This is a genomic window from Gemmatimonas aurantiaca T-27 (genome assembly GCF_000010305.1).
Classification (GTDB): Bacteria; Gemmatimonadota; Gemmatimonadetes; order Gemmatimonadales; family Gemmatimonadaceae; genus Gemmatimonas; species Gemmatimonas aurantiaca.
In genome coordinates, this window is the sequence record NC_012489.1 from 2,535,896 (window position 1) to 3,458,641 (window position 922,746).

Genomic DNA, 922,746 nt, shown 5'->3' on the forward strand with positions numbered 1-922,746 from the left:
TTGAGCACAGCCTGTTGCTTCGACATGTTTCGCACTTCAGCTCCACTTCGTCCCGAAGGTGAGCCGAAGATCAGCACGTGACGCTCGCGTCACGTTTCCTACCTTTCGTCGGCTACTCAATTGTGATGCCCCGTCGCGCTCCTCCAGCGCGCCGTCGGTATCGCTGTACGCTTTCCGTGAGGGTCGCATCATGGCGACGCAGCTTACACCGTCCGCTCCCGTTCGCGAGAGCGCCGCTGGCCTTGCGCCACAGGGCATCACGCCCAAAGGCACCGTGCACTGGAACTTCGTCGCACCGGAGCTCATCGAGGCGGCCATCCGTCGCAACGAAGGCACGCTGGCCGACATGGGCCCGTATGTCGCCGTGACGTCGCCGCACACAGGCCGCTCACCGAACGACAAGTTCGTCGTGAAGGAAGCCGGCAGTGAAGCCGATGTGGATTGGGGTAAGGTCAACCAGCCCATCACGGCAGAGCATTGGAACACGCTGAAGAGCGACGTCAAGCAATACCTGAATGGCCTGGACGAATTGTTCGTGCAGGACCTGTACTGCGGCGCCGATCCGTCGACCCGTCTGAGCGTGCGCTACATCCTCCCCAACGCGTGGCATGCGGCGTTTGTGCGCAACATGTTCATTCGTCCTGCGGTCGAGGAGCTCGCGTCGTTTGCTCCGAACTTCACGGTGTATCACGCTCCGGAGTTCCAGGCCGACCCTGCCCGCCACGGCACGCGCACGGGCACCTTCATCGTGCTCAATCTCGCCGAGCGCACCATCCTTATTGGTGGCACGCGCTATGCCGGTGAGCTCAAGAAATCGATGTTCACGGTGATGAACTACCTGCTGCCGAAGCAGGGCGTGCTGTCCATGCACTGCTCGGCCAACATTGGCCCCGCGGGTGACACGGCGCTGTTCTTCGGTCTCTCGGGCACGGGCAAGACCACGCTCTCCGCCGATCCCGAGCGTGGCCTCATCGGCGACGACGAACATGGCTGGTCGCCGGAAGGCACGTTCAATTTCGAAGGCGGCTGCTACGCAAAGGCCATCAACCTCTCGGCCGAAGGGGAGCCCGACATCTACGCCACCACGCAGATGTTCGGCACGATCCTCGAGAACGTGGTGCTGAACCAGCCGTCGCGCACGGTGGATTTCGCCAATCAGAGCATCACCGAGAACACCCGCGCGTCGTACCCGTTGCACTACATCAAGAACCATGTGCCGAGCGGTCGCGGTGGACACCCGAAGAACGTGGTGTTCCTCACGGCCGACGCATTTGGCGTGCTGCCGCCGATTGCCAAGCTCACGCCCGAGCAGGCGATGTACTACTTCCTGTCGGGTTACACCGCCAAGGTGGCCGGCACGGAGCGTGGCGTCACCGAACCGCAGGCTACGTTCTCAGCCTGCTTCGGTGCCGTGTTCCTCGTGTGGCATCCCACGAAGTACGCCGAGATGCTGGGCGAGCTGCTCAAGCAGCATGGCTCGCAGGTCTGGCTGGTGAACACCGGCTGGAGCGGTGGTGCGTACGGTGTGGGCAAGCGCATGAAGCTCGGTCACACGCGCGCCATGGTGCGTGCGGCGCTCGACGGCTCGCTGGCCGGCGGCTCGTTCAGCACCGATCCGGTGTTTGGCCTGCACATCCCGCAGTCGGTGGAGGGCGTTCCGTCGGAAGTGCTCGATCCGCGCCGCACGTGGGCTGATGGCGCCGCGTACGACACGCAGGCGTCCAAGCTGGCCGGCATGTTCCGCGAGAACATCAAGAAGTTCGGCGAAGCGGTTTCGCCGGTGATCTTGTCGGCAGGCCCGCAGGGCTGACTCCACAGATTGGCAAGAATTGCCAATCCCTGATGCAAGAGCGGACACCGCAGAGCTGACTTCTGCGGTGTCCGCTTTTTTTAGTTCAGCACCTGAGTACCGCCATTCTCCAGGAGGCGAACATACTGGCCATTGGTGATTCGCAAGCCCTCGCTACTCCTGAAAGGAAAACTCCAGAGATAGTCCTTGGGGTGCTTCACATCGATGGCAAAGACCTTCCGGTTGAAGCGCGCGTTCACTTTGCCCTGGAGGGTGTGCCCCACGACCACCGCCTGCGCTCCCACCGCCCCCAGTGCCTGCTCGACCTGCTGCTGTGACAGGTCGGCCTTGAAGTATCCCCGATACCACGCCGGCCCTGTCGTGCCCGAGCGCAAGAAGGACTCGGTGGACACTGAAGCCGGACTGTAGTAGGGGGTGCGGTAGCCGGCCCGCACAATGCGATTGATGTCATCGACCGACACCCCGTGCTTCGGAATATCGGGATGCAGGCCGCCATGCACGAAAGCCACGCCATTGATCACTTCCAGTACATTTTTCGAAGCCAGCCAACGGCCCAGGAGCGCTTCGTCATCGAACAATTGGTCCTGCCGTTTCCCCAGAATGCCCGCGATGTGAAAGTACTTTTCGTTGGCCGTCTGATAGTTCGCCTGCAGACTCTTGATCTCGTGATTGCCAATGATGAAATGCACCGTGCCACCAGATTTCCGGGCAGACTGTTCGAGCTGATAGGCCGCCCACAGCACCTGTGTGGTCGAAGCACCGCGATCGACAAAATCACCGACCAGCACCAGATGCCCCTTGCCGAACGTCCAGTTGAACTGTGCGTCCGCCACCTTGTGGGCCACGAGAATCCGACGGAATGCTCCCAGTCCGCTTTCGATATCGGATATGGCCACAATGGGTTCCCCATCATTGTACGTGGCAACTGGCGTCACGATATCGCGCGTGAGGTTCACGGCAAACGCACTACTGTCGGCTGGGAAGCCCACCGTGATCGTCGAGTCTCCTCCCGCAACGATCGCTGTGGTGTCGACATGGAATCCCTTGTCATTGTCACCACGAATCACGTGGACAAAGAGCTCGTCGTTCCGGAGAAAAACATGTGTTTCTCCCTCCAACTGATAGGCCAGCCTGTTTTCAAACAGGTGCGCATCGGCGCCGATCAGCACCCCGAAGGTGACAAGTGCGGCCATCAGCAGGCTGAACGTGACTCCGAAGTGCTTGAGATTGGTCAGCACGAGGGATGCGTACCGACGCCGGGGCCCGGTGGTGGCGGAGGCCATGGTTTCGCTGAGTGTCGAAAGAGCCGCGAGGCGGCCGAAGAGAAATGCTCAACCGTGATCGGTACGAGCGGTAGGCGGCGAAGTTTCGTCGTCCACCATCATGTGAATGCACAGGCAAAACAAACGGGAGGCTCAGGACATCGTCCCGAGCCTCCCGTTCATCGATTGTGCAAGCGTCATCCGCGCGAAGCGCGCGATCTTCAGTTCAGCTTCACGGTTTCGAGAAACACTTCGCGGCCTTCGCGCGCCTGCAGGAAGATGACACCATTGGGCCCGAAGCCCACGATCTGGCGTCCACCGGGCAACTTCACACGGTGCGTCAGCTTGCCTTCGGCGCTGATCACGTCGTACACGAGCGGCGGCAGGTTGGCCATGTTGGGCATCAGCCCCATCATGCCACCCGGCGGGCCCTGACGCGTACTGTCACGCGGCGCACCAGGCGCTCCCGGAGGACCACCAGGTCCACCAGGACCCATCGGTCCCATGCCAGGCCCCATGCCACCACGGCCACCCATCACCGACTGGGCAAGCTGCGCGGACAGGTTGGATGTAGACGGCACCACCCACAGGTTGCCCGCGTTGTCGGCAATGCTCGATCCCTGACGGATGGGCGGGAAGTAGTCCGGCAACTTGTCCGCACCGATCGGTTCGAACTGCATACGGAAGCCACCGCCACCACCGGCGCCACCGCCTGCACGCTCTGAGGCCGCCTTGGCAATCGTGCTGAGGGAGTCGACCATCTTGGTCTTCTCTTCGTCGCTGATATGCTTCCAGTCGAACGGCAGCTTGTCGGAGGCCGAGTGCGTGCCATCCGGACGATAGTAGTCCACGTGATAGTCGAGCACGCGCATCACGGCCACCGTGCCATCGGCCAGCAACGCCCAATCGTCGCCCTGCGGCAGCGGATTGATCTTCATGGTGAGACGCGTTGAGCCGTCTTCACCACGCGTCATCTGCGTTTCGTTCTTCGGCACTTTCACGAACGCCACCGTGTCGGCCTTGCGGGTGTCGAAGTCGACACGCACGATGGGCACGGAATCAGGCTGATTGCCGGGATTGAATCCCCGTGCGCCGGGACCTCCGCCCTGGCCACCTTGGCCTCCCGGACCACCGGGCCCGCCACCAAATCCGCCGCCGAATCCACCACCACCAAAGCCGCCACCACCGCCTGGCGGGCCGCCGAAGCCACCGCCGCCACCACGGTTGCCACCGCCCTGACCGCCCGGTGCGCCCTGACCGCGGTTGTTGTTGTTCCCACCCCGGTCATTGCCGTTGCCAAACATCGCGCCGCCCGGGCCACCAGCAGCACCCTGACGGTAGTACAAGCGACCCTTCGCATCGAAGGCGTGCGAACCAAGGTTGGCATTCGCCAGCGCATTGATGTCGTTCGTGCGCGGAGACGCCATGACCCGCAGCGTGCGACCGCGTCCATCGATGACCACCAGCGACATCGTCGACGCGTCCACCACGATCGTGGAATCACCGAGATACGGCATGAGTCCCAACGGACGCATCCCGTACGGCATCAGTCCCCCCGGTGCCGTATCGGCCACCACGATGGGATTGGCGAGCGACGCATCGAACTTGATGAGGCGACGACGCTGCGTGTCGTTGACGAAGATGGAACCATCCGAGAGCACGCGTACCGACGTGGCGCCACCGAGTGGCTGCGCCGTGCGTGCCACGACCGCCGACACATCACGCACCGGCACATTCACCGCCGGCGCAGCAGGTGCCGCGGCATCTTGTGCGCCAACGCCTGCCGGCACGAGGGCCGCGAGCAGCACACCGACACTGCTCCAGCGCGCCGCGCGTCCAACCAGCGAATCGATCATGAGAGTTTGCATAGGAGATATCCTCTGGTCGTCGTGATCAACGCCCACCACCGAAGCCACCGCCGCCACCGAAGCGATTGTCACCGCTGGTGCCGGAGCGAAGCCCCTGGAGGTTGCGCTTGTCCATGAACGTCACCAGCGCGGTCGGCAGGATACGGACCTGCTCTTCCGACAACATGTTGCGAATGCCAGGGGCCACGGCGATCAGCAGATCCACCGCGTCTTCACGGGCCCGACGATAGCGACGATACGCGTCGGCATGGCTGTACTGGTCCGGCAGATCGACGAGGAAGCGCGACACCGGCGTCCAGATGCTGTCGCTCTTGAGCAGATACCAGCGATTCAGCGTGGCCAGGCTGTCGGCCTGCTTGCGCGTGAGCTTGAGCGTATCGGCCTGGAAGAGCAACTGCTGCATCGGGTTGATGAGGCCACTGCTGGCCGTGTTGCGAAGCTGCTGCAGCGACGGCTTGTTGCCCGGGCGCGTACGGCCGCGGTCGAGCTGCTGCAACAACTGCTGCTGTTCACGCGACGGACCCACATCGAAGTTCACCGAGAGCGTGATGGAGGTCGGCGCGGCACGCTGTGTGGTCTGCTGCGGACGCGTCGAACCAAAACGCTCGTTCACTTCATACTTGAAGGTGTTGGTGAGCGGATCGAAGCCGCGCACGAACAGCAGTGCACCGTTGTTGCCCGGGTTCGGCGTCGCGCCCCAACCCTTGAGGCCATCTTCGCCGTTGATCAGGCGATCGATGCCGTTGAGCGGATTCGAAATCTGCAAACGGATGTTGGCACGCTGCGGCAGGCCGAGCTTCAGCGAGTTGAAGGACACATTGAGATTGCCCGTCATCTGCCACGGCCCGGTGCACGAATTGCGACCGGCGAAGCCGCCCATCTGACTGCGCAGGCACTCCACGGCTTCGCGGGTGCCGGTGTTCAGGAAGTTTTCGAGGCCCGCCTTCAGCGCCGGATCCGACACCGTGCTCGGATCGTAGATGAACGCCCGATCGTTGCCGTAACTGTCGCCGTTGATGTCCTGGTTGATCGTCGGCGTGTAGTTCACACCCGAGCGGAAGTTGCCGTTCCAGGAGATGCGGATGGCATCGAACGCGTTGTAGCTCAGCGAGTACTGGATCTGGTGGCGCGAGAAGAACGTGCCCTTCGACCATTCGATGCCGATCGGCGCGCCGACCGTGCTGTTGAAGCCGAGGAACTGTTCGCGCACATCGGACAGCACGTACGACAGGCTCCAACCCCACTTGGAATTGAACACCATCGGGCGGATGCCCACGTTGAGCTGCTTGCTTTCGGCCTGTAGGTCCGACGTCTGCGCCGTCACGCGGCCATACGCATCGACCAGTCGCGCTTCACGCCACGCCACCTGGCCGGTGCTCGCCACAATCGCGCCGGGCGTCACGTAGATCGGGCGACCGTTTTCGTTGGCCAGCGTGAACTGCTGGTTGTTCGGGAAGTTGAGGTCGATGCCACCCTGCTGCCGCTGGTTGCGCGACATCGTGGCATCCACGTTCAGCATCACCCGGTTGCGGAGCATGGCGCCCTGCCAGCCGAGGTTACCACGGATGGAGCGCTGTGCCCGGTAGTCGGGAACGAAGAGCACCACGTTGGGCGCACTGTTCGAGAACACCGAACCGTTCGTGCCGTCAGCGCAGGTGCGCGGAATGTTGTTCGGGTCGGCCGCAAACGACTCCCAGTTCGGGATCGGCGTCGCTTCACCCACGCAGGTGAGCTGCTGCAGACCACTCGGCAAGCCGGTGTTGTCGATCGCATTGGAAATGAGCTGCGTTCCCGGCGTATTCTGGAACACGCCCACACCACCACGGATGACAGCGCGCGGCGCGCGGATCATGCCCGGCAACAGGGCCATCTGGTCAGCCTGACCAACCGTCCACGAGAAGCCCACACGCGGGCTGACGTAGAGACGATTCGGCACTTCGGCATTGTCGTAGTCGAACTTGGCCAGCACGTCGGCGTTGGTCTGCGGTCCCGCGGAGAAGCGGTTGCCGTCAACACGCACACCGTACTGGATCTGCAGGTCATTGATCGGCCGCCAGGCATCACCCAGCGACATCGCGCCGATCATCTGGCTGCCCGTACGGGTGCGCGGCGACAACAGACGCGTGAACGACGCCGGCAGATTGGCCTGCAGGTCGGTCAGCGAGTTGTAGGAGTAGCTCCCGTACTCGTTGAAGTTGAACAGGTTCGAGAAATCATCGCGGCGGAACTCGGTGGTGAGTTTCACACGGTGACGATTGTCGCTCGAGAACCAGGACATCGTGTTGTTGCCGGCAATCGACGACGACGCGTTGGCGTTGTTCATCGCCTGGGCACCACCGAACTGCAGCGTGCTCACCGACGCCGAACCATCGGAAAGCTGCGAGTTCACACGCACCGAGCCGGAGGGGAGCACCAGGAACGGGCTCGCATCCGTGCGATTGGTGCTGTAGCCGACCGTCGTTTCGGTGAAGATGCCCTTCCATCCGAGCAGGCCGCTCTGACGGAGCTGGACGGCGCCGCCCCAGTTGGTGCGCTCACCATCGCGCGTGGGGGCCATGAGACCACCACCGCCAAAACCACCAAAACCACCGCCACCAAAGCCGAAACCACCACCAAAACCACCGCCGCCGCCAACCGGCGACGTGCGATTGAAATTGCCCGAGACCGTCAACGCATAGGTGTTGCCACGTGAGGAGCTCTGCGGGACGTAGTCGAAGCTGGTCAGGAACGACAGGCGATTGTTGATACGCTGTGGCGAGTACCCCACCACCGTCGTCGGCACCTGCTCGCCGCCGAGGATGTCGAGCAGGCGCGCCACCGAGTCACTCGCCACACCCGCCGTCTGGAAGCCGATGTCACTGGTGCTGAGCAGGGTCTGGAAATCCTGCAGGCGACGATCGAACTGGAAGGACGTATTGTAGAAGGCGCGGTCCATGCTGATCGGACCGGACGCGCCACCACCCACGGACATGTTCGTGTACTGCTGGCCGGTCGCAATACCCACGCGGTCGGCCCACTGCATCGGCGGGGCGATGAAGTTGGTGCTGAGGGTGCGACGCACGAAGTTCGAACCCGAACGCGTGCGGACCTGCAGTTGTCCACCGGAGAAACCACCGCGGGACACATCGTACGTGGACGTGGACAGCGACGTCATCACGGCCGCATCGCGCGGGAGCTGCGCGTCGCCGAAATTCAGACCATTGAGCTGAGCGTTGTTCTGGTCACCGCCCAACCCGAACACTGAGAAGGCGTCGGAGGCACCGTCGGCGCCGAGCAGCAACTGGACGCCGGGGATCGCCGAAGCCATCGCCGCCAGGTCACCCAACTGATCGACATTCAGGAAGCCAGCCGTTTCGTCGGACACGGCCTTTTCGGTACCGGACACATCGGACACCGTATCACTGCGCGACGCGGCAACCCGCTCCGTCACGTTCACGGCGTCCAGCGTGATAGCGGCCGGAGCCATACGGGCGTCGGCAATCAGGATTTCCTGATCCGCCGTGCGCTTGACCTGATAGCGACGCGGTCCAAGGCCGATACCGGAAAATGTCACCCAGTAGTCGCCTTCCCCGCCGGGGAAGGAAATCGTGTAGCGTCCGTTGCGATCGGTACGCGCGGTACGGCTGACATTGCCGCTGAGAGTCGTCGCGGTCACCAGCACGCCTTGAATGGCGAGGGTGTCAGTGCCGGTCACCCGGCCGCGGATGATATCGATCTGTTGCGCAAACGCCTGGACGCTGCTCACGAGCAGCAGCGCCAACGCGCCGATCAGATGTCGAAAAAAGGGCGTGGAAGTAGTCACGTCGCTTAGACGGTGGGCTTTTGCATTTGTTAACAGAACGGAGACCAACCCGGCGGTGAGCCGAGGTCCGGTTATAACCGCCATTTATGCCCATTCTCATCATTTCGTTGGGCCCAGTGCCGCGCCATTCGTCCCTGATGCCGAACCGCACAACGCGGGGACAGGCGCATTCTCCGAACTGAAATGACCCCTCGCCGATACCTTCGCCTATCTTTGCGCCATGGAAATCCTGCGCGATCCGCTTTGGAACAATATCCGCCTCGATCCCCTGGCCCTCGCGCTGCTGGAAACGCCGGTTCTGCAGCGGCTGCGCTACGTGCGCCAACTGGGTCTCGCGTTCCTGGTGTACCCCGGTGCCACGCATTCCCGATTCGAGCATGCTCTGGGCGCCTGGCACCTGGCCGGCCTGGCGCTGCGGTTGCTGGAGGAGCGCGGTGCACTGACCGGCATTTCCACCACCGAACAGCAGATCGCGCGGGCCGCGGCCCTGCTGCACGACGTGGGGCACTACCCGTTTTCGCATGCACTCGAAGAGATCGGCGTCACCGACCATGAGGAGGTCGCCAGGCCCCTCATCTCGGGGGGGGAAATCGGCGTCATTCTTCGCCAGCACCTCGGCGCCGATGCCCCAGCGGCCGTGTTCGCCCTCATCGAAGGACACAGCGACAGTCCGCTGCAGGGGCTGATCTCCGGCTCCATCGATCTCGACAAGATCGAGTATCTCAAGCGCGACGCGACCATGTGCGGGGTACCGTACGGCGAAATCGATGTGGACCGGCTGCTCAATTCGCTGGTCGTCGTCTCATCGCCCGATCACCCCCGTGGGGCCATCGGCGTACACGAGAAGGGGCTGTCGGCGCTCGAATCCCTGCTATTTGCCAAGTACCAGATGTATCGCAACGTGTACTGGCATCATGCGGTGCGCAGCGCGACCGCCATGTACAAGCGTTTGGTGGCCGTGGCCATCGAGACCGGTGCGGTAGCGCGTGATCGGGTGGCGCGATTCACCGATGAAGGCCTACTGGTGCACCTCGACACGCCGTCGCTCAACGCCGAAGCCCGGACCTTGCTCGACGCCATTCGTGTGCGACGCCTGCACAAGCGGGCCTATGAGCGGCCGGCGGCCACACTGGGCGAAGACGTGGGAGAGTGGATCGCCACCGACTACCGGCTCACGTACGCAGTGGAAAATGCTCTGGCGCGGGAGTTCGGTATGGCCAGCGGAGATCTGCTGCTCGACTTTCCGGCCAAGACCCAGATGCTCGGCGTGGATATCCCCATGCTCCGACGGGACGGCCGCGTACAACGGCTCACGGCAGAAGGCTTCGAAGGCGCGCTCAACCTGCCCCGTCTGAGCGACGAGCTCTATCAGTCCGCTCGTCGTCTGCGGGTCTTCACCGCTGGTCGGGCACCGGTACCGGCCGAACGCATCCTGCACATTGTCGGCCTCGATGCGGACGGTGTGCGTCGCGAACTGGGACTCTAGGTGACCAGGGCGCCTCAGGCGCCCCGTTCACACACCACGGCACCACGGCGCGCGGCTTCCATCATCTCGATCGTTTCGGTGACGATGGATTCGCCGCGGTTCTGTACATAGAACGCATTGATGCCGGCGCGGAGGGAATCCGAGGGCATCTTGGCGGCCCGTGAGCTGGTGGCCCATCCCCGGATGCCCTTCGGCAGTTCGGTGATGCATCCACGATCGTGCCCCGTCTCGTCGAGCAGGATGAACGTGGGCGTCGTCGCTCGGCCGTCGAGAGAACGGAAGCGTTCCTGCACCGCCTTGCCGGCAGTTGGCAGGACGATGCGCAGTTCGAGGCCCGGCACCTGTGACGCAAGCTTGGCCACATACGGCACCGAATTCATCGAGTCACCGCAACTGTCGATGGCGATGATCATGAGGTGCCAGGTGCCCCCCACGGCCCGCGCCCGGGCCACCAGCGCGTCGGAAACCACCGCGCTGTCGGCCAACCGCAACCACCCTTCACGCCGCGCCTTGGCGGCCGCCAGGAAATCCGGGAACGTCTGTCCGGACTTGAACAGCGCCAGCATGGAAGAATCGGGCAACATGCTGCTGGTGCGCATCTCGGCCCGCGGTCCCACGAGGCTGGTCGAGACGTCCTGAGGCCCACACGGCAGCGCCGCGCCGAAGCCCATCGCCTGCAGCGCCGGTGCGCACACCAGGGAACCCAGCAAGGCCGCCGTCACGCTCAGCGACCGAATGCCACCATCGGCGCGACGCGGGAGACAGGCCACAGTCTTGGCGAACGTCCGGGCAACGGTCATGGGATTCCGCGTGAGGGGGATGAGTCAGGGGGCGCCGAACGGGCCCTGCCATGTGCGTCTGCCAGCTTTCGGCCGATGCCGCGATAGAACGCCGCGTCGACCGGCTTGCCTTCCGCCTCGAGCGACAGGGCGCAGCGCTCGACGGCGTACAGGATATTGCCCAGGTAGAGCGACGCCAGACCGCCAACCGTCTCGTCGGACGTGGACATCTGTCAGCGGCGGAGAGGAGGCAGACGCAGGATCAGCCGCGCCCGACTGCGGCCTGCTCGCCCGTCTGACCGGTCAGCACATTGATCACCTGCACCACGATGGCCGTGATGTTGTCGAGCCCACCACGACGGTTGGCCTCGGTGATCATGGAATCGACCATGCGACCCGGTGTCTGCTTTGATTCGAGAATACGCTTGAGCTGCGGATCCTCGACCATGCCCGTCAGCCCATCGGAGGCGACCAGATAGAGATCACCGTTCCGGATTTCCCCGGTCAGGACGTCTGCCTCGACCGCCGCGTTGGCACCGACACAGCGGGTGATGACGTTGCTGTAGGGGTGGTAGCGGGCCTGTTCCGGGGTCAGGAAGCCGGCGTCGACCTGCTCCTGCACATAGGAATGGTCTTTGGTGACCTGCCGGAACACGCCATCGCGGAGCAGGTATACACGCGAATCACCGATGTGTCCGATGATGTAGCGGCCATGGCCCACCAGCAGACAGGAGGCCGTGGTGCCCATCCCCTGCTTTTCGGCTTCCTGAATGGTGCGCTCGTAAATGGCCCGATTTGCGGCCTTCAGGGCGTCAGCCATGCGGGTGCCGGCTTCGGCCTGCGTCAGGTCACGTACGTCGGTCAGGTCCCGGGCGACAATCTGCACGGCCATTTCACTGGCAACTTCGCCAGCGGCGTGCCCACCCATGCCATCTGCGACGATAAAGAGACCGCGCTCTCGATCGGCGTCCGCATAGAGGCTGTCTTCGTTGCCTGCCCGAATGCGTCCGACGTCGGTGCCAGCGGCGACAGAAAGCTGCACGTGGAAAGAGTGGTTCGTCTCGGGAAAGTGACGCGGGGTGCGCCTTCGTCAGTTGCGAAGCTACCCGGAAGCCGCCGCGCTTGGCAAGCGTTCCGACGGGACAATAGTGCCCGCTTGCAGCCGAAACAGGCGTTCGTACATGCCGCCGGCCGCCACCAGCGCACGATGGGCCCCCCGTTCCACCACCTCGCCGTGGTGCAATACGAGGATCTCATCGGCATCGACAATGGTGCTCAACCGGTGGGCAATGGCCACCGTCGTACGCCCCTGCATCAGGGTCGACACGGCCTGCTGGATCTGGGCCTCGATGGTGGAATCCACCGCACTGGTGGCCTCGTCGAGGATGAGCAACGAGGGATCAGACGCAATGGCCCGTGCGAAGGCGAGCAATTGGCGCTCCCCGACGCTGATCCCGCCGCCGCGCTCCCCCAGCTCATGCGCCCAGCCACCGGGGAGCCGGTCAATCACCCGGTCGGCGCCCACCCGCGCGGCTGCCGCATGAAGCGCCACATCGTCGATCGGTGAGCCGAGCCGCAGGTTGGCCGCGATATCCCCGGCAAACAGGAAGATGTCCTGCTGGACATACCCCATCACCGAACGGAGCACATCCACGGGAATGTCCCGGATGTCCTCCCCGTTCATGAGAATGCGCCCCCGCTGCGGGTCGTGGAAGCGCAGCAGGAGGTTCACGATGGTGGTCTTCCCTGCCCCGGTATGGCCGACCAATGCCAGCGAATGACCGGGCGCCACGGTGAAGCTGACATCCTTGAGCACCCAACGGACTTCCGTGTCCGATGGGAGGTCGGTGGGCTGCTGCACGCGATCTTCACTGATGCCACCGCCGCTCTCGTAGGCGAACCATACGTTTTCGAACGTGATGGTGATCCCTTCGGCGCGCACGCGGGCGACCCGTTGTGCCAGGTCCGGCGTCGGAGTGAGCCCCGGCGCCGGTGGGGTATCGAGCAGTCCAAAGATCCGCTCCGACGCCGCCATGGCCGCCTGGAGGATGTTGTACTTCTCGGAAAGATCCTGCAGCGGCTGAAAGAAACGCCGCACCAACTGCAGGAAGGCCGCCACGGTGCCGACGGTCAGCGCTTCACGTTCGACCAGCACGCCCGATGTCACCAACAGACTGGCCAATGCCAGTGTGGTGAGAAACTCGATGGCCGGGAAATACAGCGCGTAATACGTGATCGATTTCAGTTGAGCATCGAGATGCCCCTGATTGAGCGTCTCGAAACGGGCGATCTCACCCGCTTCCCGACCGAAGAGCTGTACAATGCGAATGCCCGACAGGCGCTCCCCCAGATAGGCATTGAGCTGCGCCACACGCGTGCGTATGACGCGATAACTCGACCGCACCTTGTTCTGGAACACCCGCGACACGAGCAGGACCAGCGGGATCACCACAAACGCCGCCAGCGCGAGCTGCCAGTCGATGAACAGCATCACCACGCCGATCGTGCCCAGCGTGAAAAGGTCGCCAATGCCTGCCACGACACCGGCCGTGAACAGTTCATTCAGCGCTTCCACGTCGCTGGTGACCCGCGTGACCAACCGCCCCACGGGGGTGCGGTCGAAGTAGCTGATCGGCAGTTGCTGCAGGCGTGTGAACAGCTCCTGCCGCAGGTCGCGCATCACGCGCTGGCCGATGACCGCCGTGAGCACCGTCTCACCGTAGGACGACGCAAACTGCACAACCAGAAGCCCCGCGAAGGCCATCGCGGCCTGCACCACCAGCCCCACATCCCGCGTTGGGAAGGCGGTGTCGATCACCCAGCGTGTGAGCAGCGGGCCGGCGAGCTGCATGCCCGCTGTGATGGCAATGCACCCCAGGGCGGCCGCGACCAGCACCCGATAGGGACGCACGTATGCCAACAACCGACGCACGAGCCGTGCGTCGTAGGCCGATCCTGCGGATTCGTCGTCGGCGTGGGCGCCTGTGGAGCCCCCTCGTGGTCCTGGCGGCATGCGACCGGGGAATCTAGTTGGCCACACGGATAGTTTTCAGGCAATGAAGGACACGATTCGCATCCGCGGCGCCCGCCAGCACAATCTCAAAGGCTTCGATCTCGATATCCCACGACGTGCCATCACGGTCGTCACAGGGGTGTCGGGTTCGGGCAAGTCTTCGCTCGCGTTCGACACCCTGTACGCCGAAGGGCAGCGCCGATATGTGGAATCACTGTCGGCGTATGCCCGGCAGTTCCTCGAGCGCATGGAGAAACCCGCCGTCGATTCCATCGAGGGCATCTCTCCCGCCGTGGCCATCGAGCAGAAGAATCCCACGCGTACCTCCCGTTCCACCGTGGGCACGGCCACCGAGATCTACGACTATCTGCGCCTGCTCTGGGCACGTGTGGGACGCACCTACTGCCCCAAGTGCGGACGCGAACTGCGCCCGGACACCGTGCAGTCGGTGACCGACGCGGTGCTCGCCTTGCCCGAGGGCACACGTTTCCTGGTGGCCTGCCCACTGGTGCGGTCCAGCAAAGTGTCGCATGCGGTGATCGCCGAAAACCTGCGCGCGCGGGGCTTTGTGCGTGTCGCGGTGCCGGCCACACACGGCGTGGAAGTGCTGCACCTCGATGACGTGACCGAGGAGACGCTCAATCTCGCCACGCGCGAGAACGTCTCGATCGTGGTGGATCGCCTGCGGGTGGAACCGTCGGCGCGTGGCCGCATCGCCGATGCGGTGCAAACGGCCTTCACCGAAGGGGACGGAGACGCACGCATTCTGCTCACCGAAGCGATCGTGCCACCGGAATCGATTGCCGAACGAGTGGGGGCGGCGCCAGGCAACGCGGTGTGGCAACTCGCGTTCACCGAGCGATTCGAATGTCCCAATGACGGCACGCGCGCGCCGTCGCCCACGCCGCAACTCTTTTCGTTCAACAACCCACGCGGCGCCTGTCCCACGTGCAACGGCTTCGGCGCCACGCTCGACTACGATCTGGCCTTGATCGTGCCGCATCCGGAGCGCTCACTGCGTGACGGCGCCATCGATCCGTGGACGGCGCCACGCTACGAAAAGCAGCGCCGCCTGGTGGTGGATTTTGCCCGCACCCTGGGCGTATCGGCCGATGTTCCGTGGAGCACGTTGCCGGCCGAGGCCCAGCAGAAGTTGCTGCGTACCACCTCGCGCGCGTACACCGGCATCTTGCCGTTTCTCGAGGCGCTGGAAGAGAAGAAGTACAAACAGTACATCCGCATCTTTCTGCGGCAGTACCAGAGCGCGCGCCCGTGCCGCGACTGTGGTGGCACCAAGCTGCAGCCCGAGGCGTTGCAGGTCCGTGTGGATGGACGCACCATCGCCGAAGTGGCGCAGTGGCCGGTCCGTGACCTGCGCACCTGGATCGATGCGCTCACGCTGAGCGGCAGCGACGCGGTGATCGCCGATGCGGTGCTGCGCGAGGCCCGGGCCCGCACACGCTTCCTGACCGATGTCGGACTCACCTATCTCACGCTCGACCGCGCCACCCGCACCTTGTCGGGCGGCGAAGCACAACGCATCACGTTGTCGAACGCACTCGGCGCGGCGCTGGTGGATGCCACGTATGTGTTGGACGAGCCAAGCATCGGTTTGCATTCACGAGACCTCGACCGATTGCTGTCACTGCTCACCCGCTTGCGCGACCTCGGCAACACCGTGGTCATGGTGGAACACGACCTCGAAGCCATGCGCATCGCCGACTACATGGTGGAGATGGGCCCGGCCGCCGGTGAGCATGGCGGCCAGGTGGTGTTTGCCGGACCGATGGCCGATGTGGAGCAGAGTCCACTCACGGGGCAGTACCTCACCGGCGCGCGTCGCATCGAAGTGCCCACCAAGCGACGCCCTGTGGGTCCACGCTGGCTCGAACTCAAGGGCGCGCGCGCACACAATGTGCATGGTGTGGATCTGCGCATTCCGCTGGGGGCCATGACCGTGGTGACCGGCGTGTCGGGGTCTGGCAAAAGCACCATGGTGCACGACGTGCTGTTCCACGCGCTCGAATCGCGACTGCATGGTGAACACTCCGCGAAGGAGCATCTTGGCGAGACGGTGGGCGGCTATACCTCGCTCACCGGCTTCGAACATCTCGACGATGTGGTGCTGGTCGATCAGAGCCCCATCGGCAAATCACCGCGCTCGAATCCGGTCACGTACGTGAAGGCGTTCGACGAGGTGCGACGACTGTTCGCCGAGTCGCCGCTGTCGAAGACCAAGGGCTTCGCGGCGGGCCACTTTTCGTTCAATGTGGCCGGCGGGCGATGCGATCATTGTGAGGGTGCAGGCGCCATCGAAGTGGAGATGGTGTTCATGGCCGATGTGTTTGTGCCCTGTGATGCGTGTGGCGGCAAGCGCTTCAAGCCTGAGGTGCTGGAAGTGCGGGTGCGTGGCAAGAACATCGCCGATGTGCTCGAGCTCACCGTGGACGAAGCCATCCGGTTTTTTCCACGCGAAGACAAGCTGGCGCAGGCGTTGTGGCATGTGCAGCAGGTGGGACTGGGGTACCTGCGACTGGGACAGCCGGCCACCACATTGTCGGGCGGCGAAGCACAGCGGCTCAAGATCGCCCGCGAATTGGCGCTCACCGCGCGCGGGGCGGCCCGGAAGCTGTATGTGATGGACGAACCCACGACCGGGTTGCACCTGGAAGACATTCGTCGGCTGGCGCAGGTCTTCGAGCGGCTGCTGTCGCAGGGGCACACCCTGTTGCTGATCGAGCACCACCTGGATGTGATCAAGCTGGCCGACTGGATCGTGGACATGGGCCCCGATGGCGGCGATGGCGGCGGCCAGGTGGTGGCGATGGGTCGCCCGGAGGAGATCGTGCAGGTGGCGGCGTCCCACACGGGCCGGTGGCTGCGCACCGTGTTGCCGGGCTCGGGTACGAGCGTCAAATAGGGCGAATTGCACGCCGGCCGCGCTTGACTGGGGCGCTGGCGAAGGTGATTATATGAGGCTCTGGCGCGCTCCAAACGGGGCCGTCGGAGGAAGTATTCCCGGGTAGCTCAGGTGGTAGAGCAGGTGACTGTTAATCACCCTGTCGGGGGTTCGAGTCCCTCCCCGGGAGCTGCTGAAAACATAGAGTTACGAAAACAGGCGCTCCCGAAATGGGGCGCCTGTTTTTCGTTTGGTGTTACGGCGGTGCTATGCACGCAGGAGGAACTCATGAGGCTCCTCAGCTTGAATCTCAACCGATCAATCGTGGTGATGGCAGTCGACACTGTCTATGTGTCGGGCGATCCTCTTCACGCGAATTTCGATCGACGCCGTGGGCAATGAGGCCTTGCAACGCCTGCCAATTTCACAGCCGCAGCACCACGTTGATGTGCGCACGAATGGGAGACGATCTTCTTTTGTGCACCGCACTGTCAATTGCGTGAAGTGCTGAGGCTGTTCCGTCAATCAATATGGTGCCCGAGGCAGCGCGGGCCATATCGCTGCAATACCCATTGAGGACCTTGATGAAGAGACTTCTGCTGACACTCGCGCTCCTCACCGCGTGTAAGGGCGCCGACGGCGTTGCAGGCCCTCCCGGTGCGAAGGGGGACAAGGGTGACACGGGTGCAACAGGCGCCACTGGACAGACGGGCCAAACAGGACAACAAGGCGCTCCGGGCGCCACTGGTCCTGCCGGCCCACAGGGACCTCAGGGTCCGGCGGGTCCCCAGGGCCCTCAAGGCCCGGCCGGTCCAGCGACCCCGGGGCCTCAAGGTCCGGCGGGTCCTGCAGGTCCGACTGGACCACAGGGACCGCAAGGTCCAGCGGGGCCGCAGGGGCCTCCGGGAGAGGCTCCCGTACGAATGACGTACGTGACGGAAATTTGGTCCAATCGGGCAGATCAGGTGTTGCCTGCCGAGATTGGCTCCGACCCGGTTCGGCCTCCGGTACTCGCATGTTTTGTCACCACGAGCATGGAACGTCCCGAATGGAACTACGTGCAGCCGGGGGGGCTTGGCACCAACACAAGTCCGCTCTGTGCGGCGCGATACTCGGGCGGACGTTGGCGCCTTTTCATTCAAGGACCGGCGTCCCCGAGTTGGGTAATGTTCGTCGTCTCCATTTGAGCATCCTGCGTGAGGTGAGCGGCATTGTCGCTCACCTCATACACCCTCCCCACCCCCGGGGATCTGCGACGTGACGTGACGCGACGCGACGCGACGCGAGAACCGGCGATCGAGGCGTGGTGATATTTGCATGAGTGGCGTCAGCATCTGGCTGAAGCTCTTCTCATGGCTCCCACCGCTGGCTTTCACCATCCGCAATGACCGACCACTGCATCTTCTGCCAGATCGTCGAGCGATCCGCTCAAGCCAGCATCGTACTGGACGACGAAAAAACGCTGGCCTTCATTGATCTCCGCCAGGCGAATCCGGGGCATGTGCTCGTCATCCCCAAGGTGCACATCAACGATGTGCGAGATCTGGACCCGGAAACCGGCGCCGCGCTCATGCAATCGGTGTCCCGCGTGACACGGGCAGTCGGACTGGCCTTCCCCAACAATGGACTCAGCCTGTGGCACTCCATCGGCGAAGCCGCCTTTCAGGAAGTGCCACATCTGCATATCCACATCCATCCCCGTCTGGACCACGACAACATTCTTCGGGTCTATGAAACACTGCCGAAGAACGTGGACTTCGCCACGAGAGAGCAGTACGCGGAAATGGTGCGAGCGGGCTTAACTCAACGCGACGGATAACTGAGATCGAGTGCTCGTCTGCTCGCGTCGGCTATGGCTCTGATCTTCTCGGCGATCTGTTTCTGAAACCGGAGATCACAGAGATCCAGCGCGGATTGCCAGAGCGAACTGAACGCACGCACCTGGTTGGCATCCCGGCACTCGACGATCGAGCCGCCGTCCTTGAGGTCGAGGAGGTGTCGCATGGGCGCACAGTACCCCTCGGAATCCGAGAGGTGCCCCGCTATCACGATTTCCACGTAACGGTATTCGCCGGTCTGGTGACCTTGAATGAGGAATCCACTGCGACTAGGCTCCGATATCCCCTTCAACGACTCCCGGTTGAATCGCTGGCGCCGCCTCATCGCGTTCATGGTCCTGTGCTGCCTTGCCCTGTATTCGGGCGAGGGGCTCATTGCTGACGCGCACGACGGCGATGCGCAGGTGTCCGCCGTCTCCATGATGACAGCGGGTGGCGGGTCGAGCAATTCCTCGACACCGGACGGGCCCGTGCACTCCCAGCATGCCTGTCATTGCCTGCACGCTCACGGGGCCGCCGACGTGGTCCCGCTTGGCGATTTCGACAATGGGCTTGTCGTGGCCAGTGCGCCGGTGGTACGCCTGACCCGCATGCCAGCCAGTGCGCGTCTCGAGCCCCAGCTCCGTCCGCCGATCAACGGCTGACGTGTGACACGATGTCCGCTGCGTGAAGCTCCGCAGCGTCGACGTCTTCACTCACGCGCGTGCCATCTACGGCCGCGCGCTCTCAGACAACCTGGTATCCGTTGATCCGCCGCCCATGGCGCGTCGACGTCTCATGTCCGTCGTGATCCCTGCCCTGGGAGCTCGCGTCGTGCCCTGAGGCGCATGCGCCGTTGATCGGCGTTCGCCGGACCGCATGCCACTTTCCCTATGTCGTTCGCTGTTCGCCACTCCAGGGCGACGCGGTGGGGCGCGCGCTCGTCGCGCACATCGTGCTCGGCGCGTCCTATCAGCGGCACATCGCTGCTGCCATGTCTCTTGCTGTTGCTGGTCCTGGTCGCGTTCAATACAAGCGCCGCGCAGGACCACGCGACACCCAATCGGGATCTTCGTAGCGCGCCACGGATCGCTCAGGCTGACACTCTCCGGCTTTCGCTCGACCGGGTGCGTCACCTCGTGCTTTCCAACGATCCGGCCTATCTCGCCATGCGCGAGGAATCCGCTATCGCACGAGGCACTCTGCGACAGGCATCCCTCCTGCCCTTCAACCCCGACTTGTCGCTGGCGGCACCGGGCACCGGGGCCACCGCTCCGCGAAATCCACTCGAATTCACGCTGTCACAGGAAGTCGAGTGGGCGGGGCAACGCGGCCTCCGTCGTCGGGCGGCCAATGCCGGCGTGCGACTGGCCGATGCCACCATCCGCAACACCGCGCGCGAGCGGATCGCCGACGCGTCCAATGCGTACTACGCAGCCGAAGCGTCGCTGCGCCGAATCGATGTAGTTCGGGCCAGTGCGGATATTGGGCGTCGTTTGCTCGAAGCGGTGGTGTTGCAGTTGCGCGAAGGTGAGATCAGTGCGCTCGAAGCCAACCTCGCCGAGATCGAATCGGGGCGTGCGCAGGCGCGTGTGATCGGTGAGCTGCGTCAGCAGACCAATCGCCTGGTTGAACTCAAACGCGCCGTGGGTCTTGCTCCGGAAACGCTGCTCTCGCTCGAGCCCTCGGCGTCGGAATCGGCACGCGATTCCATGACATCACGAATACCTGTCGTAGACAGCGCCGGTCAGGTGCAACACCTCGACTCGCTGATGAACGACGCGATCACGAAACGGGCCGATCTTCGCGCCATCAATGCGTTGATCGATGAGACCACGTTGCGTACACAACTCGTGCGGCGTGAGGTCATTCCCAATGTCCGTGTCGGCCTCTATGTGGAGCAGATGCCCAACGAGCGAGGGCTGCGACTGGGGCCGGCGCTGGGGTTTGGCATCCCGCTCTGGAATCGCAATCAGGGCACGGTCGATGCGTTGACGGCCCGGCGACGCCAGTTGGAGTTCGATCGACGTGCCGTGCTGCTACAGGTACGCGCCGAGATCGTGACGGCGGCGAGCGCGTATGCGGCCACGGCAAACGAAGTGGCGATCTACGCACGCACGGTGTTGCAGCCGGCTCGCACCAATGGCGCCTTGCTCGAGACAGCCTACCGCGCCGGCAAGATCCCCCTGCCCACCCTGCTGCTGCTCCGCAATCAGTTGCTCGATGCAGAACTGGGCTACTGGGATGCCTGGCTGCTTCGCCAACGCGCACTCGTCGAATTCGAATCGGCGCTCGGCGGACCGTCCATCGCGCCATCCGACATACAATCGACCTCGCACCCTTCTTCAGAGTCGACACGATGACATGCATCAACTCGTCGCCATGGCGCGCACTTGCGCGTCGCGCGGGCGCACTGCTGGCCGTCATGACCTTCTGCTTCGTGTTCACCGCATGCGAATCAACGGACACACCGGCGGTGGATGCCGCTGAGACACATGCCCAGGAGGAGGCAGAGACGCCGGAACACGTCCAGCTCGACACCACGCAGATCCGCCAGGGAGGCATCGTGGTGGAAGCCGCGCCATCCATATCTTCGAGCACGCTCGCGGTGACCGGTACGATCGGATACGACGCCAACCGGGTGAGCCATGTGGGATCGCGCACCAGTGGTCGGGTCGTCACGGTGCGCGTGGATCTCGGCACACGCGTGAGTCGGGGACAGGCGCTGGCTATCCTCGAAAGCCCGGAAGTCGGGCAAATCCGCGCCGAAGAGACAGAAGCTCAGGAACTCGTGAAAATCGCGAGCGAGAATTTCGCGCGTGAACAGCGGCTGGCCACACAGGGAATCTCGAGCCGTAAGGAGTTGCTCGATGCAGAGGCCGAACTGCGTCGACAGCAGGCCCGTTTGCGCAGCGCAGAATCGCGACTGTCGGTGCTGGGGGCCGGTCACGGCAGCGACGGACAGTTTGCGGTCACGGCTCCATTCGATGGCGTAGTGGTTTCGCGCGATGCCAGTCTCGGTGAAATGACCACATCGCAGGATACGCTCTTCACCGTCGCCGACCTGAGTCGTCTCTGGATTGAGCTTGATATTTTCGAGCGAGACTTGGCGCGTGTGCACGAAAAGCAGCGTGTCGTGGTGCGCACGACCGCGTACCCTGATCGCACATTCGAGGGGCAGATTTCGTATGTGGGGCCCATTCTCGATCCGGCGCGGCGCACTGTGCGGGCCCGCATCGATGTGCCCAACCGGGATGGTCTGCTGCGACCAGGCATGTTCGCGGAAGCCACCATCGTCGTGAGCACGCACGGCACGCCCACGGTGGTGTTGCCTGTTGATGCAGTACAGGACATGGACGGCCAGAAGGTGGTGTTCGTTCCGGGCCCCAAAGCCGGCCAGTTCATTCCACAGCCCGTTGTCGTGGGTGATGCCGTGGATGGTGGCCGAGTGATGATCCGGAGCGGCTTGGCGGTTGGAGCGCCGGTGGTGATGCGTGGCGCGTTTGTTCTCCGGTCCGAGCTCGCCAAAGGTGAGATCGGCGAGCACGGTCACTAGGAGTCCGCATGCGCACATTACTTGCGGCCGTACTCCGGCAACGCCTGCTCGTGACCTTCCTGGTCGTGCTGTTGATTGGCGTGGGCACCTGGTCGGCCATGCGCCTGCCCATCGATGCCGTACCGGACGTGACCAATGTCCAGGTGCAGATCAACACCAACGCAGCCGCGCTTTCACCGCTCGAGGTGGAGCGTCAGATCACCCTGCCGGTGGAGCTGTCGATGTTCGGCCTGCCGGCACTGGAAGAGATTCGCTCGATCTCCAAGTTTGGCCTGTCTCAGGTCACGGTGGTGTTCAAGGAAGGAACCGACATCTACTTCGCACGCCAGCAGGTGCAGGAACGCCTGCAGCAGGCCCGCGAAGACATTCCTGCGAACCTTGGACAACCGGAGATGAGTCCGATTTCGAGCGGACTCGGCGAGGTCTTTCAGTACGCCCTTGTCGCATCCGACACATCCCGGCACAACGCCATCGAACTCCGCACACTGCAGGACTGGGTGGTGGCCACACAGTTGCGCAGTGTTCCGGGCGTCGCAGAGGTCAACAGTTTCGGTGGCTTCACCAAGCAGTATCAGGTATTGGTGCGACCGGAGGCGCTCCTGCAATACGGCATCACGCTTCGACAGGTCTTGGATGCCGTGGCCGCCAACAATCAGAACGCGGGTGGCGGCTATCTGACCCAGGGGGCCGAACAGTTGGTGATCCGTGGCGTGGGTCAGGTGCAGAGTCTCGACCAGATCCGCGGTATCGTGGTGACCAGTCGGGAAGGCACACCGGTTCGTGTCGGTGATATCGCTGACGTGGAAATCGGATCGGCCATTCGTCAGGGCGCCGTGACACAAAACGGTGGCGGCGAAGTGGTGACCGGCATCGTGATGATGCGAATGGGAGCCAATGCACGGACCGTGGTGTCCGATGTCAAGGAGCGATTCGCGGCGGCGGCCCGCAGTCTGCCAGACGGCGTGCAACTCCTGCCCTTCTACGACCGCACCTCGCTGATCGACCGGACGATCAGAACCGTGGAGAAAAATCTCGTCGAAGGCGCTGTGCTGGTGGTCGCCGTGTTGTTCCTGCTGCTTGGCAACCTGCGGGCGGCGCTCATCGTGGCATTGGCGATTCCGCTCTCGATGATGTTTGCCGTGAGCCTGATGGTGAAGATGGGCATCGCGGGCAGCCTGATGAGCCTCGGTGCCATCGACTTCGGACTTGTGGTGGACGGATCCGTGGTGATGGTGGAGAACTCCATGCGACGACTTGGCCATCGCAAAGAGGGGGAGTCGTTTCTGGCCACCGTGCTCGATGCCTGCGCGGAAGTCGGACGCCCCGTGCTGTTTGGCGTGGGCATCATCATCGTGGTGTACCTGCCCATCCTCACACTCGAAGGTGTGGAAGGCAAGATGTTTCGGCCCATGGCGCTGACGGTGGTGTTTGCGCTCGTGGGTTCGTTGTTGATCACCTTCCTCGTGACGCCCGTGCTGGTCTCCTCACTGCTGCGTGGCAAGGTGGAAGAGAAGGATGTGTGGTTCATCCAGCGCGCCAAGCGGATCTATGGGCCAGCGCTGGAGTGGGCACTGGTGCGTCAGCGGCGTGTGCTCGCGGGTGCTGGTGTTTCTGTGCTGCTCGCATTGGCCGCAGCACCGTTTCTTGGCGCCGAGTTCATTCCTCGTCTGGACGAAGGCGCATTTGCCTTGCAGGTACTGCGACTGCCCAGTGTTTCGCTGGAAGAATCCGTGCGTCAGACGACCCAACTGGAGCAGGTGCTTCTGCAGCAGTTCCCTGACGAAGTGAAAGACATCGTCTCCAAGACGGGCCGACCCGAGATCGCCACCGATCCGATGGGCGTCAACATCTCGGATGTCTTCGTGATGCTGCACCCCGAATCACGTTGGAAGGCCGCAACATCGAAGGCGGAACTCGAAACGAAGATGAGCGCGGCGCTCTCCGAGATTCCGGGATTGGTCTTCAGCTTCAGTCAGCCCATCGAACTGCGCGTCAACGAACTCATTGCCGGAGTACGATCCGATCTCGCCATCAAGATCTATGGCGACGATCTCCAGCAACTGAGTCAGGTAGCCGATCGGGTGGTGTCCGCCGTGTCTGCCCTGCCTGGCGCCGCCGGCTTCAAAGCTCAGCAACTCGAAGGATTGCCCCAACTGCAGATTTCCGTCCTCCCCGAGCAACTGGCCCGCTATGGGATCAACGCGGCGGATGTCATGGAGTCGGTGGAGGCGATCGGCGGGGTGCCTGTGTCACAGGTGCTCGAGGGACAGCGTCGTTTCGACCTCACGGTCCGGTTTCCGGCGACGGTTCGTGCGAGCCCATCTTCCATCAGCGCATTGCTGGTCAGCGCACCCGGTGGAGAACGGGTGCCGGTGGGCACACTGGCTACCGTGGAGGTGGTGAATGGTCCAGCGGAAGTCAGTCACGAAAACGGATCACGCCTGGTGATTGTCGAAGGCAACGTGCGTGGCCGTGATATCGGCGGCTTCGTGTCAGAGGTACGAACGCTCTTCGAGTCCGGCAAGATCCCATTGCCAGCGGGATATCGCCCGGAGTTTGGCGGTCAGTTCGAAAACCTCGAGCGTGCATCAGGACGACTGGCGTTGGTCGTACCGTTGTCATTGCTGCTCATCTTCGTGTTGCTCTTTGCCACCTTTCAGTCAGTACGACAGGCCGCGTTGGTCTTCACCGGCATTCCGCTGGCCACGGTGGGCGGGATCATTGCCCTGTTCCTGCGTGGCATGCCATTCAGCATCTCGGCGGGCGTGGGTTTCATCGCGCTGTTCGGCATCGCCGTGTTGAACGGCGTGGTGATGGTGTCGTGTATGAACGACCTGCGCGCGGCCGGTCGATCGCTGGCCGTGGCCGTGCGCGAAGGCGGCATGACCCGCCTGCGTCCCGTCTTGATGACAGCGCTGGTGGCGAGCTTCGGGTTCATCCCGATGGCCATCTCGAGTGGCGCAGGGGCGGAGGTGCAACGTCCACTTGCCACCGTGGTGATCGGCGGGCTGGTCACGAGCACGGTGCTCACCCTGCTCGTGCTACCGATGATGTACCTGATCATCGAATCGCGGTCCGATCGTGCCGCGCCGCATTGAACTTGATGCGCATCGGATGGAGAATGAGCGTAGTATGGCCTTCTCATGCCACCCAAGAGCATCATGAGCGCACCGATGGAAATCGTGATCCGCCCGCCCACGCCAAACGATGTCGCCGCACTGACTCAGGCCGTGCACGAGTCCGTGCGGGATGTTTCGCGATGGATGGCGTGGTGCCACCCCGCATATGCGGAAGCCGATGCGGAGTCCTGGATTCGCTCCACCATGCAGGGCCACGCCGAGCACTCGGCCTTTGAATTCGTGATCGTTGACGATGGCGGATCCCTGATCGGGTGCTGCGGCATCAACCATGTGAATCAGGTCGACCGTTTCGCCAATCTGGGATACTGGATCAGGAGCTCGCGGACGGGACTAGGCATTGCCACGCGCGCGGTACAGGTGCTGGCGGAATGGACCTTCGCCAACACCGCCCTCAATCGCTTGGAAATCGTCGTCGCGGTGGGCAACCTGCGTAGCCAGCGCGTCGCCGAGAAGTGTGGAGCCATCCGGGAGGCGATACTGCGCCAGCGTCTGATGGTAGGCGGCCAGCCGGTGGACGCCATCATGCATGCGCTGGTGCGCGAATGATGGGTCTCTCGCGAGCGGGTAGCGCTTGCTTGATGTGTCGAATGTTCGTCGTACATCGCCAAGCGCACGCGTGCGCAGCGCTCACCCGGAAGTGTTTCAGACGGGGGGAATGACGATGTGCTGGCCGTACAGGCGTCGGCAGACAGGTGCCTGACCGTTTACGGCGGGCGCGGCCCGTGAGAGGCCGCGACGTGTGTTACTTGTGGCGGAACGTAATGCGGCCGCGGCTCAGATCGTACGGCGACACTTCCACCGTCACGCGATCGCCAGCGAGGATACGGATGCGGAACTTGCGCATCTTGCCAGCCACTGTGGAGAGCACCTCGTGGTCATTCTCCAGCTTTACCCGGAACATGGTGCTCGGCAGCACGTCCGTTACGACACCCTCAAACTCGATCATGTCTTGTTTCATGCACGCTCCATAGTGATGGACATAAACTCTGGATGCCTCCAGGGTGAATCACACCCAAACATCGGAGGGCGCGTGACCGAGTGGTCACGCGCCCCCTGAATGTTTTAGCGCGAGCGCGTCACGTTCTCGGCGGCGGGGCCCTTCTGGCCCTGCACGATGTCGAACTCAACGGTTTCGCCTTCGGTCAGCGACTTGAAGCCGTTGCCCTGGATGGCCGAATGATGCACGAAGCAATCCTTCTGGCCGTCGGACGGCGTGATGAAACCAAAACCCTTCGCGTCGTTGAACCACTTCACGGTGCCTGTCGTACGCATAATACAGTCCTCTCGGTGTTGCTCGGTGTTCGGATGGTCGGAGCAAGCCCGGAGGCCCTGCAAAACGATACCGACTTCCACGTGCTCGTGATCGCCCTCACGACGGGCACCACCATTTGGTGGCTACGGTGAAAACACAAACGGGCCCGCTCGCTTTGGCAGGCCCGTTCAGTCAGAACTTGTCCACGCGCGAGTGCGCATTCACCGCTTTGGATATTGTAGGGGATCCGCCACCAAATAGCAAATGGTTTTTCGCCCGGATTCCGGATGAATGTCACAATTGGGGCGTGATCAGCCAGGCGACCCCAGCCTTCTGGTCCAGCTTGCCAGCCCCACCAGCAGCTTGCCGACGAATTCCCGGGTGCGCTCATCGGTCAGCCGCCCCTCGGCGTCGAACTTCTCGTGGGCCCGGTACACGAGGATTTCCGGCTGCGGCAGGACGGGCGTGTCCGTAAACACGAACGTTTGCCGAAGCTGGGACTGCGCCCGGGCCGTCCCGGTGACCCCGGGGCTGGCCCCGAGTATGGCCGTCGGCTTGCCGGCCAGCACGGCCCCCCGCGGTGGCCGGGACGCCCAGTCGATGGCGTTCTTGAGCACGCCGGGGACCCCGTGATTGTATTCCGGGGTGGCAATGAGCAGGGCGTCAGCCTCGGCGATGGCTCGGCGCATCGCGACCACGGGCTCGGGGTCTCCCTGCGCTTCGAGATCCTGATCAAACAGGGGGAGGTCGCCTACCCGGTCAAAAATGCGGATCTCCATCCCCTCCGGAGCGAGTTCCTGCGCGGCTCGCAGCAACGCGCGATTGTAGGATGCCTGGCGCAGGCTGCCAGCAATCGCGCAGACAACCAACGGACGTTCGGTCGAGCTCATGGTGTCACCTCCTGCCGATGAAGATGTGAGCCACGAGCTTCGGGAACAACTCGCACCTACTTCCAGACCTGCGCCAACACCCGCGAAAAACTGCCGCCCAACAGCAGCCGGATGTTCGCATCCGAGTGCTTGCGCTGCACCATGGCTTCGGTGAGATCGAAGACACGCTTGGGGTGATTCAATCCATCCACATGCGCCATGCCGTCGGACGCGAAATACGCGCCATAGCGATCGAAGTTCGGCTGGTTGGTGAGATTGGGCTGTCCCGTGGCTGGCATGCCGTTGGACAGTCCGATCATGTCGAGGTCAGAGCCAATACCCACGTGATCCGGGCCAATGAGCTTGTAGAGATGCTCCACATGATCGACCATATGCTGCACGGTGACGGGTGGCGCTGGACGAATCATGAAGCGGATCATGGGCACACCCACCACCCCGCCCTTGGCGGCCAGCTTGCGCAGTGCGTCATCAGTCTTGCAGCGCGTGCACGCCGGTAGCAGCGCGCGGGCCGAGGCGTGAGAGAAGATGGGTGGGCGCTTCGCCACCTCGAGCGCGTCGAGGGTGGTTTGATCGGCACAATGGGACAAATCCACCACCATGCCCACCTGCTCCATACGGGCGACGATCTCCTGCCCGAACGACGACAATCCGCCATCGCGATTCTCGAGAAACCCGGCGCCGATACGACTTTGTGAGTTGTATGTGAGCTGTGACACGCGCTGGCCGAGTCCGTAAAACGTGTTCACATCAGCGGCCGTGCGAAAATGATCGGAGATCTGCGCGGTGAGCATGACGCCCACTTTGCCGGTCGCCTTCACTGAGCGCAGGTCCGTCGCGTCATCGATGCGGGTGAACCACTGGCTGTTGGAGGCAATGAAACCGTTCCACTGCGCATAAAACCGCATGGCATCGTCGTAACTTCCCGGCCCACTGCCGAGGGCCAACACATTCACGCCGGAGTCGCGAAACATCGCGAAATCCTCGGCGGTGAACGTGCGCGGATCCCGCAGCCATCGTTGTCCCAACGGACCACCGGGGCGACGGAAGTCGTCGAACGCGAATTGGCACAGCATGTCGATGACCGTCGACTCACGCATCAAGGCAATGGTGCGCGCCGAATATTCGTTCCCGGACTGGGCAAAGAGTCGATAGCGGCCACGCAGCACGGCGGGCGCGGCGAAAGAAGCCATGCCCGCGTGCGCGAGCGTGCGAAGAACGGTGCGACGATCCATGGCGATCGACGTGCTCGGGGGGAAATGCGCCTCCGCCACGTGCGGCGACGCGCCCCGATTTTCGCTGTTGCCATGGCTGTGCGCCAGATCGCACCGCAAATGTGTCAACAGTCACGTTGCAGGCGACAAAGAGCGCATTCTCGGGCCTCCTCTGATGTGCACCCGGGTACAATGGTCCATTCGCCCCCCCCCCCCGAACCCGTGTGCCCATGTACGTACTGGTTGTCGACGATGAGCCCGCACTGCGCGAAGTGCTCTCCCAGCGATTGACAAGCTGGGGCTATCGCGTAGCCACGGCGGGTGACGTACAGGAAGCCGAGACGTTGCTGAATACCTCCGAACCGGATCTGGTGCTCAGCGATGTGGTATTGCCTGGCCTCTCCGGCCTCGATCTGCTGCGGCGCTTCAAGGCGCGGAACGCGGCGTTGCCCGTTGTGCTGATCACCGCACATGCCAATGTCGACGCCGCCGTGGAGGCCATGAAAGCGGGCGCGACCGACTTCCTCACCAAACCGATCGACACGGCCACCCTGCGTGCCGTGCTCGAGTCGGTGCGCGTCGATCAGCGTGAGCGGAAGGCCGCCCGCTCACTGGACGAAGCGCTGCAGGAACCCGCCACGGGTGGACTGATCGGGTCCAGTGCGGCAATGCGCGACGTGCGCGCAATTGTCGCTCATCGCGTCCACCGATGCCGGCGCGCTCATCACGGGCGAAAGTGGCACAGGCAAAGAAGTGGCTGCCCGAACCATCCATGAGCTGAGCACACGCGCCTCGCAGCCCTTTGTGGCCATCAACGCAGCGGCCATTCCAGAGGGCTTGATGGAATCGGAGATCTTCGGCCATGAACGTGGCGCATTCACCGGTGCCGTGAGTTCCCGCGCCGGCTGCTTCGAACAGGCCGATCGCGGCACGTTGCTGCTGGACGAACTGGCCGAGATGCCGATCGCACTGCAACCGAAATTGTTGCGGGTGCTCGAGGACGGCCGGGTACGGCGTCTCGGATCGGCCCGCGAGGCGGCCTTCGATGTGCGGGTCATTGCGGCCACCAACCGCGACCCGATGACGGCGGTGGACGAGGGGAAGCTGCGCGCGGACCTGATGTACCGTCTGAATGTGTTCAGTATCGTGTTGCCGGCGCTGCGCGAACGCACAGAGGACATTCCCTTGCTCGCCCGCCATTTCATTCACCTGTTCAACCACAAACACGGCGCGGAAGTGCATGCGATGCGGGAGACGACCATGGACCGTCTGCAGGCATGGCATTGGCCCGGCAACGTCCGCGAACTGCGCAATGTGATCGAGCGATCCGTGGTGATTGCTCGACATGGATGGATCGAGCCGTCGCATCTGCCCCCTCACATCGGCGCGGCAAAGCCCACCGGTCACTCGCTCGAGCTTCCGGCTCACACCACACTGGCCGAGGCAGAGCGACTCCTCATTCGCACCACATTGGAGCGCACGGGCAACAACAAGGCCGAGACTGCGCGTCTACTCGGGCTCGACGTGAAGACCATTCGCAACAAATTGCGCAGTTGGGCGCTCGACGGGTGAGTCACCGATGACGGTTGCCCGACGACTATGGGTGGTACTGGGGGTGAATGTTGCCCTGCTCGGCGCGGTGGAGCTCTATCACCTTCGCGCCCTGCACCGCGTGGTCCGCACGACGGAACGGCTGACCGATGTGTCCACCAGGGTGGTCCTGGCTCAGGCACGGCAGAACGAGCGCATTGTGTCGCTCGATGAATCGCTGGCCAAATATGCCGTGACACGTGATCGCGGATACCTGACCAAGTCCGCAACCGTGCGCGCGGAGTTTTCGCAGGAGTTGGACAACCTGCTGGCGCTGCCGGTGAACGGTATGGAACGGCAGGCGCTGAGGGATGTCGCACATGCCTGGCAGCAGGTCAACGACATCGCAGCCCGTCCGGCACTGCAGGCGCCCGGCCGATCAGCGGCCGCGCAGAACGCCATGGATCTGCAGCGGGCGCTGGATTCCCTGCGATTGGCTGGGGAAGCACTGGGTGACGCTTCGCAACGGGCCATGCGTGAAGGAGCCTTCGCATCACGCGCCGTGGCCGACACGGCCGAGCGCGTATCCTGGATTGCCGCGGCCGGCGCGTTGCTGGTGGCCTTGATATCAGGGCTGGCACTCCGTCGCTCCATCACCAAGCCGCTGCGGGCCCTCAGCGCCGGCACACAGTCGGTGGCCCAGGGTCAGTTCGATCATCGTCTCCAACTCGAGTGGAGTGATGAATTCCGGCAGGTCGCCGGGGCCTTCAATACGATGACGGCGCGGCTCGGTGAACTGGATCGCATGAAGCGGGAGTTCGTGTCGAATGTCTCGCACGATCTCAAGTCTCCACTCGCGTCGCTGCGCGAAACCACCTCCCTGCTGCTGGACGAAGTCCCGGGTCCTCTCCGTGACTCTCAACGGCGCGTGCTGCTGCTCCAGCGCGAAAGCGCCGACCGACTGGGCGTGATGATCGCCAAGCTGTTGGATTTGTCACGCATCGAAGCCGGATTGCCACTGCAATACGAATCCATCGCGGTGCAGTCGTTCATGGAGAATGCGGTGCAACATGCCCAGGCCTCAGGGCATGAGCGCGGTATACGCATACAGCTCCTTCGAAACGTCGCCGCGTCGGTGGTGCTGGTGGCCGATGCCGATCGTGTCCGTCAACTGGTGGACAATCTGCTGGAGAATGCCGTGAAGTTCTCGCCCCGCAGTGACGTGGTATCGGTGGATCTGGCAACCCACGGGTCGACGCTGATGCTGTCGGTGGCGGATCGTGGGCCCGGTGTAGAGCGGGAGGATGCCGAGCGCGTCTTCGATCGGTTCTATCAAACAGCGGCCGGTCGCGCCGTGAGCGGCCGTGGCACGGGATTGGGACTGACCATTTGCCGCGAGGTCGTGCATGCGCACGGAGGACACATTGCCGTTTTGGCACGAGATGGCGGTGGAAGCGTGTTCGTGGTAAAGCTGCCTGGCCTTTCATCGACCGTCGTTGCGCCGCACGGCGAGGCGGCCGCATGACCGCGTCCCATCGCACGCGTCTTGCACTCTTCGCGACGTTGTTCGTTACGTCGGGATGCGCCCGCAGTGTCTTTCAGCAGCAAGTGCGGGCCGGTCAATGGCAGTTGGCGGCCAGCACTTTCCGCAATGATTCGCTGTTGTTGCGTGACAGCGAGGCCGTCAGGCGAGTGGCGCGTATTCATGCGATGCCCGACAGTGCCACATGGGATCCGGAACGCGCGCTGGAGCTGCTGCGTGTGTCGAGGATCTACATGACTCCCGAGAAAGTGCCAGAAGGAGACGTTCGGCTGGAGCGACTGCTGCAGCTCATCGTGCAGGAGCGAACGGCACATCGCACCATCCGTGAGGCGCTCCAAGATTCCGTCAGGCGGCAGGAAGGTGTACTGGAGGAGCTTCGTCGCGAGCACGATCGCCTGCGTGCGACGAGTTCAGCCTCGGACAGTGAGCGCGTGCTGCTGCAGCGATTGGTTGGCCGTCTCGAAGCCGACCTGCGAGATCGGGAGATGCAGTTGGCCACATTGCGCACGGAGCTCGAGCGCCTCAAAGCGATCGACCTGTCGCGACCGCCACGACCAACGCCAATGATCGAGCCGCAACGCGAACGTGGCGCCACTCCGCCGGGGCGCTGAACCAGCGCTCCAACGAAGTTGACGCCACGGGCCTCACACGAGGGTGGTACGGACGTGCCCAAGGCACGTCCGACGCCCTCGTCACTCCGCTGGAGTGACCTTGACTTCACCAGCACAACTGGTCGCGCCACCGGTGAGCGTCAGTGCCCACGCGCCAGCCGCCGCACCACTCGCATCCACCTTCAGGGTGAAGTTCTTGTTGTCAGCACCCTTGGTCACGGAGCTCACCTTGATGTTGCTCTCGCGCGCGATGTCTGCCTTGGGCTGTTCCGTCAGCTCCTCAGAGAGCGTCACGTTCACTTCCTGCTCGCCCGGGCGCACCGCAAGCGCTTGGGAAACGGTCGCCGAGCATGCCGCTCCGAACGGCGGCACCGGCGCGGGCTTGGCGCCGACGGCAGAACTCGTGAGCACCACCGCCGCAATGGAGAGTCCAGCGAATCCAGCAGAGAGTCGGTTCGTCATATGGCCTCCTGGCACAAAAGAACTTTGGTAGGAATGCTGGCATGACGGTTATCGTCTTCCAGTCGACTCCTTACAAAGCAACCCGCGTGCCAGAAGCCTTTGGGCAGGCAATCCATTCAGAGCAAAGCACTTACCACCGTTCTCGAGAGATCCGCCGCGCACAGCGAATCGGGGAATCAGGGAATTTTTCCCTGCGCGCGACGGCACTCTCGAGGGGAATTTTCGAATGGCCTCTACCGCACGTGTTGGCGGAAAAAGGCCACGGTGCGCTCCCAGGCGAGCTTGGCGGCGGCCGCGTCATATCGCGGCGTGGTGTCGTTGTTGAAGCCGTGCTGCGTACCGGGATAGAGGTGGCGCTCATAGGCAACGTTGGCTGCCTTGAGCGCCGTCTCGAAGTCCGGCCAACTCGCGTTGATGCGCGGATCGTTCTCGGCGGACTGAATCATGAGCGGTGCCTTGATCTTCGGCACATCGGCGAGATTCGCCGACGATCCATAGAACGGCACGCCAGCCGAGAGGTCCGTGCCTAGTTGGGTGGCAAGAAAGTTGACCATGCCGCCGCCGTAGCAGAAACCGACGGCGCCGATCTTCCCACTGCATTCGGGGCGATTCTTGAGGAAACGCGACGCGGCGATGAAGTCCTGTTGGGTCTTTGGCTGTTCGAGTTTGGGGAAGAGTTCGCGAGCCTTCTCTTCGTCACCGGGATAGCCGCCCAACGGAAACAAGGCGTCCGGGGCAAGCGCCACGAATCCGTCTACCGCAAGGCGACGGGCAATGTCTTCGATGTGTGGATTGAGCCCGCGGTTTTCATGGATGACGAGCACACCCGGCATCTTGCCCGAACGTCCTGTGGGGCGCGCGAGATACCCGCGCGCGGTGCCATAACCATTGGGCGACGGGAATTCGATGTAGTCCTGTTCGATGCGCGTATCGTCAGGCTTGATGACCTGTGCCTCGAGAAACTTCGGGCTCAGTTGATCGAGCAGCATCGCGGCGGTGACGCCACCGACCGCGTATTTCGCCGCCTTGTCGAGGAAGGTGCGGCGGTCGATACCGCCGTGCACATACGCATCGAACAGGATGAGCAGTTCCTGATCGAAATCATGCGCGTTCTTACGTTCCATAGGGGCACCTGCGAAGGCACGGGGGAAGGGGCGGATCTCGGTAACCGTCACAAGCGGAGCAAATGTACCGCCATGCCTCGGGGGAGGAAGACGGTCGCCGGACCCTCGTCATGCTGGCAGTTCCCCCGCTGGGCACTAGCTTCCAGGGTATGCCAAAGTCCCGGATCCTGTTTGTCGTCACCGGATCGATCGCTGCGTTCAAAGCGGCGCAGGTCGTCTCCCGACTCGTGCAAAACGGCAACGAGGTGCGCGTGGTGGCCACTCCCGCGGCCCTGCAGTTCGTCGGCGCGGCCACCTTCGAGGGCCTCACCGGGCACCCGGTTCTCTCGGATCTATGGGAACATGGGCGGGCCATGGATCACATCCACCTGAGCCGCTGGTGTGATTTTGGTGTGATCTGTCCCGCCACGGCCAACACCATTGCGCACATGGCGCACGGATTGGCCGAAGATCTGGTGGGCGCGCTCACGCTGGCCTGGCCGCGCGAGAAGGCCTTGCACGTGTTCCCGGCCATGAACCGCGAGATGATCAGTCATCCGGCCACCGTGGAGAACATGGCCAAAGCCACGCGGGCGGGGGTGATCATGCATCCCAGCAGCGGGGGCAATCTGGCCTGCGGTGAAGTGGGTGAAGGACGACTGCTCGAGCCTGACGACATCGTCGCGCGGGTTACACCACAGCGACTCGGACGCATCCTGATCACCGCAGGTGCCACTCGCGAACCGATCGATGGCATCCGCTTCGTGACCAATGTGAGCACCGGTCGCACCGGCGCGACGATTGCCGACCGTCTGGCCGCCAAGGGATGGCAGGTGACCTTCGTGCACGGGCAAGGCTCGGCACTGCCCAACGCCTCCATCGCGCGTGTCCCGTACGGTTCGTTTGCGGATCTCGACGCGACCCTGCAGCGTGAACTTGCGGCGCAGCGCTACGATGGCGTCATCCATGCCGCGGCGGTCAGCGATTACTCCGTTGACTCGGTGAATGGGGGAACAGCCGATGGCAACGTGAAGCTTCGCAGCGGGGATACGCTCGACCTGCGTTTCAAGTCGAACTTCAAGATCCTGCCCCGCCTCAAACAGTATTCGGCCAATGCAGATGTGCAGGTGATCGGCTTCAAGCTGACACTCAATCAGACCGAGGACGGCACGGCCGAAATCGCACGGGGATTGCTGGGCCAGGCGGTGGACGCCGTGGTGGCCAACGATTGGTCACGCATCGACGGCGCCGCGCACCCGGGCCAGTTGGTATCGCAGACCGGCAGCGCTTCGTTCGCCAACGTGGCCGAACTGAGTGAACTGCTGCACGGCCGCCTGCAGGCCGCCCGCCCGCGCCAAACAGGCATCGGCGCGGTAGCTGGAGCAGCGGACTTTTAATCCGTAGGCCCATCATGGTGCTGGCGAGCCAAATCGCGACCGCGTTCGTTGCGCTGATCCATCTCTACATCCTCGTGCTGGAGATGTTTCTCTGGACCACACCGCGAGGCCGGAAGGCATTCGGGTTGACGCCGGAATTCGCCGAGGCCACCAAGGTGCTGGCCGCCAATCAAGGTCTGTACAATGGATTTCTGTGCGCCGGCCTGGTCTGGGGGCTCAGTCTCGGTGCTTCTGGCCGGATGGTCACGGTCTTTTTCCTTGGCTGTGTGACGGTGGCGGGGCTCTATGGTGCCTTTACCGCCAATCGGAAAATCCTGTACGTGCAGGCGGTCCCAGCCATCGTGGCGCTGCTCCTGGTCCTCACCGCTCGCTGACGACTCGTCACAGACCAGCTCGTTGGAATCTTCGGCTGCCCAGGGACGGCCCCGAAGTCATATTGCACTCCATTGCTGAAGTCGCGCTGTGTGGAAGGCTGGCGCAGCGCCCCACAAAGTTCTCTCCATACCCTGTATGACCGCCCCCATTATTCCCGCATTGGCGGGGCCCACATCCCGCCGAAGGGATCGTACGCGTGCCCTCGCCTGCGGTGTGCTGTTCGGCGCTGCGACGCTGGGCCTCGCCGCCTGTGACGAAGCCGTGGCGCCATCTGGCAAGTCCGCCGATGTCGCCATTCGTGTGTATGTGGACCGCGACAACTCCGGTGATTTCTCCGCCGCAGACAGTGGCCTGGCCGGCGTAGCGCTCTCCCTGGCGCCAGTGGAAGCCGCCAGTGGATCGGCCGCCTCGGCCACGTCGGTAGCCGGCGGACTCGCCACGTTTCCGCAGGTTGCGCCCGGTTCTTACACGGTGACGCTGCCCACCACTGCTCCCGCGGGTGCCGTGCTTGCCACCACCACCGTGCCGCGTGTGGTGATCAGTGCCACGGGTCAGGTGCGGGCCGATGACGTCCGCTACGGATGGCTGCCTGCCACCGTGAGTGGCCGCATCTTCCGCGACGACGACGGCAATGGTGCGTTCAATACGGGCGACACACCGGGTGACGGGTTGTACGTGGTGCTGCGACGTGGCACTACGCGTGTGGATTCGCTCCTGGCCGATGCGCAGGGGCTGTACGCGTTCCGCTTCCTCGCCCCGGGTGCGTACACGGTGGCACTCGAGAATCCGGCCACCATTACCTACGCGGACGGCGCGACACGCACGGTGACTGTTGCTGCCGGCGCGACCGGTACGGTGAACGGGATCTTCACCGGCGCCCTCATTGTACCGATCGCCGACGCGCGTGCCCGCGCTGTGGGTACATCGGTCGCGGTAGTGGGCAATCTGGTGGTGCGCCCAGGGCCGTTTGCCTCTGGCGCGAATTCGGAGATCTGGGTGCAGGACGCGACGGGTGGCATTGCGGCCTTCTCGGTGCCCAACGCCGACAGTGCGCAGTACCGTCTCGGCGATCGTCTCGAAATCACGGGCGTGCGCAGTGTGTTCAGCGCCCAGTCGCAGATCACCATCTCGCGTATTCGCAACCTCGGCGCGGGTACACAGGTCGTGCCGGCCGCGCAGAGCGCCGCACAGGCCAATGCACTCACACGAGATGGCCAGTTGGTGCGCGTTCCGAATCTCACCGTCGTGTCCATCCCGACGGGCACTGGCGCAGCCTTCACGGTGCTGGCCACCGATGCGGCAGGAGACACGCTGCAACTGCGCATCGCCGGTGTGGCCACAGGCCTTTCCCGTGCCAGCTTCACGGTCGGGAACCGGTACAACGTGACGGGCGTGCTCACACGCTTCAACGCCATCGCACAGCTCAAGATCCGCGATGTGGGTGATCTCGAGCTTGGTGCCGCCATCACCCCCATCGGCACCGTGCGTGCTTCCGGTGCGAACGGCACCAACTACACCGTGGCCGGTCGCATCACGGCGCCGCCAGGTGCCTTCACCAGCGGCACGAACAACATCAACTCCGAGATCTGGGTGCAGGACGCCACTGGCGGGATCGCGGTGTTCAGCGTCCCGACCGCCGACAGCGCCACGCTCAAGCTGGGCAACACGGTGGAAGTGACCGGCAGCCGCAGTCTGTTCAGCGCCCAGTTGCAACTGGGCACGCCGACCATCGCTCGCACGGGCAATGGCTCGGTGATCGCACCGGTGACGGTGACCGGCACGGAAGCCGCGTCGTTGGCCCGTGACGGTCAGTTGATCCGCATGAGCGGCTTCACCGTCACCACCATCGCGACCGGTACGGCCACCGCGTTCACCGTGACCGGTACCGTCAGCGGCGTGTCCATGCAGGTGCGTGTGGGTGGTCCGCTGCAGGGACTCACCCGCGCCAACTTCACCGTCGGATCCACGTACACCGTGACCGGCATTCTCACGCAGTTCAACGGCACCGCGCAGATCAAGCCGCGCTTCGCGAGTGACGTGACGCCATGAGCCTTTCCATGAACTTTCGAACGTTTTTCACGACGCGGCGCTCGGTGAGCGTGTTGACGCTGCTCGCGGGCGCCATGGGTATGGGCGCCTGCATCGATGATCCGGAGCCGGTGACCGCTATCGAAGCCACCGGTAAGGTGTCGGGCATCCTGTTCTTCGATCGCGACAACAACAACGTCTACACGCCAACGGCCGGTGATTCGGCGATGAACGGCGTCACGGTGCGTCTGCTCGATCGCGGCACGACGCGCGTTGTCGGATCGGGTACGACGGGGGCCAATGGCCGCTATGAGATCAGCGTGCCCGTCGGCACACACGATCTGGACGTGGTGCGCAGCGCCGAGATGATTGCCAGCAACTTCATCTGGTGTGGCGCAGCGCCAAGTGTGTACCGCAACGAAGCCACGTTCGTGCAAACGCCGCTCAAGTTCGGCTGCGTGGTGCGCATCAGCGCCGCAAAGCTCGTGGCAACCGGTGCGAGTGTGACCATCGCCGGCGTCGTGACCGCGCAACCGGGCCGCTACCGTACGGCCAACGACAACCTCTACATGCAGGATCTCACCGGTGGCATCCAGGTGTTCGGCGTGCCGGCAGCGCTGGCGCTTCAGGAAGGCGACAGCATCGAGGTCACGGGCGTAATGGCGGTGTTCAACACCCAGTTGCAGATCACGTCGCCGCGTGTGGCACCGAACATCAAGCGCGGCGCCGAGATCCCTGATCCGCTTCTGCTCACGACGGCCCAACTCGCGGCGACCACGAACGGACTGGCGCCGAATGTGGGTCGACTGGTCCGCGTGCGTCGTGTCACCGTGGGCACGTTTGCCAGCGGCAACGCCCCCTTTGATGATGGCAGTGGAGCTGCACAGGTCCGCCTCGATGGCAATGCGGCCACCACGATCGGCACGACGCGCTTCGTGACGGGTCGCTGCTACGACATCACCGGTATTGTCGGATTCTTCAACAATGCGACGCAGCTCCAGCCGCGTGGCCCGCTTGACGTGACGGAGGTCTCGTGCTCGTAAATCTCCCCCGTACCACGCTGCTCGGTGCACTCGCACTGAGCGTGTTGGCACCGGCTGTCCCTGCTCTGTCCTATGCGCACGGGGGGCTGTCGACACCGATGCTGCTGGCGCAGGAAACGACCGGGTCCATCCGCGGCACCGTGACCGGCGCCGACAGCAAGCCACTCACGGGCGCCACCATCACGGCCACCAACACCGAAACGGGCCTGGTCCGCAATGCCGTGGCCGGTGAAGACGGGGCCTATGTCGTACGCCTGCTGCCGTCGGGCACATATCGTGTGACCGTGCGTCGTCTTGGCAGCCAACAGCAGGAAAAGACAGACATCCGGGTGAGCGTGGGCTCCACCACACCGGTCAACTTCTCGCTCGCCGACGCCGCGACACAGCTTGGTACCGTCCAGGTGCGCGGGGCGCAGCGCGTGGACGTGGCCGATGGCGGCGTGAAGCAGGCCGTCTCGCAGGAAGAAATCCAGAATCTCCCCACGCTGGGCCGTGATTTCACGGACTTCATCAATCTGTCCGGTCTGGTGAGCCCGACACCGGAAACCACCACCGGTGGCCAGTTCTCCATCGCGGGCGCCCGGCCGTCCCAGACCAACGTGCAGCTCGATGGTGTGGATGCCAACAACAGCTTCTTCGGTGAAAACCGTGGTGGCAGCCGCATTCCGTTCAACTTCTCGATCGAGTCGGTGAAGGAGTTCCAGATCATCACCAACGGCTTCGATGTGGAGTACGGCAACTATGCCGGCGGTATCATCAACATCATCTCCAAGGGCGGCACCAATCGCCGGAAGGCGACGGTGTACGGCAACTATCGCGGCGACGCGCTGACGGCGAAGAACTTCGATGGCACGGCCATCAACAACTTCAACGTCCAGCAGTACGCGTTCCAGGCAGAAGGACCGCTGGTGAAGGACAAGCTGTTCTGGCTGGTGTCGGTGGACGGTCAGCGTCGTCGTGAGCCGTATGTGCCCAACGGCCCCTCGGCGCTGCTCACGCAGGCCGGCAATCTCGAGGCACAGGCCAATGCGGCCGGCACACCCGCCGAGGCGGCGACACTGCGCAGCCAGGCACTGCGTGCACGGCAGACCGCCGATTCGCTGGGCCGGTTCTTCAATATCCTGAACAGCCGCTACGGCATCGACGATCCGGCGGGTTCGTACAACGAGTTTGCCACCCGCAATGACGTGTTGACCGTGTTCGCACGCATGGACTGGAACATCAACAACGCGCACCGTTTTTCGCTGCGCAATAGCTGGTCCAGCTACGACAACGCCAACGAGACGTTCGCCGGTACCGCGCTCGGCGGTCTCTCGCAGACGGAAGCGTTCAAGAACAGCAGCAACTCGCTGGTGGGTGAACTCAACAGCACGCTGGGCGATCGCACGGCCAATGTGCTGCGCTTCCAGTATTCGGCCGAGGAACGTCCGCGTGTGGGTGCCGACCTCAAGCCGCAACTGCGCGTGAACAATGTCATCCCCGGCACGGCCTACGCCTGGGGCGGCAACAACCTGGCGTTCCGCAACAACCTGGTCGAGGACAAGTTCCAGATCGTGAACAACACCACGATCGACCTGGGGCGCCACACGATCAAGTTCGGCACCAACAACATCATCACGCACTACGAGAACGACTTCTGGAACCAGGGCTCGGGCTTCTATACGTTCGACAACCTGGCCGCCCTCGAAGCGTTCCGACCGCTGCAGTACACGCGCAATGTGCGTTCGGACGGTCAGGTGCCGCGTGCCGTGTTCGACACCTACGAATACTCGGTGTACGCGCAGGACCAGATACGCCTCACGCCCCGCCTGCTGGCCACGCTCGGTGTGCGGTATGACCTCTCGCGTTTTGGTGATGCACCGGGTCGCGTGATCGACGCCGAGCGTGCCTTTGGCATCCAGACTGGCGTCGCGCCGATCGACAAGAACAACATCTCCCCGCGCCTCGCGCTGGCCTGGGATCGCAAGGGCGATGCGAGCGAAGTGTGGCGTGCTGGCGGCGGCCTGTTCTACGGCCGACTGCCAGCCGTCCTGGGTTCCAACGTGGGCATCACCGATGTGCCGCTGCAGAACCTCGCGTGCACCGGCAGCGCTGCGGATGGCGACGCCAACGCCCCGCCATCGGTGACGGGCTATCGGGACTGGGCAGCGAACGGTGACAACAATCCGTTCAACTGCGCCGGCTCAGCGGGTATCGGTGGCATTCCCGAGTACTCGTTCTGGACGCAGGGTTTCCAGATCCCCGAGACGTACCGCGGCAACGTTGGCTACGAGCGGGAACTGGGACGCAAGACGCGCTTTTCGGCAGACTACCTGTACCAGTTCACGTCGAACCTGTACACGGTGCGCAACACCAACCTGCGTGCGCCGTTGTTCTCACTGGCCAATGAAGGTGGCCGTCAGGTATACGTGCCGGCTGGCGCATTCCGTCCGAATGCCGCCGCGGGCAATGAACGTCTGCTCAACACCGACTTCGGCAACCTGTTCCAGAACTTCTACGACGGCCGCTCCCGGTCGCAGTCGGTCACGTTCAACCTCGATCATCGTTTCGCGCAGGAATCATCACTTCGCGCATCGTATACGTGGACCACGGCCGACGATAACGGATCGTTCTCGTGCTGCACGTCGTTTGCGGGGTGGAGTGAAACGCGTGTGGGTGCGGCTGGCCCGAATGACATCGGCGGCATCGGCGCGACGGACAAGGCATGGGGTCCCTCGGGCTTCGTGCGCAACCACACGGTGATCCTCTCCGGCTTCACGAAGCTGCCATTGGGCTTCCGCCTGAGCGGCATTTTCCGTATGCAGAGCGGCACGCCGTGGGGTCCTGAGCAAGGTGGTGATCTGAACGGCGACGGACTGACGTTCAACGATCGCCCGTTCATCTATGCCCCGGAGGACTTCCCGGTGGCGATCCCGACCAACGTGACGAGCACGGCGGCGCAGGCAGAGTATGTGGCCGCGCAGCGCGAGATCTATCGCGGCTATCTGAACGACAACAAGTGCGTGGGTGACTACGTTGGGCAGATCATCCCCCGCAACACCTGCCGTCAGCCGTGGTTCAACCGCCTGGACCTGTCGCTGCGCAATCGCATTCCCACGCGGGCCGGTCAGCACGCGGAGTTGTCGATCGACTTCTTCAACGTGCTCAATGGGCTCAACTCGAGCTGGGGCCGCTATCAGTCCGTGTCGGCCGCGCGGCGTAACCTGATGGTGCCGGTGTCGTACGACGCCTCAGGTCAGACGATCCGCTACAACCTGACCGACTTCTTCGGCGACAAGACACCACTCGGCACCAACCTACTGCTGCAGTTCAGCATGCAGGTGGGCATTCGCTACACCCTCTGATCTCGAGCGCAGCAGGTGAACAAGAAAGCGGGGCGCCAAAGACATGGCGCCCCGCTTTTTTGTCGTGCTCGCGCCGTCAACTGAGTGGTAGGGTGGGCAGCAAGTCGAGCAACTCGGGCCAGTCGATGAACGGATTCCGGTTGCCTTGTGCGCGTTGAATGGCATCATTGCGTCCGCGCTCCCAGGCATCCACGGCATCTTCACGTGCCCAGGCGATGAGCAGGTCGCGTTCCTGTGCGAAGTTGGTGAGGCTGAACCCACTGGGCCGGTCGGCTCCATAGCGGATGTAGAAGTAGAGCAACCCACGCGCGATGTCCCCGCGCACACTGGCTCGCGGTTCGAACACGATTTGTCCGCTGTTGCCACTCGCATAGCCGAGCCGGCTCATGTCTCCGCTGCCCGACACGGGCCCTGTCCACAGCACGGTGCCGCGTACGAGGCCAAACGGGTAGTTGGACCGCCGTTCATTGGCGGCCGAGTCGGAGCTGAAGAGATGGTGGAGGTCGCTCAGGGCGGGATCCACTTCGGCCCCGCGGCTACGGGGCCAGGTGTGCTCGGTGTTGATACTGTTCTGCGCCGCGGTGGCCCGTGTGGTCACGCCCACCGCTTGCCGGCCCGTGTAGAGATCAATGATCCACGGACGCGTGCCTCGATCCACAAAGGCATAGAGGGAGTCTCGTGCCGACGTGTAGCCCAGCGTGCGCTGCCCTCGCACCAGTTGCTGGATGCTGGTGAGCAGTGCGGCATCACAACGGCTCCTGGCGGGCGCGTAGTAGGACGCCTGCGCTGCGGGTGGTTCCGTACGGCAGGTGTTGGTTGGAGGCGGGGCGGTGCTCGTGCCACCACCGCCACAGGCAGCCAGGAGCGCGATCGCGAACGGTGTGGCCATCCGTGCGACGGCCCCCCGGGCACGTGGGCTGAACAAGTGCGTCATGCAAGAATGATGGCGGTGCGCTCGCGCGTCTGCCTATCCCGAGATGGTGATCTGCGACCGTCAGCGGGTGTTCTGCGTCGTGTCTCGAAGAGCGGGCGCCGCGCCACGCATCCAGTAGATAAGCAGGCGACACGACTCCGGCGCGAGCACGGGCCACGCCAGCGGCTTGTAGCGCGTGGGAATCTTTGCGGGCTCGTCGTAGTACTCGATGGCGACGACATCATTGGGCAGCCAGAGTTCGTCCGGATAGAACGTGACGCCATCGTCATCTGTGGCTTCAAGACGCGGCTGCCCGTTCCAGAGCTCCACCAGACAGCGACTGGGCTCCACGCCTGCCCGCAGGTCGTGGCCATACCGTCCGTTCCGGGGAATACGACGAATGCCCGGCATGCCATCGAGCATGTCGGCCCAATACTGCGGACGCATGCTGCGCAGCTCGCCGGCATCGCGGAAGTGCCCGATGCCGGCCCGACGCCGGCACTCGAATCCATCGAGACTGGTGATGGCACAGGTGTTCTGATCGACCACACGCACCGCGTCCAACACCTGCGGCAGACGTTCGAGCTGCATCCGAACGCGGGTCGTCCCCGTCGGTGGCACCACGATGACATCCACGCGCTGGCGATGTCCAACTAACCGCAGTGTGAGTGTGTACTGACCGCCCCGCAGACCGGGGAACAGGAAGCTGCCGGTTGGCGAGGAGGTGGTTCGGCGACCGCCGGGCTCCAGCAACACCGTCACGTTCGGCAGTGGGCGTCCTGTCGAATCGGAGATCGTGCCCTGCACGGCCGCCCCTTGTCCAGTCTCAGCGTTCGCCTGCGCGATGGCCGTGAACGTCCACATCAGCATGACGGTGGCCAGCAGACGGATCGGGAGGCACATAGTCAAAGGTGCCCCCAACTCGTGTGCCAGGCCAGCGAACTCGGCCTGGCACACCAGCAGCCCGCATCTGCTGCTGGACAGGGCTGGCATGCGTGCAGCATGATGGGCCTGTCGCGCAGTCCAATTCTTCTGCGCCTTCCGCCACCCGATCCGGCCCCCCTCCCGTGCAGACACGTCACGGCTTCACGCTGCTGAGCCTTCAGGAATTCGAGCACTGGCTCACGCAGCAACGCGTGGGTCGTACCGTGCTCACGCTGCAGCAACACCACACCTGGTCGCCCAGCTATCGGCAGTTCAGCGGCGCGAATCACTTTGAACTGCAGCAGGGCATGAAGTACCACCATGTCACCAACAATGGTTGGGCCGACATCGGGCAGCACTTTACCAGCTTCCCCGACGGCTCCATCATGACCGGCCGATCGCTCGAACTGGTGCCGGCGTGCATCAAGGGGCAAAACGCGCACGCCATCTGCATTGAGCACATCGGCAATTTCGACGCGGGCAGCGACACCATGTCTCCATCGCACCGTTCGGCGATCGTTGGCATGACGGCCAGCATCTGCCGCCGCTTCGCGATTCCGGTGAATACCGACCGTGTGGTCTATCATCACTGGTTCGATCTCGACACCGGGGCGCGCACCAACGGCACCGGCACCACCAAGACCTGCCCCGGCACCGCGTTCTTCGGCGGCAATACCGTGCAGCACGCGCAGAACAGTTTTCTGCCGCTCGTCCGTCAGCAACTTGGTGGCCAGCCGCCAGCCCCGCTTCCCTCCACGGTGCGCTATGGCGTCGTGAAAGCCGACACCTTGAACGTGCGCGCCGCACCGGCCGCCAATGCTGCGCGCAGCAACATCGTGCGGCTCGGCGCCATCCTGCGCATCCACGATGAGCGCGACGGCTGGTATCGCCTCTCGGCCACCAACGAGGAATGGGTGAGCACCCGGTACGTCCAACTGGTCGACCGTGCGACGGTCAATGCCGATGTGCTCAACGTGCGCAGCGGCCCGGGAACGCAGTTCGACAAACTCGCCGCACTCGCGCGCAGCCAGGAAGTGTTTGTCCATGAGCGACGCGACGGATGGTGTCGCATCGGACAGGAATCCCGCTGGGTCGCAGCGTCCCATCTCACATTCGCCTGACACGCAGGTCATTTCCCTCACTGGAGTGAACATGTTCGACCCTCGTTTGCGCATGGCCGGTCTGGCCCTGTTGCTGGCCACGGCGTCCACGGTGGCCAAGGCTCAGAACGCCCGCCCCGCCCCCGACCAGGCGGGTGTCGCCCGGTTGACGGCCCAGTACGTCAAACGTGAAGTGAGTATCCCGATGCGGGATGGTACCAAGCTGTTCACAGCCATCTATGTGCCACGGGACAGCAGCAAGGCGGTCCCGATCCTGCTCATGCGCACGCCGTACAGTGTGGCTCCCTATGGGGCCACGGCGTATCCGGCACAGCTCGGCCCCTTCCCCGACATCGACAAGGAAGGTTGGATCTTCGTGAACCAGGATGTACGTGGTCGCTACATGAGCGAAGGCTATCACCAGTTCATGACACCGAATCGCGGACCCAATCGCAAGACCGGCGATGTGGATGAATCCACGGACACGTACGACACGATCGAGTGGATTCTGAAGAACGTCCACCATCACAATGGTCGTGTTGGCACCTGGGGCAACTCGGCACCCGGCTTCTTCGTGACCGCAGGCATGATCGACGCACATCCAGCCCACAAGTTTGCGTATCCATCGGCGCCGATGGTGGACTGGTGGATGGGCGATGACCGCCACATGAATGGTCTGTTCAAGCTGTCGCAGACCTACAACTTCATGCGCAACTTCGACCAGCCGCGCAACGGACTGATCACCCAGTATCCCGCCGGTCCAGCGTCGGGCACAACGGATGGCTATGCCTGGCACCTCGCCATGGGCGCCTTCTCCAACTACGGCCCCGGTCCGCTGCAGAACCGCGTCGCGTTCTGGGACTCCATCACCGTCCACGCCGACTACGACGCATTCTGGCAGGCCCGCGCCATCTGGAAGCACGCCAAGAACATCACCCCCGCCGTGCTGCTGGTCGGTGGGTGGTACGACGTGGAAGACCCGTATGGCATGCTGCGGCTGAATCAGAGCATGCAGGCCGACAGCCGGAGCACCAAGCAGATGTTCGTGGTCGGGCCGTGGTCACACGGCGGCTGGAACCGTGCCGACTTCCCGACGTTCGGTGCATTCACCAATGGCAGTCCGACCGGGAAGTTCTTCCGCGATTCCATCGGTATGCCTGCTTTCCGCTGTCTTCTCAAGGATGACTGCGGAAACTTTCAGTTCGGCGGAGCGCTGATGTTCGAGGCCGGCACCAATCAGTGGAAGCGATTCGAAGCGTGGCCGCCCAAGCAGGCGCGTCAGCGCACGCTGTACCTGCGTGAACAGGGACGGGTCGCCTTTGAAGCGCCGAAGTCCGCTGGCGCGGCAGGGATCGACCGGTACGTGAGTGATCCGACGAAGCCCGTGCCATACACGATGGGCACGACCTTCGGTTTCAACGCACAATATCCCACCGAGGACCAGCGCTTCGCGTCCCGTCGTCCGGACGTACTGGTCTATCGCTCGGACGTACTCACCGAGGACCTGACGGTCGCCGGCCCACTCTCGGCCCTGCTGCACATCGCCAGCACCGGCACCGACGCGGATTTTGTGGTGAAGGTCATTGATCAATACCCCAATGATGCCGCTCCGGAGTTCGAAGGCGGACCGCGCCTCGATGCCTATGAGCGTCTTGTACGCCCCGGCGTTGCGCGTGCTCGCTGGCGCAAGGGTTACACGCGCAGTGTGCCGCTGGTGGCCAATACGGCCGACACCATCCGCGTGCCGCTCGACGACGTGATGCACACGTTCAAAAAGGGCCATCGCATCGTGGTGCATGTGCAGAGCTCGTGGTATCCCGCCGTCGATCGCAACCCGCAGCGATTCGTTCCCAACATCTACAAGGCCAAGGATTCCGACTTCCAATCCGCCACCATGACCATCTACCGCACGGCGGCCCGTGCCTCCCACCTCTCGCTCACTGTCATGCCGTAACGCTGTTGCCCCCCTGCACCGCCCCCTGATTCCCTCCATCATGCAGGAGTCCCTTCGATGACAGCAGTTTCCCCCCGCCGAGCCTTGCTCGCGACGGCGTCCGCGCTCGTTGCGCTGGCGTTGTCGGCCAGCACGTTGCTCGCGCAGACGCGTACCATCTCGGGCCAAGTGCTCGAAGAGGGATCGCGCGCGCCCATCACCGCCGCCCAATTGCAGGTGCAAGGTACCAACCTTGGCGCACTCACCCGGGAGGATGGTCGATTCACCATCGCCGGTGTCGCGTCGGGTGACGTCGTCCTGGTGGTGCGACGCCTGGGTTACCCGATGACCCGCGTGCCAGTCGGCGCCACCACCAACACCGTCGAAATCGTCCTCAAGAAGGACGTCCTCAATCTCGACCAGGTGGTCGTGACAGGTCAGGCCACGGGTATCTCGCGTCGCAACCTGGCCAACGATGTTGCCAGTGTGAGCGCGGCCGAAATGACCAAGGTGTCGGCCCAGTCGATCGAAAACGCCATGCAAGGCAAGATCGCCGGCGCACAGATCTCACAGTCCACCGGCGCGCCGGGTGGCGGCAACCGCATTCGTATTCGCGGCATTTCCTCCATCCTCGGATCCGCGCAGCCATTGTACGTCATCGACGGTGTCATCGTCTCCGACGTATCCGTCGGATCGGGCACGAACAAGGTGACCCGCGCATCGGGCACGAGCATCTCGGTGGGCAATCAGGAAGCCCCGGTCAACCGCATCGCCGACCTCAATCCCAATGACATCGAAAATGTCGATGTGCTGAAGGGTTCGGCGGCGGCCGCGATCTACGGCTCCAAGGCGTCGGGTGGTGTCATCATCATCACGACCAAGCGCGGCAAGGCGGGCAAGCCCCGGTTTTCGTTGCGTATGGGCGCTGGTACGTCCGATCTGGCGTATCGCAACGATTCGCGGCACTTCAAGACCCTGGCCGATGCCGTGGCCGTATTCGGTGCGGGCATCACCCCGTTCTATGATCCCAATCGTCAGCTCAATTACGAGACGCTGGCCTATGGGAACAATCCGCTCAACTCCGACCTCTCGCTCAGCGTGAGCGGTGGCAGTGAAGACACGCGCTATTTCGTGTCGGCGAGCCGGCGCAACGAAGAGGGCATCGTGGCCAACACGTTCGCCCGCAAGACGAACGTGCGCCTCAACCTCGATCAGCGCATCTCGTCGCGTATCAATCTGCAGGTGGGCACCGAAGTGCTGAACAACGCCGGCGACCGCGGCCTGTTCGGCAACGACAACGCCGGCAACTCGATCGCCTACGCGCTCACCAAGATCCCCAGCTTCCTGGACCTGCGCCGGAACGCCGATGGCTCCTGGCCGGTCAACCTGTTCTATCCGTCGAATCCGCTGCAGACCATCGATCAGTTCGAGAATTCCGAAAGTGTCTGGCGCAACATCACCACGTCACGGCTCACGGCGGACCTGATCACGGGCAACAACCACACGCTGCAATTCATCGCGTTCGGTGGCGTGGATCTGCTCAACCAGTCGAACCTGATCTACTCGCCGCCGACCCTGCAGTTCGAGCCGGTGGACGGCCTGCCGGGCACCAGCGCGAACTCCAAGACCACCAACGTTCAGCGCAACCTGAATCTGAACATGGTGCATGGCTGGAACATTGGTTCGTCACTCAAGGTGACCTCGCAGGTGGGTACGCAGTTCGAAGAACGGGACTTCAACCAAACCCGCGCATCGGCACAGAACCTGCTCGGTGGTCTGGAAGTGGTCACCTCCGGCACAGTGCGCGACGTAGACGAATCGCGTTTACGTGTGGAAGACTTCGGTGTATTCGTGCAGTCGGAGGCCCTCTGGCGCGACAAGTTGTTGCTCACGGTTGGCGCCCGTGCCGATCGCAGCAGCAACAACGGTGATCCGGCCAAGTACTTCCTGTTCCCGAAGGCCGCCAGCTCCTATCGGTTCCCCAACCTGATGCCGGGCGTGGTGGACGAAGCGAAGCTGCGCGTGGCCTACGGTGAAACGGGTAACCAGCCACTGTATGGCCAGAAGTTCACCAACCTCGATCTGTCCAGCGTCGGTGGACTGGGGGCGTTCCGCGTAGGCACGGTGCGAGCCGCGTCGGATCTGCGCCCGGAGCGTCAGCGGGAATTTGAGATCGGTACAGACCTCAACTTGCTCCGCAACCGCGCCACGTTCACGGTGACCGGCTTCCGTCGCAACATCTCCGATCTGCTCATCACGCGCACACTGGCGCCCACCTCGGGGTTCAGCAGTGAGACCTCGAATGGCGCGGAGATGCAGGTGACGGGTGCGGAAGTCTCGATCAACGCCTTCCCGATCCAGACGCCCACGTGGGGCTGGACCTCGCGTCTGAACTGGGGCACCAATCGCTCCAAGGTGACCAAGCTGCCGGTGCCCACATTCCTGCTGGGTGCCCCGCAGACCGGCGCAATCCGTATCGAGCAGGGCAAGTCGGCCACACAGCTCATCGGCAACGACACGCTGCCACAATCGGGTGGCCGTGTGGTCGTACCGGTGGTGATGGGCGATGGCAATCCGCTCTGGACGGCCGGATGGGGCAACGAAGTCCGCTTCAAGGGGCTGTCGTTGTACGCGCTGCTCGATCAACAGAAAGGCGGTATGCTCGCCAACGGCACCTGGCGTCACTACGACCTCGGCCAGAACTCGATCGACTACGACGATCTCGACGAACTCGGACGCAAGGAAGGCGAAGTCCGCCGCACCAGCTACCTGCAGGTGACGCGCATCTACTACCAGCCCACTTCGTTCGTGAAACTGCGTGAAGTGACGATCACGTTGGATCTGCCCCAGAAGTGGGCAACGTCGGTGTGGTCCGGCGCCAGCGGGGCCAAGCTCTCGCTGAGCGGTCGCAATCTGTATTGGTGGACCAAGTTCCGCGGTGGTGATCCGGAGGCCCAGAACTTCGGACAGGGTGGCGTTCCCGATGCCATCCAGCGCAACCGTGAACTGGCCGCGTACCCCGCCAGCCGCAGCTTCTGGCTCAACTTCAGCGTGGACTTCTGACCATGAACGCCATCCGCAATCGCCGGGCGCGCGCGCTGCTACTGGCCGCCGTCTGTGCCTCCGCCGTGGCGTGCAACGCGGCGGACATCGCGAACTTCAATAGTCCCAACACGTCGCAACTCGAAGGATCCCCTGACGCAGGTACGGTGAACACCGCTGTCGCCGGTGTGTTGGCAGGCTCCCGCGCCGGCGCTGGCACCTGGGCCAGCACCCTGGGAGTGTTCGGTCGGGAAATCATCAACCTCGATGGCGCCGAGCCGCGCAACGTGCTGGCACTGCTCATCGGACCGCTGGAGCCCGGCGGCTTCGGCGTGGATGTAGGCTGGACCAACTCGTATCGCAATCTGCGGACGGCCTACACGATCCTCGAGGTGGTGGATCGTGTGCCGGACTACACCGCCGCACAACGCAGTGCCGTGAAGGGATTCGTGAAGACCTTCATCGCGCAGGAGTATGTGAACCAGCTTCGGGTGCGTGACACCTTCGGTCTCGTGTTCGACGTGCCGAAGGATCCCGCCGAGCAGGGTGCGTTCATCACGCGGGATGAAGCCTACACGAAGACGGCCGCCCTGTTCGACGAAGCGCGCGCCGACCTCGCGGCTGGTGGCACGGCGTTCCCGTTCACGCTCACCACGGGCTTCGCCGGCTTCAACACTCCGCCCACCTTCTTGCGCGTGAATCGCGGCCTCAAGGCGCGCATGGAGACGTACCGGGGGCGCTGGGCTGACGCGCTGACTGCGGTGAACGAATCGTTCATCAGCACGGCGTCAGGCACGGCGGCCGCGTTGAACACGGGCATCTTCCATGTCTACAGCACCGCCTCGGGCGACGCGGTGAATCCCCTGTTCGATCCCACACCACGGGCCTTGGTGGCGGTACCGGAGTTCCTGACCGAAGCCCGCAATCGTGCCGATGGATCACGCGATCTGCGGGCGTCATCGAAGGCCGTCGTAGGTACCGTGAATGTCACCACGCAGGGGATCAGCTCCAATGTGCGGCCCACGGTGTATCCCACCAACGTCACCCCGGTGCCGATCATCCGGAATGAAGAGCTCATCCTCATCCGCGCCGAAGCGAACATCGGTCTCGGCAATCGTGCCGCCGCCATCACCGATCTCAACTTCGTACGCACCAACTCAGGTGGTCTGCCGGCATTGGCGAGTGATTTCGCCGGCGACCTGATCACCGAGCTGTTGTACGATCGGCGCTATTCACTGTTCTTCGAGTACGGCCATCGCTGGGTGGACTCGCGGCGCTACAACCGGCTGGGCGAACTGCGCAAGCAGTTGCCTTCGCATCGGGTGTTTCCGTTGGTGCCCATTCCCATCGATGAGTGCAATCAGCGGACAACGGCCCTGCCTCGGGGTTGCGTGAACGTGGCCGGTAACTAACCGACCAACACACACAAACCACAAAGGGCGGAGAGGTCACGATGACCTCTCCGCCCTTTGTCATGTTGAACGAACGGTGCGATAGGCTACCGCTTACTTCGCCAGATCCTTCACCACGGCACTCAGCGCCTTCACCCGCGCGGACTCCGGGTTGCTGGCAGCGTCCTGATCGAGCTGCGCCGCGAGCTTGTTGAGCGCCGTCGAGCGCGCCGCCCCCTTGGCCTTTTCGGCGGCGTCGAGCTGTGTGGTCACGCCCGAGAGCCAGGTCTTCTGCACCGCCGTGTTTCGCGCCATCTGATCGGTGTACGAACGGGCCACCACAAATGCCGCCGGCCACACAAAATGCGGCTGCTCCTGGGCATTGAAGTACGCGAACTTCACCAACTTGGCCGCTTCGAGTTCGTTCTTCGAGATGTGTTCGCTCGGCGTGAGCTCCCACACGTCCAGACCACGCGCGATTTCCGAACCGTAGATCATGCCGTTGTACCAGTAGGCCGACCAGTGACCGGCGCTGACGAGTGCCGTAGCATCCATGGGACCACGATCGAAGTACGCGATCTCGTAGGCGTGATTGGGATCGGTCCAGTCGAACACGTTCACACCACCTTGGTACCACGACTGCACCATGACTTCACGACCCGGGATCGGGATCAGTGAACCATTGTGCGACACGCAGTTTTCCTGGCTGGTCTGCGCGGCCGGCAGCTTGAAGTAGCTCTTGAAATCGAGCTTGTCGCCGTTGCGCACGAAGATGGCGTCGGCGCCCCATTCCTTCTTGTCGGTCGCGCGGCAACGCGGCGCCGTCCCGCCACCCCACTCGTCGGAGAACAACACCTTGCTGCCGTCGTTGCTGAAGGTCGCCGAATGCCACGCCGACATGTTCGTATCAGCAGCCGCATAGAGGCGCTTCGGATTCTTGATATCGCTGATGTCGAGCAGGATGCCGTAGCCGCTGCACGCACCGCCGGCGAGGCCCACCGCCGGGTAGGTGGTGATGTCGTGGCACTGCGTCGGACCACGCCCCGCGACCGACGGGCGCGCCGGCGAACCGGCCGGCCGTTCGCGGCGATCGGACGGCGCGTCGCCGTGGCGCACCGCTTCGCCCAGTCCTTCGAAAATGCGCGGTGAGCTCACGATGGCCGCGGCCGACGGATTCTTCACCGGCACCTTGATCACTTCGATGCGGAACAGCGCGCTGTTCGGATCGACATCCGGCGCGAGCGCGGAACACCCGGCCAGCTCTTCGCTGGACCGTACGCCAGCAGACCCCGACACGTAGATGTACACGTTCTCCGGATCCTTCGGGTCGGTCACCAGCGTGTTGGTGTGCGAACCGCGGCAGGTCTGCACCATGGCCACGGACTTCGGCTTGGCGACATCGCTGATATCGAAGATGCGGATGCCGCGCGCACGCTCCTTGCTGACCTCCGCCTCCACACCCGTCAGGCCACAGTCGATGCGACCGGCAACCGCCTCCGCCGACACAAACAGCAGGTTCCCATAGACCGTGACGTCGGACTGCGAGCCGGGGCACACCATCGCGGTGCGGAGCTTGGGCTTCCGCGGATTGGCGATGTCCCACACCTGCCAGCCGCTGTAGTTGCCCTGGAAAACCAGGTTGCCGCTGAAGGCCAGATCGGAGTTCTTCAGCCGCGCGTCACCGGGCGTGCTCATGTTGAGGAAGGACTCGGACGGCTTGGTCGTGGACACGAGCTTCATGTTCCACTCGGCCGTACCGGCGTCGAACCAGCCCGCCTTGAGACCAACACGCGGATCAGGCGACGGCTGGGCGACAGCCTCGGTGGTCAGCGCGACCTGTGCCACCGTGGCACTGACCGCCAACAACGGGAGGCTGCGCAACAGGGATCGAAACGGGGTTCGCATCGGGGGCGGTGACGTGGAGGGTGGCGTGGGAGGGAACAGAGGGTACATCAGGGTTTCGGACGGGTGCGAAGCAACAGTTCCATGCGATCGATTTCGGTGCTCTGATCGGCGACCACATCGGACACGAACTTGAACACATCATCGTCGTTGGCCGAACCTTTGGCCGACATCAGCTCGTCGACCATGTTGATCGCGCCACGATGGTGCTGGATCATGAACGTCAGGAAGTACCAATCGAAGGCGCCACCCTTGGCCACCTTGAGCGTGTCCATCTGGGCGGGCGTCAGCATGCCCGGCATCATGGCCGATGCCGCACCGGTCTGTGCCGCACCCATATCCATACCGGCGTGATGCGCGTGCGCCATCTGCTCCATGTTGCCCGACGGCACCTCCTTCTTGCGGGTGCGCAGCCAGCTCTGCATGAACGCGATCTCGTCGGTTTGTGCCACCGAGATACGCCCAGCCAGCACCTTCACTTCAGAACTGGCACCATTGGCTTCGGCAAAGGAGGACATGGTCACCGCCTGCGCATGGTGACCGATCATGCCCTGCATGAACGAAACATCGGCGGCCGTATACGGCGGAATACCGCCGTCGAGCGCGGCCATCTGCGCCGGCGTCAGTGGGCGCTTGGCCGCTGGCGTGCCCGACGCACAGGCGCCGAACAACACCAGCGAGCCAAGTATCAACAGGCGGTGCGTGTGTGTGCGAATGTTCATGAGCTCACCTAAGGGAATCACTTGGGCTTGCGGGCCTTCCACATGGCCAACAGCTCCGCCTCACGGGCCGGCGAGAAACCGGTCTTGGGCGCGGCCTGCCGTTCGGCGGGCAGCGTCTTCCACCAAGCCAGTGTATCGCGCGCCGTGTCTTCCATCGGACGAATGGTCAGTCCGGCCTTGAGCTCCGGTGTCAGATCGAAGCGGGCAAAACCCGCCGTACGGCCACGCATCACCTGAAACACGGGCAGTTCACGTCCATAAGGCGCATGGCCTTGTTCACGCAGGAAGTCGGCATCGACCCAGGTGTAACTGGGATTGGCGCCAACACCCTTCTGCACCCGGGCGAGGAACTCCTTGAACGGCATGCCCCCCTGTGGGCCAACGCCGTTGAACACGCCGAAGGTGCGGCTCTCGCAGAGCGTGACGCAGAACTTCATGAGATCGCGTACATCGATGATCTGCACGTGATCGCTGCCATCGCCCGGCGCGAGCATCTCACCACCACGCGCCGCGCGCACCGGCCAGTACGTGAACCGATCCGTGTCGTCTTCCGGTCCGACAATGAGTCCGGGACGTACCACCGTCACGCGCCCCGGCATGGCCGCGTGCGCCGCTTTCTCGGCATACGCCTTGGCGTGGCCATAGGTGAGCGGCTTGCCGGCTTCGATGGGCGAGTTCTCGAGCGTCAGCACCGGCGCATTGCTGTTCATCGGCACGGAGCTCAGGTCATAGTAGACCGAGCGCGTGGAGATGAAGAGATACTGGTCGACGGAGTCGCGCAGCACTTCGGTGGACAGCTTCACCCACTCCGGAGCACTGGAGAGCGACGCCGATTCGTCGATGACCGCGTCCCACTTGCGGCCCTTCAAGGCGCTCAAGTCACTGGCGCGATCGCCCGCGAGCTCCTCGACGTCCTTGCCGAACATGCCCTTCCCGCTGCGACCACGATTGAAGATCGTGACTTGATGTCCGCGCTTGAGTGCTTCGCGCACGTTGTGCGGTCCGACAAAGCCGGTACCGCCGAGCACGAGGATCTTCTTGGGGGCCGGTGCCCATGCAGGCGCTGCACGCAGCAATCCTGGGGCGAGTGAGGCGGCAGAGGCGGCGCCCAGGGCGGCAAGCCCGGTACCGAGGAACTCGCGGCGGTTGTACATGGTGGGCAGGGCGTGGGTTCAGGGGCACAGCGCTGATCCCAAGTGTACGACGCCATTCACCGAAACGTTAGAAGCACTCGCGGGTGAGCCCCGGCGGCTCACCCCGTCCAAGGTACCCCTCGGCTCACGCGGCGCCTGGCGTCACCAGCGCACCGCTGTAGAGCACGGTGCCTGCCGTTACCGCGTTGGCGCCCTGTCCGCCGTACTTGTTGACGATCTTCAGTGTGGCGTTTTTGTACTTGAAGACCAGCTTGCCGTACTTGTTGGATTCGTCACCCTGCGGCAGGTGCGTGCGGGCCTGCTGCAATTGCGCCTGGATGTCCTTGATGCCGTCGAACTGACGCTTGCCTTCATCGGTCTTTTTGAATTCGCCGCCGCCGCCGTGCAGCTTGGCATCCTGTGTGAAGGTCCGGCTGGCTTCCGCGAGCTCCATGTTGATGTCGATGAGCTCTTCCCGCTCGATCAGCGCATGTCCGGTCTGCGCGTTGTGCTGGATCTTGCCGGTGACGGCGCTCACGAGCGGATTGAACCCGAGCTGCACCAACTCATACACCAGGCGATACGCAAAGCTGGTCTTGAGGTCATTGATCCCCATGGCCCCCTGATGGTTCACGTTCGCGCTGCGGTAGTCCTTGCAGCGCGCGCCATAACACATGACCAGCGCGATCTTCTGGTGATCCTTCCGAGGGAGCACGCCCGACAGGAACGCCGCGAGTTGCGCGCTGCTGCACAGGTTGACCACACCCACCTTGCCGATGGCGTTGGTGTAGGCCGTATCGGTGGTGCGGGGATCGCCATGAAGCACCAGATACACCTTCTCCGCCGATGCACAGGCCTGCCGAATGGTCTGCAGCGTGGTGGCATCGGTTGTGAACCCCACCATGGGTAGCTCTTGCACACACCGGTGCTCATTCACCTTGTGCTTGCCCAAAAACATGCGACCCAACCCTGAGCGCTGTTTTCGAGTCTCATAACGGTGGGTCAAGGCAAGAATGGTGCTGTCGGCGGCGCCTTTGGCGGTGCTGCCGATTTTGTCTTCGAAGTTGAGCACGACGTAACTCGACACGGCGATCCTGGGCTCGGGAATCTTCGGACGCCAGACGGACATGGAGACTGGATCTGGCAGACCATGATGTTACTCCCAAAATGGATCGTTCGCGAAGCGCTGCGGTCGCTCTGCCTGGCAACGGGGGTCACTCAGAAACACTGCGTCACCACCACAGCACGGATGGACACCAGAAAGACAGAAACCCGTAGATCGCTCATCCGTAGGCACCCCAAAGGACCACCGCGTACCAATTTTCTCTCCAATGCCGGGACGATGCCCACTGCCATTCCCCATGCGTTGTTGTTGTCGCTGACCGTTGTCGCGAGTTCGGCGCTGCTGGCACCCTCCGCTTTGGAGGGTCAACCGGCCACCTGCCGGACTTCGTTGGATTCGCTGGATAGCAAAGTCCGCACCAACTACGCCGGCCATCTGCTCGAAGTGACCGGCAACCGTGCGCAGGCGCACACGAACCTGCTGCACTCGCTGCGGGGGCGTGCTGACACCACGCCGTTTCGCACATGTTATCCGGTGCTGTCGGCATATACGCAGTGGTATGCCGATCCACACTTGTTCGTCTTTCAGAGCCAGAGTGCCGACACGGCCACGGCGCATGACGTGCAGTCTCGTCTGCGACACATGGCTCTCACGGAGGAGGAGCTTCGGGCCTCGATCGTGCGACGCAGGAAAGTCGATGCCATCGAGGGTATCTGGTACGAAGGGAACCTGCGGCTCGGCGTTGTCCCGGATCCCTCGGGAAGTCCGGGTGCCTATGTTGCCGTGGTGCTGACAGCGGATACCGTCAGTTGGCCCGTCGGCACGGTGCGAGCGGAGATTCAACGCATGGCGCCAGACCGGTATCGTGTGAAGCTCTGGACACGGGCCTTTGCGGAGATCGACCTGTTGGCCACCCTGCACCGCAACGATCTGCTGCGCCTCTCACCAGGCATCTGGGGCAAGGCCTATCCGACCGATGCGCGGCGAGCAGACATGCTCGATCCGGTCGATGCCCATCGTCCGACCGTCGTCGTACGACAGCGTTCGGTCGTGGTCTCCATTCCCTCACACGATCCGCAATACACACGCCGTCTCGACAGCCTGATCGGTGCGCATGATGAAGCGATACGATCCCGTCCCCTTCTGATCGTCGATCTTCGCGGTAACGAAGGCGGCGGCGCCGGCACCACCCGCGCGCTCAATCCGTACCTGGCCAGCACCACACGCAAACCCACGCCTTACGACAGCGGTACGGCCGTGATGCTCGCGTCGCCAGCCCAGTTGGCCTACGCACGCCGAATCGTTGGCGGCGACACCAGTGCCGCAGCCCGACGCATCCTGCAACGGCTGGAGACGGAAACGGGATCGCTGGTGCCGCTCGACGGCTTGCCGGGGAGTACGGGCGTTGAACCCAGTCATGCCGGTAACTGGCGCGTGGCGGTCATGGTCGATGGGGGCACAGTGAGCGCCGCGGAGGTGCTCGTTCTCAAAGCACTGCGGAGCACCAGGGCAGTGGTGATTGGAGAGGCAACCGCGGGCGCACTCGACTACCAGAGCACACAGGTCATTTCCTTGGGCACGGGCGATCGCCGTTGGGCGTTGGGCTATCCCACCATCACGGCGCATGCCGATCTGCCGTTGCGTGGCATGCGGGGCAAAGGCATTGCCCCAGCAGTGCGGGTGCGATGGTCCTCCGTTGCCGATCCCATCACCGAGATGGAGCGCCGATTTGCGAAGTGACCGCCGCCAAGAATTGCGCTGATGTCACCTCCTCCCGTTTCGCTGGCGCAATACCGTGCGATGCACATCATTCATATCATCACCGATCATCGCACGCGATAGTGGTCCGCACCCCACCACGATGCCTCGAGAGTTGCTGTGAAGAAGATGGTCGCCGTCGCATCACCAGACGCCTACGTGCAAGGCTTGGATGGCTGGCGTCTGGAGCTGGTCACGACATTGCGCGCAGCCGTGCGTGCATCCAAAGCACTGAGTGAAGCCGTGAAGTGGGGACACCTCGTGTACTCCACAGAGAATCCCGTCTTGCTTATCCGCGCGGAAGACGAGCGTGTCCTCTTCGGCTTCTGGCGAGGTCAGCGATTGCAAGACATTGAACCACGCCTGCGACCCGGGGGCAAGTTCGAAATGGCGACGCTCGAACTGCGGGAAGGCATGAACATTCCTGCTGCTCGAGCCCGTCGCCTGGTCAAGGCCGCACTCGAACTCGATGCGACACTGGGCGATCCTCGACTGGCGTCGCCCAAGGTGCGAGCGAAAAAAGCCGCTGCGCTGAAAAAGCGATCCAGGTAGCGCTCACCCTCACCTACCGGCAATGGTCCTAATTCGTCAGATACGCTCCCTGTGTGGCTTGACCGCGGTTGTACTGCTTGGAGGATGTGACAACCCCTTCGGAAGCAGAGACTGCACGCTCATCGGATGTGTTGGTGGGCTCCGCGTCACGCTGGACGCCCTGCCCACCAGCAGTTTCACCATCACGGCACAAGCTCCGGGCCAGACGCCAGAGGTCTTCAGCTGCGCCACGCCAGTCTCTTGCGGCACCGTACACACCTTCAGGGACTTCACGGCAAGCGAGGGCCAGATCGTCGTTACGACCGCGCAGGGAACTCTCACGCATCCCGTCCGGCCAGAGTATCGCGTGACCTATCCCAATGGGAAACAGTGCGGCCCTGAGTGTCGATCAGCGTCGGTCACCGTTTCTATCCCAAAATAGAACAGACCTGTTGCCACAACGGGCCCGATGCATTTTGCACCGGGCCCGTTCTCGTTTCACCAGCGACGATCAGCGATCGTGCTGCGTGCTCTTCTTCTCGTTCTGCTGCAGGTTCTCTTCGCTCATCCAGTACTTCGGCCCGTACTTGCGGGCCACCGGCCACTCCTCGTCGAGCGACGTGGCATCGTACAACACACCGCCCTTCATGACCCACTTCATGTCCAGCGTGTTCTGGATCTTCTCCAGTGGGTTGCTGTTGAGAATCATGAGATCGGCCAGCTTGCCCACTTCGAGCGAGCCCAGATCCTTGTCGGCACCAAGGAAACGCGCACTCTGCAGCGATGCCACTTCCAGCGTACCGTGCGCACCGAGCCCCGGTTCACCCATCCACACTTCCCAGTGGGCGGCCAGGCCGTGCAGTTCGCCATGTGAACCCAGGGCCGAATATCCGCCGGCCTTGATCACATCGGCCATCGCCTGCGAGATGATCGGGTAGCTGTAGTCGGTCTTGGGACGCAGTTGCCGCACACGCAACGGCGAGATCAGGCTGCGCCACGGGAACCACGTGCGGATCTTCGCATCCGTCCACCAGTCACGCTCGGCGAACCAGTACTCGATGTTCCAGCTCGACGGGCCACTCACCACCAGCGTGGGCGAGTAGGTCGCTTCGGCCTTGCCGAGGAACGTAGATACATCGGAGTACATCAGAACTTCGCCGTGCGAGTGTTCCCATCCGGTCTGACCGTCCATGATCATGCCGAGATTTTCGAAGAGCGTACCACCTTCGGACGTCACGTTCAGGTTGGCCACACGCGCCGCATCGGTGAGCCACTGACGCTGGTCGCGACGCGGCTGCGCATACTGCTTGATCTGCACCGCGCCCCAGCTCTTGAGACGAGCCACGGTGGCCTGCGCGATCGCGTAGCTGGAGATGTCGTTCGTGCGCGCGCCATCGCCGCGGCTCACGTTGTCACCCGTGCTGAAGGTACGCGATCCGATCATGTCGCCCGTTTCGATCAGCTCACCGGTCGGGAAGACGTTCTGGCTCCACGTGCTCACGTCCATCGACGACGTCACGCCGTACGCGAGGTAAATGGACTGCTCGAAGTCGTGCGGCGGCCGCATGCCACGCCACTCGCGATAGTGGTGCGCATGCATGTCGACCCATCCGGGGATGATCGTCTTGCCTGCGGCATCGACCACCTTACCCGCACCGGCCGTGCTGCAGTTGGCTGCCACACAGGTGATACGACCATCCTTGATCACGATCGTGCCGCGCTCGATCACCTCACGCTTGTTCATCGTGAGAATGCGCGCCCCCGTGATGGCCACCGTACCCTTGGCCACGGCGCCACGCGCACCACTCACCGAGAGCGTGACCGTGTCCGTCTTCTTGGTATCGACGTTGTGCGAGAAGTACTGCTTCGCACTGCCCCACTCGAGCGACTTGGCGTCCCGCCAGCGCGGGAAGATGCCGCCATCACGCGAGAGCTGCGTGACCGGGAAGATGCCGCGACGCTTTTCGATGCGTTCCGCATCACCGCCCGTGCCGCCCCATGCCATCGCCGTCACGTACACATTGTCGCCTTCCTGGAAGGCCACCCACTGTCCATCGGGGCTCGGCACGATTTCATCGGCCGCCGGGAACGTCAGGTGCGTGCGCTTGTCGCTGCCATCGAGCTTGACGCTCATGAGGGCCACGCCGCCCGGTGCACCGGGGCGATTCGCGCGCTGCTCCGGATAGAACAACCGTCCTTCCGGACCAAAGCTCGGACGCAGCAACTGACGACGCGCTTCATTGCCCTGCGCCGCGCCGGTGGGCTTGATGGCCGACGCCACGGTGATGCCCGTGTCGTTGCCCGCCGCGCTGAAGCGCACGAGATCATACCAGGCATTGTGGGTGATGGTACGGCCGCGCGCCGTGGCGCCCTCGCCGAGACCGACCACCACCTGCGCACCATCGGGCGTCCAGACGGGATCGACGTAGTCACCCGGATCACGTGTGAGCTTCACCGGCGCACCGCCCGTGATGGCCACCTTGTACATGTTGCCCCGTGCGGCGTCATCGAACGTCACGAACGCCACCCACTTGCCGTCGGGACTGATCGCCGGCGCGTACTCGAGCGGCTTGAACGTGTCCGGTGTGAGACGCTTGGGCGTACCCGTCGCACCATCCTGCGCGTAGATGTGTCCGAGCGCCTGGAAGACGATCTTCTTGCCATCGGTCGTGGAGGCGGGCCAACGCACGAACTGCGCTTCCACGGGTCCATCGCTGATGCGGAACTCCTTGCGTGCCATCTCGGAGATGGTGCGATGCACCTTGGCCGAGAAGGGGATGGTGGTCACCGCACCGGTGGCAGCGGCCACGCGACGGATCTTGCCACCCTGCGTGATCACGAGGCTCTGTCCGTCCGCCGCCCACCGATAGCGGGGTAACGCGCCCAAGACCTTGCCGGCACTGATCGCCACGGGCTCGATCGGGTCCATCAGCATGCGCTCGGTACCGGTCTTCAGGTCGCGCAGCCAAAGGGCCGAGCGCGGGCCGTATTTGTGGCCCTTGAAGTCGAGCACGCCGTCCGGAATATGACGGGCAAACGCGAGCCAACGACCATCGGGCGAGATCTCGGGAGCGGCACCACCACCGCTCGAGAAACGACCGGCTGCGGCACCGACGTTCTCACCACTCGTCACGTCGACCACTTCACCGGTCTCGAAACTCCAGCGGCGCAACTGCAACTGGCCCGCCGTGAGGTCCTTGGTGGTCACGTTCGACATGTTCACGTGATAGTACAGGAACTTCCCGTCCTTGCTCACGCTCGGCCAGACACCACCGGTCACGAGCTGGACGCCCTGTCCACCATCGCGGTGGTACATGTAGAGACCACCGGCACCACCGCCGCCTTCGGCGTTTCCGCCACCGCTGCGACGCACGATGATGAAACGGCCGTCAGGGGTCCACGCCGGTTCGGCCATGTTGGACGCATTGTCGGTGGCCACCGCACGCGGGTTGCTACCGTCGGCGTTCATCACCCAGAGGTTCTGCATGCCGCGCCGATCGGTGATGAACGCGACCAGCTTGCCATCGGGCGACACACGTGGCTGGTAGTTGAGGGCCACGCCGCTGTTCTGCGTCAGGACCTCGGCGTCGCCACCAGTGGCGCGCATGCGATACACATGTCCGAGCAGATCGAAATAGATCCACTGTCCGTCGGCCGTGATGTCGGTGGACATCCACGTGCCTTCGGTGGTGGTGAAGTCGATGTCACGCGTCTTGCCACGCGCGGCCGTAATGTCCCATTGCTCGCCGGCAGCACGCGCCTGGGCGGCTGGCGGCGTCGGTGCCTGCGCCGGGAGTAAGGCGGGGTCCAGGGCAGCGGCTGCGGCCAAGGCGGCGGCGAGTACACCTGCCGCCGTGCGGACGTCCCAGTGTTTCATCTGCTGATCTCTCCCGTGATGGACATCGGTGCCAGAGGCTCTCCTTCTGGACTGTCCGCGCCTGAACACGGACGACGGCTGTGTTACGCTGTGTGGCACAGAAACGATGTCCCCGAAGAACGCGCGGGATCGCGTCGTCGTCCAGACTCGGTCGGTCCCTGCCCAGGAACTACTGAGCAGTGTCACCAACCGCGCTGTTGGTTGGCGCGGTCTCCGACGATACTTCAGGAGTGACCGAGTCCATCCCCGCTTCACTCCGGATTGTCCGGGGGGCCAACCGCACGCTGGGTCGTGTGGCACCCTCCCTGACCGCGCGATTGAATCAGCAGTTGTTCTCCATGCCGCGTCGGCACGCCCCACGCGACTGGGAGTTGGCGCTGGAGATGCTGGCCACGCGCCGTCGACTGAGCGACGGCCTCTCGCTCCTGGAAGCCGGCGATGGTCCGACGGTGGCGTTGATCCACGGGTGGGAAGGACGCGCCACGCAGTTCGCCACCTTTGTCCCACCCCTGCTGCAGGCGGGATATCGCATCCTAGCCATCGACGGACCGGCCCATGGACGATCCAGTGGACGCCGAGCAGATCCCTATCGGTTCGCCGATGCGCTCGCCCGGGTATCGCGCGAGTTCGGACCGTTACATGGCCTGGTCGGCCATTCGATGGGGGGTGGCAGCATCGCCATCGCATTGGCCGCCGGGCTGGAGGCGCGGCGGGTGGTGAGTATCGCCAGTCCGGCATCGCTGCGGGATGTGCTGGGTCGGTATGCCGCCGTGATGCAGATGCCGCCGCGTGCCACGACACGATTCATTGAGCGATTCCATCACCACGTGGTGCGGCGTGGCCATCGCCCCGTGGATGTGCTGGAACTTCTCGAACACGTGGATACGGCAGCGCTGGTCATTCACGCCCGTGATGATCGTGAAGTGCCTTTCAGCGATGGTGAACGCATCGCGGCGCACTGGCGCCAGGCGGCGCTGATGCCGGTGGACGGGCTGGGACATCGCCGCATCCTGCGTGACGCGGCCGTGGTCGACGCCACCGTCGCGTTCCTGCGGGGCTGAGCGCGCGGCATCGCACACGCATCAGCCATCGGCTTCAGCGCAACGACTCCACCATCACGGCATCGCCGACCTGAATGACTCCGGGGGCGTCGTGTGTGAAGTTCACACCGAACATCACCAACCCTTCCATGCGTCGATAGCCAGCCAGGGTACGCAGGGGCTCGGTGCCCTGCTGACGCGTGTCAGGATCCACCGTGGTTAGCACGCAGCGCGCGCACAGTGTACCAGCCCCCAGCGTGACGTCACCGATGCGCACGAGACGCCAGGTGTCTTCCTGATGGGCAGTGATACCGGCGATCCACACATTGGCGCGAAACCGCCGGCGATCCATATCGTCGGGATGCCCTCGCGCCGCCAGATGCGCATTGAGCGTGTCGATGCTGGGCAGGCCGAGCATCATGAGTGGCGCGCCATCGGTGAACGCGACATCCCGGCCCTCTGGTGAGAGGGGGCCAGCGTATTTGGGCTTGAGTGGGCGGCGTGAATCGTCGAAGATCCGCACCAGGCGCGCATCGCGGCCGATCACCCGGGAACACCAATCGGCGGCGTCATCACCGGCATCATGCGCGATGACGGCGTCATCCCAGACCACCACGCGACGCCGGTCGGCGTGCGACGACGGCACGGCGACATGCAGCAACGGTTCCCCATCGGCCGAGAGCCACAGTCCGCCCTCACGATCGGCCTCGTCGAGAAACGACGGGACAATGCGCAGCATGGCATGGCACTCGCGCGCGGTGATGGCGCCACCCTCCGGATCGACCAGCAACCATCGGCGATCACCCATCGCCCCACGTTCGTCGAGTACCAGTTCGCTCACGTCGATGCCGCTGGCCGACTTGATCGGATAGATCGTCAACCCGGCGACGTACGGGCCGATCGGGGTGGGGTCAGGCTGTACGGGAGAATTCATGGGGAGCGCTCAGAGCGGGATCGCTGTCGCATCCAATAGGCATACACCGGTAGCCCCAGTGCGAGCAATGCCGCCCCGCGCAGGGCGTTGCCCGGATTGGAGACAACCGAGCCGATCACCACATACCCGGCCGCCGCGACGAACAACACGGTGGTGAACGGGTGCCCGGGCGCACGCACCGCGATGTGCTCACCGCGCGCGGCATCCCGCGCCCGCAGCACGAACAACGTAGCGGCGGTGCTCCCGAAGAAGATCCAGTCAGCGAATACGACGTAGTCGAGCAATTGGCCGTAGGTACCCGACAGCAGCAGCACCAGGGCCACCACTCCCTGCCAGAGCAGCGCCGACACCGGTGTCTGCGTGCGCGGGTGTAGCTGTGCCATGCTGCGGAAGAACAGTCCATCGGCCGCCATGGCCTGGTACACGCGCGCCGACATGAGGATGACCATACTCAGGAACCCCACCGTGGACGTCACGATGCCAAATGTGATGAGCGTGCGACCGACGGGTCCGAGATAGATCTGCATGGAATCGGCGGCCGGCGCCCGCGAGGCAGCCAGTCCTTCGAGGCCCAGCGCACGGAGGTAGGCCATGTTGACCAGCAGATACGTGGCTGCCACGATCAACACGCCCAGGATCAGCACCTTTGGCAGGGTGCGCGCCGGATCCACCAGCTCTTCGGCCACCGCGTTCGTCTGCTGCCAACCGCCAAAGGAAAAGAGCACGGGCACGAGGGCCGCCCCCATGGCGGCAATGGTGTCGCTCCAGCCGGTGGGGGGTGTGAGCGTCACAGGTACCGCGGCGACAGGGAGCACCGCATCGGCTCGGGGCGAGAGTACCAACGCCGCGACCACCAGCAGCGCGATGGCCGACAGCTTGAGCACCGTCAGCACGTTGCCCGTGGTGGCACCGATGCGGACACCGGCCACGTTGAGCGCCGTCAGAACCACGATGAGCGCGATGGCAATCGGGCGTCCCGCCTCGGCGGGCAAGCCAAGCAGTTCGGCCAGATAGTTCGCGCCGGTCATGGCCACCGCAGCGATGGCCCCCGTGCCGATGATCAGAAAGAGCGCCCAGCCATAGAGAAAGGCCGGCAACGTGCCAAAGGCTTCGCGCAGGTACACATAGGTCCCACCTGCCTTCGGGCGACGTGCCCCCAGTTCGGCGTATACAAAGCCGCCGATGATGGCGACGACCGCGCCGAGCCCCCAGGCGCCCATGGTCAGGGGGGCTGTGCCCACCCGCTGCACCACGATGGAGGGCGAGAGGAAGATGCCGGCGCCGATGATACCGCCGACGACCAGCATCGTCCCCGAGAAGGTGCCCAGCCGCGCCGCGTAGCGGACGTCAGAAGATTGGGTCATGGGGCGATCACAGGGTCCCCCGGTCATCTGCCGGAGCGGCCGGTCCCACGTCGTGAACCCCTCGCCGTGCCAGTGGCGTAGAATCAGGCAAGAACTTCGAAGATCTCATGGCGCCAAAGTGCGGTCAGTACATTTGTCTCGCTACCCGTTTGTCCCCTCGTTCACACACCCCATGAACGTATCCCACGCTCCTCGCCCCCGCGGTGCGCTCGTCAGGGCCACGCTCGGCTCACTGGCTGCGGCGGCCGCCTTGCTGGCCACGGCATCGCTGTCAGCCCAGTCTGCGCCGTCGATTCCCCACGAGAAGTACTCGCTGCCCAATGGCCTCGAAGTGATCCTGCACGTGGATCGTTCGGTGCCCATCATCGCCGTGGAAGGCTTTTACAAGGTCGGCTCAGGCGACGAAAAGAAGGGGCGCACCGGGTTCGCCCATCTTTTTGAACACGTGATGTTCATGGGGTCGCAGAACGTGCCGGTGGGCAAGTTCGACGAGTGGCTGGAAGCGGCGGGTGCCAGCAACAATGGCTCCACCAATTTCGATCGCACCAACTACTACGAGACCGGCCCGTCGAACGCCCTGCCCCTCATGCTGTGGCTGGACGCCGATCGTATGGGTTGGCTGCTGCCCACGATGGATCAGGAAAAGCTCGACCTGCAGCGCGGTGTCGTGCAGAATGAGCGTCGGCAGAGTTACGACAACGTGCCCTATGGCCGGGCGTTCGAAACCATTCTGCCCGTGATGTTTCCGTCCAATCATCCGTATTCGTGGCCGGTGATTGGTTCGATGGCCGATCTGAGTGCTGCGGCGCTGGACGACGTGAAGGATTTCTTCCGGCAGTATTACGCGCCCAACAACGCCACCATCACCATTGCCGGCGATTTCAACGCGGATTCGGTGAAGGCGCAGGTCACGAAGTACTTCGGCAGCATTCCCCGCAGCGCGCAGCCCGTGGTACGCCCGACCGTCCCCGAGGTGCGCATCGCGAAAGACACCGTGTTGGTCATGGAAGACCGCGTACAGTTGCCGCGGGCGTACTACGCGTGGCACGGTGTGAAGGCGTTTTCACCCGATGATGCCGCGCTCGACGCGCTGACCGACATCATTGCTGGTGGCAAGAGCTCGCGCCTGTACCGCACGCTCGTGTACGAGAAGCAGATCGCGCAGGACGTGAGCATGGGCAACACCTCGCAGAAGCTCGATGGTCTCATCATGCTCACCGCGACGGCCAAACCCGGCGTGCACCCCCGGGAGATGGATGTCGAAATCCGGAAGACGCTGAACGACATCGCCACGTCGGGCGTCACCGACCGCGAACTCACCCGTGTGAAGAACGGCATGCGCGCCTCGATGCTCGACCGCCTGTCATCAGTGCTCGGCAAAGCCACGCAACTGAGTTACTACAACTACTACACTGGAACTCCCGACTACATGGCACAGGATCTCGCGCGTTACGAGCGCTTGACGTCCGCAGACCTGCAGCGTGTGGCGCGCCAGTATGTGCTGCAGCCGAAGATCGTGCTCACGGTGGTGCCCGAGGGCAAGAAGGAACTCGCCCTCACGTCGGCCCAGGGAGGAAACAACTGATGCCCACGATGACACATTCTGCATTCGCGGCCATGGGGCGTGCCGGTGCGGTGGTTGGCCTGGCATCGCTGATGGCGCTGCACACCGCCGGAGCACAGGGTGCCGCGCCGCGCCCGGCCAGCACCACGCCGCCCGTCCTTGGCGCCCCCAAGGCACTGACGTTGCCCACCATGGTGGAACGCACGCTGCCCAACGGTCTCAAGCTGGTGATCGTGCAGCATCGTGAACTGCCCATTGTGGACGCCGTACTGGTCGTGCGTACGGGCGCCGAAGCCGATGGCGCCGCCAAGGCAGGCCTGGCAACACTGACGGCCAACATGCTCGACGAAGGAGCCGGCTCGCGCGACGCGCTGGGTCTGGCCGAAGAAATTGGCTACCTCGCGATTTCTCTCGGTACGGGCGCCGCGTTCGAATCCAGTTCGATTTCGCTGCACAGCACCCGCGCCACGCTCGACAGCGCCATGCAGCTCATGGCCGATGTCGCACTCCGGCCGACCTTTCCCGAGAAGGAGTTCGCGCGCCTGAAGAGCGAGCGACTGACGACGCTGTTGCAGGAACAGGATCGCGGTCCGGCCCTCGCGTCGCGCGCCTTTGCCTCCTTGGTGTTCGGCGAGATGCATCCGTATGGCCGCAGCGGCAACGGCACCAAGGAAACGGCCGAATCGATCACGCTGGACGATGTGAAGCAGTTCTGGCGGTCATGGTATCGTCCGAACAACGCCACGCTGGTGATGGTGGGCGACCTGACCGTGGCGCAGGCAGAAGCGATCGCCACGCGTGCCTTCGGCGCCTGGGAACGCGGCACACTGCCGCCCGCGCCGGTCTATGCGTCCAACCGCATGGCACCGCGACCGACGACCATCTTCATCGTCGACAAGCCAAAGGCCGCGCAGTCCTCGTTCCGTATCGGCGGCATCGGTGTGGCACGCAGCACGCCCGATTACTACCCGCTCATGGTGCTCAACACGGCGCTGGGTGGTTCGTTCACGTCGCGCCTGAACAACACGCTGCGCGAAAAGAAGGCGTTCACCTACGGGGCCGGCTCGAGCTTCGCGATGCGTCGTGAAGCAGGACCGTTCACGGCGAGCTCGGAAGTCGTATCCGCCAAGACCGATTCGGCGCTCATCGAGTTCATGAATGAGCTGAAGGGCGTGCGTAACGCGCTGCCGGCCGCCGAACTGGCGAAGACGAAGCGGTACCTGCAGCTCGGATACGCCGAAGGTTTCGAGTCGACACGCGATATCGCATCGCAGGTATCGGCGCTGATTCCGTACAACCTGCCGCTGACCACGTTGAACACGTTCAACGCCGGGATCGGCCGTGTGACCGCCGCCGATGTACAGCGCGTGGCCACCCGCTACATCGACCCCACCCGTCTGACGATCGTGATCGCCGGCGACCGCGCGTCGATCGAGCCTGCGCTCAAGGCCACGAATATCGCACCAGTGGAAATCCGCGACGCCCAAGGAAGACCAGTAGTCAGGCCGTGAACGGCGTGGACAGCGGGAGCTGGACGGACGGAAGCTGGTGGAACGGGAGCTGGACCCACGGAAGCTGGAAGAACGCGAGCTGGTGAAACGGGGACCAGCGGGAACTGGACCGACACGACTGCGGTTCTCGTCCTTCCGATTCCCGTTGGGCCCCGTCTGTCCAGCTCCCGTAGGTCCAGCTCCCGTAGGTCCAGCTCCCGTAGGTCCAGCTCCCGTCGTTCCCCCTCCCCTGGATCCCGCCCCCGTAGTCCCCGTCCTCCGGGTTGGTCCCCCGTCGGGCCGACGGTAAGTTGAGACGCGAAGGCGGCCGCCCCAACGAGCTCCGCCATCCGTCCTTCTTCCGGAGCCCCCGTGACTGCAGTGCCCGACAGCGCCCTCACCGCCGGCTCCACCCCCCTCGTGGGTGTGGTGATGGGCAGCGCCAGCGACTATGACACGCTCGCGCCTGCCTGCGAGGTGCTCGCCGAACTCGGCATTCCCTACGAAGCCCGCGTCGTCTCCGCCCATCGGACGCCAGACTGGCTGTTCGAATACGCCGAACAGGCGCACGCACGCGGCTTGCGCGCCATCATCGCCGGGGCCGGCGGTGCGGCGCACCTGCCTGGTATGCTCGCGTCCAAGACGCTCGTCCCCGTCCTCGGCGTGCCCGTCGTGGCCACCCCGCTCAATGGGTTGGACGCCCTGCTCAGCATCGTCCAGATGCCGGGGGGCATCCCGGTGGCGACCTTTGCCATTGGCAAGCCCGGCGCCACGAACGCGGCCCTGTACGCCGCCCAGTTGCTGGCCGCCGGTGATGCCGCCTTGCACGACGCGCTGCTCAACCGCCGGCGTGTCAAAGCCGCCGAAGCGCTGGCCCGTCCGCTCAACGCCCCCAACGCGATCATTCCGTGAGTGCTGGTTTCCCTAGCGGTTCCCGTTCGCCGATTCTCCCCGGCGCGACCATCGGCTTTCTGGGCGGTGGCCAACTCGGGCGCATGACCGCCCTCGCCGCCCGTTCGATGGGCTACGACATCCAGGTGCTCGACCCCGAGGCCGCCTGCGCAACACGACCCGTGGCGTCCCGCACCATCACCGCGAAATTCGACGACGTGAACGCCGCGGTCGATCTCGCGTCGCAGTGCGATGTCATCACGCTCGAAATCGAACAGATCCACCCGGACGTGCTCGACGCAGTGGCAGCGCGCACCACACTGCACCCCGGACGCGAGGCGGTCTACATCATCCAGGATCGCATCCGGCAGAAGCAGTGGCTCAAGGCCAACGACTTCCCGCTTGGCGCCTTCGTCGCCGCACAGTCGGCCGATGACATCGCCGATGCCGTGCGCACCCACGGCCCTTGCATCGCCAAGTCCACCCATGGTGGCTACGACGGACGCGGTCAGGTGCGTCTGTCCAACGTCGATCAGGCCAAAGACGCGTGGACCGCGCTCGGCGGCCACCCCTGTGTGGTGGAGCAGCGCATCGATATCGCGTACGAGATCTCGGTGCTCGTGGCGCGCTCGGCCAGCGGACAGGTGGCCGTGTATCCGCCATCGCGCAATCACCACACCAGCGGCATTCTCACCTGGGCCGTGGTACCCGCCGTGATCTCCGATGCCATGACGCAGCGTGCACAGCACCTCGCACGTGGCGTCGCCGAACGCATCGGCATCGTCGGACTGCTCGCGGTAGAGTGTTTCGTGACCAAGGACAACACGCTGCTGGTCAACGAACTCGCCCCACGTCCGCACAACACGTATCACCACAGTGAACGCGGACTCGCCACCAGTCAGTTCGAGCAGTTGGTGCGAGCTGTCTGTGACCTGCCACTCGGCGACACCACCGCCTTCGCACCATCCGCCATCGTGAACCTACTTGGCGACGTGTGGGTGCAGGATACTCCGCCCGCGATGGAGCACGCGCTCGAAGTGGACGGCGTGCGCCTGCACCTGTATGGCAAGGCCGGCGCACGTGCCGGTCGCAAGATGGGGCACCTCTCGGCCATCGGCACCAGCGCGCAAGATGCGCTGGGTCGTGTGCTCGAGAGCTATCGCCGCCTCTCGCCGGCTACCACCGGCAGCTTCGACGTGCACGAGCCCGTGCTCGCGCACATCACCTCCTGACCTGAGTTCCCGCCCCATGTTCCCACATCAGTTCTACGAAATCCTGCACATCCTCGGCATCGCCATGCTGTTCATGGCGATCGGCGGTGTTGCCGTCCATGCTGCCAACGGTGGTACCAAGGCGACCAGCACCACCCGCCCCCTCGTCTCGGCCGTGCATGGCATCGGCATGCTGCTCATTCTGGTCGGTGGGTTTGGCATGCTCGCCCGTATCGGCTTTGCGCATGGCACGAACTTCCCGGGCTGGCTCTGGGTCAAGCTCATCATCTGGCTGGCGTTTGGTGGTCTGGCGCTGCTCCCGTACCGCAAGCCGGCGCTGGCCAAGCCGTTTCTGCTGTTGATGCCCGTGCTCGCTGGCGTCGCCGTCTACATGGTGCTCTACAAGCCGTTCTGATCGACTACCCAGGCGGCCGGCGCAACAACCGCCGCTTCTCGAGGCACAGTTGAACATTCTGGTGCTCAACGCGGGATCGGCGACCCTCAAGTTCCAGGTCGTCGTGACCGACGCACAGCGCATCGCCGCCGATCAGGATGAAAAGTTGATCCGCGGGCAGATCGAACGTATCGGTGGGGAGTCGGTCATCACACTCCGGCTCCCCGATGGCAGTTCACGCAAGCGCACCGCCGCCCTGCGCGACCTGCGCGCGGCCGTCGATTGGCTGGTGGGTTTCGTGACCTCCGCCGAAAGTGGCACGGGGCTCAGCGCACGCGCCGACCTTCACGCGGTCGGTCATCGGGTGGTGCACGGCGGAGAGCAGTTCCGCAACAGTGTGCGCGTGGACGATGGCGTCCTACGTGGCATCGAAGAAACCATCGAGCTCGCGCCGCTGCACAATCCGCACAACCTGCGGGGTATCGAAGCCGCGCGCGCCGCTCTTGGGGACGGTGTGCCACAGGTGGCCGTGTTCGACACCGCGTTTCACCAGACGCTGCCTGAACACGCCTATCTCTACGCCATCCCCTATCCGTTGTACCGACGGCACAAGGTACGGCGCTATGGCTTTCACGGGACCTCGCACCGCTCCATCGCCTATCGCTTCCGCAAGCTCACAGGCCGTGCGAAAGCCGACGTACGCATCGTGACCCTGCACCTGGGCAACGGGTGTTCCGCGTGCGCCATCAAGGACGGACAGTCCATCGACACCAGCATGGGCTTCACGCCCCTCGAAGGACTGGTGATGGGGACCCGCGCCGGTGACATCGATGCCGCGCTGCTCGACTACATCGGCGCCAAGGAAGGCCTGTCTCCGCCACAAGTCGAGGCCATGCTGAACAGCCAATCCGGACTGCTGGGCATCTCCGGATTGACCAATGACATGCGGGACCTGTTGGCCGAGGCGAACGAACTGCGCGACCGTCGAGCCCGCCTCGCCATCGAAATGTTCTGCTATCGTGCCCGGAAGTACGTAGGCTCGTATCTCGCGGCCATGGGTGGCGCGGATGCGGTGGTCTTTGCCGGCGGCGTGGGCGAAAACGCTCCGGAGGTGCGGGCGCTGATCTGCGAAGGGCTGCAGTGGGCAGGCCTGCACATCGACGCCGACCGGAACCAGGCATTGGTCGGCGGCCAGGAAGGGCGATTCTCGACCGAAGGCGCCGCACTGGAGGCCTGGGTCGTGCCGACGGACGAAGAGCTGCTGATCGCCCGTGACACCTACCGCGCGGTGGGTGACGGAGCAGTTTGATCCGGGACTTGATAAAACGGCGAGGGGTGCCGATACTGGGGAGTGCACGGCGATTTTCCCGATTTGACGGGCCGTGTACTCAGCGCCTGAGGCGCTGTCCTTCCGTCTAAGTCGAGGCCCTGACGGCCCGCGACGAGAAATCGGCGTGGGCCGTCAGTCGTTTGAGGCGGTTCGCGGCTTCAACCCGTAACACCAAAACTGAAGGGAAGACGCACCGCTGCACTCGGCAGCGACTGTCGTCCGTGGTGATTTGCCGCCGATTGCCGCCACGTAAAACAACGAGCTAAACAGCGATAGCGCCCGGCGGTCTATCCGTATCCGGGCGCGTTCGTGTTGTTGGGCGGCACTCACCCGCTTTTTGGAGAGTGCCACGATGTCTGCCGTTTCGAACCACACCGCACGCCCGCTGTCCGTTGACACGCTTGCCCTGCACGCCGGGCAGGAATCGCCCGACAGTGCCACGGGCTCACGGGCGGTGCCGATCTACGCCACCAGCTCCTACGTGTTCGAAAGCCCCGAACACGCCGCCGATCTCTTCGGCCTGCGCGCGTTTGGCAACATCTATACGCGCATCATGAACCCCACCACCGATGTCTTCGAGAAGCGCATTGCCGCGCTCGAAGGTGGTGTGGCCGCCGTCGCCGTGGCCAGCGGACAGGCCGCGCAGACGCTCGCGATTCTGAATCTCGCGGAAGCCGGCAACAACATCGTGGCCTCGCGTTCCCTGTACGGTGGCACCGTGTCGCTGCTCGGGAACACGCTCCCCCGACTCGGCATTCGTACCCGCTTCGTCGACATTCACGATCACAAGGCCGTGGCCGCGGCCATCGACGATCAGACACGCGCCATCTACGTAGAGACCGTGGGCAACCCGGCGCTCGACGTACCCGATATCGAGGCGCTCGCGAATCTGGCCCATCAGTACAACCTGCCACTGGTCGTCGACAACACCTTTGCGCCGGTGCTCTGCAAGCCCATCGAACACGGGGCCGATATCGTGGTGCACAGCGCCACCAAGTGGATCGGTGGCCATGGCACCAGCATCGGTGGCGTGATCGTGGACAGCGGACGCTTCGACTGGGGCGCCACGGCGCGCTTCCGCAGTTTCTACAAGGAACCCGAACCGGCCTATCATGGCCTCGTGTTCTCCGATGTCTTCGGCAACCTGAACGGGGCGAATGTCGCTTACGCCATTCGTCTGCGCGTGTTGTTGCTGCGTGACATCGGCGCGGCCCTCTCACCGTTCAACGCCTTCCTGTTCCTGCAGGGACTCGAAACACTGCCCCTGCGCATCCGCCAGCACAGCGCCAACGCGCTGCGCATCGCGCAGTACCTCGAGTCGCACCCGTCGGTTGCCTGGGTGAAGTATCCCGGCCTTGCGACTCATGCATCGCATGGGCAGGCCACGAAGTATCTCGCCAAGGGATTTGGTGGTGTACTCACGTTCGGCGTACGTGGCGGTGAAGCGGCCGCACGGCGTTTCATCAAGGAAACGAAGCTGTTCTCCTTGCTCGCGAATGTGGGCGACGCCAAGAGCCTCGTGATTCATCCCTGGACCACGACGCACGAACAGTTGAGCGAAACCGAGCGGCGAGCGGCCGGCGTGACATCGGACCTTGTGCGTCTATCCATCGGACTCGAGGACGCCGATGATCTCATTGCCGATCTGGATCGCGCATTGGCGGCCGCGGTGGCCGTCGATAGCTCCCGCACCGGCAACTCCGGCCCCCAGCGCGCGGAGACCGCCGCATGAGTGTTTCCACCTTTCCAGGCAACACTCGCACACCGCGTGTGGTCGTCGCGTCCCGTACGGCCGCGTCTTTCAGCCTCGAGAAGCCCATGGTGACATCGGAGACGGGGACAGGCGCAAACGGTCGTCCTCCTGCGACCACGCAGACGGCATCGGAGCGTGCGGGGGTGGCGAGCACGATCCCGGCGCGCGACGAGATCATTGCCCTCCACGACATCCCGTTCGATTCGGGTGAACGGCTCGCTCACATCGATGTGCACTTCCGACTGGAAGGTGCCATCAATGCGGCGGCTGACAACGTCGTGCTGGTGGTCCATGCACTGACCGGCACCTCCGAAGCCAGTAGCTGGTGGAAGGACGTCATTGGCAGTGATCGGGCGATCGATCCGTCACGACACGCCGTGCTCTCCGCCAACCTGCTCGGCGGATGTGAGGGCACGACAGGCCCCAGCAACGCAGCCCCCGATGCCCTGCCCCCCATCACCACGCGTGATCAGGCACGTGTGCTGGCGCGTCTGCTCGATGTGCTCCGGGTGCAGACGCCGCTGCTCGTGTGTGGTGGTTCGCTGGGTGGCATGGTGACGCTGGAGTTTGCGGCGAGCTTTCCGGAGCGCGTGCGTGGCGCTGTGTGTTTTGCCGCGCCGGCCGCACAAACGGCGCAGGGATTGGCCTGGAATGCGATCAAGCGTCGCGCCATCACGCTCGGCGGCGCCCACAACGGGCTTGCCCTCGCCCGCATGATCGGCATGCTGAGCTACCGCACACCGGAAAGCCTCGAACGACGTTTTGGACGCACCCGCAGTGCCACCGATGGCTTCCAGGTGAACGAGTGGCTCGATGCGCACGGGGAGCGTCTCGTTGCCCGCTTCGACGCCACCAGCTACGGCGCGCTCATCGATGCGATGGACGTGCATGACGTCGGCCGAGGCCGCGGTGGTATCGCGGCCGCGCTCGAACCGGTCGCAGATCGACTCACGGGCGTTGGCATTCCGGGCGATCTGCTCTACCCCGCCGAATGTGTGCGGGAATGGACCGAGGCGTCCGGCGCCACGTACATCGATCTGCCCTCCGTGCATGGACACGATGCGTTTCTCCTCGAAACCGACCGGGTTTCACGCATCCTGACGCACGCCTTGAACGCCGCCGCATCACGTGAACCGAACACGGTGTCTTCGAACCCTGCAGTCACAGAGGAAGTATCCTTGGTTACATCGTCGTCCACGGCGACGCACCAGAGCGATGTGCGCGATCGCTCACCCCTGTCCAAAGCGCCCGTGCGTCCGTTGCGTATCGCACTGGCGGGGTGCGGCCATGTGGGTGGCAGCTTGCTCGATCTGCTCAGCGCCCGACACGCCGAACGCACCAGCCGGGTCAGCGACACGCCGGATGTGCACGTGACACGCATTCTCGTGCGTGACGCCTCGCGCGAACGCCCAGCGCTGGCACGTGCCATTGGTGAGGGGATCACATCGGACGATGCCTGTATCACCGAAGCGCAGCACCTGCTGGACGGCGACATCGATGTACTGGTGGAAGCCATTGGTGGTACCACCACCGCGCGCGTCCTCGTCGAAACGGCGTTGCAGCGCGGCATTCGTGTGGTCACGGCCAACAAAGCGCTGCTGAGTGAACAGGGTGAGGCGCTGCAGACACTCGCCAGCCAACATGGTACGCGCATCGATTTCGAGGGTGCCGTGTGCGGCGCCATTCCCATCGTACGTTGTGTCCGCAGTGGCGCGGCGGGTGTCGGCATCACCCGCGTGAGCGGCATCCTGAATGGCACCAGCAACTATGTACTGGAGCAGATTGCCGACGGTCTTTCCCTCGACGCGGCCGTCGCGGCCGCGCAGGAGCTGGGGTATGCCGAAGCTGATCCGACGCGTGACCTGAACGGTCAGGACATCGAAGACAAACTGCGCGTGCTCGCCTGGCTTGCGTTTGGCATCGATCCGCAAACCCTGAAGGTCACGCGGCGTGGACTCGACGCCGAGATCGCCCTGTGGGCCGCCCAGGCGGCCGCCGAGGGCGATCGCGTGAAGCTGATCGCCACCTGCGAACGTGATGGCGATGGTTTTGTCGCGCGCATCCTGCCCACACGCGTACGAGGCGACGATGCATGGGCAGCGGTGCGCGGTCCCTTCAATCGCGTCGTGATCGAAAGTGAATCGGCAGGGTCCATCGCATTTCAGGGACCAGGCGCCGGCGGCCTGGCTACGGCGGGAGCGGTGCTGGCAGACGTGCTGCAGTAGCGACGTCGGATCGCGGGGGACCCGCCATCGCCCTTACCGGATTCCCCGCGCCCGCAGCAGCAGCCTGACCGAATCCACCGGCAACGGATTCACGCGCGACGAACGACTCGACACCGGGGTCGCCATCAGCAACGCGTTGTAGAGCGCTTCTTCGGTAGCTTCGGTGACCGCCTGAAACAGGGCGGACATCTGATCGTTGCCCAGTTCTTCGTTGGTGTTCACGACCGCATCCGGATTGCGACGCACCTTGGATGCGGTGGAGAACGCCAGCACATAGTCACCCGATCCGTTCGAGGCGCTGGAGCCCGTGCGCGCCAGCCCCATCACGGCACGCGCGGCCAGTCGTTCGAGATTGCGTGACAGGATCGGCGCATCGGTGGCAATGACGATCATGCACGACCCGTCACCATGCTCAGCACCGGCATCCCCCGGTGACCGATTGTTGGCCGGTGCCACATCGCGCTGGAACGCGTAGCGTCCAAGTTGCTGCCCGATCGGCGCCCCCATCATCTGCAGCACACCGCCGTAGTTCCCCTGCACCAGCACGCCGATGCGGAATCCGCCCAGCGTGGCGGGCAGTACGCGGGAGGAGGTGCCGATGCCGCCTTTCCAACCAAACATCACCGTGCCATGGCCCGCGCCTACGCTGCCTTCCATGACCGGACCATCGGTCGCAGAAGCCAGCGCGCGCTGCACCGCCGCACCAATACCCGGGCGCGCGCGGGTGGCATTGAGTTGGCCATCGTTGGTTTCGCCCACCACCGGATTGATGGAACGCACGCCGGCATTCTCCGGCCGGGCCAGCATCCACTGCGCAAGCGCGTCGCCGGCCTGCCAGATGCACAGGGTGCACGTCAGCACGATAGGCGTTTCGATTTCTCCCAGCTCACGCAACTGTGTCACACCGAGCAACTTCCCGAACCCGTTGCCCACATGCAGGGCCGCCGGCACACGATCGCGAAACAGGTCGCCGCCGTGCGGTACAATGGCCGTGACGCCGGTGCGCAGCGAATCCCCCTCGCTGATCGTCACCTGCCCCACTTTGACGCCCTCCACGTCGGTGATGGCGTTGTGTCGCCCCGGTGTGAAGATGCCCGGCGCCAGCCCCAAAGCCCGCGCCCGCGTGGGTTGAGCGTCGACCCGCGTCCCCATGCCGATCATGAGGAACGCCGCCCCCAATGCTGCCCGTCGCAGTCTCTGTCGCACGTGATGTGAGGTCCAAAGTGAGACATCCCGGCGGCACACTGGCCGCCATTTACCACCTACAGCCTACAGCATAGAACTCCTCCCCTCCAACCTTATCCCCCAAACGCCCGTCTCTCGGCACTATCGCACGAGGATTGCCGGTCGACCGTTAGATTCCCGGTCTCTTCCCAACTTCACCGCGCGACTCGTGTCCTTTCGTCCACTCTACGGCCATCATCCCCTCCGGCAGCGCCTGACCGCCGCAGCGTCCGACGGTCGACTGCCCGCGAGCCTGCTGTTCCAGGGGCGGCGTGGCGTGGGCAAGCAGCGCCTCGGTCTGTGGCTCGGCCAGTTCCTGCTCTGTGATCGCGCCACGACGGAAGGACTGCGGGAACCCTGCGGCGCCTGCCAGCACTGCCGCTATGCGGAACGGGGCGTCCATCCCGATCTGCACTGGTTCTTCCCGCGTCCGCGTCTCAAGGATGGCGATGCGTCGACCGATGACGTGAAGGCCGATGTGGCCGAAGCCGTCGCCGAGCGCATGGGTGATGAAGGGCTGTGGAGTCCGCCGCCTGGAACGGAAGGCCTGTATGTCGCCACCGTGCGCGCGCTGGTGCACATGGCCTCGCTGCGCCCCGCCATGGCGCGACGTGCCGTGTTCGTGGTGGGCGACGCGGAGCGGATGGTGAGCCAGGAAGGCGCCGATCAGGCAGCGAATGCGTTCCTCAAGCTGCTCGAAGAGCCTCCCAACGGGACCACCCTGCTGCTCACGACGAGTGAACCGGGCGCGCTGCTGCCTACGATCAAGTCCCGTGTGGTGTCCGTGCGGGTGCCACCGCTCACGCCGGCGGACATGGACGCCTTTCTCAGCGACGCCGTCGTAGAGCGCAAGTTCGCCCGCACGCCGCGGGAAGAGTTGCTTGCTCGCGCGAATGGGGCACCGGGTGCGCTGCTGGCCGGAGATTCGATGAGTGCGGCATTCACCGCCGCGCGTCGCATTCTGGAGGCCGCACTCGCGCCCAATACGCCGGATGGCACGGCCGAACGCATCAAGGCGGCGGCAAAACAAGGTGTGGCCGGGGCACGAGGGTCGTTCAGCGACACACTCGATGCGCTCACGCTGTTGCTGCATGCCCGTGCGAAACAGTTGACGTTGTCTGGCCACGATGTCGATGCGCGGCGCACCGCGTCGACGTTGTTGTTCGTCGAAAACGCAAAAACGAAAGCGCAGGGCAACGTGAGCCCGCAACTACTCATGGCCTCGCTGCTCACCTCTTTGCACCAGACGTTGAACCCCTGAACCCACCATGACAGACGCCGCGAGTGGACTTTCGCACCTTGATGGTGCGGGAAATTTCCAAATGGTTGACGTAGGTCACAAACCGATTTCCGTACGATCGGCGGTGGCATCCGGGCACATTGTTATGGCGCGGGAAACATTCAACGCCATACGTGACAATGGGTTGAAGAAAGGCGACGTCATCCCGGTGGCCCGACTGGCCGGAATTCAGGCAGCCAAGAGAACGGCTGAGCTCGTTCCCCTGTGCCACCCGCTCCCGTTGTCGGGGATCGAGGTTCGGGTTAGTCTCGATGAGTCGCTCCCCGGGTGTCTGGTGGAGGGATCTGTCCGTACCACCGCCCAGACCGGGGTGGAGATGGAAGCGCTGACCGCCGTGTCCGTCGCACTGTTGACGATCTACGACATGGCCAAGGCGATCGACCGGACGATGGTGATCTCGAACATCACGTTGCGCGAAAAACGCGGCGGCGTGTCGGGAGATGTCATCAACCGTCCGTAGCGACCGTTGAAAGCGAGGGCCTATGCACGACCCAATAGATGCAGTAGCTGCAGTACCGAGTCTCGATGCCAAGGCTCGTCGCCGGCGAATCCGTCGCCGGGCGGCGCGCCGACAGCTTTCGAAGCTGGGGTTGCTGGGAATGGTGGCGTTGGCCGCGATGGTGGTGGTCCGCCCCGAGTTTGGAACGTCAACGCAGACCGACGTCGCGCCTGATCATCCCGGCACCGCGGTCTCGCCGCTGGCCGTAGCGGGCAATGGCCCGCAGATCCCGGTGTCCGGCCCACGTGTGCCGCCTCTGACGGTTCAGCCGTTGTGGCGCCCGGCCGGTGAGGTGCTCAAGCGCTCGCGCAGCAAACAGGCGAACAAGCCGCAAACCAACACACCCGCGTTTGCGTTCGCCCCCGATCCACGGGAGCGGGAACAGCGGGAATCGCTGGGTCGCTGGCACCACATCTTCACGTACAGCACCAAGTACCGCATCAAGCCGGACCTGGCTCGTCGGATCTACGACGCCGCCATCACCGCTGGCCTCGAGCCGGAGCTGGCATTCCGCCTGGTGCGTGTCGAGAGCGTGTTCGACGTCAAAGCCGTGAGCCCGGTGGGTGCCATGGGTCTGACCCAACTCATGTACGGCACGGCGCGGGTGTTCGAACCCAACGTGACACGTGAGGAGCTGCTCGATCCCGACATCAATCTCCGTATCGGTTTCCGCTACCTGCGCACGCTGATTCGCGATTACAAGGGCGATCTCAAGATGGCGCTGCTTGTGTACAACCGCGGCCCCACGGCGGTGAACAACGCGATCGCCATGGGTATGAGCCCCGCCAACGGCTACGAAAGCATCATCACACGAGGCTATCGCGGGCGTGGTACGCTGGACTGACCGTCCCGCTTCACCATAGAAACACGACAGGCGGCCTGCGCGATCTCGAGTGGGCCGCCTGCTTTTCCGGGTGACTCAGAACCGGCGCCTACTTCGCCGCCGTGCGGGTCTTGGACTTCGTGGCGCTGGACTTCGTGGCGCTGCTCTTGGGCTTCGTCGACTTGGCCGCACCGGCCTTCGCTTTGCTCGTCTTGGCCTTGCTGGTCTTGGCCTTGCTGCTCGTAGCCTTGGTACTCTTGGCCTTGCTGGTGCTGGCCTTCGCCTTGCCAGACTTGGCGGCGCCACTCTTCGCCTTACTGGTCGCCTTGGCCTTGCTGACCGTGGCTTTGCCGCTCGCACCCGACGCCGTGACCGACGACGAGGCCGTGCGCGTGGCCCCGCGAACCTGCAACGTCTGCCCCGCTATCAGTCGCGTGCCCCGGAGACCGTTCATCGACTGCAGGCGGGCCTGCGTCAGGCCGTAGCGGCGCGCGATGCCGCCCATGGTCTCGCCTCGGCGCACCACATGCACCCCACGAGACTGTAGCGAAACCTTGGAGCCCGTCCCATACCGTTCGATGGAGGGATCGGGAATCTCGAACGCGTACGCCAGTGTGGCGGCATCGGGGATGCGCACCGACTGACCCGACGTGAGGCGTCCCTTGGCGGACACCTTGAGGGCGGGGTTGAACCATCGCAGTTGCTTGAGAGAGATCCCGTGTTTGCTGGCCAATCCACTCGCCGTGGTGGTCGTGCCGGTGATCTTCGTGCTCACGAACCCCTGCACGTCGGCCATGGTATCGAGCGCCGCCCGCGTCGCGTCAGCGGTACCGACTGGCAACCGGACCCACGCCGACGCATCCGGCGGCGCCATGCCTCGTAACAACGACGGATTGAGTGTCCGCAGTTCCTTGCTGTCCGTACCGCTCGCCCGCGAAACCACGGCAAGGCTGGTTCCCGGCGCCACCGAAACCGAGTCGTACAAATAGAGCGGCAGCGAATCGAGGGTGATCCCGTAGCGATCGGGGGTTTTGGCGATCAAGGCGGCCGCAATGAGCTGCGGTACATAGTTCTTGGTCTCTGCCCGCAGGTAGTCCTGGTCAGCCAGTGCAAAGAACCGATCCTCTCCTTCGAATCCTTCCAGTTCCTCTGCGAAACGCGTCAGGCCACGCGCCACGCGCCCAGGACCGCCATTGTACGCGGCCGCGGCGAGATAAAACGAACCGAATTGTTTCTGGAGGTAGCCCAGGAAACGGATGGCCCCATCGGTGGCGCGCGCGGGATCTCGGCGATCGTCTACCCACCAGTCCACGCGCATGCCGATGTCGCGTGCCGTACTGCTCATGAACTGCCACATGCCCACCGCCGCCGCGCGGGAGTAGGCATGAGGGTCGTACCCACTCTCGATCAGGGCGAGGTACGTCAAATCCTCCGGCATCCCACTGGCCCGCAGTTTGGCGCGGATCATGGGTTCATAGCGAGTGCCAGCCGACAGGCGTGCAGAGAATCGTTCGCGCGCACTGGAGCCGAACAGATTCACGTAGTGCGCGACCCGATCATGCGTCTCATAAGACCGCACGTCGATATCCCACTGCGGATCCACGGCCGAATCGGCCGCGGCGACCGCCGTGGAATCACCAAACACCGACACGGCGGTCTGCACCACTTCATCGGTGAGCACGGTGTCGCGGACGGCCAGACGTGAATCGGCCGTCGGTGCAAGCGACGCAGAAACCGCCACCGGCACCGTCTGAGCGGGCGGCGTGGATGCCCTCGATGGGCCACGCCATGGGGCTGACGAGAGGCATCCCGTCAACGCGACCGCAGCGCTCGACAACAGCGCCGCGCGCGGGAACAGCAGGAGGTAGCGAAACGACATACGCCAGCGCCGAGGAAGGGATCGTACGGAGTCGCGAGCAGCAGGCGGACTCCGTCGTCGGAACCGGTCCGCCCGGTATCTCAGACAGAGACAGCGGCGCGGACGTTGCACGTCGTGTTATAACCCGGGAGCGCCGCCAGTGATACCCGACCTCCCCAATCCCCGGTGGCGGCCATCACGGACGAGCCTGCCCCAGGCGAACGACGATGGGAAAACGGTCCTAGGAGAGCGGCCCGAGCAGAGGGGCGGCCACGCGGTTGGCGGCATGCAGGGCGGCCCGCACCGCCGCCGCCATGGCATCCCCTTCCACGATCGACGCGCCCACCACACGACGGGATTCCGCACCGTCCCGGGCCATCGCCGCCACCATCATGACCATCGTATCGAAGGCGCGCACTGGCTTCACCCCGATCAGCTCGAAACGCATTGCACCGTCCGATGCCGTCACCAGGGCGTCGAAGGTGGCCAAGGCGGCCAGCCGGAGATCTCCCCCTTCGCAGGCGGTCCCTTCCTGCCGGCAGATATAGCTGCCATCCGCAAAAAAGGGCCCGCTGAAACGCACCGTGACCCGGGTAAATGCGGCAGGCCCCCGCTCCAACTGACAGTCGACGAACTGCACTCTCGGGCGCTCTTCCGTGGAAGGCTCAGCTCGCGCGGTCAATGCTACGCCGACGCCATAGGCGTCACGGTCGATCAGCTCGGAGAGGATCATGGTCGGCAGGGGTGAGGCTGGCGTGACAATCGGTGTCACGCTCTGAGCCCTTTGCGAGCTGACGAACCGTGCTGCGACATGTAACAGCGCAACGCGTGATGTCCGACCCACGACACGTGCCCACGCGGGCTCACGCGTCGGTGATGATCCCCGTTTCGAGCGCGAAGCGGGTGAGCCCCGCCACGGAGTGGATCTGCAGTTTGCGCATCAGACTCTCCCGATGCGCCTCCACCGTCCGGCGGCTGATCCCCAATTCGGCCGCAATGGCCTTGTTGGTCAGACCGCGCGCCACGCCCGCCAGCACATCCCGCTCCCGAGGGGTGAGCAGATCGAGCTGCGCCGCCGGCGCGCCCTCACTGACCACTTCGGTCGATGTGAGACGCCGCACCACAGCCGGACTGAAAAATGTGCCGCCGGCATGCACGGCCCGAATAGCCGCCCGGAGCTCTTCGCCGGCCGAGTCCTTGAGCAGGTACCCGTGTGTACCGATGCGCATGCCTTCGCGCACGTACTCGCCCTGATCGTGCATGCTGAGCAGCAGCACCCGGGTGTCCGGCAGTGCCTCCCGCAGCCGCGCCGCCGCCTTGAGGCCCGACTCTTCGGGCATGGTGATATCGAGCACCACCACGTCCGGCACGTGCTGCAGGGCGAGGTCCACGGCCGTGCGCCCGTTCGAGGCTTCGCCCACCACTTCGATGCCGGGATCGGCATCGAGCACGTAGCGAAGCCCCTCACGGACCAAGGCATGGTCGTCCGCGATCAGCACCCGGATCGGGGCGGTGGGAGCAACTGAAGCGTTCATCAAGTCAGGGGTTCCACCAATAATAGCGTGGAGCAGAGCTGAAGCGTTGTCATCGGTCGTCGGGTATGCGCGGGACGTAGATCGACAGTTCCGCACCGGGCGTGCAGTTCACGATGGTCACCGATCCGCCCACCGCCAGCAGCCGCTCACGCATGCCGGTGATCCCCATGCGATGCTCGGTGCTTCTGAGCCGTCCGTTGCGGAGCGTGGGGAACCCACGACCGTCATCCCGCACCACCAGGGTCAGGGCGTCGTCGTCCACCGAAACGGTGACATCCACACGCTCGGCCTCGGCATGGCGCACGATATTGCTCAACGCCTCCTGCAAGGCGCGAAACACCGCGAGGTCGGCCTCTCCGGGCAATGGCGGCAGTGTCGGTGGTGCGCCAAACACGACCAGCAGGCCGCTGCGTTCGGTGAAGTCGGTGACCAGCGAATGCAGCGCCGGCCGCAGCCCCAGGTCATCGAGCAGCGTGGGGCGCAGGGCGCTGGTGACCTGACGGATGCTCGCGATGCCGGTATCCACCAGCGACAACAATCGATCGAGGCGGGGTGACGAATCGGCGGCCAGCAACGGACGCAGGGATTCGAGCTGCATCTTCACGGCGGAAAACACCTGCGCTGTTTCATCGTGCAGTTCGCGTGAGAGACGCCGACGTTCCTCTTCGTGTTGCCGCAGCATGCGGGCCGAGAGCTGCTCGAGCGCCTGGGTGCGCGCGGCGAGCTGGCGATCGAGAGCCCACTGATCGAGTGCCGCGCCCACCTGCTGTCCCAGCGCGAGCAGGAAGTCGTCGTCGAGGGCCGTGAACGGATTGCGCACATCACCGGCCATGACGAGCGCACCAACCAACTGACTGCCCGCTCCAACCGGCAGCACGGCCACGAATGGCTGCTCACCGGCGGCCGCCACGATCTGCGGTCGCCGTGTCAGCCGCATGCGCGCGAGTGCATCGTGCACTTCATGCTGGGCGGTATCACCAGCCCACGCACTGCACACTCCCGCGCCGCTCACGAAGCGGCCTCGGGCCAAGGCATCCGCCGGTGGCGCCGCTTCGCCTCGTGTCCGGGCCTGCGACAGCACACGCTCCATCACCTCAGCGGCCGTCTCTTCTTCCGGACTGCCTTCACTTTGCCCTTCGCTATGGCCTTCACTGCCGCTTTCGCTGGCCGCGTCGCCCGTGTCGGTCGCCGCCGCTGATGCGGTGATGCCGTCGGCCGATGTCGACTTCGACATGCTGCGCATCGCACCGGTGGGTGGTACCGCGTCGAACAGGAACATCGCCGCGCCGCGCACACCGGGCAGTGCGAGTGGACGCACCAGCAGGGTGTCCACCGGATCCCGTTCATGACGCTGGCCCGATGCGCGTCGCTGCAGGTCGCCGGAGAGCGCACTCAGCGCGCGCACGCCACGCCCCAGATCGTCGAGCACCAGCAGCACCAATCCGGCGGCCACGAGCAGCACAAAGCTGATATCGAGGTAGTAACCCCACGGCGTCCATGCGCCCTGCGCGCGCAGGAACGGATAGTCGAGGTGGTGCAGCCCCCACAGCGCAAACGACACCGCCAGCCAACGCGCGCCCGTGGAGTGGGCAATGCGATGATGGCGCCAGAACACCCAACCGGTCCACGCCGTGGCGCCGCTGAGGAACAGCACTGCGGGCAACGCGGCCCACAGGAAGTGATCGAGCTGGTAGATCGCGATGTACGACCACAGCGGCGGGAACAAGGCCCACCACAGATACACCAGTCGTGGGCGCATCTGTCGTGAAAACACCAGCGACGCCCAGAGCAGCGCGAGCGCCGTCCAACCGGTGGTCACCTGATGCCAGTACAACCACACCCGCTCACCCGTGAGCAGGAAGCTCAGGATGCAAAAGAGCCGTGCGACATACACGCCCCATGCCACGGCAAACCACCCGAACCAGGAACGGCGGTACCGCACATACAAATGCGCGCACAGCACCGCCACACCAGTGGTGACGGCCCCCTGCAGCAACGTGGCCGCCAGTTCCGTCGCCAGCAGTGCCGGGGGAGTGAACTGCACATCGATCTGCAGCACCGCCATCAGCGCCGGCATCATCGTGCAGGTGCCAACATCACCACGGCATCATTCCACGACATGGGGTGGAAATCCCGGGCCGTGTGTGCCCGGATCCTGTTGCACGTGATAGATGGTGCGCGATGGATAGGCGAACGCCGAACCATGGTCCTCGAGGATGCGCAAGAATTCGAGGAACAGGTCGTGTCGGATGCGCAGGAATTCGTTGTAGTCAGTGGTGACGAACCAGGCGACCACATTGAGCCGGATGGCCGACTCGGTGAAGGCCGTGATATTCGCGCGCACGACATCGGGCCACACCTTCGGATGGGCGCGCAGCAGGGCCTCGACTTCGTCGCGGATGCGCACCAGATCCTCACGACTTGTTTCGTACGTCAAGTCGAGATCGGTGCGCAGCAGCATGCGGTCGCGCTCTCCGAACGTTTCGATGCGATCATCGGCCAGTTTGCCGTTGGGCACGCGCACCACGGTGCGGTCCATCGTTCGGATGCTGGTCGACCGCAAGCCAATGCGTTCCACCGAACCTTCGGTGGTACCGGTCTTCACCCAATCGCCAACACGCAAGACTTTGTCGGCCGCGAGACTCACACTGCCGAAGAGATGCTCCACCGTTTTCTGCGCGGCCAATGCCACGGCAATACCGCCGATACCAAGGCCGGCCAGCAGCGTACCGACGGGATAGCCGAACTGCGCGAGCGCCACCAGCAACGCCACCACCGACAGCGCCACACGCAGGAAGTTGCCCAGCAGCGGCACCAACGTACGAGCCTGAGCGCCCTGCCCGGTTTCCCAGGCGGCATTCTCGAGCCGCGACTGCACGATGCGAATGATCTGGAGAATGGCCCAGAACAGCGCGATCAGTACCATCCCGCGCGTGAACGCACTGAGGAAGGCTGCAACGCGGGCATTCAGCGTGAGCACCGACAGCAATGGCTCTGCCACCACGGCCGCCGCCCAAAGGCGGAACGGGCCACGCAGGTGCTGCAGCAGTTGTTCATCCCAGGTGGTCACCGTGCGCGCCGTGACCCGCACCAGCACCTGCCGCAGCAGCGCGCCAAGCATCCAGGCCGCGAGCACCAGGATGGGCAAGGCAATGCCGATGCCGATCCACTGCCACCAGTACACGTTGAGCGGACCTTCCCGCAGCAACGAGGCCGGCACCCGCTCCCGTACCCAGGGAGCCCCAAGGCCGTCGAACCAGGCGTCGATATTGGCCACCGTGGCCGACGAAAACACCCATCTGGTGGGCACGCCCGCAGTCCGCACTAGGCGGATCACTTCTTCGTGTCCGTTGGCGGCGAGAATCACGCCCACACGGTCGCCGTTCAGATCCCCGTCCGTGGTGTCACCCACGACGAGGGGCGAGAGACTGTTCACATCGAGCGCGAGCCGTTGATCGAGCACCGACTTGAGACGGCGCGCGAGCACCGGTCCCCGGGCTTCCTGCGCGGCAGGCACGGCCAGATAATCCGCAGCGCCAGGCCAGTCCCCGGCATTCGCCAGGCGGAGGAAATCACGCATCGCCGCCCGCGGTGACGCGGAGGACTCAGCGGGCGAGGAATCGGCGGGCGACGCTTTCTTCGGGAGGCCGAGCTGTGCGGCGGCCGGAAGTGCAATCGCGGCAAGGAGTGCCGTGAGGACCCACGGCGTCCAGCGAAACAATGGCGTGCGCATGCGAAGAAGATAGCCGCTCGACCGTGACCGGGGTGGGGATCGAACCCACGACCTACGGATTAAAAGTTCAGTAGTCGGGTGCCAGCGGGGGCGTTCTCAGAGGGGAGCCCGGGTTTGGCGGCTGGCCGCGTCGTTGGGCCTCTCCTCTGAAGGGCGGCCCCGCCGGAACGCCCAGGTGTCAGTTTCGCGTCATGGGAATGCGCCGACGCAGGGGCTGGTAGCGCGCCTCCGGGGAGGGTCAGCATGACCCCCAGACCCCTCACCCGTGATGTGTTTGTGCAGCGTCCACCGCTGCCCCGCAAGCGCCAGGTGGCATGGGGCTGCGTGGGCGCGATCTGCGCCACCGTGCTGGGCTGGGTCGGGGTGATCTTCGCGGTGTTCGCGTTGGTGGGCACACTGAAGGAGTGGCCGTGAAGAAGGGTCACGTCCTGCTCCACCAGCATGCGCGCGCCTGTCCGGATGGCCCGCGCTCGATGATGTCCGAAGCGCACCGGGCTTGCTGCGCCAATGGGCGGCAGTGCCGAACGCCGAGCAAAACGGGACACTCGCCGCGCGCGGTGTTCTACGCCCGTACGCCAGATCGCGCGTTCTATCTCTGCGAGGCGTGCGCGATGGTATTTGCGCATATCCACCAACTGCCCTTCGAGGTGTGCGATGCACCGGAGGTGCGTCGTGGCTAGGCGGCGGATGACTCATGCGGAGGCGGCGGCCCTGACGTTTCAGTTTGCGGCCATCCGATCGATGCTAAGCGGGATCCAGTTCCTGTACAGCGACGAGCGGGAGCTGCAGTCGGCCATCGTGACGGTGCTGCAGGAAGCGGGTGAGCCGGTCGCCACCGAAGTGCGCCATGGCCTGCAGGGTCTGCACCGATTCGACATCGTCGTGCGGGAGCGGATCGTGCTGGAGTGCAAGGTCGGCGGCGCACTGAGCGATGCGCTCCGGCAGATCGATCGGTATCTCTCGCTCGATATCGTCGATGGGTTGTTGCTGTGCGGGCCGCAGGTGTGGAAGGCCGCGCCATCGGCATGCGAAGAGCTCGCGCGGCGTCACGGGAAGCCGGTTGCCTTCATCCCCGTGACGCGAGCGGCCTTCTGATGCCCACACATGGCGCGATCCGCTACAGCGGCGATCGGAACATGTTCGTGGTGGCCTGCACACCCATGGTGCGCGCGCGCCTCCGGCGATGCTTCCCCCGGATCAGCATGAATGCGGCGCATGCCGTGGCGCTCAAAGCCACCGACGAGGTGTGCCGGGATCTCCTGTGGTTCATGGAGCGATTCCCCCTCGAGGCAGATGCGCATGCGGCTGAACGGCTGCAAGGCGGTGCGGTGCGCCATGTCGATCGGGAGGCGGCGGTAGCGGCCTTGATCGATCAGCGACAGCCGATGCTCCCGTTCGATCTCGCCCTGCCACCGCGCGATTACCAACGCCAGGCAGCGCAGTTGTTGCTCACGAGTCGCAACCTGCTGCTGGCTGACGACGTGGGCCTCGGCAAGACCTGTAGCGCCATCTGCGCCATGCCTACACCGGAAGCCCTGCCGGCTCTGGTCGTGTGCCCGACCCATCTGCCACGCCAATGGGCCGCTGAGATCGCGCTGTTCGCCCCTCAGCTCTCCGTGCACATCGTCACCAAGGGCAGCCCCTATCCCATCAAATGGCAGATGCGGGGCGGCGTGAAAGAGCGTGCGACCAGCATGCCCGATGTGCTGGTGATCAACTACCACAAACTCCGCGGCTGGGCGGAGCAGTTGGCTGGCGTGGTGCGGTACGTCGTGTTCGATGAGGCCCAGCAGTTGCGTGGCGACGGGACGTCCATCTGGTCGGCCGCGAGGCACGTCGCAGAGCGCGCGACGCTCCGGCTCGGCCTCTCCGCGACCCCGATCTACAACTACGGGATCGAATTCCATTCGGTCTACGAAGTGCTCGCGCCCGAAGCGTTGGGGACACGCGATGAATTCAGTCGAGAGTGGTGCGGCGGGAACTTCGGCGAGAAAGCGCGGGTGCACGATCCCAACGTGTTCGGCAATTACCTCCGCGGACAGGGGTTGATGCTGCGCAGGACGCGCGCCGAGGTGGGCCGTGAGCTGCCGCCGCTGACGAAAGTCGTGCACGAGGTCGACGCCGACAGCCAGACGATCGACGCGGCACGGAAGAGCGCTGTCGAGTTGGCGCGCATCGTCCTGCAGGCGACCGAGGCGTTCCGGGGCCAGAAGATGCAGGCGGCGGGTGAGCTCGATGCCCTGATGCGCCAGGCCACCGGAGTGGCCAAGGCGCCATTCGTGGCGGCGTTTGTGCGCCTGCTGCTGGAGAGCGAGCCGCGCGTCGTGTTGTTCGGCTGGCATCATGCCGTGTACGGCATCTGGCGGGAGGCGCTGCGGGAGTATCGACCGGTGATGTACACGGGCGCCGAGAGTCCCACGCAGCGCGATGCCGCCTTGGCCCGATTCAAAGATCCGAGCGACGAGGGGTCGCGCGTCCTGATCATGTCGCTGCGTTCCGGAGCAGGCGTCGACGGCCTGCAGCACGCTTGCCGCACCGTCGTGTTCGGGGAGCTCGACTGGTCCCCTGGTGTGCATGAGCAGTGTGCCGGCCGCGTGCATCGCGACGCCCAGGGCGAACCCGTCACCGCCTACTACATGTGCGCGGACGACGGCGCAGATCCCATCATGATCGAAGTGCTCGGGGTGAAACGCTCACAGCTCGAACCAGTGCGCAATCCCAACATGCCGCTGGTGGAGCGCTTGGAGACGGGCGTGGACAACATCCGTCGGTTGGCCGTAGCGGCGCTTGCGCGCGCCGGTGAGGTGTCAGCGCCGGTTCCCGCTGCACCGTCGCTCTTTGAGGCTGAGGTGACCGTATGAAGGCCATCAGCAGCGAGGAGCTTAGCTACCAGTACATCCCCTGGTACGTCCGCGACTATCTCGAAGATGTGGAGTGTGACGTGCTGTCGGCGGCGGCCGAGGGGTGCCGTCTGCGCCTCGTGCTACGCCAGTGGCTGCAAGGGTCGATCCCTGCCAACCCCGCGGTCCTCCGTAAGCTCACCAAAGCCACCGAGGCCGAGTGGGTCACGGTGTGGCCGGAGATCGAGCACCACTTCCCTGTGATCGAGGACGGGGCTGCGCGCCGCAATCCGAAGTTTCACGCGCTGCGGCTCGATCGTGAGGTGTTCCTGGAAGGGAAGCGGCAATTGGGTGCCAAGGGCGGCAAGGCCCGGGCCGCGAAGTACGGTAGGGGTCAGCAAGACCTCCAGCACAGCCATAGCGACGGTCAAGCAGGTGCCATACCAGACGGCACGGCGAACGCTCAAGCGCACGGCATAGCGCCAGCTATACCAGATGGTAGAGCGAACGCTAAAGCGCCAGCTATAGCACCCGGTACAGCAGACGCTCAAGCACACGGTGAAGCGTCTGCCATAGCGAATGGTGTAGCGACACCAGTAGCGGAGCTCAAGCACGGTCCAAGCCTAGAGTTGTTAGCTGTTGCTGTAGCTATACCCCCATCTCCCACACCTGACGGTGTGGGAGCTTCCCCCACGCCACCGGTACGGCTGGTGCAGGATGCTGATCGGGAAAGCCCCGCCGATCGGGCCGCAGCCTACAACACCAGTCTCGACGAGGCCGTGCGTCGGTTGCCGGCAGGACCACTGCGCGCGGCCGTGCGGCGCTTGCTCGATGAAGCGCGGATCGCACCGGCGAAGTGGGAAGGGTGGGCCGATCGCATCCTCGGCTGGGAACAAGGGCTCGGCACATCGCGCATGCGGGAAGTGCCACGGGAGGCCATCGTGCTCGGACTCGAGGAGCTGCTGCTGTCGAATCAGCCCGGCCAGTTCATCACGCCGCAGATCGCGCTGATCTTCGCCGAGAAGGCACGGGCCCGCATGAGCGAGGGTGAGGGTCCGTCAGGGGCCGGACGTGGCGCTCACCCCCCACGCACGTCAGGACCGACCGCCAAAGAGAGCCAGCTACGCGACGCTATCGAGTACGCTCGGAACGGTGACGAGGCTGCGCGCGCCTGGTGCACGGAAAACGCCGTCGATTGGGAGGTAGCGTCGTGACCATCCACTTCCCGTTGTACAACACCACGCAACAAGCGCTCGGCAAGTTCCGGCGCTACCTGCCGGCGGGGGCGCTGCCGCCGCGCGAGACGCCGGAGCTGGAGAAGGAGGAAGTCGAGGAGTGGGCCAGTGCGCTCCTCGGCGTGACGTTGGAGGCCATCACTGATGCCGTGAGTCGGTGGCTGCGCGATGAGGAGATGATCGAGCGCGGCCGCACGCGTGTCCCCACGATCGCTACGTTTGCGCGATACGCCAGGCAGGTCGATCGGGACCACCACCGACCACCGCTGGCGATGGTGGTAGATCGTCCATCGCTGCAGGACTGCGCGTCGCGCATCGAACAGCTGCAGCTCCGTGCGGAGCAAGTGCTCGGCCGGGAACACGGTGGTCGCGTGTGGGGCATCCTGCTCGACTTTGCGCGCACGAGCGAAGAACGCGAGCAGATCCGGAATGGAGTGATCGCCTTCGATCGTTTCGACGAGGCCGTCGCGATGGCAAAGCAGCAGGTAGCGGCGGAGCAAGACGCGGCGGAACGTCAGGCCAAAATGCTGCGCGCGCTCGGAGGTGCGGCGTGAGGGCCGTGCGAGAGTATCGACGCCCGGATGGTATCGGATCCACGCGCAGTGCCATCACGCTCGATGTGGAGATTGGGCAGGTGGTGTGCGTGACGCTCCCGCTGCCCCCGGGATTCAACGGCATGCTGGATCTCGCGAAGAAGCGCACGCGGCGGACGCGCAACGGCGGATGGATGAAGCGCTCGTTGCCCGTGGTGTACGATCAGCACCTCGAACGCTATGAGATCGAGATGTTGGCCACTCTGCATCAAGCTGGTGTCCGACCACCAGCCATCCCCTGGGACGCCTGGGCCCTGCCCCGCGCTCACTTCCGACTCGACGCACACCGGGACCGCATCGAGATGCTGGGTGGGCTCAAGTGGCCCGTCGATGCGTTGGTGCGCCAGGGGTACTTCAAGGACGACTCACACAACGTGCTCGTCGAGATCTGCGTGCCGACATGGGAGGTCAATCCTGCGCGATCGGGCGTGGATGTCTATCTGGAGCGCCGCGCATGATCAGCATTCATCTCGATGTGAAGCGCGCGGTCAAGGACATCGACAACGTGCTGAAGCAGCAGCTCTATGCCACCGAGAAGGCGATCAATGAGACGCAGTTCCGTCGACGCGAACGGATGCAGCATCGCGTAACGTCGACGCTGAACATTCGCCAGGCGGCGGCACGCCGCGATCTCCCGAAGGCCGTGCGCTACGATCGCGAGGACCGCGCCAGCCGAAAGGCGAATCGCTTCACCGGTCAGATCCGGATCGTCGGTGGTAGTGTGCGACCAGAGACAGAGCTGTACAAGCGATATGGCGGCATCATCCTGCGCCACGATGAAGGTGGACAGTTCTCGTCCAACGCGCTGTATCGCACACAGAATCGCCAGTTCACGGCGGGCGGCTTTGTCATCCCTGCCCCGGGCCTGCGCAGTGCGGCGAGGGGCATGCCGCGCAGCCTCTACCCCGCGCAGATCGGCTTGTCGTCGCGATCCATCAAGTACGAAGACAGCGATGATCCGCAGCGGCAATACAAGGGTGGCAAGAAGAAACGCGGCCGCGGATTCAGGAAGAACACGCGCTTCTACTTCGTGAAAGAGAACGTCGGAATCTTCGTGCGCACCCAAGTGGGCAAGGAATCCGAGTATGACGCGGTATGGTTTTTCCGCCGACAGATCAACATCCGCGGCCGCCTCGAACTGGAGAAGACCTATCAGTACGGGCTCGCCCAAGAGTACCGCAACCGCTATGGGACCGAGTTCGAAAAGGCCATGAGGAGCGCAAAGTGAGCATCGAAGAAGTGCTGTCGTCTGTCGGGCTGGTCCACTTCGCTGCGACAGATCAAGAGAAATCCCTCGCTGCGCGAGTGGTCACCGCCGAGCAGCGCGTGGCGGCGGTGGAGCGCGAGCATCAGGCGTTGCGTCGTCGGATCATGGACACAGTGCCGAAGGGACCACGCTGCCGGGACTGCGCCGACTGCAATGGCACATGCCAAAACGATGGCAAGACTCCATGCGATCCCGTGGAGCTCGCGTTCAGTCGCTTTGCTGCACTCGAAGCCAGGAGTGATCAACAGGCGGCGGTGGAGCGCACTATCGCCGCACTGCGCGAGCTTGATCAGCCAGTGTTCGTCGCCGCTTCGAAGGCCGCGTTTGAAGCCAGCACTGGCAAGGATGCGAGCACGGCCAACATGGATGAAGTAGACCAGTACGTCGAAGTCGCAGCAGCCGTGATCACAGCCGCCCTCGCCGCCGCCGCGCCGGCAGCTACTAGTTCGAAAGTTGAGGCCAACGCTTCGAACTCTTCGAACAGTTCCGTTGAGTCAGCCCCGTTTCAGGGCCGAGTGATGCCGTGGCTGCTGGCATGCTTCGGCGCAGAGATCGCGTCGGACAAGCTGGAGCGCAGCGATCGCTTCATCGAGGAGGCGCTCGAACTGGTGCAGGCAGGTGGCTTTGCGAAGGATCGCGTCCTGGCGCTGGTCGACTACGTGTTCAGCCGGCCTCAAGGCGCGATCAATCAGGAAGTGGGCGGCGTGATGGTGACGCTGGCTGCGTACTGCCTTGCTCACGGTACCGACATGCACGCAGCGGGCGAGACAGAGCTCGCTCGGGTTTGGACCAAGATCGAGAAGATTCGCGCCAAGCAAGCGGCGAAGCCGAGGGGATCTGCGCTGCCGGTAGCGACCACCCCCACCCCGGGAGGGGCGCGCGATGGCGAGTGAGCTGACGCGAGACCAGAAGAGTCTCATCCTGTACGTCGAGACGCGCTGTGTTGACCACGACGGCCTTCTCCGTGGCGAACAGATGAACCAGGAAGATCGCGAGAACCTGAAGGTCTTTCAGGAGTCCGGTCATCTCACCTACGGGCGCGTGCCTGCCATGATGCTGTCGAAGCTGAGTGGCCAGACCCATTGGGCAACACTGACCGATGCCGGCTTTGCGCTGGCACATGCTCTTCGCAAGGAGCGTGCGTCCCGGATCATCGGAGGGCACCGCAAGGAGATCGACGAGTGGGTAGCGGAACGCCGTGAACGAGCCACCGCGCCGGGCGCGCCGGAGGTGGTCGATGGCGAGTGAGCGCGACTGGGTTGGTCGCTTCGTCGCCAGCGTGCACACCACCGCACGCGCGATGCAAGAGGACTACCGCAACGGGCGGTATGCGTCGCCCGAGGCGTACCAAGACGACATCGACGCATCAGAGGCGTATTTCGTCGCGCGCCTCATTGGCTCGCTCGACGTCCTGCAATCACTCAATGCACAGCCCACCGCGCCGGGCGCGCCGGAGGCCCTATGAAGAAGCGCCAGGTCGATCACAACTTGGAGGCCGAACACGCTCACGCGGACCTCAACGTGTGCGGCGCCATCTCGTCCATCTGCGAGCGGTCGAACTTCACGACGAAGAGCGGAAAGCGAATCGCGGAAAGAATCAACAAGCTCTGCTGGGAAGAGATCCACCGACAGGTACGCGCCATGGACCTGCATCGCGAGAAAGCTGGACGCCGTTACGGGCGTAGGCCGGGCGCGCCGGAGGTGGGGAATGGGTAAGCGCTTACCTAGGGAGTCCACGCCGTTGTCTGTGGAGTCCGTGCCGCTATCTGGGGAGTCAGCTCCCTATACAAGCGCGCAGGTCGCCCTCCTGCTGCGCTGCGCGCAGGCTGCTGCGATTGCACACGAGCTGTACCAGCACCACCAGGGGGTCGCAGAAGCCGTGGAGATCGGCGACGCGGACTGGACCGACGATGATGTCGCGATTGCGCACGACCGGTACTACCACGCGATGGACGATCTGTCGGTCACGATTGCGGATCTCGCGAGTATCGTGTCCCCCACGCCGGTGGCGTCGGCGATGGATCGTGGGTTGCCGTTACCACGGATCACGCGCGATGAAGCGCCGGAGGTGGGGTGAGCATGGGAACCAAGACGATCCACATGTGCATGGACATCCGTGGCGCACTGCGGTGGGGCAAGAACAAGATGCGCGGAGTGTTCACAAACGAAGACGGCCGCACGCTCACGCCCGACGAAGCGCAATCGTTCCTGTTCGATTGTCTCGCGAAAGGATGGCGCGTCATTCCGCTCACACACGAGCCGTGCGAGGGATTCAGCTATGAGACTGGATGCCCAGGCCATGCCACCACGCGCGCCGGCGCGGGGGAGGGGGAGTGAGCGTCAACACCGTGCCGAGTTCTCCCGGTCAAACCGGGATACTCACCGCGTATATCGATCACTCTGGAGATTGGGCCGTCGGCATTGCCGAAGCTGTGAACCCCTTCGGCTGGGTCACGCGCGTCCGCACGCTCGGGTCAGTCGTGGAGATACCAGACGGGCAACTCCGATACATCGTGCGCCACGAGGATCTGAGTGTCCCTGCCGAGCAGGTGGCTCAAGATGTTGGCCGGTACACGTGGGAGACCGAGGCGCAACTACGTGCGGCGGTGCGCGAGTACGTCGCAGATAGCCCCTGGGTGCGGCTCCGGTACGAACAAGACGCACTGGAGGCGCCCCATGACGGCCGGGAGTGAGGGGGTGTGGGTGGTGCGGGATCCGAGTGGGAAGGTGCTCGGGGTATCGATGTCACCCAGCGGCGCAATCGACGATTGCGTGGACCAACTGCCTCCATTGAGGGGGGACATACTGACGCCACTGCGCCCACTGGACCGGGCTCTGTTGAACGATCCGAATCAGGCATCGTATGAAGCCGACGGCTACACCCTGCGGCGCCTCCCGCTCGCGACGCCGGAGCAAATCCGCGTACTGGAGATGGTCGCGAAGCTCGTGGGAATCGTCGATGCGTTCGATGAAGCTGCGCGTACGCAGCCGTTCAATCGCACGCAGAAGGCGCAGCACATCGAGGCCTACAACCGCGCTGTGGACGATGTCGTTGCAGCGCACCGCCCAACCATCAAGGATTCCTTGACCACTGACGCGGCCCGCGCGGCCGACGAGGTGCGCACATGAGCGCGAAATACTGGGATGACCGCACCGAGTGGACCGATGTCGAATGTCTGGGCGGTCCATGGGATGGCCGATGGCACGTCATGGCGCCGGGAGTGCGCACAGTCCGCGATTCGCAGTGGCGCGGCGACTACTACGAGATCATGCGGTACCGCGCAGGCTACGCCCTCGTGTGGCAGGGCGGCCGTCATCGGTTCGCACACCATATCGCGGCCCGCGCGGCGGGAGAGGTGTGATGCGATACCCCACCCTCGCCCAGTTGCTCGCCAAAGCCGCCAAGCGTGGCATCGGCCTCCGTCTCAGCGCGGCCGATGTGCAGCGGTTGTGGCGGGCGTTGATGCGGAAGGAGAAGCGGTGACGCGACGCCCAGCACTCCTCTGCGCCGGCTGCGGCGTCGTGATCGAACAGCGATGGGGGCGGCAAGCACGATGCGCAGCGTGTGCGAAGGCGCACGATCGCGAGCGGCGCCGCCTGCACATGCGGGAGTATGTCAGACGTCGCGTGGAGCAAGCTCTGGGCGACGATGGCTGGCGCCCGCAACCGTGGATTCACCCGATACGGGTGCGGGCGATCGACGCTCGCACCCGAGACACGCGTCGCACGGACACACGTGGATGAGAATCGTGTCAATCAAGGATCGTGCCACGCCAGGGGGTCGCGGGTCCTTCCGAAGCGATATGCCCATCGGGCGGCCGCAGACCCCTGGGTATTTCTATGTGAACGGCCGCCAGATGTCTCACTTTAGTTTAGTTCGCGGCCGGCATGAGTGATGGGCATACGTTCTCGCAAACGCAGATGGCGGCCATCCTCGGAGTGACCTCGCCCACGATTCGGGCGGCGATCGACGAGGGCGCACCCGGGGTGCATGCGCAGGGCTCGCGCGGAACGAAGGGCAAGATCGACGCGACACAGTTTGTCCCATGGTGGATCGAGCGAGAGCGCAGCCGCGCCCGCGAGAAGGACAAGGGTCAGTCCCAAGCCGCCATCGAGCGCGAACTCGACATCGAGATGAAGCGCGAGAAGCTGCTCAAAGAAAAGCGGGAAGCGCTGCCCCGCGCCGTCATGGTGAACACTCTGCGCGACGTCGCAACGCGATTGAATGTCACCATCACACAAATGCCCGATCGCGAAGCGGACACGATCATCGGGCTACGCGACAGGGAATCGGCCCGGGAGGCACTGCAACTGATCGCCGAGAGCCTGCGCGGGGATCTGCGATCGCCAGAGGCGTGGATGCCGCCGGAGCTCCCCCAGCTCGAGCTCTCCGCCTGATGCTGCTGTCCCTCGAACGTCTGCAGGAAGCCACGATCTCCGCATATCTGGACGTCGCGGCGATCATGGGCGAAGCCTTCGCGCAGCGAGAGCTCCTCGGCCTCGCCAAGTGGGCGGAGACCTACTACCGCCTGCCGCCGGACAGCGCCGTCCAGGGGCTATTCCGGTTTGCCCGCTCGCCGTATCTCCGGGAGCCCGCGCAGATGCTGCAGGATCCGCGCGTGAAGCAGGTGGTGGTGGCCAAGGGGTCGCAGTTGTTCTTCACCACGCTAGCGCAGATTTGGAAGGGTTGGACGATGGATGAAGATCCGGCGTCCATGATCTGCGTCTGGCCCTCTGAAGGGCTGCTGAAGCGCTATGTCATCACGCGCATCAATCCGATGCTCGAGGATGTGATCCCGTTGAGGAAGATCTTCACCCGATCGGGACTCCGTGACTCGGACGACAGCTTCAAGTACAAAGGATTCCCCGGTGGCGGCATATCCTTCGTGACCGGTCGGTCGTCGTCGCAGCTGAAGTCGATGACCGCCCAGCGCATGCACGTTTCGGAGCTCGACGAACTTGAGCCGGACGTGAAGGGCCAAGGTGATCCACTCGATCAGGCACGCCGTGCACTGCGCACGCATCCCCGCGGCAAGGAGTACTTGGAGTGCACTCCCACCATCGCGGGTCGTTCACGCGTGTGGCAGGAACTCAAGCTCTCCTCGTGGCGCGAGCTGCACCTGATGTGTCCCGGTGAGAACTGCAACTATCCGCAGGTGTTGCGGTGGCGGGAAGGCCAAGAAGATGGCGACAACGAGGGGGCCGGTCGCTTCAATTTCGTCTACGAGCTCGACACCGCCGGACGTATCGTGCCGGAGTCTACCCGCTATGTCTGCGTGAAGTGCGGGATGAAGATTGAACACAAGTGGAAGCGCGCCATGGTGACCGAGGGAAACTGGGTTCCACGCTACCCGGACCGCATCGCCTTCCAGGGCTATCATCTCAGTGCCCTCTACTCCCTCGCGGAAGGCTACGACTGGGACGTCTGTGCCCAGATGTGCGTGAATGGGCTCACTGATCCCGCGAAGCAGAAGGTGGCGATCAATACGATCCTCGCCCTGCCCTACGAGGAGAAGGAAGCCAGCGGCAATCCTCGGGGGATGCAAGCCCGCGCCCATGAGTACGGCGTGGAGATCCCCTTCGGGGTCGTGCTCATCACGATCAGCGTCGACGTGCAGATCGATCGCGTGGAGTATCAAGTAATGGGCTTCGGCGCGGGTCTCGAATGGTGGTTGATCGAGTGGGGGCGTCTCGAAGGTGATCCGGGCAAGGGCCGTCCTGGAAGAGCTCCCGTATGGACCGAACTCGAAGATGTACTGAATCGCGACTGGGTTGACGCGGATGGCGTGTGCTACGACCCCAAGGCGATCGCCATCGACGCCGGCTATCTGCAGGAGCATGTGCGGGCGTTTTGCGCACGCTTCACAACGAAGGATGGTGTCCGGCCGATCCACACCATGGGCCGCGCTGGGCGCGCCCGACCCCTGCTCGAGAAGCCGAAGGCAGAGACAACCCGCCGCCGCCGGCGAGCACGCAAGCCGTCGTACATTATCGGCACCGACACGATGAACGACCTGCTCTATGCGCGCTTTCGCATTGAGCAACCGGGCCCCGGCTACCTGCACACGCCCACCGATCGCGACATCGATCAGGCCTGGTATGACCAGATCTACAACGAGAGCCTGCAGGAAGTGGTCGAGCGCGGCTTACGCGTGAAAAAGTGGCTGCCGGTGAATGAGGACGCACCGAACGAAGCCATCGACCTGACCCGCGGATGCTATGCGGCGCTGGTGTCGCTGGGGCAAAAGGTCATGCTGCAGCTCGAGACGATGCGCCCACCGTCGCCTACCGCCGCCGTGAAGCCTCGCGGCGTCGTCAGCAGCACCGAACCCCTGCCCGAAGCCACGATCGAGCCTGAGGAGGTCCCTGTAGCCCCGAAGCGTGCCGCTCGCATTGCACGTCGTCGGCCTCGTGGCCCCTCTGGCATGATCTCCGAGGCCGTCGAGTAGTGGATCCGCTGCCCATCCTGCGTGAAATTCGCACGGATCTCGATGTCACCACCAGCGAGCAGGTGGCATTCTGGGCCGCGCTTGAGCGCCTCGATGTGGTGGAGTGGCGCCGACTGTCGATTACGCAGTTGGAGCGCGAAGTAGAGCGCTTGCAGCACCGCAAAGAGCAACGCATGTCGCGATCAACGATCGCACGGGCTTTCAATGGTCTGGTTTCAAAGGGCTACATCCTCCACCAAGAAGACGCAGGCGCCGATTGCTACCGAATCCCGGCGTCCCGCCGTCGCGAGGACCGCCAGGAGGTGCCATCACCGCACGGTCAACGTCGATCGATTCGGCGCACCCGCGGCGGACTGTTGAGCGAAGCGATTGAGTGATCGCGCAACTCTTTCGTCATCTCGTGTCACGTGAAACGAGGTGACGAAACTACTTTCGTCAGCTCAAACAGTGCTGTTTGTGAAAATTGGTGTCCCACAAATGAACATGACGAAAGAGTTTGCCAATTGGCATGCGTTTTCAGAGGAGAAATGCCCTCCATTTCACGACTCTTTCGTCATCTCACTTTATTGATGCAAAGGTGTCCCATTCGTGGGACAGCAAAATTGCGAAACACATGGCGGAAGTGACTTGCGCTGCTGATACATGCGCACATGACGCGTGCGCAGAAGATCACCGAGGTCGAGCAGTCGCTTGCTGAAGTGAAGGTCGCCATCAGTCGCATCGTGACTGGCGGACAGGCCTATGGTGCGGAAAACCGGACCATGCAGCGCGCTGATTTGAAAGTGTTGCAGGATCGTCAGACCGCGCTCGAAGGCGAGCTGGCACGGCTGCAGCGCAAGCATCGCATCTCCACGTACGGAGTGGCACTCTGATGGCGCGCCGAAATGCGATGCGCTATGTGGCCGCCCAACGACGTCTACGTGCTCTGAACGCGGATGGTGCGGTGCCAACGCGTTCCGCCATGGTGTCGGGTCCGGTGCGTCGCAGTCGTGGCGCCTATGAATCTGCACGCCGCGATGTCCGCGAATTCAAGCTGTGGGACCCCACGCTTGGCTCGGCCGCGACCGATACCCTGCCCGATCTGCCCACGTTGCGCGCTCGCGCCTACGACGCTGATCGGAATCAGCCGCTTGCCGCAGGCATCACCGAGACCAACCTCGATCACGTCATCGGGACTGGGCTCTATCCGGTGCCGACACCGGATCGCGAGCTACTCGACATCACCGAAGATCAGGCACGGACCTTTGTTCGGCAGGTACGTCGCCTGTGGCGCATGGTGAACGACACCACGCGTCTCCACTACAGCGATCGCCTCACGGGACTGCAAATGCAGTGGGGCATGCTGCGATCGGCGATCGCCGGTGGTGACACCTTCGCGGTGCGTCGGTTTCGTGAGCGGCCTGGGGATCTGTTGGGCCTCAAGCTGCAGTGGCTCGAAGCGCCTCGCGTGTCCAATCCCAATGGTGGATGGGATAGCGAGTGGCTGCAAGACGGCCTCGTGTTCGACGAGGAGCGCCGCAACTCCCATATCTGGGTTGGGTCGCAGCATCCCGGCGAGCGCCTGTTCTATGCTCCGACGACGTGGGAACAGTTGCCGGTGTACGGGCCCGACACAGGCGACCGACAGATCCTGCACATCCTCGAACAGCGGCGCTTCGATCAGCCCCGTGGCGTGCCGCTGCTTGCGACGGTGCTGCGCAATCTGCGCCAGTCGGACGAAGGGATCGCGAATGAGTTGACGGCGTCGCTGGTACAGTCGCTGTTCACCGTATTCGTCAAGACGCAGCTGGGCGACGAGTTCGATGACCAGGAGATCATCCAGTCGCTCGGCAACGGCGATGGTCGACATTACGGCCCGCCGCCCGATAAGCAGGAGCTTCGCCTTGGGCGCGGCGCAGTGGCGCGATTGGAGCCTGGTGAAGACATCACGCTCGCCGGCACCAATCGCCCGAACATCAACCTGACCGCGTTCCTCGGTGAGGTATTGGCGCACACCGGCGCCGGCGTCGGCATGCCGCCAGAGCTCATCCTCAAGCGGTTCCAGACGAGCTACACCGCTGCACAAGCGGCGATGCAGGAGGCCTATCGTGCCTTCGATCGGCGTCAGACGTGGGCTGTTGAAACGGGCGTTGGTCCGATCTACGAGATGTTCGTCGACGAGTGCGTGCTGCGCGGTTACGTCGACGCGCCGGGCTTCCACGACGATCCGCTCATGCGAGCCGCGTGGCTACGCGTGGAGTTCCGTGGCCCGTCCAAGACGCAGCTCGATGAGCTAAAGGCCGTTCTAGCGGCGGAGCGTCGCGTAGCGGCTGGCTTCTCGACGATTGAACACGAGACAACGGCTCTCACCGGGTTGGATGCAGACCAGGTCCACGAAGTCCGCGTGCGCGAGACGCAGCGGCGCGTCACCGATGGGTTGGAAGTTCCCGCCACAGCCACTGCTCTGCCGAACAAGCCCACCCGGCCGCGTGACATGATGCGTCCCGACGACACTGGCCGTGAGGATGACGAGGGGGGTTCGGACGACGATCGCGAGGCGGTCCCAGAGCGTGAACGCACCGACGGACGGCTCGCACGCCGCCGACCGCGCATAGCCGCTAGCCGCACCGCCAAGCCGAAGCCTCGCGCCAAGCGCTCCCTCGCGGATGCGGCGATTGATCACCTCATCCAGGGGACGTTGCTCGATGCCACGCGATGAAGCACAGCGCAGTGCCAGCGCGCCACGGTCTCCCCGTGCGGCACGATTCCCAGACACGATCCGAAATGCGGTGCTGTCGACTCCGTGGGCCATCTCGGAAGCGGGATTGCAGCGGCTGTTGGCTGTCGTGTCGCGCATCGAGCCCACGGCGCTCGAGCAGCTCGCCGGCACGCCACTTCCCAACACGCGTCTGGTCACGATGCGGGATGGAATCGCTTCTATCCCGGTGACCGGCGTCCTCACGCGCCGGGCCAGCTGGTTCGATGCTGTGTGTGGGGCGGTCGACTACACCACGCTCGCGCTGGAGCTGCGCTCTGCGCTCGACGATCACCGAGTCGAGGCGGTGGTGCTGCAGTTCGATTCCCCTGGCGGTGAAGTCTCCGGCTGCTCCGAACTCGGAGAGCAGATACGTGCTGCGCGAGAACGGAAGCCGGTCTACGCCTACGTCGGCGGCGACTGCTGCAGCGCGGCGTATTGGCTCGCGGCGCAGTGCACGGAGATCCATGTCAACAACACCGCATTGACGGGGAACCTCGGTGTGCGAATGACGGCACACGATGTATCGCGCCGCCTGAAGCGTGAAGGCATCGACGTTATCACGATCGTGTCAAGTACTACTCCGGCAAAACCACACGATCCGACCACCGACGAAGCGAAGGCCCGATGCCAGAAGATCGTTGACGACCTGGCGGCTGTGTTTCACGCCCAGGTGGCCCTCGGTCGCAGCGTCGAGGAATCGCAGATCTACGAGCAGTACGGCCGTGGCGCCGTGTTTGTCGGCGTCGACGCCGTTTCCCACGGTCTGGCCGATGCGGTCACGACCTACGAGGCCTTGCTGGCCTCACTGACCGCTGCAGATCGCAGCGACTCTCTGGAGGTGACCATGCCCGTTGCAAAGAAGACCGCTCCGAAGGCCAAGCCCAAGGCGGCGGCGAAGCGTTTCACCACGGCGGCGCCGAAGTCCACGCCCGCGAGCACCACAGCAGACGAGGAGAAGGACGAGGACGACGAGGACCTCAATGCAGCCGAGGATGGCGCAGGCGATACGGACGACGAGGAGAAGGACGAAGAGCTCGACGCGGCCGACGACGGCGCCGAGGAAGACGATGACGAGGACAAGAAGAAGCCCGAGAGTACCAAGGCGAAGGCGCACGCGGCCGGTGTGAAGGCCGAGAATGCCCGCGTGATGGCCATCGTCGGTGCCTACGGTGAGCGCTTTGGCATCGAGGCGCTGCAGCCGTTGCTGGCTGATCCGTCATGCACCAAGGAGCAGGCCGCCATGCAGTTGCTCGAAGGGGGCGATCGACGCCGCATGACACGCCTCAAGGCGCTGCGCGGCGACGACGCCAGCCTCCAGAACGCACCGAAGGTGAGCGGCAATGCCGCACCCGCCGGCATGAAGGCGGGCGCGGGCCGCCTGCTCAGCACCTACGCGAAGGTGAACCCGCAGTCCGTGCCTGCCGCGCTCCGCGGCAGCACATCCGCGACGCGCTGAGGCGACGCAATCCAGGCGCCGCATCAGTGGCGCCACAACTCAGGAGGTGATCATGTCGTCGTTGGCGCACTACACACAGCATCCGCCCTACGTGCCGAGCGCGTTTCTGCTCTCAGGGGATGCGTTGAACGGCAAGTTCGTACTCATGGCGGGCTCGCTGAAAGCGGGCGCGGTATTGGGTCGAGTGCTCGGTACGGCCACGCCGGCCGCCAATGCGGGCAACACCGTGGGCAGCGGCACCATTGGTGCTGTGACTCTGGGCGCTGGCGTGAAGGCCGGCGTCTACAAACTCACCTGCATCGAACCGGCATCGAATGCGGGAGTCTTCGAGCTCGAGGGTCCGGACGGCATCGTCGTGTCCAGCAAGGTGACGGTCGCTGTCGCGTATGCCGGGCCACTCGGCTTCACCATCTCCGACGCCACTGACTTCGTCGCGGGCGACGGCTTCACGATCACCGTGGCTCTCGCAGGTGATGATGCCAACCAGGTGAAGCTGTCAGCGACAGCGGCCACCGACGGGAGTCACTTGCCGCAGGTGGTCCTCATGCACGACGCCGATGCCACGGCGGCCCCGGTGGAAGTGCTGGCCTACACCCGAGGCGACTTCGCGAGTTCGGCCCTCTCGTACGGCGCGGGGCACTCCCTCGCCACGGTCCGCGAGCCGCTGCGGCTGCGGGACATCCACATCATCCCGACCGCGTCGTAAGCGCGGCGTTCACGGAGACTCCACACACCATGCGTACCAAGTACTTCGGCGCCTTCGCGCTCTTCCTGTTGGCCGCGCTCTGCTCGATGGCGTGGCTGATGACCGCCACGGGCGGTGCGCCCCCGACACAGGTCACAGCTCTGCCGAGTGGCAGTCCGGATCTGGTCCCGTTCCTCGGCGGCGTCGCGTTGATGGGCACTCTCAACGTCATGTACGACACGGCCGAGCTCTCGCAGACGATCAATAGTTTGATCTCGCTGCAGAACGGGCTGCACAAGATGTTCTTCAGCAACGTGAAGACCCACAAAACGGAAACGGTGGTCTTCGACGTCAAGACAAAGCGCCGTGTGACCGCTCGTTATGTGCATCCGCGTTCGCCGGGAAAGCCGCGCCAGCTCACGGGATTCCGCACCGACTCGTTTCAGCCGGCGTACATCAAGGAGCTCACCGCGTTCGATCCGGATCGCGCCTTCAAGCGCATGGCCGGTGAATCGCTGATGGGCACCATGTCTCCCCAGGAGCGCGTCGACGCCGCGATCGTCGAGGAGCTCACCGAGCACCGCGACGTCATCGATCGCACGCTCGAACGCCAGGCGGTGGAAGGCCTGCGTGATGCCAAGGTCATCATCTCGGGCGAGGACTACCCGACCGTCGAAGTTGACTTCGGTCGCGACGAAGACCTGAGCAAGGCCGAGAACACCCTTACGGGGGGTGATCGTTGGGGGCAGACCGCCACCGCCGACCCGCTCAAGACGCTGCGCGGTCGCAGTCGCAAGCTGGTCCAGTTGTCGGGATCGGCGGGTCGCCACGTGGTGCTGGAATCGGCGGGCTATGACGCGTTCCGTTCGATTCCGCGGATCGACGACATCTTCGATACGAAGGACATCAAGGTCGGTGACCTCAACTTCAACGAGGCGCAGACGGAAGGCCTGATTTATCGCGGTAAGGCCGATGGGTTCTTCTTCTACACGTATGACGCGTGGTTCGAAGATGAGAACGGTGAAGACCAGCCCGCGCTGGCCGAAGGCGAGGCGCTGATGCTCGGTGCGGTGGAAGGCACGACGCACTACGGCGCCATCAAGGATTTCGAGGCGCAGTTCGAGCCCATGCCGATCTTCACGAAGATGAAGACGGAGTGGAACCCGTCGAGCCTGCAGGTACTCTCGCAGTCCTCGCCGCTGGTCGTTCCGGTGCGCACCAACGCGACCTGCGCCATGCAGGTCCTCGGCTGATCCGTGCCGTCCCCGTACGCGCCCGACGACGCAGACACCGTCTTAGACGATTTCGCGAAGGCGGTGGTCTGCAGCGCCGCGCCCCATGTCACGCGGGCGCTCTTCGACGACGCCGTCGTCGAAGGCGACGTCGGCGGCCGTGCCATCACGAGCAAGCAGGAAGTGCTCAAGGTGAAGCGCGGCGCGTTCGCCGGCGTGGCGTGGAAGGGGAGCACGGTGGCCGTGCCCGCCGAGTCCCTCACCTACCGCATCGAGCGTGAGCTCGAGCGGCCGTCCTCGTTGTTCGACTACTACGCCATTCAACCGCTGCGATGATCACGCCTGAACTGCCGTTCTGGATCACTCAGGTCCTCGCGCACGCCGAGACGGGCATCAATATCCTGATCCCGCTGGTACCGCGTGCAGTTGGGCGTCCTGCTCCGCCGTTGGTGCAGATCTACAACAGCACCGATGACGATCTCGTGGCGTCCGGTGCACCGCCGGTTGCGAGTGCGGACGTGTGGGTGCTACAGGTCGGCATTGGCCTCAATGTCGACGCATTTGGCAATCCGCACACCGACCTGCAGTCGGGCCCACGCATCGCGCCGCTCGTGCTGCAGTTGCAGGGCATCACCGTGCAGGGCAACTCCGCGACTACGCTTGCCTCCGCGTGCCGCATCATGCGCGCCGCCGAACGCTGCATCCGCAATGCGTTTCGTGCGATGGGTATGGGCGTGCTGCTCCTCGACGGGCAGCAGATCGATATGCCCATGGAAATGCAACTGATCGTCGCAGAGCCCGAAGCCGGCGCGGGGCAGTTCGACGTCATCCTCAACATTCCGTTCGAATACACCGATAGCTGGGTCTAACCCGAGGTTTCTATGCGCTCCATTGCTGACGACGCGGAGATCCTGAGTCGGCTGATCTCCATTCAGAAGTTGGTAAAACCCCTGACCACGCCACTCACCACGCTGGTGACGGCGGACGGAGATATCGACGATCCGTCGCTCGCCTTCGCCAAGGCTGGCTTTTCGGCAAGCAAGTACATCCAGGTGGGCGAAGGCCTGCGCCAGTGCGTGTATCAGATCGATTCGATTCCGGCCGATGCGGCGCCCATTCCGCTCAAGGTGCCGCTGTTGTTCGCGCATGCCGAAGACGAAGTGGTGTCGCTGCTCAACGACATCAATCTCGGCTACATCGAAGAAGGCTCGGCCACCGAATCCGGATCCTCGTCAACCGCTTCGGTGGGTGCCGCGAATGCCAACGGCAAGATCTGGCAGAGTGCTCCCGAGATGGGCGACATGGGCATCAGTTGGGGCCAGCGCGCCTATTCGCTGGAGAACGTCCTCTCGCAGTACGGCATTGACGAGAGTCACGTCCGTGGCGATGGCACGGCAGGTGATCCGTACCGCGCTCTCGTGCATCCCGACAACATCGGCACACAGCGTGACTATGCGTACCTGTTGACGGGGCTGTACAAGAACAACAAGGTCTGCAATCTGCTCCTGCTGAATCCCGTGCCGACGATCACGGTCAATTCGGCATTCGGTGCGAAGAACAATCCGGCCGTCGTGACGGTCGGCTGCATGTACACCCACAAGGCCCTCTGGGTCGAGTAAGGTGTCCAATCGCGCCAGGCGGCAGCACTCACTCTCCGGGCTTCGGGATCGCTGCACGAAGCTCCGGCGAGTGTTGTGTGCAGTCTCTGCGCCTCTGGCAACAGAGGAAGAGGCGGCCGCCGCATTCCCCGGTGGGGCAAACAACCCCCTGACCGGTCACGACGCGTGGATCGAATGCTATGCGCAGCTCACGGCGTTCGGTGAGCGCCGCACAATGCGGGAAGCTGGCCGTGAACAGGCACGCGAGCGTATCGCCGAAGTGGTGGCGCGATCCTCAGCGCGGCAGCCCCGGCCGGTCGCGCTCTCGATCGGAGACGACTACCTCGTACATCCCAAGGCCCCGTATGCGCTCGCCTGGCTCGATACCATCGACCGGATCGCCGCGCCATTGGCATCACATGCATTGAGCCTCGTGTCGCTGTTGGAGTCGACCGATGCAGATGATGTCGCAGCCAGTCGCTGGGCACCGCTGGTTCACAGCAAAGCCATGCGCACCTGGGCGTGGATCCTGTTGAGCGAGGGGGCAGAGCTACCGTTCGGTGACTCTGGCGCGATCGAGCCACCGGAGTGGACGCAGTCCCTGCTCTGGCCCGACTTCATCGCGATCTACATCGAGCATCGGACGCTGCATGCCGATGATGTGATGGCCATGATGGCCGCGACACAGAGCGAACCCGGTGAGGAGCGCTCCCGCCTCGGTATGGGCGGTTTCTACGCTGGCATGGCGCTGGAAATTAAGATCGACGCAGCCCACCTGATTCGTCGCTGGTCGTTCCCGCAATCGGTGGCCGCCAACTTCACCGCGCATGAACAGCAGCGCATCGGTGAAGCCAATGCGAAGCGCAAGGCGCAGCGAGGGGATCGGTGAGTACGAAAGTCACCGAAATGGTCGCCACGCTCACCGGCGACGTGGACAATGCGGTTGCAGAACTGAAGCGTGTGCGTTCAGAGCTCGAAGCGCTGGGCCCTGCCGCGCAGCAGTCGACGCAGAAAGGCGGCCGTGGTGTCGGTGAGCTGGAGAAGTACACGGAGAAGGCCGCCAAGGGCGTTGCAGCACTCACCCAGGCGTTCTACGCCATGGAGGCACAGGGATCGGCAAAGGTCCTCGCCCTAGGCGGCGCAATCAGCAACTTCGCCGACATCCTCGGTCCGCAGGGGAAGGTGGTTTCAGGGATCGCGATCGTCATCACATCCTTCGCGGCGCTCTTCCTTCAGGCCCAAGAGCGGAGTCGTGAGGCGGCCGAGAGCATCATCGGTGACATTCGGCGCATGGCAAGCGCTGGAGATGTTGCCGGACTCGCGAAGCGTCAACAGAGCCTGTTTAGCGGCAATGAGCTGTACGATGATCCCAACGAGGGCAAGAACGAATCTCTCAAGGCCCGTGCTGATGCAATCCGACGCGGTGGTCTTCTGGTCGTCCGAAAGGAGATCGCAGAGCTGGAAGCGGTACTGAAGAAGCTGCCGCCTGCTCTCGACGCGGGTGGTGCGGCGATGGAGGCATTCAATCGCCGTCGTGCAGCGGCAGAAGAGAACGCGGGCACGCTCCGCAATGTGGAGCGTGCGCTCTCTCAGGAATACGCGGAAACGACAAAGCGTTTGAACGGCGTTACCGCGGCGGCCGTGAGTCGTGACGCGACCCTCAACAAGCAAGAGGGACTAGAGAAGGCCGCTGCCGCTGCGGAGAAAGCGACGGAAGCCGAAAAGCGCCTAGCAAAGCAGATCGCGGATCTCGCGGATCCAATCGCCCGGGCAGCCGAAGATGTCAGTGACGCCGTCGCCAAGCGTCTCGAGCAATTCCAGAAACAGTCCACCTTTGTGGACGACTTGAAGCGCGACAGCAAAGAGTCCGCCGAGCGGTTAATCGAGGAAGCCACCGCAGCTAGTAAGGGCGCGAAAGCCTACAAGGAATACACCGAGGCCCGTGATCGCGAAGCGGCGGGCAATGCCGCGCAACAGGACGCGATTGCTGCGGCGCAGAAGCTCGGCATCAAGTTGACGACGGAGCAGAAGGCCGAGATCAAAAGCGCCGCCATGCATGCCTTCGACATGCGCCAGCAGATCGATGCGGCGAAAGAAGGCTGGAAGCAGATGGCGTCCGATCCGGTGGCCGTGCAGATGCTGCAGGCGGCCGAGCACGCCGGCACCCTGGCGCTCCACATCGCTGATGTGGCCGCCCAGGCGACGAGCATCGCGACGAGTCTTGGTAAGAGTGGCGAACACATCGCCCGCGTGGCTGGCATCATTGGCCCGCTGATGGGGGGTGTTGGCAGCATCCAGTCGGCCATCGCTGCAGATTCGCCCTTCAACATCGGCGGCAGCGCATTCCTGCGTTCCGTGAAGGGTGACAACGGCGCGGCGTCGCAAGCGAAAGCGATTGCGGGCTCGTTCCAGGTCATCGGTGCCGTCACGCAAGTTGCTGACGCGCTCGATCTGTTCGGGACGCGAGCCAAGCAGCGTGCCGAGGAGATGCGGGAGGCTGCCCGCCAGTTCGGGGCGGCCCTGGAGGACTTCGTGGCGGCGGCCAATCCGCAGACGGGCGCTGCTGAGGCGATCCGTAGTGCGCAGCGCCAGGCGAGGGAGTTGGCCAGCCAGGCGGCTGCTGCCGGCGGGATGAAGCTGAACGTCGACGATCGCTCACTCGACAGCGCGCGCCTGCGCGAATTGCGCGACGAGATCACCGGAGCGATTGCGGCGATTGGCGGGCTATCAGAGAAGGGGCGCAAGCAGCTCGCGACCGTGGCGTCGGGATTCGACGAGCTCGCGCGGTCGTTGGAAGAGGTCGAAGCCGCCGCCCGTGAACAGGTCCGCGAGAACATCAAGGACCTCGGCGTGCGGCGGCTCATTGCGGCCGGCATGCCAGAAGCGGCCGAGCAGCTCCGCACGCAACGGGAGCTTGAGAAGGAACTGCGTGCTGCGCGCAAGGACACCACCGATGTGGGTCGCGAGTACCTTGACGCCTTGGAAGACATCATCGCCGCCGAGACGATGGCCGCCGCAGCGGCGCGTCACCGTGCTGGGGTTATGCAGCGTGTCGAGGACGACAACACGTTCCTTGGTGGCGATGCGAATCAGCGTTTGCAGCGCTCCGTTGGCGCGATGGTACAGCTCTTCGACAAGTCGATCTGGAGTGCGTTCGACGGAGTCGATTTTAGCAGCGAGGAAGGCCTCAGCGCTGCCCGCAAGATCGTGGCGGGTATCTACCAGTCGATGACCGCTGACGGCGTGATCGACGAGCAGGAGCGCCAGGTCCTCGACTTCTTGAAGGGATTTGTGGGCGACATCGACGGCGCGTTGTCATCGTTGCCGGACGTGCTGGATCCGCTTGCTGCCAAGCTCGAACGCTTCAACGATCGCGTGCGGTTGTTCGGGCTATCAGCCGCGGAGCAGTTTGAGCAGCTGCGCACGATCTTTGCGGACGCGCCGTTTGCGAGTGGTTTGGTGGGCGACATCAACACCGGCGCGGGCCGCGAGAATCTCAAGGCCACCATCGAAGCGCAGATCGCAGCGTTGCTGTCCAACGACACGTTGGACGCTGAGCAGCAAGTCTATCTGGATGCGCTCGAGCAATTCCTTGGCGTCATCAATAGCGCGATCGCCGAAGCTGCGGCGCAGGTGGCGGAACAGGCGGCGCAAGCGCGTGCCGATCGGGATGGCCGGCGTGTCTGGGCGGCGAATCGCATCGAGCTGTTTGGTCTGGAGGGCGGCGAGGCACTCGTGGCGCAGATGCAGTCCTTCGGCGCCGTGTTCACCGAGCTGTCCAAGGAATTCGACACCAGCTCCGCGGCAGGCCTTGATGCCGCACGTTCCCATCTGCGTGCCATCTACGATTCGCTCGTGGGCATGACGGACGACGAGGTGATGCAGCGTTTTGGCATGACCCGCGATGAGGTGGTGTCGGCGATTCTCGCCACGAACAATGGCCTTGGTGGCTTGGTCGCCTCGCTGCAGCAAACGGAGGAGGCGGCCCAGGCAGCGGCCCGCGCCACGCAGGACTTCACCGACCAGGTGATAGACGACTACCTGCGGTCGTCGGGGCGGGATCGTGAAGCGGATCTTCGAGCGGCGCAGAAGAAGCGTGATGACGCCTTGGCGCGAGCCGAGGAGCTGCAGTTGTCTGCGGCCATCATCGCGCAAATCAACGATACGTATCGCAACGAAGTCGGGCGTATCGAATCCCGCTATGCCGTAGCGACGCAGGACGTGCAACAGGCCGCTGCGTCCAATGGTGGCGGTAGCGGTGGCAGTGCTAGCGCGGGCCGCCCCTTGAGCGACAGCGAGGCCATTGTACGTCCGAGAACACGCAGCACCACCGTGGTCGGTGACTTCATGACGGCGAGCGAGCTGACAGCGCAGTCCATGGCCGGCCTCCTGTCGGACATCCGGTATAACACCGGTCGCGAAGGGGAGCTGGCGTCGCTATTGCGCGCGCTCGGCCCTGCGCCGTCGCTCGCAGCGCTCTCGTTCCCCGCGTTCCCGACGCGCACGATGGGCTCCAGCGAGGGAGCCGTGATCATCGGCCCGATCACCGTGCATATCGGCGCCCTCAGCCCTGAGGGCAAAACGCCGACGGTGGCCGCTCGGGAATTGGTCGATCTCGTGGTGCGGCAGCTAGGCGAGCGGGCAGTCACCGATGTCAAGTTCCGCGGCTCCGCCAAGTATCGGGGGGTGCGATGAGCTGGGCGTGCACCGTCATGGACGGTTGGACGTCAGCGGGTGGTCGGCCGCTGGCCGATCTCGGTGTCGCGCTCGATGGCACAGAGCTGGTGCGGGACATCACGGGCCGGGGTGGGGCGCAACTCGTATTGCTCGCAGAGATCGCGTGGCCGTGGCTCGAAGGGAGGCCGGTCATTCGCATCGATCGCCGGGAGCGCAACGACTATGTCGAGATGCGTTGCGTCGGTCGGCAACGCGCTACGCTGGGCCCCGAGGGATTGCAGTGCATCGCGACACTGCGGCCGAGGGTGTACGAGCTCTCCGATAGCGATGTGATTCGCGAGTTTCTCGGCGGCCGCTGGGTCTACTCGTTCGATGTGCGCGCCACCGTGCGTGAAGTGTTGGAGCGCTTCGTCTTCACGAACCTCGTCTCCGATCGCTTAGACGGGATTGTGCTGGGCAGCGTGTTGGAAACAGAGCCGCTGCAGTGGGCATGGAAACGACAGACCCGCGGCGAGCTGCTCGAACAGGTCCTCGACCGCGGAGTGTGTGAACCGCGGTGGAGTTACCGCCCGGATGGTCGCGAACAGCTCGACCTCGTGTCCGACCTGGGTATCGAGGCGGAGATTGTACCGTTGCGGTATGGCGACCGCCTGGCGCGCCTTGGCATCAACGAAGACACGCAGGCGCTGCCGACGCTGTATCGGTTGGCTGGGGATGCCGTCACACCCGACAGCGAAGCGGCCTCGTTTGCCGAGAACGCCTGGCGCGTCGCCAGTGTGGGTGCGCCCAGTGGGGGGCTTGTGGCGGTAGAGCTGCGCGAGATCACCGGCACGCGCTCGCCCATCCTGCAGGATGGCATGTGGGCCGGCCATCCCGCCCTGCGCCTCGATCCGTGTTGGTTGCAGCGCGCTGAGGGCTTGGTGCGCATGCCGATCGAGGCGTCGAGTGCGAGCGCCAGCACCGTCACCGTTGCCGCCGCACAAGCGCCCGCAGTGGGCGAGATCGTCAGCCTAGTTGCCGATGGCATCGGCACGCCGCTCGAGTTGATCCCCCTGCCGGCATCGATCGCCCGATGGGGCTACGCGGTTGGCGATCAGGAGGTGCCGGGTGGTCGCCCGGAGCGGCAGTATCTCGTGAACGCCGGCCACGAGAATGGCCTCACCGGCTGGGAGGCGTTCGGATTCGTGCCCGCGACCGGCGTCGCCGTGCAGCGCGACGAGATGGGGGTGTCGTTCAGCTTCCGCGCGAACGGGAGTCGAGCCGGAGGCACGGGCACTGGGACGCCTATGCTGGTGGATGGCATCACGCCGCCCGGGCGACGCATCCTCGCCCACGATCGCATCACGCAGGAGGGCTGGAGCAGCGCGCTGACGGCCGCCGCGATCCCCGACGCGAACGGCGCCTTGTCCGTGCCGCTGGCGTCGGGCCTGCCGGCGCCGATGGCTGACAACGATGCCATTCGCATGCGGCGTCTAGAGACGGCCGCGCTGGCGATTGTGGCGGGCACTCCGCACAGCAGCGGGCGGCTGCATCTCGATGTGGGCAATGCCGCCCTCGCGCAGCGGCTCGCGGCCTTCGCGCGATGCGACCGCTATGGCGGCGGTGCCCCAGGGGACCTGCGCCTGGTCGGTCCGAGTGGCGAGCGATTCGACGGCAATCTCGTCGCACTGGATATCCATGAGGACGATGCGGAGGTGCTGGTGGCCCGGTACGCCGCATACGGCGCAGGGGCCGAGTATCCGCCCATCGTGGCATTGGGCACCAACGTGCAGGTCGTCAGTGCACATCGGCTGCGTATCTACACCGCCGATCACACGATGACGGGCACGCTGCTGTTCGACTTCGTGCGTCACGGCGGCGGTGTCAATCTCCCTGAGTGGTTGTGGCACCCCGGCGGCGGAAGCGTGCTGCGGTTTATCGGTACCATCGTCGGCGGTGGGGTGTTCGCTGGGGCGCCGTATCTCGAGGCGGATCTGATCGGTGCGCCGGCCGCGCTCGATTTCGTGGGACTGACGGGCGCGGTCGCGGGTGTGCCGCTGTTCGATGGCGAGGGCCGGTGGATCGGCAACGAGCAGCGCATCTACGTCTACGGCGACGCGTGGGCCGGAAGCTGTGCGCTCACGTGGCTGCGCGAGACGCGCACGATGCGCGTGAGCGGAGCCCATAGCGGGGGCGCGACGACCCTCAACCTCAAGCCCATCGCCGCGTTGGCCACACACAACTGGTCCGGTGCCGACACGCTGCACACGCCAGACCGATCGTTTGTCGTGGGGGGGATCGGGACATGGCTCGCCGACGGCACCGTCTCAGTGCCCTGCACCGTGCCCGGAGGGGTCACCGTGCGCGCCGGCACGCGGGTCTGGAGCGGTTGGCATGGTGTGGGGCCGGCGGATGCGTGGATGGTCGTGGCGGCCACAGTCGTGGGTCCAGCCAGCGCGATCCTCGTGCGCGGCGGGGATCGCTATCCCAGCGCGTGGGATGGGGTCTCCACTGCCCCCACCGCGCTGTATCGCGTGCCCAGCGAGACGGTATTTGAGCTCGATGGCAATGTGCTCGAGGTGGCGTCCACGGTGACGTCCGATGGCAGCGGCGCCGCGAGCCTGGTGCTGACCGCTCCCAACGGTGCGCCCGTGCCGAACGACGCGCTGCTACACATCACACGCCCGGTGGTGCTGGGGCCAACCGATCGCCAGACCGGGGGGCTGCTACGCCTGATGTGCGCAGTCGGCGGAAGTGGAGAGATCTTCGGCTTCACACCGGGCTGGCGTTCACCGCAGTGCTGGTTCCACGTGATGCCCGGCGCGACGCGCACGATCACGTTGCGGTCGCAGTTTCGATTGTCGATGGCGGACTGGTATGCCGGCGAAGGTCCAAGTTGTGCGATCGAGGATGCGGCGTTGCAGATCCTCGGCTGGGGCGCACTCGGAGACGACGGCATCCTCATCGACACCGAGGCGGGCACCGTCACAGTGATCGCACAAGCGGTGATCTCGGCGAGCGGCTGGTATCGTGCCCGGCTGTGCGGCGGGCCCACGAGCGACGCGTCGAAATGGGTGCTGCACGACGAGTCAATGTTCTACGCCGGCGACGCAAAGGATGCGCCGTACACGCGTGATAGCTACCCCAGCAAAATGCTGCTGCGCTGTGCGCCGCTGTTTGACGAGCGAGCGCAGCCGCGTGTGCAGGACTCCGTCGACATCGAAGAGTTGTCGACGATGTTCGCCGCCGCCATCGGGCTCACGGGCATGATACCGCCGCTCGTCCTGGGCGGGCGCGTGCATATCGAGGAACTCGATCGCCTCGAGCGGCTCACGACCATTGTGGAGCGTCCAGGAGTGCCAGTAGCCCGCGTGGAGATTGGCCAGGTGGGGCGCGATGGCGCCCGCCTGTTGGGTGAGACCGTGCTGGCCGGAAACGTGGGAGGGGTGCGCTAGTGTTTACCGTCGGCCCCATGTCCTGGTTGTTTCAGCCGCCTCCGACGGGCAGCGCGATCACGCCGCGTCCGCCGGCGCCACGGCGCATCGAGACGATGCTATGGATCAACGACTGCCCGCTCGAGAGGCTCGGCTTCGTGTTGCAGCGGCCGCAGGGCTGGCTTGATGACGTGACGCGCGTGCTGCCGGAGACGCTGCGCATTCAGGGCCTCACCGGTGGCCAGTATCAGGAGCTCGCCCCTGCTCCGGCGCTCGATATCGTGCTCGAGGGCGCGTTGATCGATGTGTCGATCGATCAGTTGCAGATGCAACTCGCGATGCTGCGCGACTGGCTGAGCGGATTGCTGGAGCTGCGGTGGCCGCATGCACCGCAATCGGTGCGCCGTGGGCGTGCGGGCCCAGTGACGGTGCGCGCGCTCAAAGAGACGTCGGCGTTTGTGTCGCCCGATCGCCAAGCGTGGTTGGTGTCGGTCACGATTCGCTGCGCCGATGCGGTGGCGTACCATCGCCACCCGCGTCGCGTGCGCCTCTCCACCACGCCGCGGCCAATCATGGTTGGGGGCCTGTCGGTCGGTGGCGTCATCACGCTCGTAGGTCCGCTCTCTGGAGAGGTGCGGCTGATCCTGGAATCGCCAACCGGTGTGCGCCTGGCGCAGCTCGCGTTGGTGATCCCGGGCCCGGAAGCGTTGGTCGATGCACAGGACACGGCGACGATTCGCATGGACGCGCCGAACACCATCGTGCGACGCAATGGCAGTGGCGAAGAGACAAACGTCTACCACTGGCGGCCCCTCGCACTGAATAGCGGCTGGTGGAAGGTGTCGCCGGAACACGCCGATCGGTGGAATGGCCAGTATCCCCGTGCACGCCTGTCTACCGGCAGCGGATGGTGGCGATACCACCTGGCGGAGGCCGCGTGACTCTCATCCCACCACTCGGCTCCGAGCAAACCGACGTCAAATACGATGGTCGGCAACCGACGCTGCGCAGCCGCTCGCGCTGGGGCTGGCGGGCGTGTGATGGTGTCGCGAGTCCGCTCAATCCCGGCATGCGCGCGCTGTATGCCGGTCGTACGGTGGCCGCCACGATTCACGATAGCGATGGCGTGAGTGGCACCATTCCCACCGCCGATCTCGCGTTCACGTCGACGGACTGGGATGGCGATACAGTGCGTGAGGAAGACACGCTGCTCCTCAGCGCCGAAGAAGCGTTGATCTACAACGATCCGCACACCGATCGCCTGCACTGGGACAACGGCCCACTGACCCTGCGCTACGAGTGGGTGCACCTCGGCCCGGGGCCGTTGTGGTCGTTCTGTGCCGAGAGTGGCCTGGGGGCCTGGCTGCGCCTCGCCGGAGAGCTCGACGACGCTGGCGAGGAGGACGTGCACACCATCGTGTGGACACACGACAACGACACGTCGGCGGTGACGTCGGTGGTGCCGGTCGCCATTGGAGATCGCTGCAGTGCGATTTGCCACCTCCATGCCGATGGGCGTGTGCAGCTCGAGCTCGTGCGCAACGGCGCCAGTGCGGTGCGTGGCGATCGCTCCGCCGCGCTCGCGATCCTGGGCGTCTGGGGCAACGGCGGCACGACCTGTGTGCGGGTCAACGAATGGATCGATGCCGAGGGCGAGCCGGTACGCGGCACGCAGCAATGGCGCACGGGCTTCGTCTTCGGCGGCGTGCTACCGCGTCGTCGTGTGCTGGAGCTGCTCTGATGGCACGTCTACCGGACGGCTACACGATCGAGCCTATCACTGGGCGTCTCGTGCCGATCACCAGCCGGAGCATCTCGCGGCGCCGTTTCATGGGCCGTTTGTCGTTTGTCGAACAGGTCGCACTCAACGTGATGCGGGCCAATGTGGTCGGCGATCCAGAACTGGCGGCTGCACTGCAGACACTGGCCGACCTGCGCGATCTGTCGCAGTCCATCAACCTCGACGACGACGACACGATCGCGGGCGCACAGTTCTCTGTGCAATGCCTCACGGCGCTGCCACCGGAGCACCCGGCACACATCACACCAGAGGATGCGCCGTCCCGCATCGCCGCGTGGCTTGCAGACTATCCCCAACCCGGAGAGCCGACCACATGAGTCCAGGGCTTGAAATCACCTTGGCTGTGCTCGGGGGAGGCAGCGCGTTCACCGCGATCAGCACGGCCGCGATCAAGATCGGGGCGTGGATCCTGAAGCGATTGATCCGCGAAGAGATCACCCCATCTCTCTCGACAATGACCGACGAGATCCGCGGCATGCGCTCGTCGTATGATCTCGCCCAGCTCTCGCACGAGCACAGCACGGAGTCGCTGCATGAAAAGCTGTCCGTGCTGAGCAACGAAGTGCGAGCGGTAAATGAGCGCGTGGATTTCGTGGAGTCCACGACCGATGCGATCTCGGTCCGTGTGGAGATGCTCGAAGCAGCGGAGGGGACATGAGCACATCAAAGATCATGGTGGTGGAAGGCATACGTGTGCGAGCCACGACGAATGCACGCGTGCCCCGTGCGATCACCTGGCTGCGCTATTTGCCGCGCCGCGTCAACGACTGGGCGCTGCGGCACACCGGCCGCACACCTCTGCCCGAGCACCTGCGCCCGAGTCGTCTCACACTGGGTGTCACGCTGGGTGTGCACATGCGATTCAGCGAAGACGGCCCCGACGTGTCGCCGCAGCTGTTCACGCACGAATTCCAACACGTCCTGCAGCGCAAGCGCCTGGGCTTCTGGGAGTACTACCGTCGCTATCTCGTCGATTTGGTGCGGGATGGCTATGACCATGACCACGATCTCGAACGGGAGGCGCGAGAATATGCGCGGGACAACGCGGCACGCTTTGCTCGGTATTGCGATATGCTGCCTCGGCGCAGCGGCCACCTCAACGATCAGCAGGCCGCCTGATGCACGACGCACTGACGAACGCACGCCGACGACGGGCTTTGTCACGCCCCCTCGCGTGGCTGTTGGTGGTCAGCGCACTGGCGCTGAGCCTCTACCCCTCGCTCTCACGCGAGCACGCTGTGCGCGCCCAGAGCAGCGACACCACTGGGTTGCGCGTGGTCACGCCGCCGAATGGGAATCCGTTCGTTGCACTGCCGAAGCCGTGCTGGCCCGAGCACTCGCTCACCGGGCGCGACACGCTGTGGCACTACGTACCCTGTCGCTCACTTGATGTCTATCCGCCTGGCATGCGCATCCAGGTCGAGTGCGTCCTCGATCGCGTGCGAAAGGGAGGATGGGGAGAGCCGCTCATCGCAGAAACGTGGCGGTCCCCTCCACTGCAGTGGTACCACTGGGAGAAGGGGCGCACGCGCCCTGGGCAGATCGTCACCAACGTCAGTGATGCGCGCACCGGGTTCCACTATTGGGGCCTCGCCATCGACATCGTGCACGGAAAGCGCGGCTGGGCGTATCCGCGATTCTTCGAGTGGCTCGCGCGCTACTACGAGGCGTGCGGGCTCGTCGCGGGCGGTTACTGGAAGAAACTCAAGGATTGGCCGCACGGACAATTCGCTGCGTGGGAGTCGATGTCGCGTGCGCCAGTGTGGGCACGACGGCTCATGGCCGAAGGCAAACGGGATTCGCTGTGGAAGATGGCGGGGGCGATGCCATGATCCCCTTCGCTTCGATCGGCGCTGCGATCCTCAAACACGTGCCGGCACCGGTGTTGTGGTCCATGGTGGGCGTGAGCGTTTTCATCGGCGCTGTGTGGGCACACGGTTCCGCCGTCGATCGTTTCGGCGCGGCCGAGTATGCGCGCGGCAAACGCGATGCACAGCGTGCGGTAGCAGCATCCGATTCCCTGTTGAGGGCACGCCTTGCGGAGAACCAGCAGCGTGCGGAAGCGCGGACAGACACCGCGCAGCAGTCACTGCAACATGCGCGCACGCGCCTCGCGCCGGCCATCGCGGCGCTTCCGGCGCCCGTCGCGGCTTTGCCTGAAGTGCGCCTGCTCGTCGTGGCGGCGACGGCCGTCGAAACCACAGCGAGTGAACTCCGCGCCGCGGCCATCGCAGAGCGTGCGGCGGTGCATCTCCGACAAGCGGCCGACTCGGCCGAGATCGTGCGGCTCACTGTGCTGACGCATGCGCGCGCGGACACCATCGCGATGCGTGATCACGAGCTACAGAAACGCCCCACGTGGGGCATCGTCGCTGGCAGTACCATCCTCGGACTGATCGTGGGGTTCTTCGCACATGAGTAAGGCCATGCTACTCACGCGGCGGCGCTACCAGCCGCCGATCGGGACGGCCCCGGCGGGCATCCCCGCACAATTGAAGCGCTATGACGGTGGGAGCGGAAACGCGCGCTTTCGCGGGGCCGTGCCCTTCGCCAAAGGAGTACTCACCAGCAGTGAGGGCGTGAGTGCGTTTCGCATTCTCGTCAACGGCGTAGAGCCCGCGGGTGGCGTGTTCGCAAAGCTGCTGGATACGCGGCACCGGGATGGCAGCTATCGCAGTGTGTACGTCGAGTTCGACGCCGAGTGCGCGCCCTTCGAAGAGATCCCCTGTGTCGTGCACCTGGGAATGTCGCGCACCGTGCCCGATATGGAGGCACCAGCCGATGCGGTCGAGTTGTCCCCGCGCAGCTGGCAGGCAGCGGCAACGCTGTTCGGCATCACGGACGATCAGTATCTGTGCGATGCGGAGATCGTCCCCATGCCACTGGTGCCGCTCCGTCACCCAGGGATCCCGGACAACGTGCGGGAGTTTCTGACGACGGGGCACGACATCTGGAACGCCCGCACCGAAGCAGCCAAAGCGGCGCAGTACGACGAGCAGTATGCCCTCGCGTGTCGCTACATCTGCACGGGCAATCTCGACTACCTGGCGGAATGCCTCCGGCGGCATCAAAGCGACAATGTGCCGACGACGCTCACTCGCATGCCGTTCTCGTACTACATCGTCTCCTCCACGTTCGACCCCGGCGTCGATCCGGGGCTCATGATGAACCCCAGTGGCTACGAATCCACCGGCGATGAGGCGGGTCGCACTGGGGAGCAGTGGAGTGTTGGGTTGACGTGGTTCCCGATCTATGTGCTGACCGGCTGGGAGTATGCCCGCATCGGCCTCGAGCGATGTGGGGCGGAGAGCATGTCCGATATCGGGTACAGCTCCGTGGGATCGTTTGGTGGGGACGGGAGTTGGGTGTATCCGCGCCAACTCTCTCGACGCAAGCTGCGCGGGGCGGCACTGGGCGCCACCATCGAGCAGCATCGCCACATTAACCTGAGCAGCGGGGTGCATTTCCAACGTCCGGGCGGCGCGCAGGTGGCGGTCTCGATGCGGACCCGCGTGCAGGCGTTGATCACGCGCTACAAGAACCTCGCGGCGAGCATCGTGCCCGGAGCGGGCGGTGTCCCAGCGTGGATACCGGAAAACCTGTGGCTGTGTGGACCGAACGCACTGAACGGCACATACGACATGTTGCCGACCTTTCAGTTTATCACGGCCGAGGCGTTGTGGATCACGTACAATGCCGGCATCGACACGCGCGACGAAATCCTCGCGGCGCTGGATGTGATCGCGGACCTGTGCCTCTCACAGCTCCGACTCGCGGGCAATAGCACCGCGTCAGGGTACCCGATCTATGGGATGCCGTACGGCCTCACCAATCCGCCGGAGAACACCACGGCAGAAAACGGCACCTACTCCATCATGACGGCGTGGTTGTATGGGTGGAAATGGGCGCGACAGGGAGACGAAGCGGCACGCGATATGTGCGCGCATGTACTGGATATTCGCCATATCCGCTACGCGCTGAACGCCGTTGAGGGCTTCGATCGCAAGACCACCGGAGAGATCTACTACATGGCGTATCACGCGGCTGCGTTGCTCGCTGGCGCCCCAGCGGTGGAGGAATAGTGGGACTATCTGTCTCCAACGTCATAGCGTGGGACTTTACCAGCGCCAGCACGCCGCTCGCCTCGAAGATCGGCCAGGCCGCCACGTTTTCGTTGCTCAACGGCGCGGACATCACCGAAGCCAATGGCATCCGCTTACTCACATCGGGCGACCGCGCCGATCTCTCGTGCGCGGCGGGCGGGCGCTTGGTTGGGTGGACGCATCCCTACACGATGGTGTCGGTGTTCATCTGTCCGCGCACTGGTAGCGCGGTCTCGATTCCCATGGGCCGGCGAGTGACGTCCGCCGGCGCGAACATTCTGGGCAATGGCGCCAGCGGTAGTAGCGGTGCCATTCACGTCGTGAATAGCGGCACGGGGATCAATCCGACGGCCACCGCGCCGAATGGTACCCCCGTCGTGCTGATCACGGAGTTCCGCGCGAACGGCACTGCGGTGTGGTTCGGCGCGACGAGCATGTGGTCGAATGCCGTGAGCTACACGATGCCCGCCCTGAATACCACGGACATCATCCGTTTCGGTCCGGGCGACGGCAACACGGCAGCGATGACCGCACAAGGATTTGCGCTGGTTCCCGGTGTCCTCTCGGCCGCTGATCGGACGGCGCTCGCCGCCAACTGGCGGACGGCGCTGTTCCAGCCGCGACGTGCGGCCACGGTCTATCAACTTCTCGCCGCCTGACGGCAGGAAACTCTATGGCACGCGACTACATGCGACAGGCGGGCACGGCCAGCCTGATTGTGGATGTGCAGTTCATCGACGGCAGCACAGGGCTGCCCGTGACGACACTGGCGCACGATACGGCTAACCTGCAGGTGTACGCGAAGCGGGCCGGTGGAACCAAGGCGGCCATCGCTCTCGCGAATGCAACACTCGGTGCCTACACGAGCGGTGGATTCAAACACGATGCGTACGGCCGCTATGAGCTCGGCGTGCCCGTCACCGTTATCGAACCCGGCGCAGAATTCGTGGACATCTTCGGTGGGAAAAGCGACGACGCCAATATCGTCATGATCCCTGTGTCAATCACGCTCACGGAGTATCCGCCGTTCGAAGACAACACCACGGCGATTGCGGAGGCCTCCGGCAACAGTGCCACATTCACCTCACCGCCGATTGCTCGCAACGAAGAGAATGCCCTGCGGCGCCGCATCTTTTTGCTCATCGAGAACGCAAGTGGCGGTGCGTGGGAGGGCGACGTCGAGGGTGTGAAGGCGCTATTCACGCGCAGCGGTGTGTTGATCGAGGATGAAGAGACGCTCTCACCGGCCGATATTGTGCGCGTTGGTGGCAAGCTGCACTGGGTTGACCCGGGCCAGGCCTACACCGATGCGGAGATCGGCACGGCGATTACGGCGCGCGTGCCGGCGGCAGAGGGACGCCGCGAGGCAGCGACGGTGACGTCCATCGGTACCGCCGGCGCCTCGGTGGCCACCGAAAGTGTTGACGAAATCGCGAAAGCCATGTTCAAGGCCGTGCACGGGATTGGCGGCTACGGCACCCGACCGGTCGAGGCCGAGAACAAAGTGCTCGTCACGATCCCCGGCGAAGGCACGGTCGAAGTGCCCGCGCAGTTTGCCGAGGTGTTCCGGGCGATGGTCGCACTCGGTGCGGCTGTCGCTTGAGACGTGAAAACAGAACGGCGCCCAATGACGGGCGCCGTTGACATGCAGAGGCTCTGGATCAGCGTGTTCTGCGACGGCGCAGCGCGAACACCCCCAACAATCCCGTGGCCAAGAAGGCGTAGGTGCTGGGCTCAGGGACTGCCGTCAGACGCAGTGTCGAGAATCGGAGTTGTTCCGTGTCCCACGGGTACACTCCCCGCGGGCCATCCAGATACACGAGATGGAGGTCGATCCACTCCGGGCGCCATGGCGTCGGCCCGTCCAAATGCAGGCCGTTCTGCCAGGGATCGACGCGACCGGGTTCGCACCAACTCCGGTCCATGTTGCCAACCCAATAGCATGAGTTGCTGGCGTGATGGACGTCGGCCTGCATCGCAGGAGCATAGCCGTTGATGTACCAAGCCGATCCGAGCCCACTATCGTGAAAGCCCCCGGTCGCGTACCACGTGCTCGTCGCCACCAGGTTGAGCACCGGGCCGTAGAGCGTCCCGCCGGCATCCTGATGCTGCGTACCAGTCACCCGTATTTGGTGGCAGGATCCCAGGCCCACATCGCACCCCGCAAAGGTGAGCGGGGGGAAGAGGTTGAATGTCTGCTGCGCTCCCGCGCGCCCCGTGAGTCCAACCGCCATCGCAATTGCCGCGATCAGTTTCCGCATTGCATCACCCCATAGCAGACACGCCAGTTGCCGCCCATCGGCACTGGCCGCCCTCGTCGCGTGGCTGCGCGGCGGGGGCGAATTGCAGGGGAATGTGCAGTCCGGGCGGGAGCCTGACGAGGGCCGGAGATGCCCCCTTGGCCCAGTGGGTTTGCCACCGTGCCAAGGGGAACTGCTGACTGGGCTATCTCCGGTACCACAGGAAGAGCACCTTCAAGACCTCGAAGATCAGCGTATCACGCAGCACGACGCCGACGCAGATCAAGACCGCCTGTGTCCAGCGGTACGTCATGCAAGGCCGTCGACGCAACGACCGAGCGTGTCTGGTGGAGCTGGTGCGGCCGCCGCCGCGGTAGTACTGCGCATTGGGGCGCTTGGGGCGCCGATTGTGCTTCTGTGCCATTGGACGTTCCGTGGATCACACATTCATCGCAGATCGTGGCAGATCTGCTTCGGGTCAGCTCCCGCAACGAGCGGCCCCAATCGGGATCGCTCGGTCGTATTTATGGCTGGCGGTTAGTGGGCTCCTGGGATTGGGAATGGGGGATGAGGACCAGCGGCCGCGCTGTTGGTCCTACTCTAGGGGGAAATGGGTCAATCCCTCCAACAAGGAGACGGTGGGAGCCAGCTTGGTTCTATTGCGGCACCCATTGCGTCAACCCACAGGGGCCAGGCCTTCAGGTCGGTCGTCCCACCACGAGATCCCGCGCCATCACGTGGTCCTGCCCCCGGAAATCGACATACCGGAACGACAGCACATAGGCCCGCTCAGGCCCCTGTTCCTCGAGGACGAGTGTCACCCGCCCACCTACATCGATGCGCTGCGGGCAGCGGCCCTGCAGGAGCCCGGAAACCAGGTCCTCGCCGGACAGCAGGTCCATCGAGCAGTCACGCAGGATGGATGTGCCCTCGTTGATCAGCGTGATGACACGCCGTGGCCCCTGACCGGTGAGGACGAGCGTGACCTGGGTTGTCGTGTCCTGCATGAGGCGCTGCGGCCAGGGTGGTATCGCAGGCACGTGGAAGCCACCAACGAAGACCCAGCCCCGCCATCGCTGCAGCGCCGCGCCGGCGATGGCCGTGACGGAGACGTGCACGCAGCGACGGTGCACGGTGAGGCGCAGCAGCGCTTTGGCTCGGCCATCCGGCGCCAGCTCGGTCGGGAGACCCTCCGCAATCTCTCCCGTGTAGCGATTGCTCTCGCGGTCCCACAGGCGTCCCTGGTCCGCGACCTGCAGCCGCAGACGCTTGAGAGGCTCGGTGCCGGCGTTGCGCACGTGGATCTCGCACTCGGTGCCCCGATCCACGACGGCGATCCGGAGGGGTGGGAGAGGGGCGGAGCTTGTCATTCCGAAAGTTTCGGGATATCTTCGGTTTTGTCTACCGCCCGTGCGTGGGAAACTGACAGCCGTCTGACGCCCTTGAGTAGCATCCCCCATGCGCTACTACCTCGATCTCGGCCACGGCCCACTGGTGGAGTGCGAGGATGCGCACCAGGCGGCGTCCCTCGGCTCGCTGTGGCTGACCGCGCAGCGGGTACCGGACCCGCTCTATCATCGACTGATCGCGGTCAGAATTCGCGCGATTGCAGCGGTGGGACGTGGAACGATTGTCGCTTAGAGCAGGCGCGTATCATCGACGGGCGCCAAGCATTCGGGCCCTTCGTTGCGCGCGTTGCTGACATGCTTCGAGACTTCGTACGCCTTGAACTCGCCGGGATCCCATTTGCGAATCAGCGCCATCGCCTGGTCGGGATCGGTGTCCGGCGAGAGCCATGCCGCGTAGTCCTCAGGCGGGAGGATCATGGCCATGCGATTGTGGAGCGGCGCAAACAGCGCGTTCGGCTCAAGCGTGATGATCGTGGCACTAAGGCCTGCAGATCCATCCTCGAAAATTCCGGCAAACGCAAATGGCGCACGATCACGGCGCAGGATCGCGTGGGGCTTCTTCGCCGTGCCCACCTTCTGCCATTCATACAGCGCATCAGCGGGAATCAAGCACCGCTTGCCACGTTTCCATGCACTGCGGAAGGATGGTGCCGTGGCAATAGTCTCACTGCGCGCGTTGAACGTGGCAGCTTTCTTCATCCAGTCCTTCGCGTCGGTCACGAATGGCGGCAGGAGCCACCACAGGGCATCGTCGGCAACCACGCCTTCATCGGTCGTTCGCAGCACACTGATCTGCGAGGCCGGCGCGATGTTGTACCGCTCGCGCAGCATCCCTTGGCCACGGTAGATGATACGGATGTCATTGAACCCGCCGATCTCTGGGTTCCCATCCGCGTCGTACTTCAATCCCTTCTTCACGAATCGGCCGCACATGTGACACACCCTCGATCGAGATGACGGCGCCGACTGGCGCTTTGGGAATACCGCAGTGAAACTTGCACCGTGTCGACCGCACCGTGCACGGTGCACCCTCTCCAGGCGGACTTATGGGTACGAACACTGGCATTGAATGGACCGACGCGACGTGGAACCCGATGACCGGGTGCACGAAGATCTCGGCGGGCTGTGATCACTGCTACGCGGCCATCGTGGCCGAGCGAAAGACGAAAGACGTCTACCTGAAGCGGCTGCCGGTGAAAGACACGCCGGCGAATCGGGAAGATCCGTTCGCGCCGCGCTTCTGGGACGATCGCCTCCTGTTGCCGCTGACGTGGCGGGAGCCCCGGCGGGTCTTCGTGAACAGCATGTCGGATGTGTTCCATGCCCAGTTCTCGCTGGACATGATCCGCGCGGTGTTCGACATCATGGCCATCGCCTCACAGCATCAGTTCCAGCTGTTGACGAAGCGGCCCGAGCGCGCCGCGCGCCTCGCGTCCGAGTTGCACTGGCCGGAGAACGTGTGGGTCGGCACCTCGATCGAGAACATGGACGTCGCCCGCCGCGCCGATGCGCTGCGCGAGATCCCCGCCGCAGTGCGCTTCATCTCGGCCGAGCCGCTGTTGGGTCCCGTCGACACGCTGGATCTGACGGGGATCGACTGGGTCATCGGCGGCGGGGAGAGTGGTGCCGGCGCCCGGCCGTGTGATCCGGCCTGGGCGCGGGGTCTGCTGCAGAACTGCCGACGGCACGACGTGGCGTTCTTCTGGAAGCAGTGGGGCGGCTTCACGCCCAAGGCCGGCGGGCGGCTACTCGACGGCGAGACTTACTCGGAGTTTCCCCGAGAGTTGATCAGCGCCTGAGAAAACGCACGATCGCGCGGTCGTAGTTGCTGTTCGTAACCGGACCTATCTCGAGCCGCCCCGAATCCCGCAGGCGCTTCAGCGCTGCGTTGTGGTCCTTCTGGCGTAGAGTTGTGCCAAAGCGTCGCACGAGTGCCGCGCGGATCTCGATAAACTCCGCCCCTCTAGATCCTTTCGCTTCAGCAGCGTCCAGCAGAGCAGAGTCAATTTCGCTATCGGGGATGCGGAGGGACGGAACCGGTGCGAACAGGTTCCCCTGGCCACTGCGATTCTGTTTGCGCGACTGTTCCTGCAGATCCTGCCCTTCCAGCAGCTTGCTCACGACATCGTTCATCATCACATATCCGTGCGGGCTTTCGCTCACATGGAGTAGATAGTACTTCGGAGCAGCACCGTGAGTCGGGCGCACTGGCAGATACTGAGCGTACGCGAAACGCTTGGCGAAAGCCGCTTGATAGCGAGAAAGCACCACCTCGCGGCGACGGTGCCGCAGCCATTGGCGACGGTCCTCAAGGGAGTCTGAGATCACATCGGGATCGATGTTCATGCGCTTGAGTAGGTCCGCAAAGGCCTCAGCAGTTTGCCGATACTCCGGGTGATCGCGACCCTTCCGCACCTGTCCAGCGAACCGAGTGAGAAGCGTGGCGTCCACGCGCAGCAGCAGTTCAAGGGGGGCCGAACGCACCGAATTCAGCAGCGGCTGGAGGCTGTCGATGGTCACCCCAGCCCCGAACGGATCGAGAAAAATGAACGTCGGGATGCCCGCCGAACGCGCGGCGATTTCGTCGACATAGTCGGCAAATCCCCCCGGCATGACCCACGCACGCTGCGGCACACGAGTCCACGGCTGCAGCGCCTCTTGGAGGGACTTCACGCACTCGGGATCCTGCTCGATCGCGTGGACATTGATGGCAATGCCACGATCCTTCATCGCAAGATCCTGATTGAGTTCGACGGCGAGCAGTGGCGACCCAGGGCTGCCGTCCGCATATCGACCAGCCCCAGCAAATCCATCCACCACAAGAATGGTGTCGGATGCACGCTGCAGCTTGTACACGAAGACGCGAAGGTACCCCGACAGGATCTTGTGCTTGATCTGTGCCCACTCAGAGGGGCCTTCGTTGAAAAAGCGCTCCGGTTGATCGGAGGCCTTCTTGGGCACCATCACCGCAGAGTTCCTCCGTCAGGGGACGTTCGGGTGCGCTGCAATTCAGCCGCAATCTCACGACTGCGCGCGCCGCCCTTCTCGGCCGAGCGCTTCAGTTGTCCCGATGCGTGGAGGCGACGCCCCACGGTCTGCCCGCCGCGCACTCGGACTTCATCGGGCAGCATGGCGTTGAGTTCGCGCGCTCCGCCGGCTGCCATCCACTGGAGTTGATGGACCTTGTTGACGAAGACCCTCCGCGCAGCGATTGGCTCACCGCATCCGCACTTGCAGAGCTTCTGGGCGCCCACAGTCACTGGGACTTCATCCGGCTCGCGAGTTCACGAAACGCGAGTCGCGCCTGCTGATCGAACTCGAACTCGTCGCGGCACAACTTCGCTTCGACCTTGGTGGCGTTGGCCATCGCAATGAGTGCTGCCGGAGGGAGCATGACAGTCACCGTCTCGCCAACACCCGGGCGAAGTACCCGGCCATCGTGATCGGCTGCAGGCGTTTCGAAGGGCTTCCCATCGACAAGAAACAGGAGATCGTGGCAGCGGAGATATTCCCACTGGGCACTGCGCGATTGCACCATCAGCAGTACGAAGTCAGGGACTTGTGGCGTCTCACCCTTGTACACGAAGTGCGCTGATGGCCGTAGAGTGGTGAACGATCGGCCGTCGGCCGTGCTCGCCCGCACCGGTGGAAGTTCGAGCGATGCGACGGTCTGTTGCTTGAAGCGATCGAATTCCACGCGAACAAGACTCGCAATCTTCGAGTCTCCTGTCGGAGAAGGAACGGCAATTTCGACCGCAGTCTGTGCCGATAGCGGGGTGGCGGCGACCGTAGCCGCAAACAAAACGCAGCGAGCGAACTCAATCGTCCTCCCGATTCCACGGAGCAACATGTACACCTCCAGAATTGGTGATTGATGCAACGATTCTTCACACATCTCACTGCGCTGCGCTGGCTGCACTCTCGCCCGCCCTCCTTCTACCGTGTGCTAGCGCCCCTATTGCTCTTCGGCCTACGCGCACGAACCGGAGACATCTTAATTGCGTGGCCTGGGCACCCCACTCATTCGCTGGCAGTCAGCACCGGTGTGTCGCCGCGAAGATCGTTGCAGTACCGAGGGCGCCTCCGCCTCGCGCTATTGCGCACGACATTGGGCGAATTAGAAACACAGCAAGCGATCGTGCCTATTCTGCCCTGCCCTTCTTCTTCGGCTTCGCCTGTGCGTTCTCTTGCTCGACGCTCGCCAAGAGGTCACCGGCAGCGTCGCCCAATTCTGCCACGGCGTCCGCGCTGAGATTCGCCGCGATGTAGTTCGCCTCGATGTTCGACCACGGCTCAAGGTCGTCCACAACCGTCTGTTGATCGGCTAAGACGGCCTTGAGCATCGACACCAAAGACTGCGCGCGCCCACGAATCTCGGCGAGGCGTTTGATGTTCCGTGCAGTACGTGCCTCAGCGGCACCGAGCACCCCTTCAGCAACCCGCAAGGGTGCTCCCGAACGCTCGGCGTAGGTCGTGTCGTAGCTGGATTGGCGTGCCTTCTTCGCGCGCGCGGTGGCCCATTTCAGAAGCGCCTCCTTGTTCTCCCCCTGCGGGCGCTTCCCGCCCTTCCAGCCCGCTGCGGTGGAATACGGGACCGGCACGCGCGCCGCCGCCCGTCGCAGGGAGCTCCCGGCGACCTCCTCCCAAAACAGCTCCAGCGCCCTGTCCAGCTGATCCATTACCCCTCGCGTCGATCAAAAGGGATCACTGACCCTTGCGGTGATCCCTTTTGATCCCTATTGTTCCCTTGCACGGTTCAACACGGTTCAACTCTTAACGGTGCAACCCGAGAACATATGCCGAGCATCGACCGGCGGAAGCCGTTCAAGGCAGCATTGGCGGCATTGGGCGAAACCCAGACGGCTTTCGCCGAAAAACACGACGTGACGCTGCAGCACCTCCAGCTCGTAGCGAAGGGTGGTCGCGACAGCATCCCGCTCGAGGCGGCGATCGACGAGCTCATTGCGCGCGCCGAGCACGTGACCGCCATGCCTGCCGCAGCGTCCCGCCCCACGGCCGCCTGACGAACATGGCCACCACAAACTCGATGACCAACCAAAGCGGCGCGGCCGTTTTGGAGCGTCCACGGCCACTGTCGGTGCGGGAAGCCGGCGAGCAGTTCGCCGCCATGGTGCGGCAGGACGTGCGCGCGTGTGGCCAGCGCTCGCCGGCAGGGCGCTTCCCCCAGCCCGCCGGCGCGTTCTACGAGATGGGGCGCGACGATGCCGATGTGCGGGGGCTGTCGCTGTCGGTGATCGGCTGCGCCATCATCGCCATCGCGCAGTCGCCAGCGACCGATCCCGGCGCGCTCGAGGCACTGTTTTTCAAGTGGCTCGCCTGGGCGGAGTCGTATCGCCCGGACACGCCGGACTGCTACGCCACCGAATGGCAGCGCGAGACGCGCCAGGGCGCAGAGACGGATGTCGCCCAAGCTCGGGCACTGCGCGCGTTGGAGTTACTGGACCTGCCGGGGATCGATGCCGCACTGGCTGAGAACGCCGAGCAGGGCGCGTCCCTGCGTCGCATGTCGGCCCGCCTCCACGTGATGCGCCGAGAAGTCGTGGCGCTTCGAGGGATGAGAACATGAGCGAGACGAACCAATCGCTGAGGCAGCAGGTTCGCCAACTCGATGCCGAAATCGCGGATGCGAAGACGGCCAAGAAGCTCGATGTGGCCGGGCAGACCGACCGTTCGCTCACGGCATACGTGCATGGCGATCAGCCAGCGCCGCTCCCACTGGGCCCGGGTGTTGTCGTCCCGTTCGACGTTGAGGCTTTGCCGCCTGTGCCCGACGGTCAGGAGCGGCGCACCGTGGAGTATCAAACTTCCGAGGGCGAGACCTTCTTGGCGTGCTACGTGCCCGGTGCGCCCCGGCCGTGGTATCGCAGTCGATTCGGCGGCGCCGAGTCCTTTGTCGCGCTGTGGGGATTGCAGCCCGACGACAATAGCGTCGCGGCGGTGAAGGAGTTGCTGCACCACCCGTTCCGGGACATTGAGGTGCCACGCGATGAGGCGTGGGCGCAGCTCACCCAAGAGCTGGCGGCACTGGTGCGCGAGTGCGACGGCAACACGTACGCCGGCGAGATCAATCCCTGTGCGGAACGGATCCTGCGCCGGCAGATGCAGCCACGGGTGTTGCCGGGAGTACCAGCATGAGCGACTGCTCGTATGCGTTTCGCGTGCTGCTCACGGCGGGACTCACGGTGCTCGTGTCCCGCCTGTGGCTCGGCATCATCATGCACCGTCACCCTGACCCCAAAGCCGCGCCGCTGCGCGCCCAGTCCATCGGTGGCCTGTTGACGATCGCCCTGGTGATGGCATTGGCCGCCATCGTGTGGGGCATCGTGGCCGCCATCTGGATCTGCGGACAATGAGCGCTGCCCGTCGCCTCACCTATGTCAGCCTCGGCTCGGGTCGCTCCTCGTCATACACGTGGGACCGTGGCACCGTCGCGCCAATGGAATGGGTCGGCCGTCTCGGGTCCGATGCATCGATCGCGCTACGCAAAGTGCTGGCGTGGGATGAAGCCGCGACTGATGACGAAAACCTCGAACTCGCCCGCAACGCACTGCAGTGTGTGTGTCTGGTGGGCACGGCGCGCGCGGTCCCCATCGAGCTGCTGCGGCGCGTGCTGGATGGAATTCGGCGTCGCGATCCCAACGCCGCACACCTGGCACAACTCGGCATTCATGGGCCGGTGACGCGTCTGCGGGCCGAGCTCGCGGGCGAAGCGTATCTGGATGGCCTCGGCGCTGCGTTTGTCGCAGGACCGGTCGAGGTGGCGCGATGAGTGAACCCACCGCCGTGCGCGATATCCTCGGGCCGAGCGCGATGCCGGTACCGGAAGTGCCAGACCGGCCGCTGCGCGCGATCGACCATCACGACCTGGTGCTATTCAAACGACGCGTGAATGCGCTGGCCGAGCGGTCGTGGAAGCTGCTCAAAGCGCAGGAGGGCTCGACGGGCCGGGCACTCACGATCCCCATGCTCGTGGCACCCGTGCTGCAGGAAGTGCTGCGCACGCGCGAGCTCACCACGTTGGGTGACGAAGAGCTGTTCCGGTGCCTCTGGGTGCCGGCCACGACCACCGCGACGCTCGGGAGCGATATCCGGCCGTCGGTGGACTACGAACCGCCGCTCCGCATTCCGCGGGTGCAGTTCGTGCCGACCACCCGCTATCGCCTGGCGCGCCTGCAGGGCCTGGGCGCCACCGCGATCAAGTACGGCATCGTGCACGCCGGGGATCGGTTTCGGTGTGACGTCGAGTCGCATCAGCGCACCGTCTCCCACCAGATGGCGTCCGGTGGACGGCGTGGGCTGCCCATCAAAGCGTTTGTGTCCGTGTTCGCGCACGGCCGGTACCTCGGACAGGTCGAAGAGATGGTCGCCTGGCGCCAACGGATCGCCACGCGCCCCCATGCATGGCATCGCACGTGGCGGGACCACGCGTCGCAACACCTGCTGGCGAGAGCCATGAGCCAAGTGGAGAGCCAAATCCATGCGGCGAAGCCTGTGGCTTTCACGGACGTCGCGCGGGCCGCCAGCGAGCTCCTACCGGGCAATGCGGCCGACTTCGAGGGCTATGGCGGCCAAGCCATTGGCCTCGTGCCCACGCCGATCCTGCGCCGCATGCGGCAGTGGATTGCCCTGTCCCCCGCGCGCCAGATCGCACACCAGCGGCTCGATGCCGCCATCACCTGCATCATCGCCGCCCGCCGTGCGGCGGCCACGGCCCCCGCTCCAGCCCCCACCGAAGCCTCAACCGAGATCGAATCATGAGCCCTGTCGTGGTCACTGAAGGCGTGGACATCGCCCCGGACAACGTCGCTGGCACCGTCGAGCCGTACGCTCCCGAAGCGGCCCCAGAAGCCACCGTGCGCCGGGCGGCGGTGCCGATGCGTGTCGCGCTCAGACAAGTGCACGCCTCCCCTTCGAACCCCCGCAAGATCATCACGCTCGACGAGATCGAGGCGCTGGGGGCGAGCCTGCAGCAGCACGGCCAGTTGACCCGCGTGTTGCTGCGGCCGATGGCGACGCCCAAGGGCGCGGATCCGTCGGTGCAGCACTACGAGCTCGCCGCAGGCCATCGGCGCTCGTTGGCCGCATTGCATCTGGGCTGGACCGACATCGATGCCGATGTTCGGGAGATGGACGACCACTCGTTCTTGATGGTGTTGTGGGCCGAGAACCTCCAGCGTGCCGATGTCCCCCCGATGGATGAGGCAATCGGGATCCGCGACTTGCAGGCGGCGGGCTGGGATCTCGCGGCCATCGCCGCAGAAATCGGACGCCCCGAGGCCTACGTGCGCGGGCGGCTCGCCCTGCTGCAGTTGTCGCCGGCCGCCCAGCAGTCCATGCACGTCGGTCTGCTGCCGGTGACGCACGCCCAGGAGCTGGCCAAGCTGCCCAGCGCGGTCCAGGATGACGTGCTGCGGGAGGTGTTCAACCTGTCGCCGGTCAAACTCACCGACGTGGATGCGGCGCCTGAGATCGAAGAAGACCTCCCGCCGGACGAGGACCTCGCTGCGGTCTTCACGGAGGACAATCCGCACGGCTATCTCGCGGAAGAAACGTGGAAGCCCGTGCGCGTGCCGACGCTCGAGGACCTGCGCGCCGATCTCAAGGCGCGGTTTTACCGCCGCTTGTCGGTGGTGTCCTGGCCGCTCGATGACAGCACGCTGCTGAAGGGCGCCGGCGCGTGCACGACCTGTGAAAAGCGCAGTGGCCATGCGCCGACGCTGTTCCCCGAGCTCGTGAACGCGCGTGGGGAAGCGTGCCTCGACGTCGCCTGCTTCCGGGCCAAAGAGAAAGCATTCGCCCGGCGCATCGAACAGCAGCAGCTCGCGGCGACGCTACCGGAAGGGGCGCCAATGCCGAGCAAGAAGGAACTCAAGGCGAGGGAAGCAGAAGCGCGCGCCGCTGAGAAGGCCCGTAGCGAGCAGGAATCCGCGAAGGCCCAGGCTCAGCGCGAGCAGCGCTATCAGATCAAGTCTCGGGCGCGGATCGCCGGCGTGCGGGCCGTGCTGGCGGAAGTGACACCGGCCGGTCTTCACAGCGTCCCGCTCCTGCGCGCGCTGCTCCACCTCATCATCGACTGCACCAAGGTGTTCGAAGGGCCCAAGGACATCGTGTTGCTCGAGGTGCTGGGCCTGGCACTGCCCGCGCCACTGACGGCCAATTGGCATTGGCAGGCCGAGGAAGTGCGGACGTGGGTGGATGACCCCACGCGTACGGAACGGCATCTGGTGCGCGCGCTGGTGCTGATGGTGCTCGCCACGTCGGGAGATGTCCGGGTGAGCGACTACTTCGCCGACCGTCAGTATCCGGCCCTGCTGCAGTTGGCCGAGGTGATGGGCGTGAACATTGTCGACATCATGGCCGCCACGGAGCGGGAGACAAAGGAACAACTGGTGGCTGCGGCCAAGGCCGAGAAGCAAGCCACCAAGGCAGCGGCGAAGAAGCCGAAGCGGAAGGCGCAGCCGGCGTCGAGTGAGGACGACACCGTGGCGGCGGTGGCCTAAATGGCACGGCGCAGCTATCGCACCGGCCAGTGGACGCCGAAGGAAGAACGCGAAGAGCAGATCCGCGAGCAATTGCGCGCCGGCGTCACGGATCCCGCCACAATCGCCTCGGCGTTGGGCTGCACGAAAGACCTGGTCATGCTGCGCGCCCGCGAGATGCCGGATGTGGAGCGCCGCATGCGCCGTCCCGACAGCCGCACCCGACGTGCGGTCATTCTCACACTACGCCCGACGCGGGCGCCGGAGGTCGCATGAGGTTGTCCGAGTGGACCATCGCGTTTCTCATCGCCATTGCGGTGGGGCGTGCGTGCGCGCGCCTGATCCTGCGCTGCTGTGGCATGCCCACGGGAGGCCATCGTGGCCACGCCTGACGAGATCGAACGCGAGCTCGAGGAGTGCCGACTCGATGCGAATTGGGCCGCGTTGGTGGAGGTCATGCGCGCCAAGCACGGCTCCGAGTATTCCTCGGCGCGTGTAGCGGCGGCGTTTGACGCGTACATCCAGCACAGTCCCCGCGACTGCGGGCTGTGCGGCGAGCCCATCACCCAGGGCATCGACCATCAGCTCTGGATTGCCACCCGCGTGCAGGAGGGCGAGACGTTGGCCTGCCGCCCGGAGACGTGGTGCCCCGGCTGCGCGCGCCTGATCAGCATCAGCCCACCGAGGATTCACTGATGGCACGGGCTCTGGTGCTGAATCCCTCCACCGAAGTGGCGTCCATGCGACCACCCAAAGGGCGGCCACGGACCGCCGAGGAAATCGTGCAGCGCCATTTCACGACGGAGGATGGCGCGCCGTTTCGCACGCGCGAATGGGTGCTGCGCAACGTGCGGCCGCGCCACAAGCTCGGGCGCACCTGCGTGATCTTCTACGACGCCGATGTCGAGTCGTTCATCGCGACGCGACGCGAGGAACGGTAGTGCCGCGCATTCGCCATAACCTCAAGCGCCTCGGCCTCGGGCTGCTGCAGATCGAATCCCACGCCAGCACCAAGCGGGTGCATGATCGGCGCGTGGCCCTCATCGGCAGCTTGATCGCGGAATCGCAGACGGATGTCCTGCGCGCGCTCCAGGAGCGCATCATCACCATCGAGCAGCTCGATCACTACGCGCGGGAAAACCCCGAGCTCGGACAGCGCGCACTCCTCGGTTACGTCCGCTTGGTGGCACCGCTCGATGCCACCATCGACAACACCTTGCCGTTGATGGGCAAAGGCTTCACCCAGAAGCGGTACGGGGTCTCTGCACACGCCTTGTTGAACGCGCTGCTGGAGCAGTGCGAGGATCCCGAGGCCTTGCAGGTGGCCAGCCTGCGCACCGTCGACTGGGAAGATCTCAAGGCGGCATGGCTCGACGAGCGCTCGCCGTCTGACTGGATGCACATGCGGCGTTTCCTCAGTCGGTTCCTGACCATCCTGCTCGGTGGCAAGACGCACCCGATGCGCTTGGAGATCATGGCGCGCGTGCCCTACGCCAAAGAAAATGAGCGCGTACCGGATCTGAGTCCCGACCAGTTTCTGGCCCTCGTCGAAGAGCTACGGGAGGACCTACGGCCAGCAGCCTGGACGATCGTGCTCACAGGCATGCGCGCGAAAGAGTACCTCGCGTGCGACGAAAGCAATCTGTTGCCCGCCACGTACAGTGTTCGCATCCCAGGCACCAAAACCGACGACGCCAGCGGCATCGTGCAGGTCCCGGCCGAATACTGGGCATGGATCGAAGCGGGCGTCCCATCGCGCCTCCGCTACAAGTGGCTGCGCATTCAGTTCATGCGCGCCGCAAACGCCATCAAAAAACCGGACGTCACGCTCCACAGCCTGCGTCACTGCTACGGGCAATGGGCGGCAGACGGGAACGTCCCAGAAGCCCGTATCCAACGCGGCCTGCGCCACACCAATCCCCGCATGACACGCCGCTACACCGCGAGCCAAGAAACCGGTGCGGTTTCAGAGGCCGTGGGACGGGCACTCACCAAGGCCGCAACGGCCCGCAACAACAAGGAATCCGCATGAGGCTCCATGCAGTGGGGTGTCAATTTCGCGTCAGTGAGGAGGCTCCGCTTCACCGTGACCGGGGTGGGGATCGAACCCACGACCTACGGATTAAAAGTCCGCTGCTCTACCGACTGAGCTACCCGGTCGTACGGCAAGCGGAATCTGCTCACATGCGCCGTGGAAGGATCACCGGTTTACGAGTGGGGGTCAACTGGGGGCAGACAACACGAACGGCGCGAGAGCAAAGCTCCCGCGCCGTTCGCCTCACCCACCGTCTCGACCAGCACCGGTGCGCCATGCGCGGTGGTGCCGGTCGATGGACGACGGGTTACTCCGGCGACGTGATCGCCGCGACCGTGGCCGTCGTGCCGCCCGACGATTCGATGACAAACGTCACCCGGCGATTCAGCTCCGCGCCCGACTCGTCACCCTTGGCACCCGGCCGCACCAGACGCGCCTTGCCATATCCCACCGTGCGGAGGGCCGCGCCATCCATGCCCTTGGTCACGAGGAAGTCGCGCACCGCATCGGCCCGTTCGCGCGAGAGGCGCAGGTTGTACGCCGCACTACCGGCCGGATCCGAGAACCCTTCCACGGTGATCGTCGCGCCCGGATAGTGCGACTGGGCCACCTGGGCGAACTTCTCGAGCGCGGCCTGATCTTCCTGACGCACCGCTGCGTCGTCAAAACCGAAGTGCACCGGCATCGCAAACTTCACCGCGCCTTCGAGGGCCGTGATCTTGGCGCCGTATTCCGTGCGCAGCGTCTGGAGGTCCGTACGCAGAGCGTTCAGGTCGGTGCGGAGGCTGTCCACGCTGCCGCGCACACCACGCACATCGTTCTGCAGTGCGTTGTCGGCGGTCGTCCGCTCCGTGCGCTCCGTGGAGAGCGCCACCCGCTGCTCTTCGAGACCACGACGGACGAAGCCCTTCGTGGCACAGGCGCTCAACGTGGTGGCCGCGAGCACCGCTGTGGCTGCAAACTTGACGTATCGCATGGGTGATCTCCTCTGTTTCGTGTAGGCCTGCACACCAGCTTTACTCGGTGTGATCGGGGTTGGCGTCCGGCGTTGAGCGCGCCGACGTGCGCGCTGCGTTGGGTGCCAACCACAGGCTGAAAGTGCTCACGAACAGAGGGCAGCGAAGTGCTTCATATCACGAATTCCGTCCCATTTTCCATCGTCCGTGATAACAATCACCCGGAAAGGGGGGATTTTTTCGTTTTTGGGCGAAAACATGACGCACGCGTCGCGTCATGGGCCGTGTTCGGGGCTTTTCAGGGGCCCTGACGGCCGCCTTTGGAGAGCCATTCGCCGCCGTCCACCACAAAGATCGCGCCCGTGATCCAGTCGCCGGCGGGTGACGCCAGGAAGGCCACCATATTGGCGATATCGCGTGGCGTGCCCCATCGCCCGAGGGGAATCCCGGTCCGCGCATACTCCGCCATCTTCTCTTCGGCCGCCGCAAACAGATCCGGCACGCCACTCTCGGCGGGTGGCGTGAACGCCTTCTTGACGCCCTCGGTGGGAATGGGGCCCGGGGCAATGGCATTCATCCGAATGCGCTCCGGCGCCCACTCCACGGCCAGCGTGCGGGTCAGCGCATCCACACCGGCTTTGGCAGCCGTCGCATGGGCCATCAGTGGCCAGCCGCGGTAATGCAGCGTCATCGACGTGCTGATGATGCGACCGCCGCCCTGCCCGGCCATGACGGGATACACGGCCTGCGAGCAGTGAAAGGTGCCGTACAGGTCGATCTCCACCACGCTCTTCCAGGCATTCGGCGAGAGCGTCGCACTGGGCGCATAAAAATTGCCGGCGGCGTTGTTCACCAGCACATCGATGCGACCGAGTCGCTGCGCGATGTCCTGCACCACCTGCTTCACCTGGTCGGCATTCCGCACATCGAGCGTCACGGCGCTGGCCGACTGGCCGCGCGCCACGATGCCCTGCACCGCACGCTCCACGTTGTCGGCTTTGCGGCTCGCAATGACCACATGCGCTCCGAGCTCGGCCAACAGTTCGGAGATTCCGAGTCCGATCCCGGTCCCACCTCCGGTCACGAGTGCAACCTGGCCATTGAGCAGGCCGGGACGAAACACGGACGCGAGCGACTCAATCATCGGACAGTTCCGGAAGGAGGAGGAGTTCATCGCCGTGCGGCGCAACTGGGTCGAGGGCCAGCGATGTCTGCACGTTGAGACAGAAGCTCCGGCGATGGTGTGCCGTCAAACCATGCTGACTGATGCCATCACGATGCTGCGTGGTGCCATACCCCGCGTTGCGTTCCCAGGCATAGTGCCCATGGCGCTGCGCGAGGGCCGTCATCAGCCGATCGCGGGTCACTTTGGCCACGATCGATGCGCAGGCAATGCCATAACACTTGGCATCGCCCTTCACGACCGCCGTATGCACAACGCCCAGGGTGCGCAGCGGCTTGCCGTCCACCACCACATGATGAGGCTCCGCGCCGAGTCGCTGCGGAATGCGCGCCAGCGCCCGCTGCATAGCCAGCACGGTGGCGTGGTAGATGTTGAGGCGATCCACTTCCCGTGCGCTGGCGGCGCCCAGTGACAGCGCCAGGGCGTGGTCGCGGATCCGCGCGGCGAGCGTCACCCGCGTGCGATGATCGAGGCGCTTGGAATCGTCCACCCCGGCGATGGCCCGCCGATCGGCCGGCATGACAATGGCACATGCGACGACGGGGCCCGCGAGCGGGCCCCGTCCGACTTCATCCACCCCGACAAGGAGTGAACCGTATTGTGCACGCAGCGTGCGCTCGATCGGGCTCCAGCGCGCCATGGCGCAGCCGTTGACTCGACGAAACGCGACGGCGTCTTACTTCGCGGGGCGAATGACCTTGCGTTCCTTGATGCGGGCCGCCTTGCCCGTCACGTCACGCAGGTAGTACAGCTTCGCGCGGCGCACGGCACCACGACGCACCACCACGATATCGGCCAGCATCGGGCTGTGCACCGGGAAGATGCGCTCCACGCCGATACCATTCGACACCTTACGCACCGTGAACGACTCGCTCACACCGGCGCCACGGCGCGCGATGCAGACACCTTCGAAGGCCTGGACGCGTTCCTTGTCGCCTTCCTTCACGCGAACACTGACACGCACCGTGTCGCCGGGCCGGAACGGCGCCACTTCCTTCATCCACTCCTTCTGGGTCTCGATAAACGGATGCATCGTACACTCCAGGGCGCCAACACAGCGGCCCGTTCAGGTCCTTCGGATTCGAGGTGTCCCGGGCACGCACCACGCGCACCTGGGAGGACTTCGTCGCGAGAGGCCGTCGACGCGGCGCCCGGAAGCGAATTCTTCCGAACCGAACAATCGTGGCATCGCCTCCGGACCGATCCGCCTCACGAACCCTCGTGACCACGGTCAACCCGGGACTGGAACGCCCCCGTTTCCGGGAGAGCTTTGGAACTTAAAAGTGATTGACGCCCACGCGCTAGGGGGCGGTAGCCCAAGGTCCTACGCCCGGTTTTCAATGGCCCCCATTTATGCTTCCGACCTATGTCAATCCGCCCAGAATACCCCGCCACGCGAAAAGACGATTCTGTCGATGTCTATCATGGCACCTCCGTCGCGGATCCGTTCCGCTGGCTGGAGGACGATCGGTCGGCCGAAACGGCGGCCTGGGTGGGTGCACAGAATGCGGTCACGTCCTCCTACCTGCAGGGGATCCCGTTCCGCAATGCGTTGCGGGACCGGATGACCTCCTTGGTGGACTACCCTCGCAGTTCGGCCCCCGAACGACGCGGTCCATGGCTGCTGTTCGCCCGTAATGAGGGACTTCAGAACCAGCCCGTCTACTACCTGCAGGCCGGTGAGGAAGGGACGGCCGAGGTCCTGATCGACCCGAATACCCTGTCGGACGACGGGACCACCCGCGTGGCGGGCCTCACGTTCGATGGTCAGGCTCGCTACATCGCCTACATGATCAGTCATGCCGGCTCGGATTGGCAGCAGATCCAGGTGCTCGATCTCGCCACCCGCACCGCACTTCCTGATACCATCGACTGGGTGAAAGTGTCGGCGATCGCCTGGCAGGGCGACGGTTTTTATTACAGCCGATACCCGGAGCCGGCTGCGGAAGACGGGGTCTTTTCGTCCAAGAACGAGGATCACCAGGTCTACTACCATGCCCTGGGCACGAGCCAGGCGGACGACCGGCTGATCTATCACGACGCCGAACACCCGCAGCGTTTTCACGTACTGGGGACCACCGAGGACGAACGGTTTGCCGTGCTCGAGATCAGTGACCGCGGCCAGGGCAAGGATGGCAATGCGGTGCTGGTGCAGGACGCGCGGCACCCTGAGTTGGGATGGCTGCCGATCTGGACGGATTTCGACGATCAGCTCCGGGTGCTCGACAACGATGGGGATGCGTTGTTGATCCTCACCAATCGTGGAGCCCCCAACCAGCGGGTGGTGCGCGTGGATCCGCATCATCCGTCGGAAGACCAGTGGCAGGTGATCATCGCGGAGCGAGACGAGCCGCTGGAGTCGGTGCACACGGCCGGTGGACGCCTGTTCACGCTGCACCTGCGTGATGTCACGTCACGCGTGGCGATGCACACCTACAGTGGCACCCACATCCGCGACGTCGACCTGCCCGGATTGGGAACGGCCATCGGCTTCGATGGCGAACGCGAGACGCAGACGGTGTTCTACACCTTCACCTCGTTCACCGCGCCGGCGACCGTATACAAGTACGATCTCGCGAGCGGGGTGAGTTCGGTCTACCGCGCTGTGACCCTGCCGTTCGACCCTTCGCAATTCGAAACCCGTCAGGTCTTTGTCACGAGCAAGGATGGCACGCGGGTTCCCGCGTTCATCGTGGCGCGAAAGGGGTTGGTGCTCGACGGGAACAACCCGACGCTGATGTACGGATACGGTGGCTTCAACGTCTCGCTGCCCCCGGCCTTCAGCGCGCTGCGGGTGGCGTTTCTCGAGCAGGGTGGCGTGTTCGTACAGGCCAACCTGCGTGGTGGTGGCGAGTATGGCGAGGCCTGGCACCAGGCGGGCATGAAGGAACACAAGCAGAACGTGTTCGATGACTTTGTCGCCGTGGCGGAGTGGCTGATCGCCAACCGATACACGCGCAGCGAGCGCCTGGCGATACAGGGCGGTTCGAACGGCGGGTTGCTTGTCGGCGCGGTGATGACACAGCGTCCGGAGCTCGCGGCCGTGGCGCTGCCGGCGGTGGGCGTGATGGACATGCTGCGCTTCCATACGTTCACGATCGGCTGGAACTGGATTGCCGACTACGGCTCGAGTGCAGACCCTGATGCGTTCCGCTACCTGTACGCCTACTCGCCCCTACACAATTTGCGCGATGGCGTGCGGTATCCGGCCACATTGATCACAACGGCCGATCACGACGACCGCGTGGTACCCGCACACTCCTTCAAGTTTGCGGCACGTCTGCAGGAGGCCCACCGAGGTGATGCGCCGGTGCTCATCCGCATCGAGACCCAGTCTGGCCACGGCAGCTCGTCGCTCGGCAAGCAGATCGAGGAGACGGCCGACGTGTATGCGTTCGTGTTCGATCAGATGGGAGTGACGCCGGTGTTCCGCTGAGCCGGGAAGGCACGCTTCGAGTCGGATTGGTGGCGGAGGCGAGGTTCAGGGGCGCCCCTACGGGGCGCGATACCTGCAGGATCAACGGCCGGATACCTGCAAGATTGCATTGGTGATTGCCACAAGTTCACCGCTGTTCAACTCAAAATGTTCTTTGTTGTTGAACAGCGGTTTCTGACCGGCGCCGAGGGCATCCTGCTTTTATCCCGCGGTTGATCCTGCAGGTATCGCCGCCGAAGGCGGCCACGCCAGGCCAGTCACGTTCCCCCACCTGTCCGCAACCGCTCCCTCAGAGCACGATCCGCCGCACCTCCGCCCGATCGCCGAAGTTCAGCAACAGCCCAACCGGCAAATTTGAGATCTTCAGATACCGCGTCAGTTGTTCTCGATGCACCTGAACCAGCCGATCTGCGCACTTGGTCTCCACCAACACCACATCGTTGACGACCAGATCGGCTCGATATCGGCCAATGCACCGAGCTCGGTACCAGACATCGAACGCGCACTCTCGCTGCACGGTCAGTGGGAAACCTTCGAGTTCGATCGCCAATGCTCTTTGATAGAGCACTTCGGTGAGGCCGCGCGGCAGGGTGTTGTACACGACGTAGTACGCATTGATGACGAGACTGGTGATGTCGTCATGTGGCAGGGCCATGAAATGCTCCGGGGACAGGTGCCATATCATTGGCACGCTGTCCCCGCTGACTCTCACCACTTCAACGCCATCGTCATCATTTCACCGGAAATGGCCGAGGCGCTGGCAACTCCTCGGCGAAACGCCATGGTGCCGCGCCGTCGCGGGTGAGCGGTGTTTTGGCCAGGCGCGCACGTACCATGGAAATGGGCATCGGACCACCTTGCAGAATCGCATCATGGAACTGACGATCGGTCATCTTCTTGGACATCACCAGCTCCTTGTACAGCGCACGGAACTGCAGCCCCCCGAGCATATAGGCCGCCTGATAGATCGGCGAATAGCTGCCATTGAACGAGCGTCGCACTTCCGCCTCGGAGTTGGCCCGCTCGAACGGGACCTTGTCGACGAGATACTCGATGCACTGCTCCGGCGTCATCTTGCCGAGATGGAAGCTGAGTGAGAACACGATGCGGGCACTGCGATGCATGCGCCACGCCAATGCGCCGAGCCGGTCTTCCGGGCGCACATGGAAATCGTGATCCCACAGGAACATCTCCCAGTACAGCGCGTTGCCTTCGTTCCAGAACGGCGTGGAGAACATGCGACGATGTGCGTTGTAGCGCGCCGTCATGAACCCCTGGAGGTGATGCCCCGGGTTGAGCTCGTGGAACACCACCGCACGTGAGAAATGCGGATTGTTTCCCTTGAGGCTCATCAACTTCTCTTCTTCCGTCATGTCGTTCGTGGGATACGACACGAGGATGTTCTCGCCACCAAGGAAGAAAGGGCTCACGCGCTGCCGCTCCGGCGACAACATCTCCATGCGCCAGTCCTCGCGCGCGAGCGCCGGGATGGTCACCCAGTCGTGCCGTTCGAAGAAGGCCTCGGCTTCGTTGGCCAGATCGCGAATGAGATCGGGTTGTTTGCCCGGCTCCACATAGGAGTCCTTGATCTTCTCCATCGCCGCCTTCCAGTTGTCACCAAACCCCATCTGGCGTGCGGCCTTCTTGGCCTCCGCCTCACTGAAGGCATACTCTTTTTCGGCGATCGCAATCAGTTCCTCCGCCGAATAGGGGATCATGGCATGGCGCAGATCCATGGCCAGCCCTTCGGTGCCAATCGGGTCACCAATGATCGGCTCGTTGGCACCCGCCGCGTTACGTGCCCCAGCCGCCTGCGCAGCGGCCCCTGCCCCACCCGGTGCCGCAGTCGCGACCGCTGGAGCCGCCGTGGCGACCTGAATCCCCACCAGCCGCTGCCGCACCGTTTGCGCATAACGTCGCAGGGACTCATCGAGGCGCTGCCACGGGTTGCTCACCCACCACGAGAACAGTGGATCGTAGCCGTTGTAGTAGCGATACCAGGTGGTCACCACATTGCGCACCTGATCCACCTCTTCGGCCGCCCGATTTGCCACCGTACGCGACACCCGTGGCGGCGCAGGCCGCGCTGCGCGGGTGGTGGTGTCTCCTGCTGGTCGCGCGGGCACCGGCTCGAGCAACGTCCTCAGGCTGTCCACCTGCTTGGTGATATCGGCCAGCAAACGTGCCGCCTTCTGGCCGTCCATGGTCAGCAACTCACGGCGGTCTTCCTGCAGCTTCAGCAGCGCCGAGGCAAAGGGCAGCAACGCGGCCGTCTCCGCGAGGTCCTTGTCCTCCCGTCCCATGAGGTCGAGCTGGTATCGCAGGTGATTGTCGAGCAACACGTAGTCGACCTTCCCCTCCTGCGACAACTTCCCGAAATCGAGCTCGGTGAGTCGCTGGCGCCATGTTGTGTAAAACACGCGCAACCGATTGCGGCGAGACGGCGAGTCCGGCGTATCGTAGCGACGCTGTAGGGCACCCGCATCTGCCGAGTAGCGGGAAATGATATCGGCCATCTCGCCCGACGTGCTCGTCATGATCGAGGTCAGGGCGGGCACGCTGGCCTTCGGATCAGCGGGGAACACCTGCCGCGTTGTGGCGGGAATTCCTGCGCTTTGTGCCGAACCGACATGCGACCACAGCGTCAATGCTGAAGCCGCAGCAACAATCATCGAATGAGAAACGGCAGTGCGACCACGCATCGTGGCAAGCTCCGGGCACGTGAGGGACCATCAACGTGAAGGCGGTCCATCAGGAAACCCGACGGACCGCCGCAGAACTTGCCTCGCCCGAAGAGTCAGCGCAACGACTCCAGGGCCTCCCACCGCTCCATCATGGCCAACACCGACGCTTCGAGCTCCGCCACTCGCGACTGCAGCGCCACCACGCGGGCGCCGTCTCGCAATACTGTGGGATCCGCGAGGTCACGGTAACACTGATCGCGCTCCACTTCCGCAGCCGTGATGCGATCCGGCAGCGCATCGAGTTCCGCCGCCTCCTTGAACGACAGCTTGCGCTTTTTCTCCTTCGCCGACGGCGCAGTGGCCGGCTGCACCGGCGTGCTCGCCACGCGCGTCGGCGCGGGCACGGCCTCGATCGGCGCAGGACGCTGCCGAAGCCAGTCTGAGTAGCCACCGACATATTCGTTCACGGCCCCTGGTGCATCGAACACCAGCGTGCTGGTCACCACCGCGTCGAGAAACTCACGATCGTGTGAGACCAGCAACACCGTGCCCCCGAAGCCAAGCAGGAGCGACTCGAGCACATCGAGCGTCTCCATGTCGAGATCGTTGGTGGGTTCGTCGAGTACCAGCACATTGAAACGGCGCGTGAACAGCCGCGCGAGCAACAAACGATTGCGCTCACCACCGCTGAGAGCTCGCACCGGGGTGCGGGCTCGCTCGGTGGAGAACAGGAAGTCCTGCAGATATCCGTGCACATGCCGGCGTTCGTTGCCGATGAGCACCCATTCACTGCCATCACCGATGCTGTCGAACACCGACTGTTCGGGATCGAGCTGCTCGCGCAACTGATCGAAGTAGGCAATCTCGAGATTGGTGCCGTGTCGCACCGAACCCGATTGTGGCGCCAGTTCACCCAACAGCAAACGAATGAGCGTGGTCTTGCCGGAGCCATTGGGACCGACGAGCCCCACGCGATCTCCACGCATGATGGTGGTGCTCAGATCATCGACGATGGTCCGATCACCGTGCGCGAAGGTGAGGCCCTGCGTTTCGATGACCAGACGCCCGGAGCGTTCAGCCTCCTGCACCTGCGCCCGCGTGGTGCCCAGACGCTCCCGGCGCACACCACGTTCGACCCGCATTGCTTCCAGCGAACGCACGCGACCTTCATTGCGCGTCCGACGAGCCTGGATGCCGGTGCGAATCCACACCTCCTCCTGTGCCAACCGACGGTCGAAATCCTCCCAGGCTTTCGACTCCGCGTGCAGCATCGCGTCCTTGCGCTCGAGATAGGTCTCGTAGCTGTTGCCGAAGTCCACGAGCTGGCCGCGGTCGAGTTCCACCACGCGCGTGGCCACCCGCCGCAAAAACGCGCGATCGTGCGTGACAAAAACGAGCGTGATACCCTGGGCAATGAGGAACTCCTCCATCCACTCGATCGCATCGATATCGAGGTGGTTGGTGGGCTCATCCAGCAGCAGCACATCGGGCGCACTGACCAGGGCACGCGCCAGCAGGGTCTGACGTGTGCGTCCACCCGATGCCTGCTCGATCAACGCATCGGCATCGAGCGCCAGGTGCTGCAGCACGGTCTCCACGCGACGGTGCAACTGCCACCCATCGGCCGCATCGATCTGGCGGTGACGCCGATCGAGCTCCGCCAGCGCCGCCTCCGAGTGATCAGTGCTCAGGCGCTGCGACGCCTCGTGGTACGCCGTCAGCAGTCGCCCGCGTTCGCCGAGGCCGGACGCCACGATGTCGAAGATGGAGCCCGTCAGCGTGCGTGGCACATCCTGCTCGAGGCGCGCCACCGTGACCCCACCCTGTCGTACGACGATGCCCTGATCGGCCGTGAGGGTACCATCGAGCACCTGCATGAACGTGCTCTTTCCCGCGCCGTTGCGGCCCAACAGACAGACACGCTCTCCACGCTCGATGGCAAAATTCGCCCCATCGAGCACTGCCGGCCCGCCGAATGCGACGGTCACCTCTTGCAGCGAAATCAGCGCCATCCGTCCCCTGTCCATCTCATCATGGGGCGCAAGCTCGCCCGTGCCATCGCTCCACGCAACGCCTTGACCGGACGCCCGGGTCCAGCCCCTATACTTCTCCAATGGCCGGCATTGTCCCCTTCCCCGACCCAGCGGTCGCCCCGCAGGCGGCGCTCGCGCCGGTGCTGCTCTACGACGGGGAATGTGGTGTCTGCGCCGAATCGGTGCAGTTTGTGCTGGCGCATGAACGCCCCTCGGGCAGGGCCGGTCGCCCGCCGCTGCACTTTGCGCCGTTGCAGGGCACGTTCGGACGGACCACACAGGCCGCAGTGACCGCGCTGCAGGGTGTCGACTCCGTGGTGTGGGTGCAACCGCAGCGTTCAGGCCCGGCACACATGTTGGTGAAGAGCGATGCCGTGCTGGCGGTGCTGCACTACCTCGGCGGTGTCTGGTCTGTCCTCGGTGTCCTGGGCCGTGGTCTGCCTCGCCGCTGGCGCGATGCCCTCTACGACGCCGTGGCGCGCCGACGTCTCGGACTGCGTGCGCCGCGTTGCCTGCTGCCCTTCGTTGTCGGCCCCTCGCGATTTCTCGATTGACGGAGCAGCATTCCGCATGGCCCTGCCGATTCCCGAATACGATGCGCTCGACGGTCTGGCGCTCGCCGATCTCATTGCCCGCCGTGAACTCTCTGCAGCGGAGGTGACGGAGGCCGCACTGGCCCGCATCGCGTTGCGAAATCCGGCACTGAATGCCGTAGTGCGACCGCTGGATACGCTGGCTCGGCAGATGGTCGCCAACGTGCCCAGCGATGCGCCGTTCGCGGGCGTCCCGATGTTGATCAAAGACCTGCTGGCGACGATTGCCGGGGTGCCAACAAGCTCCGGCACGCGCGTACTGCAGCAGGTCATCCCACCATCCGATACCGAACTCGTGGCGCGCTACCGTCGTGCTGGCGCGGTGTTCGTGGGAAAGACCAACACGCCGGAGTTTGGCCTCACACCGTTCACGGAAAGTGAAGCCCTCGGCCCCGCACGGAGTCCTTGGAATGTGGAGCGTACGCCAGGTGGATCGAGTGGCGGGTCCGGTGCGGCGGTCGCCGCCCGCATGGTGCCCATTGCCCATGGTGGTGACGGCGGCGGTTCGCTGCGCATTCCCGCCTCGTGCAATGGCGTGTTCTCGATCAAACCCTCGCGCGGCCGACTACCCATGGGCCCCGACATCGGTGACTCGTGGCGTGGGTTCGTGCAGGAGCATGTCATCACCCGGTCGGTGCGTGACAGTGCGGCCATGCTCGATGCCACCATGGGTGAAGACGTGGGCACACCGGTAGCCATGCCCACATTCAACGGCCGCTATCTCGACGAAGTCTCGCGGGATCCCGGCCCGCTGAGCATCGCGGTCACGTCCACGCCATTCTTTGGCGACGTGGTGCATCCGGATTGTGATGCCGCACTCACCGATGCCGAATCGTTGCTGTCGGGACTCGGTCATGACGTTGAGCGCGCCGCTCCTGTTCTGGACGGCCGCACACTCGCCCGCGACTTTCTCACGATCGTGGCCGCGGAAGCGCGAGCCGATATCGAATGGCTTGGCGACCAACTGCGCCGTGCTCCGCGATCGGACGATGTGGAAGTGGCGACGTGGGCGTTGGGGCTGGTCGGACGCAGCTTCAGTGCCTCCGACTACGCCGTCAGCGTGCGACGCCTGCAGCACGCCGGGCGCATCGTGGGCGCATTCTTCACGCGCTACGATCTGCTGATCACGCCCACCGTGGCGATGCCGCCGTTCCCGATCGGAGCGCTGCAGCCCAGCGGGGCCGAACGATTTGCGCTGGCGCTGTTTGGCCGTATGCGACTCGGTGGTGCCCTGCGCATGGCCGGCCTGCTCGACGAAACGGCGAAGAAGGTGTTCGCCTTCATGCCGTACACGCCGTTGTTCAACGTGACGGGGCAACCGGCCATGTCCGTGCCACTGTACTGGAATGCCGAGGGACTGCCCATCGGCACGCAGGTGGTGGGTCGTTTTGGTGAGGAGGCCACACTCTTCCGCGTGGCCGGACAACTGGAACAGGCACGCCCGTGGGCCACGCGCGTGCCGCCGATGGTGACGGACACGCGCTGACCCGATTGCGTTCTACTTCTTCACCGTCGCACCAACGAGCTTCGCCACCGCACCCAGTGTCGTCTGCGCCGCATTGAGACCAAGACGGAAATCGGCGTCACTAAAGGTGATGAACAGGTCCGTGGGCTGATGCCAGTGCGGATCCCACCCACTGCCCACCTGCGTTCCGCGTTCGTTCTCTCGCAGGCTCACCGACGCGATGAGATCCTGGAACGGTCCAGAATCGGTGTTCGTCATGTGCGGCCCCACCTGCGCGGGGTGATCGGTCGCATACTTCGCATTGGCGCCGTGCAGCAACCACGCGAGCTCTGCCGACTTCGCGGCCATCTTCGAGTTGGACTGGAACTCGATGTTCACATCCGCTTCGGGACGCTGATCCTTCGGGATGCTGCCATCGGCCTTGGGCATGCCATGATCGAACATCATCATGTCGTGCTGGATCATGCCAAGCCACTTCGGTTCCGGGTACTTGCCGGATCCCTTTGGTTCTTCGATGCCCTGCAGCTTGGCCCGTTGGTCCACGTATGCGCGCGCACCATTGAGTCCGGTCTCTTCATTGTTCCACAGGACAAAACGCACGGAGCGTTCGGTCTGCACTCGGGGATCGGCAAAGATGCGCGCAAGCTCCATGACAATCGCCGAGCCCGACGCATCATCGTTGGCGGCTTCGCCCCAACCGATACCATCCATGTGTCCGCCGACGATGTACATCTCGTCGGGACGGGTGGTGCCCACCTTCGTGCAATACACTTCCTGACGCATCCCCGGCGTGCTCGGCTCGGCATTCAGGGCGCGTAGACGTGGATCGGTCTGACGAAGCGAGTCGTTGTTCACGCCCGTCCGAGTGCGGATGCCGCGAGCGCGACCACCACCAGCCGCGACAGGATTGGCCGGTGGCCGATTGGCCGGTGCGCCGGCCGCAGCAGCCGGTCGCGGGGTCGGCGCGGGTGGATTGTACTCGTAGGTGATACGCTCGGTGTTGGTGCAGCCGTAGCTCTTGAGCTGTGCCTCGATCCAATCCACGGCGTCGCGGTTGCGCTTGGTGCCCTGGCGGCGGTCACCGAATTGCGTGAGTCCCTTGATGGTGGCCTTGTAGCGCCCGAGTTCGAGCTGCGACACCATCAGCGCCACGGGATCCGTGGAGTCGATGACGGCTGGCGTGGCCGGCAACACCACGCCTTGCGCGCCCGCCGATGAAGGCAACAGGGGCGCCAGCCATACGGCGGCGACCGGCGCGATGGAAGCACAGAAGCGGCGAGAGAGCATGGTCGGGGAGGAGGGAAGCGTCGTGGGGAGGGAAACACGCCTGGGGCAACGCATGAACGGAATCGGCGGTCCGTTCAAACCCTGCTGACGGAAGGCTCTGTCGAAACGTTGGCAGGACCGCAGCGCCCTGCCCTTCCTCAACTGAAACCTGCCACGGCCGACGCGGTCCTGTCAGGGTGCAATCCACTGCCACTCCCGGTCTCATGCCCCGAATCCTGCCCACCCGCCCCAGCCCCCGCGCCGACATCGGCAGCTCGGCCACGCGGTCCCCGCATTCCACGGCCATGGTCATCGCCGGCACCGTCGCGAGTGCACTGCTGGTGGCGGTGTTCCCCGTCTTCAGTCCGCTGGCCGCACAAACCGAGCGTCAGACATTGAGTGGGAGTCGCGTGGCCCTCTACAATCTCGTGGGTGAGGTCCGTATTGAACGAGGTCGAGGACGCAGCGTGGAGTTCGAGATCACGCGCCGTGGTGCGGATGCACGCCAACTGCGCATCGAAACCGGCGACGTGCGTGGTATCCCCACATTGCGCGTGATCTATCCCGACGATCAGATCGTGTATGATCGTGGTGGTGAACGGTCCTGGGGGTCGACGGATTCACGCATTCGTTCCGACGGCACCTGGGGCGGTGACAACGGATGGCGTGATGGTCGTCGGGTGCGCATCAGTTCGCGGGGCAATGGTCTCGAAGCCTGGGCCGATATTCGTGTGCTCGTGCCGGACGGTCAGAAATTCGACGCGAATCTCCTCGTGGGCGAACTCAAGGCCTACGATGTGGATGCCGACCTCTCACTCGATGCGGCATCGGCGCGCATCACGGCCGAGCGTGTGCAGGGTAACCTGGATATCGACAACGGCTCCGGCAGCATCGTGGTGCGTGATACGCGCGGTACATCGCTGCGACTGGACACCGGCTCGGGCGGTGTGACCTTCGATCGCGTGAAAGCCGATGACTGCTCCATCGATACAGGCTCTGGCAGTGTGACCGGGATCGGTGCGGCCTGCGAGCGGCTCGACATCGATATCGGCTCGGGCGGCGTGCGACTCGCCGAAACGTCCGCCGGATCGATCAGTGTGGACGCCGGCAGTGGCGGTGTCACGCTCGATCTCCGGCAGTCGCCGCGTTCCGTCTCGGTGGAATCGGGCTCCGGATCGGTGACCATCACCGTGCCATCCAACTTCGGCGCCACGGTCGATATCGAAACCGGCAGCGGTGGCATCACCACGGACTTCCCGATCACCACCAACCGCTTCGCGCGGCGCGAGTTGCACGGAACCATCGGCGATGGTCGTGGTCGGCTGCGCGTGGAAACCGGCTCGGGCGGCGTGCGACTGTTGCGGGGCAATTGAACGCCAGTCGCACGCGGAAACGCAGTGTGCGAATGACCAACGGGGCGTGCCGCTATCGGCTCGCCCCGTTGTGCATCATGGCACGCTGTACAACACCTCGAGCAGCCGTCCCGTGAACCCGAACTCCCATCCAGCGCCGTAGCGAATATCGGCTACCACCAGACGACCATTGAACGGGGTCACCACAATCGTGTCGCGCCAATTCACCGCCGGACGCTGTGTTTTGTTGGAGAATGCCATGACCACCAGTGCGGTGTCACCGCGCATCACCACCGTGTCGGGGCGCGCCTCGGTGCGTCCTTCGAACAGACTGCTGAAGGGATCTCCGTCGGCAAACGGTGGCTTGTCGTCGGGCGCCTCCTGCACCGCCACCCGCCGTTCTGCATCGGCATGAGCGAGGGCATCGGCGAGCGAGTCGGTGAGAAACGGACGCAACGCACGCAACGCGTCTTCATCGGGCACCCCACGCACGCCGAGAGCATCGAGCATGGCGTACAGTTGCATCGCGGTCTGCGACGGGGTGGTCGATCCCTTGGGTGCGCAGCCGGCGGTGAACATCAGGGCTGCGGCAGCCCCTCCAGCGAATCGGCGCAGTCTCGCGCCAACGGCCGTCGTCGGATGTTGTGCCATCACGCGGGCACCGTTTCGCGTTTCACGGCTTCACGCCGCGCGAGTTCGTTGCGCAGCAGCCAGACCGCAAACACCGCCTGCACCATGGTCGTGACCACCGAGAGCCACCAAAGGTGGCGCAGCTTGAAAGACGCCTGACGGGACAGCCACAGGGCCGGCAGGGCGAAGGTCAGCAGACGGGACGCGCTGCTGAGCAAGGATGGCAAGGTGTTGCCAAGTGCCTGAAACATGCCACTGCACGTGAAGTTGATACCGGTGGTGACGAAGTTCCACGAGATGATGTGCAGGAACTCCGCCGCCACGATCACGACCGCCGCTTCGTTGGTGAAACCCTGCACGAAGAGCTCCGGGTGCCACTGACACACCAGCGTCAGGACCACCATGAGTGCACTGCCCAAGATCGCCGCCCATCGGAACGTCTCGCGCACCCGATCGAGATGCCCAGCCCCCATGTTCTGGCCGGCGAGTGGCGCAGCGGAAAACGCGATCGCCATCGCGGGCAGGAAGATCGACTGCATGACGCGCGCGCCGATACCATAGCCCGCCTGCGCCGCCGCGCCAAAGTCACGGATGACATAGTAGTTGACGGCGGTGAACACGAACATCAACGCAAACTCCGCCCCCGGCGGCACACCGATCTTGAGCATCCGCCGCAGCACATCCATGCGCACCGTGAGCAGCGCCCGCTGGAAATACACATAGTGCTCGAGCCGAAAAAAATAGCCCAGCATGAGCAATACACCGGCGGCGATGGCAATCGTGCTGGCCAGGCCGGCGCCTGCCACTCCCAGGGCCCGTCCCGTACCCCAACCGGCGATGAGCACCGGTGCGAGCACGATGTTCAGGATGACGGTGAGAATCTGCACGAGCATCATCGGCTTCACGATGCCGGTGCCCCGCAGCGCGGCGCCCATCGACACGAGCGCGAACTGCAGTCCGAGTCCGGGGATGAACCAGCGCAGATAGGTCACACCGGCATCGTGCGTGGCCGCATCGGCGCCGACAGTACTCATGTAGTACTCACACAGCAGATACCCACCGATGACTGTGACGACGGCGCACACGGCGGCCCATACCACACTCTGATTGAAGATCAGGTTGGCGTCGTCCCGATCTTTCCGACCGACGGCGTGTGAAATGAGTGCCATGGTGCCGACCCCAAGCACCTGCGTGAGCGCCATGACGATGTACTGCACATTGCCCGCCGCGCCCACCCCAGCGACGGCCGCATCCCCGAGTCTGGCGACAAACCAGAGGTCGACCAGGAAATAGAGGGTCTGGAAGATCATCCCGGCCGCCATCGGCAGCGCGAGGCGCACGATGTGTTTCGGGATGGAGCCCTGTGTGAGATCGCGCACGAGAACGGTAGACAAGGTGGTTGCCCGGTCGACACGTCGATGCGGCCGCGAGCGTGTGGGAAGGCTGGCGTGTCGGGACAGGTCGCGCAATATCACTGCCGTCGATTCGTACATTGCCGAGTGCCGGCCGGTCATCCATGTTCCTGATTCTGTTGCCGTTCGCACCGACGCCCGTCCCTCCCTCCCGCCTTCCATGCGTCGTCTTACTGTGGCCGCGGCCCTCGCCGCATTCGCCTCCCCGGCGATGGGGCAGTCCAGCCCCTCCATGCCTGCCGTCAACGACCGCCCCAATCCGTTCCAGACGGTCGAGGGGTGGGCGAAGCTTCCCAGTGGTCGCACCTGGGGTTCCACCAGCGCCGTCGCGATCGACAAGGATGGCAAGAGCATCTGGGTCGCCGAACGCTGTGGCGTGAATTCCTGCGCCAATTCGACGCTGCCATCGGTGCTCAAGTTCGACGAACGGGGCACGCTCGTGACGTCGTTCGGCGCGGGCATGATTCTCTCACCGCACGGCATTCATGTGGACCGTGACGGCAACATCTGGGTGGTCGACTGTGCCTGCACGGGTGGCGGTGGCGCACCGGCTCCGCAGGGCAAGGGGCACCAGATCTACAAGTTCTCACCGAAGGGCGATCTACTGATGACGCTCGGCGCGCCGGGCGGCGGCCGGGACAGCGCGTTCTTCTGGCAGCCGAATGCGGTGATCACGGCGCGCAACGGCGACATCTATGTCGCTGAGGGCCATTCGTCGCGCGCCGGTGCGAACGCCCGTGTGCTGGTGTTCGACAAGCAGGGCAAGCTCAAGCGAACCTGGGGCACCTTCGGCAAAGGCGAGGGGCAGCTCGACCAGCCACATGCACTCGCCATCGATTCGCGTGGCCGTCTGTTCATCGGTGATCGTGGCAATGACCGCATCCTGATCGTCGACGAACAGTTCAAGGTGCTCGACACCTGGTACCAGTTCAGCCGCCCGAGCGGTATCTGGATCGACGCACGCGATTCGATCTATGTGGCCGATTCAGAATCGGGCTCGGTGAACCCGCCACACGCCGCCTGGGTGCGCGGTATCCGCATCGGCAGTGCACGCACCGGCGTGGTCACCGCGTTCATTCCCGACCCGGAAGCCAAGCCGCCCAGCACCTCCAGTGCAGAAGGCGTGGCTGTTGATGCGGCCGGCAACATTTATGGTGCAGAGGTCGGTCAGAAGGCACTCAAGCGCTACGAACGCAAAAAGTAGTCTCGAGAAACAGCGGGGGGAACACAGAGCACACAAAAACAAACAGATCAGCACAGATACAAAACTTCTTGGTTGTATCTGTGCCATCTCGCCTGTTTTTGTGTGCTCTGTGTTCCCCCCGCTGTTTTTTTTTGTTATTCCCGATCTCTGCCTAGCGCTTGCGCGGCAACTTCAGCGCCACGAGGCTGGTGTTCTCCTCGGCGCCGGTCGCGAAGACGATGTACTGATCGCCCTTGTGCAGGAATGTCATCGGCACGGCCGTGGTCTTGGCCGGAATTTCCAGCGCGCCCACCTGCTTGCCGGTCTTCTTGTCGAGCGCGAAGAGTTTGGCCGGTTCACCTGGCAAGCCACCGCTGCGCCCTGTGCCGTAGATGACCAAAGTCTTGGTGGTGATGGCCTGTGCCTGCCCACGTCCCGGAAGGGGCGGGATGGTGACACCACTCCAGATCGGATCGCGGCTGGTCTGCTTGATGAAGCCCGCGTTTGGCATCCACCAGGCCTTGTCACCGGACTTCATGTCGTACGCCGTGATGCCGCCGTACTCCTTCGGCTTCACGATGGAGATGCCGCCGATCATCGAGCCCGAGGCGCGTCCTGCAAAACCGACATTCTCCGGCCGCTTGTAGCCGGCCGGCGCAGGCAACGCACCAATCAGTCCACAGTTGGCAGCCGGTGAGCTGTAGGCAAATTCCGAGCACGGATCGTTGGCCAAGGCGGTGGTGCTCAATCCGGTGATCGACGCGAGATACAACAGCCCCGTCTCCGGGTCCACCGTCGCACCACCATCGATGTTCACGCCACCACTCGCACCCGGTGCATACCACGCGCAGCGGAAGCCGGTGCTGTCCTTGCCATCGTTGGCCGCCGGTGGGATGTAGTACGGTCCCATACGGCACTTCCGGGCCAGTGCCAGCGCGGAGTCCTTGATGGCGGGCGTGTAGTCGATCAGATCGGCCTCCACCAACCCCTGCTGCGAATACGGCGCCGGCTTGGAGGGAATGGGCTGCGTCGGTGCCGACTTTTCACCCGGCACGCCGCTCTGCAGCACCGGCTTCTCCTCGATCGGCCAAATGGGTTCACCCGTGGCACGATCAAACACATAGAGCCAACCCTGCTTCGTCGGCTGCGCCACCACCTTACGGGCACGACCGTCCACCGTGACATCCATGATGTTGGGTGCCATCGGCGCGTCGTAGTCCCAGATGTCATGGTGCACCATCTGGAAGTGCCACTTCCGCTTGCCCGTCTTCACGTCGAGAGCGACGAGGCTGTTGCCGAACAGATTGTCGCCCGGACGATGACCACCGTATTCGTCCATGAGCGGCATGCCCACCGGGATGTACACAAGACCAAGCTGCTCATCGGCTGCATACGGTGCCCACGCATCCACCTTGCCCACGCCCTTCGTGCCCTGCTTGGAGCCGTTCTTCCAACTGTCGGCGCCATACTCACCCGGCTGCGGAATGAGATTGAACTTCCACAGCAAGCGGCCTGTCGGAATGTCGAACGCGCGCACCGTGCCGATCGGATTGCTCGCCTTGATCGGGTAATAACCGTGAATCGACGAGTTGCCGACGATCAGGACATTGCCCACCACCATCGCCGGAGAACTCGCCGCGATCTGGCTTTCGATGCCCACCGTGCCATCGGCGCCGATCTTCTTCACCGGGTCCCATGTTTCGCCCGGCTTGGCTTTGCGATACGGCGCCGCATCCGAGATGATCAGCGGCCCTGAGTCGTCAACGGCCAGCGGCACCATGGGGTAGCCCAGCCCTTCCATCAGATCGACAACACCACTCTTGCCGAACGCGGCATCGGGCTTGCCCGTCTTCGCATCGAGCGACACGAGGTGATATCCCGGCGTCACGAGCAGCACCCGTTCACGGGTGCCATCGGTCCAGTATGACACGCCGCGCCCCGCAAACTGGCGCGGTGCCTTCTGCCACCGGATGCCTTCATCCAGGCGATACATCCACAACGTCTCGCCCGTGGACGGATCGAGCGCCGTGGCCACGCGGCGCGTGCTCGCCACCGTGAACAGGCGACCGTTGGCATACAACGGCGTGGTGCGGTAGTACTCGTCCTTGCCGAACGCACCCCCCTTCCACTCCCACGCCACCTGCAGGGAATCAAAGTTCTGAGCGGTGATCTGCTCGAGCGGCGAGTAGCGGGTGCTCCATTGATCAGCGCCCCAGTGCCGCCATTCGCCGTACGCATTGCCGCGCGCAATCGGCTTGCCCGGCTGCGCCGTCGACGTGCCCGCCTGCACGAGGAGAGCAGCTCCCACTGTTGCGGCAACCGTTGCCAGTGCCACGAGCTTCGCGGTCCCACGACGCGTCATCGTCACTCCCTGTTGCGTTCAGTGTGTTCCCCACCGCGCGCAGTCGGCGCTTTCGCCGTATCCACGCGTACCGCCTTGAGCCATGCCGGTTCGGCCGACAACTCCGTCTTGCCTGCCGGCATGCCATTCAGCCGCAGGATGTACGCCGTCACCCACACATACTCGTCTTCCGTGAGCGTGCCCGGTGCGGTCTTCGGCATCAGTTGGCTCAGGTAGTCGTACAGATCGAACAGTGGCCGACCGAACCACTTGAGTTCGAACGCGGTGCCCATATGCGACGCCGTCGTATGGCACCCCAGACACGAACTGGCAAAAACCTCCTTGCCCTTGGTCGCCTGCGCGGCGGTGTACACACCGGCCATGGTGGAGCGTGGCGCGGCCTGCGCCTGCACGTCCGAAGCACGACCTGACAACGCGGTGCCGAGGAGCAACAGCATGAGCAGCACCGGCATCTTCTGCACCGCCCCTTTGGGTTGCTGCAATCGTGACATCACTCCGGACAACGCCCACATCAAACCCACGAGCACGAGCAGGATCATCACCACACGAATCACCACGAGCCAGAAGTCGATATCAAACGCCGGCCAGGCCAGCGTCATCCCTTGCAGCGCAGCGCTGCGATCACCCATCCAGTGCCAGGCTTCATGGGCGATCAAGGCCGACGCCACGATCACACCGGGACGTTCGGGGATCATTTTGGCAAAGACATAGTCGAGCACCGGCACGGCCACGAGCAACAACGCCACCTGCGCCAGCTCCACGCCCACATTGAACGCCGCCAGCGCCGTGAGCAGATGACCGCCGGCAAACTGCAGTTCTTCCTGCAGCACAGACGAAAACCCGAATCCGTGCACGAGGCCGAATACGAACGCCATCATCCATCGACGCTCGAGTTTGGCCCCCACGATGTTCTCGAGCGCCAGCACCACGATCGATGCGGCGATCACCACTTCAACGAGCGGCGAAAACCATTGTGCGTCCGGCGCGTAGCCCAGCGCCGCGGCCGCCAGCGTCATGGAGTGCGCGAGCGTGAACGCCGTGATGATACCGATCAATGGACGCACCCGTCGAAACGGCAGCACCAGGCACAACACGAACAGCACATGATCGATACCACCGAACATGTGCAGCGCGCCCTGCCCTACAAACCGGGAGGCGGCATGCCACCACGACGGATCGAGCCGCACGTCTCCCGGATCGCCATCCCATGTGAAATAGCGTTTCACCCCATTCGGCAACACGAGACGCATCACGGTGGTGGTCTGTACGCCGAGATGCGCCCACTGCGGCTCCAGTACCAGATCCGTCACCGGCTTCGTGATCGGCACGTCGAGCAGCACGTCGAGTGAAAGCTGCAGGGGCGGAATGCGTACCGAATCGGCCAGCGCCTGCGTCTGCACAGCCGTCAGCGCGGTGCTCCAGTTGTCGAAGGCCCGGTCCGCCGGCAGCACAGCCCGCACGGCCACGATTTCGGGCGTGGGCAGTGCGGTGGATCCATCGCGCAGTCGAATCCCATCGGCGACCCAGAGCCGCGCGGCATCATGTAGAAAGGGCGCGAGGCGCACGACATCCACGGCCCCATCGCGCGGTCCATCCGTGCGCAACGGGAACTCCACGTCGCGCACGGCGTCCATGGGAATGCGCACCAGCAGACGCACGCGGTCCGGGAGCGGCGCCACATAGGCCCGCACCGCCACGTGTCTGGGGATTTCATGCGCCGAAGCCGTCGATCGTGGGAAGACACTCACCACGAACGCAACGAGCAACGCGATTGTGATTCGGGAGGGAGACGACACGCGCAACTGCACGTTGCTGGACAGGTGGGGACGGGCGGGTAACTTCCGCAAGAACTTACCTCCCCGCCCCGGAATTGAACACGGGGCCCCACCTCACGGAGCACCCGATGCGGAAGGTCCGCCTCTCAGCGCGCTGGACCGCGCTGCTCGTGGCCCTCGCGGCGCTTGGCGGTCTGCACACCACGCTGCAGGCCGATAGTCGACAGACGGTACAAGCCCCACGATTCGAAGTCGACCCGCTGTGGCCGCGGCCCATGCCCAACCACTGGATCCTCGGCTCGGTGATCGGTGTGGGCGTGGACAGCCGCGATCATGTGTTCATCATCCACCGCGGCGATTCCACGCTCAACCAGCGTACGGAATCCACCGCCAAGGGCGCTGTGGATGAGTGCTGCTCGTCAGCGCCACCGATCGTGGAATTCGATCCGCAAGGCAACTTCGTGCGTGCCTGGGGCGGTCCTGGCGCGGGCTATGAATGGCCGTCGTCCAACCACGGCATCACGCTCGACGACAAGGACAACGTCTGGATCGGCGGCAATGGCGCCAACGATTCACACATCCTCAAGTTCACCCGCGACGGCAAGTTCCTGGCGCAGATCGGCACGCCCGGCAAGGCGGCCAACAGCAACGACAGCACCCACTTCGGGCGCGTCGCCAAGATCTCGTTCGATACCAAGGCGGGCGAGGCGTTCGTATCGGACGGTTACGGCAACCGGCGTGTGGCCGTGCTCGATATGGGCACCGGAAAGCTCAAGCGGTACTGGGGGGCCTACGGCAACAAGCCCGATGACGCCCGGACGCCGCCGTACGATCCGTCAGCGCCGCTCATTCAGCAGTTCCGCAATCCGGTACACTGCGCCGAGCCCACGTCTGATGGTTTGGTGTACGTGTGCGACCGGCCCAACGATCGCATCCAGGTGTTCCGCAAGGACGGCAGCTTCGTGAAAGAAGTGCGCGTGGCCCCCAACACCCGTGGCGATGGCTCGGTGTGGGACATCGCGTTTTCACGCGACGCGGCGCAGAAGTACCTCTATCTGGCCGACGGGAAAAACGAGCGGGTGTATGTGATGGATCGGCAGTCGCTCGAGATCCTCACGTGGTTCGGCGACGGCGGCCGCCAGCCGGGCCAGTTCTTTGCCGTGCACAGCATTGCCACCGACTCGAAGGGCAACATCTACACAACCGAGACCTACGAAGGCAAGCGCCTTCAGAAGTTCAGCTACAAGGGCATTGGCGCGGTGAAGCGGGGCAGCCAGGGCCCCGTATGGCCCGCCCGTTGAGTAGGCAGTAAGAGGTTGCAGGACAGCCTGTGAAATCGGCTGTCCTGCTCCCTTCGGCCTCTCCAACTGCTCCCTGTTTCCTCTAGAAACCAATGACGCCGTGGAACCAGGTCTCGGTTCCACGGCGTCATTGGTTTCTAGAGGGAGCAGTCGGCAGTTGGAGAGGCCGAAGATCAATAGGACAGCGGGTATTACGGAATCATGCCTTGGCACTCGATCTCGACCTTGGCGCTGGGCACGACCAGAGCCGCCACGACCACCGTGGAGCGAGCGGGCGGGTTGCTCGGGAAGAACTTCGTGTAGGCACCGTTCATGCCCTGAAAGTCCTTCACGTCGGTCAGGAAGACCGTGCACTTCACCGCGTTGGCCAGCGTCGTGCCGGCGGCCTTGAAGACCTTCTCGGTATTCTCGAGCGACCGGGTCGTCTGACCGGCAATCGTGGTATCATTCGGGGAGGTGCCCAACTGCCCCGACGCGAAGATCATGTTGCCAACGCGGATACCGGGGGAGAGCGTAGCACTCACACGCTGGCCCTCACCGACCACCACCTGACGCGCTGGGTTCGCCTGCGCGGTGAGGGTGGAGGCACCCACCAGCGACAGTGCGAGTGACATCAGGGTCAGGGTGGAACGTCGCGTGCGCAGCATCACTATCCTCCGATTTCGATCCGGGATTCAGGTACTTCTACGGGAGACGTCAATATGCCCATGTTCGACTTCGTCTGCACCTCCTGCGAGCACACCTTTGATGCGCTCGTGCGTAATGACGTGTTACCCGCCTGCCCGGCCTGTGGTGCGGTCACGATCGAAAAGCTGCTGTCGGTGCCAGCGATCAAGACGTCCGGCACGCATGGCAAGGCGCTCGCCGCCGCCAAGCGCCGCGACAAGGCGCAGGGCGCCGAACGCATGCATGCACAGCACCAGTACGAGCTGAGTCACGACGACTGAAACAGCGGAGAAACGCAAACGCCCGATGCATGCGCATCGGGCGTTTTTCGTATCACACTGCGCTGATCAGGATCAGCAGGACTTGCACTTGTTGCTGTTCTTCGAGCCGAGCTTCACCAGCAGGTCCACGCTCTCGAGGAACGGTGTGATGCGCTGCACCGGGCCGTTGGCCATGTCGGCTGTGGTCTGACCGCGACGGCTGACCGCGGTGATATCGGTGCCCTTCGACACGAGGTACTGGATCAACTCGTTGTCGCCACGCGCAGCCGCGTGGTGCAGCGGATTGTAGCCGTTGAAGTCGCGCTGATTGGGATCCATCTTGAGCTCCTCGATCAGGTACTTCACCGACGACATCCAGGCTTCCGGTGCATGGCGATGCGCGTTGGCCGCAAACCCTTCGCCATAGCCCACGCCCGACGCCGCGTGCAGCGCGTACACACCAGGTCCGCCATCCGGGATCGGCGCCAGACCTGACGGATCCGCACCAGCGCCACCTTCTTCCGGTGAATCATCACCGGGCAGGCGACCCGTCGGCTTGATCGTCGGAATGTTCGGATCAGCACCATACTGCATGAGCAACTTCATGGCCGGCACGTCGAGGCCGTACGCGGCACGCCAGAAGGCCGTCGCGCCAACGGTGTTCACGCCGAGCAGATCGAAGTTGTACGACATGAACCACAGGTGCTTCTTAAGGCGCACGTTCGGATCGGCGCCCGCCTTGAGCATGCTCTCCATCAGCTCGAGGTGCGACACCTTCTGCTGCAACTGCGCCGTGGGCTGCGGATACAGTGACTTCGGCGCCCACTGCGTGTTGATCACCGCGTACAGCGGCGCGGCGCCGGCATCACTCTGCAGCTTCACATCGGCACCCTTCGACATCAGCATCTTGGCCATGTCGAAGCGTCCGTTGACGATGGCCATGAGCAGCGGGCTGGTATGATCGCCTTCGCTCACATGATTGATCTGCGCACCGGCGGCCAGCAGATGGGCCACCGCTTCATCATTGCCTTCGCGCACCGCGAACAGGAGCGGCGTCAGACCACCCTTGTTGCCGATCAGATCACCGTACGACGGACCACGCTGCTGGAAGCCCGTGGCGGGGCGTGTAGCAGCCGAGTCACCTGCAGCGCGGGTACCGGCGGCCGGCGGTGTACCACGACCCACCGGCGCCGTGCCACTCGCCGCCGGTGCTGCCGGCGCGTTGGCCGCAACCTGAGCGCCACGAGCCGGCGCGGCAGGAGCCGGAGCCGGAGCCGCTGATACTGGAGCCGCCGCCGGCGCAGCGGGAGCTGCAGCGACGGGCGTGATGTTCGGCGTCACCGTGGTGGGCGCGAGCGGCGATTCTGCCGCCTTGAGCGCCGCCACGCGACGATTGCGAGCGGCCATCTCCGTACGAAGCTCGCGTTCCTGCTTCGGCACATCTTCGATCTTGGAAGCCGCTTCGATACCGGCGCCACGCTTGATCAGCATGTCGAGCGCGGCCACGCGGTTGTAGGCAGCCGCCCACATCAGTGGCGTCTGCCCCCAGGCCGCTTCCCGAACATCCACCACGGCGCCCTTGTCGAGCAGCGCCGCGACACTGGCGGAATCACCGTGACCGGCTGCGAAATGCAGCGCTGTGGCCCCACCGGACGTGGTCGAGGCGGTGGTGCTGGCACCGTTCTGCAGCAGCACCTTGATCACACTCGCCCGTCCACCACGCGCCGCCAGATGCAGCGGGGTGTAGTTGCCGTTGCGCGTGACCGCATCCACGCGGGCGCCCGCATACACGAGCATCTGCGCAGCGTTCAGATCACCACGCTGGGCCGCCCAGTGCAGCGCCGACATGCCGTCGGGCTGCGAGGCGTTCACATCCATGCCCTGCTTGATCAACGCACGTACACGTGCGCTGTCGCCGCGCATGACGGCGTCGGCCACGGGGGCCTCGACCGGGTTCTCGCGAGCCGCTCCAAGAGTCAGCGTAGCGATGCAAGCCGCCGCGCCAACCGCAACCCGCGACGCGCGCCACAATGGCGCGCGCTGCGACTGCTGAAGGGAATCAGGCATTGGCGCTGTTGAGGTTGAGGACACCGTTGCTGTCGCCGAATGACGTCAGGTCGTCCATGCCGAGCGTGTGCATCATGCTGAGCATCGCGTTCGCCATCGGCGTGCCATCCGCCGCCTTGATATGCAGGTTGCCATTCAGGCGGTTCTCCGCCTTGCCCAGCACGAGGAGCGGGCAACGGCGGTGGTTGTGCAGGTTCGAGTCACCCATCGGCGAGCCGTAGAGGATCATCGTCTTGTCGAGCATGTTCGACTCGCCTTCCTGAATGCTCTTCAGCTTGTCCAGGAAATACGGCAGCATCGACACGTGATACTTGTTGATCGTGTTGAAGTCGCGCACGCCGCGCTCCGTGCCGCCATGGTGCGAGGCCGGGTGGAACGGCTTGTCCGTGCCGCTTTCCGGGTAGGTACGGCTGGAGCCGTCGCGACCCATCTTGAACGAGAACACGCGCGTGATGTCGGCCGCGAATGCCAGGGCCTGGATGTCGAACATCAGCTTGACGTGATCCGCGAACGAATCGGGCACGCCGGCCGGTGCTTCGGGCAGTTCGCGCACTTCACCGCTGGAGTTGCGCGCTTCCACCGCCTGAATGCGACGCTCGACTTCACGGATGTCCGTGAGGTAGCGATCGAGACGGTGCTTGTCTTCCGGTCCGAGCGTGGCCTTGAGGCCCGACATTTCGCCCGAGATGAAATCGAGAATGCTGCGGCGCGTACGACGACGCTCCGCGCGTTCGGCCGACGTGCCGCCGACGCCGAACAGCTTTTCGAACGCCACGCGCGGATCGCGAATCACCGGCAGCGGCTCGTTCGGCGACGCCCACGAGATGGAGTCGGTGTACACGCAGGCATAACCGTACGCGCAACCACCGGCCTGATCGACGTTCTCGATGCAGAGCTGCATCGACGGGATCGGCGTGCTCTGGCCATACCGCTTGGCGTACATCTGATCGAGCGACGTGCCCACCTTCACATCCGAACCTTCCGTCTGCTTCGGATGCATGTGCGTCAGGTACACGGCGCTGGAACGGAAGTGATCGCCACCGATTTCATTCGGCGACGTGGGTTCCGCTTCACGCACATCCGTGTTGCTGATGATCGTGAGGTAGTCGCGGTAGTTCTCCAGCGACGTCAGCGCCGTCGGCGACAGATCGTACTTGCTGCCCGCCGCGGCCGGCGACCACAGGTTCTGCTTGGCACCCCATTCGTTGCAACCGGCGGCGCCGTGCACCATTTCGATCGCCACGAGACGCGGAGCGGCCTTGGCATCGAACAGACCACGACGACCCACCGGGATCATCGCGTCGAGGTACGGCAGCGCAATCGTGGCACTCATCCCCTGCAGGAACTGGCGGCGGGGCATCGCCTTTCCGCTCAAGAAGTACATAGCTGTGTCTCCGAGTCAGTTGAAAGTCGAGCGAATCAGCGAGTCCGGCTGTCAGCCGGCGTGGGGATGGTTTCGTGCGTCGCCGGCGTGGCGTGGGCGACCAGGCTCCGCTTGCGGAACGCGTCGCTCTTCACCACACCGTAAATGAAGTCGTGCATCTTGTAGTTCGAGGCGCGGGCCGCCACCTCGATCTTGCGCACGGCCGGTGCGTCCGCGTACTCGACGCGACGACCCAGTGCGTACGCCATCAGGTTCTGCGTGAACGAGCGCATCAGCGGCACCGGGCGCTTGAGCAGCGCGGCCTGGAGCTCACCGGGGCTCGACACCTTCGTGCCATCGTAGAAATCACCACGCGTATCGAGCGGCGTGCCGTTTTCGCGGATGCGCCAGCGACCCATCACGTCGAAGTTGTCGAGCGCCAGACCGATCGGGTCGATGAACTGGTGGCAGGAATTGCACGACACGTTCTCGCGGTGCATTTCCATGCGCTCACGCGTGGTGAGCATCCGGCCGTCCTTGGCTTCGCCCGTCTTTTCGAGGTCAGGCACGTTCGGCGGCGGCGGTGGCGGCGGTGAACCCATGAGCACTTCCATGACCCACTTGCCGCGCAGCACGGGCGACGTGCGGTTGGCCACCGACGTCAGCGTGAGCACACTGCCATGACCGAGGATACCGGCACGATGCGATTCCTTCGGGTACGTGACCTTCCGGAAATTCGCCCCAACCACGCCGGGGATCTCGTAGTGCTTGGCCAGCGATTCGTTCAGGAACGTGTAGTCGGCCGAGAACACATCGAGGACACTGCGGTTCTCGCGCACGATGTGATTGAAGAAGAGTTCGGTCTCCTCCACCATTTCATCAGCCAACTGCTCGCGGAAGTCCGGATACTGGTTGGCATCCGGGTGCACGAGCTCCACGTCCTGCAGACGCAGCCACTGCGAGGCAAACCGCGTGGACAGCGCGATCGAGCGCGGGTCCTTGAGCAGACGCTTGGTCTGCGCCAGCAACACCGTCGTATCCTGCAGACGGCCGCTGCGGCCCAGAGCCACGAGCTGTGAATCGGGCGGCGCGCCCCAGAGGAAGAACGACAGACGTGAGGCGAGATCGAGGCCGGCCACGGCCACCGAACCCTTCGCGGTGGCCGGCACTTCTTCGATACGGAAGATGAAGTGCGGGCTCGACAGCATCGCTTCCAGCGCCTGACGCACACCGAGCTCGAAGCCGCCGTCCTTCGCGCCTTCGTCATAGAACGCCATCAGTCCCTTCACGTCGTTCGCCGACAGCGGACGACGGTAAGCCTGCGCGCCAAGGCGCTGCACAATGCGCTCAGCGCACGGACGGGCTTCCGTCGCGGCCAGCGGGCGGCAACTGAAGATCCTGCGGCGCGTCGGCGTGTCGGACACACCGGTCGGATTGTACGGGCCGGTGACCGCGAAGTTCTGGATGTGCGCCTGCACCGTGATGCCGGACTGCGCACCGATCTGGGTGTCGGCGATGCTGTGACCGAGCGGCGTGATGTTGTCGTTCACCGGTCCTTCGAACGTGCGAAGGAAGGTGGCGGAGATCCGCTGCGGGCCGGCACGCACCAGCACCGGCTTGGTGCGGATGTCCATGCCCTGCGGATCGGCCTGCGACATGCCACGATCGATATCGAGAATGGCTACGCGCTCGCCGTTCACCGCGATTTCGATCTTCTCATCGAACGGCGCCGTGGACGCAAACAACTGACCCGTCGGAATCGCGTGCAGCGCCACCGTGAACACGTACTCACCGTCGGCCGGGAAGTTGTGTGTCACCGAGGTGCCACCACGTGTGCCCGCTGGGGCGCCGTCCACTTCCACAAGCTGCGACGCGAGGCGTGCAATCTTGTAGGTGCTGGTGGAGACGTTCGCCTTCGGATCACCCACGGCGAGACGGCTGATTTCGCTGGCCGCATCGAGGTAGGAATCGAGCAGCGTCGCCGACGGCATCTGCACGTCCGCGATGTTGTCGAAGTTCGCGCTCTTGGTGTCGAGCGGCAGCCAGGAGCTGGCCTTGATTTCGAGCCCGAGCACGTCGCGCACCGCGCGCTCGTATTCGGCACGATTCAGACGCTGAAACGCGCGCGAACCCGGATTCGGATTCGCCGCGTACCGGGCATCCATGCTGCGCTCGAGCGTTTCCATCAACACCTGCAGCGTATCGCCGGCAGGCTTGGCCCGTCCCGGGGGAGGCATCATCCCGGTGCGCAGCTTGTTGATCATCTTCTCGGCCACATCGGGCGCCGTCTGACCGATGGTGGCCAGATCGAAGTTGGACAACGAGAGGTTGCCCTGCTTGCGCGAGTCACTGTGACAACCCGCACAGCTCTTCTTCACGACGGCGTCGAGCGCCGCGCTGTTCATGACGGTGGCACCTGGGCGCAGCACCGGATGACCCGTCGCGCGCGCAGGAGCAGCAGTCGTGGGCGCCGTCACGGCATCCACGAAACGATCATAAGAACCATCATATGCGACGGGCACAGTAGGTGTGCCAGACACAGTGGGCGCAGTTGCGGCATCGGCAGGCGCGCGATCCACGCGCGGATCGGACGACCGATCGAGCGACGCGATGGCGAGCAATACCAGACAACCGGAACCAGCGGCAACCAACGACTTCATCCCCGAACCTCCAGGCTCAGGCGGGTTGGCGAAGCGGCGCAGGCAGGAGGCGCGCCACAACACGGCGGGAGAACAACTTTAGTGCTGACCGGAATCTACGTAGCAAGCAACAATTTCGTTCAACCTCTGAAACAAATATCATCCAGCGATCTGACTCCCTCATCCGTTTGGGAGCCATATGGATAGTGGTGGGTACATCGGTTTCGCGGTGTGTTGAACGCGGCTGTCCCTTCCGCTGCACTATCCATCCCACCTTTCCGCGTCGTCCAACGGGCGTCTCGTCCCGCGGAACGCACTTTCCCCACCTGGAGGACCTCGTGCGACCCTGCTGGATGCTGGCAGCCGCTGCCGCTGTTTCGCTGAGTGCCCTGCCCGACACGGCGCAGGCCCAGACCCGCCTCAACCCGGTCATCGACCTGCTGGCGGCCAACAAGCCCGTCTTCGGGCTCTACGCGCCGGCCAATCCGCGGGCGCGCCCCGGACAGCCCGCCCCGACCGGACCGGTCAAGAGCATGGCCGAACTGGGTCAGGAAGCGCTGGCCTACAAGAAGCTGGACTACATCTTCGAAGGCACGATGGAGTACAACTTCGACCAGTCCTTTCCGCTCTTTCAGGAATTTGCGAAAGCGCTGGACACGGGCGGATCGCTGCAAAAGGGTAAGGCGCCCCGCTTCACGCATCCCGTGTTCGTGAAGACCCCGGAAATCGCGCCCGACCCGGCGGTGGCCTCGGCCCGTATCGGCAAGCAGCTCAATGAAGGCGTGAGCGGTATCATGTTCGTGGACGTGCAGAGTGCCGACGAACTCAAGAAGGGCGTCGCGGCCCTGCGCTTCAAGAGCAAGGGTGGCACGCGGTCTGACGATGTCGGCGGTGCGCCTGCGCGCTGGGGCATGACCGAGAAGGAGTACAAGGAACGCGCCGACCTGTGGCCGCTCAACCCGAAGGGTGAACTGGTGACGTTCACCATCGTGGAAAGCAAGGAAGGACTGGCCAAGGTGCGCGAGATCGCCGCCGTGCCAGGTGTGGGTGTGCTGTTCCCGGGTGCCGGAACGCTGCGTGGCGTATTCAGCACCACCGACGCGAGCGGTCAGCGCAAGTTCGACGAACCGGCGTGGGAAGCGGCCATTCAGTCGGTCCTCGCGGCGTGCAAGGAGTTCAAGGTGCCGTGTGGGTATCCGGCAGGCGCAGCGGACATCGAGATGCGCATGAAGCAAGGCTTCAGCGTGTTTGTGATCGGCTGGGGTGAGCCGGGCTTCAAGGCGGTTGATCTTGGACGGGCTGCCGGCGGGCGCTGAGTTTTTAGCGGTCTTGGATAACAACACAATCGAGGGAAGCCGACCGATAGGGGGCGGCCTCCCTTTTTTGTGTTAGCCGCACCCGCTTCCGGCGCTCAGTAGTCCAAAGGGATGAGAAGGGTTGCCAGCCGTGGCGCCGCTGCGCGGCGCGAATACAGCATGAGCGCAAGGGAAAGCGGCAAGAGCTCTCCAAAAGGCAAAAGGGCCGCCGGACACATGTCCGGCGGCCCTTCGTCATCAGCTACGACTCTTCAGCCGCGAGCTTAGTCCGCGCAACCCTTGAAGTTCGGGTTGTTCCGCTCACGCACCGGCACCATCAGGCTCGTACGTGTGCCATACTGCACGCTACGATAGCGCATCGTACCGACGGGGAACACCGTCGCCGCCGTCCGGTTGTACTGCGTGATCAGGCGGCGCATGTCGCCAAGGCGATGCCCGGTCAGCCACAGCCAGTACGCGCGCTCCTTGAACAGCATGTCCACCGCAGCGGCGTGCGTCGTGGGCGAAGTGAGCGGCGCAATGGCCGTCGACAAGCCCGTTGCGCGCAGCGTGTTGAGGATCGCAACCATCGCATCACGATCAGCCTGCGTGCCACCCGTGGCACCACCCAGACGCGCTTCGGCTTCGATCAGGCGCGCTTCGATGCCATCAGCCAGCGTGAAGGGTGCGGCTTGCGAGGTGTACTTCTGCTGCGTCGGCAGGTTGAGGCTGGTACCGTCGAAGCCCTGACGTGCCGAAGGAACCCAAGGCACACGCGGATCAGCCGGGGTCACGAGATAGTCGAGACCATTCGTGCCTTCCAGCGTGCCGGCCGTGTAGCGGGAGCCGCTCACAAACGTCCCGGCCCATATGCCGTTGTTCTGGCGGGGAGTAGCGATGGAGTGGCTAAGAACGTACCGGTAGTTCGTGGCCACACCGGTAACCGCTGCCGCCGCCTGGGCATACTGCCCCTGGTTGAGAAGGATGCGGCCCTTCGCGATGGAGGCGAGGCTGCGGATGTTTGCCGCCGTTGCACTGGCGAGCGCGGAATCCGCCGTAGCAGCTGCCGTGGTGAACATCTGGGCATTGGTGAGCGGCTGGCCGTACTCGAACTCCCCGTTATCACCCACACGGCTGAACGGCACACCCGAGCAGAACCCTTCGCCGAAGGCGAGTTCGGAGTATGCGCGGATCGCGTACATCTCACCCAGCGAATCGTTGGTGGCGGCGGACGCGGTCTTCGCGGCCTTCCACCGAACGATGGACGTCGTCATGCCGGCACGTGCGCGCTGAAGACCCTCATAGTTGGTGTTCAGTGCGCCACCCAGAGCCTCCACAGCCGTACGTTGATCGGTGGCGTACCGATCGGCAAAAGTATCAGTCGTCTGAATCTCATCAGCCAGATTGCCGCTCGACACCACATAACCGTCCTGGGTGCCCGAGTAGGCAACGATGAAATCCATCACCGAGCCGTTGCGCAAGGTGGTGGCTCCCAAGGAGCCACCGAGCGCGCTCTCGGCGATGACGTTGGGCGTCTCGACATTGAGGATGTCCGTGGTGCATCCGCTCACGGCCACTGCAGCCGCGAGCGCACTCACTGGACGAACCACACGTCGTGTGTTGAAAAATCGCATGGAGTCTCGTCTCAGAAGGAGAAGTTCATACGGAGCATCAGGATGCGAAGCGGCGGCGTCGAGAAGTACTCCTCACCACCACGCTGATCGGAGTTCGCCGCGGAGGCCTCCGGATCCACACCCTTGTAGTCGGTCATCACGCCGAGATTGCGGCCCGTAAGCACGATGTTCCACCGCGTCGTGCGAAGCTTGTTCGCCCAGGCGGTCGGCATCTCGTACGACACCGACAGTTCGCGCCAACGGATGAAATCACCGTTTTCCATCTGACCCGTGTAGATGGCGTCAGCCGTGGCGTAGGCATACGCCTGCTCCTGCAGCGACACCGACTTGTCGTAACGACCACGGCAGGTGACACCGTTCTGGCACTGGTGGCGGAGCGTGTTGTTGAACTTGGTGATGCCCCACTTGCCATCGAACTGCGAGGTGATGCGGAGCTTCTTGTTGAGCAGTTCCAGCGTCGGCGTGAACGCCATTTCCTTCGTCGGGAACGACGAGCCCTGATAGATAGCCGTATCGCTGTAGACCACTTCGCTGCGACCCGCGATGATCCCGTCGTTGTTCACGTCGCGCGGCGTGACCGTGCGGTCCCACAGACCGTAGATCGGGTAGCCCGGGCGGTTCTGCTGCGTGTTGCGATTGCCTGACGGGATCGTGGCCACACCCTCGGCCAGCTTCGTCATGCGGTTCTTCAGCGTCGAACCCGTCAGCGCGAAAGACAGGCCCACGGCGTCGCTTTCGATGATGCGCTGGTTCCAGGTGAGTTCAACACCCGAGTTCTTGATGTTGCCGATGTTCACGATCTGCGACTGCAGACCCGACAGCGACGGGGCGATGTCACGCAGGATGAGCGCGTCCGTGGTGGACTTGTTGTACGACGTCAGTTCGATGTTGGTACGACCCGAGAACATCTGCAGGTCGAAACCGAACTCGGTTTCCGCCGAGTATTCCGGCTTGAGATTCGCGTTGCCCAACGAGCTGAGCGTAGCGCCCGGCGTTTCGCCGGAGGCCAGCGTGAGCGCACCCGGCGAGTACGCCTTGATGGACGCGGTATCGGCCGGAATCTGACCAGAGGCGCCGTAGGTACCACGCAGACGCAGGCTGTTCAGCCAGTCGCCCTTCGGGAAGAACGCTTCGTCGGAGATGAGCCACGACGCGCCGACCTTCGGGTAGTACACCGCGCGGGTGTTGGCACCGAACGCGCTGGCGGCGTCACGACGCAGACCGCCGGTGAGGAACAGCTTGTCCCGGATACCAAACTGCTGCTCAACGTAGTAACCGAGCGTACGACGATCGGTGATGTTCTGCGTGCTGCTACGCGTGGCCGCAGCCGTCACCGTCACACCACCCGGCGGGAGACCGATGCCGGTGCTCTGCTGCAGCGTGCGGAAGTTGCGCACGTACTGCATACCGACTGACGTCTTGGAGTTGAGCCAATCGAGCAGCTGGAACGTGCCGGTGGCGCCGTAGTCAGCCGTCTGCTGGTTGGTTTCCACACGGTTGGCCGTGATGTTACCCGACCGCACCGTACCCGTATTCGGGCCTTCGCCGACCTTCGAGATGAACAGGTCGTTGCGGAACGTGATGTCCGAGCCAAGGGCCGCGCGCGTCGCCAGCCACGACACCGGGTTCCACTGCGCCGTCGCCGTGTTGATGAAACGATTGATGTTCTGCGAGGTGGTCTGCGCCAGCACGTCACCCATCATGAACGAGCGGTAGCCGCGCAGATTGTTGCCCTGCGAATCCTTCAGATCGCCGCGCCAGTTACCGCCCAGTGCCGCCACCATCAGACCGTTGCCGTTGTCTTCGTTCTGCGGCAGACGCAAGTCGGAATTGATGAAACCCGACGACACCTGCAGGAACAGATTGGGACGCAGCTCCGCGCTCACGTTGGCGCGGAAGCTGTTACGCGCCAGTGCATTCGGACGCATGATGTCGCTCGGGAGCGACGTGACGCCGCGCTGTGTTTCGAGGCGCGTGACTTCGGAGCTCGGCATCTTGTAGATGCCCGTCTCGCTCTCCGTCTGGCCGGAGACGAAGAACTGCACCTTGTCGTTACCGCCCGACGACTGGAGGTTGTACTGCTGGCGATTACCCGTGCCGATCGGCGTCAGGTCCGACTGGTTGAGCACGTTGCCGCGCGACAACGAGTCGGTCACGCCTGCAACGCAGCGGCCGTCAACCATTTCCTGCAGTGTGCAGATGGCGGAAACGTTCGGTGCCGTGGCACGGCGACCCCACAGCGACCACAGGTCCGGATACTCTGCCGTGTTGTTGATACGGCCGTTTTCCGCCGACAGGTTCCACGTGGTGCGACCCGACTTACCGCGCTTCGTGGTGATCACGATAACGCCGTTGGCCGCTTCCGTGCCGTACAGCGTGGCGGCCGAGGGGCCCTTGATGATCTCGAGGCTTTCGATCTCGTTCGGATTGATATCATCGAGACGCGACGGGCCCGAACCACCAACGCCCAGACCGTCGCCCGTGGCGCCGGAGGCACGCACACCGTCGATCACGATGATCGGATCGTTGGAGAGCGAGAAGGAGTTCTGGCCGCGGATACGCACGCGTGAGCCGGTGCCGGTGGCGCCGGTCTGCACGACCTGCACACCCGACGAACGGCCGGACAGCAGGGCGCCCATGTTGCTCACGGGCAGTTCGGCGATCTTCTCGGCGACGTTCACCTGCGTGGTGGCGTTGGCCAGTTCGACCTTACGCTGCTGACCGGTCACCGTGGTCACGACGGCGGCGAGCGAAAATGCCGCCTGGCCCAGCTTCACATCAGCCACCACCGGGGCGCCTTCGGTCACGTTCACCGTGACACGCTGCGCTTCAAAACCGATGCGGCTCACTTCGAGCGTCACGGAGCCCGTGTTGGGAACACGCAGCGTATAGCGCCCATTCTCGCCCGTCAGCGTGCCGATCTGCGTGCCGGCAACAAGGACGCGAGCCTGCTGGATGGGCTGACCGGTGCCACCATCGGTAACCGTACCGGTGACAGTGCCGCCGCCTTGCGCGGCCGCCGTTGGCGGCGCGAACAGGCTGAGGCTCGCCGCGAGGGCCAGCAAAGAAGTGGTCAACCGACGCCGCAGCACTTGCGGACGTGTGGCGACCGGTGGCGAGCAGCCGCGCTCTCCACGGGTGAACGCAGCGGGTACGAACAATCGCATCTCGTGACTCCCCAGATCAGGATCACACGCCGACCACCCAGATGTGGTCGGTCGATGGCCACATCACCCCATCGCGTCGTTGGTGCGCGGTGGAGTGAACGGGCCATTGCTACACGGAGACGGGTATCTCCGGAAAGCTCAGAGGAGAACAGGGTATCGCGGTACTCGCGCACACCTGTGACGGCGGGAGGCGCTGGGGAAGCGCCGGGTGGTGGAGGGGGACAGCGGTATCGCAGAGGGGAACAACAAAGGGCCGATTCGCGTCACGCGGATCGGCCCTGATGCGCGCGTTGCCGCGCGGAGCATCCCGGAACCTCACTGCTGACAAATCTTAGCCGCGGCAGAGGGTACGGAATACGAGCACAACTGTCAATAGCGTATCGTCATCCGGATCGGTGAGTTACGCGATGCACATTCACTCGATGCCTCAGGGAGCGGAGGCCGGCAGCTTGAACGTGATGGCCGACAATGCGACCGAATCGGTGGCGAGACGTGTTGTTCCGGCGGGCAAGCCGTTCAACTTGAGGATATAGGCCACCGTCGCGCCGTACTCTTCCCGCGGCAACGTGCCCGGATCTCCGTCCGGCATGGTCGTGCGAATCTGTTCGAACAATTCGAACAACGGACGGCCAACCCACTTCCCCTTGAAGTCACTGTTGGTGAATTCGTCGAGTTCGTGGCACTCGGCGCAGGACTTTTTGTACACGGCCTGCCCTTCGGTGGCCTGTTCTTCGGAATAGACCGCCACGCTGTCGCCGGTATCTCGGACCACGATAGGGCGGTTCTGCGCCGCCAGCCGGGCACCCGGCTGCTGGGCGGTCATGCGGCTACCCGCAAAGACACTTGCCGCAACCACGGCAAGAAGAAAGGCACTCGGGAGATGTGTGTGCTTGTGCATGGCGATTCAACGTGCAAGGTGGGGGTTTCGCTGGTCCGGGGAGCTTTTGCTGGCTGATCCATACCCCGAAGTCTCGTGGAAAGATTTCGGAAAGATTGCGGAGCCCGGAAGCCCCGAACATCTTGGCGTGCACGCGCTTGGCGGCCGCACGCGGCAATCAGGAACGTGACCGTGCGCACACAAAGCCCCCTCCCCCGATCCCGCTTCATGGACTCCACGGATTCCGCCACCACGTCCAACGACGCCGGCCTGCCAGAGGCTGACCGACCTGAAGCCGGCTTCCCGCGGCCTGTGGTCGACGACCTGCCCCGCCGCGACTTTCTGCGGGTCGCTGGCAGTGCCGGCCTGCTGCTCGCCGGCGGCTGTGCCCCGCCGATCGCGTTTGCCAATGCCCCGGCCAAGGGCATCGAGCGGGGGCGAGGCGCGACGAGTTCCAGCAGCCATGTGGTGGTGATCGGCGCCGGCGCCTGGGGTGGCTGGACGGCCTATCACCTGCGGTCCCGCGGTGTCCAGGTCACGCTCATCGACGCCTATGGTCCGGGGAACTCCCGCTCCACCAGCGGCGACGAGACCCGCGGTATCCGTTCGTCCTACGGCGACCGCGCCGTCGGTGAACTCTGGACGCCATGGGCCCGCACGGCCATTCAGCGCTGGAATCTGTTCGAACAGGAATGGGGCCCGGTCTTCCGCACGAAGTTCTTTCACCAGACGGGGGATGTGATCATGCGTCCCACCCGCGAGCCCTTCATCACCAAGACCATCGATCTGTGGACCGCCAACAAGGTCCCGCACGAGGTCCTGAGCGGCGATGAAGCACGGAAGCGCTGGCCGGTCATCAAGGCCGACGATATCACCGTGGCCATCACCGAGCCCGACGCCGGTGTGGTACGCTGCCGCGCCGCGACACAGGCGGTGGCGGCGATCGGCCAGAAGATGGGTGTCAAGTTGGTCATCGGCCGCGTCAAGCCGGGTGACATCCGCAACAACATGATGGACGGTGTCACCCTCGAAGATGGCACCGTGATCCGCGGCGACTCCTATGTGTTCGCCTGTGGCCCCTGGCTGCGCAAACTCTTCCCGTACCTCGAGAATCGGATGCGGGTGCCAATCGGACACGCCCTGTATTTCGGGGTGCCGGTGGCCGATTCGCGCTTCAGTTTCCCGAACCTGCCGAGCTACAACTTTCCGGGTGTCACCGGGTGGCCCATGCTGCCGGTGGACAGCCGCGGGTTCCGCGTGCGTGGCGCCATCGCCGCACCAGCGTCGGCGTCGGCGTCGGCCGCACCGGCTGGCGGCGCACCAGCCAATTCCCCGGCTGCCACCGCAACACCGCCGGCCGATCCGGCGCAGCAGGATCCGGATCTGAGTTCACGGTGGACCAATCAGGATCGTGTCGACGGGGCGCGGCGTTTCCTGGCGGCGCGTTTCCCATTGCTCGCCAACGCGCCGTTGCTCGAAACACGGGCCTGCCACTACGAATCGAGCATCAACGGGAATTTCATCATCGACAACGTACCCGGCACGACCAACGCCTGGATTGCCGGCGTGGGCCAGGCCGAAGGCTTCAAATTCGGCCCGGTCGTGGGCGACTATGTCGCCCAGCGTGTGCTCGGCATCAATGGTGACCCTGAGCTGGTGAAGGCGTTCAAGCTACCGACGACGGAGTACACACCGGGCTGATCTCCGGTGTGTTCCGCCCGTGGTATCCCTCAAGCGTCGCCGGCTTCCCGGCGGCGCTTGTTGGCTTTGGCCCGGTATGGCAACAGGAACAGATAGATGCCGGTGATCCAGAGCCCCAGCACGATGATGCCCGACGGCAGGAAGACCCAGAGCTTCGCCGCGTCGGCAAACCACGACCCGTCGTGCATGGTCTCGATGAGATCCGAACGACGATAGGCGCTCTGCAGCACCGCGCCGGTGCCGATGTCGACCTGGATCTCCCAATGATCGACCGTGGCGACCTTGGCCAGTCCCTTCCCCGGTCGCACGTCGATCCGGTCGATGCTCGTCCAGTCAACGATCTTCGCTTCCGGCACCGACTTCGCCGCATCGAAGATCTGCTGCATGCTGACCGTGGGCGTCGTGTTCTTGGTCTTCTGTTCAGGAGGCTGCACCCATTCGATCTGCTTCTTGAGCTGCAGTAGCAGCCCCGTCACGATCACGATGAGGAAGGGGATCGATACGGCAATCGATCCCCAACGATGCAGCTTGCGGTTCAGGAGGCGGGGGTTGGTCATTTTGCATTCTACCCCCGCGCTCCATGGTCAGCCAACCAATGCGCGCGATCTATCGACCGCGGCGTCCCCATACCGGAGCATCCGGCTCCTGATTGGCGCGCTCGTTCTTGTAGGTGCCGAGCAGACGCATCGCTTCCTGCACGGCCCGCTCGAGCTGCGGGTCACGGCCGGAAATCACCTCTCGTGGAAAGTTCTCCACGTCGATGTCCGGGGCGACACCTTCATTCTCCACGGCGAACTTGGGATCGCGTGAGAAGAATCCAAAGCGGGGGGCGATCATCGAACCGCCGTCCACGAACGGCGGTGTGTCGGTGGTGGCCACGAGGCCGCCCCACGTGCGGGAGCCCACCAACGGCCCCAGCTTGCGGCGCTTGAACATGAACGGCATGAGATCACCGCCCGAGCCGGCCATCTCATTGATGATCATCACCTTCGGCCCCCAGATACCGTTGGCCGGGCTCGTGTACGGATAGCGATCACCGACGGGATTGTTGAAGTAGCCGTCGTAATCGCGCCCCAGCATATCGACGATGTAGTCCGCCGCCGATCCACCACCATTGTACCGTTCATCAACGACCACCCCCACACGATCCTGCTGCGCGAAGTAGTAGCGATTGAAGCTCACATAACCCGGCGCACCGGTGTTGGGCACGTACACGTACGCGATCTTGCCACCGGAGAGTGAATCGACCATGCGTCGATTGTGCTCCACCCAGGCACGCGTGCGCAGCCCCTGCTCGTTGGCCACCGGCACAACGGTGATCTGCCGCGCGCCCTGCAGATCGGGACGCGAATTCACCGTGAGCACCGTCTGCCGGTTCGCCGTGCCATCGAGCAGGCGATAGATATTCTCCGGTGCTCGCAGCTCCTGCCCGTTGATGGCCAGGATGTAGTCGCCGCGGGACACGTTCACCCCCGGCATCACCAGCGGCGCCCGCAACTCCGGGTTCCAGCTCTCGGCGTCGTAGATACGCGACAAACGATAGCGGCCGTTCTCGATCGAGAAGTCCGCACCGAGCAACCCGCCATTCGCATCCGGCACTTCGGGCAGATCACCACCACGCACATACGAGTGCCCGATCGCGATCTCGGCGCCCATGTTGTCGAGCAGGTAGTTGAGATCGGCCCGGTGATTCACATGCGCCAGCAACGGCTCGTACATCTTCTTCATGGCCGGCCAGTCGCTGCCCTGCATGTTCTTCACGTACAGGTTGTTGCGCTGATTGCGCCAACCTTCGTCGAAGATCTGCCGGAACTCGGCTTTGGGATCGACGAAGGTGCGCAGCGTGGCGTTGAGACGCCCGGTGCCTGCCGCAGGAATCGCACGATCGCCATCGACAAGGAACAGCGCACCGTTCGCGCCGGTGGTGCGATACAACACCTTGCGGCCATCGCCACTGGTCGTGAACTGCGACACGCCCTGCGCAAACACGGCCGCACGACGCGCGCCGAGCTGGTAGCGATGCAGCGTGTTGCCACCACCCTGCCCTCCTCCCGCCGCGCCGGTGCCTGTCCCGGTGGTGGGAATGGGCTCCAGGAAAAACACCGTGCCTGCAGGACCGGCACGCAGGGCATCGTAGTCGCGCTCGATGACGCCCTGCACCGTCAGGATGCGCTGGGCAATACCGTCATAGTCGATGCGCACCGGACGCACCGGTGCCGACGCGACACGGGTCGTATCGGCCGCACGCGGCGCGCTGCGTGTGGAATCGCGCATGGCATCGCGCGCACTCTCATCGTCGCTCTCGGGTAGCAGCGGCGACGGCTCGGCTTTGCTCAGTACGGCCAGGTAGAGCGCCCGCGTTTCCGGACGATCGAACTTGGACATATCGAGCAACGACGAGTTGAGCCCGAAGTTGGTGGAGGCCAGGAACCAGAGATACTTGCCACTGGCATCCCACGCCGGATTGCTCGCGTCGGCCATACCATCGGTGAGCTGCTTCACCGCGCCAGTCTCCACTTCATAGACAAAAATCGCCCGCAACAACGACTTGAGTCGCTTGGGATACGCCAGGCACCGCGAATCCGGACTCCAGACCGGCACGATGGACCGATCCATCATGAAGTACGGATCGGTGTCGGCCACCTTGGCCTTGCCACTCGCCACATCCACCAACCAGATGCGGAAATGCGTGTCCTGGAACGCAATCGTTTTCCCGTCCGGCGACCAGCTCGGCGAGTACGGGCGGCTCGGTTCCGGCAACACGATCTCGCGCGTCGCCCCAACACCCTCCTGCGGCGCGATCACCAACTGGTACTCACCACTGCGATCACTGAACCACGCGATCGATTTGCCATCCGGCGACCAGATCGGCGCGATTTCGGCAGAGGCACTGCTGTTGGTCAGATTGCGCACATCCCCCTTTTCTGCCGGGATGGTGAACACTTCGCCACGCGCTTCCACCGCCGCGCGCTTGCCCGTGGCCGAGAGTGTGAGACCCGTGGCGCGCGCGGTGACATCCTTCCACTGCGGCATCATCCACGGGAAATCGCCCGCAGCCGAGATGTTCACAATCTTGTGTGTGCCAGCACGCGCATCGAGTTCATGCACGTAGCCGGCCTGCTCGAACACCACACTGTTGCCGGACGCGTCGAGTGTCTTGACGTCGAAATCCTTGAACGTGGTGATCTGCTTGAGCGCCCGCCCTTTGGTGTCGTACGACCACACATTCGACACGCCGTCGCGATCGGACAGGAAATACACCGCATCCCCGACCCACACCGGATCCATTTCCTTGCTGCCGGAAAAGGGCGTGGTGTCGAGCGCAAACGATGCGAGGTCGAGAATCCAGATCGGCTTGTTCTGCCCACCGCGATAGTTGCGGCGTTCTTCGTCCCATGACGACGGCATGCGGTACGCCACACGCTTGCCATCTGTGGAGATCTTGCCCTGGAAGGCGCGTGGCATGGGCATGGCCGTTTCCACACCTCCTCCGACGGGCACAGTCCAGAATCGTGGTGCACCACTGGGCGCCCAGGTCGCGCGCGGCGAGGCAAACACCACGCTCTTGCCGTCCGGCGTCCATCCTTGCACCACATCCGCGGAGGGATGCCAGGTGAGCCGCGTCGGCTGGCCTCCTTCCACCGGCACCACGTACACATCGGTGTTGCCCGCATACTCCGCACTGAACGCCACCTGACGTCCGTCCGGCGAGAGCTTGGGGTTTTGCGTCACCCCCTGAAAGGAAGTGAGACGCCGGGCGGCACCACCGGCGCGCTCCACCACCCAGATGTTGTTGGCATACGCAAAAGCAATGGACTGCGCACTCACACTCGGCGAACGCAGCATGCGCGTACCCGACTGTGCGGATGCCGATGTAGCCAGCGTGAAGGGCGTCGCCAGCACAGCGAGACGCAGCGTGCGCGCGATGGGGACAGAAAGTCGTACCATGGCACTCGAGGGGTGGGAGAAACAGAAGAGGCCGCAGACCGGCCTAATATCGCCAGAGAACACCATCGTTGGCGGCACGGAGCGGCAACGTGAGCACCGTTCTGGACCCGCCAGGTTGCCATTGTCCGTCACGCAGCACGCGACGGTCCAGCCAGATCCGCACCAGATATTGTGCACCGGGCTCGAGTCCCGTGAGGTGCAACGCGGCTCCCGGCAGCGCCAGTTCCTGTCCATTGTCCGAGACACTCCAGTCGGACAAGGCAATGCGGTGCTCACCGACCACGACATCTTTCCGGCCGGCGGTGCTACGCCTGGACACCTGGAGGTTCACATGCGCGGAGTCACCGGCCCAGCGGCGTTCTTTGTCCGACAGCACGAGCTGGGCGATCGGCGTGGTATCACTGAGATTAGCGAGCGGCCCGTGCCAGCGGGTGAGGGCAAAGCGATTGGCGCGTACCACCGTGGCGGTGGCCAGGGCAAACGTGGCGCGGCGTGCGGGTGGCACGCGCAAGTCGTCGAATCCTCCGAACTGCCGGCGCACGGTCATGGCGAGATCGTCCGGTGTGTCCTGGAAATTCGACATCACCATGCCCACCGCACTGCTCGCACTCAGCGCTCCATGCGTGCCTCCCAGCGGGCGCATGCGGTTGGCCACCGAAACCATGCCGAGCCCCACCCGATGATCGTCGCGGAGTGACACGAGAATGGGTGCCGGATTGCGGGTGGCGTCACGATGCCCGTGCACAATGCGCACGACGGCGGCGGGGTACCACGCATCGGCCGTGGCACGCACCCATGCCGCGGTCGGTGCAAACCCATCGGCGCGCATGGCTCCACTCTCCCGCATCGCCTGCATGACCGTCGTCAATCGCAAGGGATCGCCAGCAATCGACGAATACCGATAGAGATCCTGATTGTCTTCGTGTCGCCACACAATCTCTGCGCGTCCGCTGTCGGAGGCCACGAGGTAGCGCTCGCCGCCAAGGCGACGGGTGACCACATCGACGCCAGGCGTGGCCACCAGCAGCTCCATCACACGAGCTTCCGAATCCGGCAGACAGAACACACCGAAACCGGTCGTGACACCATCCACACTGAACGCCACATCAGTGGGGGATGTCAGCGTGCGCGCGAGACGAAAGCCATGCGCGCGCAACACATCGGCGATCGGGAGGAACGTGGCATCGGAAGCGCGATTGTGCCCATGGTCGGACAGCAACACGATCTCGAGATCACGGCCGGTCTGTTCACGATACCGGCGATTCAGTTCTGTCAGTGAGCGATCGAGGTGTGTGAGATACTGCGCCACATTGCCACGCATGTGCTGCAGCGCGTCCGGTCCCACGTTGTAGATGTACACGGTATGCCGGCCACGACTGCGCAGCACGGCTTTGACATCCGTATCGACCTCCCGCCGCGCCGTCGGCCAGGACATGAGGTAGGCGCCGAGATGGTGGAACTTGGCATCGAAGGCAAAGTCCATCCGCTCTTCGTATTCGATGGGACGAATCGCGTCGAGCGCATCACCAATGACCGCATTGTGTCGCGTGCTGTAGTACACACGCTGATAGCCCGCCGGCGGTTGCACCCCAAAGATGGCGTGCCACGCGATGTCACTGATCGATGGAAAGGTGGAGATCAGCCGTCCCGGGGGACGAAACGCAGCGAACTGTCCACGAGCGCGGGCGTCCTGCACATCCCGGAAATCCAGGCCATCCAGCGCTAGGACGAGGCGTCGGGGCAACTCTTCAGGAGCCGGTGTGGGCGCAGGGCGTCTGATCGGGAGACAACCGGACACAACACACAAGGCACTCCAGAGCAGAATGCGACCGACGATGAGCTTGCCCCGATTGAGAATGACCCGCATGATTCATCATCGTAGCATGTCGAAGCGACCACACAAGCCCGCGTCGCCAATGCGTTCCCGCCCCCTGTATGTCAGCGCCGCCTTCTTGGGTGGCATCTTGTGCCTCGCCCCTGCCTCTGCGAGTGCGCAATCCGGTTCCGCCAGCGCCAACCCGCCTGGCACGGGCACTGTGCGTGGTGCCATCACCACGCTGGATGGCGTGCCAGTGGGTGGTGCGACGGTACGCCTGGTCAGTGAGCGCGCCGTCCTGACGATCGTGTCGGAGTCTGATGACAACGGCAATGTGATCTTCACCAAGGTGCCCGAAGGGCGCGGGTGGATGCATGCGCGTCGCATCGGCTTCCGTCCGGATTCGATTCCAGTGACCATCTCCGGCGATCAACCTCCACTGGCCACACTGAGCATGACGCGCGTGGCGGTGGAACTGAGCGCCGTGCGTGTGCTCGGCCGTCGTGAGATCCCCGGTCCCATGGGCGGATTCTTCCGTCGCATGCAGCAGAACGGTGGCGGGCACTTTTTTTCGGCCGCAGAACTCGAACGCCGTAATCCGTCGAACATGACCGACGTGTTCCGGCACATTCCCGGCATGCGCATCGAATCGAATGGACCGATCAATCGGGTCCGCATGCGCAACAGCCGCTGCGCGCCATTGGTGTGGCTCGATGGACAGCCTCTGTTCGCCGGAGAAGTGGACCTCGACGGTTTTGATCCCCGCACCTTCGAGGGGATCGAGATCTACAGTGGTCCGGCCTCCGTGCCGGTGGAGTTCCAGGGCAATCAGCGCATGAGCAGTGCCTGCGGCACCATCGTGCTGTGGTCCAAGCGCGGTGAGCTGCGCCCGAAGCGACGCAAGAAGGACGACCCCACACCATCGGCATTGATCGCCCAGTTGGTGGAAAAGGGTGAAGCATTTGTCGCCAACGACGTGGATGGCGCAGCCTATCCCGATTCGTCATCGCTGGTGAAACCTCTCTATCCGGACTCCCTGTTCGAGGCGCAGATTCCAGGAGCGGTGCTCGTGGAATTCGTGGTGGACCTCAAGGGGCGGGCCATGATGGAGACCTTCAGTGCGGTCACCACCACACACCGACAATTGGTGGAACCCGTACGACGCGCGGTGCAACAGCAGGAGTTCTATCCTGCCAGCCGCCGAGGAAAGGTGGTGCAGCAAGTGATGCAGCTACCGTTCCTTTTTGTTCCTGACTCCACGGCCAGACGGAGACGCTGAGTGGTTTGTGCAACACGATGGGGACGAGGAGTGTTGGCAATGACCGCACTCCTCGGTGGTACACGAATCGCGCATGGACAGTCGGCCAGCGCCCTCAAGGAAATCGGTAAGACCTCGGTAGGCACGCCGGTTTTTCTTGAAACGAAGTCGGTATCCCGGGCGGGGGATGTGGTCACCGCCACCGTGCGCGTGAAATTGCAGCCGCCGATCAAGAACGGCGCACAGGAGTTGCGTAGTTCGCGGGCGATCGGCATGTACGACTGCGTCAAACAAACCGTGGCGACCAAAGAAAGCTGGTACTTCACGGATGATGCCGGACGCAAGGAAGGCATGCACCGCACGGTCAAGGTGCCCGGATTCGGGCCAGCCCTCAAAGGATCTCTCGCCGATGTGGTATTGAAACACTTATGCACAAAGCCCTAACGCGATTCGCGCTTTCCCTGATCGGGTCGACGGTCTTCTGGTCGACCCCCGTCGCGGCGCAGCCCATGCGCGCGCTGGGAACGGTGCGAGGTATTGTATTCGACAGTCTCACACGGAAACCGCTGACAGACGCGGTCGTGGAAGTACGGGAGACCGCACGACTCGCCTATACCGATAAACAAGGTCGGTTCACGCTGGACTCGGTACCGATCGGGGCGCAGCAACTGTCGTTCTCCTCGCCGACGCTCGATTCGCTCGGGGTCTACGGGTTTGCGCGGGAGATCGACGTCACGTCCGACACCCGGGGGGTGGCGTTGTCGACGCCGTCGTTCCGCACTGTGTACGATCGCCTGTGCCCCGCGGCCGGCAACGCGCCACGGGACAGCGCCATCGTGTTTGGCACCGTGTATGATGCCGCGACTCGCGCCCCCATCAGCAAGGCGAGCGTCACGCTGCGCTGGTATGAAACCGGGGGCGACGGTCGCGATTTCCTGATCCTCACGCCGGAACGCAGCACGTTCACCGCAGACGACGGTGTGTATGGCATCTGCGGTGTACCCTCCGATCTCGCGCTGAGCACATCGGCGGCTCACGATTCCGCGACCAGCGGCACATTCAGCACGGTCGTCGGAGCCAGTCGCCTGCTGCGCCGCGATCTGTATGTCAGCCGCGAACTCACCAGTGCGGTAGCGGCAGACACGGGCACTCGTGCGCCGCAGGGAACAGGTGTGGTGCGCGGGACCGTGCGGGATGAAAGTGGCAATGCGCTGGTGGGGGCTTTGGTTGTGCTCACCACGGTGGATCGCACTACGCACACCGATTCACTGGGTCGCTACCGCTTTGGCAACGTACCGCTTGGCACGCAGGAACTCAGTGTGCGGCAGCTGGGACGTGGCGCACTGTATCGCGTCATTGATGTCACAAGGGTGGAGGGCAGCACGCATGACTTCGTGTTGCCGGTGGCCACGGTACTGGCCACGATGAATGTGCGCGGCACAGCGCGGATGGGCGTGGACCAGGCCGGCTTCCTGCGACGCAAGCGCCAGGGGTTTGCGAGGATCATCGAACATGAGGAAATCCAGAAGCGCTACGACATTGGTTCGGCGCTGGCACGGATACCGGGACTTCGCGTGAATCGTTCGATGGGGGGAACGGAGGTCGTGGGTTCCCGCGCGGTCTGCAATTCTCCGATTCCGATCGTCCTGGACGGGGTGCCCATGCGTATGTACGGGAACAACTCCACCATCTCGCGTGAAGCCAACTCTGCGGTGCCTCAGATGCCGACCAACGGCTCACGACTCGACGCATTGGCTGTCAGCGATGTGGTAGCCATCGAGTATCATCCGGGGGGCGCCACCATCCCGATGGAGTATTGGCAGGGCATGCCCCCGACATGTGGACTTATTCTCATATGGACCGTCTTCTCCCGCCGGCAACAATGAGGAGTTTTATGCGCACCATACAGCCAATCCCGTTCAGACTGCTGCTGTCCGCCGTATTGCTCGCCCCCTGTGCCCTGCCAGCCCAACCGCGTGGACCCGTCGGTAGTGTGCGCGGCACCGTGTACGACAGTCTCACACGCAAGCCGATTGTCGATGCCGTGATCGAAGTGCAAGCGACCGCACAGATCACCTATTCCGATGCGCAAGGTCGCTTCACGCTCGACTCGGTACCGCTTGGGGTCCAGCAACTGACTTTCTCGTCGGCGACGCTCGACTCCCTTGGCCTCTATGGGTTTGCGCGCGAAGTGGATGTCACCAGCGATACACGCGGTGTGTTACTGACCACTCCGTCGTTCGGCACGATGTACGGCCGTCTCTGCGCGACCGCAGGGAGTCCGTCCAGAGACAGTGCTATCGTCTTCGGCACGGTCTACGACGCCGCCAGTCGCACCCCGTTGAGCAAAGCGCAGGTTTCATTGCGGTGGCTTCAGTCCAGTGAAGGCGGAAAGGAGTTGAGCAACCCGGAACGTACCACCGCCACCGGAGACGATGGCGTGTACGGCATCTGCGGGCTTCCCGCGGATGTCGCGCTCACCACGACGGCCCAACACGACGCGATCGTCAGTGGTGCGTTCAACACGGTCGTTGGACCGAGCCGAATGCTGCGGCGTGACTTCTACATCAGTCGCGAACTGGGGCAGGCGGCCGACGTCCGGACCAACGCCACGCCCTCATCGGGATCAGGTATCGTCCGTGGAACCGTGCGCTACGAACGGGGCAAAGCATTGCCGGGTGCACTCGTTTCGCTAATCGCCGGCAATCGTTCGACCGAGACCGACGCTGAGGGGCAATTCCGTTTGACGGGTGTGCCGCTGGGTACGCAGGAACTGAACGTTCAGCAGATCGGACGCGGCGGAGTCAGCCGCGCCATCGACGTCACGGCGCGTGACGATGGCACACACGATTTCGTGCTGCGGGGCACCACGGTGCTCGCCACCATGAACGTGCGTGGGAAGGTCGGCGCGGATCAGGCCGGGTTTCTCCGACGCAAGCAGGACGGCATGGTCAGGGTCGTCGAACGCGAGGAAATCCTGAAGCGCAGTGATATCGGTTCGGCGCTGAAGCGTCTGCCGGGCCTGCGCGTGGCACAAAAACTGGGGGGCACGGTGATTGAGGCCACGCGACCGATGTGCGTCGGGCAGGTACCCATCGTGATTGATGGCGCCCTCATACCAAATCCACGAAACACCACCACCTTCAGCGTCCCGCAGGCATTGTCCGGGACGACAGCGATCCCGCGCGCAACAACCACCCCTGCCCCGTCCCGAGCTGCGCAAAGCAGCGTCGTTTCAGCCGCCAATAACGCGCGTGTTGACCAGTTGATGGTCAACGATGTCCTGGCGATCGAGTTCCATCCTGGACCGGCTTCTGTTCCCATGGAGTATTGGCCAGGCCCACCGCCACAGTGCGGCCTGCTGCTCATTTGGACGGTGGCTTCGAACTGGGACAAGTGATGCGCATTCACGCTTGGCTCACCATGCCCTTGCTACTGGTTCCCACGTTGGCGGCCGCGCAGCCGCAGTGATCGGTCGGAACCGTGCGAGGCATCGTATATGACAGTCTTACGCGTCGACCGCTACGAGAGCCGTGATCGAGGTGCGGGAGACCGCGCAGATCACCTACAGCGATGCACAGGGTCGCTTCACGATCGACTCCGTGCCGCTCGGGGCGCAACAGTTGACCTTTTCGTCGCCGACACTCGACTTGCTTGGCCTCTATGGGTTTGCCCGCGACGTGATGGGTACCCCACCTTCGTGTGGCCTGATCATCATCTGGACCACATTCTCCCGCTGGTCCCGCTGAAAAAGACGGCCCCGATGCACATCGCACCGAGGCCGTTCTTCCATCTGCGCCGAGCGCCTTACGCCATCTTCGCCTGCAACCGGCGATCGATCGCGTCGAGGAAATTCTCCGTGTGCAGATACGGCGTGTCCTTGGAAATGAGGATCGCCAGATCCTTGGTCATCTCGCCGGCTTCCACCGCTTCAATGCACACCTGCTCCAGCGTCTCCGCGAAGCGCACCACATCAGGCGTGCCGTCCACCTTGCCGCGGTGCATGAGACCACGCGTCCACGCGAAGATGCTCGCGATGGGGTTGGTCGACGTCTTGTTGCCCTTCTGGTGCTCACGGTAGTGACGCGTCACCGTGCCGTGCGCCGCCTCGGCTTCCATCGTCTTGCCGTCAGGGGTGAGCAGCACCGACGTCATGAGACCGAGTGAACCGAAGCCCTGCGCCACGATGTCCGACTGCACGTCGCCATCGTAGTTCTTGCACGCCCACACGTAGCCGCCTTCCCACTTGAGCGCCGAGGCGACCATGTCGTCGATCAGGCGGTGCTCATACGTGATGCCGGCCTTCTCGAACTCCGCCTTGAACTCGGCGTCGAACACGTCCTCGAAGAGGTCCTTGAATTGGCCATCATAGGCCTTGAGGATGGTGTTCTTCGTGGAGAGGTACACCGGGAAGTTGCGCTGCAGACCGTAACGGAACGATGCGCGCGCAAAGTCCTTGATGGAGTCGTTGTAGTTGTACATGCCCATCGCCACGCCGCCGTCCTGGCCGAACTTGGCCACGTCGAATTGCATCGGCGCGCTGCCGTCGGCCGGCTGGTAGGTGATGGTCACCGTGCCAGGACCCGGCACCTTGAAGTCCGTCGCCTTGTACTGATCACCATGCGCATGACGGCCCACGACAATGGGCTTGGTCCAGTGCGGCACGAGGCGCGGAATGTTTGAAATGATGATCGGCTCGCGGAAGATCACGCCGCCGAGGATGTTGCGGATGGTGCCGTTGGGGCTCTTCCACATCTTCTTGAGCCCGAACTCCTTCACACGCGCTTCATCGGGCGTGATGGTCGCACACTTCACCGCCACACCGTGTTTCTTGGTGGCTTCGGCGGAGTCGATCGTGACCTGATCGCCCGTCGCGTCGCGGTGCTCGATGCCGAGGTCGTAGTAGTCGAGTTCGACGTCGAGATACGGCAGGATGAGCTTGTCTTTGATGAACTGCCAGATGATGCGGGTCATCTCGTCGCCGTCCATCTCGACGACAGGATTCACGACCTTGATCTTCGCCATACGCAGAATGCCGGGTGGGGCTGAAGAGGGACCGTGCACCGCCACCGAGGCGGCCACGAGGAAAACGTCGACGTTCTCCATGCCGGCCAAAGCGGTATTGCGAGCCTCGCAACATGGGGAACACCGCAAGATGCGCCCGGAACCGCGATGGAGCCAGTAGTGGGGCCCGGTCTCGCGAGCTGCGGCCATAGGAGGGTCCTATAGGGGATTCCACGATTGCGCCGTGGCGTGCGTTGAACCAGTGATGGAGTGCGCATCGGCATCTGTATGCCTACGCCCGCGCATCCTTTCCAGACTCCCCTTTCGCCGTCCGCGATATGTCCGTCCTATTCCGCCGCTGTGCATCGCCCAGAGTGGGCCGTGTGGCGGCTACTCTCGCCCTGGCCCTCGCCGGGCTCTCTCCATCACTGCAGGCTCAGGCGCCTGCCCCCAATGCTGAGCTCATTGCCACCCGCCATGCGCAGGAGGCGGAGTTGCAGCAGTTGGCCGACGTGCACCGCTCCGTCATGATGCCGATGCGCGATGGTGTCCGCCTCATGACGGACATTTATGTGCCCAAAGGTCGCTCGGGTGGTGTGCCGCTCATTCTGAGCAAGACGCCGTACAACATGAACTGGTGGGATGTGCGCAATGGGGCGCCACGCGACGTCTCCGCTGTGCTCGGTGCCATCAAGCGTGGCTACGCCTACGCATTGCAGAACGAACGCGGTCACTTCTACAGCGAAGGTCAGTACGACATCCTCGGCCCGCCGGCAACCGACGGGCATGACGCGGTGGATTGGTTCACCAAGCAGTCATGGAGCAACGGCCGTGTGGGGATGATCGGCTGCTCGAGCACGGCCGAATACCAGATGGCCGTGGCCGGCACAAAACCCAAGGGGCTCGCCGCACTGGTACCGCAGGGCTACGGCGCCGGCGTGGGCCGCGTCGGTGGCTGGTATGAGCAGGGCAACTGGTATCGCGGTGGTGCGGTGCAGATGTTGTTCATCACCTGGATCAATTCGCAGCAGAACGCGCAGCGCCCGATGTTCGCTCCGAACCTCAGTCAGTCCGACCTGACCCGTCTGCGCAAGTCATTTGATCTGGCGTGGCAGGGCCCCAGCATCGATTGGTCGAAGGCGCTGTGGCATCTGCCGGTGCAGGACATCCTGAAGGCGGTGGACGGTCCGCCGGGCGTGTTCGCCGACAAGATGCCCGTGGCCACCGGTGGGGAAATGATCAAGCGCACCCCCAACGATCCGCGCTGGGACAAGGGTGGCTTGTACAACGACAGCATGCCGTTCGACACGCCGGCGCTGTGGTTCATGTCGTGGTACGACGTATCGGTGGGCCCGAACATCGCGATGTGGCAGCACGCCATGAAGGTGGCGTCGCCCGAGGTAGCCAAGCAGCAGTACGCGGTGATCGCGCCGGTGGCGCACTGCTCGTACACGCGTGCCACCGAGAACACGGTGGTGGGCGAACGCAGCATGGGCGATGCACGTCTGGACTATGACGCGCTCACCTACGGCTGGTTCGATACGTTCCTCAAGACCAGCACCAAGACCGGCCTGTTGGATACGCTGCCGCGCATCCGCTACTTCACGATGGGCTCCAACACTTGGCAGTCGAGCGACGTGTGGCCGCCAAAGGGTGCGACGCCCACCACGTGGTACCTCACGAGCGGTGGTTCGGCGAACACGATGAACGGCAACGGGGCGCTGGTCGCCAAGCTGCCCAAGGCCCAGCGCGACACGTTCACGTACGACCCGATGAAGCCAGTGACCAGCTATGGCGGCAACGTCTGCTGCACGGGCACGGCCATCCAGGCGGGGTCGTTCGACCAGCGAGTGCGCGAGACCAACCCCGCGATCCTCGTGTACACCTCCGAGCCGCTCAAGGAAGGCATCGAGGTGAGTGGCCCGATCTCGGTCACGTTGTACGTGGGCAGTGACGCCAAGGACACCGACTTCACGGTGAAACTCATCGACGTGGACACCGAAGGGCGCGCCTGGAATCTCGATGAAACCATCCAGCGCATGCGGTACCACACGGGCTACGACAAGCCGGAAACGCGCATGGAAGTCGGCAAGAAGTACAAGGTCACGCTTGGGCCGCTCAACACGAGCAACTTCTTCAAGGCCGGTCACCGTGTACGCGTTGAAGTGTCGAGCAGCAACTTCCCGCGCTTCGACCGCAACCTGAACACGGGTGGCGACAACTTCAGCGAGACGACTGGCGTGGTCGCGCACAACATCGTGTTCCACGGCGGCAAGGACACGCCGTCCAGCATCACCCTGCCCATCGTACGCGCCGTGAAGAAGTAACCGGCGCGTGCCGTCAGTCCTGCGAGGTCGGTGGATTCGGGGACTCCTCGAACACACCGACCTCGCGGTTTTTCATGACGTGCCCCGCCGCGAAATACCGACCATTCATGGCGATGTACACCCCTTCCGGCAACGTCTGCGCGAAACTCAGCGCACTGCCCAGATTGAACAATCCGTCGGAGCTGCCAAAGGCGTATGGCACCATGGCACCGGTGAGCACGATGGTCTTGCCGGTGATGGTCGCCGCCAGATGCTGTGCGGTTTCCGGCATGGTGTCGGTACCATGCGTGATCACCAGCCGCGACTCGGGGGCGCGGGCACAGGCCTCGGCAATCTGCTGCCGATGACTGCCCAGCATCTCCAGTGAGTCGATCATCATCAGCACTTCGACTTGCACATCGAGCATGCTGCGTCCACGTCGCAGCATTTCGGGCAGATGCGTCTCGCGGAACCGCAGCGTCCCGGTGAGTTCGTCGTACTCCTTGTCGAACGTGCCGCCGGTGACAAACACGCGCAGGCTCATGCCGACTCTCCGCTGGACTCGCCCGAAGCGTCCGATGCATCGGTCGGTGTATTGGCCGATGTATTGGCCGATGTATTGGCGCGGTGTTTCGCCGCGCGGCCACGCCGCGCCTTCTCACGCGCTTTCTTGGCCGCCTTGTCCGCGGCCCGACGCTCCAGATCCGCGATGGCCGCATCACGCGCGGCACTCTCGGCTTCGCGCCGTGTCCAATCGGCCCGATCACGCCCCTCGGCCTCTCGTGTACGTCGCAAGCTCTCCGCATCACGCCACGCCGCCACCTTGGCGTGATCACCGCCCATCAGCACGTCGGGTACAGTGTGCCCTTCGTACGAAGCAGGCCGTGTATAGCTCGGCGCACTGATGCCCCGATCGAAGAACGAATCGGTGCGGGCGCTCTCGAGGTCACTCATCGCACCAGGCAGGAGTCGCACAGTGGCATCGACAATGGCCAGCGCCGCCGGTTCCCCACCACTGAGCACAAAATCGCCCAGTGAGAGTTCTTCGGTGGCCAGATGCTGGGCAACCCGCTCGTCGATGTCCTTGTAGTGACCACACAGCAGCGTGAGCTCAGTGCCCGCCGCAAAGCGCACCGCATCGGCATGCGAGAAACGCCGTCCGCGCGGTGAGAGCAACACGATCGGCGAGGTCGCCTGCACCGACGCCACGGCCTCGAAGAACGGGCCAGGCTTCATCACCATGCCGGGGCCACCACCGAAGGGGTAGTCATCGACCGTGCGATGTTTGTCATGCGTGAAGTCACGCAGATCGATGAGCGAGTACTGCACACCACCGGCTGCCGCGGCCTTGGCAGGGATGCTCAGGGACAGCGGCCCCGCAAAAAACTCGGGGAAGATGGTGATGATGTTGATGCGCAGCATGGGCGCGAGTGCGTGCAGGGCCTGCGACGAATCAGTCGAGCAGGCCGGCGAGCGGCGCCAGCACGATCGTACGGGTCTCTTCGTCGATCGAGCGCACGATCTCGTCATGCCACGGCACGAGCGGACGTCCGGTGCTGGTTTCGACTTCCAGGATGAAGCCCTGCGGCGCGTCGTACACATCACGAACATGGCCCACCAGGCCCTGCCCGTCCACTTCCACGCGCATGCCGATCAGATCGCCGACATACACTTCGTCTTCATCGGCTTCCGGCAGACTGGCCGCATCGGCCAGCAGGTAGCGCCCGCGCCAGGCATCGGAGACATCGCGGTCGGTCACCTCGGTGACGCGGACCAGCCATTCCCGATTCATCGGACGGCCGTCTTCGATGTGCAGGGGCTGCGGCGCGCCGTCGGCACCCGGCAGCAGGTTGCCCTCGCGATCGCCCGCAAAAAGCACAGCGCCGGACGCAAAGAGCACGTCCGGCGCATCGTTCAGCGATTCGACAGCCCAGGCACCGCGCACACCATGTGCGCGGCGCACTCGACCGGCGACGATGTACTCAGCCAGCTCAGGCCTCGCCCGAGGGCAGTGCGACGGCCGCAGCCTGGAGCTTGGCCGCGAGACGGGCTTCGTGACGCGCCTTGAGGATACCGGCACGACGGAGGAGCGAGCGGACCGTATCGGTCGGGAGCGCGCCCACGTTCAGCCAATGGTTCACACGATCGGCCTTGAGCGCGATCGCGTTCTCGCCGCCACGCGGCTGGTACTGTCCGAGGATTTCAATGAAACGGCCGTCACGCGGGGCCTTGGAATCGGCAACGACAATACGGTACATCGGGGTCTTCTTCCGGCCTTCGCGGCGGAGACGGATCTTGACGGCCATCTGATTCTCGGACGAGTGGTGTGGTACTGCGTGGGCTCCAAGCCGCTGAGCTGCTGGCACCCACTTCCGGGCTCATCGCGACGCCGGTACTCCCGGCTCGCACCCGGCCCCCGCTATCGGGGAGCCTTGGAAGCTATTCACCCTGCTGGCCGGATACAACTGGCGCTGGAACGGGCTTCCGTGAAGCCCTGAAGACTAGTTGGGAATGGAAGGGTTGCCTGCCTATGGGAAGACGGCAGGACTGTGAAGGGAATGGCCGGGACGCTGGCGCTTCCGCTCTTCTACGAAAAAATTGACCAATCGGCCTAGATTGTGGTGGTCTGGTTGCCCGGCCCCACCATTCCTGCGGCTTTCCCTTCCCGTCATGCGGTTGGTCGCGCCGCCCGGCGGCGCCCACGCGGTTGCCCTTCCCATCCCTTCCCTTCCCGCTCACCCGTCCCATGCGCCAGTGCTCCCTCCCCGGGATCGCCGCGGCGGCCCTGTTGGCCGTCCCGGCTGTCGCGCCCGCCCAAAGCCCTCCGCCTGCCCAACCCAAGGCGGCCGTCGAAGCCCCGCGAGGCATGGTGGTGTCGGCCAGTGCCATCGCCAGTGACGTCGGGCGCAACGTGCTGGCCGCCGGCGGCAATGCGGTAGATGCCGCCATTGCCACCGGCTTTGCCCTGGCGGTCACCTACCCCACGGCCGGCAATATCGGCGGCGGCGGATTCATGGTGATCCGCTTCCCGGATGGACGCGCCACCACGATCGACTTCCGCGAAAAGGCACCGGCCGCCTCGTCGCCGACCATGTTCACCGATTCGACCGGCAACTACTCCTCGCGCATTCACCACAACTCGCACAAGAGTGTCGGGGTGCCGGGCACCGTGGCCGGATTTGCACTGGCCCACCAGAAGTACGGAAAGGCCAAATGGAACGGGCTGGTTGGTCCATCGGCCACCCTGGCCGACACCGGCTTCATCGTGCCGACTGGGCTCGCCGCTTCCCTGGCCGGCGTACGCACCAAGTTGTCCACCGATTCCGGATCGCTGGCCGCCTACTACAAAGCAGGCCAGCCATATTCTGCCGGCGATCGGCTGGTACTCGGTGACCTGGGCAAGACGCTCGGCCGCATCCGCGATCAGGGCCGCGACGGCTTCTACAAAGGCACCACCGCGCAGCTCATCGCCGCTGAAATGCGTCGCGGTGGTGGGCTGATCACTGAAGCGGATCTGGTGGCCTACCAGGCCGCCGAACGGGCAGCGGTGCGTGGCACCTTCAACGGATACGACATCATCTCCATGCCCCCGCCAAGCTCCGGCGGCGTGGCGATGATCGAGATGCTCAACATCCTCGAAGGGATGGACCTCAAGGCGATGGGGCACAACTCGCCGCAGTATGTGCATTCGTTGGTGGAGAGCATGCGTCGCGCCTTCCGTGATCGGGCGCTGTATCTGGGCGATCCCGACTTCACGCAACCGCCCATCGCCAAGCTCACCAGCAAGACGTACGCCAAAGAACTCCGCGCCACCATCGACCCGAACAAGGCATCTCCCTCATCGCCCGCCGACGTGGCGCAGGGGTATGAGAGCGATGAAACCACGCACTATTCAGTCGTGGACAAGGATGGCATGGCCGTGTCGGTGACCTACACCCTTGAAGCGGGCTACGGCCTCGGCGCCGTTGTGGATGGCGCGGGCTTCCTGCTGAACAACGAGATGGGTGATTTCAACGGCAAGCCCGGACTCACCGACTCCACGGGACTCATCGGCACCACACCAAACATCGCGCAGCCCGGCAAACGCATGCTGTCGAGCATGACGCCGACCATTGTGGCGCGTGATGGCAAGTTGGTCGCCGTCGTGGGCAGCCCGGGCGGACGCACGATCATCAACACCGTACTCGAAGTGGTGCTCAACCTCACCGCGTTCGACATGCCCGTGCAGGACGCGGTGAATGCGCCGCGTCTGCATCACCAGTGGCTGCCCAATACGGTGACGGTCGAACGGGTGGGCTTCTCCGAAGCCACGCTCGACGCGCTGCGGGCGAAGGGTCATGTCGTCCGTGTGGGTGGCCAACAGGGCACGGCACACTCCATCGCCATCGACCCCAAGACCGGCAAACGCCTCGGGGCGGCGGACCCGCGCGATCGCGACGCCGGCGCGTCGGGCCACTGACGGAGCACGTCGGCAGCGGCACGAACCCTCGCGATCTTCGTTCTCCTGCCACCCGCCGACCGGACCTGTCAGTTCACCGATTGGCCGCTGCATGACAAACACCGAGAGGCGCATGATGAGTCATGCGCCTCTCGCATTTGCTACCCATGGTCTTCCTGCTTTGGGGAACCATGCCACTGAACATGCTGCACGCCCAGCAGCCCTCCTCTCCGACGGCAACCACGGTGACGGGTCGTGTGCATACCGCCGACGGACGTGGGCTCGCGGGTGCGGTGGTCGCCATTCTCGAAACACTCGAGGAGACACACACCGGCAGCGATGGCCACTTCGTGCTCACGTCCACCCACCGCGGTGTGGCCACCCTCGTTGCACGCGCGGTGGGCTTCGTTCCATCGACGATCGATATGGTGGTGCCGAGCGACTCGATGTTCGTGTTCCGGCTGGTGCCACGTCCTCCCACGCTCACGCAGTTCGTGGTGGTGGCTGCCGGGGAATACACCATCGGCAGCGGTCAGACCGCCTCACTCAAGCCACTCGAAGTCGCGCAGACCCCAGGCGCTGCGGCCAATATCGCCCGCGCCATCCAGACATTGCCTGGAGCGCAGAACGTGGACGAAGGCACGGGGCTCTTTGTGCGCGGCGGCGATGTCACCGAGACGCGCGTGCTGGTTGACGACGCCTGGATGCTGTCTCCCGTGCGCTTCGACAATCCCACCGGCCACACGACCGTCACGGTCAATCCGTTCCTGCTCGATCGCACCGTGTTTTCATCGGGCGGGTTTGGTGTGCCGCACGGCAACGCGCTCTCGGGATTGGTGCGCATGGAAAGTGCAGCAGCGCCCGCGCGACAGACGGCATCGTTGTCGGCCTCCATCGGTGGCGTCAGTGCGGCCTACGGAACACGACTGCATCCCCGTGTGGGAATGCGGGCATCGGCCGGACTCAACTCCCTCGCGGCCCTGACCGCCACGTTCGGTGAGGCCCAGCCCTACGAACCACCACCACGCAGTGGTGACGTCAGTGGCTCGCTCGAGTGGCAATCAGGCGCTGCAGGACGTGTGCGGCTGTTCGCGGTGCGGCAAGGTGGTGTCTTTGGCGTGGGCCAGGCCGGCGTGGGAAGCACATCCCACTACGGTGCACGATCCGCCGATGGACTGGCTGTGCTCTCGTGGCGCGACAGCAGCACGACATGGCGTCCCGCCGTGACCGTCGCATACGCGTCCTTCGACCGCAATGAGACATTCGGCACCTTCCAACTGCGCACACGGTTGTCGGCGCCACAGCTATTGGCATCACTCGGCTACGTCACAACCGATGGCACGCGGTGGCGTGTGGGCGCCGAACGCGAGGCTCTGTCGGCGGCATACGCTGGACACATGCGCACGACAACCGGCGAATGGTCTCCCGTGTTCACAGAGCGCACACCGAGCACCCGCATTGGCGCGTTTGTCGAAGGCAGTCGTCGGTTCGCCTCCGGATTTCACGCCACGCTGGGACTGCGCACCGATCAGAGTTCACTGACCGGGCGGCGCACCTACGACCCGCGTGTATCGTTGGCCTGGCAGCGCGGTGCGTTGGCGCTGACCTCGGCCTGGGGCGTGTACCATCAGGTGGCGGAGCCCACCTACCGTCGCGCATTGCCGGCCAGTGCCTTCTCCCCCATGCGCGTGCACCAGTTCATCGGCGGCGTGCAATGGGGCGCCGATACACTGGGGCTCCGCATCGAGTACTTCGACAAACGGTATGCAGATCTCTGGCAGTTTGCCGACCGTCAGGAGCCGGTGGGCAATGGGACGGGTCGGGCGAATGGCGTGGACATCATGTGGCGATGGCGGTTGGCCCAGGCCACGTCCACACGGGTCACCTACAGCCATGTGCGCTCCCGTCGCACTGATCCGCACAGCGGCCTGATGGCGCGCTCCCTGGCCGACATCACACACTCCGTGACATGGATCGGGGAACATGTGCATCGCAGTCTCACGATGGGCACCTCGGTGCGGTATGCGACGGGAAAGCCCTTCACTGATATCGTCGGCGCAAGACCGGACGAAGGTCTCGCCGCACCGGTGTATGACGATCCGTTTGCGGCCCGTATGCCCGCCTATCTGCGCAGCGATGTGTCTCTGAGCTGGTATCGCGCGCTCGGCGAACGTCGCGGCCTCGTGCTCTGGGGTAGTCTGTCCAATGTACTTGGCCGTGAAAACGTGATGCGGTACCGCTGGTCGGAGGACTACTCCGTGCGATTCCCCGTGCATGCGCCCTTCAATCGTTCGATCTTCATCGGCACCACCCTTCTGCTGTGAGTGATTCCATGTCGAACCATCGCCCGCTTTGGGTCGCGTTTGTCATGCTGGCGCTCAGTGCGACGTCCCCAGTTCCGGCATCGGCACAGTCCAAACCATCCGGTGCATCGACCGCCCCGTCAGCACAGACGGGAGGTGCGGCGTTGACCGGCGCGCTGCGTTGGGCCGACTCGGCGAGTCGCGTGATCGATCGTGGTGTGATTCGCAACGATACGACCGCGGTCCTGCAGGGCATTGCCATCGTTGATCGGGCACTGACGGCCTTCCCCGAGCACTTCCTGCTGACGCACTATCGCGGATACGCCGCCTATCGCCTCGGGCAAATGGCTGGCGTGCGCAAGCAGGCCAACGTGGCGCGGGCCCACTACGAAGACGCCGTGAAGTGGCTCGACCGTTCGATTGCCGCCCAACCCATCGCCGAGTCGCATGCACTGCGCGCGAGCTGCCTGGGCCAGTTGATCGGCGGCAGCATGATCAGGGGCATGCGACTGGGGCCCCAAGCCAATGACGCGGTGGACAAGGCGCGCCTGCTGGACAAGGACAATCCACGCATGCTGTTGCTCGACGCGATTGGCGCGTGGTACAAGCCGTCCATGTTCGGCGGTGGCAAGGACAAGGCCCGGGCGGCCATGCAGCGCGCACTCGCTGCGTTCGCCGCTGACACTCCGGCGCCCGCGTATCCGTCGTGGGGGTATGCCGAAGCCCTGGCCTGGCATGGGCAGTGGGAGCAGGAGGCGGGGCGCGGCGCGGCGGCGCGTGCCGCCTACGAACGGGCCCTGGAGCTGGAACCCGAGTACGGCTGGGTGAAGTACGTGCTGCTGCCGGCAGTGCGCTGATACCGGTAGAACACCGCGGAACACCGCGGAACACTGCTGAAAACCTGAAGCTCGAGGCGTCATGATGCCCGCCTGGAATGTGCCCATGCACCACATTCGCAGTACGCTGCTGTACTTCGCGGCGTGGTGCCCCTTTGTGTTGCTCTACGCGGTCCTGGTGGCACACACGGCTCAGTTGCCCACGACAGTAGCCATCGTGGCCAGTGTGCGCACGGTGGGACTGGGAGCATTGCTTGGTCTGCTGGTCCGCGCCCACGCGCAGCGTTCCCCGTGGCCTGCGCCCCTCTCGGCGGGATTCATCGTGCGTCAGGCCGTGGGGGCCGTTCTCTATGCCGGCGCCTGGGCGGGGCTCATTCTGGTGACGATGTGGCTCGACCTGGGCAGTTGGGAACGGGTGGCGTTCGTATCGTCGGACTGGATCGGCTGGCAGGGCTTCAACGGCATCGTGGGGTATGTCGTGATCGCTGGCCTGACGTGGATGGGTGTGGCATCGAAACAGTCACAGGAAATGGAGTCGCAACGACACGAGGCCGACGCACTGCGTGTGCGTGCCGAGCTCGAAGCCCTGCGTGGCCGCCTCGATCCACATTTCCTCTTCAACACGCTGCATTCCCTCATGGCGCTGTCGCGACTCGATCCGGCCCGCACCGAGCAGGCCCTGGGGCAACTGTCCGACTTGCTGCGATATGTGCTCGACAGCAAACGGGGTGCCCGTGAACAGGTGCAGTTGGCCGACGAGCTGCATTTCGTACGCACCTACCTTGCATTGGAGGCGCTGCGATACGGGGAACGCCTTCGCGTGTCCATCGATATCGAAGACGACACGCTGGACTTTGTGGTACCGAGCCTGACCGTGCAGCCCATCGTGGAGAATGCCATCCGCCACGCCGTCGCACCGCGTGCCGACGGTGGTCATATCGCACTATCCGCACGGTTCGATGCCGAATCGCTGATCCTCACCGTGGCCGACGACGGCCCGGCTTCGGCGGCGCCATCCGGCGGCACGGGTATCGGCCTCGACGCCCTGCACCGGCGCTTGCGTTTGTTGTACGGCACACGGGCCCGGGTGGACGCGATACATGGCACCAGTGGCTTCACGGTGACGGTACATGTCCCGGCCTGACGCAGGTGCGCGCACGCTGCGCACTCTCATCGTGGAAGACGAGCCGCTGGCGCGCATTCACCTGCGCGACCTCGTGCAGGGCAGCATGGCACTGGAACTCGTCGGCGAGGCCGCCAATGGGCGCGATGCGGTGCAGTCGATTGCGCAGCTCAAGCCGGACGTGCTGTTCCTCGACATTCACCTGCCCGAACTCGATGGCCTGGCGGTTCTCGAGCAGTCGCTGCAACCGCCCCATGTGGTGTTCACCACGGCGTACGACGGCTACGCCGTGCATGCCTTTGAACTCGGCGCGGCCGATTATCTCGTCAAACCGTTCACGCGAGAGCGATTCGAGCGGGCGGTGGTGCGCCTGCTCGCACGGGTCGCACAACACGATGACGCCGGAGCGGGTGACGATGCGCCGCCCGAAGGTCCGGCGTTGATGGAGCGCGTGCGCAGTCTGCACCATCAGTCATCGGGTGACGCGCGATTGCGGCATGTATACGTACGCGAACGTGGTCGCGTGCTGCCCATCGCAGTGGATACCATCGAGCGCCTGGAAGCCGATGATGACTACGTGGTGCTGGTGGTGGGTGGTCGTCGCCACCTGTTGACGGTGCCGCTCAGTGAACTCCTGGGGCGACTCGACGCCGGACGGTTCGTGCGCATACACCGGTCGCATGCGGTGAACCTCGATCATGTGCGGGCCATGTTGCCCGCCGACTCGGGGCGATGGGCTGTGGTGATGCAGAGCGGTGAGCGCGTCCTGGCCAGTCGCACCGGCACCCGACAGCTACGCGAAAGCATGGGCCGCTCTCGGGGATGAATGCCAAACGGGGGCGACGTCGTGATGACGTCGCCCCCGTTGGTGCAGCAGACCCGCAAATTACTTGACCGTGAACGGCGCCACGGCCTTGTAGTTGTCCCACGACACGATGATCTCGCCACCGTTGCCGGCCGGCTTGACCTGGATCTCCATCTTCTCGACCACGGCGTTGTTGCTGGTGACCGTCATCGGGATGCGGACCAGATCCTGCTTGGCGTCATAGGCCGTGCCCCACTGCTTCGTCTGCTTGTTCACGATGAGTTCCCACTTGAGGTTCTCCTGGATCAGCGTGAACAGCGTGTAGGTACCGGCCGGCACGTCCTTGCCACCGAACGACAGCGTCTTGCTGGTGGTGAGGTGCGTGGCTTCGTTGGCACCCGTGCGCCACACCATGCCCCACTTCATGTCGGACAGGCCGTTGAAGATGACACGGCCACGCTTCGACGGGCGGCCGTAGTTCACCTTGATATCGGCGGTGCCGATCTTGGCGCTGAGCGAGTCACGTGGCGAAGCCGGCGCCTGGGCACCGGCCGGAGCCGCGTGACTGGCCGCACCCTGCGCGGAAGCGGGAACCGAAAGCAGCGACATGGCAACCAGTGCACCAGCGCCGCGCGTCATCAGACGGGAAACATTCATGGCGGGACTCAGGAGAGGGAGGAAAACATACGGGCGGCGACCACGTGGTCGCCGCCCGGTGTGTACCATACCGCCCTGATCGAGTTCCGCCAATCGGCACGGCGGGACGTTTCACCCCACCATCCTGCGGCTTCCGGCGGAAATCAGGGACGAATTTCCGGCCCCAGCGCCGCGTCCAGATCGCGCTTCACCGTCTGAAGCTCCTTGAGCAGTACCGTGTACCGATCCGTCGCGTCCCGGCCGATCTTCTGGTCGGCGCGCACGGTCATGCCAGCCAGGTACGTGATGTGCGCCTGCAGGCCCGGCTTGCCGTAACGGATGGGCTGCGTGTTCACCACGTCGGCCACCTTGCGCACTTTGGCCAGTGTATCCGCCGCCGCGCCCGTCGCATTGCGGAAGCGCTGTTCGGCGCCCCGGATACGGGTGGTCACGGCATTGATCTCCGCCGTCATCTCGCGCATGCGGGTGTTGTGCGCGAACTGCGCCTGCAGATCGGCTTCGGTGGTGCCATCAGACGCCAGACGCGGATCGATGCGCACGCGCAGCGGCACGGTGGTGGTGGTGCCACCAGCCGTCACGCGCGCGGTGTACTGCGCCGGCGGCGCCCCCAGGGTGTTCTGGTGCTGCACGTTCCACACAAACCGGTTCATGCCCGCCTGGTTGGGTACCAGGTTGAGCATCGGACCTGCGGCTGCGCCACCCGGGCGACCAACGGCCATGGCCGCTTCCGGATCATCATCATCGGCCGCACGACGACGCGGCGGTGCCGGCGGCACCACGCCGCTCTTGAAGCTGTTCACGACCTTGCCCGCGGCATCCAGAATCTCGATACGCACGGTGTCCGCCGCGGCCGACGGCAGATAGTAGTCGATCGTGGGGCCAAGGATGGACTGCCCCACATTCGTCCGATAGCCATCGCGCGGACGGAACACCGTCACCGCCGCAGTAGCCGTCGTCGGCGTGATCTGACGCAGTGCGCTGATGTTGTCGAGAATCCAGGCGGCGCGACCCTGCGTGGCGATCACGATATCGTCGTTGTGCACACGGATGTCGTTGATCGGCACAACGGGCATGTTCAGGTTGAACGGCTGCCAGTGGGCGCCATTGTCGAACGACACGTACAGCCCGAACTCGGTGCCCGCATACAACAGGCCTTCACGCACCGGATCTTCGCGCACGACACGCGTGGGCGCATCCACCGGAATACCGTTCGTGCCATCGGTGAGCAGCTTCCAGCTCTGGCCGTAGTCGTCGGTGCGATAGATGTACGGCTTGTAGTCGCCGAGCAGGTAGCGGTAGGTGGCGAAGTACGCCGAACCCCGGCGATGCGGCGACGCATCGATCCACGCCACACGGCCCCCTTCGGGCAGGTCCTTCGGCGTGACGCGCTTCCACGTCTTGCCATCGTCACGCGTGACCGAGTACGGGCCGTCGTTCGCACCCGTCCAGATCACGCCCTTCTCGAGCGACGACTCCGTGATGGCGTAGAGCGTGCTGTAGAACTCCTCGCCCGTCACGTCACGGGTGATCGGCGATCCGCTACCGCCCTGGCAGCATTCCGGGAATGCCGTGAGGTCGGGCGAGATGCGCTGCCACGTCACACCGGCATCGCGCGTGCGATGCAGGTACTGCGAGCCGTAGTACACGACCTTCGGATCATGCGGCGACATCGCCATCGGCGTGGTGCGCTGCATGCGATAGATCAGATCTCCACCATCATTGCCGTACAGCGACTGCGCGCCGATCCAGTAGTTCTTGGTGATGCCCGCGGCCACGTTCTGCACCGCGAACTGGCCCTTGCAGTTACCGTAGATGATGTTGCGATCGGTGGGGTGCGGAATGATCGGACCCGTCTCACAGCCGGGTCCCGTGCGCACCGCCGACATGTTGAACGGATTATTCTGACTCGGCACGATGTACGTGCTGTTGTCCTGCTGCGCCATGTACAGGTTGTACGGGAACGCGTTGTCCAGCCATACGCCATAGAACTCGGCCGTCGGCTGCACGTCCTGCGAGCTCCACGTCTTGCCACCGTCGAACGACACATTCGCGCCGCCGTCGTTGGCCTGCACCATGGTGTTGCCGTTGGTGGGGTTGATCCACATGTCGTGGTTGTCCCCGTGCGGCGTGCGCAGCGGCGTCACGGTCTTTCCGGCGTCCGAACTCTTGTACAGCGTCTCCGCGCCACCGTACACCACATCGGCGTTGGTCGGGTCGGCGTTGAGCGTGGTGTAGTAGAACGGGCGCGTGATGAGACCGGGTGTGCTGTTCACCAGTTGCCAGTTTTCGCCCGCGTCATCACTGCGATACAGACCGCCACCCGGCAGTGCTTCCACGAGCGCATACAGGCGATTCGGATTCGCCGCCGTCACGGCAATGTTGCCCTTGCCGATCAGTTGCGTGGGCAGGCCGTTGCGAATGTTCTTCCAGGTCTCGCCGCCATCGGTGCTCTTGTAGAAGCCCCCTTCGCGCGAGCCGGAGATGATCGTCCACGGCTTGCGCTCGATGCGGTTCATCCACGCGAAGACGACATTCGGGTTGCCGGGCTGCAACTCCACGTCCATGCCACCCGTGCTGTCGCTCACGTACAGCGTCTTCTTCCAGGTCTTGCCACCATCGACGGTCTTGAAGATGCCGCGTTCGGTGTTGGGCTTGAAGATGTCACCGTACGCCGCCACCCACGCCATATCCGGGTTGGTGGGATGCGCGCGAATCGAGCCGATCTGCCCGGCGTTGTAAAGACCGCGGAAGTCCCAGGTCTTACCGGCATCGTTCGAGCGATACACGCCACGACCGGTGGAGACATTGGAGCGCACACCATCGGAACCGGTTCCCAGCCAGATGATATTGGGATCGTTGTCGGCGACGATCACCGAGCCCATGGACGCGACCGGCACCTTGCCGTCGGTGATGGGCTCCCAACTTTCGCCGGCATCGGTGGTGCGCCACAGGCCACCGCTGGCCACGCCCATGTAGAAGGTGCGCGGCTGCGATGCGACGCCGGCGACCGTGGTGACTCGGCCACCGCGGGAATGCCCCACGAGCCGGTAAGAGAGACCGCGGAACAGAGCCGGGTCGACCGATGCCATCATCGGTACACGGAGTCTCGCCACGGGCGCCGCTGCGCGAGCGGCGGCGGGGCGGGTGGGCGACGAGCCAGTGGCCGCTGCCTGTGCTCCGGCCAGTACCGGAGCAAGCAGCGCGCAAACCGACAGGGTGGCCAGGGCGGGATGGCGCAACATGTCAGAAATCGGGTTGAGGGAAACAGGGCACGTCGGGATGTGCCACGCCTCAACTTAGGTCATCGACCCGGCCCGCGCTGCGTTTGGTCCCGCGGTTCGTGCCACGGTGAGGCCCCGCCACCGACCGGGACCTCGATTGCACCATTCCCCCTCGGGTCCGCCCTCAGGTCGCCCGCAAGACCTGCCCTGCGGCCGCCAGATGCTGTCCATCGCGTATCGTCACCCGACCATTCACCACGACCGCCCGGATGCCCACCGGATATTGGAAGGGATTGGCGAACGTGGCCGTATCGGCCACTGTGGCGGGATCAAACACCACCACATCCCCCGCCATGCGTGGCGCCAGCACCCCACGATCCTTCAGGTGCACACGAGACGCCGGGCGAGCCGTCATGCGATTGATCGCGCTGGCCAGGCTGAGCGCTTTGCGTTCCCGCACATAGCGGCCGAGCACCCGCGGAAAGGTGCCGGCGCCACGCGGATGGGGACTGCCGCGCCGGGTGGGTCCATCAATCGCAAAGGCGCCGCCATCGGAGCAGACCATACCAAACTCGTGGGCGAGCAAGCGGTCCAGATTCTCCTCGCTCATCGCAAACCCCAGCATGCCCACATCGGCGCGGTTGCGCTTGAGCAAGCCGACGGCGCCTTCGTACGGATCCACGCCTCTCGCCTTCGCCCAGGCCCCGAGGCGCTTGCCTTCGGCGTCGCGATCTTCCGCCGCACTCACGCGGGAGATCTGGACGTTGTCCCATCCGCCGATGAGTTCGACCTTGCCCAACGCTTCGGTGCGGATACGCTGCGCCGTGGCCGCACTGTCGAGCCTCGCCAGAAACGCCGGCGTGCCACCATCGCGCGCCCAGACCGGAAAGAGATTGGTGAGACCGGTCGCATACGCGACATACGGATAGACGTCGAACCACGCATCCATACCCGCCGCCCGTGCGGCGCCGATGCGCGCGATGGAGCTCTCGAATTTCGGCCAGTTGCGCGTGCCCTGCATCTTGAGATGCGAGATCTGCAACGGACATCCCGCTCCACGGGCCACCGCAATCGATTCGTCGATGGCCTCGAGCAACTCATCGTCTTCGTTGCGCATGTGCGTGGCATACGGCAGACGGGGTGCGGCCAAGGGTTTGCAGAGGGCGATGAGTTCGTCGCGTGAGGCAAACGCTCCCGGTGTGTACTCGAGGCCGGTCGACGCACCGCACGCCCCCTGCTCCACCGCGCGCGCCACCATGGCCGTCATGCGTGTGAGCTCTGCCGCCGTCGCCTTGCGATCCACTTCACCAATGACTTTTCCGCGCACGGTGCCGAGACCAATCATGGAGGCCACGTTCACCGACGCCTTGTATCCCGCCGTGCGCGTTGCCCACTCGGCATACGAGTCGCCAGCGTCTCCAGTGAAACGCGAACTTCCATCGGCGCCCACCACGATCGTGGTCACCCCCTGCCGGATCGCCGATTCAGCGCGCGGATCTTCCCGCAGCGAACTGTCTCCGTGCGAATGGATGTCGATGAACCCTGGTGCGACCGCCAACCCCCGTGCATCGATCTCTTCGGTTCCGCGATCCGTGATGCGGGCGGCGATCTGCACCACACGACCCTGATGGATGGCCACATCCATCTCGCGCCCATTTGCGCCCGTGCCATCGAACACGGTACCGCCACGCACAACAAGATCGACCGTGGCCTGCACACGGCGTCGCGCAGTCGCAGGATCGGACATGCTCATCGCATCGCCAGGCAGCATCGGAGCCACGGCAGGCACAATGGACAACAGCCCCGTGGTGCGCAGAAAATCGCGTCGTGAAGTCATGGTATGGTCTTACTGTTTGGCGCCGGGTCCGAGCACCACACGCCCCGGCTTGGCACCGGTGTGCTCACCTTTCGAAAGCACCATCACGCCGTTCACGAACACCTCACGCACACCACTTGCATACTGGTGCGGCTGCTCGAATGTGGCGTTGTCGCGGATGGTGGCCGGGTCGAACACCACGACGTCGGCGAAGTAGCCGGGCTTGAGACTGCCCCGTCGCTTGATGCGCAGGTTGCCGGCCGGCAATGCAGTCAACCGACGAACCGCTTCCTGCAGCGTGAGCACGGAATCCTCACGCACGTATTTGCCGAGCACCCGCGCAAACGTGCCGTAGGCGCGTGGGTGGGGATTGCTTTTCAGAAACACACCTTCGGTAGCCAACGAACCCGCGTCCGATCCAACACTCACCCACGGCCGCTGCAGTTGCTTGGCAATGTTGTCTTCATTGATGATGAAATAGATCGTGCCGACACGTGATCCGTCCTTCACCACGAGATCCATGGCCGTTTCTTCGATACTGGTGCCACGCAGCTTGGCCACGTCGGCGAGCGTCTTGCCGGTGTACTGCTTGAGCGAATCCGCCTTGAAGCCCGAGAACATCACATGATCCGGGGTACCGGCAGCGAGCAAGAGACTCTCCCACTGGTCGGTTGGCGTGCGCATCTCTTCCGCCACGCGCTTGCGAATGGCCGGGTCGCGCAGACGCCGCGCCCACTCGGTGTATCCACCCTCCTGCACCCAGGGCGGCATCGCCGCATCGAGACCCGTGGCACCCGCCGTATAGGGATAGATGTCTGCCGTGATCTCGAGTCCCGAGGCGCGCGCCGAATCGATGCGGTCCAGCACGCGGGCCATCTTGGGCCAGTTGGCCTCGCCGGCGGCCTTCAGGTGATAGATCTCCGCGCGCGCGCCGGATTCCTTGGCGATCGTCAACAGCTCATCGACGGCTTCCTCGAGCTTCACGCCTTCACTGCGCATGTGCGAGATGTACATGCCACCGTACGGTGCCGCCGCCTTCATCAGTGCCACCAGTTCGGGCGTGCGCGCATAGAAGGCCGGCGCATAGATCAATGAAGAGCCAACACCGAGCGCGCCTTCTTCCATCGCCGTGCGCACCTCGGCCTGCATCGCCTCGAGTTCCGACGGTGTGGGGGCACGATCGGCCCAGCCCACGTGATTGATGCGCACCGTGGTCGCCCCAACAAATGATGCGATGTTGGTGCTGATCCCTTTTCTCACCAGTGAGTCCTGATAGCCACGCAATGTGCGCCAGGTGATCGGGAACTTGAGATCCCCCTGCTCGGCCAGCATCGCGGTGCGCAATGTGTCAGAGAGTGGGCCCATCGACTCGCCCTCTCCCATGACTTCGAGCGTGACCCCTTGCCGAATATCGCTCTGGCTTCGGCCATCCTCGATGAGCGACTCGGTGGCCCAACTGAGCATGTTGATGAAGCCAGGAGAGACTGCCATGCCTTTGGCGTCAACTTCGGTGCGCCCCGACCCGGTAACAACGCCAACCGCGACGATGGAATCTCCGATGATGGCCACATCGCCGACGATGGGCGCATCGCCGGAGCCGTCGTATACCGTACCATTACGTATTACCACATCGTAGGCCGGTTCGGACTGACAGGCCACGAACAACGCCATCGCCGGCAGCAGAGCGAGAAGTCTTGGCATCTTATCGGGATTGGGGTGGGCTTTCGCGGAACTTGGTTCCCGCTTTGGCGTTTTGATAGGTTCGACGCAGCGCCATTCCTCGAAGGGGATATATTTTCTCCCCTCTCATCGAATGTTCCCCTCCTCAGGCCCATTCCCGCATGCCGGCCCTTTCCCGCGCACCTGACGGCGTACCCGAGTCGTCTGTAGGACCCGATAGTCCAGGCCCCGTCTCACCTCGAGGATTTTTCGACGAGTGGCGGAATGATGTCCCGGCATCCGTGGTGGTCTTCCTTGTCGCCCTACCACTCTGTCTAGGGGTCGCCCTCGCGTCGGGTGCCCCGCTGCTGTCCGGTGTGGTGGCCGGCATTGTGGGCGGCATCGTCGTGGGCATGGCGTCCGGCTCCCAATTGATGGTGAGTGGGCCCGCCGCCGGTCTGACGGCCATCGTGGTCACTGGCATCGCGCAGGTGGGGGGCTTTGCCCAGTTCCTGCCCGCCGTGATTCTGGGTGGTGCGTTGCAGATCGGACTGGGTGTCGCACGCGCAGGTGTGATCGGGTACTACTTCCCCTCGTCAGTGATCAAGGGAATGTTGGCAGCGATCGGCCTCACGCTGATCCTCAAGCAGATCCCCCACGCGATGGGCTATGACGCTGGCTACGAAGGCGACTTTTCCTTCGTGAGTCCGTCAGGCGAAAACACCTTCGGGGCCATCGGGCACGCCTTGCAGCAGGTGCAGCCTGGTGCCATCGCGGCCGCATTGATCGGTGTGGGTTTGATGGTGGTGTGGCCGAAGACACCGATGGCGCGTATGAAGCTGTTCCCCGCCCCGCTCGCGGCCGTGGTGCTCGGTGTTGGACTCAATCAGTTGTTGTTGGCCGTGGCACCAGAGTACGCCATTCGCGACACCCATCTGGTGACCTTGCCGACCACTGGTGCCGAAGGCGTGTGGGGGCAACTGACCCGTCCTGACTGGGGCGCGTTGGCGAACCAGCAGGTGTGGATTCTTGCGGCGACCATTGGCATCGTGGCCAGTCTCGAGTCGCTGCTGAGCCTCGAAGCCACCAACAAGCTCGATCCCGAGAAGCGCGATGCCCCGGCCAATCGGGAATTGCTCGCCCAGGGCATGGGCAATGTGGTCTCCGGTTTCTTTGGTGGTCTGCCGGTGACCGGTGTGATCGTGCGGAGTTCGGCCAATGTCGATGCCGGCGCGCGCACACGCCTCTCCGCAGTGGTGCACGGTATCCTGCTCATCGTGGCCGTGTTGTTGCTGGCCCGCGTGCTGAACCTGATCCCGCTCTCCGCGCTGGCGGCCGTGCTGCTGGTGACCGGCTTCAAGCTGACGACACCGGCGTTGTGGAAGTCCGCCTGGCGTCTCGGTCTGTCGCATTTCATTCCGTTCGCGGTGACGATCGTGGCCATTCTCTTCACCGATCTGCTGCGTGGTATCGGTATTGGATTGGTCGTCGGTATCGCCTTCATCATCGCGGAGCACATGCGGCGCCCGGGCCTCATTCTGGTGAGCCCGGCCGGTGCCATCCTCACCCGCTACGTGCTGCCCGACCAGGTGACCTTCCTCAGCAAGGCCAGCATCGCCCGGGAACTCGAGGCGCTGCCGGACTCCTGTCGTGTGGAAATCGATGGACGGCGTACGGCACGTTTCGACTACGACGCGCTCGAAGTGATTCTCGCCTTCCGCGAAACCGCGCGTTCCCGCAACATCGATTACCGGCTCGTGGGCATTCCCGAAGTCGGCCTGACTCCCGCGCACTGACATTTCACGAGTCCCGCCCATGGATAACTTCCGCAAGATCATCCAGAACAACCGTGAGTGGGCCGCTGCTGTGGTGGCAGCCGACCCAGACTACTTCGCGCGCCATGCGAAGAAACAGGAACCGTTGTTCCTCTACATCGGCTGCTCCGACAGCCGCGTGCCGGCGAATGTCGTAACCGGCACCGTGCCGGGCGATTTGTTCGTGCACCGCAACATCGCCAACCTCGTGGTGCCCAGTGATCTGAACGCCATGAGCGTGCTGCAGTACGCCGTGGAAGTGCTCGACGTGAAGCACATCATCGTCACCGGACACTACGGATGTGGTGGCGTGAAGGCCGCCATGAGCACCGAACAGCACGGCCTGGTCGATCACTGGTTGCAGCCCATTCGCAACGTGGTGCGCTGGAACCGCCCGGAACTCGATGCCATTATCGACGATCAGGCGCGCTTCGATCGTGTGGTGGAACTCAATGTGCTCGAGCAGCTCTACCACCTGTCCGAAACGCCGGTCATCCAGAACGCCTGGGCCAAGGGACGCCGTCCCCTGCTGCACGGCCTGGTCTACGATCTGAACATCGGCATCCTCAAGGAAGTCGCCACCAGCATCGATTCGCAGGAAGCGGCAGACCTGCTGGCTGCTCGCCGTCTGTCTGGCGTGCCGGCCGGCCCGCCGCCGATGACGCGCAATGCCACTCCGCCGCTGTCCAGCGACGATCTGGCCGACTCCATCGCGCATCGTGTCGCCGAACGCCTGGCAGCAGCGGGATGGGAGATGCCTGGCGGGAAGACCTGACGGACCTGGCGAACGGGCGCTCCCCGTTTGCCCTGTTTGCCAGCAACGGCCGGTCCTCCATACGGGGGATCGGCCGTTAGTTTTGTTGCATGGCCAAGATCCCTTCTCCGTTCAAATCACTGCCCGCCGAACGCCGGCTGGCACTCGTGCTGGAAGCGCTCGCGAAGCACAAAGGCGCCAAGACCCTCTACGCACAGCGCATCGCCGCCAAAGGTGGCGGCTTCCGCGCCGCCACACTGGTGTCGTGGCCCGCAGAGCGCATCGCCAAGGAGTCCCTGCGACTCGGCGCGCTCACCCCACAGGATGAGTTGGAACTCCTGCAGCTACTCTATGTGGATCTGGAGCCGAAGTATCAGATCACGTTTCTCGATACGCTGGGCGTGGCCCACGACAACGGCGTGATCCCGGAAGACCTCGAAGCACCGTACGCGCCCGCCGATGCGGTGGTGCGCGGAGCAGAGGCGGTGTTGTCGGCCCATGGTGATGAGGGCCGACACTACCTGCGCACGCTCGTGGTGTACAACCTCCCGGCCTGGCCGGGCCTCGACACGGTGGTCTCAGCCGAAGGCTGAGACGCGACAACGGTGAGTGCGGGCTCCGCGGTCAGCGGGGCCCGAACATCCCGCCACCGCCAAAGGGCATGCGCGGCATGCCGCCGCCCTTTCCGCCGGCGCCACCGCTCATCTTTTTCATCATCTTCTGCATTTCGCGGAACTGTTCGAGCAAGCGATTCACTTCGCTCACCGAACGACCGCACCCCTTGGCGATACGCGCACGCCGTGAACCGTTGATCAACTCCGGCTTCTTGCGCTCCTGGGGCGTCATCGACAGCACAATGGCTTCGATGTGTTTCATGCGCTTCGGATCCATCTTCACGTCCTTCAGCATCTTCGGGTTCACACCCGGCAGCAGCTTGAGGAGGTTCTCGAAGGGTCCGAGTTTCTGCATCTGACGCATGGCCGACAGGAAGTCCTCGAGATCCATGCCTTCCTTGCGGACCTTCTTCTCGAGTTTCTTCGCTTCGGTGGCGTCGAAGGCTTCCTGCGCCTTCTCGACGAGCGACACCACGTCGCCCATCTGCAGGATCCGACCAGCCATACGCTCAGGGTGGAACTCTTCGAGCGCATCCGGCTTTTCGCCCACACCGATGTACTTGATGGGCTTCTTCAGCACACCGTAGATCGACAGCGCCGCACCACCACGCGCATCACCGTCGAGCTTCGTCAGAATCACGCCGGTGATATCGAGGGCTTCATTGAACCCCTGAGCGATCTTCACCGCTTCCTGGCCGGTCATGCCGTCGGCCACGAACAGGATTTCGTCGGGCTTGATGGCAGCCTTGAGCCGCTTGAGCTCGTCCATCATGTCAGCGTCGATCTGCAGGCGACCCGCCGTATCGACAATGACCACCCGATCCCGATTGCGCACCCCCTGATCGATGCCGGCCTTGGCGATCTTCACCACATCCTGGGTGGTGCGGTCGGCATACACCGGCACATCGAGCGCCTTGCCGAGCGTCTCGAGCTGATCGATCGCGGCGGGACGGTACACGTCAGCCGCCACCAGGCGCGTGGTCTTGGCCTCGAGCTTGAGCTTACGGGCCAGCTTGCCGGCCGTCGTGGTTTTACCCGAGCCCTGCAGGCCAACCATCATGACCACCGTGGGCGGCACAGAGCTCATCTTGAGCCCCTCGCGCCGTTCGCCCAACATGGCAGTGAGCTCGTCGTGCACGATCTTGACGAGCTGCTGGGCTGGCTGCACCTGCTTGAGTTGCAGCACACCGATCGCCTGCTTTTCCACCCGCTCGAGGAACTCGCGGGTCAGGGCAAAGTTGACGTCGGCTTCGAGCAGGACGCGGCGAACCTCGCGCATCCCGTCCTTGATGTCGGATTCGGTCAGGACGCCACGGCCGCGAAGCTTGGCGAAGACGTTACCGAGTTTGTCTGTGAGCTCGTCGAACATGCCGGAAAGCTACCACCCGGACGGGCAGGCTTGTACTACGCGCGTCACAGCACATGGGCCGTGGGGGTGACGGAATGGGCCGCCCCATACGCATCTTGCGTCGGAATCACGCGTTGCCGCTCCCAGCCTGCGGCCTAGATTGGCCTTGCTGGTTCGCAGTGTCACTCCTCCGGTCAGCCTGCCGTGTCCAGACCATCGTCGCGCTTCCCCTCCATTCAGATGCCCCGCGGTCAGCGTAAGGAAGAAATCCTCCGCGCTGAGCTTCCGCCGACGCTGCCCCTGATGGCGCTGCGCTCCACGATCGTCTACCCCCTGGGTACGATTGCCGTCCAGATGGGCGCCCCCGAAAACCTGGCCCTGCTGCGGGCCCACGAAGAATCGGGGCTGGTGGTCGCGCTGGTGGTGGCATCGGGCGACAATGACGACGCTATCGAACCCGAACGGTTCGTGGGGCGTGTAGGCGTCGCGGCCCGGGTGCATGAACGCATCAACCTGCCCGGTGACACCGTACAAATCACACTGCAGGGGCTGCGCCGCATCACGATCGACGCCATCGATCAGGTGACGCCGTTTTCCATCGCCCGCATTCAGGGGGCCAAGGAAACGCCACCGGAGCCGGCTGAGCTGGACGAACTGGTCGCCCGCACCGTGGCCGCCGCCGAAACGCTGGCCGAGCTGGTCGATCGCATTCCGAACGAGGTGCCGCAGATCCTCAAGATGAACGTCTCCGATCCGGGACGTTTTGCGGACCTCGCGGCCACGAACATGAATCTGCGCATCGCCGACAAGGAAGAGGTGCTCCAGCGCCTCGACATCGGTCAGCGCATCCGATTCATCCTCTCGCGCCTCGAGCGTGAAGTGGCACGCGCCCGTGTCATGGAGGACGTGAAGAAGCAGACGGAAATCAAGATCGAGCAGCACCAGCGCGAGTTCTATCTTCGCCAGCAGTTGCGCGCCATCCAGTCGGAGTTGGGTGAAGCCGACCCCAACGAAAAGGAATCGATCGACCTGCTGCGCCGCATCGACGAAGCCAAGCTGCCCGAAAAAGTGGGCGCCGAGGCGCGCCGTGAAACCGAGCGCCTGCGCATGCTGTCGCCGGCATCGAGCGAATATCAGGTACTGCGCACCTACCTCGATTGGGTGCTGGCCCTGCCATGGCACACACGCAGCGCCAACGATCAGCAGATCCTGCTGAGCAAGGTCGAAGACGCCCTCGGCGAGCGGCACTATGGTCTCGATGAAGCCAAGGAGCGCATCATCGAGTATCTGGCCGTGCGCAAGCTGCGTGGTGGCGATCCAACGGGCCCCATCCTCTGCTTCGTGGGACCGCCGGGCACTGGCAAGACGTCGCTGGGTGAAGCCATCGCCAAGAGCATCGATCGCGCGTTCTATCGCATTTCCGTCGGCGGTGTGCGCGACGAAGCGGAAATCCGCGGACATCGTCGCACCTACGTAGGCGCCATGCCAGGCATGCTGATTCAGGCGCTGCGTCGTGTGGAAGTGCGCGATCCCGTCATCATGATCGACGAGATCGACAAGATGTCATCGGGCGGATCGGGTGGTGACCCCACCGCGGCGATGCTGGAAGTGCTCGACCCGTCGCAGAACACCACGTTTGTCGATCACTATCTGAACCTGCCGTTCGATCTGTCCAGCACGCTGTTCATCTGCACGGCCAACAATCTCTTTGATATTCCGGGACCACTGCGGGATCGCATGGAAGTGATCCGCATCGCCGGCTATACGATCGAAGAGAAGGTCGAGATCGCACAGCGGTACCTCATTCCGCGCCTGCTGGAAGATCACGGGCTTACGGAATCGGATTTGCACATTCCCGAGAGTGTGCTGGGTTTCATCACCAGCCGTTACTCCCGGGAAGCCGGACTGCGCACCTTCGAACGTTCCATCGCGTCGATCATGCGCAAGCGCGCGCGCGCCAAGGCCGACGGCGATGATACCGCATGGGAGATCAACGCGGTGCGCACCGAAGATATTCTGGGTGCTCCGCGTTTCCCCATGGAAGAGGCAGAGAAGGAACCGGAAATCGGGGCGGTGACGGGACTGGCCTGGACCAGTACCGGCGGTGAACTGATGACCATCGAGGCGCTGCGCATGCCGGGCAACGGCAAGCTCACGGTCACCGGTCAACTCGGGGACGTGATGCGCGAATCGGTCGACGCGGCGTATTCGTTCGTGCGCTCTCGGGCGCAGGCGCTCGGCATCGAAGAAACCGAATTCCGCGAAGCGGATCTGCACCTGCACTTCCCCGCCGGTTCCATTCCGAAGGATGGTCCTTCGGCGGGCATCGCTGTCACACTCGCGTTGGCCAGCGCTCTGTCGCGCCGCCCCGTGCGTCGCGATCTCGCGCTGACGGGCGAAGTGACGCTGCGGGGCCGCGTGCTCGAAATCGGCGGTGTGAAGGAGAAAGTGCTCGCCGCCTATCGAGCGGGCCTGCGCGAAGTGATTCTGCCGAAGGGGAACGAGAAGGACGTCCGCGACGTGCCCCAGGAAGTTCGGGCAAAGATGGCCTTCACGTTCGCCAATTCGATGGACGAAGTGTTGCACCTCGCCCTGCTGCCCCATGCGGACGCGCATTCGGCGGACGCACCGCCAATGCACGACGACGGACTACAACAGCAGTCCGATCGAGTACAGCAGGAGGCCGACCAGGCCCCCAACAAGCGTGCCGTTGATACGAATGAACTGCAGATCACGGCCGATCTGTAGCTCGATCTTGCGGGACGTGGCGTTGGCGTCCCACGCCGCCACAGTGGAAGCAATCAGGCGCGCGACTTCCTCGCGTGCCTGCTCCACCGAATAGGTCACCAGCTCCACGATCCAGCCGTTCACTTTGGCGGCAAGGGTGGGATCCTGCAGCACCTTGTGGCCAAGACTCGTGAGCCAGCGTTCGAGCTGGTCCGGTTCCTGCTCGGCTTCGTCGGCGAGGCGTTCCGCATACGTGGCAATGCGCTCCTTCACATCGGTCCACACTTCGCGTGAAAACTCCGCCACGCTGGGGTGGTTGAGCAGGTCGAGCTTGATCTGTTCGGCGCGCGCGATGGTGTCCGGATTTTCCCGCAGATTCACCACAAAGCGATCGACCGCCTCGTCGTAGCGCTTGCGCAGCGGATGCGTGGGGTCGGCAGCGACCGCCACCAGAGTCTTCTCCACTCCGGTGACGATCTTGTCGCCGAGGCGGCTTTCCACCGCACCAGGCACCCACCAGGGGCTTTCCTGCTTGATGCGCTCGCGGATCATCGCCTCGTTTTCGTCGAGGAAACGCGCGGCCAGGCGGAGTGCGTCGTCGAGTAACGTCTGATGGCGACCGTCGGCTGTGAGGAGCTCGAAGGCTTTGGCCGCGAGTGGAGCCGCTTCCATCTTGCGCAGACGTGCGACAATCCCGCGATCCACGAGTGATTGTACTTCCTCGTCGCGCAGGACGTTCGCCGCACCGGACAGTCCGTGTGCGGCCGCGCGTGCCAGACGGCGGCTGTTCTCAGGTCGCGTCAACCACTCGGCCGCGCGCTCCCCCAACCGCATGGCGGCCAGCTTGTCGGCCACCACTTCGCGGGTGAGAAAATTGCGCTGCACAAAATTGCCGAGCGCGGTGCCAATGCGATCTTTGCGCGACGGCACGATGGCCGTGTGCGGAATGGGAATGCCGAGGGGATGGCGGAACAGCGCCGTGACGGCGAACCAGTCGGCGATACCGCCCACCATGGCAGCTTCCGCGAAAGCACGCACAAAACCCAGCCAGTGGTACTGACTTTCGAACACCCGCGCGGCCACGAAGATGAGTGCGACCACCACCAGCATGATGGTGGCCACCCGTTTCATCTGCACGAGGCGGACGCGCCGCACCTCGTCATCGGGCGTGATGCGCAGCGCGGCCGGGAGCTCCTGGTTGGAGACCGTCGGTATGGTCACGTGACGCGGGACGTCAGCGTGTGACGGTGATGCGGGCCGGATCGATCGGCGCTGAGGTACCAGCGGGGAAGTCCATGTAGATCACTACGGGAGTCCCGCCCAACTGTTCCAACTGCACGGTGACGGTGCGTGCGGCCCGCTTCGGTGTGGCTGGGATATCGATACGACGTGCGGTCGCGCCGGGTTCGATGGTGGGCTTTCCCCGTTCGTAGCGACGACGCGCAGCATCGCCCATGAGATCAAGGAAATCGGCCGCATCGACGGGGGAGTCCCACGTGGTCGCCCACACCAATGCATCACCTTCCGGTGTGCGCACGAGCGCGAAGCGATCACCATCCCAACCACTCGCCGCACGAAGCGCGAGTTCGTCGTTCTTGAGGTGCTGCGACAATGCCAGCCGCGTCTCGAATTCACCGAATGTGTTAGTGAACACCACCGTACCACGGCGCGGCGCCGGCAGCGTCACCAACGTCGGGGCATCACGTTCGGCCGGCGTGGCCGTGAAGTAGGCGGCGTCGCTCAGGATCTGCTTGGTGCTGATGGGCAGATCGGTGAGCAGTTCCTTTTCCGGGCGCTGAGTGATGAACCGTCGGACAAAATCCGCGCCACCGAGATAGGGAAACAACAATCCCTCACGGATGGCCCGCGGTGAGGACCCGAATACCGGCATGCCGACCGAGCCATCGCGAATGAGATCGCGGATGCGGTCCCATCCGCCCGGCATCCTGAGCATCGGGCTGGCGTTGGGATCGACCCGTAGCTGCATGAACACGGCCTGCCCTTCGAGCACCGCCTGCGCAGCGACCTGGCGATCGGCGTCGCCCGTGGCTGACTGAATGGAGTCGATGTTGACGTATTGATCCTGCAGCGCATGCACGAGCTCATGGGCCACCGTCTGATCGAGCAGTGCGGTGGGGGCACCATCGACCACATACAGCACTTTCGTGGCCGGATCGTAGTAACCCACGATCTGCTCCTCGAGCAGGCGCTGCAACAGCCCTGCGAGTTGCAGGGTGTCGGGGATGAGTCCGAGGATGCGGTACACACCCTCCTGTCCGGCGATCTGCTGCTTGCCCCGTTCGCTGTCGAGCTGATGGCGCACAAACTTGGCCACCTCGTCGCGGGAGCGCGTTTCGAGCTTGGGCGGCGTTTTGAACGGCAACCCCAGCTCTTTCTCGATACGTGGTACGTACTTCGCGACGAGATCCGCGTGGGGGCCATCCCCCACGGCTTTTTTGTCGCCACACGCCGTCAGGGCGAGCAGCAGCGCGGATATCGCGATCGGACCACGACGGAAACGACGAAACGGGGCGCGCAGCGGGGTGCGCACCGGCGATACAGGCTCGGACATGTCGACGACTCAGGCTGGGAAGGCGCGCTGCACGTACCAGGTGATCAGCGCCTCTCCCCAAAGCAAGACCAGCATCGCGGCAGGCGCAAGGAACACCCCGAATGGAACATCCGGGAACGCGAAGGGTTCACCGCGGCGCGCCGTGCGCACTTTCACGATCGGACCGACAATGAGCAGGAACACCACCGCCCCGACAAACGCGCCGGCGATGATGGTGAGCAAGGCACGCTCCGCCCCCACCGCAGCACCGACCACCGCCATGAGTGTGGTGTCACCAAACCCCATGGCTTCACGCTTCATGATCACTTCGGCGATCCAGCCGATGAGCGTGATCGCCCCCGCGCCGACACAGGCCCCGAGAATGGCCGGCCATGCCGACACAAAATGCGAGGTGTCCTGTACGAACAGGTTCACGATGGCCAGCACGAGAACCAGCACCAGTCCGGTGATCGTGAATCCGTCGGGAATGAGATAGTGTTTCGCATCAGTGATGGCGATGCCAAGCAACACTGTGCCAAACAGCGCCACCCGCAGCGCTTCCAGCGTCACGCCATACGCATACACGCTGACCACCCACCCCAGGGCCACCAGCAATTCCACGAGCGGATACTGGACGGAAATCGGCAACGCGCAGCCTCGACACTTGCCACGCAGCATCAACCAGCTAACGAGCGGGATGTTCTCGTGCCAGGCAATCGGGCGCTCGCAACGCGGGCATCGCGAGCGCGGCTTGATCACGCTCAGCTCATGCGGCCAGCGCGAGATGCACACGTTCAGGAACGAACCGATCGCCGCGCCCAGCACGAAAAACGGAAGCAGCACCAGGATCTGGTCCAGCACCGGGAGAGCGTGCAGCAGGCCCGCGGTCAGCGGTCCATTGAATTCGAAGTCGGCAGCCATGCGCTCAAGACGAACCAGATGGGGCCAGCGCCACGATCAGGAGGAGACCGCAGACACGTCGCGGTACTGCCCCTCACGCAGGGCGTGCAACAGGATCCCCGTCGCCACGCCCACATTCAGAGACTCCACGGTCGGCTCCATCGCGATGGCCACCCGTTGGGTGACCGCCGACGCCAAGTGAGCCGACAGCCCGGCCCCCTCGTTGCTGGCCACCAGGGCCACCCGGTCTGGCACCTGCCCGGGGCGCAGGTCGGCGATGTTCACGCCATCGGTATCGGCCGCCATGATCACGAAGGCCGCCAGTCCGAGCTGGGCGGCACAGTCCTCCCACGACATGGCCAGCACCGGGTGATGGAAGAGCGCCCCCATGGACCCACGGACCACCTTGGCGTTCCAGAGGTCCACCGTTCCAGGCAGCGCGATGGTTGCCGAGACCCCGAGGGCCGCAGCGGTCCGGATGACGGTACCCACATTGCCCGGATCCTGGAGGGCATCCAGCACCAGGATCCGCGCACAAGGCGGCATGGGCGTCGGCAACCGGTGGTCGGGGATGGGCGCGACAGCCAGAATTCCCTGCGGTGATTCGGTATCGGCTGCGCCCATCAGCTCAGCGTCACCGACCTCCAGGACCTGCACGCCCCGATCGCGGGCCTGAGCCACCAGTGCGGCGGTGCGGCCATCCTCCAGCCCGCTGGCACTCACCAGCACCCCCGTCACGGGCAGCCCCGATGCCAGCAGCCCCTCCACCGTGCGCGTGCCTTCCGCCACGAAGCGGTGCTGCCGCTCACGGCCTTTTCGGCGCTGCAGGTCTCTGGCGAGGGTCAGTAGCTTCACGGCAGCGTCAGGCAGTGGTCAGGGGCCGGGTGGCGCAAATTGGGGGCGATATGGGTAGAACCCATCACCCTGCAGGGTGTCGCCTGCAACGATAGCAGGACAAGAGTGAGGAGACCATGACAACAACCGTGACAACCACCGATCGACCGCATCCCGCGACGTGGGGGGCAACCGCGACGACCACAGGACAGTCCGCCATGCGGACCGTGCTGCTGCTTGGCGCTGGTGTCCTGTTTGCGGCGTGTGTGCCAAATACGAGCCAGGAAGTGGCCATGGGTAACGACTACGCGCAGCAGATCGAGCGTGAGTTGCCCATCGTGCGGGACCCGGAAATCGTGCGCTACATCAACGTGCTGGGCGACTCCATCGCTCGCGTGGTCGATGACCGCAGCCTGACGTGGCATTTCAACGTGGTCGATCAGGGCGATATCAACGCCTTCGCGGTGCCCGGTGGCCACATCTACGTGAACCGCGGCCTCATCGAGAAGTCCACCAACATGTCCGAGCTGGCCGGCGTGATCGGTCATGAGATCGCACACGTCACCCAGCGCCACAGCATGAAGCAGATGGCGGCCGCCCAGCGTGCCAATGCGGGACTCAGCATTGGCTGCATCCTCGCGCCGTCGGTGTGTCAGGGCGCGGCAGGGGCTGGTGTGCAGGTACTGGCACAGGCGGGATTTGCCAAGTTCAGTCGCGACGACGAAACCGAAGCGGACCGCTTTGGGGTGAAGTACGTCACTCGCTCGGGAATCGATCCGCGTGGCATGCCCAGCATGTTCCGCATCCTGTTGGCGGAGCGACAGACCAATCCGTCCGGCGTGGAGGGCTTCTTCGCGTCACACCCCATCGAAGAAAGCCGCATCGAGACAACCGAGGAGGAAATCGCGAAGCTCGACAAGATCGTGCTCAGTTCCCTGTCTCGCGACTCGCCCGCCTTTCAGGCCTTCAAGCGCCGCCTGGCCAGTCTGCCGCGCACACCCGCCAGACGCTGACGCGTCTGGTCAGGACGCAGCAGGGAGCTGTCGCACGAACTCGGTGATCAGCGCTTCGAAGTGGCCGGCGACGGCCTTTCCCGCTTCCATCACCTCGGCGTGCGACAGCTTTTCGGCGGACAGCCCAGCCGCCTTGTTGGTGATGCAGGAAACGGCCACGGCCCGCATGCCCAACGCTCGCGCCACGATCACTTCTGGCACCGTGGACATGCCCACCGCGTCGACGCCCATACGCTCGAGCATGCGGACTTCGGACGGCGTTTCGTAGGTCGGACCGAGCAGGCCACAATACACCCCTTCGTGCAGCGGCACACCGACCACCTGCGCCGCGGCACGCATGCGGGCACGCAGGTCCCGGTCGTACGGATCGGACATATCGGGAAAGCGCTCGTCGCCGGGCTCCGTACTGCCGATCAGCGGATTGCGGAACATGAGATTCATGTGATCGGCAATCAGCATCAGATCACCAGCGGAAAACGTGCGACGCACGCCACCGGCGGCATTGGAGGCGATATACACCGGTGCGCCGAGTGCATGCAGGACACGCACTGGAAAGGCCGCCAATGCGGCCTCGTGCCCTTCGTACATGTGGAACCGGCCAGCAAGGGCAACCACCGGACGATCGGCGAGCGTGCCGACCAGCAACTGTCCGGCATGGCCTGCCACCGTGGCCGTGGGAAATCCCGGCACGTGAGAAAAGGGGATGCGCACCGCATCGACGAGACGATCCGCCAGTCCGCCCAGACCAGATCCCAGCACGATGCCACACACCGGTGCGGGCGCCGCAGGACCGACACGCTGCCTGATGTAGTCGGCGGCCACGCGTGCGGCTCCGGCCCCCATGGCCGGGGGACGGGCTTCGTGCATGGAGGTCTCGAATACCCGACTGCTCATACAGTCATCCCCATGATCTGGCGTGCATCGGTCAGCCAGGTCTCGATATCGCGCGCCGCGGTGGCGCGAAGACCCTGACGCTCGGGCCACGGAATGAACGCTGCGTCGAAGGCATTGAGCGCGAGTGTGGCCAGCGTATCCGCACTGAAACGCAGTTGTGTGGCACAGTGCCGAAACTCGTCGCTCAGCGACACACCACTCATGAGCCGGTTGTCGGTGTTGACAGTGGCAAGCGCCCCCAGCGACACGTAGCGCCCCAGTGGGTGTTCGGCGAAGGTGTGGGCCACGCGGGTCTGCACGTTGCTCGTCGGGCACACTTCCAACGCAATGCGGCGATCCACCACATAGGCTTCGAGCGTTGGGTCTTCGAACAGCCGTGTGCCATGACCGATGCGATCGGCGGCGCAGCGATGCACGGCCTGGGCAATGGACCCTGCTCCATCGCCTTCGCCGGCGTGCACCGTGACGGCCAGATTCGCGGCACGCGCATAGTCGAAGGCCAGCGCGTGCGCTTCCGCCGGGTTGCCGATTTCGCCACCGGCGAGGTCGAATGCCACCACACCACGATTTCGATACGCCACGGCCAATTCCGCCATCTCCATGGCATGCGGCCACGGGAAACTGCGCAACGCGCACACGATCACACGCGCCACCGTACCCGATTCCTGCTCGCCCCGTGCGAGACCACGAAACACGGCGTCCATCACGTCGGCTAGCGACAAGCCATCACGCACATTGAGCGCCGGACAGAACCGCGCTTCGATGTACCGCACCCCATCGAGGGCGGCATCGATGACGAACTCGTAGGCCACCCGCTCCAGCTCAGCGGCCGACTGCATCACCGCCAAGGTCACACCAAAGCGCGCGAGATACTCCTCGAGATTGCGGGCATCATCCACCCGCATCCAGGTCGCCAGCGCGTCCGGCGTGGCGGCCGGCAATCCGATACCACGCGCGGTGGACAACTCCATCAGCGTGGCGGGCCGCAGCGAGCCATCGAGATGGCAGTGCAACTCCGCCTTGGGGAGCCGACGGATCAACTCGGCGAGCACGGCAGCGTCGGCACTCATGCGTCGCCGTCCACCGCCGTGTCGGCGAGCCGCTCGCGTACCGGCACCACGCGGTAGATGGCGCCATTCACCAGGGGCTCGTGCGCATCGACCGGCAACCCGCGGCTATCCGTCAGGCGCGCCGTCCCCCCGTCGATCTGATCGGCCGATGCGGGCAACAGCGCGCGCACCGCGTCGAGCGCCGTCGACCCGGCGGGTACACTCACTCCGCGTTCATTCACGAACGCACGAACCTCGACTTGAGCCATCATCGTGCTCCCGCGGTAACCGGGCGAATACGCACCGTGGTGTCGGCCTGAATGGGCTGTGGCTGGCGACGGAGATACTCGGCCAACACATCGCTGTCGCGCAACGGCAGATACTCCGTAGACACCGCCGTCTTCTGCAGGTCGGTGTACAGGTCGTCGATCATGAAATCATTCATCACCACGCCGTAGATGCGATCGGGCTGAATGGCCGCACCATTGGCCATGGTGATGCGTACGATCCGATCCCCATCGGCACGTGACGAGTCGTACTCGATCAGCAAGCCGCTCACGTGTGCGTGGGGAGCTCCGTTCTCGAAGGTGCGCTCCATCATCGGCTTGAGATCGCGCCCGCGCACCCGCATCCGCGTCAACACATTGCCGAACGGGCTGATGAGATGCACACCGCCGAACAGCAACGGACCGGCCCGCACATCGATGCGGATACCACCATTGTTGATCATCCCCACATCACCCGCGCCCATCGTGCGCGCGGCGTCGGCGATCAGGTTGCCCAACGGATACTGGTTGCCGCGTCGCCGCAGATCGCTCGCGATCGTGGCCACAGGCTGCTGTTCCTTGGCCTCCGACCGGGCTGTCGCCACACGCACGATGGAATCCACCGACGCTTCCGCGCCTTCGATGGCATCGCCACGCACCGGGCGAATCTCCGTGCGCGCCGCACCGCCGCCAATCGGCAGGTCGATGATCACGATGCCGCGGCCACTCGAAGTGGGCTCCACGGCGGGCATGCCTTCGAAATCGAAGGTCAGATTCACATGGGCATGGCCCATGATGTACGCATCGGGACGCTCCGCGCCGAGTGCCGCGACACGCTTCCCGAGTGCGATACCTTCACCTTCGCACACCGTCGGCCGGTCCCGCTCACAGCGACCACCGTCGTGCACCACAAAAAGGACGACCTGTGCACCTGCCGCGCGCAGCGCCTTCGCGCGCTCCTGATAGACCGGCAACGGATCGATGAAGGTGAGGCCCGCCACCTTGCGGCGCGCCGCCGAAGACGACGTGTGCGTACCGGCAGCGCCTACAATGCCAATGCGCAGGTTTCCGCGCTGCACGATGGTGTCAGCCTTGATCCACGCCGGCAGCTTGCCGTCGGGGCCACGCACATTGGCGCCCAGCACCGCATGTCGCAGTTCGCGCATACGGACTCGCAGCGTATCCTGCGAAAAGTCGAATTCGTGATTGCCCAGCGCTCCGGCGGCGATGTCGAACCGGTTGACCACACCGACCGTGGGGCGGCCGGAATCCCAATCTGAAGCCGGTGTGCCGGTGAACAGATCGCCGGCATCGATGATCACGCTCTCACAGGCCGGCGACACACACTCGCCCTGTGCCTTCCGAAGTGCTGCCGAGAGTGCCACCGCACCACCCATCGGATTGGCCCCATCGAAACGTGGCTTGAGTTGCGCGTGGAAGTCGCTCATGGCGATCACGCGCAACATGCGCTGTCCGGGGGTGCCAACCATCGTCGATGCAGAAGAACGACCATCGGTCTCAGCGCGACGTCCACGCAGCAATTCACGCAGAATGAGCTCGCGGGCGGCGGCTGGTTCGATGGACCAGTTGGGCGTGAAGTAGCCCGATGGCTCGATGGTCTTCGCGCGTTCGATTTCGTCGATGATGATCTGCCGGATCTCGGTGTCCCGCGCATACACCACGGGCGCCGTCGCCAGCATCGCGTAGGCGCCGCCGCCCGACTGGCGATAGTTGTTCACGGCCAACGTGAACGAATCCGTCGCGACCACATCGCGGCCACGGATCTGCAGCTTGGTGACACGCTGCCCAACCGGCTGCCGCAGGTCGAGCACGTAGTCCGCGCCCGCAATCATGTCGAAGTTGTAGCCTGCCACTGCCGGATCGATGATGCCGTTGGACGGCGCATCACCTGACGGCGTGAGCGTGCGGTAGTACTTCGCGGAATGCTCGAGGTACGCCCGTAGCTGCGCTCCCGTGATGCGCACGGCACGCAGTGTATTGTCGTACGGATACAGACGCGAGATCATCGCCCGTGTGATGCCTCCCGCGGGCAAGGACGCGTCCAGCGAAAACGCCGACACGGCCGCGAGGTCCGCCTTCGTCTCACGAAGCATCACCTCAGCCACGAGGTCCATGAGGGGCACGTCGGCCACGCGCGCACTATCCGCGCGCCACGCCACGCTGGTCTGCCCCACCGTGCCCTGCACCCAGGCCCGTGTGGTCTCGTGCGTACGCACCGACGCCGCCAACACGGCGGGGGATTCCTTGTGATTGGTGACCAGCACCCGCTCGCCACGGCGGGCCGCCACGGTCCACTTCCCTTTCACCTTTTCCAGGGAGAGGGTGCCCAGCCCCACCGAGCCGGCCCAGTTGCGAGCTTGCATCACCAGCGCCCCGCCGATGGTCGTGTCCACCACCTCGCGATGCGAATGCCCGAACACCACTACATCGACGCCCGGAATCTCCTTTGGGATGCGCGCCGAAACGTTCTCGGACGGCAATCCGGTGGCCAGGGTGTCGTATGTCGCGCGCTCGGCGAGCCCGGAGTGCAGCAGGACAATCACCACGTCGGCCTTGGCGCGTCGTGCCGCCGCCACGGACGACTTCACCGCCGGCACGATGTCGGATACCGTCACCCCGGCTTGTTTGAGGTTGTCCCGGTCCCACACCATCGACCCCGGCGTCGTACCACCCACGATCGCGACTTTGACACCGGCCCGCGTGACCATGTTCCAGGGCGCCACGAAGTTGCTGCCGTTGGCGTTCTGCACGTTCGCGGCGAGGAAGGGAAAACTCGCCTGCGCGATGGCGCGCCTGAGCAGCGGCACCCCGTAATTGAATTCGTGATTGCCGAGCACCGCCGCGTCGTAACGCATGACGTTCATCGACGCGATGACCGGGTGCACCGGCGGCGGCGAGACACGCGCCGCCACGTAGGTGAGTGGATTGCCCTGCAGAATGTCCCCCGCTTCCACCAAGACGACCCGACCCGGATGCGCGGCGCGCACCGAGTCGACAATGGTGGCCGCAGCGGCCAGCGAATGCGCTGGATCGGGCGCGTTCGCGTAGTAGTCCCAGGCTCGCAGTCGACCGTGAACATCGGTCGTGGTGGCGATGACCAGATCCAGCTTGGCCGATTGGCCTTCAGCCAGAGTGGGGGCCGCGGCGCCCAGCAGCAGGGCGGCGGCTAGGACACGCGCGCGACGGGAGGGACAATGACGGTCAGCAGACAGTTGTTCCATGGGGGAATGCTAGTCGCTCCCGGGGGCCCTTTGGAGGGGCGACCTTCTGCCAGCGGGTTCCGGCCCGCGTCGGAGGGGGACTTGCGGTCCAATGGCCAATTGCCAATTGCTGACCGGTCTGCGGCCCCGTTGCCTTGCCCCCTCCCCGGTTGTCCCGCGAACTTGCGGGGGACCACACGTCGGCTCCGGATCGCCGATACAGGCTTGTTACACGGTCGTGGCGATCCGGTCACGACGCCCGGGCAGGTTGGTTGCTGTGTCACGCACGCACCCGCAATTCCGTTCATGAAACCGCTCATCATCGGCATCGCGGGTGGAACCGGTTCCGGCAAGTCCACGGTAGCGCGCAAGGTGGCTGAGGCCCTCCCCGGGGCGTCGGTCGCATTCCTCGAGATGGATGCGTACTACCGCGATTACCGGCACCTCACGCTGGAGCAGTTGCATCAGGTCAATTGGGATCACCCCGATGCCTTCGATGTGGAGCTGATGTCGGCTCATATCGCGACGCTCGCTCGCGGCGAGGCCGTCGAGATGCCCCTGTATGAGTTCGCCACCCATTCCCGCAGCGAACAGACGCGGCGGATCGAACCGGCGGACGTGGTGGTGATCGACGGCATTTTGCTGCTCGTCGATGCCAACATCCGTGGCCAGTGTGAAGTGAAGGTGTTTGTGGATGCCGATCCTGATATCCGTCTGATCCGGCGCATTCGCCGCGATACGGCGGTCAGGGGACGGTCGCTGGAGTCGGTGCTCGACCAGTATCTCACGACGGTGCAGCCGATGCATCTCCAGTTTGTGGAGCCCAGCAAACGCTACGCCGACGTGATCGTCCCCCGCGGGGGGAGCAACACGGTGGCCGTGGAAATGATCGTCGCCAAGATTCAACGACGATTGCTGCAACGTGCCGCCGTGCAAGAGTCCCTCGTGGCATCTCCGGCCGTGGCCGGTTTGACCTGACCCCTGCATGAACCCCGCACCGCCAGCTGCCGATCGCATTCTCGTCGTCGACGACGAACCGGAAATCGTCGCCCTCGTCGCCTATCACCTGGCCAAGGCCGGATACCGGGTGGCTACCGCCGCCTCGGGCTCCGACGCGCTCGAAGTGGCGCGCCGTGAACGCCCGTCGCTGATTGTGCTCGATCTGATGCTCCCCGGCATGTCCGGGTTCGATGTGCTGGAACAGCTTCGGGCCGATGAAAGCACGCGCGAAGTGGCCGTGCTGATGCTCACGGCACGCCGCGAAGAACCCGATCGCATTCGCGGTCTGTCGCTGGGGGCTGACGACTATCTCACCAAGCCGTTCTCCCCGGCGGAACTGGTGCTGCGGGTGGGCGCCATTCTGCGGCGGACCGGATCGGCGACGCCGGTCAGCGCCGACACGCTGGTCATCGGGCCGCTCCACATCGATCGCGCCGCCATGACGGTGCGCGTGGATGGTCAGGATGTGGAACTCACGCCCACCGAGTTCAAGCTGCTGCTCACCCTCGCTGAACGACGGGGTCGTGTGCAAGGACGTGGCCACCTGCTCGAGACGGTGTGGGAAGCCGCGCCGGATATTCAAACGCGCACGGTGGACATGCACGTGCAGCGCCTGCGCTCGAAGCTGGGCGCGGCGGGTGAGCTGATCGAAACGGTGCGCGGATTTGGCTATCGCCTGCGCGCGTCCGCACCGCGCCTGGTCTGACCACCAACCCGTCGACGTGAAACTCACCCAGCGGATCGTCCTGAACGCCTTCGTGGTCGCGACGGTGTTGATGGCGATCGTGCTGGTGACGGTGGAACGCCGCGTGACCGAGCGGGTGCGCGCCGAAGGGCCGATTGCGGGTGCAACATCGGCGCAGTCGTCTGATGAAATGCTGGCCGCCATTCGCCGCGATATCGTGATCGCCGGATTCGCGGCACTGCTGGTGGGGGTTGTGCTGGCGCAGGTGCTGGCGCGGCCGGTGGCGCGCCCCATCGAAGAATTGCGTGATGTCGCCCGCGGCCTCGCGGCCGGCGATCTCACACAACGGCCCTCGCACGAGATTGCCGGTGGTGAAGTTGGCGACCTCGCCGACGCGCTGCGTCTCCTGGCCGAGCAGCTCGACGCGCGTCTGCAACTGTTGCATGCGGAAGAGGCATTGTTGGTGGCGCTCACCGAATCGCTCAACGAGGGTGTGGCCGCGGTGGATGCCCGGCAGCGGGTCGTGCGCATCAACGAGACGGGGCGGCAGCTATTGCGGCTCAAGGAGCCGGTGCCCTTCCCGGCCGACTATCTCCCACGCGAGCGGATGCTGCGCGAGGCACTGGCGGCGGCGCTGGCTGGCACGATCGCGGCGCCCAGTGAAATCCGCGTCGACGACCGCACCCTGTCGCTTACGGCGCGTCCACTCCCAGACGGCGGAGCGGTACTCGCTCTGTACGATCTCACGCCGGTGCGTCGTCTCGAGGCGGTGCGCCGTGACTTCGTGGCCAACGTCTCGCATGAACTGCGTACGCCGCTCACGGTGATCGGCGGTTTCGTGGAGACGCTACAGGACGAACAGCTACCGCCAGAACTTCGCACGCAGTTCCTGCAGATGGTGGACGCCAGCGTGCGGCGCATGCAGCGCATCGTCGACGATCTGCTCGATCTGTCACGGATCGAATCGGGCGGTTGGTTGCCCAACCCGATCGAACTGGACGTAGCGGTGCTCGCCGCCGAGATCATCGCACCACTCGAGCGCCCGGCGGCCGCCAAAGGCGTCGCGTTGCACGTCGAGATCGCGCCCGGCGCCGAGCGTGTATACGCCGATCCCACGGCCGCGCGCCAGATTCTCACGAACCTGGCGGAGAATGCGTTGCGACACACCCCCACCGGGAGCGTCACGCTGCTGGCGTCACCCGCAGAGGGTGGTGTATGGATTGGCGTGCGAGACACCGGCGTGGGAATTGGCGCAGAACACCTGCCGCGCATCTTCGAGCGCTTCTATCGCGCGGATCCGGCCCGCTCCCGGGAAGCCGGCGGCACCGGGCTGGGGCTCTCCATCGTGCGGCACCTGACCGAAGCACACGGTGGACGCGTGCGGGCCGACAGCACGCTGCATGTGGGTACCACGATTCAGGCGTGGTTACCCAAGGCGGAATCAGGCACGGAGACGGAGCCGGTCGCAGGATCTTGAGGGGGATCCGTGCGGCTGGTATGGGCTGGTATGGGAGTGGCGGACAGCTATGGAGGGCCGCCTGCGGCGGCCCCTCTAGGCGGCCCCTCCATCCAGCCGCCCCCCAACTACACGACCAGCGCGCTACTCGGCCTGCCGTCTCGGTCGTCGACCCGCGAACGCCTCGGCGATCAGCCGCGGCAGCATCACACCGGCCGGCCCCTCGATGGGCAGAATGGACGGGCCTTTGCGCTGCCCTTCCATGGTCGGGTTCACCACGATCACCGTCGCGCCATGGGTGGCCGAGATCCACGGCAACGATGCCGCCGGCTCCACGATGTTGGAGGTGCCCACCGACAGAAATACGTCGCAGGCCACCGCGGCCTCACGGGCAGCGCCAAAGGGCCCCATGGGCAGACCCTCCCCGAACCACACCACGTCCGGACGCATCAGCCCACCGCACTGCGGACACTTGGGCACCTCGGCGGTAGCCTCCTCCGGCGCCGGCACACTGCCGGCACACCCCTGGCTGCAACGGATGTGCATCAGCGAACCGTGCAGACGAATCGGCTCCCGCACTCCCGAACGTTCGTGCAAATCGTCCACGTTCTGCGTGACGATCGTGCAATGGGCCACCCGCAACGCCAAGCTGAGAAGCGCGGCGTGCCCGGGATTGGGCTGTGCGGCCCGCACCATGGCCCGGCGCATCGCATACCACTGCCACACGCGGGAGGGGTGCGACGCAAAGGCCTGCGGGGTCGCCAGCTCCTGCGGCGAGAACTTCGCCCAGAGCCCGGTCTGGGCTTCACGGAAGGTCGGAATTCCGCTTTCCGCAGAGATCCCGGCACCGGTCAGGACGCAGACATGCTCCGCCGCCCGCAGCGCCTTGGCCGCCACGGATAGGGCTTCAGCACGGGTCTGGGGATCGGTCGGCGGCGGCGACGCGACACGCCGGCGATGGGGGGTCGGATCAGGGGGCACCATAAGGTCGCCGACTATACAACACGGGCCCCGCCTGCACCAGAAGGAAACCACCAGAAATGTGACGCATCCGTTCCGTCCGTCGGAAATGCCCGGTTGGCACCGGAACGCCCTTGCCGCGCCGGCCGGCCCCCGAGGCTGTGACACATTCGTTGCACAGCCGTGAGTTGTTCGAAACCTGGGTCACGGAGCTTTGGGACATCCGGCGTCGGTCGACCGACCGCGTCGCTCAGTTTGTCTCCTCTGTCTCCACGTATCTCATGCGGACCAAGGCTTACGCACTGCACCGTGTTGCGCGTCATCTGATGCTGGCGATCACGGCGGCCGTCGTTACCACCGTCGTCCCCACGCAGCTTCGCTCGCAAGCCGCCACCGCCGCCCCCGCGGCCGATGCACAGACCGGTCGCCTCACCGGTCGCATCGTCGATGCGACCACAGGTCAGGGCATCACGGCGGCCCAGATCCAGATTGTCGGCACGGGACTCGGTATCCAGTCCGGCGTGGACGGCCGCTACACCATCGTACGTGTGCCCGCAGGCACAGTGACCCTACAGGTGCGGCGCATCGGGTACGGCCCGAAGACGATTACCGGCCTGATCGTGCCCGCCAACGGCACCATCGAGCAGGATGTGTCGCTCTCCAGCGCCGATGTACAACTGGCCGCCGTCAGCGTCACAGCGACCAAGGAAAAGGGCACCGTCTCGGAAGCCCTCAACCAGCAGAAGAACGCCACGAATGTGGTGAACGCCATCACCGCCGAACAGATCGCCCGCAGCCCGGACAGCGATGCGGCGCAGGCCGCGCAGCGCGTGAGCGGCGTGACCGTGCAGGACGGCAAGTATCTGCAGGTGCGTGGTCTTGGTGAGCGTTACACCACCGCGTCGCTCAATGGCGCCCGCATTCCGAGCCCGGAACCCGAGCGCAAAGTGGTGCCGCTCGATCTGTTCCCGGCCGGTCTGCTGCAGGACGTAACCACCAGCAAGACGTTCACCCCCGACCAGCCCGGCGATTTTGCCGGCGCGAACGTGAACATCCGCACGCGTGAATTCCCGGCACGTCGCCAGATCAACTACACGACCTCGGTCGGTGCGAACAATCTGGTGCGTGGCCAGACGCTGCCCTTCGCCCCGCGCGCAGGCGGAGAACTGTTCGGCATGGCGTCGAGCTCACGTCGCATCCCCGATGCGATCTCGCAGGCCAACTTCATGTCCAACATCCCGCAGTCGGTATACAACCAGATGGCGCTGGAACAGCGCAATGTCTGGAATGCCACACCGCGGAAGGGCGCGATGAATGGTTCCTTCGGTGCCTCCACCGGCGGCAACACCATCCTCGGCCGCCGCGTCGGCTACGTGCTGAGCGCCAACTACGGCTATTCGGAAGAAGTGCGCGCCAATGAACGCTTCGCCGTAGGCAATCAGGGTCCGAACAACACCGTCGTACCGCTGACCCAGGTGGAAGGCCAGACGGGCCGCTCGAGCATCCAGTGGGGCGGCATCGCGAACTTCTCCACCATCGTGGGCAAGGGCAATCGTTTCTCGCTCAACACCACCGCCACGCGCAGCGCCGACAACGAAGCCCGCATCGATCGTGGTTTCGACGAGAACCTCGCCGACAGCATCGCCCGCACCACGCTGCGTTATGTCGAACGTTCCGTCGCCACGGCAAACCTGCAGGGCGAACATCAGCTCAGCGAACGCAACAAGACGGCGTGGTCGGCCACGTATGCCAACACGTCGCGCAAGGAACCGGATCGCTCGGACATCGTCTACTCGCGCGACGGCACCGGCAAGTACTCGCTGCTCTCGTCGCTCGACGGCGCGCGCCGCCTGTACTTCGACCTGCAGGAAAACAACGCGACCGCTCAGTTCGATCACACGATGAACATCGGAGCGATCGCAAACCAGAACGTCGTCAAGTTCGGCGCGTACATGCGGTCCACCGACCGCACGGCGCAGGCGCCGATCTACGCCTTCCTCTCGCGGGCCGACGAAAGCATCCGTACGCAGAACCCCGATGTGATCTTCGGTGCCGGCCAGGCGTGCGCGAACTGCTCGCTCATCAATGTGCAACCCATCGGCCAGGCGGGTTCGTACACCGCCTCCGATCGCACCACCGCGGGGTACCTGATGACCGATTGGGGCCTCGGTAGCCGAGTGCGTGTCATCGCCGGTGCACGCGTGGAGCAGGCCGACATCAACGTGCAGTCGAGCACGCAGGGTGGCTTCACCGCAGTGGCCGATCTCAAGAACACCGACGTGCTGCCGTCCCTGTTGCTCAACACCCGCCTGACCGACAACCAGAACCTGCGCTTCGGTATCACGCGCACGCTGGCCCGCCCGGAATACCGTGAACTCGCGCCGGTGACGTTCCGCGACGTGCTGGGCGGCGTGTCGGTGACGGGCAACGACAAGCTCGTGCGCTCGCTGATCGACAACTACGACCTGCGTTGGGAAGCCTTCCCGACACCGGGCGAAGTGTTCAGCATCGGCGTGTTTGCGAAGCGCTTCGATCGTCCGATCGAACGCGTGGAATCGGCCACGTCGGGCGCGTACCAGGCGCGTTTCCAGAACGCCCTGCAGGCCGTGAACCTCGGCGTCGAACTCGAAGCCCGGAAGTCGCTGGCGATGTTTGGTGAATGGGCCGCACCGTTCACCGCCTTCAGCAACGTGACCCTGATGCGTTCGTCGGTGGACCTCGACACGCTGCAGGGCCTCACCGTCACCGACAAGACGCGCCGCCTGGTGGGTCAGGCGCCGTATGTGGTGAACGCCGGTCTCTCGTATTCGAACCTGTCGGGCAGCACCAATGCCACCGTGTTGTACAACGTGGTCGGTGAGCGCATCTACGCCGCCGGTGTGTTGCCACTGCCGAACATTGTCGAGATGCCACGCCATGTGGTGGACATGTCGTTGCGCTTCCCGGTGTGGGGCAGCCTGACCGGTCGGGTGGACGCCCGCAACATCCTCGATGCGCGCTACCGCTTCATGCAGGGCAACCTCGAGCGCGAAGGCTACAACGCCGGCCGCAACTTCTCGATGGGCTTCTCCTGGCGTCAGTAAGTCAGGCCGTGCCGTGATCACGCCCTGACGTGATCACGGAAAACGGTGCGGCTCATCACACGATCGATCACATGGCCCGGCACGGTGACACAACCGTGACCGGGCCATGACGTTGACGGCACAATGTCTCGCGTTCTTTCGCTTGCAGCGGATGACTCCCGTTGTCCGCGCCATTTCACTCACTCTCTCGACATGCAGATGACTTCTTTCGTGCGCCTCCGCGCCATGGCAGTGGCCTTTCTGGCCATGGGCGCCCTCGCGGCCTGCAGCGACGACGATGATCCGGTGGTGGTGCCCACGACCGGCACGCTGGCCGTCAACGTGAGCGGCCTTCCCGCCGGCACCAACGCCGCCGTGACCATCGCGGGGCCGAACGGCTTCTCACAGACCGCGACGGCTTCGACATCGCTGCCGACCGCCGCGATTGGCAGCTACACCGTGACCGCCGCTTCGGTGACCGCCAGCAGCGTCACGTACAACGCGACGGTGGCCGGTTCGCCGGCCACGGTGACGGGCGGTGGTTCTGCCACGGTGACGGTGACGTACACGGCCGCCGCGCCGACGACCGGCACGCTGACGGTGAACGTGACCGGCCTGCCGGCTGGTGTGAATGGCGCGGTGACGGTGACCGGCCCGAACAACTACAACCAGACGCTCACCGCCACGAGCACGGCCACCGTCGCGTCGGGCAGCTACACCGTGACGGCCGCGCAGGTGACGAACAACAACGTGCGCTACACCGGCACGGTCACCGGTTCACCGGCCACAGTCACGGCCGGCGCCACGACCACGGCGTCGGTGGCCTACGCCGTCGCCGCCAACCCGACGGTGACGTTGAGCGGCTCGATCGCCGCCAACCGCACGCTCACCGCCGACACGAACTACGTGCTGCGCGGTTTCGTGTACGTCAACAGCGGCGCCACGTTGACCGTGAACGCCGGCACCAAGATCGTCGGTGACTCCACCGCACTCGGCTCGGCCCTGTTCATCCTCCGTGGCGCCCGTATCATGGCCAACGGCACGGAAGCGGCGCCGATCGTGTTCACGTCGCAGCGCAGCGCCGGCAACCGCTCGCCCGGTGACTGGGGCGGTCTGATCATCGTCGGCAACGCCCGCAACAACCGTACGGGCAACATCATCGTCGAAGGATCCGATGGCTCGGTGGTTGGTGCGAACCCGGCCGGCGTGGTCTACACCGGTGGTTCGAACGACGCCGACAACAGCGGCACGCTGCGCTACGTGCGTGTGGAGTTCGCCGGCTATGCGACGCTGCCGGACGCCGAACTCAACTCGTTCACGTTCGCGGCCGTGGGCAGTGGCACGACATTCGAATACCTGCAGTCGGTGTCGGGCCTGGACGACTCGTTCGAGTGGTTCGGCGGCACGGTCGATGGCAAGTACCTGATCTCCTACGAGTCGGGCGACGATCACTTCGATACGTCGGAAGGCTATCGTGGCCGGAACCAGTTCCTGATCGCCTACCAGTCCACGTACATCACGCCGCGCGCTGGCGCTGGTGCCGTGTCGGCTGACCCGCAGGGCTTCGAAGTGGACGGTTGCAACGGTGGTGGCTGCACGGCGCCGGCCGGTGGTAACGCGCAGAGCTCTGGCGCGGCGGATGGCCTGTGGAACATGAACGTGATGGCCAACTACACGCTGATCGGTGTTGGTGGCACGCAGACCACGCCGGCCAACGGTGGCGTGGGTGTGGTGCTCCGCCGCGGCACGGGTGGTTACTACGTGAACGGCGTCATCGCACGCTGGCCGCGTCAGGCGATTTCGATGCGTGACTCCACGACGAACAACCGCTTCCTCGTCGACTCGCTCATCTTCAAGAGCAACTACCTCGCCGACAACGGCCTGCAGAACGGTGGTGTGGTGTTCGATCCGACCGGCACGAACTTCGGTCAGCAGTCGGCCTTCACGGCCCGCGGTCAGACCAACGAAGTGGCAGCCACGTCGGTGACGGCCGCCAGCCTCTTCGCCGCCCTTCCGGCGGGTTCGGCCACGACGACGGGTGCCAATTTCGATTGGTCGCCGGCCGCCAGCTCGCCGATCGCCACGGGTGGTCTGAGCACCTTCGCGAATGACCCGCGCATCGCCGCACGCGCCGGCACGTTCATCGCCCCGACCGCCTACCGCGGCGCTGCGGCACCGGGTGGCGCGAAGTGGTGGGCCAACTGGACGAACTACGCCCGCAACTAAGGCATAGGCGGACAGAGGCGTCACACGTGGCGCCTCCGTCCCCTCGTCACGGCCAGCACGGTCTTGCAGTAACTTTCTGAAGTCCGAACGGCCGGTTCCCCACTATGGGCGCCGGCCGTTCGTACTGTACCACCAACGATGAAGACTCCGATGCGCTTTCTGTTCAGCACCACACGCTCCATGACCGCGGCCACCGCAACGGCGGCAACGGCGGCGATCCTCGCATTGCTCACGGCGACGGCCTGCACTTCGGCCGAACAGTCGCCGGCCGATCAGGCGGCCAAAGACCAGGCCGCCCATGTGCAGGATGTCGTCGCGGCTGGTGGCGTGGTGGATTCCATCCTGCCCATTGCCGAACATCTGCGGCGATTCCGTGCTGAGTTGCCAGTGGTGGACAGCCTGCAGCAGGCCAGCCCGTCGCTCGAGGCCCTGGTGGCGCGCCTTGCCCGTGCAGTGAGCACCAATGACACCACGGATCTCAATGCGATGGTGCTCAATCGACAGGAATTTGCGTATCTGTATTATCCCGATTCGCCGATGAGCAAGCCGCCCTACGAGGCGCCTCCCGAGCTGCTGTGGGGACAGATCCTGGCGTCATCGGACAAAGGCGCTCGCCAACTCGTGAACCGATTGGGTGGCAGCACCATCACGGTCAGCAAGTTGCGCTGCCCCGCGGCCGCTGACACCGTGGGACACAACCTCGTGCACGCACGCTGTGAAGTGCAGTTTTCGGCACCGGGCAAGCCGATGCTCGAAGGCAACCTGTTCGGCAGCGTGATCGAACGTGATGGACGATTCAAGTTCATGGGCTTCGCCAACCGCATCTGACCATGTCTCCTGTGGCACCATCCCGCACCGCGTGCACCCAGCGGCGATACGCTGATGTGATTCGGCCCTTTGTTGGCGCGGTGCTGTTGTGCAATGCACTGATCGGATGTGCGGGCGATCAGCCCTCCACGGCCCGGAGCGATTCCACGAATGCCGCGGGTGCTGCCAGCGTGATGACGTCCACCCGGGTCGACATCACGGGCGCCGGCGCCACCTTCCCGTATCCGTTGTACGCGCGCTGGTTCAACGAATACGCCAAGACGTCCAATACCCGCATCAACTATCAGTCCATTGGCTCAGGCGCCGGCATTCGGCAGGTGGTCGCGCGCACCGTGGATTTTGGTGCCACCGATGTGCCGATGACCGACTCCGAACTCTCGGCGTCGAAGATGCGCATCCTGCACATCCCGACCGTGGTCGGAGCCGTGGCGATCACGTACAACCTGCCCGAGCTGTCGCGCCCCCTCAATCTGAGCGCGGATGTCATCGCCGACATCTTTCTCGGCAAGCTGACCAAGTGGAATGACACACGCCTCGCGGCGCTCAACCCCAAGGTCACACTGCCGGCTTCGGATATTCTCGTGGTCCATCGCGCCGATGGCAGCGGCACCTCGTACATCTTCAGTGACTATCTCACCGTGGTGAGTCCGGCCTGGGCCTCAGGTCCCGGTCGTGGCAAGGAAGTCCCCTGGCCCGTCGGCATCGGTGGAAAAGGGAACGAAGGCGTGGCCGGACAGGTGAAACAGATGCCCGGTGCGATTGGCTATCTCGAAGTGGTCTACGCCCGTCAGAACCGGCTGCCCGTTGCGCACATCCGCAATCAGGCCGGACGATTTGTATCGCCGATGCCGTTTGAGATTGCCACCGCGGCGACCAGCGTGCTCGATCGCCTGGCCACTGACCGCATGGCCGCAACGGACCTCCGCATGTCGCTGGTGGACGCGCCCGGTGCACAGTCCTATCCCATCGCGTCGTTCACCTGGATGCTCATCGCTCCCGACGCCATCGGCCCGGTCAAGTCCCACCAAATGGCGTCCTTTCTGCGCTGGGCGTTGCTGGAAAATGGAGATATCGCCTCCACACTGGGCTATGTGCCCCTGCCCTCGGATGCGGCCGCCCGCGTGGTGGACAAGGTGGAAGAACTCCTCTCGCCATCGGTGGCACGCCCCTAGCTTTGAGGTGATGCCCACGCGTTCCGCCGACCGGCTCTACAAAACCGTCACCGCCAGCTGCGCGGCCGCGATTCCGGCGGTGCTGCTCCTGCTCGCCAGCGTGCTGCTGATCGGCGCCTGGCCCACGATGACGACGGCCATCGGCTCGCTCTTCGCCGACTCCACGTGGGATGTGCCGAATCATCAGTTTGGCGCAGCGCCCCTGATCGCCGGCACACTGCTGTCATCGGCCATCGCACTGGCTATTGCCGCACCGCTGGGCATTGGCGTGGCGCTGCTGTCCACGGAGATCGCTCCGCGACCCCTGCGCGAGCCACTCGCGTTTCTCGTGAACCTGCTGGCCGCTGTTCCATCAGTGGTGTATGGCCTCTGGGGGATCTTCATTCTGGTGCCCTTCCTGCGCGCCGGTGTGATGCCTTGGGCCATCGCTCACCTGTCATGGCTGCCGGGGTTCAGTGGGCCGGCGTACGGCCCGAGTCTGCTGGCCGCATCGTTGATCCTCGCCATCATGGTGCTGCCGTACATCGCCAGCGTGAGTCGCGACGTGATCCGTGCCGTGCCACGCGCACAGCGCGAAGCCGCGCTGGCCCTCGGCGCCACCCGATGGGAGATGATCCGTGATGCCGTCTTTCCTGCGGCCCGCACCGGACTGTTTGGCGGCGTCATTCTCGGCCTCGGACGCGCGTTGGGCGAAACCATGGCGGTCACCATGGTCATCGGCAATCGCCACGCCATTCCGGATTCGCTGTTCGCCCCCGCCTACACCATGGCGGCCATGCTGGCCAATGAGTTCGCCGAGGCATCGGACGCCGCGCACCTCTCGGCGCTCATGGCGGTTGCCCTGCTGCTGCTGCTGATCACCCTGGTGGTCAATCTGCTGGCGCGCATGCTGGTGACGCGTGTGGGCCGCGGTCGACCGGGTGAGACCTCGTGAAGCCCCGCATGCGTGAACAAATGCGCCTGGGCACGCAGCGCCGGCGACATGGTGTGTTCATGACCACACTGGCCTGGACCGCGGGGCTCGTGGCGCTGCTTCCGCTGGTGCTCATCCTCACGCATCTGATCGTGCACGGTTTGGGGCAGATCACCCCCACGTTCCTCACAAGTGTGCCGGCTCCACCTGGGGTGCGTGGAGGTGGTGTCGCCAATGGCATCGTCGGTTCGGCGCTGCTGGTGATCATTGCGCTTGGCATTGCCGTGCCGGTTGGCATCGGTGCAGGTCTCTATCTGGCTGAACACGGAGCCACGCGCTTCGCACGATTGGTGCGATTGTTGGCGGATGTCCTGGGTGGGCTGCCTTCCATCGTGATGGGTATCGTGGCCTGGGAGCTCATCGTGCGTCCCGCCGGGCATTTTTCTGCCTGGGCCGGTGGTGTGGCCCTTGGCCTACTGGTGATTCCCCTGGTCACGCGGGCCACCGAAGAAATGGTACGTCTGGTGCCGTCGTCACTCGCCGAAGCCGCGTTGGCTCTGGGCTATCCACAGTGGCGCACGGCGCTCACGATTGTTCTGCGCACGGCCATGCCCGGCGTGGTCACCTCCATCTTCATCGCGCTCGCACGCGTGGCCGGTGAAACGGCGCCGCTCCTCTTCACCGCATTTGGCAATCCGTTCTGGTCGGTTGATCCTTCCAGACCCATCGCCGCGTTGCCGCTGCAGATCTACGCCTACGCACAGAGTCCGTACGAGGAGTGGCGTGGTCACGCCTGGGCGGGTGCGCTGCTGTTGCTCGTGCTGGTCGCTGGTATCGGTCTTGGCTCACGCGCTGTACTGCGTGCCCGTGCCCGCCTGTTCGCCACGGTGCGCAGCACACGAGCCTCCGATGGCTGAATCGTCCTCGGTGCCGCGTTCACCGGCCGTGCAGATCGAGCGCCTGAGCGCGGGATTTGGTCCGCGCAACGTGCTGTATGGCATGTCACTGACTGCAGAAGCCGGTCGTGTCACGGCGCTCATCGGCCCGTCCGGATGTGGCAAGTCCACGGCACTGCGGTGCATCAACCGGCTGCACGAGCGTGATGCGACGGCCTGGGTGCGTGGGGTGGTGTCACTCGTGGATGCCCCGCGCGTGAGCGACGTGTATGCCGCCGGCACCGATGTGAGCGCACTCCGACAACGCATCGGCATGGTGTTCCAGTACCCCACTCCGTTTGTCACGCAGTCGATTTTCGACAACGTGGCCGCTGGCGTGCGGGTGGGGCAGCCCGGGATCGCCCGCGCCAGACTCGAACAGGCCGTCGAAGAAGCGCTGGTGCGTGCGGGCCTGTGGCGTGAAGTGGCCGATCGGTTGCGCAGCAGTGCGATGGCCCTGTCGGGCGGACAGCAGCAACGTCTGTGCATTGCGCGGGCACTGGCGGTGCACCCGGACGTACTCCTGCTCGATGAACCCACGGCGTCACTCGATCCGATTGCCACACAGCGTATCGAGGAGCTGCTGTATGATCTGCGCGGTAGTGTGACCATGTTGCTGGTCACGCACAACATGCAGCAGGCCGCACGTATCTCCGACACCACGGCGGTCCTGTTGGATGGACTCATTGTGGAGTGTGCGCCGACCCGGCAACTCTTCACGACGCCGCGAGACTCGCGCGCGGAAGCCTACGTGATGGGGCGGTTCGGATGAGCGCCCTGCGCCCGACACCGACCAATACCGTCGCAGGCCCATCGACCGCCGGCGGTAGTCTCTCACCGGTTCCGGCCACCGCCCAGTCGGTGACGCTGAGTCGCTTTTCTGCCTGGTTCGGTGCCACGCCGGCGTTGCACAACATCGAACTGCACGTGCCATCACAATCCGTCATGGCGATCATCGGTCCATCCGGTTCTGGCAAGAGCACCGTGCTTCGGGCCATCAACCGGCTGAACGACGGCCTCCCCGGTGTGCGCCACGCGGGCAGCATCCTGCTGGGCGACGAAGACATCTACGCCTCCACGGTGAACCCCAGCGTGCTGCGGCAACGGGTCGGCATGGTGTTCCAGCGCTCCAATCCGTTCCCCCGGTCCGTGCGCGACAATGTCGCCTATGGCCCGCAGCTCAATCGTCGTCTCAGGGGGCGCGAACTCGATGATGTTGTGGAATACGCCCTGCGCCGCGCCGCGCTGTGGGATGAAGTGAAGGACCGCCTGCGACAGGATGCCCGCACCCTGTCTGGTGGACAGCAACAACGTCTGTGCATCGCACGCGCGCTGGCCAACGATCCGGAGGTCCTCCTGCTCGACGAACCGAGCAGCGCTCTCGACCCCCACGGCACACAGCGCATTGAAGAACTCGTGTACGATCTCCGCCAGCAGCTCACCATACTCATCGTGACGCACAACCTGCATCAGGCGGCGCGTGTCGCCGACCGGACCGCTTTGCTCGTGGACGGCGTCCTCGTCGAAGAAGCGCCGTCATCGCGCCTCTTCACCCGCCCGGCAGATTCGCGCACCGAAGCCTTCATCACGGGGCGGTTCGGATGAACCCACAGAGCCTCCCGGGCTATCGCCACTTTCACGACGATCTCTCGGCGTTGACCCAGCAACTGCTCGACATGTCCGAACAGGCCGAATCGTTGGTGGCCCTGGCCATGGAAGCCGTGCTGGAACGGGACGCCGACAAGGCCGATGCCGTGATCGATGCCGACGAGGCACTCGACCGCACCGAGGTGGAGGCCGAGGAGCGCGCGATCGGCATGCTGGCACTGCAGCAGCCCATGGCGCGCGACCTGCGGTTTCTGGTTGGCGCGATCAAGGTGTCGAGTGATCTCGAGCGCGTGGGTGATCACGCCGTCAACATCGCACAGGCCACGGTCCGCATGGCGGAGATCAAGGCCCCCCTGCCCACGCTGCCGGCGCTCACCGATATGTCGCGCAGGGCGCGCGCCATGTTGAGCAATGCCCTCGATGCCTTCATTCGCGGCGATGGCGCCCTGGGCCGCGCAGTGGGCAAGGCCGATGACGAGGTGGATGCCCTGCACGGGGAGATCTACCGCACCCTCTCGTCCGGTATGATGAACGACCCGCGCATCATCCCGATGGCGCTGGAATTGTTGCTTGTCAGCCGAAATCTCGAGCGCATCGCCGACCTCGCCACCAACATCGGCGAAAACGCGGTCTATCTTGCAGAAGGCAAACAGATCCGCCATCGGTACGACGAGACTCACGAGAATCCCCACCAGCCATGACGGGCGCGCCACTTCCCATCGGTGATGTACGCATCGCCGCCATCGACATCGGCTCGAATTCCGTGCGGCAGATCATCGCGGATGTGTCGCCGCTCGGGCAGATCCGCGTGATCGATGAAATGAAGGCCATGCCTCGCCTGGGAGAGGGACTGGAGGCCACGGCGCAGCTTTCGGAAGAGGCCATGGAAGCCGCCGTCTCCGCCGTTCAGCGTATGGTCACCCTGGCCGGCCAGCTCGGCGCCGCCCGCATCGAGATTGTGGCCACCAGCGCCGTACGTGACGCCGCCAACGCCGCCGACTTCACGGCTCGTGTCGCGGCGGCGGCAGGCCATCAGGTGCGCGTCCTCAGCGGCGAAGAAGAGGCCCTGCTCTGTTTCCGGAGTGCGCTCGCCCACTTCGAACTCGGCGCCGGTCGCACCGTCATCATGGATATTGGTGGCGGCTCGCTCGAAGTCGTGCTCTCCAAGGATGGCCTCATCGAACGCGTCGCGTCGTTGCCGTTCGGTGCCGTCCGACTGACTGAAAAGTTCCTCACACCGGCCGTACGCCCGCGTCGTGTTCGCGCGTTGCGCGCGCATGTACGGGAAGGCCTCAAGAAGGCACTGCCCGTGAAGGACTGGCGTGGCGCACAGATCATCGGATCGGGCGGCACGTTCACCAACCTCGCGGGCATGGTCCTCGCCCGTCAGCGGGTGGCGGTGCGCTCCGCACACGGCACCCGTGTGACCCGTGTGGAACTCGAACATGTGCTGGACTGGCTGCAACGCCTCGACAGCGAGGAGCGGCAGCGTGTGGCCGGTCTCAATCCCGCACGTTCCGATATCATCGTGGCAGGTCTGGCCGTGGCGGCCGAAGTCCTCGCACGATTCGATCCGCGCGACCTGCTCACCTCAGGCTACGGCATTCGTGAAGGGTTGCTGCTCGAGGCGGCACGCATCACCCCCGTCGTGGCCGATCCCGGCATGGCACGCGACCGGTCCGTGCGCGAGTTCGCCGAGCGCTGTCACTACGAGGAGCCCCACGCGCGACAGGTGCAGATGCTGTCGTTGCAACTCTTTGACGCGTTGGCCGAACGGCTCGATCTCACGACCGATGATCGTCGCATCCTGGCCGACGCCGCCCTGCTGCACGATGTGGGATACCACATCAACTATGAAAAGCACCACAAACACTCCTTCCACCTCATCTCACACGCCGACCTGCTCGGCATGACACCGGCCGAGCAGATCACCATCGCGCATGTGGCACGCTATCACCGCGGTGCTCCCCCCAAGCTCAAGCACTCGGGATTCGGACAACTGGAACGCGCACTGCGGGAACGCATTGTGAAACTGTCCGCGATCCTGCGATTTGCCGACGGTATGGATCGTGGGCACATCGGGGCCGTGGGGTCCATGACCGTGAAGTGGACATCGGACGCGCTGCGCGTCACGGCCCACGAAGCGGCGGGTGCCACCAACGTGCGCCTCGAATGCTGGGGGGCCAGTCGCAAGCGTCAGTTGCTGGAAGATGTGTTGGGACGCCGCGTGGCCGTGCTCACCTCGGACGGCATCGAAGTTGACGCCAGCGACGACGGCGAGGGGGAATAGACAAACGCGCCGACATTCCGAGAATGTCGGCGCGTTCGTGTTTCTGTCCTTTGCGTCTCTAGACCGTCTTGGCCCGGGTTCGCTTGCGCGCCGGGCGCGGCGTCACATCGCCCCACGGGTGCCGGGTGAGCACCGCCTGTGTGGAACGCTCTGCCGCGTTGCCCGGCTGACGACGACGATAGGTGCCGTCCGCCCCAAGCTCCCACGACTGCCGGTTGTCGGCGAGACAGGTCTCCAGCACCAACTGCACCCCACGGTGCAACGACGGATCGTCGATCGGCGTCATGGCCTCCACGCGCCGGTCGAAGTTGCGCGGCATCCAGTCGGCAGAGCCGATGTAGTACTCGGGGGTACCGCCATTCGCGAAATGCACGATGCGCGAGTGCTCGAGGAAACGCCCAATGATGCTGATCACCCGAATACGCTCGCTGACGTCCTTGATACCCGGCACCAGACAGCAGATGCCGCGCACGATCAGATCGATCTCCACCCCGGCCTGCGATGCCTGGTACAGCGCGGCAATGACTTCGGGGTCGACCAGCGCGTTCATCTTGGCGATGATGCGCCCGCCGCGGCCGGCCTTCGCATGCTCGGCTTCCCGTCGGATCAGTTGCAGCGTGTGCGCGCGCAGATTGCCCGGGGCAATCGCCAGACGCCGATAGTGCTTCTGCCGCGACACACCGGTCAGGGAATTGAACAAGTCCGACAGATCCGCCCCGATCTGCGGATTGCAGGTGAACAATCCGATGTCGGTGTAGAGACGCGCCGTCTTGGAGTTGTAGTTGCCGGTGCCCAGATGCACGTACCGACGGATGCCGTCGAAATCACGACGCACCACCAGCACGGTCTTCGCGTGGGTTTTGAGGCCTGGCAATCCGTACGCCACATGGATGCCATAATTTTCCATGGTGCGCGCAAAATTGATGTTGTTGGCTTCATCGAAGCGCGCCTGCAACTCGATCAACACGGCCACCTGCTTGCCTGCTTCGGCGGCCTCCGTGAGCGCGCGCTCGATGGCCGTGTCGCCCGACGTGCGGTAGAGCGTCACCTTGATCGCGAGCACCTGCGGATCGTTGGCAGCCGCTTCGAGGAACGCCTCCACCGACGCGCTGAACGATTCGTACGGATGATGCACCAGCACATCACGTTCACGGATCGCGTCGAAGATATTGCGGCCTTCACGGAACGCCGTCGGCACGAGCGGCACATGCGGCGGGTCACGCAGCTCCGGAATATCCAGCGACGCGAGCTGCATCAGATCGCCCAGTTCCAGCAGGTCGTCCTGATCGTGCACATCACGCGGCCCAATGGGCGCCACGTACTGCGATTCCGTTTCGCTCAACTCTTCCATGAGCAGTTGGCGAATACTTTCCGGCATCTCGCGCTGCACTTCCAGACGCACGACCTCGCCGAACTTGCGCTGGAACACCTGCTGTTCGATGGTCTCCAGCAGGTCTTCGGGCTGATCCATCTGCCCCAGCTCGAGATCGGAATAGCGCGTGATGCGGAACGTGTACCAGCGTTCCACATCCATTCCAGGAAACAGCGCCCCGAGGTTGGCGCCGATCACCTCTTCCAGTGCGACAAAACGATGCGAGCGCCCCGTGCTCACCCAGCGCGACAGGGAGCGTGGCACCTTCACCCGCGCGAAGTGGGACTTGCCGGTCTCCGGATCGCGAATGTCCACCGCGAGCGAGAGTGACAAGCTGGAGATGTAGGGGAACGGATGGCCCGGATCGACGGCCAGCGGTGTCAGGACCGGAAACACCTGCGACTCGAAGAAGCTCGCCAGTCTCGCACGCTCGTCATCATCGAGCGCGTCCATCGGCACGATCTCGACGTTGTGCTTGGCCAATGCAGGCAGCAGCTCGCGGCGCAGCGCACGTCGGCGGCGGCCGAGCAGTTCATTGACACGCTCGCGGATCGCCTCGAGCTGCTCCGGCGGCGTGAGTGGTTCCGGCGCGTACTGCTTGGTGCCCGCAGCCACTTTGCGCCGAAGTCCGGCTACCCGGACCATGTAGAACTCGTCCAGGTTGGTGCTGAAGATCGCGAGAAACTTCAGTCGCTCGAGCAGCGGCACGCGATCGTCCAGCGCCTCTTCCAGCACACGCGCATTGAACTCGAGCCACGATAGTTCGCGGTTCAGATACGGCAGTGCCAGCGATGTTGCAGAAGCCATCCATGCACGCCGGGGCGCAGGGCCCCGGCGTCTCCTTAGCGGGATCAGAGCGGAATGAAGGCGGCGAGCAGCTTGTACGACAGCGCAGCCATGGCCGCACTCGCCGGGATCGTGATGATCCACGCCCACACGATGCGGCCGGCCAGCCCCCATCGCACCGCCGACAAGCGATTGGTGGCACCCACACCGACGATCGCGCCGGTAATGGTGTGTGTAGTGCTGACCGGGATACCGAACTTGGACGCCACCAGAATGACCATCGCCCCGCCGGTTTCAGCGCAGAAGCCCCCCACCGGGCGCAGCTTCGTGATGCGCGTGCCCATCGTATGCACGATGCGCCAGCCACCAAAAAGCGTTCCCAACGAGATCATCGTGTACGCGCCGAGCTCCACCCACACCGGGATGTGATCCAGCGAGGTCACATGCAGGTGAGCCAGCAGCCCCGTTTCGTTGGCAAACGTGGCCTGAGTGGCGACCAGCAGACCGACGATGATGCCCATCGTCTTCTGGGCGTCGTTACCACCGTGTGCGAGTGACAGCAACGCAGAACTCGTGAGCTGCAGTACCCGGAAGACCTTTTCCGCGCGGGCATTCGCGACCCGCCGGAACAGGTTGAACACGATCACCATCAGCAGGAATCCCATCAGGGCGCCCAGCATCGGTGACAGGGCAATCGCCGACAGCGTTTCGATCCACTTCTTGCCCCACAGCAACGCCTCGAAGCCAGCCTTGGCCACCGCCGCACCGGCATACCCGCCGATGAGCGCGTGCGACGAGCTCGAGGGAATGCCGAACCACCACGTGATCAGGTTCCAGGTGATAGCCCCGAGCAGCCCACCCAGGATGACATTGGCATCGACGATGTTCAGGTCGATGAAGCCGGCGGCCACCGACTTGGCAACCGCGGTGCCAACGAAGAACAGAGCGGAGAAGTTGAAGACCGCGGCCCAGATCACAGCGGCCAGCGGACTCAGAACACGGGTGCCGACGATCGTCGCGATCGAATTGGCCGAATCGTGAAACCCGTTGATGAAATCGAACGCCAGGGCAACGGCGACGATGATGATGACAAAGGTGACCACAGGATCTCAGTCGGCGCGTCAGCTGTTCTTGAGCGCGATGCTCTCGAGCACGTTCGACACGTCCTCGCACTCATCGATCGCCTCTTCGAGGGAATCGAAGATCTCCTTCCACTTCAGCACTTCGATGGCGGGTTCATCGCGCTCGAACAGTGCGCCAACGGCCTGGGCGTACAGGACATCCCCTTCTTCCTCGAGCTGCTTGATGATCTTGCCGTGCTCCATCATGCGCTGACGCTTGGTCACGTCGCCGACCGCGGCCAGGATCTCCTTGCTGGCCCGCACGAGCACATCGGCCATCTGCACTCCGCCATCGCGCGGGGCCACAATGCGGAACATCGCCACACGGCGCGAGGTGCCGTTGATCAGGTCGATCACATTGTCGAGTCGCTTGGACAGCAGGTGGATGTCTTCGCGATCAAGCGGTGTAACAAAGCTGGTATCGATACGCTGGTTGATCAGCTGGACGATGGCATCGCCATCGGTTTCCACCTTCTTGATCTGAGGCGTGAGCTGCGCCGAGTTGGCGGGGTTCTCGAACAGGGTGCGCAACAGCGCTGCCGCCTGGCCGATGTGCACCGCCAACTGGCGAAAATGATCGAAGAAAGTTTCGTCTCTCGAGAAGAGCTTCACAAAGCGGAGGGCTGAAGTCATGAGTACGCCGCGGGCCTGGCTCCGCGCGCGAATGAAAACGCACGTGTGCCACAGGGCACCGCTGTAGCTGTAACGATTGCGTCACCACCAGCCGAACGCCATCGGGACCACAGAGGAATCTTCCTTCGTTACAGGACGGAGACGTAATCGTGCACAATGCTTCACACACCGAACGGTTCACGACCAAACGACTTTCGCATCGCTGACGGCGCGACGTCGGCGTACCAGCTCCGTGTTCTCGAACAGCTTGGCCAGCAGCACACCGGCCACGAACCCGCCCACATGTGCCCAGACTGCCACGCCGCCGGAAATCTCACGGCGCAGTGGTGAAAGCTCAGGCAGACCGGCCAGCACCTGACTGCCGAACCACAGGATGAGCACCGCCCAGGCGGGAAAACGGATCAGAAAGATCGGCGGGATGTAAGTGCGCACCCGCACACGCGGGTACATCACCAGATAGGCGCCCATGATGCCCGAAATGGCCCCCGAGGCACCAACAGTGGGCACTGGAGACAGAGGATCGATCGCGAGATGGGCCATCGCGGCGATCACACCCGTCAGCAGATAGAAGACCAGAAAACGGCCCCGCCCCATGCTGTCTTCGACATTGTTGCCGAACACCCACAGATAGAGCGAGTTGCCGATGATGTGCCCCCAACTGCCGTGCAGAAAGATCGACAGGATCGGCGTCAGCCAGTTGATGGGCTCGTTGTCCACCACGCAGGCCAAGGCCTGATCACCAAAGCGCCCGAGTGGCACCCCCAATCCCAGTGGCGCCTGCCCACTGATTTCGCCCGGCACAAAACCGAGGTTGCACACGCTGATGGCCAGCGGATACGGGCTGCCCGCCCCCTGCACAAAAAACCAGACGGCCCAGGTGATCACGAGGACGCCCAGCGTCATCACCGGCGTGCGCAGCGTCGGATTGTCGTCAGCGACGGGAAACATGGCACCCCTTTTCAGGTCAATATGACAGCCTGCCAACACGACAGGCACCAACACCGCCGACTGGGGCAAAAATACGCCGAGTCGGCAGGGAAAGACGGCCCGGTGCTTGCCTAGCACTAATCCGAGCAATCGAGGGGCCAGCCGTTATGTGTGCCCCGCAATTCCGGATTCTACCACGAGATCTCTTATGGCTGAAAAAGTTATCGGCATCGACCTCGGCACCACCAATTCGGTGGTTTCCGTGCTGGAAGGTGGCGACCCGGTCGTCATCCCCAATGCGGAAGGTGGGCGCACAACCCCCTCGGTGGTCGGCTTCACGAAGGACGGCGAGCGCCTCGTTGGCCAGATCGCCAAGCGTCAGGCGGTGACCAACCCGCAGAACACCATCTTCTCGATCAAGCGTTTCATGGGCCGTCGGTCGGCCGAAGCGCTGAGCGACCAGTCGCGCGTGCCCTACAAGCTCGTCGCCGGCCCCAATGATGTGGCGGCCGTCGAAGTTGGCGGCAAGCGCTACACGCCGCCCGAGATCTCGGCGATGGTGCTCCAGAAGATGAAGCAGACGGCCGAAGACTACCTCGGACACACCGTGTCCAAGGCCGTCATCACCGTGCCCGCCTACTTCAACGACGCCCAGCGCCAGGCCACCAAGGACGCCGGCAAGATCGCCGGCCTCGAAGTGCTGCGCATCATCAACGAGCCCACGGCAGCCGCCCTCGCCTACGGCCTCGACAAGAACAAGAAGTCCGACGAAAAGGTCGCCGTGTTCGATCTCGGCGGCGGTACGTACGACATCTCGGTGCTCGAGCTGTACGACGTCGACGGCACCCGCCAGTTCGAAGTGAAGTCCACGAACGGCGACACGCACCTGGGCGGCGATGACTTCGACCAGCGCGTCATGGATTGGCTCGTCGCGGAGTTCAAGCGCGACCAGGCCATCGACCTGTCGAAGGATCCGATGGCGATCCAGCGTCTCAAGGAAGCGGCCGAAAAGGCCAAGATGGAGTTGTCGAGCGCCAACAGCACCGACATCAACCTGCCGTTCATCACGGCCGATCAGTCGGGCCCGAAGCACCTCAACTACTCGCTCACGCGCGCCAAGTTCGAGCAGCTCGTCGATGACCTCATCCAGCGCACGCTCGAGCCCATGAAGCAGGCGCTCAAGGATGCCGGCATGCAGCCGAACGAAGTCGATGAGGTCATCCTCGTGGGCGGATCGACGCGCATTCCGAAGATCCAGCAGGTCGTGAAGGAGTTCTTCGGCAAGGAACCGAACAAAGGCGTGAATCCTGACGAAGTCGTGGCTGTCGGCGCGGCCATTCAGGGCGCGGTGCTCACCGGCGAGCAGAAAGACGTGCTGCTGCTCGACGTGACGCCGCTGTCGCTTGGCATCGAGACGCTCGGTGGCGTGATGACGGTGCTCATCCCGCGCAACACGACCATCCCGACCAAGAAGGCGGAAACGTTCTCCACCGCCGACGACAACCAGACGACGGTCGAGATCCACGTGCTGCAGGGTGAGCGCGAGCTCGCCGTGTACAACCGCACGATCGGCAAGTTCCAGCTCACGGGCATCCCGCCCGCTCAGCGTGGCATGCCGCAGGTCGAAGTGACGTTCGATATCGACGCCAACGGCATCCTGCATGTGACGGCGCGCGACAAGGCCACGGCCAAGGAACAGAAGATCCGTATCGAAGCGTCGAGCGGCCTGTCCGACAACGACATCGACAAGATGGTGAAGGACGCGGAGAAGAACGCCGCCGAGGACAAGCAGCGCCGCGAGCAGATCGACACGCGCAATCGTCTCGATTCGCAGACGTACGAAGTCGAGAAGAACGTGAAGGAGTGGGGCGACAAGGTCGCCGCGCCTCTCAAGGAGCGGATCGATGCCGCCATCGAGCGGGCCCGCAAGGCCCTGCGCGGTGACGACATCAACGAGATCCGTGCAGCGCAGGAAGAGCTCAGCAAGGCCTACAGCGAAGCCGGACAGGCCTTCTACCAGCAGCAGGCGGCGTCACAGGCGCCGGCCGACGAAGCGGGCGCCGCGCCCTCGGGCGAGCCGGCCCAGCCGAAGGCCGAAGAAGTGGCCGAAGCCGACTACGAAATCGTCGACGACAACAAGAAGTAAACAGAATCTGAACAGCTATCCGGGCGAAGCTGTCGCCCGGATAACAGATTACACTTTGGCCCCGTCGGAAACTGCCGACGGGGCTTCGGTGTATCAGAGTGGCACAGGGCAGTTCTCGTGACATCAACGCAGCGAGCCATGTCAGCACGATTCTCACGTTTTCGCTTCGCCACCGCCGCCGTCGTCAGTTTCGGCGCCGGTGTCATCTTCGCCTCCGGCATGGACTGGACGAAGATCAGTTGGGCCCAGAGTTCTTCCGGAGCTCGCGCGCCTCTGGTGCGCGGTCCGATGGCACCGGAAGGCGCATCCTTCGCCGATATCGCCGAGCGTGTCACGCCGGCCGTGGTGGCCGTGAACACCTCACGTACGGCGCGTCCCAGGCCGCAGGTGCGAGGCCGGGCGCCGCAGGGGATGGAGGACTTCCTCGAGCAGTTCGGCGGGCAGCAGCCCCGCCAGCAGCGCGGTGAAGGCTCGGGGTTCATTCTTTCCAACGACGGCTACATCGTCACCAACAATCACGTGGTGGCCGACGCCGACCAGGTTTCGATCACCCTCAGTGACGGCCGCTCATTCCGGGCCCGGGTGATTGGCACCGACTCCACCACCGATGTCGCGGTGGTGAAGATCGAAGCCCGCAGCCTGCCGACGCTCAGCATCGGCAACGACGAAGCGACCCGCATCGGCGAATGGGTGCTCGCCGTGGGAAATCCACTCGGGCTCGATTTCACCGTGACGGCCGGCATCATCTCGGCCAAGGGACGTGGCTCGGAGATCAATCTGCCGAATTCCGGAAACTTCACGATTTCGGATTTCATTCAGACCGACGCCGCCATCAACCCCGGCAACTCGGGCGGACCGCTCATCAACATGCGCGGTGAGGTCATCGGCTTGAACAGCGCCATCGCCAGCCAGACCGGCTTCTATTCCGGCTATGGCTTTGCCATCCCGATCACGCTCGTGAAGAACGTGACCGACGCGCTGATCAAGGAAGGACGCGTCCGCATGCCGGTGATGGGTGTGTCGGTGACGCGTGTCGACCCGGAAGACGCCGGCATCAATGGCCTCGCGCGTGTGGCCGGTGTGAAGGTGGCGGGCTTCAATCCCCCCGACGGTGGCCCCGCCAAGGCGGCCGGCATCGAAGTGGGTGACGTCATTGTCACGGTCGACAGCAAGCCGGTGGAACGGGTCAGCTCCCTGCAGCGCATCGTGCGGATGCGGCGCATCGGAGATGTGATCCCGGTGGAAGTGATGCGCTTTGGCAGCAAGAAGACGTTCCGCGTACGGCTGGTCGACGCGGAGGCCGGTGGCACGCTGGCCGTGAACACCGCAGAACCGAGCCCGACCACCAGCACGACGGCCGGCAAGCTGGGCATGTCGGTGGAGGCTCTGCCCGCAGAGATGGCAAGCCGGCTCCAGACGAATGGGGTTGGTGTGCGCGTCTCCGAAGTGGCGGCCAATGGTCCCGCGCGCGACAAGATCGCCGCCGGAAGCGATGTTCTGCTCGAAGTGCTGTATCCGACCCCGCGGCGCTCCATCCGCTCGGTCAACGACCTGCAGACGGTCGTGTCCGGGCTGAAGGACGGTGACTATGTGAGCCTGCTGGTGCAGTCGATGGACCCGCGTGTCGGGCGTCGCGTAGTCAACATTCGCGTTGGCGGCTGATACCGCTGAGGGAGCACAATGAAAATGGGGCGCTCGGTGCAATCACCGTGCGCCCCATTTTCATGCAGCAGTACCGTCAATCCGGATTGATGAACCGGTACAGCACCCGGATCAGACGATAGGCGTCTGGCATCGACTCGCGCGAAAACTCCACGGTCGTGGGCGACACCAGCTTGATCTCGCGAAAGGCCGTGGCCACTTCGGGGATGTTGGGATTGGGGAAGGTCATGCGCACGGTATACTGCGCCGCCCGCTCCGGGCGCCCCTTTCGCGAGGCCGCCACCACGTCCTTCGCGGCCTGCTGAATCTCATGGCGCGCCTCGGCCAGCGGCCGCAGCTCCACGGCTCGGGTGTTGATAGCGCGCTTCACGACTACGCCGCGCACATTGGGAGCCGTCGCCTTCTGCTCCTCGACCGCCACATCGTCGCCGGTCACCAGCAGCACCGGCACACCATACCAGCGAGCCAGCAGGGCGTTCATGCCGCCCTCCCCCACCGACAGGCCGTTCACTTCCAGATCACGCACCACGCCAGAACCCGTGTGGGCAAACACGCCACGCGGCGTGCCCGCCTTGGCGTGATAGCCCACGAACAGCACCGCGTCGAAGGTGGAGTCGAGCCCCTCCATCATGCCATGTCGCTTGAAGCTGTGGCTGATCAGGCGAGCACGCGGATCGAGGTCTTCGGGCAGGATGTTGCGCTGGCTGCCATGGGAATCGTTCACCACGACCTCGGTCGCGCCGCCCTCGAATGCGCCACGAATGGCGGCGTTGGCGTCCTCCACCATCAGCCTCCGTGCGCGACCATACTCATTGCCGGTGGCCGAGGTCTGGTTGTCGCTGTTGATGCCGCTGATCCCCTCCATGTCCACGGAGATGTAGATCTTGCGGGCGCCCTGTGCGGCACTGGCAACAGGGAATGCGGCCGAGCCTGCGAGGAGGCTGGCAATCAGGACGCGGGACAGCGAACGCACCATCGGAACTCCGCAGGCTGGGGGAGGTGTGAGATCACCACGCCCCCCAGCGACTGCAAGCAACAGCGGGGAGCGCGCTACCGGAAAAGGTAGAGTGACGCGCCCACCTGCACACGGGTGCCTGTGGACCTGAAGTCTTCTTTGGTCGTGGATCCGCCGGTGATGTCATCCAGGCGGGTCAGGTTACCGAAGGTCCAGAGGGCCGTGCCCGTGATGGCGATATGCGGTGTGATGCCCAGATGGACGCCCGCGCCGGCCGTCGGGGCGATCCCCTCGAACTTGGTACTGCGATCGGCGGCCCGGCCCGTGGCACCGGCCGTGGCGAACACTCGCACCGGCGAACTCGCGCCCGGCAGCAGATACATGCGCAGAAGCGCATCGTACTGCTTGAGCGTCAGGTCGTCGGAATTCCCGCGACGGGTCACCGCGCTGCGGTCGAAGTTCACGAGCACCGCGACGTTGTCACTGATGCCGAGACCGGCGTGCAAACCGAAGCCACTGCCAAACTTGAGGTCTTCGGCCGCGTCCTTCACGGATACGGATGCGCCGGCGTATTGCAGTCCGAAGAACAGTCCCTTGGTGCTGCCGGCATCGGCCTGTGCTTCAACGCGGGTGGCGGAGAACGTGGCGAACAGCGCGACGGCGGCCGCCGCGAGGCGCGGCATCGAACGAAAGCGAGTGCGTGACATGGTGTCTCCGGGAAGGCGTCTATGGCAGGCCCCGTGGAGGTGGGGCGTGGTGGCGGGAGGACGTGGTGCGCACCGCGCGCACTGGCGTACCGGCAACTGCTACCCGGACGCCGCGAAAGGGTCTCATCAATGCTGCGATCCGCATCACGTGGCCGGCTTCGCTATACTTCTCCCTCGCCGACGCGCGGGATGTCGGTGGTTTGCGGACGTGGCGAAATTGGTAGACGCGCCAGCCTTAGGAGCTGGTGGGGCAACCCATCCCGGTTCGAGTCCGGGCGTTCGCATAGCAACTTCTCATGACTGATCATGCAGGAACTGTGCATGAGGTCTGCATGAATGTATTCCGATAGAAATTGTCCGATTATTGACAGCACCTGAATTGTGATGCGCGAGAGCGAACATGTCGGACAAACCCTTCTTGCCGAGTGATGGTCCGGGGAGCAAGCTAGCATGAGTCTGCTCTTCTCTCCCTACAGGAGCCCCACCTCATGGCAGCAACGGACGTCACGGACCCGCAATTCTATCATCGGGTCGTGGACTGTCAGTGGGCCTGTCCGGCTCACACCAATGTTCCGGGCTACATCCGTCTCATCGCGCAGGGCCGATACACGGAATCGTATCTGCTCAATCGTGAATCGAACGTATTCCCCGGAATCCTCGGCCGTACCTGCGACCGTCCGTGCGAGCCCGCATGCCGTCGCGGTCGTGTCGAAGAAAAACCCGTTGCCATTTGTCGACTCAAGCGCGTCGCGGCCGATCATCGCGACGACATCCGTGCGTTTCTTCCGAAAGCACCTTCGACAAAAAACGGGAAGCGTGTTGCCCTCGTCGGCGCGGGTCCGTCGGCACTGACGGTCGCCAACGATCTGCTGCCCCTCGGCTACGACGTCACGATCTTCGAACGCAATGCGCAGCCCGGTGGGCTCATGCGCATCAACATTCCGTCGTTCCGACTGCCGGCCAAGGTACTCGACGATGAGTGTGGGTACATCATCGACATGGGTGCCAACATGCAGTACGGCACCGAGGTGCAGAGCCTCAAGGGCCTGCTCGATGATGGCTACGATGCGGTGTATGTCGGCACCGGCGCGCCGAAGGGCAAGGAACTCGACATCCCCGGCCGCTCCGATGCACCTGAACAAGTGCACATCGGCATCGAGTGGCTCGCCAACGTGCACTTCGGGCATATCGAAAAGATCGAACCGCGTGTGGTGATCATCGGCGTGGGCAATACCGCCATGGATTGCTGTCGCACGGCCAAGCGCGTGGGAGCCACCGATGTGAAGGTGATCGCGCGTCGCGGACGCAAACATTTCAAGGCGTCGCCGTGGGAACTCGAAGACGCCGAAGAAGAACAGGTCGAGATCATCGAGAACCACGCGCCCAAGCGCATGGTGGTGGAGAACGGCACGCTCGTCGGCATGGAGTTCGAAGTGCTCGAGTGGACCGAAGACGCCAACGGCAAGCAGTCGAGCCGGGTGGTGGACACCGTCATCATTCCGTGTGACGCGGTCATTCTCGCGATTGGTCAGGACAACTCGTTCCCCTGGATCGAGCGTGACATCGGGGTGGAATTCGATTCGCGCGGCATGCCCAAGGTCGACAAGGCCACGCATCAGAGCACACACCCCAAGGTGTTCTTCGGCGGCGACGCGGCGTGGGGCCCGGAGAACATCATCTGGGCCGTGGCGCACGGACACCAGGCCGCGATCTCCATCGATCTGCAGTGTCAGGGTCAGGATGTGAACGAGCGGCCGCCCTATGGCATGACGCTCGTCAGTGCCAAGGTCGGCATGCACAGTTGGGCCTTCGACAACGACTACGAGTCACAGAAGCGCGCGAAGATGCAGCACGAAGAACTCGTGAAGCGCTTCAGCGATCTCGACATCGAAGTGGAACTCGGCTTTTCGGCCGAGCAAACGGCGGCTGAGGTTGGTCGCTGCCTGAATTGTGATATTCAGACCGGCTTTACGGCGTCGGCATGCATCGAGTGTGATGCCTGCGTCGATATCTGCCCAACGAGCTGCCTGACCATCACCACCAACGGCACGCCCATCGATGAGCTGCGCACGCGCCTCTCGGCGCCGGCACTCAACACGTCCCAGCCGATCTATCTCTCTGAACAACTGCCCCAGACCAAGCGTATCATGGTGAAGGACGAGGATGTCTGCCTTCACTGCGGACTCTGTGCGGAACGCTGCCCCACGGCAGCCTGGGACATGCAGATATTCGACCTCAAGAAGCCCGTTGCCGGGATGGCCTACGCATGAGTGGGATCAACGACTTCGCTTTCAAGATCGGCACTGTCAACGGAACGGGATCCGCCAGCGCCAACGGCCTGCTCATGCAGGCCATCTTCCGCATGGGTATCCCGGTATCGGGCAAGAACATCTTCCCGTCCAACATCCAGGGCCTGCCGACCTGGTATGAGATCCGCGTCTCGAAAGACGGCTACATGGCCCGTCCTTCGGAGGTGGATCTCGTCGTGGCCCTCAATCCGGCCACGTACGCCAAGGACGTGGCGACAGTGCGCCCCGGCGGCTACCTGCTCTACGATTCGTCCTGGCCGCTCGACCCGGACCTCGTGCGTGAAGGGATCACCATCATGGGGATCCCCTTTGGTCGGCTGTGCGTGGAAAACTTCCAGGGCGACCGCGACCGCACACTGCTCCGCAACATCGTGTACGCCGGCTCACTCGCGGCACTGCTCGGCATCGACATGGATGTCGTGAGCAAGATGCTGGAAGAGAAGTACGGCAAGAAGCCCAAGCTGCTGACGTCCAATCACAAGGCCATCCAGCTCGGCTACGAGTACGCCAAAGCGCACTTCACCTGCCCGTTGCCGTTCAGCCTCGAGAAGATGGATCACACCAGTGATTCCATCCTCATCGATGGCAACACCGCCTGCGCGCTCGGTGCGGTGTACGCCGGTGCCACGGTGGGTGCATGGTATCCCATCACGCCGGCCACCGCGTTGATGGAACAGTTCAAGGCATTCTGCGACAAGTTCCGTGTGGACAAGGAGACGGGCGCACACAACTACGCCATTCTCCAGGCGGAAGATGAGCTGTCGGCGGCCGGTATCATCATTGGTGCTGGCTGGGCCGGTGCTCGCGCGTTCACCAACACGTCAGGCCCCGGCATCTCGCTGATGCAGGAATTCATCGGGCTCGCCTACTACACCGACATTCCGGCCGTCTTCTTCGATATCCAGCGCTGCGGGCCGGCCACCGGCATGCCCACGCGGACGCAGCAGGCCGATCTCCTGTCGCTGGCCTATGCGTCCCATGGCGACACCAAACACCTCGTGATTTTCCCGGCCAATCCGGGAGAGGCGTTCGAGATGTCGGTGCAATCGTTTGATCTCGCCGAACGTTTCCAGACGCCGGTGTTCGTGGCCACCGATCTCGACATCGGCATGAACGACTGGATGGTCAAGCGCTTCACCTGGGACGACAGCTACACGCCAGATCGCGGTAAGGTGCTGCACAAGGAAGATCTGGAGAAGATTCAGAAGTTCTCGCGGTACCTCGATGTGGATGGTGACGGCATCGCGGCCCGCACGCTGCCCGGCGTGGGTGGCAAGGGTGCGTATTTTGTGCGCGGCTCCGGCCACGACAAACACGCCGCCTACACCGAAGACTCCGACGCCTATCAGGAGCTCGTCGATCGCCTGAAGCGAAAGTTCGAGCACGCAGCGACGGCGATGCCAAAGCCCGTGTTCACGCTGCAGGACGGCGCCGACGTGGGCCTGGTCACGCTGGGTGGCTGTGATGCGGCAGTGCGTGAGGCCGCAGACAAGCTGCGAGCTCAGGGCATCGTGGCAGACGTGATGCGCGTGCGCGCCTTCCCCTTCGGAGCAGAAGTGAAGGACTTCTTCTCGCGCCACGAACGCGTGTTCGTGATCGAGCAGAATCGCGATGCGCAACTGCGGTCGCTGCTCGCCATCGAACTCGGCATCCCGCGCGATTCCATGCTGTCCATCGTCGACTACGGCGGCATGCCCCTGACGGCCAAGGTGGTCGTCGATGCGGTGTCCAAGAAGCTAGGCGCCCTGGGCCATGTGCCCTCCACGTTGGGCGCCACCAACGGAGTGCACGCATGACATCCATTGCGAAGCCCCCAGTCAAGCATCCCAGCTCGCGCACGAATGGCCTCGGACTCACCATCCGGGACTACGAAGGCGCCATGTCCACGTTGTGCGCCGGCTGTGGGCACGACTCGGTCACCGCAGCGATTGTGCAGGCGGGATGGGAACTCGACCTCGAACCCCATCGCGTGGGCAAGATGAGTGGCATCGGCTGCTCTTCCAAGACCACTGCCTACTTCATGAAGCAGTCGCACGGATTCAACTCCGTGCATGGACGCATGCCGTCGGTGACCTCCGGTGCATCGGCGGCCAACCGTGGCCTCACGTACATCGGCGTGTCCGGTGACGGCGATTCGCTGTCCATCGGCCTCGGACAGTTGTCGCATGCCATCCGCCGTAACGTGAACATGCTGTATGTGCTCGAGAACAACGGCGTGTACGGGCTCACCAAGGGACAGTTCTCGGCGTCCGCCGACATCGGCTCCACCTCCAAGAAGGGGGAAGCCAATGAGCAGTCACCCATCGATCCCGTGCTGCTGGCGCTGACACTGGGCGCGACCTTTGTGGCCCGGTCGTTCTCCGGCGACAAGAAGCAGCTCGTTCCCATTCTCAAGGCCGGCCTCTCGCACAAAGGCTTTGCGATCGTCGACGTGATCTCCCCGTGTGTGAGCTTCAACGACCACGAGGGGTCCACCAAGAGTTATGCGTTCACGCGTGAGCACGAAGTGGAAGCGGTGCATGCGGATTTTGTGCCACTGCGCCGCGAAATCACCATGCCGGAGTCTGGCGAAGACGTGAAGTCGGTGACGATGCACGACGGCAGCGTGGTGCGCCTGCGGTCCACATCTGCCGACTACGATCCGACGAACCGTGATTCGGCGTACGCGCATGTGCGCGCCTGCCAGGCACGCCGAGAGATCGCCACGGGCTTGCTCTTTGTGGATGAGCGCGGCCGGGACATGCATGACTTCATGAAGACACCCGAAACTCCGCTCGTCGATCTGCCCTACGAGGCGCTGTGCCCGGGCAAGGGTGCCCTGGACAAGCTCATGGAGCGCTACCGCTAGAGGACTCCTCAAGGCGATGTCACGTGATGCCATCCGCGAGCAGGCGGTCATTGCCGACCTGCTCGCGCAGTCACCCACCGGCGCCGAACACCTGCTGCCTGTATTGCAGCAGGTGCAGGCCACGGTGGGTTTTGTTTCCCAGGACGCCATGCGACAGATCGCGCAGGCGTTCAACATTTCACGCGCCGATGTCTATGGCGTGGTGACGTTCTACACGGACCTGCGTGAGGCACCGGTCGGCCAATACGTCATGCAGTTGTGCATGGCTGAAGCCTGTCAGTCCGTGGGGTGCCGAGAGCTGGCCGCACACGCCACGCATGTGCTCGGGGTACCGCTCGGGCAGACCACGGCAGATCATCGCATACACCTTGAGGCCGCATACTGCTTCGGCAACTGTGCGTTGGGCCCCACCATGCGCATCGATGACCGCATCGTGGGCGGCGTGACACCGGCGCGATTCGATGAGCTGCTGGCGGAGTTGCCGGTGGCCGCCAGCAGCGAACGAGGCGCCGCCTGATGCGCATTCATGTGCCCAATGATACGGCGGCCCGTTCCGTGGGCGCGGACGAAGTCGCGCGTGCGTTGGCCAGCGTACCGGTGGTGCGCGACGGGCACGCTCACGTGGTGCGCAATGGGTCGCGCGGAGCGTACTGGCTGGAGCCACTGCTGGAGCTGGAGACTCCAGAAGGGCGCGTCGGTTTCGCCAATGTATCGGCCGCCGAGGTGCCCGCGCTTTTTGCAGACGGTCTTCCCGATCGCCGTCACCCGAAGTGCATCGGACTGGTGGAAGCGCTGCCGTGGCTCGCCGAACAGGTGCGCCTCACGTTTGCGCGGATCGGGCGCATCGACCCGTTGTCACTCGACGATTACCGCACGGCGGGCGGCTTGCTCGGCCTGGAACGCGCCATCGGCATGGATTCCGCAGGCATTGTCCGCGAAATCACGGCGTCCGGCCTCAGAGGCCGGGGTGGCGCGGCATTTCCAGCCGGCATCAAATGGGAAACCGTGCGAAACGCGCGTGCCCCTCAGAAGTACGTCGTGTGCAACGCCGACGAGGGGGATTCAGGTACGTTTGCTGACCGACTGCTGATGGAAGCCGATCCGTTCCAGCTCATCGAAGGCATGACCATCGCCGCGTTGGCGGTGGGGGCAACACAGGGCTACGTCTATCTGCGCTCGGAGTATCCGTACGCGGCGCAGATTTTCGGAGAAGCCCTCGCCCGCGCCCGCAGTGCGGGCATGTTGGGCGCATCGGTGTGTGGCAGTTCGCACGCCTTCGATATCACCCTGCGCATCGGTGGTGGGGCGTACATCTGCGGCGAAGAAACGGCCTTGCTCGAAAGCCTGGAAGGCAAACGCGGTGTGGTACGCGCCAAACCGCCGCTGCCCGCCTTGCAGGGGCTGTTCGGCCAGCCCACCGTCATCAACAATGTGTTGACCTTCGCTGCGGCCACGGACGTGCTGGCTAGGGGTGCACAGCACTACGCATCGCACGGCCTTGATCGATCCACTGGCACCATGCCCTTTCAGTTGGGTGGCAACATCCAACGTGGCGGACTGGTGGAACTCCCCTTTGGCATCACGTTGCGTGACCTGGTCGAACGCTTCGGCGGTGGCAGCTATTCAGGACGTGCGCTACGAGCCATTCAGGTCGGCGGCCCGCTCGGGGCGTACCTGCCGGCATCGCAGTGGGACACTCCACTCACCTACGAGCACTTCGCGGCCATCGGGGCAATGCTGGGGCATGGTGGCATCGTGGCCTTCGACGACACGGTGGACATGGCCGCGCAGGCGGAGTTCGCGATGGCCTTCTGCGCCCATGAGTCGTGCGGCAAGTGTACCCCCTGCCGTATTGGCTCCACCCGTGGTGTGGAAGTGATTCAACGCCTGCGACGTCGTGAGCAGGTGCGGGATCAGTGGAACCTGCTCGAAGAGCTGTGTGAAACGATGGAGCTGGGTTCGTTGTGTGCGTTGGGTGGCCTCACGCCGATGCCTGTTCGCAGCGTGATGAAGCACTTCACCGCCGATTTGCTGGCCCCGGCCGGCGGTGCATCTTCCACATCGCAGGTGGCACCATGATCAAACCCGCCCTCGATTTGTCCGCTGCTGCGGCGACGCCTCTGATCGACATCACCATCGACGGCATGACCACGTCCGTGCCCGCCGGCACTACAGTGATGCAGGCGGCCAAGACCGTGGGCGTGGACATTGCGCGGCTGTGCGCCAACGACACCCTGAAGCCCTTTGGCTCCTGTCGCTTGTGCGTGGTGGATATCGCGGGGCGAAAGGGGTTGCCCGCGTCCTGCACCACGCCCGTGGACCATGGCATGGTGGTGCGCACCCAAACGCCGCAGCTCGCCCGTGTGCGACGCAACGTGATGGAGTTGTACATCTCCGATCACCCGCTCGACTGCCTCACCTGCGCCGCCAATGGCGACTGCGAATTGCAGGACATGGCCGGCGCCGTGGGGCTGCGGGAAGTGCGCTACGGATACGGTGGGGAAAATCACCTCGAGGCCGAGAAAGACGAGTCGAATCCGTACTTCACGTTCGACCCGTCCAAGTGCATCGTCTGCTCGCGTTGTGTGCGGGCCTGCGATGAAATCCAGGGCACCTTTGCGCTGAGCATCACCGATCGTGGATTTGCGTCCAAGGTGAGCGCTGGCATGGGTGAAGCGTTCCTGAACTCCGAGTGTGTCTCGTGTGGTGCCTGCGTGCAGGCCTGCCCCACCGCCACGCTCACCGAAAAGAGCATCATCGACGCCGGCCAGCCGGACCGCGTGGTGAAAACCACCTGCGCCTACTGCGGCGTGGGCTGTTCTTTCGACGCAGAGCTCAAGGGCAACGATGTCGTGCGCATGACGCCCTCGGCCGAGGGCGGTGCCAACGAAGGCCACTCCTGCGTGAAGGGCCGGTTTGCATGGGGCTATGCCACCCACAGCGATCGAGTGCTGCACCCGATGGTGCGTGAGCATATCGATGACCCCTGGCGCCAAGTCAGTTGGGAGGAGGCCATCCAGTTTGCGGCGGCACGCTTTCGTGCCATTCAGGACGAACATGGCCGCGAAGCCATCGGCGGTGTTTCGTCGTCACGCTGCACCAACGAAGAAGTGTACGTGGTGCAGAAGATGGTCCGCGCGGCCTTCCGCAACAACAACATCGACACCTGCGCCCGGGTGTGCCATTCGCCCACCGGCTACGGGCTCAAGCAGACCTTCGGCACGTCAGCCGGCACCCAAGACTTCAAATCGGTGGCCCATGCCGATGTGATTCTGGTGATTGGCGCCAACCCCACCGACGCGCATCCGGTGTTTGCCGCCCGCATGAAACGTCGACTGCGGCAGGGCGCCAAACTCGTGGTGATCGATCCCCGACGCATCGACCTGGTACGGTCGCCGCACATTCAGGCAGCGCATCACCTGCAATTGCGCCCCGGCACCAACGTGGCGGTCATCAATGCGCTTGCCCATGTGATCGTGACCGAAGGCCTGGTGAATGACACGTTTGTCGGCGAACGCTGTGACGCGGTGTCATTCACACAGTGGCGCGACTTCATCGCGCAGCCGGAGCATTCTCCCGAAGCCACCGAGGCGCACTCCGGGGTGCCTGCGGCCGAGGTCCGTGCAGCGGCACGCCTGTACGCTGGCGCCGGCAACGCGGCCATCTACTACGGTCTGGGTGTCACCGAACACAGTCAGGGCAGCACCATGGTGCTTGGCATCGCCAATCTCGCCATGGCGGCCGGTCAGATCGGTCGTGACGGTACTGGCGTGAACCCCCTTCGTGGCCAGAACAATGTGCAGGGATCCTGCGACATGGGGTCCTTTCCGCACGAACTGCCCGGCTATCGGCACATCTCCGACAATGCGGTGCGTGGCCGCTTCGAAGAAGCGTGGCACACCACGCTCGATCACGAACCGGGGATGCGCATCCCCAACATGCTCTCGGCGGCGGTGGCGGGCGCCTTTCGCGGGATGTTCGTGCAGGGCGAAGACATTGCGCAGTCCGACCCCAACACCATCCACGTGACCGATGCGTTGCGTGCCATGGACTGCGTGGTGGTACAGGATCTGTTTCTCAACGAAACAGCCAAGTATGCCCACGTTTTCCTGCCTGGTACGGCCTTCCTCGAAAAGGATGGCACCTTCACCAATGCCGAGCGACGCATCAATCGGGTGCGTCCCGTGTCGCCGTCGCGCACCGGCATGTCGGAATGGGAGGTGGTCTGTCGGCTGTCCACGGCGATGGGATATCCCATGGGCTATGACAACGCGTCGCAGATCATGGACGAGATCGCGGCACTGACACCCACGTTTGCCGGCGTCTCCTTCTCCCACCTCGACCAGGTGGGCAGTGTGCAGTGGCCCTGCACCACGGACACCCCCCTCGGCACACGCGTCATGCACGAACAGGCGTTTGTGCGCGGCAAGGGGCGGTTCCTCGTCACGCAATACGTACCCACCGACGAGCGCTCCACACGCAAGTTCCCGCTGCTGCTCACCACCGGCCGCGTGTTGACGCAGTACAACGTGGGCACGGCCACGCGGCGCACCCCCAACACCATGTGGCACGACGAGGATGTGTTGGAGATGCATCCGCACGACGCCGAGGTGCGTGGCGTGAGCTCCGGGGATGGGGTGCTGCTCTCCAGCCGCAAAGGCGCCATCACATTACACGCCCGGGTTACCGACCGAGTCCCCGAGGGAATCGTCTACACCACGTTCCATCACCCCGAGGCCGCCGCCAACGTGGTCACCACCGAGTTCTCCGATTGGGCGACCAACTGCCCGGAGTACAAGGTGACTGCCGTGGAGGTGCGCCCGGTTGACTGACAGCGAAGCCGCCACGGCGGGAGTGATGTCTCGCGCCATTGTGCGCAGCGGCCCATCAGGCAGCATGGTTGCCGGTGCGTGGGCGATTGCCGTGGAAGCTCCGGTTGCCATCACGATCAACGACACGCCCTGGACCGTCATGCTGGCCACACCGGCGGACCTCGAGGATCTGGCCATCGGGCTGGCGATCACCGAGCGCGTGGTGTCGCATGCTACAGCCATCGCGGATGTCCGGATCTCGGAAGCACTGGGTGAATACACCGTGCAGTTGTCTGCCGATTCCGCTCTGGTCGACACGAACGCACTCCGCGCTCGCTCGCTGCTCGGCAACACGGCCTGTGGACTGTGCGGCATCGAGACGCTGGCGGCGCTGCATAGTCGGCACACGGAGCGACACATCACGGAGCCCGTCGATGACGAGGCCATACGTCGGGCCGCTGGGACGCTCGCCGCGCATCAGCCGCTCAATGCCACCACACGCTCTGTGCACGCGGCGGCCTGGTGCACCATGCAAGGTGACATCGTGCTGGCGCGTGAGGACGTGGGCCGACACAACGCCCTCGACAAACTCGTGGGCGCGGTGCGCCGGTCAGGCACACCTGTGACACCAGGCTTTGTCCTGATGAGCAGTCGGTGCAGTTATGAGCTCGTGTACAAGGCCATCGCGCTCGATGCACAACTACTGGCCACCGTCAGCGCGCCCACCACGATGGCCTTGCAATGGGCAGAGCAACTGGGACTGCCGCTGGTGTCCACCATGGGACGTGGAGACGTCCTCGAGATCATCCGATTCCCCGAAAGCGGGGAACGCGGAAACATGAGTCATGCACAGGAACCGGTGATGCACCATGTCTGACCACGACGTGATCCGCATGGTCAATCAAATCGCGCAGTTCTTTGCCCCCTATCCGGAAACTGACGCGGTCGAGGGGATTCACGATCATATGGTGAAATTCTGGCCGCCCGCCATGCGACGAGAACTGGCGGCGCTGGTCCATGGCTCGGCCAACACACCGGAAGCTCTGCACCCGCTGGCGCTGCAGGCCGCCCAACGACTGGACGCACCGCCACCACTCCCGTGATCACGCGGGACGACATCACGGGGATTGTATTGTGTGGTGGCCGAGGCACGCGCATGGGCGGCGCGGAGAAGGCGCTGCAACTGCTTCATGGACGCCCACTCGTGGCCCACGTGCTCGAACGACTGCAACCGCAGGTCGTTGCTGTGGTGATCAGCGCCAATCGTGAGGCACCAGCCTATGCGACGTACCGGGTGGCGGTGGTGCAGGATCTCGCGGACGATCAAGGTCCCTTGGGCGGCCTGCAGTCTGCGTTGCGACATGTGCACACGCCCTGGTTTTTCTGCTGCCCGGGCGATGCGCCGTTTCTCGACCCACAGCTCGTCGAGTCTCTGGCCCGCCACGTCGATCAGCCCGACATCACCATCGTCTACCCCTACGACGGCGAACACCACCAGCATCTCTTTCTGTTGGGTCGTACAGCCTTGGCGGCTTCGCTGGACCTCTATCTCGCCAGCGGTCAACGATCGGTCCACGGATTCATCGACACCCACCAGGCATTGTGCGTGCCGCTGCCCGGCATCACCGAGAGTTTCACGAACATCAATACAGGTATCGAACTCGCAGCAGCGAATCAGGTTCCTGCCAGCCGGGGGTGAAGCACAGAAGCCGCCCCCGGCCTGATCGGAGACGGCTTCTTTCCATCGACGCAGGACTCCGTCAGATCAGCGACTGATACACCGGCTCATACATCGCCGCAGAAACCGCAGCCGCGAGATCATCCGGGCGCGCCGTGCGAGCAAGACCACGGTCAAACGCGATCTTCGCCACTTCGATGGCAATCGCGCGTGACACCTCGCGAATCCGCGTGAGACTCGGATAGATCCGGCCCATGGCCAGATCTTCCGGTGTCACCAATCCGGCCAGCGTACGGGCCGCTGCCGCGAACATCTCGTCCGTCACGCGCGAGGACTCACTCACGATGACCCCGAGCCCGACACCCGGGAAGATGTAGGCGTTGTTGCCCTGTCCCGGCACATGGGTGCGCTCCTTGTACGTCACGGGCGCGAAGGGACTGCCGCTGGCGAACACCGCTCGGCCATCTGTTGCGCTGTACGCCTCACGTGCCGTGCACTCCGCCTTCGACGTGGGGTTGGACAACGCCATGATGATCGGCCGCGGATGGTTTGCCGCCATCGCCGTGAGCACCCCTGGCGTGAAAGTGCCGGGCTGACCAGACACCCCGATGAGTGCATGCGGCTTGAGCTGTTCAACGGCCTCCTGCAACGAAGCCACCGCATCATACTCGTGCGCGAACCGACGTTTGTGCTCTGCCAGATCTGTACGGGACGCGACGACCAGCCCGCGCGAATCCATGAACCAGCACCGCTGACGGGCTTCGAGTTCGGTCAGTCCTTCGGCGATCATCTCCTGCACGACCAGATCACCAATGCCGATACCGGCTTCGCCTGCGCCAAGGAACATCAGACGCATGTCGCGTAGCGGCACACCCGTGAGTTTGGCCGCCGACAGCAGTCCCCCCAGTGTCACCGATGCGGTGCCCTGGATGTCGTCGTTGAATGTGCAGGTCCGATCGCGCCACTTCTCGAGCAATGTGAACGCGTTGTGATTGCCGAAGTCTTCGAACTGCAGGCAGGCAAGCGGGAAACGTTCCTTCACGGCCTCCACGAATTCGTCGAGCAACGCGTCATACTCTTCGCCACGCATGCGCGGATCACGCACTCCCATGTAGGCCGCGCTCTCACGGAGTGCCGTGTTGTCCGTGCCGACATCGATGGTGATGGGCAGACACTGATGCGGCGACACACCAGCACACGCCGTATACAGCGTGAGCTTGCCGATGGGGATGCCCATGCCGTTGGCGCCCAGATCACCCAGACCGAGAATACGTTCCCCATCGGTCACCACGATCATGCGCACGTCATCGTGTGGCCAGTTGGCCAGTACATCGCGCACCCGCCCACGATCTTCCGACGTGACATACAGACCGCGGCTCCGGCGGAAGATCCGACCGAACTCTTCACACGCCTGCCCCACCGTAGGGGTGTACAACACCGGCAGGAACTCCTCGAGATTGTCCATCACGAGGCGGTAAAACAGCGTGACGTTGCGATCGTGCAGCGCGACCAGATACGCGTACTGATCGATCGGTGTGGGGCGCGCTCTCACGCCAGGCAGGATGCGCTCGAGCTGCTCATCCTGGGTCATCACGCGCGGCGGCAGCAGCCCGCGCAATCCGAACGCATCGCGCTCCGCGGCCGAGAACGCCGTTCCCTTGTTGAGGACGGGATCGTTCAGCAGCGTGGCGCCGCGTTTCGGTTGTAGTGGTGCAGTCACGACCTCTCCAGATGTCTCAGAGCCGCGCCAGGGCCCACCCAGGCGCGATGGTCAACACAGCCGTGGCCAACAGGCAGAGCACACCCGCCACGCGGGCCAGTGCCTGTCCGTTGCCAGTCGTTCGAGCCCCTTCGCCGGCGCTCATGAACATCCGCTGGATGACACGCAGATAGAAATACAGTCCGAGGAAGCTGCCGATCAGGCCGAGCACAGCGTAGGCGCTGTATCCGGCGGCAACCACCGATCGAAAGATAAGGAACTTGGCCGTGAATCCGGGAAGGGGCGGCAGCCCCGCGAGCGACAACATTGCCACAGCAATGAGAGAAGCCGCCAGCGGATCCCGGTGGAACAGCCCGTCCAGACGGTCCATCCGGTCGCGCTCCTCGTCGGTCGCGGCCGTGGGCATCATCGCAAAGGCCAGCAAATTGGCCGCCGCGTACACCACCACATAAAACGTGATGGCCTCGAGACGCCCGGCCGACGATCCCAGCATCGCATAGAACAGGTAGCCGGCATGGGCGATCGATGAATACGCAATCATCCGTCGGAAGTTTTGCTGACGGATGGCCGCGATATTGCCCCACACGATCGACACCAGCGGCAGTACGGCCACGATGCCCACGAGCGGGCCGGTCAACTCGGCACCGTCGAACAACCGCCACGCCACCAACATCACACCGCCCTTCGACAGCGTGGCCATAAAGGCCGTGACGGGAATGCTCGCCCCTTCGTAGGTATCCGGCGCCCAGGCATGGAACGGCACCACGGCCCCCTTGAGAAACAGGGCCGACACCACGAGCACGACCGCGGTGCGGGTGAGCGGATCACTTGCCGTCACCGATTGTGCAAACGCCGTCATCGACAGCGAGCCGGTCTCCCCGTAGATGAGGGAAAGACCCATCAGGAACATCGCCGACGCGGCCCCGCTCAACACGAGATACTTGAGCGCCGACTCCGCCGACTGCGGCCGACGGAATGCCAGCACGATCAGTGCATACACGGGGATCGACATCAGTTCGAGCCCGAGGAACAGCACCAGTGCACTGGCCGCCGACGGCAACAGGCTCATGCCATACAGCGACGACAGCAGCAGAATGGAGAACTCCCCGTCTTCGAACTCCGTGCGCGACATGAGCAGCACCGGCACCGCCAACAGCAGCAACATGCCCTTGGTCATGAGCACCGGTGGCGTCACGACAAACTGACCGGGGAACGGTTCCAGCGTGGTGCCACCGGCTCCCAGCCAGAAAGCCGCCGCAGCGGCGGCGAGCACCGACATCACCGCCACCGGCAGGGCAAGCGTGCGCCCCTGCCGCAACAACACCGTGATGATGGCCGCCACGATGCCGCCAAGCAGCAGATGCTCGGGCAACATACCCAGCAGCGCGTCATTAGTTGGCATGCGCACCCACCTGCGTGGAGGTCATGCGCGACTGGAACGCCTTGGCGGCCAATTCGGTCTTTTGCAACGCACCGTCGGGGAACAGGCCGAGCGCAAAGATGGACACCATCAGAATGGCGAGGATGCTGCGTTCACGCAGCGACAGATCGTTGAGCGGCGCGTGAGGTGCCTTGGCAGGTCCGAAGAGGAACGTCAGGGCAAATCGCAGCATGTAGAGCGCACCCAGCACCACGCCGGTCACGGCTACCACCGCCAGAATCAGCGGCAACTGATTGCCATCGAGATGCTGTGGCCAGGCTGCATTGAACGCGCCCAGCAGCACCATGAATTCGCCGGTGAATCCACTCGTGGTTGGTAGTCCTACCGATGCCAGCGTGAAAACGATGAAGAACATCGCATACACCGGGATCTGCCGCGCCAGTCCGCCGTACGCCGACAGCTCACGCGTGTGGCACCGCTCATACACCATGCCCACCAGGAGGAAGAGTCCAGCCGCCACCAGGCCATGACTCACCATCTGGATGATGGCCCCCTGAATGCCTGCCAGATCGAGACTCAGCAACCCCAGCATGACATAGCCCAGGTGACTGATCGACGAGTAGGCGATGATCTTCTTGATATCCGTCTGCACCAGCGCGAGACATGCGCCGTACACGATGCTCACCACCGACAGCGTCATCAGCATCGGCGTGAACACACGGGTCGCATCGGGGAACAGCGGAAAGCCCAGCTTGATGAAGCCGTAGGTACCCATCTTGAGCAGCACACCAGCCAGAATCACCGACCCCGGCGTGGGCGCTTCCACGTGCGCATCGGGCAACCAGGTGTGCAGCGGCACCATCGGTACCTTGATCGCAAACGACAGGGCAAACGCCGCCAGCAACGTGATCTGCACATCGAGCGGCAACTGCGCCTGCATCAGGTCGGTGAAGGCAAACGAAGCCACACCGCCCGCATTCTGCAGTGACTGCACCAGGTAGATCAGGGCCGCCAGCATGAGAATGCTGCCAAACGCCGTGTACAACACGAACTTGATGGTCGCGTAGCTGCGCCGCGCGCCGCCCCAGATGCCGATGATGAGGAACATCGGAATCAGCATCGCTTCCCAGAACACATAGAACAGGAAGAGATCCTGGGCGAGAAAGGCGCCCATCATGGCGAACTGCAGCAACAGCACCATGACATGGAACATCGTGACATCGCGCTCAATGGCCGTCCACGCGCCGAGCACGACCAAGGGACCAAGAAAGCCCGTCAGCAGCACCAACAGCACGTTGAGTCCGTCCATGCCGATGGCGTATGACACCCCCCACTCAGCGATCCACGGCACCGTGGTGGCGAACTGCAACCCGCTCACCGTGCTATCGAAATGGGTATACAGCGCCACGGTCATCAAGAACTGCACGGTCATCACACCCACCGTGACCATGCGCACGGCCGGTGCGTTGCCACGGGGCAACGCCAGTAGTGCACCGGCCCCAAGTAACGGCAGGAACAGCACCCAGTTCAGGAGCATCGCATCAGACATGGCGCCAGCTCCAGAGCACAACGCCGACCAGTCCGACCACCACCATCAGGCCGTAGAGATGCAGGCTGCCTGTCTGGACTCGGGCAAACAAAGCCGCGGTTCGATGGGCCATGGCGCCCAATCCATTCAGCGTACCGTCCAGCAGCATGCGGTCGCCGCCCTTGAGCAGCACGTTCTCCGAAATCCACACCAGTGGACGTCCGAGTGCCCGATCATAGAGTTCGTCGACGAAGTACTTGCCGCTCAGCAGCGCATGCAGGGGCGCGAAGGTCCGGGCAATGCTCTCCGGGCGTGACGCGGGGCCACTGTAGAGGAACACCGCCAATCCGACACCACCAAAGGCCAGGGCCACCGAGACATACAACAGCGTGTGCTCATAGTGTTCGAGCGCTGGCACGACCTGCGGCAATGGCAGTTGGGGCTCGAGGAAATGTGGCACGCCGATGTAGCCGCCCACGACAGAGAGTACGGCCAGCACGCCGAGCACACCCGTCATCGACAAGGGCGACTCGTGCACATGGTGCTCCACTTCATGGCTCATGCGCGATGCGCCAAAGAAGGTGAGCCACAACAACCGTGTCATGTAAAAGGCGGTCATCAACGCGGTCAGCGCCGCGAGCCCCCACATCCATGCGGCTCCACCAGAGGCGCTGGAGAAGGCGTACCATAGGATCTCGTCCTTCGAGAAGAAGCCGGCGAGTCCCGGAATGCCGGCAATGGCGGCCGTGGCGATGGCGAATGTCCAGAACGTCACGGGAATGCGCTTTCGCAGTCCGCCCATCTTCCGGATGTCCTGCTCACCACCCAGCGCATGAATCACGCTGCCGGCGCCCAGGAACAGACACGCCTTGAAGAAGGCATGGGTCATCACGTGAAAGATGGCCACGCCGTATGCGCCCACACCCAGAGCCAGGAACATGAACCCGAGCTGCGATACCGTGGAGTAGGCCAGCACCTTCTTGATGTCGGTCTGTACGAGCGCGATGGTCGCGGCGAAAAACGCCGTGAGCACACCGATCACCGCCATGACCTGCGAAGCATCGGGCGCCAGCACATACACCGCTGACATGCGCGCCACCAGGTACACACCGGCAGTAACCATGGTCGCGGCGTGGATCAGTGCGGACACGGGCGTCGGACCAGCCATGGCATCCGGCAGCCACACGTACAACGGAATCTGCGCCGACTTGCCGGTGGCGCCGACAAACAACAACAACGCCACCAAACTCGCCGAGATCATCGCGCCCTGCCCTGCCACGAGCGCGCCGTTGATCGTGTCCATGTCCAGCGTACCAAACGCGCGATACAGCAGGAACATCCCCAGCAGGAACCCGGCATCACCGATACGGTTGGTGATGAAGGCCTTCCGACCGGCAGCGGCGTTCGCGAGATCATCGAACCAGAACCCAATGAGCAGGTAGGACGCCAACCCCACGCCCTCCCAGCCCACGAACAACACCAGCATGGAGCGACCCAGCACCAGCAGCAGCATGAAAAACAGGAAGAGATTCAGGTACGCAAAGAAGCGCCCGAAGCTCTTGTCATCGTGCATGTAGCCAGTGGAATAGATGTGGATCACCGATCCGACACCGGTCACGATCAACGTCATGATCGCGCTGAGGCGATCGAAGTAGAACGCGATGTCGAAGCTGTTGCCCCCAACGGTGGCCCACCGATACAGCGGTTCCACCACCGGCGCATAGCCATTCGCCTGGAGGCTCAGAAAGGCACTGATGGTCAGGGCAAACGAGGCCAGCGGCGCGGCGCAGCCGATCAGCGCCGCCGCGCGATGTCCAAATCGATGCCCGCCGAGGGCGGTGGCAAACGTGCCGTTGAGGACGAACCCGACCAGCGGGAGCAGCGCAATGAGCGCCAGCGTGTGCGACATGCCGGGTCAGCCCTTGAGCTCGGAGAAACGATCGAGATTCAACGATCGCGCATGCTTGACCAGCAGCAACACGATCGGGATCGCGAGCGCGACCTCCGCCGTGGCCACCACGAACACCAGGAACACCATGACCGCTCCCGCCGCATCGCCACGCTGCTGCGAAAAGGTCACGAGGCTGAGATTCACTCCGTTCAGCATCAGCTCCATGCACATCAGCATGATGAGCGCATTGCGGCGGATCACGACCCCCAGCAGCCCAAACACAAACAGGGCGCCGGACAGACACAACAACAGCGTGACCTTATCCACGGGCGCTCCCTCCTGCCCGTCGGCTCACACCGATCACGGCCAGTGCGGCCACGATCGCGGCGACCAGAAACACCGACGTGAGTTCAAACGCCAGCCAGTATTCGCGCAGGAACGCGGTGGAGAACTCCGTCAACCCGAACGATTGCGACGACGCCGGCAACTCGGCCTGCGGCACGCCCGGCCGCGACATGCCAATCGCCAATGCCGCCAGCAGCAACGCGCCCGCCACCAGTCCAGGCACCAGCAGACTGGAATAGCGCGGATTGTTCGGTGATTCCCGCACCTGCAACAGCATGATCACGTAGACCATGAACACCATCACGGCGCCCACGTAGATCAACACTTGAAATGCCGCGATGAAGTGCACGCCGAGCAATCCATAGATCGCGCCCAGCGACATCATCGACGTGATCAGCGCCAACGCCACGCGCATCGGCTCTTTCAGGACCAACATCGACGCGGCGCTGACCAGCGCCAGCAGGCCGAAGACGGCCAGAATCAATGTTTCGATGGGGCACCTCCCTCCGGCCGCGAGCCACGCGTGAGCGCGACGGGCTTGGGCGGATACGGCTTGGCCACGTCCGACTGCGGACGCCACGTCATCATCTCGTCCATGGTGATCCACATGTTGTAGCGATCGTCGGACACGAGGTTCGGCACATCCGGTTCCATGCGAATGGCATCTTCCGGACACGCCTCCACGCACATGCCGCAGAACACGCAACGTGAGTAGTCGATCTCGAAGCGCACCGGATACTTGGGGTGAGCCGGATCATTCATGTCGAAGCCCGGCTCGATCTCGATGACCTTCGCCGGACACACCGTCGCGCACATGTTGCAGGCGATACACTGCACCGACCCATCGGGCCGCTGCGTGAGCACGTGTTTGCCACGATTGCGCGGTGCAAAATCGGCGCGCCGCTCCTCGGGATAGTACGTCGTCACAGCGCCGCGCCGGCCAGTGATCCACTTGCCCATGTTGCGCAGAAACACACCGGTGGTGATGGCCAGACCACGCAACACCTCTGGCAGGTAGGCGCGCTCCCACAACGTCATCGTGGGTTCGTTCCAGTACTCCTTGCGGGCGTAGCGCACCGGCTTCACACGCGGTGCCGGCTGGCCTGAATCAGGCGTACTCATGCCCCACCTCCACGCCACCACTGCACCAGCACCGTCGCGATGAGATTCGCCACCGACACCGGCAACAGCAACTTCCACGATAGCCCAAGCATCTGATCATACCGAAAGCGCGGCAACGTCCACCGGATCTGGATCTGCAGCACGCACAACAGGGCCACCTTGCCCAGGAACGTGAGCAACTGCAGGGGCACCCGCACACCCTGACTGAGTGCAATCTCCCGCCCACCCGGCAGCAGGAACCCTGCGTCGGTCATGAACGGCAGGTTGTACCCACCGAGGAACAGCGTGGAGAACAGCGCGGCCACGATCGCGATCTGGATGAACTCGGAGAACATGAACAGTCCGAGCTTCATGGCGCTGTATTCCGTGAAATAGCCAGCCACCAGCTCCGACTCGGCCTCCGGCAGATCGAACGGAATGCGCTTGTTTTCGGCAATCGCGGCCGTCAGGAACAGGAACGCCGCCAAGGGCTGCTGAAACACCCCCCATGCCGGCAGCACACCCAGCAATGTCCCCGACTGTTGCCGCACGATGGAGCCAAGATCCACGGTGCCGTAGATGAGGATGAGCCCCATCACGGTGAGCCCCATGACCAGTTCGTACGAAATCATCTGCGAACCGGCACGCAGCCCGCCGAGCAGCGAGAACTTGTTCTCCGACGCCCATCCCGCCAGCATTGCGCCGATGATGGTCAGTCCGCTGAAGGCAAAAACGACCAACAGACCGGCATCGAGCTGCGCAATCTGCATGGGATAGGTCCGTCCACCGAACCATCCGGCCAGCGATGGAAACAACGCGCCGGGGTCGATCGTTCCGCCAAACGGCACGACAGCAAACACCAGCAACACCGGTGTGAACACCACAAACGGCGCCAGGAAGTATCCCAGCTTGTCGTGGGCATTGGGCTTGAAGTTCTCCTTCAGCAGCATTTTGGCGCCGTCCGCCATGCCGTGAAAAAGACCCAGCCACACCAATTTGATATTGGTGAACGGAATGCGGATGTACGCACGGTTCGCACCGATACGGTCGGACATCACCGCCGACTGCTTCCGCTCCACCCAGGTGAGCAAACCACCAAAGCTCAGCAACATCACCATGGAATAGGCGATGAAGATGAGCGCCATCACGAGATCCGGCAGCACGCTGCTCATGCCGGCACCTTCTGACGGGAAGCATCAGCCGAAACACCGGCCGAGACCAACAGGCCAAACAATGCCTCGGCGTCGCTCACCAGCGGCGCGGCCGCAAAGCTCGGCGCAAAGGCACTGACCTTGCCTTCGAAGTTCGTATAGTGGCCGGCGCGTTCAGTCTGCACGCTGATAGGCAAAAAGACCCGGGCCGACCCATTGTCGTCGTCGGCGTACGAATCCAGCCGGATCACCTGGGCGCCTGATGGCAGCAGCGCCGAGGGAACCCCCTCGCCCCAGACCAGCACGACATCCGTATCACCGGGGATGGCCGCCAATCCTTGCTCGGGCAATGCGGGAAACAACGCCAGTGCCCCCCGTCGATTGGGATTCTTGTCGGCCTTGATCAGGATGTCATCCTCCACCACCTCACCAGCCACCGGCTGATGATCGGCCTTCACCCACGACGTCAGGCGCGCTCCAAGCGACGCAGCGATCGTCTGCTGGAATGCTGCCAGTTCTTCATTCGATCCCCAGCTCGAGACGAGCGCCACGGCCTTCTTCGCGCCGGCCAGCGCACGCGCCGCCTCACCAACCGCCTCCGCGCGATCCACCGCGCGTCCGGCAATCATCGGCTGCTCCGCACGCGGGCGCTCGAAGATGCGCGCCAGATCGCGGGCCTTGTTGCACACCCACGGACCGTTCACGTCGGGATTCTCCCGGGGCGTGACCCGCTCGATGCGGCTGTTCAGCTTCGGATCGAGCGCCTTGAAGGCCCAGGCCTTCCGACGATGCCACACATCGATAGTGCAGCCGCGTTCACACCCCGGACACACCGACGCCGTGGCCTCGGTGTACCACACACGCGAATTGTCGATGTTCTCGCGCGACAGCAACGCCCCGACGGGACAGATGTCGATGACATTATCCGAGTACACATCATCGTTGAAGTTCGCGTCCTCGGCGGGCCGAATCAGCGAATGATCACCGCGGTTCACCGCACCGAGCGCCCGTGTCTTCGACACTTCGTTCGTGAACCGCACACAGCGCGTGCACATGATGCAGCGCTCGTTGTCCAGCATGATGCGATCGGACAACGGATAGAACTTGGTGGCGACGTTCTTCTTGTCGCGCGACAGGGACGCCGCGCCGTTGTGTTCGTAGTGGTAGTCCTGCAGCGTGCATTCGCCCGACTTGCTGCAGATGCCACAATCCACCGGATGGTTCAAGGTGATGAACTGCATGGTGTCCTTGCGCAGCTTCTTCACCGTATCCGAGTTGAGCAGCACCCGCATACCTGCCGTTACCGGCATGTTGCACCCGATATCGAACCACGGGTCGCCGTTGTCCTGCTCCACTTCCACCATGCAAATGCGACAGTTGCCGGGCACTGACAACTGCGGATGCCAGCAAAAGTGTGGCACATCGAACCCGTGCTCACGGGCTGCCTGAATGACCGTCTGGCCATCTTTGGCGGTCACCGGATGGCCGTCGATGAAAAAGTCGAGAATCTTCTCGCTCATGTCGTAGCCCCCACGGCCGCAAACGGATCTTCCACCGTCAAGCTGCCGTCGTACATCGAGCGCCCGTGCGTGATGAAATGCTCGAACTCATCCCGGTAGTGATCGAGAATGGCAGAGCAGGCATATCCGGCCGAGTCACCGAGACTGCAGATGGTGGTCCCGTCGTTCGCCGTGGAAATGTGGTAGAGACGATCGATGTCTTCCGGCCGTCCTTCGCCGCGCACGATGCGATCGAGAATCCGCTCCATCCAGCCCATGCCTTCGCGGCACGGTGTGCACTGCCCGCACGATTCGTGGTGATAGAACCGCTGAATCACTCGCGCGACCCGCACCATGCACGTGCCTTCGGCGATCACGATCATGCCCCCCGAACCGATCTGCGAACCGGCGGCCAGCGCCGAATTGTGATCGAGCGTGCGACCCTTGAGCTCATTGGCGTCGAGGATCTTGGTGGACACGCCCCCGGGAATTACGCACTTGAGCGCACGTCCGCCGAGAATGCCGCCGCAGTCTTCGTAGATGAACTTCTCCCACGAGTAGCCGTACTCGATCTCATAGACGCCCGGACGGACCAGGTGGCCGGAGATGGAAATCATCTGCGTACCGGGACTCTTGGGCAGCCCCACCTTGCGGAAGGTCTCGCCGCCTTCGCCAATGATGGCGGGAATGTTGGCCAGCGTTTCCACGTTGTTCACCACCGTCGGGCGCTGATAGAGCCCCTTCACGGTGAGACGCGGCGGACGATTGCGCGGCCAGCCCTTTTTCCCCTCGAGCGACGCCAGCATGGCCGACGCTTCCCCACACACGTAGGAACCCGCGCCACGATAAAGCACGATATCGAGTGAGTATCCGGTGCCGAGGATGTTCTCACCCAGCAGACCGGCGGCATACGCCTCTTCGATCGCATCGCGCAGTCGGCGGAACGGCAGATCAAATTCGCCGCGGATGTAGATGAACGCATGCCGACCCATGATGGCGTAGGACGCCAGGATGAGTCCTTCGATGCAGAGGTGCGGCACATGTTCCAACAGCCAGCGATCCTTGAACGTGCCCGGCTCACCTTCGTCAGCGTTCATGCAGACGTAGTGAGGCTCGCCATCGGTCAGCTTGATGACACCCCACTTGCGGCCAGCCGGGAACGCCGCGCCACCATGCCCCAGCAACCCTGACGCGGCCACTTCCTTCGTGACATCGGTGGGCTGCATGCTGGTGAGGGCCTTTTGCAACGACTGATAGCCACCACGCGCCTTGTACGCTGCCAGCGAATGCGAGCTATCGGTGACCGGGAAGTTCATGAAGTACTTCCGGCCACTCAACGTCGGGAAAGTCGGTTCGGTCGTGTCGGGCGCCGTCATTTCGAGAGATCCTCGAGCAGCGCATCCACAGAAGCCGGCGTCAGATTCTCGTGGTAGGTGTCGTTCACCATCATCATGGGAGCCGTGCCGCAGGACGCGAGGCACTCCACCGTGCTCAGGGTGAACTTGCCATCGGCCGTTGTCTCACCGGGCTGGATGCCCAGCTTGGCGCACAGATAGCCCACCAGCCCCTCTGCACCACGCAACGAGCAGGACAGGTTGTGACACACCTGCAGGTGATGATTGCCGAGTGGCACGCGCGTGAACTGCGTGTAGAACGCGATGACCTCGTCCACCTGCATACGCGGCACACCCAGGTAGGCCACCAGCTCATCGATGTCGCTGTCGGCGATGTACCCGCGCTCCTCCTGGATGCGGCGCAGGCACGGGATGGTGAGCGACCCGGTAAAGTCCGACGGATAGCGCTGCTTCCAGCGCTCGAACTCGGGGATGAGATGCTGGATATTCTGCATCGGCGGCTTCGGCATCGGTGTCTCGTGCGAAGTCGGCGCGGTCACCGGTCACACTCGCCGCCGATCATGTTGATCGATCCGAACGAGGTGACGATGTCGGCAAGCTGATATCCGTCGAGCATGCGATGCGCACCACCCATGTGCACAAAACTCGGCGAGCGCACGTGCACCTTGTAGGGCACACCTTCACCGGTGCTGACGATGTAGAACCCCAGCTCTCCATTCGCGCCTTCATGGGCGACGTAGGCATCACCAGCCGGTACGGCCGGGCCTTCCATCACCAGCTTGAAGTGATTGATCAGTGACTCGATTTCCGAGTACACCAACTGCTTCTCGGGAAACACGCACCGGCGGTCGTCGACATTGATCGGCCCATCGGGAATCATGTCCATGAGCTGGCGAATCATGTACACCGATTCGTCCATCTCCCGCATGCGCACGTAGTAGCGATCGTAGTTGTCGCCGAAAATGCCCACCGGCACGTCGAAATCGAGTTCAGCGTACGCGAGATACGGCGTATCCTTGCGCAGGTCACGCTTGGCACCGGTGGAGCGCAGCACCGGGCCCGTGAAGCCCCAATGCAGCGCATCCGCGGTGTTGATCGTGCCCACGTTCCGCAGACGATCGATGAAGATCCGGTTCCGATCCACGAGGCCGTGCACCCGCTCCGCGTACTGTTCGTAGTCACGCAGGATCTCCCCCAGGCGCTTGAACCAGCCATCGGGCACATCCGCCGCCAGGCCACCAATGCGACCGTACGAATACGTCACGCGGGCACCGGTGAGCGCGGCCAGGTGCTCGTACATGGAATCACGCACCGTCACCAGGTACAGGAACGCCGTCATGGCGCCCAATTCCATGAGAGAGGCCGCCACACATGTGAGGTGGTCGGCGAGCCGCGAGTACTCCGAGAGCAGCGTGCGCAGGTACTTGGTGCGTGGCGTGATCTCGATGCCCATGAGCTGCTCCACCCCATCGCAGTACGCGAAGTTGTTGATCAGCGCCGAGCAATAGTTCAGGCGGTCGACATATGGAATGAGATTGTGCCAGGTGTGATCCTCGCACTCCTTCTCGAATCCGCGATGCAGGTACCCGCAGTGCACATCGGTACGCAGCACCTTCTCACCATCGAGTTCGGCGATGATCTGCACCGTACCATGGGTGGCCGGGTGCGAGGGGCCGATGTTCACCACCACCGTGTCATCACGCGACGGCCCAAAGGCCGCCCTGACCGGATTGGCGATCGGCGGGAGGATGACGGGGTTAGCGGACAAGGGCACTCTGCGGCGGACGGTACGGCACGAGCGGCTGTTCCTGCTGCTTGGGGTAGTCCTTGCGCAGCGGATGGCCCACAAACCCCTCGTACAACAGAATGGGGCGCAGATCGGCGTTTCCACGGAACACGATGCCATACATGTCATGGCATTCACGCTCCATGTATCCGGCGGACCCGTACAACGACGTCAGCGTCTCCACTTCGGGAAGAGACTCCTCCACCCGTACTTTGAGACGTACGCGCACATGGTGTGCCGTGGCATAGAAGTGGTAGACCACTTCGAAGCGGGGCGTCTGCCCCAGCCAATCCACGGCCGTGACATCGAGAAAGAGATCGAACCCGAAGGTATCGCGGAGGCGGTGCGCGACGGTGAGCAGGGCTTCGGGGAGCAGTTCCAGTACGAGGATGCCGTGTTGCACCCCCAGCGACCGGATCGGACGGGCGGCCGACAGCGGGAGAGGCGCCTGCGCGTCCTGCGCCTGCGCGTCCTCACCGGTGGTGGCGGTAACCATCTGCTCGTGGAGCGCCTGCCCGATGAGCGTCTGCTCGAGCTGCGCAAAAATCGGCGCGGAGACCGGCACGGTCACGATCAGAATCGGTCGTTGATGATGGGATGTCGCCCGTTGGCGATCTTTTCCTGCAGCCGCATGATCCCGTCGATCACCATCTCGGGGCGCGGCGGGCAGCCGGGGACATAGATGTCCACCGGGATGATGCGATCGATGCCCGGCAGGGAGGCATAGTTCTGATAGAAGCCGCCCGTGCTGGCACAGACGCCGAATGCCATGACCCATTTCGGCTCGCACATCTGCTCGTACACCTTGAGCAGAATGGGCGCCTGCTTCTGGGTGACCGTGCCGACCACCATCAGCAGGTCAGCCTGACGGGGCGAAAAGCGCGGCAGCGCGGCGCCGAAGCGGTCGGTATCGTAGGCCGACGCGCTGACGGCCATGAATTCCATGGCACAGCAGGCGGTGACGAATGGATACGGGAAGAGCGAAAACTTCCGCGCCCAGCCCACCAGTTCGTCTTTTCGCGTCGTCAGATACTCGAACGTCGCATGTTTACCCGGGGTGGCGGATCCGGCGGGCGCCGGTCTCGTCACATCCACGATCGGAAGTTGCTTGCCGTACATGGTTACTCCGTCACGGCGTCCAGCACCCGCGCGCGATACACATACAGCAGGCACAACACCAGCAGCGCGGTGAACAGGAAAAAGGTGAAGACCATGAATCCCGTCAGCGGACGCGCACCGAGCGCCCAGATGAAGAGGAACATGGTCTCGAGATCGAACAACAAGAAGAGGATGGCCACCGCGTAATACTTGATCGGCACCGCCTTCACATTGAGGACGTCGACGATCGTCGCCCCGCACTCGAACGGTTCGAGTTTGGTGGACGTCATGGCCGGTTTGGGCCCCAGGATCGCGTTCAGCGCGAGCGCGAGGCCGACAAACCCCACGATGGCGCCGAAGTAGAGTAGGAACGTGACGTATGGTGTCATCACAGGCGGGCGGGATCCGTGGAGTGCGTCGGCAGGATGGAGACCGAACGCACCTCGCAGAGTGGAAGGCCAGCCTCAGCTTTGCAACTGGCCTCTCGACGTGCGCAACGTGCGACCGGGTACCGGCGTCGTCAAGCAGGGTTTTCCCCTCAAGCGGCACCGATGGCGTGCATCGCCCCCGCCGGCGCGGTCCGCGTACGCGCGCGCGGCCCCCCCTGTATCACCGTGCACACCTATATGGAAGGCATGCGCGACTCGTCCCGAGAAACCTCGAAACTTGGGCTGAACAGTAGGCATGCCGCCGATCCCTCCACTAAGATTTTCGGGGCATGACATGGGACCCGGTCCCATCGCAATGCGCCAGATCACGTGGGCGAACACCTGAGCTATTGGTCCCACCCCCTCGCCCCGTGACGACTCGACGCCTGTGGTGGTTGTCACTGTGTCGTCGAATTATCACCCTCCCGAAGGAGACTATTGATGTTCCACCGAGCGATCACCCGTCGCTTGGTGGCCGTCGCCGCCCTCATGGTCTTCGCTGCTCCGCTGCGCGCTGTTCAGGCTCAGTCGGGCACGATCACTGGTAAGGTCACCGACGCTGCCACCAAACTTCCCATTGCTGACGTCCGTGTCGTCATCACCGGCACCACCTTCGAAGCCCAGACGGGCCGTGACGGCGAATTCCGCCTGATCAACGTCCGTCCGGGCGCGGTCACGGTGTCCGCGTTCCGCATCGGCTATCGCCTGAAGCAGGACACGGCCCGCGTCGCTGCCGGTGAGACGGCGGTGCTCAACCTCGAGATGACGGCCTCGGTCATCAATCTCTCCGAAGTGGTTGTGACCGGCACCGCCGGCAATCAGGAGCGCAAGGCGCAGTCGGCGCTGGTGGCCTCCGTGACCGCAGCGGACATCATCAAGGATGCCCCCGTCACGAACGTGGCCAACTTGCTGCAGTCCCGCGTGCCGGGTGTCTCGCTCAACGCCTCCTCCGGCACCAAGGGCACGTCCACGCAGATCCGCATCCGTGGCGCGTCCTCCATCAATCTGTCCAATCAGCCGCTGATCTTCGTCGACGGCGTACGGATCAATGAAGGGCCGATCAACATCGGTAACGGTGGCGCGGGTACGGGCGGTCAGGCGTATGACCGGTTCAACGATCTCAATCCCGAAGAAATCGAGAGCATCGAGGTCGTGAAGGGTCCTGCCGCCGCGACGCTCTACGGCGCCGACGCATCGGCCGGCGTGATTCAGATCATCACCAAGAAGGGCCGGGCCGGCTCCAACTCGTTCCAGCAGTCGCTGCGTATCGAGCAGGGATCGTCCAGCGTGGATCACATCAAGATCCCCGACAACTACAACACGTGTACGGCGGCGTTGATCGCCCCCACCAGCACCAATCCGCTGTGCCGTGGCCAGGCGCTCAATACCCTGGTCAGCGACAATCCCCTCGAGCGGGCCAATGTCTTCCGCAAGGGTGACGAGCGGGTCTTCAACTATGCCCTGCGCGGCGGCGGCCAGAACTACGGCTTCAACGTGTCGTACGGTTCCGACAACTCGACGGGCACGCTGCCGAATGAGGGCAACAACCGGTACAACGTCCGTACCAACGTGAACTACGTCGCCAACCAGAAACTCAATCTCGACCTGGGATTGGGCCTGGTTCAGAATAGCACCCGCCTGCCGAACAACGACAACAACGTGTTTGGGTGGCTTGGTGGCGGCATGCTCGGTGACCCGCGTTCGCGCAGTGACGCCCCGAACCGGGACGCGACCTTTGACGGCTGGTACTCGAACCGTCACTTCAACGCGATCAACTCGATCGACGCGAATCTGCTCAGCAAGCGCGTGACCTCCTCCGTCACCGCCAACTACGCGCCGACCTCCTGGTTCACCAACCGGTTCACCGGTGGCCTCGACTACGCGACGGACATCGAAACGCGTTTCTATCCGCGCAACGACAGCACCTGGTACGGTGGCCTGCGCGACGGTGGTGAAAACCAGCAGTTCAGCCGTGGCGCCGAACGCTACACGTTCGACTACCTGGGCAACATGAAGAAGCAGTTGGGAACCGATTGGGAAACCAACCTCTCCTTCGGCCTCCAGACGATCTCTTCGCGCAATCAGCTCGTGCAGTCGACGGGCATTGGGTTCGTGACGAACTCCAATCGCTCCAACAATTCGGCAGCCACGACCACCGGTAGCAGCGGATTCACCGAGCAGCGCCAGTATGGCTACCTGGGCCAGTTGCAGGTCGGCCATCTCAACAAGCGCTTCCTGCAGGTTGGTGTCCGCGTCGACCGCAACTCGTCCTTCGGCACCAATTCGCCGACCTTCGTGCTGCCCAAGATCGGCGGCTCCTGGGCGATCGGGGAAGAGGACTTCTTCCAGCCGCTCACGAACGTCATCAACACGTTGCGCTTGCGCGCCGCGTGGGGCACCACGGGCCGCTCGCCCAATCCGGGACAGGCGCTCGAGACCCTTACGTCTGCGTCGTACAATCTCGCCGGCACCACGTTCGCCGGCGCGAACCTGAACCGCCCGGGCAACCCGGAGCTCAAGCCGGAGCGCGGCACCGAGTTCGAAGCGGGACTCGACGCCGGCTTCCTGAGCAACCGTGTGTCGATGGAATTGACCTACTTCCGGAAGCAGACGGATGATCTGATCATCGCCCGTCCGATTCCGCCCTCCCTCGGCTACGGTCTCAACCCGCTGGCCAACCTGGGCTCCGTGCTGAATTCCGGTGTGGAAGTCGGCGTCAACGTCCAGGCGGTGAACAGCAGCAACTTCCGCTGGGATGTGCGTGGTGCCGCGAACACCCTGCGGAACGAATTGCTCAGCCTTGGCGGACAGGCGCCGTTTGTGCTCGGCTCCATCGGCCGCACCCTGGTGGGACAGCAGCTCGGTGTGATGACGGCCAAAGTGGTCAAGAGTGTGGACCTGCAGAACGGTCGCGCGGTCGTGACCGACACGCTCACACCCGTCGGCAATCTGTTCCCGACTCTTGAGTGGAATCTGACCAACACGTTCACCATCGCGAAGAACCTGCGCATCTCGGCCATGATCGATGCGAAGAAAGACTTCGTGGTGTACAACAACACGCGGAACTTCCGTGAAGCACAACTGATTCGCTCGAATGTGCGCCTGGATACCACCCTGCTGTCGCGGGAAGAGCGCATTCGTCGCTATGGCCCGTTCGTTTCGGAAGTGACCGGTGCGGCGGTGCCCATCAACGACGCGCGTGGCGCTTTCATCGAAGAAGGCGATTTCGTTCGCTTCCGCGAGCTGTCGGCCACGTACACGTTGCCGCAGTCGATCATGACCAAGATCTCCGGCCGCATCCAGAACGCCTCCGTGACGTTCGCGATGCAGAACGTGAAGCTCTGGACCAACTACTCCGGCTTCGATCCTGAACTCAACGCGCAAAGCAATGCGTTCGGACGAGAAGATTTCCTGACGGCACCGATTCCGCGTCGGACGGTGCTGCGCTTCAATCTCAATTTCTGACCGCGAGAGATCATGAAGAAGATCACACGCGCGGTTGCGCGCACAACGGCCGGCACGCTGCTCGCTGTGGGAGCCGCAGCCTGCGGAGATAAATTCGTCACCGTCACCAATCCCGATCTCATCGATGCGGGCACCGTAGATCCGACGGCCAGTGGTGCCATGTTGGCGGCATCGGCGCAGCAGAACTACGTGGACATGATTGGCACGCTGGCGATGTACGGCGGCTGGTTCTCGGAAGAGGCCAACGTGGCGGACACGTTCCCGACCCGCAACGAGTTCGGCTTCCGCAACATCACCGACCTCAACACGTCGCTCAACGGCGAAGTGTGGGCCCCGTTGTCACGGGCGGTTGCGTCGGCGAAGCTGGTGCTCGATCTCGACCTGCCGGACAAGGACCGGAACATCTCGGTGGCTCGGGCTGCCACGTTCCGCGGCTTCTCGATTCTGCAGATGGCATCGGATTTCTGCACCGGATCGTTCTCCAGCGGCCCGGAGCTCACCACCGCGCAGATGCTCGACTCGGCCATTTTCTGGTTCGACCGAGCCAATACGGTTGGTCGTGCCAACGCGTCCACAGAGGCCGTGGAACTGGCCAATGCGTCTCTCGTGGGGCGCGCTCGGGCCAAGCTGCAGAAGGGGGACAACGCCGGCGCGGCTGCCGATGCCGCATTGGTACCGGCAGGATTTGTCTCGAACATGCGTTACACGGACGATGCCGGTAATCGTGGCCGACTCAGCAACGATCTCTGGTCATTCTCCTTCACCCGTGGTTCGATCAGCGTGGCCCCGTGGTTCCGTCAGGGTGACCCGCGCGTGACGTACAACATCGCGGGTGGTACCCCGCCGGCCACGGCCGTGGCTCAGGATGCGGTGCCGGGTGGTTTCCACCAGCAGACCAAGTTCCCGACCTTTGCGGCGTCGATCCGTCTCGCATCCAAGCTGGAAGCGGATTACATCGCGGCGGAAGCCTCGGCCAATCCGACCACGCAGCTCGCCCTGATCGCGGCTCGTCGCTCCGCCAACGGACGTCCGGCGTATTCGGGGCCGACGGACGCGGTCAGCGTGAAGACGGAACTGTTCAACCAGCGCGCCCTCGAGTTCTTCCTCGAAGGCAAGCGTGTGGCCGATATGCGCCGCTCGCCCGCTTCGGTTGCCGGCACCGTTACGGCCGCTGGCCAGCCGTACTTCAAGCCTGGCTACCAGAATGTCGGTACGAATACCTGCTATCCGCTTCCGTTCGCGGAACGGGACAACAACCCGAACATGAAGAAGGGTTCCTGATCAGCAGGTGATGGGCTGTGGTTGATGGCAGTGCAACGGGCACCGGGAAATCCGGTGCCCGTTTGCATTTGGGCGCGATCCGGGGAACCACCGCAGGCCTCCCCATGCGCACAAGAGGTTGCGATCCCTGCGACCGGAGGCGATTCCTACAAGAGTGCCGTCTTCCATCATTTTTACCCGTCATCGTTTCTTCGGCCGTTCGAACCGATGAGTTCGCTCCACTCGGCCGGCCCTGACGCCATCGAATGCGCGCGTATCACCGCGTTGCACGCGCGTACGTTTTCGCTGGCCAGCCGTTTGCTGCCCCGGGAGAAACGGCGGGCTGCCAACGCCCTGTATGCGTTCTGCCGGTTGGCAGATGATCTCGTGGACCAGCAGAGCGCTCGGTCCACCACCGATCTGCACCAGGACCTCTTGCGGTATCGGGGGCGTCTCGACGAGGCGCTGCGGGGCACTGCGGACAGCGCCGTTCTGCGGGAACTGATGTGGGTGGTGCGCACCTATGAGGTGCCGTCACGTCCCCTCTATGAACTGATCGAAGGTGTCGGCCGCGACCTCACGACGCAGCGCTACGAGCGCTGGACCGACGTGTCCCGCTATTGTGAGGGTGTGGCCAGCTCGGTCGGGGAGATGTGCACACATGTATTCGGTGTTCCGGCCACGGGACACGATGGTGACGATCGGTTTTCCGTGGCGATCGGCCATGCCCGCACACTGGGCCGGGCGATGCAGTTGACCAACATTCTGCGTGATGTGGGTGAAGACGCGCGCCGAGGACGTTGTTACTTGCCCTCGGAGGAACTCGCGCAGTACGGCCTGTCCGTCGACGGGGTGCTGAACGACCCAGCGGTCGCCCTCCACCCAGGCTGGAAACCGCTGATGCAGTTCCAGATCACGCGTGCCCGCCAACTGTATGCCGAATCGAGGCCCGGTATCGCCATGCTGGCCGCCGACGCACAGCGCTGCGCGGTCGCCTGCGCGCGGGGCTACGCCGGGATTCTCGACGCCATCGAAGCCCAGCACTACGACACGGTGACACGCCGCGCTCGCATGAAGACACCAGCCCGCCTGCGGCTGCTCTGGCAGGCCTGGCGCCATCGCCCTGAGCACCCGGGCACGGCCTGCCCGTCGGGCAATAGCGCACCATGGCGCGAAGCCAACGCCCTGTAACCCCGTCGTGAATACATCGCCCTCCCTGCTTCGCGTGGCCGTCGTCGCGCTGATCGCGCACGCCGCCATGAGTGCCTTTTCGGCGTTCGCATTTTCCACGTTTCTGGTGCCGCCGTATCCCGATTGGCTGCAGACGCCCACCAACCAGCGGGTCATGGCCCTGGGCTACACGTTCGGTGGACAGACCACGGTGGTGCTGGGGGCCGTTGCGGGGCTGGCATTCTTGGCCCACGCCATTGGTCGGCGCCCGGCCCTACTCACCTTTGCCGTGGCGTTCGTGCTGTCGCTCAGCTCCGAGCTCGCCGGCACGGCAACCGGGTTTCCCTTCGGCGCATACGGTTACACCGATCAACTCGGCTACAAGATCGGTGGACTAGTGCCGTTCAACATTCCCACGTCGTGGTTCTACATGCTGGTGGCCTCATTGGCCATTTGCGGTCGCACGATTACGGCGCGCGATGACAACGCCACCAAGTGGTGGTGGTCGCTGATGGCCGGCCTGGTGCTCACGGCATGGGATGTGTCGATGGACCCGGCCATGGTGAAGACACGGCACTGGCTCTGGCTGGTGGGGGATCTGTCCGGCGCCTCGTCATTCCAGCAGTTCATTGGCACACCGTTCTTTTTCGGCATGCCTCTCACCAATTGGCTGGGGTGGATCCTGACCGGCGTGCTGGTGACGCGGGCCATGCTGACCATCGTGCCGCCCACGGTCTGGGCGCGGCAGGTGTCACCATCGTCGCTGCCATTGGCGCTGTACGCGGTCAACGGCCTGTTGCCACTGGCCATCTGCTTTGCGCAGGACATGGTACTGGCCGGTGTGCTGGGCACACTCGCCATGGGCCTCCCCCTGGCGCTGGCGCTGCGCAGTCCGGACCGGGCGCACGATATGCTTACGGCGGCGCGCTGATGCGCATTGTCGTCATCGGCAGCGGCTTCGGCGGCCTCGCCGCTGCCATTCGACTGCAAGCACAGGGGCACAGCGTCACGATCGTCGAAAAACTCGACCAGCCAGGTGGACGAGCCTGTGTCTTCCATCAGGATGGGTTCACCTTCGACGCCGGCCCCACAATCATCACGGCTCCCTGGGTGCTCGATGAACTCTTCGCGCTCACGGGTCGCCACACCGCCGATTTTGTTTCGCTCGTCCGCCTCGATCCGTTCTACAACATCCGCTTCGAAGATGGATCGGTGTTTCGCTACAATGGCGACAAGGACGCGTTGCGCGAGCAGGTGCGAATGTTCGCACCAGGTGATGAAGCCGGATACCTGACCTTCCGCGAGAAGGCCGCGGCGATTTTCGACGCCGGCATGCCGCTCATCGACCAGCCGTTCGACACCATCGGCTCCATGGTGAAAGCGGTGCCGGCGCTACTGCGCACGCGGGCGGATCGTTCGGTTGCGGCAATGGCCAACGCCTACCTGGCCGACGAACGGCTGCGACAGGTGTTTTCCTTCCACCCGCTGTTGGTGGGTGGCAATCCGTTTCGTGCGTCATCCATGTACGCGCTCATTCACAAGCTTGAACAGCAGTGGGGCGTGCTGTTTTGCATGGGCGGCACCGGCGCATTGGTACAGGGCCTCGTGCGCGCCTTCGAGGAGCTCGGCGGTACGATGCGCTACGAACACGAAGTGGCGGATGTGCCGGTGGTGAACGGCCGAGCCACGGGTGTGCGTTGCGTGAACGGCGTGCACCTCGACGCTGATGCGGTGGTGTGCAACGGCGACGTGGTCCAAGCCTATCGTACGCTGATCAAGCCGGAGCACCATCCACGCACCCCAGCACGGCGCCTCGAGCGGATGCGGCATTCGATGTCGTTGTTCGTGATCTACTTCGGCACCAACCGACAGTACGACAACATTGCGCACCATGAGATTCTCATGGGACCGCGCTATCGCGAGTTGCTCGAAGACATCTTCGAGCGGAAGATCCTCGCCGATGATTTTTCGCTGTACCTGCACCGTCCCACCGCCACGGACCCGTCGCTTGCCCCGCCAGGGTGCGATGCGTGGTATGTGCTCTCCCCGGTGCCACACCTTGGCAGCGGCACGGACTGGGAGCGTGTGAGTGAGCGCTACCGCGACCGCATCATGGGATATCTCGAAGAACGCTACCTGCCGGGGTTGTCTCAGCACCTCGTCACGGAGCGCCGTGTCGATCCGCGGTATTTCGAAGGTACGCTCAACAGCTATCTGGGCAGTGCCTTTGGACCCGAGCCGGTGCTCACGCAGTCTGCCTGGTTCCGGCCGCACAACCGGGATCGGGATATTGGGAATCTCTACTTTTGCGGTGCGGGGACCCACCCGGGGGCGGGGCTGCCGGGGGTGATATCGAGTGGGAAGATCGTTGCGGGGATGATTGGGAGGAGCTGATGGCTGGGCCCCATGGCCGATAACCACGGGACTGGTCACAGGTACTGGGGAGCTTGGTTTTAGGCTGTAGGTGGTAGGTGCTAAGTGGAACTTGCTTCCCGGCGACTTCGGCACGGATGCCAGCTCCGACCTAACACCTAGCACCTAACACTTAGAGCCGAGCCCCCTACAACCTGTGACGCGGTCCCGCCGTTCCAAGTCGCCGCCAGGCGGCCCCCGCCCCCCTACGCCCCCCTCCCCACCCCCCACTAGATTGTTCGGGATGAACATTTCCATTACCCCGACCGAAACCGCAGGCGTCTCACGCCGCCTGCAGATCACGGTGCCGGCCGACACGGTGGCATCGTACGAAGACCAGGCGGCGCGCAAGTACGCGACCCAGGTGCGTCTCCCGGGCTTCCGTCCGGGCAAGGCGCCGCCATCGATGGTGCGCAAGCGCTTCCCCGAGGCCGTGCGCCAGGAAGCGATCGAACTGGTCATCAATGACGCATTCCGTGAGGCGATTGATCGCGAGGGCTTCAAGCTCGCCGCGCAGCCTCATATCCACGACCTCAAGTCCGAGCCCGGTCAGCCGCTCGAGTTCGAGCTGCACTGCGAAGTGCGCCCCGAGCTGGCGCTCGAAAAGGTCGATGGCTTCACGATCACGCGTCGGGACACCACGGTCACCGAAGAACTGATCGACGAGCAGATCGAGCGGCTGCGCGAGCAGAAGGCCGACTGGTCGCCGGTCGAGGAAAAGCCGGCGCCGGGTGACATGGTCACGGTGATCCTGTCCACCGAAGAGACCGACGGTATCCTGCCCGAAGGCAAGGAATACCGTATCGTGCTCGGCGGCGGTCAGGCCATCCCGGGCATCGAAGAGCTGATCATGGAGACGGCGCCTGGTGCGTCCTCCGAGAAGTCGGTACGCTGGCCGGAAGATTTCCCGGACGAATCGCAGCGTGGCGCCACGAAGCTCGTGCGGGTGCAGCTCAAGGACGTCAAGCGCAAGGCGCTGCCGGCGCTCGATGATGCCTTTGCCCGCGAGATCGGCGATTTCGACACCGTGCAGGTACTGCGTGACGCCGTCCGTACCGACATGGGTGAGCACAGCAAGCGTGAAGCCGATGCCGACGTGCGTGGCCAACTGATCGAGCAGATCGTGACGGCCAATCCGTTCGATGTACCGAAGGCGTGGGTCATGCAGTTGGTTGATGGCTACATGCAGATGTACGGCGTGCCGGAAAACCAGAAGCAGACATTCACGCAGGAATTCATGCCGATGGCCGAGCGCCAGGTCCGTCGGGACCTGATCGTCGACACGTTGGCGGAACGTGAGTCGCTGACGGCCAGCGCGGCCGATGTCGATGCACGTGTCGAAGAGCTGGCGAAGGCCAGGAACGCCGATCCCGGGCAGGTGTACGCGCAGCTCCAGAAGGCGGGACGCCTGACGGAAGTCGAGCGCGAACTGACGGAAGATCGTGTGTTCGGCTGGCTGCTCGAAAAGAACCCCGTAACGGCCGCCTGAGCTGCCGTCCGCACAGCATCCCATACTGGAGAGTCGCAGCATGGCGTCGATCTACATGCCGTACATCATCGAGCGTTCGAGCCGTGGTGAGCGGACGTATGACATCTTCTCGCGGCTCCTCATGGACCGCATCATTTTCCTGGGGTCGCCGATCAACGACGACGTCGCGAACATCATCATTGCCCAGATGCTGTTCCTCGATGCCGACAACCCCGAGAAGCCGATTCACCTGTACATCAACTCCCCGGGCGGCTCCGTGTCGGCCGGATTGGCGATGTATGACACGATGCAGTTCATCAAGGCGCCGGTGTACACCACCTGCATGGGTATGGCCGCGTCGATGGGGGCGTTCCTGCTCTGCGCCGGTGCCCCGGGCCACCGGGCAGCGCTGCCGCACAGCCGCATCATGATCCACCAGCCGTCTCAGAACGGCGGCGGCGGATCGGCGTCCGATATCGAAATCCAGGCCCGCGAAATCCTGTACCTGCGCGCCAAGATGAACGAACTGATGGCCAAGCACACCGGCCGTCAGGTGGAGCAGGTCGAGCGGGATACCGACCGTGATCGGTTCATGAGCGCCGATGACGCCAAGGAATACGGCCTGATCGACAATGTGATCCAGGTCCAGGCCGAGCTGGTGGCCGCGACCCGCTGATTGGGGCGCATCCGCCGCACATTTGTGGGGTAGTACGAAGCCGGGGCCTGCGCCCCGGCTTCGTGCGTTCGGGCCTCCCGGAGCCTTTCCGGGCACTGCGGCGGTGGTCAGGGCCGGCTACGGTTTCCGGCCCCACCTGCCGACACTCATCTCGGCGTGATCTTCGCTTGACCCTGTACGCCGAACAGGGTTAACTCTCTACGCATGTGCAACATGGGCCGCCACGGATGGTGGCGCCGGCCATGTGCGCTCAATCGGGGAGCCGGCCTCCCCCGCTGCCCTGCACCGGATCGCAATGTCCCACGACAAGCATCTACGCTGCTCTTTCTGCGGCAAGTCCAAGGACGCCGTCCGGAAGTTCATTTCCGGCCCGTCGGTCTACATCTGCAACGAGTGCATCGCGCTCTGCAATGAGATCCTGGCGGAAGACGAGGAGCGCGAGGTCGCGGAATCGATCACGCAGGTCCCCACGCCGCGCGAGATCAAGAACACGCTCGATCAGTACGTCATCGGGCAGGACCTGGCCAAGAAGGCGCTGTCAGTGGCGGTGTACAACCACTACAAGCGCATCAATGCGTCCAGTTCGGCCCGTGAAGACGACGTGGAACTCGACAAGTCGAACATCCTGCTGATCGGCCCCACGGGCGTCGGCAAGACGCTGCTTGCACAGACGTTGGCGCGTATTCTGGACGTCCCGTTCACGATCGCCGATGCCACCACGCTCACCGAAGCCGGCTACGTCGGCGAAGACGTGGAGAACATCCTCGTGCGCCTGTTGCAGGCCGGTGACTTCAATGTCGCCGAGTGCGAGCGTGGCATCGTGTACATCGACGAAATCGACAAGATCGCGCGCAAGTCGGAAAACCCGAGCATCACGCGTGACGTGTCGGGCGAAGGTGTGCAGCAGGCGCTGCTCAAGATCCTGGAAGGCACGGTGGCCAGTGTGCCACCACAGGGTGGCCGTAAGCACCCGCAGCAGGAGTACATCCAGATCAACACGAAGGACATCCTCTTCATTTGTGGTGGAGCCTTCGACGGTCTGGAGAAAATCATCGAGGCCCGCACGGGCCGTCGCATGATCGGCTTTGGCGACGAAAAGCCGGACACGAAGGTGGTGTCCATCGGCAAGACCACCCCCAAGACTCCGTTTGCCGAAGTCGAGCCCGATGACCTGCTCCGCTTTGGCATTATCCCCGAGCTCGTGGGTCGCCTCCCCGTCTGTGTGCCCCTCGAGGCCCTCGACGAAGAAGCGCTCATGTCCATCCTCAAGGAACCGAAGAACGCGCTGACCAAGCAGTACCAGCGCCTCTTCGATCTCGAGGAAGTGAAGATCACCTTCGAAGAGTCGGCGTTGCGCGCCGTGGCCGCCAAGGCCCTCAGGCGCGGCACCGGTGCGCGAGGTCTGCGCGCCATTCTCGAAGAGACCCTGCTCGACACCATGTTCGAACTGCCGACGCGAGAGGATGTCGTGGAGGTGCGAGTCACCGAAGCGGCCGTACAAAACGGCGGACCTCCGCTCCTCGAGATCGCGCCCAAGCGGCAGAAGAAGGAAGCCTGACCACACCACGCTCTTCAAGGACCGGCAGCCACAGGTTGCCGGTCCTTCCGCTTCGCGACGTTGTGTTGTTCCCCCACGTCGCCATGCCGCTGCTCATCGGCCGCGCCGGATCGCTCGCGGCAGTGGCCGAGGCCCTCGAAGACACGCGCGAATTGCTGCTGGTGACGCAGCGTGATCCCGAGGTCGCTCTGCCGACGGGGAACGATCTGTATCGCATTGGCGTGCGCGCACGACTGCAGCAGGCCAGCCGGGTGTCCGGTGGCACCATGAAGATCCTCGTGGATGCCACCGAACGCGTCATCGTGCGCCGCTTTGGTGTGCACAAGCCGAAGAGCGCCAAGGCGACTCCGCTCCTGGAAGCGCGGGTGGATGCGTTTCCGCTCACCAGACCAACCAAGAAGACCGCCGAACAGACGTCGGCTCAGGTACGACACGCGCTGGCGCTGTTCGAGGAGTACGCCGGACTGCATCGTCGGCTGGCGCCCGAAGTGGTGGGGATGCTGCAGAGCCTCGAACACGAGGAGCGCATTGCCTATGGCATCGCCGCCCATCTGCAGATCACCATCGACCAGCGCCAGCAGCTCCTGGCCGCCGAGTCCCTGAGTGGCCTGGCCGAACAGCTCACACAGGTGTTGGGCAGCGAACTCGAACTGCTGAAGCTCGAGCGCAAGATCGATGATCAGGTGCGCAGCTCACTGTTCCAGAACCAGCGCGAGTTTTTCCTGCAGGAACAACTGCGGGTCATTCATCGTGAGCTCGGCCAGGACGATGGTGACGAGTTCGAGGATTTGGCCAAACAGATCGCCGCGCTCGGTTTGCCGGAGGCCGTGGAAACACGTGCGAACCGCGAACTGCGCCGCATCCGTCGTAGTTCGCCCACGTCTCCCGACGCCGCAGTGTCCCGCGGATGGCTGGACTGGGTGCTCGCGCTGCCCTGGAACGTGCGCACCGAAGACACGACCGATGTCGACGCGGCGCGCACGTTACTCGAGGAAGATCATTTTGGCCTCGAAGAGGTGAAGGAGCGCATCCTCGATCACATCGCAGTGCTCGGCCGGGTGGGCACACAGCAGGGATCGATTCTCTGTCTGGTGGGGCCACCGGGCGTCGGCAAGACATCACTCGGCCGTTCGATCGCCAAAGCCCTGGGCCGTCGCTTCGTGCGTATGGCCTTGGGTGGTGTGCGCGATGAAGCCGAGATTCGCGGCCATCGTCGAACGTATATCGGATCGATGCCGGGGCGCATTCTGCAGGCCATGCGTCGCGCCGAATCGATGAATCCCGTGATCCTGCTCGACGAGATCGACAAGTTGGGCAGCGATTGGCGCGGTGACCCCGCCGCCGCGCTGCTCGAGGTGCTCGATCCGGAGCAGAACAAGGCTTTCAACGATCACTATCTCGAAGTCGACTACGACCTGTCGCAGGTCCTGTTCGTCACCACGGCCAATTCGCTGAGCGGTATTCCTGAGGCCCTGCGCGATCGCATGGAGATCATCCGCCTGCCCGGGTACCTCGAAGGCGAAAAGCTGGCCATTGCGCGTCGGTACCTCGTACCCAAGCAGCTCGGCGCGAACGGCGTGCCGGTGGCGCAGGTGACGCTGGCCGACGATGTGCTGCCCGCCATGATTCGCGGCTGGACCCGGGAGAGTGGCGTGCGCGATCTCGAGCGGCGGATTGCCCGCCTGAGTCGCAAGCTCGCCCGTCGCAGTTGGGCGGACCACACGCAGGTGACGGTGGTCCGGGATGAACTGCCGGCCCTGCTCGGTCCCATTCAGCATCTCGATGACGAACACGCGCTCGAGGATCAGGTGGGCGTGGCATCGGGACTGGCCTATACGAGCACCGGCGGCGAGCTGCTGGAGATCGAAGTCAGTGTGGTGCCTGGTCGTGGCCGCGTGCAGCTCACCGGCACGCTCGGCGACGTGATCAAGGAGTCGGCCGCAGCAGCGCTGAGCTATGTGCGGGCGCGCGCATCGGCATTGGGCCTCTCCCCCGACTTCTATCGGGAGCGGGACATTCATGTGCACCTGCCCGCCGGCGCCACCCCCAAGGATGGTCCGTCGGCCGGTATCGCGTTGGCCACCGCGCTCACCAGTGCCCTGACCGGCATTCCCGTGCGCGGCGATATCGCCATGACCGGTGAGGTCACGTTGCGTGGACGCGTGTTGCCCATTGGTGGTGTGCGTGAGAAGGGCGTCGCCGCCCACCGCCATCGTCTGAAGCACGTGATCATTCCGCAGGGCAACGCGAAGGACCTGAGTGAACTGCCGGAAGACGTGCGCAACGGCGTCGAGTGGCACATCGTGAAGACGATGGACGAAGTGCTCGAGCTGGCACTGCGTCAGAAGCCGGTGGGTCTTTCGGAAGCGGCGGCCGCTGTTGCACCCACGGCCCGTTCGAGGTCGTCGCGATCGCGGCCCCGCGCACCGCAGCAGGATGGCGTGTTGGTGCATACCGACCAGGGAGCACCCACATGACCGAATCGGGGACGCCGACCGGCACACCCGATCCGATGGTCATCCGTCATCTCGAATATCTCGGCCCCATGGCCACCATCGATGGCTGGCGGCCCGAGATCACTCTGCCGGAGATCGCGTTTGTCGGGCGTTCGAACGTGGGCAAGAGCTCGCTGCTCAACAAGCTGATGCGTCGCAAGTCGTTCGCGCGTGTGAGCACCACGCCGGGCCGTACGCGCGAGATTCATTTCTTCGATGTGAACCACCAGTTCGTGCTGGCCGACCTTCCGGGGTATGGGTACGCGCGCATCAGCAAAGAACGAAAGGCCGAATGGCGCCCGCTGATCGAAGGGTACCTCGGCACCAGTCCACGACTGCAGGGTGTGGTGCAACTGCTCGACGTACGCCACGACCCCACCAATGACGACTACGTCATGATGGACTTTCTGGCCGATGTCGGGGTACCCACCATCGTGGCCATCACCAAGATCGACAAGCTCAAGCCAGCGCAAGCTCGGGCGCGTGTAGAGGAGCTGTCCAAGCGCCTGGGGCTCGACGCGGATCAGGTCGTGCCGTTTTCGGCGCATACCGGCGCTGGCCGCGATGAACTGGCCTCGGCGTTGATGCAGCTATTGGCGATGCCTGACTGGAGAACAACGGAGGAGGAGTGATGCGGCGCGCACCGGGCATTCGCAGACTCATGTGGCTTCCGGCCTGTTTCGCCTTGCTGGCGTGTGCGGGCGCATCATCGGTACCCGCACAGACGCCAGCGTCAGCGAGCAGGCTGCCTGGCATCTCGGGCGATACGCTCGATCCGAATTGGGTCCCGGTGGGCTTCGGCACGCTGCGACAGGACGACATCGCGCTCAAGACATCGCCGTCGTCGGGGCTGCAGGTACGCGCCATTCCCGTGGACGAGCGATTCATCCGGCTACTGTCTCCCGATTCGTATCGGGCATTGCGTGAGCTGGTGAATGGCAACGAGCCCAAGCTGCAGGCCATTCGTGAACGCAACCGCCTGCCGCACTACTCGGTCTGGTACGTCAGCTTCTTTGCGATCGAGCAGGGCGAGACACGATTCTCGCCGCAGGAGTTCATCATCGCCAACACGGGCCGGGACTTTCGCCCGCTCGATATGGTGCCGCTGACGCCAGGCTTCGGCGAATACCGACTCCGGCAGCGCGAGGTCCAGTCGGCGTTGCTGGTCTTCGATGGGCAGCTCGACCTCAATCAGCCCGTGAGCGCCAAGATGGAAAGTGTCCCCACTGCGACGGATTGGGCCTCGGTGCTGCAACGCGTGGAACGGGAACGGGCCGCGGTGCGGTCGCGGGCAGGGGCCAAAAAGCGGTTCTGAGTTACGGGGGACCTGAAACGGGGGCTCGCAGTACATCCTCCACCGCCCCCGCATCACCACTCCGCAGTAGCCACATGGCATGGCGTACCGCCTCGTGCTCGCGCGGCCAGGCCAGCTCCTGCAGCGCCTCATCGGCCGTGCGCCAACCGGCCAGATCGTGCTCCTCGCTCAGCGCCACGGTGTCATCCGATACATCGGCGTGCACGATGGCGGCGAACACCAGCGCCAGTTGCACCGTGTCCGTGACCGGGATGTAGAACGGATTCACCGCGAGATTGTACAGGCGATCCACGGCGAAGCCGGTCTCCTCGAAGACCTCGCGACAGGCCGCTGCAGCGGGCCGCTCCCCGGCCTCGATACGCCCATGCACAATCTCCCAGGCTCCGGTGCATCGCGTTCCGGCCGCGCGGCGCAGGGTGAGTACCCGCCAGCGGGCCGGAAACACGCCCTCCGGGGCGGGGGCCAGCACGACCACGTCCACAATCCGGGCCGCAATGCGCGTCACATCACGGGAGACGTCCCCGGTGACAGGAGGGTGTGCCGAGTCGGCACGGGTTGCTCCGTCATGTGCGGCCTCGCCGTTCGGTACACCAGCCATCTCGACACCTCGCGTGAAATCACCATCCCCAGGTCACGGGAATGCTAGGGAGTCGCTTGCCCTTCAGCGAGCGGCGCGGCGACCTTTCAACCCGATGACTACGCTCGACGAATTCCGCTCCCGTGCTGCAGGCTGCCAGTCCACCGGCGGCCTCGTGCCGGTTTGGAGCGACTGCCTGCTCGACCTCTGCACGCCTGTCTCCGCCTTTGCGAAGCTGCGGCGTGGCCCTTTTGCGTTCCTGCTCGAATCCGCGGTCACGCGGGGCGAGGCGTGGTCGCGCTATACGTATCTGGGGACCGAGCCGCGCGGCGCATGGCGACTGCGCGATGGTGTGGTGGAAGACTGGACGGCCGAATCGGGTTGGTACGGTGCACGCACGCCGGAGGATCCCATCGCCGATCTGCGCGGCATTGTGCGTGACATGAACCCCGTGGACGCCCCCGAGTTGGGTGCGCTCTGGAGTGGTGCGTTTGGGTTCTTCTCGTACGACGTGGTGCGTCACATCGAGCGACTGCCCCATGCCCCGCCCCGCGCGTTGAGTTACCCCGACGCCTGCTTTGTCTTCACCGACGCGCTGGTGGTGATCGACAATTGGCGTGGGCAGGCCCGTGTGATTGTGTCGGTACCGGTCGCGGCGGGCAGCGATGCGGCCACGCTGGAGGCGCAATACCACAAGGCGGTGGCCACCCTCGACGAGACGATCGCACGCCTGCAAGGACCTGAGACGTTGCCACCGCTCACGTTGAACGAACGTGCAGCACCGGCCACGGCGGTCTCGAAGTATCCACGCGAAGATTTCCTGCGCGATGTCGATCGCATCAAGGAGTACATCCTTGCCGGCGATGTTTTTCAGGCTCTGCTCGCGCGGCGCATGGAAGTGCCGCTCGATTTCGATACGACGACGCTGTACCGTGCCCTGCGCGCGCTGAATCCGTCGCCGTACATGTATCACCTCTTTCTCGACGGCCTGGAACTGGTGGGCAGTTCGCCGGAACTCCTGGTACGTGTGGCCGATGGTCGTCTCACCGTGCGCCCCATCGCCGGCACCCGTCCGCGCGGCAAGACGCAGGAAGAGGATGACGCGCTGGCCGCCGAATTGCTCGCCGACGAAAAGGAGCGTGCGGAACACGTCATGCTGGTGGACCTCGGTCGCAATGACGTGGGTCGTCTCGCGAAGTACGGTACGGTAGAGGTCACCGACCTGATGGTGGTGGAGCGCTACTCGCATGTGTTCCACATCGTCAGTCAGGTGGAAGGCGAGTTGGCCGATGGGTCGAGTGCCCTCGATGCGTTCCGCGCGGTGTTCCCGGCGGGCACCATGACCGGCGCTCCCAAGGTGCGCGCCATGGAGATCATCGACGAACTCGAGCCTGAACGCCGCGGTGCGTACGCCGGTGCGCTGGGCGTGATCGGCGCGGGCGATACCCGCATGGATCTTGCCATCACCATCCGTACCTGTGTGATTGCGGATGGCGTCGCCTCGGTGCAGGCCGGTGCGGGCATCGTGTACGACTCGGTCCCCGAACGCGAGTGGGAAGAGACCGAAAACAAGGCGCGCGCCATGCTGACCGCCATCGGACGGGCGCGTGGTTGAACACCGGCCGGAACGCCATGAGGCGCGCGCGTGACACTCGTGCTCACCTCGGCTTCGGGCGATCGGCGCTTCTCCCTGCTGGGACGCGCCACGCTCGTGCTGGGGCGTGATCCGATCAGCGATCTGCCGGTACTCGATCCGGCGGTCTCACGGCGTCATGCGGAACTGTCGCTGGACGACCGGGATCGTGGCGTGCAGATCGTGGATCTGGGTTCACGAAATGGCACCTGGATCAATGGATCGCGGGTCACGCGCGGCATGGCGCGCCCCGGAGACACTGTCGCCTTCGGCACCGTGACATTCACGGTGCTGGAGGTGGATTCGGTGGCCATGCGTCCGACGCCGTCATTCGCAGGGCAGGAAGCCTCTGCCACGATGCTGCGTGAGCGCCTGGTGCCATCGCGCGATCAGGCACTCGCCGATATCGCCGTCAACAACGATCGGGCCACCGCACGTCTCACGCAGTTGGTGCGCATTGCGCAGCGACTGGGGACCTTCGGCGATCTCGATGGTTTGCTCGACGCCATCGCGGCGGATCTCTTCGCGACGTTCGATGCTGACCGGGTGGCGGTGTTGCTGGCCGAGCCAGATGGTACTCTCGACACCCGGATTTCACGCGACCGGAAGGGCGCCATCCCCCGCCCCGTGCCGCGAGCCATCGCACATGGCGTCGCGGAGCGGCAAGTCGCGCTGCTCACCAACGATGCGGCGCGGGATACTCGCACCGCGGGCGAATCGGTGTTGCAGCAGGCCGTAAAATCGGCCATGGCAGCGCCGTTGCTTGGCGAAGGGCGTGGCACGCTGGGTGTGTTGTACGTCGATCACCTGCGCGAACATCAGGCGTTCCAGGATGACGACCTCGCATTGCTCGTGGCGTTTGCCGGCATCGCATCCGCCGCGGTTGAACGGGAGCTGGCCGCCGAACAGTTGCTACAAGCGGCGCGAGTCCGGGAAAACTTCGAACGATACTTCACGCCGCAACTCGCAGAGCGCATTGCCGGGAGTCCGACACAGGTTTCGCTGGGCGGCGTGCGTCAGCGCGTGGTGGTGCTGTTCAGCGATATCCGCCACTTCACGGCCATCGCCGAGTCATTGCCGCCGACCGCCATGGCGCAACAGCTCAACGAGTACTTCGGCGCGATGGTGGACTGCGTGTTTCGGCATGAAGGCGCACTCGACAAGTTCATTGGCGATGCCATCATGGCCTACTGGGGTGCCCCGGAGGCGCGTGACGATGATGCCGAACGCGCCGTCGCCGCGGCCCGTGACATGCAGGAAGCGCTGGCGCTGCTGAATGAACGCTGGCGCCGCGAAGGACGCCCGGAATTGCGGGTGGGGATTGGCATCCACACCGGTGATGCCTTCGTGGGCAATATCGGATCACCGCGTCGCCTCGAATTCACGCTCATCGGCGATACGGTGAACCTGGCCAGCCGTCTGTGCTCGCTCGCCAAGAGCGGCGAAGTCCTGGTCAGCGAAGCGATGGTACACTCCCTCGAAGGACGAGTCGCCTGCCTGCCCCGTACGGAGTTGCGTGTGTTCCGGCATACCAGTGAAGACAGTCCGGTGTGGGAGGTGGCATCGCCCACCCACGGCGTGACGTCGTGACCCACACCGCCACAGACATCCCACCCAGCGTATCGCTACGCGGCGCCGACGTGACCGCCGTGTCATCGGTGCGAGAGGATCTCGTCTCGGTGGTCGAAGCACACGGCTCGTTGTATGACTGGGCGTCCGCGCAGCCGCAGGCTCGTGCGTTGCGTGGTCGAGCACCGGTGTATGTGGCCACGCTGCCAACATCCGCCATGCGCGTGGTGGTGCGTCATGCCTGGCATGGGGGCTTGCTGGCCCCCATCACAGGCGATCGTTTCCGACGCCCGTCGCGGGCCCCCGTCGAGATGTCGCAGTCGATGGCGCTGCGAGCCGCCGGCGTTCCCACCACGGAGGTACTGGGTTTCGTGCGCTACGACGCCGGACCTGGACTGGTGCGTGTGGACGTCGTCACCTTGTACGTGCCCGATACAGCGGATCTCGGCATGGTGCTGGCCGGTCTCGCCCCCGACATGGAGTGTGACCAGGCCCTGCACGCCACGCGGGCGCTGCTCGTCACGCTCGCGCGCCATGGTGTGGTACACCCGGATCTCAACGTCAAGAACGTGCTGCTCAAGCCGGGAGCACACGCTACCCTCGAAGCGCTCATGATCGATGTGGATGTGGTGCAATGGCATCCTCACCGCGCCCCACATGAAACCATGCACCGGAATGTCTCGCGCCTGACACGATCCATGGCCAAGTGGCGTACCCATTTCGGCTGTGACTTTGCGGATCGTCGCATCGCGGCGTTTGTGGACGCGACCAACACGGACCTGCTCGCGCTGGAACAGCATTGATGGCTACACCGACTACGACGGCCACACCCACTACGCCGCCGCTGCCCCCCATCCGACTCGACCGCATCGGCATCGTCATGATGAGTGCGGTCGGCGATGCCGTGCACGTCATGCCCATCATCCACGCGCTCAAGGCCCAGGTGCCCAAAGCACACATCACCTGGGTGCTGCAACCAGGACCGGCGACGCTGGTGCGCGGCCATCCGCTGGTCGATGACATCGTGCTCTTTGATCGGGCACGGGGATGGCAGGCATTTCTCGACGTGCGTCGTGCCCTCGCTTCGCGGCAGTTCGATGTGGTGCTGGGACTGCAGGTGTACTTCAAGGCCGGGCTCATCACGGGTTTCACCAGATCCCCCGTGAAGCTGGGCTTCGATCGCGCACGCGCGCGTGATGCCAACTGGCTGTTCACCACACATCGCATTGCCCCACACGCCGGGCAACATGTGCAGGACCAGTACTTCGAGTTTCTCGATGCGCTGGGTGTGCCCCATGGTTCTCCGACCTGGACACTGGGCCCTTGGAACGACGAAGAACGACAGTGGCAGCGGGAATTCCTGGATCAGTTCGATCGTCCCATTGCGCCGATTGTCGTGGCCACCAGCAAACCCGCCAAGGACTGGATGCCCGATCGCTGGGCCCGCATCTGCCAGGTCCTGTGGAACGACTTCGGATTGCAGCCCGTGCTGGTGGGCGGCAACTCCCCGCGGGAGCGAGCCGCCGAGGAGATCATCCTGCGTGATGCCCCGATGGCGCATTCGGCACTGGGCAGCGGTTTGCGCAAACTGTCCGCCATCCTCGATGGCGCGGCGGTGGCGCTCTCACCGGATACCGGTCCGCTGCATCTCGCCATCGCACTGCGTACACCCGTGATTTCGTTGTTGGGCTACACGAACCCGAAGCGAGTCGGCCCATACGATTTTGCGCACGATCTCATGATCGATGCGTACGGAGATCCGGGAGAGGACTACCCACTCGATATGACCTACCGCGAGGGACGCCTCGAGCGCATTACCGTGGACGACGTGGTGTCGAAGCTGCAGCACTGGCGCACACACTACGAAGCAGCGCGCCTGGCGGAACTGCAGGCCCGTTGATCACGTGGTGATCGAACCGAACGCGTACTGAAAACCGAGATCGCGGATCAGGGTGATCATCCGGCCGAGTGGCAATCCCATCACGGCGAAGTAGTCACCTTCGATGCGCTCCACGATGGTGGCACCGTATCCCTGGATGCCGTAGGCGCCGGCCTTGTCCATGGGCTCCTTGGTGTCGACGTAGCCTTCGATCTGCGGCCGATTGAGCGGCCGGAACTGCACCTGCACCGCCTCCACGCCGGAACGGATCTCGCCGGCATGAGCCACGGCGACGGCTGTGTACACCGTGTGTTCACGGCCGGCGAGCCGCGTCAGCATGTGAATGGCCTCTTCGCGGTCCCGCGGCTTGCCCAGGATGTCGCCGTCCACGACGACAATGGTGTCGGAGCCAATCACCAGTGAACCGGGCTCTGCGGCGGCCAGGGCCTGCGCTTTGCCGCGAGCCAGGCGTTCGCAGTGCGGCACCGGGGCCTCACCGGGGAGCACGGTCTCGTCGATGTCCGCCGGCCGTACTTCGTGGGTAATGCCCACGAGCGTGAGCAACTCGCGGCGGCGGGGGGACTGCGAGGCCAGGATGACGCGGACGGCTGAACCTGCGGCGGTAGGACCGGACGGGGAAGGCATGCAGGTAAGTTTATGGCGATCCCACGGAATGCCAACGTCCTGCTCCGCTCAACATGTCCGACGACCCACAGTCCCCGCACTTCGAGACGCTCGCGATCCGCACGCAGTCGCCGATCACGCCGGAGCGCGAACACTCGGTGCCGCTCTTCCTCACGTCGAGCTTCCGGTTCGACGACGCCGAGCACGCACGGGCGTTGTTCACCGAGGAAGTGAGCGGCAACGTGTACAGTCGGTATGCCAATCCGAACACCGATGAATTCGTCCGGAAACTGTGCCTGCTCGAAGGGGGCGAGGATGGCATCGCGACCGCGTCAGGCATGTCGGCCGTGTTCACCGCGCTGGCGGCGAAGGTATCGGCCGGTGATCATATCGTGGCATCGCGTGCCCTGTTTGGTTCGACCCACCAGATCCTGACGCGTGTGCTGCCGAAGTGGGGTGTCACCTCGGACTATGCCGACGTCGGAGATCCCGGTTCATGGGAACGGCTCATTCGTCCGAACACACGACTGTTGTTCGTGGAGACGCCGAGCAATCCGGGGCTCGAACTCATCGACCTGGCTTGGCTGGGCGCGCTGGCACGTGCCCGCGGCATCCCGCTGGTGGTCGACAACTGCTTCGCCACCCCGTATCTGCAACGGCCGCTCGCACTCGGCGCGAGTGTGGTGGTGCATTCGGCCACCAAGTACATCGACGGTCAGGGTCGGGCCCTGGGCGGCGCCATCATCGGCGCGCGGGACTACCTGAGCGATTGCCGGTTTTTTGCCCGTCACACCGGTCCAGCCATGAGCGCCTTCAACGCCTGGCTGCTGTCAAAATCGCTGGAAACGCTCGCCGTGCGGATGGATCGACACAGCAGCAACGCCCTGACCGTGGCCCGTCATTTTGAAGGCCATCCGGCAGTGGAGTCGGTGCGCTATCCCTTCCTGCCGTCGCACCCGCAATACGACCTGGCGCGTCAGCAGATGTCGCAGGGTGGTGGCATTGTGGTGCTGGTGCTCAAAGGCGGGCTCGATGCCGGACGCCGATTCCTCGATGGTGTACAGCTCGTATCACACTCTGCGAACCTTGGCGACACACGGACCATTGTCACGCACCCGGCCTCCACGACACACAGCAAATTGACTGCCGACGAACGTGCTGCGGTGGCTATCACAGACGGGCTCATTCGGGTCAGTGTCGGGCTCGAGCATACCGACGACATCATCGCAGATCTGGAACGCGCCTTGGGTGCGTAGACGGATGGGCCAAGGGCTATCGGCGCTCGGCCCCTCCGTGACACAGCATGTCACATCCGTGGTGCGTAGTCACTCAGGACCGGCATCCCGTTCGATCAGGATTGTGACGGGCCCATCATTGACGAGTTCCACGTCCATCATGGCGCCGAATTCGCCGGTCTCCACCTGCAGCCCCCGCTGTCGCAAACCCATCACGAATCGGTTATATAACACTTCAGCAGGTTCGGGTTTGGCTGCATCGATGAAGCTGGGGCGACGTCCCTTGCGGACATCGGCATAGAGGGTGAACTGCGATACGACCAGCAGTGCACCGCCGTGTTCCTGGATGTCGCGATTCATGCGCTGCTCTTCGTCGGGGAACAGACGGAGGCAGATGACCTTGTCCGTCATCCATTCGAGTTCTGTGTCGGTATCGCCATGGGTGAAGCCGACCAGCAGCAAATATCCGGCGTGAATCCGTCCGGAGACCCGGGTAGGGCTTTCGGGCGATTCCGCGCGAATTCGCACTTCAGCAGACTTCACTCGTTGGAGTAGTATTCGCATAGCATAGAGTTTGGCTTCGGTCCCGTGAACACGAAAGACCGGAGACATTGCAATCAACGACCGCCGTGCAACCACGTCTTGCTCTCCATTTTGATCTGACGCCGCGTCTCGCGGCAACAGATGCTGATGCTGCGTTCCTCGCCGCGTGTGTGGCGTGGCTCGGGTTGGATCAGGGACAGCCACTGTCCTGGGATTCCCCCTCAAATCACACCCTCGATGGCGGCCGCATCCTGCGATGGGCGCCATTCCGGAATGACGGCGCATCGCTGGCCGACATCGTGGTGCATGCGCCGGACCCGCTTGATCGCTCTTTGCAGTGGTCCACACACGTGACCTATGTCACGTCACAGAATGCCGCCGGGGTCGTGCATCGCCAGGTGAACATTCGCGTGGGCACGGAAGGTGGAGCGCCGAATGGCGCACCGCCGCCAGTGCGGCCTCCGCGCCTGCTGTCGGAACTCGACGCCACGTTCACGCTGGTGTCCAACGACGGTCCATTGCAGCGCACGCCGACGCAGCTCGAAGCGGGAACGCTCGACGCGTTCGTGCGCTTCGTGCTGTGTGACCCGGCGCGTACCATGCCGGTCCTGCTGCTCACGGAACTGCCCGACGGTGGCTACGTGTTGCCGCCCGAGCAGTTTGCCGCCGAGATGATCGGTCTTGGCTTGTGCTTCCAGTTGCGCCACGCTGACACCTTCGCGCTCTCCGACGCCGTTGGCGGTCATGCGCGCAGTGTGTTCCTCGGCTCGGCCCGCGCGTACCTGCCCGGCTTCACGCTCGAAGCCGACCCGTTCCAGCATCCGCTGGTGCTGGCACGCGCCCTGGCCTTGCCGGGCGAGCGTCGTCGGCTCGTGCAGCGTCTGGCCGAAGTCTCGGTGCAGCGTCCGTTCTCCGATCCGGTCGTCGCCGACACGCTGCGTGATCTGCGCAGTGCGTCCTACAGCAAGCGTCCAGATGCCACGGAAGCCCTCGCCGCGGCCGAGTCGGGCGTGGAGATGGACAAGACGCAGCTCATCGCGATCGTGCGCCAGTTGGAAGAAGCGGTGCGCGCTGCAGAAGGTGAGCTGGCCCGTACGCGGGAACGGCTGAACGAATCACGGCAGTCGCTCGAAACGGAGCGCTCCTCGGCGCGCTCGCTGCGCACCACGTTGGCTGCACTCAAGGAGCGTCAGCCGATCTCCAAGCCGGCAAGCGATGCACCGCAGTCGGTATTGGAAGCGGTGGAACGTGCACAGGCGTTGTATTCCGATGCGCTGCGTATCCTGCCGTCGGCATTCACCTCGTCACGGGAATCGGAGTTCCCCGATCCGGACACGGCGTGGTCGTACCTCAAGGCGCTCGGCGAAGTCGGCCGTCGTCGTCAGGACCGCGCGCTGAGCCGTCCGCTTGGTGAAGTCTTTGCCGATCTCGGCGTCGACTATTCTCCGGGCCCGAGTGACCCGGCGCGCAAGACACCGTATGTCTTCCGTGACAGCGATCGTGAAGTCGAATGCGCAGATCAGTTGCGCAAGGGCAGCAACCCGGTGACGTGCCTGCGCATCTACTTTGCGTCCACCGAAGATGGTGGCTTTGTCATCGGTCACGTGGGCCGTCAGATCGACGTGATCGCACGCGCGGCGGCAGCCGAAGACTGAGTGCGCGAAGGGTGACGTAAAACGGGGCGGCGAGCACAGTATCTGGCTCGCCGCCCCGTTTCGTTTGCTGCGGATCTGTTCAGCGTGTCAGGGAGCCGTCTCGTGGAACTGCACGGATGTCTCGTGCTGCAGTGCACGACGTAGCGCCCACTGGTCCTGAAACAGCACCACCACATGCCCCTTGTGGTCGTACACCTTCATGCGACCAAGACCCGTCGCCACCCGTTCCACATCGGCCGGCTTGCCAGTGAGCCAACGCGGCCAGCGATGGTTCATCTTCTCGAACTTGCAGGGTGCGGAGTACTCGTACTCCAGACGGAACGCCATCACGTCGAACTGCAGTTGCCCCACCGCACCCACAATGGGCTGCGACCCCGCACTGGTCTCCGCAAAGAACACCTGCGCAGCGCCCTCTTCGGTGAGCTGCCGCAAGCCGATATCGAACTGCTTGCGCTTCATCGGATCGGCCGGCGTGGCCCGTGCGAAGTGTTCAGGCGCAAAACGCGGAATGCCCTGGAACTCCAACTTGCCATCGCCGCCCAGGGTGTCGCCGATGCGCAGGTTGCCACGATCCATCACGCCGATCACATCACCGGGCCAGGCGTCTTCGATGGCCACCCGATCACGGGCCATGAACTGCTGCGGTGAGGCGAGACGCATCGGCTTTCCCGTACGCTGATGCACCACCTGCATGCCGGCTTCGAAATGGCCGGACACGATACGCAGGAAGGCCACACGATCGCGGTGCTTGGGATCCATGTTCGCCTGGATCTTGAACACGAAGCCCGTGAAGTCGGAGCGCTCCGGTGCCACCGGGCCGAGGTTGGATTCCCGCGGACCTGGCGGAGGGGCGAGTTCGAGGAACTCGCGGAGAAACGGCTCGATGCCGAAGTTCGTGAGTGCCGAACCAAAAAACACCGGCGTCAGCGACCCATCGATTACACGGTCGTGCTCATAGGTGTGTCCCGCGGCATCCAGCAACTCGATGTCCGTCATCAGGCGATCGAACGCCGATTCCCCCATGGCTTCGATGAGCTGCGGATCGTCGATGCTGACGATGGTGTCGTCGGCGCGCGTGGCACCACGATCCCCGCTGCGTTCGAACAGGTGCACTTCGCGCTTGAGGCGGTCGTAGACCCCCACGAACACATCGTTCTCGAACACCGGCCAGGTCGCGGCATAACAATCGATGCCCAGGTCCGCTTCGACGTCCTGGATCAGCTTGAGCGGATCTTCTCCGTGCCGATCGCACTTGTTGACCAGTGTGAAGATCGGCGTGCGCCGCATCTTGCACACATCGAACAACTGGCGGGTGCGCTCTTCGACGCCACGCCGATTGTCCAGCAGCATGATGGCGCTGTCGGCCGCCACCAGCGTGCGATACGTGTCTTCCGAAAAGTCTTCGTGACCTGGTGTATCGAGCAGGTTGAGCTGGTAGCCCATGAACTCGAACTGCAGCACCGAGCTCGTGACCGAGATACCGCGTTCCTGCTCCAGCTTCATCCAGTCGGACGTGGCGTGTCGGGTAGCGCGACGCGCCTTGACCGAGCCCGCCAGGTGAATGGCGCCACCGTACAACAGCAGCTTTTCGGTGAGTGTCGTCTTACCGGCGTCAGGGTGTGAAATGATGGCGAAGGTGCGGCGGCGGGAGATCTCCCGCGACAGTCGCGTTTCGTCGACATCACTGCTGGCCTGGTCCGGCGGCAGTTCGGGCGTGACAGCATCGGTCATAGCCTCGAAAGATAACGAAATCCGGACGCTAGCTGTGGGATGGGCTCCGTCAGGGCGCGGGGAGCCCGGGTCAGTCCGCCAGTTCGTCGAGAGTCCGTGGGAAGTCGTCTTTCAGCAGGCGAGACAGGGCCCGATCGGCCAGCACGCGCCCGCCGGTCTGGCAGCGAGCGCAGTAGTTGGTCTCGTTGTCCGCATACCGGATACGCTGAACCGGTGCCGCACACACGGGGCAGGCCTTCCCGAATCGCCCATGCACCGCCATCTCGTCATGAAAGGCGGTCACCGTCTCGGGAAACCCGTTGCCCGTCTCCTGCCGCAGCCGGTCGGTCCAGGTCCGCAGCGTGTGTTGCATGGCGGCATGCAAGCGCGCGATGTCTTCGTCTCCCAGCCGACTCGTGAGCACCATCGGGGAGAGCTGCGCCGCATGCAGCATCTCGTCCGAATACGCGTTGCCGATGCCGCTCAACAGCCGAGGGTCGGTGAGGGATCGTTTGATCGTATGGTTCTCGGCTCGCAACACGGTGGCCAATTCGCCAACGGTGCAGGTCAACGGCTCGAGCCCACCACGATCGAAAGACTGCAGCGATGGGACGCCCTGCACCGCATGCAACGAGGCCCGGCGTTTTGTGCCCGCCTCCGTGAGATACAGCGTGCCGTGCGCAAACTCGAGGCTGGCCAGAGCCAGTTTGCCCGCGATGCGTTTGTCCGGCGGCCGCCAGCGCAAACGGCCGGCGATCATCAAGTGCACCACCAGCGCGAACTCCTCGGTGAACTGCAACACGATGCGCTTGCCCAGGCGCCGCACACCGAGAATCTCCCGATGCTCGAAGGCGGAGAGTGGCGGCGTCACGGATCGCAGGACAAACGGATTGTGCACCCGTACCGCACTGGGAGCCTGTCCCACGACGGTCGCTTCGAGGCGTTCCACGTAGATCATCACATCGGGGAGCTCGGGCATCCTGAATGCTGCGCGCCAGCCCCGCCGTCGACCAGCCCGGTACGCGGAGCCCGCCAAGGTTGTCGAGGAGATGGCCGGCAGCGCGTGAAGGCGATAACCTTGTGGGGCGCGAGGGGCGCATTCAGTCCGCGAAAAGGGCCGTGCCCACCCACACAGAAGGCCGTCATTCGAACCTTCTTTCAGCCCGATCAGTGCGGACTCCGGGCGCGATGAAAGGAGATTCGCATGTATCCCAATCCGCAGGACGTCCTGCCGCTCCCCCAGCGTCCCGACACGCAGCAGTACCGCACCCGGGCCAAGGACCTGGTACGGGCATATCACGCCGGCGGCGAGGCCGTCGAGATCTGGGCTCGCCAGTGGGTGGACGCGCTCTGGCGTGCACAGTCGGCACCGGGCCAGGCCACCGCCGACAACCAGGCCGACACCAGAGATCGGGATCGGGCCGCGCAGCAGGTGACACACTTTGCCCGCCAACGCCTGGCCACGGATGATGCGGCGCTGCATCAGGCGCAGTTCGTCATTGCGCGTGCGCACGGGTTTCCCAGTTGGCCGCGATTCGTCCGGCATCTCACCGACGCCGCCAACGACCAATCCACCAGCGCGATCTTCGAACAGGCCGCCGACGCTATTGTGCGTGGTGATCTGTCGACGCTGTTGTTGCTGCTCCGGGCCCATCCGGCGTTGGTCCGTGCTCGATCCACGCGAGAACATGAAGCCACACTGCTGCACTACGTGTCGGCCAACGGCGTGGAGAACTACCGGCAACGTACCCCCGCCAACATTGTCGTGATCGCCACCGCACTGCTCGACGCCGGTGCTGATGTGAACGCCACCTGCGAGGTCTATGGCGGTGGGGCGGACACGCTGGGGCTCGTCGTCACGAGCGCCCATCCAAGGGCCGCTGGGGTGCAACTCGCGCTCACAGACCTGTTGGTGGCGCGCGGTGCGCCCGTGGTGGCGGGCATGGTGCGCAGCGCACTGGCCAATGGCTGTCCGGAGGCCGCCGCGCACGTGGGAGCACTCTGTGTAGCCCGCGGCATTGCCCTGCGACTCGACGAACTGGCCGGGATGGGGCTCGTGGAGCCCCTGGAGGCCCACCTGAGCCGGCAAACGCCCGACGACAGGGCTGCCGGTGAGGCCATGCAGATGGCCGCCTGGTACGGCCGTGGTGCGGCCATTGCGACCATGCTGGATCATGGGCTCCCCGTGGACACCCCCGATCCCAACGGCGGGGAAACGGCGCTGCACACCGCCTGCTACGCGGGACATGAAGCGTTGGTGGCGATGCTGCTCGAGCGCGGCGCGTCCGTGCATCGCATGGACACACGATACGGCACGACGCCCCTCGTGTGGGCCCTGCATGCATGGCTGGAAGACGGTCGCACGCCGGTCGAGGCATACCGTGCCATCGTGCATCGATTGCTCGATGCGGGCGCGGTGGCCGATGCGGCGCTGGCCCAGGATGAACGCCTTGCCGGAGAAACGACGCTCAGATCCCGATTGATGCAGAGCGGCACATCAGAGCGCTGAGCGCTGGCACTCCCGATGACAAACGCCCCGGTGTCGCGCAGTGCGACACCGGGGCGTTGTGCATGATCGGTTGTTATTCGACCGTGACGCTCTTGGCCAGGTTGCGCGGCTGGTCCACGTTGCACCCCCGCTTCACGGCGATGTAGTAGGCCAGCAACTGCAACGGAATCGACGCCAGGATCGGCGTGAGCAGATCCACCGTCTCCGGCACACGGAACTCGTAGTCGAGCTTGCCCGCCAGCGACGGTTCATCGCGGGTGGTGATGGCAATGATCTTGCCCTTACGCGCTTTCACTTCCTGGATGTTCGACGTGATCTTGTCGAACACCGAGTCATGTGGCGCGATGCACACCACCGGCATCATCTCGTCGATGAGGGCGATGGGGCCGTGCTTCATTTCGGCCGCCGGATACCCTTCGGCGTGGATGTACGAGATTTCCTTGAGCTTGAGGGCACCCTCGAGTGCCGCCGGGAAATTGTAGCCACGGCCCAGGTACAGGAAATTCGAAGCGCGCTTGAATTCCTCGGCCACCTCTTCGATCTCACCCGCCCGATCGAGAATACTCTGGATCTGTTCGGGCAGCTTGGCGAGCGCCTGCGCGAGTTCGCGGCCGCGCTCCACGCTCATGTCACGCAGACGCGCGAGCTTGAGCGTGAACAGGGCCAGCGCCACCACCTGACTCGTGAACGCCTTGGTGGAGGCCACGCCGATTTCCGGTCCGGCGTGCAGGTAGATGCCGCCATCGTCTTCGCGGGCGATGGTGGATCCCACCACGTTCACGAGACCGAGCGTACGTGCACCACGACGCTTGGCTTCACGCATGGCGGCGAGTGTATCCGCCGTCTCGCCGGACTGCGAAATCACGATGCACAACGTGCGCGGCGTGACAATCGGATTGCGGTAGCGGAACTCCGAGGCGTACTCCACTTCCACCGGGATGCGGCAGAGCTCTTCGATCATCATTTCGCCGATGAGCGCCGAGTGCCAACTGGTGCCACACGCCGTGATGATGATGTTGTCGACGGCGAGCAGCTCTTCCTTCGGGATATTGAGGCCACCCAGCTTGGAGAACCCTTCTTCGAGAATGAGGCGGCCACGCATGGTGTTTTCCACCGTGGTCGGCTGCTCGAAAATCTCCTTGAGCATGAAGTGCGGGTATCCGCCGCGCTCGATCTGCGCCAGATCCCACTCGATGCGTGTGACCGGCTTTTCCTGCAACGTCGAGTCGAGATCGACCACCTTGTAGCCGTCGCGCGTGAGCACCGCGATATCACCGTCATCGAGATAGACCACATGGCGCGTGTGCGACAGGATGGCCGACGCATCGGACGCGATGTAGTACTCCCCTTCGCCGATGCCGAGCAGCAGCGGACTGCCCTTGCGGGCCGCCACGATCTTCTCCTTCTCGTCGCTGGAGATCACGGCGATGCCGTACGTGCCGTCCACCTGGCTCAGTGCTTCGATCACCGCCGCTTCGAGGTTGCCCGCATAGGCCGCCTCGATGAGGTGAGCCAACACCTCCGTGTCCGTGTCCGACTTGAACACGTACCCACGTGATTCGAGTCCCGCCTTGAGCACGGTGGCGTTTTCAATGATGCCGTTGTGCACCACCGCGATCTTGCCGTTCTGGCTGACGTGGGGGTGCGCATTCGTTTCCGTTGGCGGACCATGGGTGGCCCAGCGCGTGTGCGCGATGCCCATGGTGCCGAGCGGCGGATCGGCCGCGATGACCGACTCGAGGCGCGAGATCTTGCCGGCGGCACGCCGCGTCTCGACCCCCTTGCCATTCATGATCGCCACACCGGCCGAATCATAGCCGCGATACTCCAGCCGCTTGAGGCCTTCGACCAGCATCGGCGTCGCGATCCGGTCACCTACGTAGCCAACAATTCCGCACATGGTCGGTCAGGTCAAAGGGAAACGAGCGCGTCGAGCGGCTCGCGGGCCTGCGAAATCAGATGACGCGCCGCGGCGTCGGTGGGGGCTTCGGCAATCACGCGCACGATGGGCTCGGTGCCCGACGGGCGCAGGTGCACCCAACGGTCCGGCCAGTCGAGACGCAGGCCGTCCTGCGTGTCTGCCGAGGCATCCGGAAATGCAGCCCGGAGCGCCGCATACACCGTATCGAGCGGCGCATCCGGGCGATCGAGCTTGTCTTTCACAATCACATACCGCGGGCGATCGGCAACCAACGCCGACAACGGCCGGCCTTCTTCGAGCATCACCTGCAACATGAGCGCGGCGCCTACCGGCGCATCACGTCCCAGATGCAACTCGGGCAGGATGACCCCCCCATTGCCTTCACCACCGATCGTGGCGCCGGCATCACGCATGGCGATGGCCACGTTCACCTCACCGACACTGGCGAAGTGGAACGGCACGCCCAGTTCATGCGCCACATCGGACACCACCTTGCTGGTGGACAGATTGGTCACCACGGGGCCCGGCCGGTGCCGCAGCACCGTACGAGCCGCAAACGCCAGCGTGTAGTCCTCGCCCGGCGCCTTGCCATCGTCGAGCACCAGTGCCAGGCGGTCGACATCGGGATCGGTGGCGAATCCGATGTCGGCGTTGGAGCCACGCACGAGCGCTTCGAGTTCGCCAAGGTTTTCCGCCACGGGTTCCGGCGGACGATGGAAACGCCCATCCGCTTCCATGTTGATGGCGTACACTTCACAACCGAGTTCGGTGAGCAACGCAGGCATGATCACGCTGCCGGCCCCATGACAGCAATCCAGCGCCACCCGGAAACGTCGCGCGCGAATGCCAGGCACATCGAGCCAGGGCAATGCCAACACCTGCGCGATATGACGATTGATCGCATCATCGTCCTGCTCGATGCTTCCCAGTTGGTCCCACGTGGCGCGCGGGATGCCCCGCTCCAACAAAGACCGCATCTCCGCGCCTTCGGCAGCAGAGAGGAACAGACCGGACGGTCCGATGAACTTGAGCGCGTTCCATTCGATCGGGTTGTGGCTCGCCGTGATGCCAAGGCCACCCGCGGCATGATGATGTTCGACCGCGAGCTGAATCGTGGGCGTCGGAACCATGCCGATATCGATGACCGTGCATCCGACCGATTCGAGCGCGCCGTGTACGATACGCGTGAACATCGGCCCGGAGACACGACTGTCGCGCCCCACCACCACACGGCGATTTCCCGTGCGTGAAGCCCACGCACCAAACGCCGCAGCAAATGTCGCGATGACTTCCGGTGTGAGCGCGTCACCAACCCGACCGCGCACACCCGACACGCTCACCATCAACCCATCAAACGCCATGAGGCTCCTCAATTCTGAATGCTACGCCTGCGCTGTGCGATCGTGCACGCGTGCAAGCTAGGCACGTCACACGACTGGAACCACGGGTCGTCATCTGCAACTCAGCCAGCTCATCCATACCAAGATGCGCCTGTCGAGCGAAACGCCTCTGAAGCCCCCGCGCACAGCTTATCTGGAATAAGACGCGCAGCTGTGACACGCGTTACAGTCTCGGTATCCGCTCCCACTTTTGACCGCGAGTCCGATATCGTCCGTCATGTCTGATCCACTCGCCCTCTTCCCCTTCGCGCTCGCCGCCGGTGGTGGTCACCTCGATCAGGTCGAGGTCAGCGCTTCGGTCGCTGCCGGCATCACGCTGCTACAGCGCTGCGCCCCATTGGTGCGGGCACTGGCCGGCAAGTCGGCAGCGGCCCTGCTGCCGGCTGGCAGCGGCCTACTCACGGCCCTGGCAGCGTCGGATGGTCGGGCGCTGGTCTGGATCGATCCGAAGACGCCGGTGGACACACTGGTCACCGATGTGCCACAACACCACATCGGTGCGCTGTTCACGACCACCGACCTGGCGGATTGCCTGCCTCAGCATCTTCTCGGAACGATCGCGCTGGTCCTGCTCGACCAGGCTCCAGCGCATGCCGTGGTGCGCGTGGCCGACCGGGAACTCTCCGTCGACCTCGGATCACACTTCGGCCTTTCGCTCGAAGGCGATCGGGAAGCGGAGGGGCGCGACGAACCCTGCCTACTCATTGCCGGCCCGGCGCAGACGGTGCACACGCATCGCCAACTGCTGCAACACGCGCGCGATTTTGGCCGGAACGCCGCGCTCACGCCGGTGGATCGCACCTGCACCATCATGCCGCATATCGATATCGACCTGCTCGTGGCCGGTGTGGCCGCGCCGCTGCTGTACGGTGGACAGGTCTTTGTCCTGCCCGCTGAAGACCGTACACGCATCGAGGCACTGGCCCCGACGCGCCTGGTCACGTCAGGCGACGATCTGCAGACGCGTCTGACGCCGCACTGACCAATCCGGCAGCGGGAAGGTCTGGCGTGCGATGGCCTGTTCGAAGGCCGCGACACATTGCGGATCGAACTGCGTGCCGGAGCACTGACGTAGTTCGGCGATCGCCTCGTCCACCGGCATGCCATCACGATACGGGCGGCCACTGGTCATGGCATCGAACGAATCGGCCACGGCGGTGATGCGCGCTTCGAGCGGAATATCTCCGGCCCGCAGTGCATCCGGGCTGCCACACCCGTCGAAACGTTCATGATGAGACCGTACGACGGCCAGCGCATGCGGCATCTCCTGCAGCAGCGGCGACAGCAGGCGCCAGCCGATGACCGGATGCTCCATCACATGGAGATATTCCTCATCGGTCAGCGGCCCCTCCTTGTTCAGGATGCCTTCGCGCACCCCGATCTTGCCGATGTCATGCAAACGACTGCCCAGCTCCAGTTGTTCCAGTCGCGGCGACGGCACGCCCAGTTCACGGGCAATCGCCACCGCATATCGCGAAACTCGGGTCGAGTGTCCCCACGTGTAGGCGTCTTTCACTTCCAGTGCATCGGCCAGTGATTGCAACGACGCCAGGAAGAGCTCTTCGTATTTGCGCGCCTGCAGCGACACCCGCTCTTCCAGATGATCCCGATACGCCTGGTTCTCCAGCAACAACCGACGTTTCTCGAGCGCCTGTGCCACACGGGCGCGCACTTCTTCGATCGAGAACGGCTTCGTGAGATAGTCGAGCGCCCCACTGTCGAGACAGCGCACGGCGAGGTTCACATCGGAGATCGCGGTGATCATGACGACGGCGGTGTGCGGCCACCGTTCCCGGACCTGCCGTAGCAGTTCCGCACCGTCCATGCCCGGCATGTGGAAATCGGAGAGCATCAACGGCACGGGTTCGGCGGCGAGCCGTTCCAGTGCTTCGCTTCCCGACGATGCCTCGAGACATTCGAACCCTTCCGCCGTCATCAAACGACGGAGAATGCCACGCATCGAGGGTTCGTCATCCACAATGAGACATCGGCGCAGCTCACCCGTGAGCGCGTAATGCATGTTCATCACGCGGCCGGCTTGGGATCACGCGGCCAATCCGGCCAGATCACCACCGGTGGTTCGCCCGCCCCTTGGCGAGCTGCCCCGCGCCGACCGGGATGGCCCTTCGCTGCTCGCCCCGCAGCGGCCGGGCGGATAGCTTCCCCGGACAACTCTCCCCGAACGACACGAAGCCCATGACGCGCATTTACGACGAAGATCTTGCGGGTGGCCTCGCCACGCGCGCCATCCACGCTGGCCAACGCCCCGACGAAGTCTCGGGCGCCATCATGACGCCGCTCTACCTCACGTCCACCTACGTGCAGGAGAGCATCGGCGTCAACAAGGGGTACGAGTACGCTCGCGGAAAGAACCCCACGCGCCAGGCGCTCGAGCGCAATGTGGCGACGCTTGAAGGCGGCCGGCACGGCTTCGCCTTCAGCAGCGGCATGGGATGCCTCGATTCGATCATGAAACTGTTCCGTGCCGGCGATCACATTGTGTGTGCCGAAAATGTCTACGGCGGCACATTCCGGCTGTTCGATCGAATCCTGCGCCATCTGGGACTGTCCTTCTCGTACGTGGACACCAGTGATCCACAGCGGGTGGCCGAGGCCATGACTCCGGCCACACGGGCGCTCCTCGTGGAGACGCCGACCAATCCGCTGATGCGGCTCACCGATCTTCGTGCCATGAGCGACATCGCCAAGCGGCACCAGGCCCTGCTGATCGTGGACAACACCTTCGCGACGCCGGTCTTCCAGCGTCCGTTGGAGCTCGGTGCCGATATCGTCTGGCACTCGACCACGAAGTACATCAACGGTCACTCTGATATGATCGGCGGCCTCGCAGTGGTTCTTGAGGACGACCTCGCGGATCGCCTGCAGTTCATCCTGAACGCCGCGGGTGCCGTGCCCGGCCCCTTCGACGCCTGGCTGGCCCTGCGTGGCACCAAGACGCTGCCCCTGCGCATGAAGCAGCACGACATCAATGGCCGCGCGGTCGCCAACTTCCTCCTCGGTCGCCTGGGTGAGGAGCGCGTGATCTATCCGGGATTGGCCCATCATCCACACCACGAACTGGCCAAACAGCAGATGTCGGCGTTTGGCGGCATGATGACGCTCGAACTGGGCTCCATCGACAACGCCCGCCGGTTCCTCGAGCGGGTCCGAGTTTTCTCGTTGGCGGAATCCCTGGGCGGTGTAGAGAGCCTCACCAATCACCCGTACTCGATGACCCACGGCTCAGTCCCGGCCGATGTGAAGCAAGCGATGGGGCTGACGGACGGGATGGTACGCCTGAGCTGCGGCATTGAGGACACCGAGGACCTGATTGCGGATCTCGAGCAGGCGCTCGAAGGGCTGTGAGTCGCGAAGCACGGATTGGGAAGTGAACTGCCGGGGCTCGAGTCACCAGACTCGGGCCCCGGGTCCGTAGCCAGGGAGGTCACCGCAAACCGGCGCCCGACCCCCAAACCGCTGGCTGGAACCAATCCCCGCGCCCGCCGTAGGGATTCCCATGCCCACCACCCCGCTTACGCAGATTTCGTCGGTCAGCTGGGAGCACCCGGCCGATCGCGCGGCGCTGCAGACCCTGCGCGCCCTTCCCGGTTTCGATGAAGTCGTCCGCAAGATCGCCAGCGTCTTTGGCGAGCGCGGCGTCCGAAACCTCTTCCTCGGCGACGCGGTCCTTGTTGGCCCGACGCAACGCCCCCGACTTCACGCGCTGTACCAGGAAGTTCTGGCCACGCTCGACTGGCCTAACGCCGGCCTGCCGGCGCCGCAGCTCTATGTGGCACAAACCCCGATCGCCAACGCCGGCGCCGTTGGATTCGACCAGCCGTTCATCGTGATCAGCTCGGGCACGTTGGAACTGCTCGAACCCGATGAGCAGCGCTTCGTGCTCGCCCAGCAGCTCGGCCACATCATGACCGGGCGCACGACGTATCGCACCATTGCGCTGATCGTGCTGTTCTTCGGCATGAGCGCCCTGCCCCTGCTTGCCTCCATCGCACTGTTGCCGTTCCAACTGGCTCTGCTCGAGTGGTACCGCAAGTCGGAGCTTTCGGCCGATCGCGCCGGCATGCTCGGCACGCAGGACACGCGGGCCAGTCTCATGACGTTTCTCAAGCTCGCCGGCGGACGGGCAGACGGTGACAGCATCGATCTCGATGCCTACCTCGCACAGGCTGCCGACTACGAGCTGGGTGGCACGGCATGGGACAGCGTGCTCAAGGCGCTCAATACGGCGTTGCGGGAACACCCGTTCCACACGGTGCGCGCGGGTGAACTGCGCCGCTGGGAACAGACAGGCGCGTACGGCACCATCGTAGGGGGCGACTACATCCGTCGCGGGTCAGAGGCTGAACGTCCACTGCACGACGACATCAAGGACGCGCGCGATTACTACGCCGACAAGGCGAAGGCCGCCGCAGAGACGGTCGGCGATGTGATCAACCGCGCCGCCGACGCGTTCCGTGATGCCTTCCGTGCGGCGGCAACCGCTACATCGGCCGCGGCGGGCGATGGACCAGGACCGGATGCGCCACCGCCGCCGCCTCCACCACCGCCCCCACCAGCCCCGGCGCCACCGCCAACGAACTAGGACGGGTCCGGGTCGCGGGTTTAGTGTTCCGGGGTGATCAGCCGAGTCATGCGTTGTGGGCCATGCGTTTCGTGTGGCCGTCACGCGGGATCCGGCAGGTCACCCCGTTACTCGTTCCCCGAACCCCACGACCGCAGTGAAAATCCTCCTCCTCGGCTCCGGCGGCCGTGAACACGCGCTCGCCGATACGCTCCTGCGTGAAAACACGTCGATCGAATTGATCGCGGCGCCCGGCAATCCCGGCATCGCCGAGTTGGGTCGCATGATCGATATCGACGTGAACGACCCGCGTATCGTGGCCGCCGCCGCCGAGCGTGAGCAGGTTGATCTCGTGGTGGTGGGCCCGGAGGCCCCGCTGGCGGCCGGTGTGGTGGACTATCTGCAGGAACGTCGTATTCCTGCCTTTGGCCCAACGGCGGGAGCGGCCACGGTCGAAACATCGAAGGCCGACACGAAGGCGCTGATGATGGCAGCGGGCATTCCCACGGCGCACGCAGAAACCCATCGTGACGCCGCGTCGGCCAAGGACGCGGTGCGGGCGCGTTTTGGTGCGCCGGTGGTGATCAAGGCCAGTGGTCTGGCCGCTGGCAAGGGCGTGATCGTGTGCCAGAGTGAGAAGGAAGCATTCGACGCCATCGACCGGATTCTCGATGATCGGGCATTCGGTGATGCGGGCAGCGAGTGCCTCGTGGAATCGTTCATGACGGGTGAAGAGCTGTCGCTCTTTGCGGTCACTGATGGTTATGACGTCCTGCCCATGATCGGCGCGCAGGACCACAAGCGCCTGCTCGATGGTGATGAGGGGCCGAACACCGGGGGTATGGGTGCGTACACGCCGGTGTCGTTCTCCACGCCCGCGTTGGTGGACGACGTGACCGAACGCGTGCTGTTGCCCACATTGCATGCTCTGCGCAAGCGCGGCACACCGTTCACCGGGCTGCTGTATGCCGGGTTGATGCTCACCCCCGATGGCCCCAAGGTGGTGGAGTTCAACTGTCGCTTTGGCGATCCCGAAACGCAGGCCATTTTGCCGATGCTCACGAGCAGCCTGCTCGATCCGATGCTCGCCGTGGCACGTGGCGCGCGGATCGGCAGCATGTCGGCATTCACGTGGCGTCCGGGGGCGAGTGTCACCACGGTGGTGGCATCGCGCGGCTATCCGGATGCGCCGCGCAAGGGAGCGGAGATTTCCCTTCCGGATTTCGGTAGTGACGTGCGGGTGTTCCACGCTGGCACGAGTCGGGATGCCTCTGGCGTCCTGCGCACCAGTGGAGGTCGTGTCTTTGGTGTGACGGCGCTGGCTGACACCTTTGCGGCCGCACAGCGGGCCAGTCGTGATGCCGCGGCCCGTATCGAGTTCGATGGCGCAATTTTCCGGTCCGACATCGGCTGGCGGGAAGCCGCGCGGATTGCCTGAACTGCCGGAAACGGAGACCATCGCGCGCGATCTGCACGCGATGGTGGTGGGCAGCGTGGTGCGGGATGTTTCGGTGCCCCGCCCCGATGTGCTGCGTGAGATTGCCGCAGCGGATTTGTGCAGCGCCTTGTCTGGTGGGCGCATCACCCGGGTGTGGCGCCGCGCCAAGCTGATCGTGCTCGACCTCACGCTGGCCGATAGGCAGAACAGCCACCTCGTGGTGCAGCCGCGCTTCACTGGTGGGCTGCTGGTGGACGACGGCACGTTGCCGACCAGCGAGTTTGCCTACAGTTGTGTGGCGATGTCTCTCGGCGATGGTCGCACCCTCCACTATCGCGACGTGCGCCGGCTGGGCACGGTGGCGCTGATGCCAGAGGCGCGATTTCTCGAATATTCGTCGGGGCTGGGCCCCGAGCCCCTTGACCAAACATTCGACGCAACTGCATTTTCGGGTTGTGTTCGGTTATCGCATCAGTCCATCAAAGTCGTTTTGATGGATCAGCGGCGATTGGCCGGCGTTGGCAACATCTACGCGAACGAGGCCCTGTGGCGCGCCGGCATCGATCCTTCCCGAGAAGCTTCCTCGTTGACGTTTGCCGAGGCAGAACGGCTGCACACCGCGTTGCGCGACGTGCTGACGGCGAGCATCGCGGCCCGTGGCACCAGTTTCCGCGACTATCGGGATGCGCGAGGTGAGCGTGGCACCTTCGTTGAGCAACTGGCCGCCTACGGACGCGGCGGGGAACCCTGCCCTCGCTGCGGTCGACGGCTCGTGGTCACCCACGCCGTGGACGGCCGCAGCACGGTCTTCTGCCCGGGCTGCCAGTTCTAGTCCGTTCGCGGGCGGAAAGCCGGTTGCTGGAGAGCAGCTCGATCTGGCCGTCGATACACCGGCAGTCGATATCGAACGGCTGCGGGATCAGGTTCGCGCGACGGCGCGTAACGAGCCGGGCGTGTACCTCATGCGCGGCGGACGCGGCGACGTGCTGTACGTGGGCAAGAGTACGCAGGTGCGAACGCGACTGCTCTCCTACTTTCGCCTGCCGTGGCCCGAACATCGTCATGCCCGGATGTTGCGGGAGACGGCACACATCGAATGGGAGCCACATCCGAGCGAGTTTGCGGCGTTGTTGCGCGAAGTGCGTCTCATTCGCGCGCACTTGCCGCGTTACAACGTGCGATCAGCGCGCCCACTCGACAAATGGTGGGTGATCACGATCGCCAAGGGACTCACGCCGCGCCTGCGGGTGCAGCGGGCCAGTGCGGCCGCACGCTCTCGCGACGTCGCACAGATCATCGGTCCTTTTGCATCCCGCCGGCCACTGGTGGACGCACTGCGCGTCTTGAACGACGCGCTGGGTCTGCGGGATTGTTCCGATCGCATCCGCATGCATGTGCGCGATGTGGCCGAGCTGTTCGAGGAGCATCATCCGGCGATGCAGCGCACGCCGGCATGTCATCGCTATGAAACGCGGCGTTGCCTCGGCCCCTGTGTAGGCGCGACCAGTGAGTATGAGTATCGTACCCAACTCACACGCGCCAAGGCGGTGCTCGAGGGGCGCGACGATTCTCCGCAGCAGCACCTTGTGCGCGAAATGGCGGTAGCCAGTGCGGCACTGTCGTACGAACGTGCCGGCTGGTTGCGCGACCGGCTCACCGCGCTGCAGGACCTCGAATCACAACTGGCGCGTGTGCGCGAGGCGCTGTCGCGACCGAGTTGTGTCTACGCGGTGCCTGGCCGCCAGGGCGATGACCGACTGTATCTCATCCGGCATGGTCGTGTGGTCGCCGAGGCTCGATGTGCAGACCCCGATTCGGTGAATGACCTGCAGGCGCTCGAATCACGCGCCACGCAGGCTCCCTCCGGCGCCATGGTGGATCAGCTCGACGAACTCCTGCTGGTGGAGTCGTGGTTGCGTGGGCGACAGGGGGAGCGTGCGCTGGTGGCCGACTCCGTGGTGGGCGCACTGCAGGCGCTGGCCTGCTCTTACTCCTCGGTCGGCTCTTCGGTCGGCTCCTCGACCAGCAACGGAATCAGCTCCACGTCGGCCTGACCGTTCCGGATGTACAGCTTGGCCACGCTGGGCTGCAAATCGAAGCGACGTGGGCCGGCGGCGCCGGGGTTGATCACAATGCGCCGGGCGGCCTTGGTGATCAACTGCCGGTGTGTATGGCCATACACGATCACCTGCGCCGTGGGGTAGGCGCTGACGAGACGGGGCGGCGTGGTGGAGCCCACTTCATGGCCATGGGTCACCACGATGCGCACGCCATCGATCACCTCTTCGATGCGCTCCACCAGATCGTGCCGCCCCGGTGCATCGGTGTTGCCCCACACGGCACGCACGGGAGCAATGGTCGCCAGTTCCGTGAGCACGTCAGCGGGGCCGACGTCACCGGCATGAAAAATCTGCGACACACCCTGCAGCGCCTGAAAGACCTCCGGGCGCACCAGGCCATGTGTATCCGAAATCAATCCAATGATCGTGGTGCTCTGTGTCATCCCATGTCCGAGGTCGCCGCACGGAGGGCACGACGTCGCTGCAATTCAGCGAGCGCACCTTCCGCATCCGGCGTCCCCGGAAATCTGTCGGCCAGCCGCCGAAGTTCCACCACCGCGCGCCCGGAATCTTCGAGCGGACCCAGATAGAGGTCGACCAGCCGGTGGGTGGCGTAGAGCTCGTCACTGCGCGACCCATCGGACACATGGCGCAGCCGCTGCAATGCAATACGGGCCCGGTCATGGTGCCCACTCGAGGTCATGAGCTCGGCTTCTGTTCGCAGGGTGGCCGCCGAGTCGCCGTGCTCGAGCCGGATGGACTCGAAAATATCGATCGCATCGTCGAGCCGGCCCTGGGCCGCCATCGCTTCCGCCTGCGACACCGGCACCACGGGCGGCTGCTGCTCACCACCGCCTGAGGGATGCAGGAACTGATGGAGCACGGCTCCGCCCAGTCGCGTGACGGTGGACAACACGGCGAACAGCAGACCTGCCGCCACGGGGGCGATGAACAGTCCCAGCAGAAGCCGTGAACGCCCTTGGGCGCCATACAGCATCACCACCACGATCGCTGGAGCTACCAGCGCGGCGGATACCACCACTCCCACCGACACGGCGCTCCAGAAGCGTCGGCGGCGTTCACGTTGAATGGATTTCTCGAACAAGTCGAGATCAAGCATTGCCACTCCCCCAAAAGATGCCACATCGCACCACATCGGAGGACGACGCCTCAGAGCCACCGCCGTCACATGCCCCACTCACTCCCCGGGAATCGAGCCCCAGCGACGTCCCACGTCGTGTTCGATATCGAGATGATCGAGGATACGCGCGACCATGAAGTCCACCAGGTCGGAAATCCCGGCGGGTTTGTGGTAGAACCCCGGAGCCGCCGGAATCACCGTCGCCCCCGCACGGGTGACCGCTGTGAGGTTCTCCAGATGGATCAGCGACAGCGGCGTCTCCCGGGGCACCAGGATGAGCTTCCGCCGCTCCTTGAGGGCAACATCGGCCGCCCGCTCCACCAGCGAACGTGACGTGCCGTGGGCGATGGCGCTCACCGTGCCCATGGAGCACGGGCACACCACCATGCCGCTGGTGCGCGCCGACCCACTGGCCGGCGGGGCGCCACGATCCGTGTCATCGAACACCGTGACCACGCTGGCAAAGCTGCCCGGCGTGCCGCCCGATTCCACCTGCACCCGCAAGGTCTCGAGGTCGCCGATCTCACTTTCCGTCTGCAGCAGGCGCCACCCATGCCCCGACACGATCAGCCAGGTGGGTACCCGCAACGCGACCAATGCCTGCAACAGCCGCACGGCATAGGGCGCCCCAGAGGCGCCGGTAATGGCGAGGACAACGGGATGGCGCGGCATCCAGCGATCCAGGTCGCTGCTCATCGCCGAATCCCCAGCAGCATCCGCGCCGCAAACACGGCGGTGAGGAAACCCAGTGAGATCATGCCGTTCATGGTGAAAAATGCCGCGTCCACCCGGCTCAGGTCGTTGGCCTTCACCAGTCGATGCTCCCATAGCAGCATCAGTGCGATACCCACCACGGCAATCCACAGCACCGCTGTGACGAACGCCGGGGTGATGCCGAGCGGGTGCGCGGCCATCACGCCGGCAAAACACGCCACTGCCAGCACATGCAATGTGCGCGCGATGCGAATGGCCTTCACCACACCAAACGTGCTCGGCACACTGTGCAATCCGTGCTGCGCATCGAAGTCGGCGTCCTGCAAGGCATAGATCATGTCGAAGCCTCCGCTCCAGCACACCACGGCCAGCGCGAGCACACACAGCAGCCACCAGGGATCACTCCACTGCCCGGTGACAGCGAGGTAACCGCCCACCGGCGCGATCGACAGCCCGAGTCCCAACCACAGGTGCGACCAGCGGGTGAATCGTTTGGTGTAGCTGTAGCCGAGCACCCACAGCAACGCGACGGGAGAGAGCGCGAAGCAGAGCGGATTGAGGCGATAGGCTGCGTACACGAACAGCGCGCTGGTGACCACGATACTGACCCGCGCCTGCAGCAGCGTGAGAGTACCGGCCGGCAGCTCGCGCATGGCGGTGCGCGGATTCAGCGCGTCGACATCGCGATCGACCAGGCGATTGAACGCCATGGCCGCAAAGCGGGCGCTGGTAAAAGCCACGATCACCCACCACACCATGGCCCCCGTCACCGGCGCCACCGCGCTGGCAAACAGCACGCCCACCAACGAGAAGGGCATGGCGAACACCGTGTGCGGCAGCTTCACGAAGTTGCCCAATCGCACCGGCAGCGACTGCCCGCGCATCAACTGGCCGTCGCGTGCCCCCGGAGGCGGAACGATGCCGGATGCCGACATCAGCCTGCTCCCAACGGGCCGATACCCAGGCTCGCCCACTTGGCGTCCACGGCGCGCTTGGTCGCGTCATCCATCTCGATCACCTTGGGCCAGGCCCGGGTGAATCCCTCTTCGGGCCATTTGCGCGTGGCATCGATGCCCATCTTGCTGCCGTACGTGAACGCGCGGCTCGCGTGATCGAGCACGTCCACCGGCCCCATCGTGAACCGAACATCACGCTGTGGGTCCATGTTGTTGAGTGCCACCCACCAGGCTTCCACGGGATTGCGCACGTTCACCTCCTTGTCCACCACCACCAACACCTTTGCAAGCGACATGAGCCCCTGCCCCCACAACGCGTGCATCACCTTGTCGGCATGGCCGGGATACTTCTTGTCGATGCTCACGAACACGAGGTTGTGAAACCCGCCCTCGGCCGGCATGTGATAGTCCACCACTTCCGGTGTGGTGAGCTTGAGCAGCGGCAGGAAGATGCGCTCGGTGGCATGCCCGAGATAGAAGTCTTCCATCGGCGGACGCCCCACGATCGTGGTGGAGTACACCGCATTCTTGCGCATCGTCACCGCGGTGACATGCACGCGCGGATAGAGGTCCGCTTCCGAATAGAATCCCGTGTGATCGCCAAACGGCCCTTCCACCACCAGGGCTTCGGCAGGGTCGATGTACCCTTCGATCACGATTTCCGAATCGGCCGGCACTTCGAGGTCGTTGGTGACGGCCTTGGTGAGGCGCACCGGATCCCGACGGAGAAAGCCGGCAAACAGGAATTCGTCGATGTTCGGCGGCAACGGTGCACTGGCGGCGTACATGCTGGCCGGATCCGATCCGATGATGATGCACACTGGCATCTTTTCACCACGTTCGGCCATCTGTCGCATGTGTTCGGCGCCTGTCTTGTGCCGCTGCCAGTGCATGGCCACATGACGCTTCCCGAGCTGCTGCACGCGGTACATGCCCACATTGCGGATGCCACGCGCCGGATCCTTGCTCACCACGGCCGTCATGGTGAGGAACGGGCCACCGTCTTCCGGCCAGCAGTGCAGCACAGGGAGCTTGTCGAGATCGATCTCGTCGCCCTGCCACACGACGTCCTGACATGACGGGGTACCACCCCTCACGCGCGGGGGGAACTTGGACACCTCGAGCAAGCGTGGCAGCAGCGACAATTTGCCGAGCAGGCCATCGGGCACTTTCATGTCCATCAGTTGGGTGATGCGCGCCCCGATCTCGTCGAGGGAATCGACACCCAGTGCGATCGACATGCGCCGCATGGACCCGAACAGATTGATCGCGACCGGATAGGCCGAAAGCGTACCATCGCGCAGAATCGGCTTCTCGAAGAGCAGCGCCTTGCCGCCCCCGTGCATCTTCGAAACCCGATCGGTGATTTCGGTAATCTCGAGATGCACATTCGTCGGCGTGCTGATGCGATGCAACTCGCCGGCACGATCAATGGCGTCGAGGAACTGCGCGAGGGTATCGAGTGACATGAACCGGTGAGCGGACGGAGTCAGACGGTGCCGGTGTGGATCGCCGCGATGCCGAGGCTAAGGCGCTCCCACTGTACGGCGTTGTAGCCAGCGGCCCGCATGCGATCGGCCAGTGCGGTTTCCGTCGGGAAGTGGGCGACCGACAGCGGCAGATACGTGTACGCCGATCCATGCCCACTCACGAGACGGCCGATGAGCGGCAGGATGCGGTGGAAATAGAACTGGTACGCCATCCGCACGACCGCGATACGCGGCGTGGAGAATTCGAGGATCACAAAGCGCGCGCCCGGCGTGAGCACCCGGCGCACCTCTTTCAGACAGGCATCGAGATCGGCCACGTTGCGGATGCCAAATGCCACCACGGCCCCGTCGAACGTGTCATCGGCAAATGGGAGCTGCAGCGCATCGGCGCCCACGGGTGCCAGTCGATCGGCCGGTGCTTTGCCGATACCGTGCCGCAGCATTGGCACGGCGAAATCCGCACCGATGACCCGTCCGTCGAAGCCATCCTGACGCGTGAGCATGGCACCGACATCGAGCGTGCCGGCACAGAGATCGAGGTATGTGCCCTGCGGCCGTCCAGTCCACCCGAGCAACGCGAGCGCCCGGCGGCGCCACCGTCGATCGATGTTGAGGGAGAGGACGTGATTGAGCAGGTCATAGCGTGGCGCGATGTCCGAGAACATCTGCTGTACATAGTCCCGCTTCCCCTCGCCCTGAGCGGCGGAGGCCGCGGCGGAGTGTGGCGTGCCGAGCATCCCGAAACATCGAATCACGACAGAGGGCGAGCAAGGCATGGCGGCGGTTTGCTGCGATGGATGCGGCGGCCCCGCTGGTCGCACCGCCCTCGTGGGACTAGCTTTGCCCGAGCGCATGCCGATCCTTGACGAGCTGGGAACACTTCCTGATGCCGATGTGGTCCGTCTCGCCCAGCAGGGGCGTGAGCTCGCTTTTCGCGAGCTCGTGCGCCGCTACGAGCGGCCCGTATTCTCGCTTGTCTATCGCATGGTGCGTGATCGCGAGACGGCCGAGGACCTGGCACAGGACTCGTTCATCAAGGTGCTGAACCACATCGACCGGTACAGCCCCGAGTTCAAGTTCTCGAGCTGGCTGTTCAAGATCGCGAACAACGTGGCCATCGATCATCTCCGGCGCCGGCGGGTCGAGACGATCAGTATGGACGGCAGCCCGCACGCGGCCACGGCGTCCGAGGTCGAGGCGACGTCTCTGGAGCTGCAGTCGGAGCAGGAAAGTGCCTTGGACGAGATCGAAGCCAAGGAGCTGGGGTCGGCCATCGAGCGAGCCATCGCCAGTCTCCGGCCGGAATACCGGGCCTGCATCATGCTGCGGCATGTGGAAGGGCGCTCGTACGAAGAGATTGCGACCACCCTCGACCTGCCCCTGGGCACCGTGAAGACCTACATCCACCGCGCTCGGCACGAACTCCGCCGGGCGCTCGAGCCCACCCGGGAGTGACCGGTTTCGTGCCGAAGTCACCATCCGTGGACCGGGTTGAAACCTGCCACATGCCGTGCGCGTATACCGGTCATGGAGGCTAACGATGCCCGATAGACACCTCAGACCCGACGAAATTGAGCTCCTCCTCGATGGCGAGGAAGGATTTGGCGTGGCGCCTTTGCGGGCTCACGTCCGTTCGTGTTTGGCGTGCCAATCCGAGCTCGAACAGGCCCGCGAGTTGATGGTCGCGCTCGACGCGCTCCCCGATTTTGCGCCATCGATCGGTTTTTCCGATCGGGTGATGAGCCAGGTGCAGGTATTCGAGCCGTGGCATGTTGCGGCCACCCGCTCGGTCGAACAACTGGTCCCCGTCTCACGACCTGCGCGCATTGCGGCCGGCTTTGGCGCGGCCATTACGGCCGGTCTGGCCACGGCCGGCGCCACCTGGGCGGTCGCCCGGGCCGACATGGCGGTGGTGCTGACCCAGCTCGGACTCGAGCGCTTCCGCGAGCAGGTGGTCGCGGCGGGTTCGGATGTCATTTCCACAGTGCTCGGTCAGCCTGGCCTCGAGGCCATGCGTTCGAGTTCTCCCGAGGTCATGGCGTTGGCAATGGGCGGATTCGTGGCGGCGGCCGGCATGGGTGTGGTGGGGCTCCGGGCCCTCGCATCCACAGCGCGCAGCACGCGCTGAGTTGACGGTATCATGACCGCCATCACGACCAGTCTCATGGGTGTCGCCGGTGTTTTTGGCATCGGTCTGATCATCGGCGTGGTCGTGCTCATGACGGCCGAAGAAGCGTTGACGGCGGTGGCCAAAACCGCCGCCCGTGACGTGTCGGGCAGCTTCTGGGCCGGACTGCTGACGCAGCTGCTGGCCGTTCCGGCGCTGCTGATCATGATCATCGCCTGCGCGATCACGATCATTGGCATTCTCGCTATCCCGATTGCGGCATTGGCCTGGGCACTCGCACTGGCTGGTGCCGTCACGCTGGGGATACTGGGCGTGGCGATCGTGATCGGACGCGCTCTGGCCGGCAGCGGACGGGGCTCGGATCGCAGCGCCGCGGTGCGTGGTCTCACGGTGGGCCTGATCGCGCTGAGCGTGATCTGGTTCGGTGCGGCGCTCATGGCCGGCATCCCGGTGGCCGGTGCATTGGCTCGTCTGGTCGCCGTGGCCTTCACCTGGGCTGTGGCCACGGTGGGCATGGGCGCTGTCGTGAAGTCGCGTGTGGGTGTGTCGCGTCTCAGCGTGCAATTCGGACGCTTCGGAGGCGGTTCACACTGGAACGCCAAGTGGGCCCCGGCAAACACCACCAGCACGAACGAAGTGCAGGTACCGGTGAGCTGGCAAACGCCCACACCCGTGCAGGGTGTGGTGGCTGCGCGCCGGCCGGTCGAGCCCGCAACTGGACAGGGTACTGGGAGTGGCGCCGAGCTCTGAGCGTCCCAGCAGATGTGTTAGACGTTCTTGACCATGCCCCGGGGAATCACCTGGGGCATTTTCAGTTCCCTACGACAAACACATTGCTCGTCGCCCGCCCCGCCGCATCACCCGACGGCGACAGCTCGTCGCGAAACCGATAGTTCAGGCGGTATGAGCCCGATGGTAGTGGCGGGAGATCGATGTATGCATGCAGTGTCGCCCCGGGACCAAGCCGAGAAAGCAGCGCGTCGCATGTGACGTCGGCATCAGCACCAATCCACGAACTGCCAGTGCGCCGATCCACCGAGGTGGGACAGTGTCCGAGGAGTACGGCGGTGTTGCCCGTGTTGGTGAGAGCGACATGTAGCATGCCGCGAGTTGCGACTGGCTCGCTGTCGACCAATACCCTCACCATACCAGCAGCGCGGTCCGGTCGAAGAGCGTCGGTACATGCCGACATCCCGATGAGCACCAACACCATACCGGTACGATTGAGGCGCGGGCGTGCAAGGAGCCGCATGGCATTCTCCTGATCAGTGACGCCGATTCAACCTGATCGAGAGGATATCGCGCCACCATCCCGTTCGGTCAACCCGCCGGACGCAACACCGCATGGCCTCGCGCCAGACCACACGCGAGCGCCGCATTCCCGTCCCGCACAGCCAGCTCGACAAACCCGCTCGATCCCACCAGAGCCACCAGCTCACCGGGAGCGGCCTCGCCATACGTGCGCACCAATCGCACGGTCCGCGCTCCGGCGACCACCACCCCGCCCGGCTCCCTGACTACAAGATTGGTCATGGCGTTGCCAAACCGATCGATCGTAAGGACTTCACCATGCAACGACCCATCCGCATCACGGCGGGGCTGCGGTGTGCGCAAGCGAACGGGTGAATGGAACACCTCCCCCAGCGCATCGAGTGGTGTACCCTGCGCCAGCGCTGCGACCACGGGCGCAAACACGTCGCGTCCATGAAATGTGGGCGACGCCGAGATCGGCACCGGCACACTGACGATGCGGGCGGTGAGTGAGAACAATGCCGGCGACAACACGCCGTTGTCGGGCCCTACGAGAAACCGGCCCTCACTCTCCACTGCGATGGCTTCACGCGACGTGCCCACGCCGGGATCCACCACCACCAGATGCACCGTGCCCGCGGGGAACCGCCGCCAATAGCGCGCCACCGTGAGGCGGGCAAAGGCCACGTCCTGCGCGGGCAGGTCATGCGAAAGATCGATGAGTACAGCGGTCGGTGCGTTCGACACCAGCACGCCCTTCAGTTCGGCCACATACCCATCGGCCGTACCAAAATCGGTGAGCAGCGTGATCACACTCATGGGCACCTCATACGCGTTGCAGTCTCCAGCGTCCCCACCCCCACAATACGGCCATCACGGCGCCTCGTGCCGCTGCGGTCAGCGCGAGTGTCCACCAGAGTCCCGTCGTGCCCCACTGCTGCGCCGCCCAGGCACCGATCGGCAAACGCAACAACGTGATCGCGGTGCTGACCAGCATCGGCACCAACGTCCACCCGGCTCCACCCATCGCACTTTCCAGCACCACTTCAGCGCCCAGGAAACACTGACTGAACGCGGCGATGCGCAGATACAGCGCGGCCTCTCGCACGACGGCGGGGTCGGTGGAGAAGATCGACACGAACTCTTCAGCGAACAGGAAGCTCACCGTGGCCATCACGAACCCGAACGCGCTCACGATACCGGTGGCATACCAACCAGCGCGCCTGGCGCGGGCGATGTCACCGGCACCGATGCTCTGCCCCACGATGGCGGCCACGGCGGCGCCCATCCCCACACTCACCACGTACACCACACTCTCGAGACGAAACCCGAGTCCGAGGGCGGCGAGGGCGGGTGTACCGAATTGTGTGGTGATACGGGTCAGCGCCACGTAGATCGCACTGAACGCCACGCCCGTGGCCGCTGCGGGCGCTCCCACGCGCACGATGTTCCCAATGACCTTCCATCGCGGCTGCGCCCAGCGCAGCATGGCTCGACGTTGCAACAGCACCACCCCGATCACACACCCCAAACCACGCGGTACGAGCGTGGCCAATGCCGCACCACGCACACCCAACGCCGGCACGGGTCCCAGACCGCGAATGAGAATGGGATCGAGGATCAAACCGAGCACGGTGGTGATGGCCAGAATCACCAGCGGCGTGCGGGTGTCGCCTTTCGCACGGAACGCCGCATCGACGGCAAAAAATCCGAACAGCAGCGGCATGCCCAGCAAATAGGTGCCGAGGTAGTGGCGACCGATGTCACTCACCGCGTCACCGGTGTGCAACGCCACGAACAACCAGTCGAGCACGAACGGTGTGGCCAGTGCAATGGCGCCGCCGAGCAACATGGCCAATACCAGCCCTTCGCTCACCGTGCGCGCCGCATCGTCGGGGCGCCGCTCACCATGCCGTCTGGCGGCGATGGCATCGAGTCCGATGCTCACCATCTCACCCATCGAGATGACGAGCCAGATCCAGAAAATCGATCCGGTGACGGCGGCGAGGGAGTCGGCACCGAGTGATCGGCCGATCCAGAACGTATCGACGTTATGAAAGGCCGTCATCAGCAGATTCGCGATGACGGCCGGCAACGCAACACGGCGAATGGTCAGTGAGAGTGGCTCACCAACCAATTCGCCGCGTGGTGCATCAGAAGGAACGGAATCAGGGATAGCGTTCGTCAAGCCGCTGCATCACCCGTTCGGCCACCAGATGAATCGCCTTCGAGGCCTTGCTGTCCGGTTCGGCATCGACGATGGGGCGGCCGGTATCACCACCTTCCTGGATGCGCGGGTCGAGCGGGATCTGTCCGATGAGCGGCAGACCGCACTCCTTGGCGAGCCGTTCACCACCACCGCTGCCGAACATGGCGATGGGTTTGCCGGTCTCGGGATTTTCGAACCACGACATGTTTTCCACCACACCCAGCACCGGCACGGCGGTACGTTCGAACATCTTCACACCACGCAGGGCATCACCCACCGACACCTGCTGCGGCGTGGTGACGATGACCGCACCGTGCACCTGAGTGGCCTGCACCAGCGACAACTGCGCATCACCCGTGCCCGGCGGCATGTCGACCAGGAAGTAGTCGAGCTGTCCCCAGTTCACGTCGCGCAGGAACTGCGTGATGATCTTCATGACGATCGGCCCACGCCAAATCGCCGGCTGCTCCTTCTCGATGAGGAAGCCCAGCGAGATGACCTTGATGCCGAAGGCTTCGAGCGGAATGATCTTCTCGTCACGCACGGCCGGTGCGGCATCCACACCAAGCATGAGTGGCAGATTCGGCCCGTAGATATCGGCATCCATGATGCCGACCCGCTTGCCCGCCTTGGCGAGCGCGATCGCAAGATTGACGGCCACCGTGCTCTTGCCGACGCCACCCTTGCCGGACGACACCGCGATGATGCGTCCGAGATTGGGATACTGCACGGGATCAGGCACGCGAGGTGGCGCCTTCGGTGCCGACGCGGCTTCCATCACGGGCAGCGCACGGCCAGTGCCGGGCGCCTTGGGCGCCGGTGCTGTGGGATGATGCATGGCGTTGGGGGCGGGCGCGGGACGCGCCGGTGTGGGTTCACGCTGCGCAGGATCACGCACATCGACGCGCACGTCGCTCACCCCGTCGAGTTGCTCCACCGCCTGACGCACATCACGCACCAGCGTGGCGTCGTCCTCGGGGGCGAGCAACAGGGTGAAACGAACCTTTCCGTCGACCGTGGTGGCGATATCGCGCACCTGTTCGGCGGCCATGACATCGGCGCCGGTGCGCGGGTTCCGGACCAACGACAACGCGTCGGTGATCCGTTCCATAAGTGGCGGCATTTCTGAGGAGCCTAGGGCCTAGGGTACATGGAGAAACCTAGGGACCGCACCGGGACGTCGGAATGGCCTTGCCGGAACAGGCGTGACCGATTGGCATCTCCGGGACTGCTGGCGATGGGGGCCGCCTTCGGCGGCGATACCTGCAGGATCAACGGCCTGGATACCAGCAGGATCGGGACCAGCGCCAGACGCCGGCATCAAACGGATCCAATACAAAACATAGAATGCGCCGAACCCATCCTGCTTTTATCGGCCGTTCATCCTGCTGGTATCGCGCCCGCAGGGCGCCTTTCAAAGCTAGGGATCACTCAAAAGTCAGCAGACCCGCACCTACTCGCCGCGCAGGTACGCCCGTGCGTCAGCGACAACCTGCGTGCGAACCTCATCGAGCGAGCCCGCGATCATCGCCCCAGACGCCTTGGCATGACCGCCACCGCCATAACGTCGTGCAAACTGCTGCACGTCGACGTCGCCGGTGCTGCGGAAGCTGACCTTCACCTTGCCATGACCGAGGTCGCGGAAAAAGAGCGCCAGTCGTGTGCCGGTGATGCTGCGAGGATGTTCGACGATGCCATCGAGTTCTTCGCTCGTGACATGAAACCGATCCATCACGCCCGCGTCGACAGAAATGTGCGACAGTCCGAGTTCAGGCTCCACGTGCAGACTGCCCAGTGCTTCGCGCAGCAACTGCAGTCGCCCGACGCTGACCTGCGCGTAGATGCGGCGGTACATCTCTTCAGGATTCACACCGGCCACGAGCAACTGCGCCGCGATGGCATGCGCGCGTGGCGACGTGTTGCTGAAGCGGAAACTGCCGGTGTCCGTCAGAATGGCGGCGTAGAGGCTCTGCGCCACGGCCGGTGTCACGTCGAGGCCGAGCGTGACCGCGATATCGTACACCAGTTCGCCCGTGGCACAGGCGCGGGTGTCGGCCACCGCCGTGGTACCCACCGGCTCATCACCAGCAATGTGGTGATCGATGACCAGCACCGGTACCGAGAGCGTGCGCACCTTGTCCGCCAGTTGACCGAGGCGGCGCACGTCATTGATGTCGAGTACGACGAGCAAATCGATGTCATCGAGACCCGCCGCACCCATGGCGCTCATTTCCTGCACATCCGAGCCGAGCAGGAACTCGAACATCGACGGCCATGGCGTGGGATTGACGATGCGGCAATCAATCCCGCGCTGGGCCAGCAGACGAGCGAGCGCCGTTTCGGAGCCACACCCGTCGCCATCCGCATTGATGTGGGTGGACAATGCCACCGTCATCCCCGGACGGAAGGCGGCGAACCACGTATGGATCGCCGCCTTCCGCGCGTCCGATGCGCTCAGCAGCCCATCGGAAACGTTCACGGTCATCGACGCGACGCTTCCTGCTTGCCGATCGTCGAGTTGCGCATGCCGTAGAGGAAGTACGTGGTCATGCCGATCGCCGTCCACGCACCGAGCAACGTCCACGTGAGCTTCGGCAACTGGAACATCATGTACAACGTGGCACCGGCGCCCAGGATCGGCACCAACGGGACCAGCGGTGTACGGAACGGACGCTCGAGCTCCGGCGAACGGGTACGGAGCACCCACACACCGATGCACACCGTCGCGAACGCGGCCAACGTACCACCGGAGACCAGCTCACCGAGCAATCCCAGCGGGAAGAATCCGGCGATGACGATGGCAATGGCACCGACGATCCACGTGGACGCCGCCGGCGTCTGATAGACCGGGTGCACACGGCTGAAGATCTTCGGCAGCAGGCCGTCACGCGACATGGTGTAGAAAATGCGCGGCTGACCCATGAGCATCACCAGCACCACCGACGAGAGGCCCGCCGTGGCGCCGATGTTCACGAGGTACTCGAGCCACTTGAGCTGCGGCACCGCGCCAATCGCCACCGACACCGGGTGTGGCACGCCAAGCTGCTGGTAAGGGGCCAGGCCCGTCATGACCAGCGACATCAGGATGTAGAGCACCGTGCAGATCAGCAGCGACGCGATCATGCCGATCGGCAGGTCACGCTGCGGGTTCTTCGCTTCCTGCGCCGCCGTGGAGACGGCATCGAAACCGATGTACGAGAAGAACACCACCGGCGCCGCACGCAGCACGCCCGACATGCCGTACTTCGTGGAGCCGTCCGGGTTGGTCACCATATCCGGAATGAACGGCGTCCAGTTCTCGCGGTTGATGTACATGAAGCCGAAGCCGATCACCAGCAACACCACCGTCATCTTGATGGCCACGACGACGTTGTTGAACGTGGCCGATTCCTGCACACCACGCACCAGCAGCATGGTGAGACCCAGAATCAGGACCACGGCCGGCAGATTGATCAGACCGTCGACCACATTGCCACCGGCGGCGGTGCAAGCTTCCCGCGCGACGTAGGCCACATGGGTCGCGGCGTCCATGAGCGCACCGCCCGTGGCCGGGTCGACGCACGTGAATGCGCGCACCACTTGGTGCCCATTCACCACCGTCAGCGGCGCGGATGCAAACGCGGCGGGGATGTGAATACCCACTTCGCTGAGCAGCGCGCCGAAATAACCAGACCAGCCGACGCTCACGGTCGCGGCCGCGAACAGGTACTCCAGCACCAGGTTCCAACCGATGAACCATGCCACGCCTTCACCCATGGTGGCATAGCTGTACGTGTACGCAGAACCGGCGATCGGAATCATCGACGCGAACTCGGCGTAACAAAGGCCGGCGAAAAGACACGCCAGGCCGGCGAGCACGAACGACAGCGAAACGCCGGGGCCTGCGAAATTGGCGGCAGCCGTTCCTGTCAGCACGAAGATGCCAGCGCCAATGATGGCACCGATGCCGAGCAACGTGAGATTGAGAGCCCCAAGCGTACGCTTGAGCCCTCCTTCGGAGCTGTTCGCTTCTGCACGCAGCGCCGTGATCGATTTCTTTGACCAGATTCCCATCAGAGCGGTGTGGTCTGGGTGGAGCGATCCGCAGGGTGGAGGACGGATCGCAAGGCAACGACAAGGACCTGTCGGCGGGAGACAGATCACCCGTGGGCGCTAATGTGCCCACGGGCGATGGTTTCGGACAGTGCCCCGGTGAAAGTACTGGTCAGAGCGAGTAATTGGGGGCTTCGCGCGTGATCGTCACGTCGTGCGGGTGCGACTCGCGCAGGCCGGCCGTGGTGATGCGCACAAACTCCGCGTCTGTACGCAACGCCTCGATGCTGCCGCACCCTACGTAACCCATACCGCTCCGCAACCCGCCGACCATCTGGAACAGGACGTCGCCGACGGGACCCTTGTAGGGCACTCGTCCCTCGATACCCTCGGGGACAAGCTTCTTGGGGGACATCTCGCCTTCCTGGAAGTAGCGGTCGGCCGAGCCGTCCTGCATCGCGGAGAGCGACCCCATCCCGCGGATCATCTTGAAGCGGCGACCCTCGAGGAGGAACGACTCACCCGGGCTTTCTTCCGTACCCGCCAGCATCGAGCCCATCATCACGCTCGACGCACCGGCAGCAAGCGCCTTCACAATATCTCCGGAATACTTCACACCACCGTCAGCAATCACCGGCACATCACCGGCCCCATCCACGGCATCCATCACCGCCGTCAATTGTGGCACACCCACGCCGGTCACCACGCGCGTGGTGCAGATCGAGCCTGGCCCGACGCCCACCTTGACCGCATCAACGCCCCGCTCCACCAGGGCAGCGGCACCCGCACGGCTGGCCACATTGCCCGCCACGAGCTGTACCTCGGGGAAAGCCTCGCGCACCCGGGCCGTGGCCTGCAACACCCCTTCACTGTGCCCGTGGGCCGTGTCGATGATCAGGACATCGACCCCCGCCTGCACCAGTGCCCTGGCCCGGTCGAGGTAGTCGGCGCCGGCGCCGATCGCTGCCGCCACCCGCAGGCGGCCATGCTGATCCTTGTTGGCGTCCGGATACTGCCGACGCTTGTGGATGTCCTTGACGGTGATCAGTCCCTTCAGTGTGCCATGGTCATCCACCACGGGCAGCTTCTCGATACGATGTTTGCCGAGGATGCGCTCGGCCTCGTCGAGGGTGGTGCCCACCGGAGCCGTGATGAGCCCCTGACCGGTCATGACATCGCGAAGCGGTCGATCGAGGTCTCGCTCGAACTGCAGGTCGCGGTTGGTCAGGATGCCGACCAATTGTCCCGCGCCGTCGACGATCGGTACCCCGGAAATCTTGAAGCGCATCATCAGGGCGACGGCTTCCCGCAGCGAGGCGGTGGGGGAAAGTGTGATCGGATTGAGGATCATGCCACTTTCGCTGCGCTTTACCCGATCGACTTCCGCCGCCTGGCGGTCGATGGACATGTTCTTGTGCAACACACCGATAGCTCCATATCGAGCCATCGCAATCGCCATCTCGCTCTCGGTCACGGTATCCATGGCCGCGGACGCCAGCGGCACATTGAGCGTGATGCCTCGCGTGAATCGCGAGTGGAGCGTCACCTCACGCGGATGCGTGAGAGAGTGTCGAGGGGCGAGGAGGACGTCGTCGAAGGTAAGTGCGACGTCCTCACGAATACGGGCGGAGCCACGCGAAGGTCCTACTGTCGAGGGTGCCATCTTGAAGAGTAGACGGCACCCGACGACGAATCAACTCCAGTAGGCAGACCGAGACCGACGGACCCGGACGACGGGAGTCGCGAGGGCGGCCGTCCGGGTCTGATCAGTCGCGATGCCCGGCCATTTTGCGGAGACGGCGACGCAGCCGGCTGGGCAGGAAGAACCCGGCGGCCGCCACAATACCGGCCAGATTGAGGTCTTCCAGCTCGCGGGGGTCTCCGCGCCAGTGGTCGAGCAGCGTATCGTACCCGGCCCGCTCCACCAGCCGCTGCAGGGAAAGCATGAGCAGGAACACGTCGTCCACTTCGCCCAGGAAGGGGATGACGTCGGGAATGAAATCGAGCGGTGAGATGATGTAGGCCGCCGCTGCGATCACCATGAACCGATCCACCGGTGACACCCGGCGATCGCCGAACAGACCGATCAGCAGCCGGATATACGAAGGAATCTGGCGAATGGCGTTGACGACCGAGCGCTTGAGCCCACGGCGTGGCGCGCTTCCCCGTCGAGCCCCTTCCCGCGCGCTGTCTTCTCGTGCCTCGCTCGCTTCACGGCGCGCCCGCCGCTCGCGCCGGGCAGCCGACAGACGCTGTTGACGAGCGCTGACACGCGCCTCGTCCTGAGGAGAATCCGGGTCGGGTTGCTGCCGTTCGTCCATGAATCAGCTCGAGGTGGGACCGGGCGCCGGTGGCGGCACGGGTGGGGTAGGAGCAGCACCAGCCTGAGGCGGGGCCGCCGGAGCAGCCGGCGATGCAGCCGCGGGCGCCGTCGGCGCAGTTCCGCTGGGTGCACCGTTCGGTGTCCCGGGAGCTCCTGGGGCTCCGATCTGGTCGGCAGCCGTCTTGGCAGCGGACACCACGTCGGTGGCCACGGTTTTGGTGGTTTGTGCGACGTTGTTCAGCACCCCGACGGCCTTGTTGAGAAACCCCATGGCCTCGGAGACAGTTCCAACCGCCAGTCCGCCGGCCCGCAGCGTGTCTTCCACGCCATCGGTGAAGCGCTGGAAGACGTTGGCCACCGGTGCCGGCTTCTCGGCGTACTTCGACTCGAGGAACTCGACGTAGTCGAGCACCTGATAGAGACGCTCGTCGTTGAGCGTGTCGAGCTTTCGGGTGATGCGATCGCGGACGTATGGATTCATGTGTTTCCTCCTGGCCCGCCTTACGTGATCAGCCGCGCCAGCGTTTCCGTTCGCCGCGGGCGTCGATGTGGCAATATGGCGTAGCGTAGCGCCGACTGCTGTATACCCCAAGCCCGCCGGCCAATTCCGGGTGCAGGCGCTCCACCCAGTCCACCGCCTGCTCCACCCGATACGCGTCGAAAATCGTCAGGCGACCATCACCGTCTGCGTCGATCGCCACGTCCGCGGCATCACCGTACAGGTGGCGGGAATCGCGGGCCGAGCCTTCCACGCTCGAATTGTGCAGCGGGGTGCGAAACCCGGAATGGACTTCGAGTTCGAAATCCATGCGCTCTTCGCCACGGCGACGGGCCAGTTCACGGAGCACCAGTTCGATCTTGTCCAGCACACGCGGATCGACGGCGACATAGCGCGGCCACATCGTCTGGCGGTCGTGTGTGACAAAATCGCGCACCTTCAAATGCCGCGTGAGCGGGAGGTCGAGATGCTCTTCCCGCACTTCCGCAAAACCGTCCGGGCGCTCGCCCTGCTCGTCCCGTGACCACTCGGCGGGATAGCGCCCGATCTGATAGCCGTTCAGCGTGCTGCCCAGCTTGAGCTCAAAAGGCACCAACACCGCGAGGCGCGGCTCCGTGATGCGCTGCGTGACACCGGCACGCGTCAACGCCAGCTCGTAGAAGCCAGGCGTGAGCGGTGCCAGCAGCGTGTCGCTGTCCAACGGGCGCGCCACGTCACCCGACTGATTGCTGCCGACGGCGATCCACTGGTACGTGAAAGCCAGCGGTTCGCCATTCATGCGCAGCGGGAATGCCAGACGTTCGCCGGCCCGCACGAATCGCATGTGCACATCGCCACTGAGTCCACGGGCCTCGGGCGCCGATTCCACGCGCGGCACACGACGCGCCGCGCTCAATCCGGACGTGTCGGCCATCAGCTCACCGGGCGGCTGATACCAGATGGCCGCCGTGATGGCTGCCAATCCGCTCAGCACCAATGCGGTACGACGCCGGATCACAGCGATCCCCACCGTGCACGCTGTCCACGCACGTCGATATGCACGAACGGGCCATGCACCGAATTCGCCATGTACACGCCAATACCGCCGGCCAGCTCCGGGTGCGCCTGCTCCACCCGCTCGGCCGCCTTGGCCAAAACCCGCGCATCGCGGATGTCGACACGACCATCGCCGTTGAGATCACTCATCCAGTCGCGGGTGCCGTTCACGACATAGACATCGGCCGCATCACCGTACTGATGACGGCTGTCCTGCACCCGGCCACCGGCGCCCACACCCTGCTCGTTGTACTGCGGCGTCCGAAAGCCTGACATCACGCGCATTTTCTGCGCAGGAATGCCCATCGCCCGCAGCTCGCTCAATACCAGTTCGAGCTTGTCGACCAACGTTTCCTGCAACACGAGGTACTTGGGCCACACCGTCGCCTGGTCGTGCGTCAGGAAATCACGCAACCGGAAGTGCTCCGAGATATGCGTGTCCTGATTGCTGGCGGTCACCTCGAGGAACCCCTCGGGATTGGTGTATGCCGCACTGCGCACCCCACGCCGTTCCGCAGGGAAAAAACCGATGCGGTACGTGCCGATGCGACCACGCACCTTGTCGGCAAACGGACGCATCGTGATGAAATGAAACGGTGCCGACGCGCTCACCGAATCGGGCGTGGCGTACACCCCGGGATGTGAGGCCGCCGAATCGCCAAACAACTCGCGGAGGATCGGCACACTGGCCATGCGCGTGGGCGACAGGAACCGCGCCCGCAGCTTGCGACTGCGTCCACGCAGGGAGTCGATCAACGAACCCGGTGCCGATACGCGGGTGACCGCGCTCCGATCGGCCGGACGGCGCGCGGCATGCAGCGGCACCTCACTGGCGCGACCAGGTCGGGCAAAGGCCGCCAACGTCAGACATGCACCAACGCCGAGCGTCACCGAGAGGCGACGCACCAGGCGAGGAGAACGGGACTGACGACGAGCGACGCGTGCAGTATCGAGAGGCTGTGGCGAATTCACGGAGTCGGGTATGGCGCTCGAGTTCTGATAGCTATCAGAAAGACGATCGAGCGTCAGTCGGGAAATATAAGTCCCCCTGTCAGGGGACTCCCGCATCACGGGGCGCAAAGCCGCCGGGAGACAGCCGGCCGCGTGTGTGGGAACGCCGGTCAGTAGATGTAGACCAGTGTCCCGACGGAAACCTGATTGTACAGCGCTTCGATGTCCTCGTTCCGCAGTCTGACACATCCGTGGCTCACGGCTTGGCCGACAGACTTCGGATTGTTCGTCCCATGCAGTGCGTAGCCATCACCCAGATACAACCGCCGGGTACCCAGCACATCGGGGTACTTACGCTGGTTGGTTCCAAAAGGCGGAATGACAACCCGCCCATCAGCCACGATCTCCCGTCCGTCACTGGCAGTGAGCGGTTTGGCACTGCCATCCGACCCCACCCGAACCACGTCGTTCCCACGAACGGCAATGCTCGAACCGTCTTTCAGCTTGATCGGCGTTCCGCGAACAAGCTGAACCAGACCCATTCCTCGTTTGTTGGCCTGCTCCTGGAAGTGCCAGTCAGGTGGAATCCAGGCAGGAGCGGAGTCTCGGCGTTGCACGACCAGCCGCCCTCGGGGCGTTTCGAAGCGCATGACCTTGGTGCTGCCCTTCACCACCATCTGTTTGCCGGAGCCGGTGGCCACGGGCGCTGTGAACAGCACGCTGTCACCCTGCTTGTACCACACCCGCCGTTCCGCGATGGACACGACCAGGTAGGGTGCATTGGCCGAGGCCGGCGGGGGCGTGCTCTCCGCCAGCTCGGCGCGGAGACTGTCCGTGCCGGCGCCAGCCTGCAGCACGGCCTGTTCGATGGCTTCCGTATTGTCGTTGAACACCATGCGGGCCACATCGCGTTCGAAGCGCAGCCGGAAGGTGCCGATGAGGAGCCAGGTGCTATATGCGGCCAACAGGGTCACCAGGACCAACAGCCAGCGCGCTCGGGCTTGGAAGAAAGGTGCCATAATTAGAAGAAGTACACCTTGGTTCCGGCGGTGAGGTTTTCTCGGATCGCGACCAGATCGGCCGCCGAGACCCGTATGGCACCGGGCATGACATAGCTGCTGTCGGCCAGGGGGCCCTGTGACGGGATGGAGTAGATGAGTACGCCGCCCGTAGTGACGATGGCCTGGGTACCGGTCCAGCCACTGTCAGCCCTGATTTCCGGCACCGGGAGTCCCCGGTCCAACCACAACCAGGCCGGCAATTCGTAGCGGTCGCCTTTGCCGAGCAGGCGCTCGACCACGCGCATACCCCGGGGGACGACGGCGTGCATGGTGTCGGGAGGTGTTCCCACGCGTCGCTCCGGGCCGATGACCGCCGGCATGGTGCGCAGGCGAGCTGTGCCACGATCCAGGGCCACGAACGACGAATCGACGTTCACGGCGAGGTGCAGCGCCTCGTCGCCCTGGGCCTGTCGACGCAGCAGCTCGATCATGAGCGTGGCGCGGTCCGCATCGGCGGCTACGATGGCATCGGCGCGTTGCCGCTCGAGTGCCGTCATGCCGGTACGCAGCCGCGCGGTCTCCTCCCGGTAGTGTGCCCGTCGCAAGAGGAGGAAACCATCCAGTACCGCGAGGGCGACCAACACCAGGGTCAGTACGACGATCCGACGACGAACACGCATGAAGATCCGGGGTTCCTCTGAATGGTTGAGCCGCGTTGCAGTAGATTCCGCCCACGACATTTCCCCAAGCTTACCCCGGAGACCGATGTCTGCACGACCGACGCGAGCGGTGGCCCTGATCATCCTGGACGGATGGGGGTATCGCGAAGCGTGTGAGGCCAATGCAATCTGCCTCGCCAACACCCCAACATGGGACCGGGTTTGGTCACATCCGTCACGTACGCTGCTCAGCGCATCGGGGCGGGCTGTGGGCCTGCCCGACGGACAGATGGGGAACAGCGAAGTCGGACACCTGAATCTCGGTGCCGGGCGCGTGGTGATGCAGGACCTGGTGCGCATCGGGGCCTCGATCGAAGACGGCCACTTCTTTCGCGACGAGGTGCTGCTCGCGGCCTGTGCGGCAGCCAAGCGCACCGGCGGCACCCTGCACCTGCTCGGTCTGCTGGGCAACGGCGGTGTGCATGCCCACGATGAGCACATGGTGGCGATGGTCGAACTGGCGCATCGTGAGGGGGTGCCGCGTGTGGTCATCCACACGATGCTCGACGGTCGTGACACGCCGCCATCGAGTGCGTACGCGTTTCTGTCCTCGTTGCTCGAACGAACCGCCGGACGCGCGCAACTGGCGTCGGTGAGTGGTCGTTACTTCGGCATGGACCGCGACAACCGCTGGGAACGCACGGGTCTCTGGTATCAGGCCGCGGTCCAGGGTGATGCGCCGATCGAAGGCGACGCGCTCGCCGCATTGCAGCGGTCGTATGACGCCGGCACCACCGACGAATTCGTGAAACCCTGGGTGATGGCCGGTCCTGACGGCCAGGCCCTCGCCCCGATGCGGGATGGTGATGTGCTGGTGTGCACCAACTTCCGCAGCGATCGCATGCGGCAGTCGCTGCGTGCGTTGACCCTGCCCGACTTCGCCGGCTTCGAGACCGGTGTGCGGCCGTCGTTGCACATCACCACGATGACCAACTACGACGACGCCTTCGATTTCCCGATCGCGTTTCCGCCGCAGTCGATGCGCCATCTCGTCGGCGAGATGGTGTCCCACGCCGGTCTGACCCAACTGCGCACCGCGGAGACCGAGAAGTATCCCCACGTCACGTTCTTTTTCAACGGAGGACGGGATGAACCGTTCCCCGGTGAAGACCGTCGCATGGTGCCAAGTCCGAAGGTGGCGACCTACGATCTGCAGCCGGAGATGAGCGCACCGGCGGTGTGCGATATCCTGTGTGACGCGCTCGCGAATCGCACACACGATTTCATGCTGTGCAACTTTGCGAACACCGACATGGTGGGTCACACCGGATCGATTCCGGCGGCGATTCGTGCGGTGGAAACGGTGGACGCCTGCCTGGCGCGGATCATCGACGCGGCGGCGGTGGGCGGCGCGCGGCTGATCATCACGGCCGATCACGGCAATGCCGACGTGATGGTGGACCCGATCACCGGCCAGCCGCACACAGCGCACACGACCAATCCCGTTCCGCTGGTCATTCTCGATCCCGACGAAACGGCGTCACTGCGCGATGGCGCGGCGCTGTGCGACGTCGGTCCTACAGCGCTGGCGCTGCTCGGCATCGCGCTTCCTCCTGAAATCACCGGACGCGACCTTCGCGTTCGTTCAACTGTCCAAGCCACTTCGTGATGCGCGCGTCTTCATTTCGCTTTGCCCTTTTTGCCCGTGCATCCGTGCTGGCGGCACTCTCTGCCGCTGTACCGGCGGTGGCCTCTGCGCAGGTGGGTCACCAACCCACGACCAGCCCGTACGAAGACTTCAAGATCGGGCAGACTCTCACCATCATGGCCGGCTGGCTCGCCATCAAGCGCGACCCCGCTGACGTGGCGGTGAAATCGTCGGTGATGGGATCGCTGCGCTACGATCTGGGGATCGGCGGACCCGTGTCACTGTATGGCCGCTACCTGATGGCACCGTCCGAGCGCAAAGTGCTCGTGCCGAACAACCCGCGGGCGACGCGCGTGCTGGGCATGGAATCCACCACGTCACACGTGATGGACATGGGCCTCGACGTCTCGCTCACGGGTCGGAAGACGTGGCACCATCTGATGCCTTCGCTGAATGTCGGCGGCGGTCTGGTCAGCAACTTCGCGAGCGCCGATACCGGCGCATACCGGTTCGGCACCAAGTTCGCGCTCACGTATGGCGCCAGCCTCCGATACCTGCCACGGAAGGGGCCGCAGATTCGCGTGGATGTGGGACGTTTTATGTGGAAGTATCAGTACCCCGACCGCTACTTCGTGAAGGCGTCCGACACGACTTCCGTGCTGACCGACACCAGGCAGCGCTCGGCATGGCGCACCAACTGGGGTGTGAGCGCGGGCGTCTCGGTTCCCATTTTCCGCTAGTCACTCGCACGACTGCCTTTCGTTCTTTCACCAGCGCCGCCTCGTCGGCGGCGCTGGTGTGTCGTTTCCCTTCCTGCGCGGCCCGATGCCCCGTACATCGCTCACCCGTCGCGTGCTCTTCGCGGCCGCGCATCGCTATCGCCGTCCCGATTGGAGTGATCAGGAGAACGCCGACGTTTTTGGCGCCTGCGCGCATCCCAACTATCACGGGCACACCTACCTGTGCGACGTGACGGTGGCCGGTCCGGTGGACGAAGAAACGGGGTTTGTCGTCGACCTCGGGTTTCTGGATCGTGTGCTGCAGCGTGAAGTCCGCGAGCGCTTCGATCACCGCAACATCAATCTCGACGTGCCCGAGTTTGCAGAGGGCCGCCTGATCCCGACGGGGGAGAATCTGGCACGCTTCATCTGCGAGCGGGTGCAGGCGGCGCTGGCCCACACCACCGCCCGCGTGGTGCGGGTGCATCTGGCTGAAGACACCACGTTGAGCAGCACGTACGAGGTGGACGCATGAAGCGGGCACTGGTGGCAGGTGTCGTGATCGCAGCATCACTCGTTGCGGCCTGCGCGAAGTCCGCGCGCCCACCGGTGGAAGCGCCCGTCGGCCCCCATCGTCCCGAGCCGGTAGCGCCGGAGATGATTCCGGTGATGATGCCGATGGCGACGATCGCGATGCCCGGTACCCGCGACACGCTGCAGTACCTGGTCGACTCCGTGCTGGCCGCCCCGATGTGGCGCAACGCCCGGTGGGGCATTCTGCTGGTCGATGCCGAACGCAACGACACGATCCTGTCGCACGATGCCGATCGATTGTTCATGCCGGCGTCGAACCAGAAGCTGCTGACCGCCGCGATTGCGCTGCAACATCTCGGACCGGACTTCCGGTGGCGTACACCCGTTCTGCTGGATGGGACACAGCGCGGGTCGGTGTTTCATGGCGACCTGCTCGTACAGGGCAGCGGCGATCCAAGCATCAGCGATGCCCTGCGCGGCGGACGTGCCAGCAGTGCCTTTGATGCCATTCTCGATACGCTGCAGGCGCGCGGCATCAAGCGCATCACCGGGCGGGTTTTGCCATGGGGTGATGCGTTGCCGGGAGCCACCACGGGGTTTGGATGGGCGTGGGACGATTTCGACGCGGGGTACAGTGCCGCGATCGACGAGCTCACGTACAACGAAGGTGAGCTGTATCTGCATATCGTGGCGGGTTCCAAGATCGGCAGCCCGGTCACCGTGCGTCGGGCACCAACCGAGCGCTATCCCGCGGTGCGCATCGAGGCGATCACGCGCGACACCGCGACGAGTGCAGTATCCGCCATCGCGCCACGCCCGATGCCGCTCTCGGTGGTGTACGACAGCATCGGCCATCAGGTTGTCGTATCGGGCACCATGTCGCAGGGCGACAGTACACGTGTCACCCTGGCTTACCGTCATCCCAGTGATGCATTCCTCGCCGCGTTGGGCGACGCTCTCCGTGCGCGCAAGATTTCGGTGCAAGGCGGCGTCATCGCGCGTCCGGCGCCGCATGGCCCTGGCCGCGTGGCATCGCGCAGCACGAAGCGCGCGGTCGCCCATGCGATCGACACACTGGGTGTGATCGAGAGTGTGTCCTTTGCCGATGTGTTGCGCCGCATGCTGAAACCGTCGCAGAACCAGATGGCGGAACTGATCTTCCGTACATCCGGCTACGTCGCATCGGGCGATGGCTCGCTCGACAGCGCTCGCGCGGTTGGCACGCGGACGCTGGCTGGCTGGGGCATCACGGGACAGGACGTTGCCTATCGCGATGGCAGTGGCCTGTCACGCCATGACTATCTGACGCCGCGGGCGGTGGTGCGTGTGCTCGATGCGATGCACCGATCGCCGTGGTATGCCGTGTTCCGCGATGGGCTGCCCATTGCGGGCGTGGACGGCACCATCGCGAATCGCATGAAGGACACACCGGCCCAGGGCAACGCGCGCGCCAAGACGGGCACGCTCGACAAGGCGCGGGCATTGTCCGGCTATGTCACGAGCAGCGATGGTCGCCTGCTGTTTTTCTCGCTGCTGTGCAACAACTTCTCGGTACCTACCCGGGAAGTGGAGCGCGTGCAGGATCTGCTGGTGCGCACCATGGCCGGCGGTACCTTTCCCGCGTTGCCCCAGTGAGTGGAGCGGATGCCGTGCGGCGTGGGCTGTCCTACGAGGAGGCTCTCGCCAGCATCCTCGACTCGGCGCGCGCGCGCACGACAAGCCCGATCGATGTCCCACTGACATCGGCACTTGGCCGAGCACTCGCGGAATCCGTGGTGAGCCCGGTGTCGTTGCCGCCGTGGGACAATGCCGGCATGGACGGTTTTGCGGTGCGCCGTGATGACGTGACCGGCGCATCGCCCGACGCGCCGTGCGTGCTTTCGGTGATCGGCACCAGTGTGGCGGGCAGCGACCCGTCGACACTTCCGCGACTGCAGCCGGGCAGCGCGGTACGCATCATGACCGGCGCACCCATTCCCCCGGGTGCCGATGTGGTGATTCGTGTGGAGGACACCACCGAACACCTGACTCCATCGCACGACGGCCATGTGCGCATCGTGAATGACCGCGATGCACAGGGGCGCGGCAATGTGCGTCCACGAGGGGAGGACGTGACGCGTGATGCCATCCTGTTTGCCCCCGGAACATCGATTCGCGCGGCGCATCTTGGCCTGCTGGCATCGGTGGGAAAAGCCACGGTACGAGTGTACCGCGCGCCGCGTGTGACCGTGCTCTCGAGCGGCGATGAGCTGGTGCCCGTGGAGAGCTTCGATCAGGTATTGGCCGGCCAGCGGATTGTTTCGTCCAGCAGCTATGCCCTGCCCGCGCTGCTGCGCAGTGCCGGCGCCGAGGTGACAATGGCGCCCCTCGTGCCGGATTCGCTCGACGCGATGACGGCGGCTATGGATGCTGCGGTACGGGACGGATGCGATCTGCTGGTGACCACAGGTGGCGTGTCGGTGGGCGCACACGACTACACACGTGACGCCCTCATGGCACTGGGCGGTGAACAACAGTTCTGGCGCGCCCGCATCCGCCCTGGTGGACCCATTGGCACCGGTCAGGTACGCGGTGTGCCGTGGATCGGCCTTCCCGGTAATCCCGTATCCACGCTGGTCACGGGCATGCTCTTCGCCTGGCCATTGTTGCGTCAATTGGGCGGACATCACACCACGTGCCACGTGAAACTGCCAGTGCGCATGAGCGAATCGCTCGAGACACCGGCATCGCTCACGTATTTCCTGCGCGGCCGTCTCGTGGTGGCACACGACGGCCAACTCGAAGCGAGCAGCACTGGAGCGCAGGGTTCGAATCTGCAACAGAGTATGGCCCATGCCGATGCCCTGATCGTCGTGCCCGAAACGATCGCGCGTGTGGAGTCCGGCATGATGCTCAGTGCGTTGCTGCTGCCAGACGCGCCTTTCCTGACAACCGCTTGAGCGCCTTCATAGTGCGGCTCCGGTACCTCCTTACGTGAATCACGGCTCATGAGTGAACCCAAGTTTTCGTCTCTCGATCCTGCGGCGCTGGCGCTGGCCGCATTGCATGGAGACGCTCTCGACGCGGCGCTGGCCCGTCGGTTCACACTGACAGAGGTGCCCATCACGGTGGGCGCAGGCGCCAGCGCACGCACTTTCCAGCTCATCAAGCCCTCCAACGCCGACCACCTCATCAGCGAAGCCGACTACGTGCATGATGAGCGACTGCCTTACTGGGCCGATCTGTGGCCCTCGGCGCGGGCGCTGGCGGGGGCGCTCCTGGAAGAACCCAGCATGGGACGCACGTTGCTCGAGCTGGGGTGTGGACTCGGCCTGGACACCACGGCAGCCATCGCCGCCGGGTTTTCTGTGACCAGCACCGACTACTACGAGGACGCGCTGCACGTGGCGCGCAGCAATGCGCGACGGAACCTCGGCGTGGAGCCGGTCGTGCGCATGGTGAACTGGCGACTGTGGCCTGACGATATCGGCACGTTCGACGTGGTCATTGCCGCCGACGTCCTGTACGAAAAGGAGTACGCCACGCTCGTGGCAGCCTGTCTTGCCCGTGCGCTGCGCGATGACGGCGTGGCATTGGTGGCAGACCCCGGCCGCCTTGCCCTTCCGGCGTTCAAGGAACACCTCCCCCAGGTGGGCCTGTACATCGAGAGCAGTACCACCGTGCCGTTCGAAGAAGGCCCCGTGAAACAGCAGGTGCAGATCATGCGCATTCGGAAGGCTGACGGCGCAGGGTGACCGCTGCGGACCCGGACCGACAATTCCGGTCAGTTTCTGTCGCACGCACACCACATTTTGGGGATCTGCCGCCGTGTTTCCCTGCTGAAAGGCGTGGCATCATCCTTCCAGTAGAGACCGGCATGCCTTTCTCTCCCTCCTCCAAGGCGCCGGTCTCCCTCCTCCGGGCCCCCCTGATCGCCCTGGGCATTCTTGCCCTTGCTGCGCTTGCTCTCGCCCCACTGGCCGCATTGGGCGCACAATCGGTGAGCAACGGGCCCGCGCCCGCCGTGACGGCGGATACGTTGCCGGTACCCGTCGTGGACGGCGAGGTCAGTGACCTGCTACTCAAGGGCAAACAGCTCGAAGTGCGCTATCGCAACACCGGATCGGTGGCCACGATGATCGTGGGTGAACTGCAGGTGCGTGACGCCAACGACGAAGTCGTGCTGGCCGTCCCGTTTGCCGATGCCCGCCGTGTGGAAGCCGGTCGCGCCGAGAAGTTCCGACTGGCCATGCCGCACCTCGCGCCGGGGCACTACACCCTGTTCGCGGTGGTGGATTTTGGCGGTGAAACCATGACCGCTGCGCAGGCGGCCCTCGAGATTCGGCCGTAACGCCTCGCCGTCGCGACGGACAATCGCATCACCGGTAAACACAGAGGCCGCGCCCCATATCGGAGCGCGGCCTCTGCGTTTGTTGTAGACGAACAACCGACGATCAGGCGGATCCCGCCGGCGCCGCGAGCTTCGACGCCACGATCTCCGAGATATCGAACACCGGCACTTCCTTGCCGGCACCCGCCACACCGTCGTTGATCATCGTCATGCAGAACGGGCACGCCACGGCAATCTGATCGGCCCCCGTCTCCAGAAGTTCTTCGCTGCGCTCCACGTTGACGCGCTTGCCGTCGTTCTCTTCCATCCACATGCGGCCACCACCGGCGCCACAGCAGAGGCCACGGCTCTTGGTGCGCTTGGGCTCCACCAGCTCCACGATCGGCAGCGCCTTCTTCAGTGTGTTGCGCGGCGCATCGTAGATCTCGTTGTAGCGACCGAGGTAGCACGAATCATGATAGGCCACCTTGAGGCGCTGACCGTGCTCCGTTTCGAGCGGCACGCGGCCTTCGCCCAGCAGGCGCTCGATGTACTCGGTGTGGTGAATGACTTCGTAGTGTCCACCCAGATCGGGGAATTCCTTGCCCATCTGGTGGAAGCAGTGCGGGCAGAACGTGACGATCGTCTTGACCTGATAGCCGTCGAGCGTCTCGATCACGCCCTTGGCGAGCATCTGATACAGGTACTCGTTGCCCATACGACGCGCGGGGTCACCGTGACACGTCTCTTCCTGACCGAGGATGGCGAACTTCACATCAGCGGCCTGCAGGATGCGCGCGAACGCCACGGTGATCTTCTTCGCACGGTCGTCGAAGGAGCCCATGCAGCCCACCCAGAACAGGATATCGGGCTTCTCACCGGCGGCCGCCATCTCGCCCATCGTGGGGATGTCCATGCCTTCCGCCCACTTTTCGCGGTCGGATGCGCTGAATGCCCACGGGCTGCCGTTGCGCTCGAGGCTCGTGAGCGCGGGCTGCAGCTCCTCGGGGAAGCGCGACTCCATGAGCATCAGATCGCGGCGCAGCTCGTTGATGATCTCGAGCTGATCGATGCTCACCGGGCACTCCTGCACGCAGGCGCGGCAGCTCGTGCAGGCCCACAGCTCTTCTTCCGTGATCCAGTCGTCGAGCAGGTTCTTGTCCAGCACCGCCTGCTGTTCTTCGGTGGCCGTGCCGCCGCCCGCTGCGATGGCGTCGAGCGTGCTCGCCTTTTCGGTCAGGCGTGCGCGCGTCTTCACCACGATCATGCGCGGCGAGAGCAGCTTGCCGGTGGTGTTGGCCGGGCACGCTGCGGTGCAGCGCCCACACTCGGTGCAGGAATAGCCGTCGAGCAGATTCTTCCACGACAGGTGCTCGATATCGGCGGCGCCAAACTGCTCGGCGTCTTCGGCCTCGAGATCCATCGGCTTCATGGCGCCGATCCGCCCCGGGCCGCTCGTGTTCGAGAGCCAGACGTTGATCAGCGACGACAGCACGTGGAGGTGCTTCGACTTCGGCAGGTGGTTGAGGAACCACAGGATGAGCACCGCGTGAATCCACCAGCTCACCCGCGCCATGATGTGCGCCGTTTCCGGCGACATGCCACTGAACAGTGGCAGCAACATGGACGTGATGGCGCGCCCCGCGAGGTCGGCGCCGGGCTGCTTGGCTTCGCCAACAAACACGAGCAGCAGCGTGATCATGAGCGTGGCGATCACGCCCAGGATGAGCACCGCTTCGCCACTGTGTACGGCGTCGACCGTGAAACGGCGCGGCTTGAGCACCAACCGGCGATACAGCAGGTATCCGACGGGCATCAGCACGAAGACCGCAAAGATCTCCTGCGAGAACACGTACGGCACGTACAGCATGCGCGGCAGGATCACGCCCCAGGTGAACGGCGTGTAGAGCCCCTGAATCCAGATCTCGAGCGTGCCGAGACCGAGAACGCAGAAGCCCCAGAACACCAGGGCGTGCATGAGGCCACCGAACGGGTCGCGCAGGATCTTCGTCTGTGCGAGGCCGATCAGCAGGAAATTTTTCGTACGGATGTCGGGGTGATCGGTACGGTCTTCGGGCTTGGCGAGCTTCAGCCATCGCACGAGCCGTTGCGCCTGCTGGGCGAACATCCAGAAGCCGCCGGCGAGGATCACCGCGAACACGAGGTTGGACAGGGTCATGGCGCGAAGCTAGACCGGGAGAGGAGTCGCGACAAGCGCATGGCGGCCGGAGCCGGACATGGCATTCGCGGCGAGGGGCAAAACAGAGCCCCACCGCCTCGCGGCGATGGGGCCTGTGTGCTGCGGAAAATCAGCCCTGCGCCTTGGCGGCTTTGACCGCAGCCGTGAGCGCCGGCATCACTTCGAACACGTCACCCACGATGCCGTAGTCGGCAATCTTGAAGATGGGCGCGTCCTTGTCCTTGTTGATCGCGACGATGGTCTTCGCGGTGCGCATACCGGCAAGGTGCTGGATGGCGCCCGAGATACCCACGGCGATGTACAGGTTGGGACTCACGTTGCGGCCCGTCTGACCGATCTGATCCGAGTGCGGACGCCAGCCTTCATCGGTCACCGCGCGCGTGGCGCCCACGGCGGCGTTGCCAAACGCGTCGGCAAGATCTTCACACAGCTTGAAGTTCTCGGCCGCCTTGAGACCACGACCACCGGCCACCACCACCGGCGCGTCGTTGAGATCGATCTTGCCCGTGTTGCCCTGCTTGAGCTCGACCACCTTCACGCGCGACGCCGACGGATCGGCCGCCGAGGTGATGGCTTCGGTGGCCAGCGGCTTGGCATTGGCGACCGGCTGGACAGCCGCCGGGCGCACCGACAGGATGGCCGGCGAACCGGTCAACGCCAGCGTGGCGATCGTCTTGCCGTTCATGTTGAAGTGCTGACCGAACACCTGGCCGCCTTCGACGGTGAAACCGGTGAGGTCGGGCGCGAGGCCCGCACCGAGCTTGGCCGCCACGCGGGGGGACAGATCGCGCCCCTGCGCCGTGGCGCTGAACACCGCAAAGCCGTAGCTGCCGGCACCGAGGCGCTGGGCCAGCGTCGCGGCCAGCGCTTCCGGGTTGTACTGCGCAAAACCGGCATGCTCGAGCACGAGCACACTGTCGGCACCATGCTGGGCCAGCACGTCGGCCTTGGCGCCGATACCGGCCGCACCGGCGAGCACCGCGTGCACATTGCCACCACCCGACAGATCAGCGATCTGGCGGGCCGCCGTGACGGCTTCGAGGGCAACCTTGCGCAGGTCGCCGCTGCGGACTTCTGCAAAAACGAGAACGTTGGCCATGGTCAGAGCACCTTCGCTTCAGTCTGAAGGAGATTCACCAGCTCCGGCACCGCGGCCGCGCTGTCACCCAGGATGCGGCCGGCGGCACGCTCGGGCGGGAGCACCATCTTCTTCACCGACACGCGGGCTTCACCCAACTGCGCCGGCTTCACATCGAGCGTCTTCTTCTTGGCGGCCATGATGCCCTTGAGCGACGGCAGGCGTTCCTTGTTCAAGCCGTCGTCGATGGTCAGCAGAGCCGGCAGCGGGAATTCGACCACTTCGCTGGCGCCTTCGAGCGCCCGCTCCGCGCGACCCGTCTTGCCGCTGATCTCCAGGCGGAAGACGTTCGTGACACACGGCAGGTCGAGCAGTTCGGCGACCATCGGGCCCGTCATCTGATTCATGGAGTCGACCGCGATGCGGCCGAACAGCACGAGGTCATAGCCGCCATCCTTGAGCTCAGCGGCCAGCGCGCGTGCCACCGCCAGCCCGTCGGCTGGTGTGGAGGCCGCCTGCAACAGGATGCCGCGGTCGGCCCCCATCGCCAGCGCCTTGCGGATCTGTTCCTGCGCCGTATCCGGTCCGAGCGAGATCGCGACGACCTCACCCACGTTGTTGTTCTTTTCCTTGAGCTGCAGGCCGGCTTCGATGGCCCACAGGTCGAAGTCGTTGACGTCGTATTTGAGGCCGGCGTCGTCCACCCGGGTCCCGTCTGCCGCGATGGCAAACTTCGTTTCCATCACGGGTACGCGCTTGATGCACACGGCGATCTTCACCGCGGTCGCTCCGTTCGAGAGTCATGGAGAAAACAACCAGTCACGAGGGAAGCTAGAGAGCGTCCCCCCGTCGGGCAATGCGACGGTAGCGTCACATTTATGCTGTCCTGCCCGAGGGAATACGAGTGAGCAGGCTCTGGCGTTCGACTGGAATCTGTGGCGCAGATCACGTATGATTCATAATGTGTCGCGACCGTCATGTTTTGAGGGTCTGGCAATCATTGCTGCGCCATGCAGCCTGAGCCATGCGGCCCGATTTCTTTTGCCCACGTGGGATACCGGACATGTCGTTGATGCGTGCTGTGTTTTCTCCTTCTCTCGGTCGCTCTGCAGCCGGCGCGACACGCTTCGCCACGAACGGGCCGCGTACCAACACCGTGGCCAGCCGGGTGTATCGGGCGGCCACACGGGGGGCGGCGCTGCTTGGCCTGGTGCTGGCGCCGGCCGGCGCGCTCGAAGCACAGGGGCTGACGGGGTACAACGTCTTCACGTTCCACGACTTCCTGATGCAGAACACGGAAGTGAATGGCACCCTCGCGGTGGGTGGTAACGCCACCCTCTCGAGCTTCGCTGTGGCGCCCAATGTGGGCGGCCCGCGGCCTGAAGGTGTGCTGGTCGTGGGTGGCACCGCGACGCTGAGCAACGGCCAGGTCAATCATGGGCACAGCTACTTCGCGCAGGCGCCGACGGGTGGCGCGACGGTGCTCGGCTCTCAGACGGTTGGAGCTCTCCCCGTCGATTTTGCGTCGGAGTACGCGCGATTGTCGGCCTTGTCGGCCCAGTATTCGGCTCTCGACACCAACGCCACCGCCAAGGTGTCTGGCAACGGCGTGTGGTTCGGCGGTACCAACCTGCAGGCCAATGTCTTCACCGTCGATGCGTCCGATCTGATCGGCAAGGGTCACTACAACTTCTACGCGCCGGACGACACGTCGTCGATCATCATCAACGTGAAGGGGTTTGCCGGGACGACTCTCTTTCAGTGGGCCGGTTTCAATCTGTGCACGGTGAAGACGAACGACACGCAGTTCAGCGGATGCTCACAAGCCACGACGGACAATCCCGGCGGTCTGGCGTCCCGTGTGCTCTGGAACTTCGATGGGGTGACCGGCGATGCGGTGTCGATCTTTGGCAGCATGACCGGAGCGGTGCTCGCCCCGAATGTCGACTTCACCCTGCGTTGGGGTCAGCACAACGGCGATTTCGTGGCAGCGAACATCGACTCACAAACCGAATTCTACCGCAACGCGTTCCAGGGCTATGTGCCCGAGAACCCGCAGCCGGGCATCGTCACACCGGAACCGGCATCGGTCGCTCTGGTGGGTTTCGGAGCGCTGACACTCGGCCTCGTACACCGTCGTCGTCGGAATCGCGCAACGGCCTGAACGGGCTTCGAACAGAAACCACAAACACCCCGCGGTCGCCTGTGACCGCGGGGTGTTTGTTTTTGCCCTTCATCAGGCGACGTGCCGTTGGTCAGCCCCGGGCGTTCGGATTGGCCAGGACTTCAGCGTCGGGAAGCGGCCAGCAGCGCTGATCGCCATACACACCGCCCTTGGCGTAGGCGGTACCGGTGGTCGGTACGAGCGTCGGATTGAAGCGACGCACATCGAACCACCGGTTGCCCTGCAGGAACAGCTCGCGTCGACGTTCTTCGGCCACGGCCTCGTTGAAGTTGGCCGTCTCCTGGGCCGTCAACGCCGGCAGCGCCACGCCCGTGCGAGCACGTAACGCGTTGAGAATGGCAATGCCCTCTGCCCCGCCGCGCGCCTCAGCGAGGATCAGTTGGCTCTCGATCCCCGAAGCGATGGGATAGCTCGCCGTGAGACTCGTGAACTTGTTCTGCGTCCACAACTGATTCACCTGATCCGACGCAAGCCGGTTTTGATTGGTCAACGACACGCGCGGGTCGTTCAGTGTGCGATAGGCCGTCGCGATGGTCACCGAGAACGATTGATTGTTCTGCTGGAACATGCGGTTGTTGCGCCGTCCGACCGTGGCATCCGACGTGGCGTTGTACACAAATGCCACCGGCACTCGTGCCGCATCCTCGGCCGCGCCGGGCTTGTTGGCCTTGTTGATACGTGCGCGCGCGCGTCCCGCATAGGCGAGATTGAGGATGGCGGCATCGTTGGCCGTCGTGGCCGCGGTGATCGCCTTGGTGAACCGCACTTCTGCCGAGTCGAAGAGCTGCGTTGGCGTGAGCGTGGCCCCCACGTTGATCGTACCACTGCAGAATCCTTCACCCAACAACACGAGACTGAAGCCCGCGATCGCTGAATTGAGTGCGATCATCCGTTGCCGATTGGGCACCTGGGCATCGGACCACTCTTCCAGTTTGGTGACAGCCTGGTCGTTGGTATACCGCGCCGTGTTGATGGGCGTGAAGACGCCGATGCCTTCGCACGTTGCCGTCGCGTACGTGGCATCCACGGCGAGGATGTTCCGGCGGTCATAGCTCCAGCGGGCGGCGGTCTGGGTGGCGTCGAACAACTCGCCGGCCGCCATGCCACTCGCCACGGCGTAGCCACCCAGTGCGCACTCATAGTCCGCCACAGCGCTGGAGGAAATCAGCGCCGCATTGGCCGGCACGAGATACGATTCCTCGGCCAGGCGGCTGGGTGTTTGCACGCTCAGCAGGCGATCGAATCCGCTGCAGGCGGCGGTGACGGATACGGCCAGCACCGCCGTCACGACCTTCATCGTCATGGTAGTCATGATGATCAGAAGTTGAAGTTGACGGTGGCCACGAACTGACGAAGCTGCGGCAGCACGTTCTGCTCCCATTGCCCAAAGGCTCCGCCGCGGGTGCCGCCGTTGAACGAGGCTTCGGGTTCAATGCCCGGGAAGTTCGTCCACAGCGCCAGGTTGCGGCCGGCAAGGGTCACCGTGGCTCGACTGGCGCGCACGGTGCTGGCGAACCGCGCCGGCAGCGTGTAAGTGGCCGACAGCTCACGGAGTCGCATGAAGCTCGCATCGTAAATGAGATGATGCGTGTATGCCGTGCCCGCCTGTACGGCCCCGAGCAACGCCTTGTCTTCCACCTCATCGGGGTAGTACAGCTCACGGCACAACACGAAGGCTCCGCAGCGTACGCGGTAGTTACCATCGAGCTTCTTGTACCCGCCGCGCCAATCGAGAAAGCTGTTGATGCGTAGGTTACCGAAAATCGTGAGCCCCGCCGTGAGGGATCCTTCCGATGTCGGCACAGAGTTGCCCAGGAATACACGCGGCGCACTGGCGCAGGCCACCGTGCCGCCCTTGTTATCATCACACATCAGGTTCGTGGCGCGCTTGGTAACGGGATCATATCCCGCACTCACCACACGCCGATCCCACCAGGCGCCCGGTGCATATCCCACACGATGCCCGGTGTTGCTGGTCAGCGACACGAAGTCCGTTCCGGCCCCCAGCGACGCGATGTTGTAGCTGTTCGTGGAGCCGCTCAGGGTCAGATCGAGCGCGAGCCGATCACCACGAATGGGCGTGGTCCGCAGGATCCACTCGAGGCCCGTGCGATCCACCTGGCCCGCGTTGAAAAGCTGGAACCCGGGGAACCCATTGGACGGTGGTGCCTGCCGCGACAGAATGGCGTCTTTTGTGTTGCCCTTGAAGTAGGTGAGCTCGAGGGCCACGCGGTCGTTCCACATACCTGCATCGAGACCGGCCTCGAACTCCGTGCTGCGCTCCGGGCCAAGGTCGGGGTTACCAGCCGATGATGGCGTGAGGAAACCACCCGCCGCGGTGTAGGTGCGAATGGCGTCGAAGGCGCCGGGCTGCAAACCGCTGGCCCCGTACGCCGAACGCAGTCGCAACATGTTGAACATCGACGGAATCTTCAGCGACGGTTCATCGCTCACGACCCACGATGCACTGAGCTTCGGGTAGGTGACGGCATCAAAATTGGTACCGAACGCCGAGTTGTCGTCGGTGCGGATGGCACCGGTGAGAAACAAGCGATCGTTCCACACCACCTGTTGCTGCACGAACGCACCCACGGTGTTGTTCTGGAACAGTTCATCCGTACCCACATTGCGGATGGACGCCGATGCGATCGACGTGAGACCGGCGGCGGGGAATGTGGAACCGCTGATGCCACGGAATCGCGACTGCCGCATGTAGATCTGCCCACCGGCCGACGTCACCGACTTGAACGCGGACGTGAGCGAGAAGTTCGCATTGGCCACGTAGTCGTACGACGTCACCGTCACGTCGCGCATGGAGGCCGCAATCGAACCCGATGTTGGCGGGCCACTGCTGGCGAACGACGCATACGTCGCGCCCAGAATGTCGTTGCGCGGTGTCCGCTCTTCGTTGTTCTCGGCGAGTCGGTCGATACCGAGGATGAGCCGATGATTGAGCCACGACGTGGGGCGGTTCGCAAACTGGAAGCTGCCCGTGAAACGGTCCGCGTCCTGGAAGATGTCGTAGGCTTCGTAGTAGATGTTCGGCGGGCCCGAACGGAATCCGAGCTGTGGATTGTTGATCGCGCGGGTGTTCACGCCCACGCCACCATACAAAAAGCTCGGCGACGCATAGTAGGTGGCCCACGTCGCACCACCGCCACCAGCTTCGTACGGGAGATACGTGCGGCCCGTGGTGTAGCCCAGACTCGACTGCAGGTCGATCGACGGCGAAGGGTTGGCCTGCAGATTGACACGCAGGTTGGTGCGACGCAGACGATTCACCCGCTCCGCGCCACGGTTCTCCTCATAGCCACCACCCGCGTAGTAGCGCACGGTGGGTGAACCGCCGGACAACGAGAGCTGCACGTCCTGCAATTCACCTCTCGTGAAGATGTCGTTGCCGAAGCGCGCGTTGAGCGAGTCGTTGAGCTGGCGGGTGGAAATGGTCACCGTATCCAGCGCCGTGGTACTGCCGGCGCGCGGCACCGTACCGTAGTTGTCTTCAAACCGGGTCAGCCAGTTCGGCACCCAACTCGTGCCACCACGCGCGATGAGATTCCAGACCGGCCGTCCTGCAGCGCCCTTCTTGGTGATGATCTGGATGACGCCGTTCGACGCCTCGGTGCCATAGAGCGTCGCCGCTGCGGGGCCCTTGATGACTTCGATGCTTTCGATGTCATCGGGACTGAAGTCATTCCAACGCGAGATAGACGCAGAACCAAAGGCCTGATTGGCGGGCCCCGATGCCTGTGTGTTGTCGACACGCACGCCGTCCACGTAGATCAGCGGATCATTCGACAGCGAGAGCGACGAGGCACCACGCACCCGAATGCGTGATCCGGTGCCCACCTGACCGGAACTGGCGGTGATGCTCACGCCCGACGCACGTCCGTTGAGCAACTCCTGGAAGGAATTCACCGGCTGTGTGGCCACCACCTCCGCCGCGTTCACAGTAGTCACCGCGTTGCCAATGGCGCGTTTCTCCGCGATGCCAGCCGTGCCGGTGGTGACCACCGACGTCAGCTCCATCGCGCGCTCGGTCAGCGCGACACGGACATCCGTGGCACCGATGGCAACACTCAATGTGCGTGACTGAAAACCGATCCGACGGATGGTCAACTCCACGTTGCCACTGCCTGTGACGCCAACAATCCGGAAACGTCCGGCGGCATCCGATGTGGCGCCGACATTGCGGCCTTCCACGGCAATTTGTGCATCACTGACGGGTGCACCACTGCGATCATTCACCACGACTCCGGCAATCACTCCACTGGCTTGTGCTCGTAGTGGCTCCGGATCCGGCGCAAGAATCCACATGCAGGCTGCGATCATGGCAGCGAGCGTAGCGGCCGGAGAACGACGGCGTTTGGGGAGGCATGTACGGCACCTCGCCAACACTCTGACGGACTGCTCCATGCGATTGCTCCTCGACAAAAGTAGGACGGTTTTTGCAGAACCTACCTCTGGTCCAAAAGTCGGCAAGCAATCGTGTCTCATTCATCACAACGCCCGCATCTCCCGGTGGGAAATGCGGGCGTTGATGCACGCAAGCACTACAGCAGTGAGAAACTCAGCTCACTTGAATGCGCTCAACCCCGTCAGCGCCTGACCGAGGATCAGCGAATGCACATCGTGGGTGCCTTCGTACGTGTACACACTCTCGAGATTGGCCATGTGACGCATCGCGGAGTATTCCGCGAGAATGCCATTCGCGCCAAGCAGACGACGTGTTTCGCGTGCGATGTTGGTGGCGATATCGCAGTTGTTGCGCTTGGCGAGTGAGACCTGCACTGGCGTGAAGTTGCCAGCGTCCTTGAGGCGCCCGAGGTGCAGCGATACCAACTGCCCCTTCACCAATTCGGTGAACATGTCGGCCAGACGCACCTGCTGAATCTGAAAACCACCAATGGGCTTGTCGAACATCACGCGGCTCTTCGAATACGACACGGCTTCCTCGAGGCAGGCCATGGCGGCGCCCAGCACGCCCCACGAGATGCCGTAGCGCGCCTGCGTGAGACACATGAGCGGGCTCTTGAGACCGTTCGAGTGCGGCAGGATTGCATCGGCTGGCAGGTGCACATCGGAGAGGACCAGCTCCGACGTATCGCTGGCACGCAGGGAGAGCTTGCCCTTCTGATCGCGGGCCTGGAAGCCCGGCGTGTCGGTGGGCACGATGAAGCCGCGGATGGAGCTGTCGTCGGTGCTGTCGCCGGTCTTGGCCCACACCACGGCCACATGCGCCTTCGAGCCGTTGGTGATCCACATCTTCGCGCCATTCAGGATCCAACTGCCATCGGCCTGCTGACGTGCGCGCGTGATCATGCCCGACGGATTCGATCCAAAATCCGGCTCGGTGAGTCCGAAGCAGCCGATGTATTCAGCCTTGGCCAACTTCGGCAGATAGTGACGCTTCTGCTCTTCCGAACCGAACGCAAAGATCGGATACATCACGAGGGCGCCCTGGACCGAGGCAAACGAGCGGATGCCCGAATCACCGCGTTCGAGTTCCTGCATGATGAGACCGTAGGCGACACTCGACAGGCCGGCGCAACCGTACTCCTCGGGGAGATTGGCGCCGAGCACGCCGAGTTCGGCCAGCTCCGGAATCAGTTCATCGGGGAAACGCCCCTCGACGTAGCAGTCACCCATGACGGGGATGAGCTTTTCGTCGACGAACTGGCGGATGGTATCGCGGATGGCGCGTTCTTCTTCGGTGAGGGCCGCGTCGATGTTGAACAGGTCAGCCGCGTGGGCTTTGAGGTCAACGGACGGCAGCGCCGGCACGGCTCGCGCGAGGAGGGGATCGGAGGCCATAGGAAGCGGGAGGCGGACGGAAGTGGGACGGGCAGTCTTGTTGTGACGGCGAAATGTAGTGAGCCGGTATCGCGTTGGCAGGAAATTGCCGGGATTGGTTGACACTTTGCGGTGCAGGCGGTCGTATCCGCCTTGGACAGTTTTTTCCTGTCACTATCCAAATTTCTTAGAGGACTTCGATGCGTCGCTTGCAGTTGTTCAGTTTCGCTCTTCTCGCACTGGCCGGATGCTCGGGTGGTGGAGACGGCGACGGCGGGACCGTCACCCCGCCCCCCACCCCGACGATCGCCATTGCGCTCGCGCCGACGACGGCTACCGTCGCTCGTGGTGCCACGGCGACGACCACCGTCACGTTGACGCGCGGTGGCAACTATACGGGTGCAGTGACCTTGGCAGCGAGTTCGAGCAACACCGGGGTCACGGTGGCCTTCAATCCGGCCTCGCTCCCCAATGGCACCACCGCTTCCACCGCGACCATCACGGTTGGCGCCACGGCGACCACTGGTGCGACCACCCTGACCTTCACGGCGTCCGGTGCCGGCGTCACCTCGGCGACCAGCACGCTCGCGCTGACAGTACCGGCGCCAGGCATCACGCTCGCCCCGGTATCCAACCTGTCGATCGTGCAGGGCGGCAGCGGTACCATCCCGCTCACGATCACCCGTACCAACGGCTACACGGGTGACGTCACGGTGACCGCCACCAACCTGCCGGCTGGCGTCACCGCCGCGCCGTTCACCATCGGTGCTGCGGCAACGACTGGCACGATGACGGTGAATGTGGCGGCATCAGCGGCCACCGCTGACTCCGCGCAGTTCACGCTCACGGCTTCGGGCACGGGTGCGACATCGACACCGATTACCCCGCGCCTCACGATCACTGCGGCGACGACACCGGGGATTTCGCTGAATGCGAACCCGGCCGCGGTCAGCATCACCGCCGGTGGCGGCACCAACTCCGCTATCACGGTGACGCGCACAGGCAATTTCGCCGGTGCGGTGACCCTCGCCGTATCCAACGCTCCCGCGGGCATGACAACCACGCTCACGCCGGCGTCGCTGGCTGCCAACGTCACGACGTCCCAGCTCGCGATTGCGACCACGGCCGCAGTGGCCGCCGGCACGCACACCCTCACCGTGACCGCCACGGGAACGGGCGTGACCACCAAGACGGAGCAAGTCGTGGTCACGGTCGCGCCGGTCCCCGCCATCAGCATCTCGGCGAGCTCTTCGGCCCTCACGGCAGCGGCCGGCGCCAGCACCAGCACCGGCATCACGCTCGTTCGTACGAACATCACGGGTGACGTGACGTTGGCCGCGACCGGCGCACCGGCCGGAGTGACGGCCACGCTGACACCGTCGACACTCTCGGGCGCGACCCTCACGTCCACGCTCAATCTGGCGGTCGCCGCCTCCGTGGCCCCGGGCACCTATCCGATCGTGGTCAATGCCAGTGGCGCCCTCACCGGCGGCGGCACGACCAGTGCCCAGGTCACGGTCAACCTCACCGTCTCCGCTGCGCAGGGCTACACGATGTCGGCCAGCGCCGCATCGCTGCAGCAGGGTGGCACGGGCACCAGCACGGTCACCATCACCCGCACGGGTGGGTTCGCCGGTACGGTGAACCTCGCGGTGAGCAACCTGCCAAGCGGCGTCACGGCATCGTTCAATCCCGCCGCCGCAACGGCGACCACGTCGACGCTCACGTTCACGGCCTCAGCGGGCGCCACGACGGGCGCGTTCACGGCCACGATCACCGGCACCGCCACGGGCATCGCCAACGTCACCACCACAGTGGCTGGTACGGTCACCGCCAGCGGCGGTGGCGGCGGCAACGTGACGGCACGCTTCTGCGACGCCGCCGAGTATCCGCTGTGGGTTGCCTCGCGTAACGGCACGACTGGTGCCTGGACCAGAGTCACGGCCGGCGCGAACCAGACGTACAGCTTCACCATCACCGGCGTCGGTGGCGTGGCGTGGGCCAAGCCGGACGGCAACAATGGCTTCGCGGTGACCGTGTACTACGGCTCGGCGCAGGAATTGACGAGCTACGGGCTCGCCGAATGCGCCAACAACCCGGCCGGCGGGAAGTCGCTCACCGGCACGTTTGCCGGACTGAGTGGCGCACTCCAGTCGGGTCAGGTCAGCATCGGCGGTGCATTTGCCTCGTCCACCTTTGGCCAGAGCGGTTTCAACCTGACCGGTGTCGCGATGGGCAACACGGACCTGATCGCGTTCCGTGCAAACACCACGATCAACGGCACGTCGGTGAGCATGGTGCCCGACAAGGGCATCCTCCGCCGCAACGTGAACTACCCCAGCGGCAGTGCCATTCCCACGCTCGACTTCAATGCGAGCGAGGCGTTCACCCCGGCTTCGGCTCAGGTGACGGTGACCAATCCGTCTGGCGGTCTGTTGACCGTGATCGCGAGCTTCCAGACCGGCAACGGCACGTTTGGCGGATTCTCGTTTGGCAACCTCACTGGTGGTGGCAGCGGTGCCAACACGGTGTACGGCCTGCCGTCGGCGCTGACACAGGCCGGTGACTTCCACCTGGTGCAGGCGACATCCACGGTAGTCGTGAACAACCTGCCGGTGTCTGCCCGCTCAGTGACGCTGTTCAATCGTGATCTCGCCAATCGCTCGGTCACGTTGGGTCCGGACCTCGCCGTGACGGGCAGTGGCCTGGTGACGATTGCCACCACGCCCTATGCGCGACTGCGTGTGAACGGCACCTGGCAGTCAGAGTACGGTGACATGCTGTTCGGCACGTTCTCACAGTCGGTGGCGAACGTGAACCGCAGTTGGGTGGTTTCGGCGACCCGCGCGTACTTCGCCGGTGCGTCCACCTTCGAAGTCGATATGCCCGACTTCAGCGGTGTGGCGGGCTTCGACACGAACTGGGGTCTCCGGGCTGGATCGTCGGTGTCGTTCGGCGCCGTTGCATACAGCGCAGGCGGCGCGACGGCGACCACCGAAGGACTCACGATTCGCTCGGCATCCGTGTACGGGACACGCACACCGTAAGTGATCCCACAGCAGGAGGACTCCGGTCCTCCTGCCGCCGCCTCGCACGGCATAGACAGCAAAGGCCACGACATTCGTCGTGGCCTTTGTTCTTCCGTCGATGCGTCGTTGGATCAACCGACGCCTGATCGCTTCTTTCGCTCGAGCGGCGTCACATCGCGTCGAGCCGCAGGGGTAATGCCCACCTCGCGCGCCTTCTGCCGAAACTCCGCGCCGTGATCCACCGCGCGTCCGGTTTCATGTTGCCACTGATGTACCATTTCGTGCAGCAGCGTGTGCATCGCTTCGCGCCAGCCATGGCGGGTGATGTGGGTGCGTGACAGCACGATTTCCGGCGGCGTGTGCTTGGAACCGGGATCAAAGTGTCCGAGCCGCGTGGCCATGCGACCGGACAACCGCACCGGGATGCCATTCAGCGCGCCGGCGAACCACTGCGCATTCAATTGTCGATGCGCTTCAGCCAGTTGCGCGAGCATCGGCAAGTCGCCGGGGCGTGCGGTTTCACGCCGCCGAGGAACCGGCGCACGTTCGACGTCATGCGCCAGAATGACATCACGCGCCGCCTGACGTTCCGTCTTGGTGCGTGCAATGGCAAAAGCCACGACCGCGCGCAAAACACGCTCCGGTGCGTCAGCGTAGCCCTCGTGTACCCGCAGTGTGCGACCAATGAGCGACACCATCACCGTGCGTGTGCGCATCAGCACCAGGGCGTCCACACCACGCAAACCGAGATCCTGCAACCGCGAGAACAGCACGGCCGTCCGCGCCCGCAACGCCGACCGGCCACGCGCAGGGCGCGGCTCCACCACCGGCGTCACATCGACCATCATGGCCCGCGGAGTGGCCTCCATGCCCAGCAACGATGGCTCCGGCAGCGCCTGGCTTCGTGGCATCGGCGTCACCGGCATCGGCGCCACCGGTAGGGGCACCACGGCAGGCACGATCGAGACCGCTGGCAACGTCACCGGCGCCAGCAGCACCATGGGCGACACCACATGCAAAGGTGTCACCTCAGGTGCGGCTACCGGCGCGGAGAAGAAGTCGAAGCCAAGCTGCGACGTACGGTCGTGGGGCATCACCTTGAAGATGATACCCCACCGCTCACGCGGGAAGCTCCGCGCGCACGGTCTCGACCAGTGTTCGCAGCGCTTCGATCTGATCACCGACGATATCGTGGCCCACCCCCGGATAGATGCGCAGATCCGTCTGTGCCCCCAACGCGGCGAAATACTCGGCAGAACGGCGCACCAGTGCTTCGGGGATATGCGGATCGGCGTCGCCACAGGCCAGGATCACCCGCGCGTCGGCAAGTACGTTGGCCGATGCGGGATCGGCCACACGATCCAGCGCTGGATCACCAATCAGTGCACCTGCCAATGCCACCACACCCGCCACCGGTACGCGACCCTGTTGTGCGGCGTGCGCCGCGTATTCGAGGCTCAGACAGGCGCCCTGGGAAAACCCCACAAGAATGGTGCGAGTGGCAGGAATACCTGCGGCAGCAGCCATCAACACGGCGTGTTCCACCGATGCCAACGCACTGTCCAGCCACGGCTGGTTCTCTTCCTGAGGCGCGAGAAACCGATACGGATACCAACTGTTGTCCTTCGCGCGAGGTGCGATGAGCGCCGCATCGGTGGCACGCGCCGCGCGCGCCACCGGTACCATGCCCTCTGCCGTACCCCCACGCCCATGCACCAGAATCAGCGCCATGCGTGCATCGGCCAGCGGCACACCGTCCAGGACAGGCGCCATACCCGCATGCGGTCCTGTGACCGTGATCGATGTCATCACGCCCCCCCGGTGTCGCCTGGAACCGGGAGACGTCCGGGGTAACCGGTCATCCCCTGCCCTGCATCATGCCCATCGTGCGGCCACGGTTCGCGATCGAGCGGTGTGAGCGCCGGAGCAATACGGTCCCGCTGTTCTTCGAGCCACGGCGGCAACCGCAGTGTCGAACCCGTGCTCGCCACCGGCTCGTCGACAAGAAACCCAGGCCCCATGGTTGCGAGTTCGACGATGTGGCCATCGGGATCACGCGTGTAGATGCTCTTGAAGTACACACGATCGAGTACGGGCGACACCTGAATACCGGCATCGAGCAAGCGATCGCGCATCTCGAGGTGCACGCTCTCGTTGGCCACGGCCAGGGCGTAGTGATGCGTCTGCCCCGTGCCCATGTGTGAGCGACGTTCGGTGGCCGGCCGTTCGAGATAGGTCACCAGGGAGCCCGGGCGGGCATCCGCCGTGCCCCAGCTCCAGTGCCGTGTACCGGGATCGTCGAAGTTCTCGGTCTTCTTCACCAGCGCCATGCCGAGGATCTGCCCGAGAAACTGATCGGTGATCTCGATGTCGGACGTCATCGCCGTGATGTGGTGCATACCACGGGTGAGCGACATCGCCGGATCGATGGTCGGTACGGGCTCGGGCCAGGTGATGGCCGCAATCGCCGCTTCGTCACGGCCACCGGCGACCAGCTCCGCAGGGGGTATGCGCTGCGGGATCTCACCGGCGTGTTCGTTGAACAGCAGCCCCGGGCCATCCGTCGCGATCTCGATGATCACGCCGTCCGGATCACGGAAGTAGATGCTGGTGAAATACTGCCTGTTCCACGGCCCACGGACACGGATGCCCAGGTCGGAAAGCCGGCGCTTCCACCGCAGCAGCGCATCCTGATCGGGCACCCGCAGCGCGATATGGTGCGTGCCCCCGATGCCCGTCCGCCCCCTCGGCGCACGGGGCCACTCGAAGAACGTGATGACCGTCCCGGCCCCGCCGGTCTCGTCGGCGAAGTACAGGTGATAGCTGCCCGGATCGTCGAAGTTGACGGTGGTTTTCACGAGCCGGAGACCCAGCACGCGGGTGTAGAAGTCGACCGTGCGCTGCGCATTCGCCGCAACGAGGGTGACGTGGTGAAGTCCGAGAATCGACATGGTACCGCCTCCTGCTCCTGTGGAGCTCATTTATCTTAGAACTAAGATATTGCTCTCGCCTGAACTGTCAAGCGTTTCCATTGCGACGTTAAGCGGGCCGGCGGCCGCCAGACATCAACCGGTCGATCTATCTTGGACCGCTCGAGGGCGCGATGCGCGATCTCACGGCGACGACGGGATCCGATCGACCTACGTGCCGGCGTGACTTCGCGGCATGGTGGCGCGGGCGGGGCCGGCGATGAACGCGCCGTCCAGAAACGTCCACGCGGATACGGTCACGTCGGTCGCGGTGGCTTCAATGATGTTGAGGGCACTGGCTCGGCGGCCCCGCATGCGCCGGGAGAGCGTGTTGGCCGCGCTGATCACGAACCGACCCGTGCGACGCTCCACGACTTCGACACGTTCCTCGTGATCATGGCCCGTGCACACCACATCCACATTCAGGGCCGCGATCCGGTCGAGCATCAACTGCGGGCGCTTCATGCCCCACCGTCGCGACAGGTTGCCCCGCACGACGTTGTGATGCACCACCAGCAGGCGCAGGTCGTCGGCCGGGCTTTCGGCCAACTGCGCGGCGGCCCGGTCGAGTTGTGCGTCGGTGAGGCCTCCCTTCACCCGCCAATCGCGGGGATACCAGGTCAGCGCAGCGGACAGCATGCCCCAGGATGAATTGAGGCCGACAATCGACAAGCCGGGCACGCGCAGCACCGGCTCGATGTCCTCGTTGATCCAGGCGCGATAGCCGGTGTGCAGCCGGCTCGCGTCACCCACACCAAACGGCGCATGCCACCAGGCGGTATCGTGGTTGCCTGGCACCGTGAGCACCGGGGCGAATGTGCGAAGTGCGTCGAGCAGTTCACGGGCCTGACGAAATTCCCGTTCGCGAGCACGCTGCGAGAAATCGCCGGACACCACAATGGCATTCCAACCACCCGCGCGGGCGAGGGCAAGCGCCCCATCCACATGTGCCCCAACAAACGGGTGCCCGCAGTGGATATCGGAGAGGTGCAGGACGCGCACAAGCGGTGTGCCTGAGGGCGCGCCCTGTCCTCCCGAGGCAGACGGAACCGGCTCAGCCAAGTTGCGCGACGACAGCGTCGGTGAATTCATCCGTGGTGGCGGTACCACCCAGATCACGCGTCAGTGCGATCTTCTCACGGATCGTGCGTTCGAACGCGGTACGAATGCGCTGCGCACGCGCATTGTCGCCGATGTGTTCGAGCATCATGCAGGCGGCCAGCAGCAACGCGCCCGGATTGGCGATGTTCTTGCCGGCAATGTCGGGCGCCGTGCCGTGCACGGCTTCGAAGATGGCGGCGGTCTTGCCGATGTTGGCGCCCGGTGCGAGCCCCAAGCCACCGACCAGACCGGAGATCTCGTCCGAAAGAATGTCGCCGAAGAGGTTCGTCGTCACGATGACATCGAACTGCTCGGGACGCATGACGAGGTGCATGGCCATGGCATCGATGATGCGCTCTTCAAACTCCACGCGCCCCGCGTACTCGGCGGCCACCATACGGCCCACGTCGAGGAACAAGCCTTGCGAGAATTTGAGGATGTTGGCCTTGTGCACCAGCGTGACCTTCTTGCGGCCATGGGCCAGCGCGTACTCGAAGGCGTAGCGCACGATGCGATCGGAGCCTTCGCGCGTGATGATGGCCACCGACTCGGCCGCCGCCTTCGGGTCATCCCCGATACGGACATAGTGCTCGATGCCGATGTAGAGCCCTTCGGTGTTCTCACGCACCAGCACGATGTCGATATCGTCGAAACGTCCCGGCACGATGGTGTACGCCGGGCGGACGTTGGCGTACAGGTCGAATGTCTTGCGCAGGGCCACGTTGATGGAACGGAAGCCTTCACCTACCGGCGTTTCCAGTGGTCCCTTGAGCGCGAGACGTGTGCGCTTGATCGAGTCGAGCGTGGCTTCGGGGATCGGATCGTTCCAGCGGGCCACACCGGCCATGCCGGCGACCTGACGGTCCCATTCGATGTCGGCGCCGGCGGCGGCCAGAATACGGACGGTGGCTTCGGCAATCGACGGGCCGATGCCGTCACCGGGAATGAGCGTTACGGGAGTGGACATGAGCAGGACAGGAACGATGCAGGATCGATGACGAGCGTGGGATCAGGACTGTCGACAAGTCTAGCGACCAAACGGGTCCCATGGTGCCCCCAACGCACACTTCCGGGTGGGCGTTCATTGACAATGACAGGTCCCCGAGCGCATTAACGAATCGCGTCCTGTCATCTCACCTTGCGGACCTTCCTCCCTCCCCCGCCGCGTGTCCCGTCTGCTGAAATACCTCCCCTGGATAGGCCTGGCCCTTCTTGGTGCTGGCGCGCTCGCCATGATCGCGCTCAACCGAGGCGAGAAGATCAGCGCCGCCTGGCTCCTCACTGCCGCGGTCTGTGTCTATCTGATCGGCTACCGGTTCTACAGCCGCATCATCGCGAGCGACATCTTCGGCCTCGACGCCACCCGGGCAACGCCCGCTGAGCGCCTCGACGATGGTCGCGACTACGTCCCCACCAACAAGTGGGTCGTCTTCGGCCACCACTTTGCCGCCATCGCCGGCCCGGGCCCGCTGGTCGGTCCGACCCTCGCCGCGCAGTTCGGATTCCTACCGGGTGCCTTGTGGATCCTGGTCGGCGTCGTGCTGGGCGGCGCCGTGCAGGATTTCGTGATCCTCTGCGCGTCCGTACGCCGTGACGGCAAGTCGCTCGGCCAGATGGCGAAGGATGAAATCGGTCCGCTGGCTGGTACGGTGGCGCTGGTGTCCATCCTCGGCATCATGGTCATTCTGATCGCCGTGCTGGCCCTCATCGTCGTGAACGCGCTGCGTGACAGCGCCTGGGGCACCGTGACGATCGGCCTGTCCATCCCGATCGCCATGGTCATGGGCGGCTATCTGCGCTGGGTCCGTCCCGGCGCGGTGCTCGAGGCAACCGCCGGTGGTCTGGCGCTGCTGTTCCTGTCGCTCTACATCGGCAAATGGGTATCGGAGTCCCCCGAGTGGGCGCCGGTGTTCACGCTGAGCGGCACGACGCTCTCGTTCTCGATCATGATCTACGGCTTCTTCGCATCGGTGTTGCCGGTGTGGATGTTGCTCGCGCCGCGTGACTACCTCTCCGCGTTCGTGAAGATCGGTGTGGTGGTCGCGCTCGGTTTCGGCATCCTGTGGGTGCTGCCCGACATGGAAATGCCGCCGATCACGAAGTTCATCGACGGGACTGGTCCAGTCTTCTCCGGCAAGCTGTTCCCGTTCGTGTTCATCACGATCGCTTGCGGTGCCATCTCCGGTTTCCACGCCCTGATTTCTTCGGGCACCACGCCCAAGCTGTTGCGTCGTGAGCCGGACGCCCGCCTGATCGGCTACGGCGGCATGCTGATCGAGTCGATGGTGGCCATCATGGCTCTCATCGCGGCCTGCGTGCTGACGCCGGGCATCTACTTCGCGATCAACTCGCCGGCGGCGGTCATCGGGACGACCGCGATCACCGCAGCGGAAACGATCAACGGATGGGGCCTGTTCGCCGCCATCTCGGCAGCGGATCTCGAACTGCTGGCCCGTCAGGTCGGTGAAAACTCCCTGCTGTCCCGTACGGGCGGCGCGCCCAGCCTCGCGGTTGGCATGGCGCACCTGTTCTCGCGTGCGCTGGGTGGTGAGAGCGCGATGGCGCTGTGGTACCACTTCGCCATCATGTTCGAAGCGCTGTTCATCCTGACCACGCTGGATGCCGGCACTCGTGTCGGTCGCTTCATGCTGCAGGACCTGCTGGGCAACATCTACAAGCCCCTGGGTCGTGTGGCGTGGTACCCGGCCGTCGTGACCTGCTCGGCGTTGTTCGTGATGATGTGGGGCTACTTCCTGTATCAGGGTGTCACCGATCCCCTGGGCGGCATCAACTCGCTGTGGCCGCTGTTCGGCATCTCGAACCAGTTGCTGGCGACTGTGGCGCTGTGCGTGGGCACGACGGTGATCATCAAGATGGGCAAGGCCAAGTACGCGTTCGTCACCATCATCCCGCTGGTCTGGCTGGTGATCGTGACCTCCTCGGCCGGCTACATGAAGATCTTCTCCAGCGATCCCAAGCTCGGCTTCCTGTCGCATGCCCGTATGCTGAAGGAGCAGATCGCCAGCGGCACGCTGCCGGCGAACATTCCGTCGCCTGCGGCAGCCGAACGGATGATCTTCAACGATCGATTGGATGCAGCCATTGCCGCCTTCTTCCTGGCCGCCGTGGTCGTGATTCTCGTGTCGTCCATCCGCCAGTGGCTGGCGGTGACGTCGGGCAAGCAGGTGGTTGGCAGCACCGAAACGCCCTATCAGCGCACGCAGCTCACAGGCGCCTGATCGCCCCGCCGCCAACTGAGCGGCAGAACAAGGCCACGGAGCGACATGCTCCGTGGCCTTTGTCGTGGCACCCTCTCGCGCTTCGGCCCTCCGGACACGATCTTTCCGATGTGTCTCAGGTGAGTCCCGCCTCCCTGCGGCGCATGTGGCAGGCCCCCCGAGGGCCTGTAGAACTGGTCCATGCCGTGATGCCGAGAGTCGTACGGTGTTCGGTTCGTCCGCTGCTCTTGCCCCCCAGGTCATGTCCACTGGCCAATCCGTCGGCGCATCGCTGCCAGGCGTTTCGTCCTCCGATCACGTGAACGAAACGTCATTGTCGGCGTTCGCCCGCGTGCGTCACGCACTCCAGCGCGTGGCCGCCGTTGTCCGTCGCATCATCGGTGTGCCGGACTACGAGACCTACCTCGACCACATGCGTCGCCAATACCCCGAGTGCACGCCACTCGACGCCACCGCGTTCGAACGTGAGCGCATGGCGGACCGCTACACCCGCCCGGGTACTCGCTGCTGCTGACCGTCTCACCCCTCCAGTCCATGCCCGTCTCCTCCTCCACGCGATCGGCGCCCCGTGCGTCGATCGCGTCTGTCATGGTGTCCCTCGGCGTCACGCTCGGGGGCACTGTGCCATCGCTCGTGCCGGCCACCCTCGTGGCGCAGTCCGCCCCCGCCGGTGCATTCGACTTCTCCATCGCGAACATCATGCGCGGCCCCGAGCACACGGGCCGCGAGCCGCAGGGCGCCGCCTGGAGTGCCGATGGCCAGTGGCTGTATTTCCAGTGGACGCCCGCCGGTGCGGCGTGGAACGAGCCGATGCGTCCGTACCGTGTCCGCACGGTCGCCGGCTCCAAGCCGGAGCTCGTGAGCGATGCGCACATGGACAGCGTATCAGCCGTTCTCGCGGACGGCGTACTGAGTCGCGACCGCACGCGTCGCGCGACGTCGGTCCGTGGAGACCTGTACCTCATCACGCTGCGTACCGGCGCCGTTCGACGACTCACACAGACCGCGGTCGCCGAAACCGATCCGCGCTTCACCGCCGATGATCGCTCACTGATCTTCCAGCGCGATGGCAATGCGTACGTGTTGGATCTGACGAACGGTGACCTGCGGCAGCTCACTGATGTGCGCGGTGGTCCGGCCCCGCGGGATCCAGAACGGCCCACGGGCATGCGCGGCGAAATCGAACGCCAGCAGCGCGAGTTGTTCGATGTGATTCGCGACCGTCAGCGCACAGACTCGCTGCAACGCGCGCAGCGGAATGCGGCACAGGCGCGCGGCCTGCCAATTGTGTATCTGCCCACCGGTGAGCGGCTCGCCTCTCTCAGTGTGTCGCCGTCATTGCGGTACGCCGTGCTCACGACGGCCTCGGGTCCTGGTGGATTCGGACCCGGCGGCGGCGGTGGTGGTTTCGTCGCGCAAGGCGGGGGTCAGGGCCAAGGCGGCGCTGCGGCAGCGGGCGGCGCCGGCCAACCGCGTAACACGATCGTGCCGAACTACGTGACCGCGAGTGGTTTCACCGAGGATATTCCGTCGCGCACCAAGGTAGGTGATGTGACGGGGCGCTCACGCGCCTATCGCCTGGATCTGGCAACGGGCCGCCTGCAACCGCTGGGCGTGATCGCGAACAATCTCGAGCGCCCGGCCTCGCAGGTGCGGGTCGCGAGCTGGAAGGCGGATGGATCCGCAGCGCTGATCACTTCGTCCACCCCCGACTTCAAGTGGCGCTACCTCACGTCGGTGGGAGACACCGGTCAGTTGCGTGTCGTGCATGCCCTGAACGACACGGCCTACGTGGGCGGGCCATGCAGCAACTGCATGGGCTTCCTGCCCAACGGCCGGGTGTGGTATGGCAGTGAAGTGAGTGGATATGCCCACCTCTACACGGCCAATGTCGATGGCTCCGACACGCAGCCGCTCACCAGCGGCAAGTGGGAAGTGGAGCGCGCGGAGTTGTCGGACGACGGCACCTGGTTCCTGCTGCACACCAGTGAAGAGTCGCCGTTCGTTCGCCATGCCTATCGCATGGCGGCCACCGGTGGCGCACGCACCAAGATCACGCGCGAGCATGGTGGGCACAGCGTCACGCTGAGTCCCGACGGCAAGCGCTTCGCCGATGTGTACTCGGCCAGCAATCTCCCGCCCGAGTTGTATGTCGTGAATGCCGACGGCAGCAACCAGACCCGCCTGACGGTGTCCACCTCGGAGGCGTTCCGTTCGCGCACGTGGCTCAAGCCCGCCATCGTGAAGATTCCGGCCAGCGATGGTATCGAAGTGCCGGCGCGGATCTATCGCCCGGAAGACATGGGCGCAAAGCCCAACGGCGGTGCGGTGATGTTCGTGCATGGTGCCGGCTACCTGCACAACGTGCACGACTTCTGGAGCACGTACACGCGTGAGTACATGTTCAACCAGTTGCTGGCCAGCAAGGGATACATCGTCCTCGATGTGGACTACCGTGCGAGCGCTGGGTATGGACGCGATTGGCGTACGGCGATCTATCGCTGGATGGGTGGCCGAGATCTCGCAGACCATGTCGATGCATCCAAATGGCTGCAGAAGGAACATGGCATCGATCCCGAGCGCATTGGTCTGTACGGTGGCAGTTACGGCGGCTTCATGACGCTGATGGCGCTGTTCACCGCCCCCAAGTCGTTCGGCGCCGGTGCCGCGCTGCGCAGCGTGACCGACTGGGCACACTACAACCACGGCTACACCGGTGGCATCCTCAACCTGCCGCAGGGTGACACGCTGGCCTATCGCCGCTCATCGCCGATCTTCTTTGCCGAAGGCCTCGAGGATCCGCTGCTCATGGCGCACGGCATGGTCGACACGAACGTGCACTTTCAGGACATCGTACGCCTGTCACAGCGACTGATCGAACTGGGCAAGACCGATTGGGAACTGGCCGTGTATCCCGTCGAAGATCATGGCTTTGTGCGTCCCGATTCCTGGACCGACGAGTATCGGCGAATCTTTGAACTGTTCGAGCGCACGATTGGCCCGAACGGCAGCAAGGCGAAGAAGTAACCAATCGGAGCGCACACCCGATGTTCGGTGCTTCGGCGCCCGATGCATGGATTGACACTCTTGTCGACCACTGGCGTGGTCGGCAGGAGTGGATCCTGGCTCACCAAATGGACATTGCTGGTATTGCTGCACCAACGGGTGCCGAAGAACGCCGCGCCGCACATGTGGAATCACAGCTTCGTGCGATGGAAGGCATCGACACACACCGTGATCGCCATGGCAATGTCTGCGCGGTGATGGTACCGGCATCGGCTGGTGCTGGTGTTGATAGGGCCCCCCTCGTGTGTCTGGCGCATCTCGACACCGTGTTCGACCGGGAAACGCCGCTGGTCATTCACCGCGAGGGTTCGATTGTGCGGTGCCCGGGTATCGGCGACAACAGTCGTGGGTTGGCCGTATTGCTGGCGCTGGCACAGACGTTGGGTGCCGCCGACGTGCGAGGTCGCCTGGCGCGACCGGTGCACCTCATCGCCACCGTGGGTGAGGAGGGGATCGGCGATCTGCGTGGTGCGCGCGGTTGGTTCGATGATCGTTCCGCAGCTTCGCATATCGACCCTTTTGCGGTCATTGCAATCGACGGTCCGGGCGACGACACCGTGGTACATCGCGCCCCAGGATCGGTTCGGCTCCGTATCACGGTGACCGGCCCCGGCGGGCACAGTTGGACCGATGCCGACACGGTCAGTCCTGTGGCTGCCGTGGGCCACCTCATCGCCGGGATCTCGCGTCTGGCTCACGAGCGCCCCTCGGGCACCACCATCGCCGCCACCCGCGTGTCGGGCGGTGAGTCGCTCACGGCCATCCCCACCCAATGCTGGGTCGACATCGACATTCGTGGCATCAGGCAGGCCGACATCGACGGTCTGCGCGCATCCACCATGACATTGCTGTCCCGAGCGATCCAGGAGGAGCGGTCACGCCATCCGCGCACGACCCTCGACCTGCAGGTGACGGTACTCGGCGAACGACCGGCTGGCTCCATCAGTGAACAACATCGACTGGTGCGCGCGGCGGTGGTGGCGACAGCAGCCGTGGGACGCGACGCGCGCCCCGCCATCGCCTCCACCGACGCCAACATCCCGCTGTCGCGTGGCATTCCGGCCATCGCACTCGGAGCGGGTGGCACCGGCGGTGGCGCGCACACGCGCGACGAATGGTACGACGACCGCGATAGTCACCGGGGTGTTGAACGACTGCTTCGCCTCGTCCTCACGCTCGCGACCAGCCGACCCTCAATCGACGATCTCGAACGCTGACGCGCTGGGCACCGTCGTGAAGAACTGCGCGCGCTGGGCGGCGATGGGGTGCGCGCGCGCATACCGTTCGCGCCACCGCGCCAGGAACGGATCGGCCTGTGCGGCCGGGATCATCGCCCACACGCTGCCCCCGAACCCCGCGCCAAACGCACTCGCCGCATCGGCACCAAGGTCGCGGGCGTATCGGTGCAAATGCACCGTCTCCGCGATCTGATTCTCCAGGGCGCGTTCCGCCCCAAACTGCGACGCATCCACGAGAGAACCGAATGCCGGCAGATCGCCGCGCGCCAACGCGTCGGTGGCCTTGGGCACCAGGACGAAAGTCTCCTCGAAAAACTGCTCCAAGCGGGCACGGAGATGTCGGGCGCTGAAATCGGGCGCGTCGGCCACATCAGCGGCGATGAACAGCGCCTCCGGCACCGCTTGTGGCACCGTGCCGCCGGATGCGGACAGAAACGCATCGTGGAGCGTGCGCACGCTGTCGCCCGCATGCCGATTCCAGGCCAGTACCAGACGATGCGCGGTGCGCGCTGCCCGATTGTATCGCTCCTTGGCGGCACCGGTCTTGGCCGCCACCACACCGCTGACGGCAACCACAAACCGATGCGTCTGCGGCCACGGTACCGAACGTTCATGCGCGGCCGGGATCCACCGGAAGACATCCAACTGACCCGGAGAGCAGCACAGAATGGCCGTCTGGTCCTGCGCACCGCCCATCGTGCCCACCCCACGCTCACCGCTCAATCCCGCAAAATCCCCACCGTTTTCGAGCGCACCGACATACCCCGCCAATGTCAGGCGATCGGTGATGGAATCGGTCCAACGCGGATCCTGATCCAACGCGGAGAGCGAGGCCATGGCTGCCGACAGTGCCACGGTGAACGCACTGGAGCTCGACACCCCGGCAGCGGGAGGCAGGTTGCTCGCCAGACTGATGTCGGCCCCTCGCACGGCACTGCCGAAGTTGTGCAGCAATCGGGCCATCACGGTGCGCGGATACACCGACCATGGCACCGATCCCCGTTGCGGATGTTCGAGAGACAGAGAAACGGTTTCACGCCGCCTGGCATCGCGAATCACCACCATGGCATCGGTACGCGGACGGGCCACGATCACCAATGCCCGCTCCACCGTGCACAGCAGCGAGCGTCCGCCCGCGTAGTCAACATGTTTGCCCAGCACCTCGATGCGTCCCGGCACGATCCACGTGCGACGGCCGCGCGCTGGCACATCGACACGATCCAGAGCCTGATGCGCGTCGCGGCACAACTGCGTAGCCGCCTTCATCGCCTCAGGCGACAAGGGCGACGCGGACAGTGCATAGGAGGACAGGAGCGTGCGGTCGGAGCTCACCGGAAAGCAGAGAGACAGGCGGAGGGGCGTGGATACGTCAGGTCTTCGGTTCGATATGCAGCAGTCGCGCCGTGACCGATGCGATATCCCGGCGCTGCGACAGATCGAGGACCGGGGCGCTCATGCGAATGGCCCGGATATCCGCGCCCTCGTGGAGGGCGAGTGCCACCGCTTCGGGTAGCTCGAACTCGCCTCGTGCAGACTGCGGAACACGCCGGCAGGCGTCGACGATCGGCGGTGTGATCGCCCACAAATTCATACCCACCCAGCGCGCAGCTTCGCTGTCGATATCGAGGTGGTCTCCCGGCTTCTCCACGATACCTCGCAAGGTCTCATCGTCGCCGACATCCAGCACGGCATAGGCACGCACACGATCCGCATCGATGTTGCCATCGCGCACCAACACGTCCCGATCGAATGCGACCGTGCCGGCGCGTGACTCAGCGGCGAGCGCCGCATACGCGGCCACCGGGTAATAGTTGTCGGCGTTGAGCACCAGAAACGCGGGTTCATTCACGACCGCGGCGGCACGCACGACCGCGTCAGCGGTCCCGATCGGCACCGGCTGCTCCGCGTATGCCATCGTCACACGACGCGGCGGCGATGTGGTGAAATGCGCACGAATCGGATCCGGAGCAGGGCCCACCACGAGCACGACCTGTTCGATGCCCGCGTCCGCCAACGCCGACACGAGATATTCGAGAAAGGGGCGCCGTATGGGGATAAGCCCCTTCGTTCCCGTTGATGCGGCGGCGTCCTGTTCGGAATTGAGTGCAGCCGACGCGTCGGCCCGGCGCATTCGTGTGCCGAGCCCTCGTGCCATGATCACCGCCGTGCGGATCGGCAATGCGGTCAGGGGGCGGTACCCGGGCCCTGTGGGGCCGTCGACGTACGCCAGGCACCACGCGTGAAATCCGGGAACTTGACGGGCGCACTGCCCTTTCGCATCGACTGCTCACTGAGTGCAAACGGCACGCTCCACGCCACGGCATCGTACACATCGAAATCCGGAGCCAATCCTTCGCGCATGCACTGCACGAGACGATAGGCCATCACGAAATCCATGCCGCCATGACCGCCCTGTCTGGCCTTCTCACCAACGGCCGTCCAGAGCGGGTGCTCATACCGCGCCTGCACGGCGGTGAGTGGTGTCCATCGCTCGCCACCTGCGGCGCCGTCGATGTAGAGGCGCGGCGGATAGTCGTTGAAGATGGCTTTCGAACCCTGCAGGTTGTTGAGCCGCGAATAGGGCCGTGGGTTCACCACATCATGCTGCAACAGAATGGTGCGTCCTTTCGCTGTGCGGATGAGCGACGAGTTCATGTCACCCGCCTTGTAACGCTCCGCCCACTTGGCGCTCCCCTTGGGCTCATGCTGCTCGCGCCACTCGGTGAGACCTGCCTCGTTGGAGGACATCGACACCATGTAGTCGAAGCGGTCGCCGCGATGGATGCCCAGATACTGCGCGACTGGGCCAAGTCCATGGGTGGGATAGAAGTTGGCATCGCGCTGCGTGTGCGGCGCGCGGCGCCATAGCCCTTCATCCCGATCTTCGAACAGGATCTTGCGCAGGTCGTGCAGATACGCCGCTTCGGCGTGCAGCAGCGTACCAAACACACCCTCGCGAACCATGCGCAGCACCGATAGTTCGCTGTTGCCGTAGCAGCAGTTCTCCATCATCAGACAATGGCGCTTGGCCTTTTCCGATGCTTCGACCAGGCGCCAGCAGTCCTCGACGCTCATGGCAATCGGCACTTCACTGGCGCAGTGTTTACCCGCAGCAAGGGCCGCGAGCATCACCGGTGTGTGCCACTGCCAGGGCGTGGCCGTGTACACAAAGTCAATGTCGTCGCGCTGCACGAGGCGTTCGAAATCCCGCTCACCCGCCGTGAAGAGCGCGGGTGCCTTGCGTCCGGCCTTTGTGACCATATCGGCCGCACGCTGCGCCTTCTCGGGCACGACATCCGCCAACGCCGTGATCTCCACACCTTCCACCGCGAGCCACTCGTTCAGCACCGAGCGTCCACGGAGCCCGGTTCCCACGATCGCGATACGCACCACCGCGTGTTTTTCGAATGGCACCCCCAACATCGCGCCGTTCGTGGAGGGGACGGGAGGTGCCAGATCGACGCGCCAATCATCTGTGCTGGCCAACAATCGCATGGGCGCACCGACCATAGCCGTCGCCGCCGCGGCAGCGGCTCCGCCCAGCAATGCGCGTCTCGACACCTTCCCGTCATCGTGCATCAGCCTTCGCCTCGCAGCTCCGAGTGATCGCCCAGGGTCATGCGGCCGCTGACACCATCCACGACGACATGATCGCCGAGGAAGCAGTCGTGCAGCGTCGCATTGGAGATGTGCGCATGTTCACCAGCCACCGTGTCACGTACCGTGGCATGGCGGATCGTACTGCCAGCGCCGATGGATACGTTGGGGCCCACGGTGGCGTGTTCGATCGTGACACCGTCCTCGATGTATACCGGCTCAACGATCGTGGCCCCTTCACCAAGTGTCCCCGGACGGCGCGCGCGGCCCTTCTCGAGCATCGTGCGATTCGTGTCGAGCAACGTCTCGAGCTGGCCGGCGTCGTACCACCCGTCCACGTCGACCACCTTGATCTTCGCACCTTTGTCGATCATGTACTGGAACGCATCGGTGAGATACCACTCGCCCTTGTTCGGGGTGGTGGTCAGCACGTGGGCGATGCCCTCGTACAACAGCTTCCAGTTGCGGATGTAGTAGAGACCGATGTTGGCGCGCTTGGAGATCGGCTCCTTGGGCTTCTCCACGATGCGCGTCATGTGGCCCTCGGCATCGGTCACCACCACACCGAAGCGCTGGTAGTCCTCGACTTCCTTCGTCCAGATGATCCCGTCGGCTTCGGTGTCTTTTGTGATGCTCAGGTCTGCATCGAAGATCGTGTCGACGAAAATGATGAGCACCGGCTGATCGACATAGTCCCGCGCCAGAGCCACGGCACCGGCCGTGCCATCCTGCACCGCCTGCTCGATGAACACGCTGGGGATGGCATAGTTGGCCTTGGTGAACGCCTCGACCTTCTCCTTGAGGTGGCCGGTGATGTACACGACCTGTTCGACATTGCCCAGGCGCATGACATCGTCCATCACATAGCTCATGACGGGACGCCCCGCGACCTTGAGCATCGGCTTCGGCACCACGTGCGTGTGCGGGCGGAGTCGCGTGCCTTTTCCGGCCAGCGGGATGATGACCTTCATGATGTCGTCGGGCTATGGGTGAAGAGGGCGCAGCATGGCGACGCTGTGTCCAAGATGCAGAACGGCGACGTCCCCCGGGAGGGGCGTCGCCGCCATGATTCGTCATCTTGACCGGTCCCTTGTACCTAGGGAGCGCTGGTCCCTTCGCGCCCGTACCGATCCTTGAGTCGCACCACGTCATCGAGTTCCGGTGTGCTCGCCTCGAGCACGTCGCAATCGGTGACGGCTTCCATGTAGTGAATGGTGCCCGGGGTGATGCGGAAGGACTGGCCTGCGGTGAGGAGCTGATCGCGCAGTTCCGTATCACCCGGAAGCTGCACCCAGTACTTCATCTCCCCCTGCAGCAGGTACACCGTCTCGTCCTTGCGCTCGTGGTACTGCACCGACAGCGCCTGGCCGGCCGTAATGTGGAGGATCTTCCCGACGTACCGATCGGTGTGTGCCCAGATCGTTTCGTGCCCCCAAGGCTTGGGGACATGACGTACCTCCACCCGGCCACTCACGCGCGCGTACCACCCATGCGGCGGCGCAGCATGCCGAGCTTCCGACGGAGCGAACCGTCCATGACGGTGTCGCCCACACGAACCACGACGCCACCGAGAATGCTCGGGTCAACGGCGAAGTGCGGCACCACGGTCTTGCCGGTGGCCTTCGAGAGGCGCTCGGCAATCATCTTCGCTTCTTCGTCTCCCGTCTCGCGCGCCACCGTCACCCGGGCGTGCACAATACCCGACGCCGCGTCGCGCAGCGTTTCATACTCTGTCGCGATGGCCGGGATGAGCATCTGACGGCGATTCTTCACGAGCTGCTGCAGAAACCGCAGGAACAGATGCGGAACCTTGTCGCCCAACGCCTTCGACAGCACCACCGACTTCTGCTCGGCCGCGATACGCGGCGACTCGAGGAAGCGCGAGAGATTCACATCGTTGTTGATGGCGTCGGCCACCTGACGCAACAATGCCCCCCACCCCTCGGCGTCGTCCGCTTTGCGGGCGAGCACCAGAAGAGCCTCGGCATAGTTGCGGGCGACGGATTCGCCCTGCACGCCGGCCGCCATCAGCGCGCCGCCTTGCCGTCGAGCGACGCCAGGAAGCTCTCGACGATCTGGCGGTTGCCTGCCGAGTCGAGGTTCTGTTCGATGACGCGGGACGCACCGGCAATGGCCAGGTCGACGGCTTCGCGACGCAGCTCGGCGATGGCCGACGCCTTTTCGCCCTCGATGGCGCGGCGGGCCTGCTCGATCATCTCTTCCTGCTGGTGCTTGGTCTGCGCGAGCAGATCGGTGCGCATCTTCTCGGCCGTCGCGCGGCTTTCGGCGATGATGCCCTGCGCCTCAGTGCGGGCGGCCTCGAGCTGCGCGCGCTGCTGCGCCAACGCCGCTTCGGCCTCGGCACGATCACGCTTGGCACCTTCGATCGCGTCCTCGAGCGCCTTCTCGCGAGCCTCAACGGCGGCGAACAGCGGCTTGAATGCGAACTTCGCGAGCACGACGAAGAGCAGCGCGAAGATGATCAGCGTCCAGAACATCAAGCCAGCCTTCGGCTCGAGCAGGTTCACGGGGCCACCCTGGGCATCGGACGCCAGGGCCGGCGTGGCGATCATCAACTGCGCGACAACGGAAGCGAGCACGCCACGGCGGGCGGAAAGAGCGAACATGGAGAGGTCCACGAAGATGGAGGAAGCGGAGGGGCGCCCGGACGGTTGGACCGAACGCCCCACACGCAGTCAGATCAGAACGTGATCTTGCCCTGGATCTGGAAGCCGATGACGACACCGAACAGCGCGGCGCCTTCGATCAGCGCGGCAAGGATCAGTGCAGCCGTCTGGATGCGGCCAGCCGCTTCCGGCTGACGCGCCATGCCTTCAACCGCCGAACCACCGATGCGGCCGATGCCCAGGCCGGCGCCGATCACGGCACCACCGGCAGCGATACCAGCGCCGATCATGGCGAGGCCCTTCGGATCCTGCACCACCGGCGCGGCGGCCTGGAGGAGACCCATGATTTCCATCGTATAACTCCGAGTCGTAGTCGTTGTGATCCTGCACTCCCGACGGACACTCTGGTCCGCATGCCCGTCACTGAGCGGTGAAGCTCAACGGGCTTTGCCGGTCGCTCGACCGGCTACTGAACACACCGCAGGGGAGAGCCGCGGCACGTCCATTTCAAACAGGTGCGACTAGTGGTGCGCTTCCCGGATCTGGCCGATGAACACGCAAGCCAGCAGCGTGAAGATGAAGGCCTGCAGGAAGCTGACGAACAGTTCGAGCATGCTGATGGCCACGGCCATGAGGACCGGCACGCCAGCCAGCGCCCAGCTCTGGAACGCGAAGATGAGGCCGATGAGTGCGAGCAACACGATGTGTCCCGCCGTCATGTTGGCGAACAGACGGATCGTGAGCGCAAACGGCTTGGAGATCTTGCCGACCATTTCCACCGGCGACATCACGAAGAACATGATCACGCGCATGGGCAGCGGCAGATCCTTGTTCCAGTAGAAGATCGTGCTGAGGTACCCGAAGCCATTGGCGCGAATACCGGCCAATTCGACCACGATGGCAGTGATAACCGCCAGCGTGAACGTCACCGAAATGTTGCCGGTGGCGGTGGAGCCATACGGAATCATCCCGAACAGATTGCAGGTCAGGATGAAGAAGAAGAGCGTGAGCGCGAAGGGCACGAAGGCCTCGCCGTGGTGTCCCACGTTCGGCAGCACGACTTCATTGCGCATGTACAGCGCGAGCGCCTCCATGGCCCCCGCGAAGCCCTTGGAGCGGCCACTCGTGGCGTGCTGGGCCCGCGACTTGGACGCCGCCGTGATGAGCACGATGGCCACGACCAGCGCGGCCGCAATCATGAATACCACGTGCTTGGTGGGCGACATGTCGACCGCCAGGCCACCGATGTGGATCGGCTCCCAGTGGGGCAGCTCGATTTCCTTGTAGAACGGCGCCTTCCAATACGGCAGCTCGAGATGATGGCCGTCCGTGATGTGCGGCGTGATGATATCGACCGGACCGGACGCGGCGGGCGCACCATGTGTATCGGCGCCATGTTCCTGCGCGAATGCCGGGAGCGGCGCGACGACGAGCGTCAGCGCGACACTGGCCAAACGGGCCAATCGGGACAGCGAACGGATCATCGACTGCATCCGGGTATGAGGCATCAGTTCAGAAAGAGCGGCTCGACGAGTGTCGAGAGGAAGTAGAACACCACCAGTGACAGCAGCGCTGGACCAGCCACCAACCCCAGCGCCTTGATGCCGAGCAACGCCCAGAAGGCGACGGACGCAAACCGCAACAACACGCCCAGTCCCCATCCCGCGATCACCTGCTGTCGCGCCACGAGACGCGCCACGGCAAAAGTGAACGTCTGGACGATGATCGCAAGCCATGCACTTGCCCGCACGGCCCGCACCGATTCTGCATCGGTCCATACGAAGGTCTGCATGACGTAGGCGCACACCAACACGAGTGCGACCTGTGCCACCGTAAAACGCAGCAGAGCGGTCATCATCCCCGATGTCGCGGGACGATCAGGCATCGACGGATTCGTCATGGACGTCTTCGTGATTGACGTGATCGTTTCACGGCTTCGGTGTCGAGTCGTCGTGATCAACGGACGAAGCGCGCGGAACGCGCTGTGTCGCCGTCAATCGACGGTAACCCGAATAGAACGCACCACCACCACCCACCAACACACCGCCGAGAAGAAACAGCGGTGCCGTGTCGAACCGGCGATCCATCCAGTTGCCGGCATACACGAACAACAGAATCGCGGCAAAGAACTGCATCCCGAGTCCGGCCAAAGCCCATGGCGACACGTCGCCAGGAGGCTTGGATTCCTGTGTGGAACGATGCGGATTTTCTGCCATTCGGGGGCGGAAGCTAGAGGCTTGTGAAATTTTTCGCAAGCGATCGTTCCGGCTCAAACCGAAGAGAAGCCGAGGCGTTGGCCGAGGGCGGTAAAGATCATGTTGCATCGTCACTTAGGACGAAACTGGGCCCTTGACAGGCTGGGCCGGAGTTAATAACGTGGCGCCGTATCGAAATGTGACGGCCGGTCGTCCAACCGCATGTAAGTTCGGCGCTTCCGCGACCTGCGTCACTTCCCGACAATCTGCCCCTCGTCCTGATGCTCGCGCGCATCACCGTTCCACTGCTGGCAGCGGCCGGACTCGTCTTCGCGTGTGGACCGCGAACGCCGAGCCCGGTGGCGAACGCTCGCCCGAAAGCGGGGGCGGACATGGGGGTGGTGTCCCATGTGATGGTGGACACGGCCAATGGGACCGTCGGGTTCGCGATCGAGGTCACGAACGACTCCCCCAAGCGGGTCGAGTTGACGTTCCCCGATGGTCGGACGCATGACTTCGTGGTGCTGGACACCACCGGACGTGAAGTATGGCGCTGGAGTGCCGGCCGGTTGTTCACGCAGGCCATGCAGAACCGGTTGCTGGACGCCCATGATTCTGCGGTGTACCGCGAAAAGTGGTCGCCGGACACGCCGGGCCAGTACACGTTGGTGGCGCAGCTCCGGAGTGAGAACTACCCCGTGCAGCAGCGGGTCGACTTTTCGCTGCGGTAGTCTCCCCAAGCCGGTCGCGGCATGTGGCCGCGCTCTGTCCCCGGTGCTGTAGCGACAGAGGTCCCTGGAAGTACATTGCGACGAGTTGGCAACGGACGCCCACAGGCGTCCGTTATCGTTTCCGCCAGCTGTTGGTGCGCTGTCTCTGCTTGAACCTGCCGCATCTGGTCCGATGGACCAGCCGCAGTGGGGTGGCGGTGGGCAGTGTGACACTGGTTCCCGTGCACGATCCTGCCTCATGGTGATGGGGATCGGATCGTCTCCCTGCCCCCCACACGATTCCTCGTGACTTCATCCCCGGACGCAAACGATCTCGCGTTGCTCGATCGCCTCGCGACAGCGCGGCGGGAGCTGCGGCACCAGATCGCCCAGCGCATCGTTGGTCAGGCACACGTTGTGGACGACCTCGTGACGGCCTTGCTGGCGGGCGGTCATGCGGTGCTCGTCGGTGTTCCCGGCCTGGCGAAGACGCTGCTGGTGCAGACCGTCTCGCAGGCGTTGGACCTGACGTTTTCGCGCGTGCAGTTCACGCCCGACCTGATGCCCAGCGACATCACCGGTACCGAGCTGATGGAAGAGGAGCCCGGCACCGGCAAGCGGGCCTTTCGATTTGCTCCGGGTCCGGTGTTCGGCAACATGGTCCTGGCCGACGAAATCAACCGAGCCCCACCGAAGACCCAGGCGGCACTGCTCCAGGCCATGCAGGAACGCACGGTGACGGTGGCCGGTCGGACGTACGATTTGCCACGTCCGTTCTTTGTGCTGGCCACGCAGAATCCGATCGAACAGGAAGGTACGTACCCGTTGCCGGAAGCCCAGCTCGACCGATTCATGTTCGAATTGACGGTTGGCTATCCGACGCGTGAGGAGGAGGAGCAGATCGTGCTCTCCACGACCGGTGCGACGCAGGGCGAGGTGAAGCCCGTGTTGGGTGCGGAAGAGTTGCTGCAGATGCAGCGGCTGGTACGCCGCCTGCCGGCCCCGCCGAGTCTGGTGAAGTATGCGGTGCATCTGGCGCGAAGCACGCGGCCGGATGCGGCCGAAGCGACGGCACGGGTGAAGAAGTACGTGAGCTGGGGTGCCGGTCCGCGTGCCTCGCAGTATCTCGTGTTGGGTGCGAAGGCCCGGGCGGCGATGGACGGCCGAGCGATGCCTGACCTGGATGACGTGCGCAGCGTCGCGAAGGGTGTGCTGCGGCACCGCATGGTGATGAATTTCCAGGCGGAAGCGGATGGGATTGCTACAGAGTCATTGATCGAATTTCCGGCCTAACTGGGACGGGAAGGATGACGCGGAGCGGGAGGGCGGCCTTACGAGGTTGTCCTCCCGCTCTTGTTTTGCCTTCCGGGAAGGCAGGGTATTCCGTGTGATGTTCAACAGACTGTAAAATGACACGTCGCTGACGAATCTCGGGAGGATGCGGAAGGCGCAGGAAGTTGTAGCGCACCAGCCTCAAATGGCTCTGGAGGAGTCATGGATAACGTCGCGCAATCGTTGCGAGCTGAACAACCAGATCTGCCCAGCCCGCGAAAGCCTAACCATGCGCCCAGCGCGCCACCGGATGGGCAAGCGTGGCTGCGCGTCCAGACATTTGGCGCGACTCGCATGTTGATCGGCAATCAGGTTATTAGCGCTCAATCTGAGGTCATTTTCGCGATCCTGTTGCGCTTGGTCTACTCCCCAGCGATGCGTGTTGCGCGAGATACACTGCTCAACGAGTTGTGGCCTGGCCAGCCCAATGCAAGACAGCGAGCCAACTTGCGCCAGGCACTGTATAAGCTGAGGGGCTTGCAAGTGGACATCGCACTGCGCGCAGAGAGTGTCCAGTTGAACCGTGATCAAGTGCTGCGAACATTCTCCATCGAGCGGAGCATCGAGACCTTTGATCGCGATGTAACGCGCGGAGACGAACCCTTCGGACTGTTTGCTCCGGGTCTGGTAGGGTGCAGTGACGCGTTCGATGGTTGGTTAGAGCGAACTCGCGAATCTGTTCACGGAGACGTCCGACGGGTATTGGTTGATGTCCTGCGGCAGCGTCGAGAACGCGCCGATTGGGGAGCTGCGGAAATCCTCTCGCGATGGCTGTTGCAGTTTGATCCGCTCAATGAAGACGCGACTCTTACTCTAGCCGAGTGCACCATGATGGCTGGGGCGAAGGCAGAGGCGGTATCCATGTTGGATCGCTATTTGGTTGAGCTTGGCCCCAATGCTGGGGACATTCGCCTCCCAGCTCAGCTACTACGGAAACGCTTTACGGAACCTTCGGTGCGTCGCCGCCCATCGCTCGCCACGACTGAGCGGCATTTCGTTGGCCGAGAGAGCGAGCTGGCGGATCTTACGATGCTTATGCGCCGTGCACGCTGGCATGACGGTAGCGCGGTATTGCTACACGGGCCTTCGGGGATTGGAAAGACGCGAATTGTCTCCGAGCTCGCAAAGGTCGCGCAGATCGAGGGCTACCGAGAGGTATCCATTGAGTGCCGGGAAACTGATCTTCAGCGCCCTTTGAGCGTCTTCCTCGATGCTTTGCCAGAACTGCTGTCCACACCGGGCGCTCTAGGTTGCTCCCCAGAAAGCATGACCGTCTTGAAGCGTCTTGTCGGAGAGCGCGACGGCTCACTCGTGGTTGATCCATCTCTTTCGGACGCGGACGAACTCTCCGCACCTCTGCTCTCCCGTTCCGCGACACAAAGGCTTGAGGACGCACTGAAGAATGTTCGTACTCAGTCTATTCGTCACGCGATTGTAGATATCGTCGGCGCTGTCTCTGAAGAACGACCGCTCATGATCGTGCTGGAAGACGCGCACTGGATGGACGGAGATTCATGGGACGGTGTAGCCGACCTTATACAGCGCACTCCCTCGATGAGACTTTTCTTAGTTATCACTTCGAGGTCACGATCGATTCTGGCACAGCGTCCTAACCGCATTCCTCCGAGCCTCTCGATTCGCAATGTTGGAGCATTGACATCTCAGCAAAGCCTGACGCTCGCAAGAGCCATCGGCGAGGACTATGCGGCGACAATGGATGTCAATACGGAGCGGTGGATCGTTGATGCGTGCGAGGGAAGCCCGCTGGTCCTGCGCGCTCTAGTCAACCACTGGATTGAGACAGGCGACGCCGGGGGCATACCTCCAACACTTCAAGTGCTCCTGGAGCACCGCATCGATCGCCTGCACCCGCATGCCCTTAGGGCAATGCAAGCAGTGTGTACTCTGGGGAAGTTCGCTTCCGTAGAGCGTATCGGACGTGTCCTGCAGCTTCCTAACCACGAGCTGATGACTGCACTTGAACAACTGGAGGAAGGCAGTTGTCTCTCACGTGCAGATGCTTCCCTTCTGGTTTCGCATGAACTAGTCGGCCGAGCTGCAATTGAGAGGATTCCGAGCCTCGTCCGAGCCACAATTCATCTCGCTTCAGGGGGTGTCCTTGAAGCAGAATACGCACGGACTCCCGGAATCAATTTGTTGGTTGAGGCACTCTATCATTTCTCGAAGGCGGGTAGCGCAGAACATTGCGCTCGAGTGGCCTTGAGATACTCTGATGCCATTCTGCAAGCGGGAAGGCCTAAGACAGCCCTCTCTATCTTGCAAGATCTGGACCTCGGAGCGACAGACACGGAGACCCGCAGTCAAGTCGACCGGCTTTGCGCGCGCCTAGAGCTTGAAGTTGGAGAATATGGGAAGGCACTCCTCCACTCGCCTGGCGGCTACATCGTACCCGCAAATATTCACGAACTATCAGACGGCGAGATAGATGAACTGCTATCTGCTATCGACTCCGCTCATCGTGTCGACATACTCGCCGATCGAGATGAGCTTGCAAGAATATGTGAATCTGTAGTCGCACTATCTGACATTGGCCCCATTGCTCGAGTCAGAGCGGGGGAAATTGGGCTTACCATCACAGCAAACACTTGTGACTCTGCAGTAGCCGCGAACTGTTTTGCAGCAGTGAAGTCGGACGGGAGCTTCACCGGCGGGAACGACGAGCGCCTTCAAAGGCTCTCATTGCTCTATCACACCATTTTCGGCGATCTTCAGACTGCGGAGAGAGCAGCAAATGAAATGGTGAGACGCCTTTCTCGCCATGAGCCTTCCAGCATTGCGGCTCAAGACATCGGTAGAGCTGCCTACGCGCTCAAAATGTGCGGAAGGATGACAGATGCTGAGGAAGCGCTCCGTCTCGCCTATACGATGGCGATATCAGTAGACGCTCCAAAGCTGGCGATGTACCCGGCTTGGCAACTCGCGCAGATGCAGTTAGATGGTGGTTCAGTATCAGATCTGAGCCATTGGAATGGAGTTCTATCCAACCTCCTGTCAGCAGATGATGATCCGATCGCTTCGAATTTCCTAGTTGCTCACTTTTGCCACGTCGCAATCGAGAGCGGGGAATCAGAGAGAGCCCAGTCGCTACTAAAGGAAGTGAGGGTTCAGCTACCGCGCGTTCCGACGCAAAAAGCTAGCGCATATGTTATTGCGCTCGAACTTGGAGTCGCGCTCCTAGACAACGACTGGAAACCAAGCACGGAGCTAATTCAGGTCGCCACGGAAAAGCATAGGCGGACCGCTGCATTTGGAACAAGCGACTATCTCACCGCGAAGCTCGCACGGGCGATGGTTCGCGTAGAAGACTTTCAATCGGCACATGCCCTGATCTCTGAATACCTAGCTTCTCAACGCAGAGAGAGAGGAGAACCATCCTTGGTACTTAAGCAGACCCTCGAATCCCTTCTCTCCGCGCATTCCTAGGCCACTGCTGGTGTCTTCACTCGTTTCCGTACGATCTCTAGGATTTGCGTTAGCGAGTGCACCTTCCCGGAATCTGCGCTGTCGAACAGCCGCCGGAAGTCCGGAGAGCCTATCAGCGCATCGCAGATGTCCGGATCGAATTGAATGCCTCTGAACTTTCGTAGTTCATCACGAACTTCAACTTCGCCAAGAGCCTTTCGATACGGCCGATCGGTGGTCATTGCATCGATCGTATCAGCGAACATGATGATACGAGACCCGAGCGGGATCTCACGTCCTTTCAACTGATCAGGATACCCCGTGCCATCCCAGTTTTCATGATGATGGCGAACCGCCGGCACAATATCCTGAAGATCCGATATCTTCGCGACAAGTTCAGCGCTCTTGATGGGATGAAGCTCCATGATCGCCCGCTCTTCAGGAGTTAGGCGACCCGGTTTCATCAAGATCGGTGCAAAGATCTCATGGATTTTTCCTACGTCATGCAGCAAAGCCGCAACGGATATCCGATCAATTTCTTTGGGGGTCAGGCCCACAACCTGTGCGATAATCCGAGAGTATCGGCTCACGCGTTGTGAATGACCGGACGTATAAGGATCGCGAAACTCGACTGTGTGAACGAACAGTTCGAGCAACTCCTTATTGGTCGTCTCAAGCTGATGCTTGGACTGATATGTGAGACGAAGTCCAAGAATGAGCGCGCACAAGACCCCAACGCCCCAATTCCCCCAATCGACATAGGCGCGGCCAAAGGCAAAAACCCCAGGCACCGCAACAATGTCGTACACAAGACCTGCCGCGTTGCCGCTAACCCAAGTCTTAACAATGCTCTTCCCTTCCGCCAAACCAATCACCGCAGCCACGGCAAGCGTATTGACGACGAGAAACACGACTACTGCAGCGATGTGAGGAACGCTTTGGAAACTTGGATCCACTTCGAGAGGCTTTCCTCCGAAGAGGAGATAGCACCCAATTGACACACACCCAGCCAAAACAATCTGGCTTACGTTGAACGCCCGCTTGATAGCCAGCTTAGGCTTGAGCATTTCCGCGACAAGCGCGGAAAACCCAACTATCGCAATAGTGGCCCACGACGGGTACAGAACGAACGCTGTCAGGAACGGGATAAATGAAACCGCTCCGAAAGTACTGCCCTGAACTCTATAGCTCAGGATGGTGCCCAAGAATGCTACGAGCGTGAGCCAACCAGCTCCCGCGAGCAAAGAGAAATCGACGACTGGCTGATAGAAATACAGCCCAACAAGCGAGGCAGCTGCCGCTACCACGATCGCATATACGTAGGCGATTACGCTTGTCTTCATCGACTTTGAAAGATGTGGCCCCGCCAACCCTTAGCTATCGGTCAGCCCCAAAGCTTCAGGTCAGCCAACACAACCGACATGAGTACATCAACGAGCTCAGCCAGGAATTCCACTACGCGTCACCTCCCTTCTGGGTAGTCACGTGTGTTCCGCTCGGAACGACACGTGCTATTCGAGGTTGGCTCCGCTCCTACTGCTTTGGCCTGCCCGCTCAGCTCCGCTCTACGACGGTTGACGGGGACAACGGGATACTTCGTCGACTATTGACGAATGAAGTACGTATGGACGGGCACCTGCGTCGGCGCCCTATCTGTCCAGATGTAACCAGCGGTTCGTCGCGTCGAGCACAGCCAGTACCGCACTCGTCTCCGCGCTGTCCCGCACTTCACAAGTCCCCGTCAGCACGATCGACCCACGACCAACGCGGGCCGAAATGCTCACGAAAACGAATTCCCGATCAAACGCCTCGAGCACCTCTGCGCCCTCGAGGCTGAGTCCACGATCACCGGCGGGTGCACCTCGGGCAGCCAGAATGGCCTGCACCGTCGCCCGCGCCGCCAAATCCACCCGCGATCGCTCGGACTCCTGTCCATCCGCTTCACCGACAAAACTCTGCCCGTCGCGCGACAGGGAGACCAAACACGTCACTCCGCGCACGTGCGACCGCCGCACTTCGATGTCTTCGAAGATCAGCAGCCGCCGCCCAGCTGCCATGTCCGGGCGGGACACTACTTGGGGAGACGACCCGAGACGAGAAAGGACACTTTCCGCCGCGACTCCCTGCATCCCCCCAGCCACGCCTCGCGTTGGCCCCTTGGCGGGCTCAACCACCGGAGCGCTGGCACCAGCCACCGAAGCCGGGGCAGCCACGCTCTGGTCGGCAAATGACGGAATTCCTTGTGGTGCGGCGTGCGTCACACCTGGCACCGCCGTGACACCACTCACCCCTGCCGGAGCGCCTGGCAGATCCGCGATACGCGGCGCATCGAGAGTCGTCGCGACGGAGACCTTGCGGTGATTCACCCGCAAACCGAGCTGCGCCATAAGCGCGCTCTCGATGTTCCGAACCGTATGCTTCGGTACGACCTGATCCGTCGTGAGCACGTGAATCTCGTCGACAGCTCCCGTCTCACTCGGGACGATGCGGACGGACAACACACCCGGGAGCGTTTGAATCAGCTCCTCCGCACGTCGGATTGGGAGTACACTCCCCGCGATCGTCCCGCTGGACACCGAAGGAGAGGTCATGCCAAAGTTGACTGGTATGGACAGGCTGAGCTCCGCGGCAGAGGCGAACCGGAGCGTTCACTCCGGCTGTCTTCGGGGCAAATATGTGGCTGAGATCGCATTGTAGCAAGGCTCACGATCCGCCAACCACTTGTCCCGCATGGATGTAGGGCATTGAACCTCATGTTTCATCTAGGGCGGAGTCCGCTTCCCCCTCCTCTGCCCCCTCATATTCCCGCAACTTTCGGTACAGCGTCCGCTCTCCAATCCCGAGACGTTCTGCCGCCTTTCGTCGATTTCCGGCACTGTCCCGGAGCGCCGCCAGGATGGCCACCCGCTCGATGTCGGCCATGGTCATACTCGCATCCAGGGTGATCACGGGCGGTGGAGCGCCCTGTTCCCGGGGCTCGATGCCACGCCCCATACCGGGATACCCGGCGCCGCCGGCGGACAACCCATCGTAGGGCAGGCCGCCATTCAAAGGTGCCGATGGTCGGACTTCACCAACCCATCCCGCTGGCATCACCGGCGATCCTGGCGCCATCTGCACGACACGAGTCTCCACGTCCATCCGGCGCCGCAACTCTTCGACCTGCAACTTCAGCTCGACGAGCGAACGCACGATGAACTCGAGCTCGCGTCCCTGTGCACGTTCGGCGCCCTGCAACACGGGGCCCACATGCACGGGCAAGAGCCGGCGACCGCCCCCTTCACGAATCGAGCGAGGGATGTCATCGGCGACGATCTCCCGTCCGTGCGCCAACACCACCATGCTCTCCACGAGATTGCGCAGCTCTCGCACGTTGCCGGGCCAGGCATACTCGACCAACAACGCCAGCGCATCAGCCGAGATGCCCTGAAACTCGCGGTCATGCAGCGCGGAAAACTCCGACACGAATCGCCGCACCAACAACGGGATGTCATCGCGCCGCTCTCGCAATGGCGGGAGATACACGCTCAACACGTTCAGGCGATAGAACAGATCGGCGCGAAAACCGCCTTCCTCCACATGCTCGCGCAGCGGTCGGTTGGTCGCGGCCACCACACGCACGTCGATCGGGATGGATTGACTGCCACCGACCCGCGTCACTTCGCGCTCCTCGAGCACGCGCAGCAACTTCACCTGTGTCGACTGCGGAATCTCACCGATCTCGTCGAGAAACAGCGTGCCGGTGTCGGCCAGTTCGAAACGCCCCAGACGACGCTCGGCGGCGCCGGTGAAGGAGCCCTTCTCATGCCCGAACAGCTCACTCTCGAGCAACGTTTCCGGAAGCGCGCCGACATTCACCGCGATGAACGGTTTGCCGCGCCGTGGACTCAGTCGATGGATGGCACGCGCCACCAGCTCCTTGCCGGTGCCACTTTCGCCTTCGATGAGCAATGTGCTGGACACCGGCGCGATCTGCTCGACCTTGACCAGCACTTCACGAATACCGGCCGACTCTCCAACGAGGCCGGTCAACTCGGCGAGTCGCTGCCGTTCAAGACGCCGACGCACCGCGTCCACCACTTCGTCGATGCGCACCGGCTTGGACCAGGTCTCGGCGTAGCCGATCTCCCGCAACCGATCGCGCAATGTGGGGTCGCTGACGTCCGTGAATCCGAGCACGGGGACGTTGTCCCACAACAACTGCCGGACCAGCGCGATGTTCGCCCCATCGAGCAATGCACCCGTGAGCACCACCACCGTGGGGCGCGCACGACGCATCTCGCCACGCACGTCGTCCATAGGCGAGATGGTGACCGTCTCGATACCCTCGGCTTCGAGCGCGGCGTTGAGTCGCACTGCCGGCTCGACATCCGTGAGGAGAATCGCGACGACACTGCGCCCAACGTCATCCACGCCGCCGCGACTCTGCGCTGCGGGGCGTGCGCGTGTGCTCACGCCTTCCCCGGGCGCTTGTAAAACGGCAGCTTCACCACCCGTGCCGGCACCCGCTTGCCGCGAATGTCCACGTCGAAGCGTGTGCCCTCGACGGCGGCCGCGCTGGGCAGATAACACGTTCCCACGGGAATGCCGAGCGTCGGACTCATGGTCCCGCTGCGTACTTCCCCAAACGCGACGCCCCCGTAGACCACGGGATACCCGTGCCGCGGAATGGCGCGCTCTTCGAAGGTGAAGCCTACGAGCTTGCGATCGGTGCCGTCCTGATGCTGGCGCACGAGCACATCCTTGCCGAGGAACGGTTCGGCCTTGCCCAGCTTCACCAGCCAGTTGAGGCCTGCTTCGAGCGGCGTGATCTGATCGTCGAGTTCATTGCCGTACAGGCACAGACCGGCCTCGAGCCGCAGCGTGTCGCGGGCCCCAAGTCCACACGGCGTCACTGCGCCGGCCGCCATCACGGCGTTCCACACCGCCGTCGCGTGTGTCGCATCGAAATACAGCTCGAAGCCCAACTCGCCCGTGTAGCCGGTGCGCGAGATGATACACGGCACGCCAGCGACGCGCCCTTCCGTGAACCAGTAGTACTTGACGCCATCGAGCGGCACGTCGGCGAGCGCAGCGACAATGGCGGGTGCCTGCGGGCCCTGCACCGCGAGCAACGCCGTCGCATCGGAGATGTCCTCCATCGTGCAATCGAATCCGGCCAGGTGTGCCTGCAGATGCGCGAGGTCCTTGTCGCGATTGCTGGCGTTGATGACGAGCATGAGGTGATCGGCAAACCGATACACCAGCAGGTCATCGACGATGGTGCCGTCGGCCCGCAGCAGGGTGCTGTACTGCACCTGCCCGATCCCGAGTGCTGCGACATCGTTGCTGGTCACGGACGACACGAACCGAATGGCGTCGGGGCCACGCACGATGACTTCGCCCATGTGGGACACATCGAACATGCCGCACGACTCGCGTACGGCTTTGTGTTCGACGGTGATGCCGGCCGGGTACTGCACCGGCATCTCATAGCCCGCAAAGGGGACAATCTTCGCGCCAAGCGCGACGTGGACATCGTGCAGCGGCGTGCGCTTGAGCGCTGAGCCTTGCGCGCCGGTATCGTTGGCAGTCATGAGCGGGATGGAAGAGCTGGCTACGGTCATCAGGAAATGCGGCGACCGCAGATTCTGAAAGATGCCCGCTCAAACGCGCTCATGCCAGTTCGGCAATAGCTGCCAAAAGCTCCTCTGCGTGCCCGCGCGCCTTGACCCGCTCAAAAACGCGTACGATCTGCCCCGAGGGATCGATCAGAAAGGTCGTCCGCACCACGCCCATGTAGCGCCGGCCGTACAGCAATTTCTCCTTCCACACGTCGTAGGCTTGCAACACCACGTGTTCAGGATCGGCCAGCAGTGTGAACGGGAGGGTGTTTTTGGCCTTGAACCGCTGATGCGACGTGACCGAGTCGGGGCTGATACCGATCACCACCGTTTTGCGACGACGGAACCGGGGCACCCCGTCGCGCAGGTCACACGCCTGCACCGTGCAGGTGGCAGTACTGTCCTTGGGGTACGCATACAGCACCACCCACTTGCCACGCAGGGACGACAGTGTGAGCGGCTTGCCTGAATCAGCAAGCAGCGTGAAGTCGGGCGCCGGCTGACCGGCAGCTATCGGCACGACAAACGCTTCGGGTCCCGTTCACACAGCACCCCACGGGTGCGGCTCACAGACGCTCGCCGCCCATGAGCACCGCCATGATCGCCTTCTGCACGTGCAGACGATTCTCGGCTTCATCCCATACGACGCTCTGGGGCCCGTCTATCACCTCGGCGGTCACTTCCTCACCACGATGCGCTGGCAAACAGTGCAGGAAGACGGCGTGCGCCGCCGCACGGGCCATCAACTCGGCGTCGACCTGGTACAGGGCAAAAGCCACCGCACGCTTCGACTGCTCCTCCTCCTGCCCCATCGAGGCCCACACATCGGTGGTCACGACGTCGGCGCCCGCCACGGCTTCCCGCGGATCACGCAGTAGCTGGACATCGCCACCACGGGCTTTGGCGTCGGCAAGGAACTGCGCGTCGGGATCGTAGCCTTCGGGGCAGGCCAGACGCAGCGTGAACCCGAGATGGGCAGCCGCTTCCATCCACGAGTTGGCCATGTTGTTGCCATCGCCAATCCACGCCACCGTCTTGCCCCGCACGCCGCCGAGGTGCTGCTGCATGGTGAGCACATCGGCGAGGATCTGACACGGATGCGACAGGTCGGTCAGTCCATTGATGATCGGCACCGAGGCATACTCGGCCAGTTCCACCACGTCCTGATGGGCAAACGTGCGGATCATGATGCCCTGCACATATCGCGACAGCACCCGGGCCGTGTCGGCAATGGGTTCACCACGGCCGATCTGGACATCGCGCGGGGAGAGAAAATGCGCGGTGCCGCCCAACTGGTTCGCACCCACTTCGAACGACATGCGCGTACGTGTCGACGACTTCATGAAGATCATCGCCAGGGCCTTGCCAGTCAGCGGCTTGGCCTGGTAGGCGCCCGTTCGCATGCGTTCGGCCAGATCGAGCAGCGCGAACGTTTCGTCGGACGAGAAATCAGCGATGTTCAGGAAGTCGCGATGCATATGCGGCATGGGCTCCTGCATGGTGAGCCACCGATGGGGGTGGAACGCAGACGGCGCGGCTGGGGGGCCGCGCCGGACGATGAGTGCCTTGAATCATAGTGGCACCTGCCCATGATGGGCAGCGGTCGTTGGCGAACCGGACTGGGGCGCCGTAGACTGCAGGATGCGTCGACTTCTGATGGCCTTGCTCGCGCTGATCGTGATCGGCGCCCTTACGCTGCGTGTTCGCAACCCGGAGTCCCGCGACCTCGACGATGCGGCACGCCGTGCGGCACCGGGCAAGTTCGCCCGTCTGACGGATGGCATCACCCACTACGAGCTGGCAGGTCCGGACAGCGGCGCACGGGTCGTGCTGGTACACGGTTTTTCCGTGCCGGCCTACATCTGGGACTCGACCTTTGTCGCCCTCTCTGGCGCGGGATTCCGGGTGGCTCGCTACGATGTGTTCGGACGCGGCTGGTCGGACCGCCCCGATGCGCCGTATGACCGGACGATGTACAACCGGCAGCTCGGAGAGCTGCTGGACACGCTGGGCTGGCGCAGCGATGTGCATCTGGTCGGACTGTCGGCCGGGGGCCCGATCGTGGCCTCCTACGCGACGCAGGATCCGACACGCATTCGGTCGTTCACACTGGTGGACCCAGCCGCCGGCACGGCGGGCGATGTGCCGGCCGTGTTCCAATGGCCACTGGTCGGTGGGTTTCTGTGGCAGGGGATCGCCGTACCCACCATGGCGGACGGACAAGCCAGCGATTTCAACGAACCGACACGTTGGCCCGATTGGGCAGACAAGTACCGTGTGCAGCAGCAGTACCGCGGATTCGGGCGCGCGTTGTTGCGGACGGCCATCGCACAGCGCGGCATGTCGTTCGACAGCATCTTCACGCAGGCGGCCGCGGCGAAGCGCCCGTCTCTGCTGATCTGGGGCATCGACGACAAGACGGTGCCCATCGCCCGCTCAGAGGGCGTGCGACAGGCCTTGCCGGGCATCGAGTATCACGCGATCGAGCGGGCTGGCCACTTGCCACACATCGAGCGCGCCGATGCGGTGAACCCGATCCTGATCGATTTTCTGCGACGCCACAGCGCCGCCCCTCCGGACAGCGCGGGCGGCGCGACACGTCCGCAGTAGGACGTCGTTACAGGATGTACTTGCGAAGGTCTTCGTCTTCGCTGATGGCGCGCAGACGATCACGCACCATCGTGGCGTCGACGAGGACCGGATCTTTCCCGCGGTCGGGCAATTCGTAGAGCACGTCTTCGAGCAGAGTGGTCATCACGGTGTGCAGGCGGCGCGCACCGATGTTCTCCATCCGCTCGTTCACCCGTGCGGCCACACGCGCCAACTCTGCCACGCCGTCCTCGGCGAAGGTGAGTGTGGCCCCCTCGGCCTCGACCAGTGCCGTGTACTGCTTCGTGAGCGCGTTTTCCGGTTCGGTCATGATGCGCACAAAATCGGCTTCGGTGAGCGCGTCCAGTTCCACACGGATGGGGAATCGCCCCTGCAACTCGGGAATGAGGTCACTGGGCTTGGCCACGTGAAACGCTCCCGCCGCGACAAAGAGCACATGGTCTGTTTTCACCATGCCGTACTTGGTCTGCACGTTGGAGCCTTCCACGATAGGCAACAGATCACGCTGCACCCCCTCGCGTGAAACGTCCGGACCGCTGCCCTGTCCGCGCGCGCCGGCAATCTTGTCGACTTCATCGAGGAAAATGATGCCCATGGCCTCGGCGCGTTCGAGAGCGTCGCTGGTGACATCGTCGAGATCGATGAGCTTCTCGAGTTCTTCATCCAACAGGATGCGCCGCGCCTCGCTCACTTTGACCGTGCGCTTCTTCTTGCGCTTTGGCATCATGTCGCGGAACCAGTCCGCCACGCTCTCCATGCCCTCCGGAACGCCGGGTGTTGCCGCACCGGGCATGCGCGGCCCTGACTGGGTCACCTCGAGTTCCAACTCACGCGACTCGAGCTGCCCATCGAGCAGCAGCGCTTTGAGTTTCTCGCGTGTGCGCTTGTGGCGCTCCACAGCCGCTTCGTATTCCGCGCGCACATCGGGCGTGTCTCCCTGCGCCACCGGCGGCATGGGCAACAGCAGATCGAGAATGCGATCATCCACCTTCTCGCTGGCCAGGTCCTCGACCTCGGCCTCCCGTTCGGTGCGCACCATGTCGATGGCGTTTTCGATGAGATCCCGCACCATGCTTTCGACGTCACGACCGACGTAGCCCACTTCCGTGAACTTCGAGGCCTCGACCTTCACGAACGGGGCACCGGAGAGTTTGGCCAGACGCCGAGCAATCTCCGTTTTGCCCACGCCGGTGGGGCCGATGAGGATGATGTTGTTGGGGGAAATCTCCTCGCGGATCGATTCCGGCGCCCGCTGACGGCGCCACCGGTTGCGCAGGGCGATGGCGACGGCCTTTTTGGCATTCGCCTGGCCAACGATGTACCGATCGAGTTCGGCCACGATCTGCCGCGGCGTGAGCTCGGCGAGTCGGGCAATGGCCTGTTGCGTGCGTGCGGAAGGCATACACGAACGCTAATGATTCGCCTAGCTTTGGGGGATGTCCAACACCCGCCGTTTTGTGGGGTGCGTCGTCGGTGCATTGCTGTCGGCTCAAAGCGCGCTTGTCGCGCAGCCTGCTCCCTCCCCGTCGCGTTCCTCCCCGTCCATATCCCCCGCCGTCCCGTCGCAGGTGTACCACGCCCGCAATGGTCAGACGGATGTTCCCCTTGGTGCCGCCCGCAGCGATTCCATCGAGATCGATGGTCGACTCGATGAACCCGTGTGGAGCAGCGCGCCGGTCCTGACCGGCTTCTCCCTCTACTCCCCCACCGACGGCCGTCCGGCGCCGGATTCCACCGAAGTGCGCGTGTGGTACTCGGCCCACGCGATCTACTTCGGCATCCGCGCATTCGAACCGCACGGCGTGGTACGTGCGACGCTGGCCGATCGTGACCGGCTCACCGCCGACGACTACATCGAGATCCATCTGGATCCGTTTCAGGAACGGCGGCGTGCGTTTGTCTTCGTCGTCAATCCCTTCGGCATCCAGGCCGATGGCATCAAAGCCGAAGGCGGCGGGTTCATTCCCGGCGCCAACGTCTCTCCGGGCCAGGTCGACCTCAGCGCCGATTTCCTGTGGCAGTCACGGGGCCGGCTGACCGACGACGGCTACGAAGTGGAAGTGCGAATTCCTTACGTCAGCCTGCGATTTCCCTCGCGGTCGGTGCAGCGTTGGGGCATCCAGTTCAACCGCAAGGTGCAGCACAGCGGCTATGAAATGACGTGGACGCCGGTGGCACGCGGCGCGGCATCGTTCATTGCGCAGGAAGGCTACATCAGCGGCATGACTGGTCTCGAGCGTGGCGTGGACGCCCTGCTGAATCCCGAGCTGACCAACACGACGGCGGGATCTCCTGCACCGAACGCCCCCACAACCGACTGGCGCTATACCAACACGCCTCGTGTCGGCGGCAATGTGCGCGTCGGACTGGGCAGCAACTTCGTGCTCAACGGCACGATCCGCCCCGACTTCTCGCAGGTCGAGGCCGACGCCACACAGGTTGCGGCCGATCAGCGCTTCGCACTGTTCTATCCGGAGCGCCGTCCATTCTTCGTGGAGGGCGCCGACGCGTTCAACGTGCCCAACACGCTCGTCTACACGCGCCGCATCGTACAGCCCACGGCAGCGGCCAGACTCACCGGTCGTATTGGCCGAGCGAACGTGGCCATGCTCTCGGCGTATGATGCGCCGGCTGGCGTGCAGGACGACTACAAGTCCCTGGTGAACATCCTGCGTGTTGCACGCGACTTCCGCCTGCAATCGCAGACGGGCTTTCTGTACAGCGACCGCGTCAGCGACGCACGGACCAATCGTGTGGTTGGAGCCGACGTGCGACACGTTTTTGGCGGCAAGTACTATGCGTCTGGCCAGTACGTTCTGAGCAACACCCGCGATCGCGACACACGATCGTCCGGTGCGCTGTGGGAAGGCGTGGTGGACCGCACCGGTCGTGGTTGGGGGTTCCACTACAACGTGCTCGGCATCCAGCCCGGCTTCCGCACAGACAACGGGTTCGTGGCGCGCACGGGCTACGTGCAAGGCAATGCCAACAACCGCGTCACGATCTTCGGCAAACAGGGCGGATTCTTCGAGCGGTATCAACTGTTCGTACAAACCAGCGGCCTCTGGCAGTATGCCAGCCTGTTCAACGGCGAGCCGCTTCTCGAGTCGAAGGCAAGCGCAGGCAGTACGCTGACGTTCCGTCGTGGCTGGTCTCTGGGCTTCACACCGACCCTGGCCACGTATGCCTTCGACCCGACCAACTTCAGCCAGTATCGGGTGCCGGCCACCCCGGTGCCTGTGGTGTTTGCCCCGTCTCCCCGCATCACGGTGTTCTCGCAGCAATTCTCGCTCAGCACACCGCAGTTCCGTCGGTTCGCGGCCAGCGGTACGCTCCTGACCGCCAACGATGTGGACTTCAACGAGACCTCGCGTGTGAACCGTACGGCGATCACGGGCTCACTCGACTGGCGCCCTGACACGCGGCTCCGCGTGAACGCCACGTACGCCAGCAACGAGTTCATTCGACGGGTGGACGGATCGTCGTCGTACAGCACGCAGATTCCGCGCATCAAGGCCGAATACCAGATGACGCGCTTTGTATTCGTGCGCCTGGTGACGCAATACGAGGCCAATCGCCGCGAAGCGCTGCGCGACTGGCGCACGGGGCAGGTGCTCGTCACGCCAATGTCGGATGGCACGTTCCGGCCTGTCACGGGCACACGATCGAACCTGTTGCGCGCCGACTGGCTGTTTGCTTACCGCCCGAGCCCGGGTACCGTGTTTTTTGCCGGCTACGGCAGCAGTCTGACCGAACCCGACGCGCTCGCCATGGATCGCCTGCGTCGCGTCAGCGACGGCATCTTCGTCAAAGTGAGCTGGGTGACGCGCCTCGGCGCGCGGTAGTGCCGTGGTGCACACGGAGGCTGCGGCAATGCGCCTCCGTGTGCTACCGACTCATCGAGTCGGTTCGAGCACCGTGATGTTGGTATTGGTGTAAATGCAAATCTCGCCGGCAATGGTCAGCGCCTTCTCCACGATATCCCGCGGCGGGAGTTGGGTCTCGCGCATGAGCGCCCGCGCGGCAGCCTGTGCATAAGCGCCCCCTGAACCGATGGCCAGGATGCCATCGTCGGGCTCGATGAGCTCTCCATTGCCGCTCAGCATGAAGCCATGCTCGACATCGGCCACGATAAGCATCGCCTCCAGCCGACGCAGCACCCGATCACTGCGCCACTCCTTGGCCAACTCGACGGACGCGCGCGGCAGGTTGCCCGGATAGCGTTCGAGTTTTTCTTCGAACTTCTCGAACAGGGTGAGGGCATCCGCCACGGAGCCGGCAAAACCGGCCAGCACTCGCCCGCCCTTGAGCGTGCGGACCTTCACGGCGCGCTGCTTGGCGACAGTGTCGCCCACGGAGACCTGACCGTCTCCACCAATGGCGACCTGCCCATTGCGGCGCACCGCAAGAATGGTCGTCGCCCGAACCTGAGGAAGTGGCATATTGGTGAAATGTACCCGATTGCCTACACCGACGTGCTGGCTGCGCAGGACCGGCTGCGCCCACATCTGGACCCTTCTCCGCTCCGTCACTACCCGCTGCTCGACGCGCTGGTGGGTCACGATATCCGGGTATTGGTCAAACACGAGAACCATCTGCCCACCGGCAGCTTCAAGGTGCGAAACGGCACGGCGTGCATCACGTCGTTGACACCGGCCGAGGCGGCGCTCGGTGTGATTGCGGCGAGTACGGGCAACCATGGTCAGGGGCTCGCCTGGGCGGGCGCGCAGCTCGGTGTGTCGGTCACGATCTGTGTACCGGAGGGCAACAACCCCGAGAAGAACGCCGCCATTCGCAGCTACGGCGCCACGCTGCTGGAGGTGGGCGCGCGGTACGATGACGCAGCCCACGCCTGCGCCACGCTGGCGGTCGAACAGCGCCGCACCCTCGTGCACTCCACGAACCACCGCGAAGTCCTTGCCGGTGCCGGCACGATGACCGCAGAGTTGCTGGCACAGGCACCCGAGGTGGATGCGGTCGTCATCGCATTGGGTGGTGGGTCACAGGCCGTGGGCGCCGTCGTGGCTGCGTCCTCGCTCAAGCCTTCCCTCGAGGTTTTTGCGGTGCAAAGCGAAGGAGCACCAGCTCAGCATGACGGTTGGCACGACGGGCACCTTCGCACTGGCATTGCAGCGCGAACCTTCGCCGAAGGGATTGCGACGGGCAGTTGTTATCCGCTCACGTTCGAGGCGCTACGCCTCGGCCTTCGCGATTTTGTGCTGGTGAGTGAAGACGCCATCGCTCAGAGCGTGCGAGATCTCTGGCGGATCACGCACAATCTTGCCGAAGGTTCTGGCGCGACGGGTCTGGCCGGGCTTCGCCGCCTGGCCCCACGCCTGGCGGGCAAGACCGTCGCCATCATCCTGTGTGGTGGCAATCTCGACGCCTCCAGAGCGGCCATCATCTTCAACGGCGGAACTCCTCGCTGAAGGACTCGATCAGGCCCGCGGGTGCGCCTGTCGATAGACCTTCTTCAGTCGATCCACACTGGTGTGTGTGTAGATCTGCGTGGTGCTGATGCTGGCGTGCCCGAGTAACTCCTGCACCGCTCGCAGATCGGCGCCCGCGTCCACCAAATGCGTGGCAAAGGTATGCCGCAATGAGTGCGTGGTGAGATCGGCGCCTTCACTCACGGCGCTCATGAGCGTCACCATGGCATGCTGCACGGCGCGTGCGCTGATGCGCGCGCCGCGCTCGCTGAGGAACACGGCACCGCGCGCCACACGCCTTCCCACGGCGCCTCCGCTGGCCTGTGCGATGAGCGCATCGCGCTTCACGAGGTAGTTGCGGAGGGCGCGCTGAGCATGGTCGCCGAGCGGCACGATCCGTTCCTTGCGTCCCTTGCCGCGCACCTTCACCTGCTGGGATACGAGGTCGAGATCGGCGAGATCGACCCCACGCAGTTCGGAGAGGCGCAGGCCGCTCGAATAAAACAGCTCGAGCATGGCCAGATTGCGCACGTCGGTGAACTCGAGACTCTGCGCGCGGGTCGCCGCATGTTGCATCAGCGTCTCGGCCTGCGTGCGGTCGAGATACGCCGGCAATGTGCGTGGCAACTTGGGTGACCCCACTGCGCGGGCGGGATTCACATCCACCCGTTCGTCACGATGCATCCAGCGATAGAAGCTGCGTACGGCGGAGAGCTGGCGTGCGATGGAACGTTTGGCGAGGCCGCGGCGGGTGAGATGCGCCATGTAGCCGCGAATATTGGTCCGGGTGAGCTCGTTCCACTCCCACCCGGCAATGCCATGCGTGGCGGCCAGCCACGAGGCAAACTCGCGCAGATCCCGCCGATACGCCTGCAGCGTATTCGGCGAGAGGTCGCGCTCCTTTTCGAGATGGGTGAGGAACTCCCCGATCTCGACCGGGAGCGGCGTCTCGCTCTCAGCGGGTGACGGCGAGTCCGTGTTCATCGCGCCACGTATGCAGCGCCTGCAGGGCACGTTCGGCGAACAGTTCGCGCTTGCGCACCTTGTCCTTCAGCACCTTGGGTGGCACGCCTTCCAGCTCGTCGAGCAAACCGAAGTTGGCGTTCATCGGTTGGAAGTGCTTGGGATCGGCCTCGCGCAGATAGCGATACAGCGCCCCGAGCATGGACACCGCGGGAGGGATCACCGGCTCCTGCCCACGCAGCATGCGGGACAGGTTGATGCCGGCCAGCATGCCCGTGGCGCTGCTTTCGGTATACCCCTCGACGCCCGTGATCTGCCCGGCAAAAAGCGTGGTGGGTGCATCACGCAATGCCAAGTGCGGTGACAGTGCCGCCGGTGCGTTCACGTACGAATTCCGGTGAATGCTGCCGTAGCGCAGAAACTCCGCTTCGGCGAGTCCAGGAATCATGCGAAACACCCGCGCCTGTTCCGGAATACGCAGGCGCGTCTGGAACCCGACCAGGTTCCACATGCGCCCCCCGCGGTCTTCCATACGCAACTGCACCACCGCCCACGGGCGCTTGTCGGAGCGCGGATCCTGCAACCCGATGGGCTTCATGGGACCGAAACGCAGCGACTCCGCCCCACGGCGTGCCATCTCTTCGACGGGCATGCAGCCTTCGAAGTATGGCACCGCGTCGAACTCGTGCGCCGTGAACTGATCGGCGGTGGTCAGCGCAGCGATGAACGCATCGTACTCGTCCTTCGTGAAAGCACAGTTGAGAAATGCGCCTTCTTCCCCCGCCCCTTCCATCGTTTCCTTGCCCCAACGCGACGCGCGGAAGGCAATGGACTGATCGATGGACTCCACGGCCACGACGGGTGCGATGGCATCATAAAACGCCAACGACTCCACACCGAGTCGCGCCCGAATGCGTTCGGCCAATGCGTCGCTGGTCAGTGGCCCGGTGGCGATGATGCCCACCGCTGGCAACTCGGTGACTTCCTCTCGCGACACGGTGATACGCGGATGCGCATGCACCCGATCGTGCACACCCTGCGAAAAGATGTCACGATCGACGGTCAGCGCGCTGCCACCTGGCACACGCGCTTCGTCGGCGCAAGAGAGTATGAGTGAACCCAGCGCGCGCATTTCCGCCTTGAGCAAGCCATGCGCGTTGGACGTTTCGGTACTCTTGAAGGTGTTCGAGCACACCAACTCACCGAGGCGTTCGGTGCGATGCGCCGCCGTGCCACGCACGGGACGCATCTCATGCAGAATCACCTCGTGCCCACGCTCAGCGAGCTGCCAGGCCGCTTCGCTGCCGGCAAGACCGCCGCCGACAATGTGGACTGGAGCTGTGGTATCCCGTGACGCGGTCGTCGGAATGTCGCTCACGCGACTTCAGCGACTTCCGCAGCCTCGTCAGGCGCAGCGACATCCCACTCGTTGCTGCACTTGAGACACTTCCGGAAGCTCCCGCGCGTCTTGTTGCTCTTGGCCTCGGCCCCCACGTACCCACACTCAGGACACGTCTCGGCGACAGGCTTGTCCCATACCACAAAGTCGCAGTTGGGGTAGTTCTCACAGCCGTAGAACGCCTTGCCGCGCTTCTTGGAGCGACGCTCGGCGATCTCGCCTCCATCCTTGGGACACTTGACGCCCGTGGGCATGGAGCGGGTGCCCCGGCACTTCGGGAACTTGCTGCAGCCAAGGAAGTCGCCGGAGCGGCCATGACGAATGACCATTGGCGCGCCGCACTCCTGACACATGTAGTTCGTCAGCTCAGCCGGCTTCTTCTCCCCCTTGATGGGGCGCGTGTACTTGCAGGCCTTGGGGTGGTTCTCACAGGCCACGAACGGTCCGAAGAAACCACCCTTGGCGACCAGCTTGCCGCCACAATCCGGACAACGCTCGGTCTCGAGCGCCGACAGATCGTAGGCTTCGCCGATGAGCGCATCGAGGTCGTTGTCATTGAGCGTGCGCTGGAAGGGCGTCCAGAAATCACCCAGCGCGCGCACCCAATCGATCTCACCTTCGGCGATCTTGTCGAGCTCCTCTTCCATCTGCGCCGTGAAGCCGACGTTGAAGACGTCGGGGAATTTCTTCACCATCACCTTCTCCACCGTTTCCCCAAGGGAGGTGGGGAAGAACCGGCGCTGCTCGAGCGAGACGTACCGTCGCTCGACCAGCACCGAAATGATGGACGCGTAGGTGGACGGGCGGCCGATCCCGGCGCGCTCGAGTTCCTTCACCAGCGACGCTTCCGAAAAACGCGGCGGCGGTTCGGTGAAGTGCTGCGTAGGTGTGATGGCTTTGACCGGCACCCGCTCGTCGACTTCCAGCACCGGTAGTGCCTGTTCATCTTCGAGCGCCTTGGCATCGCCCTCTTCGCGGGCTTCGCGATACAACGCCAGGAAACCCTGGAACTTCACCACCGAGCCGGTCGCGCGGAACAGATAGTTGCGCTCCGCGTCGGCCACCTTGATCGGGATATTGAAGTCGACGGTGGTGGTATCGAACACCGCCGGTGCCATCTGCGACGCCATGAAGCGCTGCCAGATGAGCTGGTACAACTTGAACTGATCGGCCGTCAGGAACTTCTGCACTTGCTCCGGACGACGTGACGGATCCGTGGGGCGCACACCTTCGTGTGCGTCCTGCGCATTGGCCTTGCCGCTCGGATAGAGCTGCGGCGCTGGTGCGAGGAAGTCGTCGCCGAACTGGGCACGCAGCGATTCACGCGCCGAGTTTGCGGCGTCTTCCGAGACACGCGTGGAGTCGGTACGCATGTAGGTAATCAGACCCGTCGCGCCGTCGATTCCCACGTCGATGCCTTCGTACAGATCCTGCGCGAGTCGCATGGTGCGCTTGGATCCGAAACCGAGCTTCTTGGCCGCTTCCTGCTGCAACGTGGAGGTCGTGAAGGGCGCCGCCGGATTCTTGCGCCGTTCGCGACGCTTCACCTCGGTAACGACAAACTCCTTGCGACCAGCCAGATCGGCGATGATCCGCTCGGCTTCCGTGCCGTTGCCGATCTCCGGCTTCTTGCCATCGAGCTGATGGAGCTTGGCCGTGAACGGCTGCTGCCCCTTCTGCAGATCGGCCGCGATGCTCCAGTACTCGACGGGCGTGAACGCACGGATTTCGCGTTCGCGTTCCACAATGAGTCGGAGCGCCACGGTTTGCACACGGCCAGCGGAAAGGCCTTTCTTGACGGTCTTCCAGAGCACCGGGCTGGCTTTGTAGCCGACCAGTCGATCGAGCACGCGCCGGGCCTGCTGGGCCTCGACCTTCTTGTTGTCGATGTCCATGGGCTTGGCCATGGACTTGTGCACGGCGTCTTTCGTGATCTCGTGGAACATCACGCGCCGGATCGGCGCCGAGACGGCATGCCGCTTGGGCTGCGTGAAATACTGTTCCACGTGCCACCCGATCGCTTCACCTTCGCGATCAGGGTCAGTGGCGATGAAGATTTCGCGCGCGCCCTTGGCGACCTTTTTGAGATCCGTGAGGATGTCTTCCTTGCCCTCGATGGTGACGTATTCGGGGGCAAAGCCGTGGTCGATATCGATGCCGAGCTTCTTGGCGGGCAGGTCACGCACGTGCCCGACGGTGGCCTTCACCGTGTAACCACGACCGAGATACTTGCCGATGGTCTTGGCCTTCGCTGGAGACTCGACGATGACCAGTGACGTGCCGCCGGCCGGCGCGGGCTCATCATCCTCTGGCAGATCTATCGCTTCCGCGCGGGCCGCGGCCTTGCGAGCGGTGGTCTTTCCAGCGGCGGTCTTGCGAACCGCCGTCTTGGAGACCGGAGTCTTGCGCGCAGGCGACTTGGCCACGGACTTGGCAGCAACCTTGGTTGCAGCCTTTTTCGCGGGGGCTTTCGTTGCGGACTTCTTCGTCGCCGCCTTCTTGGCAGCTTTCTTAATTGGCATCTGCTCAGTGTATCAGGGGGCGCTCGCGTCCCATGGCGCCTTCATCTACCCCCAAGTCTTCCGCAATGGTACGGACATCCGACAGGGTGATGCGGCCATCAACATGAACGAGCGCGCGCTCCACGAGTTGCTCGAAGTCGATAAGGCTCAGGGAACCAGCCCGGTGCATCGCAATGAGGTAGCCCCAGGCGTCGGTGGCAAACCGACCACGCTCGTGAGGACCCTGCACCCGCAGGGATGGTTCCAGAGCGCTCTGAGTACCGCCCCACGCCGGGGACGGCACACTATCGCTATACAGTAAGGAAAGAATCTCACCAATTTGACGCCGATTGTACCCCTGCGACGAGAGGTATGCCTCCACCTCCACCACATCGGTGTCGGAGGCAAACCGCTCCCTCAATTCAGCAAGCACCGGCGTCCAGCGATCGTCCATTTCCTAACCTATCTCCGGCATCCTACCGTGGGCAAGCGCCACGATGGAATCCGTAATACGTTGTGGATCAACGAGTTCCACGTCCAGGACAATATCCGACATATTGTAGAGTCCGGCCCGGGCCTCCCATAAAGCGTTCATTTTTACTGCTGGGTCTGCCTCCATCAGGAGCGGGCGGGTGGTACGGGATCGGGACAATCGACGGACCGCTTCGGCGGGTGAAACCAGCAAATGAATGAGGCAACCTGGCGGTCTCATCAATTCAATAACACCGGGGTTGGTGATCCAACCACCACCGGGCGCGAGGATCATGGGCGGGGCGGCGGCGAGTTCCCGCGTGAGCGCCATCTCCATCTGACGAAAGGCTGGCTCTCCCTGCTCGGCAAAGATCCGGGCCACGGGCATCCCGGTCCGCCGTTCGATCTCCACGTCGAAATCCAGAAAGGGCCGCCCAAGCGACTTGGCTACCGATCGGCCGACGGTGGACTTGCCCGCCCCAGGCAGCCCCACCAGCACGATGTGACCGTCGATCTGTCGCTCGGCCTGACTGGTCACGATGGCAGTCAGCGCACGCGCTCGTCGAGGCGCGCGAGGTACGCGTCGAGATTGCGCTGCACTTCCTCCAACGAGTCTCCGCCAAACTTCTCCAGCACCGCATCCGCCAGCACAAATGCCGCCATTGCTTCGGCGATGACGCCCATGGCCGGTACGGCGGTCACGTCGCTGCGTTCGGCAACCGCCTGCGCCGACTGGCCCGTCGCCACATCGACGGTGCCAAGTGGGCGCATGAGCGTGGAGATGGGCTTCATGGCGACTCGGATGACCAGTTCCTCACCGGTGGTCATACCGCCCTCGGTGCCACCGGCGCGGTTGGTGCGCCGTTGCACATGCCCGGCCCGTGTGCGCCCCATGGCGGGTTCGATCTCGTCATGTACCTCGGCCCCCGTGCGCCGGGCCGTCTCGAAGCCCATACCGATCTCCACGCCCTTCACAGCGGGGATGGAGAGCATGGCCTGACCAAGACGCCCGTCGATGCGGCGGTCCCACGAGACATGCGACCCCAGTCCCACAGGAAGACCGGTTACGACCACTTCGCAGATGCCGCCCAACGTGTTGCCTTCCTTTTTGGCGGCATCGATGCGCGTAATCATCAGCGCTTCTGCGTCGGCATCGAGTGTGCGCAGCGGTGATGCATCGGAAGCGGCATTGAGATCCTGGGGCAGGACGTCCGGTCGGACCGCGTCGACCCCGCCCAGATGAACCAGGTGCGAGCCAATCTCGATCCCCAGAGCCCGCAGCATCACGCGGCAGACGGCGGAAGCCGCCACGCGGGCGGTCGTCTCGCGCGCGGATGCGCGTTCCAAAATGTCGCGCGCGTCCTCGCGGTCGTACTTGAGGATGCCCGTCAGGTCCGCATGCCCAGGACGCACACGGGTCACGTGCCGCTTGCGCAGGCCGGTCGCGTCGGCCTCACGCGGCGCGGGATCCATGATCTCCTGCCAGTTCTTCCAGTCGCTGTTGCGGATCAGCATGGAGATCGGCGATCCGAGCGTTTCACCAGCACGCACGCCGGACAGGAATTCGATGCGATCGGTTTCGATCTGCATGCGACGACCGCGCCCGTAGCCCTGCTGCCGCCGCGCCAGTTCGGTGTCCACATCAGCGGCCAGTAACGACACACCCGCAGGCATGCCCTCCAGCACAGAGACGAGCGCGGGTCCGTGGGACTCGCCAGCGGTAGTGAAACGGAGGTTCGACATACCCGGAACGTAGACGGGAGGAGGGCTCGGCTGTAGGGCGGCGCCCGGGTCACCCCGTTTGCCACCGGCACATGCCGTGCGCCTCCTCCCGTACCGGGCCAGCCGCCCCGCGAACGGGGCGGCCGGAATGGGTCTTACAAGCAGGTCGTCGTGAAGGTATCCGAGAGGGCGACCAGGGTCACACCGCGGACCGTGGCGCCAACCAACACCAACTGTCCGTTGGGTCGCTGTGTGGCACGCACGGGGCCGATGATCGGATCACGAATCGCAATCGAGGCGATCTTCCGGTAGCAGTACGTGTCGAAGACATCGATGACCGGCTCGCTCGAGGCAACAAAGGCCAACCGTGTCCGCAGGGGCGACGAGCGCGGCCCCGTGTTCTGGGGATGGAAGTCGAGACCACCACCGCTGGGGCGAGACTCGAGGATACCCTGCAGGCGCAGTGTGCGATCGAACAGGTAGGTGGAGTCACCCTTCACCGCATTGATCTCACCATCGAAGTTGATGCCAACGCCCTGTACCCTCGAGAAGGTATTGGCGATGAAGTCGGTGACATCGAGTGGTCGCGAGATCCCGCGGTCGATTACCGGCAGCGGAGGCGTCATGTCGAAGCCCATCGTGGCATCGTAGGTCATGGCGCGGCTGCCGAGCACCGGGCCGCCCTCGCCGAAGACCGCGCGACGGAAGTTGCCCGAGTTTCGCACGTAGGTGGTGTCGCGGAAGGCCAGTCGGTCGATACGACCTACAATGGAGTACTCCCACATCGAGCCATCGGGCCGCCGGACAATCTGCTTGTAGGGCAGCAGGATCGAGTCGGCACCCACACCGCCGGCTGCGAAGCGTTCGATTTCCAATGTGTCAGAACGCCCCTCGGCCTGCCCCATCGCCTGTTCAAAGAAGAAGTGCGAGCTCTTCTTGCTCAGGTTCTCCCAGCGAATGGTGCCCTGCTTCTCGAAGGGGGACGACTGGCCTGGCGTGGGTGTGGTGGAGTACACCGCGATGACATCTTCGCAGGGCGAGCCTGGTGTCAGGTCACCGTTGCAGGTCGCCGCAAGGTACTGCGGACGATCACTGAAGTCGTGCGCGGTGCGCTGCGTGATGATCTGATCGGTGGTCGCCGAACGCGTCGACGTGATCGTGTAGACGATGATGTTGGGCAGCGGATAGCGGTACACTTCGCGGCCCGCCGAACCATTGCGCAAGTCCACGTAGCTGATGTTGGTACCACCCGAGTTGGCGACCAGCAGCGTATCGGACATCTCCCCATCGCGATTGCGCGGATAGGGTGCGATACCCCACGGACGTGAACCCACGGCGATCGGCGCACGGAACGACGAGTCAGCCAGGTTGTAGACCTCGAGCCAATTGCGCTCGATGTTCGTGAGGTACAACCGATCGTTGCGTGGGAAGTACAAGGCGTCGGCCACTTGGCCGCCCTGCGGCAGCGGATTGGTGTAGCCGGCCACCACGATGACCGTATCCTGCCGCAATGAACCGCTTGGGAACCGGGCCACATCGCGCCGACCGTTGGCGTTGCGGGCAAAGCCGAACACGTTGACGTGCATCGGGAAAGTCGCCACCGGGATCCGCGTCCTGAAGGTACGAACCAACGTGGAGAATCGACCGTCCGAGGACACCGAGTCGGCGACGAGCAGTTGACCCGTGGGGGTGCGCACTTCGTAGCCCAGCGTGGAGATACCCACCGGGTCAGTGGCTTCGACGAAGATGGTGTCGTTCACTTCCACGCGGGGCGCCACGCCGGTCCGAACCACGGGCACGGTGTTGGCATTGGCCGGACTCTGCACCGCGTATGAAACCGGTGTGCCAAGCACACGCTGGTTGAGCGAGTCGATGATGAATGGCGTGACCTGGATGGTAGCACCCTTCACGCTGTCAGGCACGACCAAGGTATCGAGCAGCGCGATGGAGTCGCGCAACGGTGCACTGAAGGAGCTCGAGTCGCGTGCCGTATAGGCACCGGACAGTTCGTATCCGAGCGTGCGCACCTTGTAGCGGGCGCGTCCGGACAACGAAAGGATGAGCGCTTTGCCCGTGACAACCGGTGAACCGGCCACGGGGCTCGTGACGATGGCACTGGGCGGCTCGAGGTTGCCGACGGTGAGAGCCACACGTGCCGTGTCGGACTCATTGCCGGCACCATCGACGGCGACCGCGCGCGCCGTGACCGTGGCGCCGATGGGCGCGCTGGACGGAACACGTACGTTCACCAGGATCGTCAGCGACGTCACCGCGCTCGTCATCACGGTGTCATACGAAGCCGTGATGCCGCCAGCCAGAAGCAAGCGAACGCGCTTGAGTCCGATATTGTCGTTGGCGTTGAGGGTGACGGCCAGCAGGGAGTCGGCCGTGGGCAGCCCCTTGGTAAGGCCGACCGTCGGCTTGATGGAATCCTTGAACGGTGGATCGATGACTTCGTCGCCGTTGCAGGCGCCCAGGGCCATAGTGGCCCCGATGGCGACCAGCGACGCGAGGCGACGCGTCAGGCTGGGGCGCGTCAGTGCGCGCCCGATCTGATGTGCATTCATGATGGCAGCGTCCTTGGTCGCGTTAACGGCCTGGGGGCGTGACGCCTTCGTCCAGGATGTGCGGCGTGACCAGGATGAGCAGGTCGCGCTTGGTTTCGTTCTTCGTGTTCTGCGAGAAGATCCGACCGACGAACGGGAGGTTCATCAGTACAGGGATGCCACTGCGGAAGCGCGTGGTTTCGGTGACCGTGAGGCCGCCGATCACGGCCGCCTCGCCATCCGCCACCAGCACCTGAGATTCGGCTCGCTGGCGATTGAAGATCACGCCCACGTCGGTAGAGGCGATTTCCGCGCTCGAGTTTTCCGCCTTGATGTTCAGCATCACCATCTTGTTGTTGGTGATCTGCGGCGTCACGGAGAGCTTGATGCCCGCCTCTTCCTTTGAAACCGTCGCTCGAGGGAAAAATGCCGCAGCATTTGGCTGTCCTGCAGCGCCACCACCACCACCACCGCCGCCGCCACCGCCACCGCCCTGGCCACCGGCGGACGCGTCGATGACACGGATGGGGATTTCCTGGCCGACAAAGATCTCGGCGCTGCGGTTGTTGAGGATCGTGATGCTCGGCTCCGACTGCACGTCGGCCAGCGACGAGGTCTGGAGCGCGTTCAGGAAGGCCGTCAACTGATACCGACCGAGCGCCGTGCTGTAGATCAGATTCAGCGCGTTCGGCTTGATCGCATTGTTGGCGTTTGCAATACCGGCGATGGCATTGCCACCGAGATTGATGCGAGCCGGGCCCTGATAGGGAGAACCACCGCCCATGGCATCCGGTACGCCGTCGCCGTCGGTGTCGACGGGCGTGAGCGTGTTCGGATCGGTGCGCGGCACGAGCTGCTGGAAGAACTGCTTGTTGCCAGTGCCAAGGTCATAGGCAAGACCGATGTCCTGAATGCCCGTGCGGTTGACGAAGATGATCTTGGCCTTGATGGCGACCTGCGGGGTGCGCACATCGAGCTGCTGAAGGCGCGCCACGATCTCGGGGAGACGGGACGGTACTTCGGTGATGATCAGCTTGTTGGTCGCGCTGTCGGCGGCCACAGAGCCGCGCACCACACAGCCCTGTCCACCCATCTGATTCTGTTGCTGGTTGCCACTGCTGCCCTGATTGACGCCCACGCCCATGTCGCGACCGGTCACCGCGGTGCTCATGCCGGTGCAATCACGCGCCAGCAGCGACTGGACCGTACCGCGAAGCACCGTGGCCTTCGCGTAGTTCACGTCGACGATCTGCGTGATCAGCGGCTCAAGGGCCTGATTCTGCGCCAGGTTGCGATAGCTGTCGACCGCGATGATGCCGCTGGCGTCTTCTGTGGCGGCAAGGCCCTGTGCCTGCAGAATGGCCTGCAGCGCGACGTCCCACGGCTTGTCTGCGATATCGGCGGTCACGACACCCTGCACATCCTTGCCGACCACGATCGTGCGGCCGGAGAACGTCGCGAAGGCCGCGATGACATCACGAATATCGGTGCCGTCATAGCTGACGGTGATGCGCGGCCGCGGCTGCGGCTGGCGACGCGTCACCGTGCTCATGCGAGCGGACGCCAGCGGTGCTTCGACCGCAGGCAGTGGCGTGGGAACCGGTTCGGCCTTCACCACTTCGGCCTTCGGGGCCTCGACCTTCGGGGCCTCGACCTTCGGGGCCTCGACCTTCGGGGCCTCGACCTTCGGGGCCTCGACCTTCGCCGTCTCAACCTTCGTGGTGGGCGCTGAGACCGGCACATCGAGGTGGCCGGCGGCCACAGCGGTGGTCGTACGCACCACGTTGTTGCTGGCCCATGGCGTGAACGCCACCGCGGGTGCGGTCAGCGCGACGCGCACGCTGTTGCCTTCCCGCTGCACGGTGTATCGACGCGACGCGTCCAGATCGATGACGAGGCGGACCGTGTCAGCGCGATACTGGGAGAGTCGCACGTTCCGAATCGGGCCGCGCGCCTTGCCGTCATAGGCCGAGCGCATGGCGAGATTCGCACCACCGAGGTCGATGACAATACGCGACGGCCCCTCGAGCGTGAAATGCGCCAAGGTCAGACCGGAGTCCGCGGCAATGACCACTTCTGCGCCGCTGGCGGCCGGTGCGACCTCGATGGCATGCACGCGTCCGCGGACCGGCGCACCATCGTTGAGCGTGATGGCCTTGGCGGCCGAGGGGGCGGTAGCTGCCGGAGTGCTGGGCGCGAAGCCATACACCAACAGGGCGGCTGTTACCGCAACGGTCGTCGGTCCCATCATGGGTTCCTCACTTTCGTCGTGTCGCTGCTGAGCGGCAGCGTTTCCTGCCGGTTGAATCCGAATTCTTCGATGGTGAACTGCACGGCCTTTTGGCGAATCGCACTCACGCGCAGGCGTCCGAGCTGCTGCCCGACGCGAATCCGGTACTGGAGCTTGGAGTAGCTGTCGCGCAGAATCGCGACGGAGTTCTGTCCTTCTGGATCGAACGCCACGGCGGTGAGGCGCAGGTCGCTGAGCAGCGGACGCACATCGCTGCTGGACATGAGCGACTTGTACGGATCACGACGCCCGCCGCCGCTGTACGAAAAGACCTCGCGATGCAGCGTGATCTCGGTTGCCGGGGTCGCCGCACCAGTTCCCTTTCGAGCGGCGGCGGCAGCACCAACCGTACCGGCGGCTTCCGTCGACACGACCCGTGCGGGTGTGGAGGGCTTGGTATCCGCGGTCGCCTGGGCCGTCACCGCCTGAGGCGCGACAAGCAATGCTGTCGCGGTGATCACACGCAGCAGTGAACGGGTCACGAGGCACGCTCCTTGGCCTTCGCGGCCGGCCGGGTCTTTTCGACGTACGTCTGCAACGTGATCGTGGACGCGAGTGAGCCCTTTGCTGAAGTGTTCACCTGGCCTGGCCGAGAGCTGCCAGAGACGCCCGAAGCAATTGAAAAACTCACCGGTGCCACGATACGTGGCAGGGAACCCACGTTGGCGAGGAATTCGCCGAACTGGTGATAACCACCGATGATCGTGACGGTGTAGCGATAGGTATCGAAGCGATCGCCAACAATGACCGGCTCGGGTACCACGCCTCCGACATCGAGGCCCGCACGCCGCGCGGCCGTGCTGACTTCCTCGAGCAGAGCTGGCACCTCATTGCCCGTGGGTACGAGTCGGCGCATGACGGTAAGGGCAGAGCGATTTTCCGCAGCCTGCGAACGCAGCGTCTCGATGCTGCCGCCGGCGAATTCGCGCGCGGCACGCCGATTGGCTTCTTCGATGGTCGTGATGCGCGACTCGTCGAGGGCAAGCTGCTCATCCTTTGCAGCGTAGGGATACATCCAGTACAGAACGGCGAGCGCGATGCCGGCGAAGCCAATGAACAGCTTCACCTGGTCACGCTGACTGATGGGAGCAAGGGCCATGGTGATCTCTGGTCAGCGCACGGGGACAACAAGCGGCGACGTCTGCACGACGCCAGCGGGCGGCACTTCATAGGCAGCCGTCAACTCGAACTGTGTGACGTCCTTGCCTTCGACGATGACGATCTCGGACTTGGTGAGTGAGACCGACTGCACGAAGGGCGAGCTTTCGAGCTGGCGCATGAACATCGTGAGCGCTTGGATATCGACCGTCTGACCAATCACGCGGAAAGTGAGGGGCGGATGGACTGTTACCGTATCCGGTGTCACGACTGCGGTGTCTTTCTTCTTCGCTGCGGCACTGGACGGCGTCGCCGCGGCCTGGGCGACACTATCCGTGCCGGGGGGCAGTGGCGTCTTGCTGGTTTGCTCGATGATGGTCAGCCAGGTATACGCGGGCAACGCGCGGCTGATCTCATCGAGGATGTGCGCCCAGTTGTAGCGGTTGTCATCGATGGTGCGGATGATCTGCAACTGCCGATGGACCGAATCACGTTCGGCCGTGAGGCGATGGCGCGCGTCAAGCACCTTTGCATACCGCGTCGAGTCGCGCAGCGCCGATTCGAGGCGCGTTTCGAGTTCGCCGGCGCGAGCGCTCTGACCGGTGAACAGAATGCCGACCACGGCGACGGCCGCCACGACCGACGCGGCGGAGCCGAGCAGCCACGGGTCGCGGATATTCGAGCCGATGGAAGCCAGTCCGCTGGGAAGGGCGAAGCCAGCGGACTTGCGGGCTCCCTTGCGCGAACCGGGAGCGAGATTGATTTCGAGCATCATGGCGTGGGTCCTCAAGCCGCTGCGCGGAGCGCGAGTCCAACCGGCAGCATCAGCAGCGGTGCCACTTCATCGGTGGACAGGAATTCGAGAGCACCTTCGCGGACCGTGAGCTTGGCGAAGGCATTGGCCGGCTGCACCGGAATGCGCAGGCGATCCGAGAGCCACGCGAGCAGGCCCGGAACACGCGCTCCACCGCCGCAGGCGTACACCGCACGGATCTGCCCGAAGTTGCGCGAGGAGGTCGCGAGGAACGTCGCGGCGCGTTCCACACCAACGGCGAGTTCTTCGCCGCGTAGCGCGACAGCGTTTTCGAGGACCGGCTGACGATCGAAGCTGCGGATCAGGTCTTCCGCTTCATCGGCGCTGATGCCTTGTTCGCGCTGCAGATCTTCGCGGAAACGACGGGTACCAACGCCCAGATCGCGCGTGAGGATCGGTACACCTTCATCGAGGATATTGAGGTTCGTGACTTCGTTGCCGATGTTGAGCAGCGCCACCGTGCCATTCATGGCATCGGGATAGTTCGTCTCGAACGCGTTGTGCAATGCAAACGCATCGACGTCGATGACCGACGCGGTAGCACCGGCTTCCTGCAACAGGCTCTGCTTCGATTCGACAAGTTCACGCTTGGCCGCGACCAGCAGCACACTCATGTCGAGTCCATCGCTGTCGGGATCCAGCACCTGAAAGTCCAGTTCGACGGAATCCATGTCGAACGGCACGTGCTGTTCCGCTTCCCACCGCATGAGCTCCCGGGCCTGCGCTTCTTTCACGCGCTCCATGGTGATCTTCTTGACGATCACATCGCGCCCGCCGACCGCCGTCACGATGTGCTTGGTCTTGATACCGGTGGCCGACAGTGTCTGGCGAATGGCGTCGGCGACGATCCCATGGTCCATGACTTCACCTTCAACGATCGCCGTATCGTTGAGCGGCGTGATGACGACCTTGGCCAGCTCGGGTGTGCCGCTGCTGTGGTCGATGACCACAGCCTTCACGAGTCCGGAGCCGACATCCAGTCCGACAGTCAATTTCTTGCGGCCAAAGAGCGCCATGGGAGTTGGTGGTTGCAGCGTGAGTGCATGCTTGCGCATGCGGGTGTCTCGTCGTGGGCCCTTCCGACGGGACAGATTGACCTGCCGATTCCGGTCATGTCTCCCTTGAAACGACCCGAGCCTCACGAGGTAACGGCCGCCCCTAGGCGTGCGGCCGGTACGGCTGCCCACACCGTGATACTGGAGGCCCTTTCCCAGGGGCCTGCAGGTCGGTCTTTCTGACCGGCGAGGGGGTGGCTGGTCGATGGTGCGGCGTCAGGGAGCGCCGAGTGTCCGGAGCTGAAATGGTGCGCTTCTTGGCACCGCGATTGTGGCAAGTGCCATGTCGAGGCGACAGCGATCGAACTGCACGCGAGTCGCGGAACCCAGTCGTGCCGCGGTGTTTCCGGGAGCAACGCCGACACCCTGCACGATGACACTGCCCTGCACCGTGAGTTGACCGTGACGCGCGTCGAGCGCACCACGAACGAACAGGAGTCCCTCAACGGTGAGGGCGCCCGTCACCGCGAGATCACCGTCGATGACCAGAAGCCCGCGATAGCGGTCCGTGCCCGTGAGATGCACCAGGGGCCCCTGCAGTGACAGCAAATGCCAGTTGGGTGATGAGGTCTCCGCGGCGGGAAGCGGAGCCGGATCGACCGAACGAGGGATCACTCGGCCCAGGCTCAACGCGGCCGAACGCAGTGCGCCGAACGTATCGCCGCTATCCACCGGCGTTGGTGGCGTCACCGGCATCAGTGTCCACAGACCGGCACTGTCGGCCTGCACGGTGTGTGCAGCGAAGGCCGCAACGCTGAGCGTATCGCGTTCCGGTCCGCATGGCGATTGTGTGTCAACCAGATCCACACCCGTCACGAGTGTGGGATCGAGCCCCGTGATACTCCCCTGCACCGTCATGGCAGCGAACAGCGGAACGGCTGGTGATGCAAGCCAGATCACCTGCCGCACCTCTCGCCGCACGGCAATGGGGTGGCGCGGATCGCGGAATGACGCCATGGCGCGTACCGTCACGGACAAGGGATGTGTGCGGTGCCGTTCTATCGCCACGTGGTCACCGCTGGCCAGCACGCTGGCTTGTGTGATGGTGGTGGTGAGATCACGCGTCCACAGGGAATCGCTGCGCCATTGATGCACCGTCTGTGCGAGTGATGCTTGCGCGGTGAGAGCGAGTCGCTGGGCATGGGTCGCCCGATCGGCGGCGGCGACATCGCGGAGCGTGACCGTACCGAACGTCATGGCGAGAATTCCCACCGCCGCGAGCGCGATCACGACAAATGGCAGCGTGAAACCAGGCCGAAGCGGAACGACATGATATGCCTTGCTGGCAATTGCCGGCCGATTCATGGACGTCCTCCCGCAGGTGTACCCCGCAGACTGACCGCGAAGGCGGCAGAGTCATAGGTGGCCCGCGATCCCCGCGTCACGGCGCGGGTGACGCGGAGTTCCACATGAATGGCCGCCGCGGAGTCGAGCCAGAGTGTTTCGTTGCCTTGTGCATCGACCGCACGGACACGCATGCCCCTGCCCGCGGCATTGCGAAGAGGGCCAGCCACCGGCTGCACGCCATCCCATCCCGATGCGTCACGCGTGCGCCTGCCAAGCCACCAGTGTGTACCACTGCGATAGTGGGAGTAGCGCGTATCCCGTTGGATGTGTGCTGGAGCCCCGACGAATCGCATGCCGGGCGCGAGAGCATTGGTGGGTAGTGTCCAGCGCAATTGACTGGAGTCGGCACCACAGCGCCCCAGGGTCGCCGCTGAGGCAGGTCCGGTGATCGCCGTAGTGATGGCCACCGGCGGACTACCCGACGGCACGGGCCAATGCCAGAGCGTGGCGATGTCCCCTGCACGTACCGTGGAGAGCCATGCCCGATCGGATTCATTCGCGGAAACCGTCAGTGCTCCGCCGGGATCAGTACCGCAGAGACGCACGATGCCCAACTGGGCACGGAATTCGATGAGGGAATCGGAGATACTGGCGATGTCCTGCGGACGCAGGGGCGCGAGATCGGTTTCCAAGGCGAGTCGTGCGTGCCGGAGCTCGCGAATCCCACCAGTACGCGATTCGGCAGCGCGCATGTGCTGGGCCTGACGAACCAGCAACAGAGCCGCGGCGGCAGCTACGAGTGTCGTGAGCGGGAGGGCCACCAACAGCTCGACGAGCGTGAATCCGATCGAGTTGCGGCCTCCGGCATTGGCGTATCCACCGCAACTCCGCTGGCGACGACGATGATGGCCGCTCATGGATCACACCGGGATGCCGTCGAGACCTCCCGCTGAACCTGCCCAGTCGTAGCCATCTGCGCCGCACCGAACGATGACAAGCCCCACGCAGCCCGAATGGTGAGGTGGTGCAGAACACCGTCAGCTACCGGTGCGACGTCGATGACCAGGCGCGAGGAGGTCGGTGGGACCAGGCCATTTTCAGCCACCGCACCCGGCGCGCAAACCGCCCGGAGCCAACGCTGATTGACAACATCCACCGTTGCGAGTGCATGGTCCGTCTGTATGGCCCGATCGACACCGGCGCTGGTGGTGGCCGCGATGAGCTGCAGCAGCGCAGCCGCCCCTATCAGGAGCACGAGCGAGACCAGACACTCCACGAGGAGGTAGCCGAATCGATTCCCGGATCGACCGTCCAGTCGGCTCAGGGATCGGGACTTCGCTGCGTTTCGATTGGGGCGCCGCTGGCACCTGCGAGACCGCGGTGCGACTTCTGGGGGTGTGTTCTGCATGGGGCCACGATAGGCCCCGGCTCCGCAGGGAGCGTCACCAGAACATCGCCGCCGCTATCCTGCCGACGCGGTGGATTCAGGTACGACGGATCGCATGCCACTGCCATGCAGCGGCAACAGGATCACGAACGCGGCACCACCTTCGCGCGCCCGCTGTACCCACACGGTGCCACCAAGATTTTCGATCGTGCTGGCGACGATAGCGAGCCCGAGCCCGGTGCCCTTCCCTGGCTGCTTGGTGGAAAAGAACGGCTCGAAGATGCGTTCTTCGTCTTCCGGGGCAACACCAGTTCCCGAGTCGGCCATCACGATTTGCAGAAAACGCGAGGGCGATTCGGGTCGGGCAAGCCATGCGAGTGCCCGCTTGCTTGGGCGATGTGCCCAACGCTGGGGGGCAGGATCCGTACGGCGCTTTTCGATGGAATCCGCAAACGCGCCGGCCTCATTGATCCGCGACCGAATCACCACCTCCCCTTCGCGGTCCATCGCATCGACGGCGTTCAGCAGCAGGTTGACGAAGACCTGCTCGAGGTCATGCCGTTCGGCATACACCACACCGCCGGGTGCCTCGAGTTCGCTGGTAATGCGAAAGCGACGGGTGAGTCCCTGGTCGGCGAGCAACCGCAACACGTCCACGATGACGGCATCAACGGCGATCGGCTTCGGCGTCAGCCGACGCGGGCGGGCATAGTCGAGCAGGCCACGCATGATGCGGTCGATGCGTGTGATCTCCCGCTCGAGCGCATCAATGGGCTCAGTCGTGCCGGGGACGTCGGCCGTGCGCATGCGCAGCACATGGGCATAGTTCGCGATCGCGGCGACGGGATTGCCGATCTCGTGTGAGATCCCAGCCGCGATGCGTCCCATGGTCGCCAGCTTCTCCACCCGCATGCGGGACTGCGTGGCCGCCAGCATCTGCTCGGTCATGCGATTGATGCTGGTTGCGAGCTGGTCGAATTCGCGTGTCTCGGCACGCGGCACGATCCGGTTGCTGTCTCCACTCGCAATGGCTTCCGCCACACTCACGGATTCCACCAGAGGACGTTCCACATAGCGCGAGACCTGTCGGCGCAGCACGCTCGTGAAGACGACCAATACCAGCAAGACGAGGAGAATGACCACCGGCCACCGTGTGGCATTCGGCAGATCCTCGGTGACCCACATGGTGACGATGATGGCCAGAATGGTCGGGCCGCACGCCAGAGCGAGCACACGCTGCAGGCGCTCGTGAATCCGTGGGCGGGTGGGTTCGGTCACGCCGTTCAGGATGCGTGCTCGACGCCTCAGTGGCAACCGCCACTTTCTCTTCCAGCGTGATATGCGGCCATGGGCTTAGGTCGTTTGGGCATCCGAGTATCCCCAAACGGCAAAGGGGCCGGGCTTTCGCCCGACCCCCTCCCCCAAACCGGTGCAGCTCGTTGAGCGAGCCGGCCGTCGGTATTGCGTGCTGCTTACTTGCAGGTGGCGCCGCCCGGCTCGCCTTCGGCGAGGTTGGCCGGCTTGCCCGTGCCGACGCCGATTTCGCAGCTCGAACCGGCCGCATTGGCGTGCGTGGCCGTCGCGGACCAGCCCGTGGCCGACTGCGTGCCCGGGGTGATCGTGACGCCTGACGAGCCCGAGGTCGGCATGGTCCAGGTGGCGTAGCTATTGTCTTCCGAGAACTTGGCCTCGCCAGCCGAAACCAGGTTCTTCAGATCGGACTTCATAGCGGTGATGTAGGCCTTCTTCTTCGTGTCATTGAACTTCGGGATCGCGATCGCGGCCAGGATGCCGATGATGACGACAACGATCAGCAGTTCGATAAGCGTGAAGCCCTTGCGCGTACGGTTCATGGTGTTCTCCAGTGGGGGGATTTCGGCAAGTCCGCCCGTGGTGGCGAGCCTTGCGACACCGACGCATAAGGCAACAGCCTTGCCAGAGCAGATGGCACAATAGAACTCATTTCTTTTCAATGACTTACACCATTTCTACTTCAGCTGTACCAATCCATTTCAGCTGGTGTTTCGCAAGATTCCTTGCAGCGTGCAAGGCTGACTCGTTCGGCTACGTCCCAGCGCGATATCAGTACTATGCCAGGAATGAAACGGCCGGTGTCGTCGTGTGACGGACACCGGCTGGTCGGTTGAAAAACGATGAGAGCCAAACCCACTTACCCTATCGACATTCAATGTCCGATGTGATTCCCGGCCCCGAAGCCAACGTGCAGGTCATGCCTGGCAGGCTCGCGTGATTGGCTTGGGCCGTCCAACCTGTCGTGGTCCCCACGAAGGTGAGTGTCACGCCAGCAGATCCGCGAGGCACCGGCATGTTCTCATAGCTGTTCTCAGACGTGAACCGGGACTCTGCGGTGGTGGCTACGACATGCAAGTCCGACTTCATGGCCGCGAGATACGCTCGCCGCTTGGAATCCCCGAATTTGGCCACCGCCAGCACCGCCAGCAGACCAATGATGGTCACCACCGCCAACAATTCGAGCAGCGTGAACCCAATACGACCACGCACTCCAGTGTTCATAGTGCCGCGTCTCCGTAGCGTGCCAGTTTGCGGTACAATGTGGAAGGATCAATCCCCAGCATGTCGGCGGCGCGACTCTTGTTGCCGCCTTCGTTCTGCAGTACCCACTGGATGTAGGCACGCTCGATCGCCTCGAGTGTCGGGCTGACCGGGGCGCGTTCACTCACCAGCGGCTCAGCGCGACGGGCCGTCACACGCTCCGGGAGCGCATCCGCGGAGATCGTGTTGCCACTACAGAGAATGACGGCCCGCTCGAGCGCATTTTCCAGCTCTCTGACGTTGCCGGGCCATCCGTAGGCCATGAGCGCATCGAGGGCTCCCTCGTTGAGCACCTTCTGTTCCTCGTGGCGCAACGTGGCCGAGCGTGCCAGGAAGCTTTCCGCCAGCACGGGGATATCGTCGGCGCGCTGCCGGAGGGGTGGCAGGTGCACCGCAATGACATTGAGCCGATAGAACAGATCGGCGCGGAACCCGCCCCGCTTGATCTCTTCTTCCAGATCACGGTTGGTCGCGGCCAGCACCCGTGTATCCACGGAAACCGATTCGGTGGCACCCACCGGAATCACTTCGCGCTGCTGCAACGCCCGCAACAGCTTGACCTGTGTGGAGGGCGTGGTCTCGCCGATTTCGTCCAGAAAAAACGTGCCGTGATTCGCGGCAGCGAACAGGCCTGTCTTGTCCTTCACGGCGCCGGTGAACGATCCTTTCACGTGACCGAACAACTCACTCTCGAGCAGCGACTCGGGCAGCGCGCCGCAGTTGATCGACATGAACCCGTTGTCCGTGCGGGCGCTCAGGTCATGGATATACCGCGCCACCACTTCCTTGCCGGTGCCGGACTCGCCGGTGATCAACACCGTGGAGTCCGTGGGAGCAACGGTTTCCGCCAATCGGAGCACTTCGAGCCAGCTCTTGCTGCGCCCGATGGGCCGCTGTGACGCATTGCGTTCCCGTCGGCGGATTTCCTGCTTGAGCACCTGGTTCTCCGCACGCAGCTTGCGATGTTCTGCAGCCCGGCGCAGGATCGCCACCAACTCGTCGTTGCGAAACGGCTTCTGGATGTAGTAAAAAGCCCCTTCATTGACCGCCTGCACCGCCGACTGCAGCGTGGCCTGGGCGGTCATCAGAATCACCGGCACATCGGGATCGACCTGCCGCGCCGCACTCAGTACCTGCACACCGCTCACATCAGGCATGCGCACATCGGTCAGCACAATATCCGGCCGCAACTCCTGGAGCTGCTCCACGCCTTGCCGACCACCATGTGCGGTGAAGGGCACAAACCCTTCGGTCTTCAGCAGGATGCGCAAGGAATCGAGGATGCTGGTTTCATCGTCGACGATCAGTACGCGCGGTGCATCATCCGACAGAGCGTAGGTCACGCTGCGGCTCCCAAGTGACTGGAACTGGTGCTCGCCACAGAAAGTGGCAAGACAATCGAAAAACGTGTGCCCTGCGGCAGGGCGTCCACGAGGACCACGCCGCGATGTGCTTCGACGGCGCGATGAACCACGGGCAGCCCCAGCCCGGATCCACCGGTTTTGCTGGTGACAAAGGGCTCGAACAGGCGATCGCGCAGCTCGGGCGGAATGCCGGGGCCGTCGTCGGTCACGCTGATGGCGATCAGGTCGCCCGTAATGGCGGTCGTGGGCACACCATGTGATGCCGGGTGATAGCGATCCACCTCGACGAACACGTGGCCCTCGTTCCCCAGTGCCTGAATGGCATTGAGCACCAGGTTGAACACCGCGCGATGCAACAGATCTTCGTCACCGTGCGTGCGCGGCAGGTCCGGTACAGCGTCCACGGTCACCTGTACGCCGGGGGCACGATCCGGATGCGACGCCGCCAGCATGGCCGCGGTGTGCGCCAGCGCGCCCAGATCGAGGGTTTCCATGCGTGTCACGCGGGCACGCGCAAAATCCAGAAAGTCGGCGAGCAGGCGACTGAGTCGGTCGGCTTCGCGGACAACGAGTCCGTGCAGGATGCGTTCGTCGTCGTCCGCATCCACCTGAAGCGAACGACGCCGAGCTAACTGTTCGGTGGCACTCCGGATGGACGCCAGGGGATTGCGAATCTCATGGGCCAGCGACGCACTCAATTCCGCCACGGCTTGCAGCCGTTCCGCGCGCACATGCAACGCCTGCAGTCGCTTGCTGTCGGAAATGTCCTGAAAGATCGCCGTGGCACCGGTGGAACCGTCGGCGCGCACCGCCTCGGCAACGGTCGTCGTGACCCCGATCTCGATTTCCTCGCCGTCGCGAAAAATCACGCCTTCGGCACGGGTGGTGCGCACATGATCGCGCGCACTCTGCTCGAGGAGCTCTGCCAGTCGCGGCGCAACCCGCATCAACAGCGGAAGCACCGGCAGTCCGGTGTGCCCCCGCAGATCAAAACCCAACAGCTCCGATGCGGCGGGATTGGCATACAACAGGAATCCACGCCCATCGATCGTCAGAATGCCGGAGCGGATGGTGCGGAGAATGTCCGCCGCTTCCAACTGCACCTTGATGAGCTGCGCGGCCAACGCTTCGCGCCCCATGCCGGCCTGGCGCAGCCGCAGCACCACAAACCCGGATCCGGCGGCCACCACGGCAAATACGCCGACCTGGACGGCCATGCCGAGGTAGGGGGGCGTGCCGGGGCGCAGCCAGACGATATCGATGATGTAGAGAAGACAGGCCCCCGCCGCGACGGCGAGACCACCGCGAAACGACAGCAGCAGCGCGCCGCTGGCGATCACCAGGATATAGAGGGCCGCAAATTGGGAGCTCCATCCGCCCGTGATATGTACCACGGCGGTCACGAGCAGCAGATCGAGCAGGCACTGCACGGCATAGAACGTCTGTCCGACGGTCTGCCCCTCCATGCCGCGATACATCACGGACAATCCGGTCCCCAGGATAGCCCCGGCGAACGTCAGCGTGGCGATCAGCGTGGAGGTGGGATCCGCCTCGTTCCAGACGAACACGGCCGCCACCAGAATGGCACAGGCCAGCACGGCACGGCCCAGCCAGACCCAGCGCAACATGCGCGATGGATCGAGCATTTCCTGTACCGGAGCCTGGGGAAAGGCGGGCGTTTGACGCACGAAATGGATAGACTGATGATCAGGACCGTGCAGAATGCAAGAGGCGCGGAATACCCGACGGTCTTGCAGATTGCACTACTCTGACGAATCACCCGCCCCACCGTTTCCTTTCGGTATGATTGCCGACCCTGCGTTACCCACCGCCGCCGAGATCACCTTCGGCGCGGTGACCATGCGTCTCCTGCTGGTCCTGCTGCTGGTCCTGCTGAATGCGTTCTTCGTGGCCGCCGAGTTTGCGCTGGTCGCGGTTCGTCGCAGCCGCATCGACCAGATGGCCGCCGACGGCGACAGCAGCGCGCAGGTGGTTCAGCGCGCACTCAGTCAACTCGACCGATACATCTCCGGCACCCAACTGGGCATTACGCTCGCGTCGCTGTCCCTTGGCTGGGTCGGCGAGCCCGCAGTGGCGGTGTTGGTCGATCGGCTCCTCCATATAGTTGGCATCAACCCCGGCCCTGGGGCGGTCCATACCGGAGCCGGCATCGTGGTGGCCTTCATGGTCATCACGTTCCTCCACATCGTCTTGGGAGAGCTGGCGCCCAAATCAGTGGCCTTGGCCAAGCCGGAGAGCGTGAGCCGACTGGTCGTGCGACCGCTCATGGTGTTCTCCCAGGTGATGTCTCCGTTCATCGGGTTTCTGAACGGCACGGCCAACCGCATGCTGAAGTGGTTCGGCATCGAGCCGGTGTCGGAAGGCGGCCATGTGCACAGCCCGGAGGAACTGCGTCTGCTCGTCATGCAGGCCCGCGCGCACGGCACCCTCGATGAATCCGACTCCGCCATGCTGGCCGGCGTCTTCGACTTCCACAACAAGCGCGCCGTGGACGTGATGCGCCCTCGCACCGAAATGGTGGCAATCGCGGAGGATGTGGATCAGCAGGAGTTGGAAGAGATCCTGCGACGTGAGCGCTATTCGCGATATCCCGTGTACCGGGAGACCGCCGACGATATCGTGGGCGTCTTCCTCGCCAAGGACTTCTGGCTGCGCGAGAACTCGGAGTCGTTCGAGTTGCGACAGGTGCTGCGTGAACCGCTCTTTGTGCCAGCCACGCGCACGGCCGAACGGGTGCTGGACGACTTGCGCCGCACACGCGCGCACCTGGCCGTCGTGCTGGATGAATTTGGCGGCACGGCCGGTATCGTCACCATGGAAGACCTGGTGGAGGAGGTCGTCGGTGATATCGCGGACGAATACGATCCGCTGTCACGCGACGCCCTGCTGTTCGACGGTGTCCTGGAACTGGCCGGCTCGATGTCGTTGGTGGACGTGCGCTCGGATCACAAGTTGCCTATCCCGGAAGGCGACTGGAGCACGCTCGGCGGCTATGCCTTCGCCACGCTGGGTCGATTGCCACACGTGGGCGACCGCGTGGCGTATCCCGGTGGTGATCTGGAAGTGGTTGCCATGGACGGCCGACGCGTGGCTGCCCTGCGCGTCCACAAGCGCGTCGAAAGCACGGAGCCCGCGGCGTGAGTGATTCTGGAGAGACAAGCCTGTCTGTGGCGGCTGGCGTCTTCATCCCGTTTGACGAGCTGGATGTGCGAGCCATCTCCGGCGGTGGTCCGGGCGGTCAACATGTGAACAAGAGTGCCACACGCATTTCGATTCAGTGGAACGTGCGCACCACACGTGCCTTGCGTGACGAACAGCGGGCACGTGTACTGGAGAAACTGGCGTCGCGCCTCGATGGGGATGGCGCCTTGCGCATCGTCGCGGGGGAGTTCCGCAGCCAGCAACAGAACCGCCGCGCCGCGCTGGAACGTTTGCAGCAGTTGATCAGTCGTGCCTTGATTGTGCCCCGTGTGCGTCGTGCCACACGGCCGACGCGAGGTGCGGTGGAGAACCGATTGGGTGAGAAACGGCGACGGTCGGAAACCAAACAACAACGCCGGCACGATCACGGTGAGTGACCGGCCGGCGTATTGCCGCCGAAGGCGCGTAGGCCATGGTGCTCAGAATGCGATGATGTTGACGCCGAGATAGTACGTCACGAAGTCGGCGCGCCCACGCAGATGAATCGCTGGCCGATCATTCTCGAAAGCTTCCTTCACGCGCTGATCGTTCAGATAGCGAACGTCGTCATGCCGAAGGAAACGCGCGCCGAGGTCGAGGCGCACCGGATTCCGGCCGTTGTATACCCGAATGTAGGCACCCGCCGCGCCACCATATGCCCATACGGCATCACTGGAGTTCGTGGTGCTGGCGAAGGGTGTATTGGTGTTGTCGGACCCTTCGATGGTGCTCTGGGTGGCAAACACCGTGAAGCCGCCCAAGGCCGTCGCGTACGGCGTGAAGGTGCCGGTCGGTCCGAGTAGCTGTGGGCCGGCAACGACGCTGAAGATGTTGCTGCTCGTGCGCAGATCGAGCTGGATCAGCCCGCCTGTGCCGGAGAGTGGAATACGACGACGGCTGTTCGCGTAGTTCACGAACGAAAAGTCGCCGCGCAGGTTGATGATGCTATTCTGGTCGAGGCCGCCAAGGACATAGGCGCCTATTCCCCAGCCATTGTTGGTGTTTCTGGCAAAATCGCCGCTGGGTTCGGAGACCTGGGCGTGCACTCCGATCGAGCCACGGCCGCTCGGAGCCGTGGGCTGGGCAGAGGCCTCGATGGAGCCAAACAAAGTGGCCGCCCAAGCGGCGGCGAGTGTCATAGAGGTACGCATGTGCTGCATTACGCCACTGGCATCGAAAGGTGTCACGACGGGGTCGAGCCGCTGTTCCGGGCGGGCATTTTCACAGCAATGCGGACCTTTCGGGCGTATTTGCCCTAGTACCGAGCGGAACGCTGGTGTTGCTGAAGGGTGATATGGGTAACGTTTCCTGTAACCCGAACAGTGTCGGCCGCCCCACAGGGTTGTGCCATTCTGGTCCGTACCGGTCCCGAGCAATGGGGGACAAGGTGCCGGGCCGCATCGTGATGCTGCTTCAGTAGCATGTCCGGGTTCGGACCGTTCATCAACCTGCAATGACGTGTCGTACAGACTGTCTGGCGAGAGTATCGCCGGATCGCCTGGCCGTGCCACGTCCGCCCTTTGACTGACGTCTCTCCCGCGAGCATGTCTGCACAGGCTACACGTATCAATCAGTTGATTGCTGAAGCGCTTGATCTGGATGTCGATCAGGCGCATTGGCGGGCCATCACACGTCAGATTCAGCCCGACGACCCACTGCCGGCGCGCATCCGATCCATTGGAGGCGCGATCGATGTGGGCTACCTCGATCGCGATCTCACGGCCGAGCAGGTGCGTGAAGCCGTCCTGGATCCACAGGCACCGCTCGTCTTGTTATGCGTGGGCGGCGACGATGCGGTCGTAGTGCGTCGTGATCTTTCGGGCGCGGCGACTGCCGTGCGCGTGATGCGAAGTGGCGGGGAGCATGCCATCCATGGGTCGCCCAAAGAACTGGCCGACGCGGTACTGCGTGAATGCGGCCAACGTGGCCGTGTGCCGGCATTGGCTCCCATGGCGCTGCGCTCGGCCGGCAGTATCCGCGGTGACGGTGCACCGCACAGTCCGATGCACACCCACGAAGACGAGGAACTGCTCCACCTCAATCCGGTGGATCGGACCATTGCGTTGCTCAGTCGTGAGCGGCGCGAGATCCTCACCGTCTTCTTTTACGCCACGCTGGCTGGTGGCCTGAGCCTGATTCTGCCGCTGGCCGTGGGCGGCATCGTGCAGCTCGTCCAGGGGCGTTTGTTCCTGCAGCCCGTGGTCGTACTCATCTCGCTGGTCATTCTCGGGACGATCATTGCCGGCGTGTTGCAGATTGGCATTTTGCGGGTGGGCGAACGTATCCAGCAGCGTGTCTTCGCGCGCATGGCCATGGAGTTCGCCTTCCGCATCCCGCGCATGAAGTATGGCGCATCGCTCGAGACCAATCTGCCGGAAAAGATGAACCGCCTGTTCGAGGCGGTGGCCATTCAGAAGGCGCTGCAGAAACTGCTGATCGACGTGCCCACCGCGCTGCTCACGGTGGCATTTTCGTTGATTCTCCTGACGTTCTACAGCCCGTGGTTTTCGGTGTTCGCCATTGTCGTGGTGTTCATCCTGTACCTGATCATCAAGTGGACCGGCCCCGAGGGCATGTCCACGTCCATCGACGAATCGAAGTACAAGTACAAGGCCGTGCACCTGCTGCAGGAAATCGCGCGCGCGATGCATGCCTTCAAGTATGCCGGCGATTCCACGCTACCAGTGGAAAAAATGGACGGGGTGGTCACCAGCTACATCCACTACCGCAAGAAACACTTCGCGGTGCTGGTGAAGCAGACCATCGCCTTGATCGGCTTCAAGACGTTCATCACCGCTGCCGTGCTCATTCTTGGCGCGGCGCTGGTGCAGACCAATCAGATGCTGCTGGGCCAGTTCGTGGCCGCCGAAGTGGTGATCGTGACGGTGCTGGTGGGCGTGGAAAAGATCATCAACAGCCTCGCCACCGTGTACGACATGCTCACATCCGTCGACAAAGCGGGGCACGTGAGTGACCTGCCACTCGAAGCCCGCGGTGGATTGGCGCCGACGCACGATCCGTCGAAGGGCATCGCCATCGAGGCGCGCGACGTACGGTATCGGTATCCCGGGGCACCACACCCCAGCGTGGCCGGCGTGTCCGTACGCATCGAACCGGGACAGCGTGTTGGCATCATGGGTGTGGACGGCTCCGGCCGCAGCACCCTGCTCAAGCTGCTTGGCGGCCTCATCGAGGACTACGACGGCACATTGCGATTTGACGGCGTGACGCTGCGCGACCTCGATCGCCCGGCGCTGCGCACACGCGTAGGCCAGATGCTCTCGTGGTCCGATCTGTTCGATGGATCGGTGGAAGAGAATGTTTCGGTGGGCCGTCTGCACATCACCCCGCGTGACGTGCAGCAGGCACTCGATGATCTCGACATCAACGATGCCGTGCAGTTGTTGCCGCAGGGTATCCGCACGGAAATCACGAATGGCGGGCGCAACCTGCCGGCACATCTCGCCAACAAGCTGTTGATTGCGCAGGGCATCGTGGGCAATCCGCGCTTGGTCGTACTCGACGATTTCTTCCAGAATCTCGACGCCACCTCGCGCTCACACATCATCCGCCTGCTGACCGACCGTAGTCGGCCGTGGACGGTGTTGGCCGTTTCGCACGACCCGCAGATGCTGAGTGCCTTCGATCGAGTGCTGATCGTGGAAAACGGACGCATCATGTGCGAAGGCAGCTTCTCGGAGCTGCGACAGGATGCGGTCTGCCGGAACCTCCTGCACGAGTTTGCGAACGACTTCACGTCGGGAGGTGCCTGAGCCATGGCCGGATCCGATCTTGATATCGAGCGGGAACTCAAGCATCTGCCGCTGGAAACCACGACGCTGCTGGGCACGGCGAATACCAGTCGCATCGTTTCTCGTTGGCTGATCGGCATTCTTCTGGTGCTGCTGGCCATCATGTTCCTGCCCTGGCAGCAGAACGTGCAGGGGATGGGCTATGTGACCGCGCTCAGTCCTGCGGATCGCCCCCAGCAATTGCAATCACGTATCGATGGCCGCATCGAGGCCTGGTATGTGGCAGAAGGACAGTTCGTGAAGAAGGGTGATTCGATCGTGCGCATTTCGGAGATCAAGGAGGAGTATCTCAATCCGAATGTGCTACCACTGACGGTCGCCCAGCGGGAAGCCAAACAGAGCGCGATTGGTGAGAAGCTCAACAAGGCCAGTGCGTTGGAGACGCAGATCGAACAACTCGAACAGCAGCGCGAGCTCAAGATCCTGCAAACCCGCAACAAGGTGTTGCAGTATCAGGCCGAGGTACGACAGGTGTCACTCGAGGACAGTGTCGCACGCGATCAGTTGCGTCGCCGTGAGCGTCTGTTCCGTGACTCGCTGGGCCTGGTGTCGATGAACGACATGCAATCGTTTCAGATCAAGGCGCAGCAGACCGCGGCCAAGCTGATCGAGAAACAGCAGATGCTCGCCATCACGGAAACGGACCTGACGAGCATTCCTGCCGAATACGGCGAGAAGATCTCGAAGGCTCGTTCCGATCGGGCGGCCACGCTCGCGGAAGTGAGCGAAGGCCGCTCCGAAGTTGCCAAGCTGCAGGACAAGGTCGGCTCGCTCACGCTGCGCAGCTCGTTCTACGTGATTGAAGCGCCACAGGATGGCTATGTGGTGCGCGCCAACCGCGCCGGCCCCGGCGTGATCGTGAAGGTGGGTGAACCCATCGTGTCAGTACAGCCCGCGCGTCCGCAGAAGGCCGTTGAGCTGTATGTGAAGCCGATGGACGTGGCCCTGCTCAAGCCGGGACGTCATGTACGTGTGTTCTTCGATGGCTGGCCGGCACTGCAGTTCTCGGGATGGCCACAGGTCGCGGTCGGTACGTTTGGTGCCACGGTAGCGGTCATCGATCAGTTCCCGAGCGCCGACGGCCGTTTCCGTGTGCTGCTGGTGCAGGACACCACTCACGATGAGCCTTGGCCGACACAGCTCCGACTCGGCACCGGTGCCGAAGGCTGGGCCATGCTCGACAAGGTCACCATCGGTTGGGAAATCTGGCGTCAGCTCAATGGGTTCCCGCTGTCGATCAAGGCCAGTGACGCGCCGCCGGGCGATCTTGTGGCGGGTGAATCGGGTGGCGACTCCAAGGCCTCCGATGGCAAGAGCGGGGGCTCGGGAGTGGGAGGCTCGAAGTGAGGCGCCTGTACACCCTGACTCTGGGGGCGATCGTGGGCAGTGTCGGAGCGGGCGCCCTCGCTCCCGTGCCAGCTTCGGCTCAGCCAGACAGCGCACGCACGTCGGTCGCTTCGCCGAACAGGTCCACGAGCGCGCTGCTCGGCGCACTCGTAGATACCAGCGGCACGCCGTACACCTTCCCCGAATTCGTCGACGAGGTGCTCGGTCACCATCCCGTGGCGCAGCAGGCGCGCCTGGTGGCTGAGCAGGCGCGCGCCGAACTGCGGTCGGCATGGGGGGCGTTCGATCCCAAGGTCTCGGCCAAGTGGGATCAGAAACGTTCCGGTGGCACCGAGTACTACAACTACCTGAACACCGAGTTGAAGATTCCCCTCCCCATCGGGGCCGACGTCACGTTGGCCTACGATCGTACCATGGGGCGGTACTTCAATCCGGATCGCCGCACCGACGGCAACGGGACGTTCGCGGCCGGCATTTCCATTCCGCTCGGTCAGCGTATCGTGACCGACGAGCGCCGCACGGCATTGCAGCAGGCGCGCGCCGCCCGTGATGCCGGTGATGCCGAACGCCTCGGCATCGTCAACAAACTGTTGTATGCCGCCGCCAAAGATTACGGCTCGTGGTACGAAGCCTGGCGTCGTCGCGCGATCGCGCAGGAAGGCGAGGCCCTCGCGGCCTTTCGCCTGCAGGCCGTGCGCGCACGTGTCAACAACGGTGAGAGCGCGCCCATCGACACGGTGGAAGCGCTGCTGGAGGTGCAACGCCGGCAGGTGAGCCGCTACGAGGCGGAGGCCGCGTTTTACCTGTCGTCGTTGCACATGACGGCCTATCTCTGGGATCCTGAGGGACGCCCGGCGTCCCTGCCCGATGCCGCCAAGCCGGTGTTGCATGGGCTGGGCCGCGGCGGCATCGATTCCACGCAGCTCAGCGCACTCGTGGACCGCGCCGTGGAGCGCAATCCCGAGTTGGCCAAGGTGCAGGCCAAGATCCGCCAGGCGTCGGCGGAGCGCCTGCTGGCGGCGCAGGGGATACTGCCATTTGCCGAGGCCAAGCTGGCTGGTGTCGCCGAGCGTGGTTCGGACGACTCCTTCTTCAACCGCGACCGCCTCGACGACAATTACAAAGCGGCGCTCGTGATCTCGTCGCCGCTGTTGTTCCTCAAGGAAACGGGCAAGTTCAACGCCACCGACGCGAAGCTCGACTTCCAGCGACTGGAGCGGGATCTGGTGCGCCGTGACATTGAAATCGATGCCCGTACGGCCATTTTCGATCTGTCCAATCTTCAGCGGCTGCTGGTGACGCAGGAAGCCAACGTGCGGAATGCGCGGCTGCTACGGGACGCCGAGCAGATCCGGTTCGAGAATGGCGAAAGCACCCTGCTCATTCTGAATCTGCGTGAGCGTCTGGTGCTGGATGAGGCGGGCAAACTGGCGTCGCTGGAAGCCAAGGTCGCTTCTGCGCGCGGCGCGTTGGTTCTGGCCACGGGAGACCGGTCACTCCTGACGATCCCGTAGTACCTTCCGTGCATGCTTGATTCACGGTACCGCTCCAATCCTACCCATCGGGCTGCTGTTTCCGCGCCCATCACGGGCTCGACGCCCCAGTTGCGGTCTGATGCCACAACCCGCTGAAACGCTCACGCATGAGCAGGTGCGTGGCCTGATCGACGGTGTGCTGGCCAGGCCCGCTCAGGAAGGCGCCCGTATCCTGGCGCTCCTCTGGCTGCATCAGTTGGTGGCCGCACGCACGGCATGGCAGGCGTCCACCGCGGCGACCGCCACGGACGAGCGGCCCGCGGACGGTGTGGTCGACACGCCGTCGGAGTCTGCGCCGCTGCTGCACAAGGCCCGGGTGAGCCTGCGACGCTTGCGGGCCACGCTGCGGGAAAACGCCCGGGTGCTCGATGGCGTGGCCGACCGTCGCGTGCTGCGTGCGTTGCGGCGGTTGGGGCGTGAAACGGGCGAGGCCCGTGATCTCGACGTCCATCGCGAATGGCTGGACGCGAATCTCGAAGTGTTGTCGCCGGAAGCCCGGGCGGAAGCGGAGACACTGCGCGACCGCATGGCCCGAAAGCCCGATCAGTCCACACAAGTCATCGAGCGGGCCTTTGCGCGGCGCCTCGATCCCATCGCCGCAGATCTGATGACGGCGCTGGGCACGTACCGTTTGCGACTACTGGTGGGGGTGCGCCCTGCTCCGGTGAGTCTCGCGCGCCATCTCGCCTCGGTGCTGAAGCGATCCGGTGACCGGTTGCGCCGCGATCTCGAGCACGTGCGGGGCATGGCAGAGTCGCAGGACGAGCTGCACGAACTCCGCATCCGGCTCAAGCGCCAGCGCGCGGTGCTCGCACCGTTTGCCAAGACCGATCGGAAGATCGGCGCGTGGTTCGAACTCGCCACGCGTGGGCAGGACCAGTTGGGCGCAATGCGCGATGCCATCCTGCTGGCCGAACGTGCACGTCGTCACAAGCTGCCGCAGCTCGAGTCTGCTCTTCGCGATCATGCGATGTCGTACTATGCCGCGTTTGCCGCGGACTGGCTCCAGTCGGACGCGCCGTTTGCCATGCTCGATGCCACGCGCGAAGCCCTGCGCGCGCAGAGTGGTCCCCGCGATGCGGCGTCTGGGCTTCCGCTCGAAATCGAACGGAAATTCCTGTTGCGTGAGTGTCCGCCAGCGGCCCGTGCGACCAGACCCACGCTGATCGATCAGGGGTGGTTGCCAGGCAAAGCGCTCAAGGAGCGCCTGCGTCTGCGCACCGAACCCGATGGCATGGTTTCGTGTTGGCGCACCATCAAGCTGGGACCGGTGAAATCCCGGATCGAAGTGGAAGAAGCCACGTCGCCTGAACTGTTCGCTTCGTTGTGGCCGCTCACGCGCCTTTCCCGAGTGCGCAAGGAGCGTTACACGATCGCCGAAGGAGATCAGCATTGGGAAATCGACGTGTTCCTCGACCGGCAACTGGTGCTGGCCGAAGTGGAGCTCGAGTCGATGGAAGAACCTGTCTCGCCCCCCGCGTGGCTGGCTCCGTACATCGTGCGCGAAGTAACCGGTGAGGCGGCGTACTTCAATTCCGAACTCGCGCGCCCGGACGTATGAGCCGTGAATGAGACATGCCTGAGCGGCACATGAGACCGGCGTCATGATGATCTCCATGATGGCGCTGCGCGACCGGCGCTCGCGCCTGGTGGGCTATTTCGTGTCGGGATGTCCGGACGATGTCCGCAATAGTGCGGGCCCCGACGACGAGGCCAAGAGCATCGTCGAGCGCGTGCCCGCACTCGCCCGGCTCGCTGGGCGCAGCGTCATCGTGCCCGTCACTCCAGCCCTCGTGCGGGACGGCGCCATAACCCGTTTTGCGTCGGTGGATGCGGTCTGGCTCCTGGCGACCGAAGCGCTGGACGATGCCGCCACACGCCGATCGGTGGATCGCCTGATCGGCGCGGGCTTTCAGTTTGCCTTGATGGGATATCCCGAGGGAGAGCCGCTGCCGCCCTCGCTCACGGGCAGCACCATCATGCTCGATGCGGCCCGCACCGCTCCGGCCACGCTCGACGCGCGTATTCGCGTGCTGAACGAGGCGGGACTGCGTCCGCTGGTGCGTGGTGTGGATGACCGGGTCACCCGTCAGCGTGTGCTGGCGGCAGGAACGCCGCTGTACTGCGGACGACAGCTCACCCGTGGCGCCGGCGTCGCTCCGGATCGCACCACGGAAGACAGCATCATCCGCTCCATCATGATGCTTGCCGCATTCGCCGACGGTCGTCCGCCCGATGGGACATTCGACGCCTTTGTGCGCGATGATCCACACGTCGCGGCGTCGTTGCTCAAGGCGATGTCGTCGGCTTCATTGGGCGTGCGTGGACCGCGTTCGGTATCACACGCACTCACCATGCTGGGCCGCGATGCCATCATGGAACGCATGGTGGCCGTGACGGCTCGCCTGATCGGCGAAGCCGCGCAGGATCCGGAGCTCGCCTTTCTCGCGCTGCGCCGTGCTCGCCTGTGTGAACGTGTGGGCACGGCCCTCGATGCGGCCCCGCATCCGCGGGCCCGTGTCATTGCGGGGCTGCTGTCCACGTTGGAGTTCGCCCTCGGGTCGCCTGGGCCGGTGATCGCGCAACGTCTGGCGTTGACGCCCGCACTCAAGGATGTCATGGTGGACCGCGCACTGCCGCTCGGGCAATTGCTCGATGTGGTCGATGCGATGGACTACGGCTGGTGGGATGACATGCTCTATCGTTCGCAACGCCTCGGCATTCGTCCGCGCGTGATCGCAGAAGCCTGGACCGACGCCTGGCGCGCGGCCCGGGATGAGCTGGGCATTACCCGCGCCGACGGCTTTTGACGCCATCACCAAGAGATTTCGCGCATGAGCGAACACGCCAGACAGTACCTCATCGATCGATTCCGCGAGGACGCGCACGCCCTGCGTGAACGCGTGGCCACCATGCGTCGTGGGGTGCAGGTGCCCGGACCGGATGTGACCACGTCTGAACGCATGGCCGAAGCCTGCGACGATGTGGCCACCGTGGTCAGTGGCGTGGCGGCGCAGGATGACGCCACCACCATCGACCAGTGGGTTGCGACGCTCGTGACCATGCTGGAGGATCGTCAGCGTGGCCAGACACTGCATCCGGCCGTGCGCGCCGTGTATGCCGGTGGCGTGGCCCGTGTGCGGGAAGTGGCTCAGGCGGAGCGTCGCGATGAGTCGCGGTAAGCGCGCACCCGACACGCACGACGAGGACAACGACAACGACGGACTGCCCGTCGAGCGGGTGCGTCTCGACAAATGGCTGTGGGCGGCGCGTTTCTACAAGACGCGCGCACTGGCCGCTGAAGCGATCGATGGCGGCAAGGCCGACGTGAACGGTGAACGGGCCAAACGCGCCAAACCGGTGCAAGCCGGCGATGAAGTGCGCCTGCGGCAAGGCCCTATCGAATGGTGCCTCAAGATCCTCGATGTCTCCGCACGCCGCGGATCCGCAGAAATCGCGCGTCAGTTGTACGAAGAAACAGAAGACGGGCGTGTGCGCCGCGAGCGGGTCAGTGAACACTTGCGTTCGATGCCGACGGGCTTCGCCTACGGAGACAGCAAGCCTGGCAAGCGCGATCGACGAGCCCTGCGTCGCCTCAAAGGCGACGGATGAACTCGACGCGACGGCTTTCATCGACCATGCGCCAAGCCTCAGCTTAAGGCAGCATCACGGTGGAGCTGAATGCACCTGGCGGAGTTGAACGAGCACGGTGTCCGGTGTCGTGTGCTCGTTCACCGTCAGCGCACGTATTCCGGAATGCGTGATCTCGTCCACCGGCGTGCGCACATCGTGCACCAATAGCTGCGCACGCCCGTCTGCCAAGGCCTTGGCAAGTTCGGCCGGGCGCGACGCCAGACGTACGCCATACCCCGCAGCGCGCAGCGCCCGATCGTACGCCAGTCGTTGCGTACGATCGTCCAGATACACAACCACGAGGACGGGATCGCTCACCGCACCGCAGCGATGGCGGAGATTTCCACCAGGATACCACGCAGTGACGCACCGACCACCGCCCGAGTGGGATACGGCGGTGTAAACACCGTGCGATAGATCCGGTCGAACTCCCCCCAGTCGTTTTCGTCCACCAGATACACGGTCACACTGACCACGTCGGCGAGCGTGGCGCCTCCGGTGCGGATCACCCGTTCCAGATTGGCGAGCGTGTAGCGCGTCTGTTCTTCGAAGGTCGTGCCCACGATCTGGCCGGTAGCCGGGTCGCGTGGTGTCTGCCCGGAGACGAACAACAATGAGGCACCATTTGCGGTGCGCACGCCCGGCGAGTAGGCTCCCGCAGGCGGCGGAAGATCGGGAAGCATCACCGATGACCACGCACGCGCGGTCGATTCGTTCGGAGTGCTGGACGAAGCAGACGATTCAGCAGGCATCTCTCGGGTGGCAGGAGGAATCGCAGTGGCAACGTATCTCGAACAGCTCGAGACACCGGTCCCGGTCGTCGATCTCGACCGACTTGCACACAATCTGGACCGAATGGCCGCGTACGTCACCCTGCATGGGCTCAAACTCCGACCTCATGTGAAGACGCACAAGTCGCCGCGCATCGCGGCGGAGCAGTTGCGATTGGGTGCCGTGGGGCTGTCCTGTGCGACGCTGCGTGAAGCGGAGGTGATGTCGGAGGTGTGTGATGACATCCTGCTCGCCTACCCACCGGTGGGTGCCGCACGTCTCGAACGCCTTGCCCGCCTGCCGCAGGATGTGCGCGTGTCGGTCGCGGCCGATGACATCCAGTCACTCGATGCGCTGTCCGTGGCGGCTCGGCTCGGGCAGCGGACATTCGACGTGCGGGTGGAAGTGGATCTGGGCATGCACCGTGTTGGTGTGACCACGCCCGAAAAGGCCGTGGCGATCGCGCGCCACATCGATCGCACCGTGGGTCTCGACTTCGCGGGACTGCAGTTCTATCCGGGACACATTCGCGCCAACGTGGGCGAGCAGGATGATCTCGTGCGCAAGGTCGGCACCGATCTCGGTGCGTTCATCGAAGCGCTGACCGACGCCGGTTTTCCACCGCGTGTGGTGAGCGGTGGTTCAACACCGGCGGCCTGGCGCATGCACGAAATCCCGGGCGTCACGGAAGTACGCCCCGGTACCTATGTCTACAACGATCGTACCACGGCCAGCATTGGCGCGTGCGATTGGGACGACTGCGCACTCACGGTGCTGGCGACGGTGATCAGTGTGTCCGTGAAGGGGCAGGCCGTGATCGATGCGGGCACCAAGACGCTCGGGCGCGAACCGCTCCGCGCCGAAGGCGACGGTTTTGCGATGGTGCAGGATCATCCCGATGTGTTCGTGACGCGTTTGTCGGAGGAGCATGGCATCCTCGATCTCTCACGCAGCTCGTGGCGTCCACGATTGGGTGATCAGGTGCGCCTCGTGCCGAACCACGTGTGCATTGTCGTGCACCACTTCGATGAGATCATCGGCGTGCGCGGTCATGCCGTGGAAACCCGCTGGCCAGTGGCAGCACGCGGTCGCGCGTCGAACCAGGACTTCGACAACGCGCCCTCGAAGCCCCGCATGGTCTGACGGTTGGCGAGGCTACTCGCGCCCGATGGGCGCGAGTATGCCTTTGGTCAGAGTGAGCAGATCGGCCGGCGCCAGCGCAATCTCCAGACCGCGGCGCCCGGCGCTCACGTGAATACGATCGTACGCCGGTGCACTGTCATCGAGCACCACGGGCAACGCCTTTTTCTGGGCCAGCGGACTGATGCCGCCCACGATGTACCCGGTGGCTCGTTCGGCGGCGGCCTGTTCGGCCATCTTCGCTTTGCGGCCGCCCACTGCATCGGCCATCGCCTTGAGGTTCAGCATGCCCTGCACGGGCACCACGGCGCAGCACAGGCCCACACCTTCCACATCCACCACCAGCGTCTTGAAGACGGTGCGTGGATCGAGGCCCAGCACATCGGCGGCCTCCTTGCCGTAGGACTCTGCGGACGGGTCGTGCGTGTAGCTCAGCACCTCGTGCGACACCTTCGCCTTTCGGGCGAGCAGAATGGCAGGTGTCACGCGGCCCGCCAGCGCGGGTGATGAATGACGGTCGGCATATCGGTTCAGCTTAGCGGCTAGATTCCGGATGTGTCCACACCAGCACCCGACGTTCCGCGCCGTATCCTGCTCGTCGACGCCGACGCGTTTTTTGTCGCGGTCGCACGCCAGGAAGACCCGGAAGGTGCCGGCAAGGCCACCTTGCTCATCGTTGGTGGTCGCCCTGGGTCGCGCGGTGTAGTGTGCAGTGCGTCGTACGAATGCCGGGCCTACGGCGTGCGCTCGGCCATGCCGATCTCGCGGGCGCTCAAGCTGTGTCCGCAGGCCATGTGTGTCCCCGTGCCTCGGCATGTGTGCGGGACACGCAGCCGCGAGATTCAGGCTGTGCTGGCGCAGTTTGCCCCCGTGGTGCAGCCGTCCTCCATCGACGAGTGGTACTGCGACCTTGGTGGCACGGAAGCCCTGTACGGCCACGAGCCCCTCGAGGAAACGGCCCGCCGGATGCGGGAAGCCGTGTTCGCGGCCACGGGGCTCCGCGTATCCATCGGCGGCGGTACCTCGCGCCTGGTGGCGAAGATGGCCGTCGAGGTGGCCAAACCGAAACCCGGCACCGGAGCCACGGGGGTGCGCTGTGTCCCCCCGGGCACAGAGGCAGAATTTCTCAGCCGGTTCAAGCTCGCCGATCTGCCCATGGTGGGGCCGCGATTTGCCACCAAACTCGAGCGCATGGGACTCGAGACCATCGCACAGGCGCAGCAGTGGACGGAGGACACACTGGTACACCGCCTCGGTGACCGCGCAGGCCAGTGGCTGTCCCGACGCATTCGCGGACAGGACGAGAGCATTGTTCGGCCGCGTGACCGACAGAAACAGGTGAGCCGGGAAACCACCTTTGGCCGCAACCTGCACGAGGACGACGTGGTGGAGCGGGAGCTGCTTCGGCTCGCCGTGCGGGTCAGCGCCGACCTGCGTCGACAGGCCCTGCGGGCGCGGACCATCACCGTGAAGCTGCGCGACGGAGACTTCCGGACCCGATCCGCACAGCGCACCCTGTCGGGGTTCATCGAGTCCGAGCATTCCGTGGTCCGGGCGGCCAAGCCATTGCTGCGTCAAATGCGGAAGACGCGGCGAGCCCCGGTCCGCTTGCTGGGCATCGCCTTGTCGCATTTCGAGGATGACGAAGAGCCACGTCCAGCGGTTCAACTGGGGCTTTTCCCGTCGGCTTTCAAGGGGCCAGGAGCCTCGCCCCCTGACGCCGACGGGTCAGCCCTGAGCGACGAACCGACGGAAACACCCCGCGATCGGGCCCTGGTCCAGGCACTCGATCGCATCCGCGGCCGATTTGGGGCAGACGCCATCATCCCGGCGCGGCTGGTGGACCCGTCACGCGATACCGGGCCGAGGGTGGAAGAATGACCGACGCCTGTGTACTTTCTCCGCTGAGGATCTCCGGCGACTCGCCGGCCAGATCGAGGGCGCCATTTCCGGCGCCCTTCCCTTCGCTGTCCCCGCGCCGGCCTCCATCCGGTGCGCTATCCGTCAGGGTGTCTTCATGAGTGCCTCGTACGATCCGAACAAGCAGGGCTGGGGTGCGGCGGTTGTCACGTGCGTGTTCACGGGAGCGCTGCTCTTCGGAGCCTGGACGATCCACAAGAACACCTATCGCCATCCGCGTGACCCGATGGCTCAGCAGGTTTATCACGAGCGCGATGCGGCCAAGCATGGCGCCGCCGCCGGTGAACATGCAGCGCCTGCCGCCGACCACGCGGCGCCTGCGGCAGAAGCGAAGCACTAAGCATCTGCGTCTAATATGCACAGAGCGCCGTGTCTTCCTGAGACACGGCGCTTTGTCGTTCCACACACCGCAGGGCGTGCCCCGATGGGTCACACGATCGGCAGTGTGAACCAGAACTCGCTGCCCTGTCCCTGCTCGCTGTTCACACCGATCGCACCGCCATGGGCTTCCACGATACCTTTGGCGATGAACAAGCCGAGGCCGGAACCGGCCCGTAGCAGGCGCGGGGCCTGCCAATAGCGCTCGAAAAGACGTGGGACATCCTCGGGCGCCACGCCCGGGCCGGTGTCCCGCACGGCGATGCGGAGCATGTCATCCTGACGTTGTGCCGTCAGCGACACCGAACCACCGCGCGGTGTGAATCGCACGGCGTTGCCGAGCAGATTGGACAGCACCTGCCCCACGCGATGGCGGTCGGCCATCACCAGCGGCGCGTCGTCGTCGAAGGTGCGCGTGAAATCGAGCGCCGCTTCTGCCACCACCGGATCGAACACATCAGCGGCTTCCTTGAGCATCTCAACGGCCGGCACCGGTCGGCGCTCCACGCGCAAGCGGCCAGCCGAGATGCGCGAGACGTCCTGCAAGTCTTGAATGAGACCATCCACCTGACGCGCCGCGCCACGGATGGCTTCGACCTCTTCGCGCCCCATGATGCCTACGTCTTCCGCGCCGGCGGGCGTTTCACGTGACAGCACGGCTCCGGTGAGCATCACCACCGCGTTCACGGGATTGCGCAGGTCGTGCGACACGATGGCCAGCCTTTCATCGCGCTCACGCACCGCGCGACGGGACTCCTGGTAGAGGCGCGCATTTTCGAGCGCCAGCGCCGCGAGCCCCGCGAACTGGTCGGCCACATGCACTTCTTCCCGCACGTGGGACGCTCCGGCGCGGGTACGCACCAGATGCAGTGCCCCAATGGCGCGTCCACCGGCGCGCAGGGGCACCAGCAGCACGGCACTGGCCCCCAACGCCTCGGCGCGCGTGCGGGAGGCGGTATCGGGGAAATTGGCATCGAGCCACGCCGAGATATCGGTGATGCGCTGCGCCTCTGCTTCGTGGGCCACGCGCAGGGCGCTCGCAAACGGCAGCTCCGGACTCGACTGATCGCTGGCCCTGGCCACCAAGGCGGCGGTATCCTCGTGCCGATGCGGATCGACATGGGTGGCCGCAGCCCGTCGGATGCAGCCGTCGGGTGTGAGCAGTTCGAGCAGACTCCATTCGCCGAGCAACGGCACCGGTAGTTCGGCGATCGTGGCCATGGTCGATTCCACATCCAGCGATGCGGCAAGCACCCACCCCCCGGTGGCCAGCAGACGCTGACGCTCCTCCGCACGGCGGCGGTCACTGACGTCACGCAGCATCACCATGAAGGTGCGCTCGCCATCGATCGTCACCCGTGAGATCGACGCTTCGGCCGGAAACTGTTCGCCATTCTTGCGCAGGCCGGCGATTTCGCGACGGTCGGCCATCGTCCGGGCGTCGCTGGGACCTTCGGCAAACGTGCGCACATGACCGCGATGTACGGCGCGGGAAGCCATCGGGAGCAGGCGATCGAGCGGCTGTCCAAGCATGTCGGCTTCGGACCATCCGAAGATCTGCTCCGCGCCGCGATTGAAGCGGACGATACGGAACGAATCATCGAGAGCGATGATCGCGTCGGCGGCAATGTTGACAATCGCAGCCAACGCGGCGTGGGAATGTCTATCGGGCATGACCGAGAATACGGCCGGGAACGAGCCAAGGGCAGACGTGCGCTATCAGAAAATCATGTTCTTCGAGTCCGTGCACAAAAAAAACCGCCCCGGCAGGTACCGGGGCGGCTCTCACAACCAGCGCGGGTGCAACTCAGGCGGACCGCAGCAGCAGCGTCTCCGCCACGCAGACACGATCACGCCCATTCTGCTTGGCTTTGTAGAGGGCCTTGTCAGCCCGGGCCAGCCATTCGCCCACATCCTCGTGCATCTCGAGCTGCGCGACACCCACCGAGGCACCGATGGAGAATTCCATGGCCGGATGGGGAGCCGGCATGCCGGCCAACTGCTCCTGCAGTCGACGCGCCAGTGTCTGCGCCATCTTCCAATCGGTGTTGTGCAGGATGGCGGTGAATTCGTCACCACCGAACCGGCACAGCACGTCCGACTGGCGCAGGAACACACGGCCCAGTGCATTGGCCAGCGCCTGAATGGCCTGGTCACCGGCCTGATGGCCGTACATGTCGTTCACGAGCTTGAGCTTGTCGAGATCGACCATGAGCAGGACGACGGGCTGACGACCGAGCGAGAACATCTGCACGGCACGGGGCGCCATCATATCGAACAACTTGCGATTGCCGAGCCCCGTGAGCGGGTCGGTGGTGCTCTCCTTGCGCGCTTCCTCGAGTTGCCGGCCCAGACGGTCGAGGCGCGTGGCCAGCGACACATACTGTTCCTGCTGCTGCTCACGCCGCGCCTGCATGGCCGATTCGATAGCCAGTACGGCCCCGAGTACTTCCTGCTTGATGGAGCCCGTCTGCATCCGCTTGAGCGCGTTCTTGGCGCGCTCCATCTGCACGTCCGTGGTGTTGTCGGTGGTGTGGTCCACCTTCACCGCATTGTGCACGGTTTCGACACACGCCCACAGCGCTTCGCGGAGCTCGGAAATCGAAGCGTCGACGTAACGATGCTCTTCACGTCGCTGTTCGGTGACGGCACGAACGACACCATCCCAATCGCGTTCACCGATCCCCACCGACCCCTGTCCGTTCCCTTCCTGCAAGGCGTAACCCAGCGTCGCATGACGATGCCAGAGCCCAAACTCACGGGAACTCTCTTCGCCGGAACGATCCGGCAAATCGATGGGATAACGCGCGAGAGCGGTCAACATCCCACCGAGCGCGTCAAGGACGAGCCCGAGGCTGTCTTCCGCCGACTTCGTTGGTGGCGCCACAACGATCTCCGCCGTATTCCCGACAACGCCGGAAACGGCTTTCAGCACGGTATTGCCGGTCGCGCCGTTCGAACTTCCTCGTTCGGACACAGGGCGAGGCTCGGACAGGAGCTTCTTGAAGAACATGAGCAGGGTCTGAGGATGCCCTAAGGGATCGGCACAACTCCCGCCCAAGTTGAGTGCTCCCACACACATCGTCATTGCAACGTTACGGTGGGGGCCTTTTCGTCACGCTCCCGGCCCTCCGGGCGGTCCCCCGCCCGGAGCCCACACTGTCATTTCCTTCCGGTGACCGCGATCACCGACCCACCGACCGGCCCGGTCAGAACTCGGCGGCGTCGAATGCCATGATCGGCGCCGCACCCGACTGGATGGCGGCGAGCAACGTGCCGGTCTCGGGCAGCACGCGGGCGAAATAGAAGCGGGCCGTCTTCAGCTTCGCTTCCAGGAATCGACGATCGCCGGTGCCGGCCGCCAGCTTCGCTCCCGCCACGGTGGCCATTCGGAGCCACTGCCACCCCACGGCCACGTAGCCCATCAGGTGCAGATATTCGGTCGCGGCCGCACCGGCTTCATCGGGATTGGCGAACCCACGTTCGGCCAGCAGCATGGTGGCCTTCTGCAACTGATACAGGCTGCCACCGAGCGCCTTCGCGGCGTCTTCCAGTCCATCCACCGACGCGGCCGCATCGACATCGGCCTTCACCAGCTCGAAGAACCGCCGGACGAGACGGCCCCCTTCCATCGGCAACTTGCGCCCAACCAGGTCGAGCGCTTGCACGGCGTTGGTGCCTTCATAGATCTGCGCAATGCGGGCATCACGCACGTACTGCTCGATGCCGTACTCCTTGATGTACCCGTGCCCACCGAGGGTCTGCAACGCGATGTTGGTATTGTCGAACCCCTTGTCGGTCAGGAACGCCTTGATGACGGGCGTCATCAACTGCACCATGTCTTCCGCGTCCTGACGCACGGCCGCATCGGGGTGGCGATGCTCGAGATCGATGCGGATGCCAACCGCGTACGCCAACGAGCGCATGCCTTCGTTGAGCGCCTTGATGCGCAGCAATCCCTTGCGCACGTCCGGATGTACGAGGATGGGATCGGCCACGCCGCCCGCATTCTTCGGACCAGTGAGTGAGCGCCCCTGCAAACGCTCCTTGGCGTAGGCCAGCGCATTCTGGTACGCCACCTCCGACAAACCCAACCCCTGCAGTCCCACGGCGAGACGTGCGCTGTTCATCATGACGAACATCGCGCGCATGCCTTTGTGCGCTTCGCCGACCATCCAGCCCGTGGCGTTGTCGAAATCGAGCACACACGTGGCCGACGCCTTGATCCCCATCTTGTGTTCGACACTGCCGCAGGTCACGGCATTGCGGGCACCGACACCACCGTCTGCGGTGGGCAGGAACTTGGGCACGAGAAACAGCGAAATGCCCTTGGTACCACTGGGCGCATCGGGCAGCCGGGCGAGCACCAAGTGCACGATGTTCTCGGTGAGGTCGTGCTCACCCGCCGAGATGAAGATCTTCTGGCCGGTGATGGCGTAGGTCCCATCCGCCGCCGGCACCGCCTTGGTCGTGATGATGCCGAGATCCGTGCCCGCGTGCGCCTCGGTGAGGCACATGGTGCCCCCCCACGAGCCGTCGATGAGCTTGGGCAGGAAACGCTGCTTGAGCTCTTCGGAACCATGGCTGATCAGCGCACTGTAGGCCCCGTGTGAAAGCCCCGGATACATGCTGAAGGAGAGATTGGCCGAACAGAGCAGCTCCTCCATCACGAAGCGGGTCATCTCCGGAAGTCCCTGCCCCCCGTAGTTGGCATCGGCCGCCACGGCGGTCCATCCATCGGCGGCATAGCGCGCGTAGGCCTCCTTGAAGCCTGCCGGCGTGCGCACCTCGCCGCGATCGAAGTGCACCCCTTCGGCATCACCGCTCTGGTTGATGGGGAAGAGCACTTCTTCACAGAACGTCGCGCCCCCGGCCAGCACTTCGTCGATCATCTCCGGCGTGGCATCCTCGAACCCCGGCAACGCTGCAAGCTGGCCGATGTCGTGGACGTCGTGGAGCAGAAAACGGATATCGTCGAGTGGGGCCTTGTATGCGGGCATGTGGCGCGTTCCTCCAGGCGGGGTGGCAATGCACGGGCTGTGTGGAAGGTGGGCCCACTGTCGGCGGTCGGCAAGGGTTATTTGCGACGGAACCGTCATGTTTTTCCGGACTTTCGACGAGATGTGTGCAACACCGGTCGGTCTCCGGGTAGAATCCGGGGGTGCGGGGCCCGGGTGTGGTGCCTCCACGCACATCTCTCTCTGGGTGGAGCAGGCATGAAGCAGTTCTTCACGACCGTCGCCGCAGCGCTGACCGCCAATCTCGTGACCATCGCCGTAGGCGTGGTCCTGCTCATCGTGATCGCGGTGGGCTTTGCGGCATCAGCCGGGACACGTACGGCGGTCGAGGTGCGGCCGGGGTCCATTCTGGTGATCGATCTCGAGCAACCATTGGCCGACCAGGCGGCGCGGAGTGAATCGCGCGGATTGTTCGACGACGCGCTCACCACCGGCGTCTCGCCGTTGCCACTGCGTTCGGCCACGGTGGCCATCCGCGCCGCGGCCGACGACGATCGCATCGGGGGCATCCTGCTGCGTGGTACGGTGCTCAGCGATGGTGTGTCGTCGGGCTATGCGGCGCTCCGAGAGATGCGTGCGGCGCTCGAAGACTTCAAGGCGTCGAAGAAGCCCGTGCTGGCATACCTGGTCACGCCCGATGTGCGCACCTACTACGTGGCTTCGGCTGCGGATTCCATCACGCTCGATCCCTTTGGTTCACTGCTGTTTCCCGGCATGGCGTCCGAGCAGGTGTTTCTTTCGGGGCTCTTCGAGAAGTACGGCATCGGTGTGCAGGTCAGCCGCGTGGGGCGTTTCAAGGCCGCCGTGGAACCCTTCACGCGCAGCGACATGAGCCCCGAGAATCGGCTGCAGGTGGCGAGTTACCTGGGCGACATGTGGGCCGAGGTGAAGCGCGGCGTGGCGGACAGCCGCCAGGTGGACACCGTGGCGCTGCAACTGCAGGCCGACACGCATGGCATCCTGCTCCCCTCCGACGCACAGGACGCGAAGCTGGTCGATCGAGTGGGGTACTTCGACACCGTACTCGATGACTTGCAGCGCATCGTCAACACGGCCACCGGCGACACGGCACAGGGCACCGATTCCACCGGCAGGTCGCGCGAATCATCACGGGACTCCGAAATCGCGACCCTGCTGGAGCGCCCGCGGCTGCCACAGATCACGCTCGACGCCTATGCCCCATTGGCCATGAGCACCGCCCGCATGCCGAGCGCGAGTCAGGTGGTGGCGGTGGTGTATGCCCAGGGTGACATCGTCGATGGTGAAGGTGCCGAGGGGCAGATCGGCGGCGAAGCCCTGTCGCGCGAACTGCGCAAGGTGCGCAACGATGCCAAGGTCAAGTCACTCGTGCTGCGCGTGAACAGCCCGGGCGGCAGCGTGATCGCGTCGGAGCGTATCCAGCGCGAATTGGCACTGATCAATGCGAAGAAGCCCGTGGTGGTGTCGATGGGATCACTGGCAGCCAGTGGTGGCTACTGGATCAGCACGGCGTCCCGTCAGATCTTTGCCGAACCCAACACCATCACCGGATCGATCGGCGTGTTTGCCATCGTGCCCAACGTGAAGGGGCTGGCCAATCGCCACGGCGTCACATTCGACACGGTGAAGACCGGACGGTACGCCGACATTCTCACGCTGTCGCGGCCGCGCACGGAGGCGGAACTGGCGGTTCTCCAGCGCGGCACGGATGCGGTGTACGATGCGTTCATCGCCCGGGTCGCGCAGTCGCGCCGTTTGCCGGTGGACTCGGTGCGCGCTATCGCTGAAGGCCGGGTGTGGTCCGGCGCCCAGGCGTTGCGCCTCGGTCTTGTGGACTCGTTGGGCGGCCTCGATGCGGCGCTGCGCACAGCCGCTCGCCTGGCCCGCATCACAGGTGATTATGATGTCCGGGAGTACCCGCGCGTGAAGACCCCCACGGAACGGTTCACGGAGTTCTTCGAAGGGTCGCCCTCACCAGTGGCCGCACGGGTTTCGAAAGCCGTGACGGGCCTGTCCACGCAGGGCGCCGCCGGTGAACTCGCGCGCGATGTCGTACGCGAGCTCTCGCTGCTGTCGTCGTACAACGATCCGCGCGGCCTCTACGCGCGATTGCCGTTCATCCTCCGCATTCGTTAGCACCTCACTGATGTCTTTCCGTCCTTCGTGGTTGCACGTACACCCGCCGGTCCTGCCGCGCCTGCTGCTGGTTGCCGCCGCATGGGCCGCGCCGCTGCATTCCATACACGCGCAGACCAAGCCGACCGGCGTACCGGCCAAGCCCGCCACCAAGCCGGCCGCAAAACCATCCACCAAACCCGCCGACAGCACGCACGCCTATCCCACCGGAGGCACCTCCGCCGCCGCGCGCGCGCTGGCCGGCAAGCCAGCCCCTGTGTGGCCAGTGCCCGGCCCCGCACCACTGCCCGGTAGCATCCTGCCAGCCAAACGCATTGTCGCCTACTACGGCAATCCGTTTTCGAAGCGCATGGGCGCACTCGGCGAATATCCCAAAGACGACATGCTGGCCCGCCTTGATCGTGAAGTGGCCGCCTGGAACCGCGCCGATCCCTCCACACCGGTGATCCCCGCCCTGCACCTCATCACCACAGTTGCCCAGGGGGACTCCGGCAAGGACGGACGCTATCGCATGCGCCATAGCGACGCGCTCACGGAAAAAGTCCATGGCTGGGCGAAAGAGCGAAACGCCCTGCTCTTTCTCGACGTGCAGGTGGGGCTCAGCACCATTCAGCAGGAACTGCCGCGCCTCGAGACCTTTCTGTCGCGCCCCGATGTGCACCTGGGTATCGACCCCGAATTCTCCATGAAGGACGGCACACGCCCCGGCAAGAAGATCGGGTCCTATGATGCCGTCGACGTGAACTGGGTCATCGATCAGCTCGCGCGCATCGTGACGGAGAAGAAGCTGCCCCCCAAGATCCTGGTGGTGCATCGTTTCACGCGCCCCATGCTCACCAACGCGGACAAGATCAAGCGGGATCCGCGCGTACAGGTGGTGATCCACATGGACGGCTGGGGGCCGCCAAGTCTCAAGCGTGATTCCTACGCGGCGTACGTGTATGCCGAGCCGGTGCAATTCGCGGGATTCAAACTGTTCTACAAGAACGACATCAAGTATGGCGGCCCGATGATGACGCCGGCCCAGTTGCTGACTCTCACACCGAAGCCGTTCTACATCCAGTATCAGTAGACGGCCACCGAACAACGGGGCGCTGCGAAGATCGCAGCGCCCCGTTTGTCATTTCCCATCTCAACACGACCGCCGACTCAATCCCAGCGCAACTGCATGGTGAGTGTGACCCGACGAGGCAGCCCCGGCTCGAAATACCGATTGCGCGTGGCGTTCACCACGAGGGAGCTGGCATACCGTCGATCGAACAGATTGTCGATACCGATGGTGGGCGTGAGGCGTGCCCGCGCCAAACCGCCCCGATTCACCCGCGGCACATCCAGCCCGGCACGCCAGTTCCATACGGCATATCCGGCGGCCGTCACTGTGCCCGCGTCGGTGGCACTCGCATGCGATGCGGCCGTGAGTTCCACGGTGCTCCAAAGCCCCGCCGCGCGTGCGGTGGCAAACGATTGCAGATAGTGCTCAGGGACACCGGGAATCGCCTTGCCGGCAAACGATGTGGTGCCCACATCGTAGCGATCGAAACGAAAGCGCGACCAGGTGTACGCCGTCCCCACCTCGAGATGTGTGCTCGTCACCCGCGCGCTCGTCTCCGCGCCACGGCGCGACGTGCGCCCCGCATTGCGAAACGCACGCCGTCCCGGCTGGTTGGGCACATCAAACGGCACGAGTTCGTCGAGCACCGTGGCGTGAAACACCGACACATCGAGCCACACGCGCCCGCCAACCACCCGCTGGGTACCCACTTCCACGGTGCGTGTGCGCTGGGGATCGAGATTGGTATTGAGCCCCGCCGCACCGTCTTCCTGATTGGTCAGTTCGGTGACGGTGGGCGTTTCGAACGCGGTCGACAGATTGGCGTAGAGGCTCCACATCGGACGCGCGCGCCACGTCAATCCAAGCATCGGACTGGCAGCACGCAACGAGCGATCACCGGAATCATCGGCACTGGTGGGCGTGATGAAGCGATCACGCACCCCGAACTGCACGGCGTCCACGCGCAGGGCGGCACTCACATGCAAATGGTGCGGCGCTTCGAGTTCCACGCGCGCATAGCTGCCCACACTGCTCGCACGTTCCTGCTGGTCCAGACGAACGGCGCCACGTTCCACACCACGCACCGGGCAGCGCGCGGAGAGGGGTGCCGATGGAGCCAGGTCCGCACAGTTTTCGTAATTGAAACGATCGTCCACCTGACGCTGTGCATCCACACCCACGCCGAATCGCAGCGGCCACGGCGTGGCCGCGGTGCGCCAGGCGCCGTGCAGACTGCCCCCCTTCACCGCGCGATCCACCGCCACAATGGCGAAAGGCAGCGGATTGTCGAGGGTGCGGGTACCGGCAAACACCGATCCGCGCACATTGGCCTGCCCCATGACGCGTTCGGCGATCAGCGCCACCTGCGTCTGCCGAGCCGCCTTCCGTGATTGTTTGGTGATGTTCAGCGAATCCGGCAGGAGAGGACCCCGTGTCAGTTCGGCCAGCGTCAGTGCGCCCGTGTTTTCCGCCCGTGGTGCGTCGTAGCGCGTGGCCTGCAACTCCACCGTCGTTCCCTTGATGCGCGCCATGCCGCGCAGGAAAGCACTGGTGGCGTCGAGACGCGACCACTCGCGCAGTCCATCACCACGGGTGCGGGTGAAGGCGCCCAACCATTGGGCATCCTGCACGGTGCCTTCGCGATCCGCCGATCGCCCCGACAGGGTGACGTTGGCGCGCTGTAAACCACCACCATCCCAGAAGCGCGCATCCACGCCGAATGGCGCCGCCACCGCCTCACGCGTGCGCATGTCGATCACCCCACCGGCCGCATTGCCATACAGCGCCGCCGCCGTGCCACGCACGATGTCGATACGATCGATCGTCTCGAGGTCCAACCAGTCGATCGGCGTCTGTCCATCAGGCAACGACAGCGGCACGCCATCGCGCAATACGCGCACGCCACGAACTCCGAAGGCGGAACGGGCACCAAAACCACGCACCGCAATACGCGGATCCTGAGACGGATTCGCCCGATCCTGCACCTGCACACCGGGCACGCCGAGCAACAGGTCTCCCACACCCGTGCGGCGTTGGGCCGGACGCGCATGAAGCGGCGCGGTCGTGAGCGCAAAGGGCAATTCAAATGGCGACCGCGCGCCTTCGCGAGTGACACTCACCCGTATCGACTGCAGCGACTGCGCGGAGTCGGCCCGGGTGCTGTCACCGGCCTGCGCATGCAGCGGCGCGGAGTCGCCAAGCGCCAGCAGGGCTGCCGTCAGCAGGCAGGCAGTGATTCGATTGGCGCGCGTGCAACGGCGACGGCGCGGTAGGCGGAAGGGGAGCGCGGTAGGCACGCTGCGATCTACCGTCCGACCGCGGGATGCGGAACCCTCGAACGGCTGGTGGCGCCTGCGAATGTCCCCTAGAGAGCGCTTCCCGAGCAGGCGGCCTGGCGTTCATCGGGCCCCTGATCGAACAGCTCGCCCGTGCGCGAGCACACCACACCGGTGCTGCTGTCGCGCACCGCCATGAACCAATGCGACGCGGTGGCGTTGGATTTGACCACGACCTGACGCGGTCCCAGCGTCATGCCACGATCGGCGAGCTCCGTCCACGTCGCGAACCGCTGATTGAGCGTGCGAAACGCCGTCTGCTGCTCGTGCACCACCGACAGCGTGCTGGTGATCGCCGTCTTGCTGCGATCCGTCGACATGTCACCGCTGACCCGCACGGAACCAAAGCCCAGCGTGAGCAGCACAAATGCCACGACCAGACTGGTCACGACGATGTGATCCTGCCGATTGCGCGCCGTGCTGGGCGTGCCAAGCACTTTGCTGCGAGCCGCCGGTTTGACGGGAGCCTTGGCCGGCGTCTTGGGCAACGTCTTGGATGACGCGGCGGCCGTGGGCTTGGGTGCCTCCTTGCCGGCAAAACCACCGACGGACCGGCCGGCGGTATTCCCGGGCATCGAAAAGGCGCTAGCACCCTGCAACAGGGTGCCCTGTGCCCCGTGCTGCGTGCGCCCGTGCACCTGGCCCCAGGTCGATTTGCTCCCGTTTCCATTTGCGTTCGTATTCGCATTCGCCAATGACCGACCGGCGCCCGTCATCGGGGCTGGCTCGGGGCGCACCAGCGTGCGCGGGTCGGGCGTCGCCCCCAACGGCTTCTGGGACGCCACGAACTTCGAGGCGGCCAGAGTCGAGGGGCGGCGCTTGGGCGTAGTGGACATGGGAACACGTTATAAGCATCGGCAGCAATCGGGCATAGCTCCGGTGGCACGCCTGTCACTGGCCGGGAAAACATGCGAACTTTCAGGTGACGAGTTGTTCGTCACCTCATTCTGCTTCAGACGCTTCGTATGTTTTTTCGTCAGCTATACGACCAATCGCTCGCCCAGGCGAGTTACGTGATCGGCTGCCAGGCCACTGGGGAAGCCATCGTGGTCGACCCGTTGCGGGATATTGCGCCCTATCTCGAGGTGGCGCGCGCGGAAGGTCTGCGCATCACGCACGTCACCGAAACACATATCCACGCCGACTTCGTGTCGGGCGCCCGGGAATTGCGTGCCGCCACCGGTGCCCAACTGTTCCTCTCGGCAGAGGGTGGCACAGACTGGCAGTACGGCTATGCCGAAGCCGACGGGGCCACGCTGGTGCGAGATGGCTCGCAGATCATGGTGGGCAACCTGCGCTTCGACGTGATGCACACGCCTGGCCATACGCCGGAACACATCGCCTTCGTGGTGACGGATACGCCACGGGCCGCCGGACCAATGGGCATCCTGACGGGGGATTTTGTGTTCGTCGGCGATGTCGGGCGCCCCGATTTGCTCGAGCGAGCGGCCAAGGTGGCCAACACGATGGAAGCCGGCGCACGCACGCTGCTTCACTCGCTCGATCGGTTCCGCGCGTTGCCCGACCACCTGCAGGTGTGGCCCGGGCACGGTGCCGGATCGGCGTGTGGCAAGGCGCTGGGTGCGGTGCCCTCCACCACAGTGGGCTACGAAAAGCTGGCCAATTGGGCCGTCGCCGAGACCAACGAAGCGCTGTTTGTGGAGCAGGTGCTCGCCGGGCAACCGGAACCGCCGCGGTATTTCGCGGACATGAAGCGCATCAATCGCGAAGGCCCGGCGCTGCTCGATACCCGCACACCGCTCGAGATGCTGGATCCGGCCGATGTACTCGACCGCCTGCCATCCGACGAGGTGTGGGTGATCGACCTGCGCACCGCATCGGCGTTTGCCGACGCACACGTACCACGCACGCTGTCGGTGCCCTATGGCCGCAGCTTCAGCGGGTGGGTGGGATCACTCGTCCCCATCGCACGCGATGTGATCCTGCTTTCGACGATCGCGGATGCGGTCGATGACACTGGTCAGGCCGTGGCAGGCGCCCATACGCCGGCCGATGTGCGGCAGGCGGCCCACGACCTCATGGCGATTGGCTTCGATCGTGTGCAGGGGTGGACGAGCGCGCAGGGGCTACTCGGAGCGTGGGATTCGCGTGGACACAGCCCGTCGCGCATCCCGCAACTCACATCGGCCGCGTTGTCCGAGGTACCCGCGGAACGTGCCCCCACGATCATCGATGTGCGAGGCTTGTCCGAGTGGAGCGGTGGTCATCTGCCCGATGCACGCCACATTCCTCTCGGCGCATTGCCGGATCACCTCGGAAACATCCCCGCGGGTCCTGTTGTCGTGCAGTGCCAGTCGGGCGCCCGTTCGGCGGTGGCGACCAGTCTGCTGCACCGCGCGGGCCGCACCGATGCGGTCAATCTCGTGGGCGGCTATCAGGCCTGGCGCGCGGCGGGGCTCACCACGGTTTGATTGCCACAGTTTGTAGCCACGGTTTGTCCGTCACGGTCTGATCGCCGACGGCCGTGACACACGATCAGGATCGACGTCGCACGCACTCCATCGCGACGTCGATCCCGCCGTCGACTCAGTTCGCCGACAGGTCGCCGGTGATCTGACGGGCCAACAGCGCGCTGGCCGCTTCACGCTGCGCATCGGAGCCAACGCGCAGCAGGTCGACCGTAGCCAACAGTTCGTGCATGCGGCTGTCGCGCTGCGCCACACGGGTCATGCCCGTGAACAGCGGTGTCAGGGACTCGCCGCGGGTCGTTCCACCCTCGGAAGGCCACACCAGTCGCGGACCAGCCTGATCGCCCAGGGACGCCGCGAGCGCAGGATGTGCCCCTGCCGTCGGCAACCCGGTGCGCTCCGGGCCATGAACCGGGGGAAAGGTGTAGCGCACGCCGTGCACCAGGAACTCGCGCAGGGCCTCCTTGTTCACCGTGCGTGTACCAACGCCACACAATCCGGCTTGCTGCAGCCGCGCAACAGCACGGTGCACCGCACTGGTGCTGGTAGCGAGGGCGTTGGCGAGCGGCTCATACCGGTCCTCAGGAACGAGGACGAGGCGCAGGGCCACCGCGATATCGAATGGGCGCAGCGAGGGCTGTGAAGGCACAGGCAGTCCGAGCTTGGTGAATCAGGAGTCCAAAACAGGACGGGCGGTCTGTGCAGTGTACCCATGTGCACAGCACCAACACGACTCACACCACCCGCTGCAGTCCCAGAAATTTAACGGCTCACCACATAAAATGACGACAAAACACGTTCTGGAATACGGCTTATCACCACGGCGTTAAGGGCGTCTTAAGGAAGACCGGGCTCGACCGCTGGCGCGCCTGCCGCCGCGCGGAATGTGGTGACTGGCGTGCGATGTCGAGCTCTTTCAGCTTTGAGGGATGTCCGATACCCCTGCCTTTCATGCCACGCCGATCTTCCCGCGTGGATTCCGTTGTGCCAGCCGCAATGTGGGCCTCAAGCCGACCGCCCGTGACCTGACGCTGTTCGTCAGCCAAGTGGACGCCGCTGCCGCCGCCGTGTTCACCCGCAATCACTTCCCGGGTGCCCCGGTGGTACTGGGTCGCGAGACCATCAAGGCCGGTACGGGCGGTACGCTGCGCGCGGTGATCGCCAACAGCAAGGTGAGCAATGTGGCCACCGGGGCGACGGGCGTGGAAAACGCGCGACGGATGGCCCGTGCAGCGGCGCAGGAGATCGGAGCCTCGGCCGACAAGGTGCTGGTCAGCTCCACCGGCGTGATCGGGGTGCGACTCCCCATCGAGAAAATCGAAGCGGGTGTGATCGGTATGACGGCGGACCTGCAGGACGATCCGATGGTCGGTGCGGAAGGCATCATGACCACCGACTCTCACCCCAAGGCGCTGTCGGCGTCGGTGGGCAACGCGACCATCACCTGGGTGGCGAAGGGCTCGGGCATGATCGAGCCGAACATGGCCACCATGTTGTCGTACATCTTCACCGATGCCGCATTCGATGGCCCCACGCTCGATCGGCTGCTACGGGCCGCCGTGAAGCCGTCGTTCAACATGTTGTCGGTGGACACGGACACGAGCACCTCGGACACCTGTGCCATTCTCGCCAACGGACTCGCGGGCTCGGTGGACGAAGCCGAGTTTCTCGCCGTGCTCACGGCTGGTTGTACGCGCATGACGGAGATACTCGCGCGCGATGGCGAAGGCGCGGAGCATCTGCTGCGGGTATCCGTGCGCGGTGCGCTCGACGACGGCGAAGCCTACGTGGTAGCGAAGAGTGTGCTCAACTCGCCGTTGGTCAAGACGATGGTGCACGGCGCGGACCCCAATGTGGGTCGGCTACTGATGGCGGTGGGCAAGTGTTTCTCCTGCACCATTCGCCCGGCCACCACGGATGCCTGGATCAACGGCTACCAGGTGGTGGCCAACGGCGAGCGTCTCGATTTCGACGATGCCATTGTGCGCGAAACACTCTCACGTGAAGTCGTGGACCTGGAGATTGCACTCGGCGTGGGCGACGGTGTGGCACGTGCCTTCGGTTGCGATCTCACCAAGGGGTACGTGGAAGAGAACGCGGCGTACTACTCGTCGTGATCACCGCGTGATGTGCCGCGCCGCAGGTGGTGAACGGCTACGGTAGTCGGTTACGACGCGCCGTTCACCACCTGCCGCACACAATCCACGAACGTCATCGCCACTTTGGACGGCGCGCGATCACGCGGCCACAGGGCAATGATGTCGCGCTCCAACGCCATGTCGGCGAGCGGTACCACCGCACAGCGCGAGGTGTTGTGTTTGGCCGCCGCCATCTGCGGCACAATGCTGAGCCCCATGCCGGCGCCCACCATTTCGAACACGGTGGTGAGCTGCGCACTGCGGCACACCACCGACGGATTCACCTGACGGGCGTCGCAGAAGCCGGCCACCTGTTCCCCCAGGCAATGCACGGGATCGAGCGTCACCGTGGGCGCGTCCTGCAACTGGGCCACCGTGATCTTTCCGGCGCGGGCGGCGGGGTGCAACGCTGGCACAGCGACCAGGAGCATTTCGCTGCCCAGCACATCCTGCGGTAGGGTGCCGAAGTCATATGGCAGCGCAGCAATCGCCACGTCGATGGCCCCTTCACGCAACAGGTCGACCAGCACCGCCGAGTAGTCTTCGCGCAGAACGACCCGTGCGCCGGGATGACGATGTTGCAAACGCTCGAGAGCGGCCGGCAACACATAGGGCGCAATCGTGGGAATGGCTCCCACGGTGATGCTGCCAAATCCCTCGGCCACTTCGCGTCGCACGGCTTCTTCGGCGGCCCGCACATCATCGACGATACGACGGGCGCGGGGATAGAGCCCCTTGCCCACATCAGTCAACGCCACGCCACGTCCATGGCGCTCGAAGAGTGTGGTGCCCAACTGCTGTTCGAGCCGCTGGATCTGCAGGCTGAGCGATGGCTGGGCGATGCCGATGCGTCGCGCGGCGCGGCTGAACGCCCCGGCATCCGCCACTTCGAGGAAGGCCCGCAACAGGGTGATATCCATAACACCTATATTAACAGCCTATCGGACATATAGAGTTTCCACGACTGCCACCTATGGAAATTCTCACTAGGCTATCTGAAGCGGGTACTTGGGGCCAGAATCCTGAAGAGTCCGCAGGGGAAAAGAAAGGAGGTGGCCAGGCAGGCGTTCGATTGCAGAGTCCAGATCCTCTGCATCGGCCTCATCTGGTCACCTCCTTCCTGCTGTCCCGCTGCCCGACGTTGCGGCGATGTTAGTTGGTCGCGCTGCTGCCGGCGCTCGCGCGATATCGCGGTGCCTTCCAGTGTTTGGTGGCTTGTTCGTAATCGTACACGAGCTGGATCAGTCGATACTCACTCCACGCCCTGCCGAAGAAGCTGATCCCGGCCGGCAGCGTGCCGCCCCGTGTGTAGCCCATCGGTACCGTGATGGCCGGGAATCCCGTGGTGGGTGAGAACACCTGACTGTTGTCGCCGTGCGGCGTATTGAGGTCGCCGATGAGCCGCGGTGGATTGCTCCACGTCGGATAGATCATCGCGTCGAGTTGGAGCGAATCCATCAACTGCGTGACGGCGGCGCGCACGGCGGCGCGCACCTGCTCGCGACTCTGACACCCCGGGTTGTCTTCCGGCATCTGGGTGGCGGCGGCCGCATCACGCAGACGCTGTTCCACGGTGGGATGAAAGCGCCGGCTGGTGATGATGTCATTGAGCGTTTTCACCGGCGCATTGGGCGCGCGTGCGGCAAAGTAGCGTTCGAGATCGGCTTTGAATCGATTGCAGCCTCCTTGCTGACGACGCTGGATGGCCTCCAGCGAATCGACGCGCACGGTGTCGAGCACCACCGCCCCGGCCTTGCGCAGATCAGCCATCGCGCGCTCGAACACGGTATTCACTTCTTTGTCGAGCGTGGGCCGCTCGTATGCCTGCCGCAACACGCCGATCCGTGCGCCCTTGAGGGCCCCACGCGTGAGCGCGGTGGTGTACTTCTCCGCTCGGCGATTGTTGGCCTGCACCGTCACGGTATCCGCCGGATCACTGTGAGCGATGACATCGAAGACGGCGACCGCATCGGACACTCGACGCGCCATAGGCCCCGCGATATCGGCGCCTTCGTTGAGCGGAATCACCCCAGCGCGCGAGGTCAGGCCCATCGTGGAACGGATGCCCACAAGTGCCTGATGCGCCGAGGGACCGCGAATGGAGTTCCCAGTATCGGTCCCGAGGCCCAGTGTGCCGTAACTCGCGGCCACGGCTGCGGCGGTACCACCACTCGAACCGGCGGTGACCCGATCGAGCGCGTAGGGATTGTGGGTGTAGCCCGGCAGAATGGAGCTCACCGTTTCGTAGGGCGTGAACGCCCATTCCGCGAGATTGCTTTTCGCGAGCACGATAGCACCGGCGTCCTTCACCTGTTTCACCATCGTGGCGTCCTGCGGCGGCTTCCAGCCTTCCAGTGCCAGTGAGCCGCCGGTGGTCTGCAGGCCGACGGTTTCGAAGTTGTCCTTCACAATGAGCGGAATGCAGTGCAGTGGACCAACGGGGCCGCGCGCCGCGTAGGAGGCGTCGAGCAGCTCGGCGGTAGCCAGGGCCTGCGGATTCAGCGTGACAATGGCATTGAGGGCCGGGCCCTTTTTGTCGAGCGAGTCGATGCGGGCGAGGTACTGGGAGACCAGCGTCTTGCACGTCAGACGACCGGATTTGAAGGCGGCCTGAATGGTCGCGATCGACGCGGTGTCGATGGGGAACGGACGGCGGGGCTGCGCTTCGAGCGCGGCGGCGTGTGTCGCCAGCAGCGCGATGGCGGCGAGAATGGATTGGCGGGGCATTCGGGAAATATGGCGCCGATTCCTCACGGTATCAGGAGGAGTCAGGAGGGAGTTGGAGAGGACGCAGATCAATAGGACCACGGTGGTCCTGCGAACTGCGTCCTCTCCAACTCCCTCCTGACTCCTCTAGAAACCGTGAGGCCGTGGCGCCGAGACCCGTGACGACGAGTCTAGGCCGCCACGCTCCGAACCCCATTCACCAACGGAATCACCTGTTCCGCAAATCGCTCCATCTCTTCCAACTGCGGACTGCACTGCAGCAACAACAGGTCAACCCCGACCTGCTGAAACGCACGAATCCGGTCAGCGACCTGCTCCGGCGTTCCCACCAGCCCGGCGCGCAGCGAACGATTCGACACCGAGTAGTCCTGCAGCGACACCTGCTGATCGAGCTGCGTGTTCGCGATCCAGTCCTGATAGTTGCCAAACCCCGGGGATCCTGGCGCGACGTTCGTGATGCGTTCGAGTTCGCGCTGCGCTTCGGCCTCCGTATCACGCACGATCACATATGCAGCCATACCGTGCAGCATCGGGCGCTGCCCCGTGCGTTCACGACGGGCGCGCATGTCGGCCACCTTGGGCGCAATGCGCTCGGCCGGATCGCCATGCATCACGTAGGCATCACACGCCCCCGTGATGAGCGTCTTCGCCGCATCCGATTCGCCGCCGGCATATAGCACCGGATGCGGACGGCTGCGACTCGCCACCGGCTTGGGCTCGACGATGAGATCCTCGACCTGGTAGTACTTGCCCTGGTAACTCAGCGCCTTCTGCGACCAGGCGCCGTGCAACACGTCCAGCCATTCGGCAGTGCGTGCGTAGCGATCATCGTGCTGGTCGAACTGCGTGCCATAGCGCCGCGCCTCGTCCTTCCACCAACTCGACACCACGTTGAGTGACAAGCGACCGTTGCTGATGCGATCGATATTGGCCGCCTGCTTGGCCAACGTGGCCGGATGATGAAACGTGGGACGCACCGCCACCATCAATTCCAGGCGCTGCGTCACGGCGGCCAATGCGGCGGCCGTACTCCACGCATCGAGCGCCGGCGCCTCGATGCCCTTGATGTCGTTCAGGAACAGCTCGGCGATGAGTGTGAGGTCAAATCCGATCTCCTCACTGCGACGTGCCAGACGCTGCACATAGGCCCAGCTCGCATCCATGCCCTCGTCGGGCACATTGCGCAGCCATCCACCGAAGACCGGAAGCCAATACCCGAAGCGCATCAGTGACCCGCCGCCGCAGGCACCAGCCCCGCGCGCTGCTCGAGATAGTCCACCAGCTTCGCAAACGGATCGAAACCAATCACGTTGACGGCGTCGGCCACGAAGTTCGACAACGCATTCACGTCGTAGAAGTAGTGCTGTCCATCGCGGTCATCCACGAGATACTCGATGCCGCCCACGTCGATACCAGCCGCCTGCGAGATGCGCTCCACCTGCGCGATGATCTCGGCCGGCGGATCGGCACGCTCCACGCGCATACCGCTCTTGGGAGCGTCCACCGCGCATGCACCACGCACCAGCTCCGCACCACTCGTGGTCTGGCACGCATCGGCCGGGCAGAGATCAAACGAGCCCACGGGCGGAAATACGTTGATCGCGTAGAGGTACTTGCCGTTCAACGTCTCCACACGCGTGATGTGCCCGTTGCGCAGCGGTGCCGCTTCCTGCACCAGCGCGGTGCCATCCACGCCAAGGTCCACGGTGCCGGCGGCCACGGCCGCTTCGAGCGCCTCGCGTGATTCATACTTCACAATGCCTGCACCGCTGCCACCAACGTTCGCCTTCACCAACACGGGATAACGCAGCCCCTCTGCGGCCTTCACGGCCTGCGAGGCGTGATTGATCGCGCGGGACTTTGGATACGGCAGACCGAGCGACTGCAGCAGATCGAGCTGCGTGGCCTTGGAGAGTTCGTTGCTGTACGCCTGCACACCGTTCACGATCGGCACACCGAGACGCTCGAGGTGACGCAACCAGTGCAGCGTGTGAAACGTGGTCTGTCCGTGGCCGCGCAGGTACGCCGACGGGCTCGCCCGATTGAAGGCCAGCGACCAGCGGGCTTCCGTTTCCGACGGGTCGAATACATGCGCAGCAGCATCGATCCGCTCATAGGGGATCCCCCGCGCGTCGAGCTCCGCAAACAGCGGCCGGAACCAATCCGGATGCTCGTGATAGATCGCGATGGGAAGAATCGACGGCGACGAAGACATATCCAGCTCCTGCAGCTCGCGGTGGCGCCGTCTCCGTACGACAATGCCCGGGCAACTGAAGAAGCCGCCCGGGCGTCGCGTTTTAGCTCGTTGTTTTACGTGGCGGCAATAGGCGGCAAATGACCACGAGTCGGTTGTCCCCTGAAATTGCCCTCATCCAATCATTTAGTCAAGCAGTGAGAGTTTCAACACTTTAGAGACATCACATTCTGCTACAAGGCACATTCCCCAAACGACTTACGTCGCCGCAGCGGCTTTTGAGACCACTGCGGCGACGTGTCGTTTGGGTCAGGCTACCGCGCGACGCCGGGCGTCGAGCGAGACCGTGTCCGGCAAACGCTTGCGCCAGTCCCGAGTCTTGAAGGCCTTCACCACCGCGGCGAGGTGCGTCGCCTGGCCCAGCAATTCTTCGGACGACGCGGCGCCTTCTTCCGCATTGCTCGCCACCTGCTGCGTGACTTCGTTCACGATGGCGATGCCATTCGAGATCTCGCCGGCCGCGCTCGACTGCTGATTGGCGGCGTGCACGATGTCCGCGATTGCGGCCGTGAGGCGTTCCACATGCTGCCGTGCAGCCAGAAGCTGTTCGCGCACCTGTTCTTCCCGCTTCACACCGCCGTCGACGTTCTGAATCTCCTCGTCGATCAGCGCAGCGGTCTGCTTCGCGGCTTCAGCCGAACGGATCGCCAGCGCCCGTACTTCTTCAGCGACCACAGCAAACCCACGACCGGCATCGCCGGCACGTGCCGCTTCGACGGCGGCGTTGAGTGCGAGCAGATTGGTCTGGAACGCGATCTCGTCGATGGTCTTGACGATGCGCTGAGTGGCATCGGCCGAGTGCTTGATGCGCTGCATGTCGGCGTTGAGGGCCTGCATGGTTTCCGCGCCTTGTTGCACACTGGCCTGCGCCTTCTCGGCACTGCTCTTCATGTCCGTCGCCTGCGTAGCCGCACGGGCTGCGTTGGCCGACAGTGTACCGATGGCGACGCCGACACGCTCCGCATTTTCCGCCTGCGATGACGCACCGATCGCCAACTGCTGGCTCGCGTCGGCCAGTTGACGCGCTGCGTCGTCAACCTGTTCGGACGCCGCACGGGCCTGACCCAGCGCATCGCCGAGCTGACCGATGGCGGTATTGAGCGACTCCTGCATGCGGGCAAACTCTCCCGCGAACTCGCCCTCCGTCTCCACTTCCAGGTTGCGATTCGCCACGGCATCCAGCACCCGACGGGCTTCCGTGAGTGGCACCGCCACGGCCGTCATCACGCCTTCCACACCCAGCAGCACTTCTGCGTAGCGTCCTTCCACACCTTGGCGATCGGCCTGCCCATTCAGCACACCCTTTCGCGCTTCACTGGCCAACCGGTCGATTTCACGCACCGTGTGGGCCACGGCATCCTGCGCCCGCAAGCAATTGCGCAACGACTCGCCGCATTCGTCGGCGATCTGATCGACCGCCTTGGCGACCGCACCGAGTTCGTCGTTCTCGGGATCATTGAGGTGGGCAATCGTATGCTGCTTGAGCGTGACCTGTTCGCCACGTGCCAGCGCCACGAGCGCATGCCGCACTTCTTCCACGCCTTGCTTCTGGAGCGTGGCGACCTGCTTCGCAATACGCGCCATGCGGCGACCGAGCACCTGCGCGATACGCCAGGCGTACGCGAGACCGGCAACGAAGAACACGGCGAACATGATCCAGATCAGGAGCGTGGCGCGCGAGAACTGCTGCGCCGTGTTCTGCTCCACCGACGTGCTGAGGGCCTGGATCTGATCCCCGAAGCGCTCCATGAGCTCTTCCACCTGCGTGAAGCTTGCCCGGAATCGCTCGAGCGATGCGGCACTTTCGCTGGCCGGTCGGCCAGCGACCTGCAGCACGCTGTCCGCGATCGCTTCGTAGCCGACGACGGCGGTGCGCAGTTCGGGCATCAACGCATCGATCTCGGGGCTGTTGATCAATGAATCGGTGGTGTTCAGCGATCCAATGAACCGCTCGGCATGTTCGGTGAGCGAGCTTTTTGCGCCCGTCACTGCCGCCGTGTCACCGCGTGCGCCCGCGAGGAGCGCTTCGAGCACGTCGCCGCGCATGGCGTCATGCATCATGTCACTATCCATCTGCAAGCGCTGAGCGGCATTGATATCCGTCAGCTCCGCGGTGGCCGACCGAGCAAGCCAGAGGGCGGCCTGCCCGGCAACTGCCACTGCAAGTATCCCGGCTGCGCCGAGCAGAGCCACTGCACGCAAACGCGCGCTGAGAGTCCGTAAACTGAACATTGAACCTTGAGACGAAGACCGTCACGTGTGCGCGGCCATCCACCATGGATTGGCTGCGAGCGCCGGATATCCGGCGGGTTCTTTGTGCATCGGACTTGAGGCTGGGAGACTTTAGCGCCGCTCCGTGATGATACGGTGGTGAGCCGTCACTATAGGACTTTGGGCCATGAATTGTCGCTCGGATTTCGGTCAGGAAAACGACGATTCGGATCGAGTACGACCTTTTCGATCGGTCGTGTACCAAAGGTGAGCATGGTTGTGACAGACCGCGCGCCGCCGAACCACACGTCCACCGGCACGGTGACCAACGCCGTGGTTGCATCGAGCATCACCGCGTTCTTCATGGGGCGGATGGGCGCGCCCTTCGCGGCAAAGCTGACCTTGAGCACGATGGGTGCCGGCATGTCGCCGTCCTGCGCCACCGTGACCGCGGTGCGACCCGCCGTGGTCTTCACCGATTCGATGCGTCCATCCACGCTGCCGGTGGTGAAGAGCCACGCATACCAGAACCAGCCGAGATCACGCCCCAGCGCCTTGTTCATGAAGAACATGTAGTCCCACGGCGACGGGTGCTTGAACAGCCACGCGTTCGCCCATTCACGATGCGCCTTCTGCACCGCGCTGTCGCCGACGATGCCGCCGAGCATGGACAGCATGAGCGGCGTCTTGCTGTAGGTGGTGAACCCGTAGAAGCCGGGGCCTGCATAGTTGGCGTTCCACATCATCGGCGCTTCGGCTTCGTTGCCCGATGTCTGTCCGTACTTCTGTCCTTCTCCATCGAGGACTGCAGGACGGCCGGCCGCATCAGCCGCGGAGAGGATGTTCATGTACTGATTGAACCCCTCGTCCATCCAGCCATACCAGGTTTCGTTGTTGCCAACGACCATGGGCCACCACTGGTGTCCGGTCTCGTGATCCGCCGCCCCCTGATTGGAGTTGATGACCATCGGGTACTCCATGCCGGCGCTGGGACCGTCCTGCAGTGTGAGCTGCGGGAACTGGTACGGGAACCAGAGCTTGGAGTAGAACTCGAGGGCATGTCGCGTGATCTGCGGGGCACGTTCGTATACGTTCGCGCGCCCCGGCAAGTACAGCAGATGAATGGGCACTGGCCCCTTGCCCGGAATGGTGGCCCGGGTGGCCTGCCACACGTACTTCTTGGCGGTGGCCCACGCAAAGTCGTTCACCGTGTCGGCATGAAAGCGCCACGTGAGACGCCCCGTGCTGCTGGTGGCGGTGGCCTGACCGGGTCCCACTTCATCCGGTCCGACGATCATGGTGAGTGCGTCGGACTGCGTCACCTTGGCGAGTTGTTCGCGCGCCCGTGCGGTGAGTACCTGCTCGGGATTCTGCAGCAGACCCGTGCCACTCACGAGCCAACCGGCCGGTACGTCGATGTTCACGTCGAACGTGCCGAAGTTGTTGTAGAACTCCGACGGCCCGAGATAGAACTCCGTGTCCCAGCCCCGCAGGTCATCGTAGACGGCCACACGCGGGAACCACTGTGTGGGCTGGAACAGGGTATCAGCCCAGCGCTGTGTCATGCGATGGCCGGTGCCCGGACCGCCAGGCAGCTTGTGCGACCAGTCCATTTCGAGCACCGCGCGTGCGCCGGGCAACACCGGCGAACCCAAACGAATGCGGGCGTTGGTGGACCGCCCATTCACCAGCGTATTCTCACCGGCGGCATTGGCCGAGGCGGCCTGCGCCGTCTGAATAGCCCGCGCGCCTTCCGCGCCCGCCGCTTGCGGGGCCGCGTTGGAGGCAATGTTCACCGGCGCGCCGTTCACCGTCATGCGCGAGAACTGCATGCCGTCGGTGATTTCGGCGGGAACCCACGGTGCCGCATGTGGCGCGGTACCGATGAAGTGATTGGGATCGAGCCGCAAGCCGATCTCGCGCAACGAATCCGGGCTCGCGTTGTGAACCGTGATACGTGCCTTGCCGGTGAGTCGCGCCGTGGTCGGATCGAGTGAGACGTCGATCTGGTAGTCGGTACGCAACTGCCAATAGCGTGCACCGGGCTTGCCGGTGGAATCCCGCACCCCGGCACTCATGGCGCGACGAATGGCGTTCGTGATGGGGATATCGCGGCGGATGGCACGCGGTGGACGTTGCCCGGCCGTGCTTGCGGCCGTCGTCGCGATCTGCGCGCGAACGGCACCGGGAAAAACAGTCGCTGTCAGGGCCAACAGCAGGACACGCGCCAACCGGGGAGCGGAGGTTCGGGACATGGTCTTTGGAGAAGAGCGGAGGGGACCGATCCCGATAACTAGCGTCCCCCCGCACGTCCCGTCAGGGTCGCCGCGCTTCAGCCCCGGACCGCGTTGGTCAATCCGGCCGCCGTGACACGGCGGTGTGAGGCGTGCCAGAGCACCTCCCCCTGCCGAACGACAATGGCCTGCGGTGACTCATGCTGCACCCGCAGCACGCGGGCGAGCGCATTCGACAAGGGCCGTTCGTCCTGCACGATCACCAGACGAGTGGGCACATCCGGGTTGGCTGCCACGAAGGCATCGTATTCCCGTTTGACCGACACCGAGATGGAGCAGGTCGCGCTGTGTTTGAACAGCACCATGGGCTCAGCCGCCGCACTGAGGGCCTGGGCCTCCGCCATGGCGGGATCCTGGTCGGCGACCGGCGCGTCCCAGGCCTCCCGTACAGCAGGCGCCGCGACGGGCGCTGCGGCGCTGGCTTCGAGCAGCCTGTCGACCAGTGCGGTATAGGTACCGTACGATTGGGCCCCTGACTGCCTAGCCACCAGCACGCCCCCCCGGAATGCCAGCACCGTGGGCAGCGCACGCACGTCGTACTTCACCACGGTCTCGACATTGGCGTCCGCATCCAGCGTCACCACCCGCATGCGCCCCCGGTAGGCCTCGGCGAGCCGTTCCAGCACCGGCGACAGCGTGAGACAGGGCGTGCACCACGCCGCCCAGACATCGACCAGGACCAGGTCGGGCGCCCCCAACACGAGGTCGACAAAGTCCGCATCAGTAACGGCCGGCAGTACGGAAGAAGCGCTCATGCCCTGAAAGTTAGTGGGCGCGCCTCGGCGCTCCTACGGGGCCCCGAAGCCGGCGTTGCGAGCGTGCTCGTAGATGAGGGACGTCTCCACGTGCACCACCTCGGGACGGGCGGTGATCGCACGCAGAATGAGGTCGCGCAGTTCGTCCGAATCCCGGACCGCCACCTGCACGAGGAAGTCATTGGCGCCGGCCACGTGAAACACCGCAATGGCCTCGTTCAGGGCGAGCATGGCTTGCCGGAACGACACCACCGCCGCGTTGGTCTGCCGTGCCAGACGCACAGCGACCAGCGCCTGAAGGCCCACCCCCAGCGCCCTGGGGTCGACCTCCGCGTGGAACCCTCGAACCACGCCTCCGGCCACCAGTCGCTTCACACGCTCGTGACAGCTCGATTCGGCGAGCCCTACACGCGCTGCCAGCTCCTTGTTGGTCAGCCGTGCATTCTGCTGCAAGGCGACCAGAATGGCGCGATCGATTCGGTCGAGCGCTTCAGGTTCGAGCAGGGGACGAATTTTCTTCGGATTTTGACTGTCCATACGACGTTCATTCTAATATCAAGCCATCCCACCGAACACCGTCCGCCATCCGAGCTCTACGGAGGCACCGTGATCCGCTCGCTCCTGCCCGACTTCGACACCCTGGCCGTCCATGCCGGCCGCGCTGACTTCCACGCGCTTGGTGTGCACGCTCCGCCTATCGACCTGTCGTCGACCTATCCGGTGCCAGATCCCGAACAGGGTACGGCCAGCTACGATGCCATGGCCGCAGGGGGCACGCCGCAGGGCAGCGCCATCTATGCTCGACTCCACAATCCCACGGTCGCCCGCGCAGAACAGGCGGTAGCCGAACTGGAAGGCGCCGAGGCGTGCGTGGCCTTTGCGTCGGGAATGGCCGCCACGACGGCCATTCTGCTGGCCGCGGCGATGCATGGCCGTCATGTGGTGGCGGTGCGCCCGCTCTACGGCGGCACGGACCACCTGCTCGACAGCGGGCTGCTGCCGATCGACGTGACCTTTGCCGAGCCGCATGAGGTGGCGCAGGCGATTCGCCCGGACACCGGCCTCGTCTTCATCGAGACCCCGGCCAATCCCACGCTCGATCTGCTCGACATTTCCGCGATCGTGCGTGACGCCGGAACCGTACCGGTGGTGGTGGACAGCACGTTCGCGACTCCAGTGCTTCAGCAGCCGCTTCGTCATGGCGCCACGATGGTGCTGCACAGCGCCACCAAGTTCCTGGGTGGTCACGGTGATGTGGTCGCCGGTGTGGTCGCCACCAGTGAAGTGTGGGCCCGCCGGCTGCGCCAGGTGCGTATTCTCACCGGGGGCATCCTGCATCCCCTGGCGGCGTTCCTGCTGCTACGTGGCCTCCCCACGCTGCCCATGCGCGTCGAACATGCGCAGCGCACGGCGGGGGTGCTGATGGAGCGCCTGGCCGCCCATCCGATGATCACGGGTGTGCACTATCCAGGTCATGCCGGTAGTGATCCCACTGGACTGATCGGTCGGCAGATGGCCGGTCCGGGCACCCTGATCGCGTTCGAAGTCCGTGGCGGAGTGGATGCGGCCAATGCCCTGATGCGCGCGCTCACGCTGATCACGCCGGCGGTGAGTCTGGGCTCCACCGACACGCTGATCCAACATCCGGCGGGATTGACGCACCGCCTGCTCGATCCGGCCGTGCGGGAGGCCGAGGGCATCACGGATGGTCTGCTGCGGCTGTCGGTGGGTCTGGAGTCAGCCGAGGCGCTGTGGCGGGATCTGGCCGCGGGACTGGATGCGGCGGAAGATGTTGCGGAGCATACCGAAGGAACGCTGGCGATGTCATCGCGCTGACGCATTCGCACTACCTTTGTGCGATCTCAACCGGGACGCCCGATAGTGGACGCGGAACAGCACGCGCAGCACGAAACGATGGTGGAGGCGCTGGAGTTGTCGGGGGACTATCAGGTGCTCCGTCGACTGGTCGTGCCGGCCTTTTACCACGCACCGGATGCGGCACCGCCAGGGACGCCGTTGATGCGTGGTCTGGTGGTGGATGTGGAGACCACCGGCCTCGACACGGCACGCGATGTCATCATCGAGTTTGGCGCCGTGCCGTTCGATTTCGATGGGGAGGGTCGGGTGTACACGGTGCACCCGCCGTTGTCGTACTTCGAAGATCCGGGACGGCCGATTCCTGCCGAAGCTTCGGCCATCACGGGCATCACGGATGACGATGTGCGTGGCAAGCGCATCGACGACGCTGCGGTGTTGGCCGCGCTCGATCAGGCCGTGCTCGTCATCGCGCACAATGCGGGTTTCGACCGTCGCATGCTGGAGCGCCGACTACCAGCGTTCGCGGCCAAACATTGGGCGTGTTCGCAGCAGGAAGTGCCGTGGGTGCGTTTTGGCAGTCGCAGCCAGAAGCTCGACTACCTGCTCTACCGCATTGCTCGCGCGTTTCACACGGGCCATCGCGCCGCCGATGACTGCCTGGCCACCCTGCATCTGTTGGCATCTGCGCATCCGGTGTCGCCGAGCGATTCGTCCGACGATGTGGAGGATGTGCGATCAGCGGTCCAGATCGCGCCGCTGCAATTGCTGCTGCAGCATGCTCGTCGACGGACGTACCGCTTGTGGGCCACCGGTACACCGATCGAAGTGAAGGACGTGCTCAAGGCTCACGGCTATCGTTGGTTTCCCGGCAGCGAGCAGCGTCAGAAGGGGTGGTACCGTGATCTGACGTCCGATGATGCGCTGGCCGAGGAGCAGGTGTGGCTGCAGGAACACGGGTACGGCGGTCGCGTGAATCCCAACTGGAAGGTGGAGAAGTTCACGGCATTGGAGCGCTATTCCGAGCGCATGGGTTGATCGTAGCTCGGTCGTAGGCTGTCGGTGGTACCGATGTCGGACCGGGCGCTATCGCGATGCGGTGGCGCCGGCGGCACGGGAGTACAACGTGTGGGCACGTGCCACGATGCGTCGCATCTCCACTCGGTGAAACGGCACAGTCAGGCGGCCGGTGCGGCGTACCGAGTACATCGGCACACCGGCGAGGAATTCCACGGTCGTGGCATCGACTGGTGCATCGGCCATCACGGCAGAATCGATGCCTGCCGCCGTGATGGTGGGCCAGGGTGCGAGTGAATCACCGCGCAGACGCCACTCGCGATAGTGACGCAGGGAGCCGGTGGTATCGAAGGCATACAATCGCACGACGCGAATGAGTCCACGTTCGTACCGCTCGTCGATGCCGACGAGGTGGCCCTTCGTGATGATGGGTTCCCACGTCCATGCCTTGGGACCTGGGCGCCCCGTGGCGGCGTCGACGCTGTCGCTCATCACATCTTCGACGGCCGTCGCCGAAGCGGTGCGCATCGTCAGATCCATTGCCGGTGCGTTGTCGGTACACGCGGTGGCGGTGCCCACGGCGCCCATCACCAGCAAGGGAACCAACGTGCGCAACCGTGCGTGACACCATCGCATACCGTGAGAGATCCCGCATTTCATGTGGCAATTGTATCGCGACCCCATCGTCTCCCGCCATGGCGTCACACTCTGACAGTGTTGGGACGGGAGTGGCCTCATGGACAGCGCCGCGATCTTCTGCGAGCTTTCCGCATGATTTCCCGTGTGCTGATTGTCGACGATGAACCGCTGGCCCGTGAACGGCTATCCGAGCTCACCAGACGCCTCGCGCCCACGGCCGCGCTGCGCGAAGCCGGCAATGGCACCGATGCCATCACCCTGATCGGTTCCTGGCGTCCCGACGTGGTGCTGCTCGACATCCAGATGCCTGGAGGGACGGGGTTCGAAGTGATCGATGCGGTGGGCGTTGATCGCATGCCGGCCACCCTGTTCATATCTGCGCACGATGAGTTCGCGTTGCAGGCGTTCGATGTGGCGGCAGTGGACTATCTGCTCAAACCCTTCGACGATGCGCGCTTCGCGATTGCCTGGCGCCGTCTGACCGACCGGGTCGCGACGGGGGCGGTGCTCGAACAGGCTCGCATTCTTGGCGCGCTGCTGTCTGCGCGTGGCGGCAACGACACGAGTGCCCTGTCTCCGGCGGGTGGTACGGCAACATCCACGACAGCGCGCCCCACGGGCGGCGCTCCGCGATTTGCCGATCGGATCGTGGTGAAACATGACCAGCGCACCATGGTGGTCATGTTGGCGGACGTGCAATGGATCGAGTCCGATGGCAACTACGTGGTACTGCATGCAGGCAAGGAGCGCTATCAGGTGCGGGAGACGCTGACCAGTATCGAATCGCGTCTCGACCCTCGACGTTTCCTGCGCATTCATCGACAGACCATTGTGGACATGCGTGCCATGAAGGAGCTGCAGCCCTGGTTCGGTGGCGACCAGATCATGATCCTGCGCGATGGGACGCGGCTCCGGGTGAGTCGGAACTATCGCACGGAAGTCAGCAAGCGCCTGGCGGGCGAAGCATGAACGGTTCGCGCAGCTGGCGGATACGCGCCGCGCTGCTCGGGTTCTGGCTCCTGCCGGCGGTCATCGGCACGATCGGGTTTCATCTCGTGCCGTCGCGACTCAACCCCGACCTGCCCACGGCATCGCTGTTCCTCTCGCAGTTCGTGATGTGGGGAACCTGGGGGCTATGGACGGCGCTGATATGGTATGTCGGTGACCGTATCCCATTCCGTGCGGGCCAACGCCTGCGTGCCTTGGTGGTGCACCTGCTGCTGGGTGCGGCGATTGTGTTCGTACAGATCTTTGTCTATGCCCGCACATCCGTCGCGTTCGGACTGGACGAGCCCCGCGGCTTCGAGAGCACGCTGGTCATCGGCATCCGTTCGTACGGTGACGTGTTTCTGGTCATCGTCTGCGCCATCGTCGTGGCGCAGATGGCCATGCGCTGGTATGAGGAGTGGCAGGCGGGGCGCGTGCTCGCAGCGCGCATGAGCGAAGACCTGGCGCAGGCGCAGTTGCGCGCACTGCAGGCCCAACTCAATCCGCACTTCCTCTTCAACGCGCTGAACTCGATTGTCACGCTCATCGGACGAGACCCGGCCCTGGCGCAGCAACTCGTCGTGCGGCTCGCCGATCTGCTGCGCGCCACATTGCGCGCCGGCGACGGACAAGTGATTGCACTCACGCAGGAACTCGAGTTCACCCGTCGCTATCTCGACATCGAACTCGTGCGCTTTGCCGATCGCCTGCGCGTGGAGTGGCCGGAGGGACCAACACCGGACGCGATGGTGCCGGCGTTTGCGCTGCAACCGCTGGTGGAAAATGCGCTGCTGCATGGTATCGCTCGGCAGACCGGTGCCGGCGTCGTGTCCATCAGCGCGACACGGGAGCAGCAGGAGTTGGTGCTGCGTGTTCGGGACACCGGCCCGGGGCTATCGGCCGACACCTCCTCCACCGGTGCTGGTACGGGATTGGTGAATCTCCGGACGCGCCTCGAACGGCTTTACGGTGATCGCGCCACACTGCGCGTGCAGGACGCGTTGACCGGCGGTGTGGAAGCCGAACTGCGTGTGCCTTTTGTGGCCGCGCCAGACGGGAGCGGCACGCAGAGAATGACTGTCGGAGACAGCGCGGTTCCCGTCACGCGCTGACCGCGTGCGTTGTACTGGCTCCACTGACTGTTGGCTACGTACGCAAAACCGCCGCGCCACAGTGTACCGATGGTGGGATCAGTGGCAATGGCCGGTTGTTTATCGATCACGGCGAGCGACTGCACCCGTGTGAGTTCGGCGTCGAGTTGCACACGGACGATCCGGGCCGGTGTCACACCGTTCTGCACCGCGAGCAGTGCCCCGTCGTGCCACACCATGCCGTCGATGCCGAGCACCGTGGTGCCGGGGGCCTCCTGCAATCGCCGGACGCGCGGCCCCATGACCACCGGCGCCAGTTCGACATGCAGCAGGCCGTGCGAATAGTCGGCGACGAGCGCGGCAGGCTTTCCCGGCACTCGCGAGGGCACGGCCACAACACCCTGCAGTGACCGGAACCACGGGTCGACAATGGCACGCAGCCGACGTGCCCGCGGGTCGAGCACATAGACCGTCGCCGCATCCGAGTCCGTGACGATGACGGTACCGTCGGGCGCCACGGCCAGATCGCCCGGGATATGGGACGCCGTATCTGGTGACAGCGGCCAATAGCCTTCAATGTGTCCATCGCGGATGCGCACCTTCACGAGGGCACCACGTCCGGTGATCTGCGCGGTGGCCGGCAGTGGTGGTGCGGGCGTGGCTGCGGCGTGAGGCGCCGTGGTCACCCAGAGTGCGCGACCATCCGGGGCCACGCGTACGCCAAAGACGGCACCCATCCGCGGATCCTGATGCAACAACAGATCACGCACGGTGCCATCGGGCCGATGTTCGAACACGGTGCGATGCCGAATGCTGGCCACATACAGTGCGTCGGTCCGCGAATGGGCATCCACCCCCTCGGCGAAGATCGTGCTGTCGGCCAGCGTCGCGATCACGTGGGCATTCGCCAGTGGGCCAGCAAGGCGTTGTGCCTCGCGATGCAGCGGCGCCAAGGTCGGTATGGACCACCATCGATCGAGTGTGCTATCGGCCAACAATGGCTCGGCGAGTTGCATATCGATCAATGCGCGCACAGCGCTGGTGACCGTGGCCGTGTCGTTGAGTCGGCCCGCCACACGCGCGAGGGGCGCCCAATAGGCGGATTGTGTGGGCCATGCTCTGGTGGCACGCAACAACAATTCCCGCGCCGCCTCGCGTGTGGGTGCGCTTAGCGCTTCACGGTACGCCGTGCGGGCCACCCCCACCGAATCGATGGGCTGCGCACACAACGGATGCCCCAGTGTGACGCCGGCAAGGCCCATGGCGACGGAAAATACGCGACTCAGGCGATTGCCCGACGAGTGACCGCGACGAATCGACGGCGCGGTCATTGTGGCATCGCTCCCGGCATCGGGGGACGCGCCGGATTGCGCTCGAGTGCCGTGATGGCCGCCCGCTGCAGCGCACGGACGGTCGTGCTGTCCACCGCAGCGCCCGGTATCGTCGGTGGCAGTTGATCCGGGCGGATGCCGCGCAGTCGTTCCAGCAGCGTCAACGCCGTGAGATACGTGCCTCCCGGCGTGGGATGCAAACCATCGACATAGAGCCGGTCGTACTGTTCGTAGGCCGTCCACGCATCACCAGCGGGCACGAAGATGCCGCTCACACTGCCCGCGGCGTTCCGATAGGAGGTCAGCACATTGGCAAAATCGAACAGGCGATGCTGCTGCGGCCAGACCATCAGCAGCACGGGTTGTGCACCGGACGCTCGAACGAGTGGCGCAAACTGCTCAGTCCAGGCCCGCAGATGGGCCTGCCCGGCCGACAGCGCCGACGATCCCTGTTGCATGACCACGAAGTCCCACTGCCGCTCCCGCAACCAACGCTGTGCCGTGCCGGTCTCCCAATGCTCTTGCAGGGAAAAATCCGGTTCGGCCAACACGGCCGCCTGCATGGTCGTGTCGCCGGCCAGGCGGGCGAGCCGAAGCAGCATCGACGGCAGGTCGTTCGTGTAGGTGAGCGAGTTACCCAGAAACAGGATCTTGGTATCGCCGGCGTGGAATGCTGGGGTGGTTGGAGCGCGCAGGCAGCCACTGAGCAGCATCAGCGCAAACCATGTCGCGCGAATGGGTTTGAGGAGTGAAATCATCACCCATGATGCCAGGAAGCGCCGATGGTGTCGCTACCGCGCGGGTCAGGCGTCTGGCCCAGCGGACAGGGTGTGATGACCGGGTGACGAACCGGAGCCTGCCAAGCTCCCCATATAGACCACGCGGGGCCCTCCCGATCTGGAAGAGCCCCGCGTTTGCCATCGTGGCGGCGTCTTTACTTGACGGCGTTCACCATGTCGAAGATCGGCAGGTACATCGCGACGATCATGCCGCCCACGACGACACCGAGGAACACGATCATGATCGGTTCGAGCAGGGAGAGCAGCGCGCTCACGGCGGCGTCGACTTCGTCGTCGTAGAAGTCGGCGATCTTGCTGAGCATTTCGTCGAGACCACCGGTCTGTTCGCCGACGGCGATCATGCTGATCACCATGGGCGGAAACACTTCGCTCTTCTGCAACGGGCCGGCAATCGTTTCACCACCCGCGATGCTGGAGCGCGAACCCATGATGGCGTCCTGCACCACGCGATTGCCCGAGGTGCGGGCGGTGATTTCGAGGCCGTCGAGAATGCTCACACCCGAGGAGATCAGGGTGCCCAGCGTACGCGTGAAGCGTGACACCGCCGACTTCCGGAGCACGTCACCCAGCACGGGGACCTTGAGCAGGAGACGATCGATGACCAACTGACCGGCCGAGGTGCCGTAGTACTTCTTGATGCTGAATGCGGTACCGGCAGCGCCCAGCAGCAGCATCCACCAATAGGCATTCAGGAAGTTGGACAACCCGATCACGACCTGCGTCGGCAGGGGCAGCTCCATGCCCACACTGCCGAACATGTTCGCGAACACGGGGATGACCTTCCACAGCAGGATCACCACGCACAATCCGGCCACGCACATGATGACCGTGGGGTAGATCATCGCGCCCTTCACTTTGCGAACGAGGGCGTCGTTCTTTTCCATGAAGATCGCGAGGCGATTCAGGATCGTGTCCAGAATACCGCCCGCCTCGCCGGCCGCCACCATGTTGGTGTAGAGATCCGAGAACGCCTTGGGGTGCTTGCGCATGGCATCGGCCACCGTGTTGCCCGATTCCACGTCGAACACCACCTGGCGCACCACGGCGCTGAGCGCCTTGTTCTCACTCTGTTTGGCCAGGATGTCGAGGGCTTGCACCAGGGGCAAGCCGGCGTTGATCATCGTGGAGAACTGTCGGGTGAAGATCACGATGTCGCGCATCGAGACCTTGCCGAGGCTCTTGGTGGGCGTCGCCTTGGACTCGTCCACCTTGATGATGGTCAGTCGCTGACGTCGTAGCTGCGCTACGGCATCATCACGACTGGGCGCGTCGATCGTGGCGGACTTGAGGTCGCCGTTGGTGGTCCGCGCGGTGTAGGTGAACGTGGGCATCGTGTCTCCGACTCGGTCTTCGTATGCCGACACAAGGCCGGCGGGGTTGTGCTTCGGGTGCGTGGTGCGGGAGTTGGGCTATCGCTTGGCGCCGGCCATCGTCCGGTCACCGGGACGGTTGCCGTTCTGTGTGCTGGACTGCCCGCTGCCATCGTCGTTCGGGCTCTTGCCGATCATGCGCAGGAACTCGTTGGGATCACCGGACAGGCGCACACACTCGTCGGCGCTCACCTGACGGGAGACATAGAGCTGATACAGCGCGTCGTTCATCGTCTGCATGCCGAACTTCTTGCCAGACTGCATGAGCGAGTAGATCTGGTGCACCTTGTCGTCGCGGATCAACGCCCGGATGGCCGGTGTGACCACCAGAATCTCGGCCGCCATGGCACGGCCACGTCCGGTGAGCCGGGGCAGCAGCACCTGCGTGATGATGCCTTCGAGCACAAAGGCGAGCTGCGCCCGTACCTGGCTCTGCTGATGACTGGGGAATACGTCAATGATGCGATTGATCGCCTCGGCGGCGCTGTTCGTGTGCAGCGTGGCAAATACGAGGTGACCGGTTTCGGCGATCGTGAGCGCCGCCTGGATGGTCTCCAGGTCGCGCATTTCACCGATCAGGATGACATCGGGGTCTTCACGTAGCGCGTACTTGAGGGCCGACGCAAAACTCTTCGTGTCGGCGCCCACTTCGCGCTGGTTGATGATGCAGTTGCGGTGCCGATGGATGAACTCGATCGGATCTTCCACCGTGATGATGTGGCCACGTCGTTCCGTGTTGATCTTGTCGATCATGGCGGCCAGTGTGGTGCTCTTGCCGGAGCCGGTTGGCCCCGTGACGAGCACCAGTCCACGTGGCCGTTCGGCAAACGACGAGATCACCTGCGGCAACTGCAACTCGGCGAAGGTCTTGATCTGGAACGGGATACGCCGGATGACCATGCTCACGCAGCCGCGTTGCTTGAACACATTACCGCGGAAACGCGAGAGGTTCGCGATGCCGAACGAGAAATCGAGCTCGTCCTCCATCTCGAAGCGCTTCTTCTGGTTTTCGGTGAGCACGGAGTATGCCAACTGCAGCGTGTCACGCGGCGTCAGCACGTGCTCCACCGTAGCGCTCACGATATCTCCGTCCACGCGCAGTTTCGGCCGATCGCCGGCCGAGACGTGCAGGTCGGACGCATCGCGCTCGATCATTTCGTCGAGGAGCGTCCGGAGGGAGATGGTTGACGGGGCTGGTGCGGTCATTGTGAGGCGATCGGGAAGCGGGGGCGCAGTGATACGCCACGGTCTGGACGAGTCGTCATAGCGACAGGAAACGACGGTATCACAAAAACTCAGTTTGCCGTTTCGCGGATGACCTGATCGAGGGTGGTCACCCCCTTCAGCACCTTCAGCCAACCATCCATGCGCAGCGTCAACATGCCCTCTTCAACGGCCGCATCGCGGATGACCTGCACGTCGGAGTTCTGCATGACCAGCTTTTTGAGCGTGGGGGTCATGAACATCACTTCGTAGACACCCTGACGCCCCTTGAGACCAGTGCCGGCACAGGCGTCACAGCCATGGCCCTTGAAGAAGGGCAGATCGCCGACACGGGTATCGAGGCAGAGGTTGGTCAGGAACGGCATTGCCTCCGGCGTGGCCTTGGCCTTGGCATTGGCGAGGGCTTCCTCGGTGAAACGCAGTTCGCGCATGGTGGTGTCGAGCTTGACCTTGGCGCCCGACAGTTCCGCCACGTCGGGCTGGTACTTCACGCGACACTTCGGGCAGATGCGTCGGACGAGTCGCTGCGCTAGGATGAGATTGAGCGCGGACGCCACGTTGAACGGTTCGAGACCCATGTCCAGCAGGCGGACGATGGTTTCGGGCGCCGAATTCGTGTGCAGGGTGCTCATGACCATGTGGCCGGTGAGCGCGGCCTTCACAGCAATACCGCCGGTTTCGAGATCGCGGATTTCGCCGACCATGATGACGTTCGGATCCTGTCGCAGGAACGCTTTCAGCGCGGCGGCGAAGGACATGCCGATCTCGGTGCGTACCTGCACCTGATTGATGCCGAAGAGGTTGTACTCCACGGGATCTTCGGCCGTCATGATGTTCGTGTCGAGATTGTTGATCTTCGACAGAGCCGAATACAGGGTGGTGGTCTTACCCGATCCCGTGGGGCCGGTCACGAGCACCATGCCGTACGGATTGGAGATCGCCTCCATGAGTTCCCGTTCGGCGCGAGGCTCAATACCGAACTTGTCCAGTTCGAGGGTGAGGTTGCCTTTGTCGAGAATTCGCAGGACGACCTTTTCGCCGAAAAGCGTGGGCAGGGTGCTGACGCGGAAGTCGATGACCTTTCGGCCGATCTTGAGTTTGATGCGGCCGTCCTGCGGTACGCGGCGTTCTGCGATGTTCAGGGACGACATGATCTTGAAGCGCGAGATGAGCGCGGCGCGCATCTTCATGGGTGGCTTCATCACTTCCTGCAGCGCGCCGTCGATGCGATAGCGGACCCGCAGTTCGTGTTCGAAGCACTCGAAGTGGATATCCGACGCGCCTTTGTGCACGGCATCGCCAAGGATGGCGTTGATGAGCTTGACGACCGGTGCCTCATCGACCTGAGCGGCCAGGACACTGGCATCGACCATGTCGTCCTGGTTGTCGAGCACCTCGATATCGTCATCATCTGCTGCGATGTCCTGCAGCAGGGACTGCATGTGGATTTCGTTCGCTTCGTAGTGTTTTTCGATCGCCGCCCGCATGGAGTACTCGCCCGCCAGCACCGGGACGATGTCATAGCGGGTGATGAACTTGAGATCGTCCACCACGGCCATCGCCGTGGGATCGGCAATGGCGACCGTGAGCTGACGTCCGTCGCGCTTGAGCGGCAGAACCGTGTGCTTGGAGGCGAGTTCGGCGGGGATCAGCTTGAGGAGCCGAGTATCCACCTCGAAACGCGCGAGGTCGACGGCTGGCATTCGGTACTGTCGCGCCAGCATGCGGACCACTTCGGTCTCCGGCACCATGCCGAGTCGGACGACGGTCAGTCCGAGACGCTGTCCCGGATATGCGGACTGCTCCTGCAGTGCCTTGGTGAGGTTTTCGCGTGACAACAACCCCTCGCGGACGAGGAGATCGCCGAGTCGGTCCGTGGAGCGACTCGCCAGCGGTGCAGCAGGAGCGGCCATAGTGACGTGATTTCCGTCTGAACACGTACGTGGTGTGATATCCAGAAGGGGGTGGTTCCCCACTGTGTATGGGACTGTGCCGGCCTGAAAACGTCACCAGGGTGTCGAACAGGCGCAGAGTGGCTGGTCCGATGCCACGGACGTGACGCAGGTCGTCCAGCGACTGGAAGGCGCCGGACTGCGATCTTCGCTCGACAATGCGTCTGGCCAGGGCCGGCCCCACGCGTGGCAAGGCCTCCAGCTCCTGCGCCGTGGCCGCATTCACATCGATCGGGAACGGCGAAGGGCGTGTGCCAGTGCGGGCCGGCGTGCCACGGGGCGCTCGCGGTCTCCCTACGGACGCCTGTCCTCCGGCACTCGTTTCTCCCGGTCGGGCATCGCCAGCGCCGCGGCTCCGGGATTTCGCGTTCCTGGATCGGCTCGCGCGCGGACTCCGGCGTGCCGAATCGACCGCCGCGCGCTGGGCGGCCAGGGCCCGAGCCGCGCCGGCCGCCTGCACGGCAGGGGCATCACCAAGGGTTGTCCGTTCGAAGCGGTGCACCCCAACGGCGCGTGCACCGGCACCAATGAGTGCCAGCGCCACCAGAAACCCCAGGATCCGTCGTTCGCCGTCCGTTGCCATGGGACCACTCTATTGGCAGGTCGGCAAACGGGTGTCATCGAAACGACGCCGGCGTCATCACGCCAACGCCGCACCGGTCAGCGCAGATCCCCGGAGAAGAAGCGCAGTTGCAGGACCGCGCTGAAGATCATGTTGGTCGTCTGCCGATTGTAGGCGCGATCGAAGTTGACCACATGACTGCCTGTCAGCGTGAAGGTGAGCAGTTCCGTCAGATCCGTGTTGGCATTGAGGTTCAGCGCACGTCGGCCATTGTTGGTCAGTACCGAGGGCGTGGTGAGCAGCAGGCTGCCGTCGCCCGTCGTGACCGTCGTACCGGTCACCACCGAGGTGTTTTCCTCGCTGTCATACGACACGTTGGCCCGCAGTTGTCCGTTGCGGGTGTTCCAGCTCTTGGGCAGCGGGAACGCACGGGCCAAGTTGAATGACAGGCGATCGGTCTCCCCGTTGATGATGGATCCGGGCCGCAGATCCTCGCGTGACTCCCGACTGCTGCGCGCCGTCGTGATGAGGTCACCGAGGAAAGACCAGGTCACGGAGGCGGAAAGCGGCTGTCGACGTGACGTGATGCGACTGCGATCGGCCAAGCCTCCCGTTTCATTCGGGATGGTGGTCTCCTGTTCGGTGATCGCGTATGCGCCATCCATGCTCAGCGCCGAAATGATCTTTCGCATGCGCTGCGGTCGCCAGTTCCATCGCAGGGAGTAGTCCGGGTAGACCATTTGCGAGCTGGTGATGATGGCCTGGAATCCATCCAGCGTGCGTCGGGTCCAGGTTTCGGTGGTGCCGTTTTCGATGCGCGTCTGGAATTGCAGCGACAGCGGCAGATTGAGCGAACCCACGGCTGTGGCGCGACGCATGCGTCCCGCGGTGGTGGCCAGGCGGGTGTCGTGTCCGCGGAACGCATCGATACTGCCGAGCCCGAACTGATATCCCCACCCAGGCACGTAGGCGGTGTTGTCGTAGTTGGACGTGAGGCTCTGCTGCCACTGCACATCAATGGGCGCGAGCATGTTGCCCAGTCGCCGCACCCAACTGGTGTCGCGGGTGCGTTGGTTGATGAGGCGACCCAGGTCGAGCGTGGTGCCGAGATTCAGTGAGTTGGCCGCGCCAAGGCGCTTGGGCAGGCGCAGCGCCCCGGTGCTGTCCCCTTCACGCAACAGCGTCCGGGCGTTGGGGTCCTTGTTCAGCGTGAACGAGCTGGTGAAATCGAAGCGCGGACGCAGCCACTGTGACATGGACGGCTGGATCCGGAACGCGGAGGTGAAGGATCGTTCGCGTTCCAGGCCGAGGTTGCTGCCGAGGAATCGCATGCGTTCCGCGTGTGCGACCTCTCCCCGATCGCTACTGTCCTGGTCGGCCAGACCGCGGCGATAGTCGCGCAGGTCGAGCAACTGGCGCGCGGTGAAATCTGCGCTGAGCCCGGGCGTCGGGCTGAAGGCCAGCACGGCAAGATTCTGCCAGGCATGCTGGAGCGCGTTCACCACTTCGCCCGTGTCGGTGGGCGATGCGGCGGCCTTGGTGAACGAGGTGGCCGAATGACTGGAGCGGGCCAGCGATGTATTGAGCCGGAATTGTGTGGGACTCCATCGCAGGCGTTGTTCGCGGAAGTTGACCACTGATGGTGATTCGCGAAGGCCCTTGGGCAAGAGATCCAGCATGCGCCCGACAAAACCCGGCAAACGGCTCTCGCGCCGCTCGCTCACCAGGGCGAGACCACCGCCCACCACGTAGCTGCTGTTACTCAGTTCCTGGAAGGTCGACTGCGAGGAGCCATTGGACCATGTCCCGTTGAGCGACAACCCGTTCACGAGTGGCGCGTACCATCCGGTGGCGAGTGGCGTGAGTCGTCGCAGCGCGAGCGAGTAATTCACGCGTCGATCGCTGGGATTGCGCACGCCGTTGATGGCATCCGCGCGCAGGTCGGTACGATTGACAAACAGTTGTTCGATGCCAGTGCCGGAATAGTCGACGCTGAACGGCAAGGCAATGCCCAGTCGCGCCGGCAGTGCCCGCTCGAGATGCAGCGTGGTGCCGACATTGACTGCATTCGATGTCAGGAACGTGGGCGTTTCGTTGAGTTGCCGGAAATTCGGATCTCGGCGACTCACATTGACGCGCACATCGGCCAGATCGCCCGCATTGAGATTGAGGCCGATCTCTCCGGCAAAACCGATGTCGTCGACCACGTCGCTCAACCGGATGTCATTCACCCAGAGTTCGAGCGTGTCGTTGTTCATGATGCCGGCACCACCACGTGCCACGCTGTCCACGCGTACGATGCCTACCGCCAGTTCCTGCACACCCGCCAGGTTGGGTGGCGTGACCGCAGGATCGGTGGTGTACACGATGTAGCCGTCCTGACACACAGCGTACCGCTGTCGCGCCCCGCCCATGGGCGTGCCGGACCGGCGGATCAGCTCCAGATCCACACCAGAGCACTGCAGCGAGTCGGCGCTGCTTTGCAGATAGGCCGTCTCGAGCTGCGCGCGCAGCATCTGGAAGCGCGTGAGATCCACCTGGATTTCCGGCAACCAGGTACTCTGGCCGCTGCCGGCATTCACGGGCGTGCGATACATGTAGAAGTTGTGCTCATCGCGGCCGATCTTCACATAGCCGTTGAGCTCTCCCTGCACCCCCCATCCATTGCCGCGACCACGCATCCACAGACGCAGCGATCGGTATCCCATGAAAGTCTTCGTGCCTTCGGGGAATCGCAGGAATGCTTCGGCACGATCGAATGGACGCAGTTGGCGACCGGGAACGCCGGCCTGGATGCGCAACGCCTGCTCGTTCACCTGCACCCGCGTATTCGCATAGCCCGACTGACGGTCTTCAGGTTCTTCGACCACACCCGGTGGAGGCGAGTAGGACAGCGTGCTGGAGGAGTCGAGTGTCCCGACCACACTGGCCACCACGTACCCACCCAATGCGGCGGTGGAATCACCGGCCATGCCGCTCAGCGGCTCGGTGGACCGCTTGAGCCACGGCGCGCCCACCAATCGGAAGCGTGCAAAGGCAATGCGCGTGAACTCGTCGTCGTTGGTGCCGGTGCTCGAGATCATCGTCATGCGCATGGCGCGCATCCGCCGCTCATTGGGGGCGTTGAGCTGTTCCGTGGGCGCCCGCCAATTGAGGCGCACCTGCACCCAGCACAGCGAATCGGATGTGATGCCCGCGCTGCTGGAGTCCCGTTGCTGAAAGCAGCGCCCCACACGCGTCCAGCTATTGCGATCGCTCAGGTCGACGACAAAGCGCTTGAGCTGTTCCTGATCGATGGCCGATGTGGGCATATTCAGTTGCCCGTCAAGATCGATATCTTCTTCGTCGAGGCGATTGTTGCGCACCGTGCAATTGGCTCGGCTATCGCCCAGGGTCTGCACCGTCTGCGCCGACTGCGAGCAGAGTGGCAGCTTGAATTGTGTGCTGATGACCGGCGCGCCGCTGGTCCGGTCCACGACCACAATGGTATCCGCGACATCACCCGCGAGCCCACGATCGTTCTCCACGGCATTGAAGGCGCGCGACAACGGATCTCGTTCGGAGTCGAGACGATCGAGTCCCACGATGCGCTTGCCACGATACGTGGAATCGGCCGGAAGCCCCGCTGCAGTGGGCGCATTCACGGTGAGCGTTTCCGGCGCAAACGTCACGGAGTTTTCGCTGATGTCACCGAAGTCGAACACCAGGGTGGGATTGCGCCGCACCTTGGCCGCTTCCGACTGCACCAGCACAAAGAACTCGATGTTTTCCGTCCGAGAGAGGTCCTGTCCACTCGGGTTGAGTACGGTGCGCACCGAACGCCACCGACGTCCGGACGGTGTGGGACCGAGCAAGCTGTTGTCACCAACCATCCAGGCATATCGGCGGGTGGCCGTTCCCGGGACGCGATCGAGAATTCCGCCGGTCTTGAGCGGATAGAGCGTCATCCACAGCAGTTGCTCCGCTTGTTGCACACCACTGCCCACGATGCGCACGGCCGGATCGATCTGCTGGATGGTGAACTGCGGGAAGTTGCCCGACTGATCGACGCCGTTGTTCTGATAGGCCATCGTCGCGGCGCGCGCGTTGGTGAATACCGACAGGCCGGTGCCGGCGAACGACGAACCCAGTGCAGGCAAGGAACTGAAGTACCAGGACGATTCGAACAATGGCACGCTGCGTTCGGCGTTGCCCTCGAAGCTCTCGATGTAGGCCTGCCCCGCCGCGTTGGGCCGAGGCTTGCTCATGGCAAATTCGGCTTGCAGTGAGACACGAGACGGCGAGGTGGTGCGCGCGAACGGGATGCGACCAATGGCATTGGTGAGCGCCGAGGCGTCCCATTGCAGGGCACTCGTCACACCGGCCACGAGAGAGCCAACCGGCTCGAATCCCAGCGGAGGGCGATTGAGATTCGACCGCTGCTGCTGGGAAATGGCAGTGAACGCGATCTGTCCCTTGTCGAGCTGCAGTTGCGACGCAAACCCGAGAATGGTCGTGGGCGCAGTGGTGAACAACGGATTCTCTTCATAGCGCACCGACACCTGCCGCGGACGCATGAAGAGCGTGTCGGGTCGCGTGAAGGTGATGATGCCGAGATCGTAGTCGATCTGATAGTCGATCTCGCGCTGCAGCATGCGGTCATCGAGCGCCACACGCTCCGAATTCTGGCGCACCTGAATGGTGCTGAGTCGAATGGACTGGGTGTCGCCCCCACCATCGGACTGGTAGCTCACCATGAGGCGATAGATCGCCTGCGGGCGTTGCTCGGAGTACAGATACTCGTTGGGATAGCGGTACAGCGTGTCATTGGCCGGATTGGCCATCGGCTGCGCGAGTCCGCCGCGCGCAAAGGGCTGCACGGAGGGGAATACGATGAAGTAGTCGGGGATCAGTTTCTGCTGTCCGCCGGAGCCGCTGAAGCTGGCGCGGAAGTTCGGATCGTTGGGGCGTGGCCAGACGCGGTTCTCCACATCGAACGCCGCCGCGTTGGTGGCCTGCGAGAGACCAAACAGCCGCAGATACGTTTCACCACGAGACACATCGATGGGCTTTTCCTGGTCTCCCGAGGTGCCCGTCACCAGCTTCACCCGCAGCGACTCACGCATCAGGTCTTCGCCGCCCAGACGATAGACCGACTTGATCTCGCGCAGGAAGTACGCCGGATTGGTGGGCTGCAGTTCGGGCTCCCACAGCAGGTTCGCGTACTGGGGGGCGTCGGTGTACTCGATATCGGGCGTGCCACCAGTGGCCGGATTCCGTCCCGGTCGACCATCCACATTGACCTCGTAGGCGATCGCCAGACGCTCGGTGTTCACACTGAGCGGGCGCACGAGGGCAATCCAGAGCATCGAGGGGTCGACGTAGTAGTCGACATTTTCGCGCAGCAATTCGTAGATCTGCCGCGACGGATTGCGAGCCCCACGCACGGAGAACTGGGGCCCCCGCGGGTTCTGGTTCGCGGCGCCGATGAGCTGCCGATACACGTAGAGGCGCACCGGGCGAATGGAGTCGGGCAGCGACGACGCGAGCTGCTGCATGCGTGGCCGATTCAGCAGATCGACATTGGGATAGCCGCCCAGTTGCCGCGGATCGACCGTGAAGAAAAACCGGCGCGTCTCGATCTGGATGTCTTCGATGACCCGCTCGACCTGTTGCTGCGTGCGGTCGCCGATGGTGAAGACGTTGTCCTTGGAGACGTTGCCCTTCTGCTGCGCAAAGATGGAGGTGAAGCGCATGGCGCCCACCTGCCCGATGGCCTGCACCCCGTAGTTGCCCGACGGAATGCCCGAGGTCAGGTACCGCGACGGAGGAGGCTGGAAGGTGACGTTGCCCACCTCCACGCGCTGCAGGAACTCTCCCGGCTTGCCTTCGTAGCGCGCCGACAGATTGTTGGAAGCGTCGAACTCCCGCTGGGAGTCATAGTCCACGTCCACAAAAAACCGATCGGCCACCACGCCGCCGGTCCGCACATTGAACTGGAAGTCGAACTCGGGCAGGAACGGCGACCCTCGGCAGCTATTGCCGGGGATCCCGAGCTGGGTGGACGTGCAGCGGTTGTTGCTGAGGCGCTGGACCTTGGACTCGAGACGGGCGTCGAGGGTGAGGTTCAGGTCCGAGAGTTCGCTGAGGACGTCCGCTGCCCGCTGGCCGACGTCCCGGTAGGGGGTGTCGACCGGGATGAGCGCCCCGGTCACGGCCACACCGGCGCCGGTGGTGACCACGATGGGTGCGGCCAGCAAGGCTGCGACATCGGGCGAGCCGGCCCGGAACCAGTCCCCGGGCAGGTGGACCGGGAGACTGCTGGGCAGATCGGTCGCCACTTCGGCTGACGGTCCGGCGGCCCCTGGGAGTGCGGTGCCCGGTCGACGGCCGAACGGCCCGACCCGCAGCGTCAGGCCATCGATGATCCGCTGGGCGGCCGGAGAGAGGGACTGCCGGCGCGGCCCTGGGGCGGTCGCAGTGTCCCGCCCCGTTCCCCGCGCCACGCCGGAGCGGTCCAATGGACGTTCCTGCGCCCCAAGCGCCAACGGCAATGCCCCAGGCAATGCCACTGCCAGCGCCCATCTCAGGAACAGCCTGCGCACCGAACTCCGATCGTGGGGTACCAGCGGCAGCCCGCGGCGCCGTGGTACGGTGTCCGAATTCCGGCGTCACGGATCCGACCAGGAATCGTGACGCCCTTGATAAAGCGGGTGGTCACCGGGGAATTTACGTCGTGAAGCTCCTTACCCGCTATGTCATCCGCGAGCACATCGGCCCGCTCGTCTTCGCCCTGTCGGCGCTGACGTCGCTCCTGATGCTGCAATATGTCGCGCGCCAACTGGCCAACCTTGCCGGCAAGGGTCTCCCTTGGTCGGCGATCGGCCAGTTCTTCGTCCTCTCGTTGCCATTCACCGTCGCCATGACATTGCCGATGGCGGTGCTGGTGGCAACCCTCTACGCGTTCGGTCGCATGGCCGCCGAACACGAGATCACCGCGTTCAAAGCCAGCGGCGTGCGTGTGCGCACGATGATGTTGCCGGTGCTGTTCTGCGCGCTGCTGCTTTCGCTGTTCATGGTGTGGTTCAATGATCAGGTGTTACCGGCCGCCAATCATCGCTTGAGCATGCTGCAGCGGGATATCGCGCGCACCAAGCCCACGCTGGCCTTGCGGGACCAGGCACTCAACGCGATCACCGATCAGTTCTTCATGCGTGTGGCGCGCACCGACGCCGAAACCAACCGCATGTACGATGTGGTGATCTACGACCTGAGCCGCGGTCAGGAGCGCAAGACGATTTATGCGGACAGTGGCGTGTTCGCGCCGGCACCGAACAACCGCGACCTGCAACTCACGTTGTACGACGGCTTCGCGCAGGAGTTCGTGCGTGGTGACCCACGGCAATTTCAGCGCAGCTATTTCCAGTCGCAGGTGATTCGACAAGCCGGCATGACGCAGGGCTTTGAAGCTTCGAACTCCGATGGCTACAAGGGCGATCGCGAAATGACCGTGTGCGAACTGCACCGGAAGTACATCGCCGATGCCGTGGAAGTGGAGCGGGTGCGCCTCGAATATGTGAGCAACGCCCAACAGCTCCGGAAGATGGGTGGTCCGGCGATCCGGTCGCCCAGACAGCGCCCACGCTCAGAGGTACTGGCCACGTTCTATTGTGAGCGTCTGGTGCCGGCACTGACGGGAGTGTTTCTGCCGAAGAAGGCCAAGGCCCAGCCGCCAGTGAAGGCCGATTCGCAGCCGCCGGTCAAACCGGACTCGCAGCCGGTACAACCGCCGGTGCAGCAGCCTGTGCAACCACCGGTACAGCAATCAGGACAGCCACCGGTCCAGCCACCGGTGGTTCCCCCCGTGATCGTCCCGCCGGGCACGGCCACGCCGATTCCGGCCACGCCGATTCAGCCGGCACCGGGGCTCACGGCGCAGCAGGACTCCCTGCTCCGCGCCTCGGGGGTCGATCCGAACGCGCTCCCGTCGAATCCTGCGGCAGCGCCGATCGACTCACTCCAGGTCTTTCAGGGTGCGGTGAATGCCAGCGGCACCCAGCTCGTCGCACAGCGTGAAGGGCTCGACAGCCTCGCGGTGGAGATCCACAAGAAGTTCGCCCTGTCGTTCGCCTGCCTGGTGTTTGTGCTCTTCGGCCCCCCCATCGCCCTGCGCTTCCCGCGCGGTGGTGTGGGTGTGACGATCGGCGTGAGCATCATCGTCTTTGGTCTCTACTATGTGTGCCTCATGGGTGGTGAAGCGCTGGCCGACAAGGGCCGCTTGCCGGCTTACGTCGCCATGTGGATCGCCAACGTCATCTTCACGCTGGTGGCGCTGGTGATGTTGTGGCGTGTGGAGTCCACCACGGACACGTCACGCGGTGGAGGCTTCCGGGATTGGCTGGCTGACCGCAAAGCCCGACGAAAGGCCCGGAACCAATCCCGCAAGACCACCACTGTGGGAGCCACTGCGTGAGCCGTCGCCTGATCACTCCGCTCGACCGATACATCGCGACCGAGTTCACCCGCATCTTTGGCGTGACGATCCTGGGATTTCCGGTCTTGGTATTTGTCATCGACCTGGTCGACAACCTGCGGAAGTACACCGAGCGCAAATTGCCCGCCAAGGCCGTCGCGCTCAGCTACTTTTACTGGATCCCCGACACGCTGTTCATGGTGCTGCCGGCGGCGGTGTTGTTTGCCACGGTCTTCTCCATCGGTACGTTCACGCGATACTCGGAGATCACGGCGGCCAAGGCGTCGGGGATCAGCTTCTACCGTTTCATCGCGCCGATTCTGGTGATGGCCACGCTGGCCCTGGGACTGGACCTCGCCTTCGGCGAGATCGCTCCGCCGGCCAACGCCATACGTCTCGACCTGCTCGAGGGCACGTCGTCGAGCCGAGCGAACGACCGCTACAACTTTGCATTCGCCAGTGATCGCGGACGCATCTATCGCATTTACACACTGAACGTGCGCGACAAGGCCGTCGACAACATCGAAATCGAAGCGCGCGGCTCCGACAAGAAGCCGGGCATGGTGGTTGCCGCGCGTCGTGCCAAGTGGAACGATGCGCGCCGTGACTGGCGTCTCGATTCGGGCGTGGTGCATATCATTCCCGACCGCACGCGCGACATTGCGTTCTCCTTCGATTCGTTGATCGACCGCGACTTTCACGAAACACCGGCCGAACTGCGTACGACGGAACGTGACCCCAGCGAGATGCGTTTTGCCGACCTGACGCGATTCATCACGGTGCTCGAACGCTCGGGCGCCGATGTGAACACGCTCAAGGTGGAGCGCATGCTCAAGATCGCCATTCCGGTGACCTGCCTCATCATCGCACTCTTTGGCGCTCCGCTGGCGACCAGCAGTCAGCGCGGTGGGGCGGCCTATGGCATTGCCGTCAGCCTGGCCACCACGGTGCTCTTCCTGTTGCTCATCCAGCTCACCAAAGCCATCGGTGGCAAGGGGATCGTGGAACCGGAGCTCGCCGCCTGGATACCCAACGCCGTTGTCGGACTGTTCGCGATCGTGTTGCTCTCTCGCGTCCGCACCTGACTTTATGAGTACTGGCACGGGTCTCGTGGCCCTCGCGTCCGGTAAGACCGCCGGCCTCCTGCACGCCTTCGGCCGCCGCGCGTACTTCGCACGCGACATCGCGCGCGGCCTGCGTGATCCGGGCACCTGGATCCCGGAAACGATCCGTCAGATGCAGCGCATCGGGGTCGAGTCGGTGCCTCTGACGGTCATTGTGGCGGCCTTCCTGGGCGGCGTCACGGCCTTCCAGACGCGCTATCAGCTCTTCCCTGGCGTACAACTGTCGGTGGTCGGACTCATCGCCCGACAGAGCATCGTGCTCGAACTCGGGCCCCTGCTGACGGCCCTCGTGCTCACGGGCCGTGTGGGTGCCCGCATGACGGCGGAGATCGGCACCATGCGGGTGACCGAACAGATCGATGCACTCGAAACGCTGGCCTTCGACCCGGTGGCGTATCTAGCGACGCCGCGTTTCATCGCTGGTGTGGTGATGCTGCCCACCTTGGTGATGCTCGCCAACGCCACGGCCATCTTCAGTGCCTGGGCCACGCTCGTCCTCGCCACCGATGTGCGCACATCGGACTTCCTCGGTGGCTTGCGACTGGCGTTCACGGCGTTCCAAGTCGTGTATTCCCTGATCAAGGCGACGTGCTTCGGTGCCGCCATAGCCTTCGTGTGTTCGTACGAAGGCTATGTGACCGAAGCTGGCGCCGAGGGCGTCGGCAAGTCGACGGCGCTGGCGGTGGTCATTGCGTCGGTCTCCATCCTGGTGCTCGACGCCATCGTGGCGGCGGTACTGGCTCCATTCATTCAGGCCTGATCTTTCTATACTCGTGCAGTCATGACTTCCAAACGACGTGATGAAGTACTGGTCGGTCTGCTGCTGCTGACAGCCATTGTCATCGGACTCGGCGGTACGATCTGGATTGCCCGCGGCGGCTTGTCGAAGGGCTATTCGATGTATGCCCGTTTCCCGTGGGGCGCTGGCCTCAAGCAGGGACAGCCGGTGCTGCTGGCCGGTGTGCAGGTGGGCTTTGTCGACGAAGTGAAGCTGATCCCCGATGGGACCATCACCGTGCGGCTGCAGGTGCAGAAGGAGCACCAGGTGCCGGCGGGCACCACGGCGTCAGTGAAGGCCAACGGCATCTTCGGCGATCAGTTGATTGCCCTGCAGCCGGTGCGTGGCGCACAGGGATACATGAGCGCCGGGGACACCATCCCGGTGGGTGCCGGATCGCCGACCACCGATCAGTTGCTCACCAAGGGCGACTCGATCGCGGCCAATGTGCAGGCCCTGACCGACGAAGCCCGGGCTCAGTTTGTGGCCGATGGTGGTGTGAAAGACATTCGGCGCACGGTGGCGGATCTGACCAAGCTGGTGGCACAGCTCAGCTCCGTGGCCGCTGCGCAGTCGGCGCAACTGACCAAGACGCAGGAGCAGTTGCGACGTACGCTGTCGAGCATCGATTCGGTGAAGGTCGACTCGAGCGTGAAGAATGTGCAGGCGATGACGGCGAGCTTCGAACAGCTCTCGCGGGAACTGCGGGAGACCAACACGAAAGTTCAGGGTGTGGTGGACAAGGTGTCCAACGGCGAGGGAACAGCGGGCAAGCTGATGAATGATCCGAAGCTGTATGCGCGGATGGATTCGCTGTTGGCGCACATCGATGCGCTGGTGTTGGATATCAACAAGAATCCTCGCAAGTACATCAATCTGAAGATTTTTTGATCGGGTGATCGGATGAAGGCGGGCGCGAAAGCGCCCGCCTTTTTTGTTTCTAGAGGTGAACAGGGGGAGAGTTGGAGAGGGAGCGGGGGGCAGGACGGCCGGTTTCGGCGGACTAGGGCGTGCGTTCGGAGAGTGATTGGCGTTGGTAGTGGGTGCGGAGGGCGTAGAGCATGCGGCGGAGCTGGCGGAGTTCGTCGAGGGCTTCGTCGCACGTGCCGAGTGAGGGGCACAGCCTGACGGCCAGCAGCAGGTGGGTCTCGACTTCGAAGTTCGAGGCGATGGCGATGGCCAGGTGTTTTGCGACCAGCCCCGGGGAGGGTTGGCCGACGCCTTCTGCGATGTTTGCGGGAATGGATGCAACCGCGCGCCTGAGCTGTGCGGACAGCCCGGGGGCACTCCGCCCGGGAATGCCCCGCGCCACTCGGTGCAACTCCACCGCCAGGTCCATCGACCGCCGCCAGACCTCGAGATTCGCCGGATTCTGCATGGCCCCGAATCTGGCTTCAACGCCACCACCCACTGTCACCAAATCATTCCCCGTTGGTGCATTTCCCTGCTCCCCGCCCCCTCTCCAACTCCCCCCTGTTCACCTCCAGAAACAAAAACGGGGCGGCGCCAAAGGCGCCGCCCCGTCATCCCTACTCAATCAGAACGCATACCGCAGCGTCAACTGGATCTGGTAGTTGTTGCTCGCCGTGTTCGGGTTCGCCGCAAACGGCCCCGTGATCGGCGCCGTCGCGGAACCGACCATGGCCTGCCGGACCGTCGCATTGAGCGTGTAGTTCGGCATGCTGCTCTCCAGCGTGCCCGCCGTGCGGCCCGACTGGTTGAACAACTGCTGGTTGTTGAACGTCGACTGCACCGGGAACTTCACGCGGCCCCAGTTCTTGTTGACCAGGTTGGCGAAGTTGAAGATGTCGAGCTGCATCGTGAGACGCTGACCGGCGACTTCCGGGATCGTCTGACGAATGCTCACATCCATACGCTGCTGGAGCGGTCCCTGGCAACTGTTGCGCTTCATGATCTGGCCGCGCTGCTTGTCGAGGCAGGACTGCGACTTGATGAAGTCTTCGAGGATCTGGCCTTCCGCAGCCGATACCGCGAATGCCGCACCGGTGCCGGTGCCGACGCGCACTTCGTTCGGATCCCGGCCGTCACGCGGCACGTAGATCGGATCGTTGCCCGCAAAGCCGTCGCCGTTGATGTCCGCGTTCACCACGTACACGTACGGCGCGCCCGACATGGCTTCGTAGAAGAACGTGACGTCCGTCTGGTTGGTCTTCCACGGCGCCGTGTACGTACCGTACACGATGGCACGGTGCGGGCGCTGGAAGTTCGACGTCGAGACGTCGTCCGGCGCATACTCGAGGCCCGAGTACTGACGGCCATTGCGCCAGTTGGAGATCGCACGGTCAGACGTCAGCGACTGCACGTCCTTGGCCTGCGTGTACGTGTACGCCGCCGTGGCTTCGAAGCTGGCGGCGAAACGCTTCCGCAGTTGGCCGGTCAGGTTGTAGTTGTAACCACCCTTGGAATTCGTCAGCTGGATCACGCCTTCCGTGACGTTCACAGACGGGGTGCCGTACGCCGTGAGGTACTTCTGGTTGTTGTTGTTGACCGTGCCGGTGGTCGTGATCGAGTCGGCATACATCACGCGGCCGTTGCGATCGGTGCGCGTGGCCCCGTTCAACGTGGCCGGTCCCTTCAGATTGAGGTCACGCACGTAGAGGCCGTGGATGTCGCGGCGATACAGGCCTTCGAACGTGGCCACTACACCCCACGGCAGCTTGCGATCGAAGCCCACCGACGTGGTGAAGTTCTGCGGATACTTGAAATCCGGATCGTTCACGTTGAGACCCACGCTGCCGGCGAGGCCGGGCGTCGGGGCCGCCTGACCGGCGCAGGACTTCGGCATGGCCGACACATCCGTCGTGAAGGCCGGCGTCTGCGCACCCGAGCACGTCACCGTCACGCCGCCGAGACCGGTGTTGGCGTAGGCATTGCCGATCAGGATGAACGGCGCCTGCGCCGTGTAGATGCCCACGTTACCACGCAACTGCGTCGTCTGGTCGCCATTCACGTCCCAGTTGAAGCCGATGCGCGGCGAGAACAGGAAGGCCGCCTTGGGCGCATAGTCCGTACGGATGTTCGCCGCACGGGCCGTGATCAGAGCATTCTGCTTCGGCGCTTCCAGGAAGTCCGGGCGATCGACACGCACACCGGCCGTGACCGAGAAATTGCGCGTGACATTCCAGAGATCCTGCACGTAGGCCGACAACTGCCGCACGTTGAACTCGGCGGCGATATCGCCACCGTTCGCGTACGAGAACGCGTAGCTCGACGGCGTGCCCGCGCGCAGCGCGGCGATGTTCGGGAACGAGTAGGCACCGTAAGCGGCGCCAGACAGGAAGTAGTTGTAGACGAACGTCTGCTCGAACCGGCCGCCGAACGTCAGGTTGTGCGCACCCAGCGGCACCGAGAAGTTGTCGGACACTTCGAAGATGCGCTGCTTGAGATCGTTGCCCGGCGAGAAGCGCTCGGTGCCGAACGTGACGGCCAGCCCCTGCACCGCCAGCGAGATTTCCGGCGCCTGCACCGGCATGTTCACGCGCTGGTCACGGATCGTATTGAAGCCGACCAGCAACTCGTTGGACGCGCCGCTGTTGAAGTTCGTGAACAACTGACCAACGAAGGAGCGATTCTTGTTCTGACGCGTGAACGAATTCGACGTCAGGCGGATACCAGCGCTCTGGTTGCCGGCGCCGTTGGCGTTGAGCGTGCCCGTGTTGCGGCTGAACTCATCCTGCTCGGCGGTGTTGTCGAGCACGCGGAACGTCGCGCGGTTGGAGCCGTTGATGCTCCAGTCGAGGCGCCCAAAGAGATTCGTGAGCGGATTGCCGCGGCTGAACGCGCCTTCCGAACCCACGTCGAAACGGCTGGCCATGATCGAGCGGATGGCGGCGATCGAGTCGACCGACACCTGACCGACCATGTTGGTCGCGGCATTGAACGCCGGGCCCGACGTCGGATCGGTGCGATCCTGGAATTCGGGAGCGATGAAGAAGTGCAGCTTGTCCTTGATGATCGGGCCGCCGAGGGTGAAGCCGTAGTTCTTGTAGTTGAAGCCCGACTGACGGATCTGATCGACGTTGGCCGCCATGCGCGGGTTGCGGTACGTGTACGTCGCGCCGCCCGTCCAGGTGTTGGTGCCGTTCCGCGTGACCGCGTTGACGAGCATGCCGCCGAAGTTGCCGTAGCGCACGTCGGTGGGGCTCATGAGCACCTGGAATTCCTTCACCGCGTCGACCGACATGATACGGCCACCCGTCGCGCCGCCAGGCTGACCACCCGACGAGCCGAGGTTGAAGCGGTCGTTCTGGTTCGCACCGTCAACCGTGAAGTTGTTCAGGCGGTTGTAAGCACCACCGGCCGATGCGCCACCGTCGCGGGAGTTCACCTGCGGCGTGAGCTTCACCATTTCGGTGAAATCGCGCTGCAGTGACGGCACGCGGCGCAGCAGGGTATCAGCTACTACCGTGGCCACACCCTGACGGGTGGGCGAGAAGTCTGCGCCATTCGTCACGGCCGTCGTGGTGACGGTCTGCAGCTGCGTGGCGGTCTCGGACAGTTCAAAATCGATACGCGTCGCGGAGTTCAGCGTGACGCGCACACCTTCGCGGGTCTGCGGCGCATAGCCCAGCAGGCGCGCGGTGACACGGTACACGCCCACTTCGAGCCCCTGCACGAAGTAGCGACCATTGGTACGAGTAATGATGCCAGCCCTGAACCCCGTGGCGGCATTCACGATTTCGATCTGAACGTTCTCGAGCGGAGTATCACCGGTTTTGGTCACGGTGCCGGTGATGGCTCCGGACGTCAGGCCCTGAGCGTCGAGCGTCCGTGTGGCTCCGGAGAGGAGAGCCACGACGACGGCGGCGACACTGAGCCAACGCTGCATGCGCATAGTTGTTGGTCCGATGTGGAGAGGTACACGCCGCTCCTGACCGTCATCCCGGAAGGCTGACTCGACAGAAGCGGCTGCGCGAGAAAGCTAGGTCGGCCTATTCGAACCTTCAAGAAAACCGTGTAACTGAACGGTCACGCCCCCGGGCTGCGTCGCCGTCCCACCGTCAGGAAATACACGGGAATGCCGAGCAGAATGACGCCGAATACGCCCAAAGTCCCCCATCGCTGTGCGGGATCCATCAGGGCATTCACCAGCAGAAACAGCGTCGCGAGACAGAACAGGGCTGGCACAAACGGATACAGCGGTGTCTTCACCGGAGGGTTCCAGTCCGGGCGCTGGCGCAGCTTGAACACGGCCCCGATGCTGAGCACATAGAACACCAATGATGCGGTCACAAAGATGTCCGCGAGCTGCTCGAAGGTTCGCAACAGAACAAATGCGATGCCCAGTGAACCGGTCATGAGAATGGCCACGTACGGCGTCTTGAACTTGGGGTGCACCGCCGCGACCTGCCGGAAAAACAGCCCGTCGTCGGCCAGAGCGAAGAAAATGCGGGGGCCAGTGAGCAACGAGCCGTTCACCGAGCCAAACGTCGACAGGAGCACCGTCAACGACACCAGCGTGACGCCGATCGGTCCGACCAGGCGCAGCGCCACGTCGGCGGCGACCAGCCGCGCGCCACGGATCTCATCGACCGACAACACCGAGAGATAGGCGAGATTGGCCAACAGATAGATGGCGATGATGCTGAGCGTGCCCAGGACGATCGCGCGTGGCAGCGTGCGCCGCGGATCGGAGACTTCGCCGGCCACCTTGGAGAGATCCCCCCACCCATCGAAGGCCCACAGCACGGACACCAGGGCGAGCCCGAACGCCGATACGGAGAAACTCCCCGGCGGCGCGGCGGGCGTGAAATGGCCTCCGGTTTTTGGCAGTCCGATGGCAAAGGCCAGCAGCACGATGATGAGGAGGCCACCGTACTTGGCGACGGTGGTGATGTTCTGCACCAGGGCGCCCCACCGCAGACCGATGACATTGATGATCGCCATCAATCCCAGTGCGCCGGCCGCGAGATAGTGCGCGTAGCTGTCATACGGAGCGATCGACGGGTCATAGCCCAGCCCGCGGATGAAGTACTCGCCAAAGGTCAGCGAGATACCACCCAACGCCGCGGCACGGATCAGCGTGAGCTCGGACCATCCATACAAGAAGGCGGGCAGTCGTCCCCAGGCTTCGCGGATATAGACGAAGTAGCCACCCGTGCGCGGCAGCGCGCCGGCCAGTTCGGCCAGGGTCAGTGCGCCGCAGAGCGCGAACAGACCGCCGGTGGCCCACACCGCCAACAGCGGCAGTGGGCCGGGCAACTTGTCGGCGATACCGGCCGGTGACCGAAAGATGCCGGAGCCGATGGTCGTGCCGACCAGAACGGCGATGGCGCTCCACAGCCCGAGCTGGCGCGGGAGTTCGGCGGGAGAGGACGAGGCGTCGGAACCCGACTCGGCTCCGGTGGCGCGACTGCTTGAGGAGGAGGAGGCCATAGGTCGCTATGGTAGTGCACGGAACGCCTCGGCGGAACGCTTTGCAGAGGGGTGCTTCGCACTGGTCGACCGTCTACCTTTCCCGGGATATGTCTTCCGTCGCTTCCTGGACGCTGCCCCCTGGGGTCAGTGCCGCCCTGTTTTGGCTGTTCGTCGCGGCCTGCGTGATCGCCCAACTGTTCATTCTGCGGGCGGTCCTGCGGACGTTGCAGACCACGCCAGCCTCGAGCTCCGTGCCGGCTCCCCGCCGCGCCGCCGAGATTTTCTGGGCCATCATCCCGGTATTCGGTCTGATCGCCGCTTTCTGGGGCGCCTGGCGCGCCCTGCCCTGATACGGTCCCATCGTCATGTCTTCCGCTTCCACTCTGGCGCCGGCGTCGGTGCGCCGCGCGGCCTATGCTGCCTTCATCGTTTCGCTGATCCACATCGTTTTTGGCGCGATCGTTCGCATTACCGGCTCCGGTATGGGCTGCGGTGACAACTGGCCGAAGTGTTATGGCCATTGGATACCGCCGTTCGAACGCATCGACCTCATCATCGAGGTGACCCATCGCTATCTGGCGCTGGCGCTGCTGCTCAGCATCGCCGCCTTGGTGATCACGGCCTGGCAGCATCGGTCGCATGTCGCGATTGCCGGCCGCGGCGGCGTGGGGAACGCGGCCCGCCTGTCGGTGCTGCTCTGGATCGCGCCCGCCCTCTTTGGCGCCGTGACCGTGTTTGCCGGGAACCCGCCCTGGGCAACCGTGGTGCACAAGCTGCTCGCGACATCGCTGCTGGCCGTGTTGGCCGTGGCTGCGGTGCGCGCCGGTGGACTGGGTGGCGACAGCATTCGTTCGGCCACCGGCACGGCCAAGGCGATCGGCGGCACCACGGCCGCTGCGGGCCTGGCGCTGGTCGTGGTCCTGCTCGGCGGTCTGACGGCCAAGCTGCCCGGCGCGGCGGTGGCGTGCGTGGGCTTCCCCCTGTGCGGAGAAGGTTCGCTGGGTGGCGGTGGCCAACATGTGCAACTCACCCACCGCATCCTGGCCTACCTGCTTGTGCTGCATCTGATCTCGCTGCCCATGATCTTCCGCAAGCGCGGTGAACCCAAGGCGGTCATCACGGCCGCATGGTTTGCGCTGGCGTTGGGTGTGCTGCAGATCGTCTGGGCCGGCTGGATGGTGACCGGTGGATTCCCGGCCGTGGTGCGGTCGCTGCATCAGGCGACGGGCATGTTCATCTGGGCGACAACCTTCGTGATGGCCTATCTCGCCCGCATTGCTGCAGGCCGTTCGGTGATCGCCTCGAAGGGCGTGATTGCTCCGGGCACCACGTCGCGGGCCTCGTGAGCAACATGGCCGCGAACGAACACCAGCCTCGCGCCGACGCGGCGGACGTCAAGCCGACAACGCTCTCGCGGGACCTGGTGTCGCTCACCAAGCCGCGCATCATCTCGCTGCTGTTGGTGACCACCGTGATGCCCATGTACGCGGCCGGATCGCCGACGTGGATCACCGTGCTACTGGTGATGGTGGGCGGATACCTGATGGCCGGTGGTGCGAACGCGGTCAACATGTATCTCGACCGCGATATCGACGACGTCATGGCGCGTACCCGCCTGCGCCCGATTCCGAGCGGCCGCATGGCGCCGATTCAGGTGTTGGCGTTCGGCGTGGCCTGCGCCACGCTGGCCACCTGGATGCTGGCCTACTTCGTGAACGTGCTCACGGGCATGCTCGCGCTGGCCGGCTTCTACTTCTACGTGTTCATCTACACCCGCTGGCTCAAGCGCTCCTCACCACAGAACATCGTGATCGGTGGTGCCGCCGGCGCATTTCCACCGCTCGTGGGTTGGGCCGCCGTCACCGGTACGCTCGATGTGACCGCGCTGCTGCTGTTCCTCATCGTGTTCTACTGGACTCCGCCGCACTTCTGGGCGCTCGCGCTGCTCAAGCAGGTCGACTACGGCCGTGCGCGGGTGCCGATGGCGCCACTGGTGTGGGGTGAGCGCGAGACGATGCACCAGATGGTGTGGTACACCATCATCCTGCTCGCGCTGACGCTGCTGCCCGTGTTGTACGGGGCCTTTGGACTGTTCTACGCCCTGTCGGCGATCGTGCTCGGTGCGCTGCTCATGGGCGGCGTGTGGCGTGTCCTGCAGGCCGCACGCCAGGGCGCCCCGTGGACCGGTCCGGCGTGGTGGGTCTACAAGTACTCGCTGCTCTACCTCGCACTGCTCTTTCTCGCGATGGCGATCGACCGGGCCATCACCCGGTGAGTTCTGCCACCCCAAGTCGCCGCGGCTTCATCTCGCCGCGGCCGCTGGCGCGCATGGGGCCTCTGCTGCGCCCCTACGCCAGCCGGCTGGCCATCGCCTTTGTCTTCCTGCTGATCGCTGCCGCCGCGGGGCTCGTGTTCCCGGCGGTGCTGCGCTATCTGCTCGATGCGGCGTTTGAGCAGGGTGACCGTGGTGCGCTCGATCGTATCGCGCTGGGCCTGTTGGGTGTGTTCGCGGTGCAGGGCATCGCCAACTACATCCAGGTCCGTCTGCTGTCGTCGAGCACGGAACGCATCATTGCTACACTGCGTGAACAGACGTTTGCGCACCTCATCCGGTTGTCGGCGGCCTTTTTCACCGAACGACGCACCGGCGAGTTGACCAGCCGTCTCAGCAGCGATCTTGCCCTGTTGCAATCGTTGCTGGGCACGTGGTTGTCGGAGTTCTCGCGCCAGATCCTGTTCCTGCTGGGCGGCGTGCTGATGATGGTGTTCACCAATCCGCTGCTCGCCCTCACGACCCTGGCGGTGGTCCCGCTGGTGGTGGGCGCAGCGCTCACGTTTGGCCGAGCGCTGCGGCGTGCCAGTACTGGCGTGCAGGATCGTGTGGCAGAAGCGATGGGCATGGCCGATGAAGCATTCGGCGCCATTCGCACGGTGCAGAGCTTCACGCGCGAAGGGGAAGAAACCCGTCGGTTCCGGGGTCTGTTGCAGGATCTGGTGACCGTGGCCGTGCAGCGGGCCCGTACCCGTGCCCTGTTTTTCAGTGTGGTCGGGTTCGTGGCCTTCGGTTCCGTGGCCGCCGTGTTGTGGCAGGGTGGTGTGCAGGTGTTGGCGGGTCAGCTTACGGCTGGCGCGCTCGTCGCGTTTCTGTTCTATGCGCTGTTCGTGGCCGCGGCCGTGGGTTCGATCGCCACGTTGTTTGGCCACTTCCAGGAAGCCATCGGCGCGGCCACACGCGTGTTCGAACTGCTCGACACCGAACCGTCGGTGCAAGAAGCAGCCACCACAACACACCTGACCTCACCGGTACAGGGCGCGGTGTCGCTCGAGGCGGTGTCGTTCCGCTATGCCGATGGACAGCCCAACGTGCTGCACGAGGTGTCGCTCACGGTGGCACCGGGAGAAGTGGTCGCGCTGGGCGGCCGCTCGGGCAGTGGCAAGACCACCATTGCCTCGCTGATCCCGCGATTCTGGGATGTCACGGAAGGCCGCATCACACTCGATGGGGTGGATGTGCGCGCCCTGCCGCTGCAGGCCCTCCGCGAAGCGATCGGTATGGTGCCGCAGGAGTCGGTGCTGTTCAGCGGCAGCATTCGGGAGAACATCGCCTACGCCAACCCCGATGCCACCGATGAAGACGTGATGCGCGCGGCACGCGCGGCGCATGCCTGCGAATTCATCGAGCGCCTTCCCGATGGGTGGGACACCCGTGTGGGTGAGCGCGGCGTGAAGCTCTCCGGTGGCCAGCGTCAGCGTATCGCGATCGCACGGGTGTTCCTCAAGAACCCCGCCATCGTGATTCTCGATGAAGCCACATCGAGCCTCGACACGGAGAGCGAGCGATACGTGGAGCAGGCTCTCGAGGAGCTGCTACAGGGCCGCTCGACACTGATCATTGCACACCGATTGAGCACCGTGCGCCGCGCCGATCGAGTGGTGGTGATCGACCGGGGTCGGGTGGTGGAAACGGGCAGCCACGACGAGTTGCTGACACGCGAAGACGGTATCTACGCTCGGCTCTATCAGATCGGGTGAGCGGATGGCGGCGGGTGCCAAAGGCACCCGCCGCTTTTGTTTCTAGAGGACACAGGGAGGAGTTGGAAAGATCGCAGTGTGCAGTCCTGCATCCCGCTCCCTCTCCAACTCCTCCCTGTGTCCTGTAGAAACAGAAGTGCCGCGCGCCCCAGGGCGCGCGGCACCATCCTTCAATACGCCATCTCCACATTTGTCTGCACATTCGGCTCGACGCGCACAGCCGTGTGCTGAACACCCAGATACTCGTGCCAGATGACGAGCTGATACTTGCCGGGTGGCACATGATCGAAACGGAACGTCCCGTCTGGTGCGGTGACGGCCGCAAACGCGTGTGGCGAAACAAGGACCCAGGCCTGGATCCACGGATGCAGATCATCGCTCACGCGCACGAGGGCGGGTGAGGCGGCGGGACCGCTGGTCGGAACGATCTGTCCGACATCGCTGAACAACAGTGTCGCACGGGAGCGTTCGCCAGGTCCAACGGCTGTGAACTGCAGCCGCGACATCATGGCATCACGGCCGTTCACCATGAGTGTGCCGCCGAGGGCCACGCGCTGGATACGCGGCTCCAGCCGGCAGCCGTTGAGCGTCAGCCTCGCACGGCGTGGTGCATCATCGCGCGGACCGCTGGCGACACCCACCAGCCACACCGCCGCATTGCCCACGCCGCCGTTGGTGCTGGCCACCACCGATTCACTGAAGGGGCTGCACACCTCAACGTCTTTTGTCGGTGTGATCATCGTATCACGCGCCGGCGCACCCGTGACACGACCAATGATGACGCCGGGCGCTGCCACCGCAGACACCACATAGGCTGCCCCACCGGTGGCACGTGCCAGCGATGTTTCGTCGAGCGCGCCGTGCTTGTCCGATGCCGCACGGTCCGCCGTGACATCGGCAATGCGCACCCGATCACTGCCGCCGTCCCCACAGGCGAGCATCGCTCCCAGACTCCATAGGCCAAGCGCCCGCCGTCGAGCGGTCACGCGGCGCACATCCCATCGCCCCATCAGACGACGAACAGGTCGCGCTGCGGCGTGATCGGGGTGATGAGCAACGCGTCCTCGCCCACGAAGGCGTTGACCTCACTGCGCACACCGAGTTCTCCCGGGATGTACACGCCGGGTTCGATGGAGAAACCGACGCCGGGAATCAGCAGCCGGTCGTCGCGGGATTCGAGATTGTCGATCTGCGGTCCCGAACCATGCAGTTCCCGCGAGTCGATGCTGTGCCCGGTGCGATGCCAGAACTGGGGGCCGTATCCACGGGTGGTGATCACGGTGCGTGCGGCGTCATCGGCTTCGCCCCCGCGCACCGGCCGGCCAGCGGCAATACGGTCGCGCAACAACGTGAGGGCCGCGTCGCGCGCATCACGCACCGCTTCCCAGACATGCACGACCTTGTCGGATGGCGCTCCCATCGACGCCATCCAGGTCTGGTCCGCATACACGCCACCGCGTGTTTCACGGGCCCACAGATCGACCAGCAGGACATCCCCACGCACCACCAGACGCGGCGCGGCCGACGACGGGACGTAGTGCGGATTGGCGGCATTCTCCGAGGCGGCCACGTCGGGTCCGTGTTCGGTCTCGAGTCCCGCGCGTGCAAAGGCCTCCAGGATGCGCTGCTGGAGTTCATGCTCTGCCGCGGGCGTGCCGGCGGCGATCATGGCACCGGCATGCGCAATCGTATCGCGCGCCACGGCGGCGATGACTTCCGCGGCCCGCTCGTGCGACGCCCGCTGCGCCGGCGTCCACGTGGCATACACTTGTGACACGAGGTCGCCAGAGCTCACGACCGTGGCGCCCGCTGCGCGCACCATCTCCAGTACACCAGCGGGCACACGATCGAGATAGGGGATGGCGTCACCCGCCGAGTACTCCATCGCGATGCGCTTGCCGGCCACCAGCGAGGCCACTTCTGCCTCGAGCGCACGCCAGCCGCTGTACGTGCGCAGTGGCCAGACCTGCGGCCAGCTCGCCCACGGATTGGGCTCGATCGCATGCGCGATCCCGATCGGCAGCCCCTCACGCGGAATGAGCGCAAAAATGCGACGCGTCAGCATGCCCTCGAAACCCAGCAGCCCCTGCGCGATCGCATTCGTGCCGCGAAAATCGTACAGCAACCAACCATCGAGATCCGCGTCCGCAAGCAGGCGCTGGAGGCGGGGGAGCATTTCCGGTGTCAGCATCACGCTGTCGGTATGGAGCTGGAGGAGAAGAAACACACCGCCCGAAGACGGACCTGCACCAACGTCAGCGACGTCGCCAGTCGGCGCGCCACTGACATCGCGCATCACCGCGAGAACGGCACATCACATGTTCCACTGCGCCGTCGGCATCCGCCAGCAGTTGCAGGGATTCACGGAAAGCTGCCTCATACAATCCACAACCGGCGGCACGCGGCGCCGCATCCGCAGACACGGGTGAGATCACTTCCAGCACCAGGGTACTCCCCTGACGCACGAGAGTGCCGTCCATGTAGCGACGGGCGAGCCGGCGCAGAGCGCGCAGGGCCACCGGACGCGCAATGAGGGCCGGCAATCCGCGTGCGGCGGTGCGACGCACGGTGCTCACGCTGTCCACCAACGACCGCGCCCAGCGACGTCCCGCTTCGCGAAAGGCGAGATCGGCATCCGGGCGACGTCCGATCAACCGTGCCAGTGCCAGCACCTCGTCGTATCCCACCCGATGGCCACCGCGGACGGCATCACCATATCGCCGAATCTGCAGCAGCACTGTCTCGCTCAATCCCAGACGCTTGTTGCGCAGCTCATGCACCAGTTCCGCGTCCAGTTCAGCGGCCGGCGTATCGATCGCCCGTACCGCCTCCAGCAGCGCCAGCGGCAGGCGTGCGTCAAGTGGGCCTCCGGCCAGCGCGAGCGACACATCGGCAGTCGGTGCGGCGCGGTGGGGCCGGCCATCGGTGAGCGGAGACACTTGATACATGCACGCGCATGGTAACGTGTCGCTGGTCACCCATTCAAGCGCAGCACACGACACAGGCCCAGATTGTGCTCCGCAATGACCATTCCGCCCCCGATTTCCACGGCTCTGCTCGGTTTCGCGGCCTCCGCCGGTATCGCATTTGCCGCCCGGCGCGCCCAAAGCCTGTCCACCTCCGGTGCCCTGGCGGCCACCGTAGGTGGTACCGTCTCCATGATGGCGGGGTGGCCCTGGGGTGGGTTTCTGGTGGTGTGGTTCTTGTACGCCTCCCTGTTGTCCCGTGTCGGGCACCGCCGCAAAGCGCAGCGCACGGATGGCATCGTCGCCAAAGGGGGGCGACGCGACGCCGGACAAGTGTTCGCCAACGGCGGCATCTACTTCCTCCTCGCGACCATCGCGGTCGTGATGCCCCATTGGGCGCCAACAGTTTCCGTCGTGGCCGCCGCGGCCCTCGTCGCGGCTGGCGCCGACACCTCCGCCACGGAAGTGGGGACCTGGTGGCGCGGCACGCCGTTTTCGCTGCGCACATGGTCGCGGGTCCAGCCCGGCACATCGGGGGCAGTCAGTGCGGTCGGATCGGTCGCCCTGGTGGTCGCCGCCCTCCTGCTCGGTGGTGTGGCCGTGATCATCGGTCTCATCCCCGCCGGCGCACTCTGGCTGACAGCAGCGTCCGGCGTGGTCGGTGCCTTCACCGACACGGTGCTCGGCGCCACCACCCAGTCACGCCGTCACTGTGACCACTGCCGTGAAGCCACGGAACAACCGGTGCATCGCTGTGGCACCCCCACCCGCGCCGACGGCGGGTGGGCCTGGATGACCAACGACGTGGTGAATCTGTTTTGCACCCTCGCGGCAGCGTTCACGGCAGCCGCAGGGCAGTATCTGCTGCCCGTGGGGTAGCCGTGTCCGCCCCGACCTGACACGGGGCTATGTTCCAAAGCGGGCACGTGCGATGCCGTTGGTGACGCACAGGCGACATGGGTGTATGCAGACCCACGACGACGCATCAATGCACACGGTGAACACCGACAGGGATGTGACCGGCATGAGTGACAGTGGGCCGTGGCAGGTGATTGTGGTGGGCGGAGGGCCGGCCGGCGCGTCGGCGGCCTGGCACTGTGCGCAGGCCGGACTGTCCGTGTGTCTCGTGGATCGCGCGCGCTTTCCCCGGTCCAAACCCTGCGCGGAGTATCTGAGCCCCGAAGGCAGTCGCATCCTCGACCGCATGGGCGCGCTGGCCGATCTCGAGCAGGGTGCGGCAACCTACCTGACCGGCATGGTGGTGCACGCACCAGCCGGAGGCCGTATTCACGGGGAGTTTGCGGCACAACACGCTTACCGCGGCTTTCGCGACCGTGGACTGGGTATTCGGCGGGAGTATCTCGATGCCCTCCTGCTGAACCGTGTGCGTGCCGCTGGTGTGACGGTGATGGAGGGCGCGCGCGTGACCCAGCTCTGCCGAGATGCTGACGGCACGGTGAACGGTGTGGAACTGACACGCGACGACGAACCACAGACGCTGCGTACAGTGCACGCCTCGCTCGTGGTGGGCGCGGACGGCCTCAATTCCGTGGTGGCCAGTCGTGCAGGTCTGGCTCACCGTGCACGCTGGCCGCGGCGGGTCGCCTATGTCGCGCACTATCGCAACGTGGCCCGCATGGGCACACTCGGCGAGATGCACGTGACCGACAATGGGTATGTGGGCTTGGCCCAGGTCGGTAACGGCGACGGCGCATCGATCACCAACGTGGCATTGGTGCTGCCCACCCGTACGGCCCGCGCGCTGCGGCAGTCACCGGCAGACACACTCACCACGTGGCTCGGTGCCCATCCACAACTCGCCGAGCGATTTGTGAACGCCGAACGTATGACGCCTGTGCGGGCCGTCGGTCCGTTCGCGTCACATGCGCGTCGGTCGTGGGCCCCCGGCGTGATGCTGACCGGTGACGCCGCAGACTTCCTCGATCCATTCACCGGTGAAGGCATCTACGCCGCGCTCGCCGGTGGTGAGTTGCTTGCCCCGATTGCACACGCGGTTGTTCACGCTCCCGATGCACGCCGACGTCGACAGGCACTGATGTCGTACGAGCAGGCACGACGGACCACGTTTGGCGGCAAGTGGCGACTCGAGCGGCTCATCATGCTGGCGGTGGCGTGGCCGCCGCTGCTCAATCACGCCGCCCGGGTGTTGTCACGGGATCGAGATCTGGCCGATCTGCTCATCGGCGCCACCGGCGACTTCGTGCCGCCATCGGCGGTGCTGTCGCCGCGTACCCTGCTCCGCTTTCTCTCCTGAACCCATGGTGTTTCCCAACGCCTTCCTGCATACGCCATCATGATCGACAACGATCTCTTTCGCGCAGTCCTGGGACGTTTTGCCAGTGGGGTCACCGTGGTGACCACCCGGGACGCCAACGGCAATCCGCATGGCATGACGGTGAGCGCCTTTTCTTCACTGAGCCTCGATCCGCCGCTGGTGTTGGTGTGCATCGGCAACGATGCCAGCACGGCACCGGTGATGGCGCGGGCCGAAAGTTTTGCGGTGAATGTGCTGCGGGATGATCAGGAAGCGTTGTCACGCCGCTTCGCGAGTGTCATGAGTCAGCGCTTCGAAGGCATCGGCTATCACGGCAGCGAGGGTGACCCGCGACTGGAAGGGGTGCTGGCGTGGATGCAGTGTCGCGTCGTGGCGCAGCATCCGTCGGGTGATCACGTGATCTATGTGGGTGAAGTGGAGCAGGCGGGCATGAGTGATGGCCGTCCACTGCTGTACTACCGTGGAGGTTATGCCACGCTCGAGCGCTGATCGCATCGCGTACCGTGGGTTGGCGAACACAGGCACGTGTTGACGCCAAGCAAGCGCCGTGGCGAGGAGTTGCTCGACGATCCTGCCGTGGATGGTGGCCTCGCGCTGCGTTCACTGCGCGACGTGGCGCTGGCCAACCTCTTCTTCGGTGGGCGTCTGGTCGTGTTGCGCGCGTTCGGGCCACTCTTCGAGGAATGGTCTCGAGCGCCACAGTCCACACCACGCACGCTGCTCGACCTGGGCACCGGCCTTGGCGACATCCCCGCAGCGGTTGTACGCGCTGCCCATCGTCGTGGTATTGCGATGCGGGCCCTTGGCCTCGAGCGCACACCGCTGCTGGCCCGCACGGCGGGGGCGCAGTGCCACGCGGCCCTGGTGGGTGACGCGATGCAACTGCCGCTCGCCGATGCCAGCGTGGATGTGGTGATGTGCTCCCAGGTTCTGCATCACTTCGACGGAGCACCGGCCGACCAGTTGCTGCGTGAATGCACCCGCGTCGCGCGCCATGCCGTGATTGTGGCTGACCTGCGCCGTAGTTGGCTGGCCGTGGGAGGACTCTGGTCCGGTTCGTTTTTGCTGGGGTTTCACCCCGTCAGCCGACACGACGGGATGCTTTCCGTGTTGCGCGGGTACACCGCATCGGAGCTTGGCACCCTCGTGCGCCGCGCCACCGGGTGCACTCCGCTCGTACGCGCTTCACTCGGCTTCCGCCTCTCCGCCACCTGGCGCCCGCCCCACTCTCCGAGACCCGCATGACACAGGCCCACGCCCGCAGTGGTGCGACCGACACACCGTTTGCACTCGACGCCCCTCGACGAGACCGGTTGGTGATTACCGTCGACGAGCTGATCGTGCGGGCCCCCGTGCGCGAGATCTTCACCGTCGCTGCCGCGGTGGAAGAATGGCCGGCCCACCTGGCGCACTATCGTCATGTGCGCTTTCTCGAACGGCGATCCGACGGGGGCGGCATTGTGGACATGAGCGCCAATCGACCCTTCGGTGTCGTGGGCTGGCCCACATGGTGGCGTTCGCAGATGGCCGTCAACACCGCAACACCGTGGATCCGATTTCATCATATCGGCGGCGTGACCACCGGCATGGACGTGGAGTGGAGCTTCACACCCGTGGAAGGCGGCACTCTCACGCGCATCGTGCACACCTGGAATGGCCCCGATTGGCCGCTCATTGCGTCGTTCGCGGCACGTGAAGTGATCGCGCCGGTGTTTGTACATGGCATCGCATCGCGTACGCTGGCCGGTCTGGCTGTTGTGGCAGAAAGACAGGCGCAACGTGTGGGAGGGCACTGAGATGTCTCACCCCAACGCCCGCCGCCGCGTGGTGCTCACTGGGATCGGTTGTGTCACGCCGATCGGCACCGGCGTACAACAGCTCTGGGCTGGTCTGCAAGCCGAACGGTCCGCCGTTGGCACGGTGACACGATTCGAGGCCGCCATCTTTCGCTCGCAGTGTGCAGCGCAGGTCGATGATTTTGACGCCACCCGCTGGCTCGATGCCAAGCGCGTCAAGCGGCTCGATCGGTTCAGCCAGTTCGCCGTGGTGAGCGCGCAATTGGCCATCGAAGACTCCCGTCTCGATCTCGAACGCGAAGATCGCGAGCGCATCGGCGCCATGATGGGCACCGCCTTGGGCGGTGTCGGCTACGCGGAGGAACAGGCGGCCCGCTTTCAGCAGTTTGGCCTGCGCGGTGTGGACGCCACATTGGCGCTGGCGGTGTTCGGTGGATCGGCGAGTTGCAATCTCGCCATCGAGTTTGGCATCAGCGGTCCGAACAGCACCAACGCGATGAGCTGCGCATCGGGCAGCATGGCGATCGGAGAAGCCTTTCGGCAGGTGCGTGATGGATATGCCGATGTGATGCTGGCCGGCGGTTCCGAGGCGCCGCTGGCAACGCTGTGTTTTGGCGCCTTCGCACTCATTCGCGCCATGAGCACGCGCAATGAAGATCCGGCCCACGCCTCACGACCCTTTGATCGCGACCGGGACGGTTTTGTGATGGGAGAAGGGGCCGCCGTATTGGTCCTCGAAGAACGCGAGCGCGCCCTCGCCCGCGGTGCGCACATCTACGCCGAGGTCATGGGCTACGGCACCACGAACGACGCGCACCATATGACGGCACCGCTGCCGTCCGGCGCGCAGGCGGCGCGGTGTATGCGCATGGCCCTGCACGATGCGCAGTGCACACCGGAGCAGGTGGACTACATCAACGCACACGGCAGCAGCACGCCACTCAACGATCCCACCGAAGTGGTGGCCATCCGCACGGTCTTCGGCGACCACGCCTCGCGTATTCCGGTCTCCAGCACCAAAGGCTATTACGGCCATGCGCTTGGTGCATCCGGTGCCTTCGAAGCCGCTATCAGTGCGCTGGCGCTCACCAATCAGTGGGTGCCGCCCACCGTGGGACTCGAGACGCCCGACGACGCCTGCAATCTGGACCATGTGCCGGGCACCGGGCGATCGATGCCGCTGCATACGGTGATGTCCAATTCATTTGGGTTCGGCGGCATCAACGCGGCCCTCGTGCTGAGGGCCGCGGAGCCATGATCCGAACACCGGCAAAAATCAGGCGTTGAACGCTTCGTCGTAGCGCTGCATGCTGCGACGAATGACTTCCATCGCTTCTTCGCTCTTCCGCCAGCCGGTGATCTCCATGCGCTTCCCTTCCAGATCCTTGTAGATCAGGAAGAAGTGCTCGACTTCCTTGAGATAGTGCGGCGACAGATCCGCAATATCGAACACGTCATGGAAGTAGGGATCGTCGGCCGGCACCGCCAGGATCTTGTCGTCCGGTTCGCCCTTGTCGAGCATGCACAACACGCCGATAGGACGCGCCGAGATCTGACAACCGGGGAAGGTCGGCTCGTTGATCTTCACCAGCACATCGAGCGGGTCGTTGTCTTCGTGCAGCGTGCGCGGAATGAAACCGTAGTCGCCAGGATAGTGCACGGCCGAATACAGCACACGATCCAGCTTGAAGTGTCCGGTCTCCTTGTCCAGCTCGTACTTGTTGCGCGAGCCGCCGGGGATCTCGATGATCGCTGTCACCTGCTCCGGCGGGTGCTTACCAGCCGGGATGTCGTGCCACGGGTTGTGCAGCATGCAAAGCTCCTTCAGTGCTCCGAAGTGTTCAGCGCCGCGCAAGATGCGCAGCGGCGTCGAGGGCAAAATAGGTGATGATCATGTCCGCGCCGGCCCGGGCAATGGCGACCAGCGATTCCATCATCGCCCGATCCCCGTCGATCCAGCCCCGTTCGGCGGCGGCTCTGATCATCGAATACTCACCGCTGACCTGATAGGCAGCCAACGGCATGCGGGTGTCACGTTTCACGGCCGAGATGATATCAAGATAGGCGCCGGCCGGCTTCACCATCAGGATGTCGGCACCCTCTTCCACGTCGAGCCGGACCTCCCGCAGGGCTTCGCGCCCGTTGGCTGAATCCATCTGATAGCTACGGCGGTCGCCAAAGGCCGGCGTGCTTTCGGCCGCCTCGCGGAATGGCCCGTAAAACGCAGACGCATACTTGGCGGCATAACTCATGATGGGCAGATGGGTATACCCCGCACCATCCAACGCCTGGCGCAGGTACGCCACCCGATGATCCATCATGTCGCTCGGGGCCACGATGTCCGCGCCCGCCTCGGCATGGGCCAACGCTTCCTTCGCCAGCAACGCCAACGTGGCGTCGTTGTCCACGTCGCCACTGGGGGTGAGCAGTCCACAGTGCCCGTGATCGGTGTATTCGCACATGCACACGTCGGTAATCACCAACAGGTCCGGAAACTCGCGTTTCACCGCGCGCACCGCTTCGGGTACCGGACCATGCGGATCCCACGCCGAACTACCAACGGCATCCTTCGTGTCTGGAATGCCGAACAACAGGATGCCACCGAGACCGGCGGTCATCGCACGCTCGGCGTCGCGCAACAATTCATCCACGGACGTTTGCGACACGCCGGGCATGGAACCGATCGGCGTGCGCACGCCGGTGCCTGACCGCACAAACAACGGCCAGATGAACTGCGACGGATGCAAGCGCGTCTCACGCACCAGGCGCCGCATGGCTTCGCTGCCACGCAGACGACGCATGCGCACGGCAGACATCACCGGTGAAGCGTGGGCGTCGGTCATCGGATCTCCGAAAGAATCTGTGCACCACCGGCTGCCCGCAGTTGTCGGGCCAACTCGATGCCGGATGCCGCAGGGTTGGCATGATCAACGGGATATCCACCGCGCACGGCAGACGAACCATCCAGAGAAACGATCACCGCGTGCAGGATCGTGCCGTATTCCGGTTCTTCCAGTACCGCCGCACCAATAGGTACCTGGCATCCACCTTCCAGCGCGGCAAGCAAGGCGCGTTCTGCCGTCACGGCGACACGCGTGGGTGCGTGATCGAGCGAAGACAACGTGGAAAGCAGGGCCTCGTCATCAGCGCGCCCTTGTACGGCAATTGCCCCCTGCCCGGGTGCACTCAGCCATTCCGGCGCATCGAGGTACGCCACAATGCGATCCGCCAGCCCGAGACGATGCAGCCCGGCCGCTGCCAGCAGCGCGGCATCCACCTGACCTTCATCGAGCTTGCGCAGGCGTGTCCCCACATTGCCCCGCAGTTCGCACACCTCGAGATCACTGCGCAACGCCTGCAACTGTGCGCGACGACGCAACGAAGACGTGCCGACACGGGCGCCCTCCGGCAATGTGTCGAGGCTGTGTGCGTCGACACCGGCGCGCACCACCAGCGCGTCCCGCGGATCCTCACGTTCCAGCAATGCCACGACGATGATGCCCTGCGGGTCGGCCGTGGGCAGATCCTTGAGTGAATGCACGGCGCAGTCGATGCGCCCGGCGAGCAGGTCGGCTTCGAGTTCGGCCGTGAACAATCCCTTCTCACCGATGGCCGAGAGTGGGCGATCGAGAATGCGATCGCCGAGGGTGGTGTACTCCACCAGTTCACTGGGCACACCACGCGCATCGAGCTGCGCGGCAACCTGTCGCGCCTGACGCAGGGCGAGTTCGGAGCTGCGGGTACCGATTCGGACGGGGACAGTCATCATCGGAAACTAGGCGATCCCGCGCCCGTCGTGCACGCGGAATGGTACGGAGGTCATCCCGTCGATCGCGACGCGTACGCCTGCACGATGCTGCGCACCCAGCCTTCCACCGTGGGCGCGGTGCTTTCCACCTTCACCGGAAAGCCCGCCAGGCGCGCCGCGCGTGCCGTCACCGGACCAATGCACGCCACAGGCAACCGGCTGGCCCGTTCGGGCGGCAAGGCGTCCAGCAGGGCATCCATCGCACTGGGTGCGGCCAGCGTGACCAGGTCCACTTCGCCAGACTCCACCAGCGCCAGCATACGCTCCTGCCCCGCAGCGTCCGGTACGGTGCGATAGGTCGCGATCACATCCACAACGGCACCGAGCGCGCGCAGCCCCTCGGGCAGCACATCGCGCGCACCAGCCGCAGCGGGATACAGCACCCGGGAGCCTTCCACATCCGAACGCGACGCCAAGTCATCCAGCACCCCCTCGGCCTGCATGCGCTCGGGCTGCACCGTGGGTAATCGCCAGCCATGCGATTCACACGCGGCGGCCGTGGTACTGCCCACCACCGCCAGACGACGCGATTCCATCACCGACTCCGCACCGACCTCCCGCACGGCCTGCGCCAGTCGTTCCACGGCATTCACGCTGGTGAGCAGCACCCAGTCGTAGTGCGCCAGTTCACGCAGCGCGGCATGCAAGGGCGCCGCATCGAGTGGCTCGATATGGGTGAGAGGAATCTCATGCACCGTGGCCCCCACTCGTCGCAACGCATCGGCCAGCGGGCCGCCCCGTTCGACCGTGCGTGTCACGGCAATGCGCACACCAGCCAGCAGCGAGCCCATGGCCCCCGCTAGCGGCGTGAGACGATCACGCGGTGCAATCACCGGGCACTGCCGCCCGAGTCGTTGCCATGGCTCAGCGCTTCGAGTTGCCGCTTGCTGTGCGCGATCCGACGGACCATGAGCGCGATGTAGCCGGCATAACAGACCAGCGCCACGATATAGCCCGCGTACATGTACGAAGACGTGTCCGGCGGCCCACCCGACTGTGCGACGTATGCCACTTTGCCACTCGTATCCTGCGCGGCAATGTGTCCGGACGCGGGCACAGCGTCCTGCAACAGCGCGGTGATGGAGAACGTGTGCATCACGCAGTCTCCAGCGCGGTGACCGCGTTGCGCAGCCCCGCCCAGCGGAAGCGAATGCGCAGCAGCGCAAAGAAGAGCAGCAGGAACGCCATATTCGCCCACAGGAAGGTGGTCAACATCTCCGGCGGGAGCGACGGGGCTTCAGGCTTGAGCACCACCGGCCCGGGGTGCATGCCGCGAAACAGGCGTACGGTGAGATGCACAAATGGCACCAGCAACACCGCCAGTCCACCCATGACGGCCGACAGACGCGCACGACTCTCCGGCGTCTCCACCGCGCCGCGCAACACCAGATAGCCGAGCACCATCAACCACAGGAACACGGTGGACGTGATGCGGGCTTCCCAGACCCACCATGTGCCCCAGCTCGTGCGAGCCCAGATCGGTCCCGTCACCAGCACCATCCCCATGAACAGCAGCCCCACTTCCGCGCTCGCTTCCGCGAGACGATCGAGGCGCTCGTCCTTGATCCAGAGATAACCCAGACTCGAAATCGCCAGCAGCGGACACGCGATGTACAGCCCGCCAATGGCCGCCGGCACGTGGATGTAAAAGATCTTTTGCGCGGCGCCGAGCATGGCGTCCACCGGCGTATACCAGATGGCGCGTACGCAGACCGCGACGACCGCCATCAGTGCGACGATGAGGAAGGCATCGATCCCCTGCACCGATCGCCAGTTGGGCGCCGCCGTGGGGGTCACCGGAGTCGCCGGCGAGTGGGTGGCCATCTATCGAACCTCTACTCCTCGATCGTGAACGGAAAGACCACGATGCACGCCGAGACGAACATCAGGTCGAACGCGAGCAACAACTTGAACCACTCCATCGCGCTACTGAGCGGTAGTCCGCGCAGCACCACCGAGGATGCCTGCGCCGCCGGAATCACCAGCGGTACAAAAAAGGGCAACGTCATCATCGGCAACAACAACTCCGCCAGACGGGTGTTGGCGGCGACAGCGGCGAACAGGGTGCCAACCGCCGACAATCCCAGCGCCGCGAGCAGGACGATGCCGATCAATACCCCCCACGCCCCGCCAATCTCCAGACCGAAGAACAACGCGACCGCCGGAATGGCCAGCATCTGGATGGCCGACACAAATACAAAGTTGGCCAGCACCTTCCCCACAAAAATCGACTCGCGCGAGACCTGCGACGCCAGCAACCCGTCGTAGGCCCGCTCGGCGAGCTCCAGGGAAAAGGAGCGATTGAGCCCCAGCAAACCGGAGAAGGTGAAAATCACCCAGAGGACCCCGGGCGCGAGGTCCATGGCAGGAATGGCCGTGGGATCCCAGGTGAACCGGAAGATCGCCACCGCCAGTACAGCAAAGACGGTTGCCGCAAGGAAAGCGCTGCGGGTACGGAACTCGATCAGCAGATCCTTCCGCGCAATGCGCCACGCATCGGCCAGAAAGGCGGGCGCACGATGTGCCGTCACGCGATGGCCTCGTGCACCAGGCTGCGATACAAGGCCTGGAAACGCGGCAGATCGAACCCGCCGTCCACCGCGTGCTCTTCATGCACGATCTGCCCGTCCTTCATGATCGCCGCCCGATCACCCAGCATCAGCCCCTCGGCCAGATTGTGCGTGATCAGCACCAAGGTGGCGCCGGACGCTTTGAGCTCCCGCAGCGCACCGGTGAACACCAGCGCACCAACTTCGTCGAGCCCGGTATAGGGCTCATCGAGCAGCACCAGCCGCGGACCGTGCACCAGGGCCCGCGCAATCGATACCCGTTGCTGCAACCCCCGGCTCAGATAGCGCACCGGTGACTCCGCGCGATCGAGCACCCGCAATTGCTGCAGCACACGCGTGGTCGCGGTGTCCGCATCCATCACGCCCTGGCACTCGGCCGCAAAACGTACATTCTCGCGTACCGTAAGGGCCGGATACAGCATCGCATGGTGGCTGATGAGTCCCACCAACCGTCGCGTGGCGGACGGCCCGGGCAGCGGAGTACCGTGCAGCATGGTGCGCCCACGGGTAGGCCGGAGCAGACCGCCGAGCAGGCGTAACAGGGTGGTCTTGCCAGCGCCATTCGGGCCGAAGAGCGCGAGACATTCGCCGTCTGACAGGCGCAGCGATACGTCGTTTACGGCCTTTCGGGACCCAAAAGCACGTACCAACCCCTCCGCGACCAGCGCAATGTCGCCGTCTCCTGCCACCGACGGATCGGCGGCTGAGTCCGCGACACCTGTCGCAGCGGTTCCGTGCGGAATTGGCATCGCTCTACATTAGTGGGACACGCGGCTGGCCGCGACACGACTCGCCCTCTGTCGGATGTCCCTCACACCCACGTGGGACTGACCGCTCCGGGCATCCTTCCTGGCTTCCTTTCCGCGCCGGCTGCCCCGGCCTTCCGAGCCTATGAGCGACATCGACGTCCTGTTGCAGGAAACACGCACGTTTCCGCCTTCCGAAGAATTCCGCGCCGGTGCCTGGGTGCGTGACAACGCCCTGCGCGAGGCGGCGGCGGCCGACCCGGTCGGCTTCTGGGCCAAAGAATCGGAAGCCCTCGATTGGATGACCCCGTGGTCCACGGCACTCGAGTGGGAGCCGCCGCGCGCCAAGTGGTTCCAGGGTGGCACGCTGAACGCCTCGGTGAACTGCATCGACCGCCATGTGCATGGCCCGCGCCGCAACAAGGCGGCACTGATCTGGGAAGGCGAACCGGGTGATCGTCGGACGTTCACCTATTGGGATCTGTATCGCGAAGTGAATCTCGCGGCCAACATGCTCAAGAAGCTGGGTGTGGGTCGTGGTGATCGTGTGGCCATTTACCTGCCCATGATCCCTGAGGCGGTGATCGCGATGCTGGCCTGCGCGCGCATCGGTGCCATTCACACCGTCGTGTTTGGTGGCTTCGCGCCCGAGTCATTGCGTGACCGGATCAACGATTGTGGCTGCAAGTTGCTCATCACCGCCGATGGTGGTTCTCGCCGCGGGCAGATGGTGCCGCTCAAGCGCAATGCCGACGTCGCGCTCAAGGAATGCCCCAGCATCGAAAACGTGCTCGTGGTGATGCGGCGGCGCAGTGGCGTGGGTGACGAAACCTTCGCCGAGATGCAGGAAGGCCGCGATCACTGGTGGCATCGTCTCAAGCGCCAGGTGCCGCGCTATTGCGAGCCCGAAGCCATGGACGCCGAGGACGTGCTGTTCGTGCTGTACACGTCCGGCACCACCGGCAAGCCCAAGGGCATCGTGCACACCACCGGTGGATTTCTCACCGGCGTCGCCACCACCACCAAGTACACCTTCGATCTCAAGGAAGAAGACGTGTACTGGTGCACAGCCGACATCGGCTGGATCACCGGCCACTCGTATCTCGTGTACGGCCCGTTGGCCAATGGTGCGACGTGCGTGATGTACGAAGGTGCGCCCGACTGGCCCGACAAGGACCGGTTCTGGCAGATCTGCGAGCGCTATGGCGTCACGATTCTGTACACGGCGCCCACCGCCATTCGGGCGTTCATGAAGTGGGGCACGGAGTACGTCAAAAAGCACGATCTCTCGCAACTGCGTGTGCTCGGTTCGGTGGGGGAGCCCATCAATCCCGAAGCCTGGATGTGGTATCACGAGCATATCGGCGACTTTCAGTGCCCTATTGTCGATACATGGTGGCAGACGGAAACCGGTGCCATCATGATCACACCACTCCCCGGGGTCACCACCACCAAGCCCGGCTCGGCCACGGTGCCGTTCCCCGGTATTCGCACGGCCCTGCTCGACGCCAACGCCAACGAACTCACGGTCGGCGGTGGATTGTTGGCCATCACGCACCCCTGGCCCAGCATGCTGCGCACGATCTGGGGTGACGATCAGCGATACGTGGACACGTACTTCTCGAAGTGGCCCGGTCGTCCCGATCTGTACTTCCCGGGCGACGGGGCCAAACTCGACGAAGACGGCTACCTCTGGATCCTCGGCCGCGTCGATGATGTGCTCAACGTGTCCGGCCACCGCATCGGCACGATGGAAGTGGAAAGCGCCTTGGTCGACCATCCGTCGGTCGCGGAAGCTGCCGTGGTGGGCAAACATCACGATCTCAAGGGGCAGGCCATCGCAGCCTTCGTGACATTGCGTGCCGGATTCACCGCCAGTGGCAGCCTGCGCGACGAACTGCGCGATCACGTGGCACAGAAGATCGGTGCGCTGGCCCGTCCCGACGACATCCTGTTCAGCGCCGATTTGCCGAAGACGCGGTCGGGCAAGATCATGCGCCGCCTGCTGCGGGATATCGCCGAAGGCCGCGCACTGGGCGACACCACGACGCTGGCCGATCCGTCGGTGGTCGCCTCACTCAAGGATCAGTACGAGGCGCAGGAATCGTAATTCCCGCGTGGGTTGGTACTCGCGGCGTCGTGTCGGGTAGAAATCACCCGGTGCGGCGCCGTGTTGGCTATCGGTGATTCAGATCACGGCACGAAACCCGTCCGCGTGCCATTTCGTCAGTACCCATATGTCCATTCTGAACAAGCTCTTCCCGGAAACGCTGTTCCCCCGCAAGCTCTCGGCAGAAGCCGAGCAGCGGCTTCGTCTCGTGCAGGCCCGTGCGGAGGAGGCGCTGATCCGCACGCACGTCGAGAACGCGCTGTTGTTCGTGGACACGCTGACCACAGACGTGGGATACGAACGGGCGCTCGACATCTACGTGCGGGAGATGAGCATTCCGGAACCGCTCGCGTCGGTGGTCGCGACCCGCGCCCTCGTGGCGCTGGGCGAGACGCTGGTGCCTCACGCCGACGATCCCGAATCGGCCACGGACACCCCCGACAATGCAAACGGCACCGCCGAAGCGGTGCCGATGCCGGAATTGCGTCTGGATGACGCGCAGGCCCGCCGTCGGCGGGCCTGACGCGGCAGGACTTACTTCTTGGTGGTATCCGTGGCCGGGGCCGGCGTGGTGGCCGGCAGCGTGGCGCGGATGGAATCCACGATCTGCTTGAGCTGATCCGCCGTTGGCGCCGGCGAATACACCTTGTTGCCGATGATGATCGTCGGCGTGCTGTTCACGCCACGCTCGCTACCCGCAGCGGCATTGGCCTGAATCTGCGCCAGATTGCGCTGCGAATCGTAGCACTCACCGAACTTCGCAGCATCGAGACCGAGCTTGGTCACGTATCCGTCAAAAATCTTGCGCGGGTTGCTGGCCGCCTGTGAGTTCCAGTCGTACTGGCCTTCGAACAGCAAGTCATGATACTCCCAGAACTTGCCCTGCTCGTTGGCGCACGACGCGGCGAGGTGAGCCGCCAGCGTGTTGCGGTGAATGGACGTGAGCGGGAAGTCGTAGAAGCGGAAGTTCGCCAGCCCGGCGTCGAACACACGCTTGCGCAGATCAGGCTCCTGCACCGTGGCGAACTGACCGCAGCCCGGGCACTCGAAGTCGGCAAACTCGATGATCGTGATAGGCGCGTTCGGGTCACCATACAGGTAGCCCTGCGCCTGCGGCAGCGGCGTGCCGGGAGCGAGCTCGATCGGCGTCGGCTTGCTGTTCTTCATCGCGGTCCAGATGCCGGCGCCACCGGCCACGAGCACCACCAGGATGACGGCAAGAAAGGCCGTATTGGACTTCTTCTTGGGGCTGGGCTTTGCCACTCGTTCTCCTCGTCGTCCGGCGGCGGGCCACCGGTGGGTTCCAGAATGCTTCGGGGATGTCAGGCGGGGCGCCCGTACACCCGCCGCACGATCGTGCGACGCGTTCGCTGAGCGACACCCAAGCTACGCCAAGCTACCCGCCCGACCCTTCCCGGCGCTATCCTGCCAGCGTGTACACCGAGCACCTGCACATCCCCGTGGGCGTGGGCACCCTGCATGTCGAGCGTCGGGGCCGTGGTGGCCCCGCGGTCGTGCTGCTGCATGGCTTTGCCACCTGCGCCTTCCTGTGGCGTGACGTCGCCCCTCGGCTCGCGGCCGCCGGACTGACCACGGTCGCCATCGACTTGCTCGGGCATGGGGAATCCGACCGCCCCGCCGATGCACTCTACGGGGCCAGTGCCCAGGCGGACTATGTGGACCGCGCCCTCACCGCCCTCCGGTTGGGGGAAGTCACGGTCGTGACCCAGGATGCCGGGGCGCTGGTTGGCGCGCTCCTGGCCAGCCACCGTCCGACCAGGGTCCGATCCCTGGCACTGGTCGAGCCACTCGATCCGGAGGAGCTCCCTGGTCCGATGATCCGGGCCATGCAGCGGAGCTCGGCACTTTCCGCACTGAGCGCCAACGCCCTGTTCGGGGCGCGACCGCTGCTGGAGCCATGGCTGCTGGAGCGCCTGGGAGACGCGGCAGAGCCCGATCGCCTGGTGGCCCGGTATCTGGCCCCATTTGTGGGAAGTGCGGGCGCAGCGGAGCTGCTGCAGCTCGCCAGCCATGTCATGCTGTCGGACACGGAACGCCGACGGCTGGCCGATGTGGCAGTGGACACCCACCTCTGGCTCGGCCGTGGTGACCCGCTGGAGGCATCCGCGGTTGTCATATCGGAGACTCTGAGGCCGGCGACACTGCCTCACTCCATCGGCACGCGTGGGCTGTTCGATCGCTGGTCGGCCCTGCTGCCGGCGTCATCCGTGCAGGCACGGGTCGCAACGACCCCGCCTGGCGCGCTGGTGGCCGAGGTTTCGGCTTCGGCACTGGCCGATGTCATTCGTGAGATCGTGGAACCCGGTATCCCGTCCGGCTCCGCGCCAGCGAACGAGAGTTGACCTGCGTAGCAAAAGAGCTGCCTTCACGTGCAGCCCTAGAAAGTGCATCTCTCATCGGTTAGATTTTTGTGGCTATCCCGGAGTCGCCGGGCGGCCCAGTTGGACGCATTACCCAGAGGAAATGGCCAAGCCGAAGCTTCGTCCGCGTCGTGACGCCATGGTGCCTTCGCCGTATCAAGAGGCCCGTGACGAGCTGTTCCAGCAGATCATGCAGTGCGGTGTGATTGGATGTCACCCCGAAGACCAGAAAGAGTGGTTTGACGCCACCATGGTCTACCTGTCGAATCGGTACCCGGAGCTGAAAGCTCCCGAGTTCACCGAACTGCGCACGTTGGGCGAGCGCTTTGCGCAGCCCACCAAGAAGCAGACACAGGAAGCGGCTGCCGTTTAATCGGCATCATCGCACGCACGCTGGACCAGTGCACGATACGCCGCACGATCAGCCGTTCGTATCGCAGCACAAAGCGCAGTGACAAACGCCTTCCAGTCGGGAAGGCGTTTGTCGTTTCAGGCCGGACTCATCCCGCTTCGTCGGTGCGGTCCGTGCGCACCCGCTCGCGCCAGAGCATGAGGGTGTAGTCGACGGTGGCCACCACACCCAGCACCGCCACCACGATGACCAGCGCGTCGACCCATCGTGGGGCCAGCAGCACCGCAATGAACGTCGCCAATTGGAACACGGTCACCAGCTTGCCCACGATCCGCGCCCGGAACGTGATCGGTCGCAGCCAACTCACCCGCCGAGCCACGAACCACCCGATCACGGACATCACGTCGCGGAACATGATCGCGACCGCCTGCCAGATGGCCAGCTCTCCACCGATGACGTAGCTGAGCACCACGCCCAACACGAACAACCGGTCGGCGATCGGATCGATCAGCGCACCGATGCGCGAAGCCGCCTGTGTCCGGCGCGCAATCCATCCGTCCAGAAAATCCGTGATGGACGCAGCGCCGATGAGCGCCAGGCGCACGGGCACCGCATCGACCGCCACGAAGCCGATGGCCAATGCCACACGGGACGTGGACACGATATTGGGAAGCGTCAATACACGGGACGCATCGGACGCGCGGGCCATGCAGGAAACTATGCCCAGCGCACCGTCCGGCGACACCCGCCGCAGGCAGGCGAAGACAACATGGCATTCCCAAGTGTGACAGAAGCGGCATCACACGGGCTGTCAGCGATCCGCCACGCACGTTATCGTGCCGGAACATGTGGACTGATCCGCTTCCCTTGGTGGTGATCGGCATTGCGGCCGCCGTGCTGGCGTGGGACGTCACGCTGGCCGGGTGGATCACCACACGCCGCGAAGCGCCGCGCCTCTTCACGCAGCTCACGGCGTTCTGTGGTCTGTTGGTCGTACCGGCGCTCGTTGTCAGCGTGGCCTCCGGTACGGAAGCGGGGGCACGCACCATCTCCGGCATCACGTGGCTGCAACCGCTGGTCGCGGTGGCGTTTGTCGTGCAGGTGCTCTACGCCGTCGGCATCCGACTGGTCTCTCCTGTCGTCGGCATTCCGATTCTGCTCTACGATCTGCTGCTCGCCGTCGTAGCCATCGGTGACTATCTCGTCTCGCAGTTCGGCAGTGCACCGCTGGCCCTGCAAGCGGCGGTGTCGGCACGCGATGTCATCGTCGGTATCGGCGTCGGGCGCGCCGCGCTGCTCTCCTCGTTGACCGCGCTGGTGCCGATGCTCGCGCCGGCCTACCCGGCGCGATGGCGGATCTCAGCGGCTGTCCGCGCCGGACTCGTACTCGCTGCCGTGGCGCTCACCACGCTGCTGGCCATGGAATGGCCGCGCGGTGTGGCTGCGGTACGCAGCTACGACGTGGCCGTCGCTGAACCGATGCAGGCCCGTCCGCGTGGAGATTTTTTGATCGGCGTGCGTTTCCTGCCCGTGCTCAATGGCGTGCCGCTCGCACGCACGGTACGCAGCGATACGGCGTTGTTCGGTGCCTTTGATCCCGATGTGGTCCTCATCGTGCTCGACGACGAAGGCACCCGCCCCGCCGCACTCGATTCACTCGCCCGTGTGCTCGAGCCATGGCGCGTGGACAGTGCCACCGGTGACACGCTGCGATTGGCGGTGGGCCTTCGTATCGGCCGTCGGGCTCCAGTCGCGGGCGACGCGCAGCGCGTACGCGCCGTTGGCCGCGTGCTCGAACGTCTTCGCCCCGATGTGATCTTTCCGGCCTTGCCCGATCCCGTGCCGTCGTGGCTTGGTGCCGCACCACCCTCGTTGACCTGGTGGCAAGCCACGCTTCGTCAGACGGCACAGGAGGTGCGCCGCGTGCGACCACGCACCCATGTGGGCTGGAGTGCCACTCGCCTCGATGCCACCGACAGTGCCGTATACGCCTGGGCTGCCAGCAGCGGATCGCCGGTGACATTGCTCGGTGCCGTCGCGTTCCCTGGTTTCTCTGGACTGCCCGCAGTGGACGCGCGTTTGCGCGCCTTCGAACGCTGGCACGCGCAGGCGCTCGCTGCTGGTGGTGCACAGCAACCACATTGGCTGACCACCGTTGGCGGATTGCCACATGCACACGGTGATGCCGCGCAGGTGGCGGCGATCCGGCGTGCACTGGCCTGGGGCTCACGCCGCGAGTGGATTGGCGCGGCCATCGTGGGGGAGCCTGCCGACTACGACGGATGGACGGGGCTACGCGCTTCGAACGGTCGCATTCGCAGTGCGATGACCTCACTGGGACTGGCCTCACGCCGCATGCGCGAAGTGCGCCGCTGAGACGGCGTCACGAGTTGCCGGTGCCCTGCACCAACCCCTCCGCTTCGAGTCCAGGCTGCAGATACCGTTGCGCGAGCTGCAACACGTCCGCGCCGGTGACCGCCGCGAGTCGAGCCGCCTCTTCGTGACGCTCATGCAGCCCCTCGCCGAACAACCAGGCGTCCACTAGATCGGCCAGCACCGTACCGCCCGATTGTTGACTGATGGCATGGGTGCCGACGAGGTAGTTCCGTGCTCGCGTCAGCTCTTCCGCAGAAGGCTCGGCCTCACGGAACTTCGCGAACTCCCGCATGAGCCCTTCCCGCGCTTCGTCTTCACGCGATGGCGAGGTGGCGATGTACGCCGCGAAGGCTCCACCGGCACGCCGTTCCACCGGGAACGCGCTCACCGTGTATGCGAGCGACTGCACATCACGCAGTTGTTCGAAGAATCGCCCACCCAGTCCGCTGGCAATCGCCGATAGCACCCGCGCAGCGTAGCGTGCCGGATCATTCCGTGCCGGACCGGGGAACAGCAATGCCAACGCCGACTGCTGCTTGGCGCGGGTGTCACGCGCCGCCACCCGCGTCTCGGGCCAGGGCAGCGCCGGTAGTGGCACATCGTCAACCTGCTGCATGCCGGCAAAATGTGTCTGGCACAGCGCAGCCACCTCGTCGGGCTCGACATCACCCACGACCGCGATCACTGCCGGCCCCCGCATGGCGTGCTGTGCATGCCACGCCACCACGTCAGCACGTCCCAATGCGGCCAACGAGGTTTCGCTGCCGATCACGGAGCGTGCATAGGGGTGTGTGCCATACGCCGAGGTCACGGCCAGTCGCATGGGCCAGCGATACATGTCGTCGCGTACGCGTGCCACCTCGGCCAGCGCGAGAGCGCGCTCTGTTTCCACACCATCGTCGGGAAACGCCGGGTGCTGCACCACATCGGCCAGCAGTTCGAGCGCCGCCGGCAAGTGGCGCGTGGGCACCGACATCGACCACCCCACGCTCTCCAGACCGGCCGACACGCCGACACTGCTCCCCAGCGCTTCGGCCACTTCGGCAATCTGCGCCCCACTGCGGGTCATCGTGCCTTTCAGCATCGACTGCGCCGTGAGACGGGCCAACCCTTCGTGCTCAGGCGCGTCCACCACCGCACCGCCGCGCACGAATGCCCCAAAGTGCACCAGCGGTGCGCCGGGCTTCCGCACGACCAGCACCGGCACACCGGCGTCGGTGCGATACACCGCCACATCGCCCTGCACGTCGGCCTGCGGCCTCTGAGCCTTCGACGACATTGCGGACGGTGGGCGCACCACATTTGCTGCGACAGGTGCGTCGGCGTGTGCCGGTGTGGCCTCAGTCGGTGTGGCAGCAATCGGAGTCACCATCACCGCGCTGCCCATCGAAGCTTCGGCATCCAGCATCGCTTGCAGCGCCCCGACATCAGCAGCGATCTCGTCGCTTCCTTCGGGGCGATACGACACTACACTCACCTGCCCGGGTGCCAGATGGCGCTGCATCGCGTCCTGCACCGCGCGCGCATCGAGCGACAACAGGGTGTCGTAATACTGCGAGGCCAACGCGAGGCCGCCGTCCGCTTCCCACGAGGCCAGATACTGCGCTTGACCGTCCATACTCTCCAAACGACGTAACCAACGGGCTTCCAGGATACGCTGGGCACGGTCCACTTCCGCCGCCCGCATCCCGTCGGTACGCGCCGCCTGCAATTCACGCCACACGGCACGCGTCGCCGGGCGCGCCTGTTCGGACGGTGATTCGGCATGCGCCACAAACACACCCACGTCACCGCTCGTGTAGTTCCACGCCGACACCGAGCTGGCCAACTGGCGTTCACGGACGGCACGATACAGACGCGACGCACGTCCGGTCCCGAGGACGACACCCGCCAGATCCAGCGCCGGAGCATCCGCGTGATGCAACGACGGCGTACGCCAACCGAAGGCGATCTGCTGTTGCGCGATGTCTCCCGCCCACTCCTGATGACGCACGCCCGGCAAGGCCTGCTCCAGCGGCCCCGCAGGGCGCGGCGGCGCACCAGCCGGCAACGTCCCATGGCGCGCCAGCACCTCCCGCAGCACGACATCCGGATCGACATCACCTACGACGGCCATGATGGTGTTGCCGGGCTGATACCAGTGTCGGTAGAAGCCGACCAGCTTCTCGCGGGTGAACGTGCGCAGTGCGTCTTCCTCGCCCATGCGCCACCGGCGAATGCGGTGATGATCGTGCAGCAGCGCGTAGAGCGATTCGATGGTCACCGCGGATGCGGTGTCCCGCTTCCGCTTCACTTCCTGGATGATGACTTCCAGTTCACGCGCCAGCTCTTCGCCATCGATGACCGACCGGGCGTACGCATCGAACTGAATCTCCAGTCCCGCCACGAACGACGACGACGGCAGCACCGTGTAGTAGCTCGTGTGGTCGTAGATCGTGTGCGCGTTGAGATAGCCACCGTTGGCCTTTGTTTCACGCGCGATCTGACCGACCCCACGCGTGGGCGTGCCCTTGAAGAACATGTGTTCGAGCACATGCGCGATGCCCACTTCGTCATCACGCTCGTCGAAGTAGCCGGTCTTCACGTGGGTCACAATCGACACGGCGGGCGCCGAGCGATCCTGGCGCACCAGCAGAGTCAGTCCATTCGGCAGTACGGTGCGAACGGTTTCGGTGTGCAACACCAGCGCCTCACTGGGGCGCTGTATCGTCGTGGTCATCGAGGTGGAGACATCGGGTACGGGGTAGGCATGCCAAGTGGCGCCGGCATCGACGCGAGGCACTGCTGCCATTCACCAGGTCCGGCACGCTGGATCCAACGCAGGGCTTCGTCAAACCGACCAAGCCGCACCAGCGCACAACCGAGAAATCCCTGGGCGATACGATCACCAGGATCGAGTTGCAGCGCACGCACGTAGAAGCGGCGGGCAATTTCCGGTTGCCCGTCAGCCAGCATGATGCTCGCCAACTCCCGCGCGGCCACCGCGCTCTCCGGCGCCAGGCGCACTGCGTTCGTGAGGAACGTGCGGGCACGAGCCAGGTCGCCGTCTTCGCGCGTGATGCGTCCGATGTAAATGAGCGGGCGCGCATCGTCCGGATGTTCCATGGCGAGCCGCGCAAAGGCGGTACGAGCCACTTCCCGCGACCCGCGCTGGTACGCCGATATCGCCTCGGCCAGCTCGCGTTCAGGTTGACCGGTGGTGAACCACCACGTCCCCGCTCCCCCGAGTGCCGCCAGCAACACCACGGCACCAACGGCAGGCCAGAGCCAACGGCGGCGTGGTTTCACGGAGCGGTCAGCATCACCCGCATCCCCGATGAACGGAGGAGGTGCTGCCGGCGCCCCGGTTTGTGCGCTGGCGTGTCCATACGCCGCACCACCGGGCGCCCACGTTTGATGTGGTGCGGATGTTGGAGGCGTGCCGGCAGGGGCGGAGGCAAAGCCGGCGATCGGTGCTTCGGGAATGGCATGCTCCAATGCCATCCACGCTTCACGCACCAGAATGCGTTCCGCTTCGTTCTCGGCCAGCCCGGTGGACCGATCCGCCCAAGCGGCGAGCGCCACCAGCGCATGCGCATCGGCGAGGTTGATCAGGCCAAGTTGTCGTACTTCCGTCACCAGCGCCTGTCCGGTGAGTTCCGGCCGCCCGATCACGCCCTGCAACACACCCTGTGCCGAATGCCACAGCTCAGGTGCGGTGTACCGATCCGACGCGGCGAAAACGCCACGCGCCGCGTCCAGCGCGGCGCGTGCAGAGTGCGGGGTCACCGGAGCACTCAGCGCACGATGCGGAGCATGCCAGCGTCGGCACTCCCCCGGATGAATGCTTCCGGGGCATGAGAGTCGACACGCGTACCGGTCGCGCCATAAAACCGGCGCGCTTCCACAGCCATGTACTCCTCGAGAGATCGGCCAGCATCCCGCGCATCACGCAGGGCCTTCACGATCTCTTCCCAGGTGCCTTCGAACGTCGTGCCATCACGCATGATGACCCGATGCGTGCCCGCGTCGGCGCTCAGCACGTGCGATGATGCCAGGGCTTCGGCGGCCAGATCGACATTGAGGTCGAGGCCGGATTCCGCCTGCTGGCTGGCCAATCCGGTGAGCAACGTGCCGAGCGTCTCCAGCTGCCCCGATGACGGGGCAGCCGAGACTTCCTCGGACGCGTCCATGGCGGCCTGCTCGATCTGATTGAGCAGGTCGTCGATGGCATCGGGTTCACCGGCCAGTTCCTTCAAGCGTGCCTCCCACGGCTTGAATTCGCCGTCGCTTTCCGGGAGCCGGTAGATGGACTTCTTGAGTTCGATCAGCCGCCAGATCCCGAGTTCATCCCAGTGATCTTCCGGCGAGGTCTGTTCGAACTCACGCAACGCGGCCTCGAGATCGCCGGCATCGTACAGGATGTTGGCGAGATAGACGCGCGCTTCTGCGAACTGCGGATCGATGGTGACCGCCTGCCGCAACGCCGCCATCGCTTCCGCGTCGTTGCCCAAACGGTGCTGCGCATAGCCGATGCAGGCCACGGCTTCGCTGGAGTCTTCGGCATGATGCACGGCCCGCTCGAAATACGTCAGCGACATGTCGACGTATCCTTCGCGGAACAGGGCCCGGCCGATCTGCAGCATGAGATCCACATCGTCATCGTATCCGAGCGTGAGCGTTCGCTCGAATGCGCGGAACCCCGCGTCGATTTGTCCGAACTTGAGCAGCACTTCACCGAGTCCGGCGAGGGCGTCCTCATGTTCGGGATCGAGCAGCAAGGCTTCCTCGAAACTGCGCCGTGCCCAGGCGTACTCCTCGCGCGCGAGTCGCGCGTAGCCGGCCCCCACATGCAATTCCACCGCAGCGGGATACAGCGAGAGTCCCTCGCGCAACAACTCGAGCGCCTCATCGAACTGCCCTTCGTTGTACAGGGCGTGGGCGCGTTCGTCGTACTCCTCGGAACTCAGGAACGGGTGGGACATTGCCAGTCAAGCCTCCGGAGCTAGCGGGTTACCGGATTGTACCGTGCACCACGACGTTGGTTCACGGAGTTCCCTCGACCAACGCCACCGCGATCTGTCCCGCCAGTCGCGCGTTGGCTTCCAGCAGCGCGAGATTGGCAGACACGGACCGTCCTTCTGTTCGCTGTTGAATCTGAGCCAGCAGGTACGGCGTGACGGCCGCCCCGCGAATCCCCGCGAGACTGGCCGCCTGCAGGGCCGCCCGGGTCGCCGCATCGACGATGTCTGCAGGAATCGCGACATCGGCCGGCGGAGGCTGCACCACCAGCATGGCACTCTCGCGCCCCAGAGCCCGGTGCGCCCGCCAGGCGCGGGCGATCTGCTCCGGTCGATCCAACCGGGACGTGAGCCTGAGCCCCGTGCTGAGCGAAAAAAACCCTGGCAGTTCGTCGGTGCCACAGCCGACCACCGGTACCCCGAGTGTCTCCAACCGCTCGAGTGTGGCCGGCAAGTCGAGGATGGACTTGGCCCCCGCGCACACCACGATCACCGGGGTACGGGATAGTTCGATCAGATCGGCCGACTCATCGAACGGCGCATCCCGGTGGACCCCACCAATACCGCCGGTGGCAAACACCTCGAGTCCCCCCAACGCACACAGCGCCAAGGTGGCCGCAACGGTGGTGGCACCATCGGCCCCGTCGGCCATGGCAATGCCCAGATCGCGTGCGGAGACCTTTCGAACTCCATCACGCTGCAGGAACCGCTCGAGATCCTCGTCATCGAGGCCGAGGGTGGGCGTCCCCCGGGAAATGGCGGTGATGACCGGTATCGCTCCGACCGCTGTCACCGCCTCGGTCATGCGCCGAGCCGCCTCGCGGTTGTACGGCGGCTCGAGTCCCTGCGCCAGCACCGAGCTTTCGAGCGCAACCAGTGCCGCACCGCGTTCGAGCGCTTCGAACACGGTCGATGTGGCGCGCGGCCGAAGCAGGCGCTCACTCACGCGGAATCAGCCTTCGGCGTCCTGAAACCCGTCGGCCTTTCGTGATTCCAGCAGTTCCCAGTCGCTCGACGTCGGGTCGAACACGGCCATGACCTTGATCGTCTCGCCGGACCACGCATCGAAGACCTTGCCCGTGTTCTGGTAGATCTTGATTTCGTGTCCATCCTCGAACTTCAACACGATGAGGGGATGCGTGTTGTTCGCATACTGTTTACGCAACTTCTGGGGCGTAGGCGCGTTCATCGGTCCAGGGTCAGGGTGCACGTGTATCCTCGTCTGAAACTTGCGATGGCGCACCAGCTCGCGCCAGACAGTCCCTCGACCATGTCCTTTCCAATCACCGCGTCGCGGCACCGTCATCACTGGTCGTCACGACGGGTTTCCGGGGAGGCCTGGATCGATGGTCGCCGGGCCACGGCGGCACCTCAGGGGCGGGATCGGGTACAGAGCGGCACTCCACCTGCAGCACTTCCTACCTGGAGGCCCACCATGTACACACGGCATTCGCCGCACGCGCACACCACGGCCGCGCATACATCGTCCGCCATGCCGCACCTCTCCCCACGCATTCGTGCCATGGCACGTCCATCCATGTCATCCGGACTGCGCCTGGGGCTCATCCTGACGGCCATGCTGCCTCTGCTGCCGCTGACGACGGCAACGGCGCAATCCCAAGCCACACTGGCGCATCAGGCGATGACACCGTCGACCCTGTCGCTGATAGCGCCTTCCGGCAGTTCCATCACACGTTCCAAAACAAGCCCCATCGCCAGCCCGGCCACCGCGGACACCACCGCCGTGACCGCGGATCATGCGGCTGCGGTGACCGCACAACCGGTGGCTCTGCGGACACGCGCGGTGGCACCGGCCGAAGCACCACGCGCGCCCCATGTGTCCAAACAGAGTAGCTCGGCCCTCATGATCGTTGGCTTCGCCGCCATGATCGTGGGCGCGGTGGTCGACGGAGATGCCGGCACACTGATCATGGTCGGTGGCGCGGGCGTGGGCCTCTACGGGCTGTATCACTACCTCAACTGATCGGATTCACCGCGCCGGTGCGGTCGAGAGGACGCGGGAGCGGCGCGCTGCAGACGCGGCGGCGCGACGCTCCCGCCACTCTTCCAACCAGCCGTACAGCACGGGCAGCACGAACAACGTGAGCACGGTGCTCGTGACGAGACCACCAATGACGACGCTGGCCAATGGCCGCTGCACTTCACTGCCCGGACTCGTACTGAGCGCCATCGGGACAAAACCCAGACTCGCCACCAGCGCGGTCATGAGCACAGGACGCAGCCGATCGGCTGCCCCCTGCCGAACCCGCCCACGCACCGACCGATCGGGCAGATGGGCATCGTGGCGTAGATGATTGAGATGCTCCACCATCACCACGCCATTCAGCACCGCAATGCCAAACAAGGCGATGAAGCCAATGCTCGCCGACAGGTTCAGATTGAGTCCGCGCATCCACAGCGCCGCGACACCGCCCACCAGCGCGAAGGGAACATTCGACAACACCAACACGGCCTGGGGAATGGAGCGGAACGACAGATACAACAATCCGAAGATCAGGAGCAGCGCCAACGGCACCACCAGTTCGAGCCGCACCATCGCGCGTTGCTGATTCTCGTACTGACCACCCCACTCCAGGAAGACACCGCTCGGCAGTGTCACTTCGTCGGCAATGCGTGCTCGCACCTCTTCCACGAAACTGCCAAGATCGCGGCCGCGGACATTACTCAACACCAGTGAACGACGTTGGGCGTCCTCATGTCCGATGAGTTCCGGTCCGGTGGTCGACACCATTTCCGTCAGCACCGACAAGGGCACCAGCTCCCCACCCGGCGCACGCACCAGAATGCGTCCGATGGCCGCGGCATCATGGCGATACGCATCGGGCAAGCGCACGACAACGGGAATCCGACGGAATCCGTCGATCAGCTCCGCCGCCGTCTGTGAACCCATCGCATGATCGATGGCATCACGCACATCGGCCACACTCACGCCGTACTGCGCCAGCACCTCCCGTCGCACCTGCATGCGCACCTGACCGCTACCCTCCGCCACTTCCACCGACACATCGGCATTGCCGGGCACGGTGGCCACGATGCGCCGCAGCCGCTCCGCGACCTGCTGATTCTGCACGAGATCCGGTCCGACCACCTTGATCCCCAGATCCGTCTTGATGCCGCTCTCCGCTTCATCGAGCCGCATCGCCAGCGGCTGCGTGAACGACACGTCCACACCGGGCAATACCCGGAGCGCCGAGTCCATGGCGGCGACCAATCCGTCGCGATCCTTGGCCGTGGTCCATTCACGTCGTGGCTTGAGAATGACATACATGTCGCCCTCGAACAGCCCCATGGCTTCCGTGGCCAGATCGGGGCGCCCTTCCTTCGTCACCACGGTGAGCACCTCCGGAAAACGCATCGTGATGCGCTCGGCCGCCAACGACAGGCGCGTGGCGTCCGCGAGATCCACACTGGGCATACGACGGGTGTTCACCAGAATGGCCCCTTCATCGAGCTTGGGCATGAATTCGGTGCCGATGCGCGACAGCGACCACAGTGACGTCACCACCAACACCACCGACACCAGCAACAGGGGCTGCGGACGTCGGATCACACCATCAAGCGCGCGGCGATATCGCTCGGTGAGACGCTCCAACCACGGCGCCGGTGTGCTGCGCACATCCCGCAGGGCCCACGCCGATACCGCCGGTACATAGGTGAGGGCCAGCAGCAAGGAGCCCAGCACCGCGCACACCACGGTGAACGCCATGGGCTTGAACATGCGCCCTTCCATGCCATCGAGCGTGAAGATGGGGATGTACACCGCCACGATGATGGCAATACCGAACAGGATCGGCCGTCCCACCTCGACGGCGGCCCGTTCGAACAGTCCAAGACGATGGCCATCCTGATCGTGCTCCAGCCGTCGGATGAAACTCTCCACCATCACCACGGACGCATCCACGATGAGCCCGAAGTCCAGCGCCCCCAGACTCATGAGGTTGGCCGAGTAGCCAAACACCGCCATGCCGATGAACGCCATCAACATGGAGATCGGGATGACAGACGCCACGATCAGCGCGGCACGCACGTTGCGCAGGAACAGGAAAAGCACGGCGATCACCGGCAGACCACCTTCCACGAGGTTCTTCACGATCGTGGTGGTGGTATGCCCCACGAGATCGGTCTGATCGTAGAACGGTGTGATCTGCACATGCGCCGGCAGTGCCGCCTTGACCTCCTCCATACGCGCGCGCACGCGCTCGATCACATCGCGCGAGTCGGCCCCTTTGAGCTTGAGCACCATGCCACTCACCACTTCGCCTTCACCATCTTTCGTGACCGCGCCGTTGCGTGGCAACGCGCCTCGGCGGACGGTGGCGACATCGGCGACCCGAACCGGCGCACCGTTGCTCGCGCCCACCACGATACCGGCGATCTCGTCGGCGTTCTCCACCCGACCAAGACCACGGAGCGTAAACCGCTCCCCAGCCTGTTCGAGGTAGCTGCCGCCAAACGCCATGTCATTGCGTTCGAGCGCGTTGTGCACGTCGGTCATCGTGAGACGACGCGCCGCGAGACGCACCGGATCGACTTCCACCTCCACTCGTTCCGTGTATCCGCCCCACGAATTCACCTCGGACACCCCCGGCACGGTGCGCAGGCGTGGCCGGATGACATAGTCGTGCAGCGTCTTGAGGTCCGTCAGCGACATCGAGTCACTGGTGATGACGTACTGGTACAGCTCTCCCATTGGCGTCGACACCGGCCCCAACGCGGGCTCAATGCCTACCGGCAGCGCGCCCTTGGCATCGCCGAGTCGCTGTTGCACCAGTTGACGCGCAAAGTACACATCCATGTCGTCGGGGAACGGCACGGTGATCAACGACAGGCCGAATTTGGACACCGACCGCACGCGCTCGGCGCCCGGCACACCCATCAGCGTGGATTCGATGGGATAGGTCACCAACCGCTCCACTTCTTCGGGCGCCATGCCCGGCGCCATCGTGATGACTTCCACGCGCGTGCCGGTGAGATCGGGGAACGCATCGAACGGAATGCGCTGCAGGGCATATAGACCAGCAGCCATCAACGCCAGCGTCAGCGCCACCACGATCCCGCGGCGGTGCAGCGCAAAGTGAACCAATGCGCGCATGGTCAGTCTCCCAATCCGCCGCGACGCCGCATGAGCTCCGCCTTGGCAATCGCCGCACCACGCACCACGACCAGCGCGCCGCTGGACACGCCATGGATCACCTCTGCACGGTCGACGCTGCGCCGTCCCACCTGCACCGTGGCAGCGCGCAACACCAGATCGACGCCGCGGTACTCCGCCACAAAAACCACCATCTCGCTACCGATCGCCTGAATGGCGCCAATGGGCACGACCAATGCTGGTTTCGTCCCCTGACCCAACACCTGCGCCTGCACGAACGACTCCGCCCGGGCCGGCGAGACAGCTTCCGGCCGGGCCACGACTTCCACGGTGCGGGTCAGGGTGTCGATGGTTGGAGCGATGCGCGTCACCCGTGCGGTGTGTGTCACCGACGGCGCATCGGAGAGTGCATACCGCACTACACTCCCCACATCGATGCCGGTGGCCGCGTTCTCGGCCAGATGCAACTGCAGTTGCAGGCGACGTGGATCGCCCACTGTCACGAGTGGCATGCCGGGCAACACCACACTCCCGGGCTGGGCGATCCGCTCGGTCACCACACCACTGATCGGTGTGCGAATGAGCACATCATGTTCATCGGCGCCGGTGGGGAGGGGGCCTGTTCCGGCCAGATGTTCCACCAGGGCTGCGGCGCGATCCCGTTCCGCCGTCGCTTCATCGTACCCGGCGCGAGCCACCCGCTCGGCCACTGCAGCCCGTTCGAGCTCGGCGCGTGAGAGGGCTCGCGCATCGAACAGCCGCTGGGCGCGCGCAGCCGAGGTATTGGCCAGGTCACGCTCCGCGATGGCCGCATCGAGTCGCGCCTTGGCACGCAACAATCCGCTGCGCGCATCCATGATCTCGTGGCTGTGGATCATGACGAGGGTTTGTCCTGCCGTCACCCGGTCACCCACACGCACGGTGACATGAGTGATGCGCCCCTCGGTGATCGAACCGATCGATTCGAACGCGCTGGGATCGAGCATGAGCCGCCCTGGAGCGGTGACCGACGCTTGCCATGGCAGGGTGCGCACCGTGTCGGTGGTGATGTCCGCGATACGCGCGGCCTCCGCCGAGAACGTCATGGTATCGACGGGGGATTCCGTGCCGCCGGCGTGCTCCGTCACTGGCACCTGGGCGGTATTGCCACCACAGGCCATCAGGAGCAGTACCGGGAACAGGTACGGCAACGGCTTCAAAGGCGTGCATGCGTGCATCGTCATCGTCCTGGCACCAACGTGGAAAGCAGCGGGAGATCGAGGGGACTATCGGCATCGAGTCGCGCACCGACGGCCCGTTCGAGTTCGAACCGCGCGAGCCAGGCGTCGACCTGCCATTGCAGGTGCGCCTGCATGGCATCGGCCGAAGCGCGTTCCGCGTCGAGCAGTTCGGTGAGGGAGATGTGCCCTTCGCGATAGGCGATGCGCGCGATGTCGCCCACATCACGTCCGCGCGACCCGAAGGTGCTGGCATCGGGTTGGGTGGCCCGCAGACTGCGGTAGTGCAGCAACGCCACGCGCACGGCACCATGCACCGAGCGCCGGACATCCTCGAGTTGCAGCCGTGCTTCCATCGACTCTCCACGGGCACGCTGTCGCGCGCCGTCATTGCGATTGAAGAACGGCAGCGGCATCGCAATGCCCACCTGCCCGGTCATGACACCACTCGTTTCTTTGGTGCCTCCCTGCAGTTGCACTTCCCCGAACACCCCGCGTTGCTCGGCCGCGAGACGTCGTTCGGTTTCGCGCACGAGGGCTTCCCGGGCGCGTATTTCCGGGCGAGCGGCGGCGGCCACGACCAGCAGCGCGGCCGAATCGGGCGCCTCCGGCAGCAGCGGCGTTTCCAGCGCCCGCACCCTGAGCGGCTCCGCGAGCGTCAGGCCCAGCAGCCGGGCCAGTTCCGCGCCGGCCGCCTCGGCTTCGGTACGCGATCGCACCAGTGCGACACGCGCACGGTCCGCCTCGAGCGACGTCCGCAGCCCCACGGCGTCCGAAACCAATCCTTCTCGCAAGCGGGCCGCGTCCACGTCAGCGATCTGTCGCAACGCCTCGGCCTGACGCTCCAGCACCACGAGCTGGCCAGCGGTCCGGGCCGCGTGCAACCATCCGCGTGCCACATCGAGATCGGCGCTGCGCCAATCGACGAGGCGATCGCCATGTGCCCGTGTGGTGCCTGCCGCGGCCGATTGCCGCAGCGCCAGCCGGCGCCCGGAAAAGTCGAAGGGCACGTAAGCGGTGGTGAAGATGTCCGGCTGGAGCGCACTGCCCAGATTCTCACGGCGCCATTCCAGGGACGGATTGGCCCACTGCGTGCTTTCTCGGACCCGGCCAATGGCCGTCTGCTCACGTGCGTCCGCGAGGCGGTGCAATGGCCCACGGGCACGCGCCGTCTCCAGCGCCTCGCGGAGATCGACCGCCGCGGTCTGGCGCGACGCACCGGCAGCCGCTTCCTGGGCATCGAGAGGGGCCGCGGCGGTGACGACCAGCATCACCACCGCGATGAACCGCGCAGCGCCGCGCGGTCGCGCACGCTCGGCGGCGCGGGGAATCGGTTCGCTCATGCGGGATTGTATTTCCGTTGCATGAACGTTCCGTGAACGGCATCACCGTCACAGTGTGGCCGTCCGCGGCGGACGGTGTCACGCCCCCGCGCTCACCATCACGCCGACGTGATCCAATTCGCATTTCCGATTCAAGTCAGGGCGTCGGGCCGCCGATGAACACTTTGCGGCGCAACACATCGCGCCAGGCTGACTGTTTCTGTCCCGCGCCCGCTCCAAAAATGTCTCCGATTATTCAACAGACGATCGACGGCGATCGTCCTCTCATCGAGCCACTGACCCGCCTCGTTCGGGCCTATGACCGAGCGATCCACGCGTGTGAAGCGTTCGACCACGCCGCATCGCGTGAAGCCATTGGTGTCCTGCGGTGTGCGCTCGAACTCGACTCGAGTGCTTCGCGAAGCTTCGATGCACTCTACGCGTGGTGCGAAGAGGCGGTGGATTGCCGAGATTTTGTGGGGGCGGCCCAGTGCCTGCGTACGCTCCGCAATGCATGGCGCGCAGCCACGAATCCGTCGGCCGATGTACCGACCAGCCTCGAGACCCCACCGGATCGGTGGTCGGAGACGCGGTCGGTGATCGTCCCCCGCACCGACATTCCCGTTAGCTGAATACCCGACTCCGCCCGTGGGGGTGGAGTTATCCCTGGGCCAACGGCAGCCGGACCACGAACACCGATCCGCCCGCGGTGCCCTCTGCGACGTCGATACGCCCACCGTGGCGGCGGACGATCCACATCGCAATGGCGAGCCCAAGCCCGCTGCCATCCGCCCGTTTGTGGCGGGCGTCTTCGCCTCGGTAGAAACGATCGAAGATCCGGGCGCGGTCGCTGGCCGGAATGCCAATGCCGTTGTCTTCGACCTCGAAGCGGGCCACCCCGTTGTCTGGACGCACCGACAGCCGGACATCGCCACCTTCGTGCCCGTAGCGCAGCGCGTTGTCCACCAGTACGCCCACCAGGCGGCTCAGCAGCACCGGATCCCCCAGCACAGGTGTTTCCTCGAGAACCACAAAATCGAGGCTGAGCCCCAGCTTGACCGCCTGGGGGCGCCACCGGGGCAACTCATCGGCGACCAGGTCATCAAGGAACAAGCGTCGCAACACGGGCGCTTCGTCGCCCATCGCGTCGGCACGCGCCAACTGGAGCAGTTCGTCCACCTGATGTGAGACGGCGCGCAGTTCGCCGTCGAGTGCGATCAACACATCACCGCGCGCGACCTCGCCGGTCACGTCGGCACCATCCGGACCCTGCACACTCACACCCAACATCGCCAGCTCCACACGAGCACGCATGCGGGCAATCGGTGTGCGCAGCTCGTGCGCCGCATCGGCCAGAAACTCACGCTGCTGCGAGAGCGCCCCATCGAGCCGGTCGAGCAGCGCATTGAAGCGCAGACCCAGACGCCCGATCTCGTCACGCGGATCGTCCACGGGCAACCGAATACCGCTGGCCGGAGCGATGCGCGCCGCAGCATCGGCCATGGCGCCAACCGGACGCAACGTACGGCCCGTGAGCCACCATCCGGCCCCAGCGGCGCACAGCACCAGAAACGGAATGCCGATGAGGAACCACCGATCCACTTGCTGCTGCAGTGCGAGCATGTTGCTGAGGCTCGCACGCACTTCCACGTAGTATCCCGGCGCCAGCGGCGGGTCGAGTGGCACACGCATCACCCGCACCGGTCCCACCGGCAGGTCCTGTGCGCGGCGGGCCAGCTTGGCGGAGTCGCCCACCATCGACCCATCGGGACGGCGCACCCGGATGGCTCGATCTTCGAACACCAACTCCTCGGTCACATGCACGATGGTGCCTTCGATCGTGCGCAGCTCGTGGATCTCCGTGCGAAAGAACTGCTGCACAAAGCCCGCCGACGCGGCCACCGATTCCGAAAACTCCCGCTCCAGCGTGGCGCGCAAGGCGAATCGCAGCGCTGTCGCCGCCGACAACAACACCACCAGCAGCGTGGTGGCATACAGCGCAGTGAACCGCAGTCGGATACGCGGCAGATGCGCATCGGGGCGCAGCGCCATCCGCGGGCGGAGTGGTGTCTCCCGCACCGTCAGCCGCGCGACGGCACGGCGAGCCGATAGCCGGCACCGCGCACCGTCGACAAAAGCGGCACGTCACCGTCGGCATCGACCTTTCGCCGCAAGCGGGCGATGTACACATCGATCACATTGCTCATCGGATCGAAGTTGTCGTCCCACGCGTGTTCGCCGATGAATTCGCGCGTCAGCACCCGGCCGGGTGCCCGCATGAGCACCTCCAGCACGGCGAACTCCTTGGTCGTGAGGGTGATCACGCGCCCGTTGCGACCGGCCTCACGCGTGGCTGGATCGAGCACGAGGTCTTCCACCCGCAGCAGCGTGGGGGCGGCATGGTCCGGTCGACGCATCAGCGCCCGCACGCGCGCCACCAGTTCGCCCAGCGCATACGGTTTGACGAGATAGTCGTCGGCGCCGAGATCGAGTCCGGCAATGCGATCTTCGACCGCATCCCGCGCCGTGGCCATCAACACACGCGGCGCCGGTGTTCGCGCACGCAGTGCCGTGCACAGCACAAATCCGTCGTCATCGGGTAGTCGAATGTCGAGCACGACGACATCGTACGGGCTGACGGCCGCGAGCGAACGCGCCATCTTCCCCGTGCCCGCCGGATCTACCGCAAATCCGGACGCCCGAAGGAACGCCGTTGCACTCTCGCGCAATGTGTCGTCGTCTTCCACCAGCAGCACTCGCATTCGAAGGAATCTATCGGCGATTATGACGGGCGCATGAACGGCAGACGACGGAAGATCGAGACACCCACGGGGGAGTGGGCCGCCGCCAGGCCACAGGCACGCCCGCGCATCGGGGTGGTGCTCGGTGGGGGCGCGCTCAAAGGCATAGCGCACATTGGAGCGCTGCGGGCCCTCGAGGAGGCCGGCATCGTGCCCACGCTCTATGCGGGTACCAGCATCGGCGCGATGATCGCCGCCGCCGCGGCGTCGGGGCGGTCCGCCACCGATCTCACCGAGCGCGCGAAGCACTTCCGCCGCCGCGACCTGTTCCGCATCAACCACATGGGCATGTTGATGGAGCGCATGCTGTCGCGCTCCATCTATCTCGAGGCACCACTCCGCACGCTGTGTGAGCTGCTGGTGGATGAAGGCACCTTCGACTCGTTCAAGGTGCCACTGTTGGTCACAGCCGTCGACATCGAGCGTGGCGTGCCCCTGGTGTTCGGGCGCCCCGGCTTACGCGACGTGAAGGTGCGTGATGCCGTGTACGCCTCCTGTGCCCTGCCCGGTTTCTTCCCGCCCGGTGTGGTGGGCAATCGCGTCTGCATCGACGGCGGCACCACCGACAACCTGCCGATCGGCATCGCGGCGCTCGAGGTCGATGCCCTGATCGCGGTGGATGTGGGCATGGCCGATGTGCCACTCGCCACCGGTGTGGCCGAGCAGGGGTTTGCGTCCATCTTCATGCGCGCGGCCGCCATGATGATGCATGAACAGCAGCAAAGTGTGCTCGATCACTGGGCCGCGCCGCCGCTGCTGCTCGTCCGGCCACCCGTGACACACATCGGCCCCTTCTCCTTCTCCCACGTCGCCGAACTCATTGAGCTCGGCTACCAGGCCACCCAGCAGGCCCTGGGCTCCCTCGATGAGATGCTGGCGGCCCCGGGTGGCGTATACCCGAGACGAGAAGTCAGGATTCGGGTGGATCGCGCGCTGTGCACCGGTTGCGGGATCTGTGTGGCGACCGCCCCGGAGCTCATGGCGCTCGATCGGGAACAGAAGGCCTTCCCGCTCCTGCCCATTCACGAGTTCTCCCCGGCCGATGCGGCGTTTGCCCGCTGCTGCCCCGAAGAAGCCATCCGGGTCGAAACCTCGACGGCGGCCGAGATGAGCGTCATGGGACCGTTCGTCTAACACCCTGCCGTGCACCGCCGGCAGGCGGGTAGGGGCCGATTGGACCCGTTTCCTGTAATTGCTCCCGATTACTGGTGACACCGAGTACCACGGTCGATATTTCCGGTAGCCTCGTCGGTACCGGGCGCCACCTGCATGGTGGCACCACGGCGCGATGAGTGGCTCCGTTCCGCACGCGCGTAGCCGCCCGAGGGGTCGGCGCGCGCAGGACAACCCCTTCCATGCCGCATCCCAATTCATTTGGCAGCCGCAGCGCGCTGCAGGTGGGCGATCGTTCCTATGCCTACTACCGTCTCGACGCGCTCGACTCCCTGTCGGGGAGCTCGGCCCGCACGCTTCCCTTCTCCTTGCGCGTTCTCCTCGAGAACCTGTTGCGCGGCGAAGACAATGCCTTCGTGAAGAAGGCCGACATCGAAGCGCTCGCGCACTGGGACGTGAAGGCACCCGTCGACAAGGAAATCGCTTTCCGCACGGCGCGTGTGCTGCTCCAGGATTTCACCGGCGTGCCCTGCGTCGTCGACCTCGCCGCCATGCGCGATGCGATGGTCGCCCTGGGCGGTGACCCGACGCGCATCAACCCGCTCCAGCCGGTCGATCTCGTGATCGATCACTCGGTGCAGGTTGATGAATACGGCACCGAAGCCTCATTGCTGCTCAACACCGAGCTCGAATTCGAGCGCAACGGTGAGCGCTATCAGTTCCTCAAGTGGGGCCAGACGGCCCTTCGCAATTTCCGCGCGGTGCCGCCGGGCACCGGCATCTGCCACCAGGTGAATCTCGAATACCTGGCACAGGTGGTTTTCACCGCCCAGGAGGGCGGCGAGACAATCGCCTACTGTGATTCACTGGTGGGCACGGACTCGCACACCACGATGATCAACGGCCTTGGTGTATTGGGCTGGGGCGTCGGCGGTATCGAAGCCGAAGCCGCCATGCTCGGTCAGCCGGTCAGCATGCTGATCCCGGAAGTCATCGGCTTCAAGCTGCACGGCAAGTTGCCGGCTGGCGCGACGGCCACCGATCTCGTGCTCACGTGCACCGAGATGCTTCGCAAGAAGAAGGTGGTTGGCAAGTTCGTCGAGTTCTACGGCACGGGTCTCTCGAGCCTGGCGCTCGCCGACCGGGCGACCATCGCCAACATGGCCCCGGAATACGGCGCCACGATGGGCTTCTTCCCGGTCGATGCTGAAACGCTCAAGTACCTGCGCCTCTCCGGCCGCAGCGAAGAGCAGGTCGCCCTGGTGGAAGCCTACACCAAGGCGCAGGGTCTCTTCCGCACGGATGAAACACCCGACCCGATCTTCACCGACACGCTCGAACTCGACCTGAGCACGGTCGTGCCGAGTCTGGCCGGTCCGAAGCGCCCGCAGGATCGTGTGCCGCTCACGGAGAGCAAGCGCATGTATCGTGAGGCACTCGCCGCGCAGATGGCGTCGCAGGCCAGTGCGGTCGCCGTGCCGGCGGGGTCCGCAGCAGCAGCGATGGTGTCCGAGGGTGGGCACATCGAAGCCGAAGAAGGTGTCCAGTGCACGTACAAGGGACAGAGCTTCAAGCTGCAGCATGGCCATGTGGTCATCGCGGCCATCACGAGCTGCACCAACACGAGCAACCCGAGCGTGATGCTTGCGGCCGGCCTGCTGGCCCGCAACGCGGTCGCCAAGGGCCTCAGCACCAAGCCGTGGGTGAAGACCTCGCTGGCCCCGGGCTCCAAGGTGGCCACCGAGTACTTCAACAAGGCGGGTCTCATGGACTCGCTCGACAAGCTCGGATTCAACGTCGTCGGCTACGGCTGCACCACGTGCATCGGCAATTCCGGCCCGTTGCCCACCGAGATCAGCGAAGCGATCGATCTGGGCAAGCTCAACGTGTCGGCGGTGCTCTCGGGCAATCGTAATTTCGAAGGCCGCGTGAACCCGCAGACGCGCTTCAACTACCTCGCATCGCCGCCGCTCGTCGTGGCCTACGCACTGGCTGGCCGTATGGACATCGACCTCGCCACCGAGCCGCTCGGCATCGGCAGCGACGGCCCGGTGTTCCTGCGCGACATCTGGCCGTCGCCGCAGGAAGTGGAAGACACCATCCTCACCAGCGTGAAGCGTGAGCAGTTCACCACGCAGTACGCGGATGTCTTCCTGGGTGACAAGTACTGGCAGGCGATCGCGGCTCCCACAGGCGATCAGTACGCGTGGGACGGCAACAGCACGTACGTGAAGAATCCGCCGTACTTCGAAGGCATGACCATGACGCCGCCGGGTATCCGCCCGATCACCGGCGCCAAGGCTCTCGGCATGTTCGGCGATTCCATCACCACCGACCACATCTCGCCCGCGGGTTCCATCGCGGCCGCGAGCCCGGCCGGCAAGTATCTCAGCGTACTCGGCGTCGAGAAGAAGGACTTCAACTCGTACGGGGCCCGTCGCGGCAACCACGAGATCATGATGCGCGGTACCTTCGCCAACATCCGTCTCAAGAACGAACTGACGGGTGGCAAGGAAGGCTGGTGGACTGCGACGGCGCCGGGCGCCGAACCGGAAGCGATCTACGATGTGTCGATGGCTCGTCAGGCCGCCGGCGTGCCGCAGATCGTCATCGCGGGCAAGGAGTACGGCACGGGTTCGTCCCGTGACTGGGCCGCCAAGGGCACCATGCTGCTCGGCGTGCGGGCCGTGATCGCCGAGAGCTTCGAGCGTATCCATCGCTCGAACCTCGTGGGCATGGGCGTGTTGCCGCTCGAGTTCGTGAACGGGGAGACCCGTCAGAGCCTCGGCCTGACCGGCTTCGAGACGTTCGAGATCGTCGGCCTCGACGATTCGCTCACCCCGCGCGCGACGTTGGTGGTGAAGACCACCGCCACGGATGGCACGGTCAAGCAGTTCTCGGCGCGCTGCCGCATCGACACGCCGGAAGAAATGCAGTACTACAAGAACGGCGGCATCCTGCCGTACGTGCTGCGCAGCCTGGTGGCGACGAAGTAAGTCGGCCACCAACGCAGGACGGCGTGGAACGCCCGCCCCCGAGCATTCCACGCCGTTTCCTGCACCAACTGTGTTATCAACACCCCCGTTGGTGCATACCCTACGCCCGGCCCCCGCGTCACCTAGATGTGGGGGCCGGGTGCGTTCGGGGGATCAGTCCGGCGTACCGTCGCGGTTCTGATCGCGGAACGCCTTGAAGCTGGTACGGACATTGGCGTTGACCGCGTCAGCCACCGTGCCCGGATCGCCCGCCGCGATGGGCGAGAGCAGGCCACCCTCCGCCCCCCAGAACCACTTGCCGATATCCACCAGCACGGTCACCTGCTGCAGATCGTCACCACCCGAAACGGCGGCCGTCAGTGGCACCGTGATCACCTCACTCACGTCGGTGGTGTACTCGAAGGCCTCACCATTGTAGGTCCCTTCCAGACGTACGCTGATGTCCGCAAAGGTCGGATTGGCCAGACGGAACGCCGCATCGATGGAATCACCGGCGATCGGCTTGTGCAGATTGAGGCGCACCGACGAGAACGTCCCACGCGGCGTGGTCACCGTGACCCGATTGCCATCGGTGCCGTTCACCGGCAGATCCAGGATCATCGGACGCAAGCGAATGGTCGCGCAGCCCGCCGTGAGCGTGCTGTCGTTGGCCAGACAGGACGTGCCTTCACCATGCAGGCGCACATCACGCAGCACGAGTTCGGCGCTGGTCACCACGATGGTATCCGTACCACGACCGATGGTGGTCCCCGCCGCGCCCGCGGTGACACCCACGTCCCCCGCAGACTGCGCTCCCCGGGCCACCTGGAAACCGAGCGCTATCTGCGCGTCGGTCTCCGGGCCAACACCATTGTCATCGTCGTCGCTGCCACAGGCTGCGAGCAGCAGAGCACCAGAGAGTGAAACGGCCACGGCGCCGAGTCGAGCCGAATGAATGAGTCGATGCATATTAAGCACTCCTGTCGGATGAAAAATCGATGCGATCGAAAAGACGAGTCGCACGCGCATTTTGTAGGTACACTCGCCGCTCCCACCTCGTCGGTGATCCATCCCACCGCATCAACATCTTTGTTACTGCTTCCCGTGTGCGTCATCACATCGCAACAACATTTCTCTGCACGTAAGACACTGCAGCGTTCGCTCGTATCATGATTGCTGTCGTCGTCAATCCTGCGGCAGGCAACGGTCGTGCCCGCAACATCGCCAGCGATGTCATGCGTGCATTACAACATCGCGAGGACATCGTTGAGTTCACCACGAGAACGCGTGGTGATGAAGCTCAGCAGACATCACTCGCGATCGAACGTGGCGCGCGATGCGTTGTAGTGGTCGGCGGCGACGGCTCCGTGCATCACGCTGTGCGAGCGCTCACATCGGCGACGCGGCGCGTCCCGCTGGCTATCGTGGCCGCTGGCACCGGCAACGATTTTGTGAAATCGCTTGGTACGCCAGCGCACGACATCCACGCCATGGTGCAGTGCATCACGCGCGCACAGACTCGTCCCATCGATGTTGGCCTCATCGATGGCACGCCGTTTGTGAATGCGGCAGGCCTCGGCTTCGATGTCGCCGTACTTGAACGCATGCAGCAGAAGCAGACACAGGGGCGACAGCAATGGCTCGGCGGTACGGCTGCATATGTGGTGACAGCCCTTGGCGCACTGCTGGGCTATCGCGGCTTTGACGCATCACTCCGCACCACGCTGGCATCATCGCACGATGCCCCCGGCGCACCAGCCTGGCAGGAACGCATCGGGCACCACGCGCATCTCATGACCGTGTTTGCCAATGGGCAGTGTTTCGGCGGCGCATTCCGCATTGCACCTGAGGCACGTCTCGATGACGGACTGCTCGACGTCGTCGATATCGGCGCACTCACACCGTGGCAGCGGCCGGCAGTGTTTCTGCGGGCAGTACGGGGAACCCATCTCTCGCATGCGGCGGTGCGCTCACACTTCGGCGCAGCATTCACCTTGCACTGTGAAGCGCCGCCACTCTATGAAGCCGATGGAGAGTTGTATCGCGCATCGGCGGCCACGGTGACGATCAGCGTACGTCCGGCGGCGCTCGACATCATCGTCTGAAAGCGCCTGAGAGCATTGCCGGTCCATACCGATGTGAATCACATGCGCACAACCAACTCGGCGTAAAGCAAAACCACCCGAATCGACAATGTCGACCCGGGTGGTTCCCCCCTGTTCGCCCCCTCCACGAAGCGTCCAGAAACCTTCAGCAGCTCTGTCCCCTCTGACATTCCACTGCCACGCTTTCAAACACCGTGCCTCTTGGAAGGTTCCGATGTCGCGTGACAGTGGGCCTGCATCGTGCCCGATCGCTGACACACTCCGCATGTGCGTCGATCGATCGGTGTTGCGACATCGTTACGGGCGCTGCACCTGATGACCGATCATGCCACCGAGCAACGCGCCACCGAGCGCGCCAACCGCTGCGCCCTTGCCCTTGTCACGCGACGAGATCACACCGATCGCCGCACCAGCCGCCGCGCCGTAGATGGCACCCTTTTCCGTTTGGCGACGTCCAGCTTGCGCACCCGTACCTGTGCCCGCGCCGCTACCCGATCCAGCCGTGCCTTCGCCGGTGCTCCCACCGCTGCTGCGCCGTGGCGCGGAGGTTTGCGGCGCAGGCAGGTAGACCACGCGTGTCTGCGGTTGCTGCGCCGGGTATGCGGCCTGAGGATACGCCGCCTGTTGATATCCATACGGCGTCTGATATTGCCCCGGATACGGTGCGTATCCCTGCGGATAACCCAGCTCGGCCGGACCGACATACATCTGTCGGTTGGCCGGTGCCTGTGCCGCGGCCATCAGATCAGCGCGCAGTTGCTGGTCGAAGTCCTTGTCGCGACCACCACACGCGGTGAGTACACCGAAAGCGACCGGAGCGAGGAGTGGCAGCGCCGCATGGCGCATCCTGCTGGGCAGCGACGGCACACGTTCCGGCTGGTTCTGATTGGTGATCATGGTCGGTGCTCCTGATTGGATGGGCACGTGTGGGGATCCATGTGGTCTTCCCCGACACGCCGCCGACACCCCTGTACTAGGCAGGGACCGTGCCACGACGTTTGCGCCCAATTCCCGGCACTTCTGGCGAATTTCTGGCGATGTTGTCCTCAATCGTGGTCACTGGGCCGTCCCGCATGGGCGACAGGCGGGTATCAGTCAGGCAGTGACCATCGATCACAACCAGATGGGGATTGGCAGCGTTATGCTCACGTGCGTAGCGTTCAGTCCCGCGTCCGGCGGTCAGACCGCCTCCCACCCTTCAGGAGCATTCGATGTCCATTCGTTCGCGTTTCGCCGCCCTGGCGGCGTCGATCGCCTTCGTACCCGCACTCGTCGGTGCGCAGAGCGCGCCCGCAGGTCCCGCCCCACTCAAGGTGGGCGACGCGGCTCCCGACTTCACGGTGGCGACCGCAACGGCGGCCGGGCTTTCGGCAAAGCCGTTCAAGCTCTCGGAGCATCGTGGTGAGACCGTGATCCTCGCCTTCTTCCCGAAGGCCCGCACCCGCGGCTGCACGGTACAGATGGAATCGTATCGCGACCGCTATGCAGAGCTGTTCAAGAGCGGGCAGAAGGTGACGCTGGTGGGCGTGAGCGTCGATCCCGACAGCGCCCTCACCTCGTGGGCGAAGGATGCCAAGTTCCCGTTCCAGTTCGCCGCCGATGTGGATCGTAAGGTGGGTGTCGCCTATGCCGCCAATACCGGCGAAGGCTTTCACAAGCGCCTGCTCTACGTGATCGATCCGCAGGGCAAGATTGCGTACGTCGCCGCGCCCTTCAATCAGATGTCGGCCGACGCGTACACGGACCTCGGCTCGGCCATCACGAAGGCCGGCCACGGCGCGCACTGAGTCCGTGAAAGACACCCGCGCCCTGCTCGCCGCCCTCCACGCTGCGGCGGTGCAGGGCGCGGCGCCCTATCTGCATACAACACGCGCGGTCGATCGCTGGCTCATCGCACAGCGCGCCCGCCGCAGTGACACGCCGCTTCCTCCGGTGCATGTCTTTGCCTTGGGGAAGGCCGCCTGGGCCATGGCAGAAGGAGCCTGTGCCGCCCTGGCCGATCACGACCTCGTCGTTGCCGGCGGCGTGGTGGTGAGCAATCATCTGCCCACCGGCGGCACCGCAGGGCAGATCGCCCCACTGCCGTCCGTTCTGCGGCGTGCGCTGGGAGATCATCCCGTACCGGGTCCGGCCTCTCTCGATGCGGCCGATCAGATCGACGAGGCGATCCGTGACATCGAACCCGGCGCGCTCGTACTCGTCCTGCTCTCGGGCGGAACGACGGCGCTGTGCGCAGCGCCAACGGCCGCGCTCTCACAAGCCGTCGGCGACGCCGAACGCGCGCAGGCCCACATCGCCAATCTCGCACAGACGCTGCTCGAGTCCGGGTTGGCCATCCACGAGATGAACACCATTCGACGCCGCGTGCTGCGGTTCGGTGCCGGTCGTCTCGCGTCGGCCATCGCCAAACGCGGCGTCATCGCCATCGGTACCTTCGCGATCAGTGATGTCATCGGCGACGAGCCGTCGGTCATTGGCTCGGGCCCATGCTCTCCCGACCCAATCGATGACGGCGATTTTCTGGCACTGCTCGACGCCCATGACCTGCGTCCCCGCCTGGAACGGGCGATGAGCACCGCGCTGGGCCTCGAAGGACACAGCACCCCGCCGGCCGTGCCACGGGCCAACGATCCGGCTTTTGCGTTGGTCGACTACACACTCGTGGCGCGCAACGCCGATGCCGTGGCGGCCATGGCCGACGCCGCTCGTGGTCAGGGCATCGACGTGGTGCTCACCGATGAAGACCCACTCGCCGGTGACGCGGACGCACTCGGCAGCGCGCTCGCCGCCCGTGCGATCCGGCAGGCGCGCACCATGCCTCCCGGCACCTCGACCGTGCTGCTGGCCGGGGGAGAGCCCGTCGTGAACCTGCGCGCGACGATTGAGCGTGCGGTGCAGCATGGCGATGAGGACGATGCCCGACTGGCGGAGTCGCACCACGACGTCCCTGCGCTGGTGGACGCGCCCCTGGTGCCCCCACGTCCGTCAGCGGCTGACGAACCGATGCTGGGCGGCCGTATGCAGGTACTCGCGCTGTCCGCCGCACTGGCTCTCGAGCAGGCGGCCATGCGCGGCGACACCACCGCCTGGCGCATTGCCCTGGTGGCGGCCGGTACCGATGGCCGCGATGGCCCCACCGATGCCGCGGGCGCCATCGTCGATGCCGCCGTTCCCGCACTGGCTCGCCGCGCTGGTCGCACGCCGGAAGCAGATCTCGACACCGGTCGGTCCTGGTTTTCGCTCGACGCCGCCGACGCCCTGCTCCGTACCGGCCCGAGTGGCACCAATGTGATGGACGTGGTCGCGGTGCTGATTCGCACCTGACCTCGTTCCGCTATGGTGGATGGTGGGCCGGACCGGTAGTGTTGCCGGATCCATTCCCTCCATCCGTCGGTGATGCCCGCCAAACGCGCTCCGCGACCCCCCGTCCCACCGCCACCCGCTGCCGAACCGGCCACACCGCCGGCGGCCGCGCCAGAAGCTCCTGCTGGTCCGCCGGACGCGTTCCGCCGGCGCCCACGTCAGTCCCGTGGGCAGAAACGGGTGGAGTTGTTGTTGGACGCGGCGGCAACGGTGATCGCCCGGTCGGGGCTGGAGGCGGCCACCGCTGAAGCCATCGCACTCGAGGCCCGGACCGCCAAAGGCTCACTGTACCAGTTCTTTCCCAATCGTGACGCCGTGCTGGCCGCGCTCGCTCTGCGCTTCTCCGACGAGATGCGGGCCATCCACGAGCGTGCCTTTCCAATCGACTCGCATGGGCTCACCCTCGAACGGTTGATCGATCGCATCGTCAAGCCGTTGGCCGAGTTCCACGATCGCAATCCGGCCTTCCGTCGGGTATTCGCACATCACGATGGCCCCAGCGACGACACCCGATCGGCCCCCTCGCGACTGCGAGTGCAGCTTTTTGAGTCGTTTGTGGACCGTCTGGACGTGCTGTTTGCGGCGCGCAATCCACGTCTGGGCACTCGGGAGCGCCGTCGTGCCGCACTGGTCGCGGCCAGTATCGGCCAGAGTATTCTGGCTCGCCGCGCACGCGCAGCGGCCCCCGACAAGAAGGCCCTGTTCGATGACCTGCGTCGTATCCTGATTCTGTACCTCGAGCCCCTGCTCGATCCGGCGCCGGCCACAAAGCCCCCCGACGTCGTCGCCTCCGGCACGGCCAAACGCAGTCGAGCGACCAGCAAAGCGCCGGGCAAGACGGCCACCAAGGCCGGCAAGGGCACCGCCAAGCCCGCCAAATGACACGCGGCCATTCCACCGGGGTATGACGCCCGTCGGCGTGTACGCGGCGCATCCTGCGTCGCGCATACGTTGCCCTCGGCTTCCCCATTTGTGAGCTTTCCGGCATGGCCAACATCGTCACTATCGGAATCGTGCAGGATACGGCGTCCGATGATCTCGCCAGCAATGTCACCAGAGCCGTGGCGCGGGTACGCGACGCGGCCTCCAGTGGCGCTCAGATCATCTGCCTGCAGGAACTCTTCAACGCGCCCTACTTCTGCAAGACCGTACGCCCCGAGCGATTCGATATCGCCGAGCCGGTGGACGGTCCGATCGTGCACACGTTCCAGGCACTCGCCAAGGAGCTAGCGGTCGTCATCGTGGTGCCGTTCTACGAACGCGAGGCGCCGGGGCTGTATCGCAATTCCGCCACGGTGATCGACGCCGATGGCGCGATCCTTGGCACGTACCGGAAGATGCACATTCCGCACGATCCCCTGTTCGAAGAGAAGTACTACTTCGCACCGGGCGACGTGACGGGCGACCAGCGCACCGATCGGCATCCGGGCTACAACGGCTTCCGCGTGTGGCGCACCAAGTACGCCGACATTGGAGTGCTCATCTGCTGGGATCAGTGGTATCCCGAAGGCGCACGCATCACGTCGCTGCTTGGGGCACAGATCCTGTTCTATCCGACCGCCATCGGCTGGCATCCCGCCGAAAAGCCCACGTTCGGTGACGCGCAGGTCGATGCCTGGCGCACCGCGCAGCGCGCACATGCCATCGCCAATGGGGTGTTCGTCGCGTCGCCCAATCGTGTGGGGTTCGAACCAGAACCCGGCACCGAGGGACTCGAGTTCTTCGGACAGTCATTCATCTGTGATCCGTTCGGTCGTTACCTCGCGCAAGCAGGTACCGAGCCGACCATTCTCACGGCGACCTGTGATCTCGGGCTGATCGAGGAGACCCGTCGCAACTGGCCGTTCCTGCGTGACCGCCGTATCGACGCGTACGGCCCGATCACGCAGCGATGGCTGGGGGGCGCGTAGCGTGGCGGTGGCACCGATCATTGCGGCCAATGCGGCGATCATTGCCGCCAACGCCGCCATCACGGCGAGTGTGGCAGCCAGTCGCGCGGCCGTGCTGAAGCACGGTAGCGGTGCCGTGCCGCCGCTGCGCATGCCGGCCGAGTGGGAACGTCACGACGCGACGTGGATTGGCTGGCCCAATCACGAACCCGATTGGCCAGGCAAGTTTGCGCCCATCCCGTGGGTGTACACCGAGATCGTGCGGGCGCTCGCGCCGTACGAGCGGGTGGAGATTCTCTGCCACGACGAAAGCGTGGTGGACAGCGCCCGGCATCATCTGTCGCAGCATGGCGTCGATCCGGCCGGTTATCGGTTGCATGTGCAGCCGACGGATCGAGTGTGGCTGCGTGATTCCGGCGCCACTGGCGTGATGCGTCCCGATGGCAGCATCGCGCTCGTACAGTGGGGATTCAACGGCTGGGCCAAGTACGACAATTCGTCGCTCGATGCCCATGTGCCCGCGCGCATGGCAACGATCGCCGAACTGCCGCGCATCGAGGCGCGTCGCCACGACAATGGCGAGCCGCTCATTCTCGAAGGTGGCGGCATCGAGACCGACGGACTGGGCACGATGCTCGTTACCGAAGAGTGGTTGCTGTCCGATGTGCAGGTGCGCAATCCCGGATTCACGCGCGACGACTACGAGCGGGCTTTTGCCGAATATCTTGGCATCTCGCACACCATCTGGTTGGGTGAAGGCTGTGTGGGCGACGACACGCATGGTCACATCGACGACATCGCGCGTTTTGTGGCGCCCGGCGTCGTCGTGCTCGCGCATGAAGAAGATGAGTCCGACGAAAACCACGCCCGTTCGCTCGACAATCTGCAGCGTCTGAAAAAGGCACGTGATGCGCGTGGCAAGCAGATCGAGGTGGTCACGCTGCCCTTCCCGCGCGCCGTCATCATGGACGACATGCGGCTGCCGGCGAGCTACGCCAACTTCTACATCGGCAATGGGGTGTGTCTCGTGCCGACGTTCAACGACCGCAACGATCGCGTGGCACTGAACACGATGGCCGAGTTGCTGCCGGAGCATGACGTGATCGGCATTCATGCGGTGGACCTGGTGTGGGGTCTCGGCACCCTGCACTGCCTGTCGCAGCAGCAGCCGGCAGCACTCGAGGGTGACGCACGTTGACCAGTCCCACGCCGGACGACCGGCCCGACGATCGTTCCACGCCGGAACTGCCGCGCTGGGCACAGCGGCCCGCCGGTGGCGGAGCGACGCTCTCCGAAGAACGCATGGCGACCTACTTCGGCGCCAAATGGGACAGTGTGTACAAGCGCAAGCTGGCGCCGTTCCTCGAAGATCCGTCCTTTGTGCCGACCTGGAATTGGAGTGCCGCGCTGGCTCTGCCCGTCTGGTTTCTGTACCGCAAGTTGTACTTGCCGTTCGCGGTGTTTTTTCTCGTGCCGAACCTGGTGTTCCGATTGCTGACCCGCTCCGACACCGCGCTCACCGTTGAGGCGCTGCGCAAGCCGGAGAACGAGTGGCTGCTGATGATGAATCTGGCAGTCCATCTGTCGTCGGCCATCGCGGCTGGTGGCACCGCCAACTGGCTGTTGTTTCGCCGGGCTCGGGCGGCCTCCCATTTTGTGGAACACCAGCAGCTCCCAGCCGGTGAGGGGCTGTCCCTGCTCCGTCGGATGGGTGGGGTGAATCGACTGGCCACGGCGCTTTTTGTGTCGCTTTCACTGGTCATCGTGCTTGCCCAGTACCGGGGATGAAGCCGGTGTCACAGTCGCGGCCGTCTCGTTTCACGTCCGGACCGTATCCGGTACGTTGAGCGACGAGTGACGGGACGCACGTTGGCGATGTTGTGTCTGTGATGACTGACGCCGAGTTGGTCGTCCGGACGCGTGCCGGGGATCCGGAAGCGTTCGGAACTCTGGTATCGCGTTATTACAACGCATGCTGGCGGTTCGCCTACCACATGCTGGGAGAGCGGGCAGATGCGGAAGACGTGGTCCAGGAGTCATTTCTCCGGGCCTATCTCGCGATTGCGCGGTATGATGAGCGCGATCAATTCCGTGGCTGGCTTTTCCGAATCCTGACCAATCAGTGCCGCAACGCGCTCACATCCCGCGGCCGTCGCACACGACGGTTCGTGCAGGACGACATCGCTCTGGAAACCGCGCCGGCCGCTCCGCCGGGGCCGGCTACGGGCGTGGAGGACGCGGCACTCATTCGTGCGCTGGGGCAACTCGATCCGGCGCAGCGGGAAGCATTGTTGCTCAAGTACGCCGAGGGACTGGAATACTCGGAAATGTCCGCCATGACCGGTGCGGGCGAATCAGCGCTCAAGATGCGCGTGAAACGGGGCAGCGAACGGCTCCGCGCACTGCTGGGACGTTCATTCGAAGATCTGCCACCGAACGCATCGCGGTCGCCGGGGGAACCCTCGACGTGATTCATCGTATGGTGCTACATGGCTGATCCTATCGAACTCCCCTTCGAGCGTCCGTCGGACGAGGCGGAGCTGATCGCGCGGCTGCGTGGGTCGTATCGTGCACTGCCTGCGCCGTCGGTCGAACAAATCCAGCGTTGCACCGCTGCGGTGTTCGCGGCAGCGGCGCCTGCGCCGGCGCGCGGTGTCCGCCGTCTGGGGCTGCGTCCTCAGTGGTGGTGGGGCGCGGCGGCGGCGGCCACGCTGATCGTGACCGTCATGCGGCCGTGGCGTGGCGAAGAAACCCAGCGCCATGCTGACAGCGCCTTTGCAGCCGGCACGGCGGCGGCACTTCCCGTCGGTTCCACACGGGTCGAAGGTGACGGGGAGATCCGCTTCGAACTCACGCTGCCGAGCACGGCTCGCGCAGTGTCGATCGTCGGGGATTTCAACGGCTGGGACGAGAAGAAGACGCCAATGGCCAAGCGCGGTGACGAAGGCACCTGGTCGGTGCGGCTACCGCTGAGCCCTGGCCGGTACACGTACGCGTTTGTGGTGGACGGTCGCGAGTGGTTGGTGGATGCCCTCGCCCCGCAGGTGCCTGACGCCGGCTTTGGCCCTGCCAATGCGGTGATCGTGGACGGCGCCGACTGATGGGTCTTTCCGGCGCCGCCTGGCTGATGCTCGCGCAACTCACCTCTGCCTCTCCGGCGGTCGGTGCGATGCTCGAGCCATCGGCCATGTTCACTCCCGAGTGGACCGCGTCGGATCTGCAGCACGTCACTCAGTCCCAGCAGCAGGTGCAACAGCAGGTGCAGTTCGATGCGGCGCGTTTCGATTCCGTCACCGCCAACACGCTGCGCGGGCTGTTCGAAGATGCCGTGGAAATGGGGCTGCCCACCAAGCCGCTCATCAATCGTGCCCTGGAAGGCTCGGCTCGCCGCATGACGGGCGAGCGTATCGTGCGGGTGGTGCGGGAGCTCGCGGCCGCGCTGAACGAGGCCAAGGGCGTGCTGGGTCCGGGCTCGACCACGGATGAACTCGTGGCCGGCGCTGAGGCCCTGCGCGCCGGTTACGATGCGCGAACCGTGGCCGCCGTCCGTGCGGCCCGGACGCCCGGCACGGCCGTGACCGCCTTGATGGTACTGACCGACCTGGCCCGCAACGGGGTGCCCACCGGCACGGCCCGTGAAGCGGTCACCAGCATCGCCAAGCTACCGCGCTCCGACGAGGCGCTGCTTGGCTTGCAGTTGGCGGTCGCCAAGAACGCCCAGCGAGGGCCAGGGATGGCCCTCGACGCGCTCAATCGCTATGTTCGGGGGACGATTCCCGGTTCATCGGGATTGTCTGCACCCGCGACGACTGATCGTAAACCGGTCCGGCCTCCAGACTCGTGACGCCCGCACGCCGCTCTCCCCGCGCGTCGCGCCGCCGCTCTTTGAAGAGCAGCGGATGGGCCGTGCCGTGCGCGTTTTCTGCGGCATTCGCCAGCGTCGCGCTCTCTGACGTAGCCGATGCGCAGGCCCGGGGCGAAGCACCCATCGCCCCAGCGGCCACCATCGGCCCCGTCACCGATGCCCCCACGCTCTCGGTGCTGGGCCTGGCGTCCGTCCCCGACGGCAGTGGGAACCCGCTGACGCAACGCAACGATCTGTGGCTGGGTGCCACCCAGCCTATCGGTCGGCTCGGCCGCTTTCATTTTGCCGCACTCGGCAGCGGCAACTGGCGCTTCCGGGAAACGGCCAGCAACGACGCACAGTCGCAAGGCATCCTGACGCTGCGCGCCCGCGCGCGCGTAGGCGAGCAGCGTGTCTGGAGTGCGGTGAGTTATGGATATGCTGGCGGCAACGGCAACCCGGCTTCGGCCATGATGGGTGGCTTGCCCGGCTCGCAGGCGGGCGGTGGGATCGATGGCCGCAGCGCCGACACCACCGTATCCCGCCGCATCGACGTCGGACAGGTAGGGCGTGCCGAGGCGGGTGTGATGAGCAACTACGGGGGCGTCGAATTTTCCTTCGGCATGTCGCTGGAACGCGCCACCCGGATCACCACGCAGACCATCGTGGTCGATGAGCCCAGTTCCATCCCGCTGACCCCCACGGGCGGATCGCGGGTGCTGAGCTCACGGTCACTGCGCACCATGCAACGGCGCGATCTGGCCACCGGCATGGCTTCCGCAGGCTTCAATACCGGCAGCACCACGTGGTTGGTGTCGGTGTCGGCGCCGGTCGCCACCTGGATCAGCAGCGATGCACTCGCACCTTCTGCACAACCCATCCCCACCATCGCGTCGCTCGCCGTGGTGCAACCGGTAACGGGTTGGCTTTCGTTGGTGGGCGCAGCGGCCAGCAATGCGGCGACTCTCGGCCCCAACGCCCTGCGTGATCAGGTGACCCAACAGGGAGGGCGCAACTATCGCAGCTTCTCCCCGGTCGTCGCGCTCGGTATCCGCATCTCCCGACTCGGCGGCAACGACAACGATGCCACGCCGGGCGGTATCCTCGCGTTCGAAACGCGTACCCTCGGCACCGTCGACTCGATCTCCATCGAACAAAACTCCCTCGAGCGCGACCACGCCGAAACCGACACACTGCGCGTGGTCCTGCTGATCGATGCCCCACGCGCCGAATCAGTGGAGTTGATGGGTGACGCGACCTCGTGGACCGTTACGCAGATGCGTCGTCATCCCAGTGGTCGCTGGCGCGCGGAGCTCAAGCTCGCGCCTGGTATGCATCGACTCATCGTGCGTTCTGATGGCGGCAAGTGGGTCGCGCCACCTGGTCTGCCGGTAGGCAATGATGACTATGGCACCCCGGTCGGGATGGTGCTGATCAAATCGCCAAAGCATTGAGAGATAGACGAAAAAACGAGCCCCCTACGACCGGTCACTGGTCGTAGGGGGCTCGGTACTAGGTGATACGCGATAGGTGGTAAGTCGGAGCTGGCTTGGGAGCGTTTCAGCTCAGCAACCCACCACCAGACTTACTTGTTGCCGCTATTCACCCGAACAACCTGGGTCGTGCTATCAGTAACACCTGCCCCGCTCACCATGAGCGTGAGCTGATAGTCTCCCGACGGCACCGACGGGAAATTGAGCGTCAGGCTGCGACCCGCCCCACCATCCGGCCGACCATTGTCGTTGTACTTGATCGAGACTGGCGTGAGGGCTTTGGAGAGTCCGATGGAACTGCCAAGACGCTGGAAAAAGCTCGCCCCGAGACGGGTGGCTCGCAGCGACACTTGCAGTGGCGCCGACGGGCTGGCCTGACGGTACATCTCCCAGTAAATGCCGATCGTGGTACCGCCCTCGATTTCTGTCGACCCATACGCCTGCGTCGCATTGCGTTCGAGCGTGGGCGTCGGCGACGGGTCGCCTCGCTGCAACAGCAGGTAGTCGGACAAGCGCGTTTCGCGCGGAAGTGGCGAGACCGTGTTGCGCACGCGGGCGGCACGCTTGCCGACCGGCGCCAGCACTTCGACACTGGCCAACATGGTGCTGGAGAATGGCACCAGCAGCGCGCTGTTGGCCGGCGCACTGTCTCTCACCACTTGCAGCGGCGCGCGGCCATCGAAACCGTCGAGGGTGAGCGCAGCCGTGTACGGTGCGCGCCCCATCTCCAGATCCCGCATCAGGCGATAGCCACCTGCAAGGATGGTGGTGTCACCACCTCGAAGGAAACGCGCGAACTGGTGTGGCAGCGCACCGTAGCCCGCGGCATACCGGGTCGAATACCGCATGCGTGCCTTCTTGCGCGTCGGCTCCCAATCCTTGGCCGTCGCCTGTGTCGGACTGCCGATACCGGAAGGCACCGCCATGAAATCGTAGCTGGGCGTCGGCTCGTGACCGACCACCTGCGGCGGCCGCGGATCCGCCGCGCCGCCGTTCTGTACCGACCACGCCGTGGGCCAGCCATACCGAAGCTGTGATTCGAGCAGATCGTCACCCCACTGCATGTCATAGGGGAGACGGCCCAGTGAATGCACACGCGACATCGTGAAGCGGGAATACCACTCGTTCTGCAGATCGTTGCCCGGCAGCATCCACAGCGGCTGTCCCAATCGGAACACCCGCGCATTTTCGGCGCCGCGCCCGCTGCATCCCAACGCCTTGTAGTTGGCGTGCATGGCAGGATCGAGCCAGAGCGTGAGATCGTCCCAGGCACAACGCTGGGCTTCCGGCATCGCGGCCAGCGCACGGCCGAACGCTGCCGACGCATCGACATGACGATTCAGATTGTGCAGCGCCAACCCCTGCAGCGCCGCGCACCACCAGTCGGTGCCTCCGCAGGCACGAGCGGCCTCGAGACCAACCTCAGCCTGCCCACCTTCGATGGCATACCGCACACGCATGCCATTCACCCAATCGTCCTTCGGATTCTCTCGTTGGGCTTTCGCCAGCACCTCGAGCAGCGCCTCGCGCTCGAGACGAGCATCAGCGCGTTCGGCCGGTGGTGGTACATCGCCATTGTTGTTCCAATAGCAGATGCGCCCCAGCGCCACTTCACAGGTGGCATCGGCACCACCGTTGTAGAAGCGGAGCCCCAACCGGTGGCTGCGTTCAAACGCATCCTGCTGCGTGCGCGCTTCGTTGCCGGCCGAGGTGATGGTCGACGGCGTTCCACGGAGCGGGTCCGCCGCACGTGCCGCCGAACGGGCCGAATCGGCCGCCGGGGAGTTGGCCGACGCAGCAGCGCCCGCCTGCGCAAACAACGACGCGGAGGCGGGCGCAAAGAGGAATGCGGCAAGCGCTGTAACCGTCATCAACCGACGGGGCGCGCACTTCTTCGAATAGTTCTGATTCACGAGTCCAGTCTTCTGAGGGAAGGCGTGAGAGCGAATCTACAGCCTCAGAAGCACCGACGGGATCAGAACGTGAACTTCAGTCCTGCCGTCAGCGCAAAGTTGTGTGCCACATTGCCGTCGACACGAAAGCCGATGGCATCCTGTGAGTTGAACTTGCCGATCCAGTCCTTGGCCTGCAGGCGCAGCGCCATGCCGGGCGTGAAGCCCACGTCCACTCCTACACCCAGAGTGTAGGCAACGTTCGTCGCGCGCACATTCAGGATGCTGGCATCGATGTCGTTGGTCATCCCGCCGATACCAACGGTGGCAAACGGTGCGATTCCTTCGGGACGAGCCGAGAGACCACCAAGTTCGAGACCTGCGTCATACATCCACGTCTTGGTCGACCCCACATTGACACCACCGATCAACGGCAACCCTATGCGCAGATCGCCAGAGCTGTAGGCCAGGCTGCCCACCAGCGAGACGCCGCGGGCGAGGGGAAAGCTGCCCTGCGCACCGATGACCGGACCGTTCGCATTCTTGAGGCTCGTGCCGATCGGGCCGTCATACCAGTTGCCGGTCAGCACGTAGCCGGCAAAAGGTGTCAGCGAAGCGCTGCCTCCACCGCCCGTCATGGGGGAAGTCTGCTGCGCCGCAAGCGGCGCCGCCGCGAAGGTGGCCAGGATCGAAGCGACGGAAAAACCGCGGCGAACAAAAGCTGTGTTCATACTCGGACACTCCAGTAGGTGACGATGCGGCATGGTGCACGGAGCGGACCACCCGCACGACATCGAAGCAAGTCTCTTTACGGCAACGCGTTACACGATGACAACCAAACGGATCCCGCCAAAGTGTCCTTCATTGAGGACAGCCTAATGCATCCGCAAGGTGTCAGCGATCACGAGCGGGCACTCATGGACCGGATCCGGGTTCGGGCTTCGTCCGCGCCCGGGCGCGGATGTTGAGCATCTCCACCAACACGGAAAACGCCATCGCGGCGTAGGTGTAGCCCTTCGAGATGTGCTGCCCGAGCCCCTCAGCGACCAGGTTGGTGCCGATCAGCACGAGGAACGCCAGCGCCAACATCTTGATGGTGGGGTGTCGGTCCACGAACGCGCTGATGGTGCCGGCCGCCGCCAGCATCACGATCAGGGCAATGACGTTGGCCCCGATCATGATCGACACTTCGTCGGCCATGCCCACGGCCGTGATCACCGAGTCGAGCGAGAACACGATATCGATGACCATGATCTGTGCCACCGTCACCCACAGGGTCTTCGGCGGACGGGCGTGTTGCTCGAGTTCTTCGTCGGGGCCTTCGAGTTTGGCGTGGATCTCATGGGTGGCTTTGCCGATGAGAAACAGACCGCCGACCAGCAGGATCAGGTCGCGTCCTGAGAACGGATGCCCGAATGCCGTGAACAGTGTGGCCGTCAGGCGCATCACCCAGGTGATCGACAGCAACAGCAACACGCGCGAGACAAACGCACCGGCCAGGCCCAGTGAGCGCGCCCGCGGCTGCTGATCCCGCGGCAGCTTGCCGGCGAGGATCGAGATGAAGATGATGTTGTCGATGCCGAGGACGACCTCGAGCACCGTCAGCGTGAGCAGGGAGATCCACGCCTGCGGGTCGGAGAGCCAATGGAGCATCCCACAAGTCTGGCTCCCGTTCCGGAACGCGCCAAGTCTTGGTGCGCGGATAGGCTAGGGATGGCCTGGCGATGATCCCGATTCGTTATTTTCAAACGCTATGACTTCGGATCCTCATTCCCCTGCTCCTGAACGTCCGGCGGTTGTGCTGCTGTCCGGCGGCCTCGACTCCGCGACCGCGTTGGCCGTGGCCCGGCGCGATGGGTTCACGCCCTACGCCATGACCTTTCGTTACGGGCAACGCCATGCGGGAGAGATCGAGGCCGCCCGTCGGGTTGCCGCGGCGCAGCAAGCCGCCCGTCACGTGGTGGTGGATATCGATTTGCGGCAGTGGGGCGGATCCGCACTCACCTCCGATGTGGAGGTGCCCAAAGACCGTGATGTGGACGAGGTCACGGACGAGATTCCCGTGACGTATGTGCCGGCGCGCAACACGATCTTTCTGTCGTTTGCGCTTGCCTGGGCAGAGACGCTGGGCGCCGACGCGATTTTCATCGGCGTCAACGCGCTCGACTATTCGGGCTACCCGGATTGTCGGCCCGAGTACGTGGCCGCATTCGAGACGATGGCCAATCTCGCCACGCGGGCCGGTGTGGAAGGCACGCAGCGGTTGACCATTCATGCTCCCTTGCAGCACCTCACCAAAGCCCAGATCGTGACGCTGGGCCGTAGCCTGGGCGTGGATTACAGCCTCACCACAAGCTGCTACGACCCGGCACCGGATGGCACAGCGTGCGGGCATTGCGATGCCTGCCAATTGCGCCTGCGGGGCTTCGCCGAAGCCGGCGCTGCTGATCCCATCGCCTACGCGGGCTGACCGACGTGGCGTACACGGTGAAGGAGTGTTTTTACACGCTGCAGGGGGAAGGCGTGAACGCCGGGCGCGCGGCGGTGTTCTGCCGGTTCTCCGGGTGCAACCTGTGGACGGGGCGGGAGGCTGACCGGCACAAAGCCACCTGCACGTTCTGCGATACGGACTTCGTGGGCGTTGGTCCCGATGGCGGCAAGTTTGCCACCGCCGCAGCACTGGCGGCCTTCGTGAAGAGCCGCTGGCCGGTCGACGCTCCGGGCAGTGCGCGACCGTTCGTGGTATGCACCGGTGGGGAGCCGCTGCTGCAACTCGATGAAGCGGCCATCGACGCACTGCATGCGGAGGGCTTCGAGATTGCCGTGGAGACCAATGGCACGCAGCCGGCGCCGGCAGGGTTGGACTGGATCTGTGTGAGCCCCAAAGCCGACGCGCCAGTAGTGCTCACACGGGGTGATGAACTCAAGCTGGTGTTTCCCCAGGAGCAGGCACGTCCCGAACGATTTGCCTCGTTGGAGTTTGCGCACTTCCTGTTGCAGCCCATGGATGACCCCCAGGCGGCCGAGAACACCCGCGCCGCACTGGCCTATTGCCTCGCGCATCCGCAGTGGCGGCTGTCGGTGCAGACGCACAAGGTGCTGGGAATCCGGTGATGCTCGCGCGGTGAACCCAGGGGTGAAAGCACTCTCCGGTGGGCTGTGAGGTAACGGACGGCAGCAAGTAGCACGACGGCTCAACGCCGGTCACTCGACAGGGTGGCCGGCGTTCTTTTTGGGTCTTCGATGAGGTGGCGGTTGTTATCGAGGCGTCAGCATCGACTCGCATCTTCCGCGCTCACCCCTCGACCCGTTCACATGACTTCGAAGATGCTGATGGCCGGATTCACGGCCGTGGTGTTGCTGCAGGCCTGCAAGCGCGAACACGCAAAGGAGGAAGAGACCTCCCGCTTTCTGGCCATCAGGCCCTTGGTCCTCGATACGTCGTACGAGAAGCCGTATGTGGCCCAGGTCCGGTCGCTCCGGAATATCGAAATCCGTGCGCAGGAGAAGGGCTTTCTCGAAGAAATGCCCGTGGACGAGGGGCGCACGGTGAAGGCCGGACAGTTGCTGTTCCGCATCATGCCGAAGGTGTACGAGGCGGAACTGCAGAAAGCCGAAGCCGAGGTGCGCATGGCCGAGATCGAACTGGAGAACACCCAGTCGCTGGTCACCAAGCGCATCGTTTCGAAGAACGAACAGGCGATGGCGCAGGCCAAGCTCGATGGTGCCCGCGCCGAAGCCGCGCAGGCCCGGCTGCATCTGTCCTTCACCGAGATCCGCGCACCGTTCGATGGAGTGCTCGATCGCATCCCGAAAAAACTCGGCAGTCTGATCGAGGAAGGAGAGCTGCTCAGTACACTCTCCGATAACCGGCGTGTGTTCGCTTACTACAACGTGTCGGAGCCCGAGTACCTCGACTACCGCTCCAAGACGCCCAACGGGAGCGGTCAGAAAGTCACGCTGCTGCTCGCCAACAACACACGATTTCCGCACAAGGGCGAAGTCGAAACCATTGAAGGCGAGTTCGATCACGAGACAGGCAACATCGCGTTTCGGGCGGTGTTCCCGAACCCCGATGGCCTGTTGCGGAACGGGGAGACCGGCAAGGTCCTGATGACGGTGCCGTACACCCAGGCCATGGTGATCCCGCAGAAAGCCACATACGAAATCCAGGACAAGACGTACGTCTTCGTGATCGACGAGGCCAACAAAGTGCACGCCCGTCTCATCACGGTCACCGGGCGCATGCCGGATCTGTTCGTGGTCGGCAGCGGATTGTCGGTGAACGACAAGATCCTGCTCGAAGGGGTGCAGAAGGTGAAGGACGACGACGTGATCAAGTTCGAATTGAAGGACACACGTCAGGTCCTCGCGTCCCTTCGGCTCAAGGCGGAATAGACCGCATGCTGAACAAGTTCATCCAGCGACCGGTGCTCTCCATTGTCCTGTCGCTGTTGATCCTCTTTGTCGGCGGCTTGGCCCTGACACAATTGCCGGTCACGCAGTACCCGAACATCTCGCCGCCCAAGGTCACCATCCTGGCGGACTATCCCGGCGCCAACAACGAACTGCTCATCAAGGCCGTGGTGATTCCGCTCGAGCGGGCCATCAACGGCGCGCCCGGGCTCAAGTACATCACGTCCGACGCTGGCAACGACGGCGAAGCCAACATCCAGGCCGTCTTCAATCTGGGTACGGATCCCAACCAGGCCACGCTGGCCATTCAGAACCGGGTGGCGTCGGTCGTGAACAAGCTGCCCCCCATCGTGGTGCGCGAAGGGGTGAAGATCACGCGTGAGGAGCCCAACATGCTCCTCTATGTCAACCTGTACAGCGACGATCCGCAGGCCGATCAGAAGTTCCTGTTCAACTTTGCCGACATCAGTCTGATCTCGGAGCTCAAGCGCGTCGACGGCGTGGGCTTTGCCGACATTCTGGGCAACCGTGAATACGCCATGCGCATCTGGCTCAAGCCTGATCGCCTGACGGCGTTCAAGGTGTCGCCGGAAGAAGTCATGGAATCCCTGAGCGCGCAAAGCCTCGAAGCCTCACCGGGCAAGGCCGGCGAAAGCTCGGGCAAACGCTCGCAGGCCTTCGAGTATGTGCTCAAGTACCCGGGGCGCTTCACCACCAAGGAGGAGTACGAAAACGTCGTCATCCGGGCCAGCGCGAATGGCGAGATCCTCCACCTCAAGGACATTGCGGACGTGGAGTTTGGCAGCTCCATGTACGACATCTACTCCACGCTCGACGGCAAACCGTCGGCGGCGATCGTGCTCAAGCAATCGTATGGCAGCAATGCCAGCCAGGTCATCAAGGATGTGAAGGCCAAGCTGGAGGAGATCAGCAAGTCGACCTTCCCGAAGGGCATGCACTACGAGATCAGCTACGACGTGTCGTCGTTTCTGGATGCTTCGATCGACAAGGTGCTGCACACACTGATCGAAGCATTCGTGCTGGTGGGCATCGTGGTGTTCGTGTTTCTCGGCGATTGGCGGTCCACGCTGATTCCGGCGGTGGCGGTGCCCGTCTCGCTGATCGGCACCTTCGCCTTCATGCAGTACTTCGGTATCACGCTCAACCTGATCACACTGTTCGCTCTGGTGCTGGCCATCGGTATCGTGGTGGACAACGCCATCGTGGTGATCGAAGCCGTGCACGCCATCATGGAGGAAGAAGGGCTCGATCCGCTGGCCGCCACACGCAAAGCGGTGAGCCAGATCGCCGGCGCCGTCATCGCGATCACCTTCGTCATGGCCGCCGTGTTCATTCCCGTGGGCTTTCTCTCGGGACCGGTGGGCATCTTCTACCGGCAGTTCTCCATCACCATGGCCACGGCCATCGTGTTGTCCGGCTTCGTCGCACTCACGCTCACGCCGGCACTGTGTGCGATGCTGCTCAAACCACATACGCACGACAAGCGACGCTCCCCTGTGGGCCGCTTTCTGGACGCGTTCAATCGTGGGTTCGGCCGCACCACCGACGGCTATGTGCGCCTGCTGTCGGGCATCGCCTCGCGGCGCCTGGTCACCTTCGGTGTGCTCGTGTTGTTGTGCGGCGGCACCTGGCTGGCCGGCAAGACGGTTCAGAGTGGGTTCATTCCCAACGAAGACCAGGGAATGTTCTACGCCATTGTGCAGACACCACCAGGCTCGACGCTCGAACGCACCAACGAAATCGTCTCGCGCCTGCAGAAGGTGTCGGAAGAGGTCGAAGGCGTGCAATCGGTATCCGCACTGGCCGGCTATGAAATCCTGACCGAAGGCACCGCCGCCAACACAGGTACCTGCCTCATCAACCTGAAGGATTGGAGTGAGCGCAAACACTCGGCGCAGGAGATCATCGCCGAGTTGGAAGAGAAGACCAAGGACATCACTGGCGCGAACATCGAGTTCTTCCTGCCGCCGGCACTACCCGGCTATGGCGCCGCCGGCGGTTTCGAGCTGCGCCTGCTCGACAAGGCCGGATCGGGCGACTACAAGCGCATGGAAACCATCAGCAACGACTTCGTGGCCGAGTTGTCCAAGCGAAAAGAGATGACATCGGTGTTCACGTTCTACAGCGCCAGCTTCCCGCAGTACATGCTGCGACTGGACAACGAGCTCGCGCAGCAGAAGGGCGTCAATATCGACAATGCCCTCAACACGCTGTCCACCCTGCTGGGCTCCAACTACGAAATCAGCTTCATCAAGTTCGACCGGCAGTACAAGGTCATCGTGCAGGCGGCACCGGAATACCGCGCCCAACCCGAGGACGTTCTCAAGCTGTACGTGAAGAATGATCGTGACGAAATGGTCCCCTACTCCGCCTTCATGCGCATGGAGAAGGTCTACGGCCTCTCGGAAATCACGCGGCACAACATGTCGAACGCATCCGAGATCAGCGGATCGGCTGCGCCGGGGTACAGCAGCGGTGAGGTCATTCGCATCATCACCGAAACAGCCAGCAAGGCGCTCCCCCGCGGATATGCCATCGACTGGGCCGGCATCTCGCTCGACGAAGTACGTCAGGGCAACCAGGCCATCTACATCTTCATCGTTTCGCTGGTGTTTGTGTACCTGATTCTCTCGGCCCAGTACGAGAGCTTCATCCTGCCACTGGCCGTGGTGTTCTCGCTGCCCGCCGGGGTGTTCGGCGCCTTCCTGCTGCTGCTCGTGACGGGACTCGAAAACAACATCTATGCACAGATCGCGATGGTGATGCTCATCGGCCTGCTGGGCAAGAACGCGGTGCTCATCGTGGAGTTTGCCTCGCAGAAGCACAGCCAGGGGGCCACGGCCCTCGACGCCACCATCGAAGGCGCCAAGGCACGATTCCGCCCTATCCTCATGACATCGTTTGCCTTCATCGCCGGCCTGATTCCCCTCATGTTCGCCACCGGCCCGGGCAAGATCGGCAACCGTACCATTGGCACGGCGGCTTTCGGTGGCATGCTGCTCGGCACATTGCTCGGCGTCATTCTCATCCCCGGCCTCTATTACGCCTTCGCGAAGACGTCGGAACGCCATCCGTTCATTGCGAACGAAGAAGAATCGCCGTTGACGGAGCTCTGACCACACATGTCATCACTTTCCCGACTTTCGCTGCTGGTGATGGTGGCCGGCGTGTCCGGATGCGTCGCCCCGTCCATGCCCGCTCCACTGGTGCGCCCCCCCGCGCCCGCATCTTTTGGCGGCCCGACCGACAGCGCCCACCGCGCAGACACCACCAGCACGGCGACCGTGAACTGGCGGACATTCTTCGAAGATTCCACGCTCCGGGCGCTGATCGAGACGGCCGTCGCGAACAACCCGGAGATGCTGTCGACGTTGCAGGAGGTCGAGATGGCGCGCAACGAGGTGCGCGCCATCCGCGGGCGGCTCGCGCCCCAGGTCCGTGCCGGGGCGACGCTGGGCATGGACAAGAGTGCGCGCTACACGGCAGAGGGGGCTGGCAATGCCTCCACCGACATCACCGAAGGCAAGGAAGTCCCGGAGCCATTGGGAGACATCGGGCTGGGATTCACCGCATCATGGGAAGCCGATATCCGCGGACGCATCCGGAGCCAAAAGGGCGCCGCGCTCACGCGATACCTGGGCACCGTCGAAGGCAGCCGTTATGTGATGACCAGTCTGGTCGCGGAGATCGCCAACACGTATTACGAGCTCACCGCGCTCGATGCCAAGCTGGTCATCGTGCAACAGGCGATTGATCTGCAGCGCAACGCGCTCGATGTGGTGCGCGCACAGCGGGAAGCAGCGGCCGTGAGCGAACTGGCGGTGCAACAATTCCAGGCCTTACTGCTCAATTCTCAGAGCCTCGAGTTCGAACTGCGCCAACAGATTCGCGAAGCTGAGAATCGGCTGAACCTGATGGCGGGCCGGTATCCGCAGGTGGTGGCGCGGTCGACATCGTTGGGTCCGTCCACGCTCCGATCGTTGGACGCCGGCCTTCCGGCCCAGTTGATCCAGAATCGGCCGGATATCCGGGCGGCCGAGTTCCAACTGCAGGCGGCGCGCTTCGATGTGAAGGCGGCGCGAGCGGAGTTCTTTCCGGAACTCAACCTGTCGGCCGGACTGGGCCTTCGGGCCTTCTCGTCCAAGTACCTGTTCACGACACCGGAGTCGATGGCGTGGTCGGTGGCGGGCGACGCGATGGCGCCGCTGCTCAACCGCACCGCGATCAAGGCGGAGTTCGCGCGGGCGAGCGCGGCGCAGCAGAAGGCGCTGTATGACTACCGCCGGGTGGTGCTGGGCGGGGTGACAGAGGTGTCCACCCTCGTCTCGGCCATCGACAATCTGCAGCGCATGTACACGTTCAAGGCCGGACAATCCGAGGCCATGGATCGCGCCATCGAGATCTCGGGCGACCTGTTCAACGCCGCCCGGGCCAACTACCTGGAGGTGCTCACGGCGCAACGGGAAGCGCTCGACGTGAAGCTCGAGCTGGTGGAGATGCGGCTGCATCAGCAGGAGGCCACCACCAGTCTGTACAGGGCGCTTGGCGGAGGGTGGCGGTAACTTCGCGCTCTGGCGCTGCGCCCGGTATCAGAGAATTCGCTAGATGAGGCTATCAGCATAGGCCCCCGTCAACCGATCCAAAAACTCGGCAGAGACAGGTTCCGGGTAGAATGACGGCGCCAGCAGATCTGCAACGTCACTAGCTGACACCCACTCAAAGCCATCGACCTGCCTCTCAGCGACTGACACCAACTGCGTACGTGGCGCACCAAGAACCGCAAGCTCCTGGTCCTGGTCAATCCACAGCCCCCATTTCTCCGACGATCCCGTGAAAGCCACGGTACGCGCATCGATGTACAGAAGACCATCGCCGTTGCTCCGTCTTTCGTCCAGCCAGTTGATGTAAAGTTCTCGAGTCGCCTCCGGCCTGAGACTCATCGCTGGAAAGACTGAGGCATACTCTTTCGTCGAAAGGTGATGGACGACAACTGCGAATATGGAATCGTCTTTGAAATGCTGAGCGCATGCCTTCAAGACCTCCCATCCTCCAAGGGCTGTCAGAAGGGCGGAGTCGGTGAACGCAAACGCCAATTCATCCGCTCTCTTGAATACTTGCTGAGGGAGTCTGGCGGTAGACTCGAAACGATTCTCAACTGCTTGCTCTGGTCTGGTCATGGTCTTCCCCGTCTGATCTTGCCACGCAGCTCTCCGCACTCGTACACGCCTGCGGTCCACCCACTGTTGGAGCGCTCGGGCCCACGCACCACGTAGCGTTGATCACCCTTGGTGTATCTTACAATGCCGTCTGCATGGCTCCACCGCTCGAAGCCAGATTCAATCAAACCTTCACCGAATCTCGCGGCATCTACGTTCGTCGCTCTGTTCCAGACTCTTGCGTTGCGTTTGGTGACATCAACATGGGTTGACGCTGCTCCAACAGCTTCTCGCGCGAACTTGCCCGACCCAGCGAGCGTTCCCATGAATGTGACGGCCGCGCGCCAACGCCTATCGACTCGCCCGTCAGCAGGTCTTTGCCAGCAAGGGCGCTCAGAACATCATATGCGTCTCCGGCGATTGGTACGAAGCCAAACCCAACAGCCATCGCAGTGGAGCACGGCCTACCGGCCAAGACATGCGGACACAACCCAAACGGATCCGAAAAATTCGCTGGATTGCTCCCCGCAAACCCGTACAGATTCAGCCCGCCGCTCAACCCGATCGGACCTTCCCGCGTGAACCGCCCCGCCCGCGTGTGTGAGCACTCTACCTTCCCGTCGTCACACGCCGCCGCGCCCATCTGGCCAAGCGCACTCCATATCAGCGACACCGTCTTCGGGGGAGGACCACATGCGCCGCGGTGGTGAATTCGAATCCCCCCTGAGTTGGTCATGGATGCCGCCGTGGCAACCCCGAGAGTTCAGTTCGCAGCCATGCTTCTATTTCCTCGATTGCAGCATTCGGAGCTCCGTTGTTCTCAACAAAAAACTCAAAAATGTCAGCGATGTCGCGGCCTCGGTAGAAGACTACTTCTAACTCTGACCGCCGACTGCCAACTGATGGATCCAACACCCGAATGCCAAGAAAGTCAGCTCGGAGTTCGAGACCGTTGAGTAGTGACCGATGCTCCTCAAGCAATCGGAGAGTGAGACTGGCCACCTGCTGCTCGAAGTCGTTCAAGTCAGAATGTATCATGGTCTATCAGGAAATTGTCTCCACGACATGGGCAATTCGCGCACGGTACCGTATTTGCCAAGGTGGCTCTGATGTTGATGAATGATGCTTCCGGCAGGGTCGACGACGCGATGCGTTTTGGAGAGTTCGCCTAGCGGCATCCATCTCAATCAAGTGAGCTGACGAAGCACCTTCCGTTTTGCCTAGTGAATTTCGGACGATCACGTGAAACGAATTGCCACTTGATTTTGCAATTGCCCGTTCTGCTGAAGAAAGGAACTTTCCCGCCGCTCAGCCCGATCGGATCTTCCTTCGTGAACCGCCCCGCCCCCGGATCGTAATACCGGTTCTGCCGATAGTGCGTGCCCGTCGCCGTCTGTTTATCCGTCAGCAGCGTGCCGCTGAACGCGCTCGGTAGGAACTTCGGGCGCTCGTACATGAACCACAGATTCGGCAACCCCAACTGCAGGTTCGCGGTGCGCCCGTTCTGTGTGTGTGAGCACTCTGCCTTCCCGTCGGCACACGCCGCCGCGCCCATCTTGCCCAGCGCGCTCCACATCAGCGACACCGTCTTCTGCGGGAAGACCACGCGCGTGGTGTCGGTGAAGAGATCCACGTACCCATACCGTGTCAGCGCCACCGGCTGGTCCAGGGTCAACCCATAGGTGTACACGATCCGCCCGAAGAACGGGTTGGGATCCTGATTGTTCAGCACCCGCGGATAGCGGGGCTCGAAGACGTCATTGTCCAGAACACTGTCTGGCTCGGCGGGGCGTGTGGGCACCTTCACCGGGAGCTGGATCTCGATCAACTCCCGTTCGCCATCCCACACCGTGCGCTGCAACGTGCTCATGTCGCAGTTGAGCCGATCGCGCCCGTTGTCGTTGGGCAGGTTGCACTCCCGATCCGCCCGCACCGACACCCGCCGGCCCAGCGCATCGTAGCGGTACGTCTCGAACACCCGCCGTCGATCGTCGTCGAGCGTGGTGGCGCGCCAGCGATAGTCGGCCGCGGCGAGGGTGCCATCGGCGGCGTAGTACGACAACCGCCGCTCGCGGAAACGGCTCTCGTCCGTGCTCCCTTCCGCGCGTCGATACCATTGGGTATTGCCCGCCGCGTCATACGTGTATGTGCGTTCACCGCCCACACCACCCACCTGCCGCGTGATCCGGCCGACATTCGGCTGATACTGAGCTCGATAGCCAAACGTCTGGTCGGCTCTGTTCACCCCGCTATTGAGGCCACCGCCCACTCGGGTCGTCTTGGAGGTCGTGGTGGAATCGGACAACATGTTGCCCAAGGCGTCGTACGTCAGCCACTCATTGCTGCCGGCCCGGACACTGCCCGCCGTAATGAAGCCCTGCTGACTGATGCTGCTGCTGGCCAGATGCCCCATGCCCGTGTAGGTGAAACGCGCCGTATCCCGGAAGCCGGCTGCGTCATAGTGCCATCGCCGGAATCCACGAGCGTCGAAGGCAGAGCGTGCCGACCGCACCGGTGACACTGGCAGCCGCCCACCCGCCGTGCTCGTATTCGTGATGATGTCCAGACTGTCGTATCCCGCCGCGCTGTATGTCCACAGTTGTTTGTAGCCATTGGGATAGTCCAGTTCTGCCGGGTCGCCACGTTCATTGTTGGTATAGGTGAACACATGACCAAGCGGCTCGACGATCGCCATCACGTCGTCGAGATACGGGTGCCAGACCGCGAGCACACTGTCTTGTCCCACTGCTGTCAGTTGTTGCGGCCACTTCACCACTTTGCGCCGACTGTTCATGTCGTACTGGTACGTCAACAGATAGTCGTGTTTGGTGAAATCGGTCGAGGCGTCATTGGCACCCCGCAGTCGCTGCCGTTCCGACGCCAGAAGCCCGTTGGGGAGATAGGTGCGCGTGATCTGCGCATGGCGATTGTTCGCCGTGAGCATCCGCATGGCGCTGTCATAGGTGAAGCGCTGGGTGTCAGGCAGAATCAGATAGTCACTCCCGCTATTGGGCTTCCACGGGAAGGGCAACGTATCGATCAGCGCGTCGCTGGTTGAGGTGTATCGCACCGCCGAGAGGCGCCGGGTCAGCAATTCTCCCGCCAATCCGTACGTCATGGCCAGCGTGTCGTTCTTGCGTGTCACCACCCGCTCCGCGTTGCCCGCCGGATCGTAGACGGTGTGCTCCATGAAGCCATCGGGCGCGGTTTCTGTGATGCGCCGTCCAGCGCTGTCGTACTGCCACTGCGTCGTGATGGCCCCGATGCCGGAGTCCGGCAGCGACGACTGCCGTTGCAACCACACCAGGCGCCCCTCGCGGTCGTAGCGACTCCTTGTGGTCAACGACTGCGTTCCGGCGCCAAGTGGTGCGGAAATCGTCACCACCGAATCCCGATCCATGCGATCGAACAGCGTTGCGGTGCACTGCTGCGGCGGCGTCACGCCGATACTGGTATCCACACACACCCGCGCGACGCGACCGATGGCGTCATGCGTCGTATGCGTGGCCGCGTGGATGGTGGTGGTACCGCCGATACGGGATGCCGTGCGCGCGTCGGACACGTTCCCCAATGCGTCGTATTGCAGCGAATCAAAATCCGTCCGCCCGGCGAGAACGGTCGGATGCACGACTGCGACCAGCAGATTGGCCGCCGAGGTGCCCGCCGCGCCGTAACTGAACGTCATGCGTCCGGCCGCACCGCGGGCATCCTGGCGGCTGAGCACATTGCCGCGACTGTCGTAGGTGAACTCCACCCAACCACCCATCGGCATGTACATCGTGGTCACCCCATCCGGCCACTGCGCACTACCGTACACGTAGCCGTAAGACGGCGATACCGTGCTGCCGAACACATTGAGATCGACGCGCTGCACCACATTCCCACGATCGTTGTAGCTGTACTGCTGGGTGAACCCCATTGGATCCACCGATTCGGTCACGCGGCCCGGGAACCGCGTATCGTTTCGGCGAAACGTGGACGTACTACCGCGCGGATCACGGATCCGGTTCACGGCCCCATACCGATTCACCGCGATATTCCAGGTGTCGGCCACCGCACGGGGACCATCGATACGCGTGCGGGCATTCACCGTGTCCGGTGGTGTGGACGCTCCACACGCGCCACTCATCATCACGCCACGTGACTCGGCGGCACACATGGCCCAGGTGATCGGACTCGTCGAACCCGCCCCGGCATAGACCGCGGTTGCCGCGAGACGGCCCGTCCCATCGTGAGTAAACGTGCGCTCACGATTGTGTTTGTCCCGTCGCGACATCATGACATTCGTCACGGTGGGACTGTGCGCGAAGGTGGTGACGAAGCCATCCGGGTCGGTCAGGGTGATGAGGCGCCCGGAGGTCATGCTGGCAGTGACATTGCGCGGTGCGCCTGCCACCGCCGGCGCGGTGACCTGCGCAAGTTTCTGATTGCCGTCGTAGGCGAACATGTATGTCAGCCCCCCACGAGGGAGCGTGACACTCGTCAGCCGCCCACTGGTCCGGGCAAATGTGGTGGTGTCGCCCAGCCGATTGATGGTGGCGATGTGTTCACCCGTGTTGTCGAACACGACCCGGGCGCCATTCTCTATCGTGCGAATGTACGTGTAGCTGAACGCTGGACTCCTGATGGAGTCGGGACGGGTGATGGTGTCCGTGACCCAGTCGAGGAAGGAAATCGTGCCAACCACCACCCTGCCCCGAATTCGGAGGTGCTGCGATTGACAATGACCAACGTGTCGATGGACTGTGTCTGAACCACCGTCCCATTCACCGTGGCAGACAACGACAGCGTGTACGGATACACGCCCGTGGGATAGGTGATGCCGTCGAAGGTGAGTGCGACGCGACGGGTACTGCCACCTGGAAGCTGGGTGCCGGTGTAGGTCTGCGTGGCGACGGTGGTCGGCGTGCCGTTGACGACGAGATGCAGTGTTGCGGTGGCCGCCGAGACCGTGCCTGATGGCATCGTGACATTCGCGCGCACCACGGGATACGGGTGCGCATGCTGGGCGTGATACACGAGCATCGGCGCTTGAGCCTTCCCCCGCACTCGTGTTGCCGGGAGCGCATGCGTGACGCGCAGATCGCCACAGGAGGATGCGACCGCTCCGTCGAACGCGAAGGTGAAGCACTGATCCCGCGCGATGGACGCTCCCGGATTGACCGACCGGGTGTCGATGGTGAGGGACTGGATGCGGCGAGTCGAGGGGAGGCCCGACTTCCATGGATGCCACGCGACCGCTGGGAGCGCTGAAGCCAGGGCCACGGCGCCAATGCTGGTGAGGACTACAAGGCGAGAAATCATGCCAGTCTCCTCCATTGATGAACGGTGATTATTATTATTCCAACAGTGCGTTGACGAATCCCATTGGAGCAAACACAGCCGAAGACCCTGGAGTGCTCCCGGTCACATTTGGGTTCGTGAACCCTCTGTCACCTCCGCCCCCGGCACCATGAACCGAACACTTCCCGCAGTGTGACTCCGGCCTCTGGCCATGCGTCTTTCCGCGGGCTACCTTTTCAGCCTCAAGTCAGTCACCGGCGTCACCCCTCAACCCGGCCTCGCGCTCCTTAACTGCCTCGTGCTTCTTCGCTCCCGCCCCCTCTACATCGCCCTGACCGTGGCCCTCGTGGCCGGCGCGTCGCCGATGCAGTCGCAGGAGTTGAATGGCACCGCAGGAGCCGCCAAGACTGAACCGACACTCGAGTCGCGCAAGCCGTTCGCGGCCTTCAGTGCCTCCGCGGAACGCCTCCGCGAGAGCATCGTCGAGAAGGCCCGCGGATCGGTGGGCACCAAGTACAAGCTGGGCGCCTCCAAGCCGGGAGTCGGGTTCGACTGCAGTGGGCTCGTCCGCTATGTCATGGGCGCTCTGGATATGGTCCTCCCGCGCACGGCGCAGAGCCAGTCCAAAGTCGGCACCGAAGTCCCGAAGGATGTGGCCGCCCTGCAGCCCGGTGACGTACTCACCTTCGGCCGTGGCAAGCGGATCTCGCATGTCGGCATCTACGTGGGCGACGGCAAGATGATCCACGCCTCCACGTCCAAGCGCCGCGTCATCGAGACCAGCCTTGATCGGCGCTCCTCCCTGATCCGTCAGTGGCAGGGTGTCCGTCGTTACGTCGATGGATCCACCAAGGCGTTCAGCGATTCCATCCTCGCCTTCGCCGACTCGATCAAGTAGCAGGCGGCCCAAGCGCCCCCCAAATGCCAACGCGGCGCGAGAAGACTCGCGCCGCGTTTTTCATAGCCCGACAATGCCCCCGCGTCGTCAGATCCGGCCGCAGCGTGAGTGACGCCAACAGCAGACACAGGTGAGACGGTGTGCACTGTGACGGACCGCACATCGCCTGCGAAGCACTTGCCGCAGGCTCGCCAGGACCTTGCGAGCACCGTATGCTCAACGGGTTCCCCTTCAGGAGACCCCCATGCTGCTCCGCCCCCCTCGCAGCGCATTCTCCCCCCGCGCGCTGCTCCTCGCTCTGCTGACACCGACCTTCGTGTGGTCGTCTTCAGCGAGTGGCCAGTCTGCGACACCTCCCAAAGACCGGCTGACGATCGCCGACTATTTCAACTGGGAAGACGTCGCGGCCCCTGCCCTCTCCCCCGATGGCAAACAGATTCTCTACACACGCACGTGGACCGATCAACTGAACGATCGACGTGAGTCATCGGTGTGGATCATGAACGCCGATGGCACCAAGAACCGGTTCCTGGTGAAGGGATCGAACGCCAAGTGGAGCCCGGAAGGCAGCCGCATCGCGTTCATCGCCAATGGTGAACCCAGTGGCCAGCAGATCTGGGTGCGCTACATGGATGCCGAAGGCGCCACCACGCAGATCACACGCCTCACGGAGTCCCCCGGCGATGTGGAATGGAGCCCCGACGGGACCACGCTGGCGTTTGGCATGCTGGTTCGTCAAAACGACGAATGGCGCATCGCGATGCCGGCGGCGCCAAAGGGCGCGAAGTGGACTGAACCACCGCGTGTGGTCAGCAAGGTGAAGTACCGTGCCGACCGACAGGGCTTCCTCGAGAACGGTCTGCGTCAGCTCTTTACCGTGCCCGCTGATGGCGGCACGCCGCGCCAGATCACCACCGGCGACTGGGCTTCCAACGGCACCACCTGGATGCCCGATGGCAAGGCACTGCTCTTCACGTCCTTGCGCACAGAGGACAGTGAGTACGCTTGGCGTGAAAGCGACATCTACAAGGTGGATATCGCCAGCGGCGACATCACCGCACTCACGAAGCGCAAAGGCCCCGACAACAATCCGGTGCCGAGCCCTGATGGCAAGTACATCGCCTACACCGGCTACGACAGCACGGACGCCACGTGGAAGGATGCGGCCATGTACATCATGGACGCCAACGGTGGCAACGTGCGGGTGCTCACGGAGAAACTCGATCGTTCGCCCAGCGGCATGATGTGGTCGCCCGATGGCCTTGGCGTGTACTTCAACGTGGAGAACGAAGGCTCACGCAACCTCTATCACGTTTCTCTCAAGGGTGACGTGCGGCAGGTGACCAAGGGAGCGCAAACACTCACCGTGAGCGACATCGGCAAGTCGTTCCTGGCCGTGGGTGTGAACAGCACCTCGATGAAGCCCACCGATATCGTGGCCTTCGATGTGCGCACCCCGGTGCTGAAGCAACTCACCGATGTGAACGCCGATGTGCTGGCGGGCAAGAAGCTCGCCACCACCGAAGAAGTGTGGTACACGTCGGTCGACGGCATGCGTATCCAGGGCTGGATCGTGAAGCCGGCCGACTTCGATCCGTCGAAGAAGTACCCGCTCATGCTCGAAATTCACGGTGGGCCGCACAGCATGTACAACGTGGCCTTCAACTTTTCGCGCCAGGATCATGTGGCGCATGGCTACGTGCTGCTCTACACGAACCCACGCGGCTCCACGGGCTACGGCAGCGCGTTCGGCAATGCCATCAAGAACGCCTACCCGGGCAAGGACTATGATGACCTGATGGCCGGCGTGGACACGGTCATTGGTCGCGGCTACGTCGACACCAACCGCCTGTATGTGTTCGGCTGCTCGGGCGGCGGGGTACTGACCAGTTGGATCGTGGGCCACACCGATCGGTTCTCGGCGGCGAGTGCCAATTGCCCGGTGACCAACTGGATCAGCTTCGTCGGAACGACCGACGGGTCGAACTGGTACTACAACTTTGCCAAGTACCCCTGGGACGATCCCAGCGAGCACCTGCGGCGGTCGCCGCTCATGTACGTGGGCAACGTGAAGACCCCCACCATGCTCATGACGGGTGTCAACGACCTCCGCACGCCGATGGCGCAGACCGAGGAGTACTACGAGGCGCTGAAGATCCGCAAAGTCCCCACGGCCATGGTGCGGTTCAACAACGAGTGGCACGGCACGAGCTCGACACCCTCCAACTTCCTGCGCACCCAGCTCTATCTGCGCAGTTGGTTCGACAAGTACCAACGGCCCCCCTCGGCCGCCAAGGTGACGCAGGAGTAGTAGACGCAGGTCGTGCGGCAGGTCACCAAAGGCCGATCGGAATGTGATCCACGATACTTTCACCGGACGCCTGAGACCGGTACGTTCCTGCCGCACATTCCTGTTTCCACTTACCCGCGATTCCATGTCCCGCCTTCAGATCCGCCATAGCGCCGCAGCTGCCTCCCTGCTGCTGGCCGCGTTCGCGGTCTCCGCCTGCACGGACACGGCCTCCCGTGCCCGCGCAGATTCTCTCGCCGCGGCGCTCGCCTCGGCCAGCGCCGAGCGCGATTCCCTGCAGGGGCTCGCGCAGGGCGCCAGCGCAGACAAGGACCGCGCGCTTGCCCAGGTCGTCGAGGCCTCTCGTTTCGCCGATCAGGTAGACGCGGAACTCCGCCAGGTCCGTGGCCTGTCCTCCAAGGTCGGCGTCAACACCAGCGACGAATCGGGCAAGACCGAAGCCGCCGCGGCCCAAAAGGACATCCTCGACCGGCTGAAGCAGATGCGCCAGCGCCTCTCGGCTCGCCAGGCCGAAGTGGCCAAGCAGCTCGCTGAGCTCAAGCGCATGCAGGCCGATTCGTCCGCTGCCGCCACGTTGCTCGGCGATCTGAATGCCCGCCTGTCGCAGCGTGACAAGGAGATCTCGGTCTTCCAGGACGAGATCCGGCAATTGCGCACCGCCAATGAGACGCTCGTTGCCGAAAAGTCGGTCCTGACCGACACGGTCAAGGCAATGGACGTGCGTGAGAACCGCGTGTTCTACACGATCGGCTCACGCCGGCAGCTCCTGGCCGATGGGGTGGCGATCGAAGAGGGCGGCTCGCGTGGCCTGCTCATCGTCAAGCTGGGCAAGACGTTGGTGCCGGCCCGTACGCTCGACGAAACGCGCTTCACCCGGGCGGATCGTCGCGATGTGCTCACCATCCCACTGCCCCGCAGCGACCGGGCGTATCGCATCGTGTCGCGGCACGACGCGGAGTTGATCGAAGTGGCCAAGAAGGAAAAGGACGGTTCCTTCCGCGGTGAAAGCATCCGCGTGACCGATCCGGCGAAGTTCTGGGGCGTGTCGCGCTACCTGATCATCGCCGAGAAGTAAGACCTCATCGGCTCGGCAAACAAACGCGGCGCGCATCGTGATGATGCGCGCCGCGTTTGTTTGTGTGATGCACGGACTATGTCAGACGTGTGGCAACTCACGATCGCCGATGTCTCCACCTTCCCGGTGCCACAGCAACTCTTCGGCGCTCATCGGGCGAATGGCCAGATCCACGGCCAGCCAGGTGGTCTTGGAGAAGGGGTAACACAACACGCAGCCGGCCAGCATCAGGAAGCCCGTCACGTACGTGATGACATCCCAGGGTGGATTCGGCCAGGTGGCGATGACGAACGTGCCCACGCAAAACGCGAGGATCAGTTCGACCGCAATGAGGTTGAAGAGGTACGCGCCAACAAAGTAGTCCCCTTCCCCCCGCTCGAGCCGCAACCCACACGTGGGACAATTGGGCTTGAGGGCGAAGAAGCTCTTGAAAATGCCACCGCCGCCGCAATGCGGGCAGCGCAGCCGGACAGCACGGGTAATGAGCTGCCAGGTGGTCGCACGGGTCGTAGTTGGGCTCATCGTTCTGGAAGTGTGCCGAGGAACTCGGCGAGATACTTGCCCCAGATGCGCGGCTGCGAATGCGTACCGTGTCCACGCGTTTCCGGGGTGATGGGCAGCAGGATGAACCGGGTCCCCGGCATCTGCGCCGCGAATTTCTCGGCCATGCCCAGCTCAGGCGGGTTCACCTGATCATCGGCCGAGTTGATGAACAACGCCGGTGCCTTGATCTCTCCGAGACGGGCCGACGGGTCGTAGTCGCGCGACGCATCGAACTGGTAGAGAAAATCATTGGCATCGGTGGTACGCATCCGTGCATCGAGGTACGCGCGGATGACCGAGTCGGCCTTCTCGCGTGTGGGCGCCTGTGCCTGCTGCACGAGTGGCGCGCTCGACATCATGTACAGCAGCATCTGCGCCGACTTGAGGCCGGGCGGCTGCATCTTGTATTCCCCGCCGAGCCACGCCGGATCGTCCCGGATGGCGTCCATGGCCATTGTGCGGATCATGCGATTGCGACCGGCGATCTGCGCGGGCACACAGGCGAGCGGGGCCAGCCCGTCCATGAAGGCCGGGTAGGTATATCCCCATACCCAGGCATGCATGCAGCCCATGGAGGTGCCCATGATCAGGCGCAGGTGGTTCACCCCGAGGTGTTCCGTCAGCAGCCGATACTGGGCCGTCACCATGTCCGCATAGCCGTACTTGGGGAACCGGGCGTGCGGGCCGTCGCTGGGTTTGGAGGACCCGCCATGGCCGATGCCATCCGGCAGGATCACGTAGTAGCGGCTGCTGTCGAGCAACTGGCCAGGGCCGAACAGCTCCCCGGCATAGGTGGGGCTCAGGAATGACCGCCCGCTGCCTCCAGTCCCGTGCAGAATCATGACCGCATTCCGCACGATTCCGCGCGTATCCTTTCGGGGGGTGCCCAGGGTCGTGTAGTGAATGCGCAGCTCAGGGAGCGAGCGGCCGTCCACGAACGTGACATTGCGGAGCACGGCATCCCCCTGCTTGCCGGCCTGCGCCCACCCGGCGCCGGAACCGGCCGGCGGCTGCGCATTGGCAAGGGTCGGTCCGACCAACAGGAGGGAGAGCGCACACCGCACTCCCTTGACGCCCCGGACATTTGTCCAGAACGAGCGAGACAGGAAGCGCGTCAGAATGTTCATATATGCAACATACGCAGGTTCTCTGGAAAAACAGCTAAGCGAACTCTACAGTACTGATATGGCGAATTCCGACCCCGAGGTGTGCTTGCCTTCAGCAGTGAGATTGATAGGTTCGCTGCTGTGAGCTATCGGCGAAGCTGCCCCAAGTGTGGCGAGACCTACGACGAGTCCGTCGCGTTCTGCGCGAAGGATGGGTCGTCGCTGACCATCGTGGACGAGAGTGACCTCGTCGGGAAGGTGGTGGGCGGGCGCTACCGTGTGATCTCGCGTATTGGCGAAGGCGGCATGGGCCAGGTGTATCTGGCCGAGCACATCCGCATGAAGCGCAAGAGTGCGATCAAGATCATGCGGCAGGCCCTGCTGCATGAGCCGGAAGCACTGCAGCGCTTCACGCGCGAAGCCGAGAACGCCAGCAAGATCAATCATCCGAACGTCGCCGCGATCTTCGACTTCGGTGAGACCGACGAAGGCCTGGTGTACCTGGCGATGGAATTCGTCGACGGGGAGGCGCTCGCCGCCACGCTCAAGCGTGAAGTCGCGCTGCATCCAGTGGTGGGCGCAGACATCATTGCCCAGGCCGCCGATGCCCTCCAGTCGGCACACGATCTCGGTATCCTGCATCGCGATATCAAGCCCGACAATGTCATGGTGTCGAAGCGCACCGATGGCACGTTCGTGGTGAAGCTCGTGGATTTTGGCATCGCGCGTTCGACAGACCGCAGCGCGCAGCAGGTGACCCGCACCGGGTTTGCTGTTGGCACTCCCGAGTACATGTCACCGGAGCAACTCTCTGGCGACGTATTGGACCCCCGCTCCGATCAGTACTCGCTGGCCCTGGTGGCTTTCATGGCGCTCACCGGACACGATGCCTTCGTGAGTGCATCGTCGAAGGAATCGCTGATCGCTCGCCTGACGAGTCGTCCACGGCGTTTGGTGGAAGTGCGCAGCGATCTCGAATGGCCGCTGTCCCTGCAGGATGTGTTCGACAAGGCGCTTGCCCCCGATCCGGTGGATCGCTATCCGACGATATCGGAGTTCGGCAACACGCTGGCGGATTCCGTCTCGGAGATGACGCCCACGCAAACGGCCGAGATCTATCGACACGCGTTGGGGCAGCGTATGAGCAGCAATCCGGTGGTCCGCACACAGATGGACGCCGCATCGGTGCGTACGCCGGCCGCCGGGAACAACCCGCAGCGGCAACAACCTGCCGCGCCGCCGCCTGTCCGGCACTCCCGGAAAGATCCGGTGCACATGGGCCGCCGCCGTTCGGTGTTTCCGTACATCGTGCTGCTGGGTGTGTTCACCTATGCGCTCTGGTGGTATGGCGCCAGCCGGCCTGAAGGCACCACCATGCACAACGTCTCCGATCGCATCGGCGATGTATCCAGCAAGGCGCGATCGACCATTGCGGGCTGGGTGGGATCGGACTCGACAGCGGCCGAGGCTCCGCCTTCCGAGACGGCGGCACCTGCGGCTGCCCCCAAGCGTACGCGTCGGCGCAACAGCGAAACCGAGAAGACCACGAAGCCCGACAGTGCCGTCAGCGCCGTGGTCGATTCGTCCGCCATCAAGCGCGACACCACCGTACCGCCCACATAGTCCCGGCGCACCCAATGAGGCGATGTTCGCAGACACGAACGTCGCTTCATCACACGAACAACGAAGGGGCGGCTCCGGATGTCGGAGCAGCCCCTTCTGTTCACCTGCTGGTCTGCGCGATCGTCTTACTTGCCGACGTCGAGGTCATTCCAGTTCAAGAGCGCGTTGAAGCCGAGGAAGAACGTGCCCTGTGTCTGCCAGCGCCAGAACGGGCGGATGGCAAACATGACCACGTGACCCTTGCCGACCGGCGCGTCAACGAGCTGTGCGCGGTTGGCGAGTGCTTCACCACCGGCGAGCGTGCCGGAGAGCAGCATGTCGCCCGCGTTGGCCGGGAACTGCAGGATCACGCGCGGACGCGTACCATCGATGCCCGTGGCGCCACCGAACATGCCACCACCACCGCCGCCGAACCCACCACCGCCCTGCGGGCCGCGGGCCGCACCGGCCGGCGCAGGTGCACCCACCGAATCCGGCTTGTTGAAGTTCCAGGTGGACAGACGCAACGGCGCCGCATTGGGCGTGACGTTCTGCGCGAGCGCCGCGCCCGCGCCACCCTGCACACCCGCAAACAGACCGGCCGAACCACCAACGCTGAGCACGGGGTCCTGATTGAAGTACACCGGCAACTGGCTGTCGAAGCCGTACGCGAGCGGGCTCGCCTTGTCCGCCACCACACCACGCATGATCGAACCACGCGCGAAGAGTTGGCTCGGTGATTCAATCGTGATGCCGCTCGTGAGGTTGTAGGCCGGGAAGATCGTCGAGGTCGAGCCTTCCACGATCAGCGTGCCACCGGCCTGCACGAACTTGTACAGCTCCGTCAGACCGTCGATACCAAGACCACCGCGGATGTCTTCGGCCGTTTCGAGCGCGCCGAGATTCGGCGTCTTGGCGGTCTTCTTGTACGGCAGCGGCGTATCACCGTTCTTGATGATACCGGCCACGTGCGACTGCGCGCTGCCACCGACGTGCGGATAGATGATCACGTCGTACTTCGCGCGCAGGTTGCCTTCACGCAGGCGAATGTCGCCGAAGTACGTGTAGGGCACGCCGTACGTATCGAGGGCAGCACGGACCCAGCCTTCGTCCTGCGTACGCTGCCAGGCGTGCACATAACCGATGCGCGGCAGATCCAGCTCGTGCTGCTTCACGGTCGGCGCCGACGCGACGGCCACCGCCGAAAGACCGAGTTCCTTGAGCGACGCTTCGATCTTGGCGCGGTCACCGGCCGGCACAATGAATGCACCCGGCTTGAACGTGCGACCACCCGCCTGGAACTCCGCATCGGCGGCGAACATCTTCGTCGTCGCAAACGTGGTGCGGAACTTCATCAGGTTGTTGTCCGACGTGTGCTCGAGGATGAGCACCGGGCCCGATCCTTCGATGCCACCGGCAGCCACCACCTTCGCGTTCACCGCATTCATCGGCTGCGTCAGGATGCTCTTGTCGGCAATCGGGAAGATTGCCACGTTGCGCATGAACTGGAACGTCCAGCCCGTGTCGTCATACGGACGCGGATTGGTCGGCGAGTAGTTCTGAATGCTGAGGTACATGTCGGCCAGCGTGCGATACGGCTGATCGCCGCGCACGATCCAGTCGCCGGGCTTCACATCGAGCGTGCCCACACGAAACGCGCTGGTGGCCGTGTGCAGCTCGAGGCCCTGCTTGCGCAGCTCGTTCACCGCGTCGGCCGCATCGGCCTTGCGACGCTGCGTCGCGGGAATCACCCACGCGAACGGTCCTTCACCGGTCGTCCCCTTCGCCACGGCCCGCTTGTTCTTCAGCCAGTAGTTCTCGAGGTACATCTTCTTGTTGTCGGCGAAGTGCTTGAGCGAAATCAGCACGCCCGACTGCTGGATGTTCACGTTGTTGCGCGGGCCCCACTTGATGTACGGGAGCGGCGGGTTCGGACGGAACCATTCCTTGCTGGTCGTCGTCGGTCCCGGACGCACTTCGTAGTTGTCCGGACCGTAGCTCTGCACTTCGTAGAAGCGGCCGATGGCATTCTTCGTGTGGGCCACGAAGAACATGTAGTTCGGCGTCCAGCCGTCGTAGAAGCCGTACGTGAACACACCCGGCACGCCGCGCTTGGTCATTTCGCGCACGTCTTCGATGGCCAGCGTCCACCACTCGTTCACCGTGATCGGGTCGACCGCGTCGTTGTACGGGCCCGTGCCGGTGGAGCTGTAGAGGTACGTCTGCGCTTCGTGCAGATCGTGCATGACCTGCGGCTTCCACGCGAGGAAGAAGTCGTTGACATGCTTCGTCAGCGCGAGGAACTGACCCATGCCGTCGCGGTTGTTGTCGTGCGCGACATACTTGCCCCAGTACATCAGGGGCAGACGGGCCAGGCCCGGCGCCAGCGTCTTGTTGTAGTAGTACGTGTCCACCTGCTTCTCACGACCGTCCACTTCGATGACGGGCGTGATGAAGGTGATGATGTTGTCGCGGATGCTCTGGATATACGGCGTTTCCTGAACCACCAGACGATACGCCAGTTCCTGCAGCGTTTCCGGACCACCGGTCTCGGGCGAATGCATGCCCGACGTGATCCAGTAGATCGGCTTCGTGCTGCCGATCAGGCGCTGGGCTTCGGCCTCGCTCGTCTTGCGCGGATCGGTGAGGGCAGCCAGGTCGCCCTTGTACTTGTCGAGATTGGCGATGGTCGCTTCATCGGCAATCGCCAGCACGACCATGTCGCGGCCTTCTTCGGTCTTGCCGATGGTCCAGTACTTGGCGCGCTTCGACGAATTCGCGAGCGCCTCGAAGTACCGGTGGATGTCCTTCGCGTACGTGAGCTCGCCGGGCGTGCCCACAATGCGGCCGTGGAACTTGAGCGGCGTCGGCACGGTGCTCGACGCCGGCAGGTGGTCCACCAGCTCGGTCGTGATGCGAGAATCCTGGAGGAATTCCTTGATTTTCGCCGTGTATTCCTGGTCGATCTGCTGCGCGCCGCCCTGTGCCGCCAGAGGCGACGCAGTCAGTGCGAGCAGAGCAACCGCATGGCGAGGCAATCGCCATGTCCAACGCCGGGGTGTGCCACGCAACATCGGGGACTCCGCAATGTGTGGGGGGAGGAGCGGGATTGATCGTATGATCGCACTCTTACGTTTGGTACGCACAAGAGGCGCCGCGCGCTCACGACCCGCTTTCGCCGCGGGACGTCGGGTTCCCCACGCCCGGCCCAGGATGGACATTCCGCCACCCCCTGATTCTCAGGGCAGAATTCGCACCCCGACCTCCCGTAAAAAGGCCTGCTCCATGCCCAGCTCCCACTACCCGGCGCGAACAGACATTCCGGGCATCGTGCAGCGAATCGCCCTGACCGGCGCGACCGCTCTCTTCGCCGTGATCTGCGCCCTGCCCGCCGCCGCACAGCCCACCGGTCCGCTCACGCGGGCCACGCCGTCCGCGGCCCAACCCGACGCCCCGTGGCCTCCGGTGGCGACGTTTTCCATCCTCGGCTACGACCCCGCCACGGGCGAGGTTGGCGGCGCGGTGCAGTCGCGTGTGTTCTCGGTAGGGAATGGGGTGCTCTGGGCCGAGGCCGGGGTTGGCGCGGCGGCCACGCAGGCCATTGTGGACGTGAGCTATGGCCCCCAGGCCATCACACTGCTGCGTCAGGGGCTGCGTCCCACCGACATCGTGAAACAGATCTGGGAGCGCGATCCGGATCCGCGTCCCACCGACTGGACCAAGCAGGGGCGTCAGTTTGCGGTGATCGACGCACAGGGCAACGTGGCGGCCTACACCGGACCGCGTGCCTCCGAATGGGCAGGCGACAAACAGGGCAAGTTCTGCACGGCCCAGGGCAACATCCTGGCCAGCGAAGAGGTCGTGAATGCGATGGTGCGGGCGTTTGAAAACACCGATGGACACCTGTCGCTGCGATTGTTGGCCGCTCTCGAGGCAGGTCAACAGGCGGGCGGCGACAAGCGTGGCATGCAATCGGCGGCCATGCTGATCGTGAAAAAGGACGCCGGTGTGTGGCTGCACAACGACGTGGTGCTGCGCCTGCAGGTGGATGACAATCCGGAGCCCATCCGCGAGTTGCGTCGACTCGTGGAGAAGGCCGCCACCCAGCGTCGGCCGCGTCGATGACCATGACCATGACCATGGCCGGGCGTCGCATGGCTTGTGGACTCGCGCTTGGTATGCTCGCGCTGTCCGGTGCTCCTCATACCGCATGGGCACAGAGCGCCGAGCAGACGCCATCGGCATCACTCAAGACCGAGTATGTGGTCCTCGTGATCACGGACGGCTTGCGTTGGCAGGAGGTGTTCCGTGGCGCGGAGCGCGCGCTGATCGGCAAGGCGGGGAACGTGGGCGATACCACGGCCATCCTGCGTGACTACTGGCGCGACACCCCGGAAGCCCGTCGTGCAGCACTGTTGCCCGTCATGTGGGGCACGATGGCCCGTGAAGGACAGATCTTCGGTGACAGCATCGGTGGCAGCCGCGCCCGCACGCAGAACACCCTCAAGTTTTCCTATCCCGGATACAGCGAGACCTTCACGGGCCATGTGGACCGTCGCATCGACAGCAACGGCTATCCCCCCAACCCCAACATCACGGTCTTCGAGTGGCTGAACCGGGATCCGGCATTTGCCGGCAGGGTGTCGGCCTTTGCCACCTGGAATGCCTTCCGTCGCATCATCAACGCCGAACGCAGCGGCGTCCCGGTGTACGACGGATGGGATCGCGCCGTGCCCGCCGGTAACGATGCACGTCGCGTGCAACTGCGCGACTTGTATGCCAGCACCACGCGGCTGTGGGCCGACAACGCCGTGGACGCACTCATGCATCAGTCGATGTTGACGGCGCTCGACGAACGCATGCCGCGTGTGTTGTTCATCGGATATGGCGAGACCGATGAATGGGCGCACGCCGGTGAATACGATCTGTACCTCCAGGCCGCCCGACAGGTCGATCGCTATCTCTCTCAACTGTGGACGCGATTCCAGTCCGATCCGCGCACGCGAGGCAAAGTCACGATGTTGGTGAGTACCGATCACGGACGTGGTGTCGGGCGCGCCTGGAGTGATCACGGGGAAGAGGTGATCGGGGCCGAATACATCTGGAGCGCGGTGATCGGGCCGGACACGCCGGCGCGGGGCGTGCGCATCGGCACCACCACCGAGCAGGCACAAATGGCCTCCACGATAGCCGCACTGCTGGGACGGAACTGGCGCGGGGCCGAACCGCGGGCCGCGATGCCACTTCCAATTTTCGGTGTGACACGGTAACACGGCGCGCAGTACAGCATGGCAGACCTGCGTGTGCACGCGACAGACGGCGCGGCACATCATCACCGGGAAAGCCATGACTGTGACACATAGATTTCGCGCACACCTGCTGGCGGTGGGATTCGCCGCCGCCATGCTGAATATCACCGCGTGCAACTACGACACGCCCATTGAACCATCGCCCGACGACGCGCCGGCGTGGGACCTGTTGTTCGAGTCCACACACACTCCGGCCACCGGCGGCGGTGTGCCCTCGCTTCGCCTGATGGTGTACCACACCGACAGCGGCACCGTGGCGCCGCTGTTCGGTCGGGACATCGCGGGGGGCAGCCCGTCAGTGTCGGCCGATGGCCAGCGCGTGGTGTATGTCGGTGAGTCCAACAGCACGGTGGACTACGACTTTCAGGATCTCTGGGTCGTGATGCGTGGCGCGGCTCCCCGTCGACTGGCCCTGTCCGATGGCTCCGAGCACGCCCCATCGATGTCCCCCAATGGGGCGCTCATCGCCTATGCACGCCCCAACGCCATGATGCTCTCGCACATCTACGTGGCGGACATCGAGGGCAGAGCGGAATCGCCGCTGTCGCTGGCCATGGCACCGGGACTGCAGTACACCTTCGCCACGCCGGCCTGGTCACCAGATGGCACACGCCTGCTTTTTGCCGGCGGTGCGCCGGGCATGCTGCACCTCTACACGATGCGTGTTGATGGCACACAAGTGCAGCAGATCACCAATGCGACGTACAGTGATTTTGACGGCACCTGGTCGCCCGACGGGCAGACCATCGCGTTTGTGCGATACATCAGCCCGAACCACCAGATTCTCATGACGCGCAATCTCGTGACCGGCGCCGAACGCACATTCGAATACGCCAATCGCAGCCGTCATCCGGCCTGGTCACCGGATGGCACACGCATCGCGTTCGTGTCCAATATGAGCGACAACGCCGATCTCGAGCTCTACACCGTCAAGCCCGATGGTTCAGCGCTCACTCGCCTGACCAACGACAACCTCACCCAGCAGCATCCGAGCTGGATCAGGCGCTGAGCCTGTACAGGCCAGCACGCAGGTACGGGTCCGACGCAACGGACTCATAGAGAACTTCTGCCAGAGAACTTCTGCTAAGAACTTCTGCGCGGTGCCGTCAGTGCCCGTGGCCGGCCATCGTGTCGCCGCGGGCCAGTGCGAGATGGTGTGCGCCGTGATGGTCGCCGCTCGTGAGAAAACCGATGAACCCCAAACCACGAATCCGAGCCACGGCGACAGCGTCGTTCACGTCGTGGGCCGTGACCACGAGGCGCACCCCGTCGACCAGCTCCGTGCGCTGTACGTTCGGGCCACCGGCTGCCGTCACCATGGTCACATGGGCACCGGTCATGCGCTTCACCGCCGCCGCCACATCACCGGTCCCGCGCACGACGAACTGGGCACCGCCCGGTACGACCGTCGAGGTCACCCGGGTACGCAGGGTGACCAGGTCCATGTCGGCCAGGTGAAGCCGCAACCGCTCGAGATTGACTTTGGTCCAATCCGTACGCGGGTCCGCTTCGAGGATCTGCACGATCTCGGCGAGCGCCGCAAAAGCGCTCTGCCCGGCCTGTGTTGGCAGAGCGGCCGCACCGGGATGCGTCATGCCTGGCGTATGGGCATGGGCCTGTGCCTCCACTTCGCGGGTCGCGAGTAGCGCCGCGATGCCCAGCACCGTGCAAGCGGTGCGTCGGATGGTGGTCATGACGGGAACCGGTGGTTGGGGGGACACGAGCGGTGGTGGCCACGGCCGCAGCGTCCGTGCTGGACGTGGAGTGTCAGCAAAGATAGCGTTGATGCGTTGTGTTGAGTGGTGTGATAGATCCGCCACCGGCGTCCGTCCCTTCACGGTCGCCCCGATCGTTCCCGCATCTTTCCCGTCCGATGACCAAACTCCGCCCCTGGATTGCCGCCTCGCTGCTGGCAGCCGGACTCACCACGTCGCTGGATGCCCAGCAAGGTGCCCGTCCGCCCCGTCAGGTCGTCCCCGTCGATTCGGCGCGCGCCGCCCTGCTGTACGTCAGCAATCGGCACGAAGACCACCCCGTCGCCGACTATGATCGGGCGATGAAAGAAAAGCAGGCGTTTGACAGCGCCTTCGCCGCTCGCAGCAAGGGCGTGATGAAGTACTCCAAGATCTCCTACAAGAGCTCGGCCGACGGGATGGAGATTCCCGCCTATCTGTTCGAGCCGCTCACGTCCAAGGGTGCCAAGGCGCATCCGGCGATGGTGTGGGTACACGGCGGTGTGCACGGCAACTTCGACACCCAGTACCTGCCCTACATCATCGAAGCCACGAAAAAGGGCTACGCCATCGTGGCGCCGGAGTATCGTGGCAGCACCGGGTACGGGAAGGCCCACCACAACGCCATCGACTACGGCGGCTGGGAAGTGGACGATGTGCAGTCCGCGGCATCAGTGCTCAAGGGGTTGCCGTATGTGGATCCGGCCCGCATCGGCGTGATGGGGTGGAGCCATGGTGGGTACATCACCATGCTGCTGCTGACCCGTGAAGCGAAGGGTTCTCCGTTCAAGGCCGGCGTGGCCATGGTACCGGTCACCAACCTGCTGTATCGCCTCGCCCACAAAGGCCCCAGCTACCAGCGTTCCTTCTCGACCCAGTCCCGCCTGAGCGGTCTGCCGTTCGAGCAGCGTGAAGAGTACATGCGCCGCTCGCCGTACTACTGGGTGGACAGCCTCAAGTATCCGGTGCTGGTGCACGTCGCCACGAACGACACCGACGTGACGTTCGATGAAGCGCGGCCGCTCATCGACGCCCTACGTGCGCGTCAGCCGAAGCTCGCCGAGACGAAGGTGTACACAAATCCGACCCCGGGCCCGGTGAGCGTGGGACACACGTTCAATCGTCGCACCAACCGCGAGACCCTGCTGCGCGATGATTCGCCGGAGCAGATCGATTCGTGGAACTTGACGTGGGCGTTCATCGAGAAGCACCTCGGCAAGTAAGGAGCACCTGAATGGTATAGGCAGCAGGATCGCGGATACCATCCTCACGCCAAACAACGGGCCCGCCCATCCGGTCGGGCCCGTCTTGACACTTATTATATGCACATTTAGTAATATGCTCATATGCGCGACTCGAGATTTCTCATGGTGATGACTGTGGCGCTGGCCCTCTCTTCAACCGACCTGACCGCCCAACCCGCACGACCGTTCTCCTTGTCGGAGGCGCTCGCGGAAGCCGATCGCGCCGCGTTTCCCAATCGACGGGCCGTCGCCACCACAGAAGTCGAACGGTCTCGGACAGCGCCGTCGCTCAAGGGCATCCTCCCCTCCGCCCGCATCGAGGCCGGCTTCGTTCGCACCACCGACCCCATCGGGGCGTTCGGCACCCTGCTCCGTCAACGGCGGGTCACGTCCGTCGCGTTCGACCCGACACGCCTCAACGATCCCCTGCCCGCCAACAACCTGCTGGGTGGAATCGTGCTCGAACTGCCCGTGTTCAACGCCGACGCACTGACGGGATGGCAAGCAGCGCGAACCGCGACCCGGGCCAGCGAGGCCGCGGCAGACCGGGTCCAGCACGACGTGCGATTCTCCGTTGTCCGCGCCTACTACGGTGCGGTCCTGGCTCAGGAGAAGGTGACAGTGCTTCTCGACGCCGAGCGTGCGGCCCACAGTGCCGTTCAGCAGGTGGAGAGCATGATTCGCCAAGGCCTGGTCACCAGAGCCGACGCGCTGCAATCCCGTGTGCGCGCAGCCGACGTATCCATGCAACTCAGTATGGCGCGCCACGATGCCGTTACCGCCGCGCATCAACTGGCCTTGTTGCTCGGGCGCTCGTTCGATGCACGTCATGCGCAGGACGCACAAATCATCGTCCTGCCCCATGGCCTGCCGAGTGATTCGTCGATTCTGGCCTTGCTACCGGGTGTTGAAACACGTGCGGCCTCATCGACCACCATGCCAACAGTCAACCAACGCGACGATCTGCGGGCTGCAAAACTTGGGTTCGACGCTGCACGCCTCGATGTCCGCAGTGCCACGGCCACCTTGCTGCCCCGCGTGAACGGCTTTGCGCGCTACGACTGGCACTCGCCCACTACACTCTACGCCGGCCGCCCCAACTGGACGCTGGGCATCATGGCATCGTGGTCGGTCTTCGGTGGAGGCAATGAGTTGGTCGCTCTGGCCGGCGCCAGGGCGCGCGCGCGGCTGGCTGCGGCGGCGCATGAAGCGGCCACCGCGCAGGCGCAGCTCGAAGTCGCACAGGTGGAGCGTGGCTTGTCGGTGACACGCGAACATCTGGATCTCGCTGCGCAGGCGGCGGCACAGAGTCGTGAAGCCCTGCGACTGATAGACAAGCGCTATGCCAGTGGACTGGCAACGGTCGCGGAGTTGCTGGGTGCCGAAAACAGCGCCATGGCGGCCGCGCTGCGGCATGCCGCCGCGCGCTACGACCTCATCGTCGCCCTGGCTGCACATCGTCACGCGAACGGTGCCGATCCCGCTTCCCTTGCGCAACTCGATGCTGCGCCCATGGACACGTCTTCTACGATCGCTCGGGAGTAATCCGATGCCTGCGCTTCACGTCTTACCGTCCATGTCGCCGCGCGTATTCACCGCCCTCGCCGCCGCCATCGTCTTCGCTACGTGCAGTCGCCATGACGCACCACACGACGCATCGGCATCCGTATCGGCGGAACCCGCGATGTCCGGAACACCCATGGTGGTGACCGATACCATCGTGACGACCACGTTCGATGCGGCCGGCGTGGCCGATCCGGTGCAAGAGGCCACGATGAGCACGAAACTCATGGGCGCGGTCACGGCCGTACATGTGACTGCAGGTCAGATGGTGAGGGTCGGCCAGCCGCTTGTCGAGATCGATGCCCGAGACCTCACGGCGAAGGCCGCGCAGGTCGCGGCCTCCGTGGCTGATGCGGAAGCCATGCAACGGGAAGCGGCCACGCAGGCGGCGCGCTTCACGGCGCTATATCAGGATTCCGCAGCCACACGTGCGCAGTACGACGCCGCCTTGACGGGCCTTGCCCGTGCGGACGCCGGTCTGCGGGCCGCGCGCGCGAGCGTGGGCGAGCTGGAGTCCGTGCGAAGCTACGCCACGGTGCGTGCGCCCTTCAGTGGCATGATCACCATGCGGACGGCCGACGTCGGCAGCTTTGCAGCCCCCGGTGCGCCACTGGTCACCATTCAGGACATCTCCTCCTTGCGGCTCAGCGCCAGCATCCCCGCCGAGGTGGCCCGCACGCTCCACCGGGGTTCCGCCCTGTTGGTACAAGTGGACGGTGACTCCGGCAGAGCCACGGTTGAAGGTGTGATGCCCACTCGCAGCGGCGGACTGTTCATCGTCAATGCGCGGCTGATCAACACATCCAACCGCTATCGCGCCGGCAGTGTCGTCACGTTGCACGTGCCCATGGGAACGCGTGCCGCCATTGTCGTTCCTCACAACGCGCTCGTGCGCGAGGGGGACTTGGTCGGCGTCATCGTGCGCCAGAATGGCCTCGATGCCCGTCGCTGGGTGCGAATCGGCATGCAGACCGTCACTCATGTCGAGATCGTCAGTGGCCTGCGCGTCGGCGAGACCATCGTGCGCCCCGCAGCGGCACCGAGTCCAGCACAGGGCGGGATCTGACGATGAAGCGCTCATGGGGCATTTCCGGACGTGTGGCCAAGGTGTTCCTTCATTCCAAGCTCACGCCACTGCTCGCCATGGCGTCGCTCGCGATGGGCGTGCTGGGTATCCTCGCCACCCCGCGCGAAGAAGAGCCGCAGATCTCCGTTCCCATGATCGACGTGATCGTGGCCATGCCGGGAGCGACGCCCATCGAGGCGGAGAACCTGCTGGGACGACCAGTCGAACAGCGCATGCTGGAGATTTCCGGCGTCGATCACGTCTACACCGTGTCAGGTGATGGTTACGCCATGATCACGGTGCGCTTCAAGGTTGGCGAAGATCAGGAACGCAGTGTGACCAAGGTGCAAGCCAAACTGGCCAGCGCTTTGGACCGCGCCCCATTGGGTGCGCTCGCTCCCATCGTGAAGTCTCATTCGATCGACGATGTGCCGGTGCTGGCGCTCACGTTGCACGGCCAAGGCATGGACGCCAACACGCTCCGCCAGATTGGCGTCCACCTCGAAGACGAGATTCGCACAGTCCGGGAGGTGGCCGCGACCTTTGTCACCGGTGGTGCGCCGCGACAGATCTCGGTCATGCTCGACGCCGCGCGTCTGGCCGCGACGGGTGTGTCCCCCGGCGAAGTGGCGATGACCCTGCACAACGCCAACGCGCGTCTCCTCGCGGGGGCCTTCACGACGGCTGACAGCGTCGTGCAGATCGCGGTTGGCGCGCCACTCACCGACGCACAGGATGTCGGCAGTGTCGTAGTGGCCACCCGAGCCGGTCGGCCCGTGTACTTGCGCAGTGTCGCCGAAGTGCGTGACAACTTTGGTGACGTCACCTCGTATGTCTCACATCGTGCCGATGGCGCGCCGGCAGAAGCCGCCGTGACCGTGGCGGTATCCAAGCGGCAGGGAGCCAACGCCACCGAGGTCACACGAGCGGTACTCGCCCGCGTCGAGCAGGCCAAGGGTCGATTGCTGCCGGAAAATGTGCAGATCGAAGTCACGCGAGACTACGGTGAAACCGCTGGCGAGAAGGCGCAGGAACTCATCTTCCACCTCCTCATCGCCACGCTGTCCGTCACCACACTGATCGGGGTGTTCCTGGGCTGGCGCGAGGCGCTGGTGGTACTGGTCGCCGTACCGGTCACGCTGGCGCTGACCTTGTTCGTGTACTACGCGCTGGGCTACACGCTCAATCGCATCACGCTGTTCGCGCTCATTTTCTCCATCGGCATTCTGGTGGATGACGCCATCGTGGTGGTGGAGAACATCTACCGTCACCTCGCTATGGGAGACCGGCCAGCCGACGTGGCCGCCATCGATGCCGTGGATGAAGTGGGTAACCCCACGATTCTCGCCACGTTCACTGTGATCGCGGCTATCCTGCCCATGGCTTTCGTGAGCGGCATGATGGGACCGTACATGTTGCCCATTCCGGTGGGCGCATCGGTGGCCATGCTGGCCTCACTGGCCGTGGCGTTCGTGATCACGCCCTACTTGGCCTATCGATTGCTCCGGGGGCACGTGCGAGCCCGCGGTACAGTGCACGACGCCGATCCGGCCACGGTCGCAGACACGAGTCATGGCACGGGCGGATTCTATCAGCGGATCATGTCGTCGCTCATCGCTCACCGTGGCACACGCCTGGCGTTCTACGGAACGGTCGGCCTACTGCTCCTGGGCAGCGTGGGCCTGGTGGGCCTGCGGGTTGTGCAGGTCAAGATGCTGCCCTTCGACAACAAGAGTGAGTTCCAGGTGATCCTCGACCTCCCGGAGGGGACGTCACTCGAAACCACCGACCGGGTCGCATCCGACATCGCGGCGTATCTGGGCAAGGTGGACGAAGTGACAAGCACGCAGGTCTACGCTGGTACATCGGCGCCGTTCACTTTCAACGGATTGGTGCGTCACTACTTCATGCGCCGTGGCGCCAACGTCGCCGACGTACAGGTCAATCTGACACCCAAACACGCGCGCGATCGACAGAGCCACGACATTGCCGCAGCGGTACGGCCGGCGGTGGATTCCATTGCGACTCGCTACGGTGCCTCAGCCAAAGTAGCGGAGATTCCCCCAGGTCCGCCGGTGCTATCCACGCTGGTGGCCGAAGTGTACGCGGCAGACGATGCTACGCGCCTCAAAGCGGCAACAGCCGTCAAAGCCATCTTCGAGCGCACATCCGGTGTGGTGGACGTGGACTGGACCGTGGAAGCCCCCCAGCACCGGAAGAGCTTCCGCGTCGACCGTGCGCGGGCCGCCGAAAGCGGTGCGAGTGTGGAGCAGCTCACGCAGACCGTGTATCTGGCACTCTCGGGCAGGACCAGCAGTCTCGTCGCCTTGCCCACCGCGCGCGACGCGGTACCCATCGTGCCACAATTGCCGGAAGCGCAGCGTACCAGTGTGGAAGCGCTGCTCGCATTGCCGGTGGCCACACTGACCGGTCCTCAGCCGCTGGGGCGCTTCGTGACGGTCGTGGACGGGATTCGCGAAAGTGCACGCATCCGCAAAGACCTGCGCCCTGCCATCTACGTCACCGGTGACGTGGCCGGTGAAATCGAAGCTCCGATCTACGCGATTCTCGACATGAATCGACAGATCGACGCCCTGAAGATCGTGGGCGCATCGGTTGGCATCTACAACGCCGTGGCACCAGCGTCGCTTTCGGAAACAGCCATCAAATGGGACGGCGAATGGCAGGTCACCATCGAGGTGTTCCGCGATCTCGGTCTCGCCTTCACCATCGTGTTGCTGCTCATCTACGTGCTGGTGGTGGGCTGGTTCCAGAGTTTCACCATTCCGCTGGTGATCATGGCGCCCATTCCGCTCACGCTCATCGGCATTTTGCCGGGGCACGCTCTGAGTGGGGCGTTCTTCACGGCCACCAGCATGATCGGTATGATTGCCCTGGCCGGCATTATCGTGCGCAACTCCATCCTGCTGGTGGACTTCATCCAGCTCGAAGAGGCACGTGGTCGCCATCTGGTGGATGCCGTGCTGGAGGCGGGCGCCGTGCGCTTCCGCCCCATTGCCCTCACGGCCGCAGCCGTGGTGATCGGAGGAGCCGTAATGGTCCTGGATCCGATCTTTCAGGGCTTGGCGGTGGCCCTCATCAGTGGAGCCGTCGTGGCCACACTGCTCACCATGGTGGTAGTCCCCCTGCTGTACTGGGAACTGCGCAAATCCGCGCCTCCCACTGTCGGTTCCCCTCAGCATATGGAGCACAACCACTGATGTGCAACGACAAGATTATCCGTCGCATGGCCGGCCTCCTCGTACTACTGTCGGTCTCTCTCGGCTTCGCCGTGTCCGAACGGTTCTTCTGGCTGGCCGGGTTCGTGGGAGTCAACTTGCTCCAATCGAGCTTCACCAACTTTTGCCTGCCCGAGAAGCTGTTCGCCCGGCTTGGTTGGTTTGGTTGCTCGTCGACCACACGTTCGACTACCGCCCCGTGACCACCTTGCGCCGTTCGGTGAGTTCGGACTCCAACCGTCCACACACCAGCTCGCACAGCTTGAGCACATCTTCGTCAGCGAGTTCGTAGCGCACGAACACCCCATCCCGTTCACGCGCGACCAGCCCATTTGCAAACAGTTGCGCCAGGTGGCGGGACACGTTGGCCTGCCCCATGCCGGTGGCTTCCACGAGCTCGTTGACGGTCATCGGTCCACCGCGGAGTTCCTGCAGTAGGCTCAAACGCGCGCGGTCACTCAACGCCTTGAAGCGCTCGGCAACGAGGTCGAGCAGTTCGGGAGCCATCCGCTTCATCGCGCTCCTCCGCAAGAGTTACACGAATACATACATAAGAATATAGCGAACAACAGCAACCGGCGCATCCGCATGGATGCGCCGGTCTCTGCACCCTGCGACTACAACAGCGTCGCGTCGAGCGAGATTTCGGCGTTCAGCACCTTCGACACCGGGCAGTTTTCCTTGGCCGTCTTGGCCAGCGCCTGAAACTCCTCTTCGGCGATGCCCGGCACCGAGGCGGTCAACTGCAACTGGATCTTGGTGATGGTGAAACCAGTCGCCTGCTGCTCCAGGGTCAGCACCGCATTGGTCCGGAGTTCCTTGGCCGTGTGGCCCGCCTTTGTGAGCTGCCCGGACAGCGCCATGGTGAAGCAGCCCGCATGGGCGGCAGCGATCAGCTCCTCGGGGTTCGTGCCGCTGCGGCCGGATTCATCTTCAAAGCGCAGCTTGAACGAGTACGGCTGTGCATTGAGCACGCCACTCGGTGTGGTGAGGGTGCCGCTGCCTTCGCGGATGCTACCATTCCAGACGGCTGTCGCAGTGCGTTCCATATTGGTTCCTCGGCGGGGTGAACCCCCGCACATGCGGGGGCAGTACGAGGGATACGATACCCCCCGGCCCGACCCACGCCAACTGCGATCGTGCGTTGTGACGGCTGGGTGACCGCTGGGTGACGACGTCACCCCGTGGACAGCACGAACTGATTGCCTTCGCTGTCCCTGAAAATGGCCGACGTGCCCCAGGACTCGACCTTGGCCTCCTGCACCAATTCCACCCCGGCGGCCTTGAGTGCGGCCGCGGTGGCCACCACGTCTTCGCACTCGAACGACAGGTTCATGAACTGGCCGATCCACTGCTCCTGGCCCGGCGCCGTGAACAGCACCACACCGGTTTCGGCACGCGGGATGCGTAGCTCGATCCAGCGCATGCCAGGCCCCATGGGAGCGTCGGTCACGACCTTGAACCCGAGCTTTTCGGTGTAGAAGGCGAGGGCCCGGTCCTGATCGTGGACGGGAATGCTGATGAACTTCACGCGTTTGATCATGGGGCACCATCGCGTTTCCCCTGCTCGCGCGCAAGACGGGCAAGCTTTACTATGGCATTGGATTCCATAGGAGATCGTCCCATGTCCGTCGCGCTCGACCCATACGTCCTCGACACGCTGATGGCCGATCTGGTCGGCCATGACCGCCAGCCGTCGGCGTTTCTCGTGTACCTCCATTTTGTCCGGCACACCAGCGGCGCAGGCCGACAAACGGTCACCGTCGCACTGCTCGATATCGCGGAGGGCACGGGGCTGTCGAAGCGGACCGTGCAGAATGCCATCGCCTGGCTGGTGCATCGGAAGCTGGTGGCCGTCACACGGTCGACCCCTACCGCGGTGCCGACCTACCGCCCGCTCCGTCCCTGGCGTCGCTGATCGTCCCAGCACTGAGCCAATAGCGTGTGCAGGCCTCGTGCTCGGGCATTCCCTGCATCTGCGGTTCGCGGCAACTTTCTGCGAACGTTTCCCCCACCCCTTTTGCCGATGCGTCGTTCTATCCCCCTGACGGTCGCCCACACCGCCTTCACTGCCGCGGTGGTTGCTGCGGCCCCGCTGGTGTCTCTCGGTGCGCAGGCGCGGGTCGTCACCGCTGACGACTATGCCCGGGCCGAGAAGTTCCTGGGCTTCAATACGTCGCTGCTCGTCTCCAATACGGGTGTTCAGCCCACCTGGCTCCCCGACGGACGCTTCACCTACCGCGTGCGACAGCCGGACGGATCACAACCGATGATCCTGGTCGACGCCAAGGGTGCCAAGACCAACTGCACCGCGGCCGGCACCGTGTGCCCGCCAGCGCCAGCGCCGATGGGCCCTGGGGCGCCGCGCCCGACGGGCCGCGCTCCCGAGGTCCTGTCGCCCGACGGAACCAAAGCGGCGTTCATTCGTGATTGGAACCTGTGGGTGCGCGATGTGTCGACGAACCAGGAGACGCCGCTCACCACCGACGGCATCAAGGACTTCGGCTACGCCACGGACAACGCCGGCTGGGTGCATTCGAACCGCGCCCTGCTGATGTGGTCGCCCGACTCGAAGAAGATCGCCACGTTCCAGCAGGACCAGCGGAACGTGGGTGAGATGTACCTCGTGCGCACCAAGGTGGGGCACCCCGAGCTGATGGCCTGGAAGTATCCGCTGCCGGGCGACAGCGTGGTGTCGATGATTCACCGCGTGGTGATCGATCTGAGCGCAGCGCCCAAGGTGGTGCGCTTCCGCATGGGGCCCGATGAACATCGCAGCTCGGTGTGCGACCACATTGCGTGCGGCGGCAAGCTCGCCGACGTGGAGTGGTTCCCGGATGCCTCGAAGGTCGCGTTCCTCTCCAACTCGCGCGATCACAAGATCGCCACGTTGCGGGTGGCCGACGCCGCCTCGGGTGAGGTGCGCGATGTGCTGCGCGAAGCCGTGGCCACACAGTTCGAAAGCGGCGACGGCGATCAGAACTGGCGCGTGCTGCCGGCCACCAATGAAGTGATCTGGTTCTCCGAGCGCGATGACTGGGGTCAGCTCTACCTGTACGACCTCAATACCGGCACACTCAAGAACAAGATCACGACCGGTGAAGGTGGTGTGCTGTCCATCGAGCGCATCGATGCAAAGGCGCGCACGATCTGGTTCACCGCGTCGGGCAAGGAAAAGGGACGCGATCCGTACTTCCGTCATCTCTATCGCATCGGGATGGACGGCAAGGCGCTGACGCTGCTCACACCGGAAGACGGTGACCACAACATCTCCCTGTCGCCCGATGGTGCACGATTCGTGGATAGCTGGTCACGCCCGGACCTGCCGCACACGGCGCTGCTGCGCGATGCACGCACTGGCAAGCAGATCGCACTGCTCGAAACGGGCGACATCAGCAAGCTCACCGCCACGGGGTGGAAGCCGCCCACGCGCATCACGGTGAAGGATCGTGCGGGCAAGTGGGACCTGTATGGGTTGATGTGGACCCCCACCAAGCTCGACTCCGCGCGCAAGTATCCGATCATCAACTACATCTACCCGGGTCCGCAGGGTGGATCCGTGGGCAGCCGTCAGTTCTCGGCCGCCACGCGCGACAACCAGGCGTTGGCCGAACTCGGCTTCATCGTCGTGGCGATCGACGGCACCGGCAACCCGATGCGCTCCAAGTCCTTCCATGATGCCTACTACGGCCGCATGGGTGACAACACCTTGCCCGACCAGATCGCGGGCATGAAGGAGCTCGCATCGCGGTATCGCTTCATCGATCTCGATCGTGTGGGCATGTGGGGACACTCCGGCGGCGGCTTTGCCACGGCCGGCGCACTGTTCCGCTACCCGGACTTCTTCAAGGTGGGCATCGCGGAGTCGGGCAATCACGACAACCGCAACTACGAAGACGACTGGGGCGAGCGCTATCATGGTCTGCTCACCCGCAACGGCGCATCGGACAACTACGAGGCTGAAGCCAACCAGACGCTGGCCAAGAACCTCAAAGGCAAACTGATGCTCGCACATGGCACGATGGACGACAACGTGCCGCCCGACAACACGCTCCTGGTCGTCGATGCACTGATCAAGGCCGGCAAGGACTTTGATCTCATCATGATTCCGAACGCCGCGCACGGTTTTGGTGCCGCGTCGAACTACATGATGCGCCGTCGGTGGGACTATTTCGTGCAACACCTCATGGGTGCCACGCCGCCCAAGGAATTCCAGATCGGACCGAAGTAAGCGCCCGAGGCATTTCGCAGTGGCTGCAACGACATGGGGCCTGCCGTCAGTTGACGGCAGGCCCCATGTGCATGTCCTCTCTCGCGTGTCGCCTTACGGCTTCACACCCGCTGCCGCACTCGGCGCCGTGTACGTCCACGGCTGACGGGTGAGCGGCTTCTGCCGCGGATACACCTCGTCGAGCGTGTTGCCGTCGAACAGGCGGCCGTTCACCATCACCATGTTGATGGTGTTGCTGTTGCGGATGTTCTCGAGCGGATCCTTGTCGAGCACCAGCAGGTCGGCAAACTTGCCGACTTCCAGTGATCCGATTTCGGAGCCCAGACCGATGGCCTCTGCGCCCACGATGGTCGCCGAACGCAAGGCTTCGTGCGTGCTCATACCCCCCGATTGAATGAGCCACAGCTCCCAGTGCATGCCGAGTCCCTGCAACTGGCCGTGACTGCCCACGCCGATACGTCCGCCACGCTCCACCGTGGTCTTGAGGTCTTCGGCATGCTGCCACATGGCGTACTCCTCCTTCACCGCAAAGCCGGCCGGGCCAGGTGCATTGCCCGTACCGCGGCGGCGAACCTTGGTGTCGAAGTCCACCGGGTGCGTGAAGCGGCGCAGCTTCGTGTCGTTCATCAGGTCTTCGCTCTGGTAGAACCAGCCCTCGCCAAACGGGCCACCGTATTCCACGATCAGCGTCGGTGAGTTCACGACCTGCGTACCCTTGTACCACTCGAAGATGTCATCGAACTTCGGCGTGATGGGCAGCGTGTGTTCGATGCCGGGATAGCCATCGATACCATGCGTGATGTTGAGCTTCTGATCGAGACCGCCTTCGGTGGTGGGCATGATCCCCAACTCCTTGGCCGCCATGATGATCCACTGCCGCTGCTGGCGATTGCCGCTCATGTACATCTTGAGCGTCTTGGTGTCGTAGTACTTCGCGTAGCGCGCCAGGACATCACGTGCATGATCGAGATCCCGCACCTGTTCGCCGGCAAAGACACCGGGGCCGGTGGTGTAGATACGTGGGCCAATCATGTCACCGTTCTCCACGCGGTCGGCATACGACAGGAAGTCCGTCGTGGCCGTCTGCGGATCACGCGTGGTGGTCGTGCCATACGCCAGCGTGGTGAGATACTGCCACGTCTGTGTGCTGTGCACGTTCGGGGTGAGCCACTGCGGGTGATAGTGGGTGTCCACCATACCGGGCATGATCACCTTGCCTGCCACATCGATGATCTTCGCGCCGGCGGGCACCGTCACGCTGCCACGTGCGCCCACTGCCACGATGCGCTGATCACGCACCACGATATCGGCGTTCTCGATGATCTCCTTCCCCTTCATCGTGATCGCCTTCGCCCCCCGGAACACCACCACACCACGCGGAATGTCCCGTGTCGCCGAGACGGCGATACGTGTTTCGGTGGGCTTGTAACCCGGCGGGGTCTTCTTGGTGGTATCGGCCTTGGCGATGGAATCGGCGCGCGTGATGCTGTCCTTCACCGCCTTGGTGGTGTCGGCGCGCAGGCGAGCCTTGCGGCGATCTTCCTGCTTGAGCGAATCCTCGACGACCTTGGCGCGATCGAGATCGTAGGTGAAGAGCGCATTGCCCAACGCCCAATGGATCTTCTTGCCATCGGCCGACCAGGTGCCGAACTCACCGCCTACGGTGTTGAGCTTCTTCACCGGCACGGCCGCGCTGCGCGGATCGACAATGCTCACGGTGGGTGCCGTCGCACCGATTTGTGGCACGGTGATGGTGTAGAAGTCCATACCAACCACCGCGAGCGCCTGATCACCACTCGGCGCCATGAGGATCATGGCGGCTGGCGGTGCCTGCGGCGGTGCGGGCTCGGCATCATCAAGGTGTGTACCGGCACCAACCGGTCGTGCGGCACGACCACCGAAGTTGAACTGTGCTTCCTTCGCCACCAGTGCCGCGTCGAGGTTGGCACCCGCGCCCGGCGGTAGTGGTCCGGTGACACGCAGGTGGGTCTTGAGGTCAGTACCATCCCAGCGGAATGACTGCAGACCGCCACCGCCGCTGTAGGCGAAGATGCGGGTGCTGTCCTTCGTGAAGTGTGGCGTGTTGATACCACCCGCCGGCATGATCAGCGTGGAGGCACCACCCGTCGCCGGAATCCATACGAGATCCGCGGCTGCGGGGCCGAAGAATGCGGCGCCCGCTTCCTGCACTTCGCGCGCGGCGGCCCGTGTGGCCACGATACGATTGCCCGTCGGGGCCCAGGCGAGATCGGTGTACAATCCGCCGATCGTCGACAAGGTACGCGTGCGCCACCCGCGCGTGCCATCCACATCGGCGCGCATGATCTGGCCACCGCGGCTGTCTTCCCACGTCACATACGCGAGGGACTTGCCGTCGGGCGACCACACCGGACTGAACTCACCCACCGTGGCATTCGACACACGCGCCGGCTTGTTGTCGGCCACGTTCATCGTCCACACACGATCGAGCGCCACGAAGGCGAGCTGCTTGCCATCGGGTGACGGCTGCACGTCGCGGATCTGCCGCGAGGTGAAGGTCGTGGCCGTGTCGATCTTGTAGGCGAACTTCACTTCGGGTCCCATTTCGAGCTTCACTTCCGCTTCGAACGGAATCTTGGTGGGGTTCGTGCGATCGACTGGCACGCGCCACAACTCACCACCATACGACACCACAATGGCCTTGGAGTCAGGCGTGAAGCTGTAGCCGGGATAGGCATCCATCGGCGCGCGCGATTCCATGTCGTCACGCTGCACCGGGAACGCCAACCACTCTTCCTGCTGCGTCTGCAGGTTGCGGATGCGCAGCCCCGTCTTGGTCTCGAAACGGGTGGCATATACCAACCACGTGCCGTCGGGCGACAGCGCCGGACGGGCGCCCGAGCCAAAGCGTGTGGTCATCTGCGACGCGCGGCCTGTCTCACGATCCCACACGGCCAGTTGATACTGCGGTCCGATGGCGTTGTACTGCCAGTCGCCGGTGCGCGTGGCGTACCACAGATAGCGTCCGCCCGCGCCAAACGCCGCGCCGAGTTGCTTCTGCGTGGCGGCCGGTGCCGGCAGGATGGACAGCGGCACACCGTTGCCACCATCCACATGGTACATCCACAGTTTCGCAGCGCCACCGAGGCCGCCTCCACGCGACACAATCACGTACTTGCCGTCGGGATCGAACTCCGGCGAGACGTACATGTTGTTGTTGCCACGGGTGAGCTGCGTGGTGTCCTTCTGATCGAGCGACATGAGCCACACGTTCTCGCCACCGGAACGGTCGGAGACGAACACCACCTTCTTGCCATCAGGCGAGAACCGTGGCTGCGCGTCGTAAGCCATCCCGCTGGTCAGGCGGGTCGCCTTGCCGCCGCCAATGGGCAGCGTGTAGAGGTCGCCGAGCAGATCAAAAATGAGCTGCTGGCCATCGGGCGACACGTCCACCGACATCCACGTGCCTTTGGTCGTGGTGAAGGTGTGTGTCCGGGCCGTTTTGAGGGGCAGCGTGGTGGCCGCCGGTGCTGCGGGCGTGCCTTGTGCGGTCAGTGCCGCCGCGGGCGCCATGAGGCCTGCGGCAATGAGCGCCGCGACCACCGTGGTGGCCGCGAGCGGACTCCGAACCGCTGCCATGTTAGGCCAAGCGGTACGGAAAGGGACGGGAACGGTCATGCATTCTCCAGGGAAGTGGCCAACACCCAATTCTACGATGGGACACCTTCATTCGTGTCCTTAGATTATCTGGAATGGACAGACTTTTCCTGATGATCGGGGCGCTCTCGGGCGCCATCAGCGTCGCGGCCGGTGCCTTCGGATCACACGGCCTTCGGGCGCGACTCGAACCGCGCCTGCTCGAGGTCTTCGAGACCGCGGCCCGCTACCAGATGTACCACGCCCTCGCACTGGTCGCCGTGGCCTGGGCGGCGAGCCGCTGGCCTGGTTCGCTGACCAACGCCAGCGGTTGGCTTTTTGTGGCCGGCACGGTGCTGTTCTCCGGATCCCTGTACGGATACACCCTGACCGGGGTGCGCACGCTCGCCATGATCACCCCCATCGGTGGGGTGTGCTTCATTTTGGGCTGGATCTGCCTGGCCTTCGCCGTACGCAGCACCTGAGCACCCCACACATGCCGCACCAGCACCGCTCATGATCATCGACGAATGAGCGGCAGCGTTTCCGTCAGCGCGCTGCAACTTGGCGCGATCGCGGCAATCTCTGCTGTGAGTGGCGCTGCCAACTCCATCGCCGGTGGAGGCACGCTGCTCACCTTCCCCGCGCTGCTGGGCATGGGTATTCCCGCTGTGTCCGCCAACGCGACCAGCACGGTGGCCCTCTGGCCTGGCTCGCTGGCCAGTATGGTCGGCTATCGCCGCGAATTGGTGGGCGCAGAACGATGGGCACTTCGGCTGGCCATTCCGAGTGTGCTTGGCGGTGGCCTTGGTGCGTGGCTCCTGCTCGTCACCAGTGAAGAGCGCTTCAGAGCCATCGTACCATGGCTCGTACTGAGTGCCACGGTGCTGTTTGCTGTGCAGGGACCGGTGATGCGGTGGCTGCGCGGGCGCATGACTGCGGCCCCGCTCGCCAGTCGCCCGATTGATCCCACCATCGGCATGTTGCTCGCCCAGTTTGGCGTCGGCATCTACGGTGGCTACTTCGGCGCGGGAGCCGGCATTGTCATGCTGGCAGTGTTTGGCTTGATGGGACTCACCAACATTCACCAGATGAATGGGCTCAAGAACTTCAATGGCATCTGCTTCAATGGTGTGGCGGCGATCACATTTGCGGTGATGGGACTGGTGCATTGGCCCATCGGATTGGTGATGGCCATTGGTTCGAGCATTGGTGGTTACCTCATGTCCGGACTCGCACAGCGTGTGCCGCAATCATGGGTGCGCGCGGCGGTGTCGTGTATCGGATTCGCCAGCGCATTGTGGCTGTTTCTCACGCGTTAGTGCCCATCGCGTGCCTGTGATGCTCCCAATGGCCCACTGGCGCGACTGAGAACACGCGCCTTTCTTAGACGCCATGAGTCCCGTGCAATCCCTGTGGCGACGTGTGTTTGGAAAAGAGATGCAACGTCCCGATTGGCTCTCCAGTCCGGGATTGATTGCCGCCATGAGCATTGGCGTCCTTTCCATCGCACTCAATGTCGTCGTGGCGCGGCAGTTGGTGCGCATCGGCAGTGATGCGCGGGCCCTCACCGATTCCTGGATTGCACGAACCGCCAGCCTGAGTGCGCTGCAGGATGGCCTGCGTGATTTCCGCCAACAGGAAGCGCAACTCGCGCTGAACGCCGAGTCGTCACCGCAGCGTGTGTACGTGGATTCCCTGGAGAAGCTGCGCGAACACTGTGAGTCGGCGCTCGTGCGCGTGGCCGCGCTGTCCGCCACGCCAGCCGACGCGCAGCAGTCCGGCTCTCTGCTCCGCTTGTGGAATGTGTATGGTCGCCAACATTACACGGCGCGTGGACTGCCCACGGGAGAAGGGAGTGCCGCCCTCCAGGCCTTTCGTGAACGAGAGTCCACGTATGTCGCACTGACCAATCTCACACGCGTCACGCGCGATGCGATGACGGTGAGCGCGGACCGACTCACCGCGCGCAGCCGCCGCTCCACGGAAACGTCCGCCGTTTTGCTGATCGGTAGCATCCTGCTCACCATTCTGGCGGTTGTGGTGGCAGCGGCGCTGCGTCGTTCGACGAGAGCGCGCGAAAGGGCGGAACGACGCTTGCGCGGCCTGACCGACCACTCGCTCGGCATCGTGTGGGAGATCGACTCGCGGGGGCGGCTGCGCTTCTGCTCGAACTCGGGCTTCGACATGTTGGCTCGTGACCGGGAGTCCGTGATTGGCCGACGCGCCCTCTCGCTGCTGCTGCGTGAAGATCGCGAAACCGCGCTCGTGGCCGCCTATCGAGCGGCGGAGTCCGGGAAGCCACTGGGCGATCTCGAAGTGCGTGTCCAGGCCGGTGATGGCTCCATTCACTGGCTCGCGATCAGCGGGGAAGTCCTCACCCGGCGCGACGGTGACGGCGACGCGCCCCGATTGGCCGGCGGTCGTGGTCTCGCAGTGGATGTGACCCGACGACATCTCGCCGAGCAGGCATTGGCGCAGAATCGCCGTCTCGAGTCACTGGGCACACTGGCCGGTGGTGTGGCGCATGATCTCAACAATGTGTTCGCCGCCGTCAGCAGCTACGCGCAACTTGCCCGACAGCAGGCGCACGGTCAGGTGACGCTCGAAGAAGATCTCACCGCGATCGAGACGGCGGCGCAACGCGGCACCTCGCTGGTGCGGCGTGTGCTGCAGTTTGCCCGTCGGCAGACCCGTGAGCCCCGTGTCGTATCGATGGTGGAAACCGTGCGCGAGGTCGTGCAGTTGTTGCGCCCCCAGACCCCGCCGCATGTGCATATCGTGGTGGAGCTGCCACGTGGCGACAGCCATGTGATGGCCGATCCCACCGAACTGCACCAATTGGTTGTGAACATCGCCAGCAACGGTCTGCATGCGATGGCCTCACTGGGCAGCGAATTGCTGGTTCGAGTGGCGCGCGACGATTCGCACATCACGCTGACCATCACCGATGACGGTTCCGGCATGGCACCGGATGTTCTCGAACGTGCCATCGAGCCTTTCTTCACCACGCGCGCGGTGGGTGAAGGCACCGGCATGGGACTCTCGGTGGTGCACGGGATCGTGGAGGCCCTGAACGGCACTCTCACCATGACCTCACGCCAGGGTGTCGGCACGACGGTCACGGTGACCCTGCCGCGCGCGCAGACCGCACAGCAGCTATTCATCGAGGGGACCAGCACCGTGGGTACGCGCAGCGGTGGTGTGCGGGTGTTGCTCGTGGACGATGATGAACATGTGCGCGACGCGGTGAGCCGCATCCTGCGTCACGCCGACTGCGAGGTGGAAGCACACCCCTCCGGGACATCCGCCCTCAACGTGCTGCGCACGGATCCCACCCGCTACGATGTGGTGATCACCGACTTCACCATGCCGGGCATGAGCGGATTGGAGTTGGCAGAAGCCATTCAGGCGCTGCCGTATGCACCACCGCTGATCATGGTCAGTGGCTATCTCGATGATGCCACAACGGCACGAGCACATGCGCTGGGCATCGCGCATGTGCTCGACAAACCGGTACCGCGTCAGTTGCTGATGAACACCATCGCCGACGTTACTTCACCGACACCTGCTTGATCATGCCATGTGCGAGGTGCGGCTTGCCGTCCTTGCCATCCGGTGTGAAGCACATGAGGGCGTACTCACCCACCGGCACGTCCACCGAAAGGTAGACCGTCGCACCGGGCAGAATGTCGGTGATACCACCAAACGGGATGCCCGGCGGCGCGCCCTCCGGCTTCTCGGCGAACTGCGCCATCTGCATCGGCGTCTTGCCCGGCAGGAGTTTGGCGAGGAAGAACTCGTGCGGCTGCTTGCCCGTGTTCTTGACCGCAATGACATGTTTGCCCGGCGAGAGCGGCTTCGAGAAACCAAAATCGTAGTCGGACAAGGTCAGCGTGACATCGGCTGTGGGCGCCGGCGCCTTGTTGCTGGACGGCGTGACCGTGAGCGCCTTGATCATGCCCTTCATGACATGCGGCGGGCCGCCTGGGCTGGGAATGACACAGAGGGCCACATACTCACCCGCCTCGAGCGTGCTGGTGAAAACCGTCTCGGTGGCCGATGCATTGGGGCCACCCACCGGCTTCATCCAAGCGGGCGGCGGACCACCGGCTTTGAACCACGCGAGCACATCATCCGGCTTCTTGCCCTTCTCGACCTTCACGAGATAGAGGTGATGCAACTCCTTGCCCTTGTTCACGAACCGAATGGTCGTGAGTCCGGACGGGATGCTGGCCGGCATGTCGAACGCATAGTCATTGGCGACCACCGATACGACATTGGCACCGGCCACGGCCGGGATGGCGGCGACTGCGGCCGTGCGCGGTACGGCCGCTTGCGCCGCCGTGCGCGGCACCTGCGCGGTCAAGGAAGTGGAAAAGACTGCCACGCTGATCGACGCAGTGGCGAGACGCAAGGAATTCAACATCGAAACCTCAAGACAAGAGTTCAGCCGCGCACCAGCACACACGCCTACCCGACATTCGCCGGCGCTGCGGCACGATTGATTCATGGAGTCCGTCTGTACGTGCGACACCCGGGTGTGGGTTTCACAAACGGCACCGAACGGTACATCGTCGAGAGGTACTCGGCATGCGACGCTTTCGTCACATCTGCGGCGAGGTGAGATTGCAGCATGTCACGCGCGTTCGTCAACGAAGATGCGGGCCCACCGGAGCAGCGGCCAGACTATGATCTGCCGCCGCGCGATGCGGTGGAGTTTCCGGCTGCGGCCGCCAAGGCGCTGCTCAATGGTGCACGCGCGGGAGACACCGTGGGCGCGGAAGACGCGACGGGGCTCCCGTGGGGAACGCCTGAGCTTGTACCGCAGGTGCGAGCGATCCTTGCCCAGGCACGGGTGGACGGCGACGATCGCCTCGAGCAACTGGCCGAGCGCTACCTGCGGGCCGCCGGCACGGAGGAGTAGTCTGTTCCAATAGAAGGGGCGGCAGACCACTAATTCCGATTGATTGTATCTGCTATCTAGACTAGACTTCTCGTGTTGCACTAAACGAGAACGATTCTCATCTAGATCGAGCGATGTCTACTTCTGCGATTTTCCCGCGAGCCTGGCGCCCCATCGGCCGCCTGCTCGCCGTAGCGACGACTGCCGTCGCGGTGACCGCCTGCTCCACCAGCGACGTCACCGCGCCCCCGGCCCCCTCGGCCGGTGCGTTCACCGTCGATGCCACCACCCAGTGGGTGTACGTCAGCCTCGCGGACAGCGCCGTGGTGACGCCGACGCCCAGCAGCGGACAGTCGTCGGCGTGGGACATTGCCTTCAATGCCACGAACGTCATGCTGAATGGCGGTCAGGCCGGCCCCGGTGGTGTGATGGGCTTCTGCGTCTGCCAGAACGCGTCGCGCAATCCGACCAACGCGGAATGGCTGGCGATGACCCCGGCTGGCGAGAAGGCGGACTTCGATTCGCTGACACGCACGCCCAGCGGCGCCACGTTCGTGACCGACCAGCTCACTCCCGCCATCGGTGGGTTCTATCGCGGCAGTGGCACCACCGCGACGGCGAACCCCGACTCGGTGTATTTCGTGCGCTATGCCGACAGCACCGGCTTCGCCAAGGTGCGTGTCACGGCGCTCACCACGCCGTCGGCCACGACGCCGGGTCAGGTGACGATCGAGTACGCGCTGGCTGGCAATGCCGACGCCGCGTTCGGCACGACGCGCACGGCGCAGATCGATGTGTCCACGGGGGCCAAAAACTTCGACCTGAATTCGGGTCAGGTGAGCACCAGTGCCACCGACTGGGAACTGCGCTTCGACGGCTACACCGTGCGTGTGAACGGTGGCGCGAGCGGCCCGAGCAAGTCGGCTGCCGCGAAGATCACCGATGCCACCTTTGCGGCGGCGACGCCGGCCAGCACCGTGGCCAATGCGTACCGCGCCGATGTGTACGCCGGGATCTTCAATACCGCGCGCTACTACCGGTACAATCTTGCCGGCGACAACCGCATCTCGCCGTCCTTCGATGTGTACCTGATCCGCCGCGGCACACGCACCTACAAGCTGCAGATCATCAACTACTACAACTCGACCGGCAGTTCGCGATACATCACCTTCCGGTATGCGCAGCTCGCCGAATGAAGTCCCCTGCATGGTTGACGTGTCTCGTTGCCGGTGGTGCGTGTCTGCTCGCGCCATCGGCACCGGTGTTTGCCCTGATGCCGATTCCGGGTCCGGGCACCGTGTCGGGGCGCGTGGTGGATGCGTCCGATCGCCATGCCATCGTTGGCGCAGAAGTGCAGTTCCTTGGCCCCGACACACTCACCCTGCGTACCGACGCCCAGGGCACCTGGCGCGCGCAGCGGGTGACACCGGGCCGCTATACGGTACGCACACGGGTGCTCGGATATGCGGCATCCACGGTCACGGTGGTGGTGGCCGATGATCAGCAGGTGGAGCGCACCATTGCGCTCGACGCCACACCGCTCGCGCTCGACCAGGTGGTGGTCACCGCTGCGCGTCGTGAACAGCGTCTCAAGGATGCGGTGGTCACGACCGAATTGATCAGCCGAGCGGATATCGAGCGCACGGGCGCCACGGATATCGCATCCGTGTTGCTCGAACAGACGGGCATCGAACTGCAGGGCGGCCATCCGGCTGGCACGGGTGTGATGCTGCAAGGCATCGGCTCCGAGCGAGTGCTCGTGTTGCTCGATGGTCAGCCGATGGCGGGTCGCATTTCTGGGGTGTTCGATATCTCGCGCATTCCCGTGACGATGATCGAACGCGTGGAAGTGGTGCGCGGTCCGCAGTCGACGCTGTATGGCACCGACGCGATGGGTGGGGTGGTGAACATCATCACACGCACGGCGCCCAAGTCGGCCGGTCCGCTGTACGGGCTCGGGGTGCGTGGCACGTTCGGCACGCAGGCGCGCACCGATGGTGCCGCCAGTCTCACCTACTCGCAGGGTGCACTGAGCGCGACCACCGATCTGTCGCGTCGTCAGACCGCAATGACGCCTGGTATGTCTGGCACCGTGGGTGCGCAGACCGCCCGCAGCGATGTGGCCGCAAAAATCCGCTACGCTCCAGACAGCAGCAAGGCGCTCGAAGCCAGCGTGCTGGGCCTCGATGAGCGTCAGCGCTGGCTGGCCGGTTCGCTCTACAACTTCGGTGACAACCGGCAGTGGAGTGGGCGCCTCAACGGCACAATCACTCCCGACGTCGCGCGCCGGCACCGCGTCAGTCTCACACTGTCGGGATCGAACTACGATCACCTGCAGCGCGCCAGCACCGAAACGCGACCCATTGCCGGTGACACGGGATCACGTCAGATCCAGCGCGTCTACCAACTCGATGCCATCTACAACGCCCGCCTCACCAACGCGGTCGCGCTCGATCTTGGCACGCAGGTACGTCGTGATAAAGTGGAAACCGAGCGGGTGCTTGGTGGACGTCGCGATATCACGCTGTATGAACCGTATGCGCAGGTGGAAGCTGCGCTCACGCCAACACTGTCGGTGGTGCCCGGCCTGCGCCTCACACAAAACTCGCAGTGGGGTACACACCTCACCCCGCGGGTCGCGGCACGTCAGCGTCTGGGCGAGCATCTGACGCTGCGCGCATCGTATGGCACCGGCTTCCGCGCGCCGGACTTCAAGGAGCTCTACATGCGCTTCGTGAACTCCAGCGCCGGCTATGCGGTCAACGGCAATCCGGATCTGCGTCCGGAATCGTCACGCAACGTGATGGGTGGCGCCGAATGGGCCACGCCTCGCAGCTATGTGCGTGTGCAGGCGTTCCGCAACGATTTCGTGGACTTCATCGAAACGCGTGCCGTGAGTGCCCCCGGTGCACCGGCCATCTACGAGTATGGCAACATCTCCGATGGCTCCACACAAGGATTGGATCTCGAGAGTGGTTTTGCGCTCGCCGGATTCCGCGGCGAAGGCAGTATCTCCACGCTCTCCACGCGCGACGACAACACCGGCCGCTCCCTGCTCAGCCGCCCGGACTTCTCGGCACGGGCCACGGTGGGTCTGCCGGCCATCTTCGATGTGCGCGTGAGTTTCACCGGTGTGTATACCGGCCGCACGCCGATGGAGCGCGACGAGACCACGGGCGCCATCATCAGTTGGCGCGAAGCGTATCCGCGCCTCGATCTCCGCGTGGCACGCCGCATCGGCCTGCTCACGGGAACCCCCGAGCTCGTGTTCGGCATGGACAACGCCTTCGACACGCAGCCCGCACAGTGGGCCGGCTTCAACCGGCGCCACATCTACACCTCATTCTCCTGGACCTTCAACCGCACGCCCACGCGATGAACGCCGTGAATACTTTTTCCCCGACGCTCCGCCGCCTTTCGGCGGCCGCCGCTGTGGCCCTCGCGGTCGTGGCACCTTCCGCTACCCCTCTCGCTGCGCAGGCAGCCGGCAAGACCGGCGTGGTCGTGGTGGCGCACGGCGGTGATTCGCTGTGGAACGCCCTCGTGCGTGAAGCCGCCATGAAGGCGAAGACCGAGGTGCCGGTCGAAGTCAGCTTCCTCATGAGCTTCGGCGCCACGCAGGCCCGCTTCCAGGACGCGGTCGCCAAGCTCGAGTCGAAGGGTGTGTCCCGCATCGTGGTGGTGCCGATGTTGGTGTCGAGCCACAGCGGCCACTACGACCAGATTCGCTATCTGGCCGGCGAACCGATCGAACTCGACAAGGACATGGCGCATCACCTGCACATGGCCGGTATCGAGAAGCCCAAGACGTCGCTGCCGATCATCGTCACGCCGGCCATGGACAACGCGCCGCAGGTCGCTCAGGTCCTCGCGGATCGTGCCAAGGCGCTCGCTCCCAACCCGAAGGAACGGGCACTGCTCATCGTCGGCCATGGTCCGAACTCGGCGGAAGACTACGCGTCATGGATGGAAAACCTTCGCTCCGTCGCCGACTCGGTGAAGGCCATGACGGGTTTCCGTGATGTGCGTGTCGAGCTGGTGCGCGACGACGCCCCGGCGCCGGTCCGCGCGGAGGCGGTGAAGCGCGTGCGTGAGCTCATCGACCTGCAACAAATGGCCACGGGCAAGGACGTGATCGTGGTGCCGGTACTGGTCTCCAAGGGCAGCGTGAGCCGCGACAAGGTGCCGGCCGACATCAAGGGTACCCCGTCGGTCTACTCGGGCGAGCCGCTGCTGCCGCACGAGGCCATGTCGCGCTGGGTCGAACTGCGTGTGCGTGATGCGGGCAAGACGCCGGCGAAGACGGCCGAGAAGAAGGCCGCTGCCGCTCCGGCGCATCCGCACGATCGCTGAACGGTGAGTGGCAGAGCGCGGTGAGCAGCGTGTGACGAGCGATCCGCATTGCAGAACGCCGCATCGGATGTCACGTCCCTGATACCACGAAGGCCCCGAGCATCTGCCCGGGGCCTTCGTACATCGAGCAGGTTGATCGCTCAGCGATACAGGCGGTACTTGTCCGCACGCTGATGGAAGCGCGTGAGCTCGGGGGTCCATGCATTGAAGATCTGCTGCGGGGTGTTGCCCGCGACGAGCATGGTCTTGAGACGCGGCGTGGCGGCGAGACGATCCATCACCGCGTCTTTCCATTCGAGCTTGTCGGCGTGCAGCGCGTTCACCGCCCACATGAGGGCCACACCGGCACGATAGGGCTTGAAGGCCGCGCGATCCGTGACATGCAGGCGAATGCCCGGCAATGACTGCCCGGAGAACGCGGGCGGGCGACCATGGAACGAGCGCTGGGTGGGCGTGAATGACTCCGCCGTGAAACGCGTCCCTGGCAGATTGAGTCCGTTGAGCATGGCAACGGCCCGATTGTTGTCGAGCCAGGGCGCACCAATCAGCTCGAACGGATAGTCACTGCCACGCCCTTCGGACAGGTTGATCGACTCGAAGAGGCACGTGCCGGCGTACGCCACCAGCGACGAGAACGCGACCAGGTTGGGCGATGGCTTGTGCCACGGCAGGCCGGTGTCGTCGAACCACATGTCACGCGTCCATCCCTTCATCGGCACCACATGCACGGTGCCCTTCACGCCCCCGCGCAGCAGGCGCTCACCGTCGTAGAAGCGCGCGAGTTCGCCCGGCGTCATGCCGTGCAACGCCGGAATGGCCGTGTACGAACCAAAGCGGTAGAACGACGCACTGTCGGCGACAAAACCGTCCGCTCCGCGTCCCCCCAGCGGATTGGGGCGATCGAGCACCACCACCGGAATCTTCTTCTCTGCCGCAGCTTCCATCACGAAGCCCAGGATGTTGACGTGCTCGTAAAAGCGCGCGCCCACTTCCTGAATGTCGTAGATGATGACGTCCACCCCGTCGAGCATCTGCGGCGTCGGCTTGTGCACCTCGCCATAGAGACTGTACTTCGGGACCCCGGTCGCACTATCCACCGCATGTTCGGGATCGCGCTGGAGCGAGTAGTCGTTGCTGCGAATGTTGTATTCCATGCCGAACAGCGCCTTCAGACGCACGTTCAGGCGCTTCCCCGCCCCTGAGTGCAGCGCATCGGCGAGATGGGTGCCATCAGCGAGTCGGCCGCTGTGATTCGACACCAGCGCCACCGATTTCCCGCGGATGAGCTGGCCGTATTCGGTGAAGAGCCGATCGGCTCCCATGACGAGCGGAGCGCGGGCGGGGGTGCGGGCGGCGGCTGTCCCCTGCGCAGTGACCGGTTGCAGGGCGGGCGTCGACAGCGCGAGCACGGCCAGCGCCATGCGGGACAGTCGAACGACGGATGCGGATCGGGAGAGAGCGGGACGGTGCACGGCAGGGCGGGTGGAGGCGTGGGACTGAAGGATCTTTATGGCTAGTGTGGGGGGAGACGGGGCACCAGTGCCGAGGGGGGATGGGAGCTGGGGCTACGGGAGCTGGGGCTGCGGGAGCTGGGGCTGCGGGAGCTGGGGCTACGGGAGCTGGGGCTACGGGAGCTGGGACTACGGGAGCTGGGACTACGGGAGCTGGGACTACGGGAGCTGGGACTACGGGAGCTGGGACTACGGGAGCTGGGACTACGGGGAAAGGCGGGAAACGACGGAGACTACGGCTCTCAGTTTCCCGAGCAGTCTCCCTGTGCTCCGGTGGCCTGTGCAATCCTGTCCCATGAGAACGCCGCGATCGCGGCATCGGCGTGTGCGGTGAAGAATGCGCCTCGCGGGAATTTCCCAAAACCACGCTGGGTGAGGGCAACACCATCCGTCGTGTTCGTCACCGGGCCAGCGAAACTCGCCACGTGCGCGAAGGTGTTGCGGTCGAACAGGTGGAACGTGTTCACCGTGGCCCCCTGATCGGTGGTCACCCAGTAGCCTGCATCGGCTCCACAGCGATACAGCGCAATGCCCTCCGCCTGCTGCGGGAAGTAGCCGCGCCCAAATACCGTGCCGGTGAATCGCCCATCGCGCGAATACACCTTGATATGTGAATCGGTCTCCAGCTCCTCGGCCAACAACAGGCGGTCGTGATCCGGATCCGCCAGGATCGATTCCGTCACACGAATGGCGCCGGCGGATGTGGTGTCGCCAAAATCACGTACGTGCGTGGCGACCAGACGGCCGTTGCGTAGGGCCACACGATACTGCTTCACACGTGCGCCCAGGTCGTGCAATGCCGGAACCTGCTCGTCGGCCGTTTCGTAATTGTCGGTGACGTAGACCATCCAGCCACCCGCCGTGTCTGGTAGCGCGGTGAGGCCATATGGCTTGCGCAGGCGATCCACACCGAACACACCCGCTGGCGTGAAAGAGGGCAACACAAAACCCTGTACACGGTGATTGTCGCGCTCCACCACCAGCAACAACGAATCCCCCACAACCAACACGCCATTCGGGCGCGCCAACTGGCCCTCACCGGAGCCGGGGCCGCTCACGCGACGCAGCTCCTTGCCGGTATTGGCATCGAGTACGATCAGCACATTGGCCGTCTTTGCCGAGGCGATGATCCACGACGCGCTGTCCGCGCCGAAATACACGGCGGGGCCATCCACATTGGCCGCCGTATCGAGCGCACTGATCCACGTCTCGACCACACGCGCCGTATCCGTGCGCGCTGTGGGAGCGTGCGTGAGTGCCTTGGTGGAGTCGACGGCCGTCTTGCCGGTGTCGCCCATGCAGGCGACAAGACCGGTCACTCCACCGACCATCGCGATCCTACGTAGAACACTGTTCACGGACGGAACCGGAGACCGAGCTGCAGCGACGGCCGATAGAACTCGCGCTGACGCATGCGATCCGGTGCACCCTGGAACGTGCGGTACGGGGCATTGGTCAGGTTGATCGCTTCGGCGTACACCTGTGTGCTCGACGTGAAGAAGTAGGACATCGAGAGATCGAGCTGACTGCGGCTGTTGGCAAAAAGGTCGTCACCTTCTTCCTCACCCAGCTCGTCGATGAAGTCACCCACATGATTGAGACTGACCTGCCCAGAGAAACCGTACTTTTCGTAGCTCACCGCAATGTTGTACGCCCGTGAGGACTGCCCCGCCAGTCGAGTGACCCGACCGTTCGGCTGGGTGGCCCGGGAGTCGGTGTACGTGAAGTTCGAATACAACCCGAGTCCGCTCAACACACCGGGCAACGAGGTGAAGCGCTGTTGCCATGCCAGCTCGACTCCGCGAATCTCGCCATCTTGCGCGTTCACCGGTGTCGTGGTTTCGCCACCGAGTTCGTTGTCGAGCGTTTGTGAGAACACCGGATTGGTGAGCTGCTTGAAAAACACGCCCGCCGAAATCACACCGACACGCTGGTCATAACGTTCGATCATGAGATCGTAGTTCCGCGCCAGCATCGGCTTGAGCTGCGGATTGCCCGTCTCCACGTCCTCCCCATCCACAATACGATATGGGACCAGGTCGAAAAAGTTCGGGCGGAAAATCGTCTGGGTATACGCGGCTCGCACATTGGTCTGGTCGGCAATGCGGTAACGCAGGTGCGCCATCGGAAAGAGATTCGTGTAGTTGTTCTTCGCCGACATCGGTGACAGCGTCTCCTCTTCGGCGTCGAACACATTGCCGTCCGACTCGAGCTGCGTCTGCTCAACACGCACGCCCGGCAGGAACAGCAGGCGAGGCGTGAGATTCAGCTCGGCGGACACATAGCCGGCCAGTACCCGCTCGCGCAGATCGAAGGCTTCGCTCTGGGCTTCCAGGTCGGCTTCTGGCGACGACAGCATGGAGTGAAAGCGCGTCGTGAAATCGGACACGTCGGACGCGCTCGTGCGGAACGGCATGGCATAGCGACCGGCCGAGAAGGCAGCGTTGTCGAAACGGCTGCCGATGTCGCGACCCAGCACGAGATCACCATCTTCGAGTTCCGTGGCGAAGGCATCCAGCACCTGATCCTTATGCCGATCTCGCGCCTTCGCCCCGACACGCAGGCGACCTGTGGTGCTCGTGCCCAGGCGCAGTGGGAACGACAGGTTGAACGCACCCACCAGGTCCCGGTTGCGTGTGAGCGACGAACCATACTCCATCTCGTCGAACGCGTAGGTGCCAGCCAGCGCCGCGGCGGAGGGATTGGGCTGCGGACGGTTCACATCGGCACGCGATGGCGAGAACGCCACGTCCTCCTGCAAAAAGCCGAATTCCCTATCGAACGGCGTGTCTTCCTGTGATCGCGTGGCTCCGGCGCGATAATCGAGTTGAATGCCACGCGGCAACTGATGCTCCGCGCCGGCCAGCACATTCAACGTACTGATCTTTTCCAGGCGATTCTTGTGCAGGTACGCCAGTTCGCCGTCTTCGATAAGATGCGCCTGCACGCGTCGCTGTTCCTGGTCCTGCAGTTCGGACCACAACCCGTTCACATAGAAGGTCGTGCGCGCATTCGGACGGAAGTCGAGCGAGGCGGTGGACCCGGTGCGCTGTCGCCAGAGTGAATAGTGCCGCACTTCGAGCTCGTTGAGCGCATCGTCGTCATAGTCTGGCTCCACACCATCCGACCCGAAGTTGCGGCGTCCGTACGAACCCGACAGCAGCCAACCGAAACGCCCGTCGGCACTGCGATCGCCATAGGTTACGGCGCCTAGCCCCGATCCCTGTTCGCGAATGGCCGCGTAACCGCCAGAGAGCTCTGCCGTCACGGTGCGACCAATTCCGGGACGCTTCGTGATGAGATTCACCGAACCACCCACCGCATCGGCGTCCATGTCCGGCGTGATAGCTTTCGACACCTCGACAGCGGCCAATACCCCCACCGGCACCGCGTCGAGCGCAATCTGCCGCGAGCTCGCTTCCGGTGAACCGATCTGCTCTCCATTCACGGTCACCTGTGTGGTTGCCGCCGATGATCCGCGCAACTGCACATAGCGCCCTTCACCCTGATCACGCTGCAAGGCCACACCGGGAAGTCGCTGCACCGCTTCGGGAGCCGACGCATCGGGGAAGCGCCCCATCTGGTCGGCCGCCACCACATTCTTGATGTTGGCGGCATTCTGTTGGCGTGACAGGGCTTCCGCCTGCCCACTCGCGCGCACGGTGACGGCACTGAGCACGACACTTTCGAGATCGGCCGTCAGTGTGGTGGTTCCGCCCGTCGTCACACTCACCGTGATCGTTCGTGGTGTCCGCCCGAGATAACTGATGCGCACCCGCAGTTCGCCAGCAACCACTGGGGCGAGCACAAAGCGCCCTTCGTTGTTGGTGGTCACGGTGAGGGTGGAACCCACCAACGTGACCTGGGCGCCGGGCAACGGGACCTTCGATTCCGAGCCACGCACCACGCCGGCCACTCGACCTGTGCCCTGCGCGGAGAGCAGCGTCGGAGCCGCGACCGCCAACAACAGCGCCGCGAGAGCCAGAAGCGTGAGCGTCTGCGTGAACGCTTGCGCGCAGGCTTCGACAACACGACGAACCACGGCACGGCCAGACCATGCCCATGTGGGACCAACGACCATGAGGTCTCCAATACCGGAAGCCAACCAAGAGTCCTGCCAGGCAGGTCAGAACGCTCAAAGGTTGGATCTCATGTTCCCTGACTCTGTGAAGACCGCGTAACACCCTCGTCAACGTTCCCGGATCGAGCGGTTCGCCTGCACTCCTGAGCCATTCACCACATTCGTCCGGCAATCCCCCATGTCGCCGCTGCCCGGTTGTCGGCATGGCATTCATGCTTGAGGAGGCCCCGGATCGTGGAGGACATCGCCTTCGCATCGGGTCGTCAGCCTGTAGCCGGGAGATCGCACGATGGCCGTATCGTTGACCGTCAATGGCAAGATCGTCCGCCTCGATCTGCCACCAGAGACGCCGCTGCTGTGGGCGCTGCGTGACGACCTGGATCTGGTGGGCGCCAAGTTCGGCTGCGGTCGCGGACAGTGCGGAGCCTGCACCGTTCAGGTGAATGGTTCCATCGCACGATCGTGTACCACGCTCCTCGGCCGTCTCGAGGGCGCGCGCGTCACGACGATCGAAGGCTTGTCGGTTGATGGATCGCACCCACTGCAACGGGCGTGGTGCGAGCTCGACGTGGCGCAGTGTGGCTACTGCCAGGCAGGCCAGATCATGGCCGCCTCGGTGTTGCTGTCCCGCACGCCGCAACCCACAGACGCCGAGATTGATGCCGCGATGTCCGGGAATCTGTGCCGATGCGCCACCTACCATCGCATCAGGGCCGCCATACATCGGGTGACTTCGTCCGGAGCCACCACGGGATCGCCGTCCACATCGCCTTCCACGTCACGACGCGAGGACGTGTGATGCGCAACGTCCCCGACACCACAATCGACCGACGTGATTTCCTGCGCGTGAGTACGGCCACCGGCGGCGGATTGCTGCTTGGCCTCTACCCCACCCTGCCCCACGGCGAGCCCACTTTCACCGGTGATTCGCATGAAAGCCCCGACCACACGGGCCGCATAGCAGACTTCCGCCCCAGCGCCTTCATCACCATCGCCTCCACAGGCCTGATCACCCTCACCGTGCGTAATCCGGAAGGTGGTCAGGGGATGAAGACCATGGTGCCCATGCTGATCGCCGAAGAACTCGAAGTGGCACTTGCCGATGTGGTGGTGCAACACGCTCCGGCCGATGCCAAACGGTATGGACGGCAGTTCTTCGGAGGCAGTTCAGGTATACCAAGCAACTGGGAAGAAATGCGTCAGGTGGGGGCCGTGGCGCGCGAGCTGCTCATCACGGCGGCGGCGCAGCAATGGAACGTGCCCGCCAGCGAATGTGAGGCACGTTCCGCTCAGGTGCACCATCGTCCGTCCGGTCGCTCACTGCGTTACGCGCAGCTTGCCGACCGCGCCGCCACACTGCCCGTGCCGGAGTTGCGTACGATACGCCTCAAGGCACCCGATCAATACCGCATCATCGGCAAACCGGTTGCCAATGTCGATGGCCCGGCCATCGTGACCGGCAAGCCACTCTTTGGCATCGATGTCAAGTTGCCCGGCATGCAGTATGCCGTTTTTGCCAAGTGCCCTGTTCGCGCCGGCAAAGTGCGCACCGCCAATATCGACGAAATTCGCACCATGCCTGGGGTACGACGCGCATTTGTGGTGGAAGGCCAAGACGAACTGTCCGGACTGCTGGGTGGTGTGGCCATCGTAGCCGACCGATGGTGGCAGGCGCGTGCCGCTCAGCAAGCGTTGCGCGTGGAATGGAACGAAGGGCCGACCGCCCAGCAAAGCAGCGCGAACTTCGTGACGCGCGCGGCGGAGCTTGCCGCCGGTGAATGGGGGGCCGTGCTCCGTCGTGATGGCAATGTCGAGCAGGCATTTGCCGAAGCACGTCGCACGGTGGAGGCCCGATACGAATATCCATTTCTCTATCACGCCACCATGGAGCCCATGAACTGCACCGCGCACTACCGCGATGGGGCATTGGAGATCTGGGCGCCGTCACAGCATCCGGAAGGGGCTCGTCAGCTCGTCGCCCAAACACTGGCCATGAGCGAAGACCGCATCACCATCCATCAAGTCCGCATGGGCGGGGCCTTCGGCCGGCGGTACTTCCATGACTTCGTGGTGGAAGCGGCGTGGATTGCGCGGGAGACTGGTGTGCCCGTCAAGTTGTTGTGGCCTCGCGAAGACGATGTACAACAGGGCTTCTATCGCCCTGGAGGCTTTCATCATCTGCGCGGTGCCGTGGATGCAGCAGGGCATGTCACGGCGTGGCAGAATCACTTTGTCACGTTCGGTGACAACGGGAGACCGATGTTCGATGCGGGTTTGAACGGCACCGAGTTCCCCGCGCGTTTCATACCGAACTTTGCAGCCGGCATGTCCATGATGCCGTTGGGCATTCCCACGGGGCCGCTGCGTGCGCCCTTCGGCAATGCCATGGCCTTTGTCATGCAGTCGTTCATCGATGAACTGGCTCACGCCGCAGACCGGGATCCGCTCGAGTTCCGGCGCGACCTTCTGGCGCAACCGCCGATTGCGGCGGTGCCGGACTACAATGTGGCACGCATTCGCACGGTGCTCGACCTGGTGGCCGAGAAATCCGGATGGGCCACACGAAAGAAGGAACCCGGGCGTGGCATGGGCATCGCGTTCCACTACAGCCATCGCGGTTACTTCGCTGAGGTGGTCGATGCCTCGGTCAGCGCCAACCGGGCGGTGAAGGTACACCAGGTATGGGTGGCGGGTGACGTCGGACGTCCCATCATCAATCCCAGCGGTGCCTTGGGTCAGGTACAGGGCTCGGTGCTCGAAGGACTGGCCCAGGCCATGGAACAAGCCATCACCTTCGACCGAGGCCGTGTGACGCAGACCGGATTCCGGGACTATCCGGTATTGCGACTGCGCAACGCGCCACCCGTAGACGTGCACTTTCTAAAGAGCGCGAACGCGCCAAGCGGTATGGGCGAACCGTCCCTCCCGCCGGTCATCCCCGCACTCTGCAATGCGATCTTCGCCGCGACTGGCGAGCGGGTGCGTACGCTGCCGCTGGCAAAGAGTGGCTTCCGCTGGGCCTGATGGTCGCCTGTGACGAACGGAGCCCGTCACGCAGATTGGATGTCCATGGAATCGCCTGACGTGTCGACGCCACTGGCTGACGATCGGATCGATCGACGCCCCCTCTCGTTCATCATCGGCGCGTGGGTGCTGTTCGCCATTCTGCAGGCGTCCAACTGGCTGCTGTCACCAGCCATATCCAGCCGCTATCCCTATCCCGAACGATTGATCGCCAGTGCGGCGTTCAATGCGTTGGTCTGGATCGCACTCACTCCGCCGGTGCTGCGATTTGCGGCCGCCGTGCACCGGCGCGAAGGCAGTCGAATCCGGCAGGCATTGCTGGTGATGGCGGTGGGCGCGGCGGTCAGTATCACCGCAGCCTTGTTGAGTGGCAGCGTGCACGCCCTCCTGTTGCCTGCTCCAGCCACCACTGCAGCAACGGTGGCGCCGACCGAAACGATACCGGCCGGCACGACAGCGAGCATTGCGCGCTTGTGGATGATGCTGCGTTGGCTCGCCCAGGAACTGGTCACGTTTCTCGTGGTCTTTCTCATCGGGTTTGCCAGTCAGGCCGCCGTCCGTCACCGAATGCAGGAACAGTTGGCGGTCTCCCTGCAGGCACGAGCCAGCACCCTGCAGGCCGAACAGGCCGAACTCCGGGCGCATGCGGCCGAACTGCAATCACAACTCAGCGAAGCGCGCCTGGCCATGCTGCGTGCACGCCTGAATCCGCACTTTCTCTTCAACACGCTCAACGCCATGTCGGCGCTCGCCGACAGCGACCCACGCGGTGTTCGCACCATGATCGCGCTGCTCAGCGACCTGCTGCGGCAGGCACTCACGGACTCGAATGAGCAGGAGATTCCACTGCGCCAGGAACTGCACCTGATTGGACGATATCTCGAGATCCTCGAGATCCGCTATCGGGATCAACTGCAGACCAAAGTGAGCGCGGGGCCGGAACTGCTCGACGCCCTGGTGCCGAATCTCATCCTGCAGCCACTGGTGGAAAATGCCATGAAACACGGCATCGAACCCGCGGGTGGACATGGGCACATCGACATCACGGTCACGCGCGAGCAGGAACAGCTACTGCTCACCGTGCGTAACACCGGCAGCCCGGAGCACCACACGATCGCCCCGGGTGGTCAGTCGACAGCAGGCTCCGGCCTTGGCCTCGAGCTCACGCGTGATCGATTGCTGGAGCACTATGGCGAAGCCGGCGGACTGGTGCTGCACCCACTCGATGGGGGCGGTATGATCGCCGAGATCGCGATTCCGTATCACACACGCGCGGAAACCCGAGCCGGTGTCTCTGATCCCGACACCCGCCGAGTGCCACATGCCTAGGCTGATCCGCGCGCTGATCGTCGACGATGAGCCGCTCGGACGACGTCGACTGCGCGACCTGCTCGCCGCATCACCAGACATCGAGATCGTTGGTGAAAGTGTCGACGGTACGGCCGCGATGGCGGACATCACGGCACTGGCTCCGGATCTGGTGTTTCTGGATATCCAGATGCCACGTGGCAGCGGTCTGGATGTCGTGCGTGCCATGGGCCCGGATCGAATGCCCATCACGATCTTTGTCACGGCGCATGATGCGTTTGCGCTGCAGGCATTCGATGCGGCCGCCGTGGACTATCTGCTCAAACCGTTCAGCGACGAGCGATTTGCCGATGCGCTGAAGCGGGCGCGTCGCCTCATCGCACTCGAGGACCGTGAGCAACTGCACGCGCAACTGCGCTCGCTGCTCGACATGCCGTCCCCACCGGCCGACAACCTGCCGGTGCCCAACGCACCAGCCTATCTGGAGCGCATCGCCGTGCAGATGCGCGGACGCATGCGCGTCGTGCCCGTTGGTCAGATCGACTACATCGTGGCCAACGAACCCTACGCGGAACTCCACGTCGGTACGGAGCGCTATCTCATTCGGGATTCACTGCAGCGGCTCGAAGAGCGGCTCGATCCGGCGCGGTTCATCCGTGTTCATCGCGCCACGATCGTTCGCATCGACGTTATCGATACGCTGTTGCGTGGCGAAGGCAGCGACTATCAGCTCGTCCTGCGCAATGGCGTGCGCCTGCGCGTGGGCCGATCCCGCCGCGAAGCCCTCGAGGCGCTGCTCGGACGGGTACGGGCACGGTAGCCCCGCCCGCAGCGGTCCCCATTGGTACGCACCGCCTCGCGGCCTATTCCGTCCGCACCGTCCATCGTAACCACGCAACACCCGTCGGCAGCGTCTCGACGGCCTGCAATACCAACGGCACCGGTGATTGTGACATGCCATCGAACACCGATGGCGCCCCGGCACGTCCGTCGACGACCGGAGCAATCAGCAGGCTGATTTCATCGACCAGACCACGCTCCAGCATGGCACGATTCACCTGACCGCCCCCTTCCAGCATCAGCGTCTTCACCGCAAAGTGCGCGGCCAGCTTTTCCAGCGCCAATGAAAAGTCGACGGCCAGTGCACCGGCCACAATGAAAGAAATGCCCTGCGCCTGCAGGGCCTGCAGATGTGACACATGCGCCAGACCGCTGACCACAACCACGAGGTGATCATCACCGATATCGTTCGACGCCCAGAGCAACTCTCCCCGCGTGTCCACCGCCACGGCATAACTCGCATGGTGTCCCGGCGCAACGTACAGGTCGCCCAGACCCGAGCCGGCGTTTCCCTCGTCTTCGCGGGCAGCGGTTCTGACGCCGGCCGCAAAGGCCTCCATGGTCACTCGACCACACATCCAGGCGTCGGCGTCGTACTGCGCATGAATGACTTCATACTCGCTCCGGTACGGCGCATCGGCCGGCCAATCCACTACATCGATACGACCGTCGATGGAGGAGACCATATGACAAATGACACGAGGGCGATTCATGCGCGGAAAGCAGTTGGAGTGATCAGCGATCGATGCGGGCTTCTGCAGCCGGTGAATACCGATGCCCGTGAATAGCGACATCCGCGGTGGCAGCATCCACCGCCGCGAGTTCTGCCACACTCAACACAATCTCGGCAGCACCCACGTTCTCGTCGAGCCGCGACGGCTTGGTCGTGCCGGGAATGGGGACAATCCACGGGGCGCGGGACATGACCCAGGCCAAGGCAAACTGCGCGGGCGTCACCTCCCGTGTCGCAGCGAGGCGTTTCACCACCTCGACCATCGCTTGGTTCGCCGTGCGGTTTGCTTCGCTGAAACGTGGCACGGAGTTTCGAAAGTCGTTCGCAGCAAACGCGGTCGAGGCATCGATCTGCCCGGTGAGGAAGCCCTTCCCCAACGGACTGAATGGCACGAAGCCGATGCCCAGTTCTGCCAGTGTGGGCAGAATGACAGCTTCCGGCTCTCGCCACCACAGCGAGTACTCACTCTGCAGCGCAGTCACCGGTTGCACTGCGTGCGCACGCCGGATGGTGTTCGCACCAGCCTCGGACAGACCAAAGTGCCGCACCTTGCCCTCGGCGATGAGATCACGCACCGTGCCCGCGACATCTTCGATAGGCACCTGCGGATCGACCCGATGCTGGTAGTACAGATCGATGGTGTCGATCCCGAGCCGCAGCAGCGAGTCGTCGGTCATGCGGCGAATGTGGTCGGGCCGACTGTTGAGCCCCACCTCGCGTCCGTCGTCGTCGAACATGAAGCCGAACTTCGTGGCAATGACCACCTGGTCACGATGCGGTGCGAGCGCCTCGCCAACCACACGCTCGTTGGCAAAGGGACCGTACACCTGCGCCGTATCGAAGAACGTCACGCCACGATCAACCGCGTGGCGAATGAGATCGATGGCTTGCGGGCGATCCGTCGCCGGACCGTATCCGAAACTGAGCCCCATGCAGCCGAGTCCCATGGCGGAGACTTCGAGGCCGTTGGTGCCGAGCGTACGTGTGTGCATTCTGGCGTCCCTGCGAGCTGGAGGAATGCACGGAATCAAGTCCTCCCAACCGCTCCGAGACATATGCTGGCCATTTCGTCGCTCGAAAGATATTCTTTCGAATGACAGATGAACTCGACAGCCTGACTGTGTTCATTGCCGTCGCCGAACAGCGCAGCCTGCGGGCGGCCGGTGACCGCCTCGGCGTGACCGGCTCGGCCGTGAGTCAGTCCCTGCGACGCCTGGAGGATCGCCTCGGCGTGGCGCTGGTTCAACGCACGACACGCAGCACACGACTCACCGAGGTGGGACAGCGCCTGTATGCCTCGGTGCGGCCTGCGCTGGAGGATGTGCGCAATGCGCTGACCGCCATCGGTGAAATGAGTGAAGAACCGCGTGGTCGGTTGCGGCTGTACGCCGGCGGTGCTGCCGACGGATTTTTGAGCGGCTCGGTGCTCGCGTCCTTCCTTTTTGCGCACCCGAATATTGAACTCGACATCACCGTGGGTGATGCGCCGGTGGATATCGTGGCGGGCGGGTTCGACGCCGGCATCCAATTGGGTGAGGTCATCGACCGCGACATGATCGCCGTACCGGTATCCGGTGATCTACGGCTCGTGGTGGTGGGCACGCCGTCCTATGTGGCGCAGCATGGCATGCCACAGCATCCGCGCGATCTCGCCAGTCACGCCTGCGTGAATTGGCACCCTTCACCGGATGCGCCGCCCTATCGATGGGAATTCACCGAGAACGAACGGGATTTCTCCGTGGCCGTACGTTCGCGGCTCCTCACCACGGACGGTACCATGCTGCTGCGCATGGTACGTGAAGGGGTGGGACTCGCGATGCTGTTCGACTTCCACGTCCAGGAGGACCTCGCACAAGGTCGGCTGGTGCCAATGCTGCAGGAATACTGCACGGCCTTTCCCGGGTTCTACCTGCACTACCCGCAAAAGCGACAGGCTTCCGCCGCATTGCGGGCGTTCATCGATCACCTGCGCGTGACCCGGCGATCAACCCGCAAGCGGCGACGCTGACCATCGCATCGTGTCGCGACGAATGCGCCTCCTGTAGCGGCGGTCACGGTGTGCCGGAGATGACCTCGGTCATGTGGCACTTCGGGCACATCACCACAGCACTGCTGCCATTCACCGCCAACCAGCGGTTCATCGACGAGGCCGTGAACGGATAGTCGCAGCTCCGACATTCGGCTTCCACACTCGTCATCTGTCGAGCGCCATTGCCACCGGCCGTACCACTGCGCGGGTCGGCATCGGACCAACGCACGTCGGAAATGCGGAACAGGTGGGCCATGAACGTGGTGCGGTGGCGGGACCGGGGAACCGATGGACAATCCTGATCATCAAGATATCAGACAACTCAGCCGACGGTGTCATCGGGGCCTGGCCTCCTGACACACTGGCCGACGTCGCGGGTATGGAACAGCATCCCCATGTGATACACGGAATACCGCCCGCTTCTGGAGTGTGCCGGATGCGCTATGTACTGGATCTGCAGGACGATGGCCCGGTCCTCCATTGCCAGGACGCCGAGCAGGCGGCGTGGCTTGGCTCGTTGTGGCTCACCGCGAAGCAGACCTGGGAGCGTCCATTTCTCGACCAGGTGGCCATGGGCATTCGCAATATGATCGGCCAGGCCCCCCCGCAAGTTCCGCGGGATATGCCCTGAGCGATCACGCGGACCACCAACAAACGATTCGTCGAACCATTGTCAGGTCAGGCGCCCGGTGTGCGCAGCGGCCCCACGTGTAGCCCTGACTCGCTTGTCAGGGAACGTCTTATTGGCGTGCCCCACAGGCCAATGCCATTCATGCCATGGCACACGGCACACCCTCGAATTCGTGTCCGACCGGACCTCACATCCAGTCGACCGAGTGCACCGTCGCGACGGGTGGAGCCAAGACGCCATCATCCAACGCACAGAGATGGGAGTTTCCATGCATGAGTTTCGTATGATGTCCTGTGGTATCCTCGTGGCGCTTGCCGCGTGCGGAGCCTCCGCTGACAACGCCGGTTCCGCAGCCGCCTCGGACGCGAGCCCCTCTGCCGCTGGTCAGGCGCTGGTGGACGACAGCACCTCCGTCCCCAACATCGTACGCGTGGCGGTGGGTTCACCGGACCACAGCACGCTGGTGGCAGCCCTCAAGGCAGCAAATCTGGTGGATCCGCTGGCCAATCCCGGTCCGTTCACGGTCTTTGCGCCGGTCAATGCGGCCTTCGACAAACTGCCTCCGGGAACGGTCGACAATCTGCTCAAGCCGGAGAACAAGAGTCAGCTCGTCGCCATTCTTCACCACCACGTCACGACATCGGCACTGGATGTCGAATCGCTGAGCGATGGCCAGGAACTCGGCATGGTGGCCGGCGGCGCCGAGAAGATCAGCAAGCGGGACGGCGCCACCTATATCGGCAGCGCAAAGATCGTGGCGTCGGTCCATGCGTCCAATGGCTGGGTGCATGTGGTGGACGGTGTCCTCGTGCCGCCGAAGTAAGCGTATCCGCGAATGCCCGATGGGGACACCAGGTGTTGCACGTCCGGCCCGCAGACGTGCAACACCATGAACGTCCCGACTCGCGTCAACGCAGGTCGAGTACGACCCGGCCTTCGATATCACCGGCGCGCATGCGTGCGAAAATATCGTTGACCTGCTCCAGCTTTCCGGTTTGCACCGTCGCATGGACTTTGCCTTCCCCGGCGAAGGCGAGCGCCTCCTGGAGATCCAGACGCGTGCCCACGATCGACCCACGGATCGTGATGCCGTTCAGCACCGTGTCGAAGATCGAGATCGGGAAATCACCAGGCGGCAGTCCATTGAGCGCGACGACCCCGCCTCGACGAACCATGCCCAGCGCCTGTTGAAAGGCCTTCGGGGAAACCGCCGTCACGAGCACGCCCCGCGCTCCACCAATTTCCTTGCGGATGCGGGCACCGGGATCCTCGTTCCGCGCATTGACCGTGAAGGTCGCCCCGAGGGTGGACGCCAGCGCCAGCTTGCGGTCGTCGATGTCGACTGCGGCGACGTTCAACCCCATCGCCTTGGCATACTGGACCGCCATGTGCCCCAATCCACCGATACCAGAGATGACCACCCAGTCGCCCGGCTTGGTGTCGGTCACCTTGAGCGCCTTGTAGACCGTCACACCGGCGCACAGCACCGGCGCGATCTCGACAAAGCCGACGTTGTCCGGCAAGACGCCCACGTAGTTGGCGTCGGCCACGACGTACTCGGCGAACCCGCCGTTGACGGAATAACCAGTGTTGTGCTGCTGCTCACACAGCGTTTCCCATCCTCCAAGACAGTGGACGCAGTGCCCACAAGCGCTGTAGAGCCACGGCACGCCCACCCGATCACCTTCGCGCAGATGAGTGACACCAGCACCAAGGGCGACAACATGTCCGACCCCTTCATGCCCGGGAATGAACGGCGGCGTGGGTTTGATGGGCCAATCGCCTTCGGCCGCATGCAGATCGGTATGACAGACACCGGACGCCGCGATCTTCACGAGAATCTGTCCACGTCCCACATCTGGCACGGGCGCTTCTTCGATGACCAGCGGCTCGCCAAAGGCGCGGACCACTGCCGCCTTCATGGTTTTTTGCATGATGTTTCACCCCACGTTGTTCTGTGATGGTCGAAAGAGGCGATCAAGCGAGTCTCGATCGCCGCACGGAGACGCGGGAGACGCCTCACGTGAGTCACGAGTCTCAGCTTACCGGCGGGGATGACAGGCCTCAGTCGGGAACATGCCCGACGATTTCCGGCTATTCCCGACGCCAATGGCATGGAAACCACCACACCCCACTACGGGCCAACGCCGATCGACAGCACTCCATCGCATTCACACGTTCCGGCCACGTGCCCATGGCACACGACATGGGACAAAAGCAAAAGCCCGCCACCGACCTAAGTCGTTGACGGGCTTCTAATTGCCCCTCCTGGGATCGAACCAGGAACCTTCTGATCCAGAGTCAGACGCTCTGCCAGTTGAGCTAAGGGGCAGCTGGCTTCCCGCACCAAAGAGGTGGGGGAGCCCACAAATATAGAGCGTACCCGACTGGATGGTAGTGGGGCAGGCAATCGGTCTCCAACGACCGGGCGGCCTACCCCGCGGTCTCCGCCCAGATCGGCAAAAGCTCCACGGTCAGCCGCCGGCCGAGCCCCATCGGCTCCCAGAGCACATGCTCCACGCAGATCTCCGGGCGCTCCGCGTCCGGCGTCCATCGCTCCACCAACTGCGAGTCGATGTCCACCAACCAGCATTCGACTCCAGCCCGCTGATAGCGTTGCCGTTTCAGCAGGCGATCGTTTCGCGCCGTGGTTGGCGACAACACCTCGACGACCAGCAATGGCGTGGGGGCAGGTACCTCACCCCGCATCACGTCCTGCCCTGTCGGCGGCAGCACGAGCACATCGGGCTGCACCAGGGTGCGCGCATCGAGAATCACATCGACGGGCGCAAACAATGTGAGCCCCACGCGATGCGCACGCACGACTTCGAACAGCGCGCGATAGACCGCCGCCACCACGGCTTGATGCGGGATCCGAGGCGCCGGTGTCACCAACAACTCCCCGTCCACCGCCTCATACCGGTTTCGCGGGTCTTCGGGCAGCGCCTGCACATCTTCGGCGCTCCAGCGACGTTCCTGAATGACAGGCATACCCATATTCTGCTCGGCCCTCGGCGCATTCCGCAACTCGGCGACATCATGCGCCAACATGCAAAAGGGGTGACGGATCACCGTCACCCCCGCTACGCCCGCATCATCAGAATGATGCTCAGCCCTTCTTCACTTCCTTGGCCCAACTGTCACGCAATCCAACGATCCGGTTGAACACCCGCTTTTCTGCGGTGCTCCCCTCCGGTTCGGCGTAGAAGTAGCCCACGCGCTCGAACTGATACCGCGAACCCACCGGGTCAGCGAGCACGCTGGGCTCCACCTTCGCATCGGCAATCACCACCAGCGAATCGGGGTTGAGCGTCGACAGGAAGTCCTGCCCCTCCGGCACATCGTCGGGATCGGCCTGCGAGAACAGGCGATCGTACAAGCGCACTTCGCACGACACGGCCTGCGCGGCGCTCACCCAGTGGATCGTGCCCTGCACCTTCCGACCATCAGGCGCCAAACCGCTGCGCGTGGCCGGATCGTACGTGCAACGCAGCTCGATCACTTCACCGGCCTCGTTCTTCACCACCTCGGTGCACGTGATGAGATAGCCAAATCGCAGACGCACCTCACGGCCCGGCGACAACCGATAGAACTTCTTCGGCGGGTCTTCCATGAAATCGTCGCGATCGACGTACAGCTCGCGCGAGAATGGGACCGTGCGACTCCCAGTCTTCGGCACGTCGTGCGGGTAATCCTGCGCCTCGAGCTCTTCCACCTGCCCTTCCGGGTAGTTGGTGAGCACGACCTTGAGCGGGTTGAGCACCCCCATGCGACGCGGCACTTCCATGTTCAGGTCGTTGCGCACCGCATGCTCGTACGTCGCGTATTCCACCCGCGCATCCTTGCGTGCCACACCGATCGTTTCGGCAAACGCACGAATGGCCTCCGGACGCACGCCACGCCGACGCAGCCCGGCAATCGTGGGCATGCGGGGGTCATCCCATCCACTCACATGCCCTTCGTTCACCAGACGCAGCAGCTTGCGCTTGCTGAGTACCGTGTAGTCGAGCTCGAGGCGTGCAAACTCGATCTGCGTAGGCGGATTCACGAATCCGGCTTCGTGTACCAGCCAGTCGTAGATCTCCCGCGCGTCCTTGAACTCCAGCGTGCACAACGAGCGCGTGATGCCTTCGATGGCATCACTCAACCCATGGGCGAAGTCATACAGCGGATAAATGCACCAGTCGTTGCCGCGACGATAATGATGCGCATGACGGATGCGCAGCAGCAGCGGATCACGCATGACCATGTTGACATGACCCATGTCGATCTTCGCGCGCAGGACCCGTGATCCATCGGGGAATTCACCCGCCTTCATCCGACGCAACAGATCGAGGTTTTCTTCCACCGAACGATCACGCCACGGACTCGGCGTGCCCGCCGATGTCACCGTGCCACGATTGGTGCGAATCTGCTCTTCGTTCTGATCGTCGACGTACGCCTTCCCCTTCTGCACGAGCTGTTCGGCGATCTCGTACAGCTTTTCGAAGTAGTCCGACGCGTAATACTCTCCATCCCACTGGAAACCCAGCCACTGCACGTCGCGCTTGATCGACTCCACATAGCGCACGTCTTCGGTGGCCGGGTTGGTGTCGTCGAAACGCAGGTTGCAGGTGCCGCCGAACTCGGTCGCGATGCCGAAGTTCAGACAGATCGACTTCGCATGCCCCATGTGCAGGAAGCCGTTCGGTTCGGGCGGAAAGCGCGTGGCCGGGCCCCGGCCGAAGCGGCCGGTCGCCACGTCATCCGCCACCATTTCGCGAATGAAGTCGCGACGTGGAGACGGTGTTGTATCGGAGAGCACGGAATCGGACACAGATGTACGGGTAAGGAGGACCCTCAATCTAACCAGGCGGGGTATACATCAGTGTGGTCCGTGGCGCGTCCAGTGAGCCGCTCCGTCAGGGACCCGGTCCCGATACCTGCCCTCGACATCCCCAGTCCTCATATTCCCCGATTGTGCTTCGTTCCGTTGTGACGTCCAGGCGTGCGGTCCCCGTCCTTGCGATGCTGCTCCTGCCCCTCGGATTCGGCTGTCGCGCCGCCGTGTTGGGGGCCGGTGCGGATGCCGCGGCGGCGCGTGCACACCTCGACGGCGTCACCTCGGCTTTCGAGGCCCGATTCACCAACGTCACGCGCACGCCCAAGTTTGCCCACGCCCGCATGCGGCTTGGCCGCTATGCGTTTTCGCCGTCCAAGCTGGTCAACGACACGGCCCTCTGGACGACCATGCAGTCGACCACGCGGGGCGCCGATCGGGAGCTCTCCGTGCAGGCGCTCACGGCAGGCAATGAGTATCGGTTCGATGCCCGCACCAATACCGCGTCGCCTTCGCAACTCGGTGAACAGCACCATCAGATCCGCCTGACGCAGCAGGGTGAAGCAGACTGGCTGTGGCACACCACCGTCCAGCATCACGTGGGCACCATGCCGCCGCGCGCATTGAACGGCATCGTACGCGGACTGCTGATATCCGCCGAACGGCCAGCGACAGTGCTGCGCACCGACTACCGCACCACGATGCCGCGCACGACGGCCGCGTTTGGCCGGGTGGTTTCCCTCGACTCCATCGCCACCACCGCGCAGAGCGATGGGTCCACGCTGGTCAGTCTGCAGTTCCGGGTGGACGCCAATCGCATCAAGGAGACGTTTCCCGCCTACGCGAAGTTCCTGCGCAAATACGTGGAGTCGTCGAAGTGGCGCTATCGCCTCACCGATCGCAGCGGCGCGGAGTGGTTCGACGTGCAGTCAGCCAACAAGCTGGTGACGATGCGGTTTCGCGCTCACGACGGACGACTGCAACCCATCCTCGGTGCCGCGCGTGCAATGCCCGACACATTGCAGATCACCGTCGATGCCCTCGCCAAGTTTGGCCTGTTCACCGTAGGCGCGACCAATGTGCGGGGGGAGTTCATCCACATCGACACCCCGCAGGAACGGGCCTGGCAACTGCGCTTCACGCAAGAACCGGAGTGGCACCTGCCGTTGATCAGTGAGCGGCTGATGCGTTCGCCGCTCAAGTACCTGTTCGCGGGTCAGGGCGTGATGTTCAAGCTGGGTTTTCGCACGGGGCCGAATGGCCAGACGCTCAGCGAACGTGTGCTCGACATCCCCGTGCGGGAGAGCGCCATCATGCGATTCCTCGGCAATCTGGGCTTCACCGCGATGAGTGATTTTGCCGGCGCCGTAGAGGAAGAGGAAAATCGCTTCCTGGCCGAGACGTTCCGGGCAATGCGGGCCGACCTGGCCGCGTTGCCGGTCATGCCCTGAGCGAAACCGGCCAGCCGGGAATACCGGGCAAGGCTTCAGAGGGGGCGGGGGACAAAAGTGAGCCCCCGCACCGCTTTTCAGCAGCCGGGGGCTCTCAGATGTGCCGCGCTCGCCGTCATTGGAACTCTCCGTCCTACCGATCGGCGGCGGGCTCAGCGTCTTCATACACTGGACGATGCAGCAGGTTCCTGCGTCACACCAGCGTCGGATCTGTCACGATCCGATTTCGAATTGATACACGGGTTCCCACGAAGGGTTCCCGAAAGTGGAGCTGAGGGGGCTCGAACCCCTGACCTCTGCAATGCGAATGCAGCGCTCTCCCAGCTGAGCTACAGCCCCAAGTTGTGTTGACCCGACAAAAATGGCCCCGCTCCGGTAGCGCGGGGCCGATCGGGTAACGAACGGGAAGCTAGCCGCCATCCCCTTGCTGTCAAGCCACATGAACCGTTCTGGCCCGTGCCGCAGGCCCTGGTGCAGCCCGCTCTCCTCTCCTTTGCCCTCCTGCTTCCAGGCGCAATCCGCCAGACTTCACCCGTGCCCCGTCTCCCAACACACGCCCTCTCCGACGACTACGTCCGCGACCAGCTCGTGCCGCGTACGGTCGACCTGAACGGCAAGACCTATCGGCCAGACGGCGAGTATGTGCTGTACTGGATGCAATCGACGCATCGCCTCGACGACAACTGGGGACTGCGGGCCGCCATTCGCACGGCCGACCGCCTGAAGCTGCCGGTGGTGGTGCACCAGGGACTCGACCCAACCTACCCCCACGCGTCGGCGCGGCATCACACATTCATCCTGCAGGGAGCGCGGGATACCGCGCGTCAGGCGGAGGCGTTGGGCATCCACTACCAGTTCGTGCTGCGCCCACAGCGCACCGACGATGCCCGCGTCGTGGACCGACTCGCAGCCCGCGCGTATGTGGTGTTCACCGATCTCTTTCCAACGGCCGGTGTGCGGGAACGGGTGGCACGCTTCGCCCAGCGCGTGACATGCCGCGTGTTGGCGGTGGACAGTGTGTGCACGGTGCCCAGTGGTCTGTTCGAAAAGGCCGAATACGCCGCGCGCACCATTCGCCCGAAACTCGCGCGCCTGTTGGCCCATGCGATCGAGCCGGTCGAGGATCACACACCTCGCAGCGACGTGTCGACATCACTCGCCACGTCGCTGCGCGCCACGGTAGCCGAAGGCGGCGGACTCGTGCCGCTCGACATCGCGCAGATGGATGACGCGGCCATCGCACGCACCGTGGCGGGGTGTGCAATCGATCACGACGTGTGCGCGGTGCCGATGCCCGGCGGCAGCAGCGCCGCGAATGCCCGATGGACCCGCTTCCTGGAGCATGGGCTTCCGCAGTATGACGAACGCCGCAACGAAGCCAGCGATGGTGAAGGCACGTCCCGCCTGTCGCCTTACCTGCACTTCGGACAGATCTCATCGGCGCGCGTGGTACGCGAGGCACAACAGGCCGGCGTTGGTGCGGCCAATCTCGATGCGTTTGTCCAGCAGATCACCACATGGCGCGAGCTGTCGTACAACTGGTGTGTGCGCACCCCCGCCTTCGACCAGCTCTCGGCGCTACCGGCATGGGTGCAGCGCACCATGCAGGAGCACGTGAACGACCCGCGCCCGGAACTGTACACACGCGATCAACTCGAACGCGCGCAGACGGGTGATCGGCTCTGGAATGCCGCACAGACGGAGCTCGTGCAGGAAGGCATCATCCACAACTATCCACGCATGTTGTGGGGCAAGACCGTGCTGCTGTGGACACGCGACTACGAAGACGCCCGCACGTGGCTGTTCCACCTCAACGACAAGTACGCGCTCGACGGGCGGGACGCGAACAGCGTGGGCGGCATCATGTGGTGCCTCGGGCTGTGGGACCGTCCCTGGGGGAATCGTCCGGTGTGGGGTGGCTTGCGTCCGATGGCCACGGCACGCGCGAAGACCAAGTTCGATGTGGAAGGGTACATTGCGCGCGTACACGCCGACCACGACTCGCCACCACGCCTGCTCTGAAGATCGGCGACTTTTCAACTCCGGTGACATATGCCCACGCTTGATCCTGCCATCGTTCCCAGTGTCGACGCCGTGCGCGAGGCCGCGACACATGTGCGCACCTTCATGCCGCCGAGTCGCCTCGAGCGCAGTGATGCACTGTCGACGGAGACGGGGGTCGATGTGTGGCTCAAGTTGGAGCTGGAGAACCCCACAGGCTCCTTCAAGGTGCGTGGCGCCTACAATGTGCTGGCCGGTTTGTCGGCCGCAGAGCGACGAGCCGGTGTCGTCGCGTCGAGCGCCGGCAACCACGGGCTCGGCGTTGCCTACGCGGCCAAGGCGTTCGACACACCAGCCATGTTGTACGTGCCGCGGACGGCCCCGCAGGTGAAGAAGGATGGCATTCGCATGCTGGGCGCCGTGGTGAACGATGAAGCGCTCGACTACGACGCGGCCATGGTGCTCGCCAAAGCCCACGCCGTGCAGCAAGGCATTCGGTTCATCAATCCCTGTCTGGGCCTCGACCTGCTGGCCGGACAGGGGACCGTGGCCTTGGAAGTACTGGAGCAGTTGCCATCCGCGAAGACCGTGCTGATCTGCACCGGCGGTGGTGGGCTGCTGGGCGGCATGGGGGCCGTCCTGCGCGCGCTCGCCCCGCACGTACGCATCATTGGTGTGCAAAGCGAAGAGACCGCCGCCATGACCAAATCGGTGCACGCCGGACATGTCGTGGACTCACCCGTCACACCCACCTTGGCGGATGGACTGGCCGGGCAGATCGATGCGGACGCGTTGCACATCGGTCAGCAGTGTGCCGATGACATGGTGCTGGTTACAGAGGCGGAACTGGGCGAGACCATCGCCTGGCTCCATCGCACGCTGGACCTCAAGGTCGAAGGCGCAGGCGCCGTGACGGTGGCGGCGCTGCGTCACGGCCGCGTGGCATCGCTCGAAGGACCGGTGGTGGCGGTGGTGAGTGGGCGCAACATCGACGATTCCCGCCTCGGTGCGCTGTTGGCGACCTATTGATCGACCGGGCTGAAATGACAACCGGCGGAGCGCCCTGAAGGCACTCCGCCGGTGTGAAAATGTTCACGTGCTGAGGATGCGTCAGCGCAGCGAGCTTTCGTCGCTCCGCATGGGCATCGCGCGTGGCCGATCCATGGGCATGACACGCCCCTGCTCGAGGTCTCGGGTGATGTGCATCGGCACCTCACGATCGCCCATGCCGGACACGCGGGCCTGGCGAGCCGCAGCACTGCGCGACTCCCCTCCCTCTCGTCCGATGGCGGCCATGTGCGCACGATCTCGGCTGACGGTCACCCCGCCCTTTCGACCTGCTTCACGCGCTTCGTCAGAAGACCATTCATGTGCAGTACCCTTTTCATGGGCAGCGCGCCCACCCTTACTGGCAATCTCACGCTGGCGATTAGGGTCCATCGACGCAAAACCACGTCGGCTCTTTCCGGTCATACGCCCCCCGGCCGTCCGGAAGTCCTTGATGAGTGCGACGAGCTGTTGGTGAGCGGGTCCGTCAACGGACCCGTTACAGCGACAGCACACCGCGCGAAACTGGCATACCCTACTGCAAGGGGCGGGCCGCGCATGTGTCCGGTTTGGCAACACGTCACAATCCTTCTCCCTCTGCGCTGAGACGTCGTCCGTTACCATGGCGGCACCCGCGTCAAAACGGCGGCTCACTGAGGTGATGGAATTTCCGTTGACCGGTTCATATCCGGTCTATATTCGGAGCCATGCCGCTTCTCGTTCGATTCCTTGGTACCGCTGCCTCCCGTCCTACGGTCGAGCGCGGTGTGAGCGCGATTTCTCTCACCCGGGAGGGAGAGACGCTGCTCTTCGATTGCGGCGAGGGGACACAGCGTCAAATGATGCGGTACGGGGTCTCCTTTGCCCTGAGCGATGTGTTTTTCACCCATGTGCATTCCGATCACCTGTTGGGGATTACCGGACTGCTCCGTACCATGGCTTTGCAAGGGCGAACTGAGCCGTTACGCCTGTGGACACCTCGCAGCACGGCAAAAACGTTGCGCCAGTGCATCAACATTGGTGGCGAGCGTACCACGTTTCCTGTCGAGATCTGTGAGCTAGAAGCGGGCTCGAGCGTTAAACGGGGTGAGGACTATCGCATCGACACGTTTGCCGTTGATCACCGCGGCACGGCGTCGTTGGGCTACGCGATCGTGGAAGAAGAACGACGTGGCCGTTTCAATCCGGATCTCGCGCGGGAGTTGGGTATTCCCGAGGGCCCGTTGTGGGGCCGCATTCACCGGGGCGAGCCGATTATGCTCGACGACGGGCGTGTGATCGAATCATCGGTGCTGGTGGGGGAACGCCGACGCGGCCGACGCATTGTCATCACGGGCGACACACGCCCCTGCGATGGCACACTGGCCGCGGCCCAGGATGCGGACCTGTTGATTCACGAGTCCACGTTCGCCGACGAAGAAGGTGCGCGGGCGCAGGAGACCGGGCATTCCACCGCGCGGGAAGCGGCCGAGATTGCTCTCAAGGCTGGTGTCCGACGCCTCGTGCTCACGCACATCTCCGCGCGGTATTCGCGCGACACCCGCGACCTCGAGCAGGAAGCGCGTTCCGTGTTTCCGAATACGCTCATTGCCCGCGATGGCACGGAAATCGAGCTCGCGCTGACCGAAGAATTGGCGGACACACCGTCGTAGGGAGACGGCCGCGGGGAACTTCCCCGCGGCGCCGTAGGGCTGCGTGTTGATCGCGTGTTGCGCTGACAGAACGTCTTCATCAGCACCACACGAGGAGCACGCATGACACAGCCATCTCCCCTCGCGTCGACGCCGGTTCGGCGTCCGCATTGTCCCACCATTCTTCGCGCCACACGTCGCTCTTCGATGTGGACACTGCTGGCCGGCCTCTTCGTCGGAGCCTGTGGCACGGATGGCAGTGAACTGACATCACCCACCGACGGCGATGGCTCCACCAGTGGCACGGGCACCACGTTCGCCGTGGCCAGTCCAAGCTGCAGTGAAGAGGCGAAGCTCACGAATGCCTACACGGTGGCGTCGGCGATGGCGAAGAACACCGTCGATCATGAAGTCACGAGCGACTACACCATCGATGGTGTGACCGCGACGACGATCGCGTTGAGCGGTACGACGGCCACCATCACCGGCAATGGCGCCTCGATCAGCGGCAACACGGTCACCATCGGTGCAGCGGGCACCTATCGTCTGAGTGGCACCATGACCGATGGTCAGGTGTTTGTGAGTACGGCGGACACGGGCCTCGTGCGTCTGGTGCTCGACGGAGCATCCATCACACGCAGCACCGACACACCGTTGTATGTGTCGAGGGCGAAACGTGCAGCCATCGTGCTGGTGAACGGCACCACCAATACGCTGCAGGACGGCACATCGTATCCGACAGGCGCCGAGCAGAACGCGCCGCTTTACAGCAAGGTGAATCTGTCCATCGGCGGTGAAGGCGCGCTCACGGTGACCGGCAAGATCGCGCATGGCATTCATTCGAAGGACGGCCTCGTGATCCGCTCGGGGCGCGTCACGGTCACGGCCGCCGAAGACGGCATCCGCGGCAAAGACTATCTCGTGGTCCGCGGCGGCACGATCGGTGTGACCGCCGGTGGGGATGCGCTCAAGTCCAACGAGGATGGTGATGCGGCCCTGGGGTATGTGCTCATCGCGGGTGGCACACTCACGCTGACGGCAGGCAACGATGCCGTGCAGGCCGAGACAGATCTGCTCATGACCGGTGGCACCATCACCGCCGTAACACGCGGTGGCAGCTCCACGGTCATTCCCGACACGCTGTCGGCCAAGGGACTCAAGGCCGGCGTGATGTTCGTGGCGGATGGTGGCACGGCCACGCTCAACACGGCCGATGATGGACTGCACTCCAATGCCAACCTCGTGGTGAATGGTGGCACCTTCACCATCAGCACCGGCGACGATGGGGTGCACGCCGACTCCGCCGTGACAATCAATGGCGGCAGTATCGACGTCACGAAGAGTTATGAAGGCATCGAAGCCGGCACGGCCGACATGACCTTCAACGGAGGTCGCGTGCGAGTGGTCGCCAGTGACGACGGGATCAATCTCTCAGGTGATGGCGACGGCGCGCGCGGCACGGGCAACTATACCATTCGCATCAATGGCGGCCGCATCACCAGTCTGTCAGGTGGCGATGGCATCGACTCCAATTCGGCCATCGCCATGACCGGTGGTTGCCTGCTGGTGGCCGGCCCTCAAAGTGGCGCCAATCCCGCCATCGACTACGATCGCACGTTTGTCATGACTGGTGGGTTCCTCGTGGGCACCGGCAGCACCAACATGGCGCAGGCACCGGGCACAGCATCCACCCAACCGTCCATCCAGTTCACCTTCGGTTCGACGCGCACGGCCGGTGGCATCCTGCACATCCAGACAAGCGCCGGCGTGTCGGTGCTCGATCTCGCGCCGGTGAAAGGCTATCAGTCGCTGGTGGTCTCTTCACCGCTGCTCACCGTGGGTGGCAGCTACAAGCTGTACTCGGGAGGCACCGAGTCGGGCACGGCGGTGGACGGCCTCTACACCGGTGGTCAGTATACGCTGGGCACCCTGGTGCAGACCTTTACGCTGGCGGGCGTCACCAACCGCATCACCGTGCCCTGAGCAGCGCAGACCGTCGCAGGTGAAGGACCAATGTCCTTGAAAGGCCATCGGGCTTGCCGGAGAAATCCAGCAAGCCCGATGGCCTTTCTGATCAGCGCCCCGATCGCCAGATCAGCGACGCACCACCAGACCGATACCGGCGAAGTAGTCGCGGGTACGCTGTGAGGCGGGACCAACACCGGCACGCACGTCGAGCTGCAGATCCGGATTGAACAGGAACGTGACACCCGCGTTCACGTAACGGCTGATGGTGCCCGAGCCGTCCTGCGGCGCGAAGCCGAAGGTTTCGGCATACGCACCAACCCGATCGGTGAGCGCCGCACCCAATGAGGCGCTGGCCGCGATTTCCGTGTAGCTGCGCACGCCGTCGAACGGACGACCGATGTTCAGTTGCTCGAGAAGCCGAGGCGATCGCTTAGGGTCCAGGCGCCGAGCAACTTCACTTCAGGCTGTGCACGGGACACGCGGAAGGCATCGCTGCCCGTGGGGACGGTCGTGTGCGCAATGACCGAGAACGTCGGGCGCCATGAGGGCTCATCCGGACCTTCGGTCACGTTGTACTTGATGCCGATCGCGCCGTCTTCCAGTCCGCTGTTCACCGTGCCGGCCACACGTTCCTGCACCCAGGAGTTGCCCGAAACGCGCAGTTCGAGGCGGGGCGTAAGGCCGGCGCGCACGAGCACTTCACCGACCGCGTTGACGCGCGCTTCGCCTTCACGCGAGGTGGTCTGTCCCGCCTCGACCTGCACATGGCGGGGCGCGATGGTGCTCGCGCGCTCCGTGAAATCGGGACGATCAGACACGAGGGCGTCGCGGGTGCCCATCGAGGCGCAGGCGGAACTGCTCACAACTACCAATGCGAGGAATGCACGAAACAGCATGGAAACTCCGAAACGAATGGGGTGGCACGACTGCCACATCGCAGTTGTACGTCTTGCCCCCCTGTTTCGGCGCTTCGGCCCATTCACTTTAATGGAACGTCACACCACCGGCACACCTGTCATACCCGACGCTGGAACTAAGAACAAGGTCGTATCAGGTCTCGCCCTCCGCGCGGGCTTCCGCCTGCCGCTCTTCGAGCCGGCGGCGGCGGCGCGCCTGGGCGGCGTCGTACCGCCGGAGCTGCTCTTCGCCTTCCGGGCTGACCAGGGATACCGGAACCGGTCTCCCATTGCGATCGATGGCCACGAACGTGAGGTAGCAGGTGTTGGTATGGCGGCGTGCGCCGGAGATCAGATCCTCGGCCTCCACCCGCACCCCCACCTCCATGGACGTGTTGCCCACGAAGTTCACCGACGCCTTGCAGGTGACCAGATCGCCCACGTGAATGGGCTCCCGAAAATCGACGCGATCGATGGACGCCGTCACACACGCGGTGCGCGAATGCCGGAATGCCGCCACCGCGGCGGCCTTGTCCACCATGGCCATGATGGCACCGCCGAATGCATGGCCGAGGATGTTGGCGTCGTGCGGCATGATCAATTCACTGGTCTCATGCTGCGACGCGGCCACCGGCCGCACGGCACGTTCGATTGCAGGACGTTCACTCATGGGGCAACGGGATTGGAGGTCACACGATGAGACGTGAGACGCCAACGTGACGGCGCCTCCGGTACGGAACGGGGAGCAGTCCCGCGATAGCGGGCCCGTTGCACCATGCCATCCAACGCGGTGGATACATCGAAGGCGCGGGCCAACGCGGCACGCGAAGCACTATCGAGTGGCGGCGATTCCAGCGCGATGAGCTGATAGGCCGGTGCGCCCACCGTGGCCACGGGCCACTCGTGCTGTCCTCCCACACCGCTGCGTGAGGAGAGGACCAGAGCGAGTGCGTCGCCATCAGGTGACGGACGCGCCGCAATGCGATAGCTGGAGCGGTCCCAGCGCACGATGGACGAATCGGCGCTCCACTCCGGCAACGTGGTCTTGACCGGCTTCCACCATACCGGAGGACTCACGCCGATAGCCGGCAGATGCAACGCCAACGCCTCTCCATCCAGTCCACGACCCGGCACCATGAACGCCACCGCCGGTTCGCGTGCGAGATCGGTGATGCCAAACGAGGTGGAGTCGAACGTGAACGTGTCGAGCGTTTCCATCGCGATGGCCGCCCGATCATCGCCCCCGTTGCCCGCCGTGCGGATCGAATCGATCAACTGCGTGAGTGACGCGCGGGCGCGGGCCGCCACCCCAGCCGACTCCTTGGGGCCCAGGAGATCGCCAAGGCTCATGACGCGCCCCGATCGCACGTCGACCACGTAGCGCCGGCCGGTGTGAATGTGTTCGGGCCCCCCATCGATGTCGACGTTGAGTAGATGCTCGAACGTGAGATACGGACCGTGTACATCGAGAATCTCGATGTCGTCTTGCACCACAGTCTGTGGATCGTCGACGACATCTTCGTCAGTGGGGTCGATCTCGGTCTGCTGCGGATGCCGACGACGCCAGTCCGTGAGTTCACGAAGCACCGTGCTGTCGGCGAACAGCAGCGTGCTGTCTCGGGCCTGCAGTGAGCGAGCCCACAGCCGTGCGGTGGCAAACGACGCGTCCGGATACTCCGCACCGTCGTCGCCGATGAAGATCTCGAACAGACGGCCGTCGACCTGCGTGAGCAGAATGGGAGCACTGCGTACGCGCATCCCTTCACCACCGCTGCGAACCCAATAGGTGGAATCGCCGGCGGCGAACAGAAACTCCGCCGCTGGCAACGCCTGGCGCAGTTCTCCAGGAGCGTCACAGGCCGTGCCCCAGACCGCCATCGCCAGCGCCGAAGCCTTGACCCGGAGGTGTCGTGTCATGCGTTGTGAAAGGCCAGGCATTCAGGCCGCTCCGCGGGCCACGGTCTTCACGCCGTCGAGGAGACGGGCAATCTCCTCTTCCGTTGTGTAGCAGGCGCACCCCACACGCACAAACCCCTCCTCGGCAAACCCCAGCTTACGCGCCACCGTCGTAGCATAGAAGTCACCATGCGACACATACGATCCCGTGGCCACCAACGCGCGGGCCACCTCTTCGCTGGCCAGTCCGTTCACCCGGAACGACAGGGTGGCCGTGCGGGGCGTTCCCGGCGGCGGTCCATAGAGTGTCACGCCGTCGACGCGCTGCAAGCCTTCCCAGAGCTGCACGAACAACGCGTCCCCGCGCGATTGCAGTTCCGTCATCACCCGTGCGAGACGGGCACGACGACTGAAGGCCATGGTGTCCCCCGGCACGAGCCCGGTGAGGAATTCCACCGCCGCGGCCGCGCCGGCGATGCCTTCGTGATTCTGCGTGCCCGTTTCGAGACGCTCCGGCACCCAATCCGGTGCCGGCTCGAGACGCGGCAGATCCAGCGCGGCCGTGGCCTCGGTGCGGCCGTACACCACACCCACATGCGGTCCGTAAAACTTGTAGGCACTGCACAGCACAAAGTCAGCGCCCATCGCCTGCACATCGACCAAGTGATGCGGCGCGAAATGCACAGCATCCACCACCGTGATGGCGCCGGCAGCGCGTGCCTTGGCCACAATGCCCGCCACATCGCTCACCGTACCGAGGATGTTCGAGGCAGCGCCCACGGCGACCACTTTGGTGCGCGGCGACAGCAGTCGCTCAAGCGCGCCCTCCTCGTGGCGGAACGTCTTCAGGTCGAGCGGCAACCAACGCAGCACCACCCCACGCTCCCGGGCGAGTGCCTGCCAGGGGGCGATGTTCGCGTGATGATCGAGCTCGGTGACAATGATCTCATCGCCTTCACGCAACCCACGCCCGATGGCGCGGGCAATGTGGAAGAGCAACGTGGTCATGTTTGCCCCGAACGCGATCTGATCGGTCGTGGCGCCCAGGAAATCCGCCAGAATGGCTCGCGAGCGCAGCAGGATCGCATCCGTCTCGACACTGGTCGGATAGGCCCAATGCGTATTCGCATTGTGGCGCAGCAGGTACTCGCTCATGGCATTGACGACCGACAGCGGCACCTGTGTGCCACCGGGCCCGTCAAAATACGCCACGGCCTGTGAGCCTTCCCAGCGCTGCAAGGCCGGGAATTGCGCACGGATGTCGCTCACGGATGCGACCGACACGGCCTCTCCGGATGATTCGGTGGTGCTCATGACGGTTTTGTCGTGCGATCGCCGCGTCCACCGATGGTCGTATCCGCCAGGCGTTCGACCACCTGCACGGCTTCGACATGATCGGCTTCTTCGCCGAGTTCGCGATGGGCCTGACGGAACAGTTCCGCCGTGAGTTGGAGGAGCGGTGCAACGATCTTCTGCTCGCGTGCGATGTCCGCCGCGATGCCCACGTCCTTGTCGAGCAGCGCCAGACGGAACGTGCGGGGGAAGGCGCGCGTGAGGACCCGCTCCGGAAACAGGTTCATGCTGGCATTGGAGCGACCGCTTGATGTGTTGATCACGTCGAGCGCGATGTCACTGCGCACCCCGGCCTTTTCGAGAGCGGCCAGCCCTTCGGCCGTGCCCCAGATGTGCATGGCCAGCAGTGCGTTGTTCACGGCTTTCAAGGCATCACCGGCGCCGATCGCCCCACAGTGCACGATGCGTTTGCCGAAACACTCGATGACTGGGCGCACCTGCGTCAGCACCCCTTCATCCCCCCCGACCATCACGGTCAACGCTCCCTGCTCGGCGCCGCTCACCCCACCGGACACCGGAGCATCGAGAAAGCCGACGCCACGTTCGGCCAACCGCGCGGCCATGCGACGGGACGTTGCCGGGTCGCCCGAGGTGCAATCGACGAGCACGGCGCCTGGAGCCAGGGTGGCCAGCAGGCCATCCGGGCCGTCGAGCAGACTCTCCACATCCGACGAGACCGGGAGGCAGGTCACAACCACGTCACGATCGCGTGCGGCATCGGCGGGGGTCGTGGCCACCCGCACATGCCCCTGCACGCTTGGTTGCGCGGCAAACTCCGTGGCGCGGGTCGCCGTGCGATTCCAGATCACGAGATCGTGCTCAGGACGCGCGAGGTGCCGGGCCATGGGCGTTCCGATGGCTCCCAATCCGAGAAAGGCAACGCGAGGCATGCAGCGAGTCGAGGACAGTGTGCGAAGGAGTGCGCCGCCAGCAATGCGTATCTGGCAGTTGAGCGGCGTCTCCACTTCGTGGAGATTGTTTAAGATGCCACGCTATCGCGCTCACGTGGAGATCAACGGCCTCCTCTCGGTACACGCCGTGCGGGCCGTTTGGACCGCCCTGACGGCCGTGCCGGGGATTCTCACCGCCGAGGTGTCCATGACCGGGGCGGTCCTGGACCTGGAGAGGCCGATCGATCGGGAGGCCTTGGCCACGGCATTGGCGGCCGCCGGGGTGGAGCTCCGAAGCGTGCGGCAGGAACGCGGTACGTTGCCGCTCATGCCGGATGGCTCCTAGCGGCACATATGCCGGGCGGGACTCGCTTTGCGCCCCGCATGGGCGGTACTAACTTGCCCGCCAGACCGCCGCCCCTTCGCCGATGACGCCACGCGCCAACGAAGACCGGCCGCTTGCGGCGCTGATCGCTCCGGACCTGCTCGAACTTCTCGAAGAGCACCCGGAAAGCATCGGACCGCAAACGGAGGAAATGCATCCGGCCGACCTCGCCGACGTAGCCGAGGCACTGCCGGAGGATCAGGTGCGCGCGTTCCTCGCGGCGCTCCCGAGAGAGCGTGCGGCCGAGGTCATGGAGTACCTCAACGAGGACCTGCGTACACAGGTCCTCGAGGCACTGTCAGCGCAGGAAGCGGCCGAGATCGTCGCCGAGATGACCCCCGACGAGCGCGCCGATGCGCTCGAGGAGCTCGACGAGGAGACGGCAGACGAGATCCTGCAGGAACTCGAGCCGGAAGACAAAGCCGCCACCGAGCGCCTGCTCCAGTACGACCCCTATACCGCCGGTGGTCTGATGACCACCGAATTTGTGTCGGTGGAGGAGACGCTGACGGTGGAGGAATCGCTGCGCGCCGTCCGGGCCATGGCCCGGGCAGGTCGCCGCGAAGCGATGTACACCATCTACACCACCGATCTGAACGGCCGTTTGCGCGGTGTGCTCTCGTTGCGTGAACTGCTGGCGGCACCAGAAGGCTCACGCATCAGCGAACACGCGTGGACCGATGTGGTGAGTGTGGCCCCCGACACCGCGCAGGAAGCCGTGTCGCAGCTCACGTCGAACTACGACCTCGTGGCCGTGCCCGTGGTCGACCTGGACCATCGTCTGCTGGGCGTGGTCACCGTCGACGACGTCATCGATGTCATTCAGGAAGAGCAGACCGAGGACGCACAGAAGTTTGGCGGCATGGAAGCGCTCGAAGAGCCCTACATGCAGATCAGCCTCTGGCAGAACGTGCGCAAGCGCGCCGGCTGGCTGTCCGTGCTTGCCATCAGCGAGATGTTCACAGCCTCGGCGATGGCGCACTACCAGACCGATATCGACCGCGCCACGATGCTCGCGCAGTTCGTGCCGCTCATCATCAGCTCGGGTGGCAACTCCGGCTCGCAGGCCACGTCACTGATCATCCGCGCCATGGCGCTGGGTGAAGTGCATCTGCGCGACTGGTGGCGCATTGTGCTGCGTGAGTTGCCGGCCGGTCTGGCGCTGGGTGTCATTCTGGGACTGCTCGCGGTGGGACGCATTCTCACGTGGCAGGAGCTGGGGTTGTACGACTACGGAGCACACCACCTGCTGATCGCGCTGACTGTGGGCGTGTCGCTGGTGGGCATCGTGGCGTTCGGATCACTCACCGGATCGATGCTGCCATTCATCCTGCGACGCCTCGGCTTTGACCCGGCCAGTGCCTCGGCCCCCTTCGTCGCCACGCTGGTGGATGTCGCAGGTATCAGCATCTACTTCAGCGTTGCCTACATGGTGCTGAGCGGCACGTTGCTGTGAGTGGGGTGGCCGAGCGGGTCGACGTGCCGGAAGCGCGTGGGGGACACGACCGTGAGGCGCACCAACGTGAGGCACATGACCGTGCGTCGCGACTGAAGGGCACGCTCGCGGTGATCGTGAGCGCCTGCTGCTTCGGTTCGATTTCTCCGCTCACGGTCATCGCCACCGGACAGGGCATGGCGTTGGAGAGCGTGCAAACGTGGCGCTATCTGACCACGGCGACGCTGCTGGTCCTGTGGGGCCTGATACGGCGTGATACGCCAGCACCCGCGTCGACCGACGTCTGGCAGTCCTCGTCGGCAATGGTGCCGTGGTATGCCCCACGCATCCTGTTTCAGGCGGGCGTCGGACAGGCCTCGGTGGCCACGTTGGCCTTGCTGGCGTTGCGGTGGCTGCCAGCGGCCACGGCCTCGTTCCTCTTCTACACGTATCCAGCGTGGGTGGCCGTTTTTGCGGCCGTGCGCGGTACCGATCATCTCGATCGCACGCGGGTGATCGCCCTGGTGCTCTCGTTGCTGGGCCTGGGCGCCATGGTCGGAGCACCCAGCGCCGAGTCGCTGGCTCCGATGGGGGTGATGGTCATTCTGGCCGCAGCGATCGTTTACGCGCTGTACATCCCGCTGCTGGCGAGACTGCAAACCGGCCGTGATCCGCTCGACGTGGCACGGGCGATCGCCGTCGGTGGATCGGTGTGTTTTCTCACGTGGTCGCTATCGAGCGGCGCGTTCCTGTCGATGCCGACGCCGGTGGGGCTCTTCGCCAGTGTGACCCAGGGCGTCATCTCAGCGGGAGCATTCCTGGGATTTTTGCTGGGGCTGCGTCTGCTCGGCTCGGTGCGCACGGCGATCACGTCGACGGTGGAGCCGTTTTGGACCACACTGCTGGGTATTACCCTGCTTGGTCAGGGGGTGGGCATCGGCACGGTCGTGGGCGGCATCGCGATCATGGGGGCCGTGCTATTGTTGCAGCGTCCACCGGCCCTGCCCCGCGTTCCAGAGTAGCATCGTCAATCGTCCAGTAGGACAGCCTCATTACGAGGCATCAGGTATTTCTCCGAGTCATCGATTCCATGGCCAAGATCCTCGTGACCGGCGCGGCCGGCTTCATCGGCTACAACACCAGCGAGCGCCTGCTGGCGCGCGGCGATGCAGTCGTCGGCCTCGACAACGTCAACGACTACTACGATCCGACGCTGAAGGAGGCCCGCCTGGCCCGCCTGGCGCGTCACCCCGGCTTCCGTCTGGCGCGCCTGGAACTGGGTGATCGCGAGGGCGTGGAACGCCTCTTCCGTGAGGAGCGCTTCGACCGGGTGATTCACCTCGCGGCCCAGGCCGGCGTGCGGTACTCGATCACCAATCCGCACACCTACATCGACAGCAACCTCGTCGGGTTTCTGCACATTCTGGAAGGATGCCGCCATCACGGCGTGCAGCACCTCACGTATGCCTCGTCGTCGAGTGTGTACGGCGCCAACACGGCCATGCCGTTTTCGGTGCACCAGAACATCGATCATCCGGTGTCGCTGTACGCCGCCACGAAGAAGGCCAATGAACTGATGGCGCACACGTACAGCCATTTGTACGGATTGCCCACCACCGGCCTGCGCTTTTTCACGGTGTACGGACCGTGGGGTCGCCCGGACATGGCCATGTTCCTGTTCACGAAGGCCATTCTGGAAGGCAAGCCCATCGACGTGTTCAACCACGGCAAGATGCAGCGGGACTTCACCTACATCGACGATATCGTCGAAGGGGTGGTGCGCACGAGCGATCATGTCGCGGCCCCGAATCCGGACTGGAATTCCGACCGCCCCGATCCAGCCACCAGCAAGGCCCCGTACCGAATTTACAATATCGGTAACAACAACCCGGTCGAATTGATGCATCTGATCGCGACGTTGGAGCAGGCGCTGGGGCGGACGGCAGAGAAGAACATGCTGCCGATTCAACCAGGTGACGTGCCCGCGACGTATGCCGATGTGGAAGCACTCGTGCAAGACGTGGGTTTCGCGCCCCGCACCTCCATCGAGACCGGTGTAGCGAATTTCGTGGCCTGGTACCGCGACTACTACCGTGTCTGAGGCGGATATGACACGCGGGGTGGCATGCGGATCGCGATGGTGGGGAGTGGCTATGTAGGTCTCGTGTCCGGGGCCTGCTTTGCAGAGTTCGGCCCCAGTGTCACTTGTGTGGACGTGTCGGAGGCGCGCATCGAATGCCTCCGACGCGGCGAAATGCCGATTTACGAGCCCGGGCTCGATGAGCTGGTGGGCAAAGGCCTGCGCTCCGGTCGTTTGACCTTCACCACCGATCTGGCCACGGCGGTCGCGGCCGCCGATGCCGTGTTCATTGCGGTGGGCACACCATCACGTCGCGGCGACGGGCACGCCGATCTCCGCTATGTGGAAGCCGCCGCCGCGGACATCGCGCGGCACCTGACGGGCTACACGGTGGTGATCACCAAGAGCACCGTCCCGGTAGGCACCGGTCGACGCGTGGCGGAGATCATTCGCACCACCAATCCCGATGCCGATTTTGATGTGGTGTCGAATCCGGAGTTCCTGCGCGAAGGCTCAGCCATCGGCGACTTCATGCGCCCCGATCGTGTGGTGATCGGAGCCGAATCGCCGCGCGCGGCGGCGATGATGCGGGACGTGTACCGCCCGCTCTACCTGCTCGACACCCCTATGGTGGTGACCACACTCGAGACGGCGGAACTCACGAAGTACGCCGCCAACGCGTTCCTCGCCACCAAGATCACCTTCATCAACGAGATGGCCGACCTGTGCGAGAAGGTGGGCGCCAATGTGCAGGATGTGGCACGTGCCATGGGCCTCGATGGACGCATTGGTCGCACTTTCCTGCACGCCGGCCCGGGCTTCGGTGGATCGTGTTTCCCGAAGGATACGGTGGCCCTGGTGCGCACGGCACAAGAATACGGCACACCGGCGCGCCTCGTGGAAACCGTCGTGCAAGTGAACGACACGCGCAAAGGTGCCATGGCTTCACGGGTGATTCACGCATGCGGCGGATCCGTGCGCGGCAAGACCATCGGCATCCTGGGCGTGTCCTTCAAGCCCAACACCGATGACATGCGGGCCGCGCCGAGCCTGTCGATCATTCCCGCGCTGCAGGATGCGGGCGCCACGATTCGCGCCTACGATCCGGCCGCGATGAACGAAGCCGCTCCGTTGCTGCCCGACGTGCTGTGGTGCCAGCACGCGTACGAGGTAGCCACCGACTGCGACGCCGTAGTGCTGATCACCGAGTGGAACGAGTTTCGCGCACTCGACCTCGACCAGCTCGGCAGCGTCATGCGCTCACGCGTGCTGGTGGACCTGCGCAATGTGTATCGTCCGCAGGAGGCCGTGGCGCACGGGTTCTCCTACACGGGCATCGGTCGCGGGCACCATGCGACACCGATTGCCACGGTGCAACCGATCGATCGGTCGCTGCCGTTACCAGTAGAGACCGAAACGACGAGTGCCGTAGGGACCGACCACCAGCGCCGGACCGGGCAGACGCACAGCATGCAACAAGGCCTTGGTACGCACCCAGGCCGGATGATTGCCCGGCAGTCGCGAAGCGTCCACATCGAGGCCTAGCACATACTCGGCCGCGTTGCTGCTGGCAAATTCCCGTCGCCCAACCGATAGCCGTACGGCGGCGGGCCATGCCGGTGCGACGCGGTCAGGCAACAGGTCATGCACGTTTGCCGACAACCACAGCATGGAACTGTTGGTGTTCATGCGCATGCCACGCGGTCCGCGGCGCATGAGCATCCCCCGCGGCGCCACGGAGAATGACGGTGTCACGGCTCGCTTGCTCCACGACGGAACACTGGCCCGCCCATCGGGCGCGGCCGTGGCCACCGTGGAGTCCTGAGCGCGCAGCCCGACGGGCAACGCCAGGCACAGCACGGCTCCGAGCACCAAATGGCGAGCGAGTGAAGACAAATAGGACATGACAGCGCGGCTGGGGTTGACCTCTGCCAGTGCAATGGCCGTGCCCGCACCATTTCCACTCGCCACCACACCACGGGGGAAAAGGCTTCCGTGCGGGTGTGTGGTTCGTGACAGATCAGGCGCCTGCTACGGGGACGTTCCGCGCAACGTATGCACCGGACGTGACAGCACCGTGAACGCCCCCGTGCACAGTGCCTCCAAGTGTCCTTCGCGCGTGTCCCCATTCAGAGACACTCGTTGCACCCGCGCGACACTCCGCAGCGCGCGCCCTACTGCGACTTACCGCGCCGTCCCCGAGCGAAGGCCACAAAGCCTACGAGAAACACCGTCGCAAATCCGAACCACTGGAACGCGTACGACTGATGTGGTCCCTCGCCGAGAGACGGCGGAGGGATGCGGGCCGGACGCGTGACATCCCGCACGAGCGTGTCACCAAGTGCCAGCAAGAGGAACGGCGCCAAGGGTCGACCCACAATTCGTGTCAGGGAATCGTGGTCCAGCAATCGCACCGCGCGTTCGTTCGATGGCAGCGTCGCGCGTCCAGGACGCACGGGTGGATAGGACAACACCAGGGCGTCGAGTGTCAGTGTATCCGCTTCCCGTGCTTTGACGTGATCGATGGTGCGAGCATCCGGCGAGTACACGTAGCCTCGTACCAACAGAATGGCGGTATCACCCCAACTACCGTCGAGTGGTGTGAGGGGTGTGAGCAAGTGCACGCCCGGCGATCCTCCCTGCGATCGGGTGGCGTGCACGGCTTCATTCGCATAATCGGCGACGGCATGGACATGCACCCGTCGCCAGTGTGTGACCACCGTGTCCTGCCCCTGCAGTGCGGCCAGGGAGAGTGGTGCCATCGCTCCCCGATCACCCACCACACGATTCTGCACACGTCGTTCCGTCAGACGATCGAGCTGCCAGATACCAAGCCGCACACACACGGCTGCCGCGGCCACGGCCACCACGCCGAACAACCACACCTTCCCACGTGTCATTCCGATGGATCCTTCTTCGGCGCCCGGGCAGTGCGGGGCTTGGCGACTTTCGGTTTGACAGTCTTCGGCGTGTTCACAGCGGGCTGGGTTTTCGGGGTCTCGACCTTCGGCGTCGCCGACTTCGGCGATTCAGTCTTCACGACCTTTGGTGTTGCCACCTTCGGCTTTTCAGGCGCCGACTTTGTGATGGTGGGCCTGGCCACCTTCGGCGTGGTGGCTTTGCGTTTCGTTGTCTTCGGCTTTTTGACTTCCAGCGTCGCCACGTCGGACTTCGTCGTCTTGGCCTTTTCGGTCTTGGGCTTGGCAGTCTTTACCTTGACCGGTTTCGACGTTGCCCCTTCCGACGACGGCGCCGTGAGCTGTGTTGCTCCGTCACCCTCAGGCAGCAGCACCAGCATGGCCAGCGGAGGCAGCGACAACACGATCGACGCATCGAAGCCGTGATATGGCATGGCGTCGGTGGTGACTTCTTCGAACACCGGATAGCCGCTCCCACCGAACGCGCTCGCATCCGAATTGAGGAGCAAGCGATACCGACCAGCACGGGGCACTCCCAGCCGGTACTGATCGCGCGGCACGGGCGTCAGGTTGAGCACCACGAGTGCATGCGCGTCTCCGTCGAAACGCGCGTACGAGAGTACCGACTGCTCACGATCTGCCACGTCGATCCACCGGAACCCGGCGGGTTCGTGGTCCGAACGCCAGAAGCAGGCATGCGCACGGTAGGCCTGCTGCAACGCCTGCAGGAAGTCGGAGAGACCGCGACGCCGTGGATCCTCGAGCAGTTCCCACTCGAGACTCACGTCGTGATTCCACTCCCGATGCGGCGCGAGCTCCGTGCCCATGAAAAACAGCGACTTGCCGGGCCGAGTGATCGAATAGCCGAGCAGTGTGCGCAGGTTGGCAAATTTCTGCCACATGTCACCTGGCATCTTCTCCAGCAACGACCGCTTGAGATGCACCACCTCGTCGTGCGAGAGGGGGTTCATGAAGCGTTCGCTGTACTCGTACCAGATGGCGAACGTGAGCTTTTCGTGGGCGCCCTTCCGGAAGAAGGGGTCGACACGGAAGTAGTCCAGCGTGTCGTGCATCCAGCCCATGTTCCACTTGAACGTGAAACCGAGGCCGCCGTCGCGAATCGGTGCCGTGACCTTGGGCCACGACGTGCTCTCTTCGGCGATGGTGACCACGCCGGGATGCAGCGACTGCATCGCCAGGTTGAGCTGCTTGAGGAACGCAACGGCTTCGAGGTTCTCGCGTCCACCGAAACGATTGCGCAGCCACTGCCCCGCTTCGCGCCCGTAGTCGAGATACAGCATCGAGGCCACAGCGTCGACACGCAGGCCATCAAGGTGAAACTCTTCGATCCAGTACAGCGCATTGGCCACGAGAAAATTGCGGACCTCGTGACGCGCGTAGTTGAAGATATGGGTGCCCCACTCGGGATGATCGCCGAGGCGCGGGTCTTCATGCTCGTAGCAGGCGGTGCCGTCGAATCGACGCAGTGCCCAGTCGTCCTTGGGGAAGTGTGCAGGCACCCAGTCGAGCAGTACACCGATCCCGGCCTCGTGGAGGGTATCCACGAGGAATCGCAAATCGTCTGGTGATCCGTGACGGGAGTTCGGGGCGAAGTAGCCACCCACCTGATAGCCCCACGACCCACCGAACGGATGATCCTGCACCGGCAACAGTTCCACGTGTGTGAAACCGAGCGTGCTCACATGCGACGCCAGTCGCGGCGCAATCTCGCGATACGACAACAGGCGATTGTCATCGCCACGCAGCCACGAGCCGAGGTGCACTTCGTACACCAGCATCGGCTCCCTGCGCAGATCGGAGTCGGCACGTTCCGCCAACCATCGCCCATCACGCCAGGGATATCGACTGCGGGCCTGCACAATCGATGCATGCCCAGGGCCCTGTTCGAGTTTCGCCGCAAACGGATCGGTCTTCACACGCAGCGCGCCCGTGCGCGTGCGGATCTCGAACTTGTACAGCGTCTCGGCACCGATGCCCGGAATGAACAACTCGAACACCCCGCTCGCACCCAGTCGCCGCATGGTGTGCGCTCGTCCGTCCCAGCGATTGAAATCCCCGGAGACCGAGACACGCGTGGCATTGGGTGCCCACACGGTGAACGCTGTACCATCCACCCCATCGATGGTGCGCACATGGGCACCCATCTTTTCCCACAACCGCAGATGCCGCCCCTCGTTGAAGAGGTGCAGATCCACATCGCCAATCGTGGGCAGAAAACGATACGGGTCATCGAACGTGCGCACCTGCCCTTCATCGTCGGTCATCTCGAACCGATAGCGCAGCGGCAGTTTTCGGTCTGGTACGAATACGCTGTACAACCCGGATACTTCGCGCTGCATGGGCAGGTGCTGTTCGCCGATCACCACATCGATGCGACGAGCACGCGGCTGCCATGCCCGGATCACGACGCCCGAGACACCGTCGATCGTGGCGGAATGGGCACCAAGCAGATCATGTGGACTGACCGATTCGCCGCGAACCAGGCGAGTAGCCGCCTCGTCAGGGGCCGGCGGTAGAGAGAGCGCTGGCATACCTGAAGTATAGGGCCAGGACGGGAGCGCGGCGGGTTCCATCCGATGCCGAGGCCCCCATGCGTTGCCGCAAGGGACGCCACCCCAGCCTGCGACAGATGCCGTTGGTCACATCCGGGCGCCGACTGCCCCAGCCGTGAATCCGCCTCCGGTATTGCTCCGTCTAAGAGGATACAGGCGGATCGACGGCCTGTTTTCCCCACCCGGATATTGAGGAGTCGTCCCATGCTGGCACTCGTGCTCTCGACGTTCGCGACCCTTCAGGTCGTTACCCCAGCTCCTGCGCGTCTTGCTCCGACCCCCGTCGCGGTGGTCGCAGCAGTCGCAATGCCTGCCGCTGACACACCGTCCGACGAATACCTCGCGCGTGCTCGCAAGGCGTTCGATCAGGGCGATTTCCAGGCAGCCCGCCGCGACTACGTGATTGCCGCCGCGCTCGAGCGTGATGCCGGTCGCGTGCCGGTGGTCGCTTCGTTTGCCCTGTCTCGTGTGCTGTTCGCGCAGTCGAACAACAAGGAGGCCGCTCAGGTGCTGACGGAGCTCGCGCGTGAGGCCTCAGCCAAGGGTGACGACAACACGGAAGCTCGTGCCCTTGCCGACGCCATCTGGCTCAATCGCGAATCTCACCAGCTCGCGCAGGTGCGCGCCGATGCGGCACGCCTTCGTGACCTGTTGAAGGGCAAGACGCTCTCAGCCGAAACTCGCCGGATCATCAGCGAAACGACGTCCTGACCTCGGACGCGCGTCGGTTATTTCTTTCGGGGGCGCGGCCGTTCAGGTGCCGCGCCCTCTGACGTTACAGCTTCACGCGTCTGGGCAGCCGTGACCGGTTCGACATGCACCTGGGCCGCAAGACTTGGCCCCACGGCCTGCTCCTGGTCACCAATGCGCAATGAGATCGGTCCGTCGAACGGCGCCTTCGAGACCAGCGTGACGAGCGCGCCGGGCTGCAATGCGATTTCCGCGAGATAGCGCAACAGCGACGGGTTTTTGTCGCTGACCCGCACCATGTAGGCCGATTCCCCGACATCGAGATCGGCGAGTGTGCGGTGCGTACGCTCATCCACCACGCCATCGGCCGTCGGGATCGGCGCACCGTGTGGATCGGCCTCCGGATGCCCGAGCGCTGCCGACATGCGCTCGATCAGATCGTCGGACGCCGCATGTTCGAGCCGCTCGGCCTCATCGTGCACCTTGTCCCACGGATAGCCGAGCACACGCGTGAGATACGTCTCGAGGATGCGGTGACGCCGAATTGTGCGAAGCGCCGCGCGGCGTCCGAGTGGCGTGAGCTGCACGCCACGATAGGGCTCATGGTCCACAAAGCCCTGCGCCGCCAGCCGGCGGATCATTCCGGTCACCGACGCCGGTGCCACATTCAGCGCCAGCGCGACATCAGAAGTGGCTGCCGCGCCCGTGCGGGTTTCCAGTTCGTAGATCGCCTTGAGGTAATCCTCGACAGGCTCGGTCAGTGGCGGCGGAGCGGCCGCGGCGGCGCGGGAAGGCATACTCACAATCTAGTGCCGGTGGTGCCATCAGCAGGGGGCTCACAGGCCCCCCATGCGCCGTCAGCGAGGGCGCCCGGCAAGGCGCAGTCCGGCCGGTCCACGCACCATGAGCACCGGGACCATGGTTCGGTGACGGACCGTGTTGGCGGTGGTTCCGTAGATCACATCCTGCAGACCACGGTGTCCGTGCACCGCCATCGCGATCAGGTCACAATGTTCACGATCGGCAGCCGCCGCGATCTCCGATGCCGGATCCCCACCGGCCAGAATGGAATCGGCCTCGAATCCCTCGCCACGCAACGTGGCGCACCAGCCCTCGAGGTATTCACGATCGACGCGCATCTCTTCCGATTCGCGCAACTGCAGTGACTTCTGGTGCCGCGCCGCCCAGCCATCGGCGACATGCATGAGCAACAGCGACGACTTGCACAGGGTCGCCAACTGGCGCACATGCGCAATGATCACGTCGTCGTACGGTGAATGCTCGAGCGGGACGAGAATGCGGCGATACATCAGGTGATCCACTCCCGGACGGTCTGGAAGAGCAGCCAGACGTTGAGCACCGCGATGACTGCGGCGACGGTGTACGCACCGACACGCAGCGCCGTGGAATTCACGAAGCTGCCCATCTTGGTCCGATCGGACGTGAAGCGCACCAAGGGGAACACGGCAAACGACAACTGGAAGGACAGAATGACCTGGCTGAACACCAGCAGTTTCGCCGTGCCACTCTCCCCGTAAAATATCGCCACGATGGCCGCCGGCACGATGGCGATCGCGCGGGTGATCAGGCGACGCAGCCAGGGGCGGATACGGAGGTTCAGGAAACCTTCCATGACGATCTGCCCCGCCAGTGTACCAGTCAGCGTCGAATTCTGACCGGATGCCAGCAGCGCCAGGGCAAACACGGCACTCGCGCCACTCACGCCCAGCAACGGCGTGAGCAACTGATGTGCATCCTGGATTTCCGCCACCTGCGTGTTGCCCGTGCGATGAAACGTGGCCGCTGCAACAATCAGAATGGCCGCATTGATGAACAAGGCGAACGTCAACGCGATGGTGGAGTCGGCAAATGCAAAGCGCACCGCTTCACGCTTGCCTTCGGCGTTCTCGGCGTACTTCCGCGTCTGCACGATGGACGAGTGCAGATAGAGATTGTGTGGCATCACCGTGGCACCAAGGATGCCGATGGCGATGTACAGCATCTCGGGGTTGCTGATGATCTCGGTGGTCGGCACAAAACCACGCGCCACCTCGCCCATATCCGGACGCGAGATGATCAGCTCGAACAGGAAACAGCCACCCACGACAGCCACGAGCGCGATCACCAGCGCTTCGAGCATGCGGAAACCCTTGTTCTGCAGGTACAGCACCAGCAACACATCGAGGGCGGTGAGCGCGATGCCCCACGGCAGGGGAATGCCGAACAGCAGTTTGAGTGCGATGGCCGAGCCAATCACTTCGGCCAGATCGCAGGCGGCAATCGCGATTTCACACAGCACCCACAGCATGAACGCTACGCGCGGGCTGTAGTGATCGCGGCAGGCCTGTGCGAGATCGCGTCCTGTGACGATGCCCAACTTGGACGAAAGCCCCTGCAGCAGCACCGCCATCAGGTTGGACAGGAGAATCACCGACAGCAGGGCGTACCCAAACCGCGACCCGCCGGCCAGATCCGTGGCCCAGTTGCCGGGGTCCATGTACCCCACCGCCACCAGATATCCGGGGCCGGCAAAGGCCAGCAGCTTCCGGAACCACGTGGCACCGTGCACCTCTACCGAGCGATGCACCTCGGACAACGACGGCGCCAACCGCGCCCGACGCCACCCGCCTTCGCCCGGCATCTCCCATGCCGAATCGACCGGGGAGGCGCCTATAGCCGAAGCACCCGCCGGCGAAGCACCCGCAGGCGCGCCGTCTTCGGGTTCAGCGGGGACATCTCCATTTTGCGTAGCCATGCCACAATTTTAGGCTACGCTAAAAATATTTCAAGCCGCACCAAGACGGGGAAACCGGCGGCTGGTGCGCCGCCGGCCAATCCATGGGTCGGTCAGTGACCCGCAGCCACCCCGTCGCGCCGCGGGTCCGCCACACCGATCCGGCGGCCATCGGGCGCCACATACACAGCATGCACCCCGCCGAAGGTGATGTCGGCCACGCGGCTCACCGGGCGATAGCCGCGCAGTACCAGCGCCTGATACACGGGAGCGGCAAAGCCCGCCTCCACTTCCACTTCTTTCTGGACCGCCGAGGCATAGATGCGAGGCGCCGCGATCGCGATCCAGGGATCTTCACCGAACGCCAGCATGCGCAGCGTGACCTGGGTGATGGCGGGCTGGATGTACTGTGAACCGGCAGCGCCGATCACCAGCCGCACCTTGTCGCCCTGCAGCAGCATGGTGGGCGACATCGTGGAGTTGGCATACCGGTGTGTGCCGCGGGTGCGCGCGTCGAAGTTGCTGCCCGACGAATTGAGGAAAAACCCATCGGTGTACACACCCGAGCCGAACAGCACGCCCACGGTGGTCGTCGCTGACACCGCGCTCCCATCACTGTCCACCACGGACAGATGCGAGGTGAAACTCTGCATGTGCTGCTCATCGTAGACCACCGCGTCCTGCGAAGCGGCATCGTCGCCCGGCGCCGACTGTGTGGCCGGCACCGCCGGATACGGATCGAAGCGCGTGCAGGCGCCCTGCACGGACGTCGAATCAAACGCCCACGCGTCACCAGCCACTGCGGTATCGGGCAGCACGCCGCCAACGAGCCCCGCCCGCTGCCTGGCGAATCCGCTCGTGGCCACACCGCGCGCCGGCACGCGCATCACCTGCGGATCACCACGCCAGCGGTTGGCGTCTGCTCCCGCGATGCGCAGGATATCCGCCATCTTCACCACCGACTCCGGCGTATTGGTGAAGCTGCCATTCACGCCCGACTGCTCGGCGATCTGCAGCATCTCCAGCACCGCCGATCCACCCATTGGCGGTGGCGCGCCCAGCACGGTGTAGCCGTGCCACGTCGCACACAGCGGGCGCATGGTCATCACCGGATAGCTGTTCATATCCGCCACACTGATCAATCCGCCCAGCGACTTCACCTTGGCCGACAACCGTTCCGCCACGCTACCGCGATAGAAGCCGTCGCGTCCATCACTCTGGATGCGCTCGAGCGTCGAGGCCAACTCCGGTTGTACGAGGCGATCACCGGGCCGCAGCGCTTCTCCACGCGGCATGAAACGCGCCATGGCCAGCGAATCCGCGGTGAGCTTGGTGCGCGAGGAAACAATGGTGCGGGCCAAGAGCGGCGAGACGATGAACCCATCACGCGCCAGACGGATAGCCGGCGCCATCACCTGCGCGCGCGTGAGCTTGCCCCACTTGCCGTGTGCTTCGAGCAGGCCCGCCACCATGCCGGGTGTCGCGGCGGCGCGCCCCATGCTGCGCCCACGTGTCGTATCAGCCTGCCCCCAGGCCGGATCGCCACCCGTGCGCGGATAAAACGACAGATGCTCCACCCGTTTCTGCTTCGCGTCGTAAAACGTCATCGCGCCGCCACCGCCGAGTCCCGTCTGCGACACGTCGGTCACGGAAAGCGCAAATGCCGTGGCCACGAAGGCGTCGATGGCATTGCCACCCTGCCGCAACACTTCATCGCCTGCGGCAGCGGCATCGGGGTGCGACGCCGCGACCATGCCGCTCCGGCCTTCCACGCGTTTGCCAGCCATGGGTGCCACGGCACCTTCGCCGGCAGGTTTGGCACACGCGGACGTGAGCGCGCCGGCACACAGCGCGAGGGAAAGAACGCGACGGGACATGGCCGAATGCCTCAGGGGTCGAACAGGGGAAGCAACTGGCTGACGATGCGCTCGGTCAGCCCCCATACGATATAGCGATCCACACGGAATCCCGGAAATCGGGCCCGTGCGCCATTGATGGTCATGACGTGCTCGGCCTGCGTATCCGGATGGCGCAACATGGCCAACGGCACCCAGTAAGTGGCCGCCACTTCGACATTGGGCACAAACGTGACGTCGGCCGGCACGAGGGCGATGAATGGCCGGATCACGATTGGTGGCAGTGACGGGCTGCGCGGCGCCAGATCGTCCAGTCGCCCCAGCATCACCCCCTGCGTCAGATCGAGCGACAGTTCCTCGGCCGTCTCGCGCACCGCCGTCATCTCGAGTGAGGCGTCCCCAGGCTCGAGGCGACCACCGGGGAAGGCCATGTGCCCGCTCCACGGATCACCATCACGATCCGCGCGTTTGATGAACAGCAGCTCTGGCCCCGTATCCACCACCCGCAAGACGGCCGCTACCGCAGCGAGCCGCATATTCGGCAAGCGATCCGCATCCTGTGACACGCGGGCGGCAAGCCGATTCGCCAGGCGTGCCACGTCTTCCTGCTGCAACGCCGCCAACAATCCACCTGGCGCCGCCGACGACATTCCGGATGGTTCACTGGACGGCACGGTGGCACCCGTTGCAGGCGCCACCGGATTCCCTTCTCGACGATCCATCGCGATCAGCCGGCGACCTCTCCGCCCGATGCCACCCAGTCACGGAAGCCACCCGCCAGCGACGCGACATTGGCGTATCCCATCTCTCTGAGCGTCACCGCCGCCAGCGCCGAACGATTGCCGCTCGCGCACATCAGCACCACGCGCGCGTCACGCGGTACCTTCGCTTCGATCTGATTTTCGAGCACCCCGCGTCCGATGTACTGCGCGGGCTTGGCATGGCCGAGGCTCCATTCGTTCTGCTCACGGATATCGATCAACTCCACCGCCTCACCCCGGGCGAGCGCGTCCTGTACTTCACGCGCCGTGACTTCGGTGATCTGGGCCTTGGCTTCGGCAATCAGCTGCTGAGCGGTCTTCATCGTGATATGCTCCGGTTCCTGGTGACGGGTCAGGGTGATGTTGGACCGACGCGGTGGACGGCCAGTGTGCCTGCGTCCGCATCGAGCGTCGCACGTGCACCGAAGGGCAGCGTCCACTGATCCTCAATATGTCCCACGGGGATGCCACGAAGCGCCGGCACATGCAACGCCTCCGCAACGTCCTGCAGGACGAGGGCCAGCGATCGTGATCCATCGCTGGTGGTGTCGAGGCAGTTGGTGAACTGCCCGAAGGCCAGCCCTGCGCATCCATCGAACGCTCCGGCCAGTCGCAACTGCGTGAGCATGCGATCGATGCGGTAGGTGGCTTCATCGATATCCTCGAGGATGACAATCGCACCACGAAAGTCCATCGCCCAAGGTGTACCACAGAGTGCGGCGACAAGTGCCAGATTGCCACCGGCCAATTTGCCCGTCGCCAATCCAGACACCATGCAGGTGGTGTGTGGTGCCACGAGCGGGGTGACTCCCGGTGTCGCCTCCTGCACGGCCGATACAAACGCCGCACGCGTGAACGCGGTCAGTGACGCTCGTGCGGTAGGCCCGTGATAGCTCACCAGCCCGGCCCGTTGCCAGGCGGCGTGCAGGGCGGTGATGTCGGAGTATCCAATCAGCGCCTGCGGGCGCACACGCCCCCGCGTGCGATCCAATGCGTCCTGCACCTGTGGCAGCAGCCGCATCGCGCCGTACCCGCCTCGCAGACACCAGATCGCGTCGATGTCGTCGTCGAGCATGGCGGCCACGAGATCCTGCGCACGATCGGCATCGGAGCCCGCGAAGTATCCATCGCGGGCAAGCGCGTGCTGACCAACCGAGACCCGCCAGCCCAGACTGGTCGCCGACTCGATCGCATGCTCGAGTTCATGGGGACCGCCCAAGGGACCGGAGGGGGACACGAGGGCGATGTGTGCCCCCTCCCCCAACAGCGCAGGTTCCCGCAACGCAGACACGGCCCCCAACATCATCACACCGTCGTCAGGCGACGCGCCCGATCGAGGTACGCCTCACGCAGACGCTGCGTCACCGGCCCCGGCGTTCCATTGCCAACGACCGTGTCATCGATGCGCGTGATCGGCAGGACGAAGCTCGTGGCGCTCGTGAGGAAACACTCGTCGGCCGCTACCGCCTGGTCCACCGTGAATGCCCGCTGCACCAGCGGCATGCTCACGTCGATGGCCAGGGCAATTGCCACATCCCGCGTGATGCCGGCGAGAATATCGCTGGACAAAGGACGCGTGTACGTCACACCGTCTTTCACGATCCAGAGCGTGCTCGACCCGCCTTCGGTAACGAGCCCGTCTTCCTGCATCATGGCCTCGAAGGTGCCCGCTGCGCGCGCGGCCTGCTTGGCCAGCACCTGTGCCAACATGGACGTCGACTTGATATCGCAGCGCGCCCAGCGCAGATCGGGCACGACATGTACCGCGACCCCCGCAGCATTCGGGTCGTCGCTGAGCTTCTTGGGGCGGGCATAGGCAAACACCGACGGCTTCACCGTGGTCGGGAACGGGAAATCGCGCTCCGCCTCGCCGCGTGTCACCTGCAGGTACACCAACCCTTCGTCGATCCCGTTCGTGGTGGCCAGCGATTGCATCACCTCGAGCAACGTGTCATTGCTCGCCGGCGCGGGCATGCCAATCTCACCCAACGATCGCGTCAGGCGCGCCAGATGGAGATCGGCATCGAGCAATCGCCCCTGAAACACGGCCGCCACTTCGTACACCCCATCTCCGAAGAGGACGCCACGATCGAAGATGGAAAGCTTCGCTTCCGACTCGGGGACGAATTGGCCGTTGATCCAGCAGGTGCGCATGACGGAAACCGGAGAGATGACATGGCATGGGCCGCGCCGGAATGACGCGCCCGGATGCATCACGGGAAACGCCGCCCATCGCTATCGACGGCATCCTGAAAAGATAATGGATCGCACACGCCCCCTGCGTTCCCATGGGCATGGGCGCGCATTTCGGATGACACACCGGCGGATGCGCCATGCCATCGTGGCGCCGTGCTCACCCTCCGCGCCGCCGCCCAGCTCCTCTCCCGCGCCGACTCCCACTCGGCCCTGCGGGCCCTCGCCCCCGTCCTGGGATTTGCGCCTGACCCATTGACGGTTCCGACCGCCATCCGACGGGATCTGGGGCTGCAAGACCTGGTGCAACGCGCCGACCTCTTTGAAGGCCCGGGAGCGCTGCGACTGCTCACCGCGCACCTCACCCCTGCCGACACACTCGACGGGGCTCACGACCTGCGGGAACGGACCAAACGGGTCGCGGAGGCACTCGTTCGGCATGCGCCCACCCGCCAATGGCTGCTCTGCACCATCGACGATCAGGAGTGCATGTTGTGCCTGGCAGCGGTCAGCGACACCAACGGCGGGCCGCGCGTGGCAGCACTCCGCGTGGACCGACGCCGAGTCCTCGATTCCGACGCCGACACCTTCCGGGCACTGGCCGCTGCGGCGCACGATCCCTCTCCGATTCGGCATGCCCGCTTCACCGATATCCTGCGGCGGGATGCGCTGTCGCTGCGATTCTATCGCGCGCTCGAACAGGCCGTCGACACGCTGGCTCGCTCGCTGGCCCCGTCAGGCCGCACCCGCAGTCGCGCCGCCACCGCGCTGACCCCCGCCCAGCGACGGGAGCTGGCCCTGCTGTGCCTCTCACGCTGTCTGTTCCTGGGTTTCCTCGAAGCCAAAGGCTGGCTCGACGATCGTCGCGACTTTCTCCTCCACCATACCCTCCGTGTGCTCGAAAGCGGGGGCGCGTTGCACGAGCGCCTTCTCCGTCCGCTGTTCTTCGGCACGCTCAACACACCGCGCCGCGCACGCGCCGTCACAGCACGTCTGTTCGGTCGTGTCCCGTTTCTCAATGGCGGACTCTTCTCACCCACGGCACTCGAGCGGCGCGCGCGCACACTGCACTTCAGCGACGATGCGCTCACGGCCCTCATCACCGGCGTGCTCGATCGCTACCGCTTCACCGCACACGAAGATTCGACGTCATGGTCCGAAGCCGCGGTCGATCCCGAAATGCTCGGTCGCGCCTTCGAAAGTCTCATGGCAGCCGAAGACCGGCGTCGATCCGGGGCCTTTTATACGCCGCCGCATCTGGTCGACGCCGCCATCTCCGAGGCACTCACGGCGCTGCTCCCCTCCATCCCGGCGGCTGTGCTCGAAGAGTCCTCCAACGCCCCCCTCTCCGCAGAAGCGGCGTTCACCATCACCCATCGATTGGCCTGCCTGCGCGTCCTCGATCCGGCCTGCGGCTCCGGTGCGTTCCTGGTGCGTGCCCTCGAACGATTCGACACACTACTCAAACGCGCCGGCGACCAGCGTCCAGCCCATGAACGGCGTCGCGCCCTGCTCACACTTGGTATCTTCGGCGTCGATCGCGATCCGATGGCGGTCTGGCTATGCGAATTGCGACTGTGGCTGGCAGTGGTCATCGAATGCCACGATCCGGATATCGACCGCATCGCGCCGCTCCCCAACCTCGACCACCACATCAGAATCGGAGACTCGCTGGCTGGAGGCACCTTCCGGTTTGCACCTCCCAGCGGTCGCACGCTCTCCACCCTGCGTGCTCGCTACAGCCGGGCCAGCGGCGCCCGCAAAATCACCATCGCATCAGCACTCGACCAGGAAGAACGCCGACGCAGTGTCGCGGAACTCTCCTCCCGCCTCGACGCCATCGGCCGTGAACGACGGCAACTGCTGACCAGCCTGCGCGGACGCGACCTCTTCGGTCAACGCACACGCGCCACACGTGCCGATCGGGCCAGACTCACCACCCTGCGCACCTCCACCCGCGAACTGTCCACGCACCGCAAACGTCTCCAACTCGGAGGCGCGCTCCCCTTCCGCTTCGGCGCCATGTTCGCTGATGTCGGAGCAGCACATGGGTTTGATCTCGTTGTCGGCAACCCACCGTGGGTGCGCCCACACGCCATGCCCGAACACGAACGACAGTGGCTGCGCCAGGAGTTCCGCGCCATGCGACACGCGGGATGGCGCGCCGGGGCTACCCGCGCTGGCGCCGGTGCCGGTTTTGCCGCCCAAGCCGATCTCGCGGTCGCCTTCGTGGAACGCAGTATGCAGTTGCTGGCCCCGCGCGGTACCCTGGCGCTGCTCGTACCGGCCAAACTGTGGCGCACACTCGCCGGAGGCGGCATTCGTCGAGCGCTGCAACAGGAGATGCATCTGCACGCACTGCACGACTGGAGCGACGCCCCGGCACAGTTCGATGCGGCCACCTACCCATCACTCGTCGTGGCGACTCGGCGTGCGAGCCCCGCCGCTGCCGATACCTCCCGGTTCGCCGAATCGTCGCCCCTCCTTCTCAAAGATTCACCGGTGCGCGTCACCATCGTGCGGGAAACCCCGCTCCACTTCCAGGTGGAGCCGCACGCCCTCTCGCTCGATGGTGATCCTGACGCACCGTGGCTGCTGCTCCCCCACGCCCCACGCCTGGCTTTCCAACGGCTGCGCGATGCGGGTCCGCCGCTCGCGCACTCCCCACTCGGCCGCCCCCTCCTCGGCGTCAAGTGTGGATGCAATGCCGCCTTCCTCGTGCACGCGCACGAACACGATGATCACTCGGCCACCGTCACCGCACTGACCACATCGGCCCCACGGCAAGGTGTCATCGAACGCCACCTGCTCCGCCCCGCGCTCCGCGGTGAAGCCGTCCGCGATCCCTTCGCACCCAAGGTCGATGATCGCGAGGAGCCGCCGCACGCGAATGACTTGCGCATCATCTGGACCCATGGACTCGATGGCGCCGCGCTACCCACACTCCCCACCGCGACCCAACGCTGGCTCGCACACTGGCGTCCCCGACTCCACGCCCGGCGCGACGCGCGACACCACACGCCATGGTGGTCACTCTTCCGCACCGACTCTGCACGCAATGATGCACCACGCGTTGTGTGGGCAGATATCGGCAGGTCGCTCCGCACGCAGGTGCTGCCGGCTGGCGATCCCACCGTACCACTCAACAGCTGCTATGTCGTGCGTGTGCCCACCGATTCCGATGCCTTCGCCCTGCACGCCCTGCTGCAGTCCACCGTTTCGGCCGCCTGGCTCGATCCGCTCGCCGAACCCGCACGCGGCGGCTTCCGACGTTTCCTCGGCTGGACCATCGCATCACTGCCGTTGCCCGCCGACTGGCCCGCCGCCCGCCGCATACTGGCCCCCATCGGGGAGCGACTACATCGCGGCATATCACCTCCAACACGCGACACGCTCGATGCGGCAGTAACAGACACCTACGGGCTCACCTTCGATCAGATCCAGCCGCTGATCGATTGGTACCGCCGTGGCTGAGCCACACGGCAGAACGCCCGTGCTGCCGAGCAGCATGCCACTTACCGAAGTGCAACACCGCATCGCGCAGGCGCTGCGCACGACACCCCCACACCACCACGAGTCACTCACCCTCGGACTCGTGCAATTGTTGCCCACGCAGCTCGAAACGGCAGTCCATGTGCGCAGCATCATCGCCCGATACGGCGGTGCCCTGCTGGCCGACAACGTAGGATCGGGAAAGACCTTTGTCGCCCTCGCCGTCGCGCGCCACTACCAGTTGGTTCACATCGTGGCGCCCGCCACCTTGCTCTCCATGTGGTGGGATGCGGTCCAACGCACATCGACCACGACACCAGCGCCGGAACAGACCCGGCCACCGAAGCGACCACAGGTTCAGGTGCATTCACTGCACCAGTTCTCACGTCGACGCCACGCAAGACTCGCGTCCAACACCAGCACACTCGTTGTGATCGACGAGGCGCACCAACTCAGACACGCCAACACCGCCCGCTACCGCGCCCTCGCTCATGCCGTGACCGGCGCACACACACTCCTGCTTTCGGCCACACCGCTTCACAACACCGCGTCGGAACTGCAGACACTGTGCGCCCTGTTCACACGCCAGGTGCAACCGGAGATGATCGTCAGGCAATCCACACCGTCCGTGCCGGAATCAGGGTCCACGCAAGGCCGAGTCCACCGTCCCACCATCGTCGAACATCGCATTCGTCCGATTCCGCAGAACGAAGAGACCCTTACTAAGATCCTGACACTGCCCGCGCCACTGCCCACGCGAGATGGCGCCGCCGCAGGCGCGTTCATTCGACTCGGACTCTTACGCGCCTGGTGCTCCAGTGATGCGGCCCTGGCCGGCGCACTGCGTCGTCGCCAACTCCGTGGCCAAGCTCTACGCGATGCCTTGCATGCCGGGAGACACCCGACCGCAGAGGAACTGCGGTCGTGGGTCATCGGTGAATCCGATGGGCAACTGGCCTTCCCGGAACTCCTTGTGACTCATGCGGTGGAGGCGATGCCACTCCTGCTCACACTGGAGCACCACCTCCAGGCGATCACCGCACTCACACACCACCATGGGCTGACCAGCACAGGTGACACAGTTCGCGCACAACGGCTGCGCGAAATCATGCATCGTCACGCCGACGTACCGATCATCGCGTTCTCCCAATTCGAACGCACCGTGATTGCGATGTATCGAGCGCTCGCGGACATCGCGGGCGTGGGCATGCTCACCAGCAGCAATGGTCGCATCGCGAGCGGACCCATTCAACGGGAGGAACTGCTGGGGTTCTTTGCGCCCACCGCACAAGGGCGACCGCCCCCACCGCCGCACCAGGCGGTGCGATTGCTGATCACGACGGACTTGTTGGCAGAAGGTGTGAATCTCCAGGATGCCGGCGTCGTCGTGCATCTCGATTTGCCGTGGACACACGCGTTGCTCACCCAACGCGTCGGCCGTTGTGCACGCCTCGGATCGCCCCACCAAGCCGTGCACGTCTACCGACTCCGGAGCTCCGCACATGCGACATCCGCCCTGCGTGCCGAAGCGCGCATCGCACAAAAGGCGAGCCTGGCCAGACGACACGTAGCGGGAACACGCGCCCAACCCAGCCCGCCGGAGATCTCAGCACGTTTGCGGGAGGCGATCGAGACGTGGGATCGTGCGACCACAGCTTCCTCGCAGGAATGTCCATCCGTCGCCTTTTCGGTGTGCTGGCGTCGTGATGCGCGTCGTACCACGCAGGCGCTCGCCTTGCTGCACCCTCCCGATGCATCACACCCCCGCCTTCTCGTAGTCCGACCGGGCGGTAGCCCGCCAGTGTTGTCCGGTTCGCACACGTTGCTTGCAACGATCCGCGCCATATCCGGGTCCGAGGAGGGCGCAGTGTCCCGCGCCGCCGTCGCGCCCGAGTATGAGCGTGTCCATCGCTGCCTCACCCGATGGGTCGACCGCCAAACCGCGGCAGCCTCGTTGGGCGTCACGCCGCATCGCTTGTGGGATATCGACAGGAACCAGGCCACGCCGACCCAGACACGGGCGCTCCGGCTGCTGCACCGCGCCCTCGCGCAACTCACCGTCACCGAACGCACGAGGGAAGCGCCACACATTGTCAGGATCCAATCAACCATCGAGACACTCCGAGGAGCTGGCATGGAGGCCGCCCTCGCTGCGTGGTGCGCACGAGCGCCCACGCTTTCGCCCAGCACAACGGCCGAAGTGCGCCAATGGCTGGCAGGCTGGGAAAGGGACCCGCTCCTCCGGCAGGCGGCACCCACGACATCGCGGCGGGATAACGACTCGGATCACCACCCGGATCACACCGGGTCCGTGGCATCCGACCGGTATCGTCTCGTGGCCATGATCCTGATACTCCCGATTAATCTTCGGACATGACCCAAGGCCGGACACCGCACGCCCTGCTCTTCGATCTTGATGGCACGCTGATCGACTCCATCCAGTTGCTGCTCGAAAGCATGCAACACGCATTCGTCGGACACCGGCGATGCCCGACCACCGCCGAATGGGTGGCTGGCATCGGTACCCCGCTGCGCGCCCAGCTCGCGGAGTGGTGCGACACTGCTGACGAAGCCGAGCAGTTGGTCACGCGGTATCGGGAGTATCAGGACCGGCACCTCGAGAGCCTCACCACGCCCTACCCGGCCGTGCTGGAGATGCTGGCCTGGGCCCGGGAACGCGGGCACCCCACCGCCATCGTCACCAGCAAGGGGCGGATCATGACCAGCCGGTCGCTGCAGCATGTCGGGTTGGCAGACGCCTTCGACACCGTGGTGACCTTCGAAGAGACCGAGCGCCACAAGCCACTGGCCGACCCCGTGCTGCTGGCCCTCGACCGGCTGGGCGCCACACCCGACCGCGCTCTGTTTGTCGGCGATTCGCCACACGACATGTTTTCCGGCCTGGCCGCCGGCGTGAAGACCGCCGCCGCGCTCTGGGGACCGTTTTCGCGGGAGGAGCTGGCCAAGGCGTCCCCGACCTTCTGGATGACCGGCTTCCACGAGCTCCCGGACATCGTGGCCCGCCTCGACTGAGCCGGCTCCGAGCCACGGCGGTCTATTTCGACCTGCGTTCAAACCCTGCGGGGCGCCGGATCATCCAATCGGGTGCAACGTTCCCGGAGCCCCTTTGCTCGCACTCGTCGTGACAGATCCCTTTCTCGAATCCCGGCCGTTTCCGGCCCCGGTGACATCACCGGGGGTGGACGACGTGTCGGCGGCCGCGAATGGCGATCGTCAGGCGTTCGAGCGGGTATACCGCGCCCATGCGGATCGTGTGTTCGGTCTGTGTGTCCGCATGCTGGGCGATCGGGTGCTGGCCGAGGAGGTGACGCAGGACGTGTTCGTGCGCGTCTGGCAGAAACTTCCCGGATTTCGTGCCGAGGCGGCGTTCTCCACCTGGCTGCATCGGGTGGCCGTCAACGTCATCCTCTCGCGCCGGAAGAATCTCGGGGTCCAGCACGGGCGACACGCGGAGGAGGAGGTGCTGGATGTCACCCCTGCGCGTGCCGACCGGGTCACCGAGCGTCTCGACCTGGAGGACGCGATCGGTGGGCTCCCCAACGGCGCGCGCCGGGTGTTCGTCCTGCACGATGTGGAAGGCTTCACGCATGAAGAGATCGGCGAGCAGCTCGGCATCACCCCCGGTGGCAGCAAGGCCCAGTTGCACCGGGCCCGCATGCTGCTCCGGAATGCCCTGACCCGCTGAGACCTGTTTTCCCGACCGTTCTGTCTTTCGTACCGCGCCCGAACGCACTGATTCCCGAGTTCACCATGACGACCACCGGATCTCCTGTTTCCCACGCCAACGACTGTGCGCGCTTCGAAGCGCAACTGGGCGCGTGGCTGGAACACGATCTCGAGACCAGCGAGCAGGGTTGGATGACGGCACATCGTCATCGGTGCGTGGCCTGCGCGAGTCTTGTCGATGATCTCGAAGCCGTGATTGCCGGCGCGGCGGCGCTGCCGGCGTTGTCCCCGCCGCGTGATCTCTGGAGTGGCATCGAAGCCCGGCTCGAAGCACCGGTCATCCCGATCCCTACCGCCACCCGCCTCGAGGTCCCACGCCGGCGCACGGTCACCGTGCGTTGGTTCGCCGCCGCCGCCACGCTGTTGGTGGCGGTGAGCTCCGTGGTGACCTGGCAAATCGCGCGACGTGGCGTCACGGGCGTGGCAGGCCCCGATCGCACGTTGACCGTCGCAGGGGTCGATGCACCGACCTCGATCGGTATACGCTCGGCCGATTCCTCCGCTCAGACCGACGCAGCGCCCCCGACGGCCACGACGCATGTGGCAACCGGCTCACCCATCCCCACCAGCGCACGTCGCCCGGCGGTGAGCCGGGTGGCCAACGACGATGTCGACATGCTCGACATCGATGTCACCTACGAGCGCGAGATCTCCGCCCTGCGGCACATCGTCGACGAGCGGTTCATGGAGCTCGACAGCAGCACCGTCACGGTCCTGCGCCGCAATCTCGACATCATCGACATGGCCATCACGGATAGCCGAGCCGCGCTCCAGCGTGATCCGCGCAGCGCGGTGGTGTCTTCGCAACTCGATCGCGCCCTGCAGGCCAAGCTGGCCCTGATGCGCCGGGTAGCCCTGCTGTGAAGCCTTCGCCGTCTCGGTCCATGAAAACCATCGGTCTCGCCGTGGGCCTCGCCCTCGGCATCACCATGGCCACGCCACTCCACGCCCAGCGGGGAGGACGTGACACCACCCTGCAACTCACTGGTACATCGGTGGTGGACGTGACGCTGTCGTCCGGCCATCTGGTGGTGCGCAGTGTGGAAGGCACGACAGGCGCCGTGCGTGGACTCCGTAACGACCAGCGCCTGCGCAGCACCGGCGTGGCCCTCACGGTGGTGGGGCGCGACGAACAGCGGCGCAGCTTCAGCAGCTCGTCGCGCAATCGCAGTGACGATGTACTCGAGGTCGACGTGCCGCGTGGTGTCCGACTCGTCGTGAACACCCGTTCGGCCGATGTCGATGTCCAGGAATTTGCGGGTGATGTGGAAGTGACCACACAGAGTGGCACCCTGCAGCTCGCCGGCGTGCGCGGACGCGTCATCGTGGAATCCGTGTCGGGCGATATCACCATCACGGGCGCACCGTCGTCCGTGCGCATCACCACCGTCAGTGGGGACATCGGCATCCGCGGCGCACGCGGTGATGTCGAGGTGCACACCACCAGCGGCGATGTGCGAATCGACGGTGAACGGATTCCGCGACTGCTCGTGGAATCGATGAATGCCGACGTGGATTTCGACGGCAGCTTCACCGACGGGGCTCGTGTGCAACTCAGCACCCACTCGGGTGATGTCACCTTGCGCCTGCCGGAATCCCAACGCGGCCGTATCGAACTGTCCACCGTATCCGGTGATTTCACCGCCGGTTTTCCACTGACCATGGCCCCCAACAACATCCCATCGTCCGGTCGGGGACGTGCCACGCGCCGCTATGAACTCGGCAGCGGCGGTACGTCGCAAATCGATATCTCGACCTTCAGTGGTGACGTGCGTATCCTGCGAGGTAATCGTTCATGAGCTTTCTCTCCCTGATGGGTCGCCGGTCCGGCCGTGTGATGTGGCCCCGTGCATCCCGGCGCGTCGTCACCACATTCGCATCGGCCACCGTCGCCCTTGGCGCACTGTCCGCCACGGCGGAGGCCCAGGACTCCCGTCGTGAGGATTCGCGACGCGAGGACGCCTTCACCTGGTCGGGCAACATGGCCAGCGGCCGTCAGCTATTCATCAAGAACATCAATGGCGGCATCGAGGTGGAGCGCAGCAACAGTGGGCGCGTGGAGGTCTCGGCCGAAAAGCGCTGGCGCCGCGGCAATCCCGAGATGGTACGCATCGAACAGAAGCGATCGGGCGACAACATCGTCATCTGCGCGCTGTGGGAAGAAGGCTCGACCTGCGACGAAGAAGGAATCCGCTCGCGGCGCGGCAATCGCTGGAACGACCGCAACGACGTGTCGGTGCACTTCACCGTGCGCGTCCCTGAGGGCGTCCGCCTCAACCTCTCGACAGTCAATGGTGGTATCGAGATTGACGGAGTGACCAGCGAAGTCGTGGGCTCGACGGTGAATGGCAGCCTGCGCGCACGTGGCGCCGGCGGGCCGGTGCGCGCCAGCACGGTCAATGGCAGCATTCACGTGGCCGTCAGTTCACGCGACAACGCCGGCGATCTCGAATACAGCACCGTGAACGGCTCCATCACGGTCGAAGTCCCCAGCAACTTCGGCGCCCAGTTCGATCTCTCCACGGTCAACGGCCGCGTGAGTACCGATTTCCCCATCACGGTCTCGGGCGCGCTGTCATCGCGCAGCCTGCGTGGCACGGTGGGCGACGGTCGTTCGCGGCTGCGCGCCAGTACGGTGAACGGCGCGATCACGCTTCGTCGGCTCAACTGAACATTCCGTTGGTGCAACATGTACATACGGGGCCGGCGGCGATGCATGAACGCATTGCCACCGGCCCCGCATGCATGACGGCCATGTGCTGACGCCGGATCTGCGGCGCCCGCACATGATCATCAGGGCATTATGCGTCGGCCCAACGACGCAGGAGATTGTGGTAAATGCCAGTCAATTGCACTGCCGACGGATGATCCGGTGCGTCCTGATTGAGACGCTGGATGGCCATGTCGAGATCGAACAGCAACGTGCGTTCCGCATCGTCCCGGATCATGCTCTGAAGCCAGAAGAACGAGGACACGCGCGCGCCACGGGTCACCGGCTCCACCAGATGCAGGCTGGTGGAGGGATACAACACGAGATGTCCCGCCGGCAGCTTCACACGATGCTGCCCGTAGGTATCCTCGATGACCAGCTCCCCGCCGTCGTAGTCTTCCGGATCAGTGAGAAAGAGCGTGGCCGACAGGTCGGTGCGAATGCGATGCGGCGTGCCGCGCACCTGCCGAATGGCATTGTCGACGTGCATGCCGAATGACTGACCGCCTGCGTAGCTGTTGAACAACGGCGGAAAGACCTTGAGCGGCAAAGCGGCGCCGACGAACAACGGATGACGCTGCAGCGCCGCGAGAATCTGGTCACCGACCTGACGCGCGATCGGATTGTCCTCGGGGATCTGCATGTTGTTCTTGGTGCGCGACGACTGATGTCCCGCCGTCACGCGACCATCCACCCACTCGGCCCGATCAAGCATCTCGCGCATCGCGCGGACTTCATCGGGGGTGAGCACTTCCGGAACTTGCAAAAGCATCGTGAGGTCCGGTGTGGGTCAGAACTTGACGGATGTCGTCACCGACACCGCACGACCTGCCGCCGGCACCCACATCCGACCGCTGTCGTAGTACAGCTCATCGGTCAGGTTCATCAGGTTCACCTGCAATCCGAGTGTAGAGCTGAGCTGATACTTCGCCATCGCATCGTACGTGCGATAGGCCGGCACATACACCGTGGACGTGGCCGTGGCCCGCAGCAGACGACGATCCACATACCGTCCACCACCACCCACTTCGAGACGCTTGGTCACGGCATAACTCGTCCAGGCGTTGAGACTATGCGCCGGCACATTGGTGAACGGGGCATCCGTCTGCGCCGGATTCGGGGACTCCACGTACTTCCCACTCATGCGCGAGTAACCGGCCAGCACGGCCCAGTGGTCCGTGATACGACCCGTGACCGACACTTCACCGCCCTCGACCTTCTGCTTGCCGGCGAGAATGGTGCCCAATCCAGGATTGGCCGGATCGGTGGTGCGCGCGTTGGTCTTTTCCGTACGGAACAAGGCAAACGAGGTGAGCAGACGTTGCTTGAACAGTTCCCACTTCGCACCCACTTCGAGCGAGCGGCTCTTCTCGGGTGGCAGCTTGCTGTTCGCACTCACCGCATCGTTCGACAGGTTTTCCGTCGCCGGATTGAACGACGTGCCGTAGGAGAAATACAGACTGCTCCCCACGGTCGGCTTGAAGTTCACCGCCGCATTGCCACTGACGTTGGTGGTGCGCACCGGCGCATTGCCCGTGCTCGCGATGGTCGCCTTCGACGCCGAGTCGGTGTATTCAGGCTTGTACGAATCCCAGCGCAGACCGCCGTTGAGTTCGAGCTTCGAACCGATCTTCATCGTCTCGAAGGCGTACAGCGCCGCCGACTGCGCACGCACAGTGCGCGTCACCGTACGTGTGATCGCCGACTGATAGTCGGCATCGGCCGTGGGGGCGTTGAGGTTCGCGATCGTCGGGAAAGGCCGTGTGGCGATCGTGTACGCTCCGCGCAGACTGTTCTCTCGCGTGAACTCGGCGCCCGCCACAAAATCATGCCCAACAGCACCCGTTTCGAACGACGACGTCAGATTCGTCTGATTCGTGAGGATGTCGTTTTCGACGGCATGTGTCTTCGGGCTACGTGCACCGGTGGTGGGATTGACCGGGGTGACGATACGACCCACGTCGGAATGCGCGGAGCTGAACTGGTTGCGCAGCGTCAGATGTTCGTTGAAGACATGCGCGGCCTTCAGGGCCAGGTTGTTGGAATTGACCTTCTCGAAGTCGAGACTGCGCAACCCGAAGAAGTGGCGCGTGTCCACCGTCGGCACGCCATTGAAGGTCTCCACACCGTATGACGGAATGTTGTCCTGCTCGGAGCGTGTGTAGGCGAGCGTCACCTGCGTGGACGTGCCCAGACCCACGGAGAGCGACGGCGCAACGCCCCAACTGTTGTATTCGATCACATCGTTGCCGGCCACGCCGCTGTTGCTCGAAACGGCAGCGACGCGCACGGCGGCGCCTGGAATGCCCGGCACGTGCAGCGGCTGGTTCACATCGGCCGTGGCGCGACGCTGATCGGCCGAACCCAGCACGATGGCACCACTGCGATCGGCCCGCAGACTGGGCACCTTGGTGACCATGTTGATGGTGCCGCCAGTGGACCCGCGTCCGGTGATGCCGGAGTTCGGCCCCTTGAGCACTTCGACCTGTTCGAGGTTGAACGACTCACGGGCAAAACCACTGAGATCGCGCACACCATCGACGAACAAATCGTTGGCCGCACTGAAGCCGCGGATGTTGAAGTTGTCGCCCGGCATGCCGCCGCCACCTTCGCCGGCATTGATGGTGATGCCAGGCACGTTGCGGATGGCATCGCGCAGGGAGGTCGCGCCCTGAGCCTGCAGGATGTCCTTGGGGATCACCGCGACCGAGCGGGTGATGTCCACCTGGGGAGCGGTGTACTTGGCTGAAGACACCCGGGGTGTGGCAGTGACGTTGACGGCATCAAGCACCGTGCTGCCGCGCGGGCGGAGCATGACGACCTTTTCGCCGGTGAAGACGAAGGTCAGCCCACTGCCATCGAGCAGACGGGCCAGCGCCTGCTGCGGCGTGAACTCTCCCTGCACGCCCTTGGTCTGCATGCCCACGATGGGAGCATCGATACGGAGAGTGAGGGCAGTAGCGGCTTCGAACTGCTTGAGGGCGGCGTCGAGGGGACCGGCCGGGACATCGAAGCGTTCGGGGCGGGCAGCAGGCTGCTGAGCTCGGCTACGGGCTTCGACCCCTTGGGCAGGCAGCTTGGCTGGTGCGAGCCCAACGGCCGATGTGGCCATCAGGACGCCCGTCAGCGCCTTGTGCGAACTGTTCCTCTTCTTCTTCATCGCCTGACTGGTTGCGGATGGGACCCGGCTGATTGCTCAGCGCGCGCAGTCTGGCGAAGAAATCCGATTGAATCAATCGGGATTACTACGTACTTTTGAACTGAGACAGTTTATGTCTCACGCAGAAGCCAGGGTTTCGATCTGGTGTGCCAGTTCGAAATCCTTCTGCGTAACGCCACCCGCATCGTGTGTGCTGAGCACGAACTGCACACGGGTGTATCGCACATCGATATCGGGATGGTGCTGGAGCCGCTCAGCCACGTCCGCGACCTTGGCGAGGAACGCGATCCCCGCAGGGAAGGTGGCGAAGTGGTAGCTCTTGCAGATGGCGTCGCCTTTGCGAGACCAGCCGGGCAAGGCCCCAAGGGCCCGCTGAATCTCGATGTCGGAGAGCGCCGAGGGGGCGGAAGCAGACATGGTTTGAGACTAGGGTGTTTGGCGTCAGATTGCATCTTCGGACTTTCTTCGGTAATGTCCATTTATGCCACACCCACTGCCGGTGGTGGAGCCTCTGGCTCCCGTGTTGCCGTCGCTCACCCCCGAGCCCCTGCGCCTGCTCACTCGGCACGCGGATCTGCAGTATCACGCCATTCCGGCGCGTGGGATTTTCAATGCCCCGTCGGCCACACATATGGGGTTCTGGTCCATCAATCCCTATGTGGGGTGCGCGTTCGGGTGCGCGTATTGCTACGCCCGCGATACGCACCGCTACACGCTCGAGCGGGCGGGGCGCGTAGGAGCAGACATCGCAGCACGCATGCCGCCATGGCTGGCGTTCGAGCGACGCATTCTGGTGAAGGAGCATGCGGATGCGCGGGTCCGGGAAGCGTTGCGTTCCTCACGCGCACCGCGGGCTGGTGAATCGCTGGTGATCGGATCGGCCACCGACCCATATCAGCCAGCGGAACGGCACTTTCGGGTGACAGCCAGCGTGTTGCAGGCACTGGTGGACGCGGATGTGCGAGGATGGTCGATCGTGATCATCACCAAGAGTCCTCTGGTGACGCGGGACATCGTGTTGCTGCAGCAATTGGCGCGGCACAACACGGTAGGGGTGCACATCTCGCTCATCACGGTCGATCGCGAGCTGGCCCGTCAGTTGGAGCCGCGGGCCCCGACGCCGGAAGCCCGACTACGTGGGGTCCGGCGGTTGGCGGAGGGTGGGATCGATGTGAGCGTGAACTGCATGCCGGTGCTGCCCGGCATCACCGACGAACCGGCGATGCTGCAGGCATTGGTGGCACGTATCGCTGAATCGGGAGCCCGGAGCTTTGGCGCCTGTGCACTGCGGTTACGGGCGGCCTCACGGCGGCGCTACCTGCCGATGATCCGGGCGCAGTTCCCCGCCCTGGCCGCCCGATACGAGTCCACCTATCGCGAAAGTGTTTACGCCACGGAGACTTACCGTGCAGGCCTGCACCAATACATGGGCGCACTGGCTCGCAAGAACGGCTTGGTGCTCCGGGAATACCGGCGCGCATCGGGCTACGACGTCACAGGCGCGAGCGACGCGATTCGTGGCGGTGCATCTGAAGAAAGAAAGGAAGACCAGAAGGATGAATTCGACAAACCAGATGAACAACTGACGTTCCTGTGAGAACGCACTGAGACCCGACCCCGGTCGGTTTTTTTCACTTCTTCATCTTCGGGTTTTGTTTGCATCGTGTCGTCCGCCATTCTCCCCCAACTCGTGGCCCAGGTCGAAGCCATCGTTGCCGGGACCCGCAGGGCCAGCTCCCCATGGCCCACCGGTGTCCCCGCGCTCGATCGCGCGCTGGGGGGCGGCATTCCACGCGGACGGATCACGGAGCTCGTCGGTCCGCTGGCGGTCGGCAAGAGCGGCCTGCTGCGACAGGTCATCACGCAGGTTCTCGCCACCGGTAGCTGGGCGGCCTGGATCGATGCGACCCGCACGCTCGCGCCAGAGCCTTGGACCGGGATGGGGGCGCGACTGGTCGTGGTGCGCCTGCCCACACCACACCGCGCGGCATGGACGGCCGATCTGCTGTTACGCAGTGGCGTGTTTGGTCTCGTGGTGATCGACGGCGCCCCGTCGCTCTCGCGGGTGCAGGGTGTTCGCCTCGGTCAGCTCGCACGCGAACGCGACGCCGCCTGCGTGGTGCTCGAACACACGGGGGCGGGGCCTATGCATCGGCATCGCCTGACGGGCACCACCCGCCTGCACCTGACGGTGCGCACCCGTCAGCGCGATCGGCTCCAGGCTCCGCAACACGCTCCGCAACACGCTTCGCAACACACGGCCACGACACCAATGACGATGACGCCCGCAATGACAGTGCCCGGAATGCAGGTGACCGTGGAAAAAGGTGGACTCATCACCGGCAGTCGTGCTGCCATCGAGGTGGACCGTGTCATCGTCCTGGCGCATCGCTTGTGTGCGCATTCCGAGGTTCCCGATCGGCGCGGGGTGGCGCACAGCACGCGCCGTCCCTGGATCCCCCGACAAACCGACAGCACGGAACTCCAGCACGCCGACACCGTCTCCGGCGGCGGCATCGGCGTCGTCACCCGTGACCTGTACGGAATTGGCGTTTCCGGACCAGTTCACTTTGGCGCTGAACGACGTGCCGCAACACAACGCGCGGCGGAACAACGCACGGAATCACGAGCCCCGGAATCACAAGCCGGCGAGCACCTCACCGAATCTCCATCGAGACTCGGCGAAGCCGCACGCACCCTCGCGAACGCCCCTGCATTGGGATGATCTGCCGCGTGCACTCGCCGTCGACACGACACTGCGCGTCGTTTCCATGGCGGCCGGACGACTCGGTATCCGTGCCGGCATGCGCATCAGCGAAGCACGTGCACACTGCGCCACACTCGACGTGCGTCTGTGGGACAATCAGGCCATCACGGATGCGGTGCTTGCAGGCACGGCCACGCTGCTTACGGCCAGCCCACAGGTGACGCCGGTCATCGGCACCCCAGGCATGTGGTGGATCGGTGCCACAGGGTTCGATGCCCTGGGTGGCGAAGACCTGTTTGCCCATCTCCTCCTGCAGATCGCGCAGCAGTGGCACCCGCAAGCGCGTGTGGCCATCGCCGATTCCTGTGTCGCCGCACGTGCCGCCACGTGGGCACCGATCGTACGCAGCACGACGCCCACATCGTCGGCACAACCATCACACACCCGTCAGCAGCGACGCACACCCGGCTGGGAAACCACACCCGCCACGCTGCGTTCGGCAACACAACTCATGATAGGCGCCACCTCGACCGACGACATGACCCGCATGTCGATCACGTCGGATGCCTCACCATACATCACCTGCATTCCGTCTGGTCGCTGTGCACACTATCTCGCCCCGGCGCCACTCGGTCTGGTTCCGATGGCCAGCGAGCTACGTGAAGCGCTGCAGGCGCTCGGGTTGCGCACCGTTGGGGCATTGGCCGCGCTCGAGGCCAGTGATGTGGAGGAACGCTGGGGGCATGAGGGGCTCGGCGCCTGGCGTCTGGCCCAGGGAGACGACCCACGACGCCCCGGACTCACTCGCGTCGACATGTCGCGCAGTGCCACGGTGGAGTTGCCCAATGCCGTACACAGCGCCGAACCCGTGCTGTTTGTCGTACGCGCGCAACTGCAACGCCTGGTGCAGGATTGTGTGCGCGATGGTCGCGCGGCGGCCGCGGTATCCATCACGCTCGTGCTCGATGCCGGCCGGCAGTATCCCATCGAAGATATCGGCAGCGAGTGGGCCGATGACATGACGCCGACACGTTCGGTACGGGAACACCCGCCGGAAACACAAGAAAGTTGGCCCGAGCGCAGGGGGCCGGAGCCCTCGATGGTGGCGGAGGCGAGTGTATCCATCGACGCCGTGCATATGCCGGGGATCCTCAACATCCCGCAGCGGACCATCACACGCGAAGTGCGTCCCGCACGTCCACTCGCGCGTCTCGATCCACTGTTCGATCAATGTCGCATGCTGCTCGAGCGCTGGACCATTCCGGCACCGATCATCGGGGTCACGATCGGCATCCCAGCCACGGCACCACTGGCAGCGGATCAGGGCGATCTGCTGATCCCGTCGTGGCGTGATGCCGCCATGAACGCAGAAGCCGTGTTTGCACGCCTGCGTGCCGTACTCGATCCGGAACGTCGTGGTGATGTCGTGGTGCATCCCGAAGCGCGTGACACGCATCGCGTGGAAGGCACCGGCGTGTGGACACCGGCGGACGCTGTTGCGCTGGCGGCCGCACCATTGCCGACGGCTCGCACGTCGACAACTGTGGCAATCGTTGCATCGGCAAACCCGACGCCTGCACCTGCATCCGCATCCGCATCCGCAGTGTTGCGTCTGTTGGAGACGCCCGAATCCGTGCGGGTCGCGGCACCACATGGCGCTCCGGGCATGCTGTGGTGGCGCGGGCGTCGCATCAGGTTCGTCACGGCCCATGGTCCCGAGCGCCTGAGCGGCGACTGGTGGCGTGGTGACAAGTACGCCCGCGACTACTGGCGATGCCACGCCGAGACCGACGGCACATTGCTGCTCTACTGCGAAGGAGGCCTGCACTGGCATGTGCATGGTTGGTATGACTGATCACACAGATCCCAGCACGGCCACGAATGTCGACACCGAGTCGACAGAGTCCATACCCAACCCGTATGCCGGTCAGTATGCGGAACTGCACTGCCATTCGGCGTTTTCACTGCTCGATGGTGCATCGCTCCCGGAGCAGCTCGTCACACGCGCGGCCAGCTTCGGCTACCAAGCACTCGCACTCACCGATCACGACGAGATGGGGGGCATCGTGCAGTTCGGTGTGGCAGCGCGTGAACGCCAACTCAACGCCATCCTTGGCGTGGAGCTCACAGTACGCATGCCGCATCTCGACGGACAGCGCGGCGATCGTCGTACACAGCTCGTATTGCTGGCCGAGACGCGGGAAGGGTATCGCAATATTTCCACGCTGGTGACGCGGGCGCGCATGGACAGCGAACGGGGACGTCCGAGTGTACCCTTGGCCATGCTCCGCCAGCATGCCGCGGGTGTCACGGCACTCACCGGCGGCCCTCGTGGTTGGGTTCCGCAGTTGCTTGCCGAAGGACGACAGTACGAAGCCTTCGAAGCCGCACAGGAACTGCACGCCATATTCGGCCAGCATCTCGCCATCGAATGCTGGGATCACCGGTTGCCGGAAGAACGGGTACTCGTCGAGCAACTGATTCCGCTCGCCAAGTGGCTTGGTGTGCCCTGGGTGGTCACCAACAATGTGTACTACGCAGAACCGAAGGATCGCGCCGTGCACGACGCGTTGAGCGCCCTGCGCCACCAGCGCACACTCGATGAAATGGGGACGCGCCTGCGCCCGAATGCCGAATGGGCCCTGAAGGACCCGCGGCTCATCTACCAGCGCTGGCGGGGCCTGGAAGAAGGTGTGAGAGCCACACTCGACATTGCCAAACGCTGTGCGTTCCGTCTCGCGGGGCTCAAACCCGCCATGCCGCCGTTTCCCCTGCCGGACGGTTTCACCGCCGACACCTACCTCGAAGAGATCGTACTCACCGGCGCCCGCGAGCGCTGGGGTGATCGATTTTCTGATGTACACCGTCAGCAGATCGCGCACGAATTGGCAGCCATCCGCCGGCGCGACTGCGCCACCTTCTTCCTCACTGTCTGGCGGATCGTGCGACATGCCCGCAGTGAAGGGATCCTCTGCCAAGGGCGCGGCTCGGCGGCCAGTTCTGCCGTCTGCTACTGCCTCGGCGTCACGCCTGTCGACCCGATCTATTTCGGCCTGTTGTTCGAACGATTTCTTGGCGATGACGCAACAGAAGAACCTGATATCGACATCGACTTCGCGCACCGAGATCGCGAGCGCATCCTGCAGCACGTGTACAAGCACTTTGGACGGGAGCACGCGGCCATGGTGTGCGAACAGATCACCTGGGGTGGTCGCAGTGCGGCCCGTGATGCGGCTCGCGTACTGGGGTTTTCACCGCAGCAAGGTGATATACTCGCGGACTTCAGCGACCGGCATGGCGCTCATACAACGGCGGATCTCTTCGAAACGGCAGAAGGGCAACAACGCCTGACTGCCGCCGGATTCGATCTCACCGATCCGCGTGTGCAACAATTGGCTCCGGTCATGAATGGCCTGCATGAGCTACCCCGACATCGCTCCATCCATGTTGGTGGTTTTGTGTTGTCCGATGAACCACTCGGATCACTCGTGCCCATCGAGCCCGCGTCCATGGCCGACCGTACCGTCATTCAGTGGGAGAAGGACGATCTCGGTCCGGTGGGCATGTACAAAATCGACCTGCTGGGTCTTGGCATGCTCACAGTGGTGCAGGATTGCCTGCGATACCTCCGGCACACCAAGAACACGCATATCGACATGGCACACTTCAACATGGACGACAAAGACGTCTATGACACGATGTGCCGCGCCGACACGGTGGGCGTGTTCCAGATCGAGAGTCGCGCGCAGATGAGCACTTTGCCGCGTCTCAAACCACGGTGTTTCTACGATCTCGTGGTGGAAGTGGCACTCATTCGTCCGGGGCCATTGCAAGGCCAAATGGTGCATCCCTACCTGCGACGCCGCGCGAAAGAAGAGGCGGTCGACTATCCGCATCCGGATGTGAAGCCGATCCTCGAAAGGACGTTCGGTGTTCCGATCTTTCAGGAACAGGCGATGCAGGTGGCTATCAAGATGGCCGATTTCACGCAGGCGCAGGCTGACGAACTGCGCAAGACCATGGGGCACAAACGCTCCAAGGTCCGCATGAAGAAGGTCGAACGACAACTGCGCGATGGCATGGAGAAAAAGAAGATCGATCCCAAGGTCATCGAGCGCATCTGCCATCAGATCAACGGCTTCGCGGCATTCGGTTTTCCCGAGAGCCACGCCGCCAGTTTTGCACTCATTGTCTACGCCACGGCATACCTGCGCTATCACTACGCCCCCGAATACCTGTGCGCCATTCTCAACGCACAGCCCATGGGCTTCTACGCCCCCGGCACGCTCATCGAGGATGCCAAGCGTCATGGTGTGGAGGTACGCCCGGTCGACCTGATGCGCAGTGGATGGGATCATTCCCTCGAACTACCAGACGGGCGCACGCTCATGCCCAACGACGGCACCATCCTCTGGGGGCCTCGTCACACCATCGACGCCACACAAACATCCGCCGAACACGTCGCCGTGCGGCTTGGTGTGCGTCTCATCCGCAACCTCGGCTCCAAGGCACGCAAGGTGCTCGAAGCTGCGCTGGCCGACGGCCCGTTTCGCAGCATCGAAGACGCCGTGTCGCGTGTGACGCTCGATGCGCGTGGATGGCGTGCCCTCGCCGAAGCCGGAGCCTTGGACAGCATGTTCGCACACGAACCCCCAGAGCGCCGTCGACGGGTGGCGTTGTGGGAAGTGCTCGCGCTGACCAAAGAACCGCCATTGCCACTCGCTCCCCCACGCCGTGCACCGCCGCCCACCTCATTGGCCGCGTGCACACCGGTGGAGCTCACCGCCGCCGACTATCGCATGACCGGCGTGTCGCTCGTGGGCCATCCCATGAAACATGCACGCCCCGTGCTCGAACCGAATGGGGTGCGCACCATCCAGGACATCCAGCAGCACGGCAAGGATGGCGAAACCGTAGCCATCGCTGGTGTGGTTATCTGCCGGCAACGTCCGCCGACAGCCAAAGGGTTTGTCTTCCTCACACTCGAAGACGAAACCGGCATGCTCAACATCATCATCACGCCCAAACGATTTGCACCAAACGCCGAGCTCATTGCCAGAGAATCCGTCCTGCTCATTCGCGGGATCCTGCAAGTACAGAGTGGGGCGGTGAATATTCGCGCCGACAAATTCAGGGCGCTCCAGCTTGGCAGTGGAGAGGATTATGTACCACGTCACGACTACCACTGAAATGGAAACACGGGAGAACTACGTTGACGGGTCATAGGGGGCTTGGTAGTACGTGAGAGGTGGTAGGTGATAGGACTCAGCAAGCAATGGTGCGAGCAGAGCGATGCCCCAAAACACCAAAGCCAGTCCACCCTACCACCTACGTCATATCACCTATCACCAAGCCCCCTAAAACCCCGCGCCCGCAAAGGAATGCGCCGAAGCATCGGTCCCCTCCCCGACACTCCGGCGCACACCACCTCCAACCCACGACCAACAAGAAGACCAGCGTCGCAACTACCCCTTCGCCAACGCCCGAATCGCCTCGACAAACAAATCGATCTCGTGTAACGCCGTGAACACATTCGGAGTCACACGAATGCACTCGAATTCGTCGGCCACAAAACGGGGGCGCACATGAATCCCCCACCGCTGCTGTAGCTGGTCGGTGAGTGCCTGTGCCCCGAGCGATTTGAGACGCATGGCCCCGATCGCGCAGGACTGCGCCGGATCACGCGGTGTGAGCAATTCCACACCCGGCAATGCCGCCACACCGTCCATCCAGCGATCACGCAGATACCGCAGCCGGGCGGCCTTGCGTTCCCCACCGATCTCCTCGTGAAAAGTGACCGCGTCGCTCACCGCCACCCGCAGGGAAATGGGATACGTGCCGATCGATTCGAACTTGCGAATATCCCCATCCTGCGACGGATCCGCGGCAAGCAGCGGCCAAAGGCGGGTGATCACCTCCTTGCGCACATACAACAACCCATTGCCCACCGGCGCGCAGAGCCATTTGTGCAACGACGACCCGTACACATCACATCCGAGGTCCGCGATGGTGAACGGGAAATGCGCAAACGAATGACCACCGTCCACGATGGTGAAAATTCCACGTCGACGCGCTTCGTCGCAGATGCGCCGCACCGGGAAGATCTGTCCCGTCGTATAGGTGATGTGACAGATATGAATCACCTTGGTGCGCGGTGTGACCGCCGCCATCACGCGCTCATACAGATCGTCGTGTCCTGAAGGCGGCACCGGATAACGCACCAGTTTGAGCACCACCCCGTCGCGCCGCTCACGCTGCCGCCACGCCGTGATCATGCGGGGATAGTCCTGCGTGGTGCTCACAATCTCGTCGCCACGCTGCAACGGAAGGCCCATCTGCGCGATCTGCAGCGACTCACTCGTATTGCGCGTGAGCGCCAGCGTTTCCGGATCACACTGCAGCACCGACGCCAGCCGCCGACGCACATGCTCCACCTCGGGATACAGCAACGTATCCACATACAGCGAAGGGCTCATGTTGGTGAGCGTCCAGTACCGCTGCATGGCCTCGGCGACCACGCGCGGCGCTGGGCTGACGCTCCCCGAATTCAAATTCACGTGGTTGGCGTCGATCGTGTACGCCTGACGCACGCGCATCCAGTACGCCTCGTCGTCAGCCACGACCTCCGGCGCATACCCCTCCACGCGCCGATTCTCCTCACGGACCAGGGTCAACGCGTGTGTGACGGCGTCGTCCATCAACGGCAGGCCGCCCATTGCGGCGACAAAGGCTCGGCGATCCATAAAGAGTCTGAGGCGGAAGGAAGGGCTTCAACGGCGACGGTAACGGTCGGTGGGAACACAGAGGACACGGATGCCACCCAATGAAAACACCGATACCACTACAACGGAGAAAGCGGCAATGTGAACAGCGGTAGCATGGGGAGCGCTCACCCATGCTACCGCTGTATCTGCGCGCTGTCAGTCGGTCTTCTGTGGGATCTGTATTCCCACCGCTGTTCCCGAAGTTACCGGTTCAGCATTCCCATGACGGACTTGAGCAGGTCGCCGCTGTTCGCCGGCAATGAACCACCCGGCGTGAGCTGATTCACGAGCTCCGGCAACACCGACGCCAGCCCCGTGCCCGCCGCTTCGGGGGACACACCAGCCTGCGTTGCGACGCTCTGCAGCACATCGCCACCCAGTGCGTCCTGCAACTGCGCACCGGTCACCGGCGCGTTGGCTCCGGTACCCACCCACGACTGCACCACATCCCCAAGTCCACCGGACTGCAGCTTCTGCACGATGGCCTCGAGTCCGCCCTGCTGCTGCACCAGAGTCATGGCGGCGGCGAGCAACCCCTGTGAGCTCCCACTGCCACCACCAAACTGCTGCAGCAAGCCGCCAAGCATGGCCTGCGCCGCGTCACCACCCTGCGCGCCACCCTGCCCGTTCAACAACGAACCGGCCACCTGTCCAAGCGCTCCGTCGAGTAAACCCATCATCGCCTCCGAATTGCGTCGTCATCGAGCCTCAGCCAACTCCCAACATCTCTCTGCAATCTGTAGCCACGACACGCGCCGTGACACTGCACCCAAAGCCCCACAACACGACGCGAACGCTTCCCGCGCCCCTGGGTATGCACCAGCTTGAATCTGCACACCGTCGGCAGCGCCCTCTCACCCCTGAAGTCATGACGCAGAACGACGCTACTACCATTCTCGCCATTGCCACGCTCGCCGCGCTTGCCGACGGACAGCAGGACGGTGAAGAGCAGGCACGTATCGCACAGGCCGCCAGCAGCCTCGGACTCTCCGATGCCGAGGCGATCGTGGGCCGCGCCGCATCGGGCGAGCGCTCGCTGGCCTCGCTCACCGCGTCGCTCTCCTCGCAGGAAGCCCGGCAGCTCGCCTACGACACCGCCGCCGCCGTCTGCCACGCCAATGGCTGGGTGAATCCCAGCGAAGCCGCATTCCTGCGCGAGCTGGCCTCGCTGACCGGTGCGGATATCAGTGCGGCCGAGGACGCCATCGCTGAAGTCAATCGCGCGGCCGAAGACCCTGGCTCGCAACGTCCGGAGCCGTCCGCCCTGGATCAGCTCATCCTCGATCAGGCCATGCTCACCGCTGCCCTCGAGATCCTGCCCGACCGCCTCGCCAACCTCGGCATCCTGCCGCTGCAGTTGCGCCTGGTCCATCGCATTGGGCAATCGCATGGGCAGCAGCTCGACGCGGCGCAGGTGAAGGACCTCGCGGCCACCCTCGGTCTGGGCGCCGCCGCGCAGGTTCTCGAGAAGGTCGTTCGACGCACCTTCGGCGGACTGGCCGGTGGCCTGCTTGGCGCGCTCGGGGGCATGGTGGGTGGTACCGCCGGATCGGTGGCCGGTCTCGCCTCGGGGGCCGCCGTCACGTTTGCCGCCACCTATGCACTGGGCCACGTAGCCGATCAGTACTACGCGCAGGGGCGGCAGCTCTCCACGGCCGACCTCAAGGCGCTCTTCGCCCGCTTTCGGACCGACGCCGACACCATCTTCCCCCGTGTCGAGGCCCGCATCCGCGAACTCGCGCGGGGCAATTCCATCGGCAACGTCCTGCGTTCCGTCCGATAGCCGGCCGGCCAGCGCCCCGGAGGCCACAGCCTGCGGGGCGCTTCAGCAGGAAGCCTCTCCGGTGAGTAAATCTGTGCGTACAGCCATGCCGCTTGTGGCATGCGGCGAGTCGAAATCGACCGCCGAGCGCACGAACTGCCCATCGGAGGACGCAGGACATGACGTTTCATCGACGCCGCCTCGATCACGTGGCCGGCGCTCTCGCGCTGCTCGCGGGCAGCACAGGCATCGTGCATGCCCAGGCCATGACACAATCCGCCCCGCCGACCGCACGTGTGGTCGCGCAATCGGATGCTCGCGTCAACAGCGCCAATTGGACACTCGCCAATCGATTTGGCGCGGCCGCCCTGCGCTCCATCACCTACACGCAGGCGATCCAGCCCCGGTTCCTCGGCCAGTCGGACACGATGTTCTACAACTGGCGCGACCGGAACGGATCACGCTTCATGTTGTATGTGCCGTCGGCCACGGGTGGCAGCAAGCGCCTGTTGTTCGATCCGAGCAAGATGGCGGAGCAGCTCACGTTGCTGAGTCGGAAGCCGTACGATGCGACGAACCTGCCGTTCCAGACCATCTACTTCCTGCGGAATCACAAGGGATTCCGGTTCACCGTGGACACGGTGCGCTACGAATGGACGCTGGCCACCGAGACCCTCAAGTCGCTGGGGCGTCCGGTGCGCGGCGCCCCACCACCGGCCGATGAAGAGCGTGAGACCCAGGGTGGTGGAGCTGGCGGTGGTGGTGCGGCCGCCACCAATCGTGACTATCGCAATTTTTCGCCTGACAGCTCGGCCTTCGTGTTTGCGCGGGACCACAACCTGTTTTTCGTGGACGTCGCCAAAGGTGACACCACCAAGATCAGCACCGATGGCGTGGAGCACTACACGTTCGGTTTCCGCGACACCACCGAGAATCGTCGGCAACTCAATGCCCTGAGCGGTGGTCAGCAGAATCAAGGTGAGGACAGCGAAGAGCAGGAAGAAGCCAACAGCCGCGACATGCGCATCCGCCCCACGGTGGTGTGGTCGCCTGATGCCAAGAGCGTGGCCTTCGTGCGTCGCGATCAGCGCAAGGTGAAGGACCTGTTTCTCGTGAACGTGCTCGCCCAGCCGCGTCCGGCGCTGCTGCAGTACAAGTACACGATGCCGGGCGAAGAGAATGTCACGCAGACCGAACTCTGGGTGTATCGCCGCGGCGAAGCAGCCATCAAGCCGGTCAATGTGCGCAAGTGGAAGGACCAGACGCTGCTCGACGTGCACTTTCCGGTGAGCGGTGACAAGGTGCGTCTCGTCCGCCGGGATCGTCCGCAGCGTGCCATCGATTTCATCGAAGTGGATCTCGCCACGGGCGCCTCGAAGATGCTGCTCTCCGATGTGATCGAAGGGGCAGCGCTCGAACCCAAGCCCATTCGCTACCTCAAGAAGGGCGGCGACTTCCTGTGGTGGTCGCAGAAGACCGGCTGGGGCATGTTCTACGTGTACGGATTCGACGGCGGTGAAAAAATGCCGCTCACCACAGGACAGTGGAACGTCGATGGTATCGCAAAGATCGACTCCACCACGCAGCAGGTGTGGGTCACCGGTCAGGGCCGCGAACCGGGTGAGCAGCTCTACCAGACGCACATCTATCGCGTGAACGGCAACGGCACCGGGCTGACCTTGCTCGATCCGGGCAATGCTCATCACACCAGCACGGTGTCACCCACCAAGCGCTACATCTACGACACGCACTCGCGCATGGACGTGCCGCCGGTGTCGGTGGTGCGTGATGGCCTCACAGGACGGGTCATCACGAAGCTCGAGGAGATGGATCTCTCCAAGCTGAATGAGCTTGGGTTCAAGGTGGCCACACCCTTCTCGGTGAAGGCAGCGGATGGCATCACGGAGCTGTTCGGCAATGTCTGGAAGCCGATCGACTTCGACAGCACGAAGCGTTACCCCGTCATCGCGTACGTGTATCCGGGACCGCAGACCGAAGCAGTGACCACCGGCTTCAGTGTACGCCAGCCGTTGTTGCAGCTCGCGCAGTTGGGGTTCATCGTAGTGGAAGTGGGCCACCGCGGCGGTTCGCCGCAGCGTTCGCTGGCCTACCATCGCTTCGGCTACGGCAACATGCGTGACTACGCACTCGCCGACAAAAAGTCTGCCATCGAACAACTGGCCGCACGGCACGCCTACATCGACCTCGATCGGGTCGGCATCTTCGGGCATTCCGGCGGTGGGTTCCTCACGGCAGCCGCCATGCTGCTCCCGCCCTACAACGATTTCTTCAAGGTGGGTTGGTCGGAATCGGGCAACCACGACAACAACATCTACAACCAGAACTGGAGTGAGTGGAACCACGGCGTGCGCGTGGTGAGCAAGGAAGACTCGGCGCGCGCGGCACGTGGTGGCGCCACTGCCGGGTCCCGCGGTGGTCCGGCGGGCGCGGGCAGTGCGGCGCGGGAAGTGGCGCAAGACTCGACCAACTACGACGGCGTGCGTTTCGATATCCGGATCCCCACCAACGATGAACTGGCCGGCAACCTGAAAGGCAATCTGGCCCTCATCACCGGAGACCTGGACAACAACGTGCATCCCGGCGGCACGATCAAGCTGGCCAATGCCCTGATGCGCGCGAACAAGCGTTTCGACTATTTCGTGTATCCCGGTGAACCGCATGGTTATCGCGGGATCTACAGCACGTACAACCAGCGCATGTTGATGGAGTACTTCGCCGAACATCTGCTGGGCGACTACTACCGCAGCAACGCCGAGATCCGGTAACCCGCTTGTTTCCTGTGCTCCAGTTGGCCGCCATACAGGCCGATGCCCGCGTCGAATCGATCGCCCATGTGATTCAGATGGCGATCGCTCCCGTGTTCCTGCTCACCGGTATCGCCTCGATGCTGGTGGTGCTCACGAACCGGTTGGCGCGGGTCATCGACCGCGCTCGTCTGCTCGAGGATCATCTCCCCGACCTGACGGGAGAACACAAGATCGTGGTCGGTGGCGACCTGCACATGCTGTCGCGACGGGCCCGTCATATCAATCGTGCGATCGGGCTCTTCACCACGGCCGCGCTGCTCGTCTGCCTGATCATCATGACACTGTTCGTGAGCGCCACGATCTCACGGGACATTTCGCAATTTGTCGTGGCCTTTTTCGTGATCACGATGTTGTGCCTGATCACGGGGCTGCTGAGCTTTTTGCGTGAGGTGCAACTGGCGATCAACTCGCTGCGGATCGGACCGCATGGCGTGGTGCGCCCGCCACCGGGGTGATCGCGGTGCGGCCGTTGCCGGACGCAAAACGGGCCACCGATCTTTCGATCGGTGGCCCGTTTGCAGCTACGAAGACTGCGGTATTAACCGCGAACCTTCGTCACCTGCTCGGCCGCGGGGCCCTTCTGACCCTGCACGATGTCGAACTCGACACGCTCGCCTTCGGCCAGGGTGCGGAAGCCGCCGCCCTGAATGGCCGAGTGGTGGACGAAGCAATCCTTCGAGCCATCGTCAGGCGTGATGAAACCAAAGCCCTTGGCGTCGTTGAACCACTTCACCTTGCCGGTCGTACGCATGGCACTGCTCCTGTTGCTGTGTGTTCGGAGTCCGGCCCTGCCGTACGCACCGAGCACTCGTGTTGGTTCGCGGACCAGACCCCCGCGCGGGCTTGCTGTGATCACACGAACACAGCGACACATCGTTCAACGATCACACACGAAAAAGGGACCCGCCGAAGCAGGTCCCCGAAGTCGCCTGCGTCGTGCATCCCGCGCCGTGACGCGGCCAACTGAACTGAGTGCTGCTAGACGGTAGCGCTGACTTCGCATAGTGTCAACAGGAATCTACTGCCGGGCCAGCACCCGTACTGTCACGAACAAACGACCCCCGCGCGCGCCGCCACGGCCGCCCTTCCCCACCCTCCGGGGTCCTCGGCCCCTTCCCCCCGAACTCGGTGCGCGGTCTGTGACGCACCCGGCGATTCATGGGCTTTACAGTCGCGGGAGCGGGCACCAACGTCATGGGGATGGTCTGCGGATCGTCTCAAGGGTTGTCCCCTCTCCCACGCCGGAGCACTCCCGATGAAGGACGCGCAACTGAAGGCCCTCCTCAAGAAGACGCAGGCCAAGGCAGCTCAGACCAAGAAGCCGGCCAGCAAGGCTTTCGATTCGACGCTCGAGGCCACACGCGGCAAGACGGAACCGCTGCAGGGTACGGAAGCCGAAGAGATCTTCAAGGAAATGAAGCGCCGGGAATTCTGACCCGCGCCAGGCGGGGTGGTGGTATGTCGTATCGTATGCGTTTCCGCGTCCCTGCTGGTGCCCTGGTAGTCGTTCTGTCCATCGCGCTGTCCGCATGCGGTGAGCAACCTCGCATGCCTGCGATTGGCGCGACCCATGGCGCCGGCGCCACTGACAGCACCGGCAGCGGAGCACGAGACGTGACTTCGTCGACTCCGGCCGGGACGTTCTCGGGGCAATGGCAGGATGGCGACGAGCAGATCGCCTGGCGCGCGGATCGCACCGATGGTGCGGTTACGCAAATCACGGAAGCCGTCACCTTCGGCGCGGATGCCCGTGTGACCCGCCAACTGCAATTCACGCGCGAGGGCACACTGCTCGTGTTCCACGAGATCCGCACCCAGACCATGCAGTCTCCCGACCGCACTCCAGGCCCCATGGAGGTCCAGGTGACGCTGGCATTTGCGGGAGACTCGGTATCGCGCAGCGAGAAGCTCGTGGACGGTAAACCCACCACGCTGCGCAGCTTTGAAATCGATTACGCGCGACGGCATGCCGAGCAGGCACTCGCCGTGGCGCGCCGCTCGCCCTGATTCCCACGCACCGCTCTCGTGACTGACTTCGAAACACTCGGCGCCTTCTACCTCGGCAAACAATACGATCTCGCTTCGCGCACCCGCACGGACGACCTCGTGCTGTACGATGCCAAGGACCTCACCACCCATGCGGTCATCATCGGCATGACCGGCAGTGGCAAGACCGGCCTGGGCGTAGGGCTGATCGAGGAGGCGCTCATCGATCACATCCCGGTCATCGCCATCGACCCGAAGGGAGACCTGGGCAATCTCGCGCTGCGCTTTCCGCGTCTGTCCGCCGACGACTTTCGTCCGTGGATCGATCCGCAAGCGGCGGCAACCGCCGGCCAAACGCCGGACGCGTTTGCCGAACAACAAGCGACCCTCTGGAAGAACGGCATCGCGGGCTGGGGACAGACCCCCGACCGTATCCAGAACCTCGCCAATGCGGCCGAGGTGACCATTTACACGCCCGGCAGCAGCGCCGGCAAGCCGATCTCGCTGCTGCGCGCTTTCGACGCCCCGCCGGCCGCCATTCTGGACGATGTCGAGCTGCTGCAGGAACGCGTGAATGCCACCGCCACGAGCCTGCTCGCCCTGCTCGGCATCGACGCCGATCCGATCACCAGCCGCGAACACATTCTGCTGGCCAACCTGCTGCATCATGCGTGGCGTGAAGGACGCAGTCTCGATCTCGCGGCGCTGATCGGCGGCATCCAGAACCCGCCGTTCACCACAGTGGGCGTGATGCCGCTCGATACGGTGTTCCCGCCCAAGGATCGCATGGGGCTCGCACTGCAGCTCAACAACCTGCTGGCCGCTCCCGGCTTCCAGGCCTGGTTGCAGGGCGAACCGCTGGATACCGCGTCGCTCTTGTACGATCCCAACGGCAAGCCACGCGGATCGGTGGTTTCCATTGCGCACCTCAGTGATGCGGAGCGCATGTTCTTCGTCACGCTGCTGTTGGCCGATATCCTGGCGTGGGTTCGCACCCAGCCAGGCACGGGTTCGCTGCGGGCGATTCTCTACATCGACGAGTTGTTCGGCTATATGCCGCCGGTGGCCAACCCGCCATCGAAGATGTTGTTGCTCACGCTGCTCAAGCAGGCGCGCGCGTATGGCCTCGGAGTGGTGCTGTCCACGCAAAACCCGGTCGATCTGGACTATCGTGGCCTGTCCAATACCGGTACGTGGTTCATTGGCCGATTGCAGACCGAACGTGACAAGATGCGCGTGATGGAGGGCCTCGAAGGCGCATCCGGCAGCCAGCCCTTTGACCGCGCCGCGATGGAGCAAACCATCGCCGGACTGGGCAAGCGGGTGTTCCTGCTGCACAGCGTGCACGAACCTGCGCCCATCACGTTCGAAACACGGTGGACGCTGTCGTATCTCGCGGGTCCGATGACACGCGAGCAGATCCGCGCCGTATCGGCGCGCGCGAACGCGGAAGCCACAACAGGTGCCCCCGCAGCGCCCCCCCGCGCGGTGGCCACCCCCTCGGCGGGTTCCGGCGCCGGTACGGCCGCGCCGGTGCTGCCGGCCGATATCACGCAGTATTGGCTGCCGCCCACGGCGGCGGCCAACGCCAATGCCCTCGAGTATCAGCCCGCCGTCCTGGGTCTGTCTGACATCAGCTTCGCCAACGCCAAGCTGGGAGTGACCGAGCAACGTCGTGTGGCGTTGCTGGCCACGATCGACGATGGCCCGATCGCACTCGACTGGGACCAGGCCGAGCGCATCACCGTGGAACCATCCGCACTCGAGCGTGGCGCACGTGATGGAGCACGATTCGCCGCAGTACCACCGGCGGCCAGCAACACGCGCAGTTATGCCGCCTGGAGCAAGGCTCTGCAGAAGTGGGTGGTGACGAACGAGCAGATCACGCTCTTCAAGAGCGCCGCGTTCAAGACCACATCGCAGACTGGAGAGACCGAACGGGATTTCCGCATCCGACTGCAGCAGGTCGCCCGGGAAGCGCGTGATGAAAAGATCGAAGCACTGCGGCGAAAGTACGAAAGCAAGTTCGCCACCGTGCAGGAACGCGTTCGCCGGGCAGAACAGGCCGTACAGCGGGAACAGCAGCAGGCCTCACAAGCGAAGATGGACACCGCCATCTCGGTGGGCGGCGCGATCCTGGGTGCCATTTTTGGACGAGGCAAGATCGGCGCAGGCTCGATCGGCAAGCTTGGCACAGCCGCCAAGGGCATGGGGCGTGCGTCGCAGCAAGCGGGCGATGTCGATCGCGCCAATGAGAGCCTGCAGGCGCTCACCGAACAGAAGCTCGCACTGGAGGCGACGCTGCAGGGTGAGATCGACGCGTTGGGCGCGAGCTACGACGCCCAGGCCGAAACGCTGGAGCCGGTCGTGGTCACGGCAAAGAGTGGTGACGTGCGCGTGCAGTTTGTGGCGCTGGTCTGGCTGCCGTACCGGCGGGACGACAGTGGCTTGCAAACCGCCGCCTGGCGTTAGCCGGGCGGCGGTTCAACCGTTCAACGCAGGTTGAACAGCCAGGCCACCAGAAAGGCCAGCACGAGCGCGATACCGCCCTGCACGATCGAAGCTCGATCGAGTCGCAGGGCGTGAGCGCTGAGGGTGCGGGCCGGCTGGCGTTTCGGGTGGGACACAGGAACTCCGGGTTAGGGCTTCCCAGATGACGGAACGGAGGTGGGATTGGTCACACAATGCCCCGACCGCCCGACGGCTATCTTCTCGCATGCACAACGACTGGCTACTGGGCACGTGGGTCCTGCTGCGTGCCGACCCACACCTCGACTTCGCACCAGGCGTGCGCATGGAGTTCCTGGCGGGAGGCGAACTCCGGTACCACGTCGACGTCGGCGGCCGGGATCAGGTGATCCATCTGATCTACCGCATCGACGGCGATATGTTGCACACGGACAACCCATCGGCGCCACATTCGCTTTCGGTGCGCATCGAACATGGAGCCGGTGATGCCATGCTGCTCGATTTCTCCGGCGCGCGGGCGGTGTTCATCCGGGAACTGGGCTCAGCCCCCGAACCACCCGCAGATCCTCACATCCAGTAGGCGTACTGGCCTGTCACCAATACGAACCCCGACAACGAGGCGTTCGTCACCGCGTGCACCAGCACCAGATCGCCGAGTGAGCGGGTTTTCCACATCCACCAGTTGTAGATCAATCCGCAGGCGAGGCCGACTTCCCAGAAGGGCCCGTGCTCGCTGGCGAAGAGCAGTGCGGTGGCGATGAACGTGAACGTCGTGAACGTGCCCAACGGCACCTGCTGCCAGTTGTTGTTCACGAGCCAGCGAGGCAACCACCCTCGCCAAAACAGCTCTTCGATGATGGGCACCAGCAGGGCGGCCCGCATCACCCGCAGCGTCACGACGAGCAGATTCGACAGCTCGTCCGCGGGAATGGACGTGGTGACCTTACCGGTGATCTGGTTCTGGAAGAGCCAGTGCTCGCGCCATCCGGGCACGAGCTGGTCGGGCAACACCCACAGCGCGCAGACCGCCACCCCCAGCAGGACGCTGGGAATCAGGTGCCTGACGCGCAGTGAGAACACCACGTCCCGCGAAAGCGTCAGCAGGACAATGGTCAGCACTCCGACCCGCAGAACGGATTCCCACGGCTGCGGAATGCCAAGGCTGGGCCCGAGCGCCAGCCAGATCATGAACAGCAGGAACGGACCAATCCACGGCAGCGCCGGGAATCTCTCTGAGAGGGGCGGGGTCAGCATGCCCTATTGTACAGCAGGGAACGTGCCTTGTGAGATCCCCCTCCCGCGCCCCTCTTCAGGGTCCGTACACCACCGGCGACGTGCCCTGGCGAATATCCCGCGCCCCAGCCGCCACGCCCGTCCCCACCGCCAGTCCGGCCGTCAACGCCGTGCCGAGTCCAATGAAGGGGAGGCCGGCCAACACGGCACCCACGGCAAACACAGCGCCACCAGCCAGCCACGGCGCGAGGGCCTTCTGAACCGCGTCGACATACCGAAGACGGTTGCGCACAAACCGGCGCGCCGACCCGTGCAGCACAATGGCCACAACCGATGCGATGGCGAACGACAACAAAAAGGAGATCATGGTTCCTCCGAAGACTCAGATGCTCCGAACGCCCTGGCGAGATGCCACGTCCGGTTCCTGTAGATCCTAACGAGGGGTGAAGAAAGAGGTTTCAGCACCCCCCGGTCGTGTCGATGTGCGACGCTGCCGTCAGCGACGACGGGGCAGCTCGGTGCGCGAATAGTCGAGCGGCACCACAAAGTGATCCTTCGCAACCGACCGTCGCTCGACCTTGATCACCTCGAATGGCACGGAACCGTCGGCCGCCGTGACCTTCAAGGGAAAGCCCTCGGCCGCCAGGGCTTTTTGCCATGCGGGAAGGTTGCCCTCACTCATCGCATCGAGCGGATTCACATACCGCCCGAGCTCACGCGTGAGGCACACATCGGTGGATGACGCTCCGCGAGCGACGAGCACGTGCTGGCAGGTCAGGCCGGCGATCGTCTCGGATTTGCCCGTGCGGGTGACCGTGACATCCGATGGTGGCGCGGCGGCGGGATCGAGCAAGGCGCTGGCCGATGCCGGCAGCTCCGCGTAGCGCCGCTGGGAAGGCATCAACAGATACAGCTTGCGTTCCGCTGGCACCGTGAGCACCGACATCCCACGCGCGCCACCCAGGTTCACGCGCACACTGCCATCACGCGTGAGATACTCCGCCATTTCGGTACGCACACCCTGCGGTGTGACAGCGGATAGACGGAACGTGATCGCGCCGTCGAAGGACTGCGCGTATGCCGGCGCAGCGGCGAACCAGACCACGACCGCGCCGACGGCAAGACGGACAGCGCGGATCGTGTGGCGAGCGTAGTGGGTCAACGGGCGTCGAGCGAAGGTCTCCGCTCAGGCGATGCCCTTGCGGATGGCAGTGAGGACGAGCTCCGAAAACCGATCGACTTCGTCCAACGTGGTATACACGTTCGGCGTCACGCGGATCCCGCTGAACTCGGGGTGCACGATCGGAGTCTGCACCACACGATGCTGACCCACGAGCCATCCGCCAAGCTTCACCGGGTCGAGTCCATCCACGTTGAAGAAGCCGATGCCACCGCCCCACTTCGAGTCGAGGGGCGTGAGCACCTTCACACGGCCATTCCCTTCGGCGAGCAACCGCTTGGCCCAGCGATCACGCAGATACACCAGACGCGCCGCCTTGCGTGCGGCACCGAGCCCGCGGTGGAAGGCAATCGAGACCGAGACCGCATTGTGATTGGCGGCCGGATGGGTGCCGATCTCTTCATACTTGCGGATATCGGCTTCCTGACCCGGATTGCCCGCCATGAGCGGCCAGATGGACGGGATCTGATCTTTGCGCACGTAGAGAAACCCTGTGCCGATCGGCGCCAGCATCCACTTGTGCAAGCTGGTGCCGTAGAAATCGCATCCCAGCTCGTCACGGGTGAACGGGAACTGTGCAAAGGCATGTGCACCGTCCACGAACGTCTTCACGCCTTTGGCGCGCGCCATTGCCACCAGCTCTTTCACCGGCAGGATCTGTCCGGTGAGGTTGGTGATGTGGGTGATCTCCATGACCTTCGTACGCGGAGTGATCGCGGCCGCAAACCGATCGACGACCTCCTGCGGCGATGCACTCGGCACGGGGAACGAGATTTCCTTGAGCACAATGCCATCACGCTGCGCCCGCTGCTTCCACGCATTGAGCATGCGGGGATAGTTCTGGTTGCTCACCACCACTTCGTCACCGCGCTTGAGGTCGATGCCGAAGATCAAGGTCTCCAGCGCCTCTGAGGCGTTGCGGGTGATGGCCATCTCCTCGGTGTCACAGCCGAATTCACGGGCCAGTTCACGCCGCACGATTTCGATGCGTGGCTCGAGTGTCTGCCACATGTGAATGACCGGCAGCTCGTTGGAAAAGCGCAGGTCACGTTCCAGTTGCGCCATCACGTGTGACGGAGCGGGTGAGCAGCCACCGTTGTTCAGGTTGATCCATGTGCGATCGAGATCGAAGGCACGTTGGACCGGCTCCCAGAAATCTTCATCGCCGGCAAATCGCGCCGCCTCTTCCGGTGAACCCTGCCACCCTGGGACATCGGGGGCGAACAGGTCCACGCCCCGGTCACGGGCCACGTCGGCGGCATCGAGCAGGCGTCGGATGGCCCCGGAGGAGAACTGGGGCATCGAGAGCGCCGGCAACGCACTGGTGCCGGCGATAGCGGAGAGAAAGAGGCGTCGGTCCATAGGCAGAACATGCGTCCTGCTCGCGGCCTCCGCGAGGGGACCTTGGCCCGGCCATGGTGGCGGGGGGACGGCCGGCCGGATAACGTCCGGCATGACCTTCCGTCTGCCTTCGGCCATCGCCCCTGCGGTCGCGGTTGCCCTTCTGCTCCAGGGCTGCGCGCAGCCGCTGACCATTGCCCCGAGCGACGCCGCCACGGTGCTCGCTCATCGCACCATCACCGCGACCAACCCGGGCCTGCCCGGTGCCATGACGGTGAAGACGTTGTACTACGGCAGCGGAAAGGACATCCGGCGCCCCGAGTTTCGCGACTCGATCACGTATCGCACCGGTACCGTGGATGCGTCGCCGTACGCCCGCATGGAACCGCCCGCTGCCAAAAGCCGCAAGAAGTACTGGGGCTACGACAACACCAAATTCCCGCTGAACGCGCGGGTGTGGTATCCGGAAGGCACCGGCCCCTTCCCGCTCGTGCTGGTGGTGCACGGCAACCACAACATGAAGGAGTTTTCCGACCCGGGCTACGCCTGGCTCGGCGAGCTGCTCGCGTCGAAGGGGTATATCCTCGCGTCGATCGACGAGAACTTCCTCAATGGTGGCATTCGCGGCGAAAACGATGCGCGTGGCTGGGTGTTGCTGAAGCACCTCGAAGTGTTTCGTGCCCTGAACGACTCCACGGGCAAGCCGCTGCAGGGCAAGATCGACATGACACGCATCGCGCTGATGGGACACTCCCGTGGCGGTGAAGCGGTGGCCATTGCGGGCGCGTTCAATCGTCTGCCCGCCTATCCCGACGATGCCACGCAAAAGTTCAACTTCAACTTCGACATCAAGTCGCTGGTGGCCATTGCGCCGGTGGACGGCCAGTATCGTCCTGCCGAGCAGCCCACGCCGGTGAGTGACTACAACTATCTGGTCATTCACGGCTCGCATGACGGCGACGTGTCGAATTTCTCCGGACTCACACAGTACAACCGGTTCCGTTTCACGCGGAGCGGCCCCGAGTTCAAGAGCGCCATCTGGATGCACCGCGCCAATCATGGGCAGTGGAACACCGTTTGGAACAACAAGGACAACGGCAGCTACTCGGTACGGGCCTTGCAGCTCAAGGCACTCATCGACGGCGAGGAGCAGCGCCGGTTCGGACGAGTGGTGATTGGTGGTTTCCTCGACGCTACGCTCAAGGGCATGGAAGACTATCGCGCCATCTTCCGCGACTATCGCAGCGCGGGTGATTGGCTGCCTCCCACGATGTACCTGACCCGCTACGCCGACGCGCGCACGCAGTGGCTGGCCACATTCGATGAAGACGTCGATGTCTCGTCGGGCACCGCGCCCGGCGTGCGCATTGCAGCCGATTCAGTGAGCACGTGGAAAGAGAGCGATGTGACCACTCGCTCCCGCACCAACACGTTTCGCAGCAATGCCGCCACGATCGGCTGGAACAACACGCCGGCGGCCGGCGCGGATTCCACTGTGGCGCGCTGGCCGGCTCGTGTGAGCATCAGCGTGCCCGATTCGCTCCGCCGTGCCTGGAACGTGGATGCACGCAGTGCGTTGTTGTTCACGATCGGAACGACCGACCAGAAACCGGGCGCGCGCAAGGTACCCCGCGCCCCGCGCGCCGACTCCGCCGCCAGCGACACGGCAAAAAAGAAGCCCGCCGCCAAGACGCCCAAGCCCCCTGCCAAGAAGCCGGAGAAAGACACCATCGCACCGGATTTCTCGGTGGAAGTGGAAGACGGGGCCGGCCGTGTGGCGCGTGTGCCACTCAGCGCACTCGGCGCCGTGCGTATGCCCATCGAAAGTTACGTCTATCGTCGCAGGGGCCGCGACAAGGCACAGTTCTCCACGCTGAGCGAACAGGTGATGCAAACGTACTCGGCGCCGTTGAGTGCGTTCACAACGGCCAACCCGGCGTTTGATCCGAGCGCATTGCGCACGATCCGGCTGGTGTTCGATCGCAAGCGTGTCGGTGCCATTCTGCTGGACGATGTCGGGCTGACCCGCCTGCCCTGACGCCTGTCGCAACCGAGTCGGACAGACACAAGAAACCTCACAGAGACAGCCCATCGTCTCTGTGAGGTTTCTGTTTTTGGGGCGCTACCCGTCTTCCCTCTTTTGCAGCGCCGGCCTAGAAGATCGTGCGCAGTCCGAAGGTCAGCGTGCGTCCTGCCGTGACGGTCGCATTGTCCGGCGCGCCACGCTGCACATTCAGCAGGTTGTCGCCACCGGTCACGATGGACAGATCACCGCGCAGGCGATAGGTGACGTTGGCCCGCCAACGTGTGAGGGGCTCGTACTGCGTCCAGTAGTTGCGCAGCATACCCCCTTCGAAGCTCTGACCACCGGCTCCCGTGCCATTGAGTTCGGAGCCAATGCGCGCGCGATCGTAGCCCACCCAGTCAGCGGCGCGTGTGGCGCTGGTGGCCAACGTGAAACGGCCAACGAGATACGACGCCGAGAGGCTGATGGTGTTGGCCGGCACATCGAACATGCGATCTCCTTCGCGCAGTTCGCCGCGGTATCCACGCGCCAGACGCGCCACGCGGCTATCGACCAGCGACAGCGTACCGGCGAGCGACAAGCGCTGCAGGCGCGCCGAGCCCTCAACTTCCCAGCCACGATTGGTGATGGCCCCGACGTTCTGCAACGAATACACCATGGTGCGCTGCATACGGCCATTGGCCCCCACCGTGGTCTGCACCTGCGCCACGGGCTGGATGAGCCCGGACGCTCGCTGATCGAAGCGGGTGACATGCACGCCGTAGCGCGAGCCGAACAACAGATCACCGCCAAACTCCGTACCCTGCTGCGATTCCGGCTGCAGGCTGGTCATCGCCTGCAATTGTCCGGTTCCCATCCAGGAGCTGGTGCGCATCAATGACCGCGCGGGCCGAATGCCGCGTCCGAACGCACCGCGGAACTTGAGCACCGTACCACCGAGGTCTTCGACGTAGGCGAGTCCCAGCATCGGCAACAGCGCATTCTGCGTGTTGCGCGTCGCGCCGGTGGTGCGCTCCGCGCGAACACCCGCTGAGGCAAACAGGCGATCACGCCACCCCACCATGCCCTGCGCCGACAATCCCGTGCTGCCATACCAACTCAGATCGGAGATCATGCCCGACGGCGTACGGGCAATGCCCAGCAGCGACGCGTTCGATTCGAGGGGCTGGGCAAGCGGCGCCTCCGTCGACGTGGTCAGCTCGCGTGTGACGGACTGTTCTCCGGCAAACGTCATGGTGAGCAGCGTCTGCGGCGCAACATCGAAACGCCCCACGGAGCGCCACCGCAAAGTGCCACGGTCGCCCGTGCTTTCACCACCGCCGATCGCGGACGATTGCGGGCCATTCATCGTGGACGGCACCGCGGAGACAGAGAGACCTTGTAAACGGAATCCGTCCACGCCCGCGATGAACGAGTGGGTCCAGTGCAGATCGGGCATGTACGACGCGCTACCGCCCACCGTGTACTGCATGAGGCGCTGCCCGCTCGCACTGTCGCCGGTGGCGTGTGTCATGGAATCGAGCGGGGGATTGTTCCCGACGGCAAGCGGTGGTGCCACACTCGTGTGTCGTTGTCCCATATCGAGTGCCATGCCACCACCAACCGTGCTGTTGGCACCGGCCCCACCGAACGGACCACCCAGCGGATCAAAGAGTCCATTGCTCGCGTTGGCACGCTGCAACGACAACCGTGCGGTGCCCGTGAAGACCGACTTGTCACGCGCCACCCGGCCATCGACATCGGCCAACAGTCGCTGTTCGGAAGCACCGGGCACGTACGCCCCGATGGTGCCGACATTGAGGCCCACACCCATGCTGCGCGACGGTGTGCCTGTGCGGAACGAGATCGCGTGATCCTGCACGAAGGCGTTGCGCGGCGCATACGCCGTGGCCGACACACCGGCCGACGTGGACAGTTGCAACTGCGGGGCCCCGGTAGCGGTGCCATCGTGTCGCGTGAGGATGTTCACGACACCACTGATGGCGTCGGCGCCGTACAGCGCCGCCCCCTGCGGACCACGGATCACTTCCACGCGGGCCACACGCGATGGATCGAGCTGCGTGACCAGCAGCGGGTTCGCCACTTCGATGCCGTCGAGATAGATCTTGGGCGCGGTCACACCGAACGAGCTGGCGCCACGAATGCTGCCATACCGCGCCGATACCGACCCGGCGCTGGCGGTCCACGTCCAGATGCCGGGCACGGCCAGATCGAGCGCTTCCCCAAGGGTACTCGCACCGTGCTGGGCCAACGTGGCGCCATCCACCACATCGAGGGCGAACGGTGAGCCGCGTTGTGGCGCACCGTCTGGCGAACCGGTGACCACCACCCGGTCGAGCACACTGGCCCGTCGCGGCACCACCGCATGCTCCACCGCATGTTCCACCGCGACGGTGCGTTCACGGGTTGGTGCCAACACAATCTGCGTGGATCCCAATACGATGGGCCGCAGGGTGGACCCCGACAGCAGCGACTCGATCACGGCGCCCACGGGCACACGATCGAGGGCGAGGCAGACCCGACGATCTCCCGGCAACAGGTCGTTGCTGTACGACAGTTCGACCTTGGCGATGGCGGCCACCCGATCGAGCGCATCGCGCAGCGGCAGGTCGGTCAGGCGCACGTTGACAATGCGATCAAGCGGCGGCGCCCAAAGCGCCGAACGGTCATCGGATGCGAGTCGGGCCACACACGTGGGTTCGGCCGCATGCAACAACGCCGACGGGGCGACCGACAGGATCAGTCCTGTCGTCGCCCCCACGGCGGCACGCCGGAGCGTCACACCACGTGTCAGGGACCTGCGCTTCATCCGTCCTTTCCGGGAGATGCGCTTCGTTCACCAGCTCCGTTCACGGCGTCGACAGCGGCGTCGTGCCCTGCGGTTGCAGCAGCACACTATCTCCACGCTGCACCACATCGGCGCCCAGCGCGAGGGCGATCAGGCGCAACACCTGCGCCACGGAATCACCCTTGAAAGACGCGGTCAGTGTCCGGGATGCCAACGCGCTGTCGGCGATCTGCAGATCAACCCCGTACCACCGCTGGAGGTCCGCCCGCACTTCACTGAGCGGCGCGTCCCGGTACGCCAACTGCCCATGCGTCCACGCGACGTCCTCATCCGTGACCACACCACGCGACACGGCCAACTGACCTCCAGCCAGCACCCCACGATCACCGGCGTGCAACTCCACCGGCGCCACCGAGGCCGCGTTGCCCACCGACACGATGCCGTGGGTCACCGCCACCGACACCGCGCCATCGAGACCGGTCTTCACGCTGAAGGCCGTGCCGATATCGCGAATGTCGGCGCCGCCCGCATGCACCGTGAACGGGCGCGTGCTGTCGTGCACCACTTCGAAAAACGCCGCCCCTTCGAGCGTCACGTCACGGGCACCATTCCCGAACGACGAGGCCAACACGAGGCGACTGCCCGGAGCCAGGACCACGGTGCTGCCATCCGGGAGGCGCACGGAATCGCGTTGTCCCACGGCGGTCTGATACTCACGCGGCGTCGTGCCACGGGAGCGGAACTGCGAAATGGCCAGGACCGCGAGCAGTCCGGCGGCAACCGCAACACCCGCCGTGCGCCAGCGTCGCGAGGTGGTACGCATCGGGGAAGCCGCAGCGCGAGGCGCTCCGCCCTGCTCCACCCGCAATGCCGGACGTACGGGCGGTGTGACGGCTTCCGCACCAGCCTCCGCCGCGATCCGGCGGCGCACCGCCTGCAACGCGACCTCGGGGTCGAGCACGCGATCGATCGCGGTATCGGCCACCCGGTCGAATCGGGCGGCACGGGTATTAACAAGCGAGACCAGCGCGGCGTCTTCCGGATGGGCGGCCAACCACGCCTCCACGACCGCGGACTCGCCGGCATCACTTTCGCCGGCGATGTAGCGGCCGATCGCATCCCAATCGGCTTCTGCTGGAACTGGACGGATTTCCTCGGACATGCCCGGAAGACACCGTGTTGGTGGAGTACCCTACGTCACCCCGGAAACGGGCGGCCTCGCTGGAGGCAAATCCCGACGCCCACGACACTGGCGGGCGCCGGTTTAGTATATCAGCGTACGACGAACCGGGCGCCCCACACTGGGAGCGATCCGTCCCGAGTCTTTACTTTCGCCTTCCTCGCCACCGCACGCCGTGACCGATTCCGATCTGCTGGCCCGTCTGCGCGACGGCGACCATGCGGCGTTCGACACGATCTTCCGGGAGTGGTATCCCCCGGTGGTGCGGGCCGCCAATCGGATCCTGCACGAGCCGGGTGTGGCCGAAGAACTGGCCCAGGACGTCTTCCTGGAACTGTGGCGTCGACGGGAAAGCTTGCCCGATGGCAGCAGCATTCCGGGATACCTGTTGCAGGCGGCGCGGAATCGTGCGCTCAATCATCTCCGCCACCTGCAGGGACGTCGCAAAACCCAGGTGTTCGTGGAAGCGCTGGTCGAACCGGCCGAGCACGCCGATGCTGACACCCAGGCCGCGGAGCTGGAGGTCGCCATCCGCGATGCCATTGCCGAATTGCCACCGCGCACACGTGAAGTGTTTCTCATGAGCCGTGAACGCAATCTTCGCTACAGCGAGATTGCCGAACAATTGGGTGTAACGGTCAAGGCCGTGGAAGCGAACATGAGTCGCGCGCTCCGCCAATTGCGTGAAAAACTGTCGCCCTTCCTGAACCGCGGCGACGACTGACTCAAACGCGCGACATCGTCGATCAACACACCTCCACGATGTCGAAGCCCCAATAGGGTGCCGCGGCGGGTCCGTGTTCCCTGCTCCGGACGCTCGTTTCTGGCGCCGACGACGATCGTTGGCGACGGCGGGCCCAACTTCGGAGTCTTTCCATGGCACGTGCACGCCTGCATCCGACACTCCTCGCCATCGCGTTCGGCACACTGACCGCACTCGGGGCGTGTCGCACGGACAATGTTGGATCGCCCGCCAATGCGCTCTCGTTCGAAAGTGCGCTGAACACCACGCCATCCGGCATGGAGTACGCGTCCTCCAGTTACGCAGCGGCGGCCAGCGATAGTGGCATGCCGTGGGGTGGCCCGCGACGCGGCGGTCCGGGTGGCCCTGGCGCGGGAGGTCTCATGGGTGGCGGTCTCGATGGTCACTTCCTCGGCACGTTCACACCGGGACGCGGTCCCGGACGTGGACCGTTCGGCATCCACATCGATTCCACCTGCGTGTTCGCCGCTGGCGCTGGAGAACTCACCTGCGGCCCCAACACCCGCAACGGTCTGACCGTGACCACGATCTACACCATCACGTCAACGGCAGGCGCGGCGCAGTCGAAGATCGACACCCTCACCACCAACGCGGTGCGCAGCCGCACCACGGTGAGTGGCACCACGACCCGCAGTCGCGATGGCAGCGTGACGGCCACAGTGAGCAGCCGCAGTGATCGCACAGTGACCGGCCTCGCGCCATCGAGCACTGAGCGCACCGTGAATGGCACGTCCTTCGGCACCGAGTCCGCTTCGGGCACCAATCGCGACGGGAACAAGTTCACGGCCACCCGCACCGCCGCAGACACCACCGTGGGTCTCGTGATTCCGATCTCCGCGACCAGCACGACGTATCCGAAAGCCGGCACGGTGACGCGCGTGATGTCCGCCACCACAACCCTCGAGGGCAGCGCGACGAAGTCCACATCACGTCGCGAGGTGCTCACCTACGATGGCACCGCCACGGCCAAGCTGATCATCACGGAGAACGGCACCACGAAGAACTGCACCGTTGCTCTGCCTCGCGGACGCCCGAGCTGCTCATGATGGACGAGTGATCGGCGCGCAAGTCTGATCTGATCTCTCTGCGACAACGGCCGAACACTCCGTGCATCGAGTGTTCGGCCGTTGTCGTGTCTGCCCTGCTCTGACGACTATTTGATGCGCAGGCCAATGCGATGTGACACCGGCCGACCACCACGCATGGGTTCCATTGCGTAGTCGATGGAGATGCGATCGACCGTCACACCAAGTCCCGCCGTCACCAGTGACTCATCCCGTTCGCGCGGCAAACGCAAGCCGTTGCGAAACAGGATCGACACGCCTTCGATGGGCACGTAACCCAACTCCACACCACCGGCCGGGCGCACGAACCAGTCGTCACCTTCCACGGTGACCTGCGCCTGCATGCCAAGGTCCCAGTGTTCCCACAGGGACATCGGCCCACCGCCCCACCCCACACCGATACGACGCGGTAAACTGGCTTTCACGCCGTTGATGCTGGTGCCGACACCGAGATTCTGCGCGGTGATGGAAAGCATGGCTGGCCCAAAGGGTCGGACCATGCCAACATCGAACGCCGCCACCCCATCGGTATTCGCGCCGATGCGATCTTCGGCGTACTTGACCGCCGCGCCAAGACGCAGCCCTTTCACGGTGCGGGCGATGCCCACCGTGAACGCACTGCTGCCCGCATTCACCGGCGTGACAGCGTTGGCACCATCGGAGAGATGGGTGGCACCAAAGCGCAGGGCATCACCGTAGTGCGCTGTCGGCGACTGCCAATGCAACATCTGGCCGGCCACGCCCAGAGTCATCGAACCAATCGTGGTAACAGTGGCGATCGATCCTGCCGTGGCCGCCGAGCCATAGCGTTGCATGGATACGGCCAAACCGCGCGCCGACGACAGCATGCCGGGATTGTACAGCATGGCGTCGGCATCATTGGACGCGAGCCCCGCGTTGGCCATACCCAACACCCGTGCGCTCGATGGCAAACGCAGTACGAGCGGACCTTCGATGGCGGACTGCGCGTGCACACGCGCCTGTGGCAGGAACGAGAGTGCGGCAACAACGGCGGTGACGGTCGCGACTACGCGACGCGACGACACGCCGCGCGACGGATTCTTCGAGATCAGTTGCGGATACCGCTTGCGGATTCGGAGGGTCATGCGTCAAATGAACGCCATGTCCCGCCCACTCGCCAGCGCACCCGCCGCCGACTGGCACCTTGGTCCCAATGTGCCGCAGTCCCGCCATCCTTGGCTCCAGCACCTGGGCCTCTGGTGGATGCGACGCACCGGCTGGCAGTTCGAGGGACAAATGCCCGACCTGCCAAAATTCGTGGTGATCGTGGCCCCCCACACGTCCAATTGGGATTTTTTCATTGGGCTGGCCGCCAAGTGGGCCCTCGGCTTTGGTACGAGCTGGTGGGGCAAGGCCTCGCTCTTCATCCCGCCGTTGGGCTGGTTCATGCGGGCCATCGGTGGTATCCCCATCGATCGGCACAACAAGGCCAATGTCGTCGAACACACCATCGCGGCGTTTCGGGCGCGCTCGCAGTTTGTGGTCAGTCTCGCACCGGAAGGCACCCGCCGACAGGTGACCGCCTGGCGCAGCGGCTTCTGGCATGTCGCCCAGGGCGCTGGGGTGCCGATCTGCTGTGTCGCATTCGATTGGGGGCGACGCGTGGTGCGACTGGGGCCGACCACTGAAGCACATGAAACGAACGCCACGGAAGGCATCGCCCGTATCCGCGCGCTCTACGCCGGGGTACAAGGGCGTCACCCTCAGTCGTAACACCACGGTGGCAAGAATATGACGCCAGCGTCATATTTATCGCGATCTTGCCCTTCCGTGCCGGGAGTCCGGAGCGGATCTTTTCCGTATCTTTCACGGAGAGACTTGCATGCGTGTGACGACTGTCGGCGTGGTAGGCGCCGGCGCCATGGGCAGCGGGATCGCCGCCCTCGCGGCGTCAGCGGGCTGCCGCGTCGTGCTGCTCGATATTCCGGGTGACACCGACCCGACCTCGCCCAATCGCAGTGCGCCGGCGCGCAACGGGTTGCAGAAAGCCATCAAGAGCAAACCCGCGTCGTTCATGGAAACGGCGGCCGCCGCGCGTGTGCGTACCGGCAACACCGAGGATCATCTCGCGTGGCTGGCCGAATGCGATTGGATCTGCGAAGCCATCATCGAACAACCGGCACCGAAGCAGCAGCTCTTCACGCGCATCGAAGCGTTGATGAAGCCAACGGCCATCGTGTCCTCGAACACCTCGGGGATTCCGATGGCGGTGTTGCTCGAAGGGCGCAGTGAGAAGTTCCGCCGCCGGTTCCTCGGCACGCACTTCTTCAATCCGCCGCGGTACATGCATCTGCTCGAAATCATCCCCACGCCGGAAACAGATCCGGCCGTGATCGGGGCGATGCGCGAGTTCGCCGAGCGTACGCTGGGCAAGGGCATCGTGATTGCGAAGGACGTGCCGGGGTTCATCGCGAACCGCCTCGGCGTGTATGGCATGGTCGCCACGATGCGCCGCATGCAGGAACACGGTCTGACCATCGACGAAGTGGACGGACTCACCGGCTCGCTGATCGGTCGCGCGCGCACGGCCACCTTCCGCACCGGCGATCTGTCGGGGCTCGATGTCTTGGCCCACGTGACCAAAGGCATCGGCGCTGCAACGGGTGAAGACTTTGCCTTGCCGGGGTGGATGCTGACCGACCTCGTGGCGACCGGCAAACTGGGCGACAAGACGGGTGGTGGTTTCTACCAGAAGACCAAGACCGGCACGCTCACGTACGACTGGAAGACGTCGCAGTATGTGCCGCAGCAGCGCCTCGAAGGGGGAGACATCGGACAGGCCATCCGTCTGCCGATCGCGCAACGTTTGCCTGCCGCGAAGGCGGTGCCTGGAGCACAGGGGGCTTTTCTGCGCGATCATCTGGTCGACGCGGCACACTACACCCTGACGCTGGCCTCGCAGCTCGGCTACGACCTCGTGGCGATCGATCGGGCGATGGAATGGGGCTACGGTTGGGAAGCCGGTCCGTTCCAGGTGATGGACGCGCTTGGCCTCGACTGGTTGCGCGAGGAGTTCCGTGCGCACGGTCTCGACATTCCAGCGCTACTCGATCTGGCACAGGGTTCGTTCTACAAGAACGGCGAATACCTCACGTTCGAAGGCACGTACGAGCCGGTACCGGCCATCCCCGGACGCATCTCGCTGGCGGGTCTCGCGCAAAGCGGACGTGTGCTGGAGGACAACGGGCTCTCGCGTCTCATCGATCTGGGCGACGGCGTGGCCTGCTTCGAGTTCCGCTCGAAGATGAATAGTCTGGGCGCCGGCGTACTGGAAGGGCTCGAGAAGTCGCTGCGCAAGATCGAGAAGCTGGGCTTCAATGGCCTCGTCATCGGCAACGAAGATGCGCGCGCGTTCAGCGTGGGTGCGGATCTGTCGCTGGTATCGTTTGCGATCTCTGCCGGTGCGTGGGACGACATCGCGGTGTCGTGCAAGGCGTTTCAGGACGCGGTGATGTCCATCCGTCGGGCGCCGTTTCCCGTGGTGGTGGCGCCGGCGGGCATGACGCTGGGCGGTGGCGCCGAGTTCACGTTGCATGCCGATGCGGTGCAGGCACACGCCGAGACGTACATGGGGCTCGTGGAAGCTGGCGTGGGGCTGATTCCCGGTGGTGGTGGCACCAAGGAGTTGCTGGTGCGTTTCACTGGCGAGTTGCAGCAATACGAAGAGGTGGATCTGTTCGCCGCCGTGAAGCGCGCGTTCAAGTTGATTGCGTTCGCAACCACCAGCACGTCGGCGCCGGAAGCGAAGGCACTCGGGTTCCTGAGTTCACGCGATCGCATCAGCATGAATCGGGACCACCAGATCGCCGATGCGAAGCGACGCGTGCTCGATCTGGCGCCGGGGTATCTCCCGCCGATCGAACGCACGGTGCGCGCGCTGGGCCGCGAAGGCCTGGGCAATCTCGAGTATGCCTTGTGGGCCGCCAAAGAAGCTGGCCAGGCCAGTGCGCATGACGTACGGGTGGGGCGTGCGGCAGCCTACGTGCTGTGTGGTGGCGACGGCGCCGCGCGTGATGTGACGGAACAGGATCTGCTCGACCTCGAGCGCGAGCAGTTCATGAGCCTCCTCGGTACCAAGGAGACACAGGAGCGCATCGCCTACACCCTCAAGACCGGCAAGCCGCTGCGCAACTGAGCGCGCGACAGGAGAAACGAGCAATGACCGAGGTCGTGATCGTCAGTAGTGCCCGCAGCGCCGTGGCCCGAGGCAAGGCCGATGGTGCGCTGGCCGCGGTGCATCCGGTGGATCTGTCTTCGGCGGTGATGAAAGCCGCTATCGATCGTGCGGGTATCGATCCCGAGATCATCGAAGATGTGCAGTGGGGCTGTGCGATGCCGGAGGCGTCGCAGGGGCTCAATCACGCGCGGCTGGCATGGCTGCGCGGCGGTTTTCCCGTGTCGACAGCGGCGGCAACCATCAACCGCTTCTGTTCATCGGGGCTGCAGTCGGTGGCCTATGCATCGCAGGCCATCATTGCTGGCCAGGGTGACGCCGTGATGGCCGGTGGCATCGAAATGATGTCGCAGGTGCCGATGTCGGGTTACAACGCGCGTCTGTCACCGGAGATCACCGAGTCGTACATCGGCATGGGCTTCACGGCAGAACGTGTCGCGAAGCGCTGGGAGATCACGCGCGAACAGCAGGACCAGTTTGCCTACGACAGCCAGCGCAAGGCCGTGGCTGCGTTGGCCTCCGGCGTGTTCGCGAAGGAGATCGTGCCCATCACCACGCAGCGGTACTCGTGGAAGGGCGCCGAGAAGACGGTGAAGGACGTGGTGTTCGATGTGGACGAATGCCCGCGTGCGGAAACCACCGTGGAGGGTCTGAACAAACTGCGTCCCGCGTTTGTCCCCACGGGTTCGGTCACGGCCGGCAACGCGAGTCCCTACTCCGATGGCGCGGCGGCCGTGCTGATGATGCGCGCCGACAAAGCGAAGGAACTCGGACTCACGCCGATCGCACGCTTCGTGAGTTTTGCGGTGGCTGGTGTCGACCCCGACATCATGGGCGTGGGGCCGATCAAGGCCGTACCCAAGGCGCTCAAGCGCGCTGGCCTCACCCTCGCAGATCTCAAACTGATCGAGTTCAACGAAGCCTTCGCCGCGCAGGCGCTGGCCGTCATCAAGGAACTCGATATGCCCACCGACATCATCAACGTGAACGGTGGCGCCATCGCCCTGGGCCATCCGCTCGGAGCCACCGGCGCCAAGCTCACCACCCAACTGGTGCACGAGCTGCATCGCCGCGGTGGCGGATACGGCATGGTGACCATGTGCATTGGCGGAGGTATGGGAGCAGCGGGGGTCTTCGAGGTGTTTTAACTGCTTGGACTGCGGGGGCTGGAACGACGGAAGCTGGTGAAACGGGAGCTGGGACCACGGGAGCTGGTGGGACGGGAGCTGGACCTACGGGGAAAAACGGGAGCTGGCACCACGGCTCCGCTGAAGCGGCCGTTGGTCCAGCTCCCGTTCTTACCCGTTCCACCAGCTCCCGTTTCACCAGCTCCCGTTCCACCAGCTCCCGTGGGTCCAGCTCCCGTCGTTCCAGCTTCCGCCCCACCAGCCCCGCAGTTCACGCCCCCTCCCAATCCGCCGAAGCCCTGCCGTACTACCGATCCAGCCGCCTCACGCGTCCCGTAGGCGGCATGACGATCCGGCCGTTCATGCGCTCGAGATGTTGCATGACCAGATCCGCCGTGCGCGGAAAATTCGCCGGCGTGCGTTCATGCTCGGCACACACCGCCGCCGCTTCGGGAATGCGATAGCCATCGCCACTCCGGCAGGCCGGGTACGTCACGAACGACAAACGCACCGTGTCATTCGGTGCGATCACACGCCCGTCGTCCCGGGTGAGCGGTCCGATCACCCGCGCACCACTCGGCTGGCGCGCGTCGAACTGGAAACGCACCCCGCTCACCTGCGGATAGGGCCCCCCTCCCAGTCCACCGCGGCGGATGCCCACTTCGATCAACTCGCGCAGGCGGGCACCGGTGATCGGGAACGTGACCGCGCGCGTTTCATCGGCAAACAGGAAGATCCCTTCGATCATGTGCCGTGTGATCGGGCCCGCCGGCATGATGTCGTCGAAACGCAGTGCACCGGAGTTGATTATCGCAACATCGGCATTGGTGCCCGCGCGCATCGCATCCACGATCATGTTGCCGAACGGACTCTCCCGCTTGGAGATGGAGTCGATGGCGTTGATGGGCTCGGGGGCGATGCCGAGCACACGATCGGGGCCAATGCGCCGCGTGAGCGTGTCGCGCCAACGATGCACCGCCGCACGGGTGACCGGATCGTCCGGCATGCCCGCGACAAAATGCACCTCCTGATCGTGCACGGCCCAGCCGGTGCCGCTCTTCGTGAACGTCACCAGATAGGCCGTGCGGGAGTTGGACACCGCCTTCACCACCACACGACCACCCAGTGCCACACGCTTGCCGTCGTGATCGTGTCCGCCGAGGATGCTGTGAATACGCGGTTCACGGGCCAGCGTCGTCGAATCCTCGTACATGAGCCGATGGGTGAGTCCCACAATCAGGTCGGCCCCCTGCTGCTGGAGCGTGTCGACCAGCGCCGTCGTCACGGAATCGGCGTTGCGGCAGCGCACATAGGCGGGATACTCGAGCACGATGTTGGTGCCAAAGATGCCGACCTTGGCGCCGGCCACACGGACCGTGTCCCATCCGCGCACCCCGGGAAACGCGGCACCATTCGACTCGGTGCAATTGCCAGACAGCCACCGGAACTTCGATTCACCCAACCGCGCCACCAGATTCGCGCGCGAACCGTCGAACTCGTGGTTGCCAAGTGCCGCCCAATCGAGACGCGCCGCGTTGAAGCCGTCCACCATCTGTGCACCACCGTACCACTTGCTCAGCACACTGGGTGACAGCACGTCACCGGCCAGCACGAACAGCACACGCGATCCGGTGACCCGCTCTACTGAATCGCGAAACGCCGCCACGCGCGCCAGTCCGCCTGTGCCATCACGCAGTGTATCGGTGACGTAGACGTCGTTGACCAACAGCATGCGCACCGTTGGCGTCGCTGAAGCCGCTGCGAGTGGGCCAGCAGATTCCGCACCACGTCCCGTCCGACAGGCCGCGGCGACGGCCACACACACACTCGCGAGCACCGCACCACGCCACATGGTGCGCCAGGACATCAGATGATGCTCCCCGCGTCCACGCCACGAATGGCGAAGACCCGCGCCACAGCCTGACCGATCTTGTTGTTCGGCGTGCTGGCCCCTGCCGTGATACCAATGCGCAGCGGACCCGTCGTCGGCAGCCACGACGACATTTCGTCTTCGTGGTGTTTGGCACCAATGCGACGATATCGCACGCGGTTTTCCGCGACGTCGATCTCATCGGGGTCCGCAATGTGATACGTCGGCACCTGTTCGGCGCACAACGCCGCCAGTGAGATGGTGTTGCTGGAGTTGTAGCCGCCCACCACCACCATCAGGTCGAGCGGATCACGCAACAGCTCCATCACCGCATCCTGCCGGTCCTGCGTGGCACTGCAGATAGTGTCGAAGGTGCGGAAATGCTCGGCGCGATGGGCCTCGCCGTACCCACGCGTCATCGACTCTCCAACGGCCGCCCCGATCGCCAGCGACTCACGCGCCAGCATCGTGGTCTGGTTGGCCACACCGACCCGCTCCAGATGCACATCCGGATCGAATCCATCACTGGCCGCCTTGGCAAACCGCTCCAGGAACGCCTCGCGCGAGAGCGGCTCACGGGCCGGTTGCACACCAGCCCGGTCCTCCAGGTAGTCCATCACCAGCTCCGCCTCAGCCATGTCGCGCACGACGAGATACTGCCCGCCATTGTACTTCTCCACCTGCGACGCGGTGGCCCGCGTCTCTTCGTGGTAGTACTTGCCATGAATCAGGGACGTGAACCCATCACGGGCGTAGGCCTCCACCCGTTTCCACACGTTGAGCACCGAACCACAGGTGGTGTCGACCACCACACACCCCAGCTCACGCAGGGTCTGGAAATCCTGAATGGTCACGCCGAACGCGGGCAGGATCACCACATCTTTGGGTTCCACAGGGGCGTAGTCGAACCCTTTGCCTTTCGCCGACAGGAAGATGACCCCCATCTCCTGCAGCTTGGCATTCACGTGCGGATTGTGAATGATCTCGCCAGCGAGGAAGATGCGTCGCTCCGGAAACTTGCGGCGCGTCTGGTACGCATAGTCCACGGCCCGCTCCACGCCGTAGCAGAACCCGAATTCACGGGCCAGGCGGATCGTGGTATCACCGGCCTCGAGCGCGTAGTCGCGCTCGCGCAGCAGGTCGACCAAGTGACCGGTGTAGTCAGCGGCCAATGTCTCCTGCACTTCGGCCTTGAGCCCAAATCCCTTGCGGATATAGGCACCGGAGGCGTCGGCGGCGGCGGAACCGGGAGCGCCGGTGGTGCGAACGCCGGCCGCGGTCGCCGACGTGTCTGACGGGGTATTCGACATACGTCTAATCTAGCAATTCGTCGGCAGGGCACGTCCCCGTGCCTGCGAGGTACAACCCAAGGTGTCGTGACCGCGTCGTGACGCGGGTCGGGGAATCCCCTCTGGCCGATTCGTGCGCACGCCCGCACCCTCCAAGCCATGTATCGGACCATTCTCGTACCCCATGACGGCTCCGCGCCCAGCGCTCGGACCTTGCCGCTCGCGGCCGCCATCGCCCGTCACACCGGCGCCGCTGTCCACGTGGCCATCGTACACGACCCCAGCACCTACATCCCGTTTGTGCCAGGCGAAGTGGCCATCCCCGTGTTTGACCAGGAACTCGTGGCCACACACCGGCAACACGACCAGAAGCTGCTCGACGGCGCGGTGGAGCAACTGCGGGCACTTGGCGTGACGGCCAGCGGCGCCCTGCTCGAAGGCACGGTCGTGGAGGCCCTGGTGGAGTATGCCCAGCAAGCGGCTGTGGACATGACCATCATGGGCACGCACGGGCGCAGTGGCTTCGAGCGCATGCGGTTGGGGAGCATTGCCACGGCCTTCCTCACGCGGGCGACCATGCCGGTGCTGCTGGTCCCGGCGGCCGACGAATATGTCGGCGACCACCTGCCTGGCGGCACCTTGTTGTGCCCACTGGATGGCTCGCCGTTCGCCGAATCGATGCTGCCGCACGCCACAGCCTTCGCCGAAGCGCTGGGACTCCGCATGCACCTGATCGGCGTCGCTGTGCCGCATGCCATTCCCATGGCGCCGTTCGGGGCAGAGGCACTCCTCGCAGACCACGACGCATTGGACGCCGAGGCGTCGGGACGCGAAGACTATCTCGAGCGGGTGGCGAGCGAATGCCCGGCTGGCACCACCTGGTCTGCCGTGCACGACATGAGTGTCGCGCGTGCGGTGCAGGACGCGGCCGGTGATCAGGGGGCTGGTGCGATCGCCATGGCCACACATGGCCGCGGCGGATTCAAGCGCCTCGTCCTGGGCAGCGTGACGGACGAAGTACTGCGTGGCGCCAAGGTGCCCGTTCTCGTGTACCGGAAACAGGACTGACCGACCGCCGTCTCAGTCGTTGTCAGTCATTCGAGGCGGCAAACAACTCGGGCGCCAGCCACGGGGCCAGCGCGTACGCGACCATCGGTTCGTAGGCGCGCTGGCGATCCACCAGACCAGCCGTGAGAATGCCCACTGCGCCCTGTCCGTGTTTGGTGCCGGTCACTCGGGCCACGGCGTCCATCGCGTATCCCAGCTCCTGCCCGTCGCGAATGCGCGCGGCCACGATGTCGGGGATGGGCATCGACAACGATCCGCCCATCCCCTCCTGTCCATTGGCATCCACCACCACGGCCCAGGCGCAGCTACGCATCGCGCCGTCGGGGAGAACCACGATGCCCCCTTCCAACCCGACCCCCAGCGTGCCCGCACCGGCCACCAACGCGAGTTGGGCCCGCTGCCTCGCACCATCCTGAGTTTCCGCGTCGCCCACGGGTTGATCCGGCACACCACTGGGCACCGACACGCCCATCACGTCGGCATCCGGAACGAGTCGCGTCACGATCGCACGCACCGCCGCGATCTTGACCGGATTGGTGGAGCCGACGACCACACGACGAAAAGAATCGAGCACGGGCAGTGAGCGAGCGGTGAGCAGAGCGTGGTCGCAGAGCGGGGACACCAAGCGCGGGCGCACAATTCCCTGCCGCGGCTTGCTCGCAGCGACCTGCACCCCAGTATAAGCTTAACCAACACCAACGGGCGCCCACCGCATGGGCGTTCACCGATCACCCCCGCTGCATGACCGTCTCGCACACCGACGCGCGGACTGTGGCGGCGAGCGAGCGACTTTCCGGTCCGCTGCCGCCCCGCACGCGCCTCTGGCTCGATTTCGTCAATACCGATGCCGCCGCGCAATCGCCTGGCGGGGATTTGTTGCGGGACTTCGAGGCGTTGCTGCACTGGTTGCAGCAGCAGGTGGCGGTCGACGATGAACGGGCGGCTGGTATCCGGCGTCGTGCCGTGTTGCAGCCGGCAGCCGCTGCGGCGACCCTCGTGGATGCCCGCCGCGTCCGAGCCGCCCTGCGGGCGCTTTCAGAACGCGGGGAACAGGTCGTCCGCGTACGTGACGACGCGGTGGTGGAGATCAATCGCGTGCTGGGACGCAGTGCGGGCACCCGTCGCATCGATCCACACACCGACGGTGGCTACACGCGCAGCTTCGTGCCCACGGGTGACGCCTTCGCCGGCCTGATGATCCCGATCGTGGAGTCGGCCGCCGAATCTCTGGTGTATCAGGAGCTGGGACGTATCCGGCGTTGCGCCGATCCCCGCTGTCATCGGGTGTTCCTCGATGCCACAAAAAACGGCCTGCGTCGCTGGTGTGACATGGGCACCTGTGGAAATCGGGCCAAGGCCGCGCGTCACCGGGCGCGGAGTGCGGGGGCGCGTTGAGTAAAGGCCTGTTCCGCGATGAGAGGTTTCGGCACTTACCACGTTTCGCATCGTCGCGCGTCGCGCTGTCGCGCTTCGTGTTGTCGCGTTTCGCATGATCACGCCACATACACCAGCGGGCACGGTCGACGCACAGGACCCGGCGCACACCCCGGATCGGGATCTCACACTCGAACGCGGCTTTGTCGCCTCACTGCGCTGGCTGGTCTCGGAAGGGGATGCCCGTGGCGTTCGACGCATCGCGGTGGAACTGCGCGCGTTGCGCGAGGCGCTGACCACGCTCGACGAGACCCGTCTTGCCCGCGACGAACATGCCCGACGCGCCTCAGAGCTCGATCGAGAACTGCACGCCGCCATCGCGATGCTCGGCCCGGGCACAACGGTCAACGGCAGCGGCGGCCTGGTACAGCGCCTCATACGCCTGCGGGAGCGCCTGGCCGAAGACACCATGTCGCGCGAACAACTGGCCGTCGAACGGGACGCCTGGCGGGCAATGTGTTCGTTGCTCACACAAACCCGCGCTGGCATGCAGGACCTGCTCGAGCGCACCGAACGCGACCATCGACGCACCTCGGCGGAAGTCGCCGTCCTGCGCGAACGGGTGGCGGAGCTGACGGCCATGCATGACGACACCGCCGCGCAAACTGCGCTCGCCCGACAGCAACTGGTCGACCTGCGCGAACAACTCACCCGCTGGAGTGGCACCGTCGAGCGGGCGTTGGGCGAATTGTTGCAGGGTGCGCGCGAGCTCGCAGACTGACCGCACACTCGGGCTGCCTACACATGCCGCGCACCGTCGACGTCACGCGGACGTATCTCGGTATCGAACGTCTGGACGACCTGATCCCGCCGCCTGGAGCAATCGACCCGGCGGCCGTTCCGCCACTCACCCTCGAGCGGCAGGAAGCCTGCACGATTCCCGAGTGGCGCACACTCTATGCACAGATCGGCGGGCCGTGGCACTGGCACGACCGTGATGCCTGGACCAACGACGCGCTGCGCGCGCACCTCGACCGCGATGCGGTGCATGTGTACGTCGTGCGTGCGGCAGGGGATTCTTCGACCGCCGCCGGGGGCATGCTCGAACTCGAACACCACGAGGACGGCAGCGTGGAGATCGTGTATCTCGGTCTCGATCAGCGATTGATCGGTCGTCGACTTGGCGCATGGCTGGTGCACCTCGCCGTACAGGAAGCCTTTCGCATCGACGGCGTCCGGGTGTGGCTGCACACCTGCACCCTCGACGCCCCCGCGGCCCTGCCCAACTATCTCGCGCGCGGGTTTTCCGTCACCCGTACCGAGCAGTATCAAACAGCACTGCCCGACTGAGCAGGCCGGCGACACGCTAGCGCCGACGGCGTCCCTTGCCCGGATGCCGATGGCCGCCGCGCCCCTTGTGCCCGCCTCCCTGACCACGTGAACCGGAACGCCCGTCGCCATCGCGTCCACGACGCGGTCCATGACGATCACGTCCCCGTTGGTCTTCACGCGCCCGATCGCGAGCAGCCCGTTCTTCGTCGGTGAATGGCAGATCCAACCGCTCCTGCAAGGTGAGCAGATCGGCCGCACGCACAGCTCCGCGTGCACCACGCACCACGATGAACCGCAGCACACGATCCAGCGCCGGCAACTCCTCTTGGACCAGTGTGCGCGCCAGCTTCTCGGGCAACCGGAGCCGCGCGACTTTCACGGCGGTGCCATCGTCGTGCTCTTCGAAGTCGTACTCGATGCCAACTTCGCGATCACGCACCTCCACCGTGTCAGGCAACGCACGCGCCGCCGCCAACTGCGCATCAGTGAGGAAATCGCGTCGATCGATCAGGAGTGGAATGGCACGAATCGCATCCCAGCTCGTGGCTTCACCGAAGCGCGACAAATACCATGCTGCCAGCTCTTTCTGGCCGAGGCGCGGTACGTCACTGCCAAGTCGCCGGCGCACTTCGCGAATCTCATCCACCACCGGCTGATTGCGGCGCACCGACGGATGACGCAATTCACCGCGGGCCGCCGCATCGGCGATCAGTTGCCGCGCGCCCTCGGCATATTCACCCACGAACACCGGCAACGGCTCCATCTCCCGTGAGAGATCGAACCCGTAGTAGGTGACCCGTCGCTGCAACAACACCGGACTCTGCTTGCGCTCCGCATCGAGCATGAGCTCGGGCGCGTGCCGATGCGCGTACTTCTGCACCAGATCCATCGACAACTGCGTGCCTTCGATCGCCGCGCGCGGCACACCGTGTCGATCGGCGAAGTAGCGCAGGGAACCCGCCACCGCTCCCCACGATCCACACACACTGGTTTTCGAAACACGCGCTTCGTGACCATCGGCCGTCTGCTCCTCGATGACGAGATCGAACGGCATGTACCGCGCCAACAGATCGGCGAACTGCCGATGCACCGCAGCACCGGCCAAGGGCATCGTGGTCGGCAAGGGCAGCCCCACCGAACGATACACACTGGCCATCGCGAGCGCGGCATCTTCGAGCGACTTCACCAGCACACCACGTTGCTCGGCCCAGTGTGCGATCCGCTCGGCGTCGAACATGTGGCGCGGCAACCCGAACACTTCACCGATGTAGCCACTGACGCGGAAACCCTCCGCATACAGGTTGTAGGCCGTCAGGTGATCACTGCCGCGCACCACCAGTCCTTCGAGTTCGCGCCCTTCGCGCGTCATGCGATGCAGCGAGTCGATACCGCTCATGACGGCGAGCATGGGCAGCAGCGCATCGTCACCATTGACGATGAGCTCCCCCCAGGCGCGTTCCACGGGCAGCGCTTCCACCGCGCGACCGTAGGGCGTGAGGTGGCCGTTTTCGATGAGGCCACGCGACTCGAGATGCGACACGGCCTTGCGGTATGACGCCCGATCGAGCGGCACGGGCAGGTCGAGCGCATCGGCTCGCACGCCGAGCCCCGCGCACGTCAGTGCCACGCGCTCCGAATCGCCGGCCAACTGAAATTCAGGCTCGGTGGGGCGCAGCGCTTCGAAGCGAATGTCGCGATCGCTGAGGATGAACACCCGACCGTCTTCCACGCGACCGTGCACACGCCCCGCCATCTGCAGGATCTCGTTCGAGCCCAGATGCACGCGGGTGAGCACGTTGCGGCCACGATCGATGATGTTCGTGAAGCGCGTGTCATTGATGATCACCGTGTCGAGCCCGGGCACATTGAGCGCGCTCTGCCCGGCGGCGGTCATCGCCAGGAAAAACGGCTTCGGGATCTCGCCTTCGAGAAACGGACGGATCACCCGAATGGGCTCCCCGCCGTGATAGTGCGCGGCACTGATGCGCGGAAAGCGGGTGCGCACCCATTCGGCAGCTTCTTCCACACCGGCACGCGTAGGGAGAAAGATCGCCACACCACGCGCCGATCGGGCCAGCTTCTGCAGGAACTTGTCGTCCAGGAACTGGAGAGGCTCTTTGCGCTCCACCTGCACCTTGGCGGCCTTCTTCGCGTCGAAAGCCGACACCTGCAGGACGTCGGCGCTTTCGAGGTAGCGGGCGTAGAACGTCGGATCGACCGTGGCCGAAAGCCAGATGTAGCGGCAGCCCACGCGCTTCCCCAGCGCGAGACAGAGCTCGAGTTCGGCGCTGGTCTGGTGGATCTCGTCGACGATCAGCGTATCGTGCGGATGGATGTCGCCATCCTGGAACCACCGCCGAGCGATGCCGGTGGTGATGATGACGACATTCCAGGTAGGCGTTTCGGGTGTGGCTTCCCGCTCGCGATTGACCACCCCGACCTTGAGTTCTGTGGTGCCAAGAATCGTCTCGGCGATCGGTCGGATCCCGAGGGTCTTGCCCGTGCCGGTACCCGCTACGATGCCGAACCCCTGACCACTGGCGGCCAGAGCCCGCAGGTCGTCGCCGCGGGTGCGTTCCAGAAACGTGTCGAGGTGTAGCCCCACTGCCAGCTCGATGGTTTCGCAGGCAGCCCGGGTGGGGGCGATGACAATGACCCGGCCCGTGGCGGGCTTGGCTGCCACGAAGGCATCCCGGTCGGGCGGCAAGTAACGATCCTGGGGAGTGCGCACCCTGCAAGCTACACCCGGAAGCGGGAGAGTTACGGGCTGAACCGGGGTGAGGTAGATTTTAAGACTGTTATGGTTCCGTTCGCTTGAAAGGCGGCCCGCAGGGGCCGGTCTTCACCTGTCTTCCGACGTTTCTCCCCCTTGCTGCGCGACGCTGTATTCCGCTCTGGTGCCCCGGCGCTGATCGCTTCGGTGTGCCTTTTGGCCATGGCCTACCTCGCCACTGTTCATCGTGAACGGCTGGCGGGTTATTGGACAGTGGCCTGGGCGCTGTTGCTCGCCAGATACGGGTGGAATGCGACTTTTCTGCCCTTCACGGACACATGGGTGCTGGTGGTCGCACTCGTGCTGCGCGTGGGCTTCAGCGCCACGGTACTGGCAGGCGCGTTTGCACTCCGTGGTGAGCGGTTTTCGGCGGCAGCCATTGTGGCGATTTCGTTGGTGGTGCCGCTGACAGGCTTTGGGATTGCGACGGCGGTCGGCAATTCCCAGATCACGCCGCTGGTGTCGATGGGTGCCATGCTCATCATGCTCGCCCTGGCGGCCTGGCGACTTGCCACGGCGGCCGGGCTGCCAGCCGTGGAGCGTATCGCCACTGCGACTGCTCTGGCGACCTACGCCGTGTTGTCGGTCATCTCGCCCCGCCTCGATGACTCAACGACGGCATTTCAGGTCGTGACCCTTGGCACCTGGGCGGCGCAGCTCATCACCAGCTTTGGGCTGCTCGCGACGTTCCTCCGTATCTCACACGACCGCCAGGTGTCGTCGCACCGCACGATGGAATCGCGCCTGACCGACGCACTGGGCGGTTTTGTGCAGTTGTGCATGCACTGCAAGTCGGTGCGCGACGAACGGCTCCAGTGGCAGCCCCTCGAACGGTTCGTCGCGCGCCGCACGTCCTCGAAGCTGTCGCACGGCATCTGCCAGGACTGCGCGAAAGAGCACTATCCGGATGACTGGGAAGATATCCAGCCCCAGAGTGCCTGAACGTGGTGTGGAGTGAACCACTCACTCCACGTGCAGAATACCGACGGCGCCCTTTTGGCCGTGCCCAAATGCATGGTTCACGAACGGGAATTCACCCGGAATATCGCAGATCAGGTCGAACACCAGACCACCGCCCGCGGGCACCGTGAAGGTCTGCACTCCTCGGATGGGATTGGCCGGTGGCGCACCGAGCCACACCGAGTCGAATTGTTCGCCGACCACGTGGAAATGACACGGGTGTGACGGCCCGGCTGCGACCACCCAGAACCGCACACGGTCACCGACTTTCACACGAATCGGTTCCTTCATGTACTGCCCCGGCCGACCGTTGAAACAGACATGATCGGGCAGCGTGGAGAGCATCTTCTGGTAGTCGGACACCTGCACCCCGCCATTGCCAGCCGAGAGATAGTACTCGCCCTGTACGAGCACGAATTCCTTGGCCGGCGGCAAGCCCTCACGCGGCGACACAATGAGAGCCCCGTACATGCCTGCACCGATGTGCATCAACACGGGCGCGGTGCCGCAGTGATACATGAACGCGCCGGCATACTTCGGCGTGAACGTGAACGTGACCGACTCGCCTTTCGGGACTGACCGAAAAGCGACCTTGGGATCGATCTGCGCTCCGTGAAAATCGATCGAGTGCGGAATCACCACATCGTTGGTCAGCGTGAATTCGATGGTGTCTCCCACGCGACAATGCAGGATCGGTCCAGGCACGTCGCCTTCAAACGTCCACGCGGACACCACGACATCGTCGGTGATGCGCACCGGCACCTCGCGTGCATGCCAATGCAGGACCAGACGGCCGTTGGCCGGTGGTGGTGGCAACTCCGGCGCATAGCGGTGATACGTGACGGCCGATGCATCATTGGCCACACCGGCGACGGAGGTGTTGGCATGATGTTCTTCACGAACCACTGTGGAATCGAGGCGGCTGTTGGAGTTATCGGGGTACTGTGTTGGCGGACTCTTGGTCGGCGGCGCAGCAGATGACTGCGCGGCGTCGGGCCGATCACATGCCGAGAGTGCAGCCATCCCTGGGATAGCCAGACTGAGTGCCGATGCACGTGTGAGAAATGTGCGGCGGTCGCTGGCGGCATCACTCGCGGCGATCAGATCGGACAGCCGCGGGGTCGGGTCATTTGACATAGTTCGGATATGTGACGGGATTTTCCGGAAAGACGCGAATACGCCTATTCTGCGGAACCAGCCCAATACCCGCAATCCTAATGGGATATGGCCGCGCCGTCGATGTGCGCGGCGCGGCGGTCCCTTTACCGCTGGATCAGTTTGGTACGCTGGCCATTGCGGAAAATCTCCACACGATCGGCACGCCCGTCGCGATTGGAGTCGGTCCAGACCTGCAGCAGTTCACCCTGCGCATCGAGGAAGATGGCGCGCCAGGGCGCGCCGCCACGCCCCTGCTCTGGCACACGCACGATGAATTCGTTCGTGCCGATCCACTGCATGACCTCCACGCTACCGCGGCCGTCGATCACGTCGAGCGCACTGCGCATCTGTGGCAGCACCTGCGGATACGCGCGGGACGCAAACTCGGGCAGATCGTCGCAGCGGCCGTCGCGATCGGTATCGGTGCACACCGGCGGCCCGTATCGCAGGTCGTCGCACCAGCCGTCGCCATCACGATCGAGACAGGTGGACGATCCCGTTCCGGGAGGACGCACGTTGGGGTTTTGCGTGAAATACCGCGGATCGACCACCGCACCGGGCACAACGACACCACCGGGCGTGATATACCCGCCCTGTGACGATTGTGGCCCCTGCGGTGACACCGCGCCCCCTGGATACGACGAAGCCGGCGAAGAATTCGCCGGCCGGTCGCCATACAACTGTTCGTCCGTGATCTTTTTCTGCTCCCAGGCCTCACGCGCTCGTCCATCGGGCGCCGAGGCCAGCGGCGGAATCAGGGGTGGCCCCTTTTTCTCACTGCTCTTGAGCCGGTTGACAGGCAGTTCATCCATCTTCTTGCCGCCCGACTTGGCCTTGTCTTCACCGTAAATCACGCGGCCGTTGGCTGGCTTGTTCCGCACCGCCGACGCGCAGTCGGTGGGAGCAGGCTGCTGCGCGGCCGGCACACCGTCGACCCAGACACGGCACATGCCGGCGGGAGGCAGATACTCCTTCGGCACCTCGACCTTCTCGACACGGCCTTCGCGATCACCGGCCTTGTCTCTATCGGTCTTGGCCTGTGCAGACGCGCGACTTGCCGACACGGAAAGGCCCAGTGCGGCAAGCGCGGCGAGAACACGCCAGGATGTGTGTTTCATGACTACCTCCAACAGGACCTCTTGCCGTCCACCATGGATGGCATGTCAGGGCTCCCGACGGTCTCTAGCGCAGGGAGCGTGCCAACGCGTTCAGGCCGGCTCATGCACCGTAAGTATCGGCAATACGGTACCCTGAGGATAGTACCGGGATCCGGTTCCCCTCAGCATGTCCTTCTCTGGGGACAGCGGAGGCAGTCTCAGGGGACATATCGGATGCCGAAACAGAGCTCTGGTGCGCGCTCAGTCCCCGAACGAGATCCCCATCATACGCGCGGCCTGCACGACATCGTGCGACGGATCCACCCGCTTGGTCTCGGCCAACACCTGCTCGATCGGGATGGTCACCAGATGTGGCGACTGCAGCGCCACCATGTGGCCCCACTTCTTGTCGGCCACGGCCTGCACCGCCGCCGCTCCGAACCGGGTCGCCAGCAAGCGATCGTAGCCGGTGGGACCACCACCACGCTGCAGATGTCCGAGCACCATGGCGCGCGTCTCTTTGCCGGTCTTGCGCTGAATGTCAAAACCCAGGCGCTCGGCAATGCCACCCAGTCGCCGGTCCTGCCCCGGCAGGGACTCGCCAATGATGGACTCCTGCCCCCCACGGGGCTTGGCGCCTTCGGCCACGACGACAATGCTGAAACGCCGCCCCGTGGCGTCGCGGGCCATGATCTTCTCGCAGACCTTGTCGAGATCCCATTCGATTTCCGGGATCAGGATCACGTCGGCGGTGCCGGCCACACCGGCATGCAGCGCAATGAACCCAGCTTCGCGGCCCATCACCTCCAGCACCATCACGCGGTCGTGCGACTCGGCGGTGGTGTGGAGCTTGTCGATGGCTTCCATCGCCGTGTTGACGGCGGTATCGAAGCCGAATGTGGTGATCGTGCCCGCCACATCGTTGTCGATGGTCTTGGGCACGCTCACCACCCGCACGCCCTTGGCCACGAGCTTCTGCGCGATCGCCAGTGATCCGTCACCGCCGATCGAGATGATGGCTTCGATGCCGAGGTTGCGGGCGTTCTCGACCAGCTCGTCGGAACGATCCACCGTGCTCCACGTGCCGTCCGGTGCCTGAACAGGATAGGCGAACGGACTGCCGCGGTTGGTGGTCTTGATGATCGTGCCGCCCTGACCGGCGATCCCGCGCACGGTGTCGGCGGTGAGCGGGACGATTTCGTCTTCCCCCAGCAGCCCGGCGAAGCCGCGCTTGATGCCGAGGACGTCCCAGCCACGGGTGCGCGCCGAGAGGACGGCGGCGCGAATGACGGCGTTCAGACCGGGAGCGTCGCCGCCGCCGGTGGAGATGGCAATGCGCATGTTACCGAAAATAATCGGAGGTGGTCGAACCGCGATGCGTAATTCCGGACCAGGCAGCGACGTTCCGGTGACACACCCGGCTCCTCGCGAACCCATCTTCGTCTGCCCAACGGGTGCACTACATGACGCTTCACGCGGTGCATCGGTTGCGACAACGCCCACAACTTGCCACTGACGCCGTCACCGCACCGATCTAGCGCACTCGGCGTTCGGAGGAAACCCGCATATGTCGCCGACTCGTCGCGGATCCACCACCATCGAGCAACTGGTGACGATGACCATTCTCGCGATCACCGCAACCATCGCGCTCGTGGGCGGTGGTCCCGTGCTCGATGCGGCGGCCGTGGAGGCCGCGACGCAAGAAGCCGCCGCGCTGTTTGCGCTCGCCCGAGATCATGCATTGGCCACCGGCACCCCCACTGCGGTGCGCATCGACGGCCCGGCACAACACCTCATCGTACATGCGGCACGCGACACCATCGCCATTGCCCGCTTTGCCGAATCACACGTACGCATTGAAGCCTCCCGCGACTCCATGGCATACGGCCCTTCTGGGCTTGGCACCGGCGCCGCCAACCTGCGTCTCACGCTGACACGCGGGCACCGGGCCGATACCATCACCGTCTCTCGCCTCGGCCGGGTGTCCCACCTGTAGCCGTCCCGTACATCCTGCGTGAACCGGCAGCAACACCGGTCCGGTCAGGTACCGAAATCGAACCCGGGCACACTGACGCGGGGAATTTCCTGGCCGATGGTGCGTTCGATGGTACGCACCATGCCGATCTCTTCTGCCGACATGAACGTGTATGCATCACCCGTGCTGGCCGCGCGACCGGTACGGCCGATGCGGTGCACATAGTCCTCGGGCTGCTGCGGCACGTCGAAGTTGATCACATGCGTGATGCCCGAGATATCGAGTCCACGCTGCGCGATGTCGGTGGCCACCAGCACGCGCAGCTTGCCCGACTTGAAGTCCTCGAGCGCCTGAATGCGTTCGCGTTGCGACTTGTCGGCGTGCATGGCCCCGGCGTGGATCTTCGCCTGCGCCAGATCACTCACCACCCGATCGGCGCCACTCTTGGTGCGCGTGAACACCAGCACCGACTCGTGATCGCTGTTGGTGAGCAGGTGCACCAGCAGTTCGTTCTTGCGATGGCGCGGCACGGGGTACACGGCGTGGGTGACGGTGGTGGCTGCCGACGAACGACGCCCCACCTGCACCACCACCGGCTTGCGCAGATACTTCCGACCCAGCGCTTCGACTTCCGGCGGCATCGTCGCGCTGAACAGTAGCGTCTGCCGATAGCGCGGGATCTGGTCGACGATGCGGTTGATCTGCGGCGCAAACCCCATGTCGAGCATGCGGTCGGCTTCGTCGAGCACCAGCGTTTCGAGGTATGTGAAGTCGACGTTGCGCTTCTCGAGATGATCGAGGAGACGGCCTGGCGTGGCGACCACCACATCCACACCGCGACGCAGCGCCTTTTCCTGCGGCTCATACCCAACGCCGCCGTATACCGGAATCACATCCACCGGCGAGCGACTCGAGTATTTCCGCACACTCTCCTCCACCTGGAGACACAGTTCGCGGGTGGGGGTGAGCACGAGGACGCGGGTGCGGCGCGGGCCACCGAGCAGCCGATGTACGACGGGGAGCGTGAAGCTCGCCGTCTTACCGGTACCCGTCTGGGCCAGCCCAATCAAATCCCGCCCCAGCAGGGCCAGCGGAATAGCCTCACGCTGAATAGGAGTGGGCCGTTCGTACCCGGCATCGTGCAGGGCATCCAGCAGCGGGCGTGCAAGCCCGAGGTCAGCGAAGGTCACGTCGCCGACAAGCGTTTCAGGATCGATGACAGTCATGTTCAGTGCCGGAAACCTAATCACTCCGGGTCCGGATGCGGGGAGTCCCCGTCGACTATCGGATCTCCAGGGTGCGTCCGGCCAGTCGGGCGATGAGCGCCAGCCGGAACGTCACATCGATGGACGCCCCGGCTGGCCGCTCCCGATCGGTGAGGATCATCGACGGCCAGGCCCAGTCGGGGACATTGGTGGGCATCACCACGGATCGCCGGGGCACCCACACATCGCGACGATCCCGATCGGCCAGCAACCGGTCGAGCAGGCGTCCCCACCCCTCGTGCCGTTGCAGGAAACCCATGCGGGCCATGGTCTCGAGCCAGGTCAACGCCGACGGCATGGCCGCATCGAGATCACCACGGGTCGCCATGAGGTCACCCAACACCAATTGTGGCTGCTCGAGCTGGCGCGATCCGATCTGTTGTACCGCCGCCTGCCGAGGCCAGGGTTGGCTCACATAGGCGTAGAGACGCTCCATGCTCTCGAAGTGCTCGCTTCGGAACTGCGGCATGAACGCGAGCATCTGCAGAAAGTGAAAGGAGGGCGGCTCCGCGTCGGCCGCCAGCAGATGTTGATTGCCCACCCGCACCCAGGGCTTGGCAGCCAGTGGTGAGCGCAGGAAGTCATCCACGCGTTGCAGCAACCGACGGGCAGCACCGCGCAGGCGTGGATCGGACTCGAACCCGGCCTGTGCGAGCGCCGCGGCCGCCGCTTCCCGCAGTTGATGCCGTCCCCGAACGACCAGCTCCTCGTCATCCAATGCCGGGCGCAGCTCCGCCATCAGCGTCGGATCGTCATCGGCGGCGAGCAAGCGGAACAGCCACCGTCGAGCGGCCGCCATGCCGGGCGATTCACGGTCCCAGCCCAGTTCCAGCAGCGCCCGGAAGGCGACAATGCTCCCGGCCTGGTCCACCCCATCGCCGTCTGGCACGGTGAGCCACCCGGCGGGCCACTGGCCGTCCGCATCTTGGCGTCCCAGCAATTGCCACCCACGCCGGCTGCCATACGGAACCAGTGACCAGCGACCGGCACTTGGGGCGGGCATCGCGAGCACGTCTCGCATCAGCCGCACGGCGATCACCTCCCCTCCCTCCTGCATCAACCAAGTGGCGGGCACCACCACTGGCGGCGGAGGAGGGGGCGGCAAGACTGCCACCGGGCGAGGAACCACCGGTTCCCCCGGAACGAGCACGAATTCGGTCGCGTCAGTCGGCGACGAAGGGAGAGTCGTCACAATCGCGCTATTGTACCCCTCCGCCGAACAAGCGCCAGAGGTCGGATGGCACCATCGTATGTGAATTTCACGGCTCAGTTCGGCATTTCACCCCACATGAGGGGCCACTTAACACCCCCGCAAGCATCGACGTCTACCTTGGGCCGCATCTGCGGTGTGAAGCCCGCGATGGCGCGCCTGCGCCGTCTGCGAGGATGAACCTCCCGACTTGGGAACCCCATCGATGAAGAACACGCTTCGCCTGATCGCTGCCGCTGCAGTCCTTGCGATCGCTGCGCCCGCCTACGCCCAGGGTGGCGGTGGTGGTGGTGGCATGGGCCAGATGTCCCCTGAACAGCGCACCGCCCGCCAGAAGGAGATGCTGTTCAAGGACATCACCCTCGACGCGGCGCAGACCACGAAGATCGACGCCGTCTTTGCGGAGTCGATGAAGAAGCAGCAGGAGCTGATGCAGTCCGGTGGCATGGAAGCCATGCGCAGCCCCGAAGGGCGCGAGAAGATGCAAAAGCTGAACGCCGACCGGAACGACGCCATCAAGGCGGTCCTGACGGCGGACCAGAAGAAGAAGTTCGACGAGAACGTGGCCGCCATGCCGCAGGGTCGCCCACGCGGCGGTCTCTGAACGAGTCCTGAGTGGCGCCTGAACGACCGCCGATAGCGGCCGAAGCGTGACAACGGGGGCACCACACGGTGCCCCCGTTGCATTGCAGGGATTAGCGTTCTGGGTCATGCCGGCCGCTCGCCTTTCCACCCCTGCTCACACCGCTGCCTGATGCGCGGTGAGTTCGTCGACCTCGACGGGGTCCGGCTGTACTGCTACGCCTTTGGTCACCGGGGTGCCGGTGATCCGATCGTGCTGGTACATGGCTCGTTCACCTCGTCGCACCTGTGGCAGGATGTCCTGCCGCGGCTTCCCAAGGGACACCGCGTCCTCGTGCTCGACCTCCTGGGCCACGGACGCTCGGACCCACCAGGGACGCATGCCCTGACCGTGGCCGCACACGCACGGCGCCTAGGCCAACTGCTCGATGTCATGGGCGTGCAACAAGCCATGCTGGTGGGGCACGGCATGGGCGCCGCCGTCGTGGCTCGCTTGGCGCAGGAGCAGCCCGCGCGGGTCGGTCATCTGATGCTGGTGAATCCCACCATGTTGGCCGGCTGTCCCGCCGATGCCGTGATCAGCCACCGACTCTCCCGGCTCACGTGGTTGGTGCCACTTTGGCGTCGACTCTCGCCGGCCTGGTTGGCGTCGGCCCTGCACAGTGCCCTGTTGCCCTGCTTTGCTCACCGTGACACCGGCGCACGTTCGCTGGACGTGTACCTCATGCCGTTCCGGCTGCGCGATGGCCGTGACGCGGCCTGCCAGCAATTGCATGACCTGCGGGCCTCGCGCGCCGACACCGTCGATGCACTCGCCCCGAAGGCACTGCACTGCCCGACCGCTCTGGTCGTCGGTGCGAACGACCCGTTCCTGCCAAACGCCCGGGTCGCCCGGTTGCGCACGGCGCTGGAATCCGCGACCTCAGGGCAGCTTTCAGTGCACACGCTGCCCAGCGTCGCACACGTGACTCCCGAAGAGGCACCTGACCGCCTCGGCACACTCGTGAGTGAACTGCTCACCCGCTGACGTGTTCACGCGAGACTCCATCGATTTTCACTGCGTTCACCTGACACCGACATGTCCACGGACAGACTGGCCACCATGCGCGCCATGGCTGCAAAGCAGCCGAACAATGCCCTCGCCCGATTCGGCCTCGCCAACGAGCTGCAAAAAGCCGGCTTACTCGATGAAGCGGCAACCGAATTCTCGGCCTATCTCGCCATGCACGATGACGAAGGCAACGCCTGGCTGCGATACGCCGACATCCTGCACGCGCTGGGACGTCACGACGAAGTGCGCGATGCGGTGACGCGTGGTATCGACGCGGCGCACCGCTACGGGCATTCCGGATTGGTGGCCGAGTTCGAAGAGCGCGGCTACTGAACGTCAGAGCCGGCGGCTTTCTTCTGCGGCGTCGATGACGTAACCGAGGTCGCGCGACAGGGCGCGTGCCTCCTGGGTGGCGCTGGTGATATCCTCAGCCGCCGCCCCCACCCCCATGGTGCGCAGCTTCACGATATCGAAGCGCAGCGTGCGCAGTGCCATCGAGGCACTTTCGAGTTGGCGCTGCATGGTATCCCGCCGCGCCGACAGCTCTTCCAGCGACGACACCTGTCGCGAAAGCAGCGACAGCCGGCGGTCGCGATCCGGTGACGTTGACGGCTCGGCTTCCGTCGCCGCAAGACGAGCGCTCAATTCGCCGTGCAGGTTGCCGGGCAGATCCCGATCGAGGCGCTCGAGTCCTGATGCCAGCGCTCCCACCCGTTCCATCAACGCATCGGCTGTCGGTGCGACATCGGGGATCATATCGCGGTCTGCGGCCGACAGTTTGCTGGTGACATCGGCAATGACCAGTCGATCGTCAGCCGCATTGCGCACCGTCTCGGCAAAGCGGGAAGCCATCACGGCGGGCCCTGCCACCCGATCGAGCAGCTCCTGCACCTTGGCGGAATGCGGCCGCACATCGGATACCGCCGCGATGCGTTTCCACTCTTCACCCAGCGCGGCGGACGGCGAAATACCCATGCGCCGCAGCTTGATGAAATCGACCAGCGACAACTGCGCCCCAATGACCGCACCGATGATGCCGGCCACAAAGGGCACGGCCATCGGATCGACATTGAAACCGGCACCAATGAACAGGCTCACCGCCGCGCCGACCGACGCACCGGCGGTCCATTTGAGGTGCCGTCGGAATCCCATCACTCGGGCGGCGATGCGTTCGGGGGTGGTCACCGCACGCGCAGCGGCCTGCATCGCCACACGCAATTCATCGCGTTGCGCGACGCGCGCCACCGACGTGTCGTGCTTGCGCTGATCACGTACCGCCGCGCGCCACCCTTTGAGGGCTTCCTTGTTGGCCTTGCGCCACTCGCGCGTCGTGCGCCGGTCGGCGCCATCGGGCAGCGGCGGCAACTGCGGAATGGGTGGCAGCGCGCCCGGTGATGGCAGCGCGCGTGGCGCCGGCGCGGGCTCGAACACTTTGCGCGGCGCCCAGTCTTCGGCCCGATGACCGAATCGCTCGAGATCCCGATCGGGCCGAGGCTGCGGTATGGTCGCGGCGGTGGCGCCATGCATGGAACCATCGCGCTGCACACGACGAAGTGCGTCCCGCAATTGCAGGGCGTTCTCCCACCGATCCTGCGGACGCTTCGCGAGACAGCGTTCCACGATCTCGGCGAGGGCCCGTGGCGCGTCGGGACGCATGGAACGCAGTGGCGGCGGCGTGTCGCTGACATGTTTCATCAGCATCGCCGGTGTGCTGCTGGCCTCGAACGGCAGACGCCCGGCAAGCATCAGATATCCCACGATGCCCACCGAATAGAGGTCACTGCGTCCATCGACCTCCTTGTCGCCCATGGCCTGTTCAGGGCTCATGAACGCCGGCGTGCCCACGGCAATACCGGTCTGCGTGAGTCGGGACCCACTCTCGGCGGCACGCGCGATACCGAAGTCCGTCACCATGGCCCGGCCGGACTCGCGGTCGAGCAGGACGTTGTCAGGCTTGATATCGCGATGCACCACACCTGCGGCATGTGCATAGGCGAGCGCATCGGCCATCTGCTCCATGACTTTCGCCACGAAGGCAAAATCCGGACGTGTTTCACGCAGAATGCGGGCGGCGAGACTTTCACCGCGCACAAGCGCCATGGCGAAACACACCAGTCCCGCCGCCTCATGCACCGCATAGATGGGCACAATGTGCGGATGATTCAGGCGCGCGGCCGTCTGCGCCTCCCGGACAAAGCGCTCGCGCACATCGGGGCGGAACGCCAGATCCGGCGGCAACACCTTGAGCGCCACGGGCCGCTGCAATCGCACGTCTTCGGCCGCGTACACCACGGCCATGCCCCCACGACCGACTTCTTCGTGGATCAGGTATTGCTCGCCGATCGCGGCACTGACACGATCGCGCAGCAGCGCCGCATCAGTACCATGAGCTCCATTCGCTCCTCCTCCGAGCGGGGCTGGAGCGCGGTCGACAGGAGTCATCGGCATGGACAGTGACCGTGGTGACTCGTGCGACCGCTCAGGTGCCCGAGCGTGCGCTCGTGAGGTCGCGCACCTCAGCGGCGGCCTGCACCGCGATATCCACTTCGCGCGCCATGGCCATCGCCTGCTCCGCCACCAGCGTCACACTCTGCACGGAGCTGTTGCCAGTACGCAGCCGCACCAGGTCGAGTCGCACATTCTCGAGCGCAATCCGGCAGTTCTCGAGCTGCGCACGGCGCGTCTCGAGCTTCTTCTGCGAGTCGATGAGTACACGCCGCTCACGACGCAACGCGGCCAGGCGCCGCACACGCGACTCACTACGCGAGGTATCCAGTGGATTGGCCTCCGCTTCGAGCGTCGCAATCTCGGATTCGGTGCGCTGCAACTGTTCGGGGCTGCTGGTGACTTCGATCAGCGCCAGATCCTTGGCGATGACCTCGACCTTGCCCACGAGGTCCACCGCCATGCGCGCGACGTCCGGAATACGTGAGCGCTCCGTATTGGGCAGCGTGGCCAGCAAACGTCCGATCTCTTCACGATCGGCCCGTGCGCCGCGCACGAGCTCCAGGTAGCGCCCCAATTCATCGTCGCGCACGGGAGCCCCAAGGGCCTGTGGGATGTTCATGCCCGGAGCCACGCCTGACGGCATCCCCCCACGCGGCTTGGAGCTCAGGGCCCCCTTGAGACGGCCCCGCAGCTTGCCCTGGGCGCGCAGCTCTTCGCGCTTCTTGCTGCTGAAGGTGGCGTTGATGCTGTCACCCATGTCCTCGAAGACTTCGCCGAGCATGCGATGCCGCGGCTGACGCAGCACATCGCGCCAATCGAAATCGTCGGACCAGAGCTGTGCGTATTTCCACGCGATGTAAACCGTCCACAGCGTGGTGATACCGAAGAAGTCGCCGTTGCTGAAGATGCTGAGCAGCACCATCGGCGTGTTGACGAACAGGTACACCGCGAACCGACGACGGAACTTCACGACCCGCGGGTCTTCGAAGCGGGTGGTCTCTTCGAGCGTGATGCTGTCGTTCGTGTCCTGCCGGTATGGCACAGGGGACTGCCCCGCACTGCCATACGACGCCGGCGTGGACGTCAGCGTGCGCGACTGATACGCCGGTGCCTGATAGCCCGGCGTCCCGTAGTGGCTTCCAGCCTGTGCACCGCCTCCGCCGTTGCCCGACATTCCGCCCATCGGCATGCCACCGATCGGTGCGCCGTTGAACGTGATGGGGCGGTTTCCGGGCGACGTGACCGCCCCGAGCGGCATCGGCGGTATGAGGCCCGTCTTGACGGCCTGCGTCAGTTCGGTGGCGCTCTGAAACCGGTGATCCGGGTTCTTTTCCAGCAATCGCATCACGATGGCGGCCAGATCGGGCGGCACATCGGGACGCCGCTGCGAGATCGGCACCGGCATTTCGGCCAGGTGCTTCACCAACAGGGCCGGCGTGGTATTGCCAAGGAACGGGGGCTCACCGCACAGCATCTGGTACGCCACGATGCCCAGCGAATACAGATCGCTGCGGGCGTCGAGATCCCGGTCACCCGACGCCTGCTCGGGGGACATGTAGGCCGGCGTGCCGATCGCCACACCCGTGGCGGTCAGTCGGGAGGTCTCCCCGCTGTCGCTGGCCGCCCGGGCGATGCCAAAGTCGGTCACCAGCGCCCGGCCGTCGATGCCGTCGAGCAGGATGTTGTCGGGCTTGATGTCCCGGTGCACCACCCCACGCGCATGGGCGTAGGCGAGCGCATCCGAGACTTCCTGGAGCCAGCGACGCGTTTCTTCGATGGGCAGCGGCCCGCGCTTCTGCAGCTTCGTGGCGAGGTTGTCGCCATCGATGCAGGCCATGACAAAAAACACGAGGTTCCCGACTTCGTCGACCGAGTAGATCGGGACGATGTTCGGGTGGCTCAACTGGGCGGCCGTTTCCGCTTCACGCAGGAATCGTGACCGCACGTCCCGCCGGAATGACAACTCGGGCGGCAGCAGCTTGATGGCGACATAGCGCTTGAGCCGCCGATCGCGCGCCCGATAGACGATGCCCATGCCCCCACGACCGATTTCCTGATCGAGCTCGTAGGTGGCGCTGAGCGCCTGCTCCACGTGCGCGCGGAGCTCGACGTCTTCGGCATGTGGGGCTACGGGATCGGACACTCGAATGGGATCGGGGACAGACCTGATTGACCTCCCTAGTGTAGCACCCGGGAGTATGGGGCGACAGCATCCGGAGGGACCAGCGGCTGAGATCGTGCTCCGATCGGCCGTCCCGGCAGGCTGTTGTCAGCCCCTACGTCATCGGGTCAGGGAAAAGTTGCAAACCCTGCCGCGATGGCGTAAACCGGACGGTGCGGATCGTGCCATGCATTGGGCGCAATTCCTCTTGCTCAGGATTTCTCATGGGTCAGCGTCAAACTCTTCCAGTCCTGCCACTGCGCGGGACGGTCATGTTCCCCGGGATCACCGCGCCGATTGCGGCGGGGCGCCCGGGCACCCTGCGTGCCATTGAAACGGCCCTCAAGGGTGACCGCCTGGTCTTCGCCGTCGCCCAGCGCGACAACACCGAAGAGCCGGCGCCGGACATTCTCTTCACCACGGGCGTCATTGCCCGCATCGGGCAGGTGCAGCGCGGCCTTGGCGGCGTCCAGCTCCTGCTGCAGGGCGAGCAGCGCGCCACGGCCCTCCACTACTCCGAAGTGGAGGGGCATCTCACGGCGGTGATTGTCCCGGCCGAGGAGATGATGCCGCTGGATCTCAAGGATCCGGCCTTCGAGGCGCTCCATAAGGAAGCGCGCGAACGGGCGGCGGAACTGGGCGAAAAGCGCGGTCTCCCCGAGGAAGTCGTGCACCAGGTGCTCGATTCCGTCGAGGACGCCGGTCGCTTCGCCGACCTCGTCGCCGGTTACATCGAACTCACCGTGCCGGAAAAGCAGGGGCTCCTCGAAACGCTCAGCGTGGAGGAACGGCTGCGCCGGGTGCTGGTGCACGTGCAGCGCCAGATCGGCCTCCTGGAAGCCCAGGAAGACATCAAGAGTCAGGTGCAGGAGGAACTGGGCGAGCGCCAGCGCGAGATGTTCCTGCGCGAGCAGCTCAAGGCCATTCAGAAGGAGTTGGGTGACGATGACTCCAGCAAGGAGATCATCGAACTGCGCGAAAAGCTCAGCAAGCTCGAACTCCCCAAGGAGGCGCGCGCGGAAGTGGAGCGCGAGCTGGGACGTCTCGAACGGGCCGGCCGCGAAAGCATGGAAGCGCAGGTCATCCGCACCTATCTCGAGTGGATCGCCGAGCTGCCGTGGAATGAGCGCTCGGATGACCATCTCGAACTGGCCCGGTCGGGCGAGATCCTCGACGAGGACCACTACGGCCTCAAGGAAGTGAAGGATCGCATCCTGGAATTCCTGGCGGTCCGTCAGTTGCGCGCCCAGCAGGTGGCTGCCGAAGTGGCGACCACGGGTGAATTCCCGGTGTCGAAACTCAAGGGCGACACCTCGGATGCCAATCCGGCACTCAGCACCACGGCCAACGAAGACCGGCAGATCACGGACACGCGCGAAGCCAAGTCCCGTGCCATGGCACGCGGACCGATTCTGCTGTTCAACGGCCCGCCGGGCGTGGGCAAGACCAGTATCGCGAAATCGATCGCGCGCTCGCTGGGCCGTGAATACGTGCGTGTCGCGCTTGGCGGTGCCCGCGACGAAGCCGACATTCGCGGTCACCGGCGCACCTACGTGGGTGCCATGCCGGGACGCATCATCCAGGGGATGAAGCAGGCGGGCAGCCGCAATCCGGTCTTCCTGCTCGACGAAGTCGACAAGCTGGGGCAGTCGTATCAGGGTGACCCGTCGAGTGCCCTGCTCGAAGTGCTCGACCCGGCGCAGAACGATTCGTTCACCGATCACTATCTGGGCGTGCCGTTCGACCTGAGCGAAGTGCTGTTCATCGCCACGTCGAACTTCATCCAGAACATTCCCGGTCCGCTGCTCGACCGCATGGAAGTCGTGGACTTCTCGGGCTACACCGAGCGGGAGAAGAAAGAGATCGCGCTGTCGTACCTCATTCCGCGGCAGCTCGAGGAATCCGGTCTCGCCGGGCGTGGCCTGTCTTTCACCGACGATGCGGTGATGAAGGTGATCAGCGAGTACACCCGAGAGTCGGGCGTGCGTCAGCTCGAGCGCCAGCTTGGCGCCGTGGCTCGCAAGGTGGCGCGTCGTGTGGCCATGGGAGACAGTGGCACGATCGACGACAAGGTCATCAGCGCCGACGAAGTGCGTGAACTGCTCGGTCGTCCCAAGGTGCACCCCGAACGGGCGAACGAGCACGACGAGGTGGGTATCTCCACCGGCATGTATTACACGCCGATGGGTGGTGACATCATGTTCGTGGAAGCCAGCATCCGGCGCGGGATCACTCGGTCGAGCGACGAGGAAGAGCCCACGCGTGTTGGTCCCATCGCGCTGATTCTCACCGGACAGCTCGGCGATGTGATGAAGGAAAGCGCCCGCGCAGCGCTGACCTACGCCACGAACAACGCCGACCTGCTGGGCATCCCGCGTGAGCGGATGCAGAGCGCGAGCGAAGCGCACATTCACGTACCGGCGGGCGCCATCCCCAAGGATGGTCCCAGTGCCGGTATCGCGATTGCCACCGCACTCGTGAGCGAGCTGTCCAACCGCAAGGTACGGCGCGACGTCTCGATGACCGGCGAGATCACGCTGCGTGGTCGTGTGTTGCCCATCGGCGGCGTGAAGGAGAAAGTCCTGGGTGCCCATCGTGCCGGCATCAAGGAAGTCATCATCCCCAAGGCCAACGAAGCGGATCTCGAGGATGTGCCGGACGAAGTGCGCGCGCAGCTCACGTTCCATCCCGTGGAGACGCTGAGCGAAGTGCTGGCGATTGCGCTGGTGGAAGCACCGGCGCCGGCCGAAGAACTCGTCGGCGTGTAAGGGAAACGACAAGGGGGCCGGCGGGAGCGATGGTGCTCCTGCCGGCCCCTTTGTCGTTGTCACCGTTGACCTGCGGAATGAATGTCTACGGCCGCACCGTGAAGTTCAGCGACGGCGCCTCCCAGATCGTGGTACTGCCCCGCAGCACACGGAACGTCATGCGTGATGCCCCGGCGGCCTGGCCAGTCAGTGTGCCGCCACGCCGGTCGCCTTCCCATCGCGCCCGCGTGGGATCTTCGATCACCACGGGCACGGAATAGTCCGTGCGGCTCTCGAGTGACTGCCATTCCGATCGGGGTGGCACATCGTGATCGTCCGCCGCGCGGCCCTGCGTGATGAAGTACACCCGCAACTCCCGTCGGCCACCGACGTTCACCACCGGGAAACCATGCCAATGGGCGTCATGAGAGAACATGACCTCACCAGTACCCACATCCTCCACGACCATGCCGGCCACCTGTAGCGCGGGAGGTGTCACCGTGGGATTGGTGGCATCACTGCCACCACAGGCAGCCAGCAATGTGGCGACCGGCAAGGCACGCACGAGAAAATGTTGACGGCGCAGAGCGCGCATCAGGCGTCGAGTCATACCATCTCCAGAAAGCGGGACATCTGGCACTGACCGGCCGGCCGCACCTGCACATCGAGCCATGGCGTCACGAGATCGGCGTGCGTTTCGTGCCAGATGAGAAAGCGCACGCGGGTGGTGCCCGGTGCCAACGGAATGAGTCGCCCGCGTCCGCGCAGCGGCTCCCAGGTCACGAGTGGGTCTTCACTTTCGCCGCGCACATCGAGGTCGCGGCGCGAGACCAGATCGACCGGCATTCCGCGAAAGTCCAGCGCGTGCGGAATGAACGTGCGCACCTGGCCGTCGCACAGGACCAGCGGTCCACCACTCCACGTACGGTTGTCCGTGGTGCGGACCATGATCGACGCATCGGTGGAATCCGTCAGCATCAACTCGGCCACTTCAGCGTGCGGCGTGACAACGGCAATAGGATGCTCACACGCCGACAGCAGTGCGGAACTCGCCAGCAGGCATGCCATGGTTCGCAGAGACAAGGAGCCTACCATGGTTACCAACTCCAGCGATAAAGAAGGCGCATATTGCGGCCCGGTTGCGGGGCCACCTGCTTGGCACGCCACAGGTGATCACGCCAATCGGTGTTGAGCGCGTTCTCCAGTGACAGCGTGACCTCATGCAGTTGTGTGCCCAGCATCCAGCGTCTCCCCACACTGGCCTGCAGTTGCATCCACGCCGAGGTACCACAGAACTCGGCGGGTAGGAGAGCGGGAGCGGCGTGGCCAGCCACTTGGCTTCCGGTCTGCGCCGCAGCCAGCACACAGGTGGTGGCGCCCAACGTGAACGGCGCTGGTGGCACACGCGACTGACGGGCCGCCGCATCGATGCCCAAGGACCCACTCCATCGCCCACCTTCCCAGCGGCTTTCCGCACGCGCCCGGAGCGGAGGCATGGCGGGTAGTGGTACCCATACACTGTCGGCGCGCTGCGTTCCATGCACCCACGACACGGTGCCGTCGATGCTCAACGCCCGCAGCCGTGGTGCGCGCCACACCACACGCGCCTCGGCACCATGCATGCGGGCATTGGCCTGATCGGCCTGATACACGTTGTATCGACGCAACCGCGGATCACGCACAGGCTCGCCGGTCACCGAGTCGACGAGGGGCCGTTGATAAATGAAGTCTCGGACACGCATGACAAACCACGCCGCGTCCACGCGCCATGCTCCGCGTTCGATGCGCGTGAATACATCACCGCCCATACCATGTTCAGCGCGCAATTCGGGGTTGCCCACCTCGTACGCGTAGGTGGCAAGGTGTGGACCGGCCGAGAAGAGTTCTTCGATGGCGGGCGGACGAAACGCTCTTGTCGCGCTCATGCCCATGGTGACACCTGCATACGGCTCCCACGCCAGCCCGACACTGCCGGTGGGTGCCGAAAAGGCACGGGTCCGCACGTTGCGCACCAGTCGCGTTTCCGTGCTGTCGAGCGGTGTGATACGCGCGCGGTCCACGCGCAGTCCCCACTGCAATCGCAGCGGTCGATTGCGGCCGACAAGCGAGTCGAGTGCCCACTCTTCCATCACAAACAACGCCGAAGAACGCAGCACACCTGGGCGCGTGCCGGTGTAGCTACCGGCGGCGCGAAAGTCGCGCCATTGATGCCACACGCCCACACTGCCCTGCACCGGCACTCCCATGCGCCGATGGTACTGTGCCAACGCGTCGGTGTTCGACATGAGCTGACCGAAGCGTGTGCCAACAAAGCCACCGCGCTCCAGTTCGGACTGTTCGAATCGCACATACTGCGAAGACGCGGTCACCTGCGTGACCCGGGGCCATGCGCCCCCACCGGTCACCTGCGCGGCGTCAGGCGCGCGCCACGAGGCATCGACACGGCCACTGCGACGCGCGAGATCCACATACACACCGCCGTCGTGTGCACCTGGCAGGACCACACCACCGAAGCTTCCCGGTACGCCATAGGCACTTTGCACATCGCGTACGGCAGCCCCAACACGCCACGTGCCACCAAGCGCCGGAAGATCGACCAACGCACCACCCGCCCCGACATCGTGGCCCCGGACATCGGAGAAGGGCAGTTGCCCGTGCGGCGTGCGCGTATCGCCGGCCGTGCGCCAGGAACCGCTTGTGCGCCAACTGAACGCGCCAAGCCCGCCACGCAACTGTCCGTGCGCCACCCCTCCGTCATTCACCGACTCACCCTGCACACTGAACACGCCGGCCAACACGCGCGTCTGTCGCTCGGCGGGAACATCGTCGCGCACCACATTGATCACGCCACCCAGACTGTTGCTGCCGAACAGCAGCCCCGCGGGACCACGCACCACTTCCACACGCCGCGCGGTCATCGGATCGATCGTGACAGCGTGATCCGGCGCGGTGGTGGCAATGTCACCGGTGCGCTGTCCATCCTCGAGCACCAGTACACGATCACCCGACAGCCCACGGATGACTGGTTGAGTGGCCATGGGGCCGTTGCTGCGCGCGGTGACGCCGGGCTCACCGGCCAGTGTGGCGGCAATGGACGGCGCCAGTCGTCGATCGAGTTGGCGTCCCTCGAGGACCGTGGCCGGTCGCACCAGTGTGGGCCCACTGCCTTGCACGGCGCTGATCCGCACGGCCCCGAGCACCTGCGCGCGAGACAAGTCACGAGACGAGTCGCGAGAGGCGGCCCGTTGCGTTGTATCGCGTCGCACGGTGTCAGCGCCCGTCGTAGCAGGTCGTGTCTGCGCGATGCCCTGCCCGGTGGTCGTGCACGAGAACGCGATCACCCACCATGCCACATGCCCATGGCACCACCGCCGCAGCACCGGACGGTCGGGAGACCGCCCAGTGCATTCGTATCCGAGATTCACTGGCTGGTGTTACTTCTGCAGCGTGCGATTCTCCGGCACGCCGAGCAACACGATACGTTCCGGTGTGCCACCCACGGTCATCGTGCGGGCAAGCGTCGGCACACCAGTGGCACTGATGGCCAGTTCGAGCACACGTCCCTGCGTCGGGCTGGTGAGATACACGGTGCCTTCTGCCACCGCGAAGAACGGCGTGAGCACGGTACCACTGGTCGGCATGACCGGTGTGGCCGCGTTCAGCGTGCCAGTCACCTGTCGGGTGGCGATGTCGACGATGTAGAGATTGCCGGAACGCCCCAGCACCACGGCGTACTTGCCACTGTAGTCGAAGCCGGCGGTCCAATCGAGATCGCTGTTGGGCAGCACGATGGGCTGCATGGTGCGTGCACCGGCATTGGTGACCCCCAGACTGCGGGTCTGCGTGCTCACCGTCTGTCCGCGAATGGACATGAGCACCAGGAACTGCGTCTGACTGTGATGCGCCCACACGGTGCTGACGCCAAAACGCGGATCGGTGGCGTGTGTGAGCTTGGTGAACGTCGGACCAGTGCTCGTGGCGCTGACGAGCAGCCCGCCATCAGCACAGCCATACAGGGAGCCAGTGCTGTTTCCGGCCAGTCCGTGCAGTCCCGTGCAATCACGATTGCGAGCCACTTCCTGTCCGGCGCGGTTGTAGACCACCACCCCAAGCGGTGACGTGCCAACGGCGGGATCGCGCAGCGAGGCAGAGAAGAAGTTGCCGTCGGCCATCGCCATGCCGGCACCGTGGTGCGCGGAGCCGGTGTTGATGGTCATGTTTGGCGCCAGGCTCCCGCCTGCCACGGCCTGTTCGCTGAAGAAGCGCACATTGCCGGAGCCATCGAAGTGCACGGAAACCTGGTCACCGATGTAGTTGCCGTGGATGGGCACCGAGTCGGTGAAGTAGCCGATCAGACGAGGAGTACTCAACACGCCGCGGTCGCCTTGGGCGTACACGCCGCCATCGATGAAGCCCACACGATTGCGCGTCTGGAAGTGCGCGAACGCGACCCGGCCCTTGGGCGAATAGAGGTACGTGATGCGGGACGGCAGCCCGCCGAGGGAATCGACGCGCTGTCCGGTGGCCGCATGGAACACCCGCGCAAACGGCGCCGTGTCCGACACCACGAGGCGGCGGTACTCCGAACTGGGCGCAGTGTTGCCGCCATTGCCCCCGGTCGGGCTGTCGTCGTCGCTGCAGGCGGCGAGTGCGAGAGCGCCGAGAGCAACAATCGGCAGGCGATGGCGGAATCGATGAAGCGACATGGCGGGCATACCGGGGATGGGGTGGGCAGTTGGCTATTGATTACCAACTATCATCTACATCCCAGCATACAACCGTCGCTAGTGCGATGTCAATATCATTAAAGACTGGAAGAAATTTCGCTTGCCCTGCACGCTGCTCAGGCGCGGGTCAGCTCCCGCAACACGAGACGGGTCACACGTCGGGCCACCCCTTCGGCCGAGGCGTCCCCGTGTGCAATGGCCGCGGCCACGGCCCGCTCTTCGAGCGCGCCAAGCCGCGCCCCCAACTGCAAACGATGTGTCGCCCGGGCATACCGATCGAGCTCGTGCTGCAGAGCACTGGAGGCACGTCGGGTGCGTTCCACCTGCAGTAGTGGAGCCTCCGCGCCAGCGATGGCCTTGAGTGGAACGACCTCGACCTGTGATGCCTGGAAGTCGGTCGAGACCGCCCCCGGCACACCCAGATCGATCCAGAGCGCCGGCTGCTCACGTGTGACAACGGCCGCTTCAAATGCCGGCAGCACCAGCGGCGATGTGACATGCACCGCGAAGATCACGACATCCGCCGCCACCATGGCCGTGTCGCGCTCCGTCCATGGCAACGCCGTCACGTCGAATCGTTCGGCAGTGGCGGCAGCCCGTTCGTCAGTGCGGCTGGTGACGTCGATGTGCATGGGAGGCAACGCAGCGCCGCCCCCTGCACTGCGCTCACGCAGCGCTTCGAGTGTACTACGCGCGGCGTCACCGGAACCGACGACGAGCACACGCAGCGGTGTCAGCGGATCACCATTCGCAGACGCCGTGCGCGTGCGGCACTGCATCAGGATCCGCTCGGCTACGCGATCACCCAGCGTTGGATCTCCATCGGATCCCATGGCGCCGCGGATATGCCGCGCGGCATCGATGGACTGACGAAACAGCGCATCGATGGGCCCACACGCGGTGCCGGCCTCACAAGCCGCCGTCCACGCGCGCCGCACCTGCCCCAGGATCTCCGGTTCACCATAGCGCGCCGACTGCATACCGGACGCCACCGAAAACAGGTGGCGCACCGCGAGGTCAGCATCGACACGATCGATACGGACATTGGGCCCGCCTGAGCCACGGGCCGCATCACCGGTGTCCCCGATGACTTCGGTCACGAACCACTCACCGAGTTCTTCTTCACCCCACCAGTACAACTCGGTGCGGTGGCAGGTGCTGAGCAGCACGGCCGAGGACTCACGCGCCCGGAGCGAAGCCAGCAGTGCGTCGGTGCGTTCGGCGGAGAGGCGAAGACGACCCACACGTTCCGCGGAATTCGCGGCGTGGGATACGCCAATGACATGGAAGGGAAGCAGGAACACGGGAGCGTCTCGAACGCGTCAGTGCGTCACGGCGGGCGCCGCGACGGTCCGTGTTGCGGCGCGCGGCGTCACCTGCGACACCGACGACTTCTGCTCCGATGCGGCCGTGCGGCAACCGGTGGGGCCGGACACCACCCGCGACGGAATGCCCCGGCACTGATCGTTGGTGCAGCCGGGGCACCGTGTGACGTACTGCGGGCTCCATGGCGTACGCGCCGCCAAGTGCTGCGCCACGATATCGGCCAGCGCGTCGAGAAACTCGGTGCGCACGTTGAGCGCTGGAGCGCGCCGGAACCCCGTCATGCCGAGCGAGTGCGCGAGCTCCGCGTACTCGATGTCGAGTTCAGAGAGCGTTTCGATGTGGTCGCTGGTGAACGCGATGGGCACGATGAGCAGATTCTTGCGCCCCGACTTCGCGAATTGCTCGATCACTTTCTCGGTGCTCGGCCCCAGCCAACGTACCGGTCCGACCTCCGACTGGAACGACACGAGATGCGGATTACGCAGGCCGATCGCCTGCACCACCCGACTCACCGACGCGCCGATTTCCGCGGGATACGAATCGCCACGGTCGATGATGGACAGCGGCAGGGAGTGCGCGCTGAAGAGCACCATCACATCGTCACGCTCCGCCTCGGGAAAATCCTCGAGGCCATCTTCCACCGCGCCGGCCATGGCTTCGATGAAGCCGGGATGTTCGCCCCAGCGATCGATGATGCTCCATTCGAACGCATCCTTGAGTCCCGTGCGATCGAGCGCGCGCCACAGATCGTTGAGGCTCGATCCCGTGGTGGCGCAGGACCACTGCGGATACTGCGTGAACGCGATCGCGCGCGTGATGCCATCGGCTTTCATCGCCTGCAACGCGTCATCGGCGAACGGCGTGGTGTAGCGAAAGGCGATGTAGAAACGATGCGGAGCCGTCTCCGGCGACATTTCGTCGAGCCGGCGGCACATGGCCTCGCCCTGCGCTTCCGTCCACCTCCGAATGGGCGATCCACCACCGATCGCTTCGTACAGCTTGCGCACTTTGGGCGCACGGCGCGTGGCGATGAACTTGCCAAGCACGTCCTGCCACGGCAGTTGAATGATCTCGCGATCCGCGAACAGCCGCACCAGAAACGGTTCGACATCATCGAGCGTGGCAGGCCCGCCAAGGTTCATCATGACGATGCCGGTGCCGCCGCCTGTTCCGCTGGATGAAGTCATGCCGAAGCATCGACAGTTGCACACAGCGGAACCATTCCGGTTCTCTACGGGCACCGCTCCGTACTGTTACCTACCTCGTGTACGACGCACACCACCTACGTCACACATGAGAATTTCTACAAATCAATTCCCGATTGGTCCGAGACGGAAAAGACTCCACGGCCACGCCAACGCACCAGGTTCCGTACCTTCCAGAAACCACTCCATGTAGCGCTGATCGGCAGGCGTGTTGGCGGTGGTCGGCTGCCCGGTGCTGCGATCGAGCTCGACCGCTACTACACCTGGCGGCGGTGACCAAACGCTGCTGGCGCGCGACTCATACGCCGATGCAAGGATGTGCCCGGCGATAGGTGCCGCCAGGGTCCCGCCCGCTGCTCCAGGCGCGATCATGGCCGGTTTATCGAACCCGAGCCACACACCGGTCACCAACTCCGGCGTCATCCCCACGAACCACACATCAGTGTTGTCGTTCGTGGTGCCGGTCTTGCCAGCCACCGGAACGCGGGCCGGCACCAAGCGGCGCAGGGCCGTCGCGGTGCCGCGGGTGACCACGTCCTGCATCATGTCGCGCATGATGAACGCCACACGCGGATCCATGGCCGGGCGCGTGGGGGCACCGGTGGGGCTCAACACCGTACGCCCGGTCCGATCTTCCACGCGCACAATGAAACGCGGGTCGACCCCCACCCCACCGTTGTCGAATGCGGCATACGCGGCCACAAAGTCGAGTGGCTGCACCACACTCGCCCCCAATGCACTCGAGGGATACGGGGCGATCGGCGCCCGCAGACCCGCCCGACGGGCCAGTGCGGTCACCGAATCCATGCCCACCGACAGCGCGAGTTGCACGGCCACCGGATTGCGCGAGCGGGTCAGTGCCTCGCGCAACGTGAGTGTGCCGAGGAATGCGTTGTCGGCGTTGTCGGGGGAGTAGATCTGGCCATTGTCGAGGCGCACACGGAGCGCGGTGTCAGCCACGGTCGCGTTGGCCGTGAGCCCCTGCGCGATGGCCTGCGCATACACGAACGCCTTGAAGCTCGATCCGGGCTGACGATTGCCGTCGACCGCACGATTGAATGACGAACGCGCGTAGTCGCGTCCACCCACCAACGCGCGCACGTCGCCGGTGGCCGGATCCAGCACGACAGCGGCGCCTTCGAGGCAGGCCGAGACCTTCGGCGCCTTGGCCCCCGGCTTGGTGGTGGTGTCCGCCGAGGCTCGGCATCGCTGACCGCGAAAACCCTGTCGTCCCTCGATTTCTTCGATGCCGCTGGTGAGCGACTGCTGCGTCGCGCGTTGCAGCGCCAAATCGATGGTGGTGTGGATGCGATAGCCGCCCTGCATCACCGGCACCCCCGCCCGCTCAGCCTGCACGCGGACCACGTCCACCACCCACGGTGCCTGCTGCCGGCTGGTACTGACGGTCCGCACGGGTTCTTTCTGTGCCGCCTGGGATTGGGCGGCGGTGATGTAGCCCTGGTCGGCCATCAGCGCGAGCACCGTATTGCGGCGCACCCGATTGCGCTCGGCGTAGCGCACCGGATCGTAGAGCACGGGGCTTTTGGGCATGGAGGCGAGCGACGCCGCCTCGGCCAGTGTGAGATCGGCCGCGCCCTTGGCGAAGTACTGCCGAGCGGCCATCTCGATGCCATAGGCACCGCGTCCGAACGAGATCTGGTTCAGGAACGCCTCGAGAATCTGTTCCTTCGAGTAGTGCCGTTCCATTTCGCGCGCCGCCTGCTGCTCTCGCAGTTTGCGGGTGGGCGAACGATCGCGCCGGTCGATGACATCGGGGTGCATGTTGCCCACCAGTAGCTGCGTGATCGTGCTGGCCCCACGCAGGTTGCCCTTGGTGACGGCGTCCTTGAGGGCACCCGCCACGCCCACCAGATCCACGCCATCATGCTGGTAGAAGCGCTTGTCTTCCACCGCGATGAACGCCTGTCCCACGTACTTCGGCAGCGTGCGCACCGAAATGCTCACCCGCCGCTCGCGTCCGAGTTCTCCCAGCAGTGCGCCATCGCGGGCCAAAACCAGTGTGGCCTGCGGTGGGGTGATGATGCGCCACGGCTCGCCGGTGGACACCGGGGCCGCGGCTTGCGTGGGTGGGGTGCCCTGACCAGCCGCCTGGGCCAACAGCGCCGGCGCCATGCCCAGGGTCAGCGCCACCTGCAGCATGGTGAACAAGGGGCTCGGCCGGACGCCGGGGCGGAATCGGATCATAGCACAATCTTACACGGACTCGGCCCGACGGTTCGGCCACCGTTCGCTAGTTTTGGAAGATGCTTGGTGATCCGATCCGCCCGCTGACTATCGCCCTGTGCCAGTTCGCCCCTCGAAAGGGTGACACAGTCGGCAATCTCGCCCGAATTGGGCGCCTCTGCGCGCAAGCCGCGTCGCTGGAGCCGCGCCCGCAGGTGGTGCATTTCCCGGAGACGGCACTTTCCGGCTATTTCGTCGAGGGAGGGGTGCGCGAAGTGGCGGTCACCGCCGGCGTGCTCGCCTACGATCTCGACGACGCCTATCGCGCCGCCTGCCTCACGGCGGGGCTGGACCTGGTGCCGCTGGATGTGGTCATCGGCTTCTACGAGCGTTGGCGCGATACCCTGCACAACAGCGCGGCCTACATCACCATCGGACTGGACGACGGCCCGCCGGTACTGCGGCATGTGCATCGCAAGAACTTCCTTCCCACCTACGGCCTCTTCGACGAAGAGCGTTTCGTGGAACGGGGCACCGACATCCGGGCGTTCGAAACGCCGTGGGGGCGCGCGGCCCTGCTGGTGTGTGAGGACGCGTGGCATTCCATCAGCGGCACCCTGGCGGCGCTCGATGGCGCACAGTTGGTATTCGTGTCGTCCGCCGCGCCAGCCCGTGGCTCCTGGCCGCGGGAAGATGGCATCCCCGGCCCGTACAGCGCGGCGCGCTGGGAACGGCTCATTCGCGATATCGCGGAAGAACACGGTGTGTACACGAGCTTCGTGAACCTCGTGGGCTCCGAAGGTGGCAAGCGTTTCTTCGGCACATCACATCTGGTAGGCCCGGGCGGCGACGTGCGTGGCCGTGCGCCGGTGTGGGAAGAAAGTTTTGTCACGTTCACGGTGGATCTCGACGACATCGTGCGCGCGCGCTCCGACAGTCCGCTGCTCAGCGATCTGCGCGTGGCGTTGCCACACGTGCTCGACAACGTGCGTCGTGTGACCGATGGCGCCCCCACGGCGCTGGCGTATGACGGACCCGAGCCCGGTGCGGCCGACTTGCTCCGTCAGGCCCGTGGGTTCACCACCGGGGAATTTCCCATTCCCTCGGACTTGCTGCAGAAGGCCAACACGGTGGTGCGTGCACTGCCCGAGCAGTTGCCCGTCATCCGGCACAGTATGCGCGATCACGGCGGTCCGCCGCCGCTGGCCATCGACGCCGAGCTCACCGAGGAATGGCTCACGGGCTTCCTGCGCGAAGAGATGGCCCGTCGCGGTTTTGGCAAAGCCGTCGTTGGGATCTCGGGCGGGGTGGATTCGGCCGTGACGGCGGCGCTCGCGGTGCGTGCACTTGGTGCGTCCAATGTCATCGGTGTGCGCCTGCCCTACCGCACCTCCAGCGCCGAGTCGCTGGATCATGCGCAGTTGGTGATCGACGCGCTGGGGATCGAGTCACGTACACTCGACATCTCGCCGGCGGTGGACGGCTATCTCGCCAACGAGCCCGACGCCGATGGTGCCCGTCGAGGCAATGTGATGGCTCGCGTGCGCATGATTGCGCTGTTCGATCTCTCGGCCCGCTATCGTGCCCTGCCCCTCGGTACCGGCAACAAGACGGAACGACTGTTCGGGTACTTCACGTGGCATGCCGACGACTCACCGCCGGTGAACCCGATCGGTGATCTGTACAAGACACAGGTGTGGGAGCTGGCCCGTCATCTCGAATTGCCGTCGATCGTAATCACCAAAGCTCCGACGGCCGACCTGATCGTGGGTCAGACCGACGAGAGTGACCTCGGCATCTCGTATCCTCGGGCCGACGAAATCCTCAACGGCTTGTTGCACGGCTACTCCGATGAGGCCATGCGCGCGCGTGGTTTCTCCGAGGAAGAGTTGGGCATCGTATCCCGTCGCCTGAACGGCACCCACTGGAAGCGGCGACCGCCGGCCACGGCACTGGTCAGCCAGTCCGGCATCGGCGAATCGTATCTGCGTCCGGTGGACTACTGAGCGGAATACGGGTGAGGGTTTCCGCATGACGGCGGACGGATGACGGCCGTCCGACTGCACCTCCTGATCGTGGAGGATGATGAACACGTCCGCCACGCGCTGCGTGAGACGCTGCAGGAGTACGCGGCGGACGTGAGTGAAGCGGCGACGGCGCAGGAAGGACTGACCATCGCCTCGCGGCAGACGTTGGATGCCATCATCCTCGATCTGGGTCTGCCCGATTCCACAGGGCTGGCGTTGTGTCAGTCATTACGTGCGTTCACGCAGGTGCCCATTCTCGTGCTCTCCGCCATGCACGATGAGAACAGCAAGGTGGCACTGCTGAATGCCGGTGCCGACGACTATGTCACCAAGCCGTTCTCGAGTGCAGAGTTGGTTGCCCGCATTCATGCACATGTCCGTCGTGTCAGTGATCGCCGTGATGGCATTTCTCCGGTGCTGCTGCGCTTGGGTGATGTCGAGCTCGACCTGCAACAACGGGTCGCCACCCGGGCCGGTCAGCCATTGCGATTGACGCCCACCGAGTGGACGCTGCTGCGCGTGTTGGTGGCGCAGCGTGGCCGAACCATGACTCACCGGCAGTTGTTTCTTGCCGTGTGGAACCGTGAGTACGGCGATGCGAGCCTGCACCTGCGCGTGCACCTCACACACCTGCGCCGCAAGATCGAGGCAAATCCGGCCGAACCGCGATTCATCGTCACGGATCCGGGCGTCGGATATCGATTCGAGCCACCTGCTGCCGACGAGCCGGCCTGATGTGGGCTCGCCATCGTCGCTCGCTGATCCTGTGGTTGCTTTGGGTGGTGGCGCTCGCGGCACTGGTGGCGATCCTCGTGCCATCGCGCGAGCAGGTCGAACAAACGCATGCCGCACTGATGATGCTGCTCATCGTGTTGGGTGCGAGTGCCACGGTGGGCTTCACGGCCGGAGTGAGCATCGCCTTGCTCGCCTTCGCGCTGCTCAGCTACTACTTCGAGTCGCCACTCGACACGATTGATCTGCCAACGGGCGTGGACCTCATCGAGCTCACGTCGTTCCTGATCGTGGCGGTGGTTGCCGCGCGTTTGCTCACCATTGCACGTACGCGCGCCACACTGGCCGAGCTGCGGGCGCGGGAGATCGAGCGACTCGCCGCTGAACGCACGGCGTTGGCAACCCAGGCCGCGCAGGCCGAAGGACTGGCGGAAGCCAATCGCATGAAGGACGCGCTACTGGCCACGGTCTCGCACGATCTGCACACCCCACTCACGACGATTCGCGCGCTCGCCGGCCGTCGCTCCGTGGCCGACGATGCCGACTGGCTGCTCGTCCAACAGGAAACCGATCGACTCGCACATCTGGTGCGTGAACTGCTCGACTACTCCCGTATCCGGGGAGGAGCCTTGCCGGTGCGCATCGAATCGTATCCGGCCGAAGATCTGGTGGGAGCGGTGGCGCGAGAGTGTGCGCATCGCCTGGGTGCGCACACCTTGCACACGCACGTGCCCATGTCCGGGCCGGTGCTTGCCGGCATGTTCGACCTGGTACTCAGCACCCGTGTGTTGGTCAATCTCGTGGAGAATGCGGCAAAGTATGGTACGGCCGACAGTCGTATCGATCTCCACGTGGAGCGCATCGGCAGCACACTGCGTTTCGCCGTGTCGAATCAGGGACCGACCATTGCGGACGCCGACCGTGAACGCATCTTCGAGCCGTTCACACGTGGCGGCAGCACCGTTGCTCAATCACGCGTGCCTGGTGTAGGGCTGGGGCTCGCCATTGCGCGGGCGCTGACGGAGGCGCAGGCGGGATCACTCGCCCTCGCGGTGACGCAGGGTGCCAACGATTCCGGAACCACCACCTTCGTGCTGACGCTGCCGGCGACCGACTGGACGGAGATGGCTCCGGAATGAACTACGCAGATGCTGCCAGCTCTTGTGGCATCAGCACAAGCCGCAATGTGCCGACGTAGCGCATGCTAGCACGACCTTAGCACGACTTTAGCACAACAGAACGCGGCACAACGTGGCATAGCAGAACATTAGCAGCGGCATGGACGATCGCGCCGACTTGTATGGCTACGATGCGGAGGTATCCAGCAACACTCCCGCATCGACCACCTACTGCCATGCATCTGCACACGCTTCGCCTGGTCCGCATCATTGCGGATCCCTCGCAGACCGCCGCGATTGTCGCGCTGCTCGCCGCGCGAGGTGCGCGCACCTGTCTGCACAGCAGCGTCGCCACATCGGATCCGGAACGATCCCGTGCAACGGCACAACCGGCACTCACGCTCACCGAATCGCTCGTGTCCGCCCTGGACGCCGAAGCGATCCTGCGTGCTGTGCACGACGAGCTGCAGCCGTACCACGCCGCCGTGGCCTATGCCGTGGAAGCACAGGCCTACCTCCGTGAGCAGCGGTTGTGAGCAACCCGAAGAAGAGAGCGAAGGCATTCGCTGGGCGCGACCAGGATCGGTCGATCGGTGACCCGCTTCCCATGGCGTTGCTGACGGGGTTGATGCTGTTGGTATGCGCGGCGCCACTGCCCGCGCAGCTCCCAGCGACAGCGCCAAGGAGCGTGGAGTCCGACACACTGCGCCTTCGCAGCACGGACCTGCCCGCGCTGGTGCAGCGCAATAACCCTGCAGCGCGCTCGGCACGCTTCGAGATGGCGTTGTCGGATGGAGACGTGACCACCGCACGCCTGCGCCCGAATCCGGAACTCGAAGTCATGGCCGACGTGTTGCCGTTGGGTGGCGGAGAAACCCATCCGAACAGCCGGCAATACGGCATCCAACTGGCCTTTCCGATCGAACGGGGCAACAAACGCGGACTCCGCACGGAAGTAGCCACGCGTGCTCAAACACTCTCCGAGCAACGGGCACGCGACGTGTTTCGGCAGCAGATGCTCGATGTCCAGCTCGCGTGGACGGAACTGCTCGCATCGCAGGCCGAGGAACGCATCGCATCCGCCACGCTCGACAACTACGACCAGTTGGTGACGGTCAGTCGGGCCCGTCGCGACGCACGACAGATCTCCGAAGCCGAACTGGCTCGTATCACGGTGGAGCGTGGACGTGCCGCCGTCGCACTAGATACGCAGCGTGGTGAAACGGCCGATGCCCGTGCCACCTTGGCGCGCCTGCTTGGCATTGCCGCCATCGTCGTTCCAATAGACACACTCGCGCCAATGCCCATCCCCGACAGCAGCGCCGCTGCGCCAACAGCGGATCCGACTCGTGCGGAGGTCCTGGAAAGCGAGGCATTGCGTGCCCGCGCCGACCTGCTCGCGGCACGTCAATCCGTGGAAGTGGCACAATCCGACCAACGGCTGCAGCACGCCATGGGCAAGCCTGACGTGTCACTGGCGGTGGAGTACAGCATGCAGCAGTACATCCCGCTGTACGGCGCATCCGTGCGCGTGCCCCTGCCTCGACACAATCGCAATCAGGGCGAGCGACAGAAAGCCACGGTGCGTGTGGCCCAGGCCCGCGATGATGTCGAACGCATCGAACGCGAAGTCCGCGTGGAACTGCGCCGTGCGCTGGCAATCGTCAGGGCGCGCACGGCGGCCCTGTCGCGATTCGGTTCCACGGACGATGGCATCCTCGCCCGTGCCCTCGCCGCGCGCACGGCCGCCGAGTTCGCCTATCGCAACGGCGCAACGTCGTTGGTCGAGCTGCTCGATGCAGAACGCAGCTATGACGACATCCGCCGGGCCCACGTCGATGCGATCGCAGACGTGAATCGCAGCCTCATTCACCTGCACTTCGTGGCAGGCTTCACACTGGAAACCCGGCCATGAGCATGCGCCTCCTGACTTTGTCGCTCCTGCTCGCTGTCACCGCGTGCACCACCGTGGAACTGTCGATGGATCCCGACGCTGGAGACTCGACCACTGTTCGCACACCGATCACAGCGACGCCACCAACCACGACCAGCACGCTGGCCAGCGGTGACCGCATCCTGTTGGACAGCACGCGGGCGTCGCGCTTCGCCCTCACCGTCGCCGAGCGCCAGACATTCGCCGTGGCGCAACGACTGCCTGGGCGCGTGATGGCCACGGCCGTCGCGGCCCGGGAACTCGCCACGCCACTGCTGATCTTCGAAACGCCGGACCTGTCACAGGCATACGCGGAATCTCTGCGTGCCCGTACGGAGCTGGCGCGCACACGCCGTGTATCGGAGCGACTGGGCGCCCTCGCCCGCAACGGGGCAGCGGCCGGCAAGGATCTCGACGATGCCGAGGTGGATGCCCTGCAGGCCGAATCGCATGTGCGCGAAACCGAGGCTCGGTTGCGCGAAGCCGGACTCGACCCCGGTGTGTTGACTCGCATCGGTGCCGGCGCGGCACTGGTCAGCGCCGACTTGCCGGAAGCCCGCATTGGGCTGGTGCGGGTGAATGCCGTGGCGTTGGTGGACCTTACGTCTTTCCCAGATGCACCGCAGCGCGGTCGTGTCATCGCAGTCAGCGACGCAATCGATCCGCAGACCCGCACCGCACGGGTCTCCATTCTGGTGAATCAGCCCGGTGGTGTACGGCCGGGCATGTTCGCATCGGTGCAGGTGGAGCAACGCGCCGCGCAGGCAGTGGCGATTCCGCGCACGGCGTTGGTGCAGGCGGATGCCCGAACGTTCGCTTTCGTGCGGATCAGTGATGGATTCGTCCGTCGGGAACTCACACTTGGCCCCGATGACGGCACGATGGTGGCCGTGTTGAGTGGTATCGAGCCCGGTGAGCAGGTCGTGACATCGAATGTCATGCTGCTCAAGGGCCTCTCCTTCGGGTATTGACGATGCTCGATGCCCTTGCGCGTTTTTCGCTGCGGCAGCGCCTCATGGTGCTGGTGCTCGCAGCGCTGTTGGTCATAGCCGGTGTGGCGAGTTGGCGTACACTCAAACTGGAGGCTTACCCCGACGTCTCCGACACCGAGGTCGCCATCATCACGCAGTACGATGGCCGCGCCGCCGAAGAAGTGGAGCAGCAGATCACCATTCCTGTAGAGCGTGCGGTGAACAGTGTGCCGCGCGTGATCAATCGACGATCGCGTACGATCTTCGGCCTCTCCATTGTCAAACTCACCTTCCAGGAAGGCACCGACGACTTCTTTGCTCGTCAGCAGGTGCTGGAGAAGTTGCGTGACGCCGACCTGCCCGAGGGCACGCAGCCGCAACTGGCACCGTTGTCTACGCCGGTGGGCGAGATCGTGCGCTACGTGGTGGAGAGCGATGGCCGCCACAACCCGATGCAACTGCGCGAACTGCAGGATTGGGTGGTGATTCCGCGACTGCTGCAGGCACCCGGCGTTACCGATATCACGAACTTCGGCGGGCTGGTCCGGCAATACAATGTCGTGATCGACCCCGAACGTCTGCAGCGATTCGGACTCACGCTCGAGCAACTCGCGCAGTCCATTCGGGAGAACAACAGCAGCACCGGCGGCAATGTCATTCGCAGCGGGGCTTCGCAGCTTGCCGTACGGGTCGTGGGCCGCATCACGGGTGCCGAAGACCTGGGCCGAACAGTCGTGGCCACCCAGCGCGGTGTACCGTTGTTTCTGCGCGATGTGGCGAGTGTAGAGACCGGCCCCCTGCCTCCCACCGGCGTGCTGGGGTTCGTGGACCTCACCCGAGGTGAAGATGTGGACGATGGCGTGGAGGGCATCGTGCTCATGCGCCGAGGAGAGAATCCCTCCGAGGTGCTGGATGCGGTCAAGGAACGCATCGCGGCCCTGAATGCCGGCGGACTGCCTGATGGCGTCAGTGTGCGGGTCCTCTACGACCGCTCGGAGCTGGTGGAAGCCACACTTCGCACCGTGACGCACACGTTGGCGGAGGGACTGTTCATCGTGGCCATCGTGCTGCTGCTCTTTCTGGGCGATCTACGCTTGGCTGCCGCGGTCGCGGTGACCATTCCGTTGTCGCTGTGCGGCGCGTTTGTGCTCATGAAGCTCACGGGCATTCCTGCGAACCTGCTTTCACTGGGCGCCATCGACTTCGGCATCATCGTAGACGCCTCCGTGGTCATGGTGGAGGCCATTTCGCGCACGCTGTCCCACCAAACGGTGGAAGAGAGGCGCCTGGGCAACCGACGCGCGATTTTTGCCGCAGGTGGAGAAGTACGTCGGCAGATCGTGTTTGCCGTCCTCATCATCATCCTCGCCTTTCTGCCGCTGTTCACGCTGCAGCGGGTGGAGGGCAAGCTGTTCCGGCCGATGGCCTTCACACTGTCGTTCGCTATTGGCACCTCACTGGTCCTGGCCCTCACGATCGTCCCGGTGGCCTGTTCGCTGCTGTTGGGGCGCAACTATCGCGAGCGACACAATCCTGTTCTGCACTGGATGGGAGAGCGATATGCGCGCCTCGTGTATGGCGTGCTGCGGCGGCCGCTCCCCGTGCTTGCCGGTGCCGGCGCGCTCATCGTCATGTCATTGGCGGCCGCGCGAATGGTGGGTACAGAGTTCCTGCCCCAACTCGACGAAGGGGGCTTCAACATCCGTGGCATCCTGCCGTCTGGCATCGCTATCGATGAGGCACGGCAATACCCTACGCAGATCCGCGCGACGCTGGCCCGCTTCCCGGAGGTGCGAGTGGCCATCTCCTCACTCGGCCGGAACGACGATGGCACCGACCCCTACGGCCCGAGCCGGATCGAGACACTCGTACAATTGCGCCCCTACGACACCTGGACCACCGGGCGCAGCAAGAGCGACCTGCAGCGTGCCATGCAGGAAGCCCTCGACGCACAAATGCCGGGAGCAAACTTCAGCTTCTCGCAGCCCATCCTCGACAACGTGAGCGAGGCAGTGACCGGATCGGCGGCCGATCTTGCGGTGCTGGTGAACGGCAACGATCCGGCCGTGCTGCGAAGGATCGCACTCGACGTACTGGAGCAGATACGTCAGGTGCGTGGGGCATCGGCCAGCGGACTCGAACAGGAAGGGCCGCAGACGCAGTTGCTGGTGGATGTGGATCGTGAAGCACTCGCACGCTACGGTATCGATATCAGTGACGTGAACACGGTTATCGATCTGGCGGTCGCTGGCAGTCCGGTCAGTGAGGTGTACGAAGGCGATCGACGGTTTGCCATCACGTTGCGCTACACCCGCGAGGCACGGTCGAGCATTCCGGCCATCGAAGCGCTGCAGATACTCACCGCGAGTGGGGCCCGCATTCCCCTCTCCCAGGTCGCACGCGTGAAACTGGTGGAGGGGCAGACGCTCATTGCGCGTGAAAATGGCATTCGGCAGATGGGCGTGCGCACCAATATCGTGGGACGCGACCAGGGCAGCTTCGTCGCGGAAGCCCAGGAGCGCGTGGCGACCGCCGTGCAGCTCCCCGACGGCTATGACATCCGGTGGGGCGGACAATTCGAGAATCTCACCCGCGCTCGTGGCCGTCTCGCGCTCATCGTGCCGATCACGGTGGTGCTCATCTTCGTCGTGCTGTTTGTGCTGTTCGACAACAGTCTTGTAGATGCCGGCATCGTACTGATGAACGTGCCATTTGCGATGGTGGGAGGTATCGCCGCGCTGATTGCGCGAGACATCAACTTCAGCGTATCAGCCGGCGTGGGCTTCATTTCGCTCTTCGGCGTGGCCGTGATGTCCGGTGTCCTGCTGGTGAGCTACATCAACATGCTGCGACAGGAGCGGCTGATGCGCCTGCACCGCGCCGTGCTGGAAGGTGCGACCACGCAGTTCCGCCCGATTCTCATGATGATGTCGGTGGCGCTGATCGGGCTCATTCCGGCTGCACGGGCCGAAGGTATCGGCAGCGATATTCAGCGTCCGCTTGCGTCCGTGATTGTGGGCGGACTGCTGTCAGCGTTGTTGCTCACGCTGTTCGTGATGCCGGCACTGTACTTCGTGGTGGAGCGGGCACGTCTGGCGCATCGCTATCGACAGCGGCACCGCCTGCGTGGAAAGACCAGCGAGCAGGATGTGTTCTGACGATTCAGGTCACGCGGCAATCAGCCAGCTTTCCAGAGCGCGTCAGGATCGGCTACGGCCAGTTGGGCGCAGAAACCACTGATGCGCTCGACCGCCTGCGCCATGAACTGGGCGCCGGCGGTTTCGGTGGCCGATCGTGGGTCACCAACACCGGTATCAGCCGAGAGCTGTGTCCAACGACGTGGCATCCACGCCCAACCCTTGCGCACGGCTTCGAGTGCGCTGGGGTTGACGGCCCCATCGCCCCACTGGCTGCGGTCTTCCACCACCAGCCCCGGCGCCACATGCATCACAGCCGCCGTCTCGAGTTCACCAGCATGGTCACCCGGTTCGCGAAACACACTGACGTCGGCTGTCTGCCACCAATTCACGATCGCCAGCATCATGGACGTCTCGGGCTGCAACTCACGCACCACGGCCCGTAGCTCGTTCCCTCCGTGCGCATTGAGCAACACGAGGGCGCGTACACCATGCGGTTCGAGACTCTTCACGATGTCACGCAACAGAATGAGCTGTGTTGTGGGCATGACATTGATCGTGAATCGCAGGTCGAGCTGCGTGGTGTTCACGCCGAACGGAATGGGGGGCAAAGCCAACACACCCGTGCCGTGCGCAATGGCGTGCGCCGCCACCCGCGCGGCGACCTCCGCGCCCAATAGCGTGTCCGTGCCATATGGCAGGTGTGTGTTGTGTGGTTCGGTGGCGCCAAACGGCAACAGCGCCACCGGCCAATGGCCGTCGCGCAGGGCCGGCCACGTCTGTTCAGCCAACACACCCGGACGTGGCCCACGCCCGCTCGACGCTTCGCTCATCGGCCTGCCGCCGCAAAGGTGTCGCACTGCCGCGGGTCGCCGCTGTCGAACCCACGACGGAACCAGCGTGAACGTTCGGCCGACGAGCCATGCGTGAACGATTCGGGACTCACCCGACCGGTGGACATCTTCTGCAGGTGATCATCGCCCACCGCGGCGGCAGCGCCGAGTCCTTCTTCCAGATCGCCGGGTTGCAGAACACCCGACTTGGCCGCGTCATGCCCCCAGACGCCGGCATAACAATCGGCCTGCAACTCCATGGCCACCGACAACCGATTGGCCGCTGACGGATTGCGCTGCTGCGCCGAACGCAATTCCCGCTCGGTGCCCAACAGGTTCTGCACGTGATGACCGATCTCGTGCGCCAACACATAGGCCTGCGCAAAATCACCCGGCGCGCCAAACTGCCGATCGAGCTGATCGAAGAACGACAGATCGACGTACACCTTGGAGTCGCCCGGGCAGTAGAACGGTCCCGATGCCGACTCGGCCGCGCCACACGCCGACTGCACCGCATCGCGGAAGAGCACGAGCTTGGCCGGCTGGTACTGCGGCAGGATTCGTGTCCAGGTCGCCTGCGTGGTGTCGAGCACAAACGACACGAATTGCACCATCTGTTCTTCCTGCGGATCCTGCACGCCCGTGGGAGCGGTGGCCGACGGCAACTCGGCACCCGGCACACCACCGCCCGTGAGCGGCGTGATGAGATCACGCTTGAAGACGAGACTCAGGATGAGCAGCACGACCATGCCGCCCAGTCCGATACGCATGCCGCCGCCGGGACCGCCGCGCATACCACCACCGCCGCCACTCTGCCCGCGACGGTCTTCGAGATTGTCACTGCGTCCACCAGGGGTCCAGCGCATGATGCCTCCGCGATCCGACGTTGAGCGCCAATTCTGTTACGGTGCGCGCCCGGCTTTCAAGGTGAGAAACTCCTGGTCATCCGCACCAACCGACTTCAACCACACCCGCACCTCGGGCAACCGTTGGGGGCCAAACACCCCACGTCCGCCCTCGAGCTCCCGCACCAGGCGCAGCTCCTGTCCTTCCAGCGTCCAGGTGGAGCGATAGCGTCCAAAGAAGCTCGTCGCGTTCACGTTGGGTGGCAGGTCCACGGTCCATCCATCCGGCAGCGTCACGCGCCATTCGATGGTCGCCGCAGCCGGCGGAATGATGCGCGCCGCATCGATCGGCAGCCGCCGCGGCTGAACCGAATCGATCTGCCCGCCCAGGATGCGCAACTGCGAGGCAGGACCGCGCATGGACAATGGCAGGCGCAACAGACGCACACCAGAGACCGTGCGCACGACATCGGGCAGGCGGATGTGATATTGCAACTGCGGCGGGGTAGCGAGATCCCGCCCACGGCTGCCTCCCAGCGAGTCAATGGTCACGCTCCCCGCCGCCTCGTTGCCGGCGATGCGTTGCGCAAAACCACGCACCGCCTGTGGACGGCGTGTGGGATCTTCCGCCGCGGCCAACAGCGCACGCAATGGCGGCGCCGATGCACCCTGGGCCGCTTCGCGCACAGTGCCAACCATCGCGCCACTGGCATCGATGCGGGCCACCACCTGCTGGCGCGCATGATTGAAAGCGACGAGGGTCGTTGGCAGTGTCACCCGTTCCGCACCGCCGGCCGCCGTGACACGTATCGCAAACGCGCCTTGATAGGACTCGGGAATCTCGCTGTACGGAAAGATGTCCGCCGTCAGATCCGTGTACTGCCACGACGCCCCATCACGCACGGCGGCGATGACATGGTTGAACTGGAAGATGCTCGGCACGGCCGGATCCGGCTTGCCGGTGAGCGCCAGTACCACCGGCTCCGCTTCGATGCCCGCACGGCGCAACACCGCAATGAAGAGAGAGGCCTTGTCCTTGCAGTCACCAAATCCCGTGCGCAACACTTCATCGGCCGTGCGCGGTTGATAGCCGCCGATGCCGAGTGCCACGGACACGTAGCGGATATCCTGCGTCACCCAGCGATGCCAGGCGCGCAGAGAATCGGCCCGGCTGCGTGGACTCGCCGCAGCAACCACGGAATCGACCACGCGTCCCACCGCCGGCGACACGAGGTAGCGATCGCGGGCCAGTGTGTTGTACCACGCGGCGACGGCACTCCAGGTCCCGGCTCCCGACACCGTGATCGACTGTGCCACACCATTGGAGTCGGCCGCGAATGGCTCCGCACGCAGTGGGGTCTGATCATTGGCCATCCAGCGATACCGACGCCGACCATCGCGGTCTTCTTCCTGCCGACGCGCCACCAGGTTGCGCTCGACAATGGTGGGCATGTATCCGGTCGGCACATCGAGCGTGAACAACGAACGCCGCACCGGAAACAGACCATTCAATGCCCAGCGATGCAGAAAGTCGCCGGGCCGTTGAGGCGTCTGCTCTTCCAGCGTGAATGCGATATCCACGATGGTGTTGGGCGCGACTCCCGCGAGCGACAACCGTCGGACCCGCTGATCCTGGTAGATGGGCGCATTCATGGCAGCCGGCACATCGGCATCCTGTTCCTGCGCCGCGCGGTCGCTGATGACCTCACCGTTCGGCCGCAGCACCCGCACCCAACGCACCGTGAGTCGCTGATGGCTGCGCGCAAACGTCAGCGCGCGTTCGGCGAGCGCTCCGACGCCATTGGCATCGAGCACCTGCATCACCTGGCGCACCTCATTGCGCCACGTGCCATCATGTTCCACGCGAAACACCCCTTCGTCGAGCAATACCACGAAGGGAGCCCCACGCACCCGCGTCGGATCGAGCGCGAGGGCCGTGATCGAATCGGACGGCGCCTTGGGCAACCCCTGCCCCTGCGCGACTCCTGCCCCAACGGTGATCGCCAGACAGGAGGCGAACGCAGGCGTCAATACATCGAGCAGGCGGCGGAGCCGCGCGGAAAGCGACATTCCCAACTATAAAACGGTCGCCCTCCACGCGGAGCACTTCCGTGCCGGTCAGGCCGCGAACGCGTCCTGGGTTCGGGCAAATGCCAGACTGATGGCCCGGCGCGCCCCACGCTTGAGCGCCCGGTGAACCGTCCGGGCCTGGCGCACAAAGTTCTCCCCCGCCCACGGATGCCGGGTGAAAAACTCAAAGGGCAACTGGTCACCCTTGAGGCGATTGCAGAGCGCACAGGCCGCCACCAGGTTGCCCGACTCGTTGGCACCCCCCAGGGACCGCGGCATCACATGGTCAAGCGTGGCCGTCTCGAGGCGCAGTGGGGTGGCGCAATACGCACAGCGGTGTCCGCAGTCCCGCAGCGCCTCTCGCCGCAGGGCGTGTTTGAGGTCGAGCGGCGAAAAATGTCCGTGGCCACGCGGCGAACGCGCAGCCCGGTTGGTGAGCGACCGGCGGGCAGAGCGTCGTGGCCCCTGAACGGCCTTACGACGGTCCACAAACGACGACGCCCCGGCGGAGGCAGTGAGCCTCACATCGGGGCGATTGAGCGGATTCCGGTTCGACGCGCGCATCATCCTCCTTGCCATCACACGGGGGTGATCCTGGAGACTGCCTGCTGTTCGACGACATCCGCACGTTGAATCACGTTCCTGCTCTCGTCAAGACCGAACCGGGCCGTGCGACACCATCGAAACGGCGTCGTGACGAGAGCGCCTCAGTTGCGCTTGCCGTGGCCGCCGCCTGTCCGGGCCAGGGGATCACGCAGCAGACTGCCAATCCGCGCCGCCATGCCGTCGAGCTGCTGGCGGTTGGGCATCTCGGAGGCCGGGAACGGCAGGGGGATGTCGAAGCCATCGCCATCGCGCCGGGGAATGAGATGAATGTGGTAGTGCATCACATCTTGCCCCGCCGCCGCGCCGGATTTGATCACCACATTGATGTCCGGCGCCCCAGAAGCGGTCTGGAGCGCGGGCACCAGGGTCAGTGCCACGTCGAGCAAATGCGTGCTCAGCGACTTCGGCACTTCCTCGATCCGTTCGTAGTGCTCACGTGGGACGACCAGTACATGGCCGGGGTTGACCGGCTGAATATCGAGGAAGGCGATCGCTGTCGCGTCCTCAAAACAGATCGAGACCTCGGCGGCGCCGCCGATCAGATCGCAAAAGATGCAATGACCGGTGGACGGCTTGAGTGGAGCAGTGGGCGCGTGCATGGCGCGTGCGGGACAGTGGCGGAGGAGTCGACAGGCTTCCGTGCCAACCTGCCCGGCGTCGCACCTGGAGGCAAGCGCCGACACGCCGACTGCAGCCCGACCGGGGGCACGTCAACCTCTGCCCCCCTCAGCGCGTTTCACTAAGTTGAACAGTTGCCCGTTTTTCCGACGTCCCTTCAGATCCCACCGATGGCCACTTCGACCCGTCCGAGCCGCGCCCGTCAGGCGGCGACTTCAGAGCCGGCGCCGGGCGCGCCCGCCCTTTCGCGCGACCAGCTGCTCGACGCGTTCCGCGTGATGTACACGTCGCGCCGACTCGACGACAAGGAAATTCAGCTCAAGCGCCAGAACCGGATCTTCTTCCAGATCTCGGGCGCCGGGCACGAAGCGATCATGACCGCCGCTGGTCTGGCCACCAAGCCGACCTACGACTGGTTCTATCTGTACTACCGTGACCGCGCGCTCTGCCTGCAGTTGGGCATGACGCCGGCCGAGATGCTCTACAGCGCCGTCGGCGCCGCCATCGACCCGAATTCGGGCGGCCGGCAGATGCCGAGCCACTGGGGCCACAAGGACCTGAACATCGTCTCGGTCTCGTCCCCGACCGGTACGCAGTTCCTCCAGGCCGTCGGCAATGCCGAAGCCACGCTGCGCGCCGCCAAGACGGATCTGGCCGACGACAGCTTCCATGGCGACGAAGTCACCATCGTCACCACCGGCGACGGCACGACGTCCGAAGGCGAGTTCTGGGAGTCGCTCAACACGGCCTCCAACCTCAAGCTCCCGGTCGTCTACATCGTCGAGGACAACGGCTATGCGATCTCGGTGCCGGTGGAAGTGAACACCGCCGGTGGCTCGATTTCCAAGCTGGTGTCGTCGTTCCCGGGTCTCTACATCCAGGAAGTCGACGGCTGCGACCTGCTCGCGTCGTACGACGTCATGCAGCGCGCCGTGGCCTATGCCCGTGAGCGCAAGGGTCCGGCCCTCGTGCACGCGAAGGTCATTCGCCCGTACTCGCACTCGCTGTCGGACGACGAAGTGTTCTATCGTCCGCCCGAAGAGCGCGAAGCCGATGCGGCACGCGATCCGATCACGACGTTCCCGGCCTGGTTGATTGCCGAAGGCCATGCCACGGAAGCCGAGATTCAGGCCATCCGTGATGCAGCCGACGCCGAAATCCTGGCCGCTACCGACGACGCGCTCGAACAGCCGCAGCCGTCACCCGATTCGGTGATGTACGCGGTGTACTCGCCCGATGTCGATCCGACCTCGGAACAGTTCGATACCGAAGACGATCCGCAGTTCAGCGGCGAGCCGACCACCATGGTGGATCTGCTCAACGCCTGCATGCGCGACGAAATGGCCCGCGACGAACGCATCCTCGTGTTCGGTGAAGACGTGGCCGACGTGTCGCGCGAGCAGTACCTGGGCAAGGTCAAGGGCAAGGGTGGCGTGTTCAAGGTGACACACGGCCTGCAGACCAAGTTCGGCAGCGCGCGCGTGTACAACTCGCCGCTGGCCGAAGCCAACATCATGGGCCGCGCAATCGGTCTGGCGCACCGCGGCTTCAAGCCGGTCGTCGAAATCCAGTTCTTCGACTACATCTGGCCCGCGTTCATGCAGATCCGTGGGGAGCTGGCCACGATGCGCTGGCGCTCCAACAACGCGTTCACCTCCCCGGTGGTCGTGCGCACCACCTACGGCGGCTACATCCGCGGCGCCATCTACCACTCGCAGACGGGTGCGTCGCTGTTCACACACAACCCGGGCCTGCGTGTGGTGTGCCCGAGCAACGCGCTCGACGCGAACGGTCTGCTGCGCACCGCGATCCGTTCGGATGACCCGGTGCTGTTCCTCGAGCACAAGCACCTGTATCGCCAGACGTACAACAAGGGCCAGTATCCGGGCCCCAACTTCATGATCCCGTTCGGCAAGGCAGCCGTTTTGCGCGAGGGCACCGACATCACGCTCGTGACGTACGGCGCGACCGTGCAGCGTGCGCTGGTGGCGGCCAAGCAGATCGCGGAAGAAGGCGGCCCGAGCGTGGAAGTGATCGATCTGCGTACGCTCTCGCCGTGGGATCAGGAAACGGTCTTCAACAGCGTGAAGAAGACGAGCCGCGTGATCGTGGCCACCGAAGACTCGCTGTCGTTCGGTTACGGCGCGGAAATCGCCGCCAAGATCGCCGACGAGTGCTTCGCGTGGCTCGACGCTCCGGTGCGCCGCATTGCCAGCGCCGATTCGTGGGTGGGCTATGCCCCGCAGCTCGAAGACGCCACGCTGCCGCAGGTGGAGACGTTCCGTCAGGCGTACGTGGAGCTTGCCGCGTACTGAGTTGGCGTAGTTTGACGGAGGCAGTAAACACGAACCCCCGGCCCACATCAGTGAGCCGGGGGTTCTGTCGTTCGGGCGGTGTGCCCTACTTCTTCTTGCGCAGCAATCCGCCCAGTCCCTGCTTGAGCGCATCTGAGGCCGAGCCCTTCTCTTCGGCCTTCTTGCCATCCTTGCCTTCGGCAGCCTTGGCGCTGTCCATCGACGCCGACATTTCGGCCATCATCTTGGACATGTCGACCACCTCGTAGCCCTTCGGAATCTCGAACATCGCCGCGTCGATCGCGCCCGTCTTGAGGTCGGTCACTTCCGCCGAGATCGTATCGGCCGTGACCTTGCCCTTCTTGTCGGTCTGCGTGGACCACGTGATGGTGCGCAGCGCGATGCCCGACTTGCCGTATTCCGCCGTGTACTTCTTCATCTCGGCGGCCAGCTCGGGATTGGTGGCCTTCACACCGGAGGCAAAAGACTTGGCCCACTGCTCCATGTCTTTGGCACCCAGATCCATACCCGTCGCGATCCACTGATCGCTGGAGTCGGCCGTGGTGATCTTCTGGTCGGGCATCATCATGGCCTTGAGTTCCATGGTGCTCGTGTACCAGGTGCGCACCTTGCGGGTCTTGTAGCCCAGAATGGCTTCACCGGCCCCCATGTCCTTGAAGCGGAAGGACGTGTTGCTCATGGTCATCTTGAGCATCGGGTTGTTCATGAGGGCGCCCATGCCGCTGCCGAAGCTTTCGGCGCTCATGATCATCGCCTTCTTGTCCTTCGGGTTCACCACCACGAAGCGACCAGCCTCGCCCTGTACGATGACGTAACCGTTCTTTTCGCCAAGCGGCGTGAGGCCTTCCGTGTAGTCCATGCGCACATTGCCGTTCTGCATGCGCACGGTGCTCAGCATGTTGCGCGACTCACGGGTGCGCTTGTCACTGCTGCTGGAAGTCACGCGATAGGTGAACGTGACACCCGATGCAGCCGGTGCCACTGGAGCCGTGTGTTTGGGCAGGGGTTTGGCCCCTGTCAGTAGCACCGAGCCGGCCAACAGCGCCGCTGTGGTGCGAAGAGTGAGTGTCATCGGAAATTCCTCATCGTCAAAGAGCGGGCTATCAGCGCAGACGCGCCACCCTAACATGTTGAAGTTATGCGTCCCGGGACGGACGGCAAGCAACGTGCCGGGAGTGTGACGGAACCGACAGAAATCGAACGGTGGCCGTCCAGCGAACAACTGGCGAACCGTACAGCAGCGCAAGCGGCATCCCGGAGCGTATCTTCGAGCGTCCCTTCTTCAATCGGAGCTCCGATGTCCTCGCCTCACCGGCGCTCGCGGCCGCTCTTGCGGTCCGTGCTCCTGTCGAACGCGGCCGTGCTGGCCGCCACCCTCGCCGTTGCAACGGCGACGCCCCTGACGCCCCTGACGGCACAGGGCGCCACGCATCCCATCACCGCTGCCGATATCTCGGCCTGGAAAACCATCCGCGGTGCCACCCTGTCGCATGATGGCGCCTGGTTCGCCTACCTCGTCGTGCCCAACGAGGGCGACGCCGAGGTCGTGGTGAAGCAGACAGCGGCCGGCGGCAAAGAGCTGCGGTTTCCGGTCGGTGAAGTGCCGGCAGGCGGCGGCGGGCCGGGTGCTGGCGGCAGCGTGGCCAGCCTGCAACTCGCCGGCGACGGCAAGTGGGTGGCCATGCTGGTCTATCCCAAGGCCGCGGAACAGAAGCGGCTGCGTCAGCAACGCCGCCCGGTGGTGAGCAAGGCGCTGGTGGTGAACCTCGCCACGGGCGACAAGCGCGAATTCGACCGTGTGCGTCGCGTGGCGTTTGGTGGTGACACGCCCCAGTGGCTGGCCATGCAGGCGTTTGGCCCCGATGCGCCGGCCGGTGGTGGCGGAGCCGGTGGCGCCGGCGGCCCGGCTCCCGGCGCACCGGGCATGGGCGGCAACCCGCTCGGCGGCGGTGGCGGTCGGGTGGAAGGCACCGACATGCTGCTCTACGAACTCGGCACCAGCGCGCTGTTCAACGTGGGCAATGTGGCCGACTTCGCGTTCGACAACAAAGGCCGCTGGCTGGCCTACGCCATCGATGCCCGCGAGCAGGCCGGCAACGGGGTGCAGCTCCGTGAACTGGCCACCGGCGTTGTGAAGTCGATCGATGCCGGCAAGGCGCTCTATCGTCGCCTCGCGTGGAGCGACACGCTCAACGCACTCGCGTTCGTCAAAGGCACGGCCGACAGCGCGGCGACGGACACCGCCTGGACCGCGGTTGGTGTGTCCCGCGTGGGCGCACCGACCCAGCAGTTGGTGACGGTGGGTGAAGGCAGCAAGGCCACGCTGCCCAACGGCATGGAAGTGAGCCCCGATCGTGCGCCGCGTTGGCTCGAACAGCAGGATGCACTGCTCATCGGTCTGCGCGTGGCCACGCCGCCGCTGCCACGCAGCGAACAACTGGAAGACGATGATCGTCCAACGCTGATCCTGTGGCACCACAAGGACCCGCGCCTCCAGAGCATGCAGTTGGTGCAGGAGCAGGCCGACAAGGGCTTCTCTTTCATGGCCACGTATCTGCCGGCCACTCAGCAGGTCGTGCAACTCACGAACGCCGAAGTACGCACGGGCACCGTGGGCGCACACGACCGCTGGCTGTTGAGCAGCGAAAGCCAGCCGTACGAGCGGCAGGCCAGTGTGGACGGCATCCAGTTCCGCGATCTCTATCTCACCGATGTACGCACGGGCAATCGGGTGCCGGTGAAGCAGCGGATGGTTGGCACGTCGTCGCTGTCGCCGGATGGCCGCACGGTGCTTTTCTGGAATGACGGCAACTTCCATGCGTACGACGTGGCGACGAAGAATGTCACCAACCTCACCGCTGGTGCGCCGACGTCGTTCATCGACACCGAAGACGATCACAATGTCGATCGTCCGTCCACGGACTTCATCGACTGGAGCCGTGACGGCCGCTTCGTGCTGATCAGCGACAACTACGATGTGTGGCGTGTGGGTCTGGGCGGCAAGAGCTGGGCGAACCTCACTGGCAACGGACGTGCGGAGCGTATTCGCTACAACCGGGTGGTGCGCACCGATCCGACCGACCGCACGATCGACCTGACCAAGCCGGTCTACATCGTGGCGATGCAGGCCCGCACGAAGAAAGAATCGGTGGTGCGTATCGATCCGGCGAAAAATGGCGTGGTATCGGTCACCGGGTGGCGTGACGCGCGGTACGCACCGATTCGGGCGAAGAACGCCGACGTGTGGGTGTCCACCATTCAGACGTCGACACGCTTCCCGGACTACTGGCGCGTGAGCTTCGGCGCCAATGCACTCGCCGATTCCGTGCGTCTGTCCGATGCCAACCCGAATCTGAACGGTGTGGCGTGGTCGGCCGGTTCGCGTCTGGTGAACTACGTGACGGAGAAGGGCGATTCGCTGCAGGGCGCGCTGTACCTGCCGGCCGGCTATCAGGAAGGCAAGCAGTACCCGACGCTCACGTTCATCTACGAGTTGCAGTCGGACAATCTCAATTCGTTCTATTCGCCGACGTTCTCGAGCTCACCGAACGCGCTGATCGGCGTGCACACCTCGCGTGGGTATGCGGTGTTCCTGCCGGACATCGTGTACAAGCTGAACGACCCCGGCATGAGCGCGGTGTGGAGTGTGGTGCCGGCCGTGAAGGCAGCCATTCGCACTGGCGTCGTGGATTCGGCCAACGTGGGTCTGCACGGCCATTCGTGGGGCGGTTACCAGACGTCGTTCCTAGTCACGCAGACGAACATCTTCAAGAGTGCCGTGGCTGGTGCGCCGCTCACCGACATGATCAGCATGTACAGCTCGGTGTACTGGAACACCGGTGGTGCGAACCAAGGCATTTTCCAGAGCTCGCAGGGCCGTTTCAAGGGCAACTTCATCGAGAATCGTGAAGCGTACGAGCGCAATTCCCCGAACCGGTTTGCCGACAAGGTGAAGACGCCGCTGGTCATCCTGCACGACGACAAGGATGGCGCGGTCGATTTCAATCAGGGCATCACGTACTACAACACGCTGCGCCAGCTCAACAAGGACGTGATCCTGCTGGAATACGTGGGCGAGAACCACGGCCTGTCGCAGCTACGCAATCGTCGCGACTACTCACAGCGCCTGATGGAGTACTGGGACTCGTATCTCAAGGGTCAGCCGGCGCCGGAGTGGCTGAAGAACGGCATTCCGCGGCTCAAGATGGATGAGCACCTGCGGGATCAGAAGAAGAAGCTGGATCCGAAGAAGGTCGCGATGTGAAGTAAGGGGCAGTAAGGAAGGGGTTTGATATCAAGAGGGAGCAGGGAGGAGTTGGAGAGATCGCGGGAGGCAGGTCACGGCTTCCCGCGCCCCCGACTCCTCCCTGCTCCCTTTTTTGGCATGCCCGATAAAACCCGAATGAACCAGTTCCGTATAATTCCGAGTGTTCTTATCCTTGTTCACTGTTGATACTTCATCTCGTTAGATGAAAGTCGTTCTCAACCAACACGGAGGCTAGCATGGCGGAAGAATTTCCGCACGTGCACGAGGAGATGCTGTTTGAATCGCGCCGCGGGTTCGTGCGCTGCTGCCGAGCGTGCGGCGCGTTCGAATTGCGGTTCGGTAACGCCATCCTCTCGATGAACGCCGCCGACCTCTCTGCCCTTACCGACACCGTCGCCGCCTACGATACCGGCCGCATGCGACCCGGTAGCACCCCCAGCGATCACGCCGTGATCTGGCTCGGGCACAATGGCGCGGGATTCCGGTTCCGCAGGGAAGAGGTCGCCGAACTCCACCGTCTCCTCGCCGGAGCCCGACTCTTTGCCAATCTCGGGCAGGACGAGGACCCAGAGGACGCCCCCATTCTCGAAGATCCCACCGATGCCGCCTTCCGGCGGTGGTCACCCCTGGAGGAAGACTCATGAGCCGCGTTGGTCCCCGTCTGAAGATCATTCGTCGTCTGGGCATTCAGTTGCCCGGCCTTACGGCCAAGGACGCCGAGCGCCGGCCCTATCCGCCCGGTCAGCACGGTCAGTCCACCGCGCGTCGTCGCAAGGTCAGCCTCTATCGTCTGCGTCTCGAGGCCAAGCAGGCCTTGCGCTTCTACTACGGCATCTCCGAGAACCAGCTCCGCCGAACCTACGCCATGGCGAAGACCCGCCCGGGCCGTACGGGTGACGTGATGCTCGCGATGCTGGAAGCGCGCCTCGACAACGTGGTCTTCCGACTGGGCTTTGCCCGCACCATCCCGGCCGCCCGTCAGCTCGTGGTACACGGTCATGTGTACGTGAACGGCAGCCGCGTGGACCGTCCGGGCTATCGCCTGCGCACGGGCGAAATGATCAAGCTCGATCCGCGCATGGCGGAGAACCCGCACGTCCAGGAGCAGTTGCAGCGTGGCCCGCAGGTCAAGCTGCCGGGCTGGCTGGCCAAGACGGATGATGCGCCGCTGGAAGGCCGCATGATCGCGCCGCCGACGCGCGAGAGCGTGCCATTTGCCTGCAATGATGCGGCGATCGTGGAGTACTACGCGCGGTAATGAGGATTCTTCGTTTTGATTTCTAGAGGATGACAGGGAGGAGTTGGAAAGATTGCAGGGAGCAGGTTCCTGCTTCCCGCACACTCTCCAACTCCTCCCTGTCATCCTCTAGAAATCAAAACAACGAATCCGAACTAATGCTTCATTCCCGTATTGCACCCCTCTTCCAGCACCTCGAACTTGTCGTGCAGCGTGCTGAGGGCGGTCTTGAGGTCGGCGTCTGACGCTTTCTTGCTGACGAGCGTCGCCACTTTCTCCGTTTCTGCGGTCAGTCCGGCCTGCGCCTTCGCCAACTCGGGCTTCTGACAGCTCGCCGGCGCCTTTGACGCGGCGACAACCTTGGCGGCGGCCACCATCTCGCCCACCTTGGCGCGAATCGGCGCCATATCGTTGTTCTGCTTGGCCGGGTGCCACGTCGCCATCATGAGCATGTGGTAGGCATCCAGTTCCTTCCACGCATCGGCCTTGGCGCCGTGCATCGCGCCGTGATCCATCTTGTTGTGATCCATGGCCGGCGCCGCCTTGGCGGGCGGCTGCTTGTCCTGCGCCTGCAGGGCGGCCATCGGCAGAACCAGCGTGACCAGGGTCACCGCAGCAGCACGACGGGCAATCGAATGCAACATCGGGGGATTTCTCCGAGAGAAGGGCGGACGTCGCGCCGTGCCGGACCGGTGGCGGCGCGTGATTCCAAGAGTGCAAAATTCGCGGCTCCCAAGGCGTGGTGCCATCCGTAGATTTGCCCAACGCCCCCCGGTCGCCCATCGTAACCCCAGTGTCCCGCCACGTTCCGGGGTATCCGGTCGCCGGACCTGCCCGTCCCTGCATCCTCTCCACCCGTCCCCTCGCATGACTCGACTGCGTCGCGTCACCCGACTTTCGCTGGCCCTCATGTCGGTCGCGGCTCCGCTCGCGCTTCCGGCCCAGCAGCGAACGTCGCCCAAGCAGTTCTTTGGGCACGACATCGGAGCTGACTACGAGCTCCCCAACTACACCAAGCTGCACCAGTACTTCGCCAAGGTCGCGCAGGAAAGCGACCGCGTGGTGCTCGACACGATCGGGCTCACCGAAGAAGGCCGGCCGCAGATCATGGCCATCGTCACCAGCCCGGCCAACCACCGCAACCTGGCGCGCTTCAAGGACATTGCCACCAAGCTCGCCAAGGCCGACGGCATCGATTCTGCCGCCGCCACCGCGCTGGCGAAGGAAGGCAAGGTCGTGTTCTGGATCGACGGCGGTCTGCACGCCACTGAAGTGCTCGGCGCGCAGCAGCTCACGGAGACGCTGTGGCAGCTCTCCAGCCGCACCGATGATGAGACGATGCGCATCCTGAACGATGTCGTGATCCTCATGACCCACGCCAACCCGGACGGCATGGAGCTCGTCTCGGATTGGTACATGAAGGAGCCCGACAAGCTGCGTCGCACCAGCGGCACGATCCCGCGCCTGTACGAGAAGTACGCGGGCCACGACAACAACCGCGACTCGTACATGAACGCGCTCGCCGAGACGCGGAACATGTCACAGCAGTTGTTCATCGAGTGGCATCCGCAGATCATGTACAACCACCACCAGACCGGCCCGACCGGTACGGTGATGGCGGCGCCGCCGTACCGGGATCCCGCCAACTTCTGGTTCCACCCGGCCATCATCACGGGCCTCGATCTCGTGGGCGCTGCGCTGAACCACCGCTTCGTGCTCGAGCACAAGCCGGGTCTGACGTTCCGCGCCGGTTCCAACTACTCGACGTGGTGGAATGGTGGCCTCCGCACCACGGGCTATTACCACAACCAGATCGGTATCCTCACGGAAACCATCGGTAACCCGACGCCGATGCGCATCGCGCTGGTGCCGGAGCGTCAGGTGCGTTCGGCCGGTCTGCCCGTGCCCATCGAGCCGCAGGAATGGCATTTCCGCCAGTCCGTCGACTACTCGGTGTCGGCCAACTACGCCTTCCTCGACATGGCGTCACGCTACCGCGAGACGTTCCTGTTCAACCGCTGGGTCATGGGCAACGACCAGATCAAGGCGGGCCAGAAGGACAACTGGACCATCTCGCCGAAGCGTGTCGCGGCGATGGTCGAGAAGATCACGGCCGACCGTGCCGGCAGCGGCGCCCCGGCGGCCCAGGGTGGCCCGCGTGGTGGTGGTCCGGCCAACATCGGCAGCGCGGTCGCCAACGATCGCTACATGGCCGAACTCAAGAAGCCGGAAAACCGCGATCCGCGTGCGTACATCCTGAGCAGCGCGCAGAACGACTTCCCGACGGCCACGAAGTTCATTCGCGCTCTCCAGTACTCGGGCGTGGATGTGCTCAAGGCCAACGCGGCGTTCTCGGCCAACGGCAAGCAGTTCCCGGCCGGCTCGTGGGTCATCAACACGGCCCAGGCGTTCCGTTCGCACGTGCTCGACATGTTCGAACCGCAGGATCACCCGAATGACTTCCGCTATCCGGGTGGCCCGCCGATCCCGCCGTACGACAACGCCGGCTGGACGCTCGCCTACCAGATGGGCGTGCAGTTCGAACGCGTGCTCGACGCGCCGCCGAGCGGTTCGTTCGAGAAGGTCAACGGCATCACGAATATGCCTGCGGGCACCGTCGCCAAGGGCAAGGCGGGCTATTTCATCCACCCGGGCGTGAACGACGCGGCCACGGTCGCCAATCGTTTGGGCAAGGTGAAGGTGAAGGCCTCGCGTATCCCGACGTCGTTCAAGGACGGCGACGTGACGTGGCCGGCCGGCTCGTGGTTCATCCCCGCTGGTGGTGCGGCCGACAAGGTCGTGGCGCAGGCGGCCAAGGATCTCGGCGTGAACTTCGCCGCGGCCAACGCCAAGCCCTCCGCGTCGCAGCCTGTGACGCCGCTGCGTATCGGCCTTGTCGATCGTTACGGCGGAAACATGCCGAGTGGCTGGACGCGCCTGATCCTCGAGAAGTTCGAGTATCCGTTCGCGACCGTGTTCCCGCAGGAGCTCGACGCCGGCAACCTGAAGGCGAAGTACGACGTGCTCGTCTTCACCGACGGCATGTTCACCGATCGCCCGGGCTTCGGCGGTGGGTTTGGTGGTTCGCCCGACACGACGCTGATCCCGGCCGAGTACCGCAAGCAGTTGGGCCGCGTGACGGCCGAGCAGTCGGTGCCCGCCATCAAGGCGTTCGTGGAAGCGGGTGGCCGCGTGGTCGCGATCGGTTCGTCGATCGGCCTCGGCAAGGCGATGGGGCTGCCCATCGACAACTACCTCGTCGATGGCAGTGGCCGCGCATACGCGGGTGAGAAGTACTACATCCCGGGCTCGCTGCTCGAGGTGAAGGTCGACACGTCGATGACGATCGCAACCGGCATGGCGCCGCGTCCGAGCGTGATGTTCGACAACAGCCCCGTGATGAAGCTTGGACCGGACGCTGCGGCGAAGGGCGTTCGCGCCATCGCCACGTTCGACACGGACAAGCCGCTCACGTCGGGTTGGGCGTGGGGCCAGGAGCTGCTGAAGGGCGGCACCGCGATGGCCGAAGCGCAGATCGGCAAGGGCTCCATCTGGCTGTTCGGACCGGAAGTGCTCTTCCGCTCGCAGCCGCATGGTACCTACAAGCTGTTCCTGAACGCCCTCGACGGCGGCTTCAAGCGCCCCGACAAGGCTGTGCAGTAAGACTCAGCGCAACGCTGAATGAGAACGGGGGAGGTGGAGCGCGATGCTCCACCTCCCCCGTTTGCCATCACAGCGGATCGTTCAGCGCTTGTAGCGCACGACACCGCCGACGATGGTCATCTTCACCTGCGCCTTGTCGAGCGAGTCGGCCGGCATGGTGGTGAGATCCCGATCAATCACCACGAGATCGGCGAACTTGCCCTTCACGATGGTGCCCACGTCCTTGTCCTGGAATCCCGCGAACGCTGAGCCGGTGGTATAGCCGCGCAGGGCGTCCTCGACGGTGATGCGTTCTTCAGGCACCCAACCGCCAGGATGTGCACCATCGAGCGTCTGCCGGGTGACCGCGGCCTTGATTCCCTCGAGTGGTGTGGGTGGAGCCACGAACCAGTCGCTGCCAAACGCCACGCGCGCCTTGGTGGCAAGCAACGACTTGAATGCGTACGTGCCCTTCGCGCGTTCGGGGCCGATCACCCGCTCTGCCCACCGACCGTCATCGGCTTCGTGATACGGCTGCATGCTCGCGATCACCTGCAATGGGCCGAACCGGGCGATGTCTTCCGGTGCAATGTGCTGGGCGTGTTCGATACGGAAACGTCGATCGCGCGCCCCATGCTCGCGGGCCACCCGCTCGAACACATCGAGCTGTGTGCGAATGGCCCGATCACCGATGGCATGCACCGCCACCTGCAGCTCCGCGGAGTCGGCACCCTTCGTCCAGGCGTACAGGCTCTCCGCTGGCGTCACAAACAGCCCTGTGTCGGTGGGCACGTCGGTGAATGGCTGCAGCATGGCCGCGGTGTGCGAACCCAGTGACCCGTCGACGAATCCCTTGAGTCCACCGATGCGCAACCATGCATCACCGCGCCCACGGACTTTCACCGTGTCCCGCAGCGCCGCCCACTGCGACAACGGCACCTGCGCCACGATGCGCGTGTGCAACCGGTTCTGCTGCCGCGCGCGATCGAACACGGCGATGTGATCGAAGGTGCCCATGTTGTGCACGCTGGTCACACCGCGCGCCGCCACATACGCCATGGCCGCATCGAGGGCACGATCGAGCTCCGCCGCACTGCGTGGTGGTGCGACCGCATCGATCAACGACATCGCGTTGTCTTTGAAGATGCCCGTCGGATTGCCCGCCGCATCACGTACAATGGAGCCACCGGCGATATCGCGCGTGGTACGGTCGACCTTCGCGGCCTCCATGGCCAAACGGTTCGCGAGATTCATGTGTCCATCGAGCCGATTGATCCACACCGGATTGTCCGTCGTGATCGAATCGATCCAGGCGTGCGTGGGCAGCTCACCACCCCAGTTGGTGTGATCCCAGTCGCCACTGCGAATCCACTCCCCCTTGGGAATAGTGCGGGCATAGTCGCGGATGCGCGTGATGAACTCTTCACGGGTTTTTGCATCACGCAGTGAGACCGACGACAGGGCCAGTCCCCCATCGATGAAGTGCACATGCGAGTCGATGAACCCGGGTGTCACCATGCCGCCCTGGGCATCGACCACCTCGGCGTCTCCGGCAATGCGCCGGATTTCGTCAGACGTGCCCACGGCCGAAATGCGGTCGTTGGCGATCGCCACCGCTTCGGCCCACGGCGTGGCACTGTCGCCCGTCCATACACGGCCGTTGACGATGGCCAGCGTGGTGGGTTGGCTCTGACGATCAGCGCAGGCCGCGGCCCCGACGGCCAGACCGCAGGCGGTGGCCGCCGTCAGCAGGCGTCGCCCACGGTGCGTGGCGAGGTTGGTACGGAGGTGGGTACGGATGAAGGAGTTGGTCATGGCTATATTGTGGCCATGCCACTCTCCTTGCGCGAGCCGATGGCTCTGATCCGGGCGCTCACGCGCGTCGTCGGCATGGCTATCCCGATCGTCTTCGGCGTGGCGGTGGGCAAGCTCGCGACACCCTACCTGCCGAGCTTCAGCAACTGGGTGCATACGCTGGGGCCGTGGGCACCGGTGGCTTTCGTCGGGGCCTACGTGGCGGTCGTGATCTGCATGTTGCCGGCCTTCCTGCTCACCATGGCCGGTGGAGCGGTGTTCGGGATCGCCGAAGGAGCACTGCTGGTATTGCTGGGGGCGACGATCGGGGGGACGGTGGCGTTCCTGCTCGGCCGGACCGTCCTGCGCAGGTGGGTGAGCCAGCGCATCGCGCAGCACCCCACCCTCTCCACGATCGACCGGGTGGTCGGACAGGACGGCCTCAAGCTGATGTTCCTGTTGCGCCTCTCGCCGGCGATTCCGTTTGTACTGTCGAACTATGCGCTGGGGGCCACCAGCGTGCGCCTGCGCGATTTTGTGTTGGCCATGGTGGGCATGCTGCCGGTGATCGGCGCGTACGCCGCATTGGGGCATGCCGGCACACGTGGCCCCAACGAACAATCACTGCCGCCGTGGCTGCTCGTCGTGGGCATTGGTGCAACGGTGCTGTTGGGCGTGTTATTGGCACGCATCACCCAGAATGCACTGCGTGATGCCGATCGTGGCAATGCGGGCGCATAAAGCGCTGCGGCGGCCCTGCAGCGCGTAGAGCGACGCCGCACCCGTCCTCATCGTTCCGTAACGCGCCGCTCAGCGCGCGTTAATGCAACGCACAGCGAGCGTTAACGCAGAGATCACGGGCCGGTCATCCGGTCGTTATCGGCGTCTCATCATGCCGTCCTATCCTCGACGCAACCATCATCGAGGAGATTGCATGTTCACACTCTTGCTTGAATCGCGCGCGGCCACCGTTCAACAGGTTCGCGGACGCACAGGGGGCAGCGCCGGCAGCACGGCCGTTTCTGTCCTCATTCATGGTGCCCTGGCGACAACGCTCATTCTGCTCACGGCGACGCACGATCGCCCCGCGGAGAAGGCTCCCCCGCAGGAACGCTTGCGCATCACCACCGTGGACCGGCCGAAAGATCCAACCCCGCCGGCCACCACAACGCCTGCGACCGCGGTGCCAAATACCGCGCCGTCCATCGCCGCCGCGCCGTTGGTGCCAGCCCTGCCAACCATCATCGACATTCCGAATACCATTCCGGCGATCGATCTTTCGCGGGCGCCCACCTCGGAAGCCGACTTCGCGACCGGACGCCGCGGCTCTCCGCTCGGTGTTCCGGGGGGCACCGGGACCGGCTCGGTGGTGCCGTCGACGAATGGGTACTTCTCGGAGGCGCAGGTCGAGAAGCCGGTAATGGTGCTACCGGGGAAAGGTCCGGCATTTCCGGAGGTGCTCCGCTCGGTGGGCACCCAAGGCACCGTGTTGGCGCAGTTCGTGGTCGATTCGACGGGACGTGTCATCGTGGACACCTTCACCGCGCTGCAGAGCGATCACCCGTTGTTCACCGCGTCGGTACGTAGCGCGCTGACCCGCATGCGCTTTGTGCCGGCCGAGATCGCAGGGCGTCGTGTGGCCCAGTTGGTGCAGCAGCCGTTTCAATTCACGCTGCACTGAAATCACCACCATCAGCACTCTCGACAGCGACAGGCCTCGGACCGACGTTATTCCAGCAGGTTGTTCGTGAGCATTCACGTCCTCTTCTGGGCTCGCCTCATGATCGTCGGGACTCGGCATCTCTTTCCTGGTGGCGCGACACACACCTTGTCGCGCCACCTTGGCCTTCTGAGTCTGGCGACGGCACTGGCCAGTGCGTGCAGTGGACGGAGTGTCGATCCGTCGGCACCGGGTGACGGCTCCCCACGTGTCGGACCGGCGAGAGGATCGGTGGTGGTGGTAGGCGGAGGCGCACAGGGTCCCGAGATCTTTGCCCGCTTCATCGAACTCGCTGGCGGCCCCGACGCACTCATCGCGGAAGTGCCTACCGCCGGTTCCGACTCGGTGGACGTCAGTACGGTCGGACGCGGGCTGCGTGCGGCCGGCGCTCGCAATGTGGTGGTCTTTCATACGACCAACCGTGCCGTGGCGGACGCCGATACGTTCGTCGCGAAGATCGCCAATGCCCGCGGCGTGTGGTTTGGCGGTGGCCGGCACTATCGCCTGGTGAACTCGTACGGGGGTACCAAGAGTCAGCGCGCCTTCGAGGCGGTGTTGGCACGCGGTGGTGTGGTGGGTGGGTCCTCCGCCGGCGCCAGCATCCTCGGCAGCTATCTGGTGCGGGGTGCCCCGTCGAACGACAACCGCATCATGAATCACCCGCAGTACCTGGAAGGTTTTGGGTATCTGCGAGGCACCGCCATCGATCAGCACGTGGTGGCACGTGAACGCCTGCCCGACCTGCACGACTCGGTCACGTCGCGTCGTCCTGACCTGCTGGCGATCTCGGAAGACGAGGGCACCGCCTGGGTGGTGCGCGGCGATACGGCCGAGGTCATCGGGCGCAACAAGGCATTCGTATACAATGGGCGCGACACCAACGACACCGGACGCCCGTTCCTCACGCTGCATCCGGGAGATCGGTACAACCTGGGCGCACGCCGCATCATGTCGCGCGCCGGGGATGGCACCGGGCTTTCGGCGGCTTTTGTGGACTCGGTGTTTGCAGCCTACCGGGACCCGGTGCGAGGCGGGGCAACCGTGTTGGTGGCCCGAGACGGCAAGGTGCTGGTGAACCGCGCATTTGGCGTGCCTGTGCAGGCGCGGTTCACGCCGGAAACCGGCGCCCCGCTGATGGCCCTCGGTGCGTTGTCTCAGGTGCTCAACAGCGCCCTGGGGCCCGACAGCGCCGGCACGGTGCCACCGAGCGCGGTGCGCCGAGTCCAGGCCATCGGCGGCACGCAACGGCTGCAATTCAGCGCGGCAACCCGACTCTGGGTCGGCAATGTCGACGACCTCTACCGCTTCGATCTCGGACGCTTTGTGGTCCGGCCCGGCGCTGCGGACACGGTCACACCGCCTGCCCCATTCGTGATCGACCAGTGGGGGGCAACGGCACGGCAACGGGCATTTGCGGGTGCCAGTGGCACCGGTGGTGCGTGGCTGCGATTTCCTCAGCAGCGCGCAGTCGTGCTGGTGCTGTTGGGCGATGCCTCGGCCAACGCCCAGGTTCCCGCCGAATTGCTGGCCCGGCGTCTGCTGGACGCGCGCTGATCTTGCCTGCCTACAACACCGAGTGCCTGCCCATGCAGGCACATCGGCGCAGCGGATCAACGCGTCAGCGCTTCTCCATCGCGTCACGCACGTCGAGCAGGATCTCGAAATACAACTGTTCGCGACGGTACGAGAAGTCGAGGGCAGTCATCTGTGACGGATCGCCGGACGCCTTGGCACGCTCGAAGGCTTCGCGGTACATCTCTTCGAGATTGTTCATGATCCGATCACGGGAGCGCGACATACGAATGGCCTCGAGGGCTTTGAAGGTCAGACGGGGCGGGACATCATCGACGGTCTCGACGCTTTCTTCGGTGTCGAGAAACCTCGTCAAATGCTGCAGCACGTAGCGACGGCCGCGATCCGGAAGGTTCACTGTGACGAAGGGAGACGAGACGCGGTGAAGCGCTCGGAGATCTTTACCCGCGACGGTTATCGCTGTGTGTACTGCGGCACCGTGCACGACGCAGAAGCCCTGAGCATCGACCATGTGCAGCCGCGGATGCGCGGCGGCGACGGATCTCCGGGCAACGTAGTGACCGCCTGCAGGGGGTGCAACACGCGCAAGGGGAGCCGCTCCCTGCCCGTCTTCCTGATGGAGGAACCGGAGGCCCGCCGGAACTTCTTCGCCCTGGCCCGGTATGTATGGCCAAGACATCTGAAGGCGGTGGCTGAGGAGCTTGTGCGCCGGGGCGTGATGGAGGCCCCATCGGAACTCGTGGAGGGGGTCCGTGGGCTGCGCAGCTCCGAGGCCATCGCCGATGTCTTATCCAGGCATCATTCGCAAGACAGCAGCATAGAAGGGGATAGCAGTTGAACAACATCAAGGTCTTCGTCCTCATGGCCGGCCTGACCGGCCTCGTGGTCGCCATCGGCCAGGCCCTCGGCGGTGGCCAGGGCGCGATCCTCGCCCTCCTGCTCTCGGCAGGCATGAACCTGTTCATGTACTGGGGCTCGTCCAGCATGGTACTGCGCTCGTACGGCGCACAGGTGGTCACGGCGCAGGACGCGCCCGAGCTGTACGAAATGGTGGACCGCCTGCGTCAGCGCGCCGGACTGCCGATGCCCACCGTGGCCATCGCCCCCCAGGACCAGCCCAACGCGTTCGCCACCGGCCGCAATCCCGAGAACTCCGTCGTGTGCGTGACGCAGGGCATCATGCGCGCGCTCAGCAAAGACGAACTCGAAGGGGTGATCGCACACGAACTCGCCCACATCAAGAATCGCGACATGCTGCTGCAGACCATCGCCGCCACCATGGCCGGTGCGGTGAGCAATCTCGCGCAGTTCGCGTTTTTCTTCGGCGGCCGCAGCGACGATGACGACGGTGTACATCCTGTCGCCGGCATCGCCATGCTGATCATCGGGCCCATCGTGGCCATGGTGATCCAGTTTGCGATCAGCCGTCAGCGTGAGTTCAAGGCCGATGCGGTGGGCGCAGAAATCAGCGGACGTCCGTTGTCCTTGGCCAACGCATTGCTCAAGCTCGAATCGGGTGCACGCCGCATTCCCATGCAGGTGTCACCCAGTGCAGCCACGCTGGCCATCGTGAACCCGCTGGCGGCGTTCAGCATGCGCGGCATCAGCAAGTGGATGTCTACGCACCCGCCCACGGCGGAACGGGTGGCGGCGTTGCAGGCTCTGGCGGCCTAGTCGCTCAGCGCGTGTTCGGGGAAAGCCGGTGAAACACGGCCTCCTCGATCACGCGTCCCTGCTTGAGATGCTCGACCACGATGCGTTCGAGCAACTCCATTGTCACGCCAGCATACCACACCCCCTCGGGGTACACGGCAACAACCACTCCGCCGGCGCACACGCCGAGACACGGCGCCTCGCTGCGCTTCACGCGAGTGGGGCCGAACAGCAAGCCTTCGCGCTGCAGCAGCGCCGCGAGTCGCGAATAGATTGCCCGCCCATCACGATTCGGTGAACAGAACTGCCCGACACAGACCAGCACATGTCGGGCGTATGGCTCCATGAACGGCTGCGGAGCTGCTCCTGTGGCCATCACTCCGGCGGACGAGGCTTACCGGGCTGATCACCCGATTGACGCGCGCGTTCGGCCGCCCGTTCACGCACCAGCAGATACATGCCGCGCATGGCGAACAACGTGCCCATGAGCGAGACCACGATACCACGGTTGCCCGTGTGCTGCAGCCACCGCTGGGCGGCGGCCGCCATCAGGAAACCGGCACCGGCATAGACGAGCCCCTTGAGTTGGGTGCTGTTCCACTTCCCCGACTGCGCGTGCACCACGGCCGAGCCGAGCAGCCAGGCACCGCCGGTGCCTACCACAGCCGATGCTACGGTGTCTCGATCGAGGTCCATGAGGGGTAGGCGGAAAGGGAAACGCGAACTGCCGGTGTGGCGGGTCCATGGAAACTACGAAGCGCTCCGCGGCACCGATACCGACATACACGCCGGAAATCAGCGAGGCGTGCCCCCGAGCCGCTGCGCGGCCCACGCCTTGCCGTAGCGCTGCGCCACGGCCGCGGGGATCTCACCATTCTTGGACTTGGCATCGGCGCGTGCGCCCCCAGCCAACAATGCCTCGATGATGGCCGGCGATCCACGATCGGGGGCACCGGCGGCAAAATGCAGCGCCGTGAACTGCTGCTCATCGGCGATCTGCACATTCGCGCCGCGCCGCAACAAGACCTGCAATACACCGGTCGCTCCGTCTTCGGCCGCAATCATGAGTGGCGTTGGTGGGCCGTTCAGTCCGGGCGGCACACCATCATCCGGCAACGCACCGTGACGCAACAGCCAGTCTGCTCCCACCGAGTCGGCGTGCCACGTCGCGGCCATGAGCGGCGTCTCCTTGCTGGCCGACGTGCCCTGAATGTCGGCACCGCGCGCCAGCATCATCGCGGCCAGCAATGTGTCACCGCGCGAGATGGCGTAGCTCAGCGCCGTCGTCTTGGCGGCGTTCGACATGGTGAGCGCACGATCCACCTTCGCGCCCTTGGCCAGCAACAGCCTCGCGCTCTCGCCACCATTGGCATGCGCCGCAGCGAGCTGCAGCGCCGTGTGTCCCTGCTTGGTCGCAGCTTCCATATCGGCACCGGCATCGAGCAACACGCGCAACTTGGCCACGTCGTGCACCGCAGCCATGAGCGGTGTGACACCCATGGGCGATGCCGCATTCACATCGGCGCCCTTCGCCATCAGCGCGCGCATCTCCGCCATGCTGCTGAACATCGCCGCCCGGTGCAGCGGCGTGAGGCCATCAGGTACCGTATCCGCCGCCACTGAGAACGTGCGCAGTGGACGGCCCATCAACGCGCGCGTCGGCTCGTCTTGCAACGACGACACCATCGCCATGACGGCCCACGCCGTACCGGCGTACGAAATGAACTGATCTTTGCCGTGCGGGAATCCCGATTCGAAGTACGGCAGCCCCGCCTGCAACGTGCGCGTGGTCGGCACACGCCATGTGCCATCGTCTTGCTGCGTTGAAAGCAAAAACTTGAGTCCGCGCTGTACCCGCGCATCCGCTGCCGGCACACGGGCGACCTGCATGAGCACGGTAAGCACCTGCCCTGTTGCATACGCGTCAGAGTTGCGCGTGGGCACCTGTGACCACCCGCCGTCCGCGCGTTGCTCCGCCAACAGCGCCTTGGCGTATGGCTGCAACTCACGGGATGTGCCACCCGTCCACCCGAGACCCAGCAGTTGCATCACGCGCTCTTCCGTGGACACGGGCGTGTGCCCGGCAAGCCAAGCCCGACCACGGCGCATGCGTGTGGCCACCTCGCGCTCACGGCCAGGCAGTGGCACCAGTGACAGGGTGCGCAACGACAACGCGGTGGCCGTGACTTCGGAATCTTCCAGCGGCGGACGCCGAGAGATCGACATCCACCGGCCGCTGGCGTGCTGCTCGCCAGCAATGAGGTACGCGACCGCGCGCGACAGATCCGTGCTGGGGTAGCCGGCGGCCACGATCCCGACCATGCGATAGTTCTGCCCGATGGCCTGATTGATGCTCATCTCCCGGGCCACCACCCTCTCTTGCCAGTTGGCCGACTGCCGCACGGTCCGCTCGACCTGCGAACGCATCCACGCCGTATCCACCGGGAAGCCGCGCTCCCGCAACATGGCCATGGATAGCGTGCCCACCCCCTGATGGTGGCAGGAACCACAGGCGCGCTTCTCGAACCAGATATCGGCCGAGCGCTGCATGAGCGGGATCACCTTGCCCACCGACTCGCGGATGTCCTCGTGCGGCAGTATGGCGGGCGCGCGAGGCGGAACCGCGCGAGGTGGTGCCCCACCCGCGGATCCGTCGAACAGCATCGAGCCACCGAGCAACACCATGGTCCACGGGATGAAGCGCGTCAGGTCAGCCATCGAAAGCTCGGTAGGTGTTCGTGCGTTAGCGCGCGGCCGGTCGGATTCCGGGATATGGGGACGCGCGACCCCAAGACGCTGCCACCCCGATGTGCACATGGCAATATCGGGAATTCTTCCGGCCCGCGCTGTGCTGACCGCCAAACACGGGTTTCGACCGGGGCGGGCGTTGCCCCAAGCCATGCAGGGCTTAGCGTTCAGGGATGTCTCCTGTCGCCAGTCTTCCGGGGCACCCCGATCCGGCCATTGTGGCCAAGGGGTATGCCCATCCCGAGCGGCTCGTGAGCACCGAGTGGCTCGCCGCCCATCTCGACCATCCGTCGCTGCGCCTCCTCGAATGCAATGAGGATGTGCTGCTCTACAGCGTGGAGCACATTCCCGGTGCGCAGAAACTCGATTGGCACATCGATCTGAACGATCAGGTCGAGCGCGACTACATCGCGCGTGCCGCCTTCGAGCAGTTGCTGCGCAGCAAGGGCATCGACGACACAACCACCGTGGTGTTCTACGGCGACAAGAACAACTGGTGGGCCACCTATGCGTTCTGGGTGTTCCAGTTGTTCGGCTTCGACAACGCGGTCGTGCTTGATGGCGGCCGCGCCAAATGGATCGCCGAGAACCGGCCCACCACCACCGATGTGCCGATATTTGCTCCCACGGCCTACGTGGCCGGCGAACGCAACGACACGCGCATCCGTGCCTACTTCGGCGAGACCAAGGCACACATGGAAGCCGGTGGCCCCATGGTGGACGTGCGCTCACCGCAGGAGTACACGGGGGAGAAGCTGCACATGCCCGACTATCCGCAGGAAGGCACACTGCGTGGTGGTCACATTCCGGGCGCACGCAGCATGCCATGGGCCAAGGCAGCCGACGCCGACGGCAGCTTCAAGAGCGCCGACGCCTTGCGGGCGCTGTACGAGGGTGAGCTCGGCCTTTCCCCGAAGGCGGCGGTGGTCACCTACTGCCGCATCGGCGAGCGTTCGAGCCATACGTGGTTTGTACTGACGTACCTGCTGGGCTTCGACAACGTGCGCAACTACGACGGATCGTGGACGGAGTGGGGTAACGCCGTTCGCGCTCCCATTCGCAAGGGAGAAACACCATGAGTGCGGAATCGCTGAAGGACACCACCACGACGGTCGCACCGACCAAGCCGCCGGCCAAAGTGTCGGTGGCGTGGGATGGCGAGCATCGTTTCGATGGCACCCGCCAGTCGGGCAGCCCGAGCATTCGCATGGACGCCAGCGGCAAGACAGGCCCGTCGCCGGTGGACACCCTGCTCTGCGCACTCGGTGCGTGCACGGGAGTGGATGTGGTGGACATTCTGGCCAAGCGCCGCACGCCGGTCGAGGCGTTCAACGTGGATATCGAAGGCGAGCGGTTTGCCGGCGTGCCGGGGCGTGTGACCAGAATTCATCTCGTGTACCAGATCAAGGGAGCTGGCATCGAGAAGGAGCATGCCTTGCGGGCTATCGAGCTGGCGGTCACGAAGTACTGCAGTGTGCGGGACAGCCTCGATCCCAATATGCCGATCACGTGGGAATTGCAGCTGAACGCGTGACAGGAAGCGGGTTGTAGGCGATGAGTAGTAAGCCGTAGGTTGCAAGTGATAGGTCAACAACAAAAGCAAAGGGCGGCTTCTCAATCACCAGAGAGCCGCCCTTGGTCTTTTGGGTGTTGTCTGATTCGGTTACTTGATGAGACCAATGCGCTGATTCACCGGGTAGAGCCATTCCACGCCACGTTCGGTGACGATGGCATCATCTTCGAGCGGGATGCGCACCTTGGCACCACCCCACTCGGGGTTTGGCGTCCAGGCAAAGAGTTCGATACTGAACGGATTGAACGGCTTGATATTGAACGTCATCTGCCGCGGATTGAACGCGGCAATACTCGGTCCGCTGCCATGCCCCCGATCGCCCACCGAGTGGCAACCGATCATCACTTCCACCTGACCATCGTTGGTCACCTCATTGAAGGTGCCCTGCATGCGGAAGCCACCCTTCACGATCTCGCCACGCAACTGCTCCATCATGGTCGCGGCGGTGGGGCCCGGACGGATGGTGCGTCGAATGATGTCCCGCACCTTGAGTGCGTTGTCGAACGCGGTCTGAATGCCTTTGGGCACTGCCGTTTCACCGGCCTTGAGCACATACGACATGCGCTTCACGTCGGTCCAGGTATTCAGATACCCAACGCCCCAATCGATGATGAGCAGATCGCCACGCTGGATGATGCGACCGTTGCTGGTGGCTTCGATGCCCTTGGGGCCGGTGATGTACACACTGGGCATGTCGAAACTGGAGCCCAGCCCACGCTGCTGAAGCTGATCCATCATCCACCACGCCACATCTTCCAGCGTCGTCACACCGGGCACCACCACTTCGTTGCTCAGCGCGCGCTCGGCAATGCGACGTGAGATCTCGCCGGCTTCACCGAATGCCACGAGCTGCGAGACCGTGAAGCCCGAGCGAAAATCGCTGACCACCTTCTCGGCGCTCACGATGCGCGAGGCGAAGTCGGGGCCGATCTCCTTCACGAGCCGATCGTAGCTCGTTTTGGACAGACCGTCGGCAGCACCCACTTCCTCCGACATGTTCACCGCAATGCGCTTCGGATTGCGCTCGGCGATGAACGCCTTGAGTGGTGCGAACCCACGCACCTGATCGTACACATTGCACCCCTCGAGCAGCCCACCACTGGCGCCAATGGCCACCCGTTCAATGCGATCGCCGCCTCGGTCGGTGAAGATGTAGTACCCGACACTGCCCACGTAGCCGCGACCGAGGTCCTCGTACATCGGATCGAATTGGTTCTCCTTCTGCATGACCAGCCACATATCCACGCCATTGTCGCGCATGGCCGAGGGCAGGATGCGGTCGAACTTGTCGCGCCGGATCTGGCATTGGCGCTCCCAGCGCACCTTGGCTGGTTCGGCAGCCGGTTGTGCCGACAACGTGCCGGCAGCAAGCACACCACAGGCGATCAGCGCGTTCCGGGTCCATCGTACAGCAAGCGAGTCCATGTTCGGCGGGTTGGGGACCCGCTCAAAATCGTTCCGCGGCCGGATTCCGCAACATTCGCCAACAAAAAACAGCGGGGGGAACACAGATCACACAAAAACAAACAGATGAAAACCACAGATGTTCCGCTGTATCTGTGCGCAATCCGTTCTGTTTTTGTGTGATCTGTGTTCCCCCCGCTGTTCCCCTCCTGCTACCGGCTCTGCAGGCGCTTTTCGAGCCAGGCGATGGCCTGGCTGTCGCGGGTCTGGGCCAGCGCCATCACCGCCGTGCGACGGAGCTCCCGGTCCGGCAACGTCTCGGCCATCTTCTGCAGCGCCGGAATCGCCTCTTCCTTGGGGCGACGGCCGAGCGTGTGAATCGCGGTGCGCCGGATCTCGCGATCACCGGGTTCGTAGGCGATCGAGTCGAGCGTGGCCGACACCCGTTCACCCACCACTTCCCCGAGCCAGTTCACGGCCGCGTTGCGCACATCCTGCGGACGCGAATCATCGCGTGCGATGCGCAGGAGGATCTGACTGGCCTGCACCGAATCCGTGAGGATGGCGGCCTGCAGCGCACTGCGGGCCACCTTCACCGGGCCACGCTCGGCCAGCCGGAGAAGCCAGCCACCCGCATCCACGGCGGACACGGTGCCGAGGTCGGTGTAGCCTGTGTCGGACTTCCAGCGGCCACCCACGTAGATGCGAATGGCCTTGGTGTCGCCCTGCTCCCGCACGATCACCACCCGCACCGGACCACGCTCGCAGGTGGTTTCGATTTCCCGCAGGCTTTCGGAGGAACCGTTCCACGAACCATAGAACGTGCCGCTCCGACCATCACGTGTGCGAGACCAGTTGGGGCCATTGCCACACACGCCCTGTCCTGCCGCGTAGCTCAACCGCACCGTGCCATTGGTGACCGCGTCGATGCGGGATGCTGCCGACTGCGCCTGCGCTGTAGTACTGCCGCCGATGCTCGCGAGGAGACTCACCGCGAGCGCCCACGATGTCGTGAGCGATCGCTGATGATTCATCGGTCGATGATCTCCTGCAGTAGCGCCATGGCACGCGGATCCTTCATGCGTGAGAGCATGCTCACGGCATCGCGGCGCAACTGGAGATTCTTCTCGTTGCGCGCCACGTCGATCATTTTCTCCACGCCCGCATTCTCACGCATGTTGGCCAGCGACGACAGCGCCGAGCGACGGATATCGAGATCCGTGGCCTTGTCGAACACCGTAGCGAGAGCGGTGGCGGCGGCCGCCGCCTGCTGCGCCGGCGTGACACCGGCCAACTGCTGACCGCTGCTCGACGCCGTCACCTCGGTCCGCACTGACTGGCCCGAGCTGCTGGTGGTGACGGTACGCACAGGCAGGCGCCAAGTGCTGCTGGACGAAATGTTGCTGACCGCCGAGCGACGCACATCGAGCGATTCCCGTTCATTGATCGCGACGCTCACCAGGAAGTTGCGTGAATCGTCGGTGCGGCGTGCCGCAATCGAGGAGAGCACGCGGCTGCGGAAGCGCATGCCGTCGGCGCGACCGAAAACATCCTTCAGGAAGCCCATCGTATCTTCGCCACCGGCGAACGCGCTGCTGCCGAGATACCAGTTGAGTGCTTCACCGCGCAGGTCTTCCGGTTCTTTGGTGTCGAGCACGATTTCGCGCAGCGTGCTGGCCGCCTTGGCCGACTTGGACCGCGACAGCGCGTAGATGGCGCGCTTGCGGAGCTCGAGATCGTCACCGGTCTTGGAGAGTTCCACCAGCATGTTCGTGGACTCTTCGCTCTGGACGTTGGCCATCCAGAACACGGCCTGCTCACGCACTTCCTTGTCGGGATCGGTACGCGCCACGTTCAGCAGAATGCTGGCCGACTCGGGCTGCTTGCGCGAGGCCACCAACCACACGGCGCTGCGGCGTAGCTGCTGCGTGCATGGCTCACGACGGGCCAGCACCTTGCGCAGGATCGGCATGGCACGTTCGGCGTCCATCTGCGTCACGGCGTTGAGCGCATCCACCCGCTCGTCGTCCTTCGCGCTGGGGCAGCCATCGGTGGCACTCTGTGCACGACTCGCCAGCGTGTTGGCGATCGTCGCATCGCGTCGACCGAGCACCCCTTCGATGCGCGCACTCAACGAAGAGGCATCACCGCGCGTGGCCGCTTTCGGATACTCGCGCTGCTGATAGGCCAGTGCTTCGAGTGCGGCACGCTGATTGGCTTCACCACCCAGGCGCTGCAGGGCAAACGCTTCCCAGTACGGCGCGTCCGGTGCGTAGCTGCTCTTCGGGTAGCGGTCGCGAATGGAGCGGAAGATATCCGCCGCCTTGCGATAGGCATCACCCGAGAGCGCCTTGCGGCCTTCGCGATACAGCGAATCCGCCATGTCCTGCGTCGCCCACGGCTCGGGCGCTTCGGTGCGGTAACCGCGCTGGCTCTTGCTCCAGTTGATGCCAAAGCCGCCAGTGAGTTCATCCTGCAGTGCCGCCAGCGGTGCCAGCGCGGCGACACCTGCCACGTTGGCCGCGACTTCGACCGCGAGGCGTTCACCCGCCGCCGCCATCTTCGCGCTGGCTGCGGCCATGCGCGCCGCGTCGAGGTGCATCAACGTCGAGCGCTTGGCCTGCAGTTCGGCCATGTGATAGTCGAGATCATAAAAATCATCAGCAGCCCGGGCCGGCTTGGGCGGCGTCGGCGCCGTCATCGGCTCCGGTGCCGCGACGGGAGCCTTCGGGGTCGCGGGACGTGGTGCCACGCGTCCGCCCGACTGGGCGCCGAGCAGGTCGGCGGACACGCCGCTCACCAGCAGCAGCATGGTCAGACGGGCAGCGGTGCGGCGCGTCAGGGCGAGCGAGATACGATCCTGTGCCATGTGTTCAGTCTCCTCCGTAGACCACGTCGCCAGCCTGCGCCGACGCCGCGACAAGCGCACGCACTCGCGTGAGCAGATTGGTTTCGCGCATCGTTTCCTTCGGTGCGAGCTGTGTTTCCGGCGCGGATCCACGCGCTTGGATGACCTGCAGCAACACCAGTTCGAGATCCTGCAGCAGCCGCCGCGTCCGTTCATCGCGCAACTGCGGTTGATCGAGTAACAGTCGGGTGGTGATCAGCAGATCACGCGCCCGCTGAGTGTGATCGGCATCGGCCGTGGCCGGAGCGTCATCGTCGCGCACCACGGTGAGCAGCGAGACCGTCGTCGCGAGATGCTCCTGCATCGCCACGAAACTCGGGTCATTGCTGCGGGGCATCGCGGCCAGCGCTTCGGGGCCAAGACTTGGCGCCGCCGCCACGCTGTCCGTGCCGGTGGATGCTCCGACATTCGAAGCCGGCACCGCGTAGCGACCGATAGCCACACCGGCCACCAGCACGGCGGCCACCGCGGCCACCTGCGCAGTCCACCGCGTCCATCGTGACGGACGGCGGATCGGGGACACCGATGCTGTGGTGGCTGCAGCCACCGATGCAAAGGAGGCCGCCACCGGTGTCGTCGATTCTTCGCCGGCCTGGCGCGCCTTGGCGATGCGCGCCCACATCATCTCCCGCGGCACCACCACATCGGCGTCGAGCTCATCGACCGCCCGCCGCGCGAGATCGAGCATCCATGGATCGAGAGGGGTGTCGCTGATCATGCGTTCCTCCTCGTCCGATGGGTGTTCTGGGGTGTTTGAATGATCTGTCATGCTGACTCCTTGCCGATCTGCGAAGACGTCCGGACGGACGTCGTCATGGCGGAGGCCGTGACGGGTGAACCCATCGAAGCCGAAGGCGCAAACGCGGCCAACGCCACGCGCAGTTTTTCGCGGGCACGGAAGAGTTGGGACTTGCTGGTGCCGACCGCGACACCGAGTGCTTCGCCAATCTCCTCGTGCGTGAACCCTTCCACGTCATGCATCACGAACACACGCCGGGTGCCGTCGGGAAGTGCCGCGATCGCCGCCCGAAGGCGGACCTTCAGATCGGGATCACTTTCGCCGGACCATCGCGCCACCGTGGTGGCTTCTTCCAGGGGCGCGGCAAACGCCTCGCGGCGCTTGTGGGTGCGGAGCCCGTTCAGCGTGATCGACACGGCGATCACGTGCAGCCAGCTCGAGAGGGCCGAGTCTCCCCGGAACTGCTCGATGCGACTGAACGCCCGCAGGAACGTGTCCTGGGTCCACTCCTGGGCAAGCTCGGGCCGACCACTCATCCGAAGGATGAGACGGTATACCCGGTCCACGTGGCGCTCGTAGAAGTCCCGTTCCGCCCCGTGATCGCCGGCCTTGAGGCGGTCGATCAACTCGGTATCGGTCACAGGTGCGTCAGTGGAAAGTGGCGGTCGTCGAATCGGTGCGCATGCATGTGCGCCTCAAAGACAGGGGTGACCGCCAAAGGGTTGCATGGCATTTGTCGGGGCCGGATCCAGCCGAATCCCGGCCCCCGGCGGGGTCATCAGCCGCGCTTGACCTGCTCGTGCTCGGCGACGGGAACAGCAATGGGTTGGGCGGGGCCGGCACCCAGGCGGTTCTGCTCGCTCATGACCCGCGTGAGGAAGCGCTGTCCTTCCCCGATACGTTCGGTCTCGATGGCAATGGATTCGATGGACTGTGCCATCTGGTCCAGGCGGTCGTGCACTTCGCGCGGCACCGGCGCAATCACGGTGGCGCCCCGCTTCCAGATGCGTCGCGCGTACGCAATGGCGAGCGGTCCCAGCACGAACATGATGAAGACGATCGGGATGGCGACCAGCTCTTCGGGCGGGCCATCGCGCTGGATCGGAGGACGCTCCACGATCGCGCCGGGAATGGCGGCCGCCTTGGCCACGGCCAGGTCGGCCTGCGCGATCTGGCCTTCCACCGACGAGATACGGGCGTCGGTCTCTTTCAGTCGGGCCTCGACACCCGTCCGATCGGACGTCGTGATGTTCTCCGACCGCAGCTCGTTGGACAGATCCCGCCGCTGGTCTTCGAGGCGGTCGAGCTGATTGCGGAGCTCCTTTCGCTGCGCCACCATCCCTTCGTAAACCTCTTGGGCGCCGACGGCCCCCGGCTGCTGGATCGTGACCGGGAACTCGATGGGCTGCGGTGCAGGAGGAGCCGGTGGTGGAGCGGGCTGGAAAGCTGGCATCGGGGCGTCGATAGGGCGGACGAAAGGGGGCACTGTCCGTACGATCCCTCCGTGGAAGGGTTTCGGCAACATGTGCCTGTGGCGCGGCGACGCCCTGCATGGGCATCATCCGAATGGTACCGCGATTCACTCCAACCTCGACGGCCAGACGATGCACAGGGCTTCGAACCGTTTTGGTATGCTGCCGGCGGTGTGCCTGCTCATGGCGGGATGCCGCACCGCGCCGATCGCGCAGCCAAATACGCCGCCGACGGCTCTTCAGGCGGGCGTCAGCGAACAGCTCGCGCCCCTCGCCAGTCCGGTGGGGTCCGCCCGACTGCCCGAACAACTCCCTGATAGCATCTGGTGGCGCATGATCCAGGAGTTCTCCGAACCCGGCGGCTATTTCCGGTCGGAGAACTTCGTCTCCAATGAACTGGGTCTGCAGCATGTGGTGGCTCGGCTCCGTCTCACCGCGCCGCCAGGCAGTGTGTATCTGGGCGTGGGTCCCGAGCAGAATTTCACCTACATCGCGGCACTCGAGCCCCGCATCGCGTTCATCGTCGACATCCGCCGACAGAACCTGCTGCAGCATCTCTGGTACAAGGCCGTCTTTGAACTCTCGCCGACGCGGGCCGAATTCCTGGCGCGGCTATTCGCCCGTCCGCTGGCGGCTGGCAGCACGCCATCCACCACCTGGCGCGCCGACTCGTTGATTGCGCGCCTCATGCGCACGCCGATGGACACGGTCTACTTCCGCCGGACGTACGCCGAAGTGGAGGCCCACCTGATTCGCGGACGCGGCATTCCGCTCGATTCGAGCGACCGGGCCACGCTGCGCTACATCGATGGGGTGTTCGCCAACAGTGGGCCGGAACTCAATTACTCCAGTGGCAGCACACTGGGTGGCGGGTTCGGGCGCGGCGGATTCCGGCGCATGCCCAGCTTCGCCGAAGTGGCCGAAGCGACCGACCAGGCTGGCGAAAATCTGGGCTTTCTGGGTACGGAGCGTGCGTACCAGCGCGTGCGCGACATGCAGCGCCGGAATCTGATTGTGCCGGTGGTGGGCAACTTTGCCGGCCCCCATGCCTTGCAGCGCGTTGGCACCTGGCTGCGGGAGCGAGACGCCCGGGTGCAGGTGTTCTATACCAGCAATGTGGAGCAGTATCTCTTCCAGCAGGGCGACGAATGGGCGCGGTTTTACGCCAATGTGGCGGCGATGCCGGTGGACACCGCCGCCCGGTTCATCCGGTCGGTGACCGGCGGTTTTGGGGTGGCCCGCTCCCAGTTCATGATGACCCAACTGACCAGCCCGATCCTGCCGATTCTCCAGGCGTCGGCCGATGGCACCCTGGGAGGGTACGGGGACGTCATCCGGCGGTCGGAGCCCTGAGCACGCTGCCTGTGGGCTTGGCCCGCCAGCAGCGTGCGGGACCGGGGAGGTTGACTCCGTTCCCCGATTCCATCATCTATTCAGGCTCTCGCCGTGTGCGAGCCGGCTGGGCCGCCTTGGGGCAGCCTTCCGGTCACCCCATTCAAGAACGCGCTCACCGCCGGAAATGGTGGCGCACGCTGGAGTTATGATGGCCAAAGATGGCATTCACCCGCCGTACCACCCGGTCGTCTTCAAGGACGCCTCCACGGGCGCGCTGGTCCTGACCCGCTCGACGATGACGAGCGACACCAAGATCAAGCTGGAAGACGGCAACGAGTATCCGCTGGTCCTGCTCGAAATCACGAGCGATTCGCACCCGTTCTACACGGGCACGCAGCGCCTGATCGACACGCAGGGTCGCGTCGACAAGTTCAAGAAGCGCTACGGCCGCTGAACACCGCCGTCGCACACAAAAGCCCCGCCTTATTGGCGGGGCTTTTGTTTTTCAGGATCTGCGATCGTGCGTCATCACCGACGATCACTCCGGTGGCTCACTCCCTGTCAGCACCGCCGTCAGCACGATGACCACGGTCGCCAGGATCACCTCGAGCCGCACCGCCCGTGATGAAGGCACACCTACCGCATGCACGTTGCGGCGCTGCGCCGCACCGAAGGCGAGGATCACCAGCACCAACACCGTCTTCAGGAGCAACATCTGACCATACGGCGCGGAGAGAATCGCGCGTGGCGATGAAGCACCCAATAGCCGCAGGCTGCTCATCACACCGGTGATCACGGCCAATGGCGCCGCGATCGTGGCAATGGCGCTCATGCGGCGCCAGCGCGCCCCGATATCGTCGCTCGGGCCGTCGGCAATGGCCAACACGAGCGCGCCGATCCAGGCGCCCATGGCCAGCACGTGTGCGGCGTCGACCGCGCGCGCGGCGACCACCCATTCACCGGCATTGGCGTGTCCCAGACCACCAATGGCGATCGCGAGGGCCACCACACCGGCCCACAACACCGGACTCGAAAAACGTCCAAAACGGCGTGGCAGTGCCACCGCAGTCACCAGACACGCGGCCAGCAGCTTGGTCCAGTTACGACCCCAACCGCCATTCAACAGCGCCGACACCTCAGCCCACGGCAACTCGAGCGCCGATCGCTGCGCCTGCAACCACAGCAGCGGGGCCAGCAACAGCGCCGCGACCGCCCCGGCCCGCAACAGCGCCCGCCCACGCGGTGTGCGACAACACGCGCACACTCGCGGCGGCAACATGGCTTCACCTACGGCGACGGTCGCCCCGGCGAACAACAGTACCTTGGCGACCGTCGTCAGATCGGCCATTACTTGGCCAGCTTCACGGTGAAGCTGTACGTGCCGTCAACCACGTGGCCGTCTTCCGACATCGCCTTCCACGTCACCGTGTACTTTCCGTCGCCCGGCGCCGTGGTGAACTTCGCGACGAGCGGATCATCGCTGCGCACGCCACGCGTGAGCTTGGCCGTGGCCACATCGGCACCGGCGGCGTTCTTCACGGCGATCTTCGACGTCGCCATGTCGGCCGGCTCGCTGAGCCACAGCTTCACATCCTGCGGCGCCGTGGTGAGCGTGGTGTCCTTGGCCGGGAACGACGCCTTGAGACGCAGGTGTGGGATCATGTCGGCGCGCATCGCCATCGGTGCGGCAACCGCCGCGGCAACGACAACCGCCGGCACCAGGCGGCGCAGCAGCGTGGAACGGACAAAGCGGGTCATCGGGTTCTCCAGGGATTGGTGAAGCGCGGATCGCGCAGAAACGTGCTGTCTGTCAGGGAACGAAGAAAGGCCACCAGGTCGCGCTTTTCCTGCGGAGTGAGATCCATCGGCTTGATGAACTCACTCTTGAGCGGGCTCTCGGCACCCACACCGGCGTTTGGACCACTTTTCACCGTACGTCCACCCGCGTTGTAGTGCTCGATCACCTCTTCCAGCGTGGCGATGCTGCCGTCGTGCATGTAGGGCGCCGTGACCGCGATGTTGCGAAGGCTCGGGGCTTTGAACTTCCCCATGTCCTCCTCCTCATGCGTCACCGATTCTACCCCGGTATTCGGTGCGGGATACTTCCCCTGTCCGTCGATGTTGTAGAGCGCGGTGTTGTGGAATTCGATCTCCACGAACCCCTTCCCCACATAGTTCACGGTGCCGGTGAAGTTGAACCCGCCGTGGCAATGGAAGCACTCGGTCTTCTCACTGAAGAAGAGCTCTTCCCCCCGACGTGCCGACGCGCTGATGGCCGCCGAACGCCCCTGCTTGAAGGCATCGTAGGGTGACCGTCCACTGATCATCGTGCGCTGAAAGCTGGCAATCGCCTTCACGATGTGATCGAGCGACACGGGATCACCGCTCCCGGGATACGCTGCGGCAAAGAGGGCCTTGTACTGCGGCACCTCCCGCACGCGAGCGAGCAACTGCTGCTCCTGCCCGGAGAGTCCGAGTTCCACCGGATCCTCCCCGAACATCGGCACCAACGCCTGCTGCTCCAGCGACCGCATGAGCGGATTGGCCCATGTGAGCGCCGGGCTGTAGGCGATGTTGGCGAGTCCCATACTGCCACGGGGATGGACCTCGCCGGTGGAACCGACAGCGCGCGGGAGCGCGTCGGCAAAGGCACGCGACTGCAGGTGGCAACTGGCACAACTGAACGTGCCGTTGCCGGACAGACGCGTGTCGTAGAACAGGTGACGGCCCAGCGCCACCTTTTCATGGGTCATCGGATTGTCGGCCGGCACCACCGGCTCTGGGAAACCGGCGGGCAGCTCCCAGCGATAGGCGACCGCCCCGGCCGGTTTGACGGTCGGTTTTGCTGCGGGTGTTGCTGCGGGTTTAGCGGCCGGCTTCGTGGCCGACGCGGCCCGTGCGCCACCGGCCGGCGGCTGCGCACTCAGCCCTGCGCCATCCGGCGGGAAGACCGCCGATCCCGCGATGGCCAGAGCGGCGCATGCCGTAAGTCCGATGACCCCGGAACGTGGGGAACGCATCACGATCAACGCGTGCCGCCGTTCACGATGCCGTTCACGGTGCCGTTCGGACCGGAGCCTGCGCTATTGGCGGCGCCGGTCGCCGTGCCCCGCACCACGCGGAAGAACTTGGGCGTGTCGGCACCGGTGGCGTTGGGATGCGGCAGGTTCAGCGACGCAAAGAGCCCGCCACAATCGGCGTCATTGGGCGCCGCCATGCACCCCATCGCGGTCTGCGGCTGGTTGCGTCGCACATCACTGCGCGACAGCAGGGCCGCGAGGTCGGCCACGATCACGTCGCGGGCCGGATTGAACCCACTGAGGGCGATTTCCGGGCGATTGCCATGAGAGCAGGACGTGGGTGCCTTGGCCCCGGCCGCCCCCGTGCATCCGGTGCTGCCCAGATGAATCACCCACGCCGTGGCGGCGGAGTCGGGACGCGTGGCACGCATGTCCACACGCAGAAACTTGTAGCCGGCATTCCACGACCAGAACAGACGCGACAGCGAAAGCGGCGGCCCCTGTGTGGCCATATCGGAATGATTGCGCGCAAACGGCACACCCACCGTGAACGCGACCCCCTGATATTCACCGGCCGGTGCCAGCACCGTGATCTGCGGATTGGTCTCCGGCGTGCCGTTGGCGCAGGTGGCCGTGCCGTTTTCGAAATCCAGCAGCGCAATCTCCCGATCCTGCCACGGCGAACGTGGTGCCATGGCCGCACGCACGGTATCACCGCGGGCCGTCACGAGGCGCACGTTGTGCACGTAGAAGCGGAAATCGCTGGCCGTGATCGTGGCCCCCGAGGTGCCAATCCCCGGATACTCCTTGCCGCAGGAGAACGGCGTATCACCCACGGTCGCCTGCAGGCGAATGGTGATCGGGATGAGGGAATCGGCGGCAGGCGCCGATGGAACGGCGGGCGTGGTCGCCAGCAGCATCGCGGCGGCCAGGGCAACAACAGACATGAAGGCCTCGGAGTGAAATGCACGGAGCCGGGCGGCCGTATGGTCGCCGGGTGACATCGGGCGGCCCACGCCCCACGACGTGTCTGGAGCACGAGGTGAGGCGCGACCGACAAACCAGAGCGCGAATGGTGGAACGGTCAGTGACCGGCGATCCTGCGCCCGATGGCCCAGCACTGTTGGCGACCAGCCAACAGGGGCTCTGTCGTGCAGCGGTCTTGAACGGTCACATCGCAGACGATCGTCGAACCTCCGTCAGGAGGAGACGCCGCCCGTGAACAGTCAGCCGATCGCTGCCGGTGGTGCCGTGGCCGGAGGCTGCGCGACATCGGGTCGCTCAACGGCCTGATACCGGGACGACTCGACCTTCGGTACCTCCGGCGCATCGATCCATGCCACGAAGGCAATGGGCGCCGACAGCAGGAATTGCGGAGCGGTGGCGCCACAACAGTGGGCGGCGCATTCACATTCTGGAGCCCCGGAGCGATCCGTTGGTGCGCCCGTTCCGTGTCCGGACTCATGGTGGCCGTGGTGCGCCGTCAGCGCATCAGCACCATCGATTTCACCTGCGCCATCGGTGCCGACTTGCAGCACGGCCGCCGATGGGTCCGACAGGCTCGCCAAGGCGTGATGCGGGCACGACGGCTGCAATGGCAGCGCCAGTCGCGCCACCATCCAAACCAGAGTCAGCAGGAAACCTGCCCATCGCGCTTGTCCCCGACGCATGCAGAATCGTATGCCCTTTCGGGAGGGGCTGTCAATTGTGGCCGCGTGGGGCGTACGGCCGGTCCCCCAATACCGTCCGGACATCACCGATGCGACGGGGTCGGGAACGCACCTTCAGAGCTGCCCCAGCCAGCTCACCTTCACCAGCAGTGACCGGGCTACCGGACCGGTGTATCCGGATACCGGCTGCCGGTCGTTGTAGACCACATGCACAAACGACAGCGGGCGGTATTCCCAACTGAAGCGCGTGTTGAGCGTGCCTCGGCCCTGCGCGGTGTTGTACTGGTAGAAGGCACTCCACTGCAGACGCGGTGACGCGAACACCCGCAGTTCCGGCCCGGCGAGATGCGTGACGAAGCTGCTGTCGCGGGTCCCGAGATCACGCAGCCGATTCAGTTCATAACTTCCGCGCAGCGCCACGAACGGGTTGGGCGACCAGCGCGCAGTCAATGCCGCACGATCGAGGGCGCCGTCAAAGAAGCCGCCGGTGGAGAGATTTCCGGTGACCGTAGCCCGCGCACTCTGATCACTGCGCGCATCGATGCCCACGCGCTGATAGTCATGCCGTCCGGCCGGTGTACGCACACCGGGGAACAGCATCAGCTCCTGCTCGGGACGCTGCAGGTCGAGTTCATGATAGAGACGCGTTGTGCCGCCATTGGTCTGCAGGACCTCCACATAGCTGGAGATCACGCCTTCCTGCAGACGGCGACTGTCGGGATCCTGGTAGAAGTAGGTGGTGATGCCCGGCTTGAACCACACCACACCTCGCGGCCGCCACGCGGGCTGCGCATTCCACGACACGGCGGGGCTCGACATCAACACATTCGGGCGTGAGACAAACCCCGTGCGTGGTGCATAGTCGCGCGTGACGAGCGCACCGACATAGCCCATGTACGTCGACGGCGAAGTGCGACTCGCAAACCAGGTGACGGCGACACCGGTGCGCCCTGAATCGGTGGACGTGGACAGGGTGCCATTGAACTGCACCTGCTCCCCGATGCGGGTGACAGCATCGAGCGATGTCACCACGTTGTTGCGCACCTGAACGCGCGCGGTGAGTGGGCTGTCTATCGCATCGTCCTGCCGCAACGCGGTCAGCAGTGCAACGCGCGTGGAACGTCCGAAAAATCGACTGGCGCGCGCAACACCGAACGTGGACGCCGGAAGATCACCCTGCCCCCGCTGACGCATCACCATGGCGCCTGCGGTGGTGCGCCCCGTGCGATAGGCATAGCGCGCGCCACCATCGAGCGGGATGGGAGTACCATCATCGGCCAGCCCGATGCGTCGGGTGAAGAAAGGCTGCACCACATAGCGCACGTTCACCCCACCACCGGACAACAGATCGGCATTTTCCAGGAAAAACTGCCGCTGTTCGGGGAAGAACACATTGAACCGGGTGAGATTCACGACCTGCCGATCGACCTCGGCTTGTGCAGAGTCGGTATTGAGCGTGCCCTCGAGGACACTGTTGGCCGTTGGCGCCCAGATGACTTCACCGCCGACATCGCCCGTGGTACGCCGAGGCTCGCGCAGGGCGCCGTCCCGCGTGCCTTGCGCGAGCACATACGGACGCACACGGATGTTGGTGCGCGGCGGTGGTGGGGCGACTGAATCGAGCACCCCGGCATACGTCAGGCGCCACGACGAGAGCTGCCGCGGGTAGGGCGCCCACGCACTCCACTGCAGCGCTCGGCGGGTATTACGCACGAGATTCAACTCCCATTCACCGCGTCCCGGCGCGTACCGCAGCGACCGCCAGGGAATCGCCATCTCCACCACCCACCCGGAATCCGAACGGGTCGTGCGGGCGCGCCACAGCGCATCCCAATTGGTGTTGGCCACATCCCCGCCGTCGAAGGCCTGCACATCGGCCAACGATCCCAGTGGACTCACCTGGAACTGATAGGCCGTGCGGCCGTCACCCAGCGGCCCGAGTGTGACGCCAAAGAGATCGCTCTCGTTGCTGTCGAAATCGCGACGGAGATCCTGCATGCGAAGCGCCGCCAGACCGGCGCTGTCGTGATTGAATGCCCCCACATAGAGATGATCCCGATCAAACAGGATGCGTACCGTGCTGGGGTATCGCGTCTCGGCGACAAACTCCGGGCGGACCTGACTGAAGGCCTGCGCCTCCGGCGCGGTAAGCCAGGCCGGTTCGTCGAGGCGCCCGTCGACCAGAATGGGCGTGGTCGTGCGGCGTGCCGTGAGCCGACGCCGGGATTTGTCGGTGGGTAATGGGACCGCTGTGCGGGCCATGGACCCTGCAACTGCGGCTCCTGATGTCGACTGCGCCTCGAGCACCCCACCCATAGACAGGTGGGCCGACATCCCTACCCCAACCAGCAGGGGCATCCAGCATCCCTTGTCCCCCCACGAACGGGCGCGTGACATGTGTATTGCAAAAGGGTTGTTGAGAATTCACTTGCAATATCGATAATATTCCAAGGCGCGGCGCGCCAGACTCGGCGCGCTACCACCTCACGGCGGATCGTCTCGGGCAGCGCGCCGAGCGATCAGCCCCAGTCATCAGCGGAGAGTTCATGCAGGTGCCATCAGCCATCACTTTGGCCGGAGCGATATCCTCGCGGCTGGCCGCCATCTGCGGCACACGATCCCCCCTGCGATGCGCGCCGGCCCTGCTCGTCGCTATCGCCCTGCCGGTGACGGCCTCTGCGCAGCATGTGCACGGCGAAGCCCGGCTGATCGTCGGCGTGGAGGGGCGCACGGGACAAGCCGAACTACGCGCCACTGGCGAAGATCTGTTTGGCTTCGAACATGCCGCCCGCACGGCCGAGGAGCGCACGAAGCAGACACAGATCTTCACACGTCTGCGCACCGAGGGCGCCAAACTGTTGCGCTTCGATCCGTCGCTCGGCTGCCAGGTCGCGGCGAAAAATGTTCGCATCGACGAATCGGGCGATCATGGGGAAGTCGTCGCGTCCTATACCATCAATTGCCGCGTGGCGCCTCAGGGGAAGCCGCTGCGCTTCGGCATCAGCTCGGCGTTTCCGGGCATTGATCGTGTGTCGGTGCAACTGGTGTCCGATACGGCGCAGACCGGTGCCACCATCAGTCGGGATCGTGGTCAGGTCGTTCCCTGACGCGCGAGAGCAAAGGCCACACGCTTCGTATCACACACGGACCATCGGAAATGAAAAGCGGCGATCCAATCGGGTCGCCGCTTTGCTGCATCGTCCATTGCACACCGACACTCAGCCGTTGGATATGTGCAACGGCTCGAGAAACCCACGAATCCCGCGGCGCGCCAGCACCCACACGTAGAGCAGCGCCACCAGACCTGCTGCGGCCAGGGTCAACCCGTTTGATGGCCCCGCTGAAAGCCCGCTCCAGGCCCCCGAGCGTATGCGATCATCGGCCGCGTTGAGTGCCAGACCTGCCAGGATCGCAATCGTTGGTGCAATTGCCCACGCTCGCGCAGCCGCTGCGGTCCCACGTGATCTCACCACCGGCAGCCAGGCACGCAGATCGGGGAGCGCACCAAGCAGCAATAGCGCCAGTGCGGCGCCCGGAGAGACACCCGCAGCAATCAGCACGGCGCCAACAGGCACCAAGGCCGCTGCATGCACACAGATGATCCCACCAAACACCGCAAACACCAGCACGTCCACGCCTGCCGGCAGTCGTGTCAGCCACGATTCTGCCAGGATCGGCGGAAGTATGGCAGCCGTCATGAGACCGACGATGATCCAGGGCGCTGAATACTCCACGGCGGAGATCCATGCTGTATGGGGCTGCTGTCGCTCAGGCGAGGCGACTGCAATTCGTTCCACGGGCACAACACCCGAGCGCGCCGTCAGCGTGGTCAGCACCTGTGCCAGCAAGAGTCGGATCAACGCCAACGCCACACCCAACAACGGAACCGAAAGCAGCGCCGCCTCCAGTGACAGTGCGCCATTGCCACTGCGCACATCACTGACGCGCACCGAGCCCGGTCCCCACGCAAAGACGGGGCGGCCGCGCACCTGCTCCACAGTGGCCAACACCGCGATCGCACCATAGGCAAAGAGCACCGCCGGCGCACCAGCCAGGGTCAACTCCCACAACGAATCCGCGATGCTCACGGATTGTTCGTCGTGGCCACGTCCGCCAAGCAGTTGCAGCGCCACGAGCACGGCCAGTCCGAGCAACGACCCGATGCCACTGGCGCGGGCCAGATCGCCCGTCGGCACGGCATGGGTAGGATCATGCTCGTGGCTATGCGCGTGGCCATCATGGTCATGACTGTGCGCGTGCACCTGTTGATGCGAATGGTCGGCATGCGAGTGTGCATGGCCGGTTTCCGCTTCGGCTTCCTCGTGCTCGTGGGTGGCGTGCCCGATGACATGCAGCAACGAGCCCCCGACCAGCGCTTCGAACCACAGCGCCGCACGATCCGGCAGCCAGGCAAGCACGGTGGGTTCGGCCACATAACCGGCCACGGTCATGATGGCCATCAACAGCAGCACCAACCACGACATCAGGCGCGCGCGATCGCGCAGCACCCACCAGACCGTGAGTCCCACCGGGATCTGGTGTAACAACACCCCATACCCCAGCAGGCTTCCCGGCTGCGTGTGCGATTGTGCCAGCGCGCTGCCATCGAGAACCGAATGCACCGCCACGCCAAGCAGGGCGAGCCCGAGAATCGCCGTGTGCGTCTGGCGCACACCGTACTGCAGCATGCGTTCGACCAGGCCGGGCACGAGATAGCCCAGAGCCATGCACAGCATGGCGATCAGATCTCGATGCTCGAGTGCGTGGGGGACCACGTCGAGCAGCACCAGTCCGCCGATCGAGACGACAATGAAGCCGTCGACAAAGGCAATCACGCTCGGCCTGGAGCGGGCATACCGGCTGAGCAGCGGGCCGATGACGAGCGCGCCCAGACTGGCGGGCAACAGCGCGCTGACTGGCATCAGGGAACGATAGTCAGCCACGGGATCTAATTGCAAATGCACTTTCGATACCCGTCACGTGGTATGAGGGGCTCGAAACAGTTCCTGAAAGGCCTGGGTCGTGTCTCCCCCGTCATCGTCATCGACTTCGCCGTCCTGATTGAGCTCGGCCCATTGCGGGAAAGGATCATGGAAGGCGCTCCAGCGCGCCGGACCGGCCTCGAAGTCGGCCACGCTGACCAGACAGTCATCGAGCAGGGCCGTGAGTCCGGCGCGATCCAGATGTTGTCCGATGATCGCCAGCTCCTGCCGCGGCGTGCCGAGATCGGGGCTCCAGTAGGCCGCCGGGTTCACCTGCAGCAGTTGCCCGGCCTGAGACCAACTTCCCATCAGCTCGGGCTGGGAGGCCACCCAGAAGAACCCCTTGGCGCGCAGCACACCGGGCAGGCCGGCATCGACCCTCGTCCACAGGCGCTCGGGATGGAACGGCCTGTTGGCGCGATACACGAAGCTGGCAATGCCGTACTCCTCGGTCTCCGGGACGTGTTCGCCGGCCAGTTCCTTCTGCCACCCAGGCGCCGCCTCGGCCCGGACAAAGTCGAAGCGTCCGGTGCCCAGCAGGTCCTGGGGCTCCACCCGCCCGCGAACGGCGTGGATGATCGTCGCGTCCGGATTGAGGTGGTGCAGCAGGGCTTCGAGTTCACCCAGTTCGTCGCGGCCGATGAGATCGATCTTGTTCAGCACGATGACGTTGGCGAACTCCACCTGGTCGATGAGCAGGTCGGGGATGGTGCGTTCGTCATCGTCTCCAAGCGCGAGCTGCCGCGCGCGCAGATCGTCGAGCGTGCCGAGGTCGTGTCGAAAGCGATGACTATCGACCACGGTGACCATCGTATCGAGTCGTGCGACATGCGAGAGCGTGGAGCCCTCGTCGGTCTCGAATGTGAAAGTCGCCGCGACGGGAAGCGGTTCACCAATCCCGGTGCTCTCGATGAGCAGGTAGTCGAATCGTTCTTCGGCAGCGAGACGGGCCACCTCCTGCAGGAGATCGTCGCGCAGGGTGCAGCAGATGCACCCATTGCTCATCTCGACCAGTGTTTCTTCCGTCCGGGAGAGTGTGGCCTCTCCACCACGCACCAACTGCGCGTCGATGTTGATCTCGCTCATGTCGTTGACAATGACCGCGACCCGCAGTCCATCGCGGTTGGCCAACACATGATTGAGTACCGTGGTCTTGCCTGCTCCGAGAAACCCGGAGAGCACTGTGACCGGCAAGCGTCGGTCGGGGACCGGCCCGTTCATCGGGACTCCCGATAAAGGACGTGACGCTTCACAACCGGATCGTATTTCCGCTTCTCGAGCCGTTGCGGCGTGGAGCGCGGATTTTTGGTGGTGACGTACAGGTGGTGGCTTTCCGTGGAGCGGAGCTTCACGTGAACCCGAGTATTGGCCATCAAGGATCCTTGAAGTGTTTATATGATAATGAGCTATCATTAACATATATTCAAGTCACCTTTAGACCCTCGGTTCAGCCCCCGTCGACGGTGCGCTCAGCCGTGAGGGTCTTCAGTTGTTCTGCCAGATCACTCACCGGTAGCCCGACCCCGATGAACAGGGCCGTAGGCTGCGCGTCGGCGTGCGGCTTGGAGTGATCGAGCCGCAGTCCTTTCCGGCCGGGCAGCTTGTTCCAGACGTAGACCTTTTCCGGGGCATCGGTGAACCGCACCAAGCCCTTGGCGCGCACGACGGCGTCTGGCAACTCATGGACGAACCGACGGAACGCCTCGCGGTCGACGATCGGCGGCAACGCCAGCGACGCCGCCCCAAATGGGTGTGCATGCGCATGGGCGACGTCACTGCGAGGCATCGCCGCCATCCCCGACACGTCACGCTGCGTGCTGCCAGCCACCCGCTGGGTCAGTTCGTTCAGCCAGCCAGCAAACTCCACTCCGGTGACGAGATCGGCGCGGGGGTTGAGCTCCTGCAAGGCGCCCCGAACCAGCGCCTGCCGATCGGCTCCCACACGTGCGGTCCAATTGAGATGGACATGCGTGGCTGTGCTCACCTGCGCCCGCTCGAGACCGTTGTGCCACCAGCGCTTCTGCCAGCGGGTGGCGTCGATGACCGTGATCTGCAGCGGCAAGGTGAACTGCCGCAGGCGTGCGTCGGCCGTCAGGTGGGCGAGCAGTTCATCGGTTTCGGTCGCGCCATTGGCTTCGATGCACATCACGCTCCCGGGATCGGATGGCACCTGATACAACACGTTGAGCAGTTCCCGCAGCGAACCGCAGCACACACACTCGCCGTTGAGTGGCGTCACCAAGGCACTCAACTCGGCCAACCGCGATGCATCGATCCGGGCATCGCGGAAGTCATTCAGCACGATGCGCACGCGGGTCCCGCCCGCCGCCAAGGCCGGCACCAACTCCGTGAGAAAGCGCGTCTTCCCCGCGCCCAGGAATCCGGCCAGCAGAACCAAGGGGATCATATCGAACACTCACCACCGAGGCGTCCGAATACAACCAGACACAGCCAGCAATTCTTTATTGCTTTTGCATTATCATTAGCGTTACAGTTAGAACATGCCTCGTCTTCGTTTGCTCCCATCCCTGTCGATCCTGATCGCGGCGGCCATGTGCGGGGTTCGTCCGTCGCCGGTGCCCGATACCGTGGAGGCCAGCCGCGACGCGCTTCCGGTCACGGCACCCACCGTGAGTGGGGCAGCGGACGAGGTGGTGACCATCGATTGGCGGCTGCTGCGTACCCTCGACCTGCGCACGGGGGTTCCGGGTGACTCGTTGCGCCGGTTGGTCGGCCGGCGGGTCCGCCTGCCGGGGTTCATCGTGCCGCTGGAAGATTTTCAGGACCGCGCCAAGGAATTCCTGCTGGTGCCGTACTTCGGGGCCTGCGTGCACATGCCCCCGCCGCCGCCCAATCAGTTGGTGTACGTGAAAATGCGCGGCACGGTGAACCTGACATGGTGGGCGCCAGTGTGGGTGGAAGGGGTGCTGCGGGTGATCACCTTCCAGTCACCATACGGGTCGGCCGGTTTCCAGATGGACGCGGATCGCATCGTGCCATTCCGGGAACGTCAGGCGGACGCCTCGGGGCGGGGGCGGGTGAGCCAGCCGTCGATCAGGGCCACCACGCCCCAGGCCACACAGGCCGCCACGACGGTGTCGCTCAGGTAGTGGGCATGGGCGAGGATGCGCGTGACGGCGCACCCGGCAGCCAGCGTGTAAAACACCCACTGTGCCCTCGGAAAAAGGCGGGCCAGTGCAAAGGCGCCGGCAAACGCGACCAGCACATGCGAGCTGGGCATACCCATGCCGCGGTTCGACAGCGGCCCCTCGGCGAAACTGCGAAACACATACCCAAACGTGTCGGCATCGGGGCGCAGGCGACGCACCAGCAGCTTGAGGACTTCGGCCACGATGCCGCCCGCCGACGGCGCCAACACGAGCAACGCCGCCCCATGGCGCCGCGCCGCGGGCTGATCCTGCTGCAGCCACCACGCCAGGCCGAGCAGGCCCCACGTTGGCAAAAATCCCATGACACGCAGCAGGCGACCCCAGTCCTTTTCGTACACGGTCGCCATGCGCCATTGCCAGGCTATCGGATCGAGCAGATGGGCCAGCACAATGGCCACCACCGAGACCAACAGCCAGCGCTTCCAGGAGGGGGACATCGGCTCCCGGTGTGGGAGAGAATTCAGAGGAAGGCTCATGGCCGGAAATCAAGAGGCCTACCCACACCCACGCCACTATGATCGAAGTGGTCCGGCGCCATATTTCCAGCATGGAACGCAACACGAAGCAGCGGGATGCCATCCGGCAGGTGTTCGAAGAGATCGCTCGCCCTCTTGGACCGAACGAGGTCCTCGAAGCGGGTCGGACGCGTCATGCGAAGCTCGGCATTGCCACCGTGTATCGCACCATCAATTCGCTGGTCGACAGCGGCTGGTTGGTGCCGGTGGAGCTGCCCGGTGAACCACCACGCTACGAGCGCGCCGGCAGTGAGCATCACCATCACTTCCGCTGCCGCACGTGTACGCGTGTCTTCGAGATCCATGGCTGCCCCGGTGAACTGAAAGACCTTGCTCCGGCCGGCTTCCGCCTGGAGAGCCATGAGGTGGTGTTGTACGGATTGTGCGCGCGATGCGCGGCGGACTGAGCGCCCGGTCGCGACGGATCGCACGCCGGCTCCTCGCCACAGGTATCGGCGCCCTGCTGTTCGGCGCGTGTGACATGGGGGGTGGCTTCAAAGGCATGGCCATCGATCCGGCCCGTGACATGCCCACGTTCGAATTCACCCAGGCGTCCGGTGCCCCGTATCGCACGGTGCCTGAAGCGAACCGGCCGATGGTCCTGTTCTTCGGCTACACCCACTGCCCCGACGTTTGCCCCACCACGCTCGCCGACTGGAAGCGGGTGAAGGCCCAACTGGGTGCCAAGGCCGATCGGGTGCGCTTTGTGTTCGTGAGCGTCGACCCCGATCGTGATACGCCGGCGGTGGCCGAGCGCTACGCGAAGCAGTACGACGCAAGCTTCGTGGGCGTCTCCGGTGACGGACCCACCACGGCCGGCATCATGGAAGCCTTTGGTGTAGCGTCAGCGCGCGAAGACGCGCCAACCGCCAACGGCTATATGGTCAGTCATTCATCGCAGGTTTTTCTCGTCAACGATCAGGGACGCCTGGTGGCGCTCTATCCGTTCGGCACGTCATGGGAGGCGCTGGCCGCCGACCTCGATCGCCTTCTCTGAGTTGTCCATGCACGTCTTTGAAAACACCCGTGCGCTTCTGCTGCGCACGACGAGTATCGCCATGCTCGGCGCGGGCGCCGTTGCCTGTGGCAGCGGTGAACAGCAGGCCGCCGACACCGCGGCAGCAGCGCCGGTCCCTCCGGTACCTGCGGAGACCATTCACGGACTGACGGTACGCGATGCGTGGGCTCGCATTGCCGATTCCGCCGCCACGGGTGGCGCGTACATCACGCTGGTCAACGGCAACGCGACGGCGGTGGAAATCGTGGGTGCCGCCAGTGCCTCGGCCGATGCCGTGGAAATTCACGAGACGTCGCATCACGACGGCATGGCCAAGATGTCGGCACGTCCGTCCATCACCATCGCGCCGGGTGATTCGCTGGTCATGGCGCCGGGCGGATTGCACGTGATGCTCATCGGCCTGCACAGCGCGCTCCGGGCAGGCGACAGCGTGCCCCTGGTGGTGCAACTCGCCACCGGTGATCTGGTGCCGCTCACCATTCCCGTGCGCGCACCGTGAATCCGGCTCGTGCAGGCGGCGTAGCCGGGCTGGTTGTCCTCACCGCAGTGATCGTGTGGCTGACCTGGCCCCGCCCCGATACGCTCATTCGTGTGCACCGCGGCGGCCTCGCCGAGGTGACCAATGCCTACGGCCGCTCAGCGCCGCTCGGTGATACGATCTTCGTGGGCGGTAGCGGCGCACGCCGCACCATCCGCGTGGTCAATGACGACACGGTAAAACACCAACTCGCGATGTTCTCGATTCCCGCCGGCAGCAGCACCGAGTATACGGTGCCTCCTGGTACGTTCGGTGGCATGTGTTCCGCCCACCCCACGAACACACAGCTCACCTTCGTCATCAAGTGAGCCGTCCGGTGAGTGATCTGCAGATCCCGTTGCCGCCGTCGACCATGAACGCGGCCCTCGATGAAGAGCTGCGCGCGCTCGAAGCGGCCGGCCTCAAGCGCGCCCTGCGCCAGGTGCATCAGCGCCGCGCCGGCACGGTGCTCTTCAACGGCGAGCGCGTAGCCGACTTTGCATCGAACGACTACCTCGGTCTGGCCGCCGACCCACGTGTGGCACGTGCGGCGTGGGCCGTGTTGCAGGCCGAAGGTACGGGTGCAGCGGCGGCGCGTCTCATTTCGGGCAATCACCCGATTCACGAGACGCTCGAACACACACTGGCCCGTCTCAAGCGGGTGGATTTCACCCTGTTGTACCCGTCGGGGTACATGGCCAACGTGGGCGCCATCGCGTCGCTCGTGGATCGCGGTGATGTGATCTACTCCGACGCGCTCAACCACGCGTCACTGATCGACGGGTGCCGTCTGTCGCGCGCCACCGTTCGTGTATTCCCGCACAACGACATCGCCGCATTGGGCGCCATGCTCGAAGCGGAGCGACATCAGTATCGTCGCGCGCTGATCGTGGTGGAGGGGGTGTTCTCCATGGACGGCGACCTCTTCCCGCTCGACCAGCTCGTGCCCCTCGCGCGCCGGCATCAGGCGTGGACCTATGTCGACGATGCCCATGGCACTGGGGTGCTCGGGGCCACCGGCGCCGGCACGCTCGAACACTTTGGCGTGGGTGGCCAGGTCGATGTGGTGGTCGGCACGCTCGGCAAGGCACTGGGCACCGTGGGGGCGTACGTAGGCGGTTCGCAGGAATTGGTGGAGTTGCTGGTGAGCTGTTCCCGATCGTTCATCTTCACGACGGGCACACCGCCGGCGATGGCGGCCGCGACGCTCGAAGCACTGCGACTGGCCGAGGTGGAGAGCTGGCGCCGCGATGCGGTGCGGGAGCGGGCACGCCGCCTGCGGCAACGCCTGCGTGGCGCGGGACTCGATGTACCGGGCGAGAGTGATGGCCATGTCGTGCCGGTGCACATCGGTGATCCTGTGCGCACGATGGAAACGGTGGCTGCACTGCGTCGTCGCGGCTTTCTGGTGGGTGGGGTGCGTCCGCCCACCGTGCCGGCCGGAACATCGCGGCTTCGCATCTCCCTCTCGGCGGTGCATCCCATGGAACTGGTCGACGCGCTGGCTGCCAACCTTCTCGACGTGTTGCGAACCCGATGAGCGCATTTGACGAGCCGGATGACGATTTCGATCTCGAGGACATGAACGACGAGACGGAGTCCGACGCGGGTGCGATGTACGATGACGGCGACGAAGACGACGCAGCCCCGCCCGGCGAGCCGGCGGATCTGCAGCGCCAGCACATTCTGCTGCACGACACGGCACACGTCTGGCATCCGTACACGCAGCATCATCAGGCTCCGCTGCCCGTGCCGATTGTCCGGGCCAAGGGCAGTTGGTTGTATGACACCCACGGCAAGCCTCTGCTCGATGCCATCTCGTCGTGGTGGGTGACCACCCACGGTCATTGCCAGCCGGAGATCGTGCAGGCGATCACGGATCAGGCAGCATCGCTCGACCAGGTGATCTTTGCCGGCTTCACACACGAACCGGCCACCGCACTGGCGGCCGAATTGGTGGGCCGTCTGCCCCGTGGTCTCACACGCATCTTCTACTCGGACGACGGTTCGACCGCGGTGGAAGTGGCGATCAAATTGTCGGTGCAGTCCTTCGCGAATCGTGGTCAGTCGCGCCGTCTGATTGCGGCGCTCGACCATGCCTATCACGGTGACACGTTTGGCGCGATGGCCGCCGGCGCACGCAGCGTGTTCACGAACATGTACGAGCCGCTGCTGTTCGATGTGGCCCGCTTGCCCGATCCCTCAGAAGGGGACACGCTGGCTGCGCTGGATGCACTGATCGCCGCGCGTGGCAAGGAACTCGCCGCCGTGATCGTGGAGCCGTTGCTCATCGGCGCGGGTGGCATGCGTGTGTGGGATGAATCGGTGCTGCAGGGTATCCGCGAGCGTACCAGCGCCGCCGGTGTGCATCTCATTGCCGATGAAGTGCTCACGGGTTTTGGGCGCACGGGGCCGTTGTTTGCCTGCGACCGGGCCGATGTGCGCCCCGATCTGCTGTGCATGTCGAAGGGACTCACCGGTGGGTTGCTCCCGCTCGGTGCTACGGCCGCCACGGAAGACATCTTCGACGCGTTCAGCAGCACCGATCGTCGCAAGACATTCTTCCACGGCCACTCGTACACCGCCAATCCGATTGCCTGCGCGGCCGCACTGGCGTCACTGCAGCTCTTCGACGAAGACAGCGAAGACGAGCGTGTGCGCATCGAAGTGGCGCATATGCGGCATCTGGCGACGCTCGAAGGCACCAAGGGTGTGCGGGCGGTGCGGCAGATTGGTACCGTGGCGGCGGTGGAGCTCGATGCACCCGATGGGTATTTGAGCGATATCGGACGTGAACTGGCCGCCTTCTCGCTCGAACAGGGCATTCTGCTGCGCCCGTTGGGCAACGTGGCCTACTGTCTGCCGCCCTACTGCACCACCGATCGTGAGATCGATGCGGTGTACGCCGTGCTGCAACGTTTCCTCGATGGTGAGCGTGCGGCGCCGATCGGCACCGGCGGCCCGTTCGATGACTGACCACGTGGTTGGGCTGTGAGCGCGGTGTTGCGCCTTGGTATCACGGGCACGGACACTGGTGTCGGCAAGACAGTGGTGGCCTGTGCCTTGGCGGCGCGTGCCCGGCAGCTCGGAGTCCGTGTGGCCGTCATGAAGCCGGTGGAGAGCGGTGTCGACGCCCGGGATGTGTCTGGCGACGATACCGCCGGCGTTCCGCGCTCCGATGCGGCGCGTCTGATGCAAGCCGCGGCCAGCACGGCGCCGATCGATCTGGTGCGCCCGTATGTGTACACCGATCCTGTGGCGCCCATGGTGGCCGCGCAGCGTGAAGGGCGTCCGGTGCAACTCGTGCAGCTCGATCGGTGCCGAGCGGTGCTGGAAGTCGACCAGGAGTTGCTGCTCGTGGAGGGGGCCGGCGGGATTCTCGTTCCCCTCGACATCGACACCAGTTATCTGGATCTTTTCCAGCGATGGGAGGCCGAAGTGGTGGTGGTGGCTGGCAACCGGCTGGGCGTGCTCAATCACACGCTGTTGACCGTGCGGGCGCTCCAAGGGGCCGGACTGACCATACGGGGTGTCGTGCTGTCGGCGCTCACCCCGCCCATGTCACCGTCTGGCACCGATGAGGCCCGCGCCACGAACTTCGAGGCGCTGGGCCAACTGTTGCCACGGGTTCCCCTGTTTCAGTTTCCGTGGGTGGCGCAGGTGGATGATTCCGAGGCGCTGGCTCTGGCGGCCGCGACTTCGGGAATCGACCGGCTCCTGCCGCGTGTGCGCACCTAGAGTGACACGCGCTTCTTTCTTGTTTGCCGACTGACCGACTCTTCCGATGACCGATCGTTCTTACGACTGGCAGCGACTCGCCGATCGCTCCCTGGCTGGTGATGTACTGACGCGCGATGAAGCGCATGCCGTGCTCACCGCCTCCGACGATGTGCTGCTCGATCAGTTGGCCGCCGCGTATCGCGTGCGCCGAGCCACGTGGGGTAACCGCGTGCGCCTGCACTTCCTGCTCAATGCCCAGAGCGGTTTGTGTCCTGAAGACTGCGGCTATTGCTCGCAGTCGAAGATCTCCACGGCCGAAATCGAGAAGTACCCGATGCTGGCCCAGGATCGCATCATGGAAGCTGCCGATCGCGCCGCGGCGCTCAAAGCGGGCACGTTGTGCATGGTGATCTCGGGTCGTACGCCGGGTGAGCGCGTGTTTGGCAAAGTGCTCGACGCGGTGCGCGCGGTGCGGGAAAAGCACGATCTCAAGATCTGCGCCTGCCTGGGCCTGCTGAACGAAGAACAGGTGCTGCGCCTCAAGGACGCGGGCGTGGAGACGGTGAATCACAACCTCAACACGTCGGCCAACTACACGCCCGAAGTGGTGGGCACACACACGTTCGAAGATCGTGTGAACACCGTACAGGCCGTGAAGGCTGCCGGCATGAAGACATGCAGCGGTGGCATTCTCGGCATGGGCGAAAGTGATGACGACGTGATCGACCTGGCGTTGTCGTTGCGTGAGCTCGACGTGAAGAGCGTGCCGGTCAACTTCCTGATCCCGGTGCCAGGCACCAGCTTCGCCGGCATTCGTGAGCTCGACCCGCGCCGTTGCCTGCGCATCCTGTCGCTGTACCGTTTCCTGTTGCCGACACAGGAAATTCGCATCAGCGGTGGCCGCGAAGTGCACCTGCGCAGCATGCAGGTGATGGGCCTCTATCCCGCCAACTCCATCTTCGTGGGTGACTACCTCACCACGCAGGGGCAGACGGCGCGCGATGACATGCGCATGATCGAAGACGCGGGCTTTGTGCTCGAGACCCCCGACGGTGAACCGCTTGTGGGGGATCCATTCGAAGGCGTTCCCGAGGAGTATCCACGCGCTCCGCTGCCGCTGGTCGAGGTCTGATCAGGAGGTCGACACCGCTGTCGTGAGATCAGAAGAGTCCCACTGGCCGCTCCAGGCCGTGGGACTCTTTGTTCTCCACGTAGTGCCTCGCGACGGGGCTTGAAGCGTTGGCGAGGCATAGGGGCCGCCTGCGGCGGTGATACCGGCAGGATCAACTGCTGGATGAACAGCAGGATCGACCACTGCTATTGATGAACGCCTGCGTGCGATTTGAATAACCACTGAGCAACCACACACTGAGTGCTTTCCCGCAGTCCATCCAAAACACTCTTGGGCAGCACTGCAGAGTGGATGGTCGTCCACACGGCTCGCCCATCCGGCTGTTGATCCTGCCGGTATCGCCGCCGCAGGCGGCCCCTCCAGCTTTCCGACGATCAAAAACCAGGCAACGCGCGAAGCCCTATTCGTTCACGACCTGCGTCAGCGCCTGCACGAACACTTCCTCAGGCTGCGCGCCGCTGATCCCATAGCGGCCATCGAGTACCGCAAACGGCACCCCCTGAATGCCAAGCCGCGCCGCTTCCCGCTGGCTCTGCTGCACGTCGAGATCGTAGCGACCTTCGTCCACGATCTGGGTGAGATCGGCCTCGGAGAACCCCGCAGCGCGCCCCAGTTGCCGCAGCGTATCGGCGTCACCGAGATCGGCACCCTCGGTGAAGTGCCGGGCATAGATCGATTCGACCAGTGCCCAGGTATCACCTTCGGTTTGCTGGGCATGCACCACCAGGCCGTGCGCTCGCGCGGTGTTGGCCATGCGGGTGATTCGGTCGAAGTGGAACACGCAGCCGTCGGGCGCACCGGCTTCGGCCACCCGCGCGAACATGGGTTCGGCGCGCGCACGGCCACCGAACTTGTTCTCGATCACCTCTTCCCAGTCACGCCCTTCCGGCGGCAGCGACGGGTCGAGCTGGAAGGGACGCCACACCACATCAAAACCGACGTGGGGGTGGGCTTCCTGCACCACGGTCAGTGCGCGCCACAGGCGACGATCGCCGATCCAGCACCAGGGGCAAACGAGGTCGGCATAGAGCTCGACACTCACCAGTTTCGTGAAGGCCATGGTATGGAGTGTACGTTTGGGAACCCATGAACTGCAGTCCCGTGTGCCTGCTTCGTCCTCCGCACCGCCGTCCATGTCCATCGCCGATATCCGTACCGACTACCGCCAGCGTTCCCTGTCCGAGCAGGACGTGGCGGGCGACCCGATCACCCAGTTCCTGGCCTGGTTCGATGAAGCGCTCGCCGCCCAGGTTCTCGAACCCAATGCCATGTGCCTGGCTACTGCGACTCCCGACGCCTATCCCTCCGCGCGCATGGTGCTGCTCAAGGGTGCGGACGCACGCGGGTTCGTGTTCTACACCGACTATCGCAGCCGGAAGGGGCAGGAACTGGCCGACAATCCCTGTGCGTCGCTGTGTTTTTTCTGGGGTGAGTTGGAGCGGCAGGTGCGTATCAATGGCGCCGTGCAACGCGTGAGTCGTGCCGAGTCGGACGAATACTTCCAGTCGCGCCCACTGCCCAGTCGGATCGGCGCCTGGACGTCGACACAAAGCAGTGTGCTCGATTCGCGCGAAGTGCTGGAGCAGGAACTCGCCGCCAACACCCAGCGATTCGACGGCGCATCGGTGCCGCTGCCAGAGCATTGGGGAGGCTTCCGTGTGGTGCCGGAAGAGATCGAGTTCTGGCAGGGCCGGGCGAGCCGTTTGCACGATCGTATCCAGTACCGGCGGGAAGCAGGACGCTGGGTGACGCGGCGACTCTCTCCGTGAGTATGGCGCTGGACCAGCCCGGACTATGCGCCGTGGCTGGTCGGCCAGCCGCAGGGAGCACGTTGTAACCTGTACACGACGACTCCCGTATGTGTGGCACCGAGTTCGGTTGTGGCGCCCAATTGCCGGCGACGCACCGTTGTCCTCTTCGATGTCATACTTCAGGAGTTTCAATGTTCTCGCATCGTGCTTTCGGCACGCGCGCGGCCACATCGGCCATCGCGCAGTCTTCGCAGTTTTCCGCACTATCCGCGCTCGTAGCGCGCCTGTGCATTCCGCTCGCCCTGCTCGGCCTGGCCCCGTCGTCTGCTCACGCGCAGTTCGGCAAGCTCAAGGATCTGGGCGCGCGGGCAGCCAAAGAGGCTGCCGCCAAGAAGGTGATTGAAGCCGCTGGTATGGAGTCCGCAACGGGCTCCAGCGTCGGTTCCAGCAGCAGTGCTTCGGCCCGCGTGACGTACGATATCACGGCCGAGCGTCTCGACGCCGTGCTGGCCGCCCTCACGCCGTTCGTGGAAGACGCGAAGATGCGTGCCGCCGCGAAACAGCAGATGGATGCGTTCAATGCCAAGCGCACTGCCTACGAAGAATGCGCCGCGGCATCAGCCAAGCGCGCGATGACGATTTCGCCGGAAGGTGTTGAGCGCTCGGCCGCCTTCACCGCCAAGATGGCCCCCATGCTCGAGCGCTACAGTGCGATTTCGCAGGATCCCAGCAAGAAGCGCGAGATGCTGATGCTGCAGGACTCCATGACAGTGCTTTCCGTGCAGGGTCAGGTGGCACTGGTGGGTGGCAAGTGTGGCACACCGGTGCATCGCACACTGGCCATTGTGGATGCGGAGATGGCGGAAGAGCGGACCGGTGACGACGGACAGTTGCAGGTGCCCGCGGCGCAGCGGGCCGGTATGACCACGTCGCAGTTCGGCCGTATTCGCGAGCGCATCGCGCTGTGGGCGTTGATTCAGGAGGGGCATGCGAAGCCCACCGAAGGCCGCTTCACCGACGCCGAATCGCAGGCGCTGCAGGTGAAAGCCAGCGAACTCAAGACGCTGGCGCCATTCTTCCGTGATGGCTCGTTGTCGTGGACGAACTGGGGTGACCTCAAGGGCTGGTAACGCGCGTAGCGTTGGCGGGCGTATGCCACTCGTGAGCAGGCTGGTCGCATGTGCGGCCGGCCTGCTGCTTCCCGCATTCGTGAGTGTGCCGAGCGCACTCACCGCGCAGCGCGCTCCCGCGGTGAGTCGGATCATAGCCATGCCGTGCACCACGGCCACCGCTCCGGCAGTCCGATCGGCAGCCCGGCGGACGACACTCCGGTGGAAAGGGCGTGATGTGCGGTGGGCTGAGTGGCCGGTGCAATTGGGCGCGCGTGGTATCTCCACGACCGTGATCGTGGTGGACATCGATCCGGCGCGCATTGCCCTGACACTCGAGATCGCACGTGACGGTGACGCGCTGGCGCCGTGGTCACTCGACAACGCGCCCAAAGATGCGGTGATCGCCCTCAATGCCGGCCAATTCACCGATGATGGTCCATGGGGTTGGGTGGTGCATCGTCAGCGCGAATGGCAGGCGCCAGGCGTGGGGCCCTTGTCGGCCGCGTTCGTGATCGACACCGCCGGACGCGCCGCCATCCTGCGGGCGGACGAGATTGCCGAGGCCAGACGCCGAGGGGGATGGGAGGAGGCCCTGCAGTCGTTCCCGCTCATCCTGAACGACGGCGCGCTGCCCCCCGGATTGTGCGCGCCGGGCGCTGTGGATCTCGAACATCGTGACATACGTCTCACACTGGGTGTGCTGCCCGATGGCCACGTGCTGCTGGCTCTCACCCGGTACGCCGGGGTGGGCAGCGCGGGCAATCGGCTGCCGATCGGACCGACGACCGGTGAGATGGCCACCATCATGCGTGAGTTGGGCGTGGCACGTGCCGTGATGCTCGATGGCGGCCTGTCGGCGCAATTGCTGGTGCGTGACGGGCCTGTCACAACACAATGGCATGGGCTCCGGCGTGTGCCCCTCGCCCTGGTGGGTCGAGTAAAAGCCGAGCTTGCGCCGACACCAACGGGCCGTTGATTTCGCGTGTTGCCTTCTTCGACGGAGAAGACCTATGCGAATGTCCTGTTCATCGACCCGCCCCGCCATGCGATTCACCACACTCGCCAGTGCCGTTGGCGCGACCTTCCTGCTGCTGTCGTCGGCCACGCCAGCGCATGCGCAACTCGGCAAGCTCAAAAAGATGGGTGCCGAAGCCGCCAAGAAAGCGGCCGATGAAAAGCTCACCGGTAAAAAGGAAAGCGCGTCGCCGGCCACTGGTAGCAGTGCGGAAAGCAGCGCATCGGCCACGGCCTCCGATGCGGCCGCCACCAAGGCGCCGACGGTCAGCTACGCGCTCACCGAAGATCATGTCGGACTGGTACTGACGGCCCTCACCCCACGTCTCGATGCCGCGCGCAATCGGCAGGCGTTGGTGAAAGCGCGCCGCGAGTATGCGCTCAAGGACAGCGCCAACAAAGCCTGCTTTCAGAAGCTGAGCTCCGGTGGCATCGACCCGAACGCGATGATGGCCGCGTCGAAGAAGAACGCGGTGGCCATCGAGCGGATCGACAAACAGACGGGTAGCATGCAGACCCGTCTCAGCACCGCAGCAGGTTCGCAGGACCGCCGCGCCATGCACTACCTGCAGGACAGTCTGAACACGCTGCAGATGCGTTCTGCCGCACTCAAGATGGGGTCGTCTTGCACGGCGGATTTCCGTCCGGCGGTCCTCATCGAAGCCGACATTGCGGCGAATGGCATGTCGGGCGACTTCGATCCGGATCGCGGTCAGTTCGATCCGGCGGCCAGTGTGAAGGACAAGCTGACCACGACGCAGTTTGGTCGCCTGCGTGAGCGCATGGCGCTGTGGGCGCTGCTCCAGGAGACGCCGTCGCTCAAGGTTGGCAAGGACGGCGTGTTCACCGACGAAGAGCAGGCGGTGCTCACGGCTCACGCCGCCGAGATCAAAGCCCTCACACCGTACTTCCGCGACAATTCGATGCGCTGGAAGGACTGGGGTGACGTGAAGAACTGGAAGTAACCGCGCGTTGCCACGTGCCTAACGGGCCGCCGCCGGATTTTGCGGCGGCGGCGCCGAGTTCACCAACAGTGCCGCTCGCGCTTCCACCGTTCCAAACAGTACCTGCGGCTCGCTGGGCGCCGCGAGCTTCCCGGACCGCGGTTCATTCGTGATGAACAACTGTGTCACCCCGGTGGGTGAGGTGGGCATCTCGATGCCCGGCACCAGCACGGCGCCCGCTTCGTTGGGCGAGATCTCGATGATCGGGGTGGAGACGCCATCGCGCAGCATCCATAGCTGATAGCTGCGATCGGGCGGCAGTGGTGGCAGCCCGAACACATTGATAATGGCCCGGCCTTCGCGCGCGTTCCAGAAGAACTGCGCTGCCGCATCCGTGGTGGGATGGCGCAGGTTGACCAACACCACCGACGCCCGCCCACCAAGCAACGTGACGGTGAGCCGTTCGCGTTCGGCCAGTCGTGCCTCGCTGCGTGAGAGCAGCACACGATTTTCGCGCAGACGCGTATCGAGTTCGGCATGCGCACGTCGTGTGGTGGCCGCGAAATAACTCACCCCGACGAGCACCAGAAACAACGCACCCGCCGTCCACCAGCCGACGAGGGGCATGGTATTCGAACGGGCCTCCACACCGCTCATCGCGAGTGGTGTCAGGGCGCGCGTGGCGCGGCTGTTGCGGGACATACGTACCACCGGCGCACTGATCGGCGTGTGCACCTCCACGGTGTCGTCATGCCGGCGGCCTTCGTGCCGCCGTTCCTGCTGGCGGCGATCTTCATCTGGCTGATGCTGGCCATCGTCGACGCGACGATCATCACGACGACGATCTCCGCCGCGTCGATCGATCGTGGGAGCCGTGGTTTCCAGCGGTGGTGCCGCGGCAGCCTGCGCCATCACCGCATGGACCTGCGTGAGGATCCGATCGAACAACCCGTCAGGTGGCTCCACCGGCTGCGCACTGGCCAGCATGTTCACGGTGGCCTGACAGGCTTCGAACTCGCCACGCATCACCGAGGCGTTTTCCGGCGTGCGCAGCGCGCGTTCATAGTCGGTGCGCTCCTCGGGCGTGAGTGCGCCAAGGACATAGGCCGGCATCGTGCCTCGGAGCGCCTCCAGCGAGGTGTACTCACTCACAACGCCTCCCGCTTCACGCGCAGTGCACGCATTCCCATCTCCACATGCCGCCGCACGGTGCCGACCGGAATCTGCAGGCGATCAGCCACATCATGCTGCGTGTAGCCGCCGAAGAAGATGAGGGCGATGGCCTGCTGCGTCTCCTCGGGCAATGCCAGCACCAGCGGTGATGTGCCATCGGTCAGCACATCGTGCCGTTGTTCATCACCAGCACGCGCCAGATCGAGCGCCCGAAGCCGCGCGATCGTCGTCAGCCACCCCAGCACATTGCCCCGCACACCGCGATAGCGTCCGGCATCACGCCATGCCTGCGTGAAGGTCTCCACGGTCGCCATGGCGGCACGTTCGGGGTCGCCGAGCATGCGCAGCACGAGGCCGTACACGGTGGCGCCGTGCCGATCATAGAGGTGTCGCAAGGCGAGTTCGTCGCCACCAGCGATGGCTTGCAGGCAGGTGACGTCGGATTCAGCGTCCGACGGCGGTGGGGTGTCTTCAGAGGTCACGGCGGAAAGGTATCGCCGTCACCGCGCGGAGGGGACGCGGAAATGCATCAGCCGAGCGACAGGGCCGTCTCGCCTCAGCTCCGTCCCATGAGTTCGTCCCGCAACTTCACATAACTTTCGTACCGGCCTGGCGATACGTCCCCAGCTTCCACCGCTTCGCGGACAGCACATCCCGGCTCGACGGTGTGAATGCAGTCGGCAAACCGGCACGCCGACAGCAGCGGACGGAATTCGGGGAAACACGAGGCCACCTGCCCCGCCTCGATCCCCCACAGCCCGACTTCCCGCAGCCCGGGGGTGTCGGCAATGAAACCGCCGTGTGGCAGCGGATGCAGCATCGCTCCAACGGTGGTATGCCGCCCCTTGTTCACGGCATCACTGACAGCGGCCGTGCGCAGATCGAGCCCGGGGAACAGCGCATTCATGAGCGACGACTTCCCCACACCGGACGGACCAGACAGCGCAGAGCTGCGATGCTCCACTTCGTCGCGCAGTGCCTCGAGCCCTTCCCCCGTGTGGATACTCGTGTGATGCACCGGATAGCCGGCCGCCATCTGATCGGCGAACAACGCGGCCGACACCTCAGGAGACACCAGATCGGCCTTGTTGATCACGATGCGCGCCGAGAGCCCGTTGGCCTCGGCAATCACGAGGAACCGATCGAGCATGCGCGGATGCGGGTCGGGCCGCGCCGCCGCGAACACCACCAGCACCTGATCGAGATTGGCCACCACGATGCGTTCGCCATAGCGGCCACCAGGCATGCGGCGCGCCAACTTGCTGGTGCGTGGATGAATGTCGGTGATCGCCCATGTCTCGGCATGCTGCGCGTCGCGGGCGATGGTCACACGATCACCAACGGCCAGCTTGAGCGCGCCGTGCGCTTCGTGCTTGAGGCGTCCACGCATGGAAGCCGAGAAACGCTCCCCCTGTTCTGTGTACACCTCCCACACACCACCCGTGCCCTGCACCACCACGCCCGTGGTCGATGTGGTCATGCGCCCCGTCCGCGGATCAGAGCGTCGAGCGTGGCTTTGACGGACGTCAGTGGCATCGCGCCAAGCTGATGGCGTACGGCAGCCTCGGTAGGACCGGTGACAATGAAGGCGGACTCGAGATGCCCCTGCACTTCCGGTTCGCCGTGCCCCCAGCGCACAAAAAACAGGTAGCCACCCCAGGGTGCGGCCCGATCACCGGTGGTATCGGCCAGGATGTCGGCAGAATACGACTGCCCGTCGACGCCCTCGAACGCGGCAGGGCGGCGGTGCACGGCCATGTAGCCGCCCAGCGTGCGTTCATCTCCCGCGTCATGATCAGGCGGGATGTGATGCCCATGATGTTCGCTCACGATGACTTCAGCGACGGAAACTCTCTTTCACAATGTTCCCTGCCATGAACGCGATGTTCGCAGGACGTTCTGCGAGCCGTCGCATGAGATACGGATACCACTGACTGCCAAACGGTACGTACACCCGCATACGGTAACCTTCGCGCACCACCTGTTCCTGCAGGTCGCGGCGCACACCATAGAGCATCTGGAACTCGAAACGATCTGGCGCGATGCCTTTCTCCTTCGCGAACCGCTTTGCCTCGGCGATGATCTTTTCGTCGTGTGTGGCAATGCCTGGGTAGCGGCCGTGTTCCATCAGACGGTGCATCGCGGCCACGTAGTTGCGATCGACGTCAGCCTTGTCGGGGAACGCCACGTCGGGCGGCTCGAGGTACGCCCCTTTGCAGATACGCACGCGACACGGCAGGGCGTTGGCTCGCTCCACATCATCGAGTGTACGCCGCAGCGCACTCTGCAGCACCACGCCCACGGTATCCGGAAAGTCCGGAAACAGCCGCTGCTCGAAGGTGTCGAGCGTGCGGTCGGTGTAGGCGCTCGACTCCATATCGAGGCGCACGAAGCTGTCGTACTGCTTCGCACGGGCCAGCACTTCGCGCACGACCTCGACCCCCAGCTCGTCCGAGATGTCCTGACCGAGGGCCGTCAGCTTCACGGAGACATTCGCGTCCAGCTTTCGTTCAGCGATGCGATCGAGCAGTTCGAGATACTGCCGACCCGTTTCCCGGGCCTCGGCCTCATTGTGCACGCTCTCGCCAAGGAGATCGAGTGATGCAGTGATCCCCTTGGCATTGAGCTGCGTCACGGCGTCGAGCGCGGTGGCGATGGTCTCGCCGGCCACGAAGCGCGATGCCATCTTGCGCGCGAAGCCGACGTTCTTGATCAGGTTGAAAATGCGCTGTTGGCGCGAGAGGTACAGCAGTCCCGTGCGAAGCATGCGATCGAATCAGCGAAGGGGCGTTTTCAGGCGAGCCACGGGCGCATCCTTGCCCTTAGCCAGCGCGGCATCGAAGTGATTCCAGGTGACCAGACCGTCGTCACTTTCCGGCTCCAGCAGCAACATCGCGACGAGATCGCGCGACGTACCAGAGCGCACGACAAACGTGCCGGCGGGCAGCGTGCGCGATTCGGTGCGCCAGGCCCCGGTGAGGCTCACTTCCTGATGACCCTGGAACGGGCGTCCCGACTTGATCACCGAGTCGACCTGGAACACATCCAGAGACACCTGCTGCGGCGCACTCAGTGTGGTCACCGCAATGCCATGGAGCTTGAGCAGATCGGCCACGGCCGTGTACGACGCGTCGAACACATAACCACCGCTGGTGGGTGTGCGCGTGAGCGCGGCTTCGAAACGATCGACCACCGGCATGCGCTGCGCGGCGATCTCACCCGTGCGACGCACACCGAGCGGCACGCCCGGTTCGGTGCGTTGCGTGGAATCGGCCACACGCTCGAGACGTTCCACCAGCACGGGCTGCGTGTCGGGCCGCGAGAGGAAGCGTGAGCGCACCGGCACGGCCTTTGTGGCTGCCGGCGTGCGTGCGGCGTAGGTGCTGGCGGCGATGCCCGTCTTCACCCGTGCCAGGATCTGCGGGCGACGCTCGGACACGTATGACAGAATTTCCTGCACAAATGCGCGCGTGCTGGCGACCCGACGCTCGAACGGATCGTGGGAGTACGCTTCGCTCAGGATGCTGATACCGCCGCGCAGCCCGTAGTAGTTGGTGCCGTAGCGCGGCTTGTGTTCGTAGGTCACCCAGCCGGACTTGGTCGGTGCGGTGATGGATTCGCGGCCTTCGCCCGACGAAAAGTTGCCGTACGGGAACACTTCGAAGTTGTGACGCGCCTTCATGCGACGGCGAATCTCGGGGAGCAGCGTATCGATGGTGAATGGCGCCAGCGGGGCCGCCGGATGCAGCGACTGCGAGTAAGTGAGCGCGTAGCCGTGGTAGCTGCCGTTCGTGGTGTGCAGATCGATGAACAGATCCGGGTTCCACGCATTGAATGCCGCCAGCGCACCGCGTGTTTCCGGGGCTTCGGCCTTCACGTAGTCGCGGTTGAGATCGAGCCCGGCGCCATTGGGACGCTCGCCAATCATGACCGGTCCGAGCTGCGATCCACGATTGCGTGCCTGATCGGCCAGCTTCTCGTTGCCATCGGCATTGTAGATCGGGACCACCACCACCACGAGCGAGTCGAGCACGTTGGGTGTCTTGCCGAATGACCATTCCCGCAGCAGCGCCAGCACGGCTTCCTTTCCTTCCACTTCGCCGGCGTGAATGTTCGCCTGGAGATAGACAATGGGCCGGTTCAGGCGACGGGCTTCGGCCGGCGTCGACACCTTGGGGCGCGAGGCAACGACCAGCGGCAACGAGCGACCACCGGGTGACTTGGCCAGTTCACTCACCGTGATCGGTGCGCCCATCGCCCGGAGCGAATCGACGAAGCTCACGACATCCGCATAGGTGGACGTCTCGAGATAGTTCGTGCGTTCGGCCCGTGTGCGCGGCCCACGTGCGGTGGACGTGCCCTGCGCATCGGCAGTGGAGGTCAGGCCGAGTGCCGCACCCAACAGGCCCAGGGAGAGTGCGCGCACCGGAAAGCGGCGACGGGTGTGCGTAGTCTGCACGAACATCAGGACGACAGGCTGGAGGAGACGGCTGCGATCTGGAGCAGATGGCGGCGTTGATGCTGTGCCGTGACCAGCGCCCACTGATAGCCAGTGAGCGGTCCCAGCACGGGATGCGGATAGGTCACGGTGCCCAATGCGCAGCCGGACGCCTGAGAAAGCGCTCCAATCATGCGTGCACGGGCCAGGGACTGACGTGCGAGCGCGTCATCAAAAGACAGCTCACCTTTCGGGCGGACAAAATCCGGCGCTTCGATGCGACGCGTGGGATTCCACAACTGGAAGTGCTCGAGCGTCGGCTCGATGGCATCGGTCTCGGTTTCCGGCGTGTCCTTCACCTGCTTGATGAGGTTGGACAACAGGCGTCCGGCTCCGTCTTCGATGATGGCCAGATGTTCGACAATCGCCGTGATCGTCCAGCCACCGCGCGCGGGCATGGCATCACGCTGCGACACCGGAATGGCGTCCAGCACATTGAGCATGTCCTGCTGCGCCAATTCGAGCGCCACCACCACTTCGACCATGCGAGGATGCAGCGTGAAGAGGGACGGCAATGGTGTGGTCGAGTGAGGATCCGTCACGGATGGAAGGGCTGTTGGCGATCGGCGCGGGCCCGAAGCAGCTTGGCCACCTCGAACCGTCCAGGGAAACGTGCGTGCAGGGCATCCAGTTGGGCAACGACATTGGCTAGCCCCATGGTGTCCAGCAGCCGAAACGGTCCGCCCCGGAACGGTGGGAAACCGATGCCAAACACCGCACCGATATCTCCATCACGCGGGGAGCGGATGATGCCTTCGTCGAGGCAACGCACCGCTTCATTGAGCAGCGGCAGCACGGCCCGCTGTTGAATTTCCTCGACCGGAAGCGTGCGCCGCCGTGCACCGACCGGCGTCATGGCGTAGATCGAATCGTCAACACCCTGCCGCTTGCCATCGGCGTCGTAACGATAGAAGCCTTTGCGGGCTTTGCGACCAAGCCGGCCACTCGCGATGACGGCGCGCAGTGTCGCCGACGGTTGCATGCGTGGCCCAAAGGCGGCTTCCATGATCGGACCCGACTTGCCGGCAATATCGAGCCCCACTTCGTCGAGCAGCGTGAACGGTCCGACCGGAAAACCGAACTGCACCAACGCCTTGTCGATGTCCTCGATGGACGCCCCTTCGTCGACCATCCGGCCGCACTCGTTGAGATATGGCGCCAGGATGCGGTTCACATAAAACCCCGCGCCATCCTGCACGACGATCACCGTCTTGCCAAGCTGCTTGCCGTAGGCCACGGCGGTCGCCGTGGTCTCCGCACTGGTCTCCGGCGTGACAATCACCTCGAGCAGCGGCATGCGATGCACGGGCGAGAAGAAGTGCATGCCCAGCACCTGCTCCGGCCGTTTGGCGGCGCGCGCAATATCGCGAATGGGGATGGTGCTGGTATTCGACGCAAAGATCGCCGCCGGTGTGGTTTCCTCGACCTCACGCAGCACCTGATGCTTCACATCGAGATCCTCGAACACGGCTTCGATCACCAGATCGACATTGGCGAAGCCGCGGTAATCCACGGTGCCGCCCACCAGTGACATGGTGTCGTCGAACTGGACCCGCGTGATCTGGCGCTTGACGAGGCGTTCGCGCACCACATCGCGCACCGCCTTGAACCCCGACGCCAGCCGTTCGACCGTACCGTCCTTGAGCCGCACCACTGTGCCGGCTTGCACCGCCACCGCCGTGATGCCAGCCCCCATGAATCCCGCTCCCAGCACGCCGAGCTTGTGCACAGCACGTGGCGCCACGTTCTGGCCGGCGGGGAGCCCTGTGTCTTTCTTGAGCGAGGTGGTGGCAAAAAACAGATAGGCGAGCTGACGGCATTCCGGCGACACGGCGAGTTCGCCAAAACGCTTCGCTTCCTCGAGCAGGCCGGCGGCAAACGACTCGCGATAGCCGCGTTCGATCACGTCGAGCGCAGCAAACGGCGCTGGATAGTGACCACCGGTCTTCTTCGTCACGCTCTCGCGCGCCTTGCGAAAGATGATCGCGCGTCCCACCGAGTTTTCCTCGAGCGCACGCTCGACAAGACCGGGACGCCGCTCCCGTACCGCCGATCGATCGCCGTGCGCCAACTGGCGCGCACGCTGCATGGCCACATCGAGCAGGATCGCTGGGTGCACCAACTCGTGCACGAGCCCCATTGGCAGTGCCTTGCGGGCGCGCACATTCTTGCCGGTGAGAATCAGGTCGAGGGCCACCTGCAAACCCACCGTGCGTGGCAGCCGCTGTGTGCCGCCGGCGCCCGGTATCAACCCGAGCTGCACCTCAGGCAACGCCAGCACCGTCTTCGCATGATCGGTGATGATGCGGTGATGACAGGCCAGCGCCACTTCGAGGCCGCCGCCCAGCGCCGCCCCATGAATGGCCGCAATCACCGGCTTCCTGAGCGCGGCGAGGCGGTCGAGCAACAACTGTCCGCTGCGGGAGAGCCGTTCACCATCCACCGGGGCGGTGATGCGCTGCAGTTCTTCGATATCGGCGCCGGCAATCCAGCTATCTGTCTTGCCACTCACCAACACGGCTGCGACGATGGCCGCGTCCTGTTCGATGCGCAGGAAGAACTGTTCGAACACCGGCCCGACGCGACTGTTCAGCGTGTTCACCGGCGATCCCGGCTGGTCGTAGGCGATCAGCGCGATGCCTTCATGCACCCGCAACGACAGTCCCACCGTACTGTCCTCGAGCAACAGCGTGCCGGGCAGCGTGGCCACCGTCAGCCCTGCGCCCGATACATCGGATGCGGCACGACTCATGTGCGCTCCACGATCATCGCGTGCCCGAGTCCACCGGCCGCACACACGGTCAACATGCCGAACTGCGCGTCGCGACGTTGCAGTTCGTTGCACAGCGTGGTCACGATGCGCGCGCCGGTGGCGCCAAACGGATGGCCAATGGAGATCGAGCCACCCATCACGTTGAGACGCTCCGGATCCACTTCGCCCACCGGCGCACGGAAACCGCCCCGGTCTGCCCAGGCCTGCGACGTGAACCCCTGCAGGTTGCTGAGCACCTGGGCCGCAAACGCTTCGTGCATTTCGATGATGTCGAGGTCGTGCAGTGCGAGCCCGGCCCGTTGCAGCGCCAGCGGTGCCGCGAGCACCGGGGCCTGCAGCAACTGTTCACCCGGATCGACCGCAGCGTACGCGTATGAGCGGATGTAAGCGAGCGGCGTGTACCCCAACGCCTTCGCCCGGTCTTCACTCATGAGCAGCACCGCCGCTCCACCATCGGTGAGCGGTGAGGCATTGCCGGCCGTGACCGTGCCATACAGCCGGTCGAACACCGGTTTGAGCGCCGCCAACTGTTCGTAGGTGGAATCCCGACGCACGCCATTGTCGGCGGCCAGCATGCTGTCGTGTTTTGGCGGTACGGTCACCGGCGCAATCTCCGCCGTGAGTCGCCCATCATCGTGTCCGCGGGCCGCCATCTGATGCGAACGCAGCGCGAAACGGTCCTGCGCCTCACGGGCGATGCCATTGATCTTGGCCATCTTGTCGGCGCTCTGCCCCATCGTCTCACCCGTACTGGGCTCGGCGATCGCCGGCGTGATAGGCACAAGATCCCGGGGGCGCAACCGCGCCAGAATGGAGAGGCGCTGCGACAGACTGCGGGCCTTCGATGCGGCAACGAGGATGTCACTCATGCCGCGCGAATGCAGAATGGGCACCTGCGAGAGCGACTCACTGCCACCGGCGATCGCCACGTCGGCATGACCGAGCGCAATCTGGTCGGCCGCATCGGTGATGGCCTGGTTGGCAGACGCACAGGCGCGACCCACCGTATAGGCCTGCAACGACTTCGGAAAATGCGGCAGCAGCGAGACTTCGCGCGCAATGTTTGGGGCCATCACCGAAGGAATGACCGTCCCGAAGACCAGCAGGTCGGTCATCGAGGCATCCAAGGCCGTACGCTGCACCAATTCGGCCACCGCCAGCCGCCCGAGGTCGATGGCCGTGTAGTCCTTGAGCAGCGTGCCTGAGCGGGCAAATGGGGTCCGCACACCGGCCACGATCGCAACGCGCCGGCCGTTTCCAAAGGTGGCCATTCCTGCAAGCTAACGTTCACCCGGCTGGGTCGCCCACTCGACGGCCATTTGTCGTGACGGCAGGCACCCATGCCCAACAGCCCTGCCACCGGGGCTGGCCAACAGGCCCCCCGGGGCGCAATGTGCGCGCATGGAACCGACCCAGGGCTGGCGCCCCGCCGCGATCGCCGCGCTGTCCAGCGAGCCTTTTGACATTCTCATCATTGGCGGGGGCATCACCGGGGCGGGCGTCGCCCGTGAGGCAGCCCTGGCGGGTTATCGCACAGCCCTGGTGGAACGCGACGACTTCGGCGCCGGAACCTCATCACGGTCCTCACGGCTCGTGCACGGCGGCGTGCGCTATCTGGAGCATGGGCATCTGGGCCTGGTGTTCGAGTCGAGCCGCGAGCGCCGGCTGCTGCTGTCCCTGGCCCCGCACCTGGTCCGTCCGCTGGCCTTTACGTGGCCGGTGTATCGCGGTGCCCGGGTGCCCCGCTGGAAAGTGCGAGCGGGGCTGGCGCTCTACGACGCCCTGTCACTCTTTCGCAATGTGCATCGGCATCAGGGACTGAGTCGCGAAGGCGTGTTGTCGCACGAACCCGCCCTCAATCGTGATGCCCTCGTGGGAGGCGCCCGCTACTGGGATGCCGCCACCGACGACTCCCGGCTGACGCTGGCCAATGCCCAGGCCGCAGCCGACGCGGGCGCCACAGTCCTCAATCACTGCGCTGCCGCAGCCGGCATTCACGATGGCGCCCGCCTGGTCGGTGTGGTGGCCGAAGACCGACTGACGGGTAACCGCTTCGATGTGCGTGCCCGCGTGGTCATCAACGCCACCGGGCCATGGAGTGATGCCACATCGGCGCTGACGGGCGAGGCCAAAGGCTCACAGGTGCTGGGTTCGGCCGGTGCCCACGTCGCCGTACCGCGCCAGCGCATTGGCAACCGCGATGCGCTCACCATTGTTTCGCCACTCGATGGACGAGTGATGTTCGTGCTGCCGGCCGGCGCGCACGCCATCATCGGCACCACCGAACAACCGGCGCGGCGCGGTCCCGATGACATCCGCGCCACCATCGCCGACGTCACCTACTTGCTGCAGTCGGTGAATCGGGTCTTCCCCTTCGCACAGTTGTCTCTCGATGACGTCATCACGGCGTGGTGTGGGATTCGTCCGCTGGCGATCGCCCGCGCCGGTGAACACAACGCCAATGCGGCGTCGCGTGAACACGCCATCTCGCGTCGAGCCGACGGCCAGTTGAGTGTGACCGGCGGCAAACTGACCACGTATCGCGCCATGGCGGCGGATATCCTCCGCCACGCCTTGCGGGAACTGGGTGAGCCGGCACCACCGCCAGCCGTGAGTCGCACCACGCCCTTGCCGGGGGGCGACTGGAATTCCCGCGAGGCCGTCGTGGCCGAGGCCAGTGCCACCACACATGACGTGGCAGTCGCCGAGCGTCTCGCGCAGGCGTACGGCAGCGGCTGGCGCAATGTGTGGAGCTATGTGCAGCGCGATCCACGGCTCGGCGCGCGGGTGTCCGACGACCTGCCCTATCTGTCCGCCGAGGTGGCGTACGCCGTCGAGCGCGAATGGAGCTGCACGTTTGCCGACGTGTTGGTGCGGCGTACCCACCTGGCATTCGAGACGCGGGATCACGGCGTCGCCGCGGCGCAGCGGATCGCACCGTTGATGCAGGCCCGCCTCGGGTGGAGCGACGCGGAGCGGGAGCGTCAACTGGCCGCGTATGCCGCAGACGTCGCGCGTCTTTTCACCATCGATGGCATGAGCTGACACACTGGAGGCGTGTCAGCGCACCAGCAGCACCTTACCGTTGCGTTGGGCCTGCGCAGCGGCCGTCACGGCCTCGTGCAACTGTGCCAGCGGGTACGTGGCCTGCACACGCGCAGCGAGTTCCCCGCGCTGAATCATACCGACGAGCCCATCGTACACCACCTGCTGTTCGGCGGGCGTGGTGCGACGGAACCAGTTCACCAGCCAAAATCCACGGACCGTGATATCGCGAAAGATCAGCGAACGCGGCGTGACGCGGCTCGATTCACCACCGGACGCGCCGTAATTCACCACGGTGCCCGTGGGCACGAGTGAGGACGCAATACGTTCCGTGGCACTGCCACCCACCGCATCGAATCCGAGACGGATTTTTGCACGCTGCGTGGCGTCGACCACGCGCTCCGGCAGATCTGGCCCATCGAGCAGCACCACATCGGCACCCATCTGCAGGAGTGGCGCAATGAGTGCCTCGCGGCGCACCACGTTCACGGTGCGCACACCACGACGCCGGGCGAGCTGGATGACGTACTCACCCACCCCGCTGTTCGCCGCGTTCTGGATGATCCAGTCTCCCGCCTCCAGCGCCACAAAATCACGCAGCAGCAATTCAGCGGTGGGCGGATTGACGCGCACCATGGCGAGTTGCAGCAGGTCCGCATCGGTGGGCACCGACCACAGTTGATCAGCCGGTGCGAGCATGTGGGATGCCCACGTGCCGTAACCCGGTGGCATCACCACACGCTCACCGATACGGATACGACTCACGCCTTCGCCCACGGCGACGATCTCACCGACGGCCTCGTTGCCCGCCACCGCCGGCAGCGCCGGCAACAATCCGTACTGACCCGTAATGGTGAGCAGGTCGGACGGATTGATCGGCGCCGCCAACATCTCGACGAGGGCCTGCCCCGCTCGGGGCACCGGCGTGTCGCGTTCGATCAGGTGCAACAGAGCATGCAGCGCCGGACCGCGCTCACTGTATTCCGCGCGGATCATCGGGCGCGCCGCATCACACGACTTCTTCGGCGTTGCGATCGTGGATGGTCTGCAACTCCACAATCTGCAGTTTGCGAATACGCGTGGGCAGCTTGAGAATAGCTTCCTCACCCACGGACTTGCCCTGCAACGCGCGGCCAATGGGCGATCCCATGGTCACGTGTCCGTCGTGCAATTCGCCCGCATCACCGAACACCAGTTCGTACGTTTCACGCGCCTTGGACTGGAGATCCTCGACGATCACCTTCGAACCCAGACCCACCCGGTCACCGGGGATCTGCGTGATATCGATATTCGCGAGCTTCGTGACGCGCTGCGTGAGCTGTCCCAGGCGTGCCTGCACGAACTGCTGGCGTTCGAGCGCAGCCTTGTACTCGCTATTCTCCTTCAAGTCGCCAAGCTCGACGGCTTTCCGGATTTCGTTGGGCAGCGTGACGTTCAGCTCGAACTGGAGCTTCTCCACTTCACGCGCCATCTGAGCGATGAGTTCCTGGAACATGCGCTTTCAGCTCACGGATGGGTAATAAAGGCGAGCGCCCGACCGTTCCCGGCCGGGCGCGTTTCCTCTTGGGGCAATATGCCACTTCTGCTCGCGACTTCAAGCCGTCGACGAAGTGGCAGATATGAACCCTCCATGACCCCGGGCCATGGGAAAGGTTCCGTGCGTCGTTTTCTGCGTCCTTCCGAGCTACGCCTCGATGCGCGTGGCGATTTCATGCACCTGCGCGGCGTGCGCATCGATCACGGCCTGCGCCGCTTCCGCAGGATCGTCAGTGAGCGTGAGCAGATCGAGATCACCGGGGGAAACCTTGCCCTCGGCCGCCACGCGCGACGTGATCCAACGGATAAGCCCGGCCCAGTAGTGGCGGCCGAAGAGAATGATGGGGAACTGATAGATCTTGCCCGTCTGCACCAGTGTGAGCGCCTCGAAGAGCTCATCGAGTGTGCCAAAACCACCGGGGAAGATGATGAACGCATTCGAATACTTGATGAACATGGTCTTCCGCACAAAGAAGTACCGGAAGTTCACCAACGTATCGACATACGGATTCGCACCCTGCTCAAACGGCAATTCGATGTTGCAGCCCACGGAATGCCCTTTGCCTTCACGGGCCCCCTTGTTGGCGGCTTCCATGATGCCCGGGCCGGCACCGGTGATGATGGAGAATCCCTGCTCGGCGAGCAGACGTGCCGTTTCGCGCGCCGCCTGATACTGCGGGTCGTCGGGTCCCGTGCGGGCCGATCCAAAGATCGTGACACCCTTCTGAATATCCGCGAGTGCATCGAACCCCTCGACGAACTCCGAGGTGATGCGCTGCACCCGCCACGGATCACTCAACGTGAACGACGCCGTGGCCTCCGAGGGTGCCTGCAGCAGCTTCTCGTCTTCCGTCAGCATGGGGCGATCGCGGATCGCCTGGTCCACCAGACGCGGATCCATGCGCCGCACCGCCCGCGCACCACTCGACACGAGCGTGCGCGTACCGGCGGGCTCACGTCCCGCCTTCCGGTGTCCTTCTTCGGTGCGCTCCTTGAGCCCCTCGAGTGATTCGTGCTCGGCACGCGCCCGGGTGCTGGGCGACGCGGTCTTGCCCCCCGCGGTCTTGAGCTCGGGCGTATTGGAGGTCTTCGACGATGTCTTTGCAGACTTCGCTGCCGACGTTTTTGCGGCGGGCTTCGCCACAGACTTTGCCCCAGACGTGCGCGCCGCCTTCTTCGAGGACGTAGCGGCAGTCTTGGTGGACGTCTTCCGGGGCGTCGGGCGCGGAGATTTGGCCATGAGAATTTCGGTGGGAGACTCGAGGGGCACCGACAGCACGGTCCATGCGCTACGATGTGAACCCATGATGCATGATATCACTCCGCCCAGGCACCTGCTGCTGGTCGTGGCAGATGGGCTTCGGCCCGATGTGCTGGCGGAGTGCATGGAACGCGGCGACGTGCCGACGCTGTCGGCACTACGCACCCATGGCAGTTACCACGCAGTGAGCGCGTCGTTCCCTTCGGTCACCGGACCGGCGTACATACCTTTTTTGATGGGGCGACATCCGGCGCGTGCCGGACTGCCGGGACTGCGCTGGTACGACCGAGCCCGATCACTCGCCTGGTCGCCAGCACAAAGCCGCAGCTACGCCGGTATCGATATCTGGCATGTCGACCGGGATGTGGACCCGACCTCACCCACCCTATTTGAGCTCGCACAGCCATCGCTGAGCTCTTCGTGTATGCTGGCACGTGGGGCTTCGCATGGTCGCATTGGCCGTTCCGTCGCCTGGATGTTGCGTGCAGCTCCGACACACTTCCGCGGCGATCTGGAGGGATGGCGGCGCGTGGAGCAACGCGCCATGCAGCAGTTTCTACACCGATTTGCCCAGGTGCAGCCACGCCTGTCCGTGATGGTGGTGTCAGGCCCCGACAAGTTCTCGCACCAGCGTGGCCCATTCTCGGAGATCGTGCGTCGCTCGGTGCTCGATATCGAACATGCCGTCACCATGGCCAAGGCCATGGCGGATCGTGATGGATGGGGCGATCGACTCCATGTCTGGTTGGTGGGCGATCATGGGCACGCGCCCGTCACACAGCACGACGATCTGCATGGCTGGCTCGAAAGCGAATCACTGCGCGTGCTCGCACACCCCCAACTGTTCGTGCGACGGCCCGATATCGCGCTGATGGTCGGTGGCAATGCCATGGCACACCTCTACGTGGATCCGGCGCAGCGCACACGCCGCTGGTGGCCCGATCAACCGGCTCGTTGGCACACGCTGCACGAGCGTCTCCTGGCTCGACCATCGGTGGACCTGCTGTGTGTGGCCGAATCACCAACGGTCTCTCAGGTACAACACGCGCAACGTGGTGCGGCGCGCATCGTGCACGTACCGGCGCAGCAGTTCGAGGCCGAGCGATGGTCCTACCTGCCGCTGGCCGACGGCGATCCGCTGCAACTGGGAGGCGCGCACCTCAACCTCGATGCCTGCGATGCCTGGAACGCATCGGCCAACACCAACTACCCCGATGCCCTGGTGCAGTTGTCGCTGCTCACCACGGCGGCGCGATCGGGGGACATCATCATTTCGGCGAGCCCCGGGTGGGATCTGCGCACGCGCTTCGAACCCGTGGTGCACGTGTCCACACACGGCGCGTTGTTGCGCGACCAGATGCTTGCCCCGTTGCTGCTGGACACTCCATCTGCCCGGCTGCCGCAGCGCACGTCGGATGTGGTACCGAGTGCGCTCGACTTGTTGGGGCTCCCACCGCTGCCATTCGCCGAAGGTCGGTCGTTTCTGCGCACGGTATGAGGCAACGAGAGGCTCCCGCTGCCGCTATTCGGTGCGGTTCCGGCTGCGCTCGGGGTCGAACCCTTCAGGATAACGCTTGCGCAACTTGTCGATATTGCGCTGCGCAATGTCATCGAGCGACATGTCGAGCACCGTGGCAAAAGCTCCCAGATACCAGAGGCAATCGCCCAGTTCCTTGGCCAATGCTTCGCGATCAAGCGGCGTGGCGTGGAACAGGTGCTTCTTGATCACCTCGGCTACTTCCCCGGCTTCACCGGTGAGGCCGAGGGCGGCGTTGGCCAACTGCTGTTCGTGCGTGCGGTCGCGCCCGAGCGTGCGCGCCGCCAGGTGTTGATACTCGTCGAGGGTCATGCCCTCAAAGATATCGTCAGGCCGCCAGCAACGTGGAAGCCTGTGGCAGTTCCATCTCGAGGTCGTCGAGCAGCGACTCCAATTCGAGGCCGTCGATCCCCAACAGCGCTAGAGCCTGCGGATGCGGGGCGCTGCTTTCCACCGTGTGCACATATCCGATGCCCAACTGCGCCGCCAGCACATCGGCCAGGTGAATGACCGCGGCAAAACGCTGCGCATCACCGGTCAACTCGCTGAAGTCGTGATGGTACCGGCAGGCCGAGGCCAGCGAGGGGGGGAAGTTCCACGCCTCGCACAGGGCCCCGCCCAACTGTTCATGTGTCGCCCCGATCTGCTCGAGCTCGAGCTCCCGGAATGTCAGCGCCCCTGGCGCGCCGGCACGCTGCATGATGAGAGAGAACTCGGGCAGCCACGCCTGCATGGCGACAATGATGCCGATGTCGTGCAGCAGACCAGCCAGCATCGCTTCTTCTGGCAGGCCCACACCAGTGCGCAGAGCCACGGCCCGGGCGGCAGTCCCCACAGCCACACTGTGCGCCCAGAGGTCGCTGGGATCGAATCCCGGGATCGTGCGCCCGCCGCGGAACAGGCGATGCAGGCTCGCGGCCAGCGCGATACTGCGAATGGCTTCCACACCCAGCAGGCGGATGGCGGCCCGTGGTGTGGATACCTCACGCTGCCGACGATAGAAGGCGGAGTTGACCACCTTCAGCACACGGGCCGCAAGCGACGGATCGGAAATGAGGATCTCGTGCATCATCTCCTCGGTCGCCGCGGGATTTTCCGCCACCCGCATGATCCGGATGGCAACATCCGGCAGCGTTCCCAATGCGCCGACGCGGCTCAGCGTCGCACGAATGATGAAGTCTTTCACGCAGCCTCCCGCGTATTTGTGCCGTTCCCCGAAGTGTTGCCGGAACCGGCGCCCGTGCGCGCCCACTCTTCGAGCGCATCCGCAGTGAGCGGACGGCCGAGGAGAAAGCCCTGTCCATAGGTGTAGCCCAGCGCCTGCAGTAGCACCAACTGATCCACCCGTTCGATGCCTTCCGCCACGATTTCCAGGCCCAGATTCTCGGCCAGTGACACCACCGCGTGCAGCAGGGCCGAGAAACCACGCCCCCGGCTGATGTTGTCGGTCAGAGTGCGGTCGACCTTCAGCGTATCGAACGGATACTCCTGCAGACAGGAGAGCGACGAATAGCCCGCACCAAAGTCATCCATCGCCAGCCGCACGCCGTGACGCTTGAACTCGGCCAGCAGTTCGGACGCCATGGAGCGCTGCTGCATGATCTGCGATTCGGTGACCTCGAGCTGCAGACACTCCGGCGGCATGCCCATCTCATCGAGAATGGCCATCATGCGCTTGGCGAGCTGCGGATCCGTCAACTGCACGCGCGACAGATTCACGCTGATGTAGCGCGGAGCCAGCTCGGGCATATGCTCCCGCCAGTGCAGGAATTGCAGACAGGCCTGACGCAACACGATGTCCGACAGCGGCAGGATCAGGCGAGTCTCTTCGGCAATGGGGATGAACTGCGCAGGCGAGATGCTGCCGAGTTCCGGGTGCCGCCAGCGCAGCAACACCTCCACGCACTCGAGACGACGGTCTTCCAGTGACAGGATCGGCTGATAGGCCAGAAACATCTGGTCCGTGCCAATGGCTTCACGCAGCGCGTTTTCGAGCTGCATGCGATACCGCACGGCTTCCCGCATATCGTTCGTAAAGACCGCGTGACACCCCTTTCCGCGCGCCTTGGCTTCGTACATCGCGATGTCGGCATCGCGCAGCATATCGGCCGCTTCGGTATATCCACCGCCGCTGTGCACGATGCCGATACTCGCGCTGGATCGCACGATGTGCTGATCGAGATGGTAGGGAAGTTCGATGACCTCGATCAATCGATCGGCCACGACCGTGGCGGCCGCGGCGTCACGCGTGCCTTCCAGAATGACGATGAACTCGTCACCACCCAGGCGGGCCACGGTGGTTCCGCTCACATCGCGCGCCAGACTGTCCTGCACACGCAGACTGTCACGCAGGCGCTGCCCCAGCTCGGCGAGCAGCATGTCACCGAACGCGTGCCCGAGACTGTCGTTGATCAGCTTGAACCGATCAAAGTCGATGAACATCAGCGAGAATGATTCTTCGACATTGCGACGCGCCCGATCGATCGCATGCTGCAAACGCCACTGGAGCAGCGCGCGGTTGGGCAACCCGGTGAGCGGATCGATATGCGCTGCCCGTCCGAGGTCATCGAGCATGCGCTGCCGCTCGATGAGGGATTGCACACGCGCACGCAGTTCGGCGCCGAAGAACGGCTTGCGAATGTAGTCCGACGCACCGGCCTCGAAACACGCGGCGAGGACTTCCCGCTGTTCACTCGCGGTGATGATGATGATCGGCACATCCGCGAGCGCCGGATGCAGGCGCAGCTTGGGAAGCAGTGCGACACCCGTGCCGTCCGGCAATTCCTGGTCGAGCAGAATGAGGTCAGGACGCATGGCAATGGCCTGCGCCATGCCGCCGCGTCCATCGTGCGCGCTCGCGAACTGCACATGGAGCGGGCGCAACATGGCCTCGACCAGCGGATGGATATCCGCGTCGTCGTCAATCAGCAGCACTCGGGCTGGTGGCTGCGCCAGGCGCCGCCAATCTTCCCGTCGTTGATCCATGGTCATATTGGTCACTCCAGAGTCATACCCTGCGCGCCGCGCTGTGCTGCGCGCGCAAAATGCTGCAATCGGTCCATTGTCGGTCCACAGGTGTCCGGGCTTTCCCGGAGCAGTTGCTGTTCGAGTTCCCGCGCCAGGTCGCCAACGGCGGGATAGCCATAGCTGCCGGCAGCGCCTTTGAGTTGATGCGCCGCCTGCACGGCCTTGTCCACACGCCCCTCACGCAACGCGACGTCGATGGTGGCCACACGATCCGGCAACGCGGAGGCAAATCGGGCCACCAGTGCGGCCAATTCCGGCTCGCGCGACATTTCGCTGTACAACACCTGCGGGAAGAGGTCTTCCTCCTCACGCAGCCAGTGAGCACAGGTCGCGATCAGCGCCGCACGATCAATGGGCTTGCTGGCATAGTCGTCACAGCCCGCGTCGAGGCACCGTGCACGATCTTCCGCCATGGCGTGGGCTGTGAGGGCAATGATCGGCATCGTTTCGCCGCGCGCCCGCAAGGTGGCGGCGAGAGTGTAACCGTCCATCTCCGGCATCTGCATGTCGGTCACCAGCAGGTCGAATGGTGCCCCTGCCGCCGAAGCCCACTCCAGCGCCTCCAGCGCCTGTCGTCCATTCGGCGCCACCGTCACTTCAGCACCCGCCGTCCGTAGCAGCAGAGCGATGAGGCGCTGATTGTCTTCGCCGTCTTCGGCCAACAGGATCCGTCCGCGCAACGCGAGCACGGCCGGACGCTGTGCGCCCAGGGCCGCCGCATCTGCCAACTCGAGACGGGTGCTGTCCAATTGGTCCACACACGCCGCCGATGCAATGGGCTGCAGCACCAGTCGCAGTTCGAAACGCGAGCCACGACCAGGTGCCGTGTGCACCAGACGGACATGGCCTCCCATCAGGGTGGCGAGGCGACGGCAAATGGCCAGGCCCAGGCCCGTGCCACCGTGGCGCCGCGTCACCGAACCATCGGCCTGCATGAACGGCTGAAACAGCAACGACTCCTGCTGCTCGGTCATGCCGGGGCCGGTGTCATCCACCGTGATCGTGAGCCATTCCTGTCCTTCGGCCCGTTCAACACCCGCTTCGATCGTGACACGTCCGTATGCCGTGAATTTCACGGCGTTCCCGACCAGATTCATGAGAATCTGCCGGACCCGTGTCGGATCGGCAAAGACCCGCGATGGCACCGTGTTGCGCAAACGGGTTTCGAGCGTGAGCCCCTTCGCTGCCGCACGGGCGCGCATGAGACTTTCGACGTCGAGCAGCAATGCGGGCAGATCACAGGCCACCGGTTCGATCTCGAGTCGGCCGGCTTCGATGCGCGAAATGTCGAGAATGTCGTTCAGCACGGTGAGCAGATGCTCGCCGGCACGCTGGATCGTCTCGAGCCCTTGCACCTGATCCCGCGGCGCAGCGCTGCGCACCGCCTCCTCACGCAACAGATCCGTGTGTCCCAGAATCGCGGTCAGCGGCGTACGGATTTCGTGGCTCATGTTGGCCAGGAATTCGCTCTTGCTGCGATTGGCTCCTTCGGCATACTGCTGCGCCTGACGCAGCGCTTCTTCACGCTCGATGGCATCGGTGACATCCATGACCGTGCCCATCAATCCCACGCGCGTGCCATCGGCGCGGCGTTGCACCCGCCCTTCGGCACGCACCCAGCGCACGGCGGGATTCCGCTCCGCCGTGCGCATCAGCAGCGAGTACGGTTCGCCTGTTTCCTGCGTGTGCTGGAGAGCGGCGAGTAGCACCGGCACCTCGTCAGGATGATACTGATCGTCGACCACCAGCTCCGGCGTGGGCGTCCACTGCGTGCTGTCGCGACCAAAGAGCTGAAACAGCTCGGCAGACCATTGCAGGTGGCGGGTCGCGCTGTCGAAGGACCAGCTCCCGAGTCGGGCCATGGACTGGGCATCGGCCAACTGCTGCGCGGTGCGCTGCGCCACCTGAGCCAGACGTTCGAACTCCACGCTGCGAGTGGTCACCGCCACATGTTGCCGGCGCAGCAGTCGCACTGCCGGCTCGATGACGACCAGCGCGATGCCGAGCAGCATGGCAAACAGGAATGCCGCCATGACCCACGCCGCCCGTATGCCCTGCTGCACGGATTCCGCCTGATGCCGCTGCAACAGGTCCAGTACAACTTCCGTGTGCGCGCGCAGTGCGTCGGCACGCTGTTGAATCGTGTCCGCCACTCTGGCGCGTTCCGCCGGGAACGTCAGCAGCGTGAACGCCTCCACACTGACGCGCAACGAGTCGCGGTCGGCCCGATTCCGGGCGAGTACACTCCAGGCGGAACGCGCCGTGGCGGTGGTCCCGTGGCTCAGGCGGTCCGCCAGCACGTCGACACGGCGGGCGTCTTCCAGCAGCGATGCCAGTTCGTTCGTGAGCTGGCCAATTTCTGCAGGTTCAGAATCCGCCGCGCTGGCGAATCGCATCATGCGCTCGGCGTGCAGACGCTGACGGCTGACCAGCGTGGACAGCTCGCCTTCGGCCCGACGGGCGTCTTCAGCCTTGAGGTGCCCCCAGAGCGCTCCGCCCACGAGCGCCCCAAAGACGAGCAACGAGGCGTGTACCGCAATCCGCACGCGATGATGCGGGCTGCCCGGCACGCGGAAGGTCGTGGTCTGCACCTGGCTCAGGCGCGCGTCGACATGCCGACGATACAGCGTCCAGCCCAGCAGTGGTCCAATGATGACCGCCAGGCCAACGGCGTCGAGCAAACTGCGCACCGTGTCACTGACGTCGATGGGCGCACGAACGACGGCTTCGTGCAGGGCCAGTTCGACCATGACCGTCAGCACCACGAACTGCAGCACATCCGTCCACCACGCGCGCAGGCGCAGGCGGGGACGTGACATGGGGGGCGTGGGTGCGGACATGAGGCGACGGTGGTGCGGAAGTCCCGTCGACGGCAGGGCGGAATGATCGATCCCTGCCCCCGGTTCGGGAGGCAAAAACAGTGGCGGCACCCTCGTCGGCGTCCAGCTTCCAGTATCGGCGGGGCGCCACAACCGCTTGATCGGTTTCAAGAGGGGAAACCCTACATTTCCGACAAACTCGTCACGAATAGGACGCCGCCCCGACCGGAGCGTCACGTGGCGGGCATGACCGTTTCAGACTTCATTGTCCGGCGTTGTTTATATTGCAGATATGGCGTGGATTTCCCTGACGACGACCCTGGCCCTGCGTGCCCTGCTCAATCCGGCACTGGCCGCGGACCTGCTGCGTGTGGCGTGGCGGTTCCGTCATCGGCATTGGTATCGTCGGGTGCCGTTCCTGCCGCTGCCGGCCATGAACTACGTGCGGTGGCGCATGTACACCGCCTACGGGGATGAGCATGCGGTGCCGCCAGCCGGGGATGTGATCGCCTTCGCGCGCTGGCTGGGACGCCAGCCCTGATCAGCGGCGGTGACGTCTGCTCGGCGTCACTGATGCGTTCGCAGCCATGTCGGACGTGCCTCCCGCTGCCCGCGCGGCCGCGTCTGCTGCGGCCCCCACACGGTCGCTGAGTGAGCGGCTGATCGCTCAGGCCTATGGCTTGGGGTTCGATGCTGCCGGCATCGCGGAACTTGGCGAGCCCGAAACACGCGCCGTCTTCGATGCCTGGCTCGCGGCCGGCCACCACGGCAACATGGGCTATCTCGACGGGGCGGGCGCGCAGTTGCGACATGACAGCCGTCGCCCCCATCCCGGGGCCACGCACGCGCTCGTGCTGGCCGCGTCATACGGTGGACGGGAACCGGCCGGCCCGGTGGCCCGCTACGCTCGTGGCGATGACTACCACGATGTACTGCGCGAGCGGATGCGCGAACTGCATCGGTGGCTGGAGCAGGAAGTTGGCGCTCCCATCGATGCACGACCCTACGTGGACAGCGCGCCAATTCTCGAACGGGATCTCGCACAGCGTGCTGGCCTGGGCTGGTTCGGCAAGAACACCATGCTGATTTCGCCACAGGCCGGATCATTCCTGTTTCTGGCGTCGCTGTTCGTGGCCTTTCCGCTCGAAGCCAGTGCCCCCTTCGAGGCCGATCGCTGCGGGTCGTGCACACGCTGTATCGATGCCTGCCCCACCGACGCCATCACCGCACCACGCACCGTCGATGCCCGGCGTTGCATCAGCTATCTCACCATCGAGCTGCGCGAAGAGATTCCGGAAGCACTCCGCCCAGGTATCGGATCCTGGTTGTACGGATGTGACATCTGCCAGGATGTCTGCCCATGGAATCGGCGATTCGCCCAACCCATTCGGTTCGACGAATTCCAGACACGCCCATTCCTCAGCGACAGTGATCCGCGGGCGATGGCGCGTTCGGTGCTCATGATGGACGCCGCCGACTATCGCGAAACGTTTCGCGGATCCGCGATGAAGCGCGCCAAGCTGTGGATGTTGCAGCGCAATGCCGCCGTGGTGCTGGGCAATGTGGGCACGCCGGACGATCTGCCCGTGCTGGAAGCGGCGGCCGAGCTGCACGATCAGCCGCTGGTGCGTGAACACGCCACCTGGGCGATCAGGCGCGTCCAGGAGCGCCCAGAGAACTGAGAATACGACACTCCGACATCGCGTGTCCGCTGTCGCAGCACTGCGTGAGCTGGGAGAGTGCCTCCCGCAGCGTGAGCAACTGCTCGAGTTTGCGGTCTACAGCCACCAGTTGCTCCCGCGCCAATCTGTCCACTTCATCGCAGGGGTGATCGGGCTGCTCCGACAGGTGCAGCAGATTGCGCACCACGTCGAGCGAAAACCCGAGGTCTCGTGCTCGACGGATGAAGGTCAACCGACGCACGTCTGTGGCATCGTAGCGCCGATAGCGCCCGTTGCCCTGCCGATGCGCCGCCGGCAACACACCCACGCGCTCGTAGTACCGAATCGTTTCGGGGGTGGTGCCGGTGTGCTCGGCCAGCTCGCTGATGATGAGCAGTTCGGGGGAGGCGTTCGGCATGAGGCGCACGGGAGGTAGAAGACCGTTGACCTTGTAGTCACTACAAAGAATAGCTTGATGGCATGACGGCTTCATCCCGCCCGCTCCTCTCAGCCCTGCTCCTGTTGGCCAGTCTGGCCGGCGCACCGCACCTCGCGGTGGCCCAGGATGCACCCCAGACATCTGTTGGCCCCGGCGCCACGGCCCGGATCACCGTGCAGCACGATGGTGCACCGGTGCCGGCAGTTCGTGTGCGTGTCCTGGTCGACTCGGCACAGACGGACACCACCAACGGCATCACCGACGCCCGAGGCATGGTCACGTTGCGGGTGACGCCCGGTGCGCGCGCGTTCCTGCTCACCCGGGTGGGCTTCCGGCCCGACACCCTGCGCACGCAGCTCGTGGCTGGCCAGGACACCAGCTTTGTGGTGACCATGGAAGCGCTGCACACGGAACTCTCTGGTATGGTGGTGTCGGCCACACGCTCCGAACGGCGGGTGGAAGACACCCCACTGCGCGTGGAGGTGATCGATGAGGAGGAGATCGCCGAAAAGGTGGCGATGACCCCCGGCGACATCGCGATGATGCTGAATGAAACCAGCGGCCTGCGGGTGCAGACCACCAATCCCTCGCTGGGCGGCGCGAACGTGCGGGTGCAGGGACTTCGTGGACGCTACACCCTGATCCTGGCCGATGGGTTGCCGCTGTACGGCGGACAGGCCGGTGGACTCGGGTTGCTGCAGATCCCGCCCGTGGATCTCGGTCGAGTAGAAGTGATCAAAGGCACCGCGTCGGCGCTCTACGGCAGCTCGGCACTGGGTGGCGTGATCAACCTGGTGAGTCGACGCCCGGCCGACGAAGCGGAGCGCACCATCCTGCTCAACCAGACATCACGTGGTGGCTCCGATGCGGTGTACTTCGGGTCCGGGCGTCCGGCCGACGGTGTGGGTTATACGCTGCTGGCCGGCGCGCACCGGCAGGGTCGCCGCGACCTTGATGCCGACGGCTGGACCGATCTGCCGGGCTATGAGCGATTCGTGGTGCGTCCGCGACTCTATCTCGACAACGGACGCGGACGCTCGGCCTTCCTGACAACCGGCGTCACCGCTGAAGATCGCACCGGTGGCACCATGCCCGACGCCACCGTACCAACAGGTGGAGCCTTCCGTGAATCGTTGCGCACCCGCCGCGGCGATGTGGGTGGTCTGTTGCGTTGGACCCTGGGCAGCAAGCAGAGCGATAGCTACACCTATGAAGCCGACAGCGATCCTGTCGATTCAGACACGCATCGCGCCGTGCTCTCCATGCGGGCGTCAGCCATGCAGCAACAGCACAACCATGTGATGGGTGCCCAAACGGAAAAGGACAATCACGGCACCTGGTTCGCCGAGGCAACGATCGCCAAGCCCACGGATCGCGCCGTGTATGTCGCGGGTGTGGCCGCGCAGCAGGATCGCTATCGCAACAGCACGTTCGCCAATTTCAACTACACGTTCACGGCACCGGCAGCGTTTGTGCAGGCCGATGTGGATGCCACGACCTGGCTGTCGCTATCGTCGACCGCCCGTGTGGACTTTCACAGTCACTATGGCACGGTGTTCAACCCACGGGTCTCGATGCTCCTGCGTGCACCTGAATCGCCCGTGTTGGACGGATGGACTGCCCGATTCTCCGCCGGGACCGGTGCCTTCGCACCAACGCCGTTCACTGAAGAGACCGAAGCAACGGGCCTCGCACCACTGCGTGCGTTGGGCAACCTGAGTGCGGAGCGGGCATCCGGTGGATCGATCGATATCGGTGGCCCGGTGCGCATGGGCTGGGGTCAGCTCGATCTCAATACCACGGCGTTCGGCTCACGTGTGACCTCGGCCCTGCAGGTGCGCAGCATCGGCGGCACAACGCCCAACGGTGCCACCCGCATCGAACTGCTCAACAGCGCCGCGCCCACTCGCACCTGGGGTGGAGAGTTGTTGGCACGCCTCACCCGGCCGCTTGGCGGGGGCGAGGACGATGACCATGACGACGAGAAACCATCGAGCGAGCGCGGCAATCATGGCGCCGCGCGTGGCGAGAGTCACGGCGATGATCATGGCGATGATCATGGCGAGGGCGCCGTGTGGCGCACCACCGCGTCCATGACACTGCTGCGGGCCACCGAGTGTGCACCGGAGCAGTCGGTGGTGCAGTGCGTGCGGCGCGATGTGCCCCTCACGCCGCGGGTCAGCGCCGGTCTGGTGAGCGCGGTGGAATGGGAGGGCGTACAGCGTGTGGGTCTCGAGGTCTACTACACCGGGCAGCAGTCCCTCGAGGAAAACCCGTACCGGCAGACGAGCCGGCCCTATGTGATCGTTGGTCTGCTCGGCGAGCGAGTGTTCAAGACGCCCATGGGCGCCATGCGGGTGTTCGTGAATCTCGAGAACATCACCAACGTGCGTCAGACCCGATTCGACCCACTGCGACTGCCTGCGCGGGGCATGGGCGGGCGATGGGCCACCGATGCCTGGACCGATCTCGTGGGCTTCACCACCAACGCCGGTATCCGCTGGTCACTCTGACCAGACGGCGGCGCGTTCGGCGATGGCGTCGATGTCATCGCCAACCGCCTTGGTGTCGGACTCGCTTTCCGGTGGACTGAACCACTCCCAGCGCATACGCCCCACCGTGGTGGCCCCGTCGAATGTGCTGCTCACCGGCCAGCCAATGCTGCGCAGAAACGCCCGACTGTAACACGCCGGAGCGCGGTCGCGGGACAGGGAGTGAAACACTGGTAGCTCGTCGCGGGCCAGCGCATCACTCACCACCGCCGCCACCAGCATGCTCACCGCCGCTTCCCGCTCCGGCACACTGACCAGCGGCATCTGAGACGCCAGACGATCCACATAGGCGCGCACGATACTCGCACTGGCCGACAGCACCGTGCCCGCGTCGTCGGCGTGATGCCGACGCGATCCGGATTCGGCCATGCACTGCCGCCAGAAATCGGACGACCTGGCCAGCCGCGCCACTTCCTGCGCGCACCACTCCGTCAGCTCCTGCTCTGGATCGATGGGCGTATTGGGCAAACGCGCCGGCTGCTCCCCGTGCGCACAGGCCTGCAACGCCGCATCGAGCAACGCGTCCTTCGACCCGAAGATACGGAACAGTGTCACTTCATTGACACCAGCCACCTCGGCGATGCGCTTGGTGGTGGCTCCCGCTGCGCCATGTCGGGCAAACACGCGGGCCGCGGCCTCGAGGAGGCGCGTGCGCGCCTCCCCGGTCAGCCCTGCCGCGCGCGACGAATCCGAGTTCGCTGCGAGCGATGCCATCTCAGTCTCCCCACGTCGGGCCAGTGGTCATACCAGCCGCTTCCCGTTCGGCCTCCATCTCCTTCTCGCGTTCCGGCGAAATGATGCGACGCTTCACCCAAGCGCCGATGTCATCGAGGTAGCTGTAGGCCACCGGCACCACGATCAGCGTCAGCATCGTGGAGGTGATGAGGCCACCGATCACCGCGCGGGCCATCGGTGAACGGAACCCACCACCTTCACCCAGACCCAGCGCCACGGGAATCATGCCCACCACCATGGCGAGCGTGGTCATCGTGATGGGGCGCAGTCGCACCGCACCGGCTTCGACCAGCGCCGTGAAGCGATCCGCACCACCTGCCCGTCGCTCGTTGGCGTTGTCCACCAGCAGAATGGCGTTCTTCACCACGAGACCCATGAGCATGATCACACCGATCATGGACATCATGTTGAGCGTGGAGCCGGTGAGAATGAGCGCCAGCAGCACACCCACCAGCGACAGCGGCAACGACAGCATGATGGCGATCGGCTGCGTGAACGACTCGAACTGCGACGCCAGGATCAGGAAGATCAGGATGATGGCGAGCAGCAACGTCTCCACCACGTAGCCGCCGGTTTCGGCAAGCTGCTCGGTTTCGCCACCCAGTGAGATGGTGTACCCCGCCGGCAACGCCAGCTTGGACACCCGCTCAGTGATCTGCGTGGAGGCATCGGACAACGAGATCTCCGGCGCCGTGTTGGCGGCGATGGTCACGATACGCGAAAGACTCTTGCGATCGATCTGCGCCGGTGCCGTGCCCTGCTCCACCTTGGCGACATCACGCAGGGGCACTGTGGCCACACGACCTGCGGTACGCGTGGCTGTCGGCACCGGGATGGCGCCCACATCGTCCACCGAACGGCGGAACTCCGGCGCCACCTGCACCACCACATCGCGCTCTTCACCCGACGGATCTTCCCAGCGCGTGGCCGTCTCACCCGCCATGAGCGGACGGATCGTGGCCGCGGCCATGCCGATGTCGAGACCGACACGATTGGCCACTTCACGATCGAGCACGATGCGATACTCGGGCTTGGGATCGCCCAGTGAGGACTTGATGTCCACCACACCCGGGATCTGCTTCATCTCGGCCATGGCCAACTGCGAAATGCGCTGCAGTTCGTTCACATCCGGTCCACGGATTTCCACGGCGATCGGGGCCACCGAGCCACCGAGGCCGCCCGCGACGAGCACGCTGGAACGCATGCCGTGCAGCGTGGCCAAACGCTCGCGTGCCGTCACCATCACTTCCGCCTGCGAACGCTGGCGTTCGCCGGAAGGCTGCAGCTTCACATAGATCTCACCCTTGGTGACCGTGCCCGTCGCACCAGAACCCACCGTGGTGTACGTGTACGCCACTTCAGGCAGCGCCCGCAACGTCTCGATGGCCCGCTGCGCCTTGTCCTGCGTGTAGGCGAGGCTCTGTCCTTCGGGCGTCTCGATCTGCACGACGAACTCGGAGTTGTCGGTGTCCGGCATGAAGCCACCACCGATGAACGGGACCAGTGCAAACGCGCCCACGAGGCTCAGCACCGCGATGCCCATGGTGGACTTCCGATGGTTGAGCGCCCAGGTGATGATCGAGCGGTACTTCGCAGCCTGACGGTCGAACCAGGTGTTGAATCCCGCGATTTTGCGCGTCAGCCAGTTGCCACCATGCGCACCCGCCACGTGGGGATTCACCCCCCACCAGGCGCTGAGCATCGGCGTCAGCGTGAACGACACGAACAACGACACGAGCACGGCCCACGCCACGGTCAGACCGAACTGGTAGAAGAATCGACCGATGATGCCCTGCATGAACGCCACCGGGACGAATACCGCCACGATGGCCAGCGTGGTCGCCAACACGGCGAGCACGATCTCCGCCGTACCGGTTCGCGCGGCCGTGAAGTGATCGCGTCCCATCTCCCGATGGCGCACGATGTTTTCCACTACCACGATGGCGTCGTCGATCAGAATACCGATGGACAGCGATAGTGCCATCAGCGTGATCATGTTGAGCGTGAAGCCCAGCACGCTCATGAGCACGAACGACGAGATCACCGACACCGGGAGGGCCAGCGATGTGATGGCGGTGGCCTTCCAGTCGTTCAGGAAGAGCATCACGATCACGATCGTCAGCAAGGCACCAATCAGCAGTTCCTTGATGACGTCATCCACCGAGTGGCGGATGTTCACCGAGTTGTCGCGGATGACCTGCAATTCCACACCGGCCGGCAGTGTGGTACGCAGCTTCGTCAGCGCCGCCTGCACGCCGTCGGCCACGGCCACGGTGTTGGCGCCGGACACTTTCACGACGTCGATGGACAAGGCACGTTCGCCATTGACCAACGCCAGTGACCGCTCTTCTTCCGTACCGATCTCCACGCGCGCCACATCACGTACACGCACCGGTTGACCATTGCGCAGGGCCACGATCACATCCTCGAACTGCTTCGCGTCCGTGATGCGGCCCGTCACGCGCACAATGCGCTCGTTGGCGCCCTGTTCGACACGACCAGCAGGCACTTCAAGGTTCTGCGCCTGCAGCGCACCCATCACCTCGGGCACCGTGACACCACGGGCCTCGAGTTCGGCCGGAAGCAGATTCACGCGGATCTCACGCGCCAGACCACCCGCCAGACGCACTTCACCAACGCCCGACACCTGTTCGAGCTGACGGCGCAGGTCTTCGTCGGCAAAGGTGGTGAGCTCCACCATGGGCAACGTCTTGCTGGAGAGCGCCAGCGAAAGAATGGGCTGTGCCTGCGGATCGAGCTTCTGCACGACCGGCGGATCGATGTCCTCCGGCAGATCGCGGCGAATGGTCTCGATCTTGGTCCGGATATCCTGTGCGGCGACATCCACGGCGACGCCGAGGTCGAATTCCACCACGACCTGCGACACACCCTCCAGCGATACCGATGTGATGCGATCGACGCCCTGCACCGGATTGAAGGCTTCTTCCATGCGGCGCGACACTTCGCGTTCGATGACTTCGGCACTCGCACCCGGATAGATGGTCTGCACCGTCACGACCGGGATATCGACGTCGGGAAATTCGTCGATCGCCAGGCGGCTGTACCCGAAGATACCCAGCACGATGAGGCCGACCATGAGCATGGTCGTGAACACCGGGCGTCGAATGGCGACGCCGCTCAGCCCCCCGCCTCCTCCCGATCCCTGCCCTGCACCTTGATTGGACATGGCGATTACTCCTTGGCCTTGGCGGACGTGCTGTCAGTTGTCGCAGGAGTCGCAGCGGGAGTTGTAGCAGGCGTGGTGGCCGGCGTCGCGGGAGCCGCGCCATCCGACGGAAGCACCTTCACCGTGCTGCCTTCACGCAGCGATACATTCGGCGTGCGCAGCACCTGTTCGCCTGCCGCGACGCCGCTCTTCACGGCCACCACACCGGCGGCATCGTCACGCGCACCGACCACCACATCGCGCTTCACCAGCTTGTCGCCGCTGATCACGAATACGCGGCCACCCGTGCCATCGGCCGCGGCATCGAGCACGGCCGTGATCGGCACCACCACCGACTTGCTCGACCCCATGTCGATCTTGCCGCGCGCAAACTGACCACCCACGATGCGACCGTTGGCGTTTGGCAGCTCGACATACACACCCACCTGGCGCGTCCCGGCGTCCGCCACCGGGTCGACACGCGCCACGCGGCCGCGGAAGTTTTCACCAGCCAACGCGTCCAGTGAGAACTGCACCACTTGGCCGGGGCGCACCCGCGACGCATCGGCCACACCGATCTGGCCGGACAACTCCAGCACGCGGCTGTCGACGATTGTGAGCACTTCGTCGTTCACACCCACCGCTTCGCCGCTCTGCCGACTGCGGGCGCTGACCACACCGGAAAACGGCGCCGTCACCGTGGCAAAACCTGCGGTTTCGTTGGCGCTGGCCGCCTGTGCCCGTGCCGCAGCCGCCTGTGCCTGTGCCGCTTCGAGTGAGGCTTCGGCGGTTTCTTTCTCGATGGCCGAGATCGCGCCCGCAGCGAACAGTGCCCGCGAGGCTTCGGCCTGCTTGCGCACCACCGTCAGATTGGCCTCGGCGGCAGCGACCTGCGCCTTCGCCCCGGCCGCCTGACTCATCACACCCGCGGCGCGAATGGAGAACAGACGCTGGCCGGCCTGCACCCGCGCGCCACGATCGACACGCAAGTCCGTGATCGTGCCGGCCACCTGTGCGCGCAGAATCACCTGATCCTTGGGCTGCAGTGCGCCACTGAGCAGGATGGCACTGCCGATATCGGATTCGGTGGCCACAGCCACGTCTTCACTGCCCAGCATCAGCGCACTGGCGTCGGCCGTGGTGGAATCGGCGGCCTTTTCACCAGCGCCACCGCAGGCGGCCAGCGTCAGGGTGAGGAGCGCCGTGGAGAATACAGAGAAGGTCCGCAATGACGTGATCCGCATGGGTCGACGTGCGACGGTGTATGTGAGAAGCGACTCGGAAGTCGGCATGGCTGGCGTGCGATGAAAAGAACGGGATGGACGGCGAGGATCCTGTTTCGACATGACTCAGTTCCTCGAGCCGAAGATGGAGTAGCTGGGAGCGCGACCGAGTGCCCGTTCGACATTGGCATCGGCGATGTGGAAGTCGGCGATCGCCTGCGCCACATTCGTGCGCGCCTGCAACAACGCCAGTCGGGCGTCGGACACTTCGAGCTGTGTCGACAAACCACGTTCGAAGCGCAACACCGTGAGGTCGTGCACCCGCTGCGCCTGCTCGACGGTGCGCTGACGCGCGGAAATGGTGCTCAGGGCGCGCTGCCGTTCACCACGAGCCTGCTGGTATTGCAACTGCACATTTTCCTTGAGCTGACCGAGTTGCAGCCGGGCCTTCGTGAGCTCGATCTGCGCCTGCTGCATTTCGGCGCCACGACGGAAGCCCGTGAACAACGGCAGTGACACGCCGATACCGGCCGACACGTCCTTGTTCCACGGATTGTTCGTGAAACCGAAGGTGGTATTCGGAAGATTCTGCGCACCGTAGTTCACGCGCAGGTCCACCTGCGGCAAGTACGAACCGCGCGCGAGCCCCACCTGCTGCTGACGAATGGCCACCTGCCGTTCGGCGGCCGCGACGGCGGCGCGTTGCATGGTCATGCGCGCCGGATCGGGTTCGCTGAGCGTGTCGGCCTGAAGCGCCGCGGGTGCATCGAGCGCCGTGGTGAGGCGCAGTGGCTGCGTGAGCGGCACGTCGATCAGGCGCTTGAGATCGAGCGCCGCCACTTCGGCCGCGTTCCGCGCCTCGACCAACTGCGGCCGCAGATTCTCGGCTGAGACTTCCGCACGCAACAGATCGAGCTCCGAGGCCGTTCCGGCATCGAGACGCTGCTTCTGCTGGGTCTGGAATGCCAGCGCCTGGTCGAGCGCGGTCTGCGCGATGGCCTCGAGCTGCTGCGCGAGGGCGGCCCGCACATAGGAAGTGCGCACCTGCATCGCGATCTGACTCACCTGCTCGGTGAATTCCGACTGTGCCGCGCGCTTGTAGTCGCTTGCAATGCGCAGCGCCGCGCCCGTACGGCCGCCCGAATACAACACCTGCGTGCCGGTAATGGACGCGACGTAGGCGTTGGGTCGACCCAGTGGCAGGTTGCCGAACAACCCGCCAAGACCACCCAGGGCGGCTTTGTCGGCATTCTGTTCGATGTAGCGCAGGCGTTCGAGAATCGACGCCATCGAATCGGGTTGGAACTTCATCGAGTCCGGCGTCGGGGCGGCGCGGACATTGAAAGGCGTGTAGTAGGTGCGCGTGTAGTTGAGTGAGGCATTCAACTGGGGCAGCACCTGTGCGCGGGTCGCCGTGACATCGGCCCCCGCGAGATCCACGGCAGCCCGGGCGAGTTGCACTTCCTGGCTCTTGCCGAGGGCACGGCGGAGCGCGTCTTCGAGGGACATGAGGGCGCTGTCGGCAGGATTGTCAGCACGCGCTTGCGTGCAATTCTGACCCGGCGAACAGGCGGCACGTTCCTGCGCGGCAGCCGGCGTCACTGACGCAGCAAGCAGCAGGGCGATCCCGGCGATGCGGCCCAAAGGCCGACGATTGATGGAGTTGAAGCTGGGCATATGTGGAAAGGGGTGTTTGTACGCCTTGAATGATTAGAACCATCGTTCTAGAATGTCAATACTAGAAACGTACGTCTATTTTTTTGACCGATCGGGAGGTACCATCCGTCCCATGGATTCCAAGGAACAGTTCGTCAGCGGCTCGCACGTGGCGGTAGAGCTCGGTACCGGGGGCAGCGGCAAACGTGAGCCACGGCAGGAGCGGGGGCAGCGTCGGGTCGACGAGATCCTCGACGCGGCGGAGGCGTTGGTACAGGAAGTGGGGGCTGCGGCCACATCAGTGCAGGAGATCGCCAAACGATCTGGTGCCTCGGTGGGGTCCATCTATCACTTCTTCCCCACCAAAGAGGCCATTTTTGATGCCCTCCGGGAACGTCATCGCGTGGAGGCCCGCCAGGTGGCGGAAGGGATTCGGCAAAGCGCGCCGCAATGGGCGACCGCCGACCTGGCCACATTTGTCCGCGGACTGATCGGTCCGTTCACTGACCTCCTGAGCCGGATGCCGGCCTATCCGGAGCTGGCGGTGAACGCGGCCGGGCATCGGCTGCCACGCGATGAGACGACCGATGCCAGCGTGCGGGAGGCGATGCTGGTGGCCTTTGCGTTGCGCTGGCCACATAGCACGGAGGAGGAGCGGGCTGTCCGGGCGGATGTGCTGAATGCCATTGGCGACGGGATGGCCTCTATGCTCTGCACGACACCGCACGCGGGACAGCAGGCGTTCATGGAAGAGTTTGGCCGAGCCATCTACGGATACCTCTGGACGCATGAACCCAAGCCCTGAGTTTCTTGTGGGCAACCACTTGCCCGCGCGCTAGTTTCCGGAAATGCCGTCCATGCAGCGCGCGAAGTGGTATTCCCCACTCGTGCTCGTCCTCTGGCTGGCACTGCTGCAGTGGGTGCAGCCGTCGCCAATCGTCCCGGTGTCGCTCCGAAACACGGAGCGCATGGGGGCACTGGGTGGCACGCGGACCTTCCTGGACGCACCGCAGGCCATCAAGGCGGATGGTCGCACCAGCCTGTCACCCACCGGCGATACCCGCATGGTGCGCGTCTCGACTCCACCAGCGAATGCGCTGCTGCGGGCCACGCGGGTGGCGGGGGTCACGGCGCTGGTACGCGACAGCGCCCCCACATCGTCGGGCACGCATTCCCATGGCCCGATCTGGCAGGCACTGCACGGACCGGGACTACCGACGTCGATGGCGCAGTGCGCCCTCGCACGGCGCGACCGTACCTCGCATCGATGTGCTGCCCACGGCGGCACATTGCCGTACTTCCCGACCGCTCCTCCGTTTTCGGCCTGATCTGAGGCGCTGCGCATGACGCGCGCCACTGCGATTCCTGTCCGTATCGGCCACTCGGGCCGGTACACGTTTCGTTGACTGATCACGATGTCCGCCCCGTGACGACGCGCGTGGGTCGAGTGCCCCTGTGGACCCCTGTGTGGGGACCGCCTGAGATGTGCACCGACCGATTGTGTGCTCACCGGAGCAGACGTCGACGCCAGGAGTATGTGATGTCGTCTGTTCTCCCGTGGTATCGCCGTGAAGCCGGTCTGGCTGTCACGTTGGCCGGTTTTGTCCCTGCCCTGCTTGCCGTCGTGTTGCCGGTGGCTCTCCGCCTGCCCTTGCTGGGACTGGCGGGTGTGCTGCTCGCGGCCGGATTGTTCCTGATCATCCAGCGCGAACTGCGCCGGCCCAGCGAACGCAAGTCGTAGCGCGCACGCGTCATACGCATTCATCGCGTCGAGGTCCCGGTGCGCCGGGGCCTCGATGCGCCTTCAATCGCCTGTTGCTTCTTGCCGTGAACTGATGCCCCACGATACCGCCCTTATCGCCACCATCGCCGCTGGTCTTGGCCTCGCCTTCATCTTCGGCTTGCTGGCCACGCGCTTCCACCTTCCGCCGATTCTGGGCTACCTGCTGGCCGGTGTCGCAGTGGGTCCGTTCACCCCGGGATTCGTGGCCGACCAGGCCCTCGCATCGCAGCTCGCCGAGCTCGGCGTGATCCTGTTGATGTTCGGCGTGGGACTGCACTTCTCCATCGCCGACCTCATGTCGGTACGCCGCATTGCGATCCCGGGCGCGCTCGCCCAGATCGCCGTCGCGACCGGTCTCGGGGCCGTGGTCTCGCACTTCTGGGGATGGTCGTGGGGCAGCGGTATCGTTTTTGGTCTCGCGTTGTCGGTGGCCAGCACGGTGGTGTTGCTCAAGGCACTGGAAGAACGCGGTATTCTCGATTCGGCCGATGGACGGATCGCGGTGGGCTGGCTGATCGTGGAAGACCTCATCACCGTGCTCGCGCTCGTGTTGCTGCCGGCATTGGCGCCGTTGCTGGGAGCGTCTCCCGAAGCGATTGCCGCATCGAATGAGGCGGCCGGCCATGCCTCGGCGGCCACCACCGGCCTGTGGACCACCCTGGGCATCACCCTGCTCAAGGTCGTGTCGTTCGTGGCGGTGATGCTCATTGTCGGACGCCGCACCATTCCGTGGGTGCTCGGCCGCGTGATGAACACCGGTTCGCGTGAGCTCTTCACGCTGGCCGTGCTGGCCGTGGCCCTGGGTATCGCGTTTGGTGCGGCGGCGTTGTTCGGTGTGTCGTTCGCGTTGGGTGCATTCTTTGCCGGCGTGATCGTGAGCGAGTCCGACTTCAGTCACGAAGCCGCGACCAATGCCTTGCCGTTGCAGGACGCCTTTGCCGTGTTGTTCTTCGTGTCGGTGGGCATGCTGTTCGATCCCACCATTCTGCTCCGCGAGCCGCTGCACGTGCTGGCCGTGGTGTTCATCATCATGATCGGCAAGGCCATCGCCTCGCTGGGCATTGTGTTGCTGTTCCGCTATTCGCTGCACACGGCGCTGACCATTTCGGCCAGTCTTGCCCAGATCGGTGAGTTCTCGTTCATCCTCGCGGCACTGGGTGTGTCACTCGGATTGTTGCCCGCCGAAGCCACCGGATTGATCGTCGCCGGTGCTCTGCTCTCCATCACGCTGAATCCGTTCGTGTTCAAGACGGTCGAACCGCTGGCGGCGTGGCTGCGCAGTCATCCGCGCCTGGCGGACATGTTCGAGCGTGAGGTGGGGGAGATTGCCGAATTGCCCACCGCCGTGAACGAAGAGTCGTTGCGCGATCATGCGGTGCTGATCGGATACGGGCGTGTGGGCGCCCCCATCGGCGCCGAGCTCGCGCTGCACAAGGTGCCATACGTGGTGATCGAAGCCAGTCGCGAACGCACCGAAGTGCTGCGTGAACGGGGGCTACCGGTCATCTATGGTGACGCCACACGACCCGATATCCTCGAAGACGCCCATCTCGAGCGTGCCCGCCTGCTGCTGGTGGCCGCCCCCGATGCCGTGCAAACCCGGGCGATTGTGGCCCTGGCCCACAAGCTCAATCCGTCCATCACCGTACTGGTGCGCACGCACAGCGACGGGGAGCGGACCTTCCTCGAAAGCCATGGCGCGAAGCAGGCGCTGGTCGGCGAGCGGGAGCTGGCCGTGAGCCTCACCCGCCATGCGCTGCGGGAGTACGGCGTGGCGCATGACATGGAAGCGGTGGCGGCGCGCATGATCGGCCACACCGCGTAGCCGGCGGACATGCCTCGGATGTCGGCAACCGCCGGCATTCCGGGCACCCTGCTGGCGCGGGCTTCAGGTTGATGTCAGGGTATGTGGTGTAGGGTACGTGCAGCGCGGCGGAACTGAAGGACTGCTTCACCGCGCTGCTGTCCCGGTTCCACCCTTTGCGCCACATCACCGCATGCGCCTCCTGCTTGCCGAAGACGATCCCCAGTTGCGCGACGCGATCACGCGTGGCCTGCGCGAGCTGGCGTTTGTCGTGGATTCGGTGGGCGACGGCGAAACGGCCTTCACGATGGCCCTCGTGAACAGCTATGACGCGGTGATCCTCGACATCCTGATGCCAGGCATGGATGGCATCGCCATCTGCCGTGGTCTGCGGGCTCGTCAGATGGCCGTGCCGATTCTTCTGCTCACGGCCCGCGACGCGGTCGACGAACGCATTCAGGGACTCGACGCCGGCGCCGACGACTATCTCACCAAGCCATTCCACTTCGGCGAGCTGACGGCCCGTGTACGGGCACTGCTGCGTCGCATGAGTGTGGTGTTGCCTTCCACCATGGCGGTGGGCGATCTCGAGATCGACACCCGACTGCAGCAGGCACGACGCGACGGTGCCCTGCTGCCGCTGACGGCACGCGAATTCACGCTCCTCGCCTATCTGGCACGTCACGCTGGCCGCATCGTGAGTCGCGGAGAGCTGGCGGAGCACGTCTGGGACGAAAATCATGATCCCAACGCAAACCTGATCGACGTGTACGTGAGCCGCCTCCGTCGGAAGGTCGATGGCGCCGGCCGCCGCCCGCTGCTGCATACCCGTCGTGGACAGGGCGTGCTGTTGAGCGACGATGGCGATATCGCCGGCGAGCGCGGATGATCGCGCGTTTCCGTGCCCGTCTGCTGCCACAGTCGATCCGGTGGCGCCTCACCCTGTGGTATGCTGCGGCGCTGAGCGCAGGGTTGGGCGTGTTTGCCGTGGCCTCGCTGGCCGTGCTCGACGTCGAGCTCGAGCACCGCAACGATCAGTTTCTGCGCGATGCCCGGCAGGCGTTTCTCGTGGAGCTGGCTGTGGAACTGGGTGAACTGCCGACGACCGAATCGGCGGTGCGTATGGCCCTCGACGAAATTCGCTTCGAGGATACCCGCTTCTTTGTGCAGACGACCGACGTGCCGTCGGTGCTGGCCACCCGTGCGGACAGCCGCACCGACAGTGTGCAGGCGCCTATCTGGCAGATGGACTCGCTGGTGTTGCAACGGCTGCGGAGCACTGCGGCAGGTGGCGATGGCACACCATCCGCTGATGTGGCGGCAAGCACCTTGCCCAATGCATACGATGGCGCGCGCATGATTACGGGTCAGGCCATCGTACGCGATCGATGGTTCACCGTGGCCGCAGTACGCGATCTCGCCGGCATAGCTGCCACCATGCGCGATGTACGGCGTGCCTACCTGCTGGTGATACCGGTCATTCTGCTGCTGTCTGTAGTCGTGGGCTATCTGCTCGCTCGCCGTGCGCTCGAGCCGGTGGCGACCATGAGTCGACATGCGCAGACGATGGACGTGACCACGTTGCACGATCGCCTCCCAGTGCAGAATCCGCAGGACGAGCTGGGCGGGTTGGCGACGGTGATGAACGAACTGCTGGCGCGCCTGGAACGTGGCTTCGCGCAACAACGGCAGTTCGTGGCCGATGCGTCACATGAGCTGCGCACCCCGGTCGCCATTCTGCAGGCGGAAGCGGATGTGGCACTGGCCAGAGCAGCGCGCAGTGAAGAGGAGTACCGGCAGGCCATCGGTGTCATGAGCAGCGCGAGCCAGCGTTTGTCGCGCATCGTCGACGATCTGTTCCTGTTGGCCCGCGTGGACAGTGGGCGACGGCCAGTGGATCAGCAGCCGCTGTACCTCGACGAGGTGCTCGCCGACACGGTGCGCTCCATGCACGCGGTCGCAGCGCGACGGGATGTGCACCTCGTCCTGCAACGTGGCATTCCGCCGGAAGATGGTGCGCCATTCACGGGCGATCCGGAGCTGCTCGGCCGATTGCTCCTCAACCTGATCGACAATGCCGTGAAGTACTCACCGGCCGGCGGCACGGTGCGCGCGCGGCTGGATCAGGATGGCACGCAGTACCGCATCACGGTGAGCGACGAGGGGCCCGGCATTCCAGCCGATGCCCGTCCGTTCATCTTCGATCGTTTCTATCGCGTCGATCGGGCCCGGTCACGCGACAATGCCGCCGATGTTACCAGCACTGCTTCCGGTGCTGGTCTCGGTCTGGCCATCGCGCAATGGATCGCGCAGGCGCATGGCGGCGCCGTGGCACTGACCGCCTCTGCACCACCCGGTGCGCACTTCGAAGTTCGTCTCCCGCGTCCGCCTTCCGACGCTCTCGGTTCGAACGACTCTCCCTAGACAATCATGTTCAGCTCGTCCATCCGTGGCGGGGTGCTGCTTGTTGCAGCCCTGGCCTCCGGGACGGTCGTGTCTGCGCAAACCACGGAACGCCCTCCGGCACCGTCTCAGCAGGCCTCAGAGCCTTCGCTGACACTGCGCGAGGGGTTGGACCGGGCGCGCGCGCACCGACCGCAAACACGACTCGCCGGTGCCGGCACCGCACGTGCGCGAGGTGCGGCGCGACTCACCGCGCTCATCCCCAATCCGCAGCTCAACGTGCAGGGTGACCAGCGCACCCCCACCCATCAGCTCGTGGTCGCACAGCCACTACAATGGCTGCCCCGACGCGCCGCCGACCGGCGCACCGGGCGCGCACTGATTGATCGTGCGACCGCCGACTCCGTGCAATTGCTGGCCGATCTCGGGCGCGAAGTGCGTATGGCGTTCTTCGGTTCGCTCGCGGCACGGGAACGCCTCGTACTCAGCCACGAACAGGCGCTACTCGCCGACTCGCTGGTTCGCCTCGCCGATCGTCGCGTATCGGCCGGCGAAATCTCAGCGCTCGAACGCGACCAGATTGCGCAGGAGGCCCTGCGCGCCCGGTTGCTCGCGGCGCGCGCGCAGGAAACCGCACGAACCGCCGATGTCGAACTGGCCCGAGCCGTGGCGTGGGACAGCAGTGGGACACCAGGCGCACGCGGCGCACTCGATGAAGCACTCGATGTGGTGACGGATGCAGCGGTCAACATCCGTGCCGAAGGTGCAGCCTCCGTGAGCACCGCAACGATGCCGCTGGTCCAGGCTCGGGTGGCCGATTCCGTTGCCGCGGCGTCACGCCTGCGCGCCCTGCAGTGGCAACAATTGCCATTGCCATCCCTCACACTCGGCACCGAGTGGGGATCGTCCACCGACACACGATTGGGATCGGCGGCGTCATTGCCACGCACGGGCATCGTGGGGGTGTCGGTGTCGGTGCCACTCTGGAATCAGGGACGTGAAGCGGTGGCCGAAGCCCGTGGCGCCGCCACGGAAGCCAGCGCACGTGCCGCCGAAGCCCATCTCTTGGCCGATGCGCAGCGACGCGCCGCCGAGATCCGCGTGGCCGAACGTGCCGTGCGCGCGCGACTGGCACGCGACTCGATGCTCGTGGACGCGCGCCGTGTGCGGGCCGGCGCGATGCGTCTGTACGAAGCCGGTCGTACCGGGCTGCTGCCCGTGATCGACGCCCTGCGCATCGAACGCGATGTGGGACAGTTGCTGGTGCAGGAACTGCTCGACTTTCAGGCCGCCCGCGCCGATCTCGCGGCGCTTCTCGGAGTCTGGCCATGACACCATTCCACTTCCGCCTCCCGTCCATGACCACCCGCGCCTCTGTTTCGCACGCCGCATGGCGTGGCACACTCACCGTGAGCACGATGTTGGTGGTGACATCGGCTTGCGCCGAGAAGCCGTCCAAAGCCGCGCCGCCGGCGACCATCCGTGGCGCTGTAACGGAGTCGCAGCTCACGTCCATCACATTGACACCCGATGCGGTGCGGCGGCTCGGCATCGAAACGGTATCGCTGGACTCCACCGCGATGGCACCCACCCGTACCGTGGGCGGTGAGATCGTGGTGCCACCCGGACAGGCCATTCCGATCAACGCTGCGGTCGCGGGATCGGTCGCGTCCATGAGCGCCGGTGTCTTCCCCATCGCCGGACAACGCGTGACACAGGGGCAGCCACTCGCGCGACTGGTGCCCATCACGCCGGATATGGCGCGTGTGCGACAGGAGCTCGCCACGGCCGACGCGCGCCTGCGCCAGGCCCAGCTCGAGGCCGATCGCGTCGCGTCGTTGTATGCCGAAAAGCTGGTGGCCACGCGCGATCAGGAGCGCGCGCAGGCAGACCTCGCGGCCGCGCGCGCCGCACTGGAAGCCGCCCAAACACTGGAGCAGGTCGCCGGTGGTTCGGCGCCCGCAGCCAGTGTTGGCAGCATCACCATCGCCGCACCGTCGGCCGGTGTGGTACGCACCGTGAGCGTGGCCGCCGGACAGATCGTCTCACAAGGCGCACCGATGTTTGAAATCGTGCGACTCGACCGGCTCTGGGTGCGTGTGCCGGTGTATGCCGGCGATGCGCGACTATTCTCGCGCCATGTACCGGCGTCGGTGCACGCGTTGACCGGGGACCAGGCCGGCAACGGCACTATGGCACTTGTTGCCATACCAGTGACGGCCCCACCATCGGCCGATCCACTGGCCGCGTCAGTGGATCTGTACTACGCGGTGCAGGGCGCATCGTTCGCTCCCGGTGAGCGGGTGGGTGTCACCATTCCGCTCGCGCCTGCAACCGGTGGCACGACGAAGTCCCGGGCACTCGCCATTCCACTCGCCGCCGTGGCACGCGATCTCAGTGGTGGCGCGTGGGTCTATGTGCAAACCGACTCACTGACCTTCACGCGGCGGCGCGTGGAAGTGGAGCGTGTGACGGGTGGCATGGCCGTCCTGGCGCTGGGCCCTGCGCGTGGGGCCAAGATCGTGACCACCGGTGTCGCCGAGTTGTTCGGCACCGAGTTCGGCGCTGGCAAGTAGGGGGCGCGCATGAACTGGCTCATCGAAAGCGCATTGCGCCTGCGCATCGTCGTGGTGGCGCTCACCGTCCTGGCCATCGTCGTGGGGACGCGCATCGTACGCGACGCCCCGCTGGATGTCTTTCCGGAATTTTCTCCGCCCCTCGTGGAAGTGCAGACGGAAGCGCCGGGTCTGTCCACCGAAGAAGTGGAGGCACTCGTCACCACACCCATCGAACAGGCGCTGGCGGGAACGCCGCACATCGAGACGCTGCGTTCGAAGTCGGTGCTGGGACTTTCCAGCGTCGTACTGATCTTCGAGCGCGGCACCGACCTGCTGGTGGCCCGGCAGTTCGTCGGTGAGCGGCTGGCGCGCCTGCAAGGCACGTTGCCCGCTGTGGCCCGTCCACCGGTGCTGCTCTCACCGCTGTCGTCCACCAGTCGGGTGCTCAAGGTGGGCATGTCGTCGAAGACCATGTCACAGACCGACATGACCACACTGGTGCGCTTCACCGTGCGTCCACGCCTCATGTCGGTGCCGGGTGTGGCCAACGTGGCCGTGTGGGGGCAACGCGACCGACAGTTGCAGGTGCTGGTGGACCCAGAACGTCTGCGCGCCAATCGGGTCACGCTCGACGAAGTGACACGCGCCACAGGTGAAGCGGTGGCCGTGCGCGCCGGTGGGTTCATCGACGTGCCCAATCAGCGTTTCTCCGTGGCCCAGCGGTCGGAAGTGCATACCGGTGCCGATCTGGCGGCAGCCCCGGTGGCATTCCGCAACCGTGCCGCACTCCTGCTCGGCGATGTCACGCAGGTGACTGAAGGCAACCCACCACCCATCGGCAACGCGATCATCAACGACGGACCGGGCATCCTGTTGATCGTGGAAAAGCAGCCTTGGGGCAACACCCTCGAAGTGACACGGGGTGTGGAAGCGGCGCTCGCAGCCTTGCGCCCCGCGATGCCCGATGTGGAGGTGGACGCGACGATCTTCCGTCCGGCCACGTTCATCGAGATGTCGCTGCACAATCTCAATCGCGCCTTGCTGATCGGTTGTGTGCTGGTGGTCATCGTGTTGGGCTTGTTCTTGCGCGACTGGCGCACGGCTGTCATCAGCCTCACGGCCATTCCGCTGTCGCTGCTCGCTGCCGCCATCGTGATGCGCTATCGCGGCGGCACCATCGACACCATGGTGCTCGCTGGGCTCGTGATCGCGCTGGGAGAAGTGGTGGACGACGCCGTGATCGACGTGGAGAACATCGTGCGGCGCCTGCGTCTCAATCGTGAAGCCGGCAGCCCACGCTCGGCATTTCTCGTGGTGCTCCAGGCGTCCATCGAAGTACGCAGCGCGGTGGTGTACGCCAGCCTGATCGTCTCGCTGGTGTTTCTGCCGGTGTTTTTTCTGAGCGGACTGGCCGGTGCCTTCTTCCGTCCGCTTGCCGCCGCGTACGTGGTGGCCATTCTGGCGTCGTTGCTCGTGGCGCTCATCGTCACACCAGCGCTGTCGCTGCTGCTCCTGCCAAAAGCCGTGGCCCATCACAGCGAAGCCCCGCTGGTGACATGGCTCAAGGCGCACTACCGTCGCCTGTTGCCACGTTTTCTCGATGAGCCCACGTCAGACACCAATACCCGACGTGGCTGGTGGGCCCGCACACCGCGCGCGGCACGCATCATCGGTCTCGCGTTGTTCGCGGCGGGCGCCTCGTTCCCCTTTCTCGGCGAAGAGTTTCTTCCGCATTTCAAGGAATACGACTTCCTGATGCACTGGGTGGAAAAGCCCGGCACGTCCATCGAAGCGATGGACCGCATCACGATTCGCGCGAGCCAGGAGCTGCGCGCCATTCCCGGCGTGCGCAACTTCGGCGCCCATATCGGGCGTGCCGAGGTGGCCGACGAAGTGGTCGGTCCAAACTTCACCGAGCTGTGGATCTCCCTCGATCCGTCGGTGGACTACGATGCCACCGTAGCCAAGGTGCAGACCGTGGTGGACGGCTATCCCGGTCTCTATCGCGATCTGCTGACGTATCTGCGTGAACGCATCAAGGAAGTCCTCACCGGGACCAGCGCCTCGATGGTCGTTCGTCTGTATGGTCCCGACCTGGCCGTGCTGCGCGAGAAGGCCCAGGACGTGGCCAAGGTCATGGGTGGCGTGAACGGCGTGGCCGACCTCAAGGTGCAGCCGCAGGTCCTGGTGCCGCAGGTGGAGGTCAAAGTGCGGCAGGAGGCCGCTGCGCGCCTCGGACTCACGGCCGGTGTGGTGCGCGATCGCGTGGAAACGCTGGTGCGTGGCCGCAAGGTGGGCGAGGTGTACGAAGCCGACCGCGCGTTCGACGTGGTGGTGTGGGGTGCTCCTGGCGTGCGGGAAGACGTGACATCACTCGCGTCACTGCCCATCGACATCCCGGGCGGTGGTGTGGTGCCGCTGGGCGATGTGGCCGACGTGCGGCTCATGCCCACCCCCAACGAGATCACCCGCGAGAACGCCTCGCGCCGCCTCGATATCACGGCCAATGTGCGTGGACGTGATCTGGGCAGTGTGGCGCGTGAAGTGGAGCGTGTGGTGCGCGAGCTGCCGTTTGCCGCAGGCTACCACCCCGAGTTCCTGGGCGAATACGCGGCACAGCGTGAATCCAGCCGCCGACTGCTGTCGCTGTCCCTGCTCGCGATGCTCGGCATCTTCCTCATCCTGCACGCCGACTTCGGGTCGATGCGCCTGGCGGTCCTGGTGTTCGGGTCGCTGCCCTTTGCCGTGATAGGCGGCGTGGTGGCAGTGTGGCTCACCGGCGGTGTGCTGTCGCTGGGGTCCATCGTGGGGTTCGTGACGGTGATCGGCATCGCGGCCCGCAACGGCATCATGCTGGTCAGCCACTATCGCCATCTCGAACACGAGGAGGGGATGACGTTTGGCCGTGGTCTGGTGCTCCGAGGGGCAGAAGAACGGCTGGCCCCGATCACCATGACGGCGCTCGTGACCGCTCTGGCACTGGTACCGTTGATCGTCTGGGGTGACCGTCCGGGACACGAAATCGAGCACCCGATGGCCATCGTGATTCTGGGCGGCCTGGTCTCGTCCACCCTGCTCACGTTGTTCCTCATGCCGGCGCTGTACCTCCGGTACGGTCAGGCCCAACAGGAGGAGGACGCGGCGTTAGCTTGAATCGGGGCCTGGGTGGTCCCGCCCACTCACTCCGACGCTTTCGAGGATAGCCATGCGGTCGACGTCTGTCGTGCGGATCATGCAACGAATGATCATCGCGGGGCTGGTGGCGTTGACCGCATGCACGCCGCGCGACCAGGCAGCCGCGGCAGGCACGGGCACTCCTCTCACGGTGTTTGCCGCCGCGGACCTGCGTTTCGCCCTCGCCGATGTGGCCCGCCTCTATCGGGAACAGGGGGGCGACAGTCTGGTGCTGGTGTTCGGATCCACCGGCGACCTGACCACGCAGATCATCAATGGCGCGCCGGCCGACGTGTTCTTTGCAGCGAATGCGGAGGCCATCGATTCGCTCGCAGTGCGCACCATGATCGTCGACAGCACGCGACGGGTGTACGCGATCGGGCGTCTCGCTCTCATTGCCCGCTGTCCCACGGTGCAACGAGTGTCGCAAACGTCCTCCGCACCCTGCCCGGCCCCGGCGCGACTCGAGGAGGTGGCGGCCGCGTCGGTGCAGTCGATTGCGATCGCGGACCCGGCACATGCGCCATACGGCAGGGCCGCCCGCCAGACACTCGAGCGCGCGGGACTCTGGCCGGCGGTCGAAAAGCGCATCGTGTTGGGGGCCAACGTGTCCCAGGCCTATCAGTTCGTCAGCACCGGCAATGCCGATGTGGGATTGGTGGCACTTTCGCTGGTGGCGCGTGATTCGGTGCTCGGGCACACGCTGGTGGACGCCTCCCTGCACGATCCACTGCGGCAGACGCTGGCCGTCCTGACGGCGAGTACACATCAGGCCTCGGCCGCGAAGTTCCTGGCCTTCCTGAACACACCGGCAGCGAAAAACGCGATGCACGGCTTCGGCTTCGCCGAGGACGCGCCGTAACACTGGCCAGACCGGGAAGAACGGATGTCACTGCCCGCACTCGGCACTTGGCCTCTGGCGTTGTCACTGTTCGTGGCGACGCTCGCCACGCTGTGTGCATTGCTCGTGGGTTTGCCGTTGGCCTGGCTGTTGGCGCGGCGTCGTTTTCGCGGGCGGGCGGTGCTGGAGGTACTGGTACTGCTGCCGATGGTGCTGCCACCCACCGTGATCGGCTACTACCTGCTGCTGGGCGTAGGACGACGCAGTACACTCGGCGCGTGGTACGAATCAGTCATGGGTGCGCCGCTGGTGTTCACGCCGGCAGCAGCGGTGCTGGCCACGTTTGTGGCGGCGGCGCCGTTTCTGGTGCGTGCCGCGCAGGGTGGCTTCGAACAGGTGGACGCCAGCTACGAAGACGCGGCCCGCACACTTGGGCGCTCCGAGTGGTCGATCTTTCTCACCGTGACCACACCGTTGGCGTGGCGCGGTATTCTGGCCGGCACCGCACTGTGTTTTGCGCGGGCGATGGGTGAGTTCGGCGCCACACTCATGCTGGCCGGCAACATTCCCGGACGCACACAAACCGCCAGCCTCGCCGTGTACGATGCCGTGCAGGCCGGCGACTTTGCGCGGGCATCACGCCTGGCGATCCTGCTCTCGGTCATGACCGGTGTGGCACTGTGGGCGCTCACGCGGGCGGGGCGCGCACCGTCTGATCCTTCGCGCGAACCGCCGCGATGAGCATCGACACGAATACCGCGACCAACACGGGGATGGAAGGCGCTCGCGAGGCCAGCAATCCCGTACTCGACGTGACCATTCGCCGGCGACTGCCGACGTTCGAGCTGGATATCGCGTTCCGCATTCACAATGGGATCGCGGCCCTCGTGGGGCCGTCGGGCTCCGGCAAGACCCTCACACTGCGGGCGATCGCCGGCCTTTTGCACGTGACTGGGCGCATCGTGCTGAACACGCGCGTCCTGCTCGACATCAACGGCGCGCGGGCTCGTATCGATCTGCCGGCGCGGGATCGACACATCGGGTATGTGTTCCAGCACTACGCGCTCTTTCCGCACTACACGGCGGCGCAGAACATCGCCTACGGTCTGCAACATCTTCCGCGCAGGGTGCGGGATGCGCGGGTGCAGGACATGCTGGCCCTGGTGCGCCTCGAACAGCACGCGCAGAAACGACCGGCATCGCTGAGTGGTGGTGAACAGCAACGCATCGCGCTGGCTCGCGCCCTGGCGCCCAGTCCCTCGTTGCTCCTGTTGGACGAACCCCTTTCGGCTCTCGATGCTCCCCTGCGCCGTACACTGGGCGCCGAGTTGCGTACGCTGCACCGGGAGACCGGTGTACCGATGCTGCTCGTGACTCACGATCCCGATGAAGCTGCACGCATCGCCGATGTGACCGTGGAGATCGACGCGGGGAAGGTGATCACCACACGGGAAACGGGGACACCGCCATGAGCGCACCGCGCTCGGCCATCCTCGTCGTCGACGACGAACCGGCCATTCGCTCCATCATTCGTGCGGCCGTGGAAGATGATGCCGGTATCGCGTTCGAAGCCGCGAATGCCGCCACCGGTCTCGAGATCGCGCGACGCGAACGGCCGGCATTGATCGTACTCGACCTCGGCCTGCCCGATCAGGACGGCGTGGATGTCTGTCACGCGCTGCGGGAATGGAGTGCTGCGCCCATTCTCGTATTGTCGGCACGGCACAGCGACACCGAAAAGGCCCGCGCGCTCGACGCGGGCGCCGACGACTATCTCACTAAACCGTTCTCCACCATCGAACTGCAGGCCCGCATGCGCGCATTGTTGCGCCGCGCCCGCATGGCACCGGTTCCGGGTGGTGATGCTCCGCTGGTGCGTGGTGACGTGGTGATCGACCTCGCCAACCGGCAGGTGACGCAACACGGCATGCCGGTGCATCTGACGCCCACCGAATGGGATCTGCTGCGGGCCCTCGTGACACACGCTGGTCGTACCATGACCCACAAGCAGCTCTTCGATGCCGTGTGGGGACGTCACCATGGCGATGCGCAGCAGTATTTGCGTGTGTACATCGGGCACCTGCGCCGCAAACTCGAGGTCGACCCGCTGCGTCCCACACTCATCGTGACGGAAGGTGGTGTGGGTTACCGTTTTGCCGACCACCACTGAGCATCGGTCACCACGCATGCACGCCCGTGAGACCCGTGAGCTGAACGATCATCGACGATCGGGACGGGCAGCCTGGCTCGTGAGCATTCTCGCGTTGTTGCTCGCCACGCTGGCCCTGCATCAGGTGCGTGATGCGCTCGACAAGGCCCATGTGGCACTGGTATTGCTGCTGGTGGTGCTTGGCGGCAGCGCAGCGGGTGGGCGGGTGCTGGGCGTGGTGCTCGCACTGGCCGGCTTTGTGGTGTTCGATCTGTTTTTCCTGCCACCATTCAACACCCTGGTGGTGGCCGATCCATTGGACTGGCTGGTGCTGGTGGTGTTCCTCGCCACCGGTGTCGTGGCGGCGCAGTTGCTCACACGGGCGCAGCGTGAAGCCGATGAAGCCCGCCGTCGCTCGGAAGAGGTGGCGGCACTCACCGCACAGGCGCAGACCGATGCCGCCCATGCGGCAGCGTTGCGTGAAGCCGATCAGCTCAAGGACGCGCTGCTGGCCACGGTATCGCATGACCTCCGCACACCCCTGACCACCATCCGCGGCCTGGCACACGACATTGTGCGCGATGGTGACGACCGGGCGCTGGCCATCGAAGAAGAGGTCGAGCGGCTCAATCGCCTCGTGACCGATCTGCTCGACCTGTCGCGCCTCAAGGCTGGCGGCGTGCCATTGGCACTGGCGCTCAACACCGCCGATGAGCTCATGGGCGCCACACTACAGCGTGTCTCTGGTGCAGCCACAGGCCGAGACATTCGGGCCTCGCTCGATCCCAATGAACCGCTGCTGGTGGGCACGTTTGACCTCACGCATTCGGTGCGCATCCTGGGCAACCTGCTCGAGAACGCGCTCAAGTACGCACCGGACAATGCCCCCATCGATTTCACGGTGGTGCGCGAAGGCCCCATGCTGGCCTTCCGGGTGGCCGACCGCGGGCCTGGCATCGCCGACGAAGAGCGTGAACGCATCTTCACGCCGTTTCATCGTGCGACGTCGGCGCGTCCCGACGTGGGGAGTGTGGGTCTGGGGTTGGCCATTGCCCGCGGGCTGGCCGATGCGCAGGGCGGTTCGCTGCAGGTGACCCCACGCGACGGCGGAGGCAGTGTGTTCACCCTGCATCTGCCCGCGGCCGACCTCATCGACACCTTCGAGACCCGCTGAACCGCAGGCGGGTCCCACAAATCTTTGTGGGATCTTTGTGCCCTGCGGCCGCGCCTTTGTGCGGCGTTCACGGGTTGTCCGGCACCATGCAGCATCGCCCAATCGGGCGATGACTACCCTCGCGGTAGCCTCACGCACTTCGAGGTCTGCATGCGCGACTTGCTGTACCTGCTGCTCACGGTGGCCTGCTTTGCCGTGATGCTCCTCTATGTCCGAGGCTGTGCGGCCCTCGGACGGTCATCCGGCGCACACGCCTCACGTGGCGAGTCGGGGCGAGGCCTGTCCTCATGAATGTCGCGCCCACCTCCACGAATGGCTGGATGCAGATCGCGCTGTTTGCGGTCGCCGTGCTGCTCGTGACCAAGCCGATGGGCTGGTATCTCGCGCAGGTCTACGAAGGCCGCATGCGCTGGCTGGCCCCGATCGAGCGTCGACTGTATCGCCTCGCCGGTGTGGATGCCGAGTCCGAACAACATTGGACCACGTACGCTACATCGCTGCTGCTGTTCAGCGCCGTGAGCATGTTGCTCACCTACGTGGTCCTGCGCCTGCAGGGCTGGTTGCCGTTCAATCCGGTCGGGCTGGGGGCCGTAACCGACCGGCAGGCCTTCGAGACATCGGCGTCGTTTGTCTCCAATACCAACTGGCAGAGCTATGCGGGCGAAAGCACGATGTCGTACTTCGCGCAGGCCACACAGCTCACCTTCCACAACTTCACCTCGGCAGCCACCGGGCTTGGTGTGGCGGTGGCATTGATGCGCGGCATTGCGCGTCGTGGCACGGGCAACGGCGCGGGCGCCGGGCGTATCGGCAACTTCTGGGTGGACCTGGTGCGTGGCACGCTGTACGTGCTGCTGCCCCTGTCGTGCATCCTCGCGCTGCTCTTCGTGCAACAGGGTGTGCCACAACGCTCGACGGTGCCGCCATCGCTCACACGCTCGATGGCGCCACGCAGACCATTGCCCGTGGGCCGGTGGCCAGTCAGGAGGCCATCAAACAACTCGGCACCAATGGTGGCGGTTTCTTCAACGCCAACGCGGCACATCCTTTCGAGAATCCGACGCCAGTCAGCAACTGGTGGTCGATGCTGGCGATCTTTCTCATCCCTGCCGGCACCGTGTGGATGTTCGGCCGCGGAGTGGGCAGCACGCGGCATGGGTGGGCCCTGTGGACGGCCATGTTCGTGTTGTTCATCGGCGGCACGAGTGTCGCCTATTGGGCGGAATCGCGTGGCAACCCGCAGCATGCCGCGCTGGGTGTCGACGTGGCCGGCGTGGTACCGGGGCACGCGGCCGGCAACATGGAAGGCAAGGAGGTGCGCTTCGGCATCGCCAACTCCGCGCTCTACGCCGTGGTTTCCACTGACGCCTCCTGCGGCGCGGTGAACAGCATGCACGACTCGTTCACGGCACTGGGCGGTCTGGTGCCGCTGGTGAACATGCAGCTCGGTGAACTGATCTTCGGCGGTGTGGGCGCCGGACTGTACGGCACGCTGATCATGGTGGTGCTCACTGTGTTCATCGCCGGGCTCATGGTGGGACGCACGCCGGAGTATCTGGGCAAGCGCATTCAGCAGCGCGAAGTGCAGATGGTCATGTGTTATGTACTCGCGTTTCCCGCCATCGTGCTGCCGCTCACGGCCATCTCGCTGGTATTGCCCGAGGGCCTCGCTGGTCTCAACAACCGCGGTCCGCACGGCCTGACGGAAGTGCTCTATGCCTTCACGTCCACCGCCGCCAACAACGGCAGTGCGTTCGCCGGCCTCACCGGCGGCACCACGTTCTACAACACCCTCTTCGGGATCGCGATGCTGCTGGGCCGTTTCGCGCTGATCGTGCCCGTCCTGGCGCTGGCCGGCTTCCTGGCCGAACAACGTATTGCTCCGGCCACAGCGGGCACATTCCCGGTCACCGGGCCGATGTTCGTCACGCTGCTGCTGGGCGTGATCCTGATTGTCGGTGCGCTCACCTACTTTCCCGCCCTCGCGCTCGGTCCGGTGGTGGAACACCTCCTCATGACCGGCGGGAGGTTGTTCTCATGACCACCACATCGCGCCCCCTCCTTGATGGGGCCATCGTACGCCGGGCCATGAGTGAGTCAGTGCGCAAGCTCGATCCGCGCCAGATGGTGCGCAACCCGGTGATGTTCGTGGTGCTGCTGGGCTGTGTGCTCACGACGATCACTCTGTTGCTCGACATCAGCCGGGGGGCATCCGACATCGGCTTCACGCTGCAGCTCACGCTGTGGCTCTGGTTCACGGTGCTGTTCGCCAACTTCGCCGAAGCCATGGCGGAAGGACGTGGCAAAGCGCAGGCCGACAGTCTGCGTGCGGCACGCTCCGATGTGCAGGCCAAGCAGCTCGACGCCTCTGACGGCGATGGAGATATCGACATCAAGGCATTCGAGTTGGTGTCGGCCAATGCGCTGCGTCGTGGTGCGCTGGTGGTGTGTTTTCCGGGCGATGTGATCCCGAGCGACGGCGAAGTGATCATCGGCGTGGCGTCGGTGGATGAATCGGCCATCACCGGTGAAAGTGCACCGGTCATTCGCGAAAGTGGCGGCGACCGTTCGGCCGTCACCGGCGGCACCAAGGTGCTCTCCGATTATCTCGTGATTCGCATCGGCGCCAATCCGGGCGAAACGTTCATCGATCGCATGATCGCCCTGGTGGAAGGCGCATCGCGGCAAAAGACTCCCAACGAAATTGCGCTCACCATTCTGCTGGTGGGGCTCACCGTGGTGTTTCTGTTGGCGGTGATCGCCCTCGAACCACTGGCCCGCTACAGCGGCGCCTCGGTGTCCATTCCCGTGCTGGTGGCGCTACTGGTGTGCCTCATCCCCACGACTATCGGCGGCCTGTTGTCGGCCATCGGTATTGCGGGCATGGATCGGCTCATCCAGCAGAACGTGGTGGCGATGAGCGGCCGCGCGGTGGAAGCCGCGGGCGATGTGCACACCCTGCTGCTCGACAAGACTGGCACGATCACGCTGGGCAATCGCGTGGCCTCGGCGTTTGCCCCGGTGCCGGGTGTGGACGAAGCGTTTCTCGCCGAACGGGCACAACTCGCCTCGCTGGCCGACGAAACGCCGGAAGGCCGCAGTATCGTGGTGCTGGCCAAGGAACGCTTTGGCTTGCGCGGCCAGCAGGTGGCCGATTCGGAGTTTGTGCCGTTCAGCGCCAGCACGCGCATGAGTGGTGTGAACATACATGGCATCGAACTGCGAAAGGGCGCCGCCGACGCGGTGATTCGCTGGGTACGCGAGCATCAGGGCGAGGTGCCGGACGCCCTCGAAGCCCTGGTGGGTGACATCGCGCGCGCCGGTGGCACTCCGTTGGTGGTTGGTGAGCGCACCAACACGGGCTGCCGCGTGCTCGGCGTGATCGCCCTCAAGGACGTCGTGAAGGGTGGCATGCGCGAGCGCTTCGACCGGCTGCGTGCCATGGGCATCCGCACCGTCATGATCACCGGCGACAATCCACTCACCGCTGCGGCCATCGCCGCCGAAGCGGGCGTGGACGACTACCTCGCTGAAGCGCGCCCCGAAGACAAGATGGCGCTCATCGTGCGCGAGCAGCAGGGCGGGCGGTTGGTGGCCATGGCCGGCGACGGCACCAACGATGCCCCAGCGCTGGCCCAGGCCGATGTGGGTGTGGCCATGAACACGGGCACGCAGGCTGCCAAGGAAGCGGGGAACATGATCGACCTCGACTCCAATCCCACGAAACTCATCGAGATCGTGGAGATCGGCAAGCAGTTGCTGATGACGCGCGGTGCGCTCACCACGTTTTCCATCTCCAACGATATCGCGAAGTACTTCGCGATCATCCCGGCGATGTTCATCGCGGCATTTCCCGAACTGGCCGTGCTCAACGTCATGGGACTGCACTCCCGCGAGAGTACCATCCTGGCCTCGGTGATCTTCAACGCGCTCATCATCGTAGCGCTCATCCCGCTGGCACTGCGCGGCGTCACCTACCGTCCCGCCGCGGCCAACATCGTGCTGCGTCGCAACCTGCTCATCTACGGTGTGGGTGGTCTCCTCGTGCCCTTCCTGGGCATCAAGGTCATCGACCTCGCACTCGTGGCGCTGCACCTGGCCTGAGCTCACACAGGAAACGTCCATGAAAGCTTCCATGATGCAACACCTTCGCCCCGCGCTCGTGATGACGGCCGCACTTTGCCTCATCACCGGCATCATCTACCCCGGCCTGATCACCGGCGCGGCACAACTGCTCTTCCCGGCGCAGGCCAACGGATCGCTCATCGAACGCGACGGGCGTGTGGTCGGTAGCGCGCTGATCGGTCAACGCTTCACCACGCCGAACTACTTCCACGGCCGGCCGTCGGCTGCGGGCGCCGATGGCTACGACGCCATGGCATCGGGCGGCAGCAACAAGGGCCCCACCGACAGCACACTCGCGGCCCGTATTGCCGAACGCGTAGACAGCGTCGTTGTAGACGGCGGCGTACGCGGCCGCATTCCGGCCGACCTGGTCACGGCATCGGGATCGGGACTCGACCCCGACATCTCGCCAGCGTCGGCAGCGCTGCAGGTCGCGCGTGTGGCGCAGGCGCGCGAGCTGCCCGCCGCAACCGTGACCCTTCTCGTCGCCCAACACACCACGCCGCGCCAGCTCGGCGTTCTTGGCGAGCCACGCGTGAATGTGCTGCGCCTCAATCTCGCGCTGGATTCCCTGAGCGCGACCTCCCCGTCAGTGCGTTCGGTGCGCTGACTCCCATATCGATCCCCATCGATTCACAAACGAGCCATGAATCCGCTTCTCGTTGCGTCTTTCGTCGTGCCGCTGCTGGGCAGTGACACGCTAGGTGTGCAGAAACCCGCGGTCGACTCCGCCGAGGCCAAGGTACCCTTTGGGCACGCCGACTTCACCTGGATGAATGGACAGAGCCGTCAACGTTCCACGCCGTTGCAGCTCGGCAAGTACGTCACCGGCAGTCTGTACCTCGACACCTACTTCTCGCAGTCCAACAACCGCCCGCGCGACAACACCATCGTGGGTTCGGCCAGCATTGGACGCAGTGGCGAATTCCAGATCAACCTCGCCAGTGTCGGTGTGTCGTGGAACTACCAGAACGTCATCGGGCGCATCGAGCTGCAGTCGGGTAGCATGCTCAACATCGTGCAGGACCTCGATGGCAGTGTGGGCCGAGGCCGCAACCTCACCACTGCGGGGCTGCGCAACATCCGCCAGGCCACAGCGGGCTACCACTTCGACAAAGGCTACGGCATCGACGTGGAGGCGGGCATCTTCGCCAGCTACGTGGGCCTCGAGAGCTACCTGCTGGGCGAGAACTGGAATTACCACCGCTCGCTGGTGTGTGACTTCACGCCCTTCTACTTCCAGGGGGTGAGGGCGTCATTCTATCCCACGCAAAAACTCAAGCTGGAACCGTGGATCATGAACGGCTTCCAGACCTACGGGCGATGGAATGTCGCACCCAGCGTGGGTTTCTCCACCTACTATCGCCCCACCGGCTCACTCGGGCTGATCGGCAACTTCTACTATGGCGCGGATCAGCGTGGCAATCCTGGCCGCAAGCGCTTCCATCACGACAATTCCGTGCTGCTGCGCTATCTCGACCGTCCTACGGCGCACGGTATCAGCAAGATGGCCTTTTCGCTCAACTCGCACTACGGATTCGAGCAGGGTGGCAATGGCCCATCGGCCGGCCAGGCCTACATGGCCGGCACATCGTTCGTGAACAGTATCTGGTTCAACCAGGACCGGCTGGCACTGGCGGTGCGGGCCGAGTTGGTAGCCAACCCGTCGCGCTATCTCGCGCCGGCGCCGACCCCGGGTGGATTCACCGACGGCGGCACCGACTTCATGGCGCGTGGACTCACGGCCACGTTCGATGTCATGCCGACGGACTTCTTCTCCGTACGTGCCGAGGTGATGACACGCGCTTCCAGCGTGCCGTTCTTTGCGGGCCCCGGTGGTACCACGTCGGTGGACGGATACCTGGGCACTCCAGGCGACTTCACGCCCGATGTGCGTCGTGCGCAGACACTCTTCACACTCGCGCTCAATTTCCGACTCTGATGGCGTCGCCCACACCCATCGACCCGCGCGACCAGGCGCTGCTGTCGCTGTTGCCACGCAACGGCCGCGGACACTTCAAGGTGTACCTTGGTTCGGCGGCGGGTGTTGGCAAGACCGTGCGCATGCTGCAGGAAGCGCACGACCTGCGTCAGCGTGGTGTCGATGTGGTGGTGGGGTTCATCGAAACACATGGACGGGCAGAGACGGCGGCACTGGTGCGCGACCTCGACATCGTGCCGCGTACCAGCATGACGTACCGTGACGTCACACTGGAAGAGATGGACCTGTGCGCTGTGTTGGCCCGTGCACCCCAAGTCGCCCTGGTGGACGAACTGGCGCACAACAATGTGCCGGGCAGCGTACATCGCAAACGCTGGGAGGACGTGCTCGATCTGCTCGAAGCAGGCATCAGTGTGGTGAGCGCGATGAATGTGCAGCACGTGGAGTCGATCGCGCCTATCGTGCAGCAGGCGCTGGGCGTGGTCGTGCGGGAGACCGTGCCCGACTGGGTGCTGGGCCGTGCCGATCAGGTGGTGAACATCGACATTCCGGCTGACGAACTGCGCCGGCGGCTGATCGACGGCAAGATCTATGCGTTAGACAAAGTACCGACCGCGCTCGACCATTTTTTCACGGCCGAAAACCTCACGACACTACGGGAGCTGGCACTGCGCGAAGCTGCCAGCTCTGTGGATCGGGAGCGTATGGAGCTGGTGCGCCGAGAGACGGGGCGCAGTGCCACCGTGCATGCCAGCGCCGATCGATTGATGGTGGCGATGGCCAGTCACCCACCGCGCACCGCAGCACTGCTGCACAAGGCGCGCCGCATTGCCGGTCGGCTCAACTCCGACTGGTACTGCGTGTATGTGCAGACGCCGTCCGAACGTGCGGATCGCATCGACACCAGTATTCAGCGTGCACTCGTATCCAACATTCAGCTCGCGCAGCGCATGGGCGCCGAAGTGGTGAAACTGGAAGGCGACGACGTGGCGGCCGCGATCATCCAGTTCGCCCAGCGCGAGGGTGTGTCACTGGTATTGGTGGGCCGGAGCGAACGCTCCTGGTGGCATCGCATCCGGCACGGCTCCGTTGTCGACCGTCTGCTCTCCCGCGACCTGGGGCTCGACGTGCTGATCGTCAGCTAAAGACTCGCCAGGTCGCAACAACTTCAACAGCGGGGGGAACGCAGACAACACAGAAGCCATGCAGATCACACGGATAAAATCAAAAAAATTTGTATCTGTGTTTTCTGCTCTGCTTTCGTGCGATCTGCGTTCCCCTCGCTGTTTACCATTTCCTATCGACGCGCAGACTGACCGACCGGTCTGTTCGGCAGTAGCTCTGCCTTCGCCACCGCATTCATAGAACCACCGCGACGACGACATCATCGAACGGGAAGGCGACCTGTGGGTGAGACATGGGCCATTCCCATATGCTCCCGATTTCTTCCGTGCGCCGCTATCCAATCCGGTCCGATATCACGTAATTTCGGACATGCCTGCTCGCCGCGTGGAACAACACTACTCGCAACGCACCGGATGGCTGCGTGCTGCCGTACTCGGTGCCAACGATGGCATCGTATCCACCGCAGCGCTGGTCGTGGGTGTGGCAGCGGCCACTCCCGACCGTCACGCCATCCTGCTGGCTGGACTCGCAGGCATGGTGGCAGGTGCCATGTCCATGGCGGCTGGCGAATACGTATCGGTCAGCTCCCAAGCGGACACGGAGAATGCCGACCTTGCCCGTGAAGCGCAGGAACTGGCGGACTATCCCGACGACGAGCTCCGCGAGCTACAGGCCATCTACATGGCCCGCGGGCTCGACGAAGCGCTGTCCTTGCAAGTGGCCCAGCAACTCTCCGCACGTAACGCGCTGGCTGCACACGCCCGCGATGAACTGGGCCTGGTCGACATCCACGCCGCCCGCCCAATACAAGCGGCATTCGCATCGGCCAGCACCTTCGCGATCGGTGCGGCGGTTCCGTTGGCAGCGGCATTCCTGACCCGACCAGCCAACGCCATCACCACCGTGTCGGTGACTTCTCTGATCTGCCTGGCCAGCCTGGGTGCCATCGCTGCGCAGGTTGGCGGCGCAAGCCTGCTGCGGGGCGCCCTTCGCGTGACCTTCTGGGGCACACTGGCCCTCGCGCTCACCGCCGCCGTCGGCAAGCTGTTCGGCGCCACCGTCTAGCCATCCCGGGAGACAACAGCGGGGGGAACACAGATCGCACAGAAACAGAGCAGATCACACAGACAAAACACGGACGGAAAACAAATTCAAGAGTGGTGAGCTTGCCCCGGTTTCGTGGACACCGGGGTTACGCCGCCTGCGCAGCGTGGCGAATCCTGTTCTCGTACTGCTGTGGTGATTGGTAGTCTAAGCTGGAATGCAACCGGTGCGGGTTGTACCAACCATCGATGTAGTCGCTGATGGTGTGACGCAGGGCCCGCACCGACGCGCACGCGCGATAGGCACACTCGCGCTTGAGCGTCGCGAAGAAGCTCTCGACGACCGCGTTGTCATAACAGTTGCCGACCGCGCTGAGACTCGGGGTGATCTCGTGCGCGGCGAGCAGGGCCCGGTAGGGGGGCGCTCACATACTGCACGCCGCGATCGGAGTGATGCAGCACGCGTCCCAGGCGCGGACGGAGGAGCGCACGACGAAGCGCCGCCGCCGGCAACGTGGTCAGGAGATGGGGGGCGAGCGCCCACCCGACGATCGCCCGCGACGCGAGGTCTTGGACGACCGCGAGATACGCCGTCCCGCCGTCGTAGTGCAGGTACGTGATGTCGGCCCCCCAGCGCGCATTCAGCGCCGTGGACGGCGCAAAGTCGCGCGCCAGCACGTTGGGCGTGGCCGCGGTCGGATCACTCGGGCTGCTCGCCCGCCAACGACGCGATGTCTTGCCCACGAGCGTCGCGGCGTACATCAAGCGCGCGACGCGTTTGCGACTGACGCGTTCGCCCGCCTGCTGCAGCGCTTCCTGCACGCGGGGCGCGCCATACGTGCCCCGGCTGACGCGATGCACCACCGCGATCTGTGTCGTCAGATCCGCGTCGCGCTCGGCCCGCGCACTCGGCGGACGGTGTCGCGACGCGTAGTAGCCGGAGCAGCTCACGCGGAGCACGCGCGCCATCAGCCGCACCGGAAACACGGCGGCGTGATCGGCCATGCAGGCGTACTTCGCGCTTATGGAACATCCCGCGCGAAGTACGCCGCCGCTTTTTTTGCGAAGTCGCGCTCCTGGCGCAACGTCTCGACTTCGCGGCGCAGGCGGCGCACTTCCGCTTCCAACGATTCGGACGGGGCCTCCGCGCTGGCCGGCGTCGCCTCGTCCGCCTCGCGACGCCAACGCGAGAGCATCCCATTGTTGAGGCCAAGCGCGCGTGCCACATCGCTCTGGGAACGGCCGCGCAGCAGCTCTTCTCGCACGCGCTGCACGGCCGCCGCCTTATACTCGGCCGTAAACTGCCGATGGGTCTTGCCTCGTTTGCTCATGAACCACCTCCTCCACAGATCTACATCTGCTGGGGTGAAGGTGTCCACTAAACCGGGGCAGGCTCATGGTATCTGTGTAGTCTGCTCTGTTTCTGTGCGATCTGTGTTCCCCCCGCTGTTCAAATGCCGCCGTAGCAGAGGTACTTCGTCTCGAGGAACGAGTCGAGCCCATACTTCGACCCCTCGCGCCCCATGCCTGAGGCTTTCACTCCGCCGAAGGGCGCCACCTCGGTGGAGATGAGACCTTCGTTCACACCCACCATGCCGTACTCGAGCGCTTCCGACACACGCCAGCATCGGCCCACATCGCGGCTGTAGAAGTAGGCCGCCAGGCCAAACTCGGTGTCGTTGGCCATACGCACCGCCTCGTCTTCGCTTGTGAAACGGAAGATGGGTGCCACCGGGCCAAACACTTCTTCACGGGCAATACGCATATCGGTCGTGGCATCAGCCAGCACGGTGGGCTCGAAATAGAGCCCCTCCTTCCGATGCCCGCCGCGCAGGAGGCGTGCGCCCTTCTGCACCGCATCAGCAATGTGGGCTTCCACCTTCTGGACACCCTTCTCGTTGATGAGCGGCCCCACCTGCACCTGCGTGTCCAGCACATCCCCCGTGCGCAGGCCACCCACAGCCGCCGCGAAACGCTCCACGAATGCGTCGTATGCACCGTCCTGCACCAGAATGCGATTCACGCACACACACGTCTGACCATTGTGACGGTACTTGGCGGCCAGCGCCCCACGCACGGCGGCGTCGAGATCGGCATCATCGAACACCAGAAACGGTGCGTTGCCACCCAACTCCAGCGACAGCTTGGTGAGATTGTTCGCGCACTGCGCCATGAGTGTGCGGCCCACACCCGTGGAGCCCGTGAACGACAGCTTCCGCACCAGCGGGTTCTCGCACAGCTCGAGCCCCACCTCAGAAGAATGATTGGTGGTCACCACGCTCAACACGCCAGCGGGAATACCCGCCTCCTCGGCGAGTGCCGCCAGCGCCAGCGCCGTGAGTGGTGTTTCGGCGGGTGGCTTGATCACCACAGGGCATCCAGCGGCGAGTGCCGGTGCCACCTTCCGCGTGATCATGGCCAACGGGAAGTTCCACGGGGTGATCGCCGCCACCACACCCACCGGCTGCTTGATCACCACCAACCGCCGATCGCGGGTGTGCGCCGGAATCACGTCGCCATACGCCCGCTTCGCTTCCTCGGCGAACCACTCCACGAACGACGCACCATAGGTGACCTCACCCAGACTCTCGGTGATCACCTTGCCCGACTCCTGACTCATGAGACGAGCCAGCGTGTCGCGATGTGCCATGATGCGCGTGAACCACTCCCGCAGCAGTGCCCCACGTTCCTTGGCCGTCATCGCGCGCCATGCCGGCCACGCCGCCGATGCCCCTTCAATCGCACGACGCGTTTCCGCACGTCCCATGTTGGGTACATCCGCCAGGTGTACGCCGGTGGATGGACTGTGCACGGCAAACGTGGATGCATCATCGGCATCCACCCACGCACCATTCACAAAGGCCTGCGTGCGATAGAACGGAAACTGCGCGAACTCGGAGGTAGCCATGAGGACACTCAGAACAGGATGACCTGACGAATCGCCTCGCCACGCGCGAGCCGATCGAATCCGTCGTTGATCTCGTCCAGCGACAGACGATGGGTGAGCAACTTGTCCACCGGCAGACGCCCGGATTGATACAGCGCGATATACGCCGGGATGTCGCGCGACGGCACACAACTGCCGAGGTAGGACCCCTGCAACGTGCGCTCCTCGGCGACCAACTGCACCGGGGAAATGGACAGCGTCTGCGACGGATGCGGCAGTCCCACTGTCACGGTCCGGCCACCACGCCGTGTGCCGCGCCAGGTGAAGTCCAGCGCCGCGACCACGCCCGCACACTCGAGCCCCACATCGGCTCCACCGCCCGTCAGCCCGCGCACACGTTCCAGCGCGTTGTCAGCACCACTGTTCACTGCAGCATGGGCCCCAAGGGCCAAGGCTTGCTGAAGTTTGTCGTCACTGACATCGGCCACGACCACCTGACCGGCGCCCGATGCCAACGCGCCCAGCAGCGCGGCAAAGCCGATACCGCCCAGACCGGTGATCAGCACCGACTCGCCCAAACGCAGCTTGGCCGTGTTCACGATGGCGCCCACGCCCGTCATCACCGCACATCCGAACAGGGCACCGATCTCGAACGGCAACGAACGATCCACCCGAACGACGGACTGCCGCGACACCACGACCTCTTCGGCGAATCCCGACACCCCGAGATGATGATGCATCGGTGTGTCGTTCATGTCGCGCAGGCGACGGCCACCATCCAGTAGTTCTCCCGCGCCATTTGCTGCGGCCCCGGGCTCGCACAGCGCCGGCCGTGCGCTCCGGCATGGCGCACAGTGTCCGCATTGTGGCACGAAAGAAAACACCACGTGATCACCGACCATGAGATCACGGACACCGGCCCCCACCTCGATCACTTCACCGGCCGCCTCGTGCCCCAATACCATGGGCAGTGGACGTGGGCGATTGCCATCCACAACGGACAGATCGGAGTGACACAGCCCCGCCGCCGCGATGCGCACACGCACTTCCTGCTCTTGTGGCGCAGAAAGCCGCACGGATTCGATGTGCAACGGGCGGCTGTCGCCATACGGGCGTGGAAGTGCCGTCGTACGCAACACTGCGGCGCGGATCGGAGCGTACATCGTTGGTGTGTATCCCGTGGCGGAAGTCAGCGCGTGATGCGTCACATCAGTGCGAGGTTACCAAGGCAACGTGCTGTCAGTAACGTACGCAAACGTACGCACCGACACCTGCCCTGACCACATACATGTCAGCGACGTCCATTCTGCTTCCGCTCGACGCACTCGGCCGCCGCCGGCTGAAAGTCGCCTTTGTAGGCACACATGGTGTGGGCAAGACCACACTGTGTTTTGATCTCGCCGCTCAGCTCAAGCGGCTCGACCTGGGCGTGGACATCGTCAAGGAAGTGGCTCGCCGTTGTCCCTTGCCGATCAACGAGGACACCACCTTCGACGCGCAGGCGTGGATCCTGCACACCCAGATCGCCGAGGAGATCGAAGCCGCGTCACATTATGAAGTGGTCGTGTGTGATCGTTCGGTGCTCGACAACTATGCCTACCTGGTGGCGCGCGTGGGACGTCGTCCCGAGCTCGAACCACTCGTGCGGGAGTGGGTGAGTGGCTATCAGGCTTTGTTCAAGGTGCCCGTGCTGTCGGCGCCCACATTCGATGGCAAGCGCGCCGTGAGCCCATCATTCCAACACGAGATCGACGCGATCATCGACGACCTCGTGCGTGATCTTGGCATTGCCGTACATCACCTCGACCCGCAGGATCGTGATCAGTGGACGGCGCATGCGCTGCTGCAACTTGGGCTGCCGACACAACCGCCGCAGATCGACCTGTTTGCATTGCGGGACTGAACGGCGGCTTTGGCCTGGAAGCGGTCAGCGGCTGTTGCGGTACATCATTTCCACGAGTTCGTCGTACATCGCCTCGGCTTCATCCGGATTGCGACGGATGGCTTCGGTGGCACAGTGCTTGAGGTGGTTGCGCATGAGTTCACGCCCCACAGCCCGCAACGCCTCATGCACGGACGCGATCTGCGTGAGGATGTCGGCGCAGTAACGGTCGTCGTTCACCATCTTCTGCAATCCACGCACCTGTCCTTCGATACGACGCAGACGTTTCTGGTTACGCAGTTTCACGTCGCTGTCCACGGCCACCGCCTTACGCCCTCCGGCGACGTCGTCACTACCCGTCTCATCGTCAGACCGGGTGCCACAGCCACACCCTACGATGTGCAGTGACCGGTGTGCGGGAGATGTGGCGTCCGGTGTGACATCGGTCGACGTCTCGATCTCGTGTTTCGGGGTCTTGGGCATATCAGGAGACGGGCCGGTCAGGCGAAGGTGACACGACGGAGGCGCAGCGAGTTTGCCACGACGCTCACCGAACTGAACGCCATCGCGGCGCTCGCGAGGATGGGGCTGAGCTGCAATCCGAACGCGGGATACAGCACGCCCGCAGCAATCGGAATGCCGATGACGTTGTAGATGAACGCCCAGAAGAGATTCTGCTTCATGGTACGCATGGTGCGACGCGACAGAGCGATGGCGCGCACGACCCCCTGCAGATCGCCGCGCATGAGCACCACGTCCCCGGCTTCCACGGCGATGTCGGTACCACTGCCGATCGCCATGCCGACATCAGCCTGGGCGAGTGCGGGGGCGTCATTGATCCCATCGCCCACCATGGCCACCACGGCGCCTTCGTCCTGCAGACGCTGCACTTCGCGCACCTTGCCGTCGGGCATCACGCCGGCCACGACACGATCCACTCCCGCGGCGCGCGCAATGGCCTGCGCCGTGCGCTCGTTGTCGCCCGTGAGCATCACCACGGTGAGCCCCAGCGCGTGCAGATCGGCGATCGCCCGTGGCGAACTGTCGCGAATGGGATCGGCCACTGCGACGAGTCCAGCCAGTGCCCCATCCATCGCGATGTACATCGGCGTGCGCCCCTCGCCGGCAAGCCGGACGGCGTCGGCTTCGAGCGCGTCCACCGAAATCCCCCAGTCGTGCATGAAGGCCGCGTTGCCCACGGCCATGGCCGCATCGTCCACCACACCCTGCACACCACGCCCGGTGACCGAGGCAAAGCTCTCCGGTGTGCCGAGCGTGAGTCCCTTGGCCTGGGCATGCTGGACGATCGATTCGGCCAGCGGGTGTTCACTCGCGTGCTCCACCGAAGCGACACGCTGCAGCAGTACATCGGCGTCGATGGCAAGCGCCGGTGCCACGAGGAAATCGGTCACGGTCGGCGCGCCCTGCGTGATGGTACCGGTCTTGTCGAGCACCACGGTGGTGATGTCGCCGGCCCGCTGCAGTGCCTCACCACCCTTGATCAACACGCCAAGCTGCGCGCCCTTGCCACTGGCCACCATCACCGCCGTAGGCACGGCCAGTCCCATGGCACACGGACACGCGATGATGAGCACCGCCACCGCCGACGCAAACGCACGCACCAACGGCGCCTGATCGGCCGCGAAGTACCAGATACCAAATGTGAGTGCCGCAAGACCAATCACCACCGGCACAAACACTGCACTGATCTGGTCGGCCAGTCGCTGAATAGGCGCACGGGATCCCTGCGCATCACGCATGAGTTTCACGATCTGCGCGAGCACACTGTTGGCTCCCAGTGTGGTGGCACTGTAGCGGAATGCTCCGGTGCGATTGATCGTGCCACCTATCACACGATCACCCACCTGTTTGGCCACCGGCAGCGATTCGCCGGTGAGCATGCTTTCATCCACGGCGCTTTCGCCCTGTGTGATCTGGCCGTCCACCGGAATGCGCTCACCGGGACGCACGATGATCACTTCCCCGGCTTCGATCGTATCGACGGGCGCGTCGACCTCGGCATCGAACCGCAACACACGCGCTGTCTGCGGCTGCAGATCCACCAGCGCGCGCAACGCCGCCGACGTGCGCTGCTTGGCGCGCGCTTCGAACATGTTGCCGGTGAGGATGAGAGCGATGATGATGATCACCGCCTCGTAGTACACATCGGGCGCTACACCGCGGGTGGTAAAAAACGCCGGCGAAAATGTAGCGACCAACGAGTAGCCAAATGCCGCCAGCGTGCCCACCGACACCAGCGTGTTCATATCGGCCGCGCCATGTCGTGCTGCCGCCCAGGCCCGCGTATAGAAGTGCCGGCCGGCCCACACCATCACCACCAGCGTTGCCACCAGCAGTCCACCGGTGAGCACCGAGGCCGGCACGGTGTACAGCCACGGCATCACACTACGCAGTACGGGATCGAGAGTGTCCATACTCCAGCGCATGAACGGATCGACGACCACCGCGCCGCTCGATTGCGCACCATGCGCATGGTCCTCGCCGGCCAGCATGGACATGAGTGGCATGCTCACGATCATCGCGATGACGCCGATGACACCGCTCACCACCGCCTTGCGGCGCAGTTCGTGGTACTCGTCGTTCTGCGCGCGATCACGCGCTTCCTGTTCTTCGAATGCGGTCTGATCGGGATTGGCCAATGACGCGCCGTATCCCGTGTCCTCGATGGTCGCGATGAGCGACTCCGGCGACACCGCAGCCGGATCGAACGTGACCGTCGCACTCTTCATCATGAGATTGACGTTCGCGTCGGCCACTCCGGGCTGCTTCTGCAGGGCACGTTGCACGCGCGACGAACACGCGGCGCAGGTCATGCCGGAGACAGGGATACGGACAGTTTCCATGGCGCGCCTCGCGCGAGCTAGTGCGAACCGGTGAGCTGAAAGCCGGCGTCGGCCACGGCTTCGGCGAGTTGCTGCGAGGTGGCACGGGAAGGGTCGAAGGACACCGTGGCCTCACCGACACCGACGGACTGCACGGTGACGCCATCGACCTTCGAGAGGGCCTTGTCGACGGCCTTCACACAGTGGCCGCAGGACATGCCGCTGATTTCGAGCTTGAGGGACTGCATAAAGCCTCCAAGGGATATCGATACCCCCAGTGGGTATCCGTTCCTTGAATGGTAGCATACCCCTACCCCCTATGCAACTACGGGGGCTGGGGAAACGGAAGCTGGGACGACGGGAGCTGGAAACACGGGAGCTGAGGAAACGGGAGCTGGACCCACGGAGCAAAACGGGGGCCGGACCAACGGGTCGTTTCCCGTAGTCCACCCCCCGCTATTCCCCGTTTCCCCAGCTCCCGTCGGTCCAGCTCCCGTAACTCCAGCTCCCGTAACTCCAGCTCCCGTAACTCCAGCTCCCGTAACTCCAGCTCCCGTCGTCCCAGCTCCCGTCGTCCCACCCCCCGTATCACCCGCTCCCGCCTCCCCCCGTCACCTTCACCACCGTCCCCCAAGGATCCGCAAACTCCCCGTTCCTCCCCTCGAACCCTCCCCCGATCAGGCTCGCCTCCACCTCCGCCGGCTCCGGCACCACCACATTCCACGACAGCAGCCGCGCCTCATCCTCGCGTGGCCCCGCGGCCCCTTCGGCCCAGGTGTTGGTGCCCAGATGGTGGTGGTACCCTCCCGCGCCCAGGAACAGCGCCCCCGGGTACCGCCACACGATCCGGTCGAAACCGAGTGCCGCGTGATAGAACTGTGCCCCTCGGGCCAGGTCTCCCACGTGCAGGTGCAGGTGACCCATGACCGTGCCCGCCGGCATCCCCGTCCACGGTTCGCCACGCGCCGCCGCCACCACTGACGGGAAGTTGAACGGATCGGTGGCCATCATCAGCTCACGTCCCGAACGCTTCCATTCCGAGCGCGGACGGTCGGCATACACCTCGATGCCCAGACCATCCGGATCGTGCAGGTACAGCGCCTCGCTGACCAGATGATCGCTCGCCCCTGCCCGTGCCCCGATGTCGGACAGATGCTGCACGAACCGCCCCAGCGCCGGTCGGTCGGGAAGCAGAATGGCAAAGTGGTAGAGCCCCAATCGCGACCCCGGTCTGGTGACCTTGGTGCCCGGCCGCGTCTCGAGAATCACCAGCGGCTCACGCGCGCCGGCAAACCCCAGCTCCACCAGATCGCCCGCCCGACGCAGCTCCGACAGACCGAGCACCTGGCTGTACCAGGCCAGCGACCGATCGAGATTGGATACCTGGAGATGCACCGGCCCCAAACGGAGCGACGCCGGCAACCGATAGCCCGGGGGAGCCTCACCGTAGCTGCCGGCCACCGCCGGCTGTGGCACCGCAGCGCCACCGAACATGTCATGACTGGATACGCCCATGGATGATATATCTATGTTTTAACAATGATTGTCAAGCCATCAAACCAGCACTAAGACGCCCCATCGCGTGCATATTTCGGATGCTGGTACGATTCAGGAGCTTCAGACAGGAGAGCGACCCATGTCGATGCACCGTCCGCTCGTTGCCACCACCGGAGCCCGGCCAACTCCTTCCGTCAGGCTCACGGCGGTATTGCTGGTCGGCGCACTCGCCCCCACGGCCTGCGCGCAAAAGCCAGCACCGGCCCCTGAGTCCGCGCCCAAGTCTGCACCACAATCCGGCGACGCGCATCCCGATGCCCTTCCCGATGCTCGTCCCGAGACCCGCGCCGACGCACCCGCCGATCGCAGCCGCCCGGCCGACGCCCCTTCCACCGGGCACGACGCTCGCGGCACCACACTCGATGCCCGCGACATCCGCGATCAGGCGGTGTCCCGCGTCGAAGAGCTCTTCGTGGGTCGATTCCCCGGTGTTCAGGTCTACCAGACCCCGAGTGGTCTCGAGGTGCGCATTCGCGGCGCCACCTCCCTCCTCGGCAACGGTGAACCGCTCTACGTGGTCGACGACATGGTCATGACACCGGGCACCGGCGGACTCGTCGCCATCAACCCGCGTGACGTGGCCCGGATCGAAGTGCTGAAAGACGCGGTATCACTCGCCGAGTACGGGGTACGTGGAGCCAACGGCGTCGTCCGTATCACCACCAAACGCCACGAGTGATCAGATGATCCGGCGTGCGGAGTTCCGGTTCATGCATCGACATCACGACCACACCCGTTAGCTTGCCCACCATGCAATCCGGCTTGCTGCACCTCTCGCTGCGATTTCGGCGGTTCCTGGCCATGGCGCTCAGCGCACATGTCCTGGTCACTGCTGTCATCACCGCATTGGCAGCCTGCAATCCGGTGGTCGATGCCACGGTCACGCAGACACGCCAGACACCATCGGCCGTTGTCGCCGCACACCACGCGGACCTGCCGACCGATCCGCATGCTGGACACGACGTCGCCGTGAGCACGGCCCCGTCACAGCACATCGGCCACGGCGCATCGTTCACGTCCTCGCCGACGCCCAGCGAATCCGCACCGTCGCATCATCACGGTTCCACCACCGTGACCTGCCCCATGTCCATGGCCTGCGCCGTCAGCGCCATCGCGTCACATGTGCCACCCATCAACACCGAGCACACCTACGCGTCGTCGCGACGTGTGCTCGTGAATGACAGCCTGCCGCGCTCCCCGCGCGTCGCGCCCGAGCCACCCCCTCCGCGCGCGTGAAACACGGCGGATGCGATACCCGCATCCGATGCGCTCTCCCCGAGCGCCTGCATCCATCACGCGGCGTGCCCTGACGCCAGGGCCGTCCCACACCGTGTTTTCCTCGCAGCCACACTTCTCCATGGTCGCGCATATCCTGCGTGGGCCCGTGGTGCTGTTCGCACTCGCGATCGCACTCGTGTCCATGCTCCCATCCGTCGCGTTCGCGCAGACGGACTATTTCAATACCGACGCCGGACGTCCGATCCGCGTCGAAGATGCCTATGCCCTCGAGCGACAGGCGCTCGAACTGCAGATCGCACCGTTCCGCGTGGAACGCGCACGCGCCGGAGGCTATCGCTGGGGCATCGAACCCGAAATCGCCATCGGCCTGTTGCCGCGCACACACATCGAAGTGGGTGTGCCCATCCTGCAGTCGGGAGGCAACGGTCTGCCACGCACCACCGCCGTGGGTGGCGTGGAGCTGTCGGCGTTTTACAACTTCAACGCCGAGACCCGCCTGCCCGCCTTTGCCATCGCCGGTGAAGTGGTGATTCCTGCGGGCAGCCTTGGGCCGTCCACCAAGATCCCCACGATCAAAGGCATCGCCACACGCACGCTGCCGTGGGCGCGCTTCCATGTGAACGGACAGTTCACCTTCGCCAGTGATCCCACCACCGCGCCGCCATCCACGCGCGCCGACGCCGAATCCAACGCCGAGTATTCGCGATGGCAGGTGGGCATGGCCGTCGACCGCTCGTTGCCATTGCGGTCCATGTTGTTCACCGCCGAAGTGGTGACGAGTCAACCGCTGGTGCGCGCGGCGGCGCTGCGCTGGGACGTGGCCGCCGGCACGCGTATTCAGTTCAGTCCACGTGTGGCCTTCGACATGGGCGGCGGCTACCGATTGACCGGGGAAGACCCGGGTTGGTTTGCCACCACCGGGGCCGCGGTGGCCATCGGCTTGCCGTGGCGGGGGAACTGACCATGACACATCCCATCATGCGTCGCGCCCTCTCGCTGGCGATGGCCGCTTCCACAGCGACGGCCGCCGCAATCACGCTGCTTCCCACCTCGCTCGCGGCGCAGTGGTCCACCGCGTACGAACAGTTCTATCTGCAGGCGCCACACAACTGGCAGTTCCGGTCGCACTATGCGTACGCCGACCGTCTGTTCAACGCGTTCGACTTCGGGCACGCCATTCTCTACGAGACGATGTGGCGCTTCCCCAACGCACCGGTGGCCGACCTGGAAACGCGGCGCTACGACCAGCTCACCAAACAGGTGCTGCAGAAGCCGCCCCGTCTGCCGCTCGAAGAGGCGGCCATCGAGCCGATGTATGCGCGCCTTGCACCGGAAGCCAAGACGATGTTCGACTGGGCGCACCTGCTGCATCGCCAGTTGTACGATGTGCTGGCTGATGATCGGCTCGACTGGGCCCAGCGTGACAACGAAGTGAGACGGCTCATCGCCTACTATCGGTCACGTCCCGATATGGCGTTCAGCAGCAAGCCCAAGTCGATGGTGCTGATGCAGGAGCAACCGTACTCACTCGCGTTCCGTCTCAAGTATCCCAAGTTCAATGGACTCATCTGGGGGTACCACTGGTTCCAGGTGGGTCTCTATGAGCCGCTGATGGCGGGGCGCAACCCGGCGGAACGTCATGCCGGTGTGCGCGCGGCAACAGCACGCTTCTTCCAGATGCTCACCGACGCGCCGCGCAGCATGCCGTATCAGATGCCCATGACCGCCACCGTCTCGCCCATGTTCGCCGAGCGTTATCCGGAAGCGGCCATCATCTTCGACAACCTGCACTCCATGCATGATGTCGTTTCGGATATCCTGGCCAACCCCAGTGTACCACGTGATCGCAAGCGGACCGAGATCATGCTGGCCGCGAGCCGTTTCCGTGATGACACCTCGTATGTCATGACGGAAGCCGCGTGGCGTCGGATGTCGGAGCACATGGGCGTGGAGAACATGGGCGGCCCCGCCGTGGGTTTCGGACCGATACTGCCCACGCCATCGGTGACCATGGGCGCCGTGATGCAGCATGACAGCACCGGCGCCATGACAGGATTCGCCCATGGTGGTGCGGCATCGAAGGCGGCGGCCGATGCGCATGCCGGACACGGAGCACCTGCCGCGGCCAATGCCTCCCCGAGCAAGGCACCTGCCGCCAACGATCCGCACGCCGGCCATCAGATGCCGGTATCGTCTCCGCCGTCCGCCGCGTCGCGCTATCTGCATGGCAGCAGTGCCGACAGCGCCGCCGTGGCCGCACTGGTGACCCAGTTCCTCACCGCACTCGGCACGGGCGACAGCACGACCGCGCTCCGGACACTGGGCAACGTGCAGATTCTCGAACGTGGCACGGCCGAACCGCTCGCCGAATACCGGGTACGACATCTGCCGGCGGACATCGCCTTTGCGCGTTCGTCCGATGTGGCCCGCATTCCCCGCACCGTATTGGTGCTGGGGGACGTGGCATACAGCACCGTCACGCAGACCATCACCGGTCGCTACGGCAAACGTCCCAAGGGGAGCGCGGGCGCCGAAGTGATCGTGGCGGAACGCACCGGTGGCGGATGGCGTATCGCGGCAGTGCACTGGTCGTCGCGCCGCCACTGAGCATGACGTCGCGAAGGCGGTAGGTTTCGAGAGCGTGGGTCCCCGCAGTTCCGGAGAGCGAGATGGCATTGTCGGCATGGCATGGCCGGTCCACACGGACCTCTATCACCACCCTGATCACCACATTGGTGGTCTCAGTGGGCGTGACCCCTGCCGTCAGTGCCCAGAGCTCGTCCGACACGCTCACAGCCACCGCCTCACGACAACACACGGCGGCCGACATTGCCTTCATGCAGGGCATGATCGGCCACCATGCGCAGGCGTTGGAGATGGTGGCGCTGGTCGCCAGCCGCTCCACGCGTCTCGAAATGGAGAGCCTCGCCGAACGCATCGCCGTCTCCCAGCGTGATGAGATTTCCATCATGCAACGCTGGCTGACGGCACGCGGCGAGGCGACCAGCATGCCACACGACATGCATTCGTCGCACGCCTCCATGCCGGGCATGCTCTCACCGGCGCAGATGGACTCGTTGCGCACGGCCGACGGCACAGCCTTCGACAAGTTGTTCCTGCAGTACATGATCCAGCATCACGAAGGGGCGCTGGTCATGGTGGCCGAACTCCTGCGCAGCCCCGGCGCGGCGCAGGAGCCCATGGTCTTTCAGATCATGTCCGATGTCGACGCCGATCAACGCGCCGAGATCCGGCGCATGAAGATGCTGCTCGCGCAGTGGTGACGGTGGTGATGACACCCGTGGCGCGCCGGCACCTGTAACACCTTTCACCTTTCGTTCGCACATGACACGTCATTGCTCCGCCGTTCGTCTGTTCGCCATCGCGGCAGCCACGGCCCTTCTGCCCGCCCTGGCGGTGCAGGCGCAGGACCCACGCGTGGGTCTCAAGACCGGCTTCCGTGATGCTGGTGAAGCCATCAAACATCTCGAACTGGTGTCGCACACGCCGAAACCCGACGGCTGGTTCAATCCCCAGCAACTGGGTGATTTTGCGTTCGCCAACTCCGATCTCGCCTTCCAGAAGAATCTCGTCTTCCAGGGCGGCTGGCGTGGCTGGCAGGCGTGGGACATCAGCAACCCCAAGGCGCCGGTGCTGCGCAAGGCGTTTGTCTGTCAGGGTGGCCAGGGCGATCTGTCGGTGTACGGCAAGCTGCTGTTCATGTCGGTGGAAGACCTCGGCGGTCGCATGGACTGCGGCGTCCAGGGGGTGTTCGACACCGTCAGCACCGAGCGCTTCCGTGGTGTGCGCATCTTCGACATCAGCGATATCGACAACCCCAAGCAAGTGGCGGCCGTACAGACGTGCCGCGGTTCGCACACACACACCCTGGTCACCGACCCCAAGGACAAGGCCAATGTGTATGTGTACGTGCAGGGCACCGGTCCGGTGCGTTCCCCCAATGAGCTGGCCGGCTGCCACAACACCACCGATGCCAACTCCGCGCTGTTCCGTATCGAAGTGATCAAGGTGCCGCTGGCCGCGCCGCAGAGCGCCGAGATCGTGAACATGCCGCGCATCTTTGCCGACGGTCAGGGCAACGTGGCCGGGCTGTGGCAGGGTGGCGCGCATGGTGATGGCACCCAGAGCAGCGGCCGCACCGATCAGTGCCACGACATCACCGCGTATCCGGAAATCGGCCTCGCGGCGGGCGCCTGCTCGGGCAACGGCATCCTGCTCGACATCAAGGACCCGGCCAACCCGAAGCGCATCGATGAAGTGATCGATCCGAACTTCGCCTACTGGCACTCCGCCACGTTCAACAATGCCGGTACCACGGTGTTGTTCACCGACGAATGGGGCGGTGGCACCGCGCCGCGCTGCCGGGCCAGCGACAAGCCCACCTGGGGCGCCAACGCGCTCTTCACGCTGGGCAGCAATCGTCAGCTCAAGCAGGTGGGGTATTACAAGCTGCCCGCTGCGCAGGCCGACACCGAAAACTGCGTGGCGCACAACGGCTCGCTGATTCCTGTGCCGGGGCGCGACATCATGGCGCAGGCGTGGTATCAGGGTGGGATGTCGATCTTCGATTTCACCAACCCGGCCAAGCCGGTGGAAATCGCCTACTTCGACCGTGGCCCCATCGCCAATGAACTCACGCTGGCCGGTTACTGGTCCACGTACTGGTACAACGGCCACATCATCGGCTCGGAGATCGGTCGTGGACTCGACATCTTCGCACTGCAGCCCAGCGAGTTCCTGTCGGCCAACGAAATCGAAGCCGCCAAGCTCGTGAAGGTGGATGAACTGAACCCCCAGTTGCAGACGAAGATCGTGTGGCCGGCGGCGTTCCCGGTGGCGCGCTCGTACGTGGATCAACTCGCGCGTAACGATGCGCTGTCCGACACCCGAATCGCGGCCATCAACAAATCACTGGACGCCGCCGAAAAGGCCAGTGGTTCTGCACGAAAGGGCGGCCTCACGCTGCTCGCCTCGCAGTTGGCGTCGGACGTGTCCAAGTCGACTGAACCGGCCCGTGTGCGCGCGCTCATCGATGCGGTGAAGGCGCTCGCGAAGTAGTGCCCCGTAGTCCCGCTTACGGTGCAGGACTCTCGGGGGTGTCGGTGGCGATTGCTGCCGGCACCCCCAGCGCCTTCCGCACCGCCGGCGCCACCTGCGTGCCGAACAGTTCGATGCTGCGCATGATGTCGGCGTGTTGCATCGGGCCCACGCTGAACTGGATCATCATGCGATCGTGTTTGAACAGCTCGTGTTCGAACAGGATCTTGTCGATCACTTCCTGCGGGCTGCCCAGCAACATCGCCCCACGCGGTGAACGCTCGAAGTCGAACTGCTGACGCGTGGGCATCGGCCATCCGCGCTCACGTCCGATGCGCGCCATGGTGTCGATGTACGGCGGGAACGCCGTCTCCACCGCCTGCTCCACACGGTCCGCAATGAAACCATGTGAATTGATGCTCACCTTGAGCGATGCAGGGTCATGCCCCGCCTTCGCACCGGCCTCACGATACAGATCCGCGAACGGCACAAACCGCTCCGGCATGCCTCCGATGATCGCGATGGCGAGTGGCAATCCCAGTGTGCCGGCGCGCACCACCGACGCGGGAGTACCACCCACCGCAATCCACACCGGCAGCGGTTGCTGCAGCGGGCGTGGGTACACACCACGATGATCGATGGACGGTCGGTGCACACCCTGCCACGTCACATGCTCCGATTCACGCAGCGCGAGCAGCAATTGCAGCTTCTCGCTGAACAACGCGTCATAGTCATCGAGGTCCTGCCCAAACAACGGATACGACTCGATGAAGCTGCCGCGGCCGGCCATGATTTCGGCACGTCCGTTGGAAATCAGATCCAGCGTCGCGAAGTCCTGGAACACACGCACCGGGTCATCCGAGCTCAGCACTGTGACGGCACTGGTCAGACGGATGCGTGATGTGCGTGCGGCCGCGGCCGCCAGTACCACCGACGGAGACGAGACGACGTAGTCGGGCCGATGATGTTCGCCCACACCAAAGACATCGAGACCGACCTCATCCGCGAGTACGATCTCTTCGATCAAGTCCTGGATGCGGCGCGCAACGACCGTGCTGTCGTCCGTGCGTCGGGGATCCGTTTCACCGAAGGTGTAGATGCCGAGTTCCATATGTGATCAATTTCACAAACTGTGACGGTATCGCGCCAGCGAGGGCGGTGGACAGGGACGAGCACGCTGGTGCCGCCCCTCGAGTTTGCTACTTTACCCGAGTGACCACATTTCGAGCCGACGAGTCACCGGTTGAGCCCACCCCACTGCGGGTGAGCGTGCGAGAGCGCCTCCAGCGACAATTGGACGGCGCCTATCTCATTTCACGTGAGCTGTCGGGCGGCGGATCGGCGAGTGTGTTTCTCGCCAACGAGATCGCGCTCGATCGTCCCGTGGTGATCAAGGCCATCTCTCCCGAGTTGGCCGCTGGCGTGGACGTGGAGCGCTTCCGTCGCGAAATCAGTTTTGCCGCGCGGTTGCAGCATCCGCACCTCGTGCCACTGCTCAGCGCCGGTACCACCGCCGATCCGCTGCCGCTACCGCAGACGGACGACATGCCGTCGGCATCGACAGCAGGGACCGCCACATCGGCCGCGCGCCTCATCCCGTGGTTCAGCATGCCGTACGTGCAGGGACAGACACTGCGCGAGCGACTCATCGCTGGCCGCATGCTGCCGTTGCCGGAAGTCATGCGCCTGCTGCGGGAAATCGCCTCGGCATTGGCCTATGCCCACGCGCGCAACATCGTGCACCGCGATATCAAACCGGAAAACGTGTTGCTGTGTGATGGTGTGGCCATGATCACCGATTTTGGCGTGGCCAAGGCTCTCGTCGACGCCAGCGACGACCCGCGGCGTTCCGAACGGCGCGTGACCACGGTGAGCATGGCGCTTGGCACGCCGGCCTACATGGCGCCCGAACAGGTCAACTCGGCGCGACTCGTCGACCACAAGGCCGACATCTATGCGCTGGGATGCCTGGCCTACGAACTGCTCGTTGGCACACCGCCGTTTGTGCGTCCCTCATTGCGCGCCACCATGGCCGCGCAGATCGGCGAAGCTCCCACGCCGCTCGGCGATCAGCGCAGTGATATTCCGGCCGCGCTCGCCGACGTGATCATGCAGTGCCTCGAAAAGGATCCGCAGAAACGCCCGCATTCGGCGTCCGTGATCGTGAAGACCATCGACGCCTTTCAGGCGCAGCCGATCACAACGGGGGAATACACGGCGGCCATGGGCAGCGGGTCATTCAAGTCCGCGATCGCGGCGGCATCAACACCCGTGTCGACGAAGTCGGCCGAAGCCCCGAAGGCATCGACGAGCGGCACACGGTTTGTCCTGATCGGCGCCGGCGTGATGGCCGTGGCGGCTGCGGCGATGTACGCCTTGCGAGCGCGCTGATCCTTTCCGCGGTCTGACCCACCGTGTGTTGCAGGTGGTGTGTCAGCGGCGCCCAAACGGGATCCGCACACCAATCTGCATGGTGGACAGGGGCGACCAGCCAGCGCGTTTGGTCGGCGCGCCTCCAGTCAGGGGTTGGGTGTCCATTGTCAGACGTGTCCAGTGGACCGACCCTGACAAAACCACGTAACGCACCAGCACCACACCCACCTGTCCACCGAATTGCGGCAGTATGAGCCGCTCATCGTTTGGCGTAGTGCCCTGATAGCCACGTTGCCCGGTGATGATGCCACCCAGCACAACACCTTCCAGTTGCACCCCATCATTTCCGACACGCCGACCCGCGCCGATGCTCAGGCGCGTCGACCGCTCGAGCTGCAAACCGCCAGTGACCCGCACCCTTGATGGATCACCGGGAATGCACGCCACACCACCACCACCACTTCCAACAAAGTGGTCGGCGGACACCTGCGGGAACCACTGTCCCTGTCCCTGCACATCGACACTGAACGCCAGACTGCCGGCTCCGCAGTTGGACTGATAGGCATCGCTGGGATTGGCAATGCCAAAACGACCGGTGGTTTGTACACCGGACATCTGCGCCTGCAACGACCCAGGAACTGCGACGGCCAACAGTGCAACAGCGACCGCGAGGAAACGCGGTGCACGACGACGCGACCGAAACATCATGGCCTCCACGTCAGTCCAAGACTTCCACCTATGGCGGGGCGATTCTCCGTCAGGGATTCCACGGCGTTGAAGGCGTCGGCACCAACTCGCAGTGCGAGCCCTGAAGTCAGCGGCAACGTGACCGCGGTTCTGACGCCGAGTCCAGGTTCAAATTGCCAATCATCACCGAACACACGACCAGAGGGCATTCGGAGGGGCGCACGATGCATCATGACAATGCCAGATGCTCCCACGATCCAGCGTACGGGCCCTTGTACCAGCGCCCAGTCTCCGCCCAATGAATACATCATCAATTGCTGTCTGATGACAAACGATCCGCTGCCCGCGGTATTGGAGTATGTCCCCCGTTCTTCCACAATGGTGTGAAATGCCGCGGACAGCGCCAACGCCATCCGACTCTCGCGTCCCTGACGATTCACCAGAATCGCAAACGAAGGCCCGCTGCTCTCCGCGGAAGAAGCTCGGCTCTTGTCCGGCGCCGTCCACACACCAACAGCCACCGTGGGCTCCCAGACGACGCTACGGGAGGTCTGTGCACCAGCAATTGAACTTCCCGCCAGCAACACCGTCACCAGGGAGAAAGTGGTTACCCAAAGAGTTCGCATCAGCAAGAACGGTGAGAGACTAAGAGCACAGCACTTCATCGGCGGAGCACAATGCCTACCGTCCCTGACAGGATGGGTTGAAAGTCCTCCGTCATGGCTTCCATGCCACTCAATGCCTGCGCGCCAAATCGCAGCGAGAGCTGCGGGGATGCCGGCACGGTGAAATGCGTGCGCGCGAGCACCACCCCGGTGTAGCTCCAACCGCGGTTCGATGGCGGACCGCCTCGCAACATGTTGGGCTGCATATCGCGAAGACGATACACGATGCGCGAAGCCGCCGGCCCCGCACCGAGTCCCACCGTCCACATGTTGCGCCCTGTCGTGAGCGCAATATCCGGCCCGATGGTGAGGGAGGCCATGTCATTGCGTATGCCATAGGTGCTGGACCTGCCGGGGGCCACCTCGGACAACAACCCACGTCCCTTGGCAGACAGTTGAAGCGAGCTGGCAAAGGCCACGCGTTTCCCGGCGCGAAGTCTTCTGGCATCGAGCTGCACGATCGCCCCGAGCGGCGGCTCACGGTAGCCATTCGTGATGGTCGGTGTAGCCAGCGCCCCCACAGACATCGCGTGTTCCCAGCGCGATGACCGCTCCATCACCTGCTGCGCCGCCAATCCCTCACCGGCCCACATCATCATCACGGCCACACCGCTCCATTGCATCCGCCGCATCATGCCACTCCTTCAAGAGCGTGAAGTCACCCGATCACGGGCCGAATCCGCAACACGCGACCACTGCCACTGTCAGTGACGACATAGATGAACCCATCCGGGCCCACCGTGACATCACGAATGCGCTCCCCCAGTTCGCCGAGGTAGCGTTCTTCTTTTGTCACACGACCATTGGTGAGTTCGAGTCGCACCAGCGCGCCAGGTGTGAGTGACCCGATGATCACACTGCCCTTCCATCCGGGAATCGCATCGGCGTTGTAGAACGTCATGCCCGACGGGGCGATGACAGGATCCCAGTAGTACACCGGCTGCTCCATCCCCTCTTTTGCCGTGCCTTCGCCGATACGCGCGCCGGAATAGTCCACACCGTACGTGATCACCGGCCAGCCGTAGTTCTTGCCGCGTTCGGGATGATTGAGTTCATCGCCACCACGCGCACCGTGCTCCACCGTCCACAACTGTCCCGTGGTGGGATGCAGCGCCGCCGCCTGCACATTGCGATGCCCGTAGGACCAGATCTCCGGCCGCGCACTGCTCTGACCGGTGAACGGATTGTCCGACGGCACCGTGCCATCGGGATTGATGCGCATCACCTTGCCTTGTCCACGCGCCAGATCCTGCGCGTAGTCACGCCAGTTCATGCGATCACCCTGGGTCACGAACAACTTGCCGTCGCGCGCGAATACCAGTCGCGAGCCATAGTGCCCGCCGCCGTTGAGCTTGGGCGTCTGTCGGTAGATCACCTGCACATCCTGCAGCGCGTTGCCCACCAACCGCCCACGCGCCACCGACGTGCCCGCGCCCCCCGTGCCCGATTCGGCAAACGACAGGTAGATCAGCCCGTTGCTCGCGAAGCCCGGATCGAGCGCCACATCCAGCAGCCCGCCCTGCCCCTCCGCGTACACCGCCGGTACACCAGTCACCGGCGCCGACAGTTGACCATTCACCGCCACAATGCGCAGTCGCCCCGGTCGTTCGGTCACCAGTGCCCGCCCATCAGGGAGAATTTCTATCCCCCATGGATTGACCAAGCCACTCGCCCACGTCTCCGCACGCACCACCCCTCTGATCGACCCGGGCGTTGGAGAACGATCCGCCAACACCTGGCTCGGCGTGCCCGGATTGGTGGTGGTATCGGTCCGTGTCGAATCCGCCACCACCTGCGTCCCATTCGGCGCCTCATTGCACGCCGCCGCCATCAGCAGCACCGCAGCCGCCGAAGCAGAAGCCCGCACAACTCGCGAGTCCCCAAGTCTCATAAAAAAATCCCCTCGCGTTAGTCGAATGAAGAGGAACTCATGGGCCCCACCCACGCACCCAAGCCCGTCCACCCTACCACCCACTGCCTACGACCTAAAACCCGCCCCCCAATACCTCATTCCCATCCCACCGTCCCGCGCCTCATCCCCCGTTGTTCCCCGTGTTCCCTCCAATGGTTCCCCCTATCCGTGCCCCACCGCACGCAATCCGCCTCCGCATATGGCCAGACCAAGGGAAAACACCCATTTTTCAGTCCTTCCCCCAACCCTGCCCAAGAATGCCGATCTCTCTCAAGATCAACGGCACGTCCCGCACGGTCGATGTCCCCGCTGATATGCCCTTGTTGTGGGTGCTGCGTGATGAACTCGACCTCAAGGGCACCAAGTTCGGATGCGGCGCCAATCGTTGTGGCGCCTGCACCGTGCACGTGAACGGCGCCGCGCAGCGTTCCTGCACGTTCCCCGTCTCCCGCGCCGCCGGCGCCGAGATCACCACCATCGAAGGCCTCTCGCCCGATGGCGCGCATGCCGTGCAGAAGGCGTGGGAAGAACTCGACGTCCCGCAGTGCGGTTACTGTCAGGCCGGCCAGATGATGGCCGCCGCGTCGCTGCTCGAAAAGACACCCAAGCCCACCAACGCGCAGATCGACAGCGCGCTCAACACGAATCTCTGCCGCTGCGCCACCTACCTGCGCATTCGTGCGGCCGTGCATCGTGCCGCCGAGATCAAGGCCGGTGGAGCCGCCGTCGGCAGCAGCAGCGCTCCCGGGGAGGATTGAGCCATGTCCACGGAAACGGAAACCCCGGTAGCCCCCAAGGCCACGTCACGCCGCGAATTCCTGCGCGCCACGGCACTTGTTGGTGGTGGCATCATGCTCGCGAGTTACGCCGAACCCCTGGGCGCGCTCGAGCGCTTTGCCGCCGGCAGCACGCCGCTGGCTGATCCCATGTTGTCGGCCTTCATCCGCATCACGCCCGACAACATCGTCACCATCATCGCGAAGAATCCCGAGATCGGTCAGGGCATCAAGACCATGTTGCCCATGCTGATCGCCGATGAACTCGATGTGGACTGGAAGCAGGTGCGGGTCGAACAGGCCGACTTCGATCCCACCAAGTATCAGTCGCAGATCGCCGGTGGTTCCACCGCCACGCCCACCAACTGGCTGCCGCAGCGTCGTGTGGGTGCCGCCGGTCGGGCCATGCTGCTGCAGGCCGCCGCGTCCAAGTGGAATGTGCCGGCGAGTGAACTCACCACGTCGAAGGGTGTGGTGTATCACGCCGCGTCCAAGCGCGAAGCCACCTACGGCTCACTGGCCACCGCTGCAGCCAGTGTCACGCCGCCCGCGCTCGACACGGTGCCGCTCAAGGAGCCCAAGCAGTTCACCATCATCGGCAAGCGCACGCACACGGTGGGGCTCAAGGACATCCTCACCGGCAAGCCGATCTTCGGCATCGACGTGACGGTGCCCAACATGCACTACGCCACGTTCGTGAAGGCGCCCGTGTACACCGCCAAGGTGGCCAGCGCCAATCTCGACGTGGTCAAGGCGCAGCCCGGTGTCACACACGCGTTCGTGGTGGAAGGCACCAACAACCTCGCCGGTCTCAAGGCCGGTGTGGCCATCGTGGGCACCAACTGGTGGCGAGTGCAGGAAGCCCGCAAGAAGCTGGTGGTGCAGTGGGCCGAACATCCCACCTCGCAGCAGTCGAGTGCCGCCTTTGCCGCCAAGGCCAAGGAGTTCTTCGGTGCGGCGCCGCATCGCACCATTCGCAACGACGGCGATTACGATGCGGCCATCAAGAGCGCGGCCAAGGTGATCGAGGCGGAGTACACCTATCCGTTCATCAATCACGCCACGCTCGAACCGCAGAACTGCACGGCGCGCATGAACGCCGATGGCACCTGCGAGATGTGGACCACGTCGCAGACCCCGCAGGGTGGCCGAGCGCTGGTGGCCACCACGCTGGGGCTCAAGGAAGACCAGGTCCTCATGCACATGATGCGGGCCGGTGGTGGCTTTGGCCGTCGTCTGTACAACGAACCCCTGGCCGAAGTGGCATGGATTGCGCGCGAAGCCAAGGTGCCCGTGAAGCTGATCTGGACGCGTGAAGACGACATGCAGCACGACCAGTTCCGTCCGGGTGGTTTCCACAAGTTCACCGCCGGCGTGGATGCCAACGGCAAGCTGGTCGCGTTCCGCAATCACTTCGCCACGTTTGGCGAAGGCGAGCGCTTTGCATCCAGCGCCGACATCGGTCCCACCGAGTATCCCGCGCGTTTCGTGCCCAACCTGCGCATGGATGTTTCGGTCATGCCACTCGGCGTGCCCACGGGCGCGCTGCGTGCGCCGCGCTCCAACGCGCTGTCGTTTGCGTTCCAGGGGTTCATCGACGAATGCGCCACGGCCGCGGGCAAGGATGCGATTCAGTTCCGTATCGACATGCTCAAGTCGGAGATCCCGCCCACCACGCCGCTCACGCCGCAGCAGCAGGCAGGGCTGATGGATGCGCAGCGTGTGATCGGCATTCTCGAGCAAGTGCGTGATGTGTCGGGCTGGGGCAAGACGACGCTGCCCAAGGGCACCGGCATGGGCGTGGCGTTCTACTTCAGCCACCGCGGCTACTTCGCCGAAGTGGTGCAGGCCACGGTGAGCAAGGCCGGTCAGGTGAAGGTGGACAAGGTGTGGGCGGTGGGTGATGTGGGTAGTGAGATCATCAACCCCAACCACGCCGAGCAGCAGACGCAGGGTGCCGTGCTGGACGCGATGGGCCAGGCATATGGTCAGGAGATCACGTTCACGGCCGGTAAGGCCGATCAGGGCAACTTCTCCCCTGCCACCACCGCCGCCGGCTCGGCGAACAACTTCCCGCTGCTGCGCATCAGCCAGGCGCCGCCGGTGGTGGAAGTGCACTGGAAGAAGACCAACTTCTCGCCCACCGGCATTGGCGAGCCCGCGATGCCGCCGTTCATTCCCGCGCTGATGGGGGCCATCTATCAGGCCACCGGCAAGCGTGTCCGGCAGTTGCCACTCTCGAAGGTCGACCTTCGCTGGAGCTGACTTCTTTCAGATGACCAACGACATGATCACAGTCGTTCCGACGTCCCCGTTCGCTGACCAGCGGCCGGGGACGTCCGGTTTGCGGAAGCGCACACCCGTGTTTCAGCAGCCGCACTATCTCGAGAACTTCGTGCAGGCGTTGCTCGACGAAGCCGCACTGCAGCCCGGGCAAACGCTGGTGGTGGGTGGCGACGGTCGCTTTCTCAACAGAGAAGCGATTGGCACCATCGTGCGCATGGCCGCCGCCAATGGCATCACGCATGTGGTGGTGGGGCGTGGTGGACTGCTGTCCACACCGGCCGCGTCGCATCTCATTCGGCAGGGCGCCGCAGGCGGCATCATTCTCTCGGCCAGCCACAACCCCGGCGGCCCCGATGGTGATTTCGGCATCAAGTACAACACCGGCAACGGCGGTCCGGCGCCCGAGTCGTTCACCAACAGGGTGGCCGAGCGTGCGGCCGCGCTCACGTCATATCGTGTGGCCGAGCTGCCCGCGTTCGACTTGGATAAGCTGGGTGAGCAGCCGCTTGGAAGCTTGAAGCTTGAAGTAGTTGATCCGGTGAGTGCGTATGCCGCGCTGATGGAGACGCTGTTCGACTTCGGCGCCATTCGCGCATTGATCGCCGGCGGGTTTCGTGTGCGGTTCGACGCCATGCACGCCATCACCGGCCCGTACGCGGTGGAGATTCTCGAGCGGCGGCTCGGAGCGCCCAAGGGCACCGTCATCAACGGCACGCCCCTGCCCGACTTTGGTGGTGGGCATCCCGACCCCAACCTCACCTACGCGCCCGAACTGGTGAATGAACTGTTCGGCGACAACGCGCCCGACTTTGGCGCCGCGTCGGATGGCGACGGTGACCGCAACATGATTCTGGGCCAGCGCTTCTTCGTAACGCCGAGCGACAGTCTGGCCGTGCTGGCCGCGAATGCCACGCTGGTGCCCGCATACAAGAGTGGCCTGGCCGGCGTGGCGCGCAGCATGCCCACCAGCATGGCCGTGGACGCGGTGGCCGCGAAGCTGGGAATTCCGTGTTACGAGACGCCCACCGGCTGGAAGTTCTTCGGCAATCTGCTGGACGCCGGCCGTATCACACTGTGTGGTGAGGAAAGCTTTGGTACGGGAAGCAACCATGTGCGCGAGAAGGACGGCCTGTGGGCCGTGCTGTTCTGGCTGAACGTAGTGGCCGTGCGTGGTGAGAGTGTGGAGCAGATCGTGCGGGCGCACTGGGCCGAGTATGGGCGCAACTACTACACCCGCTATGACTACGAAGGTGTGCCCACCGAAGCCGCGAACAGCGTGATGGCACATCTGCGCGCGCAGTTGCCAGAGTTGCCGGGCAAGGAACTGGGCGGGCGCATGGTGAAGGCTGCGGATGATTTCTCATATACCGATCCGATTGATGGATCGGTGAGCGCGAAGCAGGGGATTCGCTTGCTGTTCGAGGATGAGGCGCGCATTGTCTACCGGCTGTCGGGGACGGGCACTGAAGGCGCGACCATTCGCGTCTATATGGAAATGCGATCAGCGGAAGTGAATAGCCTGCGAACAACAGAGGACCCGCCAGTCAACGGTATGGCCACTGTCGCACTGACCATAGCCGATCTCGTCAGCAAAACCGGCATGCGTCAGCCGACTGTCATCACATAGAGCACCACTTTCCGTTTGAGATCGGATGCGCACCGCCAAGCGGCGAATATCTACCAGAAGTATCTGCAAATCGAACTACACCGACTTCTAGGCAACATGGAATCAATACGACTGCAAAACCTCCGCTCCTTGCGCGACTCGAGCTTCATACGCTTGGCGCCCATCACGCTCTTAGTTGGAGGCAATAGCTCCGGGAAGAGTACATTCCTCCGAGCTTTGCCGCTCTTACGTCAGAGCGCTGAAACCGCAACCACCGGGCCGATTCTATGGTATGGCAACTACGTGGACTACGGTAGCTTCACGGAGAGTGTATCCTCATTCACCAACGAGAAAGAGATCACACTTTCCTTTCGTATACCTGTCAACTCCACTCACGAAAGAGTTGGCTCCAGCTCATCGCTCGGTTGGCGACGATACCCTGGCTATCGCATCGTTGCACCGGAGAATACAACATGCGATGTCGCTATATCGATTCGTGGAGATGGGATCACCAATAGAAACTATGTTCGCTCGTTGGAATTGTCTTTGCTCAATCATGTTGCATGTCTCTACTTCGAAGAAGACGCATCACTTTCTCGGTTTGTTGTCAACGGAGAAGAAGTGCCAAGGGACGCACACAAACGCATTGAGGTGCGCCCAGGCATCATACTTCCTAGACTTCTTGTTAGGAGAGATGATTTCGATCTCATAGCCAATGAGCAACTATCATCTCCTTCAAGCCTCAAGGCCTATCTGTTCCGAGAGAGTCTAGTGACCTGCCTGAGGCAATTCGTCCACGGAAATGCAAAGGATATGAGCATATGGTCGAATGCCGCCAGACTTCCTCTCAGTGATCAGAATAGCATGGTTCATCACATCGCGTCATTGCCCAATCTTCGGAAGGGAGCGAGCGACAGTATTCGACGCGCGGACTCTGCTAGTCCAGCACTCTCAAAGCTCATTCGCCTCTTAGTCGCCAGCTCAGTCCCGGCAATCTTGAACGACTGCGATATCTACATATCGCAGTTTGCGAGCCGCGTCCATTACGCGAAACCTGTTCGAGCCACGGCGGAGCGCTACTACCGACAGCAGGATCTTGCTGTGAATGAAATCGACTCTGACGGCCGAAATGTAGCGATGTTCCTTCGGAGTCTGTCGTTGGAAGAACGCACTGACTTTTCAAACTGGCTTCAGTCGGAACTGAACATCAAAGTGTCTGCGCAAGAGGACACAGGCCACGTATCACTATTCGTAGCAGAGGGTGGAGGTGAATACAATCTTGCAGACGTTGGATTCGGGTTCAGTCAACTCCTTCCGGTAGTTGCCCACCTTTGGGCTACTCAGCGTAGCAGAGGATCAATTCAGCCGGTCCCACCAACCTGCTTTGCGATCGAGCAACCAGAACTGCACCTCCACCCGAGGATCCAAGCTCAACTAGTAGATGTCTTCATTCGAGCTGTAAAGTCCGCTCGAAAGCAAGGCATCGATTTGCGTCTCATTATTGAAACTCATAGCGAGACTATGGTTAACCGTATTGGCAGTAAGATTGCTTCATCTGACCTCGCGCCAGAAGATGCAATGGTTGTGGTCTTTGAAAGAAAGCCGACATCTCCAGCAACGGAAGTGTCGATCGCCAGTTTTGATGCACAGGGCGCACTTCAGAACTGGCCCTTTGGATTTTTTGAACCAGAGCTGTAAGCATGCTAATTGAGCTCTCAGATGAGTTCCTTTCCTTCTCAAATTTTGACGACGATAGCTGGGCGACCGCTTTGGATATTTTGCTCTCTTCGTTCCGAGAGGGAAGCCATCTCTTGCTTATCAGCAGTGCATTGGCTAAGCACCTCTGCACTTCAGCTGGACTGTCCCAAAGAGGGAAGGCAACAATCACGCATGCTGCTAACGATCGCCCAGAAAGACTGTCCTTACTGCCAAAACTCTCTGTGCGTGTATTGGTATCTCCAACTTCGCCAACTTCTGTCGATAGCTTCCAAGAAGGCTCAGTCATTCGCGTTCCCTTGACTCACTTTCAGCATCTTGCGTCGGTCCAGAAGACGACGGTACTGGGAGAGAACATTCTCGACTCTGAATTCGCAGTCTTAATCGCAAGATCGTATGCAGCGTCACAACGAATTCGCCCTCTCTTAGCTTTTGAAGCTCGTGGCGGAGGCGGGTCCACAATCGACCGGGAGTTTGATCAAGTTCAACAATCGAGAAAACTTTGTATTGCAATAGTGGACAGCGACAAACAAGCTCCCGATGCACCCCTCGGAAATACAGCAACAGCCATTCTGCGCATGCGAAGTAGCGATAAACCTTGGGCAGAAGTTGTCCTGCTTGCGGTCCGCGAGTCCGAGAATGCGCTTTCATTGAGGCTTCTGAGCGATCTTTGCGAAACCGAGCCGAACTTTCGCGAGGCATTTTCGAGAGTCGCGAATCTCTGTGAAAACGGATTTGGAGAGGCCCTCTCCTATCTCGACTTGAAGAAGGGCTTGAGAATGGACAAGGTCTACTCGATCGAACATAGCCCAGCGAAGGACTGGTGGATTAGCAATATCATTGAACTATCCGGGCGAATCACACCGCTGGTCCATACAGACTGTATGGCTGAGGAGCGATGCAAGACGCCCACCGCATGCGAATGCCAGGTAGCGCTCGGGTTTGGCGACAACTTACTGAAGCACAGCATCGAGATGCTAAATAGACAGACGGCCCAACGCACGAATCAGGCACTCTGCGAGAGGACCCATGATCTTTGGAGCAGTGTGGGCAAGTCAGTTTTTTCATGGTGCTGCGCTTCACCCCCGCTTCGAACATAGCGCTAGAAGGAAACGATTTACTCGTCGAGTGTGCGCAAGTCTTCGCATGCCGTAGTTCACCATTCATGGCGAATCCCCCCACTAAGAGACCGCTACAAGACAAGAAGACAACCGCGTCATAGGCTTTTGCACCTGAGCGTTGTGCAGTCGATTTTGCTGATGCGGGAGAGGTCTCGTTCAGTTCGCCGCTTTTCAGTTGCATGCAGCCCGCAGGAAATTCGCACCGCAGCCTGCGGACTCTCCGATACGCAAGCAACGTTCGGAGCATTTGAGCCAAAACACCGCGCATTGCCGCGTGTCGAGATAGGCAGCTCCACGTCCTCTCCGCCTTCCTCACCCGACCCGCCCCATGCCCATTCCCCACGCTCCCCTCGCGGTCCCGCGTCGGCTGGTTCGCATGATCGCCCTCCTGGCCGCGACCTCTATCAGCCTGGCCGGATGCGGAGTGGGAGGCAGTGACGGCACCACCACGCCCCCTCCCCCGCCGCCGCCGGATGTCACCGTGTCCAGTGTCGCGGTCTCCCTGGCCAGCGGCTCGGTAGAAGTCGGCGCCACCTCACAGGCCACCGCCGTCGCCCGCAATGCCGCCGGCACCGAGCTCACCGGCAAGTCCATCACCTGGACCTCCTCAGCGTCCACCGTGGCCACGGTCTCCGCGGCGGGTCTCGTGACCGCCGTGGCCTAGGGGACGGCCACCATCACCGCCACCAGCGAAGGACGCACGGGCAGCGCCACACTCACCGTGACGCCGGCGCCCGTCGCCACCATCAGCGTCACGCTCGCGCCAGCATCACTGGTCGTGAGTCGCACCGCCCAGGCCACGGCCGTCATGCGCGATGCGGCGAACAACACCCTGGCCGGCCGCACGGCCACGTGGTCGTCCTCGGTCACCAATATCGCCACCGTGAGCGCGGCGGGATTGGTCACCGCAGTAGCACCCGGCACGGCCACCAATGAAGGACGCACCGGCACGGCCGCACTCACCGTGTCCGCACCGGCCATCGCATCCATCACCTTCCCGGCCGACAGCATCGGCGTGCCGCTGCGGGCACGCGCGCAACTCACGCCGGTGGTGCGCGATGAACTGGGCGCGGTGGTCACCGGTCGCACCATCACCTATCAGTCGAGCGCGACGAACCTCGTGTCTGTTTCGGCTACGGGTGAGGTGCGCTCCGTGCTGCCGGGCAGTGCCACCATCACCGCTACTGTGGAAGGCAAAAGCGGCACGGTGAAGGTGGGCGGCACACTCGCCGACCTGTCGGCCATCGTGGACTCCATACGTCAGGCGCGCGGCATGCCCGCAATGGGCGGCGCCATTGTGCACCGCGAAGGACTGATCGGCCTGGGTGTTGGCGGCACACGCCGAGCGACTGGCGGCGCGGCGGTGACGGTGAATGACAAGTGGCATCTGGGCTCCAATACCAAGGCGCTCACTGGCGTGCTCGCTGGCATGGCGGTGGACGCGGGGGTGCTCACGTGGAATCGCACCGTGTCGCAGGCATTTCCCGAGCTGAGTGGCAGCATGTTGCGGTGTACGGCCCTGTGCCGCTCACCGAACTGCTCGCCCACACCAGCGGCATGATCAACTCGGTGTCGGCGCTGGTGGGCGCGAGCACCACCAACCTGCCCGCCGCGCGCATGCCGTGGACCGATCACGCGCTGCGTCAGCAACCCAACAACGCCCGCGGCACGTACTACTACAGCAACACCGCGTTTGGCATGGCGGGTGCGATGATCGAGCGTGCGTGGTCGAGCACGTACGAAACGCTCATGCAGCAGCGCCTGTTCACCCCACTCGGTCTCGTGGGTGTGGGCTGGGGTCCCACCACTGCGGCCGGCGCCAATGATCAGCCGCAGGGACATCGCCTGCAGGGCAGTACCTGGGTGGTGTGCGAAGGGTGCGACAATCCGCCCGGACTGTCGTCAGCGGGTACGGTACACATGCCGCTGCGGGCGTGGGCGCGCATCATGCAGGAGCTGCTGCTGGCCGATCAGGGACGCAGCACGCTGCTCACGCAGACCACCGCGCGATTCCTCGTTTGTGGGTGCGCCGTAGCGGGCCGGTGTGGTGGCTCGAATGGCTGGATGCGGTGAGCGGTGTTTACTTGGGTGTTGTACGCCCCCTGTGACCTATCGACGCCTGTTCGCCACAGGCATGCGCGTGGAGATTGGCGCATGATGCTGAAGCTGGTATTGCCGACACCATTGATGGTGCGCTGCCTGGCGCTGCTTGTCGGGTGTCTCATGGCCGTGCCCGTTGTACTCGGGGCGCAGAGCCAGCCGCGCCGCCCGGCGGCCGTGGTGCAGATCTCGGTCATCGACTCTGCACTGCGTCCCGTGGAGTCTGCCGAGGTGCTGGTACGGCAGGGGCTGCGCACCTTGGGCGTGACGCGAGTCAATGCTGCTGGCGCCGCGACACTGTCGATCGTGGACGACTCGTCCATGTTCGAAGTCGTTGCGCGTCAATTGGGATTCGGCCCGGCACGCCGATTCGTGCGTCTGGTATTTGGTGATACCATCTCATTGATCCTGACGCTGACGCCATCACCACAACAGCTCGCCGCCGTTCAGGTCACGGCACGGGAGTCACTCCGGCAACGGGCGTACCACCTCGACGGTGAAACCATTGCAGCGAGCACGCTCCCCATCCGCAGTGCGCTGGACGTGATGTTGCGGTTGCGTCCCTACATGCTCACCAGCCTCAGTGGTGGCACCGTATGTGGCACGGTGCAGGAAGTGTGGGTCAACGGGACACGCGTACCGAAAGACCTCATGCCCGATCCGCGGCAGGTGGGGAGAAAGGTGCTGGGGCGCAGCGTGTCGCCTGCGGTACTCACCATCCTCGAGTCCATCAAGCCGGAACACATCGCCGAGATGTCCTACATCGACTGCTTTGGCGGCACGGTGCAAAAGGTCGGCAGTGAGGACGCGGTGTACATCGTGCTCAAGCCGGACATCGAGTATCGCTGGCCGGACGGCACCTTTCATGTGAGCGACACCGCGCGGGCAGGACGGATGTAGTTGGACGCTTGGGAGTGCCCGGTAGTGGAGCAAGAAAGGCCTACCGGGCACTCCTGTTGAATGTCAGACGCTGGGCCGTTCGCGGCCCTGGCTGTCCTTCGATGGTCGTTGGTGAGCGTGTGTACTTACGGCTCCAACACGATATCTGTCTGTCCTACGTACGTACACACCGTCGGACTGATCAAATCGTGATTGCACATGAAGCCATCTGACGCCCGCCACGTATACACCCGACGGTTGCCCCCGACGTCCTGCATATCAATTTGCGGTCTCCATTGACCTATAGCTGCCAACGACGAGAAGGTCGTGGTGCATGACCAGACTCCGGATGTTGGCGAACCAGAAGTGCGCGTCGCAACACATTCCGCGTGCTGTGTTGTTGTGGTACTCCTCCAGTAGAGCCATACGTTCTGCACCCCACTCATATCGTCGGTCAGAGTGAGATTGACAGTCACGACGCGGGGGCTTGGAGTCTGGATGTTCATCGCTTGGAGCACCGGTGGTGACCCATCGCTACTGCCTGTGATCAGGACGGTCGGCGGAATGAAGCAGCCTCCCGTCGATCGGCAGAGCGAGGCGCCGTTCGGAACATAGTCGACGTTCCGGGTCCACCCTCCATTGCCAGCGCGATCAGAGAAAATCAGCTTGGTGAGTCGCCACGTCCCCGTTTGCGCCCCTGCGGGGATGAAGAGACGACACTCCCAGAGTCCCGCAGTTGGTGTACCACTCGAACGACTACATGAGAATTCTGTCGTCTGCCCTACGGGACCGGTGATCGTACCGAGCGCTCCGTCGAAAAGCAGGTGACTCCCGACACCGGAGCGATCATCGGTGAAATCCACGCCGAACAACAAGGTCCAGGGTCGCGTACTGGCGTCAATAGTGACCGTCGGGCCGTAACTCAGATCGCCATCGCGGCGTACCTGTACCCGCGACACGCTGGGTGGCGTGATGTCTTGTTGTCCGCTTACGATGTTGAGGCTAGGTGGTGCGGGAAGGCACCGCGCGCCAACGCCTGCGCGATCGCACAAGCCCGCTGGATACACACGCCAGACAGCGAAGTTTTCGACATTGTCGCTTAGCCCGACCATGTCGAAGCGCCACACTCCTGCTTCGGCATAGCGCGGGAATGTCGACTGACAAATCCACTCACCGTTGGTATCGCTTCCCGAGTCCGGCGGGCGATCAAAGTAGCATGGGAAGCGAATCTGTCGACCACTGGGACTCAGCAGCCGCACATCGATAAACTTCACCCCAGCCGCGTTGTCAGTGATCGCAAGGAGAATCCCAAGCGAGGCGTCCCCATTCGTAACGTCGAGCGTGGCGGAACTCGCGAACGGGCCGCTCGCCCCATTCCGGAAGAGCATGTTCCGGATCATCGGCGATTCCAGATCCTGGCGATTGTCCGGATTTCTCCGCATGACCACATACACACTGAAGCTCGCAATCTCGGCGGACACCGTGTTGTTGACGGTATCCACACGTCCCGCATCCTGCTGCACGTACGCGCCGTTCACCACCTTGTGGATGCGGAGTTCGCTCTCGTCCAGCCCAGCCGGCAGTCGGGTCGGATCATACGCGATCGTGATGACCACCGGCTTGAGGAACTGCAATCCATCCGGACCGAAGTCCCAGGCAGTTCCGGGCGCCAACGGTTGCGGCGCGGTTGGCAAACCACTCGCCGGCTCGGCCGTCAATCGTACAGGATTGGCCAGCGCGCCTTCGGGCAGCACCAATCGCATCCGACCATCGCGGCTGACGATCGTACCACCGGCCGGCCCCACGTCGCCTTCCGCACGATTCTTGTAGATGCTGAACTGAATGGACACTGCCGTCGCTGAAGTCAGCAGCGGCGCAACAGTCGGTGAAGTACGCAAGCCCCATCGCCCGCGCACCACGTCAATCAGCACGGCGCCCTGCTCTGCAGCCCCCACCACCGTGCGGATCCGATAAGTCCGGCGAGTGGTGAGTGTAGGACTCATGATGTTCCACCACGCTTCATAGCGCCCCACACCGGCATTGCGCGTGAGTGGCTCCTGCCCCGCTGTGGGCGTGGTGCTGAACACGACCGTGGCGGGTCCACTGCATGCGCCATTGACCCACGGGCAGATCTCCACCACCGGATTCGATGTCCCGTCGAAGTCCGCCGCAGCCGCCGCGCCGTTGCCCAGTGGCGAGAGCCACGCAAAGAGTCCGGATGCGCCTCCCTCATTCCCCGACAAGAGATGCACGGCACCTGGGTGGCTCGGCGGATCGACCAATGTCGCCCGGTCACTGCAGGCACCAACGAACAAGGCGGCCCCCACGACGGCCGCCGAGAATCTTTGGAAGAGACGCGCACTCATGAGCGGATCCTCCCACGACGGATCATCACGCCGATCAGCCCCGCGCCAACAAGCACCAGCGTCGCCGGCTCCGGTACCGTCGATGTGGGCACCGACCCACACGGCATGTCGGGATCACCACAACTCTCGGCGAATGGGGCGCTCCCGAGCCCGACGACTTCCATGTTGAGCAGTGAGAACGTCGAGAGATCCAGCCCAATCGGTGAGAGGAAGGAGAACACAAATGCGTCATTGCCGCCGCAGGTGTTGCCGGCCTGTCCAAACCCCGCGCTGCTGCCAGCCGGAACGCAGTTCCCGACGCCGTGATCATTGAGTGCACTCAGGAACAGGACATCGCCTCCGAAGAACAGACTCCAGGGAGAATTGTCGGTGATCGTCGCCGATCCCTGGGCCGTTGGCGACAGCATCAGATCGAGTGGCGTGGCCAGCGTCGTTGCCCCGGTGGCGAAGACGAGGTTGTAGATGCTCGTGCCCATCAGCGGCTGGGTAAGCGACCCCATGTTGTTGATGGCGATCTGGAGCATCGTGCCGTCCACGACGCTTTGAGTACTGAAATCGATCGTGGCGCAGTTCCGGAGCGGTCCCACAGTACAGGCCGACAGGGGCATGGACTGCTGCGATGAGGCCGACGTCGCGAGCAGCGCCGAGGCCAAGGTGGCAATACCGTACCTGAACGCGCGCCCGAGTGTCCGTACCGGCGTCGTACCTTCCGTGAACCGGGACATGCTGTTGATTCCAACCATCCGTGCAGCAGAATTCATGACAGCTCCCGGCGTTCGCGTGAGGGTGCGGGCGCTATACGCGCACACTCACTATTCATCAGGGAATTGTCATTGGCATGGTGCAGCGTGCACTAGGGAAACTCAGCACCCTTCAGAGTATCTATTCCGCCGGATAGGCTACCCGGCCGGTCATCAGCTGGTAACTGTCGCTGCGAACGTCTCTCTTCGTCGAAGAGGAACCATGTCAGAGTCTGTTGCATCAATTCCACTGGTTCGCACTCGCTCGATCCGCCTTACGGTGACCAGCGCGGTCCTCCTCCTACTTCAGGCATCGTGCGGAGGCCGCGAAGCACAGCCATCCGCGCCGCCGGACCCGGTTCCGACGAATCCGATCCCGGCAATCATTCGTGTAGCTCCCGATTCGTCCAGGCTTTCGTCGCTTGGAGACACGATCGTGTTGCGCGCAACGGTGAGCGACGCGAGTGGCAGGGAAATGAACAATGTGGTGCCAACCTGGCATTCAACTACCACTGCTGTCGCCAGTGTATCAGGGAGTGGTGTCGTCACGGCGCTCGCCAACGGCGTAGCGACGATCGACGTCGCGGTCGGCACGCTCAGGGCGTCGGCTCGTGTGGTCGTCGGTCAACGCCCCGCGACGCTGCGCGTAGCCGCAGACTCGATGCGCTTACACGCCCTTCGCGATACCGTCACGCTGCACGCGACCGCAAGCGATGCAAACGGCCATGTGATTGCCAACGCGACCACGACGTGGATTTCCCTCGCACCCGAGATCGCCAGTATTACTCCCGGCGGGCTCGTCACCGCGCTCGCAAATGGTGACGCAGTATTCCGGGTGAACGCTGGAAGCACGCTCTCAGCAGAGGTGCGTCTGCGAGTCGCCCAGCGTGGGACGCGCCTCGCCGTGTTGTCTCAGCCTCTGGGCGCCATGGCTGGCGTCGCGTTCAGAGCGCAACCGATCGTGCAACTCGTCGACCGCAACGGATACCCTGTACGTGGGAGCGACTCCGTGCGCATCGCGGCGTCGCTCGTTTTGGTGGATGGGGCACGTACCGCCGTATTGGTCGGCAGTACAGCACAAAGCATGGCGGAGGGGCTCGCGCGCTTCGCCAATCTGCGGGTGGATGGCGCCGTCGGCACCTATCGCCTGCGCTTCACATCCACCGGCCTCATCGAGACGCTCACCGAAGCGTTTTTACTCGAACCAGGGGCGCCAGAGTCGCTCACACCGGCGAAGCCAGTGAGCGCTCTGATGATTGCGGGGACGACGATCGATACGGTGATGGTGTTGGTGACGGATCGATTCGGCAATGCCGTCTCGGGTTCCCCGGTACGTTGGCGGGTCACCACGGGCAACGGTTCCGTCCGACCCTTGACTGACGTCACCGATATCAACGGTCACGCTCGGGCTACGTGGACGGTTGGAGTGGAACTGGATGTCCAGAATCAGCTCGAGGCATCGCTGGGACCTTCGGAGTCTGCACTTCGGGCGCAGTTTGCGACCCGAACGGATGCTCCAATGGCTCCGCTCCGCTTCCGGGATGACACTGACTGGGTGTCTCCGACACGTCATGCGACGATCAGGGTGATCGACGCGAGAGGCCTGGTGGTTCCGCCGCGCCTCGTGACGTATCGCGTCGACAACTACAGCGGTGGCAATCCACCGGCCGCTTTCTCTGTGGACTCCAACGGCGTCGTGTCATTCACCAGTATCGGCGACAGGCGGACATGGTCCTTCCGGATCCGGGCCCAGACAGCGCTCGCCCCGGTTCGAGGACTGATGCTCCTTGTCGCCCACAGTGTGCCGGCTGATCGTGTGATCGTGGCAACCGAGCACTGGCGTCTTGTCCTGCCGCGCAAGTGGATTGCCGACCTTGACGCAACCGTTCCGGACTGGCGCACTGCGTTCGATGTCGGGTGGCTGGGCCAAAAGGAGCTCATGGGAATGACTCTCGAGGAAGCCAACAATGCGGCGATACCCAACAATCCGCTGCTGCCGCAATCAAGTGGGACGGACGATGAGGTGGTCTGTGGTCTTTCATCTCTACCTCTCACATTCGGCGCGCCCTGCTTTGCCTTCCCGAATGGCGCGTATGGCAACCATCCGCGCTGGTTCATCATCTTCCATGAGCTTGGACACCAGAGTACGCTGGCGCAGCAGGGGCGTGCCGTCTTCTATAACGCCCGGGGATCGACCTTTCTGGAAAGCGACGCATCGCTGTTGTCGCTGTGGTCATCGTACCGCATGATGAATTCCAGTCGCCTGAGTGCCTCTGCCCGCACGAGCGTGGCGGGCACATTCCATGAGGATACTGCCAGGTTCAGTGTGGCTCTGCGACGCTGGGGAGAGTCCACTCAGGCGTGGACGGACCATAACGAGCCCAATGGCTTCAATGCCGACATGCTCAATGGTATTCATGCCCAGTTGATCCGCGACTACGGCTGGGACTGGGTTCCACGGTATGCACGCACCTTCCGAAACGATCCGTTCGTCTGTGCCACGCTCCGAGGTAACGCGAACTGCTTCGCCGTGCCCGACAACTCGACTCCCACTCAACGGGCCACCTTTGCGGCGGCGGCATTGAGCGCTGCCGTTCGGGCCGACCTGCGCCCGCGCTTGCTGTCGTGGCGGTTTCCCATCGATGCCGCACTCTTCCAGACCCTGCGGAGCCATCTCGAAACGGCGGTCGATCGAGGTTGGTAGGGGGTCGTCGAGCAGCTTCGCCGGAAGTCTTCCCGAAGTCGCTAGTGAACGGCGACCGCTCGCTTTGCCGTAACATACACCAAGAGAGGCACACCGAATGGTGCGCCTCTCTTGCGTTCGCGGGATCTTCCTCAGGAGTGCGCTGCGACGCTCGGCAACAGTTCCTCGAGCTTGTCGAACGACCCCGTCCAGCCCTGCGTCATGCCGGAGCGTTCCGCGACAAAGGCCGCGATCTCTTCCGCTGTGACAACGCCAAGCACTTCACTGCGCACCTGCACCCGCGTCTGCCCTGCGCCTTCTTCCGTGAACGTCACTGTGGTCACCATCTTCTCCGGCCACGTGGGCGCGCCCGGCTGACGCGTGATGTTCTCGTGTTCATCGGCGAAGTACTGCGAGTACACAATGCGATCGGGACGCTGCACGTCGAGATACTCGAAACGGCCGTACATGGTGAAGTCGCCGCTCGACATCGACCAGAACGCATCACCACCCGTGCGGATGTCCACGCGACGGAAGGCCATCGTCATGCCAGTGGGCGGCAGCCACTGCGCGAGATGCGCGGGTGTGGTCCACATGTCGAACACCGAGGCGATGGGCGCATCGAAGCTGCGGTTGATGACAAACAGTTCGCGGCCCTGATCGTCTTTCTCCAGATACTCGGCCAGGCGATCCCAGGTGGAGTTGCCACCGGCAGCCTTGATGAAGCCGCGTGTCTTCTGCGCCTCTTCGGCCGTGGCGAGTGTCATGCACATGTCGAACTGCGTCTTGCCACCCAGGTCGCGGAATTGTGCGACCACATGAAACAGCGGCTTCGCGTCGGCCGATGATGCGCCGTGATCGTACACAAGACGCTCACGCGGCACGACTTCGTGGTAGCGCGCGTAGTTCGGCCAGTCTTTGCCATCGGGGCCGTGCATGATGTAGTCCCAGTGCCCGCCGGCGCGCAGGTCCTTGGACTTGGTGGTGATGGTGAAGCCTCGCGGTCCCCACCACTGGGCCACCTGGGCCAGGTCGGTCCAGGCATCCCACACCGCCGCGACGGGCGCGTCGTACACGCGGGTGAGGCGAATCTCGTTGCTGGCTGCCGCTGCGGTCATGGTTCGTGGTTCTCGGACGGGGTGGTGGGAGCGTTCTGGGTGACGGTCTTGAGGTACTCGCCAAGTCGATCGAGGCTGTCTTCCATGTGGGCCCGGTAGGCCTCCATCCACTCGTTGATGTCCTTGAGCGGTTCCGGATTGAGCCGGCACGGTCGCCACTGCGCATCGCGGCCCTTAGTCACGAGACCGGCCTTTTCGAGCACCTTGAGGTGTTTGGTGACGCCGGGGAGCGTCATCTGCGACAGGAACGGCTCAGCGAGTTCGGTGACACTGGCTTCCCCTTCCCGGAGCCGGGCAAGGATCGCCCGCCTCGTAGGGTCTGCCAGTGCGGAGAAGGTTTGACTGAGCGGATCTTGCATGTCGTACCGTTTAGTTAATTAACTGTTTGGTATAATAAAGGGCACAATTCGTTGCGCAAGTGGGTGCGACACCGTGAGGAGAGTCGACGCCGACGCGCCCACCCGGTGAGCAACAGATGGCTCGAAGGATCCGGAATCCCTTGTTCTCCAGACATAGCTTACTGCATGGAAATTGTCCCGTTCTCTCCTGCCTACGCGCCCGCCTTCACCGCGCTCAACCGTGCGTGGATCGAGCGGCTGTTCACTATCGAGCCAGCCGACCTCAAGGTTCTGAATGATCCGCAAACGGCCATCATCGACCAAGGCGGACAGATCTTCTTCGCGGTCGAGCGCGGTGTGGCCGCTGGTACCGCAGCGGCCGTCCATGTCGGCAATGGTCGCTACGAACTGGCCAAGATGGCCGTCGACCCAGCGCACCAGGGTGCCGGGCTTGGCTTCCTGCTCGGACAGGCGGTGGTCGAGTGGGTGCGCGCACAAGAACAGGCGCAGTCGCTGTTTCTCGTGACCAACAGCTCGCTGCAGGGCGCCATTCGGCTGTACGAACGGCTCGGTTTTCATCATGCCCCGATGCCGCCGGGATCTGAATACGCGCGAGCCGATGTGTACATGGAGCTCACCGAGCTCTGATCATGGCCGCCGGACGGGCACATCCACAAAACTGCCCGGCATCAACCGCAGGCTCATTGGAGTCACGGCGTCCGACGCACGCTCGGCGCTCACATCGCCGCCGGTGCCATGATTCACCTGATGCCCGGCGTCCTTGTTCACATCGATCACGAGCAACAGCCGACTCCCCGCCTGCATACGTCGGCTGGTCATGCGCGACCGTGTGAACGGCAGCGTGGTTTGCTGGCCCGGTACCAGCAGTTTCCGCTGGGCAAGATCCCGCACATGACTGGCCCGTCCGAGATAATACGACAGATGAAACACCCGTCCGTCGGGTAGCAATTCGTATAGCACCACATTGAAATCGAAGTCGCGGGTATTGGTGATCACCTCGAGTGATCCCGAAATGGCACCACTCACCTCGGTGGGTGCTGAAAACGGTGCACTGACAAACGTGAGTGCATCACCGAACTCCGGCACCGGGCCGAGTACGTTCACGGGATAGTAGCCGACATGCTGCGTGGTGCGATCGGCCATGTTGGCGATGCGCACGATGCCCGGATGATCCTTCCGCGCCGTGTCGAGTGTGAAATGTGCACCATCACGCGCTGCGGTTGGATACAGGCGGAGTGGTCGTTCAGCGAGCGCCGCCAGCGACGGTGCATGACGCCACACATTGGCGCCCATGACCTGGTGATTGACCTTGTCCGCCAGCAGCGCTGGCCTGGGGGCACCACGCAAGACGTGATCGAGCCAGGCAAAGGTCAGCGTCGTGGTGTTGAACTGCGCCACAGAATCGAGCACATGGCCCCTGACTTCCGCGGACTTGCGTGCCGCGCCTGCACCGCCGTGATCGTATGGGCCAATCACCAGATAGTGCGCCGCATCGGGCCGGTACCGCATGTGCTCACGCACATAGTGCAACGCGGAGATCTGGCCATCGTCGAAATAGCCGGTGATGGACAGCACAGGGATGTCGATCCTGGCAAAGTCTGCCCCATAGGGCACCATACGCTGCCAGTAGCTGTCGAATGTGGGATGCGTCAGCCAACGTTGCAGAAGGGGGTTGGGGGTTCCATCCACCTGATCGATGTCACGGAATGGCCTTCCACTCTCGTACCAACGTTCGGCCAGTTGATTCCACCGATTGCGATCGAAGTACGTGTCGTTGTCGAGCTCGCGATTGTTGCTCACATAAAACGGCCAGGCATAGTTCGCCGTGAGAAACACATTGTTCTCCATCGGCACGCCCTGACCAGGAATGGCGGCCGCCGAGACGACAATGGTGCGCAACGCCGGATGTTTCCGTTTGGTGGCCGCCCACGCCGTGAACCCCTCGTAGCTGGCGCCGTACATGCCGATTCGCCCATCGCTCCACGGCTGTGCGGCAATCCAGTCGAGCACCGCATGGGTGTCATTCGCCTCTGCTTCGTACGGACGAATGGTGTCGCGACTGAGTCGCTTCCCGCGCGCGTCGGCCACCACACCCACATATCCGTGCGATGCCGCGCGCCGCGCCGTTTCGAGATGCTGCCTGCTATTGGTGTAAATGGTGAAGTTGAACGCCGTGGGTTGCCGCGTCGTGGTACGGCGTGGTCGCACCACTACAGCCGACAAGGTGATCCCTTCGCGTGTGCGCACCAGCACGGCGGTATCGGTCAGGTAGCGACGCGTGTTCTCCGCCGCGAGTACCTCGGGCAAGGACGATTCCAGCGCCTGCAGCGCGCGTTGCATCACGTGGCTACGCACCAGCGTGATGGCGTCGGCGTTGGACAGGGAATCGCGTGTGGTGGCGCGGGAGACGGCGCTGGCAAGATTGCGCTCGAACACGAAGAATGGTGTTTCGAGGTACCAGCCCACCTCGAACGCGTCCCGATCACTCAATGCCGTCAGCCGCTGCCGGAGCGCGCGCTCGAAGGTCGGTGCGGCCATGCCGGCTTCGGCGCGCGCGGTCAGCAGCACCAGCGCAGGATTGTCCGCCGCGCGTGGTGCGTCCGATCGCGCAGCGATGGTACGCAGCGAGGCCAAAGCACCCGTGGAATCATTGGCGGCCAACTGCAGATAGGCACGATCGGTTAGCTGGCGTAGTGAGCGCGCCGCGTCGGAGAGGCCATCAGGCTGGGCAAGCAAGGCGATCGCCAGACGACGGACTTCGGTATCAAGCAGGGCCGGCTCACGTTCCGCCGCTGGCGCCAGGCGCAGAGGTTGTGCATCAACGCTCCGTGTAGCCGCGATACACAACATCATGCCAGCCACACAGTGGATGACGGCTGGCGGGATGCGCCGAGCGGCTGGAACGAAGGGATTCATACGTGCATTTCCAAGGATGGGGTGAGCCAACCTACGACACCACGTGCCTCCGTGTTTCTTCGTGGGCCAGGGGTTCACCTGCCGCGGACCGCGGTCCAGATTATCGACATGGTCGCCGCACTCCGCCGTCGCGCGGGCGCCGCTGTACTCGCCCTGTTCCTGCTCCGGATCCTGTCCCCGGAGCTTGGACACATGTGTGCGAGCATGTCACCGTCAGCGGATACGACCGACGCGGCGCACGAACACGCGCATGAACACGCGCATGAGCACGAGACGCCGGCCGCGCCCTGTGATTGCGCCGAGTGGTGCTGCTGCATCCCGGCTACGATAGCCAGGCCCACGCACGCGCCCACGGTGTTGGTGGCTATGGTGCCGGCCAAACCTCTGGCAACACCCGCAGCACCGACGGTCCGCGTTGATCGCCCGGATCGGCTGCTGCCATTTGCCAACGCACCGCCCCGCGCGTAACACGAGCGTCTGCTCAGGGCGCACTGCCCTCTCTGCGACAATCTGAACGGCCTGTCCATCGCCTGCACCGCCTCCGGTGTGCAGACGATGCGCTGCTGCATGGATTGCTGGCTCCCCAACATGTAGCCCCACCCACCCTTCCCGACCGCCCACCGACACGATGGTGCGCGGGACACTTTGGTTCGCCCGTCTCCAGACAGGTCCATGAATCAACCCATCGTCACATCGGTTGAAGGCGCGACCACACCACCGGTCGCGCGTGCGATCATCACATCGGCAATGAGTCCGTTCTGCCCGGGGCTCACATTGGAAACCTGTCCGAGCCCTTCGGCGGACAGCTTGCGGCAGGTCATCATCGCGCGGGTGCAGCGAGGTGACGGTCGGGCGAGCATCGAAGCCGACCTCGAACGGGACTTTGGCAGCGCCATTCGCTCCACACCCAAGGCCGAGGGCTTTGGTCTGATCGGATGGGCGGCGCCTGGTCTGTTCCTGCTCATTGGCGCGGTGTGGATGACCCGCTGGCTGCGCCGTCAGACGATCGCGCGGTAGACCGCCATGTCCGTCCAGCGTCGACTCGGTGCGTATTGTGTCCTCATACTCCAGTTGTTCCTGGGTATGCGGCCATTCGCGCTTCCGGGTACGATCGCCGGATCAGCGGGCGGTGACCGACACGAGCATGCGCACGCGCCTGTGCATACGCATGTGCATACGCATGTGCGTACGCATCATGTGCACGAGATGGTGCCCGATGCGCCGGTGCCAGAGACGCACCAGGAGCATGATGAACACGGGGAGCACCGCGAGCATGCGACGGGCTGCCATGCCACGCCCTGCTGCGCCCCCATCGCTCCGCAGGCCGTCGTGCGGAGTATCGGAAACGCCATTGTCATTGCCCCGCGTGTCATTGTCAGTCGCAGCGCGTATGCGGCGCCGGCATCCGTAGCGCCCTGGCGCCAGCCGCCGTCCACCGCTCCCCCTCACGGCGAATTGCGCTCCTGATCGCGCACCGCTGATCGCGCACCGCCTATCGCGCACCGCCTATCGCGCACCGCTGACCATGCGCGGCGCCCGGGCACGACCGGCTCCCGTTCCTGACATCGTCATTCCCTGCCCCGGCCACTGCGTTGCAGTGCGGCCGCCGCGTGCTCCTACGCGTGCGCGGCGATGGGCTCGGCCCACACCTGACATCCCTCTCTCATGTCCTCCCTCATGAACGTCTTCGCCATCGTGGCGCTGATTCTGTTGGTCGCATGTGCCGGCGAGAAAGCTGCCAACACACCAGCAGATACGACCACGGCCAGTGCCACCACCACCGCCGGCCCCGATGGCGAAGCACTGTATGGCCGCTGCATCGCCTGTCATCAGAGCACCGGCGCCGGCCTGGTCGGCGCGTTCCCGCCATTGGCCGGTTCGGAATGGGTCACCGGCCCTGTCTCGCGTCCCATCGCCATCGTACTGCACGGCGTGCAGGGTGCGCTCACGGTGGCCGGCACCACGTACCACGGTGCCATGATGCCCTATGGCACCAACATTCCGATGAACGACGCCGAGGTGGCGGCCGTGCTCACGTACGTGCGAACGCACTTCGGCAATACGGCGTCGCCGGTGACGGCCGAACAGGTGACACAGGTGCGAGCCGCCACGAGCTCGCGCACCACACCACTGACACAACGGGATCTGGAGGCACTGCGGTGAGTGCCACACGTGCCGTGATCCTGAGCGTTCTGTGGCTGACGCTGATGGCGTGTGGTGATTCCGCCGGCGACACCACACCACCAGCCAATGTCTTTGCTGGTGCTCCAATAGCCGAACCACTGAGCAAACCCGCGTTTGCGCTGGCCGCCACCGATGGCGCGGTGTTCGACTTTCGACGAGACACCGACGGCAAGCTGACGTTGCTACTGTTCGGCTACACACACTGCCCCGACATATGCCCCGTGCATATGGCCAACCTGGCCGCCGTCATGCAGTCGATGAGTGCGACCGAGCGGAAGCAGGTACGAGTGGTCTTTGTGTCGGTCGATCCCGGGCGCGACTCGAGCGCCATCATCCGGCACTGGCTCGATCAGTTTGCCACCGACTTCATCGGACTGCGAGGCACCGAAGATGAAGTGGGGCGCATCCAGATGTCCCTTGGTCTGCCGCCTTCCACCGTCACCGTGGACCCGGTGAGTCGACAGACCGATGTGGGACACGCCACGCAGGTCATCGCCTTCACACCGGACAACCTCGCGCATGTGATGTATCCGTTTGGCACACGACAAACCACCTGGGCGCGTGACATGCCCCGGTTGCTCACGTATCGCGCCGGTACACCAACGCCCGTCGTCATGGATACGATCGTCGCGGGCGATTTGCGAATCACGGGAGGTGCGATCACGTCGGCCATCGAAGGGCGTGAGCACGCGGCTTACCTCACGATTGACCATCGCGGCCATACCGACGACGTGTTGCTGGCGGTTGGGGTTGTCGACGTGGCGAGTGGCACGCTGCACCAGACCGTCACCGATGCCAGACAGCGTCAGCACATGACGTCGATCGACAGCCTGGTGATACCGGCCGGCACGCCCACCACGCTGAGCAACGGTGTGTTGCACGGCATGTTGCCGTCCCATGAACGCCTGCGACAGATCGGACAGACGGTGCCGTTGCAACTCACGTTCCGCCGCACCGGTGTGGTGACCATCCCTGCCCGCGTCACGCCGGCAGGCATGATCCCCGACGAACACGCGGCACATTCACACCAGCACTGAGCGCATCCTCATGACCGAGTGGCAGTGGTGGTGCGCCGCGCGCGCCGACGTGTGGACCTGGACATGGCAGCCCTATCCGGGCGTGTGGATCATCGTGGGACTCGCCCTGCTGGGACTCACGATGCTCAATCGACCGGGGGAACCATCAACGAACGCCGTGATGTTGCCACCTCCGTCGGTGTGGTCACGGGTCAGCATGACGTTGGGGCTCCTGCTGCTCTGGGCGGCGCTCGACTGGCCGGTTGGTGCACTCGGCGCCGGTTACCTGGCTTCGGTGCACGCCGTGCAGTTCGTGGTGCTCGCCATGATGGTGCCGGCGTTGCTGCTGGGTGGCATCGGTCCAGCGGGGCGCTATCGACTGACGCAGTATCGATTGGCACAGCACCGATTGCTCGCAATCGGTGCCCGCGTATGGCAACGGATGACATCACCCGCGGTCGCGATGGCGCTGTTCGCCGGCGTGATGATCGTCAGTCACCTGCCGCCCGTAGCCGATGCACTCGTGGCATCGGCCACCGGATCGTTTGTGCTCGACATGTCATGGCTGGTGAGCGGACTGGCGTTCGCCTGGCCGCTCATCATGCCACGGTCGGAGGTGCCGTCGGAGACGTACCTGTCTCCACTGATGCGCATCGGCTATCTGTTTGCCGGCACCATTGCCCATGTGTTCATCGGCATGTGGCTGCTGGTGGCTGACTATCCGCTGTACGCCACGTACGAGTTGGCGCCGCCCCTTGGCGTGCTTTCGCCTCGTATGGACCAACAGGTCGCCGGAGGCGTGATGCTTCTCCTGGGCACGCCGCTGGTGGTGATTGCCATCGGGCTGCAATTCCGGGAGCTCGGATCAGAGGCGAATCCGGAGACGTTGTGACCATGCGTAACCTTGCGCACGACTATGGGATGCTCATGTCGCGCCATGACATTGAGTCTTCGCAAGACCGTACCCCATATTGCGAACGTATTGGACCGTCTCATTGAACGAGGACACTGCTCATGCGAGCAACACACATTTTCGCGTACCTTCTGGTGTTCGGCGCGTGCACGTCGTCACCAGACGAACCGGGCACCTACCGTGATACCGTCGAAGGGTTGGTGGTGCATGGATCTTTTGAATGGCCCGTTATGGCCGACTCAGCCATCACACTGAGGATGATCCTCAAGAATCCAACATCGGAAGGGCGACGCTTTGAAGTTCCGGCAGGCGAGCCCTTCAGTATTCAACTCCTGCCGACCAATGATGCGGCAATGATTGAACTGCCACCGGATTCCTATGACCGCATGGCACGCATCGTCCAAATTCCCGCACGCGATAGCGTGATCATCAGCCGAACGGTACTCGAAAAGAACCTTCGCTCGTTGCCAAACGGTGTGTACAGAATTCTGGGTCGGGTGCCGAACTCTTCCTATGTTGGCGTGCCATTGGGGGTCGTTTCTCTGCCCTGGGGTCGCTCGCGATAGTGGCGCTCCAGGCTGCGACATCTTCACATGTTCTTCGTGAAGCGCAGCTTTCCGCCGTTCTTGGCTCGTATTCCAAATCGCACTACGACACAATGCGACAATTGTCACCATGCATCACATATCACAGAGTCGGATCTTTCCGTGATGCAGTCATTGCGTAGCTGATTGGGCCGGGTCGTGCACCTGAGGTACAAGGTGCGCATATGTGATGTATTGCACACCGAAACAGATGAGCGGAAATCGCATTGCGTGGTTCAGTCGCGCAGGCGAGGTCATCCAAACTGAAGAGTTTCGTCTAGGCCATAAGGACGATGCGCTATGCATGGCATTTGTTCACCATGCAAATGGTCATGCAGGCACACATGCGCATGATCAGCATCACGCGGATATCCGCGTTGCACGCAGCGCGACACCAGCCAGCGATCGGCGCCAGGCATTGCCCACACATGCCGATGATCATCGCCCCAACGCGCCGTCCTCGCATGTCACTGGTGTTCCCACCAACACCCAGGATCATATGCCCACCTCTCGTTCGATTCGACTTTCCCGCAACCTTCTCGGCCTCGCGCTGCTGTCTGCCGCGGCGATTTCGAGCAGCACACCCGTTGGTGCCCAGCAGATTGGCGTGTCCGTACTTCCAAGCGCGCAGCGCATTCAGTGGAGCGACGACTTTCCGCTGGATGACGAGTACCTCTATGGCGGTCGTGTCGCATTGCGTTTTGGCAAGTGGGTCGAGCTGCAGCCGTTCTACTTTCAACGGGCTGGAATCGGAATGGATTCCACCCGGGCACATTCCGCGTTTGGCCCACTGTCCGCCGGCCGGAAGGTCGATCTCAAGCACTACGGCACCAACGTCCAGCTCAATTTCGGCAGCTCCACCTTCGTGCCATTTGCCCGTGCGGGCGCCGGTGTTTTGCGGCTGGAGCCAGATTCCGGTGATCGACAGGATCGTATCGCGTTGAGCGCGGGGGGTGGCGTACGATTTGGCATTGGCGGTCTCAACGCCGAACTGTACGCGGAGCAGATGGGCTTTCGCATGAATCCGCGCTCGCTGTTTGGTGCCGACACCACCACCGGCGCCAGTCTCACCACCATGCGCAACCTGGTGTACGGCGCGGCAGTCACGATTCCGCTCAGCACCATGCGGGAAGATGTGTCGTCGGAAGGCCTCAGTGGCTCCACCGCACCACTCGAGCCGTTTGTCGGCCGACTGAAGTACGCCGGTGAACACAACCTGCCCAATCTGGAAGTGGCGGGTGTGCGGGCCGGTATCGACTTCTCATCGGTGTTTGGCGTGCGCGGCTTCTACTGGCGTGGCGTGAACGATGACCGTGATGGTCCGGCGCCGGTTGCCGGCTACGGCGGTGAAGCCCAGTTCAATCTCTCCACTGGTGCTGGTCTCACGCCGTACCTGATCGTTGGCGCGGGCCAGATCGACTACAAAGACAACTTCGTCGATTCGCTGGGTTTCTCACGCTCCGACAAGACCGCGTTCATTCTCGGCGGTGGTGCGAGCTTCCGGTTGACGGACCGTGTGCGCATCAACGGCAGCATTCGGGACTATGTCATGACCGTCGATGACAATTTCGACAACGTGGCCGGCACGGGCGATCTGACGCACAACACCATGATCACCGCCGGTCTGACGATCAGCCTTGGTGGCCGTTCCACACCGTCGGCGCGTGAACGCGAAGCCGAGCTCCGTGCTGAGCGTGCGCGTACGGAACGCATGCGCGAAAGCCGCGACTTCGAACTGCGCGAACGTGAACTCCGTGATCGCGAGTTGATGCGCAGCATGGAAGACCGCGACCCGCGCTCGGGTCGCATGATGGCGGACAGCACCCGCGTGTACCGCGACTCCACGGTGATCAATCGCACGCGCATGGTGCGCAGCCAGACACCGAATGGTCAGTGGATCACCATCCCCGTGCCGGAACAGGGTGAGATCATTTTGCGGTACGGCGTCCCGCCTCGTGCCAGCACCGACAGTGCGCCAAAGCCGCGTGTGGACACGGTGATGGTGCCGCGTGATACAGCGGCGACCCGTCGCATCGACACCACGGTGGTCATTCGTGATACGTCGGTCGTTCGGACGGGCACACCACTGCCCACCGACCTGGCGGCCGAGTTGCGCGAAATCGAACGACGCCTGTCGGCACGTATCGATGCAGTGCAGCAGCGCCCCAACACTGCACCGAACATCACGACGATCAATCCGGTGGCGCCACTTGCACCGGGCGCACGAGACACCGTGGTCGTGGACCGGAATTCGCGGCCGGTATTCCAGCGGCTGTCGCAGACCCGCACCAGCGACCTCAGTCCGTATGTCGGCTTGGGCATGGATGATGGCGACGTGCAGTTCGTCGTGGGATTGCGTGCCGACCTCGGGCCGGTGAACGCCAACAGCGGTTGGCATTTTGTGCCGGAGCTGGCGGTGGGTATGGGCGAGGGCAGCACCTCCGTGCTCGCGCTGGCCAACGCCCGCTATGCGTTTGGTGCTCTGGGCGGTTCGAGCGCGATGCGCCCCTACCTGACACTGGGTGCCGGTGTTTTCTCCCCCACCGTGCTGGGCGTCAACACGGCGGTGGGTTCCTCATTTGCTCTGCGTTCGGGCGACAAGCCCCTGTTTCTGAACGTGGAACTGCAAGGCATCAATCTGTTCAATCAGACGCGTATCCTCGTCGGCCTGAGCCGCGGTCGATAGCACGACGTAGCGTGTCATAGTGCAGGCCCCGGTCCCGCGACATCACGTGCGAGCCCGGGGCCTGTGTTTTCCAACATATGCGCGCAACCGAAGCGATGCGCCGTCCCTGCCAGAGTCGATGATTCGTGATCAAGTTCCTTTCTATGATTGAACGGCGGCGCAGCACATGACCCCGGATCCCCGGACCTGGCCACTGCGGGTCGTTGTCCAACGCACGTTGTTGGCCCCCGCACCAGCGGAAGGCGTCGCCACGGGCCTCGTGCTGGCGGCATTGTCGCTCACCCCCAGTCTGCTCCCACGGACCTGGGTGCTGGAGGGGTTGCTCTGCGGGCTCGCGATGTGCGTAGGCTATGCCGTAGGACTGATCGTGCGTGCCGTGTGGCGGTACTTCGAATTTCCAGTCCCCGCGCCACGGGTGCGACGCGGATGGGTGATGGCCACCCTGTCACTTTCGGGCCTGGCGTTGCTCGTAGGGCTGGTGCGCTCGTCGGCATGGCAGAACGATGTGCGATCCGTCATGGCGCTGCCGCCCCTCGACGAATGGTATCCCTGGCTCGTGGCAACGATTGCCATTGTGTTGTTTCTCCTGGTGCTCACCGCCGCACGACTGTTCCGGGTGTTGCAGCGCACCATGGCGCGCCCTTCGCAGGGATGGATGCCGCGTCGAGTGTCGTCCGCACTCGGGTTTGCGGCGGCCAGTGTGCTCGTATGGACACTGGCCAATGGTGTATTGCTTCAGGGGCTGCTGCGTACCATGGACGGCACCTATCGTGAGCTCGATCAGTGGGTCGACGACTCCGAGGCCGCACGGGCATCGGAGTCTGCCGCCATGGCATCACCGTCGTCGCTCACCTGGGCATCGTTGGGACGGCATGGCCGACGCTTCATCGGCACACGCTCCGACACGGCCTCGATTCGCGCCGTCGCTGGAGCTGTCGATGCGGAGCCGGTACGCATCTACGTGGGTCTCACGGTGGCCGACTCCATTTCGGCGCGTGTGGAGTTGGCCTTTGCCGAATTGCAGCGACGTGGCGCGTTCGATCGGCAACTGCTGCTCATCACCACACCCACCGGCTCGGGATGGGTGGATCCACCAGCCGTCGCCGCTCTGGAATATCTGTATCGCGGTGATGTGGCCACGGTGGCTGTGCAGTACTCGTACCTGCCCAGTTGGCTGTCGCTGCTGGCAGAATCCGCGTACGGCTCGGAGACGGCCGCGGCACTCTTTCAGCGGGTGTATTCGCATTGGCGCGCCCTGCCACGCGACAGCCGGCCTCGATTGTATGTGCACGGAGTGAGTCTTGGTGCGCTCAATTCCGGTGAAGCGCTGAACATCTACGACCAGATGGACGACCCCATCAACGGCGCGCTGTGGGTGGGTCCACCATTTCGCAGTACCAACTGGCGTACCCTGGTGGACAATCGGGACGCTGGTTCACCGATGTGGTTGCCGGTGTACCGCGGTGGCAGCACGGTGCGCTTTGCCAACCAGGCCACGTCACCCACTAAACTGTCGGCGCCGTGGGGGCGATTCCGCATTCTCTACCTGCAGTATGCATCCGACCCCGTCGCGTTCTTCGATGCCCGTATCGCCTGGCAACAGCCGGAATGGTTGCGTGAGCCGCGTGGCCCCGATGTCACACCACGCCTGCGCTGGTACCCGCTCGTCACCATGCTACAGTTGGCTATCGACTTCATGTCGGCCGACAAGTCACCGCGCGGCTTCGGGCACATGTACAGTGTGCGCGACTACGTGAAAGCCTGGGCCGCACTCACCAATGCACCGGGATGGACCCCGGAGTCCCTCGAGGCGTTGACCGAGCATCTCATGACGGCCCCCTGCTGCCGCGACCTCTGACGCGCCTGATCGCGATGTCCGTTTTGGTCTGATTCCTGTCATTGCTGCCATGCCTCTTCCGCGCAAACTTGACCGCGGAGGAATCACACCATGGCACCAATCACCATAGCGACGCTGTTGTATGACGGCGTCAACGCGCTCGATGTCGCGGGACCGCTCGAGGCGTTTGCCGCAGCGTGCACAGGGAACAACACCCCTGGGTACACGATCGACACCTGGAGCCTGGGCGCACTCGACGTGCGCACGGAATCCGGTCTGTTGCTGCGCGCACACCGCCGAGCACCGGAACGACCGGCGGCCGACCTGTTGCTCGTGCCGGGGGGCTCCGGCGTGCGAGACCCACGAACACTCAAAGCCCTCGGCGATTGGCTGCGCCGACACCATGCCGCCTTTGTACGCATCGCCAGTGTGTGCACCGGAGCCTATGCGGTAGCGGAATCGGGGCTGGCGGATGGACGCACTCTCACCACGCACTGGGCACACGCCAACGATCTGGCACGCCGCTATCCAGCGGTGCGTGTGCAGTCGGATGCGCTCTGCACACAGGACGGCCCGCTCTATTCGTCGGGTGGCGTCACGGCTGGCATCGACCTCGCACTGTCCATCATCGAAAAGGACCTCGGGGTACGCACCGCGGCGGCGACGGCGCGTGAGCTGGTGGTGTTCCTCCGGCGCACCGGCACCCAGGCCCAGTTTTCGGAGCCCCTCAGACTGCAGGCCATGAACGATGACGGACTGCAGGAAGTGTGTCTCTGGGCCACCAATCATCCCGACGCCGATCTGTCGGTGGAAGCGCTTGCCACACGAGCCAACATGAGTCCGAGGCAGTTTGCCCGGCGTTTCCGGTCCGCGATGGGCATCACCCCCGGACGATTCGTGGTGACACTGCGCCTCGACCGCGCGCGCACGGCATTGGCCGGTGGTCGCGTGAGCATCAAACGGGTGGCCAGCGGTGCCGGCTTTCAGAGCGTGGATGGATTTCGCCGCGCCTTCGAGCGCGAGCTGGGTGTGAGTCCCAGTGAATACCAACAACGATTCGCCAATCGGAGACCGCGATGAGCACCCGTCGTGAATTCATGCGTCATGGCATCACGTTGGCTGGCGCCTCGGTCACGGGCGACGCGGTATGGTCGCGAGGGCTGAATCACGGTGCGACGTATGCCTGCGCACCCTGCGGCTGCGCGATGGACGGCAAGGTATTCGACGCGCCCGGCAAGTGCCCTGCCTGTGGCATGGTCCTGATAGAGCGGCAAACAGCACCGTTGCCGTTCGAGCCCAAGACGCTGGCACAAGGGCGAGGTGCGTTTCTCACTGCCGGCGGCGCGGGGCATGAGTCGCACCGCATCACGGTAGCCTACTACGTGCCCAGTCGTTTCACGCCGCAGTCACCGGTGTTGCTGATA

Annotated in this window: 779 protein-coding genes, 5 tRNA genes, 3 pseudogenes and 1 riboswitch (1 of these 788 running past the window's edge); of the genes and pseudogenes, 410 read left to right on the forward strand and 377 right to left on the reverse strand. The window is 64.3% G+C overall.

The window, feature by feature from the left end; translation table 11 throughout:
* The first annotated feature begins 190 nt into the window (after positions 1–190).
* On the forward strand, positions 191–1,810 hold the full coding sequence (gene pckA, locus GAU_RS11165) for a phosphoenolpyruvate carboxykinase (ATP) (protein ID WP_012683655.1): 1,620 nt from the start codon (positions 191–193) through the stop codon (positions 1,808–1,810).
* 80 nt (positions 1,811–1,890) lie between these two features.
* Here pckA and GAU_RS11170 read toward each other — a convergent pair whose 3' ends face one another.
* The 3 genes from GAU_RS11170 to GAU_RS11180 form a co-directional block, all read right to left on the reverse strand.
* The gene (locus GAU_RS11170) at positions 1,891–3,093 is read right to left on the reverse strand and encodes a metallophosphoesterase (RefSeq protein ID WP_052574387.1); all 1,203 of its coding nucleotides are present in this window, start codon (positions 3,091–3,093) and stop codon (positions 1,891–1,893) included.
* Positions 3,094–3,293: 200 nt separating this feature from the next.
* Positions 3,294–4,940 carry a hypothetical protein gene (locus GAU_RS22620; protein WP_012683657.1) on the reverse strand — a complete coding sequence of 549 codons (1,647 nt, stop codon included), beginning with the start codon at positions 4,938–4,940 and terminating at the stop codon, positions 3,294–3,296.
* Positions 4,941–4,965: 25 nt separating this feature from the next.
* Positions 4,966–8,742 (reverse strand): TonB-dependent receptor, encoded by a 3,777-nt coding sequence (locus GAU_RS11180; protein ID WP_012683658.1) that lies wholly within the window; start codon positions 8,740–8,742, stop codon positions 4,966–4,968.
* Between the two features lie 220 nt (positions 8,743–8,962).
* Here GAU_RS11180 and GAU_RS20880 point away from each other — a divergent pair, with 220 nt between their 5' ends.
* Positions 8,963–10,228, forward strand: coding sequence for an HD domain-containing protein (locus tag GAU_RS20880; protein ID WP_012683659.1), 1,266 nt, complete (start codon positions 8,963–8,965; stop codon positions 10,226–10,228).
* A gap of 14 nt (positions 10,229–10,242) precedes the next feature.
* Here the strand turns inward: GAU_RS20880 and GAU_RS11190 are convergent, their stop codons facing one another.
* The 4 genes from GAU_RS11190 to GAU_RS11205 are packed head-to-tail and all read right to left on the reverse strand — an operon-like array spanning position 10,243 to position 14,020.
* The gene (locus tag GAU_RS11190) at positions 10,243–11,028 is read right to left on the reverse strand and encodes a thioredoxin family protein (protein WP_012683660.1); all 786 of its coding nucleotides are present in this window, start codon (positions 11,026–11,028) and stop codon (positions 10,243–10,245) included.
* On the reverse strand, positions 11,025–11,237 hold the full coding sequence (locus GAU_RS11195) for a hypothetical protein (RefSeq protein WP_012683661.1): 213 nt from the start codon (positions 11,235–11,237) through the stop codon (positions 11,025–11,027). The genes GAU_RS11190 and GAU_RS11195 overlap by 4 nt, the downstream gene beginning before the upstream one ends.
* Positions 11,238–11,269: 32 nt before the next feature.
* Complete coding sequence (locus GAU_RS11200) at positions 11,270–12,049, reverse strand: Stp1/IreP family PP2C-type Ser/Thr phosphatase (protein ID WP_012683662.1); 780 nt, start codon at positions 12,047–12,049, stop codon at positions 11,270–11,272.
* A 60-nt stretch (positions 12,050–12,109) separates the two neighbouring features.
* On the reverse strand, positions 12,110–14,020 hold the full coding sequence (locus GAU_RS11205; protein WP_052574389.1) for an ABC transporter ATP-binding protein: 1,911 nt from the start codon (positions 14,018–14,020) through the stop codon (positions 12,110–12,112).
* A gap of 43 nt (positions 14,021–14,063) precedes the next feature.
* On the opposite strand from GAU_RS11205, the gene uvrA reads away from it, so the two are divergent.
* The 3 genes from uvrA to GAU_RS11225 all read left to right on the forward strand — a co-directional run bounded on the left by uvrA (position 14,064) and on the right by GAU_RS11225 (position 18,738).
* Positions 14,064–16,940 (forward strand): excinuclease ABC subunit UvrA, encoded by a 2,877-nt coding sequence (uvrA, locus tag GAU_RS11210; RefSeq protein WP_012683664.1) that lies wholly within the window; start codon positions 14,064–14,066, stop codon positions 16,938–16,940.
* Between the two features lie 96 nt (positions 16,941–17,036).
* A tRNA-Asn gene (locus tag GAU_RS11215) sits at positions 17,037–17,109 on the forward strand.
* A gap of 1,194 nt (positions 17,110–18,303) precedes the next feature.
* Positions 18,304–18,738, forward strand: a complete 435-nt coding sequence (locus GAU_RS11225; protein WP_012683666.1) for an HIT family protein — start codon at positions 18,304–18,306, stop codon at positions 18,736–18,738.
* On the opposite strand, the gene GAU_RS11230 is transcribed toward GAU_RS11225, so the two are convergent.
* On the reverse strand, positions 18,723–18,923 hold the full coding sequence (locus tag GAU_RS11230) for a hypothetical protein (RefSeq protein ID WP_012683667.1): 201 nt from the start codon (positions 18,921–18,923) through the stop codon (positions 18,723–18,725). The genes GAU_RS11225 and GAU_RS11230 overlap by 16 nt on opposite strands.
* An 85-nt stretch (positions 18,924–19,008) precedes the next feature.
* Between GAU_RS11230 and GAU_RS11235 the strand changes: the two genes are divergently transcribed.
* The 5 genes from GAU_RS11235 to GAU_RS11255 all read left to right on the forward strand — a co-directional run bounded on the left by GAU_RS11235 (position 19,009) and on the right by GAU_RS11255 (position 25,978).
* On the forward strand, positions 19,009–19,401 hold the full coding sequence (locus tag GAU_RS11235; protein WP_012683668.1) for a hypothetical protein: 393 nt from the start codon (positions 19,009–19,011) through the stop codon (positions 19,399–19,401).
* A 228-nt stretch (positions 19,402–19,629) separates the two neighbouring features.
* Positions 19,630–21,099 carry a TolC family protein gene (locus tag GAU_RS11240; RefSeq protein ID WP_012683670.1) on the forward strand — a complete coding sequence of 490 codons (1,470 nt, stop codon included), beginning with the start codon at positions 19,630–19,632 and terminating at the stop codon, positions 21,097–21,099.
* The gene (locus tag GAU_RS11245; protein ID WP_012683671.1) at positions 21,096–22,292 is read left to right on the forward strand and encodes an efflux RND transporter periplasmic adaptor subunit; all 1,197 of its coding nucleotides are present in this window, start codon (positions 21,096–21,098) and stop codon (positions 22,290–22,292) included. The genes GAU_RS11240 and GAU_RS11245 overlap by 4 nt, the downstream gene beginning before the upstream one ends.
* Before the next feature lie 8 nt (positions 22,293–22,300).
* A complete protein-coding gene (locus GAU_RS11250) occupies positions 22,301–25,390 on the forward strand; it encodes an efflux RND transporter permease subunit (RefSeq protein WP_012683672.1) in 3,090 nt (1,029 codons plus the stop codon).
* Between the two features lie 45 nt (positions 25,391–25,435).
* The gene (locus GAU_RS11255) at positions 25,436–25,978 is read left to right on the forward strand and encodes a GNAT family N-acetyltransferase (protein ID WP_052574391.1); all 543 of its coding nucleotides are present in this window, start codon (positions 25,436–25,438) and stop codon (positions 25,976–25,978) included.
* Between the two features lie 196 nt (positions 25,979–26,174).
* Here GAU_RS11255 and infA read toward each other — a convergent pair whose 3' ends face one another.
* The 4 genes from infA to GAU_RS11275 all read right to left on the reverse strand — a co-directional run bounded on the left by infA (position 26,175) and on the right by GAU_RS11275 (position 28,764).
* On the reverse strand, positions 26,175–26,390 hold the full coding sequence (gene infA, locus GAU_RS11260; RefSeq protein WP_012683674.1) for a translation initiation factor IF-1: 216 nt from the start codon (positions 26,388–26,390) through the stop codon (positions 26,175–26,177).
* Positions 26,391–26,494: 104 nt separating this feature from the next.
* Positions 26,495–26,704, reverse strand: a complete 210-nt coding sequence (locus tag GAU_RS11265) for a cold shock domain-containing protein (RefSeq protein ID WP_012683675.1) — start codon at positions 26,702–26,704, stop codon at positions 26,495–26,497.
* Positions 26,705–26,995: 291 nt separating this feature from the next.
* A complete protein-coding gene (locus GAU_RS11270; RefSeq protein WP_012683676.1) occupies positions 26,996–27,574 on the reverse strand; it encodes an NADPH-dependent FMN reductase in 579 nt (192 codons plus the stop codon).
* A 56-nt stretch (positions 27,575–27,630) separates the two neighbouring features.
* A complete protein-coding gene (locus GAU_RS11275) occupies positions 27,631–28,764 on the reverse strand; it encodes a dipeptidase (protein WP_169307665.1) in 1,134 nt (377 codons plus the stop codon).
* Between the two features lie 251 nt (positions 28,765–29,015).
* On the opposite strand from GAU_RS11275, the gene GAU_RS21875 reads away from it, so the two are divergent.
* Genes GAU_RS21875 through GAU_RS11290 form a run of 4 tightly spaced genes read left to right on the forward strand, consistent with a single transcriptional unit; the run spans position 29,016 to position 32,469 of the window.
* Positions 29,016–29,561 (forward strand): sigma-54-dependent transcriptional regulator, encoded by a 546-nt coding sequence (locus tag GAU_RS21875; protein ID WP_083765598.1) that lies wholly within the window; start codon positions 29,016–29,018, stop codon positions 29,559–29,561.
* Positions 29,473–30,357: a sigma-54 interaction domain-containing protein gene (locus GAU_RS11280; RefSeq protein WP_169307666.1), complete on the forward strand. Its 885-nt coding sequence runs from the start codon at positions 29,473–29,475 to the stop codon at positions 30,355–30,357. Before GAU_RS21875 ends, GAU_RS11280 begins: the two co-directional genes overlap by 89 nt.
* A 7-nt stretch (positions 30,358–30,364) precedes the next feature.
* Entirely contained in the window at positions 30,365–31,840 is a 1,476-nt protein-coding gene (locus GAU_RS20890) for a sensor histidine kinase (RefSeq protein WP_012683680.1), read from the forward strand.
* Positions 31,837–32,469 carry a hypothetical protein gene (locus tag GAU_RS11290; protein ID WP_012683681.1) on the forward strand — a complete coding sequence of 211 codons (633 nt, stop codon included), beginning with the start codon at positions 31,837–31,839 and terminating at the stop codon, positions 32,467–32,469. The genes GAU_RS20890 and GAU_RS11290 overlap by 4 nt, the downstream gene beginning before the upstream one ends.
* An 81-nt stretch (positions 32,470–32,550) precedes the next feature.
* Here the strand turns inward: GAU_RS11290 and GAU_RS11295 are convergent, their stop codons facing one another.
* Both GAU_RS11295 and GAU_RS11300 read right to left on the reverse strand, forming a co-directional pair.
* The gene (locus GAU_RS11295; RefSeq protein ID WP_012683682.1) at positions 32,551–32,931 is read right to left on the reverse strand and encodes a hypothetical protein; all 381 of its coding nucleotides are present in this window, start codon (positions 32,929–32,931) and stop codon (positions 32,551–32,553) included.
* A gap of 233 nt (positions 32,932–33,164) precedes the next feature.
* Entirely contained in the window at positions 33,165–34,055 is an 891-nt protein-coding gene (locus tag GAU_RS11300; RefSeq protein ID WP_012683683.1) for a dienelactone hydrolase family protein, read from the reverse strand.
* 149 nt (positions 34,056–34,204) lie between these two features.
* Between GAU_RS11300 and coaBC the strand changes: the two genes are divergently transcribed.
* From coaBC to GAU_RS11325, 5 genes are all read left to right on the forward strand, one after another.
* Positions 34,205–35,431: a bifunctional phosphopantothenoylcysteine decarboxylase/phosphopantothenate--cysteine ligase CoaBC gene (gene coaBC, locus GAU_RS11305; protein ID WP_052574393.1), complete on the forward strand. Its 1,227-nt coding sequence runs from the start codon at positions 34,205–34,207 to the stop codon at positions 35,429–35,431.
* 14 nt (positions 35,432–35,445) lie between these two features.
* Positions 35,446–35,805, forward strand: coding sequence for a DUF1304 domain-containing protein (locus tag GAU_RS11310; protein WP_012683685.1), 360 nt, complete (start codon positions 35,446–35,448; stop codon positions 35,803–35,805).
* 136 nt (positions 35,806–35,941) lie between these two features.
* Positions 35,942–37,855: an SdrD B-like domain-containing protein gene (locus GAU_RS20895; protein ID WP_083765599.1), complete on the forward strand. Its 1,914-nt coding sequence runs from the start codon at positions 35,942–35,944 to the stop codon at positions 37,853–37,855.
* An 8-nt stretch (positions 37,856–37,863) separates the two neighbouring features.
* Positions 37,864–38,877 (forward strand): hypothetical protein, encoded by a 1,014-nt coding sequence (locus GAU_RS11320; RefSeq protein ID WP_041265473.1) that lies wholly within the window; start codon positions 37,864–37,866, stop codon positions 38,875–38,877.
* A complete protein-coding gene (locus GAU_RS11325; RefSeq protein ID WP_012683688.1) occupies positions 38,868–42,221 on the forward strand; it encodes a TonB-dependent receptor in 3,354 nt (1,117 codons plus the stop codon). Before GAU_RS11320 ends, GAU_RS11325 begins: the two co-directional genes overlap by 10 nt.
* A 76-nt stretch (positions 42,222–42,297) precedes the next feature.
* Here GAU_RS11325 and GAU_RS11330 read toward each other — a convergent pair whose 3' ends face one another.
* Positions 42,298–43,155 carry an endonuclease I family protein gene (locus GAU_RS11330; protein ID WP_012683689.1) on the reverse strand — a complete coding sequence of 286 codons (858 nt, stop codon included), beginning with the start codon at positions 43,153–43,155 and terminating at the stop codon, positions 42,298–42,300.
* A 60-nt stretch (positions 43,156–43,215) separates the two neighbouring features.
* On the reverse strand, positions 43,216–44,037 hold the full coding sequence (locus GAU_RS11335; protein ID WP_012683690.1) for a carboxypeptidase-like regulatory domain-containing protein: 822 nt from the start codon (positions 44,035–44,037) through the stop codon (positions 43,216–43,218).
* A gap of 164 nt (positions 44,038–44,201) precedes the next feature.
* Between GAU_RS11335 and GAU_RS11340 the strand changes: the two genes are divergently transcribed.
* From GAU_RS11340 to GAU_RS11355, 4 genes are read left to right on the forward strand one after another with little or no spacing between them, the layout of a single operon-like run.
* Positions 44,202–45,179, forward strand: a complete 978-nt coding sequence (locus tag GAU_RS11340) for an SH3 domain-containing protein (protein ID WP_012683691.1) — start codon at positions 44,202–44,204, stop codon at positions 45,177–45,179.
* Between the two features lie 31 nt (positions 45,180–45,210).
* Entirely contained in the window at positions 45,211–47,112 is a 1,902-nt protein-coding gene (locus tag GAU_RS11345) for a CocE/NonD family hydrolase (RefSeq protein ID WP_052574394.1), read from the forward strand.
* Between the two features lie 57 nt (positions 47,113–47,169).
* Positions 47,170–50,154 carry a SusC/RagA family TonB-linked outer membrane protein gene (locus GAU_RS11350; protein WP_012683693.1) on the forward strand — a complete coding sequence of 995 codons (2,985 nt, stop codon included), beginning with the start codon at positions 47,170–47,172 and terminating at the stop codon, positions 50,152–50,154.
* A gap of 2 nt (positions 50,155–50,156) precedes the next feature.
* Positions 50,157–51,545 carry a RagB/SusD family nutrient uptake outer membrane protein gene (locus GAU_RS11355; RefSeq protein ID WP_012683694.1) on the forward strand — a complete coding sequence of 463 codons (1,389 nt, stop codon included), beginning with the start codon at positions 50,157–50,159 and terminating at the stop codon, positions 51,543–51,545.
* 93 nt (positions 51,546–51,638) lie between these two features.
* Here GAU_RS11355 and GAU_RS11360 read toward each other — a convergent pair whose 3' ends face one another.
* From GAU_RS11360 to GAU_RS11375, 4 genes are all read right to left on the reverse strand, one after another.
* The gene (locus tag GAU_RS11360) at positions 51,639–53,429 is read right to left on the reverse strand and encodes an LVIVD repeat-containing protein (RefSeq protein ID WP_012683695.1); all 1,791 of its coding nucleotides are present in this window, start codon (positions 53,427–53,429) and stop codon (positions 51,639–51,641) included.
* 47 nt (positions 53,430–53,476) lie between these two features.
* The gene (locus GAU_RS11365; protein ID WP_012683696.1) at positions 53,477–54,148 is read right to left on the reverse strand and encodes a DUF305 domain-containing protein; all 672 of its coding nucleotides are present in this window, start codon (positions 54,146–54,148) and stop codon (positions 53,477–53,479) included.
* 17 nt (positions 54,149–54,165) lie between these two features.
* On the reverse strand, positions 54,166–55,302 hold the full coding sequence (locus GAU_RS11370) for an NAD-dependent epimerase/dehydratase family protein (RefSeq protein WP_012683697.1): 1,137 nt from the start codon (positions 55,300–55,302) through the stop codon (positions 54,166–54,168).
* 124 nt (positions 55,303–55,426) lie between these two features.
* Positions 55,427–56,410 carry a hypothetical protein gene (locus tag GAU_RS11375; protein WP_012683698.1) on the reverse strand — a complete coding sequence of 328 codons (984 nt, stop codon included), beginning with the start codon at positions 56,408–56,410 and terminating at the stop codon, positions 55,427–55,429.
* A gap of 213 nt (positions 56,411–56,623) precedes the next feature.
* On the opposite strand from GAU_RS11375, the gene GAU_RS11380 reads away from it, so the two are divergent.
* Complete coding sequence (locus GAU_RS11380; protein ID WP_012683699.1) at positions 56,624–58,084, forward strand: S41 family peptidase; 1,461 nt, start codon at positions 56,624–56,626, stop codon at positions 58,082–58,084.
* Positions 58,085–58,231: 147 nt separating this feature from the next.
* Positions 58,232–58,654 carry a DUF1801 domain-containing protein gene (locus GAU_RS11385; protein ID WP_041266469.1) on the forward strand — a complete coding sequence of 141 codons (423 nt, stop codon included), beginning with the start codon at positions 58,232–58,234 and terminating at the stop codon, positions 58,652–58,654.
* A 490-nt stretch (positions 58,655–59,144) separates the two neighbouring features.
* Here GAU_RS11385 and GAU_RS11390 read toward each other — a convergent pair whose 3' ends face one another.
* Positions 59,145–62,510: an amidohydrolase family protein gene (locus GAU_RS11390; protein ID WP_012683701.1), complete on the reverse strand. Its 3,366-nt coding sequence runs from the start codon at positions 62,508–62,510 to the stop codon at positions 59,145–59,147.
* Between the two features lie 230 nt (positions 62,511–62,740).
* Between GAU_RS11390 and GAU_RS11395 the strand changes: the two genes are divergently transcribed.
* On the forward strand, positions 62,741–63,571 hold the full coding sequence (locus GAU_RS11395) for an alpha/beta fold hydrolase (protein WP_083765603.1): 831 nt from the start codon (positions 62,741–62,743) through the stop codon (positions 63,569–63,571).
* 34 nt (positions 63,572–63,605) lie between these two features.
* Here the strand turns inward: GAU_RS11395 and GAU_RS11400 are convergent, their stop codons facing one another.
* Together GAU_RS11400 and GAU_RS11405 are read right to left on the reverse strand one after the other, a co-directional pair.
* Positions 63,606–64,484 carry an MOSC domain-containing protein gene (locus GAU_RS11400; RefSeq protein WP_012683703.1) on the reverse strand — a complete coding sequence of 293 codons (879 nt, stop codon included), beginning with the start codon at positions 64,482–64,484 and terminating at the stop codon, positions 63,606–63,608.
* Positions 64,481–65,848 carry an APC family permease gene (locus tag GAU_RS11405; protein ID WP_197525973.1) on the reverse strand — a complete coding sequence of 456 codons (1,368 nt, stop codon included), beginning with the start codon at positions 65,846–65,848 and terminating at the stop codon, positions 64,481–64,483. Before GAU_RS11405 ends, GAU_RS11400 begins: the two co-directional genes overlap by 4 nt.
* Positions 65,849–66,020: 172 nt before the next feature.
* On the opposite strand from GAU_RS11405, the gene GAU_RS11410 reads away from it, so the two are divergent.
* From GAU_RS11410 to GAU_RS20900, 8 genes are all read left to right on the forward strand, one after another.
* Entirely contained in the window at positions 66,021–67,433 is a 1,413-nt protein-coding gene (locus tag GAU_RS11410) for a M16 family metallopeptidase (protein WP_012683705.1), read from the forward strand.
* A gap of 8 nt (positions 67,434–67,441) precedes the next feature.
* On the forward strand, positions 67,442–68,923 hold the full coding sequence (locus GAU_RS11415; RefSeq protein WP_169307667.1) for a M16 family metallopeptidase: 1,482 nt from the start codon (positions 67,442–67,444) through the stop codon (positions 68,921–68,923).
* 411 nt (positions 68,924–69,334) lie between these two features.
* Positions 69,335–69,814 carry a 5-(carboxyamino)imidazole ribonucleotide mutase gene (gene purE, locus GAU_RS11420; protein ID WP_052574596.1) on the forward strand — a complete coding sequence of 160 codons (480 nt, stop codon included), beginning with the start codon at positions 69,335–69,337 and terminating at the stop codon, positions 69,812–69,814.
* On the forward strand, positions 69,811–71,025 hold the full coding sequence (gene purK / locus GAU_RS11425; RefSeq protein ID WP_012683708.1) for a 5-(carboxyamino)imidazole ribonucleotide synthase: 1,215 nt from the start codon (positions 69,811–69,813) through the stop codon (positions 71,023–71,025). Before purE ends, purK begins: the two co-directional genes overlap by 4 nt.
* A gap of 16 nt (positions 71,026–71,041) precedes the next feature.
* Entirely contained in the window at positions 71,042–71,419 is a 378-nt protein-coding gene (locus GAU_RS11430) for a hypothetical protein (protein WP_012683709.1), read from the forward strand.
* Positions 71,420–71,468: 49 nt separating this feature from the next.
* Positions 71,469–72,707 carry an acetate kinase gene (locus GAU_RS11435; RefSeq protein WP_012683710.1) on the forward strand — a complete coding sequence of 413 codons (1,239 nt, stop codon included), beginning with the start codon at positions 71,469–71,471 and terminating at the stop codon, positions 72,705–72,707.
* Between the two features lie 232 nt (positions 72,708–72,939).
* A riboswitch (SAM riboswitch) is annotated at positions 72,940–73,015 on the forward strand.
* A gap of 65 nt (positions 73,016–73,080) precedes the next feature.
* Positions 73,081–74,460: an O-acetylhomoserine aminocarboxypropyltransferase/cysteine synthase family protein gene (locus GAU_RS11440; RefSeq protein ID WP_012683711.1), complete on the forward strand. Its 1,380-nt coding sequence runs from the start codon at positions 73,081–73,083 to the stop codon at positions 74,458–74,460.
* Positions 74,457–76,706, forward strand: a complete 2,250-nt coding sequence (locus GAU_RS20900; protein ID WP_083765605.1) for a homoserine dehydrogenase — start codon at positions 74,457–74,459, stop codon at positions 76,704–76,706. The genes GAU_RS11440 and GAU_RS20900 overlap by 4 nt, the downstream gene beginning before the upstream one ends.
* 33 nt (positions 76,707–76,739) lie before the next feature.
* Here GAU_RS20900 and GAU_RS11455 read toward each other — a convergent pair whose 3' ends face one another.
* Positions 76,740–77,912, reverse strand: a complete 1,173-nt coding sequence (locus tag GAU_RS11455; RefSeq protein ID WP_012683713.1) for a P1 family peptidase — start codon at positions 77,910–77,912, stop codon at positions 76,740–76,742.
* Positions 77,913–78,099: 187 nt separating this feature from the next.
* Here GAU_RS11455 and GAU_RS11460 point away from each other — a divergent pair, with 187 nt between their 5' ends.
* From GAU_RS11460 to GAU_RS20905, 3 genes are read left to right on the forward strand one after another with little or no spacing between them, the layout of a single operon-like run.
* Complete coding sequence (locus GAU_RS11460; RefSeq protein WP_012683714.1) at positions 78,100–79,191, forward strand: DNA polymerase III, delta' subunit; 1,092 nt, start codon at positions 78,100–78,102, stop codon at positions 79,189–79,191.
* 7 nt (positions 79,192–79,198) lie between these two features.
* Entirely contained in the window at positions 79,199–79,690 is a 492-nt protein-coding gene (gene moaC, locus GAU_RS11465) for a cyclic pyranopterin monophosphate synthase MoaC (protein WP_012683715.1), read from the forward strand.
* Positions 79,691–79,712: 22 nt separating this feature from the next.
* Positions 79,713–80,573 (forward strand): lytic transglycosylase domain-containing protein, encoded by an 861-nt coding sequence (locus GAU_RS20905; RefSeq protein WP_012683716.1) that lies wholly within the window; start codon positions 79,713–79,715, stop codon positions 80,571–80,573.
* A gap of 88 nt (positions 80,574–80,661) precedes the next feature.
* Here GAU_RS20905 and GAU_RS20910 read toward each other — a convergent pair whose 3' ends face one another.
* The 5 genes from GAU_RS20910 to GAU_RS11495 form a co-directional block, all read right to left on the reverse strand.
* Positions 80,662–82,431: a transglycosylase SLT domain-containing protein gene (locus GAU_RS20910; protein ID WP_012683717.1), complete on the reverse strand. Its 1,770-nt coding sequence runs from the start codon at positions 82,429–82,431 to the stop codon at positions 80,662–80,664.
* Positions 82,432–82,651: 220 nt separating this feature from the next.
* On the reverse strand, positions 82,652–83,143 hold the full coding sequence (locus GAU_RS11480; RefSeq protein ID WP_041265475.1) for a hypothetical protein: 492 nt from the start codon (positions 83,141–83,143) through the stop codon (positions 82,652–82,654).
* Between the two features lie 130 nt (positions 83,144–83,273).
* A complete protein-coding gene (locus tag GAU_RS11485) occupies positions 83,274–83,945 on the reverse strand; it encodes a response regulator (RefSeq protein ID WP_012683719.1) in 672 nt (223 codons plus the stop codon).
* Between the two features lie 49 nt (positions 83,946–83,994).
* The gene (locus tag GAU_RS20915) at positions 83,995–86,025 is read right to left on the reverse strand and encodes a sensor histidine kinase (RefSeq protein WP_012683720.1); all 2,031 of its coding nucleotides are present in this window, start codon (positions 86,023–86,025) and stop codon (positions 83,995–83,997) included.
* Between the two features lie 27 nt (positions 86,026–86,052).
* A complete protein-coding gene (locus tag GAU_RS11495) occupies positions 86,053–87,678 on the reverse strand; it encodes a mechanosensitive ion channel family protein (RefSeq protein ID WP_012683721.1) in 1,626 nt (541 codons plus the stop codon).
* A 243-nt stretch (positions 87,679–87,921) separates the two neighbouring features.
* Between GAU_RS11495 and GAU_RS22250 the strand changes: the two genes are divergently transcribed.
* From GAU_RS22250 to GAU_RS11705, 41 genes are all read left to right on the forward strand, one after another.
* Positions 87,922–88,092 carry a hypothetical protein gene (locus GAU_RS22250; protein ID WP_012683722.1) on the forward strand — a complete coding sequence of 57 codons (171 nt, stop codon included), beginning with the start codon at positions 87,922–87,924 and terminating at the stop codon, positions 88,090–88,092.
* Between the two features lie 273 nt (positions 88,093–88,365).
* The gene (locus GAU_RS11505; protein ID WP_041265477.1) at positions 88,366–88,773 is read left to right on the forward strand and encodes a hypothetical protein; all 408 of its coding nucleotides are present in this window, start codon (positions 88,366–88,368) and stop codon (positions 88,771–88,773) included.
* Entirely contained in the window at positions 88,773–90,539 is a 1,767-nt protein-coding gene (locus tag GAU_RS11510) for a DEAD/DEAH box helicase (RefSeq protein ID WP_012683724.1), read from the forward strand. Before GAU_RS11505 ends, GAU_RS11510 begins: the two co-directional genes overlap by 1 nt.
* Before the next feature lie 656 nt (positions 90,540–91,195).
* The gene (locus tag GAU_RS22460) at positions 91,196–91,732 is read left to right on the forward strand and encodes a hypothetical protein (protein WP_012683725.1); all 537 of its coding nucleotides are present in this window, start codon (positions 91,196–91,198) and stop codon (positions 91,730–91,732) included.
* Entirely contained in the window at positions 91,729–92,307 is a 579-nt protein-coding gene (locus GAU_RS11525) for a hypothetical protein (RefSeq protein WP_012683726.1), read from the forward strand. The genes GAU_RS22460 and GAU_RS11525 overlap by 4 nt, the downstream gene beginning before the upstream one ends.
* Positions 92,304–92,804 (forward strand): hypothetical protein, encoded by a 501-nt coding sequence (locus tag GAU_RS11530; protein ID WP_012683727.1) that lies wholly within the window; start codon positions 92,304–92,306, stop codon positions 92,802–92,804. The genes GAU_RS11525 and GAU_RS11530 overlap by 4 nt, the downstream gene beginning before the upstream one ends.
* Positions 92,801–93,574: a hypothetical protein gene (locus tag GAU_RS11535; protein ID WP_012683728.1), complete on the forward strand. Its 774-nt coding sequence runs from the start codon at positions 92,801–92,803 to the stop codon at positions 93,572–93,574. Before GAU_RS11530 ends, GAU_RS11535 begins: the two co-directional genes overlap by 4 nt.
* The gene (locus tag GAU_RS22625) at positions 93,571–94,506 is read left to right on the forward strand and encodes a hypothetical protein (protein ID WP_012683729.1); all 936 of its coding nucleotides are present in this window, start codon (positions 93,571–93,573) and stop codon (positions 94,504–94,506) included. The genes GAU_RS11535 and GAU_RS22625 overlap by 4 nt, the downstream gene beginning before the upstream one ends.
* Positions 94,496–94,861 (forward strand): hypothetical protein, encoded by a 366-nt coding sequence (locus tag GAU_RS11545; protein ID WP_012683730.1) that lies wholly within the window; start codon positions 94,496–94,498, stop codon positions 94,859–94,861. Before GAU_RS22625 ends, GAU_RS11545 begins: the two co-directional genes overlap by 11 nt.
* Complete coding sequence (locus tag GAU_RS11550) at positions 94,851–95,078, forward strand: hypothetical protein (protein ID WP_012683731.1); 228 nt, start codon at positions 94,851–94,853, stop codon at positions 95,076–95,078. The genes GAU_RS11545 and GAU_RS11550 overlap by 11 nt, the downstream gene beginning before the upstream one ends.
* Positions 95,075–95,329: a hypothetical protein gene (locus GAU_RS11555; RefSeq protein ID WP_041265481.1), complete on the forward strand. Its 255-nt coding sequence runs from the start codon at positions 95,075–95,077 to the stop codon at positions 95,327–95,329. Before GAU_RS11550 ends, GAU_RS11555 begins: the two co-directional genes overlap by 4 nt.
* A 40-nt stretch (positions 95,330–95,369) precedes the next feature.
* Positions 95,370–95,690, forward strand: a complete 321-nt coding sequence (locus GAU_RS11560) for a hypothetical protein (protein ID WP_156798961.1) — start codon at positions 95,370–95,372, stop codon at positions 95,688–95,690.
* A gap of 2 nt (positions 95,691–95,692) precedes the next feature.
* Positions 95,693–95,950: a hypothetical protein gene (locus GAU_RS11565; RefSeq protein WP_012683298.1), complete on the forward strand. Its 258-nt coding sequence runs from the start codon at positions 95,693–95,695 to the stop codon at positions 95,948–95,950.
* On the forward strand, positions 95,947–96,306 hold the full coding sequence (locus GAU_RS22465; protein ID WP_169307645.1) for a hypothetical protein: 360 nt from the start codon (positions 95,947–95,949) through the stop codon (positions 96,304–96,306). The genes GAU_RS11565 and GAU_RS22465 overlap by 4 nt, the downstream gene beginning before the upstream one ends.
* Positions 96,290–96,742, forward strand: a complete 453-nt coding sequence (locus GAU_RS11575) for a hypothetical protein (protein WP_156798999.1) — start codon at positions 96,290–96,292, stop codon at positions 96,740–96,742. The genes GAU_RS22465 and GAU_RS11575 overlap by 17 nt, the downstream gene beginning before the upstream one ends.
* Positions 96,739–96,975, forward strand: coding sequence for a hypothetical protein (locus tag GAU_RS11580; protein WP_012683735.1), 237 nt, complete (start codon positions 96,739–96,741; stop codon positions 96,973–96,975). The genes GAU_RS11575 and GAU_RS11580 overlap by 4 nt, the downstream gene beginning before the upstream one ends.
* Entirely contained in the window at positions 96,975–97,097 is a 123-nt protein-coding gene (locus GAU_RS22815) for a hypothetical protein (RefSeq protein ID WP_269446048.1), read from the forward strand. Before GAU_RS11580 ends, GAU_RS22815 begins: the two co-directional genes overlap by 1 nt.
* 437 nt (positions 97,098–97,534) lie before the next feature.
* Positions 97,535–98,011: a hypothetical protein gene (locus tag GAU_RS22470; RefSeq protein ID WP_169307669.1), complete on the forward strand. Its 477-nt coding sequence runs from the start codon at positions 97,535–97,537 to the stop codon at positions 98,009–98,011.
* Positions 98,011–100,062, forward strand: coding sequence for a phage terminase large subunit family protein (locus tag GAU_RS11590; RefSeq protein WP_012683738.1), 2,052 nt, complete (start codon positions 98,011–98,013; stop codon positions 100,060–100,062). The genes GAU_RS22470 and GAU_RS11590 overlap by 1 nt, the downstream gene beginning before the upstream one ends.
* Complete coding sequence (locus GAU_RS11595; protein WP_012683739.1) at positions 100,062–100,439, forward strand: hypothetical protein; 378 nt, start codon at positions 100,062–100,064, stop codon at positions 100,437–100,439. Before GAU_RS11590 ends, GAU_RS11595 begins: the two co-directional genes overlap by 1 nt.
* A 273-nt stretch (positions 100,440–100,712) precedes the next feature.
* Positions 100,713–100,934, forward strand: a complete 222-nt coding sequence (locus tag GAU_RS11600; protein ID WP_012683740.1) for a hypothetical protein — start codon at positions 100,713–100,715, stop codon at positions 100,932–100,934.
* A complete protein-coding gene (locus GAU_RS11605; protein WP_012683741.1) occupies positions 100,934–102,760 on the forward strand; it encodes a phage portal protein in 1,827 nt (608 codons plus the stop codon). Before GAU_RS11600 ends, GAU_RS11605 begins: the two co-directional genes overlap by 1 nt.
* Entirely contained in the window at positions 102,747–104,255 is a 1,509-nt protein-coding gene (locus GAU_RS20920) for a S49 family peptidase (RefSeq protein ID WP_012683742.1), read from the forward strand. The genes GAU_RS11605 and GAU_RS20920 overlap by 14 nt, the downstream gene beginning before the upstream one ends.
* A 52-nt stretch (positions 104,256–104,307) precedes the next feature.
* Positions 104,308–104,961 (forward strand): head decoration protein, encoded by a 654-nt coding sequence (locus GAU_RS20925; RefSeq protein ID WP_012683743.1) that lies wholly within the window; start codon positions 104,308–104,310, stop codon positions 104,959–104,961.
* A 29-nt stretch (positions 104,962–104,990) separates the two neighbouring features.
* Complete coding sequence (locus tag GAU_RS11625; protein WP_041265483.1) at positions 104,991–106,193, forward strand: major capsid protein; 1,203 nt, start codon at positions 104,991–104,993, stop codon at positions 106,191–106,193.
* Positions 106,194–106,196: 3 nt separating this feature from the next.
* Positions 106,197–106,508 (forward strand): head-tail joining protein, encoded by a 312-nt coding sequence (locus tag GAU_RS11630; RefSeq protein ID WP_156799000.1) that lies wholly within the window; start codon positions 106,197–106,199, stop codon positions 106,506–106,508.
* The gene (locus GAU_RS11635; RefSeq protein WP_012683746.1) at positions 106,505–107,041 is read left to right on the forward strand and encodes a hypothetical protein; all 537 of its coding nucleotides are present in this window, start codon (positions 106,505–106,507) and stop codon (positions 107,039–107,041) included. The genes GAU_RS11630 and GAU_RS11635 overlap by 4 nt, the downstream gene beginning before the upstream one ends.
* Before the next feature lie 12 nt (positions 107,042–107,053).
* On the forward strand, positions 107,054–107,791 hold the full coding sequence (locus tag GAU_RS11640; RefSeq protein WP_012683747.1) for a hypothetical protein: 738 nt from the start codon (positions 107,054–107,056) through the stop codon (positions 107,789–107,791).
* 214 nt (positions 107,792–108,005) lie between these two features.
* A complete protein-coding gene (locus GAU_RS11645) occupies positions 108,006–108,659 on the forward strand; it encodes a hypothetical protein (protein ID WP_169307670.1) in 654 nt (217 codons plus the stop codon).
* Positions 108,656–112,465, forward strand: a complete 3,810-nt coding sequence (locus tag GAU_RS11650) for a hypothetical protein (RefSeq protein ID WP_012683749.1) — start codon at positions 108,656–108,658, stop codon at positions 112,463–112,465. Before GAU_RS11645 ends, GAU_RS11650 begins: the two co-directional genes overlap by 4 nt.
* Positions 112,466–112,482: 17 nt before the next feature.
* On the forward strand, positions 112,483–115,881 hold the full coding sequence (locus GAU_RS11655; protein ID WP_156799002.1) for a hypothetical protein: 3,399 nt from the start codon (positions 112,483–112,485) through the stop codon (positions 115,879–115,881).
* A 17-nt stretch (positions 115,882–115,898) separates the two neighbouring features.
* Complete coding sequence (locus GAU_RS11660) at positions 115,899–116,801, forward strand: hypothetical protein (RefSeq protein ID WP_041265486.1); 903 nt, start codon at positions 115,899–115,901, stop codon at positions 116,799–116,801.
* Positions 116,798–117,601 (forward strand): hypothetical protein, encoded by an 804-nt coding sequence (locus GAU_RS11665; protein WP_012683752.1) that lies wholly within the window; start codon positions 116,798–116,800, stop codon positions 117,599–117,601. Before GAU_RS11660 ends, GAU_RS11665 begins: the two co-directional genes overlap by 4 nt.
* On the forward strand, positions 117,601–117,978 hold the full coding sequence (locus GAU_RS11670) for a hypothetical protein (protein WP_012683753.1): 378 nt from the start codon (positions 117,601–117,603) through the stop codon (positions 117,976–117,978). The genes GAU_RS11665 and GAU_RS11670 overlap by 1 nt, the downstream gene beginning before the upstream one ends.
* On the forward strand, positions 117,975–118,319 hold the full coding sequence (locus tag GAU_RS11675) for a hypothetical protein (protein ID WP_012683754.1): 345 nt from the start codon (positions 117,975–117,977) through the stop codon (positions 118,317–118,319). The genes GAU_RS11670 and GAU_RS11675 overlap by 4 nt, the downstream gene beginning before the upstream one ends.
* Positions 118,316–118,780, forward strand: a complete 465-nt coding sequence (locus tag GAU_RS11680; RefSeq protein ID WP_012683755.1) for a hypothetical protein — start codon at positions 118,316–118,318, stop codon at positions 118,778–118,780. Before GAU_RS11675 ends, GAU_RS11680 begins: the two co-directional genes overlap by 4 nt.
* Positions 118,780–119,493: a M15 family peptidase gene (locus GAU_RS11685; RefSeq protein ID WP_012683756.1), complete on the forward strand. Its 714-nt coding sequence runs from the start codon at positions 118,780–118,782 to the stop codon at positions 119,491–119,493. The genes GAU_RS11680 and GAU_RS11685 overlap by 1 nt, the downstream gene beginning before the upstream one ends.
* The gene (locus GAU_RS11690; protein ID WP_012683757.1) at positions 119,490–120,083 is read left to right on the forward strand and encodes a hypothetical protein; all 594 of its coding nucleotides are present in this window, start codon (positions 119,490–119,492) and stop codon (positions 120,081–120,083) included. The genes GAU_RS11685 and GAU_RS11690 overlap by 4 nt, the downstream gene beginning before the upstream one ends.
* Positions 120,076–121,743, forward strand: a complete 1,668-nt coding sequence (locus tag GAU_RS11695) for a hypothetical protein (RefSeq protein ID WP_156799003.1) — start codon at positions 120,076–120,078, stop codon at positions 121,741–121,743. Before GAU_RS11690 ends, GAU_RS11695 begins: the two co-directional genes overlap by 8 nt.
* A complete protein-coding gene (locus GAU_RS11700) occupies positions 121,743–122,423 on the forward strand; it encodes a hypothetical protein (protein ID WP_012683759.1) in 681 nt (226 codons plus the stop codon). The genes GAU_RS11695 and GAU_RS11700 overlap by 1 nt, the downstream gene beginning before the upstream one ends.
* A 14-nt stretch (positions 122,424–122,437) precedes the next feature.
* Positions 122,438–123,367, forward strand: coding sequence for a hypothetical protein (locus GAU_RS11705; protein ID WP_012683760.1), 930 nt, complete (start codon positions 122,438–122,440; stop codon positions 123,365–123,367).
* Positions 123,368–123,425: 58 nt separating this feature from the next.
* On the opposite strand, the gene GAU_RS11710 is transcribed toward GAU_RS11705, so the two are convergent.
* From GAU_RS11710 to GAU_RS11720, 3 genes are all read right to left on the reverse strand, one after another.
* Positions 123,426–124,025, reverse strand: a complete 600-nt coding sequence (locus GAU_RS11710) for a PEP-CTERM sorting domain-containing protein (protein WP_012683761.1) — start codon at positions 124,023–124,025, stop codon at positions 123,426–123,428.
* A 184-nt stretch (positions 124,026–124,209) separates the two neighbouring features.
* On the reverse strand, positions 124,210–124,428 hold the full coding sequence (locus GAU_RS11715) for a hypothetical protein (protein ID WP_012683762.1): 219 nt from the start codon (positions 124,426–124,428) through the stop codon (positions 124,210–124,212).
* Positions 124,429–124,702: 274 nt separating this feature from the next.
* Positions 124,703–125,332: a hypothetical protein gene (locus GAU_RS11720; protein WP_012683763.1), complete on the reverse strand. Its 630-nt coding sequence runs from the start codon at positions 125,330–125,332 to the stop codon at positions 124,703–124,705.
* Positions 125,333–125,462: 130 nt separating this feature from the next.
* Here GAU_RS11720 and GAU_RS11725 point away from each other — a divergent pair, with 130 nt between their 5' ends.
* Positions 125,463–125,645 carry a hypothetical protein gene (locus GAU_RS11725; RefSeq protein WP_012683764.1) on the forward strand — a complete coding sequence of 61 codons (183 nt, stop codon included), beginning with the start codon at positions 125,463–125,465 and terminating at the stop codon, positions 125,643–125,645.
* On the opposite strand, the gene GAU_RS11730 is transcribed toward GAU_RS11725, so the two are convergent.
* Positions 125,642–126,346, reverse strand: a complete 705-nt coding sequence (locus tag GAU_RS11730; protein WP_012683765.1) for an SOS response-associated peptidase — start codon at positions 126,344–126,346, stop codon at positions 125,642–125,644. The two genes, GAU_RS11725 and GAU_RS11730, sit on opposite strands and share 4 nt — an antisense overlap.
* Positions 126,347–126,459: 113 nt before the next feature.
* On the opposite strand from GAU_RS11730, the gene GAU_RS11735 reads away from it, so the two are divergent.
* A complete protein-coding gene (locus GAU_RS11735; protein ID WP_012683766.1) occupies positions 126,460–127,212 on the forward strand; it encodes a DUF5131 family protein in 753 nt (250 codons plus the stop codon).
* Here GAU_RS11735 and tcmP read toward each other — a convergent pair.
* From tcmP to GAU_RS11755, 4 genes are all read right to left on the reverse strand, one after another.
* Positions 127,202–128,377 carry a three-Cys-motif partner protein TcmP gene (gene tcmP / locus GAU_RS11740; RefSeq protein WP_012683767.1) on the reverse strand — a complete coding sequence of 392 codons (1,176 nt, stop codon included), beginning with the start codon at positions 128,375–128,377 and terminating at the stop codon, positions 127,202–127,204. The two genes, GAU_RS11735 and tcmP, sit on opposite strands and share 11 nt — an antisense overlap.
* Positions 128,377–128,577, reverse strand: coding sequence for a hypothetical protein (locus GAU_RS11745; protein ID WP_012683768.1), 201 nt, complete (start codon positions 128,575–128,577; stop codon positions 128,377–128,379). The genes tcmP and GAU_RS11745 overlap by 1 nt, the downstream gene beginning before the upstream one ends.
* 92 nt (positions 128,578–128,669) lie before the next feature.
* Positions 128,670–129,110, reverse strand: coding sequence for a hypothetical protein (locus GAU_RS11750; RefSeq protein ID WP_041265490.1), 441 nt, complete (start codon positions 129,108–129,110; stop codon positions 128,670–128,672).
* Between the two features lie 445 nt (positions 129,111–129,555).
* The gene (locus GAU_RS11755) at positions 129,556–130,092 is read right to left on the reverse strand and encodes a hypothetical protein (RefSeq protein ID WP_041265491.1); all 537 of its coding nucleotides are present in this window, start codon (positions 130,090–130,092) and stop codon (positions 129,556–129,558) included.
* 117 nt (positions 130,093–130,209) lie between these two features.
* On the opposite strand from GAU_RS11755, the gene GAU_RS11760 reads away from it, so the two are divergent.
* The 11 genes from GAU_RS11760 (at position 130,210) to GAU_RS11810 (ending at position 136,945) form a co-directional block, all read left to right on the forward strand.
* Complete coding sequence (locus GAU_RS11760; RefSeq protein WP_012683771.1) at positions 130,210–130,437, forward strand: hypothetical protein; 228 nt, start codon at positions 130,210–130,212, stop codon at positions 130,435–130,437.
* A gap of 5 nt (positions 130,438–130,442) precedes the next feature.
* Positions 130,443–131,000: a hypothetical protein gene (locus GAU_RS11765; RefSeq protein WP_041265492.1), complete on the forward strand. Its 558-nt coding sequence runs from the start codon at positions 130,443–130,445 to the stop codon at positions 130,998–131,000.
* A complete protein-coding gene (locus GAU_RS11770; protein ID WP_012683773.1) occupies positions 130,997–131,569 on the forward strand; it encodes a hypothetical protein in 573 nt (190 codons plus the stop codon). Before GAU_RS11765 ends, GAU_RS11770 begins: the two co-directional genes overlap by 4 nt.
* Entirely contained in the window at positions 131,566–131,787 is a 222-nt protein-coding gene (locus tag GAU_RS11775) for a hypothetical protein (RefSeq protein ID WP_012683774.1), read from the forward strand. Before GAU_RS11770 ends, GAU_RS11775 begins: the two co-directional genes overlap by 4 nt.
* A complete protein-coding gene (locus GAU_RS11780; protein WP_012683775.1) occupies positions 131,784–132,203 on the forward strand; it encodes a hypothetical protein in 420 nt (139 codons plus the stop codon). Before GAU_RS11775 ends, GAU_RS11780 begins: the two co-directional genes overlap by 4 nt.
* The gene (locus GAU_RS22475) at positions 132,200–133,192 is read left to right on the forward strand and encodes a hypothetical protein (RefSeq protein ID WP_012683776.1); all 993 of its coding nucleotides are present in this window, start codon (positions 132,200–132,202) and stop codon (positions 133,190–133,192) included. The genes GAU_RS11780 and GAU_RS22475 overlap by 4 nt, the downstream gene beginning before the upstream one ends.
* Positions 133,189–134,934: a ParB/RepB/Spo0J family partition protein gene (locus tag GAU_RS11790; protein WP_012683777.1), complete on the forward strand. Its 1,746-nt coding sequence runs from the start codon at positions 133,189–133,191 to the stop codon at positions 134,932–134,934. The genes GAU_RS22475 and GAU_RS11790 overlap by 4 nt, the downstream gene beginning before the upstream one ends.
* A complete protein-coding gene (locus GAU_RS11795; RefSeq protein ID WP_012683778.1) occupies positions 134,935–135,189 on the forward strand; it encodes a hypothetical protein in 255 nt (84 codons plus the stop codon).
* Positions 135,190–135,291: 102 nt separating this feature from the next.
* Positions 135,292–135,609 carry a hypothetical protein gene (locus tag GAU_RS11800; RefSeq protein WP_041265493.1) on the forward strand — a complete coding sequence of 106 codons (318 nt, stop codon included), beginning with the start codon at positions 135,292–135,294 and terminating at the stop codon, positions 135,607–135,609.
* Positions 135,609–135,854, forward strand: coding sequence for a hypothetical protein (locus GAU_RS11805; RefSeq protein WP_012683780.1), 246 nt, complete (start codon positions 135,609–135,611; stop codon positions 135,852–135,854). Before GAU_RS11800 ends, GAU_RS11805 begins: the two co-directional genes overlap by 1 nt.
* A complete protein-coding gene (locus GAU_RS11810) occupies positions 135,854–136,945 on the forward strand; it encodes a tyrosine-type recombinase/integrase (protein WP_012683781.1) in 1,092 nt (363 codons plus the stop codon). Before GAU_RS11805 ends, GAU_RS11810 begins: the two co-directional genes overlap by 1 nt.
* A gap of 55 nt (positions 136,946–137,000) precedes the next feature.
* Here GAU_RS11810 and GAU_RS11815 read toward each other — a convergent pair.
* The 5 genes from GAU_RS11815 to rplS all read right to left on the reverse strand — a co-directional run bounded on the left by GAU_RS11815 (position 137,001) and on the right by rplS (position 140,120).
* Positions 137,001–137,073, reverse strand: a tRNA-Lys gene (locus tag GAU_RS11815).
* Positions 137,074–137,255: 182 nt separating this feature from the next.
* The gene (locus GAU_RS11820) at positions 137,256–137,924 is read right to left on the reverse strand and encodes an OmpA family protein (RefSeq protein ID WP_052574399.1); all 669 of its coding nucleotides are present in this window, start codon (positions 137,922–137,924) and stop codon (positions 137,256–137,258) included.
* Positions 137,925–138,202: 278 nt separating this feature from the next.
* Positions 138,203–139,048 carry an SDR family oxidoreductase gene (locus GAU_RS11825; protein ID WP_012683783.1) on the reverse strand — a complete coding sequence of 282 codons (846 nt, stop codon included), beginning with the start codon at positions 139,046–139,048 and terminating at the stop codon, positions 138,203–138,205.
* Complete coding sequence (locus GAU_RS11830; RefSeq protein WP_015894106.1) at positions 139,041–139,727, reverse strand: ribonuclease HII; 687 nt, start codon at positions 139,725–139,727, stop codon at positions 139,041–139,043. The genes GAU_RS11825 and GAU_RS11830 overlap by 8 nt, the downstream gene beginning before the upstream one ends.
* A 36-nt stretch (positions 139,728–139,763) precedes the next feature.
* Positions 139,764–140,120, reverse strand: coding sequence for a 50S ribosomal protein L19 (rplS, locus tag GAU_RS11835; RefSeq protein WP_015894107.1), 357 nt, complete (start codon positions 140,118–140,120; stop codon positions 139,764–139,766).
* A gap of 333 nt (positions 140,121–140,453) precedes the next feature.
* On the opposite strand from rplS, the gene GAU_RS11840 reads away from it, so the two are divergent.
* Positions 140,454–142,523: a prolyl oligopeptidase family serine peptidase gene (locus GAU_RS11840; protein ID WP_015894108.1), complete on the forward strand. Its 2,070-nt coding sequence runs from the start codon at positions 140,454–140,456 to the stop codon at positions 142,521–142,523.
* A gap of 289 nt (positions 142,524–142,812) precedes the next feature.
* On the opposite strand, the gene GAU_RS11845 is transcribed toward GAU_RS11840, so the two are convergent.
* The 3 genes from GAU_RS11845 to GAU_RS11855 form a co-directional block, all read right to left on the reverse strand.
* Entirely contained in the window at positions 142,813–143,178 is a 366-nt protein-coding gene (locus GAU_RS11845) for a GxxExxY protein (protein WP_041265494.1), read from the reverse strand.
* Positions 143,179–143,254: 76 nt separating this feature from the next.
* Positions 143,255–145,225, reverse strand: a complete 1,971-nt coding sequence (locus GAU_RS11850) for a DUF885 family protein (protein WP_015894110.1) — start codon at positions 145,223–145,225, stop codon at positions 143,255–143,257.
* A 95-nt stretch (positions 145,226–145,320) separates the two neighbouring features.
* Positions 145,321–147,219 carry an ATP-binding cassette domain-containing protein gene (locus tag GAU_RS11855; protein WP_015894111.1) on the reverse strand — a complete coding sequence of 633 codons (1,899 nt, stop codon included), beginning with the start codon at positions 147,217–147,219 and terminating at the stop codon, positions 145,321–145,323.
* Positions 147,220–147,320: 101 nt separating this feature from the next.
* Between GAU_RS11855 and GAU_RS11860 the strand changes: the two genes are divergently transcribed.
* Together GAU_RS11860 and GAU_RS11865 are read left to right on the forward strand one after the other, a co-directional pair.
* Positions 147,321–147,794 carry a thiol-disulfide oxidoreductase DCC family protein gene (locus tag GAU_RS11860; protein ID WP_015894112.1) on the forward strand — a complete coding sequence of 158 codons (474 nt, stop codon included), beginning with the start codon at positions 147,321–147,323 and terminating at the stop codon, positions 147,792–147,794.
* A gap of 16 nt (positions 147,795–147,810) precedes the next feature.
* Complete coding sequence (locus tag GAU_RS11865) at positions 147,811–149,319, forward strand: amidase (RefSeq protein WP_015894113.1); 1,509 nt, start codon at positions 147,811–147,813, stop codon at positions 149,317–149,319.
* A gap of 12 nt (positions 149,320–149,331) precedes the next feature.
* Here the strand turns inward: GAU_RS11865 and GAU_RS11870 are convergent, their stop codons facing one another.
* Positions 149,332–150,585, reverse strand: coding sequence for a M20/M25/M40 family metallo-hydrolase (locus GAU_RS11870; protein ID WP_015894114.1), 1,254 nt, complete (start codon positions 150,583–150,585; stop codon positions 149,332–149,334).
* A gap of 203 nt (positions 150,586–150,788) precedes the next feature.
* On the opposite strand from GAU_RS11870, the gene GAU_RS11875 reads away from it, so the two are divergent.
* On the forward strand, positions 150,789–151,937 hold the full coding sequence (locus tag GAU_RS11875) for a DUF4097 family beta strand repeat-containing protein (protein ID WP_041265495.1): 1,149 nt from the start codon (positions 150,789–150,791) through the stop codon (positions 151,935–151,937).
* A 75-nt stretch (positions 151,938–152,012) separates the two neighbouring features.
* Here the strand turns inward: GAU_RS11875 and GAU_RS20930 are convergent, their stop codons facing one another.
* Together GAU_RS20930 and GAU_RS11885 are read right to left on the reverse strand one after the other, a co-directional pair.
* The gene (locus tag GAU_RS20930; RefSeq protein WP_156799006.1) at positions 152,013–152,567 is read right to left on the reverse strand and encodes a hypothetical protein; all 555 of its coding nucleotides are present in this window, start codon (positions 152,565–152,567) and stop codon (positions 152,013–152,015) included.
* Positions 152,567–153,925, reverse strand: coding sequence for an MATE family efflux transporter (locus GAU_RS11885; protein WP_015894117.1), 1,359 nt, complete (start codon positions 153,923–153,925; stop codon positions 152,567–152,569). Before GAU_RS11885 ends, GAU_RS20930 begins: the two co-directional genes overlap by 1 nt.
* 193 nt (positions 153,926–154,118) lie before the next feature.
* On the opposite strand from GAU_RS11885, the gene GAU_RS11890 reads away from it, so the two are divergent.
* Entirely contained in the window at positions 154,119–155,162 is a 1,044-nt protein-coding gene (locus GAU_RS11890) for a hypothetical protein (protein WP_156799007.1), read from the forward strand.
* Positions 155,163–155,313: 151 nt separating this feature from the next.
* On the opposite strand, the gene GAU_RS11895 is transcribed toward GAU_RS11890, so the two are convergent.
* Together GAU_RS11895 and GAU_RS20935 are read right to left on the reverse strand one after the other, a co-directional pair.
* Complete coding sequence (locus GAU_RS11895) at positions 155,314–157,503, reverse strand: PQQ-binding-like beta-propeller repeat protein (protein WP_052574401.1); 2,190 nt, start codon at positions 157,501–157,503, stop codon at positions 155,314–155,316.
* Positions 157,504–157,505: 2 nt separating this feature from the next.
* Positions 157,506–159,299, reverse strand: coding sequence for a HupE/UreJ family protein (locus tag GAU_RS20935; protein WP_156799008.1), 1,794 nt, complete (start codon positions 159,297–159,299; stop codon positions 157,506–157,508).
* 107 nt (positions 159,300–159,406) lie between these two features.
* Between GAU_RS20935 and GAU_RS11905 the strand changes: the two genes are divergently transcribed.
* Positions 159,407–160,579 (forward strand): hypothetical protein, encoded by a 1,173-nt coding sequence (locus tag GAU_RS11905; protein ID WP_015894121.1) that lies wholly within the window; start codon positions 159,407–159,409, stop codon positions 160,577–160,579.
* 191 nt (positions 160,580–160,770) lie between these two features.
* Here GAU_RS11905 and GAU_RS11910 read toward each other — a convergent pair whose 3' ends face one another.
* Positions 160,771–161,226 carry a RidA family protein gene (locus GAU_RS11910; protein WP_052574403.1) on the reverse strand — a complete coding sequence of 152 codons (456 nt, stop codon included), beginning with the start codon at positions 161,224–161,226 and terminating at the stop codon, positions 160,771–160,773.
* A 54-nt stretch (positions 161,227–161,280) separates the two neighbouring features.
* Here GAU_RS11910 and GAU_RS11915 point away from each other — a divergent pair, with 54 nt between their 5' ends.
* The gene (locus GAU_RS11915; protein ID WP_015894123.1) at positions 161,281–161,526 is read left to right on the forward strand and encodes an FmdB family zinc ribbon protein; all 246 of its coding nucleotides are present in this window, start codon (positions 161,281–161,283) and stop codon (positions 161,524–161,526) included.
* Positions 161,527–161,598: 72 nt separating this feature from the next.
* Here the strand turns inward: GAU_RS11915 and GAU_RS11920 are convergent, their stop codons facing one another.
* Genes GAU_RS11920 through GAU_RS11930 form a run of 3 tightly spaced genes read right to left on the reverse strand, consistent with a single transcriptional unit; the run spans position 161,599 to position 167,595 of the window.
* Positions 161,599–163,572 carry an ankyrin repeat domain-containing protein gene (locus GAU_RS11920; RefSeq protein ID WP_015894124.1) on the reverse strand — a complete coding sequence of 658 codons (1,974 nt, stop codon included), beginning with the start codon at positions 163,570–163,572 and terminating at the stop codon, positions 161,599–161,601.
* Positions 163,565–164,932 carry a DUF1552 domain-containing protein gene (locus tag GAU_RS11925; protein WP_231847921.1) on the reverse strand — a complete coding sequence of 456 codons (1,368 nt, stop codon included), beginning with the start codon at positions 164,930–164,932 and terminating at the stop codon, positions 163,565–163,567. Before GAU_RS11925 ends, GAU_RS11920 begins: the two co-directional genes overlap by 8 nt.
* Before the next feature lie 59 nt (positions 164,933–164,991).
* Positions 164,992–167,595, reverse strand: a complete 2,604-nt coding sequence (locus GAU_RS11930; RefSeq protein ID WP_052574404.1) for a DUF1592 domain-containing protein — start codon at positions 167,593–167,595, stop codon at positions 164,992–164,994.
* Between the two features lie 317 nt (positions 167,596–167,912).
* Between GAU_RS11930 and GAU_RS11935 the strand changes: the two genes are divergently transcribed.
* Positions 167,913–168,890, forward strand: coding sequence for an aldolase/citrate lyase family protein (locus GAU_RS11935; protein ID WP_156799009.1), 978 nt, complete (start codon positions 167,913–167,915; stop codon positions 168,888–168,890).
* 263 nt (positions 168,891–169,153) lie between these two features.
* Here GAU_RS11935 and GAU_RS11940 read toward each other — a convergent pair whose 3' ends face one another.
* The 3 genes from GAU_RS11940 to GAU_RS11950 all read right to left on the reverse strand — a co-directional run bounded on the left by GAU_RS11940 (position 169,154) and on the right by GAU_RS11950 (position 174,493).
* Entirely contained in the window at positions 169,154–170,503 is a 1,350-nt protein-coding gene (locus tag GAU_RS11940) for a hypothetical protein (RefSeq protein ID WP_015894128.1), read from the reverse strand.
* An 11-nt stretch (positions 170,504–170,514) separates the two neighbouring features.
* Complete coding sequence (locus GAU_RS11945; protein WP_041265497.1) at positions 170,515–173,670, reverse strand: SusC/RagA family TonB-linked outer membrane protein; 3,156 nt, start codon at positions 173,668–173,670, stop codon at positions 170,515–170,517.
* 427 nt (positions 173,671–174,097) lie between these two features.
* Entirely contained in the window at positions 174,098–174,493 is a 396-nt protein-coding gene (locus GAU_RS11950) for a c-type cytochrome (RefSeq protein ID WP_052574405.1), read from the reverse strand.
* A 282-nt stretch (positions 174,494–174,775) separates the two neighbouring features.
* Here GAU_RS11950 and GAU_RS11955 point away from each other — a divergent pair, with 282 nt between their 5' ends.
* Complete coding sequence (locus GAU_RS11955) at positions 174,776–176,248, forward strand: NAD(P)/FAD-dependent oxidoreductase (protein ID WP_041265498.1); 1,473 nt, start codon at positions 174,776–174,778, stop codon at positions 176,246–176,248.
* Positions 176,249–176,277: 29 nt separating this feature from the next.
* Here the strand turns inward: GAU_RS11955 and GAU_RS11960 are convergent, their stop codons facing one another.
* Genes GAU_RS11960 through GAU_RS11970 form a run of 3 tightly spaced genes read right to left on the reverse strand, consistent with a single transcriptional unit; the run spans position 176,278 to position 182,063 of the window.
* On the reverse strand, positions 176,278–176,805 hold the full coding sequence (locus GAU_RS11960) for a PepSY-associated TM helix domain-containing protein (protein ID WP_015894132.1): 528 nt from the start codon (positions 176,803–176,805) through the stop codon (positions 176,278–176,280).
* Between the two features lie 49 nt (positions 176,806–176,854).
* On the reverse strand, positions 176,855–180,196 hold the full coding sequence (locus GAU_RS11965; protein WP_015894133.1) for a S41 family peptidase: 3,342 nt from the start codon (positions 180,194–180,196) through the stop codon (positions 176,855–176,857).
* A 43-nt stretch (positions 180,197–180,239) separates the two neighbouring features.
* Positions 180,240–182,063 (reverse strand): alkaline phosphatase family protein, encoded by a 1,824-nt coding sequence (locus GAU_RS11970; RefSeq protein ID WP_015894134.1) that lies wholly within the window; start codon positions 182,061–182,063, stop codon positions 180,240–180,242.
* 49 nt (positions 182,064–182,112) lie between these two features.
* Here GAU_RS11970 and GAU_RS11975 point away from each other — a divergent pair, with 49 nt between their 5' ends.
* The 5 genes from GAU_RS11975 to GAU_RS11995 all read left to right on the forward strand — a co-directional run bounded on the left by GAU_RS11975 (position 182,113) and on the right by GAU_RS11995 (position 187,019).
* The gene (locus tag GAU_RS11975) at positions 182,113–183,291 is read left to right on the forward strand and encodes a TonB-dependent receptor plug domain-containing protein (protein ID WP_015894135.1); all 1,179 of its coding nucleotides are present in this window, start codon (positions 182,113–182,115) and stop codon (positions 183,289–183,291) included.
* Between the two features lie 39 nt (positions 183,292–183,330).
* Entirely contained in the window at positions 183,331–183,714 is a 384-nt protein-coding gene (locus GAU_RS11980) for a surface-adhesin E family protein (RefSeq protein ID WP_015894136.1), read from the forward strand.
* 65 nt (positions 183,715–183,779) lie between these two features.
* Positions 183,780–185,156 (forward strand): carboxypeptidase regulatory-like domain-containing protein, encoded by a 1,377-nt coding sequence (locus tag GAU_RS11985; protein ID WP_041265500.1) that lies wholly within the window; start codon positions 183,780–183,782, stop codon positions 185,154–185,156.
* A gap of 8 nt (positions 185,157–185,164) precedes the next feature.
* Positions 185,165–186,670: a carboxypeptidase regulatory-like domain-containing protein gene (locus tag GAU_RS11990; RefSeq protein ID WP_015894138.1), complete on the forward strand. Its 1,506-nt coding sequence runs from the start codon at positions 185,165–185,167 to the stop codon at positions 186,668–186,670.
* Positions 186,671–186,803: 133 nt separating this feature from the next.
* Entirely contained in the window at positions 186,804–187,019 is a 216-nt protein-coding gene (locus GAU_RS11995) for a hypothetical protein (protein ID WP_015894139.1), read from the forward strand.
* A 58-nt stretch (positions 187,020–187,077) separates the two neighbouring features.
* Here the strand turns inward: GAU_RS11995 and GAU_RS12000 are convergent, their stop codons facing one another.
* Positions 187,078–188,295 (reverse strand): NADP-dependent isocitrate dehydrogenase, encoded by a 1,218-nt coding sequence (locus GAU_RS12000; protein WP_041266502.1) that lies wholly within the window; start codon positions 188,293–188,295, stop codon positions 187,078–187,080.
* 317 nt (positions 188,296–188,612) lie between these two features.
* On the opposite strand from GAU_RS12000, the gene GAU_RS12005 reads away from it, so the two are divergent.
* Positions 188,613–190,601, forward strand: coding sequence for a CocE/NonD family hydrolase (locus tag GAU_RS12005; protein ID WP_052574406.1), 1,989 nt, complete (start codon positions 188,613–188,615; stop codon positions 190,599–190,601).
* Positions 190,602–190,614: 13 nt separating this feature from the next.
* Here GAU_RS12005 and GAU_RS12010 read toward each other — a convergent pair whose 3' ends face one another.
* From GAU_RS12010 to rpsP, 4 genes are read right to left on the reverse strand one after another with little or no spacing between them, the layout of a single operon-like run.
* Positions 190,615–191,124 (reverse strand): asparaginase domain-containing protein, encoded by a 510-nt coding sequence (locus GAU_RS12010; RefSeq protein WP_015894142.1) that lies wholly within the window; start codon positions 191,122–191,124, stop codon positions 190,615–190,617.
* Positions 191,121–192,002, reverse strand: coding sequence for a tRNA (guanosine(37)-N1)-methyltransferase TrmD (trmD, locus tag GAU_RS12015; protein WP_015894143.1), 882 nt, complete (start codon positions 192,000–192,002; stop codon positions 191,121–191,123). The genes GAU_RS12010 and trmD overlap by 4 nt, the downstream gene beginning before the upstream one ends.
* A gap of 31 nt (positions 192,003–192,033) precedes the next feature.
* Entirely contained in the window at positions 192,034–192,660 is a 627-nt protein-coding gene (gene rimM, locus GAU_RS12020) for a ribosome maturation factor RimM (RefSeq protein ID WP_269446049.1), read from the reverse strand.
* A complete protein-coding gene (gene rpsP, locus GAU_RS12025) occupies positions 192,572–192,886 on the reverse strand; it encodes a 30S ribosomal protein S16 (protein ID WP_015894145.1) in 315 nt (104 codons plus the stop codon). Before rpsP ends, rimM begins: the two co-directional genes overlap by 89 nt.
* Positions 192,887–193,326: 440 nt before the next feature.
* On the opposite strand from rpsP, the gene ggt reads away from it, so the two are divergent.
* The 5 genes from ggt to GAU_RS12050 all read left to right on the forward strand — a co-directional run bounded on the left by ggt (position 193,327) and on the right by GAU_RS12050 (position 200,106).
* The gene (gene ggt / locus GAU_RS12030) at positions 193,327–195,039 is read left to right on the forward strand and encodes a gamma-glutamyltransferase (RefSeq protein WP_015894146.1); all 1,713 of its coding nucleotides are present in this window, start codon (positions 193,327–193,329) and stop codon (positions 195,037–195,039) included.
* A 146-nt stretch (positions 195,040–195,185) separates the two neighbouring features.
* Positions 195,186–197,342, forward strand: coding sequence for a TonB-dependent receptor (locus GAU_RS12035; RefSeq protein WP_169307671.1), 2,157 nt, complete (start codon positions 195,186–195,188; stop codon positions 197,340–197,342).
* An 8-nt stretch (positions 197,343–197,350) separates the two neighbouring features.
* Positions 197,351–198,178, forward strand: coding sequence for a hypothetical protein (locus tag GAU_RS20940; RefSeq protein WP_015894148.1), 828 nt, complete (start codon positions 197,351–197,353; stop codon positions 198,176–198,178).
* 61 nt (positions 198,179–198,239) lie between these two features.
* Positions 198,240–199,301, forward strand: coding sequence for a sensor histidine kinase (locus GAU_RS20945; RefSeq protein WP_015894149.1), 1,062 nt, complete (start codon positions 198,240–198,242; stop codon positions 199,299–199,301).
* Positions 199,288–200,106 carry a LytR/AlgR family response regulator transcription factor gene (locus tag GAU_RS12050; RefSeq protein WP_015894150.1) on the forward strand — a complete coding sequence of 273 codons (819 nt, stop codon included), beginning with the start codon at positions 199,288–199,290 and terminating at the stop codon, positions 200,104–200,106. Before GAU_RS20945 ends, GAU_RS12050 begins: the two co-directional genes overlap by 14 nt.
* A gap of 60 nt (positions 200,107–200,166) precedes the next feature.
* Here the strand turns inward: GAU_RS12050 and GAU_RS12055 are convergent, their stop codons facing one another.
* From GAU_RS12055 to GAU_RS12070, 4 genes are all read right to left on the reverse strand, one after another.
* Positions 200,167–200,742 (reverse strand): DUF2911 domain-containing protein, encoded by a 576-nt coding sequence (locus tag GAU_RS12055; protein ID WP_015894151.1) that lies wholly within the window; start codon positions 200,740–200,742, stop codon positions 200,167–200,169.
* A gap of 143 nt (positions 200,743–200,885) precedes the next feature.
* A complete protein-coding gene (locus tag GAU_RS12060; RefSeq protein ID WP_156799011.1) occupies positions 200,886–203,984 on the reverse strand; it encodes a WD40/YVTN/BNR-like repeat-containing protein in 3,099 nt (1,032 codons plus the stop codon).
* A gap of 163 nt (positions 203,985–204,147) precedes the next feature.
* Positions 204,148–205,800 (reverse strand): N-acyl-D-amino-acid deacylase family protein, encoded by a 1,653-nt coding sequence (locus tag GAU_RS12065; RefSeq protein ID WP_052574409.1) that lies wholly within the window; start codon positions 205,798–205,800, stop codon positions 204,148–204,150.
* 9 nt (positions 205,801–205,809) lie between these two features.
* Positions 205,810–207,480 carry an N-acyl-D-amino-acid deacylase family protein gene (locus GAU_RS12070; protein WP_041265502.1) on the reverse strand — a complete coding sequence of 557 codons (1,671 nt, stop codon included), beginning with the start codon at positions 207,478–207,480 and terminating at the stop codon, positions 205,810–205,812.
* 140 nt (positions 207,481–207,620) lie between these two features.
* Here GAU_RS12070 and GAU_RS12075 point away from each other — a divergent pair, with 140 nt between their 5' ends.
* From GAU_RS12075 to GAU_RS12085, 3 genes are all read left to right on the forward strand, one after another.
* On the forward strand, positions 207,621–209,234 hold the full coding sequence (locus GAU_RS12075; protein WP_015894155.1) for a SulP family inorganic anion transporter: 1,614 nt from the start codon (positions 207,621–207,623) through the stop codon (positions 209,232–209,234).
* Between the two features lie 19 nt (positions 209,235–209,253).
* Positions 209,254–210,027 (forward strand): carbonic anhydrase, encoded by a 774-nt coding sequence (locus GAU_RS12080; protein WP_015894156.1) that lies wholly within the window; start codon positions 209,254–209,256, stop codon positions 210,025–210,027.
* 89 nt (positions 210,028–210,116) lie between these two features.
* Positions 210,117–210,599: a hypothetical protein gene (locus GAU_RS12085; protein WP_015894157.1), complete on the forward strand. Its 483-nt coding sequence runs from the start codon at positions 210,117–210,119 to the stop codon at positions 210,597–210,599.
* Between the two features lie 31 nt (positions 210,600–210,630).
* Here GAU_RS12085 and ffh read toward each other — a convergent pair whose 3' ends face one another.
* A complete protein-coding gene (gene ffh / locus GAU_RS12090; protein ID WP_015894158.1) occupies positions 210,631–211,989 on the reverse strand; it encodes a signal recognition particle protein in 1,359 nt (452 codons plus the stop codon).
* A gap of 183 nt (positions 211,990–212,172) precedes the next feature.
* On the opposite strand from ffh, the gene lon (GAU_RS12095) reads away from it, so the two are divergent.
* Positions 212,173–214,716, forward strand: a complete 2,544-nt coding sequence (gene lon / locus GAU_RS12095) for an endopeptidase La (RefSeq protein WP_156799012.1) — start codon at positions 212,173–212,175, stop codon at positions 214,714–214,716.
* Here the strand turns inward: lon (GAU_RS12095) and GAU_RS12100 are convergent.
* The 4 genes from GAU_RS12100 to GAU_RS12115 are packed head-to-tail and all read right to left on the reverse strand — an operon-like array spanning position 214,618 to position 219,001.
* The gene (locus tag GAU_RS12100; RefSeq protein WP_015894160.1) at positions 214,618–215,916 is read right to left on the reverse strand and encodes a DUF445 domain-containing protein; all 1,299 of its coding nucleotides are present in this window, start codon (positions 215,914–215,916) and stop codon (positions 214,618–214,620) included. The genes lon (GAU_RS12095) and GAU_RS12100 overlap by 99 nt on opposite strands.
* A gap of 13 nt (positions 215,917–215,929) precedes the next feature.
* The gene (locus GAU_RS12105; protein ID WP_015894161.1) at positions 215,930–217,267 is read right to left on the reverse strand and encodes a hypothetical protein; all 1,338 of its coding nucleotides are present in this window, start codon (positions 217,265–217,267) and stop codon (positions 215,930–215,932) included.
* 9 nt (positions 217,268–217,276) lie between these two features.
* On the reverse strand, positions 217,277–218,167 hold the full coding sequence (locus tag GAU_RS12110; protein ID WP_015894162.1) for a prepilin peptidase: 891 nt from the start codon (positions 218,165–218,167) through the stop codon (positions 217,277–217,279).
* 36 nt (positions 218,168–218,203) lie between these two features.
* On the reverse strand, positions 218,204–219,001 hold the full coding sequence (locus GAU_RS12115) for a TrmH family RNA methyltransferase (RefSeq protein ID WP_015894163.1): 798 nt from the start codon (positions 218,999–219,001) through the stop codon (positions 218,204–218,206).
* Between the two features lie 116 nt (positions 219,002–219,117).
* On the opposite strand from GAU_RS12115, the gene GAU_RS12120 reads away from it, so the two are divergent.
* Positions 219,118–219,993: a M48 family metallopeptidase gene (locus GAU_RS12120; protein ID WP_083765616.1), complete on the forward strand. Its 876-nt coding sequence runs from the start codon at positions 219,118–219,120 to the stop codon at positions 219,991–219,993.
* Between the two features lie 9 nt (positions 219,994–220,002).
* On the opposite strand, the gene GAU_RS12125 is transcribed toward GAU_RS12120, so the two are convergent.
* Genes GAU_RS12125 through GAU_RS12140 form a run of 4 tightly spaced genes read right to left on the reverse strand, consistent with a single transcriptional unit; the run spans position 220,003 to position 225,444 of the window.
* Positions 220,003–220,836, reverse strand: a complete 834-nt coding sequence (locus GAU_RS12125; RefSeq protein WP_015894165.1) for a purine-nucleoside phosphorylase — start codon at positions 220,834–220,836, stop codon at positions 220,003–220,005.
* Between the two features lie 47 nt (positions 220,837–220,883).
* The gene (add, locus tag GAU_RS12130) at positions 220,884–221,957 is read right to left on the reverse strand and encodes an adenosine deaminase (RefSeq protein ID WP_015894166.1); all 1,074 of its coding nucleotides are present in this window, start codon (positions 221,955–221,957) and stop codon (positions 220,884–220,886) included.
* Positions 221,954–222,208, reverse strand: coding sequence for a hypothetical protein (locus GAU_RS12135; protein ID WP_041265503.1), 255 nt, complete (start codon positions 222,206–222,208; stop codon positions 221,954–221,956). The genes add and GAU_RS12135 overlap by 4 nt, the downstream gene beginning before the upstream one ends.
* Positions 222,205–225,444: a 5'-nucleotidase C-terminal domain-containing protein gene (locus GAU_RS12140; protein ID WP_015894168.1), complete on the reverse strand. Its 3,240-nt coding sequence runs from the start codon at positions 225,442–225,444 to the stop codon at positions 222,205–222,207. Before GAU_RS12140 ends, GAU_RS12135 begins: the two co-directional genes overlap by 4 nt.
* Before the next feature lie 285 nt (positions 225,445–225,729).
* Here GAU_RS12140 and udk point away from each other — a divergent pair, with 285 nt between their 5' ends.
* From udk to GAU_RS12155, 3 genes are read left to right on the forward strand one after another with little or no spacing between them, the layout of a single operon-like run.
* Entirely contained in the window at positions 225,730–226,401 is a 672-nt protein-coding gene (udk, locus tag GAU_RS12145) for a uridine kinase (RefSeq protein ID WP_015894169.1), read from the forward strand.
* A 7-nt stretch (positions 226,402–226,408) separates the two neighbouring features.
* A complete protein-coding gene (locus GAU_RS12150) occupies positions 226,409–227,128 on the forward strand; it encodes a response regulator (RefSeq protein ID WP_015894170.1) in 720 nt (239 codons plus the stop codon).
* Positions 227,129–227,144: 16 nt separating this feature from the next.
* Positions 227,145–228,584, forward strand: a complete 1,440-nt coding sequence (locus GAU_RS12155; RefSeq protein WP_015894171.1) for a sensor histidine kinase — start codon at positions 227,145–227,147, stop codon at positions 228,582–228,584.
* A 123-nt stretch (positions 228,585–228,707) separates the two neighbouring features.
* Here GAU_RS12155 and GAU_RS12160 read toward each other — a convergent pair whose 3' ends face one another.
* On the reverse strand, positions 228,708–229,460 hold the full coding sequence (locus GAU_RS12160; protein ID WP_041265504.1) for an SIR2 family NAD-dependent protein deacylase: 753 nt from the start codon (positions 229,458–229,460) through the stop codon (positions 228,708–228,710).
* Positions 229,461–229,804: 344 nt separating this feature from the next.
* On the opposite strand from GAU_RS12160, the gene GAU_RS12165 reads away from it, so the two are divergent.
* The 10 genes from GAU_RS12165 (at position 229,805) to GAU_RS12210 (ending at position 242,557) form a co-directional block, all read left to right on the forward strand.
* Entirely contained in the window at positions 229,805–232,606 is a 2,802-nt protein-coding gene (locus tag GAU_RS12165) for a TonB-dependent receptor (RefSeq protein ID WP_156799013.1), read from the forward strand.
* Between the two features lie 192 nt (positions 232,607–232,798).
* A complete protein-coding gene (locus GAU_RS20950) occupies positions 232,799–234,811 on the forward strand; it encodes a hypothetical protein (protein WP_052574411.1) in 2,013 nt (670 codons plus the stop codon).
* Between the two features lie 138 nt (positions 234,812–234,949).
* Positions 234,950–235,639 (forward strand): hypothetical protein, encoded by a 690-nt coding sequence (locus tag GAU_RS12175; RefSeq protein ID WP_015894175.1) that lies wholly within the window; start codon positions 234,950–234,952, stop codon positions 235,637–235,639.
* Positions 235,640–235,641: 2 nt separating this feature from the next.
* Positions 235,642–236,811: a phosphate ABC transporter substrate-binding protein PstS gene (gene pstS, locus GAU_RS12180; protein ID WP_015894176.1), complete on the forward strand. Its 1,170-nt coding sequence runs from the start codon at positions 235,642–235,644 to the stop codon at positions 236,809–236,811.
* Positions 236,812–236,821: 10 nt separating this feature from the next.
* Positions 236,822–237,745 (forward strand): phosphate ABC transporter permease subunit PstC, encoded by a 924-nt coding sequence (gene pstC / locus GAU_RS12185; RefSeq protein ID WP_015894177.1) that lies wholly within the window; start codon positions 236,822–236,824, stop codon positions 237,743–237,745.
* An 8-nt stretch (positions 237,746–237,753) separates the two neighbouring features.
* Complete coding sequence (pstA, locus tag GAU_RS12190; RefSeq protein ID WP_015894178.1) at positions 237,754–238,641, forward strand: phosphate ABC transporter permease PstA; 888 nt, start codon at positions 237,754–237,756, stop codon at positions 238,639–238,641.
* Positions 238,634–239,431, forward strand: coding sequence for a phosphate ABC transporter ATP-binding protein (locus tag GAU_RS12195; protein WP_015894179.1), 798 nt, complete (start codon positions 238,634–238,636; stop codon positions 239,429–239,431). The genes pstA and GAU_RS12195 overlap by 8 nt, the downstream gene beginning before the upstream one ends.
* A complete protein-coding gene (locus GAU_RS12200; RefSeq protein WP_015894180.1) occupies positions 239,428–240,264 on the forward strand; it encodes a phosphate ABC transporter ATP-binding protein in 837 nt (278 codons plus the stop codon). The genes GAU_RS12195 and GAU_RS12200 overlap by 4 nt, the downstream gene beginning before the upstream one ends.
* A complete protein-coding gene (gene phoU, locus GAU_RS12205; RefSeq protein WP_015894181.1) occupies positions 240,261–240,968 on the forward strand; it encodes a phosphate signaling complex protein PhoU in 708 nt (235 codons plus the stop codon). Before GAU_RS12200 ends, phoU begins: the two co-directional genes overlap by 4 nt.
* Positions 240,965–242,557 carry a Ppx/GppA phosphatase family protein gene (locus tag GAU_RS12210; RefSeq protein ID WP_015894182.1) on the forward strand — a complete coding sequence of 531 codons (1,593 nt, stop codon included), beginning with the start codon at positions 240,965–240,967 and terminating at the stop codon, positions 242,555–242,557. The genes phoU and GAU_RS12210 overlap by 4 nt, the downstream gene beginning before the upstream one ends.
* A gap of 58 nt (positions 242,558–242,615) precedes the next feature.
* Here the strand turns inward: GAU_RS12210 and ppk1 are convergent, their stop codons facing one another.
* The 4 genes from ppk1 to GAU_RS12230 form a co-directional block, all read right to left on the reverse strand.
* On the reverse strand, positions 242,616–244,736 hold the full coding sequence (gene ppk1 / locus GAU_RS12215; RefSeq protein ID WP_015894183.1) for a polyphosphate kinase 1: 2,121 nt from the start codon (positions 244,734–244,736) through the stop codon (positions 242,616–242,618).
* A 44-nt stretch (positions 244,737–244,780) separates the two neighbouring features.
* A complete protein-coding gene (locus tag GAU_RS12220) occupies positions 244,781–245,818 on the reverse strand; it encodes an inorganic phosphate transporter (RefSeq protein WP_015894184.1) in 1,038 nt (345 codons plus the stop codon).
* An 18-nt stretch (positions 245,819–245,836) separates the two neighbouring features.
* A complete protein-coding gene (locus GAU_RS12225; protein ID WP_015894185.1) occupies positions 245,837–246,469 on the reverse strand; it encodes a DUF47 domain-containing protein in 633 nt (210 codons plus the stop codon).
* 177 nt (positions 246,470–246,646) lie between these two features.
* Positions 246,647–247,417: a rhomboid family intramembrane serine protease gene (locus GAU_RS12230; RefSeq protein WP_015894186.1), complete on the reverse strand. Its 771-nt coding sequence runs from the start codon at positions 247,415–247,417 to the stop codon at positions 246,647–246,649.
* Positions 247,418–247,565: 148 nt separating this feature from the next.
* Between GAU_RS12230 and dnaK the strand changes: the two genes are divergently transcribed.
* Both dnaK and GAU_RS12240 read left to right on the forward strand, forming a co-directional pair.
* A complete protein-coding gene (gene dnaK / locus GAU_RS12235) occupies positions 247,566–249,542 on the forward strand; it encodes a molecular chaperone DnaK (RefSeq protein WP_269446050.1) in 1,977 nt (658 codons plus the stop codon).
* Positions 249,543–249,680: 138 nt separating this feature from the next.
* Complete coding sequence (locus GAU_RS12240; RefSeq protein WP_015894188.1) at positions 249,681–251,204, forward strand: trypsin-like peptidase domain-containing protein; 1,524 nt, start codon at positions 249,681–249,683, stop codon at positions 251,202–251,204.
* A 76-nt stretch (positions 251,205–251,280) separates the two neighbouring features.
* On the opposite strand, the gene GAU_RS12245 is transcribed toward GAU_RS12240, so the two are convergent.
* Both GAU_RS12245 and GAU_RS12250 read right to left on the reverse strand, forming a co-directional pair.
* The gene (locus GAU_RS12245) at positions 251,281–252,180 is read right to left on the reverse strand and encodes a M55 family metallopeptidase (RefSeq protein WP_015894189.1); all 900 of its coding nucleotides are present in this window, start codon (positions 252,178–252,180) and stop codon (positions 251,281–251,283) included.
* Positions 252,181–252,254: 74 nt separating this feature from the next.
* Positions 252,255–252,866, reverse strand: coding sequence for an outer membrane beta-barrel protein (locus GAU_RS12250; RefSeq protein WP_015894190.1), 612 nt, complete (start codon positions 252,864–252,866; stop codon positions 252,255–252,257).
* 202 nt (positions 252,867–253,068) lie between these two features.
* On the opposite strand from GAU_RS12250, the gene GAU_RS12255 reads away from it, so the two are divergent.
* The 10 genes from GAU_RS12255 to mobA all read left to right on the forward strand — a co-directional run bounded on the left by GAU_RS12255 (position 253,069) and on the right by mobA (position 264,533).
* A tRNA-Leu gene (locus tag GAU_RS12255) sits at positions 253,069–253,150 on the forward strand.
* Positions 253,151–253,354: 204 nt separating this feature from the next.
* Positions 253,355–255,136: an FAD-dependent oxidoreductase gene (locus GAU_RS12260; protein WP_015894191.1), complete on the forward strand. Its 1,782-nt coding sequence runs from the start codon at positions 253,355–253,357 to the stop codon at positions 255,134–255,136.
* Complete coding sequence (locus tag GAU_RS12265) at positions 255,133–256,971, forward strand: 2-oxoacid:acceptor oxidoreductase subunit alpha (protein ID WP_015894192.1); 1,839 nt, start codon at positions 255,133–255,135, stop codon at positions 256,969–256,971. The genes GAU_RS12260 and GAU_RS12265 overlap by 4 nt, the downstream gene beginning before the upstream one ends.
* Entirely contained in the window at positions 256,968–258,023 is a 1,056-nt protein-coding gene (locus GAU_RS12270) for a 2-oxoacid:ferredoxin oxidoreductase subunit beta (protein WP_015894193.1), read from the forward strand. The genes GAU_RS12265 and GAU_RS12270 overlap by 4 nt, the downstream gene beginning before the upstream one ends.
* Before the next feature lie 16 nt (positions 258,024–258,039).
* Positions 258,040–258,540: an NAD(P)H-dependent oxidoreductase subunit E gene (locus GAU_RS12275; protein WP_015894194.1), complete on the forward strand. Its 501-nt coding sequence runs from the start codon at positions 258,040–258,042 to the stop codon at positions 258,538–258,540.
* Positions 258,540–260,102: a formate dehydrogenase beta subunit gene (locus GAU_RS12280; protein WP_015894195.1), complete on the forward strand. Its 1,563-nt coding sequence runs from the start codon at positions 258,540–258,542 to the stop codon at positions 260,100–260,102. Before GAU_RS12275 ends, GAU_RS12280 begins: the two co-directional genes overlap by 1 nt.
* Entirely contained in the window at positions 260,099–262,855 is a 2,757-nt protein-coding gene (gene fdhF / locus GAU_RS12285; RefSeq protein WP_015894196.1) for a formate dehydrogenase subunit alpha, read from the forward strand. Before GAU_RS12280 ends, fdhF begins: the two co-directional genes overlap by 4 nt.
* 25 nt (positions 262,856–262,880) lie before the next feature.
* Complete coding sequence (gene fdhD / locus GAU_RS12290; protein ID WP_052574412.1) at positions 262,881–263,711, forward strand: formate dehydrogenase accessory sulfurtransferase FdhD; 831 nt, start codon at positions 262,881–262,883, stop codon at positions 263,709–263,711.
* Positions 263,704–263,937: a formate dehydrogenase subunit delta gene (locus GAU_RS12295; RefSeq protein WP_015894198.1), complete on the forward strand. Its 234-nt coding sequence runs from the start codon at positions 263,704–263,706 to the stop codon at positions 263,935–263,937. Before fdhD ends, GAU_RS12295 begins: the two co-directional genes overlap by 8 nt.
* Positions 263,934–264,533 carry a molybdenum cofactor guanylyltransferase MobA gene (mobA, locus tag GAU_RS12300; protein ID WP_015894199.1) on the forward strand — a complete coding sequence of 200 codons (600 nt, stop codon included), beginning with the start codon at positions 263,934–263,936 and terminating at the stop codon, positions 264,531–264,533. Before GAU_RS12295 ends, mobA begins: the two co-directional genes overlap by 4 nt.
* A gap of 61 nt (positions 264,534–264,594) precedes the next feature.
* On the opposite strand, the gene GAU_RS12305 is transcribed toward mobA, so the two are convergent.
* The 15 genes from GAU_RS12305 to GAU_RS12375 are packed head-to-tail and all read right to left on the reverse strand — an operon-like array spanning position 264,595 to position 279,756.
* A complete protein-coding gene (locus GAU_RS12305) occupies positions 264,595–266,232 on the reverse strand; it encodes an NAD-dependent malic enzyme (RefSeq protein WP_015894200.1) in 1,638 nt (545 codons plus the stop codon).
* Positions 266,233–266,248: 16 nt separating this feature from the next.
* Complete coding sequence (locus GAU_RS12310; RefSeq protein WP_041266531.1) at positions 266,249–267,634, reverse strand: NADH-quinone oxidoreductase subunit N; 1,386 nt, start codon at positions 267,632–267,634, stop codon at positions 266,249–266,251.
* On the reverse strand, positions 267,624–269,162 hold the full coding sequence (locus GAU_RS12315) for a complex I subunit 4 family protein (RefSeq protein ID WP_015894202.1): 1,539 nt from the start codon (positions 269,160–269,162) through the stop codon (positions 267,624–267,626). The genes GAU_RS12310 and GAU_RS12315 overlap by 11 nt, the downstream gene beginning before the upstream one ends.
* Positions 269,155–271,050 (reverse strand): NADH-quinone oxidoreductase subunit L, encoded by a 1,896-nt coding sequence (gene nuoL, locus GAU_RS12320; protein ID WP_015894203.1) that lies wholly within the window; start codon positions 271,048–271,050, stop codon positions 269,155–269,157. Before nuoL ends, GAU_RS12315 begins: the two co-directional genes overlap by 8 nt.
* 6 nt (positions 271,051–271,056) lie before the next feature.
* Entirely contained in the window at positions 271,057–271,359 is a 303-nt protein-coding gene (gene nuoK / locus GAU_RS12325; protein WP_015894204.1) for an NADH-quinone oxidoreductase subunit NuoK, read from the reverse strand.
* Entirely contained in the window at positions 271,352–271,861 is a 510-nt protein-coding gene (locus tag GAU_RS12330) for an NADH-quinone oxidoreductase subunit J family protein (protein WP_015894205.1), read from the reverse strand. The genes nuoK and GAU_RS12330 overlap by 8 nt, the downstream gene beginning before the upstream one ends.
* Positions 271,858–272,499: a NuoI/complex I 23 kDa subunit family protein gene (locus GAU_RS12335; RefSeq protein WP_156799016.1), complete on the reverse strand. Its 642-nt coding sequence runs from the start codon at positions 272,497–272,499 to the stop codon at positions 271,858–271,860. The genes GAU_RS12330 and GAU_RS12335 overlap by 4 nt, the downstream gene beginning before the upstream one ends.
* Positions 272,496–273,650 carry a complex I subunit 1/NuoH family protein gene (locus GAU_RS12340; RefSeq protein ID WP_015894207.1) on the reverse strand — a complete coding sequence of 385 codons (1,155 nt, stop codon included), beginning with the start codon at positions 273,648–273,650 and terminating at the stop codon, positions 272,496–272,498. The genes GAU_RS12335 and GAU_RS12340 overlap by 4 nt, the downstream gene beginning before the upstream one ends.
* The gene (locus GAU_RS12345) at positions 273,647–275,149 is read right to left on the reverse strand and encodes a 2Fe-2S iron-sulfur cluster-binding protein (RefSeq protein ID WP_015894208.1); all 1,503 of its coding nucleotides are present in this window, start codon (positions 275,147–275,149) and stop codon (positions 273,647–273,649) included. Before GAU_RS12345 ends, GAU_RS12340 begins: the two co-directional genes overlap by 4 nt.
* Complete coding sequence (gene nuoF / locus GAU_RS12350) at positions 275,146–276,465, reverse strand: NADH-quinone oxidoreductase subunit NuoF (protein ID WP_015894209.1); 1,320 nt, start codon at positions 276,463–276,465, stop codon at positions 275,146–275,148. The genes GAU_RS12345 and nuoF overlap by 4 nt, the downstream gene beginning before the upstream one ends.
* 35 nt (positions 276,466–276,500) lie before the next feature.
* Positions 276,501–277,022 carry an NADH-quinone oxidoreductase subunit NuoE gene (gene nuoE, locus GAU_RS12355; RefSeq protein WP_231847922.1) on the reverse strand — a complete coding sequence of 174 codons (522 nt, stop codon included), beginning with the start codon at positions 277,020–277,022 and terminating at the stop codon, positions 276,501–276,503.
* Positions 277,019–278,257 carry an NADH-quinone oxidoreductase subunit D gene (locus tag GAU_RS12360; protein ID WP_015894211.1) on the reverse strand — a complete coding sequence of 413 codons (1,239 nt, stop codon included), beginning with the start codon at positions 278,255–278,257 and terminating at the stop codon, positions 277,019–277,021. Before GAU_RS12360 ends, nuoE begins: the two co-directional genes overlap by 4 nt.
* A complete protein-coding gene (locus GAU_RS12365; RefSeq protein ID WP_083765619.1) occupies positions 278,241–278,840 on the reverse strand; it encodes an NADH-quinone oxidoreductase subunit C in 600 nt (199 codons plus the stop codon). The genes GAU_RS12360 and GAU_RS12365 overlap by 17 nt, the downstream gene beginning before the upstream one ends.
* Before the next feature lie 2 nt (positions 278,841–278,842).
* Positions 278,843–279,388 carry an NADH-quinone oxidoreductase subunit B gene (locus GAU_RS12370; RefSeq protein ID WP_083765620.1) on the reverse strand — a complete coding sequence of 182 codons (546 nt, stop codon included), beginning with the start codon at positions 279,386–279,388 and terminating at the stop codon, positions 278,843–278,845.
* Positions 279,389–279,390: 2 nt separating this feature from the next.
* Positions 279,391–279,756 carry an NADH-quinone oxidoreductase subunit A gene (locus GAU_RS12375; protein ID WP_041265508.1) on the reverse strand — a complete coding sequence of 122 codons (366 nt, stop codon included), beginning with the start codon at positions 279,754–279,756 and terminating at the stop codon, positions 279,391–279,393.
* Between the two features lie 480 nt (positions 279,757–280,236).
* Here GAU_RS12375 and GAU_RS12380 point away from each other — a divergent pair, with 480 nt between their 5' ends.
* The 11 genes from GAU_RS12380 to GAU_RS12430 all read left to right on the forward strand — a co-directional run bounded on the left by GAU_RS12380 (position 280,237) and on the right by GAU_RS12430 (position 295,614).
* The gene (locus tag GAU_RS12380) at positions 280,237–283,260 is read left to right on the forward strand and encodes a SusC/RagA family TonB-linked outer membrane protein (protein ID WP_015894215.1); all 3,024 of its coding nucleotides are present in this window, start codon (positions 280,237–280,239) and stop codon (positions 283,258–283,260) included.
* Positions 283,261–283,272: 12 nt separating this feature from the next.
* Positions 283,273–284,541, forward strand: coding sequence for a RagB/SusD family nutrient uptake outer membrane protein (locus GAU_RS12385; protein ID WP_015894216.1), 1,269 nt, complete (start codon positions 283,273–283,275; stop codon positions 284,539–284,541).
* Between the two features lie 207 nt (positions 284,542–284,748).
* Positions 284,749–285,711, forward strand: coding sequence for a phytoene/squalene synthase family protein (locus GAU_RS12390; RefSeq protein ID WP_052574414.1), 963 nt, complete (start codon positions 284,749–284,751; stop codon positions 285,709–285,711).
* Between the two features lie 7 nt (positions 285,712–285,718).
* Entirely contained in the window at positions 285,719–286,621 is a 903-nt protein-coding gene (locus tag GAU_RS20955; RefSeq protein ID WP_015894218.1) for a carotenoid biosynthesis protein, read from the forward strand.
* Positions 286,621–288,084 (forward strand): phytoene desaturase, encoded by a 1,464-nt coding sequence (locus GAU_RS12400; protein ID WP_015894219.1) that lies wholly within the window; start codon positions 286,621–286,623, stop codon positions 288,082–288,084. The genes GAU_RS20955 and GAU_RS12400 overlap by 1 nt, the downstream gene beginning before the upstream one ends.
* A gap of 262 nt (positions 288,085–288,346) precedes the next feature.
* A complete protein-coding gene (tig, locus tag GAU_RS12405; protein ID WP_015894220.1) occupies positions 288,347–289,591 on the forward strand; it encodes a trigger factor in 1,245 nt (414 codons plus the stop codon).
* A 40-nt stretch (positions 289,592–289,631) separates the two neighbouring features.
* Entirely contained in the window at positions 289,632–290,246 is a 615-nt protein-coding gene (locus GAU_RS12410) for an ATP-dependent Clp protease proteolytic subunit (protein ID WP_015894221.1), read from the forward strand.
* A gap of 295 nt (positions 290,247–290,541) precedes the next feature.
* On the forward strand, positions 290,542–291,804 hold the full coding sequence (gene clpX / locus GAU_RS12415) for an ATP-dependent Clp protease ATP-binding subunit ClpX (protein ID WP_015894222.1): 1,263 nt from the start codon (positions 290,542–290,544) through the stop codon (positions 291,802–291,804).
* A gap of 35 nt (positions 291,805–291,839) precedes the next feature.
* On the forward strand, positions 291,840–294,281 hold the full coding sequence (gene lon / locus GAU_RS12420) for an endopeptidase La (protein ID WP_015894223.1): 2,442 nt from the start codon (positions 291,840–291,842) through the stop codon (positions 294,279–294,281).
* Positions 294,278–294,931 (forward strand): ribosome biogenesis GTP-binding protein YihA/YsxC, encoded by a 654-nt coding sequence (gene yihA / locus GAU_RS12425; RefSeq protein WP_052574417.1) that lies wholly within the window; start codon positions 294,278–294,280, stop codon positions 294,929–294,931. The genes lon (GAU_RS12420) and yihA overlap by 4 nt, the downstream gene beginning before the upstream one ends.
* Positions 294,931–295,614: a hypothetical protein gene (locus GAU_RS12430; protein WP_015894225.1), complete on the forward strand. Its 684-nt coding sequence runs from the start codon at positions 294,931–294,933 to the stop codon at positions 295,612–295,614. The genes yihA and GAU_RS12430 overlap by 1 nt, the downstream gene beginning before the upstream one ends.
* 1 nt (position 295,615) lies before the next feature.
* On the opposite strand, the gene GAU_RS20960 is transcribed toward GAU_RS12430, so the two are convergent.
* The gene (locus GAU_RS20960; RefSeq protein ID WP_052574418.1) at positions 295,616–296,212 is read right to left on the reverse strand and encodes an NUDIX domain-containing protein; all 597 of its coding nucleotides are present in this window, start codon (positions 296,210–296,212) and stop codon (positions 295,616–295,618) included.
* 94 nt (positions 296,213–296,306) lie between these two features.
* Here GAU_RS20960 and GAU_RS12440 point away from each other — a divergent pair, with 94 nt between their 5' ends.
* From GAU_RS12440 to GAU_RS12455, 4 genes are read left to right on the forward strand one after another with little or no spacing between them, the layout of a single operon-like run.
* On the forward strand, positions 296,307–297,806 hold the full coding sequence (locus GAU_RS12440) for an anthranilate synthase component I family protein (RefSeq protein ID WP_015894227.1): 1,500 nt from the start codon (positions 296,307–296,309) through the stop codon (positions 297,804–297,806).
* A 30-nt stretch (positions 297,807–297,836) separates the two neighbouring features.
* Positions 297,837–299,414 (forward strand): adenylate/guanylate cyclase domain-containing protein, encoded by a 1,578-nt coding sequence (locus GAU_RS12445; RefSeq protein ID WP_015894228.1) that lies wholly within the window; start codon positions 297,837–297,839, stop codon positions 299,412–299,414.
* Positions 299,411–300,196, forward strand: a complete 786-nt coding sequence (locus GAU_RS12450; RefSeq protein ID WP_015894229.1) for a lipopolysaccharide kinase InaA family protein — start codon at positions 299,411–299,413, stop codon at positions 300,194–300,196. Before GAU_RS12445 ends, GAU_RS12450 begins: the two co-directional genes overlap by 4 nt.
* Positions 300,196–301,293: a glycosyltransferase family 9 protein gene (locus tag GAU_RS12455; protein WP_015894230.1), complete on the forward strand. Its 1,098-nt coding sequence runs from the start codon at positions 300,196–300,198 to the stop codon at positions 301,291–301,293. The genes GAU_RS12450 and GAU_RS12455 overlap by 1 nt, the downstream gene beginning before the upstream one ends.
* On the opposite strand, the gene GAU_RS12460 is transcribed toward GAU_RS12455, so the two are convergent.
* Positions 301,294–301,917, reverse strand: coding sequence for a Maf family protein (locus GAU_RS12460; protein ID WP_015894231.1), 624 nt, complete (start codon positions 301,915–301,917; stop codon positions 301,294–301,296).
* A gap of 53 nt (positions 301,918–301,970) precedes the next feature.
* Between GAU_RS12460 and GAU_RS12465 the strand changes: the two genes are divergently transcribed.
* Positions 301,971–303,152 carry a trans-sulfuration enzyme family protein gene (locus GAU_RS12465; RefSeq protein WP_015894232.1) on the forward strand — a complete coding sequence of 394 codons (1,182 nt, stop codon included), beginning with the start codon at positions 301,971–301,973 and terminating at the stop codon, positions 303,150–303,152.
* Positions 303,153–303,221: 69 nt separating this feature from the next.
* Here GAU_RS12465 and dtd read toward each other — a convergent pair whose 3' ends face one another.
* Positions 303,222–303,695, reverse strand: coding sequence for a D-aminoacyl-tRNA deacylase (gene dtd, locus GAU_RS12470; RefSeq protein WP_041265510.1), 474 nt, complete (start codon positions 303,693–303,695; stop codon positions 303,222–303,224).
* A gap of 65 nt (positions 303,696–303,760) precedes the next feature.
* On the opposite strand from dtd, the gene GAU_RS12475 reads away from it, so the two are divergent.
* Positions 303,761–305,329 carry a hypothetical protein gene (locus GAU_RS12475; RefSeq protein ID WP_015894234.1) on the forward strand — a complete coding sequence of 523 codons (1,569 nt, stop codon included), beginning with the start codon at positions 303,761–303,763 and terminating at the stop codon, positions 305,327–305,329.
* Between the two features lie 87 nt (positions 305,330–305,416).
* Here GAU_RS12475 and GAU_RS12480 read toward each other — a convergent pair whose 3' ends face one another.
* Together GAU_RS12480 and GAU_RS12485 are read right to left on the reverse strand one after the other, a co-directional pair.
* Complete coding sequence (locus GAU_RS12480; protein WP_015894235.1) at positions 305,417–307,060, reverse strand: peptide chain release factor 3; 1,644 nt, start codon at positions 307,058–307,060, stop codon at positions 305,417–305,419.
* Between the two features lie 70 nt (positions 307,061–307,130).
* A complete protein-coding gene (locus GAU_RS12485) occupies positions 307,131–308,018 on the reverse strand; it encodes an Fpg/Nei family DNA glycosylase (protein ID WP_015894236.1) in 888 nt (295 codons plus the stop codon).
* Between the two features lie 225 nt (positions 308,019–308,243).
* Here GAU_RS12485 and GAU_RS22630 point away from each other — a divergent pair, with 225 nt between their 5' ends.
* Positions 308,244–309,548 carry an ankyrin repeat domain-containing protein gene (locus tag GAU_RS22630; protein ID WP_015894237.1) on the forward strand — a complete coding sequence of 435 codons (1,305 nt, stop codon included), beginning with the start codon at positions 308,244–308,246 and terminating at the stop codon, positions 309,546–309,548.
* A 73-nt stretch (positions 309,549–309,621) separates the two neighbouring features.
* On the opposite strand, the gene glmS is transcribed toward GAU_RS22630, so the two are convergent.
* Together glmS and glmM are read right to left on the reverse strand one after the other, a co-directional pair.
* Positions 309,622–311,448 (reverse strand): glutamine--fructose-6-phosphate transaminase (isomerizing), encoded by a 1,827-nt coding sequence (glmS, locus tag GAU_RS12495; protein ID WP_015894238.1) that lies wholly within the window; start codon positions 311,446–311,448, stop codon positions 309,622–309,624.
* Between the two features lie 11 nt (positions 311,449–311,459).
* Positions 311,460–312,830: a phosphoglucosamine mutase gene (glmM, locus tag GAU_RS12500; protein ID WP_015894239.1), complete on the reverse strand. Its 1,371-nt coding sequence runs from the start codon at positions 312,828–312,830 to the stop codon at positions 311,460–311,462.
* Positions 312,831–313,086: 256 nt separating this feature from the next.
* Here glmM and GAU_RS12505 point away from each other — a divergent pair, with 256 nt between their 5' ends.
* Entirely contained in the window at positions 313,087–313,851 is a 765-nt protein-coding gene (locus GAU_RS12505; protein ID WP_015894240.1) for a hypothetical protein, read from the forward strand.
* On the opposite strand, the gene GAU_RS12510 is transcribed toward GAU_RS12505, so the two are convergent.
* Positions 313,813–314,895 carry an HD domain-containing phosphohydrolase gene (locus GAU_RS12510; RefSeq protein WP_169307673.1) on the reverse strand — a complete coding sequence of 361 codons (1,083 nt, stop codon included), beginning with the start codon at positions 314,893–314,895 and terminating at the stop codon, positions 313,813–313,815. The two genes, GAU_RS12505 and GAU_RS12510, sit on opposite strands and share 39 nt — an antisense overlap.
* Before the next feature lie 170 nt (positions 314,896–315,065).
* On the opposite strand from GAU_RS12510, the gene GAU_RS12515 reads away from it, so the two are divergent.
* The 5 genes from GAU_RS12515 to GAU_RS12535 all read left to right on the forward strand — a co-directional run bounded on the left by GAU_RS12515 (position 315,066) and on the right by GAU_RS12535 (position 320,943).
* The gene (locus tag GAU_RS12515) at positions 315,066–316,235 is read left to right on the forward strand and encodes a trans-sulfuration enzyme family protein (protein ID WP_015894242.1); all 1,170 of its coding nucleotides are present in this window, start codon (positions 315,066–315,068) and stop codon (positions 316,233–316,235) included.
* Between the two features lie 151 nt (positions 316,236–316,386).
* Positions 316,387–317,472, forward strand: a complete 1,086-nt coding sequence (locus GAU_RS12520) for a M48 family metallopeptidase (RefSeq protein WP_015894243.1) — start codon at positions 316,387–316,389, stop codon at positions 317,470–317,472.
* Between the two features lie 136 nt (positions 317,473–317,608).
* Positions 317,609–318,889 (forward strand): phosphoribosylamine--glycine ligase, encoded by a 1,281-nt coding sequence (gene purD / locus GAU_RS12525; RefSeq protein ID WP_015894244.1) that lies wholly within the window; start codon positions 317,609–317,611, stop codon positions 318,887–318,889.
* Positions 318,834–319,721, forward strand: a complete 888-nt coding sequence (gene mutM, locus GAU_RS12530) for a bifunctional DNA-formamidopyrimidine glycosylase/DNA-(apurinic or apyrimidinic site) lyase (RefSeq protein ID WP_052574419.1) — start codon at positions 318,834–318,836, stop codon at positions 319,719–319,721. The genes purD and mutM overlap by 56 nt, the downstream gene beginning before the upstream one ends.
* 121 nt (positions 319,722–319,842) lie before the next feature.
* Positions 319,843–320,943, forward strand: a complete 1,101-nt coding sequence (locus GAU_RS12535; protein WP_015894246.1) for a GIY-YIG nuclease family protein — start codon at positions 319,843–319,845, stop codon at positions 320,941–320,943.
* On the opposite strand, the gene GAU_RS12540 is transcribed toward GAU_RS12535, so the two are convergent.
* From GAU_RS12540 to GAU_RS12565, 6 genes are all read right to left on the reverse strand, one after another.
* Positions 320,877–321,392 (reverse strand): metallophosphoesterase family protein, encoded by a 516-nt coding sequence (locus GAU_RS12540; protein WP_015894247.1) that lies wholly within the window; start codon positions 321,390–321,392, stop codon positions 320,877–320,879. The genes GAU_RS12535 and GAU_RS12540 overlap by 67 nt on opposite strands.
* Positions 321,389–322,069, reverse strand: coding sequence for a tetratricopeptide repeat protein (locus tag GAU_RS12545; protein ID WP_015894248.1), 681 nt, complete (start codon positions 322,067–322,069; stop codon positions 321,389–321,391). Before GAU_RS12545 ends, GAU_RS12540 begins: the two co-directional genes overlap by 4 nt.
* Positions 322,070–322,147: 78 nt before the next feature.
* Complete coding sequence (locus tag GAU_RS12550) at positions 322,148–322,786, reverse strand: UbiX family flavin prenyltransferase (protein WP_015894249.1); 639 nt, start codon at positions 322,784–322,786, stop codon at positions 322,148–322,150.
* Positions 322,783–323,739 carry a UbiA-like polyprenyltransferase gene (locus GAU_RS12555; RefSeq protein WP_015894250.1) on the reverse strand — a complete coding sequence of 319 codons (957 nt, stop codon included), beginning with the start codon at positions 323,737–323,739 and terminating at the stop codon, positions 322,783–322,785. Before GAU_RS12555 ends, GAU_RS12550 begins: the two co-directional genes overlap by 4 nt.
* On the reverse strand, positions 323,739–325,229 hold the full coding sequence (locus GAU_RS12560) for a menaquinone biosynthesis decarboxylase (protein WP_015894251.1): 1,491 nt from the start codon (positions 325,227–325,229) through the stop codon (positions 323,739–323,741). The genes GAU_RS12555 and GAU_RS12560 overlap by 1 nt, the downstream gene beginning before the upstream one ends.
* A gap of 20 nt (positions 325,230–325,249) precedes the next feature.
* Positions 325,250–325,987 carry a ubiquinone/menaquinone biosynthesis methyltransferase gene (locus GAU_RS12565; protein ID WP_070105004.1) on the reverse strand — a complete coding sequence of 246 codons (738 nt, stop codon included), beginning with the start codon at positions 325,985–325,987 and terminating at the stop codon, positions 325,250–325,252.
* Positions 325,988–326,102: 115 nt separating this feature from the next.
* Here GAU_RS12565 and GAU_RS12570 point away from each other — a divergent pair, with 115 nt between their 5' ends.
* From GAU_RS12570 to GAU_RS12580, 3 genes are all read left to right on the forward strand, one after another.
* Positions 326,103–326,705 (forward strand): RNA polymerase sigma factor, encoded by a 603-nt coding sequence (locus GAU_RS12570; protein ID WP_015894253.1) that lies wholly within the window; start codon positions 326,103–326,105, stop codon positions 326,703–326,705.
* Positions 326,706–326,790: 85 nt separating this feature from the next.
* Positions 326,791–327,378: a hypothetical protein gene (locus GAU_RS12575; RefSeq protein WP_156799020.1), complete on the forward strand. Its 588-nt coding sequence runs from the start codon at positions 326,791–326,793 to the stop codon at positions 327,376–327,378.
* Positions 327,379–327,390: 12 nt separating this feature from the next.
* Entirely contained in the window at positions 327,391–328,128 is a 738-nt protein-coding gene (locus tag GAU_RS12580) for a hypothetical protein (RefSeq protein WP_015894255.1), read from the forward strand.
* 61 nt (positions 328,129–328,189) lie between these two features.
* Here the strand turns inward: GAU_RS12580 and GAU_RS12585 are convergent, their stop codons facing one another.
* The 13 genes from GAU_RS12585 to GAU_RS12645 form a co-directional block, all read right to left on the reverse strand.
* Positions 328,190–328,480, reverse strand: coding sequence for a hypothetical protein (locus GAU_RS12585; RefSeq protein ID WP_156799021.1), 291 nt, complete (start codon positions 328,478–328,480; stop codon positions 328,190–328,192).
* Positions 328,481–328,698: 218 nt separating this feature from the next.
* Positions 328,699–329,448, reverse strand: coding sequence for an SAM hydrolase/SAM-dependent halogenase family protein (locus GAU_RS12590; RefSeq protein ID WP_015894257.1), 750 nt, complete (start codon positions 329,446–329,448; stop codon positions 328,699–328,701).
* Between the two features lie 7 nt (positions 329,449–329,455).
* Positions 329,456–330,817 (reverse strand): MATE family efflux transporter, encoded by a 1,362-nt coding sequence (locus GAU_RS12595; protein ID WP_169307674.1) that lies wholly within the window; start codon positions 330,815–330,817, stop codon positions 329,456–329,458.
* Positions 330,798–331,961, reverse strand: a complete 1,164-nt coding sequence (locus GAU_RS12600; RefSeq protein ID WP_015894259.1) for an Mrp/NBP35 family ATP-binding protein — start codon at positions 331,959–331,961, stop codon at positions 330,798–330,800. Before GAU_RS12600 ends, GAU_RS12595 begins: the two co-directional genes overlap by 20 nt.
* A gap of 330 nt (positions 331,962–332,291) precedes the next feature.
* Positions 332,292–333,323 carry a DHH family phosphoesterase gene (locus GAU_RS12605; RefSeq protein ID WP_015894260.1) on the reverse strand — a complete coding sequence of 344 codons (1,032 nt, stop codon included), beginning with the start codon at positions 333,321–333,323 and terminating at the stop codon, positions 332,292–332,294.
* Positions 333,320–334,891, reverse strand: coding sequence for an amino acid permease (locus tag GAU_RS12610; protein WP_015894261.1), 1,572 nt, complete (start codon positions 334,889–334,891; stop codon positions 333,320–333,322). Before GAU_RS12610 ends, GAU_RS12605 begins: the two co-directional genes overlap by 4 nt.
* 151 nt (positions 334,892–335,042) lie before the next feature.
* Complete coding sequence (gene guaB / locus GAU_RS12615; protein ID WP_015894262.1) at positions 335,043–336,533, reverse strand: IMP dehydrogenase; 1,491 nt, start codon at positions 336,531–336,533, stop codon at positions 335,043–335,045.
* Between the two features lie 103 nt (positions 336,534–336,636).
* Positions 336,637–337,191, reverse strand: a complete 555-nt coding sequence (locus tag GAU_RS20965) for a YkvA family protein (RefSeq protein ID WP_015894263.1) — start codon at positions 337,189–337,191, stop codon at positions 336,637–336,639.
* Between the two features lie 3 nt (positions 337,192–337,194).
* Positions 337,195–337,674, reverse strand: coding sequence for a hypothetical protein (locus tag GAU_RS12625; RefSeq protein ID WP_015894264.1), 480 nt, complete (start codon positions 337,672–337,674; stop codon positions 337,195–337,197).
* Between the two features lie 28 nt (positions 337,675–337,702).
* Positions 337,703–338,701 (reverse strand): D-Ala-D-Ala carboxypeptidase family metallohydrolase, encoded by a 999-nt coding sequence (locus GAU_RS12630; protein WP_015894265.1) that lies wholly within the window; start codon positions 338,699–338,701, stop codon positions 337,703–337,705.
* Positions 338,686–339,633: a D-Ala-D-Ala carboxypeptidase family metallohydrolase gene (locus tag GAU_RS12635; protein WP_052574422.1), complete on the reverse strand. Its 948-nt coding sequence runs from the start codon at positions 339,631–339,633 to the stop codon at positions 338,686–338,688. The genes GAU_RS12630 and GAU_RS12635 overlap by 16 nt, the downstream gene beginning before the upstream one ends.
* 215 nt (positions 339,634–339,848) lie before the next feature.
* Entirely contained in the window at positions 339,849–340,697 is an 849-nt protein-coding gene (locus GAU_RS20970) for a L,D-transpeptidase (protein ID WP_015894267.1), read from the reverse strand.
* A 2-nt stretch (positions 340,698–340,699) separates the two neighbouring features.
* Complete coding sequence (locus GAU_RS12645; RefSeq protein ID WP_015894268.1) at positions 340,700–341,359, reverse strand: hypothetical protein; 660 nt, start codon at positions 341,357–341,359, stop codon at positions 340,700–340,702.
* A gap of 85 nt (positions 341,360–341,444) precedes the next feature.
* On the opposite strand from GAU_RS12645, the gene gpmI reads away from it, so the two are divergent.
* The 7 genes from gpmI (at position 341,445) to GAU_RS12680 (ending at position 348,569) form a co-directional block, all read left to right on the forward strand.
* Positions 341,445–343,007 (forward strand): 2,3-bisphosphoglycerate-independent phosphoglycerate mutase, encoded by a 1,563-nt coding sequence (gene gpmI, locus GAU_RS12650; protein ID WP_015894269.1) that lies wholly within the window; start codon positions 341,445–341,447, stop codon positions 343,005–343,007.
* Entirely contained in the window at positions 343,007–343,726 is a 720-nt protein-coding gene (locus GAU_RS12655; RefSeq protein WP_015894270.1) for a hypothetical protein, read from the forward strand. The genes gpmI and GAU_RS12655 overlap by 1 nt, the downstream gene beginning before the upstream one ends.
* Before the next feature lie 85 nt (positions 343,727–343,811).
* A complete protein-coding gene (locus GAU_RS12660; RefSeq protein ID WP_070105076.1) occupies positions 343,812–344,240 on the forward strand; it encodes a 6-pyruvoyl trahydropterin synthase family protein in 429 nt (142 codons plus the stop codon).
* Complete coding sequence (gene dacB, locus GAU_RS12665) at positions 344,237–345,874, forward strand: D-alanyl-D-alanine carboxypeptidase/D-alanyl-D-alanine endopeptidase (RefSeq protein ID WP_015894272.1); 1,638 nt, start codon at positions 344,237–344,239, stop codon at positions 345,872–345,874. The genes GAU_RS12660 and dacB overlap by 4 nt, the downstream gene beginning before the upstream one ends.
* Positions 345,871–347,178, forward strand: coding sequence for a molybdopterin molybdotransferase MoeA (gene glp / locus GAU_RS22265; RefSeq protein ID WP_052574423.1), 1,308 nt, complete (start codon positions 345,871–345,873; stop codon positions 347,176–347,178). Before dacB ends, glp begins: the two co-directional genes overlap by 4 nt.
* A gap of 48 nt (positions 347,179–347,226) precedes the next feature.
* A complete protein-coding gene (locus GAU_RS20975) occupies positions 347,227–347,973 on the forward strand; it encodes a class I SAM-dependent methyltransferase (RefSeq protein WP_015894274.1) in 747 nt (248 codons plus the stop codon).
* A gap of 122 nt (positions 347,974–348,095) precedes the next feature.
* A complete protein-coding gene (locus GAU_RS12680; protein WP_041265512.1) occupies positions 348,096–348,569 on the forward strand; it encodes a hypothetical protein in 474 nt (157 codons plus the stop codon).
* Positions 348,570–348,672: 103 nt separating this feature from the next.
* Here GAU_RS12680 and GAU_RS12685 read toward each other — a convergent pair whose 3' ends face one another.
* From GAU_RS12685 to GAU_RS12695, 3 genes are all read right to left on the reverse strand, one after another.
* Positions 348,673–350,727: a heterodisulfide reductase-related iron-sulfur binding cluster gene (locus tag GAU_RS12685; RefSeq protein ID WP_015894276.1), complete on the reverse strand. Its 2,055-nt coding sequence runs from the start codon at positions 350,725–350,727 to the stop codon at positions 348,673–348,675.
* A 130-nt stretch (positions 350,728–350,857) separates the two neighbouring features.
* Positions 350,858–351,847 (reverse strand): electron transfer flavoprotein subunit alpha/FixB family protein, encoded by a 990-nt coding sequence (locus GAU_RS12690; protein ID WP_015894277.1) that lies wholly within the window; start codon positions 351,845–351,847, stop codon positions 350,858–350,860.
* A gap of 2 nt (positions 351,848–351,849) precedes the next feature.
* Positions 351,850–352,605, reverse strand: a complete 756-nt coding sequence (locus tag GAU_RS12695; RefSeq protein ID WP_015894278.1) for an electron transfer flavoprotein subunit beta/FixA family protein — start codon at positions 352,603–352,605, stop codon at positions 351,850–351,852.
* Positions 352,606–352,889: 284 nt separating this feature from the next.
* Here GAU_RS12695 and GAU_RS12700 point away from each other — a divergent pair, with 284 nt between their 5' ends.
* Complete coding sequence (locus GAU_RS12700; RefSeq protein WP_015894279.1) at positions 352,890–353,990, forward strand: choice-of-anchor A family protein; 1,101 nt, start codon at positions 352,890–352,892, stop codon at positions 353,988–353,990.
* A gap of 91 nt (positions 353,991–354,081) precedes the next feature.
* Here the strand turns inward: GAU_RS12700 and GAU_RS12705 are convergent, their stop codons facing one another.
* From GAU_RS12705 to GAU_RS12715, 3 genes are all read right to left on the reverse strand, one after another.
* On the reverse strand, positions 354,082–355,323 hold the full coding sequence (locus GAU_RS12705; protein WP_015894280.1) for a RagB/SusD family nutrient uptake outer membrane protein: 1,242 nt from the start codon (positions 355,321–355,323) through the stop codon (positions 354,082–354,084).
* Positions 355,324–355,328: 5 nt separating this feature from the next.
* Positions 355,329–358,343 (reverse strand): SusC/RagA family TonB-linked outer membrane protein, encoded by a 3,015-nt coding sequence (locus tag GAU_RS12710; protein WP_041265514.1) that lies wholly within the window; start codon positions 358,341–358,343, stop codon positions 355,329–355,331.
* 243 nt (positions 358,344–358,586) lie between these two features.
* On the reverse strand, positions 358,587–359,825 hold the full coding sequence (locus tag GAU_RS12715; RefSeq protein ID WP_052574424.1) for an acyl-CoA dehydrogenase family protein: 1,239 nt from the start codon (positions 359,823–359,825) through the stop codon (positions 358,587–358,589).
* 179 nt (positions 359,826–360,004) lie between these two features.
* Here GAU_RS12715 and GAU_RS12720 point away from each other — a divergent pair, with 179 nt between their 5' ends.
* Entirely contained in the window at positions 360,005–362,851 is a 2,847-nt protein-coding gene (locus GAU_RS12720) for a beta strand repeat-containing protein (protein WP_015894283.1), read from the forward strand.
* 113 nt (positions 362,852–362,964) lie between these two features.
* Here GAU_RS12720 and GAU_RS12725 read toward each other — a convergent pair whose 3' ends face one another.
* The 5 genes from GAU_RS12725 to GAU_RS12745 form a co-directional block, all read right to left on the reverse strand.
* A complete protein-coding gene (locus tag GAU_RS12725; RefSeq protein ID WP_015894284.1) occupies positions 362,965–363,927 on the reverse strand; it encodes a SprT-like domain-containing protein in 963 nt (320 codons plus the stop codon).
* 25 nt (positions 363,928–363,952) lie between these two features.
* Positions 363,953–364,606, reverse strand: a complete 654-nt coding sequence (locus GAU_RS12730) for an alpha/beta hydrolase (protein ID WP_169307675.1) — start codon at positions 364,604–364,606, stop codon at positions 363,953–363,955.
* Between the two features lie 35 nt (positions 364,607–364,641).
* Entirely contained in the window at positions 364,642–365,784 is a 1,143-nt protein-coding gene (locus GAU_RS12735) for a VOC family protein (protein WP_015894286.1), read from the reverse strand.
* 189 nt (positions 365,785–365,973) lie between these two features.
* A complete protein-coding gene (locus tag GAU_RS20980) occupies positions 365,974–366,894 on the reverse strand; it encodes a metallophosphoesterase family protein (RefSeq protein ID WP_083765629.1) in 921 nt (306 codons plus the stop codon).
* Positions 366,857–367,870, reverse strand: a complete 1,014-nt coding sequence (locus tag GAU_RS12745; protein ID WP_015894288.1) for an isocitrate/isopropylmalate dehydrogenase family protein — start codon at positions 367,868–367,870, stop codon at positions 366,857–366,859. Before GAU_RS12745 ends, GAU_RS20980 begins: the two co-directional genes overlap by 38 nt.
* A 199-nt stretch (positions 367,871–368,069) precedes the next feature.
* Between GAU_RS12745 and GAU_RS12750 the strand changes: the two genes are divergently transcribed.
* The 4 genes from GAU_RS12750 (at position 368,070) to GAU_RS12765 (ending at position 374,425) form a co-directional block, all read left to right on the forward strand.
* Positions 368,070–370,142: a carbon starvation CstA family protein gene (locus GAU_RS12750; protein ID WP_015894289.1), complete on the forward strand. Its 2,073-nt coding sequence runs from the start codon at positions 368,070–368,072 to the stop codon at positions 370,140–370,142.
* A gap of 241 nt (positions 370,143–370,383) precedes the next feature.
* Positions 370,384–370,656 (forward strand): YbdD/YjiX family protein, encoded by a 273-nt coding sequence (locus GAU_RS20985; RefSeq protein ID WP_083765631.1) that lies wholly within the window; start codon positions 370,384–370,386, stop codon positions 370,654–370,656.
* A 20-nt stretch (positions 370,657–370,676) separates the two neighbouring features.
* On the forward strand, positions 370,677–373,169 hold the full coding sequence (locus GAU_RS12760) for a prolyl oligopeptidase family serine peptidase (RefSeq protein ID WP_083765632.1): 2,493 nt from the start codon (positions 370,677–370,679) through the stop codon (positions 373,167–373,169).
* 107 nt (positions 373,170–373,276) lie between these two features.
* A complete protein-coding gene (locus GAU_RS12765) occupies positions 373,277–374,425 on the forward strand; it encodes a M20/M25/M40 family metallo-hydrolase (RefSeq protein WP_052574427.1) in 1,149 nt (382 codons plus the stop codon).
* Here the strand turns inward: GAU_RS12765 and GAU_RS12770 are convergent.
* The 11 genes from GAU_RS12770 to GAU_RS12820 form a co-directional block, all read right to left on the reverse strand.
* Complete coding sequence (locus GAU_RS12770) at positions 374,402–375,778, reverse strand: galactokinase family protein (protein WP_052574428.1); 1,377 nt, start codon at positions 375,776–375,778, stop codon at positions 374,402–374,404. The genes GAU_RS12765 and GAU_RS12770 overlap by 24 nt on opposite strands.
* 37 nt (positions 375,779–375,815) lie before the next feature.
* Entirely contained in the window at positions 375,816–376,601 is a 786-nt protein-coding gene (locus GAU_RS12775; RefSeq protein WP_070105079.1) for a sugar phosphate nucleotidyltransferase, read from the reverse strand.
* A 29-nt stretch (positions 376,602–376,630) separates the two neighbouring features.
* Positions 376,631–378,025 carry a Gfo/Idh/MocA family protein gene (locus tag GAU_RS12780; protein ID WP_015894295.1) on the reverse strand — a complete coding sequence of 465 codons (1,395 nt, stop codon included), beginning with the start codon at positions 378,023–378,025 and terminating at the stop codon, positions 376,631–376,633.
* Positions 378,025–379,014 carry a sugar phosphate nucleotidyltransferase gene (locus GAU_RS12785; protein ID WP_015894296.1) on the reverse strand — a complete coding sequence of 330 codons (990 nt, stop codon included), beginning with the start codon at positions 379,012–379,014 and terminating at the stop codon, positions 378,025–378,027. Before GAU_RS12785 ends, GAU_RS12780 begins: the two co-directional genes overlap by 1 nt.
* A 125-nt stretch (positions 379,015–379,139) precedes the next feature.
* Positions 379,140–379,517, reverse strand: a complete 378-nt coding sequence (locus GAU_RS12790; RefSeq protein WP_015894297.1) for a cupin domain-containing protein — start codon at positions 379,515–379,517, stop codon at positions 379,140–379,142.
* Positions 379,514–380,071, reverse strand: coding sequence for a F0F1 ATP synthase subunit delta (locus tag GAU_RS12795; protein ID WP_015894298.1), 558 nt, complete (start codon positions 380,069–380,071; stop codon positions 379,514–379,516). The genes GAU_RS12790 and GAU_RS12795 overlap by 4 nt, the downstream gene beginning before the upstream one ends.
* A complete protein-coding gene (gene atpF / locus GAU_RS12800) occupies positions 380,071–380,670 on the reverse strand; it encodes a F0F1 ATP synthase subunit B (RefSeq protein WP_052574430.1) in 600 nt (199 codons plus the stop codon). The genes GAU_RS12795 and atpF overlap by 1 nt, the downstream gene beginning before the upstream one ends.
* Positions 380,671–380,744: 74 nt before the next feature.
* Positions 380,745–381,014, reverse strand: a complete 270-nt coding sequence (gene atpE, locus GAU_RS12805) for an ATP synthase F0 subunit C (RefSeq protein WP_197525981.1) — start codon at positions 381,012–381,014, stop codon at positions 380,745–380,747.
* Between the two features lie 177 nt (positions 381,015–381,191).
* A complete protein-coding gene (atpB, locus tag GAU_RS12810; protein WP_015894301.1) occupies positions 381,192–382,178 on the reverse strand; it encodes a F0F1 ATP synthase subunit A in 987 nt (328 codons plus the stop codon).
* Positions 382,178–382,555, reverse strand: coding sequence for a hypothetical protein (locus GAU_RS22480; protein WP_169307676.1), 378 nt, complete (start codon positions 382,553–382,555; stop codon positions 382,178–382,180). The genes atpB and GAU_RS22480 overlap by 1 nt, the downstream gene beginning before the upstream one ends.
* A gap of 43 nt (positions 382,556–382,598) precedes the next feature.
* Complete coding sequence (locus tag GAU_RS12820) at positions 382,599–382,886, reverse strand: AtpZ/AtpI family protein (protein ID WP_052574432.1); 288 nt, start codon at positions 382,884–382,886, stop codon at positions 382,599–382,601.
* 260 nt (positions 382,887–383,146) lie between these two features.
* Here GAU_RS12820 and GAU_RS20990 point away from each other — a divergent pair, with 260 nt between their 5' ends.
* From GAU_RS20990 to GAU_RS12835, 3 genes are all read left to right on the forward strand, one after another.
* Positions 383,147–383,596 (forward strand): BsuPI-related putative proteinase inhibitor, encoded by a 450-nt coding sequence (locus GAU_RS20990; protein WP_015894304.1) that lies wholly within the window; start codon positions 383,147–383,149, stop codon positions 383,594–383,596.
* 285 nt (positions 383,597–383,881) lie between these two features.
* Positions 383,882–384,868: an AAA family ATPase gene (locus tag GAU_RS12830; RefSeq protein ID WP_015894305.1), complete on the forward strand. Its 987-nt coding sequence runs from the start codon at positions 383,882–383,884 to the stop codon at positions 384,866–384,868.
* A 201-nt stretch (positions 384,869–385,069) separates the two neighbouring features.
* A complete protein-coding gene (locus tag GAU_RS12835) occupies positions 385,070–388,351 on the forward strand; it encodes an ATP-binding protein (protein WP_015894306.1) in 3,282 nt (1,093 codons plus the stop codon).
* Here the strand turns inward: GAU_RS12835 and GAU_RS20995 are convergent.
* The 6 genes from GAU_RS20995 to argF form a co-directional block, all read right to left on the reverse strand.
* The gene (locus GAU_RS20995; protein ID WP_015894307.1) at positions 388,348–389,673 is read right to left on the reverse strand and encodes an HD-GYP domain-containing protein; all 1,326 of its coding nucleotides are present in this window, start codon (positions 389,671–389,673) and stop codon (positions 388,348–388,350) included. The genes GAU_RS12835 and GAU_RS20995 overlap by 4 nt on opposite strands.
* Before the next feature lie 306 nt (positions 389,674–389,979).
* Entirely contained in the window at positions 389,980–390,921 is a 942-nt protein-coding gene (locus GAU_RS21000; protein ID WP_156799026.1) for a hypothetical protein, read from the reverse strand.
* Positions 390,922–391,081: 160 nt separating this feature from the next.
* A complete protein-coding gene (locus GAU_RS21005; RefSeq protein WP_052574435.1) occupies positions 391,082–392,785 on the reverse strand; it encodes a sigma-54 dependent transcriptional regulator in 1,704 nt (567 codons plus the stop codon).
* A complete protein-coding gene (gene gcvT / locus GAU_RS12860; protein WP_015894310.1) occupies positions 392,782–393,906 on the reverse strand; it encodes a glycine cleavage system aminomethyltransferase GcvT in 1,125 nt (374 codons plus the stop codon). Before gcvT ends, GAU_RS21005 begins: the two co-directional genes overlap by 4 nt.
* A 79-nt stretch (positions 393,907–393,985) precedes the next feature.
* Entirely contained in the window at positions 393,986–394,453 is a 468-nt protein-coding gene (bcp, locus tag GAU_RS12865) for a thioredoxin-dependent thiol peroxidase (protein WP_015894311.1), read from the reverse strand.
* Positions 394,454–394,499: 46 nt separating this feature from the next.
* Complete coding sequence (argF, locus tag GAU_RS12870) at positions 394,500–395,411, reverse strand: ornithine carbamoyltransferase (RefSeq protein ID WP_015894312.1); 912 nt, start codon at positions 395,409–395,411, stop codon at positions 394,500–394,502.
* Between the two features lie 163 nt (positions 395,412–395,574).
* Between argF and GAU_RS12875 the strand changes: the two genes are divergently transcribed.
* Positions 395,575–396,543: an alpha/beta fold hydrolase gene (locus GAU_RS12875; protein ID WP_015894313.1), complete on the forward strand. Its 969-nt coding sequence runs from the start codon at positions 395,575–395,577 to the stop codon at positions 396,541–396,543.
* A gap of 7 nt (positions 396,544–396,550) precedes the next feature.
* Here GAU_RS12875 and hslU read toward each other — a convergent pair whose 3' ends face one another.
* Positions 396,551–397,945 (reverse strand): ATP-dependent protease ATPase subunit HslU, encoded by a 1,395-nt coding sequence (gene hslU / locus GAU_RS12880; RefSeq protein WP_015894314.1) that lies wholly within the window; start codon positions 397,943–397,945, stop codon positions 396,551–396,553.
* Positions 397,946–397,979: 34 nt separating this feature from the next.
* Here hslU and GAU_RS12885 point away from each other — a divergent pair, with 34 nt between their 5' ends.
* A complete protein-coding gene (locus GAU_RS12885) occupies positions 397,980–400,388 on the forward strand; it encodes a carbohydrate binding family 9 domain-containing protein (RefSeq protein ID WP_015894315.1) in 2,409 nt (802 codons plus the stop codon).
* Between the two features lie 51 nt (positions 400,389–400,439).
* On the opposite strand, the gene hslV is transcribed toward GAU_RS12885, so the two are convergent.
* Positions 400,440–400,985 (reverse strand): ATP-dependent protease subunit HslV, encoded by a 546-nt coding sequence (gene hslV / locus GAU_RS12890; RefSeq protein WP_015894316.1) that lies wholly within the window; start codon positions 400,983–400,985, stop codon positions 400,440–400,442.
* Between the two features lie 9 nt (positions 400,986–400,994).
* Here hslV and GAU_RS12895 point away from each other — a divergent pair, with 9 nt between their 5' ends.
* Entirely contained in the window at positions 400,995–401,972 is a 978-nt protein-coding gene (locus GAU_RS12895; protein ID WP_015894317.1) for a threonine ammonia-lyase, read from the forward strand.
* Between the two features lie 9 nt (positions 401,973–401,981).
* Here GAU_RS12895 and xerC read toward each other — a convergent pair whose 3' ends face one another.
* The 19 genes from xerC to GAU_RS12995 all read right to left on the reverse strand — a co-directional run bounded on the left by xerC (position 401,982) and on the right by GAU_RS12995 (position 425,131).
* A complete protein-coding gene (gene xerC / locus GAU_RS12900; protein ID WP_015894318.1) occupies positions 401,982–402,956 on the reverse strand; it encodes a tyrosine recombinase XerC in 975 nt (324 codons plus the stop codon).
* Positions 402,928–404,313, reverse strand: coding sequence for a methylenetetrahydrofolate--tRNA-(uracil(54)-C(5))-methyltransferase (FADH(2)-oxidizing) TrmFO (gene trmFO / locus GAU_RS12905; RefSeq protein ID WP_015894319.1), 1,386 nt, complete (start codon positions 404,311–404,313; stop codon positions 402,928–402,930). Before trmFO ends, xerC begins: the two co-directional genes overlap by 29 nt.
* Positions 404,310–406,856: a type I DNA topoisomerase gene (gene topA / locus GAU_RS12910; protein ID WP_156799027.1), complete on the reverse strand. Its 2,547-nt coding sequence runs from the start codon at positions 406,854–406,856 to the stop codon at positions 404,310–404,312. The genes trmFO and topA overlap by 4 nt, the downstream gene beginning before the upstream one ends.
* 4 nt (positions 406,857–406,860) lie before the next feature.
* Positions 406,861–407,289 (reverse strand): DUF494 family protein, encoded by a 429-nt coding sequence (locus GAU_RS12915; RefSeq protein WP_015894321.1) that lies wholly within the window; start codon positions 407,287–407,289, stop codon positions 406,861–406,863.
* A 3-nt stretch (positions 407,290–407,292) separates the two neighbouring features.
* Positions 407,293–407,844 carry a shikimate kinase gene (locus tag GAU_RS12920; RefSeq protein WP_015894322.1) on the reverse strand — a complete coding sequence of 184 codons (552 nt, stop codon included), beginning with the start codon at positions 407,842–407,844 and terminating at the stop codon, positions 407,293–407,295.
* A gap of 8 nt (positions 407,845–407,852) precedes the next feature.
* The gene (aroC, locus tag GAU_RS12925; protein ID WP_015894323.1) at positions 407,853–409,049 is read right to left on the reverse strand and encodes a chorismate synthase; all 1,197 of its coding nucleotides are present in this window, start codon (positions 409,047–409,049) and stop codon (positions 407,853–407,855) included.
* A gap of 134 nt (positions 409,050–409,183) precedes the next feature.
* On the reverse strand, positions 409,184–411,595 hold the full coding sequence (locus tag GAU_RS12930; RefSeq protein WP_015894324.1) for a YncE family protein: 2,412 nt from the start codon (positions 411,593–411,595) through the stop codon (positions 409,184–409,186).
* Positions 411,596–411,617: 22 nt separating this feature from the next.
* Entirely contained in the window at positions 411,618–413,825 is a 2,208-nt protein-coding gene (locus GAU_RS12935) for an AMIN domain-containing protein (RefSeq protein ID WP_015894325.1), read from the reverse strand.
* Positions 413,822–414,346, reverse strand: a complete 525-nt coding sequence (locus GAU_RS12940; RefSeq protein WP_015894326.1) for a hypothetical protein — start codon at positions 414,344–414,346, stop codon at positions 413,822–413,824. The genes GAU_RS12935 and GAU_RS12940 overlap by 4 nt, the downstream gene beginning before the upstream one ends.
* The gene (locus tag GAU_RS12945; RefSeq protein ID WP_015894327.1) at positions 414,343–414,963 is read right to left on the reverse strand and encodes a type 4a pilus biogenesis protein PilO; all 621 of its coding nucleotides are present in this window, start codon (positions 414,961–414,963) and stop codon (positions 414,343–414,345) included. Before GAU_RS12945 ends, GAU_RS12940 begins: the two co-directional genes overlap by 4 nt.
* Positions 414,964–414,975: 12 nt before the next feature.
* Positions 414,976–415,737 carry a PilN domain-containing protein gene (locus GAU_RS12950; protein WP_015894328.1) on the reverse strand — a complete coding sequence of 254 codons (762 nt, stop codon included), beginning with the start codon at positions 415,735–415,737 and terminating at the stop codon, positions 414,976–414,978.
* A gap of 11 nt (positions 415,738–415,748) precedes the next feature.
* The gene (pilM, locus tag GAU_RS12955) at positions 415,749–416,831 is read right to left on the reverse strand and encodes a type IV pilus assembly protein PilM (RefSeq protein ID WP_041265522.1); all 1,083 of its coding nucleotides are present in this window, start codon (positions 416,829–416,831) and stop codon (positions 415,749–415,751) included.
* A 216-nt stretch (positions 416,832–417,047) separates the two neighbouring features.
* On the reverse strand, positions 417,048–418,136 hold the full coding sequence (locus GAU_RS12960) for a hypothetical protein (RefSeq protein ID WP_015894330.1): 1,089 nt from the start codon (positions 418,134–418,136) through the stop codon (positions 417,048–417,050).
* Positions 418,133–419,035, reverse strand: a complete 903-nt coding sequence (locus tag GAU_RS12965; RefSeq protein WP_015894331.1) for a hypothetical protein — start codon at positions 419,033–419,035, stop codon at positions 418,133–418,135. The genes GAU_RS12960 and GAU_RS12965 overlap by 4 nt, the downstream gene beginning before the upstream one ends.
* Before the next feature lie 545 nt (positions 419,036–419,580).
* A complete protein-coding gene (locus tag GAU_RS12975; RefSeq protein ID WP_041265523.1) occupies positions 419,581–420,783 on the reverse strand; it encodes a sensor histidine kinase in 1,203 nt (400 codons plus the stop codon).
* 194 nt (positions 420,784–420,977) lie between these two features.
* The gene (locus GAU_RS22820) at positions 420,978–421,358 is read right to left on the reverse strand and encodes a type IV pilin protein (protein ID WP_015894334.1); all 381 of its coding nucleotides are present in this window, start codon (positions 421,356–421,358) and stop codon (positions 420,978–420,980) included.
* A gap of 322 nt (positions 421,359–421,680) precedes the next feature.
* Positions 421,681–422,040 (reverse strand): type IV pilin protein, encoded by a 360-nt coding sequence (locus GAU_RS21010; RefSeq protein WP_015894335.1) that lies wholly within the window; start codon positions 422,038–422,040, stop codon positions 421,681–421,683.
* Complete coding sequence (locus GAU_RS12990; protein ID WP_015894336.1) at positions 422,037–423,422, reverse strand: sigma-54-dependent transcriptional regulator; 1,386 nt, start codon at positions 423,420–423,422, stop codon at positions 422,037–422,039. The genes GAU_RS21010 and GAU_RS12990 overlap by 4 nt, the downstream gene beginning before the upstream one ends.
* Positions 423,419–425,131, reverse strand: a complete 1,713-nt coding sequence (locus GAU_RS12995; protein ID WP_169307678.1) for a two-component system sensor histidine kinase NtrB — start codon at positions 425,129–425,131, stop codon at positions 423,419–423,421. The genes GAU_RS12990 and GAU_RS12995 overlap by 4 nt, the downstream gene beginning before the upstream one ends.
* Before the next feature lie 115 nt (positions 425,132–425,246).
* Between GAU_RS12995 and GAU_RS13000 the strand changes: the two genes are divergently transcribed.
* Positions 425,247–426,605 carry a hemolysin family protein gene (locus GAU_RS13000; protein ID WP_052574436.1) on the forward strand — a complete coding sequence of 453 codons (1,359 nt, stop codon included), beginning with the start codon at positions 425,247–425,249 and terminating at the stop codon, positions 426,603–426,605.
* Entirely contained in the window at positions 426,602–427,042 is a 441-nt protein-coding gene (arfB, locus tag GAU_RS13005; protein WP_015894339.1) for an alternative ribosome rescue aminoacyl-tRNA hydrolase ArfB, read from the forward strand. The genes GAU_RS13000 and arfB overlap by 4 nt, the downstream gene beginning before the upstream one ends.
* 42 nt (positions 427,043–427,084) lie before the next feature.
* On the opposite strand, the gene GAU_RS13010 is transcribed toward arfB, so the two are convergent.
* Positions 427,085–427,795, reverse strand: a complete 711-nt coding sequence (locus GAU_RS13010) for a hypothetical protein (RefSeq protein WP_156799028.1) — start codon at positions 427,793–427,795, stop codon at positions 427,085–427,087.
* A gap of 393 nt (positions 427,796–428,188) precedes the next feature.
* Between GAU_RS13010 and GAU_RS13015 the strand changes: the two genes are divergently transcribed.
* From GAU_RS13015 to GAU_RS13045, 7 genes are all read left to right on the forward strand, one after another.
* The gene (locus tag GAU_RS13015) at positions 428,189–430,417 is read left to right on the forward strand and encodes a peptidase domain-containing ABC transporter (protein WP_052574438.1); all 2,229 of its coding nucleotides are present in this window, start codon (positions 428,189–428,191) and stop codon (positions 430,415–430,417) included.
* Positions 430,418–430,420: 3 nt separating this feature from the next.
* Positions 430,421–431,803, forward strand: coding sequence for an HlyD family secretion protein (locus GAU_RS13020; RefSeq protein ID WP_015894342.1), 1,383 nt, complete (start codon positions 430,421–430,423; stop codon positions 431,801–431,803).
* Positions 431,800–433,317 (forward strand): TolC family protein, encoded by a 1,518-nt coding sequence (locus GAU_RS13025; protein ID WP_083765637.1) that lies wholly within the window; start codon positions 431,800–431,802, stop codon positions 433,315–433,317. The genes GAU_RS13020 and GAU_RS13025 overlap by 4 nt, the downstream gene beginning before the upstream one ends.
* 100 nt (positions 433,318–433,417) lie before the next feature.
* Complete coding sequence (locus GAU_RS13030) at positions 433,418–434,899, forward strand: CHAD domain-containing protein (RefSeq protein ID WP_041265524.1); 1,482 nt, start codon at positions 433,418–433,420, stop codon at positions 434,897–434,899.
* Positions 434,900–434,942: 43 nt separating this feature from the next.
* Positions 434,943–436,148, forward strand: coding sequence for an HDOD domain-containing protein (locus tag GAU_RS13035; protein WP_015894345.1), 1,206 nt, complete (start codon positions 434,943–434,945; stop codon positions 436,146–436,148).
* A gap of 24 nt (positions 436,149–436,172) precedes the next feature.
* The gene (locus GAU_RS13040; protein ID WP_015894346.1) at positions 436,173–436,520 is read left to right on the forward strand and encodes a hypothetical protein; all 348 of its coding nucleotides are present in this window, start codon (positions 436,173–436,175) and stop codon (positions 436,518–436,520) included.
* Positions 436,507–436,950, forward strand: coding sequence for an RNA-binding S4 domain-containing protein (locus tag GAU_RS13045; RefSeq protein ID WP_015894347.1), 444 nt, complete (start codon positions 436,507–436,509; stop codon positions 436,948–436,950). The genes GAU_RS13040 and GAU_RS13045 overlap by 14 nt, the downstream gene beginning before the upstream one ends.
* Before the next feature lie 54 nt (positions 436,951–437,004).
* Here the strand turns inward: GAU_RS13045 and GAU_RS13050 are convergent, their stop codons facing one another.
* Together GAU_RS13050 and GAU_RS13055 are read right to left on the reverse strand one after the other, a co-directional pair.
* Positions 437,005–437,289, reverse strand: a complete 285-nt coding sequence (locus tag GAU_RS13050) for a hypothetical protein (protein ID WP_015894348.1) — start codon at positions 437,287–437,289, stop codon at positions 437,005–437,007.
* Positions 437,286–437,723 (reverse strand): RidA family protein, encoded by a 438-nt coding sequence (locus GAU_RS13055; RefSeq protein ID WP_156799029.1) that lies wholly within the window; start codon positions 437,721–437,723, stop codon positions 437,286–437,288. The genes GAU_RS13050 and GAU_RS13055 overlap by 4 nt, the downstream gene beginning before the upstream one ends.
* Before the next feature lie 25 nt (positions 437,724–437,748).
* On the opposite strand from GAU_RS13055, the gene GAU_RS13060 reads away from it, so the two are divergent.
* The gene (locus GAU_RS13060) at positions 437,749–438,885 is read left to right on the forward strand and encodes an alanine racemase (RefSeq protein WP_052574439.1); all 1,137 of its coding nucleotides are present in this window, start codon (positions 437,749–437,751) and stop codon (positions 438,883–438,885) included.
* 12 nt (positions 438,886–438,897) lie between these two features.
* Here the strand turns inward: GAU_RS13060 and ybaK are convergent, their stop codons facing one another.
* A complete protein-coding gene (ybaK, locus tag GAU_RS13065; protein WP_015894351.1) occupies positions 438,898–439,368 on the reverse strand; it encodes a Cys-tRNA(Pro) deacylase in 471 nt (156 codons plus the stop codon).
* A 69-nt stretch (positions 439,369–439,437) separates the two neighbouring features.
* Between ybaK and GAU_RS13070 the strand changes: the two genes are divergently transcribed.
* A complete protein-coding gene (locus GAU_RS13070) occupies positions 439,438–440,763 on the forward strand; it encodes a DNA polymerase Y family protein (protein WP_015894352.1) in 1,326 nt (441 codons plus the stop codon).
* Between the two features lie 136 nt (positions 440,764–440,899).
* Complete coding sequence (locus GAU_RS13075; protein WP_015894353.1) at positions 440,900–441,142, forward strand: hypothetical protein; 243 nt, start codon at positions 440,900–440,902, stop codon at positions 441,140–441,142.
* Between the two features lie 89 nt (positions 441,143–441,231).
* On the opposite strand, the gene GAU_RS13080 is transcribed toward GAU_RS13075, so the two are convergent.
* The 3 genes from GAU_RS13080 to GAU_RS13090 all read right to left on the reverse strand — a co-directional run bounded on the left by GAU_RS13080 (position 441,232) and on the right by GAU_RS13090 (position 446,180).
* Positions 441,232–442,854 (reverse strand): PAS domain-containing sensor histidine kinase, encoded by a 1,623-nt coding sequence (locus GAU_RS13080; protein WP_015894354.1) that lies wholly within the window; start codon positions 442,852–442,854, stop codon positions 441,232–441,234.
* 133 nt (positions 442,855–442,987) lie between these two features.
* Complete coding sequence (locus tag GAU_RS21015; protein ID WP_169307679.1) at positions 442,988–444,157, reverse strand: GGDEF domain-containing protein; 1,170 nt, start codon at positions 444,155–444,157, stop codon at positions 442,988–442,990.
* A 232-nt stretch (positions 444,158–444,389) separates the two neighbouring features.
* Complete coding sequence (locus GAU_RS13090; protein ID WP_015894356.1) at positions 444,390–446,180, reverse strand: acyl-CoA dehydrogenase C-terminal domain-containing protein; 1,791 nt, start codon at positions 446,178–446,180, stop codon at positions 444,390–444,392.
* Positions 446,181–446,396: 216 nt separating this feature from the next.
* Here GAU_RS13090 and sppA point away from each other — a divergent pair, with 216 nt between their 5' ends.
* Both sppA and GAU_RS13100 read left to right on the forward strand, forming a co-directional pair.
* Entirely contained in the window at positions 446,397–448,313 is a 1,917-nt protein-coding gene (gene sppA / locus GAU_RS13095; RefSeq protein WP_015894357.1) for a signal peptide peptidase SppA, read from the forward strand.
* A 10-nt stretch (positions 448,314–448,323) separates the two neighbouring features.
* The gene (locus GAU_RS13100) at positions 448,324–449,385 is read left to right on the forward strand and encodes a hypothetical protein (RefSeq protein ID WP_015894358.1); all 1,062 of its coding nucleotides are present in this window, start codon (positions 448,324–448,326) and stop codon (positions 449,383–449,385) included.
* Between the two features lie 77 nt (positions 449,386–449,462).
* Here GAU_RS13100 and GAU_RS13105 read toward each other — a convergent pair whose 3' ends face one another.
* Together GAU_RS13105 and GAU_RS13110 are read right to left on the reverse strand one after the other, a co-directional pair.
* Positions 449,463–451,661 (reverse strand): TonB-dependent receptor family protein, encoded by a 2,199-nt coding sequence (locus tag GAU_RS13105; protein ID WP_015894359.1) that lies wholly within the window; start codon positions 451,659–451,661, stop codon positions 449,463–449,465.
* Between the two features lie 68 nt (positions 451,662–451,729).
* A complete protein-coding gene (locus GAU_RS13110; protein WP_015894360.1) occupies positions 451,730–452,536 on the reverse strand; it encodes a hypothetical protein in 807 nt (268 codons plus the stop codon).
* 129 nt (positions 452,537–452,665) lie between these two features.
* On the opposite strand from GAU_RS13110, the gene GAU_RS13115 reads away from it, so the two are divergent.
* A complete protein-coding gene (locus tag GAU_RS13115; protein ID WP_015894361.1) occupies positions 452,666–454,132 on the forward strand; it encodes an MBL fold metallo-hydrolase in 1,467 nt (488 codons plus the stop codon).
* A gap of 115 nt (positions 454,133–454,247) precedes the next feature.
* Here the strand turns inward: GAU_RS13115 and GAU_RS13120 are convergent, their stop codons facing one another.
* Positions 454,248–454,778, reverse strand: a complete 531-nt coding sequence (locus GAU_RS13120) for a hypothetical protein (RefSeq protein WP_015894362.1) — start codon at positions 454,776–454,778, stop codon at positions 454,248–454,250.
* A gap of 280 nt (positions 454,779–455,058) precedes the next feature.
* Here GAU_RS13120 and argJ point away from each other — a divergent pair, with 280 nt between their 5' ends.
* The gene (gene argJ / locus GAU_RS13125; protein ID WP_015894363.1) at positions 455,059–456,246 is read left to right on the forward strand and encodes a bifunctional glutamate N-acetyltransferase/amino-acid acetyltransferase ArgJ; all 1,188 of its coding nucleotides are present in this window, start codon (positions 455,059–455,061) and stop codon (positions 456,244–456,246) included.
* A gap of 50 nt (positions 456,247–456,296) precedes the next feature.
* On the opposite strand, the gene GAU_RS13130 is transcribed toward argJ, so the two are convergent.
* From GAU_RS13130 to GAU_RS13165, 8 genes are all read right to left on the reverse strand, one after another.
* The gene (locus GAU_RS13130; RefSeq protein ID WP_015894364.1) at positions 456,297–457,187 is read right to left on the reverse strand and encodes a LysR family transcriptional regulator; all 891 of its coding nucleotides are present in this window, start codon (positions 457,185–457,187) and stop codon (positions 456,297–456,299) included.
* Between the two features lie 232 nt (positions 457,188–457,419).
* Positions 457,420–458,994, reverse strand: coding sequence for an amidase family protein (locus GAU_RS13135; protein ID WP_015894365.1), 1,575 nt, complete (start codon positions 458,992–458,994; stop codon positions 457,420–457,422).
* A 170-nt stretch (positions 458,995–459,164) separates the two neighbouring features.
* A complete protein-coding gene (locus tag GAU_RS13140; protein WP_015894366.1) occupies positions 459,165–460,220 on the reverse strand; it encodes an LLM class flavin-dependent oxidoreductase in 1,056 nt (351 codons plus the stop codon).
* Complete coding sequence (locus tag GAU_RS13145) at positions 460,220–461,209, reverse strand: ATP-grasp domain-containing protein (RefSeq protein WP_015894367.1); 990 nt, start codon at positions 461,207–461,209, stop codon at positions 460,220–460,222. Before GAU_RS13145 ends, GAU_RS13140 begins: the two co-directional genes overlap by 1 nt.
* Positions 461,210–461,497: 288 nt before the next feature.
* The gene (locus tag GAU_RS22740) at positions 461,498–463,408 is read right to left on the reverse strand and encodes a methyl-accepting chemotaxis protein (RefSeq protein WP_169307680.1); all 1,911 of its coding nucleotides are present in this window, start codon (positions 463,406–463,408) and stop codon (positions 461,498–461,500) included.
* Between the two features lie 221 nt (positions 463,409–463,629).
* On the reverse strand, positions 463,630–465,714 hold the full coding sequence (locus tag GAU_RS13155) for a M1 family metallopeptidase (protein WP_015894369.1): 2,085 nt from the start codon (positions 465,712–465,714) through the stop codon (positions 463,630–463,632).
* Between the two features lie 77 nt (positions 465,715–465,791).
* On the reverse strand, positions 465,792–466,508 hold the full coding sequence (gene ytxJ, locus GAU_RS21025; protein WP_015894370.1) for a bacillithiol system redox-active protein YtxJ: 717 nt from the start codon (positions 466,506–466,508) through the stop codon (positions 465,792–465,794).
* Between the two features lie 33 nt (positions 466,509–466,541).
* A complete protein-coding gene (locus tag GAU_RS13165; RefSeq protein WP_015894371.1) occupies positions 466,542–467,045 on the reverse strand; it encodes an Lrp/AsnC family transcriptional regulator in 504 nt (167 codons plus the stop codon).
* A 69-nt stretch (positions 467,046–467,114) separates the two neighbouring features.
* Between GAU_RS13165 and GAU_RS13170 the strand changes: the two genes are divergently transcribed.
* On the forward strand, positions 467,115–468,344 hold the full coding sequence (locus GAU_RS13170) for a trans-sulfuration enzyme family protein (protein ID WP_015894372.1): 1,230 nt from the start codon (positions 467,115–467,117) through the stop codon (positions 468,342–468,344).
* Between the two features lie 45 nt (positions 468,345–468,389).
* Positions 468,390–469,361 carry a 3'-5' exonuclease gene (locus tag GAU_RS13175; protein ID WP_015894373.1) on the forward strand — a complete coding sequence of 324 codons (972 nt, stop codon included), beginning with the start codon at positions 468,390–468,392 and terminating at the stop codon, positions 469,359–469,361.
* A 48-nt stretch (positions 469,362–469,409) separates the two neighbouring features.
* On the opposite strand, the gene GAU_RS13180 is transcribed toward GAU_RS13175, so the two are convergent.
* Positions 469,410–469,868: a hypothetical protein gene (locus GAU_RS13180; protein WP_169307681.1), complete on the reverse strand. Its 459-nt coding sequence runs from the start codon at positions 469,866–469,868 to the stop codon at positions 469,410–469,412.
* 243 nt (positions 469,869–470,111) lie between these two features.
* On the opposite strand from GAU_RS13180, the gene GAU_RS13185 reads away from it, so the two are divergent.
* Both GAU_RS13185 and GAU_RS21895 read left to right on the forward strand, forming a co-directional pair.
* Positions 470,112–470,948 (forward strand): LytR/AlgR family response regulator transcription factor, encoded by an 837-nt coding sequence (locus tag GAU_RS13185; RefSeq protein WP_015894375.1) that lies wholly within the window; start codon positions 470,112–470,114, stop codon positions 470,946–470,948.
* Positions 470,945–472,078, forward strand: coding sequence for a sensor histidine kinase (locus tag GAU_RS21895; RefSeq protein WP_015894376.1), 1,134 nt, complete (start codon positions 470,945–470,947; stop codon positions 472,076–472,078). Before GAU_RS13185 ends, GAU_RS21895 begins: the two co-directional genes overlap by 4 nt.
* Positions 472,079–473,384: 1,306 nt before the next feature.
* Here GAU_RS21895 and GAU_RS13200 read toward each other — a convergent pair.
* From GAU_RS13200 to sprA, 6 genes and pseudogenes are all read right to left on the reverse strand, one after another.
* Complete coding sequence (locus GAU_RS13200) at positions 473,385–474,146, reverse strand: SGNH/GDSL hydrolase family protein (RefSeq protein WP_041265527.1); 762 nt, start codon at positions 474,144–474,146, stop codon at positions 473,385–473,387.
* Positions 474,147–474,322: 176 nt separating this feature from the next.
* On the reverse strand, positions 474,323–475,519 hold the full coding sequence (locus tag GAU_RS13205) for a type II secretion system F family protein (RefSeq protein WP_015894379.1): 1,197 nt from the start codon (positions 475,517–475,519) through the stop codon (positions 474,323–474,325).
* 78 nt (positions 475,520–475,597) lie between these two features.
* Entirely contained in the window at positions 475,598–476,764 is a 1,167-nt protein-coding gene (locus tag GAU_RS13210; protein ID WP_015894380.1) for a type IV pilus twitching motility protein PilT, read from the reverse strand.
* An 89-nt stretch (positions 476,765–476,853) separates the two neighbouring features.
* Positions 476,854–478,695, reverse strand: coding sequence for a GspE/PulE family protein (locus GAU_RS13215; protein ID WP_052574443.1), 1,842 nt, complete (start codon positions 478,693–478,695; stop codon positions 476,854–476,856).
* A 124-nt stretch (positions 478,696–478,819) separates the two neighbouring features.
* Positions 478,820–479,317 (reverse strand): annotated as a pseudogene (locus GAU_RS22985) (ComEA family DNA-binding protein); the annotation flags it as partial.
* Between the two features lie 77 nt (positions 479,318–479,394).
* A complete protein-coding gene (gene sprA / locus GAU_RS13220; protein WP_169307682.1) occupies positions 479,395–485,880 on the reverse strand; it encodes a cell surface protein SprA in 6,486 nt (2,161 codons plus the stop codon).
* A gap of 131 nt (positions 485,881–486,011) precedes the next feature.
* Here sprA and GAU_RS13225 point away from each other — a divergent pair, with 131 nt between their 5' ends.
* From GAU_RS13225 to GAU_RS13240, 4 genes are read left to right on the forward strand one after another with little or no spacing between them, the layout of a single operon-like run.
* Complete coding sequence (locus GAU_RS13225) at positions 486,012–487,748, forward strand: LptF/LptG family permease (RefSeq protein ID WP_015894383.1); 1,737 nt, start codon at positions 486,012–486,014, stop codon at positions 487,746–487,748.
* Positions 487,745–488,833 carry an LptF/LptG family permease gene (locus tag GAU_RS13230; protein WP_015894384.1) on the forward strand — a complete coding sequence of 363 codons (1,089 nt, stop codon included), beginning with the start codon at positions 487,745–487,747 and terminating at the stop codon, positions 488,831–488,833. Before GAU_RS13225 ends, GAU_RS13230 begins: the two co-directional genes overlap by 4 nt.
* 4 nt (positions 488,834–488,837) lie before the next feature.
* The gene (locus tag GAU_RS13235) at positions 488,838–489,632 is read left to right on the forward strand and encodes an MlaE family ABC transporter permease (protein ID WP_015894385.1); all 795 of its coding nucleotides are present in this window, start codon (positions 488,838–488,840) and stop codon (positions 489,630–489,632) included.
* Positions 489,633–489,653: 21 nt separating this feature from the next.
* A complete protein-coding gene (locus GAU_RS13240) occupies positions 489,654–490,541 on the forward strand; it encodes an MlaD family protein (RefSeq protein ID WP_015894386.1) in 888 nt (295 codons plus the stop codon).
* 112 nt (positions 490,542–490,653) lie between these two features.
* On the opposite strand, the gene GAU_RS13245 is transcribed toward GAU_RS13240, so the two are convergent.
* From GAU_RS13245 to GAU_RS13255, 3 genes are all read right to left on the reverse strand, one after another.
* Positions 490,654–491,028 (reverse strand): four helix bundle protein, encoded by a 375-nt coding sequence (locus GAU_RS13245; RefSeq protein ID WP_041265528.1) that lies wholly within the window; start codon positions 491,026–491,028, stop codon positions 490,654–490,656.
* 159 nt (positions 491,029–491,187) lie between these two features.
* Positions 491,188–494,505, reverse strand: a complete 3,318-nt coding sequence (locus GAU_RS13250) for a TonB-dependent receptor (protein ID WP_015894388.1) — start codon at positions 494,503–494,505, stop codon at positions 491,188–491,190.
* Positions 494,506–494,639: 134 nt separating this feature from the next.
* Entirely contained in the window at positions 494,640–496,046 is a 1,407-nt protein-coding gene (locus tag GAU_RS13255) for an amino acid permease (RefSeq protein ID WP_015894389.1), read from the reverse strand.
* Between the two features lie 89 nt (positions 496,047–496,135).
* On the opposite strand from GAU_RS13255, the gene GAU_RS13260 reads away from it, so the two are divergent.
* Genes GAU_RS13260 through GAU_RS13275 form a run of 4 tightly spaced genes read left to right on the forward strand, consistent with a single transcriptional unit; the run spans position 496,136 to position 500,060 of the window.
* Complete coding sequence (locus GAU_RS13260; RefSeq protein WP_015894390.1) at positions 496,136–496,378, forward strand: hypothetical protein; 243 nt, start codon at positions 496,136–496,138, stop codon at positions 496,376–496,378.
* Between the two features lie 15 nt (positions 496,379–496,393).
* Entirely contained in the window at positions 496,394–497,374 is a 981-nt protein-coding gene (locus GAU_RS21030) for a COX15/CtaA family protein (RefSeq protein WP_015894391.1), read from the forward strand.
* 5 nt (positions 497,375–497,379) lie between these two features.
* Positions 497,380–498,303, forward strand: a complete 924-nt coding sequence (locus GAU_RS13270; RefSeq protein WP_015894392.1) for a heme o synthase — start codon at positions 497,380–497,382, stop codon at positions 498,301–498,303.
* Entirely contained in the window at positions 498,300–500,060 is a 1,761-nt protein-coding gene (locus GAU_RS13275; protein ID WP_015894393.1) for an ABC transporter ATP-binding protein, read from the forward strand. Before GAU_RS13270 ends, GAU_RS13275 begins: the two co-directional genes overlap by 4 nt.
* A gap of 170 nt (positions 500,061–500,230) precedes the next feature.
* Here GAU_RS13275 and GAU_RS13280 read toward each other — a convergent pair whose 3' ends face one another.
* Genes GAU_RS13280 through GAU_RS13290 form a run of 3 tightly spaced genes read right to left on the reverse strand, consistent with a single transcriptional unit; the run spans position 500,231 to position 503,008 of the window.
* Positions 500,231–501,046 carry a carboxypeptidase-like regulatory domain-containing protein gene (locus GAU_RS13280; RefSeq protein WP_156799031.1) on the reverse strand — a complete coding sequence of 272 codons (816 nt, stop codon included), beginning with the start codon at positions 501,044–501,046 and terminating at the stop codon, positions 500,231–500,233.
* A 23-nt stretch (positions 501,047–501,069) separates the two neighbouring features.
* Positions 501,070–502,287, reverse strand: a complete 1,218-nt coding sequence (locus GAU_RS13285) for a M24 family metallopeptidase (protein WP_231847925.1) — start codon at positions 502,285–502,287, stop codon at positions 501,070–501,072.
* 28 nt (positions 502,288–502,315) lie between these two features.
* On the reverse strand, positions 502,316–503,008 hold the full coding sequence (locus GAU_RS13290) for a hypothetical protein (protein ID WP_041265530.1): 693 nt from the start codon (positions 503,006–503,008) through the stop codon (positions 502,316–502,318).
* 75 nt (positions 503,009–503,083) lie between these two features.
* On the opposite strand from GAU_RS13290, the gene GAU_RS13295 reads away from it, so the two are divergent.
* The 6 genes from GAU_RS13295 (at position 503,084) to fabF (ending at position 508,376) form a co-directional block, all read left to right on the forward strand.
* Complete coding sequence (locus GAU_RS13295; protein ID WP_015894397.1) at positions 503,084–503,905, forward strand: DUF92 domain-containing protein; 822 nt, start codon at positions 503,084–503,086, stop codon at positions 503,903–503,905.
* 145 nt (positions 503,906–504,050) lie between these two features.
* Positions 504,051–505,301: an NAD(P)/FAD-dependent oxidoreductase gene (locus GAU_RS13300; RefSeq protein WP_169307683.1), complete on the forward strand. Its 1,251-nt coding sequence runs from the start codon at positions 504,051–504,053 to the stop codon at positions 505,299–505,301.
* A gap of 39 nt (positions 505,302–505,340) precedes the next feature.
* Positions 505,341–505,811: a flavin reductase family protein gene (locus tag GAU_RS13305; RefSeq protein ID WP_015894399.1), complete on the forward strand. Its 471-nt coding sequence runs from the start codon at positions 505,341–505,343 to the stop codon at positions 505,809–505,811.
* Positions 505,812–505,847: 36 nt separating this feature from the next.
* Positions 505,848–506,567, forward strand: a complete 720-nt coding sequence (locus GAU_RS13310) for a methyltransferase domain-containing protein (protein ID WP_015894400.1) — start codon at positions 505,848–505,850, stop codon at positions 506,565–506,567.
* Entirely contained in the window at positions 506,564–507,118 is a 555-nt protein-coding gene (locus GAU_RS13315; protein ID WP_015894401.1) for an SRPBCC family protein, read from the forward strand. The genes GAU_RS13310 and GAU_RS13315 overlap by 4 nt, the downstream gene beginning before the upstream one ends.
* A 1-nt stretch (position 507,119) precedes the next feature.
* On the forward strand, positions 507,120–508,376 hold the full coding sequence (gene fabF / locus GAU_RS13320; protein WP_015894402.1) for a beta-ketoacyl-ACP synthase II: 1,257 nt from the start codon (positions 507,120–507,122) through the stop codon (positions 508,374–508,376).
* Between the two features lie 18 nt (positions 508,377–508,394).
* Here fabF and GAU_RS13325 read toward each other — a convergent pair whose 3' ends face one another.
* From GAU_RS13325 to GAU_RS13360, 8 genes are read right to left on the reverse strand one after another with little or no spacing between them, the layout of a single operon-like run.
* Positions 508,395–508,931 (reverse strand): inorganic diphosphatase, encoded by a 537-nt coding sequence (locus tag GAU_RS13325; RefSeq protein ID WP_015894403.1) that lies wholly within the window; start codon positions 508,929–508,931, stop codon positions 508,395–508,397.
* Between the two features lie 28 nt (positions 508,932–508,959).
* Positions 508,960–509,961, reverse strand: coding sequence for a porphobilinogen synthase (gene hemB / locus GAU_RS13330; protein WP_231847926.1), 1,002 nt, complete (start codon positions 509,959–509,961; stop codon positions 508,960–508,962).
* The gene (gene hemC, locus GAU_RS13335; protein ID WP_015894405.1) at positions 509,958–510,887 is read right to left on the reverse strand and encodes a hydroxymethylbilane synthase; all 930 of its coding nucleotides are present in this window, start codon (positions 510,885–510,887) and stop codon (positions 509,958–509,960) included. The genes hemB and hemC overlap by 4 nt, the downstream gene beginning before the upstream one ends.
* A 50-nt stretch (positions 510,888–510,937) precedes the next feature.
* The gene (locus GAU_RS13340; protein ID WP_156799032.1) at positions 510,938–511,759 is read right to left on the reverse strand and encodes a uroporphyrinogen-III synthase; all 822 of its coding nucleotides are present in this window, start codon (positions 511,757–511,759) and stop codon (positions 510,938–510,940) included.
* A complete protein-coding gene (locus tag GAU_RS13345; RefSeq protein WP_169307684.1) occupies positions 511,756–512,025 on the reverse strand; it encodes a hypothetical protein in 270 nt (89 codons plus the stop codon). Before GAU_RS13345 ends, GAU_RS13340 begins: the two co-directional genes overlap by 4 nt.
* A complete protein-coding gene (gene ccsA, locus GAU_RS13350; RefSeq protein ID WP_015894408.1) occupies positions 512,022–512,750 on the reverse strand; it encodes a cytochrome c biogenesis protein CcsA in 729 nt (242 codons plus the stop codon). The genes GAU_RS13345 and ccsA overlap by 4 nt, the downstream gene beginning before the upstream one ends.
* Before the next feature lie 11 nt (positions 512,751–512,761).
* Positions 512,762–513,457 carry a heme exporter protein CcmB gene (locus GAU_RS13355; RefSeq protein WP_015894409.1) on the reverse strand — a complete coding sequence of 232 codons (696 nt, stop codon included), beginning with the start codon at positions 513,455–513,457 and terminating at the stop codon, positions 512,762–512,764.
* Complete coding sequence (locus GAU_RS13360) at positions 513,454–514,245, reverse strand: ATP-binding cassette domain-containing protein (protein ID WP_052574446.1); 792 nt, start codon at positions 514,243–514,245, stop codon at positions 513,454–513,456. The genes GAU_RS13355 and GAU_RS13360 overlap by 4 nt, the downstream gene beginning before the upstream one ends.
* A 142-nt stretch (positions 514,246–514,387) precedes the next feature.
* Here GAU_RS13360 and acs point away from each other — a divergent pair, with 142 nt between their 5' ends.
* Both acs and GAU_RS13370 read left to right on the forward strand, forming a co-directional pair.
* On the forward strand, positions 514,388–516,352 hold the full coding sequence (gene acs / locus GAU_RS13365) for an acetate--CoA ligase (protein ID WP_015894411.1): 1,965 nt from the start codon (positions 514,388–514,390) through the stop codon (positions 516,350–516,352).
* Positions 516,353–516,479: 127 nt separating this feature from the next.
* Positions 516,480–516,875 carry a hypothetical protein gene (locus GAU_RS13370; protein ID WP_015894412.1) on the forward strand — a complete coding sequence of 132 codons (396 nt, stop codon included), beginning with the start codon at positions 516,480–516,482 and terminating at the stop codon, positions 516,873–516,875.
* 11 nt (positions 516,876–516,886) lie between these two features.
* Here GAU_RS13370 and GAU_RS21035 read toward each other — a convergent pair whose 3' ends face one another.
* Entirely contained in the window at positions 516,887–517,615 is a 729-nt protein-coding gene (locus tag GAU_RS21035) for a thioredoxin domain-containing protein (RefSeq protein ID WP_015894413.1), read from the reverse strand.
* Between the two features lie 170 nt (positions 517,616–517,785).
* Between GAU_RS21035 and GAU_RS21040 the strand changes: the two genes are divergently transcribed.
* Together GAU_RS21040 and GAU_RS13385 are read left to right on the forward strand one after the other, a co-directional pair.
* Complete coding sequence (locus tag GAU_RS21040) at positions 517,786–518,715, forward strand: alpha/beta fold hydrolase (RefSeq protein WP_052574447.1); 930 nt, start codon at positions 517,786–517,788, stop codon at positions 518,713–518,715.
* 121 nt (positions 518,716–518,836) lie between these two features.
* Positions 518,837–519,106 (forward strand): hypothetical protein, encoded by a 270-nt coding sequence (locus tag GAU_RS13385; protein ID WP_015894415.1) that lies wholly within the window; start codon positions 518,837–518,839, stop codon positions 519,104–519,106.
* A gap of 127 nt (positions 519,107–519,233) precedes the next feature.
* On the opposite strand, the gene GAU_RS13390 is transcribed toward GAU_RS13385, so the two are convergent.
* Positions 519,234–519,794 (reverse strand): CDP-alcohol phosphatidyltransferase family protein, encoded by a 561-nt coding sequence (locus GAU_RS13390; protein WP_015894416.1) that lies wholly within the window; start codon positions 519,792–519,794, stop codon positions 519,234–519,236.
* Between the two features lie 137 nt (positions 519,795–519,931).
* Here GAU_RS13390 and GAU_RS13395 point away from each other — a divergent pair, with 137 nt between their 5' ends.
* On the forward strand, positions 519,932–521,461 hold the full coding sequence (locus GAU_RS13395; protein ID WP_015894417.1) for a hypothetical protein: 1,530 nt from the start codon (positions 519,932–519,934) through the stop codon (positions 521,459–521,461).
* A gap of 7 nt (positions 521,462–521,468) precedes the next feature.
* Here the strand turns inward: GAU_RS13395 and GAU_RS13400 are convergent, their stop codons facing one another.
* From GAU_RS13400 to GAU_RS13420, 5 genes are all read right to left on the reverse strand, one after another.
* Positions 521,469–524,180, reverse strand: a complete 2,712-nt coding sequence (locus GAU_RS13400; RefSeq protein ID WP_015894418.1) for a M16 family metallopeptidase — start codon at positions 524,178–524,180, stop codon at positions 521,469–521,471.
* Positions 524,177–525,229 (reverse strand): tetratricopeptide repeat protein, encoded by a 1,053-nt coding sequence (locus GAU_RS13405; RefSeq protein ID WP_015894419.1) that lies wholly within the window; start codon positions 525,227–525,229, stop codon positions 524,177–524,179. Before GAU_RS13405 ends, GAU_RS13400 begins: the two co-directional genes overlap by 4 nt.
* 8 nt (positions 525,230–525,237) lie before the next feature.
* Positions 525,238–526,425, reverse strand: coding sequence for a tetratricopeptide repeat protein (locus GAU_RS13410; protein ID WP_015894420.1), 1,188 nt, complete (start codon positions 526,423–526,425; stop codon positions 525,238–525,240).
* 61 nt (positions 526,426–526,486) lie between these two features.
* Complete coding sequence (locus tag GAU_RS13415; protein ID WP_015894421.1) at positions 526,487–527,407, reverse strand: pseudouridine-5'-phosphate glycosidase; 921 nt, start codon at positions 527,405–527,407, stop codon at positions 526,487–526,489.
* Positions 527,408–527,413: 6 nt separating this feature from the next.
* On the reverse strand, positions 527,414–527,650 hold the full coding sequence (locus GAU_RS13420; protein ID WP_015894422.1) for a hypothetical protein: 237 nt from the start codon (positions 527,648–527,650) through the stop codon (positions 527,414–527,416).
* 246 nt (positions 527,651–527,896) lie between these two features.
* Between GAU_RS13420 and GAU_RS13425 the strand changes: the two genes are divergently transcribed.
* A complete protein-coding gene (locus GAU_RS13425; protein ID WP_041265531.1) occupies positions 527,897–528,445 on the forward strand; it encodes a hypothetical protein in 549 nt (182 codons plus the stop codon).
* A 6-nt stretch (positions 528,446–528,451) separates the two neighbouring features.
* Here GAU_RS13425 and GAU_RS13430 read toward each other — a convergent pair whose 3' ends face one another.
* Genes GAU_RS13430 through GAU_RS13440 form a run of 3 tightly spaced genes read right to left on the reverse strand, consistent with a single transcriptional unit; the run spans position 528,452 to position 534,134 of the window.
* The gene (locus tag GAU_RS13430) at positions 528,452–531,574 is read right to left on the reverse strand and encodes an efflux RND transporter permease subunit (RefSeq protein ID WP_015894424.1); all 3,123 of its coding nucleotides are present in this window, start codon (positions 531,572–531,574) and stop codon (positions 528,452–528,454) included.
* A 2-nt stretch (positions 531,575–531,576) separates the two neighbouring features.
* The gene (locus GAU_RS13435) at positions 531,577–532,797 is read right to left on the reverse strand and encodes an efflux RND transporter periplasmic adaptor subunit (protein ID WP_041265532.1); all 1,221 of its coding nucleotides are present in this window, start codon (positions 532,795–532,797) and stop codon (positions 531,577–531,579) included.
* Entirely contained in the window at positions 532,794–534,134 is a 1,341-nt protein-coding gene (locus tag GAU_RS13440; protein ID WP_015894426.1) for a TolC family protein, read from the reverse strand. The genes GAU_RS13435 and GAU_RS13440 overlap by 4 nt, the downstream gene beginning before the upstream one ends.
* A 221-nt stretch (positions 534,135–534,355) precedes the next feature.
* On the opposite strand from GAU_RS13440, the gene GAU_RS13445 reads away from it, so the two are divergent.
* Positions 534,356–534,745, forward strand: a complete 390-nt coding sequence (locus GAU_RS13445; RefSeq protein WP_015894427.1) for a hypothetical protein — start codon at positions 534,356–534,358, stop codon at positions 534,743–534,745.
* Between the two features lie 28 nt (positions 534,746–534,773).
* Here the strand turns inward: GAU_RS13445 and GAU_RS13450 are convergent, their stop codons facing one another.
* Together GAU_RS13450 and GAU_RS13455 are read right to left on the reverse strand one after the other, a co-directional pair.
* Positions 534,774–536,165: a sensor histidine kinase gene (locus GAU_RS13450; protein ID WP_015894428.1), complete on the reverse strand. Its 1,392-nt coding sequence runs from the start codon at positions 536,163–536,165 to the stop codon at positions 534,774–534,776.
* A 29-nt stretch (positions 536,166–536,194) separates the two neighbouring features.
* Positions 536,195–536,875 carry a response regulator transcription factor gene (locus tag GAU_RS13455; protein WP_015894429.1) on the reverse strand — a complete coding sequence of 227 codons (681 nt, stop codon included), beginning with the start codon at positions 536,873–536,875 and terminating at the stop codon, positions 536,195–536,197.
* A 33-nt stretch (positions 536,876–536,908) separates the two neighbouring features.
* Between GAU_RS13455 and GAU_RS13460 the strand changes: the two genes are divergently transcribed.
* Positions 536,909–538,048, forward strand: coding sequence for a patatin-like phospholipase family protein (locus GAU_RS13460; RefSeq protein WP_015894430.1), 1,140 nt, complete (start codon positions 536,909–536,911; stop codon positions 538,046–538,048).
* A 221-nt stretch (positions 538,049–538,269) separates the two neighbouring features.
* Positions 538,270–541,023 (forward strand): aconitate hydratase AcnA, encoded by a 2,754-nt coding sequence (gene acnA, locus GAU_RS13465; RefSeq protein WP_015894431.1) that lies wholly within the window; start codon positions 538,270–538,272, stop codon positions 541,021–541,023.
* Between the two features lie 153 nt (positions 541,024–541,176).
* Here the strand turns inward: acnA and GAU_RS13470 are convergent, their stop codons facing one another.
* Positions 541,177–541,971, reverse strand: coding sequence for a hypothetical protein (locus tag GAU_RS13470; RefSeq protein WP_015894432.1), 795 nt, complete (start codon positions 541,969–541,971; stop codon positions 541,177–541,179).
* A 200-nt stretch (positions 541,972–542,171) separates the two neighbouring features.
* Between GAU_RS13470 and GAU_RS13475 the strand changes: the two genes are divergently transcribed.
* Entirely contained in the window at positions 542,172–543,107 is a 936-nt protein-coding gene (locus GAU_RS13475; RefSeq protein ID WP_015894433.1) for a diacylglycerol/lipid kinase family protein, read from the forward strand.
* A gap of 297 nt (positions 543,108–543,404) precedes the next feature.
* On the opposite strand, the gene GAU_RS13480 is transcribed toward GAU_RS13475, so the two are convergent.
* Positions 543,405–544,004, reverse strand: a complete 600-nt coding sequence (locus GAU_RS13480; protein ID WP_041265533.1) for a glycine zipper domain-containing protein — start codon at positions 544,002–544,004, stop codon at positions 543,405–543,407.
* Positions 544,005–544,318: 314 nt separating this feature from the next.
* On the opposite strand from GAU_RS13480, the gene GAU_RS13485 reads away from it, so the two are divergent.
* The 10 genes from GAU_RS13485 to GAU_RS13530 all read left to right on the forward strand — a co-directional run bounded on the left by GAU_RS13485 (position 544,319) and on the right by GAU_RS13530 (position 553,657).
* On the forward strand, positions 544,319–544,894 hold the full coding sequence (locus tag GAU_RS13485; protein WP_015894435.1) for a peroxiredoxin family protein: 576 nt from the start codon (positions 544,319–544,321) through the stop codon (positions 544,892–544,894).
* A gap of 4 nt (positions 544,895–544,898) precedes the next feature.
* Entirely contained in the window at positions 544,899–546,431 is a 1,533-nt protein-coding gene (locus tag GAU_RS13490; protein ID WP_015894436.1) for a DUF4147 domain-containing protein, read from the forward strand.
* A gap of 72 nt (positions 546,432–546,503) precedes the next feature.
* Positions 546,504–547,352 (forward strand): TetR/AcrR family transcriptional regulator, encoded by an 849-nt coding sequence (locus tag GAU_RS21045; RefSeq protein WP_083765646.1) that lies wholly within the window; start codon positions 546,504–546,506, stop codon positions 547,350–547,352.
* 104 nt (positions 547,353–547,456) lie between these two features.
* Complete coding sequence (locus GAU_RS13500) at positions 547,457–548,380, forward strand: carbon-nitrogen hydrolase (RefSeq protein ID WP_015894438.1); 924 nt, start codon at positions 547,457–547,459, stop codon at positions 548,378–548,380.
* Entirely contained in the window at positions 548,322–549,557 is a 1,236-nt protein-coding gene (locus GAU_RS13505; protein WP_197525984.1) for an agmatine deiminase family protein, read from the forward strand. Before GAU_RS13500 ends, GAU_RS13505 begins: the two co-directional genes overlap by 59 nt.
* Positions 549,554–550,147, forward strand: a complete 594-nt coding sequence (locus tag GAU_RS13510; protein WP_015894440.1) for a DUF2628 domain-containing protein — start codon at positions 549,554–549,556, stop codon at positions 550,145–550,147. Before GAU_RS13505 ends, GAU_RS13510 begins: the two co-directional genes overlap by 4 nt.
* 101 nt (positions 550,148–550,248) lie before the next feature.
* Positions 550,249–550,830, forward strand: a complete 582-nt coding sequence (locus tag GAU_RS13515) for an RNA polymerase sigma factor (protein ID WP_015894441.1) — start codon at positions 550,249–550,251, stop codon at positions 550,828–550,830.
* An 18-nt stretch (positions 550,831–550,848) separates the two neighbouring features.
* The gene (locus tag GAU_RS21915; protein WP_015894442.1) at positions 550,849–551,460 is read left to right on the forward strand and encodes an isoamylase early set domain-containing protein; all 612 of its coding nucleotides are present in this window, start codon (positions 550,849–550,851) and stop codon (positions 551,458–551,460) included.
* Positions 551,460–552,203 (forward strand): hypothetical protein, encoded by a 744-nt coding sequence (locus tag GAU_RS13525; RefSeq protein ID WP_015894443.1) that lies wholly within the window; start codon positions 551,460–551,462, stop codon positions 552,201–552,203. Before GAU_RS21915 ends, GAU_RS13525 begins: the two co-directional genes overlap by 1 nt.
* Before the next feature lie 62 nt (positions 552,204–552,265).
* The gene (locus GAU_RS13530) at positions 552,266–553,657 is read left to right on the forward strand and encodes a glycogen-binding domain-containing protein (RefSeq protein ID WP_015894444.1); all 1,392 of its coding nucleotides are present in this window, start codon (positions 552,266–552,268) and stop codon (positions 553,655–553,657) included.
* Positions 553,658–553,788: 131 nt separating this feature from the next.
* Here GAU_RS13530 and GAU_RS13535 read toward each other — a convergent pair whose 3' ends face one another.
* The 3 genes from GAU_RS13535 to GAU_RS13545 all read right to left on the reverse strand — a co-directional run bounded on the left by GAU_RS13535 (position 553,789) and on the right by GAU_RS13545 (position 557,241).
* Entirely contained in the window at positions 553,789–555,567 is a 1,779-nt protein-coding gene (locus GAU_RS13535) for a hypothetical protein (RefSeq protein ID WP_169307685.1), read from the reverse strand.
* Positions 555,568–555,671: 104 nt separating this feature from the next.
* A complete protein-coding gene (locus tag GAU_RS13540) occupies positions 555,672–556,319 on the reverse strand; it encodes an outer membrane beta-barrel protein (protein ID WP_015894446.1) in 648 nt (215 codons plus the stop codon).
* 184 nt (positions 556,320–556,503) lie between these two features.
* On the reverse strand, positions 556,504–557,241 hold the full coding sequence (locus GAU_RS13545) for a TerC family protein (RefSeq protein WP_015894447.1): 738 nt from the start codon (positions 557,239–557,241) through the stop codon (positions 556,504–556,506).
* Positions 557,242–557,341: 100 nt separating this feature from the next.
* Between GAU_RS13545 and queC the strand changes: the two genes are divergently transcribed.
* From queC to GAU_RS13570, 5 genes are all read left to right on the forward strand, one after another.
* Entirely contained in the window at positions 557,342–558,058 is a 717-nt protein-coding gene (gene queC / locus GAU_RS13550) for a 7-cyano-7-deazaguanine synthase QueC (protein ID WP_015894448.1), read from the forward strand.
* Positions 558,059–558,063: 5 nt separating this feature from the next.
* On the forward strand, positions 558,064–558,702 hold the full coding sequence (queE, locus tag GAU_RS13555) for a 7-carboxy-7-deazaguanine synthase (RefSeq protein WP_015894449.1): 639 nt from the start codon (positions 558,064–558,066) through the stop codon (positions 558,700–558,702).
* A 201-nt stretch (positions 558,703–558,903) separates the two neighbouring features.
* Positions 558,904–559,986 (forward strand): efflux RND transporter periplasmic adaptor subunit, encoded by a 1,083-nt coding sequence (locus tag GAU_RS13560; RefSeq protein ID WP_015894450.1) that lies wholly within the window; start codon positions 558,904–558,906, stop codon positions 559,984–559,986.
* A 5-nt stretch (positions 559,987–559,991) separates the two neighbouring features.
* Positions 559,992–563,141: an efflux RND transporter permease subunit gene (locus tag GAU_RS13565; RefSeq protein WP_015894451.1), complete on the forward strand. Its 3,150-nt coding sequence runs from the start codon at positions 559,992–559,994 to the stop codon at positions 563,139–563,141.
* Positions 563,142–563,147: 6 nt separating this feature from the next.
* Positions 563,148–564,587, forward strand: coding sequence for a TolC family protein (locus GAU_RS13570; protein ID WP_015894452.1), 1,440 nt, complete (start codon positions 563,148–563,150; stop codon positions 564,585–564,587).
* 39 nt (positions 564,588–564,626) lie between these two features.
* Here GAU_RS13570 and GAU_RS13575 read toward each other — a convergent pair whose 3' ends face one another.
* The 4 genes from GAU_RS13575 to GAU_RS13585 all read right to left on the reverse strand — a co-directional run bounded on the left by GAU_RS13575 (position 564,627) and on the right by GAU_RS13585 (position 570,485).
* Positions 564,627–565,202 carry a hypothetical protein gene (locus tag GAU_RS13575; RefSeq protein WP_041265534.1) on the reverse strand — a complete coding sequence of 192 codons (576 nt, stop codon included), beginning with the start codon at positions 565,200–565,202 and terminating at the stop codon, positions 564,627–564,629.
* 190 nt (positions 565,203–565,392) lie between these two features.
* Positions 565,393–565,917, reverse strand: a complete 525-nt coding sequence (locus GAU_RS22990) for an RHS repeat protein (protein WP_015894453.1) — start codon at positions 565,915–565,917, stop codon at positions 565,393–565,395.
* Between the two features lie 447 nt (positions 565,918–566,364).
* A complete protein-coding gene (locus GAU_RS13580) occupies positions 566,365–569,748 on the reverse strand; it encodes an RHS repeat protein (RefSeq protein WP_015894454.1) in 3,384 nt (1,127 codons plus the stop codon).
* Between the two features lie 17 nt (positions 569,749–569,765).
* Positions 569,766–570,485, reverse strand: a complete 720-nt coding sequence (locus tag GAU_RS13585; protein WP_156799034.1) for a hypothetical protein — start codon at positions 570,483–570,485, stop codon at positions 569,766–569,768.
* Between the two features lie 277 nt (positions 570,486–570,762).
* On the opposite strand from GAU_RS13585, the gene GAU_RS21055 reads away from it, so the two are divergent.
* The 3 genes from GAU_RS21055 (at position 570,763) to GAU_RS13600 (ending at position 574,748) form a co-directional block, all read left to right on the forward strand.
* Positions 570,763–571,362 carry a C40 family peptidase gene (locus GAU_RS21055; RefSeq protein ID WP_169307687.1) on the forward strand — a complete coding sequence of 200 codons (600 nt, stop codon included), beginning with the start codon at positions 570,763–570,765 and terminating at the stop codon, positions 571,360–571,362.
* A gap of 244 nt (positions 571,363–571,606) precedes the next feature.
* Complete coding sequence (locus GAU_RS13595) at positions 571,607–573,673, forward strand: S9 family peptidase (protein WP_015894457.1); 2,067 nt, start codon at positions 571,607–571,609, stop codon at positions 573,671–573,673.
* A gap of 124 nt (positions 573,674–573,797) precedes the next feature.
* The gene (locus GAU_RS13600; RefSeq protein ID WP_015894458.1) at positions 573,798–574,748 is read left to right on the forward strand and encodes a hypothetical protein; all 951 of its coding nucleotides are present in this window, start codon (positions 573,798–573,800) and stop codon (positions 574,746–574,748) included.
* Positions 574,749–574,829: 81 nt separating this feature from the next.
* Here GAU_RS13600 and GAU_RS13605 read toward each other — a convergent pair whose 3' ends face one another.
* Positions 574,830–575,270, reverse strand: a complete 441-nt coding sequence (locus tag GAU_RS13605; protein ID WP_015894459.1) for a DUF983 domain-containing protein — start codon at positions 575,268–575,270, stop codon at positions 574,830–574,832.
* The gene (locus GAU_RS13610; protein WP_015894460.1) at positions 575,267–576,355 is read right to left on the reverse strand and encodes an alpha/beta fold hydrolase; all 1,089 of its coding nucleotides are present in this window, start codon (positions 576,353–576,355) and stop codon (positions 575,267–575,269) included. Before GAU_RS13610 ends, GAU_RS13605 begins: the two co-directional genes overlap by 4 nt.
* A 183-nt stretch (positions 576,356–576,538) precedes the next feature.
* On the opposite strand from GAU_RS13610, the gene GAU_RS21060 reads away from it, so the two are divergent.
* Positions 576,539–578,020 carry a serine/threonine-protein kinase gene (locus GAU_RS21060; RefSeq protein ID WP_052574451.1) on the forward strand — a complete coding sequence of 494 codons (1,482 nt, stop codon included), beginning with the start codon at positions 576,539–576,541 and terminating at the stop codon, positions 578,018–578,020.
* Between the two features lie 125 nt (positions 578,021–578,145).
* Here the strand turns inward: GAU_RS21060 and GAU_RS13620 are convergent, their stop codons facing one another.
* On the reverse strand, positions 578,146–581,073 hold the full coding sequence (locus GAU_RS13620) for a M14 family zinc carboxypeptidase (protein WP_015894462.1): 2,928 nt from the start codon (positions 581,071–581,073) through the stop codon (positions 578,146–578,148).
* 211 nt (positions 581,074–581,284) lie between these two features.
* Between GAU_RS13620 and GAU_RS21920 the strand changes: the two genes are divergently transcribed.
* The 3 genes from GAU_RS21920 to GAU_RS21065 all read left to right on the forward strand — a co-directional run bounded on the left by GAU_RS21920 (position 581,285) and on the right by GAU_RS21065 (position 584,317).
* On the forward strand, positions 581,285–582,124 hold the full coding sequence (locus GAU_RS21920) for a DUF1028 domain-containing protein (RefSeq protein ID WP_052574452.1): 840 nt from the start codon (positions 581,285–581,287) through the stop codon (positions 582,122–582,124).
* Positions 582,121–583,269 (forward strand): hypothetical protein, encoded by a 1,149-nt coding sequence (locus tag GAU_RS13630; protein ID WP_015894464.1) that lies wholly within the window; start codon positions 582,121–582,123, stop codon positions 583,267–583,269. The genes GAU_RS21920 and GAU_RS13630 overlap by 4 nt, the downstream gene beginning before the upstream one ends.
* 76 nt (positions 583,270–583,345) lie before the next feature.
* Positions 583,346–584,317 carry a TolB family protein gene (locus GAU_RS21065; RefSeq protein WP_052574454.1) on the forward strand — a complete coding sequence of 324 codons (972 nt, stop codon included), beginning with the start codon at positions 583,346–583,348 and terminating at the stop codon, positions 584,315–584,317.
* Between the two features lie 97 nt (positions 584,318–584,414).
* On the opposite strand, the gene GAU_RS13640 is transcribed toward GAU_RS21065, so the two are convergent.
* Entirely contained in the window at positions 584,415–585,002 is a 588-nt protein-coding gene (locus GAU_RS13640) for a hypothetical protein (protein ID WP_015894466.1), read from the reverse strand.
* A 179-nt stretch (positions 585,003–585,181) separates the two neighbouring features.
* Here GAU_RS13640 and GAU_RS13645 point away from each other — a divergent pair, with 179 nt between their 5' ends.
* The 5 genes from GAU_RS13645 (at position 585,182) to GAU_RS13665 (ending at position 592,356) form a co-directional block, all read left to right on the forward strand.
* Entirely contained in the window at positions 585,182–586,264 is a 1,083-nt protein-coding gene (locus tag GAU_RS13645) for an alpha/beta hydrolase family protein (RefSeq protein ID WP_015894467.1), read from the forward strand.
* Between the two features lie 123 nt (positions 586,265–586,387).
* Positions 586,388–587,830, forward strand: a complete 1,443-nt coding sequence (locus GAU_RS13650) for a TolC family protein (protein WP_041265536.1) — start codon at positions 586,388–586,390, stop codon at positions 587,828–587,830.
* Positions 587,831–587,861: 31 nt separating this feature from the next.
* Positions 587,862–588,914 (forward strand): efflux RND transporter periplasmic adaptor subunit, encoded by a 1,053-nt coding sequence (locus tag GAU_RS13655; protein ID WP_015894469.1) that lies wholly within the window; start codon positions 587,862–587,864, stop codon positions 588,912–588,914.
* Between the two features lie 2 nt (positions 588,915–588,916).
* A complete protein-coding gene (locus GAU_RS13660) occupies positions 588,917–592,135 on the forward strand; it encodes an efflux RND transporter permease subunit (protein WP_015894470.1) in 3,219 nt (1,072 codons plus the stop codon).
* Positions 592,135–592,356 (forward strand): YgaP family membrane protein, encoded by a 222-nt coding sequence (locus GAU_RS13665; protein ID WP_015894471.1) that lies wholly within the window; start codon positions 592,135–592,137, stop codon positions 592,354–592,356. Before GAU_RS13660 ends, GAU_RS13665 begins: the two co-directional genes overlap by 1 nt.
* Here the strand turns inward: GAU_RS13665 and GAU_RS13670 are convergent.
* The 3 genes from GAU_RS13670 to GAU_RS13680 all read right to left on the reverse strand — a co-directional run bounded on the left by GAU_RS13670 (position 592,343) and on the right by GAU_RS13680 (position 593,696).
* Positions 592,343–592,669 carry an ArsR/SmtB family transcription factor gene (locus tag GAU_RS13670; protein WP_015894472.1) on the reverse strand — a complete coding sequence of 109 codons (327 nt, stop codon included), beginning with the start codon at positions 592,667–592,669 and terminating at the stop codon, positions 592,343–592,345. The two genes, GAU_RS13665 and GAU_RS13670, sit on opposite strands and share 14 nt — an antisense overlap.
* Before the next feature lie 101 nt (positions 592,670–592,770).
* On the reverse strand, positions 592,771–593,202 hold the full coding sequence (locus GAU_RS13675; protein ID WP_015894473.1) for an OsmC family protein: 432 nt from the start codon (positions 593,200–593,202) through the stop codon (positions 592,771–592,773).
* Positions 593,203–593,330: 128 nt separating this feature from the next.
* The gene (locus tag GAU_RS13680; protein WP_015894474.1) at positions 593,331–593,696 is read right to left on the reverse strand and encodes a VOC family protein; all 366 of its coding nucleotides are present in this window, start codon (positions 593,694–593,696) and stop codon (positions 593,331–593,333) included.
* A gap of 81 nt (positions 593,697–593,777) precedes the next feature.
* Between GAU_RS13680 and GAU_RS13685 the strand changes: the two genes are divergently transcribed.
* Together GAU_RS13685 and GAU_RS13690 are read left to right on the forward strand one after the other, a co-directional pair.
* On the forward strand, positions 593,778–594,071 hold the full coding sequence (locus GAU_RS13685) for a helix-turn-helix domain-containing protein (RefSeq protein WP_015894475.1): 294 nt from the start codon (positions 593,778–593,780) through the stop codon (positions 594,069–594,071).
* Positions 594,072–594,179: 108 nt separating this feature from the next.
* Positions 594,180–596,384: a S9 family peptidase gene (locus GAU_RS13690; protein ID WP_052574455.1), complete on the forward strand. Its 2,205-nt coding sequence runs from the start codon at positions 594,180–594,182 to the stop codon at positions 596,382–596,384.
* 93 nt (positions 596,385–596,477) lie between these two features.
* Here GAU_RS13690 and GAU_RS13695 read toward each other — a convergent pair whose 3' ends face one another.
* Complete coding sequence (locus GAU_RS13695) at positions 596,478–600,002, reverse strand: amidohydrolase family protein (protein WP_015894477.1); 3,525 nt, start codon at positions 600,000–600,002, stop codon at positions 596,478–596,480.
* A gap of 113 nt (positions 600,003–600,115) precedes the next feature.
* On the opposite strand from GAU_RS13695, the gene GAU_RS13700 reads away from it, so the two are divergent.
* From GAU_RS13700 to GAU_RS13710, 3 genes are all read left to right on the forward strand, one after another.
* On the forward strand, positions 600,116–600,484 hold the full coding sequence (locus GAU_RS13700) for a DUF423 domain-containing protein (protein ID WP_015894478.1): 369 nt from the start codon (positions 600,116–600,118) through the stop codon (positions 600,482–600,484).
* 45 nt (positions 600,485–600,529) lie between these two features.
* Entirely contained in the window at positions 600,530–601,321 is a 792-nt protein-coding gene (locus GAU_RS13705) for a sulfite exporter TauE/SafE family protein (RefSeq protein WP_015894479.1), read from the forward strand.
* A 73-nt stretch (positions 601,322–601,394) separates the two neighbouring features.
* Positions 601,395–603,575: a hybrid sensor histidine kinase/response regulator gene (locus GAU_RS13710; RefSeq protein WP_083765651.1), complete on the forward strand. Its 2,181-nt coding sequence runs from the start codon at positions 601,395–601,397 to the stop codon at positions 603,573–603,575.
* Here the strand turns inward: GAU_RS13710 and GAU_RS13715 are convergent.
* Positions 603,553–604,428, reverse strand: a complete 876-nt coding sequence (locus tag GAU_RS13715; RefSeq protein ID WP_015894481.1) for a hypothetical protein — start codon at positions 604,426–604,428, stop codon at positions 603,553–603,555. The two genes, GAU_RS13710 and GAU_RS13715, sit on opposite strands and share 23 nt — an antisense overlap.
* Positions 604,429–604,635: 207 nt before the next feature.
* On the opposite strand from GAU_RS13715, the gene GAU_RS13720 reads away from it, so the two are divergent.
* The 4 genes from GAU_RS13720 to GAU_RS13735 all read left to right on the forward strand — a co-directional run bounded on the left by GAU_RS13720 (position 604,636) and on the right by GAU_RS13735 (position 609,258).
* Entirely contained in the window at positions 604,636–604,926 is a 291-nt protein-coding gene (locus GAU_RS13720; RefSeq protein WP_015894482.1) for a hypothetical protein, read from the forward strand.
* Between the two features lie 113 nt (positions 604,927–605,039).
* A complete protein-coding gene (locus GAU_RS13725) occupies positions 605,040–606,101 on the forward strand; it encodes an HmuY family protein (protein ID WP_015894483.1) in 1,062 nt (353 codons plus the stop codon).
* Entirely contained in the window at positions 606,098–608,284 is a 2,187-nt protein-coding gene (locus GAU_RS13730) for a TonB-dependent receptor (protein ID WP_015894484.1), read from the forward strand. The genes GAU_RS13725 and GAU_RS13730 overlap by 4 nt, the downstream gene beginning before the upstream one ends.
* A gap of 5 nt (positions 608,285–608,289) precedes the next feature.
* Entirely contained in the window at positions 608,290–609,258 is a 969-nt protein-coding gene (locus tag GAU_RS13735) for a sirohydrochlorin chelatase (protein WP_169307688.1), read from the forward strand.
* Positions 609,259–609,398: 140 nt separating this feature from the next.
* Here the strand turns inward: GAU_RS13735 and GAU_RS13740 are convergent, their stop codons facing one another.
* From GAU_RS13740 to GAU_RS13750, 3 genes are all read right to left on the reverse strand, one after another.
* The gene (locus GAU_RS13740) at positions 609,399–610,730 is read right to left on the reverse strand and encodes an exo-beta-N-acetylmuramidase NamZ family protein (protein ID WP_169307689.1); all 1,332 of its coding nucleotides are present in this window, start codon (positions 610,728–610,730) and stop codon (positions 609,399–609,401) included.
* Positions 610,731–611,011: 281 nt separating this feature from the next.
* Entirely contained in the window at positions 611,012–612,100 is a 1,089-nt protein-coding gene (locus GAU_RS13745; protein ID WP_070105005.1) for a phytase, read from the reverse strand.
* 23 nt (positions 612,101–612,123) lie between these two features.
* A complete protein-coding gene (locus tag GAU_RS13750) occupies positions 612,124–614,850 on the reverse strand; it encodes a TonB-dependent receptor (RefSeq protein ID WP_041265538.1) in 2,727 nt (908 codons plus the stop codon).
* Between the two features lie 289 nt (positions 614,851–615,139).
* Between GAU_RS13750 and GAU_RS13755 the strand changes: the two genes are divergently transcribed.
* The 4 genes from GAU_RS13755 to GAU_RS13770 are packed head-to-tail and all read left to right on the forward strand — an operon-like array spanning position 615,140 to position 620,002.
* A complete protein-coding gene (locus GAU_RS13755) occupies positions 615,140–615,649 on the forward strand; it encodes a (2Fe-2S)-binding protein (RefSeq protein WP_015894489.1) in 510 nt (169 codons plus the stop codon).
* Positions 615,649–617,874 carry a xanthine dehydrogenase family protein molybdopterin-binding subunit gene (locus GAU_RS13760; protein ID WP_015894490.1) on the forward strand — a complete coding sequence of 742 codons (2,226 nt, stop codon included), beginning with the start codon at positions 615,649–615,651 and terminating at the stop codon, positions 617,872–617,874. Before GAU_RS13755 ends, GAU_RS13760 begins: the two co-directional genes overlap by 1 nt.
* A gap of 45 nt (positions 617,875–617,919) precedes the next feature.
* Positions 617,920–619,203: a sensor histidine kinase gene (locus GAU_RS21070; RefSeq protein WP_169307691.1), complete on the forward strand. Its 1,284-nt coding sequence runs from the start codon at positions 617,920–617,922 to the stop codon at positions 619,201–619,203.
* Positions 619,196–620,002, forward strand: a complete 807-nt coding sequence (locus GAU_RS13770) for a LytR/AlgR family response regulator transcription factor (RefSeq protein WP_015894492.1) — start codon at positions 619,196–619,198, stop codon at positions 620,000–620,002. The genes GAU_RS21070 and GAU_RS13770 overlap by 8 nt, the downstream gene beginning before the upstream one ends.
* Positions 620,003–620,045: 43 nt before the next feature.
* On the opposite strand, the gene GAU_RS13775 is transcribed toward GAU_RS13770, so the two are convergent.
* Together GAU_RS13775 and GAU_RS13780 are read right to left on the reverse strand one after the other, a co-directional pair.
* Positions 620,046–620,735, reverse strand: a complete 690-nt coding sequence (locus GAU_RS13775) for a dihydrofolate reductase family protein (protein ID WP_015894493.1) — start codon at positions 620,733–620,735, stop codon at positions 620,046–620,048.
* A gap of 22 nt (positions 620,736–620,757) precedes the next feature.
* Positions 620,758–621,747 (reverse strand): aldo/keto reductase, encoded by a 990-nt coding sequence (locus GAU_RS13780; RefSeq protein WP_015894494.1) that lies wholly within the window; start codon positions 621,745–621,747, stop codon positions 620,758–620,760.
* A gap of 101 nt (positions 621,748–621,848) precedes the next feature.
* On the opposite strand from GAU_RS13780, the gene GAU_RS13785 reads away from it, so the two are divergent.
* Positions 621,849–622,763: a LysR family transcriptional regulator gene (locus GAU_RS13785; RefSeq protein WP_015894495.1), complete on the forward strand. Its 915-nt coding sequence runs from the start codon at positions 621,849–621,851 to the stop codon at positions 622,761–622,763.
* Positions 622,764–622,806: 43 nt separating this feature from the next.
* On the opposite strand, the gene GAU_RS13790 is transcribed toward GAU_RS13785, so the two are convergent.
* Positions 622,807–623,040, reverse strand: a complete 234-nt coding sequence (locus GAU_RS13790; RefSeq protein WP_015894496.1) for a hypothetical protein — start codon at positions 623,038–623,040, stop codon at positions 622,807–622,809.
* Between the two features lie 180 nt (positions 623,041–623,220).
* Here GAU_RS13790 and GAU_RS13795 point away from each other — a divergent pair, with 180 nt between their 5' ends.
* Positions 623,221–623,415: a hypothetical protein gene (locus tag GAU_RS13795; protein ID WP_015894497.1), complete on the forward strand. Its 195-nt coding sequence runs from the start codon at positions 623,221–623,223 to the stop codon at positions 623,413–623,415.
* A gap of 268 nt (positions 623,416–623,683) precedes the next feature.
* The gene (locus tag GAU_RS13800; protein WP_156799038.1) at positions 623,684–624,238 is read left to right on the forward strand and encodes a fasciclin domain-containing protein; all 555 of its coding nucleotides are present in this window, start codon (positions 623,684–623,686) and stop codon (positions 624,236–624,238) included.
* An 85-nt stretch (positions 624,239–624,323) separates the two neighbouring features.
* On the opposite strand, the gene adhP is transcribed toward GAU_RS13800, so the two are convergent.
* The 4 genes from adhP to GAU_RS13820 all read right to left on the reverse strand — a co-directional run bounded on the left by adhP (position 624,324) and on the right by GAU_RS13820 (position 628,231).
* Positions 624,324–625,349 (reverse strand): alcohol dehydrogenase AdhP, encoded by a 1,026-nt coding sequence (adhP, locus tag GAU_RS13805; RefSeq protein ID WP_015894499.1) that lies wholly within the window; start codon positions 625,347–625,349, stop codon positions 624,324–624,326.
* Positions 625,350–625,674: 325 nt separating this feature from the next.
* Positions 625,675–625,747 (reverse strand) — tRNA-Gln (locus GAU_RS13810).
* 101 nt (positions 625,748–625,848) lie between these two features.
* Positions 625,849–626,406: a Uma2 family endonuclease gene (locus GAU_RS13815; protein ID WP_015894500.1), complete on the reverse strand. Its 558-nt coding sequence runs from the start codon at positions 626,404–626,406 to the stop codon at positions 625,849–625,851.
* A 118-nt stretch (positions 626,407–626,524) separates the two neighbouring features.
* On the reverse strand, positions 626,525–628,231 hold the full coding sequence (locus GAU_RS13820) for a glutamine--tRNA ligase/YqeY domain fusion protein (RefSeq protein ID WP_015894501.1): 1,707 nt from the start codon (positions 628,229–628,231) through the stop codon (positions 626,525–626,527).
* 191 nt (positions 628,232–628,422) lie between these two features.
* On the opposite strand from GAU_RS13820, the gene GAU_RS13825 reads away from it, so the two are divergent.
* Complete coding sequence (locus tag GAU_RS13825; protein WP_015894502.1) at positions 628,423–629,685, forward strand: hypothetical protein; 1,263 nt, start codon at positions 628,423–628,425, stop codon at positions 629,683–629,685.
* Between the two features lie 266 nt (positions 629,686–629,951).
* On the opposite strand, the gene GAU_RS13830 is transcribed toward GAU_RS13825, so the two are convergent.
* A tRNA-Ala gene (locus GAU_RS13830) sits at positions 629,952–630,024 on the reverse strand.
* Positions 630,025–630,219: 195 nt separating this feature from the next.
* Between GAU_RS13830 and GAU_RS13835 the strand changes: the two genes are divergently transcribed.
* On the forward strand, positions 630,220–631,707 hold the full coding sequence (locus tag GAU_RS13835; RefSeq protein ID WP_015894503.1) for a deoxyribodipyrimidine photo-lyase: 1,488 nt from the start codon (positions 630,220–630,222) through the stop codon (positions 631,705–631,707).
* Positions 631,708–631,737: 30 nt separating this feature from the next.
* Positions 631,738–632,715: a threonine ammonia-lyase gene (locus tag GAU_RS13840; protein ID WP_015894504.1), complete on the forward strand. Its 978-nt coding sequence runs from the start codon at positions 631,738–631,740 to the stop codon at positions 632,713–632,715.
* Positions 632,716–632,796: 81 nt separating this feature from the next.
* On the opposite strand, the gene GAU_RS22910 is transcribed toward GAU_RS13840, so the two are convergent.
* A complete protein-coding gene (locus GAU_RS22910; RefSeq protein WP_083765653.1) occupies positions 632,797–633,159 on the reverse strand; it encodes a KGG domain-containing protein in 363 nt (120 codons plus the stop codon).
* Positions 633,160–633,440: 281 nt separating this feature from the next.
* Between GAU_RS22910 and rnz the strand changes: the two genes are divergently transcribed.
* Complete coding sequence (gene rnz, locus GAU_RS13850) at positions 633,441–634,385, forward strand: ribonuclease Z (protein WP_015894506.1); 945 nt, start codon at positions 633,441–633,443, stop codon at positions 634,383–634,385.
* A 102-nt stretch (positions 634,386–634,487) separates the two neighbouring features.
* The gene (locus GAU_RS13855) at positions 634,488–636,347 is read left to right on the forward strand and encodes a carbohydrate-binding domain-containing protein (protein ID WP_015894507.1); all 1,860 of its coding nucleotides are present in this window, start codon (positions 634,488–634,490) and stop codon (positions 636,345–636,347) included.
* Positions 636,348–636,458: 111 nt separating this feature from the next.
* Here GAU_RS13855 and GAU_RS22825 read toward each other — a convergent pair whose 3' ends face one another.
* From GAU_RS22825 to GAU_RS13885, 6 genes are all read right to left on the reverse strand, one after another.
* Complete coding sequence (locus GAU_RS22825; RefSeq protein WP_015894508.1) at positions 636,459–636,710, reverse strand: transporter; 252 nt, start codon at positions 636,708–636,710, stop codon at positions 636,459–636,461.
* Positions 636,711–636,733: 23 nt separating this feature from the next.
* A complete protein-coding gene (locus tag GAU_RS22830) occupies positions 636,734–637,228 on the reverse strand; it encodes a transporter (protein ID WP_041265539.1) in 495 nt (164 codons plus the stop codon).
* 154 nt (positions 637,229–637,382) lie between these two features.
* Positions 637,383–637,898 carry an acyl-CoA thioesterase gene (locus tag GAU_RS13870; RefSeq protein ID WP_015894510.1) on the reverse strand — a complete coding sequence of 172 codons (516 nt, stop codon included), beginning with the start codon at positions 637,896–637,898 and terminating at the stop codon, positions 637,383–637,385.
* A complete protein-coding gene (locus GAU_RS13875; protein WP_041265540.1) occupies positions 637,895–639,145 on the reverse strand; it encodes a hypothetical protein in 1,251 nt (416 codons plus the stop codon). Before GAU_RS13875 ends, GAU_RS13870 begins: the two co-directional genes overlap by 4 nt.
* A gap of 21 nt (positions 639,146–639,166) precedes the next feature.
* Positions 639,167–640,438, reverse strand: coding sequence for a cysteine desulfurase-like protein (locus GAU_RS13880; protein WP_052574461.1), 1,272 nt, complete (start codon positions 640,436–640,438; stop codon positions 639,167–639,169).
* The gene (locus GAU_RS13885; protein ID WP_015894513.1) at positions 640,435–641,367 is read right to left on the reverse strand and encodes an NAD(P)-dependent oxidoreductase; all 933 of its coding nucleotides are present in this window, start codon (positions 641,365–641,367) and stop codon (positions 640,435–640,437) included. The genes GAU_RS13880 and GAU_RS13885 overlap by 4 nt, the downstream gene beginning before the upstream one ends.
* A gap of 94 nt (positions 641,368–641,461) precedes the next feature.
* On the opposite strand from GAU_RS13885, the gene GAU_RS13890 reads away from it, so the two are divergent.
* From GAU_RS13890 to GAU_RS13910, 5 genes are all read left to right on the forward strand, one after another.
* Positions 641,462–641,713, forward strand: coding sequence for a hypothetical protein (locus GAU_RS13890; RefSeq protein WP_015894514.1), 252 nt, complete (start codon positions 641,462–641,464; stop codon positions 641,711–641,713).
* 82 nt (positions 641,714–641,795) lie between these two features.
* Positions 641,796–643,208: a magnesium transporter gene (gene mgtE, locus GAU_RS13895; RefSeq protein WP_015894515.1), complete on the forward strand. Its 1,413-nt coding sequence runs from the start codon at positions 641,796–641,798 to the stop codon at positions 643,206–643,208.
* Positions 643,205–644,209 (forward strand): DMT family transporter, encoded by a 1,005-nt coding sequence (locus tag GAU_RS13900; RefSeq protein WP_041265542.1) that lies wholly within the window; start codon positions 643,205–643,207, stop codon positions 644,207–644,209. Before mgtE ends, GAU_RS13900 begins: the two co-directional genes overlap by 4 nt.
* A 68-nt stretch (positions 644,210–644,277) precedes the next feature.
* A complete protein-coding gene (locus tag GAU_RS13905) occupies positions 644,278–645,288 on the forward strand; it encodes an NAD-dependent epimerase (protein ID WP_015894517.1) in 1,011 nt (336 codons plus the stop codon).
* Positions 645,289–645,312: 24 nt separating this feature from the next.
* Positions 645,313–646,812, forward strand: coding sequence for a UDP-glucose dehydrogenase family protein (locus GAU_RS13910; protein WP_015894518.1), 1,500 nt, complete (start codon positions 645,313–645,315; stop codon positions 646,810–646,812).
* Positions 646,813–647,441: 629 nt separating this feature from the next.
* Here the strand turns inward: GAU_RS13910 and GAU_RS13915 are convergent.
* Both GAU_RS13915 and glgB read right to left on the reverse strand, forming a co-directional pair.
* Positions 647,442–648,167, reverse strand: coding sequence for an SURF1 family protein (locus GAU_RS13915; protein WP_015894520.1), 726 nt, complete (start codon positions 648,165–648,167; stop codon positions 647,442–647,444).
* Positions 648,164–650,737: a 1,4-alpha-glucan branching protein GlgB gene (gene glgB / locus GAU_RS13920; RefSeq protein WP_156799041.1), complete on the reverse strand. Its 2,574-nt coding sequence runs from the start codon at positions 650,735–650,737 to the stop codon at positions 648,164–648,166. Before glgB ends, GAU_RS13915 begins: the two co-directional genes overlap by 4 nt.
* A 327-nt stretch (positions 650,738–651,064) precedes the next feature.
* Here glgB and GAU_RS13925 point away from each other — a divergent pair, with 327 nt between their 5' ends.
* Positions 651,065–651,469 carry a hypothetical protein gene (locus GAU_RS13925; RefSeq protein ID WP_041265543.1) on the forward strand — a complete coding sequence of 135 codons (405 nt, stop codon included), beginning with the start codon at positions 651,065–651,067 and terminating at the stop codon, positions 651,467–651,469.
* A 17-nt stretch (positions 651,470–651,486) separates the two neighbouring features.
* Here the strand turns inward: GAU_RS13925 and GAU_RS13930 are convergent, their stop codons facing one another.
* The 8 genes from GAU_RS13930 to GAU_RS13965 form a co-directional block, all read right to left on the reverse strand.
* Positions 651,487–652,245: a metal-dependent transcriptional regulator gene (locus tag GAU_RS13930; RefSeq protein ID WP_015894523.1), complete on the reverse strand. Its 759-nt coding sequence runs from the start codon at positions 652,243–652,245 to the stop codon at positions 651,487–651,489.
* Between the two features lie 60 nt (positions 652,246–652,305).
* Positions 652,306–652,758, reverse strand: coding sequence for a universal stress protein (locus tag GAU_RS13935; RefSeq protein WP_015894524.1), 453 nt, complete (start codon positions 652,756–652,758; stop codon positions 652,306–652,308).
* A complete protein-coding gene (locus GAU_RS13940; protein ID WP_015894525.1) occupies positions 652,758–654,089 on the reverse strand; it encodes an Nramp family divalent metal transporter in 1,332 nt (443 codons plus the stop codon). The genes GAU_RS13935 and GAU_RS13940 overlap by 1 nt, the downstream gene beginning before the upstream one ends.
* A gap of 206 nt (positions 654,090–654,295) precedes the next feature.
* Complete coding sequence (locus GAU_RS13945; RefSeq protein WP_015894526.1) at positions 654,296–656,059, reverse strand: gamma-glutamyltransferase family protein; 1,764 nt, start codon at positions 656,057–656,059, stop codon at positions 654,296–654,298.
* 11 nt (positions 656,060–656,070) lie between these two features.
* Entirely contained in the window at positions 656,071–656,760 is a 690-nt protein-coding gene (locus tag GAU_RS21080) for an NUDIX hydrolase (RefSeq protein WP_052574462.1), read from the reverse strand.
* 5 nt (positions 656,761–656,765) lie between these two features.
* On the reverse strand, positions 656,766–657,122 hold the full coding sequence (locus GAU_RS13955) for a rhodanese-like domain-containing protein (protein ID WP_015894528.1): 357 nt from the start codon (positions 657,120–657,122) through the stop codon (positions 656,766–656,768).
* A gap of 29 nt (positions 657,123–657,151) precedes the next feature.
* The gene (locus GAU_RS13960; RefSeq protein ID WP_052574463.1) at positions 657,152–658,105 is read right to left on the reverse strand and encodes a S66 peptidase family protein; all 954 of its coding nucleotides are present in this window, start codon (positions 658,103–658,105) and stop codon (positions 657,152–657,154) included.
* Positions 658,105–658,953, reverse strand: a complete 849-nt coding sequence (locus tag GAU_RS13965; RefSeq protein WP_041265544.1) for a D-amino-acid transaminase — start codon at positions 658,951–658,953, stop codon at positions 658,105–658,107. Before GAU_RS13965 ends, GAU_RS13960 begins: the two co-directional genes overlap by 1 nt.
* Positions 658,954–659,148: 195 nt before the next feature.
* Between GAU_RS13965 and GAU_RS13970 the strand changes: the two genes are divergently transcribed.
* The 7 genes from GAU_RS13970 (at position 659,149) to GAU_RS14000 (ending at position 668,902) form a co-directional block, all read left to right on the forward strand.
* The gene (locus GAU_RS13970) at positions 659,149–662,466 is read left to right on the forward strand and encodes an Eco57I restriction-modification methylase domain-containing protein (RefSeq protein ID WP_015894531.1); all 3,318 of its coding nucleotides are present in this window, start codon (positions 659,149–659,151) and stop codon (positions 662,464–662,466) included.
* Between the two features lie 34 nt (positions 662,467–662,500).
* The gene (locus GAU_RS13975; RefSeq protein WP_156799042.1) at positions 662,501–664,861 is read left to right on the forward strand and encodes a DEAD/DEAH box helicase; all 2,361 of its coding nucleotides are present in this window, start codon (positions 662,501–662,503) and stop codon (positions 664,859–664,861) included.
* A complete protein-coding gene (locus GAU_RS13980; RefSeq protein ID WP_015894533.1) occupies positions 664,858–665,517 on the forward strand; it encodes an HAD family hydrolase in 660 nt (219 codons plus the stop codon). The genes GAU_RS13975 and GAU_RS13980 overlap by 4 nt, the downstream gene beginning before the upstream one ends.
* Positions 665,518–665,626: 109 nt before the next feature.
* Positions 665,627–666,190, forward strand: coding sequence for an RNA polymerase sigma factor (locus GAU_RS13985; protein WP_052574608.1), 564 nt, complete (start codon positions 665,627–665,629; stop codon positions 666,188–666,190).
* A 65-nt stretch (positions 666,191–666,255) separates the two neighbouring features.
* Positions 666,256–667,095 (forward strand): hypothetical protein, encoded by an 840-nt coding sequence (locus GAU_RS13990; RefSeq protein WP_015894535.1) that lies wholly within the window; start codon positions 666,256–666,258, stop codon positions 667,093–667,095.
* A gap of 20 nt (positions 667,096–667,115) precedes the next feature.
* A complete protein-coding gene (locus GAU_RS13995; protein WP_015894536.1) occupies positions 667,116–668,030 on the forward strand; it encodes a DUF4097 family beta strand repeat-containing protein in 915 nt (304 codons plus the stop codon).
* Positions 668,027–668,902 carry a DUF4097 family beta strand repeat-containing protein gene (locus GAU_RS14000; RefSeq protein WP_041265546.1) on the forward strand — a complete coding sequence of 292 codons (876 nt, stop codon included), beginning with the start codon at positions 668,027–668,029 and terminating at the stop codon, positions 668,900–668,902. The genes GAU_RS13995 and GAU_RS14000 overlap by 4 nt, the downstream gene beginning before the upstream one ends.
* A 130-nt stretch (positions 668,903–669,032) precedes the next feature.
* Here GAU_RS14000 and GAU_RS14005 read toward each other — a convergent pair whose 3' ends face one another.
* From GAU_RS14005 to GAU_RS14015, 3 genes are all read right to left on the reverse strand, one after another.
* Positions 669,033–669,713, reverse strand: coding sequence for a Fe2+-dependent dioxygenase (locus GAU_RS14005; protein ID WP_015894538.1), 681 nt, complete (start codon positions 669,711–669,713; stop codon positions 669,033–669,035).
* An 18-nt stretch (positions 669,714–669,731) separates the two neighbouring features.
* Positions 669,732–672,101: a TonB-dependent siderophore receptor gene (locus GAU_RS14010; protein ID WP_041265547.1), complete on the reverse strand. Its 2,370-nt coding sequence runs from the start codon at positions 672,099–672,101 to the stop codon at positions 669,732–669,734.
* 117 nt (positions 672,102–672,218) lie between these two features.
* The gene (locus tag GAU_RS14015) at positions 672,219–672,518 is read right to left on the reverse strand and encodes a 4a-hydroxytetrahydrobiopterin dehydratase (protein ID WP_015894540.1); all 300 of its coding nucleotides are present in this window, start codon (positions 672,516–672,518) and stop codon (positions 672,219–672,221) included.
* 64 nt (positions 672,519–672,582) lie between these two features.
* Here GAU_RS14015 and GAU_RS14020 point away from each other — a divergent pair, with 64 nt between their 5' ends.
* From GAU_RS14020 to GAU_RS14035, 4 genes are all read left to right on the forward strand, one after another.
* Positions 672,583–673,698, forward strand: coding sequence for an SPL family radical SAM protein (locus GAU_RS14020; RefSeq protein WP_015894541.1), 1,116 nt, complete (start codon positions 672,583–672,585; stop codon positions 673,696–673,698).
* A 66-nt stretch (positions 673,699–673,764) separates the two neighbouring features.
* Positions 673,765–674,826: a hypothetical protein gene (locus GAU_RS14025; protein WP_015894542.1), complete on the forward strand. Its 1,062-nt coding sequence runs from the start codon at positions 673,765–673,767 to the stop codon at positions 674,824–674,826.
* A gap of 46 nt (positions 674,827–674,872) precedes the next feature.
* Complete coding sequence (locus tag GAU_RS14030) at positions 674,873–676,663, forward strand: hypothetical protein (protein WP_015894543.1); 1,791 nt, start codon at positions 674,873–674,875, stop codon at positions 676,661–676,663.
* Positions 676,656–679,997 carry a DNA polymerase III subunit alpha gene (locus tag GAU_RS14035; protein WP_015894544.1) on the forward strand — a complete coding sequence of 1,114 codons (3,342 nt, stop codon included), beginning with the start codon at positions 676,656–676,658 and terminating at the stop codon, positions 679,995–679,997. Before GAU_RS14030 ends, GAU_RS14035 begins: the two co-directional genes overlap by 8 nt.
* Positions 679,998–680,273: 276 nt before the next feature.
* On the opposite strand, the gene GAU_RS14040 is transcribed toward GAU_RS14035, so the two are convergent.
* Both GAU_RS14040 and GAU_RS14045 read right to left on the reverse strand, forming a co-directional pair.
* Positions 680,274–681,551, reverse strand: a complete 1,278-nt coding sequence (locus tag GAU_RS14040) for an aminotransferase class V-fold PLP-dependent enzyme (protein ID WP_041265548.1) — start codon at positions 681,549–681,551, stop codon at positions 680,274–680,276.
* A gap of 224 nt (positions 681,552–681,775) precedes the next feature.
* A complete protein-coding gene (locus tag GAU_RS14045; protein ID WP_197525986.1) occupies positions 681,776–682,252 on the reverse strand; it encodes a YidB family protein in 477 nt (158 codons plus the stop codon).
* Between the two features lie 188 nt (positions 682,253–682,440).
* Here GAU_RS14045 and GAU_RS14050 point away from each other — a divergent pair, with 188 nt between their 5' ends.
* The 3 genes from GAU_RS14050 (at position 682,441) to GAU_RS14060 (ending at position 686,617) form a co-directional block, all read left to right on the forward strand.
* Complete coding sequence (locus tag GAU_RS14050) at positions 682,441–683,355, forward strand: hypothetical protein (RefSeq protein WP_052574464.1); 915 nt, start codon at positions 682,441–682,443, stop codon at positions 683,353–683,355.
* A 158-nt stretch (positions 683,356–683,513) separates the two neighbouring features.
* Complete coding sequence (locus GAU_RS14055) at positions 683,514–686,120, forward strand: S9 family peptidase (RefSeq protein ID WP_015894548.1); 2,607 nt, start codon at positions 683,514–683,516, stop codon at positions 686,118–686,120.
* A 14-nt stretch (positions 686,121–686,134) separates the two neighbouring features.
* Positions 686,135–686,617, forward strand: coding sequence for a DUF2721 domain-containing protein (locus tag GAU_RS14060; protein ID WP_015894549.1), 483 nt, complete (start codon positions 686,135–686,137; stop codon positions 686,615–686,617).
* A gap of 83 nt (positions 686,618–686,700) precedes the next feature.
* Here the strand turns inward: GAU_RS14060 and GAU_RS14065 are convergent, their stop codons facing one another.
* Positions 686,701–686,913, reverse strand: a complete 213-nt coding sequence (locus tag GAU_RS14065; RefSeq protein WP_015894550.1) for a cold shock domain-containing protein — start codon at positions 686,911–686,913, stop codon at positions 686,701–686,703.
* A 504-nt stretch (positions 686,914–687,417) separates the two neighbouring features.
* On the opposite strand from GAU_RS14065, the gene GAU_RS14070 reads away from it, so the two are divergent.
* The 3 genes from GAU_RS14070 (at position 687,418) to GAU_RS14080 (ending at position 690,620) form a co-directional block, all read left to right on the forward strand.
* A complete protein-coding gene (locus tag GAU_RS14070; protein WP_015894551.1) occupies positions 687,418–687,597 on the forward strand; it encodes a hypothetical protein in 180 nt (59 codons plus the stop codon).
* Between the two features lie 113 nt (positions 687,598–687,710).
* Positions 687,711–688,169 (forward strand): hypothetical protein, encoded by a 459-nt coding sequence (locus GAU_RS14075; protein WP_015894552.1) that lies wholly within the window; start codon positions 687,711–687,713, stop codon positions 688,167–688,169.
* A gap of 18 nt (positions 688,170–688,187) precedes the next feature.
* Positions 688,188–690,620: an ATP-binding protein gene (locus tag GAU_RS14080; protein WP_015894553.1), complete on the forward strand. Its 2,433-nt coding sequence runs from the start codon at positions 688,188–688,190 to the stop codon at positions 690,618–690,620.
* A gap of 20 nt (positions 690,621–690,640) precedes the next feature.
* On the opposite strand, the gene GAU_RS22835 is transcribed toward GAU_RS14080, so the two are convergent.
* A complete protein-coding gene (locus GAU_RS22835) occupies positions 690,641–690,775 on the reverse strand; it encodes a hypothetical protein (protein ID WP_269446054.1) in 135 nt (44 codons plus the stop codon).
* Positions 690,776–690,864: 89 nt separating this feature from the next.
* Between GAU_RS22835 and GAU_RS14085 the strand changes: the two genes are divergently transcribed.
* A complete protein-coding gene (locus GAU_RS14085; RefSeq protein WP_015894554.1) occupies positions 690,865–691,197 on the forward strand; it encodes a hypothetical protein in 333 nt (110 codons plus the stop codon).
* On the opposite strand, the gene GAU_RS21085 is transcribed toward GAU_RS14085, so the two are convergent.
* The 4 genes from GAU_RS21085 to GAU_RS14105 all read right to left on the reverse strand — a co-directional run bounded on the left by GAU_RS21085 (position 691,185) and on the right by GAU_RS14105 (position 694,392).
* On the reverse strand, positions 691,185–691,871 hold the full coding sequence (locus tag GAU_RS21085) for a CAAX prenyl protease-related protein (RefSeq protein ID WP_015894555.1): 687 nt from the start codon (positions 691,869–691,871) through the stop codon (positions 691,185–691,187). The genes GAU_RS14085 and GAU_RS21085 overlap by 13 nt on opposite strands.
* Positions 691,872–691,926: 55 nt before the next feature.
* Complete coding sequence (locus tag GAU_RS14095) at positions 691,927–692,217, reverse strand: hypothetical protein (protein WP_015894556.1); 291 nt, start codon at positions 692,215–692,217, stop codon at positions 691,927–691,929.
* 129 nt (positions 692,218–692,346) lie between these two features.
* Positions 692,347–693,012 (reverse strand): DUF4412 domain-containing protein, encoded by a 666-nt coding sequence (locus GAU_RS14100; protein WP_041265549.1) that lies wholly within the window; start codon positions 693,010–693,012, stop codon positions 692,347–692,349.
* 24 nt (positions 693,013–693,036) lie between these two features.
* Positions 693,037–694,392 (reverse strand): aminotransferase class V-fold PLP-dependent enzyme, encoded by a 1,356-nt coding sequence (locus GAU_RS14105; protein ID WP_052574465.1) that lies wholly within the window; start codon positions 694,390–694,392, stop codon positions 693,037–693,039.
* A gap of 91 nt (positions 694,393–694,483) precedes the next feature.
* Between GAU_RS14105 and GAU_RS14110 the strand changes: the two genes are divergently transcribed.
* Entirely contained in the window at positions 694,484–696,409 is a 1,926-nt protein-coding gene (locus GAU_RS14110; RefSeq protein WP_015894559.1) for an alpha/beta hydrolase family protein, read from the forward strand.
* A 115-nt stretch (positions 696,410–696,524) separates the two neighbouring features.
* On the opposite strand, the gene GAU_RS14115 is transcribed toward GAU_RS14110, so the two are convergent.
* A complete protein-coding gene (locus GAU_RS14115; RefSeq protein WP_015894560.1) occupies positions 696,525–699,206 on the reverse strand; it encodes a TonB-dependent receptor in 2,682 nt (893 codons plus the stop codon).
* A gap of 40 nt (positions 699,207–699,246) precedes the next feature.
* Entirely contained in the window at positions 699,247–700,347 is a 1,101-nt protein-coding gene (locus tag GAU_RS21090; protein WP_015894561.1) for a FecR family protein, read from the reverse strand.
* Between the two features lie 193 nt (positions 700,348–700,540).
* Here GAU_RS21090 and GAU_RS14125 point away from each other — a divergent pair, with 193 nt between their 5' ends.
* Both GAU_RS14125 and GAU_RS14130 read left to right on the forward strand, forming a co-directional pair.
* A complete protein-coding gene (locus GAU_RS14125; RefSeq protein WP_015894562.1) occupies positions 700,541–701,089 on the forward strand; it encodes an RNA polymerase sigma-70 factor in 549 nt (182 codons plus the stop codon).
* Positions 701,090–701,241: 152 nt separating this feature from the next.
* Entirely contained in the window at positions 701,242–702,174 is a 933-nt protein-coding gene (locus tag GAU_RS14130; protein ID WP_015894563.1) for a hypothetical protein, read from the forward strand.
* Between the two features lie 107 nt (positions 702,175–702,281).
* Here GAU_RS14130 and GAU_RS14135 read toward each other — a convergent pair whose 3' ends face one another.
* Positions 702,282–703,298 carry a hypothetical protein gene (locus GAU_RS14135; RefSeq protein ID WP_015894564.1) on the reverse strand — a complete coding sequence of 339 codons (1,017 nt, stop codon included), beginning with the start codon at positions 703,296–703,298 and terminating at the stop codon, positions 702,282–702,284.
* A 16-nt stretch (positions 703,299–703,314) separates the two neighbouring features.
* Here GAU_RS14135 and GAU_RS21930 point away from each other — a divergent pair, with 16 nt between their 5' ends.
* The 3 genes from GAU_RS21930 (at position 703,315) to GAU_RS14150 (ending at position 707,535) form a co-directional block, all read left to right on the forward strand.
* Positions 703,315–703,926, forward strand: coding sequence for a lysophospholipid acyltransferase family protein (locus tag GAU_RS21930; protein WP_169307692.1), 612 nt, complete (start codon positions 703,315–703,317; stop codon positions 703,924–703,926).
* Positions 703,927–704,035: 109 nt separating this feature from the next.
* Positions 704,036–706,348, forward strand: coding sequence for a 3-hydroxyacyl-CoA dehydrogenase/enoyl-CoA hydratase family protein (locus GAU_RS14145; protein WP_015894566.1), 2,313 nt, complete (start codon positions 704,036–704,038; stop codon positions 706,346–706,348).
* Positions 706,349–706,371: 23 nt separating this feature from the next.
* On the forward strand, positions 706,372–707,535 hold the full coding sequence (locus GAU_RS14150) for a thiolase family protein (protein ID WP_015894567.1): 1,164 nt from the start codon (positions 706,372–706,374) through the stop codon (positions 707,533–707,535).
* 286 nt (positions 707,536–707,821) lie between these two features.
* Here the strand turns inward: GAU_RS14150 and GAU_RS14155 are convergent, their stop codons facing one another.
* The gene (locus tag GAU_RS14155) at positions 707,822–709,381 is read right to left on the reverse strand and encodes a bifunctional metallophosphatase/5'-nucleotidase (protein WP_015894568.1); all 1,560 of its coding nucleotides are present in this window, start codon (positions 709,379–709,381) and stop codon (positions 707,822–707,824) included.
* Positions 709,381–710,694 (reverse strand): 4-hydroxy-3-methylbut-2-enyl diphosphate reductase, encoded by a 1,314-nt coding sequence (locus GAU_RS14160; protein ID WP_015894569.1) that lies wholly within the window; start codon positions 710,692–710,694, stop codon positions 709,381–709,383. Before GAU_RS14160 ends, GAU_RS14155 begins: the two co-directional genes overlap by 1 nt.
* 138 nt (positions 710,695–710,832) lie before the next feature.
* Here GAU_RS14160 and GAU_RS14165 point away from each other — a divergent pair, with 138 nt between their 5' ends.
* On the forward strand, positions 710,833–711,741 hold the full coding sequence (locus tag GAU_RS14165) for a universal stress protein (protein ID WP_015894570.1): 909 nt from the start codon (positions 710,833–710,835) through the stop codon (positions 711,739–711,741).
* A gap of 22 nt (positions 711,742–711,763) precedes the next feature.
* On the opposite strand, the gene yjjX is transcribed toward GAU_RS14165, so the two are convergent.
* Positions 711,764–712,315 carry an inosine/xanthosine triphosphatase gene (gene yjjX / locus GAU_RS14170; RefSeq protein WP_015894571.1) on the reverse strand — a complete coding sequence of 184 codons (552 nt, stop codon included), beginning with the start codon at positions 712,313–712,315 and terminating at the stop codon, positions 711,764–711,766.
* 167 nt (positions 712,316–712,482) lie between these two features.
* Between yjjX and GAU_RS21095 the strand changes: the two genes are divergently transcribed.
* From GAU_RS21095 to GAU_RS14185, 3 genes are all read left to right on the forward strand, one after another.
* The gene (locus GAU_RS21095; protein WP_052574467.1) at positions 712,483–713,136 is read left to right on the forward strand and encodes a CGNR zinc finger domain-containing protein; all 654 of its coding nucleotides are present in this window, start codon (positions 712,483–712,485) and stop codon (positions 713,134–713,136) included.
* Positions 713,137–713,230: 94 nt separating this feature from the next.
* Positions 713,231–713,896, forward strand: a complete 666-nt coding sequence (locus GAU_RS14180) for a hypothetical protein (RefSeq protein ID WP_015894573.1) — start codon at positions 713,231–713,233, stop codon at positions 713,894–713,896.
* Positions 713,897–713,919: 23 nt separating this feature from the next.
* Positions 713,920–714,465 (forward strand): GNAT family N-acetyltransferase, encoded by a 546-nt coding sequence (locus GAU_RS14185; protein WP_015894574.1) that lies wholly within the window; start codon positions 713,920–713,922, stop codon positions 714,463–714,465.
* 16 nt (positions 714,466–714,481) lie between these two features.
* On the opposite strand, the gene GAU_RS14190 is transcribed toward GAU_RS14185, so the two are convergent.
* Positions 714,482–717,178: a DEAD/DEAH box helicase gene (locus GAU_RS14190; protein WP_015894575.1), complete on the reverse strand. Its 2,697-nt coding sequence runs from the start codon at positions 717,176–717,178 to the stop codon at positions 714,482–714,484.
* Between the two features lie 204 nt (positions 717,179–717,382).
* Between GAU_RS14190 and GAU_RS14195 the strand changes: the two genes are divergently transcribed.
* Positions 717,383–718,162, forward strand: coding sequence for a hypothetical protein (locus tag GAU_RS14195; protein ID WP_015894576.1), 780 nt, complete (start codon positions 717,383–717,385; stop codon positions 718,160–718,162).
* Positions 718,163–718,183: 21 nt separating this feature from the next.
* Here GAU_RS14195 and GAU_RS14200 read toward each other — a convergent pair whose 3' ends face one another.
* The 3 genes from GAU_RS14200 to GAU_RS14210 all read right to left on the reverse strand — a co-directional run bounded on the left by GAU_RS14200 (position 718,184) and on the right by GAU_RS14210 (position 721,776).
* A complete protein-coding gene (locus GAU_RS14200; RefSeq protein WP_015894577.1) occupies positions 718,184–719,317 on the reverse strand; it encodes a multicopper oxidase domain-containing protein in 1,134 nt (377 codons plus the stop codon).
* A 125-nt stretch (positions 719,318–719,442) separates the two neighbouring features.
* Positions 719,443–720,456, reverse strand: a complete 1,014-nt coding sequence (locus tag GAU_RS14205) for a hypothetical protein (protein WP_015894578.1) — start codon at positions 720,454–720,456, stop codon at positions 719,443–719,445.
* A gap of 240 nt (positions 720,457–720,696) precedes the next feature.
* On the reverse strand, positions 720,697–721,776 hold the full coding sequence (locus GAU_RS14210) for a 6-phosphofructokinase (RefSeq protein WP_015894579.1): 1,080 nt from the start codon (positions 721,774–721,776) through the stop codon (positions 720,697–720,699).
* A gap of 226 nt (positions 721,777–722,002) precedes the next feature.
* On the opposite strand from GAU_RS14210, the gene GAU_RS14215 reads away from it, so the two are divergent.
* Complete coding sequence (locus tag GAU_RS14215) at positions 722,003–722,431, forward strand: GspH/FimT family pseudopilin (RefSeq protein WP_015894580.1); 429 nt, start codon at positions 722,003–722,005, stop codon at positions 722,429–722,431.
* Between the two features lie 44 nt (positions 722,432–722,475).
* Here GAU_RS14215 and GAU_RS14220 read toward each other — a convergent pair whose 3' ends face one another.
* Both GAU_RS14220 and GAU_RS14225 read right to left on the reverse strand, forming a co-directional pair.
* Complete coding sequence (locus GAU_RS14220; RefSeq protein WP_156799046.1) at positions 722,476–723,636, reverse strand: DEAD/DEAH box helicase; 1,161 nt, start codon at positions 723,634–723,636, stop codon at positions 722,476–722,478.
* Positions 723,637–723,691: 55 nt separating this feature from the next.
* Complete coding sequence (locus GAU_RS14225) at positions 723,692–724,753, reverse strand: hypothetical protein (RefSeq protein ID WP_169307693.1); 1,062 nt, start codon at positions 724,751–724,753, stop codon at positions 723,692–723,694.
* A gap of 337 nt (positions 724,754–725,090) precedes the next feature.
* Here GAU_RS14225 and GAU_RS14230 point away from each other — a divergent pair, with 337 nt between their 5' ends.
* The 3 genes from GAU_RS14230 (at position 725,091) to GAU_RS14240 (ending at position 726,851) form a co-directional block, all read left to right on the forward strand.
* Positions 725,091–725,489, forward strand: coding sequence for a hypothetical protein (locus tag GAU_RS14230; protein WP_015894583.1), 399 nt, complete (start codon positions 725,091–725,093; stop codon positions 725,487–725,489).
* Positions 725,490–725,639: 150 nt separating this feature from the next.
* Complete coding sequence (locus GAU_RS21100) at positions 725,640–726,494, forward strand: alpha/beta fold hydrolase (RefSeq protein WP_015894584.1); 855 nt, start codon at positions 725,640–725,642, stop codon at positions 726,492–726,494.
* A gap of 51 nt (positions 726,495–726,545) precedes the next feature.
* The gene (locus tag GAU_RS14240; protein ID WP_015894585.1) at positions 726,546–726,851 is read left to right on the forward strand and encodes a tetratricopeptide repeat protein; all 306 of its coding nucleotides are present in this window, start codon (positions 726,546–726,548) and stop codon (positions 726,849–726,851) included.
* A gap of 3 nt (positions 726,852–726,854) precedes the next feature.
* Here the strand turns inward: GAU_RS14240 and GAU_RS21105 are convergent, their stop codons facing one another.
* Entirely contained in the window at positions 726,855–728,966 is a 2,112-nt protein-coding gene (locus GAU_RS21105) for a protein kinase domain-containing protein (protein WP_015894586.1), read from the reverse strand.
* A gap of 31 nt (positions 728,967–728,997) precedes the next feature.
* Positions 728,998–731,109 (reverse strand): serine/threonine-protein kinase, encoded by a 2,112-nt coding sequence (locus GAU_RS21110; RefSeq protein ID WP_052574468.1) that lies wholly within the window; start codon positions 731,107–731,109, stop codon positions 728,998–729,000.
* Between the two features lie 242 nt (positions 731,110–731,351).
* Here GAU_RS21110 and lon (GAU_RS14255) point away from each other — a divergent pair, with 242 nt between their 5' ends.
* Positions 731,352–733,895, forward strand: coding sequence for an endopeptidase La (gene lon / locus GAU_RS14255; RefSeq protein ID WP_015894588.1), 2,544 nt, complete (start codon positions 731,352–731,354; stop codon positions 733,893–733,895).
* An 85-nt stretch (positions 733,896–733,980) separates the two neighbouring features.
* On the opposite strand, the gene GAU_RS22290 is transcribed toward lon (GAU_RS14255), so the two are convergent.
* From GAU_RS22290 to GAU_RS14290, 7 genes are all read right to left on the reverse strand, one after another.
* Positions 733,981–734,484, reverse strand: coding sequence for a hypothetical protein (locus tag GAU_RS22290; RefSeq protein ID WP_015894589.1), 504 nt, complete (start codon positions 734,482–734,484; stop codon positions 733,981–733,983).
* Complete coding sequence (locus GAU_RS14265; RefSeq protein ID WP_015894590.1) at positions 734,481–734,942, reverse strand: hypothetical protein; 462 nt, start codon at positions 734,940–734,942, stop codon at positions 734,481–734,483. The genes GAU_RS22290 and GAU_RS14265 overlap by 4 nt, the downstream gene beginning before the upstream one ends.
* Before the next feature lie 29 nt (positions 734,943–734,971).
* Positions 734,972–737,140 carry a TonB-dependent receptor gene (locus tag GAU_RS14270; protein WP_231847929.1) on the reverse strand — a complete coding sequence of 723 codons (2,169 nt, stop codon included), beginning with the start codon at positions 737,138–737,140 and terminating at the stop codon, positions 734,972–734,974.
* 168 nt (positions 737,141–737,308) lie between these two features.
* Complete coding sequence (locus GAU_RS14275; protein ID WP_156799048.1) at positions 737,309–738,580, reverse strand: hypothetical protein; 1,272 nt, start codon at positions 738,578–738,580, stop codon at positions 737,309–737,311.
* Positions 738,581–738,717: 137 nt separating this feature from the next.
* Positions 738,718–739,905, reverse strand: a complete 1,188-nt coding sequence (locus GAU_RS14280; protein ID WP_015894593.1) for an NAD(P)-binding domain-containing protein — start codon at positions 739,903–739,905, stop codon at positions 738,718–738,720.
* A gap of 18 nt (positions 739,906–739,923) precedes the next feature.
* Positions 739,924–741,114: a ferrochelatase gene (gene hemH, locus GAU_RS14285; protein WP_015894594.1), complete on the reverse strand. Its 1,191-nt coding sequence runs from the start codon at positions 741,112–741,114 to the stop codon at positions 739,924–739,926.
* Positions 741,115–741,237: 123 nt separating this feature from the next.
* Entirely contained in the window at positions 741,238–743,337 is a 2,100-nt protein-coding gene (locus GAU_RS14290; RefSeq protein ID WP_015894595.1) for a penicillin-binding protein 1A, read from the reverse strand.
* 59 nt (positions 743,338–743,396) lie between these two features.
* Here GAU_RS14290 and GAU_RS22995 point away from each other — a divergent pair.
* From GAU_RS22995 to GAU_RS14325, 8 genes and pseudogenes are all read left to right on the forward strand, one after another.
* A pseudogene (locus GAU_RS22995) lies at positions 743,397–744,233 on the forward strand (nitrilase-related carbon-nitrogen hydrolase); the annotation flags it as partial.
* Between the two features lie 258 nt (positions 744,234–744,491).
* Positions 744,492–745,322 carry an NAD+ synthase gene (locus GAU_RS23000; RefSeq protein WP_041266677.1) on the forward strand — a complete coding sequence of 277 codons (831 nt, stop codon included), beginning with the start codon at positions 744,492–744,494 and terminating at the stop codon, positions 745,320–745,322.
* Positions 745,323–745,361: 39 nt separating this feature from the next.
* Positions 745,362–746,078 (forward strand): response regulator, encoded by a 717-nt coding sequence (locus tag GAU_RS14300; RefSeq protein ID WP_015894597.1) that lies wholly within the window; start codon positions 745,362–745,364, stop codon positions 746,076–746,078.
* The gene (locus GAU_RS14305) at positions 746,078–747,214 is read left to right on the forward strand and encodes a sensor histidine kinase (RefSeq protein WP_015894598.1); all 1,137 of its coding nucleotides are present in this window, start codon (positions 746,078–746,080) and stop codon (positions 747,212–747,214) included. The genes GAU_RS14300 and GAU_RS14305 overlap by 1 nt, the downstream gene beginning before the upstream one ends.
* A gap of 215 nt (positions 747,215–747,429) precedes the next feature.
* On the forward strand, positions 747,430–747,729 hold the full coding sequence (locus GAU_RS14310; RefSeq protein WP_041265555.1) for a hypothetical protein: 300 nt from the start codon (positions 747,430–747,432) through the stop codon (positions 747,727–747,729).
* A 71-nt stretch (positions 747,730–747,800) separates the two neighbouring features.
* Positions 747,801–749,108, forward strand: a complete 1,308-nt coding sequence (locus GAU_RS14315) for a TolC family protein (RefSeq protein WP_041265556.1) — start codon at positions 747,801–747,803, stop codon at positions 749,106–749,108.
* Entirely contained in the window at positions 749,105–750,097 is a 993-nt protein-coding gene (locus tag GAU_RS14320; protein WP_041265557.1) for an efflux RND transporter periplasmic adaptor subunit, read from the forward strand. Before GAU_RS14315 ends, GAU_RS14320 begins: the two co-directional genes overlap by 4 nt.
* 2 nt (positions 750,098–750,099) lie before the next feature.
* Entirely contained in the window at positions 750,100–753,255 is a 3,156-nt protein-coding gene (locus GAU_RS14325) for an efflux RND transporter permease subunit (protein WP_015894602.1), read from the forward strand.
* A gap of 20 nt (positions 753,256–753,275) precedes the next feature.
* Here GAU_RS14325 and GAU_RS14330 read toward each other — a convergent pair whose 3' ends face one another.
* From GAU_RS14330 to GAU_RS14350, 5 genes are all read right to left on the reverse strand, one after another.
* Complete coding sequence (locus GAU_RS14330; RefSeq protein ID WP_015894603.1) at positions 753,276–754,067, reverse strand: creatininase family protein; 792 nt, start codon at positions 754,065–754,067, stop codon at positions 753,276–753,278.
* Positions 754,064–754,933: a KPN_02809 family neutral zinc metallopeptidase gene (gene ypfJ / locus GAU_RS14335; RefSeq protein ID WP_015894604.1), complete on the reverse strand. Its 870-nt coding sequence runs from the start codon at positions 754,931–754,933 to the stop codon at positions 754,064–754,066. Before ypfJ ends, GAU_RS14330 begins: the two co-directional genes overlap by 4 nt.
* Before the next feature lie 36 nt (positions 754,934–754,969).
* Positions 754,970–756,982, reverse strand: a complete 2,013-nt coding sequence (locus GAU_RS14340; protein WP_015894605.1) for a DUF3857 domain-containing transglutaminase family protein — start codon at positions 756,980–756,982, stop codon at positions 754,970–754,972.
* A 48-nt stretch (positions 756,983–757,030) separates the two neighbouring features.
* Positions 757,031–757,549, reverse strand: coding sequence for an HNH endonuclease (locus GAU_RS21115; RefSeq protein ID WP_052574469.1), 519 nt, complete (start codon positions 757,547–757,549; stop codon positions 757,031–757,033).
* Between the two features lie 140 nt (positions 757,550–757,689).
* The gene (locus tag GAU_RS14350) at positions 757,690–758,187 is read right to left on the reverse strand and encodes an HIT family protein (protein WP_015894607.1); all 498 of its coding nucleotides are present in this window, start codon (positions 758,185–758,187) and stop codon (positions 757,690–757,692) included.
* A 189-nt stretch (positions 758,188–758,376) separates the two neighbouring features.
* On the opposite strand from GAU_RS14350, the gene GAU_RS14355 reads away from it, so the two are divergent.
* Positions 758,377–760,521 (forward strand): alpha-ketoacid dehydrogenase subunit alpha/beta, encoded by a 2,145-nt coding sequence (locus GAU_RS14355; RefSeq protein WP_015894608.1) that lies wholly within the window; start codon positions 758,377–758,379, stop codon positions 760,519–760,521.
* A gap of 85 nt (positions 760,522–760,606) precedes the next feature.
* Here GAU_RS14355 and GAU_RS14360 read toward each other — a convergent pair whose 3' ends face one another.
* Positions 760,607–761,593: a DUF4412 domain-containing protein gene (locus tag GAU_RS14360; RefSeq protein WP_015894609.1), complete on the reverse strand. Its 987-nt coding sequence runs from the start codon at positions 761,591–761,593 to the stop codon at positions 760,607–760,609.
* Positions 761,594–761,818: 225 nt separating this feature from the next.
* On the opposite strand from GAU_RS14360, the gene GAU_RS14365 reads away from it, so the two are divergent.
* From GAU_RS14365 to rpsD, 3 genes are all read left to right on the forward strand, one after another.
* A complete protein-coding gene (locus GAU_RS14365) occupies positions 761,819–764,785 on the forward strand; it encodes a S9 family peptidase (protein WP_015894610.1) in 2,967 nt (988 codons plus the stop codon).
* 239 nt (positions 764,786–765,024) lie between these two features.
* Positions 765,025–765,432 carry a hypothetical protein gene (locus GAU_RS14370; protein WP_015894611.1) on the forward strand — a complete coding sequence of 136 codons (408 nt, stop codon included), beginning with the start codon at positions 765,025–765,027 and terminating at the stop codon, positions 765,430–765,432.
* Entirely contained in the window at positions 765,429–766,046 is a 618-nt protein-coding gene (rpsD, locus tag GAU_RS14375; protein ID WP_015894612.1) for a 30S ribosomal protein S4, read from the forward strand. The genes GAU_RS14370 and rpsD overlap by 4 nt, the downstream gene beginning before the upstream one ends.
* Positions 766,047–766,180: 134 nt before the next feature.
* On the opposite strand, the gene GAU_RS14380 is transcribed toward rpsD, so the two are convergent.
* Positions 766,181–766,669, reverse strand: coding sequence for a hypothetical protein (locus tag GAU_RS14380; protein WP_015894613.1), 489 nt, complete (start codon positions 766,667–766,669; stop codon positions 766,181–766,183).
* Between the two features lie 223 nt (positions 766,670–766,892).
* Here GAU_RS14380 and GAU_RS14385 point away from each other — a divergent pair, with 223 nt between their 5' ends.
* Positions 766,893–769,688: a M14 family metallopeptidase gene (locus GAU_RS14385; protein ID WP_156799049.1), complete on the forward strand. Its 2,796-nt coding sequence runs from the start codon at positions 766,893–766,895 to the stop codon at positions 769,686–769,688.
* Between the two features lie 81 nt (positions 769,689–769,769).
* On the opposite strand, the gene GAU_RS14390 is transcribed toward GAU_RS14385, so the two are convergent.
* Entirely contained in the window at positions 769,770–771,482 is a 1,713-nt protein-coding gene (locus tag GAU_RS14390; RefSeq protein WP_015894615.1) for an amidohydrolase, read from the reverse strand.
* A gap of 15 nt (positions 771,483–771,497) precedes the next feature.
* Here GAU_RS14390 and GAU_RS14395 point away from each other — a divergent pair, with 15 nt between their 5' ends.
* The 3 genes from GAU_RS14395 (at position 771,498) to GAU_RS21120 (ending at position 774,735) form a co-directional block, all read left to right on the forward strand.
* Positions 771,498–772,202, forward strand: coding sequence for a TVP38/TMEM64 family protein (locus GAU_RS14395; RefSeq protein WP_052574470.1), 705 nt, complete (start codon positions 771,498–771,500; stop codon positions 772,200–772,202).
* Between the two features lie 193 nt (positions 772,203–772,395).
* Positions 772,396–773,142 carry a TonB family protein gene (locus GAU_RS14400; RefSeq protein WP_041265558.1) on the forward strand — a complete coding sequence of 249 codons (747 nt, stop codon included), beginning with the start codon at positions 772,396–772,398 and terminating at the stop codon, positions 773,140–773,142.
* Between the two features lie 99 nt (positions 773,143–773,241).
* Complete coding sequence (locus GAU_RS21120; protein WP_052574471.1) at positions 773,242–774,735, forward strand: cyanophycinase; 1,494 nt, start codon at positions 773,242–773,244, stop codon at positions 774,733–774,735.
* Positions 774,736–774,799: 64 nt separating this feature from the next.
* Here the strand turns inward: GAU_RS21120 and GAU_RS14410 are convergent, their stop codons facing one another.
* Complete coding sequence (locus GAU_RS14410; RefSeq protein ID WP_015894619.1) at positions 774,800–775,111, reverse strand: hypothetical protein; 312 nt, start codon at positions 775,109–775,111, stop codon at positions 774,800–774,802.
* Positions 775,112–775,135: 24 nt separating this feature from the next.
* Here GAU_RS14410 and GAU_RS21655 point away from each other — a divergent pair, with 24 nt between their 5' ends.
* Positions 775,136–775,552: an HNH endonuclease gene (locus GAU_RS21655; protein ID WP_070105006.1), complete on the forward strand. Its 417-nt coding sequence runs from the start codon at positions 775,136–775,138 to the stop codon at positions 775,550–775,552.
* Positions 775,549–776,388, forward strand: coding sequence for a zinc metalloprotease HtpX (locus tag GAU_RS14420; protein WP_015894620.1), 840 nt, complete (start codon positions 775,549–775,551; stop codon positions 776,386–776,388). Before GAU_RS21655 ends, GAU_RS14420 begins: the two co-directional genes overlap by 4 nt.
* Before the next feature lie 4 nt (positions 776,389–776,392).
* Here GAU_RS14420 and GAU_RS14425 read toward each other — a convergent pair whose 3' ends face one another.
* From GAU_RS14425 to GAU_RS14435, 3 genes are all read right to left on the reverse strand, one after another.
* Complete coding sequence (locus tag GAU_RS14425) at positions 776,393–776,743, reverse strand: (2Fe-2S) ferredoxin domain-containing protein (RefSeq protein ID WP_041265560.1); 351 nt, start codon at positions 776,741–776,743, stop codon at positions 776,393–776,395.
* A complete protein-coding gene (locus tag GAU_RS14430) occupies positions 776,743–777,063 on the reverse strand; it encodes a hypothetical protein (protein WP_015894622.1) in 321 nt (106 codons plus the stop codon). The genes GAU_RS14425 and GAU_RS14430 overlap by 1 nt, the downstream gene beginning before the upstream one ends.
* A gap of 99 nt (positions 777,064–777,162) precedes the next feature.
* Positions 777,163–779,085 carry an ankyrin repeat domain-containing protein gene (locus tag GAU_RS14435; protein ID WP_169307695.1) on the reverse strand — a complete coding sequence of 641 codons (1,923 nt, stop codon included), beginning with the start codon at positions 779,083–779,085 and terminating at the stop codon, positions 777,163–777,165.
* 203 nt (positions 779,086–779,288) lie between these two features.
* Here GAU_RS14435 and GAU_RS14440 point away from each other — a divergent pair, with 203 nt between their 5' ends.
* On the forward strand, positions 779,289–780,194 hold the full coding sequence (locus tag GAU_RS14440; RefSeq protein ID WP_015894624.1) for a sulfurtransferase: 906 nt from the start codon (positions 779,289–779,291) through the stop codon (positions 780,192–780,194).
* Entirely contained in the window at positions 780,191–780,649 is a 459-nt protein-coding gene (locus GAU_RS14445) for an OsmC family protein (protein ID WP_015894625.1), read from the forward strand. Before GAU_RS14440 ends, GAU_RS14445 begins: the two co-directional genes overlap by 4 nt.
* Positions 780,650–780,778: 129 nt before the next feature.
* On the opposite strand, the gene GAU_RS14450 is transcribed toward GAU_RS14445, so the two are convergent.
* From GAU_RS14450 to GAU_RS14475, 6 genes are all read right to left on the reverse strand, one after another.
* Entirely contained in the window at positions 780,779–782,113 is a 1,335-nt protein-coding gene (locus GAU_RS14450) for a M24 family metallopeptidase (RefSeq protein ID WP_156799052.1), read from the reverse strand.
* Positions 782,114–782,304: 191 nt separating this feature from the next.
* Positions 782,305–783,126 carry a HEAT repeat domain-containing protein gene (locus tag GAU_RS14455; RefSeq protein ID WP_015894627.1) on the reverse strand — a complete coding sequence of 274 codons (822 nt, stop codon included), beginning with the start codon at positions 783,124–783,126 and terminating at the stop codon, positions 782,305–782,307.
* Positions 783,123–784,961 (reverse strand): HEAT repeat domain-containing protein, encoded by a 1,839-nt coding sequence (locus GAU_RS14460; protein WP_015894628.1) that lies wholly within the window; start codon positions 784,959–784,961, stop codon positions 783,123–783,125. The genes GAU_RS14455 and GAU_RS14460 overlap by 4 nt, the downstream gene beginning before the upstream one ends.
* 4 nt (positions 784,962–784,965) lie before the next feature.
* The gene (locus GAU_RS22490) at positions 784,966–785,718 is read right to left on the reverse strand and encodes a hypothetical protein (RefSeq protein ID WP_015894629.1); all 753 of its coding nucleotides are present in this window, start codon (positions 785,716–785,718) and stop codon (positions 784,966–784,968) included.
* 47 nt (positions 785,719–785,765) lie between these two features.
* Positions 785,766–786,380 carry an RNA polymerase sigma factor gene (locus GAU_RS14470; RefSeq protein ID WP_015894630.1) on the reverse strand — a complete coding sequence of 205 codons (615 nt, stop codon included), beginning with the start codon at positions 786,378–786,380 and terminating at the stop codon, positions 785,766–785,768.
* Positions 786,381–786,517: 137 nt separating this feature from the next.
* Positions 786,518–787,192 carry a hypothetical protein gene (locus tag GAU_RS14475; RefSeq protein WP_156799053.1) on the reverse strand — a complete coding sequence of 225 codons (675 nt, stop codon included), beginning with the start codon at positions 787,190–787,192 and terminating at the stop codon, positions 786,518–786,520.
* A 70-nt stretch (positions 787,193–787,262) separates the two neighbouring features.
* Between GAU_RS14475 and GAU_RS14480 the strand changes: the two genes are divergently transcribed.
* Positions 787,263–788,564: a hypothetical protein gene (locus GAU_RS14480; protein ID WP_015894632.1), complete on the forward strand. Its 1,302-nt coding sequence runs from the start codon at positions 787,263–787,265 to the stop codon at positions 788,562–788,564.
* Between the two features lie 187 nt (positions 788,565–788,751).
* Complete coding sequence (locus GAU_RS14485) at positions 788,752–789,000, forward strand: type B 50S ribosomal protein L31 (protein WP_015894633.1); 249 nt, start codon at positions 788,752–788,754, stop codon at positions 788,998–789,000.
* Positions 789,001–789,084: 84 nt separating this feature from the next.
* Here the strand turns inward: GAU_RS14485 and GAU_RS14490 are convergent, their stop codons facing one another.
* The 6 genes from GAU_RS14490 to GAU_RS14515 form a co-directional block, all read right to left on the reverse strand.
* Complete coding sequence (locus GAU_RS14490; RefSeq protein ID WP_015894634.1) at positions 789,085–789,894, reverse strand: CopD family protein; 810 nt, start codon at positions 789,892–789,894, stop codon at positions 789,085–789,087.
* Positions 789,894–790,304, reverse strand: a complete 411-nt coding sequence (locus GAU_RS14495) for a copper resistance CopC family protein (RefSeq protein WP_015894635.1) — start codon at positions 790,302–790,304, stop codon at positions 789,894–789,896. Before GAU_RS14495 ends, GAU_RS14490 begins: the two co-directional genes overlap by 1 nt.
* Positions 790,301–791,569, reverse strand: a complete 1,269-nt coding sequence (locus tag GAU_RS14500) for a methanobactin export MATE transporter MbnM (RefSeq protein ID WP_015894636.1) — start codon at positions 791,567–791,569, stop codon at positions 790,301–790,303. The genes GAU_RS14495 and GAU_RS14500 overlap by 4 nt, the downstream gene beginning before the upstream one ends.
* Before the next feature lie 2 nt (positions 791,570–791,571).
* Positions 791,572–792,513, reverse strand: a complete 942-nt coding sequence (locus GAU_RS14505; RefSeq protein ID WP_015894637.1) for an MbnP family copper-binding protein — start codon at positions 792,511–792,513, stop codon at positions 791,572–791,574.
* Positions 792,514–792,792: 279 nt separating this feature from the next.
* Positions 792,793–793,236, reverse strand: coding sequence for a hypothetical protein (locus GAU_RS14510; protein WP_156799055.1), 444 nt, complete (start codon positions 793,234–793,236; stop codon positions 792,793–792,795).
* Positions 793,237–793,350: 114 nt separating this feature from the next.
* On the reverse strand, positions 793,351–795,498 hold the full coding sequence (locus GAU_RS14515; RefSeq protein ID WP_015894639.1) for a carbohydrate binding family 9 domain-containing protein: 2,148 nt from the start codon (positions 795,496–795,498) through the stop codon (positions 793,351–793,353).
* A 284-nt stretch (positions 795,499–795,782) separates the two neighbouring features.
* Here GAU_RS14515 and GAU_RS21125 point away from each other — a divergent pair, with 284 nt between their 5' ends.
* Positions 795,783–796,343 (forward strand): ZrgA family zinc uptake protein, encoded by a 561-nt coding sequence (locus GAU_RS21125; RefSeq protein WP_015894640.1) that lies wholly within the window; start codon positions 795,783–795,785, stop codon positions 796,341–796,343.
* A gap of 111 nt (positions 796,344–796,454) precedes the next feature.
* Here GAU_RS21125 and GAU_RS21130 read toward each other — a convergent pair whose 3' ends face one another.
* The 4 genes from GAU_RS21130 to GAU_RS14535 all read right to left on the reverse strand — a co-directional run bounded on the left by GAU_RS21130 (position 796,455) and on the right by GAU_RS14535 (position 800,625).
* Positions 796,455–798,158, reverse strand: a complete 1,704-nt coding sequence (locus GAU_RS21130; RefSeq protein WP_052574472.1) for a hypothetical protein — start codon at positions 798,156–798,158, stop codon at positions 796,455–796,457.
* A gap of 54 nt (positions 798,159–798,212) precedes the next feature.
* The gene (locus tag GAU_RS14530; protein ID WP_015894642.1) at positions 798,213–799,439 is read right to left on the reverse strand and encodes a GTP-binding protein; all 1,227 of its coding nucleotides are present in this window, start codon (positions 799,437–799,439) and stop codon (positions 798,213–798,215) included.
* The gene (rpmG, locus tag GAU_RS21940) at positions 799,436–799,591 is read right to left on the reverse strand and encodes a 50S ribosomal protein L33 (protein ID WP_015894643.1); all 156 of its coding nucleotides are present in this window, start codon (positions 799,589–799,591) and stop codon (positions 799,436–799,438) included. Before rpmG ends, GAU_RS14530 begins: the two co-directional genes overlap by 4 nt.
* 74 nt (positions 799,592–799,665) lie before the next feature.
* Positions 799,666–800,625, reverse strand: coding sequence for a GTP-binding protein (locus GAU_RS14535; protein ID WP_015894644.1), 960 nt, complete (start codon positions 800,623–800,625; stop codon positions 799,666–799,668).
* A gap of 94 nt (positions 800,626–800,719) precedes the next feature.
* Here GAU_RS14535 and GAU_RS21945 point away from each other — a divergent pair, with 94 nt between their 5' ends.
* Positions 800,720–801,328, forward strand: a complete 609-nt coding sequence (locus tag GAU_RS21945; protein WP_169307696.1) for a DUF3299 domain-containing protein — start codon at positions 800,720–800,722, stop codon at positions 801,326–801,328.
* On the opposite strand, the gene GAU_RS14540 is transcribed toward GAU_RS21945, so the two are convergent.
* The gene (locus tag GAU_RS14540; protein WP_041265562.1) at positions 801,229–801,825 is read right to left on the reverse strand and encodes a phosphatase PAP2 family protein; all 597 of its coding nucleotides are present in this window, start codon (positions 801,823–801,825) and stop codon (positions 801,229–801,231) included. The two genes, GAU_RS21945 and GAU_RS14540, sit on opposite strands and share 100 nt — an antisense overlap.
* A gap of 110 nt (positions 801,826–801,935) precedes the next feature.
* On the opposite strand from GAU_RS14540, the gene GAU_RS14545 reads away from it, so the two are divergent.
* From GAU_RS14545 to bioB, 8 genes are read left to right on the forward strand one after another with little or no spacing between them, the layout of a single operon-like run.
* On the forward strand, positions 801,936–802,310 hold the full coding sequence (locus tag GAU_RS14545) for a Fur family transcriptional regulator (protein WP_015894647.1): 375 nt from the start codon (positions 801,936–801,938) through the stop codon (positions 802,308–802,310).
* Positions 802,295–802,900 (forward strand): SCO family protein, encoded by a 606-nt coding sequence (locus GAU_RS14550; protein ID WP_015894648.1) that lies wholly within the window; start codon positions 802,295–802,297, stop codon positions 802,898–802,900. Before GAU_RS14545 ends, GAU_RS14550 begins: the two co-directional genes overlap by 16 nt.
* 7 nt (positions 802,901–802,907) lie before the next feature.
* Positions 802,908–803,420 (forward strand): copper chaperone PCu(A)C, encoded by a 513-nt coding sequence (locus GAU_RS14555; RefSeq protein WP_052574474.1) that lies wholly within the window; start codon positions 802,908–802,910, stop codon positions 803,418–803,420.
* Entirely contained in the window at positions 803,417–803,767 is a 351-nt protein-coding gene (locus tag GAU_RS14560) for a hypothetical protein (protein ID WP_041265563.1), read from the forward strand. Before GAU_RS14555 ends, GAU_RS14560 begins: the two co-directional genes overlap by 4 nt.
* 8 nt (positions 803,768–803,775) lie before the next feature.
* A complete protein-coding gene (bioF, locus tag GAU_RS14565) occupies positions 803,776–804,978 on the forward strand; it encodes an 8-amino-7-oxononanoate synthase (RefSeq protein ID WP_169307697.1) in 1,203 nt (400 codons plus the stop codon).
* A complete protein-coding gene (locus tag GAU_RS14570) occupies positions 804,975–806,414 on the forward strand; it encodes an adenosylmethionine--8-amino-7-oxononanoate transaminase (RefSeq protein ID WP_197525988.1) in 1,440 nt (479 codons plus the stop codon). Before bioF ends, GAU_RS14570 begins: the two co-directional genes overlap by 4 nt.
* A 15-nt stretch (positions 806,415–806,429) precedes the next feature.
* A complete protein-coding gene (bioD, locus tag GAU_RS14575) occupies positions 806,430–807,176 on the forward strand; it encodes a dethiobiotin synthase (RefSeq protein WP_015894653.1) in 747 nt (248 codons plus the stop codon).
* Between the two features lie 46 nt (positions 807,177–807,222).
* Complete coding sequence (gene bioB / locus GAU_RS14580; protein WP_015894654.1) at positions 807,223–808,290, forward strand: biotin synthase BioB; 1,068 nt, start codon at positions 807,223–807,225, stop codon at positions 808,288–808,290.
* A 400-nt stretch (positions 808,291–808,690) separates the two neighbouring features.
* Here bioB and GAU_RS14585 read toward each other — a convergent pair whose 3' ends face one another.
* Positions 808,691–809,350 carry a DsbA family oxidoreductase gene (locus tag GAU_RS14585; RefSeq protein WP_015894655.1) on the reverse strand — a complete coding sequence of 220 codons (660 nt, stop codon included), beginning with the start codon at positions 809,348–809,350 and terminating at the stop codon, positions 808,691–808,693.
* A gap of 73 nt (positions 809,351–809,423) precedes the next feature.
* Between GAU_RS14585 and pdxH the strand changes: the two genes are divergently transcribed.
* The 4 genes from pdxH to GAU_RS14605 all read left to right on the forward strand — a co-directional run bounded on the left by pdxH (position 809,424) and on the right by GAU_RS14605 (position 813,132).
* A complete protein-coding gene (gene pdxH, locus GAU_RS14590) occupies positions 809,424–810,059 on the forward strand; it encodes a pyridoxamine 5'-phosphate oxidase (RefSeq protein ID WP_015894656.1) in 636 nt (211 codons plus the stop codon).
* Positions 810,060–810,232: 173 nt separating this feature from the next.
* Positions 810,233–811,171 carry a hypothetical protein gene (locus GAU_RS14595; RefSeq protein WP_015894657.1) on the forward strand — a complete coding sequence of 313 codons (939 nt, stop codon included), beginning with the start codon at positions 810,233–810,235 and terminating at the stop codon, positions 811,169–811,171.
* Between the two features lie 31 nt (positions 811,172–811,202).
* A complete protein-coding gene (locus GAU_RS14600; protein ID WP_169307698.1) occupies positions 811,203–812,129 on the forward strand; it encodes a phosphodiester glycosidase family protein in 927 nt (308 codons plus the stop codon).
* A gap of 34 nt (positions 812,130–812,163) precedes the next feature.
* Positions 812,164–813,132, forward strand: a complete 969-nt coding sequence (locus GAU_RS14605; RefSeq protein ID WP_015894659.1) for a hypothetical protein — start codon at positions 812,164–812,166, stop codon at positions 813,130–813,132.
* An 18-nt stretch (positions 813,133–813,150) separates the two neighbouring features.
* On the opposite strand, the gene GAU_RS14610 is transcribed toward GAU_RS14605, so the two are convergent.
* The 9 genes from GAU_RS14610 to fadI all read right to left on the reverse strand — a co-directional run bounded on the left by GAU_RS14610 (position 813,151) and on the right by fadI (position 822,826).
* Positions 813,151–814,263, reverse strand: coding sequence for an anti-sigma factor domain-containing protein (locus GAU_RS14610; RefSeq protein WP_015894660.1), 1,113 nt, complete (start codon positions 814,261–814,263; stop codon positions 813,151–813,153).
* The gene (locus GAU_RS14615; RefSeq protein ID WP_015894661.1) at positions 814,260–814,766 is read right to left on the reverse strand and encodes an RNA polymerase sigma factor; all 507 of its coding nucleotides are present in this window, start codon (positions 814,764–814,766) and stop codon (positions 814,260–814,262) included. Before GAU_RS14615 ends, GAU_RS14610 begins: the two co-directional genes overlap by 4 nt.
* Positions 814,767–814,840: 74 nt before the next feature.
* Positions 814,841–815,764 (reverse strand): ribosome small subunit-dependent GTPase A, encoded by a 924-nt coding sequence (gene rsgA / locus GAU_RS14620; RefSeq protein WP_015894662.1) that lies wholly within the window; start codon positions 815,762–815,764, stop codon positions 814,841–814,843.
* A complete protein-coding gene (locus GAU_RS14625) occupies positions 815,761–816,114 on the reverse strand; it encodes a hypothetical protein (RefSeq protein ID WP_015894663.1) in 354 nt (117 codons plus the stop codon). The genes rsgA and GAU_RS14625 overlap by 4 nt, the downstream gene beginning before the upstream one ends.
* Before the next feature lie 7 nt (positions 816,115–816,121).
* The gene (locus tag GAU_RS14630; RefSeq protein ID WP_015894664.1) at positions 816,122–817,051 is read right to left on the reverse strand and encodes a proline dehydrogenase family protein; all 930 of its coding nucleotides are present in this window, start codon (positions 817,049–817,051) and stop codon (positions 816,122–816,124) included.
* Positions 817,052–817,060: 9 nt separating this feature from the next.
* The gene (locus GAU_RS14635) at positions 817,061–818,749 is read right to left on the reverse strand and encodes a M14 family metallopeptidase (protein ID WP_015894665.1); all 1,689 of its coding nucleotides are present in this window, start codon (positions 818,747–818,749) and stop codon (positions 817,061–817,063) included.
* Entirely contained in the window at positions 818,749–819,324 is a 576-nt protein-coding gene (locus GAU_RS14640; protein ID WP_015894666.1) for a DinB family protein, read from the reverse strand. The genes GAU_RS14635 and GAU_RS14640 overlap by 1 nt, the downstream gene beginning before the upstream one ends.
* Positions 819,321–821,534, reverse strand: coding sequence for a fatty acid oxidation complex subunit alpha FadJ (fadJ, locus tag GAU_RS14645; RefSeq protein WP_015894667.1), 2,214 nt, complete (start codon positions 821,532–821,534; stop codon positions 819,321–819,323). The genes GAU_RS14640 and fadJ overlap by 4 nt, the downstream gene beginning before the upstream one ends.
* Complete coding sequence (gene fadI, locus GAU_RS14650) at positions 821,531–822,826, reverse strand: acetyl-CoA C-acyltransferase FadI (RefSeq protein ID WP_015894668.1); 1,296 nt, start codon at positions 822,824–822,826, stop codon at positions 821,531–821,533. Before fadI ends, fadJ begins: the two co-directional genes overlap by 4 nt.
* Positions 822,827–822,956: 130 nt before the next feature.
* On the opposite strand from fadI, the gene GAU_RS14655 reads away from it, so the two are divergent.
* Positions 822,957–824,600 (forward strand): glycerol-3-phosphate dehydrogenase/oxidase, encoded by a 1,644-nt coding sequence (locus GAU_RS14655; protein ID WP_015894669.1) that lies wholly within the window; start codon positions 822,957–822,959, stop codon positions 824,598–824,600.
* Positions 824,601–824,615: 15 nt separating this feature from the next.
* On the opposite strand, the gene GAU_RS14660 is transcribed toward GAU_RS14655, so the two are convergent.
* The 3 genes from GAU_RS14660 to GAU_RS22915 all read right to left on the reverse strand — a co-directional run bounded on the left by GAU_RS14660 (position 824,616) and on the right by GAU_RS22915 (position 827,037).
* Positions 824,616–825,596 carry a zinc-dependent alcohol dehydrogenase family protein gene (locus GAU_RS14660; RefSeq protein ID WP_015894670.1) on the reverse strand — a complete coding sequence of 327 codons (981 nt, stop codon included), beginning with the start codon at positions 825,594–825,596 and terminating at the stop codon, positions 824,616–824,618.
* Between the two features lie 13 nt (positions 825,597–825,609).
* Positions 825,610–826,095, reverse strand: coding sequence for a GreA/GreB family elongation factor (locus tag GAU_RS14665; protein WP_015894671.1), 486 nt, complete (start codon positions 826,093–826,095; stop codon positions 825,610–825,612).
* A gap of 189 nt (positions 826,096–826,284) precedes the next feature.
* Positions 826,285–827,037 carry a TIGR00730 family Rossman fold protein gene (locus GAU_RS22915; RefSeq protein ID WP_015894672.1) on the reverse strand — a complete coding sequence of 251 codons (753 nt, stop codon included), beginning with the start codon at positions 827,035–827,037 and terminating at the stop codon, positions 826,285–826,287.
* A 403-nt stretch (positions 827,038–827,440) separates the two neighbouring features.
* Here GAU_RS22915 and GAU_RS14675 point away from each other — a divergent pair, with 403 nt between their 5' ends.
* The gene (locus tag GAU_RS14675; RefSeq protein ID WP_041265565.1) at positions 827,441–828,895 is read left to right on the forward strand and encodes an alkaline phosphatase family protein; all 1,455 of its coding nucleotides are present in this window, start codon (positions 827,441–827,443) and stop codon (positions 828,893–828,895) included.
* Between the two features lie 24 nt (positions 828,896–828,919).
* Here the strand turns inward: GAU_RS14675 and GAU_RS14680 are convergent, their stop codons facing one another.
* The 4 genes from GAU_RS14680 to GAU_RS21135 are packed head-to-tail and all read right to left on the reverse strand — an operon-like array spanning position 828,920 to position 834,780.
* The gene (locus tag GAU_RS14680) at positions 828,920–829,246 is read right to left on the reverse strand and encodes a nucleoside triphosphate pyrophosphohydrolase family protein (RefSeq protein WP_015894674.1); all 327 of its coding nucleotides are present in this window, start codon (positions 829,244–829,246) and stop codon (positions 828,920–828,922) included.
* Positions 829,247–829,262: 16 nt separating this feature from the next.
* Positions 829,263–830,120, reverse strand: a complete 858-nt coding sequence (locus GAU_RS14685; protein ID WP_015894675.1) for an HDOD domain-containing protein — start codon at positions 830,118–830,120, stop codon at positions 829,263–829,265.
* Positions 830,117–831,925, reverse strand: coding sequence for a putative bifunctional diguanylate cyclase/phosphodiesterase (locus GAU_RS14690; protein ID WP_015894676.1), 1,809 nt, complete (start codon positions 831,923–831,925; stop codon positions 830,117–830,119). Before GAU_RS14690 ends, GAU_RS14685 begins: the two co-directional genes overlap by 4 nt.
* 5 nt (positions 831,926–831,930) lie before the next feature.
* The gene (locus tag GAU_RS21135) at positions 831,931–834,780 is read right to left on the reverse strand and encodes a hybrid sensor histidine kinase/response regulator (RefSeq protein WP_169307699.1); all 2,850 of its coding nucleotides are present in this window, start codon (positions 834,778–834,780) and stop codon (positions 831,931–831,933) included.
* Between the two features lie 292 nt (positions 834,781–835,072).
* On the opposite strand from GAU_RS21135, the gene GAU_RS14700 reads away from it, so the two are divergent.
* Positions 835,073–835,321, forward strand: a complete 249-nt coding sequence (locus tag GAU_RS14700) for a hypothetical protein (RefSeq protein ID WP_015894678.1) — start codon at positions 835,073–835,075, stop codon at positions 835,319–835,321.
* A gap of 46 nt (positions 835,322–835,367) precedes the next feature.
* Positions 835,368–836,462 (forward strand): tRNA epoxyqueuosine(34) reductase QueG, encoded by a 1,095-nt coding sequence (gene queG / locus GAU_RS14705; protein ID WP_015894679.1) that lies wholly within the window; start codon positions 835,368–835,370, stop codon positions 836,460–836,462.
* Here the strand turns inward: queG and GAU_RS14710 are convergent.
* A complete protein-coding gene (locus GAU_RS14710) occupies positions 836,431–836,859 on the reverse strand; it encodes a MerR family transcriptional regulator (RefSeq protein ID WP_015894680.1) in 429 nt (142 codons plus the stop codon). The genes queG and GAU_RS14710 overlap by 32 nt on opposite strands.
* 62 nt (positions 836,860–836,921) lie before the next feature.
* Between GAU_RS14710 and GAU_RS14715 the strand changes: the two genes are divergently transcribed.
* On the forward strand, positions 836,922–839,393 hold the full coding sequence (locus tag GAU_RS14715; RefSeq protein WP_015894681.1) for a TonB-dependent receptor plug domain-containing protein: 2,472 nt from the start codon (positions 836,922–836,924) through the stop codon (positions 839,391–839,393).
* On the opposite strand, the gene GAU_RS14720 is transcribed toward GAU_RS14715, so the two are convergent.
* From GAU_RS14720 to GAU_RS14735, 4 genes are read right to left on the reverse strand one after another with little or no spacing between them, the layout of a single operon-like run.
* A complete protein-coding gene (locus GAU_RS14720; protein ID WP_015894682.1) occupies positions 839,385–840,146 on the reverse strand; it encodes a TetR/AcrR family transcriptional regulator in 762 nt (253 codons plus the stop codon). The two genes, GAU_RS14715 and GAU_RS14720, sit on opposite strands and share 9 nt — an antisense overlap.
* Position 840,147: 1 nt before the next feature.
* On the reverse strand, positions 840,148–843,354 hold the full coding sequence (locus tag GAU_RS14725; RefSeq protein WP_015894683.1) for an efflux RND transporter permease subunit: 3,207 nt from the start codon (positions 843,352–843,354) through the stop codon (positions 840,148–840,150).
* 5 nt (positions 843,355–843,359) lie between these two features.
* Positions 843,360–844,625, reverse strand: a complete 1,266-nt coding sequence (locus GAU_RS14730; protein WP_041265566.1) for an efflux RND transporter periplasmic adaptor subunit — start codon at positions 844,623–844,625, stop codon at positions 843,360–843,362.
* Positions 844,626–844,682: 57 nt separating this feature from the next.
* Complete coding sequence (locus GAU_RS14735) at positions 844,683–846,233, reverse strand: TolC family protein (protein WP_015894685.1); 1,551 nt, start codon at positions 846,231–846,233, stop codon at positions 844,683–844,685.
* A gap of 112 nt (positions 846,234–846,345) precedes the next feature.
* Here GAU_RS14735 and GAU_RS21140 point away from each other — a divergent pair, with 112 nt between their 5' ends.
* The 21 genes and pseudogenes from GAU_RS21140 (at position 846,346) to GAU_RS14835 (ending at position 870,355) form a co-directional block, all read left to right on the forward strand.
* The gene (locus GAU_RS21140; RefSeq protein ID WP_052574478.1) at positions 846,346–847,017 is read left to right on the forward strand and encodes a TetR/AcrR family transcriptional regulator; all 672 of its coding nucleotides are present in this window, start codon (positions 846,346–846,348) and stop codon (positions 847,015–847,017) included.
* A 43-nt stretch (positions 847,018–847,060) separates the two neighbouring features.
* Positions 847,061–847,540, forward strand: a complete 480-nt coding sequence (locus tag GAU_RS14745) for a hypothetical protein (RefSeq protein WP_015894687.1) — start codon at positions 847,061–847,063, stop codon at positions 847,538–847,540.
* Positions 847,541–847,752: 212 nt separating this feature from the next.
* Positions 847,753–847,953: a hypothetical protein gene (locus GAU_RS14750; protein ID WP_015894688.1), complete on the forward strand. Its 201-nt coding sequence runs from the start codon at positions 847,753–847,755 to the stop codon at positions 847,951–847,953.
* Positions 847,954–848,047: 94 nt separating this feature from the next.
* Positions 848,048–849,820, forward strand: coding sequence for a YbaL family putative K(+) efflux transporter (ybaL, locus tag GAU_RS14755; protein ID WP_015894689.1), 1,773 nt, complete (start codon positions 848,048–848,050; stop codon positions 849,818–849,820).
* A 172-nt stretch (positions 849,821–849,992) separates the two neighbouring features.
* On the forward strand, positions 849,993–850,688 hold the full coding sequence (locus GAU_RS14760; RefSeq protein ID WP_015894690.1) for a response regulator transcription factor: 696 nt from the start codon (positions 849,993–849,995) through the stop codon (positions 850,686–850,688).
* Positions 850,685–852,223: a sensor histidine kinase gene (locus tag GAU_RS14765; RefSeq protein WP_015894691.1), complete on the forward strand. Its 1,539-nt coding sequence runs from the start codon at positions 850,685–850,687 to the stop codon at positions 852,221–852,223. The genes GAU_RS14760 and GAU_RS14765 overlap by 4 nt, the downstream gene beginning before the upstream one ends.
* Positions 852,224–852,229: 6 nt before the next feature.
* Positions 852,230–853,534: a TolC family protein gene (locus GAU_RS14770; RefSeq protein ID WP_015894692.1), complete on the forward strand. Its 1,305-nt coding sequence runs from the start codon at positions 852,230–852,232 to the stop codon at positions 853,532–853,534.
* Positions 853,531–854,778 (forward strand): efflux RND transporter periplasmic adaptor subunit, encoded by a 1,248-nt coding sequence (locus GAU_RS14775; RefSeq protein ID WP_083765674.1) that lies wholly within the window; start codon positions 853,531–853,533, stop codon positions 854,776–854,778. Before GAU_RS14770 ends, GAU_RS14775 begins: the two co-directional genes overlap by 4 nt.
* A gap of 9 nt (positions 854,779–854,787) precedes the next feature.
* Positions 854,788–857,913 (forward strand): efflux RND transporter permease subunit, encoded by a 3,126-nt coding sequence (locus GAU_RS14780; RefSeq protein WP_015894694.1) that lies wholly within the window; start codon positions 854,788–854,790, stop codon positions 857,911–857,913.
* Between the two features lie 52 nt (positions 857,914–857,965).
* Positions 857,966–858,796: a molybdate ABC transporter substrate-binding protein gene (modA, locus tag GAU_RS14785; RefSeq protein WP_015894695.1), complete on the forward strand. Its 831-nt coding sequence runs from the start codon at positions 857,966–857,968 to the stop codon at positions 858,794–858,796.
* A 24-nt stretch (positions 858,797–858,820) separates the two neighbouring features.
* On the forward strand, positions 858,821–859,516 hold the full coding sequence (modB, locus tag GAU_RS14790; RefSeq protein WP_015894696.1) for a molybdate ABC transporter permease subunit: 696 nt from the start codon (positions 858,821–858,823) through the stop codon (positions 859,514–859,516).
* A complete protein-coding gene (locus tag GAU_RS14795) occupies positions 859,513–860,247 on the forward strand; it encodes a sulfate/molybdate ABC transporter ATP-binding protein (RefSeq protein ID WP_015894697.1) in 735 nt (244 codons plus the stop codon). Before modB ends, GAU_RS14795 begins: the two co-directional genes overlap by 4 nt.
* Entirely contained in the window at positions 860,244–860,945 is a 702-nt protein-coding gene (locus tag GAU_RS14800) for a response regulator (protein WP_015894698.1), read from the forward strand. Before GAU_RS14795 ends, GAU_RS14800 begins: the two co-directional genes overlap by 4 nt.
* 16 nt (positions 860,946–860,961) lie before the next feature.
* Positions 860,962–862,098, forward strand: coding sequence for a sensor histidine kinase (locus GAU_RS14805; RefSeq protein WP_015894699.1), 1,137 nt, complete (start codon positions 860,962–860,964; stop codon positions 862,096–862,098).
* Between the two features lie 150 nt (positions 862,099–862,248).
* Positions 862,249–862,389 (forward strand): hypothetical protein, encoded by a 141-nt coding sequence (locus GAU_RS22295; RefSeq protein ID WP_156799059.1) that lies wholly within the window; start codon positions 862,249–862,251, stop codon positions 862,387–862,389.
* A gap of 77 nt (positions 862,390–862,466) precedes the next feature.
* Positions 862,467–864,139, forward strand: a pseudogene (gene kdpA / locus GAU_RS14810) (potassium-transporting ATPase subunit KdpA).
* Positions 864,136–866,202, forward strand: coding sequence for a potassium-transporting ATPase subunit KdpB (gene kdpB, locus GAU_RS14815; protein WP_015894702.1), 2,067 nt, complete (start codon positions 864,136–864,138; stop codon positions 866,200–866,202). The pseudogene kdpA and the gene kdpB overlap by 4 nt, the downstream one beginning before the upstream one ends.
* Before the next feature lie 31 nt (positions 866,203–866,233).
* Entirely contained in the window at positions 866,234–866,833 is a 600-nt protein-coding gene (kdpC, locus tag GAU_RS14820; RefSeq protein WP_015894703.1) for a potassium-transporting ATPase subunit KdpC, read from the forward strand.
* 36 nt (positions 866,834–866,869) lie between these two features.
* Entirely contained in the window at positions 866,870–868,165 is a 1,296-nt protein-coding gene (locus GAU_RS14825; RefSeq protein WP_015894704.1) for a porin, read from the forward strand.
* Positions 868,165–869,310, forward strand: a complete 1,146-nt coding sequence (locus GAU_RS14830; protein ID WP_015894705.1) for a sensor protein KdpD — start codon at positions 868,165–868,167, stop codon at positions 869,308–869,310. The genes GAU_RS14825 and GAU_RS14830 overlap by 1 nt, the downstream gene beginning before the upstream one ends.
* A 349-nt stretch (positions 869,311–869,659) precedes the next feature.
* Positions 869,660–870,355 (forward strand): VIT1/CCC1 transporter family protein, encoded by a 696-nt coding sequence (locus tag GAU_RS14835; RefSeq protein ID WP_041265567.1) that lies wholly within the window; start codon positions 869,660–869,662, stop codon positions 870,353–870,355.
* Between the two features lie 127 nt (positions 870,356–870,482).
* On the opposite strand, the gene GAU_RS23005 is transcribed toward GAU_RS14835, so the two are convergent.
* The 5 genes from GAU_RS23005 to GAU_RS14855 form a co-directional block, all read right to left on the reverse strand.
* Positions 870,483–870,740: an integrase core domain-containing protein gene (locus GAU_RS23005; protein ID WP_083765675.1), complete on the reverse strand. Its 258-nt coding sequence runs from the start codon at positions 870,738–870,740 to the stop codon at positions 870,483–870,485.
* Entirely contained in the window at positions 870,685–871,338 is a 654-nt protein-coding gene (locus GAU_RS14840) for an IS3 family transposase (protein ID WP_015894708.1), read from the reverse strand. The genes GAU_RS23005 and GAU_RS14840 overlap by 56 nt, the downstream gene beginning before the upstream one ends.
* Before the next feature lie 17 nt (positions 871,339–871,355).
* Positions 871,356–871,664: a transposase gene (locus GAU_RS14845; RefSeq protein ID WP_015894709.1), complete on the reverse strand. Its 309-nt coding sequence runs from the start codon at positions 871,662–871,664 to the stop codon at positions 871,356–871,358.
* Between the two features lie 119 nt (positions 871,665–871,783).
* The gene (locus GAU_RS14850) at positions 871,784–873,241 is read right to left on the reverse strand and encodes an NAD-dependent succinate-semialdehyde dehydrogenase (protein WP_015894710.1); all 1,458 of its coding nucleotides are present in this window, start codon (positions 873,239–873,241) and stop codon (positions 871,784–871,786) included.
* Positions 873,242–873,249: 8 nt separating this feature from the next.
* Positions 873,250–874,383, reverse strand: a complete 1,134-nt coding sequence (locus GAU_RS14855) for a zinc-dependent alcohol dehydrogenase family protein (RefSeq protein WP_015894711.1) — start codon at positions 874,381–874,383, stop codon at positions 873,250–873,252.
* 125 nt (positions 874,384–874,508) lie between these two features.
* Here GAU_RS14855 and GAU_RS14860 point away from each other — a divergent pair, with 125 nt between their 5' ends.
* On the forward strand, positions 874,509–875,123 hold the full coding sequence (locus GAU_RS14860; protein WP_015894712.1) for an AAA family ATPase: 615 nt from the start codon (positions 874,509–874,511) through the stop codon (positions 875,121–875,123).
* Between the two features lie 24 nt (positions 875,124–875,147).
* Here the strand turns inward: GAU_RS14860 and GAU_RS14865 are convergent, their stop codons facing one another.
* The 4 genes from GAU_RS14865 to GAU_RS14880 form a co-directional block, all read right to left on the reverse strand.
* Positions 875,148–875,585, reverse strand: coding sequence for a metal-sensitive transcriptional regulator (locus GAU_RS14865; RefSeq protein ID WP_083765676.1), 438 nt, complete (start codon positions 875,583–875,585; stop codon positions 875,148–875,150).
* A 17-nt stretch (positions 875,586–875,602) separates the two neighbouring features.
* Positions 875,603–877,966: a heavy metal translocating P-type ATPase gene (locus GAU_RS14870; RefSeq protein WP_015894714.1), complete on the reverse strand. Its 2,364-nt coding sequence runs from the start codon at positions 877,964–877,966 to the stop codon at positions 875,603–875,605.
* Between the two features lie 17 nt (positions 877,967–877,983).
* Entirely contained in the window at positions 877,984–878,193 is a 210-nt protein-coding gene (locus GAU_RS14875) for a heavy-metal-associated domain-containing protein (RefSeq protein WP_015894715.1), read from the reverse strand.
* 340 nt (positions 878,194–878,533) lie between these two features.
* Positions 878,534–879,460: a VOC family protein gene (locus GAU_RS14880; RefSeq protein WP_015894716.1), complete on the reverse strand. Its 927-nt coding sequence runs from the start codon at positions 879,458–879,460 to the stop codon at positions 878,534–878,536.
* Positions 879,461–879,581: 121 nt separating this feature from the next.
* Between GAU_RS14880 and GAU_RS14885 the strand changes: the two genes are divergently transcribed.
* The 6 genes from GAU_RS14885 (at position 879,582) to GAU_RS14910 (ending at position 885,820) form a co-directional block, all read left to right on the forward strand.
* Entirely contained in the window at positions 879,582–880,181 is a 600-nt protein-coding gene (locus tag GAU_RS14885) for a TonB-dependent receptor plug domain-containing protein (RefSeq protein WP_015894717.1), read from the forward strand.
* 71 nt (positions 880,182–880,252) lie between these two features.
* Entirely contained in the window at positions 880,253–880,738 is a 486-nt protein-coding gene (locus tag GAU_RS14890; protein ID WP_015894718.1) for a hypothetical protein, read from the forward strand.
* A 28-nt stretch (positions 880,739–880,766) separates the two neighbouring features.
* Positions 880,767–881,702, forward strand: coding sequence for a hypothetical protein (locus tag GAU_RS14895; protein ID WP_169307700.1), 936 nt, complete (start codon positions 880,767–880,769; stop codon positions 881,700–881,702).
* A 2-nt stretch (positions 881,703–881,704) separates the two neighbouring features.
* The gene (locus GAU_RS21145; protein ID WP_015894720.1) at positions 881,705–883,348 is read left to right on the forward strand and encodes a nuclear transport factor 2 family protein; all 1,644 of its coding nucleotides are present in this window, start codon (positions 881,705–881,707) and stop codon (positions 883,346–883,348) included.
* Positions 883,349–883,410: 62 nt separating this feature from the next.
* Positions 883,411–884,025, forward strand: coding sequence for a DUF305 domain-containing protein (locus GAU_RS14905; RefSeq protein ID WP_015894721.1), 615 nt, complete (start codon positions 883,411–883,413; stop codon positions 884,023–884,025).
* Between the two features lie 61 nt (positions 884,026–884,086).
* A complete protein-coding gene (locus GAU_RS14910) occupies positions 884,087–885,820 on the forward strand; it encodes an LVIVD repeat-containing protein (RefSeq protein WP_015894722.1) in 1,734 nt (577 codons plus the stop codon).
* A 16-nt stretch (positions 885,821–885,836) separates the two neighbouring features.
* On the opposite strand, the gene GAU_RS14915 is transcribed toward GAU_RS14910, so the two are convergent.
* Positions 885,837–886,910, reverse strand: a complete 1,074-nt coding sequence (locus tag GAU_RS14915) for an LLM class flavin-dependent oxidoreductase (protein ID WP_015894723.1) — start codon at positions 886,908–886,910, stop codon at positions 885,837–885,839.
* 101 nt (positions 886,911–887,011) lie between these two features.
* Between GAU_RS14915 and GAU_RS14920 the strand changes: the two genes are divergently transcribed.
* Positions 887,012–888,190, forward strand: coding sequence for a serine/threonine-protein kinase (locus GAU_RS14920; protein ID WP_041265570.1), 1,179 nt, complete (start codon positions 887,012–887,014; stop codon positions 888,188–888,190).
* A 42-nt stretch (positions 888,191–888,232) separates the two neighbouring features.
* On the opposite strand, the gene GAU_RS14925 is transcribed toward GAU_RS14920, so the two are convergent.
* From GAU_RS14925 to GAU_RS14940, 4 genes are read right to left on the reverse strand one after another with little or no spacing between them, the layout of a single operon-like run.
* Complete coding sequence (locus GAU_RS14925; protein ID WP_156799061.1) at positions 888,233–888,880, reverse strand: hypothetical protein; 648 nt, start codon at positions 888,878–888,880, stop codon at positions 888,233–888,235.
* Positions 888,877–889,485, reverse strand: coding sequence for a hypothetical protein (locus GAU_RS14930; RefSeq protein ID WP_156799062.1), 609 nt, complete (start codon positions 889,483–889,485; stop codon positions 888,877–888,879). The genes GAU_RS14925 and GAU_RS14930 overlap by 4 nt, the downstream gene beginning before the upstream one ends.
* A 35-nt stretch (positions 889,486–889,520) precedes the next feature.
* Positions 889,521–890,159, reverse strand: coding sequence for a hypothetical protein (locus GAU_RS14935; RefSeq protein ID WP_041265573.1), 639 nt, complete (start codon positions 890,157–890,159; stop codon positions 889,521–889,523).
* Between the two features lie 23 nt (positions 890,160–890,182).
* A complete protein-coding gene (locus GAU_RS14940) occupies positions 890,183–891,391 on the reverse strand; it encodes a PQQ-dependent sugar dehydrogenase (protein ID WP_197525990.1) in 1,209 nt (402 codons plus the stop codon).
* 302 nt (positions 891,392–891,693) lie between these two features.
* Here GAU_RS14940 and GAU_RS14945 point away from each other — a divergent pair, with 302 nt between their 5' ends.
* From GAU_RS14945 to GAU_RS21150, 6 genes are all read left to right on the forward strand, one after another.
* The gene (locus GAU_RS14945; protein ID WP_015894729.1) at positions 891,694–892,194 is read left to right on the forward strand and encodes a (2Fe-2S)-binding protein; all 501 of its coding nucleotides are present in this window, start codon (positions 891,694–891,696) and stop codon (positions 892,192–892,194) included.
* Positions 892,195–892,197: 3 nt separating this feature from the next.
* Positions 892,198–894,477 carry a xanthine dehydrogenase family protein molybdopterin-binding subunit gene (locus tag GAU_RS14950; protein WP_015894730.1) on the forward strand — a complete coding sequence of 760 codons (2,280 nt, stop codon included), beginning with the start codon at positions 892,198–892,200 and terminating at the stop codon, positions 894,475–894,477.
* Between the two features lie 22 nt (positions 894,478–894,499).
* Positions 894,500–896,125, forward strand: a complete 1,626-nt coding sequence (locus GAU_RS14955) for an alpha-D-glucose phosphate-specific phosphoglucomutase (protein WP_015894731.1) — start codon at positions 894,500–894,502, stop codon at positions 896,123–896,125.
* A gap of 96 nt (positions 896,126–896,221) precedes the next feature.
* Positions 896,222–897,802 carry an AAA family ATPase gene (locus GAU_RS21955; RefSeq protein WP_015894732.1) on the forward strand — a complete coding sequence of 527 codons (1,581 nt, stop codon included), beginning with the start codon at positions 896,222–896,224 and terminating at the stop codon, positions 897,800–897,802.
* 2 nt (positions 897,803–897,804) lie between these two features.
* The gene (locus tag GAU_RS22300) at positions 897,805–898,920 is read left to right on the forward strand and encodes a hypothetical protein (RefSeq protein ID WP_156799063.1); all 1,116 of its coding nucleotides are present in this window, start codon (positions 897,805–897,807) and stop codon (positions 898,918–898,920) included.
* A 349-nt stretch (positions 898,921–899,269) separates the two neighbouring features.
* A complete protein-coding gene (locus GAU_RS21150) occupies positions 899,270–899,605 on the forward strand; it encodes an Ig-like domain-containing protein (protein WP_015894733.1) in 336 nt (111 codons plus the stop codon).
* Here GAU_RS21150 and GAU_RS22845 read toward each other — a convergent pair.
* The gene (locus GAU_RS22845; RefSeq protein ID WP_269446056.1) at positions 899,602–899,730 is read right to left on the reverse strand and encodes a hypothetical protein; all 129 of its coding nucleotides are present in this window, start codon (positions 899,728–899,730) and stop codon (positions 899,602–899,604) included. The genes GAU_RS21150 and GAU_RS22845 overlap by 4 nt on opposite strands.
* Here GAU_RS22845 and GAU_RS22850 point away from each other — a divergent pair.
* The 3 genes from GAU_RS22850 to GAU_RS14975 all read left to right on the forward strand — a co-directional run bounded on the left by GAU_RS22850 (position 899,720) and on the right by GAU_RS14975 (position 901,941).
* The gene (locus tag GAU_RS22850) at positions 899,720–900,502 is read left to right on the forward strand and encodes an Ig-like domain-containing protein (RefSeq protein ID WP_156799064.1); all 783 of its coding nucleotides are present in this window, start codon (positions 899,720–899,722) and stop codon (positions 900,500–900,502) included. The genes GAU_RS22845 and GAU_RS22850 overlap by 11 nt on opposite strands.
* On the forward strand, positions 900,463–901,014 hold the full coding sequence (locus GAU_RS22855; protein WP_041265574.1) for a serine hydrolase: 552 nt from the start codon (positions 900,463–900,465) through the stop codon (positions 901,012–901,014). The genes GAU_RS22850 and GAU_RS22855 overlap by 40 nt, the downstream gene beginning before the upstream one ends.
* A gap of 81 nt (positions 901,015–901,095) precedes the next feature.
* Positions 901,096–901,941, forward strand: a complete 846-nt coding sequence (locus GAU_RS14975; protein ID WP_015894736.1) for a hypothetical protein — start codon at positions 901,096–901,098, stop codon at positions 901,939–901,941.
* Positions 901,942–902,066: 125 nt separating this feature from the next.
* On the opposite strand, the gene GAU_RS14980 is transcribed toward GAU_RS14975, so the two are convergent.
* Positions 902,067–904,286 (reverse strand): hypothetical protein, encoded by a 2,220-nt coding sequence (locus GAU_RS14980; protein ID WP_015894737.1) that lies wholly within the window; start codon positions 904,284–904,286, stop codon positions 902,067–902,069.
* Entirely contained in the window at positions 904,283–905,011 is a 729-nt protein-coding gene (locus GAU_RS14985; RefSeq protein ID WP_015894738.1) for a PEP-CTERM sorting domain-containing protein, read from the reverse strand. The genes GAU_RS14980 and GAU_RS14985 overlap by 4 nt, the downstream gene beginning before the upstream one ends.
* Between GAU_RS14985 and GAU_RS14990 the strand changes: the two genes are divergently transcribed.
* The gene (locus GAU_RS14990) at positions 905,010–907,730 is read left to right on the forward strand and encodes an Ig-like domain-containing protein (protein ID WP_015894739.1); all 2,721 of its coding nucleotides are present in this window, start codon (positions 905,010–905,012) and stop codon (positions 907,728–907,730) included. The two genes, GAU_RS14985 and GAU_RS14990, sit on opposite strands and share 2 nt — an antisense overlap.
* Positions 907,731–907,861: 131 nt before the next feature.
* On the opposite strand, the gene GAU_RS14995 is transcribed toward GAU_RS14990, so the two are convergent.
* Together GAU_RS14995 and GAU_RS15000 are read right to left on the reverse strand one after the other, a co-directional pair.
* Positions 907,862–908,827, reverse strand: coding sequence for an SRPBCC family protein (locus tag GAU_RS14995; protein WP_015894740.1), 966 nt, complete (start codon positions 908,825–908,827; stop codon positions 907,862–907,864).
* Positions 908,824–909,186, reverse strand: coding sequence for an ArsR/SmtB family transcription factor (locus tag GAU_RS15000; protein WP_015894741.1), 363 nt, complete (start codon positions 909,184–909,186; stop codon positions 908,824–908,826). Before GAU_RS15000 ends, GAU_RS14995 begins: the two co-directional genes overlap by 4 nt.
* A gap of 165 nt (positions 909,187–909,351) precedes the next feature.
* On the opposite strand from GAU_RS15000, the gene GAU_RS15005 reads away from it, so the two are divergent.
* Positions 909,352–909,813 carry a GNAT family N-acetyltransferase gene (locus tag GAU_RS15005; RefSeq protein WP_041265577.1) on the forward strand — a complete coding sequence of 154 codons (462 nt, stop codon included), beginning with the start codon at positions 909,352–909,354 and terminating at the stop codon, positions 909,811–909,813.
* Here the strand turns inward: GAU_RS15005 and GAU_RS15010 are convergent, their stop codons facing one another.
* Positions 909,814–912,102: a CocE/NonD family hydrolase gene (locus GAU_RS15010; RefSeq protein ID WP_156799066.1), complete on the reverse strand. Its 2,289-nt coding sequence runs from the start codon at positions 912,100–912,102 to the stop codon at positions 909,814–909,816.
* A gap of 108 nt (positions 912,103–912,210) precedes the next feature.
* Between GAU_RS15010 and GAU_RS22310 the strand changes: the two genes are divergently transcribed.
* Positions 912,211–912,570, forward strand: a complete 360-nt coding sequence (locus GAU_RS22310) for a hypothetical protein (RefSeq protein ID WP_156799067.1) — start codon at positions 912,211–912,213, stop codon at positions 912,568–912,570.
* Between the two features lie 204 nt (positions 912,571–912,774).
* Entirely contained in the window at positions 912,775–913,119 is a 345-nt protein-coding gene (locus GAU_RS15015; protein ID WP_041265578.1) for a cytochrome c-type biogenesis protein CcmH, read from the forward strand.
* Between the two features lie 102 nt (positions 913,120–913,221).
* Here GAU_RS15015 and GAU_RS22315 read toward each other — a convergent pair whose 3' ends face one another.
* Positions 913,222–913,392: a hypothetical protein gene (locus GAU_RS22315; protein WP_015894746.1), complete on the reverse strand. Its 171-nt coding sequence runs from the start codon at positions 913,390–913,392 to the stop codon at positions 913,222–913,224.
* A 375-nt stretch (positions 913,393–913,767) separates the two neighbouring features.
* Here GAU_RS22315 and GAU_RS15020 point away from each other — a divergent pair, with 375 nt between their 5' ends.
* The 8 genes from GAU_RS15020 to GAU_RS15055 form a co-directional block, all read left to right on the forward strand.
* Positions 913,768–914,265, forward strand: a complete 498-nt coding sequence (locus GAU_RS15020; protein ID WP_083765681.1) for a c-type cytochrome — start codon at positions 913,768–913,770, stop codon at positions 914,263–914,265.
* A complete protein-coding gene (locus tag GAU_RS21160; RefSeq protein WP_015894748.1) occupies positions 914,262–915,323 on the forward strand; it encodes an SCO family protein in 1,062 nt (353 codons plus the stop codon). The genes GAU_RS15020 and GAU_RS21160 overlap by 4 nt, the downstream gene beginning before the upstream one ends.
* Before the next feature lie 10 nt (positions 915,324–915,333).
* Positions 915,334–916,194, forward strand: coding sequence for a cytochrome c oxidase assembly protein (locus GAU_RS15030; RefSeq protein ID WP_015894749.1), 861 nt, complete (start codon positions 915,334–915,336; stop codon positions 916,192–916,194).
* 122 nt (positions 916,195–916,316) lie between these two features.
* Positions 916,317–916,781, forward strand: a complete 465-nt coding sequence (locus GAU_RS15035; protein ID WP_015894750.1) for a hypothetical protein — start codon at positions 916,317–916,319, stop codon at positions 916,779–916,781.
* A gap of 517 nt (positions 916,782–917,298) precedes the next feature.
* Positions 917,299–919,485 (forward strand): outer membrane protein, encoded by a 2,187-nt coding sequence (locus GAU_RS15040; protein ID WP_169307701.1) that lies wholly within the window; start codon positions 917,299–917,301, stop codon positions 919,483–919,485.
* 166 nt (positions 919,486–919,651) lie between these two features.
* Positions 919,652–921,343, forward strand: coding sequence for an alpha/beta hydrolase (locus GAU_RS15045; RefSeq protein ID WP_015894752.1), 1,692 nt, complete (start codon positions 919,652–919,654; stop codon positions 921,341–921,343).
* Positions 921,344–921,433: 90 nt separating this feature from the next.
* Entirely contained in the window at positions 921,434–922,402 is a 969-nt protein-coding gene (locus GAU_RS15050; protein WP_015894753.1) for a GlxA family transcriptional regulator, read from the forward strand.
* Positions 922,399–922,746, forward strand: the 5' end (the start) of a protein-coding gene (locus GAU_RS15055) for a heavy metal-binding domain-containing protein (protein WP_015894754.1). The gene runs 768 nt beyond the window's last position; 348 of the gene's 1,116 nt are visible here — the first part of the coding sequence; its start codon is at positions 922,399–922,401; its stop codon lies beyond the right edge, outside the window. The genes GAU_RS15050 and GAU_RS15055 overlap by 4 nt, the downstream gene beginning before the upstream one ends.

Coding starts and splice junctions, on each gene's coding strand:
- pckA (WP_012683655.1), top strand. CDS start 191: ATGGCGACGCAGCTTACACCGTCCGCTCCCGTTCGCGAGAGCGCCGCT.
- GAU_RS11170 (WP_052574387.1), bottom strand. CDS start 3,093: ATGGCCTCCGCCACCACCGGGCCCCGGCGTCGGTACGCATCCCTCGTG.
- GAU_RS22620 (WP_012683657.1), bottom strand. CDS start 4,940: ATGCAAACTCTCATGATCGATTCGCTGGTTGGACGCGCGGCGCGCTGG.
- GAU_RS20880 (WP_012683659.1), top strand. CDS start 8,963: ATGGAAATCCTGCGCGATCCGCTTTGGAACAATATCCGCCTCGATCCC.
- GAU_RS11190 (WP_012683660.1), bottom strand. CDS start 11,028: ATGACCGTTGCCCGGACGTTCGCCAAGACTGTGGCCTGTCTCCCGCGT.
- GAU_RS11195 (WP_012683661.1), bottom strand. CDS start 11,237: ATGTCCACGTCCGACGAGACGGTTGGCGGTCTGGCGTCGCTCTACCTG.
- GAU_RS11205 (WP_052574389.1), bottom strand. CDS start 14,020: ATGCCGCCAGGACCACGAGGGGGCTCCACAGGCGCCCACGCCGACGAC.
- uvrA (WP_012683664.1), top strand. CDS start 14,064: ATGAAGGACACGATTCGCATCCGCGGCGCCCGCCAGCACAATCTCAAA.
- GAU_RS11225 (WP_012683666.1), top strand. CDS start 18,304: ATGACCGACCACTGCATCTTCTGCCAGATCGTCGAGCGATCCGCTCAA.
- GAU_RS11230 (WP_012683667.1), bottom strand. CDS start 18,923: ATGCGACACCTCCTCGACCTCAAGGACGGCGGCTCGATCGTCGAGTGC.
- GAU_RS11235 (WP_012683668.1), top strand. CDS start 19,009: ATGAGGAATCCACTGCGACTAGGCTCCGATATCCCCTTCAACGACTCC.
- GAU_RS11240 (WP_012683670.1), top strand. CDS start 19,630: ATGTCGTTCGCTGTTCGCCACTCCAGGGCGACGCGGTGGGGCGCGCGC.
- GAU_RS11245 (WP_012683671.1), top strand. CDS start 21,096: ATGACATGCATCAACTCGTCGCCATGGCGCGCACTTGCGCGTCGCGCG.
- GAU_RS11250 (WP_012683672.1), top strand. CDS start 22,301: ATGCGCACATTACTTGCGGCCGTACTCCGGCAACGCCTGCTCGTGACC.
- GAU_RS11255 (WP_052574391.1), top strand. CDS start 25,436: ATGCCACCCAAGAGCATCATGAGCGCACCGATGGAAATCGTGATCCGC.
- infA (WP_012683674.1), bottom strand. CDS start 26,390: ATGAAACAAGACATGATCGAGTTTGAGGGTGTCGTAACGGACGTGCTG.
- GAU_RS11265 (WP_012683675.1), bottom strand. CDS start 26,704: ATGCGTACGACAGGCACCGTGAAGTGGTTCAACGACGCGAAGGGTTTT.
- GAU_RS11270 (WP_012683676.1), bottom strand. CDS start 27,574: ATGAGCTCGACCGAACGTCCGTTGGTTGTCTGCGCGATTGCTGGCAGC.
- GAU_RS11275 (WP_169307665.1), bottom strand. CDS start 28,764: ATGGCTTCTTTCGCCGCGCCCGCCGTGCTGCGTGGCCGCTATCGACTC.
- GAU_RS21875 (WP_083765598.1), top strand. CDS start 29,016: ATGTACGTACTGGTTGTCGACGATGAGCCCGCACTGCGCGAAGTGCTC.
- GAU_RS20890 (WP_012683680.1), top strand. CDS start 30,365: ATGACGGTTGCCCGACGACTATGGGTGGTACTGGGGGTGAATGTTGCC.
- GAU_RS11290 (WP_012683681.1), top strand. CDS start 31,837: ATGACCGCGTCCCATCGCACGCGTCTTGCACTCTTCGCGACGTTGTTC.
- GAU_RS11295 (WP_012683682.1), bottom strand. CDS start 32,931: ATGACGAACCGACTCTCTGCTGGATTCGCTGGACTCTCCATTGCGGCG.
- GAU_RS11300 (WP_012683683.1), bottom strand. CDS start 34,055: ATGGAACGTAAGAACGCGCATGATTTCGATCAGGAACTGCTCATCCTG.
- coaBC (WP_052574393.1), top strand. CDS start 34,205: ATGCCAAAGTCCCGGATCCTGTTTGTCGTCACCGGATCGATCGCTGCG.
- GAU_RS11310 (WP_012683685.1), top strand. CDS start 35,446: ATGGTGCTGGCGAGCCAAATCGCGACCGCGTTCGTTGCGCTGATCCAT.
- GAU_RS20895 (WP_083765599.1), top strand. CDS start 35,942: ATGACCGCCCCCATTATTCCCGCATTGGCGGGGCCCACATCCCGCCGA.
- GAU_RS11320 (WP_041265473.1), top strand. CDS start 37,864: ATGAACTTTCGAACGTTTTTCACGACGCGGCGCTCGGTGAGCGTGTTG.
- GAU_RS11330 (WP_012683689.1), bottom strand. CDS start 43,155: ATGACGCACTTGTTCAGCCCACGTGCCCGGGGGGCCGTCGCACGGATG.
- GAU_RS11335 (WP_012683690.1), bottom strand. CDS start 44,037: ATGTGCCTCCCGATCCGTCTGCTGGCCACCGTCATGCTGATGTGGACG.
- GAU_RS11345 (WP_052574394.1), top strand. CDS start 45,211: ATGTTCGACCCTCGTTTGCGCATGGCCGGTCTGGCCCTGTTGCTGGCC.
- GAU_RS11350 (WP_012683693.1), top strand. CDS start 47,170: ATGACAGCAGTTTCCCCCCGCCGAGCCTTGCTCGCGACGGCGTCCGCG.
- GAU_RS11355 (WP_012683694.1), top strand. CDS start 50,157: ATGAACGCCATCCGCAATCGCCGGGCGCGCGCGCTGCTACTGGCCGCC.
- GAU_RS11360 (WP_012683695.1), bottom strand. CDS start 53,429: ATGCGAACCCCGTTTCGATCCCTGTTGCGCAGCCTCCCGTTGTTGGCG.
- GAU_RS11365 (WP_012683696.1), bottom strand. CDS start 54,148: ATGAACATTCGCACACACACGCACCGCCTGTTGATACTTGGCTCGCTG.
- GAU_RS11370 (WP_012683697.1), bottom strand. CDS start 55,302: ATGTACAACCGCCGCGAGTTCCTCGGTACCGGGCTTGCCGCCCTGGGC.
- GAU_RS11375 (WP_012683698.1), bottom strand. CDS start 56,410: ATGTCCGTCTGGCGTCCGAAGATTCCCGAGCCCAGGATCGCCGTGTCG.
- GAU_RS11380 (WP_012683699.1), top strand. CDS start 56,624: ATGCCCACTGCCATTCCCCATGCGTTGTTGTTGTCGCTGACCGTTGTC.
- GAU_RS11385 (WP_041266469.1), top strand. CDS start 58,232: ATGGTCGCCGTCGCATCACCAGACGCCTACGTGCAAGGCTTGGATGGC.
- GAU_RS11390 (WP_012683701.1), bottom strand. CDS start 62,510: ATGAAACACTGGGACGTCCGCACGGCGGCAGGTGTACTCGCCGCCGCC.
- GAU_RS11400 (WP_012683703.1), bottom strand. CDS start 64,484: ATGAATTCTCCCGTACAGCCTGACCCCACCCCGATCGGCCCGTACGTC.
- GAU_RS11405 (WP_197525973.1), bottom strand. CDS start 65,848: ATGACCCAATCTTCTGACGTCCGCTACGCGGCGCGGCTGGGCACCTTC.
- GAU_RS11410 (WP_012683705.1), top strand. CDS start 66,021: ATGAACGTATCCCACGCTCCTCGCCCCCGCGGTGCGCTCGTCAGGGCC.
- GAU_RS11415 (WP_169307667.1), top strand. CDS start 67,442: ATGACACATTCTGCATTCGCGGCCATGGGGCGTGCCGGTGCGGTGGTT.
- purE (WP_052574596.1), top strand. CDS start 69,335: ATGGGCAGCGCCAGCGACTATGACACGCTCGCGCCTGCCTGCGAGGTG.
- GAU_RS11430 (WP_012683709.1), top strand. CDS start 71,042: ATGTTCCCACATCAGTTCTACGAAATCCTGCACATCCTCGGCATCGCC.
- GAU_RS11440 (WP_012683711.1), top strand. CDS start 73,081: ATGTCTGCCGTTTCGAACCACACCGCACGCCCGCTGTCCGTTGACACG.
- GAU_RS20900 (WP_083765605.1), top strand. CDS start 74,457: ATGAGTGTTTCCACCTTTCCAGGCAACACTCGCACACCGCGTGTGGTC.
- moaC (WP_012683715.1), top strand. CDS start 79,199: ATGACAGACGCCGCGAGTGGACTTTCGCACCTTGATGGTGCGGGAAAT.
- GAU_RS20905 (WP_012683716.1), top strand. CDS start 79,713: ATGCACGACCCAATAGATGCAGTAGCTGCAGTACCGAGTCTCGATGCC.
- GAU_RS20910 (WP_012683717.1), bottom strand. CDS start 82,431: ATGTCGTTTCGCTACCTCCTGCTGTTCCCGCGCGCGGCGCTGTTGTCG.
- GAU_RS11480 (WP_041265475.1), bottom strand. CDS start 83,143: ATGATCCTCTCCGAGCTGATCGACCGTGACGCCTATGGCGTCGGCGTA.
- GAU_RS11485 (WP_012683719.1), bottom strand. CDS start 83,945: ATGAACGCTTCAGTTGCTCCCACCGCCCCGATCCGGGTGCTGATCGCG.
- GAU_RS20915 (WP_012683720.1), bottom strand. CDS start 86,025: ATGATGCCGGCGCTGATGGCGGTGCTGCAGATCGATGTGCAGTTCACT.
- GAU_RS11495 (WP_012683721.1), bottom strand. CDS start 87,678: ATGCGCACGCCATTGTTTCGCTGGACGCCGTGGGTCCTCACGGCACTC.
- GAU_RS22250 (WP_012683722.1), top strand. CDS start 87,922: ATGACCCCCAGACCCCTCACCCGTGATGTGTTTGTGCAGCGTCCACCG.
- GAU_RS11505 (WP_041265477.1), top strand. CDS start 88,366: ATGACTCATGCGGAGGCGGCGGCCCTGACGTTTCAGTTTGCGGCCATC.
- GAU_RS11510 (WP_012683724.1), top strand. CDS start 88,773: ATGCCCACACATGGCGCGATCCGCTACAGCGGCGATCGGAACATGTTC.
- GAU_RS11535 (WP_012683728.1), top strand. CDS start 92,801: ATGATCAGCATTCATCTCGATGTGAAGCGCGCGGTCAAGGACATCGAC.
- GAU_RS11545 (WP_012683730.1), top strand. CDS start 94,496: ATGGCGAGTGAGCTGACGCGAGACCAGAAGAGTCTCATCCTGTACGTC.
- GAU_RS11550 (WP_012683731.1), top strand. CDS start 94,851: ATGGCGAGTGAGCGCGACTGGGTTGGTCGCTTCGTCGCCAGCGTGCAC.
- GAU_RS11555 (WP_041265481.1), top strand. CDS start 95,075: ATGAAGAAGCGCCAGGTCGATCACAACTTGGAGGCCGAACACGCTCAC.
- GAU_RS11565 (WP_012683298.1), top strand. CDS start 95,693: ATGGGAACCAAGACGATCCACATGTGCATGGACATCCGTGGCGCACTG.
- GAU_RS11575 (WP_156798999.1), top strand. CDS start 96,290: ATGACGGCCGGGAGTGAGGGGGTGTGGGTGGTGCGGGATCCGAGTGGG.
- GAU_RS11580 (WP_012683735.1), top strand. CDS start 96,739: ATGAGCGCGAAATACTGGGATGACCGCACCGAGTGGACCGATGTCGAA.
- GAU_RS22815 (WP_269446048.1), top strand. CDS start 96,975: ATGCGATACCCCACCCTCGCCCAGTTGCTCGCCAAAGCCGCCAAGCGT.
- GAU_RS22470 (WP_169307669.1), top strand. CDS start 97,535: ATGGCGGCCATCCTCGGAGTGACCTCGCCCACGATTCGGGCGGCGATC.
- GAU_RS11590 (WP_012683738.1), top strand. CDS start 98,011: ATGCTGCTGTCCCTCGAACGTCTGCAGGAAGCCACGATCTCCGCATAT.
- GAU_RS11600 (WP_012683740.1), top strand. CDS start 100,713: ATGACGCGTGCGCAGAAGATCACCGAGGTCGAGCAGTCGCTTGCTGAA.
- GAU_RS11605 (WP_012683741.1), top strand. CDS start 100,934: ATGGCGCGCCGAAATGCGATGCGCTATGTGGCCGCCCAACGACGTCTA.
- GAU_RS20920 (WP_012683742.1), top strand. CDS start 102,747: ATGCCACGCGATGAAGCACAGCGCAGTGCCAGCGCGCCACGGTCTCCC.
- GAU_RS20925 (WP_012683743.1), top strand. CDS start 104,308: ATGTCGTCGTTGGCGCACTACACACAGCATCCGCCCTACGTGCCGAGC.
- GAU_RS11625 (WP_041265483.1), top strand. CDS start 104,991: ATGCGTACCAAGTACTTCGGCGCCTTCGCGCTCTTCCTGTTGGCCGCG.
- GAU_RS11635 (WP_012683746.1), top strand. CDS start 106,505: ATGATCACGCCTGAACTGCCGTTCTGGATCACTCAGGTCCTCGCGCAC.
- GAU_RS11640 (WP_012683747.1), top strand. CDS start 107,054: ATGCGCTCCATTGCTGACGACGCGGAGATCCTGAGTCGGCTGATCTCC.
- GAU_RS11645 (WP_169307670.1), top strand. CDS start 108,006: ATGCGGGAAGCTGGCCGTGAACAGGCACGCGAGCGTATCGCCGAAGTG.
- GAU_RS11655 (WP_156799002.1), top strand. CDS start 112,483: ATGGACGGTTGGACGTCAGCGGGTGGTCGGCCGCTGGCCGATCTCGGT.
- GAU_RS11660 (WP_041265486.1), top strand. CDS start 115,899: ATGTCCTGGTTGTTTCAGCCGCCTCCGACGGGCAGCGCGATCACGCCG.
- GAU_RS11670 (WP_012683753.1), top strand. CDS start 117,601: ATGGCACGTCTACCGGACGGCTACACGATCGAGCCTATCACTGGGCGT.
- GAU_RS11675 (WP_012683754.1), top strand. CDS start 117,975: ATGAGTCCAGGGCTTGAAATCACCTTGGCTGTGCTCGGGGGAGGCAGC.
- GAU_RS11680 (WP_012683755.1), top strand. CDS start 118,316: ATGAGCACATCAAAGATCATGGTGGTGGAAGGCATACGTGTGCGAGCC.
- GAU_RS11685 (WP_012683756.1), top strand. CDS start 118,780: ATGCACGACGCACTGACGAACGCACGCCGACGACGGGCTTTGTCACGC.
- GAU_RS11690 (WP_012683757.1), top strand. CDS start 119,490: ATGATCCCCTTCGCTTCGATCGGCGCTGCGATCCTCAAACACGTGCCG.
- GAU_RS11695 (WP_156799003.1), top strand. CDS start 120,076: ATGAGTAAGGCCATGCTACTCACGCGGCGGCGCTACCAGCCGCCGATC.
- GAU_RS11705 (WP_012683760.1), top strand. CDS start 122,438: ATGGCACGCGACTACATGCGACAGGCGGGCACGGCCAGCCTGATTGTG.
- GAU_RS11710 (WP_012683761.1), bottom strand. CDS start 124,025: ATGCGGAAACTGATCGCGGCAATTGCGATGGCGGTTGGACTCACGGGG.
- GAU_RS11715 (WP_012683762.1), bottom strand. CDS start 124,428: ATGGCACAGAAGCACAATCGGCGCCCCAAGCGCCCCAATGCGCAGTAC.
- GAU_RS11725 (WP_012683764.1), top strand. CDS start 125,463: ATGCGCTACTACCTCGATCTCGGCCACGGCCCACTGGTGGAGTGCGAG.
- GAU_RS11730 (WP_012683765.1), bottom strand. CDS start 126,346: ATGTGCGGCCGATTCGTGAAGAAGGGATTGAAGTACGACGCGGATGGG.
- GAU_RS11735 (WP_012683766.1), top strand. CDS start 126,460: ATGGGTACGAACACTGGCATTGAATGGACCGACGCGACGTGGAACCCG.
- tcmP (WP_012683767.1), bottom strand. CDS start 128,377: ATGGTGCCCAAGAAGGCCTCCGATCAACCGGAGCGCTTTTTCAACGAA.
- GAU_RS11745 (WP_012683768.1), bottom strand. CDS start 128,577: ATGGCAGCCGGCGGAGCGCGCGAACTCAACGCCATGCTGCCCGATGAA.
- GAU_RS11755 (WP_041265491.1), bottom strand. CDS start 130,092: ATGGATCAGCTGGACAGGGCGCTGGAGCTGTTTTGGGAGGAGGTCGCC.
- GAU_RS11760 (WP_012683771.1), top strand. CDS start 130,210: ATGCCGAGCATCGACCGGCGGAAGCCGTTCAAGGCAGCATTGGCGGCA.
- GAU_RS11765 (WP_041265492.1), top strand. CDS start 130,443: ATGGCCACCACAAACTCGATGACCAACCAAAGCGGCGCGGCCGTTTTG.
- GAU_RS11770 (WP_012683773.1), top strand. CDS start 130,997: ATGAGCGAGACGAACCAATCGCTGAGGCAGCAGGTTCGCCAACTCGAT.
- GAU_RS11775 (WP_012683774.1), top strand. CDS start 131,566: ATGAGCGACTGCTCGTATGCGTTTCGCGTGCTGCTCACGGCGGGACTC.
- GAU_RS11780 (WP_012683775.1), top strand. CDS start 131,784: ATGAGCGCTGCCCGTCGCCTCACCTATGTCAGCCTCGGCTCGGGTCGC.
- GAU_RS22475 (WP_012683776.1), top strand. CDS start 132,200: ATGAGTGAACCCACCGCCGTGCGCGATATCCTCGGGCCGAGCGCGATG.
- GAU_RS11790 (WP_012683777.1), top strand. CDS start 133,189: ATGAGCCCTGTCGTGGTCACTGAAGGCGTGGACATCGCCCCGGACAAC.
- GAU_RS11795 (WP_012683778.1), top strand. CDS start 134,935: ATGGCACGGCGCAGCTATCGCACCGGCCAGTGGACGCCGAAGGAAGAA.
- GAU_RS11805 (WP_012683780.1), top strand. CDS start 135,609: ATGGCACGGGCTCTGGTGCTGAATCCCTCCACCGAAGTGGCGTCCATG.
- GAU_RS11820 (WP_052574399.1), bottom strand. CDS start 137,924: ATGCGATACGTCAAGTTTGCAGCCACAGCGGTGCTCGCGGCCACCACG.
- GAU_RS11825 (WP_012683783.1), bottom strand. CDS start 139,048: ATGATTGAGTCGCTCGCGTCCGTGTTTCGTCCCGGCCTGCTCAATGGC.
- GAU_RS11830 (WP_015894106.1), bottom strand. CDS start 139,727: ATGGCGCGCTGGAGCCCGATCGAGCGCACGCTGCGTGCACAATACGGT.
- rplS (WP_015894107.1), bottom strand. CDS start 140,120: ATGCATCCGTTTATCGAGACCCAGAAGGAGTGGATGAAGGAAGTGGCG.
- GAU_RS11840 (WP_015894108.1), top strand. CDS start 140,454: ATGTCAATCCGCCCAGAATACCCCGCCACGCGAAAAGACGATTCTGTC.
- GAU_RS11845 (WP_041265494.1), bottom strand. CDS start 143,178: ATGGCCCTGCCACATGACGACATCACCAGTCTCGTCATCAATGCGTAC.
- GAU_RS11850 (WP_015894110.1), bottom strand. CDS start 145,225: ATGCGTGGTCGCACTGCCGTTTCTCATTCGATGATTGTTGCTGCGGCT.
- GAU_RS11855 (WP_015894111.1), bottom strand. CDS start 147,219: ATGGCGCTGATTTCGCTGCAAGAGGTGACCGTCGCATTCGGCGGGCCG.
- GAU_RS11860 (WP_015894112.1), top strand. CDS start 147,321: ATGGCCGGCATTGTCCCCTTCCCCGACCCAGCGGTCGCCCCGCAGGCG.
- GAU_RS11865 (WP_015894113.1), top strand. CDS start 147,811: ATGGCCCTGCCGATTCCCGAATACGATGCGCTCGACGGTCTGGCGCTC.
- GAU_RS11870 (WP_015894114.1), bottom strand. CDS start 150,585: ATGCTCTCTCGCCGCTTCTGTGCTTCCATCGCGCCGGTCGCCGCCGTA.
- GAU_RS11875 (WP_041265495.1), top strand. CDS start 150,789: ATGCCCCGAATCCTGCCCACCCGCCCCAGCCCCCGCGCCGACATCGGC.
- GAU_RS20930 (WP_156799006.1), bottom strand. CDS start 152,567: ATGGCACAACATCCGACGACGGCCGTTGGCGCGAGACTGCGCCGATTC.
- GAU_RS11890 (WP_156799007.1), top strand. CDS start 154,119: ATGCGTCGTCTTACTGTGGCCGCGGCCCTCGCCGCATTCGCCTCCCCG.
- GAU_RS11895 (WP_052574401.1), bottom strand. CDS start 157,503: ATGACGCGTCGTGGGACCGCGAAGCTCGTGGCACTGGCAACGGTTGCC.
- GAU_RS11905 (WP_015894121.1), top strand. CDS start 159,407: ATGCGGAAGGTCCGCCTCTCAGCGCGCTGGACCGCGCTGCTCGTGGCC.
- GAU_RS11910 (WP_052574403.1), bottom strand. CDS start 161,226: ATGCTGCGCACGCGACGTTCCACCCTGACCCTGATGTCACTCGCACTG.
- GAU_RS11915 (WP_015894123.1), top strand. CDS start 161,281: ATGCCCATGTTCGACTTCGTCTGCACCTCCTGCGAGCACACCTTTGAT.
- GAU_RS11920 (WP_015894124.1), bottom strand. CDS start 163,572: ATGCCTGATTCCCTTCAGCAGTCGCAGCGCGCGCCATTGTGGCGCGCG.
- GAU_RS11925 (WP_231847921.1), bottom strand. CDS start 164,932: ATGCCCCGCCGCCAGTTCCTGCAGGGGATGAGTGCCACGATTGCGCTG.
- GAU_RS11930 (WP_052574404.1), bottom strand. CDS start 167,595: ATGAAGTCGTTGGTTGCCGCTGGTTCCGGTTGTCTGGTATTGCTCGCC.
- GAU_RS11940 (WP_015894128.1), bottom strand. CDS start 170,503: ATGCGATTTTTCAACACACGACGTGTGGTTCGTCCAGTGAGTGCGCTC.
- GAU_RS11945 (WP_041265497.1), bottom strand. CDS start 173,670: ATGCGATTGTTCGTACCCGCTGCGTTCACCCGTGGAGAGCGCGGCTGC.
- GAU_RS11950 (WP_052574405.1), bottom strand. CDS start 174,493: ATGACCGCCCAGCAGCCGGGTGCCCGGCTGGCGGCGCAGAACCGCCCT.
- GAU_RS11955 (WP_041265498.1), top strand. CDS start 174,776: ATGGACTCCACGGATTCCGCCACCACGTCCAACGACGCCGGCCTGCCA.
- GAU_RS11960 (WP_015894132.1), bottom strand. CDS start 176,805: ATGACCAACCCCCGCCTCCTGAACCGCAAGCTGCATCGTTGGGGATCG.
- GAU_RS11965 (WP_015894133.1), bottom strand. CDS start 180,196: ATGGTACGACTTTCTGTCCCCATCGCGCGCACGCTGCGTCTCGCTGTG.
- GAU_RS11970 (WP_015894134.1), bottom strand. CDS start 182,063: ATGCGGGTCATTCTCAATCGGGGCAAGCTCATCGTCGGTCGCATTCTG.
- GAU_RS11975 (WP_015894135.1), top strand. CDS start 182,113: ATGCGTTCCCGCCCCCTGTATGTCAGCGCCGCCTTCTTGGGTGGCATC.
- GAU_RS11980 (WP_015894136.1), top strand. CDS start 183,331: ATGACCGCACTCCTCGGTGGTACACGAATCGCGCATGGACAGTCGGCC.
- GAU_RS11985 (WP_041265500.1), top strand. CDS start 183,780: ATGCGCGCGCTGGGAACGGTGCGAGGTATTGTATTCGACAGTCTCACA.
- GAU_RS11990 (WP_015894138.1), top strand. CDS start 185,165: ATGCGCACCATACAGCCAATCCCGTTCAGACTGCTGCTGTCCGCCGTA.
- GAU_RS12000 (WP_041266502.1), bottom strand. CDS start 188,295: ATGGCGAAGATCAAGGTCGTGAATCCTGTCGTCGAGATGGACGGCGAC.
- GAU_RS12005 (WP_052574406.1), top strand. CDS start 188,613: ATGTCCGTCCTATTCCGCCGCTGTGCATCGCCCAGAGTGGGCCGTGTG.
- GAU_RS12010 (WP_015894142.1), bottom strand. CDS start 191,124: ATGAGCCTGCGCGTGTTTGTCACCGGCGGCACGTTCGACAAGGAGTAC.
- trmD (WP_015894143.1), bottom strand. CDS start 192,002: ATGCTGCGCATCAACATCATCACCATCTTCCCCGAGTTTTTTGCGGGG.
- rpsP (WP_015894145.1), bottom strand. CDS start 192,886: ATGGCCGTCAAGATCCGTCTCCGCCGCGAAGGCCGGAAGAAGACCCCG.
- ggt (WP_015894146.1), top strand. CDS start 193,327: ATGCGCCAGTGCTCCCTCCCCGGGATCGCCGCGGCGGCCCTGTTGGCC.
- GAU_RS12035 (WP_169307671.1), top strand. CDS start 195,186: ATGGTCTTCCTGCTTTGGGGAACCATGCCACTGAACATGCTGCACGCC.
- GAU_RS20940 (WP_015894148.1), top strand. CDS start 197,351: ATGTCGAACCATCGCCCGCTTTGGGTCGCGTTTGTCATGCTGGCGCTC.
- GAU_RS20945 (WP_015894149.1), top strand. CDS start 198,240: ATGATGCCCGCCTGGAATGTGCCCATGCACCACATTCGCAGTACGCTG.
- GAU_RS12050 (WP_015894150.1), top strand. CDS start 199,288: ATGTCCCGGCCTGACGCAGGTGCGCGCACGCTGCGCACTCTCATCGTG.
- GAU_RS12055 (WP_015894151.1), bottom strand. CDS start 200,742: ATGAATGTTTCCCGTCTGATGACGCGCGGCGCTGGTGCACTGGTTGCC.
- GAU_RS12060 (WP_156799011.1), bottom strand. CDS start 203,984: ATGTTGCGCCATCCCGCCCTGGCCACCCTGTCGGTTTGCGCGCTGCTT.
- GAU_RS12065 (WP_052574409.1), bottom strand. CDS start 205,800: ATGACTTCACGACGCGATTTTCTGCGCACCACGGGGCTGTTGTCCATT.
- GAU_RS12070 (WP_041265502.1), bottom strand. CDS start 207,480: ATGCCAAGACTTCTCGCTCTGCTGCCGGCGATGGCGTTGTTCGTGGCC.
- GAU_RS12075 (WP_015894155.1), top strand. CDS start 207,621: ATGCCGGCCCTTTCCCGCGCACCTGACGGCGTACCCGAGTCGTCTGTA.
- GAU_RS12080 (WP_015894156.1), top strand. CDS start 209,254: ATGGATAACTTCCGCAAGATCATCCAGAACAACCGTGAGTGGGCCGCT.
- GAU_RS12085 (WP_015894157.1), top strand. CDS start 210,117: ATGGCCAAGATCCCTTCTCCGTTCAAATCACTGCCCGCCGAACGCCGG.
- ffh (WP_015894158.1), bottom strand. CDS start 211,989: ATGTTCGACGAGCTCACAGACAAACTCGGTAACGTCTTCGCCAAGCTT.
- GAU_RS12105 (WP_015894161.1), bottom strand. CDS start 217,267: ATGTCCGAGCCTGTATCGCCGGTGCGCACCCCGCTGCGCGCCCCGTTT.
- GAU_RS12110 (WP_015894162.1), bottom strand. CDS start 218,167: ATGGCTGCCGACTTCGAATTCAATGGACCGCTGACCGCGGGCCTGCTG.
- GAU_RS12120 (WP_083765616.1), top strand. CDS start 219,118: ATGACAACAACCGTGACAACCACCGATCGACCGCATCCCGCGACGTGG.
- GAU_RS12125 (WP_015894165.1), bottom strand. CDS start 220,836: ATGGGGGCCGGAGCCGCACGCGTGGCCGCCGACTACATCAGGCAGCGT.
- add (WP_015894166.1), bottom strand. CDS start 221,957: ATGAGTGCCGACGCTGCCGTGCTCGCCGAGTTGATCCGTCGGCTCCCC.
- GAU_RS12135 (WP_041265503.1), bottom strand. CDS start 222,208: ATGATGGCTCAAGTCGAGGTTCGTGCGTTCGTGAATGAACGCGGAGTG.
- GAU_RS12140 (WP_015894168.1), bottom strand. CDS start 225,444: ATGGAACAACTGTCTGCTGACCGTCATTGTCCCTCCCGTCGCGCGCGT.
- udk (WP_015894169.1), top strand. CDS start 225,730: ATGAAACCGCTCATCATCGGCATCGCGGGTGGAACCGGTTCCGGCAAG.
- GAU_RS12150 (WP_015894170.1), top strand. CDS start 226,409: ATGAACCCCGCACCGCCAGCTGCCGATCGCATTCTCGTCGTCGACGAC.
- GAU_RS12165 (WP_156799013.1), top strand. CDS start 229,805: ATGCGGACCAAGGCTTACGCACTGCACCGTGTTGCGCGTCATCTGATG.
- GAU_RS20950 (WP_052574411.1), top strand. CDS start 232,799: ATGCAGATGACTTCTTTCGTGCGCCTCCGCGCCATGGCAGTGGCCTTT.
- GAU_RS12175 (WP_015894175.1), top strand. CDS start 234,950: ATGAAGACTCCGATGCGCTTTCTGTTCAGCACCACACGCTCCATGACC.
- pstS (WP_015894176.1), top strand. CDS start 235,642: ATGTCTCCTGTGGCACCATCCCGCACCGCGTGCACCCAGCGGCGATAC.
- pstC (WP_015894177.1), top strand. CDS start 236,822: ATGCCCACGCGTTCCGCCGACCGGCTCTACAAAACCGTCACCGCCAGC.
- pstA (WP_015894178.1), top strand. CDS start 237,754: ATGCGTGAACAAATGCGCCTGGGCACGCAGCGCCGGCGACATGGTGTG.
- GAU_RS12195 (WP_015894179.1), top strand. CDS start 238,634: ATGGCTGAATCGTCCTCGGTGCCGCGTTCACCGGCCGTGCAGATCGAG.
- GAU_RS12200 (WP_015894180.1), top strand. CDS start 239,428: ATGAGCGCCCTGCGCCCGACACCGACCAATACCGTCGCAGGCCCATCG.
- phoU (WP_015894181.1), top strand. CDS start 240,261: ATGAACCCACAGAGCCTCCCGGGCTATCGCCACTTTCACGACGATCTC.
- GAU_RS12210 (WP_015894182.1), top strand. CDS start 240,965: ATGACGGGCGCGCCACTTCCCATCGGTGATGTACGCATCGCCGCCATC.
- ppk1 (WP_015894183.1), bottom strand. CDS start 244,736: ATGGCTTCTGCAACATCGCTGGCACTGCCGTATCTGAACCGCGAACTA.
- GAU_RS12225 (WP_015894185.1), bottom strand. CDS start 246,469: ATGACTTCAGCCCTCCGCTTTGTGAAGCTCTTCTCGAGAGACGAAACT.
- GAU_RS12230 (WP_015894186.1), bottom strand. CDS start 247,417: ATGTTTCCCGTCGCTGACGACAATCCGACGCTGCGCACGCCGGTGATG.
- GAU_RS12240 (WP_015894188.1), top strand. CDS start 249,681: ATGTCAGCACGATTCTCACGTTTTCGCTTCGCCACCGCCGCCGTCGTC.
- GAU_RS12245 (WP_015894189.1), bottom strand. CDS start 252,180: ATGGTGCGTTCGCTGTCCCGCGTCCTGATTGCCAGCCTCCTCGCAGGC.
- GAU_RS12250 (WP_015894190.1), bottom strand. CDS start 252,866: ATGTCACGCACTCGCTTTCGTTCGATGCCGCGCCTCGCGGCGGCCGCC.
- GAU_RS12260 (WP_015894191.1), top strand. CDS start 253,355: ATGGCAGCAACGGACGTCACGGACCCGCAATTCTATCATCGGGTCGTG.
- GAU_RS12265 (WP_015894192.1), top strand. CDS start 255,133: ATGAGTGGGATCAACGACTTCGCTTTCAAGATCGGCACTGTCAACGGA.
- GAU_RS12270 (WP_015894193.1), top strand. CDS start 256,968: ATGACATCCATTGCGAAGCCCCCAGTCAAGCATCCCAGCTCGCGCACG.
- GAU_RS12275 (WP_015894194.1), top strand. CDS start 258,040: ATGTCACGTGATGCCATCCGCGAGCAGGCGGTCATTGCCGACCTGCTC.
- GAU_RS12280 (WP_015894195.1), top strand. CDS start 258,540: ATGCGCATTCATGTGCCCAATGATACGGCGGCCCGTTCCGTGGGCGCG.
- fdhF (WP_015894196.1), top strand. CDS start 260,099: ATGATCAAACCCGCCCTCGATTTGTCCGCTGCTGCGGCGACGCCTCTG.
- fdhD (WP_052574412.1), top strand. CDS start 262,881: ATGTCTCGCGCCATTGTGCGCAGCGGCCCATCAGGCAGCATGGTTGCC.
- GAU_RS12295 (WP_015894198.1), top strand. CDS start 263,704: ATGTCTGACCACGACGTGATCCGCATGGTCAATCAAATCGCGCAGTTC.
- GAU_RS12310 (WP_041266531.1), bottom strand. CDS start 267,634: ATGCCAACTAATGACGCGCTGCTGGGTATGTTGCCCGAGCATCTGCTG.
- GAU_RS12315 (WP_015894202.1), bottom strand. CDS start 269,162: ATGTCTGATGCGATGCTCCTGAACTGGGTGCTGTTCCTGCCGTTACTT.
- nuoL (WP_015894203.1), bottom strand. CDS start 271,050: ATGTCGCACACGCTGGCGCTCATTGCGCTGCTCCCGCTGGTCGGGTTC.
- GAU_RS12335 (WP_156799016.1), bottom strand. CDS start 272,499: ATGAGTACGCCTGATTCAGGCCAGCCGGCACCGCGTGTGAAGCCGGTG.
- GAU_RS12340 (WP_015894207.1), bottom strand. CDS start 273,650: ATGAGCAGCGTGCTGCCGGATCTCGTGATGGCGCTCATCTTCATCGCC.
- GAU_RS12345 (WP_015894208.1), bottom strand. CDS start 275,149: ATGAGCGAGAAGATTCTCGACTTTTTCATCGACGGCCATCCGGTGACC.
- GAU_RS12370 (WP_083765620.1), bottom strand. CDS start 279,388: ATGTACGGCAAGCAACTTCCGATCGTGGATGTGACGAGACCGGCGCCC.
- GAU_RS12375 (WP_041265508.1), bottom strand. CDS start 279,756: ATGACACCATACGTCACGTTCCTACTCTACTTCGGCGCCATCGTGGGG.
- GAU_RS12380 (WP_015894215.1), top strand. CDS start 280,237: ATGTTCCACCGAGCGATCACCCGTCGCTTGGTGGCCGTCGCCGCCCTC.
- GAU_RS12385 (WP_015894216.1), top strand. CDS start 283,273: ATGAAGAAGATCACACGCGCGGTTGCGCGCACAACGGCCGGCACGCTG.
- GAU_RS12390 (WP_052574414.1), top strand. CDS start 284,749: ATGAGTTCGCTCCACTCGGCCGGCCCTGACGCCATCGAATGCGCGCGT.
- GAU_RS12400 (WP_015894219.1), top strand. CDS start 286,621: ATGCGCATTGTCGTCATCGGCAGCGGCTTCGGCGGCCTCGCCGCTGCC.
- tig (WP_015894220.1), top strand. CDS start 288,347: ATGAACATTTCCATTACCCCGACCGAAACCGCAGGCGTCTCACGCCGC.
- GAU_RS12410 (WP_015894221.1), top strand. CDS start 289,632: ATGGCGTCGATCTACATGCCGTACATCATCGAGCGTTCGAGCCGTGGT.
- clpX (WP_015894222.1), top strand. CDS start 290,542: ATGTCCCACGACAAGCATCTACGCTGCTCTTTCTGCGGCAAGTCCAAG.
- yihA (WP_052574417.1), top strand. CDS start 294,278: ATGACCGAATCGGGGACGCCGACCGGCACACCCGATCCGATGGTCATC.
- GAU_RS12430 (WP_015894225.1), top strand. CDS start 294,931: ATGCGGCGCGCACCGGGCATTCGCAGACTCATGTGGCTTCCGGCCTGT.
- GAU_RS20960 (WP_052574418.1), bottom strand. CDS start 296,212: ATGGCTGGTGTACCGAACGGCGAGGCCGCACATGACGGAGCAACCCGT.
- GAU_RS12440 (WP_015894227.1), top strand. CDS start 296,307: ATGACTACGCTCGACGAATTCCGCTCCCGTGCTGCAGGCTGCCAGTCC.
- GAU_RS12455 (WP_015894230.1), top strand. CDS start 300,196: ATGGCTACACCGACTACGACGGCCACACCCACTACGCCGCCGCTGCCC.
- GAU_RS12460 (WP_015894231.1), bottom strand. CDS start 301,917: ATGCCTTCCCCGTCCGGTCCTACCGCCGCAGGTTCAGCCGTCCGCGTC.
- GAU_RS12465 (WP_015894232.1), top strand. CDS start 301,971: ATGTCCGACGACCCACAGTCCCCGCACTTCGAGACGCTCGCGATCCGC.
- dtd (WP_041265510.1), bottom strand. CDS start 303,695: ATGCGAATACTACTCCAACGAGTGAAGTCTGCTGAAGTGCGAATTCGC.
- GAU_RS12480 (WP_015894235.1), bottom strand. CDS start 307,060: ATGACCGATGCTGTCACGCCCGAACTGCCGCCGGACCAGGCCAGCAGT.
- GAU_RS12485 (WP_015894236.1), bottom strand. CDS start 308,018: ATGCCCGAGCTCCCCGATGTGATGATCTACGTGGAACGCCTCGAAGCG.
- GAU_RS22630 (WP_015894237.1), top strand. CDS start 308,244: ATGTATCCCAATCCGCAGGACGTCCTGCCGCTCCCCCAGCGTCCCGAC.
- glmS (WP_015894238.1), bottom strand. CDS start 311,448: ATGTGCGGAATTGTTGGCTACGTAGGTGACCGGATCGCGACGCCGATG.
- glmM (WP_015894239.1), bottom strand. CDS start 312,830: ATGGCGTTTGATGGGTTGATGGTGAGCGTGTCGGGTGTGCGCGGTCGG.
- GAU_RS12505 (WP_015894240.1), top strand. CDS start 313,087: ATGTCTGATCCACTCGCCCTCTTCCCCTTCGCGCTCGCCGCCGGTGGT.
- GAU_RS12510 (WP_169307673.1), bottom strand. CDS start 314,895: ATGAACATGCATTACGCGCTCACGGGTGAGCTGCGCCGATGTCTCATT.
- GAU_RS12515 (WP_015894242.1), top strand. CDS start 315,066: ATGACGCGCATTTACGACGAAGATCTTGCGGGTGGCCTCGCCACGCGC.
- GAU_RS12520 (WP_015894243.1), top strand. CDS start 316,387: ATGCCCACCACCCCGCTTACGCAGATTTCGTCGGTCAGCTGGGAGCAC.
- mutM (WP_052574419.1), top strand. CDS start 318,834: ATGGCGCAATTTTCCGGTCCGACATCGGCTGGCGGGAAGCCGCGCGGA.
- GAU_RS12540 (WP_015894247.1), bottom strand. CDS start 321,392: ATGACACAGAGCACCACGATCATTGGATTGATTTCGGATACACATGGC.
- GAU_RS12545 (WP_015894248.1), bottom strand. CDS start 322,069: ATGCTTGATCTCGACTTGTTCGAGAAATCCATTCAACGTGAACGCCGC.
- GAU_RS12550 (WP_015894249.1), bottom strand. CDS start 322,786: ATGAGCAGCGACCTGGATCGCTGGATGCCGCGCCATCCCGTTGTCCTC.
- GAU_RS12555 (WP_015894250.1), bottom strand. CDS start 323,739: ATGTCGGCATCCGGCATCGTTCCGCCTCCGGGGGCACGCGACGGCCAG.
- GAU_RS12560 (WP_015894251.1), bottom strand. CDS start 325,229: ATGTCACTCGATACCCTCGCGCAGTTCCTCGACGCCATTGATCGTGCC.
- GAU_RS12565 (WP_070105004.1), bottom strand. CDS start 325,987: ATGCTCGGCACGCCACACTCCGCCGCGGCCTCCGCCGCTCAGGGCGAG.
- GAU_RS12570 (WP_015894253.1), top strand. CDS start 326,103: ATGCCGATCCTTGACGAGCTGGGAACACTTCCTGATGCCGATGTGGTC.
- GAU_RS12575 (WP_156799020.1), top strand. CDS start 326,791: ATGCCCGATAGACACCTCAGACCCGACGAAATTGAGCTCCTCCTCGAT.
- GAU_RS12580 (WP_015894255.1), top strand. CDS start 327,391: ATGACCGCCATCACGACCAGTCTCATGGGTGTCGCCGGTGTTTTTGGC.
- GAU_RS12585 (WP_156799021.1), bottom strand. CDS start 328,480: ATGCTACATGTCGCTCTCACCAACACGGGCAACACCGCCGTACTCCTC.
- GAU_RS12590 (WP_015894257.1), bottom strand. CDS start 329,448: ATGAGTGTGATCACGCTGCTCACCGATTTTGGTACGGCCGATGGGTAT.
- GAU_RS12600 (WP_015894259.1), bottom strand. CDS start 331,961: ATGCCGCCACTTATGGAACGGATCACCGACGCGTTGTCGTTGGTCCGG.
- GAU_RS12605 (WP_015894260.1), bottom strand. CDS start 333,323: ATGACCGTGAACGTTTCCGATGGGCTGCTGAGCGCATCGGACGCGCGG.
- GAU_RS12610 (WP_015894261.1), bottom strand. CDS start 334,891: ATGGGAATCTGGTCAAAGAAATCGATCACGGCGCTGCGTGCAGAAGCG.
- guaB (WP_015894262.1), bottom strand. CDS start 336,533: ATGGCACCCTCGACAGTAGGACCTTCGCGTGGCTCCGCCCGTATTCGT.
- GAU_RS20965 (WP_015894263.1), bottom strand. CDS start 337,191: ATGGACGAACGGCAGCAACCCGACCCGGATTCTCCTCAGGACGAGGCG.
- GAU_RS12625 (WP_015894264.1), bottom strand. CDS start 337,674: ATGAATCCATACGTCCGCGATCGCATCACCCGAAAGCTCGACACGCTC.
- GAU_RS20970 (WP_015894267.1), bottom strand. CDS start 340,697: ATGGCACCTTTCTTCCAAGCCCGAGCGCGCTGGCTGTTGGTCCTGGTG.
- GAU_RS12645 (WP_015894268.1), bottom strand. CDS start 341,359: ATGCGTGTTCGTCGTCGGATCGTCGTACTGACCCTGGTGTTGGTCGCC.
- gpmI (WP_015894269.1), top strand. CDS start 341,445: ATGTCTGCACGACCGACGCGAGCGGTGGCCCTGATCATCCTGGACGGA.
- GAU_RS12655 (WP_015894270.1), top strand. CDS start 343,007: ATGCGCGCGTCTTCATTTCGCTTTGCCCTTTTTGCCCGTGCATCCGTG.
- GAU_RS12660 (WP_070105076.1), top strand. CDS start 343,812: ATGCCCCGTACATCGCTCACCCGTCGCGTGCTCTTCGCGGCCGCGCAT.
- dacB (WP_015894272.1), top strand. CDS start 344,237: ATGAAGCGGGCACTGGTGGCAGGTGTCGTGATCGCAGCATCACTCGTT.
- GAU_RS20975 (WP_015894274.1), top strand. CDS start 347,227: ATGAGTGAACCCAAGTTTTCGTCTCTCGATCCTGCGGCGCTGGCGCTG.
- GAU_RS12680 (WP_041265512.1), top strand. CDS start 348,096: ATGCCTTTCTCTCCCTCCTCCAAGGCGCCGGTCTCCCTCCTCCGGGCC.
- GAU_RS12685 (WP_015894276.1), bottom strand. CDS start 350,727: ATGACCCTGTCCAACCTCGTGTTCGCGGTGATCCTCGCCGGCGGCTTC.
- GAU_RS12690 (WP_015894277.1), bottom strand. CDS start 351,847: ATGGCCAACGTTCTCGTTTTTGCAGAAGTCCGCAGCGGCGACCTGCGC.
- GAU_RS12700 (WP_015894279.1), top strand. CDS start 352,890: ATGTCGTTGATGCGTGCTGTGTTTTCTCCTTCTCTCGGTCGCTCTGCA.
- GAU_RS12705 (WP_015894280.1), bottom strand. CDS start 355,323: ATGACTACCATGACGATGAAGGTCGTGACGGCGGTGCTGGCCGTATCC.
- GAU_RS12710 (WP_041265514.1), bottom strand. CDS start 358,343: ATGATCGCAGCCTGCATGTGGATTCTTGCGCCGGATCCGGAGCCACTA.
- GAU_RS12715 (WP_052574424.1), bottom strand. CDS start 359,825: ATGGCCTCCGATCCCCTCCTCGCGCGAGCCGTGCCGGCGCTGCCGTCC.
- GAU_RS12720 (WP_015894283.1), top strand. CDS start 360,005: ATGCGTCGCTTGCAGTTGTTCAGTTTCGCTCTTCTCGCACTGGCCGGA.
- GAU_RS12725 (WP_015894284.1), bottom strand. CDS start 363,927: ATGCCCCACGACCGTACGTCGCAGCTTGGCTTCGACTTCTTCTCCGCG.
- GAU_RS12730 (WP_169307675.1), bottom strand. CDS start 364,606: ATGGCGCCTGTCCTGGACGGTGTGCCGCTGGCCGATGCACGCATGGCG.
- GAU_RS12735 (WP_015894286.1), bottom strand. CDS start 365,784: ATGTCGATTCTCGGACTTCACCACGTCACCCTCGTTGCGGCGAATGCG.
- GAU_RS20980 (WP_083765629.1), bottom strand. CDS start 366,894: ATGAATTCACCGACGCTGTCGTCGCGCAACTTGGCTGAGCCGGTTCCG.
- GAU_RS12745 (WP_015894288.1), bottom strand. CDS start 367,870: ATGTCCACTCCCGTAACGCTCATTCCCGGTGACGGCATCGGCCCGTCG.
- GAU_RS20985 (WP_083765631.1), top strand. CDS start 370,384: ATGTCCACTGGCCAATCCGTCGGCGCATCGCTGCCAGGCGTTTCGTCC.
- GAU_RS12760 (WP_083765632.1), top strand. CDS start 370,677: ATGCCCGTCTCCTCCTCCACGCGATCGGCGCCCCGTGCGTCGATCGCG.
- GAU_RS12765 (WP_052574427.1), top strand. CDS start 373,277: ATGGACATTGCTGGTATTGCTGCACCAACGGGTGCCGAAGAACGCCGC.
- GAU_RS12775 (WP_070105079.1), bottom strand. CDS start 376,601: ATGGCACGAGGGCTCGGCACACGAATGCGCCGGGCCGACGCGTCGGCT.
- GAU_RS12780 (WP_015894295.1), bottom strand. CDS start 378,025: ATGCACGATGACGGGAAGGTGTCGAGACGCGCATTGCTGGGCGGAGCC.
- GAU_RS12785 (WP_015894296.1), bottom strand. CDS start 379,014: ATGAAGGTCATCATCCCGCTGGCCGGAAAAGGCACGCGACTCCGCCCG.
- GAU_RS12795 (WP_015894298.1), bottom strand. CDS start 380,071: ATGGCGGCCGGCGTGCAGGGCGAATCCGTCGCCCGCAACTATGCCGAG.
- atpF (WP_052574430.1), bottom strand. CDS start 380,670: ATGTTCGCTCTTTCCGCCCGCCGTGGCGTGCTCGCTTCCGTTGTCGCG.
- atpE (WP_197525981.1), bottom strand. CDS start 381,014: ATGGGTCTCCTCCAGGCCGCCGCGCCGGTGGTGCAGGATCCGAAGGGC.
- atpB (WP_015894301.1), bottom strand. CDS start 382,178: ATGCCTCATACCCGGATGCAGTCGATGATCCGTTCGCTGTCCCGATTG.
- GAU_RS22480 (WP_169307676.1), bottom strand. CDS start 382,555: ATGCCTGATCGTCCCGCGACATCGGGGATGATGACCGCTCTGCTGCGT.
- GAU_RS12820 (WP_052574432.1), bottom strand. CDS start 382,886: ATGGCAGAAAATCCGCATCGTTCCACACAGGAATCCAAGCCTCCTGGC.
- GAU_RS20990 (WP_015894304.1), top strand. CDS start 383,147: ATGCTCGCGCGCATCACCGTTCCACTGCTGGCAGCGGCCGGACTCGTC.
- GAU_RS12835 (WP_015894306.1), top strand. CDS start 385,070: ATGGATAACGTCGCGCAATCGTTGCGAGCTGAACAACCAGATCTGCCC.
- GAU_RS20995 (WP_015894307.1), bottom strand. CDS start 389,673: ATGAAGACAAGCGTAATCGCCTACGTATATGCGATCGTGGTAGCGGCA.
- GAU_RS21000 (WP_156799026.1), bottom strand. CDS start 390,921: ATGACCTCTCCTTCGGTGTCCAGCGGGACGATCGCGGGGAGTGTACTC.
- gcvT (WP_015894310.1), bottom strand. CDS start 393,906: ATGACTGCCAACGATACCGGCGCGCAAGGCTCAGCGCTCAAGCGCACG.
- argF (WP_015894312.1), bottom strand. CDS start 395,411: ATGCATCGCGACTTCCTGAACATCGCTGATTTCTCGTCCGACGAAACG.
- GAU_RS12875 (WP_015894313.1), top strand. CDS start 395,575: ATGCGTCGACTTCTGATGGCCTTGCTCGCGCTGATCGTGATCGGCGCC.
- hslU (WP_015894314.1), bottom strand. CDS start 397,945: ATGCCTTCCGCACGCACGCAACAGGCCATTGCCCGACTCGCCGAGCTC.
- GAU_RS12885 (WP_015894315.1), top strand. CDS start 397,980: ATGTCCAACACCCGCCGTTTTGTGGGGTGCGTCGTCGGTGCATTGCTG.
- hslV (WP_015894316.1), bottom strand. CDS start 400,985: ATGCCACTTCCTCAGGTTCGGGCGACGACCATTCTTGCGGTGCGCCGC.
- GAU_RS12895 (WP_015894317.1), top strand. CDS start 400,995: ATGTACCCGATTGCCTACACCGACGTGCTGGCTGCGCAGGACCGGCTG.
- xerC (WP_015894318.1), bottom strand. CDS start 402,956: ATGAACACGGACTCGCCGTCACCCGCTGAGAGCGAGACGCCGCTCCCG.
- topA (WP_156799027.1), bottom strand. CDS start 406,856: ATGCCAATTAAGAAAGCTGCCAAGAAGGCGGCGACGAAGAAGTCCGCA.
- GAU_RS12915 (WP_015894321.1), bottom strand. CDS start 407,289: ATGGACGATCGCTGGACGCCGGTGCTTGCTGAATTGAGGGAGCGGTTT.
- aroC (WP_015894323.1), bottom strand. CDS start 409,049: ATGTCGAACCTCCGTTTCACTACCGCTGGCGAGTCCCACGGACCCGCG.
- GAU_RS12930 (WP_015894324.1), bottom strand. CDS start 411,595: ATGAATGCACATCAGATCGGGCGCGCACTGACGCGCCCCAGCCTGACG.
- GAU_RS12935 (WP_015894325.1), bottom strand. CDS start 413,825: ATGATGGGACCGACGACCGTTGCGGTAACAGCCGCCCTGTTGGTGTAT.
- GAU_RS12945 (WP_015894327.1), bottom strand. CDS start 414,963: ATGGCCCTTGCTCCCATCAGTCAGCGTGACCAGGTGAAGCTGTTCATT.
- GAU_RS12950 (WP_015894328.1), bottom strand. CDS start 415,737: ATGATGCTCGAAATCAATCTCGCTCCCGGTTCGCGCAAGGGAGCCCGC.
- pilM (WP_041265522.1), bottom strand. CDS start 416,831: ATGCGCAAGCATGCACTCACGCTGCAACCACCAACTCCCATGGCGCTC.
- GAU_RS12960 (WP_015894330.1), bottom strand. CDS start 418,136: ATGAATCGGCCGGCAATTGCCAGCAAGGCATATCATGTCGTTCCGCTT.
- GAU_RS12965 (WP_015894331.1), bottom strand. CDS start 419,035: ATGAGCGGCCATCATCGTCGTCGCCAGCGGAGTTGCGGTGGATACGCC.
- GAU_RS22820 (WP_015894334.1), bottom strand. CDS start 421,358: ATGAACCGTACGCGCAAGGGCTTCACGCTTATCGAACTGCTGATCGTT.
- GAU_RS21010 (WP_015894335.1), bottom strand. CDS start 422,040: ATGAACACTGGAGTGCGTGGTCGTATTGGGTTCACGCTGCTCGAATTG.
- GAU_RS13000 (WP_052574436.1), top strand. CDS start 425,247: ATGATTGCCGACCCTGCGTTACCCACCGCCGCCGAGATCACCTTCGGC.
- GAU_RS13010 (WP_156799028.1), bottom strand. CDS start 427,795: ATGCGTACCTCTATGACACTCGCCGCCGCTTGGGCGGCCACTTTGTTT.
- GAU_RS13015 (WP_052574438.1), top strand. CDS start 428,189: ATGTCTGCACAGGCTACACGTATCAATCAGTTGATTGCTGAAGCGCTT.
- GAU_RS13020 (WP_015894342.1), top strand. CDS start 430,421: ATGGCCGGATCCGATCTTGATATCGAGCGGGAACTCAAGCATCTGCCG.
- GAU_RS13030 (WP_041265524.1), top strand. CDS start 433,418: ATGCCACAACCCGCTGAAACGCTCACGCATGAGCAGGTGCGTGGCCTG.
- GAU_RS13035 (WP_015894345.1), top strand. CDS start 434,943: ATGATGATCTCCATGATGGCGCTGCGCGACCGGCGCTCGCGCCTGGTG.
- GAU_RS13040 (WP_015894346.1), top strand. CDS start 436,173: ATGAGCGAACACGCCAGACAGTACCTCATCGATCGATTCCGCGAGGAC.
- GAU_RS13045 (WP_015894347.1), top strand. CDS start 436,507: ATGAGTCGCGGTAAGCGCGCACCCGACACGCACGACGAGGACAACGAC.
- GAU_RS13055 (WP_156799029.1), bottom strand. CDS start 437,723: ATGCCTGCTGAATCGTCTGCTTCGTCCAGCACTCCGAACGAATCGACC.
- GAU_RS13075 (WP_015894353.1), top strand. CDS start 440,900: ATGAGTGCCTCGTACGATCCGAACAAGCAGGGCTGGGGTGCGGCGGTT.
- GAU_RS13080 (WP_015894354.1), bottom strand. CDS start 442,854: ATGCCCGATAGACATTCCCACGCCGCGTTGGCTGCGATTGTCAACATT.
- GAU_RS13090 (WP_015894356.1), bottom strand. CDS start 446,180: ATGCCCGCATACAAGGCCCCACTCGACGATATCCGTTTTCTGCTCCAC.
- sppA (WP_015894357.1), top strand. CDS start 446,397: ATGAAGCAGTTCTTCACGACCGTCGCCGCAGCGCTGACCGCCAATCTC.
- GAU_RS13100 (WP_015894358.1), top strand. CDS start 448,324: ATGTCTTTCCGTCCTTCGTGGTTGCACGTACACCCGCCGGTCCTGCCG.
- GAU_RS13110 (WP_015894360.1), bottom strand. CDS start 452,536: ATGTCCACTACGCCCAAGCGCCGCCCCTCGACTCTGGCCGCCTCGAAG.
- GAU_RS13115 (WP_015894361.1), top strand. CDS start 452,666: ATGTTTTTTCGTCAGCTATACGACCAATCGCTCGCCCAGGCGAGTTAC.
- argJ (WP_015894363.1), top strand. CDS start 455,059: ATGTCCGATACCCCTGCCTTTCATGCCACGCCGATCTTCCCGCGTGGA.
- GAU_RS13130 (WP_015894364.1), bottom strand. CDS start 457,187: ATGGATATCACCCTGTTGCGGGCCTTCCTCGAAGTGGCGGATGCCGGG.
- GAU_RS13135 (WP_015894365.1), bottom strand. CDS start 458,994: ATGCCCCGCCAATCCATTCTCGCCGCCATCGCGCTGCTGGCGACACAC.
- GAU_RS13140 (WP_015894366.1), bottom strand. CDS start 460,220: ATGCGCTTCGGGTATTGGCTTCCGGTCTTCGGTGGATGGCTGCGCAAT.
- GAU_RS13145 (WP_015894367.1), bottom strand. CDS start 461,209: ATGTCTTCGTCGCCGTCGATTCTTCCCATCGCGATCTATCACGAGCAT.
- GAU_RS13155 (WP_015894369.1), bottom strand. CDS start 465,714: ATGTCCCGAACCTCCGCTCCCCGGTTGGCGCGTGTCCTGCTGTTGGCC.
- ytxJ (WP_015894370.1), bottom strand. CDS start 466,508: ATGAGCGCTTCTTCCGTACTGCCGGCCGTTACTGATGCGGACTTTGTC.
- GAU_RS13165 (WP_015894371.1), bottom strand. CDS start 467,045: ATGGACAGTCAAAATCCGAAGAAAATTCGTCCCCTGCTCGAACCTGAA.
- GAU_RS13180 (WP_169307681.1), bottom strand. CDS start 469,868: ATGCGCACCGCTTCGGCGACGGCCGTCGAAGATGTGATGAGCGACAGC.
- GAU_RS13185 (WP_015894375.1), top strand. CDS start 470,112: ATGATTTCCCGTGTGCTGATTGTCGACGATGAACCGCTGGCCCGTGAA.
- GAU_RS21895 (WP_015894376.1), top strand. CDS start 470,945: ATGAACGGTTCGCGCAGCTGGCGGATACGCGCCGCGCTGCTCGGGTTC.
- GAU_RS13200 (WP_041265527.1), bottom strand. CDS start 474,146: ATGATTTCACTCCTCAAACCCATTCGCGCGACATGGTTTGCGCTGATG.
- GAU_RS13205 (WP_015894379.1), bottom strand. CDS start 475,519: ATGCCCACGTTCACCTACACCGCGCGGACCACCAACGGCGACCTCAAG.
- GAU_RS13210 (WP_015894380.1), bottom strand. CDS start 476,764: ATGACCGCACCAGCCCCGTCAACCATCTCCCTCCGGACGCTCCTCGAC.
- GAU_RS13215 (WP_052574443.1), bottom strand. CDS start 478,695: ATGGCCGCTCCTGCTGCACCGCTGGCGAGTCGCTCCACGGACCGACTC.
- GAU_RS13235 (WP_015894385.1), top strand. CDS start 488,838: ATGAGTACTGGCACGGGTCTCGTGGCCCTCGCGTCCGGTAAGACCGCC.
- GAU_RS13240 (WP_015894386.1), top strand. CDS start 489,654: ATGACTTCCAAACGACGTGATGAAGTACTGGTCGGTCTGCTGCTGCTG.
- GAU_RS13245 (WP_041265528.1), bottom strand. CDS start 491,028: ATGCAGAATCCGGCGAATCTCGAGGTCTGGCGGCGGTCGATGGACCTG.
- GAU_RS13250 (WP_015894388.1), bottom strand. CDS start 494,505: ATGCGCATGCAGCGTTGGCTCAGTGTCGCCGCCGTCGTCGTGGCTCTC.
- GAU_RS13255 (WP_015894389.1), bottom strand. CDS start 496,046: ATGGCCTCCTCCTCCTCAAGCAGTCGCGCCACCGGAGCCGAGTCGGGT.
- GAU_RS13260 (WP_015894390.1), top strand. CDS start 496,136: ATGTCTTCCGTCGCTTCCTGGACGCTGCCCCCTGGGGTCAGTGCCGCC.
- GAU_RS21030 (WP_015894391.1), top strand. CDS start 496,394: ATGTCTTCCGCTTCCACTCTGGCGCCGGCGTCGGTGCGCCGCGCGGCC.
- GAU_RS13270 (WP_015894392.1), top strand. CDS start 497,380: ATGGCCGCGAACGAACACCAGCCTCGCGCCGACGCGGCGGACGTCAAG.
- GAU_RS13290 (WP_041265530.1), bottom strand. CDS start 503,008: ATGTATCAAGTGTCTCCGCTCACCGATGGCCGGCCCCACCGCGCCGCA.
- GAU_RS13295 (WP_015894397.1), top strand. CDS start 503,084: ATGACCATTCCGCCCCCGATTTCCACGGCTCTGCTCGGTTTCGCGGCC.
- GAU_RS13300 (WP_169307683.1), top strand. CDS start 504,051: ATGAGTGACAGTGGGCCGTGGCAGGTGATTGTGGTGGGCGGAGGGCCG.
- GAU_RS13305 (WP_015894399.1), top strand. CDS start 505,341: ATGATCGACAACGATCTCTTTCGCGCAGTCCTGGGACGTTTTGCCAGT.
- GAU_RS13315 (WP_015894401.1), top strand. CDS start 506,564: ATGACACAGGCCCACGCCCGCAGTGGTGCGACCGACACACCGTTTGCA.
- fabF (WP_015894402.1), top strand. CDS start 507,120: ATGTCTCACCCCAACGCCCGCCGCCGCGTGGTGCTCACTGGGATCGGT.
- GAU_RS13325 (WP_015894403.1), bottom strand. CDS start 508,931: ATGCTGCACAACCCGTGGCACGACATCCCGGCTGGTAAGCACCCGCCG.
- hemB (WP_231847926.1), bottom strand. CDS start 509,961: ATGACCGACGCCCACGCTTCACCGGTGATGTCTGCCGTGCGCATGCGT.
- hemC (WP_015894405.1), bottom strand. CDS start 510,887: ATGATGACTGTCCCCGTCCGAATCGGTACCCGCAGCTCCGAACTCGCC.
- ccsA (WP_015894408.1), bottom strand. CDS start 512,750: ATGGCCACCCACTCGCCGGCGACTCCGGTGACCCCCACGGCGGCGCCC.
- GAU_RS13360 (WP_052574446.1), bottom strand. CDS start 514,245: ATGCCAATTCCGCACGGAACCGCTGCGACAGGTGTCGCGGACTCAGCC.
- acs (WP_015894411.1), top strand. CDS start 514,388: ATGAGCGACATCGACGTCCTGTTGCAGGAAACACGCACGTTTCCGCCT.
- GAU_RS13370 (WP_015894412.1), top strand. CDS start 516,480: ATGTCCATTCTGAACAAGCTCTTCCCGGAAACGCTGTTCCCCCGCAAG.
- GAU_RS13385 (WP_015894415.1), top strand. CDS start 518,837: ATGGCCAAGCCGAAGCTTCGTCCGCGTCGTGACGCCATGGTGCCTTCG.
- GAU_RS13390 (WP_015894416.1), bottom strand. CDS start 519,794: ATGGCCCGCGCGTCCGATGCGTCCCGTGTATTGACGCTTCCCAATATC.
- GAU_RS13395 (WP_015894417.1), top strand. CDS start 519,932: ATGTGGACTGATCCGCTTCCCTTGGTGGTGATCGGCATTGCGGCCGCC.
- GAU_RS13400 (WP_015894418.1), bottom strand. CDS start 524,180: ATGACCACGACGATACAGCGCCCCAGTGAGGCGCTGGTGTTGCACACC.
- GAU_RS13410 (WP_015894420.1), bottom strand. CDS start 526,425: ATGTCCCACCCGTTCCTGAGTTCCGAGGAGTACGACGAACGCGCCCAC.
- GAU_RS13420 (WP_015894422.1), bottom strand. CDS start 527,650: ATGAACGCGCCTACGCCCCAGAAGTTGCGTAAACAGTATGCGAACAAC.
- GAU_RS13425 (WP_041265531.1), top strand. CDS start 527,897: ATGTACACACGGCATTCGCCGCACGCGCACACCACGGCCGCGCATACA.
- GAU_RS13430 (WP_015894424.1), bottom strand. CDS start 531,574: ATGCGCGCATTGGTTCACTTTGCGCTGCACCGCCGCGGGATCGTGGTG.
- GAU_RS13435 (WP_041265532.1), bottom strand. CDS start 532,797: ATGACGATGCACGCATGCACGCCTTTGAAGCCGTTGCCGTACCTGTTC.
- GAU_RS13440 (WP_015894426.1), bottom strand. CDS start 534,134: ATGAGCGAACCGATTCCCCGCGCCGCCGAGCGTGCGCGACCGCGCGGC.
- GAU_RS13445 (WP_015894427.1), top strand. CDS start 534,356: ATGTCTCCGATTATTCAACAGACGATCGACGGCGATCGTCCTCTCATC.
- GAU_RS13450 (WP_015894428.1), bottom strand. CDS start 536,165: ATGGCGCTGCGCCCCGATGCGCATCTGCCGCGTATCCGACTGCGGTTC.
- GAU_RS13455 (WP_015894429.1), bottom strand. CDS start 536,875: ATGCGAGTGCTGCTGGTGGAAGACGACGACACATTGCGCGAGAGTGCA.
- GAU_RS13460 (WP_015894430.1), top strand. CDS start 536,909: ATGAACGGCAGACGACGGAAGATCGAGACACCCACGGGGGAGTGGGCC.
- acnA (WP_015894431.1), top strand. CDS start 538,270: ATGCCGCATCCCAATTCATTTGGCAGCCGCAGCGCGCTGCAGGTGGGC.
- GAU_RS13470 (WP_015894432.1), bottom strand. CDS start 541,971: ATGCATCGACTCATTCATTCGGCTCGACTCGGCGCCGTGGCCGTTTCA.
- GAU_RS13475 (WP_015894433.1), top strand. CDS start 542,172: ATGATTGCTGTCGTCGTCAATCCTGCGGCAGGCAACGGTCGTGCCCGC.
- GAU_RS13480 (WP_041265533.1), bottom strand. CDS start 544,004: ATGATCACCAATCAGAACCAGCCGGAACGTGTGCCGTCGCTGCCCAGC.
- GAU_RS13485 (WP_015894435.1), top strand. CDS start 544,319: ATGTCCATTCGTTCGCGTTTCGCCGCCCTGGCGGCGTCGATCGCCTTC.
- GAU_RS21045 (WP_083765646.1), top strand. CDS start 546,504: ATGCCCGCCAAACGCGCTCCGCGACCCCCCGTCCCACCGCCACCCGCT.
- GAU_RS13500 (WP_015894438.1), top strand. CDS start 547,457: ATGGCCAACATCGTCACTATCGGAATCGTGCAGGATACGGCGTCCGAT.
- GAU_RS13515 (WP_015894441.1), top strand. CDS start 550,249: ATGACTGACGCCGAGTTGGTCGTCCGGACGCGTGCCGGGGATCCGGAA.
- GAU_RS21915 (WP_015894442.1), top strand. CDS start 550,849: ATGGCTGATCCTATCGAACTCCCCTTCGAGCGTCCGTCGGACGAGGCG.
- GAU_RS13525 (WP_015894443.1), top strand. CDS start 551,460: ATGGGTCTTTCCGGCGCCGCCTGGCTGATGCTCGCGCAACTCACCTCT.
- GAU_RS13535 (WP_169307685.1), bottom strand. CDS start 555,567: ATGACGGTTACAGCGCTTGCCGCATTCCTCTTTGCGCCCGCCTCCGCG.
- GAU_RS13540 (WP_015894446.1), bottom strand. CDS start 556,319: ATGAACACAGCTTTTGTTCGCCGCGGTTTTTCCGTCGCTTCGATCCTG.
- GAU_RS13545 (WP_015894447.1), bottom strand. CDS start 557,241: ATGCTCCATTGGCTCTCCGACCCGCAGGCGTGGATCTCCCTGCTCACG.
- queC (WP_015894448.1), top strand. CDS start 557,342: ATGACTTCGGATCCTCATTCCCCTGCTCCTGAACGTCCGGCGGTTGTG.
- GAU_RS13560 (WP_015894450.1), top strand. CDS start 558,904: ATGACTTCGAAGATGCTGATGGCCGGATTCACGGCCGTGGTGTTGCTG.
- GAU_RS13565 (WP_015894451.1), top strand. CDS start 559,992: ATGCTGAACAAGTTCATCCAGCGACCGGTGCTCTCCATTGTCCTGTCG.
- GAU_RS13570 (WP_015894452.1), top strand. CDS start 563,148: ATGTCATCACTTTCCCGACTTTCGCTGCTGGTGATGGTGGCCGGCGTG.
- GAU_RS13575 (WP_041265534.1), bottom strand. CDS start 565,202: ATGACCAGACCAGAGCAAGCAGTTGAGAATCGTTTCGAGTCTACCGCC.
- GAU_RS22990 (WP_015894453.1), bottom strand. CDS start 565,917: ATGACCAACTCAGGGGGGATTCGAATTCACCACCGCGGCGCATGTGGT.
- GAU_RS13585 (WP_156799034.1), bottom strand. CDS start 570,485: ATGATTTCTCGCCTTGTAGTCCTCACCAGCATTGGCGCCGTGGCCCTG.
- GAU_RS13595 (WP_015894457.1), top strand. CDS start 571,607: ATGCTGCTCCGCCCCCCTCGCAGCGCATTCTCCCCCCGCGCGCTGCTC.
- GAU_RS13600 (WP_015894458.1), top strand. CDS start 573,798: ATGTCCCGCCTTCAGATCCGCCATAGCGCCGCAGCTGCCTCCCTGCTG.
- GAU_RS13605 (WP_015894459.1), bottom strand. CDS start 575,270: ATGAGCCCAACTACGACCCGTGCGACCACCTGGCAGCTCATTACCCGT.
- GAU_RS13620 (WP_015894462.1), bottom strand. CDS start 581,073: ATGTTGCGTGGCACACCCCGGCGTTGGACATGGCGATTGCCTCGCCAT.
- GAU_RS21920 (WP_052574452.1), top strand. CDS start 581,285: ATGCCCAGCTCCCACTACCCGGCGCGAACAGACATTCCGGGCATCGTG.
- GAU_RS13630 (WP_015894464.1), top strand. CDS start 582,121: ATGACCATGACCATGACCATGGCCGGGCGTCGCATGGCTTGTGGACTC.
- GAU_RS21065 (WP_052574454.1), top strand. CDS start 583,346: ATGACTGTGACACATAGATTTCGCGCACACCTGCTGGCGGTGGGATTC.
- GAU_RS13640 (WP_015894466.1), bottom strand. CDS start 585,002: ATGACCACCATCCGACGCACCGCTTGCACGGTGCTGGGCATCGCGGCG.
- GAU_RS13645 (WP_015894467.1), top strand. CDS start 585,182: ATGACCAAACTCCGCCCCTGGATTGCCGCCTCGCTGCTGGCAGCCGGA.
- GAU_RS13650 (WP_041265536.1), top strand. CDS start 586,388: ATGCGCGACTCGAGATTTCTCATGGTGATGACTGTGGCGCTGGCCCTC.
- GAU_RS13655 (WP_015894469.1), top strand. CDS start 587,862: ATGTCGCCGCGCGTATTCACCGCCCTCGCCGCCGCCATCGTCTTCGCT.
- GAU_RS13660 (WP_015894470.1), top strand. CDS start 588,917: ATGAAGCGCTCATGGGGCATTTCCGGACGTGTGGCCAAGGTGTTCCTT.
- GAU_RS13665 (WP_015894471.1), top strand. CDS start 592,135: ATGTGCAACGACAAGATTATCCGTCGCATGGCCGGCCTCCTCGTACTA.
- GAU_RS13670 (WP_015894472.1), bottom strand. CDS start 592,669: ATGAAGCGGATGGCTCCCGAACTGCTCGACCTCGTTGCCGAGCGCTTC.
- GAU_RS13675 (WP_015894473.1), bottom strand. CDS start 593,202: ATGGAACGCACTGCGACAGCCGTCTGGAATGGTAGCATCCGCGAAGGC.
- GAU_RS13680 (WP_015894474.1), bottom strand. CDS start 593,696: ATGATCAAACGCGTGAAGTTCATCAGCATTCCCGTCCACGATCAGGAC.
- GAU_RS13685 (WP_015894475.1), top strand. CDS start 593,778: ATGTCCGTCGCGCTCGACCCATACGTCCTCGACACGCTGATGGCCGAT.
- GAU_RS13690 (WP_052574455.1), top strand. CDS start 594,180: ATGCGTCGTTCTATCCCCCTGACGGTCGCCCACACCGCCTTCACTGCC.
- GAU_RS13695 (WP_015894477.1), bottom strand. CDS start 600,002: ATGGCAGCGGTTCGGAGTCCGCTCGCGGCCACCACGGTGGTCGCGGCG.
- GAU_RS13700 (WP_015894478.1), top strand. CDS start 600,116: ATGGACAGACTTTTCCTGATGATCGGGGCGCTCTCGGGCGCCATCAGC.
- GAU_RS13705 (WP_015894479.1), top strand. CDS start 600,530: ATGAGCGGCAGCGTTTCCGTCAGCGCGCTGCAACTTGGCGCGATCGCG.
- GAU_RS13710 (WP_083765651.1), top strand. CDS start 601,395: ATGAGTCCCGTGCAATCCCTGTGGCGACGTGTGTTTGGAAAAGAGATG.
- GAU_RS13715 (WP_015894481.1), bottom strand. CDS start 604,428: ATGTTGAATTCCTTGCGTCTCGCCACTGCGTCGATCAGCGTGGCAGTC.
- GAU_RS13720 (WP_015894482.1), top strand. CDS start 604,636: ATGTCACGCGCGTTCGTCAACGAAGATGCGGGCCCACCGGAGCAGCGG.
- GAU_RS13725 (WP_015894483.1), top strand. CDS start 605,040: ATGTCTACTTCTGCGATTTTCCCGCGAGCCTGGCGCCCCATCGGCCGC.
- GAU_RS13730 (WP_015894484.1), top strand. CDS start 606,098: ATGAAGTCCCCTGCATGGTTGACGTGTCTCGTTGCCGGTGGTGCGTGT.
- GAU_RS13745 (WP_070105005.1), bottom strand. CDS start 612,100: ATGGTCGGTGGAGTGACCGGTCTTGTCGCCTGCATGGGCGACACCGGC.
- GAU_RS13750 (WP_041265538.1), bottom strand. CDS start 614,850: ATGGTCGTTGGTCCCACATGGGCATGGTCTGGCCGTGCCGTGGTTCGT.
- GAU_RS13755 (WP_015894489.1), top strand. CDS start 615,140: ATGGCCGTATCGTTGACCGTCAATGGCAAGATCGTCCGCCTCGATCTG.
- GAU_RS13760 (WP_015894490.1), top strand. CDS start 615,649: ATGCGCAACGTCCCCGACACCACAATCGACCGACGTGATTTCCTGCGC.
- GAU_RS21070 (WP_169307691.1), top strand. CDS start 617,920: ATGGAATCGCCTGACGTGTCGACGCCACTGGCTGACGATCGGATCGAT.
- GAU_RS13770 (WP_015894492.1), top strand. CDS start 619,196: ATGCCTAGGCTGATCCGCGCGCTGATCGTCGACGATGAGCCGCTCGGA.
- GAU_RS13775 (WP_015894493.1), bottom strand. CDS start 620,735: ATGAATCGCCCTCGTGTCATTTGTCATATGGTCTCCTCCATCGACGGT.
- GAU_RS13780 (WP_015894494.1), bottom strand. CDS start 621,747: ATGCACACACGTACGCTCGGCACCAACGGCCTCGAAGTCTCCGCCATG.
- GAU_RS13785 (WP_015894495.1), top strand. CDS start 621,849: ATGACAGATGAACTCGACAGCCTGACTGTGTTCATTGCCGTCGCCGAA.
- GAU_RS13790 (WP_015894496.1), bottom strand. CDS start 623,040: ATGGCCCACCTGTTCCGCATTTCCGACGTGCGTTGGTCCGATGCCGAC.
- GAU_RS13795 (WP_015894497.1), top strand. CDS start 623,221: ATGCGCTATGTACTGGATCTGCAGGACGATGGCCCGGTCCTCCATTGC.
- GAU_RS13800 (WP_156799038.1), top strand. CDS start 623,684: ATGCATGAGTTTCGTATGATGTCCTGTGGTATCCTCGTGGCGCTTGCC.
- adhP (WP_015894499.1), bottom strand. CDS start 625,349: ATGCAAAAAACCATGAAGGCGGCAGTGGTCCGCGCCTTTGGCGAGCCG.
- GAU_RS13815 (WP_015894500.1), bottom strand. CDS start 626,406: ATGCCTGTCATTCAGGAACGTCGCTGGAGCGCCGAAGATGTGCAGGCG.
- GAU_RS13825 (WP_015894502.1), top strand. CDS start 628,423: ATGCTGCTCCTGCCCCTCGGATTCGGCTGTCGCGCCGCCGTGTTGGGG.
- GAU_RS13840 (WP_015894504.1), top strand. CDS start 631,738: ATGCCCACGCTTGATCCTGCCATCGTTCCCAGTGTCGACGCCGTGCGC.
- GAU_RS22910 (WP_083765653.1), bottom strand. CDS start 633,159: ATGACCGGAAAGAGCCGACGTGGTTTTGCGTCGATGGACCCTAATCGC.
- rnz (WP_015894506.1), top strand. CDS start 633,441: ATGCCGCTTCTCGTTCGATTCCTTGGTACCGCTGCCTCCCGTCCTACG.
- GAU_RS13855 (WP_015894507.1), top strand. CDS start 634,488: ATGACACAGCCATCTCCCCTCGCGTCGACGCCGGTTCGGCGTCCGCAT.
- GAU_RS22830 (WP_041265539.1), bottom strand. CDS start 637,228: ATGCTGTTTCGTGCATTCCTCGCATTGGTAGTTGTGAGCAGTTCCGCC.
- GAU_RS13870 (WP_015894510.1), bottom strand. CDS start 637,898: ATGAGTGAACGTCCTGCAATCGAACGTGCCGTGCGGCCGGTGGCCGCG.
- GAU_RS13875 (WP_041265540.1), bottom strand. CDS start 639,145: ATGACACGACACCTCCGGGTCAAGGCTTCGGCGCTGGCGATGGCGGTC.
- GAU_RS13880 (WP_052574461.1), bottom strand. CDS start 640,438: ATGAGCACCACCGAATCATCCGGAGAGGCCGTGTCGGTCGCATCCGTG.
- GAU_RS13885 (WP_015894513.1), bottom strand. CDS start 641,367: ATGCCTCGCGTTGCCTTTCTCGGATTGGGAGCCATCGGAACGCCCATG.
- GAU_RS13890 (WP_015894514.1), top strand. CDS start 641,462: ATGCCACGCTATCGCGCTCACGTGGAGATCAACGGCCTCCTCTCGGTA.
- mgtE (WP_015894515.1), top strand. CDS start 641,796: ATGACGCCACGCGCCAACGAAGACCGGCCGCTTGCGGCGCTGATCGCT.
- GAU_RS13905 (WP_015894517.1), top strand. CDS start 644,278: ATGGCCAAGATCCTCGTGACCGGCGCGGCCGGCTTCATCGGCTACAAC.
- GAU_RS13910 (WP_015894518.1), top strand. CDS start 645,313: ATGCGGATCGCGATGGTGGGGAGTGGCTATGTAGGTCTCGTGTCCGGG.
- GAU_RS13915 (WP_015894520.1), bottom strand. CDS start 648,167: ATGACACGTGGGAAGGTGTGGTTGTTCGGCGTGGTGGCCGTGGCCGCG.
- glgB (WP_156799041.1), bottom strand. CDS start 650,737: ATGCCAGCGCTCTCTCTACCGCCGGCCCCTGACGAGGCGGCTACTCGC.
- GAU_RS13925 (WP_041265543.1), top strand. CDS start 651,065: ATGCCTGCCGCTGACACACCGTCCGACGAATACCTCGCGCGTGCTCGC.
- GAU_RS13930 (WP_015894523.1), bottom strand. CDS start 652,245: ATGCCTTCCCGCGCCGCCGCGGCCGCTCCGCCGCCACTGACCGAGCCT.
- GAU_RS13935 (WP_015894524.1), bottom strand. CDS start 652,758: ATGTATCGCCGCATTCTCGTCCCGCTCGAGCATTCACCGTACGACGAC.
- GAU_RS13940 (WP_015894525.1), bottom strand. CDS start 654,089: ATGCCGGGCGAAGGCGGGTGGCGTCGGGCGCGGTTGGCGCCGTCGTTG.
- GAU_RS13945 (WP_015894526.1), bottom strand. CDS start 656,059: ATGTCCCGTCGCGTTCTTTCCCTCGCGCTGTGTGCCGGCGCGCTCACG.
- GAU_RS21080 (WP_052574462.1), bottom strand. CDS start 656,760: ATGGATCGTCGAGAAGGGAATCCGGTGGCGCCTGCAACGGGTGCCACC.
- GAU_RS13955 (WP_015894528.1), bottom strand. CDS start 657,122: ATGAAGACCGCTCAGCAGCTGATTGCCGAAGCCAAGGCCCAGATCACC.
- GAU_RS13960 (WP_052574463.1), bottom strand. CDS start 658,105: ATGATGTTGGGGGCCGTGTCTGCGTTGCGGGAACCTGCGCTGTTGGGG.
- GAU_RS13965 (WP_041265544.1), bottom strand. CDS start 658,953: ATGCGCACCTGCTGGATCAACGGCCAATTCGTCCCCGAGTCGGAAGCG.
- GAU_RS13975 (WP_156799042.1), top strand. CDS start 662,501: ATGCCACTTACCGAAGTGCAACACCGCATCGCGCAGGCGCTGCGCACG.
- GAU_RS13980 (WP_015894533.1), top strand. CDS start 664,858: ATGACCCAAGGCCGGACACCGCACGCCCTGCTCTTCGATCTTGATGGC.
- GAU_RS13990 (WP_015894535.1), top strand. CDS start 666,256: ATGACGACCACCGGATCTCCTGTTTCCCACGCCAACGACTGTGCGCGC.
- GAU_RS13995 (WP_015894536.1), top strand. CDS start 667,116: ATGAAAACCATCGGTCTCGCCGTGGGCCTCGCCCTCGGCATCACCATG.
- GAU_RS14000 (WP_041265546.1), top strand. CDS start 668,027: ATGAGCTTTCTCTCCCTGATGGGTCGCCGGTCCGGCCGTGTGATGTGG.
- GAU_RS14005 (WP_015894538.1), bottom strand. CDS start 669,713: ATGCTTTTGCAAGTTCCGGAAGTGCTCACCCCCGATGAAGTCCGCGCG.
- GAU_RS14010 (WP_041265547.1), bottom strand. CDS start 672,101: ATGAAGAAGAAGAGGAACAGTTCGCACAAGGCGCTGACGGGCGTCCTG.
- GAU_RS14015 (WP_015894540.1), bottom strand. CDS start 672,518: ATGTCTGCTTCCGCCCCCTCGGCGCTCTCCGACATCGAGATTCAGCGG.
- GAU_RS14020 (WP_015894541.1), top strand. CDS start 672,583: ATGCCACACCCACTGCCGGTGGTGGAGCCTCTGGCTCCCGTGTTGCCG.
- GAU_RS14030 (WP_015894543.1), top strand. CDS start 674,873: ATGGCGGCCGGACGACTCGGTATCCGTGCCGGCATGCGCATCAGCGAA.
- GAU_RS14035 (WP_015894544.1), top strand. CDS start 676,656: ATGACTGATCACACAGATCCCAGCACGGCCACGAATGTCGACACCGAG.
- GAU_RS14040 (WP_041265548.1), bottom strand. CDS start 681,551: ATGGATCGCCGAGCCTTTGTCGCCGCAATGGGCGGCCTGCCGTTGATG.
- GAU_RS14045 (WP_197525986.1), bottom strand. CDS start 682,252: ATGATGGGTTTACTCGACGGAGCGCTTGGACAGGTGGCCGGTTCGTTG.
- GAU_RS14050 (WP_052574464.1), top strand. CDS start 682,441: ATGACGCAGAACGACGCTACTACCATTCTCGCCATTGCCACGCTCGCC.
- GAU_RS14055 (WP_015894548.1), top strand. CDS start 683,514: ATGACGTTTCATCGACGCCGCCTCGATCACGTGGCCGGCGCTCTCGCG.
- GAU_RS14065 (WP_015894550.1), bottom strand. CDS start 686,913: ATGCGTACGACCGGCAAGGTGAAGTGGTTCAACGACGCCAAGGGCTTT.
- GAU_RS14070 (WP_015894551.1), top strand. CDS start 687,418: ATGAAGGACGCGCAACTGAAGGCCCTCCTCAAGAAGACGCAGGCCAAG.
- GAU_RS14075 (WP_015894552.1), top strand. CDS start 687,711: ATGCCTGCGATTGGCGCGACCCATGGCGCCGGCGCCACTGACAGCACC.
- GAU_RS14085 (WP_015894554.1), top strand. CDS start 690,865: ATGCACAACGACTGGCTACTGGGCACGTGGGTCCTGCTGCGTGCCGAC.
- GAU_RS21085 (WP_015894555.1), bottom strand. CDS start 691,871: ATGCTGACCCCGCCCCTCTCAGAGAGATTCCCGGCGCTGCCGTGGATT.
- GAU_RS14095 (WP_015894556.1), bottom strand. CDS start 692,217: ATGATCTCCTTTTTGTTGTCGTTCGCCATCGCATCGGTTGTGGCCATT.
- GAU_RS14105 (WP_052574465.1), bottom strand. CDS start 694,392: ATGGACCGACGCCTCTTTCTCTCCGCTATCGCCGGCACCAGTGCGTTG.
- GAU_RS14110 (WP_015894559.1), top strand. CDS start 694,484: ATGACCTTCCGTCTGCCTTCGGCCATCGCCCCTGCGGTCGCGGTTGCC.
- GAU_RS14115 (WP_015894560.1), bottom strand. CDS start 699,206: ATGAAGCGCAGGTCCCTGACACGTGGTGTGACGCTCCGGCGTGCCGCC.
- GAU_RS21090 (WP_015894561.1), bottom strand. CDS start 700,347: ATGTCCGAGGAAATCCGTCCAGTTCCAGCAGAAGCCGATTGGGATGCG.
- GAU_RS14130 (WP_015894563.1), top strand. CDS start 701,242: ATGGCACGTGCACGCCTGCATCCGACACTCCTCGCCATCGCGTTCGGC.
- GAU_RS14135 (WP_015894564.1), bottom strand. CDS start 703,298: ATGACCCTCCGAATCCGCAAGCGGTATCCGCAACTGATCTCGAAGAAT.
- GAU_RS21930 (WP_169307692.1), top strand. CDS start 703,315: ATGTCCCGCCCACTCGCCAGCGCACCCGCCGCCGACTGGCACCTTGGT.
- GAU_RS14145 (WP_015894566.1), top strand. CDS start 704,036: ATGCGTGTGACGACTGTCGGCGTGGTAGGCGCCGGCGCCATGGGCAGC.
- GAU_RS14150 (WP_015894567.1), top strand. CDS start 706,372: ATGACCGAGGTCGTGATCGTCAGTAGTGCCCGCAGCGCCGTGGCCCGA.
- GAU_RS14155 (WP_015894568.1), bottom strand. CDS start 709,381: ATGTCCTGGCGCACCATGTGGCGTGGTGCGGTGCTCGCGAGTGTGTGT.
- GAU_RS14160 (WP_015894569.1), bottom strand. CDS start 710,694: ATGTCGAATACCCCGTCAGACACGTCGGCGACCGCGGCCGGCGTTCGC.
- GAU_RS14165 (WP_015894570.1), top strand. CDS start 710,833: ATGTATCGGACCATTCTCGTACCCCATGACGGCTCCGCGCCCAGCGCT.
- GAU_RS21095 (WP_052574467.1), top strand. CDS start 712,483: ATGACCGTCTCGCACACCGACGCGCGGACTGTGGCGGCGAGCGAGCGA.
- GAU_RS14180 (WP_015894573.1), top strand. CDS start 713,231: ATGATCACGCCACATACACCAGCGGGCACGGTCGACGCACAGGACCCG.
- GAU_RS14185 (WP_015894574.1), top strand. CDS start 713,920: ATGCCGCGCACCGTCGACGTCACGCGGACGTATCTCGGTATCGAACGT.
- GAU_RS14195 (WP_015894576.1), top strand. CDS start 717,383: ATGGCCTACCTCGCCACTGTTCATCGTGAACGGCTGGCGGGTTATTGG.
- GAU_RS14200 (WP_015894577.1), bottom strand. CDS start 719,317: ATGTCAAATGACCCGACCCCGCGGCTGTCCGATCTGATCGCCGCGAGT.
- GAU_RS14205 (WP_015894578.1), bottom strand. CDS start 720,456: ATGAAACACACATCCTGGCGTGTTCTCGCCGCGCTTGCCGCACTGGGC.
- GAU_RS14210 (WP_015894579.1), bottom strand. CDS start 721,776: ATGCGCATTGCCATCTCCACCGGCGGCGGCGACGCTCCCGGTCTGAAC.
- GAU_RS14215 (WP_015894580.1), top strand. CDS start 722,003: ATGTCGCCGACTCGTCGCGGATCCACCACCATCGAGCAACTGGTGACG.
- GAU_RS14220 (WP_156799046.1), bottom strand. CDS start 723,636: ATGACTGTCATCGATCCTGAAACGCTTGTCGGCGACGTGACCTTCGCT.
- GAU_RS14230 (WP_015894583.1), top strand. CDS start 725,091: ATGAAGAACACGCTTCGCCTGATCGCTGCCGCTGCAGTCCTTGCGATC.
- GAU_RS21100 (WP_015894584.1), top strand. CDS start 725,640: ATGCGCGGTGAGTTCGTCGACCTCGACGGGGTCCGGCTGTACTGCTAC.
- GAU_RS14240 (WP_015894585.1), top strand. CDS start 726,546: ATGTCCACGGACAGACTGGCCACCATGCGCGCCATGGCTGCAAAGCAG.
- GAU_RS21105 (WP_015894586.1), bottom strand. CDS start 728,966: ATGCCGATGACTCCTGTCGACCGCGCTCCAGCCCCGCTCGGAGGAGGA.
- lon (WP_015894588.1), top strand. CDS start 731,352: ATGGGTCAGCGTCAAACTCTTCCAGTCCTGCCACTGCGCGGGACGGTC.
- GAU_RS22290 (WP_015894589.1), bottom strand. CDS start 734,484: ATGACTCGACGCCTGATGCGCGCTCTGCGCCGTCAACATTTTCTCGTG.
- GAU_RS14265 (WP_015894590.1), bottom strand. CDS start 734,942: ATGGCATGCCTGCTGGCGAGTTCCGCACTGCTGTCGGCGTGTGAGCAT.
- GAU_RS14275 (WP_156799048.1), bottom strand. CDS start 738,580: ATGTCGCTTCATCGATTCCGCCATCGCCTGCCGATTGTTGCTCTCGGC.
- hemH (WP_015894594.1), bottom strand. CDS start 741,114: ATGACTTCATCCAGCGGAACAGGCGGCGGCACCGGCATCGTCATGATG.
- GAU_RS14290 (WP_015894595.1), bottom strand. CDS start 743,337: ATGATCCGATTCCGCCCCGGCGTCCGGCCGAGCCCCTTGTTCACCATG.
- GAU_RS23000 (WP_041266677.1), top strand. CDS start 744,492: ATGCGCGATCACGGCGGTCCGCCGCCGCTGGCCATCGACGCCGAGCTC.
- GAU_RS14300 (WP_015894597.1), top strand. CDS start 745,362: ATGACGGCCGTCCGACTGCACCTCCTGATCGTGGAGGATGATGAACAC.
- GAU_RS14305 (WP_015894598.1), top strand. CDS start 746,078: ATGTGGGCTCGCCATCGTCGCTCGCTGATCCTGTGGTTGCTTTGGGTG.
- GAU_RS14310 (WP_041265555.1), top strand. CDS start 747,430: ATGCATCTGCACACGCTTCGCCTGGTCCGCATCATTGCGGATCCCTCG.
- GAU_RS14315 (WP_041265556.1), top strand. CDS start 747,801: ATGGCGTTGCTGACGGGGTTGATGCTGTTGGTATGCGCGGCGCCACTG.
- GAU_RS14320 (WP_041265557.1), top strand. CDS start 749,105: ATGAGCATGCGCCTCCTGACTTTGTCGCTCCTGCTCGCTGTCACCGCG.
- GAU_RS14325 (WP_015894602.1), top strand. CDS start 750,100: ATGCTCGATGCCCTTGCGCGTTTTTCGCTGCGGCAGCGCCTCATGGTG.
- GAU_RS14330 (WP_015894603.1), bottom strand. CDS start 754,067: ATGAGCGAAGCGTCGAGCGGGCGTGGGCCACGTCCGGGTGTGTTGGCT.
- ypfJ (WP_015894604.1), bottom strand. CDS start 754,933: ATGCGCTGGACCCCTGGTGGACGCAGTGACAATCTCGAAGACCGTCGC.
- GAU_RS14340 (WP_015894605.1), bottom strand. CDS start 756,982: ATGTCGCTTTCCGCGCGGCTCCGCCGCCTGCTCGATGTATTGACGCCT.
- GAU_RS21115 (WP_052574469.1), bottom strand. CDS start 757,549: ATGATGCGCGCGTCGAACCGGAATCCGCTCAATCGCCCCGATGTGAGG.
- GAU_RS14350 (WP_015894607.1), bottom strand. CDS start 758,187: ATGCACGCGCCCACTGCTCCACTCAAGCCGTCCACCGGTCATTGCATC.
- GAU_RS14355 (WP_015894608.1), top strand. CDS start 758,377: ATGGCCACTTCGACCCGTCCGAGCCGCGCCCGTCAGGCGGCGACTTCA.
- GAU_RS14360 (WP_015894609.1), bottom strand. CDS start 761,593: ATGACACTCACTCTTCGCACCACAGCGGCGCTGTTGGCCGGCTCGGTG.
- GAU_RS14365 (WP_015894610.1), top strand. CDS start 761,819: ATGTCCTCGCCTCACCGGCGCTCGCGGCCGCTCTTGCGGTCCGTGCTC.
- GAU_RS14370 (WP_015894611.1), top strand. CDS start 765,025: ATGGCGGAAGAATTTCCGCACGTGCACGAGGAGATGCTGTTTGAATCG.
- rpsD (WP_015894612.1), top strand. CDS start 765,429: ATGAGCCGCGTTGGTCCCCGTCTGAAGATCATTCGTCGTCTGGGCATT.
- GAU_RS14380 (WP_015894613.1), bottom strand. CDS start 766,669: ATGTTGCATTCGATTGCCCGTCGTGCTGCTGCGGTGACCCTGGTCACG.
- GAU_RS14385 (WP_156799049.1), top strand. CDS start 766,893: ATGACTCGACTGCGTCGCGTCACCCGACTTTCGCTGGCCCTCATGTCG.
- GAU_RS14390 (WP_015894615.1), bottom strand. CDS start 771,482: ATGACCAACTCCTTCATCCGTACCCACCTCCGTACCAACCTCGCCACG.
- GAU_RS14395 (WP_052574470.1), top strand. CDS start 771,498: ATGCCACTCTCCTTGCGCGAGCCGATGGCTCTGATCCGGGCGCTCACG.
- GAU_RS14400 (WP_041265558.1), top strand. CDS start 772,396: ATGTTCACACTCTTGCTTGAATCGCGCGCGGCCACCGTTCAACAGGTT.
- GAU_RS21120 (WP_052574471.1), top strand. CDS start 773,242: ATGATCGTCGGGACTCGGCATCTCTTTCCTGGTGGCGCGACACACACC.
- GAU_RS14425 (WP_041265560.1), bottom strand. CDS start 776,743: ATGGCCACAGGAGCAGCTCCGCAGCCGTTCATGGAGCCATACGCCCGA.
- GAU_RS14430 (WP_015894622.1), bottom strand. CDS start 777,063: ATGGACCTCGATCGAGACACCGTAGCATCGGCTGTGGTAGGCACCGGC.
- GAU_RS14435 (WP_169307695.1), bottom strand. CDS start 779,085: ATGGCTGACCTGACGCGCTTCATCCCGTGGACCATGGTGTTGCTCGGT.
- GAU_RS14440 (WP_015894624.1), top strand. CDS start 779,289: ATGTCTCCTGTCGCCAGTCTTCCGGGGCACCCCGATCCGGCCATTGTG.
- GAU_RS14445 (WP_015894625.1), top strand. CDS start 780,191: ATGAGTGCGGAATCGCTGAAGGACACCACCACGACGGTCGCACCGACC.
- GAU_RS14450 (WP_156799052.1), bottom strand. CDS start 782,113: ATGGACTCGCTTGCTGTACGATGGACCCGGAACGCGCTGATCGCCTGT.
- GAU_RS14455 (WP_015894627.1), bottom strand. CDS start 783,126: ATGAATCATCAGCGATCGCTCACGACATCGTGGGCGCTCGCGGTGAGT.
- GAU_RS14460 (WP_015894628.1), bottom strand. CDS start 784,961: ATGGCACAGGATCGTATCTCGCTCGCCCTGACGCGCCGCACCGCTGCC.
- GAU_RS22490 (WP_015894629.1), bottom strand. CDS start 785,718: ATGATCAGCGACACCCCTCTCGATCCATGGATGCTCGATCTCGCGCGG.
- GAU_RS14475 (WP_156799053.1), bottom strand. CDS start 787,192: ATGCCAGCTTTCCAGCCCGCTCCACCACCGGCTCCTCCTGCACCGCAG.
- GAU_RS14480 (WP_015894632.1), top strand. CDS start 787,263: ATGTGCCTGTGGCGCGGCGACGCCCTGCATGGGCATCATCCGAATGGT.
- GAU_RS14485 (WP_015894633.1), top strand. CDS start 788,752: ATGATGGCCAAAGATGGCATTCACCCGCCGTACCACCCGGTCGTCTTC.
- GAU_RS14490 (WP_015894634.1), bottom strand. CDS start 789,894: ATGGCCGATCTGACGACGGTCGCCAAGGTACTGTTGTTCGCCGGGGCG.
- GAU_RS14495 (WP_015894635.1), bottom strand. CDS start 790,304: ATGACCCGCTTTGTCCGTTCCACGCTGCTGCGCCGCCTGGTGCCGGCG.
- GAU_RS14505 (WP_015894637.1), bottom strand. CDS start 792,513: ATGTCTGTTGTTGCCCTGGCCGCCGCGATGCTGCTGGCGACCACGCCC.
- GAU_RS14510 (WP_156799055.1), bottom strand. CDS start 793,236: ATGCGTCGGGGACAAGCGCGATGGGCAGGTTTCCTGCTGACTCTGGTT.
- GAU_RS14515 (WP_015894639.1), bottom strand. CDS start 795,498: ATGGCCCGCACAGCGGTCCCATTACCCACCGACAAATCCCGGCGTCGG.
- GAU_RS21125 (WP_015894640.1), top strand. CDS start 795,783: ATGCAGGTGCCATCAGCCATCACTTTGGCCGGAGCGATATCCTCGCGG.
- GAU_RS21130 (WP_052574472.1), bottom strand. CDS start 798,158: ATGCCAGTCAGCGCGCTGTTGCCCGCCAGTCTGGGCGCGCTCGTCATC.
- GAU_RS14530 (WP_015894642.1), bottom strand. CDS start 799,439: ATGAACGGGCCGGTCCCCGACCGACGCTTGCCGGTCACAGTGCTCTCC.
- rpmG (WP_015894643.1), bottom strand. CDS start 799,591: ATGGCCAATACTCGGGTTCACGTGAAGCTCCGCTCCACGGAAAGCCAC.
- GAU_RS14535 (WP_015894644.1), bottom strand. CDS start 800,625: ATGATCCCCTTGGTTCTGCTGGCCGGATTCCTGGGCGCGGGGAAGACG.
- GAU_RS21945 (WP_169307696.1), top strand. CDS start 800,720: ATGCCTCGTCTTCGTTTGCTCCCATCCCTGTCGATCCTGATCGCGGCG.
- GAU_RS14540 (WP_041265562.1), bottom strand. CDS start 801,825: ATGTCCCCCTCCTGGAAGCGCTGGCTGTTGGTCTCGGTGGTGGCCATT.
- GAU_RS14545 (WP_015894647.1), top strand. CDS start 801,936: ATGGAACGCAACACGAAGCAGCGGGATGCCATCCGGCAGGTGTTCGAA.
- GAU_RS14550 (WP_015894648.1), top strand. CDS start 802,295: ATGCGCGGCGGACTGAGCGCCCGGTCGCGACGGATCGCACGCCGGCTC.
- GAU_RS14555 (WP_052574474.1), top strand. CDS start 802,908: ATGCACGTCTTTGAAAACACCCGTGCGCTTCTGCTGCGCACGACGAGT.
- GAU_RS14570 (WP_197525988.1), top strand. CDS start 804,975: ATGAGCGCATTTGACGAGCCGGATGACGATTTCGATCTCGAGGACATG.
- bioB (WP_015894654.1), top strand. CDS start 807,223: ATGACCGATCGTTCTTACGACTGGCAGCGACTCGCCGATCGCTCCCTG.
- GAU_RS14585 (WP_015894655.1), bottom strand. CDS start 809,350: ATGGCCTTCACGAAACTGGTGAGTGTCGAGCTCTATGCCGACCTCGTT.
- pdxH (WP_015894656.1), top strand. CDS start 809,424: ATGTCCATCGCCGATATCCGTACCGACTACCGCCAGCGTTCCCTGTCC.
- GAU_RS14595 (WP_015894657.1), top strand. CDS start 810,233: ATGTTCTCGCATCGTGCTTTCGGCACGCGCGCGGCCACATCGGCCATC.
- GAU_RS14605 (WP_015894659.1), top strand. CDS start 812,164: ATGCGAATGTCCTGTTCATCGACCCGCCCCGCCATGCGATTCACCACA.
- rsgA (WP_015894662.1), bottom strand. CDS start 815,764: ATGACCACATCGACCACGGGCGTGGTGGTGCAGGGCACGGGTGGTGTG.
- GAU_RS14630 (WP_015894664.1), bottom strand. CDS start 817,051: ATGCTTCGCACGGGACTGCTGTACCTCTCGCGCCAACAGCGCATTTTC.
- GAU_RS14635 (WP_015894665.1), bottom strand. CDS start 818,749: ATGTTCGTGCAGACTACGCACACCCGTCGCCGCTTTCCGGTGCGCGCA.
- fadJ (WP_015894667.1), bottom strand. CDS start 821,534: ATGAGTCGTGCCGCATCCGATGTATCGGGCGCAGGGCTGACGGTGGCC.
- fadI (WP_015894668.1), bottom strand. CDS start 822,826: ATGGCCACCTTTGGAAACGGCCGGCGCGTTGCGATCGTGGCCGGTGTG.
- GAU_RS14655 (WP_015894669.1), top strand. CDS start 822,957: ATGGAACCGACCCAGGGCTGGCGCCCCGCCGCGATCGCCGCGCTGTCC.
- GAU_RS14660 (WP_015894670.1), bottom strand. CDS start 825,596: ATGATCCGCGCGGAATACAGTGAGCGCGGTCCGGCGCTGCATGCTCTG.
- GAU_RS14665 (WP_015894671.1), bottom strand. CDS start 826,095: ATGTTCCAGGAACTCATCGCTCAGATGGCGCGTGAAGTGGAGAAGCTC.
- GAU_RS22915 (WP_015894672.1), bottom strand. CDS start 827,037: ATGGATCCGCGTCTGGTGGACCAGGCGATCCGCGATCGCCCCATGCTG.
- GAU_RS14675 (WP_041265565.1), top strand. CDS start 827,441: ATGATGCATGATATCACTCCGCCCAGGCACCTGCTGCTGGTCGTGGCA.
- GAU_RS14680 (WP_015894674.1), bottom strand. CDS start 829,246: ATGACCCTCGACGAGTATCAACACCTGGCGGCGCGCACGCTCGGGCGC.
- GAU_RS14690 (WP_015894676.1), bottom strand. CDS start 831,925: ATGACCATGGATCAACGACGGGAAGATTGGCGGCGCCTGGCGCAGCCA.
- GAU_RS21135 (WP_169307699.1), bottom strand. CDS start 834,780: ATGTCACGTCCCCGCCTGCGCCTGCGCGCGTGGTGGACGGATGTGCTG.
- GAU_RS14700 (WP_015894678.1), top strand. CDS start 835,073: ATGGCGTGGATTTCCCTGACGACGACCCTGGCCCTGCGTGCCCTGCTC.
- queG (WP_015894679.1), top strand. CDS start 835,368: ATGTCGGACGTGCCTCCCGCTGCCCGCGCGGCCGCGTCTGCTGCGGCC.
- GAU_RS14710 (WP_015894680.1), bottom strand. CDS start 836,859: ATGCCGAACGCCTCCCCCGAACTGCTCATCATCAGCGAGCTGGCCGAG.
- GAU_RS14715 (WP_015894681.1), top strand. CDS start 836,922: ATGACGGCTTCATCCCGCCCGCTCCTCTCAGCCCTGCTCCTGTTGGCC.
- GAU_RS14720 (WP_015894682.1), bottom strand. CDS start 840,146: ATGGCATCGCTCGCAGCGAACTCGGATTCGTCGCGCGCGGCAGGGCTG.
- GAU_RS14725 (WP_015894683.1), bottom strand. CDS start 843,354: ATGTCCAATCAAGGTGCAGGGCAGGGATCGGGAGGAGGCGGGGGGCTG.
- GAU_RS14730 (WP_041265566.1), bottom strand. CDS start 844,625: ATGCCGACTTCCGAGTCGCTTCTCACATACACCGTCGCACGTCGACCC.
- GAU_RS14735 (WP_015894685.1), bottom strand. CDS start 846,233: ATGCCCAGCTTCAACTCCATCAATCGTCGGCCTTTGGGCCGCATCGCC.
- GAU_RS21140 (WP_052574478.1), top strand. CDS start 846,346: ATGGATTCCAAGGAACAGTTCGTCAGCGGCTCGCACGTGGCGGTAGAG.
- GAU_RS14745 (WP_015894687.1), top strand. CDS start 847,061: ATGCCGTCCATGCAGCGCGCGAAGTGGTATTCCCCACTCGTGCTCGTC.
- GAU_RS14750 (WP_015894688.1), top strand. CDS start 847,753: ATGTCGTCTGTTCTCCCGTGGTATCGCCGTGAAGCCGGTCTGGCTGTC.
- ybaL (WP_015894689.1), top strand. CDS start 848,048: ATGCCCCACGATACCGCCCTTATCGCCACCATCGCCGCTGGTCTTGGC.
- GAU_RS14760 (WP_015894690.1), top strand. CDS start 849,993: ATGCGCCTCCTGCTTGCCGAAGACGATCCCCAGTTGCGCGACGCGATC.
- GAU_RS14765 (WP_015894691.1), top strand. CDS start 850,685: ATGATCGCGCGTTTCCGTGCCCGTCTGCTGCCACAGTCGATCCGGTGG.
- GAU_RS14770 (WP_015894692.1), top strand. CDS start 852,230: ATGTTCAGCTCGTCCATCCGTGGCGGGGTGCTGCTTGTTGCAGCCCTG.
- GAU_RS14775 (WP_083765674.1), top strand. CDS start 853,531: ATGACACCATTCCACTTCCGCCTCCCGTCCATGACCACCCGCGCCTCT.
- GAU_RS14780 (WP_015894694.1), top strand. CDS start 854,788: ATGAACTGGCTCATCGAAAGCGCATTGCGCCTGCGCATCGTCGTGGTG.
- modA (WP_015894695.1), top strand. CDS start 857,966: ATGCGGTCGACGTCTGTCGTGCGGATCATGCAACGAATGATCATCGCG.
- modB (WP_015894696.1), top strand. CDS start 858,821: ATGTCACTGCCCGCACTCGGCACTTGGCCTCTGGCGTTGTCACTGTTC.
- GAU_RS14795 (WP_015894697.1), top strand. CDS start 859,513: ATGAGCATCGACACGAATACCGCGACCAACACGGGGATGGAAGGCGCT.
- GAU_RS14800 (WP_015894698.1), top strand. CDS start 860,244: ATGAGCGCACCGCGCTCGGCCATCCTCGTCGTCGACGACGAACCGGCC.
- GAU_RS14805 (WP_015894699.1), top strand. CDS start 860,962: ATGCACGCCCGTGAGACCCGTGAGCTGAACGATCATCGACGATCGGGA.
- GAU_RS22295 (WP_156799059.1), top strand. CDS start 862,249: ATGCGCGACTTGCTGTACCTGCTGCTCACGGTGGCCTGCTTTGCCGTG.
- kdpB (WP_015894702.1), top strand. CDS start 864,136: ATGACCACCACATCGCGCCCCCTCCTTGATGGGGCCATCGTACGCCGG.
- kdpC (WP_015894703.1), top strand. CDS start 866,234: ATGATGCAACACCTTCGCCCCGCGCTCGTGATGACGGCCGCACTTTGC.
- GAU_RS14825 (WP_015894704.1), top strand. CDS start 866,870: ATGAATCCGCTTCTCGTTGCGTCTTTCGTCGTGCCGCTGCTGGGCAGT.
- GAU_RS14830 (WP_015894705.1), top strand. CDS start 868,165: ATGGCGTCGCCCACACCCATCGACCCGCGCGACCAGGCGCTGCTGTCG.
- GAU_RS14835 (WP_041265567.1), top strand. CDS start 869,660: ATGCCTGCTCGCCGCGTGGAACAACACTACTCGCAACGCACCGGATGG.
- GAU_RS14840 (WP_015894708.1), bottom strand. CDS start 871,338: ATGGCCGATCACGCCGCCGTGTTTCCGGTGCGGCTGATGGCGCGCGTG.
- GAU_RS14845 (WP_015894709.1), bottom strand. CDS start 871,664: ATGAGCAAACGAGGCAAGACCCATCGGCAGTTTACGGCCGAGTATAAG.
- GAU_RS14850 (WP_015894710.1), bottom strand. CDS start 873,241: ATGGCTACCTCCGAGTTCGCGCAGTTTCCGTTCTATCGCACGCAGGCC.
- GAU_RS14855 (WP_015894711.1), bottom strand. CDS start 874,383: ATGTACGCTCCGATCCGCGCCGCAGTGTTGCGTACGACGGCACTTCCA.
- GAU_RS14860 (WP_015894712.1), top strand. CDS start 874,509: ATGTCAGCGACGTCCATTCTGCTTCCGCTCGACGCACTCGGCCGCCGC.
- GAU_RS14865 (WP_083765676.1), bottom strand. CDS start 875,585: ATGCCCAAGACCCCGAAACACGAGATCGAGACGTCGACCGATGTCACA.
- GAU_RS14870 (WP_015894714.1), bottom strand. CDS start 877,966: ATGGAAACTGTCCGTATCCCTGTCTCCGGCATGACCTGCGCCGCGTGT.
- GAU_RS14875 (WP_015894715.1), bottom strand. CDS start 878,193: ATGCAGTCCCTCAAGCTCGAAATCAGCGGCATGTCCTGCGGCCACTGT.
- GAU_RS14880 (WP_015894716.1), bottom strand. CDS start 879,460: ATGGGCGTATCCAGTCATGACATGTTCGGTGGCGCTGCGGTGCCACAG.
- GAU_RS14885 (WP_015894717.1), top strand. CDS start 879,582: ATGTCGATGCACCGTCCGCTCGTTGCCACCACCGGAGCCCGGCCAACT.
- GAU_RS14890 (WP_015894718.1), top strand. CDS start 880,253: ATGCAATCCGGCTTGCTGCACCTCTCGCTGCGATTTCGGCGGTTCCTG.
- GAU_RS14895 (WP_169307700.1), top strand. CDS start 880,767: ATGCGCTCTCCCCGAGCGCCTGCATCCATCACGCGGCGTGCCCTGACG.
- GAU_RS21145 (WP_015894720.1), top strand. CDS start 881,705: ATGACACATCCCATCATGCGTCGCGCCCTCTCGCTGGCGATGGCCGCT.
- GAU_RS14905 (WP_015894721.1), top strand. CDS start 883,411: ATGGCATTGTCGGCATGGCATGGCCGGTCCACACGGACCTCTATCACC.
- GAU_RS14910 (WP_015894722.1), top strand. CDS start 884,087: ATGACACGTCATTGCTCCGCCGTTCGTCTGTTCGCCATCGCGGCAGCC.
- GAU_RS14915 (WP_015894723.1), bottom strand. CDS start 886,910: ATGGAACTCGGCATCTACACCTTCGGTGAAACGGATCCCCGACGCACG.
- GAU_RS14925 (WP_156799061.1), bottom strand. CDS start 888,880: ATGATGTTTCGGTCGCGTCGTCGTGCACCGCGTTTCCTCGCGGTCGCT.
- GAU_RS14930 (WP_156799062.1), bottom strand. CDS start 889,485: ATGCGAACTCTTTGGGTAACCACTTTCTCCCTGGTGACGGTGTTGCTG.
- GAU_RS14935 (WP_041265573.1), bottom strand. CDS start 890,159: ATGATGCGGCGGATGCAATGGAGCGGTGTGGCCGTGATGATGATGTGG.
- GAU_RS14945 (WP_015894729.1), top strand. CDS start 891,694: ATGCCGATCTCTCTCAAGATCAACGGCACGTCCCGCACGGTCGATGTC.
- GAU_RS14950 (WP_015894730.1), top strand. CDS start 892,198: ATGTCCACGGAAACGGAAACCCCGGTAGCCCCCAAGGCCACGTCACGC.
- GAU_RS14955 (WP_015894731.1), top strand. CDS start 894,500: ATGATCACAGTCGTTCCGACGTCCCCGTTCGCTGACCAGCGGCCGGGG.
- GAU_RS21955 (WP_015894732.1), top strand. CDS start 896,222: ATGGAATCAATACGACTGCAAAACCTCCGCTCCTTGCGCGACTCGAGC.
- GAU_RS22300 (WP_156799063.1), top strand. CDS start 897,805: ATGCTAATTGAGCTCTCAGATGAGTTCCTTTCCTTCTCAAATTTTGAC.
- GAU_RS21150 (WP_015894733.1), top strand. CDS start 899,270: ATGCCCATTCCCCACGCTCCCCTCGCGGTCCCGCGTCGGCTGGTTCGC.
- GAU_RS14975 (WP_015894736.1), top strand. CDS start 901,096: ATGATGCTGAAGCTGGTATTGCCGACACCATTGATGGTGCGCTGCCTG.
- GAU_RS14980 (WP_015894737.1), bottom strand. CDS start 904,286: ATGAGTGCGCGTCTCTTCCAAAGATTCTCGGCGGCCGTCGTGGGGGCC.
- GAU_RS14990 (WP_015894739.1), top strand. CDS start 905,010: ATGCTGTTGATTCCAACCATCCGTGCAGCAGAATTCATGACAGCTCCC.
- GAU_RS14985 (WP_015894738.1), bottom strand. CDS start 905,011: ATGTCCCGGTTCACGGAAGGTACGACGCCGGTACGGACACTCGGGCGC.
- GAU_RS14995 (WP_015894740.1), bottom strand. CDS start 908,827: ATGACCGCAGCGGCAGCCAGCAACGAGATTCGCCTCACCCGCGTGTAC.
- GAU_RS15000 (WP_015894741.1), bottom strand. CDS start 909,186: ATGCAAGATCCGCTCAGTCAAACCTTCTCCGCACTGGCAGACCCTACG.
- GAU_RS15005 (WP_041265577.1), top strand. CDS start 909,352: ATGGAAATTGTCCCGTTCTCTCCTGCCTACGCGCCCGCCTTCACCGCG.
- GAU_RS15010 (WP_156799066.1), bottom strand. CDS start 912,102: ATGAATCCCTTCGTTCCAGCCGCTCGGCGCATCCCGCCAGCCGTCATC.
- GAU_RS22310 (WP_156799067.1), top strand. CDS start 912,211: ATGGTCGCCGCACTCCGCCGTCGCGCGGGCGCCGCTGTACTCGCCCTG.
- GAU_RS15015 (WP_041265578.1), top strand. CDS start 912,775: ATGAATCAACCCATCGTCACATCGGTTGAAGGCGCGACCACACCACCG.
- GAU_RS22315 (WP_015894746.1), bottom strand. CDS start 913,392: ATGGCAGCCCGTCGCATGCTCGCGGTGCTCCCCGTGTTCATCATGCTC.
- GAU_RS15020 (WP_083765681.1), top strand. CDS start 913,768: ATGTCCTCCCTCATGAACGTCTTCGCCATCGTGGCGCTGATTCTGTTG.
- GAU_RS15030 (WP_015894749.1), top strand. CDS start 915,334: ATGACCGAGTGGCAGTGGTGGTGCGCCGCGCGCGCCGACGTGTGGACC.
- GAU_RS15035 (WP_015894750.1), top strand. CDS start 916,317: ATGCGAGCAACACACATTTTCGCGTACCTTCTGGTGTTCGGCGCGTGC.
- GAU_RS15040 (WP_169307701.1), top strand. CDS start 917,299: ATGCCCACCTCTCGTTCGATTCGACTTTCCCGCAACCTTCTCGGCCTC.
- GAU_RS15045 (WP_015894752.1), top strand. CDS start 919,652: ATGACCCCGGATCCCCGGACCTGGCCACTGCGGGTCGTTGTCCAACGC.
- GAU_RS15050 (WP_015894753.1), top strand. CDS start 921,434: ATGGCACCAATCACCATAGCGACGCTGTTGTATGACGGCGTCAACGCG.